The sequence below is a fragment of the Pararhizobium sp. LjRoot255 genome (assembly GCF_964252905.1).
Taxonomy (GTDB): Bacteria; Pseudomonadota; Alphaproteobacteria; order Rhizobiales; family Rhizobiaceae; genus Pararhizobium.
The window spans coordinates 724,242-1,485,000 of record NZ_CAXUPQ020000001.1; the positions used below are offsets into that span (position 1 = coordinate 724,242).

A 760,759-nucleotide genomic window follows, 5' to 3' on the forward strand; every position below is an offset into this window, starting at 1 on the left:
TCATCAGGATGATGAGATCGGGATTGGCCTTGGACAGGCATTCGACCGCCAGTTCCAGAAGCTTGCCCTCGCGGAAAGAAACTGCCCGCACCATGGAAGCGACATTGACGTAGTGGCCAAGGATCTCATCCTCGACAGGCTCCCCCTCGACGATTGCGGCAATGGCCTTGTCGATCAGCGAAGCAAATGCAGCTTCCACTTCCGGGTAACGCACGAGATGTGGATGATGCCGCGGCGCCGGCGTCTCCGACTGGACGGCAAACGGACCAGTAAAGCGACGGCGTGCCGTCAACGCCTCGATGACATGGCCGGTGGAGGATGGTGCACAGTCGGCAGGAAGAACTTCCCCCGTAGGGGAGATGGAAGTATTGATTTTCATAGCCCGATTCCTTTCACGAGAAGGCTTGAGGGTCAGGCCCTTGTCGGTGTTACAAGCACCGGCTTGGGCCGTTCGCTTCGTACTGAAGCTCCCCATACCTGGCAGGACCCCGAGCGGATCTCAAGGATCCCCCGCCAAAAAAGAGAACAGATCCCGAACGAGGTTAACGGCGGGCTCACGATCAAAGCCGGTGCCGAAGACCCTCGACCGCCGGCTAGACTACCTGGCGCCTCTCGTAATTTGGATCGGCGACAAAAGCGGTATCAAGAAAGGGGGCCGAGGCCCCCTTCCCTTGTTCATTCGGCCGACGGCTGCATGGTCGTCGACTTCATCCAGTTCGGCTTTCTCAAGCCTGACCGGGTTGCGGCCGTGTTCAGTGGGACCACGTTGGGATGGTCGGTCTCCGCAACAGACCTTTTCCGCGCCAGGAATGCCGGCGGTTCGAAGTCGTCCATAGCTGTGTCACTGACGTCGATCGGATCGATGCTTGACGCTGCGATCCTGACGACACCGCCCATCACCTCAAGGCCGCTGGGCATGAGGCTGTCCGGCGTCGGTGTTGCCACCAGTGGCCACTCCGGCTGCTTCGTTCGCGTGACAGCCCAATCGAGCAATGGCATGACTTTCTGGGTCAGCCATGGTTCGACTTCCCTGGAACCCGGCCATCGCTCGCGATTGCCGAGATGATCCAACGTCTCGAGGACGGTGAACCAGCGGCTACCGGCAGCGAGATCACGCTGGTCGATTTTGCGAACGTCGATGTCGCCCGGCGCGTCGAGGAGCAGCACATTCCCAAGACTGCGCTTTGCGGCGCGAGCCAGCGGCTCGAGGACCGGGATGAGCGCTGTCTTTTGAAGGCGCTTACCATCCGGCTTGCTCGTCAAGACATCGACCAAGGCTGCCCGGAGAACAGAGGTGGTCTCCAGGAATGCTGCAGTGCCGGCCTTGGTCTTGAGCTCGATCATCGCGCGCAGCCCGGCCAATCCGCCGACGTCGGCAAGCTCTTCGCTTGTACGCTGAGACGTCGTCGCCTCGACTCCGTCTGAGAGAAGGGCCTTCACCTCGCTCACGCGAATGCCGTCATTTTCCTCGGCGAAGGCAAAGGCGGCTTCGATCTTCTCCGCCGGCGCCGAGGCGAGATGGAAAAGAACCGTCGGAATGACGCCAAGCTCAATCGCTCGCTCGCGGTACTCCGCCAGATTTCGGGCGACGGACCTGTAGTTGCGAGCCGTCTTCGGTGTGATGTCGCAACGATGCTGGACCCACTTTCCGTAGGTTCTCGCCTCGACAAGCTCGGAAGCTTTCTCCAGCAGAGCGCCGACTAGAAAAGCCTGCTCCGTGGACTTGCGGCCCAACGCCTGGATGTCGGCGGCTGTCCCCTCCAGGGCTTTCACGCTCCGCTCGACGATGTCGTGCGCAGTGTAGTCAAAGCGGGGCATCGCCCGCTTTTTCGTTTCATTCGTCATGTCAAAGAACCCTTGCTGATTGCAAAAACATCAACCCGCTATTGCGTGATTGATACATGTATTATCGCGCCAACGGTTCCAATTTAAAAGGTATATCAAAAGTTGCATTCGATTTTAACACTTAAAATTTACGCACGTTTCTTTCAAAAATACTTTTTTTTACTTATTTTCGCCCTCATAAAACATTTTTGCGGCTAGAATTTCTAAAGTATCGATAATTCATCTCCAGATTGCACTGATAGGCGTAACCCTCCATAATGCGCCTGATCGAAAGCAGTTGCCTGAGATCGATAAGGTGCTACCGTTCTGTCAATTCGCGTTGAGATTTGCACGTTGTCAAAGGCCGTCCTCACTACCAAGATCAACCCGACCTATGACGACCTGCCAGAGCAGCGTTATCACTTTCCACGAACATATCTGCGTCAGATCGAGGCCGCTCTCGGAGACTGGATCATCTACTATGAACCCAGGCGCCCAAGTGGCGACCTGATGAAGTCTGGTGGTAAGCAAGCCTATTTCGCCACAGCCCGGATCGTCAGCATTGTTCCAGATCCGGCGGCGCCTGATCATTTCTATGCGCTGGTCGAAGATTTTCTACCCTTCGACCATGCGGTCCCATTTAGGGAAGCGGACCATTACTACGAGAGTGGCCTGCGCAAGGAGGACGGCTCGACCAACAAGGGCGCGTTTGGTCGAGCGGCACGAAATATTGCTGATGCCGAGTACGACCTCATCCTGACTGCGGGCTTTGCTCATGTGCTTGGTCACCGAAAAAGGGAGCGGCCGACGCCCGATCCGGCAGAAGAGGCACGGATCGGCTTTGCGGACAATCCTCAGGCGCCTTTTGAAGTCGACAGTGTCGATCGTCCGATTATCTCCCAGGTCGTCAACCGCCCGTTCCGAGACCGCGCCTTCTCCGCGGCCATCAAGACCGCCTACCACGACACCTGCGCTGTCACAGGTATCAAGCTGATTAATGGTGGCGGCCGCTCAGAAGCCCAGGCTGCCCACATTCGACCTGTCGCCGACGGCGGTCCAGACAGCGTTCGCAACGGCCTCGCGCTCTCCGGGACCGTACACTGGATGTTCGATCGCGGGCTGATTTCGGTCGATGACGATTACAGCCTTCTTATCACCAGCGGCGGCGGCGTTCCCGACACCGTCACTCGGCTGATAAATCCGGAGCGACGCCTGCTCGTGCCAAATCGTCCTGACGAACGACCGCATTCCCAGTTTCTGCGGTATCATCGCGAGTGGGTGTTCAAAGGCTGACCCGGCGGAAATTATTTCCGCTACTATCTGATATTCTTAAGTTTCCGTCAGTGACGGCTAGGAGCGATCTCCTTCAGCAACAGCTCGGCTTGTGCGAGAACGGTCTGCACGGCCTCCTGCTCCAAGTCTGGCGGATAGCCGAACCGCTTCAGAATACGCTTTACCAGAATACGCATCTTCGCTCTGGCACTTGCCTTGTGCTGCCAGTCGACTGTGACCGAGCCGCGCATCTGCTCCACTAGCTCATGGGCAATCACGCGGAGTTGCTCGCTGCCCATCGCTTCAACCGCGCTCTCGTTACCCGCTAAGGCATCATAGAAGGCGATTTCCTCCGGTGTCAGTCCAAGCTCTTCGCCTCGGGCAGAGGCGGCCTGCAGCTCCTTTGCCAAGGCAATCAGTTCCTGGATCATCTCGACAGTAGAAATGGCATTGGCATGGTACCGAGCAACGGCTTCCTCGAGTCTCCGGGAGAAGGTTTTCGCTTCGACCACGTTGGATTTCGAGCGGCTTTTGATCTCGCCATTCAGCAGTTTTTTCAGCGCTTCCAGGGCGAGGTTCTTTTTCTCCATCTTCTGGACGTCGGCGAGAAATTGATCGGAAAGGACGGAGATATCGGGGCTGTCGAGGCCCGCAGCTTTCAGGATGTCGATGATCTCGGCGTTGGCCACAGCCTGATTGAGAAGCTGCTCGACAGCCAGTGACTTCGCCCTATCAGAGATTTTGCCGGTGGCCGTGGTCTTGACGAGGGCTGCCCTGACGGCTTGGAAGAACCCCACTTCATCCCGGATCTCGGCGGCGTCATCGCTGGCTGAGGCAAGGGCATAGGCCTTGCTCAGTTCCAGAACGGCATCCTGATATCGCCGGTGTGCCTGTTTCTTGGCTTCCTGACTTTCGACTTTCGCGGCTTCCGCCTGCTGCCACTTCAGGATCCAGTCGATGCCATCGGCGAGTGCTCTGAGGCGCTCGAAGGGCTTACCCGATATACCGAGACTGTAGTCGTGACCAGCAAACATGCCCCGCACGATCTCGTATTTCTCCAGGAGGAGTGCGACAGCCTCTTCTTCATCGATCCCTGTCTTGTCACGGTCGGACTGCGAATACTGGGCGAGCGCCTTTTTCAGGTTCGTGGCGATGCCGATGTAATCCACCACCAGGCCGCCCGGCTTTTCCTTGAACACGCGATTGACACGGGCAATCGCCTGCATGAGCCCGTGGCCCCGCATCGGCTTGTCGACATACATCGTGTGCATACAGGGCGCGTCGAACCCCGTCAGCCACATGTCGCGCACGATGACGAGCTTCAGCGGATCCTCGACCTTCCTGGCCCGCTTGGCGAGATCGTCGCGCCGCCGCTTGTTTCCGATATGCGGTTGCCAATCGAGCGGATCGGAGGCCGAGCCGGTCATGACAATCTTGATTGCGCCCTTGTCATCATCATCGGAATGCCATTCCGGACGAAGGGTGACGATCTCCTTGTAGAGATCAACGCAGATGCGGCGGCTCATGCAGACGGCCATGGCTTTGCCCGGCAGGCCTTCGATCCGCTTTTGCAGATGTGCAACAAGATCGGCGGCAATCTGCTTGAGGCGTTTTTCCGCGCCCACCAGCCGTTCAACCGTGGTCCACTGGGCTTTCTGCTTTTCCTGCTCGGTCAGCGTCTCGTCTTCGAGCATCGCCTCGATCGCCGCATCAATCTTCGGCTTTTCATCCTCATCGAGCTCTATCCGGGCAAGGCGGCTTTCATAATAAATCGGGACCGTTGCGCCATCCTCGACTGCGCGGCTGATGTCGTAGACATCGATGTACTCGCCGAAGATGCGTTGGGTGTCCACGTCACCATGTTCAATCGGCGTTCCCGTGAAGCCCATGAAGGAAGCGTTCGGCAAGGCCTGGCGAATGTAGTGGGCGTAGCCATAGCGACGCTTGCCGGTCTCCCGATTGAGCTTGGACTCAAAACCGTACTGGCTGCGGTGTGCCTCGTCAGCCATGACGATCACATTGCGTCTATCCGTCAGCAGGGGGAAAACCTCCTCCCCCACTTCCGGCGTGAACTTTTGGACTGTGGTAAAGATCACCCCACCGGATGCCCGGTCTAAAAGTTTCCGCAGATCGTCGCGACTGTTTGCCTGTTCCGGCGTCTGCCGGATCAGATCCTTGCACAGGCTGAAGGTGCCGAAGAGCTGGTCGTCCAGATCGTTTCGGTCGGTCAGCACAATCAGGGTGGGGTTTTCCAATTGGCGGGATCGAACGATCAGGCCGCCGAGGAAGGCCATCAGCAAGCTCTTGCCGGAGCCCTGCGTGTGCCAGATGACCCCGATCTTCCGGTCACCATCCGGCTTCACGGCTTCAATGGCGCTGGTGATTGCCTTCCGGGCACCATGAAACTGGTGATAACCGGCGATGATCTTGAAGGGGCCGTCGCCTTGATCTCCGAAAACAGTGAAATCGCGGATCAGCGCCAGGAAGCGCTCCTTATCGAACACGCCGCGCAGCAGCGTATCCATCTCATAGGGGCCGTGGGGCGTGAAATCGCCATCCGCCCCGGTGACTGAACGCCAGGGCATGAATCGCTCTTCATCCGCTGTCAGTGATCCAATCCGCGCCAGCATCCCGTCAGAGGCGACCATGACGGCATTGGCACGGAAGAGCGAGGGGACCTGCTCCTTGTAGGTCTGAAGTTGCTGGTAAGCCTGATCGATGGTGGCGTTCTTGCTCGCGGCATTCTTCAGCTCGATGATGCCGAGCGGCAGACCGTTGACGAAAACCATCACGTCAGGCCGCCGTGTGTGCTTGCCCTCGGCGACAGTGAACTGGTTGGTGACGAAAAATTCGTTGTTTTTTGCATGCTCGAAATCGATCAGCCAGACTTTGTCGCCTTTCACCTCGCCATCGCCGATGCCGAATTCCACATCGACGCCTTCGGTGATAAGCCGATGGATGCGGCGGTTCTCCTCGACCAGAGACGGGGTTTCGGTGATGGAAAGCTGGCGGATCGCCTGTTCACGAGCATCCGCTGGGATCAAGGGGTTCAGACGGTCAACGGCTGCCGCGAGAATACCAGACAGAAGGACGTCGCCATAAGCTAGACGGGCTGGGGTGCTGCCGTCCGGCGAGATGACTGCGCTCGATTGATAGATGTAGCCAAGATCTTGGAACGTGGAGAGCACGACTTCCTCGACTAGCCCCTCAGAGAAGCCGGAATACCGCACATCATGCTGCTGGTAGTCAAAGTCCGCCATATCAGCTCGCCTCACCATTTTCCGCCGCAGGTCGCGCGGCTGCGAAAAAATCGTGTTCCGGCTTTCCCCTGCCCTCAAAATTGAGATTGTTAGTCTTCCGGTATTCGGCCTCAAAAATCCCAACAAGCTCATCTGCTATCATGTTGGCTAAGCTGCCGGCTCCGAGAAGACCTAGCTGACGTGACAGGCCCTTCTTCACGTTAGCTTTGGTTGTCTCCTTCAAAACCCAGTCTATACTTTCCAGCTTCGCATAATTTTGAATGATCTTCTTTGCCCACTCTTCGGCGTCGATATCTGCGTCTATCGATGCGGCCTGCTCAGAAATCGCACGTGTAACCTGCTCTCCCAAACTGGTGCCGGCAGCGGCTTGTGACGTTCGTTCCGCCTCTTGCGCGGAGCTCTCGGTCCGTTCCGCGCTTCGTGTTGCTTTCGCTTCAGCTTCCGCAATTCGTCTTTCCTCAATGGCTACTCTTTGCTCGTCCTTGTCTTCCTGAATTTTTCGAAGGAGCCAGTCATTGCAATATTGAGCGGCACCGAAGGGGTCTGGGAAAAGGCTGCCATGGTGAATATTCATTTTCCGCAGCATTGCCAGGCACTCTGTGCGCCGGGCATTGGGAATATGAATCTTGCAGATATAGGGAGCCAGTTTCCGAGCAATTTCATTGGCTGGAAACTCGAACCCATCTTCCGGCGTCGGAAGGTCCTCGAAGCCATCGAAGTCAATCGCCGTGTTTTCCTGCAGCGAATTGATGATGTAAGATTCAAAATTCTCGCTCCCCGAGGGGGTCAGCGTGAAGAGTCCTGCCTGATTGACCAGTCTTGAGTTGTCGTTCGATCTGGGTTCAATGAATAGCTCTGGAAGGGCTCCTTTCAGGCGTGTCATGTCTAGGCAGAAAATCGCCCTGCTGTGGTTCTGCGTGTTGTCGCCATCGGCTTCTGCGAATGCGAAATAGAGAGAAACAAAGGGCGATTTCGACCAGTCGAGCAGCGGTGTTGCGAGGCCGACATGTTGGCCGTAGGCCCAGACATCCTCGTCGTTCATCGATGTCAGATCCGGACCCCGGCCACGCATCGCAAGACGGAAATATGTCAGCAGCTCATCTCTTTCTTCGTCGGGGATCCGCCCGTCCGAAAACTGTCGCGTGAGAGTTGACGCCAATGGCCAATCATAGCCGCGCTGACCACGGTATATGACTTCATGCCTAGCCCTGTTCTGGCCTGGATCTCGCATGACCTCGACAAAATGGTCCCAGCCCAGCACGCGACAAGTGGGCAGCAGACCGTCGATGTTATTGTTGGGAGCCGCAAAATTAGGCCAGACGGGAAGCGAGAGATAATACGGGCGGTTCTTCACGGAGACTGTTCGCCAGTCCTCGAGCAATGACAGAACCCGCGATTTGGTTGACGCAGATTTTCCTTTCTTTCGCTTCAAGTCTTTCATCACGAGTCCGGAAAGATCAATAAGTTTTGCGTCCCCATCCAACAGATGCTTGGCGTGCCCTCCCATCGCCGCCACAATCGCGTTCAGCTTTTCGCCAGCGATCTGCACGAGAGCCTCAGGAGCGCTCTGGATAAGATACTCGGCTATGCCTTGGCGCAGCTCACTCATGCAGCCGCCGCCTCAACTGCCTCGCCCAGACGGATTTCTCCGGACATCAATTTTGGAAGGACGAGGTCGCGGGTTGTTGCGAGGGTTAATGACTGCTCCGAGTTTGACGTCACCAAGTCGCGTAAGGGCATCACGAGGTTATCGAATGCCAACTGCGCTTGTTGCGGCGCAACGGGAAATGCCATCGCAGAAAGCGAAGCTGGGCTGAGTTCCGTCTGGCCAGTAGAACCGTGCCCCATAGTCTCAATGAGAGCTTCCTGTCCCTCCATGAATAGCGACAGGATCAGCTTTGAAACCTTTGAGGTGTCGGCCCGGCAGATTGTGACATGGCTGTCTGCGGTCGCCTCCTCTTTGAACCCCCGCACGGTAGCCACACGCCCCAGGGTCCCGACTCCGGTGGAGTTTACAACCACGTCATATTCTTCGAGAAGTCGATCTCTAGGCGGCCTCTTCGCTACATCGTGCCTTCGAGCAGTTCCAAGATTGACAGCCCCGTTGCGGATGCACTTTTGATTGATAACAAGGATGCCATCCTTCACATAGGATGGCGCAAGGCCTCGTTTGAGTAAGACTGTGACTTCTCCAACATGCTTTTCTTCCCATCCGTCAGGCAGCCCGTCATCACCGAGCTTGGCGGGGAAGAGATCGGCAAGGGCTTGCGCCCGCTCGGCATCCTGCACGATGCCGGCCATGATCTCGACCGGATCGGTCGCGCCCTCCAACTTGCGTCGGGTGGGGCCGAAATCCACGAACCAGTCGCGGAAAATCGCTTGCGCTATCGCCTCCAGCGTCTCGTTCATCCGCCGGTTCAGTTCGATCTTTTCGTCTAGTGAATTGAGTGTGCTACAAATTGTCAGACGCACGGCTTTTGGTGGAAGCAAAAAACGGAAGGCAGTGATCCTGCCGGGAGATGTGTGCTTGACAGTAGAACCAGTGCAACTGGCCAACACCTCGGCCCGATAATCCTGGGTTCTCAAAAGCCAATAGATGAAATCACGCTCAATATTGGTTGACTTCAGAAGCACCTTCCCAAGACGTTGGTTGTGCAGATAAACCGCACCGTCGGCAGGAACTAGCGCAGGGTAACCCAAGGTATCCCCCGCTTTACTCAAGTCAGTCATAGTCACCAAGAGGTCACCCGCAGACAGGGTGAAGTTCGGAACCGCGGGACCATCGTAGTATTTGATCTTGCCAAGCTGGAAGCCACCACCGACAGCAAAGTTGCCTGGTGTCAAAAGCACTTGGCCCGGACCAGCATCTTTGAAGTGCTCCCCCTTAAAGGCGTATCCGTGCTTGACTTCGATCAGGTCACTAAGACGAGCGGGCGTCCAATCAGACATCTCCAGCCACTCCAGCGAGTGCATTTCGAATACGTTCCTCAAGCAAACGCCCGTTCGAGAACTGAGCCTCCAGCGTATCCTTTAAAGCCTCAAATTTCTCTGCAAACAACACCCCATCATCCTCGGCATCCGCCGCGCCCACGTAGCGCCCCGGCGTCAGTACATGGCCATGCTCGCGCACCTCCTCAACACTGGCCGAGTTGCAAAAACCCGGCTCGTCAGCATAATCCGCCCAGCCGTTCTTCTCCCGCGTTTCCGGCTTCGAGCGCCAGCGGTGATAGGTCCCAGTGATCTTGTCGATGTCCTCGGCCGTGAACTCGCGTCGCACCCGGTCCACCATGAAGCCGAGCTTGCGGGCATCGATGAAGAGCATTTCGCCGCGTCGGTCGCGGTGGCCATTGGCGCTCTTGTCACGGGCCAGAATCCAGAGGCAGGCGGGGATCTGGGTGGAATAGAAGAGCTGGCCCGGCAGCGCCACCATGCAATCCACCTGATCCGCTTCGATCATGGCCTTGCGGATCTCGCCTTCGCCGGACTGCTGTGAAGACATGGAGCCATTGGCCAGCACCACGCCCGCCGTGCCTCGCGGGGCAAGGTGGTGGATGATGTGCTGCAGCCAGCCGAAGTTGGCATTGCCATTAGGCGGCTTGCCGAACTTCCAGCGGGCGTCTTCCGCCAGCCGCTCGCCGCCCCAGTCGGAAATGTTGAAGGGTGGGTTGGCGAGGATGAAATCGGCCTTCAAGTCCGGCAGTTCATCGCGGTGGAAACTGCCCTCATTGTTCCAGCGGATATCGGCATCGATGCCCTGGACGGCGAGGTTCATCTTGGCCAGACGCCAAGTAGTATGGTTGATCTCCTGGCCATAAACGGCGATGTCATTGCGCCGCCCGCCATGCTCCTCGATGAATTTTTCCGACTGCACAAACATGCCGCCCGAGCCGCAGCAGGGGTCATAGACGCGGCCCTTGTAGGGCTCGAGCATCTCGACCAGGGTGCGCACCACGGAACGCGGCGTGAAGAACTCGCCACCCCGCTTGCCCTCAGAGCCGGCGAAACCGGAGAGGAAATATTCGTAGACCCGACCCAGCAGGTCCTTGGCCGTGTCCTTGCTGTCATGCAACCCGATGTTGGAGAACAGGTCGATCAGCTCGCCGAGCATGGTCTTGTTCAGCGTCGGGCGGGCATAGTTCTTCGGCAGAACGCCCTTCAGCCCCTCGTTTGACGGGAAACGCTCGATGGCCTCCATCGCTTCATCAATCAGCTTGCCGATCTCCGGCCGCTTGGCATTGGCCTGCAGATAGGGCCACCGGGCTTCTGTCGGCACCCAGAAGACGTTTTCCGCGAGATATTCCTCCGGGTCTTCCGCATCGGCATATTCGTCTGCCGTCAGCTTGGCGTGAAGTCCCTCGAAGGCGTCGGAAATGTATTTCAGGAAGATGAGGCCGAGCGCCACATGCTTGTATTCCGAGGGCTCCAGATTGCCCCTGAGTTTGTCCGCAGCCTTGAAAAGCTCGGCCGTGAAGCCAAGGTCACCATTATTGTCTTTCGCCACGAGGGCATTCTCCCCAAATCACTTTGGGGCGACAGTAGGATGAGCTGCTTCAGCATGTAAAGGCTGAAGCAGCTCATCCTGGATTGCAATAGGGCAAAGTTGGCTCGCTATCTTCAAGTGGGGCCGGAAATTATTTCCGATACGTCATTGGGAGCCATAGAATGCCGCAAGATCGTTCGGAGGGGAGCAACCGAGATGTAGCGACGATCCATGCGTGCCACTACAACGGGCGAAGGTCCGCCGGGACGTCCACAGACCCACAGGAGTCGCTGAAATCATCAAATAGCAATTGCCGCTCCTCCAGCTTGGCGAACAGCTACTTGCGCTCCAGCGTCACCCGGACTTCTGCGGCGCGTGCATACCCTTCAAGTCCGGGATAGATACGTACGTGAGACAGTCCCATTGCATCAAGTTCGGACATAGCCGCTCGGAAATCCCCGGCTGGAATTGTATACTTTTTTAGAGCCACTTCACCATCCCCGAACTGGCCAACATACTCTTCCAAAGAGCTTGCTGGGTTTTTCAGGTAAGTGAATTTGCCGAACTGATTCTTGATCCTCGGATTCCAGATAGCGGGTACCTTCACGATGGGGCATCCAGAAGATTCTGTCCACGCCGGATTGTTTGGATCGAGAATCCACACTGCAACGTACTTCTCCAAATTGATGCCTTGGCGAACATGGCCGCTGAAGGCAAAGAACGCCGCGACAAAGGGGCTCTCACTCCAGTCTAAGAGCCTTGTGGGTAGGCCATGATGCTGGCCAAGCCCAAGCATTGCCATTTTGTCATCGCGCAGTTTGTCCGGCATGTCCTATCCTCCGGTGCCATTCGCACCACATGCGCCTTTGTAAGTGTGCAATTTAGTGCCTCATTCACCTTCGTAGCCAATGATCGCGCCTTAGCCGTATTCCTGAACGTTAGTCCGCGGGCTAGGCGCCGAGCTCATTGGCATCCCCAACACTCGACCGGCCAAAGATCGCCTGCAGATCAAAAACGGACTTTTGGGAGTAAGGACTCGTCGCCGTCGTGAGCCTTAGAAGTTGGCCGGAGGATATTTCCAGGCGTCCTCCGGACTACCACCCGCGGAAGGGTTTAGACCGAGGTGGCGTCGATAAATCATGTCTCTTATTTCTTTGACTTCAAAGAAGGAAATGCTGCTTGTGGCTGCTCATGAGTGTGGAACACCTGTTTGACGTAATGTTCCTTCTTTGGGATGTGAGCATTGCGCCACATGCTTGTATTCCGAGGGCTCCAGATTGCCCCTGAGCTTGTCCGCAGCCTTGAAAAGCTCGGCCGTGAAGCCGAGGTCGCCATTATTATCTTTTGCCACGAGGGCTCATTTTGGGGGACAGTAGGATGACCAGCTTCAGCATGTAAAGGCTGAAGCTCCATCCTGGATTGCAATAGGGCAAAGTTAGCCCGCTATCTTCAAGTGGGGCCGGAAATTATTTTCGGTACGCGATAGGCGGGCGAGTGGCGGCCGCTATGGATAGGTCCACGGATTCGCCGTAGCAGCGTCATAGAATGCAACTTCGAGCGGAAACCTATCGAGACGCATAGCTGCCAGTCTGTTTGCTTTGGCGATGATCTGTTGATTTCCGGGCGCGGCCGGATTTCCAAAAAGACTGACATACAGTTTGCTAAAACGCCCGGTTCCGAACCGCCGCAAAATATGATCGTCGTTGTCTGCCAGCGAGTGGCCCAACACGAAGAAACAATGCTTTCCCTGTTGGGCGTTCGCAGTAAGTTGCTTGAAGCCTTGGTAGAGATAGGCGTTGTGCCGGATTTTCGCTTTCTTCTGCGCGCTGGATCCCTCGGTCACGAACAGCGGATACTTGTTGTCGTTGATCGCTCGGCGCGCCTGGTCAATCAGTCGATCGTTGGTCCTAACCCATGTGTATTTTTGGAGCTCGGTGCCCGCATCAAAGAGATGTAGCGCGCCGTGCAAAAAATGAACCTTTGCGCTATGTGCGCTGACTTCGCCTTGCCACACGACATAGTCGGCCGATGGATCATCTTCATCGTTTCCAAAACCGTCGTTGGTGGCGAGATCAACGACTTCTGAAAATGGGTTGTCCTCATGCATCAAAGTCCAATACAAGAGTAGATCATAGTTCAGCGTAAAAACCTGCCCGTCATTCTGTCGTCCCAGAAACAGACTTAGAAAACGACGGCATGCCCAAAACTTGTCGTTCGGAATCTCAGAGGGAACATCTGGGTGGTTTCCCGCGATGGCGGCAAGCAGGATTTCCTTCAAAGCATTGGCGTCGGCCTGCATGCTAGCGGCAGCGTCAACATGACCAGGCGTATATATGCTTGTTAAAAGTGCGCCGGCTTCGAGGTTTTTAATCGCAACTTCGAAGTCCTGAGTCTTGAGAACTTCGAAAACCTTGACGAGCTCTGGATTTTTGGAAAAATCTGCAGCGCTGAAAAGTGAACCATAGTGGAAAATGTCAGGGCAGCACGCGATGCTGAACCCGTTGCCAAGCAACAGATGTCGTTTAGAAAATTGGCGGGAGTCAGTAATCGCCTCTGTAAAGCTTAGAAGATCGACCACTCCAATACCCCAGCATTTTGAGACTTTTGATCAGCGATAGGTAGTAGAACAATACAATGCGTCACCCGGCCAGCGCTTGAGCATTCAAGCCTTTTTCAGCGCGCTGATTGCATCGTTAGTAGCTCGGACATAATCTTCAACCGTTCCTTGCGGCAAATCGAACTCGTACACACGCCGTGCGTATTTGCAACTCTTATAGAGTTCTTCTAGGGCAGCGCCCAACTCATCCGATATAAGTCCTGCGCCATTCAGGACTAGCGCCGTTCGATGCATGCTGCGTAAGTCGATATCTACGCCGTGACGAGCCGCTAGATTGGTCAAGGCTCGTTGGACCCGGTCCCACTGCGTCAAGATGGCTGTGCGGGGGTCATCCTCGATTAGTTCCTTCATAATGTCGTCGATAGGAACGGCCGTCTCGGTTGCTACATCTAGTTCATGCGACTCGGCGAGTTGTTCGACGGCTTCAGAGACGCCGGAGATGGCTGCCTGTCGAAACTTGATCGACTTGTCCCCCATATTTAGGTTCTCGACTCTGCTGATGAGTTCGACGATCTGCTTCCTCAACAAAGCGACGATGCTGAAAACTGCCACCGGCCATGCAACGGCACCTAGGAGCGTTGCAACTGCATTGATCAGAGCGGCTGTCTCGGTCATATCCTGCATCCATACAGCGAAAATCAACGACAACTTCCATCCGCCATTGCACTAAGCATGTAGTTGTATCTATTACTCTACGCAACTTAATTTTCTTGGTTACCTTTGCCGCTTTTGGAGGAAACATGGACGTCCACAAGTCATCCCTTCTCGCCGTGTTCGACGCTAAGCAACGACTTGAGGTGCCCCTCTTTCAGAGGCAGTACGTTTGGAGTGAAGAGCATCAGTGGCTTCCTCTGTGGGAGGACATCCAACGAAAGTTCACCGAGGCGTTGGATAGACGAAAAGATGCGCCGGTTCATTTTCTTGGCGCGATGGTCCTCGACCAGAAGCAGACGCCAACGGGCCATGTGGTTGTCCGGCAGGTAATCGATGGACAGCAGCGTCTAACCACGCTGCAGATTTTCCTAGCAGCATATCGCGATTTCTGCCGAGGCGAAGGTTGTGAAGAGCTCGCCAAGGAATGCGACAAGTTTCTCTTCAATACGGGCATGATGGCAGACGCCGATGTCGACCGGTTCAAGGTCTGGCCCACGCAGCTTGATCGCAAGCAGTTCACCGACGTCATCGGCTCGGGGTCTCGAGAGGAGGTTCTCAAGCGCAATCCGCTTCACAAAAGACCTTACGCGCGTCAACCAGATCCGAGACCTCGGATGGTTGAGGCTTATTTATTTTTCTATGAGCAGTTGAAAAGCTTCTTCCTTGGCGAAGACAGCGATCTACCACTTGCGGAAACGTATCCTCTCTCGGCCCGTGTCGATGAATGTTTCCAGACACTTAGAAGTGGTTTGATGGTGGTCGTGATCGACCTACAGAAAGATGATGATCCGCAGGTGATCTTCGAAACTCTCAACGCCCGCGGCGAACCTCTCCTTCCTGCGGATCTGCTGCGGAACTACATCTTCTTCCGAGCGGGCCGGGAAGGTTTGGACGTCGAGGCCGTTTATAAGCAATATTGGGCCGGGTTTGACGAAGAGTTCTGGCGCGAGGAAGTCAAGCAAGGCCGCCTGACTCGCCCACGTAGCGATCTTTTTATGCAGCATTTTCTTGCCAGCCATCAGGGCCGTGATATCCCCATTAAGCATTTGTATGTCGAATACCGGCATTGGATTGAAGCACAAAAACCGTTCCCGACTATCAATGAGGAGCTCGCGACGCTTTCTAAGCAAGGAGCAGATTTCCGACGCATCATAGATCCGCAGCCAGGCGACAAAATTGCTGACTTATGCCGGTTCATGGACGCCTTTGATATTAGGACAGCCTATCCATTTTTGCTGGCTCTTTTGAGCGCGGATGTTGACGACGAAGAGTGGGTACGGATCTCTGCCATCCTTGAGTCGTATCTACTGCGCCGCGCCGTCTGCGATTTGGGCACTAAAAACTACAACAGGATATTTCTCTCCCTGACACGAAACCTACGCAGAGATGGGTTCACCTCGACAGCCCTTCGGAGTGCATTGCTTGACCAAACTGGCGACTCTGGTCTTTGGCCGGACGATGTGGCGTTCAAGGAATCGTGGCTTACCAAACCTCTCTACGGATCGCTGAACAGTCCGAAGCTCGTTCATATTTTTGGTCGGATCAACCAAACCTTCATGTCGTCCAAATCTGAGGCACTGTCGTTCGCACAACAGCCAACTGTCGAGCATATAATGCCGCAGGATTGGATAGGCCACTGGCCTCTGTCAGACGGCACGAAGGGACTTTCGTTTTTCGATCTATATTCTGCTCAAGCAAACGATCCACGCGCCGAAGCGACGCGCAAACGCGGGACGGCTCTCCAGACGCTCGGGAACCTGACTATCCTAAGCTCGTCGCTGAATTCCGCCCAGAAGAACTATGGCTGGCTTGAAAAGAAGCCAGAGATGATGAAGCACTCACTCTTGCCCTTGAACCAGCAGTTGTTTGAAGTGGAGCACTGGGACGAAGCAGCGATTGCGGTTAGAGCTGAGAGCTTGTTCGGACGCGCTATCGAAATCTGGCGACGGTGATCGGTAAACACTTTGCTATCTGCCGCAATTCGGCGACCAAGGTATCAACGTTACCCGCCGGCCATCTTTATAGATCTTCGTCTAGTAGGTCTCTGCTTTGATGGCCCGACTGGCGATATCAAGTTGTGGTAACGGCCAGCAAATCCGAAGCAAGGGGAGCTAAATGAGGGCAATTGCATCGCTTGATCATCAGTCGCGCTGGAGCGTCTTGCGAAGATTGGGGAATTTAACCATCGCCAAGGCTACCATCGCGGTGCCGCTGGTCGGCTATCTCCTGCTTTTCAACGGGGAGATCGTGAAGTTTCTCAGCCTACATACCGATTTTTGCCGACCGGCCAGTTGCGGCCCTTCGTTGCGACTCCTTTTGCTGTATTTAGGCTGCTGTTTGATTGCGATAGGTGCGGCGCTGTACGGCCTGAAGTGTCCGGCGTTGATCAAGAAGTACGATTCGGCGGCCGCCTTCTTCGAGGCTGAGAAGGTTTACTTCTGCCAGCCTCGAAATCTTGACTATCTGTTGAAATTGATCAAGTTAGGGACCGAGGCCGAGCCGCTCGCTCGCCACCCGTCCAACTTCAACTACAATGGGGAAGGACGCAATGTCGATCCAAATAGCTTGGCGGATCCGATGGGCGAGCTCTATCGGCTCCTCAATGTCTCGTATCCGAAGATCAGGTTGGTCGCACTGTTATCATACTGCGCCGGCATATTGATACTTCTCGTCCCTACCGCGATGACGTTCTTTCAGGTGATTGTCGCCTTCGACTGGGGGCGAGCTGCATTGTAGCTTCCGATCGTAATTAACCCGGCGGTACGCTTGTGGATACGCTTGTGGTCCAAGTCAAAGTGGGGCTGGTTGCGCCTCCTGAACTTACCAATGAAGCGAAGTTCCCAGTCTTCTTAATCGTTACGAAAATTTGGCGCACCTGACAGAATTTGAACTTTTCTCCCGATGACCTTGCCCGTTTGCGTTCTTCCGTGACCTTGCCCCCAAGTTTATCCAGTTTTGAGTTTGCTCCAGCGGTTTTGGGCTTCTGTATTCGGGGCGGTAGCGACGTGTTGGGGTGCGGAGCCATTTCGGCTGCGCAGCACCTCATCACGTCGCGGGTTGATGGTATGAGCGAACGCCGCAGGTGTCATCCGGCCGGTCCGCTTCTATGTGGGGGGTCAAACTGATGAAGGCGTCGGTTCTCTCTGCGTCATCGCACGCAAGCCGCGTGAAGCAAGCGAAAGTGAACTTGCAAAGCTCACCAAGCTCGCAACTCTCGTCGACATACAGTTGATGGCTCACGGTTCATTATTTGCTCTCACCTGAGTGTCGCTTGGCGTTCGTGTGTCGTCTATCGGAGTTCTGCTAGAGTATGCCCTAAGACCGCAACGGGGCGCAAAACTGCCGGGTTCTTTATGGCCGCATGGCTGCAGACTTGAGGTCCGAAAGCGGAAATTATTGCCGGTAAACACGCCTGGGTTGACTGATGCCCAAAGCCAGGGCAACCACGCAAAGGATCGCCACCCGCATGAGCGGAGACCCTGCGAACTTCCAGCGAGGCAGATGCTACGGGCAACGCCCAAAGCCAGGTTCAATTTGTCAAGTACGGTCACTGCAGCCCTGGTCCATCAACGTCTGAACCAACCGGCAACCTTCGCCGCAACAGCATCGATGAACCGAACGAAAAGCCCGCGCGGCTGCAGCACCATCGCCTCGACATCACGCCGGTCGCGCGCCTTCACGGCCGCAATCTTCTCTGCCGACATGGCTGCGGCCCATCGCACTTGGTTGCCGGTGATCCAGTAGTGCGAACGGCAGGGAAAACTCCAGTTCCCGACCGAAGGGCTCAAGGACGCGGACCCGACGCTTTCGACAAGCCGCCACTTGGCAGGGTTCAGAGGCGTCACCACCTCCAGCCCGCAGCCACAGCAGCACCGATGCGAGGCCGTCGAATATCGCCTCGAAATGTATAAGACACCCAGCGAAAGATCCTCCGGGATGAATTCAACGAATTCAGGTCTTATCTGGTAGATCCGGGTCATTTGCTACCTTCATAAACAATGCCTCCAGCGGCGATGCCGAAGCCGGTGTAATATTGCTCGCGCGTGTCCTGATAAAAGTCGAACAGCTTTTTCCACTGAACCACGGCAATCGCCGCGTTGAGCGCGTTCAGTTCGGCGATCTGGATGTTGCTGACATACTCGTTTGCCCCGCCATCACCATCCGCATAGGAGATATGCGGCGCTGCCTGAGTCCGCGTCTCGGCCGTGCTCGTCGTCGTACGAACAATGCCGCAGAGCTTACCGTCGACCAACATGACGCCCATGCCAACCTCGACGAACGACATGCCGTTGACGACCAGGCGCTCGACGATCTTTTCTTTCACTGTTCCGCGATCGACACAGACGAAGACGAAATCGAGCCCATTCAGAAGATGGAGATTCGTCTCGTCCAGGTAGACATCATGGGCAATGATGCCGTGCCGCATTTTATCGTAGATGGCCTTGAAGTAATGGACCTTCTTCGGCTTGGCCGTGAGTTCTTCATGACCGGGCGCGCCGGGTGAGCGAAAGGCGTTATGCTGCGAGTAGACGTCGCCATCGAAGGTATGAATCTCGGCGACGGGCGTCTTAACGACGAGGTCCAGCACATAGCTGCCGGTCCCGCCAAGGCCGACGATCCCGATCTTCAGGCCGGCAACCTTCTCGTTGACCGCCCCGATACCGGCGCGGCTCGTCGCCGTGTCGACATACTTGAAGACCTCACCGTCACCCTCGGCGACAATCGCGGGAAAAGTCAGTGCGGTCGCCTGCGGGTCGACCGTCGTCGCCTCACCGGTGATGCGCCCGAGATAGGTCGTGATCTTGTGGTGATAGTCGCGATATTGTGCTTTGGCCGAAAAGGTGAAGTCGGCCTGCACCCCGTTGCCAAAGCTCTGGGCGGCGGACGGGTTCTCGATGGATGTGATCTTCCGGCCGTCGCTGTGGCACGGGTGCTCACCGGTCCAGAACGCCCGGTGATCGCCGGGCGCGGTGGTCACGTCATCGGACATTTCCAGCGTAGAAATCAGGATGCCGTCATAGCGGACGGCAGCCTGGGACGTGACGTAGGGCACGTTACGAACGAGAAGGTATCCACCCCGGATTTCGAGGTCATACCCTTCGTTCTGGAGGCGGAGCAGGTCCGCGCTACGAGCGATTGGTCGGCGTGACATCGAATTCCATCCCTTCCTTCGGCTTGACGGACTGCCCCTCGACGAGGGACCCGGCGGGCTTGTTGCCGTGCCCGCGGGTGTACTGGATCGTGAACTGCACGCCGTCGCCGGTTGGCGGGTTTTCGAAGGCGAGCGCGACGACTTCCGCGAAGGTCAGGTCATCGTTCTTGGGAACCGACTTGCGACGACCGTTGACGATAATCGTAACGGATTTCGGTTCGGGGGCAGGACGTTCTTCAGGCTGGGCCATGGTTATTCCTTTCTGGCAACATTGCCGGTCGACAGGACAATTGCGAAATCGCAACTGGTTTGATATTATCAAAGGAGGAACAAAATTGCAATATCACAATTAATTGCTATATCGCAACGGAGAGCACATGACCGACAGGTTCGACAACGAGGCGTTCTTTGCGGCCCTCAATGCGGCACGTCTAAGCCGACAAAAAACGTGGAAAGAGGTGGCGGCGGAAGCCGGTATCAATGCCTCTACCCTGACCCGCATGGGCCAGGGCGCGAAGCCGGACGTAAATGGGCTGGCTGCGCTGCTCGCCTGGTCCCGCCTAAAGGCAGAGATGTTCATAAAGGGCGCGGAAGCAACCGAACCAGAGCCGATCGCACGAATCACGGCCCTCTTGCGCGCCGACCCGAAACTGACGTCGGACAAAGCCAAGCTAATGGAAGATATCGTCGTCAGCACTTACAACAGATTGAAGGATAGCTGAGTTGGGATTCAGGCGGGGGTTCAAGGCGGAAGCAAACCGCATCGCACTTCGGGTCCGGCAACAGATGGACTTGTCGCCACACGCGCCGATCGACCCGATCGCCGTGTGCGCCCATTTCGAGATCGAGTTGCTCCAATTGAGTGACGTCGAACCCGAAAGTCCGTTTCTCGGGGAGCATCAGGATGCCTTCTCGGCAGTCACCGTGCCGCGTGGCCTTGCCACCGCGATCGTGCACAACGATCGCCATCACCCGTACCGGCAGCGCAGCAACATTTGCCACGAGCTCGCCCACTGCTTCATCGGCCACGAGTGCGCACCGCCTCTCCTTGAGAACGGTGACCGCTCGCGCGACGGGGGAATGGAGGCGGAAGCAAACTTTCTCGCTGGCGTCCTGCTGATCACGAACGAAGCCGCCAACAGGATCATGCTCGATGGATTGTACCATCAGGCTCAGGGCATCTATGGGGTCAGCAAACCCATGCTGGATTTCCGCTTGCGCGTGAGCGGCGCGCAAACGATCCACCAGCGCCGCATGGGGGCAGCGGGGCGTTCATCGTTGGTAAGCTCCTGATCGTCACCCGAACGATCCGGGCCCGGACTGCGTCTCAAGCGACCGCTGATCCGGCCATTCAAACGTGACCGCCCGCCGCTCGGCCAAAGCCTTCACCCGCTCACCCCCGATTTTCCCCGTCGCCTGGCCTCGGGTCGGTTAACCCGCGCAGGCCCGCCTCACTTTTTGCGGTTGGCGTCCGTGATGCGAAGACCGTAGTCACGCTCCAGCATTTCGACAACTTTGACCAGCGCCCGAAAGATGCCCAGCTCGTTGCTGCCGAACTGATAGCGTCCCGTCATCAGCACCTCCGGATCGATGTCCGCAGGGACGTATCGGCGCTTTAAGCTCTCGTCGCCCTTGTCGAATTTCACGGGATATCGGAACGACCGCCCTTCACCTTCCCAGATGCCCCCTGGGCCGTAGTTCTGGATATTGGCGTTGTAGCATTCGTCTCCGATGATGCCTTCCATATCGATCAGCAGATTCTTGATCGGCTCGATCCTCGCCCGAAGATCCCTGACGTAAATAAATCGCCGGGCGCCTGCCACGACATGATCGCGCTGCCCCGTGAAGTCATCGGGGAATGACTGCTCGGCTTCATTTTTCAGTCGGGAGATTTCTTTGGCGGGCACACCGTCGAACCTGGCGGCATGCAGTTCTTGAAAAGCTTCGATTTCAAGTTTGGCCATGGACAGCCGCTCGTCCCAGCCCTCGGAAATCTCAGAGACAGCGGCAATGATGCTTTCACGAAAGCTGGCAGCAGTCCCGAAGTCCAGCGCTTCAAGCTCAAGATAGGCGGCTGTTTCGGTTTCGATAGTGTGGGCAACCATAGCGGCATCATCGTCCCAGCCATCGATTGCCGACTGCCTGATGGCGGCGGCAATATCACTGGGTATTTTCTTGCTCTTCATCGGCAACCTCCTCGGGACACTGACATTTCTGCATGCCTGCCGCAGAACGAGCCACCGATTTCTTAACGCATATTTCCCGTATCGGCATTTGATAACATTGCGGTCCTGACGGTCCCTACCTTTCCCTCTCGAAATCATCCTCACGCCCACGACGGGCCCGACGCTCCCTGCTCTTTTCGGTGACCGCTACGATAACTGAATGGCATGGCTTGAACGACAGAAATGTGGGCGCAAAGCGGACGTCTTTGTGGTTTGTCACCTGCTCGCGAATTCGCCACTAGAGCGGAAATTATTGCCGCTCGCCCGTCCTGTTGACTGAGGCCCAAAGCCAGGGCACAAAGGTGGCATCCACGGTCGCTCGCGGCAGGAAAACATAGGGGATTTCAAGGCGATCTTGTTAAGCCATTGAAATCATGTGAGAATCCAGGTTCCCCAGCCACTTTCCTTGTTAAATTTCAATAAGTTACGACATAACCCCAATGCTTGTAACGTTGGTGGCGATGGGCTGAGACGCTCAATGCGGCCATCTCGGCCAACGCACGTCGTCTCGCAGGCTCGAGTTCGGATTGGCGTGCAACGCGGGCAAAGCCTATAGTCCGTTGATGCCCCGATAACGCTATTCCATGGAGAGGTTGAATGAGACACGACCCTTACTACATTTTGGGCGTGAAGCGGGACGCCACACAAAAGGATATCCAAAGCGCATTCCGCAAGCTTGCGAAGAAACATCACCCAGACCTCAATCCGGGCGACAGACCTGCGGAGGAGCGTTTCAAGGAAATCTCCACAGCCTATGAACTGCTGAGCGACGAGCAGAAACGTGCTCGATTTGATCGCGGCGAGATCGATATGTCGGGTGCCGAGCAGGCCCCGCGCCATTATTACCGTGACTATGCGTCGGCGAGTGGTCCCAGCGATCCTTATCATAACAGCGCCAGCTTTGCCGATTTTGGCGAAACGGAAGATCCCTTTTCCGCTTTCTTTTCGCGTCGCACGAGCGGTGGGCAATTCCGTTCGAAAGGACAAGATCGCTATTTCTCCATGGCGGTTGATTTTCTCGATGCCGTAAACGGCGCCAAAACCCACGTGATGCTGCCGGACGGCATCACCCTTGACGTTCAAATCCCGGCAGGTACACGTGATGGACAGACGTTGCGTCTTGGCGGCAAGGGAGAGCCAGGAGTTGGCGGCGGGCCTCCGGGCGATGCGCTCATCGAGGTTCATGTGCCGCCGCACCGCTTCTTCCAGCGCGACGGCGACGACATTCGCCTGGAACTGCCAATTTCGCTGGACGAAGCGGTCCTGGGCGCCAAAATCCGCGCGCCGACCCCAACCGGTCCGGTGACACTGACGGTGCCCCCGTATTCCAACAGCGGGAAGATCTTGCGTCTGAAGGATAAAGGCGTGCCGAAGCGGGGCGGCGGCCGTGGCGATCTCTTTGTAATCCTGAAGATCGTGTTGCCCGACACGCCCGATCCGCGCCTCATCGCTCTCATGAGAGAGTGGTCCGAGGCAAGCAGACAGGATCCGAGAAAGAGCATGGGGGCGGCACCATGAACGAGCTTGAATTTTGCCTGAAGCTGAAGATCGACGCGCCAGTGCTTGCCGTGTGGATCAAGCAGGGGTGGCTTGTTCCCGACACGACAGGCCCCGAACCGCAATTTCGCGATGCCGATTTCGCACGCGGCCGGCTGATCATCGAGATGACCCGCGACATGGGTGTCAACGAGGCGGGCGTGGATCTTGTCATGGAACTCGTGGATCAGCTTCACAGCCTGCGGCGCATCCTGCGAGACCTGCTGGCTGCACTCGGCCAGCAGGACGAAGAAACACAGCTCAAGATTGTCCGCTCTGTTGATCGCAACAACTGACCAAGCGAGGCCATGACAGACGGAAGAGTGCGTTGCCATTAAAAAACGAGATGCGCGTTTTTGATCCAGGTCAATAGGCAATTCCCGGCGATACATATGCTAGAATAGCAATCGGACGGTCGCAGCCATCGCATGCAGAAGGTATCGCAGGCTTCAGTCGACCGAAATCGAGTGAGAAGAAAAATGAATATTACAGAGATCAAAAGAGGTCTCGAAGATCGGCGTGGCGGCATTGAGCGGCGGCTGGCGGCGATTGAAAGCGACCTGGGAAAAAAACTGGATGCCGACAGTGCCGACCGGGCGATCGAAACAGAGAACGACGAAGTTCTCATGACGATGAAACGGACCGGCCACGACGAATTGAAGGCGATTTTATCCGCGCTTGATCGTATAAACAGTGGTGCCTATGGCCGGTGCGTCCTTTGCGGAGCGGAAATTGGCGAGCAGCGGCTCGAAGCCCTGCCTTTCACGCCTTATTGCGTGGAATGCTCACGTAATGCCGCCTGATCGAAATCAAGACCGAGGCACTATCGGATAGAAGGCCATCGCCCCTTCCGGGCAGGGTTCTACCGAAATCCACGAAAGGCCCATGCCAATGCGAGCAATGGTCCTTGAAGCAATTGGCGGGCCGCTGCTGGCGGTCGAGCGGCCGCTTCCGTTGCCGCGTGCCGGTGAGATCCGAATAAGGATCGAAGCCTGCGCCGTTTGCCGCACGGACCTTCACGTGATTGATGGCGACCTGCCTCAGCCGAAGCTGCCGCTGATACCGGGCCACGAGATCGTCGGCATCGTCGAGGCGGTCGGTGGCGATGTTGACGCGATAAGAATCGGCCACCGCGTCGGCGTGCCCTGGCTCGGCCATACCTGCCGGACATGTTCCTATTGCCGATCGAATGCGGAAAATCTCTGTGATGATCCTTTGTTCACCGGCTACACCCGCGATGGCGGCTTCGCCACGCATGCCATTGCGGACGCGGACTATGCGTTCGATCTCGACCTCGAAGCCGATGCCGTATCGGTAGCGCCCCTGCTCTGCGCCGGCCTGATCGGCTGGCGCTCGCTGAAGCGGGCCGGTGACGGTCGAAAGGTCGGGATTTACGGTTTCGGCGCGGCGGCACACATCATCGCTCAGGTCTGCATCTGGCAGGGGCGGAAGGTCTATGCATTTACCCGTCCCGATGACGCAGCGGCCAAGCGCTTCGCCCTCGAGCTTGGTGTCACCTGGGCCGGTGGTTCGGATGAGCCGGCACCGGACCCACTCGATGCCGCAATCATCTTTGCGCCCGTCGGCAGCCTCGTGCCGTTAGCGCTCAAGGCGGTGCGCAAAGCCGGGCGCGTGGTCTGCGCCGGCATCCACATGAGCGACATCCCCGCCATGCCTTACGCCGTGCTTTGGGGCGAGCGGGAACTCGTTTCCGTAGCAAACCTGACACGTCAGGATGCACGGGAATTTTTCGCGGTCGCCAAGCAAGCCGGAGTACGCACGCACACAACTGTCTATCCACTCGAAAACGCGAACACCGCTCTTGCCGACCTTCGGGCCGGCAGGGTCAGCGGCGCGGCCGTTCTCGTCCCCTGACGAGGAACCGCCTGCTGTTTCGATTTCCGAACGGCCGCTTGCCTGCACGCGTGATGGGGAACTTGTGGCCCCGCGCTTGCGAATTTCCTCGACAAAGCGAAAATTCCATTCACGGCACCGCCGGCGAAGGCTATAGCCGTTTGTCACGAGCAAGAAAAATGGACCTGAGCCCATGACGGACACCGTTGTCGATCGTTTCCTTCGCTATGTCGTCATCGATACGCAATCGGATCCCAAGTCGCCCGCGCAACCCTCGACCGAGAAGCAGCAGAACCTCGGCCGCGTGCTGGTTGCGGAATTGCAGGCAATCGGCTTGTCCGACGCGCATGGCGATGAGCATGGCTACGTCTATGCGACCATTCCGTCCAATGTCGACAAGCCTGTACCGGTGATCTGCTTTTGCTCGCACATGGATACCGCTCCCGATTTTACGGGAACAAACGTCAAGCCGCAAATTATCCAGGACTACAAAGGTGGCGACATCCAGCTTTCAGGCGATCCGCAGCAGATCATTCGCGTCAGCGATAATCCGGCGCTGCGCGACCAGGTCGGCAACGATATCATCACGACCGATGGCACGACCCTGCTCGGCGCCGACGACAAGGCCGGCCTTGCCGAGATCATGACGGCCGCGCAGGTCCTGGTCGACAATCCGGACATCCGGCATGGCACCATCAAAATCCTCTTCACCCCGGACGAGGAAATAGGCCGAGGGGTCGACAAGGTCGATCTCGGAAAGCTGGGCGCCGCGTTCGCCTATACGGTCGACGGCGAAACAGCCGGGCATATCGAAGACGAGACCTTCTCGGCCGATGGCGTCGAGATCACCATTCAGGGCGTCGCCATCCACCCCGGCTTCGCCAAGGGCAAGATGGAGAATGCAGCCAAGATCGCCGGTACAATTCTCAGCCGGCTGCCGAAGGACGCAGCACCTGAGACGACCGCCGGCCGGGAGGGCTTCGTTCACCCGACGGGCGTGACCGGCTCGATGGAAAGGGCAGTCCTGAATTTCATCGTCCGCGATTTTGACGATGAGGGCCTTGCCGCCAAGGAAACCATGCTGGAGACGCTCGTCAAGGGCGTGATGGCGGAGTATCCGGGTTCGTCCTGCACCTTCGAGATCAAGCAGCAATATCGTAACATGAAGGCCATCCTGGACCGTCATCCGCAGCTCGTCGAAAACGCCATCGAGGCAATCCGCCGCGCCGGCATGGAGCCTGTGCGTGGCAGTATCCGCGGCGGCACCGATGGTTCGCGGCTGTCGTTCATGGGCCTTCCCTGCCCCAATATCTTCGCTGGCGGCCACGCCTTCCACTCGCCGCTCGAATGGATCAGCCGGCAGGACATGGAAAAGGCCGTCAAGACGCTCGTCGAACTGGCGAAAATCTGGGAAGAGCGTGCTTAGCCAGACCTTGCCTGGTTGAATCGGGTCGTGGACCGCGACCGTTGTCGATCGGAACAAGGCGTGAAATCGAGGCGACGTTCTTCAGCGATCGCGGGCGAGGTGACGCACAAGACCACGCCGGCCGCGTTCCATGACGACGTTATGGTTCCAGCGGAAGATCGGCTTCAGGATGAATGAAAATCTGACCATCCAAGGCTTCGTCACCTTGACGATCCAATCGTAGCGCACATGGCATTTCGAGCCCTCGGGTCGCAGCGTCCACCGGCCGATGCCTTCAAGTTCGCCGGTGGCTCGGCCCTCGATGGTCACAAGCGGCTCGACCCTCACCGTCTGCATCTCGAAGGTGAGGTCGTAGGGCAGCGCGGTGGACCATCGCATCCGGAGGACGGAACCGATTCCCACTTCGTCGCCCTCGCGCAAAACATCGACCTGTTTCACGGACGGCCACCAATCAGGCCAGGTCTCAGGCGTGTTGAGCATCCGCCAGACATCTTCAACCGGCGAATCGACGATCCATTCCGTAACAAGATGAAACTCGGTCGAAGACATCGCACATCCGGCTTCAAGCTTTTAAACCCGCGGAAAGCGCCGAGAGGCGCTTGCGACATTATACATCAGCAGACATCAGCGACCTGAAAAATACCGGCCGGGATTCAGCCGCTCAACTGCGCAGCCCCGGCGCCTCCTGGCCGGTACGGGCCACATATTCCGTGTAGCCTCCGCCATATTGGTGGATGCCATCGGGCGTCAGTTCCAGCACCCGGTTGGAGAGAGCTGCCAGGAAATGCCGGTCGTGGGAAACGAACAGCATGGTGCCCTCGTATTCGGACAGCGCCTTGATCAGCATTTCCTTGGTATCGAGATCGAGGTGGTTGGTCGGCTCGTCCAGCACCAAGAGGTTCGGCGGGTCGAACAGCATGATCGCCATCACCAGCCGCGCCTTCTCGCCGCCCGACAGCACCCGGCATTTCTTCTCCACATCGTCGCCGGAAAAGCCGAAACAGCCCGCCAGCGCCCGCAATGGACCTTGCCCCGCCTTCGGGAACGCGTCCTCCAACGACTGGAACACAGTGCGCTCGCCGTCCAGAATATCCATCGCGTGCTGCGCGAAATAGCCCATCTTGACGCTGGCGCCCAGGGCGACTCTGCCCTGATCCGGCTCGGCCGAGCCTGCAACGAGTTTCAGAAGCGTGGATTTGCCGGCGCCGTTGATGCCCATGATGCACCAGCGCTCGCGGCGGCGCACCATGAAGTCCAGCCCTTCATAGATGCTGCGGCTGCCATAGCTCTTGTGCACGTTCTTGAGGTTGATCACGTCCTCGCCCGAGCGCGGCGCCGGCTGAAACTCGAATGCCACCGCCTGGCGCCGCTTGGGCGGCTCCACCCGTTCGATCTTGTCCAGCTTCTTCACGCGGCTCTGTACCTGGGCTGCGTGCGAGGCACGCGCCTTGAAGCGCTCGATGAACTTGATTTCCTTGGCGAGCATCGCCTGCTGCCGCTCGAACTGGGCCTGCTGGTGCTTCTCGTTCTGCGCCCGCTGCTGCTCGTAGAATGCATAGTCGCCCGAATAGCTCGTCAGCGATCCGCCGTCGATCTCGATGATCTTGGTGACGATGCGGTTCATGAACTCGCGGTCGTGCGAGGTCATCAGCAAAGCGCCCTCATAACCTTTCAGGAATTCCTCGAGCCAGATCAGGCTTTCGAGATCCAGGTGGTTGCTCGGCTCGTCGAGAAGCATGGCATCCGGCCGCATGAGGAGAATACGGGCTAGCGCCACGCGCATCTTCCAGCCGCCAGACAGCTTGCCGACGTCGCCATCCATCATCTCCTGGCTGAAACTCAGACCCGCCAGAACCTCGCGCGCGCGGCCTTCCAGGGCATAGCCGTCCAGTTCCTCGTAGCGCGCCTGCACCTCGCCATAGCGCTCGATGATCGCGTCCATCTCGTCGGCGCGATCGGGGTCAGACATGGCCGCCTCGAGCTCATGCAGCTCAGCGGCAACATCGCTCACCGGGCCGGCACCGTTCATCACTTCGGCGACGGCGCCGTGACCAGCCATCTCGCCCACATCCTGGTTGAAATAGCCGATGGTCATGCCCTTATCGACGGACACCTGGCCCTCGTCAGGCTGCTCCTCGCCAGTGATCATCCGGAAGAGCGTTGTCTTGCCGGCCCCATTCGGGCCAACGAGGCCGATCTTCTCACCCCTGTTGAGCGCCGCGGAGGCCTCGATGAAGAGCAGCCGGTGGCTGTTCTGCTTGCTGATATTGTCGATACGGATCATGTGTGCGTGAGGTCCAAAACGTTGCGGCGGCAAAAGGGATGTGCCGCGGGGCGTATCGCAAATTTTCCGCAACGTAAATGGCCGTGTCGCTGCGGACCTGAAACTGGCAAGCCTCGCCCATTTCAGAAACGCAGTGTATTCCTAGCGCCCACGAGGATCACGGCGACCGGCGCCATCCCGCAGCCAGGAGGCGTTAACGCGGCCGAAAACGGGAGGGCGTTGTCAAAATCGACTCCCTTACCGCACCTCTTTTTCATAGAGGTGGGCATGGATCGAGGCGAAGATCATAAGGATAATGAGCATCACCAGGCCGAAGATCTGGGCGATTGCCATGGCAAAAGCCCTCACTGGGATCAGGGCGGATCTCCGGCCAAAGCCTGCGGGCTGTTGCGCAGTTGTCACCATATCCACATCTGGCGTGACCTTGATTGCATTCGCTCTCAAATGCTCCGCCAGTTTCCGATTTATCTCCGTATCGGTTGCGTCGCCATCGACGTTCAGACTTGGCCCGTGGTTTCGCGCTGGTGTCTTGGTCATGGGAAGCCCTTCTGCCAGTATTCTCCGGCTTCACGGTTGCACGATCGGCACCAGTCGGGCCTCGTCACTGGGTTACAGCGACGGGCTCGACCTTGACGACATCGCCCGGCAGGATAGGGGTCCCTTCATCCGCCGGTATCTTCGTCGATTTTCCATCCTTTTGCCGGACGATGGAATAGGTGATGCTCGCAGCCGCCCCGGCTTGCGGCGTCTGAGCCGCATCGGCAGATTGCAGGAGTGCTTCGGTCATGAGGTCGCGGCTGGTGGTGAGCTTCAGGTCCAGCGTATCCAGTTCCGCTTCGGTATTCTGCAGTTCCTGGGCGAGCTGGGCATCCCAATCATTTCGAAGATTGGTCTCGTCCTGACTTGCCTTGCTGACGTCCTGCTTGGCTTTCAACGACGCCGTGTCGATGTCAAGCAGGGCCGCCTGCAGTTCCGCGGCTCTTTGTTCGACGGTGAGCTTGCGCGCACTGAGCGCAAGTCCCTTTTCCGCCAGCGTATCGACCTTGTCTTTGTCGTCCATGACCAGTTCCAGTTGCCGGTTCTGGGTGACGGACTTCTTGCCGAGGGACTCGATCTCGTTCTGCAGCAGGGATTTCAACTCCGCCAACTGCGTGAGTTGAAGCTTCAGGCGTTTGTCGCGCGAGACCATCAGGGCCTTTTCGCTTTCGACGAGACTTGCAGCATCGGCGGCATTTTTCAGTTCCGGGGGAACGGCAATGTCGGTCTTTTCGGCGATCTCCGCCTGAAGCCGCGCGCGCCGGACGAGGAGCCGGTTTCTCTCGGCAATCCGCACGGAGGATTCGCCCTGGGCCGTGATGAAATCGCGCGCAAAACGCTGACCGCTTTCGGCCCGGCGCAGTCCGCCGCCAAGGCTCACCGCCTTCAGCACGGTCATCTCCGGCGCGAACGGATATTCTCCAGGCGTCTGAACGTCGCCGGCCAAATAGATTGGGCGGTACTGAGCAAGTTCGACCGAGGCAGACGGACGATCCGGCAAGCCGAACAGTTTTTGAAGCTGCAGCCCGACTTCATCGGCGATCTCGGTCGTCGTTTTCCCCGAGGCAGGCAGGGTCCCTAGAAACGGCAGGGAAATGCCGCCCGAAGCGCCGACCGTATAGTCGCCGCTGATGGCGGACCAATCCCTGACGGTTCCTTCGGCGGTCTGCCACTCCGCAACGCGGATTCTCAACTTATCCATGGCGCCCAGCGTATAATCGTCGGCAAAAGCCGCCTGAATACCCGAAACGCCGATTGCGAACGCGAGTGCGGAAAGGCGCGCCGCACCTGCGGCTCGCTTGCCAAGGGCAGGAAGTCCTAGACAAAGACTTCTTTTCATAAAAATCCCTCACTTAATTAACAAAGCCGATCCCGGCGTGTCGACGGAAGCGGCATATGCACAGACTGAAGACTGAGATCAGTAGCTGCCTCGGGACAGGCAGACGGCCGGAATTGTCTTTGCAACGATGACGACATCGTTGATCAGCGACCAATTGGTGACGTAGTGCGTATCGAAGGCGATCCGTGCAGCATAGGAAACATCGTTGCGGCCGCTGACCTGCCACAGGCCGGTCAGGCCGGGGCGTGACTTCAGATAGTAGACGGCCGAGTTTTCATAAAGTTCAAGCTCGTCTTCCACGACGGGACGCGGGCCGACAACGCTCATGTCACCGCGGATGATGTTGAGGAGTTGTGGAAGCTCATCAAGGCTCAGTTTGCGCAGAACACTACCAACCACCGTGACGCGCGGGTCGTCCTGCAGTTTGCGGGTCGCCTGCCATTCCTCATAGGCTTTGGGGTTTTTGCGCAGATGGTCCTGCAGAATCCTGTCTGCGTTCGGCGCCATGGTGCGGAACTTGAGGCATTTGAAGAAGCGGCCATTGTGACCGACGCGGCGGTGTCCATAAAAGACACTCCCCCCGTCCGAAAACTTCACCAGGGCCATGAGAAGCAGAAAAATCGGACTAAAGACGACGAGCGCCAGAGACGCTGCAGCGATGTCGAACCCCCTCTTTGATATTCCCCCTATCGGCCGGTGTGCCCCGGCTTCGATGGTCGTAAAATACGGCGAACTTGCCGATCGAGTCGCAGACTTCATGGGAGGTAACTCCATTTGCGTTGGCGATTGGTCGGGTCCCCTTGGGGCGCATGGCATCAATTACACGAGGGAGTGTAGAGGCAGATTTTGTTTTTTAAAGGCAGATTTCATGCCGCATTTCGCGTCACAGCAGGTCCGCTCTTAAGTTAAAAAGAAATATACGATTATTAGTCGATAATTCCCCATCATTTCGTCATAAAATCAAAGCTATTTATAGACTAAAATCACGATAGACTGAAAATATCAAGAGAATAGATTGTAATTTATTCTTTTTTAAAGCGATTTAGTGGTCTGATTTATATTTTATTACGCTTAGATATTTTTACATTATACTCAATTTATTCATTTTTTGATGCGCATTTTTTGCAACGCAACATTATTTTGCACTGCACATGTTTTTATTAAAAACAGCTAATTTTGTAACAAAAGTTGACCAATTAAGCTGTTTTTCCGCAATCTCTAGGTATTTAAATCGCGCAAATCATCCTCTGATTGTATCGCCGGAAGGAAGGTCGGCGGAAATGTGGCTAAATCCTGTTTCGTGCACTGATTTGCAGGCCGTCGCACGCAGCAAGCGATGCAAGGTGGCCGACGGGCGTGTCGTCGTGTCCGATGACACCAAAAATGTTCCAGCTATCGCGCAATCTACAGATGAATTTAAATGCGAGCTAAGATTTGATGCGATAAATGGTTCTGACAAAGATGAAACATAGTGTCCCGGCAGCGGTTGAATCTGCAGCCCACGTTCGATATGTTAATAATCGCCTAAGAGGAGAAGGTGTTTTTTCCATGATGCGCGCAAATCAAGACGTAGCCTTGAGGGTGTCCTGATGTTTGCACCACGTGTTTTTGTCAGCATGTTGGGTTGCTTGGCCGTTTTTGCCATCGCGACCTACTTTTTGACTGGCTCGGCCTGGACCACGGCTTGGCAGACATTGGTCTGCGCCGTTCTGTTGCAGGCCGGATACTTCGTCGCCGTCGTGGCGCTCGTGACAAGAGAAGGCAGGGGTCGCCGGAAAGTGACTCGGGGCCATTCGGCGGCCTCCACATCGGCCGGAGACGACAAAGAGCCGAAAACCCTTCGCGTTCCTAACAATCCGCGCCACTTCAACTCCTGAACGCGCTGATAAACTGCGCCTGAGTTCCTATTTCCGGTATCCTTTTGCAGAGCGCGAAGACGGCAAACCCTTCGCAAGTGCAACATCGTGCCTTGTCGCCTGTTCAAAGCCGGCCTAGTTTCGGCATGACAGCGATAGAGGAAGATAATCATGAAACCGAATGCCGATGTCTGCGTCATCATAGCCGCGAAAAATGCGGCCGAGACGATCGGGCGCGCGATCCAGTCAGCGCTGGCGGAACCTGAAACCGCGGAGGTGATCGTCGTTGACGACGGCTCGAGCGACGGCACTGCGGATGTTTCCCGGCAAGTGGACGACGGTACCGGCAGGCTGACCGTCGCAAGCTTCGACATCAACAAGGGACCGGCTGCTGCCCGCAATCACGCCATCTCGCTCTCGAACGCGCCGGTGCTTGCGATCCTCGATGCCGATGATTTTTTCTTTGCCGGCCGACTGAAAAACCTTCTGTCGCAGACGGACTGGGATTTCATTGCCGACAACATAGCCTTTGTCGACGAGGAACGGGCATCGAGCGCGCATCTGGTGCTTGAAGCCTTCCCGGCCGCGCCGCGTACGCTTGATCTCAGCGAATTCATCGAGGGCAATATCTCAAAACGTGGTGTGCGACGCGGCGAGATCGGATTTCTTAAACCGCTGATGCGGCGTGATTTTCTGGACGCGCACAAGCTTCGCTATCAGGAAAGCCTGCGGCTCGGCGAGGACTACGACCTCTACGCCCGCGCGCTGACGAAGGGCGCGCGCTACAGGATCATTCACAGCTGCGGCTATGGCGCGGTCGTCCGCGGCAATTCGCTGAGCGGCAGCCACCGCACAATCGATTTGAAGCGGCTCTACGAGGCCGACAGGGCAATCCTGTCGCAGACCGGCCTTTCCGACCAGGCAAGAGCGCTGATCAGCCGGCACGAGCGCCATATTCGCGGACGATACGAGCTTCGGGAATTCCTCGATATCAAGCGGCAATCCGGCCCGAAGGCCGCCCTGCTCTACGCGCTCGGCAAGCCAGCCGCGATCCCGGCGATCGCCGGTGGCATCCTTGCCGACAAGACCGAACGTTTTCGCCGGCAGCCTGAAGCGGCGCCGGTGGCGCTTGGCGGATCGGGCGCGCTGCGCTACCTCCTGCAGCCGCCATCAACTGCAGCCTGAAGCTGGCATCGACGGCGGCTCGATCGTCAAGGCCGCGGCTTATAAATAGGCGCGGCGCACGCTGTCGATAACGTCCAGAAAGCGCTCCTTGCGCTCCGCTAGAACATGATCGGCGCTCAGCTGCGGCGTGGCGCGTGCCGCCTGCCACAGCGACAGGGCCGATGGCGCGGCGAGCAGCTGCTTTGCGGCAACACGCAGCGAGGTCTGCGTGGGGTCGCGCACCGCGACCATCGCACTGTCGTCGATCTGCCGCTTGTTCGGGTCTTCCAACGCGGGTTGCCGGGCGTCGAAGCCGATGCCCCAGAAGCGCGCGCCCTTGGCGATCGCTTCGGCACGGGTCGATACGGGGACGTGACGCGGACGATAGGTAACGCCGACGGTCTCAGCCCAGTCGTTCCATTTGAAGCTGTTGATGCTGTTGGATGTCGTAACCGCTACCCATGGCACGCGAAACGCGTCGGAGAGAATGGCGCCATGCATCGATTCAGCGATGATCAGTTCCGATTGGGCGATCTCGCGAATGACCTCCTTGGCGTCACCGCGCGGGTCGATGTAGTGCAGGCCGACGGTTCCGCAAATGACTGGCCATATGCCGGCAGCCGCCGATTCCCAGTGGGGAACGAAGCTCTTCTTGTGCTTCTTCGGCAGATTTTTGAATTCGGGCATTTCGGCAACCATGACGGCCGGGTCGATGATGCCGAGTTTTGGATCGATGCCCACCTTCTGCGCCGTCAGAGGACCGCGCACGCAGCGGATGTCCCATTCGCGTCTATCGCTCATATCCGGCAGGGTGCCGTAGCCGAAGCCGCTTCCCAGCACCAGCTTGTGCCGGCCCTCCGGCAGGAGCGCGCGATTGAGGACCGTACCGACGCCGACGAGAAGGGTTTCCGTGTGGACTTCGCGAAAGCCCGGGATCAAAAAGTCCCATAGCCACAGATTGAGGTCGTCGCCGAAGTTTCCGTGCTGCGATTCCCAGTAATAAGGGTCCATGACATCTCCTGTGTGCATCGCCAAGGGACTTGAAAGGACACGACATGCCTCAGGCAGTCGCGCACGTCAGTGTGCGCAGCAAAAAAATGCTGCATCTGCGAAGGCTAACGTGATAATTTGCCGACGGCAAGCTGAAGCGCACTTTGCAACAGTCTCGGATCGCGCCAGACCCAGCGTGCGAGCAGATTGAACTGCGGCATCTTCCGCCGCTTGACCCGACGCGCCTGACTCCAGAGAGCCTGTTTCCTTGCGGTATGCTTGTAGGAGTGGATGGAAGCGGCTTCCGCTGTCTTGCGCGGAAATCGCCCCTCCAACGTATCGAGTGCAACCCAGGTGTTGAATTGCTGCGAGAGAAACTGCGGAGAATCACTATCGATACTGTGGAAGATATTGACACCCTCGCCCCGTACCGCGCCAGGGTCGCTGCAAAGGACGACCCGCTCGGCGGTGATCGCGCAGTCGCAAAAGAACAGGACATCTTCCGCTGCCAGACGAAGCTCCGCTTCAAAGCGAAGGGCCTCGAACAGTTTTCGCCCGATAACCATGCAGGACAGGTGCAGGAAGCTCCAATCCCGGAGCATGACCTTGGGGAATTCGGGAACTTCAAGAACCAGCGGGCTCTCGGAAAGCCGGATGACAGTCTCGGATTTCTGCAGTTCGGCCACGCCGAAATGATAGTAAAAGGCGTCTCCGCCGGTGATCGAAGCCCAGTAGCAATCCGATCCGAAACGTGTCATCGCGTCGTGGGCGTTCCTGAGATGATCCTTGATCCAAAGGTCGTCGGAATCGAGAAAGGCGACAAAATCCGTTTGCGCCGTAACGTTGTTAAGGCCCGTGTTGCGCGCTCCGCCCGGCCCGGCGTTCGGCTGTTTGATCACCTTGATGCGCGCGCGCTGCTCCTGCGGCAGGCTGTCGAGATCGATTTCCACCGGGAAGGGAGACTGATCATCGACGATGATGATATCGAAATTCTGGTAACTCTGCGCGAAAACGGACTCCAGCGCCCGTCGCAGAATTCCAGCCTGTTTCTGGTAGTAAGGAATGATAACCGTAAATTTCGCCATCTTTTCGTCCTTGCGGTTTGTCTAGAAGATGTTGCTGGTTTCCTCCCTCAGGCTGCGCCCTGCCCCAGCGCCACTCCTCTGCCTTGATCCTCCCATCGACACATAGGATTTACGCCATGCCCCCTAGAGTGAACGTCAAATCCGTCACGAGCAATGTCGGTTGGAGCATTTTATCCAAGACAAGCACATTCGGGCTTAAGTTTGTCACCGTGCCGATTCTCGCCCGTATTCTCACGCCGCAGGAGTTCGGTGCCGTTGCCGTGGCGCTCACCGTCGTCCAGTTTCTCGCCATGATCGGCGGCGCCGGACTGACTTCGGCCCTGGTCATTCAGCGGGAAGAGGAAATGGAAACCGTCCATTCCGTCTTCTGGGCAAACTTGGCGATTTCCTGCCTTATGGCGCTTGGGCTCTATGTCTATGCGGATTTCTTTGCGGCCCTGCTTGGCGCTCCCGAAGCCGCTTACCTTTTGAGAATCATGAGTTTTCTCATCCCGCTGCAACTCGGCGGGGATGTTGCCTATTCGCTGCTCGCCCGGCGCATGAACTTCAGCAAGGACGCCGTCTGGAGCATGGTCTCCGAATCGCTTGGTGCCGTCGTTGCCGTTATGATGGCGCTTCTCGGCTGGGGCGTATGGGCATTGATCGCGCAGCTCTTCGTCTCCGCCGTCGTGCGCCTTTGCGGCCTCTATACAGTCTCGCACTATATGCCGCGCTTCGTTTTCCACCCTCGCCGGGTCGTCGGATTGAGCCGTTTCAGCCTTGGCATGATGGGCTCGGAAATCGCCAACTTCATCACCTTCCAGTCACCGATGGTGATCATTTCGCGCTATCTGGGCCTTGCCGATGCCGGCGCCTATTCGGCCGCCAACCGCTTTGCCAGCATTCCGAACCAGGTCGTGCTTTCCGCCGTCATGGGCGTTCTTTTCCCGGCTTTCAGCGGCATGATGGATGACAGGCAGCGCCGGTCGCAGGCGTTGATGTTCAGCACCCAGGTGACGACCGTATTGCTCGCTCCGATGATGTTCGGCCTCTGGGCCCTCGCTGAACCTTCGATGCGTGTTCTCTTCGGCCAGCAGTGGGCTTATGCCTGGCCGGTGCTGGGGCTGCTTGCGCTTTCGAAAGGCATTCTGACGCCTTGCAGCACCTTCATTCCCTACTTGAAGGGCGTGGGGCACGGCCGCGCGCTCTTCTGGTCCGCCGTCATTCGCGCGATTGCTACCTGCGCGGCGGTCGCCTATGGCGCAAGCACCGGTACGCTCGTCGATGCGATGATCTGGCTTTGCATCGTCAATGCCGTAACGCTGGTCGCCTATTCCTGGGCGGTCTTTCGCGCGGACGGGACACCCTTCATCAAAGGCCTCTATGTCAGCAGCCGCCCCATGCTGATGGCGCTGGTGATGGCGCTCCTCGTTCGTTATCTGCTCGAGACTTTCGATCCTCTCTTGCCAAATCCGGTGCTGCAGCTCGTTGTTGGCGCGGTGATCGGCGGGCTTGTCTACACCGTGTTTGTGGCCCTTACGGAACGGTCGCTGCTTAAAAAGATCTACGAACTCGTCAAGAGCAGGCGTCGCAGAACCGAAGCGGAAAACACCGGAGCGTGAACTCTGCGAATGCATCGCCGCAGGGTTGTGGGAGCGCCTTATTTCGGGACACATCCGGACCGAGCAGAGCGATCTCATAAACCTTGACGTGCAAAATCGTGTATTTTTGAATAAAATTTTTCCGGCAGAAATATATGCCGAGCGGCTCTTATCGGAATATTCGCATATTCTTCAAACCGCTGTGACTCGACCATTTTTCGGAAACATCGGGGCAAAGATTGCTCCCCGGATGGGTATTTTTTTCGTCTCCAAACCGCGTGCATTGCAGCATGACAGGTCATTTTTCTGCTGCGGTGCCATATTTTTTGACCCGCACTGCCCTATCTTCCACGACGCAGGTTCAAGTCTGCTCTGGTTGAAACGGCCGCTTTGGGGGGAGTGGCCCAAACAGGGGATGTCGTCTTGGTTATCGACGCGAACATATCATCGCGGATCAATCTGATGCGCATCTTGCTCATCTCGGGGATCGTCTTTGTCCACGTTCCCTATGATCCGCAGACCAGCCCATTTCTCGGTACCAATGGCTTCATCGACTGGATCCGTGTTTTCCTGGGAGATAGTATTTTCCGCGTCGGCGTTCCGTGCCTGAGCGCGATTTCCGGTTATCTCCTGTTCCGCCGCGGGCTTGATGCCTTCGACTACGGCAAGACGATCCGCTCCAAGGCGCGGACGGTTCTCCTGCCGTTCCTGATCTGGAATCTCGCTTTCCTGGCATTCGTCTATATTGCAGAGGGAGAGGGCATAGGCTTCGGCTATCTTCCGGATGCGATCAATGCGGCGCCGCGCGAGTTGGCGACCCTTGCCTTTGCAAGCGAAGCGCCGCCGATCAACATTCCTCTCTATTTCCTGCGCGACCTGCTTCTCTGCATCCTGCTTGCGCCGGTTCTCGGGCAGCTGATCAAGCGATACCCGCTTGCGACGCTGGCGATTTTCTTCATCTATGCCGTCTTCCCGATCCCCAACGGCATTTTCCTGAAAAAATCGATTCTGTTCGGCTTCAGCTGCGGCATCTATGCGAGCCTCCACAAGATCGATGTCCGGATGCTGGACCCGCATGCGGAGAAAATTTCTGCGCTGTTTCTGACGGCTGCCGTATTGCTGGCGACCGCACTCTATTGGACCGGCCCGGATTTCCCCGCAGTGATCGACATCCTGCGCAACCTGACGGCGATCTGCGGCATTGTCGGTTCCTGGGCAATTTCGGCGATCCTGGTGCGCTCACGCCTTGGCATGCGGCTTTCCCAGACGGAAGGTCTCAGTTTCTGGATCTTCTGCGGCCACTACCCGCTGCTGGTCGGCTTCTGGATGTTCTGGAACAAGGCGGCGGAGCCGGAGCTCTACCCGCTCTTCTATTTCTCAACGCCGCTTCTTGCCCTTCTCATTCTCATCGCCTCGCACAATGCGGCCAAGCGCATGACGCCACGGCTGCACGCTGTCCTGACCGGCAGCCGGGCGGGCCGGCCCGGTTCCGCGCCGAAGCGCGCGACGCAAAGCGGAGCGAACCAGAAGGGATGGCCCGAAACCTATTCCGCAGAGGAAAAAGCGACACGATGACAAAACCGACCTCGAAAACACTGGCGATTCTTGCCGTTCTTTCCGCCAGCCTTCCTGCGGTCGCCCTTGCACAAGGGGCGAACACAGGGACATCCTTTGTCGAGAATTTCGACAAGATCGATCGAAAGATCTGGTACGTTTCGGACGGGTGGGACAATGGTGCCCACCAGAACTGCACCTGGTCGAAGAAACAGGTCACGGTTCAGAATGGCGTGCTCGAACTGGCCTTCGAACAGCGCAAGGCCGGCAAGCGGGACTATGTCTGCGGCGAGATCCAGACCCTGAAGCGCTTCGGCTACGGCACCTATGAGGCGCGCATCAGGACCGCTGAAGGCTCAGGCCTGAACTCCGCCTTCTTCACCTATATCGGACCGACCGACAAGAAGCCGCACGACGAGATCGACTTCGAGGTCCTCGGCAAGGATTCCGGCAAGGTTCAGGTCAACCAGTATATTTCGGCCAAGGGCGGCAACGAGAAACTGGTCGATGTCGAGGGCGGCGCGAATGCGGCGTTCAACGATTACGCCTTTGTCTGGGAAAAGGACCGCCTGCGGTATTACGTCAACGGGACTTTGGTCCAGGACGTTACCGACCCTGCGAAAATCCCCGTCAACGACCAGAAAATCTTCTTCAGTCTCTGGGGTACCGACACCTTGAGCGACTGGATGGGCAAATTGGACTACCAGGGGCCCGCGAAGATGCAGATCGACCGCTTCGCCTTCACAGGGCCGGATGACAAGTGCCAGTTTCCAGAATCCATCACCTGCAAGCTTGATTAAGTCTTATTCGCACTCGCAATATCAATGTTGCGACGCACAAAAAACTGAACTAGGCTCGGGCTAAGCTGAGCGGAAAACAGGAAGTTTTCATGCTGGACGTATTGTACCTGGCACATGATGTGGCGGACCCGGCCATCAGGCGCAGGACCCTGACGCTTGAAGCAGGTGGCGCCAAGGTGACAGTGGCGGGGTTCCGGCGCGGTGGGGACACTCCGTCCGCAGATGGCGTCATCGAGCTTGGCATCACCAGGGACGGAAAGTTTGCGCAGCGGATCGCCGCGGTGGGCAAGGCTGCGATGGTCCTTGGCGGCAAGCTTCGCGGGGTCGCCAGGCCCGGCATCATCATTGCCCGCAATCTCGAGATGCTCGCCCTTGCCAACAGGGCGAATGCGATTTTCGGCGGCGACATCCCGATTGTCTACGAATGCCTGGACATTCACCGTCTCCTGCTGCGCAAGGACTTCGCGGGCAGCACCCTGCGCGCTGCCGAGCAGTACCTCGGACGCAATGTCAGCCTGCTGGTCACCAGCTCGCCTGCCTTTATCGAGAGTTATTTCCGGCCGATCTCGCAACTGAGGGCCCCGACGCTGCTTCTGGAAAACAAGGTCATAGACCTTGGCGACGGCACGGCAGCAAAACCTTCCTTGCCCCGGCCGCCCGAGCCCGGCGCACCTTGGAAGATCGGCTGGTTCGGTGCCCTGCGCTGCCGGAAATCCCTGAAACTTCTCGCGGAATTTTCGCGCGCCGTGGACGGAAAGTTCGAGATCGTGTTGCGCGGCCGGCCGGCCTATTCCGAATTCGACGATTTCGATGGTTTCGTGAAGAACGAACCCTTCATGACGTTTCACGGGCCTTATAAAAACCCCGAGGATCTCGCTGCCATCTACCATGAGGTCCATTTCTCCTGGGGCATCGACTTCTTCGAGGAAGGGCTGAACTCCAGCTGGCTGTTGCCGAACCGCCTCTATGAGGGATGCCGGTATGGGGCGATTCCGATTGCCATGAGAGGCACGGAGACAGCCCGCTTCCTCTCGGCAAAACACATCGGCCTGTTGCTGGACTGTGCCGAAAGCGCCGAGCTTGCCCGCCTTCTGGCCGACATGGCGCCGGCGCGGTACCTCACAGAATTCGACCGTGTTGCCGCCACCGGCTCTGAGAGTTGGGTCTTCGACAGGGCCGACTGCCAGCGGCTCGTCAACCGGCTCTGCGCCCTGCACGCCAACGACGCACATCCCGCATTGATGCAAGAGCCTTCCCAAACGCAAAGCAATAAGGGTGGACTGCTATGAAAGCCGATGATCTGAAACATGGCCGCAGCCTTATCGTTATTCCCTGCCTCAACGAGGCCAAGTATATCGAACCCCTGATCGCCAGGCTCGCAGGCGCCATGCAGGACCTCGACGCCGATCTCGTCGTGGTCGACGGCGGAAGCACCGACGGCACGCGCGATATTATCCAGCGGATCGCCGGCGTCAATCCGAAGGTCAAGCTGCTCGACAACCCGAAGAAAATCCAAAGCGCAGCCGTGAACCTCGCGGTCGCGACTCTGGGTGCGAACTACGACTACATGATCCGCATCGATGCGCATGGCGAATATCCGGTGGATTATTGCCAGCGCCTGATGGAAGACGCGATCGCGACCGGCGCCGACTCTGTGGTGGTCGCTATGAAGACCATCGGCATCAGTACGTTCCAGAAAGCCACGGCCTTCGCGCAGAACTCCAAGCTTGGCAATGGCGGTTCGAAGCACCGCACGGGTGCGGCCGGCCATTGGGCGGATCACGGCCACCACGCGCTGATGCGGATTTCCGCCTTTCAGGCCGTCGGCGGCTATGACGAAATGTTCAGCCATAATGAGGACGCGGAATTCGACTATCGCCTGCACAAGGCAGGCTACAGGATTTGGATGACCGACAAGACGAGCATGATCTACTATCCACGCAGCACGGCCGGAACGCTGTTTCGCCAGTATTTCGGCTACGGCCGCGGGCGCGCCAAGAATTTTCTGAAGCATCGCGCAATGCCGAGCATCCGTCAGATGCTGCCGCTTGCTGTGGTGCCGGTCGCAGTCGGCGCCCTGCTTGCCGTGATCAATTGGGCCGCGGCCATTCCCTTCATTCTTTGGGCCGCCGCATGCCTTGGGTACGGCGCCTGGATGGCGCTGGGGCAGAGGAACCCTTATGGGCCGCTCGCTGCAGTTTCCGCCATGGTGATGCATTTCGCCTGGTCGGCCGGGTTCTGGCGCGAGCTTCTCGACGTCCGCAATCGACGGGTCGCCTCATGACAATGCAGATGGACCGGAAAGAGCCCCTTCTTCGCATCGACGTCGGTGTGTGCACCTATCGGCGAACGGAGCTTGAGCAAACCCTGCGATCGCTGGGCTCGATCGCCGTTCCCGAGAACGCGGAGATCCGCATCATCGTGGCGGATAATGACGAGGTACCGAGCGCCGAAGGTCGCGTGAACGCCTTGCGCGCCTTGGTGCCGCACCAGATCGTCTATGTGCATTGTCCATCCTCGAACATCTCGATTGCCCGCAATGCCTGCCTCGATAATGCCACTGGGGATTTCCTTGCCTTCATCGACGACGATGAGACCGCCAGCGAAGACTGGCTCGTCAGGTTGATTGAAACGGCAGAGGCGACCGAGGCGGATGTGGTGCTCGGCCCGGTCAAGGCCGTCTACGACCAGGACGCGCCGCGCTGGATGCGCCGGGGCGATTTTCATTCGACGTTCCCGGTCTGGGTCGGCGACCGGATCATCACCGGTTACACCTGTAACGCCCTTCTGCGTCTCGCAGCGCCCTCCCTCGCCGGACGGCGCTTCAGCCTGGCGCTCGGCCGCAGCGGTGGAGAGGATACCGAGTTCTTCACGCATATGCACCGGATGGGCGGCACGATCGCCTATGCGCCGGCGGCCTGGGTTCAGGAACCTGTGCCTGCGAAGCGCGCAGCCTTTTCATGGCTCGCCAAGCGCAAATTCCGCTTCGGCCAGACGCATGGCCGCCTGATCGAGGCGGGATCCAGCCTGGCGGGCAAGATGCGCCAATTGGCGCTTGCCGCGGCCAAGAGCGGTTATTGCGCGCTTGCCAGCGCCGCCTTCCTCTTCTCCCCGGTTCGCCGGAACCAATATATCCTGCGTTCCTCAATGCATGCCGGCGTCTTTACCGGGCTCCTCGGCATGCGGGAAATCGAGCAGTACGGCGCCGCGGAGGTCAGTTCGTCCTGATGGAACATCACCCGCAAGCGACATTCGTCCTGGCTGCGTTCAAAGCGCGCGACACGATCGAGCGCGCCATCGACAGTGCACTGGCCCAGACCGGGGTCAGCGTCGAAGTCATCGTCATAGATGATTGTTCGCCGGACGACACGGCCGATATCGCCGGCGCCTACACCGATCCGCGGGTACGGCTGATCCGGCTCGAGAAAAACCGCGGTCCCGGCGGCGCGCGCAATGCGGGCCTTGCGGCCGCACGCGGAGACTGGATCGTCATCCTCGATTCCGACGATGCGATTTCCCCCGGCCGCACGGCACGGATGATTGCGCGGGCGAAGCGTGCGGATGCACAGATCGTCGTCGACAATATCGATGTCATCACTCTGGATGGGGAAACGAAGAGGATGTTTCAGGAAGCAGAGCTCTCCAAACTGGAGACGCTGACGCTTCCGGCCTTCATCGGGTCAAACGTGCTGTTCCAGTCCGAACACAATTACGGCTACATGAAACCGATCTTCGAGCGCCGCTTCCTGGAAGAACACGCCCTTCGCTTCGACGAGACCTTGCCAATCGGCGAGGACTACATGCTTCTCGCGTCGGCCCTTGCCAAGGGCGGCCGCTGCGCCGTCGAGCCGACGGCCGGCTACACTTATTACATCAGAACCGGGTCCATCTCCCGGGTGCTGAAGCTGCATCAGGTGGACGCGATGCTCGCAGCCGATGCCGAGTTTCTCAAAAACCACCGGCTGGACGAGGCATCGACGGCCGCCCAGCACCGCCGCCACCGCAGCATCGAGGATGCACGGTCGTTCATCATCCTCGTCGATCAGATCAAGGCCCGGGCCTTTTCCGAGGCGGTGAGAACCGCGTGGAGAAATCCGGCGGCCATTCGGCATCTGCGCATGCCGATCGCTGTCAGGCTGCGGCGCCTCATGGCACCGTTCAACGCACTTCGCGCTTTCGGCACTCCGCCGAAAACGATGAGTAGAACCACCCCGGGCAACAGCCCGCACAAAAGCAAAGGATAGTTCTATGGCTCCTGTCAAATCCGTTCGCAAAGCCGTTATCCCCGTCGCGGGAAACGGCACGCGGTTTCTGCCCGCAACCAAGGCTATGCCGAAGGAAATGCTGACCATCGTTGACAGGCCCGTCGTGCAATATGCCGTCGAGGAAGCAATGCAGGCAGGCATCGAGCACATCGTTTTCGTGACGGGTCGCAACAAGCAGGCGATCGAAGATCACTTTGACGACGTGCCCGAGCTGATTTCGTCGCTGAAGCGATCGGGCAAGGATGCCCAGATTTCCGAGCTCGCGCGCATGCTGCCGGCTGCCGGCTCCGTCAGCTTCACACGCCAGCAGGCGCCGCTTGGTCTTGGCCACGCGGTCTGGTGCGCCCGCGATCTGATCGGCGACGAGCCGTTCGCGCTGCTTTTGCCCGACATGATCTCCTATGGCGCCCGTGGCTGCATGGCCGGCCTGATGGACCTCTACAACGACGTCGGCGGCAACGTCGTCGCCGTCGAGGAATGCGCGCCGGAGGAAACCTCGAAATACGGTATCGTCGGCATGGGAGCCAAAACACGGCATGGCTTCGAAGTCACGCAGATGGTCGAGAAGCCGCCTGTGTCGGAAGCGCCGTCGACCTATTACCTGAATGGCCGTTACATCCTTCAGCCCGAGATCTTCTCGATCCTCGCGCACCAGCAGCGCGGCGCCGGCAATGAGATCCAGCTGACCGACGGCATGCTGCGCCTTTCGGTGACCCAGCCGTTCCACGCCCATCCTTACGAAGGCCGGACCTTCGATTGCGGCTCCAAGCAGGGCTTCATCGAGGCCAACGTTGCCTTTGCACTTGCACGTGCAGACATCGGCAATCTCGTGTTCGAATCCGTTCGCGAGATGGTGCTGTCGCACGAACGGACAATTCAGGCAGCATAAAAATGACGATTTTCCGGTGGCTTAGCACCGGGGAAAAATCTGGTCTCACCCCTGACGTGATTTGGGGGTGAGATACGAATTCAAAAAGGCATCCGGAGACAAAACGGCCCATGAACCAAAGACCCCTTCCGTTGAACACTGTTCCATCGCTCCGGAGCGATGATTCCGACTCGTTCATCGATTTGAACCGGCTGACCGCGATTGCGGCGCGGCGTTCAAGGGTCGTGGCCGTCTGTGTTGTCGTGTGTTTCCTGCTCGGGGCGATTTACCTTTTGTTTGCGACGCCGGTCTACACCTCGCAGACGCAGATCCTGCTCGATGACAATCTGTCCAAATATGCAGAAGAAGCTCCGTCGCCGCAGAGCACGCAGCAGGCCGACACACAGATTTCCAGCGCCGTCGAAATTCTGAAGTCCGGCGAATTGGCACTGCGCGTCACCGATGCGGAGAAACTCTTCGAGAACGGGACCATCCTCAATCCGCCGCAATCCATGATGTCGATGTTGAAATCGACGATCAGATCGATCACCGGCGTTTTCTCCGGCCAGCCCGAAATTTCCGAGGCCGCAACCCGCGAGGGCAAGCGGCAGATGGCGGCCGCCTATATCCAGCAGGCCTTGACGGTGGAGCGGGTAGCGAGAAGCTCGGTCGTCGCGGTGTCGTTCAAATCCACCGACCCGCAGCTCGCAGCCAGCATCACCAGGGCCTATGCGAATGCCTATCTGACCGATCAGCTGAACGCCAACTTCGATGCCACCGAACGCGCCTCCGTCTGGCTGCAGGAACGCCTGACCGATCTTCGCCAGCGCGCGCAGGCAGCCTCGCTGGAAGCGGAAAAATTCAAGACAGAACACGGCCTGACCTCGGCGCGTGGTGAATTGATGTCGGAACAGCAGCTTTCCGACCTCAATAGCCAGCTGATCGTCGCGCAGGCAGATACGGCAAGCGCGTCCGCCCGCTACAATCAGTTCAAGTCGATTGTCGATCAGGGCCCCGACAATGCCGTCAACAATGCGACCATTTCTTCGAAGGAGACCGACAATACGGTCATTCAGGATTTGCGGACCCGCTACCTGGCCGTCACCAAGCGCGAGCAGGCTGTTGCCCAGAACTTCGGAGCCGACCATCCCCAGGCGGTGAGTCTCAGGACCGAAAAAACGGAGCTTGCCGGCCAGATGTTCCGGGAACTGGAGCAGATTACGGCAAGCTACCGCAACGAATTCGAAGTGGCGAAGTCCCGCGAGGCGTCGCTGCGCCAAAGCATCGAAGGTGTCGTCGGCAACAATTCGGAAGCCAACAGGTCGCTGGTTGATCTGCGCGAAATGGAGCAGCGGGCAACAGCGCTCAAGACGCTTTATGAATCCTATCTTGGCCGCTACGAGGAAGCCGCACAGCAGCGTTCCTTCCCGATCGCCAAAGCCCGCATCATCTCGGATGCCGGTGTTCCCACATCGCCGTCAAGCCCGAAGAAGACGATGGTTCTTGCTCTTTCCATCGTGCTTGGCTTCATGGTGGGTGCCACAATTGCAGGCGTTCAGGAGTTCCGCGAGCGCTTTTTCCGCCTGGAGGAGGAAGTCCGCTCCATCCTCGGACACAAGTCGCTCGGCTATCTGCCGCTGATCGGGAAAAAGACCAGCACCCTTTGGGACAAGACGCGCAGCCGCCTTGCCAAGGAGGACATGAACAAACCCGAGCCCGAAACCGACATTCCCCTGACGCGCATGACCCGGATTGCCGTGGAATCCCCGCGTTCGGCCTTTGCAGAGACGTTACGCAACGCCAAACTTGCCAGCGACGTCATGTTGCAAGGCCGGCCAAACCGGGTGATCGGCATTGTCTCAGCTTTGCCGGGAGAAGGAAAATCGACGATTGCCGCGAACTTTGCCGGGTTGCTTGCAGCCAGCGGCAAGCGAACGCTGCTGATCGATGCGGACCTCAGGAACCCGGCAATCAGCCGCATGATTTCCCCGCCGCCGAAAACCGGGCTGTTGGAAGCCGTTCTTGGTGAGAGCGAGTGGACGGCGGGTCTCAGGGTCGATCCGCAGACGCGGCTGGCGATCCTGCCGATTGCACCGCGCGAACAGCTTTATCACACCAACGAACTGCTGGCCTCGCCGGGCATGGAGGCGCTCATCGCCAATGCGCGCAAGGCTTTCGACTACATCGTCGTCGATCTTGCACCGCTTGCGCCGGTCATCGATGCCAAGGCTTTTTCGCCCTACGCCGATGGCTTTCTGATGGTGGTGGAATGGGGCAAGACGCCGTCTCGCCTGGTGCGGGATGTGTTGCAATCCGATCCGCAGTTCAACGCCAAGATCCTCGGCGTGATGCTGAACAAGACCGATATGGATGAGCTTGGCAAATACAGCGACTTCGGCGCAGCCGAAAAATATCGCAAGAGTTATGAGAAATACTACATCGAACAGCCGTTGAGGCGGGCCGGTAACCCTCTGCCTTCAGGATCGGGATCCTAACGCGTGTGTCGCCCATCAGGCTCGCGATCGAGCCTGAAAATGGCCACCAGTGCCATGAGAATGACGAAGGCAACGAACCCGGCCAGGTACAGAAGACTGAAAACGAGATATTCGACGAGGCAGGGCATGAAAAGCAACACCCGGATATAGGCGGGTTGAGCGCGCGCCCAGCCATGCATGCCGTTTTGCCGGAAGTTCTCGAAACGTCGCGCGATATACGTCATCCGTATCGCTCCGCGAGTTGCCTCAACATTAAGACAATATTTACCCAAAACGGGGGACCGGCGCAATCAACCGGGCTTCGAAGCACGCGAATGCGGAAAATGGCCGACGCCAGCCACCGCGCGTAACGCGAAGCACGCGGTGAACCCGCCAGAAAATTTCACGATCCGAACGGCTGCATACGCCCTCTGCAGACACGCTGCTCGATAGCGCCGGGTTCAGGGATCACCGCACAGCAGGCCCGCCAAGCCGTGCGGTCTTCGCCGTGCCTGGCCTAAGCCAGATCGTCCAGCGTGTAGGCGCGAATGTAATCGATCTTCATCTGCGATCCATCGGCGAAATCAGCGCCGGGAGTGCCGGCCGTGCCGCCGACCGCCAGGTTGACCAGCATATACATCGGCTTATGCATGTCCGACGGCGTATCGGCGTGCGCGACGGCGACGTCATCGAAATACCAGACAATCTCGTCTTCCTGCCACAACACACCGTAGGTGTGAAACCCGTCGGTGCTGGCGACGCTGACGGCGCTCGTGACAGAGGTCTGTTGCCCGGTTTCGTTCGAGTGCACAGTGACATGCACCGTATTTTGATCCTGGCCGCGCATTTCCACGACGTCCAGTTCCGGCGGCCAAGAGCCATCTTCGGGAAGCAGCCAGAAGGCCGGCCAAGCGCCCTGGTCGTTGGGCATGTCGGCACGAATTTCGAAATAACCGTAGGTCTGGGCAAAGGACGCGTGTGTCGTCAGCATGCCGGAGGTATAGTCATAGCCGTTGACCTCGGCGCTGATCGAGTCCGGCGTCTCTTTCGCGGTGATCGTCAGCACGCCGTTGTTGATGGAAAAGGGATTGGCGACCGCGGTCGGCGCATAGGACGGATTGATGTACCACTGCAGTTCTCCAGACAACGTAGCGCCCTTTTCCGGCGCCCACCAGTATTTCGCTTCCCATACCCCGGTCGTGCCATTGTACAGTTGGAGCGTATTGAAGTCGTCGCCAAACGTCTGCGTGAGAGCCGAGCGATCAAGGCTCAGCTCGAATTGACCGGCATGAAGATCGCCGATTGCCTCATTGGCAAAGACCAGGCTTTCTCCGTCCCCGAGGTCAAGCCGCAGATTTGCGCCTTCCTGCGTTATGTTGTCGAGCAGCTGATCGAAGGATGTGAGCGAGTAGCCATTCAGCCGGACGATGTCGTCCGTGCCGAGATCGGTAATCAGGTCGCTGCCGTTGCCCTTGGTAAAAATGAAGGTATCTGCACCGGTCCCGCCGGTCAGGACATCATTGCCGCCACGACCGTCCAGCGTCTGCCGGCCGGATGCGCCCTTGACGATATTGTCGACGGAATTGCCGAACGCATAGCGCAGATTGCCGGTTACCGTCAGGTTTTCGAAGTTCTCCGGTAACGTGTAGCTCATCCAGGTACTGATGGTGTCTATGCCCCCGTTGGCAGCCTCCTGCGCGCGGTTGATTGACGAATAGAGGTAGTAGATGTCGTCGCCCGTGCCGCCGATCATGGTCACGTTGACAGAGCTGTCACCCCACATGGAATCATTTCCGGCAGTGCCATAAAGGGTCGGGCCGGAGCCCGTCGCCGAAAAAAACGCTGTCGAGCTGTCGCTGTAGAACAAGGGTTGCCCGAGGGCATTCAGAACGCTTTTGCGCATCGACTGTCTCCGTAAAAGTTGCAGGCCTGATCCGGCCAAGAGTAACACGCAAGCAAGAGTAGCACTCTGCTTGCACCGGAACTATTGCAACGCAGCAATTTCAGGCCGAAATGGTGCTTATCGGCGTTAAACTGCGGATGGGCGTTAACACGACGGTAACCGATCCCGTCTTGAGGCAGGCGATCTTTCTCGGGACAGTGCGCTGTGCCTCTTTGGTATGAATGTCGATGACTGGCCGCCATCAGATTTCTTCCGCTGGAACAGCCTTCGACCAGGCCGTGGGCTTCGCAGACTTGAAGAGTTTTGTGAGCAGGCGCTCGAGCAAGATGTAAGCGCACGAGCCGAGGACGGCGCCGCCCGCAACGGCAACCGCAAATGTGATGCCGGGAGGCAGGCCCATGGACCCGCCCAGCTTTGCGATCACCGAGATCGCGAACGCATGCCAGATATAGATCGAATAGGAGGCGTCCCCCAGGAAGGTAAGCACGCGCCACCGGCCTATTCTACCGGCCGCCTCGAGAGAGAGAGTTCCCGCGACAAGACTGATTGCGAGGGGACCGCAGTTGAACTCGTTGAATGGAAACTTGAAGACCTGGATCGCCAGAAAGCCGCCGATGGCAAGGATGACAAGCAACAGCCCGAACTGCGGCCCAAGAACCTTCCCCTTCAGCCAAGCCTGCCCGATGAACATGCCGGCAATGAATTCCAGCATGATCGGCCGTGTATAGGTGAGAAAGATCGGGTTCCGCGCGCTCATCACCAAGCCCGAAAGCACAAGGGCTGTGAAAACAGCCGCGACCGCCACGAGGCGCCGCCGGCGTTCGAGAAAGAGTGAAAGCGCAAAGATCAGGTAGAAGAACATTTCGAAGTTCAGTGTCCAGCCTTGCACCAGCACCGGCCAGATTTCGCCGCTGCTGGGTGAGCGGACGGGAATGAAGACCAGGGATGAGACGATGTGCTGCGTGGTCAGCATCAGATTTGGAAAGAGGCCGAGAATGCCGCCGGCAACCATCACCATCGTCGCCAGCCAGTAAATGGGGGCGATCCGACGGACGCGCTCATATAGAAAGCCGGCAGGCGTCAGCGCGCGCCGGTCGCTGATCACCCACATGATGAAGCCGCTGATGACGAAGAAGACATCGACCCCAGCCGCACCGATCGCGAAAGGATGACCGGTTTTCTCGGCGGCGTGAAACACGACGACGGCAAGTGCAGCAAAGGCCCTAAGATACTGAATCCCGTAAATCGTCTTCATCGCACCTCACCTGCCTTGTCTATATCCATGAACGCCGGAGCGTGAACGTGCGCGTGCGGATAAGGTTGTGCGAAAGAAGGCCGGGACGCCCTGACAGTGAGCCGCCCGGCTGAAAAATAAAGCAGGAAGGATCCGACGTGGTAGGGGTTCAGAACATCCACCTCGACGAAAGCACGCATGAGAAGGAGGATGGCCACGCCGAAAAGCGCCGACGATTCCGTTGCCAGCGCTTGCGAAAGCAACCGCTTCAGGTGACCGCACACGGTGATCAGAAGGATGGAGCACAACAGAAACAGGCCGATAGCGCCTGTCTCCACCATCGTTTCGATGAAGGTGTTGTGGAAGTGGAAGCCGCTGCGCGACCCGATATAGAATTCCTCCCAAAGCCGCTCGGCTTCCGAGAACCCCTGGACCCAATAGGCCTGATAGCCCACGCCAATCAAAGGCGATGCACCCGCAGCCTCGATACCCTGCTGCCAGAGATAGGTCCGGCCCGTCAGCGTCGAATCCTTGCCGAATATGCCAAGGACACTGTCCACCGCGCCGCCATAGACAGCGCCGACCACGGCGATCACGCCAATCACGATGACCGCGAAGAAAACCGTCTTGCGCGTTTGCGGCGAAAGCGCCGAGAGCACCTGCAGGCCGAGGCAAATGCCAAGCACGGCCACCGTCGTCAGCGCGGACGTTGCCGATTGAGCGGCGTAGAGCGAATAGCAGGCGATGAGGCCAACGCCGGCAGCGGGCGCCAGCCAAATTCGCCTTTCGCGAAGCGTAAAAAAGGATGCAAAGGCGAAATAGACCCCGAGGGAGGCATAAAAGCCAAGCTGGTTTTTGGAGGCGAAGGCGCCGACGAAGCTATAGGTGCCGTCCAGCGGATCGAAATGATAAACCCCGAACAACAGCGAATACGTCAGGACGACGCCAATACCGGTGACCATACCGAGCGTCAGCGTCCTGATATCGACGACCCGCATTGCGATCAGGGCGCAAATGATATGGGAGAGGTATTGCAGCCCGGCTCTAGCCGTCACCGCCGGCGCATCCGACCAGGAAAACGAGAGACAGGCAAACACCGCGAACGCCAAGATCCATCCATATCGGCCACTGCCGGCAAGGACGCGCCGGTAATCGACCAGCACCAATGGCAGCCACAAGGCATAATAGAGGAGGATCGACACTTGGCCGAAAATCGAGGAATAGGCGAACACGAACAGCGACAACGCGACCGCAGCGATGGCATAGCCGCTGTTCTCACCCGGGCTGACGAGCCTGGCTTTGGCAACTCTCATGATCGGCCCTCGAAAGCGTGCTCGCCTTTGCATCGGCACTGCGAAGGAAACGGCAGGGCGCTCTTGTTCCCGTTACCGCTGAGCCGAGAATACCCGATCCCGGCGGCGAGGTATTCGTTCCATCTGGTCGCGCAGACGTGAAAGACTGCTGTCTGGTCAAAGTTCAGAGTGCTCTCCGTATTCACCGTTGGCACCGCAGCCAGCATAGGACATCATCTTGTGCATCGCAACAAATTCCATCCGAACGTGTCCAGTTCGCGTGCCGACAACGCGGCAACCTGGGAGGCACCCTGCCACCGATATCTGTCATGAATGTGTTTCCTCGGCCATTAAATGGGGCAAAAACAGGCCTTTGACCGCCGCCTTCCGCAGAGCGTGCCGTTGAGGCAACAGGGGCCATGGCACACACTCGCTCCAAAGATTGCCAGTACGCCTTGCATCGTCATCGTTTCGACTTATATTGCACCGCACTCGTCTCTCGCTTCGCTAGGCCGAGTATCTCAATGGCTGCAAGCCACCTTCACGCGCTGAGCTCAGCTCGGTGTGAACAACCGAAGGAGTCATTTCATGACCATCTCAATCAACAACGCTGACGTTTCCGGCAACGCTGGCATGACGCCCGTTGACATCGGGGACGCTGTCAGGCGTTTTCGTGAAGCTTCAGGCTACAGCGTCGAGGACCTCGCCGTGACCTGCGGGCTGACCGACGTTGAAATTTCCAGGATCGAGACCGGCGAAGATCTCGATCCCGGCCGGGTAAAGCGCATTGCCGCTGCACTTCAAATGCCGGCCTCGACCTTCGATTCCCTTTAAAAACCAGGGTGTCGCGCCGAAATGGGCGCGACGCCTGCTTTGATGCATTACCTTGCCAGCCGTTTCGCTGACCAAATGAACAACTGGTCGAAATCGCGCTTCGGCAGTTTGTATGGTGACTGCATATACCGGGCATAGCATCAGTGCTACAGGTTGCCGGACACAGGCGCAGATGCGCCTCATCGCTATTGGTATAGTGTCGAAAACTGGCCCGAGACGGGCCGGTATCGGCTTTGCGGGGACCAGCATCCCGAAAGGCGCCGTTCATGGCCGAGAAATTCATCGTAGTTCCTTATCGCAAGGTTCGTGGCGGGATGGCGCCGGGAGAGATGCGTCAGGCGTCCAATGCCGCAAGCGCTGAAAAAATCGCGGCAGCGATGGCAGGTCGCTTTGCCGGCGTTGCTGCCTATGCCGTCGAGGTCGATGAGGAAACCGGCGACATGACGAGCCCGCGCCTTCTGGCGCAATTCGGAGAAATCGCCGAACTTTCGTCGTCCTGACGTCTCTGCGGCCCCGCCAAACCGATGCCCCGTCCAGGCTTGCCAGGCGAGATCTTCCCAGTATTTGGAAAGAAAAACTGCAATTTCAGCCTCTTTCGAGCGCACAAATCGTCTTTCGCGGAACTTTCGTCCCCATCCGACGTTTTAGGGAGCAGTTGCCTTCAACGTTTGCGGGCACAGGCTCCATTTCTCGAAAGGATATGAACGCCATGAATCAACGTTTTGACCCCAGTGAAAATCGCAACGTCAATCCGGCGGCATGGCCTGCTGAGAAGGCAAACCAGCCCGGATCGGATCCGTTGGCAAACCAGCGCCGGCCGGAAGATATTGAACCCCGTTCCAAGCGTTCAAGCTGGCCGATTTTGATCATCCTTTTGGCAGGTCTGGTTCTGGCCTTGCTCGTCTGGCTGCCAGCCGAGCTTTCCAATGACCAGACGGATGATGCGGCTACCCAGCCGTCGACAACGGAACAAACGACGACGCCACCGGTCGACAACAGCGCGACGCCGGGGACCGCGACCCCTGATACCAGCGCCACGCCAGACACTTCGGCGACGCCAAATGTCACGCCGGCAACTCCGGATACACAGACTCCGGCCACAGGCACCGACACACAGACGCCTGCCACGGGCACTGCTCCGCAGAACTGATCTGCGCGTGAAAAATGACGGGAGGGCGGAGCCTCTTCAGCGGTTCCGCCATTTTTGCGTCCGCAGCATGCCGGATACGCGGGGGAGGCACAGAACCTCCCTCAAATGAACCAAAAAACGCGCCGTCCGTTTCTCTTTGTGATAATATTAAGATGAGGAATGAGCGATGAAACCCAAAACAACAAAAACGACAGGGCGTGAGGAAGACTACCGCGACTACGAGGAGCGCGACCTCGATGAAGGCTGGCCGTATGCCGACGCCACACCCGGATCGGACATCAAGATCGGAAACACTTCCTATGGTCAGGCCGACCAGAGCTTCGACGAAGCGGGCAACCCGGGCTTCCAGCGCAGCAGCGACACTATAATCGAGAGCGCCGACGGCCCGGATCTTTTGAATGACGATGTCGAGGCGGACGTGGAGGACGATGCGCTGGAGGACATGATCGTCAACGCGCTGATTGACAGCGACATAGACACTTCGGGGATGGACCTGAATGTCCGGCGCGGCATTGCGCTTCTGACCGGCGAGGTGGAAACCGCGCAAGACCGCCGCCGTATCGAGCGGTTCATCTACGATACACCCGGCATCTCGGATGTGCGCAACGAACTGACGCTGCGCGGCGCCGACGGCAACATTCCCAGCGATTGGGACGACTGAACAATCGGCACTCTTCCTCAGACCGCGATGTTCACGCCAGAAACCGGTGAGGCCTGTAGGGCTTGATATCGATCACCGTCTTCTCCCCCGTCATCGCTTCCGCAAGTGCGCGGCCGGTGACAGGCCCAAGCGTCATGCCGTGATGGGCATGGCCAAAGGCGAACCACAGGCCTTCATGGCGGGGCGCCCTGCCGATGATCGGCATCATGTCCGGCGTGCAGGGGCGCGAGCCCATCCACGGTTCCTCATCGCGACGTTCGGCAAGCGGGAAGAATTCCCGAGCGACCCGCTCGGCACGGGTCAACTGCACCGGCGTCTTCGGCGCATCCCGGTGGGCGAATTCGGCGCCGGTCGTCAGGCGGATGCCGCGCAGCATCGGCGCGAGGAAATAGCCCCTCTCTGCATCAAGCACCCAATTGTTGAGTTGCGCCCCATCTTCCGTGCCGTAATGCATGTGATAGCCGCGCTTGACGGCGAGCGGGAAGCGATAGCCGAGTTTCTTCGTCACCGTATCGGCCCAGGGACCGAGCGCGACCACCACCTCTTTTGCCTCCAGCGGGCCCTCCGGTGTCGCGACGCGCCAGCCGGCGCCTTCCAGAATATGCTCCAACGTTGCCGCGTCGCCCGAGACGAGGCGTCCGCCGAGCGACTGGAAATAGGTGAGATAGGCCTTGTTGAGGCTGTGCGGATCGCGGATCGACCAGGGATCCGTCCAGCGCAGGCCGCCGGTCAATTCGGCCGTGATCGACGGTTCCATCGTTTTCAATTCGCTGCTCGACAGCTTATGATGATTGACGCCGAAGGCCGAGGACAGTTTTTCCGCGTCCTTGTAGGCGGCATCACGGGCAGCTTCGGTGCGGAACACCTTCATCCAGCCATCCTTGCGGATAAGGTCGCCGGCGCCGGAGGCTTTGATGAGGTCGTCGTGCTCGGCGATAGAATTCTCAATCAGCGGCGCATACATCGATGCGATGTTTTCGTGCTGGGTGAAGCCGGAGTTCCACCAGTAGCGCAGCAGGAAGGGCACGAGGCCCGGCAGCGCGCGGAAGTGGTAGCTCGCATCGATGGTGTTGTTCAGTGCGTAGCGAAACAGCGCGCCGAAGTCGTGCGGGAAACCATAGGGGAACACGCCTTCTCGCTGGATCAGGCCGGCATTGCCGAAGGAGGTTTCCTCGCCGGCGCCACGGCGGTCGAGAAGAATGACGGATTTCCCCCGCCGAGCCAGGTGAATGGCCGTCGACAGGCCGACGATGCCTGCGCCCAAAACAACGACGTCTGTCTTCATATGCCGGTTCCCCATTTTCTTTGCCTGTTCTCCAGTCTGCTATGATCTACCCAGGAACCGAGCATCGGTGCTGACCACGAAGGCACCAACATCGATTGCTCGCCGCCATGAGACCGTCAACAAAAAGCGCGCGGACCGAACCGATATGGAAGACCACCGGAGCCAGCGGCTCGACAGGCTGATCCTTTCAACACTGAGTTCCAGCAACTCCATGCTGCATGCGGCTCCGGAATGTGCACTTGCGAAATATCCTGGTCATGCATAGCCAAGCCAAATGCCTTCGGCAAGGCACAAGCAGGCTACGCCTCGCGCCACGGCCGAACGCAGACAAGAAAAAGGGAGCAGCGCTCCTGCACCGCTCCCTTTCATCCGCATCACCTGATGGATCACGTCCTGCGCATCAGGCCAGCCACCAGCGAAATGATCAGGAAAGCCAGGAACAGGAAGAACAGAATCTGTGCTATGCCAGCAGACGCTCCGGCAATACCGCCAAATCCCAGCACTCCCGCGATAATAGCGACGACGAGGAAGACAAGAGCATAGTAAAGCATGACACTCTCCTTGATTTAAGCTGTCGGAATTTAAACGCGGAAAGGATAATTTTGTTCCAGCAAAAGGCATGAGGCAGCTTCTCGTTAAGATTGAAACTATCTATTAACCATGCCCCGGAAATCTGCCCCGAATTGACACGGATTAGCCATTCGCATTGCGGAACCTTCCCGGCGTAGGGAACGTTGTGAAGGCACACAGCCCATGCGAGATCTTAAAATGACCGTACCCACGTCGAGCATCTGGAAGTCCGCGGCAGCGGCGGTCCGCCAGCCGGGCCGAACGCTTGAAAAAAACCTGCATATCGGCAGGACTTTGCGCGATCTCTATGCCAGCGAACGGATGCCCAAGACGGATGAGGCATTTACCGACCTTCTCAAGGAACTCGACGCGGCGGAGGAAGCCGCGAAGACGCGTGGCCCACTATGAATTGAACCCGCGCGATCGAACGAAAAAACGGCGGCCTGTGCCCACCCGTTCGTCTTGCAAGCGAATCATTGTGGACGGCCACCGGCACGACGCCGCAGATAACCGGCCCGGACAATCCGCAGATCGATCCGGGCACCAAAGCCTCCAATCCGCTTCAAGAAATGAATGACATCGCTGCGGCAACACGGAACCTTTTTTGCCGGGTCGCGTTTGGAAAATGCGTCAAGGAATGCCTGGCGTGACTTGGTGAACCCCGGATACGCGATCCAAACCCGGATTGCGCCTGCCTCAGACAACCAAACTCCTCAAGGCATCATTGCTGACGCGGCTCAAGGATGTCGGCAATGTTGCGTCCCCCTTCGCCCCATTGGCTCTCCCAGGATCCGGGCGTGAAAACCGTGCTCATCCATGGAATGGTCATGGCGCCGGCCTTCTGGAGTTGTTTCGCCCCCAGTATCGTGCGGGAAGGCAAGGCGGCAGCCTATCCTCTGCCCGGGCACAGTCCCTGGACGCTGGACGGCCTTTGCGGAGCGCTGAAGACCGCCGATATCGTCAATGCCTATGCGGCGGCGATCGAACGCGATTTCGATGGAGAACCCGTGACCCTGATCGGCCACTCGACCGGCGGTTTCGTGTCGCTGCTGCTGGCGCGCCACCGTCCTGACCTCGTCAGCAATGTCATTCTCATGGGTGCCTTCGCCTGCGGCCGGTTTGTCGGCCAGGAACGGCTGGCGGCCCGTATTCTCAGGCTGCCGCTGCTTGGCCGCCTTCTTTTCATCCGGCTCTTCACCGGCTGGATTACCACGCGCGAAACCTTCCGCTGGGGATCGCTCGAATGCGTATTCGACAAGAGCGTCGGCTGGGAGACGGAAGAAACCATTGCAACCATGGAACAGGTCCGCGAGCACCTCATGAAGTCGCGGGCGGACGACATCGTCGCTTTCGTTACCTGGATGTCGCAGGCGTCGGTCGTCGATGAACTCGCGCTCATCGACGTGCCGGTGCTCAATATCATCGGCGCCCGTGACGCGATCGTTCCACCGTCGCACCAGATCCACCTGTCCGGCCGCCTGCCGCGCGTACATACCGTCATCCTCGACAAGGTCGGCCACCTGCCGATGGCGGAGGCCCGCGAAAATGTCGACCAGTTGGTCGCCGCCTTCCTCCTCTTCGGCCCGCTGACGGCAAACCGTAAGAACGATCTTGTGAAACCGGCAAAGCCGGCGCCTCTCCATCTCGCCCTTCCGCTCGGACCTTAGTTCACAATCGCTCGTTGGAACAAAATTGCATCACATACGTTTCCGCAAGCATACCACGTGGCCCCAAAGTCCGAACCTGGAGAGGAAACATCATGCTCGGTACAATACTGCTGATCGTCCTTATTCTTTTGCTGATCGGTGCGCTTCCGAACTGGGGCTACAGCCGCGGTTGGGGCTATGGGCCCTCGGGGGGCCTCGGGCTGGTCGTCATCATCCTCCTTATTCTCGTGCTGATGGGCCGTGTCTGATCGGCCGCCTTGTTAGACGCCTTGTTAGATTATCAACGATCCTTGAAAAGGAAGCCATCATGAAAAAGATACTCCTCGCAGTTGCCCTTATCCTTCCCCTTGCAGCCTGCACCCAGACGGAAAGAGGTGCCGGTATCGGCGCAGCATCCGGCGCCATCATCGGCGGCGCTGCAACCGGCAATGTTCGTGGCGCAGCAGTGGGAGCAGCGGTCGGCGGTGTCGCCGGCGCGCTGATCGGCAATGCCAGTGAGCCTGGCCAATGCTACTACCGCGATCGCTACGGCCGTCGCTACATTGCAGCTTGCTGACCATCGTCACCGGCCACAGCATGAAGACAGAAAAACGGGCCTCGGCCCGTTTTTTTGTGCGATCACGTCGAAGCGCCACTTGCTAGTACGGCGCGCGTCATTGCGGTTCAGCCCCGGTGTGATCGCTCTTCAGGATGCGGCTCACGAGGATGTGATTGCGGATCGGGGAATATCGGCGGTGGCTGGTGTGTCGTACGTGTGGGGGCAGAAAAGAGAAGGAGTTTTTGTGATGAAGATCCATACCTTGATGACCGCGGCGGCGGTCACGCTGATCTCCACCTGCGCCGTGGCCCAGGCGGACGATCACCTTTTCCAGGCGCAACAGCATGGATTGAAGTCCGGCAGCACGGCATCTTCCACGACGCACGCCTTTACGACCAACAGTGCCGGTCACAGCGGTACCTTGGCGCCCGGCCAGGGAAGTCCGTTCACCGGTCACGACACCCAGACGCCGGCCACCGACACGGATTCCGCCAACGATCATGCCAACGTGAAGCCTCGCTGAATAGATCAGTCGCTCTGCGCCGATTGCAATAAGGCCGAGTCTGTTCGATAGATCGATTTTGAAGGCGTAGGGAATGTGTTCCTTGCGCCTTCATCGTGTATGGCGAGCACTCGCAGTAACTCGCTGTGCCGTCGTCGTGTCGTGCGAGTACTTTACACTAAATCGCGTATCAGAGCCGCTATTTGCCGGTTTGCTCGGCCCTGTCCAGCCTTTCGAGAAGATCAAGAAACAGGTCGGGAATCGGCTCATGCTCGATCGCGCTGTAAAGTGCTCTCAGCTTGGAGGCAATCTGGTTGTTGGGGTCCATCATGCCACCACCCGCCCTGCCTCCGGGCCGCCGCCGATTTTCCGGGATGTCACTCATAAACGTCTCACTCCTGACACCACAGCGGCATCGCCGGGCGGTGACGCGTATTTTTGATACGCTTAAATCCTTGATATATTCCAAATTTTTAGGGGTTTTGCTTCGGCCTGTGCGTGTTTCGTCCCACTTCAAAACTTCCCATAAACCATAAAACATGTTCAAACCAATGCCGCGTTTCGACTCGTATTAGCGTTGGGCACCGGGAAATGTCGGCGCCATCATACTGAAGGAAGTCCTAAATGTCACTTTCCACACGGATCGCAGACCATCTTCCCTATCTGCGCCGCTTCTCCCGCGCGGTGACCGGATCGCAGGCTTCGGGCGACGCCTATGTGGCGGCGGTCCTGGAGGCGCTAATCGCCGACATCACGCTTTTTCCGCAAGGGACCAATGACCGGGTCAACCTGTTCAAGCTGTTTTGCTCGCTGTTCGAGACAATCACCATAGATCTCCCGGATGCTGCTTCGCCCTACACCTGGGAAAAGCGCGCGGCAGCAAATCTTTCGGTGATGCCACCCGCCGCTCGCAAGGCGTTCCTGCTCGTCTCCGTCGAAGGGTTCACGCCGGACGAAGCCGCTGATATCCTTGGCGTTACCGATACGGAAGCCGCCGCGCTGTTGCGCGAAGCGTCCGAAGACATTTCCAGCCAGGTCGCCACCGAAATCCTCATCATCGAGGACGAACCGCTGATCGCCATGGATATCGAGGACATGGTGATGAGTCTTGGTCACAAGGTCGCCGGCGTGGCAAGAACCTATAGCGAAGCCATTGCGCTTTTCGAGAAGACCACGCCGAAGATGATTCTTGCCGATATCCAGCTCGCCGATGGCAGTTCCGGCATCGACGCGGTCAATGATATCCTGAAAAGCATTGCGATCCCGGTGATCTTCATCACCGCTTTCCCGGAACGTCTGCTGACTGGTACGAAACCGGAGCCGACCTTTCTTGTCACCAAGCCGTTCAATCCGGAGATGGTCAAGGCGCTGATCAGCCAGGCGCTGTTCTTCGACGAAAACGCCCGCTCAGGCAAACGCTGACGTGTCGGTCGCGCCCGCGGCCTCTGTCGCGCGATCCACGACGCAATTGTCGCCCTTATCCTGGAAGCTGCCGTTCAGGGTGGCTGGTCCGCACCTCGTTGAAGATCGTCATTGCGATCAGCGACAGCGGCAGCGCCAGCATGGCGCCGACCGCACCCCACATCCACGTCCAGAACATGATGGCCAGGAAGACCAGAAACGGGTTGATCTCCAGTCTGTGCCCAAGGATCGCCGGCGTCACCAGGTTTTCCATCACCAGATGCAGCATGAAGAAGGCGGCGGCCGGCGCCAGCGCCAGTAGCAGCGCGTCATGCGTCATCAGGCCAGCGCACAGAAGCGCGATTGTCATTGCCGTGACGCCAAGATACGGAATGAAGCTGGAGACGAAGGCGAACAGCCCCCAAAGCGGCGCCACTGCCAGACCGCCGGCAAATGCGATCACCGCGGTGATCGTGCCAAGGACGAGATAGATCACGCTTGCTGTCGAAAAATAGAACCCAACGGCATTTTCGGTGGCGTTCATGATGCGGATCGCAGCAAGGCGGCGATCGCGTGTTGCAAAGGCAAGAATGATCGTCTTGCGCAGATGCGCGCGCCCCACGAGAAAAAGCCCGAGCGCGGCCAGAAAGATCAACGTCTGGACGAAGGCTGGCGTAACCCCCGACGCGACAAGCCCGAGCATGGTGCCGGCGTTCTGGATGGCAGCATCGGTTACGGCTTTTTCATCCGTGCCGGCGATCGCCATCTTTGCCCATTCGAACCGCTCGATAAAGGGAAGGATCCGTTCAATCGCCCGTTCGAGGATGCCGGGCGCCTGCTGGGCAAGCGATGTCAGCGGCTCGATCAGGGCGTTGATGAGAAAGAACAGCCCGACGACGAAGATGATGGCGAGCAAAAGTCCGCCAAGCACGGGAGGCAGTCCGAATTGTGCCAACCGGTCTGCGGCAAGCCCCAGAACCATGCCGATGACGATGGCAAGCGTGACCGGCATGAGAATCGCTTCCATCATGTAGATCACCGCCGAGGCGAAGATGATGAACGTGCCGACGATGCTCCAGGCCACCACCAGATCGAGCCCGGTTTTCAGCGACGTTTCCGGAATATCGGCCTCCGCCGCCTGCGCCTCGATTTCAGCCTGCCTCAAGTGCTGTCGTTGCTTGAATATCCCACTCCCCGGCAAGGCAGCACTCATCTTTCATCTCTCCCAAGGGTCCGGCGTGCCCCGGACTGACAGTTGCCATCCATTGTGCGGAAAACGCCGAAGCGGTGTGCATGCGTCAATGTCCACGGGCAACATCAATATCGACCCGGGGGAAAAACATGAAGCGTCAGCGAGAACAGACCGAGGCCGAGGGCCACCACGATCAGCGTATTGGCAATGTCCTCCGATGTTGCGGGCAGGGCACCAAAGCCCACAACCGCAGCAATGAACAGGAACAGGCATAGCCTTGGCAGCCAGTACAGCATGGCACATTCCCTTGCGGTCGAGCGCATTCCGGAGGAACGCACCGGCTAACGCGGGAGCCGTGGATTTGTTCCGGCCACTGACACGAAAGATCCTCGCGAAGACGGTCAAACGCCATGGCCGGGCGACGACTGTTCTCTTCCGAAGATAAAAAAGCCGGCGTCCTGGAGGCGCCGGCTCGAATTCCGCGTGCGGGACCGGCAAAGCCGGCCGCCGTCATTTCCTGCGCCTTAGAGAGCCGCGATGACGATAACTTCGACGAGGTATTCCGGGCTCGCGAGCTTGGCTTCGCCGGTGGCGCGCGCCGGGGTGTTGCCCTGCGATGCCCAGGCGTCCCAGACAGCGTTCATCTTCGGGAAATCGACCATGTCGGCAAGCCAGATCGTCGCCGACAGGATACGGCTCTTGTCGGTGCCTGCGAGCGCCAGCAGGCGGTCAACTTCGGCAAGCGCCTGCTTGGTCTGGGTCGCAACGTCGTCACCGGCATTGCCAACCTGGCCGGCGAGATAGACCGTGCCGTTGTGCACGACAGCCTGACTCATGCGCGGGCCGGTTTCGAAGCGTTTGATGTCCATCTTCATAGTCCTCGTGATGTGCGGCGGGCCGCATCTGTGATTGTTGTGACGCAGGCGATTTATCGCAGATTTCCTGCAAGCGAAACCGTCATTGCGAAAAAGGTCGGCACCATTCCGCCCAGTTGGAAATCAGGCAGCCTTTCGGGCAAGGCGCGCCTTGATGCTGTCGACATCGGCGCGGGGCGTCGCAGCGAAAAGCGTCTTGGTATAGCTGTGCTTCGGGTCACTGAAGACGTCTTCGCGGCTGCCGTATTCCACGGCTTCGCCGTAATACATGACCATCACGTCGTCGGCGATATAGCGCACCACCGACAGGTCGTGGCTGATGAAGACATAGGTCAGCTGGAACTCGTCCTGCAGATCGGCGAGCAGATTGAGCACCTGCGCCTGCACCGAAAGGTCGAGCGCCGAAACCGGCTCGTCCAGCACCAGAAGCCTCGGGTTGAGCATCAAGGCGCGGGCAATGGCGATGCGCTGGCGCTGGCCGCCGGAGAACATATGCGGATAGCGGCCGTAATGTTTTTCCTCAAGCCCGACCTTCTTCAGCATGGCCATGGCCTTGTCGCGCCGGTCGCCCGCGTTCATCCTGGTGTTGATGATCAGCGGCTCACTGAGAATGTCGCCGATCTTCTTGCGTGGGTTGAGCGTGCCGTAGGGGTTCTGAAAAACAATCTGTACCTTGCGGCGCATTTCCGCGGTCAGGCCGTCCCTGGCAATATCGACCTTTTCCCCGTCGATCAGCATCTCACCCGACGTGGCCGGGTCGATCATCGTGACGATCCGGGCCAAGGTCGACTTGCCGCAACCACTCTCGCCGACGATGGCGAGCGTCTTGCCCTGATCGACCGCGAAACTCACGCCCTTGACGGCATGGACGATCCTGCCCCTTTTGAGCAGGCTACCCGGGATATGATAATCGCGGACGAGGTTTCTCGCTTCAAGAACAGGGGTCATCATACAGCTCCTGCAAAAATCTGGTCGTCGCTGAGAAACTCGGCAATCGTCGGCAGCCGGTCGCCGGTGGCATTGTCCGGCAAGGCCGAAAGGAGCGCGCGCGTATAGATGCTTTTCGGGGATTCGAACAGCGACAGCACGTCCGCCTCCTCGATCTTGCGGCCCTTGTACTGGACGATGACGCGGTCGGCGGTTTCAGCCACCACGCCCATATTATGGGTGATGATGATCATCCCCATGCCCTGCTCCGCCTGTAGCCGCATCAGGAGGTCCAGAATCTGCTTCTGGATCGTCACGTCGAGCGCGGTCGTCGGCTCGTCGGCGATCAGCAGTTTCGGATTGCAGGACAGCGCAATCGCGATCATGACGCGTTGGCACTGGCCACCGGACATCTGGTGCGGGAAATGGGAGAGCCGTTCCTCGGGATTGGGGATGCCAACCAGTTCGAAAAGCTCAATGGCGCGCGCCCGGCGGGCCGCCTTGTCGAGGCCGAGATGGATGCGCAGCACCTCTTCGATCTGGTAGCCAACCGTGAAGCAGGGGTTGAGGCTGGCGATCGGCTCCTGGAAGATCATGGCAATGTCCTTGCCGACGATCCTGCGGCGTTCCGACGGCGACATGCCGAGAAGATCGATGCCGTTGAACTGCAGCTTGTCGGCCGTCACCTTCGCGGTCCAGGGCAAAAGGCCCATCGCCGCGAGCATGGACACGGACTTGCCCGAACCGGACTCCCCGACGATTGCCAGCACCTCGCCCTCATCCACCTTGAGCGACACACCATTCACGGCCCGGAAAGGACCGGAGGCCGTCTGGAATTCGACAACCAGATTTTCGACTAGGAGAAGGGACATCACGACCTCTTCAGCTTGGGGTCAAGCGCATCGCGCAGGCCGTCCCCCATCAGGTTGATGGCGAGAACGGTAATGAGAATGGCAAGGCCGGGGAAAGTCACGACCCACCAGGCGCGCTGGATGAATTCGCGGGCTTCGGCCAGCATCGTCCCCCATTCGGGCGTCGGCGGCTGGGCGCCCATGCCGAGAAAGCCCAGGGCCGCCGCATCGAGGATCGCAGACGAGAAAGCAAGCGTCGCCTGGACGATCAGCGGCGCAAGGCAATTGGGCAGGATGGTCAGAAACATCAGCCGCAGCGTCCCGGCGCCCGCCACTTTCGAGGCGATGACATAATCCTTGGTGCGCTCGGTCATGACCGCCGCACGCGTCAGGCGCACGAAATGCGGCAGGTTGACGAGCGAGATCGCGATCATCGCATTGACCAGCCCGGGACCAAGAACCGCGACAAGCACGAGGGCCAGAAGCAGCGACGGGAAAGCCAGGATGATATCCATCACACGCATGATGATCGTATCGGTGCGGCCGCGGAAATAGCCGGCGATCAGTCCGACGAGCACGCCGGAGACGACCGAAATACTGACCACCACAACGCCGATGAACAGCGAGAAACGCGCGCCATAGATCAGGCGGGACAGGATATCGCGGCCGACGGCGTCGGTTCCAAGAAAATAGGCCAGTCTACCGCCTTCAACCCAGGCCGGCGGCAGCAACAGGACCTCACGGTTTTGAATGCTCGGGCTATGCGGCGCAACGAACGTTGCGAAAATGGCAAGCAACAGGATGATCAGGAAGATCGCAAACCCGATCACGGCGCCCTTGTTGCGTGAAAAATAGAACCAGAACTCGGCGAGACCGGTCGGCGGCGCGACGGTTTTGATTTCGACAACAGCCATCGGAACCTCCTAATACCGGATACGCGGATTGATGAACCCGTAGAGCACATCGACGATGAGGTTCACGACCATGATCACGGCGGCAATCAGCATCAGCCCGCCCTGCACGACCTGGTAGTCACGCTTGAAGACCGAATCGACCATCCACTTGCCGATGCCGGGCCAGGAGAAAATGGTTTCGGTCAGGATCGCTCCCGCGAGCAGAACCCCCACCTGAAGTCCGATGGTGGTGACGACCGGGATCAGGGCATTGCGCAGCGCGTGGATGCCGATGACCCGGAACGGCGACAGACCCTTTGAACGGGCCGTGCGGACATAATCCTCGCCAAGCACTTCCAGCATCGCAGAGCGCGTCTGGCGGGCGATGACGGCGAGCGGAATGGTCGCAAGCACGATGGTCGGCAGGATCAGATAGGTTACCGCCGATTTGAAAGCGCCTGCCTGCCCCGAGATCAGACTGTCGATCAGCATGAAGCCGGTGACCTGCGGGAAGAAGTACATCAGCGAGATGCGGCCCGAAACGGGCGTCCAGCCGAGAAAGCCCGAGAAGAAGATGACGAGCAGCAGGCCCCACCAGAAGATCGGCATGGAATAGCCGACCAGCGCGGTTCCCATCAGGGCCTGATCAAGCCAGGTGCCGCGCTTGACCGCCGCCAGGACGCCTGCCGGAACGCCGAGACAGACCGCCAGTATGATGGCGCAGAGCGACAGTTCGACGGTTGCCGGGAACAGTTGCAGGAAATCGGCAAGCACGGCGCGTTTGGTGACGATCGAACTTCCGAAATCGCCCTGCAACAGGTTCACGAGATAGTCGAAATACTGAATGTAGATCGGCCGGTCGAGACCAAGGTCGGCCATCAGCTGGGCGTGACGTTCGGGAGACATCACCCGCTCGCCCGACATCAGCATCACCGGGTCACCGGGCAACAGGCGGATGAACGAGAAAGCGATAACGGAAACCCCGATAAACGTCGGGATGAGGACGGCGAGCCGTCCGAAAATGAAGCGCAACATGGGCGTTAGTCCGGTTGTGAAACCGGCGGCCCGAAGAAATCGAGCCGCCGGAACTGCCACCGCACATGCGGTGGCAAAGATAGGATGGAAGGATTATTCTGCGATATCAACGCCGTTGAAGCGGTGAATACCGAGTGGATCCATGACGAAGCCGGAGACCTTCTTGCTCAGCGGAACGAAGACCAGCGAGTGGTCGAGCGTGTTCCAGGGTGCCTCTCTCTTGAAGATCACCTGGGCTTCTTCATAGTACTTCGTGCGCTCTGCGACGTCGGCGGTTGCCTTCGCCTTGGTCATCAGGTCGTCGAACTCCTTGTTGCACCACTGGGCGCGGTTGTTGCCGCCGACGGCGTCGCAACCGAGCAGGGTATCAAGGAAGTTGTCCGGATCGCCGTTGTCACCGGTCCAGCCGAGGATGGCCGCACCGTCGCGGTCCTTGGCGGAGGAGAGCTTCAGGTATTCAGCCCATTCATAGGAGACGATTTCGACGGTCACACCGATCGCGGCAAGGTCGGCCTGCATCAATTCCGCTGCACGGCGGGCGTTCAGCATGTACGGACGGGCGACCGGCATGGCCCAGATCTTCATCTTGAGATCCTTGACGCCAGCGTCTTCAAGCATCTTCTTTGCCGCTTCCGGATCGTATTTGTCGTCCTCGATGGCGTCGTTATAGGACCACATTGTCGGCGGGATCGGGTTCTTGGCGACCTTTGCGGCCCCCTGGAACACGGCATCGACGATCGCCTGCTTGTTGACGGCCATGTTGAGCGCTTTGCGCACTTCAACCTTGTCGAACGGCGGAACGAGCGTGTTGTAGGCGAGGTAGGAAACGTTCAGGCCTTCCTGCTCCAGAACCGTCAGGTTCTCGTCCTTCTTCAACTCGGCAACGTCGGCGGCGTTCGGATAAGGCATGACGTGGCATTCGCCAGCCTTCAGCTTCTGCGCGCGGATTGCGGCATCGGTCGTGATGGCGAAGACGAGGTCGTCGATCTTTTCCTTGCCGGCCCAGTAATCCGGGTTGGCCTTGTAGCGGATCGCCGCGTCCGTCTGGTAGGCGACGAAGGTGAACGGACCGGTGCCGAGCGGCTGTTGGTTCATCAGTTCCATCTTGCCGTCGGCGGCGAGCTTGTCGGCATATTCCTTCGACAGGATCGAGGCGAAGTCCATGCCGAGGTTGGCAAGGAACGGCGCTTCGGCTCGCTTCAGCTTGAACTTGACTGTCAGGTCATCAACCTTGGTGATCGACTCGATCAGGTCCGGGAAACCCATGCCCGAGAAATATTCCCAGGAAGCGCCGGCAACATACTTGTTCCAGGCGTTGTCGGCCTTGTACTGGCGCTCGAACGAGAAGATGACGTCGTCAGCATTGAGTTCACGCGTCGGCGTAAAGAATTCGGTGGTCTGGAACTTGACGCCCGGGCGCAGCTTGAAGGTGTATTCGGTGCCGTCGGCGGAGACTTCATAGCTTTCAGCAAGGCCCGGCTCGAGTTCCGTCGAACCATGCTTGAACTCTACCAGGCGGTTATAGACTGTGCGCGAAGACGCGTCGAATGTCTGGCCGGCTGTGTAGAGGCCTGGATCGAAGCCTTCCGGCGATGCTTCGGAGCAATAAACCAAGGTCTTTGACCATGCAGAGCCGGCCATCAATGTGGCGATTGCGGTCGCTGCAAGGAGAGTAGAGAGCTTTTTCATCAGCTTGTTTCCCAGTTTTGTTCTTGTTCTCATATTTTTCTGACGCAGAACACCATTGCTTCCGGTCAAGGCCGGATGGAACGACATTTGATCGGGCAATGCAATAAGCGACCAAAAAAATTTGTCCAATTGGAAAATTCTTCCGGATGCGACAAAGGGGACGCTGTGCACGGCTTTCTTTTCGCCGCCGCCCGTCGAACGAATCGATTTCGTTTCACCGTCAATGTCAATCCCAAATTACACGGATAGCGATCAGGCTTCCGTCATGGCATGAGCCTCTTGCGGGGTGGGAGGACTGCCAGGCCGACGTCTGCGGGCGGGGATAGACGAAGCGACCAAACGCAGCCCTCCCTCTTCCCGCCGGTCTCCCGATCGTCATGCGTCAAAACCGCCGACAACTGCCTTTTTCGCTGAACTACTAGTTGCTTAAAGTGATCCGCGCGGTACACTTCTATTGCGGGACACTGGGGACGACGGCGTCGTGGCAACCCTTTTGAAAAACCACCGGCGATACCACTTCGACAGCGATTTGGAGAAAGCTCTCAATCGGGTCGATTTCTTTCGAATTTTCCATGCGATGTCGCTGCGTTTCGGCTTCGACCATTTCGGCATCCTGCAGCTCGGAAACGAAGGCGATGCCTGCACGCTGTCGAACCGGCTTGTACTGCATGATCTGCCGTCGGGCCTCGCGGAGGCATATGACAAGCGTCATCGCTTCGCCGATTCCGCGGCCTACAAGAGCCTCCATGCCTCAACCATTCCGTCCATATGGAAAGCCGACGACCCCCTCGGCCAAGGCAGCAACCTGGTGGACCAGCTCGGTTTCGAAATGCTGATCTGCGTGCCGGTGACCGGCCTGAACGGCGCGCGTTACGCGGTGCTGTTTCTCGGCGATTGTGAGGACATTGACCAGCAGGCGCATTTCGAGCTCTGTTACGATGCGATCTGCGCGTTCGACTATCTTTACCGGCTGGTTCTCTCCAACAAGGCGGGCTTGGGCCTGACGCCAAGGGAAACGGAAATACTGCGCTGGATCTCGCATGGCAAAACGGCAAGCGAGATTGCCCTGATCGTCTCCGTGTCCGAACACACGGTCAACTCGCACACGGCGACGATCCTGAAGAAACTCGACGTGGTCAACCGAACCCAGATGGTAGCCAAGGCGATACGGGAGCAGATCATACAGTGATATCCGACCGAAAAGGGCCCCCACCGCCACTCTTCTTCACCAGCCATTCATTAAGCCGAACAGCAGATCATCATGACAGAACCGATCCACATCTTGCTCGTTGACGATGATCCGGCAGAGAACCTGATCATGCGAGGCTTGATTAAAAGGGTTTCGAGCGCAGAAATCCGTCTGCATTATTGCGAGACGATCGACGCGGCCCTCGACTTCATCAAATCCGGGAAGCCCGTATCCATGGTACTGATTGACAACCGGCTGCAGCCACAGGCGGATTTTCGCGAAACCGTACCAGTCATACGCCAACAGGGTTTCATCGGGCCGATCGGGGTGATTTCCTCATCCCTCGCCGACCCCTATTTCCAGAAATTCGAGGAGTATGGGGCCGATTTCCGTATCGACAAGGCGGAACTCGATCCGACCGCGATCGAGTTCATCCTCAGGGAATATGTGACACGGAAATAGGGCCAGCAAAAAGCCCGGATAAACCGGGCTTTGATAATTCCGACAGAGTTAGCCTCAAGCGGCCGTTTTCGGATGTGTGATCTGGTCGAGGCCGAGCAGGAAGTTGATCTGTGGCCGGGCCTTCACCAGGTCGTCGATCGAATATTGCTGCAGGACCTCGAAGAAGGCATTCAGCGCCTTGCGCAAAGCCGCGTTCAGGCCGCAGCTGTCGACGAGCGGACAATCGATCTCACCCGCCTCGAAACATTCCGCCATGGCAAAGCTGTCTTCGGTCACCGTGACGATGTCGAAGAGGCTGATCTCGGCGGCAGGCTTGGGCAGGCGTACACCGCCGTTACGGCCCCTGACCGTCTCGACAAGACCAGCCTTGTTGAGTGGCTGCAGAATCTTGAACAGAAAGAGTTCGGATACGCCATAGGCCCTGGCGATTTCCGGAATGCGGCTCAAATGGCCATCATTGGCAGCGCAATACATCAGCATGCGGACTGCGTAGTTCGTTTGCTTCGTCAGGCGCATTCTTTGCTCCAAGTTTTACTTTTCTGCGCCCCTCGGTTCAAACGAACCGCTGAGCCGCCGTCGAAATCACAAGGTATTGCGGCGCCCTGCCGGTGATTTCATGACTGTCATCCTCATATAGAACGGATGACAGTTTGGAACAATTCCAAAAAGCAGAAAATCATCTCAATGTGATCATCATCAGTTTCTTATGCACCCTTCGCCCCCATAAATACGAGAGGCTTGTTAAGTGAACGCGAACATTCCGGTGCCACCCTAATTCGTCGCCTGTTCCTGACGCAACTTCGCCTGGTAATCGAGGATCGCCTTCTTGCGCTCCGGGGTGCCCGGATGTGTCGACAGCATATTTGTGCCCGACGTATCGCCGAGCTTCTGTTCGAGGATTTCGAAGAAACGGGCGATGGCAGCGGGGTCGTATCCGGCCTTTTCCATCAGTTCGACCGAATGACGGTCAGCCTCGCTTTCCGCCGCTCGGGAATAGGACAGCGCCAGCAGACCGCCGCCCTGGACAAGCAGGTCCTCGACACTGTCACCCACGTCGCCGGCGATCAGCATGATCAGGCCGGCCACGCCGGCGGCCCGGTAGATCTGCCTAAGACTGTGCTCAAGCTCGACATGGCCGATCTCGTGCGCCAGCACCCCGATAAGCATTTCGGTGTCATTGCCGGCAAGTTCAATCAGTTCATCGGTGATGATCAGTGTTCCGTCCGGTAGCGCGAAGGCATTCGGACCGATCACGCCACCTTCCCGGAAGTTCAACGTATAGGCGGAAGCGCCACGCACGGACTGTGCCGCGATACGGACGAAACCTGCGGAAATCGCGTCCCTTTTTGCCTCGTCCAGCTTTGTTTCGTCGAGCACGGTGCGGTCCAGCGTCTCCAGCGTGCTGAGGGACATCAGGCGCGGCACGACCGGTGGCGTAACTGCGACGGCGACCTCGACCAGAACCGGCAGCGCGTAACGGTAGACCAGGCCGGACAGCAGGAAAACTGCGGCAACGAAGAGCAGCAGGCGTGGATGAAACCGCTCGAGCGCGTGTACCAGGCCGGCTCGCCTGCGCCCCTTCGCACGCAGCAAGCGGTCGATCGCATCGTTATCGGTGGTTTCGAACAGCGAACCATCGGGAAACTCGATGCGGCGGGGGATCGAGCCAACCCGAGCGGAAATATCGAGGGCTGGAAAGACGCCGAAAGCGAGCGCTGCTTCCCCCTCCTCCGCAACCGCTGCAATCTCCCCATCCTTTGCAAGCAGCCCGGCCCGCACGGACCGGCTGGAACTGCGCGGATGCCAGTCGCCGCGGCAAATAAACTGGTCATCAGAAGCCAAAATCGAGGCCCTCGAACTCCATGAACTCGGCGCCGACGGCGGTGCCCTCGCGCTCGACCACAGCCAGGATTTCGCCGACGTCGCCATCGAAACGGATTGCCGTATGCTCATTGACATAACGCGCCATGCGCACCGCAGCCCAGGGCCGCATCAAGCCCAGGGTCAGAATGGTAATGACAACATTGGAGATGGCGATCCACACATAGCGGAACCGCGACAGATCGCTTTTGAGCCTATGCCCGCGATCGAGAACAGTCGAGGACCAGGCGATGTTGCGCACGCCGGCACGATAAAACAGAGTTGCAATGCCGAAGGAGAGAAGCACGGCCAGATAGCTGACGACGCCCAAGAGAAAGAGCGAGGCGTTCATCTCTGGCGAGATTACATCCGGATTGTCGATCAGCGCGACGATGACGGAAATATTGGCAATTACGGCGACGCCGACGATCAGCATACCGAGTACGATAATCAGCGCCGAAAAGGACCACGTCTGGTAGATCGGCCCTAGCCGTGGGTCGGTAGCGAATGCGCGGCTGCCATAACGCAGGTTGTTGCCCATGTAGCGATACATCCAGCGGCTGGCGAGCGGCGCCAGGATGCCGAGCGACAGGAAGGCCATGACCGGACCGGCCATGAAGGCCACGAACGCGCCGCCCATCTTCCCGGTAAAATCGAAATGGACGTTGCGATAGCTTGTGACACGGGCACTGAAGCGCAGGCCGCGCATGATCAGCCAGGGAAAGAAGAGGAGAATGACGGCGCCGAGCGCAAGGCCGGCGATCGGGAACGCCGTCAGCAGAATATTGTAGACTATCAGGTAAGCAAAGACGATCAGCCGGCCGATGAAGATCTGTTTGCCCTTGGCATGATATTCGAAGGCCCGGCCGAGCAGAACCGTGTTGCCGTAGAAATAGCGGTTGCGCCGCACCTTCGCCCAGGCCGAATAGATGCCGAGCGTGAGGATCGTCAGAAGGATATTGACGATCCAGATGCCGAAATATTCCGTGGCGGTTCCGGTAAAAGACAGCCTTTGAAAATTCTGTGATGCCGACGGCAAGGGTGCCGTTTCGATCGTGCTCATAGTCGCCCCTCTCCATAATCATTGCGTGCAGATCAAGGAACGGCCGACTACCCCCCGATATTCGGCCTTCCGCGCAAGTCTTAAACGGCTGCCACCGCAGGTCAACCAGCCGGAGCGATCACAACGAAAAAGGGCCTCCGACGAGGAGGCCCAATTTGCGGAGGATGAGGGAGGAAGCTTACTTCATCGTCGGGATGGAGAATTCGGCACCGTCCTTGATGCCCGACGGCCAGCGGCTCGTGACCGTCTTGGTGCGGGTCCAGAACTTGATCGAGTCCGTGCCGTGCTGGTTGAGGTCGCCGAAGGACGAGGACTTCCAGCCGCCGAACGAGTGATAGGCAAGCGGAACCGGGATCGGAACGTTGACGCCGACCATGCCGATGTTGATGCGGCTTGCGAAATCGCGGGCGGCATTGCCGTCGCGAGTGTAGATCGCGACGCCGTTGCCGTATTCATGCTTCATCGGCAGGTCGAGAGCTTCCTCATAGTTCTTGGCGCGAACGACGGAGAGAACCGGTCCGAAGATTTCGGTCTTGTAGATGTCCATGTCCGGCGTGACGTTGTCGAACAGGCAGCCGCCGATGAAATGGCCATTTTCATAGCCCTGCAGCTTGAAATCGCGGCCGTCGACGACGAGCTTGGCGCCTTGTTCGACACCCTTGTTGATGAGGCCGAGGATACGCTCCTTCGCTTCGTTGGTAACGACCGGGCCAAGGTCGGCCTTCTCGTCGGTATAGGGGCCGATGCGCAGGCTATCGACCATCGGCGTCAACTTTTCGATCAGGCGGTTGGCGGTGTCCTCGCCAACCGGGACGGCAACCGAGATCGCCATGCAGCGCTCGCCGGCCGAACCGTAGCCCGCCCCCATCAGGGCGTTGGCGGCCTGGTCCATGTCGGCATCCGGCATGATGACCATGTGGTTCTTCGCGCCGCCGAAGCACTGGGCGCGCTTGCCGTTCATCGCAGCCGTGCCATAGACGTAGCGGGCGATCGGCGTCGAGCCGACGAAAGAAACGGCGGAGATGTCCGGATGGGTCAGGATCGCATCGACCGCGCCCTTGTCGCCATTGACGACATTGAGGATACCGGCAGGCAGACCCGCTTCGATCATCAGTTCGGCAAGGCGGATCGGCACGGACGGATCACGCTCGGACGGCTTCAGGATGAAGGCGTTGCCACAGGCGATCGCCGGCGCGAACATCCACATCGGGATCATGGCGGGGAAGTTGAATGGCGTAATGCCCGCGCCGATGCCAACGGCCTGGCGGATCGAATACATGTCGATGTTCGGGCCGGCGCCTTCGGTGAACTCGCTCTTGGCGAGATGCGGAATGCCGATGACGAACTCGCAGACCTCGAGACCGCGGACGACGTCACCCTTGGCGTCTTCGATCGTCTTGCCATGCTCCCTGGAGAGCATTTCCGCCAGTTCGTTCATGTTCTCGTTCAGGAGCTGAACGAATTTCATGAAGACGCGGGCGCGGCGCTGCGGGTTCGTCGCAGCCCACTTCGGCTGTGCCGCCTTGGCGTTCTGCACGGCTGCATCCATCTCCGCTTCGCTTGCAAGCGCCACGGTGGCCTGAACTTCGCCGGTTGCCGGATTGTAGACGTTGCTCGTGCGGCCGCTGGTACCGGCAACGCGCCTGCCGCCAATGAAATGACCAATCTCATACATGGGTGATCCTCCTGATCTTGATTATGCCGAGAGTGTCGCACTACAATATACACAAATCAACGCGCGATATTCAGGAACCGTTGTGCAGAAATTAAAGCTCGGTGCAGGCGGATCGTGCTGTAAGCGCGCAATAACCTCAACAACATAGGGTGTCGATCAAATGGCGACAGCAGGCAGTGAGAGAATGGCGAGAATGGCGGAACTCGACATAGATCCCGGCAAGCTCGAAGCCTATTGTCGGCTGCTCAGCGAAGAAATCGAGGCGTCCGTCGCGCTGGAACCGGGTGTCCTGATGCTGCACGCCGTCGCGCTGAAGGATGAGCCAGGAAAGATCCGTATTCTGGAAGTCTACGCCAACCAGCGGGACTACGAGGCGCATCTGCAGACGCCCCATTTTCTCAGATACAAGACGCTGACCGCCGGCATGGTCAGGTCGCTCACGCTTGTTGACGTCGCTCCCATCGCCATGCGCGCGAAGCCCGCCACCTTTTCCGCATCGTGAAAACCGAGGGAACAGATGAACTGGGATGACGTGCGCATGTTCCTGGCCGTGGCGCGAACCGGCCAGATCCTCGCAGCTTCGAAGCGGCTCGGCGTCAATCACGCGACATTAAGCAGGCGGGTGACGGCGCTGGAAGAATCGTTGAAGTCGCGGCTTCTGATCCGCCGCACGAATGGCTGCGAGCTGACGGCCGAAGGCGAGATCTTCGTGCACGCCGCCGAGCGGATGGAAACCGAAATGCTGGCCGCGCAGGCGCAAATCGGCCGTATCGACACGGCGATCGCCGGAACCGTGCGCGTCGGCGCGCCGGACGGTTTCGGCGTCTCCTTCCTCGCGCCGCGCCTTGGCCGGCTGACGGCGCGTTTTCCGGAACTGCGCATCCAACTCGTGCCTATCCCGCGCTCTTTTTCGCTGTCGCAACGCGAGGCCGATATCGCCATCACGCTGGAGCGGCCGGAACAGGGCCGGCTGATTTCCTCGAAACTGACCGACTACACGCTCGGGCTCTACGCCTCGCAGGAGTATCTGGCGGCCAATGGAATAATTGAAACCATCGAGGACCTGAAGAGCCACCGCCGCATCGGTTATGTCGAGGACCTGATCTTCACGGCCTCGCTCAATTTCACCGGCGAAGTGATGCGCAGCTGGGATGCAGCCTTCGAGATTTCCAGCGCCACGGGCCAGACTGAGGCGGTACGCTCCAGCGCCGGGGTCGGCATCCTGCACAATTACATTGCTCGCCAATATCCCGAGTTGATCCGCATCCTGCCCGACACGACGATCCGACGGGCCTACTGGACAACCTACCACGAAAGTGCCCGCGATCTCGTCCGCGTCCGCACCGTAGCCGATTTCCTTCAGGAGCTGGTGACCGCGGAACATCACATTTTTGTTTGAACATGCAAGTGCCCGCGCGGACGCGACAGACGGTTTCTGAGATACAAGTGGAAAAATGGTACGGTTGGGGGGTCTCGAACCTCCGACCTCAGGTGCCACAAACCTGCGCTCTAACCAACTGAGCTACAACCGCACATAAGACAGACACACGAAACAAAAGTCCGGTGCCGCTTTCCGGGTCAAATACGGGCAGTCCGTATTTTTTGCAAGACATAACTTGCCGTTTGATGTGAAAAAACCGGGTGAAGGGATCACCCGGTTTCCGTGATGGGGCTGCACCGGCTAACCGGCGCCGGCCAAATCAGTTCTTCTTGAAGCCGGAGATGACCTTCTCGGCGGCGTCCTTGCCGGGCTTCACGACGTTCTCGGCAACCTTGCGGGTGGCTTCCTGCATCGACTTCGCCTGCTCGACGGCAAGCTCGGCCTGCTTACGGAGGAAGGCGGTCTGCAGTTCGAAGAATTCGGAAACGGACTTGACGCCGAGCAGCGCTTCCAGATGCGACAGCGAATTCTCGGCATTGGTGCGCAGGGCTTCAATCGCCTTGAGGCCGAGTTCGACGGTGCCGGACTGGGCGCTTTCGAGCGTTGCTTCAACGGTCTTCGTCGCGTCCTCGGCCGCGGTCTTCACCTTCGAATAGGCTTCCTTTGACTGGGCGGCACCCTTTTCCGCGAAATCGCGGAAGGTTTCGGTCACCTTGGTCGGGTCGAATGCAGCCAGCGAAAAGGCATCGTCTGTTTTCTTGGTAGCCATGATCTGCGCTCCTTGGTTTGGGCCCTCTCCTGAGGCACCCGCGTTGAGATGATGTCTATATAGGCGATTTCGTTGTGCATTGCAATATATTTGTGCATCGCACAACAAACAAACCGGCAGCCATTAACCTTCCGCGGCGAAAGACCGGTGGCGCATGGCCCGCAAGCTGGACCCCCGCCGCCGCGACGGCTATTAATACACTGTTAACAATCCCGTCCGTGTGACGGTTTTAAACCAGGTCAGCCGATGCCCGCAAAATCGTATCCCTTCATCGACATCGCCGTTCACGAGCGGGTGCGGGAGCATTTTGCCAGGGGCGACGCGGCCGTCCTGTTTTCGCCGGACATGAGCCGGGTGCTGTGGTCGAATGGCGAGGGCGCCTTCCTGTTCGGCCAGCCGTCGATCTATGACTTCATCGACAACGGCGCCAACCGCAACGACGCCGCCTATCGCCAAATGGAGACGGCAGCCCGGCAGCTCGAACGCAGCGGCGACAAACGGTCCTTCCTGATGCGCATCGCCTCGGGCTTCCAGCGCCTTTCCGTCAACGCTGCGGTGGAGATGATCACCGTGCGGCCGGGCGAAACCGCAATCCTTTTCGCAGCCCCGCGCACCGGCAAGCCGCTGTCCGCGGAAGAACGCGCCGCCCGAATGATCTCGGGCTTCGACGATCCCGATACGCATATGGCGGTCCTCGATGGCGAAGGTTCGCTTCTTGCCGCGTCCCCCGGCTTCGACGCTCTTTCCATGACGCCGCAGACCTGCCGGACGCTGGTCGCCGCAGTTGGCCGCGACAGCGACTGGCTGGTCAAGCGCCCGGTCCCGACCGGCAAAGGCCATCTGCCGGCGGCGATCGGCAAACTGTCCGAAAATCCTCCCCTGCACCTGCTTTTCGCCGTCGAGACTATTCTCGGCAATCTCGATGCGGGCGCGGATTTCCGCGAAATCGAGGAAACCGAGGAAGCGCCCGCACCATCCGCGGCAGCCGCACCGCTTCTTTCGGCAGCAAGCCTGCCGGACGATGTTATCGACGAGATTGAAACGATCGAGGAAATCCCGGCGGAAATAGAAGCGTCGGCCGATGATCTGCTGGAAACGGGAGACGAGGCCGCCCTCGTGGATACGCTGGATTCTGCCGACGAGACCGAACAGCCTTCCATCGACGGTGACGTAGCACCTCGCGACATTGCACAAGCAGACGACACCGATGCCGAACCGCAGCCGAACCTGCCCCCCGCCGAGGCGATGGAACAAGACGACCTCGCCGAGGTCGGCGAAGCCATCGCCGCAGGGGTCGAGCACCTTACCGAACAAAAGGGCGTGACAGTCGCGGATGAAACGTTGAATGAGACGGAGCAGGACACACCGGACGAGGAGGCTGCTTCGCCTGCCGTTGCGCCGAATATGGTTGCGGCCGCTCTGGAAGAAGCATTTCTGGACGAGGAAGCGGCCAAAGCGCCGGTCGAAAATGCATCGGAAAAGGCATTTCACGACGAGGCCAGTGCAGACGGCGCGGCGCAGGGTTTCGTCTTCGAGCCGAACAGCCGGGCCGTGCGTTTCGTCTGGAAGATCGATTCCGACGGGCGTTTCAGTGAAATTTCCGAGGAGTTCGCGACCGCAGTCGGGCCGAAATCCGCCGATGTCGGCGGCCAGCGCTTCACCGAGCTGGCGGCGCGGTACCATCTCGATCCCGGCAACACGATCGGCGAATTGCTGAAGCGGCGCGATACCTGGTCTGGCAAGACCATTTTGTGGCCGGTCGAAGGGACCAGCCTGCAGGTCCCGGTCGATTTGGCGGCCCTTCCGACCTATTCGCGCAATCGCGAATTCGACGGCTTTCGGGGTTTCGGCATCGTGCGCGTGGCCGATGCGGTCGAGGACGGGCAGGCGATCGGCCTGACATTCGGCGAGCCGGTGGCTTCCTCGATCGACGAGAACGCGTCTGCAGAAATTGACGGTGGAACCGTTGATGCGGCAGACGTGGACGATGGTCGCGGCGGTCAGGAAGGCGCGGTCAACGGCTTGGTCCTGGACGAAACCATCGTGGATGACGGGATCGCGGGCGACGGCACCGACGACGATGTTGAAACTGCTGGCCCCGCGCAATCGACCGCTGATCTTGCTGCCGAAGCCGAACCGAATGAACCCGACGAGGAAGACCTGTTTGCCGGGCTGGAACACGAGCAGCCCGCAGCAGAGCTTCCGCCAGAAGATCCATTCCGTGGTGAGCGTCCGGCATTGAAACTGGTCGAGACGACGAGGCGCCGCGCGTCCGACAAAGTGATTGAGCTCAACAGCCACCGGCCGCCGGGTACCGAGGCTTTAAGCCGCAGCGAGCAAGCCGCGTTCCTGGAGATCGCGCGTCAGTTGGGCGGAGCCTTCGAAAAGCGCGCGAACGAAGATGGGCCGGCGACTGACAAACCCGTCGCCGACGAGCCGATGATCGCCGATGCGGTCGACGAGACAGCACAACTGAAGGCTGATAGCACCGGCACGGATGCTTTTGTTGATATCGATGGCGCGGCGACCCCGGCCACCGAGACCGCCCTGCCCGACGCGCTTGCCGCAATCGTGCCGCCGCGCACCAGCAGCAACAGCAGCCTGACGCCGGAACTCCTCGATAATCTGCCGATTGCCCTTCTCGTTCACAGCGGCGACGATCTGTTCCATGCCAATTCCGAGTTCCTCAAGCTCACCGGCTATTCCGGCCTGGACGAATTGCGGGAGGAAGGTGGGATCGATGCTCTGTTCGCCGGCGATGACGACGGTCTCCTCGACATGCCTGACGGCGCCTTGATGGTCATCCGCAATGACGGCAATCTGGTTCCTGTGACGGCGCGATTGCAATCGATCCGCTGGGAAGGCAAGAGCGCCCTGATGATGGCGCTTTCGGCGGTGCATGCGCCGGCAACACCAGTCGCAACCGAATCCTCGCCGGAAGACACGGCACCAGAGGCAGAAAAGAACCCGGAAATCCAGGCGCTGCGCATGGAGACCGAGGAATTGCACTCGATCCTCGAAACGGCGACGGACGGCGTCGTCGTTGTCGGCGCCGACGGAGAAATCCGCTCGCTGAACCGCTCGGCGAGCGCGCTGTTCAACTATGATGAGGGCGAAATCCGCGGCAAGCCCTTTGCCATGCTGTTTGCCCATGAGAGCCAGAAGGCCGTGCTGGACTATCTCTCTGGCCTTTCCGGCCACGGTGTCGCCAGCGTACTGAATGACGGCCGCGAAGTGATCGGCCGCGAGGCCTCCGGCGGTTTCATCCCGCTGTTCATGACCATGGGCCGCCTCTCCTCCTCCAACGGCTTCTGCGCCGTCATCCGCGACATCACCCAATGGAAGCGGACGGAAGACGAACTGCGCAATGCCAAGCGCGCCGCCGAAACGGCGAATGCCCATAAGAGCGATTTTCTCGCCCGCGTCAGCCACGAGATCCGCACGCCGTTGAACGCGATCATCGGCTTTTCCGACATGATGGCGAGCGAGCATTTCGGCCCGATCGGCAACCCCCGCTATGTCGAGTATGCGAGCGACATCGGTCGCTCCGGTCGCCATGTGCTCGACATCGTCAACGACCTGCTCGATATTTCGAAGATCGAAGCCGGCGAGATGGATCTGGAGTTCACCGCTGTCGAGATCAATGATGCGGTCTCGGAAGCCGTGTCGCTGGTGCAGCCGCAGGCCAACAGCCAGCGCGTGATCATTCGCACATCACTGTCGGGTTCAGTACCGAACGTGGTTGCCGACAACCGCTCGATCAAGCAGATCGCCCTCAATATCCTGTCGAACGCCATCCGTTTCACGCCGTCGGGCGGCCAGATCGTCGTCTCGACGGCCTATGAGGCCAATGGAAGCGTCATCCTGCGCATCCGCGATACCGGCGTCGGCATGACCCGCACGGAGCTCGAGCAGGCGATGAAACCGTTCCGGCAGGTGACAACCGGCGTGCGCAAGCGCGGCGACGGCACCGGCCTCGGCCTGCCGCTGACCAAGGCCATGGCGGAAGCCAACAGGGCCCAGTTCTCGATCAGTTCGGCACCGAACGAAGGCACGCTGGTCGAGATTTCCTTCCCGTCGCAGCGGGTGCTGGCAAATTAGCTGGCGGTTATCAACTGCTGTCAGTCGCCGCATTCAATCTGCTGTTCTGATCGATCCGGGCCTCGCGCAAGCCTATGAGACAAAGAGCCTGAAGAAGATCGCGATCCCGATGAGTTTCATCAATCTCGGCAGCAGCGGGACGATCCCTGCGGCGGTGATCGCCGATCGGCTGGCGGAGCTGTCGTCACACGGATCATATGCCTCCGTCACCGGTGCCGTTCATTTCAGTTTCTTGCCCGAATGCAAGGAAGGCGGAGCCGAATTGCTGAAATCGTTAGAGGAAGTCGATCCGATCTGTGAGGACGACGGCAGATCACGTGCTGATATCCACTCCGAGTTGGCGAGCCTCGTACTGAAAGCTCTGCAGCAAACCCTCAAAGATCGTCAGTGAGTCAGAAAGTCCGGCCTCCGCTTTCACCCTTCCATTTTGCTCGCCACTGTTGCTCCACCGGCTGCCGGTGGTCACGGTTTCCTAGCAGCACAAATTGGCGACCCCCTACAATCGGGGTAAAAAAAAGAGGCAGCTAAGAAGCTGCCTCGAGAATTTGAATGCTAAACAGGTGCACGAGAAGTAGTGACGTCACGTCCGGGGTCGGCATCTCCGCCGAAAGCAAACCTAGTGTCTGGTAACCTCAAGTTGAGGGCAACATTCGCTGCAATTTGTAAACAAAACCTTTCCGCCACATCCGCAAATTTTAGGCATTCGCGGCAAAGACGTAAGCTTTGGTTAATTCCGCAGGTCCGAAATCCTTAACGGAGCCGGTCAGCTCCGCAGTTCCGAAAGGTTCGCGTAGAGGTCAAGCGCGTCCGGATTGGCAAGCGCCTCCTTGTTCTTGACCGGCCGTCCATGCACCACTTCGCGCACCGCAAGCTCGACGATCTTGCCCGACTTCGTGCGCGGGATGTCGGCAACGGCGATGATTTTCGCCGGCACGTGGCGAGGCGAGGCGCCTGTGCGGATCTTGGTCTTGATCGCCTTGACTAGGTCGTCGGTCAGTTCCCTGCCCTTTGCCAGGCGCACGAACAGGATGACGCGAACATCGTCTTCCCATTCCTGGCCGATGCAGATCGCCTCGGCGATATCCTCCATCTGCTCGACCTGATTGTATATCTCTGCCGTGCCGATACGCACGCCGCCCGGATTGAGCGTCGCGTCCGAACGACCATGAATGATGATGCCGCCGTGCTCGGTCCATTCGGCGAAATCACCATGGCACCAGACATTGTCGAAGCGCTCGAAATAGGCCGCCTTGTATTTGACGCCCTGCGGATCGTTCCAGAACATCACCGGCATGGAGGGGAATGCCTTGGTGCAGACGAGTTCGCCCTTCTCCTGGCGGACTGGCTGACCGTCGTCGTTCCAGACATCCATGGCAAGGCCGAGACCCGGTCCCTGGATTTCGCCGCGCCAGACGGATTTAAGCGGATTGCCGAGCACGAAGCAGGAGACGATATCGGTACCGCCGGAAATGGAGGCCAGTTGGATATCAGGCTTGATGCCTTCATAGACGAAGGAAAAGCCTTCCGGTGACAACGGCGAACCGGTGGACGTCATCAGCCTCAGCGATGAAAGATCGTGAGTCGAGACCGGCGTAAAGCCGCCCTTGCGCACGGCGTCGATATATTTCGCCGAGGTGCCGAACATTGCGAACTTCTCGTCGCGGGCATAGTCAAACAGTACGTTGCCATCCGGATGGAACGGCGAGCCGTCGAAGAGGCAGAGCGTGGCGCCGAGCGCCAGACCGGACACCAGCCAGTTCCACATCATCCAGCCGCAGGTGGTGAAGTAGAAGAGCTTCTCGCCCTCTCTCAAGCCACAATGGAAGCGGTGCTCCTTCAGATGCTGCAACAGCGTGCCGCCGGCCGAATGGACGATGCATTTCGGAACGCCGGTAGTGCCTGAGGAAAAGAGGATGTAGAGCGGATGCGAGAAGGGCAACGCCATGAATTCTAGCTGCTTTTCGGCAAAGGGCGCGATGAACGCAGAGAGAGTTTTGCCGTTCTCGATCGATGCTGCGAGCGCATCCGCATCGCCGGCATAGGGAATGATCAGGGCCGGCACGCCGAGTTTCCTCGTGACGGCCTGAACCTTGGTGGAAACGTCCTGCAGCTTGCCGGCATACCAGTAGCCGTCGCAGGCGATGAACAGCTTGGGCTCGATCTGACCGAAACGATCGAGCACGCCCTGTTCGCCGAAATCGGGGGAACAGGACGACCAGATCGCTCCAATGGAGGCGGTGGCGAGCATCAGCGCGATGGTCTCGGGCATATTGGGCATCATTGCCGCAACGCGATCACCCTTGCCGATGCCCGCGGCCGTCAAGGCCTGCTGCAGCCGGGACACCAACGCCCGCAGTTCATCAAAGGACATGCGCGATTGCGCCTTGTCCTCGCCCCGGAATACCAGTGCATCTCCGCTTCCCGTATTCCGCAACAGGTTTTCAGCGAAATTGAGCGTCGCGTCGGGAAAAAAACGGGCTTCCAACATGCGATCGCCATGGATCAGCGCCCGCTCACCCTTTTCGCCGATGACGCCACAATGGTCCCAGACCGCCGTCCAGAAATCGGCGGGCTCGCTGATCGACCAGTCATGGAATGCATCATAATCGGCAAAGCTCCTGGAAAAGCGCTGTTCACACCAATCGATGAACGCCTTCATCGGCGTCTGGTCGATGAATTCACGGGACGGTGTCCAAAGAGGGCGATCTGATTGCATGCTTTCCTCCGCTACCCAAGCCAGCCTCTATATCATGCTGCGACGCCAGATAAACAGACCGCTTAAATCATGACTGTGGCCGTTGCGACATTTCCCCGTTTCAATCGTTTGATTTCTCCCCGGCGAAAGCCTATCCATCGGCCTTTCAGAACATGTGAGCGCCGAACGGCAATGAAGCAATTCTTCGATATCGCCAGCAACGCAGGGCTCCGCAGGCTGCTTCTATCGCGCATGCTTGCCTTCCTGCTTGTCGGCGCGCTCGTGCTCGTGATGCTGTTCAAGGTCGCCTTGCCGTTGTTCGTTTCAACGGCAAGCGTCAAGCTCAATATGGAGCGGGCCCTTTCCTCCTGGACAGGGGCACGCGCCAGCATTGCCGGCGATCCGGATATCAGCTTCTGGCCGCACCCGGTGTTGACGCTACACGCCGTGACCTTCGAAGGCGGCGATACCGCGTCCCCGGAATTGCTGGCGAAAGCAGACGCCATTGCCGCCGGGTTCGATCTCCTTGCCGCCTTGCGCGGCACGCCGGTCTTCTACGACTTCCGCCTGCTCAACCCGGTGTTCAAAATTGAGCGCAGGATCGACGGGAGCCTCAACTGGCGGCGGGCCGGCTGGATGGCCGACGCTATCGCCAGCGCGTCGTTGAAGACGAAATCATCACCGCGCAATACGCCGATTGGCGACATCGAAATTGAAAACGGCACGCTCGAACTGACCGACCGCATCACCGCCGGCGCCTATCGGGTCACCGATGTTTCCGGTTCGATCCAATGGCCATCGCCAGTTGCGGGGATCAGTGCACGTCTTTCGGCTCTCATGAATGGCGAAAGGGTCGAGTGGTCGTTCGTCTGCGATGAGCCGATGATGCTGCTCTCGGGGCAAAACAGCGCAATCCAGACATCGTTCGCCGCCGCGCCTCTGAGCTTCAGCTTTGATGGCACCGGCAACGCCTCCACTCATCCCGTCGCTTCCGGGCAACTGCAGCTGACGGCGAATTCCCTTCCAACATTGATAGGTTGGTATCGAGCGGCCACGCCGCTGCCGCCATCGACGGGAACCATCTCCATGGACACCGGCGTGACGATGTCCGCCGGTACGTTGAAGATGGACAACCTCTCTCTCGCAGTGAACGGATCCAGTGCAACGGGTGTTCTCGACGTTGCCTGGCGCCAGCACCACAGCCCGCGCATTGACGGCACACTTGCCTTCGAACGGCTCGATCTGACGTCTGTTCTCGCTTCCTTCTTGCCGGCGCATCCGGCATCCGCCGCCACCGGCACGCCGGACATGTCGTTTCTCAAGCAGATCGATCTCGATGTCCGGCTTTCGGCCCAGGAAGCCAGCTACGGCGCGATTACGCTTACCGATATCGCCGCGGGCGTCATAACAAACAAAGACCGGGCCTCCCTGGATATCGGTGACAGTACCTATTTCGGCGGCTCGCTCAGTGGCCGCATCGCGCTTGCAAAAGACGGTGCCAAGGGCGGCCAGCTGCAATTTTCGCTGAAGAATGCCAATCTGACCCCGGTCGCTGCCGGGCTCGGCCTGCGAGGGCCGCTGCCGCTGGGCCGCGGCGTCGTGAGCGTCGATCTTGCGACAACTGAACCTCTGCAGGCGATGACGATGACCAGTGTTTCCGGCGAAATCCACTATTCCGCAAGCGACGGTGCGCTGACAGGTTTCAACGGACCGGAATTCGAACGGCTTGCGGGAGAAGGCGGTTTCTTCAACGTCAGCCAGGCCGGCGACGGTTCATTTGCGTTTGCGACGGTGGAAATCATTGCAAAGCTGCGCGGAGGCGTTGCCGAACTGACGAAGGCGGATATTCGCGGCGAAGGACGAACCCTTTCTCTTGCTGGGCTCATTCCCTACCGCAACGGCAGCCTCGCACTCGCCGGCGCCTTCCGGTCCGACGATGCCACGGTGCCGCCGGTTCGCTTCTTTGTCGGCGGCTCCTGGCCGAATGCAATCATCTCGCCACTCGCGACAATCCCCGCCCTGCAATAATCCATCACATCGACATTGCCGTAGGGCCTTCTAAAATAAGCTGCCGAATCAGCCCACAGGAGATGTGTCCGTGCTGCGTTTTCTTGCCGCCCTGTTCAAGATCGTCTTGGCATCGCTCTTGACGGGTGCTGCGCTCTCGCTCTTCAACATCTCTTCCGGACAAATCCTGCAGCAAGCGGGTCTGACGCCGGAGATCCTGTGGATCTACCTTCTGCGCCTGACCAACTGGGCGCTGCCGAACATCCTGCTCGGTTCGATGATCGTTCTGGCCGTCTGGCTCTTGACCTATGTCTTCCTGCCGCCGCGCGAACGCGAGCGCGACTGAAGCAGAGGCACCGGGATCACAAGGCAAACGCCGCCTGCTCGTCCTTGACCCGCTGGATTTCACGTCGCCGCGAGACGACGGAAGCGACGAGCACACCCATGGCGACGATGCCGATCAGGAGCGTGCAGACTGCGTTGATTTCCGGTGTCACGCCCAACCGCACCTGGCTGTAGATCTTCATCGGCAGCGTCGTGGCCCCCGGGCCGGAGGTGAAGTTCGAGATCACCAAATCGTCCAGCGATAGCGTGAAGGCGAGAACCCAGCCGGAAAAGACTGCCGGCGCGATGACCGGCAAGGTCACCTGCAGGAAGGTGGCGACCGGGGTGGCGCCCAGGTCCATCGCAGCTTCCTCGATAGACCGGTCGAAACTCAGCAAACGGGACTGCACGACAACGGCGACGAAGCACATGGTGAAGGTGATATGCGCCAATGTCAGAGTCCAGAAACCGCGATCGAGGCCAACGGCGACGAACAAGAGCAGCATCGACAGGCCGGTGATGACCTCCGGCATGACGAGCGGCGCGTAGATCATTCCGGAAAACAGCATACGCCCGCGAAACCGGGTGTAGCGCGTCATGGCAAGGGCGGCCAGCGTGCCGAGCACCGTTGCCACAGTCGCCGAAATCAGGCCGACCCGCACCGTCACCCAGGCGGCATCGAGCAGCGCCTGGTTACGAAGGAGCTGGACATACCACTTGGTCGAGAACCCGGCCCAGACGGTCACCAGTTTCGATTCGTTGAATGAGAAGATGACGAGGAGAACGATCGGCAAATAGAGGAAGGCGAAGCCAAAGACGATCGAGGCGATGTTGAAGCGCGACCATGTGACCATGACTACTTCCCCTCGCCGTCGGCCTTGGCCTGCGCGTGCTGGAAGAACATGATCGGCACCACCAGAATGAGCAGCAGGATCGTGGCCACCGCCGCAGAGATCGGCCAGTCACGATTGGAGTTGAACTCGTTCCACAATGTCTTGCCGATCATCAGCGTCTCGGAACCGCCAAGCAGATCCGGGATGACGAACTCACCGACGGCCGGGATGAAGACGAGCATGCAGCCGGCAATCACGCCCGGCAAGGATAGCGGAAACGTCACCCGCCAAAAGGCGCTGATAGGCGTGCAGCCGAGATCCTGAGCCGCCTCCGTCAGGCTGTGATCCATCTTTTCCAACGACGAGTAGATCGGCAGCACCATGAAGGGCAGGTAGGAATAGACGATACCGATGTAGATCGCCCAATTGGTGTTGAGAATGACCAGCGGTTCGTCGATGACACCGAGCGTCAGCAGAAACTGGTTCAGGAGGCCCTCCGGTTTCAGAATCGCGATCCAGGCGTATACACGGATCAGGAAGCTCGTCCAGAACGGCAGGATGACCAGCATCAGCAGCGTCGGACGGATCGAAGTCGGCGCCTTTGCCATGCCGTAGGCGATGGGATAGGCGATCATCAGTGTCACGATGGTCGAGACGACGGCAATTCGCAAACTGGAAAGATAGGCATTGATGTAGAGCGCATCGCTCGCCAGAAACTCGTAGTTCGCGGTCGACAGCTGGCCGATCTTCTCGACGATGCCCGAGATGCCATCCGCCAAGTTGAAGACGGGCAGATAAGGCGGCATCGCGATGGCGGTTTCCGACAGCGATATTCTCAGCACGATGAAGAAGGGTGCCAGGAAAAAGACCGCCAGCCAGACATAGGGGATGATGATCACCAGCCGGTTGAAGATTGCCGATCCGAATTTTGACATGGCCTCAATCCTTCAGCACGACGCCGGCATTCTCATCGAAGGAAATCCAGACCTGCTGGTCATAACCAAGCGGATCCTCGACCGCGCGCACCGCATTCAGCGATGACGCCTTGATCACCTTGCCGTCCTTCAGGCGAACATGGAAAATCGTCATGTCGCCGAGATAGCCAATATCCCAAATTTCCCCCTCAACCGCATTGAGGGGCGCGCAGGCCGGCTTATCACGGCTGACGCGGATTTTCTCCGGGCGAATGGCAAGCCCGGCTTTCGTACCGACGGCAGGCGCCTCGACGGAGGCGACGCGCACCTTGAAGCCCGTTTCTGTCGCAATCTCGACCGAACCTGGGCCGGCAAAGGAGACCGTGCCGTCAAAGATGTTCACGTCGCCGATGAAGTCGGCAACGAACCGTGAATTCGGCGCCTCGTAGATTTCCGGTGGCGTCGCCACCTGAACGACCTTGCCATGCGCCATGACGGCGATGCGGTCGGCCATGGTCATTGCCTCCTCCTGGTCGTGGGTGACCACCACGAAGGTCAGGCCGAGTTGCTGCTGCAGGTCCATCAGTTCGAACTGGGTTTCCTCGCGCAGCTTCTTGTCGAGCGCGCCCAGCGGTTCGTCGAGCAGCAACACCTTCGGCCGTTTGGCAAGCGACCGGGCAAGCGCCACGCGCTGGCGCTGGCCGCCCGACAGTTGATGCGGTTTGCGCTTGGCGAACTTGTCGAGCTTGACGAGCTTCAGCATCTGGTCGACGCGCTCGGCGATCTGCGGCTTCGGCATGCCGTCCTGCTTCAAGCCGAAGGCGATGTTGTTCTCGACCGTCATATGCGGAAACAGGGCATAGGACTGGAACATCATATTCACCGGCCGCCGATAGGGCGGAATACCGGCAAGGCTCTGGCCATCCAGCACGATTTCACCTGATGTCGGCTGTTCGAAGCCCGCCAGCATGCGCAAGAGCGTGGACTTGCCGCAACCGGACGCGCCAAGCAGCGCGAAGAACTCGCGGGGATAGATATTGAGCGACAGATTGTCGACGGCGACAAAATCACCGAATTTCTTGGTGACGTTCTTGACGGCAATGAACGGTACGGAGGCAGGATCGGCCCAAGGGGCAAAGGAACGCCGGATACTGCCAAGTGACTTCATCATCTATCCCCGAACGATGTGCAAACAGCACGGGTGTGTGTTGGTCCGTGCCCCATACGAAAATTGCCCGGATTTTTCATATCCGGGCAATTCTTTTTGGCTTTACTGGCCGGTAACGACCTTGGTCCAAAGGCGTGTCGCCACGCGCTGCGTTTTCGGATCCCACGGCGAGATCGTGTAGAGCTTCTGCATCGTCGCTTCATCCGGGTAGATCGCCGGGTCTTGGAGCACGTCCTTGGAGATGAACTGCTGCGCAGCCTTGTTGGCATTGGCATAGAAGACATAGTCGGTCGCCTTGGCGATGACTTCGGGTTTCATCATGTAGTTCATGAATTCATGCGCTTCTGCGACATGCGGCGCGTCTGCCGGGATGGCCATCATGTCGAACCACATCTGGGCGCCCTGATGCGGAATCGTATAGTTGACTTCAACCCCCGCTTTGGCTTCCGACGCGCGGTCGCGGGCCTGCAGAACATCTCCCGAATACCCAAAGGCGATGCAGATATCTCCATTGGCAAGCGCATTGATATATTCGGAGGAGTGGAACTTGCGGATGAACTGCCGGGCCGATGTAAGCAGTTCGCCTGCCTTTGCGAGATCGGCTGGATCATGACTGTCCGGCGGCAGGCCGAGGAACGTCAGCGCAGCCGGGAACACATCCTTCGGGGCATCCAGCACATAGATGCCGCAATCCTTGAACTTCGCAGCGATCGCCGGATCGAAAATTACTTCAAGGCCGGGCCGAGCGTCTGGACCGAGAATTTCCTTCACTTTGGCGACGTTGTAGCCGATGCCGTTGGTGCCCCACATATAGTCGATGGCGTATTCGTTGCCGGGATCGTATTTCGCTGTGCGCTCCATCACCATGTCCCACATATTGGACAGATTGGGCAGCTTCGACTTGTCGAGCTTCTGGAACACACCCGCCTGGATCTGGCGCTGGAGGAAGTCGGCTGTCGGGACCACAACGTCGTAGCCTGTGCCACCCGCCAGAAGCTTAGTTTCCACGATCTCGTTGGAATCGAAGACATCATAGACGACCTTGATACCAGTCTCCTTGGTGAAATCCTCCAGAATGCTGGCGTCGATATAATCGGACCAGTTGTAGACGTTGACGACGCGCTCCTGCGCGGTGGCAATCGTTGCGGACCCGCCAAGGAGCAGCGCGGCAAAGGCGGTGATAATCTTTCGCGACATGGAATTCCCCTTTTCTTATCGAGCCTGCCGGGGCGCGCCAACGCCGCGCGTCCACCGGCTGAGCCCGTATGCGTTTGGAAGTTAGGCATGTTTTCGGGCAACCACAAGCGCTTTTACGCGGTTGTGAAGCCATGAATGCATCAGGCTGAATTTTGGGAAGCGCTGCAAAAATCTAGCTCTTTTCAGCACCGGGCATCGCCGCATCCGCCCATCATCCGGGAAGCTATTGCTACTGGAAATCGAAGGCGCTCAAGCCGGTCACCATCTCGTCGAGCCCGAGCGGCCGGGTGACCGGTGGCTCGGCGCGCGCAAGACACCCCTGCCGCTCACACAGGCGGCAGGCGGTACCGCCGGCAACGGTGGCGAGCGGCGCCTCGCCGTAGACGGTTTCCGGGGCATGGGCAGCATCACAGCCGATCAGGATCGCCGTGCGCCGAACACGCTCCTGAAAGCTTGCGCGGGGGCCATCGACCGTCCGGGCAATCACCAGGAACTCTCCGCCCCCAAAAATCTCCACGCGATCGGCCAGGATCTGGCCGGCCTGCGCAAATGCCGCGTGAATGTTGAGCTTCGGACAGTTGCCGCCGAACCGCGCCTGCGGAAAACCCTGCGCACCGGCCTTGCGCAGGCGGTGTCCGGCATGATCGATCTCCATCAGGAAGAACGGTACGGCCGAAGCGCCCGGACGCTGTAGCGTCACCAGCCGGCTTGCCGCCTGTTCGAAGGACACCTGGAAACGGGCGCTCAGGACATCTAGATCATATTTCGCGCGCTGCGCCGCCGCAAGAAATGCAGCATAGGGCATCATGATCGCGTGCGCGGCGTAGCGCGCCAGTTCGAAACGGCCGATGCGCCGGGCTTCGCCCGTTGAGAATGCCAGTTGATCGAGATCGGCGGCGATCGCTTCCGGAAAGGCAATCTGGGCTGCTTCCATCGCGATCTCGCGCAACTGGTCCTGTGCGGACAGTCTCTCCGACAGGAACAGCCGCATGGAGTGACGGTCGAAACGGCGGCGCAGGTCGGGCATGACATGCAGCGGCAGAGCGCGGACTGTGAGGCCGTGCTCCTTCCGCAGCCAGTCCTTCAGCGCTCCGGTAAGATCATCGCCGGGCGACAGCCGCGCATGGAATGCTTCGGCGGCCTCGTCGATCCGCGCAAAATAATGCGGACGACTTTCAAAGACCTCACGCACCTCGTCCATCGGCAGGCGGGCATCAGACAAGGCGGCCATATAGCCCTGACCCGACAGGAGGCCACTCAGATCCTTGAGCCGGGAGGATTGCTCGCGATAGGCACGATAGAGCTTGAGGATGCCGGTCGCCACGTTGGGCGCAGCTTCGGCCACCTCGATCAGTTCCTGATCGCCTGGCAACTCGCCGGCGAGCAGCGGATCAGCAAACATCTCGCGTAACTGCGCCACGCCGCCGGACGCCTCTCCCTGCAACTCGTCGAGATCGACCCTGTAGACCGAGGCCAGTTTCAACAGCAGCTGCACCGTCAAGGGCCGCTGATTGCGCTCGATGAGGTTGAGATAGGACGGCGAGATGCCGAGTGCCTCGGCCATCGCCGTCTGCGTCAGCGACAGGCCATTGCGGATGCGCCGCACGCGAGCACCGGCGAAAATCTTGTTCTCAGCCATTTGTCATGCCTTTTACAATTTTTAGGCCAAAGTAGTTATTTACATATTTTACAAAATTACAGAAGCCTCTTGTAAAACACAAGACATGATAACCTCTTTCGCGGCCGCAAAAATCCTTTTGTTCTGGCGGCTTTGTGCAGCGCACTGTAAAACTAGTCACATCAAATTCGAAGTTTGAGCGGGCATTAAACCAAAGTCGAATACCGTTCAAAAATTGGCAGGAGGATGTTTATGACTGATTTTTACAATCTCGTTCCTGGTGCGCCGCAGGGCCGTTTCGATAGCATCGAACGCCCGTACACCGCAGAAGATGTCAAGCGACTGCGCGGTTCCGTCCAGATCAAGCATACGCTGGCTGAAATGGGCGCGAACCGGCTGTGGCAGCTCATCCATGAGGAGGATTTCGTCAATGCGCTGGGTGCGCTCTCCGGCAACCAGGCTATGCAGATGGTTCGCGCCGGCCTGAAGGCGATCTACCTCTCCGGCTGGCAGGTCGCTGCCGACGCCAATACGGCATCCGCCATGTATCCCGACCAGTCGCTCTATCCGGCCAATGCCGCGCCCGAGCTTGCCAAGCGCATCAACCGCACACTGCAGCGCGCCGACCAGATCGAAACCTCGGAAGGCAAGGGCCTTTCCGTCGACACATGGTTCGCGCCGATCGTTGCCGATGCGGAAGCCGGTTTCGGCGGGCCGCTCAACGCCTTTGAGATCATGAAGGCCTTCATCGAGGCGGGTGCTGCCGGCGTTCACTACGAGGACCAACTGGCATCGGAAAAGAAGTGCGGCCATCTCGGCGGCAAGGTCCTGATCCCGACGGCCGCCCATATCCGCAACTTGAACGCCGCGCGGCTTGCCGCCGACGTCATGGGTACGCCGACGCTGGTCATCGCCCGCACGGATGCGGAAGCAGCCAAGCTCCTCACCTCCGACATCGATGAGCGCGATCGGCCCTTCGTCGATTATGACGCCGGCCGCACGGTCGAAGGCTTCTATCAAGTGAGGAACGGCATCGAGCCCTGCATCGCCCGCGCCATCGCCTACGCGCCGAACTGCGACCTGATCTGGTGCGAGACTTCGAAGCCGGATCTCGAACAGGCCCGCAAGTTTGCCGAGGGCGTGCATAAGGCGCATCCGGGCAAGCTGCTCGCCTATAACTGCTCGCCGTCGTTCAACTGGAAGAAGAACCTCGACGACGCGACGATCGCCAAGTTCCAGCGCGAGCTGGGTGCGATGGGCTACAAGTTCCAGTTCATCACACTCGCCGGCTTCCACCAGCTGAACTTCGGCATGTTCGAACTCGCCCGCGGCTACAAGGAGCGCCAGATGGCCGCCTATTCGGAGCTGCAGGAGGCGGAATTCGCCGCCGAGGTCAACGGCTACACCGCCACCAAGCACCAGCGCGAAGTCGGCACCGGCTATTTCGATGCCGTATCGATGGCGATTACCGGCGGCAAGTCTTCCACCACCGCCATGCACGAATCGACCGAACACGACCAGTTCCGCCCGGCGGCGGAGTGAGGAGCCCCTCTCCCACCCGGATAAGGGTTGGGAGAGGCTTTGAAATAGACATCAAGAACCCCATCAGAGGAGAAATGCCATGACAGTCCAGACACGCGTCAAGGAACGGGCCGAAGAGCAGTCGTCGTCCATGACACCCGAACAACAGGCGATGATCCGCATGGTCGCCAACGACCTGCACCGCCTCAACCAGGCCGTCATGAAGGCGGTGGACGCCGGCGTTTCCGTCGAGCTCGTCCGCTCGGCCCGGCACCACGGCGGCGAAGGCAACTGGGGTGATCTTTTGATCCCCGTTATTGTCACACAGGGTCGTGGCTGAGACACGATCCACTGTCCATGAAAATCCCGGCGGGGCTTTTTCCCGCCGGGATTTTTGCGTTGCTGGCCGAGCATCCAGGCGAACCTAACGAATGAAGCCCGCCGTGAGGCTAAACGCTGCGGCTGGGCCGCTTACCGGCGAAAAGGTCGGCGTGACTTTTTACCAGTCGAAACAGGCGCTCCGAGACGGTACGGATCTCACGACGGTGGCGATCCTCGGTATTTGTCACGATCCACTGCCCATGGCGGAGCTGCTTCACCTCGTCGCCTGCCCGTTCGAGGCCGGGATCGAGATCGCCGACGAAACAGGGCAGGACCGCCTGCCCGGCGCCAGCCCGCGCTAAGTCGAGCAGCGAACGCGGCCGGCTGACGATGACGGCGATCGAGGCCGCCGCCTGTTCATGCGGCCAGCGCAGATAAGGCGAGATCGCATCTTCCTCGGATACTGCGAGCCAGGCCGCCGCCAGTCCGTCGGGCGCATTGCGCTGGCGGTAGGCGGCATAGGCGACCTCGCCCATGTGACGGCTCGTGAGGTTCGGCTCTTCCGGTGCGACGGCCCGGACGCCAACGTCGCTTTCCCGGTGCGCCAGCGTCGCCCGCCGCTCGGAAACGGACATGTCGAGCCGGAAACCGTCGCGTTCGCTCCAGATGGCCTGGATATTCTCGCAGACCAGCCAGGTCACCCAGGTCCCGGCCATCAGCCGCACCACCGCCGAGCCGTGCGCTTCCTGGCGCCATGTCTCCACCTTGCGCACGACGGCGTCCATCGGCTGCAGTTGCTCGAACAGGGCCTGCCCGTCGGCGGTCAACCGGTAGCCGGTCTGGCTGCGCAGAAAGAGTTGTCGGCCGATTGCCTGCTCAAGGTCGAGCACGCGGCGGCCAACCGTCGCCGGGCTGAGGCCGCTCACCAGGGCGGCAGCGGTCAGTCCGCCGTGACGGGCGACAGCTAAAAAGGTTTGATAGGCATCCCAGTTGATGTCTTTCATGGATGAAAGACATACGTCAGTTTCTCTCGTTTATAAACCAATTTTTGAAGCATATATTTAAGCTGTAAACCAAGCGCGGCCAAGGGCCGCATGATCCCAATCAGAGGAACGCTGCAGCGGGACGAGATCCGGCAGCGGCTTCCTGTTGTCTCAAGGAAACACACGATGTCCGAAATGGTCGGAATAGTCCTGCTGGCGGAACTGCTGTCGAAAGACGGCCGCAGGCGACATGAGTTCGAGGAATTGCGCAACCGGAGCCGCCTGCCCGGCAGGCTTGCGGCAGCCGTACAGAGGTTTCGCCTGCGCTGGCTGCAGTGATGCTGCCAAACGCAAAAACCTGGCCGACGTCATTTCGGCGTCGGCCGGGTCTTTCTGTTTTCTAGGATAGAGCCGCTCAGGCGGCGCGACTGACCTGGCGCTGGACATTCGCGCGTTCCAGGCTGAACTGTTCCACCAGCGTCATGAGCATATCCGCCTCGTCTGCCAGTTCGCGGCTGGCATTGGTGGTGTCGGCGACCATCGAGGCATTTTGCTGGGTCATCTGGTCCATCTGGTTGACCGATCCGTTGACCTCCTGCAGGGCGGATGACTGGTCACTGCTGGCGGTGGCGATCATTTCGACGTGCTGGCTGATGGCGACAATCTGCTTGCTGATCGAGGCGAGCACGGCGCCCGTCTCCTGCACCAGCGCAGAGCCGGTGCTGACTTCGCTGGTCGACTTGTCGATCAGCATCTTGATCTCCTTGGCAGCATTGGCCGAGCGCTGCGCAAGTTCCCGCACTTCCTGCGCAACTACGGCAAAGCCCTTGCCAGCATCGCCTGCCCGTGCCGCCTCGATGCCGGCGTTCAGCGCCAGGAGGTTGGTTTGGAAGGCGATGTCATCGATGACCTCAATAATCTGTTCGATCTGGTGCGAGGCATCCTCGATCCGGCCCATCGCGGCGATGGCGTTAGCAACGACGCTTGCCGAACTGTCGGCACTCTTCTTGGTTTCGGCGACGGCGCGGTTGGTTTCCTGTGCCCGTCCGGACGAGGACTTGACGGTGACCGTGATTTCCTCGACGGCGGCTGCCGTTTCCTCCAGAGACGCCGCCTGCGCTTCGGTGCGCTTTGAAAGCGCATCAGCCGACGACAGCATGCGGCCGCCATTGCGCTGGATCGCCTGGGCATTGTCGCGGATATGGGAAAGTGTTTCCTGCAGTCGGGTGACCGAACCGTTGAAGTCGGTGCGCAGCTGTTCGAGACGGCCGGTGAACGGTGTATCGATCTGCTGCGTGAGGTCTCCCTGCGATAAACGGCCGAGGCCGGCTGCGATAGCGTTCACCGCAAAGTCGATCTCGCGGTCCATCTCCCGCTTTTCAAGGTCACGGCGCGAACGCTCCTCGTCCGTTTCAAGGCGGCGATTTTCGCTTTCGATTTCCATCTGCAGCTTCGACAGCGCATTTTCGCGGAAGACGGCGAGTGCGCGGGCAATGCCGCCAAACTCGTTCTTCCTGTCGAGATAAGGAACGGAAACATCCAGATTGCCCGAAGAAATGGTCTCGACCGAACCTGTCAATATGCCAAGCGGCCGGATGGATGCGCGGATCGCCGCGTAGGCGAGCATGCCGACGACGATCATCACCCCGGTGCCAATCGCTAAGATCAGATACTGAAGATAGTTGATCTTGCTGAAATAGACTTCCGTCGGAATACCGATGAACAACATGCCGACATTGGCACCAGCAGCGTTTTTCACCGGGAAATAGCCGGTGATATAGTCGCGCCCGAACAGCACCGCCGGCCCGTAATAGGCCTCACCCTTGGCGAGGAACGCCTGTGCCGGATGGTCGGCGGCAAGCTTCGTTCCGACGGCGCGATCGCCGTTTTCCTTCTTCACGTTCGTCGAAATGCGGACGTAGTCGCTGCCCTGCTTCTCGAAGATCGTCGCCACCCCGCCGATCGTCTGGGCGGTGCGGTCAACAAGATCGTGATCGGGAAGCGCGGCCATCTTGTCTTCGGTCACGCTCGCCAGGGTTCCATCCTTCACCTCGATCGCCGCGTCCGGCACCTTCATGCCGTAGAGCACGGCCATCGCGCGACTTGCGTCGCGGGCGTCCATGGTTGCGTCCCCCATCACGTAGCTACGCAAATTGTAGTGCATGACGCCGGCGATCGTCGCGGTGCTAAGGAAGATCAGCCCCAGCGTAATGGCGACGAGCTGGGATACGACTGAGGACTTGAAAAACCGGAGCATCGAATGGCCTTCAAAAAGGAGTAATTTATAATACTCTTAAGTTGAAAGCTTTAAAAAACGGTGAGAGAACCCAGCAATTCCGGGCTTTACGGGGGGATCTGACGAACATTTTCCAAACTAAAATGCCCGACCGCGAGGGCCGGGCATCAGAACCTCGTTCAGCTCCGCTTAAGCGGCACGGACGAGCTTGCGGCCGCCACTCGCCGGCTCGAGGCGGAACTGCTCGACGAGCATCATCAACGTGTCGGCCTGGTTGGCGAGTTCGCGGCTGGCACTGGTCGCCTGGTCGACCATGGTGGCGTTCTGCTGGGTCATCTGGTCCATCTGGTTGACCGAGCCGTTCACCTCGTGCAGCGCCGCCGCCTGGTCGCGGCTTGCGGTCGCGATCATCTCGACATGGCCGCTGACCGAGAGGATCTGCTGGCTGATTGAGGCGAGCACGGCACCGGTTTCCTGGACCAGTTGCGAGCCGGAATTCACTTCGGTGGTCGACTTGTTGATCAAACCCTTGATCTCACGCGCCGCTCCCGCCGAGCGTTGGGCGAGTTCGCGCACTTCCTGGGCAACCACCGCGAACCCCTTGCCCGCATCGCCGGCGCGCGCGGCCTCGATGCCGGCATTCAGCGCCAGCAAGTTGGTCTGGAAGGCAATCTCGTCGATGACCTCGATGATCTGCTCGATCTGGCGCGAGGCGTCCTCGATGCGGCCCATCGCGGCAATCGCGTTGCTGACGACGACCGCCGAGCTGTCGGCACTCTTCTTGGTATGCGTGACCGCGACATTTGCTTCATGCGCGCGTTCGGCCGACGAGCGCACCGTGACGGTGATCTGGTCCACGGCGGCCGCGGTTTCCTCGAGCGACGCAGCCTGCGCTTCGGTCCGCTTCGACAGGGAATCTGCGGAGGCATGCATGTCGTTGCCGCTGCGCTGGATCAGGAGCGCGTTGTTGCGGATCTGCACGAGCGTGTCCTGCAGGCGGATCAGCGAGCCGTTGAAGTCCATGCGCAGCTGCTCGAGCCGGCCGGTGAACGGCGTGTCGATCGGCTGGGAGAGATCGCCCTGCGCCAGGCGACCGAGACCGGCTGCGAGCTGGCTGACGGCAAAATCGATCTGGCTGTCGAGTGCGCGTTTTTCGGCATCGTTGCGCAGGCGCTCGGCTTCCGCCTGGGCGCGTTGCTCTTCGCTCTCGGCTTCGATGCGAACCTTGGACAGGGCGTTTTCCTTGAAGATGCCGAGTGCCCGGGCCATGTCGCCGATCTCGTCGCGGCGGGCGCCGCCATCGATCGAGGTGTCGAGCGCACCGTCGGCGAGGCGGCGCATCGCGGCGGTAATCTGACCGATCGGCCCCTTCAGCGTCAGCACCAGCGCGCCGCCGGCCAGAAGCGCGATCAGGATGCCGGTGACGGTTGCGAACACGGAGACCTGGTTGGCCTTGTCGCGCTCGACCGATGCCGTCGTCTTCTGCCCCTCGGCAAAAGCGGTCAATTGACCCCAGATGTCATCGATCTCGGCGGCGGCCACGGTAAATTCGGCTTGGCGCTTCTGGCTGATGTCGACCAGCGCGGTGCTGTCGCTGGTCATCTTCTCGATGATGGGCTTCAGCGCGTTGACAAGCTTTGAGAAGAACTCCAGATCGCCGGCCGTGCCTGCGAGGCTCTGGATATCCACCTCCATGACCTTGAATTCGCGAGCCAGACGCTGGCGGCCTTCCTCGTCGGATTTTTCAAGAAAACTCGCAGCCGCGATGCGGATCGAATAGACCGAGTTCACCAGCTTGCGGGTGTCCGTCAGCACGGCACCGGCCTTGACGAGCGGAGCGTCGAGCTTGCCGAATGTTGCCGTCGCCTCGCGCATTTTCAGGCCCGCGGCAGTGTGAAGCTGGATGCTCGTCTGGCGGAAGCGGGCCATGAGCTTGCCAATGGCAGCAGCCGTCTCGTCGCTCTTGTCGCCACTGTCGATCAAGGCCTTGATCTCGCCGATGGTCTTCTTGAAGGTTTCCGCGACCGCCTTCTGGTTTGCCGGCATGCCGGAGCTGATCTTGCGCAGCACCTTGGTCATGGCGCCATAGGAATCGGCTGCGACCTTGATCTTTGCTTCGGCGTCGGCCGCCTTTCCGAAACTAGAATTGAAAGCAACAAGGGTATCGCTGGAGGAGGTCAGGCGCTCGGCTTCGCGCAGAAGCGTCTTGGCAGACTCTTCGTCCTTGCGGACAACGCGCTCCATCTTGGTGGCTTCCTCCAGCACCTTCATCTGCTCGCCGAGCAGGTTGCCGAGGCTCGCGCTGATGGACTTGCGCAGGCTTACTTCGTTTTCATAGAGGGTCCAGAGCTGGCCGACCCGCTCACCGATCTTGGTGCTGCCGTCAACGGCTTGCTGCAATTGCTGGCGGCCTTCGTCGTCAACGACCTGTGACAGAGTGTCCGCGAGCACGCCTTGCTGTGCCTCCAGCTTCGTGACGACCGCCTGCCGGGTTTCCTCCGAAGTGTTCTGAAGGAAAGCATTCATGCCGGCATAGACATCCTTGAAACCGCTCAGCGACTGCAGAACGCTGTTGGAGATTTCCATCCGCCCCTGCAGCAATCCGGACGCGTAGAGCCCGGTGATACCGACGGCGCAGATGCTGACGACGAAGGGCAGGATGAACAAGAGCACCTTCGTCTGGATTTTGAAGCGGGCAAGAATCTTGTCGATGAACATGAATGCACCTTGGCTCGCAGCCTGCATCCGCCCTCCGTGAAGCCCTTAGACTTTCCCGGTGGGCCGACAAGCTGATGATTTGACTGAAATCCATGCGGCGTCGCGCCGCCAGCCTGCCAGGCATTCATTGCATGACCCGCCACTCCCCATGGGCGAGATCACGGCAGACTCCGTTGTGGTGCATTCTTCGACGGGAAGAATTAATATTTGAATAAATGCGACTTAATTCGTTTCAAACACGCCTGACGCAAGGATGCCGGCGTGGAAATTGCGCAGCAGAAATGCGTTCCCAATCGCTACGCATTGACCTTTGGGTTTCAGAAGGGCCAGAACGAGGGAAGCGCGGCCAGTGCGGTGAGAGCACCGAGCGCGATGACAGAGGCGCGGACCAGCATGGTCTTGCGAGTTTTGCTTTCATCAGCCTTCGCGATGGCGATAGCACGGGCTGTGGAGCGGCTGCGATACTGGTTCATGGCGTCAAGTCCTTTTCGACCAAAGCAACGATAGACCCGGATGATCCGGACCGCCAGCCCGCTTCACGTTGCAACTGCACACGAAAGGGAAAAAATGTCGCTTTTCTGATACATTTTCCGAAAAGCTCATCTTTTTCTGTCCGCGGGCCGTAGTGCCAGCTTATGAAACAGGTTCCGCCAGATATCTTAACAATGGCTGAAGGTTCGCGAGACCTTTTGGGGTTGGCTATGCTGTCTGCCCCGCAGAAAAGCCCGATGCCCAGGCCCACTGGAAGTTATAGCCGCCGAGCCAGCCGGTGACGTCCACACATTCGCCTATGAAATAAAGGCCGGGCACCTCGCGCGCCTGCATCGTGCGGGAATCGAGCGCCTTGGTATCGACGCCGCCGAGCGTGACCTCTGCGGTGCGGTAGCCTTCCGAGCCCGCAGGGGTTATGGCCCAATCCTTTATACCGGCGCAAAATCCGTCGATCACCTTGTCGGAGAGATCGGCAAGCGACCGGTTGATCAGGCCGGCGGTCTCGGCGAAGAACTGTGCCAGGCGCTTCGGCAGCTGCTCGGAGAGCGCCGTCTGCAAGGCCTGGCGGCCATTTTCGCGGCGCGCGCCTTTAAGCATTGCTGCGATATCGACACGTGGCAACAGGCAAAGCCGGATGTCGCCACCCTCGCGCCAATAGGAGGAAATCTGCAGGACTGCCGGACCACTCAAGCCCCGATGAGTGATCAGCACAGCCTCCTCGAACACCGTCTTGCCGGAACGCGCCTCGGCGTCGACGGCAACGCCGGAGAGAGCGCTCAGGCTTTCCAGTTGCGCCGGATCGAGGGTCAGCGGCACCAGCGCCGGGCGGGTCTCGATCAGCGGCAGGCCGAACTGCTCGGCAATTCTGTAGGCAAAACCCGTCGCCCCCATTTTCGGGATCGACTTGCCGCCGCTGGCAATGATCAGGGCAGTGCCGTCGATCACGCCTTCCGTCGTTGCCAGGCGAAAACCGGAAAGAGCCTTGTCGACGGATTGGATCTGCACCCCCAACCGCAACACGGCGCCGGCTTCTTTCATTTCCGACAACATCATACGGATGATGTCCTTGGCGCTGTCGTCGCAGAACAGCTGGCCAAGTGTTTTTTCATGCCAGGCGATGCCGTGACGTTCAACGAGCGCGACGAAGTCCTGCGGCGTGTAGCGCGCCAGCGCCGACTTGCAGAAGTGCGGATTCGCCGAGAGAAAATTCTTCGGGCTCGCATGAATATTGGTGAAGTTGCAGCGTCCGCCGCCCGAAATGCGGATCTTTTCCCCCGGCGCCTTGGCGTGGTCGAGCACCAGCACCCGGCGGCGACGCTTGCCCGCCTCGATCGCCGCCATCATGCCGGCGGCACCCGCGCCGATTATCACCACGTCATATTGTTCAGCCAAGGCATCCGGTCCTGTTTCGACTTCCTTTTCCGGGCGGTGGCTTGAAAGTCAATCACTCACTTCTCCGGGGTTTGCAAATACAGCCTGTACGGGCTGGAAAGTCCCGGTTTTCACCCTGTTCAATTGCCAAACTCCGGCTATGATGACGCCTCCGAACCCAAAAGCGGTGATTTATGCCTGCCAGAAGAAGCATTACCCAACAAACAGCAAAGATCAGCAAGACTGCAAAAATACCCCCCGCCCTGCAATCTGCCCGAGGCGTAAGCACCTGGAAGGAAGCCGCCGATTGGTTGAGAATCCGCGGCATCGAGGACATAGAGTGCATCACCCCCGATATTGCCGGGGTACCGCGCGGCAAGATGATGCCTTCCTCGAAATTCACCTCGAACACCTCGCTCGCCCTGCCATCGGCGATTTACCGCCATACAATTTCGGGTGAATATCCGGAGGAAACGGGCGACTTCCGCTACGATTCCCGCGACAGCGACATCAAGCTGGTGCCCGACCTCTCGACCCTTTCGATCGTTCCCTGGGAAAGCGACCCGACGGCGCAGGTTATCTGCGACATCGCCGGCTCCCAGGGCGAAAAGGTTCCCTATACGCCGCGCAACGTTCTGAAGCATGTGCTCGACCTCTACCAGCAGAAAGGCTGGAAGCCGGTGGTGGCGCCGGAAATCGAATTCTATCTGGTCGCCAAGAACGAAGACCCCGATTATCCGCTGCATCCGCCGAAAGGCCGCTCCGGACGCGCCATCCAGGGCGGTCAAGGCTATTCCATTGCCGGTGTCAACGAATTCGACGAACTGATCGACGATATCTATCATTTCTCGGAAAAGCAGGGGCTGGAGATCGACACGCTGATCCATGAGGAAGGCCCGGCGCAGCTCGAAATCAACCTGCGCCATGGCGATCCGATCGAACTTGCCGACCAGGTCTTCATGTTCAAGCGGACGATCCGCGAGGCTGCCCTGAAACACGGCATCTACGCCACCTTCATGGCCAAGCCGATGCAGGCGCAGGCCGGTTCCGCCATGCACATCCATCAGTCGGTCATCGAGGTCAATACGGGGCGCAACCTGTTTTCCAATGCCGACGGCTCGGCGTCGAAGGAATTCTTCTCCTTCATCGGCGGCATGCAAAAATATGTTCCGAAGGCACTGTCGATGATGGCGCCTTATGTGAACTCGTATCGCCGTTTGACGCCCGACATGTCGGCGCCGGTCAACAACGCCTGGGGCTATGACAACCGCACCACGGCTTTCCGCGTGCCGGTTTCGGAGCCGGTTGCGCGGCGCGTCGAAAACCGGTTGCCGAGTTCGGACGCCAATCCTTATCTCGCCCTCGCCGCCTCCCTTGGCTGCGGCTATCTTGGCATCCTTGAAGGGTTGGAACCATCGGCGCCGTCGGATGACACGGTAAACGGCGGCACAATCGACCTGCCGCGCGGTCTGCTCGAGGCTATTTCCCTGCTTGAGTCGGAGCCGGCTTTCGCCGAAGTCTTCAGCCCTGAATTCATTGCCATCTATGCCGGGGTGAAGCGTGGCGAGTTCGAAACCTTCATGCAGGTGATCAGCCCTTGGGAACGTGAATTCCTGCTTCTCAATGTCTGACCGGAAAGGTTAAGGCCATGCCTTGGCAAAGCCCGATCTCGCCGGGAATCTCCTGGTATGAAGACAACGTGCCGGAGCGGCCGGAATATCCGGCGCTGTCCGGCTCGGTCGAGACCGACGTCGCGATTGTCGGCGGCGGTTTCACCGGTCTGCAAGCCGCCTACAATCTCGCGCTGAAAGGGGTTCGCGTCACGCTGATCGACGCCTGCCGCTTCGGCGACGGCGCTTCCGGCCGCAACGGCGGGCAACTCGGCACCGGCCAGCGCTGGTCGCCGGAGGACCTGGAGGATTCACTTGGTTTCGAGCGTTCGAAGGCTTTGTTCGACCTCGCCGAGGATGCGAAGAAGTACCTGCTCGACTTTGCGTCCACACATGGCATCGACATCGAATATGTTCCGGGCCAGCTCAACGTCTCTCACAGGAAGAGCCTTGAGAAGGATTACCGCAACTGCGTCGAGATTGCGGCGTCTCGCTACGGCTATCCGCACCAGAGCTTCATGGATCGTGACGAAACCGTCGCCCGGCTCGGTTCGGAGCGCTATTTATTCGGCATCCGCGACACCGGCACCGGCCATATCCAGCCGATGAAGCTGCTCGTCGGCCTGGCGAAGCAGGCGGCGCTTGCTGGCGCCTCGCTGCATGAGAAGACCAGGGCGCTGAAAGTCAATCGGAACAGCGGCCGGATCATCATCGAAACCGACAGGGGCAATATCCGCGCGGACAGAGCGTTGATCGCCTGCAACGGCTATATCGGCAATCTCGAACCGGTGACGGCGCGACATGTGATGCCGATCCGTTCCTTCATCGGTGCAACAAAAATCCTCACCGATTTCCCGGATGTGCTGCCCGGCGGTGAGGCCGTTGCCGATTCGCGCTTCGTCGTGCGCTATTTCCGCAAATCAAAGGACGGCCGGCTGCTGTTTGGCGGCCGCGAGGCCTATACGGCCGATAATCCGCGCGATATCACGGATCATATCCGCCGGCAGATCACGGAAATCTACCCGTCGCTGGCCAACGTCGACATGACCCATGCCTGGGGCGGCTCCGTCGGCATCACCATGCCGCGCCAGCCCTTCGTGCGCGAAGTCATGCCCGGCGTCACCTCGATCGGCGGCTATTCCGGCCATGGCGTCATGCTGTCAAACTACTGTGGCAAGCTCTATGCCGACCTCTTGACCGGAAACCGGTCGGATCTCGACCTTTTTCGGGACTTGAACGTTCCGGCTTTCCCGGGCGGCACGCGCTTCCGGTCCGTGCTTTTGTTCCTCGCGCTCAGCTGGTATGCCTTGCGCGACAAATTCTAAAAGCCGTGCCGTGTCATTTTATTGCATCGCACCCTAGCGCTTTTAAATCGATTAGATTATAAACTCCTCAGACCAGAACGAGATCGAGATTTCTCATGAGCAGCCAGATCATCCCTGTGGAACCCTTTGACTATGTGGTTTTCGGAGGCACCGGCGACCTTGCCGAGCGCAAGTTGCTTCCCGCCCTCTATCATCGTCAGCTGGACGGCCAATTGAGCGATCCGACCCGCATCATCGGCGCATCGCGCAGCGCGCTCAGCCACGAAGAATACCGAAAATTTGCCCAGGACGCCCTCAAGGAGCATCTCAAGCCGGGCGAATATGACGAGGGTCAGGTCAAGATTTTCGCCGACCGCCTCTTTTACGTCCCCATCGACGCCAAGTCTGACAATGGCTGGGACGAGTTGAAGCATCTGCTCGACGAAAGCAAGGATCGGGTCCGCGCCTTCTATCTTGCCGTTGCTCCGGCCATCTTCGGCGACATCTCGGAACGGATTCGTGACCACAAGCTGATCACGAAGACGACGCGGATCGTCGTCGAAAAGCCGATCGGCCGAGACCTTGCCTCGGCGCTCGAACTCAACGACACAATCGGCAAGGTGTTCAAGGAAGAGCAGATCTTCCGTATCGACCACTATCTCGGCAAGGAGACCGTGCAGAACCTCATGGCGTTGCGCTTTGCCAATACGCTTTACGAGCCGCTGTGGAACTCCTCCTATATCGACCATATCCAGATCACGGTTGCCGAATCCGTCGGTCTTGAGAGCCGCGCGGGCTATTACGACAAGGCGGGCGCCCTGCGCGACATGGTGCAGAACCATATCCTGCAGCTTCTCTGCCTTGTCGCCATGGAAGTGCCGCCGTCGATGAATGCGGAAGCCGTGCGCGACGAGAAGCTGAAGGTGCTGCGCGCGCTGAAGCCGATCACCCCCGCCAACGTCGAGAAACTCACCGTGCGCGGCCAGTACAAGGCGGGTGCTTCCGCAGGTGGTGCGGTCAAGGGTTACCTCGAGGAGCTTGACGGCGGCGTCTCCAACACGGAGACCTTCGTCGCCATCAAGGCGGAGGTCGACAATTGGCGCTGGGCCGGCGTTCCCTTCTACATTCGCACGGGCAAGCGCATGGCGGGCCGCATGTCGGAAATCGTCATCACCTTCAAGCCCATCCCGCACTCGATCTTCGACGAGGCAGCGGGCCGCATCGCTGCCAACCAGTTGATCATCCGGCTGCAGCCGGACGAAGGCGTCAAGCAGTCGCTGATGATCAAAGACCCGGGTCCGGGCGGCATGCGACTGCGCAACGTCTCGCTCGACATGACTTTCGCGGAGGCCTTCAAGGCCCGCAGCGCCGACGCTTACGAGCGCCTGCTCCTCGATGTGGTGCGCAACAACCAGACCCTGTTCATGCGCCGCGACGAGGTCGAGGCCGCGTGGCGCTGGATCGATCCGATCCTGAAAGCATGGGAAGCCGTCGGCCAGCAGGTTCAAGCCTATACGGCCGGCACCTGGGGTCCGAGCCAGGCGATCGCGCTGATCGAGCGTGACGGCCGCACCTGGCATGAAGTGATCTGAGGGGCGATGGAATGACGGCTGCGATGCATGTTTTCGATAGCGGTGCTGCCCTTGCCGAAGGGCTGGCCGGCGCCGTGGCCTCAGCGCTCTCGGCGGCCATCGCCACGCGCGGGCAAGCCTGCATCGCCGTCTCGGGCGGCTCAACCCCGAAGGCCTTCTTCAAGGCCCTGTCCGGCAAAGCGATCGACTGGTCCAAGGTAACGGTGACGCTGGTGGACGAACGTTTCGTCGACCCCGACAGCGACCGCTCGAATGAGAGGCTCGTTCGCGAAAACCTCTTGGTCGATGCAGCCGCGGCTGCAAAGCTTGAGCCGCTCTATTATCCTGCGTCGAACGCCGAGGAAGCGGCTGCGGCTGCCGCGAAGCAGACCGCCGGCATCGGCTGTCCCTTCGATGTCGTCATCCTCGGCATGGGTGGCGATGGCCACACCGCTTCCTTCTTTCCCGGCGGTTCGCGCCTTGCCGAGGCGCTTGACCCCGCCACGCCGCGCGGCGTGATGACGATGGAAGCAGAAGGGGCCGGCGAGCCGCGCCTGACATTCACATTCTCCAGCCTTCAGGACGCCCGGTTTCTCGTGCTCCATATCGAAGGCAACGGCAAGAAGGACGTTCTTGCCAAGGCAGAAGCGCCCGGCGACGAGGCGGAGATGCCGATCCGGGCGATGTTGCGCCGGGCCTCGTCTCCGCTTCAGATTTACTGGGCACCCTAGAGCCAGGATCCGGGGTCCCAAGGCCCGGATTGACCGCAACCATGCTGACTAAAGGAGTCACAAGGACTCCGGAACAGGATATGCCATGTCCGCCGATTCCCGCATCGCCGCTATCACTGCCCGCATTGTCGAACGTTCGAAACCCTTCCGCGAACCCTATCTCGAGCGCGTGCGCAACGCGGCCGCGAAGGGTGTGCATCGCTCGGTTCTCGGCTGCGGCAACCTTGCCCACGGCTTCGCAGTCTGTTCCCCCTCGGAGAAGGTCGCCCTTTCGGGTGACACGGTGCCCAATCTGGGCATCATCACCTCCTACAACGACATGCTGTCGGCGCATCAGCCATTCGAGACCTACCCTGCCCTTATCCGCGAGGCGGCGCATGAAGCGGGCGGCATCGCACAGGTGGCAGGCGGCGTGCCGGCCATGTGCGACGGCGTCACGCAAGGCCAGCCCGGCATGGAGCTTTCGCTGTTTTCGCGCGACCTGATCGCCATGGCAGCAGGGATCGGCCTGTCGCACAACATGTTCGACAGCACCGTCTATCTCGGCGTATGCGACAAGATCGTGCCCGGCCTGATGATTGCCGCCATGACCTTCGGCCATTTGCCCGCCGTTTTCATTCCGGCCGGCCCGATGACCTCCGGCCTGCCGAACGACGAGAAGTCCCGTGTGCGGCAATTGTTCGCCGAAGGCAAGATCGGCCGCGACGAGCTGCTCGAAGCGGAATCGAAGTCCTATCATGGCCCCGGCACATGCACCTTCTACGGCACGGCAAACTCCAACCAGATGCTGATGGAGATCATGGGCTTCCACCTGCCCGGCGCCTCCTTCATCAATCCGGGCACGCCGCTGCGTGATGCCCTGACCAGGGAAGCGACGAAACGGGCTCTTGCGATCACCGCGCTCGGCAACGAATTCACTCCGGCCGGCGAGATGATCGATGAACGCTCGATCGTCAACGGCGTCGTCGGCCTGCACGCCACCGGCGGCTCGACCAACCACACCATGCATCTCGTCGCCATGGCCCGTGCGGCGGGGATCGCGCTGACATGGCAGGATATTTCGGAGCTGTCCGATATCATCCCGCTGCTTGCCCGCGTCTATCCGAACGGACTTGCCGACGTGAACCATTTCCATGCCGCCGGCGGCATGGGTTACCTGATCGGCCAGCTGCTGAAGAAGGGCCTGCTGCATGGCGACGTCCGCACCGTCTTCGGCCAGGGGCTCGATGCTTATGCGATCGACGTGAAGCTCGGCGCCAACGGCGCCGTTCACCGCGAACCGGCACCGGAGCAGAGCCATGACCCGAAGGTGCTCGCGACCATCGATCATCCGTTCCAGCCGTCGGGCGGCCTGAAGATGCTGACCGGCAATCTCGGCAAGGCCGTCATCAAGATTTCCGCCGTCAAGCCGGAACGCCACGTCATCGAGGCGCCAGCCAGGATCTTTCACGACCAGTCGGAACTGCAGGCGGCTTTCAAGGAAGGCAAGCTTGAGGGCGATTTCATTGCCGTCGTCCGCTTCCAGGGGCCGAGGGCCAACGGCATGCCGGAACTGCACAAGCTGACCACCGTGCTCGGCATCCTGCAGGACCGCGGCCAGACGGTGGCGCTTGTTACCGACGGCCGCATGTCCGGCGCCTCCGGCAAGGTTCCTTCGGCGATCCACATGACGCCGGAAGCCAAGGACGGCGGGCCGATTGCCCGTATCCGCGAGGGTGACGTCATTCGCCTCGACGCCATCCAGGGCACGATCGAGGTGCTTGTCGATGCCTCGGAGTTTGCCAGCCGCGCGCCGGCCGAAGCCGATCTGTCCCTCAACGAATTCGGGATGGGTCGTGAAATGTTCGCACCGTTCCGGGCCGCTGTCGGTGCGGCGGAACACGGCGCCAGTGTCTTCTTCCACTGAAAGCAAAAGCGGTAGCCCCCGGTATCGAACCGGGGGGTTTCTTCTGCAGAAATTTGATCAGGGCAGCGGACCGGGGTGCATGTCGCTGCGGCCGTCATAACGCTCGATCTTCAAGTCGAAGATATCGATACCCTCTATGCACCGGGCATTGATCGACACGCGCTCGCCGGGATAGCCGGTTCGCATCAGGGCAACGCCGCATGTTGGACAGAAATGATGGCCTTCGGTGACGCAGCGCCAGACATAGGTGGACATGCGCCGCCGCTCGCTGAGCAGCGTTATCTTGTTGGCGGGCACCTTCCAGTGGAGGAAGCCAGAGCGCCGGCACGTCGAACAATTGCATTCGATCAGCTCGGAAATCTCTTCATCGACTTCAAGGCAGATATCGCCGCAATGACAGGATAGGCGATAGGGTCGTTCCATCGGTGATCATCTCGCTTTGCCGTGTCCGATGCCTATCAATCCGTCTCTTGCGAGCAGAGTCAAGCGCGGGCAACAACCGGCCGCGCCGATCGCGCAGAAGTGAAACGATCAGCGGTAGATGTCGAGCACACGGTTCCGGTGGTTGGGATGGGTGCTGTAGACAAAGATGCGGTTGAGGTCTCGCTCCGACATCAGGCGCAGGAAACGCGCTTCGAGGATGTTGTTGGCATGGACGCGCTTGACGATGCAGCCGATCATGCCGATGCGGGCGCTCGGGATATCGAGATAGAAATTCTGCGGCAGCTTGAACTGCGTGGCGATGCCGATAACCGCGCTGCTTCTGGAGATTTGCAGCAGTTCGCAGCGGCGCGAGGAGAGGTTGAGCATACCGTTTTCGGTATATTCGATGCGTGCCTCGTTGCGGGTTTCCTCCATCGGAAAGTTGGCTTCCCGGTCGTACATGAAGGATTCTTCGCGGCTGAGATATGTCGGTTTATCGGATGCCTGTTCCCGCATCGATCTACTCCCCTAACGTGTTTCCAACAGATTAGCGGCGGAGATTTAACAGAGTGTGATTGGTGCGCTGGAAATAGTACCGGTTGCAAGAAAATCCGGCCGGAAAAGAATTCCGGACGGATCCGCCGAACGCCTCGCGGGGCCTATACGCGATAGCTTTTGCCGTTCGCGTCGAACAGGTGCAGCTTGGCTCTGTCGGCCGTGAACCGGACCTTCTCGCCGCGCTTGATATCGAGAATGCCGGGTATCTTGGCGATGATCGGTTCGTTGGCGACCAGTCCCTCGATATAGAGAAGGGTGACTTCGCCCAGCGCTTCGATGATCGCAACGGTACCCTCGAACAGAAAGTTGTCGCCGGTCGAAACCCGCAGGTCTTCCGGGCGGACGCCGAAACTTGCGGTCTTGCCGTTTTCGGAGGCCGCGGTCGCGATGCCGAGAACATCCCGCTTGCCGCCGGTCAGTTCGACCGTCGTTTCCGCGCCTGTGCCGACGATCTTCGCCGGAATGATGTTCATCGCCGGAGAGCCGATGAAGCGGGCGACGAAAAGGTTGGCGGGGCGCTCGTAGAGTTCGAGAGGCGGACCGACCTGCTCGATATGACCGGCAGAGAGAACCACGATACGGTCAGCCAGCGTCATCGCCTCAACCTGATCGTGGGTAACGTAGATCATCGTCGTATCGGCCATGGCCTCGTTCAGCTTGGCGATCTCGATGCGAGTGGCGACGCGAAGGGCAGCGTCCAGGTTCGACAGGGGCTCGTCGAACAGGAACACCTTCGGATCGCGGCAGATGGCGCGGCCGATGGCGACGCGCTGGCGCTGGCCGCCGGAGAGCGCCTTTGGCAGACGGTCGAGATATGTGGTGAGCTGCAGGATATCGGCGGCGGAGCGGACGCGCCGGTCGATCTCCTCCTTCGGTTCCTTGGCGATGCGCATGCCGAACGCCATGTTGTCGTAGACAGTCATATGCGGATAGAGCGCGTAGGACTGGAAGACCATGGCGATGCCACGCTGCGACGGCGGCACGTCGTTGACCAGGCGATCGGCGATATACATTTCGCCGCCGGAGATTTCCTCAAGCCCGGCGATCATGCGCAAGAGCGTGGACTTGCCGCAGCCCGAGGGACCAACGAAAACCACGAACTCGCCCTGCTTGATCTCGAGATCGATGCCGTGAATGACATCAACCGCGCCATAGGACTTGCGGATATCCTTCAGTTGCAAACCCGACATGTCATCCTCCCCTTCTTCTCTCATTTTTATCGGCACCCGTGGATGCCGGCTTGATCCGATTATTCGACACGGGCAAAAAAGCCGCTCCACGCCGGTAGCGTGATCTTCTCGTCACCCAGATATGATTCGAAACCGTGGCCGTCGAGCACGTCGAGCTTTACGATCGGCCGGTCCACGGTTGTCGCCTCGCCGCTCATGTTGAACAGGCACAGGATCGTCTCGTTGCCGAATCTGCGCTCGAAACCGAGCACCGGCGCCTCATAGGCCCGGAACTCGATCTCGCCCTTGGCGAAAGCTGGATGCTGCTTGCGGAAGGCAAGGAAGCGTCGGTAGTGATTGAGCACCGAGCGCTGATCCGCCTGCTGGACCGAGACGGCGCGGGCGATATGCTCCTGCGGCACCGGCAACCACGGCTTAGCCTCGCTGAAACCACCATTGACGGCGCTGCCATCCCAGACCATCGGCGTGCGGCAACCGTCGCGGCCTTTGAAGTCCGGCCAGAACTGGATGCCGTAGGGATCCTGCAGATCCTTGAAAGCAAGGTCTGCCTCGGTCAGGCCGAGTTCCTCGCCCTGATAAATGCAGACGGATCCGCGCAGTGTCATCAACAGGCTGGCGAGGAATTTCGAATGCGCCTCGTGATCGGCGATATCGAGCCCCCAGCGACTGACATGGCGCACCACGTCGTGATTGGAAAACGCCCAGCAGGCCCAGCCTTCCGGCGCCGCCTTCGCGAAATCATGCAGCACCTGCGCGACACCTGCCGGCGTCAGCGGATCGGGCGCCAGGAATTCGAAGGCGTAGCACATATGCATCTTGTCGCCGCCGGATGTGTATTGCCCGGCGATTTCGAGCCCGATCTGGCTGTCACCGACCTCGCCGACGGCGGCGATTGCCGGATACTCGTCCATGACGGCGCGAAAACGCTTCAGGAACTCCAGGTTCTCCGGCTGGTTCTTGTCGTAGAGATGTTCCTGATAATTATACGGATTGACCGCCGGCGCCGTGTTGGCATTGCGGCGTTCCGGAGCCAGCGCCGGATTGTCGCGCAGCTGCTTGTCGTGGAAATAGAAGTTGATCGTATCCAGCCGAAAGCCATCGACGCCGCGCTCCAGCCAGAAGCGTTCGACCGCGAGCAGCGCGTCCTGAACTTCCGGATTGTGCAGGTTGAGGTCCGGCTGCGATGTCAGGAAATTGTGCATGTAGTATTGCAGTCGCGTCGGGTCCCATGCCCAGGCCGAGCCACCGAAGATCGACATCCAGTTGTTGGGCGGCGTACCGTCCGGCTTGGAATCCGACCAGACATACCAATCCGCCTTCGGATTGAAGCGGCTGGAGCGGCTTTCAACGAACCATGGGTGCTGGTCGGAGGTATGCGAGAGCACGAGATCGATCATCACCCGGATGCCGAGGTGGTGCGCTTCGGCAATCAAGTCGTCAAAATCGGCAAGCAGACCAAAGATCGGATCGACGCCGTTGTAGTTCGAGACGTCGTAACCGAAATCCTTCATCGGCGACGTGAAGAACGGTGAGATCCAGATCGCGTCGACGCCGAGCGAGGCGACATGCGGCAGGCGCGCGGTGATGCCCTTCAGGTCGCCGATGCCGTCGCCATTGGAATCCTGGTATGAGCGCGGATAGATCTGGTAGATCACCGCGCCGCGCCACCAGTCACGATCGGCCGTTAGAATGGAACCACCCGCCTGGGTCATGCTCATGTTCATTTCAGTCCAATTCCCGTTTTTGAAAGATCAGCCGCCCTTGACCGAGCCCGCCAGCAGGCCGCGCACGAGATAGCGCTGCAGGCTGAAGAAGACGATCAGCGGAACGATGATGGTGATGAAGGCGGATGCCGTCAGGATTTCCCAGTTACCGCCGCGCGAGCCAAGCAGATTGACCAGGCGCCCGGTCAGGACGAGCGAGTCGTTGCCCGTGCCGAGGAAGACCATGGCAACCAGCAGGTCGTTCCAGGTCCAAAGGAACTGGAAGATCGCGAAGGAAGCGAGGGCCGGGAAGGACAAGGGCAGGATGATCTTGACGAAGATATCGAAATCGCTGGCGCCATCCACACGAGCGGACTCCATGATTTCGCGCGGCAGGCCGGCCATATAGTTGCGCAGCAGATAGATGGCGAGCGGCAAGCCGAAGCCCATATGCGCCAGCCAGATGCCGACATAGGTCTTGGCGGGGACACCGAAGAAGGCACCGACGCCGTTGTACAATTTCAGCAGCGGGATCAGCGACATCTGCAGCGGCACGACGAGAAGGCCGACCACGACGGCGATCAGGATCGCCCGGCCGGGAAACTTCATCCAGGCCAGTGCATAGGCCGCAAAGGCGGCGACCAGGATCGGAATAATCGTCGAGGGTATCGCGACCGTCAGCGAGTTGATGAAGGAAGCGCCGATGCCTTCGGCCCGCATGACCTCAAGATAGTTGTCTATCGTGAAGCGCGGCGGAACGGCTGCGGTATAGAAGATGCGCTGGCCGCGCGTGCCTTCCATCGCCTTGTCGGCGACGATTTCAAATGCGCCGCCAGCCTGCACCGTGAGTTTTTCACCGTCGCCGAGATCGGCCGTCTGCCCCGGCTGGAATGCCGCCGGTTCGCGGCTGTTGAAACCGAAGGCCGAGACCTGACCGGTCGACTGGCCTTCGAGCAGATTGCCGGCAATGACGAACTTGCCGTCCTTCTCCACCTGCTTGTCGGCGCCCGGGGCGCGATAGACGAGGCTCTGTGTCGAGGTGGAAAGGGCGGTCCACCAGCCCGAGACGGCGAGCTGGTCCTTGTCGCGCAACGACGAGATCAGCAGGCCGGCGGTCGGCAGCGTCCAGAGCAGGACGAGCAAAAGGACAGAGAGATGGACAACCCAGATGAGCGGCGAGCGGGAAGAAGCAATCATCTCAGCGACCCTCCATTTCCTTGGCAGCGTTGCGGATGTTCCAGATCATGATCGGGATCACCAACACCATGATGACGACGGCGATCGCAGCACCGCGTCCGAAATCACCGCCCCCGCGGAACATCCAGTCAAACATCAGGTTGGCGAGAACCTGGCTTTGCCACTGGCCGTTGGTCATGGCGAGAACGATATCGAACACCTTGAGCACCAGAATGGTGATCGTCGTCCAGACGACTGCGATCGTGCCCCAGATCTGCGGGATCATGATCTTGAAGAAGATCTGCAGACCATTGGCACCGTCGATGACGGCAGCCTCGATCGTTTCCTCCGGAATGCCGCGCAGCGCGGCCGACAGAATGACCATGGCAAAGCCGGTCTGGATCCAGATCAGGATCACCATCAGGAAGAAGTTGTTCCAGAAGGGCAGCGTCATCCAGGCTTCCGGCGATCCGCCGAAAGCAACCACGAGCGCGTTCAGAAGACCGATCTGCTCGGAACCCTCCGGGCGGAAATCGTAGATGAACTTCCAGATGACCGAGGCGCCGACAAAGGAGATCGCCATCGGCATGAAGATCAGCGTCTTGGCGATGTTGCCCCACCAGATGCGATCGGTCAGCGCCGCGATGATCAGGCCGAAGAAGGTGGCCGCTGCCGGAACGACGAGCAACCAGAGGAAATTATTATAGATCGACTGATGGAATTCGCCATCATTCATCATCCAGTGAAAGTTACTCAAGCCGACAAAGTTCTGCCCGGACTTGCCGTGGAAGCTCAGCCAGACGGATTCGATCACCGGGTAGATCAGGTAAATCGTCAGCGACACCATCGCCGGCCCGAGGAAGAGCCAGGGGCGGATGGTGTTGGTGATACGCAGGTTGCGCGACGCAACCTTGCCGGCCAGACCTTTCGACGGAAAAATCCGGTCAAGAACCCAGTTCGTCCCGTAAAAATAGGCGGCGCAGGCGAGAACTCCCGCGGCCATCGTCACGACGGCAAAAAGCAACTGCTGCATGGCAACTTCCCTCCCCAGGAATACATGGCCGTCGGCGCGGCCTGTCCGCCCGTGTCGCTCGATACCAGCACCGCCGGGATCCCGCGACAGGCTGAACGGTCAGCTGCCCGGCGATGATTGTGGCATCACACGCCCGGCAGGGCCGCGTCCGTTCAGAGACGCCCTTTCGACATCCGCTCTTCCCGATACCGGATCGAAGCAGAGTCTCGGGTCTTCCAGTTTTTTGATTGTGGTGGCGGGACAGATCCCGGCACCGTTTTTTAGCGGGTTGGCAGGCTGGCGAGCCGCCCTGCCAATATGCTTCGACCTTACTTGATCGCGTCCCAGGCCTTCTGGACACCAGCTGCGACATCAGCCGACGACTTGCCGCCGACATAGTCGACCATGCCGGTCCAGAACGCACCCGCGCCGATCTTGCCCGGCATCAGGTCGGAACCGTCGAAGCGGAACGTCGTGGCATTGAGAAGGATTTCGCCCTGCTTTTTCATCGGGCCGTTGGCATAGGTGTCCTTGTTCGCAGACTTCAGCGGCGTCAGGAAGCTGGACTGCGCCATCCAGAGTTCATGCGCGATCGGGGTCTTCAAGAACTCGATGAAAGCGCGCGAGGCCGGCGTGTCCTTGGTGATCATGGCGAGCGTGCCGGCACCCAGAACAGGGTTGCCGAGGTCGGCCTTGCTTGCGTAAGGCGGCATGTAGAAGAAATCCGCATCCTCGCCGACAACCGTGCCTTCCGGGAAGAAGGACGGGATGAAGGACGCCTGATGGTGCAGGTAGCACTTCGGCGGGGACGAGAAGAGGCCCTTCGGGCTGTCGCGGAAGTCGGTGGAGGCAACGGCTGCGGCACCGCCATCGACGTTCTTGTCGTTCTTGGCAAACCAGCCGAATTCATCGATCGCGCCGGTCACGGCCGGATCGGTGAACGGAATGGCGTTGGTGGTCCACTTGTCATAGACATCGGCCGGCTGCGTGCGCAACATCATGTCCTCGACCCAGTCGGTTGCCGGCCAGCCGGTAGCACCACCGGAGCCGAGACCGATGCACCAGGGCGTGCCGCCGTCAGCAACGATCTTCTCGGTGAGCGCCTTCAGCTCTTCCATGGTCTTCGGAACTTCGTAACCCGAATCCTCGAAGTTTTCCGGCACGTACCAGACGAGCGACTTCACGTCGATCTTGTAGGGAAACCCGTAGAGTTCCTTCTTGCCGTCCTTGCCCGCATAGGTCGCCAGATCGACCCAGGACTGGCCGGCAGCGTAGTTGTCGAGAAGCCACTTCTGGGTCTCTTCGCCGAGCGGCGTCAGATAGCCCTTCGAAGCGAGATCGGCGATCAGGCCCGGCTGCGGCAGCACGGCGACGTCCGGCGGGCTGCCTGCCTGCGTATCGATGACGATCTGCTGCTCGTAGTTTTCCGAGGACGAATATTTCACGTCCACGCCGGTCGCCTCGCGGAAATAATCAAGCACCGACTCGACCAGCGTCTGGTCTTCGCCGCGCCAGGGGCCGAAGATCGTCAGCGTCTGACCCTTGAGGTCATGACCCTTCTTGAATTCCTCGTAGCTTCCCCAGTTGAATTTGGAATCTTCGCCCGGCTTGAATTTCAACTCGGCGGCATTTGCGGCACCCGCCGCAAGCGCAATCGCTGCCACTCCCATCAAGAATGTTCTCTTCACGTCATTTCCTCCCACGAAAGACCCAGCCCATTTGACGCCGGGCGAACATCATTGCGCCCCCAAATTCAAAGCGCTTTGAGTTTGCTAACAAACCATTTAGGCGGGCAGGAAGTCAAGGGGTTTCCCGTAAGCGCCAAAAAAACCACCGAAGCGTGCAATGCAGCGAATGTTTGCAGCGCAATGAAGCGGAATTTTCTGGTTGACTGCCGTCGCGGGTGATACAAAATCCGCCGCGCGCTGTGGATTGACGTAAAAACCAAATAAGAATCAAAGCGCTTTGGGAGGACGCGCTGATCATGAATGTCAATTTGAAACAGCTCGCGGAAATGTTGGGCCTGTCGCAAACGACGGTCAGCCGGGCGCTCAACGGATATCCGGAAGTCAACGCCGAAACACGCCAGCGGGTGCTGAGCGCCGTGCGCGAGACCGGATACAGGCCGAACCGCGCTGCCCAGAGGCTGGCCACCGGCCGCGCCGGCTCCATCGGCCTCGTCATGCCGATTGCCCCGGGTATCGATTCCGACGTCCATTTCGGTGAATTCCTGGCCGGGCTCGGCGAGGAATCCGTCCGGCATGATTTTCATTTCGTCATCAATCCAAGCGCCCCCGACGACGAGGAAGCAACGTTCAAGCGCTTGGCAGCCAGCGGCAACGTGGACGCGCTGTTTCTCGCCTATGTACGCGCCAACGATCCGCGCATTGCCATGCTGAAATCGCTGTCGATCCCCTTCGTCGTCCATGGGCGGGCAATCGGGCAACCGGCCGACTACCCCTTCCTCGACATCGACAACACCGCGGCCTTCCATGACGCGACGCGGCTTTTGATCCAGCTCGGGCACCAGCGGATCGCACTGATCAACGGCCCGGCCAATCTAACGTTTTCGATCCGGCGCAAGAAGGGCATGCAGCGCGCAATGGAGGAAAACGGCCTGTCATTTGACGAGAGCCTGTCGCAGCATTCGCTGATGACAGATGAATATGGTCACCGGGCGATGCAGCAGTTTCTCGAACGAGAAGAGCCGCCGACCGCCGTTCTGTGTTCCAGTACCGTGATCGCGCTCGGCGCCGTCAGGGCCATCAACAAGGCGGGACTTCAGATCGGCACCGATATCTCGCTGATCGCCCATGACGACGTGTTGCCGATGCTGAAACCGGAAAATTTCAGCGTTCCGTTGACGACCACGCGCTCGTCGCTCAGGGCCGCCGGCTCGCGCATCGCAACCCGGCTGATTTCCCGCATTCTGAAGACCGGGGACTATCCGGATCAGGAGCTCTGGCGGGCGGAACTGATCGTCAGAGCCTCCACCGGCCCTGCCCCGAAACGGTGAAATGCCGACACGTCAGAATTTCGGCGCCTTCTTGCCGGCCCGGCGGTAGGCCGCAATGACCGTATTGGCCATCAGCATGGCGATGGTCATCGGGCCAACGCCGCCCGGAACCGGAGTGATGACCTCGGCAACTTTTGCGCATTCCTCGAAAGCGACATCGCCGACCAGGCGAAACTTACCCTCGCCCCTTTCGGGCGCGGCGATGCGGTTGATGCCGACATCGATGACTGTCGCCCCGGGCTTAACCCAGTCGGCCTTGACCATTTGCGGGCGTCCGACAGCGGCTACGAGGATATCGGCGCCGCGGCAAACGGCGGCAAGATCCTTGGTGCGTGAATGGGCAACCGTCACCGTCGCATTGGCCGCAAGCAGCAGCTGCGCCATCGGCTTGCCGAACAGGTTGGAGCGGCCGATGACAACGGCATTCAGCCCGGAAAGATCCTCGCCGTGCGTGCGCCTGACGAACACCATGGCACCGGCCGGCGTGCAGGACACGAGACCGCCATCGAGATCACCGGTCGCCACCTTTCCTGCATTGACCACATGCAGGCCATCGACGTCCTTTTCCGGCAGGATGGACTGGATGATCGCTTCGGACTGCAGATGCCTGGGCAGCGGAAGCTGCACGAGGATGCCGTGCAGGCTTTCATCCTTGTTCAAGGTCTGAACCAGGGCCGCAAGCTCTTCCTGCGTCGTTTCCTCAGGCAGCGTATGCTGCACCGAGGTGAACCCACATTCCTTCGCCATCCTGCTTTTGGCGGAAACATAGGCATGGCTTGCCGGATCGTTGCCGACGATGACGACGGCCAGACCGGTCTTGACGCCGATCTCGTCCTGCAGCGCCTCCGACGCAGTTTTCACGGCGTCGATTACCGAAGCTGCAACTTGCTTGCCATCAATCACGGTCGTCACGGCATTCTCCCAGATTTTCGCTTGTTCCGTTTCACTCTAGTTTCGGTGAAAAATATGAGTGGCCTCAATGCGTCCTATGCTGTCCAGATTAGATAAATTCAAGCCCGATCGGGCGGTCGCGGTGCCGAAACACGACCAGCTTGCGATTTTCTATCATTGTTGCAGAACGAAGCTGAAGGGCCGCTCGCCGTGAGCCGATCCGTTTTTACAAATCAGAACAGTCGACTAACGCTGTTCGCCGGCGCGCGATCTCGCATAGCGCTCGACACGGGCGCGCAGCGCGCGCAAATCTTCCTGAACCTGCGCCATGTTGCCGCTACCCCGATCCTGCTGATGCAGATAATCGCTGAGAATAGACGGCGCTGTGTCCCGGCGCGCAGGAAAGGCGGAGAGCGCAGCCGCCGAGGCAGCCGCGTGATGTACCGACGGCGCCCGTTGTTCCGCCAGCAGGGGCAACGGGTCTTCAAAGTCTTCCGAGGATCCCGGGCCGTCCGGATGACGATCATCCTTCCCGGGCGGATCGCGCTGCAGAACAGAGCTCGCCGGTTGGTTCGACCGATGGAACAGATCCCTCAGGCTCCGGTAGGCGCCGAGCGCGATGCCCAGTCCGACGCCTGCCATGAACCCTGCAATCAAGCCGCCAATCGCGATCAGCTTGCGTGACGGGCCCGTGGCCTGCAGCGGCGGTTCCGCAGGGGAGATCACGCGGATATTCTTCGAGGTCAGCTTTTCCTCCTGGCCGGTTTCGCTTGCCCGCTTCAGGAAGGATTCGTAGATGGTTCTGGTCGCATTCGACTTGCGCTGCAGTTCGCGCAATTCGATGAAGCCGGTAGACGAATTGACCTGTTGCGCCTTGCGAACCGCCAATTGCTGGACGAGATCCTTCTCCGTGCGGATCGCGCGCTGCAGTTCGGTCTGCGCGGTTGCCTCGATGCGGCGGAGCTCGTTGCCGATTTCCGAACGCGCAACCTCGAGCGACTGGACGGCTGCCAGCCTCTGGGGATGGCGAGGTCCGAGGCTTGCGTCGAGCGCGCTGAGTTGCGCACGCGCCGTCGAATACTGCTTGCGCAGTTCCTGCAGGGTAACCGAACTCAACTCCTCCGGAAACGCGCCGGTGAGCACGTCGTTGAGCCGGGTCTTGGTGGCAACATCCGCCTTTGCTCTTGCCTCGGCGATCCGGTTGCGCACGGCGGCAACCTGGTCATTAAGGGTAAGAAGCTGCTTGTCCGAAATCAGCTCGCCGGCGGCGCCAACGATATCATGGTCGGCCTTGTATCTTTCGACGGCGTTTTCAGCAGTGTCCAATTCCTTGCGCAGATCAGCCAGCCGGCTGTCGAGCGCCGCCGTGGTCTGCTGGAAGAAACCGGACTGGGCGGCCTGCTCTTCTGCGAGGAATGTGGAGACAAGACGGTTGACGATCAGGGCCGATTTTGCCGGATCGCGGGTCTGCACCTCGACGGTGACGATGAAGGTTTTTGGATCGCGCGACACGCTAACGGCCTCGCTCAATTTTCCGAGCGTGCGCGGATTGACGCCCGATGCCGGCGCCGGCTTTCCCTTGCCCGGAGAAACGATCTCGCGGACGACGTCGATCCCTGCCGCCAGGCCGCCCGTGCTCGCGGTTTTTTCACCGAATTCCGGATCGCGGTCTAGACCCAGGTCAATGGCGACTTTTTCGAGAACCGTGCGCGATCGCAACACTTCGAGCTGGCTATCGACCAGGGCGAGAATGGCCTCGGTCGCCAGGCTTTCCTTGGACAGATCCGAATCCGTCAGCCGCACCTCGCGCGGATCGATGTAGAGCTTGCTCTCCGAGACATAGACGCTTGGGGTCGCCATGGCGAGCAGCACGCCACCTACGGCACCGGCGACCGTCAACGCCACGACAACCTTGCGAAGCTGCCAGACGGACTGCAGGATCGTGGCAAGATCGATCAGCGGCCGATCCGGTCCCTCCGGTGTCACTCCGAAGGAGGAAGACACCGCCGGCGAGGCGGCAGCAATGGTCTGCGCCTCCGGTTCTCGTGCCGGCTCCAATCTTCCGCTGCCACGCCTGAACCAGCCGGCAAGAAAACTGCGGGGCTGCTTAGGCTCGTATACGGTCTCGTGGTGCGCGGGCCGCTTGCTTTTGCTGGCCTGTGCCGTTTGCGGTTCGCCCCCCGGGCCAAGCCGGCTCAACAGGGCAGCTGCGCCATGTACAGGTGCGGGACGTTTCGCGGCGGAGGATGATCGCGAACGGCGCGACCCCTCCGCCCCGCTTGACGAAACGTCAAGCAGCGAGCGGCGAACCACAGGGCGTTTGTTGTCATCCGGATCGAACATCAAGGCCTGCAAGCGCCCACGATCGGGCAAAAGGATAAATTGTGAGCAGAGCTTAAGTTTTTATGGAAAACAAAACGTTAACAACCGGCCGCCGGCGCACCGTGAATGCTTCGAACCTACCGCTTCAAACTGCTCATTAAGCTTTAGCGGCTAGAAACGGGACAGCACATCTGGACCCCGCCCTTGATCGATTTCGCCAAGACCCTCTATGCGCGCCACAGCGGCGTGATCCACGCCTATCTCTCCATGACGGGCGGGTCGGCCGGCCGCCTCGTGCTGTCGCTGGTCTATTTCATCTGCGTCGCCAACGGGCTTTCGATTGCCGAGTTCGGCCTGTTCGCGACGGCGTCCGCCGCCGGCATCATGATCTCTCGCGTGCTCGCTTTCGGCTTCATGTCGCCGCTCTACCGGGTCGCCACCGTCAAGCCCCGGCTGGTCGGCACTTACACCGCCGGGTTCGTGGTTGGCGCAGTACTTTCGCTGCCCCTGATCGCAATTCTATCCCTTGCCATCTACTACGCCGTGTTCGCGCGTGACATGGCACTTGGCGTCTTCCTCGCCCTCATGGCCGCCGAAATCATCTGCTGGCGCGGGCTGGAGGTGGTTGCCATCGTACTCAACGGCCTCGGTCGCTTCGGTCGCGCCGCGCTTCTGGTGGTGATCGGCACCGGCATCCGCACTGCCGCAGCGCTCGGCTTTTCATTCTCGCATTGGGCATCGCTCGAAACATGGTCGCTGTTTTACCTTGCGGCCAACGGGCTTGCGTTGCTGATCGCCATCATCTGGTTCTTTCCCAAGGTGCGGCTGCGCTGGCGACCGGAACTCTATATTCGCCGCTGGGTGGATTCCGTCTCGGTCGCAGGCGCCGAGGTGCTGTTCTACATCCAATCGGAATTCGACAAGATTGCGGTACTTGCCATCGGCGGCCCTCAGGTTTCGGGGATCTATGCGATCATCATGCGGCTTGCCGACCTGACGGCGTTGCCCGTCCGTTCGTTCAACATGCTGCTGGTGCAAAAGATCATGCGCACACCCGGCACGATCTCATCCTGGCGGACGCGACTGACGATCGAAGCTCTGGTCGCCGCGGTGTCCTTCCTGGCGATAGCGGCGATGGCCCTCTATCTCTGGATTTTTCCAAGCGGACTTGGAAACAACGTCGCGGAGGCGGCACCCTATCTGATGGCGGTGCTTCTGGTGCCCTCGTTCCGCAATCTGGTCGAGTACCACTCGGAACTGCTCTATGCGACGGGCCGCACGGTGCGCCGGATGTTCAACCTTGTGATTGCAGGCGTGGTGAAGGTCGCCCTGCTCGCCGCAGTCTTTACTGCCAGCACCGATGTCTCCTCTTGGGCGCCTCTGCTCAACGGCGTATATCTGGCGCTCTATGGTGCGTCTTTCGTGCTCGCTTATGGCGCGCTCAGCCGCGAAGCGGCCCGGGTGATCTGAGGAAGATCAGGCAGCGCGTTCGAGAACGATGTTGCGGATGTCGGCGAGATCGTGCCCGACGAAGGATTGCACGCCGATACCGATGTGATGCGGCGACATATCGGCCAGGAAATGCCTAAGGCCACTGATGTCGCGTGCATAGCTGTCGCCGAACCAGAGGACGTGGCAGAGCCCGTCGGATGACGCCATATGCCCCTCGCCCTTCAACACTTCATCAACGAAACGGCCGTAGATCATGCATTCCGAAAACTGCCGTGAGCGGATGACCGCACGGATCCAGTCGCGCCCATGCAGCGCCTCTATGTGATCGAGCAGTGACCGGCAGCTATCGGTGCGCCAGGCGATCAGCGTGTTGATGTGGTCGTTCGCGGGCAAGCTGAAGGGGCCGATGCCGAGCAGCCTGTCGGAATGGGCAAGCCATTCGAGATGGTTGGAGCGCATCCGGTCGCCGATAGCCCCGTCCTTGCGGTAAAGCGTCAACCGGTCTCCCTGCCAGAGGTTTGCAGGATCGAAGTCACGCAGGAAAACCACATCGGAATCGACCGCGAACATCGTCTCTTCCTTGATGTGACGGCACAGTGCAAGCCTGCGCAACTGCTGCACATGCCAGCCGCGCAAGGGAAGACTGTAAGGACTGACCCAGAGCTTGCGGCGGCCAGCCGACATCGGATCCGGCACGGCACGCAGCCACCAGGGCAAAAGATCACCCTCGCTGATGACCTGACGGCGAGAGCCTTCCAACCGGCGAAACAGGGCAACGTCAAACGGGGCAACAAGCAGGTAATGAACCCAATCGCCCTTCAGCCGCATATCCATGCTTTCGCACAGCAGGCGGCAACGCTCGAAATCATTGGCATAGGAGGCCGTCAGGACAGCGGTGCGCATCATGGTATCCGTCAGAACGATCGAGATCCGGCACGGTGCCCGCTGACCGGCAAAGCCTTCGCGCCCCCTCCCAGCTTGTGGCGGACAATGTAATACATGAACAGCGGATTTCCCAGGAGATAGCGGCGCCACAGGCGCTTCGGCTCGTGAATCAGCCGGTGCAGCCATTCCAGCCGCAAACGCCGGACGGTCGCTGATGCGCGCGGCACTTGCTCGGCCATGAAATCAAAGAGTGCGCCGACACTGATCACCAGCCGCGCGTGGCCGGGACCAACGTGGCGGTCGATCCATTTCTCCTGCTTCGGGCTCCCCATCGCGATCAAAAGGATGTCCGGCTTGAGTTCGCGAACCCTCGCCATCGCCTCGTCCGATTGTGCCACGTCCAAAAACCCGTCGGAGACGGCGATGAACTCGTGCCACGGCGAATGCTTTTGGAAATTCTCCGCCGCGCGCTTGAGGATTTCCGGGCGGGCACCGATCATCGCAATGCGTCTCGGTGTCGTCATATAAGTCATCAGCGCCGGCACGAAATCGGTACCGTTCAGATTGGCCGGAAAGATCTTCCCGTGAAACAGCCAGGAGGCAATATCGATACCGTGGCCGTCGGGCAGGACGATGTGGCGCTCGAGAGCGGTCCGATATTCCGGATCGCGCATCATCAGATTGGCATTGTTGGCGTTGAGGAACGAAATCACCGTCTGCCCGATCGGCAGCGACGCGATCTCGTCAGCGAAGGCGAAGGCATCCGCCCAGCCGAAGTCGCAGACCGGCATGTCGAGAATCACTCGTTGCGATGCAATGATCGATGTGCCCGGGGAGACATTCATTGTAATTTTCCTCCCTCGTGCACGGCAAACCCATGAGATGGAGTGCCGGATTTCTTTTTCATTGGTGGCGCCGCTTGCTCGTTGGAGAGACTCCGAGCGGGCGCTGTAGCGGGCTTTGCCAAACCGGCAAGGCCCCGTTCGAGCGTTGCGAGCAACCTGGCTTTCTGCGCCCGGTGGAAGGTTGCGCCCGACAGGCGCTGGCGATCGCCGACCCGTACCTGCGCGACCTTCCCGGTCAGCAACTGCGCGAATTCGACCGGATCATCGGCGATTGAGCAATTGGCAGGGATCTCGCCAATGCCGCGCAGGGAGGCGCGCGTGGCGACGCTCGGCATCCCCAGTTCGAAGGTCTCGATGGTTTTCAGCTGGACGCCCGTGCCGCCGCGGCTGATCAACGGAACAACGGCGCCCGTTTCGACAAAGGCACGGGCGTCCGGCACCCGGCCAAGGAAACGCAGACCGGAATGGGCAACCGCTGGCACATCCGGCATCTGGCCGGCGATGCCGATGGACATATCGGCTGGCAGAAGCGGCACGACCGTGGAGATAAACCAGTCAAGTCCGATGCGGTTCGGTTTCCAGCTCCATGTGCCGATCAGGGCCAGGTCGTATTCCGGCAGCCTTTCCACACCGCTTTCCGGCAATTCCCAACGCGTCACCAATGGCAGGACGGCGGCGCGGTCCGAGACCGCGTAGCCGAAACCGAAACGGTCTGCTTCGGCAAACGTCCAGATCGCCGAAGCGGCCTGCGTGAGCTGCCGCTCGACCTGTTCGAGGAGACCTGCTTCACGCCTGAACAGAAGCCGTTCCAGCACTCCGGATGCCGACGCTGCGTTTTCAAGTGCGGAGTCGGCTTCGACATTATGGGCGACATAGATTGTCGGGTGTTTCTGGAACACGGCGGAGAATGCGCCTGGCAGCTGCACGGAATTGAGGATGATTGCGTCGAACGGCTGCAGGCCCTGCAACAGCGTTTCGACATGCCGGCGACCGGCCTTCAGCATCTTGGCCGAAGACAGGGTCGTGCGATTGAGGACAGCCGTTGCCAGCCAGCGAAGCTTCGTTGCGGCGCCAACCTTCGCGTTGGCAACTTCAAGCTCGCCCAGAAGATACGTCTCGCCATCCGCCGCGACGCTTTGGCCCGGCTGCAGATAGCCGATCACGCTCACCCGGTGACCCAGTGCGCAAAGGCCGTCGAGTACGGCGCGATTGGCAATATCGAACCCCGATGAAGGGTTCTCCACCGGCACCAGAGAGGAAACCAAAACCAGATGCATGCTGCCACACGAGACTTGAGAACAACTGCCCAAACTGTAGCAACGCGGCGTGAAACGACCTTTAAATCATTCATTCAAAAGCGAATTTGGAAATTCAGTATCTGTTTAGGAAGATTTGCTTTAGTGTTTGTCAAAGCTTTGCCTTCAACAGGTTCCGATCATGACCCCGCCTGCCCCGGATTTGACTGTGTTCTGCCAAACGACGGTCGATGCGGCGGAGAGCGTCGAGTTCGTCGTCACCCTGCCGACATTTCGACGGCCCGAACATCTGCTGAAAACCCTGAAAACCGTGATTTCACAGGAGCCCGGCAGCCCCTTTGCGATCGTGGTGATGGAGAATGACGCGGACGGCCTTGAAGGGGCCGAGGCTGCAAAAGCGTTTTTTGGCGCCCATCGGATCAACGCCCTGGTGGTGATCGCGCATCAGCGCGGAAATTGTCACGCCTACAATGCCGGCTGGTCGATGGCGCTCGCCACCTACACCAATCTCCACGCGATCGCCGTCATCGATGACGACGAGATTGCGGCACCCGATTGGCTCGATAGTCTCATATCGGTACACAGACAGACCCAAGCAGACCTCGTGGGCGGACCACAACTGCCCGATTTCGAAGACCAGGGGCGCAACGATCAGAAGCGCCACCCTGTCTTCCTGCCCCACTACGAGACAACCGGCCCAGTCCCGATCCTCTACTCCTCCGGAAACGTACTGATCACGCGGCCCGTGCTCGACGCCATGCCGCGGCCGTTCCTCGATCCGGTGTTCAATTTCATTGGCGGAGGAGACAGCGACTTTTACCGCCGCTGCAAGGAGAAGGGCTTCACATTCGCCTGGGCGGCGGAGGCCTGGGTGGCCGAGACGATCCCGGCGCGGCGGACGGAAATGTCCTGGATCAAGGCACGAAGCCTGAGGAACGGTGCGATTTCGGCGCTGCTCGAACATCGCGCGGCGCCGGGGTTTGGCGGCCGCATGAAGACCATTGCCAAATCGCTGATGCTGCTTGCCGCCTCGCCCTTTCGCGGTTTTTCCCTATGGCGATCAACCAAGCTGACGTCGGCCGGGCTTTATCATTTTTACGTGGCGTGGGGCCGGCTGATGATGGAATTCGGCCTGGTCAACGAACAGTACCGCAATCCGGAGAAGAACTGAAACCGGCGCCGTTCCGCCTCAAGGGGCGGCGGCAGCGGCGCGCCTTACGGCTTCCGGAATCTCATCGTGAGCCGTTTCTCCATTCTTGTCGACAATCGCCACAGGCTGTTGCTGCGGCTGGCTTGCACCCTTGGCAATTCGGGCGACATCCGCCTTCGACAGATATTCCAGCTGCTCGACAAGCACCTCGAATATCACTTCGCCGCGCATGTCTTCATTCAACCCTTCCTTCACGGCGGTCTTGAACTGGGCAAGGTCGAAACTGTTGCTGTCGGCGACGTTGACCAGCTTCTGACCGACGAGAATGTCGAAAAGCGCGTTCGTCACCGTCTCTTTGAGAGGCACCTCCAGGTGCTTGATCTTGTTCTTGTCGACGGCGAAGGACAGTTTCGTCAGGAAATAGCCCTGCACCGCGCCATCGGTGATCACCGGTACCGTAATAAGCTCACCGGGGACATATTGCTGCAATGCGCGGCGGTCTGCCTCCGCATCCGATTCCACCGGTGCCGAAGCATGCTGGATCGAGAAATACACCGATCCGAGCGTCACCGCGCAGACCCAGACGCCGGTGAGAACAAGCTTCAGCATCAAAAATCGCCATACCGGAATTGATGCTCGGAATAGATGCCGTCCGCATCCGCATCCTGCACGGCGGTCTTGAGGATTTCCACCACCGACCGGCAGGCTTCCATGTGCGCGTTCACCTTCTGCGAGTTTGCCATCAGCTTGGACCTGATATGCCGGGTCTGGGAAACGAAGGATGGCGAAATCTCGCTCGGCGAAGCGTCGCGATGCAGCATCGTCAATTCATACAGGCAGCGGCTCTTGCGCGCGTTCGATGCCTTCAGGTCGAAGCTCGGATCGAGCCCGATCCGGCTGTTCTCGTTATCGAGGATCATTTCCAGGCGTCCCAGGACGTTCTGGATACGCACGTCACTCGGTGCTGCAACTTCCATCATTTCGCTCCCGTTGGCGCTGCATCACGCGGGTCCTGTGGCCGTCGTGATTGCTCTGCGCGAAATTCATGTGTCGGGCCGGCCCGGGCAATCCGCCGGAACAGCCTCAGACCTGTTCGTTCTTACCGCCGGTTTCCATGAAGTCGGCGACGGCTTTGCGCTCATATTCCTGCACCATGCTGAGCGCGACATTGTTGTCGTTACCATCGAGCGATGCGTTCACGCGATCCGGACCTTGCGAACCGACGATCCGGTCGGTGACCATGCTCTGCGCGATACCGACGCCGTCGCCCTGCGCCATGACGTTGCCGATCTGCTCGGCCATCATGCTCTTCCACATGTCGCCGGATGTGCCCTTGCCGTAAACTTCTTCGCTTTCGGCGGGCAACATCGATTTCACGAAATTCTGCAGGACCATGGCTTCGAACTTGCGGTAGCTTTCCGGAATCTTCTTGGCCTCGGCGCGATTGTTGATGTCGCCAAGGCTGTTGGACGGACTGTCCTGGTTCAGGACCGCAACCGTATTGGCAAAGCCGGTTCCGTTTTCAGCTAGGCTTGTCGCTTGGAAAGCGGCGCGATTGGCCTTTAGCCGCGCCTGCGCCTCCTGCACTTCGGCCGGATCTGCGGCGCGCACGACATCCAACACCAGGTCGCTTGGAGGAGAAATGGCCATGCGGTGTCCTCTCGGTCACGGAGCACACCCTGCGCGATCTTCGCGCCAGCGATAACTCCATAATTTCAGCAGTTTAAACAAGCGGTGCGGACGCAGAGACGGCCGATCCTGAAGCCGCACTATGACCGGTCAACCTTACCGGAAGCTGGTGGCTTGGCCATCACGTGCTGATCGACGAGATCGTAGATGGCATTGTCGGCCTCGGTGCGATCTTCGAGAACGCGCGCTTCCTTCATGTTTTCCTCCAGCCGGTCGCCCTTTGCCCGCTCCTTGAGGACGCGGGTTTCATGGACCTGCTGGATACCAAGGAGCATCTGGTCCTTCTGGGCAAGGCGGCCGAGTTGCGAAGCATAGTGCCCGGAGAACATCGCATGCAGCGGGCTTGCCGACCCCATGGCGTCGGCGACGACATCGATGGTTTCGGCAAGGTCGCGGCGCTGCCTGGCGGTTTCGGCCAGTTCGCTTTCCGCCATCTGCTCGAGATGCCGCTGCACGGCAACGAGGCGCTTCAGTTTTTCTGAGCGGCTTTTCACTGGCTAGCTCCCTTGCATCACCGGCGCAAAGCCGTCGGCGAACAGGCGCAGCATCGCGGCGATGCCGAGATAAAGAAGGAACATGCCGCCCATGATCAGATAGGGAAGCGAGATGAAATACAGCGGCATCTGCGGCGCCAGTTTGTTGACCATGCCGATGGCGACGTTGAACAACAACCCATAAATGAGGAAAGGGCTCGCCAGGCGAAGCATGATGTAAAACGTCGTTTCGAGCGCATTGGTGAGCGTTATCAGTACGCCCTGCGGGTCAAAGCCGGCCCCGAGCGGCATCACCTTGTAGGAATCGACGATGCTCGACAGGATGACGTGGTGGAAATCCAGCATGAAGAGGACCATCAGGCCAGCAAAGCTGATCAGGTTGGTCAGCTGGTTCTCCGCCGTATCTTCGAGAACGTCGGCGGTCGGCGGCGCGTTGAAACCGATCATCATCGTGATGACCGTTCCGGTGAACTGCAGCCCGAGCACATAGTAACGCGCGATCAGGCCGATGACGCTGCCGACCACCGTTTCGGTGGCTATGATGTAGATATAGGTATGCCCCTTGCCGGAAATCTGCGGATAGATGTCGTTCCACATGATCGGCAGCACCGCCATCGAGATCGCCACAGCCACGAAAAGGCGGATCTGCACGGGGACGCGCGCCGTCGAGAAGCCTGGCATGATCATGATGCACGCGCCGATCCGGCAGAATGCGGCAAAAAGCGCCAGCACCGTGCCTTCAGGATCGGAGATCATGAGATGGAGCCAATGATCTTTATCTCGAGACCCTTGGCAAGTTCGACGTGGCTGAGGACGGGCAATGTGGCAAACAGGCGCTCGATGATCATGCGCACATAAGACCGGGATTCGGGCGAACTTACCAGTACGAATGGCATGCCGCGGTCGAGATGTTCGCGGATAACCTTGGTTGCCTGCTCGCTGAATTCTTCCAGATGGCGCGGATCGATGTCGAATTCCACGACTTCGCCCTTGGCGTCACGCTTCAGCGCCTGGTGGAAGACCATGTCCCATTTGTTGCCGAGACGCAGAACGCGCAGCGTGCCGTTGTCGGCGAGATCGCCGCAAAGCTGCTGCGACATGCGCACGCGCACATGTTCGACGATCTGCTCGGTCTTCCTCACATGCGGGGCGAGTTCAGCAACCGCTTCCAGAATCAGATGCAGGTTGCGGATCGAGACGCGCTCGGCAAGCAAGAGCTTCAGCACCGCCTGCAGACCCGAATAGGACATGTGCGAGGTGCAGATTTCGTCCGCCAGCTTGCGATATTCCGGATCGAGGCGCTCGATCAGGATCTTGACGTCCTTGTAGGACAGGAGCTGCGGCAGGTTGTTACGGATGACTTCGGAGAGATGAGTCAGCACCACCGAGACGTTGTCGATCGGGTGGAAGCCCTCGCGCTTCAGGTCCTCGGTGAAGGTTTCCAGGATCGACACGGCCGGCATGCCGAATGCGGGTTCGCGGATGTCGTCCCCCGGGACACTGGGCTTACGGCCGCCGCCGGTCACCACGATAACTTCGCCGACGCGGACCGTGTTCGAGGCGATAGTCGTTCCATGGATACGGATATGATAGGCCTTGTCGGGAATGCCGATATCGTCAGACACCTTGATTTCCGGAACGATGAGGCCGTACTGACCGGCGAACTTGCGGCGCATCTTGCCGACGCGGAAGGCCAGTTCCTGATGGGCGCCGAGGAGCCGGGTGGAGACCTGCTTGCCGAGCAGAAGCTCGATTTCCGCGGTCTTTAGGACGGATTTGACCGAGTCCTTCTCGCTGTCCGTCTTCTGCTGGGCGGTTTGCTGCTCCTGCGCGCGCTTGAGCTTGTTGGCCGTTTCGAGTTGACGCGGGATCATCCAGCCGAGGAAAGCCATGCCGCCGCCAAGGAAGGCGAACGGAATGAAGGGAAGACCCGGCATCATGGCCAAGAGCAGGAGCAAGCCGGCTGCCACCATGAGGGCACGCGGATAGCCGCCGAGCTGGTTGACGACCGCCTGGTCCGTCGATCCGGCAGTGCCGCCGCGCGATACGAGCAGACCTGCGGCCAGCGATACGATCAGAGCCGGAATCTGCGACACCAGACCGTCGCCGACCGAGAGCTTGACGAAGACATCGGCGGCCTCGCCGATGGACATGTCGTGGCGGGCATAGCCGATGATGATGCCGCCGAAGACGTTGATGGCGGTGATCAGCAATCCGGCAATCGCATCGCCGCGCACGAACTTCGAGGCACCGTCCATCGAACCGAAGAAGGAGCTTTCCTCTTCCAGTTCACGCCGGCGCCGTTGTGCTTCCTTCTCGTCGATCAGGCCGGCGGAGAGGTCCGCGTCGATCGACATCTGCTTGCCGGGAATGGCATCGAGGGTGAAACGGGCGCCGACTTCGGCAATGCGCGTCGCGCCCTTGGTGATGACGATGAAGTTCACCGTGATCAGGATCAGGAAGACGATCAGACCGATGACGAAATCGCCGCCCATGACGAGCTGCGCAAAACCGGCGATGACGCCACCGGCTGCGTCGTGTCCTTCATGCCCATGCGAAAGGATGACGCGTGTCGTCGCGATGTTGAGCGACAGACGCGTCATGGTAGAGATCAGCAGAATGACCGGGAACGACGAGAAATCCAGCGGCTTCTGAATCCACAGGGAAACCATCAGGATGAGAATGGAGAATGCGATGGAAAAGGCCAGCCCGATGTCGATCAGGAACGGCGGTATCGGCAGAAAGAGGATCGACAGGATCGCCACGATGCCGAGCGCAAAGCCGATATCACGGCCTTTCGGTGCGACCTTCGGGATGACTAGAGCAGGAGGTGTTGCCATCGGAAGTTCCGTCTCTTCATGAGAGGCAGGCAGCGTTCATACCTGCTGCCCATACTGACAACAGGACCTAACGCGCCAAACTTGCGCGAAGGTGGCATCGATGACGGAAAGAAAGACAAAGACGCTTTTCGTGACGCCGTTTTGCCGCAGCTTTGCCAGCGGCGCGTCAGAAACCGGTCTGGATGCGGGAGAAGACGATATCGGTGAAGATGGAAATCTGCGAGCCGACAAAGGAAGCTGAAAGCGCAACCGTCACCAGAACGGCGAGAATTTTCGGCACGAAGGTCAGGGTCATTTCCTGAACCTGCGTAAGGGCCTGAACGAAGGCGATGACGACGCCGACGACCATGGCGGCGAGAACGGCAGGTCCCGAAGCGACGACGACCGTCCAGATCGCCGCCTGCACTATATCGAGGGCATCCGCCTCATTCATCAGCTATCACTTCACGGTAACACCCGGGCCGACGGCAAGCTCCTTGCCGGTATCAAGCACCGCGATGATTCCATCCGAGTATAGCTTCACTTCCTTGACGACGCCAGTTGTCTTGCCGTCTGAACTCGTCACCGTCTTGCCGATGACGGCATTGGCTTCGCTGAGCGAGGTGCGCTGCAGCAGGCTTTCGAGGTTGGTGTTGGTCTTGATCGTCTGCTCGACCTGCGAGAAGGTCGCAAGTTGCGCGATCTGCTCGGTCGAATCCATCGGCTCGGTCGGATCCTGGTTTTTCATCTGCGCTACGAGCAGCTTCAGGAAGCTGTCGTAGTTCAGGCTCGCCGAAGCCGCATCCGTGGTCGAACTCGAGGTCGTCGTCGACGCAGTGGTGGTGGTTGACGTTACGCCGCTTACCGCCATGGTGCGATCTCCTTGCGAATCTGTTCGACCGTTGCCGGGGTGATTTCGTGGTTGTTGAGAATGCGATCCTCGATGGCGTAGAGCCCGCGGATCGCCTTCAGGGCGTCGAAGGCCCGGCCCTGCGTGACCATGCCGTCAATGCGCTTGAGTTCCGCCACGACGTCTTCGTTCTTGAAGCAGTTCAGCAGCATGACCACCGACTTGCGGAACATGTTGGTCGATTGTTCGGCACCTTCCGGATTGATCAGGATCATCTGGGCGATGAAATAGAGTTGCCTCAGCGGCGTGTTGGCATCTTCCGGCTGCAATACATGGTTTTCGAGCAGGAACGTCACGTCGTTCAGGAATTCGACAGCGACCTTACGGTCGACCCGCAACACCGCCCCGTTGACAAAAATCCGTTCGCCCGACTTCAGCGAGATACGCAGTGTGCTTTTCATTTGAGTCCATCCCTGATGATGGTTGTGATGTCTATGATGCCCTGGAAATTGGAGGATTCGCGTTTGCGAATCTTTTCCGTTTCGCCCAGAATCCAGATGGCGATGGAAATAAGGTTGGCGCGCAGTTCGTCGTTCAGCTGATTGTCCGACGCGCGAAGATCCTCGATGAACCGGATCCAGACCCGCCGGGTGTAGTAAATCGCCTCGATGGCCTCCCTCGAGTACCCTTTCTGCTGTTTTGCCGCTGCCAGCAGCGCAATCGAGCGGTCGAGCACTTGCCGTTCGCGATCCTTGGAGTCGGCGACGCCGTCCTCCATGATCTCGGCGTATGAAAACTGATACATTCAGACATCCTTCATGTTTGTCCTGGTCCCCACCGCATCAGAGGAAATTGATCAAGCTCAACTGCTGAAGCCGCGAGGTAAGCGTGTAAGAAGTCTCGATCTGCGTCAGCAGCGTGTTCATGCGCGTCGACGCTTCGTAGGTATCGATCCCCTCAAGATCGGAAATATGCGTCGTGACGAGTTCGATCTGTGCTTCGAGCGCGGTATTGGCCTTCTTCACGCGTGCCTCGGAAATACCGAGATCGCTGCGTTGCGCGTCGATCCCGGAAATTGCCTCGCCGATATAGCCCATCGCCGCGGTGCTGACGGTGGCGCGGACCTCGGCGCTGACATCCGCGCCAAGCAGTTCCGTGGCAATCACACTCGCCAGCGCGAACTTGCGCATTCCGTCGGAATTGGCGGTTGTCGAACTCGATACAACCTCAGTTGTCGAGATACGGCTCGTCATGGTCTGGTCGGATGCCTGAGACCAATCGGTTGTCCACTGCGTCCCCATATACAGGGGTTCGAGCGTGTTCGTGATGAAGTCGTCCATCTGCGACCGCGTAAAGTCGCTCATCGATGCGATGCCGTTTACCAACATGTAGGTCGCAAGTTCGGTATCGAAGGTTGTCTTCGCAGCTGAGACGGCGGGATCGTTGTAATCGGCAACTGGTTTCACGTCGGTATTGACGCCCGAGAAGAGATATTCTCCGTTGAAAGATGTGTTCAGTGCCGAGCTGAAGATCGAAAGAGCATTGGTGACCTCCGTCTTGGCGATCGCCAACTGATCGGCCGCTTCGCTTCCGCTCAGTCCGATCAGCACTTTGTTGATGGACTGGGCTGCATCGGCGACCGTCTCAAGTGCCTCCTGTGACGCGGCAAGACGCTGCGTGACAACGGCGTTGGTGGTGTTCAGCGTCTTCATCCGCGCCATTTCGCGCTGGAGGTCGAGGGAGCGCGACGTTGAGCCGCCGAGAGCCACGCCGACATCGGCGTGGCGACCAGTGGTGACTTCCTCCTGCAACTTGACCACTTCCGCCTGCGACTGCTGGATCGTCAGCCGCATCGCATTTTGGACAGCCAGGTTCGAAACGAAGGACGTCTTCATGATTACCTCACAACTTCCAGAAGGGCCGCCATCATGGCGTCCACGGTACTGACCAATTTGGCCGATGCCTTATAGGATTGTTCCAGGTCGAGCAGCAGCGAGAGTTCCTCGTCCATGCTGACGCCGGTCTCGTTGTTCAGCGCTTCCTGGGTGCGGGACAGCAGCGCCGTCTTGTTGTCGTTTGCGGTGGAAGCGCTGCTGCGCAGGTCTTCGAGCCAACCGACCGACGACGTTGCGAAATCCAGAATGGTGCTGCTGCCGTCAAGACCTGTCGCCGTATCGAAGGCCAGGTTACCGCCCATGGCAGCGACATAGCTGTCGATCAGGTCCGAATAGCCCGCGCTGCCGCCCGTGTTCTGGATATAAGCAGCGCCGTTGAAGCCACCGTCGCGAACGAGCAGCGGATCAGAAAGCGCCAGCGCGTTGACCTGGAGCGTGGCGGCGATACCTGGCTCCACGGTTCCCGCGGCGGGTACGGTCGCGGGCGGCGGAGTCGGCGTCCAGGTGAAAAGACCGGGCAAGACGGTAATGCCGTCGTCTTCCTTGAACAGTTCCACCAGTCCGCGCGCAACTTCATCCAGCTGCGACTGGAATTTCGGCGCGATCTCATCACGCAATTGCAGCAGTGCTGAAAGCTTTCCTTCGCCGGAGGTGTTTCCGCCTGTACCGGCCGCCACCGGAACGCCATCGATGAAAATCTTCTGGCCCGCCGTCGTGGCGCCGAAACCGGCGGTTGAAGCGAATGTCACGCTGCGGGCCGTATTTTCGAACAAAACCGTGCCGTCGGACGTGTAGATGACAGTGTCGTTGTTTGCCCGCGACACTGTCGAAATGCCGACGATCTCAGAAATCTGCCGCAGCAGCTTGTCGCGCTGATCGAGCGCTTCGCTGGCATCCGCACCCGAAGCGGTTGCTGTCAGGACGCCGTTGTTGGCCTGTTCGAAATCGGCCAGCAAACCGTTCAGCGTATTGACCGAACTGGCGATTTCCTTGTCGGCCTCCAGCCGCAGGTCCTGAACCGCGGCCGAAGTCTTGTTGAGCGAGTTCGCCAGGTCGTTTGCATCCGACACCAGCGTTGCCGCTATCGTCGTGTTGCCCGGCGTTGAAGCGAATGTCTGCAGGCTGTCGCGAAACGTCGACAGATAGGTGGAAGGCGACGTTTCGTAGTCGTTTCCGCCGAGCGAGGATTTCAGCGTCTCCAGGCCCGCAAAGAGCGTGCCCTGCGCGGATGCCTGGGAGATGCTGACAATGCTCTGCTTGAGCAATGCATCATTCTGCGCCCGCTGAATGGAAACGACCTGCGCTCCATTCAGGCTGGTGCCGAGCATCGCCAAACGCCGCGAATAGTCCGAATTGCTGGCATTCGCGATGTTCTTCGACACGATCGCGGTCTGCTGCGCTGTGTTGCTGAAGATCGAATTTGCGGTGCTTATCGCAGATGACAGAGACATGGCAGAGCCTGTACTTTCAATTACCGCTTCAGGTTCACAAGAACGTCAAGCAGGTCGGCACCGGTCTGGAAGACCTTCGAGTTCGCCGTGTAGCTGCGCTGGGATTCGATCATCGCCGTCAGTTCGTTGGCGATATCGACGTTCGAGCCTTCGAGCGCGCCCGATTGGATGCTGCCGAAATCGCCGGAACCGGCGAAACCGGTGACGATGACGCCCGAATCCACACCCTGCGAATAGACGTTGCCCGACTGGGGGACGAGGTTGTCGGGGCTTTCGACGTTTGCAAGCGCCACGCGGTAGCGCGGATCGAGGTCGCCGTTCTCGTACTGGACGTAGACAATGCCTTCGCCGTCGATCTGGAAGCCGGTCACTTTGCTCGGCGCGTTGCCGTCAATGGAGCCGCCATCCGGATTGAACTTGTAGCCGAGCTGCGTGGTCTTGGTGAGGTCGATGATCAGCGACGCCAGGTCGGCGCCAGTGCCTGGTATGCCGGTTATTGCAGTCGTCGTTACGGAGGTGTCGGATGCGGCCGCCAAGCTCCCGTCAGCGTTAAATATGAGATTTGCCGTGCCGAGCGATGCTGCCGTTTCGCGGTCCACCACATCCAGCGTCCACGTGTTAGCAGCGGTTTTCGTGTAGGTAAAATCAAGCAGACGCGCATTGCCCTGGCTGTCGAAGACGCTGAGCGATGTGGTCGACGGAGCCGTTACGCCGGCTACATCCGCCGAGTTGAGGTTGGCACCCATGGAACCCGCGGTGGAGCCGGAGGCGATCAGACCGTCGGACGAAAGATTGACCTTCGTCAAACCGTCGAAGCCGTTGACGACGACCGTCGGGTCGACGCCTGCTTCGTATTCGTAACCCATCAGGGTGTAGCCGGCGGAATTCACCAGATTGCCGTCGCCATCCGAAACAAAGGCGCCGGCGCGGGTCAGGAAGTTCGAGCCGTTTTCGCCCGAAACGATGAAGAAGCCGCCGCCGTTGATGGCCATGTCCGTGCCGGACGTCGTGAAGGTCGTCGGGCCCTGCTCGGAAATGCTGTAGCGGACTTTCGTTTCAACGCCGCCGGAGTTGTAGGCGCCATTGCTCGACGGCAGGATCAGGGAGGAGAATTCCGTCGATGCCCGTTTATAACCGGTCGTATTGGCGTTGGCGATGTTTTCAGAGACGGTGCTCAGACGGTTTGCCTGAGCATTCATCCCGGAACTACCGGTTCGCATCATTCCGAAAAGACTCATGTCCGATCCTCGTTTTCGTCGTTATGGCAACTCTAGGAAGCGGGCCTTGCGTGAACCTGTCTTGGGCGGCCGGATCGAATGCCGCCACATCCGAAACGCCGACATGACAATCCTCAGCTCCAGTCGATGCAGTAGCCGAGGAACCGCTTGGAATCGATCGGATCGAAGCCGAGCCGCTTGCGCAGCTTCTTGCGGAGCTTGCTGATGTGGCTTTCGACGACGTTCTCTTCGACGTCCTCATCGAAGATGCCGTAGATGGCGTTGAAGATCTGGGTCTTGGACACACGCCGTCCGCGGTTGGAGACCAGATATTCGAGAATGCGGCGCTCGCGGCGCGGAAGGGCGAAAACTTCGCCATGCACTTCCGGATCCCGGCCGTCGGAGAAAACCCGGATCGGGCCTATGTCGGTGTAGTTCGCCAAGGCCTTGAGGCGGCGGCGGATGGCCGCTGCGCGGGCAAGGATTTCCCGGGGATGAACCGGCTTGCGCACCACATCATCGACGCCGCAGTCGAAGAACGCCAGTGTCGTTTCAAGCGAGGGAGAATCGCTGATGGCGATGACCGGCGCCGTAGACCGGTCCCGGATGGCACGGGGCAGGCTCATCGACTTCTCGCCCTGGCCGATCAGAAACGCCTCGACGGCATCGATATCGGTGTCCGCCGCTGTTGAAACCCAGTCGCCAAATTCGCTCGGATGGAACCCGGTGGAGGGCACGCCCTCCCGTCCAAACAGTGAAGTATATCCGTCTTTCACGAGCTCTCGCTCATCAACCACTACGATCATTCGTCCGCCTCCGAATCAGTATGGTGCCTCGATGGGACAAGAGATACGAATCGGCGGATTCCTGAACAACTATGGGAAGTTAATGGCTGAAATTAATACTAGATTAAGATTTCTGTACCGATTTGATCTACATGTAGTACGTACGTCAGAATGGGACACTAAAATTTATGAGGAAACGTTAACGCTTCATTACGAAAGCGTTTGCGGTCATTTTTCGAACGCAATGTTGACGCAATTAGATGGCGCATAAAAAGATCGGAGGAAATCTCCTTCAGGTTGTGTCAACGGCAGAAATTCGAGGCGTTTGGCGTCCACTTTCCATAGCCTGTAGCCACCAGATTTGCGATCACGCGGCAGACATACTTCTTCTGCGCGGGGTCATTGTTGGGGCCGGCATGATACCGGGCAACGGCCATCGTCCAGGTCTCGTGCCTGGCATGGAGATTGGCCAGGAAGCGGGCGGCGTATTCGACGTTTTTCCTCGGGTTCAGCATCTCGTCCGGCGAGGCAAAATTCTCGCCGTGGAAATGGTAGTTGATCTGCATGCAGCCGAGGTCGATCAGCTTGGCTCCTTGCGCACGGGCGGCGGCAAATCGCTGCAACACCTCTTCGGCGCTGTTGGCGAAATAGGCCCTGCCCTCGATGTTCATGGCAAAAGGTTGGAGCGACCCCTTGCGGCCGGTTTCCGTCAGACCGACGGAATAAAGAATACCGGCCGGAATCCGGTATTTCGCGGCGGCGGCCGCGATCTCGCTCTCGCAAGCGCCTGTATTGGCTTCAGCGTTACATATAGACGTCGCCAGTCCGGCCAGGCTCAGCACCAGAAGACGCGTCGCTCGTACCTTCATTGCCCGTCCACCTTCCGCCGCCCTGTTCCTGGCTGCCACTATCGTTGCGCTGCTCCCTGCCCGGGGCAAGACCGTCGCCGGCTGCCTCGCGGCCTTGCTGGCCCGTCTGAGACTGTGCCTGTTGTTGCGGATTGTTGCCGCTGGAACTATCCGAGCTGTTGAAGACAACGCTGACCTGATCCACGGCGAAACCCTGCGCGCGAAGCGCCTTCACAATCGCATCCTGATCGTCGCTGAGCTGGCGGAAGGCGTCGCCGGTCTCCACCTTCAACTCAACCTGCAATTCGTCATCCTTGAGCCGCAGCGTGGCCGTCACCGTGCCCAGATCGATCGGATGCATCTGGATCTTCAGCGTGTTGAGAACCTTGCCGGTAGAAGCCTCCGTCAGCGGAGCCGAAGCCGCCGTGCTCTGCTGGAGTGCGTTCACCCATTCCGGATTGCTGGCGATCTGGCTCGTTATCGCCGACGCATTGCTGGTGGATGCCAGGCCGAGATAGCGGCGCGCTTCAACGACAGTCACGGTTTCTGTCTTGGCAGTTGTCATGGACGCGGCGCCTGCCTTGTCCTCATCCGACGCCACATTCATGGACAGAACCTGACCCTTGCCACCTGCACGGGTGAAGCGGAACAGCTGATCTGACCCTGCCTGCGTAGCGTCCTGGACTGCGTTGGCGTTAGCCTCCGAGTGGACCGGCGCTTTCGCCGCCGCGGCATCCTTCGAAGCGGCCTTGGCCTTGCCGGCACTCTCGGCCAGCGCCTGGAACTCGGACAGGACCGGCGTTGTGTCCGCCTGCGCCATTGTGCCGGCGTCCGTCGGCTTCTGCGCGGCGCCAAGGAGCGCAAGCAGACGGCTGACATCGGCGGGCGCGGTATCCATCGCCGCATCGGCGTCGTCGAATGAATTCGCCTGCAATGCTTCGTCCGACGTCGCTGCCTTGGCATCGCTGCGTTTCGAGAGCTGCGCCTTCGGATCCTTCAAGAGGCCCTTCAACTTTTCGCCAGCCTGCTCGTCCAGTGTCTCACCGGCACCGGCTGTCGCATCCACGCCAAGATTGGCAAGACCGATGGAGGCCAGGAGACGGGCTTTCCCCTCGGAGGGCGTCAAAGTGAACTGTCGGCCAGGAGCTTCCTGTTCAACGGTGGGCTTCCCGCTCTGCGGCATCAGCGTCTGCTTCGCAGCAGCGCGGAAAGCGGCATTGGTGCTTGCGAGCGCGGACTTCATCTCACCGCGATCCGTTGAACCCAAGGATAACGATCCGTCCTGATCGATCGCGGCGGCGGCATCGTTGGACACGGCGTCGATGTTGGCAGCGGCGTTCAGAGTCTGCGAAGCCGCAATGGTCGCCTGCGTGCCGGTGTCCGCCGCTGTCTTTCCGCTGATCGAAATCACCGGTTGCTTTTTCTTGCCGGCGGCATCGGCAAAGGCATTCTCGAAGGCCGAACGCTGATTGGCCGCGTCCGCTTCGTTTTGCTTGCCGCCAGACTTGGCTGAGCGTATCGGGGCCGTGCCCAAAAGGCTGTCGTCCACAAATGTCATTTCTCGTCTTCCCCCTTCAGGAGAGAATCGATCTCGTCGAGTTTCGAGCGACCTGTGCTCAGAAACGCATCGAGAACCGGATCGGGTGGGCTCGCTTCTGACGCTGCCATCGGCTGAGTCTCCTCCGCTTGCGCGGCATTCAAGACCGCGCCGGATGCCGGTGCAGCAAACGGGCTTTCGCCGCTGCCCGTCTCCGGTCCGCTTTCCCCCACACTGATTTCGGAAGCGACATTAGAAACGGACGCTTGTGTCAGGCTTTCTGGATCGGGCGCACGCAACACTTCCTGTGCGACGACTGTTGCGGCCTCACGCAACGCGCGGTCACGCGGAGAGAGCTCCGCGTCAGGGATGGAGCTGATCCCCTTCACCGCTTCGAGGATATCCTGGGACGGAACGCCGGCGAGCCCGGAATAGAGGTTGGCCAGCGCCTTTTGGCCTCCATCGGCGACATCCGAAAGTGCTTGGGCACGCCGGGAGGCAAGGGTCGCCAGTTCCTGCATACCGCCGATAGCCGCGCGCCGGGCAATGCGCAGATAGACTTCGCGCTGCCGGGGCCTGTCCATGAAACCGAGAATTTCCTGTATCTTGCCCTGTTCGGCGTAGTTTGCGACCGCCAATTCGACGAAGACATCGGCGAACTGACTGGCATAAGGAGATGTCAGGAAGCGCCGCGCATAGGACAGGGAATAGGCAAACCCCTTGTCCGGCATGTGGCCACGGGTCGCCAGCGCGATCGACCGCCGCAAGGCGGCTTCTTCAATATTCGTGCCCGGCGCCGTCAGCCGCGCCCAATCATAGTATCTCATCGATGCGGCGGGGTCCTGCTGCGCCGTACCGTTGCCGAGAACCAGATAAAGATAGGGGCCAATCCGCGCGTTCCGGTATTCCGGGATGGCCTTCTCGAGGTTCTCGACCATCAGCTCGCCCTTGCCGGCGAGGTAGTGGCTCAGCGCATCGACGACGCGGCTGTCGAAATTACCTTCAATATCGCGGTCCGCGAGATAGGACAGCGTATCCGGATTGCCGCCGCTCATCGCGTAGATGAAAGCTGCGTCTACGTTTCTCGGATCATCGAAAACGGAAGGATCCGCAGATCGCAGGCGCTTGTCGATCGCGCCCAGCATGAAACGTTGCATCTCGCCGGCTGAATGATCACCAAGAACGATCGAATCCTGGATATACTGCAGGGACCGCAGCATCTTGTACGGCGCCAGATCCTCCAGATCGCCGGCGTGCGCCGCGAAGCCCGGAAGGGCCCCGATGGCGCAGGCGCCGAGAAAGAGGTTGCGGATCGCCTTCAGCATCGGTCAGCCCTGATTTGTCTGCAGCAGGATTTCGATACGCCGGTTGGCCGGAGCCAGCGGATCCTTCGGAAGCTGGAGACGCTTGTCCGCGAAGCCGCTGATCTGACTGACACGGCTTTCGGCGAGACCACCGCGAACGAGCATGTAATAGGCGCTCTGGGCACGGTCGGACGAAAGCCGCCAATTATCGTAGACGCCCTTCTTGAAGGGACGGCCGTCGGTATGGCCGCGGATGGCGATCGCGCCCGCCCGCGCGGACAAAAGCTTGCCTATCTTCTCCATGGCGATGACCATGTCTTTTTCAGGCACGGCCGAGCCGACACCGAACATCGGCGTGTCTGCCTGCTCGCTGATCGTGACAAGAAGCCCGCCCTCGGTCGGCGTCACCAGCAGCCCTTCTGCAAGCTTGCCAGCAGACCCGCCGATTTCCTTCTCGATCTCGGCCTTCAAGGCCTTGGCGGCATTGTCATCGGGCTTGGCCGACATAACCTGTTCAGGCTGGGCAGCCTGGTCTTTCATTGCCGCGCCGGACTGGCCTTGTGGAGCGGTAGCCGAGGCGGACTCTTTCGAAGCATCCGCCGGCCCATCTCCGGCTTTGGCCTCGAGGCTGTCGCCACCTTTTTCAGCATTCTGCAGTTCGACCTGCTTCGTCCAGAAATCCGGATCGAACGGGTCGCGATAGGCCTCGCCGCCCTCTGCGCCCGTCGCAGGGCCGGAGGTCGACGCACCGCCGTCGCCCTTGGCACTGATATTGGCATTGCGGCCCGTTTCCTTGACGATTTCGGACATGACCGAATAGGGGTTCTCAAAGAAATCGGCGTCGGAATATTGCGTCTCTTCACCCGACGTCGCCGTCAGGTCGTCGCCGTTTTTGGCCGATCCGCCCGTCCTCGTCTCGGTACCGTTCACCTTGGACTTCATCTGGTCTTCTTCACCCTTGGCGTCCTTGGCCGGTTGCTTGACGCCCTTTTCGGACGGCTTGGCATCGGTCAGCTGCACAGGGTTGAAATAGGAGGCAAGTGCTGCCTTGGTCTGAGGGTTGGCCGCATTGATCAGCCACATGACGAGAAAGAACGCCATCATCGCCGTCATGAAGTCGGCATAGGCGATTTTCCAGGCGCCACCATGATGACCGTCGTGGTTGCCGCCATGACGCTTGACGATGATGATTTCGTTCTTGCCATGGTGATGGCTTTCGGTCTCGCTCATGCCAGCACCTTCCTGACCGTATCGGCCCAGGCAGCCATTCGTGTCACCAGGATCGAATCGCCGAACTCAACCGAGAGGTCGATGTCGGCAGTTTCCTGATGGCGGAAGACCAGTGTTTCATCGTCGAGACGACGCTTCAGCGCATCGAACAGAGCTAAGGGCCCCTTCACCGTAATTTTGGCGCCCTCGCCGGCACCGACCGAGTGGGCGATCATGCGCGCCAGATCATCGACGGATTTGCGCAGCAGCACCTCGTCCATCACAGGTGCCAAGACACGCGCCGTCTGGCCGGAAAGCATGGTGGCGAGTTGGGACCCCATGTCGGAGAAGCGATCATAAATCATCGCTGCGATTTCATTATCGCAGCGTACGCGCGTGGCCTCCAGTTCTGCAGCGTGGCGCGCGGTGAGCGCGGCGATTTCCGTTGCGTGCAACGAAAGCTGCTCGGCTTCCGCTTCCCGGCGCCCTTGTGCGAATGCGTCTCGGCGCTCTGCCTCGATATCGATCTGCGGTTCGGCCTGCTGCTTCATGGCGAAAGCACCGTCGGCTGGAAAGTCGTCATCGAGGTCCGGGAAATATCGCGGCGGGACCATCGAGAGATCGACCTTGGGCGCGCTGAAATCCTTGAGATAGCGGGAAATGGAAGCGCTCATCGGATGCCTCCCGCGGTACAGGCCATCGTTTCGGTCACGGCTTGGCCCGCCCCCTTTTCGGTTGCTGGCAGCATTTGGCTAACGGGCCTGAAAACAATCGACTGTGACACTTCCGGAATGTCTCCTTCAGGACCCTGCGTAACGGCAACGCCGCACGGCCCGAACATTTTCAATCCGTACCGGCTCGCCGCCCGGAGAGCCCGGTGGCGCAGGCCGCATACAACGGCAGCACAATATTCATATTGCCTGGCAACCCGGACGAGAATGGTTGCGGATGGAGACTACCCGGCCAAACTTGTGCGAAAATGTAGGTCGGAAATGTAATGAGAGGTCTCGATGACAGGCTGCCATCATCGAGACCTGCTATGAGGTGTTGGACCGCGCTCGGGCAATTAGCGCGGTCCAACCGTTTCCAACCACACCGATGACCGGCGGCACGGCGGAAAGACTTGATTGCAGCCCCGCAAGAAGGGGGCGGCGATGAGCCGGGTCGCGGAGCCCGGAACTTTGCCCACCGTTCAGTCCGCGAAGAGGAAACTTACTGCTGGAACAGGCGCAGGATGTTTTCCGAGTTGGTATTGGCGATCGAGAGAGCCTGGATGCCCAGTTGCTGCTGCGTCTGCAGGGCCTTGAGGCGCGTTGACTCTTCGTTCATGTCGGCATCCACGAGACGGCCGACACCCTTGTCGATCACGTCCATAAGGTTGGCGACGAAGTTTTCCTGCATGTCGATGCGGCTGGTGATGGCGCCGAGGGTCGAAGCGGCATCGGTCAGGTTGCTGAGCATGGCATCGACGGCGCTGATCATGCCTTCGAGATCAACATCGAGGGTCGCGGATGTTAGGTCGATCAGCACCGAGCCGGTCGGCGCGGTGCCGCCGGAAGCCAGGACAAGGTGATAGGTCGCGTTGGCCGTACCGGTGCCGACAGCAGTGCCCTGCTCGACGGCAACGCCCTTAGTGAGCTGGCCGAGCGAGGAGTTCTGGGTGTCGATCAAGATCGACTCAGCCGTGTCGTAATCCAGAGTCGTGACGGAAACCGAACCGTTGGTCGAACGGTTGAAGGACGCCACGATCGACTTCGTCCCCGCCGGTGTCGTCGTGTCATTGTAGAGCCAGTTTTCGCCAGAGAAAGATGCCGATTCGGCAGCGGATGCGAGTTGGTTCTTGAGTTCGCTGAGTTCCTTGTTGATCTTGGTCTTGTCGACGCCCGGTTCGCGCGCCGCGACGAGCTTTGCCTTGATCTCGGAGACGACGTCGATGGCCGAACTCATGCCGGCGTAGGATGTGTCGACCTTGGCAGCACCCAGCCCGAGCGCATCCTGAACGGTCGACAAGGCGGCGTTGTCCGAGCGCATCGTGGTCGCGATCGACCAGTAGGCGGCATTGTCCGCGGCGGTCTCGACGCGATAGCCGGAGGAGATGCGGCTCTGCACGTCTTCCATGTTCGTGTTGATCGAACGTAATGTCTGGAGAGCGGCCATCGCCGCAGAATTGGTGAGGATGCTGGTCATTGGTCATTGCCCCAGTTCGAAAATTAAACGGAACATTCCGGGTTGATGACCGGTAGCGACGGGACCAGCGTCATGCAAACTGTCCCATGTTTAGCCCAAGGACAGCCTGTCGCTCTTAACGAACACTTAACGGTCACATGGTTAACAAACACTTAACGTCGTTAGCAAGTAGGTAATCAAAATGAACGAAAATAAATCTGAATTGCCGAATCGTTAAGATACGCCTGTCGCAGCGACGGAAAACGGAAAGACCGCGCCCCTTGCGAGACGCGGTCTGTGGGACTGGCGGCGGACATTTTGATGACGTCCGCCGGCTTTGTCGTTCCCCTGTTCCGATTAACGGAAGAGCGAGAGGATGTTTTCCGAGTTGGAGTTGGCGATCGAGAGAGACTGGATGCCAAGCTGCTGCTGCGTCTGGAGCGCCTTGAGGCGTGTCGACTCTTCGTTCATGTCGGCGTCGACGAGGCGGCCGACACCCTTGTCGATCACGTCCATCAGGTCAGCCATGAAGTCATCCTGCATGGAGATGCGGGTATTGGTGGCGCCCAGCGTCGCGGCGGCATCGGTCAGGCTCGTCAGCATCGCATCAACGGCGCTGATCATGCCTTCGACATTATCGTCCAGGGTCGTTGCAGTCAGCGCGACCAGCACCGAGCCGGTCGGAGCTGTACCGCCGGAAGCGAGGATGAGGTGGTAGGTGGCGTTGGCGGTACCGGTACCGACGGCAGCGCCCTGCTCGATGGTAATTGCCTTGGTCAGCTGACCGAGCGAGGAGTCCACGGTGTCGATCAGAACCGAGGTGGCAGCGTCGAATTCCAGAATACCGACCGCAACCGCGCCGTTGGCGCCGCGCGTGAAGGAGCCGACCATTTCCTTGGTGCCGAGGGCGGCGGCAGATCCGGCGTCGCGGTAGAGCCAGTTTTCGCCCGAGAAGGAAGCCGACTGGGCGGTCGAAACCAGCTGGTTCTTGAGCTCGGTGATTTCCTTGTTGATCTTCAGCTTGTCAACGCCCGGTTCGCGGGCAGCGACCAGCTTGGCCTTGATTTCGGAGATAACGTTAATCGCGTTGTCGAGGCCGGTATAGGCCGTGTCCGTCTTGGCAGCGCCGAGACCGAGAGCGTCCTGAACGGTGGAGAGAGCCTTGTTGTCCGACTTCATGGTCGTTGCGATCGACCAGTAAGCGGCGTTGTCCGCTGCCGTCTCGACGCGCAGGCCCGAAGAAACGCGACCCTGGGTCGTTTCCATGCCATCGTTGATCGAACGCAGGGTGGAGAGTGCTGCCATCGCAGCCGAATTGGTGAGAATGCTCGTCATGGTAAAACTGCCCCTTTTGAACAGGTGAAATGGAAGGGACATTCCGGTCGGTACCGGGAAACAGCAGCCAGCTTCATGCCTGCTAACGCGTTAAATTTCTTGGTTAACCCGCTGTTTCGATGGCCATAGAAAACACCAACATGGTTAAAGAAAACCTAAAGGCAGAAATTAATTTGGGCGGACACGAAAAAACCGCACCTCTTGCGAGATGCGGTTTTCTGTAGGTTGCGAAGCGGCCGTTGGGGGGGATGGCCGCCCCGCGCCGTTTTCGATTAACGGAACAGCGACAGGATGTTCTGCGAGTCCGAGTTGGCGATCGAGAGTGCCTGGATGCCGAGCTGCTGCTGCGTCTGCAGGGCCTTGAGGCGGGTCGACTCTTCGTTCATGTCGGCGTCGACGAGGCGGCCGACACCCTTGTCGATCACGTCCATCAGGTCGGCCATGAATTCGTCCTGCATGGAGATGCGGGTATTGGTGGCGCCCAGCGTCGCAGCCGTGTCGGTCAGGTTGGTCAGCATCGCGTCAACGGCGCTGATCATGCCTTCGATGTTATCGTCCGACGTCGCTGCCGTCAGTGCGATCAGCGTCGAACCGGTCGGAGCCGTACCGCCCGAAGCGAGAACGAGGTGGTAGGTGGCGTTGGCAGTACCGGTACCGACGGAAGCGCCCTGCTCCACCGAAAGTGCCTTGGTCAGCTGACCGTTGGCGGAGTCAACCGTATCGATCAGAACCGAGGTGGCAGCGTCGAATTCCAGAACGCCGACGGCAACCGAGCCATTGGCGCCGCGGGTGAACGAGCCGACCATTTCCTTGGTGCCGAGGGCGGCGGCAGATCCGGCGTCGCGGTAGAGCCAGTTTTCACCCGAGAAGGAAGCCGAAGTTGCCGTCGAAACCAGCTGGTTCTTGAGTTCGGTGATTTCCTTGTTGATCTTCAGCTTGTCAACGCCCGGTTCGCGAGCAGCGACCAACTTGGCCTTGATTTCGGAAACAACGTCGATGGCGGCGTTCAGACCGGTATAGGCCGTGTCCGTCTTGGCAGCGCCGAGACCGAGAGCGTCCTGAACCGTGGAAAGAGCCTTGTTGTCCGAACGCATGGTCGTTGCGATCGACCAGTAAGCAGCGTTGTCGGAAGCGTCGCCAACCCGCAGACCGGAAGAAATACGACCCTGGGTCGATTCCATGTCGGAGCTGATGGAGCGCAGCGTCGAGAGAGCTGCCATTGCAGAAGAGTTCGTCAGGATGCTTGTCATTGGGGTTGTCCCTCTAGATACAAAATACAAGATTGGGGACATACCGGACTGAAATACTTACCGGTGATGACGGCTCGGCATCATGCCACTCGGCCCCTGTTGGTCAGGCGGTCCAAATCCGTCATGTGAGGGTAATGTCGCAGGCAAACATTGCAATTTGTTTAAACGCAGCGAGTATATTAGCTGTTACTTGTTGAGCAAGCGAACACGGCCGAGGCAATCCGGCTTTTGATTTATACATATAATTCAAGTAGTTGATTTATTCCGCCCAAGCGCACGCATGGTGGAAAATTGACCGTCCGTTAACCACGTCAATGAGATCAGGTGAAAGACCGCACGAGGCTGCCGACGAGCAGGTTCCAGCCGTCGATCAGCACGAAGAAAAGGATCTTGAACGGCAGCGAGATCGAGGTGGGCGGCAGCATCATCATGCCCATCGCCATGGTGATGGTCGCCACGATCAGGTCGATCACCAGAAACGGCAGCATGATCAGAAAGCCGATCTCGAAACCGCGTCTGATTTCCGAAATCATGAAGGCCGGCACGACGGCGCGAAGATCGACCTTGCTGTCGACGACGACGTTCTGGCCCTTCTCCCTGGCAATATCGATGAAGAGCTGCAGATCCTTGTCGCGGGTATTGGCGAGCATGAACTCCCGGAACGGCTCCGAGATGCGCGTCATCGCCTCGGTTTCGTTGATCTGGTTCTGCAGCAGCGGATTGACGCCGTTCTGCCAGGCGCGATCGAAGGTCGGCGCCATGACATAGAAGGTCATGAACAGGGCGAGGCTGACCATGATCATGTTCGAGGGGGTGGTGGCGAGACCCATGCCGGACCGCAGGATGGCAAAGGCAATGACGAAGCGCGGAAAGCTCGTCACCATGATCAGGATACCCGGCGCGACCGACAGGACGGTCAGAAGGCCGAACGTGCGGATGATCCAGGACGCAACAGAGCCGTCGATGGGTGTTTTCAGGATGTCAGCAGGAAAGCCCTGCGCTCCCGCGATACCCGACATCGCCATCATGGCGGCTATGAATGCGATAGTCCGAATCATTGAATAACGAATGTCCTGAAGATAACATTGGTTACGCGCCCTTCGGAGCGCAGGTCAACCCGTTCTTCTATGTCATCCTTCAGATACTGAAATCCGCGCGGCCCCTGGATCTGCTGCAGCGACACCGTCTTCATGTAGGCTGCGATATCCTGATGGATCTGCTCGGCCATGGGGACATCCGGCGCCCCCTTGAAAAGCAGCGCGACTTCGAGCCGTATCCAGTTTTCGGTGGGGTAGGCAAGATTGGTCGTGATCGCATCGAGCTGGACGACGCCATTGGCTTCGGTCGCTATTCGCGGCAAGCCCTCGTCTTTCTTGTTGCTCTCTCCGCCTCCCTCACCAGCCTCCTTGGCCCTCTTGTGGGCAACGGCAGCTTTCGCCTCCTCGACGATCTTCGCTTCCTCCACGCTGAGCGGCTTTGGCGCAAGGGCGCCGCCGACCAGCCATCCGCCACCACCGGCCAGCAGCGTCAGAACGACAAGAGCAGCGATCGTCATCACCTTCGATGCCCCCTTGGCCGCAGGTGAAGCCGTGTCGAGATCTTCCATGTTCAAATCCATCTCGTGTTGTGCCGCGGGACGCGGCGAGCGCCGTCAGATCGGCGAGACGATGTCCATGACCTGCTGGCCCCACGGCGGTTGCTGCACTTCGCTCAGACGGCCGCGGCCGCCATAGGAAATGCGTGCCTCGGCGATCTTGTCGTAGGAGATCATGTTCTTCGCATCGACGTCATAAGGCCGGACGATACCAGCCACGTTGAGGATGCGTATCTCGTGGTTGACGCGCACTTCCTGCGAACCACTGATCAACAGATTGCCGTTTTCAAGCACACCGGTCACGACGGCAGCAACGAGCAGAACCAGCTTTTCAGCCCGCTCCGTCGTCCCTTCGCCCTTCGTGCTGGTGTTTGAACCGTAGTCGAGGCCACCCTTCCAGCCGAAGTCGCTCGTTTCAGACTGGCCGTTTGCGCCGATGTTGAAGCCGCTGTCATTGGTCCGGCTGCGATCGGTCTTGTTGTCGAACGAGGCCTTGTCGTCGATACGGATATCGACGGTCAGAATATCGCCCACCTTGAGAGCGCGCGCATCCTTGAACAGCGCCGCCTGATTGTCGCTCCAGATCGAGAAACCATTGGCGACGTGGCGCGGCTCCTTCGGATACATCGCCATCTGCGGTGTCTGCGCATATTGCAGGCCGCTGCCGATCGGGCTCATCGAAGGTGCCCTGCCAATTTCGTTGAAAGTCTGGTTCTGGCATCCCGACAACAGGCTGGCAGCGAGAAGGACCGAAAGCGGATATCTCATGACGGTTCCTTCGATGTTGTTGAATCGCTGGCGCTGGAAATGATATTGGTCAGGACGGCCGCCTTGTCGCTGCTCATCTCGCTAAGGATGAGGCTCGATTGACGCGGGGGCAGCTTCATGACGATCGCCGCGGCGATGGCGGGATTGACCAGCTCGAGCTGCCCTGCAGCCGCATCCGCCTTCATTGTCTTGTAGATATCAACGAGGCCGAGCTCGGCCTGCTTCAGGAAATCGTTGCGGCGCTTCAGCCAGTCCTCGTATTCGGCACGGCGCTCTTCGAGCTTGGCGATGCGGGCATCGACCTCGGCCTGCAGCTTTTCCAGATCCTTCTTCTGCAGGAGGTAACGCTGGTCGCGGGCGGCATCGGCAATATTGGTGCAGAATTGCTGGATTTCGTCGCCATTCGCCGGAATGACTGTCGCGGGTGCGGCGACTTCCTGCGCGAAGGCGCCGGGCATGGCAAGCATGGTGCAACCGGCCGCCAGCATCATCAGGCGGCGGCGCAGGCTGTTCGCTTGAGCAGAGGGACGAGGTGCGGTCATTGCAATACGAGCTCCGCCTGGAGGGCACCAGCTGTCTTGATGCCCTGGAGAATGGAAATGATGCCGTCCGGCTTCACACCGATGCTGTTGAGCCCGGCGACGAGAGAGCGCAGGTTCGACCCGTCGAGGATGGCGACGGTGCCGCCGTCCTGCGCCGCGTCGATGGTCGTGTTCGGCTCGATTGCCGTTTCGCCGCGCGAAAAGGGCTCCGGCTGCACGACAGTCGGCGTCTCGCTCACCTGGACCGTCAGCGTGCCGTAGCTGACGGCAACCTTGTTGATCCGCACGTCCTGTCCGATCACGATCGTACCAGTGCGCTCGTTGATGACGACACGCGCGGGCACGTCGGTCTCGATGACGAGGTTTTCGATATCGGCCATCAGGCGGGAGAGATCGGCCATCTTCGGCTTGTCGATGACGACCGTCTGGGAATCCTGCGCCTGAGCGATGTTGCCGCCAAACTGGGCCTTGCTGTAGCGGTTGATCGCTGCGGCCATGCCGACGGCGGTCGAGAAATCGGGATTTCTCAGCTGAAGAACGAGATTGAACGCATCCTTGAACTTTGCCGGCAATTCGCGCTCGATGATGGCGCCGTTCGGGACGCGACCGGACGTGGTGACCCCCTGCGTCACCGAAGCCGCATCCCCCTGGGCATTGAACCCCGTCACGACGACCGATCCCTGGGCAACCGCATAGATCTGGCCATCGGCCCCTGAAAGCGAGGTCATCACCAGCGTACCGCCGCGAAGCGAGGTGGAGTCGCCGAGCGACCCGACGGTCACGTCGATGCGGCTGCCGGCGCTCGCGAAGGGCGGCAGATTGGCCGTCACCAGAACCGCGGCGATATTCTTCGCGCGCGATTCGTCATCCTGCGTCGAAATACCGAGATTCTGCAGCATGGCGCGCAGCGATTGTGCGGTAAACGGTGAGGACCGCAAGCTGTCGCCCGTTCCCTGAAGGCCGACGACGAGGCCGTAGCCGATCAGCTGGTTCTCGCGGCCTGACTGCACCGAGGCGACATCCTTGATGCGCGAGGCAGCCTCGGCCGGCGTGATCGCCATAGCGAAGACCGCGAAGTAGGCAAGGCACCATTTGCCGAAACGAAATGTCATTTTGCCACCACATGAATTGTTCCGTCTTCCATCACCGTTCCGGAAACGATGATGCCGGAATCCGTGTTGCGCACACGGATCAGGTCGCCGACCGCGGCGTTCTGCAGCGGAGCGCCGCCTGCCGTGATCGTCAGGGGCCCGTTGGTGAAGACGATCCGCACTGCCTTGCCGCGTTCAACCGCATAGGGGTCGCGCAGGCCCGATACCAGAATGACGCGCCCTGCGAGCAGCGTGCGACCGGTCACCTTGCCGAGGACCTGCTCCCTGGATGTCGCATAGTCGCCGGTGAGCGCCGGGTTGGTCACCTCGACCTCTTCGAGGCGGCCGGCATCGATGATTTCGCCGGGATAGATCGTCTGGGTAGGAATGACCGCCATGCGCTTTTCGGCGAGCGCCAGGCCCGGAGACATCAGGCAGACGCAAAGGGAACCGGTCACCGCCAGCGCCCGCAGAAGAAATCCTCCGCGGATCGCAGCAGCCGTCACTATCGTTGCGATCCGGCGAAACGTCATGTTTGCCATTCCCTCTGTTACCTCAGGTTTTTGCTGACCGTCGCGGCCATTTCGTCGGCCGCCTGGATGATCTTCGAGTTCATTTCATAGGCGCGCTGGGCGGAGATCAGGTCGGTGATTTCCTTGACCGGATCGACGTTCGACGCTTCGAGATACTTCTGCTTGATCTGCGCGTAGCCCGGATCGGCCGGCGTACCGATCACCGGCTCGCCCGACGCGGGTGTCTGCTTGAAAAGGTTGTCGCCCTGCGGTTCGAGGCCCGCCTCGTTGACGAAGTTGGCGATCGTCAGCTGGCCGATTTCTTGCGGGATGGTGTCGTTGCCGATGCGGACGGTTACCTGACCGGACGAACTGACGGTGATCTCGCTCGCATTCTGCGGCACGGTGATTTCCGGGATGACGGTATAGCCATCGATGGTGACGAGCTGACCATCGGCATTGGTGTTGAAGGCGCCGGCGCGGGTATACGCCGTCTCGCCGTCCGGGGTCTCGATCTGGAACCAGCCGCGGCCGATCAGCGCCATGTCGAGGTCGTTGCCGGTGCTGACGAGGCTGCCCTGCAGATGCAGATTGCGCACGGCGGACGTCTGGACGCCGAGACCGATATTGGCGCCTTCCGGGACGATCGCCTGGTTGGCGCGGTTCGGGACGCCCTGGGCGCGCTCGGTCTGGTAGAGAAGGTCGGAGAACTCCGCCCGCGCGCGCTTGTAACCGGTGGTGTTGATGTTCGCGATGTTGTTCGCGATCACTTCCAGGTTTAGCTGCTGGGCGTTCATGCCGGTCGCGGCGATGGAAAGAGCCTTCATTATATTGTTCCTTAAATCGACATGCGTGCGATTTCGAGATAGGCGCTCACCACCTTGTCGCGGATGGCGATGGCGGTTTGCAGCGACTGCTCGGCATTCATGACGGAATCGATGACTTCGCGGGTGTTTGCTTCGCCGCGAATGCCCTGGATGGAGGAGACTTCCGACTGCTTGAGGCTGTTGGTCATCTCGGCCGCCATGTTGCCCATGACTTCGGCAAAGCTCTGCGATTTGCCGGCAATTGCTGCGCCACCGAGAATGCTTTGTGCTGACGAGGTGCTGGAGGAGGTCGCGACGTCCTTGACGCTCGAAATCGCCGCGCCGATGGTCTCAATTGCATTGATCATTATTGCGAAGCCCTCAGGAGGTCGATTGTTGCGGAGATCAGGTCGCGTGCCTGCTTCGTGGTCTGAAGATTGGCTTCATAGGAGCGATTGGCTTCCCGCATATCGGCCATTTCGATCAGCACGTTGACATTCGGCAGCTTGACCATGCCCTTGTCGTCGGCAGCCGGATTGCCCGGATCGAATTCGATGGTGAAATCGGAATCGTCGGTTCCAAGGCGCTGGACCTCGACCGTGGCGGCGCCGCTGGCGCGATCGACCTCCGACGCAAAACTGACGGTCTTGCGGCGATAGGGATCGGTTCCCGGCGCATCGCCGGTCGAGCGGGCGTTGGCGATGTTTTCCGACACGATGCGCAGCCGCGTCGATTCCGCTTCGAGGCCGGAGGCCGAAACTTTGAGAGCTGAAACCAGAGGATCCATCGCGCTTATTTCCGTACCGTCATGAGCATCATCCGATGAAACGCCTTCACGAGCCCGGTATTGAGCTCGTAGTCGCGCTTGACTTCACCGGTCTTCATCAACTCCTGCTCCAGCTGGACGCTGTTGCCCGACTGCTGCACTTCGGCATCGCTGATCAGGCTGGTTTCCGTCACCTGAGCGGCGGTGCTTCCATCCGTGAAATGGGCGGGATTGGTGGCGGCCATCTGAAAACCGGTTTCCTGCAGGACGCTTTCGAACGGCTTGACGTCCTTAGCCGCGTAGTGCGGCGTATTGGCATTGGCGATGTTGCCGGCGACGACGTTCTGGCGGACTGCCAGCCATTGCGCCTGCCGGGACGCGAGATCAAAAAGCTGTATAGGTTGCATCATGCGACTCCATGCTTGTTGCTGGAGAACCTAGGCAAGCAATCTTGCGTGGGACTGAATTGAAAAAAGGCCGTATGCTGCGGGTGCTAACAACCGCTTTCCAAGCGACGGCTTCGCATTGCACACGCTCGGTCAGCCAAAAAAACGATGCAACGGCAAAGGTTTGGCGCGTTTTAGCGCCCTTCTGTGGTCACAACCCGTTACATTCGCCTGGCAATGCGCAGGTTGACGACGGTAGTCGTCGAGGCGCCGAATCACTCAGCCTGCTGGATTTCGCCCTTGGAGGTGATCATCACCCAGCGCCCGTCGCGCTGCTCCAGTGTGGCAAGACGACTGTTGTCCGGCAGGATCGAGCCGATCCGGACAATGTACATGCCGCTGCTGTCTTCGATCAGCGCGCGGCCATTTGCGACATGAACCAGCTTGAAGCCTGTCGCCGCCGGGAACGGCTGCTCCAGGCCATCTTCCGGACCGCCGTCCAGCTTCCTGCTTTCGCCTTCCGGAACCGTCGCCGTGGTCAGTTGATCAATCGCCGCCTGGGTGGCTGCATCGCGGTCCGTCATGGCGAGCGGCGAGGAGGCGCCGCCTGAGCCGGCGCGGCCCGGCACATCGCGGGTGCTGCCCTGCCAAAGCGACGGCATCGAGAACTGGTCCTGGTGCAGGAATGCATACCAGGGAAAGAAGGTAGCGAGGGTCGCAAGGGCGATCCCGGTGGCGCCCAGCGCCTTGTCGATCAGTGGCGTGCGCTCGCTACGCTTGCGCTGCGGCACGATTTCGTCGGCGTCGTAATCTATCACCCCTTACCCCCTTCGCGCGTTCTGCGCCTGGCCGCCGTTGTTCGCCGCCGCCTTCAGCGCATTGGCGAGGTCGGTGAACGCATCCAAGGCCGGCCGCTCGCCCGGCGTCTGTTTCAAGATGTCGTAGATGACCGGCACCTGCTTGATCGCCATGTCCAGGTCCGGATCACTGCCGGGGCGATAGCCGCCGATCAGCCTGAGGTCGCGCGTTTCCTCGAAGCGGTGGATCAGCGACTTCAACCGTGCCACGAGCTTTTCCTGATCCGGCGTCCAGGCCTTTCGGGCAAGACGCGAGATCGAAGCAAGCGGATTGACCGGTGGATAGCGGCCCTCTTCGGCAAGGCTGCGTTCCATGACGATGTGGCCGTCGAGAATACCGCGGGTCGAGTCGGCGATCGGATCGTTGTGGTTGTCGCCGTCGACGAGAATGGAGATGATCGCGGTGATCGTGCCCGCCCCTTCCGCACCCGGCCCGGCACGCTCGAGCAACCGCGGCAGTTCGGTGAAAACGGATGCCGGATAGCCGCGCGCGATCGGCGGCTCGCCGGAGGCTGTTGCGACCTCACGGATGGCGTGAGCAAAACGGGTGACGCTGTCGATAATCAAAAGGACGTTGTCGCCCTGGTCACGGTAATGTTCGGCGATCGTCACCGCCGTCAGCGGTGCCATCTTCCGCAACATCGGGCTTTCATCGCTGGTCGCCACCACAGCGACCGACTTGGAGAGGTTTTCACCAAGCGTGTCCTCGATGAATTCGCGCACTTCACGGCCGCGTTCGCCGACCAGTGCGATGACAACCTTGTCGAAGGCATCGGCCCGGGCAAGCATCGACAGGAGCGTCGATTTGCCGACGCCGGAGCCCGCGAAGACGCCGAGACGCTGGCCGAGGCAGAGCGGAGAAAAGATGTCGATCGCCCGGACACCGGTGCGGAATCCATGCTCGACGCGCTTGCGGGTCATGGACGGCGGCGCCGTATTGGAAATCGACCGGCGAATGTCGCCCTGCAGCAGCGCGCCGCGACCGTCGATCGGATCGCCCAGCGAGTTGATCGTGCGGCCGCACCAGGATTCCGTCGGCGCAATACGAAAGGCGCCCTTGCGGATCACGGTGTCATGAATGCCGATCGGATCGCCCGGCTCGATCGGGCAGACGACAACCGTCTCCTGCTCGACCTTGACGACTTCGCCGAGATGAATGCCCGTCGAACTCTTGTGGGCGACAAACTCGCCGAGGCGAACATGCCTCGAAAGCCCGGTTACCGTATAGTAGCCGGCCGAAATCGTCTGGACGTGGCCACCGGGCGCAATCGAAAACTCCGGATTGGAATAACGCCCGACAAGCCCTGCGAGCGCCGCGAGCGATGTCGAGGAATTGCGGATCTGGAGTTTCTCGTTCTGCATCCCGGTTCCTGCCGTGTAAGCTTCCCTGCTCTCCCGAGCATCTCAGGGCGGGCTTCAATCGTTTGAAAAAGCAAGGTTATTTGCTGCCGCCGAGCGTCTTGATCGCCTCATCGAGCGAGCCTTCACTGTCGCGCATCAGCGAAGTGATGTTTTCGAAGGCGCGCGACACCATGATCAACTGAGACATTTCCTGAACCGGATTGACGTTCGATTCCTCGACATAACCCTGCATCACGCCGACATCGAACCGATCAACGACCGGCTCGGCTGCAGTGTTCGGGATCACAGCGCTGTTGTCATGGCGGGAAAAGCCGTTGGCGAAGTTCGCTTCATAGAGCCCCAACGCGGCGACCTGCGTTCCATCCTGCTGAATGGCGCCGTCTGCGCTCACCTTGATTTCGCTCGCTTGAGAGTTGAGCCGGATCGGCGCACCGCCTGCATCGAGAACCGCATATCCGCGGAGCGTCACCAGATCGCCTGTTTCCGTTAGCGTAAAGCGGCCGTCTCGGGTCAATGCGGGACCCGCGGGCGTGTCGATCTGGAACCAGGCATCGCCCTTGATGGCAAAATCCAGCTCGTTACCGGTCCTGTTCAGGCCGCCATTGTTGGTATTGAGGAATTCCTGCCCTTCGGACACGAAAGAAACCTTGGTCGGCCGCGTATCGCCAAGCAACTGGTTGAACTTCACCTCCGTCGAACGGAACCCGACCGTGCTCGAGTTGGCGACGTTGTCGGCCAGCGTGTTCATGCGCTTTTCAAGCGCTATCTGGGAGGAGACAGCAACATAGAGACCGGTTTGCATGTCAGCGTCCCCCGAGTTTCAGCGTATTGATGGAAAGGAGAAGATCGGAGGAGATTCCGTAGCCGCTGTGTGAGCTGAACACGGCGAGCGGATCGTAGGGGTCCGATGAATTGTTAATTTCCCAAAGGGCCGTGAACCGCTCGAGCATCTTCGACAGCTTGGCCGGATCCAGGAAATCCTTGATGTCGATCGCGTTCTCGATTGCAGCCGCCTGCTTGTCGATGTCGGAAGCAGCAAACTCGTCGGGCATCTGCAGGAGCGTGCGTGTGACCTGCGCCAATGCCTCGTCGGCGAGCAGCCCATAGGCATTGGTGATCGACGGCGCCATGCGTTCAAAGTAGAGCGCCAGGCGAACGCCGGAATTTTCCTCGCCCGCATTCTGTTCCAGAGTTTGGCGCGCATATTTATCGACGACGCCCTTCTGGGCCTTCTCGAACGACGTCGCAGCCGTGCCGTTGCGGGCGAAGTTGAGCGATTCGACCAGATCGGTGTAGCGGCTGTCGGTCAACTGCTTGGCGAAGGCATCGTCGGTGTCGATGCCTTCGGTCAGCACCTTGCGCATGAAGGCCTTTGCATAGCCCATGTCTTCAAGGCCGTGCGCCTTGATCGCATAGTTATAAAGCCGCGCGTCGGCGAAGAAGTCGTCAATCGTTTTGACGTTGCCGATATTGGCCAGATAGTATTCGGTCTCCCGCGCAACATCCGGCTGCTCGGATACCCGTTCCAGCGATTTGGTGAGGTTGCCTGCGATCGTCTGGTAGCTGGTGTAAGTCGTCGTCACGACATTTCCCCGTTCATCCATGAGACTTGGCGCATTACGCGCCGCTTGGGCGGAAACCTGCCGGAGCTTGCTTGCGCGAACCTGTTTGCCGGAGAGGCCTCAAAAGGGGGCCGACAGCCAGCCTCACGCAAGGCTGACGGCCTAACGATACGGTCGAAAATCCACCTTTGCGGCAGGTATCGAAATGAACATCATCATCGGGCTCGTCTTGACGATCGGCTGTATCCTTGGCGGCTTCATTGCCATGGGCGGCCACATGGAGGTCCTGAACCAGCCTTTCGAGCTTGTCATCATCGGCGGCGCCGGCATCGGCGGCTACATCATGGCCAATTCGATGAAGGTGCTGAAGGATACCGCCAAGGCGCTCGGTGAAGCCTTCACTCACAAGGTGCCGAAGGAGCGCAACTATCTCGACACGCTCGGCGTGCTCTACAGCCTGATGCGCGACCTGCGTACGAAATCCCGCAATGAGATCGAAAGCCACATCGACAATCCCGATGAATCCCCGATCTTCCAATCGGCGCCGACTGTCCTGAAAAACAAGGAACTGACGGCTTTCATCTGCGACTACGTCCGCCTCATCATCATCGGCAACGCCCGCTCACACGAGATCGAGGCGCTGATGGACGAGGAAATCAACACGATCACCCATGACAAGATGAAGGTCTATCACTCACTTAACACGATGAGTGACGCCTTCCCTGCGATCGGCATCGTCGCCGCCGTACTCGGGGTCATCAAGGCGATGGGCGCGATCAGCGAGGCGCCCGAGATCCTCGGCGGAAAGATCGCGGCCGCCCTTGTCGGCACCATGCTCGGTATCTTCCTGTCCTACTGCATCACCAGCCCGGTGATCGCGAATATCAAGGCTGTCCGCGACAAGCAGAACCGCCTTTACATCATCGTCAAGCAGACCCTGCTTGCCTACATGAACGGTTCGGTCCCGCAGGTGGCGCTCGAATACGGCCGCAAGACCATCTCCGCTTACGAGCGTCCGTCGATCGACGCTGTCGAGCAGGAAATGATGAACCCTGGCGGCGGCGGCGAAAGCAAGGCGGCTTGATCCTATGACGGCAGCATCGAAAAACAGCGTCTATCCCTTCGATCGCAAGCTGCTCGCCCGCATGACCGGCGCGCTCGGGGACACGAAGACAATCGGCAAATTGTGCAGTGAAATCGGCCAAGTCTTTGCCGAGTTCCTGCCGGACATCTTCCAGAACGAGACCGGCCTCGATATCGAGATCGGCTATGCCGGCTTCGACATGGGCGTCAAGTCGGAGTTGATCGCCAGACTCGGCAATGGCGTGGCCCTGTGTGACACGTCGCTGCGCAACTGGTGCCCGGAACTCGTCCTCAGTTGCGACAGCCCGGTGATCATCACCCTGATGGAAATCCTGCTCGGCGCGCCGCCGACCACGATCGATGAACCGAAGCCGCGCACGCTCTCCAACATCGAGCTCGATGTTGCCTCCATGGTGTTCGAAAAAATCGCCGATGTGCTGAAATCGGCCGTCAGCGCCGCCGGTGGCTTCGAGCCCTCCGTCGGGCGGCCTTACAATGCCACCGAGCGGCCGGCCCCCGACCCGGAAATCGCGGATGTCTTTGCCGCCTGCATCAACGTGACGATGGGGCTGGGTCCGGTTCTTTCGACGTTCTCGATCATCGTTCCGCAGCAGGTCTTGCTGAAGACCACCGTTGTCTTCCCGAAGGGCGTGGGACAGGCCCGCAAGGCCAAGGGCGCATGGGGCGAACAGTTGGAGCAGCAGATCCGCCGCTCCGCGGTCAATCTCGAAGCCCGCATCCAGCTGCAGAGCCTGACGCTCGATACGATCAGCCGTCTGCAGCCGGGCGATGTCATTCCCTTCCAGGACGCCAAGGACGTGCGTGTCGAAATCAATGCCAACGGCCGCGACCTCTATGTCTGCGAACTCGGCCGGTCCGGCGCAAGATATACGGTCCGGATCAAGGATACGCACGGTTCGGAGAGCGACATTCTCCACCATCTCATGAGTTAAAAACCCCCTGCCTTACCCGGCAACATGGTTGGGGCAAGTTTCAACTGGAATAGTTCGCACATGGCACCGAAGAAAGCACGAATTGAAGACAAGACGATCCTGGGCGCCGGCGATGCCGAGCTCGATCAGGCCATCGACGATCTGCGTGGCGTCCTGCAAAGCGATGCCACCGGCACGGCTCCGGCAACGGATTTCGGCATGGATTTCGCGACCACCTCGACGCTTGGCGAAACAGCGGATTTCGGCAGCCCGTTCGATGCGTCCGAGACCGACCTCAGCAGCTTCGGCGGTGATTTCGGCGGCAGCAGCAGCTTCGGCGATCTCGACCAGGGCACAGCAGCCTCGTCGTTTGACGCCGGATCTTTCGGCGGTGATTCCTTCGGTGGTTCGAGCAGCTTCGAGGAGATGCCCGCCACCGAGCCTGGCAGCGGCATGACGGCCAATCTCGACCTGATCATGGACATCCCGATCGATGTGCAGATCGTTCTCGGGACCAGCCGCATGCAGGTCTCGGGTCTGATGAACCTGACGGAAGGCGCAACCATCGCGCTCGACCGCAAGATCGGCGAACCGGTCGAAATCGTCGTCAACGGCCGTGTGATCGGCCGCGGCGAAATCACCGTGCTTGACGAAGACGAAACACGTTTCGGTGTAAAACTCATCGAAATCAAGGGTACCAGTAAAGTTTGAACCCGGTTATGGGTTATGGGGATTAATCCATGATGGATTTCGACAATTTTGAAGCATCGGCGCCGACGAGGCCTCTCAGTCAGATGGACAAGGCCGCAGCCGTTCTGCTCGCAATGGGCAAGCCAATTGCTGGCAAGCTGTTGAAATTCTTTACGCAAAGCGAGCTGCAGGGCATCATCGCCTCGGCCCAGTCGCTTCGGTCGATCCCGCCCCACGAACTGGAAATCCTGGTCAACGAATTCGAGGACCTGTTTACCGAGGGCGCTGGCCTGATGGACAATGCCAAGGCCATCGAAGGCATTCTCGAAGAAGGCCTGACACCCGACGAAGTGGATGGCCTTCTCGGCCGCCGGACAGCTTTCGCAGCCTATGAAGCCAATATCTGGGACCGCCTGCAGGATTCCGACCCGGTCTACGTCGCCGAGCATCTCGGCAAGGAGCATCCGCAGACGATCGCCTATGTATTGTCGATGATGCCATCGACCTTCGGCGCCAAGGTACTGCTGCAGCTCCCGGAAAGCAGCCGCGCCGATATCATCAACCGCGCCGTCAACATGAAGAATGTCAGCCCAAAGGCCGCCCAGATCATCGAGACACGCGTCATGGAGCTAATGCGCGAGCTGGATGCAGACCGCAACTCGGCCGGATCCATCAAGATCGCAGAAGTGATGAACGAACTGGAAAAGACCCAGGTCGACACACTTCTCGCATCGCTCGCATCGATCAACACCGAAGCCGTCAAGAAGGTCCGTCCGAAGATCTTCCTCTTCGACGATGTGCTCTATATGCCGCAGCGCAGCCGCGTGCAACTTTTCAACGATGTGTCCAGCGACATCATCACCATGGCGCTGCGCGGATCGGGCATGGCACTGCGCGAATCGGTGCTCGCCGCCATCGGCGCCCGCCAGCGCCGCATGATCGAATCGGACCTGGCAGCCGGCGATACCGGCATCAATCCGCGCGATATCGCGATTGCCCGGCGCTCGATCACCCAGGAAGCCATCCGTCTCGCCGCCAGCGGCCAGATCGAACTCAAGGAAAAGGAAGCCGCGGCCGCCTGACCCCGCAAAGGTTACCCCTCATTTTCCAACAGGCCCTTGAGCCCCGGTTCAGGGGCTTTTTGCTGGTAGCCTCGTGGTTTCTGTGAAGCGCCGCGATTCCGCCCATATCTTTCTTGCATCCCCTGCGGCCTCGGCTCACAACCGTTTAACGGCAGCGGCCGTCCCCAGATGCAAGAGGTCTTCATCCGATGTCGGACGATCAGGACAAAGACAGCAAAACAGAATCGCCGTCTGAGAAGAAGATGACCGACGCCATCGAGAAGGGCAACACGCCCTTCTCGCGTGAAGTGACGATGTTCGCCTCGGTCGTCGCCACTTACATTTTCATCGTCTTCTTCCTCCCCCAGGGCTTCGTAACCGTCGCAGAATCGCTCAAGGACATTTTCGAGCAGCCGGAGGCCTGGCGCATCGACACTGCAACGGACGTGGTGGCGCTCATCTCGCATCTTCTGTGGAAGGCGAGCGCGCTGATGATCCCGTTCTTCACGCTGCTGATCGTGTTTGGGATCGGCTCGTCCATCCTGCAGAATCTGCCGACACCGGTGTTTGACCGAATCGCGCCGAAGCTCAACCGCATTTCCCCGATGGCCGGCTTGAAAAGGATTTACGGCATCCAGGGCCTCGTCGAATTCGCCAAGGCCCTGTTCAAGATCCTGGTCGTCTCGATCATCATCGTCCTGACGCTCTGGAACGACTACTACGCGTCGCTCGATTCGATGTTTTCCGATCCGCTTACGATCCTCGCGACGATGTCCGGCGACCTCAACCAGATCATGATCGTCATCCTGATCTCGACCTGCGTCATCGCTGTCGTGGATTTTTTCTGGACGCGGTATCACTGGAATACCGAACTCAGGATGACCAAGCAGGAAGTCAAAGAGGAACTGAAGCAGTCGCAGGGTGACCCGATCATCCGCGCCCGGCTTCGCTCGATTGCCCGCGACCGCGCCCGGAGGCGCATGATCACCTCGGTTCCGCGCGCCACGCTCGTCATCGCAAACCCGACGCATTATGCCGTTGCACTGCGCTATGTGCGGGAAGAAGGCGATGCTCCGGTGGTAGTTGCCAAGGGGCAAGACCTTGTCGCGCTGAAGATCCGCGAGATTGCGGAGGAAAACGGCATACCCGTTTTTGAAGATCCGCCTCTCGCCCGCTCAATGTTTGCGCAAGTCTCGGTGGATAGTGTGATTCCGCCGGTGTTTTATAAGGCAGTCGCCGAACTCATTCACCGGATCTATGCCACGCAGCCGAAACGGGTGACGTAAAGACATGAAAAAATGCGAATATTCCGAACAACGCGAAAAAATTGTAGCCGATGCGATTCGTCCTGTTGCGACCGAATTGCGTCTGGTCGATGCGGCCGATTATATCGCGCTGCTTCGCTTTGACTCCCATGGCAGCCTCGCCGACCTTGTGTCATCCGCGGCGGAGCTCTATTTTCTTCCCGGCACGGTGAATTTCGGGATTGGCGGCAACTACTCGCTTGACTGGGATACCGAGCCGGAAATTTCGCTCGATCTCGAATTGAAGCCGGACGGCGTCACGGTCTATGCCCGGCTGGCGCTTGGCAAGGACACGGCCGGTCTTGAGATCAACCATATCGCATTCAAGAGCCCGTCCAGCGATCCGGACGAAAATACCGCGTTCCTGGCAAAGAGCCTCCACGCTGCGAAATTCGTAAAATCCTATCCGACCGCCCTCGCGAGTTGAGTCGCGATACAGGCCATGACGGCCAAAAAAAAATCAGCTGATATAACCGAGACGAATGGCCTTGGCGATCGCCTGGATTCTGTTGACCGAATCCAGCTTGGTCGTTGCTGCGCCGAGGTAAGCATTGACCGTATGGACCGACAACCCCATCTTCTCGGCGATCTCTTCGCTGATATAGCCATCGCCGGCCATCTGCAGGCAGTCGATCTCGCGGTCGCTCAGCGACTCGGCCGGCAACATGCGCCGCTCGTCGGCGGCAAGCAGACCGGTCATGATCTGGCAGCTGCGGCCGTGCAGGTCGATGATCACCTCGCTCGTGAGGTCGATATAACTACCCGTGAATACGACATAGCCATTGCCCTGCGCGCCGAGCCTGACCGGCAGTGCAAGGCCGGAATAAGGCAAAAGGCGCGCCTCGAGGCGACGGGTGAAGCGACCGAAATCCGGCGCCTCCGCAGTCTGGTGCTCGCCCATGCCGTTCCACAGCACCGGCAGCAGCGAGGCGTCCAGATGCTGAAGCATCGCCTCGCCATAGGCCGCCACCAGCTCGTGCGCCGTCGCTTCGGCGGCGACGCCCCAGTTGTCGAGCACGCAGGTCAGCTTGCGCGACGCCGGCAGGCCGTTACCGTTCAGCCGCAGAACCGCAAAGTTCTTGGCGTTGATCTGTTTCTGCATGCCCTGCAGCCGCGCGACGAGCGTTGCTGCCCGCGACGCCCTGGCCTGCAGTCGTCCGGTCTTATGATCGTCTGCAGCACGCGTATGCGGAAGGAAAAAGGTCATGGCCACATTCCTAGACGAGGTTGTTGCGAACAGCGTAGGCGATCGCCTCGGAGCGGGTCTTCGTCGCGGTCTTGCGCATCACGCTGGTGATGTAGTTGTTGATAGTGTTACGGGAGATGCCGAGGATGACGGCAATCTCGTCGCTGGTCTTGCCCTCGGCAATCCAGAAGAGGCATTCCAGCTCGCGTTCCGTCAGTTCGAACTCGCGATCGGTGCGCACGCCATGTTCATTGGTGAAGCTCGCGAAATAACCGGTCAGCAGGCCGATATCCCTCAGGCTTTCCTGCGAGAGAATAACGTCCTGCGGGAAGAGCAGCATCAGCGACAGCCGGGTGCGGCCGACGTTGAAGGTGATGGCGCAATATTCACGACTGATGCCGCGGCTGACGTCGATGTCATCCGGCAGGCTCATGAACACCGGCTGCATCACCGAGAGGCACTTCTCCATCTCGTTGGTCTTGGAGTGGAGCTGCGACATCACCTTGCCGAGCCGCTTGACGACGTCGAACGGCCAATCCGAACACACGACAAAATCCAGACCGTCATCCTGCGACAGATCATAGCGGGCGAGAAGATAGTGGCTCGCCCCCACATAATCCGTCAGGGCGGCAAGGCCACGGCTCAGGTTGCCGCGTTCCGCAAACTCGCCGAGCCTGCGGATCAATTGTTCTTTTGAAAGTGCCCGTCCGGCACTGCGCAGCGACGCGACCGGCGCCGGCCAGATCGCAATCTCTGTCTGTAGAGCATCCATGACATTACCCCCGTGATGGATTCGTCCGTGCTCATTCAAGCGCTTGTTTGCCGCCGCCGGCCCTGGGTCGAGGGTTTCCGCCTTCCTCAACCCGACGCAAATCAGTACGCGAATCACTACACAAAATGTACATCGCTCCCCGCGAAAAACTACTACCCCCCTTTTCGCGGTTTACTTTTGGCAGCTTCCGTGTACCCGATTGGAAATCATCTGATCGACAGGTGGATCGAAGGGAAAGCATAAACCGCCGCGAGGAATAAATAACTGAAATTTAATGGTTTTAATTTTGTCATACTTTTTAATATGCAAAATCCGGCCGCTAGGCTTGCGCGATGTTCGTTCACATACCCAAAAACACGCGACGCAAATCGGCCTCTTAAAGCCCAATCTAATTTGTCAAGTTTTCATTTTTCTATTTGTTTTTTCAGATTGTTGCAGAATTGCACCAGCGAGCTTAACGTCTAGATCGGCCGCGCTACAAAGCCTCTAAAGTATAATTGCAAATATTATTTCTGTAATATTTCCGTTTTTGCGGACTTCTCCGGATTTCCCGATTCAATACATGGAACACGGCTAGCAATCGTTCAGACCAGAGCGTCTCTTTCCCGGGGATAAATTAACGATCTATTAAATATAATGAATCCCGGCGCACTGCGTCGGCTGACTTGTCGACGCGCGATTCTTGCCGGCCGACCAAAGATCCGCGGCAATACACTGAATGGCTGGGGGTCTATTTCGATTGCGCGGGACAGCACTAAGGCGCGGCCCTGAAACGCGAAACCCGCCGAGAAGGCGGGTTGGCAGTCGAGGGGACTGTGTCCGGATGAGCGATCACGCTGCTTTTTCGGCAACCCACTTGCGAAGGATCTTGGCAGCACGCTCTTCGCTGATTTCCACCATGCGGGCGAGCCGGCGCTCCGGGCCTTCCTTGACTCGGCGGTTGAAGCCGCCTTCGCTGTCGTCGCCGAGGCTGAGCAGGTCGTCGGTGCTGTCGAAGCCGAAGTCGGAGCCGAAGCCTTCCATGAGTGCCCCGCCCGCTGCGCCTGTCGTCGCCGGCGAGAAGTCCGGCAGTTCGAGGCCAACGGCTTCGTTCTCGGCGAGCGCCGTAGCGCCTGTGCCGATCCCCATCGAGCGGGCGAGCGGTCGCATGCCCATCCAGACCACCAGGAAGGCGACAGCGACGAACGCAAGGGCATTGATGATGCCACCGAGATTGCGGGTCAGCGTCTCCATGATGCCCGGACCGGAGACCGGCTCGTCGAGCAGCTGGGTGTTGACGAAATCCATGGCGGTCAGCGTGATCACATCGCCGCGGGCAGGATCAAGGCCGACAGCCGACGCGACGATTTTCTGCATGTCCTGGATATAGGCATCGATCTTCGCCTGGTCTGCGCCTTCGCCGACCATGGCGGCGACGCGGCCGCGATTGACCACCACGGCGACGGAGAGCTTCTCGACCGTATAGCTGCTCTTGACGGTCGCGACGGTCTTCGAGTTGATTTCGTAGTTGGTCTGCTCTTCCTTCTTCGCGGTCTGGTCGTTCGACTGAGGCCCGGCCGTGCCGCCCTGCGGAGCCGCCTGAGGCACGTTCTGCTGAACGGTCGCCGCGTTGTCTGGCTGCTGCTGGCTGGATTTCTGTTCTTCCTTGGTAACGCGGGTCGAACGCTCGACGCGGGATTCCGGATCGAAGACCGTTTCCTGGATCTGCTGGGTATCAGTGTTCAATTGCGCTGTGACGCTGGCGCGGAAATTGTCCATGCCGAGGAAGGGTGCGAGCGCCTTGTCGATATTGCTTTCGATTTCGTTCTGAACGTTCTGGACGATGCCCAGCGACTGGTTCATGGCGCTGTTGGCCGGATCGTCGCCGGACGCCAGAAGCTGGCCGGCGGAATCGAGAATGGTGACGTCATCGATGCTCAGCCCGGGAACGGACGAAGCCACCAGATGGCGGATCGATGCTGCAGCGTTGCGGCCGATATTGGCGCTCGCCCGGATCATCACCGAGGCCGTCGGTTTCTGCTCCGTCTTCCGGAAGCTGCCGCGATCGGCCATGACGATGTGGACACGGGCGGCTGCAATTCCGGAAATCTGCTGGATGGTGCGGGCGATTTCGCCTTCAAGCGCGCGGACGCGGGTAACTTCCTGCATGAAGGAGGTGAGGCCCAGCGAACCGACATTGTCGAAGAGTTCGTAACCGGCGTTGGCGCTGTTGGGGAGGCCGCGCTCGGCGAGATAGAGCCGGGCCTTGCCCGTCATGCCAACCGGCACCTGCAGGCTCGAACCATCGGCTCCCACTTCGAAATCCATATTCGCTTCGGCGAGCGCGACACTGACCTGATTGAGGTCGCTGCTTTCCAGCCCGACATAAAGCGTTTCATAGGATGGCTTGTTGACGTAAAGGCCGGCAGCAAGAACGATCCCGACTGCAACCACTCCGGCTGCTATCAGCGCGATGAGCTTGCCCTGCCCGAGACCCGCCAGGTTTTTCGTGACAGTCGAAAGTTGATCCAACAGATTCATTCTGTTTCCGCACCCAGTGGCGCATGTTCCGTACAGGCAACATCGCCCGGGACATGCGCAGATCCAAACATTCGGGATTACTGTTCGATCGGCCTGAGGCCTTCGTCAAATCAGGCCAAATCTACCAGTCCCGATTGGCACACTAGGAAACGAAACTTGCGCGAACTTGTCTTGAAAGCCCCGCTTTTGACGGCGGTGCAAAAAACAAATTTCGGAAAAGGACCGCCCCAAAACGCAATCGCCGCCTCGATGCGGCGACCAAGGCGGCGTTAACGGACCAAAAGAGAATGCAACCTGCGCCTAGAAGGCCTCGAAATCCCCGGCAGCTTCCGTCAGCGGCTGTGAATGACCATGCCGGAGCATGCCGTTGCCGAGCGATTTCTGCATGTCCGCAAGCTTGACGAGATTGAGGGCCGTCGTCACGTCCACCAGCCAGTGCTGCGGAATGGCTGCCGTCACCGTGTCGATGAATTCGGCAAGGCCGCGCGTCTTCTGAACGGCGAGATCGATCCCTTGCAGAACCTTGATACGGTCGGCTGAATCCAGAACGGCTTCACCGTCGATATCGCTCAGCATCGGCTCGATCCGCTCGATCAGATAGGCCACGTCATAGAGCTCGGAGACGATGCGCATCATCACATCCGGGAGCGCCTCGTCGATGTGAGGCATATGGCTCTTCAATTCAGTCCGCATTACTCGCCCTCACGCTGGCAACAATTGCCGTCCAGGATACCTTAACGGCCCACGCTAAACATTTTGCCAAAGCCGCGCCCCGGGTGAAGACCCCGAGGTCGCTGCCCCGGCGCTAGAAAAACTCGATCGTGTTGTCGACCGGCTTCGGCGCAGGCCGGGGGCGCTGCTCCTGGGCCACGGCCTTCTGCGCTTCGATGCCCGTCAAGGCATATTGCCGGGCGCGGCCACTGAGCGGCCAGTATTCGAGCTTGCGACCATGATCGCCGCCGGTGCTCTCACCGACGACCTGGATACCTTCGTCCATCAGGAATTGCCGGGCAAACAATGCATTCTGCTCGCCGACGTTGGAGAAGCGCGCGATCGTCTTCGCACCACCGAAAATCTTCGCTTCCAGCCGTTCTCGACGGGCGCCCTTCTTCAGCAGCCCATTGATCAGCAGTTCCATCAGATGCACGCCATACCGCGTCGCATCGCCGCCTGAGGAGAGGGCATCTGCCGAGCCCGGCAGCAGAAAGTGGTTCATGCCACCGACACCCGCGACCGGATCACGCATGCACGCCGCCACGCAGGAGCCGAGGATGGTCGAGAGCACGACGTCCGGATCGCTGACCACCTTCCATTCGCCCTGAATGACATGCACACGTTTGGTCGCAGTATCGATGATCATTTCAACGCCCCGAATACAGCCTCGATCGCAGCCTTCATCTTTTCGATGGTAAAGGGCTTTGCCAGCACGTTGTTGGCGCCGAGCGCCGCTGCCTTGGTCACCAGCGCGCGGTCGCCCTGCGCCGTCAGGATGATGAAAGCCGCCTTCTTCGTCGCCGGATTGGCACGCACGGCCTGCAGCAGACCGAGACCGTCCATCTTCGGCATGTTGAAATCCGAGATCACCAGGTGATGGGGCTGCTGGGCCATGATCTTCATGCCCTGTTCGCCATCACCGGCGGCCGTGATCTGCTTGAAGCCGAGTTGCTGCAGCGCGTCACCGAGCAGCAGGCGACTGGTGACCTGGTCGTCGACGATCAGAACTTTGATTTTTTCCGCAAGGGACATGTTATTCGCTTCCTTCTCTTCGGGCGGCGGTGCTTTTCAATACTTCTTCCCCGATTGAGCTAAGGGGTAGTTGGGTTTCGACGGCGCCCAGTTCATAGGCAACCCTCGGCATTCCATACACGACACAGGTTTTTTCATTCTGACCGAATGTGCGGGCCCCTGCGTGGCGCATTTTCAAGAGACCGGATGCGCCGTCGCGGCCCATCCCGGTCAGGATCACACCGACTGCGTTGCGGCCTGCGAGCTCCGCGACGGAATCGAACAGCACGTCCACCGATGGGCGATGACCATTCACCGGTTCGCGGTCCAACAGACGGCAGCATGGCGAAGAAGGATTGACGACCTGCAGATGGCGTTCGCCACCCGGTGCCAGATAGATCTTTCCGATCTCGAGCCTTGCGCCATCCGTCGCTTCCTGCACCGTCGGGGCGCAGAGGCGGTTCAAGCGCTCTGAAAAGCTCTTGGTGAAGGTGTGCGGCATGTGCTGTGTAATCACCGTTGGCGGGCAATTGGCCGGAAACTTCTGCAGAACCGCGATCAGCGCCTCGACACCACCGGTGGACGAACCGATCGCGACGATCTTCCTGCCTGCCCTGTATTCCGAGGCCGCATTGACGTTGGCGGCGCTTGGCGCGGCGGTCTTGTTGCCGGTGATGATGAACTTGCGCTGCGAGCGTGCCGCGGCCTTCACCTTGTCGGCCAGATCGCAGAAGGGACGGGGGTCGCCCGGAAGCGGCTTTCCGACGCAATCGAAGGCACCGATTTCCAATGCGGCGATCGTCGCTTCCGCACCCTTGTGTGTCAGTGTCGAAACCATGATCACCGGCATCGGACGCAGCCGCATGATTTTCTCAAGGAATTCCAGCCCGTTCATATTGGGCATCTCGATGTCGAGCGTGATGACGTCCGGATCGAGATCCTTGATCGCCTGCCGCGCCTGCATGGCGTCGGCGGCCTGACCGATAACCTCCACCTCGGGGTCACTGCTCAGTATGGCAGTGATCAATCCGCGCATGGTGGCGGAATCGTCGACAACAAGAACGCGTGCTGCACTCATGAGCGGCCTCCGTGATCCTTGCCGGTATAGCGATAGGTTGTGATGCCGATATTGTCGAAGACAGACTTCGCGTCACCGGAAACACGCTCGGAATGACCGATATAAAGGTGCCCCTTGGGCATGAGCATGCCGGCAAAGCGCGACCAGATCTTCATCTGGGTCGGCTCGTCGAAATAGATGACGACGTTGCGGCAGAAGATGACGTCGAATTGCCCCTTGAACGGCCACTGCGCCATCAGGTTCAGTTCGTTGAAGGTGATGAGCCGCTTGACGCGATCATCAACCTGCCACTTCTGGCGGCCGTTGACAGCGGTTTCCGAGAACCACTGCTTGCGCATCGCCGGGCTGACGGTCTCAAGCGCGGTCACGTCATAGGCACCTGCCCGGGCGAGTGCCAGGATCTTGGGGTCGATGTCGGTCGCGAGAATACGGAAGTCGTAGTCTGCCGCGTTCGGCATCATCGACAAGACCGTCAACGCGATCGAATAGGGTTCCTGCCCATCCGAGCAGGCCGCCGACCAGATACGCACCCGGCCGCCATTCTTGGCGCGGTTCAGAAGCTCCGGCAGAACGTCCGACTTCAAGTGTTCGAAATGATGGTTTTCACGGAAGAAGCGCGTGAAGTTGGTGGTCAGGTGCGAAAGCATGTCCCGCCGCTCGGCGGCACCGGCCGGCGAAGAGACGAGCTGGCAATATTCCCGGAACCCCTTCAGGCCAAGATTTCGGATGTGCTTCGACAGGCGCGAATAGACCAGCGAGGCCTTGGATTCGTTCAGGTAGATGCCGGCGTCGGCATAGATCATCGCAGCGATCTCGGCGAGATCGCGGCGCGTCAGCGGATATTCGCCGCTCGCCAGGCACTCGTCCGGGGATAATCTGCTGTCAAAGGCGGCCGGCATGCTCATGCAGCTTCACTTTCGGTCTGAGGGAAGACGGCTTCCAGTTCGATCAGGCAGATCATCCGTCCTTCGATCGCCAGAACGCCACGGGCGAAGGTCCGTTCGAACTCCGACGACATGTCCGGAGTCGGCTGGATATCTTCGTCCTTGATCGTCAGGATGTCGGAGACAGCCTCGACGAGGAGACCCACGACCTTGTTCTTGACCTGCGTTACGATGATGACATGACGCACGGTCGGTTCGGCCGGCTTCATTCCAAGCCGCGCCGACAGGTCGATGATCGGCAGCACCGCGCCGCGCAGATTGATCACGCCGAGCACGTATTGCGGCGCATGCGGCATGGGTGTCGCCGGTGTCCAACCGCGGATTTCCCGCACGGACATGACATTGACGCAGAATTCCTGATTCCCAATGCGGAACGCGATGAGCTCGCGCCCTCCATTCGTCAGATTTTTTGCGAGATACGTCATTGGTCTTACCCAGCGGCAGCAAGCGATGTTTCGAGGTTAAGGGACTGGCCGCGCGACGCCGCGACAACGGCATCGACGTCCAGGATGAGAGCGACGCGGCCGTCACCGAGAATGGTGGCGGCAGCGATGCCCGGCACATGCGTGTAGTTGGCTTCCAGGCTCTTGATGACGACTTGTCGCTGGCCCTGGATGGCATCAACCATCAGAGCGCGCTGGCCGCCGCCTTCGGATTCCACCAGAAGAGCAACACCTTCCACCGGATTGGCCTGCGTCGCGCGGAAGTTCAGGATACGGCCGACATCGACCAGCGGGCAGAACGAGTTGCGGATCGAAATCAGCCGCTGCGTCGCACCGAAGGAATGGATCGCCGCTGCCTCCGGCTGCAGGGTTTCGACAATTGCCGTCAGTGGCACGACCAGCGTCTGGCCGGCAACCGTGACGACCATGCCGTCGAGGACGGCGAGCGTCAGCGGCAGGCTCATGGTGAAGACCGAACCCTGACCCGGCTTCGACGAGATGTTGATGCGGCCGCCAAGCGCCTGGATGGAGCGCTTGACCACGTCCATGCCGACGCCACGGCCGGACAGGTCGGAAACCTTGTCGGCGGTCGAGAAGCCGGCATGGAAGATCAGGTTGTCGATTTCCTCGTCGGACAGGTTGGCGTCCGCCGCGATCAGGTCATTGTCGATGGCTTTCTGGCGCACTTTCTCGCGGTTGATGCCGGCACCGTCGTCGGACAGTTCGATGACGATTCGGCCGGAGCGATGCTTGGCGGTGAGCTTGACCGTGCCTTCCGCGCTCTTGCCGGCGGCAATGCGCTTTTCCGGCATTTCGAGGCCGTGGTCGACGGCGTTTCGGATCATGTGCGTCAGCGGCTCGGCCAGTTTGTCGATGACCGTCTTGTCGACTTCGGTGTTTTCACCCTCGGTCACGAGGCGGACAGACTTGCCGGTGATATCGGCAATTTCACGGACCGTGCGGGCCATGCGCTGGAAGACCGGCTTTACCGGTTGCGCGCGGATCGCCATGACCGAGTCCTGGATTTCCCGCGTCAACTGCTGGAGTTCTTCAAGGCCCATATTGATCGAGGAGACGCCGTTCGAGTCGTTCTCGATGACGCTCTGCGACAGCATCGCCTGGTTGATGACGAGCTCGCCGACGAGGTTGATCAGGCGATCGACGCGATCGAGATCGACGCGGATCGTCTGACCAGCGGCGGAGGAGGCCTGCTGGGCATTGTTCTGGGCAGCGGCAGCGGCGGCAGCCCCCTTGTCTGCGGCAGCGGCTCGCGACGCATTGCCGGCCATCTGGACGACATTGGATGCGGTTTGGGCAGCCGCGACGGCTTCCTGGGCGGCTGCGATCTGCTCCTCCTCCTCGACAACGCCCAGCGGCGCATGAGGCTCCTCGTCGAGCGCCGAAAGATCGAACGGAACCGGCTGCATCGGCAGGTCGTCGTCGGTAGCTTCCGCGCCGTCGCCCGTTTCGACAGCCAGGACGTCGAGTTCGCAATCCCACTCGGCGAATTCAAAGACGGAGCGAACCGCATCTTCGCCCTTGTCGGTCTTGATCGACACTTTCCAGGAGAAATAGGCGGCTTCCGGATCCATCTGATCAAGCGGTGGAAGGCTGTCCATGTTGCAGTGGATGCTCATCTCGCCGAGGCGGGAGAGATCGCGCAGCAACAGGGCCGCTTCGTTGCCCTTGGTGTAGAGTTCCGACTTCGGCTTGAAGACCACCTCATAGGCCGGATGTTCCACCACGGCTTCGTCTTCGTCACCGAAATCGTCAAAGGAGAAAGCAACCGGGACAAATCCCTCGTCATGGGACGCAGCTGCCGCCGCGACAGGCGCGGGCTTTGGTGCCGGTGCAGCCTTGGGGGCAGCAGCGGCCTTTGGTGCCGGAGCCTCGGCAGCCGGCGGTGCCTCGCCCTTGGCAAGTGCCTCGAGCTCCCGGATCAGCTGTGCCGAGCGGGCCTGATCGACGCTGCCGCCGTCACGGGCGACATTGGTCAGATCGGCCAGAACGTCGGCCGATTTCAGCATGACCTTCAGGACGTCCTGGGTCGGTTCCAGCTTGTTGGAACGAACGCAATCAAGCGTGGTCTCAAACACGTGCGCGAAAGAGACCAGATCATCCAGTGCGAAAGCTCCGGCGCCGCCCTTGATCGAGTGCACCGCACGGAAGACCGCGTTCACCGTTTCCGGATCACGGTCGCCATCATTGAGCCGCAGGAGACCGGATTCCAGTTCAGCGAGCTGCTCCTCGCACTCCTGGAAGAAAATCTCTTTGATTTCGTTCATATCCATGGGTGGGATCCTGGCGTTAGGCTGTTACGCGCTCGATGGCATCGATCAGTTTGGTCGGATCGAACGGCTTGACGATCCAGCCGGTCGCGCCTGCCTGGCGGGCGCGGTTCTTCTTTTCCGCGTCGCTCTCGGTGGTCAGGACCAGAATCGGGATGGCCCGGAACTTCTCGTTCTTGCGTACGCCTTCGATAAAGCCGAAACCGTCGAGACGCGGCATGTTGATGTCGGTGACGATAACGTCCGGATTGGCATCCTCGAGGACTTCGAGACCCTCGATGCCGTCTTCCGCCTGGATCGTTTCGAAGCCGGCATTGTTCAGCGTGACGAGAAGCATGTTCCGGATGGTTCTGGAATCATCGACCGTGAGAACTTTCTTTTTCATGTCTCAAATCTCCTTTGCCATCAGGTGATCAATGTTCACCCCGATGAGCTGCGTCGTTTTCGTGAATGCGTCCGACACCTTGGAGAAGGCGAAGGAGTGATTATCCTCGTCCCAGCTTTTCGCTCCTGCCATCAGAACCTGAACGCAGAGCGCCCCAACGCGCTCCACCGCAGAAGCATTGACGACGAGATTGCTGCCGCGCAAACCCATCAGCTTGCTGTGCAGCGCATTGGCCTCGTTCAGATCGAGGACCGGCGCGAGACTTAAACTTTTCGGAGCGGCCTTCTTGGGTGCCATCGCTACTTTCCTTGTCTGACTGGGAGTAATTTGCACGGATGGTTCAACGGATTTTCCGCACGGCCGTTCGCGCGGACGCGCCGGAATTCGAAGATCGCTAAGGCCGGCTGGTTGTGTTTGCGGCGATACGGCATCAGCGCCCCCATCCGGCAAGGCGGCCCTGAAGGCCGTAACCAATGTCGAAACTATCGTTTGCCGCGTCGGCCTCTTCCTGGCCCGCGATCGCGAGCGGAGCTGCAGACCGTGCCGGAGCCATCTTCGGTGCCTGCCGCTGGACATGGAACTGGCGGATCGTCTGGCCGAGTTCGAGGATCACCGTATGAAGGTCGTCGCACGTTTCCTTTGCGCCGGCGGCCTGTCCCGCGCTGATGCCGATCTCCGTGCCAATGCGGCCGAGCTCGGACGTCGCCGACTGCAGGCCGGAAACCTGTTCTGCGGTTTCGTCCGCGATGCCCGCGATGGCGTCGTTGATGCTGCGAACCTGCTCGACGATGCTGCTGATCGCGTCCTGTGTGCGACCGACCCGCTCGACGCCGGCCTCGACCTGGGATTTTGTGTTTGAGACGAGCTGCTTGATTTCACGAGCCGCGTCGCCGGAGCGCTGCGCCAAAGCGCGAACTTCCTGCGCCACCACCGCAAAGCCACGGCCGCTTTCACCGGCGCGTGCCGCCTCGATGCCGGCGTTTAGCGCCAGGAGATTGGTCTGGAAGGCGATCTCGTCGATGACGCCGATGATCTGGCCGATCTTTTCGGCGGAAGCCTCGATGTCGGCCATCGCGGAGATGGCCTGGCCGGCGATCTCGCCGCTGTGCTCGACCGATTGCCGTGTAGCGGCAACGCTCTTTTCAGCCGCGCGTGTTTGAGCGGCATTCAGCTTGACACGCTCGACGATGGCGGCAAGCGAAGCCACGGTGTCTCCGAGCGCTGCGGATTGCTCCTGCGCTTTCGCGGCGAACCGGCCGGTCTGGCCGGCAAGCGCTTGCGACGAGGTTTCCATCGTGGCCGCCTGATCCGACAGCCCGATGACCTGTCGCTGCAGCACATCGAGCGCGCCGTTCAGTTCCTGTGCCAGCGGCTGGTAGGCGGCGGAAACGTCAGTCGGGGTGCGAACCGAAAGATCGCCCCGGCCAAGCGCCTGGGTGACATCGCCGAAGAGGGCGAGCGCTTCGGCTTCACCCGCCTTGCGCTGCTCGGCGAGCTGTCGCTGGTGACTGTGGCGCTGTTCGTTGAAGCGAAGGGAAACGGCGATTTCGGTATCGACGAAGACGGTGCGCACCAGGGCGGCGACAAGGTCGTTCAGTTCCTGCCTGCGCGACTTGCCGAGCGGCAGAACGGATTTCGGCCACAACTCCTCGATCATCGAGCAGATCAGGCGTTCAAGAACGATCGCATGGCCCGCGATCTGCCAGCGCGGATCAAGCCCCATTTTGCTCTCGGCATCCGAAAGCACCTTGACGCGCTCCGCATAGAGGCTGTCGAAACGGGCGTCGGTCAGTACGCTCCAATGCGAGGACTGGAGATCATGCAGCCGGTCGATCTGGCGATCGCTGGTGAAATGGCGGGCAGCCTCGGGGAAGGTCTGCAGACGCTGAAAGAGATCGCGCAACGCCAGCTCGACCTGGGCTCCGAGGGATTGACGGTTCCTGCGCAGGACATCGGTCTGGCCATCGTCGAGCCCGGCAAACCGCAAGCGCTCGAGCAGACTGCCCGCCTGCGCCTTCCTGGTCTGATCTGGCGACGTATCCTGCCTCACGCTGTTCCCCGGTCCGGTGCGCACCTCTGGAAAACCGGCGCGGCCTTCAGAGGGTATTTCCTAGAATTCGAACTATTGCAGCGCCTCGCACATGCCTTGACGGCGCGCGGTGCTTTTCATGCCAACGGATAGACTGAAGGGGCGATGCCCAAGCACGCCGACTTGCAAGATGCGCGTGGAGACGGCGGCGACGCCATCCGGCCACGGCATTCGACCGCTTCGTTCCCAAAAGATATCCGGTGAGGTGCATACCGGATCAGGACCGGTTCGTCGGTACGGCATCATGCCTTGTCGGGAAGTAGAGTTTCCCACTCCGACGTGTCCGATCATGTTTATGGTTAATTCCTTGCTTGAAGGTTAACGGTTGATACTCCCCTTCGGCTTTCGCTAAAATTCGCGCCATATTGGCGCAACCGGCCGCAACCGCATGCGGCCCCGGGGTTTGCATGTGATCAAGAAACAACAGGTTCTGAATGGTAAAACTTAAGAGTTGATCTTACGAGCGTCGCTCGTTACCTACAGCCTATTCTGACCGGCGCAAGCCATGCACAAGCATAGCCGGCCACGTTGAAGCGACATCATGAGGATGACGTAGAAGGAACGAGCAATGATTGTTCTTGGACTGAGTGCTACGCTGATTGCCACGCTGACGCTGACAGCGATCTCCATGCTCCTCAATATCGAAGAAGACCGCAAGTCAATGAATTCGCGGGTCTTTTAAGAATTTCTTCGAAATCTTCTCACGCGCAGTAGTTTTCACGCCTGACGTTGCTGCACGTCCGGCTGATTGTTCTCACGCTGTTTCAGGCCGCCCGGCCTCAGCCCACCATTTTTTGGCATAGGCCCTGTAATTCTCGGCTACATAACCGCCGAACTCCTTCGTATGAACCTGCGCCCGAGTGCCATCGGCGAGGCACGCAGCGCCGAGGCTCGTTCCCGTCGCGCTCTGGCTGCCTATCAGCACCGGTCTTCCTGTCGCCGCCCTCAGCATACCCAAAAAGGTTCGGTTGGCGGCAAACGGTCCCTCAACGACGATCTCCCCTTCAGCGCCGATCAGATCGAGGCACGTCGCACTCATCATCGCCAGATAGAAGGAGACGACAGCGAAACGCTCGGCACCCGTCAATGCGTCCTCTTCGCACGTCCAGCGCGCCTTCGCCCGCGGGAAAGGTCCCGAACCTTCCGGCACGGCGGGCAGCAGCATGCATTGGCGGGCCGCCATTGCCGCTTCTACGTCCTCGGAAACGGTGATCCCCGGGTCAGGGACCAAGGTGGCAAAAGCGCGGCCGCCCATGAAGCGTGCCGAGGGCACGGGATCACCAAGTGCATTGACGTTGATCAGCGTATCGCGCGCCTCGTCCAGCGCCATCTTCCTTGCACCCATCGCCATGATCACCACCCAGGTTCCGGTGGAGACTACGGAAAAAGGCGCGGGGCGCGTCAGGACATGGGGAAGTAGCGAGGCGTTGGAATCGTGGATGCCGCAGAAGACCGGCAAGCCTGCCGGCAGGCCGCTTTCCTTTGCGGCCTGCGCGGTCAGACCACCCAGACAGTCGTTTGCCCGGCGAACCGGTGCAAACAGCGGCCGCCAGCCGCGTGCATCGACCATCGTCGAAAAATCGCCGGCATAAGGGTTCCACAGGTCGGTGTGGCAGCCAAGCGAGGTCAGTTCCGTGGAGAGTACGCCGCTCAGCCTATAGGACCAGTATTGCGCATAGGTGAGAATCGTTGCGACATTGGCGAACAGCTCCGGGAATGTCTGTCCCTGCCAGTAGATCTGTGCGCCGATATTCAGCCCCATTGGCAGCCGCGCCGTGCCGGTCTCGGCAAAGGGCGGTCGGACCTTGTCGTAATCTGCCGCCAGGGTGTCCGGTCCGGTATATTCGTAGTCAAGCAACGGCAGAGCGAGGTCACCGTTCCCGTCGAGCAGCACGGCCGTCGCCCCGTGGGTGGTCACCGAAATCGCGTCGATCGGTGTTTCGGCATTGAGCGCGGCAAGGCTTTCAACGATGAAGCGCCACAGCCGCTCCACGTCGAAATGCGGGTAGAGGCCCTCGACCGTCACGCCATTGGCCGTCTTGCGCACGGCGATTTCCTCGAACCGATCGAGATCGACCAGCGCGACCTTGGCATTCGTCTTGCCGATGTCGATGACGGCTATGGTTTTCATGGCATTACTTCATGTGAAAGACAGTGACGAGCGGAACGGCGACCGGCTCGTTGTCGGCCTTCGTTTCCATGATGTCCGCCATGTAAACCCACCATTTCTGCATCACTGGATGCTTGGGCAGATCGGCCATCGTGTGGTCATCACGCCGCCAGAGGACGCCGAACAGAAGGTTGGTCTCCTCATCGAGATGGATGGAGTAATCCGACACGCCGGCCGACGTCAGAAGCTCCGACAGTTCCGGCCATATGGCGTCGTGGCGAGCCTTGTACTCTTCGGCCATACCTGGATTGAGCCGCATGCGAAAAGCGTATTTCTCCATGGCTCTTCCTCAATGCGCGGGGCGGCGGCGGGCGCGGGCCCACAGGATCGGCAGGGCGATGACTGAAATCAACAGCACGCCGATGAAGATCGACATGACGATCCCCGGCACATTCAAGAGCCCGAAGCCGAAGGTGACCATGCCCATGATGAAAGCGGCGAGCACGACGCCCGGAATGGTGCCGGAACCGCCGAGGATGCTGACGCCGCCAAGCACGACCATCGTTACCACTTCGAGTTCGACGCCAAGCGCGATCGAGGGCCGGGTCGAACCGAGCCGCGAAGTCAGGCAGATCGAAGCGATGCCGGCCATCAGACCCGTCAGCAGGAACAGGATGAACTTGACCCGGCCGACCCGCACGCCGGAGAACAGCGCCGCCGTCTGGTTGTTGCCGATCGCATAGACCGCGCGACCGAAATTCGTCTTGTGCAGCAATACACTGTAGATCACCGCAAAGACCGCGAAGAGAACCAGTTCGAAGGAGAAGACCCACCAGACGTAACCCTGCCCGAAATAGGCGAAGCTCGCCGGATAGCCGGTAAAGGCCTTGTCGCCGAGAATGATGAAAGACAGGCCGCGAAAGAGGCTCATCGTCCCGATGGTGACGACGATCGACGGCAGGCCGAGGCCGGTGATCAGCAGACCGTTGATCATGCCGCAGAGAAGGCCGGTGCCGAGGCCGATAACGACCAGCGTGGGCGTATCGAAGCCGAAGCTGACCCCAAGCCCCATGGCCGTCGAGGAGAGCGCGATGATCGAGGCAACCGACAGGTCGATCTCGCCGGCGATGATGACCAGAGCCATGGCAAAGGCGATCATCGCCTTTTCCGTGAAATTGAACGTCGCGTCGGACAGGTTCCACGGGTCGAGGAAATAGGGCGAGGCGAAGGAATTGATCGTGAAGATCAGCACGGCCACGACCAGAAGCAGGCTTTCCCAGCTCTTCAGCAGCCGATTGCCGCGGCTTTGCAACCGGTCGGGAATGACCCGGGGTGAGAGATGTGCTTCCGCCATCAGACCGCCTCCGCTTTCTTGAGGATGACACGACCCTTGCGCTTTTCTGCCCGGGCGTTGACCGCGACCGCGATGATGATAACGGTGCCGGAAATTGCGAGCTGCGCGAAGGGCGAAATGTTGACGACCGGCAGCGCGTTCTTGATGACGCCGAGGAACAGGCTGCCGAGGACTGCGCCCGGCACCGAACCAATGCCACCGGCGATCGAGATGCCACCGATGACGCAGGCCGCGATGATGTCGAGCTCGAAACCGGCGGCGATATCGACATAGGCAACGGCATAGCGCGAAACCCAGAGATAGCCCGAGAGACCTGCCAGCGCGCCGGACAGGCAATAGGCAAGGAAGCGCGTGCGGCCGACCTCGATGCCGGTGTAGACGGCCGCATGCGGATTGCCGCCGACGGCATAGAAGGCGCGGCCGACCGGTGTGCGCGTCATCAACAGGTAGACCGCGGCAATTGCCAGAACCGAAAGCCACGACAGGACCGGCAAGCCGGCAAGCGGCGCACGCGGCAGCGCCTTGAAGGCGTCGCTCATCTGATGGGCATTGATCCAGGCACCATTGCTCAAAAGGAAGATGGTGCCACGATAGATGGTAAGCGTGCCGAGCGTCACGACGATCGGCGGAATGTCCAGCTTCCAGACAAGCAGGCCGTTGATCGAGCCGAGCAGCGCCCCCAGGATAACGACAGCGAGAATGACCAACGGAATTGGCACGCCGGGAAAGGCGGCATTGATCATCGCTGCGACCATGCCGCAGAGCGCCAGGTTGGCAGCCATGGAAAGGTCGATGCAGCGTGTCAGGATGACGGCCATCTGGCCGAGCGCCAGGATGATCAGGATCGACGTGTCATTATAGACCCGGGCCAGATTGGCGGGCGCGACAAAGCCGGGGAAGCGCAGGGTTATCGCCACCAGCAAGGCGGCAATGGCGACGACGAGGAGGATTTCGCGGTTCTTCAGAATTTTGGCCATCACGCCGCCTCCGCTATGCCGGCGGCGGCCCGCACCAGTTTTTCCGCCGTCAGCTCGGAACGTTCGAAACGCCCGGCGATGCGGCCCTCGCGCATGATGATGACGCGGTCGGCCATGCCCATGATTTCGGGGATTTCCGACGAGACCATGATGACGCTGAGCCCCTGCCCCGCCAATTCACTCATGAAGGCATGAACTGCGGCCTTGGAGCCGATGTCGATGCCCTTGGTCGGTTCGTCGAGGATGATCACCTTCGGCTGCGTCGCCAGCCACTTGGCGATGACCACCTTCTGCTGGTTGCCGCCCGACAAAGTGCCGACGTCCTGATCCAGCGATGCCGCGCGCAGATCGAGCCGCTGGGTATATTCGCGCGCCAGCGCGAATTCCCTGGCGAGCTTGAGGAAGCCTGAGCGCGAGGTCCGGTGCAGCGAGGGCAACGTGACATTCTGGAAGATCGGCAGACCGATGATTGCGCCCTGGCGGCCGCGTTCCTCAGGCACATAAACGATGCCGGCTTCGATCGCCTCGGCCGGTGAGCGGATGACAAGGACTTCACCGTCCAATTTCACGGCACCGGCCGAGGGCCGAGTGATGCCGATCAGCGACTGCATGAACTCGGAACGGCCAGCACCGATCAGCCCGTAGAAACCGAGTATCTCGCCGCGGCGAAGCTCGAAATTGATATCCTCGAATTCGGTCGGATGGCGATAGCCGGAGACGGTCAGCACAGGTTCGCCGATCGCCACGTCCACCTTCGGAAAGACCTGGCCGACATCGCGGCCGACCATCATCTTGACCAGCTGATCCTGCGTCACATCGGCGATCAGTCCCTCGCCGATCATGCCGCCGTCGCGGAAGACGGTGTAGCGATCGGCGATCCGGAAAATCTCGTCGAACTTGTGGCTGATGAACAGGATCGCCTTGCCGTCCGCCTTCAGCCGGTCGATCAGTTCATAGAGCTCATGTATTTCCTTGTAGGACAGGGCCGCCGTCGGCTCGTCCATGATGACGACGCTGGCGTCGATCGACAATGCCCGGGCGATCGCCACCATATGCTTGTTGGCAATGCCGAGATCGCGAAGCCGGATGGTCGGATCGATATCGGCTCCAACCCTCAAAAGCAGCTTGCGGGCATCGCCGTTCAGCTTCTTCCAGTCGATAAGACCGAAACGGTTGCGCGGCGCATGGCCGAGAAAGATATTCTCCGCGACCGACAGCTCGTCGAACAGCACCGTTTCCTGATGGATGGCCGTGACGCCGGCGTAAGCGGCGGACTGGGCGGTCGGGAAATGCGTTTCCTCGCCATCGACGCGGATCACGCCGGTGTCGGGCTGATAGATGCCGGTCAAAATCTTGACAAGGGTCGATTTTCCGGCGCCGTTCTCGCCGATCAGCGCCGTGACGGAGCCCGGGTAGAGCGTCAGCGAGACGCCGGAGAGCGCACGCACGCCCGGAAAGGACTTGGAGATGCCCTCAAGCGCGATAGCGGGTTTCATCCGCGATGTGGTCGTTTCCTGCAGCAAGGGGCAATCCACCGGTATGATTGAGTTTGAAACGAACGAGCGAGCAAGCGCAAGAGCCCCTCACCCTAGCCCTCTCCCCGCAGGCGGGGAGAGGGGATGACTGCGATCAGCCACTGCCTCCACGCTGCCAGAAAGACGGCAGAGTTTGCCGCTTGTTCCTTCTCCCCGCTCACGGGGAGAAGGTGCCCGACAGGGCGGATGAGGGGCAGCGCATCATGCAACCCGCCAGATCAGAAGATCTTGGCGAATTCCTCGACGTTCGAGGCATCATACACGAACGGGTCGGCCATCGCCCCTTCGTTGTGGTCGTCGAGCTTCACGGTGCCCATGCGGCCCATCTTCAGCTCGGCGCCCGGCTTTGCTTCCGCGCCGCCGATCAGGTCATAGGCGATCATCGTTGCAGAATAGCCGAGGTCGATCGGGTTCCAGATCGCGAAGGACTTGGACGAACCGGCCTTCACATGGCCTGCCATCTCCGAGGGAAGGCCGAGACCGGTGACGTTGATCTGGCCAACCTTGCCGGCGTCTTCGACGGCCTGGGCTGCGGCAACGATGCCGACGGAGGTCGGCGCGATGATCGCCTTCAGGTTCGGATAGGACTGGATGAGGCCCTGCGTTTCGCGATAGGACTTGTCGGCAAGGTCGTCGCCATAGACCGTTGCTACGACGTTGATGCCCTTATAGTTGCCCTGCACCTTCTTCATTTCCTCGATCCAGGTATTCTGGTTCGTGGCAGTGGCGGAGGCCGACAGCACGGCGACATCGCCGCCCTCAGGCAGATGGTCTGCCGCGAGCTTGATGATCATGTTGCCGATCAGCGGGTTGGACGACGGGTTGAGATGCATCAGGCGACCTTCCGGCGCGACGCCGCTGTCCCAGGAGATGACCTTGATGCCGCGATCCATCGCCTTTTTCAGCGCCGGAACCAGCGCGTCCTTGTCATTGGCCGAGATGGCAATGGCATCGACCTTCTGCGCCACCAGCGAATTGATCACTTCGATCTGGCCTTCGGCCGTCGTCGACGTCGGGCCGGTGTAGATCACCTCGACATCGCCGAGTTCCTTGGCAGCTTCCTGCGCACCCTTGTTGGCGGCCTCGAAGAAGCCGATGCCGAGCGCCTTGACGACGAGGGCAATCTTCTTGTTTTCAGCATGCGCGGTGCCGGCCATCAGCGCCAGCGAAACCGCCGTCGTGACCATCAGTGCTTTCAAAATCTTCATTGACGTTCTCCTCCCTGAAGCCGTGCGGTCACGATGACCGCGTTCATCCGGCTTTATGCTTTTCAAATACGGCCGGCTGGCCCTGAAGCCTTGGACACCGGCGGTTTTCGACTCCCCTCCTCCCGCCAGCGTCATGCTGATGAAGAAGCATTCTCCTCAAGATTGCCGGACCTCGTATTGGCAACGACCAAATTGACGCCGGCATCTTCGAGCATCCGGACATGCCTGTCCTCGATGCCCGAATCCGTGATCACCGTGGTGATGCGCTTCAGCCCGCAGAGAATGAGGCTCGAGCGCTTGTGAAATTTCGACGAGTCGATCAGCACGACGAGTTCGTCGGCCTGGTCGATCAGCTTCTGCTCGGCCTGGATGAGCAGCGGATCGCCCTCCATCAGCCCAAGGGGCCCAAGCCCCTGCGCGCCCATGAACATGCGGCGCGCATAGAAATTGCGCGTCACGTCATTGTCGAAAGGGCTGAGGATGATGTTCTGCTCACGGTAGATCGTGCCGCCCGACAGCATTACCGTATTCTTCGAATGCTTGAGCAGGTGTTCCGCGATCGGGAAGGAATTGGTGAACACCTGCATCCGGCGGTTCGCCAGGAAATGTACCATCTGGAAGGTTGTCGTGCCGCCATTGATGATGATCGGTTCGCCGTCCTGGCAGAGCGCCACCGCCTCCTTGGCGATCGCCTGCTTCTGGCGGGCATGCAGGCCTTCATTGACGCTGAAGGGGCGGCCGGCGAGGCCGACGAACTGCGGCGGGTTGATCGCTTCCGCGCCACCGCGCACCCGGCGAAGACGTTTCTGCACGTGCAGAGCGGCAATATCCCGGCGGATCGTCGCCTCGGAACTATCCGTCAGCTCGACCAATTCAGGCACGGTGACGACCGGCTTGTCCTGAACCGCCGACAGAATGATCCTGTGTCGCTCTTTTTCGTGCATTTCGTCCTCCAACGATGCCTATGCTTCCATCACGATCGTGCATTGTCAATCACTTTCAATCATATTTTTTCATTGTGCGCTGCAATATGACTGAATTTGATCGTTTATGATTGACACGACGCCGATCTTTGTGTGATCTGATCACAATGAATGCGCCCTTGCCCACTGGCCGGCGCGGAATTTGACCGGGAGGAATGATCGATGCTTGACAAGCAACAAGGTGCGCGCCTTGCCAATCTCTGGGATGACAGCAAGGCAGCCGGGATGAGCGAGCCGGAACGGCTGCTCTATCGCTCCAACCTGCTCGGCTCCGACAAGCGCATCACCAATTACGGCGGCGGCAACACCTCCGCCAAGGTCATCGAAAAGGATCCGCTCGGCGGTGGCGAGGTCGAGGTTCTGTGGGTCAAGGGTTCCGGCGGCGATGTCGGCACCATCAAGATGGATGGCTTTTCCACCCTCTACATGGACAAGCTGAATGCGCTGAAGGGTCTTTATCGCGGCGTCGACTTCGAAGATGAGATGGTCGGCTACCTGCCGCATTGCACCTTCAACCTCAACCCGCGCGCCGCATCCATCGATACGCCGCTGCATGCCTATGTGCCGAAAAAACATGTCGACCACATGCATCCGGACGCAATCATCGCGATCGCCGCGTCGAAGAACAGCCGCGAACTGACGCAGCAGATTTTCGGCGATGATATCGGCTGGCTGCCGTGGAAACGCCCCGGCTTCGAGCTCGGCCTGTGGCTTTCGAAATTCTGCGCGGAACATCCGGATGCGCGCGGGCTGATCCTTGAAAGTCACGGGCTTTTCACCTGGGGCGACACGGCTAAGGAAGCGTACGGAACCACCGTCGAGATTATCAACAAGGCGATTGCCTGGTTCGAGACGGAAAACACCGCTCCGGCTTTCGGCGGTGCGGCAAAGCCGGTGCTGCCTGCCGCTGAGCGCCGCGCCGTCGCACAAAAACTGATGCCGGTCATTCGCGGCATGATCAGCGCCGACGAACGCAAGCTCGGGCATTTCGACGACAGCCAGGCAGTGCTCGATTTCGTCACCTCGAAGGACCTCGAACCGCTGGCTGCGCTCGGCACATCCTGCCCCGACCATTTCCTGCGCACCAAGATTTGCCCGCTGGTCGTCGATTTCGATCCGGCCAATCCCGATATCGACAAGACGCTGGCCGGCCTTGAAGCGGCAGTCGCCGAATATCGCGCAGGCTATGCTGCCTATTACGAGCGCTGCAAGCACGCCAACAGCCCGGCAATGCGCGATCCGAACGCGGTCGTCTATCTCGTTCCCGGCGTCGGCATGATCACCTTTGCCAAGGACAAGGCGACGGCCCGCATTTCCGGCGAGTTCTACGTCAACGCCATCAATGTCATGCGCGGCGCCTCCGGCGTCTCGACCTATGTCGGCCTGCCGGAACAGGAGGCCTTCGACATCGAATACTGGCTGCTCGAGGAAGCGAAGCTGCAGCGCATGCCGAAACCGAAGATGCTGGCCGGCAAGATCGCACTCGTCACCGGCGGCGCCGGCGGCATCGGCAAGGCGACGGCGAACCGGCTGATGGCAGAAGGCGCCTGTGTTGTGCTCGCCGATATCGACGAAACCGCTCTCGCTGCCGCACATACGGAACTCGGCAACCGCTACGGCAAGGATTTCGTGCGCGCCATCAACATGAACGTCACCGACGAAGCGGCGGTCGAGAAGAGCTTCGCCGACTCACTCCTGGAATTCGGCGGCCTCGACATTCTCGTCTCCAATGCCGGCCTTGCCTCTTCCGCCCCCATCGAAGACACGACACTGGCGCTCTGGAACAAGAACATCGACATTCTCGCGACCGGCTATTTCCTGGTGTCGCGCGAAGCGTTCCGGATTTTCCGGAGCCAAAAGGCCGGCGGCAACGTCGTCTTCGTCGCCTCCAAGAACGGCCTTGCCGCCTCCCCCGGCGCATCCGCCTATTGCACGGCGAAGGCCGCCGAAATTCACCTCGCCCGCTGCCTCGCACTCGAAGGCGCATCGGCGCAGATCCGCGTCAATGTCGTCAATCCGGATGCCGTGCTGCGCGGCTCGAAGATCTGGTCTGGCGAATGGAAGGAACAGCGCGCCGCCATCTACAAGACCGATTCCGAGGGATTGGAGGCCTTGTACCGCGAGCGCTCCATGCTGAAGCTCAGCGTCTTCCCGGAAGACATCGCGGAAGCGATCTATTTCCTCGCCTCCGATATGTCGGCCAAGTCCACCGGCAACATTATCAATGTCGATGCGGGCAATGCCCAGTCGTTCACACGCTGATCCGGAGAGCGACATGACACTGATGATCAACAAGGACGTCCTCGACGCCGATAATGCCGCTCGTATCGCCGACCTGAAAGCCGACTATGAATATCTCGGCGCGCAACTGTCGCGCCGGGGCATCGACATCGGCGCCGTGAAAGAGAAAGTCACTGCTTACGGAGTTGCCGTCCCCTCCTGGGGCGTCGGCACCGGCGGCACGCGTTTTGCCCGCTTTCCCGGCACCGGCGAACCGCGCCACATCTTCGACAAGATCGAGGATTGCTCGGTCATCCAGCAACTGACGAGAGCGACGCCGGCCGTCTCCCTGCATATCCCGTGGGACAAGGTTGATGACCTCAAGGAACTGAGGGAGAAGGGCAACGCGCTCGGCCTCGGTTTCGACGCGATGAACTCCAACACTTTCTCCGACGCACCGGGCCAGGCCCATTCCTACAAGTTCGGCTCGCTGTCCCATGCCGACGCCGCCACCCGCAGCCAAGCCGTCGATCACAATCTCGAATGCATCGAGATCGGCAAGGCGCTCGGCTCCAGGGCGCTGACCGTCTGGGTTGGCGACGGCTCCAACTTCCCCGGCCAGAGCAATTTCACCCGGAGTTTCGAGCGCTACCTCGAGGCGATGAAGGTCATCTACAAGGGCCTGCCGGATGATTGGCGCATCTTCACCGAGCACAAGATGTTCGAACCGGCCTTCTATTCGACCGTGGTGCAGGACTGGGGCACCAACTATCTGATCGCCCAGGAACTCGGTCCCAAGGCCTGTTGCCTGGTCGATCTCGGCCATCATGCGCCGAACGTCAATATCGAGATGATCGTCGCCCGGCTGATCCAGTTCAAGAAACTCGGCGGCTTCCACTTCAACGACTCGAAGTACGGCGACGACGATCTCGATACGGGATCGATCGATCCCTACCGCCTGTTCCTCATCTTCAACGAACTGGTGGATGCGGAGACGCGCAACGCCGAAGGGTTCGCGCCGGCGCATATGCTCGACCAGAGCCATAACGTCACCGATCCGATCGAAAGCCTGATGAATTCGGCGATGGAAGTCAGCCGCGCCTATGCTCAGGCGCTGCTTGTCGATCGCCAGGCGCTCGAAGGCTTTCAGGACGGCAATGACGCGCTGATGGCGACCGAGACGCTGAAAGCCGCGTTCCGCACCCATGTAGAGCCAATCCTCGCCATGGTCCGGTTCGAGGCCGGTGGCGCGATCGCACCGGTTGCGGCCTATCGGGCAAGCGGCTACCGCGCCAAGGTATCGAGCCAGCGCCCGGCTTCGAAGAGCGGCGGCGGCGGCATCGTCTGAGCAGCGCCTGATTCGCGAAACGGCCCGGTGGCTGCCGGGCCGTTTTGTGTAGGCAACAAGCATGGATTTTGGCCCGTCCAGATCGGAAATCCTGACTCCATGTCCTCTTTCAACCTATTGAAAGCAAAAAAACTTCGAAGATCCAATTTCCCCTCTGACGCGGCTCTCTTTTCGCTCTATCCTGCTTCTCGCGGATACAACGGAAAGGAACCATCCATGGGTATCGAAAGTATCGTCGTTTTTCTGATCGTCGGCGCCATTGCCGGCTGGCTTGCAGGTTTGATCGTGTCGGGTTTCGGCTTCGGCCTGCTCGGCAACATCGTTGTCGGCATCATCGGGGCCTTCATCGCCGGGGCACTGTTTCCGCGGCTTGGCTTCGGTGTCGGTGGTGGCGTTCTCTGGGCGATCATTCATGCCACTCTCGGCGCTGTCATCCTGCTCGCGCTGATCAGGATCGTCAAAAGCGCCTGACGCAGACCCATGCGAATAACCCGCGCAACCACGCGGGCTATTCCTGCATTTCTCAGGAGTTATCATGTCCGACCTTTACGATCCCCAGATCGAACAAGCACTTCAATCCTTCATTTCCGATCATCCGGGAATGGATACACGCAACCAGGCCATCGCTGCCATCCTGACCAACTGGTTCACCAACCACGGCTACCTGCCGCACGATCAGGAAGGCATCCGTCCGGAAAATCTTGACGCATCGAACGACGACTGAAACTATCGCCGGACAGCTCACGTGACGGTTGAGCGCCCGGAGCATTTACCGTCACTCCTCCTCATATCCGGATAGGCTGCATATGTGGCTTCGATCCGAGCGGACCGGTTGCAGCACCATGAGCCTTTCCTCCGTGAAGTCGTTCTTCGCCGAAAACGCCCCCGACATAGACGTCATCGAACTTCCGCAGAGCACCGCCACCGTTGCTCTGGCTGCCGAGGGACATGGCGTCGAGCCGGCGCAGATCGCCAAGACGCTGGCGCTCAGGGTTGCCGACGAAGTTATCCTGATCGTGACGCGCGGCGACGCCCGTCTCGACAATAAGAAGTACAAGGCCCTCTTCGCCACAAAGGCCCGCATGCTGGGCTTTGACGAGGTCGAGGAGGAGACGGGCCATCCCGTCGGTGGCGTCTGCCCCTTCGGGCTTGTAAAGCCGCACAAGGTTTATTGCGACATTTCTCTGAAGGCCTTCGACGAAGTCGTGCCTGCGGCCGGTGCGCCGCATGCGGCCGTCAGAATCAATCCTGACCGGATGGCGGCCCTCTCGTCGGCCGAGTGGATCGATGTTTCGGATATCTAGCGCGCATTCCCGCCTTTGAATGAACACAAAGATTTCCTTGAAGTTACTGCATAATTCCTTAAATCGGAATCGATTTCAGGAACAAAGTTATGCAGCAGTTCAAAGTGTTACTGCGTCTTTAGCGCGTCTTGAAAGACGCGCTAAAGACGCAGTAATGTCAGTATCCGCCAGCACGTCCCATGAAACACGCTTTGCCTTTCCCTTTTCTGGCTTGACGAAGGAGTAGACGGCGCGATGAACAGGCTTGTTTGCTTGGGCTTGCTTACCGCTGCCATCGCGGCACCGGCGGCAGCCATGGACCGGTCGCTGATCAAGCAGTTCAAGGAACTCGATCCGCAGACCCGCCTGGAACAGCGATGCGACACCGAAGCGATGTGGGAGATCAACGCTGGCAAGACGTCGTTCCAGCCGGACAAGGTGATTGCCTATACGTTCGCGGAACCCGTTGTCGAGAACGACAAGATACAAGCGCCGGGCGCGGTTTTTCGCAGCAAGGGGGAGTGGTACAAGCTGAAATACCAATGCAGCACCGGGCCTGACCATATCGAGGTGCTGTCGTTCAAATATACGATCGGCGACCTTGTTCCCCATGATGAATGGGAGCGCACTATCTCTATCCGTGAGCCGAAGGGGCTCCGGCTTGCCGTTATAGGACGATGAACAGGATCATGAAGGCGCCGAGCGACAGCGCAACCATGATGTTCAAGAGCGTCTTCATGATATGGTCAGTCATGTCGAGCATCCCTTTCCCTCCGCAGGATCGATGCGGAGACCGTAAGGCTCCCGCCCTGCGGGGATCTTCGCCGGCCCGGCAAGTTTGCCGAGACGCCAAATCTCCTCTCGCACAACGGATCAGCAGTCGTTTTGATCCCGTCGAAAGGCGACTCTGCCTTAATTTGCGCCTAAACTGTTAAAATAGCGTCACATTCGGTCGAGCGATTGGCATTTGTTAACCATATGCTTCCGACTGAACGGCGGAAAGTTCTCCGAAGGTCGAGGGATCAGAACTTTCAGGTGCTTTGGCGATGACGCCCATCATCCGATCGTATCACGCGGAATATCGTCAACGCGCAAACGCGGCGCTCTACCGGGCGGCATATTTGGCAACCGCCGCTGGCACGCGTCCTGATCAGGACTTTGGCGCCTGCTCCTCGCGGAGCGCTTCTTCATGGTACCAGTTGCTATAATCGACCACCGGAAACTGCCCGGGCCGAAAATCGGTAACCGTGCCCGCCTGCTCGAAACGGCGCCCCCCCAGCTTCCTGCCACCAGCGGGGAATTCGTAGATCTTGGCGGTCTCGCCCGTGGAAATCATTGCCATCTATCGACGTTCCTTCGTTTTCGAGCCTGCGCGGATCGAATTTGGCGAAGATAGCAGATTTGCGCGGGTTTTGCGCGGATTGATTAAAAAAAATACAGACAGCCCAAAAAATAGGCTATTTTTTAGGCATTTAAATTTTCGCAAGACTTTCGTGACAAATTTTAAGCGTTTGCACGCCAGCCAAATTGTCGCAATTTTTGCGTAAATTTTGCGCAGAGCCTGCGGTTTCTGCCGAAAACAGGCGGCAGATCCTGCGAAAACTTTCCACAACCGGCCGAAAAAGGCTAATTTTGCCAGAGATTTCGCACGTCCGGACGACACCGGACTGCTGGAACCCGATCGGCGCCGGATTTCGCCGGTCACGCCGCGAGATCGGCCACCCCCCGCAAACTGGCACGCCCCGTGCATATACGTCGTCAGCCGTTGGCGGCGAAGCACGGTTCAGGTTTTTTCTGGTGCTGCGCATCATCAACCCATGAGAGGTTCGAAATGACGAAATACAAGCTCGAGTACATCTGGCTCGATGGGTACACACCGGTACCGAATCTTCGCGGTAAGACACAGATCAAGGAATTCGAAACCTTCCCGACGCTCGAACAGCTGCCGCTGTGGGGCTTCGACGGTTCGTCGACCATGCAGGCCGAAGGCCGCAGCTCGGACTGCGTGCTGAAGCCGGTTGCGATCTATCCGGATCCGGCCCGCACCAACGGCGCGCTCGTGATGTGCGAAGTCATGATGCCGGATGGCGTCACGCCGCACTCATCCAACAGCCGTGCCACGATCCTCGACGACGAAGATGCCTGGTTCGGCTTCGAGCAGGAATACTTCTTCTACGAAAACGGCCGTCCGCTGGGCTTCCCGGAAAGCGGCTACCCGGCTCCGCAGGGCCCGTATTACACCGGCGTCGGCTACTCCAACGTCGGTAGCGTCGCGCGCGAGATCGTCGAAGAGCATCTCGACCTCTGCCTCGCAGCCGGCATCAACCACGAAGGCATCAACGCCGAGGTGGCAAAGGGTCAGTGGGAATTCCAAATCTTCGGCAAGGGCTCCAAGAAGGCCGCCGACCAGATCTGGATGGCACGCTACCTGCTTCTCCGCCTCTGCGAGAAGTACGGCATCGACATCGAGTTCCACTGCAAGCCGCTCGGCGACACCGACTGGAACGGCTCGGGCATGCACGCCAACTTCTCGACCAAGCACATGCGCGAAGTCGGCGGCAAGGAATATTTCGAAGCCCTCATGGCGCAGTTCGACAAGAACCTGCAGGCCCACATCGACGTCTACGGCCCGGACAACCACCTGCGCCTGACCGGCAAGCACGAGACTGCGCCTTGGAACAAGTTCAGCTACGGCGTTGCTGACCGCGGCGCTTCGATCCGCGTGCCGCACTCCTTCGTCAACAACGGCTACAAGGGTTACCTGGAAGACCGCCGCCCGAACAGCCAAGGCTGCCCCTACCAGATCGCCTCCCAGATCCTGAAGACGATCTCGGAAGTTCCACTCGAAGGCAGCGTTTCGGCTGCTGCCTAAGCGATTTCTCGTGGCGCCGGTTCACCAATCGGCGCCACGATTCTGTTTCGGGGGCGACGCGTCGACTGCCCGATCCTGACTGTACCACTTGTCCTTTGCGGTCCGCGCCGCCTCCCCTAACTTAAGATACATCCACACTGGTATTCCGGTTTCGTCGTGACTAAGTTTACAGTCCAGAACGCCGACGATCATGACGGGGTGCAGTTATGCAAATTCCATCCAGCGCCACTTCCGGCCTGCGTCCCGGGAGCGCAGACCCGCTGCCAGGCGACAGCAGCGGCATCTTCGAATGGCTGATGACCGAGACGCGCGACGAGCGCTTCATCGACAATATCTTCGTGGAGATGTGCGACAAGCTCATCGAAGCCGGCGTGCCGGTCTCGCGCGGCACCTTGCATTTCCGCATACTTCACCCGCAATGGCTCGGCGCCCGTATCCTGTGGCTGAAAGGCATGAAGGAAGCCGAGATCCGCACCTTCGGCTATGGCGTCGAGGACACCGCCCAATATCAAAACAGCCCAATCAACGAGCTCAACAGCGGCGCGACCGTCGTGCGCCAGCACCTTGAGCCAGGATTCGGCGACGCTACGCCCTACCCGCTTTACGACGAACTGCGCGCCGAGGGGCACACCGACTATGTTGCCTGGCATCTGAAGCACACGCTGGGCAAACGCCATATCATCACCTTCGCCAGCGACAGGTCCGGCGGCTTCAGCGATGCCGAGATTGCATTCCTGGCCGATCTTCTGCCCGCTTTTGCCCTCGTCAGCGAAATCCGCCTGAAAAACCGCCTTGCCCGCACGCTTCTCGAAACCTATGTCGGCCCGCATGCCAGCGAACAGATTCTCGCCGGCGCGACAACCCGCGGCAGCGGCGTGACTGTCGGGGCGGCAATCCTTATCTGCGATCTGCGCGACTTTACCGCCATATCCGACATGTGGCCGCGCGATGACGTCATCGAACTTCTGAACGGTTATTTCGACGCGATGGCCGAACCGATCGAACGGCACGGCGGTGAAATCCTGAAATTCATGGGGGACGGTCTGCTGGCGATCTTCCCGCTCAGCAATCCCAGTGCGTGCCATGATCTCCTGAGCGCCATCCGCGAAGGCCAGGCCGCCATGACGGCGCTGAACGAGGAGAACCTGAAGAAGGGCCACGAGCCTCTGGGATATGGCATCGGCGTTCATGTGGGCGACGTCATGTACGGCAATATCGGCTCGCGCAGCCGCCTCGACTTTACCGTCATCGGTCCGGCGGTCAACATTGCCTCGCGCCTGGAAACCCTGACCAAGGAACTCAAGCGCCCCGTCCTTCTGTCGCGCGCCTTCGTCGAGACGGCGGGATGCCAGGCTCAATTGGAGGATCTGGGCTTACATGCGTTGCGAGGGCTTGGCGAACCGATCAAAGTGTTTGCATTTTAAGCGGACCGGAAACCGCACACCATCCGGTGAAGAGAACAGCGTCCGCACGAAGAGCCCCGGGGTGGTGGGCGGACGCTCCTCCAGCGCGAGTGGTTGGCAGGGATGCCCCCAATTTTGGCTATTCTCGGAAAATCCAGTTCAATGCTAATATTAGCGTGGTAACAAATAGGGGGAATCCGGAATGCCGCGCGTCGCTCAGCTTTATTTCAGAACAGCCATCATCTTCCTGATCATCGGGATTTCCATGGGCCTGCACATGTCCATCGCAGGCGATCACAGTGCGATCGGTGCCCACGCTCATGCGAACCTGCTCGGATGGGTCACCATGGCGCTTTTCGGCGGATACCACGCCCTCAATCCGGCCAAGGCAGAACGCCGGATCGCGATGCTCCAATATGCCGTCTACACGGCCGGCGTGGCTCTGCTGGTGCCGGCGCTCTACCTCATGCTCACTGGCAACCCCTCGCTGGAGCCCGTTGTCGCAGTTGCATCGCTCATTGCATTTGCGGGCGTATTGATGTTCGCGGTGATCATTTTTAGTACCGGGACTGCCGCTGCGCGCCCGGCTGCCACGGCGCATTAGCGTCATCTATCTTCGCCAAGACGCCGGCAGCGACCTATTCTTCAATCGTGTCGCTCCCTCGCCGCGTGCGCTGATGTCGGCACGGACTGCCGGTTACTTACGGATGCCCCTGCGTTCCAGCTCCCTGCGCACCCGCCGCCACTTGCCTTGTTCGAAGTTCTCAGAGTAGCGCCAAGCGCGGTCTTCTTCGATGGCTGCAAGTTCTTCAGCGCGGTCGGCGTCCGCAGTGACCAGTTCATCGGCCAAGCGCGCGATCTCGGCGTGCGGGATGAACAACGGTTGGATGCGGCCTTGCCATTCCACCCACAGAAAGACCGCGAGTGCGAAGGCGGCGACAACGAAAAGAGGCAGGTAATTGGCGCTGACTGGCATCAAGGATAACCACAAAATGAGGGGTGTCGTGACGCCACAATGTACATAGACCCGTGGTGTCTGTCAGGAACAATCTGTTCCTATGGAATCATTTGCGGCGAATCTGAAAAAGCGTGCGTATGAGCTTGGGCTATCCAATGCTGAGGTCGCGCGTCGTGCGGGACTTACTGAGCGTCGATACGGCAATTACATCACGGGCCGCAGGGAGCCTGATCTAGCGACGCTAGTGCGAATAGCTAATGTATTGGAAAGCACTCCGAACGCGCTACTGGATTTCGAGAAGGACGCAACTCCACGGACAACTGATGATCTGCTCAAAGCAAAAATCGCATCTGCTGTAAATGCGTTGAAGGATAGTGATCTTGAGGTAGTGGCAATAGCAATCGAGGCTGTGGCGAACTATCGGATGAGATAATCTGAGATTTTCCCTGACAACTCCTTTGTGGTCATCTTAATAAATAGATGGGTCCTAAAGATGACGGTCCCTTCAACACGGAGGGTAGCGTTTGGAACTCAGGAAGATTTTCGGCAGCAATGTGCGCCATCACCGAAAGGCATTAAGCCTGACGCAAGAAGCACTTGCCGAAAAGGCCGACATTTCGATTGAGATGATGGGACGCCTTGAACGTGGCGAAGCCTCACCATCGTTCGAGACCGTTGAAAGCATCGCGAAAGCCTTGGGCCTTCCTGCCATTGCCTTCTTCGGTTCCGGCGCTTTTATTGCACCTGAAGGCGAACGAGGTCGCCTGCTTCACCGCGTCAATGCGGCGCTGGCAAACATGAACGAAGACGACCTCGCGCGAGTTACACGCATGCTGGAAGCCTTCGCCGGCAAGTGACCTTGGACTTTCCCCGGGCGGGAATTTTTTTGCAGCTTATCGTGTAAATACAAGGCATTCCGGGCGCGGAAAGCCGCTCAGAGCGCGCGCGCTCCCGAGCCCCAGTTACCGATCAGATTGACGGCCGAGATTTTCGACGGCCTGGTTTCAGGAAGCTGCGTGAGAAGTAGGAAAATGGTGCCCGGAGGCGGATTTGAACCACCGACACGCGGATTTTCAATCCGCTGCTCTACCAACTGAGCTATCCGGGCATCCCTGCTTTTTAAGCAGTGGTTCCGCTTGAAGAACCGTGGGGCGGTTGGTTGCGCCCCGGAAGCGAGCGGGGTTATAACATCTTGTTCGGCGGTGTCCAGCACCAAATGACGTTTTTTCGACAGGAAAATATCATTCTCCGCAAATAACTGAAAAACAACAGATATCCGCGAAAATTCAGGGGCGGGCGCGCGCCTACTCCTCTTCGCCGGCTTTCGATTCGTCGTCGGCTACCGGAATGGCGTAGGAACCTTTGAGCCATCTGTTGAGATCGACGTTGCGGCAGCGGTCGGAACAGAACGGGTAGTGTTCCCGGTGCGATGGGCGCCTGCATTCGGGGCATGGCACGGTCTTGCGAAGCGGCGCAATATTCGATGCGCCCTTGTTTCCTTCAGAACTCATGGCCTCAGCCCTTCATCCAGCTTTCATGCACGTCATAACCTTCGCCCATAAGCAGGCTCACGGTCTCATACAGCGGCAGTCCGACGACATTGGTATAGGAGCCCACCAGCTTGACGACGAAGCTGCCCGCGATGCCCTGGATGCCATAGGCGCCCGCCTTGCCGCGCCACTGGCCGGAGGCGAGGTAGCTGTCGATATCGTGGCTGGAGAGCCGCTTGAAACGCACCTTGGTGTCGATGACCTTCTGGCGCACGGTCTTGTCCGGCGTGATCAGGCAGACGCCGGTATAGACCCGATGGCTGCGACCGGAAAGAAGATGCAGCGTGCTTGACGCTTCGCTGACCAGTTCCGGCTTGCCGAGGACCCGGCGTCCAACGGAGACGACGGTATCGGCGGCAAGGATGTAGCTCCCTTCCCAGCCGGGCTCACCCTTGATGGCGGCGAGCGCTGCCCGTGCCTTCTCGGACGACAGCCGCCAGGCGAGTGAGCGCGGATGCTCGGTGCGCTTCGGTGTCTCGTCGAGATCCATCGGCATCAGGCGCGCCGGTTCGATGCCCGCCTGCGCGAGCAGTTCGACACGCCGCGGCGAACCGGAGGCCAGGATCAGCTTGTGTGTCAACGCCATCGCAACAGGGCCATCGATCTCGAGTTTTGCGGCAAACAAGCCGCGCCGCGCTTATTTGAAGCGATAGGTGATACGGCCCTTGCTCAGGTCATAGGGCGTCATTTCGACAAGCACCTTGTCGCCGGCGAGAACACGGATACGGTTTTTGCGCATGCGACCGGCGGTATGGGCGATGATCTCATGCTCGTTTTCAAGCTTGACGCGGAACGTCGCGTTGGGAAGCAATTCGGTGACTACGCCCGGGAATTCAAGGACTTCTTCTTTCGCCATGTAGGGTATTTCTTTCTGTGCTTCTCTGTGGACGCTGCCCGCGCCCTTCAAAATTTGGCGGAAACTACACAATCGCCGCGGTTTTGTGAACAGCAGCGGCCCGTCTTTTCCGGTTTTGGCATCTTTTCCGGTTTTACCAGGGGCGCTATGCCATCTTGTCCGGCATTTGTCCAAGCAAACGATGCTTGAGCAGCGTGGCGATGTGATTTCGGACGTCACGATAGGCCGCAACGATCTGCTCGCGGGTACCAGTCGCAACCGTCGGATCCGGCGTCGGCCAATAGACCACATCGATCGCCATCGACCGCGTCAATTCCAGCGCCGCATGATGCGCCTCCGGTGCAAGCGTGACGATCAGGTCGAAATAATCGTCCTCGAGTTCGTCCAGCGTGTGCGGTTGATGCCGGCCGGCCGTCAGCCCGATCTCCTCCAGCACCACATCCACGAAGGGATCGCGCTCTCCCGGCCTGACACCGGCCGAGGCGATATAGGTCCCCGGCGGCAGCATCGTTTTCGCCAGCACTTCGGCCATCGGCGAGCGGATCGCGTTCATTCCGCACATGAACAGCACCGACTTCGGCGCTTTCCCGGTCTGCTGCGGCAGGTTGGGGGACGCTGCGACCGCCACGGCTATCCCCGCCAATAGAGCACGCAGACGAGCGTGAACAGGCGCCGTGCGGTGTCGAAATCCAGCTTGATCTTGCCCGACAACCTGTCCATCAGCGTCTGCGAGCCTTCATTGTGAATGCCGCGACGCCCCATGTCGATTGCCTCTATCTGGCTTGGCGTCGAGGAGCGGATCGCCTCGTAATAGCTTTCGCAGATCATGAAATAGTCCTTCACGATCCGGCGGAACGGCGTCAGAGACAAAATATGAGTCGCCACACCAGCGCCTGTCTCGGTGGTGATCACAAAGACCAGTTTGGAATCGATCAGCGACAGATTGAGCCGGTAGGGGCCGCCGGCATGGCCGGCCGGCTCGAAGAAATTCTCCTCGATCAGATCGAAGATCGCAACCGCCCGCTCGTGCTCGACGTCCGGCGTTGAGCGGCCGATGGTCTCATCCAGCACGACATCGCAGAGGCGGTGGCTGCCCGTCATCCCTCGTCCCCGAGATTGAGGCGGATGGCGACCGAGCGCGCATGCGCTTCCAAACCTTCGGCGCGGGCAAGCGCAATCGCTGCAGGCCCAAGATCGCGCAACTGATCGGAGCCGAGGCGCAGGATAGATGTGCGCTTCATATAGTCGAGTACGCCGAGGCCTGAGGAGAACCGGGCGGAACGGGCGGTCGGCAGCACATGGTTGGAGCCGCCGACGTAATCGCCGATCACTTCCGGCGTATGGCGGCCGACGAAGATGGCGCCGGCATTGCGGATTTTCGGGATCATCGCATCGGCATCCGCGAGCGCCAGTTCCAGATGCTCGGCGGCGATGCGATTGGCGAGCGGCACCGCCACGTCGAGATCGGGCACGAGAATGACCGCGCCGAAATCACGCCAACTGGCGCTTGCGGTTTCGCCGCGCGGCAACGTGCGAAGCTGGCGCTCGACGGCCGCCTCGACAGCCGCGGCAAGGGGCGCGTCGTCGGTGATCAGGATCGACTGGGCGCCGACGTCATGCTCTGCCTGCGCCAGAATGTCAGCGGCGATCCAGTCCGGATCATTGTCGCGGTCGGCGATGACGAGAACCTCGGAAGGCCCGGCGATCATGTCGATGCCGACGGTTCCGAAGACCTGGCGCTTGGCGGCCGCCACATAGGCGTTACCTGGCCCCATGATCTTGGCGACCGGCGCAATGGTCTTGGTGCCATAGGCAAGGGCGGCGATCGCCTGGGCGCCGCCGATCCGGTAGATTTCCTCGACGCCGGCCATGCGGGCGGCGGCCAGCACCGCCGGATTGATGACGCCGCCATTGGCGGGCACGACCATGACGATGCGCTCGACACCGGCAACCTTGGCCGGCAGCGCATTCATCAGCACCGAGCTTGGATAGCTCGCCGTACCGCCCGGCACGTAGAGGCCGACGGCATCGATCGCCGTCCAGCGCGAGCCGAGGCCGACGCCCATCTTATCCTCGTAGATATCGTCCTTCGGCCGTTGCCGGATGTGGTGCGCCTCGATGCGAACCGCAGCGACCTTCAGCGCGCCCAGAACCTCGGAGGGAACCATCTCGATCGCCGCGTCGATCTCTTCCGGGGTGACGGCCATGCCGGTCACCGTGAAATCGAGGCCGTCGAATTTCCGCGTATAATCGGCCAGCGCCGCATCGCCGCGCAGGCGCACGTCATCGATGATCGCCCGCACAGTCGCATTCACGTCGTCCGAGACTTCCCGCTTGGTCGTCAGGAAGGCGGCGAACTGCTCTTCGAAGCCGGGCGTGAGATAATCAAGGCGGATGGCCAATGGAAAAAGTCCTCAATGGTGGTCTAAAGAAGCGTGCGAGTATAAGTGGCCGGCGGGCAAGAGATCAGGCTCCGGCCGGATGGCGCGGCATGAAACCGGTTTCCCATGCGCCGCCGGTATCTGCAAGCTGAACCTCGATACATTCCACATCGAGCGTGATCGAGGCATTGCCGGCAAGGACGAATTCGACGGTTCCATCCGGCCCCTCGCCGTTCTGCCTGAACTGGATAGCCAGCAGCAACAGTACCTGTTCGCCATCCCGGCGATCAAACCCGATCGAGCGGACAGCGTTGACACGCTTGAAAAGAAGTACGCTGCGGCGCCGCTCGAAGGATTTGCCGCGCCCTTCCGCCGTTTCCCAGACAAACCGGTTGATCACCAGCGACAGCTGGCGTGAGCGTGGTGCATAGGCGAGACCCGATACCTTGAAGACCGCGTCCTGCACATGGGCCGAAACGATCGCGAGGTCTTCCTGATCCAGCCCCATCAGCTTCAATGCGTCCATGCCATCCCATCCCTTCATCTGCCGCCAAAGGCGGGTCAGTCATGACAAAGGACATAAGGTGCCGCTATCGAATCCGCAACAGCAGTGGCGTCGCAAGCGGTCGATCAGTCGCTCACGCGCTCGACCTTTGCGCCGCAGCGATTGAGCTTTTCTTCCAGCCGTTCGAAACCGCGATCGAGGTGATAGACGCGCGACACCATGGTCTCGCCTTCGGCCACCAGGCCGGCGATGACCAGGGACACGGAGGCACGCAGATCGGTCGCCATGACCGGTGCGCCCTTCAGGCGCTCGACACCCTCGATCTTGGCGGTCTGGCCCGACAGCGAGATTTTCGCGCCGAGACGCGCCAGTTCCTGCACGTGCATGAAGCGGTTTTCGAAGATGGTCTCGGTGATATGCGAAATGCCGCTCGACTTGGTCATCAGGCCCATGAACTGCGCCTGCAGATCGGTCGGGAAGCCCGGGAAGGGATCGGTCACGACGTCCACGGGCTTGATGCCGCCGCCATTGCGCACGATGCGAAGGCCCGTCTCGGTTTCGGAGATTTCGGCACCGGCGCGGCGGATGGCTTCAAGTGCCGTATCGAGCAGCGTGGCGTTCGTCCCTTCAAGCACGACATCGCCGCCGGTCATGGCAACGGCCATGGCATAGGTGCCCGTCTCGATGCGATCCGGCAGGACGCGGTGGCGCGCACCCGACAGCGAGGTGACGCCGTCGATGGTGATCGTCGATGTGCCGGCGCCGGTGATCTTCGCGCCCATGGCGTTGAGGCAGCGGGCAAGATCGGCCACTTCCGGCTCGCGCGCGGCATTGCCGATCGTGGTCGTGCCGTTGGCAAGCGTCGCTGCCATCATCATCACGTGGGTGGCGCCGACCGAGACCTTCGGGAACACGTAGCGCGCGCCGATCAGGCCGCCCTTCGGCGCCGTCGCGTTGATGTAGCCGCTGTCGATCTCGATCGTGGCGCCCAGCGCCGCCAGGCCTTCGATGAACAGATCGACCGGCCGCGTGCCGATGGCGCAGCCACCCGGCAGCGAAACCCGAGCCTTGCCCTCACGCGCCAGAAGCGGGCCGATCACCCAGAAGCTCGCCCGCATTTTCGACACCAGCTCATAAGGCGCGGTGGTGTCGACAATGTTGCGGGAGGTGAAATGGATCGTCCGCGAATAGCCCTCGCTCTGGCGCTCGCGGCGGCCATTAACGGAGATATCAGCGCCATGATTACCGAGGATGCGGATCAGCTGCTCGACATCGGCAAGATGCGGAACATTCTCCAGCGTCAACGTGTCGTCCGTCAACAGCGAGGCGATCATCAGCGGCAAAGCGGCGTTCTTGGCGCCGGAAATCGGGATGATCCCGCGAAGTTCATTGCCGCCGGTAATTCTGATGCGATCCATAGGGTACCTTACGGGCGCCGCCCGCCTTTCTGACATTCCGTTCTGTAGAGATTGGCGCCTCCATAAAGGAAGTGCCGTGAAATGAGAAGCAAATTGAAACAATGATGGCGAAGCGCATCCGGATGGAGGAACAACGACATCCACACATTGACTTATATGTCCCCTCGCCGCGCCAGTTCACCTTGTTGCAGGACGCGAAAAATTGAAACGATAGCCTTCAGCTGTCCGCGATCCGCTCCCCGGATGCGACCGATGGTGGTGGCTGGCGATTATTCCGCAGATTCGTCCGATTTTGCGGCAGGGAGCCCGGATGTTTCATCGGCATCGCCGGCACGCCGCGCCCGCCCCTGCTGCTTGCGCCGCAACAGGTTTTCCCGCAGCGTCTTTGCTGCCCGCTCGCGGCGCGCTTGCGCCTGCCGTTGCGCTTCCTGCCCGCGTTCACGCTTGCCGTCCTCCTGGGGCGGGGTATCGTCATTGCGTCGCTGATCGTCTTCGTCTTGCATGACCGCTGGAATACCGCAAATCCGCGCAGTCCGGAAGTATCGCTGCGGTTTCCCCCAGCCTGTCCCACGAAATATGAGATTTGCGGCTTGCGCTTCGCAACAAGCTATGGCAATAGGCCCTCGCTCGCGCCGGACAACACTGATCCGTCGCACGATGCTGCTATAGCTCAGGGGTAGAGCACTCCCTTGGTAAGGGAGAGGCCGAGAGTTCAAATCTCTCTAGCAGCACCATTTTTCCAAACTGTAAATAACAATAATCGGTACCATTTGTTTGTGTCGGCGATTCTGAGGATTGTCTCTACAGACCCTTGGTGTGTCTCCGCCAATCTCACAGGTTTGTCTCTAAGGACGAGATGGCGTCAAAATCGGCAATTTTGGCCAAAATGACGCAAGGTCCGACTTTTCCCGAGCAGAGTCGAAAACCATCACCAAGGCCAACGAGGACAGCTGAGCGAAAAACGCAATTGTTAATGCCGTCGCGCCGATTGGGATTGCGGCAACAGAGCCTGCCAAGTGAAATCTGTCAGATGGGCGCGCTACCAGTACATCGCAACGATCTCGACATCCAAGAGCCTCTCATCAGGAACAGGTGCCGCAGACGATGCCATGGTTTGATCCGATGAACCATCTGCCTTGGTCTGAGATGGAAACAGAGATAGACCGCTCGCATTCCTCGCACTTTCCCTCAGCCTTGAGTCCAGGTCAGCATCGGCCTCTTGGCCAATCATCGCAAAAATCTCAGCCCCGATAGCAGTAAAGGCGCTGCGTTGCCCTGAGACAGTTTCAGCCCTCTCTTTCAGCGCTTCAATCCGGGCACTGATGACATCGAATTGCTCATCTCCCAACGATCTTTCGTAGCTCGTAAACAGACCAGATGCGTAGCGATGCAAGGCAAGGCCGAGTCGGATTTCGTTGGCATTTTCTTTACGCGCCGTCGGCGTGCGGCTGAACTAGCCCGTATAGGTTAAATTGCTGTCAAAACCCGACAAGCTGTGATGGAGCTTGTTTTCATATCCGTCTGCGGCCATGAATTGTCCAGTAAAACTGGGAGTGATTCATGAGCAATCCATTTGAGCAACAGCCTTTCGACGGCGCGGAATTCATCGACAATCCTGAACCTCGCTGCCCCTGCCTTCTGCTGTTGGACACGTCCGGGTCGATGCGGGGCAAGCCCATCAGGGAACTGAACCAAGGCCTTGTCCAGTTCCGCGATGAACTTTTCGCCGATTCACTTGCGGCAAAACGCGTGGAAGTCGGCCTCGTTACCTTCGGTCCCGTCACCATCGTGAACGATTTTACGGGCGTGCAGAGCTGGATCGCTCCCGAACTGCGAGATCAGGCAGACACGCCGATGGGCCGCGCGATCGAAGAAGGTCTGAACATGCTCCGCGAGCGCAAGAACTCTTATCGGCAGAACGGCATCTCGTACTATCGCCCCTGGGTTTTCTTGATCACGGACGGCGGCCCGACTGACAGCTGGCAAGCCGCCGCGCAAGCGGTGAAGGCCGGAGAAGCCGAGAAGGCTTTCAGCTTTTTCGCTGTCGGCGTCGAGGGCGCAAACTTTGACGTCCTGTCCCAGATCAGCGTTCGCGAGCCGCTCGTTCTCAAAGACATGCGCTTCCGGGACCTGTTCAGTTGGCTGTCCAGTTCGTTGAGCTCGGTCTCACAGTCGAACCCCGGAGACGCCGTACCCTTGTCCAATCCGGCAACACCTGACGGGTGGGCATCGATTGCATGACAGGTGCATGGCGTTGGGCGGGCGCTAGATCGAAAGGCACCTCGCACGAGAAGACAGGGTTGCCCTGCCAAGATTATGGATGCGCGAACGAGGTCGACTCCCCTGTCGGGCCCGCGTTCATTGGCGTGGTTTCGGACGGAGCTGGCAGCGCGCTCCACGCTGACGTCGGATCGAAGATCGTCTCGACGACCCTGTTGCGGTTGGCGCGAGACTTCCTTCGTAGCTCGCCACGCTCGGAACTTCACGAGGAAACGGCGTGGGAGTGGCTCGACGCCATAAGGGACAAGATCAACGTCGAGGCGGAGCGCGTCAGGCTCAGACCGAGGGACTTCGCCGCCACCATCGTAGCCGTCATTGCCGATGACACAGGCACAACAATTATTCATGTCGGCGACGGAGCGGTCGCGGTCAAGGCGATCAACACCGAAATTTGGTCCGTGCCGTCTTGGCCGTACCAAGGCGAATACGCCTCGACAACAAGCTTCACTACGGATGACCCTCAACCCAGACTCGATTTCGTGGTGATGGATGGTCCTGTGTCGGCATTGGCGGTCTTCTCTGACGGAATTGAAAGGATGGTCCTCGATTTCGCCAACCGGACGCCGCATGCGCCCTTCTTCGACAGGATGATAAAACCTATCCTTGCCTTGTCCAACACAGGTCGCGATATCGGGCTATCGAAGGCTCTTCAGCGCTACCTGTCCAGTGCGGCGGTCTGCGAGCGCACCGATGACGACAAGACGCTGATCATCGGAGCTCGCCTGTGAGCGAAACATTCTTCGCCAGCGGAAAGAAGATGCCCCTCGGCCCTTTGCTTGGAAAAGGCGCAGAAGGTGCAGTTTACAATATCTCAGGTAGCTCGGACATCGCCGTCAAAATCTACAACGACGGGAAAGCACCTGAACGTCATGAGAAGATCGTGGCAATGGTTGCGGCAGGGCTGTCCAGCACAAGCGCCTATGTCGCATATCCGCTCGAGGTCGTGACCAGGCAGAATGGAAAATTCGCTGGCTTCACGATGAGGAAAGCCGCCGGTTTCAAAACGGTTCATGATCTCTATGGACCAGGGAGTCGCCGCGCAGAGTTCCCTGCTGCGGATGTTCGCTTCCTCGTCCGCGCCGCGTACAATCTCTCCAGTGCGATTGCCAGCATCCATAGGTCAGGGTGTGTGATCGGCGATATCAATCACTCGGGTATTCTAGTTTCGGCGCAGGCTTTGGTCACCCTCATCGACAGTGACTCCTTCCAGTTCAGAAACGGTGGTCGCACATTCCGTTCTTTGATGGGAGTGGCCGAGTATACGCCTGCGGAGCTGCAGGGCGCATCGTTTGAGAAGACGGACCGCACGACTAATCACGACGCATTCGGGTTAGCCATTTTGCTCTTCCAGCTCCTGTTCCTCGGCAGACACCCGTATGCAGGACGGTACCTCGGTGGCGGGGACATGGACATCAAAACCGCCATCTCGCAGAGACGCTTCGCATATAGCGCCCGGCGTTCGGAAACGAAGATGGAACCGCCGCCGCATGTTCCCGCCCTTGATGACTTCGGCGACGAGGTCCGAGATGCGTTTGAACTCGCGTTCTCTCGTAAAGCCGAAGCGGGTAACGGGAGACCTTCGCCAGTGGATTGGGTCGGGGTGATCGACCGCCTGCAGTCGAACTTGGTGACATGCGGAATCGACCGCTCCCATCACTATCATAGGAGCAATGCCAGCTGTCCCTGGTGCAAATTGGAACACGGGATGGGCCGATCCTTGTTTGCCGCCCAGTTCGTCACACCGAACTCAATGGCCAACATCGGTGAGATCATCGCCCAGATCAACCGTTTGCATTCGCCTCCCCGACCGTCCAGCGCCGAAAACATCATGCCGTCGATGCGGGACCTCAAGGTATCCGACGCCGCCAGATCGAAAAAAAGCGGCCGAGCTATGAGTATGGCGGGCGCGCTCGTCGCGTGCGGTGTCGGTCTTTATGTGGCCGCCGCAGTCCAAGGGATGGTCGGCATCATCATCGCCGGGGCTTCTCTCATGTATTTCTTTTCCGCAAAGAACGATGCGGGTCCGTTCGAGGCGGAATTCAAGGCAAGTACGACCGAGTGGAACAATCAGCGACAGATGTGGGAAAGGCGTGCCGGACCCGAACAATTCGACGAAAAGAAAGCCCATTACCTAAGGTTGGCGTTAGCTCACGCCGGACTTCCTCAGCGAGAGAAAGAGAAGCTGGCTGAACTCGAACGTAAGAAACGTGATCTACAGATGCGCAAGCATTTGGAATCGCATTTGCTCGACAGGGCAAGAGTCGCCAGTATCGGCCCAGGGCGCAAGGCGACGCTCGCGTCCTACGGGGTAGAGACGGCATGGGATGTCAAGTCCAGGCGTATCACGAATATCCCGGGGTTCGGTCCCGCCATGCAGGTAAAGCTTAGGCAGTGGTCGAAGTCAATTGAGCAGAAGTTCGTATTCAATGCCATTATTCCGACCGATCCCCAAGCGATCCGCGAGGTCAAGAACGATATCGCGAAACAGCGCGCGGAACTTGAACGCGACTTGATGAAGGCCCCCGCCGACCTGCAACGTCTTCTCGACGAGGCAACCCGACTGCGACAAAACCCACCGCCAGAGCTCGTGGCGGCGTATCGGCGCATGAAACAGGCTGAGTTGGACAGCGGTCGACGAGGATAAGGCTTAATGAGAATATTCGACCTCCCTCCAGTCATTACAGAACTCGTGCTGGCCCGCAACCGCCTCAGAGACCACTATCACTCCGCCGCGCTGGATTTCACGTTAGATGGAAACCTTATCGGTGACATCGGCGAGGCTGTGGCGGCTGAGCTGTTCGGCCTGCAACTTTCCCCGCGGAACGGAACAGGGATCGATGGGCATGCTCCAGATGGACGAACCGTGCAGGTCAAGGCTACGGGAACCAATCGAGGCCCGGCCTTCAGAATGGTCGACACCCGTGCCCAACATCTCCTGTTTCTTGAATTCGACCTCGACAACCTGAAAGGCGAGATCGTCTTCAACGGGCCAGAAGAGGTTGCGTTGCGGTTCCTGGCTCGGAGTTGGGTGGGCCAGCGAAGCTTGACGAAAAGACAGATTAGGCAGGCGGACACACTGGTTCCGGAAAACCAGCGACTGTTACGGATTCGCTGACATGTTGATGCCGACCAGGTTGGGGATGGCGGCAGACTGGCAGACAAAAACGAAATATCCCGGATAGGTTGCTTGAAGAAAATTCACAGGGGCCGGTTGACTCTGAAATTTTGTTCGCTAAATGTTCACGTTATGCAAAACGGCCCTCGCCACCTCATACGAATAGGTTGACCCTCGCTGCCGCGATGACCGCGGCGACGACCAACCGTTTTGTCAGAGGATGCCATGGGAATTGCCAAGCAGGCCGCCACGCTGCGCGCCGCCAGAAACTCCGCGTCAATCAGAGCCTTTCATCCAGCCGGCACAGTAAAGTGTGACGGTGTCCGCCTGTTCCGCTCCCAATCGGCGCGCGATGTCGGCTGCCTGCTGGACGTCAACCCGTCGGTGGCATCCTGGCGCTGTATGCCGATGCCGTTCGGCGTTGCCGGGATCGCACATGTTCCCGACTTCCAGGTCTTCGACGAAGACGGTGCCATCCTGTATCTCGACGCGCCCGACCGAGCCATGTCCGTGGACACCACCCTCCTTGCGGCCGAGGCAGAGCGCCTGAACGCCCGATACAGGTTGCTTGAGCGGGGCGAAATCTACGATGGTTTCAGGTTACGGAACGCCAAGGACCTGCTGCGCTATGCCGGGACCGTCACGCCGCTCAGTGATCGGCTCAGGTTGTTGACCGCGCTCGACGAACACGGTTCATTGCCGCTGGCGGAATGTCTCAAGGCTTTCCAGGAGACCAGACCGGTCCCCGGGATCGCATCCCTCATTCTCCATGGTTACGTCGAGGTCGATCTCGACGATGTGCCGCTCGGTCCCGAGACGGCGGTGCGAAGGATATCGCGGTGATCTGATCCCGCGTGTCCGATCGTGAACCATGAGAGAACCTCCCGATGTCCTACAGATCAGCCAGTCGGCCGAAATCGCCGCCACATCTCGTCATCGCCGTCGCGCGATGCAGTGTCCGCAACGCCCTTCGGCCTTTCCTTCGCCGCGAAAACCTCGCCTTCGTCGCCGTGCTCATCGTTCCCGAGGACTCGGCCGACTATTATCGGCGTGCCGTATCGAGCCTCATCCAGGACCCCATGCCTGTCGATGAGTATTGCAACGATACCGCCGTGGTATTCACCGTTGCCGAGTCCACCATCGACCCGCGGTCGGTCTATGACCGCATCAAGCACGCTCGTCAGGTTGTTGTCGTCACGGAGAGGCGCGAATACCTGCCTGGGGACTTCCTGGCGGGTGCCGATCTGGTCATGGACGTGGTCAGGCCAACGCCCGAACATTTCATCGCTGCGGCCCGAGAGGCCAAGGTGCCGGGCATGACCCGGGAGCACGCTGAATTCCTGTCTACCAAATCATTCGACGCGATCCTGGTGGCGGTCAGACAAACGCGACCGCTCATGAGTTCGGTGCGTCAGATGAAGCGGGTGGCGGCGCGAACCGTCGAACCGGAGCCGACCCCGGACAAGACACTCTCGTTAGGTCTCGAGAACATGCACGGCTACGGAAAGGCCAAGGACTGGGGCCTCCAGTTGGCAGAGGACCTTAGAGCCTGGCGAGCGGGCGAAATCACCTGGGACGATGTCGATCGCGGAGCGCTGCTCTTCGGTCCACCAGGTTGTGGCAAAACGTCGTATGCAAAGGCTTTGGCCGCGACCTGTGGCGTTGATCTGGTCGCCGCCTCGGCCGCGAAGTGGCAGGCAAAAGGCCACCTTGGTGATTACCTGAAGGCCATGAGAGCGGCCTTCGAGGAAGCCAGGAAGAAAGCGCCCAGCCTGCTCTTCATCGATGAATTCGACAGCTTTGGAGACCGCGAGTCCGCAGGCGATGACGACCATCGCGACTATCGCCGTCAGGTGATCAACGGCCTCCTGGAGTGCCTTGACCCGTCCGAGGGGCGCGAGGGCGTGGTGGTGATCGGAGCGACCAACAATCCCGACGTGATCGACCGCGCGCTTCTGAGATCGGGACGGCTCGAAACGCTGGTCGAAATCCCGCTCCCCAACCGCGATGCCAGGATCGCAATCCTGCACCATCACCTGCGTGATCATCAGATCGAGGGCGACCTTCGGCGGTTTGTTGCGGCAACGCGAGGATGGTCCGGTGCCGACATCGAAAAACTCGCCCGCGACACTCGGCGCATCGCGAGACGGCGGAAGGTCCCTGTTACCGAAAGCCTGCTTCTGGAGGCGCTACCGGAACGGTATGTCATGACCGCGGAGGAGTTGCGCCATACCGCTGTCCACGAAGCTGGACATGCAATCATTGGCGTTCTGCTGTCATGCGACGTGCTGACCAGCGTCCACATCGAAAGGGAGGTGCCAACGCAAGGCATGCAGCAGGTCGCCGGGCGTGCCACGTTCAAACCCGCCACTGGCATCATCAGAACGGCGTCGTACTACGACGACAGGATCACGATGTTGCTTGGCGGCATTGCGGCGGAGACCGTGGTGTTCGGCTATCACGCCGACGGTGCCGGCGGCGCACCCTCTTCCGACCTGGCTGTCGCCAGTGACCTTGCGACACGCACCGAGCGCCACTACGGCCTCGGGGCTACGCTTTCGGTGGAACTCGGCAAGGGCAGCAACCCTCTCGAGTACCTTCGTGATCGTGACCCCGAGCTTCGGCGTCTTGTCGAGGCTCGCCTCAAGGCGCAGTTCGATCGTGCTGTCGGCATCCTCAGAGACAGGCGCGCGGAACTCGATCGCCTTGCGAACCTCCTCGTCCAGAGGGGAAAAGCCAATGGCGACGAGGTTCGGGCGATCCTGTTCGACGCATCCGAAACACCGCATCCGTCGAGACGTGACGGCTAGCGGCTCAGGCTCTGTCCTTCGCTCGAGAGAGGGGCAGAGCCGCCATTTCAGGCCACGTTCGGTCGAGATTCGACGCTAGGGGACCCGCGCAGATAAAAAATTGAGGTGGCGTAAAATAAAGTTAACGCCACCTCAATTTCAGGGATACCGGCATAAGTTGTACGCGGCAACGTTTGCTCGACTTCCGTCCAAGCTCAACGCTCGGGCGTGTTGCAAGGAATTGGCGGCACGACGATGGCATCGAGTCCTTGAATTTTAGGTGCAGCAGATTTCGGCACAATTCCTTGTGGCGGCAGAAAATACAAGAAGACAGCAGGGTCAAGGGAAAGGATTCACGATGTCACGAGCGGCAATGTTTTCATCGATGCGGTGCGTCTCATTCAAGTCACCGAAATCTTCAAATTCGTGCCTCACGAAGACGGGCCATATGCGTTCGGAAATCCACGCGAGGCAGACGCAGACTAGTTTGCCCTATCCCCGTTGCCATCAAACCGACCTGCTTCGGGCGAGCCGATCTTCTGCGTGTGACCGAACGCTTGGCGGCGCTTTTGTAACCGCGAATCCTTGGTGGTTGTTTGCCCGAATAATGTCGGCTTGAGTGCAAAGGAATTATTTGCGAGTTCTTGAATTTCCAAATGAATTCAAATCACTCTGCGAATTCTTGAATTTCCTTTGAGGTCGCCCGCTCTGTGGAGTGGACGGCAAAACAGGCCGAAAACGGACGGACGCGGTAAGGTTGCAATCAGGTGACGGGGCGCGAATTACGCAGCCCTGAGGGGTACTTGAACATGCAGAAAAATGAACTCTATATGGCTCTCAACGGCAACGGGCTGTGGACATTTCAAGGCCGCAACCGAATGCCGGAAATGAAAATGGGTCGCCCTGCAAGGCGACCCATTTCGAAGTGGCTGGACCTGTTACAGCAGGTGTCAGCCGCATGGCTCCAACTAGAAGGAAAAAAGCCATGGCGCAGATGTATTCCGGATAGACCGGAAATTCAACAGGAAAACCGGTCGCTCGGCTCGTTGGCTTCCAAAGCGTTAACGGCGCTGGCGGGACAGTGCTTTCCTGTGGCATCGCTGCCAGTTTCCGGAGTAACCGGAAGCAGGCCGGAGGTTCGGGGAATGGAGCGAATAGGTGGGCGGGGACACTCGCCAATTTTCGCTTCGTCCTGACCCTGCTCCCCTTCACGGCAGCGATCGAAGCTTCACCGACATAGACGGCGAAAGCCGAAATTCCACTCCCCCGTCGCGACACGCGAACGGGCAACAGGAGAACTATGACATGAAACCAGACAATCTCATGAACGGCGGAGACCAGTTTCTCACCGTCTGCCGTGCCGACATGTTCGTTCCTCAGTCGATGACCTTCAGCGAACTGGAAGATGAGTTTCCACCTTTCCCGCCATCGTATTGCGTGATCACCGACAGGGATGACCTGTGAACGAAACGATGGCCCCGAACCACGGCGATATCTCTCGCCGGGGTTCGGGGGAGCCACGGGTTCGCCTCCAGAAGAAGCCAGCTGTGTAACGTTCAAAGGCTTTTGTATGAACTTCAAAAACCGTATCGCGCGGAAGCTCTACTTGAAGCGGGAGCTTGCCGCCTCGGCGTCTCTTTCGGCCCGTCTCTCAACAGAGAAGGGTCCCGAAGTCACGAAAGCAGGTCCAGCAGTATTTCCAACGATCTGTGAAAATTCTGACACCTTTCGCTACACCGCACCGCATCCTGGCCTCGCGACCCGCCGCCCAGCACTCAAGCAGGCCAAAACTTCACGTGGTCACTCGATCTTCCGCGGCATCATCCTCTGGCATGAAAGCCTTCTCGAGCTTCGCGTCTCCTATCTTCTCCAGACATGGAAGAGCGTTCGGGAAATCCATTCGCAATACCCTCGCGTAACTTACATCGATGCCGACGGTCGCACGCGCACCCACACTTTCGACTACTATGTCGTGTTCGAGGACGGCCGGCGGCTGGCGATCGCCGTCAAGATGAACCGCAAGCGCGCCTCGATGCTCGACATGCTGACCCGCATCGAGAACGCTGGCATCTCGCACAAGGGCGGACGCCGTCTGGCCGACGAGACACGCCTGATGACCGAGAAGGACGGCACGGTCGCCTCCTTCCACAACTGCTCCGAAATCCTCGCCTCGCGCGAGACGTGCGATCCCGCAGCGGCAGATGAACTTCGCAAAATCGTCCGTCGCATGACTGGACGCTTCAGATTCATGACCCTCCTCTCCGGATGCCAGAACGTGGCCGCCCGTCGGGCCGCCATCTGGCACCTCATCGACCTCGGCGAACTCCTTCCCGAAGGCATCGGTCGGATCGACGAACTGACCTGGCTCATAACCGGCATGGCCAATCCCATGCCGTCTGAGCCTACCCAGTCCGTCACGACACGAAAAGGAGAGCGTACGTGTCCTACAGTCATCCCCTTCCGACCCGCACCCACACCCATTCCCTCGTTTCGATGGGGCGTACCGACCGCTATCAGGAAGGCACGAGGAACTACATCCCGGTCTTCTCGGACAGCCTGACCTATACCTTCGCGCACGAGGAGGACCTTACTCGTACGATGATGCGAACCCGTCAGGACGTATGGAATCGTCTCCACGCCGGAGATGCCGACGTCTATTACTATCTCCACAGCGCGCCTATCCAGCGCACGCTGGCCATCCACGGCGACAAGACGCTCAACGCCTTCGATCCTGAGGTTCAGTTCGCGGCTCGCCTGCGCGAAAAGCTGATCGGCCGGTACGAAACCGCATGCAGGGACGCGAAAAAGAAACTGCCGTTCTCAGTCAAGCTCCAGCCCTTCCTTGACGAATGGTGGGAAAAGGAACTCTTCGGTCCCGATGCCAAGCAAAAGAACGGCCGTCGTCGCCGCACGGGTCAGGCTGTCGCCGAAATTTCCAACGGTCCGAGCTGGAAGACGTTCAAACGCGACTACGACAAGTATATCGCGGCAGGGCGCAATCCCGTCGTGTTTGTGCCGCTGCATCACGGCCCAGGGAGCCGCACCGTAATCCCCTGCCGCGCGAGCGAACTTTTCCATCAGAAGATGGCTCGCGAGTACCTGAGCCGCCTCCAGCCCACGCCCGCACAGGTTCACCTTGCCTATCTCGCTGAGCGGGACGGCGAGAATGACAAGCGTCGTGCTGCCGGCCTTTCCGAGCTCCTAGAATTCTCGCTTACCAAGACGAAGAGCGCGATCAGCCGGTTCGATGCCTTCGAAGTCATGGCCAGCCGGGAAGGAGAAGAGGCAGCCCTAAAGCATTTCCGCGACGTCAAGGCGAGCTTCGATGTCGAGCGCCCCGGCGCTCTGGTCGAAATCGATGAATGGAAGGGCGACCTCATCACCCTGTTGGTGAAGACCGGGGCGTGGGCGCATCTGCCGGACGTGTTCGTCGAAGCCTTGCCCAAGACGCTTAGGGTCTGCGTGACCGTAGCCATCGACGTCGCCACCAGATACGTCCTCGGCGTGAAAATCACGCCGACCCCGTCGGCCGAGGCAATCGCTGGCGTGCTGCGCATGGCGATGACCGACAAGACCGATCTGTCGCGAATGGTTGGAGCCGAAACCGCTTGGTCGGCCCGCGTGAAGCCCGACCTCGCGTCGATGGACAACGGCGGGCCAATGCTTTCCGACCACTTCATCACGGGCGCTCAGTCCATCGGCGTGACGGTCGTTCGCCAGCCTGCGGGCGATCCCGCGCGCCGGCCGTTCATCGAGCGGCTGTTCGGCACCATTGGGCCCGCGATTACGCACTTCCTCGACGGCCGTACCTTTGCCTCGATCGAAGAAAAGGGCGACTACAACGCGGAGGCCCATGCCAGCGTGTTCATGGATGAGTTCGCCAGGATCATCATCTTCGCGATCTGCGATATCTATCACCGTACGCGCCACAGTGGCCTCGGTGGCAACACCCCGCACAACGAGTGGGTAGAGGCTACCGGCTCTATCGAAATCAAGTATCCGCCGAACCAGCTTCGTATGATTGCCGCGTTTGGTTATCGCACGACCGTGACGATCCAGAAGGACGGCATTGTCGTCCTCGGCGTGACCTTCCGTGACGAGCGGCTCAATGCCCTCCGCCGCCGCATCGGCCAGAAGCCGATCGACGTGATGTACGACCCCATGTACGCGCGCCACGTCCTGGTGAAGGCGAAGGACGAAACGGAATACTTCGCCGTCGAAAACGCCCTCGGCCTCGATCAAACCGTGTCATTCCACGAATGGCTGGCCGTCCTCAAGGAAGAGCGCGACGAGATCGCAGAGAAGACGAAAGAGGACCTCAAGGTCATGTATGCAGGTATCCGCCGCATGCGCCGCACCGGAGAGGCCGCCACCGTCCGCGCCAACCTTGGCGCTCGCATTCCCACGGCCGAGGACATGGAGCGGCTTAATCGCGAAGTTGTTCGCGGTTGGGAAGCAAACTGCGAGGCCGACGAGGTGATGGAGGCGGCCCCCAATGCTGAGCCCACGGGCGCTCTGCTGCTTGAAAATCACCGTAGCGACCAGGAACTGGCGGAACAGGCCCGCGCCGAAGCGGTCGAAAAAGTGCGCTCACGCTCGAAGTTCGACGAACAGGAGGATGACTGATCATGGCTACCAAGAAGATCAATCCAGATGCAATCCGGGAGCGTAGTGCCGAGCGGTACTTCCAATCTGGCCGCGACAAGGTCCTCATGGGATTCATCGAGAAGCTGCGCAAAAACGCCAAAGCCCTTAAAAAAGGCCGCGGGTCGCAGCGCAGGTCGCTGTTCGTAATCGGTGAGACCGGAAGCGGGAAAACCAGGTCGGTCACGCGCATCCTGCCGCTGATCGAGGAATGGCAGCCGTCCAAAGACGAATACGGCGACGATGTCATGCCGCTGATCTGCATCAAACCGCCGAAGCCAAGCAATATGCGGGCGCTTGCCGTTGAACTCCTGACCGCAATGCGTGTTCCGGTTAAAGGTCGAAAGACGGACCCGGAGCTTTGGGTATTCCTCAAAGAACAGCTGAGGGAACGTGGGGTGAAGGCGATCTGGATCGACGAGATGCAGGACGTCCTTCGCAACAACACACCCAAAGCAATCCAGGCGGTCCAGGACGTTCTCAAGGCGCTGGTGCAGATCGACGGATGGCCGATCCACACGATCTATTCTGGCGTCCCGGCGCTCGCGACCTTCCTTCAGGGCGATCGTCAGCTCGCGCGGCGGTCGTACGTGATGCGCTACGAGCCGATGGAATTCCCTGACGATGCCGAGTGGATTGAGAAGATCATCGCCGGGGTCGTTCTCGAGGATTGTGGCATGTCCCGCGCGGACGACACGCAGACCGACGTCTTTCGCGAGAAGCTCTGCCGTGCAGCGAGTGGGGCATTCGGGCAGGTGGTCGAGCTCGTTCAGGAGGCGTGCTTCAGGGCGGCCGACAGTGGGCGAACTCAAGTGAAGCTCGCCGACTTCACGAAGGTCTACGAAGAGATGACGGGATGCACGCGCCGCGACAATGTCTTCGTCGCCGCTAACTGGCGTGAGATCGTTCCTGCCCACGCGCTCGACGATATCGCACCCCCGGTGAAGAGCAGGAGGGCAGCATGAAGCTTCCTGTAAACGTCACGTTCCACCCCGACTCCGAGACGCCGCTCAGCCTCGCGTCACGGTTGGCGCGTGCCATGGGCTGTTCGTCCGTGGCTGGCCTCATCGGCCACAGCACGGTTCAGGCCGTTGCTCGGGGCGACAAAGACGCAATCAGGATGCTGTCCTCATGGTCAGGGGTCTCGGTAGACCAGCTCCGGCGTTTCGCGGTGCCTACCAGCGAGGAAGCCGGGGAATGGCGGCTCGGCGACGCCGTTTTTCGCAAGGAGATGAGGGTGGCGGGGCGGTTCCGTTTCTGCCCTCGTTGTCTGGTCGAAGACATGGACAAGGGCAGCGGCCGACCGCAATCACGGCCATTCGAGCGTGCTTCGTGGATGACCCGTGCCGTCACGGTCTGCACCCACCACCGCGAGCTTCTCGTTGAAGGAGGGGACAACGCCCCTGCGAACGATGTCGCCCTGTTCGTGGCCGAAGGCTGGCATTTGGAATGTCAGCCTGGCGGTCCAGCGGATGAGACAGAGTTGGAAGTCGATGCGTACATCGAAGGCCGCATCGCGGGAAACCGTACCCAGTCATTCATCGACCGCCAGGAGGTCCACGTGCTGCTTATGCTCTTCCAGTTTCTCGGATGGCTCGTTCACAACCGTCTTCCTTCCTTCATCGTCGGCGGAAAGGCGGCCTCGACAATCGGCGGCCGGGCCGCCGGCTTTCTGGTCGCGAGGGAAGGACGGGAAATGGTCGAGAGGGTGGTGACGGAGGCGATCGATCTGCATCGGCCTGCCGCCAACACCATCACGGAGTTCTTCGGCTCGATGGTCCGCCACCTTCGGCGCAACGCCGCCGTACCGGCTTACGCCGAAATCGTCGGGCTGTTCCAGGACCTCGTAGAGCGCCATGTGCCGGTGGGGCCGGGAGATCGCTTTGTCCTCCCCGTCCAGCGTCGACACCTCCATTCGGTGCGGTCGGCCGCCGTCGATTATGCTTTGGATCGGAAACGGGTCAGGAAGCTTCTCGAGGAGGAGGGCGTCATCGCCCACTCTAAGCTCTCGGACAGGCGCGTCTACTTCTCGGTCGCGGACGCAGACGAAATCCTCGGGGACACGGCTGACAATTTGACCACGGTAGAGGTTTCAGCCCTGCTGGGAACCCATGAAAACCGTGTTCGCGACTTCATCGAGCGGGGGTTGCTTGTTCCGTCTGAACGAGGTGCCAAGGGTGAGCGCCCTTTCTATCGTGTGTCGAAGGCCGCTCTCGACGGATTTCGTAGTCGCCTATTTGAGCGGACCTCTCTGGTGGGGGAAGGCCATGGTCTTGTCTCGCTCACCACCGCCTGCCAACGGAAGAGCCTTACCCAGGCCGACCTTCTCGAAATGATCCTTGAAGGGAAACTGACCCGTGTGGCCCGCGCCGACGACTCGATGACGGCGCGGAGCCTGCTCGTCGATCTCCGAGAACTTCCTGTATCGGCGGAGGGCAATCACGGTGAAGACGATTACGGCAACGGGGGCGTCTACCTCAACATGACCGAGGTCAAGAATGCGCTGGCGACCACCGACGCGACCGTCGCCGCACTGGTCAAGCATCGTGTTTTGCCTGTCGAGGTGAGGACTAATCCGAGAACTCGCAGGCCGCAGTCATTCGTTCACCGGGACACTGTAGATGCCTTCCTTGAGGACCACCGGTCCCTGCACCGGGTCGCGAGTGGGTGGCGGCGCAACATTGCCTGGATGAGGGACGAACTCGACGAGAACGGGTTGAGGCCGATTTTCGAGACAACGGGGAAGATCGCCCGCTACTACAGAAAGGAAGACCTCGCGAGGGCGTGCCTCCTACCGCCGAACGCTTAGGTTTGTCTCTAAATAACGATCGATGAGGCCCGCATTCGCGGGCCTTTTTTTATGCCGTCAATATCCGAGACTCCACATAGAGACAGACCTATGAAGTTAGGAAAGACATAACAAGTTCAGGGACTTATAGCCAACTCAATAGAATCAATAGGTTACACGCACGTCAGAGACAATCCTTATGAGTTCTGACAGTTTGCCGTTATTCGCGTCTGTTCTCATCGCGATGGCAAAGCTGTTGATCCGCGGCTAGCTCCAACCCGCAAATCGAACAAACCGGGTGAACCGCGGAGCCCGCATTGACGCGCGCACGCACGACGGAACAAATTAGCTTCTCCTTATGTTCTAGAACAAAAAGGAGGATACGATGAAAATCGACCGCGACGTCGCCAGGGCGCATTACGCCTGGACGATAAAAACGCACGGCCGGCGGGCCGTTCGGAGGGTCACCACCCTCCCGGAGCTGCACGACGTTTTGCAAATACTGAAGCTGCCGGGAATTGCCCCGCCGGAATGGGTCATCAAGGCAGCGTGGCGCGATCAACGCGGCGGACGCGGTCGCTATGTCCACAACGAAGGCGGCAGGGATGAATGGTCGATCACCTGGACGAGGGTCGATGACACACCGGAACCGGGGGTTGAGCCACATTAAAAAAGCACGGGAAGGGAGATGCTAACCGAAAAAGTTAGATGCGTGCTTTTGAGGGTGTAGCAAATCGGGTTGTCCGAAGACGTCAATCCATACTCGCCCGGAGAGCGCCGCAGATGTCGCGTGATTGTGGGGCTGGCATTCTGACATACATCTGCCCATAGTACTGCATGAGGCAGATAAGCCGAAGGCAGCGCCGTGCGCATTCTCTACGTCTACATTGCGATGTGCACAATTTTGAGTGGGCTCGCCGTATGGGCCGCATACCACGCCGCTTCCACGTCGGAAGAAACTGCCCGGCCGGCAACGGGATTGCCTCACATAGATTCCGCGGGCAAGCCCTTCAAAGGGGCACGAAGAGTATGTGCCCCCGGCGCCATATGCCCCTGAGTTCCGGCTGAGGGGAGACGCCTATTTTCATTCGCAAGTATCTCAGCGCCCACCGCCCGCCTATCGGTATCCTATGTTGACCAATGCTCAAAATTGCGTGTTTTGGTAGCAGATGTTAAAACCATGCGCGGGAAACGCGGGCCCGAGTCGGCATCACCCGAGGACCGCCTCTCTGACGACAGCGGGATCTACGGATCTCTCGGTGGTTGGGCGGCATTGACGAGAACACTAACCGCGATAGTTTTGAATGAACTGGCAGGTTGGAACGACAGTAAGGCGCCTGAATGCGATGCAATCGCAGATAGATTAGTGCAAGCACCACTCGATGGCACGCAACAGAAGGGAGAGGCAATGCAGGACGCTGATACGACGTTGTCTGCTTCATCGTCGATCGAACGTTATTCCTTCACGCAATCGGACGAGCTTGTCTCGCTTTACGATGAAAGCTTTCACCTCATCGACTGCTCGCCAAGGCACAGCAAGACATACGTTGTCGATTTTCTGGTCGATGCAACCTTGTGGCACGTCTATCCCGAGCTACTGGCCCCAAAACCCAAATCCGCTGTAGAATTCGTGATTGCAAGCGGCGTGCCACGGAGCGTTGAAATTGCCGATGCAACAACGAAAGAACGTCGCATCCTCCTCATCTTTCGCACGACTCGCGGCATCGGGGTCATCGAAACGGAAAGCAGCGCCACCCATCGTGAGACTTCCCATCAAAGCGACAACGACCGCGCGCTTCTTCTTCACCAGGCAACCCATGATGTTCTGACAGGATTGCCAAACCGGCGTCAATTCAGCGACCACTTGCGGGGAGCCCTGCCGGTACCAATCGGGGCGAAGCTGGCCCTCATGCAAATAGATCTTGATGATTTCAAGCCGATCAATGACACGCTGGGCCACGGCGCTGGGGATGCCGTTCTGAAAATGGCGGCGGAACGAATAAGGAGCGTGCTTGGGGAGGACGCGTTTGCCTATCGCCTGGCAGGCGACGAATTTGCAGTCATCCAGTGGAAAGTCGACCAGCCCCGCGAGGCAGAGCGCCTGGCTGATGCGCTTGTCAATGCTTTCAAGGAACCGTTCACGGTCGAGGGTATCAATGTCTTCGTCGGAGCGAGCGTTGGGGTAGCCGTTGCCCCCGGCGACGGCAACGAGATCGAGCAGTTGATGAAGGCTGCCGACATTGCGCTCTACGCAGCGAAGAAAGATGGCCGCGGTCGCGCAAGGACGTTCAGCCGCTCGATGCTCATCGTCCTGGAGCAGCGCGAAATGTTGCGCCGCAGCTTGCGGACCGCCCTTCAAGAGGGGCAGTTCTTCGTTGAATATCAGCCTCTTGTGAGACCACCATTTTCGATTGTCGGCTTTGAAACGCTCCTGCGATGGCGCCATCCAATCGTGGGCCTGATCCCGCCGAGCGTCTTCATTCCCATGGCCGAATCCGACGGCCTGATGAGCGAAATCGGGCAATGGGTGTTGGAGCAGGCGTGTCGAACGGCGACGACTTGGCCCGCCCATTGCACCGTAGCCGTCAATCTTTCTCCGGCGGAATTTTTGCGTGAAGGGTTGACGGATCGGATCGCCCAGACACTCGATGCGGTCGGTCTGCGCGCCGATCGGCTCGAGCTTGAAATCACCGAATCCGTGCTGCTGGAGCGAACGATAAACAATCTAGATACGCTCAATACGTTGAATGTCCTCGGCGTTCAGATTTCGCTCGACGATTTTGGAACTTATTATTCCTCTTTGAGCTATCTCAAGAACTTCCCCTTCGATACGATCAAGATCGACAAGTATTTCATCAAGGATCTCGAGAACGATGAGAAAAGCCAGACGATCGTCCGATTTATAATCGCTCTCGCCCATGGCTTGGGAATGCGCGTCACCGCCGAAGGGGTGGAGACACGAGGTCAGATGACGTGGCTCCAGAAGGAGGGATGCGATCAGTTGCAGGGATATTTCTTGGGAATTCCGATGCCCGCAGGAGCGATAGACGCGTTCCTCCGCCAGGCGTCGCTGGTTTTCTTGTAGCAGTGCTTTTCGCGCCCTATCGTACCCCTCGGTGGCGCGAGGTACGACACTTAAAACAGGCCCATCGCAGCGTTCAGATCCTGACCGCGAGTTCGAGCGGGTCCCAAATCGTACGGAGAGTCTTACGCCGTGACAGAATTCTGCTCGTGGAGAAGGTGATGGCATGGACGTAGCCAGAAAAGAACCCGCGGAGGCAGCCTTCGAGCCCTTGCTTCAGCTTGAGATGGAGATGAGAACGTTCCTTTCGGATTGGCTGCACTGCGACCAGTTGTCGACCTTCGTGGCCCGGATGATCAGTCACAACCGGACGGATCCCGTTCGCCACTCGAACTTCTTCTCATCGGCCCTCAACGAGCTATTGGAGGTCTTGTTTCGCGGCGGCTCGCCCGACGGCCAGATCGGCTGTGCCATCTATCGGCACGGTCCAACGGAACGGGTGAAAGTCACGTTCCCATGCCCTCCCCGCCACAGGCATTTTTTTAGCGAAGCTGTGTCGAGCACACGCCGGGAGGACGCGCTCGCGCGCTATCTCGATTCCATTCTGACCGACCTGGTACCAAGCCGGGATGCCGCTCTACTGGATCTCGCGATCAACTTCGATGCCCGGATTCACTTGGAAGACAGTGGTGCCTCGTCGATAACCCTCGTTGTGGACTTGCCTCTTGAAGGAATTGTGAGTTGAGCTCGGCACGCGTTTCCGCCCCCTTCAAGGCAGAGTTTGACGCCAACAGCCAAGAGTTTTCTCTGACCGGTGTCGTCCGTCCGCGTTCGATCGACGAGGTCGCAGTGAGCATATCGATACTCAAGGAGGCGATCGACGAGGTTCGAGGTGTTCTCTACATCAATGTGAAGCGCCTTGTTCAGATGAACAACACGGCTTTTCACGCTTTTGTGCGGGTGGTTCTCGACGCCTGCCAGGCGAGGCCGGATCTTCGCTTCGTGATCCTCACCTCGAGCGTCGTCGGCTGGACCACCCGGATGTTCGCGCATTTGCACAAGATCGAGCCGCAGATAACTGTCGAGGTCTACGATTCCACATTCTACCCTGGGCAGAACTTCGTGGAGAATACGAGCTTCATTCCGATACTGCGCACGCAAACCAAGATGACATGGCGCCACGAGCGTGCAATCCTTCCTCGTCACGGCATGCGCCCGGGAATCGCAATGGCGGACATCTGCTGCGGCATCGGTGATTTCGCCGTGCTTGTACAAAAGGAGTTTCAGCCGGCGCGGATTGTCGCGCTTGACCATTCAAAGGCAAGTCTTGCGTATGCGCGCGAGGTGGCAGCCGGTTTCGGCATCACCGATATCGAATATACCTATGGCGACGCATCCGAAATGTTGATCGAGGACAACCAGTTCGACTTCGTAAGCTGCCGCCATTCGCTACAGATATTCAACCGGCCAGACGTGCTTCTGGCGGAACTTTACAGGATTTGCAAGCCTGGAGGGCGGGTGTACATAACCAACGAGAAAAACTCGCATTGCCTCGGCGAACCCCGGTCACAGGCCATTCAATGGACATATAAAGAGGTCGCGAAGCTGTTCAGCCATTTCGAGATGGACGTGGAATTGGGGCCCAAAAGCCGCCGGTATCTCGCCGACGCCGGCTTCGACGACATTGTCGTAGAGTCGTTCATGGTCACCAATCTGGACGGGGACCCGCAGGACTTCGCCGACGTTATCGCTGCCTGGGAAAATGTCTACGCCGGCGAAATGGCCGTCAAGCGTGGCGATTCTCCCGAATTCATCCAGCGCTTCCGCCAAGGCTTCCAGGACCATATCTTCGCTGCCCTCCATCCCAAAGGCTATGCCGGCTGGCCGATCTGGGTGGGATCTGGACGTAAACCTCTATGAACGCACCTCTGCACCACACGCCGCGTCTTGGTCTGCGCTCATTCCGCGCCAAGTTCGTCCTTGTCGTTGGAGGCGCCGTGCTGTTCGATCTGCTCGTCAGTGGCGGCCTTGCGCTCTGGAACGTCCAGAGGCTCTCCCGTGATGCCACGGCAGAGGTGGGACAGGGTTTGGAGCGGGCCAATCAGGACTACATCCGCTCCTACGCGGAAACGACGGCCGCCCGCGTCAATCTGCTTCTGGATCAGGTCCATTCCGATGTCGGCACTTTGGCCGGCGTCCTGCAGGCGCAAATCGACCGGCCGGTGAGAGAGACCCAGATTGGCGAGGCGATGGCCCGCAGCGCCCCCGAAGCGGTTACTGTCACCTATGATGCGAAGGGGAGATGGGCCCAGAACCGACCTGGACCCTTATCCGTTGTCAGCGTCTGGGGATATCTTCTCGATTCAAATCACAGTCCGCTTCCTGAAGTCCAGGCGGAGATCGAAAACAGCGCGGTCCTGGACCTCGTTGCTCCCAGCTTGCTGGCAAACGGTCAGTCAAAGCTGCAGATGTATTATATCGGCCCGAGGGAGCGGCCAATCTTCAGGACGGCGCCCTATACGGATCAAGCTCAGACTTTCGACAAGCTCTATCCGGGTCATAACGAGGCAGACTTCTGGACATTCTTCTTCCCGGGTCTCTACGAGTCGTGGCAAGAGTGGGTTCAAGATCCGGGCCGGCGCCCGGTAAACGACGACATTACCCAAACTGCGCCATACACAGACGCGATTACCGGCAAGCTCATCGTCAGTTTCTTTCAGCCGCTGTTGTCTCGTGATCGCAAGAACGTGGCAGGTGCCGCCGGAGCGGATATCACGCTCGATCAGTTGGCCGAAATCGTCGAGAACGTCAAAGTGGCCGATAACGGCTTCGGCTTCCTGACGATGTCAGATGGCAATGTTGTCGCCATCAACCCGGTCGGAGAGAAGGTGATCGGCCTTCGGGCATCGAGCGCTGCCAACAGCGAAGGCGTCACAGGTCTCGACCGCTCTTTGCGCAGGAGCGCACAGCCGCAAATCGCGCAATTGCCACTGGATCAGAACGGGTTGCTGCAACATGTAATGCTTGACGAAAACGGCGAGAAGGTACCCTATCTCGTTGTCTTGAAGCAGTTGCAGCCGACAAACCTGTGGGGATCCGGTCCCGTTCGGCGCGAAACCATGTCGCTTGGCATCGTCGTCCCCGAGCGCGAGATCTATGCCGCTCTGTTTGCCGCGCAGGCGAAAATTTCAGAGGCTACGAACAGGATCCTGATCTATCAGATCCTGGCGCTCCTCGTATCTCTGCTTTTCGTGATTGGGGCTGTGTTCGCCATATCCAAGCGTATAACCGGCGGCATCAGTGCCCTTGCCGGCGCAGCCAAGCGCATCCAGGCCATGGATTATTCCGTCAGGGTCGATATCCCGACCCGCGATGAGGTTGGCGAGGCCGGCGCCGCATTCAATCGCATGGCGGAGCAGATCAGTTTTCATACCGAGAATCTGGAACAGCTGGTAGAGGATCGCACGCAGGAGATAGAAGAGGCGAACCTGCAGATCTCGGAATTGAACACGCAGTTGCGCAGCGAGAATCTGCGCCTCGGCGCAGAACTGGCGGTCGCCCGCCGTATCCAGATGATGGTTCTGCCCAAGACTGGCGAACTCGAGGAAATCACGGATATGGAGATTGCCGCCTACATGCGGCCCGCCGACGAAGTCGGCGGCGACTATTATGATGTGTTGAGAGACGGACGCCGGCTGAAAATCGGCATCGGCGATGTCACCGGGCATGGCCTGGAGAGCGGCGTGTTGATGCTGATGGTTCAATCGGTTGCACGCGCTCTGCAGGAAGCGGGCGACATGGACCCGTCGCAATTCCTCAATTCCGTCAACCGCGCCATCTACAAGAACCTCGTCAGAACCAACACCAACAAGCACCTTTCCCTGGCATTCCTTGATTACGAGGGAGACCGCCTGACGCTTTCGGGCCAGCACGAAGAACTGATCGTGGTTCGCAATTTTGGCGAGGTGGAGCGGATCGACACCCTTGATCTCGGTTTGCCCATTGGCTTGGAACCAGATATCTCGGCGTTCGTGGGGACACGGGAAATCTCGTTCAGCCACGGTGACATGATCATTCTCCACACCGACGGGGTCACGGAGGCGGAGAACCGGGACGGGGAGCTTTTTGGCATAGAGAGGCTTTGCGAGAGCGCGCGTCTGCTATACGGGCGAAGCGCTGAAGACGTTAAATTGGGGATCATCAAGGATCTTATGGCGCATATCGGAACGCAGAAGATCCATGACGATATCACTCTCGTAGTCATGAGACACAGGTGAACGATGATGACGACCTTGTATGGACTGGCAGACCTGACGATCGGGGCAGGCGAAAACGTCGCCCGACTTCGCCTGTTCGAAGGGCCGCTGGATCTCAGCTTCAAGCACTGCGCCATCACTTCGGATTTTGTCGCCGAGTTCGTCGCCTTGCGCTACCGCGCGTCCCGCAGCCTTCACCGAGAGGTGCGCCACAACGTTGGCTACCTGACCAACGAGCTCATAGAAAATGCCGTAAAATTCCGCAGGGGTGGTGAAATTCTCGTGGAAGCCTCGATCGAGGCCAACACCTTTCGGGCAAAGGTTTCCAATTTCATCGACAAAGCAACGGCGCAGCGATTCCAGCATTTGCTTTCAGAAATCACAACCGGGGATCCCGGCGAGCTCCTCATAGAGCGGATCGAAGCGAATGCGACGAGCGCGCGCATGAGCGACTCAGGGCTTGGACTTCTCACACTGATGAGCGACTATGGTGCTCACTTTGCCTGGGTTTTTGGTTCCAGGGAACACGACAGCAAAATCCCGCTGGAAACCTATGCTTCTATCGCGGTCCCCGACATCTCGAACTGATAGGCAGACAGAATATGGAAATCAAGGAAGAAGAGTATCGCGTTTGGTCAGAAGGCAAGGAAGTCTACTTCGATGGGACCATGCGCCTGCAGGGTGCGGAGGCTTATGCCCCGATTTTCGCCCTTGTCATGAGCGTTCTTGAGGCCGAGCCCGAGCGCGTCATCATAGACCTGACGGGACTGCAGTTTCTCAATTCGTCCGGGATCAACCTGCTCGCCAAGCTCACTATCGAAGCGCGCAACAGGCCCAATGTCCATCTGACGGTGCGCGGAACCTCAGAGTTTCCATGGCAATCAAAGTCACTTCCAAACCTGAAGAAGCTGCACCCCGCGATCGAGCTCTTGATGTGTTCGCCGTCTTAGGATTGCGCGGGCGTTCCGGTTTGCAATCCTGAGACAAGCCGCACCCAGATTGACCAGGGGTTCCGGCGTTCTTGACATCTTCCTCAAACAAGAACATAACGTGAACATACAATGCGACACGTGCCGTGGTGACTGACCTGCCAGCCAGGGCTTCTCCGTTCCGGTTCAACGTGATCGCAGATCGTGCGGCAAACTTTTGAGGTCAGCGATGCGCCATATCGATGAAATTACTGAACGAACTCAGGCGGTGCTCGCGCAATCACGGGCCTTCAGGGAGCGTTCACGGGCGATGCGGGAAGAGCATAAGGCTCTGATCGAGCGCGCTGCCATCAAGTCCGGCCAGCTTCATTTCGTATTTTCATCCCCAGATTCAGATAGCGCCAAACACTGATCCGTTGCCTTCCACTTCGCCCCACGTCCGCTTTCCGGCTGCAGCCGATGCGTCCGCCACGCCTTGAGCGTGAAAGGGAGGTGCGCATCGCTTTTCCTGTTTTACGCCGGCGGCAATTCCAGCTTCCCCACAACGGTTACGGTGTGTTTCCATAAGTGTTGTGAAGCGCCTGTATGTTCGCATAACAGGGTTGAAAGCTGGAGAACATGGGTTAAAAGGACACTAATATAGCTGACTTCGAAGTGAAGAGGGGTCAATCCGCCGGGTCGGGAGAAGATGTTCCGATTGCTTTTTCGCGTTTTAGATGCAATCAGCAGGATAACTCAGCAGTTTAGAGCGTTCGATAGAATATGACAGTTGAAATCATAGGGCGTGCATGTCTCGCCCCCGGGGCCAATTCGCCACAGGCGTTGTTTGGAATTTTGCGCCAGGGGAAATGCACCGTCACACGCATACCGTCGGACCGTTGGGATCTTGCTCGCTTTTGGCATCCGGTCATTGGCAACCCGGGCAAGACCTATTCCTTTGCGGCCGGTGTGCTCGACAGCATCTATGATTTCGATCCGGCTGCCTTCGGCATGTCGCAGCGCGAGGCCATGTATATGGATCCGCAGCAGCGCGTCCTGTTGCAACTCGCCTGGCGCGCGCTCGAGGACGCCAATATCGCGATTACGTCGCTGCATGGCGAGAATGTCGGCGTCTATATCGGTGCCTCCAGCCTCGACCATGCGAACCTGACCGTCGAGGATCCGGCCGCAGCCGGGCCTTATTTCATGACCGGAAACACGCTTTCGATCGTTTCCAATCGCATTTCCCATATCTTTGGTCTCAGCGGCCCCAGCATGACGGTCGATACCGCCTGCTCCTCGTCGCTGGTCGCGCTCGACCAGGCGATGCGGGCGCTGAATGCCGGTGAAATCGACACCGCGATTGTTGGCGGCGTCAATATACTGGCGCACCCGCTTCCGTTCGTCGGCTTTGCCCAGGCGCGCATGCTGTCGCCGGAGGGCCTTTGCCGCGCCTATGACAACGACGGCGCCGGTTATGTGCGTGCCGAAGGCGGCGTCGTTTTCATTCTGCGCCGCTCGGACAGGACTCGCCACGAAAAGGACCGCAGCTACGCCAAGATCGTCGCCACCGGTGTGAATTCTGCCGGCCGCACCAACGGCATTTCGCTGCCATCCCGCGAAGCCCAGGCCAACCTGCTGCGCTCGATCTACGAGGGCAACAATATCGATGTCAATCAGGTTGCCTTCGTCGAAGGCCACGGCACCGGCACCAAGGTTGGCGATCCCTCCGAAGTCTGGTCGATCGGCACTGTGATCGGCGCCAATCGCCGTGCGCCGGTTCCGATCGGCTCGATCAAGTCAAATATCGGCCATACCGAACCCGCCTCCGGCCTGTTCGGCATGCTCAAGGCCATCATGGCGCTTGAAAACAACTATCTGCCCGCGTCGCTGCATTTTGAGACGCCGAACGACAATATCGACTTCGATGGGCTGAACGTTCGCGTCACGGCGAACCCGATCGAACTGCTCCGCGGCAAGCGCGCCCGCCTCGCCGGCATCAATTCCTTCGGCTTCGGCGGCGCCAATGCCCATGTCGTCATCAGCGATCCGGATCCGGTTCAGGACGAGCGCAACCGCAACAACGCCACCGGCCACGTGTTCATGGCGAGCGCCCATACCGTCAACAGCCTCGAAGAACTGCTGAAGTCGTACAAGGCGACCTTCGCCAAAGCTTCGCAGGAGGAAGTTCGCTCCATTGTCGCTGCGTCCGGTGCCAACCGCACGCAGATGCGCTACCGTTTTGCCGCCCGCAGTGATCAACCGGAAGATATTGTCCGCGCCATCGCCAGCCATCTCGAAAAGCCGGCTTCCGACATCGGCGAAACCGGCGAAGCAGTGACCAAGGATGCGAAGGTCGCCTTCGTTTTCTCCGGCAACGGTTCGCAATGGGCAGGCATGGGTGTCGAGGCATTCCGCGAGAACCTGCACTTCCGCCAGTGTTTCACCTCCGTCAGCGCATTGTTCAAGTTCCACTCGGATATCGTGCTGATCGACCTGCTCACCGATCCGGATCTGGATAGGAAGCTCGTCGACACCAAGGTTGCCCAGCCGCTGCTGTTTGCCGTCCAGGCGGCGCTGTCGGACTCGCTGGTTGCCATGGGCATCAAGCCGACGGCTGTTTTCGGCCATTCGGTCGGCGAAATCGCCGCGGCCTATGCGGCCGGCGCCCTTTCGCTCGTCGATGCGGTTGCGATCGTTGCCAAGCGTTCGCTGCACCAGGACCTGCTTGCCGGTCAGGGAACGATGGCCGCGGCAATGCTCAGCGAAGAGGCTGCAAACGCCTTTGCCAAGGCGCGCGGCCTCGAGCAGGTTTGTGTTGCTGCAGTCAATGCCCATAACTCGGTGACGATCTCCGGTCCGGCGCACGAAGTCTCTGCCTTCCGTGACGCGGCGCGCAAAGCCAAGATTCCGGTCCAGATTCTCGACATCAACTATCCGTTCCACCACCCGATCATCGATCAGGCAAAGAAGGCGTTCCTCTCCGATATTCCGGATATCGCGCCGCGCAAATCGGAACTCGCCTATCTCTCCACCGTCACCGGCGACCGGCTGGATGGCACGCAGCTTGACCCCGATTACTGGTGGAAAAACGTTCGCGAGCCGGTCCGTTTCCAGGCGGCCACGGAAGCTGCGATAGAACTCGGTTGCAGCCTGTTCGTCGAAATATCGCCCCGCCCGATCCTGTCGTCCTATCTGAAGGAAACGGTGAAGCAGGCCGCCATTCCCGGCATGGTCGTGCCGACCCTGCTGCGCGATGCCGGCGAAAAGGGCCAGGATCCGATTTCGCGGGCCATGGCGCGTGCCATCGCCCACGGGGCCGCATTCGATGAGGCACGCCTGTTCGGCAAGCGCAACGCCTTCGTCCGCCTGCCGAACCTGCCGTTCGAGCAGACCGAACTGCGTCCGGCAACAACCAGCGATGCAACCGACCTGTTCGGCCGCGGCTCCAGGACCCCTTATACGCTGGCGGGCTGGCGCGCCGATCTGAACAGCGGCAGCTGGAAGAACCATGTCGATGCGCATCTGTTTCCGGATCTCGCGGAACACGTCGTCGATGGCAAGGCCATCCTGCCGGGCAGCGGCTTCATCGAGATCGCCGTTTCCGCCGCGCAACAGTATTACGGCACGCCGGACGTCGACATCACCAATCTGGAAATCGTGCGGCCGCTCGAGCTTGCCGACAACCGGATGATGGAACTATCGACCATCCTGTCGCCGGAGACCGGGGACATCGAAATCCGCTCGCGCGAGCGGCTGTCGGAGGACGATTGGGCCGTGCACGCCGTGGCGCGCAGCCGCAAGCCCATTCCGGCTGATGAGCCCACCTCCGGAAACCGGTTCGCCGGCCTTGAGAAAACGGCGACCGTAACGCCTGCGAAGGCCTATGAAACCGCACGCCAGTTCGGCCTCGACTACGGTTCGCGGTTCCAATTAATGGCGCGTGCCGTCTGCTATGGCGATCGGCTCATCGATGTCGAATTGAAGGATCCGGAGGAAGCAGGGCACCCCTTCGTTTCCTACAGCCTCAACCCGATCTCCGTCGATGCGACCTTCCATGGGCTGGTCGCGCTCTTCGACCGCTTCACCGGCGACGCCGGCGGTGCGCCCTATATCCCGGTGCGTTTCGGGTCGGTGCGTGTCATCAATTCGGGCATGACAGTCAAGCGGGCGCTGGTCGAGATCGAACGCATCAGTGCCAATTCGATCAAGGCGAAGTTCCGTTTCTTCGGCAAGGGCGGCGAAATCATCGCCGCTTTCGACGATTGCCGTTTCCGCCGGACTTATCTGCGCCAGCACAAGACACTGGACATGTTGTCCTTCCATTACGAGGCAGTCCCCGCAGATCGCGCCGCGCCGCTGGCGGCATCTCCGCGCAGCGCCCTGTCTCTTCCGTTAATCGCTGCCTCCGAAAGTGCCGGCATCGACAATACGACCTTGCTTTTCAACGCGGCGATCTATCGTGCCTGCCACGAAATCGCGCTCAAGCTCGGCAAGGGAAGCGGCCAGATCGACACACGGTCTCTCCCCGGCGATTTCGCCTTCCGGTGTTTCCTGGCCAACTGTCTCTATGTTCTGGAAGACGCCGGCCTGTGCGAACACAAGGGCGGCAACTGGAAGATCGCGCCTGAATTCTCGCTGCCTCCGGTCGGCGACATCCTGAAGGAACTTTACAGCGAACGCTCGGAACGCGCCGTCGAAGCCGTATTGATCAACAATGCGTATGCCGAGGCATTGGACCGCATCGACAGCCTGTTTGCCTCCGAAATATCGGGCAACGAGGCCGATGTCGCAGCCAAGCCGCAAGGTTTCATCAGCGACGCGACGCTCGACCATCAGACGGTTCATTCCGAGTCGACGCGTCAAAGAATGGATCTGGTTCTGTCCGCGGTCGAAAAGGCGCTCGCAAACGGCAAGGGTGACCTGCGGATCGTCGAGGCCGGTACCGTATCTGCCGGCTTCACGCGCGCTCTTGCCACGCTGGCTGGCAAATACAACGCCTCGCTGTTTGTCGTCGAACCGCGCGAAAACGCGCAGCGAAACCTCGAGATCGCATTCGAGGAAGACGCGCATGTGCGTGTTCTGAAGAAGGAAGCCTTCGCGACACTTCCGGCTTTCGACCTCGTCGTCAGCGCCTCCGATACGATTTTTACTTTGATCGATGAAGACGTCGCGATCCGCAACGCGATGCGTGCCTGCCTCCAGGAAAACGGCGCCCTCGTCGCGGCAACCAACGCGCCGACAGTATTCAGCGACTTTGCTTTCGGATTGATCGAAGGCTGGTTCGCCCGCACCCAGGCGGTGGAATTCCCGATCGGCAAGCTTCCCACCGTGACGCAATGGCAGAAATGCCTGAGCGATCTCGGGCTGCGCAGCATCTCTGTCGAAGACCATGAATTGTCGCATGGCAATATCACTGTGGTCGAAGCACAGGGCGGCCAGTTTACAGATGCCGCGCCGGCGGCGGAGGAGGGATCGGTTGCCAACCCCGTACTTGTCCTCCACGAAGGCAGTGTTGCAGCCCTTCACAGCATCCTGCCCTCAGGGAAGGATGCGATTCAGGCGCCTCTCGTCCCGGTTCAGTTGACCGGCGACCTCGATGCCGACAAGGATAAAATCGCAGAAGCGATCGAAGGGCTCAATGAAAAGCCGGTGCGCGCTGTCTACCTGTCGTCGGCGACCGCCGGTGACCGGACCCAGGATTCCGCCGTGCTGCAAAACCGGGTGCTGTCGCTGAGCGCCTTTGCCGAGGCGCTGCGTCAGTATTATTCCAATGCCGAGCCTGCCGCCGGACATCGTCCGCGTCTGATCATCGCGGCTCCCGGTGGTTCGCCGATAGTGGCGGCTTCGCGTGGCAAGGATGAACCGGGTTCGAGCATCAACAGCGGCCTGTGGGCATTCACCCGCGTGCTGCAGAACGAATATGATTTCCTCGATATCCATTCACTCGACTTCACCGGCGCCAAGGCAGGCACCGGCAATCAGCTTGTCGCAGCAATCGCGATGCTGGCAGACGAGGGCACCAACCGCGAATGGCTGCTCGACGGAACGACCGGAATTCTTTCGGAAATCCGCGCTGTTCCCGGCCCGGTCGATCGGAGCTTGCGCAGGACAAGTACCTTCAAGGCGGCGACCATCCGCCAGCGCGTCAGCTCGCAGGTCGGCAGCATCGCCTGGGAAGAATGCGACATCCCGCAAGCAGGCCCCGACGATGTCGTCGTTGAAGTTGCCGCCACCGGCTTGAATTTCCGTGACGTCATGTGGGCCATGGGACTTCTGCCGGAAGAGGCGCTCGAAGACGGTTTTGCCGGCGCAACCATCGGCATGGAACTGTCGGGCCACGTCGTGGCTATCGGCAGCGGCGTCATGGACCTCTCGGTCGGCGATGCGGTGATGGCGATCGCGCCTGCGGCCTTCTCTACCCATGCCGTCGTTTCGCGGTCCGGGGTTGCAAGGCTGCCGGAAACCGTCAGCCCGGTGGCCGCCGCAACCGTGCCGGTCGCGTTCCTCACTGCCTATTATGCGATGATGGAACTTGGCCGCATCCGCGCCGGTGAGACCATCCTCATCCACGGCGCTGCAGGCGGCGTGGGTCTGGCCGCATTGCAGGTGGCAAAGCTTGCCGGCGCCAAGGTTATCGCAACGGCCGGAACGCGCGAGAAGCGCCGCTTCCTGAAAATGCTCGGCGCCGATCACGTCTTCGATTCCCGCTCGCTCGCCTTTGTCAACGACATCCGCGGCGTGACCGGCGGTGCGGGTGTGGACCTTGTCCTGAACTCGCTGTTCTCCGAAGCCATGGAACAGAGCCTGTCGCTGGTAAAACCATTCGGCCGGTTCCTTGAACTCGGAAAGCGCGACTACTACGCCGACAGCAAGATCGGGCTCAGACCCTTCCGCCGCAACATCAGCTATTTCGGCATCGACGCCGACCAGTTGCTGGTCAACGCGCCGGATCTGACCAAGCGCATCTTCACCGAGATCGGCGCACTGTTCGAAGAGGGCAAGCTCGTGCCCCTGCCCTACCGCGCCTTCGGTTTCGACGAGATCGGCAACGCCTTCCGGCTGATGCAGAATGCCGGCCATATCGGCAAGATCGTGGTCCTGCCACCTGTTGCCGGACGCGATGAAGTTGCCAACCGGCCGGCCCGCCGACTTTCGGTCGACAGCCACGGTGTCCATCTGGTCGTCGGAGGTATAGGCGGTTTCGGTCTTGCTGCGGCAAACTGGTTGGTGGAAAAGGGCGCACGCAACATTGCGCTTGCCACACGCCGTGGCGTCGCGGATATCGAAACCCTGGAGGCGATCAAGCGCTGGGAAGACAAGGGCGTTTCGGCGACTGTTCATGCCTGCGACGTCACCGACGAGGCAGCCGCAGACGAGTTGCTCAAGACGCTACGGCAGGTCGGCCCGCTGAAAACGGTCGTCCATGCGGCCATGGTGCTGGATGACGCGCTGATCAACAATCTCAGCCGAGAACGCAACCGCCCGGTCATCGACGTGAAGGCCAAGGGCGCCGCGGTTCTCGACAAGCTGACGCGCTCGGACACGCTTGAACATTTCATCCTGTTCTCGTCGGCAACGACGCTGGTCGGTAATCCCGGTCAGGCCAACTACGTGGCCGCCAACGGCTATCTCGAAGGCCTTGCTCGCGCACGCCGTCTTGAAGGTCTGCCGGGCCTGGCGATCGGCTTCGGTGCGATCGCCGACAAGGGCTATCTGGCCCAGAACACCGACGTCAACGATCTCTTGTCCAAGCGTATCGGCAAGACGGCATTGAAGGCACAGGCCGCACTCGACCAGGTCGAGAACTACATCCGCTCCGATCCGGGCACGGTCGACGCGGCTGTGGCGATGATCTCGGAGCTCGATTGGGCGGCGGCGCGCAACCTGCCGGTTGTTCGCAATACCCTTTTCGAGGTCATCCTGCGGACCGCCGACCAACATTCCGCTGGCAGCGACGGCCAGACGATGGATCTTGTCGCTATGATCGAAGGTAAATCGCCGCAGGAAGCCGAAGACATCCTTTATGATCTGGTGGCGGGCGAAATCGCTGCTATCCTTCGCGTCTCGAAGGATACGATCTCGCGCGCCAAGGTTCTCAAGGAAATCGGACTCGACAGTCTGATGGCCGTGGAACTCGGAATCAGCTTCCAGCAGAATACCGGCTTCGACATGCCGCTGAGCGGTGTTGCCGATAATACGACCGTCGGCGACGTCGCACGCAAGCTCTATGACAAGGTCAGCAAGCGCGATCACGGCAGCGAAGACGACAACGAGCCGGCAGACAACAAGATCGTCAACGATCTCGCCCAACGTCACACCGGCACCGGCAACGGCACGGAGAAGGCAGCGAGCCAATGAGCAAGGACGAGGAACGCCACAGCGTGTCGAAGATGAACAGCAGCCTGAAGGAAAATCTGCTGGACCGGATGCGCAACACGCATCAGTCTTCGGAAAAAAGCCGCATGGCTCGCTCCGAGCGCGACGTTCCTCCGGCGGTCAGGCGCAAGCAAACCAAATTCGAGGATCTGCCGGAATACAAGCAGGTCCTCACCCAGAAGGTGGCGAGCGAACAGCTCGGTATCGACAATCCCTTCTACCGGGCGCATCAGACGGCAGCTGGCGCGACGACGGTGATCGACGGTCGCAAGCTGATCAACTTCGCCTCATATGATTATCTCGGGCTCAACCGGCATCCGCACGTGCTTTCACAGGCGCGCGACACGATCAATTCCTTCGGCATCTCCGCCTCGGCGAGCCGGCTGGTGGCGGGCGAGCGTCCGGCCCATGCCGAACTGGAGGAGCGCATCGCTGCCTTCTACGGTGTTGAGGCCTCCGTCTGCTTCGTCAGCGGCTACCTCACCAATGTCGCGGCGATCAGTTGCCTGATGGGGCCGAAGGACCTCGTGGTCCATGACGAATTCATCCACAACAGCGCGCTTGCCGGCATCAAGTTGTCGGGCGCCACGCGGCGCCTGTTCAAACACAATGATGCCAGTGACCTGAAGCATGTTCTGCGCACCGTTGCCGGTGACTATCGCCACATCCTGGTGATTGTCGAAGGCGTCTATTCGATGGACGGCGACGTCGCCAACCTGCCGGCGATCATGAAGCTGAAGGCGGAATACGGTTTCTGGCTGATGGTCGACGAAGCCCATTCGCTCGGCATTCTCGGGCGCCGCGGGCGCGGCACGTTCGAACATTTCGGCATCGACCCGCGCGAAGTCGATATCTGGATGGGCACGCTCTCCAAGACGACCTCGAGCTGCGGCGGCTATATCGCTGGCAGCGGCGCCCTTGCCGCCGTCCTCAAGGCAACAGCCGGCGGCTTCGTCTATAGCGTCGGCCTTGCGCCGGTGCTGACCGCGTCTGCGATCGCCAGCCTCGACATTCTGGAAACGGAACCGGAGCGCGCTGCCGCATTGAAGCGCAACGGCGCACTCTTCCTCAAGCTCGCCCAGGAAGCCGGTCTCGACACGGGGTTGAGCGGCGGCTTTTCGGTGGTTCCGGTGCTGGTCGGCGATTCGCTGCGCGCGGTGCAGCTCTCAAACGACCTCCTCGCTGCCGGCGTCAACGCACTGCCGATCATTCACCCGGCCGTGCCGGAAGGCATGGCGCGCCTGCGGTTCTTCATCACCAGCGAGCACACTGAGGAACAGATCCGCCAGACGGTGGCGCTGACGGCAGAGAAGCTGAAGGACCTTACCGAGCGGAATTTTGGTCTCGCGTCAATCGATATCCAGCAGATGATGAAGATGCTCGCCTCCCGCTAAACCTGGCGGCTCTGAACAAGCACGCGAATGCCGATGAACCGGGCCGGTCTTGCAGCATGACTCATGTGATCATTACAGGCGGCTCAAGCGGCATCGGTCTGGCACTCGCCCGGATCTACGCTTCCAGGGGTGCGCGAATATCCCTTCTCGCAAGAACGCTGCCTCTCCTTGAGGCGGCTCACACCGAACTTGCAAAGAGCGGCAACGCTGACGCAATCCGCGTCGAAAGCGCCGATGTCGCCGATGAAGGCCAGATGGCGGCCGCAATCGTCCGGTGCGAGAAAGCCTTCGGGGCCTGCGATATCCTCATCACCTGCGCCGGGATCGTCCAACCGGGCCTGTTCGAGGCGGTCTCGCCGGATGCATTCGAACGCCAGCTCCAGACCAATCTGTTCGGCAGCATCCATGCGGTGCGCTCGGTCTATGCCGGCATGAAGCAGCGCCGTGCCGGCAGTATCATGCTGGTTTCCTCCGGCGCCGGCCTGATCGGCATCTACGGCTATACCGCCTATTCCGCATCGAAATTCGCCCTGCATGGCTTTGCCGAGGCTCTTCGCTCGGAGGCCAGACCGCATGGCGTGAAAATCTCCGTCTGTTTCCCGCCGGATACGGAAACTCCGCAGTTCGTCCGCGAATTGGAGCACCGTCCACTTGAAGCGGCGGTGATCATGGGGCGCGTCGCTCCATGGACGTCCGATGCCGTGGCAGGCCGCATCGCTCGCGCGATCGACAGAGGCCGTTTCGAGGTGTTCTTCGGCTGGACGCTCTGGGCTCTCGGCCGCTTCGGCTCGACGGCGAAGCCGTTCCTCAACTGGTGGTTCGACCGTGCCATCCTGCGTATCGGCCGCAGCCGGTGAACAAGGACAAGTCTGCTTGTGTCCACCGGAAATAGCATTTAAGTGTCGCTCTGTCGCGGCGGTGCAGGACAGGCCGGCGGCGGATTATAGATCGTGAAGGTAGCCGTTTGGCGTTGACGTCGTTCCACATGCATGACTATCCGCTAACGCTGACCGTCTTCTGCTACGCCCTGACCTGCGCGGTCATCGTGTTCACCGACAGATTTGCGCTGCCCAAACGCCAGCGCAAGAAGAACCGGCCGCCCTTCAGCCGCAGGCGCGCGGCAATCGATTTTCTCGCGCGGCTTCCGATCATTGCCCTGGTCTTCGCAGGGTTCTTCGCGATTTCCTGGCGCCCGCTTTATGCCGGCGCGGGCACCATGAGCTTCTTCGTCATCTTCACCGGCATATCGCGCGCGAAATTCAAATTCATTCGCGAGCCTTTGGTGTTTTCCGACATAGCGCTGGTTGCAGACGTCTTCAAATACAAGTCGATCTTCTACGCGAACTCGCTGAACATCGTCTTCTGGACGGTTGCCTTCCTCTATGTGTTCGGCGTCTCTGCTCTCTATATGTATTTCGAACCGAGCATTCTGCCGTCTCACAGCAAGCTCTTCTGGGTCATCGTCATGATCCTCGTGGCCGATCTGCCCTGGATCCTCTTGTTCTACGGCCCCGTCAACAGGCCGGTCGCGGACTTCGTCCAGCATCTCGTCGGTAAGCCGAACGTCAAGGTCAGCACCGTCCGCTTCGGCACCTTCGCTTCGGTGGTGTTTCATTTCATCATCTGGCTCGGCCGCCGGCGCGAAAAGATCATTGCCGACCTTTCCGAACGCTTCTTTGCGGCCGTCCAGGACCTGATCGGCCATGACGCCGACAACAAGGCGCCGCTCATCGTCGTCTGGCAGTCGGAATCCTTCATCGACATGCGGCATTGCGGCGTCGACCACGTCAAGCTGCCGACGATCGACCGCCTGCAGAAGCTCGCGGTGCAATGGGGCCGCCTCGCGACCGTCTTCGAAGGGGGGTATACGCTGCGAACGGAGTTCGCCGTACTCAGCGGGCTCATTCCGGACGATCTCCACATTGATGCCAGCTACCCGTATTTGCGGGCGAGTCACTATACGAATATCGTCTGGCCGACGAAACTGAAGAACGCCGGCTGGGGCACCCATTTCATGCATCCCTACGACAGGACATTCTTTCTGCGTCACAAGGCCATGCCGCAGCTTGGCTTCGAGAAGATGACCATGCTCGATGAATTCGATCATGATCCGACGCGGGACGGCCCCTATGTCTCGGACGGGGCGCTTGCGCGCAAGGTCATCAAGGATGTCGAAAAACAGGGAGACGCCAAGGGCAGTTTCCTCTTCGTTGCATCGATGGCCAACCACGGGCCGTGGGAGCCCAACCGCGTCGAGGGGAAGACCGATCCCGTCGAGATATATCTTGAAATCCTGCAGCAGTCGGACAAGGCGCTCGGCGAGCTGGTGGATCATCTGAACAAACTCGACCGGCCCGTGTGGCTCGTGTTTTACGGCGATCATGCGCCGCTGCTCAAATCCTTTGCCGATCCTTTCCCCGATCCTCGCACGGACTATTTCATCGTGCCCCTGGCTGCGGCCCGGAAGCCGCATCACAGCCCGACCTACCCCCGCAACGAGGCGCCCTGGAAACTCCTGGAAGCGATGCTCCGACATGCCAAGCTGCACAATGACGAGTTGCACTAGTGCCGGCGCCTTGTGTTGAAAGTCGCTGACGATGGTTTCGCAACAGTCGTCGACGCGTGTCTTCCTTTTCCTGCAAGGGCCATCATCGCCGATCTTCGCGAAGATCGCGGCGCGGCTGGAAGCGAGCGGACATCGCTGCTTCCGGATCAACCTCAATCCCGGCGACCAGATCTTCTGGCGGCGGAAGGGCGGCGATAACTACCGGGGCCGCGGCGGCGAGGCCTGGCGTGCCTATGCGGGTTCGTTCATGGACCGCCACGCAGTCACCGACCTCGTCCTGCTGGGCGAGGAGCGGGCCTATCACCAGCTTGCAATCGCAGCGGCAAGGGAACGTAACATAGCGGTTTGCGTCATCGAAATGGGCTATCTGAGGCCTGACTGGCTGACCCTTGAACGCGGTGGCATGTCGTCCAACTCACATTTCCCCGTCGATCCGCAGCAGATCGTCGATGCGGCCCGCACCCTGCCCGAGCCGGATTGGAAACGGCGCTACTCCCAGAGCTTCCTTGCTGAGGCGGGCTATGACCTTCTCTACAATCTGCCGAACGTTTTCCTGTGGTTCCTTTTTCCGCATTATCGCCGCCACGCACTCTTCCATCCGCTTGCCGAATATGCCGGCTGGGTGATGCGTCTGGCTGGCAGCAGACGAAGGGAAAAGGCGGCATGCCAGCTTATCGACCGTCTCCTTGAAGACGGGGCGCCTTTTTTTGCCTACCCGCTGCAATTGCAAACTGATTTTCAGTTGCGCGCGCACTCGCCTTATAACGACCAGCAGGAGGCCGTCGGCCAGATCCTGACATCCTTCGCCTGCTATGCAGGACGCGATACCCAACTCATCGTCAAGATACATCCGCTCGACAACGGTCTCATCAACTGGCGAAAGCATGTGGCCGATTTGGCAGCCAAACTCGGCGTCGGTGAGCGCGTTCACGTCGTCGACGGCGGCGATCTGAATGCGCTGCTGGAGAGAGCTCTGGGCACCGTTACGGTCAATTCCACCGTCGGCCTGCATGCCTTGCAGCTTGGAAAGCCCGTGAAAGTGTTGGGCGCCGCCGTATTCGATATTGCCGGGCTTAGCGACCAGGCGCCGCTCGAGCAGTTCTGGAGCGCCCCCAGGCCGCCGGAGGCTTCCCTGCGGACGGCGTTTTTTCGCCTGCTTGCAGCGGCAATCCAGGTGCGTGGCAATTTCTATTCAGAAGCGGGCACCGACGCCGGCGCCGCGGCGATTGCCGAACGGCTGCAAAACCGGTCAGTCAACCAGCCCGGTGCCTTTATCGATCCGCCACCGAGAAAAAAGCCGGGGAAGATTACCTTTCGCCGCCCCTGACTGGCACGACAAGCCGAACGCCGCGCCTTCACAGGTTGCCCCCACGACGGCCGGTCATTTGTCGAAGGGGTATAAAATTCGCCTGATCAATCTGAATTTCGGATTTGACAGCTCCCTACCCGTGCGGGGGTCGAAGTAGCGCGGATAAAGAACCCCGAAAAAACTTGAGGCCAGCGCTACTGTCCCGCTTGCGCCTTCGCGCGCTGCTTACGCAACGCCGGCGCGGAGCAGGTCGTGGACGTTCAAGATGCCACTCGGGACCCCAAGGTCGTCGATCAAAAACAGGACAGTGACTTTCTGCGCCTGCATGAATTCCATTGCCGCACTGGCCAGAACACTGCCCTGGATGACGCGCGGATTGTGCGACATGACCGCATCCACCGTTTCGAGCAGCAGGTCGCGCGACATGTGGCGGCGCAAATCGCCGTCGGTGATTACGCCGACCAGCTTTCCCGCCTCATCGGTGATGCCGACGACCCCAAAACCCTTGGACGACATCTGGATGACCGCGTCGCCCATGGGGCTGCCGAGCGGCAACAGGGGGATCGCCTCGCCTGTATGCGCAAGCTCGCGGACGAGAAGCAACTGCGAGCCGAGTTTGCCGCCCGGATGAAACGTCTTGAAGTCCTGCGCCGAGAAGCCACGGCGCTCGAGAAGCGCGATTGCCAGCGCATCGCCGACGGCAAGCTGCAGCATCGCCGATGTCGTCGGCGCCAGTCCGTGCGGGCAGGCTTCCTGCACCTTCGGCAGGGTGATGGCAACGCTGGAATTGCGCGCCAGCAGGCTTTCGGAATTGGATGTCACCGAAACAATCGGCACGTTGAAGCGCTTGGCATAAGTCAGCATGTTGCCAAGCTCGACGGTCTCGCCAGACCAGGAAAGCAGAATGAGCAGGTCGTCCGACGTGATCATGCCGAGATCGCCGTGGCTCGCCTCGGTCGGATGCACGAAATAGGCCGAGGTTCCGGTGGAAGCCATGGTCGCGGCGATCTTGCGGCCGATATGGCCGCTTTTCCCGACCCCGGAAACCACGACGCGGCCGTTGCGGCGCGCGATCAGTTCGACGGCATCGATAAGACTGCGCGAAAGGCTCTGGTCGGCGGCGAACCGGGCGGCAAGCGCATTGATGCCGTCGACGGCGGTGGCGATGGAACGTCCGATCGATTCGGCGACAGCGCGTTCCTTCGGGGTATTCATGTCAACTTGCCTGAGACCAATCATTGCCGCTCCAAGACGTAAAAGGAAAGCATCCGGTTATCGCGAGGGCGCTCTCAGATCAAATCAAATTGGCAAAATGATGCCATTTTCCCGCAATTTTGGCGAAGTATCGCGGGAAATCGAAGAATACCGGGCTCAGCCTCAGCTTGCGCGTTTCGCAATGAGTTCATCTTCCGGGAGAATCGGCTGACCCGGATTGCTGACAAAATCTTCCAGTGTCATCGTGTCGAGAATATCGGCGACGGCGTCGCGGACCGTCGTCATCGATCGGCGGACCTCGCAGGTATCCGGATCGTTACAGTCGTCGCAGACTTCATAAGCCGTGCGGCTTGCGCAACGGATCGGCGCCAGCGGGCCGTCGAGCGTGCGCACGACCTGACCGATGCGGATTTCAGACGCCGGACGCGACAACGAATAGCCACCGCCAGGACCCTTCTTTGAGCGCAGGATACCTGCGTTCCTGAGTTCCAGAAGAATGGTATCGAGAAATTTCTTCGGAATATTGTTGCGGCTTGCAATTTCGGTAATGAAGGCGGTCTCGCCCGGATCGAGGCGGGCCAAATCGACCAAAGCCTTCAATCCGTATTTTCCCTTTTTCGTCAGCATCGCAATTCGCTCTGTTCACAAACAGGCACACTGAAAAACGGCGCCTGTCTGCTGATTGCCATCACATAAATTGGCATATCACATGAGAAGCCGTGCCAATATACCGATTTAGTGAAAAGATGGCCCAACTGCGGTTTTCGCGCAGATTTGTCGCTTAGGCAACGGCGTAAGCGACCGCTGAGCCGGGAGACTGCGACACAGGCCGCCGCTCCCTCTGCGAAGCCATCAGATTACGGACCGCCGCCCTGGCCTCGTCAGCCGAGTGGAAATGCCGCGAATCCAGATCCCAGACATAGTACTTCACCGCGACGAACTTCAACCGGCCTGCATCCGGAACCACGACACCAACGGCTTCTCCGCCGAACTCTATAACCTGCTTATTCATGGAATAACGCTCCTTCCGCGGCGAGCGCGGATCATTCAAAATCGTGCACAAATTCAAAGAAGGACTGCTTGGATTCACATTCGCCAGAGAGGACAAATGCAGAGGTCTTTCATTGCGCGACAATAGGAACGCGTGCCTCGGAAGGCGGCGATGTGGTCATTGGCAAACATGGCTCTCTCCTTCGGCTAGGACCCGGTTGGTGTGTTTTCCGGGCAAGTTACAGACGCCCGCGTCGGTTCAGCCGACAGCGGATGATCACAAAGTAGAATAGACCACCGATTTAGTCAATTAAAATTGGCAACATTTGGAAGATAATACTCTTTCGTTCACCATTCCCGTCAAACGCAGCAGATCATGTTCGAAAACTGCGACATCGAAGAATGAAAATCTAACTTCGGAGCATTTCTCCCATCCATTCGTGGAAACTATGTAGGCCATTGATGGGACAAAAAAAGGGCAGCCGAGGCCGCCCTTTCGATTTTTCCATATTAAGAGCGATCAGTTCTTCGCGGTCTCGACCGCCGGCGCACGGGTCGATTCGCGATCCTTCCACCAGCGGCTAAGGAAGAGAAGGATCGGTCCGCCGATATAGATCGACGAGGTCGTGGCCACGATCACGCCAAAAATCATCGGCCAGGCGAAGCTCTTGACGGCGTCGCCGCCCCATATCGCCATCGGCACCAGGGACAACGCCGTCGCCATCGACGTGAAGATGCATCGCGCGATCACCTGATTGATTGACATATCGATCAGGTCGGCGAACGGCATCGACTTGTATTTGCGCAGGTTTTCACGCATGCGGTCATAGACCACCACCTTGTCGTTCACCGAATAGCCGATCATCGTCAGAAGGGCGGCGATGGCCGTCAGGTTGAAGTCGATGCCGGTCAGCGCGAAGAAGCCGATCGTCTTGGTGATGTCGAGAAGCAGCACCGCGATGGCTCCGACAGCAAAGTGCCATTCGAACCGCCACCAGATGTAGAGCAGGATCGCCAGCATCGCGAGCGCGACGGCGAGGAAGCCGGAGCGGGCCAGTTCCGCTGAGATCGTCGGGCCGACGACTTCGGTGCGCTCGAAGCTTGCATCCGGCACGACCTTGGCGACCGTGTCCTTGATCTTGTTGAGAGCAACCGTCTGCTCCTGCTCGCCGCCTGGCTGACGCTGGACGCGGATCAGGACCGACTGTCCCTGGCCGAATTCCTGCAGCGCCACTTCGCCGATATTGAGCCCTTCGAGCTCGTGGCGCAGGGTTGCCAGCTCCAGCTTGTTCTTCGACGTGGTTTCCACCTGGATACCACCGGAGAAGTCGATGCCGTAGTTGAGGCCCGGCGTGAAGAACAGGACGACGGAGCTAACCGACAGGAAGGCGGACATGCCGATAGCGACGTAGCGGCCCTTCATGAAGGAAATCTTCGGCAGATGCGGTACACCGCCGAACAGCGACGGGATCTCGAGCTTCTTCATCTTCCGGCGCACAACGACTTCGCGCATCAGAAGGCGGACGATGGTCACCGACGTGAACATCGAGATGACGATGCCGAGCATCATGGTGACGGCAAAGCCGCGAACCGGGCCGGTACCGAACATGAAGAGCAGGATGGTGCCCGAAAGCGTCGTGACGTTACTGTCGATGATGGTGGCATAGGCCTTGTTGAAGCCGATATCGAGGGCTTTCATCGCCCCTGCCCCGCCTTCCGTTTCCTCTCGGATACGGGCGTTGATCAGGATGTTGGCGTCGACTGCCATACCGATACCAAGGATGATACCGGCGATACCCGGCAGCGTCAGCGTCGAGCCGAGCATGCCGAGCACGCCGATCGTCAGGATGGTGTGGAGCAGGAGACCGACATTGGCGATCATACCCCAGGCACCGTAGAGAATGACCATGAGGGCGACAACGAGCGCGAAGCCGGCCAGACCGGTGTAGATGCCCATGCGGATCGAATCCGAACCGAGGTTCGGGCCGACGGAGCGTTCTTCAATAATGGTGAGCGGTGCCGGCAGGGCGCCGGAGCGCAGCAGGGCCGAGAGAACGGTTGCTTCCTGGGCGGTGAAATTGCCGCTGATCTGGCCCTGGCCGCCCGGGATCGGTTCGTTGATGCGCGGCGCCGTCAGAACCTTGCCGTCAAGAACGATCGCGAAAGGCAGGCCGACATTGTCGCGGGTGATTTCGGCGAACTGCCGCGCCCCCTGGCTGTCGAAGGTGAAGGAAACGATCGGTTCGTTGGTCTGCTGGTTGAAACCGGCCTTGGCGTCGGCGAGACGTTCACCCGAAATCGCCACGCGGCTTTCAACCGCGTATTTCGCTCCGTCATTGGCGCCGGGCAGAATATCGACGCCGCGCGGCGGTGTCGTCGTGTTCGGATCGACCGAGGTATCGACCATATGGAAGCTCATCTGCGCGGTCGAGCCCAGAAGCTGGCGCAGTCGGGTCGGATCCTGCAGGCCCGGCAGCTGGACGAGAATACGGTCCGAGCCGACGCGCTGGATCAGGGGTTCGGCGACGCCGACCTGGTCGACACGGCGCCTAATGATCTCGAGGCTCTGATCGACGGCGGCGGTCATGCGTTCGCTGAGGCCGGCTTCCGTCAGTTTCACCGTGATCGTATCGTCGGCCGTTACGACTTCGATATCGGAGCTTGCCGCGCCGAAACCAAGCGCGCCGACCGGCGCTGCCAATTCCTGAATCTTCGGCAGAACCTTTTCGCGGTCGGCCTGATCGGCAATCTTGACGGCGATCGAGTCACCGGCAATGCGTGCCGAGGAGGTCGGCACCCGCTCGGCGCGAAGCGCGCCGCGGATATCGTCGAGAAGCGTGTTCAGCCGCGCCTTGCGAAGGCCGGCCGCATCGACTTCGAGAACCAGATGCGAGCCGCCCTTGAGGTCAAGGCCGAGCGTGACCGGCTTGACCGGCAGGAGGGCGGCGTATTGCTGTTGCACAGCCACCGGCAAAACGTTTGGAAGCGCCGCGAGTATCCCGAAGAGGGTAATCGCGACATAGGCCAGGATGGCCCATTTGGAAGTGCGCATATTGATGTTCCATTATAACCCGCGTCCCTCAGGCAAAGGCCCGGGACAACTGGTGGTGATGCGTAAAGAGAAAGTCGTGCTGGCGCGCAACACTGCCCGCAAGGACAGCATTCAGGCGCTAAACACCGGGGGGCCGCGAACGCGAGTAGCGTTACCCTGCGTCCCTGTTATCGCCGCTTGGGCAAACGTGATGACCGGCCTTCGGCCGTAAGCCACGGCTGAAACGACGATCGGCGCCGGCAGCATGAACGGCCCCGTCCCGCCGGGCGGGACCTTGCCATCGCTGCGATCCGCCATGAAGCGGAGATCGGTAACGGGAAAGGCCCGAACCACATGACGAGAGAGCGCCGTGTCGGAGGTGCCGCTTTCCGGAGTTGAAAAATTGCCGGTGCTCTGCTGAGCGGAAAAGCGCGACGAGAATATCTGTGCCGATGCCACAAACTGCATGGCAAGTGCTGCCGCCAGAATCCAGAGCACGGCAAGAAGCCTGCCCGCCTGGCTGCGATCGATCCTGTTGCCGTTCATGCCCATCAAGGACATCGTCCTTCCCCTTGGCGGCAGTTTTCACTGCAAATCGCCGGACTGCGCACCGATTCAGCGCACAAGCGGGCCTAAAAACCACCAGACGTGGCCAAAGTCAAATCTTACCACCCGGTGCCGCGATTGAACATTCTCGTTGCCAACATCCTCAAGCCGTTACCCCCGCCGTTCGCGTCTGATGGATTTCGATCAGCGACGGACCGCCGCGTTTACGAGCCTCGACCAGCGCCGCGGCAAGATCGCCAGCCTTCGAAAGCCGCACCGCGGGCACCCCATAGGCTCCGGCAGCGAGGAGGAAATCGGGCGCCGATGGTTTGACGCCCTCAGGGATGATCCCGGCCTCGACCATGTAGCTTTCGATCTCCTGATAGCCGTCATTGTTCCAGACAAGGAAGATCACATTGGCACCGGCATCTGCCGCCGAACCGAGTTCCGCCAGCGAAAACTGGATTCCGCCATCACCGACGAGGCAGACGACGGGCTTCTCCGGATCGGCCACGGCAGCGCCGACGGACGCAGGCGGTGCATAACCGAGCGCGCCGAAACCCGTCGCCGAATTGAACCAGGATTTGGCGCGCGGCGCATCGCAGTAGAGGTTGCCGGCATAGACGGCCTGTGTCGAATCCCCGACGATCGTGCAATCCGGCAAGACTTGATAGATGGCATCGATGACGGCGATCTCCGCACGCATCTTGGCCGTAAGCTCGGCCAGCACCGCCTTGCGTGTTGCCGCCGCCCGTTCCTTGCCCCTGACGGCGGGCTTCGCCGTCAGGAACACCAGCATTCCAGCCGTCGCGGCCTTGGCGCCAGACAGGATCGACAGCGCCGCATGGGGACCGCGTGCGAGCTGGGCGGTATCGATATCCGTGCGGATCAGATTGCCGAGGATCGGAAAGCCGCCATCGGCATACATGTCGTAGTCGGTCTGGCCCATTTCGGTCCCGAGCGCGATCACCAGGTCCGCGTCGGAAATCAGCGACCGCACGGCCTTCAGGCTCGGGCTTGCGGGCACCCGCAGCGGATGGCCCGCCAGCATGCCGCGCGCATTGACGGTCATGATCACCGGCGCGCCGATGCGCTCGGCCAGTTCCGTTATTTCCGCCTCCGCAGTGATCGCACCACCACCGCAGATGATGACCGGGCGCTGCGCATCGCCGCACAGGATCGCAGCCTTCTGCAGGGTCTCGGCATCGGCGCGCGGCCGCGTCGCGGTGGCCTTGCGCAGGACGGGTGGCGCTATCTTTGCGCTCATCACGTCGGTCGGAATTTCAATATGTACCGGCCCCGGCCGTCCCGAGATCAGAATAGCGAAAGCGCGCTCGACGACCGGCGCAAGATCGGCCGGATTGAGCAGCGTCTGCGAATAGAGCGCCAGCGTCTTGATCATGCCGTGCTGGTCCGGCAACTCATGCAACAGGCCGCGGCCATGACCGAGCGAATCCCGCCGGTTGACACCGGAGATGACCAGCATCGGGATCGAATCCTGCCGCGCCTGCGCCATCGCCGTGATCGTGTTGGTGAGCCCCGGCCCGGTAATGACGAGGGCAACGCCCGGCTTGCCGCTCACGCGCGCATAGCCGTCTGCCATGAAACCCGCACCCTGCTCATGGCGCGGCGTCACATGGCGGATCTTCGAGGCGGCAAGGCCGCGATAGAGCTCGACGGTGTGCACGCCCGGGATGCCGAAGACGACTTCGACCCCATTGGCTTCGAGCAGATCGACCAGCACCTCGCCGACGGTCTTGATCGTTTCAGTCACGCGCGGCGCTCCCTGGGCGAAAGAAGGCGGATCGCCAGCCTTGTGATCCGTCCGCAGGCTTCATCGATCGCCGTATCCGGCACCGTCAGGCTGACCCGGATGAAGTAGGTTGCCTCCTTGCCGAAGGAAGCGCCCGGCATGACCGCGACATGCTCTTCCTCCAGCAACATCCAGGCGAAGGCGTCGCCCGTCAGGCCGGTGCCGGCCACGTCGATGAGGATGAACATGCCGGCTTCTGGCGGCAGCGGCACGATCCCGGGCACGTTCTGAAGTCCCTGCACAATCCGGTCGGCCCGCGCCTTATAGGCGGTGCGCATGGCGGATGCCGTGCCGATCTCGTGGCTCAGCGCATAGGCCGTCATGTCGGCAATGAAGGGCTGGACGCCGAACAGCATGGTTTCGGATACCGGCAGCAGCCGGCTGGCGAAGTCCACCGGGCCGATGGCCCAGCCGCTGCGGAAGCCCGGTGCGGCGTGCGATTTGGAAATCGACGAAACGACGATGGTCCGCTCGGCAAGGCCCGGATTGTCGAAGGGCGAAGCGAACGCCCCGCCGAAAATCAGCTCCTCATAGACCTCGTCGCAGACGATCCAGAGATCGTGCCTGCGGCAGACGTCGCCAATGGCGGTGATCTCCTCAGCCGTCAGCACCGCACCCGTCGGGTTGTGTGGCGTGTTCAGGAGCAGCACCCGGCAGGCCGGCGTCACCGCCCGTTCGAGATCGGCAGCCTGCATGTGGAACCCGTGCTCGGGCTTCAGCGGCACGGTGACGCGGTGCGCCCCGGTCGACTGGATGACGCCGTCATAGGTGGCATAGAGCGGATCGCCGACCAGCACGCCGTCACCCGCTTCGACGAGGCCGAGCATCACGGCAAACAGCGCCGTCTGCGTGCCGGGAAAGCACAGCACGTTTTCCGGCGTCACGTCCGGGCGCCGCTTGGCATAGCGCGCCGTCAGCGCATTGACGACTGAGGGTTCGCCGCGGCCGTTGGAATAGCGGTAGCGCCCGGCGTTCATCGCCCGCTGCGCCTCGGCCAGCAGCGAGGCGTCCGGCGGCATGTCGGGCTCGCCGATCGTCAGCTGGATGACGTCGGTTCCGCTCGCCTGCATCTGCCGGGCGCGGATATGCAGCGCCCACTTCTCGGATCCGAGATCGGCCAGGCGGTCGGTGATCGATGAATAGCGCATGGGTATCTCCTGCCCTCAGTCAAATTGTTGCGGCGCGTCCCGGTGGATGCGCGGTACCCTATTGTTCGCCCCGGCCGAGCGGCAGCCCGAGCAGCGCCTCGATCGACGACAGCGCGATCGTCACCAGTTCTGCCTCCTCGAACAGTTCGCCCGCAAGGCATCCCTCCAGCCAGAGCCCGTCTATCATGCCATTGATGGCAATCGCATGGCGGCGGCAGTCCGCTTCACCCGCCGGCCGGCCTTCCGCTTCGAGAAAATCGCGGATCAGCCCCTGCAGGTCGTTGCGAAAGCCGAGATAGCCTTCGCGGTGAATCGCAGCCAGTTCCGGGTCCACGCGCACCTGGCTGATGAAGGAAGCCCAGAGCGACAGGCTGTGGCTGTCGGCGACCGGAGCCGTTAGGTTGAGGGTGATGAACGCCCTCAGCCGCGTCCTCGGGTCGCCGGCGATGTCCGCCGCCTTTGCCGCGAAAGTCGCCAGCATGAAACGATAGGCCTCGGCCACCATCTGGTCTTTCGAAGTGAAATAGTGGCGGACCAACCCCGCCGTCACGCCGGCCCGGACGGCGATGGCGCGCACCGTCGCGCCTCTCAGGCCAAGCGCGGCGATCGTATCGAGCGTCGCCCGGATCAGTTCCTGCCGCCGCTCTCCCTCCGGCGCGCGATGGAACGTTCGGCGGTTCATGCAGCCCGCCTGAGAACCGGCCGCGTCAGGCAGGTCGGGCCGCCTTCGCAAGCGATGCAGAGCGCATCGGCCTCGAAGGTCTCGACCTTGCAGCCGGCCGCTTCCATCGCCGCCTTCGTCTTGGGGAAGCCCGCGACCATGATCACCTCGTTCGGCCTGACCGGCAGCACGTTGAGGCTCAGCCCGTTGCTGGCATGGAATTCATCGGCCGGTGCCTCGATCAGGGTGATGCCCCATTCTTTCAGCAGCTGGTAGAAGGATGCCGGCAAAAGCGGCGCAAACACCAGCGCCAGATCACGCGACAGCGGGCTCATCACCGACATCAGATGCAGGCAGGCTTCCTCGCCGTGCCAGAGCGGCAGGTCGTAGCCGAGCACGGTGATACCATGCGGCTCGAGTATTTCGGAGAGCTGGGCGATGCCCTCCTCATTGGTGCGCACGCCGCGGCCGACGACCAGCGTCTCGGCATCAAGCCAGATGCAATCGCCGCCTTCGATAGTGCCGGGCGATTCGATGCGGCCGAGGATCGGGATGCCGGCGTTCTTGTAGGCTGCCTCGTGCAGCGCCGTTTCCTTTTCGCGCAGCGGCTTGCCCATGCGCAGGAGGATGGCGCCATGGTCCGACATCAGCGACGGATCATGCGTGAACATCGCGTCCGCAAGCCCGTCGCCCTTGTCTTCCAGCCAGAGGATTTCGGCACCGGACTTTTCGACCAGGCCTGCAAATTCATGGTACTGGCGCACCGCCTTCTCGCCATCGAAAGTCGGGCCATAGTGCCACTTCGCGGGATCGGCGGAAGCTAGGCTCGCACCCGGCCGACGCATCAGCACACGCATCAGATTGGCCGACATCTCCTGCGAACCATAAGTCGTCATCGTCTGCTCCTGTTGGAAATTTGATCATGTGGCGGGGCTGCCAAAAAATGCAGCGCTGGCGTTATTATACGGTTGAATAATTTCCACACAAGTGCCACGATGGCCTTCATGGAACAGCGTGACAGGCAAAAATGCCGCACGAAAAGAAAATCAGGGGAACTGTTTTCATGCGTTCAAGACCGGCTCTCTGCCTCATCGGGGCAGATTTTTCATGACGAAACCAGCCCAGGCGATTGCGGTTACAAACCTCCACAAACGTTTCGGGCCGCTCGAGGTGCTCAAGGGCGTTTCACTGACGGCAAATGAGGGCGATGTCATCGCCATCATCGGCGGCAGCGGTTCCGGCAAGTCGACTTTCCTGCGCTGTATCAACATGCTTGAATTGCCGACGTCCGGCTCGGTGACGATCCATGGCGAAACCATTGCCATGAAGAAGGACGGCCATGGCGGCCTCATGCCGTCGGACCGCAAACAGGTCCAGCGGCTGCGCACCCAGCTCGGCATGGTCTTCCAGAGCTTCAATCTCTGGCAGCACATGACCATCCTCCAGAACATCATCGAAGTTCCGGTCCATGTGCTCGGCAAACCCAAGGACGAGGCGATCGCGACGGCCGAGGCGCTCTTGCGCCGCGTCGGGCTGTTCGACAAACGCGACGGCTATCCCGCCTTCCTGTCCGGCGGCCAGCAGCAGCGCGCGGCGATCGCCCGTGCCCTGGCGATCCAGCCGCTGGTCATGCTGTTCGACGAGCCGACCTCGGCACTTGATCCGCAACTCGTCGGCGAGGTGCTGACCGTCATCGGCGACCTTGCCCGGGAAAAGCGCACGATGATCCTCGTCACCCACGAGATGAAATTCGCGCGCAACGTCGCCAATCACATCGTCTTTCTGGCCGACGGCGTCATCGACGAGCAGGGATCGCCGGACGAGATCTTCGGCGCTCCGAAATCCGAACGCCTGAAAAAATTCATCAGCTCCATCCACTAAAACAAATAAGGGAAACAGCATGAAGAAGACGTTCAAGACCATCGCCAAGACCATCGCCAGGACCACCGCATTGTCGCTCGCTGTCGGCATCGCTGCCACCGGTGCCGCATCGGCCGAACCGGTCAAGGTCGGCTTTGCCGCAGAGCCTTATCCGCCTTTCACCTCGCCGGACGCCTCCGGCAATTGGGAAGGTTGGGAAGTTGAATTCCAGAAGGCCGTCTGCGCCGAGGCCAAGCTCGACTGCGTGATCACGCCCGTCGCCTGGGACGGCATCATTCCGGCGCTGACTTCGAAGAAAATCGACATGATCGTCGGCTCGATGTCGATCACCGAGGAGCGTCTGAAGACGATCGATTTCTCCGACAAGTATTACAACACCCCGACCGGCATCATCGGGCCGAAAGGCGAAGCCTTCGACGCCACCCCGGAGGGCCTGAAGGGCAAGACGATCGGCGTCCAGGTCTCGACCATCCACCAGGACTACGCCAACACGTATTTCGGCGAGAACGGCGCGACGGTGAAGGAATACCAGACACAGGACGAGGCCAACAACGATCTCGCCGCCGGACGCATCGATGCCGTGCAGGCCGATGCGATCGCGCTCGATGCCTTCCTGAAGAGCGACCAGGGCGAGGACTGCTGCGAGATGAAAGGCAACGTCAAGGACGATCCGGCCATCCTCGGCGCCGGCGTCGGCATCGGCCTGCGAAAGGGTGAGGACGAGCTGAAGGCCAAGCTCAACGCCGCGATCAAGGCGATCCGTGAAAACGGCACGTACGACACCTTCTCCAAGAAGTATTTCGACTTCAACATCTACGGCGGCTGACGGGTTCGGTGAGGGCTGTTAACGCAAGCCCCTCATCCGCCCTGTCGGGCACCTTCTCCCCGCGAACGGGGAGAAGGGACAAGCGGCAAGCTCCATCGTCCCCTCTCCCCGTTCGCGGGGAGAGGGCTAGGGTGAGGCGCAAACACCTGCGCAAAGGTCGAGGTCAATGGCAGTCGACTCGTTCATAAACTGGGGTCTTCTCGCACTCGAACCACCCGGCTGGGGTGGTGTGCTGCTGAACGGCTTGCTGAATTCGATCCAGATCGCCATCGGCGGCTATGCCTTCGGCCTGCTGCTCGGCGTCGGCGGCGCGTTCGGGAAGCTCTACGGTGGCCCGATCCTGCGCGATCTGATGGAATGCTACACGACGATCGTGCGCGCGGTTCCCGAACTCGTTCTCATTCTGCTACTCTATTATGCCGGCACCGACGCCCTCAATCACGTACTCGGCCTGATCGGTATCGGGACCATCGATATCAGCGGCCTCGCCGCCGGCATCTTCGTCATCGGCGTGGTCCAGGGTGCCTATTCCACCGAAGTCCTGCGCGGTGCCATCAAGGCCGTGCCTGCCGGGCAGATCGAGGCCGCCCGCGCCTATGGCATGTCGCCGTTCAAGGTCATGACCCGCGTTACCCTGCCCGCCATGCTGCCCTATGCGATCCCCGGTCTTTCCAATCTCTGGCTGATCGCTACCAAGGACACCGCCCTTCTCGCGGTTGTCGGCTTCTCCGAACTGACGCTGGTCACCCGGCAGGCGGCCGGCGCGACCAAGGCCTACATCTTGTTCTTCTGCGCTGCCGGCGCTCTCTATCTGGCGCTGACGCTTGTCTCGAACGTCTTCATCAAAATCATCGAGCGTCATGCCCGGCGCGGGTTCGTGGAGCAGTCATGACAGACGCCATGCCGCCCGATGTCACCACCCATGCCATGGCGATCCTGCCGGAAGACCTGCCGACCGCCGGCAGCTTCTTCAAGCCGCACCGCATCGTGCTTCTCCTCATTGTCGCTGCGCTGGTCTTCTGCATCGTCTGGTTCATGCGCTGGGACTGGCTGCCGCAATATCTGCCGCGGCTCGGTTACGGTATTATCGTCACCCTCGCCATGCTGTTCAGCACATCGATCCTCGGTTTCCTGCTGGCGGTGCCGCTCGGGCTCGTGCAGGTGACCGGCCCCTGGCCGTTGAAGGCGCTGGCCAGCGGCTTCTGCACGATCATCCGCGGCACGCCGCTGCTCCTGCAACTCTGGCTTCTCTATTATGGCCTCGGCTCGGTGTTCCCGCAGTTTCCGGCAATCCGCCATTCCTTCCTGTGGCCCTACCTGCGCGAATCCTGGCCCTATGGCGTCGCGGCGCTGACGATTTCCTTTGCGGCTTACGAGGGCGAAGTCATGCGTGGCGCCTTTGCCGGCGTTCCCGCCGGAGAGATCGAGGCTGCCCGCGCCTATGGCATGGGCCGCTGGACCCTGTTTCGCCGCATCTGGCTGCCCCGCGCCATCCACCGCGCGCTGCCGACACTGAACGGCGAGACCGTATTGCAGTTGAAAGCCACGCCGCTCGTCGCTACCATTACGGTCATCGATGTCTATGCCGTCATCTCCAAGGTGCGGCAGGACACCTACATCACCTATGAACCGCTTCTGCTCCTGGCGTTGATCTACATGTGCCTCACCGGCATTCTCGTCGTCGCCTTCCGAACCCTTGAAAACCGCATACCAACCCGTGGTGCCTGACATGACCTTGAATGTGAACCTCGCCAACTCCATGCCGGAACTGGTCGCCATTCGCCACGATCTCCATGCCCATCCGGAACTGGGGCTGGAGGAAGTTCGCACCTCGAATTTCGTCACCACCTGTCTCGAGGGTCTCGGTTATACGGTCACGCGCGGCCTCGCCAAGACCGGCCTCGTCGCCACGTTGAAGAATGGCACCAGCAGCCGCTCCATCGGCATCCGCGCCGATATGGACGCCCTGCCGATCTTCGAGGAAACCGGGCTCGACTATGCTTCGAAAACCCCTGGCCTGATGCATGCGTGCGGCCATGACGGGCACACGACCATGCTGCTCGGCGCGGCCCGCGCCATCGCCGAACGCAAGACTTTCGACGGCACCGTGCACCTCATCTTCCAGCCGGCCGAGGAGAATTTCGGCGGCGCCAAGCTCATGATGGACGACGGCCTGTTCGACAAATTCCCTTGCGACGCCGTATTTGCGCTTCACAACGAACCCGGCCTGCCCTTCGGCCAGTTCGCTTTCCGCGAGGGGCCGGTCATGGCGGCCGTCGATGAATGCAAGATCACCGTCCATGGCCGCGGCGGCCACGGCGCCGAACCGCAGGAAACCGCCGACCCGATCGTCTGCGGCGCCTCGATCGTCATGGCGCTGCAGTCGATCGTCTCGCGCAATATCCACCCGATGGATCCCTCCGTCGTCACCGTTGGCTCGTTCCATAGCGGCTCGGCCAGCAACATCATTCCCGCACGCGCTGAGATCGTCATCGGCATCCGCTCCTTCGACCCGAAGGTTCGCGATGAACTGGAGCGTCGCATTCGCCTCATTGCCGAGAATCAGGCGACAAGCTTCGGCATGTCCGCGACGGTCGATTACCAGCGCAGCTACGATGCTACGATCAACCACGAGACAGAGACCGCTTTCGTCCGTGACCTCGCCGTGCGATTCGCCGGCGCCGACAAAGTCGTCGATCTCGCCCGCCCCTACATGGGCAGCGAGGATTTCGCCTACATGCTGCAGGAAAGACCAGGCACCTACTTCTTCCTCGGTTCGGCGAGATCGGACAGCGAAAAGCCGCTGCATCACCCCGCCTACAATTTCAACGACGACCTGCTGCCGATCGGCGCCGCCTTCTGGACAGAGCTGGCGGAAGCCTATCTGGCGCGCCCGTAAAACGAAAAAGGCCGCAGGAAGGGACATTCCTGCGGCAAGTCGGGACAGTCTTGGGCAAAAGTCAGGATCGAAGCTACTACTCGCGCGGCACCGATCAATCGAAGAAGCGAACCGAACGCAACGCGGCGAAACTGTAGCCGGTGTCGCGGCGTTTCATGAGCGACGCCTGACGATGGTCGAGAACGAACTCGCCGCTCGACGTCGCAACGACCAGCACGGAATGGCTGCGGCCTTCCGGCGTCGTGACGCTGGCGAGGCGCAGGGCGCCTGCCGGCAGGCCGGCACGGATCAACTGGCTGCGCTTCATCATCGCGTGATCGTCGCCGGCACCCGGCAGCGGATTGAAAGAGAGGAATTCGCGGCGCGCCCGGATGTCCGGCATGACGCGGTTGACGCTGCGGTTGACCGAAGCCAGCACCGTGCGCAGCTTGCTCGTATAAGCGACGACGTTGCGGCTCGAGGTGCGGCATTCATTGCCGTATTGCAGGCAGAAAAGCCGGTTGGAAAGTGTCGCCCGCTCGCTGAACTCGACCGTGCGCACCGGCATGGAAGCGCTGATGGAACGGGCGGCGGAGGAAATGCTCATGGCCTGCGACGGTGCTGTGGCCGTGGCGGCAATGGCGATCGACATGGCGATCGCAATGGAGATATGTTTCAACATAACCCTGTCCCTGGTTTGTCCCGCTCGTCTGCCCCTGTCCGGACACCGTCGGTTTTGCCTGCCGGATTCATTCCGGGCGGTGGGGAGGCGCATCATGCTGCGAAACCATTTGGCCGGTTTCGTTCTCCGATGGGAAGACCATAGCTTTGACTGTTTGCAGGCCGCTTAAACCGATATCTACAATTTTACGCAATTCGCATTTTTACGAAAATCCGATTCAAAACCCGTGACAAGTTGACGAAAATGCGCGCTGTCGCGATCGCCATGCTGCCGGGGCGCAACTATGTCGCAGGCGGAAGATTGTCGCAGTGTGACACTATGGTTGCAGCGATGTCATTGACGTTTCGCACCTCTGCCGCAGATTATGTGTCAAGGGTTCAGGCGCCGAGCATATCCGCTACCGCCGGGACAGGCCATGGCGGAGAGGCCAAGGGACGGTGACCACCCTCGAAAGGATTGTGCCGTGTTCGAGAGCTTTGACGCGACGTTGCTCGCCCGTATCCAGTTTGCCTTCACCGTATCGTTTCACATTATCTTCCCTGCCTTCTCCATCGGCCTTGCGAGCTATCTCGCGGTGCTGGAAGCGTTGTGGCTGTGGAAGAAGGATCAGGTCTACATGGACCTGTTCAATTTCTGGAAAACGATCTTCGCCGTCGCCTTCGGCATGGGGGTCGTCTCGGGCATCGTCATGTCCTACCAGTTCGGCACCAACTGGAGCGTCTTTTCCGACAAGGCGGGGCCGGTCATCGGGCCGCTGATGGGCTACGAGGTGCTGACCGCCTTCTTCCTCGAAGCCGGGTTCTTGGGGGTCATGCTCTTCGGCCTCCACCGGGTCGGCCCGAAACTGCATTTCCTCGCCACGTTCATGGTCGCCTTCGGGACGCTCATCTCGGCCACCTGGATCCTTGCGGTGAACTCGTGGATGCAGACGCCCGCCGGCTTCGGCATGAACGAGGCGGGGCAGTTCATTCCGCTCGACTGGTGGAAGGTCATCTTCAACCCGTCCTTCCCCTATCGTCTCGTCCATATGGTGCTTGCCGCCTACCTCACCACCGCCTTCGTCGTCGGCGCGGTCGGGGCCTGGCATCTCCTGGAAAACACGGCACCCCGCCGCTCGCGCACCATGTTCTCGATGGCCATGTGGATGGCGACGATCGTCGCGCCGATCCAGATTCTGGCCGGCGACTTCCATGGCCTCAACACGCTGGAACATCAGCCCGCCAAGGTCATGGCGATGGAGGGCCATTACGAGAGCCATCCGGACGGCGCCCCTCTGATCCTGTTCGGCCTGCCCAATTCGGCGGAAAAGCGGGTCGACTACGCGATCGAAATCCCGAAGCTCTCCAGCCTGATCCTGAAACACGAGCTGAATGCGCCGCTCGCCGGCCTCGACACCATCCCGGATAACCTCCATCCGCCAGTCGCCGTGATCTTCTGGTCCTTCCGCGTCATGGTCGGCCTGGGTTTCGCCATGCTCGGCATCGGCCTTTGGAGCTTGTGGTGTCGGGCGAGGGGCACGCTCGACAGCAGCGACTGGCTGCACCGCGCCGCGGTATTGATGGGCCCGGCCGGCTTCGTCGCCGTGCTAGCCGGCTGGATCACCACCGAGGTCGGCCGCCAGCCCTATACGATCTATGGCCAGCTTCTGACGGCCCAATCGATCTCGCCCATCGCAGCACCGGCCGTCGCCGCCTCGCTGATCGCCTTCATCATCGTCTATTTCCTCGTCTTCGGCGCCGGCACCTTCTACATTCTCAGGCTGATGAAGCGCCTGCCGCGCGATCCGATGCCCGATCTCGACGAAGGACCGATCCGAACCTCGGGCATCATGCCCGGCCCCGCTGCCGCACATGCCGGAAGCACACATGGGAGCACGCATCATGGCCATTGATCTCCCCTTCATCTGGGCGGCCATCATCGCCTTTGCAGTGCTCGCCTATGTCATCCTCGATGGCTTCGATCTCGGTGTCGGCATCCTTTTCCCGTTCTTTCCGGAAAAGCGCGACCGTGACGTGATGATGAATTCCGTCGCACCCGTCTGGGACGGCAACGAGACCTGGCTGGTGCTCGGCGGCGGCGGCCTGCTTGCCGTCTTCCCGCTGGCCTATTCGATCATTCTGCCAGCCCTCTACGCCCCAATCATCGCCATGCTGCTCGGCCTGATCTTCCGCGGCGTCGCGTTCGAATATCGCTGGCGCACCAGACGCGGCGAGTTCCTGTGGAACTGGGCCTTTGCCGGCGGCTCTGCGCTCGCGGCTTTCTCGCAAGGGATCGCGCTCGGTGCGCTGGTTCAGGGCATCCCGGTCGTCAACCGCGCCTATGCCGGCAGTTGGTGGGACTGGCTGACGCCGTTCTCCATCGCCACCGGCCTTGCGATCCTGATCGGCTATGCCTTGCTCGGCTCGACCTGGCTGATCATGAAGACCACCGGCGAGCTTGCCGAAAAGGCCCGCAGGATTGCGCTGCGCACCTGTTTTGCCACCATTGCGGCCATGGGCATCGTCAGTCTCTGGACGCCGTTCCTCAAACCCCAATATCTGGAGCGCTGGTTCGGCTGGCCGACGGCCATCTTCAGCGTCATCGTGCCGGCTCTGGTGCTGGGATGCTTCGCTCTGCTCGTGACGGGCATCCGCAGCAAGCGTGACGCCCAGCCCTTCCTTGCGGCGCTCGGCCTTTTCGTGCTCGGCTATGCCGGCATCGGCATCAGCTTCTATCCTTTCATGGTGCCGCCATCGGTCACCATCTGGGATGCGGCAGCGCCGGATTCGAGCTTATCCTTCCTGCTCGTTGGCGCACTCGTGCTGGTGCCGATTATCCTGATCTATACCGTCTATGCCTATTGGGTCTTCCGCGGAAAGGTCGATCCCGAGGAGGGTTACCACTGATGACCGAGAACAGTCTGCCGAAAAAGCTCCTGTGGTTCGCCGCTCTGTGGCTCCTCGGCGTGGCCACCGTCAGCATCGTCGGCTTCGCCATCAAGCTCACGCTCGGCGCCTGATGCAAAGCCTCGCTCAAGTTTCCTGCGCTATCTCTAAGGCACATATCAGCAGGCAATGGCTTCCAGCGGGAGACAGGACCGCACCCTCCTCCGCGCAGATGCTACTTGCCTGCTGATGTGACCATTTTCCGGATTGGCCGCGCGTCGGCCGTTCGGCAAGGACCGCGACAGGCACGAGGCAAGTCATGACCAAACTCTCGATCTGCATTCCCGTGGAAACGACCGCGCAGGAGGCCCTGCCGCTCGTGACCGCAATTCTGGAAAACCGCAACGCGGATCTTGAGATCGTCCTGGCGAAACCATCGGATATCTCGCTCTCCGATGCGCTTCTCGGCGCCGCCTCCAGCGATGGACGCGTAAGGATCACCGATACGGGCCAAGGCACGACCCGCCAGTTCCTGTGGCGCCGCGCGGTTTCCGCCGCCACCGGCGACTGGGTGACACTGGTCAATCCCGACGATATGCTCGAAAGCGACCTGTCGATCATGGTCGCCTTTCTCGAAACCAGCTCGCCCGGCGCCGATGCCCTTGCCTGGAACGCCTTCCAGATCGACCGCCATGCCGAGCCAGGTAAAACAGGCTCGGTCGCGATCCCGGCGAGTTCTCATATCCAGACACTCGACAAGACCGCTATGCTGAAGGCCTTCTTCTACTGGGAGGATAGCCTCAACTGCCCGAAGATGCCGTTCGGCCTCTATCACGCCGCCATTCGCCGCTCGCTGGTCGACACGCTGCTGCAATTGCCCGAGCCGCAGGACTGGTCGACACCGGTGCCGCAATATGAATGGGCCGCAAAGGTGCTCCTGTTTGCAAACGAGCTTGCCTTCTCGCAGCGCCCCATGTCGGTGATCGGCGTAACGCCCTTCGTGGCTCAGCCATCCCTGCACCCCTGGAACTTCCCCTTCCATTCTGGCCTCGGCCTTGCCGGCGCCGTGGCCGAAGTGCAGTTCCATGTGCTTCGCGAACTCGGCAACGCCTGGGCCGGTGGCAACGAGGCCTTCGTGCGCGCGTTGATGATCGATTGCATGATGGAAACCGACCGGGAAGCCTATGTCAGCAAGGGCAATTCCTACTTCGCTGCGCTGAATGCGTTCGAAGGCGGCCATCTGACGCCACTCTTTCGTCCGGAATTCCACGAAATCCGGGCAAGGGATACACGGCGCGGCCTGCATGCCCGCGCGCTGCTGGTCGACCGCTTCGTCGGCGGAGCCCAGACACCGGCCGATTTCTACGCGATCGCCAAGAAGATGATGGCTCCGGTCGGTCTGATCTGCGGTGGCGTCCTGCGCGACGAAAGCGGCAAAGCTGCATGAACGCGAAGATGCCGAGAATTTGCTACACCAAGCCGTCGATCACCGAGCTTGAGGTTGCCTACGCTGCAGACGCGGCCGCCAACGGCTGGGGCGAACGTTGCTACGACTATATCGTCCGGTTCGAGGACGGTTTTCGCAAGCATCTCGACGTCAGCCATGCGATCGCCACGTCGAGCTGCACCGGTGCCATGCATATGGGCCTAGCAGCTCTCGGCATCGGCGCGGACGACGAGGTTATCCTCGCCGATACCAACTGGATCGCCACGGCTGCCCCCATCGTTCATCTCGGCGCAACGCCGGTTTTCGTCGATATCCTGCCCCACAGCTGGTGCATCGATCCGGCAGATGCAGAACGCCATATCACGGCCAAGACCAAGGCGATCGTTGCCACTCATATTTACGGCAATCTCTGCGACATGGACCGCCTGCTCGATATCGGCCGCCGTCACGGCGTCCCGGTTATCGAGGATGCCGCGGAAGCGATCGGCTCGGTCTGGTACGATCGCCGAGGCGGATCGATGGGCCTGTTCGGCACCTTCTCGTTTCACGGCACCAAGACGCTAACAACCGGCGAAGGCGGCATGTTCGTTACCAGCGATGCCGATCTCTTCGAAAAGGTCCTGACGCTCAGCAATCACGGCCGGGCGCGTGGCCAGGTGAAGCAGTTCTGGCCCGACGATGTCGGCTTCAAGTACAAGATGTCCAACATCCAGGCTGCTCTCGGCTGCGGCCAGCTAGAGCGCATTGAAGACCTCATCGCCCGTAAGCGAGAAATCCTGGCAAGCTATGCCGAGAAGCTCTCAGCCTGTCAGGGCATCAGCCTGAACCCCGAGGAAGCGGGCACGGTGAACGGCGCCTGGATGCCGACCGCCGTCTTCGACCGCAACATCGGCATTACCCGCGAAATGCTGCAGCAGGCTTTTAACAAAGCCGGTATCGACGCCCGCGTCTTCTTCCATCCGCTATCCAGCCTGCCGATGTTCGTAGAAAAACGCGGCAACCGCCACGCCTGGGACATCCCCGAACGCGCCGTCAACCTGCCCAGCTACCACGATATGACCGAGGACGAGATCACACGCGTGACCGACGTCATCCTCGGCCTAATCGAAAGTCGTGCCGCCGGTGAACCACTCCTGGCGAAATCCGCTTGAAACAACGGCGTATCGTTCGTCCCCTACCGCAGGGCGTTAGACAGCTATTTTGAAAGACAAAGGCGCTAAATCACATGACAGCCAAAGACGATCGCCAGGAATTCGAAGCGCATAAGGAAGAAATGTGCCTCGCGCTTGGCAGGGACAACGACGCCTTTCGCCAGTCCGTCGAGACCGTCGTTGCGCTCGACAAATACGACTATTCCTATCTCTGGTCCTTTCTCGGCGTGCCGATCATCCAGATGCCGGCCGACGTCATGGCGACGCAGGAAGTCATCTGGGCAACGAAACCGGACGTCATCATCGAAACCGGCGTTGCGCGCGGCGGCTCGATGATCATGATGGCGGCCATGTTGAAGCTGATCGGCAAGGGCAAGGTGATCGGCGTCGATATCGATATCCGCGCCCATAATCGCGAGGCGATCGAAACACACCCGATGTCGCCGTTGATCGAACTGATCGAAGGTCCGTCAACCGCGGCAGAAACGCTTGCCAAAGTGAAGGCTTCCATTCCCGCAGGCGCCTCCGTCATGGTCGTTCTCGACAGCGATCACAGCCGCGATCACGTGCTCGACGAACTGCGCCATTACGGCCCGCTGGTGACCGAGGGGCAGTTCCTCGTCGTTGCCGACACACTGCTCGGGCGTGTGGAAGCGGCGCAAACACCGACGAAGCGCTCCAAGATCTGGCATCCTGGTGACGAGCCACTCACCGCATTGAATACGTATCTTGGCGAAACCGATCGCTTCCAGCCCGATGATGTCATCAATGGCAAGCTTGTCTTCTCCAGCTCCCCCGGGGGATATGTCCGGTGCATCCGCAAATGATCGGCTTTCCCGCAGCTGGCCAGGCATCTATCGTCCTTCGCCAGCCGCTGGACACCGATTTCGATGTCCTCGCCGACATTCGCCGCGATCCGTCGATCCAGGACATGCTGATGGCTATACCGGACGCGACCGACGACGAGGCGGTGAAAAGCTGGATCGAACGGCGGCGCAACGATGGGGCATTCCGGATTGTCGCTGATGCCAGGACCCGGGAAGCGCTTGGTTTTGTTCAAATCAGCCAGATACACCGCCGCAATCGTCACGGCTATGGTGGGCTTGCCCTGCTGAATAGCGCCCGTGGACACGGGCGCGGCCATGCTACCGTAGCACTACTGACGAGACTAGCCTGCGAAGAGCTGGCGCTGGCAAAGCTTCTTCTGGAAGTCCGGGAAGACAATCTCGTTGCACTCAAGGTCTATCACGCAGCCGGATTTCGGGTCATCGGTACGCTGGAAAATCATTTTCGGGATCGCGACGGCAACGCGCATCATGTCCTGCTACTGGAGAGGCTCTTGGCAGAAGTGCGCCCGTAGCGGGCTGCTTGTTGTGCCCCGAGGTTCTCGGACAATCACCGCGATCCCGGATTTATCCGGTGAATTCTTTCCAATCGATCGTTCCCGATCCGATCATTTTGGTGCCTTCCACACCGCAATTGGCGACCAGGTCCAAGGCCGTCACGTAAGGCGTAAAGTCGCCATGCAATTGCGGATAGGATGTCCGCTCATACTGCATGTATTCGACGGCGATACCCTTTTCCTCGAAGAGCGCGTGGTTCAGATAATTCCGCGCGCCATGCCCGGTAATATAGACAGTCCCCTCAAGGTGCTCGACTATATCGCAGACACGCTCGCTGCTTGCACCGGGTATCGGCAACGTATGCGACGAGAGAAAATGCGCCCTGTCCAGGCCGAAATAAGCGGCAAGCTCCAGCATGGACCGGCGTGAGATATCCGCGACCGTCGCAGCCTCCTGCGAAAAGACGCGATCCACAATCGCCAGCATCTCCTCGCGAAACGGTGCTTTGAGGTAGGCCTGACGCAGGATCTCCCGATGTTTGCTCCGCCAGTCCGTCCTCTCGTCAAGCATCACCTCGTCGATCCGCTGCCCGAGGTGATAGTCGCGCAACGGCAGGGTCATCCAGCTGACGCCGTTCACGCCCTTCACCTGAACTCGATTGCTGAAGCTGCCCTTGGAGTATTGCACGTCGTCGTAATGCACAAAGACGTCCGCGAGCCGGATCTGTTCCAGGAGACCCACCCAGGGAAAATACATCGACTGTGAAATAACGATATTCCGGCTCATGACCCGTTCAAGCATTGGCCGATATTCTGCCCGCAGAGGCCGCCACCATAGCCGCCGTCACCAGACAATTTCGACAGGGAGAAACTATCGCCAAAGCCTTTCGCGAGGCTGGCTGTTGTTTCACCGGTCAGCCGTCGATCCAGACGAGATCCAGTCCCGGCCGGTTCAGCACTGCCTGTCCGGCGATGGCGGTACGCGCCTTCAGCGGATTGAGGCCGACGAAGACCACATCGACGTTGTCGTCGAGGTTTGCTGGCGCGAGTACTGGGCGATTTAAATGCGTCGACCCCTGCAGCTTCGGGTTCTGGTCGAGGAAGACACGGAAATCGACATCCGCCTCGATCCGGCTGCAGATCCAGCTGCCGTAGAAGCCCGAGCCGTACACTGCCGCGCGTTTGCCGGAAAACTGCTTGGCCGCACCGTCGAGCCTTTTGGTCGCCTGCTTCCAGAAGGTGCAGATCTCCTTGGCTTTTGCGGCAGCTACCGAGATTTCCTGCCCGTTTCTGTCGATCGCCACCGGCTCTTCGGAACGGATGGCAATGGCAAAGAAGGCGCCGGGAAAAGCGTCGCCATCGATCGTTTCCAGCGCAAAGCCGGAAAGCTGGAACGCCCGTTTCAGCGACGCTCTGCTGAAATGATTGAGATGATCGGCCACCGTCATGTCACCCGGATTGGCGGCCACGTCCGGCATCGAGAGAAGCGCTCGTCCGCCCGGCGTCAGAAGTGCCCGCAGCGTCTTGAGGAAACTGACAGGATCGACGACGTGCTCGATGACGAAATGGCTGATAATGGCGTCGAACCGGCCGGCCCAAGCCTCCGGCACGGTATAGGTCGCCTGATCTTCGCCCGTGACCCAGCCATCCCACGCCGGCATGTAGTCCCGGCTGACATCGAAGACATGAGGATGCAGGTCTGGCCGTGCCGTGCACATCTTGCGCAAGGTCGTGGCCTTGCCCGCGCCATAGTCGAGAATGGACGCGCCTTGCGGCAGGTCCAGCAGGCGCAGGCCGATGGCGGCCTGATGGTCGGTGCGGTAGATCGGCGTTCCATCCGCAGCCATCGCGAAGATCTGGTCGTGGTCATCCGATTCCAGCGAAATCCGATAGGTCGTGTCGTAGAAGGTCTCGAGATCCGGCAGGTCGGCGCCTTGCGCATGGCCGCAGTCGTCACAGACATAGGCGAGCGTGGGAATGTCGATGAAGGCCATCATCGACGTCAATGCAGGCGCTGACGCCTCATAGGAAGCCTTGGCGATATGCGATCCACAAACGCGGCAGGCCGTCATGCCGCGGTCTCGCCATCCGTCACCAGTTCCGGCAGGATCTTAGAAAAATCGACGCCGGCTGCGAACGAGCCGCACCAGCCGATGCGGATGCCCAAGGGATCGGCATAATTGAAATAGCGGAACTGCAGGCTCCAGCGCGGCATGGCGGAGACATTGTGGCCACTTTGATGCATGGTGAGGAAGTCCATCAGGATCAGATCGCCCGGCTGGGTCAGCGGTGCCACAGTCTCGTATTTCGCCAGACGCTCCTCGACGCCGTCCAGGAACAGCGCATAGGCGCCGCTCTTGCCGTGTCCGGCGTCACTACGGTGGACGGGAATAAGGCCCTCAGCATGCGAGCCCTCGGCGATCTGCACCGGCCCCATTTCCTGCGTCACGGGCAGGAGCGGCGTCCAGAAGACGATGCCGTCAAGGCTTCTGAGCTGGCCTGGAAACTCCTGATGCCATTGCGCGCGGAACTTCTCCTCGCCCGGATTGTCGATGCGGATGCCGTAGCCGCCGGCCGCGATGCCCGGAACGGAACCCGGACGCAGATTTTCAAAGACCGTCAGGTTCTTTGCCTTGGTGACCAGCGCCATGAAGGCGGGAATCTGCTTGATGGCGTCATAGACCTCGCCGCCCCAGGCGCGGTTCTTGGCGATCAGCGCCGGATAGGCCTTGGTCATTGCATTCCAGGACGTATCCGTCGGGGCATCGACATTATATTTCCGGCACATCAGTTCCAGGATGACGCGGATGCCTTCCTGGATCGGTGCGACGTCGCGCTGCGCATCGTAGAACTGCGGCAGCATCGTATAGCCCTTGGTGATGAAATCTTCCTTCGCCGAAGCGGGAATGAGTACTTCATTCTGAATCATGCTTTGGATCCTTTTCGCTGTCGGTACCAGGTCTGGCGTGGAGCGGGACAATGCCGCTTAAAGCTTTCCGCAAATCTTTCCCAACCGGTCATGTCTGGCCTCAGGCGGACTTGAAGTGCTCGTTGAAGTTCAGGTTCAGCGCTTCCTGACGCGCCAGCATCTGATTGACCAGATGGTAGAGTTCTGCCGGCGTCTGTACGCCGCCGATCTCTTCGTCGATATAGAGATGGTTGTTGGAAACGCCGGTGAAGAACAGCGTTCCGGTTGGCTCGATATAGTCCACTGGCTTGAAATGTTTCAGATATTTTCCGCCCTTCCATTTCCCGAAAGCGGCACGGTAGCCTTCGACAGTCCTGTCGTAGTCCTGCCGGCTTCCCATGATGCCACAGCTCAGGCCGCAGGCTTCGGCAAAATTGGCCTCCCAGCCCGCCATCGGGCTGTAGCCGTATTGTGACAGGAACCAGTGCTGCGTCTGCGCGATGCAGGCGGTCAGTCCCAAGGCCGAAGGAAAGGGGAAATCCTTCATGTGCGGGTCTTCATCAATGTTGCGCCCCGTCTCGATCATGAAGGCCGCGTGCTGTTCCTTGACCTTGTCGATTACTTTGATTTTTGCCGAATTGCTTTCCGCGCAGGAGCCGAGAACCGAGAAGGCGCGCTCCGAATAAAACATATGCTCGGCGGTCACGAGAATCTTGCAGACGTTCTCGAAATCGACGACCGGGTATTCGCAGTATTTTCCACCGAACTTCGCCTTGATCTTGTCCATCACGCGCTTGGAGACCGCGCCGTGATAGAAGCCGAAGGCCATGTTGGGGGTCGCCGTGTTTCCTTTCCAGGAGAAGAACTCCTGATACAGCCACGCCCGAGGCAACCTGTGCACGCTGGTGCCGAGCGGTGCGGAGACGTTGCAGTGATGCGGACGATTGTCGGGCCAGTTGTAGGTGAGGCGGCTCCAGACGAATACGTCGATGACGTTGTGCTCCACCTGCGAGCGGCTGATAAGGTCCACGACATTGGCATCGACATAGTCGTCATCGCCGATCATGCAGATGAATTCGCCGGTGGCCGCCTCCACGCAGCGATCCCAGTTCTCCACCATGGGAAACACGCGATCGCCCGATGGAAGGTATTTGACGCGCGGATCGCCGATCACATCTTCCATGAAATTGTTCATGATGGAGGCATCGTCGGAATTGTCGGCAAACACATATTCGACATCTGCCCGCAGGTTCATCAGCTGGCTTCTGATGGTTTCCTGGAAATAGCGCTGGCGGTTCCGCGAGGGCACACAAATCGTCAGTTTCGGCTGGGCGAACATGAAATTTCTCCGTTTGTCGCACCCTAGCGGTGAGGGCTTTCGCGAACCTTGCCCGCGACCCTTTGAACCGGCCTGGGGTTTTCGGCTTTTCAGGAGCAGGATCGCTTGATAAGCAGCGTTGGATTGGGCGTTGCCTTGCAGCAAGCCGCCCGTGAGACATGACACCCGGAGACCCGCATGCAGAAAAATCCGGCAGACTGCACCTCGATGGCGGATATCCGCGCCGAGATCGACCGGCTGGACAGGGCGCTGATGACGTTGTTCGCGGAACGCTGGGCCTATATCGATCGCGCGGCCGAGATCAAGAAGCCTGCCGGTCTTAAGGCAGACATCCCGGCGCGCGTGCATGAGGTTCGGCGCAACGCGCGAAAAAACGCCGAGAAGGCCGGGCTCGATCCCGACTTTTACGAGGAGATCTGGACGCGGCTCATCCAGCATTCGATCGAGCACGAGCAGGTTGTGCTCGGCGAAATCGAAAAGTGAAGCTTCGCGATCAGCCGATCTTGGCGACGGGCGTATCCGCCTGCTTTACCGGCATATCGACGGCAAGCTGAGGCAGATCGGTGAGCGCGCCATCGGCTACGGATGCACCGTCAGCTTCGGCACCGCCGTCACGAACTTGCCACCCCAATCGCTGATATACGAAAGCTGCTGTTTGATTTCGGCCTGTAGGTTCCATGGCAGGATAACCACCCTTTCCGGTTTTTCGGCTTTCAGGACGTCCTCCGTGACAACCGGGATGCGGCTGCCCGGGAGCAGGGTTCCCTGCTTGGCCGGATTCTTGTCGACGACGAATGCCAGGAGATCGGGCTTGACGCCGGCGAAATTGATGAGCGTGTTGCCCTTCGCGGCGGCACCGTAGGCCGCAACCTTCAATCCCGCCCGCCGGCTCTCGATGAGGAATTCAAGGAAGCCGTCGCGCACGGTCTGCGCCGCCTCCTGAAAATTCGCATAGAAGGTATCCTCGAACATGCCAGCCGCGCGCTCGGCATCCAGCGTTTTGGCGACGGCTGCCGTTTTCGCATGCGTCCCCGTATCGCTGCGCTGCGCAAATACGCGCAGGCTGCCGCCATGCCACGGTGTCGTCTCGATATCGAAGACGGAGAGACCGTTTGCCTCAAAGACGCGCGTCACGGCGGTCAGTGACAGATAGGAATAATGCTCGTGATAGGCCGTGTCGACCTGCGCCTCGCGCACCATGTTGAGGAGGTGCGGAAATTCGAAGGTGGCAACGCCGTTGGCCTTCAGGAGATGCGTGAAGCCGGAAACGAAATCGTTGATGTCGGGCACATGGGCCAGCACGTTGTTGGCCGCCATCAGATCGGCCGAACGCCCCTCCGCCACCAGTGTCTTGGCGAGTTCGACGCCAAAGAATTCCTCGACGATGTCGATACCCTTTTGCCGGGCAGCCGATGCCGTACTTGCCGTCGGCTCGATGCCGAGGCAGCCGATGCCGCGCTCCTTGGCATATTGCAGCAGATAGCCGTCATTGGCGGCGACCTCGACGATGTGCGACGCTTCGGTCAGGCCGAAACGGGCCTGCATCTCGGAGACATACTGCCTGGCATGAGCAAGCCAGGAGGTCGAGAAGGAGCTGAAATAGGCATAGCTCGACGAGAAGAACGTCTCGCGATCGGCGAAATCTTCCGTTTGCACCAGCCGGCATTCCTGGCAGCAGCAGATCACCAGCGGATACCAAAGCTCCGGCATATGACGGCTGGCGGGTTCGACGTAGGAGTTCGACGGCGGAGCAGTGCCGAGATCGAGAAACGGCACCATATGCGTCGATCCGCAGTGACGGCATCTCATGCGGCAACTCCGCGATAGTCCGGCGACAACAGGGGATGCGCTGCATCGCGCGGCGAGAGATTGATCACCGGCAGCGGCCAGTTAAGAGCGAGCGCCGGATCTTCAGGGTTGAGCCCGCCTTCCGCCTCGGCGGCATAGGGCTCAGAATGGGCATAGATCATCCGGACATCATCGGTCAGCGCCTGGAAGCCATGGGCGAACCCCTTGGGGATCAGCAGCGAACAGGCGTTGTCTTCGGAAAGCTCAATGGCGAAATGCCGGAGAAAGGTCGGTGAATCCTCGCGGATATCGACGGCGACATCGAGAATGCGGCCGCGCGTGCAGCTCACCAGCTTGATCTCGGCGTGCGGCGAGCGCTGGAAATGCATACCGCGCACCGTGCCCTTGAACGTCGTGCCGGTCTCGTTGAGCTGCACAAGGCGCCCCTGCCAGCCGAAGGCGGCAAGATCATCCTCGCAGAACAGGCGCGAGAGGAACCCGCGCTCGTCCGCCATTTTCCTGCGGGTCAGAACCAGCAACCCGTCAAGAGGCGTTACACTCGCCTCGAACCGCCCGCTCATCCGGCCGCCCTCAAAGGCTCGTCTTGAACGGCCAAGCCGGCGAAATCCCGGATATCGGCAAGGCAGAGATCGAGCGCCGCCTGGCCATCGCCCTGCGCCCGGTACCATTCCATCGTCCGCCTGACCGTTTCCGCCAGCCGCCAGCGCGGCTGATAGCCGAGTTCGGCCCGCGCCTTGGCACTGTCGAGGACGAGATACCCCGCCTCGTGCGGACCGTCCGTTCCGTCGCCAAGCATCATCGCGCCGCCGCCGAAATGCTGCTCCGCCATCTTCAGAACCGCGCCGACCGATGCGGCTTCGCCATGATCCGGCCCGAAATTGTAGCTCTCGGCCCCTTCCGGCGCCTGCCACAGCCGTTCTGCAAGGCCGAGATAGCCGCCAAGCGGTTCGAGCACATGCTGCCAGGGCCGCACCGCCCGCGGACGGCGCACCTGCAATGTCTCGCCGCTCTGCCAGGCCCTGACTGCATCGGGAACGAGCCGGTCTTCCGCCCAGTCACCGCCACCAATAACGTTGCCGGCGCGCGCCGTGGCAAGGCCGATCCTGCGGGCTGAAAAGAAGGAGGCGCGATAGCTCGCCGCGATGATCTCCGCCGCCGCCTTGCTGGCACTGTAGGGATCGTGGCCGCCGAGCGGATCGCTCTCCATGAAGGCAAGCCCCGTCTCGGCATTGTGGTAGACCTTGTCGGTCGTCACGACCACGATCGAGCGCACGTCCTCCGACAGCCGCAGGGCGTCCAGCAGATTGGCCGTACCGAGCACGTTGACGTCATAGGTTTCCGCCGGATTGCGATAACCGGCCCTGACCAGCGCCTGGGCGGCCAGATGAAAGACGATCTGCGGCTTGGTCTTCAGAACATAATGGGTGACGGCGTCGCGGTCGCGGATGTCAATGATGCCAGGGCCATCCATCGCGCCGCCGAGCAGCAGGTGCAGCGAGGGCTCGGTCCGTGGCGCCAGCGACAGGCCCGCAACATCCGCCCCACGTTCACGCAGCCACAGCGTCAGCCAGCTGCCCTTGAAGCCGGTGTGCCCGGTGACCAAGACGCGTTTTCCGCGCCAGAATTCATTCGTCATCGGCATCACCATGTTTTCCACGGCGGGGCGCCGCTCTGCCAGAGGCTTTCGAGATGATTCTTGTCGCGCAGCGTATCCATCGGCTGCCAGAAGCCTTCGTGGAAATAGGCCTGCAGTTCGCCGTCTCTGGCCAGTCCCATCAAGGGCTCTCCCTCCCAGCTTGAATGATCCGCTTCGATCCGGTCGATGCAACGCGGCGAAAGAACGAAAAAGCCGCCATTGATGAAGCCACCCTCGCCTTCCGGTTTTTCGACGAAACCCTGAACCTCGGTGCCGTCCAGTTGCAGTGCGCCGTAGCGCGCCGGCGGCCGCACCGCCGTCACCGTCGCCTGCTTGCCGTGGTTTTTGTGGAAGGCGATGGTCGCGCCGATATCGACATTGCTGACGCCATCGCCATAGGTGAAGCAGAAGGCTTCCTCGTCCTTGAGATAGGAGGCAACACGTTTGAGGCGGCCGCCGGTCATCGAGTTCTCGCCCGTATCGATCAGCGTCACGCGCCAGTTCTCGGCGCTCTGGCGATGAAATTCGATGCTGTTCTGCGCAAGATCGAACGTGATGTCCGACATGTGCAAGCCGTAATTGGCGAAATATTCCTTGATCATATAGCCTTTGAAGCCGCAGCAGATGATGAAGTCCCTCACGCCGTGGGCATAGTAGAGTTTCATGATGTGCCAGAGGATCGGCCGGCCGCCAATCTCGATCATCGGCTTCGGCCGCAGATGCGTTTCCTCGGCAATGCGCGAGCCCAGACCGCCAGCGAGAATGACCGCTTTCATCGGGTCCTCCAGCTACGCGCAAAAGCGGTCGCCAGCGGCACCGGCAATGACGTGGCGCAGGGAAAACGGGCCGAGGGAAACCTGCTTTGAGGCGGCCGCACAGCTTCCAGCCCACGCGCCGCCTTCGACCGCACAGCCAATGGCCTTGCCGTCGTACGGGTTCTAAGGCGGGAAAACTCCATGATGCTCCAGGTCCAGTCAGTCAATCCTGACAAGCACCCTAGAACCCGAAACTGTCGTCAAACTGGAGAGGCTGCAGGCAGACGCCGGCCTTCCTGTCTCCCTTCCCACGGTACACGACAGGATCGGGAATACCCCCTCAAGGGGGAGATCGGGGGAGATCGGGAGCAGGAGGCCAGCCGCGCGCCAATCTCCCCCTTGAGGAGGAGATGCCCGGCAGGGCAGAGGGGTGAGGCGGCCGCTGGTCGTATACAGTGCTTCCCGGCCGAATGTCCGGCCAGGAAGATATCAGCATATTCAATAAGCATTCTTCCGCATCAGATGCTGTTCCCAATCAAGCGCACTGCGGATGATGCCGTTCAGATCATCATATTCCGGCACCCATCCGAGTTCCTGTCTGGCAAGCGCCGGATTTGCGACGATCATCGCCGGATCGCCCGCCCGGCGTTCCGCAAAAGTGACCGGAAAATCGGCCCCATGCACCTTGCGCACCGCATCGAGCACCTCAAGCACCGAGAAGCCATGGCCGTAGCCGCAATTGGCGGCCAGCGAGCCGCCACCGGCACGCATGCGCAGCAGCGCCTTCAGATGCGCCTGCACCAGATCCCAGACATGGATGTAGTCGCGCACGCAGGTTCCGTCCGGCGTCGGATAGTCGGTGCCGAAGACGCTCATGGATTGGCGCTTGCCAAGTGCCGTGGCGCAGGCGACCTTGATCAGATGCGTCGCCACAGCCGAGGACTGGCCGCTGCGTCCCTTCGGATCGGCCCCGGCAACGTTGAAATAACGCAGCGCCGTATAGGTGAAATGGTGTGCATTGGCCGTATCGCGCAGCATGATCTCGGTCATCAGCTTGGACGAGCCATAGGGGGATTCCGGTTTCAGGGGGACGCTTTCGGTCACCGGCTCCAGAACCTGCGGCGTTCCGTAGACCGCCGCCGTCGAGGAGAACACGAAATAGGGAATTCCGGCCTCGACGGCGCTGGCAATCAGGCTGCGCGACTTGACCGTGTTGTTCTCGTAATAGCCGAGCGGATCGGCAACCGATTCCGGCACGACGATCGAACCGGCGAAATGGATGATGGAATCGATCTCGTTTTCCGAGAAGATCCGCCGCATCAGGACCGTGTCGGCGATGTCACCTTCGTAGAAGCGCGCCTCAGGCGCGATCGCCCAGCGAAATCCGGTGGAAAGACGGTCGATGACGACGACCTGTTCACCGGCATCGAGCAGCGCCCAGACCATGTGGCTGCCGATATAGCCGCCGCCGCCTGTTACCAAAACCGCCATCCGTGTACTCCCGCACTGTTGAAGTCAGCGGGATATGACCCGTTGACGGCACGATATACAAGGATTTTGTGCAGCGCCGAACAGTCAAATGTCTGTCAAAGAGAGGCGACATAGCCGGCCAGCCGCTCAGCGGCCATTGCGATCTGGCCGGGATCACGCAGGAAACAGGCGCGCATGAACAGCGCCCCACCCTCGTCGAATGCCGTGCCCGGTGCGAGCCCGACGCCGGTCTTGTCGACGATGTCGAGGGCGGCGCGGCGCGCATCCGTGACACCGTCAATCTTCAGGAAGGCATAGATCGCGCCGTCCGGTTTCAGGGTCTGGACGCGGTTCGTCGCGATCAGCGCATCACACAGCAGGTCGCGCGAGCGGGCAGCCTTGGCGATGTTTTCGGCGATGAAGCCATCGCCATGATCGAGCGCAACCACCGCACCCGCCTGAATGAACTGCGCCACGCCGGAGGTCGAATACTGGATGAGGTTTTCGAGCACCTGGCCGATTTCCGGCGGCGCTACGATCCAGCCGGCGCGCCAGCCGGTCATCGACCAGTTCTTGGAGAAGGAATTGACGAAGAGGATGCGGTCATCCTCCTGCATGATGTCGAGGAACGACGGCGCCCGGCCATCATGGAAATAATAGAGCGCATAGATTTCGTCGGCGATGATCCAGAGGCCATGCCGGCGTGCCAGATCAAGGATCGCCCTCAGATCGTCATGCGATGCGGTCCAGCCGGTCGGGTTGGAGGGCGTGTTGACGAACAGCGCCCGCGTCTTCGGCGTGATCGCACCTTCGAGCTTGCCTATGTCCAGCTGCCACTTTCCGTCCTCGAAGCTGAGCGGCAAGGCAATCGCGCGGACGCCGGAAAGCTCCGCACTTGCCGCAAAATTCGGCCAGGCCGGCGACAGGAAGACCACGTCGTCGCCCGGCGAGGTCACGGCCTCGATGGCCAGCTTGATCGCCTGCATGCCCGACCCCGTCACATAGAAATTGTCCGGCGAAAGCGTCTTCTGGAAATGGCGCTGGTAGTAGCGGGCCAGCGCCTCGCGCAGCGGCGGGATGCCGCGCTGCCAGGTGTAGAAAGTCTCGCCGGCCTTCAGCGAGTCCTGCGCCGCCTGTGAGATGAAATCCGGCGTCGGCAGGTCGCCTTCGCCGACCCAGAGCGGTATGAGGCCGTCGCGCCCGCGCGCATAATTCACCAGTTCGACGATACCGCTCTCCGGTGCGGCAAGCGATCGGGGACTGAGGCTGGCAAGTATGGTCATCGGCGGGCTCCCGACGCATAACCCGAAATCGCATTCGATTTTCGGGTTATGCGTAATATCAAAGGGGAGAGCGCCCTTTGCGCGCGCGGCGCTCTCGTTGCCCGCCGCTTCTAGCGGTTTTTCAGATCGCGATCACGCGATATTCGCTGACGAATTTATCGATTTTGGTGATGTATCGCCTTACGCTCTCTGCTTCAGCAGGTCGCGGATTTCGGTCAGCAGTTGCACATCGACCGGCGGCGGTGCTGCGGGCTCCTCGTTCTTCTGCTTCTCCAGCGAGGCGCGCATCTTGTTGACCGCCTTGACCAGCAGGAAAACGATCCAGGCGAGGATCAGGAAGTTCAGCACCACGGTGAGGAAATGGCCATAGGCAAAGACCGCGCCCTGCTCACGCGCCGCGGCGAGCGACGTCGCGGTCACGGTGTTGGAGAGCGGAAGGAAGAAGTTGGAAAAATCAAGGCCGCGGGTGAAGGCACCGATGACCGGCATGATGATGTCGCTGACCAGAGAATTGACGATCAGCGTGAAAGCACCGCCGATGATGATGCCGACGGCAAGGTCCATGACATTGCCTCTTGCAATAAACTCCTTGAATTCGTTCAGCATTAGAGTCTCTCCTCATCTTCCATGGAAGCCGGCTGGCCGCCTGTCCTCGCCCCGCCGGATAGCGGGGAGATGCTACTTGAAATCACACTCAAGTAAATCGTGCATCGGAAAATGGGCGTGAAACCCACCGGTTTCGTGCCGTTCCAAAAACAGATGTCCGTTCTTTGACTTAAGGCTAAGGCACACCTGATTTTCTTCCCCTTCGTCTTGTCCTATGCTGATGTGAAGATAAGGAGGAGGCATGCTTTCGGGCTCGATCATCTTCGCGGCCGCCTTTGCCTACCTGCTGCTGCTGTTTGCGGTGGCAAGCTATGGCGATCGCAAGGCGCGCAACGCGCCTGCCGGCAAGGGCAGGCCGCTGGTCTATGCGCTCAGCCTGGCGATCTATTGCACCTCATGGACGTATTTCGGTGGGGTCGGTCTCGCTGCCGAGCGCGGGCTCGAATTCACCGGCATTTATATCGGCCCCATCTTGATGTTCACGCTCGGCCTGCCGGTGATCCGCCGCATCATCGCGCTGGCCAAATCGGAAAGGCTCACCTCCGTCGCCGATTTCGTCGCCGCACGCTATGGCAAGAACCCGGCGGTTGCCGCCATCGTCGCGCTGATCTCGCTGATCGGAGCCATCCCCTATATCGCCCTGCAGTTGAAGGCGGTTTCCAGCTCAGTGTCGGCCATGGTCGATACCAGTGGCTTTGGCATCGGCGCCGGCGAGAATTTCGTCGACCTGCCGCTGCTTGTCACGCTCTTCCTCGCCTGTTTCGCCATCGTCTTCGGCACGCGCCACACCGACGCCACCGAACATCAGGACGGTCTCATCCTGGCGATCGCGATGGAATCGGTGGTCAAGCTCTTGGCGCTGGTGACGGCCGGCCTATACGTGGTCTTCTTCCTGTTCGACGGCCCGCGCGACCTTTGGACCAAGGCGCTCTCCAACAGCCAGGTGATGTCGGCGCTCGAATACCAGACGCCACTGCCGCGCTGGATCCTGCTGGTCGTGCTTTCGGCCTTCGCCATCATCATGCTGCCCCGGCAGTTCCACGTCACCGTCGTCGAGAATCGCACCGAAAAGGACCTGCGCACTGCCGGCATCCTCTTCCCGGTCTATCTGATTGCCATCAATCTCTTCGTACTGCCGATCGCCATCGCCGGCATCCTGACCTTTGCCGGGAGCGGCGAGGCAGATCTCTATCTCCTGACGCTGCCGCTCGCCGCCGACATGCCTATCCTGACGCTGATCACCTTCATCGGCGGCTTTTCGGCCGCGACCGCCATGGTCATCGTCGCCTCGGTCGCACTGTCGATCATGATTTCCAACGACATCGTCATGCCGGTCTTCCTCAGGCGCAACCTGATGGGCCGCGGCGGTTCGCAGGATGTCGCCGGCACGCTGCTCAACGTCCGGCGCACGGCGATCTTCGTGGTCCTGTTGCTGGGCTACGGCTACTACCGCTCCGCCGACATGAGTGCAGGCCTCGCCTCCCTCGGCCTCCTCTCCTTCGCCGCCATATCGCAGATGGCACCGGCGCTGTTCGGCGGCCTCGTCTGGCGCCAGGCCAATGCCCGCGGCGCGATTGCCGGGATGACGCTCGGCTTCCTCGTCTGGGCCTATCTGCTCTTCCTGCCGAGCCTCGGCGGACCGGACAACTCGCATGTCGCGACAACCGTTCTCGGCTTCCTCTTCCCCTTCACCGCGATCTTTTCCGGCCCCGCCGCCGACCCGCTGGTCAACGCCTGCGCACTCAGCCTGCTCGTCAACGGCATCGCCTATGTCATCGGTTCGCTGACCCGTGCGCCAAAACCGCTGGAACGGCTGCAGGCCGGCGTCTTCATTCGCCGCAAGTCGCGCTCGGAAAAGGCGTTTCGCGGCCGCAAGACCAAGATAACCGTGCTGGATCTCAAAACCACGATCGCCCGCTATCTCGGCGAGGAGCGCATGCTGCGCTCGTTCCACACCTATGAGCGCCAGTCCGGCCGGTGGCTGGAAGACAACCAGCACGCCGACATGGCGCTCGTCCATTTCTCCGAGCAACTGCTCGGCAGCGCCATCGGCTCTTCCTCCGCGCGGCTCGTGCTGTCTCTGGTGCTGCAGCGCATGGACGACACGTCTTCCGACACCGCCTGGCTGCTCGATCAGGCATCGGAAGCGCTGCAATACAATCAAGACATGCTGCAAACTGCGCTTTCGCAGATGGACCAGGGCATCGCCGTCTTCGACAGCTCCAACAACCTGATCATCTGGAACCGCCGCTTCCGCCAACTGCTCGACCTGCCGGAGAGCGCCGGCCAGGTCGGCTTTCCGCTGGCCGAGATCGTCTCGATGCTGAGCAAACGCGGCGATACCCGCAAGGAGCACGAAAAGGCGCTGATCGCCAACTTCCTGACGCTCGACAAACCCTTCCTGCTCGAACTTTCCGGCGGCGAACGCATCATCGAAGTGCGCACCAATGCCATGCCTGACAAGGGCATTGTCACTACCTATACCGACATCACCCAGCGCGTCGCCGCCGACATGGCTCTGAAGCAGGCGAACGAAACGCTGGAGCTGCGCGTGGCCGAGCGGACCGGTGAACTGACCCGGGTCAACAGGCAAGTGGCCGAAGCCCGTGCCGCGGCCGAGGAAGCCAATATCGGCAAGACCCGCTTCTTCGCCGCCGCCGGCCATGACATCCTGCAGCCTCTCAACGCCGCCCGCCTCTATTCCTCGTCGCTGGTCGAGCGTCTCGGCGATTCTGAAAACAGCGTGCTCGTTCAGAACATCGATTCCTCGCTGGAATCGGTCGAATCCATCCTCGGCGCCGTCCTCGATATTTCCCGGCTCGATACCGGCGCGATGAAGCCACGCCTTCAATCCGTGCCGCTCAACGACCTCCTGCGCCGCATCGAAACGGACTTCGCCCCCGTCGCCCGCGCCGCCAATCTCAGGCTCACCGTCATGCCGACGTCGCTGACGGTGCGTACGGACCCGAACCTCCTGCGCCGCCTGATCCAGAACCTCGTCTCCAATGCGATCAAATACACGCCAAGGGGCAAGGTCCTGGTCGGCGTGCGCCGCGAGGGCGGCACCGCCGTCATCCAGGTCATCGATTCCGGCATCGGCATTCCGGCGTCGAAATTCCGCACCGTCTTCAAGGAATTCGCCCGCCTCGACGAGGGCGCCAGGACCGCCTCCGGCCTTGGTCTCGGCCTGTCGATCGTGGACCGCATTTCCCGTGTCCTCAACCACGCCGTCGACCTGCAATCCAAGCCCGGCAAGGGCACACGGTTTCGCGTGACGATGCCGATCGACCGCGCCGCCGGCACGATCAAGATCGCTGCCGCGGCACCGGTTGGAACCGCCGAACCGCTCCACGGCCTGCGGGTCCTGTGCATCGACAACGAGGCCCAGATCACCGAAGGCATGAAACTTTTGCTCGATGGCTGGGGCTGCACGGTTTCGACCGCGCTGTCGCTCTCAGCCTGGCAGACCGACCCGGCCAACCTCACCCAGCATCCGGACGCGATCATCGCCGACTACCACCTCGACAAGGCAACCGGTATCGCCGCGATCCAGGCGATCCGCGACCATTTCGCGATTGCCATCCCCGCCCTCCTCGTCACCGCCGATCGCTCGCCGGAAGTCCGCGCCGCCGCCGAACGCGACGGCATTGCGTTGCAAAACAAGCCGGTTCGCCCCGCCTCGATGCGAGCCTGGCTGACGCAGCTCTCGGTTTCGATGAAGGCGGCGGCGGAATAAAGAAAATTGATTTTGAGAAAACGGCAGATGAGTTTTATGCGGAAAATCGTGCTTGCTGCGCAAACGTCACGACAAAAGCGAATGCCGACCCGCGGAGATGCGGATCAAGCTTCTGCTTTCGAATGAAATTGCTCTGGCCATCGAGGACAAGGCGCTCAACCAGAAAGCTGCTGCGGAACTGACCTGCTTGAAACAGCCTGACATTTCCAGAATTGCAAATGGCAATGTTGGTGACTACTCGGTGTGGAGGCTTATGCGAACCCTGTCCTTGCTCGGCAAGGACATCGTCATCGACATTCACCAATCGACCAAGAGCAAGGCGATATCAACGCGAACTTCGCCCCCGCGAAACAGGCGGCAGGACGTTAATCCAAATCAAGCCGCGACGGCCGAAATCTTCCCCAGCTGGATGACCGCCTGTGTGCGGCTGTCGACATTCAGCTTCAGCAAGATCGCCGAGACATGCGCCTTGATGGTCGCTTCGGAGACGCCGAGTTCGTAGGCGATCTGCTTGTTGAGCAAGCCTTCGGCGAGCATGCCGAGCACGCGCGATTGCTGCGGCGTCAGTGTCTGCAGCCGATGCAGAAGATCCGCCACTTCCGGCTCATGCTCCATGCCGCGCTGGAAGCCCGGCGGGGTGAAGATGTCGCCGGCCATGACCGTTTCGATGCCCTGGCGGATTTCCTCGACGCCGGCGGATTTGGAGAGGAAGCCGGAGGCGCCGAGCTCCAGCGCCCGCTGGATCGTCGCCGGATCGTCCTGAGCCGAGACGATCATCACCGGCAGGCTCTGGAATTCGGCGCGAAGAGCGATCAGGCCCGACAGTCCGCTGACCCCCGGCATGGTAAGATCGAGCAGCATCAGGTCGGCGGAGACATTGTCGATTGCCGCCTGGCGTGCAGCGGTGAAATCGCCGGCTTCGACGATGGTCGGACTACCGGGCATGCCGGTCAGCGCCTGGCGCATGGCGCCGCGAAAAAGCGGGTGGTCATCCGCAATGATGATGGTCAAATCTGACGTCATGACGCTCCCTCCCAAGAGCCTAGCAAAACCGGCAAATCCCCCCATTCACCGCTGCGCCGCATAGATCGTCCGGAATCCGGTCAGGTCTTTTGAGGCACGCTATCCGTCCCATCGGACTCGCGTTCCAGATCCTTCACAATTCCCATGAAACTGCGCATCATTCTTTCCATGATGCTCATCGTCTGGTCAATCTCTTCCTCCGTCGGAAGCCGTGGTTTCAGCGCAGTTTGCCCCTCGCCGACCGTTTTTTCCAGCGTTTCGATGCGCTTTGTCAGCAGATCGAGCTCAAGTTCGAAGGCGGTGCGCTCGTCGGCGGCCATCCGGCAGACCATTTCGCCTTTGCCCTCCTGGCAGAGCGACACCTCGCCCGTCTGGGTATCCAGCCGCGCAATACCGCTTTCGGTCTTCTGCATGGCGTAGCGCCCCGGCGCCGGCTCCTCGGCAAAGGCCGCGACGGCTGCAAGAACCCCGCCCAGAACCAAGACCGGTATCAGTAACCTGTTCATCGCAATCTCCCTATCAGCCGAAAATCCGGGATCGCACCCGCTTGCCGATGGACTTTCGCAGAAGTTTGCGGCAATCCCGCAAAAGAAATTGTCCAAAGTCCAGGAAACGGCAGCATGACCGACATTATCTACAAAATCGTCCCGGCATCTCTGTGGCAGGATGCGCTCAACACTGGAGAATTCAAGGGCGCCTCGATCGATCTGACGGATGGCTACATCCATTTGTCGACGGCCGAGCAGGCACCGGGAACGGCTGCCCGCTATTTTGCCGGACAGGAAGGGCTTCTGCTTGTTGCCATCGATGCCGAAAAGCTCGGCGACAAGCTTGTCTACGAGGCCTCTCCCAGCGGTACGCGGTTTCCGCATCTCTACGCGCCGCTGTCCCTCGATGTGGTCCTTTGGGCAAAACCGCTGCCGCTCGGTGCCGATGGCGACCATGTCTTTCCGGAGCTTGACCGATGATCAATGCCATTCAGTCGCTCGCCCGCCGCGGCCTCTTCCTGCTCGATCCGGAAGCCGCCCACGGCCTTTCCGTCAAGGCGCTGAAAACCGGCCTCGTGCCCGCCTGCACCGCCCCCGCCGATCCGCGGCTCGCGCAGACCGTCGCCGGCCTCACCTTCACCAATCCGCTCGGCATGGCGGCCGGCTACGACAAGAATGCCGAAGTGCCGGAGGCGCTGCTCAGGCTCGGTTTCGGCTTCACCGAGATCGGCACCGTCACGCCGAAGCCGCAGGCCGGCAACGACAAGCCGCGCATCTTCCGTCTGGTCGAGGACGATGCCGTCATCAATCGTCTCGGCTTCAACAATGAAGGCCATCAGGCCGCGCTGACCCGGCTTCGTGGGTGCGCGCGCGACGCGATGATCGGCGTCAATATCGGCGCCAATAAAGACAGCGCCGACCGCATCGCCGATTACGTCACCGGCATTCGCACCTTCTACGGCGTCGCCCGCTATTTCACCGCTAATATCTCCTCTCCCAACACGCCAGGCCTACGCGACCTGCAGGCGCGCGAAAGCCTGGCGGCGCTCCTGTCGGCCGTGCTCGCCGCTCGCGATGAGGAGGCCGCAAAGATCGGAAAGCGTGTGCCGGTCTTCCTCAAGATCGCGCCCGACCTCACGGAAGAAGGCATGGACGATATTGCGACCGAGGCCCTGTCGCACGATCTCGACGGGCTGATCGTCTCAAACACGACGCTGTCGCGCGACGGCCTCAAGGACCAGCGCCAGGCCAAGGAAAGCGGTGGCCTTTCCGGCAAACCGCTGTTTGAAAAATCGACCGTCGTGCTAGCCAAGATGCGCCAGCGGGTCGGACCCGACCTGCCGATCATCGGCGTCGGCGGCGTCTCCTCGGCGGAAACGGCAGCGGAAAAAATCCGCGCCGGCGCTAATCTCGTCCAGCTCTATTCCTGCATGGTCTATGAAGGCCCATCGCTGCCAGGCAGGATCGTCCGCGGCCTGTCGCAACTCTGCGATCGCGAAAAACTCTCGTCGATCGCCGACATCCGCGGCAGCCGCGTTGACTATTGGGCCACCAGGGCATGATGCCGAAAAGTGTGAAGCGGTTCTCGGGTCACATCATGCCCTATAGAATGTCTGAGCCGAACGGCGTGGCACCAGCACCATCAGGAAAAGGCCGCGAAACAGCAGGAACAGGTTGAGCGACGCCCAGAGCCCGTGATTGCCGAAGGTCGGCACCAGGAAACAGAGGGCGGCAATATAGCCGGCGAAGGCGGCAAGCATCATGTTGCGCATGTCGCGTGACCAGGTGGCACCGATGAAGACGCCATCCATCAGGAACGCCAGCGCCCCCGTCAATGCGGTGATCGCCGCCCAGGGCATATAGACATAGGCTTCCGCCCGCACATCTTCTGCCGTTGTCAACAGATCGACCAGCCGGTCGCCGAAAATCAAAAAGACGATGGTGGTGAACCCGGCGAGAACGAGGGACCAGATCGCCGTCATCCTCAAGGCCCGATCGAAGGCCGGCCGGAAGCGGGCGCCGATGGCGCGGCCCGTCAGCTGCTCGGCGGCATTGGCGAGCCCGTCGAGATAATAACCAGCGACAAGGAAGATCGTCATCAGCACGGCGTTGGCAGCCAGCGTCACCGGGCCAAGGGAGGTACCGATGCGCGTCATCAGGGCAAAGGCGCCGAGGAGGACGAAGGATCGGATCATGATATCGCGGTTAAGCCCGAACAGCGGCTTCAGGCGTTCGCGGGCGATGATCGATGCCCAGCTCGGCGAAACCGTGCGGTCGAAGCGGGCATAGACGACTGCGAATCCGACGATCGCGCCGACCACCTCGCCCGTCACCGTCGCCAGCGCGACCCCCGTCACGCCCCAGCCGAGGTAAAGCCCGAGGACGATGCACAAGACGATGTTGATGCCGTTGATCAGCGTCTGCAGCACAAGTCCCGTTGTCCCCTGCCCGCGCCCGAGCACGTAGCCGAGGATGGTGTAGTTGGCGAGTGCGGCGGGACCGGAAAGAATGCGACAGAGGAAATAGGTGCGCGTCACCGCCGCCACCTCCGGCCCCGGCGCCATCAGCCCTAGTCCGAGGGCCAGCAGCAACGGCGATAAAAGGACGATAGCGGTTCCGCAGACCACAGCGATGATCAGGGAACGCCAGAAAACGGCCTGCTCTTCCGTCTTGTCGCCGCGCCCGAAAGCCTGGGCGACCAGGCCGGTTGTGGCCGAGCGTAGGAAATTGAAGGTGCTGAACAAAAGGTCGAAGAGGATGGCGCCGACCGCCAGCCCGGCAAGCAGCGTTGCCTGCCCCATATGCCCGACGACGGCCGTATCGACCAGCCCGAGCAGCGGCGTCGTCAGGAAGCCCAGCGTCATCGGCACGGCGATCGCCAGGATCAGCCGGTTGGTGACGTGGAAGGGGCCCGCCCCTTGGGCATTTTCGCCGATATCGGCCGTCTGCGCTGCTGTCATTCTTTGTCCTCAAGACCAGCCGCATAAACCAGGAATCAGATCAGGCGGTCGAAAGCACCATGGCCCAATAGGGCCGGTTTCCGGAAGCCGGATTCCGCATCACCGCGACGCCGAGGCCGCCATAGTTCGGGCCCAGCATATTCTCCAGATGGTTGGGCGAATGGTACCAGGCGGTATAGACTTTTTCGGCGCTGTCCTGGCCCATGGCGATATTCTCCGCCGCCGGCAGCGCCACACCCTGATCCTTCATGCGATCGAGAAAACTGTCGCCCATGCCAATCAGGTGCGACATCTTCCCGGCCTTGGCCATCCGGTCGGCCTGCGCGAGCGCTGCCTGCGCGGCGGCCGGGTCGCGCGCGAGCTGCTTGAGCCCCTTCTGCTTTCTCAAGTCGTTGACATAACCGAGCGTCGCATCCGTCTGGTCGCTGCCGTCGCCGCTCGGGGTCATCTTGGGCGTGCCGCAACTGGCAAGAAAGCCGAGCGAAAGAAACGCTCCAGACCGCAGAAACGTGCGCCGGGAGGCGAGAAAGATCTGATCGTTCATATTACCGCCGGAAGTTCAAAATGCGCAGGATGACGAAGACCGGAATGACCACGGCCGCACCGAGCAGCAGATAGTCTCCGATGCGGCCGAGCGCCGCGAAGCCGGAATGCCAGAGGTCCAGAATAAAATCTCGGACCGTGTAGAGAATGCCATAGGGCGTCCAGCCGAATACCGCCATGACGAAGCCGACGATGATCGACACCACCAACAGCTTGACGATCACCCGGCCGGGCGTATCGCCCAGAAATCTGTTCACTCCATCGGCCATGGCCCATGATTCTCCTGTTTTGCCTGACATAAGCCGCCACGGCGCCGCTCGCAAGCCGCGAAGATTGGCGAAACCCCTTGCCGAGCCAATCGCCGCTTGCCATTTCTACCCTCACACGCGACAAGCGGTCAAAGCCCAAGGGCACAATCGAGGCGCAGAAACGATGAACCTCAACCAGCTTTCCTCCGGCGACCTGATTGCCGACCGCCGTGCCGAATATGCGCACATGCTTGCCGACAGTGGCGACCACGCCGGCGCCGCCGACCTGATGTCCCAGGCGCTGGAGCTTGTTCCCGACTGGGCGGCCGGCTGGTTCCGCCTCGCCGACTATCAGGAGAAATCCGGCCGCAAAGAGGCGGCAATCGCAGCCCTGAGGAAAGTTCTCGAGCTCAACCCCGAGGATATTTTCGGCGCCGGCCTGAAACTCGCCCTCCTCGGCGGCGCCGAGACGCCGGAGCAGCCTTCGAGCCTTTATGTTGCGCAACTGTTCGACGACTATGCCGACCGCTTCGACAAGGCGTTGGTCGAGAAGCTCCACTATACCGTTCCGGAAAAACTCGCCGCCCTGATTGCGGCCCACGCGGGCAACGAGCGCTTCGCCCATGTCATCGATCTCGGCTGCGGCACCGGTCTGTTCGGCGAGCGCATCCGCGACAAGGCCGACCATCTCGAAGGCTTCGACCTTTCGGCCAATATGCTGGCCAAGGCCGGAGACAAAGGCATTTACGACCGGCTCGCACAGGCCGACCTTTCCCTGCCGCTCGAGCGTTCCGGCCTTTTTGCCAAGGGCAAGACCGCCGAAAACCGCGCCGACCTCGTCAGCGCTGCCGATGTGCTGATGTATCTCGGCAATCTCGACAGCGTCTTCGTCATCGCGTCGAAGCTGCTTGCCGGTGGCGGCCTGTTTGCCTTTTCCGTCGAGGATAGCGGAGAGGACCGAGATTTCGTTTTACGCGAATCCCTGCGCTACGCACATTCGGAAAGCTACATCCGGCAGCTCTGCAACCGCTTCGGGCTCGCTATACTCGACATCCGCAAAACCACCATTCGCAATGATGGCGGAAAACCCGTCTCCGGCATTCTTTTCCTTACGAAAAAACCGGCCTGAGCGAACTTTTCTTGCGAAATGTAAATAGGTCAGCAGTGCTTACATATTTCGCTTGATCGGAACGGCGCGAATCCCGATAATTGCTGCATTGCACACAGGGCACCGCCGCGCACCTGCACCTTCATTCATCAATTTCACCGCCGTTCGGGCCTGCCCGGATGGGTATCTCTTGCGGCCTTCGGAGATCGCGCCATGAGCCTTATCAATGCCCTTGGTTTCTGGAACACCAGTGCAACGCGCCACACGCCGCTTGAGGATGTGCAGGGCATTTTCTCCGGCAGTCTCGTGGCAGCACTCGGCCTCTATGTGCTCGCCAGCGCCGGCCTTCTGACCGGCAGCACCGCCGGCGTCGCCTTCCTCCTGCATTATGCGATCGGCGTCAATTTCGGCCTCGCCTTTTTCGTGCTCAACCTGCCTTTCTTCTACCTGTCGTGGAAGCGGCTCGGCATGGCCTTCACGCTGAAGACGTTCATTGCCATCGCCATCACCTCGCTGCTCACCAACGTCCAGGGCCAGGTGCTGCTGATCGCCAGCATCCATCCTGCCTGGGCAGCCCTTCTTGGCGGACTATTGCTCGGTTTCGGCGTGCTCGCGCTCTACCGCCATCGCGCCAGCCTCGGCGGCGTCGGCATTCTCGGCATCTACATGCAGGAGCGTTTCGGCATCCGTGCCGGTCTCGTCCAGCTTGCCATCGATCTCTGCGTGCTGGCGGCCGCCTTCTTCGTCACCACGCCGCCGGTCGTCTTCTATTCGGTGCTCGGCGCCGTCGTGCTCAATCTGTTTTTGACCATCAACCACCGCGCCGACCGCTATATCGCGCTTTAAAGACTGCCCCTCATCCGCCCTGTCGGGCACCTTCTCCCCGTGAACGGGGAGAAGGGACAAGCGGCAGCCTCCGTCATCCCCTCTCCCCGCTTGCGGGGAGAGGGCTAGGGTGAGGGGCCTTTCCCTCAAGCAGCCTTTGCCGGCTTGTCGATCGGATGCTGCGAGCGGAAGCCGACGGCGATCCGGTTCCAGACGTTGATGGTGCCGATAGCAACCGTGATCTTGGCAATCTCTTCACTCGAGAAATGCGCCTTCAGCGTCTCGTAGGCGTCATCGGGAGCGCCTGTCTGGGCAATGTTGGTCACCGCATCGACCCAGCCGAGCAGCGCCCGCTCGCGGGCATCGTAAACCGGTGATTCCCGCCAGACGCACATCAGGTTGATCCACTGTTCGCTGAGGCCGTCTTGACGCGATTCCTTGACGTGCATGTCGACGCAGTACGCGCAGCCGTTGATCTGCGAAGCGCGCAGCTTGATCAGGTGGATGAAGCGGCGCTCCAGCCCGGAGTTCTGCACGAAATTTTCAAGCGCGAGCACGGCCTTGAAGGCTTCCGGCGAGGCTTTGGTCATATCGAGACGAGTCTGCATCGGTCTTCTCCTTTGTGATGGCTCAGCGAGCCGTTTTGCGTTCATGGATTTCAAGGAAGGCGCAGCCCCGGGCTGCGATCCCGCCGTCATCGACCTCGGCCAAGGCGCGTCCGAGATCGGCGATCGTGGTCTTTGCCAGCTCGGCCCTGTAGACCTGCTCGGCCTTCAGCATGGCGGCGGAGATGCCGCAGGGCTTGGCGAAATACCGGCTCGGCAGCGGGTTCGGTCCACGCTGGCGGATTTCGCTGCAGCGGAAAGCTGGTGCCGGACCTTCGACGGCAAGGACGATATCGAGAAGCGTAATGTCGGCCGGCTTTCGTGCCAGCCGGTATCCGCCCTTCGGGCCGGGCACCGTGTCGAGAATGCCGGCACCCGACAGCGCCTGCAGATGCTTCAAGAGATAGCTGGTCGAGACACCATGAAACTCGGCGATCGCCGCAGCCGAGAGCACCCCGCCCTGCGAAAGGCTCGACAGCATCGCAACGCTGTGAATGGCCTGCTCGACACCCTCGCCCAGTTTCACCGCTCTCTCCCTCCGATAATCATGGATCTTTTTTATCCATGATTATCGTGTTTGTCAACCGCCAAAATCCGCCCCCCGCGCTTGCCTTTGGCAAAGCGGAGGATAGAACGGAATTTCCAAGAGCAAGGGGCACGACAAAAATGATGGCAACACCGGCAAAATCAGTCTTTGCGACGCTGATGGCTTCGAGCGCCAAACGGCACTCGATTGCCGACGATGTGCAGGGCGTTGTCTCCGGCAGCATGCTTGCGGTGCTCGGCATCACGCTCCTGTCCAGCGCCGGGCTGTTGACGGGCGGCGTGCCGGGCATTGCCTTTCTCATCCATTACGCGACGGGCTTCAGCTTCGGCGCCTGCTTCTTTGTGGCAAACCTGCCCTTCTACTATCTCGCCTTCCGCCGCATGGGCCTTGCCTTCATGCTGAAGACCTTCGCCGCCGTCGCCATCACCGCAACCCTGTCGGAAGTCCTGCCGCGGGCGCTCGGCCTTACCCATGTCGATCCGCTTGTCGGCGCGCTGTTCGGCGGCCTCGTCATCGGCGCAGGCCTGCTGGCGCTCTTTCGCCATCGCGCCAGCCTCGGCGGCATCGGCATTCTGGCGCTCTATCTCCAGGACCGCTTCGGCTGGCGCGCCGGCTTCGTCCAGCTCGGCTTCGACTGCGCCATCGTCGCCTGTTCCGTCTTCCTCGCCAGCCCCTACATCATCGCCTGCTCGATCGCAGGCGCGCTGGTGATGAACATCACGCTGGCGGTGAACCACCGCAAGGATCGCTATATCGCGATGTGAGGGAGACGCCCGAGTTTCAGTCGTTCGACGGCGTCATTGCAAACCATCATGCTTTTTCAGCTGGTCGATGGCATTCAGCGCATCATAAGGAGACCACCCCGCATCGACGGCGGCTTCCACCAACTTGGTTTCCACTTCCTGCTCGAGCTTCTGATAGAGCGGCTCGAGTGCCTCCTGCACGGTCAGGATATGCTCGTCGGGCGGAATGACGGTTTCACCAGGTGCTGACAACGGCATGCCCCACTCCTTTCTGGTTTTTTGCAAGAATAGTACCAATGCGGAGCGAGCGGAAGTGTTCTCTCATTGCGGCATGGTCATTCGCCCCGCAAACCGCACTCTTCAAATCCACGCTATTTGATCTACATTCACCCGCGTGAACCAGATCGATTCCGCCGCGCGCACAGTAACCTCGCTGCTCCTCCCTCCGCCCTTCCTGCGCTGGTTCGCGGACAAGGGCTGGCAGCCGCGCGCGCATCAGCTGGAGCTGCTTTCCCGTGTGCAGGGCGGCGAAAGCATGCTCCTGATCGCGCCGACCGGGGCCGGCAAGACGCTCGCCGGATTTCTTCCGTCGTTGGTCTCACTCACCGGGCGCGGGAAAATCCCGCCGGGTTCCGCCTTCACCGGCATCCACACGCTCTATATCTCGCCCTTGAAGGCGCTCGCCGTCGATATCGAGCGCAATCTGATGAAGCCGGTCGGCGACATGGGGCTGCCGGTGCGCGTCGAAAACCGTACCGGCGACACGCCTCAAGCCAAGCGCCAGCGCCAGAAGCTCAATCCGCCGGATATTCTCCTGACGACACCGGAGCAGGTGGCCCTGCTTCTCGCCAATGGCGAGGCTGAGCGCTTCTTCAAGGATCTGAAATATGTGGTGCTCGATGAATTGCATTCGCTCGTCACCTCCAAGCGCGGCCACCTCCTGTCGCTCGGCCTTGCCCGCCTCAGAATACTGGCGCCCGGCCTGCAGGTGATCGGCCTTTCCGCTACCGTCGCCGATCCCATGGACCTGCAGCGGTGGCTTAGCCCTCAGAAAGCGGGCGAAAACAATCATGCCGGGCTGATCACCGTGACCGGCGGCGCGCGACCACAGATTTCGATCCTGCGCACCGAGGAGCACGTCCCCTGGGCCGGCCATTCCGCAGCCTATGCCATCGGCGACATCTACCGCGCGATCGGTGAAACGAAGACCACTCTGCTCTTCGTCAACACCCGCAGCCAGGCGGAGCGGGTGTTCCAGCAACTCTGGACGATCAACGACGACAACCTGCCAATCGCCCTTCATCACGGTTCGCTCGACGTCGCGCAGCGGCGCAGGGTCGAGGCGGCGATGTCGGAAAACAGGCTGCGCGCCGTCGTCGCGACCTCGACGCTCGATCTCGGCATCGACTGGGGCGATGTCGACATGGTCATCCATGTCGGCGCGCCGAAGGGCGCCTCGCGCCTTGCCCAGCGCATCGGCCGCGCAAACCACCGCATGGACGAGCCGAGCCGCGCCATCCTGGTGCCGGCCAACCGCTTCGAGGTGATGGAGTGCCAGGCTGCGCTCGACGCCAACTATATCGGCGCGCAGGACACCCCGCCTGTCGGCAAGGGGGCGCTCGACGTGCTCGCCCAGCATGTGCTCGGCATGGCCTGCGCCGCCCCCTTCGATCCATTGGCGCTTTTTGCCGAAATCACCAGCGCTTCGCCCTATGCCGATCTTTCCTGGGAGACCTTTGAGCGCATCGTCGATTTCGTCGCCACCGGCGGCTATGCGCTGCGCTCCTACGAGCGCTACGCCAAGATCCGCAAGACGCCCGAAGGCCTCTGGCGTGTCTCCAACCCGCTGATCGCCCAGCAATATCGTCTCAACGTCGGCACGATCATCGAATCCCCGATGCTGAATGTCCGCATGGTCAAGCGCAACGCCCGCGGCTCGCTCGGTCGAGGAGGAATGCCGCTCGGCAAGGTCGAGGAATATTTTCTCGAAATGCTGTCGCCGGGCGATACCTTCCTGTTTTCCGGCAAGGTGTTGCGCTTCGAGGGCATTCGCGAAAACGAATGCCTGGTGTCTCAGGGCTATACGCTCGATCCCAAGGTCCCCTCCTATGCCGGCGGCAAATTTCCGCTCTCCACCTACCTCGCCCAGCAGGTGCGCAAGATGCTGGCCGACCCTGCCCGCCATTCGAGCCTGCCGGACCAGGTGCGCGACTGGCTGTCGCTGCAGAGGGACATCTCGATGCTGCCGAAGGAGGACGAGCTGCTGATCGAGACCTTCCCGCGCGGCAGCCGCCATTACATGGTCATCTACGCCTTCGAGGGGCGGCTTGCCCACCAGACGCTCGGCATGCTCCTGACGCGGCGGCTCGACCGCGCCGGGCTGAAGCCGCTCGGCTTCGTCGCCACCGACTATTCGCTGGCCGTCTGGGGGCTGGAGGACCTGGGCGTTGCGTTCAAGACCGGCCGCCCGAGGCTTGCGGACCTGTTCGACGAGGACATGCTCGGCGACGACCTGGAGGCCTGGCTCAATGAGAGCTTCCTTCTGAAACGCACCTTCCGCAACTGCGCGGTCATCGCCGGACTGATCGACCAGCGCCATCCGGGCAAGGAAAAGAGCGGCCGGCAGGTGACAGTGTCCGCCGACCTCATTTATGACGTCTTGCGCAGCCATGAGCCCGACCACATCCTGCTCGAAGCCACCCGCAACGACGCCTCGACCGGGCTTTTGGAGATCGAGCGGCTTGGCGGTATGCTGTCACGAATCAAGGGCCACATCACCCATCGCCCGCTGACGCAGATTTCGCCGCTGGCCGTGCCGGTCATGCTCGAAATCGGCAAGGAGGCGGTCGGCGGCGAAGCACAGGATTTCCTGCTTGCCGAAGCTGCCGACGAATTGTTTGGCGAGGTGCTGGCCACAGTGCCGCGCGTCAGTTGACGCGCAAAGGTCACTGCAGACCCTAGAAAGTCATTGAACAGAACCGACAAGCCGGAACCACATGCACCGCATAGCCCACGCCATCGCCGCCCTACCGGACAATCCGGCGCTTTCCGCCCGCACCGTGATAAACGGCGTGGCGGCCGTCTGCGACCCGCTCGGCGGCCTCTACCTGCCCGATCTCGACATCCTCGTCGTTTCCGACTTGCATCTGGAAAAGGGCTCGGCCTTTGCCCGGCGCGGCATGCTTTTACCGCCCTATGACACGCTGGCGACGCTGCGCATCCTCGACGCCGTCATCGCGCGCCACAATCCGAAGATGGTGATCAGCCTCGGCGATAATTTCCACGACCGCGTCGGCTCGGCCCTGATGCCGGAGCTTTTCCGCCAGATGATCGAGACCATGGCGCGCGGCCGCGAATGGATCTGGATCAACGGCAATCACGATCCAGACGGCACCGTCAGCCTGCCGGGCTCGTCCGCCGACGAACTCCACTACGCCGGTCTCATCTTCCGTCACGAACCGGCCAAGGACGCCGCCGCCGGCGAGATTGCCGGCCATCTCCATCCGGCAGCGACCGTCACGCGCCGGGAAAAACGGGTTCGCCGCGCCTGCTTCGCCACCGATGGCAGGCGCCTGATCATGCCTGCCTTCGGCGTCACCACCGGCGGCCTTGACCTTCGCCACAAGGCGATGCACGGCCTCTTCGACCGCCAGAGCCTCGTCGCCCATATGCTAGGTCGGGACCGGATCTATTCGGTAAGATACAGCAACCTCCTCGGTTAGGCCGCAGGCTTCTCCATTTCATACCGCAGAATAACGCCACCGGACTTCAGCGGCCGGGATTCAAGCAGCTTGAGCGGCTTGCGTTCGCCGGCGGGCTTGAAGAGCGGCGTTCCCTGCCCGAGCAGAACCGGCACAATGCAGACCATGATCTCGTCGATCACCTCCTCCGGCAAAAGCGAGGCGACCAGTTCGGCACTGCCGAAGATGTAGATGTTCTTTTCCGAAGCCTGCGTCAGCCGCTTGAGTTCGGCGGCAACGTCGGTAACGACACGGCTGTTGTTCCAGTCCGCCGTTTCCAGGGTGCGCGAGCCGACGATCTTCGGCAGCGCGTTCATAAAGGTCTTGATCTCGCTCTCGTCCTCCGTCGTCGTCCAGTAAGCCTTCATGCCCTCATAGGTCACGCGGCCGAAAACCAGCGCCTCGGCCTTGCCGCCGAGCTCCTTGCTCAGCGCTTCCAGCTCCGGCCCCCAGACAAGCATGTGGAAATCCAGGTCCCACTTTTTTGCGCCTTCGAAATAACCGTCGAGCGACATCAGATTCCAGACGACAACCTTACCCATCTCGCTTCCTCCTCCTATAACCGATTTCGTTTCGCAACTAGTTTACGGTAAGAAATCCGATTTCAAAATGCAAGCGGTTTTTCTGGCGGCAAATCGCGCGAGCGCATATGCCGTTTTGAGCGCTTCAAAGCGGGTGCCATAACGTTTGGAAACGCGGAAATTTTGCGCCGAGCTCACATGTCCGGCGAACTCTCGCGCGACCGCAACGGTTCAGATCACTCCGAAGAGGGCATGCCGAGAAAACATCCGGCGGCGGCCGGATCGTGCGGCCTGCTAGAACGCGTTGAACGTCAGCGTCGTCAGCGAGCGGTTGATGCCGGGGACGGTGGCGATGTTGTCGTTGATGAACTTGCCGATGTCCTCGCCTTCCTCGACGTAGACCTTGATCAGCAGATCGTAATCGCCGCTGGTCGAATACATTTCCGAGACGATTTCCTTCTTGTAGATCACGTCGGCGACTTCGTAGGTCTTACCGGGCGCGCATTGCAGCTGGACGAAAATCGGCTTCATCGGACAATCCCTTCATCGGCCTGCTGACGGCCTTTCGATGCTTCTCGACCGCAATAACCTGTTTTTTCGCTGCGGCAAACCCGTATCAGTCCCGGCGGAAGACGATGCTTGCCAGCCAGCCGGTGACGACGGCGAGAAGCACGGCGGTAATGCCGTAGAAAAGCGGCGATTCATGCGCGGCACGGGTGATTGCCTGTTCGAGGCCCGTCTTGACGACCCGCAGCGGCAGCGCCTTGGCGGCAACGAAAACACCATCGCGAAAGAGGTAGGCGCGCACGATGTGAACACCATTCGGCACGTCGGCCGGCAGCCGCACCGAGGCCTTGAACAGGCTGGAGCTGATGAACTGCACGCCACCCGGATCGCGCTGGTAGACGCCCGACGTTTCCTTCAAGCGCCGGAAGGCGTCGCGGAATTCGGTGAGATTGCTGCCGTCGCCGATATAGCCGATCGGCGTCAGCGGCATGTGCGCGACACCAATGCCCATATTGTTCATGTCGCCGGGCGGCGCGATCGTCTCGATGTCGCGCGTACTCGACAGCGAATAGGATTCCGGCACCAGCTCGAAGGTCATCGAATTGGTGTTGATCCAGATGCCGAAGACACGCTCCTTCTTGCGCACCGTGGTGTTTTCCTTCGGTCCTTCGAGGGCAACGACGATGTTGTATTTGCCCTGAGCCAGAAGGTTGGTATTGAAGCCGTCAATGGCGCCGAAAATCGTCAGATCGGCGCCGCGGAAGTCCGAGGTGATGGAAATCTCGTCGGTCGAGATGCCGATGTCGAGCTTCTCGGTAAAGTCCATCGGCTCCGCCTGCACAGCGAGCGGCGCAACGAAACCGAGACAGAGCAGCAGAAGGCGCGCGACGATCCGCATCAGAAGCCGAGCCCCGCGGAAACGACCGAATAGATTTCCTGCGGCGGGATGACGAGTTCGATGGCAAGGCGGATGCCGACGGCCAGAACCAGGAGCGCCAACAGCGCCCTGAGTTGCTCGCCGCGCAGCCTCTGGCCGACGCGCACGCCATATTGCGCCCCGATCACCCCAGCGATCATCAGCACGAAGGCGAGCACGATATCGACCGTGTAGTTGGCCGTCGCCTGGACGATCACCGTGTAGGCGGAAACGAAGACGATCTGGAACAGCGAGGTGCCGACGACGACACTGGTCGGGATGCGCAGCAGATAGATCATCGCCGGCACCATGATGAACCCGCCGCCGACCCCCATGACCGAGGTCAGGACGCCGATGCAGAAGCCGAGCGTGGCGACCGGGATGACGCTGAGATAGATCTTCGATTTCTTGAACCGCATCTTCAGCGGCAGTCCGTGGATCCAGTTGTGTTGCCCTGGCTTGCGCAGCGTCACCGTCTCGTTTTTCGCGGCACGGCGCAAGGCGATGATGCTTTCCCACAGCATCAGCGTGCCAACCGTGCCAAGCAAGATCACGTAGGCGAGCGAAATGACCAGATCGAGTTGGCCCATGCGCCGCAGAAGCGCGAAAAGCCAGATGCCGAGCGTAGCGCCGGCCAGGCCACCGCCGAGCAGCACCGTGCCGAGCTTGATGTCGATGGTGCCGCGACGGAAATGGGTGATGGCGCCGGAAATCGAGGAGGCAACGACCTGGTTTGCACCCGTGGCGACCGCGACGACGGGCGGGATATTGTAGAAGATCAGGAGCGGCGTGATCAGGAAGCCGCCGCCGACGCCGAACATGCCGGACAAGAAGCCGACGGCCGCGCCCATGCCGAGAATGATGAGAATGTTCACCGACAACTCTGCAATGGGCAGATACACCGTCACGGCCAGACCTCTAAATACGCCAATAGCCCGCAAGGCGGGCGGAAAACATCAAAGTGGCAAGTGATTCACCACAGGAGATTTGGAATGGAACAGGTCTGAAAACCAATTCGAAATTGCGAATTCAACGTCGTTCCGTCATGCGCCCCGGGACTTGTCCTGTCAACCTTTTGCAAGGCTTGAGGCCTAGCCCGTTGCAGGCCTCCTTGTCCGGCTGGTCTGCGGCATTATTGCGGCCGCAGACACCGTTTTGGAAACTCTGCCGGTCAAAGCGATCGCTTGCGTCCGAATGGACCTGCAACGCTTCAGCCGTTTCGCTTCAGCAGTTCCTTGACCAGCGCGTCGGTAATCTCGCCGGTCGGTTCCTGGCCGAGTGATTTCTGGAAGGCCTTGATGGCGGCCTTTGTCTTCTTGCCCATCTCGCCGTCCGGCTTGCCGGCATCGAAGCCGTTGTTGTTGAGGATTGCCTGGATGTTGCGCAGCGCCTTCTTCATGTCGATCGAAGCGGTCTTCACGCCCTTGCCGACCCACGTGTCGGGCACATCGACCGAATTGGCCGTGGCGTCGAGCGGCGTCAGCTTCCACGCCGCGAACTTCGCCTTGGCGCTCGTCAACTGTTCCGCACTCATGGCCTTGGCCACCTCATCACGCTTCTGGCGGGCATCGGCATCTCCATCGCGTGCGGCAACGGCGAACCACTTGTAGGACTCTTCCAGATCCTGCTTCACGCCGTTGCCGCGCGCATAGAGGATGGCGAGGTTGAACTGGCTGTCGCGGATGCCACGATCAGCCGCCATCGCAAACCATTTTCCGGCGCCGGCAAAATCCGGAGCCCCTTCGCCGCCGCTCGCAAGCATGACGGCGAGATTGTGCATGGCGCTCGCGTTACCCTTCTCGGCGGCCTGGAGATAGAGCGCGCGCGCCTTGTTCGGGTCGCGGGCAACGCCGGTGCCTTTTTCATAGAGGCTCGCCAGCCGGTATTCGGCCGGAACGACGCCCGCGTCGGCAGCGCGCTGATACCACTTCGCCGCCTCGGCAAGATCGATCTTGACGCCGCGCCCCTCGGTGTAGACAGCGCCAACCTCGAACAGCGCCAGCGGATCGCCTTTCCTGGCGGCTTCGGCGAGCGCCTGCGACTCGATCTCGGCGGGAACGATGATTGCGGTCTGGGTGCCGGCGGGGAGCGTCAGGGGTGCGGTCTTGCCCGCCTCATCCTTTGCGCCATCCAGCCCGTCCGCCGCATCAGTGGGTGTCAGCGAGGCTGCGGGCGAAAGCATCTGCGCCGCGCCAGTCACCGTTTCCGGTTTTGTCTCCATGGCCTTGGGCAGCTTCGTCTCTGTTGCAGCGGTTCCCAGCTGCACCGTCTGCGGCGCGGCGGCCGGCTGTCCGGCCTTGGCTTCTTCCTGCTGCAGCGTGCTCAGCGGCTCGACGTCATTGTCGCTGGCCGCCGTCGCCGCGGCAATATTCGCGGTTTCCGGCATGTCGCTCGCGACCGGCTGCTCGATGACAGCAACGGGTCCCTCGACCGGCGCCCGATCGCCGCGGATCAGCGTGTTGACCAGCGGATAGGACATGATCGCCAGCAGCACGGCACCGACCGCCATCAGGATGGGGCGACGATGGCGGGCAAAGGCGCCGCCGATCGGAGATGCGGCAGCACCGCTCTTGCCGCGGTTCAGCGCATCGGCCTCTTCGGCGGCGAGCTGGGCCGCGCGCCTGGCGGCCGCGATGAAATCCGCCTTGTCCACCTCGCTCGGCGGCGCATTGCGGTTGGCCTGGCCGGCCCGCACGCGCTCCAGGATCTTCTTGACGTCCGGCACGCCTGAGCCGGGCTCCAGCAATTGGTTGGCCGCCTCCGGCTCGATGACTTCCGATGCATCGATCGGCGGCGTCGGATCGACGACCTGGCGTTCCACCGCGCGCGCCGGTTCGCTGCGCTTGCCGGAGAACCGCTTGGTCAGGCCGGCGAGAAGACCGGTCCTGACGGACGGAGCCGCCTTCGTCTTCACATCGTCCTGATACACGCTAGCCTGTTCGGAAACGATCTGAACCGCCTCCGCGACCTCTTCGCGCGATGGAGCCGATGCATCGGCTTCTGCCGCGAGCTCATGCAAGTCGCGCTTCAGTTCCTCGTGATGGTGGCTGAAATCAGCCTCGGTGAAGGGCTCGTCCTCCATCTCGAAAACCGGTTGCTCCGCCTTCGGCATGTGCGGCTGGCTGTCCTGCCCGCGTGTGCCAAAGGCGCGCGGGGCCTCCTCGCGCTCGAAGCCGAGTTCTTCCAAGCGCTCGAGCTTTTCGGCGATATGAACCAGCGTCTCATGCAGAGCTTCGAAGGTACGCGCCGTGCGCTCCTCGCTCGAACGGCTCAGGTCTTCGAGAACCTTCAAGTCGTCGGCAAGCGCCGAGATAGCTGCCATGTCCGTTCCGCCGGAAGCCGTGTGTGCGACACCATTCCTGGCATAGGCCTCCATCACCGCCTCGGCCGCCTGCCGGGCGGCCTCGATGATATATTCGTCGCTGGTCGCCAGATAGTCCTCGAGCGCGCTCATCCGGCCTTCGAATTCGGCCGGGACGGCACTCTGGATCGCCTCACGCGGCTGGCTGACGAGGCTTGACAGGTTGGCGATCTGGTCCTGCAGGCTGCGCAGGATCTCGCTGTCGTCGTAAGGGGCGGCATGGGTTTCTTCGAGACGGATGGCAATGTCCGAAAGCTGGCCTTCGAGCCGGGTGAAACGGTCCTCACCGCCATAGCCGGCGGAAGGCATATCCAGCCGGTCGATCCGGCGAGCGAGATCGTCGAGACGCTCGGCCAGCACATCGTTGACGGAGCCCTGGTCGAGCGCATCGATCTTGCGGGAGATATCGGAGAGATACCCTGTCAGATCCGGCTGGGCGGAGGCCTTCTGCGCACGCTCCAGCATCAGCGACAGCTGGTCGAGGCGCTCTTCGAGACGCACCGCTGCTTCCTCGTTCGCCAATTCCTCGACGCGCGCGGCCAGAGCTTCTATGCGTGCGCCGAGGCCGGTGTCGGATGGACCCTGCAGACTGTCGATCTGCCGCGAAAGGTCGGCAAGGCGACCCTCGACGCGGTTCACACCGGTATTGTCGGGGCCGGCAGTGCGGCCGCTCGCAACGATGGCGCGGCTGATTTCATCGAGACGCGCATCGAGATCGGCGAATTGCGAGGCGAGGCGGCGGTCGTCCGGCTGCATATGACGGCCGATCATCTCAATTGCCTGGGCAACCGAGACCAGCTTGTCTTCCAGGGCATGCAGGGCCGGGCTGCTGTTCATCGAGCCGATCTGCGACTTGATTTCGTCGAGCCGGTAGGCGAGCGCCACCAGTTCGTCGTCGCGGTTCGAATCGAAGGCATTCATCCGGTCTTCGACGCCGGTCCAGCGGCTTTCCATGCGGCGCACGCTGTCTTCGCGGGCAAGGCCGTCGATCATGGCGCGCAGTTCGTCGAACTCGACCTTGAGCGCATCGGCCTGCGACGGGGACGCCTGCCGGCCGAGTTGGTTGATGCTGTCGGAAAGCTTCTGCAGGTCGCCGCGTATATCCCCGGCCACCGACTGGTCCTGCGCCGCATCGACCGTGATGCCACGGATTTCAGTGCGCAGAGCATTCATTTCGCGGGAAAGTCCGTCGGCTATGTCCTTCTTCAAGTCCTGGCGCAGGCCGACCAGAGCTTGGGCAATCTCGGTCATCGCCGGATCCGGACGCTGCGGCTCGCTTCGGAATTGCTCCGAACGCAGGGCCTCGTTGCGAACGGGCTCGCGGTGCAGGAATTCCTGGCGCTGGGGTTCCTGGCGCTGGGGTTCCTGGCGCTGGGCTTCCAGACGGTGCGATTCTTGACGCGCGGTTTCGTGGCGCAGCGGCTCCCGGCGGAACTGCTCGCTGCGATGGGGCTCGCGGCGCAGCCCTTCGCTGAATTGCGGCGAAACCGGCACGTCGCGTCCCGGCGGGACCTGTGACTGGGCTGGTGCCGCGCGGCGCTCGTCATAGCTGAGTGGCTCCGGCCCGCGCTGCGGCACGCGTTCGCGAACGACATCGCGCTCGCGGGTTGCCGTCAGCGTGCGCTGGCGCTGCATGATCTCGGCGATCGGATCGGGCCGGGCCGCGGGAATATCGCGTTCTATCGCGGCGCGTCCGCGCGGATCACGCGCGGCGGTTCCCATCAATCCTTCGATCCGCGCTTCCAGCCCTTCGATCGTGCGGTTCAGCGCATCAAAGGACGACCTGTCGCCATAGGACTGGGCGCCAGGGCGTGGGGAATTTGATCGCGATGCGTTCATCGTTCTTCGCCTCTTTCATGGGCCTTGATCGGAATCCCGGCGTCAGCAAGGCATGTCCCCGCCTTCGGATACTCCGGCAACAACCCGGACAAGGCTGCAACGAAGACAGAACGGTTGCAGCTTTGACCATCTCAGCACGCACTTTCGGCAAACGTGGTAAATAAGCCGTTAACCAGGCTGAAAATTTTTTAACGATTTCCGCGCATGCTGGCCCCCGGGAGGCATTCAGGCGGCGATTTTCGGCACATCAGTATGCCGGCCACAGATAGGGCCGAGCGGTAAAGTTATCGCCTCCGTCAATTTTGACGTTTACGCAAACGTCAAAGTTTTGTAGCATGTTGAAAATGACATGGTACACCCGTGATGGTTTGCCCCGTGACAGGGTTACAGGTGAGGAACACGACACATGCCCAACTACAAGGCCCCGGTAGAAGACACGCTTTTCATTCTCAACGACGTTCTCGGCATCGAGCGCTACAACAACCTTCCCGGCTTTGCCGATGCGACGCCGGACATGATCGAAGCGATCGTCGGCGAGGCTGCCAAACTCGCCGAGGAAGTGCTGTTCCCCGTCAACCTCTCGGGCGACCAGGAAGGCTGCAAACGCCACGATGATGCGACGGTGACGACGCCCAAAGGCTTCAAGCAGGCGTTCGATCTGTACCGCCAGGGCGGCTGGCTCGGCCTAGCCGTACCGGAGGAATTCGGCGGCCAGGGCCTGCCCTATACGCTGCACACGGCCGTCGGCGAATATATGTCCTCTGCCAACATGGCGCTGACCATGTATCCGGGCCTCACCCAGGGCGCGATCGCGGCGATCCTCGTTCACGGCACCGACGCCCAGAAAGAGACCTATCTGCCGAAGTTGGTGACGGGCGAGTGGACCGGCACCATGAACCTCACCGAGCCCCACTGCGGCACTGATCTCGGCCTCCTGCGCACGAAGGCCGTGCCGCAGGCTGACGGCTCCTACAGGATTTCCGGCCAGAAAATCTTCATTTCCGCCGGCGAACACGACATGGCGGACAACATCATCCATCTTGTGCTTGCCCGCATCGAAGGCGCGCCGGAAGGAGTGAAGGGCATTTCGCTGTTCATCGTGCCGAAGTTCCACGTCGAGGCTGGCGGCTCCGTTGGTGGCCGCAACACGGTCTCCTGTGGCGCGATCGAGCACAAGATGGGCATCCACGGCAATTCGACCTGCGTCATGAACTATGACGAGGCCACCGGCTATCTCATCGGCGCGGAGAACAAGGGCCTGAATGCCATGTTCGTGATGATGAACGAAGCACGCCTCGGCGTCGGCATGCAGGGCCTGTCGATCGCCGAAGTCGCCTACCAGAACGCCGCCGACTATGCTCGCGACCGTATCCAGGGCCGCTCGCTCTCCGGCGCCAAGGCACCGGAGAGACAAGCCGATCCGATCATCGTCCATCCCGACATCCGCCGCGTCCTGATGACCATCAAGGCCTTCAACGAGGCAGGCCGCGCCTTCACGCTCTGGACGGCGCTGAAATCCGACATCGCCCATCGCGGCGACAATGAAAAGGATCGCCAGACCGCCGACGACATCCTCGGCCTGATGACGCCGATCCTGAAGGGCGTCTTGACCGACAAGGGCTTCGACCATGCCGTCATGGCCCAGCAGGTCTTCGGCGGCCACGGCTATATCGAAGAACACGGCATGAGCCAGTATGTCCGCGACGCCCGCATCGCGATGATCTACGAAGGTGCCAACGGCATCCAGGCGCTCGACCTCGTCGGCCGCAAGCTGGCGCTGAACGGCGGCCGGGCGATCACCGCGGTGTTCAAGGAAATCGGCGATTTCTGCGAGGAGAACCGCTCCGACGAGAAGCTCGTTACCTACACCAAGGGCCTGAAGAAGGGCCTGAACGACCTGCAGGCAGCGACGATGTGGTTCATGGGCAATGCCATGGCCAAGCCCGACAATGCCGGCGCCGGCTCGACCGACTACATGCACCTCTTCGGCCTCGTCGTCCTCGGCTATATGTGGGCGAAGATCGCCAAGACCGCGGAAGAGAAACTCGCCGCCGGCGACACAGCCCGCGACGCCTACCTGAAGAACAAGCTTGTCACTGCCAAGTTCTTCATGGAACGCATCATGCCGGAAACCGCCCTGCGCAAGGCCCGCATCGAAACCGGCGCCGATACGCTGATGGCGCTCGACGCGGACGCGTTCTAATTGCGCTTGCCTCTTCTCCCCAGCGGGGAGAAGGTGGCCCAAAGGGCCGGATGAGGGGGCGCCGAAGGCGCGCCGTTTCTGGCTCCGGCTTTGCCGGAGACCCCCTCATCGCCTCGCGTTGCTCGGCACTTCTCCCGCTGGGGAGAAGAGGAAAACAATGAATTCACGGCCAATGGCCGATAGGGAGAAAACACAATGACCGAAGTCTTCGTTTACGACCACGTGCGCACGCCGCGCGGGCGGGGCAAGAAGGATGGGGCGCTGCACGAGGTGCCGACACCGCGGCTCGCGGCACGCGTGCTGCAGGCGATCCGCGACCGTAACGGGCTCGACACGTCCACCGTCGACGACATCATCATGGGCTGCGTCGATCCCGTGTTCGAAGCCGGTGCCGTCATTCCGAAGGCCGCCGCCTTCGAGGCCGGCTACTCCACCAAAACGCCGGGCATTCAGATCTCCCGTTTCTGCGCGTCTGGCCTCGACGCCATCAACTTCGCGGCCGGCAAGATCGCCTGCGGAGCCGACGACATCGTCATTGCCGGCGGCGTTGAATCCATGTCGCGCATCGGCATGGGCATGTCCGGCGGCGCCTGGTATATGGATCCCTCCGTCAACTTTCCCGGCTATTTCATGCCGCAGGGCGTCTCGGCCGACCTGATCGCCACCAAATACGGCTTCTCCCGCGATGACGTCGATGCCTATGCCGTCGAGAGCCAGAAGCGCGCCGGCAACTCCTGGGACAACGGCTATTTCGACAAGTCGGTCATCCCGGTGAAGGACCAGAACGGCCTGACGATCCTCGCCAAGGACGAGCACATGCGTCCGACGACGACGATGCAGAACCTTGCGAGCCTCAATCCGTCCTTCCAGATGCCCGGCGAGATGGGCGGCTTCGAGGCCGTCGCCATCCAGGCGCATCCGGAAATCGAGCGCATCAACTACGTCCACCACGCCGGCAATTCGTCCGGCATCGTCGATGGCTCGGCGGCTGTCCTGCTCGGTTCGAAGGCCGGCGGCGAGGCGATGGGGCTGAAGCCCCGCGCCCGCATCAAACATTTTGCCAATATCGGCTCCGATCCGGCGCTGATGCTGACCGGTCCGGTCGATGTCACCGAAAAGCTCCTGAAGCGCGCCGGCATGTCGATCGCCGATATCGATCTGTTCGAGCTCAACGAGGCCTTCGCCGCCGTCGTGCTGCGTTATATGCAGGCATTCGACGTCTCGCACGACAAGATCAACGTCAACGGCGGCGCCATCGCCATGGGCCATCCGCTCGGCGCCACCGGCGCGATGATCCTCGGCACCGTGCTCGACGAGCTCGAGCGCCGCGGCCTTGAGACTGCGCTCGTCACACTCTGCATCGGCGCCGGCATGGGCACCGCGACCATCATCGAGCGGGTGTGACCCCATGAACACCGGAACAATCGAAACCGAATTCGCCGAGATCAGCGATCACTGGTCGCCGCGCGTCATTGCCGATCTCAATGGCCAGAGCGTTAAGCTCGCCAAGGTACAGGATCGCCTGACCTGGCATTCGCACCGCGACGAGGACGAGCTGTTCCTGATCTGGAAGGGCGAACTGACGATCGAGTATCGCGACCGGCCGCATGTCCACCTCAAGGCCGGCGATTTCCATGTCGTGCCGAAGGGCGTCGAGCATAATCCGGTCGCCGCAGAAGAATGCTGGATCGTCCTGTTCGAGCCATCGGAAACCAAACACACAGGCGACGTCGTCATGGAGAAAACCAAGACCGTCGAAGCGCAACGCAGCCACCTGTCGGCCTGACATCTCCGGGAGAGAGACCATGACCACCTACACAAACTTCACCATCGAAACCGACGCCGACGGCATTGCGCTCGTCACCTGGAACATGCCCGACAAGTCGATGAACGTCTTCACCGCCGAGGTCATGAAGGAACTCGACGCCATCGTCGACGAGACCACGGCCAATGAGGCCGTCAAGGGTGTCGTCTTCACCTCCGGCAAGTCCACCTTTTCCGGCGGCGCCGACCTGTCGATGATCAAGGCCATGTTCACCTTCCAGGCCGAGCAGAAGAAGCTTGATCCGGAAAACGCCGCGCAAAAACTGTTCGATCTCACCGGCCAGATGACCGGCCTGTTCCGCAAGCTGGAAACCTCAGGCAAGCCCTGGGTCTCGGCCATCAACGGCACCTGCATGGGCGGCGCGTTTGAGTTGTCACTGGCTTGCCACGGCCGCGTCGCTGCCAATTCGAAATCGGTGAAGCTGGCGCTTCCCGAGGTCAAGGTCGGCATCTTCCCCGGCGCCGGCGGCACGCAGCGCGTTCCGCGCCTGACCAACGCGCAGGACGCGTTGCAGATGATGACCACCGGTTCCTCGCTTACCCCGCAGCGCGCCAAGGCCATGGGCCTGATCCACGAGATCGCCGAGCCCGCCGAACTGATCAATGCCGCGAAAACCATGATCAGGAACGGCCTCAAAGCAGTCCAGCCCTGGGACGAGAAGGGCTACAAGGTGCCCGGCGGCGGCATCTGGACGCCGGCGGCGGCCCAGCTCTGGCCGGCCGCCTCCGCGATCCTGCGCCGCGAAACCGCCGGCAACTATCCAGGCGGCCTTGCCATCCTCAAATGCGTCTATGAAGGCCTGCAGGTGCCCTTCGATACGGGCCTCAAGATCGAGCAGCGCTATTTCACCGAAATCCTGCAGACCACCGAAGCCTTCTCGATGATCCGCTCGCTGTTCATATCGATGCAGGAACTCGGCAAGGGCGCCCGCCGCCCCGCCGGCATCGCGAAATCGGACTTGAAACAGATCGGCGTCGTCGGCGCCGGCTTCATGGGCGCCTCGATCGCCTATGTCACTGCTGCCGCCGGCATCGATGTCACCCTGATCGACCGCGACATGGAAGCGGCAAACAAGGGCAAGGCCCATTCGGAAGGCCTGGTCAAGGACTCGATCGGTAAGGGACGACTGACACAGGATGAGGCAACCGCCCTCCTCTCCCGCATCACCCCCTCGGCCGACTACAACGACCTGAAGGACGTCAAGCTCGTTGTCGAGGCGGTGTTCGAGGATCGCCAGGTAAAGAAGGACGTGATCGAGAAGGTCGAGGCCGTGCTGGCGCAAGACGCCATCTTCGCCTCCAACACCTCGACCCTGCCGATCACCGGCCTTGCGAAAAACTCGAAGCGCCCCGCCCAGTTCATCGGCATCCACTTCTTCTCGCCGGTCGAGAAGATGATGCTGACGGAAGTCATCCTCGGCAAGGAAACCGGCGACAAGGCACTGGCCACAGCACTCGATTTCGTCGCCGCGATCAAGAAGACGCCGATCGTCGTCAACGACACGCGCGGCTTCTACGTCAACCGCTGCGTCTTCCGCTATATCCACGAAGCCTATGACATGCTGATCGAAGGTGTGCCCGCGGCGATGATCGAAAACGTCGCCAAGATGGCCGGCATGCCTGTGGGACCGCTGTCGCTCAACGACGAGGTGGCGATCGACCTCTCCCAGAAGATCCTGAAAGCCTCGATTACCGACCTTGGCGAGGCCTCGGTCGATCCCCGCCACATGGCGCTGATCAACACGCTGGTCGACGAACTCGACCGCCGCGGCCGCAAGAACGGCAAGGGTTTTTACGACTATCCCGCCAAACCTGCCAAAAAGTCGCTGTGGCCAGGCCTCAAGGACCTCTATCCGCAGAAACCGGCAGACAGCTTCAACGTCGAGACGATCAAGCAGCGCTTCCTCGTCACCATCGCGCTCGAAGCCGCCCGCACCATGGAGGAAGGCATCGTCACCGACCCCCGCGAAGCCGACGTCGGCTCCATCCTCGGCTTCGGCTTCGCCCCCTACACCGGCGGCACGCTGAGCTACATCGATGGCATGGGCGTGAAGACGTTCGTGGAACTCTGCGAAAGGCTGGCGGCCTCCTACGGCGACCACTTCCAGCCGACGCCGCTGCTCAAGGACATGGCGGCGAAGGGCGAGACGTTTTACGGGCGGTTTGATCCGTATGGGGCGGCGGTCAAGGCAGCGTGAGGATTGGCGACATGTCCGAAGATCAACCCGGGCGATGATCCACCCCTCCCTTTGAGGGGGAGGGGCGGAGCAAAGCACCGGGTGGGGTGATTTATGGGCCGCTACTTCCCCTCGGAGAAGAAAGGCACATCAGGCCGCCATGCCCTGGATAGCCGAGACCTGCCAGTCACCACCGCGCTTGCGCAGGAAGGTCCACAGTTCGACGGTTTCGGTCGGATGGTCCGGATCGCCCTCGACGACGCGGCCGGTGGCGCGGTCGCGCGTCACGTCGATGCTCTCGTAGCGCATGGCAACCGTCGCATAGTCGGCGCCGTCCTCGTGCCAGGCTTCCGCCACGTCGCCTTGCACCAGATGCACGTCGCTGACCTCGTTCTTCAGGCCCTTGGTGGCGTTCTCGCTCAGTTCTTCCGCCAGCCAGGACATCGCCTCCGGTGTCGTCAGCTTGCGCAGTGCCGCATAATCCTCGGCCGCGTAGGCTGCCTGCACCTGTTTCAGCATGGTATCGAACTGGTCGAGATCCTGCTCGCCGACGCCGATCTCGTCCGTCGATTGGGACGCGGTCCGCACGGCCTCCTGCCGTGCGCCGCCGCCGATCTGCGGAATCTTGAAGGAGGGCGTGCCGGAGCCCTGCGCGCCAAAGCCCTGCATCGGCGAGGCGCCGGAATATCCGGCCGATTGATGCCGCGCGTAGCCTGCCGGCGATGCGGTCTGGCGGCGGCCGAAAAAGCGCATGGCAAGCATCACGGCACCGGCAATCAGCGCCATCTGCAGGATGAGGCCGAGGAAACCGGCAGCGCCCCCGAGGCCGTTGCCCATCATCATGCCGATCAATCCACCGAGCGCCAGGCCGCCGAGCATGGAGCCTGCGAAGCCGCCAAACAGGCCCCCCGGACGCTGCGCGCCGGGACGGGTCGCCTGGCCCATAGTCTGCTGGCCGGGAGTGGCTTGGCTCTGCGGCGTCATCGTCCGGTTGATCGGCGTTGCATCGCCCGGCGCCGTGCGGGTGGTCGGCGGCGCGGAGAATGTCCGTGTGCCCCTGCTGCCGAAGCCGCTGCCGGCACGGCGCGCCTCGGCCAGATCGACCACCGTGAGCATCACCATAGAGGCGACCGCAAAGGTCGCCAGAACGCGTCCAAACCTAAACATAAAACCCAATCCTGTTGTTCTCTCCCAGCGCGGCAGGCGCGCTCGCGTACGACATATGGGGAATATGCGGCGGAATTGAAGGGGCTTTACGGGCGAGTTCACGGTAAAGCGGGGGGCCCTGCGTTTCCGCGCGGCTCCAAAAAGTTCAGCCATCGAACCTCCCCCGCCCGGTTTTCCCCGCGATAATGGGGCGTTACCATCGTTTAGAGGTGAGGACGCTCGAGGTTTGTCGCGCGCGACCGGCAGGCCGGATTATGAATACGGGCGCGCCCTTCAATCAGGTGCCGCACGGCATTCGATTGACCGGTTCGAAAGTGACGTTCAGATTGCAGGATTATTTTCCTTGCGCGCTTTACTAAAGGGCGCATTTTCGCTAATGTTCCTGCCGAACGGCAAGAAGCCAACAGCAGAAGAAAGCGTCACGCTTCACGCCTGCAGGATGCGCAACGATGTTTTCACATGACCGGATCTGGGGCGCAATCGATGCGCTCGCCGAGCGTCACCAGCTATCGCCTTCGGGTCTTGCCCGGCGGGCTGGGCTCGATCCGACGTCGTTCAACAAATCCAAGCGGCACTCCGCTGACGGGCGCGAGCGCTGGCCTTCGACGGAATCGATCGCCAAGATTCTCGATGCCACCGGCTCGACGATCACACAGTTTATGGAATTCCTGCGCCCCGGACCGGCGTCCGGCTCCTTGCCTGAAGGCGCGTTTCCGCCGCAAACAGGCTCTATCCCCCTGCTCGGCTTCGCCCAGGCCGGTGCCGGCGGCTTTTTCGACGATGGCGGCTTTCCGGCCGGCCAGGGCTGGGACGTGGTCGAATTTCCGGCCGCACCCGGCGCCAAGGCCGGCGTCTATGCGCTGGAAATCCAGGGCGACAGCATGCTGCCGCTCTACCGCGACGGCGACGTGCTGATCGTCGAACCCGGCGCCCAGATCCGCCGCGGCGACCGCGTCGTGGTGAAGACGACCGAGGGCGAGGTCATGGCCAAGGTGCTGGTGCGCCAGACCGCGCGCAGCATCGAGTTGCTTTCGCTCAACCCGGAGCATGCCAACCGCACATTCGAGCTCAGCGAAGTCGAGTGGATAGCCCGTATCATCTGGGCGAGCCAATAGGACAGTTTTCCTCATGAAGCGGCACCTCACCACCGCCGCCGGCGGATTGCTCGGCATTTTTGTGACGGCCGCGCTTCTGCAAAACGGCGCATCGGTCATTCAGGGACGGCAAAACGCTGCAGCCCCCGAATTCACGCTCGAGACGCCGGACCTGAGCGATGTGCCCGATTTGGGTGAGGCGGAAACGGACAGTGACGAGGCCGTGCCGATCGATCCCGCGGAAAGCAGCACGGCCGACCCCGAGGGCAAATCCGTGCGTGACATCGCGCCGGAACAATTCGGCTTGCCGGAGGTGACGGCAAAGCCGCCCGAGCGGATCGAGGCCCGCAAGGCCCTGTCCGATCCCGTGGCGAAACCGGAACCCATTCCGTCCGTCCTTCGCCACCCGGTCGCCCTGTCGGCGGGTCTTATCCAGTTCGACGGCGACCGCCTGCTGCAGCTTGACGGGCTCATCGCGCAGACGGCCGGGCGGACCTGCGAGGCTAACGGGAAGAGCTGGCCCTGCGGCGTCGTGGCGCGTACCGCATTCCGCAATTTCCTCAGGGCGCGCGCGCTTTTATGCGACGTGCCGAAAAACGGCTGGGAGGGCACCCTGACCACCACCTGCACCGTCAACAGCACCGATCCTGCAGCCTGGCTCGCCGAAAACGGCTGGGCGGAAGCCAAGGCTGGATCGCCGCTCGAGGACAAGGTGGAAGCGGCAAAGAGATCCCGTCTCGGCTTTTTCGGTGACGATCCCCGGGATTTGAGCGCGACCCCGGTGCCGCTTGATGAAACCGCGGTGCCTGGGGGACTGCAAACCGACGCCGATACGCTCGAGCCGGACTTGTAAGAAGCAGCGCCAGTCCATACCTCTTTGCCAGTCCCAGCAGCACGGATATGTCATGCCCGAACACCTCAGCCCTCAGGAAGCTCTCATCTATGTCATGGTGATGATGTCGGCGGTCGACAAGGCCATGACCGATGGCGAACTGGAACGCATTGGCCGGCTTGCCCGCTTCCTGCCGGTCTTCGACGGCTTCGACGATGACCGGCTGGTGCATGTGGCGCGGGAATGCGGCGCTCTCCTCGACGGGCCCGAAGGGCTGGATATCGCGCTTGAGGTGGTACGGGAGGCGCTCCCTCCCCGCCTCTACGATACGGCTTACGCCGTCGCCGTAGAGCTTGCCGCCGCCGACCATTCCATCCGAAACGAGGAAATCCGGCTGCTGCAGCTTCTGCGCGACCGGCTGGATCTCGACAAGCTCACCTGTGCCGCCATCGAGCGCAGCGCCATTGCCCGCTTCCGCAGATAAGGGGTCGGCGAAGAAACCGCCTGGGATTGCCGGTTCAATCTCTCCATATAACTGATGCTTTCAACCTATCCCTGCCGGCGCGGCTTTTCTGGTCGCTGCTCCTGCCGTTTCGAAAGGCGTGGAGGGGTCGCGATCAATAGATGCCGGCGGGGAAATACCGCAGATAGATTTCGTTGAGCCGGCCCTTGCGGGAGAGTTCAAGCAGAGCGTGATCAATCGCCTGCGTGAGCGCCGTATCACCCTTGCGGTTCATGATCGCAAGGCCCTCCCCCAGAAAACGCTGCGAGAAATAGGCGCCGTCGAGGAGCGTGCAGCAATTGGCAGCATCGCTGCCTGCCGTCCAGAAGGACAGTTGCATGCCATCGGCGAAGACCACGGCAACCGTCCCCTCCTTCAGCGCCGCAAGCATGGCGTCGCGGGTCGGAAATGACTTGACCTCGAACGTCGGGAAAAACGCCTTCAGCATCGCTTCGTGCGTGGTTCCCGACACCGCACCGACCGGCCTGCTGCCAAGCGCGCCCACCGAAAGATCGCCGCCAATGGCCCGCCGATTGGCCGCGAACCGGGCCGGCGGCTTCATGAAGGCGCGGGAAAAGGCGAAGCGCTGGCGAAGCTCGGGACTGACGCCGATCCCTGCGACAATTGCCTCTCCCTGCCCGTCTTCGAGCGCGGGCTGCAGTTCGGCAAACGTCACGGCCTGGATCTGGCATTTGGCCTCGATCTCCAGTTCCCGGCAGATTTCCCGCACCAGATCGACATGGAAGCCTGAAAGCTTGCCTGACTGATCGATGAAATTGAACGGCGGAAAATCCACCGTCGTCAAAAAGCGCAGTCGCGCCAGACCGCTCAAGTCCGGTTTCGCGATCCGCTCGCGCGCGTCAAACAACAAAGGCAGGTCGTGGACGCCGGCGGCGCGCGAAAGGGCCGAAAAAGATGCAATCGTCAGCACGCAAAGCGTGAAAAACCCACAGAATTTTAGGAATGCACGGAACGCGTGTACCACTATGATCATTCCCAGGGTTGATACAGGGGATATTGCCGCGCGTGCGGCAGCGGGGTTTTGATGCGTCTCGGAGAATATCCGGACAATTCCGGAATGGCTACTGCAAATGAGGCGCCGGCCAGGCGAACGCCGCCTGCCGCAACGGCGCAGCTATTCTCGCTGGCTTTGAAACGGCAAGGCCGTCTGTTGCTGCAGATGGGCATCGGCAAACCCTTGATTGCGCAGGCTATGCTGCTGGCCGAAGAGCACGGAACCACTGTCGAGGAGGAACTTCTCGCCTCCGGCGAGATCAATGAAGCCATTTATTTTGAAGCGCTTGCCGAACGACTCGGGCTCGACTTCGTGCCCGGCATCGACCCGAACCGGGTGCAAGATATTGCGGGGCTGGATACGCAGATCATACGGCCGGAGATGCTGCGCGTTCATCATGCAAGCCGGCCGCCGATCACCGTGATCGTTCCTTCGCTCTCCCGGCTGGAGGAGACGGCGGCGCTTCTTGAACGCACACCGACGCTGCGCCAGTCGCTCGCCGTGTCGACCCCTTCCGTCGTGCGCAACGCCGCCTGGCAGGCTGGGCGCCTGCGCCGGGTGAATGCGACAACGCGAGCGCTGTTCGAAACGACCCCGCTTCACAGCGCCCGCATCACCTTCTGGGGGAAACAGGGATTTTATGCCGGTATCATGCTCTGCACGCTGATCGGGGCCGTCATCACGCTGCCAATTATCAGCCTGTTGATCCTGCATATCGTGCTGACGCTGTTCTATCTGGCCAATTTTTCCGTGCGGCTCTACGCGCTCGGCTGTGCCTTTCTGCAGGAGCGCTCCACACCAAAAGCGCGCGCGGAGGCCGGGCCGGCCGGGCCTGTGCCCGTCTATTCGGTACTGGTTGCGCTCTACAAGGAAAAAAGCGTCGCCGCCCAGTTGATCGAGGCGTTAGACCGCCTCGACTGGCCACGCTCGCGACTCGATATCAAGCTGATCTGCGAAGAGGATGACGCGGAAACGATCGCGGCATTGCGCGCCCTGCCGCTCGCGCCCGAATATGAGATCGTGATCGTGCCCGTGCATCTGCCGCGCACCAAGCCGAAGGCTCTGAGCTATGCCCTGCCCGGCGCCCGCGGCACCTTCGTCACAGTCTATGATGCCGAAGACCGGCCCCATCCGGGCCAACTGCGCGAGGCCCATGCCGCGTTCATGGCAGCGCCCGAGCGCGTCATCTGCCTGCAGGCGCCGCTGATCGTCACCAATGCGCGGCAATCCTGGCTGAGCGCGCTATTTGCGGTGGAATATGCCGGGTTGTTTCGCGGGCTGCTGCCGATGCTATCGCTGACCGGGCTGCCGCTGCCGCTCGGCGGGACATCCAATCACTTCCGGACTGCGCAGCTGCGGCTGATCGGCGGCTGGGACCCGTACAATATGACCGAGGATGCAGACCTCGGCCTGCGCCTGCATCGTCTCGGCTATCGCTCGCGCGTGATCTTCAAACCCACCTTCGAGGAGGCGCCGGTGACGCTGCCGGTCTGGCTCGGCCAGCGGACGCGCTGGTTCAAGGGCTGGCTGCAGACCTGGCTGGTGCTGATGCGCAAACCTGCGCAGTTCTGTAGGGAAACGGGCTGGCCGTCCTTTGCGGTCTTTCAGATCCTGATCGCGGGCATGCTCGTGTCGTCGCTCTGCCACCCCATCATCATCGGGTTTCTCCTCTATCTGACATGGCTGATGTTTCAGCACAGCACGCACGTGGACGGTTCGCTGGCATTCTGGCTGTTCCTCTGCGATATCGTCAATCTCTTCGGCAGCTACGCCGTCTTCATTGCGCTCGGGCGCAACCGTATGGGGATCGGGGAAAGGCGTGCCGTCGGAATGCGCTGGGCGTGCGTGCCGTTCTACTGGCTGATCATGTCGCTCGCAGCCTGGAGCGCACTGCTTGAGCTCCAGACCAATCCGTTCTCCTGGAACAAGACACCGCATGTTCCGGTCAACGAACCATAGCGAACCCGCACCGGGCAGCTTTGACGCCGTTTAATACCGTCTAATGGCCTTTGCTGCAACGCAGCAAAACTAGCCCATCCAACCGAAATCCGCATTTTCACAACCTGCGCGGCACGCACTTCATCGCGAGCCTCGGAGCGAGTCACCGCTAACGCCACATAAGATCGATGAGATCAGACAGTTCCAAACCGGCTGTGGAGCCGGCCATCCCATTGTTCACAGAGCCCTGAGAAACAAGGTGGAGCGGGTAGCGGGAATCGAACCCGCACGATCAGCTTGGGAAGCTGACAAGCTACCACTACATCATACCCGCAACCACTTACGAGGTTTTCACCAAGCGCCGCCGGCTGTCAAGGTGGCATCCGATTTTACCGCGCCTATTTATTCCGCGCGAAAATGCTTGGAGAGCTTCAGGCCCTGCGCCTGGTAGTTGGAGCCGAGACCGAGACCATAGAGGCCTTCCGGCCGCTCCATCATGTACTCATAGACCAGACGACCGACGATCTGACCATGCTCCAGGATGAACGGAACCTCGTGGCTGCGGACTTCGAGAACGGCGCGGCTGCCCGTTCCGCCGGCAAAGGCGTGGCCGAAGCCGGGGTCGAAGAAGCCGGCGTAGTGGACACGGAATTCTCCGACCAGAGGATCGAACGGCGTCATTTCGGCGGCATAGAGCGGCGGCACGTGCACCGCTTCGCGCGAGACGAGGATGTAGAACTCATCGGGATCGAGGATCAGCTCGTCGCGGCCGCGGCTGTAGAGCGGCTCCCAGAAATCGAAGATGCCGTGCTCGGCCTTCTTGTCGACATCGACGACGGCGGTGTGGTGTTTGCCGCGATAGCCGATCAGGCCGTCGGCGCCGGTGCCCTTGAGGTCGATGGAAAGCGCAATACCACCGCCGGAGACGTTCGGCTTTTCGCTTGCGACCAGCACATCGCTTTCGTGCAGAGCCAAAACCTCAGCCTCGCTAAGCAATGCGTGGCCGACGCGGAAGCGGATCTGCGACAGGCGCGAGCCGCGGCGCACGATCACCGGGAAGGTGCGTGGGCTGATTTCGAGATAGAGCGGGCCGGAATAGCCGGCGGGGATCTTGTCGAACTCCTGGGCGCGATCGGTGATGACGCGGGTGAAGATGTCGAGGCGGCCGGTCGAGCTCTTCGGATTGGCCGAGGCCGACATGTCGGCGGGCAGGTCGAGGCTTTCCATCAGCGGCACGATATAGACGCAGCCGGTCTCGAGCACGGCCCCTTCGGAGAGATCGATGACATGCAGCTTCAGCCGGTCGAGCTTGTCGGCCACCAGATGGCTTGGACCGGGCATGAAGCTGGCGCGGACGCGAAAGGCTTTCGAGCCCAGACGCAGATCGAGGCTTGCCGGCTGGATCTGATCGACATCCAGCTTGGCCTCACTTTTCAGCCGCCCCGCATCAAACAGCGCTGCAATGGCGCGATCGGCTAGAATGCCCGTGGCCCTCGTCATTCCCATTTTCCCTTTTTGCCGCAAACGGCACGTCATAAACCAAATTGTCCTCGTGACATATCTTCTTGTTCCCGGGAATTGACGCAAGCGCGGCTAGTCAGTAAATACGGACTTATCCCGTGGTGATTTGGCCGGTCGGCTTGCAGCCACGTTAAACAAATAGCTAAAAAGGCCGGGTTCGAAACCGGCTTGCTTTTTGCGGCCGGTTTTTTTGTTTGTGAAAGCGACGATCCGATGAGCAAAAACTGGCGCCCGGCAACAAAGCTCGTTCATGGCGGCACGACTCGTTCCAACCACGGCGAAACCTCCGAAGCCATTTTCCTGACCCAGGGCTTTGTCTACGAAAGCTCGGAAGCCGCCGAGGCGCGCTTCAAGGGCGAGACCGACGGCTTCATCTACGCCCGTTACGGCAGCCCGACCAACGACATGTTCGAGCAACGCATGTGCATGCTGGAAGGGGCCGAGGATGCCCGCGCCACGGCATCCGGAATGGCCGCGGTTTCGGCCGCCATTCTCTGCCAGCTCAAGGCCGGTGACCATATCGTCGCGGCCCGCGCCCTCTTCGGTTCCTGCCGCTGGGTGGTGGAGACGCTGGCGCCGAAATATGGCATCGAATGCACGCTGATCGACGGGCGTTTCCTCGAAAACTGGGAGAAGGCGGTCAAGCCGAACACCAAGGTGTTCTTTCTCGAGAGCCCGACCAATCCGACGCTGGAAGTGGTCGACATCGCTGGCGTCGCCAAGATCGCCAATGCGATTGGCGCCAAAGTCGTGGTCGACAACGTCTTTGCGACACCGCTCCTGCAGAAGCCGCTGGAACTCGGCGCCCATATCGTCGTCTATTCCGCCACCAAACATATCGACGGCCAGGGCCGCTGCCTCGGCGGCATGATCCTCTCCGACAAGGAATGGATCAACGAGCACCTGCACGACTATTTCCGCCATACCGGCCCGGCGCTGTCGCCGTTTAACGCCTGGACGCTGCTGAAGGGCATCGAGACCCTGCCCTTGCGCGTGCGCCAGCAGAGCGAGAATGCCGCGCGCGTTGCCGACTTCCTTGCCGAGCAGCCTGAGGTCGCCCGCGTGATCTATCCGGGCCGCAAGGATCATCCGCAGGCCGATATCATCGCCCGGCAGATGAAGGGCGGTTCGACGCTGGTCTGCTTCGAACTGAAGGGCGGAAAGGAAGCCGCTTTCGCACTGCAGAACGCGCTCGACGTCGTGCTGATCTCCAACAATCTCGGTGATTCCAAGAGCCTGATCACCCATCCGGCGACGACGACGCACAAGAACCTGTCGGACGAAGCCCGCACGGAGCTCGGCATTTCGCCCGGTACCGTGCGCTTCTCCGCCGGCATCGAGGACAGCGAAGACCTGATCGAGGATTTCGCTCGCGCGCTGAAATCCGTAAAGGCCTGATTTTCAGCTTATTGCTTCGAACGCCCGTGTCCGGCCGGACGCGGGCGTTTTTCTACGCCTGCGTTTCAGTCTGAAACTCGCTCGCCCTGCCTGCGCGATCGAGCCGCTTCCCGAAGCGACCGTCGAGCATGCTGTGCCCTATCCTAACAGTTTACGCTGTCCATTATTCTTGACGAAACCATCTTGCTGTAGAATATCGCCCATAGACTTGAAAAGGGTTTGCATATGTACCGCGCGCTAACTCGCGATATCGAGGTGACCGTAGAGCCTTACTATCTGGAGGAGCAGTCCGATCCGGAGGACAGCCGTTATGTCTGGGGCTACCGCATCCTGATTTCCAACTTTTCCGGCAAGACTGTGCGGCTGATGACCCGTTACTGGCACATCACCGACGAAAACGGCCAGGTCGACGAAGTCAATGGCCCGGGCGTCATCGGCGAGCAGCCGGTTCTCAATCCCGGCGATACCTATGAATATTCGTCGGGCTGCCCGCTCGATACACCGTCAGGCGTGATGTTCGGCCACTATTCGATGGAAACGACGGAGGGCGATACCTTCACGGTCGACATTCCCGCCTTTTCGCTGGACTCCCCCGGACAGGCTAGGACCTTGAACTAGGGCCGCAGCTTTTTACTGCGGCTTCACTTCCGTTGCCTCGAAACGATAGGTCGTCGAGCAGAACTCGCATGTGACCGAAACCATTCCGTCCTGCGCCGCGTGATCAAGATCCTCCTGGCTCAGACTTGCCAGCACGTCGCGGAGTTTCTCCCGCGAGCAGCCGCACTTGTCGTAAACCGCCTGGGGCGGATAGACCTTGACGCCGCGCTCATGGAACAGCCGGTAGAGCAACCGCTCGGTTCCGACCGTCGGATCGGTCAGTTCGTCTGCGTCGATGGTCTGCACCATGACGCTCGCCTCGCCCCAGAGATCGTCGACCGCAAAGGCATGCTCGCCGTTGTCGCCATCCCCCCCGTGAAGATCCGCCTGACGCATGCGCTCCGGCGCTTCCGGCAGGAACTGGGCGACCATGCCGCCAGCCCTCCAGCGATGCCGCGGCTGGCCGTTTTCATCGCGGTCGAGCAACTCAGCGACACCAAGACGCACCTTGGTTGGGATCTGTTCCGACTGGCGGAAATAGACGCCGGCGATCTCCTCCAGCGAGGCGCCATCGAGCGGTACGATGCCCTGATAGCGCTGTGTATGGGCGCCCTGGTCGATGGTGAAGGCGAGAATGCCTTCGCCCAGCAGATGCTCCGGTTTGGTCAGGCCGTTTTCTTCGGCGCGCGACAGGGCTTCCTCGTCGTAGCGGGCATAGGCGCGCACCCGGTCCGGCGTCGAGAAATCGGCGACGACCAGGTCGACCGGGCCATTGCTTTTCGTCTGGACGATCAGCTTGCCTTCGAATTTCAGCGAGGTGCCGAGCAGCACCGTCAGCACCACCGTTTCGGCAACGAGACGGGCGACCGGCAGCGGATAATTGTGACGTTCGAGAATGGCATCGAGCATCGGGCCGAGCTGGACGGCACGGCCGCGCACGTCGAGGCCCTCCACCTGAAACGGCACGACATGATCGTCGCCGGCAAAATCAAACTGGCCGAGGCCCGGGTCTGCTTCCGTCATCACTCTGCTCCTTGGCCTCAGTCATCGACAAGCCGCAAAGGCGGAACCTTTGGCGAGCCGATGACCGATGCTCCTATTGATCCTGCGCAGGTCCGTTTTGTCCAGATCGTCACTGAAAAAACGGCTGTTTGCGCTTCTCGTTCCCGCTTAAGACAGGAGAACGGAGGATGTTCTGAACGCGAATGACCGGCACGGAGGCTGAGCTACCCGCCGGTCATCCAATTGCAGCATAGATCGTGTGCCACGGTCCCGTTTTCAATATGCGCGATAAAGCGCTCGTCAAAGCGCGCCAAGGCACCAGGCGAGAACCGATTTCTGCGCATGCAGGCGATTTTCCGCCTCATCGAAGACCACTGACTGCTTGCCGTCAATCACGTCGTCCGTCACCTCCTCGCCGCGATGGGCAGGCAGGCAATGCATGAACAGCGCGTCCTTTTCGGCCTTCGCCATCAGCTCCGCATTGACCTGGAAGGGCTGGAAGACGTTGTGACCGCGCGCCCGGTGTTCCTGGTTCATCGACACCCAGGTGTCGGTCACCACGCAATGGGCGCCGACAACCGCCTGATCGGCGTCGTGATAGAGCTTGATGTCGCCGCCATTGTCGCGGGCCCAGTTGAGGATCTTGTCGTCCGGCTCGGAACCAAGAGGAACGGCCATGTTCATCCGATAGCCGAAACGGGCGGACCCTTCGACGAAGGAATGCAACACGTTGTTGCCGTCGCCGGTCCAGGCAATGGTCTTGCCCTTCACCGGGCCCGCATGCTCCTCGAAGGTCATGATGTCGGCCATGATCTGGCAGGGGTGTGTCGTGTCCGTCAGGCCGTTGATCACCGGCACGGTTGCGTGCTCGGCAAGTTCGAGCAGGCGGGTGTGATCGGTCGTGCGGATCATGATGGCATCGACATAACGCGACAGCACCTTGGCCGTGTCGCCGATGGTTTCGGCGCGGCCGAGCTGCATTTCGGTGCCGGAGAGGAACAGCGTCTCGCCGCCGAGCTGGCGCATGCCGACATCGAAGGATACGCGCGTGCGGGTCGATGGCTTCTCGAAGATCATCGCCAACATCTTGCCGGCAAGCGGCTTTTCGGCCGTGCCGGCCTTGGTGGCAGCCTTGCGGACGCGGGCGTCTTCGATGATCGCCCGCAGATCGCCTGCCGTCATGGCAGAAAGATCGAGAAAGTGTCTGGCCATTTCTATTCAAAGTCCTGTGTTTTCAGCATGGGAAGGGGGAACGTCGTTCAGGCCGAGGCCTTTCGTCGTTCCGCCGTCAGCTGTTCGGCCGCCCGCTCGAGCCGCGCCAAGCCTTCGCGAGCTTCCTCGGCCGTCGTTACCAGCGGCGGCAGCAGGCGGATGACGTTTTCACCCGCAGGCACGGCCAGAAGCCGCTCGGCGCGGATCGCCTTGAGCAGGTCTGCGGACGGTACCTTGGCCTTTATGCCGAGCATCAGGCCCTCGCCGCGAATTTCCTCGATGACATCGGGGAAACGATCGGCAAGCGAAGCGAGGCCCTGGCGGAAAACCAGCGCCACATCGCGGACATGCTGCAGGAAACCATCAGCCAATACAACATCGAGAACCGCGTTGCCGACAGCCATTGCCAGCGGGTTGCCGCCATAGGTCGATCCATGCGTTCCGGCGACCATGCCGGAAGCCGCATCCGCTGTCGCAAGGCAGGCGCCGAGCGGGAAACCGCCGCCGATCCCCTTGGCGACCGCCATGATATCGGGCGTGAGACCTGCCCATTCATAGGCAAACAGCTTGCCGGTCCGGCCGATGCCGCACTGGACCTCATCGAGGATCAGAAGCAGGCCGTATTCGTCGCACAGCGAGCGCACTTCCTGCAGGAATTCCTTCGGTACCGTGCGGATGCCACCCTCGCCCTGGATCGGCTCGATCAGGATCGCGGCGGTTTCCTCCGTGATGGCCGCTTTCAGCGCCGTCATGTCGTTGAACGGAACCTGATAGAAACCCGGGGCCTTCGGACCGAAACCCTCGAGATACTTTGCCTGACCGCCGGCCGCGATGGTCGCCAGCGTCCGGCCGTGAAAGGCGCCTTCGAAGGTAATGATGTGGAACTTTTCCGGATGCCCCTTGGAGAAGTGATAGCGCCGCGCGGTCTTGATCGCGCATTCCAGTGCTTCCGCACCCGAATTGGTGAAGAATACCTTGTCGGCAAAGGTGGCTTCAGTCAGCCGGCGGCTCAGGCTTTCCTGTCCGGGGACCTCATAGAGATTGGAGAGGTGCCAGACCTTGTCCGCCTGCTCCTTCAGCGCCGAAACGAGGTGCGGATGGGCATGGCCGAGCGAATTGACCGCGACACCGGCGGCAAAATCGAGATAGCGCGTGCCATCCTCCGCAACCAGCCAGACGCCTTCGCCGCGCTCGAACCGCAAGGGGGCGCGGGCATATGTGTCATAAAGCGGCGTGGCATCGGCCATGGCGCATGTCTCCTCAATCATCACGGTGATTGTTTCGGCTCAGCTCGGACTGAGGTCAGCCCTTAAAAAATCAAAATGCCGCCTCGCGGCGGCAAAATCACTATCTTCATTTCGCACCGCAATGTCAACAAAAGCCGGTAATTTGCGGCAATTCACGCCGCCAGCGCGACATCGATTTTTTTGACCGTACGCTCTTGCAAAAATGCCACGCATGCCAAGCAAGTTGGGGAAAACTCGAAAATCGATTCGCTCGGATTCCGGGGACTCTTGTCAGCGAGTCCCCCTACCTCTACCTTAACAATTAATTACTAGAACGCATGCGGCGGACCTAGTCACCAAAAGAGTTATCGCGTTTCAGCCTCGGAGTTCGTCCGGGGTACGGTGGAGGATTCGACCATCACCAACGCTGTGAATGGAGAAAAGACCATGAACTGGACTGACGAGCGGGTCGAGAAACTCAAGAAGTTGTGGTCAGAAGGATTGAGCGCGAGCCAGATCGCCGCGCAGCTCGGCGGCGTCAGCCGAAACGCGGTCATCGGCAAGGTGCACCGGCTTTGCCTGCCCGGCCGTGCCAAGGCCGGCGGCAGCACGGCAACCACCGCCCGCGCCAAGCGTCCGGCGACATCCGCACCGCGCGCGCCGAACTACGCTGCGCGCGTCACCACCCGCACCGTGACACGCACCACGGGCGCCACCGTCATGAAGGAACAGGTGGAAATCGACGCCATCGAGGACCAGGACGTCGCACCGGTCGGCAACGTGGTCGTGCCGATGTCCCGCCGCCTGGTGCTGACGCAGCTCACGGACCGCACCTGCAAGTGGCCGATCGGCGATCCTATGAAGGAAGAGTTCCATTTCTGCGGCAATGACTCGCCGGATACATCGCCCTACTGCACCTTCCACGCAAAGCTGGCTTACCAGCCCTCTGGCGAGCGCCGCCGGGCTCGCTGAGACGCCGCGAACAACTGAACATGAAAAAGGGGCCGGCCCCATTTTCATGTTTCACTCATATGCGGTCAGCTTTCCAGGGAATAGCCGGCGCCGCGCACGGTGCGGATCACATCCTGCATGTTGGAGAAGTTCAGCGCCTTGCGCAGGCGGCCGACATGAACGTCGACCGTGCGCTCGTCGACATAGATGTCGTGGCCCCAGACGCCATCCAGCAGCTGCGAGCGCGAAAAGACGCGGCCGGGCGAGGCCATGAAGAATTCCAGGAGCCGGAACTCCGTCGGCCCGAGGCGGACCTCGCGGGTCTTGCGGTGAACGCGGTGGGTTTCACGGTCAAGCTCGATATCGCCGCATTTCAGCAGCGTCGACAGCACTTCCGGCTTCGCGCGCCGCAGCATCGCCTTCACCCGCGCCATCAGCTCCGGCGTCGAGAACGGCTTGACCACATAGTCGTCAGCGCCCGTGGCAAGCCCGCGGACCCGCTCGCTCTCTTCACCGCGCGCCGTCAGCATGATGATCGGCAGGCGCTCGGTTTCGGAGCGTTGACGAAGCCTGCGGCACAACTCGATGCCGGAGACGCCCGGCAGCATCCAATCGAGGATCAGGAGATCCGGCAGGCGCTCCTGCAGCCGGATTTCCGCTTCGTCGCCGCGGTTGATCGTATCGACTTCAAAGCCTTCGGCCTCAAGATTGTAACGCAGGAGAACGCTGAGCGCCTCCTCGTCTTCGACAACGGCAATTCTTGGCAGCATGCGGTCTCAACTCCTTGACGCCTTGCCCTCATTGCAAGGGCTCGTCCGGCGGCCCGAAAGCCGTCGGGCAGTCAAATGCCTAGATTTCACTTACCTATTTCCGATCCGGCGCGGCGATCAGTTGCCGATCGCGCCGACGGTGTTGGCGGTATCGTCCTTCGGACGTTCCCCGACAGGCTGGGAGCCGGTCGCCATGTAATAGATCGTTTCGGCGACATTTGTCGCATGGTCGCCGATGCGTTCGATATTCTTGGCGCAGAACAGAAGATGCGTGCACGGCGTGATGTTGCGCGGATCTTCCATCATGTAGGTCAGGAGCTCGCGAAACAGCGACGTGTAGATCGCATCGATTTCGTTGTCCCGCTCACGGATGCTGTTGGCCTTTTCCGGCGACCGCGACGCATAGACGTCGAGCACTTCCTTCAGCTGCATCAGCGCGAGTTCGGCCAGGTGCTCCAGCCCGCGAGCCAGCTGCCGCGGCAAGCTGGCGCTCGAAACGGCGATCACCCGCTTGGCCGTGTTCTTCCCGAGATCGCCGACACGCTCAAGATCGGCAGCAATACGGATGGAGCCCATCAGTTCGCGCAGGTCGGATGCGACCGGCTGGCGTCTTGCGATGGTGACGATCACCTTCTCGCCGATCTGGCGTTCGGCCTCATCCATGATGGCGTCGTCGGAGATGACCTTCTGGGCGAGCGCCAGGTCGGCATTGACCAGTGCCCGCACGGATTCGGCGACCATCTGCTCGGCAAGGCCGCCCATCTCGGAGATGCGCCGGTTCAGGTATTTGAGATCTTCGTCATAGACGGAAGCAATGTGCGTGGACATGATCGTTTTTCCTTGTGTTCATGGTCCCGGTTCCAAGCGCGCCGCGCTCGCCACATGGGAAAGCGGCAAGGCATGGCGTCAGCCGAAGCGGCCCATGATGTAATCCTGGGTGCGCTGGTCATCCGGATTGGTGAACATCTTGTCGGTGTCGTTTTCCTCGACGAGATTGCCGAGATGGAACATGGCGGTGCGCTGCGAAACGCGCGCTGCCTGCTGCATCGAGTGGGTAACGATGACGATGGTGAAGTTGGTGCGCAGTTCGTGAATCAGTTCCTCGACCTTGGCGGTCGCAATCGGGTCCAGAGCCGAGCAGGGTTCGTCCATCAGGATCACTTCCGGGCTGACGGCGACGGCGCGCGCAATGCACAGACGCTGCTGCTGACCGCCGGAGAGACCGGTGCCCGGCTCATGCAGACGATCCTTCACCTCGTTCCACAGACCTGCCTTATGCAGGCTGGTTTCGACGATCTGGTCGAATTCGGCCTTGGAGCGCGCCAGGCCATGGATTTTCGGGCCATAGGAAACATTCTCGTAGATCGACTTCGGGAACGGGTTCGGCTTCTGGAACACCATGCCGACGCGTGCCCGCAGTTCGACCACGTCGATGGTCGGATCGTAGATATCCTCCTCGTCGAGCGTGATCTTGCCGGTGACCCGGCAGTTGTCGATCGTATCGTTCATGCGGTTCAGCGTGCGCAGGAAGGTCGACTTGCCGCAGCCGGACGGGCCGATCAGAGCCGTGACTGTGTTTTCACGAACGTTGAGGTTCACGTCGAAAAGAGCGCGCTTCTCGCCGTAATAGACCGACACGTCCTTGCCGATCATCTTGAAGGGAACAGTGTTCATTTTCTGGTCAAGCGCCTTTTCAACTGCTGCTTCTGACATCATGTTCATGTTCTTACCTCACTACCAGCGACGCTCAAAGCGACGCCGCAACAGGATTGCGCCAAGGTTCATAACCACAAGGAAAATCAACAGAATGATGATCGCGCCCGAGGTCCGTTCGACAAATGCACGTTCGGCTTCATTGGCCCACATGTAGATCTGCACGGGCAATGCGGTAGACGGGTCCATCGGCGAGCCGGGAAAATCGACGACGAAGGCCACCATGCCGATCAGCAGCAGCGGCGCCGTTTCGCCGAGCGCGTGCGCCAGACCGATGATCGTGCCCGTCAGCACGCCTGGCATGGCGAGCGGCAGCACGTGGTGGAAGACGGTCTGCATCTTCGAGGCGCCGAGGCCGAGGGCAGCCGCGCGGATCGAGGGCGGCACGGCCTTCAGCGCCGCGCGCGTGGCGATGATGATCGTCGGAAGGGTCATCAGCGTCAGCACCAGGCCGCCGACCAGCGCTGCCGAGCGCGGCATGCCGGCGAAGTTGATGAAGATCGACAGGCCAAGCAGACCGTAGACGATCGAGGGGACGGCGGCGAGATTGTTGATGTTGACCTCAATGAGGTCCGTCAGCCGGTTTTTTGGCGCGAACTCTTCGAGGTAGATGGACGCGGCGACGCCGATCGGCAGCGCCAACACAAGCACGATCAGCATCATGTAGAGCGAGCCGAGGGCTGCCACACCGATGCCTGCCGCTTCCGGGCGGCTGGAGGCGCCGAAGGTGAAGATGCCGGTGTTGAAGTCCTTCGTCAGGGCACCGCTATCGGTGAGCGTCTTCATCCAGGCGATCTGCTGGTCGTTGACCTTGCGCTTGGTTTCATCGACCTTGAGGTCGATCTGGCCCTTGTTGGCACTGTCGATATTGCCTTCGGCCAGCAGCGGCACGTTCACCGTGGTGCCGATTACCGACGGATTGGCAATGACGATGTCGCGCAGTTGGGTGCGGGCACTGGCCGAAACCATGTCCGTTGCCTTTTTGACCAGGGCGCGGTTGGCCGGGTCAATGCTCAGTGCCTTGACGAGGGCGTCGCGCACCAGCAGCGGATAGTTGGCCGTCATCAGCTTGGCCGGCTTTGTCGCTCGCTCGTTCTTCGGATCGATGACCTTTTCGGCGAACTCGATCGGCAACGTGATCGTCGTCTGCTGGAAGGCCGTGTAGCCGTTCGAAACGACCGTCCAGAGAAGGACGAACAGGAAGAATAGGCCGGTGAGGATCGCCGCCACGCCATAGGCACGGAAGCGGCGTTCGGCGGCGTAGCGGCGCTTGATGCCGATATCGCGTCTGGCTACAGCGGGGCGCACGAAGGCGGGGGACGAAGAGGAAACGATCTCGGTCATTCGTACTGTTCCCGATATTTGCGCACAATGTAGAGTGCATAGATGTTGAGGCCGAGCGTGATGCAAAACAGCGTGATGCCAAGCGCGAAAGCCACCAGCGTCTGCGGCGAGTTGAACTCGAGGTCGCCGGTCAGCTGATTGACGATCTTGACGGTCACCGTCGTCATCGCCTCGAAGGGATTGAGCTGCATGCGCGCGGCAACACCGGCGGCAAGCACCACGATCATGGTTTCACCGACGGCACGCGATGCGGTCAGGAGCAACGCGCCGACGATGCCCGGGAGCGCTGCCGGCAGAACGACCTTCTTGATCGTTTCCGACCGGGTGGCGCCCAGCCCGAGCGAACCGTCGCGCAGGGCACGCGGCACCTGGGTGATGATGTCATCGGAAAGTGAGGACACGAACGGGATCAGCATGATGCCCATGACGATGCCGGCCGTCAGCACGCTCTGCGCCTGAATGAAGGAGACGTAGTTGCCGGTGACGAGCCCGTTCAGCTGGGCGGAAATATCGCGCAGGAACGGGCCGACCGTGACCAGGGCGAAGAAGCCGTAGACGATCGTCGGGATACCGGCGAGGATCTCGAGCAGCGGCTTGGCCGTCGAGCGGATCGCCGGGCGGGCATATTCGGACATATAGATCGCCGCGAAGAGGCCGATCGGCACTGCAAACAGCATGGCGACGAAAGCGATATAGAGCGTGCCTGCGAGGAGCGGCAAGAGGCCGAACTGGCCCTGCGTCGCCTCGCTGCCGGCGGCGGCGAAACGCGGGTCCCAGACCGTGCCGAAGAAGAAACTGGCCGGCGAGACCGAATTGAAGAAGCGGATCGCTTCCGACAGCATCGAGCCGACGATGCCGATCGTCGTCAGGATCGCGATCGACGAGGCAAGCATCAGAGTCCAGAGCATGACGCGCTCGACCTGGTTGCGAGCACGGAAGGGGGCGGAAATGCCGCGCAGCGCGAAGATGGCGCCGGCAACCGAGATCAGGAGAACCACGACCGCCATGACGATGCGGCTTGTCGAGATCATTGCATTGAACTGGGTGGCGGATTTGATCATGTAGGATTCGCCGTCGCCGGCGAGCGGAACACCCTTTGCCGCCAGCACGTCGCGCAAATCGGCGGAGCCGTTGTTGAGCGCGGCCAATTCCGCGTCATCCAGCAGCTTCAAACCGTTGGCGACAGACTTTACCTGGCCGAGTGCGAGTTCGGTGGTCGCCGCGCCCTGGCTGAGCACCGCTTCCGGAAGCGCGCTGCGGACGCTGCTGTCGATATAGGCGGGTGCTGCAATGGCCCAGACGCCAAGAACAATCGCCGCCGGGATGATCGCACAGATAGCCGCGTAGGTGCCGTGATATCCGGGAAGAGAATGAAGGACAGAAAGCTTGCCGTTCGTGGTGGCAATTGCCCGGGCACGCCCGGCGAGAAAGGCCGCAAAGCCGATAATCAAAACAAGCAAAAAGAGAAGTGATGTGTTCATTGACATGTCCCCCCGGCCTCCAATCATTGAAAACCGGCAAATCCGAACTCGGGAGGTCCGGCACGGCAAAATTTGCCGTGCCGGATATTGCTCAGTCGATTAGAGCATGTTGCCGGCTGCGAAAGCCTTGCGGCCTTCTTCGCGCTCAGCGTCCGGGGCCGAAACCAGGCCGTAGGCGGCGAGCGGGCTGTCCGGGCCGATCATCTGGTCGTCAAGGAAGAACTCGACATATTCCTTGAGGCCCGGGATCACGCCGAGATGCGCCTTCTTGACGTAGAAGAACAGCGGGCGGGAAACCGGATATTCGCCGGAAGCGATCGTCTCGACCGACGGAGCGATGCCGTTGACGGTTGCGACCTTCAGCTTGTCAGCGTTGTTTTCAAAGAAGGCCAGACCGAAGACGCCGATGCCGTTCTTGTTGGACGCGATGCGGGCAAGCGTTTCCGTATAGTCGCCGTCGATGTCGACAGCCAGACCATCCTTGCGAACTGCGACGCAAGCCTTGGCAGCGGCCTTCTCATCGGCGATGAGGCCCTTGATGACGTCCTTGGCGCCGGCATCCTTGCAGCCGGCAGCCAGGATCTTCTCTTCGAAGACTTCGCGGGTGCCGTGCTTTTCGCCCGGGATGTAAGCAGCGATTTCAACGTCCGGAAGGTCCTTGTTGACTTCGGACCACTTCTTGTAAGGGTTGGCAGCGAGCTTGCCGTCGACGACGATTTCGGCAGCCAGAGCGAGGTAGAGGTCCTTCGGAACCAGCTTCAGCTCGGCATTGCCGGCGTCGGTCGCAAAGACGATGCCGTCATAACCGATCTTGACTTCCTGGATCTCGGTAACGCCGGCTGCCTTGCAGGTCTCGAGTTCGCTGTCCTTGATCTTGCGCGAAGCGTTGGCGATGTCGATCGTGTCCGGGCCAACACCCTTGCAGAATTCCTTCAGGCCGCCGCCGGTGCCGCCCGATTCAACGATCGGGGTCTTGAAGTCGGGGAAAGTTTCACCGAAGGTTTCAGCGACGATCTTTGCGTAAGGCAGAACGGTCGAGGAACCGGCTACCTGGATCTGGTCGCGCGCAATCGCAACGCCGGCAAAAGCGGCAGATGCAACCATGGCTGCAACAGTGAGTTTCAAGGCTTTCATCAGAATTCTCCCAGTATGGGCTTGTGTGGGTGCGCTTTTCATCAGCGCTCGCTTTCGCCGTATCGATCGGCCGCCCTAGTTAGCGCCCGATGGCCTCACCTTTTATGTCAATTTCACGAAACATTTGTGACAGCTTATGGCTCTGAAATAATTAATGTTTTTTTGAATTGTGCCTTTTCAGACGAAACGTTTGTGTCAAAATCTCACGGTAAACACTGTGCCCTTGCCGACTTCCGATTGCACAAGCAATCTGGCGCGGTGCCGGGTAAGAATATGCTTGACGATGGCAAGTCCGAGACCCGTGCCTTTCTTTGACCGGCTGGCCTCTACGTTAACCCGGTAGAATCGTTCGGTAATACGAGGTACGTGCTCGGCCGGGATACCCGGCCCATAGTCGCGGACGGAAACTTCGGCCGGCGCGTCGCCACCACCGGAGAGGGTCACTTCGACCTTTTTCCCCTCCTGACCATATTTGCAGGCGTTTTCGATCAGATTCTCGAAAACTTCGGTCAGTTCGTCGCGATCGCCCTGAACGACGACGGGATCATCCGGCACCACCAGCGAAATCTCCACACCGACATCCTCTGCCAGCGGCGACAGCGCATCGCGCACATGACCGAGCAGCGGGGCGAGATCGACCGCCTCGTCCGGCGCGATGTGGGATTTGAGTTCCAGCCGCGACAGCGACAGCAGATCATCGACAAGGCGGCTCATCCGCGTCGCCTGCTCGTGCATGATACCGAGGAATTTCTCATGCGCCTTGGGGTCGTTGCGCGCAGGCCCCTGCAGGGTTTCGATGAAGCCGCGCAGCGAGGCGAGTGGCGTCCTCAGTTCATGGCTGGCATTGGCAACGAAATCGGAGCGCATCCGGTCGATGCGGCGCGCCTGCGATATGTCGCGATAGGACAGGATATAGAGCCTTTCCTTCAGAGATCCGAGTTCGGCCGGAGCGACGCGCACGATATAGACCGATTCCGACGGAAAACGCTCGGAATGTTCGATCTGGTTCGCCTTGCCGGTGACGATCGTCTCGCGAACCATGTCGAGAATGCCAGGCGAGCGAACCCGTGCAGAAAGGTCGGTCTTTGCCGGAATGGTACCGAAAGCCTTTTCGGCCGCATGGTTCTGCAGTACCACGGTCTCATCGGGCGCGACCACCAGGATCGGCGTGTCGAGCGCGTTGAAGGAGGCTGCAAGCATGCCGAGATCGGTCTCTTCGACCGCAGCCTGAACCACGGGCATGGCCGGCGTGGGGTTTGCCGAGCGGTTGAACAACGCCGTCATCCACACAAGCCAGAACAACAACGCGGCGATCATGTGAATGCCGGATAGAATAAGCGCGGCCGTGACGACGGTCGACAGGCCGATAATCCATTTTTCGGCGCGGGCCCTGTCCTTGAGGCGCTCCCAAACTGTTTTTGTTTCTTCCAAGATGCTCTCTCTTACCGGTATGCAATCAACCGGTGATATCGGAGGTTCATGACAATGATTTTCACGGCATGCTTGAATTCGCAATTCAATTGTGGCCTCTTCCCATGAAATCGGCGAGCGGCCGCACAATGAAGCAGGGCGGACTCAATCATGGCAGGAATCGAAAAAAATCAGCCGGTCGAACTCACGGTCAACGGCAAGGCACATGTCTTCGATATCGACAATGCTGCGCTTCCGGACTGGATCGACAAGGAAGCACTCGCTTCAGGCGACTTCCCGTATGACAAAAAGCTCGATGCCGACACTTTCGATCGGACGCTGGAGAAACTGCAGATCGAACTCGTCAAGGTGCAATTCTGGCTGCAGGCGACCGGCCGACGTGTCGTGGCGATCTTCGAAGGGCGCGATGCGGCCGGAAAAGGCGGCGCAATCCATGCCACGCACGCCTTCATGAACCCGCGCTCCGCCCGCATCGTCGCCCTGACAAAGCCGACAGAAACGGAAAGGGGCCAATGGTACTATCAGCGCTATGTCACGCATCTGCCAGCGGCTGGCGAATTCGTGATGTTCGACCGCTCCTGGTACAACCGCGGCGGCGTCGAGCCGGTCATGGGCTTCTGCACGCCGGAGCAGCATGCGCACTTTCTCAAACAGACGCCGCCGTTCGAGAAGCTGATCACCGGCGACGGCATTCATTTCTTCAAATTCTGGCTGGATATCGGCCGCGAGATGCAGCTGAAGCGGTTTCACGACCGCCGCCACGACCCGCTGAAGGTCTGGAAGCTCTCGCCGATGGATATCGCCGCGCTGACGAAATGGGATCGCTACACCGATGCGCGCGACACAATGCTCAAGGAAACCCATACAGAGCATGCGCCCTGGACGGTCGTGCGCGCCAACGACAAGCGCCGCGCCCGCCTCAACGTTATTCGCCATATGCTGACGACGCTCGATTATGACGGCAAGGACAAAAGCGCGATCGGCGAGATTGACAATAAAATCCTTGGCTTCGGGTCGGGCTTCGTGAAGTAGCCGCTTCGTTCGCAAATACCCTGGTCATTGCCCTGGAAGGATGCGGACAGCGAACAGGCTGAGGCTGTTGCCGGCGCCGGTCACGTCACTGTTGATCAGGATATGGCCGGGCGCGCTTGGCGCCAGGCTGCGATCGAACGTGACCTTGAACAACATGTCGCTCTTTTCCTCGTTGACCGTGAACCGATGGCGGCCACAATCGCCGAGCGAGGAGAAATCGCACTCGACGGAGAACTGGGTCTGCTTGCCTGCATCCGCCTGGACGCTGAGCGCTACAGTCGACGTCTTGCCGGAAATCTGTCCAAGCACAGAAACCGGAATCTCGATGAGGACATTGCCGTCCGCTTCCGCCGTCGCGGAGGTGATGCGCAGGCGCTGCCCATTCTCGTCGCTGACCGGATCGGCCGAGGCGCGGCTTCCAGCCGTGACGTTGGCGGCGTCGGCGGGCTTGAAAACCTCGGCCCAGTCACCGGAAAAGCCCTGCTCGCTTCCAAGCGTCTTCAGCCCTTCTGCGCCGTCGAAATCCTCGGACCGCACGGTCGAGGGCGGATTGGCGACGCTGGTGTCGCGCTCGGTGGCCGATTTCAAAAGACCGCTGGTTTGCACCCACCAGGCCGCCGTGCCGAAAGCGGCGACGAGGGTCGTCACGACCATGACGAAGGACAGGAAACTGCCGCGTTTGCGCCGGCGGGGCTTTGGCGGGACAACCTTGGCGCCTTTGCCGCGTTTGCCGGAGATCGGTTCGGCGGCCGGTGCGCGGCCTGCCTCGCGGCGGTCAGGACGCAGACCGGCAAGGCCGCCGTCAACGACGGGGCTAACGGCTTCGCCGGCGCCCCTTTCCGGCGGCCTTTGGATGCCGTCATCCAGTTCCGGCGAGGGGGCATGTCTCTCCCGGCTGCCCGTATCCATACGGACTGCCGGCGCCACGGATGCAGCCTTCAGCGCCGCGCGCTCCTCCACTTCGATGGCATGAATGATCGCTTCAAGGCGGTGGCGCTGCTTGGCGATCACGTCCGGATCGTGCACATCCTGCTTCCTGAGGCCGGCCTCTAGCGCGTTTCGCGCCGACTGGTAGATGCGTGCGCGCGTTTCGGAATTCGTCCGCTCGGAGCGCTCCAGCGCATGTCTGATGGCAGTTTCCAGTCCGCTCACTATCCGTCCTTCTTGATGCAGACGACCGGCATCGGTCGCTCCGCAAGGGCATGTCGCGCTGGGGCCGAAGCCCGGAGCTGGGCAGACATGCAATCAACATCGCCCCGAAAACGTTACGACACGGCAGCGCTCCGGTTCCAACAGCATCCGTTGTCGCGGCCATCGCTCCCGTAAAACCCGGCGCGCTTTTGGATGTGTTAACAATTGGGTAACGGTTGACGCCGCGATCTGCAAGCCTCGCGCGCCAAACTGACGGCCGGCGCCGGGGAAAACCCGGAGGATTTTACCCGGCTTGCCGCACCAACGCGGTTCAAGCACCCTTTGCAAAATCCATCCGCGCTGATAACATTCTTACGTTTACGGAAACGTCAAAATTGATACGGGAGCGAATTCTTGTCCTTGCCAGCCATTCTTAACGGCACCACGCGGCTGCCGGTCGTCGCCGCTCCGTTGTTCATCATCTCGCATCCCGCACTGACGATCGCGCAGTGCAAGGCGGGCGTCGTCGGCTCGTTTCCGGCGCTGAACGCGCGGCCGGAGGCGCAGCTGGATGAATGGCTGGCCGAGATCACGGAAGAACTCGCTGCCCACAACGCCCGCAACCCCGGCAGGCCGGCCGCGCCGTTCGCCGTCAATCAGATCGTCCACAAGTCCAACACGCGGCTCGAGCACGACCTGATGCTCTGCGTCAAATACAAGGTCCCGATCGTCATTTCTTCGCTCGGCGCCGTTCCCGAGGTCAATGCGGCGATCCATTCCTATGGCGGCATCGTGCTGCATGACGTCATCAACAATCGCCACGCCAACTCCGCCATCCGCAAGGGGGCCGACGGTCTGATCGCGGTTGCCGCCGGCGCCGGCGGCCATGCCGGAACGCTCTCTCCGTTTGCCCTCGTCCAGGAAATCCGCACCTGGTTCGACGGGCCGCTTCTGCTCTCGGGCGCCATTTCGACCGGGGGTGCCGTGCTTGCCGCACAGGCAATGGGCGCCGACATGGCCTATATCGGCTCGGCCTTCATCGCCACCACCGAAGCGCGCGCCAGCGACGCTTACAAACAGATGATCATCGACAGCAGTGCCGGCGATATCGTCTATTCCAACTATTTCACCGGCATCCACGGCAACTACCTGAAAGCCTCGATCGTCGCGGCCGGCATGGATCCGGAGCAGCTGCCGCAGGCCGATCCGTCGAAGATGGACTTCGCGACCGCAACGACAGGCGCCAAGGCCTGGAAGGATATCTGGGGCTGCGGCCAGGGCATTGGCGCCGTCACCGAGATCGTGCCCGTCTCTTCCTTGGTTAATCGGCTTGCGCGCGAATATGACGAAGCGCGCCAGAGACTGGCGCTCTAACAGCGCCTTTCCGTCGTCCCGAGGTTTTTTCCGGTTCTGCAAACTGATGGCTTGAAATCCCATCGGTTTGCAGGTATCAGCCCCCTCACACATCGCTCCGCTGCATCGCGGAACGTTTGCGGGCCGCTTTAGCTCAGGTGGTAGAGCACATCATTCGTAATGATGGGGTCGCAGGTTCGAGTCCTGCAAGCGGCACCAGTTCACATCGACAAGCCTTATTTCTTAACTATTGCAAGGCATTGATGTTCTCCGGGTTACCCTGTGAGGTCCACCGATCGGCATTTATGCGGGAAGCCACACTTGCTGCTTGAGCCGCGCCTAGCGGTCGCGATCTAGCCAGCGGTCACCTCGTCTTTGTGGGCGGCGAAGGCTGCCAGGACTTCATCTTTCTCGCGTTTCGGGACCTTTAAGAAGTCCAGGGTCCGTCCGAGTTCCGCTGCAACCTCATCGAATTCTTCGGAGGAGATCCGGAGATCTCGGTGGGCCTCCTCAAGACCGAGCGGCGTCGTGCCGGGCTTTGTGGCCTGGAACTGGAAGGGCCCACCCGAAACGTCGCAGACCCACAGCGTCCGCATGAACTTCAGTCCGGGCAACCTTTCCAGGTTCTTGGTGTGCCATTCCCGCAACTGCGGGTTCTTGGACTGCTGGCCGACGACGGGGTTTTTCACGACGGCGTCGCTGAAGTGATCCACCACCGCAGCAATGGCGAAGACGCCGCCCAGACGCTCGTATAGACTTTTCTCAGGCATGGATTGGTTGGCCCGCAAGTTATCCGTCCCTGCCAAAACAGCCACGGAAGCGGCGGTCAGCGTTAGACCTGCGACCACGCTTCGTCTTGTGATGGAAGTCGAAACAGCCTGTGTCATGGTCACCTCCTCGGTTGCGTCCACGGCTTGGTCCTATGCCCGGGCCGGGTGATAGCGTGGTTAATTAGCTTTATCTAATTTAGCCATGCATCATAACATGACAGACGGTTGGCGATCGAGATCGATCTTCTTCATTACCGCATCGTCACTGCACCGAACTCGGGCCCCCTCGAACGAGGGATGACGCAGGTTCCGGTCAGTGTCCATGTACCGTAACTTCTGCGGTGTTCATGGCATGAGCAGCACTGCCTTTGACACCAGATGAAAACCCGTAGTTCAAGCCCGGCGCAAGCAACGCGTCCTACCTTGTCCCACCACCGGCATGACGCCGGGCAGCGAAGGACGATGACATGTCGAACACGATCGAACATCCGCCCCACCCGCAAGATGCAGCAATCGCGCTGTTCCTGCAGGAAGACAATGCCGACAGGCTGACCGACATCCTTGTCGATGCGCTCGATGAAGCCTTCAGAATTCTGAACGACGAACTGGTTTCCCGGCCGCTGCACTGATCTGCCACAATCAACCGGCGGTATGACACACCTCCGACGCAAGGATGTCATATCTACCCCGTATGATCGTCTCCCGTCATGCGGGTAACTGCGCTACTGATTTTCTCCCGCAAACATGGTTAATTTTTTAACTATTTTCCGGTTAGCAGCGTAGGACTTCAGCGGATCGTCCGTTGATGCGAAAACCGGGAGGACCTTAGATGATCTTCAATCTGCTCCAGCGCAAGTGCGACGATACGGCAGACACCGGCACCTATGCCGACGGCGTTTTCGAGCTGCCGGTCGTCGAGATCAACGCCGCCCCGCGCCGCCTTCGCGGCCATGTCGCACATCAGCGGGATTATGGCAGCGACCGCGCCATCTCGCCGATCCCTGCCGGCCTTGCCTGAGGCACTCCGGCAGGTGAATGCTGCGCGGCGGCGAGCGCTCAGGCGCGCGGCTTCAGCTTCATGTGGCGGTTGACGTCCTTGTAGAGCAGGTAACGGAACTTGCCTGGGCCGCCCGCGTAGCAGGCCTGCGGACAGAAGGCGCGCAGCCACATGTAGTCGCCAGCCTCGACCTCGACCCAATCCTGATTGAGCCGGTAAACCGCCTTGCCTTCCAGCACATAGAGGCCATGCTCCATGACATGGGTTTCGGCAAAGGGGATGATCGCCCCCGGTTCGAAGGTGACGATCGTCACATGCATGTCGTGGCGCAGGTCGGCGGTATCGACGAAGCGCGTTGTCGCCCATTTCCCATCGGTGCCCGGCATCGGGGCCGGCGCGATGTCGGCTTCGTTGAGGAAAAGCGCCGGCGGCACATCGAGACCGTCGACCAACTCATAGATCTTGCGTATCCAGTGGAACCGCACCGGTTTGTTGCTGGTGTTGCGTACGGACCAGTTGCTTGCCGGCGGAATGAAAGCGTACCCGCCGGGTGACATCTGATGGACCTTGGCGTCCAGCGTCACGGTCAGTTCACCCTCGACGATGAACAGAACGCCCTCGGCGTCCGCATCCGGCTCCGGCCGGTCGCTGCCGCCTCCCGGCGCCACTTCCATGATGTATTGCGAGAAGGTCTCGGCGAAACCGGACAGCGGCCGCGACAGGACCCACAGGCGTGTGTCCTCCCAGAACGGCAGATAGCTAGTGACGATATCCATCATCACGCCCTTGGGGATGATGGCATAAGCCTCGGTGAAGACGGCGCGATCGGTGAGCAGTTGCGTCTGCGCCGGAGCGCCGCCGGTAGGGGCGTAGTAAGTACGGTTCATTGGATTTCCTGAACTCTCGAATGGATTGGCCTGGGCGGGCGGCAAGCCGCGGCAAGGCGCACGCATCATTAGCGCAACGGCGCGCCGAGATCACGCGGCAATTCCCCCTCGTCTGCGGATTCAGTTTCGCCAAAAGGAAGAAGTCAGCACCAACTTGATGTGTCTGCAGTGTTAGCGGTCAGTAGCGCAGCTTATTTGACGATCGCGCCTGGTGGTGGCGGCTGGTTCGTCACTTCGCGCAACCATTCCCGCCAGATCGCCACCAAAAGCGCCATCAGCACCGGCCCGACGAAGAGGCCGAGGAAACCCATGGTCTTGACGCCACCGACGAGGCCGAAGAAGGTCGGCAGGAAGGGGAGGCTGATCGGTCCGCCAACAAGCCGCGGGCGCAGGGTCTTGTCGACAATGAACAACTCGATGGTTCCCCAGGCGAACAGGGCGCCGGCGGCAAATGGCGAGCCACTGGCGAAAAGATAAACCGACACTAGGGTGAAACAGAGCGGCGCGCCGCCGGGGATGAGCGCCATGATGCCGGTGATGATGCCAAGGGTCACCGGAGAGGGAACCCCTGCCAGCCAATAGGCGACGCCAAGCACGATGCCTTCGCCGATGGCGATAACGCCCATGCCGGTCACGGTCGAACTGATGGTCAGCGGCACGATGCGCGACACGCGCTCCCAGCGCATCGGCAGAATACGTTCTCCGAGACGGTCAAGCTGGGCAACCAGTTTCTCGCCGTCGCGATAGACGAAAAACAGCGTGATGAGCATGAAAAGCAGCGTCAGGAACGACTGGAACGCGGAAGCGCCAACGACGAGAACGCCACGGTAGATGTTGCCGATGTTGGAGCCGCTGACGAGCTGAACCAATTCACCGACCGCGCCGGGATGGCCGACATATTTCGCCCATTGGGTTCCAAGCCAAACGCCGAGCCCGGGGATCTGCGTCAGCCAGACCGGCACAGGGGCGCCGAATTTATTGGTCTCGATGGTCCAGGCCACCCACTCACGGACTTCGTCGACCGCAAAGACAGCTGCCAGCGAAATCGGTGCGACGATAAAGGAAATCACCGCAAGGATCGCAATGGTCGCTCCGAGCGTCCGGTTGCCGCCGATGGCAGCAAGCAGGCGGCGATAGATCGGCCAGGTGGCAAAACCAATGACAAGCGCTGCGAGCACCGGCACCAGGAAGCCATGGAAGAAATAGACGCCGGCGAGCAGCACGAAGACCAGCAGCCAGCGCGCGGCCGAAATCGGCCCGACAAGCGCCGAGCGTTCATAGGCCGGACGACCGAAAAGACGCGGCTCCGACGGTGCCTCGTCCCGTTCACGATTGCTCAGCTGCAAAAGGCATTCCTCCACATCCTGTCAAGATGACAGCAAAACTCACGGCTTGCCACATGTTTCCGTTTGTCTGCGGCAGCCCGGAAACATGTGGCATAGGTAAGTATGACTGCATGGTCAACACAAGCGGATGACAATCGAATTTCCGCCGAAGAACGAGAGCGAAATTGGTCAAGTAAGACCGGCGACAGGAGGACACCGATGCCGGTTGTTAAAATGGAAGCCTCGGCGTGAAATCTGGCCAGGCACCACCAAACGACCGGGCGATATATTGACGTTTACGTGAAGGTCATATAATCCGGAATGTGCTTGATGGGGCGACACAAAAGCCTCATCCTGATCAGGGAGGACGATCTGGAGGGATTGTTCGCTCATGCGCAACGGATGCCGGGGACATTTCGGCAGGCCATGCGTGGAAAAGGGAGAGACGCTGCGCAGCCGTCTTGCGGCGCGGCGGTTGCATCAGGGAGAGAGACCATGCCGGACACATTGATTCAGACGCCCGGACCCCAGGACGCCAAGCCCTGGTTGCAGTCCTATCCGCCGGGTATGCCCGCGGAAATCTCTCCTTCGCCCTACAACTCCATTGGCGAGCTGTTTGCGGACGCTTGCGTGAAATACGCCACGCGTCCTGCCTTCACCTGCATGGGCAAGACGCTGACCTTCGCCGAACTCGACGCCGAGAGCAGGAAAATCGGCGCCTGGCTGCAATCCACCGGTCTTGCCAAGGGCGACCGTGTCGCGGTGATGATGCCGAACATCCTGCAGAACCCGGCGACCGTTTACGGCATTCTACGTGCGGGCTATGCCGTCGTGAACGTCAACCCGCTTTATACGCCGCGCGAACTCGAGCATCAGTTGCAGGATTCCGGCGCCAAGGCGATCTTCGTATTGGAAAACTTTGCCCATACCGTCGAGCAGGTGGCGGCACGCACCGACCTCAAGCACATCGTCGTCGCCACCATGGGCGACCTTCTGGGGCTCAAGGGCCTGATCGTCAACATCGTCGTGCGCAAGGTAAAGAATCTCGTGCCTGCCTGGTCGCTGCCCGGGCACCTGTCCTTCAAGGCTGCGTTGTCCAAGGGAGCGGGCTCGACGCTGCAGAAGATCGACGTAAAGCCGGGCGATGTCGCCTTCCTGCAATATACCGGCGGCACCACTGGCGTCTCCAAGGGCGCGACGCTCACCCATTGGAATCTTCTTTCGAACATGGCCCAGATGGGCCTCTGGCTGGAAACGGCCTTCCTGAACAAGAAGCGGCCGGATCATCTCGTGTTTCTCTGCGCGCTGCCGCTTTACCATATCTTCGCGCTGACGGTGAATTCACTGATGGGCTTGAGCACCGGCGGGCAGAATATCCTGATCCCCAATCCGCGCGACATTCCGGCCTTCGTCAAGGAACTGGCGAAGTACAAGGTGAATATCTTTCCGGGGCTGAATACGATGTTTAACGCGCTGATGAACAATGCCGAATTCCAGAAGCTGGATTTTTCCGATCTGGCGCTGACCTTCGGCGGCGGCATGGCGGTGCAGCGGCCGGTGGCCGAGCGCTGGGAGACGATGACCGGCTGCCCGATCAAGGAAGGCTACGGCCTCTCGGAAACATCGCCCGTCGCCACGGCCAACCGGCTGGACCAGGCCGAGTTCACCAGCACGATCGGCCTGCCTCTACCCTCGACCGAGGTCGAAATCCGCGACGAGGCCGGCGATACGCTGCCGCTCGGCGATATCGGCGAAATCTGCATCCGCGGGCCTCAGGTCATGGCCGGCTACTGGCAGCGGCCGGAGGAAACCGCCAAGGCCATCTCGCCGGACGGCTTCTTCCGTTCCGGCGATATCGGCTTCATGAATGCGCAAGGCCTGGTCAAGATCGTCGACCGCAAGAAGGACATGATCCTCGTCTCCGGCTTCAACGTCTTCCCCAACGAGATCGAGGAAGTGGCAATGACCCTTGCCGGGATTCTCGAATGCGCAGCCATCGGCGTGCCCGATCAACATTCCGGCGAAGCCGTGAAGCTTTTCGTCGTCAAGAAGGATCCCGATCTCACTGAATCAGCCGTCAAGGCGCATTGCGCGGCCAACCTCACCAACTACAAGCGGCCGAAATTCGTGGAGTTCCGAACCGAACTACCGAAGTCGAATGTGGGCAAGATCCTTCGCAAGGACCTGCGCGGCTGAGGGCATTTAAATCCATTTAAAAAGCGCGGGCTTTTTTACCGTTTGCGACAGGACAGGCTTGATTTGCGGGGGCCAAAGCGACTAGCTATCGCGACCTACCCGCGACGCAAGGAGCCCTCGCCATGAACGCGCCCGCCACCACCGCGCTTGTCAGCCAGCTGAAATCCACCGTCACCGACACCAAGGCAACCGATATCCGGGCTGCTTTCGCCAGCGATCCCAAGCGTTTCGGCAAATACAGCGTCACACTCGACGACATGCTGTTCGACTATTCGAAATGCGCCGTCAACGAGAAGGTGCTCGATGGCCTCGAAACGCTAGCCAAGGCAGCCGAGGTCGCGGAAAAGCGCGATGCGATGTTTGCCGGCGAGACGATCAACATCACCGAGGGCCGCGCCGTCCTGCATACGGCACTGCGCAACCGCTCGAACACGCCGGTCATGGTCGACGGCCGCGACGTGATGCCCGATGTCAACGCCGTGCTCGATGCCATGGGCGCCTTTTCGGACGGTATCCGATCCGGCGCGCTGAAAGGGGCGACGGATAAGAAGATCACCGATGTCGTCAATATCGGCATCGGCGGTTCCGATCTCGGGCCGGTGATGGCGACGCTGGCGCTGGCGCCCGATCACGACGGCCCGCGGCTGCATTTCGTCTCCAACGTTGACGGCGCCCACATCGCCGATACGCTGAAGCTGCTCGACGCGGAGACCTCGCTCTTCATCGTCGCCTCGAAGACCTTCACCACCATCGAGACGATGACCAATGCGGCGACGGCCCGTGCCTTCATCGCTGAAAAGCTCGGCGAGAAGGCGGTCGGCAAACATTTCTGCGCGGTCTCTACCGCGCTCGACAAGGTCGCCGCCTTTGGTATCGACAGCGATCGGATCTTCGGCTTCTGGGACTGGGTCGGCGGACGCTATTCGGTCTGGTCGGCAATCGGTCTGCCGCTGATGATCGCGATCGGCAAGGAGAATTTTGGCGAATTCCTCGCCGGCGCCCATTCGATCGACAACCATTTCCGCTCGGCGCCCCTGCGCGAAAACATCCCGATGCTGCTCGGTCTTCTCGGCTTCTACCATCGCAATGTGCTCGGCTATCCGACCCGCGCCATCCTGCCCTACGACCAGCGCCTGTCGCGCTTCCCGGCCTATCTGCAGCAGCTCGACATGGAATCGAACGGCAAGGGCGTGACGCTCGACGGCACGCCGGTCGAAGGCAATTCCGGCCCGGTCGTCTGGGGTGAACCCGGCACCAACGGCCAGCACGCCTTCTACCAGCTGATCCACCAGGGCACGAGCGTCATCCCGGCGGAATTCATGATTGCCGCCAACGGCCACGAACCGCACCTGCGGCACCAGCACCAGCTCCTGATCGCCAACTGCCTGGCGCAGTCGGAAGCGCTGATGAAAGGCCGGACGCTCGCGGAAGCCACGGCGCAAATGGCCGCCAAGGGGCAGGATGCCGCGTTCATCGAGCGCATTGCCCCGCACCGGGTCTTCACCGGCAACCGCCCGTCACTGACCTTCGTCTACGATCAGATGACCCCCTTCACCTTCGGCCGCCTGATCGCAATCTACGAACATCGTGTCTTTGTCGAGGGCGCGCTGTTCAACATCAACTCCTTCGACCAGTGGGGCGTGGAATTGGGCAAGGAACTGGCGACGGGGCTGCTGCCCGTGGTCGAGGGCAAGGAGAGCGCCGAGGCACATGACAGTTCCACGGCTGGCCTCGTTGCGGCGCTGCTGAAGGCGGCGAAGTAAATCCTCACCCTCCCCTTGAGGGGGGATGGTCGGCACGCAGTGCCGGGGTGGGGTGATTTCGTGCGATACTGACTGTCACCCCCACCCGCCGCTTTGCGTCGGCCTCCCCCCAAGGGGGAGGTGGAGGGTGCCCAGCTCCGGCATCTCATCGCAGCCCCTCTTCGCATCAACCGCACGCCGTAAGCTGAATACATGGTGAACGCCCAATTCAGCCTATATTCCAACACAATGCCCTATCCTCCCTATCGCAGAACAAACCGGAGAAATCTCCGGTGGCGCAGGGCTTTGGGGGAGCATCGTGCAGCACTACTTTTTCGACTTGCACTTCGGCGACGAACAGGTCGTCGATGAAGACGGCGTGGACCATTTCGACGAAGGGTCCGCCGTCTATTACGGACAGAGGATCGCCGACAAGATCGGCCGCGACGCCGATTACAAGTCATTGAAAGTGCATGTACGGTCTCCCGACGGCTGCATGCTGGCGATCATTGCCGCCTCTGCCGGCCGCGGTTGCGAGCAGGTGGCGTTGATCGGCCGTTGAGGTTCGTTAAATTTCACCGTCGCTGTTCAGTGGGTGCCTCACCAGCACCCGAGGAGCGAAAGGCGTTCGTCCCGACGAGAGCCAATCATCTGCTTGTCATCGAATCATGATCAAAAAGCCTTGATGGCAGCCGCCAGACGATTCGACATCAGCAGGTGCTCCGCCAGCGCGGAGCCGCGTCCAGAGGCGCATTATGGAAAAGACCGTCCTTGTGGTCACCGATGCCTGGCATCCGCAGGTCAACGGTGTTGTCCGCACCCTCGATGAACTTGCCCGGTCGGTGAAGGAACGGGGGATCGCCATTGATTTCCTGACGCCGGAGCGGTTCACGACCTTTCCACTGCCATTTTACTCCGATATCCGGCTTGCGCTTCCGACCCGGCGGCAGGTGGCCGAGGAGATCGATGCACTGGCGCCAGACTATATCCATATCGCGACGGAAGGGCCGCTCGGTCTCGTGGCGCGCGGCATCTGCCTGCGCAGGGGGCTGCCATTCACGACGAGCTACCACACGCGCTTTCCGGAGTTCGTCAGCGCGCGACTGCCCATTCCGGAGAGTTGGAGCTACCGGTGGCTGCGCCAGTTCCACAATTCCGGCAACGGCATGATGGTGGCGACCGCATCGCTCGGCACCGAAATGGCGGCGCGCGGCTTTCACAACATCAAGCGGTGGACGCGCGGCGTCGACACAGTTCTCTTTGATCCGGCGCGCCGCCGGAACCTGCCGTTCCCCCGCCCGATATTTCTCAACGTCGGGCGCGTGGCCGTGGAAAAGAACCTTCCGGCCTTCCTCGAACTGGACCTGCCCGGCAGCAAGATCGTCATCGGCGACGGCCCCGATCTCGCCCTGCTGCAGCAGAAGTATCCGCAGGTGCATTTCCTGGGGCGACGCATGGGAACGGAGCTCGCGACGATCTACGCATCGGCAGATGTCTTGGTCTTCCCGAGCCGCGTCGATACCTTCGGCAACGTCATTCTGGAGGCGCTGGCGAGCGGCTGTCCCGTGGCCGCCTTTCCGGTCACCGCGCCGAACGACATTCTGGGGGAGGGCGGCGGCGTTCTGTCCAGCGATCTGCGGCAAGCAGCCCTTGATGCACTCGTGTTGTCGCGGGAGGATGCCCGGCAAAAGGCGCTAACATTCAGCTGGAGCGAATGTGCGCGGCAGTTTCTCTCGAATCTGGCCGGCGTTCCCCGGAGTGCGTTTGCCGGCCGTGGCCGGCGGTTGCGATCGCTATCGTAGGTCTGCCGGTGTCGTCAGTTTCTTGCGCTGCGCCGCAATGCCGCCACTCGGCCCGCTGTCGCGTTATCGTAACCGATAGCCGGGGAGCGCTCGTTCACCCTCCTCGTGGGGAGGGTCGGCACGCAGCCGGGGTGGTGTGACCTGCACGTGTCTCGGTGACAATTGCGTTGAGGCTCACCCGCCGCTTCGCGGCGACCTCCTCCCTCAGGAGGGAGGTAAATTACAGGCCGATTTCGTAGCTCCAGGGCGGGTTTGCACCGGCGCGCGACACGGTTACGGCGGCGGCCTTGGCACCCAAGGCCAGCGCATCGCGCACGGCGCTCTCGCTCAAGGTTGCGACCTGTTCCTTGGTCAGGAGGTTGTTCATCTTCAGCGAGGCGAGAATCCCGGCGTCGAAGGTGTCACCGGCGCCGACCGTATCGACGACGGTGACTTTTTCACCGGGCACCGAAACCTTGCCCCGAGCCGTGTAGCCGTCCGCGCCCTCGGCGCCCTTGGTGATGACGACGAGCTTTGGGCCACGCTGCAGCCACTTGGCCACAAGTTCCTCGTGGGTGCCCTCCTCACCGAACCAGTCGAGATCCTCGTCGGAGAACTTGACGACGTCGGACATCGCCGCCATGCGGAACATGCGGGCCTTGTGGGCTTCCGCGTCCTTGATGAAGCCGGGGCGGATATTGGGATCAAAGGAAATCACCCGCTTCTCGTGCTCGCGGGCCATCAGCGCTTCGTAAGTCGAGCCGCACGGTTCGGGGATCAGGCTGATCGCGCCAAAATGCAGCGCTTCGCAGAAATCGCCGAGTGCCGGCAGGTGATCCTTGGTGATCATCCGGCCTGCGGTGTTCTCGTCGAAGAAGGCGTAGGTCGCCGAGCCGTTGACCAATTTCACGAAGGCGAGAGTGGTGTGCAGCGGCAGCGTCGCGCAGGGGCCGAAATCGACGTTGCTGGATGCCAGCGTCTCGCGCAGCATGTCGCCGAACATGTCGTCGGAAAGGCCGGTGAAGAAGCCGGTCTGGATGCCGAGGCGGCCGAGCGCGATTGCCGTATTGAAGATCGCGCCGCCCGAATAGGGCGCAAAAGCCATCTCGCCTGCCGTCGTCTGACGCGGCAGCATGTCGATCAAGGCTTCTCCACAGCAAACGATCATGGCGATCTCCCTCCCGTCCAAAATTACATTTCAATCGATTAGACCAAGATGGCTGAAAAGGCCAGTCCCGTTTTCAGGCGGTTGCAAGCGCGCTGACGCCGCCATTGCGCCCGGACCATTCGAGTGGCGCGTTGAGGAAGGATTCGACTTCCGACAGGGTCTTTTCATCGAACAGTTTCCGCGCCTTGGCGACCGCAAGAACGTCGCGCCAGGTGGCGATATTGTGCAGCGTCACGCCCTTTTCCTGCATCTCGGCGCGGGCCTTCGGGAAGATATCATAGTAGAACAGAGCGATACCGTGATCGACCACGCCGCCGGCGGCGCGTATGGCGTCGATGAACGTGAACATCGAACCGCCGGCCGTCGTCAGATCCTCGATGACGAGCACGCGCGCGCCGTCGGGCATATGCCCTTCGATCTGGGCGTTGCGGCCATGACCCTTCGGCGCCTTGCGAACATAGATCATCGGCAGCGCCAGCCGTTCTGCGAGCATCGCTGCAAAGGGAATGCCCGCCGTCTCGCCGCCAGCGATAACGTCGAACTGCTCGAAACCGGCTTCGCGCAACACGGTCGCAGCGGCAAAATCCATCACCGTCGAGCGGATGCGCGGATAAGAGATCAGCTTGCGGCAATCGATATAGACCGGGCTCGCCATCCCAGAGGCAAGCTTGTAAGGCTCGTCGGCACGAAAATGCACCGCCTTGATTTCCCAGAGCATCTTGGCGACCAGCTCGGCCATCACGACCTTGTCGGGAAAGGATGTCTGGATCATCGGCGGTCTCCTGCACCTTGGATTTTTGTATCCCGCGCATAGCAGTTCAGGCCCGCGAAAGCCAGAGGCGGAACGCCTGGAACCGCTGGCCGCAGTGTTCGCCACGATCTTGCGCCAATCGAACGGTTCGCCGTTTTCAATCAGGCGGCCGGTGCTGGACCATACTCGTTGTCGCCGGGTGTGCCGGGCGTCGCGTAGAAAATGATCAGCACGACAAGGCCAACGATCGTGAGACCGATCAGCACCCACCAGCCGGTCCTGTCGGTATCGTGCAGGCGGCGAACGGCGACGCCAAGGCCGGGCAGCAGCAGAGCCAGTCCCGCCACAATGCTGAAAAGCTCGATGCCGATGCTGTTATCGACAGTCGTCGCAGCTATCGCAACCATGGTATTGAAAAGGGCGAACCACCAGAATTCCGGGCGGCTCGCCCGGCCCGTAAAGACGGCGTATTTGGAAAATGCGGTTATAACGGCCTGGTTGAAATTCATGACTCCCCCCCTGACGGTTAGCCGGAACCGGACGCGCTATTTCGTGCGCGCATTCCCGGAGGCCCGGACGTCAGAAAGAGAATATTCACAAACTCCGATTGAAAGAAGCGCTTTTTTCTCGCGAGAATTCAGCGTTCCGCGACGGTCCAGTGCAGCGGGAACATCGGATCGAAGACGGTGACGGTGCCCGCCTCCGTCTCGATCTTCTCCGGAAACGCTACCGGGTCCGCCTGCTTGCGCAGCGTGATGGATTCCTCGTTGACGGGCAGGCCGTACCAGGCCGGGCCGCTCAGCGAAGCGAAGGCTTCCAACTTGTCCAGAGCATTTTCCTGCTCGAACACATGGGCAAGGCAGCTCATCGTGTTGATCGAGGTATAGATGCCGGCGCAGCCGCAGGCGCATTCCTTCAAGGGGTCGACATGCGGGGCGGAATCGGTGCCGAGGAAGAAGCGGGCGTCGCCGGACGTCGCTGCGGCGCGCAGGGCGAGGCGATGCACTTCGCGCTTGGCAACCGGCAGGCAGTAATAATGCGGGCGGATACCGCCGACGAGAATGGCGTTGCGGTTGATGATCAGGTGATGGGTGGTGATCGAACCGGCGAGATTGGTTTTCGACGACCTGATATAGTCGATGCCATCCTTGGTGGTGACGTGTTCCATCGTCACCTTCAGCTCCGGAAGGCGGGCGCGCAGCGGATCGAGCACGGTGTCGATGAACACGGCTTCGCGGTCGAAGATATCGACCTCCGACGCCGTTACCTCGCCATGGACGCAGAGCGGCAGGCCGATCTTCGCCATGCGCTCCAGCACCGGCATGGCATTTTGAAAATTGCGCACACCGCTTTGGGAATTTGTCGTCGCGCCGGCAGGATAAAGCTTGACCGCCTTGATCAGCCCGCTCCGGTGACCGGCTTCGACATCGTCCGGGTTGGTGCCTTCGGTGAGATACAGCGTCATCAGCGGCTCGAAGCGGTCGCCTTTCGGCAGCGCAGCCATGATGCGCTCGCGGTAGGCCGTTGCGTCAGCGGTGGTGACGACCGGCGGCACGAGATTGGGCATGATGATGGCGCGGGCGAAATTGCGGCTGGTATCGCCGATCACGCCCTTCAGCATGCCGCCGTCGCGCAGATGCAGGTGCCAGTCGTCGGGGCGGCGGATCGTGAGTTCGGTTACGGCGTGCGTGCTCATGACGGGATCTCCAGGCGCAATCAACTGGCGCATGGTTCCAGGGCATGCGCTGACCGAAGGTTCGGATAGCATCATTATACGCGGGAAAACAATGATCGATCGACTGCAGGCCTCAGGCCGTTTCGAAAATCTCGATGGCGATGTCGGCTGGCCGGGAATTGTCGATGATCCGCTTTCCGTTCGGCAGATCGTTGCCGTAGAGCTTCCATTCGATGCCGGCGGTATCGAGGCCGTAGTGGATCCAGCGCTGCCGCAGGCGTTCTTCCAGGACCTGATAGGACGGACCGACGAAGATCGTCAGATCGAACATGCCGGCAAGCCGCGACCAGGGAGCCTCGTCGAGCAGTAGATAGTTGCCTTCCGCCAGGATGATGCGCGTCTCCGGCGCGATCACCCGGGCCGAGGCAATGGCGATCTCGCGGGCGCGGTCGAACACCGGCACGAGAACCTCCTCGTCCGCCTTCCGCACCGCGGCGACAATATCGATAAAGGCGCGGACGTCGAAGGTTTCCGGCGCGCCCTTGCGTTTCAGCAGGCCGCGTTCCTCCAGAATTCCATTGTCCATGTGAAACCCGTCCATCGGCAGGACGGCGGTTTTTTCGCCGCGCCGCGTCAGCTCTTCCTGGAGGGCATCGGCAAGCGTGGACTTGCCGGCCCCGGGGGGGCCGGCAATGGCGACGATGAAGCGTGGCAGCTTCCCGGCTTTCTCAATGACGGCGTCGGCGATGGCCGCAAGCGTCATGGTCATGCGGCGAGCGCCTCCGGCGGCACCTTGGCGCCGGTCATGAAGGCAACGGCATCCGACATGGTGTATTCCTTCGGATTGATGACGCAGAGGCGTTTGCCAAGCCGGTGAATGTGGATGCGGTCGGCCACCTCGAACACATGCGGCATGTTGTGCGAGATAAGCACGATCGGCAGGCCGCGTGCACGCACGTCGAGGATCAGTTCCAGAACTCGGCGGCTTTCCTTCACCCCGAGCGCTGCCGTCGGCTCATCTAGGATGATCAGCTTGGAACCGAAGGCGGCGGCACGGGCCACGGCCACACCCTGGCGCTGGCCGCCGGACAGCGTTTCCACCGCCTGGTTGATGTTCTGGATCGTCATCAGGCCAAGTTCCGACAACTTGTCGCGAGCGATCTTTTCCATCGCCGCATGATCGAGCATACGGAACACCTTGCCGAGCGGCCCGGATTTGCGAATTTCACGGCCGAGGAACATGTTGTCGGCGATCGAGAGCGCCGGCGACAGAGCAAGGTTCTGGTAGACAGTCTCGATGCCCGCCTTGCGTGCCTCGATCGGCGAACGGAAGTTCACGACCTCACCGTCCAGGCGGATTTCACCTTCGTCCGGATGGATCGCGCCGGAAATCGCCTTGATCATCGAGGACTTTCCGGCGCCGTTGTCGCCGATCACGGCCAGGATTTCGCCCTTGTAGAGATCGAAATCGGCATGGTCGAGCGCAGTGACGCGGCCGTAGCGCTTGACGATGCCACGCGCGGTGAGAATGGGTTCCTGAGCCATCAGCCTGCCACCTTTCTGATCCATTGGTCGATTGCAACGGCGGCGATGATGAGCACACCGATCAAGAGATAAGTCCATTGCGGGTCCGTGCCGATCAGGCGCAGGCCGAGCTGGAAGACGCCGACGATCAGCGCCCCGAACAGCATGCCCATGATCGAGCCGCGGCCGCCGAAGAGCGAGATGCCGCCGATCACCACCGCGGTGATCGATTCGATGTTGGCGAACTGGCCCGCCGTCGGCGAAACCGAGCCGATGCGGCCAATCAAGGTCCACCCGGCAAGCGCGCAGATCAGGCCCGACAGGATATAGACCGACATCAGCATCTTCTTGACGTTGACGCCTGAAAGTTCTGCGGCTTCCGGATCGTCACCGACCGCATAGACGTGCCTGCCCCAGGCGGTTTTGTTCAGCACATACCAGAGGATGCCGACGAGAAGCACCATGGCGACCACGCCATAGGTAAAGACGGCATTGCCGATCCGAATATTGGTGCCGAAGAACTGGAGGATCGGCGCGCTGGTGCTGATGTCCTGGGAGCGGATTGTTTCGTTGGCGGAATAAAGGAAGTTCGACGCCAGCACGATCTGCCACATGCCGAGCGTAACGATGAAGGGCGGCAGCTTGATGCGCGATACCAGCCAGCCGTTGACGGCGCCACAGAGCCCACCGACGACAATGCCGCAGATCACCGCTATTTCCGGCGGAAAGCCGTAGCGGAAGGTAAATTGGCCCATTACCACGGACGAAAGCACCATGATCGCACCGACGGACAGGTCGATGCCGGCCGTCAGGATGACCAGGGTTTGCGCGGCGCCGACAATGCCGGTGATTGCCACCTGCTGCAGGATCAGCGTCAGGGAAAAGGCCGAGAAGAACTTCGAGCCAAGTACCGATCCAAAAACGATCAGCGAAAGGACCAGCACGATCAGCGGCACCGCCGCCGGCCTCTTATGCAAAAAGTGCTGGGCTTTCTGCAAGGGTGTCTTGTCATGCGTATCAAAGGAAGCAACCTGCTTCGAACTGCCACTCAGGACCTTTTCGAATTCCTGCGATGGCTGTGAGGCTACTGTCGGTTCGCTCATGAAAAATTCCTCCCGCCTCTTAAACCGTTCCCGTCGGTATGGGCTCCTCACCCCACCCTCCTGCGCGGCACACCGGACAGGCGGGCAAGGCAAGGGGAGAAGTGTGCCCACGGTTATGGCGTTTTGTCAAAATGACAGTCGTAGCTAAAGGAAGGGCGGCCGAAGCCGCCCACCAACCCGTTCAGCGGCGGAGCATCAGCCCCAGCACTTGTCCGTGCCGGCCTTGGTGTCGATGGATTCAACACCCGGGGCAGGCTTATCGGTTACGAGCGCCACGCCCGTGTCGAAAAAGTCCTTGCCTTCGGTCGGCTTCGGCTTTTCGCCGGTGTCGGCGAACTTCTTGATCGCTTCGATGCCGAGCGACGCCATCAGCAGCGGATACTGCTGCGAGGTGGCGCCGATGACACCATCAATGACGTTCTTAACGCCCGGGCAACCGCCGTCGACCGACACGATCAGCACGTCCTTTTCCTTGCCGACAGCCTTCAGTGCCTCATAGGCACCGGCAGCGGCTGGCTCGTTGATCGTGTGAACGACATTGATCGACGGATCCTTCTGCAGAAGGTTTTCCATGGCGGTGCGGCCGCCTTCCTCATTGCCGTTGGTGACGTCATGACCGACGATGCGCGCATCGTCTTCGTCGCCGATCTTGCTGGCATCTTTCGGATCGATGCCGAAGCCGATCATGAAGCCCTGGTCACGCAGGACATCCACGGACGGCTGGGATGGCGTCAGGTCGAGAAAAGCCACCTTGGCGTCCTTGGCCTTGTCGCCGAGGGTTGCTGCGGCCCACTGACCGATCAGCTTACCTGCGAGAAGGTTGTCGGTCGCGAACGTGGCATCGGCGGAATCGGCCGGTTCAAGCGGCGTGTCCAGCGCGATAACCAGAACACCGGCGTCGCGCGCCTTCTGCACGGCCGGCACAATACCCTTGGTGTCGGAAGCCGTCAGCAGAATACCCTTGGCACCATCGGCAATGCAGGTTTCGATCGCCGCGACCTGGCTTTCGCTGTCGCCATCAACCTTGCCGGCATAGGCCTTCAGCTCAACGCCGAGTTCCTTTGCCTTGGCTGCGGCGCCTTCCTTCATCTTGACGAAGAAGGGATTGGTGTCGGTCTTGGTGATCAGGCAGGCCGAAACATCAGCGGCCTGCACAGGTGCAGCAAAAACAACGCCGAGCGCAAGCGCGCCGAGAGCGGCGGAAACAATAGTCGTCTTCATGAAATCCTCCCAAGGATTGAAAATTGGAACCGGTCTCCCGGCGTCAGGCCTCGCCCGCCACAACATCTCCACTGCCGCGGTTGGCGCTTCCGGTCACAAAACAAACACCAAAATCAAATCCTGTCAATAAATAAATCAAATTGAATTATTAAAAAATTGTGGCATTCTCTGGCCAGAAAATGTGCATGCGCCTTTCACCAGTGCAGCGCGCGCGCAAAGATGGAATGAAGGCGCAATCAGGAGGCCTGCCCGAAAAACACCCAGTTCGGACAGGAGATGGCGCTGACGGGAGGAACAGGGGCATGACAAGACAAGCCGATTCCGGCACTGCCCTGCCGATGCCGGACGTTCTGGATCCTGGCGGCGGGGCAAACCTCACCCGTGTCCGCGCCTATAACGAGCGACTGGTCATGTCGCTGGTGCGCCGTCACGGCAGCCTCTCGAAGGCCGATATAGCGCGGCGCTCCGGCCTCTCTGCGCAGACGGTCTCCGTCATCATGCGGGCGCTCGAAAAAGACGATCTGCTGATGCGCGGCGATCCGGTGCGCGGTCGTGTCGGCCAGCCCTCCATTCCCATGCGGCTCAATCCGGATGCGGTCTACTCCTATGGCGTCAAGATCGGCCGGCGCAGCTGCGACCTCGTGCTCATGGATTTCGTCGGCAATATCCGCCTGCAACTGCACCAAATCCACGCCTATCCGATGCCGGACGAGATCCTGTCCTTCATCGTCGAGGGAATACCGAAGCTCGAAAAGATGCTGACGGACGAGCAGCGCGGACGCATTGCCGGTGTCGGCATCGCAACCCCCTTCCAGCTGTGGAGCTGGGCCGAGGAGACCGGTGCGCCAAGGGAGGCGATGGAGAGCTGGCGTGGTTTCGACCTGCGCGGCGAAGTGGCCGCGCGCACGCGTCATCCCGTGCTGATGCAGAACGATGCCACAAGCGCCTGCGGTGCGGAGCTCATCTTCGGCGTCGGCACATCCTATCCCGACTTTATCTATTTCTACATCGGCTCCTTCATCGGCGGCGGCATCGTCTTGAATTCCTCGCTGTTTTGCGGCCGCACCGGCACGGCCGGCGCCGTCGGGCCGCTGCAGGTTTCCGACAAAAACGGCAAGCCGCAGCAGCTTCTGAAGATCGCATCTATCTTCGTCCTGGAAAATCTCCTGCGCGAAAGGGGCATCGATCCGAAACCGCTCTGGTACTCCGCCGATGAGTGGATCGACTTCGGTGAGCCGCTCGAGACCTGGATCCAGTTGACTGCCACAGCCCTCGCCCAGGCGATCGTCTCGGCCGCCTCGATCATCGACTTCGGCGCTGCGGTGATCGACGGCGGCTTCCCCGACTGGGTGCGCACGCGCATTGTCGCCGCCATCCGCAAGGCCGCAGGCGAGCTTGATCTCGAAGGCGTCATCATGCCAGAAATCATCGAGGGCGCCGTCGGCGCCCAGGCCCGCGCCATCGGCGGAGCAAGCCTGCCGCTTTTTTCCCGCTATCTCATCGATACGAACGTTCTTTTCAAGGAAACAGTCTGATGCTGAAAGGTCTGAACCCGATCCTGAGCCCCGAGCTTCTGGCGACGCTACGGGCAATGGGTCATGGCGACGAAATCGCGCTGGTCGACGGCAACTATCCGGGCCTCGAACATGGCCGCCGGTTGATCCGGCTCGACGGTCATCATCTGATCCCGGTTCTCGACGCGATCCTGAGCGTGATGCCGATCGATGATTTCGTTCCGGAGGCGATTTTTCGCGCCACGGTCAAGCAGGACGTCAATGCGCTCGATCCCGTGCATCGCGACATCATCGCCTGCTGCGCCAAGCATGAGCCCGACCGCGTGGTTACTCCCCTGCTCGGACCGGAATTCTATCCAAGGGTCAGGGCCGCGCATACGGTTGTCCAGACCAGCGAACCCCGGCTCTATGGCAATGTCATCCTGCGCAAGGGCGTGATCTACCCCTGACGCTTGCTCCAAAACAAAAAAGCCCGCCGGATGGTCCGGCGGGCTTTTTTTCTGTCAGTCTGCCAGTAGTCAGGCGCGGCCGGCGTTGGTCGACAGCCCGGTGCGGGCATCGACCGAGATCGAGCCCGGACCGAAGGCAGCAAGAACCAGGAAGCCGCCGGCGATCGTGATGTTTTTCATCATCATGATCTGGTTGAACATGCTCAGCATGCCGTTTGCCTCAGGCGAGAAGGTCGGAACGTTGATCGGCCCGCCATGAAAGACAAAACCGGTAAACAGGCAGAAGGCAGCAAGCAGATAGGCGGCGATGCGGGTCTGGAAACCGACCAGAACGGCAAGTCCGCCGATCAGTTCGAACAGGCCGGCGAGGTAGGTAAGAGCTGTTGCTGCCGGAAGGCCGGCGTTGGCGATCATGCCGGCGGTCGAGCCGGCGTCCGTCAGCTTCGAGAAGCCGGACATGATGAAGATGATGGAAAGCAGAATGCGTCCGACGAGGACAACGGCGTTTTGCGGCATGGAAAGGCTCCGATTTGGGGTTCGTTATTGCGGTAGATTTATCAGCAATTCCAAATTCATCCAGCCCATCAAGACGAAACAGATCGTTCACAATAACAAAACAGCGAACCCACGTCGTCAATATTGCGTGATTAGGTGCCTGCTCAGGAAGCCGGCCGTCGCAATTCCATTGGAACCGCATAGAGATATGGTACCCAGTCTATTTTCATGGTCTTTTTTGTTGCAACCCCTTGAAGACTGGGAGAAGAATTTCGCAGCGACGGAAATGAGCTTGGGGGACGGGGAAGCAGCATGAGTGAAATCAATAAAAGTCCCGCCTTCTGGCGTTCCTTTCCGATCTTTGAAGAGTTTGACAAGGAGACGGTGGCGGCTGTCGCAGCCCTTGCGACCTATCGCAAATGGAATGCAGGGACGGTGATCTTCCAACGCGGCGACGAAGGCAATTACATGATTGCCGTCCTGTCCGGCCGCATCAAGCTCTCGCTGATCACCCCGCAGGGGCGGGAATTGCTTCTTCGCCACATCGAGGCTGGCGCGCTCTTCGGCGAAATGGCCATTCTCGATGATCAGCCGCGCTCGGCCGATGCGACCGCGATCACCGTCACAGAAGGTTATGTCATTGGCAAGAGGGCCTTTCTCGACTTCATCACCCATACGCCGAACGCCGCCGAATCGATCATCCGCTATCTCTGTTCACAACTGCGCGATACGACGGACCGGCTGGAAACGATCGCGCTCTACGACCTGAATTCGCGTGTTGCCCGCTTTTTCCTGGCGACGCTCAAGCAGATTCATGGCAACGAACTGCCGGAAAGCGCCAACCTGCGCTTGACACTCAGTCAGTCCGACATTGCCGGCATTCTCGGCGCCAGCCGCCCGAAGGTAAACCGCGCCATCCTGGCGCTCGAGGAATGCTCGGCCATCAAACGGGCCGACGGCGTCATTACCTGCCATATCGGACGGTTGAAGAAGATCGCGGAACCCGAAGAGGAATAACGCCTTGAAAAGCTTCCGCCTGCCCCGGATCAGGCCGCTCTTCGCCGGAGCGGCGGCAAGCGTTTTGAGTGCATTGTTCCTGTTCTTCTCCGCCGGGCCGGTGCTCGAAACACAGCGGGAGCTTTTCTTCGATTCGCTCACCCAATGGGTGCCGGCGCCGCAATCCGATCAGATCGCGGTCATCGACGTGGACCGGAAATCGCTGCAGCAGACCACGGAGAAGAGTTGGGGCCGGGCCGAAACGGCCGATCTTCTCTCCCGGTTGTCAGCAGCCGGTGCCAAGGCTGTCGCCGTCGATTTCATTTTCAGCACGGCCTGCGATCCCGTTGAAAAATCCGATGCCGCGCTGACGCAGGCGATTTCGCGCGTGCCGGTCATCCTCGGCTTTCTGATCGCGGACGGCGGCCCCGAGCATCCCGCGCCCGTTCCGCCCGTCGCGGTCCGGCGGCCAGTGGCGATCCCCGACCTGTGGTTCATCGATGGCGCCGAAGCCTCCTGCCCGTTTCTGCAGAAAGCCTCACGTTCTGCGGCCGCCGCTTTTCTCGTTGGCGACGAAGATGCCCGCATCCGTCGGGTCCAGGCCTTTTCGATCCTTGGCAACGATGCCTATCCGACGCTCGGGATCGAGGCTGCGCGGCTGGCTGAAGGCGGCCGCACGCCGATCCTCGGCGGGCAGCCGGCCTGGTTGAAGCTCGAAGCCCGGCTGATCGAACTGGACGAGGATGGCAGCCTGCGGTTTGCCGCCAGCCCCGCGGCCACGATTGCCGCAAGGACGGTATCGGCGGGCGACGTGCTGAGTGGCGCCGTTGCGGATCAGCGGTTCAAGGGCAAGACGGTCTTCATCGGCAGCAGTCTTCCCAATCTCGGCGGCTTGCGGTCCACCGCCTCGATGCCGCTCGAACCCTCCGTGCAAATCCATGCCGACATCGCCAATGCCGTGCTGACCGGCTTCATCCCCAAACGCGATGCGCAACTGCCGCTCTATGAAGCGGCTCTGGCCTTGATCGGCGGGCTGCTGGTCGCCTTTGTTGCCACCCGCCTGCGGCCGGTGACATCAGCGCTGCTGGGTCTCTCGGCGATTTCCGCGACGATTGCGGCGGCCGCGGCGATCTATGCCGCCTCGGCGCTTCTGGTCGATGCCGTTGGCATCAGCCTCGCCCTCGTCTTCGTACTCTCCGTCACCAGCGTGCTGCAGTTCGCCCGGGTGCGGAGGGCGGAATCGGCGGCGCGCAGCAAGTTTTCGCAATACCTGCCGCAATCCGTTGTCGCCCGCTACATCGACAACCCGGATGACGGCCGCGTCGCCGGCGAGGAGCGCCCGGTGACGGCACTTTTTACCGACATCGAGGGCTTTTCCACCCTGTCGCAGAAGCTTGCGCCGCGCGACCTCGTGACCCTGCTCGATATCTATTATGCGGAGGTGAACGGTCTGGTCGCCCGCTATGGCGGCATGGTCGACAAGGTGGTGGGGGACGCGGTGCACGCCTTCTTCAACGCGCCGGAGGATCTTGCGGATCACGTCAACAAGGCGATCGACTGCGCCGAGGCGATCCGGGCGCTGACGGAGGAAATGCGTCGTCGGCCGGGCTTCGTCGAACACCAGTTCGGCCGGACGCGCATCGGTATCGAAACGGGGATCGCCGTGCTCGGCGAAGTAGGAGCCGGCGGCAAGCTGGACTACACCGCCCATGGTGACGCCATCAACCTTGCTGCCCGGCTTCAGGAAGCCAACAAGTTCCTCGGGACCGCCATCTGTGTCGGCCCGGAGGCTGCGGTTCAGAGCGGCCGCGGGTTGCGCTCGCTCGGCATGCACGAAATCCGCGGCTTCGGCGAAATGGAACTGTTCACAACCGAAGCCTGACGCAAGGCCTCAACGCCTCAAGCCGACACTCGCATAGGCTTCGACGATTCTGGCTTCCTTCCAGACGACGGGCTCCGTCGGCGCATCGCCTGGCCGGGCGATCTCGACGCCTTCGCCGGCGCCCACCAGCCGCTCAACGCCGCCGCCATCGACCGATACCTGGCCGTGTTCGACGAAGACAGCAAAAACGCCACGGTTCGGGCCGGCGAAGAATTTCGTGCCGCGCACGCCGATCATGCCGAAGGTGGTGCGCAAGGCGAGATCGATCTTCGCAAGACCTTCCGGCCGGTCAAAGACCATCTGCCCCATGCCGAGTTCCATGGTACCGCCCTGGCCAGCGATGAAGCTGTCGATCAGCAGTTCCGTCTCGCTGCCGAGCAGGATACGGGTATCCTCGAGTTGCAGGTCAGCGAAGCTTTCCGCGGCGGTCCGGACAAAGTCGTTGTCCATAATCTGCGCGCCCGTCGCCAATCCCTCTTCCTTCTCCGCCCGCTTGAGGCTGACCTTGCCACGCACGTCGGCCGCCTTGCCGATCACGGTGCTTGCCTGCGTTGGAATGGCGGCCAAACCGCCTACTGCCAAAGCGCAACCGGCAACGAACGTTCGCCGTCCGATAAGGACCTGCCGCACCGGAATACCATCACCCGTCATTGCCCTGCTCCTTGTTCAAACAATCCGGCTTTCGAAGCAGATCCGAGCGACAGGCCGGGAAAGCCTGCATGGCGAACACGCCCCTTGGCCGGGTTGTTTCCATTCTTCCTCCCTGGCGACACGAAACGCTGTTTCCCAAGGAACAGCCGTGAACCGGGCTGTCTCATAGGGTCGCACAAACACCAGGGAGAACGCCATGAAAAACGAAACCGACACGCGCATTTCAGTGATCAACGCGATCCTGCTCGCCGCCGTGAGCCTGCTTTCGGTTGCAGCGATCGCCATCCCCTCCGCCCGTGCTGCCTCGCCGATGCCTGCCGCCGACCAGTGCGATGCCGAAGCCGGCAGCGAACACGACCTGCAGCGCAACCTGTCCTTTCGTCCGGTGGCGACCGAGAACCTGCGCATCGGCATTGCCCTTTCGGCTTGCCGCGAGGCGTTCAACCAGGGCAGCGGCCCGCGCCAGACCTTTCAGCTCGCCCGCGTGCTCCATGCCGCCGGCCAGCATGCGCAAGCCTTTCGGATGCTCGAAAAAGCGTCGGAGGACGGGCATGCGGTTGCGATGGTGAACTATGCGGTCATGCTCGGAGAAAGGGGCGGTCACGAAACCGAATTTTCGCTCTACCAGAAGGCGGCCGCCACCGGGAACATCCTCGCTGCCTACAATCTCGGCGTCGCCTATCGCGATGGCGTCGGCACTGCTGCCAACGGATCGCTCGCCGCACGCTGGTTCGAAAGGGCATCAGTCGCCAAGGACAATCTCGGCGCCTTCAACCTCGCCGTCATGCTGGATGAAGGCACGCAGATTCCGGAAGACAATCAAAAGGCCGCACAATTCTACAGGCTGGCCGCCGATCGCGGTAATGTCGACGCGATGGTCAATCTCGGCTTGATGCTGGAAAACGGCGAGGGCATGCAGGCCGACCCGGTTGCCGCCACGGCCATGTTCGCGAAGGCTGCCGAGAAGGGCGACGCATTCGCCATGGCGAAGATCGCCAAGCTTGAGATCGATACGGCAACGACCGGCAGCATCGAGCCGAACGAACAGGCAAACCTCGTTCTGACAAAATCGGGCCGCATCAAGTGAGGCAGCCGCATCCGAGAAACCGCCCGCGGCCCGCCGATGCCGTTCAGCCGCACGCGTCCGCTGGCCGGGCAAGAAGCGCCCACCGGGCGACATGGTCGCCCAGTTTAAAACGTAGGTATCTACTGACATATCCGTCAGCGTATTTCACCTGCCTGCGGCCCCCAGGTATCGGTCAACGCGAAACCATCGGCCAGTGGATCGAACGGATCGAGCGCCACCTGATGCAGGCCGAAGGTCCAGCCGCGGCCGGAAATCGTCGGGATGATCGCCGGGCGACCTGCAACTTCGGTGACGCTTTCGAGGCCCACCTCGAATTCCGAGCCGATGATGGAACGCGACTTGAACACATCGCCCACCTTTGCCAGGCCGCGTGCGTGCAAGGTTGCTAGATTGGCAGAGCTGCCGGTGCCGCAGGGTGAGCGGTCGACGCGGCCGGGCCACATCGTCGTGCAGGTGCGGACGGTCCCGTCGGCTTCGGTATCGCGGAACATCACATACGCGACGCCCTTGATCTCCGGAATTTCGGGATGGACGACCGGGATGGTTCGGTTGACGAGGTCCTTCAGCATCATGCCGGCGTCGACGATCCGGCGCGCGTTGGCCTTTTCGATCGTCGTGCCGATCTGCGCGACATCGACCAGCGCATAAAAGACGCCGCCGAAGCAGAGATCCATTTGGATTCGGCCCCAGGCGGGCGTCTCCACCTCGACATCCAGTTGCTGCACGAAGGACGGCACCATGGTGAGCTTGACACGCTCACAACGGCCGTCGCGGCAGGTAGCCGTGGCCTTGACGAGGCCGGCAGCGGTATCGAGCATCACCACCGTTTCCGGTTCCTTCATCTCGACAATGCCGGATTCCAAAAGCGCCGTCGTCACGCAGATCGAGTTCGAGCCGGACATGGCATGCGCCTGGTCGGCCTGCAGGATGATGAAACCGGCATCCGCCTCCGGCCGCTTTGGCGGCACCAGCAGATTGACCGAGCCGATCGAGCCCGAGCGCGGTTCAAGGCAGAGGAAACGCCGCAAGCTGTCATCGACGGTATTGATGTGGTTCAACTGTTCGGCGATCGAGTTGCCCGGGATTTTCGGCACGCCGCCGATCGCCACCTTGCCGATCTCGCCTTCGCAATGAACATCCAGTAACTGGATCGTGCGTTTCCATCTCATCACTTTACCTCCGGATTCGAAAAATCAGTTCCAGCCGCGCATCAGCGCCGCGTCTGCGGCAAGCTCGGCCATGAAGGCACGCTGTTGCCGCAACACTTCTATCGCTGTGTCGCGCGTGGTGGCCTCAAATCGTAACCGCGCCCCCACCGGTGCCTGTGCCAGTTTCCAGAGGTCCGCCTCGATGACGTTGGCGATCTTCGGATAGCCGCCGCAGGTATTGGCCTCGGTAAGCTGAATGATCGGCTGGCCGTTCGGCGGGACCTGCACCGTACCGGGCATGATGCCGTGCGAGAAAAGCTCCAGCTTGCGGGTAAGCGCAAGATCCGGCCCGCTGAGGCGGTAGCCCATCCGGTTGGCGTCGTTGGTGATCAGCCAGTCGGTTTCATGAAATTTCGACAGCGCTTCGCCCGTGAAGGCCGCATATTCCGCGCTCGGCAGGACGCGCAGGAGTATCGCCTCGTCGTTTTCCGTCGCAAACCCGCGCAGCGCCGACACATCCGCGCCGTAGCCGCCTTCCATCCTCAACACTCTGCGAGACGTCCCGGCAAGCGCCAGCCGGTCGCCTCGGTGCAACCCGCGGCCCTCAAATCCGCCGAAAACGCTCTTGAGATCGGTGGAACGCGAGCCGAGCACAAGCGGCACGTCGATACCGCCCTGGAAGGCGATGACGGCGCGGGCGCCGGAGCGCGGCAGGCCGAGCTTCAGCACCTCGCCCGCCTTGGCATTCATCGCCCACCAGCCGGGAACCTGCCGATCATCGAGCTTTGCCGGGCAATCGGCGCCGGCCACGGCGAAAACCGTGTCGGCCTCGAACCGCAACCGGAAGGGAAACAGCGCCACCTCGATGCCGGCCGCGCCTTTGTCGTTCCCAACCAGCAGGTTGGCGATTTCGAGCGCCGGGGCATCCATCATGCCGGAGCGTCCGACGCCGGCATTGAGATAGCCGGTACGCCCGAGGTCCTGAACGGAATTGACCGCGCCGGTCGACAGGATTTCGATCATGCCCTGACCTCGATCACACGGAAGCGGATGCGGTCGCCCGGCTTGCAGGCCGACGGCGGATCGCGCAGCGGGTCGAACAACGGCACCTCTGTCTTGCCGATGATGTGCCAGCCGGAGGGCGCCGTGCAGGGCATGATGCCGGCCTGGGCGCCGCCGATGATGACCGAGCCGACCTTCACTTTCATACGCGGGACAGCACGGCGCGGCATGGCGAGCTTCGGATCAAGCCCGGAGAGATAGACGAAACCCGGCATCGCCCCGACGGCCGCCACCGAGTAGACCGCCTCCGAATGCCTGCGCACCACCTCATCGACCGTCAGCCCGGCATGTTCCGCGAGAGGGACCAGGTCCTCGCCATCTGGCCCACCATAAACAACGGGGATATCGACATCCCGGCTAACAACCGCATCCGGCACCACCGTTCGCCAGGCATCGAGAAGTTGATGCTCGATGGTGGCTGGCGGGATCAGGAGCGGATCGAACACGATCATCAGGTTGTTCATTCCCGGTACGGTCTCGGCCACGCCTTTGATGGCCAGCATCTTCGCCGCAACTGCCCAGATTCGCGATTGAACATCGTCCGAAAAAACGGCATCGGCAGCGTCGAGCAGGATCGCCCCCGCGCCTTGCGTACTCAATCTGGGAGAGACAACTTCGGTCACCTGAGAAAATCCACTGAACGAAATCCAATCTGACTACTGATATATCAGCTTTATGGTCTTGCCTAGCCACTATCGGGTTGAGCGGTTCAAGCGTGATGTTCACTCTGCCCGCTGTGCCCCACGCATGTCGCGGTAATTTGACGGGAGGCTTGCGCAACCCGTCAACCGTCCTTCGCGACCACCGAGCGGCGCATCCTGACATTTCCCTCGTGCGCGACATAGGCTAGGATCGACTTGGCCCCGATCACCCAACAGCTGGAAAAAGCCTTGAACACCAAACCCTTGAGCGTCGATCTGAATTCCGACATGGCCGAAGGCTTCGGAGCCTACCGGATGGGTGACGATGATGCGATCCTGAACGTCGTCACCTCGGCCAATATCGCCTGCGGCTTTCATGGTGGCGATCCGGAGATCATGGCGACGACCTTTGCGCTGGCGAAGGAGCGCGGCGTCGCTGTCGGTGCCCATCCCGGCTTTCCCGATCTCTGGGGTTTCGGCCGCCGCAACATTCCCTTCACCGCCGGCGAGATCGAGCGGCTGGTCGCCTACCAGATCGGCGCGGCGCAGGCAATGTCGGCCTATGCCGGCCATCCGATCACGCATGTGAAGACGCATGGTGCGCTCGGCAACCTGACCCAGCAGAACGCCGAGGTGGCGATGGCCGTCAACCGCGCCATCAAGGCGGTCGATCCGTCCCTCGTCTGCCTCGTCATCGCGCTCGGCCACCAGCAGCGGCAGGCCAACGAGATGGGGCTGAAGACGGCATCCGAAATCTTCGCCGACCGGGCCTATACGGAAGAAGGTTATCTGGTCGATCGCAAGATCGCCGGCTCGGTGATCCACGACCCCGCCGAGGCCGCAGCCCGCGTCATCCGCATGGTCCGCACTGGTGCCATCGAGACCATCACCGGCAAGAGCATCGCGACCCCGATCGATTCGATCTGCGTTCACAGCGATACGCCGGCCGCCGTCACCATCGCGGCGACCGTCCGGCGCGGCCTTGAGGCAAACGGTATCGCGGTAAAGAACTTCCTTTCCTGATCCCTCCCGAAACGAGACACTCATGGACCTCGACCTCATCGAACGGCTGATGCGCCTTCTGGAAAAATCCAGCGTCAACGAATTGGAACTGACGGAAAACGGCACCCGCATCCGCCTGTCCAAGACGGTTGCAGCGCCCCGGCCAAGCGCTTCCAGCGCTGCGTCTTCGTCGGCCGGAACTCACGCGGACGCGACCGCCTCCGCCTCCGCGGCCGGACCGAAAGAACATGTCATCGCCGCCGGTTTGCCCGGCACCTTCTACCGCTCGCCGCTGCCTGGTGAAGCGCCCTTCGTCGAGGTCGGCGCCCTTGTCGAGGACGGCCACAAGCTTGCCATCATCGAGGCCATGAAGATGATGAACCCGGTGGAGGCCGACTGCGCCGGCCGGGTCACCGCAATCCATGTAGCAGACGGCGCGTCGGTCACCGCGGGAATGCCGCTGATGACGATCGAAAAGACCGTGTGAGCGATGCAAAGCGAAGACATCCAAAGGGTGATCGCACTGATGAAGCGGCACGGAATTGCCGCCTTCGACTACGAGCACGGATCCGTCCGGCTTCATTTGACGCTGGGTGCCGGTGCAACAGACGCCGCGACAGTGGCGCCTGACCCGGCCGGCCCGTCAACTCCCGACACGATCCGCTCGCCCGGCGTCGGCATTGTTCTCCACGCTCATCCGGCAAATGCGGGTCCGGCGCCGGCGCTGCCGCGAAAGGCTACGAAAGGCGAGGTCGTTGCCTACATCAAGACGGGCCTGACACTGCGTTGCGTTCTTGCCACGAGGGATTGCCGCATTCACCGCGCTCTCGCCGCTGAAGGGACCGGCGTCGGCTATGGCGACGCGCTGTTTGAAGTCGCGCCCGTGATTGAATAGTCCCAATTATGTTGCTTGACGCGCGCTCCTACCGCAGCCAGCTTGATGGCGCGCATTAGTAATAATGGACTTACCAATATGACGAAACTGATCGTCTTCACCGACCTGCATATGGTGCCCGAGGGCACGTCGATCATCGGGCTTGATCCGTTCCAGCGGCTGTCCGCCGGCATCGCGCACGTCAATCGCTATCACCCCGATGCGGACCGGGTAATCGTCATGGGCGATCTGGCGCACCAGGCTGACCGGCCGTCCTATGAGCGGCTCAAGGGTCTACTGGACCAGTTGACCGCGCCGCTCGCCATCACCGTCGGCAATCATGACCGGCGCGACATCTTCCTCGACGTTTTCCCCGATGTCGCGCAGGACACGGACGGTTTCGTGCAGCAGACCATCGATTTTGCCGATTGCCGCGTCGTACTGCTCGATACGCTGTTTGCGCCGCCTTACGACTATCCGCGCAGTCATGCCGGCTTTCTCTGCACCAAGCGCCTCGCCTGGCTCGACCGGCAGCTGGAAACGGCCGGCGACCGGCCGGTGCTGCTCTTCATGCATCACCCGCCGCACGCGACCGGCTTTACCGGCATGGACCTGATGCGCCTGATCAACGAGGTGGACTTCTACGACGTGGTCAAGCGCCACGGCAATGTGCTGCATATCTTTGCCGGCCATGTGCACCGGACGATTTCCGGCTCCAGCCGCGGCATCCCCTTCTCCGTTTTCAAGAGCCCGGTGCACCAGCAACCCATGCCCTTCGACGCGCCGGACGTCTCCCTCTCCGTCGACGAACCCGCCGCCTACGGCATCGCCGTCATGACCGATACGGGCGTTCTGGTGCATACGGAAGACTACGAGATCGCGGTTCGGGAAGCAGTGGTTGCTTGATTTTTCATCTTCTCCCCAGCGGGGAGAAGTGCCGAGTGAAACGAGGCGATGAGAGGTAGTTCGGCACATTCGGAGTTTGTGATTCCCCCTCATCCGGCGCGCAGCCTGTCCTCGGGCTTGCCGAAGGCAAGACACGGGGGCGCCACCTTCTCCCCGAGAAGAGGAAGGCCGCAGCCTTCCGCCTTTCCCCGATTCCATGCTACCCTACGCGTCATGACCCTTACCGTTCCCAACGAAGATTTCGACTGCCAGAGTTGCGGCGCCTGTTGCAGCTATTCCGAAGATTGGCCACGGTTTTCGCTGGAGACGGACGAGGAACTGGACCGCATTCCGGCTGAATATGTTTCCGCCGATCTCGGCGGCATGCGCTGCGAGGACAATCGCTGTTCGGCGCTTGACGGTAAGCTCGGCGTTCACGTCGGCTGCAGGATTTATGCCCTGCGGCCTATCGTTTGCCGCACCTGCATGCCGGGCGACGATGAGTGTCTGATGGCACGCCATAAGCTGTCGCAGAAAGTCATGCTCTGAGTTCTGATCGTCCGGCATGTCTCGAGTTACGCCGTATAGTCCACCGCTTCAACGGCTATATTTGGTGAAACATTCACAGAAGCCGCTAGTTTACCGGATGGATATCCGGAAGCCTCTGTCCTATTTTGTGCCCAGGATTTAAGGGCGCTCCGCGCCATTTTCGAGGGACGAGATCGATGAACCAGCCGCAGCCGCAGAAGACGCCGCAGACCGCCCCCCTGCCCTTCGAAAACTTCGCGCCGCCGATCGCCACGCAGACGACGCTTCGGCAAGCGATCACTGCCGCCTACCGCCGCCCAGAAACCGAATGCCTGCCTCCGCTGGTCGAGGCCGCGACGTTGCCGGACGATATCCGTGCCCGCGCCAAGGCCACCGCCCGCAAGCTGATCGCAGCACTGCGCGCCAAGCACAAGGGCTCCGGCGTCGAGGGGTTGGTGCATGAATATTCGCTGTCGAGCCAGGAAGGCGTGGCGCTGATGTGCCTGGCCGAGGCGCTGTTGCGTATTCCCGACACCGCGACCCGTGACGCGCTGATCCGCGACAAGATCGCCGACGGCGACTGGCGCTCGCATATAGGCGGCGGCCGCTCCCTCTTCGTCAATGCCGCCACCTGGGGCCTCGTCGTCACCGGCAAGCTGACCGCCACCGTCAACGACCGCAGCCTCTCCGCCGCACTCAGCCGTCTGATCGCGCGGGCCGGCGAACCGGTGATCCGCCGTGGTGTCGACATGGCGATGCGGATGATGGGCGAGCAGTTCGTCACCGGCGAAACCATCGAGGAGGCGCTGAAGCGCTCGCGGCCGCTCGAAGCCCGCGGCTTCCGCTATTCCTACGACATGCTCGGCGAGGCCGCGACCACGGCAGCCGACGCCAAGCGCTACTATACCGACTATGAAAACGCCATCCACGCCATCGGCAAGGCATCGAACGGCCGCGGCATCCATGAAGGCCCTGGAATCTCGATCAAGCTGTCGGCCCTGCATCCTCGCTATAGCCGCGCGCAAGCCGCCCGTGTCATGAGCGAACTCCTGCCGAAGGTGAAGGCGCTGGCGGCGATCGCCAAGCGCTACGACATCGGCCTCAATATCGATGCAGAGGAAGCCGACCGGCTGGAGCTTTCGCTTGACCTGCTCGAAGCGCTGCGCCTCGATCCGGATCTTTCCGGCTGGAACGGCATGGGCTTCGTCGTCCAGGCCTATGGAAAGCGATGCCCCTTCGTGCTCGATTTCATCATCGATCTCGCGCGCCGTTCAGGCCACCGGATGATGGTGCGCCTCGTCAAGGGCGCCTATTGGGACGCCGAGATCAAGCGTGCCCAGGTCGACGGCCTCGACGATTTTCCGGTCTATACCCGCAAGATCTATACCGACATCTCCTATATCGCCTGCGCGAAGAAGCTGCTGGCCGCAATCGACGTGATCTTCCCGCAGTTCGCCACCCACAATGCGCAGTCGCTCGCGACGATCTATGAAATGGCCGGGCATGACTTCAGGGTCGGCGACTACGAGTTCCAGTGCCTGCACGGCATGGGTGAACCGCTTTATGACGAGGTGGTCGGCAAGGCCAATCTTAACCGCCCGGCCCGCATCTATGCGCCGGTCGGAACGCATGAGACGCTGCTTGCCTATCTGGTGCGCCGCCTCCTGGAAAACGGCGCCAACTCCTCCTTCGTCAACCGCATCGCCGATCCGGCCGTGTCCATCGACGAGCTGATCGCCGACCCGGTCGATGTTATCAGCGCCATGCCGGTGATCGGCGCGCCGCATGACCAGATCAAGCGACCGGCCGATCTCTATGGCGGGCGTCAAAACTCCGCCGGTCTCGACCTTTCCAACGAGGCGTCGCTATCAATGTTGTCCGATACATTGAAGGCGAGCGCCGCGATCGAGTGGACGGCCGCCCCGCAACTCGGATCACAGACCCTGCGCGGCGAAAGCCGGACCGTGCTCAATCCCGGCGACCATCGCGACACGGTCGGCTCGGTCATCGAAACCGCCGAGGACGATGCCCGCCGTGCCGTCCACATTGCCCTTGCCGAAGGCGCGAAGTGGAGAAGCGTGTTGCCGGCCGAGCGCGCTCGACACCTGGTGCGCGCCGCCGATCTGATGCAGGCGCGCATGCCGACACTGCTCGGCCTGATCGTCCGCGAGGCCGGAAAATCGCTGCCGAACGCCATTGCCGAGGTGCGCGAGGCGATCGATTTCCTGCGCTATTACGCCGAACAGGCGACCCGCACGCTCGGCCCGGCACATCAGGCCCTTGGGCCCATCGTCTGCATCAGCCCATGGAACTTTCCCCTGGCGATCTTCACCGGGCAGATCGCCGCGGCACTCGTCGCCGGCAATCCGGTGCTGGCCAAGCCAGCGGAAGAAACGCCGCTGATTGCGGCCGAAGGCGTGCGTCTCCTGCATGAGGCGGGCATTCCGCCGGAAGCCTTGCAACTGCTTCCGGGCGACGGCCGCGTGGGAGCTGCCCTCGTTGGTGCAGAGAATATCGCGGGGGTCATGTTCACCGGCTCGACGGAAGTCGCCCGGCTCATCCAGGCCCAGCTTGCCGATCGCCTGTCGCCTTCCGGCCGGCCGATCCCGCTGATTGCCGAAACCGGCGGCCAAAACGCGATGATCGTTGACTCGTCGGCGCTGGCCGAGCAGGTCGTCGGCGACGTCATCGCGTCGGCCTTTGACAGCGCCGGCCAGCGCTGCTCGGCGCTGCGCGTGCTGTGCCTGCAGGATGATGTCGCCGACCGCGTTCTCACCATGCTGAAGGGTGCCCTGCATGAACTCGATATCGGCCGCACCGACCGGCTTTCAGTCGATGTCGGCCCGGTGATCAACGCCGAAGCCAAGGGTATCATCGAGAAGCATGTCGAGGCCATGTCCAGCCTCGGCGCCAAGGTCGAGCAGATCGCGCTTTCGCCGGCCACTGCCGAGGGTACCTTCGTGCCGCCGACGATCATCGAACTGAAGCAACTTTCCGACCTGAAGCGCGAGGTCTTCGGCCCGGTCCTGCATGTCCTGCGCTACGAACGCGATGATCTCGACCGGCTGATCGACGATATCAACGCGACCGGCTACGGCCTCACCTTCGGTCTGCACACCCGCCTCGACGAAACCATTGCCCATGTCACGTCCCGCGTGAAGGCCGGTAATCTCTACGTCAACCGCAACATCATCGGCGCTGTGGTCGGCGTGCAACCCTTCGGCGGGCGGGGCCTGTCAGGCACAGGTCCGAAGGCCGGCGGCCCGCTCTATCTCGGCCGCCTGGTCACGGTGCCGCCGGTTCCGCCGCAGCACAGCTCCGTGCACACTGACCCGGTATTGCTCGATTTCGCCAAATGGCTGGATGGCAAGGGCCTCAAGACCCAGGCGCAGGCCGCGCGCGAGACGGGCAGCCAGTCGGCACTGGGCCTGACAACCGAGCTTGCCGGCCCGGTGGGCGAGCGAAATCTCTACGCGCTGCATCCGCGCGGGCGCATTCTGCTCGTGCCGGAGACTGCGGATGGCCTCTACCGCCAGTTGGCCGCTGTGCTTGCCACCGGCAACAATGCCGTCATCGACATGGCATCCGGCCTCAAGAACGCCTTGACCGTGCTACCGGCCACGGTCTCGGCCCGGATTTCCTTCACCTCTAACTGGAAGGCGGATGCTCCATTTGCCGGGGCACTGACCGAAGGCGATGCGGACCGTATTCGCGCCGTCAACAAACAGATCGCCGCCCTGCCCGGTCCGCTGGTCCTCGTCCAGGCGGCGTCAACGGAGGAGCTTGCCCGCAATCCCGATGCCTATTGCCTGAACTGGCTGCTGGAAGAAATCTCGACCAGCATCAACACCGCGGCGGCAGGCGGCAATGCGAGCCTGATGTCGATCGGGTAGGAGGACGGCGCAGACGCGCCGCCAGACTGCCGGTAGCCCGTGAAAAACGGCTGTTTGACGAAGCGGACATCCCATTCTCCGTCGTCCTCGCCCTTGTGGCGGGGATCCAGCGGCGCCGCGTCTGCGGCGCGGAAGACTCTGCTGATCAGATACTGAAAAGGTTCTCTCACCGCGCAGACGCGCGGTGGCTGGATCCCCGCCACAAGGGCGAGGACGAGGACGAGGGAGGATGGGGAGCGTCCGCTGGAAATGACATTCTCTTGGCATCAAGCCTTCCGATGCGGTATCACCGCGCAAACGGATCCGGCGAATGTTTACGCTTCAGCGCATCACAACCCACACGCAGGAAATCAAGAAGAGCCGCTTCCTGGCCATCTGCGGCCCCGTCGCGAACGAGGACGAGGCGAGGGATTTCATCACGCGACATTCCGACCCCACGGCCACCCACAACTGCTGGGCCTTTCGCATCGGCCAGACCTATCGCTTCAACGATGCCGGCGAACCGAGCGGCACGGCCGGAAAGCCGATCCTGCAGGCGATCGACGGCCAGTCGCTCGATCATATCGTAGCCCTCGTTGTCCGCTGGTTCGGCGGCACGCTGCTCGGCAGCGGCGGCCTCATTCGCGCCTATGGCGGCACGGCGGCGATGTGCCTGCGCGCGGCGGAAAAGACAGAGGTGATCGAAACCATCGGTGGCACCGTCGCTTGCGAATTTGCCGACCTTTCTCTCATCAAAGCCCGGCTTGTCGGCATGGGCGTGACGATCGCTTCCGAGACCTTTACCGGCACAGGGGCAGAGCTTGCGTTGCAGGTCCCCAAAGGCAGCTGCCAAACCGCCTCGGCCGTCATCCTCGACCTCAGCCGCGGCAGGGCAGCTCTCATCTTGGAAGACTGACTTATGCTTACGCGGGAAAGCCATTTAACACATTGAAAATAATTCAGATTTCTCCACATTTGCACCGGTCCGGAAAGATTGAACGCTGGCCCCTCCGTCATATTCGGGATAGAAACAGCAGGTAAACAACGAAACCGGTCCTGTTTGGACGGATTTGAGAGCGGCGCGCGGCCGTCTGGCAAGGAATCACCCATGAAAAACAGAATCCTGGGGCGCACCGGCGCCACTATTTCCGAAATCGGCTTCGGCGCGTGGCAGATCGGCGGCGCCTGGGGCGATGTTTCCGAGGAAGACGGCAAGCGCGCCCTGAACGCCGCGCTCGATGCCGGCGTCACCTTCGTCGACACCGCCGACGTCTATGGCGACGGCCGCTCGGAAAAGATCATTGCCTCGGTCCTCAAGGAACGCGGCGGCCAAAAACCCTTCGTCGCCACCAAGGCCGGACGCCGGCTCAATCCGCATGTGGCCGACGGTTACACCGCCGCCAATGTCGAGGCCTTCATCGACCGCAGCCTCACCAATCTCGGTGTCGAGACGCTCGATCTCGTCCAGTTGCATTGCCCGCCGACGGAGGTCTTCTACCGGCCGGAACTGTTCAGCGCGCTGGACGGTCTCGTCGTCAAGGGCAAAATCCGCAACTACGGCGTCTCCGTCTCCACCGTCGAGGAGGGGTTGAAGGCGATCGAATATCCGGGCGTCGCGACGATCCAGATCATCTACAACATCTTCCGCCAGCGCCCGCACGATCTTTTCTTCGAACAGGCGCAGAGGAGGAATGTCGGCATTATCGTCCGCGTGCCGCTGGCTTCCGGGCTGCTCTCCGGCAAGATCACCGCCGACACCAGGTTCGCCGATGACGACCATCGCAAATTCAACCGCCACGGCGAGTTCTTCGATGTCGGCGAGACTTTTGCCGGCGTACCGCTCGAGGTCGCACTCGAGGCTGTCGAACAGGTGCGGCCGCTGGTGCCACAGGGTATTTCCATGGCGCAGTTCGCGCTCGCCTGGATCCTCAAGAGCGCCGCCGTCTCCGTCGTCATCCCCGGCGCCCGCAATGAGGCGCAGGCGCGGGCAAATGCCGCGGCAAGCGATGTTCCCGCGATCCCCGAGGAAAAGATGGCGGAACTTGCCGATATCTATGAGCGTTTGATCAAGGTTCACGTTCACCAGAAATGGTGATGAACAACGCCGTGCCGGGATTTTGGCGCGGCTTTCCCGTGTGGTCGAGGTGCAGCCTATGAACGATGCCTATCGTCTCTCCCGCTTCATCGAGGCGCAGGAACCGGTCTATGAAACGGTTCTTCGCGAACTGGAACACGGCCGCAAGGAAAGCCATTGGATGTGGTTCATCTTTCCGCAGATCGCCGGCCTCGGCCATTCGCCGACCGCGCTGCGGTTTGCCATTTCCTCGCTGGACGAAGCCCGCGCCTATCTGGCGCATCCGCTGCTCGGCAGCCGCCTGATCCAGTGCACGCGCACCATCAACGCGGTGCGCAACCGCACCGCGCACCAGATCTTCGGCTCGCCCGACGACATGAAGCTGCGCTCGTCGATGACCCTGTTTCGGCAAGCGGCAAACGATCCCGAGCCGTTCAAGACTGCGATCGAGCGCTACTTCGACGGTAAAGCGGATCCTTTGACATTGGACATCCTTGGCGGAGGTTAGCGCGCCGCGCGTCAAATCCTTCCCGCCCGGTTCCTGCGAAAGTATTTTGTCAGCGGCTTGCCGAGGTTTTGCCGAAAGGCAAGCACCAGATGGAGGAGGAAAGCCATGTCGCTCAAGGGAAAGGTGGCGCTGGTCGCGGGTGCGACGCGCGGTGGCGGACGCGGCATTGCCGTGGAGCTCGGAGCGGCAGGCGCCACCGTCTACGTCACCGGGCGAACGACACACGCCGAACAGTCGGAGTATCGCCGGCCCGAAACGATCGAGGAAACCGCCGAACTGGTGACCGCAGCTGGCGGCAAAGGCATCCCTGTCCAGGCCGATCATCTCGATGCCGGCGCGGTCAAACGGCTCGTCGAGCGCATCGGCCAAGAACAGGCGCGGCTCGACATTCTCGTCAACGACATCTGGGGCGGGGAAAATCTGTTCGAATGGAACAAGCCGGTCTGGGACCACAATCTCGAAAACGGCCTCAAAATGCTGCGCCTCGGCATCGACACGCATCTGATCACCGCCCATCACGCGCTGCCGTTGATGATCGAGCGCCCCGGCGGGCTGCTGGTCGAGGTGACGGACGGCACCGCCGAATACAATGCCGGCCACTACAGGCTTTCGCCCTTCTACGATCTCGCCAAGGTGGCTGCCAATCGCATGGCCTTCGCCCACGCCAGGGACCTTGCCCCCTACGGCGCAACGGCCATCTCCATCACGCCCGGCTGGATGCGCTCGGAAATGATGCTGGGACACTACAATGTCAGTGAAGACAACTGGCGCGACGCGACGCAAATGCAGCCGCATTTCGTCATCTCCGAAACACCCCGCTTCCTCGGTCGCGCCGTAGCCGCGCTCGCCGCCGACCCGGACAAGGCACGCTGGAACGGCCAGTCGGTCTCAAGCGGCGGGCTCGCCCAGATCTACGGCTTCACCGATCTCGACGGCTCGCGCCCGGACTGCTGGCGCTATATGGATGAGGTGATGGATCCGGGCAAACCCGCGGATGCGACGGGGTACCGGTGAGACGGGAGATCAAGGCCGCAACCGGCAATACGCGGCTCGGCGGGTCACATGCGAAAGACATCATCAAACAAACGCGGCATTGATATGGTTTTTGCGTCGTATTGAATACGCTGCGCCAAATGTTCGATCGTGGAAAAGAAATGGCGCACCCGAAGAGATTCGAACTCCTGACCCCCAGATTCGTAGTCTGGTGCTCTATCCAGCTGAGCTACGGGTGCGTGGCACTGCGGTGATCACCGCTTGCGTGGCGATCCTCTAAAACGTCCAACCGGGGAATGCAAGCGAATTTCCGCAAAAAGAATCTTTTTTGCGCCGCAATATCGATATCACCTTGAAAAAACGGTGAAATTCTCTTTGACGGCTGTCATTGCCTTGTCATTTTCGGCCGATCAGCGCCGGACGGCGCTCTTTCCGATCAGGGCCGGGCCTTGGAGCGGAAGGCGTCGAGCGGCACTGGACGATCGGGCAGTTCGATGCGGAAGAGCGTTCCAGGCGCCGGCTTTTCGACGAGCGCGATGGTGCCGCCATGGGCAAGCACCAGTTCACGGGCGATCGCCAATCCGAGCCCCGTGCCGCCCGAGCGGGCCGAGCCGCGGAAGGCGGCGAACAGGTTTTCGCGCGCCTTCGGCGGCATGCCGGGGCCGGTATCATCGACGGAGATGCTGACGACGCCGCCGGTGCGCATCGCCGAGACGGTGATGGTGCGGGGAGAGCCGGCCTCGCCCGGATCGTTCGTCAGCGCCTGCACGGCATTGCGGCAGATATTGTGGACGACGCGGAACAACTGCTCGCTGTCGGCATCGACCAGCACGTCGTCCGGTACCTGGATGCGGAAATCGATGCCGGCATTCGGGTCGATCGCCAGCATTTCGGCAACGTCGCTGACCAGCGGCCGGAGCCTGACGAAACGCCGATGCGGCGCCGGCTCGGTCGTGCGGCCGTAGGAGAGCACCTCGGTCGTATAGCCGACGGCGCGGTCGATGGTGCGCAGCAGCGTCGGGGCGAAGCGCTTGACGATCGGATCGTCGACATCGGCCAGCCGGTCCGAGATCAATTGCGCCGACGACAGGATGTTGCGCATGTCGTGGTTGATCTTCGACACGGCAAGGCCGAGATCGGCGAGGTTCTTCTGCTGCTTCAGGGTCTTCTGCAACTGCCGCTGCATGGCCGCCAGATGCTGGCCGGCAACCGAAAGCTCGTCTTCTCCGGGCGACGGCGCCAGCACACGGGCGGAATCGGCGGGGTCGGCCGAAAAGTCCTGCATGTTGGCGGTCATCCGGCGGATCGGCGCTATCATCAGGCGGCGGATCGCGAGGAAAATCAGCGTGGCGGTGAACAGCGAAATCGCCAGCGAGAGGAAGAACACGTTGCGCGAATAGACCAGCATCGCCTTGCGCAAGCTCGCGTCCTCCATCACCACCTCGATGATCGCATCGCTTTCTCCGATGGGACCGTAGATCCGCACCACCTTGTCGCCGCCGAACAGCAGCGTGTCGAAGGCGTCGCGGATGGCGGCAAGCGGCGTCATCGCCGCAACGTCGTATTGCGCGTCGACTTCCGGCGGCATGTCTTCGGCTGCGATCAGCCGCGATTCGCCCTTGCGGCGAAGCACGATCGCCTTCGTGCCGGTCGCCATCAGGGTTTCTTCCTGCAGCGGACGGGAGAGCTGCACATCCTGGAGGCCGTCGACCACCACGCCGGCCGCAGCCGCCGTGTTGAGCCTGTCTTCGAGCCAGCGGATGCGCATATTGGCGACGGAGGGCACGAAGATCAGCACTTCGGCAAGCATGACGAAAGATACCGTAAGGAGCAGCAGCCTGCCGGAAAGCCCGCGAAAGAAGCCGGTGCGCCGTGGTGGCTTCTGCAAGGCTGTGGCCCCTGTCTTTTCTGCCGTCATGTTCATGCGATCCCGCCGCTCACCCCCCAAACGCCGCAGCAGCCGCATGACGGCCCGGACGAACGGCTTATGTTTCAGAAGTGTATAATAGGCGATGACCGCCCGTTTTCCAATCTCCGTCATGGTCGGATAGGATGGCCCGGCTCGAATGCCGCAAGCGGCTGGCCAGGACCGGCGGCCAGATATGGATCATCTTGCGGCCGCTGCACCTTGGACAGGCAAGAGTCCCGCGGCGATGGCAGCTCGCCGCGGGATTTTTGTTTAGAACCCTAGTGTGAACCGGATCAGAATTCTTCCCAGTTGTCCTTCGAAACGGCGGCGTTCGCCGAGCCGCCGCCGAAGGCGCGGGCGACGGTGCCGAGCATCTTGCGGGCCGGTGAGGCAACCGGACGGGCATTTTCCCGGACCGGTGCGACGGCCCTGAGCGCCGGCGCGTCGTTGAGCCTGAAGTGCGCGATCAGCCGGGCAAGGTTGTCGGTTTCCGCCGAGAGCTTGTGGGTCGCGGCGTTGGCTTCCTCCACCATGGCGGCGTTCTGCTGCGTTACCTGGTCCATCTGGTTGATGGCGATGCTGACTTCGCTGAGACCCGTCGACTGTTCGCGGGCAGCCGTCGCGATCGAGTGTATATGGTCGTTGATCTTCAACACCCGCGTTTCGATCTGGCCGAGAACCTGGCCGGTCTCCTGCACGAGCTTGACGCCGGTTGCGACTTCCGAGCCGGATTTGGCGATCAGCCCCTTGATGTCCTTGGCAGCGCTGGCGGCGCGCTGGGCAAGCTCGCGGACCTCCTGTGCGACTACGGCAAAACCCTTGCCCGCATCGCCGGCACGGGCCGCCTCGACACCGGCATTGAGCGCCAGAAGATTGGTCTGGAAGGCAATCTCGTCGATGACATTGGTGATCTGGCCGATTTCGCTGGAGGCCTGCTCGATACGACCCATGGCTTCGACCGCATTGCGCACCACTTCGCCGGATTGGGCAGCACTCTGCTTAGCCTCGGTGACCATGACGGTCGCCTCCTGGGCACGGTCGGTGGAATTGCGGACGGCGACGGTGATTTCGTCCAGTGCCGCCGAGGTCTCCTCGAGCGAGGCAGCCTGCTGTTCGGTACGCTTTGCCAGGTCGTCGGCGGCGGAGCGCAGTTCGGTCGAGTTGCCGTTGATCGTATCGGCCGTGGTGCGGATTTCGCGCAGCGTGTTCTGCAGGCTGGACAGCGTATCGTTGACGTTCTGCTGCAACTCGGCGAAGGCGCCGTGAAAGGTGCCGTCCATGTGTTGCGTCAGGTCTCCGGCAGCGAGGCTGGCGATCACGCGGCGGGTCTCGTTGATGCCGCTATCGACGCTGCCGACCAGTTCGTTGACGCTGGAGGTGAAACGATTGAGATCGGTATTGCCATAGTCCTTGTTGATGCGCTGGGTGAAATCGCCGGCGGCGGCGGCGGCAACGACCACGGCGATGCTCGACTGCAGGTCGGCGCTCTTTTCGCGCAACGCGGTTTCCTGGGCGTTGAGTTCGCGCACGGCAAGACCATTGCGCTTGAAGACTTCGACGGCGCTGGCCATTTCGCCGATTTCGTCCTTGCGGCCGGCAAAGGGCACGTCGGCATCGAGATCGCCCTCGGCGAGCCGCTTCATCGTATCCGTCAGCTTGATGATCGGCTGGCTCAGTTCCCTCGTGCCGATGTGGAAGGCCGTACCGAGACCGGCGGCAAGACCGATGCCGGCTGTCAAAAGAACGATCAGGGTCATCTGCCTTTCGATGGCGCTCAAGTCCGCCTGGATTTCCTCCAGCGCGGCGCGGTCCGTTTCGACGACGGCGTCGATCTCGGCCTGGAACGCCTTGCGGTTGGCGCGGTTGAGTTCGTTATTGCCCTGTTCGTTGGCAGCCTGCGGCGAGACTTCCTGGCTGAGGCGCGCCGTCTCGGCGCGGAACGTGCGGAATTCGGCGGCGCGCGTGACCACGGCCTCGAACGCCGGCAGATCTTCCTGCGGGACGAGAGGCCGCCAATCGGCGAGAAGTGTATCGATCTTGCCGAGGTTCTTCATCAGGCCTTCGGCGAAGGACTTGGATTTTTCCACGGTCGGAGCTGCATAGATGCCGCGCGATTCCATGACCACCGCAGTCACCAGGCGGTTCAGGCGTTCGCCGTTAAAGGCGCGATCCGAGGCGTTGTCGAACTGGACGAGCCTTGCGTTATATTGCGTGACTACAGTCAGCGCCATGCCCGTCACGGCGAGCGTGATCAGGCTCATCACGCCGACAATGAGATAGATCTTGCCTCGAATTTTCATGCGACATATCTCCTTGGAGCCGGCACAGGCCTGAAAGCGTAAGGGCTCGTTTATATGCGGGAACACTAAGACAGATATGATTAACGAAACGCCTCCCTAACCAGTAGAATTCTAGGGGTTTCGGTTTAGGAACTTCTTCATGGTCTTTACATTACGATCGCCCAAACTTCAATCATTGGTTGATATTACGGCCACGCTTCGCGCAGCAAACCATTCGTCCCGGTGCGCCCGAAGACAGGCAAATCCCAGCTTTTCCACGGCGGCAATTGACTTTCGCGCGTCTTTGCTCTTATAAGCCGCCCACGTCCGGACAGGTCCCCTTGCCCTGTGCAACGCCATGCCCGGAACGTAACGCTCCTTGCTCAAAAGCAAACCCAAGAAGGGCCGCACACCGCGGTATTAAAATAAATGACGAAGCGTACCTATCAACCGTCCAAGCTTGTTCGCAAGCGCCGTCACGGCTTCCGTGCACGTATCGCCACCAAGGGTGGCCGCAAGGTTATCGTTGCCCGCCGGGCCCGTGGCCGCAAGCGTCTGTCGGCTTAAGCCGATCGGGCCCGAGGAAAGAATGCGGGCACATGGCGTCAAATAATCAAAAATCGACTGTCGGGCGGCTGAAAAGCCGGCCGCAGTTTCTTGCTGTCCGCGAAGGAGAAAAGCGGAAAGGCCCGTTGTTCCTTCTCGAGGTTCTTGATCGTGGCGAACCGGAAAGCCCGCCGCGTTGCGGCTTCACCGTCACCAAGAAGCACGGCAACGCCGTGGAACGCAACCGGATGCGCCGGCGCCTGAAAGAGGCCGTGCGGCTGTCTGCCGGGTTTGCAATGGAGCCCGGACACGACTATGTGATTGTCGCCAGACGCGACCTCCTCAATGCTCATTTCGAGCGGCTGGTGGGAGGGCTTCGCGAGCGCATCGAAAACAAGCAGAAAATTCACGGCCGCAACCGGCCGGCTTCAGGAAAGAATGATGGAAAATAACCGCAATTACTTCGTGGCGATTGCCCTGTCGGTGCTGATCCTGATCGCCTGGCAGTTTCTCTACGTCAATCCGAAGATGGAGAAAGAGCGTGTTGCGGCCGAGCAGAGCCAAACGCAGGCCGATCCGGCCGCAAACGGCCAGACAACGACGAGCCAGACAACGACGGACCAGGCAACGACGGGCCAGGCAACGACAGCCGGCGCGGTGCCGGGTGCGGTTGAAACACGCGACCAGGCGATCGCCAAATCGGCCCGCGTCACCATCGACACCTCGGCGCTCAGCGGCTCGATCAATCTGACCGGCGCACGGTTAGACGACCTGAAGCTCAAGGAATACCACGAGACCGTCGACGACAAGAGCCCGATCATCACGCTCTTCAGCCCGGCCGATACGAAGGACGGCTATTTCACCGAACTCGGCTATATCGGCAACGAGGCGACCGGGACCGTTCCCGGCCCGACAACGGTCTGGGCCGTCAAGAGCGGCGACAAGCTGACCGAATCGACGCCGGTGACGCTGACCTACACCAATGAGAAGGGCGTCGTCTTCGACCGTACCATCTCGGTTGACGAACACTTCATGTTCCAGGTGAACGACAAGATCACCAACGGCGGCGGTGCCCCTGCCTCGCTTTCCTCCTATGGCCGCGTCACCCGCTTCAACAAGCCGACGACGCCGAGCATCTACGTACTTCATGAAGGCTTCATCGGCGTCATCGGCGAGCATGGCCTGAACGAAGTGGCCTATGGCAAGGTCGAGGACGAGGCTCCGATCCAGCCCGGCAAGACGACGACCGGCTGGCTCGGCATCACTGACAAATATTGGGCCGCGACGATCGTGCCCCCTCAGGCGACGCCTTATGAAGCGAAGTTCGCGCATTTCCCCGACGGCCGCCCGCGCTACCAGGCAGACTACAAGCAGGACGCGATCACGATTGCGCCCGGCCAGTCGACCGACCTCAAGACTTTGTTGTTTGCCGGTGCCAAGCAGGTTCCGCTGGTCGATGGCTACGAAAAATCCTATTCCATTCCGCAGTTCGACCTCTTGATCGACTGGGGCTGGTTCTACTTTATCACCAAGCCGATGTTCAAACTGATGGATTTCTTCTTCCGTTACTTCGGCAATTTCGGTGTTGCGATCCTTCTGACCACCATCGTCGTCAAGGCGCTGTTCTTCCCGCTTGCCTCGAAGCAGTACGCTTCCATGGCGAACATGAAGAAGGTTCAGCCGAAGATGGAGGAGCTGAAGAAGAAGCACGGCGATGACCGCATGGCGCTGCAGCAGGCGATGATGCAGCTCTACAAGGACGAGAAGATCAACCCGATCGCTGGCTGCTGGCCGATCGTGTTGCAGATCCCGGTGTTCTTCGCGCTCTACAAGGTGATCTATGTCACCATCGAAATGCGCCATGCGCCGTTCTTCGGCTGGATCCAGGACCTTTCGGCGCCCGATCCGACCTCGATCTTCAATCTCTTTGGCGTCCTGCCCTTTGACGTGCCGGCCGCGCTGATGATCGGTGTATGGCCGCTAATCATGGGCGTCACCATGTTCCTGCAGATGCGCATGAACCCGACGCCGCCGGATCCGACCCAGGCGATGCTGTTTACCTGGATGCCGGTCGTCTTCACCTTCATGCTGTCGAGCTTCCCGGCTGGTCTCGTCATCTACTGGGCCTGGAACAACACGCTTTCGATCGCCCAGCAGGCGGTCATCATGAAACGCCACGGCGTCAGGGTCGAGCTGTTCGACAATCTCAAGGGATTGTTCTCGAGGAAGCCGAAACCGGCCGAATAGGCCGTAACAGGTTAAACGCCAAAGGCCCCGGATCTTCTTATCCGGGGCCTTTTGTTTTCCACCACCACCTCACGCGTCAGGCCGCCTTGGAAGCATCCGCGGCCGCCCCTTGCGAACGCAGGAAACGCCGCTCTTCCTGCGTGATGCCGTCATACCCCCAGGTATCGGCTTCGATCTCGTCGACCACCACATAGGTTGCGACCGGCAGGTCCGGCCCAAGAACCTGCTTAAACATCGATGCCACCGCGGCAACGAAGCGAGCCTTCTCCTCATGGGTATTGGTACCGCGCGTCACCTTGACGTCGAGATGTGCCGCCACCGGCACCGGCTCGCCGCCAATGGACCAGCTTCCCGGCTTGGCGACATCGACGAGGACGGCGGTGACTTCCGGCCGCTTGCGCATGATCGTGACCATGAAATCGGTGGCCTGTCTCTGCAATTCCTGCTTTTCGCGGCCGCCGATCGCGGCACCGGCAACGTGGATATGAACGAAGGGCATGGCGTTTTCCTTTTCTTCGACTGTTGACGAAAGGACGATAACGCCGCACATTAATTTTGAAAAATTGAATCTTCTAAACAGATAGTTTGGAAAAACAGAATGGTTTTGCCGGTCAATATCGACATGGACGTGCTGCGTACCTTCGTCACCGGCGTGGACCTCGGCAGTTTTGCGAGGGCCGCAGACCGCTTGGGCCGCTCCCCTTCCGCTATCAGCCTGCAATTGCGCAAACTCGAGGAACAGGCGGGGCAGACGCTGTTCCAGAAGCAGGGGCGTGGACTGGCACTAACGGAAGCCGGCGAGATCATGATCGGCTATGCGCGGCGAATCCTCGACCTCAACGACGAGGCGCGCAACGTCCTCTCCGGGCTTTCCGCCATGGAGGGCTGGGTGCGCATCGGCCTGCCGCAGGATTTCGCCGAGACCTGGTTTCCCGGTCTGCTCGGACGTTTCGTCCGAGCCCATCCGAAAGTCCGCGTCGAGGCGCGGGTTGATCGCGGATCGGCGCTGGCGGAGGCGGTGGAAAATGGCAGCCTCGATCTCGCCGTGACCTGGGGCGACATCGGACGTGCCGCGGCTCAGATTATCGAACGGCGTGCCGTTGCCTGGATCGGCCCCGAAGGCTTCGTCCGGGACCCGCAGCAGCCGCTGCCGCTTATTGCCTTCGATGCGCCCTGCGCTTTCCGCTCCGCCGCCGTTACGGCTCTGGAGGCAAGGACGATCGTCTGGCGGCATGTCTTCGCCAGCCCGAGCCTCGCCGGCCTCTGGGCTGCGGTATCAGCCGGCCTTGGCGTCACGCCCCGCACAAACGAAGCTGTGCCGCCGCATCTGCGCGTGCTCGACCCCGAGGCTGCCGGCCTTCCCGCGCTTGGCGCCATCGACATTGCGCTTCATGTGTCGGGCGCATCCCGGAGCGCGGCCGTCGATCGGCTTCGCATCTTGCTCCTGGAAGCGATCGAAGCTCGCTCATCAGCCGCGTGAACACGAAGCCCTCTGGCACTGTGCCCACATCCCGCTTTCCGCCATGGCCACGGCAGTTTACGACAGCCCTGTGTCGCGCCTATCAGCGTCCGCGCCGCAAATCGCCTCTACACTCCAGCCGTCTCCAACCGGGTTCTTGCCATGTCGCAGCCTTCCGCCTTGCCGCAATCCGTAACTGCCGGATCACAAAACCCGGTTCAGGGCGCAATGCTGGTGCTCGGCTCGGCCATCGTGTGGAGCTTTGGCGGCACGCTTGCCCGGTTTCTGGACGAAGACGGCTGGACTATCGTCTTCTGGCGCTCGCTGTTTGCCGCATTGTTTCTCATCTGCTTCATGCTTTTGCGCGACGGCCCGCGCGGCACGGCCACACTTTTCCGCAACATGGGCCTGCCCGGCATCGCCGTCGGGCTCTGCTTCGCCATCGCTTCGACCTCATTCATCCTTGCCCTCGCCTACACCACCGTCGCCAATGTCGTGCTGATCCAGGCCGGCGTGCCGCTGATCGCGGCACTCGTCAGCTGGATCGTCTTTCGCGAACGCATCTCGCTCCTGACCTGGCTTGCCATCGCAGCCGTGATCGGCGGCGTCGCCATCATGGTGTCGGATTCCGTGAGCGGCGCCGTCTCGCCGATCGGCGATGCGCTTGCCGTTCTGATCGCCTTCGTCTTTGCGCTCGCCACCGTGATCACCCGCCGCTACGCGCATGTGCGCATGACACCCGCCGCCTGCTTCGGCACAATCGTTGCCGGCACTGTCGCGGCCATCATGTCCTCCAGCCTCGCGGTCACCCTGCCCGAGCTCGGCATCCTCGTGACCTTCGGCGCGCTCAATTTCGGCTTGGGCCTGGCACTGTTCGTCACCGGAGCGCGGCTCATCCCGTCCGCGCTCGCCGCCCTTCTCGGAACGGCTGAAACTGTCCTTGCGCCACTCTGGGTCGCCTTGATCCATGGCGAGATCCCGAGTTTGAATACCATACTCGGCGGAATGGTCGTGCTCACCGCCCTCCTCTCCTATCTCAGCGTCGAGATGTGGCGGCAAAGAAGAGCCCTCGGCTGAGCAAAGTCACCAAGCTCGCAACTTTCCTTGACTTGAGGGCGCAAAACCGCGAAGTCGTGGGCGAGACCAAGGACAGGACCGCCATGACAGACATCAAACCGCAGGACGACAAGCCCCTCTTCGGGCGGCCGTGGATATTCATTCGCGGCGTGCCGTCGATGAAGTTCCTGCCGCCGGAGGGTCCGTTCGAGATCGCCTTTGCCGGTCGCTCCAATGTCGGCAAGTCGTCGCTGATCAATGCGCTGGTCGGCCACAAGGGGCTTGCCCGCACCTCCAATACGCCGGGCCGCACCCAGGAACTCAACTACTTCGTGCCCGACGGCTTTTCCGGCGAGGCCGGAGACCTGCCGCCGATGGCGCTCGTCGACATGCCCGGCTACGGCTATGCGCAGGCGCCGAAGGAACATGTCGATGCCTGGACCAAGCTGGTCTTCGACTATCTGCGCGGCCGCTCGACGCTGAAGCGCGTCTATGTGCTGATCGACAGCCGCCACGGCATCAAGAAGAACGACGAGGAAGTGCTTTCCCTGCTCGACAAGGCGGCCGTGTCCTACCAGATCGTCCTGACCAAGACCGACAAGATCAAGGAGCCCGCGGTTCCAAGGCTGATTGCCGAAACGCTGGAAAAGATCCGGAAAAGGCCGGCTGCCTTCCCGGAAGTCCTCTCCACCTCCTCGGAAAAGGGCAACGGCCTGGAAGAGCTGCGCAGCGCCATCCGGACGGCAATCGCCAGCTAACCGGGCCATCGTCACACTACCCCGAGACCAAATGCGCCCTATCTCCCGACGGGGGTCGCCTTCCGGCAATCTCAGAGACGTCACGCGTTGAGGGAGAAACAACATGTCTGATCTGATTGTCATCGGCTTCGACAACATGGAAGAAGCCGACAAGGTGCTTCTGAAGCTGAACACGCTGAAGAAGGAATATCTTATCGACCTCGAGGATGCCGTCGTCGTGGTGCGGGACGAAACCGGCAAGGTTCACCTGAAGCAGAGCGTGAATCTGGCCACGATCGGCGCGACCTCCGGCCTCCTGAGCGGTTCTCTGTGGGGCGGCCTCGTCGGCCTGCTGTTCCTCAACCCGCTTGCCGGTTTTGCCATCGGCGGGGCGATTGGTGCCGGTACCGGCGCTCTTTCGGGTTCGCTTGCCGACTACGGCATCGATGACGATTTCATCAAGTCCCTGAGCGAGACCATTCCCAACACTTCCTCGGCGCTATTCGTACTCGTGCGCAAGGTGCAACCGGAAAAAGTGCTGGCAGAATTTGCCGGCCTGCGCGGTAAGGTGCTCAAGACCTCGCTTTCGCCGGAACAGGAGACGAGGCTACAGGAAGCTCTCTCGGGGACGCAGCCGGAATCGCCGGTACCAGGTACCTTCTAGGGGCCGATGGCCGCGAGCGGGGGTGCCAAAAGTGGTCATTGATCGGCGTCTTGTCGGCGGGTAAGGGAGTTGCGTTCATCCCACCGACAGGCCACCCATGCTGCTCTTGAAACTCACCCTCGTTCCCGCCTTTTTGCTTGCCGTTTCACTGGCAGGCAAAAAATGGGGGCCTGCGATCGCCGGGTGGCTTTCCGCGCTTCCAGTGGTTGCCGGTCCGATCCTCTATCTGCTTGTGTTGGAACACGGACCCCGCTTCGGCAGCGAGGCGGCGACCCTTTCCGTCTACGCTATCGCAGCGTCCGAAGCCTACAATTTCGCCTATGCGTGGACCTGCCGCTCCAAGGGTTGGGTCGTCTCGGTGATAGTCGCGCTCACAGTGTGGTGCTCCGCCGCCTTCGGCCTTACGATGCTGCCGGTCTCGGCACCCCTCGCCCTCGTCTGCGCACTGGCGGCGGTGCTCTTTTCGCAGGCCTTCCTGCCGCGCAGCCGCTGCGTAGCGACGGCCAAAGCGTTGGGACGGGGCGATATCCTAAGCCGGATGCTAGCGGGCGCGGCCCTGACCGTGGCGGTCACGTCGCTCGCGTCGGCTGCTGGCTCCAGCTGGAGCGGCCTTCTTGCCGTGTTTCCGCTGCTCGGCATCGTTCTATCCGCTTCGTCCCATCGCGCGGCGGGGCCGGAATTTGTGATTTCGCTTTTGCGCGGCATGGCGCTCGGGCGCTTCGCCTTCGCCGCCTTTTGCCTGGTGCTGGTCGTGTGGCTGCCGCGCGGCGATGCCAACCTCGTCTTCGCCGGCGCCGCGGTCGTGTCGCTCACCGTGCATGGGCTCAGCAAAAAGCTCCTGAACCGCGGTCGCATCACCGCGCAGCTGGCTGCCGAAAGCGAATGATCGTGATCCGTCGGGTACTCAAGCCGTTGCCGGCGTAAACCTCATCGCCATGCCGTTGATGCAGTGACGCATGCCGGTCGGCGGCGGGCCGTCGTCGAAGATATGGCCGAGGTGGCCGCCGCAGCGGCGGCAATGGCATTCGGTGCGCGTCATGAACAGTGACGTATCCTCACGCGTACCGATGGCATTGGGCAGCGATTCCCAGAAACTTGGCCAGCCCGTGCCGCTGTCATATTTCGCTTCCGAGGAATAGACCGGCAGGTCACAGCCGGCGCAATGGAAGATGCCCTTGCGCTTCTCGGTGTTGAGCGCGCTGGTGAACGGTCGTTCCGTGTCCTCATGACGCAGGATGCGATATTGTTCGTCGGTCAGTATCGCCTTCCATTCGGCATCCGTCTTCGTCACTTCGAATTTCTCGGCCGTCGCCGCCGCAACGCTATTCTGCGTGAAGCCGCGAAAGGCGGTGGCTGCCATAATGGCGGCGCCGGAAAGAAGAAAGAAGCGGCGGCGTGTCATGCTCGTTCTCCCGTCTGCCGGACGCGCCCGGCAGTGCTTTGCAGTGCTTTGCAGTGAACCTAATGTTCCCGGTTGCGGACGGCAAAACAAATGCCTATCAATCCCGCGTGAGCAAAGCTTGAATACGGATGAAAAGGCCACCCGGAAACGGCACCGGTAAATGCAGAAATTTCCAACCAGCTGAAATTGAAACGCTTTTCTGCAAATCATCGGCAGCGATAACGAAAAATGCTGCGCAGCATGGGCGCAGCATCAGACCAGTCATGCCGAGCACAAAATCAAAACGTCACGGAAGCCGCGTCTTGCCGGCAGCGACGACAGGTCCCGTTGCGCTGCCTGTCGGCGAGCCGCCGAACGGTTCGACGCTGACGGCGAGCGTGACGCCCTCGCCGACCTTTGCGCGCAGTTCCGGCGCGATGACGATCTCGCCCTCGCCCGTCTGCGGCAGGACGCCGAGCGATTTGGCGGGATTGTTGCCTTCGATCAGCCAGACTTCCAGCGACTTGGCCTCCGCCTGCCTGGCAGCAACCGGCGTCACCCTCAGCGCCCCGGTTCCGGTGTCGTACTGCGCCAGAAGATTGATCGCAGCACTGCCCTCGCCGGCAAGCTCGGCGACCAGCGGCCGCCTCTGGCGCGCGGGTTCAAGGATGCCGGATGCAAAGGTGGCAATGGTGACAAACCCGGCGACGGAGACCAGCGTCAATATCCGCCAGAAGGCCAGCGAGTTCCACAATCCGCGGCTCGCAACAGCCGGCTGTTCGGCGAAGATACGCCGCTCGATGGCGGTGAAGACCTGCGGCGGCGGCGGCAGCGGCTCATAGGCGTCGTCGAAGGAGGAAAGATTATTCTGCCAGTGTTTGACCATGGCGGCGAAGGCGCGGTCGAGAACCATGCGTGCCTCGACCTTTCGGCGGTCGTCGGCAGAGAGAACACCAAGCACGTACTCGCCCGCGATCACCTGGTCGCGGCGGGAATCTCCGCTTTCGGGGTCCTGTGTGCTCATCGCTCCATGCACTCTCTCAGTTTGAGAAGGCTGCGGCGCAGCCATGTTCGCATCGTGTTCAACGGAACGCCGAAAAGCCCGGCAAGTTCCTGGTAGCTCAGCTCTTCGACATAGGCCTTGCGCACCGCATCCGCGCGGTCTGCCTCAAGTTCAGCCATACATTTGTCGATCTTGCGGCCTTCCGCCTTGTTGTTGGCCGATTTTTCCGGATCGGGAGCAGAATCGGCCAGATCATAAGCCTCGTCAATCGTGTTTGCCACAGGCTTTCGCGCCCTCAACTGATCCGATCGCATGATTGCGCGCGATCACCGAAAGCCAAGGCATCGCATTGGCCTCGCCAGCGGGCAGCGGCCGGCGCGCTGCCAGATCTTGATGTAGATTTCCTGCAGCGCTTCTTCCGCTTCAGCCCTCGAAACCCGGCCGATCAGCAAGGAAATATCATCAATGCCATGAATGCTTGCCGTCCTCCCCCCGCCAGCGGCGAAGATAGGACAGAAATCAGCGGATAAAAAGGGAGGTCCGGCAGATAAAGCCGGCTGCGAAAGCCCATGTCACACCGGCTTTATCTTTGACGCGGATCATTCCCTCCACCGGAAACTTGCGCTAAACAGCATCCGGCTATTTCCAGAGGTATTTCCATGTCCGCATCAGAGAGCGAAATCCAAGCAGATCTTCTCACCAAGGCACTGCCCTACATGCAGCGCTACGAGAACAAGACGATCGTCGTCAAATATGGCGGCCACGCGATGGGCAATCCCGAACTCGGCAAGGCCTTTGCCGCTGATATCGCACTCCTGAAGCAGTCCGGCGTCAACCCGATCGTCGTCCACGGCGGCGGCCCGCAGATCGGCGCGATGCTGACCAAGATGGGCATCGAATCGAAATTCGAGGGCGGCCTGCGCGTCACTGACGCCAAGACCGTCGAGATCGTCGAAATGGTGCTCGCCGGCTCGATCAACAAGGAAATCGTCGCACTGATCAACCAGACCGGCGAATGGGCGATCGGCCTCTGCGGCAAGGACGGCAACATGGTCTTCGCCGAAAAGGCGAAGAAGACCGTCAAGGACCCGGATTCCAACATCGAGCGCGTGCTCGACCTCGGCTTTGTCGGCGAGATCGTCGAAGTCGACCGCACCCTGCTCGACCTGCTCGCCCGCTCCGAGATGATCCCGGTCATTGCCCCGGTGGCCCCCGGCCGCGACGGCCATACGTACAACATCAACGCCGACACCTTTGCCGGCGCCATTGCCGGTTCGCTCAACGCCACCCGCCTGCTCTTCCTCACCGACGTTCCCGGCGTGCTCGACAGACAAGGTGAGCTGATCAAGGAACTCTCCGTCGCCCAGGCACATGCGCTGATCAAGGACGGCACGATCTCCGGCGGCATGATCCCCAAGGTCGAAACCTGCATCGAAGCGCTCGCCCGCGGCGTCGAAGGCGTCGTCATCCTCAATGGCAAGACGGCGCACTCGGTGCTGCTGGAGATCTTCACGGAGCACGGTGCGGGGACGCTGATCGTTCCTTGATTTGCGGTTGGGCAAAAACGGCGTCAGTCTGCATTGGAGGACACCGCCCAACAGCGCAGTTACCCCTCACCTTGGCCATCTCCGCTTGCGGGAGGGCAATTGCAGATGGAGCGAAGGCGAATGCGACGAACTCCCTCTTCTCCCCGCGGGGAGAAGTGCCGAGCGTATGCGAGGCGATGAGGGGGGTCTCTCGGCATTCTCGGCGCCAGCCGTCCCCCTCATCCGGCGCTTCGCTCCCTCTTCTCCCCCGCGGGGGAGAAGAGGGAGCGAGCCGCAACTCTACATGTCATTGCGTTGCCGCGGGGAGAGGCTGAGGTTAGAGGCTGTCGCAAGAATCAACCGCGCTGATAGATCTTTCCCGCCTCACCCTTCAGCCAATCGATCATCGCCCGATACGGCCCCGGCCCATAACTCACGCGCGCCACCCCCAGACCGGCGAACGTCTTCACGTCAGCCATGCCCGACCACATCATGATGTTAACCGGCAGTGCGACGGCCTCGCAGAGGCGGCCGATCAGGTCCGGGTTCGACAGGCCCGGCACGAAGAAGCCGCTGGCGCCGGCCTCGGCATAAGCCGCCGCCCGCTCGATCGCCTCGTCCACCAGCGGCGCGTGGCGTACGGGGTCGGAGAGCTTCAGGAACAGATCGGTGCGGGCATTGATGAAGAAGGGCACGCCCTTCTGATCAGCCGTCGCCCGGATCGCCTTGATCCTTGCCGCCTGCGCCTCGAGCGTGTGCAGCCCGCTGCCGCCGACCATCTGGTCCTCGAAATTGATGCCGGCGGCGCCGACGTCGATCACCCGCCCGACGTTCAGTGCGACCTCGGCGGCATCCTCGGCATAGCCGCCTTCAAAATCGACTGACACCGGCAGGTCGGTCGCCGCGACGATGGCACGGGCGATATCGACAAGCTGCAGCAGCGGGATTTCCTGGCCGTCGCCATAGCCGTTGGCCGCCGCCACCGACCAGCTTCCGGTCGCCAGCGCCCTGGCGCCGGATTCGGCCACGGCCTTGGCGGTGCCGGCGTCCCAGATATTGTAGAGCACCACCGGATCACCCCTGCGGTGCAGTTCCGTGAACGCCTTTGCCTTCTCCACCTGGTTCATCGTTTTTCCTCCGAAAACAATCCCAGTGGACTTCATGCCGCAAAAGCCGTTGCTTGCGCCAGAGGTGACCGTCAGATTTCGCGGGTCTGCTCGGTCAAACCACCAGAAGCATGACGACACCGAGAACGATCAGCAAGCAGCCGATCACCTCCAGCCGGTTGATCCATTCGCGGAAGATGAAGACCGCCGAGGCAAAGGTGAACAGCATCTCCACCTGCGCCACCACCTTGACGATCGCCGCCTGCTGCAGCGTCATCGCCATGAACCAGCCGAAGGAGGCCGAGGCACCGGCGAAACCGACCAGCAGGCCCGGCCGCCAGGCGGTGATCACGCGCTTCAATTCCTCCGGTTCGCGGACGAGAATCCACGCGAGCATCAACACGGTCTGCAACAGGATGACGAAGCCGAGCGTGAAACTCGCCTGCATGACGAAATCCGGCGCGGGCAGGCTCGGCGCCAATGCGAGAGACGCGGAGCGGTAAGACACGGCTGATAGGCCGAAGAAGGTGCCGGACAGAAGCCCGACCCCGGCCGTGCGCGTGAAGACCGAGGTCACCAGCGATTTGACGCTGAGCGACGTGCGCGCCACCGAAATGATCATCACGCCGACGACCGAGACCGCGATCGCGATCAGTGTTCCGCGGCTTGCCGTCTCGCCGAGGAAGATCAGCCCGAACAGCGCCGCCTGTGCCGGCTCGGTGCGCGAATAGGCGGTTCCCACCGCGAAATTGCGGAACGAAAACAGATGCACCAGAAGGAAGGTTGCTGCGATCTGCGCCACCCCGCCGACCACGGCCCAGAGAAAAAAATGCCCGTCCGGCACCGGCAGCGGCCGGTCGAAGCCGCGCCAGAGAATTGCCAGATAGACGAACGCAAAGGGCAGGCCATAACCGAAGCGCACAAAGGTCGCCCCGGTGGTGCCCATGACGCCCTTCAGGTGTTTCTGCATGGCGGAACGTATGTTCTGCAGGAAGGCCGCCGCGACGGTGATGATGATCCAGGTTTGCATGGCTGCGGGCTAGCATGCGGGTCCGGACATTGCCAAGTATGGCGGGCGGCTAAAGGCGGTTCAGCCCGAATTTTCCTGAACCGCCGGCGAGGGCTCGGACTGCCTGAATGTCAGCGACGGGACGTCCTCCTCGAATTTCTTCACTCGTTGGTCGTAGTCCGGCGAAACCGTGCCCAGAACGCGGTCCCAGAAGGAGAAATAGTTGCCGTAGTTGTAGCGGAATCCCGAATGGTGCTGGTCATGGAAGGTCGTGCACAACAACGGCGACGGGTAACGCGCCGTCGATGAGGCGAAATACTCAAACCCGCAGTGGCCGAACATGCCGTTGAAATGCTCGAACAGTCTTTGTCCCACCAGGATCGCCGGCGGGAACGGGACGACGAAGACGATGGCGGCCGAAAAACTCTGCAGCAGAAAATTGTCCAGAACATCCTCCGAATAGGTGCTCCAGATCGTCGGCGCGACACTTTTATGATGAAGGGCGTGCAGCGGGTAGAGCCACTTCGTGTGCAGCAGCCGATGCATGAAATAGAACCAGGTGTCGTAGAGGAACATGCAAAGGATAAACAGCGGCACCGCCGCCCACCAGTTGAAGGCCCAGGGCGCCGGCGCCCAGCCCTTCTCCTGGAAGTAGAGGCCGAGCGTCACCGGCAGGCAGGCGCTGAACATCGAAGCCAGGCTCTGGCGGATTTCCGCACTGCGGCGTTTGCCGGGACCACGCCCCTTCTGGATCTTCCGCTCCGGATTGCGGTCGTTGACCCAGGTCAGGCCATAGCCGAGAGCGAAATAGGTCACGACCGTCGTGGCGTAGAATCCGAACAGAAATGCAAGGTAGAAGACTTCATCCGACATCGGTATCAGCAACTCCCGAACCAAAATCGCCCCTGCCGGAAACGTGCCACATCCCTTCCGCAATTCAAAGTAGAAATGCGAAAAGGGGCACATAAAGCCCATTTCCTGGCCACTTTTGCCATGCCATAAGGCCCCATGGACTCCATCGACGGGCTTTGATCCGGGAAATCTCGATGCCCGACCTGCACTATGAAGACCCCTTGCTGGCGAACCTCTACGATCTCGACAGCGGCTGGTCGATCGACCGGGATTTCTATCTGGCGCTGGCCGGCCGGGACAAGAAACGCATTCTCGATCTCGGATGCGGCACCGGGCTGCTCGGCGACGCCTATGCCGCTTTGGGCCACGCCGTCACCGGCGTCGATCCGGCGAAAGCCATGCTCGACGTCGCACGGCAGAAACCCAATGGCGCGCGAATCGAATGGGTACAATCGTCAGCGCAGGCCTTCCATTCCAAGCAGCAATTCGACCTGATCATCATGACCGGAAACGCCTTTCAGGTGTTCCTTGAGGACGAGGACATCCTTGCGACCTTCGCAGCGATGCGAAAGCACCTTGCGCCAGATGGGATGATTGCGTTTGAAACCCGCAACCCCGCAATCGACTGGCCCTCACTGTGGAACAGGGATGCCGATCTCGACATTAACGGGCACACCGTCCACCAGTCTCGCCAGATCCTGAAGACAGGCAACAGCCGCATCTCGTTTGAAACGCGCTATGCGCTCGCTGATCGAACGCTTGTCTCCAAGAGCGAACTGCGTTTCCTGTCGCGTCCGGACATCGAAGAGCGCCTGAACGCATCGGGTCTGCGCGCCGAAACCGTCTACGGAGGTTGGCAGCACGAGCCATTCGACGAGGCCGTGTCGCATGAAATGGTCTTCATCGTCAGGGCCGCCTGACCACGCGCGGCACATTTCCCGTTTGCGTCCGCTGCCGCTCGTGGCATAACGCGCCCATGACACAGCTCGATCGCCTGCCGACCAAAGCCGACTTCGCCCATGTCACCGACTGGGTGTTCGATCTCGACAACACGCTCTATCCGCACAGCGTCAATCTGTTCTCGCAGATCGACAGCAACATGACGGCCTATGTGGCGGCCTTGCTGACGATGGAGCCGGCGGAAGCCAGGGTCCTGCAGAAGCAATATTACCGGGATCACGGTACGACGCTACAGGGCCTGATGATCCATCATGGCATCGATCCGAACGACTTCCTCGAAAAGGCACATGCGATCGATTACACGGTCGTGCCCGCCGATCCGGCGTTGGGCGACGCGATCCGCGCGCTTCCGGGGCGTAAGTTCATCTTTACCAATGGCAGCGTCAAACATGCCGAGATGACGGCGCGGGCGCTCGGCATCCTCGATCATTTCGACGATATCTTTGACATCGTTGCCGCCGACTATGTGCCAAAACCAGCCGGCGACACCTATCACAAGTTCATGAGCCTGCATCGGGTCGATACCAAGCATGCCGCCATGTTCGAGGACCTGCCGCGCAATCTCGTCGTACCGAAGGCGCTCGGCATGACAACCGTATTGCTGGTGCCGCGCAATTTCGAATACGAGTTCGCCGAAGCTTGGGAAAAGACATCCGACGGCGACGCTCAGGTCGACTACGTCACCGAGGATCTGACGGGTTTCCTCGCGCGGCTTGTCTCCGAAGGTTGACGGCGTGTAACGAAGCACGATCTCAAGGCCAAAAGCCCGCCGTGTTGCAGCGGCAGAATGTGAAATACGCTAATACCAGCGAGCAATCGCGCGCTACCGAACGCCGTTTGCCATCGGCACCTTCTTGGGATCGATCGTCTCGTAGAATTTCGCGATGATCTCCCATGCCTCGTCCGCCGTTTCGACGAACCGGACGAGTTCGATATCATTGGGCGAGATCGTGCCAAATTCGGCCAGCGCCTCGAAATCGATGATCTTGCGCCAGAACGTCTCGCCGAACAGGATCAGCGGCACAAGCGCCAGACGGCCGGTCTGCATCAGCGTGATCGTCTCGAACAGTTCATCGAGCGTGCCGAAGCCGCCGGGAAACACCACGACGGCCTTGGCGCGCAAGAGGAAATGCATCTTGCGGATGGCGAAATAGTGGAAGTTGAAGGAAAGCTCCGGCGTCACGAAGCGGTTCGGCGCCTGCTCGTGCGGCAGCACGATGTTGAGGCCGATCGAAGGCGCGCCGATTTCGGCAGCTCCGCGATTTCCCGCCTCCATCACGCCCGGCCCGCCGCCGGTGACCACAACATATTCCGTGTAGCCCGACTCCGCCGAATGCTGCGAACACAGCGTCGAAAATTTCCGAGCCTCGTCATAGTAGATCGAGGCGGCCGTCAGGTTCTTGCGCTGCGTCTCGTTCCTCGCCGCCCAGGCGTCGCCGCCGGGTTCGGGAATGCGCGCACCGCCGAACATCACGATCGTCGAATTGATGCCACGCTCAGAAAGGATCATCTCCGTCTTCAGAAGCTCGAGTTGCAGCCGCACGGGGCGCAGTTCCTCACGGGCGAGAAAATCGTCGTCCGTATAGGCGAGCCTGTAGGAGGGCGACATCGATTGCGGCGTCAGCGGAACGCCCGCTGCCTGTGTCCGTGCCTGCCGGCTGTCGACAAGGGGATCCCAGACCCCGCCCTTGCGCCGCAAATTCCGCTTCTTCATTCTTGCCATATCACACTTTCCTGCCGCAAACCGGCAGCCTTACATCGCTGCCGGATGCTCCTTCGAACATCCCGAACGCTACGGTTCAAATCACCGCAGCATATCCCCGTGACATACACCTTCATCCATCGCCGACCGCAACCGAAAAGGCTTCAATTTTTCGGGATCATGCTCTAGAGCATGTTCACGATAGACGCCGAAGTTTAAGGAATTCCGATGACGAACCATGATCTCGCTTCCCTGTCCCAGACCATCGACACGGCTTTCGACAATCGCGACAGCATCACCACCTCGACCCGGGGCGAAGTTCGCGACGCTGTCGAAGCCGCGCTCAACCTGCTCGATAGCGGCAAGGTGCGGGTGGCAGAACGCAGCGCGGACGGCAACTGGTCCGTCAATCAGTGGCTGAAGAAGGCCGTCCTGCTCTCCTTCCGGCTGAGCCCGATGGAGATCGTCAAGGGCGGTCCCGGCGAAGCTGCCTGGTGGGACAAGGTACCCTCCAAGTTCGACGGCTGGAGCGTCAACGAGTTCGAAAAGGCCGGCTTCCGCGCCGTGCCGAACGCCATCGTCCGCCGCTCGGCCTATATCGCTCCCAACGCCATCCTGATGCCGTCCTTCGTCAATCTCGGCGCCTATGTCGGCGAAGGCACGATGGTCGATACCTGGGCAACGGTCGGTTCCTGCGCCCAGATCGGCAAACATGTGCACCTCTCCGGCGGCGTCGGCATCGGCGGCGTGCTGGAGCCGATGCAGGCCGGCCCGACCATCATCGAGGACAATTGCTTCATCGGCGCCCGCTCGGAAGTCGTCGAAGGCTGCATCGTGCGCGAGGGCTCGGTGCTCGGCATGGGCGTCTTCATCGGCAAGTCGACCAAGATCGTCGACCGCGCCACCGGCGAAGTCACCTATGGCGAAGTGCCGCCCTATTCGGTCGTCGTCGCCGGCTCCATGCCGTCGGGCAATGCCACCATGGCGAACGGCCAGCCCGCACCGAACCTCTACTGTGCGGTCATCGTCAAGCGTGTCGATGAAAAGACCCGTTCCAAGACCGGCATCAACGAACTGTTGCGGGACTGAGCAATGTTTACGGAGGGGCAGCAGACCATGTTATGGTTGTTCTTCAGCCCCTCCGGTCGTCTCAGCCGGTTGCCCTATTTCCTCGGCTGGCTGTTCTGGGTGGCAATCAGCGGCTTCGTTTTGGCGCGCATGTACGCCAATGAGGAAAACGACATCGCGCTGGCGCTCTGGACACTGATTCTTGTGGTGAGCGGCCTCGTCTCCGCCGCGTCGATCGTCATGCTGACCGTCAAACGCCTGCACGATATCGGCTATCCCGGCCCGCTCGCCATCTGCCTGTTCATTCCGGTCCTGAGCCCCGTCGTCTTCATCACGCTCTGTCTGTGGCCGGGAAAGCCGGGAGCCAATGAATACGGACCGTGAGAGCGCGCGGCGTGACGGGCAAGCGGGCTCACACTGCTGCTTCGTCGGCAAACCGCATAATCACTTCGAAACCGTCCTTGCGCCCCGTCGCCGGTGACAGTACCTCGAAGCGGACATTCATCTGCTGCAGCAACCGTTCGGCAATCGACAGGCCGAGGCCGGAACCGGGAGACATCGTGGCGCCACGGCCGAACCGCTTGCGGATGGTTTGAAGTTCATCCGGCGCAAGCGGCGCAGCACCATTGACGATCCGCAGCACGCCGCCCTTCTCCAGCCGGATGTCCACCGGCTCCCCGGTCCGGCCGTGCAGCAGGGCGTTCTCGATCAGGTTGCGCAGCACGATGGCAAAGGCGTCCTCGCTGTAGGGGCCTTCCAGCCCGGCACCCTTCTGCCGTTCGAAACGTAGCCTTGACGACGCTTGATCACCACGCTCAGAATCGGTCAGCACCAGTTCGAGAACACGGGCGAGATCGACATTCGTGCTGCTCGCGCCGATCCCCGCCTCGGCGCGAGCCAGTTGCAGCAGCTTCTCCGCCGTATGGCCGAGGTTGACGAGCGAGGTCTCGATCTGCTCGGCCCGGCGCTTTTTCGGTCCGTCGAGCTCGGCGATCAGCATCTGCGTCTGCGCCAGCGCGCCGGCGATCGGCGTGCGCAGTTCATGCGCGCTGTTTGCCGCAAACTCCCGCTCGGCATCGAATGCCGCCTGCAGGCGTGTCAGGAGATGGTTGACGGAGCGGGCGATCGGCCGGAGCTCGCGCGGTAGCATGCGCGACGGCACAGGCGCCATGTTGCCGCCGTCCTTCTCCTCGATCGCCCTTCGCAGGTCGTCGACCGGTGCCAGCGTCCGGCGCACGATCAGCCAGATCAGGCCGATGCTGACGGGAATGAGCACCAGCACCGGCAGGAAAAGCGCCATGCCGCCTTCGGTGATCGCCTCGTTGCGGTTGGCGATCGCATCCGCGACCTGGACGAAGACCGTACCGTCGCCGGTGCTCGCGGTATAAAACCGGTAGTCGGCATTTTCCCAGAAGGCGCGCTTCAGCGGCGCGTCGAACGGTTCCGCCGGCGCATCATGCGAGCGGATCAGGATACGCCCTTGCGTATCGCGGACCTGATAAACGAGATATTCGTCGCCCACATCCTCGGTTTGTCCTTGAAGATGCTGCGGCGAGAAAGGTCCCTGCCATCGATGCAGATCGTCGATGACGAGCGGCAACAGCCTCTCGGCCGTTTCCTTCAGCGAGGCATCGAAGACTTCGCCGAATTCATCCCGCATCACGGAAACACCAAGGCCGGCGGTGATCAGCCAAAAGGCCGTGGTTGCGCCCGTCAGCCAGAGGATCAGCCGCCGCGTCATGTTGTGCTGCCGGCTTGCTCGTTGCTGCGTCACGCCGATGCTCCGATCTTGTAGCCGACGCCGCGCACCGTCACCACATGATCCCTGCCAAGCTTCTTGCGCAGGCGGCTGACATAGACCTCGACCGTGTTGCTTTCGATCTCGGAGCCGAAGGCATAGAGCGCCTCCTCGATCTGCGCTTTCGAGATGATGGCGCCCGGCCGGGAAAGCAGTATGTCGAGCACCGCCCATTCACGGCCGGAAAGCCCCACCTCCTCGCCGCCGGCAAAGATGCGCCGGTCGACCGGGCTGATCTTCACATCGCCGAAACGGATCTCCGGCGAGATGTTGCCGCCGTAGCGGCGGATGACCGCAAGCATGCGGGCACCGAGCTCGCCGAGATCGAAGGGCTTGACGAGGTAATCGTCGGCGCCGCTGTTCAAGCCTTCGATCCGGTCGGAAATCTGGTCGTGCGCCGTGAGGATGATAACAGGTGTGGCAGTGCCTGACGCGCGCAGTTCCCTCAGCAGCGCAATTCCGCTACCGTCCGGCAGCCGCAGATCAAGGAGAATGAGCCCATAGGTAACGGTGCGCAGCGCCATGCGCGCATCCTCGAGCGTCGTCATCCAATCGACGGCGTGGTCTGCAGCCGCGACATGGTCGCGCACCGCCTCGCCCAGAATGATGTTGTCCTCGACGAGCAGAACGCGCAAGCCGCTGGTCCTTCTTTCGGTCAGCTTCCCCCCGCATTCTTATTTCCTCTTGGGCTTTCCCGTCAAACGGCTTTGACCGGCGCGACAAAACGTCCGCTTTCCGGGCAGGGAAAGCGGACGCCGAATTTGCATCGTGGCCCTGCCGGTTACGAAGCCGCACCAGCCCGGCAGGACGACAGAACGTCGAGCGCCGGATCGTAGACCCTGGTAGCGACATTCATCATGCCGAGCACCGTGTGGAAGAGATTGTCGTGGGACTGGGGTTCAATGGTCTTTGCAGCGACGCATGACGGCTCGATGCGGGCCTTGGCCTCGCGGCCGAGCCAGAGCACGAAGGGGATATCCGTCTGCTGGGAGGGTGCGATGAAATAGGGCGCGCCATGCAGATAAAGCCCATGCTCGCCCAGCGATTCGCCGTGGTCGGACATGTAGATCATCGAACCGGCCATCCGGTCCTCGCGGCTTTTCAGCTTGTCTATGATCGTCGAGAGAACGTGGTCGGTATAGAGCACGGTATTGTCATAGGCGTTGACGATCTCGTCGCGGCTGCAATTGCCGAGTTCGGAGGTGCGGCAATCCGGCGTAAAGCGGCGGAAGGCATCGGGATAGCGCTGGAAATAGGACGGCCCGTGGCTGCCGATCTGATGAAGCACGAGCACACTGTCACCCTTGACGCCATCCAGCCAGGCATCGAGACCGTCAAGAAGCACGTCGTCGCGGCATTCGTGATCGATGCAGAAGCGGGGATCGTTCCGGTCCGAAAACGAGGTATAGGCGATGCGATTGGCGATCGCCTTGCTGCCGGTATTGTTGTCCCACCACTCCGCCTTGATGCCGGCATGCGTCAGGACATCAATGAGGTTTTCGGTCTCCAGGCCCTTTTCATGCGTGTATTCGCCACGGGTATAGACCGAGAACATGCAGGGCAGCGAGACGGCGGTGGCCGTGCCGCAGCTCGTCGTGTCGCTGAAATAGCTGATGTCCTGGTGCGACAGTTCCGGGTTGGTCAGCCGCGAATAGCCGCCGAGCGAGAAATCGTCCGCCCGCGCGGTTTCGCCGGCAACGATGATGGCAACCCGTGGTTTGCCGGAAACGGCCGGCGCGATCACATGCGCATCCGTCCCGAGCGGCTGGACGACGATGTTCTTTTCCGCTCCGCTGGCGTTCAGATAGCGCACGGTGCTGGCGATCGGCATCACTGGATTCAACGTCGCGACGAGATCGCGGTGTTGCCGGGTCGCGGCGGCGAAGGTTCGGACATTGGCAAGGGCGGCGGCGGCAAAAATCGCAAGGCAGGGCAGGATCACAGCGAGATTCCACAAGACCTTCTGGGCGATCGGCCGATGGCGAATGCGCACCACCGCAATCAATAGGGAGGGCACAAGGGCAAACACGGTGATGTGGGTGAGGAACCCCGCCGTCATCAGATGGCCGGCTTCCGAGCCCGTCGTCTCGGCGGCGTTGCGGATCATGTCGAGGTCGATGATGGTCCCGTAGCGGTCCATGAACCACGAGGCGGTCGCTGCGCTGGTGATGAGAAGGATGAACAGCGGCTTGGTCAGATATTTCACCGACACGGCAATGCACAGCGCCGAGAACAGCGCGACGAGCCCTATGCAAAGCAGGACGAGGCCGAAACTCGGCAGGCCGAGGTAAGTCACCGCCTTTGCCCAAAAGGTGCCGTTGGTGACGAAGAGCAGATAGAGCGCCACGACCACGCTCAGGGTCGCGCTGCCGATTGCCGGGCGCGCCAGCCGCGGCGCCGTTGCCGGAAGGGTTTCGAGGGCCATTCATCGTCTCCTGCTTGGGTCACACGGGCGGGAATACCCGGAGCGCTGATGCAGCGCCGCCGATCTTGCACCGCGACATCTGGGCCGGTTTTCTGACAGGAACCTGAACGGGGACCGGGCGCGCATGCGGTGAGAGGGGCAGATCGGAAGCGCGCGGCGGGTGAGGTTGGGAAGAGCCGTCCACGTTCAGCCAGCTGTCAGGATTGACCGGTAGACTGGCAGCGAACACTGGAGATTATTGTTTGAAAGAGCGTGGAATTTCTGTGGGGCTGCTCTACGTCGCCGTTCTCATCCTCATCGTCATAACGATCCCGTTTGCCCAATTTGCCCGGCAACCGATCAACCACCGGCAATCGACAGCATTCTCGGTTCGGCTCAATCAGACGAAGATGTAGGAAGGCCCTTTGCGCGTCTGATAGGAGGCGCTGCGCTGTACCGGCGAGGAGCGGACAGGCAGGGCTGCCGTAATGACCGAGACGCCACTGGTCACTTGCCACCTGGCTGCAAGACCTCTCATCAGCCCCTTTGCGCTTAGCCTGAAGGCATCCTATTATTCCAAGATGGTGGCAGGCCGCTTGGGAGGTATTGAATGTCGGCAGTGCCTTTCTCGAAGATATCGGCGCCACTCAACGGACTGCTCGCTGCGATCGGGCTCATGGCCGTAGCGGCGCTTACGGCACCGGATATAGCCGGACGAACCAGGCTCGCTTCGGAGCTCCTGCTCGCCGGCATCTGGGTCATCTATTGCCTGCAACTGACCGGGACGCTGTTTATCCAGCGGACGACAGACCTCCGGGACAGGATACCCGTAATCGCCGTCGATGTGCTCGCTGTTTTGGTCCCTCTCGCCGCGTTCCTGCTCGACGGTACGCGCGACCAGAGCCTCTACTGTGCCGTCTGGCTGCTCAAGCCGCTGCGCGATTCGACCTTTTTCCGGCTGGTGGGCCGGGTCCTTACCAACGAGGCGCGCAACCTGATCGGCGTCACCTCGGTCTTCGGCATCATCCTCTTCTGTGCGGCGCTCGTGGCCTATATCATCGAGCGCGACGTCCAGCCGGACAAGTTCGGCAGCATCCCCCAGGCGATGTGGTGGGCGGTGGTGACGCTATCGACCACAGGCTATGGCGACGTAACGCCGCAAAGTTTCGCCGGCCGCGTCCTTGCCGGGCTGGTCATGATGTGCGGCATCGGCATCTTTGCGCTCTGGGCCGGCCTCCTCGCCACCGGCTTCTATGAGGAAGTCCGCCGCCAGGACTTCGTGCGCAACTGGCAACTGGTTGCGGCCGTGCCGCTGTTCCAGAAGCTTGGCTCGGCCGCGCTCGTCGAGGTCGTGCGCGCGCTGAGACCGCGCGTCGTGCCGGCCGGCACCATCATCTGCCGCAAGGGCGAGACCGGCGACCGGATGTTCTTCATCGTCGAGGGCCGCGTCATCGTTGCAACACCGAACCCGGTCGAGCTTGGCGCCGGCAGCTTCTTCGGGGAGATGGCGCTGATCAGCGGCGAGCCCCGCTCGGCGACCGTCAGCGCCGCGACCGAAGTCTCGCTCCTGTCGCTATATTCGGTGGACTTCCAGATGCTGTCCAAAAACAGCCCGGAGATCGCCGACATCATCCGCAAGACCGCGCTCGAACGGCGCGGCGCCGTACCGGATCCTCCTCTTGGGGGAAAGGACACAAAATCCAACACCTGAGCCGAAGGCCAAGTGTTGGATTTGTTACGAAGGGGATTCTTTTCCGGACCTCGAATTTCCCCGTCCATCCCCGCCCTGAAAACCCGTGCCATGATCGTTGCGTTCCGTCATCGGCTACCCCGCGAGGCGTCGCGGCGAGGCGGGACCGGCGCCGGGGAGAAGAGGGAGATCAACTCCGCTCAAGCAGAGGCTGCCCCCGTGACAGCCCGGTGGGGATCGGCTACACCAAGCCCTCGAAGACAACAGGCCTTTCTGATGACCGCTACCGATCCCGTCGCCAATCTCGCCACCCTGATCCGCTGCCCGTCCGTGACCCCTGTCGAAGGCGGCGCCTTGAGTGCGCTCGAAACAATGCTGAAACCGCTCGGTTTTGCCGTCGATCGGGTAATGGCCACCGAGGACGGTACGCCGGATATCGAAAACCTCTATGCCCGCCTTGGCACGGATGGTCCGCACCTGATGTTTGCCGGCCATACCGACGTCGTGCCGGTCGGCGACGAAACTGCCTGGAAGCATGGCCCGTTCTCGGCCGATATTGCGGATGGCGAGATGTATGGCCGCGGCGCCGTCGACATGAAGGGCGGCATCGCCTGTTTTGCCGCTGCTGTCGCCCGTCATGTCGAAAAAAATGGCAAGCCGCCGGGCTCGATCTCCTTCCTGATCACCGGCGACGAGGAAGGCCCGGCGATCAACGGCACCGTCAAGCTGCTCGAATGGGCGGCGGCGAGGGGCGAGCGCTGGGATGCCTGCCTCGTCGGCGAGCCGACCAATCCCGACCGTCTCGGTGACATGATCAAGATCGGCCGGCGCGGCTCGCTGTCGGGCACCGTCACCGTGCACGGCGTGCAGGGCCACGCCGCCTATCCGCATCTCGCCGACAGCCCGGTGCGCGGCATCCTTGCCCTGACGCAGGCGCTGATGGATCCGCCCTTCGACGGCGGCACCGACAATTTCCAGCCATCCAATCTCGAGGTGACGACGATCGATGTTGCCAACAAGGCGGTCAACGTCATTCCGGCCAAGGCGTCGGCGCGCTTCAACATCCGCTTCAACGACACCTGGGACGCCGATAGCCTGAAGGCCGAGATCATTGCCCGCCTCGACCGCGCCAGCGCCGACAGCGTGCTTCGTCCCGGCCGGCCGCCCGTTAAATACGATATCGTCTGGAGCGAGCGCCCGAGCCATGTCTTCCTCACCCGCAACAATGCGCTGATCGCCTCCCTGTCGGGCGCCGTCGAAGCCGTCACCGGCCGCGAGCCGAAGCTGTCAACCACCGGCGGCACGTCGGATGCGCGCTTCATCAAGGATTACTGCCCGGTCGTCGAATTCGGCCTGGTTGGCCAGACCATGCACATGGTCGACGAGCGCGTCGCCGTGGCCGACCTCGAGACGCTGACGCGGATCTACGAAACCTTCATCAGCCGCTGGTTTGGCCATGCCGCAGATTGAAGAGGTCGGCAATTACATCAAGGGGATCTGGCTGTTGATCCTCGGTGACAAGAGCGGATTCGACTGGCTCGACATCACCGCGCTCGGCGTCTGGCGCTCTTTCGCCGCCTTCCTCTGGTGCCTGCCGGCGATGGCCGTCGGCTGGGCCGCCTGGCGCCTCTACTATCTGGCGAACATGCCGCAGGGCGCCGAGACGGGGCTGATCTTCATTCTCAAGCTGCTCTTCGTCGACATGGCGATGTGGGTCGTGCCGCTGGTGCTCGTCGCCGCCCTCGCAAAGCCACTCGGCTACGGCGAACTGCTGGCACCGATCATCATCACCAGCAACTGGCTGGCCGTGCCCACCGTCTATGCGATGGCTGTTCCGCTTGCGATCAGGCTGGTCATTCCCAATAGCGAGGGCCTGACGAGCGTGCTGTCGCTGATCCTTCTGCTGGCGAATTTCACCGCAATTTTCCGTTTGGTGAAAACCATCGCCAACAACCAGACACTGCTCGCCTCCGCATTGTCTGCCCTGCTGATCCTGCCGTGGCTGATGCTCGGTGAAAGTCTTCCGCGGGTGTTTGGCCTGATGCCGGCCTGAATTGCTGGTTGTCAGTAATCGACCTGCATGAAATAGAGCCCGTCAGGCGGCGCCACCGGGCCGCAGGCCCTGCGATCCCTCGCCGCCAGTGCCGCGCGCACGTCTTGCGGCGTCCACTTGCCCTCGCCCACCAGCTTCAGCGTGCCGGCGAAGGAGCGTATCTGGTTGTGCAGGAAGCTCTGCGCCGTGGCGCGGATTTCGACGAGGTCGCCGTCCCGCGTCACATCGAGCCGGTCGATCGTGCGCATCGGGCTGTTGGCCTGGCAATGGGTCGAGCGGAAGGTGGTGAAGTCATGATGTCCGACCAGCATCTGGGCTGCAACGTGCATCGCCTCGTGATCGAGCGCCTTCGGCACCCACCAGGCCCGCTTCGCCTCGAGCGCGAGCGGCGCCGGTCGGGAGATGATGCGGTAAAGATAATGCCTTCTCAGCGCCGAAAAACGCGCGTCGAACTCGGGCATCACTTCCGCGGCGTCAATGATCGCAACCTGTTCTCTGGCCAGCCCGAGATGGGCATTGAGCGCATTGCGCAAGGTCGCGGGCTTCCAGTGCCGTGTGAGGTCGACATGCGCCACCTGCCCCTTGGCATGCACGCCGGAATCGGTGCGCCCCGCGCCTCGGATCGAAACGGTCTCGCCGGTGAGGCTGAGGATCGCCTTCTCGACAGCGCTCTGCACCGAGGGGCCGTTCTCCTGCCGCTGCCAGCCGACATAGGCCGAGCCGTCATATTCGATCGTCATGCGGAAACGTGGCATCAGTGAAGCCTTGTGCCGGCCGGAATGGGCGTGCCGCGGCGGAAATCGTCGGCGTCGAGGACCTTGCCGCCCGCCTTCTGCAGACGGGTCAGACGCACCGAACCATTGTCGCAGGCAATCGTCAGGTCGTCGAACAGGGCGGTGCCGGTTTCGCCGCCCACGTTTTCGACAACGGACGAGAGAACCTTGATCCGCTCCATCTTGCCGCCGATTTCGACCTCGAACCAGGCGCCGGGGAAAGGCGAAAGACCGCGAATATGATTGTGAACCTCGGCCGCTGTCCTGGAAAAATCGATCCGCGTTTCCGCCTTGCTGATCTTCGCTGCATAAATGACGCCATGCTCCGCCTGCGGCGTCAGCGGCAGGTCGCCACCATCGAGCTTTTCCATGGCGTCCTTCATCAGGTCCGCTCCAACCAGCATCAGCTTGTCGTGCAGTTCGCCGGCCGTCATCTCGTTGTCGATGGCCACGACCTCGGTCAGCGCCACCGGGCCGGTGTCGAGCCCCTTGTCCATCTTCATCACCATCATGCCGGTCTCATGGTCGCCCGCCATGATCGCCCGCTGGATCGGCGCGGCACCCCGCCAACGCGGCAAAAGCGAGGCATGGCCGTTGTAGCAGCCAAGCCGCGTGCCGTTGAGGATGTCTTCCGGCAAAAGCAGGCCATAGGCGACAACGACAGCGACATCCGCATCAAAATCGCGAAATGCCTGGCGGTCGGCCGCATCCTTGAAGTTAACCGGCGTCAGCACCTCGATGCCGAGCAGTTCCGCCGCCTGATGCACAGGCGATTTGTGCAGGTCGAGGCCACGGCGACCACCGGGGCGCGGCGGCTGGGTATAGACCGCGACGATCTCGTGGCCCGCCTCGGCGAGCGCCGCCAATGTCGGAACCGAAAATTCGGGTGTTCCCATGAAGATGATGCGAAGCGGCACGGCGCGCGGACTCCCGTTCTGATCAGGCCCCTTCAAACGGGTTTATGAGCTTCAAATCAAGCCCCTCGAAGTCTTTTGTATTGCGGGTCGCCAGCGTCGCATCGTGGGACAGACAGATCGCGGCAATCATGGCGTCCTTGGTTTCCATGGGCCTGCCCTCCTTCTGCCGTTGAGCGGATAACATGCCGTAGCTCGCGGCAACATTCTGCGTGAAGCTCAGAATCCGCCCGGAAAACTCTTCTTCGATCCGATCGAAAGTTTGACGCAAACTCTCACGCCGAGCTCCCGGCTCCAGCAGGGCCACTCCGAAATGGATTTCCGCCATCGCGATCGCCGTTAGGAACACGACTTCGCTGTCGTACCGGTCCAGCCATCGAAGGATCAACTCGCTATATCGTCGTCCTTGAAGTTCGGAAATGACGTTGGTATCTAGAACGATCATTTGAAGTCCGGCGGCGAGCGGTCGGGCTGTTTGCGAAACGCATCGATGGCGCGCAGCTCGTCATCATCGAATTTCGCATCGCCCAAGATGGCACGCAGCCGCTGCCCAGCCGTTTGACCTCGGCGCTGTTCCCGTTCTAAGGCGGACCGAATTTGCACGATGGCCTCGTCGGAAAGGCTGCGGCCGTTCCGACGCGCACTTTCCTGCAATTCGACCTTCAGAGCGTCGTCAATTCCACGAAGAAGCAGATCGCCCATGCGCAACCTCCACGATGATATCAGTGATATCATAGGCGCGAAGGTCATCATTTTCAATGGAACCGTCAGATCGCCTTGGCGCCGCGGACCTTGGCGGCTTTGGTGAACTTGCGGATCACCATTTCGCGCTTGAGCTTGGAGAGATGGTCTATGAACAGCACGCCGTTCAGGTGGTCGATCTCGTGTTGCAGGCAGGTCGCCAGCAGTCCATCCGCCTCCACTGTCTGCTGCTTGCCGTCGCGATCGACATATTCGACGGTGATTGCAGCCGGGCGCTCGACTTCCGCATAGTAGTCCGGGATAGACAGGCAGCCTTCCTCATAGACCGAGCGCTCGTCGGAAGACTTCACGATCTGCGGGTTGATGAAGACCAGAGGCTGTTTTTCCTCGCCTTCCTTCGAAAGGTCGATCACGAGCATGCGGCGGGGAACGCCGATCTGGATCGCTGCCAGGCCGATGCCAGGCGCGTCATACATCGTGTCCAGCATGTTTTCAGCGAGGCGCCGGACGTCGGCATCAACCGTTTCCACCGGCTTGGAAAGCTGGCGCAGCACGGGATCCGGAAGAATGATGAGCGGCTTGATGGTCATCCGGCTCCCATAACCGATCTTTCGCGTGGATGGAATTCTCGTTTTCAAGATTTTTGCCGGGAAAGTGGGAGCTTATACCATTTGATTCACCAATGTTCTTGTTTTGATCTGGTCACACCCGTCGAATCCGCTTAGGTTGCGCCTATGGAACCTGTGACACTCACCCTCGACCAGCCTCTTTTCATCCTTGATGCCTATCCGGTCACGCTCGGCATGTGCCTGTTGGCTGCCGTCGCGATCCTGCTGCTTGCCGGCATTCCGGCCGTGCTTCGGCGGCAGCGCACACGGCAATCGGCGCTGGAGGCGGAACAGCGGATGACCGCGCTGCTTGCCGCGCAGACCGAAATGCAAGGCCGCATCGCGGCGATGGCCGAGGTGTTCGGCGCGCGGCAATCCGAGCTCAACCAGTCGATCAGCCAGAGGATCGACGGCATGACGCACCGGCTCGGCAGTTCGATTGCAGAGCAGACCAAGGCGACACACGAGAACCTGCGCCGGCTGCAGGAGCGGCTGGCGGTGATCGACACGGCGCAGACCAATATCCAGTCGCTTGCGAAGGACATGGCCGGACTGCAGAGCATTCTTTCCAACAAGCAGACACGCGGCGCCTTTGGCCAGTCGCGCATGGAAACGATCATCGCCGACGGCCTGCCAATGGGCTCCTACGCCTTCCAGACGACGCTGTCGAACGGATCGCGGCCCGACTGCACGATCCGGATGCCGAACGGCCAGCCAGTGCTGGTGATCGACGCGAAATTTCCGCTTGAAGGCTGGAATGCCATCCGCAGCGCTGGCGAGCCGGAGGCAGCGCGGCAGGCGACGCAACAGTTCCGTCGCGACATGGAGGTGCATATCCGGGATATTTCGGGGAAGTATCTGATCCCCGGCGAAACACAGGACACCGCTTTCCTGTTCGTGCCCTCCGAATCGATCTTTGCCGAAATCCACGAGAATTTCGAAGGCATCGTCCAGAAGGCGCACCGGGCGCGGATCGTCATCGTCTCGCCATCGCTGCTGATGCTGTCGATCCAGGTCATCCAGGCGATCCTGCGCGATGCGCGGATGCGCGAACAGGCGCATCTGATCCAGGGCGAGGTGATCCGGCTGATGGAGGATCTGACCCGGCTCGACGACCGGGTGCGCAAGCTGCACGGCCACTTCCTCACCACGCAGAAGGATGTCGACGATATCCTGACCTCGTCGGAGAAGCTCAAGCGGCGTGGAACAAGGATCGAGGCGCTGGACCTCCAAGCGGCCGGCTCCCCGCCCGATGCCAAACCGGAACAGAAAACCTTCGACAATCGCATGGGGCAATTGAAGCTGCGGGTGGTTGACGAGGACTGACCGTCTCGGGCACTGTCCGGCAAAAATCGCCTGCCGGGGGAGACGCATCAGATGATCACAGTTTTCGGTTCCATCAACATGGACCTGATCGCCACCACGGCGCGGCTGCCCAAGCCCGGCGAAACCGTCGCCGGATCGGGCTTCTCGACGGCCGCCGGCGGCAAGGGCGCCAATCAGGCCTTGGCAGCGCGACGCGCCGGAGCGGCCGTGCGCATGGCCGGTGCCGTCGGATCGGACAGTTTTGCCGACGGCGCGCTGGCACTTCTGAAACAGGCAGGAACCGACCTTTCTCTGACCAAAACCGTCAGCGAACCGACCGGCACCGCCCACATCCTCGTCGGCGGTGATGGCGAGAACGTCATCGTCGTGGTGGCAAGCGCCAACGGCACCGTCAGCGCAGATGATGCAACCGCAGCCGTGGATACGATGAGCGCCGGCGACACGCTGATGCTGCAACTGGAGATTCCGGCGGAATCGGTAGAACGGGCGCTGGTAACGACGAAAGAAAAGGGCATCACCTCGATCATCAACATCGCCCCGCTGACGAAAGATGCCGCGCGGCTCGGACGCATGGCTGATATCGTCGTTGCCAACGAGACGGAATTCGAGCTTTTGGCGGGCCGTCAAGGATTGTCGGCCGAGGAGCGCATCGAGGCGATGCAAGGCCTTTCGCGCGAAACGGGGCAAACGGTGATCGTGACGCTCGGCGCCGAAGGCGTGGTTGCCGTGCGCAACGGCAATGTGCATCGCGCCAAGGGGCTGAAGATCGAGCCGGTCGATACGGTTGGGGCAGGCGATACATTCTGCGGTTATCTCGCAGCCAGCCTCGACGCTGGCATCGATTTCAACAAGGCGCTACGCCGTGCCGCTGTCGCCGGCTCGCTCGCCTGCCTGAAACCGGGCGCTCAGCCGGCCATCCCGGAAGCCGCCGAGGTCGACGCAAAGGTCTGATCGCAACGGACGCAATCGAGTTCCTGCGCAATCAGGACACTGGACGTCGTCGCTGCGGCATAAGCGTTTGATTTATCCGCGAAACGCGCGATCTAGTCACATCGCGTTGTGCCAATTTTAATAAATATCGCGCTATCCAAGCAATTACAAAGGCCCGCCTTCCAGGATCAAGGGCGGCCTTACGATGTCGGTCGGCATCTGGCGCTCCATGACGGGGCATCTCCCAAACTAGATCGCGTCACGCCGCGGCTGTGAAACCCGCGGTCTTCACCATGCGGGGACATTCATGTTCAAGTTCCAAGCCAAATCGCTGGCCACCAAACTGATTGCGGTGACGGGCGGCATCATTGCGCTCGTCCTTCTTGCCTCCAACTACGTGCTGATTTCCCAGACCCAGGATCGTGTCGAAACGCTGGTGCTCGATCAGGCGCGGACCGAAGCGAAGGCGATCGCATCCGACATCGCCAGCAACATCGCCGAGCTTGCAGGCGCCGCCCGCTCGACGGCAGGCGTGATCGGTCGCGGCCACGAAGGCGGCTATCTCGACCGCAAGGGCGTCGTCGACATGCTGAAGGCTAATGTCGAGAAGAATGCCTTCGCGTTCGGCAGCTGGTTTGCCGAGGAGCCGAATGCCTTTGACGGCAAGGCCAAGGACTATGCTGGCAAGAAGGATTTTGGCGCCGCCAAGGATGGAACGCTCAATCCCTATTGGACGAAGGGCAAGACGGGTATCGACTTCTCGACCTTCGATTCCGACTACCCGGCTGAATGGTATGCTCTGGCGGCCAAGAGCCTCAAGGGCGCGATGACGGCGCCCTACACGGAGACGACGACGGGTGACAACAACTCGATGTCCTCGATCGCCTACCCGGTCATGTCGAACGGCAAACTGCTCGGCGTCTCCGGCGTCGACGTTTCCCTGACGTCACTTGCCAACAAGGTGAAGGACATCCGTCCCTTCGGTTCCGGCCGCGTGACGCTGCTGTCACAGACCGGCAAATGGCTCGTGGCCCCGAACCCGGACCTTCTGATGAAGGATTATGACGGCGTCGGTGCCGATGTGGTCAAGAATGCGCTTGCCGCCTCTCAGCCCGGCATGATCCACGACCTGAGCGATGACGGCCATGAAACCTTCGACCGCGTCGTCTATCCTTTCGCACTGCCGGATGTGAACACGACCTGGGTCGTCCTTGTCGATGTGCCGCAGACCGCAATCAATGCCCCGGTCGTCGACCAGACCTACATGATGATCGTCGGTGGCCTGATCGTGCTCGGCGCCGTGTTGCTCGGCCTCTATCTTGCCGTTCGCCGCTTCGTCCAGAAGCCGCTTGCCGGCCTGGTGAGCGATGTCGAGAACCTGAGCAAGGGCGTCTACACCGCCCCGGTTTCCGGCCAGGATCGCACCGACGAAACCGGTTCCGTTGCCAAGGCGCTGGAAGGTTTCCGTCATCAGCTCGCCGATACCAAGCGGCTGGAAGCGGAAGCCCAGCGCGAGCGCCTGCAATCGGAACAGCAGCGTAGCCAGTCCGAAACCGAACGCGCCCAGTCGAACGCCACCCAGCGCGAGATCGTCGCCAAACTGGCGAAGGGCCTGTCGCAGCTCTCCTCCGGCGATCTCGCCTATCGCATCACCGAGGACTTTCCGGGTGAATACGCCCAGCTGAAGAGCGATTTCAACTCCGCCATGGAAAGCCTCGAAGAGACGATCCAGACGGTCAACACCTCCGTCGTCAATATCAGCACCGGCACCAGCGAAATCAGCAACGCCGCCAACGACCTCTCGCACCGCACCGAGCAGCAGGCCGCAAGCCTGGAAGAAACGGCAGCCGCGCTCGACGAACTGACCTCGCAGGTCAATGCCAGCGCCGACAATGCCAAGGTCGCGGCGAAATCGGTCGAGACCGCCAGCAACGACGCCGAGCAATCAGGGGACGTCGTGCAGAAGGCGATCGCCGCAATGAAGGGCATCGAGCAGTCGTCTGGCGAAGTCAGCCGCATCATCGGCGTCATTGACGAAATCGCCTTCCAGACCAACCTGCTGGCACTCAATGCCGGCGTCGAAGCCGCCCGCGCCGGTGATGCCGGCAAGGGATTTGCCGTCGTCGCCCAGGAAGTGCGCGAACTCGCCCAGCGCTCGGCAAACGCCGCCAAGGAGATCAAGGCGCTGATCAACACCTCGGCCGGACAAGTGCGCGAAGGCGTCGATCTCGTCGGCCGCGCCGGTGGTGCGCTGCAGAAGATCTCCGACCAGGTGGTCCAGATCAATGGCCTGATCCGCCAGATCTCCGGCTCGGCCTCCGAACAGGCCGTTGGCCTCAAGGAGATCAACACGGCGGTCAACCAGATGGACCAGGTGACGCAGCAGAATGCTGCCATGGTGGAAGAAACGACAGCAGCCAGCATGGCGCTGAACGAAGAGGCGCGCGCGCTGAGCACACTCGTCTCCCGCTTCCACGTCGCGCGCCAGGCCCCGGCCGACATGCTGCGCAATACCGCCGAAAAGATGCGGGCACCCGCAAGGGCACCGGCACTGAGCTACAGCGCGCCTGCCAAACCGGCACCGGCTCGCTACGTCGCCCCACCGCAAAAGGCAGCGCCGCAGGTTTCCGGCAATACGGCTCTCGCCCAGGACAACTGGGAAGAATTCTGAGCCGAAAGCCTGCGGGCAAGAACGACCGATACAAACGGCGCCCCTGTGGCGCCGTTTCTGCTTGATCCGCCGGAGCTGTTGCGACGGCACCGAATTCTCGACAGCGGGTCGCTTGGCATCAGGGGCGGTCGCCAACCTATGGGGGAACTTTCGCGGCACTTCTGCGTTCAAGCTGCACTACTGCATAATTCCTTAAATCGGAATCGATTTAAGGATAAAATTATGCAGCAGTTTCAAAGTGCTACAGTGTCCTTAGCGCGTCATATTTGACGCGCGGCGCTGTATCGAGCCGGAGGAGCCCGAAATGCCCGATCGTGAACCAACAGTTATCAAAACAGGCGGCGGAAATACCGGATGGGTCGTGGCGATCATTCTGGCGCTTATCGTCATCGGCGCGCTCCTCCTGTTTACCGGCGTTATCGACGTCGGAGGCGGCGGTAGCGGAACGGATGTCAATGTGAACGTCCCGGCCGTCGAAACTCCTTCGACGGAGAAGCCTGCGACCGAGACACCTGCAACCGGCACACCTGCAACTGGCACGCCTGATACGGGCACGCCGGCAACGGGCGCGACACCCCAGCAATAAGGAAGTCTGCGCCTCGCAGTTTGAGACGGCGCCCTGCGGCGCCGTCGATCCAAGCCAAAGGCTGGCCGTTCGGGCGTTTAAAGACGCGCCAGGCGCTCGGTCAAAAGGTCGAAGAAGCCCTGATCGTCGATCTCGCGCATGACCTTGGCATTGTGCTTGCGGCTGGTCACCTGCCACCAGTCGACCACGGTCATACCAACCGTCAGTTCCGATTTCGTCTCGATTTCGACATTGCAGTCGCGCCCCTTGAAAAGGTCCGGACGCAGGAGGTAGGCGATTACCGTCGGGTCGTGCAGCGGGCCGCCATCGGAACCGTATTTCTCGACGTCGAAACGCTCGAAGAATTCCAGCATTTCAGCCATGGCGATAGCGGCCGGCGAGCCGATCGCCTTGATCTTGTCGACGCGGGCCTTGTAGGTCAGCACCCGGTGGGTGACGTCCAGCGGCATCATGACGATCGGGATGCCCGACTTGAAGACGATCTCGGCGGCATCCGGATCGACGTAAATATTGAATTCGGCGGCGGGCGTAATGTTGCCACCCTCGAAGAAGCCGCCGCCCATCATGACCAGTTCGCGCACATGCGGCGCGATTTCGGGCGCCTTGTTCAGCGCCATGGCGATGTTGGTGAGTGCTCCCAAGGTGCAGAGCGTGACCGTGCCGGGTTCTTCGGCCAGCAGGGTCTCGATGATGAAATCGACGGCGTGCTGCGGCTGCAGCGGCATGGTGGGCTCATCGACCACGGGTCCGTCCAGGCCGGTCTTGCCATGCACATGTTCGGCGGTCACGAGCTGGCGGACAAGCGGCCTGTCGGCGCCGGCGAACACCTTCACGTCGCGACGGCCGCAGAGTTCGCAGATAACCCGGACGTTGCGCGAGGTAAGTGCAACGGGAACATTGCCTGCGACCGCCGTGATGCCGAGCACTTCGAGTTCATCCGGGCTGCCGAGCGCCAGCATGATCGCAGCAGCATCGTCCTGCCCCGGATCGGTATCGATAATGATCTTTCTCGGCATGCGGGTCTCCTTCGCAAATCAGCGAGCGGACTATGATTTGCCTCCCAGCCCGGCGCAAGCGCCTTGCGCTCGCTACGCACAGCTACCATATTGGGGGCAGCGGATGCCGCCTCGCGGGTCCGCAAAACGGTCGCTTGAGAGCCAAGGACTACTGTATGAGCCGGATGACCCCTTTTACGAGCCCGCTTCTGCTCGGTTTCGATGCCATGGAAAAGACCCTTGAGCGGATTGCCAAGGGCAATGATGGCTACCCTCCCTATAATATCGAGCGCATCCGCAGGGACGAATCGTCCGGCGAGCAGGAGCGCCTGCGTATCACGCTGGCCGTCGCCGGGTTTTCCGAAGACGATCTCGACGTGACAACCGAGGAAAGCCAGCTGATCATCCGTGGCCGCCAGACCGAAACGGGCGAACGCGACTATCTGCACCGCGGCATTGCGGCGCGGCAGTTCCAGCGGATGTTCGTGCTTGCAGAGGGCATGCAGGTTTCCAAGGCAGAGTTGCGCAACGGTTTGCTGTCCGTCGATCTCATCCGGCCGGAACCTGTCCGCATGGTAAAGAAAATTAATATTTTAGTCCCAGAGTAGGATAACCGGCATGCTTTGCCGGCCGCACAAAGGCACCCGGCAACCCAAGACAGCCGAGAAACTTCGTGCAGAAAATCAATGAGTTGCGGCTCCCGCATGGCCTTTCAGGGCAGAAGGCGCCGCAAAGCCACGGAGTACGACTCATGGGATTGAAACACGTCAGCACAGCCCTGTCGAAAAACGACCTGGCGCATCTCGGCGCCGGCGAGGTCGGCTATATCCGCAAGATGCGCTCGGAGGAAGTGTCGCGCGTCTTCCCGGAAGCCCCCGACATGGATCCGGGCCTAGACCTGTGGGCGCTGTTCGGCGCCGATGGCACGCCGATCCTCCTGACCGACAATCGATCCAGCACCTTCTTCAAGGCCGCAGAAGACGATCTGAAGACGGTCAGCCTTCACTAAAACGCACGCGTTTTGGCTTCTTGTTTCTGCATGCCGCTATTCCAAGATCGCAGCACACGTCTGGGCGACATGCACCAAGCTGCCGGCATTTTCCGGCTCAGACCCGCCGGAACGTCAGATAGGCGGACTTGCGCCCTTCCCGACGCGCCTTGGCCTCGTAGCGCGTGCTCGGCCAGCCGGGATAGGGTGTCAGCCAGTCGGCAGCATTCTCCGCCGTCCAGGCGAACGCCGCGTGATCGCGGCAATGCAACAGCGTCCAGTTGACATAGGTGTCAATATCCGAGGCGAAGCAGAACACGCCGCCAGGTTTCAGCACGCGGGCAAACCGACCGAGATTAACCTTTGAAACGAAACGGCGCTTCCAGTGCTTCCGCTTCGGCCAGGGGTCCGGATAGAGCAGATCGATGTGGTCGATCGAAGCCTCCGGCAGCCAGTCGAGCACCTGCGTGGCGTCGTCGTCGTGAAGCCGGATATTCTCCGCGCCGCGCTCCTCGATATGGCCGACCAGCTTCGCCATGGAATTGACGAAAGGCTCGACGCCGATGAAGCCGGTGGACGGGCTTTCGACGGCCCTATGGATCAGATGCTCGCCGCCGCCGAAACCGATCTCCAGCCTGACCTCGCCGACGGGATGTCTGAACAGCGATTTGATATCCGGCGGCGCCGGCGCCGACAGATCCAGCCGCAGGAGCGGCAGCACCGTTTCGAGATGGGTTGTCTGCAGCGCGCGCAAGGGTTTGCCCTTGCGGCGTCCGAAGAAGGCTTCGGTCGAGCGGCTGCGGTGCTGTTCGGTCATGCGCGCGGTCTTTCACCTATAGAAAAGCGGGCGTCTCCCCGAAGGAAACACCCGCTCTTTACTGTCTTCTGCAGTGACCCGTCCAGAGGCGGATCAGGCAGCCTTCAAAGTGTCCTCTTTCAAGGCGTCCCTGAGCGGCTTCACCAGATCGAGCTTCTCCCAGGAGAAGGAACCGTCGCGGCCTGCCTTGCGGCCGAAATGGCCGTAGGCCGAGGTCTTGGCGTAGATCGGCTTGTTGAGGTCGAGGTGGCGGCGGATGCCGGAGGGCGACAGATCCATCGTCTTGCGGATCGCCTGTTCGACCTGGTCCTCGGTCACCTTGCCGGTGCCGTGCAGATCGACATAGATCGACAGCGGCTGGGCAACGCCGATCGCGTAGGAAATCTGGATCGTGCAGCGGTCGGACAGGCCGGCGGCAACGACGTTCTTTGCCAGATAGCGGGCGGCGTAGGCAGCCGAACGATCGACCTTCGTCGTGTCCTTGCCGGAGAACGCGCCACCGCCATGCGGCGCGGCACCGCCGTAGGTGTCAACGATGATCTTGCGGCCAGTCAGGCCCGCATCGCCATCAGGGCCGCCGATGACGAATTTGCCGGTCGGGTTGATGTACCAGTTGCAATCGTCGGCGATCTCGATGTCGTGCAGCGCCTCGCGGATGTAGGGCTCCACGACGGCGCGAACCTTGGCCGAGTCCCAGCTGCCGTCGAGATGCTGCGTCGACAGCACGATGGAGGTCACCGCTTGCGGCTTGCCGTTGACATAGCGGACCGTTACCTGGCTCTTGGCGTCGGGGCCAAGCTTGCCGGCATCGCCCTGCCCTGCCTTGCGGGCGGTTGCGAGCAGGGCCAGGATGCGGTGTGAATAATAGATCGGCGCAGGCATAAGGTCGGCGGTTTCGCGGCAAGCATAGCCGAACATGATGCCCTGGTCGCCGGCACCTTCGTCGCCCTGCTTGTCGGCAGCGTTATCAACACCTTGGGCGATGTCGGCCGACTGCGGATGCAGCAGCACATCGATCTTTGCGGTCTTCCAGTGGAAGCCGGCCTGTTCATAGCCGATTTCACGGATCGCCTTGCGGGCGGCAGCCTTGAATTTCGCGGGATTGATCAGCGGATGGCCCGCCGCGTCCTTTACGATATTTCCGTCTTTGTCTTTCTTCAACAGGGTATCAGGCACGCGGACCTCGCCGGCAATCACGACGCGGTTGGTGGTTGCCAGCGTTTCGCAGGCAATGCGGACTCCCCAAGGGTCAACGCCCGTCTTGGCGGCTTCACGATATACAAGATCGACAATTTCATCCGAGATCCGGTCACAGACCTTGTCGGGATGGCCTTCTGCCACGGATTCACTCGTAAACAGGTAGTTTGCGCGCATGCGGGAAGTCCCCTCAAAGAAAAAACGGCTACGAACGTATTAGTGATAATGCCATCAAAAAACAAGGACACAAGGACATAAATATATCTTTATATGTGGTGGACGGGAACGTTTTCCTCTTTTTAGGGTTTTGACGAGGCTTATCATGGGAGATGGCGACCGCCCCATCGGCGCCCTGCATCAGGCACAAAAAAAGCGGCACTATCCGGCCGCTTTTTTTAGTTCCGCCTCGCGGCAGCGTTATTCGGCTTCCGCTTCTGCCGCCAGGGCCTTGACCAGGTCCACCAGCTTGCGACGCACCTTGGGATCGCCGATCTTGACGAAGGCGCGGTTGAGTTGAAGCCCTTCCGAGGACGACAGGAAATCGACCACGTAGTTCGAGCTGGAGGCTTCGGCCATGCCTGACGGACCGGAAGACCCCGAGTCACCCGGTGCATCTTCGAAGAAGAAGGATACCGGAACATTCAGAATGCTCGAAATGTTCTGAAGACGGCTCGCGCCGACCCGGTTGGTTCCTTTTTCATACTTCTGGATCTGCTGGAAGGTGATCCCGAGGCTCTCACCGAGCTTTTCCTGGCTCATGCCCAGCATGGTGCGGCGAAGCCGAATCCGGCTACCGACATGAATGTCGATCGGGTTCGGCTTCTTCTTGTTCTCTATCATAACGGTTTCCTAATAAGCGAGTTTCAGTTGCCCCATAACCTGGCCACTTACAGAGAGCTGACTACACACGTTACGTTGTGATGCCGGGCGGAAACCCTCTGAACATAGGTAAGGATCATTGGTAGAAGCCACTATGCAATTTTAGGGGTTTTTGGTCAATTCTCCCGGAAAATAAAACTAACGCGGGAAATAATCGCGAGAGCGAAGAGTAGGCATGCGAGTAGCACTCCATTTCTCCCTTGTTCCAGGGGGCTCATTGGTGGAGCGGCCTTTCCCGGCAAGATTGTGTCCACAAATCCTCGGCTGCCGAACGGAAAACCGGTGAGGATTTCGCCGCGCGCATTGACGATTGCCGATACGCCGGTATTGGCATCGCGGACCATCGGCAGGCCCGTCTCGACGCTGCGCAACTGCGCCTGTTGGAAATGCTGGTAGGGGCCAGGCGTATTGCCGAACCAGGCATCATTGGTGATATTGAGCAATGCACTTGCGGTAAGCGCATCATTGCCGATTTCCCGCGGGAAGATCGCCTCATAGCAAATCAGCGGGTAGAGCGTCTTGCCGCCGGGCAAAGTCAGGAGCGCGCGTGTCGCCGCAGACGAGAAACCACCGGGCATGGTGGCTGCGATCGCATTCAAACCCGCGGACATCAATAGGCTTTCGAGCGGCAGGTACTCTCCGAAGGGCACAAGGTGCATCTTGTCGGAAGCGCCGACGATCTGGCCGCGATCATCGATCACATAGATCGAATTATAATAGCGCGGCGGCTGGCCGGTTCCTGCATCCTCAGCCCGGACCACGCCGGCGATGAGGATCTGGCCCTCCTGCAGGACATCGGAAATCCGCATGAGCACATCCGGATTTTCGGTCAGGATGAACGGCACCGCAGTTTCCGGCCAGACGACGACATCGGGGCGCCTGCCGCCGGCTTCGGCTGGCGCCGCGGTCAGCTTGAGATGCTCTTCGAAGATCGATAGCCGCTCGGCGTCATCGAACTTCTGTGACTGGTCGATCAGCGGCTGCACGAGGCGGATGGTGACGGCCGGGTCTGCCGGAGGCGGCAGTGGCTGATTCAAACGGTAAACGCCGTAGCCGAAATGGGCCGCCACCAGAAGCGCCGCGATGCCCAAGCCGGTCCGCAGTCCCTTGCGGGTACCGATCAATGCTGGAGATGCAAAGACAAAGACGGCCAGCATGTTCATGCCGGCAAGACCGATCACCGCTGCCGACTGCATCATCAGCGGCACAGGCATGGCTGCATAGCCGATCGCGTTCCAAGGAAAGCCCGTGAGGATAAAGCTGCGCAGCCATTCGAACAGCCCGAAGGCGAAGGCAAGCGCGGCGATACGCCCCATGCCATCCGACCAGAGAAGGCGGGCAAGCGCCGCCGAGAAGGCATAGAAGAAGGCAAGAAAGGCAGGCAGGCCGACAACCGCTAGCGGCACGGCCCAGGCGAATTCGTCGGCCTCGACGAGCAGCGCGTTGCCCAACCACCATAGGCCGCCGAGGAAATAGCCGAAGCCGAAACACCAGCCGACGAAGAAAGCGGGAAAACTGCGCCTCAGCACTCCATGGTCAGGATTGCCCGATGCGCCGTCAATCAGCCAGACGAGAACAGGGAAAGACAGAAACGGCGCGGCGAAGATGCCAAAGGGCGGCAGGGCAAAGACGGCAACCAGTCCGGCGCTAAAGGCGACAAGCGCCCGGCGCGCGCCCGATAACAGCATGATCTTGCCCGCAAGCCACTCCATTCATTCCCCCAAACCGGCGTGAACCGCACATTGCCATGCGAGGCGTGCGGTGGGCGCAAGCCGCCCATTCGAATCAACGCGCCCGCAGTTTTCCAAAAAAGTAGCTGCTTGTCGTGCCTCGAGACGGCGCGCGGTTACGGAAAACGAAGCTTTTATCCGGTTTCGCGCAGGGATTTTTCGTCACCGGCGAACGATGTTGCCTCGGGGGACGTATCCTCGTCGCCCTTGAGCGGGCGGCGCCGGGCCGGAGGACGCTTGCGGACGATCCGCACACGCTTCACCCGGCGGGGGTCGGCATCGAGAACCTGGAATTCGAAACCCGGGATCGCCTGGACGACCTCACCGCGGGCCGGTATGCGGCCGAGCGAGGCAAAGACCAGGCCTCCCAGCGTATCGACGTCCTCAAGCTGCTCGCGCACGTCAAAATCCGCACCGATCGCCGCGGCAATCTCCTCCAATTCCACGCGGGCGTCGGCAACGAACACGTCGTCGGAGGTCTTGGCGAACATGACTTCTTCATCGTCATGCTCATCCTCGATATCGCCGACGACCATTTCAACGATATCCTCGAGCGAGGCGAGACCATCGGTGCCGCCATATTCGTCGATGACCAGCGCCATCTGGATGCGGGCTGCCTGCATGCGCTGCATCAGGTCGGATGCATGCATCGACGGCGGCACGAACAGCACCTGGCGGATGATGCCGGCCTCTTCGACCGTCTTCGACAGATCGATGCGCCCCAGATCGAAGCCCGGCTTCGGCTGGCGCGCCGGCTTTTCTGTTTTTTCAGCCATGTTCGCAGCAGCGCTCGGACGGCTGCCGCTACGGCGCTTGTTGCGCGCCTGCTTGGTGACATAGGAAAGCAGATCGCGGATGTGCACCATGCCGCGCGGATCATCGAGGCTTTCGCTATAGACCGGCATGCGCGAGCGGCCGGATTCGTCGAAGATGACCATCAGTTCGCCGATGGTGATCGAGAGATCGACAGCTTCGATATCGGCGCGCGGAACCATCACGTCCTCGACACGCACTTCACGGAAGCGAAGGATGTTGTTGAGCATGGCCCGTTCGGCCGGCGAAAAGGCCGCGTCGCCTTCGGCACCGCCGGTCATCAGCGCATCGGCAAGATCTTCACGAATACTGGAGCTGCTGCCGGCACGCCAAATTCGGGCTGCGCGGCTCCAGAAGGAGGAGCCGGATTTGCCGCTCTCAGGTTTTTGAGCGGCGCTACTACTGCCCGCTTCGTCCTGACTGGAGGCTTCCGCCTCATCTCTTACAGCCGCGGCCGGCTGTGTTCTAAAATCGCTCATCGTTCCAAACTATCATACGGGATCACTGTCCCCATAGGGATCAGATAGCCCAAGACCGGCCAAAATGCGAGTCTCAAGACCCTCCATTCTTTCAGCATCGTTCTCTTCCATGTGATCATAACCGAAAAGATGCAGAAATCCATGCACCAGGAGATGGCTCAGATGCTCGTCGAAAGGCTTGCCGAGCGCCTGTGCCTCACGCACCAACGTTTCCTGGGCGACGACGATATCGCCGAGCATCGGCCCCGGCATCTTGCCGGGCGTCAGCGGAAACGCCGGGAATGAAAGCACATTGGTCGGCTTGTCCTGGCTGCGCCATTCCGCATTGATCTCGCGGATGGAGGCGTCGTCCGTGAACACCAGCGAGACTTCCGACGGCATCTGCGGAAACGGCTGCGTTTCCTCGTGACGAAGGAAATTGGCAGCCGCACCGAGAACGCGCTCGCTCAGAGATTGGAGTTCGGCCTCGGAGGGCCAGGGGCCTTCCTCGACGCTGATCTGGATATCAAGGGTGGTCATGATTGGCTGCGGCCACCTTTAGCGGTCGCTCTGCTCGCTTTCGTCATGCACGGCGGTCGATGCCTCGTAGGCGCGGACAATGCGGGCGACCATCGGATGGCGCACGACATCGGCATCCTTGAAGCGGACCACGGACACGCCTTCGACGCCGCGCAGAATCTGCAGCGCCTCGACGAGGCCGGACTTGACGCCGCGCGGCAGGTCGACCTGGCTCGGGTCACCGGTGACGATCATGCGGCCGTTTTCACCGAGACGCGTCAGGAACATCTTCATCTGCATTGCCGTGGTGTTCTGCGCTTCGTCGAGGATGACGGCGGCATTGGCGAGCGTTCGGCCGCGCATGAAGGCGAGCGGAGCGATTTCGATGACGCCCGCTGTGATCGCACGTTCGACCTTGTCGCCCGGCATCATGTCGTAAAGCGCGTCGTAGAGCGGCCGCAAATACGGATCGACCTTGTCCTTCATGTCGCCCGGCAGGAAGCCGAGCCGTTCGCCCGCCTCCACTGCGGGACGCGACAGGACGATGCGATCGACAGCGCCGCGCTCCAGGAGCTGGGCCGCATGAGCCACCGCAAGATAAGTCTTGCCGGTGCCGGCCGGACCGACGCCGAAGACCAGCTCGGAGCGTTCCAGCGCGCGGATATAGGCATCCTGCATGGGCGTGCGGGCGGCAATGGTCTTCTTGCGGGTGGAAATCTGGGCGAGGTTCAGCTTGGCTTTCTTTTCCAGCGTCGGAAGCTGCAGCTGATCATCCGCAGCAACGGCCATGCGGATGGCGCCTTCGACATCGGAGACTTCGACGGTGCTACCGTTTTGCAGGCGGCCATAGAGATAGTCGAGCGCCCGGCGCGCCTGATTGGTGGCGACCATGTCACCCGAGATCGCAACCGAATTGCCGCGCGGGCGCGCATCGATCCGCAGGCGCTGCTCGATCAGCTTCAGATTTTGGTCGAATTGGCCGAAAAGCTCACTGGCAAAACGGTTATTCTCGAATGTGAGCACGAAGTGATTGACGTCTGTCGCGGATGTTTTCGACTGGCGCGGCGATGATGAGACCAATTCGTGTCCGTTCAAGCGGTCAGGCTCCTTCAGTTGGCGATCCCTCAGCTTACCACCTCGGCAAACAGACTGTTAGGGCCCGCACCAGTGATTCGTACAGTGATAATGTCACCGATTTGCGATGACTTTGCATCAACATTCACCGACTGCAGCCAGGGCGAGCGGCCGATCAACTGGCCAGGCATGCGCCCCGGCTTCTCCAGAAGCAGGTCGATGGTCTTTCCGATGCACTGCTCGGCAAAGGAATGCTGCTGCTTCAGCAGCAAAGCCTGCAATCTTTCCAATCGCTTGGCTTTGACATCTTCCGGCACCTGATCTTCCAGGTCGGCGCCCGGCGTGCCCGGACGGGTCGAATACTTGAAAGAAAATGCCTGTGCATAACCGACAGTCTCGACAAGCCGCAGCGTATCCTCGAAATCCTCGTCGGTCTCGCCCGGAAAGCCGACAATGAAATCGCCGGACAGCGCGAGATCGGGCCGCGCCGCCTTGATGCGGGCAATCAGCGCAATGTATTCGGCGGTCGTATGCCGCCGGTTCATCGCTTTCAGGATACGGTTGGAGCCGGACTGGATCGGCAGGTGCAGATAGGGCATCAGCTGCGGCAGGTCGCGATGCGCGGCAATCAGGCTGTCGTCCATGTCACGCGGGTGGCTGGTCGTGTAGCGCAGGCGGGTAAGGCCATCGATTTTGCTCAGGCGATAGAGAAGCTCGCCGAGACCCCATTTTTCGCCGTTCGGGCCAGTGCCATGCCAGGCGTTGACGTTCTGGCCGAGCAGCGTAATTTCGCGCACGCCGCCATCGACCAGTTTCTGCGCTTCGGCAACGATCTGGGGGACCGGGCGGGAGACCTCCGAGCCGCGCGTATAGGGCACGACACAGAAGGTGCAGAACTTATCGCAGCCCTCCTGGACGGTGAGGAAGGCGGTGACGCCCCTTGCTTTCGTCTTTGCCTTGTCGGGCGCCGGCAGGTGCTCGAACTTGTCCTCGATCGCGTAGTCGGTGTCGAGTACACGCTCGCCGCGCTTGACGCGTTTCAGGGCTTCCGGAAGCCGGTGATAGGTCTGCGGGCCGATGACGAGATCGACGGCAGGCGCACGGCGCAGGATTTCGTCGCCCTCGGCCTGGGCGACACAGCCGGCGACGCCGATCATCATTTCGCGGCCTTCGCCGGCCTTTTTCTTCTTCAGCTCGCGCAGGCGGCCAAGCGCCGAATAGACCTTTTCGGCCGCCTTCTCGCGGATGTGACAGGTATTGAGCAGCACCAGATCGGCATCTTCCATGACGTCGGTCGAGACATAGCCGTCCTTGGCCAGCGCGTCGGTCATCCGGTCGGAATCATAGACGTTCATCTGGCAGCCGTAGGTCTTCACAAAAACCTTGCGGACTGCTGAGCTTTCGAGCCCCGTTTCGGGCTTTGTCGACAAAACTGCTGTTTCCTGTGTCATGGGCGGTTCCATAGAGCAAAGAGGTGCAAAATTGAAGCCCTTTCGGCGCTCAGCGGCCGCGCAGCTTGAGCGCCAGCATGGAACGGATGCTCTTTTCGACCTGCCGGCTGACAGCCTTGCGGTTGCTCTCCGGCGTATAGGTGATCTGTTCGCCATAGATGACATCCACATCGACCGCACCCTCATAGAGGATGCCGAGCAGATGCGGTGCCAGCGCGATATCGCCGGGCCAGGCAGCGATCGGCCGATGGTAGCGCCCCATCGGCATGCCGTGAATACCGGTATAGGCGATGGCGACCGGCTGGACATGCACGACACCCGTCGGCGACAGCGGCACGGCGGACGCAGCGGCACCGAACAGCGCTGTCTTGATTTCGAGCAGCCGGTTGCCGTCCGAAGTCGTGCCTTCGGGAAAGAGAACGACGATCTCGCCATTGGCCAGCCGCTTGCCGATCTCGTTGACCTGATTGCCGGTGGTGCGCTTCTGGTCGCGCTCGATGAAGATCGTCTTCTGCAGCCGGGCAAGGATGCCGAAGACCGGCCAGGCCTTCACGTCGGACTTGGCAACGAAGACCACATCGGCGATCGAGCCGAGTACGAGGATATCCTTCCAGCTCGCATGGTTTGACACCAGCATCAGCGGCCGCTGACGGTCCGGCATACCGTGAACGCGGACCCTTAGGCCGACCAGGCGGCAGGCCATACGGTGCCACAGACGCGGAAGCCGGCGCCGCTGCGGCGTATCCAGCCAAAGAAAGACCAGTTGCGTCGGGATGAGGACGAGCGTCGCGACAACCAACAGTGTCATGCAAAGCGTGACGCGCAGCCAATTAATCACGCGCGCAAACTCCGCGCCTGCAGCCGGAAAGCGGCGCGGCGGATATCTCGATCCCGGATCGTCTCGTCGGCGTGGCGGCGCAAGCGCGTCCCTCTTTCAAAGCGAGTACGGCTAGCCAAGATCGAGGCGCATGACAAGGGCTGCGGTTCTGGTCCCGCCAACACCTTGATAATAGGCCCGTCTTTCGCCGACATTGGCAAAACCGAGCTTGCGATAAAGGTCAATGGCAGCAACATTGGTTTCATCGACTTCGAGGAAGACTGTTTCAGCCGCCCGATCGCGCGCCTCGCGCAGCGCTGCCCGCATCAGCCGCCAGCCGAGGCCCAGCCGCGAAAAACGCGGATCGACGCCGATCGTCAGGATTTCCGCCTCGCCGGCGGCGACGCGCGACAGCACGAAGCCGCCGGTCAAAGGCCGCGCAGAGGCGTTGCTCTGGCGCGCGATAAATCCGAAGACAGTATCCTGAACCAAAAGGGAATGCAGTTCGCCATCGCTCCACGGGGATGTGAAGCGCAACTTGTGAACGGCAGCGGCCTGCGGCAGGTCGTCTGCTTCCAGCGGGACGATTTCAAATTCGGGCTTGCGGATAAAATAGTCGGTCAGCGACATTTTAAGCCCGCGCCACGGCAAAGCCGGCCTGCGGCCTCACGTCCGGCCCGCGCAAATAGAGCGGGCTCGGCTTGCCCAGCGACGGATCGGCAACCACGCCGAGCCGTGCCACGGTGCCGATATCGGCAACGTCGATCTGTGCCACGTCCGGCAAAGGAGCATCGGTAAGATGCCGGGTGGCGGAGCCGCAGATAACGCCGTCGAAACCCGCGAACAAACGCCGCGCATCGCCAAGCTCGACGATCTGCGCCTCGGTCCGAGGCGTGCCAGCCGCCTCGAATATCTGGCAATAGAGTTCGTCGCGTTTCGCATCCATTGCGGCTAGCACCGGCCGTCCCGGATATTTCTCAGCAGCGGATCTGGCGAGCGCTGCGAGGATGGAAACACCGACGGACGGCACGCCCAAGGCCAGAGCGAAACCACGCGCCGCGGCAACGCCGACCCGGATACCGGTGAAGGAGCCCGGACCGATGGTAACGGCAATGCGATCGATGTCGGATAGGGCCTTGCCGCTTTCGGCAAGCGCCTGGTCGATGAAAGCCAGCAGTTGCTCAGCATGGCCACGGCCGATATCGGCGCCTGCGGACGCCAGGACGTTATCGGTGGTGCTGTCAAAAACGGCGGCAAAACAACCCGTCCCAGCCGTATCGATGGCCAGGACGATCATGGGTTGCAGACTCCAATGCGTGGTAGCGACACTGTTGGAACGCTCGCTCAGACAGCTTCGACTGCCTGCACTTCGGGAATGAAATGGTGCAAAAGGTTCTGCACCCCATGCTTCAGCGTCGCCGTCGAGGACGGGCATCCGGAGCACGCACCCTTCATGTTGAGAAAGACGACCCCGTCGCGGAAACCCTTGAAGGTGATGTCGCCGCCATCCTGGGCAACGGCCGGGCGGACGCGGCTTTCCAGCAGCTCCTTGATCGTCGCGACGATCGTCTCGTCACCTTCGTCAAAGAACTCGCCGTCCAGGTCGCTCTCTTCAGCGCGAGTCTGGACCGCCATGACCGGCTGGCCGGACATGAAATGTTCCATGATCGAGCCTAGAATGGCCGGCTTCAGGTGCTGCCACTCCTGGTCTTCCTTGGTTACGGTGATGAAATCGTAGCCGAAATAGACGCCGGTGACGCCGGGAATCATAAACAGCCGGGAGGCAAGCGCCGAACCGGCTGCGGCTTCCTCCGCATCACGGAACTCCGCAGTGCCGTTTTCCATCACCACCTTGCCGGGCAGGAATTTCAACGTCGCGGGATTCGGTGTGGCTTCAGTCTGGATGAACATGTCTTTCTCCGCGTCGGCCGGGATGACGTTCAACCAGCCTGTTTAGAATTATTCAAAAGAATATAGGCCGTTTGAACAACCGCTTCAAGATGCACCGCGGACCGTTTCCGGCCGGCAAGGATGAAAACGGCTGATGCTGCCTTCAGCTCAGCGCGTCAATTTCCGCGTCCGTCAGGCTGTCCGGAATGACCGTGACCGGGATCGGAAATGCCGCCGTCTTGCCGGCGATCGAGGACACCAGCGGCCCAGGACCATCCTTGGCAGAACCGGCAGCAAGCACGAGGATCGCGATGTCCCGGTCCTCCTCGATCAGGCTGTAGATCTGTTCGGTTGCGCTGCCTTCGCGGATCACCATCTCCGGCTCGATGCCGATCGTCTCGCGCACCGTCTGGGCGATCTTGGCGAGTGTCGCCTCGGCCTCCTCGCGCGCCTCTGCCCGCATGATGCCTTCGACGCCAAGCCATTGCTGGAAGTCGCCATCGGCAATGACGTACAGAAGAACCATGCCGCCGTTGGAATTCTTGGCCCTCATGCCCGCATAGTGAACGGCCCGGCTGCATTCCGGCGTATCGTCGATCACCGCCATGAACTTGCGGCGGTGACCTTCCAGTCTTGAGAGTCGTGTTGAAACCATAGCGGGACTCTTACACCCGATATTTTTGGCTGCAAGGTTTCTTTTGCGGCGAATTATTGCAGGAAGCCGACGATTTCCCGGACCTGTTTCATCGTCACGTCCGCTCGCGCCCGAGCCCGCTCGCCGCCATCGCGCAGGATACCGTCGATGTGGGTCGTGTCGTCCATCAGGCGGCGCATCTCGCCCGAAATCGGTGCGAGAACGTCGACTGCCAGATCCACCAGTGCCGGCTTGAAGACGGAGAACTGCTGGCCGCCGAACTCCTCCAGAACCTGGCTCTTGGTCTTGTCGGCGAGGGCCGCATAGATGCCCACGAGGTTGTCCGCTTCCGCACGCCCCTTGAGGCCATCGACTTCGCCCGGCAAGGCATCCGGATCGGTCTTCGCCTTGCGGATCTTCTTGGAGATCGCATCGGCGTCGTCCATCAGATTGATGCGCGACAGATCGGATGCGTCCGACTTCGACATCTTCTTCGTGCCGTCGCGCAGGCTCATGACGCGCGGTGCCGGACCGCCGATCAACGGTTCAACCATCGGGAAATAGGCATGAACCGGCTCTTCGCCGACCTTGATGTCGATGCCGTAGCCGGTCTTGCGGATATGCTCCATGAAGTCGATGTTGAACTTCATCGCAATGTCGCGGGCAAGCTCCAGATGTTGCTTCTGGTCATCCCCGACCGGCACATGCGTGCCGCGGTAGACGAGGATGTCGGCGGCCATCAGGCTCGGATAGGCGAGCAGGCCAAGCGACATCTGCTCGGCGTTCTTGCCGCCGGACTTGTCCTTGAACTGCGTCATGCGTTCCATCCAGCCGATGCGGGCGACGCAATTGAAGACCCAGGCGAGCTCGGCATGCTGCGGCACCGCCGACTGGTTGAAGACGATGTGCTTCTTCGGGTCGATGCCGGAGGCGATGAAGGCGGCGGCGATCGAGCGAATTTGATTGGGCATGTCCTCGTGGACAAGTTGAGCGGTGATCGCATGCAGGTCGACGACGCAATAGATGCAGTCGTTGTTTTCCTGCAGCGCCACGAACTTGCGGATCGCGCCGAGATAATTGCCGAGATGGAGATTGCCCGTGGGCTGGACGCCGGAAAAAACGAGCGGCTTGAAGTCTGACATCGTGTCCTCATTCGGGCTTGTGGAGGGCCCGGCCTCTGTTGCTGTTGGCAGGCTTATGCACACAGGTGTGGTGGTGATCAAGAGGCGTCCACGCAGTTTGCCTATCTCGGCGCATGGGCGGGTCTGCGGTGCCGATCGCCATCATTAGCCGTTCAGGCTGGCGCGAAGGCGACCCCCAATGCCAAACTAGAATTTTTTTCTCTAATTTAAAATTGTCTTAAATACCGAATCTAACCTATCCATAGGCTCTAAATCTGATGTGCGACATTGCATTTCACAATTTTGCTTTATTTTGGATGAATTTACTGTTCTGTTCGTAAGCCCCGCCTTTTCAAGGGCCCTTTCCGACCGCCACGCCCCGAGATGCGTGGCGGGCCGTTGCCGTTTGCATGCCGCATCCGAAATCAACGTGCCGTGAGGCATTTGCCAAGGGAGATTGCTATGCGTAACGTTTTCTCGATTGCGCTTGCCTGCCTGCTCGTCCTGTCCTTCTTCACCAGCGGCGAAGCCAGAGATGGCAAGCGGCGCAAGGTCAAGCTTCCCGGCCACAGCATGACGGCAGCCTATGCCGTCCAGACCGCTTCCGTCATGACCAACTGCTTCTCGCCTAGACTGCGAAGCATATTGGCGCATATTGCAGCCAGCACCGGACGACGCCCGCTGGTGACGTCGGGTCACCGTCCACGCGCTCATCGTGTCGGCTCGCTGCACAGACTTTGTCAGGCGGCGGATATCCGCGTGCCTGGGGTGCCGGAAAGCAGGATACTCGCCGCGGCAAGGACGGCACCAGGCATCGGCGGCATCGGCCGCTACTGCAACGGTATTGTTCACGTCGATACCGGCCCCCGGCGCCAATGGGTCCATTGCGGAAGGAGGGGGAAAGGCGGCCTCCTGGCCCTCAAGCGTCGGTCGGCGCGTCGGGCTTGATTGCTGCTTTCCGCTTCAAGTTCCGCCGGATCATGCCGAGATCGGCACCGCCGATCAGGAAGGCGACGGCGAAATAGACAATCATCGAGATGGCGATCAGCAGGCTGAGCGTACCGATCTTCGTCAGGAGTGACGCGCCGGAGGCAAGCGATGCCTCGAAGGCGTTGCGGAGATAATGGAGCACGCCGCCCATGACAGCCGCAGAAACGATGAGAAGAGCTGTCCGGCGCATAAGCGCCCATTCCCAGACGAGGTGGCCACGGCGCAGCAGCGTCGTAAAGAGGAGAATGGTGCTGATCCACCCCGCCGTGGCTTCGGCAACCGCGATACCCGGCGCGCCGAGACGGGGAAACAACGTCAGCGCGAGGCCGCAGTTGACCGCAACGGCGACGGCCGAGAAGCGCATCGGCGTCTTCGTGTCCTCGCGGGCGTAAAAGCCAGGCTGCAGCGCCTTGATCAGGACGAAAGCGGGCAGGCCGATGCCGTAGACGGCGAGGATCGAGCCGACGATAACCGTATTCTGCTCATGGAACGCGCCGCGCTCGTAAAGCACGCGAATGATCTCGTCGGAGAGAATCCACAGTGCGAAGGCAGCCGGGATCGTCAGGAACAGCACGAATTCGATCGAGCGATTCTGCAGGTTTCCGGCTTCGGTGAGCTTACCGCCCTTCAGCGCGCGCGACAGTTCCGGCAGAAGCACCACGCCGACGGCAATGCCCACGACACCGAGCGGCAGCTGATAGATGCGATCGGCATATTGCAAGGCCGCGATGGCGCCGTCCTGGGCAGACGCGATCGCCTGGCCGACCAACTGGTTGATCTGGGTGATGCCGCCGGTGATCGCCGCAGGCACGGCAAGAATCAGCAGGCGCTTGACGTTGGGCGTGAAGCGGGGAAAGCGCAGGCCGATGCTCATGCCGGCCTGCAGGACGCCGAAATAGACGACGCCAAGCTGCAGGACGCCGGCCGCCAGCACGCCCCAGGACAGATACCAGGCGGTCGCCAACGGATCGGCGCCGGTATAGAGCGCATAGAACAGCGCACCGATCATCACGACATTGAGGAAGATCGGCGCAACGGCGGCGGCGAAGAAATGGTGCAGCGAATTCAGCATGCCGCTCATCATTGCGGTCAGCGACATGCACATCAGATAGGGGAACATCACCGCCGCCATGCTGATCGTGATGTCGAATTTCTCCGGATCGTCGGCAAAGCCCGGCGCGATGATGAAGCGCACCAGGAGCGGCATGGAAAGCTCCATCACGATGGTAAGGATGAGGAGCACCGAGAAGAGCACGCCGAAGACTTCTTCCGAAAAGCGTTTGGCGCCGTCCGTGCCGTTCGCCTCGATCTCCTTGGAAAACAGCGGCACGAAGGCGGCGTTGAAGGCACCCTCGGCAAAGAGGCGGCGAAAGAGGTTGGGGAAGCGGAAGGCGGCGTAGAAAACGTCGGCCATCGGGCCCGTGCCAAGGGCGGCCGCCATCAGTGTTTCGCGGGCGAAGCCGAAGATGCGGCTGCCGAGCGTGGCGCCACCCACTGTCATGAATTTCCGGACGAGGCTCATGAATCCGCCTTGGTTTTCTTAGGAGTTGCGGCCGGACGCTGACTGTTCTGCGGCGCAATCATGCCCGACGGCATGCGGTCGCGCATTTCGTCGGCTTCGTCCGACATGACGGCCTTCAGGCGCGCGACGATATTGCCGTGCCGGGCCTCATTGGTGATCTTCTGACCAACGAGGTCGGTCACGTAGAAGGTATCGATGACCTTCTCGCCGAAGGTGGTGATGTGCGCGGAGGCGATATCGAGCGAAAGGTCGGACAGCACGGCCGTGATCTCCGACAGGAGGCCGGTGCGGTCGAGGCATTCCACCTCAATGACGGTGAACTTGTTGGAGAGGCTGTTGCTGATGGTGACGGCCGGCGGCACGGTGAAGGCCTTGTTGCGCTTGCGGTGCTTGGTGCGGCTGGCGATCACCTCCGGCAGACGCCTCTTGCCCGACAGCACGTCCTCGATCATCTTGCCGATGCTGGCGGCACGGCGCGTCTCGTCGTCATCGACCGGGAACTCGCGGTTGACGAGGATGGTGTCGAGCGCCCGCCCGTCCGAGGTCGTGAAAATCTGCGCATCGACGATGTTGGCGCCGGCGGCCGCACAGGCGCCGGCGATGACGGCCAGCAGACGCGGATGGTCGGGCGAGAGCACGGTGATTTCGGTGATGGCGTGGAATTGGTGGGTCCTGACCATCGTCGCCAGCGCACGGCCTGCCTTGTCGGCCTCGCGGATGAAGCGGGCGTGGCGCAGCTGATCTTCCAGCGACACTGAGAGCAGGTAGGGCTGGTAATGCAGCTTGGTGTAGGTCTTGCGGTCCTTCTGGCTCCAGTCGGACAGCGCGTTGTAGAGCACATCGGCGGCGTGTGCTGCGCGCTCCTTGCGCGGCAGGTCGGAGAAGCCGCCGGATAGGAGCAATTCGGTTTCATAGTAGAGCGTGCGCAGAAGCTGGCCCTTCCAGCCGTTCCACACACCCGGACCAACGGCGCGGATATCGGCGATCGTCAGCACAAGCAGCATTTTCAGCCGGTCGAGCGACTGCACCCTTTCGCTGAAATCGATGATCGTCTTGCGGTCGTTGAGATCGCGCGTCTGCGCGACCATCGACATGGTCAGATGTTCCTCGATCAGCCAGGCGACGGTCTCGGTCTGCTTCGGCGTCAGGCCGAAGCGCGGACAGAGCTTGCGGGCAACCTTGGCACCCGCGACCGAATGATCTTCGGGACGACCCTTGGCGACGTCATGCAGGAGCACGGCGACGAACAGCGCGGTGCGGTCCTCGACGTTCGGCATCAGCTTGACGGCGAGCGGATGCAGTTCCTCGTCGCGGCCCTGGTCGATCCGGGACAACACGTGGACAGCGCGCAGCAGGTGTTCGTCCACCGTATAGTGGTGGTACATGTTGAACTGCATCAGCGAAACGATCTTGCCGAATTCCGGGATGAAGCGGCCGAGTACGCCGGCCTCGTTCATCCGCCGCAGGATAAGTTCTGGATCGCGGCGCGAGGTCAGCATCGAGATGAAGAGCCGGTTGGCCTCCTCATTGTCGCGCACGGCCTGGGTGATCAGGCCGAGCGACCGGGTCACCTGCTTCAAGGCGGCCGGATGGAACTCCAGGCCATTGATATCGGCGACATGGAAGATGCGGATCAGGTTGACCGGATCGCGCTTGAAGATATCGGGGCTCGCGAGCGCAATGCGCCCGCCGTCATCGACGAATTCCAGCGTGCCGGCGATCTTGCGGACACGGTGGGTGAAACGGCTGAGCGCCGCGGTGAAGCCCGGAAGCTGCTTGGCCTGCTGGTCTTCGAGCGCGGCACAGAAGATGCGGGTGAGATCGCCGACGTTTTTTGCCACGAGGAAATAATGCTTCATGAAGCGTTCGACCGCGGTCAGGCCGGGGTGATCATGATAGCCGAGGGCTTCCGCGATCTCGCGCTGGATATCGAAGGACAGTCGCTCCTCCGCCTTGCCGGTCAGGAAATGCATATGGCAGCGCACCGCCCAGAGGAAATCATCGGATTTCTGGAAAAGCTCGTATTCCTGGCGTGAGAGGACACCCAGCTTGATCAGGTCGGCCGAATCCTTGACCCTGTAGAAATACTTGGCGATCCAGAACAGCGTGTGGATGTCGCGCAGGCCACCCTTGCCTTCCTTGACGTTCGGCTCGACCAGGTAGCGCGTATCGCCGGCCTTGCGGTGGCGCTCGTCGCGCTCGGCGAGCTTGGCGGCGATGAAGTCGGGACCGGTGTTCTTGACGATTTCGCTGTCGAAACGGGTCTCCAGCTCGTCCGCCAGCTCGCGCGAGCCGCAGATGTAGCGCGATTCGAGGATTGCGGTGCGGATTGTCATGTCGCCGCGCGCCAGCCGGATGCATTCGTCGATGGTGCGCGTGGCGTGGCCGACCTTGAAGCCGAGATCCCACAGGATATAGAGCATGAACTCGATCGCCGGCTCGGCCCAGACGGCCTTCTTTACCGGCAGCAGGAAGAGAAGATCGATGTCCGAGCCCGGCGCCAGCGTACCGCGGCCGTAGCCGCCGACGGCAGTAACGGCGATGCGGGCCAAGGGCTGCGCATTGGCCGCGTCGAAGACCTCGTTCAGGACGAAATCATGCAGGACAGTGATCAACTGGTCCTGCAGCCAGGAAATCCGCTCGGCGCATTTCAGACCGCTGCCGTCCTGCTTGAGCAGTTCATGGGCGTTTTGGCGACCGTCGAGATTGGCCTGCTTGAAGGCGGCGAGCAACGCCCGGCGCATCAGGTCGCGCTGCTCCGCATGCGCTGAAGCGATGAAACTGCACTTGGCCCTCAGCGCTGCGACATTCAGGATATCGGGAAATGAAGTGTCATGTATGGTCATCAAATGCCGACCGCGTTCCTGTCCGGCGGGCTCAATGAGCCGCTGCTAGAGCGTGATGTCGAAAAGTATAAGCGGTTTTCGGACAACATCATGCTCTACTTTTTTGTTTCTAGAGCGGATTCAGATTTTAGGTCGATTCGACCATAAATCACCGGCTCTAACGCATGCGCTATAGACCTTTTGTCCGAGAATGGACAGGACTGTAGCTTTCAAGAATTGCCAAGTTGTTTCTTCAGCGCATAAAGCGCATCCATCGCTTCGCGCGGCGTCATATCATCCGGATTGAGGTTTTTCAAAGCCTCTTCGACCTTGGATGGACCGGCCTTGGCGTGCTCCTCGCGACGGATGGCGACCTGGAAGAGAGGCAGGTCGTCGATCAGCTGGCTTGCCGGGTTCTTGCGGTCGGCATCCTCGAGCTTTGCCAGCACGTCCTTGGCGCGCGCGACGACAGACGCCGGCAGGCCCGCAAGCCGGGCAACCTGGATACCGTAGGAGCGGTCGGCGGCACCCGGGCCGACTTCATGCAGGAAAATCACGTCGCCGTGCCATTCCTTGACCCGCATGGTGGCGTTGGACAGCCGCGCCAGCTTCTCCGAAAGCACCGTCAGCTCATGGAAATGGGTGGCGAACAGGCCGCGGCAGCGGTTGGCCTCGTGCAGATGCTCGACGGCGGCCCAGGCGATCGACAGGCCGTCGAAGGTGGCGGTGCCACGGCCGATCTCGTCGAGGATGACCAGCGAACGATCGGTCGCCTGGTTGAGGATTGCCGCCGTCTCGACCATCTCCACCATGAAAGTGGAGCGGCCGCGGGCCAAATCGTCGGACGCGCCGACACGGGAAAACAACCGGTCGACAACGCCGATATGGGCGGAGGCGGCCGGCACGAAACTGCCCATCTGCGCCATGATGGCGATCAGCGCGTTCTGGCGCAGGAAGGTCGATTTACCGCCCATGTTGGGACCGGTGAGCAACCAGATAGCCCCATCGCCTTCGCCGTCATGCGGTGACAGATCGCAGGCATTGGCGACGAAAGCTGTTCCCGCCTGACGACGCAACGCCTGCTCGACGACTGGGTGGCGGCCGCCGTCGATGGCAAACATTCTCGACTGGTCGACGTGCGGACGGCAATAGGCCTGCTCCTCGGCGAGCGTCGCCAGACCGGCCGACACGTCCACCACTGCCAGCGCCAGCGCCGCTGCCTTGATCGCCTCCGCCTCGGTGACCACCGCCGTGGTCATCCTGTCGAAGGCTTCGAGCTCGATCGACAGCGCCCGGTCGGCGGCATTGGCGATTTTCGTTTCGAGATCGGACAGTTCCGTCGTGGTGAAGCGCATGGCATTGGCCATGGTCTGGCGGTGGATGAAGCGCGCCCTGGCTTCGAGACCATCGGTCATCGGCCCGGCATTGCCCTGCGTCACCTCGATGAAATAGCCGAGCACATTGTTGTACTTGATCTTCAGCGACTTGATGCCGGTTTCCTCGGCATAGTTCAGCTGCAGACCGGCGATGACCCGGCGGGACTGATCGCGCAGCGCCCGCATCTCGTCAAGTTCGGGGCTCGCGCCATTGCGCAGGAAGCCGCCGTCGCGCTTCAACAGCGGAAGCTCGTCGCCGAGAAGCGTTGCAAGTTTCCGCACAAGCTCGCCCGGCAGTGCTTTCAGCGCCTGAAGCGAGGCGGTCAGTTCCTCGGAAAGATTTCCGCTGCCAAGCAGACCCGCGATTTCAACTGCCGCATGGCAGCCCGCCAGGATCGCACCGAGATCGCGCGGACCGCCGCGGCCGAGCGAGAGGCGCGACAGCGCGCGCGGCATGTCCGGCACGTGTTTCAGCGCGGAACGCAGGTCGCCGCAGAAGGCGGGCTGATCGGAGAGAGCGGTGATCGAATCGAGCCGGGCGTTGATGCGTTCCGGGTCGGTCAGCGGCGACATCAGCCGCTCGGCAAGCAGACGGGCACCGCCGCCGGTCACCGTCCGGTCGAGCGCTTTCAGAAGCGTGCCGTTGCGATCGCCGGACTGTGTCTTGACGAGTTCGAGATTGGCGCGGGTGGCCGGATCGATGAAGAGGGTCGAGGCGGCGCTTTCCCGCTCCGGCGTGCCGAGCGGCGGGCGCTCGGCGAACTGGGTCTTCTCCACGTAGGAAATCGCGGCCGAGGCGGCGGCGAGTTCGGCGCGGGAAAAACTGCCGAAGCCATCGAGCGTCTTCACGCCATAATAGCGGGTGACACGGCTTTCCGCCGTCGCGCTGTCGAACAGGACGCCGGGCTGCGGAACGGCGACGCGGCCGAGAATGTCGATGACCGGGCGCATCTCCGGATCATGGAACACGGTATCGGCGAGGATGAGTTCACGCGGCTCAATGCGCAGGATATCGGCGAGCAACCGGGTCTCGGTCGTTTCGGCGAGCCGGAAAACGCCTGTGGAAATATCGATCCAGGCGAGCGCGATTGCCGGCTCCGAACTGCCGCGAATGCGGGCGAGCGCCATCAGGTAGTTGGATTCTGAGGGCGAGAGCAGCTTGTCCTCGGTGATGGTGCCGGGCGTCACAAGCCGGACGACATCGCGCTTGACGACCGACTTGGAGCCGCGCTTCCTGGCTTCCGCCGGGTCTTCGACCTGTTCGCAGACGGCGACGCGGAAACCGAGCCCGATCAGCTTCTGCAGGTAGTCGTCCGCCGCATGCACCGGCACCCCGCACATCGGGATTTCCTGGCCGAGATGCTGGCCGCGCTTGGTAAGCGTGATGCCGAGCGAGCGCGAGGCTTCGACGGCGTCCTGGAAGAACAACTCGTAGAAATCGCCCATGCGATAGAACAGGAGCGAATCGGGATTGTTCGCCTTGATCTCGATATACTGTTCCATCATCGGCGTGGCCGTGGCGCGGCTTTCCTCCGTCGCCAGTTGAACGGCGGTGAGAACCTCGGCGTTGCGGGTGATTGGCTCGGCTATAAAAGTCATGCTTGTCCCAAAAAAGTGGTGCCACACTATCCATGCGCGTTTATAGAAGACAACAACAAAGCGGCGCTTGAGCGCCGTCGCCCACAAAAGGTTGGAGGACCCATGCCGGCAAACGACAAGAGCAGTCGCAGCACGACCAGCGTAACGGACCAGGAAGCGCTCGACTTCCACTCCCAGGGCAGGCCCGGCAAGCTCGAAATTTCTCCAACCAAGCCGATGGCGACACAGCGCGACCTGTCGCTTGCCTATTCGCCCGGCGTCGCCGTGCCGGTCAAGGCAATCGCGGCCAACCCCGCAACCGCCTATGACTACACGACCCGAGGCAACATGGTGGCCGTCATTTCCAACGGCACCGCCATTCTCGGTCTTGGAAATCTCGGCGCACTGGCTTCAAAGCCGGTGATGGAAGGAAAGTCGGTCCTGTTCAAGCGCTTCGCCGACGTTGATTCGATCGACCTCGAAGTCGACACGGAAGACGCCGACGAATTCATCAATTGCGTGCGATTCCTCGGCCCCTCCTTCGGGGGTATCAATCTGGAGGACATCAAGGCGCCGGAATGCTTCATCATCGAGCAGAAGCTGCGCGAGATCATGGATATCCCCGTCTTCCATGACGACCAGCACGGCACGGCGATCATCGCAACCGCAGGCCTCATCAACGCGCTACAGCTGACAGGCCGCGATCTCAAGACCACGCGGCTGGTTTGCAATGGCGCCGGTGCGGCGGCCATTGCCTGCGTCGAGCTCATCAAGTCGATGGGTTTTGCGCCCGAAAACATCATCATGTGCGACACGAAGGGCGTCATCTATCAGGGCCGCACCGAAGGCATGAACCAATGGAAGTCCGCGCATGCGGTCAAGACCGACCGGCGTACGCTCGAAGACGCAATGGACGGCGCCGATGTGGTTCTCGGCCTGTCGCAAAAGGGCGCCTTCTCGGAGGCGATGATCCGCTCCATGGCGGCGAAGCCGATCATCTTCGCCATGGCCAATCCCGATCCGGAAATCACGCCGGAGGAGGTGTCTGCCATTCGCGACGACGCGATCATGGCCACCGGCCGATCCGACTATCCGAACCAAGTCAACAATGTGCTGTGCTTTCCCTACATGTTCCGCGGTGCGCTCGACGTCCATGCCTCGACCATCAACGAAGCCATGAAGATTGCGGCGGCCGAGGCCTTGGCAAACCTTGCCAAGGAAGATGTTCCGGATGACGTGGCGGCCGCCTATCAGGGCAACCGGCCGCGTTTCGGCCCGCAGTACATCATTCCGGTGCCCTTCGATCCGCGCCTGATCTCGTCCATTCCGGTCGCGGTGGCAAAGGCCGCCATGGAGAGCGGCGTTGCCCGAAAGGCTATTCCGGACCTGGCCGCCTATGGCCGTCAGCTTTCGGCCCGCCGCGATCCGATCGCCTCGACGCTGCAGCGCATCTATGAGCGCGTCCGCCGCCAGCCGAAGCGGATCGTCTTTGCCGAAGGCGAAGAGGTGCAGATGATGCGCTCGGCACTCGCCTATGTGAACCAGGAACTCGGCACCGCGCTGCTTCTCGGCCGCGAGGAGCAGATGCGGGAGATGGCCGACCGCGCTGGCATCGACCTCGACCGGCCGGGCATCCAGATCGTCAACGCGCGCATTTCCAAACGCACCGGCGCCTACACCGATTATCTCTATGCCCGGTTGCAGCGGAAGGGTTATCTCTTCCGCGATGCGCAACGCCTGATCAACAACGACCGCAATCACTTCGCCGCCTGCATGGTGGCTTTGGGCGACGCCGATGGCATGGTGACGGGCATTACACGAAATTACTCCACCGCACTTGAGGACGTGCGCCGCTGCATCGATCCGAAGCCGGGACACCGCGTCATCGGCGTGTCGCTGGCCCTTTGCCGCGGCCGCACGGTGCTGGTGGCGGATACCGCCGTTCACGACATGCCTTCGGCAGAAGAATTGGCCGATATTGCCGAGGAAGCTGCGGGGCTCGCCCGCCGGCTCGGCTATTTCCCGCGCGTGGCGATGCTTGCCTACTCGACCTTCGGCCATCCTTCCGGCGAACGTTCGGAGCGAGTCCGCGAGGCTGTCAACATCCTCGACCGCCGCCGCGTCGATTTCGAATATGATGGCGAAATGGGAGCGGACGTGGCGCTCAACGCCCGAGTGATGGAACAATATCCGTTCTGCCGCCTCTCCGGCACCGCCAACGTGCTCGTCATGCCGGCATTCCACTCGGCATCGATCTCGACCAAGATGCTGCAGGAACTGGGTGGATCGACCGTGATCGGCCCGCTGCTCGTCGGCCTCGACAAGTCGGTCCAGATCGTTTCCATGGCCGCCAAGGATTCCGACATTGTCAACATGGCGGCACTTGCCGCACACAACGCCGGCAGCTGATCGGAGCAACCCGACACAAACGAAAAAAGCCCGCTCGGGAAACCGGAGCGGGCTTTTTCATGCGATATATCGATCTTGATAAAAAAATACCCAGGACGAACCTGCTGAATACTTGTTGTGCAATACTGCGATGCCGATCAAAAAACTGCCATTCACGAGCAGACTGTATACAAAAATGCTGCACTGCGTCAAGGCGACTTGTGATTGCGATTGCAAGAGATTTTTTTTCTATCAGCTGGCGAAACGTCCGGCGTCAGCACCATAATAGTTGAGGTAGCGGCCGGAGATGTTGGTGATCGGCAGGACGATCAGAACATCCGTCGTGCGGAAGGCGTGATCGACGACAGCGCCCTTGCCAACCATGGCGCCGAGGCGCATGTAACCCTTGATCAGCGGTGGCAGGGCGGCAAGCGCCTTGCGCATGTTGATCGCTTCTGCCGGCATCAGATCCATGGTGCGAAACAGTTCCGGACGGGCCGAGACGTCCCATTCCTCCGGCACCACCATGTTGTGATGCAGGAAGGAGAGAGCCAGTGCATGTTCTTCCGGAATGATGCCAGGGAAGGAACCGCAACCGAACATCGCATCGACACCATATTTCAGCGCATAGGCCCAGTTGCCCTGCCACAGAAGCTCGACAGTGCGCTTGGTGCGATAGTCCGGCAAGACGCAGGAGCGTCCGAGTTCCATGAACGTCTTATCGGGGTGGCGTTCCAGCAGTGAACCGATGGAAAATTCGGAGGCGGAATAGAAGCCGCCTGTCCTGGCTGCGACGTCCTGGCGAAGCAGCCGATAGGTACCGACGATCTGGTCTTCCGGATCGCCCTCGATCGACGTGTCCAGCACCAGCAGATGATCGCAGACGGGATCCCATGCATCCGCATCACGCTTGCGGTGTTCGGCATCCTGCGGGATCTGCGCCTTCATTTCTTCGACGAAGACCCTGTAACGCACCGCCTGCGCGGCGTCGATCTCCGACGCATTGCGGGCAAGGCGGGTTTCGAGATTTCCGATACGACCGAGCACATCCGGTGCCGGGGCACTGACGCCTCGGACACGGGTCTGCGGCTGGTCAGCCACGATCGCCAGATCCAAAGGTTCGACTGTCATTGCGCGTCATCCTGGTCACTACAATCCTGTCCGGCTTAAACCACGTTTCTGCGACAGGATAGTGACATCGGCGCTACAAGCAAAGACCGGTCGTCATTGAGCGAGCAAGCGGCCGATTTCCGCGGTCAGCGCCTTCGGGTCGGCAGGCTTCGAAAGGACAGCGCTCGCCCCGGCGGCCAGCAATTGTTCACGGGTATCAGCTTGGCCGTCAGACGTTAGCACAATGACCGGAACAGCCTTTCTTCCCGACTGGCGCGCTTCCTCGCGAAGCCGTTTCAGCATCGAAAATCCATCGCCGCCCGGCATGTTGAGATCGGAGACGATCAGGTCCGGGGCGATGCGGATTGCCGCCGGCGCATCAAACAGAGCAGCAGCGAGCGCTTCGAAATCCTCGACGACGCGCACCGGATGACCGGCGCGCTCCAGGACGGCGCGGACCATGAAGGCATTGACCGGATCGTCTTCCGCCAGGAGCACGCCGCCTTCGACCGGCTTTTCGAGCAAGGCCGGGACGTCCCGCAGCACCGGCCGGTTGTCGTTGATGGCGTCGCGCACTTCCATTCCCTTCATGCGGCCCCGCAGGACCTCGACCAGTGACTTTTCCCGCAACGGCCGAATGAGCCATGCATGATAGCCGTCCATGTGGTTGATCGGCCGACCGTTGCGTTCTTCCGGATTGACGAGATAGGTCTTGCGCAGCTTCTGCTGCTCAAGGCCTGGCACCTGCGCCAAGAGGCTCTGGAACTGCGCCGCGTGGCGGTGATCGACGATGATGTCCGTCAGCAATGTTGCCGCCGAAAGCGCGCGAGCAGCGATGGCCTGCGCATCTTCCAACGTTTCGGCGCATTCGCAGAAGCCGCCCAGTGTTCTGATTGTCGAAGACAATGCCTTGGAGGCAGGACCTGGAGGCGCCATCACCAGCACACGCGAACCGGCGAGAACGCCCGTCCTGGCGAGGGCGGCAGCAGCGAGATCGCAGCCGAGGGCCAGAAAGCGGATTTCGAAGGTGCTCCCCTTGCCCGGAACGCTGGAGACCGTCAGCGAACCGCCGAATTCTTCCATGATGCGCCGCGAGATCGCCAGACCAAGGCCGGAGCCGAGGGACCGCTGGGCGTTGCCGCCCGCCTGCTCGAACTCGTCGAAGACACGGGCCTGCTCCTGTGCGGTCATGCCTGGGCCGCTATCATCGATTCGGATGACGATGGTCCCGTGCTCGACGGAGGCACTGACGAGAACGCCGCCGGTGTGCGTGAATTTGACGGCGTTGCCGACAACGTTGAACAGAACCTGGCGCAGGCGGGCGGCGTCGAAATCCATCTGGCCCGGCACGTCCGCGGTGACCGTGGCGCCGATTTCGATGCCCTTGTCATGTGCGCGGTGCGACAGCATCTCGACGACGCTTTCGATCGTCTCGCGCAGCGGCTCCGGCGCCGGGCGTAGCTGGAAGCGACCAGCCTCGATCGAGGAGAAATCGAGCAAGTCATCGACCAGTTGCACCAGCGCATGGCCAGACTGACGCATGCCGGCGAGATAGTTTTCCTGCTCGCTGGTCAGCCGCGTATGGCTGATCAGATCGCTCATGCCGAGAATGCCGGACAACGGCGTGCGGATTTCATGGCTGACCGTTGCCAGCAGCCGCGATTTCGCCTGGCTGGCGATTTCGGCCTTGCGGCGCGCGTCCTCGCGTTCACGGGCAACCCGGCTTTCCTCGGTGACATCGCGGCCGATGCTGTGCAGCATGAAGACACCGCTCGCCGGCTCGCGGGCGATGACGTCGTGCCAATCGAACAGCTTCACGCCCGCGGCGGTGACGATCCGCACGCTGTAGTGATTGGGGCCGGTCGCAGGTTCGAAGGCGATGCCGAGCGCCTCGCACGTCTTGCCCTCCGGCTTCAGCCTGCCAGTCAGACGGCGGAAGACTGTATTGGCCTGGACGATCCTGCCGCCCGGCTCGCGGATGATGGCGATGTCGCCGAGCGCGTCATGGATGGTGGAGAGAAGTTGCGATGTCTCGCTGCGCTCCCAGTGTTTGTCGCTCGCCTTTTCCTTGCGGGCACGGCCATGGGCGGCAGCGGGTTTGGCGGAACGATACCAATCCCTCAGAAGCAGAGTGGCTCCGGTGACACCGGCGCCGGCAAGGCCTGCAGACAGCAGATAAAAGCCTGCATCAATACCAGCGCCAAGAATGGCAGCGGAGCAGAGGAGACCCGTGCCTGCCAATGTCGGTTTCAGCGCCGGAAACGTTTCCTTCGGCACATCAAAGCCGTCCGGCTCCAGCGAAAGGGGATGGTCGCTGGGTGCGACGCCGGACGCGCCCTTCTGCCCCAGCGTCCGGCCCGGTGCGCTGAACTCGGCTGCAATCCGTTTCTTGAGGTTTGGCAGATCGCTCATGACACCTGCCTACACGACAAGCGTTTTGATTGGCTTCAACCGGTCTTTAAAATTTTAAGCGTCCTGCTTTTTCATATGCAGGATCTCGTCCAGGATGATCGCGCCAGCGCCGATGGTGATGAAACTATCAGCGAGATTGAAGACGGCGAATGACCAGGTTGCCGTGTGGAACAGCACGTAATCGATCACATAGCCGAAAATCAATCGATCAACGAGGTTGCCCAAGGCGCCCGCAATGATCATTGCATAACCAAGATGCGCGAAGAACCGGTCTTTTGGAGTGCGCCGCCACAGCCAGAGGACGAAAGCGACGACGAAAAGGCGCATGGTGACGATGAACCAGCCTTCCATGCCGGACAACATGGAAAACGCGACCCCGTAATTGTAGGTCCGATATAGCGCCAGCATCGGGAGCACCGGCACAGCCTGCTGAAACGGCAACCAGATCTCGACCGCAGCCTTGATTGCCTGATCTAGCAGCATCGCCACGACGACAAGAATGAGGATCGGCAGGGGGCGCGAAAAAATAGCCGTCTTTTCCATTATGCCTTGGCATCCAAAGTCAACAAATGGCGGCGCGCCTCAAACAGCATGATGCCGGTGGCGATCGCCAGGTTGAGAGAATCGGCGCGGCCCTGCTGCGGAATACGGGCGAGTGCCGTTGCCTCCTTTGCCAATTCGTCAGGCAGACCCGCCTGTTCGTTGCCCATCAGGAGAACGACCGGCTTCTTGCGGTAATCGATGGTGCGGTAATCGACGGCACCCGCGAGATGCGTGGCAACGACCTGAACGCCGGCGGCCTTCTGCCATTTGACGAAATCGACGACGTTGGCGCGGATGACCGGCATGGCAAAGACCGAGCCCATGGTCGCCCGCACCGTTTCCAGGGAGAAGGGATCCGTCGTTTCGCCGATCAGGATGACACCGGATGCCCCTGCCGCATCGGCAGTGCGGATGATGGTGCCGAGATTGCCGGGATCGCGGACACGATCGAGCGCCACGTAGGTCTCACCCAGTTCCGGCCTGATATCCTTCAGGCTCGCATAGCGCTGCTCGAAGACACCGACGACCATCTGCGGATTGTCGCGACGGGTGATGGCCGACAGCACCTTTTCGCTGACTTCCAGCACCAGACCGCCGGTCGATACCGTCTTCAGCGCCACCTGCTCGACCTGCGCCTTGCCCTTGGCCGCCTTGGCGTAGACAAGCGTCTTGATGGTCCAGCCGAGATCGAGCGCGTCGATGACAAGCTTCAGCCCCTCGGCGATGAAGGAATGGGTCTCGTCGCGCTCCTTCTTGTTGGCGAGCGCCTTGATGTCCTTGATGATCGGATTGGCAAGGCTGGTGACTTCCTTTACCTGGCCGACCCGGCGGGGGCCATGATCCCTGTGGTCATAGTTCATTTCGGCACCCATCGGCTGAAAAGGGAGGTGGAAAGCGCCCGGCCCGGTTCATTGCCGTCAAGCCCGCTTTCTCTCAGGATAAGTTCGCCCGACTCCACCGCGCCGCCACGCCCGCGCATCGTCTCGCGCATCAGTTCGTGGATGGAATAGAAGCTCGCGCGGATCGAATAGGCCGTGAGCACGAGGCCCCTCGCCTCCGGCGACAGTATCTCGCGGCAGATGTCGAGCATCAGGGCGAGATGGTCGAAAAGCTGCCAGACCTCGCCATTCGGGCCGCGGCCGAATTTCGGCGGATCCGTCAGGATGATGTCGTAGCGGCTGCCCCGGCGCTCCTCGCGCTGGATGAATTTCATCGCATCCTCGCAGATCCAGCGGATCGGGAGATGCTCGGCACGGCCCAGCGCCTGGTTTTCCCGCGCCCAGCCGATCGCCTTCCTGGAGGCGTCGACGTGCGTCACTTCGGCGCCGGCTTTCGCAGCAATCAGCGAGGCGACGCCGGTATAGCCGAAGAGATTGAGCACTTTCAGCGGCCGCCCGGCGGTCTCGATCTGACCCTTCATCCAGCTCCAGTGCGCGAGCTGCTCGGGAAAGACGCCGACATGGCGGAATGCGGTGAAGCGGCCGTAGAACTCGGCATCGAGGATCTGCATGGGCCAGGTCTCGCCAAGCACATTCTTCGGAAACCGCCAGCGGCCCATCCCGTCCTCGTCGGTGTCGCCGGTGAAGATCGAATCCACATTGTCCCAGACATGCGGCGGCAGCGCTTTCGGCCACAGCGCCTGCGCCTCGGGCCGCACGATGCGGTAGGGGCCGTATTGCTCCAGCTTCAGACCGTCGCCGCTGTCGATCAGGTGATAATCACGCGCGCCCTTCGTCTCGAGGATGACCGGGATGCGCTCCTGCGGCTTTGCGCCGCTGCGGATACGAACTTCGGTACGGGGCGGCTGGCTCTCGGGGGAAGCCGTCTTTGCGGCAGCCCTTTGGGCGACCGGCTTTTCTACGCTTTTGCGAACGAAAGGAACGCTATCGCCACGCGCCGGATGAGCCTGCGATGTTTTCTTGGCCAACGGTTTTGCGGCACCAGCCGGCTTGGCGCGCGCAGCCACCGTCTGCCCGGCTTTTCCCTTGGGCCGTCGATCTTTGTCTTTCACTGAGGGTCGTCCGTCATCTCTACGCTTCAAGCGCTGCAAATAGCACCGCTCATCCTGTTGGCAAAGCTGTTTCACGTCTTACATAGACCAGCACAACCGCGACGAGGGAGAATCAGCATGGAAATGAAGGGGGAGGAGCGCATCGCCGCTCGCCGCGACGCTGTCTGGGCGGCGCTCAACGACCCCGACATCCTCAAGCAATGCATCCCGGGCTGCCATTCGATCGAGCGAAAATCACCAACCGAGTTTTCGGCGTCGCTGAAGGTGAAGATCGGTCCGATCCCGGTGGTCTTCTCCGGCAATATCACTCTTTCGAACGTCAATGCGCCGATCAGCTATACGATTTCCGGTGAAAGCGCAGGCGGCATTGCCGGCCTTGCGAAAGGCCGCGCCGATGTGAGGCTGATCGAATATGGCGACGAGACCATATTGGCCTATGACGCGAGCGCGGAAATCGGCGGCAAGCTGGCGCAGCTCGGATCGCGGCTGGTCGGCTCAAGCGCCAGCAGGCTGGCGACAAAATTCTTCTCCGATTTCAGCGCCGCCGCCAACGCCGTGTCGGAGGCCTGAAGCCTATTTCGATGAAACGGGGAGCATCGTCTGCGACGCCATGGTTTCCGCGCGCGTGCGATGTTTCTCTGCTTCGGCGTGCCATTTGACTGCTTGGCTGGCCTCGTTGCGCGCCCGCTTGCGATACTTGCCCTGGCTGAACCAGGTGGCGAGCGACCCGAGGATCATTCCGAAGATCACCGCAAGAAACAGAAAAACGAAGAACGGCGCCGAGGCGGAAAGAACGCTGTCTGCCGGATCGAACGGATTGAGCGCGAGCGTGACCATCTGCCTGTTGGCGACAGACAACACGATCAGCACGATGGCGATCGGGACCAGCACCACGATATTCACCAGCTTCTTCATCATCATTCCGTCTCCGTCATTCCGGCAGCCCAATGCCGCGGCACTTCGACCTGCCGCAAAAATTTGTCCTTAAATCGTCAGATACCAAGAATTACGCAGGGGCATCGAGCCGAACTGTCCGGCTCATTCATCATCTTCATCGTCGGAGCCGGGATTGAGCCGCTCGCGCAGTTCCTTGCCGGTCTTGAAGAAGGGAACCCATTTTTCCTCAACGAACACACTGTCGCCCGTGCGCGGGTTGCGCCCGGAGCGCGAAGGCCGGTTCTTGACCGAAAACGCGCCAAAACCGCGCAATTCGACCCGGTTTCCGCCAGCCAGGGCATCTGTGATTTCATCGAGAACTGCGTTGACGATATTTTCGACATCACGGTGATAGAGGTGCGGATTGCGAGCCGCAACAATCTGCACCAGTTCTGACTTGATCACTGTCGCCCCCTCTTTTTTGAATTTACGTTTGTTCTTAGAGTGTTATGCCCATCGGATGGCCGTGTCCACCGGTTGTGCGGGATACCAAGCCGTTTTCAAGCCTCCCAAAACGGCAGACAAGCAATCGTCGGGTGTTTTCAATCGCTGCCAACCTGCCAAACGGAAACCAGACCGTCAAGAAACAACTTCTCGCGTCCCATTTTTTCGAGGCTCCCCAGGAGCGGAAAAGCTTCATATCCCAAGGATTTGAGCCATGCGGAGGCGGCCAACCCCAGCCCGAACGGCAAGGATGTGCCGGGCGCCTTCCACTCGACGATCTCAAGCTCCTTGGCGACGTTGCGACCGCTCAAAAAGGCGCGTATCTCTTCATCGCCGCCAAGTTCGTCGACCAGCTTCAGCTTGAGCGCCTGGCGACCGGTAAAGATGCGGCCGTCGGCAAGCTGCCGGGCTTCGTCGCGCGATATTTTCCGGCGGTCGGCGACGAGATCGACGAACCAGTTGAAGCTGTCATCGATCATTGCCTGGATCACCGCCTTGGCTTCGTCGCTCGGTGGATGGAAAGGCGAAGGCTCGGCCTTGAGCGGCGTGGATTTGATCTCCTCGAGCGAAACGCCGACCTTGTCCATCAGTGTCTTGATCTGCGGGTATTGGAAGAGAACGCCGATCGAACCCGTGATCGAGGTTTCACCCGCAATGATGCGGTCACCGGCAAGCGCGATCATGTAGCCTGCCGAAGCGGCCAGAGTGCGAATATCGGCGACAACCGGCTTCTTGGCCGCTACCTTGCGGATGGCCTTGAACAGCACTTCGCCGCCATAGGTAGTTCCGCCCGGTGAGGTAATGGTGACGACCAGCGCCTTGGCGGCGTTGGTTTCGGCGATGCGATCAAGACGCTCCAGCAAGTCGCGGTCATCCTGAATGATCCCGGAGATATTGACACGCGCGATATGCGGGCGGCTGAAAGCGCCCGTCTCGTCCGCGGTCGCATAGACATAGGCCGCAATGCCCGCACAGAATATCAGAGCGATGGACGCGAGCCGCCAGAAGCTGAGTTTTCGCCGAAGCTGGCGCCGGTCGGCGATAGCAAGCTGATCCATGATCTTTCCTCCTCTTCAAAGGCCGCGGGGGGCAGGCCGCCCCTTGCACGAAATGAACAATCCATAGCGGCGGCTCGACCGCGTTGTAACCCGGTTTGAACAAAATTCGAGCCTCCATTGTCGCGGAACAAAAAAATCTCCATATTCGCCGTCACTTACATCGCCCGGCCAGCAGGTCCTCTGAGCATCTGCGCCGCGACGATTTCGAACGACGGGCTATTTCATGTTGAATGACGTGCATCTTTCCGGCGCCTTGCCGCATTCGGGGCCGATCCTCGCCGACGCTTATACCGTGGCGGCGCGCCATTCCCGGTTGGTCAGACGGCTGAAGATCATCCTGCCATTGGTGGCAGTCGTGATCGGCGCGATCTTCGTTGCCGTTTCAGTGGTGCGTGCCTTCCTGCCGGAAAACCTGCAGATCGAGAATGCGACGATCGAAAACGGCAAGATCGTCATGCAGAACCCGGCAATTTCAGGCCGCAACAAGCAAGACATCAGCTACTCTATGAAAGCGGTGCGCGCGCTGCAGGACATCGCCAATCCCGATATCATCACGCTCGAGACGATCCATGCGGAGATGCCCGTCAACGAGACGCTTATCGCCACCGTCGAGGCGACCAGCGGCATCTATGACCGCGGCGGCAACACCTTGAATATGAACGCGCCTTTCAGCATCAGGATGAACAACGGCGTCGTTGCCGATTTCCAGACGGCCTACCTCGACATCAATGCCGGCGAGATGGAAACCAAGAAGCCGATCGCAATCAGCATGAACGGCGGTTCCATTGTTGCACAGTCGTTGAGAATGACGGATAAGGGACGCATTGTTACATTTGAAGGCATGGTGAAGGTCGTCGTCGATCCCAAAACCATCCGTAAAACCGCCAACTAGAAAAACCGGTGCACATATGTCGGCCAATTCCGCCTTTTCCTTTCGGCTTGCCGGAACATTCATTCTCTTAAGTCTTTTTGTCAGCACCTCCGTGTCTCCCCTTGCCGCCCAGGAGAAGTCGAGCAAGATGAAAGGGCTTCAACTCTCCAACGACGAGCCGATCCAGATCGAGAGCGATAAGCTCGAAATCAAGGACCCCGAAAGCAAGGCCATATTCACCGGCAATGTGAAGGTCGTTCAGGGGACGACGACGCTGCAGGCCGGAAACATGGTCGTCTATTATAAGAAGGGCGGCGGCGCGATTTCCAGCGGCAATGCCGATATCGACCGCATCGAGGTCGACAAGAAAGTGTTGCTGCAATCGGGCACGCAACAGGCGTCGGCCGATAGCGGCGAATTCAACATGACGGCGCAAACGCTGGTGCTGAAGGGCAAGCAGGTCGTTCTATCGGAGGGCAAGAACGTCTTCACCGGCTGCCAGTTGAACGTCCAGATGGATACCGGCGAAGCGCAGCTCGAAGCCTGCGGCGGTCGCGTCCAGATTCAGCTCGACCCGAAGTCCCAGAAAACGAACTGATGCAGACGCCGACGTGAACATCCCCTTTCTTCACAAACACAAGCGGGCCGGCAAGCACGACGCCGCCACTCCGGCCCGCGTCGTCGACAAGGCACGTTACGAGGGCACGCTGATCGCGCGCGGCCTGACGAAAGCCTATCGCGGGCGCACGGTCGTCAACGGCGTGTCGCTGGTCGTGCGCCGCGGTGAAGCCGTCGGCCTGCTTGGACCCAACGGCGCTGGCAAGACGACCTGTTTCTACATGATCACCGGTCTGGTGCCGGTCGATGAAGGCTCGATCGAGATCAACGGCAACGAAGTCACGACGATGCCGATGTATCGTCGCGCCCGCCTCGGTGTTGGTTATCTGCCGCAGGAAGCCTCGATCTTTCGCGGCCTGACTGTCGAGGAAAATATTCGCGCTGTTCTCGAGGTTCACGACAAGAACCGCGACCGGCGCGAGAGCAAGCTCAATGAGCTGCTCGGCGAGTTCAACATCTCCCACTTGCGCAAGTCGCCTGCCGTGGCGCTTTCGGGTGGCGAACGCCGCCGCCTGGAAATTGCCCGGGCGCTGGCGACCGACCCGACCTTCATGCTGCTCGACGAACCCTTCGCGGGCGTCGATCCGATTTCGGTTGCCGATATCCAGGCGCTTGTGCGTCACCTCACCTCGCGCGGCATCGGCGTTTTGATCACCGACCACAATGTCCGCGAGACGCTGGGCTTGATCGATCGCGCCTATATCATCCATGCGGGCGAAGTCCTGACGCATGGGCGGGCCAACGACATCGTCACCAATGCGGATGTCCGCCGCCTCTATCTCGGTGACAATTTCAGCCTTTGAGGCTGATCCTCTCCGTTCGATGGTAAACGAAACTAACGGCGGCGGGCAAAATCTGCCGCTTCCGGGACATTTCCCTTGACCGTTGGCCGGAATTGCGCAAATTTTGCTCACCCGCGGATGCTGCAGCGCAATATGCCGACGGCAACCACCGCGTTTTTGCAGGTTCCGACAACATCGGCCCGCAGCATCGCAGCCGAAAGCGGCTCCCGGCCAGTTGTTGTGCACTTTTTACATGCCTATTGCATAGAAAAATGCCCGGCCGCCGCGAAATTCATCTTATTTCCTATCAGTGCTTGACCAAACCCCGTTAATAAGCAATTTTTGGGCCAGTTGAAGAATTGGCGAATTCACTCCGCAAAAGATGAACGCCGGCTCGGAGAATTGAGGGGAGTTTCGCGTCCGCATGGCCCTGTCAGCCAGCCTCTTCCTGCGTCAAAGCCAGACCCTGGCCATGACCCCGCAACTGATGCAGTCCATCCAGCTGCTGCAGATGACGCATTTCGAGCTGAACCAATTCATCGAACTGGAAGTCGAGAAGAACCCGCTGCTCGAATTCGCCACGAATGATGATGGCTCGGGTGGCGCGGACCGCCTCGGCAAGGACGAGCTCCATATCACGCCTGATGAACGCAGCGAGCGCGACGGCGGCGACACTGCATCCTTCGACCCGCTGGGCGACGTCTACGACAGCACGACATCTGCGACCGGCGAACGGATGAGCGAGCAGCTCGACGCCAATTTCGAGAACGTCTTCCCCGACGACACGACGCCGCAGCGGGCCGACGCGCCGGAATTGCTTAGTCAATGGAAATCCATGCCGGGTGGTGGCGAGGGCGAAAGCAGCGACGGCTATAATCTCGACGATTTCGTCGCCAATCGCGTCACGTTGCGCGATTTCCTCAATGAACAGGTGCCCTTCAGCGTGCACGGCGCGGCCGACCGGCTCATTGCCCAGCACCTGATCGACCAGTTGGACGAGGCCGGCTATCTGCACGCCGATGTCGGCGAGATTGCCGAACGGCTGGGCTGCGCGACGGCCGATGTGGCGCGGGTGCTCGACAGCCTGCAGCAGCTCGATCCACCCGGTGTTTTCGCTCGAACCCTGAGCGAATGCCTCGCCATCCAGTTGCGCCTGCGCGACCGGCTCGATCCTGCCATGGCGGCGCTGCTCCAGAACCTGGAACTGCTTGCCCGGCGCGACTTCGCCAGCCTGAAGCGGATTTGCGGCGTCGATGAAGAAGACCTCGTCGATATGCTGGCTGAGATCCGCAAGCTCGATCCAAAGCCCGGCACCAGTTTCGAGGCAAGCCCGTCCGAGGCGATCGTTCCGGATATCGTCGTGCGCCCGGCGCAGGATGGCAGCTGGGCGGTGGAGCTCAATCCGGACACGTTGCCACGCGTGCTGGTCAACCAGACCTATTACGCGACCGTTTCCCGCCACGCTCCGAAGAACAGCGCCGACCATGCCTTCCTGACCGAATGCCTGCAGACGGCCAACTGGCTGACTCGCAGCCTCGACCAGCGTGCCAAGACAATCATGAAGGTGGCGACCGAGATCGTTCGGCAGCAGGACGCCTTCCTCGTCAACGGTGTCGATCATCTGCGGCCGCTTAACCTGAAGACTGTCGCCGATGCCATCAAGATGCATGAATCGACCGTCAGCCGCGTCACATCGAACAAATACATGCTGACGCCGCGCGGGCTGTTCGAACTGAAATACTTCTTCACGGTCTCGATCGGATCAGCCGAGGGCGGAGACGGGCATTCGGCGGAATCGGTGCGCCACCGCATCCGCAACATGATCGTGCTGGAAAGCCCCGACGCCGTGCTTTCAGACGATGACATCGTCGATATCCTGAAGAAGGGGGGTGTTGATATCGCTCGCCGGACGGTGGCAAAATACCGCGAGGCGATGAACATCCCCTCCTCCGTCCAGCGCCGCCGTGAAAAGCGGGCTATGGCCAAGGTCTCCGCCTGAGATCATGCAATCGGCACAACGAGATCGGATTGGCGCCGGATGTATCCCTGCGATCAACAGACCTGAATCCCGCAATCTCGACCTTGGTAACTCTTCATTGACTTTTAGAACAACCGGGAGTATCAGGCGCCGCAATGAGCATGGGTATAAAGCCTGCCTGAAGCATATCCCTCCAAATCCTGCCCTTATGACGCAAAATTCTATTGCGTGCGTGAAACGCTTGGATGACGGATGCGGTTGGAATAGACTGGCTGCGCAAATCACGAAAAGAGAGGAAACTCCATGAGTGTGCGTGTATCCGGTAAACATATGGAAATCGGCGAAGCGTTCCGTCTGCGGATTGAGGACCAGATCGCACAGGCCGTAACCAAATATTTTGACGGAGGATATTCAAGCCAGGTCACCGTGGAAAAGTCTGGATCCCGTTTCAGCGCCGATTGCAAGATTCACCTGGATTCAGGTGCTGCCTTGCAGGCCAACGGCCAGGCGAATGACCCGCAAGCCGCGTTTGATGCGGCATCCGAGCGGATTGCCAAGCGCATCCGCCGGTACAAGCGCAAGCTCAAGGATCACCACAATGGCAATGGTAATGCAGGATTTGCCGAAGTAGCCTACACCGTGATGGATTCCGTGCCCGATGAAGACGATGAGCTTCCGGACAATTACGCACCGACGATCGTCGCGGAGAGTTCAAAACAACTGAAGACGATGTCTGTCGCAAACGCCGTGATGGCGCTCGATATGACAGACGAACCCGTCCTGATGTTCCGTAGCCCCGGCAATGAGCAGTTGAATATCGTCTATCGGCGCAACGATGGAAACATTGGCTGGATCGATGCAGCCAATATCAAGGGCTGAGTGGATCAGGTTGAGTGCCGGCCCGCCGGCGCTCAATCGACCGCTTTTTCCTGGTGGTGGATGCAGGCGAGACCGTTGACGGGTCCGTTGGGGACCACCGAGAAAGATGGATGGAGCCGCCGTCCGGCATTGCCTGCCGAACGCGGTTTCCACCGGCGAACGAGGACAAACGAATGGCATTGGCAGGTTTGCTGCAGCAGAATGCGATACTTCCGGCCATGAAGGCCAATTCAAAGAAGCAGTTGCTTCAGGAATTGGCGGCAAAAGCATCCAAGATCACAGGACTTCCCGAACGGGAAATATTCGACGTCATTCTCCAGCGCGAGCGATTGGGTTCCACCGGTGTCGGTAACGGCATCGCCATCCCACATGGCAAGCTCGCCCACTTGTCGTCGATCGTCGGCATTTTCGCGCGGCTGGAATCCCCGGTCGATTTCGAAGCCCTGGACGATCAGCCGGTCGACCTCGTCTTCCTGCTTCTGGCACCCGAAGGCGCCGGCGCCGATCATCTGAAGGCGCTGTCGCGCATCGCCCGTGTTCTGCGCGATCCCGAAATGGTCGCCAAGCTGCGGGCAACGGATTCCGCCTCCGGCATCTACGCATTCCTCAGCGACGACCAGTCCTCCAACGCGGCCTGATCCCTGCCTCAATACAGCTTCCGCCGGTTGAAGTGCTCTATGCATCTGCAAAGAGTTCCGTCTGGCTGGAAATGGCCAGGCACCGGTATCGACAGCCGCCCTGCCGTCAACAATAATCCTCGCAACGACAAACGAGGAGAACGGCGATGGCTGGCAGACTTTCCGGAAAGACGGCATTGATCAGCGGCGGTGCTGGGGGCTGCGGCCTTGCGGCATCACAGCTTTTTGCCCGCGAGGGCGCTCGCGTCGGCATTGTCGACCTGCCTCGCAGCGAGGGCGAGGAGGTGGCCGCGGCCATCCGCGCCGAGGGCGGAGAGGCGATCTTCGCGCCGGCGGACGTGTCCATATCCTCCGAGGTGAAATCTGCGGTGAAGGCTGTCGAGGACGCCTTCGGCGATATTACCGTTCTCTTCAATCATGCGGGCATCCTGGCAGTCGGACCGTTCCTTGAGACCGAGGAAGACGAGTGGGACCGGCTGATGGCGGTCAATGTGCGCTCGATGTTCCTGATGACCAAGGCCGTGCTGCCCGGCATGCTCGCTGCCGGTGGCGGCAGCATCGTCTCCACCTCTTCGATTTCGGCCGTTGCCGCCACCCCGATGGAGGTGCTCTATGACACGACAAAGGGCGCTTGCCACATGTTCGCCCGCGCTATCGCCGTCGAGTTTCGTGACCGCGGCATCCGCTCCAACGCCGTCTGCCCCGGCTTTATCGCCACCGATCACGGCAAGCGTGAGCTGGTGGGTCTGACAAAGTATGGCATCGATGTCTCCGACGCGGCGATTGCCGCGCAACAGGGCCGGATGTGCGACCCGATGGAAGTGGCGCAGGCGGCGCTGTTCCTGGCAAGCGACGAGTCCAGCTTCGTCAACGGCACGCATCTGTTCGTCGACAATTGTTTTACGGCTGTCTGAACACCAAAAGGGGAGAACGGGACCATGATGGAAGCGGGCGGGCACTGGCGAAACTGGGTGGGAAATCAGTCGTGCATCGTCCGGCACAGGGGCGCGCCCGAGAGCGAGGCGGTCTTGTCGGAGATGGTGAGGGAAGCGACGTCGAACGGGCTGAACGTGCGCTGCGCCGGATCCGGCCATTCGTTCACGCCGGTGGCGCTGACCAGCGGGCTGCATCTGACGCTGTCGAAGCTGCAGGGGATCACCAATATCGATACGGCCCGCAAGCGGGTCTCGGTGCATGCCGGCACGACGATCAACACGCTCGGCAAGGCGCTTAAAGCAAACGGCCTGTCGATGATCAACCAGGGTGACATCGACAGCCAGGCGCTAGCCGGCGCGCTGACCACCGGCACGCATGGTACCGGCCTGAAGCTCGGCAACATGGCCTCGCAGATCGTCGGCATGCGGCTGGTGCAACCGGACGGAGGCATTCTCGTCATCGACGACAGCCAGCCGGACATGCTCAATGCCGCCCGCGTCTCCCTCGGCATGCTCGGCGTCATCTCGGAAATCACGCTGCAGGTGATGGAGAGCTACAATCTGCATGAGAAGCTCTGGCGCTGCACCTTCGACGAATGCATGGAGCAACACGACGATCTCGCTGCCAATCACCGGCATTTCGGCTTCTTCTGGTGCCCGGTGCCCGAAAGCCGCCATTGCTATTGCCTGCCGGATACGTCCTCCGTTTCGACCACGACCAGCCTGTCCGACGTCTGCGAGATGAAGACGATCGACATCACCGACCGGCCGCCAACGGAAAGCGCCTTCGAGAAGATCGCCTATTCCTCGGAAATCTATCCGATCGAATATGTGCCGAACTTCCACGAGCTGGAATATGCCGTGCCGGTGAAATACGGCAAGCAGGCCTGCATGGAAGTGCGCAAGCTGATGCTGGAGAAGCACCCGACCTGCATCTACCCGATCGAATACCGCTTCACCGCCGGCGACGGCGGCTGGATCAGCCCGTTCTTCGAACAGGATTCTATTACGCTGTCGGTCTCCGGCGAGCCGGGCACGGACTACTGGAACTATCTCAAGGATGTCGACGATATCCTGCGCCAGTTCGGCTCCCGCCCGCATTGGGGCAAGCTGCATTTCCTCCGTGCTGAGGATGTGACGGCGCTCTATCCGCGCGCGCGTGACTTCAAGGCGTTGCGCAACAAGCTCGATCCGGAAGGCCGTTTCCTGAATGATCATCTGCGGCAGTTGTTCGGATGAGTTTTACCTCCCCCTTGAGGGGGAGGTCGCAGCGAAGCTGCGGGTGGGGGGTGACGGTCAGGGGCGCACAAAGATCACCCCACCCCGGCACTACGTGCCGACCCTCCCCCTCAAGGGGAGGGTGGAAAATCAAGCCGCCGGCGTCTCTTCCGTGGCAACCGCCTTCGGGCCGCCCTTGGCGACGCCGACCATGGCGGGGCGGAGCACGCGCTCGCCGATGGTATAACCGGCCTGGACCACCTGGACGACGGTGTTGTTCGGCACTTCGGGGTTCGGGACCTCGAACATCGCCTGATGGAAATTCGGGTCGAACTTCTGGCCGACCGGTTCCAGCTTCTGGACGCCATGACGCTCAAGCGCCGAAAGCATGGCCCGCTCGGTCATCTCGACGCCTTCGACCAGCGCGTTGAAGCCGGTATCGCCGGCCGTCCGCGCTTCAGCCGGGATGGCGTCGAGCGCGCGGCGCAGATTGTCGGAGACGGCCAGCATATCGCGGGCAAAACCGGCCACGGAATAAGACTTTGCGTCCTTGACATCACGTGCGGTGCGGCGGCGCAGGTTGTCCATCTCGGCAGCAAGCCGGAGGTAACGGTCGCGGTAGTCCGCGGCCTCGGCCTTGGCAACTTCCAGGGGATCGGGTTCGACTGCGGCGGCTTCGACCTTTTCAGAGGCAGCTTCAACATTCATCGCGGCTTCTTCGGCTGCGTTGGCATCTGCTGCATGTTTGTTCGTGTCGTCGGTCATGACGGTCTCCGGTATGTCACTATGTTAGGATTTGTAGCCGATATCGAGCTTTGAAGCCGAAAAATCAAGGGTTCAATCGAAAGAGCGCGGCAAAAACCAGACCTGCCCCGATGATCATCGCGACAGCCGCGACATCAATTGCGCAGTGTAGTCCACCATCGGCACGATACGCGAATAGTTGAGCCGGGTCGGGCCGATGACACCGACAGCGCCGACGATCTTGTCGTCTCCATCCTTGTAGGGTGCAACGATCAGCGACGAGCCGGACAGCGAAAACAGCTTGTTTTCCGAGCCGATGAAGATGCGGACCCCAGGCCCGCTTTCGGCGAGATTGAGAATTTCGATGAGGCTGTCCTTCTTTTCAAGATCGTCGAACAGCATGCGCAGCCGGTCGATATCCTCGGCACCGGCAAGCCCCTCAAGCAGGTTGGCGCGACCGCGCACGATCAGCTTGGTCGGATTTCCTTCGGTTTCACTGCCCGACCATATGGCGAGGCCCCGCTCGACCAAATCCTGCGACAGTGTATCGAGCTCGCGCCGAACGGTTTCCTTGACCTGTTCGAGCTGGCTGCGCACTTCGGGCAGCGTCTGGCCGGCGAGATGCGCATTGAGGAAGTTGGCGGCTTCGGTCAGTTGTGAGCTCGTGACGCCGGCGGGCAGCTCGATGATGCGGTTTTCGACCTGATCGTGTTCGCCGACCAGGACGGCCAGCGCCTTCGTCGGCGCCAGGCGCATGAATTCGACATGTTTCAGCACCGGATCGCTCTTTGCCGTGATGACGAGCCCCGCGCCGCGCGACATGCCGGAGAGCATCTGGCTCGCTTCGGTCAGCAGGGTTTCCACAGACTGGTCGCGATCATTGCGGCGCACGTGCCGGTCGATCGACGCACGATCTTCCGCCGAGAGGTCGCCCACCTGCATGAAAGCATCGACAAAGAAGCGCAGGCCGATCTGGGTCGGCAGGCGACCGGCGCTGATATGCGGGGCATAGATCAGGCCCAGATCTTCCAGATCGCTCATGACGTTGCGCACGGAGGCCGGCGACAGCGACATCGGCAACAGCCGCGACAGGCTGCGCGAACCAAGTGGCTCGCCACTTTCCAGATAGCTCTCCACGATACGACGGAAGATTTCTCCCGAACGCTCGTCGAGCGCCGAAAGCCTTTCCCGCATCGCAGATTTGTCCACCATCATTCGAACGCAAAACCCATTCTGTTCAGATCAACTGAAATATAGTGATCTCGGCCCGGATAGCAAAAAGGAAATTGGCGAGGAAGCGTTCGCCCACAGCCGCTGCCCGGCCGTTTGTTCTTTTCCTCGCAAGTGATTTCCCTTCCTCCCAACATAGGTTAGAAGGCTCCCAAACATCACAGGAGTTCATGATGCGGCCTTCCGGCAGAAAAACCGACCAGATGCGCAAAGTCTCGTTCGAGCGCGGCATTTCCAAACATGCCGAGGGGTCCTGTCTCGTCAAGTTCGGGGATACGCATGTGCTGTGCACCGCAAGCCTCGAGGAAAAGACGCCGCCGTGGCTGCGCAATAGCGGCAAGGGCTGGGTGACCGCCGAATACGGCATGCTGCCGCGCGCCACCGGCGAACGCATGAAGCGCGAGGCCGCCAGCGGCAAGCAGAGCGGCCGCACACAGGAAATCCAGCGACTGATCGGCCGTTCGCTGAGAGCCGTGGTCGATCTGCAGGCGCTCGGCGAGCGCCAGATCTCGATCGACTGCGACGTTATCCAGGCCGATGGCGGCACCCGCACGGCCTCCATCACCGGCGCCTGGATCGCTCTGCGCGACTGCCTTGCCTGGATGGAAGCGCGCAACATGATCAAGGTCGAGAAGGTCCTGAAAGACCATATCGCCGCGATCTCCTGCGGCATCTTCGCCAACCAGCCGGTGATCGATCTCGATTACCTGGAGGACTCGGCTGCCGAGACGGACGCCAACTTCGTCATTACCGGCTCCGGCGGCATTGTCGAAATCCAGGGAACAGCCGAGGGCAAGCCGTTCTCGGAAGAGGAATTCGCCACACTGATGGGCCTTGCCAAGAACGGCATCGCCGAACTGGTCAGCCTGCAAAAGCAGGTGATCGAGGGTTAAGAACGGAGATTGCACGCTATGCAACTGGCATCGTCGCCCCTCATTTGCCCGTCGGGCACCTTCTGCCCGCTTGCGGGGAGAGGTTAGGGTGAAGGGCAGGTCCAATGGCCGATGACCAGAGCATGGCGTTCGAAGGCGTCCTGGAGACGGCGCTCTATGTGGACGATCTCGACCGGGCGGAGGCGTTTTACGGCTCCGTGCTCGGGCTCGAGAAGATCAGCCGCGCCGGCGCCCGGCATGTCTTCTTCCGCTGCGGTCCGGGCGTTCTTCTGATCTTCAATCCGGCGGAAACGGTGAAACCGCCGCCGCCAGGAGGCCTGCAGGTTCCGCCGCACGGCACGCACGGGCCAGGGCATATGTGCTTCCGGGTATCTACCGGGCATCTCGATGCCTGGGAAGAAAAGTTGAAGGCGGCCGGCGTCGCGATCGAATCCAATGTGCATTGGCCGTCGGGCGCGCGATCCTTCTATTTCCGCGATCCGGCTGGAAACAGCCTGGAATGCGCCGAAGCCAGACTCTGGAATTTAGATTGAGGGCAGATCGCCCGGATGAGAAAGACGCAGATGCGCAAACTTGAAGACAAGACCGTGATCGTCGCCAGCCACAATGCCGGCAAGATCCGCGAAATCCGCGACCTGATTGGCCCGCTCGGTTTCGAGGCGAAATCCGCCGCCGACCTCAATTTTGTCGAGCCGGACGAGACCGGAACGACTTTTGAGGAAAACGCGACGATCAAGGCGCTAGCGTCGGCGAAGGCCTCCGGCCTGCCGGCGCTTTCGGATGATTCCGGGCTTGTAGTCGATGCGCTGAACGGTGATCCGGGCGTTTACACTGCCAATTGGGCGGAAACCGCCGACGGCACGCGCGATTTCGCCATGGCAATGGAAAAGGTCGAGAGAGCGCTCCAGGAAGCGGGTGCTACGGCATTCGACCGGCGCACCGGCCGCTTCGTCTCGGTGCTCTGCCTCGCCTGGCCGGATGGGCATGTAGAGCTGTTCCGTGGCGAGGTGGAAGGCCACATCGTCTGGCCGCCGCGCGGGACACAAGGGTTCGGTTACGACCCGGTCTTTCAACCGCTCGGTTACGACACCACATTCGGCGAAATGAGCGCCGACGCGAAGCACGGCTGGAAGCATGGCGATACGGAAGCGCTGTCGCACCGAGCCCGCGCCTTCAAGCTTTTTGCCGAGACCTGCCTCGGGGCCTGAAAGAACGAAACATTATGGCCACTTTCTCCTCCATTGGCGACAGCACCGACCCCGGTTTCGGGGTCTATGTGCATTGGCCCTTCTGTGCCGCCAAATGCCCCTATTGCGATTTCAACAGCCATGTGCGGCATCAGCCGGTCGACCAGCCGCGTTTCGTCTCGGCGTTCCTGACCGAGATGGCGGAAGCCCGCCGCCTTTCCGGCCCGCGCACCGTCACCAGCATCTTCATGGGCGGCGGCACGCCCTCGCTGATGGATCCGGCAACGGTCGAGGCCGTGCTCACCGGTATCGCGAAATTCTGGCATGTGCCTGACGGTATCGAGATCACCATGGAGGCCAACCCCTCCAGCGTCGAGGCAACGCGTTTTCATGGTTACAGGGCTGCCGGCGTCAACCGTGTCTCGCTCGGCGTCCAGGCGTTGAATGACCGCGACCTCAAATTCCTTGGCCGGCTGCACAATACGGAAGACGCGCTGAAGGCGATCGGGCTGGCACGCGACATCTTCCCGCGCATGTCCTTCGATTTGATCTATGCCCGCCCGAACCAGACGGTCGCGGATTGGGAACAGGAGCTGAAGCAGGCCGTCTCCTACGCCGTCGATCACCTGTCGCTCTACCAGCTGACAATCGAGGAAGGCACACCCTTCTACGGCCTGCACAAGGCGGGCAAGCTGGTGGTTCCGGATGGCGAGCAGTCGGCCGTGCTCTACGAGGCGACGCAGGAGATTACCGAGGGCTTCGGCATGCCGGCCTACGAGGTGTCCAATCATGCCGCCCCCGGCGCCGAAAGCCGCCACAACCTGACTTACTGGCGATACGGCGACTATGCCGGCATCGGCCCCGGCGCGCACGGGCGGCTCAGCATGGGCCGCGACAAGATCGCCACCGCTACCGAGCGCAAACCGGAAGAATGGTTGAAACTGGTCGAGGAAAACGGCCACGGCATGATCGACCAGGAGGTTCTGGGTCTCGACGAACAGGCCGACGAACTGCTGCTGATGGGCTTGCGGCTGAGGGAGGGTATCGACCTCGTGCGCTGGCAAAGCCTCTCCGGCCGCGAGCCCGACCCGGATCGCGAGCAGTTCCTCATCGAGCACGGCTTCATCGAACGGCTTGGCAATTCCCGCCTGCGCTGCACACCCTCCGGCATGCTGATCCTCGATGCGGTGGTCGCGGACCTTGCCTGCTGATCCTATTCAAACTTCGAAAGATATTTTCTAAGGACCATGCCGAGCGTTGCCCGCTCGTCCGGTTCGAGGTGCGCGGTCAGCCGATGCTGGTTGGCGACATGGGCCGTGACGGCACGCTCGACGAGATCGAGCCCCTCCGGCTTCAGGGCGATCAGGACGCTGCGCCGATCCTCGCGATTGGTCAGCCGCTCGACGAGACCGGCCTTCTCCAGCTGGTCGATGCGGTTGGTCATCGTACCCGAGGTGATCATCATCGTTGCCAGGAGATCACCGGGCGAGAGCTGATAGGGCGTGCCGGACCGCCGCAGCGCTGCAAGCACATCGAAATTGGCGGACGTCAGGCCAAACTCGAGGAATGTCTTCTCGACCTCACGCCCGAGATAGGTCGCGAGCCGCGCCAGCCGCCCGAGCAGCCCCATCGGCTCGACATCTAGGTCCGGGCGTTCCCTGCGCCACTGCTCCAGGATTCTATCGACATGATCCTTTTCCATGACCATCGTCGTAGGAAAATTTTATCTTGACGTCAAGATAAATGATGGTACGCTTATTTATCTTGAAATCGAGATACTTTAAATGAAGATAAAATCCGCCTCCCTCACCGATATCGCCCTGACAGCCGTCGCGCCGGCCATCTGGGGCAGCACATATCTGGTCACCACTGAACTCCTGCCGCATGGATATCCGCTGACGGTTGCCATGCTGCGCGCCCTGCCGGCCGGCATCATCCTTCTGTTGATCGTCCGGCAGTTGCCGCGGGGCATCTGGTGGCTGCGGAGCTTCGCTCTCGGCGCGCTCAATTTCTCGTTCTTCTGGGCGATGCTGTTCATCTCCGCCTACCGCCTGCCGGGTGGGGTTGCAGCAACGGTCGGCGCCATCCAGCCGCTGATCGTCGTGGCGCTGGCACGCCTGCTGATCGGCACGGCAATCAGGCCGCTGGCTATCGCGGCTGGTCTGGTGGGCATGGCCGGGGTCGGCCTTCTGGTGCTGACGCCATCGGCAGCGCTCGATCCCATCGGCATCATCGCCGGGCTGGCCGGCGCGGTGTCGATGGCCTTCGGAACGGTGCTGGCTCGGCACTGGGCGCCGCCGGTTTCAAGCCTGACCTTTACCGCATGGCAACTGACGGCCGGCGGCCTGCTGCTGTTGCCAATAGCACTTCTGCTTGAACCCGCCCTGCCGACGCCGACACTGGCAAATGTCCTCGGCATTACCTGGCTCGGCCTGATCGGCGCGGCCTTCACCTATCTGTTGTGGTTTCGCGGCCTTTCGAAGCTCGAACCGGCCGCCGTTGCCTCCCTCGGCTTCCTAAGCCCGCTGGTGGCGACGCTGCTCGGCTGGAGCGTGCTTGGGCAAAATCTCTCGCCGGCTCAAATCATCGGCATGGCGGCCGTGCTGGTCAGCGTCTGGATGGCACAACGGACGCAGATGGCGCGACGAGCGACCGCTCCCATGGCAGCCCTGCCCGTCAGGTCCTAACCACTGTTTTCCTCGCCGCGTAAGCTTGGAGATCGAGGCAGAGCCGCCCGGTCAGCCGGCTCTGCCGATGATCCCGACGGTGGTCAGGCCCACTCGCCCTTGCGCATCACGGGAACCTTTGCGCCGTCCGGCCGGATGCCCTCGATATCGACCTTACCGGAACCGATCATCCAGTCGATGTGGATCAGACTGGAATTGCCGCCCTGCGCCTTGATCTGCTCCTGGCTCAGCGACGCGCCGTCGAGGAAGCACTTCGAATAGCACTGGCCGAGCGCGATATGGCAGGAGGCATTTTCGTCGAATAGCGTGTTGTAGAACAGGACGCCGCTCGCCGAGATCGGCGAGGAATGCGGCACCAGCGCCACTTCGCCGAGACGCCGCGCACCCTCGTCGGTATCCAGAACCTTCTTCAGCACTTCCTCGCCCTTGGTGGCCTTCGCCTCGACGATGCGTCCGCCTTCGAAACGAACCTGGATATTGTCGATCAGCGTGCCCTGATGCGACAGTGGCTTGGTGCTCAACACATGGCCTTCGACGCGGAGCGCATGCGGCGTGGTGAAGACTTCCTCGGTCGGGATATTCGGATTGCAGGTGATGCCGTTCTTGGCCGTCGAGGCGCCGCCGTGCCATTCATGGCCGTCAGCCAGGCCGACGGTCAGATCAGTGCCCGGACCGGTGAAATGCAGCGCGGCAAAGCGCTCGGCGTTCAGCCAGGACGAACGCCGAGCGAGATTGGCGTTGTGCTCGGCCCAGGCCGCGATCGGATCCTCGACATCGACGCGCGAGGCGGCGAAGATCGCATCGGCGAGCTTTTCGACGGCAACGTGTTCAGGATCGCCCGGAAACATCTGCTTCGCCCAGGCCGGGTTCGGATAGGAAACGATGTTCCAGTTGATGTCGAAATTGGAGATCTTCTCCAGCGCCGGCTTGTAGGCGATCGAATTGGCCTTGTTGGCGCGCGCCACCTTGGCCGGGTCCTGGGCTGCCAGCATCATCGGGTTGTCGCCCGAGATCGCCAGGCGGGCGGCATTCTTGCCGTACGCCTTGGCCATGCCGTCGTAGAGCCAGTCCGCCGCCCGGTCGAAGCTTTCCTCCGGCGCATATTGATAGCGCGCGAGCGTCGTCTCTTCATCCGAATAGAAGGTAGAGACCAATGCGGCGCCGGCGATATAGGCGTGCCTGGTGATCAAACGCACAAGCGGCAAGGCGGCGATCGGAGACGTGATCACCAGTTCCTGTCCACGCTCGAGCCGCAAGCCAACCTTGACGGCGACTTCGGCGAGCTTTTCCAGTTTGACGGGATCGACGGCTTGATGGGCGGGGGAATGGAAGGTCATCGCATATCCTGCTGACTTGTTAGTCCGAACCACCTGTTTAATGCGCTTCGGACCAAAACAGAAGGCTTTTGCGATCACCGCCGATCACATCATCAATCAGGCCGCCGCCAGCTTGCCGCGCGCTAAAAGATGGGCGTCATGCCGGTGCAGGAAGGCGAGCAGGCGTTGCTGATAGTCCGCGGTGACCGCCTCGACGACGCTTGGCCGGACGGCAAGCGTCTGGCGCCAAGCGTTGACGCGCGGCAGCCCAGCGAAGATGCCGCTTTCGAAGAGGCTTTCGAACAGTTCGAAATAGCGCAACACCGGCGCGAAGACGGCGTCGACCACGCGGAAGTGCTCACCCGCGAAATAGGGTCCTTCGCCCAATTCCTGTTCGAGCGTAGCGAATTTTGCCGCGAGCACCTGGCGCTTTGCCTCGAACTGTTCGGCGTCCTTCGTCGTCTCATAGACCCAGAGATCAGCAAGGATGGATGAGCCGAATTCCATCCAGCCGCGATGGCGCGCACGGGTCAGCGGATCGGCCGGATGCAGCGGCGCACCCGCTTGGGTTTCCTCCAGATACTCGCAGATCACGGTGCTTTCGAACAGGATCGCGTCATCCCGGCCGGCCCTCGGGACTGCCAGCAGCGGCACCTTGCCGAGCGGCGAGACGCGCAGAAACCAATCCGGCTTGGCTGCGAGATCGATATATCGCCGATCGAAGGCCACGCCCTTTTCCGCCAACACGATCGAGGCGCGCTGCACGTAGGGGCAGAGATAGTGGCTGATGAGGGTGAGCTTTTCGGAATGCATCGGCTTACTCCATTTTAGATGCAACTACATGTATTATCATTTGCCAACGTCGTCAATATAGATGTATATGCATGTATGTCTAAGATAGAAGCGACCGCTCCCAGCACCAATGCCACGCAGGCCTGGATCAATCTGATGCGGGCGCAGCAAAGGGTGCTCGCCCTGATCGAGCGTGACTTCAAGGCCGCGGGCCTGCCGGGGCTTGGCTGGTACGATGTGCTCTGGGAGCTTTCTCGCGCCGACGCCGGACGCCTACGGCCATTCGAGATCGAGGAGCGCACGCTTCTCGCGCAATACAATCTCTCACGCTTGATCGACCGGCTGCAGCGGGAGGGTTTGGTCGAACGCCAGACCTTCGACGACGATGGCCGCGGCCGGTGGGTGCTGATCACCGACAAAGGCCGTGCCTTGCGTTCGGCGATGTGGGACGTCTACGCCAAGGCGATCGCAAAGCATGTCGGCGCAAGGCTGCCGGATGCCGACGCCGCGCAACTTGCGGGCTTGCTGTCGCGATTGCTCTAAAGCTTCAGGCAATCAGTGGCGCCGCGACCGCATTCAAGGCCCTGCGCGCATCCTCGGGGGCAAGCCGCACTTGCAGGCCGCGCTGGCCGCCGTTGATATAGACGAGCGTCTCGCCGAGCGCTTCTGCCTCGATCGCCGTCGGGACCTGCTTCTTCTGCCCGAACGGGCTGATGCCGCCGACATGATAGCCGGTCAGCCGCTCCGCCTCGGCCGGTTTCATCATGTTCGCCGACTTTCCACCAAAGGCGGCCGCCAGCTTCTTCATGCTGACTTCGCGATCGGAGGGCACGACAATGCAGACCGGCTTGCCGTCCACCTCTGCCATCAGCGTCTTCAAGACACGGCGCGGTTCCTCGGCCAGCGCTTCTGCTGCCGCCATGCCGATCCGGTCGGCGGAAGGATCATAGTCATAGGTATGAACCGTAAAGGCGGTTCCGGCCTTTGTCAGCGCAAGCGTCGCACGGGTGCTTTTCGACATGGTTTCCGTCAATTTCACGAAAAGGATGTTGCGGTTCAGCCCTTATGGGCGCGATCGAGATGATCGAAAACTCCGAGGCGGCGCCTCTCGCTCTCTCGATCCGGCGGAAAACGAGCTTCGGCATCGAACTCTGCAAGCGCCCTGGCGGAAAGCTCTTCAAAAAGCTTGTTGAGGCTGACCCCACGGGCCGAAGCAAGCGCCTTCAATCGCTGATACTGATCGTCTGGAAGACGGATCGTCAGTGTGCTCATCTCAAGACCTCCTTTCCGCCGTCAACCTCATCCAGCAGAAAAGATACCCTCATAAACGTCCGGCTTGAAGCCGGCCGTGAACGTTCCATCACGATCCAGCAGCGGCCGCTTGATCATCGAAGGCTGGGCGAGCATCAGGGCAATCGCCCTGTCTTCGTTCAATCCAGCCTTGTCGGCATCGGGCAGGGCGCGAAAAGTGGTGCCGGCGCGGTTGAGCACGGTTTCCCAGCCGAGCGCCGCGCACCAGCGCTGGAGCGCTTCACGCGAAATACCGGATGCCTTGTAATCGTGGAAATCATGGGCGACGCCTTGGCCCTCCAGCCAGGTGCGCGCCTTCTTCATCGTGTCACAGTTCTTGATGCCGTACACCGTCACGCTCATGCGTCATGTCATCCCTTTGCTTGCCGGCAAGCGGGATAGCATGACGCAGGATATCGGGAAAGCCGCAGTTAACGACGGCCTCAATCCAGAAGCGGCCAGCGACCGATATATTCGTATTCGCATCTGCCGATAAAACTGCGGATGAGAACGAACTCGCGCGCAATCCAGCTGACCGGCTCGGCGAGCCTGTGCTCGGGAACAGACGCCTCATCGTAGAAAAGCGTCATGTGCGGCGTGAAGCGAGGATTGTAGGTGAAGGTCAGTCCGACAGCCCACATCTCCTTGGCCAGTTGGACATGCAGGTCCATGATCTCCTCACTGCGCACGGCATTGCCGAGCACGACCGCGTTGGTGCTGGCGAAATGCATGACCCGGTCGAACGTCACCTCGAACGGCGCGGCCTTGACCGTGGCCATTGCAGCCGACACGGCAAAGACAGGATCCTCTGGAAAATCGGCATATTTCCCAACCGCATTCAGCGAGACATGCATAAGCTCCTGCGGACGGGGACATTTCGAGAGCCCATGTCGTTGCGATACGTCGCGGCCGATTTCGACGGCCTGCAACGCCACGTCGCGCTCGGGCACGATTGCCAGAAACAGATTGCTCCTTCCGGCATCATCGAACTTTCGCGCATTCCCTCCATTTGCAAATGCAAACGATTTCCGATCACGACGCACGGCTTCATTCCCGGCTTTTCCAAGCATGCCAGACCTCATCTCTTTTTGAATGACGCGATTATAGCCGAGTCCCGCGGGAGATCAAGAACAAAACAAGAACATCGTGAATCCATTCCCATCGATCATAATCCTGGAATGTTCGCTTCTGGGCAAATCGTTGAATTCTCGAGAGTAGCCAAAAGAGGCGCTTCCTGGTCCGATCCCACGTATGTTGCGCAAGAAACGGGTGGCATCGAGGACGAGACTGGAAGAGGATCGGGCATGGCTTATATTTACAAAAACCTCGCCTCGCCGGCGGGTGCGCTGAAGCTTTTTCCGAACGACGCAGGCGAGAGCGCGCCGCAGCGTGATGCTCACAGGCCGCTCGAATACCACGATCCGCTCGGCGGGAACGACCTGAAAGGAGTTGGGCATGGCCCGGATAGCACCAAAATATCACGTCTTCGAAACCGCTGGCGGTTACTGCGGTATCGCCTGGAACGGCGTCGGCGTCGTGCGTTTCCAATTGCCGACCCGCAGCGCCGAGGCAACGGAGCGAAATCTCCTGCGCCGCATGCCTGACGCCGAGCGCACCGCTCCAACGCCGGCGGTAAGCGAAGCCATCACCGCCGCGAAACGCTATTTCAACGGCGAAAAGATCGATTTTTCAGACGTCCGGCTCGATCTTGACGGGCAGGACGAATTCTTCAAGCAGATCTATGCCGCCCTGCGCCGCGTCGGCTGGGGCCATACGACCACCTACGGCACCTTGGCGAAGGAACTGGGCGCCGGCCCTGAAGCCGCGCGCGATGTCGGGCAAGCCATGGCACAGAATCCAGTGCCGTTGATCATCCCGTGCCATCGGGTGCTCGCTGCCGGCGGCAAGGTGGGCGGTTTTTCGGCGCCCGGCGGCGCGACTGCCAAGGTCCAGATGTTGGAACTGGAAGGTGTCCATCTCAGGCCGCCGGAGCCGGCACAGCAATCGCTCGGCCTATGATTTCGCGGCTCTGCGCATGCGCGGAAAGCTACGCGCCGACATCACGAAAAAATCGGTTTTACGGCGAGTGAAGGGAACGTAGCGGCCAAAAGCTCGTTTATTATATTACCCATCACTGTCAAAAACAGAAAGGAAAGGACAATGAGTGTACGTGATTTGATTCCATGGAACCGTGGCAAACCGATTCCCAGCATCTATCGCGGCGACGACATGGATCCGTTCCTGTCGCTGCACCGCAACCTTAACCGTATGGTCGACGAAGTCTTCCGTGGCTTCGACATGCCTGCATTTGGCCAGATGATGACGCGTAGCGGCACCTGGCCGACTGTTGAAGTCTCGGAGAACGAAAAAGAAATACGCGTCATTGCGGAAGTGCCCGGCCTCGAAGAGAAGGATATCGAGGTGACGTTGGACGACGGCGTCCTGGCAATTCGCGGCGAAAGGAAATCGGAAACCGAGGACAAGGATCGTCAGTTCAGTGAGCGCTACTACGGACGCTTTGAACGACGGCTCGCTCTCGGCCACGAGGTCGACGAAGACAAAGTCGACGCAAAGTTCGACAACGGTGTTCTTTTGGTTACGCTGCCGAAGACCGCAAAGGCGCAGGCAAGTGCCAAGCGGATTGCGATCCACCATTGAACACCGATTGTGACGAGCCGACCGGGCGCGTGACGCGCCCGGTACTGAACCAGGATCACTCCGGTTCGCCGACCTTCGACTTCCACCGAGCAAGAAGTTCGAAATCAGCATGGCGGTGTCCGACGGCCCGGTGAGGAAACCTGACTGCGGTTTCTCCCGCGCCTCATGGCGCTGGCGATGGGCAAAGCCGGCCCCACCACCCTTCACAGTCTACAGGCGGAGCGTTCTCGAAAATGACCTCAAATCATTCCCACTCGATCGTGCCGGGTGGCTTGCTCGTGACGTCGTAGACGACACGATTGATGCCGCGGACTTCGTTGATGATGCGGGTGGCGGCGCGGCCGAGGAATTCCATGTCGTAGTGGTAGAAATCCGCGGTCATGCCGTCGACGGAGGTGACGGCGCGCAGGGCGCAGACGAATTCATAGGTGCGGCCATCGCCCATGACACCAACTGTTTGCACAGGAAGCAACACAGCGAAAGCCTGCCAGATGGCGTCGTAGAGGCCGGCCTTGCGGATCTCGTCGAGATAGATGGCATCGGCCTCGCGCAGGATTTCGAGCTTTTCGCGGGTAATGCCGCCCGGGCAGCGGATCGCGAGACCGGGGCCAGGGAAGGGATGGCGGCCGATGAAGCTATCTGGCAGGCCGAGCTCCTTGCCGAGCACGCGGACTTCGTCCTTGAACAGCTCGCGCAGCGGCTCAACCAACTGCATGTTCATGCGCGCCGGCAGGCCGCCGACATTGTGGTGCGACTTGATGGTGACGGACGGACCGCCGGTGAAGGAGACGCTCTCGATCACATCCGGATAGAGCGTGCCCTGCGCCAGGAACTCGGCGCCACCGAGCTTCTTGGCTTCCGCTTCGAAGACATCGATGAACAGGCGGCCGATGGTCTTGCGCTTGGTCTCCGGATCGCTCTCGCCTTCCAGCGCATTGATGAACAGGTCCGATGCATCGACGTGCACCAGATGCAGGTTGTAGTGCTCCTTGAACATGGCGACGACGTCGGCCGCCTCGTTCTTGCGCATCAGGCCGTGGTCTACGAGAATGCAGGTCAGCTGATCGCCGACTGCCTCGTGGATGAGGAGAGCGGCGACCGAGCTATCGACGCCGCCGGAGAGACCGCAGATGACGCGCTTGTCGCCGACCTGTTTGCGGATTTCGGCAATGGCCTTGTCGCGATAGGCGGCCATCGACCAGTCGCCCTTGAGACCGGCGATCTTGTGGACGAAATTGGCAAGCAGCTTGGCGCCATCCGGCGTGTGCACGACTTCCGGGTGAAATTGCACCGCGTAGAATTTTTTCGCCTCATTGGCGATGAAGGCGAAGGGAGCGTTCGGCGAGGCGGCGACGACTTCGAAGCCAGCCGGGATCGCCGTCACGCGGTCGCCATGGCTCATCCAGACCTGATGGCGGGAGCCTAAGGTCCAGATGCCGTCGTAAAGCGCGCATTCCTTGTCGATCTCGATGAAGGCACGGCCGAATTCGCGGTGATGGCCGGCCTCGACCTTGCCGCCGAGCTGCTCGCACATGGTCTGCTGGCCATAGCAGATGCCGAGAACCGGCAGGCCGCTGTCGAACACCACCTGCGGCGCGCGCGGCGAGCCGATATCGAGCGTCGAGGCCGGGCTGCCGGACAGGATGATCGCTTTCGGGTTCAGCCGCTTGAAACCCTCGTCAGCGGACTGGAAGGGCACGATCTCGCAGTAGACGCCGGTTTCGCGAACGCGCCGCGCGATCAGCTGCGTGACCTGGCTGCCGAAATCGATGATGAGAACGGTATCGGGATGGACTGTCGCTGTCATGACGCGCTTCCGCTGGCTTGGGATCATCTGATGGGGAACTATGGCGAGCCTTTAAATAAAGGCAGCGCCGAGCGCAACGATTACATTGCACCCCGACAATTTTGCGTCGTCAGACGGCGATTTCGCCCGTTTCGACGGCATTTTCCACCGCGTCAACGACGGCAGCAAGCTTCTCGTCGATGACGTGCAGATATTCGGTCCAGTCGCCGACATGTTTCAGCTCGGCCTTGCCGTCGGAAATGCCGCGTAAGCCGATCAGAGGAACACCAAAGGATTGGCAGGCGCGCAGGATGGCGAAAGTCTCCATCTCGACCATGTCGGCCGCGATCGTCTCATAGGCCGCGCCAGAAACGATATCGGCGCCGGTCGAGAGGCTGGCCTCCTTCACGCCGGGAATGCGCAGCGGTAGATCGACGGTGACGGGCAGGTCGAGGAAGGGTGTGGCGCCTCTCTCAAAGCCAAGCGGCGAGGCATCCATGTCGCGATAGGCAACCGAGGTCGCTTGATAGACCTCGGCCTGCTCCAATCGCGCGGAACCGGCGGAGCCGAGCGAGATGACGAGAGCGGGAAGGCTGTTGTGGGCGCGCAACTCCGACAGGGTTCGGGTCAGCGTCACGGCAGCTTCTACCGGACCGACGCCGGTCATCAGCGGCGAAATGCGTTCGCGCAGGTGCACGCCATATTCCGCATCGACGGCCATGACATAGAGCAGCGCCCTGCCTGCCACATGCTTCAGTTCGAATGTCATCCCTCAATTCCCTCACGTCCGCGGATCACCATCATCGTGCCGGTCATCGAGGCGATCAGCTTGGCTGGTCCATCTGCGGAAAGCGCATAGCCGCGGCCGTCGGAGACGATGATCGTCGTGCCCGGTTTCGTCACTTCGCCGCGAAACAGGAACCGCTCGCCGCGGCCGGGCGACATCAGGTTGACCTTGAATTCGATGGTGAGGATGGAGGCATCGGGATCGATGACCGAATAGGCGGCATAGGTGCCGGCGGCGTCGAGCGCCGCGGAAATGATGCCGGCGTGCAGGAAACCATGCTGCTGCGTCAGCTTCTCGTTGAACGGAAGTTCGATCTCGACGGAGCCCTGCTCCACCCGCGTCAACTCGGCGCCGATCGTCGCCATGGCGGCCTGCCTGCCGAAACTGTTGCGGATGCGGTCGCGAAATTCCACCGTGTTCTCTCAATCGTCTGCGTTGATCATGGACCTTGCCGGCCCCGATATCCGGGCGAGCAGACAGTTGCATGGCGGGAAAACAAGGACAAGCTCAATTGATGAGGAAAATCGAGAGCAACGGGGCGAAGGCGATGCCGGCGAGAGGGGCACGCCAAGAGGGTAAACCGGCGCAGGCATGACAATGCGGTCAGCAATCCCCATATCGATTGCATGGATGAACACAGGCCCTTCGACATACGGCCGGGCACCGGCGACGACATCTTCGCGATCGCCGGGGTGCTCGTAGATACATGGCGCTCGACCTTTCGCGGCCTGCTGGCGGATGCCTTTCTCGACGGCATGTCGCGCGAGGATGAGGCCCTTCGCCTCGCACGAAGGATGGGCGTGCCGGGTGTCTATTATCTCGTCGCCGTCGAGCCTGCCACGAGCAACATCGTCGGCTTCGCCAATTTCGGCCCGCCGCGCGGCCGCGTTCCAGCGCATATTCATGAACTTTACGCGCTCTATATCCGCAGCGAGCATCAGAGGGCCGGCATCGGCGCCGCCTTGGTGGGGTCGGTGGCAGCGCAATGCGCCGGGCAAGGGGCTAAGTCCCTGTTTGCCTGGGTTCTCGCCGGCAATCCCAACCGGCGGTTTTATGAACGGCTTGGCGCGAAAGCGATCGGAACGAGCGGGATCGGGGTTGGAGACCGGAGTTATGAGCAGGTCGCCTATCTCTGGGAGGATATCGCAGCCTTGGTCCCTCGAGCCAATGGTCAATCCTGAACACTTTCAGAGTTTCCCGACCTTGACGAAGTGCTGGTCCCAGGCGACCTTGCTCTGCGCATCACCGAACTGGCCGCGGTAGGATGACGCAATGAAGCCATGCGCGGCGGCGGCGATGCCGGCCGCATCGGCGAGACTGTCCTGCCTGACGACTTGGCCGGTTTTTGCATCCACCGTCAACACCGTCCCGCCCTTGGGCGACGTCAGGGCCACCAGCCCGTCTTGCCGATTGACCGCAATGGCGCCGACGTAATTGGCGAGCGCAAGCGTCGTCTTCGCCGGCAACGCGAGAAAGCGGATGTCCTCGCCGCGCGCGAACGAGCCGGCAAGCGGCGGCAGATCGTTGCGGGCGCCCTCGTACTGGCAGGCGAACCAGATCCGACCGTCGGCATCAATATCGACATGCCGCGTGGAAAGCTGGCGCAGGTGGTCCGGCATGACGTGGCGCTCGATCAGCGCGCCCGTTTGCGTGTCGATCAGCGCCAAAGACGGCTCCATGTGGTCGAGGTTGAGTTTGGTGCGGCCGAAATCCGGATGTGTCTCGATGCCGCCATTGGCGACGACGAGCATCCGGCCATCCGCCGACAGCGTCATGTCGTGCGGGCCGATGCCATAGGACGGAAATTCACCGATCCGGACAAAATCGTTCGTTCCGTCATAGACGCCGATCATGCCTCGATTGCTGGCGAAATCGTTCTCCGTCGCATAAAGCAGCCGACCATCGGCCGAAAAGCAGCCATGGCCATAGAAATGCCGCCCCTCGACCGAGGTGATGACGATCGGCTCGACGCTGTTATCCGGCGTAAAGATCATCGCATAGGTGCCGGGCCGGCGGGCAAAGGCGACCGCGCGGTGGGTGATCGGCGAGTAGGTCAAGCCATGGGCACGGGCCGGCAGCGGTTCGCGCGCAATGATCTCCCCCTCCTCCGTCAGCGTCGCCACGCCATAGGAGCCATCCGGCGCCATGAAAGCGGAAGCATAGACGGCATCGGTGCGCGACAGCGCGAAGGTGGCCCGCGGCGCAAGCGCCGCCGCCCAGACCGCCCCGGCCATCGTCAAGAAGGCGCGGCGGTCGATCAAACCCATGGATCTGCGGGGATTGAGGTTCATGAAAATGCTGCCAGTTCAAAATGGTGCCGCGTACCAGCGCGACACTCTTTACCGCCCATCGGACTATTGCTCTACAGCCATCCCCGCCGCTTGAAATAGACGAAGGGCAGAACGGCCGAGAGCACCATCATCAACAGCGCCATCGGATAGCCGAACTCAAATTTCAGCTCCGGCATGACATCGAAATTCATGCCGTAGATCGAGGCGACCAGCGTCGGCGGCAGGAAGACGACGGCGGCGACGGAGAAGATCTTGATGATCTGGTTCTGCTCCAGATTGATCAGCCCCAGCGTCGCATCGAGCAGGAAGTTGATCTTGTTCGACAGGAACAGTGCGTGGTCACCAAGCGAGGTCGCATCGCGCTGGATCAGCTTGACCCGCTGGCGGCTTTCCTTGATCGCCTTGCGGGTGCCGATCCCGTCGAGTGCCGTATGATAGGCAACGAGCCGGCCGACGCTGACGAGGCTTTCGCGGATGACGCTCAGGAAATCGCCTTTCTGACCGATCTGCTCGATCAGCGACTGGAGGTCACGGGTCTTCTTCGTGACGCTGGCATTGTTCTTGCGGAACACCTCGCGCGAGATGCCGTCAACCTCATTACCAATGCGCTCCAGCGCATCGGCCGTGCGGTCGATCATGGCTTCCAGAAGCCCCAGCATGGCCAATTCGCCGCTCTCGCAGGAGACGCCGTTGGGGCGCTGCATGCGCGCGGCATAGAGATGGAATGGCTTCGGATCAGCATGGCGAACCGTGACCAGCGTCGCCCCTTTCAGGATGAAGGTGACCGGCACTTTGACCGGGTTATCGCCATCGAGCTCGGTCGCCGCGGTCATGGTCATGAACTCGGCGCCGTCCTCCTGATAAAGGCGGTCGGAAAGTTCGATCTCCTGCATTTCGTCCCGCGTCGGAATTTCGATGCCGAGATGCTGTTCGACGACGCGAGTCTCGTCCTGGGCGGGATTGAACAGATCGAACCAGACGACCGGTGTGGTTTCAGCCAGGTCCGTGGCGTCGAGCAGGGCGAAGTGATTGTTCTGGCTTTTGTAGATGCGCAGCATATCGGGTTCCATTCTGGCAAGTCTGTCGACCGCCAGCGGACCCCTTGTTACCAGGGCCTGACGGTCGGCAAAATCGAAGCGATACTTCGACTGTCGGGGTTCATGATCCGTTGATCCTTATTTGGCCGTGTTCGCGGGTGGAACACAGGTGACCGCTTTGCGCCTGTGTTCGGTTTTTGTCAACCGGTTTCAAGGGCTTGCAGGCCCGCGTCGGCCGCGGTGCGACGCTCAGTCGCCATCCGCGAAGGAGAAGCCGGCGCCAAGCCCGATGGCGCCGCCGAAATCGAGATTGAGGCGCTGCAGAACGTCATTGGTATTCTGCAGGATGCGGTTCAGCCTGCCGCGCTGCTCCTCGTCTTCGATCGCCTCGTCGATCGGTAGATCGATCTGATCGGCATCGTCGACGATGGCTTGCAGAACATAGTTGATGGCGCGCGCCATGGAACGTCTGTCGTCAGGCAGCAGGGCTTGCATGTCGGCCGTGTTGAACAGTGTCTGGAGTGCCATGAAATTCGCCGAGAGCGCCGGCATGGTGTTGCCCGAGCGCCAATAGATCGCCAGCTTCGGATGTCCCTTGTCCGGCTCGCCCTTGATGATGCCGGCATAGAACGGCCGCAGGCGCTGATCGCGGATGCTTTCGACGCCGTGGACGAGGACGCCGAGCAGTTCGGTCGCGGCTTCCTTGCCGTCGCGATAAAGTGGGTTGTCCGGACCGGGCGCCTTCCAGGCCGACTGGATGCCATCCGGTTTTTCCCATTCGGCATGAAGCTCGGCGGCAACGGACTTCAGATTGTCGGCGATCGCCGCGCCATAGCGGCAGCGGAACCCGTTCTTTTCCGAGGCCAGAACCTCCGCGCCCGTGCCGTAGAGCACATATTCCAGTGCGCCGAGACCCTGCGCAGCAACGCTCTTGCCCTTGAGGGTCTCGGCCGAGGTCGCCGTTTCGTCATTCGTCGCCAGAATGCGCTGGACCTGTTTCAGGCCGGTGCTCTTGCGATCCGGAAAAAACAGGAACCGCTCGAACCGGTTGCCTTCGATGACCGGCCCGACACGGACGATCTCGATCGTCGACCATTGCTGGACCACCTCGTCGAAGGTCATCTGCACGTCACCGAGCGTCTCCTCGGAGGGCTTGTCGCACAGCACACGGGCCGCTTCGGCAAGCGATTCTGCGCCCTCCGTCAGGTCCCGGTAGCCGGGGCGGATGAAATCGTCGACAGCCTTCTGCATGACACCCGGCACCGCCTCCAGCTTGAGCCCGGCGCGTGGCGGCGCCGCCTCATCCACGTCCTCGGCCATGACGGGCAGCGACAGGAGGGCAAGGCTGAGAAACAGGGGAAGCCGGTGGCGCATCAAAGAGACTCCAGAAATGTCATCAGGGCTTGTCTATCGGCTTTTTCCAGTGCGGCAAACCGGTCACGGGCCTTTGCCGCCTCGCCGCCGTGCCAAAGGATGGCTTCGGTCAGATTGCGGGCACGCCCGTCATGAAGGAAGAACGTGTGGCCGCTCACCGTCTTGGTCAACCCGATGCCCCAGAGCGGCGGCGTGCGCCATTCGCTGCCCGAAGCTTCGCCCACCTTTTGGCCGTCAGCAAGACCCTCGCCCATGTCGTGCAGCAGAAAATCGGAATAGGGCCAGATCAGTTGGAAGGCATGCGCCTTGTTGGCGGCATCGCGGCGGGTGACGAATTTCGGCACGTGGCAGGCAATGCAGCCGGTTTCATAGAAAACCTTCTTGCCCGCCAGCGTTTCTGCAAAACCCGCCTTGCGCCGCGCCGGGACAGCAAGATTCTCCGAGTAGAAGGTTATGAGATTAAGGACCGGGTCTGGCGCTTCAGTATCGCCCAGCCTCGGCTGTACGCCGTCGGCCAGGGCGAGACAGGCGGTTTGTGCGGCCGTGCAATCGCCATGGCTGCGCTTCGCATCCGGAGACGAGATGCCGATGTCCCCCGCCAGCGCGTTGGCGCTCTGCTGGCGCACCGTGGCGCTCTGTGCTTTCCAGCCGAAGCGGCCGAGGGTGAGTTTGCCGGAGGCCGGATCGCGCACCGCGGCCGGTTTGCCACTTATGCCGTCGCCGTTCTTGTCGTCCGGATCGGCATTCGTCAGGATATCGGCGGAGTGAATGGCTTCCGCGAGCCCCAGCCCACCCATCGCCTGCGTCACGCGGGGCGACAGCGTGGTCGCTTCATCAAGGGCACCATAACCCGGCTTATCGATCGAATAATGCGGCTTGCGCAGGAAAACCGTTTCGCCGCCCGCCAGCACCACCGGGGTCTCCGTATAGCTGACCTTCATTTGGCCTTCAGCGGGAAGACCGGGCACGGCGCTGTCCTGCAACTGCGTGCCGTAAACGGGATCCGGAAAATTCAGCACCTCGTGGGCCGCGATCGCCGCCTGTTCCTCCGCGGTCTTCGGCGCTCGGGCAAGACGCAGGAACATCGAGGTCGCGTCCGCCGACCCGTCCGGCGGGTGCCCCCGCCCGTCCTTCAGATGGCAGGTCTGGCAAGCACGGGCATTATAGAGCGGCCCCAGACCATCCGACGCCTGCGTCGATGAGGGCGAAGAGACCCAGAGCTTGCGGAACAGCGCATTGCCGAGCTTGAACGTCTCTTCCTCGGCAAAGGTGATATTGGCCGAGAACTGCGAGAAGCTGTCCTGATTGACCGAGGCGATGGACGTGCCCGCACCACCCGACATCGCTTCGAATTTTTCGGCTTTGGAAAAATTGGCGGCGGGGCGGGTTACGGCCTGTACACGGATTTGGTCGGCCTCGGAAAGGTCATCTCGGCCTTCGGCGGCAAGAGCGTCTATCACCCCGCTTTCCATTGCTGGGGCACTACCCCCCTCTGCCCTGTCGGGCATCTCCCCCTCAAGGGGGGAGATCGATGTGGCAAGCTCGAGCGCTTTTTCAGCCTGCGGAGTTTCCGACATATCGGCTGGCAAAGAGCCAATCTCCCCCCTTGAGGGGGAGATGTCACGCAGTGACAGAGGGGGGTATGCCGCACCAAATACCGCACGCTCCTCGCCAAAAACGGAAAAGCCGCCCGCCGCTAGCAAAAGTGCAGCGGCAGACGGCAAAATCACACGTCGGGCGAGCCAAACAGGCATTCAGAAAAAACCGGGCCGCACACCGGAAGCGGCGGCCCGCCTTTGCTTTCTTATTGGAAGACTGCGTTAGGATTATCCAGGCTGTCGGAACCTTCAAGCTCGATCGCGCCGAGGTCCAGCGACGCAATGACGCGCTCGACCGTCTTTGCCTGGGCGACGAGGCCATCGATGGCAGCCTGGACGATGGCGTTGCCTTCGGCATTGCCCTCGGCGATCATCTGGTCATAGGCTTCGACCGTCTGGCCGCGCTTGGCCATCGCTTCCATCGCAGTAATCGTCGCTGCCAGCTTTCCCTTCATTTCCTTGTCAAGCGCCGGATCCTTGGCGGCGACGAGTTCGGAGAGCGAAGGGCCGGTCAACTTGGTGCCGTCAACTTTCGTATATTCGCCGGTATAGGCGGCCTGGATGCCGATCGCATCGTGCAGATGCGAGTTGTAGGTGTTGTCGGAGAAGCAATCATGCTCTTCTTCCGGATCGTGCAGCAGGAGGCCGAGCTTCATGCGCTCACCCGCCAGCTCGCCGTAGGAGAGCGAGCCCATGCCGGTCAGGATCGCCGCAACGCCGGCCTTGGCGTCGCCTTCGACATTCTTCGTGGCGGCGCCATCCGGCGCCCAGTTGGCGACCATGTCCTTGAGGTCGGAAACAAGCAAGTCGCTGGCGGCCTTCAGATAGGCGGCGCGGCGGTCGCAATTGCCGTTGGTGCAATTCTTCGTGTCATAGTCCGTATAGGACCGGTTGCCCGCGCCCTTGCCGGTGCCGTTCAGGTCCTGGCCCCAGAGCAGAAATTCGATGGCGTGGTAGCCGGTGGCGACATTCGCCTCGATGCCGCCTGCTTCCTGCAGCGTGCTCGACAGGAATTCCGGCGTAATGCTGGTTGCGTCCACGTCCTTGCCGTCGATCTTGATCGTCTTGTTGGCGACGACGTTGGCGGTGAACAGCGCGTTCTCGTCGCTTTCGGCGCCGTAGCTCGGATCGACATAGTCGATAAGGCCCTCGTCCAGCGGCCAGGCGTTGACCTTGCCTTCCCAGTCATCGACGATCGGGTTGCCGAAACGGTAGACTTCGGTTTCCTGATAGGGGTTGCGGGCCGCAAGCCAAGCCTCGCGAGCCGCCTTCAGCGTCGCTTCGCTCGGTGTCGCGATCAGCGCATCAACGGCCTTGTCGAGCGCTTCTGCGGTCGTAAGAGCGTCGGAATATTTGGCGTGTGCCACCTCGGCATAGTGCTTGACGACGGCGGCTGCGTCGGTCGCAGCCTGGGCCGGCTGCAGCGCAAGCATCGACGTTGCGGTTGCAAACGCCAGTGCGGCGCTCCGAAGGAATGATGTGGTCATGACCTCTCCTGGTATTTTCCGAATGAATTCGGTGTTCCCCGCGCCCCGGCGTCCGGTCGCACAATCGCGCGGACCAAAATAGAACGTGGCTGTTCAGCCCGGTTTTCATGAACCAAAACGAAACTTGTGTCAAAGTGTATAGTTTATACGTTTTCAGGATGGGAGGGGACGGAGAGCTCGTCGCAGCGGGTGGGAGGAGCCAATATTCCACGGCAGCCACGAATGCCGTTCAGGTCTTGCGGCCCATCAAGCAGAAGAAGAAGCCGTCTGTGCCGGTGGAGGCCGGCGTCAGCGTCACCGTCTTCATGTCGGCAGACCAGGGTTGCGGCTTGTCGGTACCGAACAGACCTGCCCAGGCATCGGCGCCGGACAGGATCTCGAATTCCGGATTGTCCTCGCAGAAATTGTAGACCTGAGCCTCGTTTTCTTCCGGTAGCACCGAGCAGGTGATGTAGATGAGGTGGCCGCCCGGGCGCACGAAGGAGGCAGCGCCCGCAAGCGCTTCCTGCTGCTGCGCCAGGCGCTCCTCGAGATTCTTCCGCGTCAGCCGCCATTTTGTGTCCGGCCGGCGGCGCCAGGTGCCGGTGCCGGTGCAGGGCGCATCGACGAGAACCCGATCGCATTTGCCAATGAGCGGCGTCAGGCCTTCCAGGCGGTCGTGGACCTGGACGTTGCGCGTGCCGGCCCGCTTCAACCGCTCGATGATCGGCGCCAGCCGCTTGCGGTCGGTGTCGTAGGCGTGCACCTGACCCTTGTTGTTCATGGAAGCCGCCATGGCCAGTGTCTTGCCACCACCTCCGGCGCAATAATCGAGAATCTGGTCGCCTTCTTTCGGCATCACCAGGTCGGCCACGATCTGCGAGCCTTCGTCCTGAACCTCGAACCAGCCCTTCTGGAAGGACAACTCCGCCGTGACGTTGGGCAGGCGCGACGGCCCCTCGCCCGCCTGCACGCGAATGCCGTTGCGCGCAATCACCGTTGGCTCGACACCGCTGCGCTCCAGCGCCTTCAAAACCTTCTCACGGGAAGCCTTCAAGGTATTGGCGCGCAGATCGAGAGCAGGACGCCCAGCCAACGCCTTTGCCTCGGCGAGCCAGTCTTCGGCAAAATTCTCCTCGAAGGACGGCTGCACCCATTCCGGAATATCGCCCTGCACATGCAGCGGCGCGTCTTCCAGCTTGCGGCTGGCGAAAGCCGCTTTCTTCTCTTGCGTGAGCGGTTCAGGCGCAAACTTGTCGCCCTCCAATTCTGCGGCAAGTTTCTCCGGCGACACGCCCCACTGGCGAAACATCACCGCGTGACCGAGCGCCGTGGCGGTGTCGCTGTCCATCAGCCAGGTGTGCGAAAGTTTCATGCGCAGAGCGTCGTAGACGATGTTGCCGATCGCGGCGCGGTCGCCCGACCCGGCAAAACGATGTGCCAGTCCCCAGTCCTTGAGGGCATCGGCAACGGGACGCTTGCGCGCCTCAATATCGGCAAGAACCTCAATAGCTCCGGCGAGCCTGCCACCCAGTCGCATCTTTCAAACTCCATTTTCCGCCGTGGTAGCGGTGATGGCCGCCAAGAGCAAGCCGGGAAGCGGCGGCGCGTGACGATTGCTGATTGGATGCGAGGTCGTGGCCGATACGGGAGGCAGAAGCGCCCTTTCCGAACGTACCGGATCAAACCCGACCGGAAGAAAACCGGGCAGGCACTTTTTGGACGTCAGCTGACGACGCGATAGCAGATGCTTGCAGTTCCCGAACGGATCATGCCGATGTGGGAGGCGGCGGCCTTGGAAAGATCGATGACGCGGCCGCGAATGAAAGGACCACGATCGTTGATGCGGACGACAACCGTCTTGCCGTTGCGCTTGTTGGTGACGGCGACCTTGGTGCCGAACTTGAGGTTCCGATGAGCGGCCGTCAGATATTTGGCGTTCATTCGTTCGCCGGACGCGGTGCGCGAGGAAAGCGCGTACCAGGATGCACCGCCGCAGCCAGATCCTGCAGCGTGGCTTGGTGTTACCGATGTGAGAATTGCCCCCAAGGCAAAAGTTGCCGCCAATGCAGCAGACGCGAATTTGGTCTTGATCAAAGACGACCCCTTCGTTTGAAAATTTAGTTAAGTCTCACTAAAGATGCGCTTGTCGGGGGAAAAAATGGCAAAAAAGTGCTTCAACCTTTAACGTTGCATTAGGAAGTATTGAAGATCTACAAAAAATTAAAATTACGAAATTTTGAAATTCTGTCACATTCGCGCAGAAATGCTTTGGAATCAGACGTTAATCTGAAAATGCCCTGGCGGCCGCCTGCCAACCCTGGGTCGGATATAAAAAATGATTCAAATTTTTGAAAAGTGCCTTATTTGGCCTGTTTCAAAGCTATAAAACCGCAATATCCCGTTAAGGTTGCATATCACCGAAAGAGCAAATGCAAATTTTCTTACCAATTTGGATAGATTAAAATCGCCCAAAAACGCGAATATTTCAGCGTTTGATTCTTAGATCTACCGGAAGAAACCCATAGTCTTTCGAAATCATTTATACTTGAAAGATCATCCGCGCCATTGCCCGCCACTCCATAATTCCGCTAGCGAAATCCGATAGTCGGGAAAACGGAAGACGAAGCCGAGATCGCGCAGGCGCGCATTCGAAACGCGTTTGTTCTCGCCATAGAACGACCGCGCCATGGGAGACAATTCGGCCTCCTCGAAGGGGATTTCAGGCGGCGGGCTGACGCCCATCAGCCGTGCAGCCTCGGCAACGACGTCCTGCGGCGGCGCAGGCTCATTGTCAGTGACATTGAAGATGCCACCGATCGATTTCTCCGCCAGAAAGCGTGCCGCGCCCGCGATATCCTCGACCCGGATGCGGTTGAAAACCTGGTTGGGCTTGATGAGGCGGCGCGCCGTGCCGGCTTCGAGATTGCAGAACGCATTGCGACCGGGGCCGTAGATACCGGCAAGCCGTAGCACCGCGACCGGGATATTGTTGTCGCGGCCAAAGGCAAGCCAGGCCTTCTCCGCCGCCACACGCTCCACGGAGCGAGCGGAAACCGGCTCCAATGAAGTCTCCTCCGTGACCCAGGCGCCACCATGATCACCATAGACGCCGACCGTCGAAAGATAGCCTGCCCATTCAAGGTTCGGCATCAGTTCGGCAAGCGGTGGTGTTTCGGGACGCATGATCGGATCGCCCTCACGGCCCGGCGCGATGGACTGGATCAGGTGCGTCGTCCGCTTCATCACCGAGGCGAGTTCCGGCGAGATGCTAACGCCGTCATAGACAAGCGCATCGATCCCGCGCTCGCGAAGGTCGCCGAGCTTGTCTTCCGACCGCGTCGTTCCGGTGACCGATTGCGCCAAGGGCAGAAAGGCCTTGGCAATGGCCGAGCCGGAAAAACCGGCTCCCAGGATGAGAACATGCATCACACAACTCCTGCCAGTTTCCATTCGGCGAGAACCTCGGCGTCCGACTCGCTCTGCCGTCTTGCCGCAAAATTCGCAAAATCGCCAGCCGTCATCAATCGTGAAAGCGCCCAGACCGCCATGCCGCGCACCGTTGGCGACATATCCTTCGACAAGGTCGCGCAGACATCAATCAGCCCCGCATCGCCGGAATTGCCGGCGGCGATCAGACAGTTGCGCACGAAGCGGTCGCGGCCGATGCGCTTGACCGGCGAGCCGGAGAAAAATGCGCGGAACGAAGCATCATCGAGCGTCAGAAGGAAGGACAAAGACGGCGCTCTCAAATCCTCGCGCGCCTTCAGCTTCATTTCCGAGGCTGTCGTGGCGAACTTGTTCCACGGACAGACGGCAAGACAGTCATCGCAGCCATAGATGCGATTGCCGATCAAAGGCCGCAAGGCCGGATCGATCGGCCCCTTGTGCTCGATCGTCAGATAGGAAATGCAGCGACGCGCGTCGATTTTGTAGGGGGCCGGAAAGGCATTGGTCGGGCATACATCAAGGCAGGCGCGGCACGAGCCGCAATGATCCCGTTCGGGTTCGTCGATCATAAGGTCCGCCGTGGTGAACAGGCTGCCGAGAAACAGCCAGGAGCCGAATTCGCGGCTGACGAGATTGGTGTGCTTGCCCTGCCAGCCGAGGCCCGCCTGCTCAGCCAGCGGCTTCTCCATCACCGGGGCGGTATCGACGAAGACTTTGACGTCCTCACCTGCCCTTGCCGCAAAACGCGTCGCCACTTCCTTGAGCTTGCCTTTGATGACGTCGTGATAGTCGCGGTTGCGCGCATAAACCGAAATGGTCCCACGATCGGGCTGTTCGAGGAGGGAGCGCGGGTCCTCCTCCGGCCCATAATTCATGCCGAAGAGCACGACGGAGCGAACATCGCTCCACAGTACCCGGGGATCGGCGCGGCGGTCGGCCGTCTCCGCCATCCAGTCCATCGTGCCGTGATATCCCTCGCCAAGAAAATCGGCGAGACGTCCCGGCGCCTGCGGAATGGAGTCTGGACGCGCTACGCGGCAGACGTCGAAACCTTTGTCGCGGGCTTCGTCCTTGAGGAAGCTGGTGAGCGTCCGGCGCCTCTTGTCGTGCTTCTCCCTATGGAGCGCATCGCCCGGCACGGGGTTCTCCTGTTGCTGGAGCATGATATCGACCGAAAAACTGGTTCACAGTTCCCGGTATCATGCCCTAAAAATCGAGATCCGCGTAGTGCGATACGGGGGTAACGCCGCGCACGCGCTCCGCAAGCAGCGGCCTGAAGGATGGCCGGGATTTCAGCCGCTGGTACCAATCCTTCACCGCCGGAACCTCCGCCCAATCGATCTCGCCGAGATAATCGAGCACGGAGATTGCAGCGGCGGCGGCAAGATCCGCATAGGACAGGCGATCGCCGGCCAGATAGGTGCGCGAACCGGCAAGCCAGCCCAGATATTTCAGATGCTGGCGAATGTTGGACCGCGACGTGCGAAGAGCCTTCGAATCGGGTGCGCCGCCGCCCTGGTCCGGCGTCATCTGCAGCTTGAAAATGCGTTCACGGACCAGCGGCCGCGTGACATCGGCCTCCATCTTCTGTAGGAACCATTCTGCCAGCCGGCGGATTTCCGCGCGCTGGAACGGGTCTTCCGCCAGAAGCCTCCGGTCGCGCTTCAGAACGCCGTTGGTCTCATCGAGATATTCGGAAATCACAGTCGCGCCACAGAGCGCCCGCATGCTGTCGTCGACGTAGACCGGCAGAGTGCCCGCGGGATTGAGCGTCAGGAAGTCACGCCGCTTCTCCCAGGGCTGCTCCTCTGCCAGTTCCGTTTGATAGCCGTATTCCGACAGGATCAGGCGGACGAACCGGGAAGAGGTGGACATGGGGTGGTGGTAGAGAGTTGGCATGAGATATCGGGTTTCGTCAGTTCGATTGGGGGGATGGTTTGTCGCGGCGGTTTGGTCTGGCCACGGCGCGTTTGGAAAAGCTATAGGAACTTGCTGGCGCAAACACAAGCGAATCAGCCAATGCCCGTCGATGGTCCCAGACCTTAAACCCCAATGCTTCAGGGATACTTAATTCATGGCCGATCAATCGATCATCAGCGCTCTGGTTCTTGGCTTCATCGAAGGCCTGACCGAATTCATTCCAGTATCGTCGACCGCGCATGTACTGCTTGCCGGGCATTTCCTCGGCTTCAAGTCGCCCGGTAATACCTTTGCCGTACTCATCCAGCTCGGTGCGATCCTTGCGATCCTGCTCGTTTATTTCCAGCGTCTCCTGTCGATCGCTGCCGACCTGCCCTCGAGCGCCAAGGCACGCCAATTCGTCCTGTCGATCCTTCTCGCCTTCCTGCCGGCTGCCGCGATCGGCGCCGTGGCTCATGGTTTCATCAAGAGCGTGCTGTTCGAAACACCGGTACTGATCTGCATCGTGCTGATCTTCGGTGGTGTCGTCCTCTATGCGATCGACCGTTTGCCGCTGAAGCCGAGATATAACGACGTCATGGACTATCCGCCGTCGCTCGCTCTGAAGATCGGGCTCTGCCAATGCCTGGCGATGGTTCCCGGCACATCCCGCTCGGGTGCGACCATCGCCGGCGCGTTGCTGATGGGGACCGACAAGCGTTCCGCCGCCGAGTTCTCGTTCTTCCTCGCGATGCCCACCATGCTCGGCGCTTTCACGCTCGATCTCTACAAGAACCGTGGCGCGCTCAACTTCGATGACGTGTCGCTGATCGTCGTCGGCTTCTCTGCCGCGTTCTTGGCGGCGCTGATCGTCGTGCGCTCGCTCTTGAAATTCGTCTCCAGTCGCGGTTTTGCACCGTTCGCCATCTGGCGCATCGTCATCGGCGCGGCTGGCCTCGTCGGTCTCTGGCTGGTCGGCTGAACGGCAATAAAAAACCGCATGCATCTCTTGCGAGACTGCATGCGGTCCCCTGGCCCCCGCCATGAAACTGCGCCGCCTCAAAATGAGGCGGAAATTCTTATTCGGCGAGTTCGCCGATCGAAGCCGTGGTGCAGGGATCGACGCCATAGGCCGGCGCGCAGCTGTGATTGCCGGCGACCGTCTTCGGCGCAGCGAAGGATCCAGCCAGAACGATAAGTGCCGCGCACGCAAAGAAAATTGCGATCGACTTGCCCATGAAAAATATGCCTTTCAAGATGATATGACGGCGCCGGTCTTTCCTGAAACGAAGGACGCGGCGCGGCTGTTGTCTATGCGCTGGACCAGCCGTTATCAATATCAACAGATGCTGAATCGACGGTAAAGACCAATCGCTTTTTCAAGTGCGGCAGAACTGCAACGCTTTGATTTGAGGCGGGCAAAAAGAAACCGCCGGGGGCGCCGGCGGCATTTATTCAAGCGGCGCCGCCAGACCGGGTATACTGCCCCTGTGGTCGATAACGCACCATGTAGGATGGCAGGATCGCTTCGATCGAAGTCGGCTCGATGCCGAACGCCTGCAACGCGCGGCCTTCGGCCTGCGCACCATCGGAAACGACATTGTCGCGCTTCAGCAGGATGACCTGGTCGGGCGTGATCGGCGGCGCCACGAAGGGTACCAGCGAGGCAATGGACCCCATCAGCGAGGCAATGCCGAAGGGAACCGGCAGCAGCGTGCGCTTGCGTCCGATGGTCTTCAGCATGATCTCGAGACAATTCTTGAAGGTCAAAACTTCCGGCCCGCCGAGTTCATAGATCTTGCCCTTGGTAACCTTGCCCTCGATGGTCCTGGCAACTGCTTCGGCAACATCGGCGACGTAGACCGGCTGAAATGCCGTGTTGCCGCCGCCGACCAGCGGCAGGACCGGCGAGAGACGCGCCATCTTGGCGAACTTGTTGAAGAAACTGTCTTCCGGACCGAAAATGATCGACGGCCGCAGGATGACCGCTTCGGGAACGGTCTCCAGGATCGCCTTTTCCGCCCGGCCTTTCGATTTCGCATAAAGCGATTCGCTATTGGCATCGGCGCCGATGGCGGAGATATGGGTCAACGTCGCACCGACACCACGCACGGCTTCGGCCACGGCGCGGGCACCAAAATCCTGAACCGAATCGAAGGTGTTGCGGCCGCTTTCAAACAGGATGCCGACGCAATTGACGACATGATCGGCGCCGTGCACCGCCGCGTCGACCGAATTACGGTAGCGCAGGTTTGCCTGAACCAGGGAAATCTGGCCGACATTGCCGAGCGGTTGCAGGAAGCCGGCGAGATCCGGACGGCGGACGGCAACGCGGATGCGGAAGCCGCGTTTCGCAAGCGCACGCACGACATGACGACCGACAAATCCCGACCCGCCGAAAACGGTAACGAGCGGGGGGAGGTTGGACAAGGTCATGGCGTGGCACTCCTGATCTTCAGCATGGGGTATGTGAGCTACATAGCCCAATCATCGGGCGACGGGAAGGCTCATCGCCAAGGCTTTTCTGCCGCTTTCCGCCACAGCATGGGACGCCACTCAGACGCCTTCGACGACCACCATTTCAGCACTCGCGACCTCATGGCGGATCGCAGCTGCGATCTGGTATTCGGGCGAATTGTAGCAATCGATCGCCGCCTGCAGCGACGGGAACTCGATCACCACGTTACGGGACCGGACATCCCCCTCCAGACGCTGGAAAGCACCGCCGCGGGCCAGAAATTTAGCGCCGTATTTCTCAAAAGCCGGTTTCGCGGCCGCGACATAATCCTTGTAGCGCTCGGCATCGCGGACATCGACGCGCGCAATCCAGTAGCCCTTTACCATGACCGCTCCCTATTTTCATCTCAACCCGTCACTATTGCTTCCGCTTCTTCCGCCAATTCACTTGACCGGTCAAGGCCGGTGCGCGACCGCGTCGAGGCGGCGCCGGCGGACGCGCTGCCAGCCCCGGAAACACTCCCCATTTTCCGACGGGCAGATAGCACAATCAGACTTGGATCTGCCGCGCGGAGACATCGCGCTCCCGCCATTACCATGACGCTGATACTGGATTGACTGGTTATGCGGCCGGCGCGCCACGCATTTCATCAAGAATGGCGAGCGCCGCAGCCCTTGGATCGGCGGCCTTGACGATGGGGCGGGCGACGACGAGATGGCTTGATCCGGCGGCAAGCGCATCGGCCGGTGTCATCACCCGCTTCTGGTCGCCCTTGTCGCTGCCGGCGGGCCGGATACCGGGGGTGACGATTGCCATGTCGGGGCCGACGATCTTGCGGACCGCAGATGCTTCCTCGGCCGAGCAGACGATGCCGCCCATTCCGGCCGCCCGTGCCTGTTCGGCGCGGCGAAGTACCAGGGCTCGCGGGTCAAATTGGTAGCCGGCGTCAATGACATCCTGCGCATCCATCGAGGTCAGCACCGTGACGCCAAGCAAGCAAAGGTCGGAGCCGCGCGCAGCTTCGACGGCCGCATTCATCGCTTTCGGATAAGCGTGCAGCGTCAGCATCGACATCCCCATCTTGACGATGTTCTCGACACCCTTGGCGACCGTGTTGTCGATATCGAGCAGCTTCATATCGAGAAAGACCTTCTTGCCGTCGCTGGCAAGATCGCGGGCAAATTCGAGCCCGCCGGAAAAGGCCAGCTGATAGCCGATCTTGTAGAACAGCACGTCGTCGCCAAGCTTTTTGACGATCGCCTCGGCCTCGCCGATGGTGGGGATATCAAGGCCGACGATCAGCCGGTCGCGTGCGCTTGCAGTCATTGTTGCCATCCTTGCCAGAGCTCAAACGGCCTCCAATCGCATGCAAGGCACCGGTCGGCAAGGGCAAACGCAAAGAGATTGCCGCCGCCGCCCGGCTGATCATGGCTGCGCGCGATCGGCAGGCCGGCGAGATGGCATTTCAATAGCGTGCCCACGCCGCCATGACCCACGAAGGCGATCGGCCTCGATGGATCGTTCCCATCGAGCACGGACGAAATCGCGGAAACAATACGGGCTTGAGCGTCGACGGCACGCTCCCAGCCGTAAAAGCTCTGCTCCGGATTGGCGAAAAACCAGTCTGCCGCCTTTTCGAATTCGTCGGGCAGCAGAAAGCCGGTGGCAGACCGGTCGTTTTCGCCGGCATGGTCCAGCACCTCGATGTCGATGCCGGCCGGCCTTGCAAGGATCGCCGCCGTTTCCAGCGCCTTGGTCTCGTCGCTCGACAGAATGCGCGTGAGCTGCCTTGCCCAACCGCATTGCGCGGCCATCTCCGATCGAGCCGCGCCAAGCTCGGACAATCCCCAGCGCGGAACCGGCACATCCGAATTAATGCGTACCTGCGGATGCGTGACGTAGATGCCGAACATTAATCGGCTTCAATGCGTCTTGCGATAGACCCACAATTGTGCAGGCGGGATGTTGCGCACGACAAAGTCATAGTGGGAAATCTGATAACGATCCGGCATGGCGACGACCGGCGACAGCGGACCGTAGGAAATCTGGACGACGGGCCGGCCGACAGGAATCCGCGATAACAGGTCCTCGATCAGCGACACCCTCATATGCATTGGGAAATTCAGAAGCGGCACGGCCGAAATGACGCTGTCGAACGTCTGGTCCTTATGCGCGCCCAAAGTCTTTTCGAGATCGAAGGCATCGCCATTGATGAAATCAACGCCGGGATAGGCCTTGACGAGATGTTGAAAGAAATCGGTGGAGAATTCGACCGAGACCAAATTTTGAGGCTGCACGCCCTTCTGCAAGATCGCCTTGGTGATGACACCGGTGCCGGGGCCAAGCTCGAGAACGGGGAGGCCCGAATGGGGATTGACGACGCTTGCCATTCGCCGGGCGGTTATTCCAGATGTCGGCACAATCGAGCCGACTGCCTTCATATTGCTGCGCCATCCCTTGAAGAAACGAATCTCCTCGTCGAATTTCTTGCCAAGACGCTCTTTCAGACGAAAATTCATGCGCATCTCCCACCACTATATTGCCCGCGCCCTGAACAGTACTTCATGTCGTCGCAGCGCAGCGTCTTCAAGTACGACATGATTATGTGTCGCTGACTGCGACAAAAACAAGTCGTTTCGCGTCATTAAATCGACATGCCAACAGCTCAGTTGCCCGCTGTCGCTTCGCTTCGGCTCGCAGTTGCCTGGCGAGCCACCGTGCCTGCAGACCGAAAGGAAAAGCGGCCGGAACGATCTCCGGCCGTCGCTTCAGCCTTGAAATGGCTCTTGAAGACTAAACCCGCATCGGCATCAGAACGTAGAGCGCGTCGTCGCCTGCCATGTCGCGGACCAGCGTCGGCGAGCCGGGATCGGCGAGCATGAACACGGCGTCAGTGCCGGAAAGCTGCGCGGTGATATCGAGCAGGTATTTGGCGTTGAAGCCGATTTCCAGCGGATCGCTATCATAGCCGACCGCGAGTTCTTCTGTTGCACTTCCCGAATCCGGGTTGTTGACGGTCAGCGTCAATTGCCCGTCGGAAAGGGCGAGTTTGACAGCGCGGCCGCGCTCCGAGGAGATCGTGGACACACGGTCGACGGCCTGGGCGAAGGTCTGGCAATCGATCTTCAGCTCCTTGTCGTTGTTGGCCGGAATGACGCGCTGGTAGTCCGGGAAGGTGCCGTCGATCAGCTTCGAGGTCATGATGATCGAGCCGATGGTGAGCCGGATCTTGGCATCCGAAACTTCGACCGTGACAACCACATCCGGATTATCGACCAGCTTCTGCAGTTCGCTGACCGTTTTGCGCGGGATGATGATGCCCGGCATGCCTTCGGAACCGGCCGGCGCTTCAAGATCGGCGCGGGCGAGACGGTGGCCGTCGGTGGCCACGGCGCGCAGCTTGAGCTGGCCCTTGCTTTCGATCGTATGGATATAGATGCCGTTGAGATAGTAGCGGGTTTCTTCCGTCGAGATCGCAAATTGGGTGCGATCGATCAGCATCTTCAGGTCGGTGGCCTTGATGCGGAAGCTATGTGTGAACGTTCCGGCGGTGAGATCCGGGAAATCGGACTGCGGCAGGCACTGCAGCGAGAATTTCGAGCGGCCGGAGGTGACCGTCATCGCCGTGCCTTCGGCATTGGTCGCCAGCAGAACTTCGGAACCGTCCGGCAGCTTGCGCACGATGTCATAGAGCAGATGTGCCGGAACCGTCGTCGCCCCCGCCTGCTCGACCTGTGCCGGTGTCGCTTCGGTGATTTCCAGATCGAGGTCGGTCGCCTTCATTTCGAGGCTCGCACCATCAGAGCGCAAGAGCACGTTCGAGAGGATCGGAATGGTGTTGCGCCGCTCGACCACGCGGTGAACGTGGTTCAGCGACTTCAGAAGATTGGACCGCTCGAGAGTAATGCGCATGGGATGCTACCGCTTTCAACCATCGCCGGGCGGGCCGCGCCTCCCGGCTTGAACTTTTGAAATGCCCGCTTTCGGACGGGAAAGATGTGGACAGGCAAAATGGCAGAAAGAAGCCGTCAAAAGCAAGGGGTAACGGCGGCAGAGCCCCAGTAATGTTTGCTTCGGCCTGAATCCGCCACTCTTGCCGAAGGGCGACCGCTCACCCATAAAGGTCAGGCGCCGGGGTAATGGCGAATAGTGGTATAAGGGTACACCGTTTTGGAAAAGCAGGCATCGGGCGAAACACAGGCAGGCGAGAAGCACAAAAGCTACCGGCTGCACACGATCACCGTTCCGGCCCGCCCGCTGGAACCGGCGCTCTATCTGGTCGCAACTCCGATCGGCAATCTCTCCGACATTACCCTTCGTGCGCTCGAAACGCTGGCGGGCGCCGATGTGCTTGCCTGCGAGGACACGCGCGTCACCCGCGTGCTGCTCGATCGCTATGGCATCGTCAACCGGCCCTATGCCTATCACGAGCACAATGCCAACGAGGTCGGGCCGAAACTGCTCGCCGCGCTTGACGAGGGTAGATCCGTCGCTCTCGTCTCCGATGCCGGCACGCCGCTGGTCTCCGATCCCGGTTATCGGCTCGGCCAGATCGCCATTGCGGCCGGCCACCGCGTCGTTCCGATCCCGGGCGCCTCCGCCCCGCTTGCCGCATTGGTCGGCTCCGGCCTTCCCAATGATGCCTTCCTTTTCGCGGGTTTCCTGCCCTCCAAGGACAAGGCGCGCCGCGACAGGCTTGCAGAGCTTGCAACTGTTCCCGCCACGCTGATCTTCTTCGAATCCCCGCACCGGATCGCCGCCACAATCGTTGCCGCCCATGACGTTCTCGGGGCCGGGCGCCGGGCTTCCGTCTGCCGCGAACTGACCAAGACCTTCGAGGAGTTCCGCCGCGGCACTCTGGCCGAATTGAAGGCCTTTTACGACGAGGGTGCCACTGTCAAAGGCGAGATCGTGCTTGTCATCGGTCCGCCGGATGCACCTGCGGCACCGGAAGCCGACGATGTCGATGCCATTCTCTTGGAACTGGTCAAGGATATGTCGACCGGCAAGGCGGCGACGGAGGCAGCCAGGCAGACCGGCCTCAACCGCAAGGATCTCTACGACAGGCTGCTGGAGCTCAAAGACCGGAATGACGCGTGAGGCACCCGACAGGAAGCGCCTGAAAGCGCTCCGGCGCGGCTCGCTCGCCGAGTACCGCGCGGCCCTGTCGCTGCTCTTGAAAGGCTACCGCATCGTCGCCTTCCGCTATCGCACCAAACTGGGCGAGATCGACATCATCGCACGCAAGGGCAATCTGATCGCCTGCATCGAAGTCAAGGCCCGCCGGTCGCTCGACGATTCCGTTTTTGCGGTTTCCAATTTTGCACAACAGCGCATCCGTGCCGCAAGCGATCTATGGCTGGCAAAACAGCCTGATTTTGCGCATCTTTCAATCCGTTACGACATCATTTCCGTCATGCCCTGGCGTTGGCCGGTCCATCTTCCCGATGCCTTTTGAAGGACTGCGCATCGCGATGATCGAATCGAAACAAAAACGCTATCCGCGCGTCATGAAAGGCCGGTAGCCGGTTCCTCAACAGCGTGGAAATGCTCCCCCAATATGAGCACAGGAGAAAAATGTGGGACAATGTCGAATGTTCATTATCTCGGAGCGAGGCCATCAAGCAGGAAGGCGAGGCCTTTCCTGAAAGCGCCGTCCCAATCGTTATCCAACAGCAGACGAGAGCGTTCGATTGTCGGGTAGTGTTCGCTGAGGCGTGTAAGGCGCTGCTGCGCGGCGGCCCTGTCGTCGTCCGAGAGGTCGAAGCTCGCCCGGGTGACGGTAGCTCCTATCACGTAGTTCCAGAGCGACCATATCGCGACGTTCAAACCTGCGTCCGCGACACCGGCTCTCGACAAGGTCTTGCTCAGCAGTTCCAGGCGGCCAAGGATGTTCGGACCGAGCGCCCGGCGCGGTAACAGCGATGCCGACCAAGGATGGCGCAGCATGCTGGCGCGCCAGTCTTCGAGCATATGAATGACTTCCCCGCGCCAGTCTTGAGGCTCAACTCTTTGCGGCGGTCCGCGATATTCGAGCACCGAATCGAGGGCCAGATCAAAGACCTCCTCTTTGTTGTCGACATGCCAATAGAGGCTCATCGCGCCCGAGCCGAGGCGATCGGCCAGCCGACGCATCTTCAATCCGTCGACCCCTTGGGCGTCCAGCAGTTCGACCGCGGTTGCCACGATACGTTCCAGAGAGAGAGGCGGTTCACTGCGCGGCTCCTGCGCGGACTGGCGTGACACATCTATCCGTTGAGACCGTTTGCTCTGAACACCGCTACGTTTGGCTGCCATCCGATTTCCTTGCTGATCAGAACGTCGATTTAAGCCGACAACGCGACGAATGTCGATCCTGAACGGTTGACTCGTACGGCGTACGATGCAATTAGATCGTACGCCGTACGAGTACACGTATGGGCGATGAGTTAAAGTTCAATCCTGCAGGCCGCGAGGGTACTTTGCTCGCAGTCCTCAGAGCCAAGAGAAAATCATGTCACGCGGCATCAAGCATCTGCTTATCGGAGGGCTATTCATCATGACCATGGGAGTTCCCACTGCGACGACAGCGAATGAGAAGGATCTCAAGCTGACCATCGTCAATCCAAAAAACCTCTACGACCCGACGCCGAATGGCTACAGCACGGCGGTGATTGTGCCCCGCGAAGCCCGGGTGGCCTACATCTCCGGACAGGGCGGCCAAGACAGCACGGGAGCCTTGTCGCCCGACTTCGCTGCCCAGGTTAAGCAGGCCTATGCAAATTTGCGCACCGCCCTCGATGCGCTCGGTGCAAGGCCGGATCAGGTCGCCAAGCTCACGGTCTTCGTGGTCGATCACGATATGTCCAAGCTTGAGGTGTTGACCAGGAACGTCAAGGAAATGTTCGGCGAGACGCTGCCGGCGCAGACTCTCATTCCCGTCCCCAAGCTTGCAATTGACCCCATGCTCTTCGAGGTCGAGGCCGTCGTCATTTTGGAATAGTGGCGGCGACGGATCAGGCGCGATTGCCAACTGTGATAACGCGTACCGATGGGTACATATGAGGAACTCATCGGACCAGCATGCAAGCAATGTCCGCTCGTGCGCAAGCTGCCGCTTTACCGCCTTGGAAACGGCTGACGGCATTTTCTGCAAAATGCCGGAAATTTCATCCCCGCAAATCCCCGCCCTTTGCGCCCGTGCCCTACTCCATCTCGTCCCGCCATCGGATACACCGGATAGCGTTGCCGGCGGGGCCGGTGCCTTCGGTCTGTGTTTGAAACGCAGGCGTGGCCGCGGGGGCCTGCAGAAAATGGTTTCCCTCTCGCTTGAAATAGAGCGGGGCGTGCCTGTGAGGCACACATGAATGGACCGGCGACTGGTCGGCCGAAAGGCCGGTCTTTCGTGAGGGCGGCGGGCAAGCAAGACCAATAAGGCCCGCCAGCCCCACCCTGGAAAAGGGTGCCGTCATCCGCGCAGAGAAACCGCAGTTGCAGGCAAAAACCACCGAGACGGGGCACGTCGCGTGTCACTTTTATCTACTCAACCAGGCACACGATGTGTCCCGGCCGAGTTCATGCCTCCCCAAACGAGCGGGAGGCACCACGCCACGGGCGCAACGCGCCGCGTGAAGGCTTCATCGTATCTAAATGCAAGCCCTCACAGAAATCTGTAGGTTTCCGCAGAGCCGATTTGATATAGACAGGCCTCTCAACGACGCCCACGATCAACAGGAAATGACTCATGGCAAGAATCGTCAATGTCGCGATCCAGATGGATCACGTTTCGGGCATCAATATCGCGGGCGACAGCACCTTCGCCATGAGCCTCGAAGCGCAGGCGCGCGGCTACAAGCTGTTCCACTATACGCCGAACCAGTTGTCGCTGCGCGACGGGAAGGTCTTCGCCACCGTGCAGCCGATGATGCTGCGCGATGTCAAGGGCGATCACTACACGCTGGGCGAAGCCGAACGCATCGACCTCTCGAGCATGGATGTGGTGCTCTTGCGCCAGGACCCGCCCTTCGACATGGCCTATATCACATCGACGCATCTGCTCGAGCGCGTCCATCCGAAGACACTCGTCGTCAATGACCCGGCCTGGGTGCGCAACTCGCCGGAGAAGATCTTCGTCACCGAATTTCCCGACCTGATGCCGAAGACGCTGATCACCCGCGATCCGGCCGAGATCGCCAGCTTCCGCGCCGAGATGGGCGACATCATCCTGAAGCCACTCTACGGCAATGGCGGCGCCGGCGTGTTTCATTCGACCCGCGACGACCGCAACCTGTCGTCCCTGTTGGAAATGTTCGGCCAGATGTTCCGCGAACCGTTCATCGCCCAGGAATACCTTCCGGCCGTGCGCAAGGGCGACAAGCGCATCATCCTCGTCGACGGCGAACCGGCAGGCGCGATCAACCGTGTTCCGGCCGAAAACGACGCGCGTTCCAACATGCATGCCGGCGGCAAGCCCGAGCCGAGCGAACTGACCAAGCGGGAAAAGGAAATCTGCGCCCGCATCGGGCCCGCGCTGCGCGAGCGTGGTTTCCTGCTCGTCGGCATAGATGTCATCGGCGACGTCATGACCGAGATCAACGTCACCTCGCCCACCGGCATCCGCGAAGTGAAGAAGTTCGGCGGCGCCGATATCGCCGCGCTTCTTTGGGACGCGATCGAACGCAAGCGCGCCTGAGAGAATAGAACCAACCGAGGCGTTCGCATGTCTCGGTTGCGCGCCCGCCTCATCCCACGGATGTTCACGGTTGTTCCGCTTCGTTCGCGAAATGCAACCTGCCTCAACCTGGCCGATTATCGCCATTGAACATGTTCGATAATTGTTCTTGTTTTATTCCGCTATTCGTGCAAGATTTCACGACACAACCGGTAGAGGTTGTGGTGGCAGGGGTTGCGCCTGCCTCGCGGCAGAAGGGGCAATCATGGTCGCGCGTGTCAGTACGGTTGCATTCCAGGGCATAGAAGGCCTGCCTGTCGACGTCCAGGTGATGGTGGCGCCAGGCAAGGTCGGTATGCAGATTGTCGGACTTCCCGACAAGGCAGTGGCCGAAAGCCGGGAGCGCGTCCAAGCGGCACTGCATGCCTCTGGACTGTCGCTGCCCGCCAAGAAAGTCACCGTCAACCTCGCGCCGGCCGACCTGCCAAAGGAAGGCAGCCATTTCGATCTTCCCATCGCGCTTGGCCTGATGGCCGCGCTTGGCGCCATTCCCGCGGATGCGCTTGGCGGTTACGTCGTTATCGGTGAACTCAATCTCGACGGGACGATCGCTGCCGTCGCCGGCGCGCTGCCCGCCGCGATTGGCGCCAATGGCCTCGGCAAGGGGCTGATCTGCCCGTCCGACAGCGGCGCAGAGGCGGCCTGGGCGGGTGCCGAGATCGATATTCTCGCTCCGCGCAGCCTGATCGCGCTCGCCAACCATTTTCGTGGAACCCAGGTTCTCTCCCGCCCGGAGCCGGCGGTGCGCGCAAGTGCTGCCAACATGCCGGATCTCGCCGATATCAAGGGCCAGGAAAGCGCCAAGCGGGCGCTGGAGGTGGCAGCGGCTGGAAACCACAATCTCCTGATGGTCGGGCCGCCGGGTTCCGGCAAATCGATGCTTGCCGCCCGCCTGCCCTCCATCTTGCCGCCACTCTCGCCCGCCGAACTGCTGGAAGTTTCGATGATCCATTCGATCGCCGGGCAACTTCCGGGCGGCAAGCTGTCGGACCGGCGACCCTTCCGGACGCCGCATCATTCGGCGACGATGGCCGCGATGATCGGTGGTGGCATGCGCGCCAAGCCGGGCGAGGCCTCGCTGGCGCACAACGGCGTGCTGTTCCTCGACGAGTTTCCGGAGTTTACCCCGCAGGTTCTCGATGCGCTGCGCCAGCCACTCGAAACGGCCGAATGCATCATCGCTCGCGCCAATCACCGCGTCACCTATCCGGCCGCGATCCAGCTGGTCGCCGCGATGAACCCCTGCCGCTGCGGCATGGCGGGCGAACCGGGGCATACATGCGCCCGCGGGCCCCGTTGCGTCGCCGACTATCAGGGGCGCATTTCCGGTCCGCTGATGGACCGGATCGATATCCGCATCGATGTCCCCTCCGTCTCCGCCGCCGACCTCATCCGCCCGGCACCGGCGGAGCCGAGCGCCGTCGTCGCAAGACGCGTCGCCCGCGCCCGCGAGATCCAGGCGGATCGCTTCATCGCCTTCGGCATGCCGAAAATCCTCTCGAACGCGCGCTGCTCGACATCCATGATCGAGAAGATGGCCGAGCCGGATGCCGGCGGCCTGCAACTGCTGCGCGACGCTGCCGACAAGATGAAATTTTCGGCGCGCGGCTACCACCGCGTCCTGAAAGTCGCCCGCACGCTCGCCGACCTCGACGAAAAGCTGACGGTCGGGCGCATCCACCTGGCCGAGGCGATCTCCTACCGAATTGCCGGGGAACGGTTGACGGCCGCGGCATGAGCAACGTCTGGAAAACCACCCTCAGGCGGGCATGAGGGTGGCTTGGCTTTCAACGCGGAAGATTGTGGACGATCAGCCGACGAGGTGTTCGAACAGGACCGTCGACAGGTAGCGCTCGGCGAAGGACGGGATGATGACGACGATGTTCTTGCCTTCATTTTCCGGGCGCTGGCCGATCTTGATCGCAGCTGCCAGTGCAGCACCGGAGGAGATGCCGACCGGCACGCCTTCGAGCTTTGCGACCTGCCGTGCCGTTTCCACGGCCTTGGCGCTGTTGACGGTGACGACCTCGTCGTAGATTTTCGTATCGAGGATGGCAGGTGCGAAGCCGGCGCCGATCCCCTGGATCTTGTGCGGGCCGGGAGCGCCACCGGAAAGGACGGGCGATTCCTCCGGCTCGACGGCGATAACCTGGATCGACGGTTTGCGGGCCTTGAGCACCTGGCCAGCGCCGGTGATCGTACCGCCGGTGCCGATGCCGGAAACGAGGATGTCGACGCTGCCGTCGGTGTCGTTCCAGATTTCCTCGGCCGTCGTCTTGCGGTGGATTTCCGGGTTCGCCGGATTTTCGAACTGCTGCGGGATGATCGCATCCGGCAAGGTCGCTGCCAGTTCCTCCGCCTTGGCGATCGCGCCCTTCATGCCCTTCGGGCCTTCCGTCAGCACCAGTTCGGCACCGAGCAGCGCCAGCATCTTGCGGCGTTCGACCGACATGGTTTCCGGCATGGTGAGGATCAGTTTGTATCCCTTGGCCGCGGCGGCAAAGGCGAGCGCGATACCGGTATTGCCCGACGTCGGCTCGACCAGCGTTGTCTTGCCGGGCGTGATCTTGCCCTGTGCTTCCAGCGATTCAATCATCGCGACGCCGATACGATCCTTGACCGAGGCGATCGGGTTGAAGAACTCCAGCTTCGCCAGAAGATTGGCCTTCACCCCGTTTTCCTTCGCCAGCTTGTCGAGGCGAACGATCGGCGTATCGCCGATGGTCTCGGTGATCGAGGAATAGATGCGGCCGCGGCCGGGCTTGCGCTGATCTGACATGGTGTTCTCCCTTTTTCCAAGTTGTGAGGGACAATAGGATCAAACCAGCCCGCTTGCCAGAGTGCTATTGTCCAACCACTTGATCCTGATTGGAAAAATCTGTTGTGGAACCACCGGTTGCCGAATGATTATTTCAGGCGGCACGTGTGGCGATATAGGCGGCGGTGGAGCCGAGAATACCGGCGGCGATCCGGTTCAGCGACTTCAGCGCACGGGGTTGTTTTAGAAGCAGCCGGGCGCGAGAGGCCAGCAGGATATAGGGGATCAGAACCGCCATCAGGACGATGAAGGTCGAGCCGACGAGAATGGCATATTCATCGAGGCCGATCGCGCGCAAATCGATCAGCGTCGGCACCAGTGCAACGTAAAACAGCATGGTCTTCGGGTTGCCTAGCGTCACCAGCAATCCGGACAGGAAGGACAGGCCCATGTTCGCGCTTCTCTTCGCCTGGATCTCCTGCGGCAGCAGCCCGGCGGTCCAGAGTTTATAGGCGATATAGACAAGATAGAGCGCCCCGAGGACCTTGATGACCATGAAGGCAGTCGTGAAGGTCTGCGCGACGAAGGCGAGACCGAGAATGACCGCCGTCAGGTAGATCAGGTCGCCGAGAACAAGCCCGAGCCCCATGAAGAAGGTCTCGCGGAAACCGGAGCCGAGCGCGCGCGCGACGATCGCCGTCATGCCTGGACCAGGGATCGCGGCGGCAATAAAAAGCGCGCCGCAATAGGCGAGAAGAGTGGCAAGGCTCATCATCAACTCCGAAGATTTGCGAGCGCGCTGTTTAGCTGTTTTTCTCGCTTCAGGCAAATAGGCTGCATTGATCGAAGCCGCCGTTCCGGCTAAGGCATTGCCGAAGCACGACGAAAATTTCGCCTTGCGCCGCCCGGAAACTGGAGGCCGTTCATGCCTGGAACCGCAAGCCTTGCCGCCTTTGCCCTCATCGCGCTGGGCATGGTCCTGACGCCCGGGCCGAACATGATCTATCTGATATCCCGCGCCCTCTGTCAGGGACCGGCCGCAGGATTGGTCTCGCTCGCCGGTGTCGGTCTTGGTTTCCTGGTCTATATGCTCTCGGCCGCGTTCGGCATCACCGCGCTGCTTTTGGCCGTGCCCTATGCCTATGATGCCCTGCGGTTTGCCGGCGCGCTCTATCTCTTCTATCTCGCCTGGCAGGCCCTGCGTCCCGGCGGGCGCTCGGCCTTCGAGGTGCGCGACCTGCCGGCCGACAGTCCGCGGCGTCTTTTCCTGATGGGCTTTGCGACCAGCCTCCTGAACCCCAAGATAGCCGTTCTCTACCTGTCTCTGTTGCCGCAGTTCATCGATCCCGCCCTGGGCGGGGTGTTTTCACAATCCGTCGTGCTTGGCACGATCCAGATCCTCACCAGCCTTTCCGTCAATGCACTGATCGTGTTGACGGCTGGCTCCATCGCCACGTTCTTCGCCGGCCGTCCGGCATGGCTTTCCATGCAGCGCTGGCTGATGGGCGGCGTACTCGGCGCGCTTGCATTTCGCATGGCGATGGAAAGCCGCCGCTGAGACGGTTTTCCTTTTCCCAACCAAGGCTTGAGCATACCATGACAACAGCGCTTCTTATCATCGACGTCCAGAACGCCATTCTCGAAGGCGAAGGCACTCCCGAACGTCAGCCGGTTATTGACGCAGCACTGAACGAGACCGTCGGCCGCCTGCAGTCGATCCAGGCGCGCGCCCGCGCCGCCCATATCCCCGTCATTCTCGTGCAGCATGACGGCGGCCCGGGAGACCCGCTTGCGCGCTCGTCCAAGGGCTGGGCCTTGCGTCATGAGATTGCGCCGGTTCTCGGCGAGACGGTCGTTCACAAGACGAGTTGCGACAGTTTCTTCCAGACCGACCTGCAGGAACACCTGGCAAAACGATCCATTACCCATCTGGTCATCGGCGGCTGTCAGACGCAGTTCTGCGTCGATACGACCGCGCGACGCGCGGTATCGCTCGGCTACGATGTGACGCTGCTGTCCGATGGACATTCGACCGGCGACATGGGCGAACTGACCTTCTCGCAGATCATCGCCCACCACAACGCCCTGCTCCGCGGCTTCAATGCCGGCGGTCATGCGATCGAATTGCGCCGGTCGGACGAGATCACCTTCTGACGATCAGCCAAGCAGCCGCTATTCGAAGACCGGCCGCATGAAGCTGCGCTCGTAGCTCAGGATGCAGCGGGTCTTCTCGGCAAGGGCAAAGGCCGCCTGGCATTCGGCGTCCTTTGCCATGCGTTCGCGATAATCCTCGTAGGCTGCAAGGCTCGGAAAGCTGAAGAGGGCGAGTGCAATGTTGTTCGCCCCTTCATGCGGCATGAAATAGCCGTGATGCGTGCCGCCCAGCCGGTTGACCAGCGGGATCCAGAGTTTTGCGTACTCCTCGAACTCGGCGAGCTTGTACGGGTCGATCGTGTAACGCAGGGTGCAGGTGATCACGCATTTCTCCTTTGGACGGCTTCACCTGCTTGATGCCTCGCAAGCCGAGGTAATGTCCAGCCGAATGTCATGCCGGCGGCCGCGATCAGAATTGCCGCGGAGCCGAGGAGCTGCGCGGGCTGCAGCTGATGGCCGAAGGCGAGGCGGTCCACCACAAGAGCTGCGACCGGATAGATGAACGACAGCGCGCCGGTGAGATGCGTCGGCAGCTTCTGGATGGCGCCGTAGAGCAACACATACATCAGCCCGGTGTGAATGGCGCCCATGGCGACCAGCAGCGCCCACTGATAGGCCTCTGTGGGCAAGCCGGAGGCGCCGGCGAAAGGCGCGAGCATCAAGAGGCCGGTGATAACCTGGATCAGCGCGATCAGATGCGGCGGCGTTCCCTTCAGCCGCTTGGCGACGAGCGCAGCCAGCGCGTAGAAGAACGCAGCGCCCAGAGCCATTGCGATCCCCATCAGATAATCACCGCCGGTGAAGTCGCCCGCGGGTTTTGCCTCGACGATCGCGATCATGCCGGCAAAGGCGATGCCGAGCCAGAAGAGCTTCGTCATCGTGATCTTTTCCTTGAAAAACAACCCGCCAATGGCCAGCAGCATGAAGGGCTGGGTATTGTAGACCATCGTCGCAATCGAGATCGAGGCGCGGGAATAGGCGGCGAACAGAAGAAGCCAGTTGACGACGATCGCCACCCCGCCGAGGACAGCGAGCGCAAACACCCGCCAGGTGAGAATGCCGGCGCGGAAATGGCCGAGGGAGGCGCAGATGGCGATGAGCGTCAACGCACCGAACAGGCAGCGCCACAGCACCACGTCGATCACCGGCTGACCGGACGCCAGAACGAACCATCCGATCGTGCCCGAGATCAGCATGGCAGCGGTCATTTCGATGCTGCCGGTCTTGATATCCTTTTCCATCACACCGCTCCTTTGAACATGTCGCAAGCATAATCAGAGGAAAGGCGTCGATATATGGATTATGGAAGGAATATGTGCGAGAATACCTAATCATGAAAGGCAAACATCGAATTTCGCCTACGGAGGACTCCATGCTTGATGATCTCGACCGCCGCCTTCTCGACATTCTGTCGGCCAATGGGCGCATCTCTTTGAAGGAGCTGGCGCAGGAAGCAGGCCTCTCCTCGCCCAGCACGGCGGACCGGCTGCGGCGGCTGGAGGATCGCGGTGTGATCACGGGCTTCACCGTCGGCGTCAATCCGGCGGCACTCGGTTATGCCCTGCAGGCTGTCGTGCGCGTGCGCCCGATGCCAGGCATGCTGCATATCGTCGAGAAGCTGATCCAGGAAACGCCGCAATTCGTCGAATGCGACAAGGTGACGGGCGACGACTGCTTCATCGCCAAGCTCTTGGTGCGGGACATGGAGCAACTCGACGCCATCCTCGACCGCGTTGCCGAACGCGCCCAGACAAATACCTCGATCGTCAAGTCGACGCCAGTGAAACGCCGGCTGCCGCCGCTCCATAGCGAGAAATGAGCGTCAGAATTCGGCCATCGGCGAAAGCATGACGGGCTGCCGCAGACGATCCGCAGCATCGCCTCTGACCATCAGGCTGGTAGAGGAAGGAAATGGTTCCGGCGTCCCTTGCCAATCAAGCCGGTCGGGAAAATAGGCGAACGGCATGCTGGTCGGATCAGGTCCCCCGAACCGATCCTGAATGCTGACATCGATGCCGAAGGTATCGTGCAGCAGCGCCACGAGCGCCGCCCAGGCGGCGGGATCTCCAAAATAGTCCTGCCGGAACGCCAGTCCATGGACAGCGGATGCGACAGGCACCTAGACGCCCGTCGAACCGAACCCGCCGGCCCCCCGCGCGGTTTCGCCGGCATCCGACGCCTCGCGGACGAAAACCTGCGTCACCGGGGCGATCACCATCTGGGCGATGCGCATGCCGCGCTCGATGAGGAAATCCTCGTCGCCGAGATTGACCAGAAGCACCTTCACCTCGCCGCGATAATCGCTGTCGATCGTGCCGGGGGTATTGAGGCAGGTGATACCGTGCTTGAAGGCAAGGCCGGAGCGCGGGCGGACTTGCGCCTCGTATCCGGCCGGGACTTCGAAGATGAAGCCCGTCGGCACCAGCACCCGCTTGCCCGGCGATAACACCAGCGGCTGATCAGCGGCGACAGCGGCACGCAGGTCCATACCGGCGGCGCCTGATGTCTCATAGGCGGGCAGATCGAGACCTGCCGCATGCGGCAGACGAACAAGGTTCAAGGTCGGACGGGTGTGCGCGTGTAAGGTCATGGCTGCATTAGTTTGCCGCCAGCGGCGGCGGGTCAATTGCAAAGTCGGGCCGAAGTCGGTAGATAGCCCGCAACTCACAGGAATCTAGACATATGGCCGAAAGTCTCGCCGAGGCGGTTTCTCGCCGCCGCACCTTTGCTATTATCGCGCACCCGGATGCGGGCAAGACTACGCTCACCGAAAAGCTGCTGCTGTTCGGCGGCGCGATCCAGCTTGCCGGCGAGGTCAAAGCCAAGAAGGACCGCATCCAGACGCGGTCCGACTGGATGAAGATCGAACGCGAGCGCGGCATCTCGGTCGTCACCTCGGTGATGACCTTCGAATATGGCGGCAATGTCTTCAACATCCTCGATACGCCCGGCCACGAGGACTTCGCTGACGACACCTATCGCACGCTGACGGCCGTCGACGCCGCCGTGATGGTCATCGATGCCGCAAAGGGTATCGAGCCGCGGACGCTCAAGCTTTTCGAAGTCTGCCGCATGCGCGATATCCCGATCATCACCTTCATCAACAAGATGGACCGCGAAAGCCGCGACCCGTTCGAGATTCTGGACGAGGTCGAGGAAAAGCTGGCGCTCGACTGCGCCCCGGTGACCTGGCCGATCGGCCGTTCGAAGACCTTCTGCGGCTCCTATCATCTCGCCGACAACACCGTGCGCGGCTCCGATACGCAGGAAATCCTCACCAAGATCAACGGGCCGGAAATGGCCGCCCATCGGCTGCCGGAAAACGAGCGCGATGCCTTTATCGACGAAACGTCACTGGCGATCGAGGCCTGCAAGCCTTTCAATAAAAAGGCTTTCCTTGAAGGCCACCTGACTCCGGTCTTCTTCGGCTCGGCACTGAGGAACTTTGGCGTGCGCGACCTCATCAATGCGCTCGGCGACTTCGCCCCACCGCCACGCGATCAGGTGGCCGACATCCGGACGGTCCAGGCAACCGATGACAAGATGACCGCCTTCGTCTTCAAGATCCAGGCGAACATGGACCCGAACCACCGCGACCGCATCGCCTTTGCCCGCATCTGCTCCGGCAAGCTGGAGCGCGGCATGAAGGCGCGCCTGTCGCGCACCGGCAAGCAGCTGGGCCTGACAGCTCCCCAGTTCTTCTTCGCCTCGCAGCGTCAGCTTGCCGACACGGCCTATGCAGGCGATGTGGTCGGCATTCCGAACCACGGCACCTTGCGCATCGGCGACACGCTGACCGAAGGCGAACAGCTCGTCTTCCAGGGCGTGCCTAACTTTTCGCCGGAAATCCTGCGCCGCGTCCGGCTTGAAGATGCGATGAAGGCCAAGAAGCTGAAGGAAGCCCTGCAGCAGATGGCAGAGGAAGGCGTGGTGCAGCTATTTTCGCCGGAGGATGGTTCTCCAGCGATCGTCGGCGTCGTCGGCGCGCTGCAACTCGACGTGCTGAAGGAGCGCCTGCAGTCGGAATACGGCCTGCCGGTCTCCTTCGACGTAGCCCGTTTCTCGGTCTGCCGCTGGATTTCGGCCGATCAACCAGCGGACCTCGAAAAGTTCGTAACGGCTCGGCGCGGCGACATCGCCCGCGATCTCGACGGCGACCCGGTCTTCCTGGCGCAGGATTCCTTCTCGCTGCGTTATGAGTCGGAACGCTATCCGGCGATCAAGATGGTCGCCATCAAGGAATATCACGTCGCCAAGGCGGCATGATCACCGGACCAGCACGCCGCCATCCTTAGAAGAGGCCGCGGCCAATGAGCCATAAACCCGCTGCGACGAGGACGGCGCCGGCGGCTTGGCCGAGCCGTTGCCCGCCGGGCATGACTTTTTCGGCCAGAACGAGGATCGCAAGCCCGGCGATCCAAAGGATGTTCATCACCCCGCCGACGAACAAAAGCGCCATCAGCGGCCAGCAGCAGCCGACGCAATAAAGCCCGTGGCGCAGCCCCATCTTGAAGGCACCCCAAGGCTCGCGGCGAAAACCACCCTCGCTCTGGATGAAGGCGACGGGGGCACGGCATTTGCTGAGGCAGGCATGCTTCAGCGGCGTCCACTGATAGAAGCCGGCGAAAAGCAGCAGCATGCCGCTGAACAGGCCGCTCGCGCTCTCCATCATCGGCGTCAGCAACAAAGCGTGTTCCAGCAGCCACTGCCCCAAGGTTGCCACGAGCGAAAACAGGAACCAGGCTGCGACATAGCCGCTGCCGAAGACGCCGGTGGCCGCGAGGGGCGTTCCCTGGCTTGCGGCATGCCGGCCGACACGCGCATAGAGCAGTATCATCGGCGCGGCCGACGGAAGCATCATGCCGACCATCATCACGGACCACATGGCAAAAACGAGGAACACCTCGCCCAGGCGCCACGCGCGCGGCGTGAGCATTGCCTCGGCCATGCCGGGCATTCCTGACATGTCCCTCCCGGGCATGCCATCCATGGCTTCCATCGGCTTTTCACCCGCCGCCATCATGTCGCCAAGCGAAAGCAGATAGGCCCAGGCAAGAAGGGTCATGGCGGCCAGGCTGGCGAGTATGATAATCCGGTCCCGCCTGAGCAGGGCATCGAACGTGGCTCCAGGCATCGCAGTGGGCCCTAGTGGACGACGCCGCTCTCGGTCATGTGCAGGCGGCTGAAATGGGCGTGCGAATCCTTGGTGGACAGCGCAATCGGCCCTTTCGTTTCCGCCCACCCGCGTCCGGCTTCGCACGTGTCGTATTCGAAGCCGTTCGGCAGATTGATGCGGGCCCGGTGTTCCTCGCCGCTGACGGGATTGCGGATCGGCTCGCCGCGCGCTTCGATCCAGCCGGGAATGTTGACTTTGGCGGTACGCCCGTCGATGTCCAAGTCAAAATCGATCCGCGTGAAAACGGGGTCATGGACGGTATCATATGTCGTGGCGAAAACCGCGAAGACGGTGGCCCCAGGCTCCGTGTCGAGCCCGCTCATGATCCGCAGCAGGGCATCGCGCTGCTGCGGAGAAGCGCGTTCGTCGACGATCGGAACGCATTGGCCGTGGCCTTCGTGAATGGCTCCCGGCCATGACCAGATTAGGGCGATGCGTAACCCGTCGAGCCGCGTCTCATCGTGAAAACCGTCCTCGATCTCGATGACGTTGATCGCGTGGCATTTGCCTTGGGTGGGAAGTGCATTGAATTGGCAGGGGCAACCATAGGCGCAGTTGCAGTGCAAGAATTCACGTCCCTGAAGCTTCCATTTGACGCTGGTCATTTCATCCTCCATTGGGCGGGGAATGCGTCTGTTATGGGAATTTCGCAGATCGCTAATTAAATACCTGCGTCTCCGGGTTGTCCAGTGAACTTGGAGTCTTCCCAGGGCACTGCGAGCCGTACGGTTATTGCGGCTGAGAAGGCGGAGCGTCCGCCTCCGCGCTCGGAAAAATCTGGTACTACGCCCGCCCTACCGGCGGTCCGTGAGCATGAGATCGCCGCTTTCATCGACCGAAACCTCGATGCCGATATAACCGGGGATTTTCGGATGCGAGGTCTCGAACGGATGCGTATGCGTGGCGGTGATGACCATCACATCTGCCCCGGCCGATTCGCCCGCAATGACGCCGGCTGCGACATCCTCGAAGACCAGGCAGTCCCTGGCATCGAAGCCGACGCGTTTTGCACCGAGCAGGTAGCATTCCGGGCTCGGCTTGCCACGCGAGACATCTTCGGCGATGACGATGAAGCGCGGCTCCGGCAGGCCGGCGGCGGCGATGCGCACCTTGGCAAGTTCGCGCGGCGAGGAGGTGACGATCGCCCAGCGCTCTGGCGGCAGGCTCTTCAGGAATTCGATCGCGCCGGGAAGCGGCTTGACGCCCTCGACATCCTCGATCTCGCCCTGGCAGATGATGGCTGCTTCCGCCTCCGGATCGACACCGGGCAACCCAAGCTGCCGGATCGTGTCGACGCCGCGTTTGCCATGCATGGTCGGCAGGAAGGTCGCGACATCGAGGCCGTGGCTTTCCGCCCATCTGCCCCATACGCGCTCCGCCGCTTCGATGGAACTCAGCAGCGTTCCGTCCATGTCGAAGAGGAAGGCGGAATATTTCTTGCCGAACACCGGCGATGACGCGGAAGACAACGGGCGGACTCCTTATGTGATCTGGCTGCCCGCCTCATGCGAGCGATGACATCCCTGTTCGATACGGGGATTCCCGCCGCAGATCAAACCGATATCGGTCTCGTCATTTTCCTTCGCGTCACTACGCAGCAGCCGAACGCGTGCTCGTGGAGCACGATTGCGGCCGGAAGGCGCGGAGGAACCGCGACGGCGACACCTTCGATCGCACATCGGCGCATCCGGAACTGGCTGGTCTTCATCGCCTGGCACGCCTCAATCCCGCTCGCGGCCCGGCAGGGCATCACGCTCGCCGAACCAGTTTGCCGCCGAAGAACACCAGATCTGGCGCCTGGGTGCAAGTTCGCGCCGCTGGCGGATATTGCCCCAGCGGATGCCGATCTCCTCTGCATCCTCGTCCGTGCCCGTCGTATAGACCGGCGAACCGCAACTGCCGCAGAACATCTGAAAGCGCGTCCGGCCGTTTTCGGCAATTTTGACGTAGGTCTTCGGCTCGCCGGCCGTGATCCGAAAATTCTCTTTCGGCACGGAGACCGTGACGCGATAAACCGAGCCCGTCAGGTGCTGGCAATCCGTGCAATGGCAGATGCTGACCTCGTTGGGGTCGATCTCGGCCTCAAAGCTGAGCGCACCGCAATGGCAATTCCCGTCGATATGCATGTCCGTTCCTCCCGGTTGGGGAGGAACCTAGAGCATTGCCGCTTCCTCTTCGAGTGACGGAAATGCTCTTTCTCCTTGTTTCATCGCAAATCCGGACGGGGCGCATCAGACGCCGGTGAACAGCCATGCATGCTCCTTGGCGTTGTTGAATTTCCAGACGCGCGACGGACCGGCCATGACGTTGAGATAATAGAGGTCGTAGCCGTGGATGGCGGCGACCGGATGATAGCCCTTCGGCACCAGCGTTACGTCGCCATCCTCGACGGCCATCGTTTCATCCAGCGAGCGATCGTCGGTATAGACGCGCTGCATGGCAAAGCCTTGGCTCGGGTTCAGGCGATGATAGTAGGTCTCCTCCAGCAAACTTTCGGACGGCAGATTGTCCTCGTCATGCTTGTGCGGCGGATAGGACGAGGTGTGACCGCCGGGCGTGATGACCTCGACAACCAGCAGCGAATGGGCCGAATTGTCGTCCTCCGGCATGATGTTGGTGACATAACGCGTGTTCGTCGCCTTGCCGCGCGTCATCTGAGGGTGTGTGCCTGGACGGATCACCTGCGTCTTATAGCTTTCGCCGCCAGGCGCCGAGCACACCGCCAGATCAAGAGCTGTCGTCGCCGTCGCCTCCCAGCGGCTGCCCTTCGGCACATAGACCGCATAAGGCTGTCCTTCGAACGGCGTCATCCGCTCGCCAAGTTCACCGACATCCTCGCCGTCGACGGATATCCTCGCCTTGCCGGAGACGAACACGAGGCAGGTTTCCCGATCAGCGCTTTCGCCAGCCGCGTTTTCACCAGCCTTCAGCCGGTTCAGCCTGAAACCGACATAGGTCCACCCGGCAGATTCGGGCGTAATGTCGTGAACGAGGCCGGAGGTGCCTTTTGGTTTGACGAGAAGGTTTGGCATGGTGTGGCTCCTGTTGATTTCCACCCTCCCCTTGAGGGGGAGGGTCGGACCGCAGTCCGGGGTGGGGTGATCTACTGAGACACCCAAAGGATCACCCCACCCGCAGCTTCGCTGCGACCTCCCCCTCAAGGGGAGGTAAAGTGCATCAGCCCCGATCCAGTCCAGCCTCCTTCGCATACGCCTTCAGCGACTTCAGACCCAGCGACTGGTATTCCAACGGGTTGCGCACGGCAGAATCCTGCTCCGCCTCGATCACCAGCCAGCCATCATAGCCATGTTCCGCGGCAACTTTCAGCACCGGTACGAAATCGACGCCGCCCTCGCTGTCGCCGGGAACGGTGAAGACGCCGCGGCGCACACCTTCGAGGAAGGACAGGCTTTCACGCTCCACTTGCTTGCGGATTTCGGTCCGCACATTCTTGGCATGGATATGGCGGACGCGGTGCATGTACTTCTTCGCAACCTCGACGGGATCGGAACCGCCGAACCAGGCGTGGCCGGTGTCGAGCAGCAGTTTGGTCGCCGGGCCGGTGTTCTGCATCAGAAGATCAATTTCTTCTCCGGTCTGGACGATCGTGCCCATATGGTGGTGGTAGACGAGATCGACGCCCTGATCGGCGCAATACTGCGCGATCGCCTCGATGTCGGCGCCGAATTTCTTCCACTGGTCAGCCGGCAGAACCGGCTTGTCCTTGACGACCGATTTCGTGTCGTCGCCATGGATGGCATTGGAGGTTTCGCAGACGATGCAGACCTTGCAGCCATTGTATTTCAACAAGTCAAGATGCGGCTGAATGGCTTTCTTTTCCGCCTCGACATCATGCGTCAAGAGGTTGGTCGAATGCCAGCCGGAGACGAAAACCAAATCGTAGGAGGCGAGCTTGGCCTTCAGCTCGGCGGGATCGGTCGGCATCTTGTGGCCCTTCTCGATGCCGTCGAAGCCGATCGTCTGGCAATCGGAGAGGCAGTCCTCAAGGGTGAGATGCGCCCCGAGCGTCTGGTCGTCGTCGTTGCTCCAGGCGATGGGGTTTGTTCCGTAGCGGATCATGATGTTCTTCTCTGATCAAGTGTTTTTAAGCCGTGCGAAAGCCCGCGACGATTGCGCGGGCTCCATGTGGTTGATTTAACCGATGCGCTGTGCGGTAAGCGCCTTTTCATAGCCCTTGCGAGCCTCGTTGACCTTGGAGCGTTCGGAGACTTCCGGCACCGCCACATCCCACCAATGGCCGCCCTCGTCCGTGGTGATCAGCGGATCTGTATCGATGACGATGACCGTGGTGCGGTCTTCGCCGGCGGTTTCCTTCAGCGCGATTTCCAGCTCGGCGATCGAGGCCACCTTGCGGGTTACAGCCCCCATCGCGGCGGCGTGAGCTGCGAAATCGATGGCTGGCAGCGTGACGTGATGCGTGTCGCGAAGCAAGTTGTTGAAGTTTGCGCCGCCGGTTGCCATTTGCAACCGGTTGATGCAGCCGTAGCCGGCATTGTCGAGCAGGACGATGGTGATCTTGGCGCCGAGCATGATCGACGAGGCGATTTCCGAATTCAGCATCATGTAGCTGCCGTCGCCGACCATGACGATCACGTCGCTGCCGGGCTTGGCGAGCTTGACGCCAAGACCGCCGGCCACTTCATAACCCATGGTCGAGAAGCCATATTCCATATGATAGCTGCCCGGCTGATCCGCCTGCCAGAGCTTGTGCAGCTCGCCCGGAAGACCGCCGGCGGCGCAAACGAGCGTTGTATTCTCCGTGCGGGCGCGCTGGACGGCACCGATGACTTGCGCGTCGGAGGGCAGCGCAGAATTGGTGGTTGCCATTGCCTTCTCGGCCGCCTTCAGCCACTCGGCCTTGCCGTCGGTCGCCTTCTTCGTCCAGGCATCATCCGCCTTGTGCGAGCCAAGCCCGGCGCTCAACGCCTCCAGCCCGACGCGGGCGTCGGAGACCAGCGGCAGGCCTTCATGCTTGGCGGCGTCGAATGCCTGCACGTTCAGGCCGATGATCTTCAGATCGTCGTTTTTGAACAGAGCCCAGGAGCCCGTGGTGAAATCCTGGAGGCGCGAACCGACCGCGAGAACAACATCGGCCGCTTCGGCAAGCTGGTTGGAGGCCGAGGTGCCCGTTACGCCGACCGAGCCCATGTTGAGCGGATGGTTGTGTGGCAACGAGGACTTGCCCGACTGGGTTTCGACGACAGGAATACCGTGCGTCTCGGCGAACGTTGCGAGCGCGATGGCAGCTTCCGAATAGAGCACGCCGCCACCGGCGATGATCACCGGCTTTTTGGCAGCTTTCAGCGCCGTGATGGCATGGGCAAGTTCATCGGCATCGGGATGGAGGCGCCGGCTCGTCCAGACTTTCTCCTCGAAGAAATTCTCGGGATAATCATAGGCTTCCGCCTGGACATCCTGGCAGAGCGACAGCGTCACCGGTCCGCAGTCGGCGGGATCGGTCAGCACCTGCATGGCGCGGCGCAGCGCCGGGATGATCTGTTCCGGACGGGTGATGCGATCAAAATAGCGCGAAACCGGACGGAAGCAGTCGTTCACCGTCATGGTGCCGTCGCCGAAATCCTCGATCTGCTGCAGCACCGGATCCGGGCGGCGATTGGCAAAGACATCGCCGGGCAGGAAGAGAACCGGCAGGCGGTTGACGTGAGCAAGAGCAGCCGACGTCACCATGTTGAGCGCGCCGGGGCCGATCGACGTCGTGCAGGCCATGAAACGACGCCGGAAACTTGCCTTGGCAAAGGCGATTGCGGCATTTGCCATGCCTTGCTCGTTCTGGGCGCGATAGGTCGGCAGCGTGTCCTTGACGCCGTACAATGCCTCACCGACGCCGGCGACGTTACCGTGACCGAAAATGGCAAAGACGCCGCCGAAGATCGGCAGTTTCTCGCCATCGATCACAGTCATCTGCCGCGTCAGGAACCGCGCCACGGCTTGCGCCATGGTCAGACGGACGGTCTTCTGGCTCATCGTTTCCTCCTCGAACGAGGACATTGCCCCGCTTGTTGATGTCTTTCGGACTTCCGTCCGTTCCGCGGCCTCAAGCCGCCTTTGTATCAGCAAGACCAAGCCACAGATTGACCAGGGCCTCGAACTTGCCCGCCATGTCGGCGATCGCCTGCTCGTCACTGATCTCGCCTGCGAGCCAGGCCTTGCTGGCATCGGCGAAGATGGTACGGCCGACAGCGAAGCCCTTGACGGTCTTGGAGGTGCGTGCGGCAGCAAAACCTTCCTTGAGCACATCATACGGCGCCTCCAGTCCGAGCAGGACGACCCCGCGGCAAAGCGGATCGCGCTGTTCGATGACGGCATCAATGGCCGCCCAGGCCGTGCGGCTTGCCTGCGGCTCCAGCTTCCACCAGTCGGGCTTCAGGCCGGCATCGTAAAGCTCATTGAGGGCGCGGGGAATGGTCTGATCGTCAAGCTTGCCGTGCTTGCCGGCGATGATCTCGATGAGGATTTCGCGACCGACCTTCCGCGCCGCCTCGAAGGCGGAGCGCAGCTTGGCAATCTGCGCGGCCTTCATCTCGTCCGGATCGTCCGGATGGTAGAAGCTCAAGACCTTGATACAGTGATCGACCGGCCAATCGATGAGCCGGCTACCGAGATCCTGGCTGAACTCGAACTGCAGCGGCCGGGAACCCGGAAGCTCAATCGGCTTGCCGATCCAGAAATCCTTGTTCTTGGCAGCGGCGAACAGGGCCTCGCGGCCGTATTTGTCGTCGATCAGCATGCCGAAACCGGGGCGGCCATTGGCGATGCGTTCGGCCGCCTTGACGGCCAGCACTTTGAAGGCTGGGATCCGGGCCAAGAGTTCCGGATTGCCACCGGCCAGATCTTCCAGCTGACTGCGATGATCGATGGCGAGCGCCATCAGTTGCGGGATGTCGCGGCGGCGCGTCGTTGCCCAATGGACGTGGTTGATCGCCTCGTCCTTGCGCAACGCCTTTTCCTTGCTGCCGTTTTCGAGGAAGAACCGCAGCTCGATCCAGGTCGGGATTTCCGGGGCGCAAAGCAGACGCGAGACGGCAAAGGCGCCGCAGGCATTGGCCCAGGTGGCCGATGTGGCATGCGGCTCGCCGGTCAGCCAGCCGCGCAGGAAGCCGGACATGAAGGCGTCGCCGGCACCGAGAACGTTGTAGACCTCGATCGGGAAGCCCTTGCCGACGACGCCGTCTTCGAGATTGTCGGAAATCGGACCGTCATAGACGATACAGCCCATCGGCCCGCGCTTGAGCACGATCGTCGCCTTGGAATTGGCGCGGATCGTCTTCAGCGCTGCAAGCAGGTCGCTATCACCCGAAGCAATGAGCACCTCTTCCTCGGTGCCGACGATCAGATCGCAATCGGCCAGGACCGTCTTCAGGTGCGTCGAGACCTTCTCGGACGCAATATAGCGGTTGTCGCCCGCATCATGGCCGGCAAGGCCCCAGAGGTTCGGCCGGTAGTCGATATCGAAGACGACCTTGGCACCGCTCTCCTTGGCGATGCGGATCGCCTTGCGCTGCGCGGCGTCGGTGTGCGGCTTGGAGAAATGCGTGCCGGTGACCAGGATGGCACGGGCGGAGCGGATGAAGTCTTCCGCGACATCGTCTTCGCACAGCGCGCTGTCGGCGCAGTTGTCGCGATAGAACAAAAGCGGGAAGGAATGATCGCTTTCGACGGAAAGAATGGCGAGCGCGGTCAGCCGCTCGGGATCGGTCACAATGCCCTTCGTTTCGACGCCCTCGCGTTGCAACTGCTCGCGAATGAAGCGGCCCATCTGCTCCTTGCCGACGCGTGTCAGCAGCGCCGATTTCAGGCCGAGACGCGCCGTTCCGACGGAGATGTTGGTAGGGCAGCCGCCGACGGACTTGGCGAAACTGGCGACGTCCTCGAGCCGCGTTCCGATCTGCTGGCCGTAAAGATCGACCGACGCCCGGCCGATGGTGATGAGGTCGAGCGGCTTGTCTGCCTGCATCCTGTTGGTCTGGCTCACTGCTTCCTCCCGGCGGGCGCTTGCGTCGCGCCGATATCTTCATCGCTGTTGGGTGATCGTCTCATGAAACATAAGTTCCGGCTGTTAGTCAACATAGAATTTTCATTCCATTAGTGTTCCGCGACATTCCGTCTCCGCTTTTCGGCGACAGCGACGGTCAGCGCCATGGCAAAGGCCATGCTGGCCGAAAGGGAGCGGAATCCGGCATGGTCGGCCTCGACCAGTTCGAACCAGATCCTGGACGATTCCGCCAGCGGCGAGAAGGCAGAGTCCGTCAGCGACACGACGGGCACGTTGCGGCTGGCAAGGAATTTTGCCTGATTGATGCTCTCGGACGCATAGGGGGAGAAACTGACGGCAAAGGCGGCATCTTTCGGGCCGGCCATCGCCAGAATATCATCATCGATGCCAGCCGCCGTGCCAACCATCTGGTATTTCACCTTCAGCTTGCCGAAGGCATAGGCCATGTAGCCGGAGATCGGATAGGAGCGGCGCTTGGCGACCAGATAGATCGTCTCGGCACCGGCAAGGATATTGACGGCGCGCTCGAAAGCCTCCGGCTCGACGGAGCTGGCGACATTGTCGAGCGAGCGATGCGCGGCGGCGACGAAGCCGTTGAAGATCGAGCCGCTTTCAAGCTTGCTGTGTTCGTTCGCGCTCAGGGCCTTGAGACGCTCGTCATAACCCGGTGTGCGTTCGCGCAGGCGAGCCCGGAAAATCTGCTGCAGACTGGAGAAGCCCTCAAAACCGAAATGCTGGGCGAAGCGGACCAGCGTCGAGGGTTGAACATCGGCCGATGTGGCGATACTCGCCGCCGTGCCGAAGGCGATCTCGTCCGGATGGTCCAGCGCGTAAACCGCGACCTGACGCAGACGCTTCGGCAGTTGCGCCTTCCGCTCCAGGATCGTCGCCTTCAGGCCGTCGAAATCCTGCGGAATATCGATGCTGCTTTCCGTTTCGGCCATATAATTCGGTCTCTTTTCTGCGTCTGCGCCACCTTCAAGACCTTATGCAAAGAATGGAATGAAGAATAGAATATTTATTCCACAATCCCGATTTTTCCACCTTTTGACTAGTCCTTGCCGATAGGCACCCACTCGTTGGTTCTGGCTGACCGGTACGTCGCCGAGACGACCTTCTGAACCTCGTAGCCCTCGCGGAAATCGGTTCCCGGTTTCCGGCCAGTCGCGATCGCCTGCAGGAATTCATTCGCCTCGATGGCTTTCAGGTCGTTGAAGCCGATCTGGTGGCCGGGGGCGACGCAGAAGGCGCCGTAGGGGGGATGTTCGGGGCCGGCCCAGATGGTGCGGTAGCCACGGCTGCGGATATCGTCGCCGGCGAACCAGACCTTGAGCTCGTTCATCCGCTCCTGCGTGAAGACGATGCTGCCCTTTGATCCGTAGATTTCGAAATCATGCTGCATCTTGCGGCCCGTGGCGCTCCAGTTAGCCTCGAAACTGCCGGTGGCGCCGCCTTCGAAGCGCACGAAGGCGCGGGTAATGTCGTCTACCTCGACGGCACGCATTTCACTTGAGCCGCGCGCGAGGGGACGTTCGGGCACCTGAATGATCGTTTCGGCTAGTACCGAGGTGATAGGGCCAACCAGGTGGCGCAACGAGGCGATGATGTGACTGCCGATATCGGCAAGCGCGCCGCCGCCGCTCTTCGGGTCAAGCCGCCAGCTCCAGGGCGCGGACGCGTCCATCATGAAGTCTTCGGCATGGATGCCGCGCACCGAGCGGATCTCGCCGATCTCACCGCTTTCGATCAGGTCCTTGGCAAGGAAGATCATCGGGTTCTTCAGGTAATTGAAGCCGACCTGCGTGACGACGCCGGCCTTTTCCGCCGCTGCAACCATTTCGGCGCATTCGGCAACGGTCGGCGCCAGCGGCTTTTCGCAGTAGACATGCTTGCCGTGGGCGATGGCGGCGAGTGCCATCTCCTTGTGCAGCAGATTGGGCGTGGTGATGTCGATGATGTCGATATCCGGGTCAGTCAGCAACTCACGCCAGTCCACGGTCGCCTTGCGGAAGCCGAGATTGCGGCGGGCCTTCTCCGCACCATCGAGCGAGACGTCGGCAACCGAAACGAGATCGAGTTCGAACGGCAGGTCGAAGACCCTTGCCGCGATCGTGAAACCCAGCGCATGCGCCTTGCCCATGAAACCGGTGCCAATCAAGCCGACGCCGATCCTGCGTTTGCCACCCATACGTCAGTTCCTCCCAATACCGCCTTGCGACCTCGGCGTAAGGTGAAATGATTTTTGCATTGTTTGTCAATATGGAATGTTTGTTCGAAATTGCAAAGCCCCGTTCCAAGGGGAACAGAAACAGCGAGGAAAAGGCGGTAGATTTCGCGGGAAGATGCGGAAATGAACCTGTTCGTTAACGCATTTTTACCATGTTCGACCGGATGATCGGCCCATATCATGGTTAACGACCATCAAGGCGGGCAATCCCTGCGACCCTGGAGTATCATGCATGTGCCGTTGGGCAGCCTATCGCGGAGAGCCGCTTTATCTCGAAGAACTGGTATCGTCTCCGGCGCATTCACTCATCGAGCAATCGCACTGCGCCACCCGTGCCAAGACGGCAACCAACGGCGACGGCTTCGGCATCGCCTGGTACGGTGATCATCCGGAGCCCGGCCGCTACCGCGACATCCTGCCCGCCTGGTCCGACTGCAACCTCAAAAGCATCGCCCGGCAGATTCGCTCGCCGCTGTTTCTCGCCCATGTACGGGCCGCAACCGGCGGCGGTACGCGGCGCGACAACTGCCATCCCTTCATCCACGGCCGCTGGTCCTTCATGCACAACGGCCAAATCGGCGATTTTGATCATTTGCGCCGTCCGATGGAGGCAATGCTCGACAACGACCTCTACACCGCCCGCACCGGATCCACTGACAGCGAGCTTTTGTTTCTGCTGGCGTTGCAATTCGGCCTTGAGGCCGATCCGCTCGGTGCAATCGCCGAGACGCTGGCCTTCGTCGAGCGGTTGGCGGAGCATCTGGAGCGCAAGGTTCTCGTCCGCTTCACCGCAGCCCTTTCCGATGGCCGCGATCTCTACGCGGTGCGTTACGCCTCCGACTGGAAGGCGCCGACGCTTTACGCCGCGCCGATGGGTCCGAGCGGCGGCTATTGCCTCGTTTCCGAGCCACTCAACGACGATGACAACGCCTGGGTGGAAATTCCTGACGGCACGGCGGTCATCGTTGGTGAAAACGGTGTCGACGTCCGCCTGTTCGGGACGCAGGGTGCCGCACCGAGTGCGGAACGGATAGGCCGGGTCGCGTCAGGAAAAATGTGAGGCGATCAGACGGCCGAGCCTTTCGGCAACCGCCTGCTTGTCCATGTCCGGCCAGTCCTGGTCGCCGGTTTTGCCGATGACCTTCACGGTGTTGCGGTCACCACCCATGATGCCGGTGTGGGGCGAGACGTCGTTGGCGAGGATATAGTCGGCACCCTTCCTCTCCAGCTTGGAGCGGCCATTCTCCGCAACATTCTGCGTTTCCGCGGCAAAGCCGACGACCAGCTTTGGTCGCTTGGCATGGTGACCGACGGTCTTCAGGATATCAGGGTTTTCGGTCAGCTGCAGCGGCGGCGGCGCTTCGCCGGGCTTTTTCTTGATCTTGTTGCCTGCCGCACTCGCCACCCGCCAGTCGGCGACGGCGGCGACCATCACCGCGATGTCGGCGGGCAGCGCGGCAATGACGGCGTCGCGCATTTCCTCAGCGCGCTCGACATGGATGACCGACACGCCCCTCGGATCGGCGATCGTCACCGGGCCGGAGACCAGCGTCACATCGGCACCAAGCCGGGCAAGTTCAGTTGCAATCGCATGCCCCTGTTTTCCCGAAGAGCGGTTGGCGATGTAGCGCACCGGGTCGATCGGCTCATGCGTCGGACCGGAGGTGACGATGGCCTTCCTGCCCGCCAGCGGCTTCGGGCCGGTGTCGAGCAAGCTCTCGGCAGCGGCCGCGATCTCCAGTGGTTCGGCCATGCGGCCCTCGCCCTTTTCGCCGCTTTCGGCCATTTCGCCCGAGCACGGGCCGATGAAACGGATACCATCGGCAACCAGTGTTGCGTGGTTGCGGCGGGTGGCCGGATGCGACCACATCTTCGGGTTCATGGCGGGGGCAACAAGCACCGGGCGGTCCGTTGCCAGAAGAATGGTGGAGGCGAGATCGTCGGCAAGGCCGTGCGCCATCTTCGCCATCAGATCGGCGGTGGCGGGTGCAACGAGGATCAGATCGCAATCACGGGCAAGCCGGATATGGCCGACATCCTGCTCGTCCTCCCGCGAAAACAGATCGGTAAACACCTTGTCTGCGGCGAGCGCGCCCACCGCGAGCGGCGTCACGAAGGCCTGCGCACCGGCAGTCATCACCGGGCGGACCGAGGCGCCGCGCTCGCGCAGGCGACGGATGAGATCGAGGCTCTTATAGGCCGCGATACCGCCGGAGATGATGAGCAGGATGCGTTTTCCCTGAAGCGTCATGACGATCCGTCTTTTTCTGCTTGTTGATCCGGGACCGTAACCGAGAGGCATGTCCTGTGCAATCGGCCGTGATCCGCTGCGCCCATCAGTGGCCGTGGTGCGTGCACTGGCCGTGATCGGCAAGAACCTCGATCACCCGGCACTGGTCGACACGGCCATGGCCGCAGCCCTCCACCATCATTTCCAGTTCCGCCTTCAACGCGGTCAGGCTGCGGATGCGCTGTTCGACCTCGACAAGGCGCGCCTTGGCGATGGCATCGGCGGACGCGCATGGCTGCAACGGGTTGTCCTGCAGGCTCAGAAGTGTGCGGATCGCCTCGACCTCAAAGCCGAGTTCTCGCGCATGGCGGATGAAGATGAGGCGGTTGAGATCGGATGGTTCATAGGAACGCTGGTTGCCCTCACTGCGGCTGGGGGAGCGAAGCAGACCGATGCCTTCGTAGTAGCGGATCGTCGGCACCTTGACGCCGCTCTGACGGGCCGCCTCGCCGATGGTGATCTTTTTCATGATTTTCCCTCTTGCACCTCTAGTCGCTAGAGGATGTAGGAAAGATGCCACGGTTTGACAAGCAAGCGAGCGGATCATGGCAGGGAAGACACAGACACGGTACCGGGTCGAGGGCATGGACTGCGCCGGTTGCGCGGCCAAGATCGATACCGCAGTGCGGCGCATGCCGGGCGTCGAGGATGTGTCCGTGTCGGTGTCGGCCGGTACGATGACCGTGCAGCACAATGGGGAGAGCGATCTGTCGGCCATTGCGAAGAAGGTGACGGGTCTCGGCTATTCGGCCTCACAACTCGGGGGAAAGGCGGCGGCACCGGTTTTAGAGCCGGAGGCGGCGTGCGGCGGACATGATCATCACGTGGGTCACGGCCATGCCAACCGGGCCGGCGACGCGGATCACAGGCACACGGTGCCGGCCGAAAGCGGCCCGCCTCGGGAAGGCCTCCACGCGCACGATTATGGTCCAGCAACCAGTGTCTGGTGGTCGAGCCGGAAGGGCAAGCTGACTATCGTCTCCGGTGCGGCACTCGTTGCCGCCTATGCGACCGGTCATCTCGTTCCGTCGATCGCGCCCTATGCATTTATCGTTGCCATGCTGGTCGGGCTCGTGCCGATCGCCCGCCGCGCGATCACGGCTGCAATGGCCGGCACGCCTTTCTCCATCGAGATGCTGATGACCATCGCCGCCCTCGGCGCCGTCATCATCGATGCCGGCGAGGAGGCGGCGGCCGTCGTCTTCCTGTTCCTGGTCGGCGAACTGCTGGAGGGCGTGGCGGCCGGCAAGGCGCGCCAGAGCATCCAGTCCTTGGCGGCCCTCGTGCCGAAGGAAGCATTGCTCGAAGAGAACGGGCAGACGCTCGCGGTTCCGGCCGAAAGCCTCGCCGTCGGTGCGACCATTCTCGTTCGCCCGGGCGACCGTATCCCCGCCGACGGGGTCATCCTTTCGGGCGAAAGCGCCATCGACGAGGCGCCGGTGACCGGCGAAAGCGCGCCGGTGTGCAAGGCAGTCGACGACAACGTTTTCGCGGGCACGATCAACGGCGACGCCGCCTTGCGCATCCGGGTCATGGCGGCCGCCGCCGACAACACCATTGCCCGCGTCGTCAAGCTGGTCGAGGAGGCGCAGGAATCCAAGGCGCCGACGGAGCGTTTCATCGACCGGTTCTCTCGCTACTATACGCCGTGCGTCGTGGTGGTCGGTGCCCTCGTCGCGATCATCCCGCCGCTGTTTCTGGGCGGCGCCTGGGGCGAATGGATCTACAAGGCGCTTGCAATCCTGCTCATCGGCTGCCCCTGCGCGCTGGTCATCTCGACGCCGGCAGCCATCGCCGCCTCGCTTTCTGCCGGCGCACGGCGCGGCCTGCTGATGAAGGGCGGTGCGGTGCTGGAGACGCTGGGCACGATCGATGCGGTGGCGTTCGACAAGACCGGCACGCTGACAGAAGGTAAGCCGAAGGTGACTGATGTCATCGGTTTCAGCCATTCCGAAACTGAAGTCCTGACCTTCGCGGCGGCGCTGGAGACCGGCTCGAGCCATCCGCTCGCCAAGGCGATCCTCCAGCGGGTAGCCGCGGACGAGTTGCAGATCCCCGCCGCTTCCGAAGCCAAGGCGCTGGGCGGCAAAGGCTTGACGGCGACTGTCGACGGCACATCGATCTTCCTCGGCTCGCCGCAGGCGGCCGGCGAGCACATAATGCTTTCGGCCGAGCAAACCACGCGCATCACGGCTCTCAACGACGAGGGCAAAACGGTCTCCGTGCTGATTATTGGCGAGACGCTGGCCGGCGCGATTGCGATGCGCGACGAGCCGCGCGCGGATGCAAAGTCGGGGCTCAGGATGCTGTTGCAGGCAGGCATCCGGATTGTCATGCTGACCGGTGACAACGCGCGCACGGCAACGGCTATCGGACGCGAACTCGGCATCGAGGTGCGGGCTGAGTTGATGCCGAAGGACAAGCAACGGATCGTCGGCGAGTTGAAACAGCAGGGGCTCATCGTGGCCAAGGTCGGCGACGGAATCAATGATGCACCGGCGCTGGCGGCAGCCGACATCGGCATTGCCATGGGCGGCGGGACCGACGTGGCGCTGGAAACCGCTGATGCCGCCGTGCTTCATGGCAGGGTCGGTGATGTCGCAGAGATGATCAAGTTGTCGAAACGCACCATGGATAATATCCGCCAGAACATCACCATCGCGCTGGGCTTGAAAGCCCTGTTCCTGGTAACGACGATTGCAGGCATCACTGGGCTCTGGCCGGCGATTCTTGCCGATACGGGCGCGACGGTGCTGGTGACGATCAACGCGCTCAGGCTGCTGGCACCGGCTTGGGACTGAGGGACGCTGCCGGCTGCCTCAGCCCTGCGGAAACCCCTCCCCAGAGTTCATCGATAATCCTCTTCACCCCCTGGCGGCGTCCATGACGAGCACGGCACCGAAAGGGCGCCCGCCCGTCAGACCGACGCCAGCGCCACCGCCGGCTGCAGACGGGAGGCGTTGTAGGCGGGCAGGTAGCCGAAGACGAGGCCTGTCAGGAAGGCGCTTGCGAAGGCGAGGATGACCGGGCCTGGCGCGAAACTGACGGCGATGCCGAAAGCCTGCGCGATGGCACCGATGGCGAGGCCGAGAGCGACGCCGATCAGCCCGCCGAGCGCGGAGACCACCAGCGCCTCGACGATGAACTGGGTGAGGATATCGCGGGCCCGCGCGCCGGTTGCCATGCGAATGCCGATCTCGCGGGTGCGCTCGGTGACGGAAACGAGCATGATGTTCATCACGCCGATGCCGCCGACCAGCAACGAGATCGCGGCGATCGAGCCGAGGAAAACCTTGAGGATGTTGGAGGTCTCGGTAAAGGTCTCGCGGATCGCCGCCATATTGACGATCTGCGTGTCCTGCCGCTTGTGGCGCTCGTCGAGCAGGGCCTGGATCTGGTCCTGGGTGACGTTGATGCCGCTGTCGTCCTTCACCTGCACGGTGATGGAGCGGACGCTTCGCGCGCCGAACAGGCGCAGATTGCCGGTCGAGAGCGGCACCAGCACGGTGTCGTCCTGATCGTTGCCGCCGGCGCTCGCGCCCTTCTTCGACATGACGCCGATGACCTGGAACGGGATGTTCTTGATGAGGATATACTGGCCGAGCGGATCAGCTCCGTCCGGGAATAGGGTATCCGCAACGGTGCGACCGAGAACGGCGACGGTCGCATAGGCTTCCATGTCGGATTTTCCCAGGAAGGCGCCATCCTCGACGGTCCAGGACTTCGCTTGCGGAAACTGCGGAACCGTGCCGTTGACGGTCGTCTGGGTATCGAGATTGGCGGCGCGCACGGTCAGTGTGCTCGACATTTCCGGCACGGCGAAACTGATGTTCGGCAGCTGCAGAATGGCATCGGCATCGGATGGAACGAGCGAGACGATGCTGCCCCCTTCCCCACCGCGGAAATTGGCCATGTTCGGCCGCACCACAAGAAGATCCGAGCCCATGGCCGCAATACGGCTGAGCACGGAATCCTGCGCGCCGGTGCCGATGGCGAGCATGGCAACGACGGAGCTGACGCCGATGACGATGCCGAGCAGCGTCAGAATGGTGCGGAAAAGATTGGCGCGCAGTGCGCGCAACGACATCCGCACGGCCTCCGCCACGTCAGTGACGATCGCGGCCTTGCCTGCGGTTCTTGCCGCCAATACGGGTTTGGTGCGGCCGATCCAGCGGACATTGCCAGGGATGCGATCGGCGACGATCAGGCCGTCGCTGATCTCGATGACGCGGTCGGCGGATTCGGCGAGTTCCGGCGCATGGGTGATGATGATGACGGTGTGGCCATCATCATTCATCTGCCGCAAGGTGGCCATCACCTCCTTGCCGCTCTGGCTGTCGAGCGCGCCGGTCGGCTCATCGGCCAGAATGATCTGGCCGCCATTCATCAGCGCGCGGGCAATCGAGACGCGCTGCTGCTGACCGCCGGAGAGCTGGTTGGGAAGATGGTCGAGCCGGTCGCCAAGCCTGAGTGACGTAAGCAGCATCTCGGCCCGGTCGCGTCGGTGACGCGCCGGCATTCCGGCATAGATGGCGGGGATCTCGACGTTTTCCTGCGCGGTTGCCGTCGGCACCAGATTGTAGCTCTGGAAGACGAAGCCGAACATCTGGCGGCGGCGCGCGGCCAACTGGTCGGCATTGAAATCCGACACGTCCTCGCCTTCCAGCAGATATCGGCCACCCGTCGGCTTATCGAGGCAGCCGAGGATGTTCATCAGCGTCGACTTGCCGGAGCCGGAGGCGCCGACGATGGCGACGAACTCGCCCGGCTGGATATCGAGCGAGACGCCGCGCAGCACTTCGACGGCAACATCGCCATTGACGAAGGTCTTGCGGATATCCTTGAGCGATATGAGCGCGGTCACAACAGTACCCTCAGAACATCGGCGGCATGCCGCCCATGCCGCGACGGGAATTGGACCGGCTGGATGAGGACACCGCCTTGTCCGCCGACCCCCTACCGACCACGACGGCGTCGTCTTCGGAAAGACCCTGCTTGATCTCGACACGCACGCGGTTGCGGATGCCGGTCTCGATCTTGCGGGTCTCGCGGGCGCCGGAGGCGGTGACGACGGAGACTTCGCCGGACTTGTCATCAACACCGGAGCGGACCGCTGCGACGGGGATCGTCAGCACGTTCCTGGCCGACGACTGAACGAAGAAAACCTGCGCCGTCATGTTCATCATCAGCGTACCCTCCGGGTTGGGCACGTCGAACAGGGCGTAATAAAGCACGACGTTGTTTTCGGTCGACGGCGTCGGCTTGATCTGGCGCAGCTTGCCGGGGTAGCGCTTGCCGGGCTGGCCGAGCAGCGTGAAATAGGCGCCCATGCCGGTCTTCAGCTTGCCGACGTCGGCTTCCGACACCTCCGCTTCGACCGTCATCGTCGAAAGATCGCCGATCGTGACGATCGTCGGCGCCGTCTGGTTGGCGTTCAGCGTCTGGCCCTCCGTGGCCGAAGTATTGACGACGGTGCCGGTCATCGGCGCATAAATCTTGGTATAGCCGAGGCTGATGCGAGCGTCCTTCAGTGTCGCTTCCTGCTTACGGATCTGGGCCTTCAGCGCGTCGACATTGGCCTCGGCCGTTGCGAGTGCCGCGACCGCCTCGTCGAGCGCCGACTGGGCAGCACTATTGCCGGCGACAAGCGCGCGCTGACGCGTCAGATTGGCCGCGGCGAGGACGACCTGCGCCTCCTTGTCGATCATCTGGGCCTTGAGGTTGGCAAGCTCGGCCTCGGCGATCTCGATCTGCGTTTCGATCGAGGCGCTGTCGATCTCGGCGATCAGCTGCCCTTGGCTGACGCTGTCGCCGATTTCGACCTTGAGGCTTTTCAGCTGACCGGAGACCTGCGCGCCGACTTCGACATCCTTGATCGGGCTCAACAGCCCCGTTGCCGTGACGCTGTTTTCGATATCGCCGCGCAACGGCGTCTCGGTGACGACGGTATCGGTGGCAGCCTGCTTGCCATAGCTCGACCAGCCGTACCAGCCGGCGCCGGCAACAGCCATCAGAGCCGGCAGGATCAGCCACTGCCGCCTCGATCGGGCGCGTTTCTTCTGCACGGGCGCAGGCTGAGCGATGGGTTCCTCATCCTCGACGATCGCGGGAGCAATTTTCCGGGTGACATCCGCCATTCAAGCAACTCTCAGACTTTTTTGATATCGGGCCGAACAATTCCCGAACTGGTAGGTTGCAACTACGCCTTAATGACGTCAAACGGCATGAAATCTTTGTAATGTTTCCTGTTTTTCGTTTCGCAGTGTTTCCGTGGCCAACCTCTTGTCTTCAAAGACAGCCAATTGACGCAAAAACCGGCGGGGGAACCGCCGGTTTTCGTCACTGGCTGCCCTGCCGGGGAGGCCGGATCAGTTGCAGACCCTGATGCGCTTGACGACCAGATTGCCGTAATAGTCGTACTCGCGGACTTTCTTGATCCAGCAATGGGGCTCGTAATAGCTCTTGTAGTAATGGCGCTTGTGACCGTAGTGGTGGCCACCGTGATAGCCGTCGTGATAGCCGCCGCCGTAGTAACCGCCGGCTTGGGATGGGGCTGCGAAAGAAAGAGCCGCGCCAGCGGCAACGATGGAAGCGATGATCAGTTTACGCATGGTGGTCTCTCCTTGAGTGATGGGCTGGATGAGCCCGCCTCATCCTTGAGAAGGACAATCTCATGTCCGGGAAAACCGCGCAGTTCCCAATGGAACAGGGTGCCGGCGCTTATGATTTTCTGATCCGGGCCATGGCCACCACATCCGCGAAGTTTCCGTCACGGAAGGCATAGGCCCTGTGAACGCCCTCGGCTTCAAAGCCGAACGTTTCATACAGCGTGATCGCCGCGGCGTTGTCGGTAAAGACGGTCAGCTCGATGCGCGTAATGTTCAGCCATTTGTCCGCGGCATCGAGAATTTCCAGCATCAGCGCCTTGCCGATACCCCGCCTTCGATGATCATCGTGGATGCTGATGCCGAGCACGGCGGCGTGGTACCGGCGGTCCCTTTGCCGATGGAGCCCGGCAACGCCCAGAATGATCCCGCTTCGCTCGGCAACGATGCGCAATCCGCCATCCGCCGGCGCCTCCAGCCACGTGCGGGTCTGCTCGGGCTTGACATGGGGGAGGCGCAAAGTGCCGTACCGCACACCCGGCAGGTTCATGATGGCAGCAATCTGCTCATAATCATCGGGACGCGAGGCACGGATATGCAGAGCCTCGGTCGACGGCGGTGCGGGTGCTGTTTCAGTTTGTTTCATGACGATCCTCGTCTTTGATGCGAGGAAGGAAGAAGTGCCACGACCCTACCTGCCTCGGCAGGGTCCACAGGATGAAAGCGCTCTTAGCCCAGCACTGATCCCGCGCACCCTTGAGGGTACGTGCAGGTCATAAGAAGGGGCATGGTCGCGCGTTTCATGATCCAGACTTTAGCGGCTCGCGCCACAAAGGCAAGAACCGCCTCTCAGAAGGCCCGCCAGGCGATATAAAGCAGCGTCAGAGCAATGACCCAGAGCGCCAGACGGCCGGAGCGGCTGTGCCGCGCTTCCGAACGGCCGATCGCCTCGGCGGTCTCCTCGTCGAAGCGCAGGCCGTTTTCGGCCATGGCGGTTAGATCGCGGGAGAATTTTTCCGTTTTCGCCGCTATCTCGGGTGCAGCTTCGGCAAGCCGGAGGGCGGCGTGAAGGCCATCCCTGACGTCGGAGACGATGCGTTTGGGACCGAGATTGTCGCGGATCCAGGCGCCAACCACCGGCTCGGAGGCCTTCCACATATTGAAGCGCGGATTGAGCGTGCGAGCCACGCCTTCGACGACAACCATGGTCTTCTGCAGCATGACCAGTTCCGGCCGCGTCTGCATGTCGAAGAGTTCGGTGACCTCGAACAGCAGCGTCAAGAGCTTGGCCATGGAGATGGTCTCGGCCGGCTGGCCGTGGATCGGCTCGCCGATGGCGCGGATCGCCTGGGCGAAGCTCGCGACGTTGTGATGGCCCGGCACATAGCCTGCCTCGAAATGCACGTCGGCGACACGGCGATAGTCGCGGGTGATGAACCCATAGAGAATTTCAGCAAGGAACCGGCGCTCCTTCTTGCCGAGACGGCCAACGATACCGAAATCGACGGCGACGACCATGCCATTCTGATCGACGAAGAGATTGCCCTGGTGCATGTCGGCATGGAAGAAGCCGTCGCGCAGCGTGTGACGCAGGAAAGACTGGATCAGCGTATCGGCAAGCGCGTTGAGGTCATGCCCCGCGCGGCTGAGACCCTCGACATCCGACAACTTGATGCCGTCGACCCATTCCATCGTCACGACGTCGCGGCCGGTGCGCTCCCAATCGACTTTCGGCACGCGGAAACCGGGATCGTCTGCCGCGTTCTCGCCAAGCTCCGACAGCGCGGCCGCCTCAAGCCGCAGGTCCATCTCGACCTTGGTGGTCTGCTCCAGCGTCTTCGTCACCTCGACCGGACGAAGCCGGCGCATGTTTGGCACGAAACGCTCCTGCAGGTGCGAGACAAGGAACATCGCCTCCAGATCATGGGCGAAACGCTGGCGTACGCCGGGGCGGATTACCTTGACGGCGACCTTTTGCTCGACGCCATCGCGCAACACCACCGCAGGATGGACCTGGGCAATCGAGGCGGCGGCGATCGGATCGCCGAAGTGCGCGTAAAGCTGCGAGACCGGCCTGCCGAGCGACCCCTCGACGGCGGCGCGCGCCTCCTCCACCGGGAAAGTCGCCATGCGGTCCTGCAGGAAGGAAAGGTCTTCGGCGAAATCGGCGCCGACGACGTCCGGGCGGGTGGCCAGGAACTGGCCGATCTTTACATAGGACGGTCCCAATCGCTCGATGGCGCGCGCGAGCCTGTCGCTACGGACCTCATGTCTGGCACGACGGCGGGCAAACAGACCGGCAAAGGATTGCGCGGCGCTAATCAGCGGCGGCAGGTTTTCCGACGGCAGGGCGGAAATAACGCCCTCGCGCACCAGCACCCAGCCAATCCGGACCAGGCGTGCATAGGCTCCGGGTGTACTCATGATGCCTTGCCGCCGCGCAGGACAAGGCGCTCAGCGCGCTTCACGAAAGTGGACATCATGCGTCAGATCTTCCAGGCGGAGTGCAGCGCGGCGATACCGCCGGTGTAGTTGGTGAAATTGACGCGGGAGAAGCCGGCAGTGGTGATCATCGCGGCAAAATCGCGCTGGTTTGGAAACTTGCGGATCGATTCCACCAGATACTGGTAGGGCTCGGCGTCGCCGGTGACCATCCTGCCGAACTTCGGGATCGCGTTGAACGACCAGGTGTCATAGACCTTGTCGAGCAGCGGCATATCGACCTCGGAGAACTCCAGAACCAGAAGCCGGCCGCCGCGCTTCAGCACGCGATAGGCTTCCGACAGGGCGAGATCGATGCGCGGTACGTTGCGGATGCCAAAGGCGATCGTATAGGCATCGAAGGAGTTCGCCTCGAAGGGCAGTTCCTCGGCATTGGCCTCGACGAAGGTGAGATTGGGCGTCAGCCCTTTCTTTTCGGCACGCTCGGCGCCGACGCCAAGCATCGAGCCGTTGATGTCGAGCACCGTTGCATGCGCCTTGCAGTCGGAGGCCTCGACGATGCGGAAGGCGATATCGCCGGTGCCACCGGCGACGTCGAGAACCTTGTAATCCTCGGAGCGGCGCGGGTTGAGCGCCGATATCATCGCATCCTTCCAGGCTCGGTGCAGGCCCATGGACATGACATCGTTCATGATGTCGTAGCGTTTGGCCACCTTGTGGAAGACATCATTGACGAGCGCCTGCTTCTCGCCTTGGCCAACCTGGCGAAAACCGTAGGAGGTTTCCATGCCGCCATCGGCAGACGTGCGCTCACCTGTCATTCCGAGATACTCCGTTTCCATCGCCATTAGCCGACCATAGCGAATTCGCTTGATCCACGCTATCTCTCGAAGAGACACCCGCCTGCGGCATTCCAGCCCTTATCGGGCCTGCTATAGGGTATGTGCGCGGCGATTGGAATTGCCAAATAAGTTCATTCATTTGGCGTGAAGGAGATATTGATGCCGGAACTTCCCGAAGTGGAAACCGTGAGGCGGGGTCTGACGCCAGCCATGGAAGGCGCGCTCCTGGTACGGGCGGAACTACGGCGGCCGGATCTGCGCTTTCCCTTCCCGGCCGATTTTTCCACGCTTGTTTCCGGCCGGCGTATCCTGTCGCTCGGCCGCAGGGCGAAATACCTCTTGATCGACCTTGAAGGTGGCGACGTCATCATCGCCCATCTCGGGATGTCCGGCTCGTTTCGCGTCGAGGAGGATGCAGGTTCCGAGATGCCGGGCGATTTCCATCATCCGCGCGGCAAGGACGAGAAGCACGACCATGTCGTCTTTCACCTTGAGAGCGCCAAGGGGCCAACACGCGTCATTTACAACGATCCGCGCCGCTTCGGCTTCATGGATATCACCAAGCGCGACATGCTCGCGAGCCACGTCTTCTTCCGTGATCTTGGCGAGGAGCCGACCGGCAACGTGCTTGACGCGAGCTATCTCGCCGCGCGCTTCGCCGGCAAGGCGCAGCCGCTCAAATCCGCGCTGCTTGACCAGAAGAATATTGCCGGTCTCGGCAACATCTATGTCTGCGAGGCGTTGTGGCGCTCCGGTCTCTCACCGATGAGGGCCGCCGGCACGCTGGTTGACACCAGGGGAAAACCGAAGAAGACGCTGACGCTCCTGACCGAGGCGGTCCGCGCCGTGATTGCCGATGCAATCGCGGCTGGCGGCTCGTCATTGCGCGATCATATTCAGACGGACGGTACGCTCGGTTATTTCCAACACTCCTTCTCGGTCTATGCCCGCGAGGGCGAGCTTTGCCGGACACCGGGTTGCGGTGGTACAATCGCGCGTGTCGTCCAGGCGGGACGCTCGACATTCCATTGCCCGAAATGCCAGAAGTAACGGCCCTGGCAATCTCGGCCCTGCGGCCCTCGTTTTCAAAATAGCGCGTTGACTGAGGCGATGTTTAGGGTTATATGCCGCCCTCAGTTTGGAAAGCCGCTCCAAGGTTTTCCGATATTGCTCCCGAATTGCTTGGATGACAGGTCGCAGTGACCCGGCACGGCGAAATGGGAGTTTTTGTCAGATTTTCGAAGAGAGACACCAAATGGCCAATACAACTTCGGCGAAAAAAGCGACCCGCAAGATCGCCCGCCGCACGGAAGTCAACAAGTCCCGCCGTTCGCGCGTTCGTGGTTTCATTCGCAAGGTTGAAGAAGCCATCGCTTCCGGCGACCAGGCTCTCGCCCAGGCAGCCCTGAAGGCAGCCCAGCCGGAACTGATGCGCGCCGCCACCAAGGGTGTGCTGCACGCCAACACGGCATCGCGCAAGGTGTCCCGTCTCGCCAACCGCGTAAAGTCGCTTTCGGCCTAAGCCGGCTTAATAAAATCTCATCAGTGATTTAGCCCGGTCCTACGACCGGGCTTTTCCGATTCGCCCTGCACGCCCATGGTTGCTCAATCGTTGTGCAGGACAAGATGTCAGCACGGTGACATATTTTTTTCAGTAAAATCAATCTCTTGCGCGAGGACGCTCCCGCATATCCCTGTCCAGCCAAGGCCCGTTAAGGCGGGCGGCGAGTCAAGATATTTTTTATTTTTTTTGTTTTTCGCCAGCTAACTTCCGGGTCAAAAATCAAAGCCCTTGATTCAAAAGCGATTCTCTTGCGCGGGCCGTCAACCCATGCAGGACACGCTATGAGAGTCAACGCCCAGCTCTTACCGAACTGTAAAATTCACGATTGATCTTGTGTCACGATCCTGCCTAAATGCCTCCCACAGAAGGCGCGGGGGATCCCTGTGGACAAGATGAAAAGGCAGCCCTTCAACGGACTGCGCAGTTTCACTTGAACCTTCTGTAACGGGGTGGTTCCACAACGTTCCATCAATCAGTACAGAGTGTTTTCAGCTGCGCAACATGTTTGCCCGGCATGACACTTTGCTATTTATGGTTGTAGACGTAGTGGTCACCTCAGGACACCGCTCATGTGTCAGCGCGCTTTTCCGTGCTGCACAGAGATGGCGGCGGCGATGCAGACGAGGATGCATTCGCAGCAAACGGCCTGCCCTTCTTGTAACGAGGGTCGGGAAAGGCCGGTCAAGGGACGAAACGGAACCGGCATTTACACGAGGGCTGGAACCGGACAGGAGAGTGAAAGCGTGCAAGCGGGACATGCGTTGGGCCTTTAAGCCGAGCGGATTTGCACGGAAACCGGACCAAAAGAGGAAAATGAGGATTCCTCTTTTGGCACGGAGAGCGTTTGGATTGGGCGGCATGCCTTTAAACAAGGGCCGCGCACGACAAACATTAAGGCTGATGCCGTCAGCAATGGCGGCGTCGCGGAATAATATTGGAAGGCGGCAATATGCTAAGTAATTCGATCACGGCGGCGGTGGTATTCGAAAACGGGGAGAACGGACGCCAGATTGCGGCAAATCCGTCTGGCGGCGCGGCGGGGGAAAAGGGCGAGACGGGCCATAGCGCGCTTTTCGAGCGGGTCAGTGCGCGTTTGAAAGCCCAGGTGGGCGCCGATGTTTTTGCCAGCTGGTTCGGCCGGTTGAAACTGCATTCCGTTTCAAAGAGCGTGGTGCGGCTCTCCGTGCCGACGACCTTTTTGAAATCCTGGATCAACAACCGCTATCTCGACCTGATCACCGGCCTCTTCCAGCAGGAGGACGCCGAGATCCTGAAGGTGGAAATCCTGGTGCGCAGTGCCACGCGCGGCGCGCGGTCCGGCCTTCACGAGGATGCCCCGCAGGCAAATCACACGGACACGGCATCATCCGCCACTGCACGCCGGGCATCGCCGCAGCCGCTTGCCCATCATGCGGCCGCTACGGTCAGCACCCTTCAGAAGGCGCAGCCGGTCGCAGGACCGCTGTTCGGTTCGCCGCTCGATCCGCGCTATACCTTCGAAAGCTTCGTCGAGGGCTCCTCGAACCGCGTCGCCCTTGCCGCTGCAAAGACGATCGCCGAGGCTGGCGCCGGTGCCGTGCGTTTCAACCCGCTGTTCATCCATTCGACGGTCGGTCTCGGCAAGACGCATCTCTTGCAGGCGATCGCGACCGCTGCGATCCAGAGCCCGCGTGTGCCGCGCGTCGTCTATCTGACCGCCGAATATTTCATGTGGCGCTTTGCAACTGCGATCCGCGACAATGACGCGCTTTCGCTCAAGGAGACGCTGCGCAACATCGATCTTCTGGTGATCGACGACATGCAATTCCTGCAGGGCAAGTCGATCCAGCATGAATTCTGCCATCTTCTCAACATGCTGCTCGACAGCGCCAAGCAGGTCGTCGTTGCGGCCGACCGGGCGCCGTGGGAACTGGAATCGCTCGACCCGCGCGTTCGCTCGCGCCTGCAAGGCGGCGTTGCCATCGAGATGGACGGTCCTGACTACGAGATGCGTCTCGAAATCCTCAAGCGCCGCCTCGACGTCGCCCGCCAGGACGATGCCTCGCTGGATATCCCCGCCGATATCCTGAGCCACGTCGCCCGCAACATCACGGCGAGCGGCCGCGAGCTGGAAGGCGCCTTCAACCAGCTCCTCTTCCGCCGCAGTTTCGAGCCGCAGCTGTCGATCGAGCGCGTCGATGAACTGCTCGGCCATCTGGTCAATGCCGGCGAGCCGCGCCGGGTTCGCATCGAGGACATCCAGCGCGTCGTCGCCAAGCACTACAACGTGTCGCGGCAGGAACTGGTCTCCAACCGCCGCACACGGGTCATCGTCAAGCCACGCCAGATCGCCATGTATCTGGCCAAGTCGCTCACCCCCCGCTCCTTCCCGGAAATCGGCCGCCGTTTTGGCGGGCGCGATCATACGACGGTGCTGCACGCCGTGCGCAAGATCGAGGACCTGATCTCGGGCGACACCAAGCTCAGCCATGAGATCGAGTTGTTGAAGCGGCTGATCAACGAGTAGTGGATCACCGGGTCCTCATCTGAAGGGAGTTTACGCCTTTGTCCCTCCGGGACATCTCCCCCTCAAGGGGGGAGATTGACCGCGACTATCGTGCGCGCCTTACTTGCGCTTATGAGTGGCGCGAACGATCTCCCCTTGAGGGGGAGATGTCACGAAGTGACAGAGGGGGTGAAATCCTCGCAAGCGAACAACCTACTTCTTCCCCTTCGAAATCAAATGATAGAGCGCGCGGATTGCCTGCGCTTCCCCGCCAAGTGGCGAGTGCGGGCGCTCGGTCGGTGCCCAGCCGAAGATGTCGAAATGGGCCCAGCTCTTGGTGTTGGTGACAAAGCGCTTGAGGAAGAGCGCCGCGGTGATTGATCCGGCCATGCCACCGGAGGGCGCGTTGGTCAGATCGGCGATACGGGCTGAGATGTCCTTCTCGTAACCCTTGTAGAGCGGCATGCGCCAGAGCGGATCGTCGACAGTAAGGCTCGCCTCGGTCAGATCATGAGCCAGATCCTCGTCGTCAGTGTAGAAGGGCGGCAGGTCCGGGCCGAGGGCGACGCGCGCGGCACCGGTCAGCGTCGCCATGTCGATGAGGAGATCGGCTTCTTCCTCGTCCGCATAGGCGAGCGCATCGGCCAGAATCAGGCGGCCTTCGGCATCGGTGTTGTCGATCTGCACCGTCAAGCCCTTGCGGCTGCGATAGATATCGCCCGGACGGAAGGCATTGGCGGAGATCGAGTTTTCGACGACGGGCACCAGCACCCGGAGATCGACCTTGAGCTTCGCATCCATGATCATCAGCGCGAGACCCATGACATTGGCAGCACCCCCCATATCCTTCTTCATCAGAAGCATCGACGCGGCCGGCTTGATGTCGAGGCCGCCGGTGTCAAAGCAGACGCCCTTGCCGACCAGTGTCACCTTGCGGTGGCCCTTCTTGCCCCAGCGCATTTCCAGCAGGCGCGGCGCCTCGGCGCTAGCGCGGCCGACGGTATGGATCAGCGGAAAGTTCTGCTTCAACAGATCGTCGCCGGACACGACGGAAACCTTGGCCTTGTAGTGTTCGCCGAGCGCCCGGAAGGCCTCTTCCAACGCATTCGGCCCCATGTCGTTGGTCGGCATGTTGATGAGATCGCGGGCGAGAAAGACGCCGGCAAGCTGCCGCTTGATATCGGCGGCGTCGGCATCGGCCGGGATCATCAGGGTCGGCGCTTCGCTCGCGGCAGCCTTGTAGCGATCGAAGCGATAGGAGCCCAGCCCGTAGCCGAGCGCCAGGCGATTGGCCGTCAGCGGTGCCGTCTCGATATGCCATTTTCCCGCCGGTAGCGCGCGCGCCAGCTTGCCGGTCAGGAACGGCGCTTCCGACGGATTGGCGCCCAGCCCGAACAGCGCACCGCCGAGCTGGCCATCTTGCGAGGGGATTAACAGAACCGCGCCCGACTGGGCTTTGAAGCCAGCCTTTCGTGCCCAGTCGAGCGCGATCGGATCGATCGCGCCGAGATCGATATGGGCCGGTGTCACCGCAAAGATCGGCAGGGTTTTGCCGGCGCTGGTGTTGAATGGCGACGGACGGTCGGTGAATTGATAGGGGGCCATGAAAATCCTTGAGAAGGCGCGAGCAGAATCACCCGATTAACGCTCTATTAGGGTTAACAGATTATTGCTGGAGTGAAGATTGCGCCGAAATGTGGGGAATTGCGTCCGGTGCTCTAACGAATTGCTTTAGGGGCATTGGTAATGACGTCACGCGGACACTCGTCTCTTTCCCATCACCGGTTTCTGAAAGCCGCCTCCGTGGCTGCCTTCGTCGCCCTGGCACTGTCCGGCTGCGCGACGCAGAAGAAGGAACTGACGACCGGCTCCATTCCAACGGCGAGTTTCTCCAAGCCGGTTCCGTCGATGAACGCGACGGAACTTGCAGCAGCGGCGGAGAGCATCGGCCAGGCCTATGAGCGCAATCCCAAGGACCGCAATGCAGGCCTGAACTATGCGAATATGCTCAGAATGACCGGTCGCAACGAGCAGGCACTCGCGGTGATGCAGCAGGTGGCGATCAACTACCCGACAGACCGCGAAGTGCTCGCCGCCTATGGCAAATCGCAAGCAGCTGCGGGTCAGCTGGAACAGGCGTTGAACACGATTTCCCGCGCCCAGACGCCGGACCGCCCGGACTGGAAGCTGAAATCGGCCGAAGGCGCAATCCTCGATCAGCTCGGCCGCGCGCCCGAGGCGCGTCAGCGCTATCGCGAGGCACTCGACATCCAGCCGAACGAGCCGACAGTCCTTTCCAATCTCGGCATGTCCTATCTTTTGAACAAGGACCTGAAAACGGCGGAAACCTATCTGAAATCGGCTGTCAGCCAGCCCGGTGCCGACAGCAGCGTTAGGCAGAATCTGGCGCTTGCCGTCGGACTGCAGGGTCGTTTTACAGAGGCCGAGCAGATTGCCCGGCAGGAACTTTCGCCCGATCAGGCGGAAGCCAATGTCAAATATCTGCGCTCGATCATGTCGCAGCAGAACGCCTGGCAGAAGCTCTCCAATGACGACAGCACCAACACGAATTAAGCCGGCCGTCCACTTTACACTGGCACTGGCAAGCCTCGCGCTCGCCGGTTTTTTTTCGTTCGCCTGGTACGAGCGCTACTGGAAGTGGCGGGAGTGCTTCAATTCCGAGGGCCGCTGCTATGACCCAGTCGACGGCATCATGGTGGCGCAGGCCGGCCCTGTCTGGGGCAGCTTGGCTCTGGGTTTCCTTGTCCTGGCGGTAGTGTTCGTCGTGCGCTACCAGCGAAGCCGGCGTACGGTTCACCGTCGCCACTAGAACTTGTCTGAAACCTGAATGCCTGCCGGGCCAAGAATGACGGCGATCAGGACGGGCAGGAAGAACAGGATCATCGGCACGGTCAGCTTCGGCGGCAGGGCAGCCGCCTTCTTCTCCGCCTCGTTCATGCGCTGGTCACGGCTTTCCTGGGCAAGCACCCGTAGCGCCTGTGCGATCGGGGTACCGTAGCGGTCCGCCTGGATCAGGGCCTGCATGACCGCCTTGACTTCGTCCAGCCCGGTCCGGATCCCGAGATTTTCCAGTGCCATGCGCCGATCGGGCAGGAAAGAGAGTTCCGCAACGGTCAGGACCAGTTCTTCGGCCAGCGGCGCCGATTGGACGGCTATTTCGTCGGCAACGCGCCGCATGGCAAGTTCCATCGAGATGCCCGATTCCACGCAAATCAACAAAAGGTCAAGCGCGTCCGGCCAAGCCCGGCGGATGGACTGCTGGCGTTTCGAAACGGCATTCGAAATGAAGATGTTGGGCGCGTAGAAGCCAAGATAGCCGATGCCGATGACGGCCAGGATCCGCATCGACAGCGGCTTTTCGCCGAGATAGCCAAGGCCGAAGATATAGAAGGCGCCAACAGCCAGAAACAGGAATGGGAGACTAACGCGGGCGACGAGAAACACGTTCAGCGCATTCTGCGAGCGGTAGCCGGCCGATTTCAGCCGGTTGACGGTCTTGTCGTCGACCAGTGCCTTACGCAGGTTGAGCCGCTCGACGATCTGGCGCACCGAGGTGTTGTTCTGGGCGCGTAGCGACGTCTTGCCGCCGGACACCTCCGAATTCAGGCGCGCGCGTTCGCGCGCCCGGATCAGTTCGCGCTCGGTGGCAACGGATTTCATCCGCTTCTCGAGATTTCCCTTTTCGAAAAGCGGAACGGCCAGGGAATAGAACGTCGCCAGCACCGCCACCGCCACCAGCAAGGCGACGATGATGTTCGGATCCGTCAGGGTATTGATCATGCCCTCGCTCATGCCGGGCCTTCCTAGATGTCGAAGTTGATCATGTTACGCATCACAAAGATGCCGATGCTCATCCACACCGCCGAGCAGCCCATGATGATGTGGCCACGCGGATCGGTGAAAAGGATCATCATGTATTGCGGAGACGTCATGTAGACCAGGAGGGCGACGATGAACGGCAGGGCCCCGATGATGCAGGCCGATGCCTTGGCTTCCATCGATAACGCCTGGACCTTGGCTTTCATTTTCTTGCGTTCGCGCAGCACCTTGCCGAGGTTTCCGAGCGCTTCCGAGAGGTTGCCGCCGGCCTGCGCCTGGATGGCAATGACGATGGCGAAGAAATTGACCTCCGGCAGCGGGATGCTGTTGATCATGCGGGCGCAAGCTTCCGGGATGTTGAGGCCGACCTGCTGCGCCTCAATGATGCGCCTGAACTCGGTCTTCACCGGCTCCTGCCCGTCGCTGGCGATCAGCCGGACGGCATCGTTGAGCGGCAGGCCGGACTTGATCGATCGCACCATGACGTCAAGGGCGTTGGGAAATTCGTTGAGGAATGCCTTGCAGCGGCGCTTGACCAGGAAGTTGACGAACCAGCGCGGAACGCCGGCGGCGCCGATGAGGAGAATGCCGGCAACGATCGGCAACATGGCCCCGGCGATCAACGCCATCAAGGCAGCAACCACGCCGAAGACGACGCTCGCGATGTAGAATTGCGCGATCGAGATCTTGAGACCGGCCTGCACCAGCCTGATCTTCATCGAAGGCTTCGCCTTCTCGGATTTCTCTTGCTGCTTTTTCTCGAGATCCTTCAGCGAATCCTGCACCGACTTTCGCCGCTTCGACATCTCGGCCATGCGGTCGCGCGCCGCCTTGACCTTGACCCGGTCCGTCTCGGCCGCCTTGACCTTGCGGACGCGATTTTCCGCCTTCTTCTCCGTTTCGATGCGCGTGAACAGAATGCCATAGGCAAGGCCGGCCGTTGCGAGCGCGACGAGACCGACGATTGCCAGAATGGTGATGTCTATTCCGAACATGAAAACGATCAGTCCTTTTCCATCGCGTCGAGCGTCGCGGCCAGCCGCTTGTCCTCGTTGAAATAGCGGGCACGGTCCCAGAAATGCGGGCGGCCGATGCCGGTCGACTTGTGGCGGCCGATGATCTTGCCGTTGGCGTCTTCACCCTCGATCTCGTAGCGCATCAGATCCTGGGTGATGATGACGTCACCTTCCATGCCGATGACTTCGGAGATGTGGGTGATGCGGCGCGAACCGTCGCGCAAACGCGCTGCCTGGATGATGACATCAATCGAACCGGCAATGATTTCACGCACGGTCTTTGCCGGCAGCGTATAACCGCCCATGGCGATCATCGATTCCATACGGGCGAGGCACTCGCGCGGCGTGTTGGCGTGGATGGTGCCCATCGAGCCGTCGTGGCCGGTGTTCATCGCCTGAAGCAAGTCGAAGACTTCCGGGCCGCGCACTTCGCCGACGATGATCCGCTCGGGCCGCATACGCAGGCAATTCTTGATGAGATCGCGCATGGTGATCTCGCCTTCGCCTTCGATGTTCGGCGGGCGGGTTTCAAGACGCACCACATGCGGCTGCTGCAATTGCAGTTCGGCCGTATCCTCGCAGGTGATAACCCGCTCGTCCAGATCGATATAGCCGGTCAGGCAGTTGAGAAGCGTCGTCTTGCCGGAGCCGGTACCGCCGGAGATGACCACGTTGCAACGGACGCGGCCGATGATCTGCAGGAGCACCGCACCTTCCGGCGTGATGGCGCCAAACTTGACGAGCTGGTCGAGCTTCAGTTTGTCTTTCTTGAACTTACGAATGGTCAGCGCGGTGCCATCGATGGCGAGCGGCGGGGCGATAACATTGACGCGCGAGCCATCGGGAAGACGGGCGTCGCAGATCGGGGAGGATTCATCGACGCGGCGGCCGACCTGGGAGACGATGCGCTGGCAGATCGACAGCAGCTGCGCATTGTCACGGAAACGAACCTCGGATTCGATGGTCTTGCCGCCGACTTCGATAAAAGTCTGACCGGCGCCGTTGACCATGATGTCGGCGATATCGTCGCGCGCGAGCAGCGGCTCCAGCGGACCATAGCCGAGAACGTCGTTGCAGATGTCCTCGAGTAGTTCCTCCTGCTCGGAGATCGACATCGCGAAATTCTTGATCGTGATGATGTCGTTGACGATATCGCGGATTTCTTCACGCGCGCTCTCGTTGTCCAGCTTGGCAAGCTGCGAGAGGTCGATCGTGTCGATCAGCGCCGAGAAAACCTGGGACTTGGTGTCGTAATAGTCCTCGGTGCGAGCCGGCTTTTTTCGGATGGGCGGCGGAGATGGCTGCGCGCGGGTTACCGGCATTGCTTCGCGGGCAGGCTCCGCAAGAACGGGCGCGGCCTGCCGCTCGGTTACAGCCACGGGAGCAGCGGCGGGCATGGGCGTTTGCATGGGGGCACTGACGGCACCACCCTTTCCGAAGCCTTCGTTTCCTCGTCTACCAAACATGCTCTAAAATCCGATTTTCGTTCAAATATCAGTTATTTGCGCCCAAGCATCCCGAGCATCTTGCCAAGGCCGCCCTTCTTGGCCTTCTTGGCCGTCGCCCTGCCCGTCACCAGATGCGCGAGTTGCGAGAACGTCTCGGCCGTCGGCGCCTTCTTGTCGATCTCGGCGATCATCCGGCCGCTGTTGGCCGCGTTGCCGAACAGAACGGCGTCGAACGGAATAATCGCCACCGGCTCGATTTCCAGCGAATCGCAGAAGTCGCCCGGCGATATTTCCGGCCGCTTCGGCATGCCGACCTGGTTCAGCACCAGATGCGGCGTCTTGTCGTTCGGCCGGATTTTCTTCAGCGAATCGAACAGGTTCTTGGCATTGCGCAGGTTTGCGAGATCGGGCACCGCAACGACCACCACCTCGTCGGCCTCTGCCAGCACGGTGCGCGTCCAGTCCGCCCACAGGTGCGGCACGTCGAGCACGGAGACCGGCGCGTTGCGCAGCAGGATTTCCATCAGCGGCTGGAATGCCGTTGCGTCGAAATCATAGGGACGATCGAGCATGGACGGCGCCGCAAGCAGCGACAGGTGCTGCGAGCACTTGGTCAGGAGGCGATCGAGGAACACCTCGTCCAGGCGCTCAGGCGAGAAAACCGCCTCGGAAATGCCCTGCGGCGGATCCTGGTCGAAATTGATGTTGGCGGTACCGTAAGGCAGGTCTAGGTCGGCCAGAACCACCTCGGTCGAGAACAGGTTCGAAATGCCCCAGGCGCAATTATGGGCGAGCGTCGAGGAACCGACACCGCCCTTGGCGCCGATGAAGGCAATGCTGCGGCCGAGCGGCTCGGCTTCCGGATCGACGAAGATGGTCGCGATGGCGCTCAAGATATCCGGCATGGCGACGGGTGCCACGATATATTCGGAGATACCGTTGCGGATCAGTTCACGATAGAGCGGAATGTCGTTGTAGCGGCCGATGATGATGACCTTGGTCGAGGGATCGCAGACGGCTGCGAGCGGCGCCAGTTCCGCCATCAGCAGGCGCGGTTCCGTCGATGTTTCGAGAATGATCAGGTTTGGCGTCGGCGCGGCCGAAAACATGTTGGCGGCAGCGGTGATCGAGCCGCTGTTGATCCTGAGGCTGACCTTGCTCATCCGCCGGTCCTGGCCGCAGCGCTCCATCATCCGCTGCAACGCTTCTGTTTCGCAGAAGGCATGCACCGAGATGCGGGGAAGTGGTCGCAGGTGATCGACATCGCTCGGGCGGACCGCATCGGCGAAGCCGTCCGGCTCACCGGAGGCGGTCTCTATCTTGTAGTCAATCGTGCTCATGGTGCTGTCCCGTCAAACTGCGCGGAGTATCAATTGTTGTTGATGTTGATCGTCGTTTCTGTCCCGGTTGAGACACCGCGGTAGTCACTGATCACCTGGCCGCGCTGGACCGCATCGATCGGCGACATGGCGCGCGGACCGAGCAGGTCCATCGGGTTGGAAACCTGCGCGGCCAGATTGGCCTGGCTGGCGCATCCGAAATTCTCATAGTTCTTGTTCTCGATCGTATTGGCGACCAGATCCTTCGGCCAGTTGCCGCAGGGTGCTGTCTTTGCCGTAATCGCCGAGTAGCTGAGCCGGATCGGTGCGGCGTCACCGTCGCCACCTGCCTGATAGCTCGCCTCGGCCAGCCGCCCCGCCGGAATGCCGGCGCCAACCAGCACGCCACGGATTTCCTTGCGCAGCGCCGATGCGGCGTGGGCATTGGCCGAGCCGGTGGGCACCAGGATCTGCACCGTGCCGGTTGCAGAATTTCTATAGCTGGAAGCAAAACCGCGGATGACGTCGCGCGCGCCCAGGGTCAAGTGCCTGTCGCTGGAGGCTACCGGCACATCGATTGCATGTTCCGCTTCGGCAATCACGATCGGATGGCGGGTGCGGTAATCGTCGGGCAACGCGCCGGTCGACATGCCGTCGCGGCTGGCGCAGCCGGCAAGCGTCGTGCCGGCCAGCAGCAGGGCGCCGATCGCCAGCATGCGTGCGAGACGAGCCGGACCGGTAAAGGTGTTTGGCCGCATGGTCGAGTGCCCCTTGATATTGCGGTTCAGAATGATCTTGGTCGTCATGTCCGCTCCCGCCTATTTGTAGATGAAGCCGACATTGCCGTGATACTGCCCGACCGGGGCTGCCTGACGGTTGCCGTAGATGCGATTGACTTCGCCGAGAAATGCGCTGGACAGGTCATCGGTCGGATTGAAATTGTCGTCCGGCCGCGACAGGTCCCCGCGCGCAACCGGCTTGACCAAGTACGGGGTCGCGATGATGACAAGCTCCGTCTCGTTGCGAATGAAGTCCTTCGACCGGAACAGCGTTCCGAGAATCGGGATCTTGGAAGCTCCGGGAAGACCCGACATGGCCTGGCGGACATTGTCCTGCACCAGACCACCGATCACGATGGAACCGCCTGAAGGAAGTTCGACACTAGTGGACGCCTTGCGGCGGCGGATCGACATATAAGTCTGACCGGGGACGCCAGCCGCATTAGCATTGACAACGGACCCTTCCCAGGTCGGCTCGGAAACCTCGGTGGCAATTTCAAGACTGATGCGGCCTGGCCCGAGCACCACCGGCGTGAAGTCCAGCCCGATGCCGTATTCCACCGTCTCGTTGGTTCGCGTCAGGGCGCCGTCTTCATCAATTTCCTGCTCGGAGGGTATGCGATACTCGCCGCCGACTGAGAAGGTCGCCTTCTTGCCGGAAATTGCAGTCAAGCTTGGCTCCGCAAGAGTGCGCATGACGCCCGCCTGCTCCATGGCGTTGAAGTAGCTGGCGAACATCCCCGAACCACCTCCAATAGAAGCAGTGATCTTCGAAGAAAACGCGTTGACAGCGTTACCCAGATTGGTTGGGTTCCTGAAGGTGATGCCCTCCCCGCTACTGCTACCAAGGAATCCGCTGAAGCCGAGCTGCTTCAGCACCTGGCGCGAGACTTCGGCCACGGTCACCTTCAGCATGACCTGGTCTTCGCCATCGATTCTCAGAAGATTGACGATCTGCGAAGCCTGACGGTCTTCGGCGAAGATGTCCGCGTCGCCGTTGGTGCCCTGGGCCGTGATATTACGCGTTGTCGCTTCACCACCCTTGATGAAGGCCCTGGCGAGCTCTTCGACGCGGGTCGAGTCCAGCGGCGTGCGGACGGTGCCGGTCAGCACGATATTGTCCGAGATGATTTCCACATTGATATCGGAATCGGGCAGGAAACGCCGCAGATTGGCCTCAAGGTTGGAAATGTCGCGCTCGATCTCCAGATCGAGGCTGACGATTTCCTCGCCATGTGGACCAAACACGAAGATGTTGGTCTGGCCGACCATTTTTCCGAACAGATAGATGCGTCGCGAGGTTCGCGTGACGGCGTCGGCCAGCGTCGGATCGGCTACCAGGATATCATGTGCATCGGTCGGCAGATCTATGACGACGGCCTTGTTCAGCCCCAGCCTGATGGTTTTCTTGACGCCAGGCCCGCTATTGGTGATGCGCACCAGAGACTCCGAGGCAGCCTGCACGGTGAACGTCTGAGCAGGCATGCCGGAAAAGGCCAGGCAAAAGGCCAGTCCGCCGGCAACAGAGCTGCGAAGTTTTCTTCCGATCCGGTTCACGTTCCGCTCCCGCTCACACATTATTTCACTTCGTTCATGGATGAGCTGTCATCGCTCTTGACGATGGAACCCGATTTGATGACCTGGATGGAGGGCCGCCCGTCGCCGCTCAGAAGGTAGTCCGCCGCGATGGTATCCGGTTCCTGCGCGTCGGCGACGCTGCGCAGCGCCAGCGACAGACGCTCGGCCATCTGCTGGGCGACCGTCATCACCTTGGACTGGTCCGGCGTCAGTTCCAGCGTCGCGGTCGTGCCGACGACCGACTTCGACCCGTCCTCCTTTTCCTCGATCTGCTGGTCGATGGCGAGCACGCGAACGTTGCTGAGAACCGTTTCGGTGAGGAAGGAACCGCCTTCCGATTTGCGCACCATGATCACATCGACGCGGTCGTTCGGCAGAATGAAGCCGCCGGCGCCGGTCGCAACGGTGATCTCGGTGGCAACGGCACGTTTGCCGGCCGGCAGCAGCGCCGACATGATCCGGCTTGACGAGTCGGCGATCTTTTCCTGCCGCACCGGCTCGCCGTTGAAGATCGGCAGGCGCACGACGACCCCCTCAAGATCCGTGACCGCGTTCGGCCGAAGCTCTTCGGTAATCAAACCATCGACAACGCCGTCTTTCGGCCAGGAGATCCAATGAATGGCATTCGGATCGAGCCTTGAACCGACGGGCAGGCTCTTGTTGGCAACGAGAACGTTAACCGTCGGTTCGCGCTCGATAACCGGCTCGGCCGAGCTTACGACAGTCTTGCCGCTGGTCAGCTTGAGGGCCAGGAATCCAGCCAAGCCCGCCGATACGACGGCCACCGCCAGAATTAGAACGCGCACCGGTTTCATGATCTGTCCCTGCAGCCCGAGAATATGCCTGCTGCAGAATGATCAGGAATTGGTGTAATTATGGTTAACGCACTGCTTATATTCGTGGTTAATAAAGGGTTTGCGCTACAAAGGAGCGGCAACGCGGCAGGTCAGGATGATGCGAAAAGCCGAGGCGCGGGAACGCCTTGGACGCTCAGTGCAGCGGGGCAAGCGCTGCCTGCATCAGCGGCGATGCGGGATAGGCAAGAAAGCCGCCGGCGCCGATGGCAATGCCGTAGGGGATCTTCTTTGCCGTGAACAAAAGGTGAGGCACCGGCAGGCCAGTGGCGAGGATGGCGTTTTCCTGCTTGCGCATCAACAGGATCAGAAGCGTCAGCAGACCACCGAAGATCGAGACATAGAGGAGGAATTCGTACAGGGAATTGTTGAAACCGAACCAGACGGCGCTGGCCGTAAGGAGCTTGGCGTCTCCTCCACCCATGATATTGAGCGCAAATAGCGTGAAACACACTGAAAAGACGATCACGCCGGCAAGCAGGTGCATGCCGATCGTCGCGATGCCGAGGCCGGCCAGCGGTGCAACCAGAATGAAGGTGCCGAGCAGGATTACCGAGACGCGATTAGGGATCGTCATGGTGAAGAGGTCGGAGAAAGCCGCAACCGCCAGGCACAACGGCAGACTCACGAAAATGGCAGCTTCGATCATGTATGCCCTCGGTTATTCGCGTTCTGCGGGCACCGGTCCTCGAGTGAACGGGCCACGGCCGCATGCTCAAGGGTATGCCCTTTGATTTAAGAAATTGGTAACCCGGCGATCGAATAAAGCGTCTCCAAACGAGAAAGCCGCCCCGGTGGAGCGGCTTTCCCAAGAGAGCGTTCGGCAGATCTCTTAGTGTGCGGTGTTTGCGGCATCCATCCTGTTACCGAGATCAACGAAATTGTCGTTAATCTTACCGCCGAGCGTCGTGGCACCGGTGATCAGGGCGACGGAGATGAGGGCAGCGATCAGGCCGTATTCGATCGCGGTCGCGCCGGACTCATCCTTCAGGAAACGTGCGAAAATCTTGGTCATGTTGTTTCTCCTACTTCACTTGTGTTGTTCAGCACTACCGCCAACTGTTTCCGTTGATCGGATGAAGCGAACCTACACAGCGTGAATTTCAATCAGCTTAAGGAAAAGCGTTACCAATGGCTTAACAGCCGATGACCGGTTTCTTGGTAAAGACATCGTCAATCCGCAGCGTCGTTTTTTACTGTCGCCGGTCCCGGTTAACCTCTGCGGAACTGCTGCGGATTTAACGCTTCATTCACCAAAACCGAGCATGCTGGAGCATCCGCATCATCAGGAAACAGCCATGAATTTGCCCACCACAGCCATCGGGGCCCGGTTGCTGACAAAAAGCTTCGCAAGTCTGGCCCTGATCGCCTCCTTTCTGGCGAGCTCCGCCAGCGCCGCCGAGGGAATGCTGAACGTCTATATGAACCACGCGCGCGTGCTGAAGCTCGACCGGCCGGTGAGCAAGGTCATCATCGGCAATTCGGATGTAGCCGATGCGACGGTGGCAGACGCGAAGACGATCGTTCTGACCGGACGCTCTTTCGGCACGACGAACCTCGTCATCCTGGACGTAGACGGCAACGCCATCGTCGACGAGCGTATCCTGGTCTCGATCGACGAGGGAAATACCGTGCGCGTCTTCAAGCAGACGATCCGCTCCGTGCTATCCTGTACGCCCAATTGCGAAGAGCATGCCACGCATAAGTTGACCATCGCGAATTGACGAAACCGTGCCTCCGCGGGAATTCGCCAAACGTGGACATAAAAAAAGCTGTGCTCAGTTTGAGTGAAGCTGCGGTGCCGCCAAATCCTTACCACTCGGTTAGTCTTTTCATTCAAATTTCAACATTGTCTGAATACGAAATATCAATAGTCGTTTCCTAATGTACGCCATCGCATAGCGCTTGACGGAACGACGAGATGTTGAACAACCTAGATGATCCCACAGCGGCTGGCGGTTCGGCCCCGCGACGCCGCCGCGGTTTGCTGCGCCGCTTCTTCAAGGAAAAATCGGGTACGTCGTCGATCGAGTTCGCCATCCTGGCGCTACCCTTTATGGTCGTCATCTTCGCATCGCTCGAGACGTTCGTCGCGTTCACAGGAGAACAGCTCCTTGCCAACGCAACCGAGACGATGGCCCGCAAGGTGCGCACCGGCGAAATCACCTTCGGCATCAACGCGGCAACGGACATGTCGCAGGAACAGTTCCGGCAGGCCTTCTGTGAAGAGATCTCCATCATGATGACCTGCTCGGAGACCGAAGCCAAAAATCCCTCGAAGCTGTTCCTCGATGTTCGCAGCTTCGCCGATTTCTCGCAGATTCCGGCTGCAGTCCCCCGCGTTGGTGGCGGCGAAAATTCGGATCTCGATACCAGCGGCTTCAAATACGCCCCCGGCGGGCCGACGACCATCAACATCGTGCGCGCCTACTATCGCTGGGAAGTGATTACCGATCTCGTGCGCCCCTATGTCACCAATTTGCGACCTGCGGGCAGCAGCATGCCCAATGACTACCTGATGGTGTCGACGGCAGCCTTCCGCAACGAGGCCTACTGAGGAGCACGCCATGAAAGCCGCGATCCGTTATCACATGGCCGTCCTCTCGTTGAAGGCAGAGGCCTTCGGAGAATTCTGGCGCGACCGCAAAGGCACAGGCGCGATCGAATTTGCGATCCTCGCGCCCCTCTTGATCATGGCCTATATCGGCTCGTTCGAAATTTCGCTCGGCTTCAGCATCGCCCGCAAGGTTTCCCGCGCCTCCAGCACAGTCGCCGACGTGCTGACCCAGCAGGCCAGCGTCGACGTAAAAACGCTCGACGGCATGAAGAATGTCGCCAAAGGTGTCATGTCGCCCTTTGAGATGACCGACTACACGCTGAAAATGACCGGTATCAAGGTGACGGGCGCCGGCACCGGCACAGTGGCCTGGTCACGGGACGAGGACGGCGGCACGCCGTATCAGGCTGGTTCTCCCGTAACGCTGCCGAGCGACATTTCGTCGGTGAATGCGTTCATCGTCCGCTCGGAGCTCGTGGTTCCGCACGAATTGCTGCTGTTTGCGCCGGGCCTTGCCGACAGCGAGCTGAAGACGATCAATCTTTCCAAGACCTACTATTTCCGTCAGCGCGTCGGCGACGAAATCACCTGCGCCGATTGCACCTGAAACGACGGTGGCATCACAATCCTGGCCGTCATTTGCAATCTGACCGGTCGCGGAGTATTTCTCGCGCTTTCGCCGCCGATGCATTGACCGCATCGGATGACGGCAACAACTGTCCTGCCGCAAGCTGCCCACGCGATGGGATCAGGGCCTGCGGCAGCTTCGCGGGTGATCCATGGCGCGTGCCTTTCTGTTCGTTCTTGATTCCTTCGGCATCGGCGGTGCGCCCGACGCTGCCGATTTCGGCGATGACGGGGCCGATACGCTCGGCCATATCGCAGAATTCTGCGCGGCTGGCGCCGGTGATCGACCTGGCCTGCGCGAAGGTCCGCTTTCGCTTCCCAACATGTCAGCGCTTGGCCTGCTGCATGCGGCAAAACTTGCCAATGGCCGCATGCCCGCAGGCATGGGGCTGCCGCACAGGGTCATCGGGGTCTATGGCGCCGCAAGCGAGGTCTCGCGCGGCAAGGACACGCCCTCCGGTCACTGGGAAATTGCCGGAACGCCGGTGATCTTCGATTGGGGCTATTTTCCCGCAGAAGGCGATGCTTTTCCGCCCGAGCTTGTAGAGGCCATCTGCCGCGAAGGCGGCGTGCCGGGCATTCTCGGCAATTGCCACGCCTCCGGCACTGATATCATCGCCCGCCATGGCGAAGCGCATATGCTGACCGGCAAGCCGATCTGTTACACCTCGTCCGATTCGGTTTTCCAGATCGCTGCCCACGAACGATCCTTCGGCCTCGAAAGGCTGCTTGCCTTCTGCGAGACGGTGCGCCAGCTGCTCGACGACTATAATATCGGCCGCGTCATCGCCCGGCCTTTCGTCGGCACCACGCGCAAGGACTTTGTCCGCACCGGCAATCGCCGCGACTATTCGGTCCTGCCGCCGGAACCGACGCTGCTCGATCGGCTGAAGGGCGCCGGACGCACCGTTCACGCCGTCGGCAAGATCGCCGATATCTTCGCGCATCAAGGCATCAGCCGGCTGATCAAGGCCAACGGCAATATGGCGCTGTTCGACGCGACGCTGCAGGCCATGGACGAGGCCGAGGACGGCGATCTGGTCTTCACCAATTTCGTTGATTTCGACATGCTCTACGGCCACCGCCGCGACGTGCCGGGTTATGCCGCAGCGCTCGAGGCCTTCGATAAGCGGCTGCCCGATCTCGACCGCAGGCTGAAACCCGGCGACATCGTCATCCTGACAGCCGATCACGGCTGCGATCCGACCTGGCGCGGCACCGATCACACGCGCGAACGCGTGCCCGTTCTCGCCTTCGGTCCGGGTATTCGCACCCGCTCCATCGGCGTCCTGCCGGGCTTTGCCGGCATCGGCGAGACCGTCGCCAAACATCTGGGCGTTGAACCTGGCCTCCATGGGAGAAGTTTTCTGTGACTGCACATCTCAAGAAGGCGGAGCTGCACTGCCATATCGAGGGTGCGGCGCCGCCGGCGCTCGCACTCGTCCAGGCACAAAAATACAATGTCGATGTCAGCGGCATCATCGAGGATAGCGCGTATGTCTGGGCGGATTTCAGCCACTTCCTGAAATGCTACGACGCCGTTGCGGGGCTCTTCCGCACCGAGGAGGACTACGCGCTGCTGGCGGAGGCCTACCTGACGGAGCTTGCTGAGGCAGGCACCATTTACAGCGAGATCATCGTCTCGCCCGATCACGGCAACACGATCGGCATCGGCAGCGATGCCTATATCCGCGGGCTGGCGGCCGGCATCGAAGCGGCCAAGGCGAAGACCGGCATCGAAGGCCGGATGATCATCACCCTCATCCGCCACATGGGACCGGAAGCGGCGGAACGCACGGCGCTCTATGCGGCAAAACGCGAACATGGGCTGGTAACGGGCCTCAACCTGGCCGGCGAGGAGCGCATGCACAAGGTCATGGATTTCGCCCGGGCCTTCGACATCGCCCGCGATGCGGGCCTCGGCCTCACCATCCATGCCGGCGAAATGGCCGGTGCCTTCAGCGTCCGCGATGCGCTCGACCACGTCCGGCCTTCACGCATCAGCCATGGCGTGCGCGCCATCGAGGATGCCGATCTCGTCAAGCGGCTCGCCGGCGAAGGCGTGGTGCTCGAAACCTGCCCCGGCTCCAATGTCTCGCTGCAGGTCTTTCCGGACTTCGCCTCGCATCCCCTACGTGCCCTTCATCAAGCCGGATGCCGGGTAACGCTCAATTCCGACGATCCGCCGTTCTTCCACACGTCACTGAAACAGGAATACGAGATCGCCTCGCAGGTCATGGGTTTTTCCGACGAGGAGATCAACGGCATGACCCGCACGGCGATCGAGGCGGCCTTCGTCGACGAGGCGACCAAACAGCGCCTGCTGGCGGCATTGTAAGTCTTTCCGGCTGGGGATGATGCGGCAAAGCGCCGGTCGCCCCTTGCGGGGGCTCGCCCTTCTGTGAAAAAAGGATTCTAAATCCGGTTTCCGCAGGAGGACTTGGCCATGGACGGCGTTACAGTCATCAATCATCCGCTCGTTCAGCACAAGCTGACCATCATGCGCAAGAAGGAGACCTCGACCGCCGGTTTCCGCCGCCTCTTGCGCGAAATCTCCACCCTGCTCTGCTACGAGGTCACCCGTGACCTCGAGCTGACGATGGAAACCATCGAGACGCCGATGCAGGTCATCCAGGCGCCGGTCCTCGAAGGCAAGAAGCTGGTCTTCGCCTCGATCCTGCGCGCCGGCAACGGTCTGCTCGAAGGCATGCTGGAACTCGTGCCCTCCGCCCGCGTCTCGCATGTCGGCGTCTATCGCGACCATGAAACGCTGGAAGCCGTGGAATATTACTTCAAGGCGCCGGAAAGTCTGTCGGAGCGCCTCGTCATCGTCGTCGACCCTATGCTTGCGACCGGCAACTCCTCGATCGCCGCCATCGACAAGCTGAAGCAACGCGGCGCCACCAAGCTGCGCTTCCTCTGCTTGCTTGCCGCCCCTGAAGGCATTCGAAATTTCCAGCAGGCCCATCCCGACGTGCCGATCTACACCGCCGCCATCGACAGCCACCTCAACGAGCACGGCTATATCGTGCCGGGCCTCGGCGACGCCGGTGACCGCATGTACGGGACGAAGTGATTTCAGGTTTCTTAACCAGATTTTCACAATCACCAGCCAGCCGCCGGAATTTCCGGCGGCTTTTTGCATCCCGTTAGCGCGCTTCGTGCTTAGCTGAAAGCTCTGTTTCGACGACGGGGGTGGGGCACGAATGCTGGTGCGTTTGTCAATTTTTGCCGGAGGCATGGTCGCCGCTGCCATGCTGCTGCCGGGTCTTGCCACCTCCTATCTCGACCGCCCGCACGCTGAAGACGCCAAGCCGCAGCAGGTGAGCACAGCAAGGTATGCCGGCGGCAAGGGCGTACTGCTTGAGCCGAGCGCCGGCGGACACTTCCTTGGAACCTTCATGATCAATGGCCGCAAGCAGGATGGCCTGGTCGATACCGGCGCCAGCGTGATCGCCATCAATATATCGACGGCGCGGCGACTTGGCGTTTCGACGGGATCGCTATCTTTCAATACGCCGGTCAGCACGGCGAACGGCAACGTCAAGGCAGCACGTGTCATCCTGGACCGGGTCGAGATCGGTTCCATCTCGGTCAGGGATATCGAGGCGATGGTGCTTCCCGACAAATCCCTGTCAGGCATGCTCGTCGGCATGAGCTTCCTCAACAAGCTCTCGTCCTATCGCGTCGAAAACGGCGCGCTGCACCTTATTCGCTGACTTTCGAGACGATGACAGGTCGCTCTGCAGGCGCCTCCTTGCTGATCGCATAGATCTCCAGAAGCCGGGAACGCGATTTCTGCGCAGCGTCTTCACTCGCGGCATGGACGAAGGCGAAGGGCTCACCCTTGTCGATCTTCGTACCAAGCGGTTTCAGGCCGCTGAAACCGACGCGGTGATCGATCGGCTCATCCGGGCGCGTGCGCCCGCCACCGAGCGTGATGACCTCCATGCCAACATCACGGGCGTTGCAGTTGTGAAGAAAGCCGTCAAACGGCGCCTCGACGGGCAGGATGACGGGTGCCGCCGCCAGATAGGCGTGCGCTCGCTCGACAAAGTCGGCGGGGCCGCCCAGCAGATGCGCCATGCGGGCGAACCGTTCCAGCGCCGCGCCGCTTTCAAGGGCGCGGCGGGCAAGCGCGGTGCCATCACTGAGGCTTGTCGCAACCCCGGAGCTCACGAGCATTTCGGCGGCAAAGCGTATCACCACCGCTTCGAGCCGTGACCCGGCCTTCTCGCCCCGTAGAAAGGCAAGGCAATTTTCAATTTCGATGGCGTTGCCGGCAGCATCCGCCAGGGGTTCGTTCATGTCGGTGATCAGGGCCGTTGTCTTTACGCCCGCGCCATTGGCGACGCCGACCAGCGAGCGGGCCAGCCGCTCGGCCTCCTCCAGCCCGACCATGAAGGCGCCGTTACCGATCTTGACATCGAGCACGAGCGACTGCAGGCCTGCCGCCAGTTTCTTGGACAGGATCGAGGCGGTGATCAACGGCACGGAATCGACCGTCGCCGTCACGTCGCGGATCGCATAAAACCGCCGGTCGGCGGGGGCGAGGTCGGCGGTCTGGCCGATGATGGCGCAACCTGCCTCCCTAACAGTCTGCCGGAGCAGCGCCTCGGACGGCCTGATGTCGTAACCGGGGATCGATTCCAGCTTGTCGAGCGTGCCGCCGGTGTGACCAAGACCGCGGCCGGAGATCATCGGCACGGCCAAACCGCAAGCCGCCGCGATCGGCGCCAGCATCAGCGAGACATTGTCACCGACACCGCCAGTCGAATGCTTGTCGGCAATCGGCTTGTCGATATCGGCCCAGGACAGAACAGCGCCGCTGTCGCGCATGGCGAGCGTCAGAGCCACGGTCTCGTCCAGGCTCATGCCGGAGAACCAGACGGCCATGGCGAAGGCCGCCACCTGCCCTTCGGAAATCGAGCCATCGGCAAGGCCACGGACGAAGGCGGCGATCTCCGCCTTGTCCAGCGCTTCTCCATCTCGTTTGCGCCGGATGACCTCCTGCGGGACCATGGTCAATACGCCGTGGCCCCGGCAACAGGCGCCCGGTCCTCGAGCACGGAGAGGATGTCCCCGAGCAGACCCGATGCGCCGAAGCGGAACGTCGAGGGCATCGGCCAGTCCGGGCTGTGGATCGTCGCGGCAAGATTGAGATACATGCGCGCATCACCCACTGTACGCACCCCGCCCGCCGGCTTGAAGCCGACCTTCCGGCCGCTTTCGCGGATGCAGGTCAGCATGATGTCGGCTGCCTCCAACGTGGCGTTGACGGCAACCTTGCCGGTCGAGGTCTTGATGAAATCGGCACCCTCCTGGATGGCGACGTGCGAGGCGCTGCGGATCAGGCCGCGGTCCCGCAGTTCGCCGGTCTCAAGGATCGTCTTCAGCAGCAGCGGCGCCGGGCAGGCTTGGCGAACGGCCGAAATCATCGTGCGCACAGCCTGTTCGTCGCCGGCCTTGAAGGCGCGATACGGAATGACCAGGTCGATCTCGTCGGCACCATCGGCGATCGCATGCCGCGTCTCAGCAACGACCGTCTCGACTGGAAGATCGCCGGAGGGAAAATTGACGACGGTCGCAATTTTTACCGCACTGTTGGGGCCGAGAATAGCGCGGGCCTGCGCGACGAAACGCGGCCAGATGCAGATGGCGGCGGTATGGCCATGCGACGTACGCGCCGACGCGCAGAGCTTTTCAATCGCTTCCGGCGTGCAATCGTCCGTCAGGTCCGTGAGATCCAGCAACGACAGCGCAAGCGCGGCTATCTGGCGATTGGTGGCTTCGAGCATCATGGGGTCCGTCCATTTTTACGTCGCGATGGTTCGTGGCCCAGCCGGCAGCTGATCACGAAAGCTTGTTCTATACGCTTAACGTTGGCACGCAAAGCCATCCTGCCCGTGCTGCATGTTCAGGATCAGGCTTTGGCCGAAATCATTTCTGTCAGGATGGCGGCAAGACGGCGGCCGCCGATCGGGGCCATGTCCTTGGTTTCATGATGGCTGAGTTCGCCGCCCGTCATGCCCGCCCCGAGATTGGTGATGACCGAGGCAGCCGCGACCCTCAACCCGAAGAACCGTGCCAGAATGACCTCCGGCACGGTCGACATGCCGACCGCATCGGCACCGAGAATGCGCGCCATGCGAATTTCGGCCGGCGTTTCGAAGTTCGGGCCGGAGAACCACATATAGACGCCCGAGCCGAGCGGGATATCGAGCTTGATCGCCGCAGCGCGCATGCGCTCGGCCAGCTCGGGATCATAGGCAGAAGTGAGACCGACGAAACGATCGTCGCTGTCGACGCCGATCAACGGGCTGACACCGGAAAAATTGATGTGGTCGGTGATCTGCATCACCGAGCCCGGCGGCAGATCTTCCCGCAAAGAGCCCGCGGAGTTGGTGAGAATGAGCGCCTCGACGCCGAGCGCCTTCAGCGCTTCGATCGGCCCGCGCATCGCATTGGCATCGCCGCGCTCGTAGAAATGCACGCGTCCCGAAAGCACGATGACGGCAACGCCGCCGATCGTGCCGCCGACCAGTTCGCCTGCGTGACCGGAGACGGCGCTGACCGGAAAACCCGGAATATCGGTATAGGAAATCCTCACCGGATCGACCACCGCCTCGACCAGCGAGCCGAGACCAGAACCGAGCACGATGCCGTAGCGTGGCGAAAGCCCGGAAAGTCGCGTCCTGAGCATGTCGGCCGCGGCGGTCATCCGAGAATCTCGGTCTCGAAGGAATGCGGCAAGAGGTCGGACATGGACAGTGTCTTCTTCACGCCGGTCTCGTCGCAAAGAAAGATACGAGTCGAAGCGCCGGAAAATTCGGCCAGCCGCTGGCGGCAGCCGCCGCAGGGCGGGCAGAGCGCCAGCTTCTCGGCAATGACGGCAACCTCGAGGATCTTGCGCTGGCCGGCCATGACCATGTGGCTGATCGCGGTCGTCTCGGCGCACCAGCCCTCCGGGAAGGACAGGTTCTCGATATTGGCGCCGGTATAGATCTTGCCATCCTCGGCGCGAATGGCGGCACCGACCGGAAATTTCGAATAGGGCGCATGGGCCTTCGCCATCGCCTCGCGTGCGGCTTCGAAAAGCTCGTTTTCCATGATCAGCGTTCCTTCACATAGGGTATGCCGCCGGCCTTCGGCGGGATCGCCTTGCCGATGAAGCCGGCGAGCAGGATCACCGTCAGGATATAAGGCAGCGCCTGCATCAATTGTACCGGTACCTGACCGATGAATGGCAGCGGATTGCCCTGCAAGCGGATCGCCAGCGCGTCGAGGAAGCCGAACAGCAGGCAGGCCATCATGATGTTGAATGGCCGCCATTTGGCGAAGATCAGGGCCGCCAGCGCGATGTAGCCCTTGCCGGCCGTCATGCCCTTAACGAAGCCGGCGCTCATGGCGAGCGACAGATAGGCCCCTGCAAAGCCGCACAGGATGCCGCAGCAGATCACCGCCCGGTAGCGCAGCCAGATGACCGAGATGCCGGCCGTATCAACCGCGCCCGGATTTTCGCCGACCGCGCGCAGGCGTAGGCCGAAGCGGGTGCGGTAAAGCACCCACCAACTGAACGGCACCAGAAGGAAGGCGATATAGGTCAGGATGAAATGGCCGGAGAGCAGGTTGGAATAGATTGGCCCGAAGATCGGCACGTCCTTGACCGCATCGGCAAAGGGGAAGGTAACCGTCTGGAAGCGTGCGTCGCCTCCGAGCGCTGGCGTGCGTCCGCCCTGGCGGAACCAGGCTTCACCCAGAATGACGGTCGAACCCGCAACGACGAAGTTGATGGCGACGCCGGAGACGATCTGGCTGCCGCGCTGGGTGATCGAGGCATAGCCATGCAGCAGAGACAGCAGCACGGAGATGAGGATAGCGGCCAGCAGCCCCATCAGCACGGAGCCGGTGACGGCGGCCACCGCGCCGGCGGCAAAGGCGGCGCCGAGCATCTTGCCCTCAAGCCCGATGTCGAACACCCCCGCCCGCTCCGTGAACAGGCCGGCGAGGGCTGCGAAGATCAACGGGACCGAAACGCGGATGGTTGATTCAAGGATCGCGACGATCGTGTGAAAAAGTTCCATCGCTCAGGCCCCCCTTTGCGCGGCGACCGGGAAACGCCTGCCGAAAGTGGCAAATCCGCGGCCGATCGCCGGGCGGAACATGTTTTCAAGCGCGCCGGCGAACAGGATGACGAGGCCCTGGATGATAACGATCATGTCGCGCGAGATGGACGGCATTTCGAAGGCGATCTCGGCACCGCCCTGATAGAGCATGCCGAACAGGATCGCCGCCGGGATGATGCCGGCCGGATGCGACCGGCCCATCAGCGCCACGGCGATCCCGACGAAACCCGCACCCTGGACGAAATCCAGCTGCATGCGGAACTGCTCGCCCATGATCGGGTTCAGCGCCATGAGACCGGCAAGACCACCGGAAATCATCATGACGATGACGGTGATGCGGGGTTCCTTCATGCCGGCATACCGGGCAGCCGAAGGGCTGAAGCCCATGGTGCGCATCTCGTAGCCGAACTTCGTCCGCCAGATCAGCACCCAGACGCCAAACGCCGCAAGCAGCGCCAAAAGGAACGAGACGTTGAAGGGTGCATTGCCGACATTGAGGCCGAAGATGGACAAGAGCCAGTCAAGTTTCGGCAATTGCCCGCCCGCCTCGAAGGTACGGGTTTGGGTCGCCATCGATCCGAGCGGCTTCATCACCCGGGTCAGAAGATAGACCATGATGCTCGATGCTATGAAGTTGAACATGATCGTGGTGATGACGATGTGGCTGCCGCGCTTGGCCTGCAGCCAGCCGGGCAGGAAGGCCCAGAGAGCGCCGAAGGCGGCCGAACCGATGATCGCGACCGGAAAGACGACAAACCACGGCATGGTCTTGTCGAGCCAGAGACAGGCGAGCGCCACGCCGATGCCGCCTATATAGGCCTGGCCTTCACTGCCGATATTGAACAGTCCGGCATGGAAGGCGACGGCGACGGACAGGCCGGTGAAGATGAAGGTTGTGGCGTAGTACAGCGTAAAGCCGATATATTCACCGCGGCCGAAAGCGCCATTGATCATGTGAAAGGCTGCCTTCAGCGGATTCTCGCCGACCAGAAGCACGACGAGGCCCGCCACCAGGAAGGCGACGACGAGGTTGACCAGCGGGATCAGGCCGTATTCGGCCCAGGCCGGCAGTTTTGCGTATGGATTGCTCATTCGGCGGCCTCCTTGCGGCCTTCGACACCGGCCATCAAGAGGCCGAGTTCCCCTTCCGTCGCATCCGGGCCCCGCTCACCGACGACGCGGCCGGCGAACATGACGATGATGCGATCGGACAGGGCGCGAATTTCATCGAGTTCGACGGAAACGAGCAGGACGGCCTTGCCCTGGTCCCGCATCTCGATGATCCGCTTGTGGATGAATTCGATCGCGCCGACATCGACGCCGCGCGTCGGCTGGCCGATGATCAGCACGTCAGGACCGCGCTCCATCTCGCGCGCCAGCACGATCTTCTGCTGGTTTCCGCCGGAGAAATTGGCGGTCTTCAACCGCGGATTGGGCGGCCTGATGTCGTATTTCTTGATCTTCTCCTCGGCATCGACCTGGATCGCCTTGGTGTCGAGGAAGACGCCGTTCAGGTAGCGCTTGTCGTGCTGGTAGCCGAGAATACTGTTTTCGGCCTGCTCGAACTTCAGGACCAGGCCGACATGATGCCGGTCTTCCGGCACATGGGCGAGGCCCCTGTTGCGCAAGTCGCCCGGATCGGCGTGGCCGGTGACATCGACCGGCTCGCCGTTGAGCAGAACCTTGCCGTTCACCGCCTTGCGGATGCCCGAAATCGCCTCGAGCAATTCCGACTGGCCGTTGCCGGCAACACCGGCAATACCGACGATTTCGCCAGCGCGCAGAGTGAAGGAGACATTGTCGACCATGGTGACGCCGCGGCTGTCACGCACCGTCAGGTTTTCGACCGCAAGCTTGACCGCGCCCGGCTTGGCCTCGCCCTTGTCCACGCGCAGCAGCACCCGACGGCCGACCATCAGTTCGGCCAGTTCCTCGACCGAGGTTTCCTTTGTGTGGCGCGTCGCCACCATTTCGCCGCGGCGCATGACAGAGACCTCGTCGGTGATCGCCATGATCTCGCGCAGCTTGTGCGTGATGAAGATGATCGTCTTTCCCTGCTCCTTCAACTGGCCGAGGATGCGGAAGAGATGATCCGCCTCCGGCGGCGTCAGAACACCCGTCGGCTCGTCGAGAATGAGGATATCAGCCTTGCGATAGAGGGCTTTGAGAATTTCGACGCGCTGCTGCAGGCCGACGGGGAGCTCCTCGATCAGCGCGTCCGGATCGACCTCCAGCGCGTATTCCCGCTCAAGCCGCTTCAATTCGACGCGCGCCTTGGAAATGCTGGTATTGAGGATCTGGCTGTCTTCGGCACCGAGCATGACATTTTCGAGCACGGTGAAATTCTCGACCAGCATGAAATGCTGGTGGACCATGCCGATGCCGCTGGCGATCGCCGCGTTCGGGTCCTTGATCGTGACCTTGTTGCCATCGACGACGATATCGCCACTATCGGCCTGATAGAAGCCGTAGAGGATCGACATCAGGGTCGACTTGCCGGCGCCGTTTTCACCGATGATGCCGTGAATGGTGCCCTTGCGGACAGTCAGGTTGATGTTCTTGTTGGCGTGGACAAGGCCGAAGCTCTTGTCGATGCCGCGCAATTCGATGGCAATATCGTTCATACTGACCCATGTTCCCCAAGTCGGTCCGGTTTTCTCCACTTTGCCAGCGGTAGCCCGGGCATCGATTTTTTTACCAATTGGTATAAGTTTATCATCGAATTCCGGACGCGGAAGCCCAAATATCGCCGGTTTTCCCACTCTTCCCAGTTCAATGGGGAGAGTCCAGCGCGATTTACGCGCTTCCGAGCGAAACGCAATATAGCAGCGGCCGAGCCTGTATCCTTCATGTGGTTATGATAGGGAATGCATTCACATCTACGCGACGTCCCGAGGGATCCCAATGAGCAGAGACAGCGAACGTATTACCCGGCTCGAGGAAACGGTCGCATATCAGACGAAGACGATCGAGGAACTGTCGGATCAGCTGGCAGAACAGTGGAAGATCGTAGAGCAGACCCGTGCCAAGCTCGACCGCCTGACCGAGCGGTTCCTCAGCCTGGAGGAGCAGGGCCTCGACGCGCCAGCAATTACCCGCCCGCCGCATTACTGAGCCGGTCAATGGTCTCGCGCAGAAAAAAGCCGCCGGCCCGACAGGACCAGCGGCTTTTTCATGCAATCCCGAGAAATCAGTAGATGCAGGATTCGTTCGACATGTAGTCGTGAACCTGGATCGTGCCGGCAATGATGTCGGCCTTTGCCTTATCGACGGCAGCCTGCATTTCCGGGGTAATCAAAGCCTTGTTGTTGTCGTCGAGTGCATACCCGACGCCGTCTTCCTTGAGGCCGAGATTAGAAATGCCGAAGGTGAACTTGTCGTCCTTTGCGGACGAGAACGCGTCATAGACAGCCACGTCGACACGCTTGAGCATCGAGGTCAGAACCTTGCCCGGCTGAAGGCCGTTCTGGTTCGAATCGACGCCGATGCCGAGCTTGCCGGCATCTGCTGCTGCCTGCAACACGCCGACGCCGGTGCCACCGGCCGCATGATAGACGACGTCCGACCCCTGGTCGAATTGCGACTTGGCAATTTCGCCGCCCTTGACCGGGTCGTTCCAGGCATCCGGCGTCGTGCCGGTGTAGGCCTCCAGCACCTTGACGTCAGGACCAGTGGACTTGGCGCCGCCGATGTAACCACAGGCGAACTTGTGGATCAGCGGAATATCCATGCCACCGATGAAGCTGACGGTCTTTGTCTTCGAGGCCATGCCGGCCAGCACACCGACGAGGTAGGAACCTTCCTGTTCCTTGAACACGACCGACTTCACGTTCGGCTTTTCGACCACCATGTCGATGATGGCGAACTTGATGTCCGGATATTCCACAGAAACCTTTTCCAGGGCTGCAGCCCAGGAGAAGCCGGCCATCACGATCGGGTTGTTGCCGTCGCCGGCGAAGCGGCGCAGCGCCTGCTCGCGCTGCGCATCGTTGGCGATTTCGAATTCGCGGTATTCGATGCCGGTTTCGCTCTTGAACTTCTCCGCGCCGTTGAAGGCTGCTTCGTTGAAGGATTTGTCGAACTTGCCGCCGAGATCGTAGATGATCGCCGGCTTGATGTCGGCGGCGAGCGCCGTAGCGGACATCATCGAGAAGGCGAAGAGACCGAGGAGGGTTTTTTTCATTGTGCAGCCCTGTTGTTGCTATTGATCTTGTTGGGTCCTCCCGCAAGCTCCTCTTTCGGGAGCGTGTCTGCGGAACCACCACTCCCTTTTTAAGGGTATGTCTGGCTGGCGCGCATCCTTGCACGCCTCAAATCAAAATTCACCCGAAATTTTTCAATTGGTAAAAAAAGGTAGACCGTCCAAAAACCGGGCAAAATCATCGGGTTTGCCGGCACGTGCAGCCCAATTGTGAAGCAGCAGGAAAGACCAAAGGCCGCGGTCGGGGCAGCGTCGAGGGTCCGTAAAGCTTGTAGTCAAGTTTGACCAATCGACTGCCCGCATCGTTTCAATCGCCGAAAGGCCGCAACGCCAGGCTTTCCCGTTGTGACCTTTTCTCCATGCCCGGGGCACCATCAAGAGCCAGCCTCTACCGCTTTGAAAAAATGCCGCGCCTGTTCGGACGCGGCATTTCGCAGACGCGCGGGCCGGCCTCCCGCAGCGCAACAGTCAGATGGCGCAGCTGACGCCGGTGCCGCGCAGGCCGCAATAGCCGTTCGGGTTTTTCGCCAGATATTGCTGATGGTCGGCATCGGCGAAATAGAAGGCGCCGGCCTTGGCGATTTCCGTGGTAATCCTGCCCTTGTGCCCGGCCTTTTCCAGCGCCGCCTGGAAGGTGTCGCGAGCGGCGATCGCTTCGGCCAATTGCGCGTCGTCCTCAACATAGATGGCCGAGCGATAGGTGGTGCCTATGTCGTTGCCCTGGCGCATGCCCTGCGTCGGGTCATGCTCCTCGAAGAAAACCTTGAGCAGATCGGCAAACGACACCTTGGCGGGGTCATAGACCACCAGCACGACTTCCGTATGGCCAGTCAGGCCCGTCGTGGTTTCCTGATAGGTCGGGTTCCTGGTGAAACCGCCGGAATAGCCGGCTGCGGTGACATAAACGCCCGGGACCTGCCACAGCATCCGCTCGGCGCCCCAGAAGCAGCCCATGCCGAACAGGACCTGCCTGTAGCCGGCCGGATAGGGGCCCGTCAGCGCATGCCCGTTGACGAAGTGGCGGGCGGCGGTCGGAATTTCCGTTTCCCGGCCCGGCAGCGCGTTTTGCGGGTCCGGCATCGTGGTCTTCTTGTTGAACATTTCGGTCAGGAACATGCCTGTCTCCTTTCGGCTGTTAGATGGCGGAAACCTCATCGCCGATCGTCCGCCGGTCTCGGGCCGGCACCGCAGTCTTCAATCTGTTGGAACCATCCGGCACTCAGGCGGAAAAGCGGCCGGCGACCGGGGGCCGTTTGTAGCCCATCATCCAGAGCAACAGCGCAATCAGCAGGAAAAAGGCAAAGGCCGGCTGCTGCAGCGACCAGCGGATCACCGGATCCCAGAACGCGCCCCAGAACGCGCCGTTGGCATGCGGCCTTTCCAAGACCTCGACCAGCGCCTGGGTCGACGCGCCGCCGGCCGCCAGCGCCGTTGAAAGCGGCGTCAAAACGGGCTGCGACGCCGAGACCGACTGGATGGCGTCCACCGAGGCCACCAGAACACCGGCAACGAGCGCCAGAAAACCTGCAAACCGCAGCAAAAACCGCATTCCGCCCCTCCGCCAACCGGCCGGAAACCCATGTCGATCCGACCGGATTTCTCCTGCTCAGCAAGAAATAGGCACAGGTCTGACGAAGTGCAATGCCGCACTTTTGCCGCCGCCCATCACAAGAAGTCAAAAAACTGTCAGAAACCAGTTGATCCCTCAGGCTTCCTCGGTATATATCGCGCCGGTCTGCAGGTTTTCCCTTGCCGGACACCCCGATTTGGCCTTGCCGAACGGGCTTCAGGAGAAAGCAAGCGCTTGTCTCTGATCCGCTGGACCCAACCGCCGGCGCGATTGACAAAACGGACAGGTGGCCGAGTGGTTGAAGGCGCACGCCTGGAAAGTGTGTATACGTGAGAGCGTATCGCGGGTTCGAATCCCGCTCTGTCCGCCATTTTTTCCGTTGTTCCGCCCATAGGCAACAGTTCTCTGATACAACGGGAAGCTGTGCGACAGATCACGCAGCCCCTCAAGTCTCCTGCTGTGCACTTGACGGGGCCTGTCGATTGTGGGCGGAGTCGAGCCCGCAAGCTGGGGCGGTTTGCAGCGTGTTGCTCGGGGAAAAGCGTGGTCATGGGAAAAATGTCGAACGGCGTCCCGGCGACGGGGCCGAAACGCATTCGGCGGGTTGTTGTCTCATTGTCGCTCTCCATCGCGCTTTCGGGCTGCGGCGGTCACGTGAAGGGTGTCATGGAGCCGCTCAATCTGGCCGAAGAGCCAAAGGGCAACGCTGTCGTCGACATGCTGGTGGCGACCAGCCGGCGACCGTCCGACAATCCGGCCACCCTGTTTTCCGGCGAACGCAGCACAAGTCCCTCGGTCACCGACGTTGCCGTCTCCATACCGTCGAGCAAGGAGCGCGTCGCCGGCACCGTGCAATGGCCGAAGAAGCTGCCGCCCAATCCCGAAACGGACTTCGCGGTGGTGCGCGTCCAGCCGATCGAGACCGTCCAGCAAGCCCATGATTGGGTGCGTCTGCATTCGAAGGGCGGACATGCCATGGTGTTCATCCATGGCTTCAACAACACTTATGAGGATTCGGTCTTCCGTTTCGCCCAGATCGTCCATGATTCCGGCGCCGACGTGACGCCGATCCTGTTCACCTGGCCATCGCGGGCAAAAGTGTTCGACTATAATTACGACAAGGAAAGCACCAACTATTCGCGTACCTCGCTGGAAAGGATGCTGAAGGCGCTGGTCGACGACAAGAACGTCAAGGACATCACCATCCTCGCCCATTCGATGGGCACCTGGCTGGCGATGGAATCGATCCGCCAGATGGCGATCCGTGACGGATCGCTGCCGAAAAAGATCGAAAACGTCATTCTCGCCTCACCGGATATCGATGTCGACGTCTTTGCCCGGCAATGGAGCGAGCTGGGCGACAAGCGGCCGAACTTCACCATCTTCGTCTCCCAGGACGACCGGGCGCTGGCCCTCTCCCGCTATATATCCGGCGACGTCCAGCGGCTGGGCCAGATCAATCCGGCGGAAGAACCCTACAAGACCAAGCTCGAAGCGGCCGGCATCACCGTCGTCGATCTGACCAAGGTGAAATCCACCGATCGGCTGAACCACGGCAAGTTTGCCGAAAGCCCTGAGATCGTGCAGCTGATAGGCCAGCGGCTGGTAACCGGTCAAACGCTGACGGATTCAGACGTCGGCCTTGGCGATGGCATCACGGCAGTGGTCGCGGGAACCGCCAGCAACATCGGCAAGATCACCGCCTCAACGGTTGCGACGCCGGTCGATCTTCTTTCGGGGAACCTCAAGCCGGCGCCGAAAAAGACGCCCGGCAATCTCGACATGACGCTGCAAGGCGAAAACGCCCCATTGAACTAGACCGAAACGCTTCTCTTCGGAACCATCCGGCCACCGGCATCGTTTTCCTGCAAAAGAAGGAGATTTATCATGCCGAGCACAATTCCTGTTTCGCCAGCGGACGAGACGCGGCGCGGCCCGCAACCGGCGCCCGGCGGTCCCGACCCCTCCAAGGACAAGCCTGCGACACCGCCTGTCACAGACAAGGATGATCCGAAAAAGCCCCGAGTGCTCGATCCGGCCCTGCTGCCGATCGGCGATCCGGCCGGCATGGCCTAAGGAGCAGGCGATGTCGACCGCTGACAGCAACGTGACGCCCGAGCAGCAAAAGCCGCGGGATGTGCACAGGCCACCCGGCCAGCCCTCGCATGCCGACGAGAAATCCAAGGCACCGCCCGCGGTTCAGCCCGCCGGAGCCAAGGATAACAGCGAAAAGCCGGTCGTAAACCCTGTTACCGGCGGCGCACTCTGAAAGGATCCTTGCGATGCCGGTAACCGAAACACAACGAAAGTCTGTCCGCCGCGAATACCGGCAGTTGATGTTTCGCCAGTTTCTGATGTGGCTGTTTGGCGTCTCGCTACCGGTCCTGCTGGTGGTTGCGTTATGGGTCTATTGAACCGGCGTTCAATTTAGTGCTTGCGCACTTCCAACCGGTTCTCCACCAGATGCACGCCGATCACCGCGGCGGCTGCCTGTTCGGCGCAACCGACCTCCGCCTCGCTGGAGACATAACCGCTGAGCACAACGGTCCGGCCGATGGCCATGACCGAAAGCCCGGACGTATCGATCAGCGCGGTATACTGGATGTAGCGCAACACCTTCTCGGCAAGATCGTCGCCCGTTAAATCCGGGTGGTCGCCCTCATGGACGTAAATCTGCTTGTGCATGGCCTCCTACCCTTCCAAGGGACAACGCAAGCTTTTCCCGAAGGTTCCCTCTTTCGGCGTGTGCCAGCCGTTCCGCTGGAGGTGAAGTGGAGGAAGCATTGCGGCCGCATCGCGTGTGTCGCTAACGACGCGGCACTTCCCGATTCGCAGCGTTCGAGGACAGCCGGTTCCTCGCGCCGGGTTGCGGCGTCGCGCCGAATGGGTCTATGGCGGAAGCTCAACTCGCCAAGAGGCAGCACCCGATGTCCGATGTCTTCCTGAATGTCGTGCCGATCTTCGTCCTCATCCTGCTCGGCTGGCTGATCGTGCGAATGAACTATCTGAAGGCGGCGGTCGGGGAAGCGCTTGGCGATTTCGTCTTCCGGGTGGCGGTGCCGGTCCTGCTGTTCCGCACCATTGCCGAGGCCGACTTCAAGGAAGGGTCGCCCTGGCCGCTATGGGTCGCCTATTTTTCCGGCGTTGCTGTCGCATGGACGCTCGGGCATCTCGCAGCCACGTTGTTTTTCAAGAAGGATGCGCGCGTCGGCGTGCTGTCGGGCGTTTCCTCCGCCTTTGCCAATACAGTCTTCATCGGCCTGCCGCTGGTCTCCCGCAACGTCGGCGAGGACGGGGTGGTGGCGCTGTCCATCCTGCTTTCGGTGCACCTGCCGGTCATGATGATCGCCGGCACGATCCTGATGGAGCGGGCCGAGCGCAAGACCAGCGGCAAGCCCGGCCAAAGCCCGTTGCGGCTGCTGAAGGGCATTTTACGCAATCTGGTGCGCAATCCGCTGGTCATCGGCCTTTTCTGCGGAGCGCTCGTGCATCTCGTCGGCATGCCGCTTGGCGGCCCATTCAAGGTCGTCGTCGACCAGCTCGCTTCGGTCGCCGCCCCCGCGGCGCTCATCTCGATCGGCATGGCGCTCGACAAGTATGGCCTCGTCGGCAATACCGGGCTTGCCTCGATCACCAGTCTCCTGAAGCTCGTTGTTCTGCCGGCAACCGTCTATGGTGCCTGCCAGCTGCTCGGCCTCAACAGCAACTGGACGGCTGCCCTGGTGCTGACCTCATCCGTGCCGACCGGCGTCAATGCCTGGCTGATCGCCAATCATTTCAATGTCGGCCACGGGCTCGCCTCCTCGACGATCACCATAACCACGGCGCTGGGCGTCATCTCGGTTTCGGCCTGGGCGTATGTCCTGCTCTGAGGTTCTGTCCGAAGCAGGCACGAAAAAGCCCGGCACACGGCCAGGCTTTGTTTAATCTATCGATGGACGCAAGGTTTATTGAGCCGGTGCGGTTTCCGTCGCAGGCTTCGTTGCCTCGCCTTCAGCAGCAGGCTTTGCAGCTTCACCTTCAGCGGCTGGCGTCGTGGCAGCCGATGCGTCAGGCAGTGCCACAGGCGCATCGGCCTGTTCGCGCAGCCAGGCAATCAGGTTGGCGCGTTCTTCCGGCTTCTTGACACCGGCGAAGCCCATAGCCGTGCCCGGAACATGCTTCTTCGGCGCTTCGATGAAGAAGCTCAGATGGTCGTAGCTCCAGGTCTTGTTGGCTTCGGCGAAAGTCTTCATCCCGGCCGAGTAGCTGAAGCCCTCGTGCGAGGCGATCGGGCGCCCGACAACGCCCCAGAGATTCGGGCCGACCTTGTTCGCCCCACCCTTTTCCGCGGTGTGACAGCTCGCGCATTTCTTGAAGACGGTGGCGCCGGCAGCCGGATCCGCCGATGCGAGCAGCGGCTTGATATCGACTTCGGCTTCTGCCGCGCCGCCGGCGCCGGCTTCCGACGCGCCTTCCTCGGCGATGATGGCGAAACCTTCCTTCTCGGGAGCTTCCGAATGGAAAATGCCTTCCGACGCGATCGATACGGACATCAAAACAAAGACCGTACCAAGAAAGGCACCCACGCCCATGTTCACATATGAGTTCATCTGCAAACGCTCCCCTTGCAACCGGCGCAAACAAAACGCCGGCCTATCTTGAAATCGCGCGGAACCTATGTCTTTTGGCTTTGCGTTGCAACAGACATTATAAGCTCCGGACTGAGACCTTTTGACACTTTTCCGGCGCGTTTTGAAGGCCCAGGCATGAACAGCGACAATTTGGACAAAACCCTCATTCTCATTCCTGCCCGCATGGCCTCGACGCGCCTTCCAGGCAAGCCGCTCGCCGACATTTGCGGCCTCCCTATGATCGTCCAGGTCGCCTTGCGGGCGAAAGACGCTCAAGCCGGACGGATCGTCGTCGCCGTCGATCATCAGGACACGTTCGATGCGGTGACCGCTGCCGGCTTCGAGGCGGTGATGACCCGGGTGGATCACCAGTCCGGTTCCGACCGCATTTATGAAGCGCTTCTGAAGAGCGATCCCGAAGGCAAGGTGGAGATCGTCATCAATGTCCAGGGCGATCTGCCGACGATCGAGCCGGAGACGATCCGCGCAGCACTCAGGCCGCTGGAAAACCCGGAAGTCGATATCGCCACGCTGACCGTGGAGATCGAGGACGAGGAAGAGAAGCTCAATCCGAATGTCGTCAAGGTCGTCGGCTCGCCGCTCTCGGAGACGCGGCTGAGGGCGCTTTATTTTACCCGCGCCACCGCGCCGCATGGCCAGGGGCCGCTCTATCACCATATCGGCCTTTATGCCTATCGGCGTACTGCGCTGGAAAAGTTCGTGTCGCTGCCGCCCTCGACGCTGGAAAAGCGCGAATCGCTGGAGCAGTTGCGCGCGCTCGAAGCCGGCATCCGCATCGACGCCGAAATCGTCAAATCCATTCCGCTCGGCGTCGATACGCCGGCCGACCTTGAAAAAGCCCGGCGCCTTCTTTCCGCAAAAGCCTGATCGGAACCCGCGATGATCACCAAGACCAACCGCATCTCCTTCCAGGGCGACTATGGCGCCAACTCCGACATGGCTTGCCGCGACATGTTCCCGGACATGGAGCCGCTGCCCTGCCAGACCTTCGAGGACGCGTTTCTCGCCGTGGAGAACGGCGAGGCCGATCTGGCGATGATCCCGATCGAAAACACCATCGCCGGCCGCGTCGCCGACATCCATCACCTGCTGCCCGAATCACGGCTGCACATCGTCGGCGAATATTTCATGCCGATCCGTTTCCAGCTGATGGTGCTGCCGGGCGTGTCTCGCGACGAGATCCGCACGGTGCACAGCCATATCCATGCGCTCGGCCAGTGCCGCATGATCGTCCGGGCCAACGGCTGGAAGCCGGTGGTGGCCGGCGATACCGCCGGCGCTGCCAAGCTGGTGGCGGAAAAAGGCGACCGGTCGATGGCAGCCCTTGCGCCGAGGCTCGCGGCCGATCTCTACAAGCTCGAGATCATCGCGGAGAACGTCGAGGACACGGAAAACAACGTCACGCGATTCGTCGTCCTCTCGCGCGACGCAAAGGAGATCAAGCGGCAGGCGGAGAAGGACGTCATCGTCACGACCTTCGTCTTCAACGTTCGCAACATTCCCGCCGCTCTCTACAAGGCACTCGGTGGCTTTGCGACGAATGGCATCAACATGACGAAGCTCGAGAGCTACCAGCTCGGCGGCAAGTTCATCGCAACCCAGTTCTACGCCGATATCGAAGGCCATCCGGACGATCCGCACGTGCGCCAGGCCTTGGACGAGTTGCGGTACTTTTCCGAGAAGGTCCGCATTCTCGGCTCCTATGCGGCGCATCCGATGCGGCTCGTCCTATAGGAACGCTTCGGCCAAATTTAAAGGGCCAAAACTGACGGCTATCCTTTGTGGCCGGAAGATGGTTATTTTGCGGAGGACCCTCAGCGGTTTGTTTGACGCAGAATGCTCGTATTGCTTCGACGATGCGCCATCATCATGTCCAACAACACTTCATGCGCATGCCGCCTTCCAAAGGCACGCGCCACAAAGGTTAGCCTATGACAATCAAGACCCTCCTCCTCGGCTCGGCGGCTGCATTGGCGGTCGTAACGGGCGCCCGTGCAGCGGACGCGATCGTCGCTGCGGAACCCGAACCCATGGAATATGTTCGCGTCTGCGACGCATACAAAGTGGGGGACTCTTTCTTTTTCTACATCCCCGGCACGGAAACCTGCCTGAATATCAGCGGCTACGTGCGATCCGAACAGAGCTTCGGCGACGACCCCTACAGCGGCGACGATATAGGCTGGGCAGGGTTTGCGCGCGGAACCATCAGGCTCGACGCGCGTAACGATACGGAATACGGCACGCTGCGCTCCTTTATCGAGTTGCGCAGCCAGGCATCCGCCGATAGCGGCTCGACCTATATCAATGCTGCCTATATCGAGCTTGGTGGCTTTCGCGCCGGTTATGCCGACTCGCAGTTCGATACCTGGCTGGATTCGGCCGGCAATGTCATCAACGACGATGTCATCGACTACACCGGCGATCGCACGAACCAGGTCAGCTACACTTACGAAGGCGGCAACGGCTTTTCGGCCCTGATCGGCCTGGAAGAGGGTTCAGGCGACTACGATACCGGATTTGCGCCGGTGCCATCTGCTTCCTACAGCGGCGGCGATGCTCCGTTTATTCTCGGCGGCGTGAAATACGAACAGGACTGGGGCGGCATCGCGGCCGTCGGTGGCTATGACACCTACGCCGATGCCTTTGGCGGCAAGGTGCGCGTCGACGTCAAGTTCAACGAAACGTTTTCGGTCTTCCTGATGGGCGGCTATCAGTCGGATTGGGACAACGACAAAGGTCCGGGCGGTAGCCGTCAGCGGAACTACTATGGCCCCTGGTATGGCGACTGGGCGGCCTGGGGCGGCTTCTCCGCTACGCTGAACGACAAGACATCCCTGAATGGCCAGCTTGCCTACGAAGAAGATGGAACCCTGGCGGCGGCGTTGAATATCGAATACGCGGTGGTCCCTGGCCTTATGGTGCAGCCGGAACTCAACTATACCGATTTCGGCGGCGAGCGCGGCAACGGCGAGGCCTTCGGCGGCATCCTGCGCGTCCAACGCAATTTCTAAGCGGAAACCACCTGGGCAAGAAAACACATCGGCGTCCGCCTCCCAGCGGTCGCCGATTTTCGTTTATCGCGGCCAGTCCAGCCAGTCGCGCATCAGCTGGTGGGCGATGGCGCCCTTCGGCGGCGGCCCGAGCTCGCCGTCAGCCAGCGTCACGCCGGTATTGCGGGCAAGCATCGCGGCCGTCTCCTCGCGGGTAAACCAGCGGCAATCCTCCAGCTCCTGCTCGTCGCGATGGATATCGCGGGACTGGGCTTCGGCATAGCAGCCGATCATCAGCGTGTGCGGCATCGGCCAGGGCTGCGAGGCATGGTAGCGGACGCGGCCGACGCGGATGCCGGATTCCTCGTGGGTTTCGCGCCGCACGGCATTCTCGATCGTCTCCCCGGGCTCGACGAAACCTGCCAGGCAGGAATACATGCCTTCCGGAAAATGCGGGCTGCGGCCGAGCAGGCAGAGGTCGCGCTCGACATCGATGGTCAGCATGATGACGACCGGATCGGTGCGCGGAAACACCATGTGACCGCAGGCAGTGCAGACACGGCGGTAGCCGCCGGCCTTGCCTTCCATCGCCGAGCCGCATTTGCCGCAGAAGCGGTTCGCAGCATTCCAGCTGATCAGGCTCGAGGCCTGCGCAAACTGGCCGAGCAGTTCGTCGGGCAGCATCTGCTGGCGATAAAGCGTGCGGCCATCGGCAAGCTTGAACGGTTCGGGCAGCGTTTCCTCCGTCAGGCCGACCGGCACGGCGAGCCGCGGCTCGCCATTGGCGAGGAAACCGAGCAGGATCGCGTCGTCGAGTTCGGGCTCCAGTCCCGCCAGCTCATAGGGCGCAAACAGTGGATCGATGATCTTCTCATCGTGCTTGACGACCAGCTTGCCGCCCGAAAAGGCGTATACATGCGCGCCCTCCTTGCGGAAGGCGACTTCGACGCAATCGTCGGGCCGATGTTCGGATTGCCGGTCCAGGTGGTTTTCGGCGAAGGCAACGAGCGTGCTCGGCTCGGGATGCGGGCTGTGCAGTTCGAAGATCGATTTCGTCATGATCAAAGATTTTCCAGTATCCGTGCTGCGAATGCCTTGCGCTCGTCATCGCCCCACGGTTCGGCTGTCCCGAAACCCCAGACCGGCCCCGGCCAATTGGCATCGCCCTCGCTGCGGGCGATGACATGGACGTGAAGCTGGCGAACGATATTGCCAAGCGCGCCGACATTGATCTTCGTCGCCCCCGTCGCCTTTTTCAATGCCGAAGCGGCCATGTTCGTCTCGAAAGTCAACATCGCCTGGTCGAGCGGCGTCAGGTCGAAGATTTCCGACACGCCGTCGCGCTGCGGAATGAGCACCAGCCAGGGCCAGCGGCGGTCGTTGTTGATGCGAAGCTGGCAAAGTCCAAGCGTGACGATCAGCAATCCATCGCGTTCAAGGCGTTCATCGATATCGAAGGCAGGCAAGCGTATCTCCCGGATCGGTGATTTTTCTTTTGTTTGCACAAAGATAGCAGTTTTTTGAAGGCTTGGCTTGCATTTGGTTTCGATATTGCCGATATGAGAGCCGGGAGGTTGGTGGTGGACGAGCCACTCGCCAACCGGGTCAGGTCCGGAAGGAAGCAGCCCCAACGAGCCACGGCACGGGTCATCGTGCCAGCCTCCCACCCTTTTTCTTCCGTCCTGTCTGGACAGACTTGTAGCCAAGCGGCAGGGGCGATGAGCGAAGATACATTGATCCCGACATCTGAAAAACCCGCCGCCTACCGGGTTCTCGCGCGCAAATACCGCCCCAAGGATTTCTCCGACCTGATGGTCGGCCAGGAACCGATGGTGCGCACGCTGACCAACGCGTTCGAGACCGGCCGCATCGCCCAGGCCTATATGCTGACCGGCGTGCGCGGCGTCGGCAAGACGACGACGGCCCGCATCCTTGCCCGCGCTCTGAACTACAAGACACCGGAAATCGACAGCCCGACCATCGACCTGCGTATCCCCGGCGAACATTGCCAGGCGATCATGGAAGGCCGCCATGTGGACGTCATCGAGATGGACGCGGCCTCCCATACCGGTATCGACGATATCCGCGAGATCATCGAGCAGGTGCGCTACCGCCCGGTTTCGGCGCGCTACAAGGTCTACATCATCGACGAAGTGCACATGCTCTCGACCCAGGCCTTCAACGGCCTGTTGAAGACGCTCGAAGAGCCGCCGGAGCATGTCAAGTTCATTTTCGCGACGACCGAAATCCGCAAGGTTCCGATCACCGTGCTGTCGCGCTGCCAGCGCTTCGACCTGCGCCGCATCGGCGCGTCGGATCTCGTCGGCCTGTTCACGACCATTCTCGGCAAGGAAGGCATTTCGGCCGATCCCGACGCGCTCGCCATGGTCGCCCGCGCGGCGGAAGGTTCGGCGCGCGACGGCCTGTCGCTGCTCGACCAGGCGATCGCCCATGGCGGCGGCGTGGTCGAGGCCGAAGCCGTGCGCTCGATGCTCGGACTTGCCGATCGCGCCCGCATTGTCGATCTGTTCCAGCATATCGTCAAAGGCGATGTCGCGGCCGCGCTCGAGGAGTTCAACGGCCAGTACGAGGCGGGCGCCACCCCGTCCGTGGTGCTGACCGATCTTGCCGACTTCACCCATCTCGTCACCCGGCTGAAATATGTGCCGGATGCCGCCAACGACCAGTCGCTGAGTGAGATCGAGCGTACCCGCGGCGCCGAATTCTCCTCCAGCATCGCCGTGACGACGCTGTCGCGCATCTGGCAGATGCTGCTGAAGGGCATTCCGGAAACGGAAAGCTCGTCGCGTCCGGCTGGTGCCGCCGAAATGGTATTGATCCGCCTTGCCCATGCCGCCCACCTGCCCTCGCCGGAAGATGCGGCCCGCCGGCTGCTCGAACTGTCCGGTGGCGACCTCGCGCGGCAGCCTTCCGCGCCGAACGGCAGCAACGGCAGCGGGGCGCAGGCCTCCCTTGCGAGCAGCGCCATGCAGGTCCGCGGCAGCGATGTGCCGCCGGCGCAGCGCGCGTCTGGAAACGGTGCGACCATGCTGCGCGCCGTGCCGAACGCAGCACCCCAACCGGAAATGGCAGTCGGCAAGACGGAAGAAAAGCCGGCCGAAGTCCCCTCAGCAAAAGCGGAACCGAAGGTCTCCGTCAAATCAGCGGGCGACATTGCAGAGCTCTGCGCCGCAAACCGCGATATCAGGCTGAAGACGCTGGTGCGTAATTTCGTCCGTCTCGTCAATCTGGAGCCCGGGCGGCTGGAACTCAACCTGCCGGAGGATGCGCCGAAAACGCTGGTTGCCGAGCTTCAGAAAAAGCTGGAGGATTGGACGGGCATCCGCTGGATGGTGATCCTCAGCCGCGAGCCCGGCCAACCGACGCTCGTGGAGGCCGAAGCGGCCACAAAGGAGCGACAATTCAACGACGCCCGGCAGGACCCGGACGTCGTCGCCATCATCGCACGGTTTCCCGGCGCAAAGATCGCCGACGTCAGGATAAAGGGGCCGGAACCGGAGGAAGAGCCGGGGGCTGTGGCCGCCGCCGAATCCGAAGAAGGCGATATCCTTCCCGGCGACGATATCGAGCACTAAGTCTACAAGATCACCGCGAGACAGGAAGAGGACATGGCGATGCGCGACATCATGGGCATGATGGGCAAGGTCAAGGAAATGCAGGCCAAGATGGAGAAGATGCAGGAAGAGATTTCTGCGCTCGAAGTCGACGGCTCCTCCGGCGGCGGCCTGGTCACCGTTCGCATGGACGGCAAGGGCAACCTGAAAGGCGTCAAGATCGACCCGTCGCTCTTCAAGGAAGACGATGTCGAGATTCTCGAAGACCTGATCGTCGCCGCCCACAAGGACGGCAAGGACAAGGCCGAGGCGATCACCGCTGAAAAGACCCGCGCGCTCACCGCCGGTCTGCCCATTCCGCCCGGCATGAAACTGCCGTTCTAGGCCGCAAGGCGACATAGGCGTGTGACGGCCAGGCAAAAGCCGGTCGCAGGGTTGTGGACGTTTATGCGCCGTTGAGCTCAGCACGAAGCTTGTAATGGATCGGCGCTGCGAGATAGCGGTCGCGATCCTTGTCGGAGAGATTCCGGCCGAAAGTTTCAAGCATTTCCGGCATCAGGACCGGCGCCCCGGAATAGGCGTGGTAGGTGATGGTGTCACCGGCCTTCACCACCCCATCCTTGAGCACGCGGCAATAGAAGCCCGGTCGTCCGGCAGCGATAAAGCGCTTTGGGAAAGCCTGATCTTCCATCCGTGCCGCGAACGTGGCGCAGGGAATGCGCGCCGAAGTGACTTCGAGTTCGATGGTATCTGTCACAAAGCGGTCACCGACGGAGATTGTGCGGCTATCGGCACCTTCGATCGCGAGATTTTCGCCGAAGGTGCCGGGCTCCAGCTCGCGCCCCAGTTCCTTCGACCACCAGTCGAGGTCGATGGAGCCGAGGGCATAGACCGCCTGATCGACACCGCCATGATGCTTGCGATTGCAGATGGCATCACCGATCAACCCTTCGCGATCGACCATCACTCCTGCCTCCACCGGGTGTTTGAAGATGCCCGTGCGGTAGGACCTTCCGGGCAGAATTTGCGCGCTGCCGCTGCAGACGGCCAGGATTTTCATGGACAACACCCTCTTTTCAGCGATTCCGTTCCCCACGGATATGGAGTAGAACCGCCGCATGGCAAAGCGAGTCACGGGCCCCGAAATCGAAAAACTCATCCAGCTACTGGCGAAGGTGCCCGGGCTTGGGCCGCGCTCGGCCCGGCGCGCAGCCCTTCATCTGGTCAAGAAGAAGGAACAGCTGCTCGGCCCGCTCGCCGACGCGATGGGTGATGCCTATGCCAAGGTTCGGATCTGCTCGTGCTGCGGCAATGTCGATACCAGTGATCCCTGCAGCGTCTGCACCGACGACCGGCGCGACAATTCCGTGATCATCGTCGTCGAGGACGTCTCCGACCTCTGGGCGCTGGAGCGGGCAGGCGCCATGAACACCGCCTATCACGTGCTCGGCGGGACGCTCTCGCCGCTCGACGGCATCGGGCCCGACGACCTCAACATCAAGGGTCTGATCGAGCGCGTCGGCAAGGGCGGCGTGCGCGAACTGATTATCGCCGTCAATGCCACCGTCGAGGGCCAGACGACCGCCCATTACATCACCGACCAGCTCGGCGGCCTTGACGTCAAGATCACGCGGTTGGCCCATGGCGTCCCCGTCGGCGGCGAGCTCGACTATCTGGACGAGGGCACGCTGACGGCGGCATTGCGGGCGAGGACGGTGATTTGAGAATGCAACAGGCTTTCTTCGTGCCGAGAGTGCCCACCCCCCTCTGTCACTCCGTGACATCTCCCCCTCAAGGGGGGAGATTGGCCGCGGCACTCTTTCGCTTCAGCAACATGCTGAGCAGCCTCGCACGAAGCCAGCAAGGGAAAAGAACAATCTCCCCCCTTGAGGGGGAGATGTCGGCAAAGCCGACAGAGGGGGGTAAGACGCGGCAAACTTTGGCCGCGGCGATCCTCGCTCTGCTGACGCTCTTTTCTTCCCCCGCCCTGGCCGCCTCGAAAGCCGAGACCGAGGCGCAGTTCCGCCAGTGGCTGCAGACCGACCTCTGGCCGGAAGCTGCGAAGGCCGGCATTTCGGAAAAATCCTTCAACGCCGCCTTTGCCGGCGTGACGCTGAGCTGGAACCTGCCGGACCTCGTGCCGCCAGGCACCAAGCCGCCGAGCGAGCAGAAACAGAGCCAGGCGGAATTTTCCTCGCCCGGCGCCTATTTCTCGGAGGAGCGGCTGCAAGGACTCGCGGCATCCGGCCGCAGCCTTGCCAAGACCCATGCCGCAACCATCAGGCGGATCGAGAAGACCTATGGCGTGCCGGGACCGGTCGTGCTCGCCATATGGGGCCGCGAATCCGGTTTCGGCGGTGCGAAGATCCCGCATCCGATCATGGACGTGCTGGCGACCAAGGCCTTCATGTCAACGCGCGGCGATCTCTTCCGCCGTGAACTGATCGCGGCCCTTCATATCCTCGACAGCGGCGATGTGCGTGAGGCCGAAATGAAGGGTTCCTGGGCCGGCGCAATGGGCCAGCCACAATTCCTGCCGACCAGTTTTCTGAAATACGCCGTCGATTTCGACGGCGACGGGCGGCGAGACATCTGGAACTCGGTGCCGGACGTGCTCGGCTCGATCGCCCATTATCTGTCGGAAAAGGGCTGGCAGCGTGGCCGCGACTGGGGCTTCGAGGTGAGCATCCCCGCCAAGGTCTCCTGTGCCCAGGAAGGGCCGGACCTCGCAAAACCGATCGCGCAATGGGCCTCGAACGGCATCGAACGGGTTTCCGGAAAGGCCTTTCCGGCCGACGAAACCAAGGCCAGCGGCATGATGCTGGTGCCGGCCGGCCGCCATGGGCCGGAATTCATCGTCACGCCGAATTTTTACGTGATCAAGGAATACAACAACTCCGACCTCTATGCGCTGTTCATCGGCAATCTCGCCGACCGGATTTCATCCGGTGCCGGCGCCTTCAGGGGCCAGTTCGGCGACGTCGGCAAGATGCTGCGCTCGGACGTCTTGAAGATGCAGAAGAACCTGCAGGCGCAGGGCTATGATATCGGCAAGGCCGACGGCCTTGCCGGCTACAAGACCCGCCGCTCGCTGGGCGACTGGCAGGCGAAGAACGGCCTGGCACCGACGTGTTTTCCGGATGCGGGGTTGAAGGCAAAGCTGCGCTGAGCAGACGCAGCGCCGTGCGTCAATGCATGTCCATCTGCTGCTTGTAGCGCTCGTAGTCGTAGGGAAGGATGGTCTGGCGTTCGATCATCCGATGAACGCGCGGCGGCGTCTCGCCGCGATGCAGTTCCAAGAGCCGGTCGCCGATTTCCGCGTCGGCCTGCGTTCGTCGCTGGTTGTGGCGGACATATTCCACCCACGTCGGCACGTGATAGGTCTCGGTCCACACCGTCGGGTTCTCCAGATCCCGCATCAACCCCCATTGCCCGGCACCATCGCGGATGCGGATGCGGCGGCGTTCGGCCATGGCGGTCAGGAAGTCCGGCACGTCACCGTCGGCGATATCGTAGTCGATCATCACGACGATCGGCCCGCTGCGCGGCTTGAGATCGAGCTTCAGGAGCGGCTCCGAGAAACGGTTGAGCGGATCGAGATTGAGCGATTGGAATTCCGGCAGCGGCAATCTCACGCCGATAGCGGCGCCGACGACCATCAGCGCAGCCGAAGCGATCAGCGCATTGGCCGGGCCATAGGTCTCCGCCGCCTGCCCCCACATCCAGCTGCCCGCGGCAATGCCGCCAAAGGTGGTCGTCTGATAAAGCGATAGCGCCCGGCCGACGACCCAGCGCGGGGTCGAGAGCTGCACCGTCGTATTGAACAGCGATAGCGCCAGAACCCAGCCGGCGCCCGAGAGAAGAAGCGCAAGGCTGGTCAGCCAGCCATAGGGGCTGGACGCGGTGACGAGAGTGCTGACGGCAAAACCGGCAAAGGCGATGCGCACGATCCACTCGCTCGACAGACGCTCCCGCAGACGGGCGCTGAGCAGCGCCCCGCCGATGGCACCGAGGCCGAAGGCGCCGAGCATGATGCCATAGGTGAGCGGGCCGCCGGCAACGAGATCGCGGGCGACCAGCGGCAGGAGCGCAAGGATGGCGCTGGCCGACAGGCCGAAGACGAAGCCGCGGAACAGCACCTTGCCGATATTGGGCGACATCGCGACATAGCGCAGGCCGGCGGAAATCGCCCGCCCCATCGATTCGCGCGGCAGCGTCGAGAGCGTCACTTCGCGGCGCCAGCGGATGAGCGCGAAGAGAAGCGCGAAATAGCTCAGCGTATTGGCGGCGAAGGCCGCGGCAGCGCCGGCGGCCGCGACGATGGCGCCGCCGATCGCCGGGCCGACGGAGCGGGTAATGTTGAAGCCCATGCTGTTCAGCGCCACGGCGGCGGGCAGCACGTCGCGCGGCACCATGTCGCCGACGGAAGCCTGCCAGGAGGGATTGTTGAGCGCCGTGCCGCAGCCGATCAGGAAGGTGAAGAGCAGGAGCAGCCAGGGTGTGACAAGGCCGAAATAGGTGCAGACCGTCAGAAGCGCCGAGACGGCCAGCATGAAACACTGGGCGATCAGCATGATCCGGCGCCGGTCGAAATTGTCGGCGAGCGCGCCGGAGACGAGCGAAAACAGCATGATCGGCAGCGACGTCGAGGCCTGCACCAGCGCCACCATGTTCACCGAATCCGTGATCGACGTCATCATCCAGGCGGCGCCGACGGCCTGGACGAGGCCACCGAAGTTGGAGGCGAGGCTCGCTACCCAGATGATGCGGAAGGTGTCGTGCCTGAACGGCGCCAATGGCGATAGTCGATGCGGCACGCGCTGTCCCCCCACCCTGTCTTGTTCTGGAGTCTTTGTGACGCCCAATCTAGGCCAGAACATTTGCCGGGCAAGCAAAAGCACAACCACCGGCAGGATTTTGCCACTCGAGCTGCGATACAGCGGTTTTACCGGGCGAGCTCGGCATATCTTGCATTTGCGGATGATCAAGCGTATATGACGCTCAAATTCTTGATCGGTTGATGAAGAGTGGGCCCGTCAGGACCCGCTCTTTTTTATTAGCCGATAGTTTGGGAGAGCATCGTTTGTCCGACACGACAACGACAGAAAACACGCAGGAACCGCGGCTGATCACCGAAACCGGAATCGACCGCCGCATCGCCGACATCATCGAGCCGGTGCTCGTTCCGATGGGATACCAACTGGTGCGGGTTCGCCTGACCTCGCAGAACGGCGCGACGCTGCAGATCATGGCCGAGCGGACCGACGGCACGATGACGGTGCAGGATTGCGAAGCCATCTCGACGGCGATTTCTCCGGTTCTCGATGTGGAAGATCCGGTCGACAAGGCGTATCATCTGGAAGTGTCGTCGCCCGGCATCGACCGGCCGATGGTGCGCAAGTCGGATTTCAGCCGCTGGGCCGGCCATCTGATCAAGTGCGAGACCTCGATCCTGGTCGACAATCGCAAGCGTTTTCGGGGCAAGATCGTTGCGGCCGACGATGAGGGTTTCACCATCGAGCGCGACCAGCCGGCCTATGGCGAAGAGCCGCGGGTTACCATCCCGTTCACGGCGCTGGCCGAAGGCCGGCTGATCCTGACGGACGACCTGATCCGCGATGCGCTGGCGGCGGACAAGAAGGCCAAGGCGGCCCAAGCTGCACATGGCCAAGACGCACATGGGATAGCGGCGAACGAAAACTTCGAAGACGAAGATTCGCCGATCGAATGAGTTTATGGCGCGGGACGCTTCAGGATGAAGCCCCGGCAATCAGACGGAGACTTGAAAATGGCAGTGAGTGCTAACCGGCTCGAACTTCTGCAGATCGCGGATGCCGTCGCGCGCGAAAAGGTGATCGACCGCGAAATCGTCCTGGCCGCCATGGCCGACGCGATCCAGAAGGCGGCGCGCTCGCGCTATGGTTCGGAGAGCAACATCCGCGCCGACATCAATTCCAAGACCGGTGAGATCCGCCTTCAGCGCCTACTCGAAGTGGTCGAGGCTGCCGAGGACTATTCCACGCAGATCCCGCTCGAACTGGCGCGTGACCGCAACCCGGACGCCAAGATCGGCGATTTCATCGCCGATCCGCTGCCGCCGATGGATTTCGGCCGCATCGCCGCCCAGTCCGCCAAGCAGGTCATCGTCCAGAAGGTGCGCGAAGCCGAGCGTGACCGCCAGTTCGACGAATTCAAGGATCGCATCGGCGAGATCGTCAACGGCACGGTCAAGCGCGTCGAATACGGCAACGTCATCGTCGACCTCGGCCGTGGCGAGGGCATCATCCGCCGTGACGAAATGATCCCGCGCGAGAACATGCGCTATGGCGATCGCGTCCGCTCATACGTCTATGATGTGCGTCGCGAACAGCGCGGCCCGCAGATCTTCCTGTCGCGTACCCATCCGCAGTTCATGGTGAAGCTGTTCACCATGGAAGTTCCGGAAATCTACGACGGCATCATCCAGATTCGCTCGGTTGCCCGCGACCCCGGCTCGCGCGCCAAGATCGCCGTGATCTCGAACGATAGTTCGATCGATCCGGTCGGCGCCTGCGTCGGTATGCGCGGTTCGCGCGTTCAGGCCGTCGTCGCCGAACTGCAGGGTGAAAAGATCGACATCATTCCGTGGAGCCAGGATCCGGCGTCGTTCATCGTCAACGCGCTGCAACCGGCCGAAGTGGCCAAGGTCGTTCTTGACGAGGACGCGGAGCGCATCGAAGTCGTGGTTCCGGACGAGCAGCTGTCGCTCGCCATCGGCCGCCGTGGCCAGAACGTTCGCCTCGCCTCGCAGCTGACCGGCTGGGACATCGACATCATGACGGAAGCGGAAGAATCCGAGCGCCGTCAGAAGGAATTCAACGAGCGGACCAACCTGTTCATGGAAGCGCTCGACGTAGACGAAATGGTCGGCCAGGTTCTGGCTTCGGAAGGCTTCGCCGCCGTCGAGGAACTGGCCTATGTGGAACTCGACGAAATCGCCTCGATCGACGGTTTCGACGAAGACACCGCAAGCGAGCTGCAGACGCGCGCCCGCGAATATCTCGAGCGCCTGGAAGCGGAAATGGATGCCAAGCGCAAGGAACTCGGCGTTTCCGACGAACTGCGAACGATCGACGGCATGACCGGCCAGATGCTGGTGGCGCTCGGCGAAGACGGCATCAAGACGATGGAAGACTTTGCCGGCTGCGCCGCCGACGACCTCGTCGGCTGGTCCGAACGCAAGGACGGCGAGACGAAGAAGTTCGAAGGCCTGTTCTCCAAGCTTGAAGTCTCGCGGATCGAAGCCGAGCGTATGGTCCTGCAGGCGCGTCTCGCTGCCGGCTGGATCACCGAAGAAGATCTCGCACGCGAAGAAGAAGCGCTCGAAACCGTGGAAGGCGCGGAACAGGACGCCTGACCGGGCGTCGCTGATCGTGATCCGGGCCGCTGATGCTGCTTGAAGACAAAGACCCCGCCGGGGACATCGAAGGTGAAGCAGTGAACGGCCGCATGTGCATCGTGACACGGCAGAGCGGAACGCCGGAAACGCTGATCCGCTTTGTCGCTGGCCCCGATGGCCGGGTGGTGCCCGACCTGAAGAAACAGCTGCCGGGCCGCGGCTGCTGGGTTAGCGCCGAACGGACCGTACTGGAAAAGGCAATCGCCAAGAAGCTGTTTGCCCGCGGCCTGAAGAAGGCCGATGTGACGGCCGGGCCGGAGCTCGCCGACGAGGTGGACCGGCTTTTGTCGCTGCAGCTCGCCGGCATGATGAACATGGCGCGCAAGGCCGGACAGTTCATCAGCGGCGCCTCGAAGGTGGAGCAGGCGGTGCGCGGCATGGCGGCGCTCGCCACGTTCCACGCGGTCGACGCGGCCGCCGACGGCGTCCGCAAGATCGACCAGGCGCGCAAGGCGATGAGCTTTGTCGCCGATGACGGACAGGAAATACCCTCCTTCCGCTTCTTCACCGAAGCGGAAATGGACGGGCTTTTGGGCCAGAATGCTTTTATCCATGCTTGCGCGCTTGCAGGGCAGGCGGGTGAGGGTGTAGTGAAGCGCGCAAACATGCTCGAAAGGTACCGGGGAACCGTCCCGGTCCGAGCCGTCGGCGCCGAAACTGGCTTGCCGACACAATGACGCGGGTCACCGGCGAAGGCCGGCCAAACTGCGATTGTAGATATGAAATCGAACGACGGGGTCTGGTGATACGCATCCGGCCCTGATCTTAGGAAACGGAACGGAATGACCGACAACAACGACGACAAGACATTCGGCGGAGCCAAGAAGACGCTGACCCTGAAGCCCTCCGGGGTCAGTCAGGGAACTGTTCGGCAGGACATGGGTCGCGGCCGGACGAAGGCGGTCGTGGTCGAAACGCGCAAGCGGCGGCCGCATCGGCCCGAAGACGAAAAGCCGGTTGTTGCGATCACAGCACCTGCCCCTGTGCCGCGGGTCGCCGAGCAGCGCCCGGCTCCGGTGCAGCAGCCGTCGCGCTCTGGTCCTCAGGGCCAGCAGCCGCGCCAGGACAATCGCCAGCCGGACAATAACCGTCCGCGCGTCGGCGTGGTCCTCAACCAGCTCTCCGCCGGCGAGATCGATGCGCGACGCCGCGCTTTGGCAGAAGCGCAACTTCGCGACGCGGAAGACGCCAAGCGCCGCGCTGCCGAAGAGGCTGCCCGCCAGGCCGAGGAAGCCGCTCGTCTGAAGCTGGAGCAGGAAGAAGCAGCCCGCCGCGCCGCCGAAGAGGCTGCCCGCTCGCCCGCCGAACGCGAGGCAGACAGGGCCGCAGCCGAAGCGGCGAAGGCCGCTGAAGCAGAAGCGGCCGCCGTCGAAGCCCGCAAGGCCGAAGACCGGGCACGCGCGCAGGCCGTCAAGCCTGCGACGACGCCAGCGGTTACACCGCCGGTCGGCCTGCGCGCCCGCAAGCCGGAAGCCGAAGAAGAAGAGAACCGTCCGAACCGTGGCGCCACCGCACCGGTGCGCGGCAAGGTCGTTCGTCCGGAGCCTGCCAAGGCGCCTGCCCGTCCAAAGACGGAAGAAGAGCGCCGCAAGGGCAAGCTGACGCTGACGGCTGCTCTCGACGACGAGGGTAATCCGCGCGGCCGCTCGATGGCTGCCATGCGCCGCCGTCAGGAGAAGTTCCGTCGCAGCCAGATGCAGGAAACCCGCGAAAAGGTGATGCGCGAAGTGATTTTGCCGGAAACCATCACCATTCAGGAACTGTCGCAGCGTATGTCCGAACGGGCCGTCGACGTGATCAAGTACCTGATGAAGGAAGGCCAGATGATGAAGCCGGGCGACGTCATCGACGCCGACCTTGCCGAACTCATCGCCAGCGAATTCGGCCATACCGTCAAGCGCGTTTCGGAATCCGACGTTGAAGAAGGTCTCTTCGATGCGGCCGATACCGGCGAAATGCTGCCGCGCCCGCCGATCGTAACCATCATGGGTCACGTCGACCACGGCAAGACCTCGCTGCTCGACGCCATCCGCAAGACCCACGTCGTATCGGGCGAAGCCGGTGGCATCACCCAGCATATCGGCGCCTATCAGGTCGAGCAGAATGGCAACAAGATCACCTTCATCGACACTCCCGGCCACGCCGCGTTCACTGCGATGCGTGCCCGTGGCGCCCAGGCGACGGATATCGCGATCCTCGTGGTTGCCGCCGACGACAGCGTCATGCCGCAGACGATCGAATCGATCAGCCACGCAAAGGCTGCCGGCGTTCCGATCATCGTGGCGATCAACAAGATCGACAAGCACGAAGCCGATCCGCAGAAGGTTCGCAACCAACTGCTGCAGCATGAAGTGTTCGTGGAAACCATGGGCGGTGAAGTTCTCGACGTCGAGGTGTCGGCAAAGACAGGCCTCGGCCTCGACAAGCTGCTCGAAGCCATCCTGCTCCAGGCTGAAATCCTCGATCTGCGCGCCGATGCGGACCGCACGGCAGAAGGCACCGTCGTCGAAGCCCAGCTCGATCGCGGCCGCGGTGCGGTTGCCACCGTTCTCGTTCACAAGGGTACGCTGAAGCCGGGCCAGATCATCGTTGCCGGCGACCAATGGGGCCGCGTGCGCGCACTCGTCAACGACAAGGGCGAACACGTCAAGGAAGCGCCGCCGTCGATGCCTGTGGAGATCCTCGGTCTTTCCGGCACGCCGCAGGCGGGCGACAAGTTCGCTGTCGTTGAGAACGAAAGCCGTGCCCGCGAAATCTCCGAGTACCGTCAGCGGCTGACCCGCGACAAGGCCGTTGCCCGTGCATCCGGCCAGCGCGGTTCGCTCGAGCAGATGATGATGACGCTGCAGAATACCGGCCTGAAGGAATTCCCTCTGGTCATCAAGGGCGACGTGCAGGGCTCTATCGAAGCCATTGCCGGTGCTCTCGACAAGCTCGGGACCGATGAAGTCCGCGCGCGCATCGTGCATTCTGGTGCCGGCGGCATCACCGAGTCCGACATCTCGCTGGCAGAAGCCTCGAATGCCGCGATCATCGGCTTCAACGTCCGTGCCAACGCACAGGCGCGCACCGCGGCTGAGCGTGCCGGTATCGAAATCCGCTACTACAACATCATCTACGATCTGGTGGATGACGTGAAGGCAGCGATGTCGGGCCTGCTCTCGCCGGAACGCCGCGAAACCTTCCTCGGCAATGCCGAAATCCTGGAGGTGTTCAACATCACCAAGACCGGCAAGGTCGCGGGTTGCCGCGTCATCGAAGGCAAGGTCGAGCGTGGCGCCGGTGTTCGCCTGGTTCGCGACAACGTCGTCATCCACGAAGGCAAGCTCAAGACGCTCAAGCGCTTCAAGGACGAAGTCTCCGAAGTGCCGATGGGCCAGGAATGCGGCATGGCCTTCGAGAACTACGAGGACATCCGCGCCGGAGACACGATCGAGTGCTTCCGCGTCGAGCACATCACCCGCACGCTGTAATTGCTTCCGGGCTGAAACGACACCATCCAGAATGGCGGCCTCGGCCGCCATTTTGCTGTGCGGCGGTAGTATCGGCACCCTCTGACTTGCTTGCAAAACAAAAGCCCGGAAAGAGGCAAAACCACCTTCCGGGCCTGTAAGCCGGTCTTTTCGGTTGTATCAGCCGATCAGACCTGTTTGCCGATCTTGGCATCGACAGACTGGGCGTTCGATCCGCGGATCGCGAAGAAGAAAAAGATCGCAGCCCAGAGGATCGATTTTTCCGCGCCGGCGAGCCCCTCACCGGTCACGACGCCGTGGAAATAGACTGTCACCAAAAGCACGATCATCGCCGCAAAGGAAGCGGGCCGGGTGAACAGGCCAATCGTGACCAGGATGCCGCCGAAGAATTCGGTTGCCGACAGGAGCGGCGACCACAAGACGCCGGGATAGAAGCCAAGCCCCTCGACCATGCCGACGGCGCCGAAGGGATTGATGATCTTGCCGTAACCATGGGTGACGAGAAGGACGCCTGCGACAACACGCAGCAGCGTTTCGGCCGTCGTATCGAACGGCAGGTACAACCGCTGCAGGGCGGGCAGCATGGCTGGCGGCCGGGTGGATGAAATGTCGGTCATGTTGACTCCTGATGAATTTTCGCAACGCAACAGTCTCTTGCCGCGGAAATTGCGACGATCAAGGCATGCCGCATAAAAACATGATAAATTCAGTTGACAATTTCGTGAGCCATTCTTGATCTCGCGATTGCGGCCAATGCCCCCGGCGGCTAAGTTGCGGCCACGGAAATCGATACGGACACCGACATGAGCGAAAAGCCGCGCATCACCATTCTCTACTGCACCCAATGCAACTGGCTGCTGCGCGCCGCCTGGATGGCGCAGGAACTGCTCTCCACCTTCGGCGACAGCCTCGGCGAAGTGGCGCTCGTTCCCGGCACCGGGGGCAATTTCGAAATCCGTGTTGGTGAGACGCTGATCTGGGAGCGCAAGCGCGACGGCGGTTTTCCCGGACCGAAGGAGTTGAAGCAGCGTGTGCGCGACGTGATCGAACCGGAGCGTGACCTCGGTCACACGGACCGGACCTGACGTTTTGACGGCAGGCCTGCTTTTCTCTGTTTTCAGCGCCGCCTTCCTGTCCGCGACGCTGCTGGTGGGCGTGTCCGAGGCAGCTCTCGTTGTCGCGGCCACGCAGCCGGACGCCCAGCCCTTTCAGCTCTTTCTTGCCGCGACCGCCGGCAACGTGCTTGGCGCGGCTGTCAATTTCGCGCTCGGACGTTCTCTGCTGCGCTTCGAAGGTCGCCGCTGGTTTCCCGTCAGCCCGGCGAACCGGCGCAAGGCCGAGGCACTGTTTTGCCGCTATGGCCGGCCTGTTCTGCTGTTTTCCTGGCTGCCGGTGATCGGCGATCCGCTGACGCTTGCGGCTGGGCTGCTGCGAACGCCTTTTGCCATTTTTCTCGCCTATGTGACGATCGGCAAGGCGGCACGCTATGCCGTGCTGCTTTGGCTCTGGGACGTCATCGCCAGATGAGCTTTCCAAACAAAACGGCGGGGATTTTTACCCCGCCGTCGATCAAACGAGCGCACGCTCAACGATAGGGCGAATAGCAGATCCTGTAGACGCCGCCATAGCTCACGAACCGGTTGGTCGCCGGATTGTAGGAGCGATACCGCTGCAGGCACCAGTTTACGTGCGCGCTATATCCACGGCGGACATAGCGATCGCGGTAATACGGCCGGGGCGCGATGTAGACCTCGACATTGGGCCGCCGGTAGTAAGGCCGGTACGGCCGGTAGCCGTAGTAGGGCCGATAGCGACGGTCGCCATAATAAGGCCGGTAGTCACGGTACGAGCCGCCATAGTCACGGCGGTACTGCACATCCATCTGCTGACGATCGATCGTCACATCCGGAACGGCAAGCGGAATCGCCTGCGCGGAAGCCACAGGTGTCATGATGGACGCGGCGCTCAACGCGCAGCCAATAACGAAATTTCGAAATCCCGCCATTTGTTTCCTCATTTCTCCCAAAAGGGTTTGCTTCGGTTGGTGTCCCTGTTTCAATATAACGGTCAGTATTTTTGTTTATTCGTGCTTCGCCCGTTGGCCCGACTGCAATTCAGCGTCTTTCGACGTCTCGCCCCTTCCAACTGGGTAGAATGCGCCAATATTTCCTGTAAGTCACTCGCCCCGTTATCAAAATCCTGTCACCAGACGGAGGATAGATTGAGCTTGAAATTCGGAACCAGCGGCCTGCGCGGCCTCTCCATCGACCTGAACGGCCCTCCCGCAGCCATCTACGCAACCGCGTTTGCACGCTATCTGCTGTCGTCCGGCCAGGCCAAACCCGGCGATCCGATCCTTCTCGGCCGGGATTTTCGCGATTCGAGCCCGGCGATCTCGGCCATCTGCGCCGGCGCGCTCTCGCGTGCTGGCCTCGCAGTCCTCGATTGCGGCACGGTGCCGACGCCGGCGCTGGCGCTGTACGGTCTTGAAAAGGGCGCGGCCGGGCTGATGATCACCGGCTCGCACATCCCCGCCGACCGCAACGGCATCAAGTTCTACCGGCCCGACGGCGAGATCGCCAAGAGCGACGAAGAGGCAATCAGCGCCGAGGCAGTCAAGGTGCAGGCCGCTCCCGTCGATGCCACGCCGGGCAATGCGGAAGACCATTCAGAGGAGGCGAAGGCCCTCTTCCTTGCCCGCAACACAAATATCCTGCCCACCGGGGCGCTATCCAGCCTGAAGGTCGGTGTTTATCAGCACAGCACCGTCGCCCGCGACCTTTTTGTCGATGTCCTCTCGCACTATGGCGCCGAGGTCGTGCCGCTCGGCCGCTCCGGGACCTTCATCCCCGTCGACACCGAAGCCGTTTCTCCCGCGACGATCGATCTGCTCAAGGCCTGGACCGCCGAACATGGCCTCGATGCCATCGTCTCCGCCGATGGCGATGGTGACCGGCCGCTGGTCAGCGACGAAACCGGCCTGCCGCTACGCGGCGACCTCATCGGACTGATCGCCGCCCAGTTTGCCGGCGCGGCTGTTGCCGTCACGCCCGTCACCTCCAATTCGGGCCTCGAGCGTCAACCGGGCATTTCCATCCGGCGTACCCGCGTCGGCTCGCCCTTCGTCATCGAAGGCATGCTGGAGGCCGTGCACCAGGGTCAGACGGGCGTCGCGGGCTTCGAGGCCAATGGCGGCACGCTGACCGCCACGGATTTCACGCTCAACGGCACCGTGCTCAAGGCCCTGCCGACGCGCGACAGCTTCCTGCCGGCGCTGGCCGTGCTCGCCCGTGCCGTGCGCGCAGGCAAGGCTCTCTCGGCGCTCGCCGCCGATTACGCGCTGCCGGTGGCGCTGAGCGACCGGATCGAGAATTTTCCGCTTGAGACCAGTGCTGCGCTCATGGCCTATCTGCGCGGTGGCCGGGACAATCTGGCGCAATTCCTCGAGCCGATCGGCACACCGGAAAGCATCAGCGACATCGACGGATTGCGGGTCACGCTCACTGACGGCCGCGTCATCCACTTCCGTCCGTCCGGCAATGCTCCGGAGATGCGCTGCTATGTCGAGGCGGAAACTGCCGAGCAGGCGCAGGCGCTGCTCGAACAAGGCCTCGACCGTATCCGCGCTTTCGCCCGGCCGCAGGGATGAGGCAGGTTATCATGCAAATTCATTTCGGCCGAAAACCCTTGTAATCCAAGCCTTTGTTCGACTTTTCAGCAGGGTTTTCAAGAAAACTTCAAAAACCCTGTTGACACCAAAGCGTGAGCCCCTTACATGCCGGTCCGTCGCCCAGATGGCGGAATTGGTAGACGCGCCAGCTTCAGGTGCTGGTACTCGCAAGGGTGTGGAGGTTCGAGTCCTCTTCTGGGCACCATTCCATTTTAAGTACTTGATTATCTTCAGGTACTGATATTTCTTCCCGACTTTGTCTCAGCTGTAACAGTGTTTGTTATGGTCGAGGCCTGCGGACTGCAGGCCGACCCTGGTCATCTGTCATTTGGTTGGTGTGTCCGTCCTGGCGGCCAGGAGATGAACGAGCTCCATCGGGAAGGGGAATATTATCGTTGAGTTCTTTTCTCCGGCAATGACGTTCAACGCGCTTAGGTAGCGCAACTGCATGGCCAGCGGCTGCTTTGCCAAGATTTCGGCCGCTTCCACCAGCTTCGCCGCAGCCTGCTGCTCGCCCTCTGCATTGATGACTTTTGCGCGGCGCTCGCGTTCGGCCTCCGCCTGGCGAGCGATCGCACGGATCATGGATTCGTTGATGTCGACATGTTTGATCTCGACGTTGGCGACTTTGATACCCCACGCGTCAGTTTGGGTGTCGAGCATTCTCTGGATATCCTCGTTGAGCCGGTCACGTTCCGCGAGCATCTCATCGAGATCGTGCTTGCCGAGTACCGAGCGCAGCGTCGTCTGGGCAAGCTGGCTCGTGGCTGCCATGAAATCCTCGACCTGAATCGTCGACTTTTCGGGATCGATGACCCTGAAATAAATCACCGCACTGACGCGAACCGAAACGTTGTCATGAGATATGACGTCCTGGCTGGGTACATCGAGAACACGCGTCCGCAAATCGACCCGCACCATCTGCTGCACGTAAGGAACGAGCAGGATCAATCCGGGGCCCTTCACACCGGTGAATCGGCCAAGTGTGAAAACAACCGCGCGGTCATACTCGCGCAGGATCTTGATCGCGCTCGCGAGGATGACCAGCAATAGGATGATCGCGGCGAAATAGAAGATAAAATCTCCAAACATGGTCATGCGCTTTTCTCCCTGCCTTCCAGAGCCCGCTGATCCCTTGGCGGTTTGCGGGCAACCTCAAGCGTTAGCCCCTCTCGAGCGATGACCGTCACATCGTCTCCGGCTGTGAGCCGTTCGGCGGAGATGGCCCTCCAGCGCTCTCCGTGGGCGACGATGTAGCCGGTGGTGTCCGCCCAATCGGAAACTTTGCCGGAAATGCCGATCATCTGCTCCGCACCCGTCACGACAACGTGCCGGCGCGCGGTGAATGCAAGTCGAGCAACAATGAGGCTGAAGGCGAGGCCGGAAATGCCGACGCCTACCAGGACTCGCCAGCTCACTTCAAAATCCGGCACATCCGTATCGAAGAGAAACGTGGCACCTAGAACGAGCGCGACGGCACCACCGAGGCCGAGGACGCCGAACGTCGGCGTATGCGCTTCCGCAACGAACAGAGCGCCAGCAAGGGCGATGAGGCCGACACCCGCGTAGCTTACCGGCAGCATGGCCAAAGCGTAAAGGCCGAGCAAAAGACTGATGCCGCCGACCGTTCCAGGTATCACCGCCCCGGGTGTAAGAAACTCGAAAATCAAGCCATAAATACCGATGATCATCAGGATGAGTGCCACGTTCGGATCGGCAATGACCGAAAGCAGGCGCGTCCGCCAGTCAGGCTCGATGTTCTGGACGATGAGACCGGTTGTATCGAGGCGTATGTCTCTCTCTCCTACTCGTACCGTACGGCCGTTGGCTTGCGCCATGAGATCATCAACAGTGGTTGCGATGAAATCGATGACTTTTTCACGTTCGGCAGCGATCGACGAAAGGCTTGCGGCGTCACGCACCGCCCGTTCTGCCCAGTTGGCATTGCGATTGCGAAGCTCAGCCAGCCCCCGAAGATAGGCAGCCGCATCGTTCACGGCTTTGGCCTCTGCGGCGTTGCGCGGCTGTTTTTCCTTGCCGTCGCGGTCATCGTCACTGTCGAATCCGCTCCCACCGAGGGCAATAGGCGTTGCCGCACCCAAATTGGTGCCTGGCGCCATGGCCGCGATATGGCTGGCATATAAAATGTAAGTGCCGGCGCTTGCCGCACGTGCACCACTCGGGGCCACGAAACTCGCGACGGGTACGGACGAGGCAAGGATTGCGCGAATGACTTCCCGCATCGACGTATCGAGGCCGCCGGGTGTGTCCATTTGCAGAACGACCAGCGTCACCTCGCGTTCGTTGGCAAGCTCAAGACCACGTTTCACATAGTCGGCCGACGCCGGGCTCACGGCGCCATTCAATCGCAGCAGCAGGGCGACGCGCTCCGAACCCGCTGTCGGTGCGACGGAAAACAGGGATGCCAAGCCCAAGATGAGTGCGAGAGCGAAGATTCGGCTTGCCTGTTGGCAAAACCTCCGGGGTCGCACCATCAGCCGATAAATGTTCATAATTTTAAATATACGCCAGAATCGCCAAAAGATAAGGCAGGAGCTTCTTGGCTACCCGCTCATGAAAATGGCCGCATCGTTCCCGACGCGGCCATCCTGTCTGATTTGTCGGACGTTTCACACAGCAAACCCCGGGGTCTCCGTTTCGCAAGCGACAAATTCATTCGATTGACTGAACTGATGCAACAGCGTATATTTTACGCCATGACTAAAATTGAAACCGATCAGAACGCCGTCACCGCACGCCGCGATGCAACCCGCGAAAAGCTGCTTGTCGCCTCGCTCGACGTCTTCGGCCGCTATGGCTTCGACGGCGCTTCGACACGGCGGCTGGCCGATGCAGCAGGTGTCAACCTACAGGCCATTCCCTATTATTTCTCGGGTAAGGAAGGCCTCTATGTTGCCACCGCCGACTATCTGACGGAGCTGATCAGCAATCATGTCGGCGACATTCGGCAGCGCGTCGGCGCCCGCATCGTCGCGCTCGACACAGCAGGCGAACCGATGTCGCCGGAAGAGGCCCGCGCTTTCCTGACCGAAATCGCCCAGTCGATGATCGCGCTCTTCGTCAGCAAGAAATCCGAATCCTGGGCGCGCTTCATCATCCGCGAGCAAATGGAGCCCACCGAAGCCTTTACACGGGTCTATCAGGGCATCATGCGGCCGATGATCGAGATCGCCCGCCGGCTGATCGGCACGATCCTTAATGAGGATCCGGCATCCGAACATGTGCGGCTGCGCGCCTTTTCCTTCATCGGCAGCATCCTCGTTTTCCGCATGGCGCACGCCGCCGTGCTCGCGCAGATGGAGTGGGAGACGGCCGGTCCAAACGAAGTCGCGACCTTGCGCAATCTCGCCGCCGAACTCGTCGCTGCCCTTGGGCCGGTCAAAGGAGGCGCGGCATGAAAAAGATCGTCGTCGTTCTGCTGCTTGCCATAGCCGGCGCTTCCGCATGGTGGTTCGAGCTACCGGCGAAACTCGGCTGGCAGGACACAGGGCGGAAGGACTTCGTGCTCTACGGCAATGTCGATATCCGCCAGGTCTCCCTCGGCTTTCGCGTCAACGGCCGATTGTCGGAGGTCGCGGCCGATGAAGGCGATGCCATCAGGAGCGGTGCGGTTCTCGCCAGGCTCGACGCAAGGCCCTACGACTATGCCGTCCGCTCGGCAGAGGCCAATGTCGCTGCCCTTCGCGCCACGCTCGACAAGCTGAAGGCCGGCCCGCGTCCGACCGAGATCGCGCAGACGCGGGCCACCTACAATGCCAGCGTCGCCGAGCTCGAGAATGCCGTACTCGAACTCACCCGCGCTGAGCAGCTTCGTCCGCGGGGCACGATCTCGCAGTCGGCTTTCGACCAGGCGAAGGCTGCAAAGGCGATGGCGGCGGCGCGCGCGGAAGCCGCCAGGCAGGCGCTGAACCTGATCGAGGAAGGCACCCGCACCGAGGACATCGCCGCCGCCGAGGCGCAGCTGCAGGCCGCGGAAGCGACGCTGGCCTCGGCTCGCACGTCGCTGGAGGATACCGAGCTGCGGGCGCCGAACGACGGCATCATCCTGTCGCGCGTGCGTGAAACAGGCGCGATCGTCGCGCCGGCGGACACCGTCTTCGTCCTGTCGCTGACGGAGCCGGTCTGGGTGCGCACCTATGTTGCCGAGCCCGACCTCGGCCGTATCCATCCCGGCATGAAAGTGAAGGTGACCTCCGATACCCGACCGAACGACGCCTATGACGGCATAATCGGCTTCATTTCGCCGGTCGCCGAGTTCACCCCGAAATCGGTGGAAACGGCAGAACTTCGAACCGATCTCGTCTACCGCCTGCGCATCGTCATCGACAAGCCCGGCACCGACCTGCGTCAGGGCATGCCGGTCACCGTGCGGCTTCCCTTGGGCGAGGTTGCCCGGCAATGACCGCCGCTCCGGACAGGACCGAACTGGTCCGGCTGTCGGACGTGACGAAGCGGTTCGGTGATGCTCCGCCGGCACTCGATGCCGTATCCGGCTTGATCCCCGGCGGCGAGATCACCGGGCTTGTCGGCCCCGATGGCGCCGGCAAGACGACGCTCATCCGCCTGATGACCGGCCTGATGCTGCCCGACAGCGGAACGGTCGAAGTTCTTGGTTTCGACACAGCCAGGAACCCGGCCGCAATCCAGGCCGCGATCGGCTACATGCCGCAGCGCTTCGGGCTCTACGAAGACCTGTCGGTACAGGAAAACCTCGACCTCTATGCCGATCTGCGCGGCCTGCCGAAACAAGAGCGGGCGGCGACCTTCGATGAACTCCTGACCTTCACCGATCTCAAGCGCTTCACCGGTCGGCTGGCCGGAAAGCTCTCCGGCGGCATGAAGCAGAAGCTGGGGCTTGCCTGCGCGCTGCTCAAGAAACCGCGCCTGCTGCTGCTCGACGAACCCGGCGTCGGCGTCGATCCGATCTCGCGCCGCGATCTGTGGACAATGGTCGAGGACCTGACGAAGGAAGGCATCGGCGTCGTCTGGTCGACCGCCTATCTCGACGAGGCGGAAGCCTGCGACGGCGTGCTGCTGCTCAACCAGGGAAAACTCATGTTTTCCGGCAAGCCGGCGGATATGACCGCGCGTGTTAAGGACCGGGTGTTCCGGGTCTCCGGCGTTTCCGGGCGCAAGCGGCAGGTGCTGGCAAAGCTTTTGGACGAAGAGGGCGTCATCGACGGCGTCATCCAGGGCGAGGCCCTGCGGATCGTCGCCGGAGAGGGGGCCGAGCCTCGATTGCTGTCCGCCGGAGACGGTGCAAAGGCTTCCCCTGCCCCGCCCCGCTTCGAGGATGCCTTTGTCGACATGCTCGGCGGCGGGCCGGGCGGCCGCTCCAAACTCGCTGAAGCCCAGCAGCCGCTGGCCGCAAAGGATGATCGCCCCGTCATCGAGGCCAGGGGGCTAACCAAACGTTTCGGCGATTTCACCGCAGCCGAGGACATCACGTTCGACATCCGCCGCGGCGAGATTTTCGGCCTGCTCGGGCCGAATGGCGCCGGCAAATCCACAACGTTCAAGATGCTCTGCGGCCTGTTGAAGCCGACGGCCGGCGAAGGTCGTGTCGCTGGCTTCGACCTGCGCCGCGATGCCGCCTCCGCGCGCAACCAGCTCGGCTACATGGCGCAGAAATTCTCGCTCTACGGCGACCTCAGCATTGCCCAGAACCTCGATTTCTTCGCCGGTGTTTACGGCCTGTCCGGCCAGCGCAAGCGCGACCGCATCGCCCTGATGAACGAGATTTTCGATTTCGGCCGCCATGCCGGACAATCGTCGAAAGACCTGCCGCTCGGCCTGAAACAGCGGCTGGCGCTCGCCTGTGCCGTCATGCACGAGCCACGGGCGCTTTTCCTCGACGAACCCACCTCCGGCGTCGACCCGATCACCCGGCGCGAATTCTGGACGCATATCAATGGGCTGGTCGAAAAAGGCGTGACGGTGCTCGTCACCACCCATTTCATGGAGGAGGCCGAATATTGCGACCGGATTTCGCTGATCTATCGCGGCCGTTCGATCGCGCTCGGCTCGCCAGATGAACTGAAAGCAAGCGTCGTTACCGCCGACCAGCCCGATCCGACCATGGAGGACGCCTTCGTCGCGCTGATCCGGCAATCCGAATCCGAAACGAGGCAAGCGGCATGAGCACCTCCTCGACACCGGACAGGATCAGGCGCTTCACGGCTCTCGTGCGCAAGGAGAGCTATCAGGCCGTGCGGGACCCGAGCACGACGCTGATCGCCTTCGTGCTGCCTTTGATCCTGCTTTTTCTGTTCGGCTACGCCGTGTCGCTCGATACCACTCGCACCCGCATCGGCCTCGTCATGGAGGAGACCACGCCGCTTACCCAGAGTCTCGCCGCGAGCTTCGAAGCCTCGCGATATTTCACCGTTGCCACCAGCCGCGACCGGCGCGTTTTCGCGGACGATCTGGTCAATGGCCGCATCCGCGGCATTCTCGTCATCCCGGCTAACTTCACGACGGACTATGCCGCCGGCAACCGGCCGCAGGTCCAGGTGATCGTCGATGGCTCCGAGCCGAACACGGCGAATTTCGTCCAGAACTACGCGCAGGGCACCGTCGCCAACTGGGAGCGCCAGCGGCAAGCATTGCTGGCCGAGGGCGGGCCGGCGATCTCCATCGAACAGCGCTTCTGGTTCAATCCGGAACTGACCAGCCGGTACTTCCTCGTCCCCGGCTCGATCGCCATCGTCATGACGCTGGTCGGCACGCTACTCACCTCGCTGGTCGTTGCCCGCGAATGGGAGCGCGGCACGATGGAAGCGATGATGGCGACGCCGGTGACGGCGGTCGAGCTCCTGATCGGCAAGATCTTTCCCTATTTCCTGCTTGGCCTTGCGGCGATGACGCTCTGCGTGCTGCTCGCCGTCTTCCTGTTCGGCGTACCCTTCCGCGGCTCGGTCGTCGCGCTTTACGCGCTGTCGGCGACCTTCCTCATCCCGGCGCTCGGCCAGGGGCTTCTGATCTCGGCGGCGACGAAGAACCAGTTCCTCGCGTCGCAGCTGGCGCTGATCACCGCGTTCCTGCCGGCTTTCCTGCTCTCGGGCTTTCTGTTCGAGATCAATTCGATGCCAACCGTCATCCAGTGGATCACCTTCATCGTGCCGGCGCGCTACCTGATCCCGAGCCTGCAGACCGTGTTCCTTGCGGGCGATATCTGGCCGATGTTCCTGCATTCGATCGCGGTCATGCTGACGATCGGCGCGATATTCTTTGCGCTCGCCGCCCGCAGCACCAGAAAGAGGATCGGCTGATGTGGTGGACGCGGCTTCGAGCCCTGATCGTCAAGGAACTGCTGGCGGTGCTGCGCGACCCGAAGGGCCGCGCCATCCTGATCGGCCCGCCCCTCATCCAGCTCCTCGTCTTCTCCTATGCGGCGACGCTCGAGGTGCGCAATGTCGACGTGATGATCCTCAATCGCGACTCAGGCCATTGGGGACAGGAACTGGTCGAGCGCATCGACGGTTCGCCAACCTTCCGGAAGATCGAGATCGCAGTCAATCCGCAACAGGTCCGCGAGGCGATCGACGGCCAGGACGTCATTGCAGCCGTCGAGATCGGCCCGGATTTCTCCCGCGGCATCGAGGCGGGAACCCCGGTCGATCTGCAGATCATCCTCGACGGACGCCGCTCGAACGCCTCGCAGATCGTCTCCGGCTACCTGACCCAGATCGCCGGCGGACTTGCGGCCGACACGCCTGCCGGCAAACGGTCGGCCGCGCGCTCCATCTCGGCCATTGCGCGCAACTGGTTCAATCCGAACCTCACCTATCAATGGTTCATGGTGCCGAACCTGATCGCCAGCATTGCGCTGTTGATCGGGCTGGTCGTCACCGCCCTGTCGATCGCCCGCGAGCGCGAACTCGGCACCTTCGACCAGCTGATGGTGTCGCCGCTACGCGTGCATGAGATCCTGATCGGCAAGCTCCTGCCGCCGATGATGATCGGCCTCTTTCACATCACCCTCTATATCCTGGCTGCCATCTTCATCTTCGGCCTGCCGCTCAGGGGCTCGCTGCTTTTGCTCTATGGCAGCGGCATCTTCTATCTCGCGTCGGTGGTCGGCATCGGCCTGTTCATCTCGGCCTTGTCGATGACGCAGCAGCAGGCCATCCTCGGCGCGTTCCTGTTCATGGTGCCGGCCATGCTGCTCTCCGGCTTCGCGACGCCGATCGAGAATATGCCGGACTGGCTGCAGCCGGTAACGCTGGTCAACCCGCTGCGCTATTTCCTGATCATAGTGAAGGGCGTCTTCCTCAAGGATATCGGCCTTGCCGAGGTCGTCCGCCAGACGATCCCGCTCTGCCTGATCGCCGCGGTCACCTTGAGCGCTGCCGCCTGGCTGTTCCGCCGGCGCCTGGAATAATGCCGGCCAAAGTCCTTAAAGGTTGTGGTATGCGCCCGCATGTCGTTTTGCAGGCGGTTGTTTTCACTGTCTTCGACGGCGATCTGTTCGGGGAAGCGAGGCTGAGAACGCTCTATCTGAGCGCGCCCCTTGCGCGGCTGGTCGCAGCCTTGCGGTCGGGACAAGAGCGGCCGGTGGCTCATACTAAAGTTTTCCAAACGATATCGGCGATTTCCTTCGAACCCGTTTCCGGCTAAGCAAGACGCAAAGACTGTCGGGAGGGGGCATGCGCACTATCATCGAATCCGTTGAAGCACGCCGCGCCGAAGCACGGCTCGGCGGCGGGCAAAAGCGTATCGACGCCCAGCATGCCAAGGGCAAGCTGACGGCGCGCGAGCGCATCGAGGTGCTGCTCGACGAAGGTTCGTTCGAAGAATACGACATGTACGTCACCCACCGGGCCGTCGATTTCGGCATGGCCGAACAGAAGGTCGCAGGCGATGGCGTCGTCACCGGTTGGGGCACGATCAACGGCCGCCAGGTCTACGTCTTCTCCCAGGATTTCACCGTGCTCGGCGGCTCGCTGTCGGAGACCCACGCGCAGAAGATCTGCAAGATCATGGACATGGCGGTCAGGAACGGCGCGCCGGTAATCGGGCTCAACGATTCGGGCGGCGCCCGCATCCAGGAAGGCGTCGCCTCGCTTGCCGGCTATGCCGAGGTCTTCCGCCGCAATGCCGAAGCATCCGGCGTCATCCCGCAGATCTCCGTCATCATGGGGCCCTGCGCCGGCGGCGCGGTCTATTCACCGGCGATGACCGATTTCATCTTCATGGTGCGCGACACCTCCTACATGTTCGTCACCGGTCCCGACGTGGTGAAGACCGTGACGAACGAAATCGTCACTGCCGAAGAACTGGGCGGCGCCGGCACCCATACCAGGAAGTCTTCCGTCGCCGATGCGGCCTATGAGAACGACATCGAGACGCTGGAGCAGGTGCGCCTGCTGTTCGATTTCCTGCCGCTCAACAACCGCGAAAAACCGCCGGTGCGTCCGTTCCATGATGACCCGGCCCGCATCGAAATGCGGCTCGACACGCTGATCCCCGACTCGTCAGCCAAGCCCTACGACATGAAGGAACTGATTCATGCGATCGCCGACGAAGGTGATTTCTTCGAACTGCAGGAAGCCTTCGCGAAGAACATCATCACCGGCTTCATCCGCCTGGAAGGCGAAACAGTCGGCGTCGTCGCCAACCAGCCGATGGTGCTGGCCGGCTGCCTCGATATCGACAGTTCGCGCAAGGCCGCCCGTTTTGTCCGCTTCTGCGACGCCTTCTCGATCCCGCTTTTGACCCTGGTCGACGTGCCCGGCTTTCTGCCCGGCGTGGCGCAGGAATATGGCGGCGTCATCAAGCACGGCGCCAAGCTGCTCTTCGCCTATAGCCAGGCAACCGTGCCGATGGTGACGCTGATCACCCGCAAGGCCTATGGCGGCGCCTATGACGTCATGGCTTCCAAGCACATCGGCGCCGACGTCAACTATGCCTGGCCGACCGCCGAGATCGCCGTGATGGGTGCGAAGGGTGCCACGGAGATCCTCTACCGCTCCGAACTCGACGACCCGGAAAAGATCGCCGCCCGCACCGCGCAATACGAGACCCGCTTCGCCAACCCCTTCGTCGCCGCCGAACGCGGCTTCATCGACGAGGTGATCATGCCGCACTCGTCGCGCCGTCGGATTGCGCGGGCGTTCGCCTCGCTCAGGGGCAAGCGCAAGGAGCAGCTGTGGCGCAAGCACGATACAATCCCGTTGTGATGGGCTTCAATACGGCCGCCGGTGCCCCATATGCTTGACGCGCGCTGACCCTCTGAGCGCATGTGTCAATTACCAAGGACAGTTCATGACCGAAAAATCCCCCGCCGATAATTTTCCTGCCGGTTACGAAGTTCCCAGGGTCTGGACCTGGGACAAGGCCAATGGCGGAGAGTTCGCCAATATCAACCGCCCCATCGCCGGCCCCACCCATGACAAGGAACTGCCGGTCGGCAAGCATCCGCTGCAGCTCTATTCGCTGGCGACGCCGAATGGCGTCAAGGTGACAATCATGCTTGAAGAGCTTTTGGCTCTCGGCCACAAGGGCGCGGAATACGACGCCTGGCTGATCAGGATCGGCGATGGCGAACAGTTCGGCTCCGGCTTCATCGACGTCAATCCGAATTCGAAGATCCCGGCCCTGATGGACCGTTCCACGCCGGAACCGACCCGCGTCTTTGAAAGCGGCTCGATCCTGCTTTACCTCGCCAACAAGTTCGATGCCTTCCTGCCGAAGGACTACAAGGCGCGCACGGAAACGATGAACTGGCTGTTCTGGCAGATGGGGGCAGCACCCTATCTCGGCGGCGGTTTCGGCCATTTCTATGCCTATGCGCCGATGCATATCCAATACGCGATCGACCGCTTTGCGATGGAAGTAAAGCGCCAGCTCGACGTGCTCGACCGGCATCTCGCCGACAACCGCTACATGGCAGGCTTAGAATATTCGATCGCCGACATCGCCATCTGGCCCTGGTACGGCAATCTGGCGCTTGGCAAGCAGTATGGCCAATCCGGCATCTTCCTCGACGTTCAGAGCTACAGACACGTTCAGCGCTGGACCGCTGAAATCGCGGAGCGCCCCGCGGTCAAGCGCGGCCGCATGGTCAACCGCCTCTCTGGCGATCCCTCCGAGCAGCTGCACGAACGCCACGATGCCTCCGACTTCAAGACGAAGACGCAGGACAAGATTAGCCAAGACCAGACAGTCAAGGCCTGAGGAGACAAGGATGCCCAAACGGCCCGACATGACCAAGCATCGAGGCTTTCCCTCCGGCATGCCGGGCCACGGCCATCATTTCACCATCCGGCGAGCGAACGAGAAGGGGGTAACGCCGCTCAAGGCCCTGCAGCGCCTCGCTCGCCCGCACACGATCGAACACAAGGTGGATGCAGCCTTCCTGCATGCGCTCTGGCACCATTTCGGACCGGAACCGTTCGAACGGGGCAATCTCGATGCCGGAAGGCTGAACCTTTTGTTTGGCCGCGAGGTCGTGCCGGCTGAGGAGCCGTTCGATCCAACGTCCTATGAAGCGCTTTTGAGGATTGACGAAAGAGTCGCGCGCAGGAGCTTCCCGGAAGCGTTCGAAGACGTGATGGAAGTCTGAGCCCATGTTCAAGAAAATCCTCATTGCCAATCGCGGCGAAATCGCCTGCCGGGTCATCAGAACCGCAAAGAAGCTCGGCATCGCCACCGTCGCTGTCTATTCCGATGCGGATGCCGATGCCCTGCATGTGAGACAAGCCGACGAGGCAGTGCATATCGGGCCGGCACCCTCCAGCCAGTCCTATATCGTCATCGACAATATCCTCGACGCAATCAAGAAGACCGGCGCCGATGCGGTGCACCCGGGCTACGGCTTCCTCTCGGAAAACGCCACCTTCGCCGAAGCGCTGGAGAAGGCGGGTATCGCCTTCATCGGCCCGCCGGTTAGCGCCATCCAGGCGATGGGCGACAAGATCACCTCGAAGAAGCTGGCGGCCGAAGCCGGCGTCTCTACCGTGCCCGGCCATATGGGTCTGATCGCGGATGCCGAAGAGGCGGTGAAAATCGCCGGCGAAATCGGCTATCCGGTGATGATCAAGGCGTCGGCCGGCGGCGGCGGCAAGGGCATGCGCATCGCCTGGAACGATGCCGAGGCGCGCGACGGCTTCCAAGCCTCGAAGAACGAGGCGAAGTCGTCGTTCGGCGACGAGCGCATCTTCATCGAGAAATTCGTGACGCAGCCGCGCCACATCGAGATCCAGGTGCTGGGCGACAAACACGGCACCGTCCTTTACCTCGGCGAGCGCGAATGCTCGATCCAGCGGCGTAACCAGAAGGTCATCGAGGAAGCGCCGTCGCCTTTTCTCGATGAGAAGACCCGCCGCGCCATGGGCGAGCAGGCCGTCGCCCTTGCGAAAGCGGTCGGTTACCATTCGGCGGGCACGGTCGAGTTTATCGTCGATGGCGAGCGCAATTTCTACTTCCTCGAAATGAACACCCGCCTGCAGGTCGAGCATCCGGTGACGGAGCTGGTTACCGGCATCGACCTGGTCGAGCAGATGATCCGCGTCGCCAGCGGCGAAAAGCTGGCCTTTTCCCAGAAGAACGTGCACCTCAACGGCTGGGCGATCGAAAGCCGGCTCTATGCCGAGGACCCCTATCGCAATTTCCTGCCCTCGATCGGCCGGCTCACCCGCTACCGCCCGCCGGCGGAAGGAACGACGGTCGACGGCACCATCTTGCGCAACGACACCGGCGTCTTCGAAGGCGGCGAGATCTCGATGTATTACGACCCGATGGTGGCAAAGCTCTGCACCTGGGCGCCGGACCGGCTCTCCGCCATCGATGCGATGAGCGCCGCCCTCGACGATTTCGAGGTCGAAGGCATCAGCCACAACCTGCCCTTCCTCTCCGCCGTCATGCAGCACGACCGGTTTCGCGCCGGCCGGCTGACCACCGCCTTCATCGCCGAGGAATTTCCGGACGGCTTTTCCGGCGTCGAACCCGATCCGGCATCGGCCCGCAAACTGGCGGCCGTCGCCACGCTGATCCATCAGGCCCTGCAGAGCCGCGCCGCGCAGATCTCCGGCACGATCGGCAATCACCGCCGGGTGATCGGCAAGGACTGGGTCGTCAGCTTCGGCGGACAGGAATACGCGCTGACGCTCGACGCCACGGCCGACGGCGCCTATGTGCAGATGGCCGATGGAGCGGCTTTCGCGGTCGCGGGCGACTGGATGCCCGGCCGTAGCCATGCCACCTTCAACGTCGAGGGTACGGCCATGGGCGTGAAGATCGACCTTTCCGGCACCGCTATCCGCCTGCGCTGGCGCGGCATGGACGTTACCGCCCATGTGATGAGCCCGCGCGTTGCCGAGCTTGCCCGGCTGATGCCGAAAAAGCTGCCGCCCGACACCTCGAAACAGCTGCTCTGCCCGATGCCGGGCGTCGTCACCGCACTTGCCGTTGCCCCGGGCGACACGGTCGAAGCCGGCCAGGCGCTGGCAACCGTGGAAGCAATGAAGATGGAAAACACCCTGCGCGCCGAACGCCACGGCGTGGTCAAGCGCGTCGCCGTGTCCGCCGGCACGAGCCTCGCGGTGGATGAACTGATCATGGAGTTCGAGTAGTGCCGGTTAATTTCCCTCACCTGCAGTTTCTAACACTTGAGCGAAGCTAAGATGTTGAAATTGCTTCCTCTCCCACAGAGGGGAGAGGTATTATGCGGAAAACTCTGCGCGCTACCAAAATCAAGATCTTAGCTTCGGCTAGGTCTTGGATTTTGTTGGTGAGGGGATGCGCTACACCCGCTCTCCATAAGAGAAAACAAGGATATCAGAGAAACCGAATGACTTTTTATCCCCGCCCCGCGCATCCATGCCATGATAGCCACCGTTCCGCCATCGGATACGTTGCCAGGCGTGGCAGTGAGGCGGAGCCGGCGCTGGATGGGAGAGAACGACGCAGGCTCTTTCATCCGGGGTTCGCAGAAAGGTTCCCCTCCGCAGGCTGTTGCTGCTGCGGGCGTGCCGACGGTGCACTGAGGGCCGACAAGGCCGTAGCGGAACGAAGTTGCGGGCAAAAACCGCCGAACGGGGCGCTGAAAGGTGTCACTTCTTTATTATCCAACGCGGCAGCTTTGAGCGCCCCGTCCTTTGCATACACTAGACCCACGGCGGTTTTCCGCGCGTGGATGCAGGCGATTGAGGCGGTGCCTTACCTCCCCCTTGAGGGGGGAGGTCGCCGCAAAGCGGCGGGTGGGGGTGACCCGTTGTTTGGCGCAAAAAATCACCCCACCCCGGCACTCCGTGCCGACCCTCCCCCTCAAGGGGAGGGTGGACGTCCGACCGACGCAAGGAGCCTTTCCCATGCCCGATAAGAAAACCCTCAACGACTGGGCCACCCTCGCCGAACGCGAAGTGAAATCCTCGCTCGAGGCGCTCACCTGGCAGACGCCCGAGGGCATCGCCGTCAAGCCGCTCTACACCGAGGCCGATCTCGAAGGCGCCGATCATCTCGGCTCGCTGCCGGGCTTTGCGCCGTTTACCCGCGGCCCGCGCGCCACCATGTATGCAGGTCGCCCCTGGACGATCCGCCAATATGCCGGCTTCTCCACCGCCGAGGCCTCGAATGCCTTCTACCGCAAGGCGCTCGCGAGCGGCCAGCAGGGCGTCTCCGTCGCCTTCGATCTCGCCACCCATCGCGGCTATGATTCGGACCATCCGCGCGTCGTCGGCGATGTCGGCAAGGCGGGCGTGGCGATCGATTCGGTCGAGGACATGAAGATCCTGTTCGACGGCATTCCGCTCGAAAAGATCTCCGTCTCGATGACCATGAACGGCGCCGTCATCCCGATCCTCGCCTCCTTCATCGTCGCCGGCGAGGAGCAGGGCGTGCCGCGCGATCAGCTTTCGGGCACCATCCAGAACGACATCCTCAAGGAGTTCATGGTCCGCAACACCTATATCTATCCGCCGGAGCCTTCCATGCGGATCGTCGCCGACATCATCGATTATACGGCGCGTGAAATGCCGAAGTTCAACTCCATCTCGATCTCCGGCTATCACATGCAGGAAGCCGGCGCGACACTGGTGCAGGAGCTTGCCTTCACGCTCGCCGACGGCCGCGAATATGTCCGCGCCGCCCTCGCCAAAGGCCTGAATGTCGATGATTTCGCCGGCCGCCTCTCCTTCTTCTTCGCCATCGGCATGAACTTCTTCATGGAGGCAGCCAAGCTCCGCGCCGCCCGCCTGCTCTGGACGCGTATCATGGAGGGCTTCGCGCCGAAGAAGCAATCCTCGCTGATGCTGAGAACCCATTGCCAGACGTCGGGCGTCTCGCTGCAGGAACAGGATCCCTACAACAACATCATCCGCACCGCCTTCGAGGCAATGTCGGCCGTGCTTGGCGGCACGCAGTCGCTGCACACCAATTCTTTCGACGAGGCAATCGCCCTGCCGACGGATTTTTCCTCCCGCATCGCCCGCAACACCCAGCTCATCCTCCAGCACGAAACCGGCGTCACAAAGGTCGTCGATCCGCTCGCCGGCTCCTACTATGTCGAAAGCCTGACGGCGGATCTGGCGGAAAAGGCCTGGGCGCTGATGGAAGAAGTCGAGGCGCTCGGCGGCATGACCAGGGCCGTGGCCGAAGGCCTGCCGAAACGGCTGATCGAGGAGGCGGCGACCCGCCGCCAGGCTGCCGTCGACAAGGGCGAGGAGGTCATCGTCGGCGTCAACAAGTATCGGCTGGAAACCGAGGATAACCATGACATCCTCGACATCGACAATGCCGCCGTGCGCACCGCCCAGATCAAGCGCATCGAGGAAACGAAGCGCCGCCGCGATACGGCTGAGGTCACCGCAGCACTCACGGCCCTGTCGGAGGTCGCCCGCAGCGGCGAAGGCAACATCCTCGAAGCCGCGGTCGAAGCCGTCCGCGCCCGCGCCACCGTCGGCGAAATCTCGGACGCCATGCGCGCTGTCTTCGGCGATCATTCCGCCGTACCCGAGGTCGTCACCGACATCTATGGTGATGCCTACAAGGACGAGCCGGAACTGGTGACGCTCTCAGCTCGGCTTTCGACGGTCGCCAAGTCGATCGGCCGCAAGCCGAAGATCATGGTCGCCAAGCTCGGCCAGGACGGTCATGACCGCGGTGCCAAGATCATCGCATCAGCCTTCGGCGATATCGGCTTCGATGTGCTCGCCGGTCCGCTGTTCCAGACGCCGGAGGAGGCCGCGGACATGGCGCTTGCGGCAAACGTCCACGTCGTCGGGGTTTCGTCGCTTGCCGCCGGCCACAAGACGCTTTTGCCGCAACTGATCGAGACGCTGAAAGCCAAGGGCGGCGGCGACATCATCGTCATCTGCGGCGGCGTCGTGCCACGCCAGGATTACCAGTTCCTGATGGACCACGGCGTCGCCGCCGTCTTCGGGCCGGGAACCAATGTCATGGAGGCAGGCCGCGCCGTGCTCGATCTCCTGGAAGGCAGGCTGCGCAACGCCTGAGGCGACCGGATACCCCAAATAATCATCGCCGAAAAGTTGTGCTTCCGATTTACGGGAAATGTCGCATTCTGTTCACGTGCTCAGGTGATTCGCCGCATGTGCCTGCGTTCAGGCCGGATTGGGAGCTGGACGGCAACGCTAAATGATTTAGCTTGGGGGCAAGCGCAATGCGGAAGCGCGACGAGGTCGAAAACTGGGCAGTTGACAGGGCGCAACAAATTCTGATGCGCGAGGGCATGGACCTCGCTCTCTCGGCGCGCGACTTTGACAGCAATACGATCCGGGCCAAGGGCAAGCTCCTGGCTATGGCGATCGCCGCTTCGCTGCTCGAGGCATCCGCTGTGGCGGCGGAATGACCTGAACGACCGTTCGGCTCTAGTTTGACACGGTAATCCTGGTTCGACCGCCGGGCCGCAACCCCTTAAATTTGAGAATTGTCACCACGTCTCACGGCAGTACACTGCCGGTTCGAACCGGGTGTGTTTTCGAACGCCGGGTGTGTTTCGTACGATGGGGTGAAGCAATGTCGTTTCTGTCGGACATGGCCTTGAACCAGAGTGAAATCGAAGTGGTCTGCGGCGCGCTCGAAGAATGGTGCAAGGAAACACGCACGCGGCTCGACAGCGCCGATGGCCGCGACGCCGCCACCGTGATGCTCGGCCTCTACAAGACCGGCCACGCCACCAAGGGCTCCATTCTCGAAGCGATGCGCCGGATCGCCGGCGAGTGCGTCTGACGGCTCTGCAATGCTCCTTCGCTTTGCCCCTCACCCTAGCCCTCTCCCCGCAAGCGGGGCGAGGGGACAACGGAGGTCGCCGCTTGTCCCTTCTCCCCGTTGACGGGGAGAAGGTGGCCGGCAGGCCGGATGAGGGGCCACACGCGCCGTTTACTGTGTCGCCATATGACGCGCGGCGCTGCAAGAGCCGTCAGACATGCACCAGTTCGCAGCGCAGTCAGCAGCGCCGTGTTCCTGGCGACTTGCCACCGCAAATTTCCCCGCCTTATCCAACCGCTGTAGACTCTTCCCTCGCAGGACAGCGGCGCTGTCTGTTTTTTGAAGAGTCCGGTTGAATTCTATGACTGGCAGCTTTCGCTGGCGGCGGACGTCAGTTGACGGTGACGGGTTTGGAGCGCATGCGCGACACCGTCTCGCGCTCCGCCCGCTTGCAGCGCATCGGCGGCAGATTGCGGTCCATCAGGTCCATGTCCTCCAGCACCATATCGCCCATTTTCTTGAAGGCGCTGTCGAGCGCGCCGGCCCGGTGGGCGGAACGCAGGAAACCCTTGAGGTTTCGAACGGGATGGTCGAGCGGCAGCGGCTCCTGCGGAAAGACGTCGCTTGCCGCAACGATATGGCTGCTTGCGACCGCCACCATCAGCGCATCGAAATCCACCACATCGGCACGGCTGAGCAGGATGAAGGCGGCGCCCGGCCGCATGCTGGCAAAGGCATCGGCACCGAGGAAATGCCGGTTCTCGCTGGTGACGGCCGCAACGACGAAAATGAAGTCGCTTTCGGTCAGCACCTCCTGGAGGCTCGACGGCTTGACGCCATGATCGATCAGGATCGAGGCCGGCATCCACGGATCGTAAACACGGTTCTTCGTGCGGAAGCCGGAAAGGACCCGGTTCAGCACCTTGCCGAGATCGCCGAAGCCGATGATGCCGACGTCGGCGCCGGAGAGAAGCCGCGCTCGGGTATTGCCCTCGCCGCCCCAGAGTTCCCGGCCCTCGCGGAAATCGACATCCGCATCGACAATGCCGCGGGCGATGTTCAGCGCCATGGCAAGCCCGAGTTCCGCAACCGGCTCGGCAAAGACCTGGCCGGTCGTGACCACATGAATGCCGCGGGCGAACAGCACCTCGTAGGGCATGTTGTTGATCAGGTTGCTTTCGACATTGAGGATGCAGTGCAGCCCAGGCATGCGGGCAAGGGTTTCGGCACTGAGCGGCGGCTGGCCAATAATATAACGGGCTTCGCCGAGAATCGCGTCACCCAACCCGGCGATATCCGCCGGATCGGCCTCGACGATCCGGTATTTCGCCTCGAGCTGTTCCCGTGCTTGCGGCGTGAAGATCAAGTTGAGCGTGCGCGGCTCCGGCGCGCAAATGACCAGCGGCCGCTGTGGTTCAGGCATGATGTCGTCTCCCAGGCCGGCAGCGGAAAAACCGGCACGCCTCGATGCGGCAAGTTGTATTGATGCCCCGACGATTTGCAAGCGGCCGCGTTGTCAGTAATTGAAGCCGCGCAACTGCCGTATGATCGAGGGCGGCAGCCGACCGGACTGGAAGACCGGTCCGTTGCCGCGGCGGCAGAAATTGGTGGTCGCATAGCCTGAATTGAGACCAGGATCGCGCCGCACCAGAACCTGCTTGCATATCACGGCGTTTTCCCGCTCCACGGCATCCGGCGACTTGACGCCCGGAAGATCGGTATAGGCCTGCACAGGCTGCCACAAAGGATCGGCCGAGGCCATCGACCCAAACGACCACGATGACAGGAAGAAGGTCAGGCTGACGGTCCGGAGCACCTTCATAAGCTTCTCACATTTTGATCCGGCAGCCGGAAATCCGAAGTGTTTCCGCGTAAGGAGACGTTTCGTTAGCAGCGAAGTTGCGCTATAGCCCAACGACTTGAACGAAGCGCGACACCCTGTCCGGCTGATGTGGGGATTTCCATGGCAAATACAATACGGTTTCACGAAGGCGACATCTCCGCGGAAGACGCCGCCCGCTACAAAGGCGCGATCGCCATCGACACCGAAACGCTCGGCCTCATTCCGCGCCGGGACCGGCTCTGCCTCGTCCAGCTCTCGCCGGGCGATGGCACCGCCGACGTGATCCAGATCGCCAAGGGTCAGAAAGAGGCGCCCAACCTCGTCGCCATGCTGGAAGACCCAGCCCGCCAGAAGATCTTCCATTTCGGCCGCTTCGACATCGCCGTGCTGTTCCACACCTTCGGGGTGACGACGACGCCGGTGTTCTGCACCAAGATCGCCTCGCGTCTGACGCGGACCTATACGGACCGTCACGGCCTGAAGGACAACCTGAAGGAACTGCTCGACGTCGATATTTCCAAGCAGCAGCAGTCTTCCGACTGGGCGGCCGAGACGCTGACGCCGGCGCAACTGGAATATGCCGCCTCCGACGTGCTGCACCTGCATGCGCTGCGCGACAAGCTGACGGCACGGCTGATCCGCGACGGCCGGATCGATCATGCCGACGCCTGTTTCGCCTTCCTGCCGACGCGCGCCAAGCTCGACCTGCTCGGCTGGGAAGAAACCGACATTTTCGCGCATAGCTGATGTCGCCAATCGAAGGCCACGCCACCGGGCCGGTTCTCGAACCCCTGCGGCTTGCAATCCGGCGGCAGCTTCAACGCTTGTCGCCGGGCCATGCCGAGTTCATTCTCTTCGGCTTGAAACAGGCATGGTCATGCCTTTTCGGCGCGCTCGTCCTGTTTTTGATCATCGCTACCAAGCTCGTCTGGGGCTCTGAGTGGGTCTTGAACCGCTATGATGCGCTCTTTCTCATGGCGCTGGCGATACAGATCCTCTTTCTCCGGCTGAGGATGGAGAGCTGGGACGAGGCGAAGGTCATCTTGATCTACCATGTCACCGGCACCTGCATGGAGATCTTCAAGGTGAAGATGGGATCGTGGACCTACCCGGGGGACGCGATCTTCCAGATATCCGGTGTGCCGCTTTTCTCGGGCTTCATGTATGCTTCCGTCGGCAGCTACATGGCGCGCGCCATTCGCATTTTCGACATGCGCTTCACGCACTACCCGCCGTTCGCGCTCACGGCCCTTCTGGCGGCGGCGATCTACATCAATTTCTACAGCCATCATTATATCGCCGACCTGCGCATCGGGCTTTTTGTCGCCATCCTTCTCCTTTTCGGCCGGGTACGCGTCTATTTTACCATAGAGCGCAAGGCCCGCTGGATGCCGCTGGTGCTGGCCGCATTTCTCACCAGCATCTTTCTCTGGATTGCCGAGAACATCGGAACGGCAACGGGTATCTGGCTTTATCCAGGGCAAAGCGAATGGCACATGGTATCGCTGCAAAAGATGGGGTCGTGGTATCTGCTGCTTTATGTCAGCTTCGTGCTGGTCACGATCGTGTGCAAACCGAAGCTGCCGGATGGCTGGAAAATCACCGCAAAACGGCCGATGAGGACGGCGTCCCCCGCGTTGCTGGCGAAGGAGGACTCTCTGGCGCCGCGCGTCCTCTAAGCCGCGCTAAGGTCACTATGACGCTTTGATCTGCTGCAGAATTTGCAGTCGCCTGATCAGGCCTTGCGGATGATGCCGAGCCGCGCCATCACTTCCTTCGGGATGCCGTAGCGCAGGACCGCATCCCGGTTCGAGCGCAAGCCGCAGATCTCCCGCTGGATGAAGAAGGCCCAGACGGCATCGGCGGCATCGTTCAACAATTGCTCGCGCCGCTCCGGCTTCGTTGCCGCATCGGCAAGCACGCTTAGCGCCGCGATCGCCTTTTCCACCTTCAAACCGTGCCGCCCGAGCGCATCCGCCCGTTCGGACATCAGCTCGTATTCCAGGAGATTGAGGCCGGAATCTCTCGTGAAGGACGGCGACAGGGACTGGGGCGGGCGGACCGTCATCTCAAGGCTCCCATATGAACCAGGGCAAAGATGGGACGAGAACGCCGACGGTGCAAGCGTCTATTTGGCGCGCTCGCGAATTTCCGCAAAGCTCCGGTCGCGCAGAAGCTCGCCATCCTTCCACACCGGCTCCAGATGGTTGCGGCGGTCCTTGAGCTCATCGAGGCGTACCGCTTCCAGCCCGCCGAGACCGCTGACGACGGCCTGGCGGCCGGCCTTGGAGGCTTTGACATTCATGGTCGCCGGGCGCTTGAAGACATCATGCCATTTGCCGGTATCGTCCCGCCGCGCATTGGTCTTCATGGCGAAGGAATAGGTGTCGCGATTGACCTTCTGCAGCAGACCGCCGCCCATGCCGAAGGCGATGTTTTCAGCCGAGAAACCAAAGGCTTCCAGCCGTCGGAGGATCTGACCGATATCGGCGTTGGAGACACCGTCGCCCTGGATCACGCGCACGGACTTGTCGAGCACCTTGTAGCCCTTGGCATTCAGCGTCGATCCGAAATGATAATCCAGCTGCTTGACGGCATGGACCGGCGTTTCAATGGGATCGCCGCTGTCGGGCCGGATGACCAGCGTGCCGCCGCTGGCCTTGACCTTCTCGCGCAGCTGCCTGCCCCAGATTTCAGAGACCGCATGATTGATATCATAGCTGTCGGAGACAACCGCGAACATGCCGCCACCGGCGAAGCGGTCGATCATGTTGGCATAGGCGTCCGCTTCGCGCTCAACGCCCCAGGCGGTCATCGTCGAATGTTCGGAGGCCGGGATGGAGAAACCGGCCATCTCGGCGCCGTAATACCGCCGGGCATAGAGCACGCCGGTCACGGTATCGGTCCCCATGAAGTTGACGAGATGGGCGGCGCCGCCGATGCCCGCCTGCTCAAAGGCGCCGACGCCGCGGGCGCCAAAATCGTGCAGGCGAAAGGGCAGAACAGCTTGCGGATCGTCACAGGTCTTTTCGAGCATCGGGCGGATGATCTGCTTGACCTTGCGGGCATTGCTGGCGACGGAGGACGGGTACCAGACGGCGCGCAACAGCGCGGTCTCGATATAGGAGGGCAGCCAGAAGGATTGCGGATCGGTATTGACCACCTGCACCATCGGTACGCCGCGGCGAATGACCGTACCTTCCGGCAGGGCCTGGATCTCCAGCGGCAGATAACCGCCGAACTGTTCGACGATGCGCCTCCAGCCGGCGCGATGGAACGGCAGGCCGTGTGCCGTCACGATCGCCTCGGCTTCGTCGATGTCGGCCCCGGTCACCGGCTTGCCGAGATATTCCTTCAAGAACATCTGCAGGCCGAAGAACAGGACATCGGCCTGATCCTGATGGCCGCGCGTTTCGATGTAGGCGCAGATTGCGCTTGTGCCGGGTGGATATTGCAGGAAGTGGCTGAACTTGTAGCTATCGGTGTTGAGGATCAGATTGGCCGGATTCATCGCATTCCCCCCTCAAGCAATTCCAAGTCCGCCGCGCGATCACGGCGGGCGGCGGCAAAGATGTACGCGACCGGGCAAACGGCAGCAAGGGCAAAGGCGGCCGCGTGCTCCGGCTGAATTCTCCTCGCCCCGACTAGGATGGTTAATATTCTGTCAATCATTCTGCCCTACCATCAATCCTGAAATACTCGGCCATTCGTGGTTCCGCAGCAGCCGCCGCAGTCTAGTATGGCCGTGAACGAGCCGTCGGGCATGCGCATGAAGCGCCCTTTTCCTTCGATATCCGCTTGGTCTCATCCGGCTCGATGGCCGATGGGCGACCAACAGACACGATCCCTTTGGCCACAATCGAACCTGACGGAGATTGCGATGCTGACGCCCATTCTCACAGTCAAGACATCTGCCGCGCCCGCCCAAACGGCAGCCGCGGTGGAGGCCGTGATGCCGAGGGAACAGCGCACGCAGGCAGAGCCAGTGAGGATTTCGGGAAGCCAGTCGGAAGCCGTCCTCAAGGTTCTCGAGACGCTGAACCGCCACCTCGTCGGCAGCGAACCGCTGCCGAAGGAAGCATTGATCCGGTTGCTGGACACGCTGGCAAAAGTCCTGAAATTTCCGCCGCTGCCGCAGGAAACCGTGCGTGACTTTACCAAGCGGCTTGCAGTTTTTCTGGAGACACTGCCGCCAGCCGCGCGGCTGGCGCTGGAAAAGCAACTGGGGCAGCGCAATCTGGCCATATCGATCCGGATTCTCGCGGAAGCGCTGAAGGGGCCCTCGATCATCGACGCGCCGCGTCTGCTGGAAACGTTTTTCACCCCGGCAACGGTCGCGCGGCCGGCGACCGGCCAGCCGGAGGGACGGCCGGCTGCGACAGGGACCGTGCCACCGGGAACCGGGACAGGTCGCCCGACAGCGCTGCCGGCGGCGCAGCCGCAGTCTGCGGCACCGGCGACGGTGATCGATCCCGGCCTGCTGCAGGCGGCCCTGAAGAAGGCCTTTGGTGACGAAGGAGAGACCGCGGCGCCGGCCGTTGTTGCGGAGGAGGGCGAAAGCGAGGACCAAACGGCAAAATCGCAAACACCGCGCGGCAGCGACACAGCTGTTGCAGGCGCGCAGCGCCTAGCCAAGGCGAATTCCGAGACGATCCCCTTGCTGCGGGCCGCCGCAGCCTTTCTCGCCGCAGATTCGGAGGCTCTGTCGCTGGTGGCCGCCATTGCCACGGGCGACATCGATAGCCAGACAAAAGCCGATCTGGAGCAGGAATTCGGATTCGATCTCTCAGAGCAAACGGGGCAGATCGAAACACCGGAACGGCCGATCCAAGCCGAATCCCTTGCTGCGGAAGGCGCGCAGGAGCCCACATCAGGCACGGCAACAGGCGAGAACACCGCGTCCTCCGAGACCGGCTCCGCTTCGCGGCAGGCCGCGTCGGCGGCAGCCGATCTCCTGCCAGCGACCGCCGCCGAACCGGACGTCGGGACGGAAACCATCCAGTCCGCCGACATGCAGCCGCATCGCGGCGAGGTCGAAGGTTTCAAGGGCGACGATCTCGGAGAACGGGACCTGCACACAGAACAGGAGGAGCGCGCCTTTGCGCCGGCGGCCGAGGCGCAATCCGCTGCATTCGAAGCCGAGACATCGCATCCCGAAAAGATGCTTGTTGACACACTGAAGACGCTGGTCGAGGCCAGCCTGCCAATGCCGGAAGGATCAACAGACACGGCGCCGCAAACGCTTTTTGCCGCGCTGGCAGGCGAGACGGTCGATATGGGCGCCGAAGCTCTGTTTGCAGAACTTCAGACGGCGGACGATATCGAGCCGCCGCCGGATACGGCGCTGACCACCGGTGGCTTCGCCGAGCAACCCGAACCTGCAGCCGACACCTGGAGCGCGCTCCTCGATACTCCGGAGGAGAAGGCGCCGAGCCGGCTGACCCATCCTTCTGCTCTGGATGAAGGCGGACGCGAGGCCCAGATACCCCGGCCGCCGGAGACGGGCATTGCACGAGATGCCATCCCCTTCGCGATGATCCCCTATTTGCCGGCAAAAGCGGTGGAGACGCGGAGCGTCAAGGAAGAAGAGGAACAACCGTCCTTTGCCGAGGACGAGCAGCGGGATGAGCGCGGAGAAAGCGATGATCAGGGGCAAGAAAACGAGTATCACGCCGCGGGACACGAGGTTGCTGGAGAAGAGGACGAAACGGCAACCGCCGATGCCTACGATGTCTACAAACGCATGGGCGGGCTCGGCTAACTGAACAGCCGGCGCCGCAGACCAGGACACGAAAAAGCCCGCGGAAATCGCGTCCCGCGGGCTTCTTTATTCGTAAGGCCGAAGGCTTATTCGCCGCCGCGGTTCTTCAGAGCCGCACCGAGGATGTCGCCGAGCGAAGCGCCCGAGTCGGACGAACCGAACTGTGCGACGGCTTCCTTCTCTTCAGCGATTTCAAGCGCCTTGATCGACAGCATGACCTTGCGGTCCTTCTTGGAGAAGTTGGTGACGCGGGCGTCGACAACCTGACCAACGGAGAAACGCTCCGGACGCTGCTCGTCGCGGTCACGCGACAGGTCGGCACGGCGGATGAACGAGGTGAGGTCTTCGTGGTTGACGAGCTTCACTTCGATGCCACCGTCGTTGATGGCAATGACTTCGCACGAGACGACGGCGTTCTTGCGCAGATCGCCGGAAGCAGCGGCGTCGCCGACCGCATCCTTGCCGAGCTGCTTGATGCCGAGCGAGATGCGCTCCTTTTCGACGTCCACATCGAGAACCACAGCCTTGACGACGTCGCCCTTGTTGAACTCTTCGATGACCTGTTCGCCCGGACGGTTCCAGTCGAGGTCGGAGAGATGCACCATGCCGTCGACGTCGCCGTCGAGACCGATGAACAGGCCGAATTCGGTCTTGTTCTTGACTTCGCCTTCAACTTCCGTGCCAGCCGGATGGCTGTGCGCGAAGGCCTGCCACGGGTTCTCAAGTGTCTGCTTGAGGCCGAGCGAGATGCGGCGCTTGGTCGGGTCCACTTCGAGAACGACAACGTCGACTTCCTGAGTCGTAGACAGGATCTTGCCGGGATGTACGTTCTTCTTGGTCCAGGACATTTCGGAGATGTGGATCAGGCCTTCGATGCCCGGCTCCAGCTCCACGAATGCACCGTAGTCGGTGATGTTGGTGACGGTACCGGAGATCTTCTTGCCGACCGGGTACTTGGCACCGATGCCATCCCACGGATCCGACTCGAGCTGCTTCATGCCGAGCGAGATGCGGTGGGTTTCCTGATTGATGCGGATGATCTGAACCTTGACCTGCTGGCCGATGTTCAGGATTTCCGACGGATGGTTGACGCGGCGCCATGCCATGTCGGTAACGTGCAGCAGGCCGTCGATGCCGCCGAGGTCAACGAACGCACCGTAATCGGTGATGTTCTTGACGACGCCGTCAACAACCTGGCCTTCTTCGAGGTTCTGGACGATTTCCGAACGCTGTTCAGCACGCGATTCTTCGAGAACCGTGCGGCGCGACACGACGATGTTGCCACGGCGCTTGTCCATCTTGAGGATTTCGAAGGGCTGCGGGTTGTGCATCAGCGGGGTAACGTCGCGGATCGGACGGATGTCGACCTGAGAGCGCGGAAGGAAGGCAACGGCACCATCCAGATCGACGGTGAAACCACCCTTGACCTGGTTGAAGATGACGCCTTCGACGCGTTCGCCGGCTTCGAACTTGACTTCGAGGCGGACCCAGCTCTCTTCGCGGCGAGCCTTCTCGCGCGACAGAACAGCTTCGCCCAGCGCGTTTTCGATGCGCTCGACATAGACTTCGACTTCATCGCCGACCTTCAGCGTGCCGTCCTTGGCCTTGGCGCCGAATTCCTTCAGAGCGATGCGGCCTTCGACCTTCAGACCGACGTCAACGATCGCGACGTCCTTCTCGATGGCCGTAACAATACCCTTGGTGACGTAGCCTTCGGCAAGATCCTGCGTGGCAAAGGATTCCTGCAGCAGCGCGGCAAAATCGTCGCGGGTGGGGTTAGCTTGAGACATGAATACTCCTGGTGTGCCTTCATGGGGCACAGGCGCCGGGGGTTAGCGTTGACCTGTCCGAAAACCATCCGCTCCCATTCAGATGAGGAGCAAATCCGGCGCGGGGATGGTGTCTCGAACTATTTCTTCAATGCGGCATCGATGATGCTCTTCGCCGCCAAGAATGCGGCCTCTATACTCATTTCAGACGTATCTAGCAAGTGCGCGTCATCGGCCGGGCGAAGCGGGCTGTCGGCGCGGCCCATGTCGCGCTCGTCGCGCTTGACGATGTCGGCGAGGATCTCCAGATAGTCGGCCGGAATACCGTTTGCCACGATCTCGTCGAAGCGGCGGCGCGCCCTGACTTCAGGGGACGCCGTCACATAGAGCTTCACCGGCGCATCCGGGCAGACGACCGTGCCGATGTCGCGCCCGTCGAGCACCGTGCCCGGCTCACGCTTCGAAAAGGCACGCTGCGCCTCGACCAGTGCCTGGCGGACGAGGGGCATCACGGCGATCTTAGAGGCGGCCTCGCCGACCGAATGGACCGACAGCACGGAACGATCGAGCCCGGCAAGCTCGACCTCGCGGGCCATCTCCTCAGCCAGCAACTCGTCGTCGAGCGGCAAGCCCGCATCGATGAGGGCCTTGGCGGTGGCGCGATAGGTCAGGCCGGTATCGAGGTGGTGAAAGCCGTAGGTCTCGGCGATCCGGCGCGACAAGGTTCCCTTGCCGGCAGCCGCAGGTCCGTCGATGGCGATGATGAATGTCATTTCTTCTCCAGCACTATGAAATGGTTCTAAACCAGTCCCGTACTGTAAGTTCAAGCCTGAGCTTTTCATCTTCAGACATTTCGCAGCAATGTGCGATCGGTCCTCGCAAAACATTTAGGCGATTCAGGATAGTGGATACCGCCGACTTTGAACTAAAAATGGGCTCAAACAAGTCCCAGTTCTGAGTAATCAGACTCGACAACTCACCAAATGTTGTAAAATCAATCTCGTTGTCAGATCGAGAATCGAACCCCGCATCCAGTTCCTTTTTTCTGCGAGATGCTACCTCAGTAACAACCCCCAGCGGAACTCGCGCACTGCTCCACCAACTAGCCCCTTCCGCTTCTATTAAAGTTTGAGAAACAAGTTTTCGTATGGATATTTCCAGGCAATAAAATATCTCGTAGTACTCTGACATCAAGGATGCTTCGTATCGTACTTCCTTTTCGAATTGGTCATAGTCTTCTAACTGCCTCTTTCGCCTAGCGGCGCCATTTAATCCTAAATCATAGCCAGTTGATTTTGAAACCGAATTGAGCTCCTCAGCTATTTGCATAGCAGACATTCCAAACGCCTTAACGATCAAGTCTGATCGCTTAGACATCGGATTCACTCAACAGATTTTCTTTTAAACTTTTGAAAATAGCATTGAAAACCGCCACGTCCGTGGTAGCCGGAAGATTAAGATTTATAGTGTAACCTAAATTCAACCCGAGTCCGCTCTTAACAACACTTTCCACTGGCTTATAGCCATCAAATTCTTCAGTGAATTTAGTTGCTTCTACGATGGACTTCTCTTCCTTGAAGTCCGCAAACTGTTTTAACTGTTTAATGCACGAAAAAATACAAGCTACTGCGTTAGAGTCATGAGCCTGACCCGTTTCTTCGACGATGAGGCCGCGCAACTCTTTATCGTCTAGCTCATGCATATATTCATTACGTTTGTAGAGCGGCGCATAGGCAATCTTTATCGCCGTTGCGATCGCCTGTCCTGATGTGGCAGGATTCCTAAACTGATTGTATAAGGGGGTCGGGGTACCGTCGTTGCTAGCGAGACCGATCTTCTTCAGAAAAGAGGTCATCTGATCTCCCGATCCGCCAAGCACTTTAAGGACCGTTTTTACAAAATCTTGCGAGACTTTTGTGGGTGTCGCGGCTTTTGATATTCCGTCTAATGCTTTCTTAATATTCCCAGCCGCTGTCACATAAGGAAGAGCAGACATATTCCAACCTTTGGTTTCGTCCCCTACCACAGCAACCTAACACTGCTTTTAGAAAAATATAGCCGAATTGCTTTGTTCGCCAAATTGTCCTCAAGATAGCCTTCCAAGGGCAACACCGAATTCGTTCTTCAGTTAGGCTTTGACAGATCAGGCCAAGACGATTATGGGGACCGGCTAATTCATTTCACGTTCAACGCCGGTATCCCGGCAAATGCCGGTAACCCCGGCCATTCAAGAGGCTTTGACTGTGGCAAAAGCGGAACTTGGAACAAAACGCATCGATCCGGAAACTGGCCGTAAGTTCTACGACCTGAACAAGGATCCGATCGTTTCTCCCTACACCGGCAAATCCTACCCGTTGTCCTTCTTCGAAGAGACCTCCGTCGCCAAGGTGCTGGAAAAGGCTGCCGAGGAGGACGAGATCCAGGAAGTCGATACCGAGAACACGGAAGTCGAACTCGTCTCGCTTGAGGATGCCGACAGCGAAGCCGGCGCCGGCGACGATCTGCCGGATCTGGGCGATGACGATGTCGAGATCGAAGGTGACGACGACGACACCTTCCTTGAGCAAGACGACGAAGACGAAGACGGCCTTTCCGATCTGATCGGCGTTTCGGACGACGACGACGAGGTCTAAACCTCTCATAATTCACGCAAATGGCGTCCGCGCGGGGTTTCGACCGGCCACGCGGACGCAAGTTCCGGGCTCATCCGATAAAATCTCGCCCGCTTGTGTTTTTCGGCTTGCCATCTGCAAAAAGCAGAAGTATGAAGCCGCCACCCGACCGAACGAACAGTTCGGACGGACTTCCCGGAACCGGCATCGCCGGACCCAAATTGGGGCTATAGCTCAGCTGGGAGAGCGCTTGCATGGCATGCAAGAGGTCAGCGGTTCGATCCCGCTTAGCTCCACCATTTCTTTTCCTTATCCATTGAAGACTCTTGCGTCGCAGATCTCGGCGGAATTAGATATATGCTGCTGCATTAGGCGGGACCGCGCTGTAATAGCTCGCCGCCATCGTAGCCCACTATCTTGCTGCCGTTGCAGCGGCGTGTCGCAAACGTTGTTTCTTTCGACAGATAGTCCCATCTGAAGCGGACTATCTCTGGCGCGCAGGAAAGGACAGGACATGACCGACTTGAAGACACGATCCCGTCCGACAGGGGCAACCGCCGTTCTGGGCCGCACTGGATTTCCCCATATTACGTCAGCAACCGGGGGCGAACTGGGCATCGTCACCGGCCCGTCGCAGCCGGGCTTCAATCCGCTCGACCTGCTTTACGCGTCGCTGTCCGCCTGCCTCACCATGAGTGCCCGCATCGCGGCAAGCCAGATGGGCGTTCTCGACAGGGTAACGGAAATCAGCGCGGAAGTGACCGGTGAAAAGGCGACGGAAGGCCTTTCGCGGGTGCAGACATTCAACATCCTCTTCACGATCAAGGGCGACGTCGACGATGAGACGCGCAACGCCATTGCGCGGGCGGCGGAAGAGGAAATCTGCACTGTCAGCAACACGATCCGCGGCAATCCCGATTTCTCCACGACCGTATCCGTTTAGCTCTTCAAACTCCGCCCATTGGCAACCCGCGCGTGTTTGACTATGAGTGCATCCGAGCAATTCTGGAGTATGTCATGAAAATCACGATGATCGGTGCCGGTTATGTCGGGCTCGTCTCCGGTGTCTGTTTTGCGGATTTCGGCCATGAGGTGGTCTGCATCGACAAGGACGCGAGCAAGATCGAGGCGCTCACCGCCGGCCGCATTCCGATCTTCGAGCCGGGCCTGGAACAGCTGGTTGCCGACAACGTCAAGGATGGGCGTCTGAGCTTCAGCACCGCTCTGGCGACCAGCGTCGCGCAAAGCGACGTGATCTTCATTGCGGTCGGCACGCCCTCGCGGCGCGGCGATGGCCATGCCGACCTTTCCTATGTCTATGATGCCGCCCGCGAGATCGCCGCCCATGTGACCGGCTTCACCGTCATCGTCACCAAGTCGACGGTTCCGGTCGGCACCGGCGACGAGGTCGAGCGGATCATGCGCGAAACCAATCCGGACGCCGACATTGCCGTCGTCTCCAATCCGGAATTTTTGCGCGAGGGTGCGGCGATCGACGACTTCAAGCGGCCGGACCGCATTGTCATCGGCCTCAACGACGAGCGCGCCCGCGGCGTCATGACCGAGGTCTACAGGCCGCTCTATCTCAACCAGGCACCGCTGCTCTTCACCACGCGGCGCACGTCCGAACTGATCAAATATGCCGGCAACGCCTTCCTCGCCATGAAGATCACCTTCATCAACGAGATGGCCGACCTTTGCGAGAAGGTCGGTGCCAATGTCCAGGAGGTCGCCCGCGGCATCGGGCTGGACGGTCGCATCGGCTCGAAATTCCTGCATGCGGGTCCTGGCTATGGCGGCTCCTGCTTCCCGAAGGATACGCTGGCGCTGGTCAAGACGGCGCAGGATCACGACAGCCCGGTGCGGCTGATCGAGACCACCGTCGCCGTCAACGACAACCGCAAGCGGGCGATGGGCCGAAAGGTGATCGCAGCTGCCGGCGGCGACGTACGCGGCAAGAGGATCGCCGTGCTCGGCCTCACCTTCAAGCCCAACACCGACGACATGCGCGACAGCCCGGCGATTGCCATCATCCAGGCGCTGACCGATGGCGGCGCCATCGTCACCGGCTATGATCCGGAAGGCATGGAGAATGCGAGAAACGTCATCGACGGCATCGCCTATGCCGACAGCCCCTACACGGCGGCGGAAGGCGCCGACGCACTCGTTATCGTCACGGAATGGAACGAGTTCCGCGCGCTCAACCTCGGCCGGCTGAAATCGTCGATGAAGAACCCCGTGCTTGTCGATCTCAGAAACATCTACCACCGGGACGAAGTCACCAAGCACGGTTTCAGCTATACGAGCATCGGCCGGCCGGTATAACCGCGGCATCTCGATCGACGGCAGAAAAAGCAAGGAGCCGGTATGCGCTATCTGATCACAGGAACGGCTGGTTTCATCGGGTTCCACCTGGCCAGGCGGCTGCTCGATGACGGCCATTTCGTCACCGGCTTCGACGGCATGACCCCCTATTACGATGTCCGGCTGAAGGAGCGGCGCCACGCCATCCTTTCCCGCTCGAACGGCTTCCGGCCGGTGATCGGCATGCTGGAGGACGCGGGCGCGCTGCAAACGGCCGCAGAGATTGGCGAGCCGGACGTCATCGTCCACCTTGCAGCCCAAGCCGGCGTCCGATACAGCCTGGAAAACCCCAAGGCCTATGTCGATTCCAACCTGATCGGTTCATGGAACATCCTTGAACTGGCCAAAGCCGTGCAGCCCAAGCACCTGCTGCTTGCTTCCACCTCGTCGATCTACGGGGCCAACGAAAAAGTCCCGTTTGCCGAGACCGACCGGGCCGACGAGCCTATGACGCTCTATGCCGCCACCAAGAAATCGGCCGAGCTGATGGCGCATAGCTATGCCCATCTCTACGGCGTGCCGACCACCGCTTTCCGCTTCTTCACGGTCTACGGACCCTGGGGACGCCCGGACATGGCGCTGTTCAAATTCGTCGATTGCATCCTCAACGGCCGGCCGATCGAGATCTACGGCGAAGGCCGCATGAGCCGCGACTTCACCTATATCGACGACCTCGTCGAAGGCATCGTCCGGTTGATGGGCGTCGTGCCAGCGGCGGAAAATCGCATCGGCGACATCGATACGCTGTCGCGGCACGCGCCGTTTCGCGTCGTCAATATCGGCGGCGGGCAGCCGGTTGAACTGATGCGTTTCGTCGAGACGGTCGAGGCCGCTGTCGGCAGACCGGCGATCCGTACGATGCTGCCGATGCAGCAGGGGGATGTTCCGAGAACCTTTGCCGCGCCGGACCTTCTGAAGGCGCTGACGGGCTTCACGCCATCCATATCGGTAGAGGAAGGTGTGAAACGCTTCGTCGACTGGTATCGGGCGGAGATGGTCAGCGCCTGAGAATGGCCAGGCTCGATCCGCCGTTCCGCCGAATCATCAAACGGTCTGGCACGGCCGGAAACGTGCGGATCTGCTAGAGTAAAGCCTCGGAGAATATCGCGCCGCACATATTCTGTTGCTGCGGTGCATCCTTTGCCCGCTTTTCGAAATCGCGTTTGCCGGCGGCTCGCGTCCATTACTGGATAATGACTTGACACAAGCGGTAAGAAACTCCTAATCTACTACAAAATCTAATTAATTTTCCGGGCGGATTTCCCAAGTCCAATCCATTTAAGGGGTTCATCATGTTTAAACGATCTTTGCTAATTTCGACACTGGCGCTTTGCGCTTCCGTTTCTTTTTCGCCCGCTCAGGCGGAGCCACCTCTCGGCGAGGTTATGAGTCTTCGCATGTGCGAAAGCAACTGCGTTGTACAGGCTCAGACCCTCGCGGAGGGGATCAATGCGCTGCCTGCCGGCCTGTACAAGGACAAGCTCCTTTTTGCGCTGATCACGGCAATTGGCACGCTCGCGATCGAAAAACCTGAACTTTCGTTGGATCTTGCTGGTACCGCCGCATCGGCTGCGGAAGGGCTAAGCGACGCACAAGCGGCAGCGATGCCATTCGTAAACAGCGTCGTGGCCAGCCTTCAGGCCGGCAATCCCGGCGACGCAACGGCAAGCGTTGTAAGCGTGCGCGACTTCGGCGACAATTTGGGCAGCTGATCCGACAGACTGATCCGGCTATCGATTTTCAAAAAGCGCCTCGCGAGGCGCTTTTTTTTGCGTTGAGTGCATGCCAACGGGATCGGTTCGACGGTACGGCGCAGTTTCTTGTGGTTCGATTGTGATTGCTTTAACTGACGCTTGATACGATAGGGTTCCGGCAGCCACACGAATTCCCATTGAACCCTTGGTGCATTTCGAGGTTGTTTCTCGCCCGAGCCAGCGACGGTCTTCGACGGCAAATTTCAAGTCTGAGCGGCAAGAATGGATTTTTTGGTAGTGTCCGGAATAGAACATTCGATAGAAAATATAAGCTGGACAAGCCCCCCCCGAGACGAGAAGCCATGATAAAGCAGAGAAAATGGATCGCGATGGTATGTTGCTTGCTGATTTCAGCAGCGAGCGGCTACGGCCTGTGGCGCGAACTGGCGCCGTTTCTCGCCGAACCCGTCGAGAAAGCGCTGACAGCGGAGGAATTTTCCGGCGAAGATTTTGACTTCGGACTTTCGTCCTATTCGAAGACGCTTGTCATGAAGGATTGCTACAGCATCGTGCTTGCCTACAGTAATATCGACATGATCGACGAAGCCGTCCGCAATGTCGTGTCGACATGCGGGGGTCGCGCATTGCAGATCGTTTCCGTGACGCCAACGGACTCCTTTGCCTGGCTGGTGCGGGCCGCCGCATCGGTTCGCCTGCTTGCCAGCGACGAGTTCAATGCCGCGTTGAGGCAATCGCAATTAACCGGTCCCAACGAGCAGTGGATCGCCCGTTTTCGCGTCGAACTGGCAGAAACCTATTTTCCGCGGCTCAGCGCCGAGACCGTCAAAACGGAAGCCGCCGACCTGAAACTGCTCGCGAGCAGCGAAAGGGGTGTCAAACTCATTGCGAAACGCTATGTCTCCAACCCGGATTTCCGGGCGCGGATCACTGCCATCGTCGAAACGATGCCGCCGGACCGGCAGATCGCGTTTCTGGGAAACGTCAAGAAATCGATGGGCAAGCGATGATCCGGGTTCCAGTTTTGCGACATCCATGCCAAGACCTGTTTGGAACACCGGCACGAGATCAGCGCGCATCCGCGCCGGAACAAGAATGGCAGGCCTTTAGACCATGAAGAAGACGGCGCGCTACCACTCGGACCGCTTCCGGCTGAACAACCAGTTGATGTGGCCCATTCTTCTGGTTCTGTTCCTGTCGCCCTTCGCGTTCGGAAGTACCAAGCCCTCCTTCTGGCTGCTATGGTCCATGCTGATCTTTCTGTGCGGCGCCGTTCTTTTTGGCCGCATGGCGCTGTCCAACGCCCGGTTCAGGATCGCGCCGCGCAATCTGTCGGTGCTGTTCGGACTTTTTTCCCTTTTCGGCGCCTATATGATCGTCCAGGCGCTCCCGCTCGGTGCTTTGTCTCCGGCGGTTACCAGCATTGCCGATCCGAGCATCATCATCACCGTCGATACGATCAGCCTGACGCCGCACGATACGATCCTTGCGCTCGCGCGCTGGGCAACCTACGGCCTGCTGTTCTTCCTGGTGCTGCAAATCACCAGCAACCCGCAGCGCGCCCACGCCTTCATCAATCTCATCTATTGGGTCATCGTCATCCACGCCGTCGTCGGGCTGCTGTTCCTCGTGCAGTTCGGCGATACGATCCTTGGCATTCCGAAGTGGAAATATTTCGGCTCGGCACTGGGCGGCTTCATCAATCGCAATTCGTTTGCCACCTTCCTTGCCTTCGGCGGCGTGCTTGGCATCAACCTGATGATCGAGCGGATGACCGAGAAGCCCTCGGGAAAAGGCGACAATTCGATTTTTGGGACCTATCTCGGCAAGGGCGGCGTCGTCACCATCGGTCTCGGTTGGCTGGTCGTGGTCATCGCGCTTGTCGCGACAAACTCCCGCATGGGCCTCTTTGCCGCCTGTTGCGGCATGATTGCCTCGGTCGTTCTGGCGCTTGCCAAGAAGACAGCCGCTATCAACAAGGCCGGCATCTGGGTCCTGTTGCTCGTCATCCCCCTCATGGTTGGTCTCGGCATGTTTGGCTACGGCGCGATCTTTTTGGAGCGCCTCGGCCAAATCGAAGATTCTTCCGAGGTTCGAATGCAACTGTACCAACAGGTCCTGCAGATGATCGAAACCCGTCCCCTGCTCGGGTTCGGCGGCAATAGTTTCGAATATGCCTTTCCGCTGTTTCATCAGCCGCCGGTCAGCGTCGATCTCGTCTGGCACTTGGCGCACTCCACCTATCTGGCGCTCTGGGCCGAATACGGCCTGGTCTTTGGCAGCCTGCCGCTGCTGATCGTGGGGATCATTGTGTTTCAGTTGGGGGCGGCCTATGTGAAGGCGCCGGGTCAGGAGATGCTGATACGCTGCGGTCTTTGCGTCATCCTGGTCGGCGCCGTGCATTCGCTGGTCGATTTCAGCCTCGAGATCGAGGCCGTGACACTCGCGTTCGTCGCCATTGTCGCCACGGCATGGGCGCGGCAGTTCGAGCTCACAAGCGCCGGAGAGAGGGTCGGGTCATGATCCGCGGCATCGTCGACTTTCTGCGCGGTAGCATAGACACAACAGCACCCTCGCAACGCCAAAAGCTCTTTTTCGAAGGTGGCCCGGATCACATCTATGCCGTCGGCGACGTGCACGGATGCGACGACCTCCTCGGCCGGCTGGAGGATTTGATCTTCGAGGACTGCCGCAAGCGTGACGGTTCAAAATGGCTGATCATGCTCGGCGACTACGTGGACCGCGGACCAAAATCGGCCTCCGTGCTTGATCGGCTCATAGCCAAGCCACGTGCGGACATCAAGCGCTTCTGCCTCGCCGGCAATCATGAGGACGTGATGCTCGATTTCCTGCGCAACCCGTCTTCCGACCATCAATGGCTGGACTTCGGCGGATTGGAGACACTCTATTCCTACGGCCTGCACAAGCTGCCGGCCAATCGCCAGGCACTGAAGAACCTGCTGCAATCGCGCATTCCGGACGAACACGTCGCCTTTCTCGAATCCCTGCCATCGATGCTGAGCATTCCAGGATTCTGTTTTGTCCATGCCGGTCTTCGCGATGGGGTGCTGCTCGCCGATCAGGTCGATGCGGACCTGTTGTGGCTACGACCTGGAGCGGTTGGAAAAGCCGCAGCTGCAAATGGCATCATCGCGATCCACGGCCACACGCCGGTCGCTAAAGTCGAAGTGGGTCCGGCACGGGTCAATGTCGATACCGGCGCCTATATGAGCGGAACATTGTCCGCAGTGCGACTTTCTCGCCGCAGTGCGCCAGAGATCATTCAGTGCAGTTAATGATGATTGAACTTGGCAATTGTCGGCCGTCCGTAATCTGCTAGAAATACGGCAGTGCATGCTGCGATGCAGCAAATCAAATAACTTTAAATTTTTTACAATAACGGCGACAGCTGTGCAGATAATGGTTGCGTGCAAATGGAAGCAGAAATTGACCTCAAAGGCATTCTAGGGTTGATACGCCGACAACTTTGGCTGATCTTATCCACAATTGCCGCTATACTCGTCCTGACAATTGTATTTACCTATTCGCTAACGCCAAAGTACACGGCGACATCCCTGGTTCTTGTCGACACAAGTACAAAAAATCTTCTTAATTCCGATAATATTCTTTCCAATCCCAACGCCGACAACTCGCGCGTCGAAAGCGAAGTCGGTATTCTCAAATCTGATCGTATCCTGCTCGACGTCGTCAGCGAAAACAACCTCGTCTCCGACAGCGAGTTCGGCATCGCGGTTTCGCTGAAAGACCGGGTCCTCAGCTGGTTGCGTATTCCGCTCCCGCCGGCCCCCACCGGCGAGGAGGCCCTGTCGCGCGTCCTGACCTCGTTCAAGTCGGCCATCACCGTCAGCCGCAGCGGCCTGACCTATCTGATCACGGTCGGCGTGATTTCCAAGGACCCGGCAAAGGCGGCGAAGCTCGCCAATTCGATGAGCGAAACCTATATCCGGGACCAGATCAACGCGAAGGTGTCTGCGACCCTTACCAAACGCGATACGATCCAGAAGCAGGCGGAGGCAGCCAACGCGGCAATCGTCGAAAACGAAAAGAACTTCGATTCCTATATTACCGGCAATATCGACCGCCTGGAGAAACAGCCCAATTCACTGGGGCTGACCACGCTTCGCACCGAACTTGAGAAAGTCAACCAGGATCGGGCGGGCGAGCTCAGCCGGATCGAATCGCTGCAGAAATCGCTGCAAGCACGGGATTTCTCGACGCTGGTGGCGCAGGTTGGATCGGACGCTCTCAACGAATTACAGCGCCAGCGCGAAGGCCTCGCAACGCGGATCGCCGCGGCCGGCGACAGCAGCACTGAGGCCATCAGCCTGCGCGAAGAACTCGCCAAGGTCGACAAATCGCTGGCCAATGCTGCATCTCAGGAAGTCAACAACCTGCAGCAGACGGTCAATGCCTACCAGCAGCAGGCAAACGAGGTACGCCAGAAGATGCGCAGCACGGTTCTGCAGAGCAACCTGCCGCCGGAAGTGCTGACCGAAATCTACAGCCTGCAGCAATCCTCCGAGATCGCCCGCAATCAGTACCAGACCCTTCTGTCCCGCCTGCAGGAGCTAGATGCGCAGGCTTCGCTGCAGCTGCCGGACAGCCGCGTGGTTTCAGCCGCGCTGACCCCGACCTTGCCGTCGTTCCCGAACGGCAAGGTGATCCTTGGCCTGTCGCTCATCGTGTCGATCGGCATCGGCATCGGTCTTGCCATCCTGCGCGAATATTTCATCGGCGGTTTCGTCAGCGAAAATCAGATCGAAGCCGTGCTGAAGGTGCCGCTCTCGGCCATCGCGCCGCGCCAGGCGAGCGGCGACGAGCATCACAAGCTGGCCAACCCGACCTCCAGCCTGGCAGACCTCATGGTGACGGCACCGCTCTCGCTCTTCAGCGAAAGTGTGCGGCGGCTTCGGCTGACGCTCGACCAGCAGGAAAGGAAGAATTCGGCGCCCAAGCGGCAGGAAAGCGACGGGGGTAAGATCATCATGGTCTCCTCCGCGCTTCCGGCGGAAGGAAAGTCGACGATGGCGCTGTCTCTTGCCCGCGCCTACGCCCTGACGGGCAAGCGGACACTGCTGATCGATTGCGACCTGCGCAAGCCGAGCGTCAACAGACATCTCAATCTAGAGCCGAACCACGATTTCATCGACTATCTGCGGCAGGATCGCAGCACGGCGACGCTGACCTCGCTGATCATGCGCGATCCGCTCTCCAACCTGACCGTGCTACTCGGCGGACGGCGCAGCGACATCGCCACGGACGAACTGGTGATGAGCGAGAAAATGGGCCGGATCCTCGCCAGTGCCCGCAAGCACTTTGATTACGTCATTCTCGACACGCCACCGGTCGAACCGGTCGTGGACGGGCTTTATCTCTCCCGTCATGCCGACATGGTCGTCTTCGTCATCAAATGGGCCAGCACGCCGCAATCGAGCGCCAAGCGGGCCGTCGCTGCGCTCAAGGAGAACAAGAACCCGGATGCCGGCATCGTCACCCTGCTCAACCAGCAGGACCGCACCAAGATGTCGGGCAACTACAGCTATTCCGGCTACTACACCGAATAGAAACCGGATATGTGCTGATCAATGGGGCGCGACGCGCCCCTTTTTATGCCTGGAAGCGGCAAAGCCATGCCGCACAGGGCTTGCCGCGCAAAAAATCGAAACCGGTAAAATTGTATCTTTCCACTTAAGCGAGCCGAAAAACGTCCTCGTGTATCGTCATGATACAGATGGACGAAACGGATGTGTTCCGCTTCGCAGCATGATGCGCCCTCCGCCTGAACCGAAATGATTTCGGTCCAACAAGAAGCCTTGGACAGAAGGCTACGGAAAAAAGGGACACGGATCATGTTCAAGAAAGCAGTCATCGCATTGGCGACCATCGCAGCTCTTGGCGCCACCAGCATGTCTTCGGCCTATGCCATCAATCTCGGCTCGGCGCGCGGCGCCGTGAAGGTGCACCGCCAGACATCGGTCGCGCCGATCGCATTTTCGCTTTACTGCCTCGATCATATCGAGGAATGCACCAAGAGCTCCAAGTCGCAGGTCGCTTATACCTCGAAGATCCGCGGGCTGCTGGCCTCGGTCAACCGTTCTGTCAACCGCAGCATCCGTCCACTGAACGAGCGCCGCGACGTCTGGTCGCTCAATCCGCGCTTCGGCGATTGCGATGACTACGTCATGACCAAACGCAGCCGTCTCATCGGTGCCGGCGTTCCCACCAGCGCGCTGCGCGTCGCCGTGGTACGCACACCGCGTGGCGAGGGTCACGCGATCCTGCTGGTCAAAACCTCCCACGGCGAATTTGCCCTCGACAACCTGCGCAACACGATCGTCAAGCGCAACCAGACCGGCTACCGCTTCCTCAGCGTCGCATCGGCCGATCCGACCCGCTGGTCGGCGAACTGAGCGCGTCAAAAGATGCAACGCGAATGGGAAGAGCGCTTGCTCTCCCCGTTCGCGTTTGCGGCTAAAGCAATCCGCGTGCGGCGAAATTGCGCATCAGCGCTGACGGACCGAATGTCCAGGGCGGGCATTCCGTCGACAGGCGCACGGTGTTGGTCAGCGAGCCGAGATGCGGGTTGGTGATCGTGACAACGTCGCCGAGCTTGTGGGTGAACCCCTGCCCCGGCGCATCGCGATCCTCGACGGGCGCAAACAGGGTGCCCATGAACAGCATGAAACCATCGGGATATTGATGGTGACGGCCGATCGTCTGGGAGACCAGATCGAGGGGATCGCGGCTGATTTCCCGCATCGTGCTTGATCCCCTCAGCACAAATCCGTCCAGGCCGCTGATCGTCAGCGACAGATCGGCATTGCGCACGTCGTCGATCGAATAGGTGGCATCGAACAGGCGGATGAACGGGCCGATGGCGGACGACGCATTGTTGTCCTTGGCCTTGCCCAGCAGCAGCGCCGAGCGGCCCTCGACATCACGCAGATTGACGTCATTGCCGAGGGTGGCGCCCTTGACGCGGCCCTGGCTGTCGACGGCCAGCACGATTTCCGGCTCCGGGTTGTTCCAACGGGAAATCGGGTGCAGGCCGACGGAGGCGCCCCAGCCGACCGACGCCAGAACCTGCGCCTTGGAAAAGACCTCGGCATCCGGACCAATGCCGACTTCGAGATATTGCGACCAGACGCCCTCCTCGATCAGCGCCGCCTTCACCTTCGCCGCCTCCGGCGAACCCGCCTTCAGGTCGCGCAGGCTATCGCCGATGATGGCAGTCACGCGCTCACGCATCTTTTGCGCCAGCGCCGGGTTTCCGGCCGCCTTTTCCTCGATGACGCGTTCGAGCATCGACCGGGCAAAGGTGACGCCGCAAGCCTTGACCGCCTGCAGGTCGCAGGGTGCCAGTAGATGCATGGCCGATAGATCACCGGCAGCCTCCACCGAGTTGCCCATGACGGCCTCCAACGACGCGAGATGCTCGCCCTCCTGCTGCAGGAGAAAGGCGACCGGATCATCCCGTTCGAGCAGGTCGCGCATCGTCGGCACTTCCTTCGAGGTGATGTCGTAGAGATCGCCGCCGCGCAACACCACCAAAGCCGGGCCGGCGACATTCGGCCTCCAGACGCGCCCAACGAATGTTCCCGTCTCAAAAATATCGTTTGTCGCCGCCATGCTGCCCTCCTCACTCAATGTCTGCTGCCGCAGGATAACTTGCGTCTAACCTGGGGCAAGGTGCGAAATGGAAAACAATATAAGCGCGTCGGAACGAATGTCGGGAATCCTGCGGAATGCCCCGATAATGTTCGGTGCGACAGGCGAACGCTGTATCTAACTTTACTGATTTTCTGATAGCACCTGAGATAGCGAATAAACGTGCCAGGCCAACCGTTGCATGGGCGGACACGAGAGGGGATGAGGGACATGAGCTATACGGAAACGACGACGACCTCCTGGTTTTCACGGCTGAAGAGCGGGCTGATCGGCCTTGTTCTCGGCCCGCTCCTGGTGCTCGGGATGATCTGGCTGCTGTCCTGGAACGAAGGTCGCTCCGTGCAGACCTATCGCGCGTTGGCTGAGGGTGCCGGCATTGTCGTTTCGGTCGATAGCGGCGCCATCGATCCGGCCAATGAAGGCAAGCTGGTGCATATAACCGGATCGGTGAAGCCCGATGGCACGCCCGAGGACCCGGCGCTTGGCGTTTCCGCCGAGGGGGCTGCCGGCCTCAACCGCAAGGTCGAGATGTATCAATGGGTCGAGGACAGCAAGAGCGAGACCCAGAAGACGCTTGGCGGTGGCGAGGAAACCGTCACCACCTACACCTATAAGAAAGAATGGCGCTCGCGCCGGGTGGATTCCTCCGATTTCAAACAGGCCGACCAGCACCAGAACCCCGACATGCCGATAGAGGGTGAGCGCTTCACCGTTGCGACCGCGACGCTCGGCGCGTTCACGGTCGACGGCAAGGCCGTTGCCAATCTCGGCACGGACAGCCCGGTCAAGCTCTCGCCAGATGTCATCGATCAGGTGACATCTGCCCTCGGGTCCGACAAGCCGGTCAAGGCCGACGGAACGACGATCTATGTCTCGCAGAACCGCCAGAGCCCGGCGATCGGCGATCTGCGCATCAGCTTCAGCCGCGAGGACATTTCAGAGGCGAGCTTCGTTGGCGCGCAGAAGGGCACGACGATTGCCGGATACAAAGCCTCCAATGGCCGTCACCTGTTCCTGAGCGCTGCCGGGAGCGTCGGCGCACCGGACATGTTCGAGGCGGCCCAGAGCGAGAACACGCTGATCACCTGGCTCATTCGCTTCATCGGCCTGCTCGGCATGTTCACCGGCTTCGTCATCATGCTGTCGATCCTCGGCATCATCGCCGACGTCATTCCCTTTGTCGGCTCGATCGTCGGCTTCGGCACATCGATCATCGCCGCTATCCTGACGCTGATCCTCGGGCCGCTGGTCATCGCCATCGCCTGGATCGCCTATCGGCCGGTGCTGGCGATCATCGTTATCGCTCTTGGCATCCTTTTGGCCACGGCGCTGATTTATCTCCGGCGCAAGAAGGCGGTCACTGCTCCAACGGCATCAACCGCCACTTTCGGGCGGACCTGACACGGACTGCGCGCCCCGGACCGGGCGCGCCTCCCCTTGCGTCGTTTTGGCAAAACAGCAATTGTTGCGATGCGCGCCGTTCGGCAAATCGACCGCCGGACGTTTGCGTTTGAACGTCGTTCTCTCTAGCCTGCAGTCCCCTCAACGCAGCGGATGACAGGCACCGGATGTTTCTCGTTTCGAAAGTCTTCTGGCTGTTGGCGCAGCCGCTCTCGCTGATCTTCCTGCTTTTGATCCTGAGTTATGTTTTCGGTGGCGTGGGTCTCCAACGACTACGCAGGCTCTTTTCCGGGCTTGCCGCGACGCTGTTGTTTTTGACGCTGTTCACCACTTGTGGTGCGGTGATGCTGCAGGTGCTGGAGAACCGCATTGTCCGGTCCGCAAGCCTGCCCGCCGATCTCTCCTGCATCATCATCCTGGGTGGCGCTTTCGAGAACGAGGTGATCGCCGGGCGTGGCGGCATGGAATTCAATCAGGCGGCCGACCGTTTCGTCGCGGGGCTGAAGCTGGCGCAGGCCTATCCTGCGGCGAAAATCCTGGTCTCGGGCGGCGACGGTTCGTTCAGCGGCAAATATCAGGGCGACGCCGAGACCTCCATGGCCTTCTTTTCCACTTTCGGCATTGCACCGGACCGGATCATTCAAGAGAGCCAGTCGCGAACCACTTTCGAGAATGCCGACAACACCAGGGCGCTGCTCGAGAAAAACGGACTTTCGAATTGCGTCCTGATCACCTCGGCGTTCCACATGCCGCGGTCGGTGGGCCTGTTTCGCAAGCTCGGCATTCCAGTCACGCCCTGGCCGGTGGATTATCGCACGAGCGGGCAGCTTTCCCTTGGCCCGGATTTCAGCCAGCCGTCGCTGAATGCGCAATTGACGACGACTGCGATGCGCGAATGGACCGGACTGATCGCCTATTACCTCAGCGGCAGAACGCATGTGCTTTTGCCGCGATAATGGATGCCGTTGACGCGACATCCCCGTTGTGGTCCTTCTCGGTCTTCTGGCGGGGGGAAACATGCCGATCCTGGAAATTCTCGACTATGCCGGGGTCGCGGTTTTTGCGGCGACCGGGGCGCTTTCCGCTTCGCGCAAGCAGCTCGACATCATCGGCTATATCTTTCTCGCCTCCGTGACCGGCATCGGCGGCGGCACGCTGCGCGATGTTATTCTCGGTGCTACGCCCGTCTTCTGGGTCACAAATCCCATCTATCTGGTCGTCTGCGGCTGCGCCGGTCTCCTGGTCTTCTTTTCCGCCCACATGATGGAATCGCGCTATAAATTCCTGGTCTGGCTCGATGCCATTGGGCTTTCGGCCTATTGCGTGATGGGGGCGGCCAAGGGGCTATCGGCGACCGGATCGCCAATCGTGGCACTGGTCACCGGCATGCTGACGGCGACCTTCGGCGGCATCCTGCGCGATCTGCTCGCGGGCGAACCATCGGTGCTGCTGCGCCCGGAGATCTACGTGACGGCCGCGCTTGCCGGCTCCGGCGTCTTTACCACCGCAACCTATTTCGGCGCATCGCTGCTCCTCGCGTCGAGCCTAGGCGTCCTGACGGCCTTTGCGGTGCGGGGCGGGGCCTTGAAATACGGATGGACCTTGCCGATCGGCGATCCCCGCCCCGGTCGCCATCCGGACGATGTCATGTAGGATAGAACTCAGTCGCGCTTGCGGCGAAGGCGGATCACGACGTCGACATGGGCGATTTCCATGCCTTCCGGCGGCGTGGGCAGGTTGTCGATCGTGATGCTGTTGACCGGGATGTCGAGCACTTCGTTGTGGCCCTCGACGAAGAAATGGTGATGATCGGATACGTTGGTGTCGAAATAGGTCTTGGCGCTCTCGACGGCGAGAACGCGGATCATGCCCGCCTCGGTGAACTGGTGCAGGGTGTTGTAAACCGTCGCCAGCGATACCGGAACACCCGCGGCTACGGCTTCCTCATGCAGTTCTTCCACCGTCAGATGACGGTCGCCCTTGGCAAAGATCAGGTCTGCAAGCGCCACGCGCTGACGCGTCGGCCTGAGGCCGGAGCCGCGCAGGCGTTCTTCCGAACGGATCTCGATGGCAGTCGTCATACGGACGGGTCCAGATTTTCGAAGCTATTGCATAACACATTCCCTGTGCCGATATAACTTTTGCTGCGAATGCTTTCAATAGTAAGCAAGGGGTCCAAGCCGGCCAAGCCATGAAAAACAGCCTGAATCTTGGGGCAAAGGCCAATTATCTCTGGCTGTTGCAGTCCCCATCATGTATGCGACGGCGGAAATAGACCTTATGCTTGACCGGGCAGGGAGGCGCGACACAACTGGGAACCGTCATGCCGACGCTTCAAATTGTGCCTGTCTTGCTCTAAACCAAGTCAACGAAAAACTGATGCAGCGGGGAAACGACAGTTCATGACGACCAGACAATCCAGCTTCAACTATGAAGAGATCCTGACCTGCGGTCGTGGCGAACTGTTTGGCCCGGGCAATGCCCAGCTTCCCCTGCCGCCGATGCTGATGGTTCACCGCATCACGGACATCTCCGAAACCGGAGGTCTGTTCGACAAGGGTTATATCCGCGCCGAGTACGACGTCCGTCCCGATGATTGGTATTTTCCCTGCCATTTCCAAGGCAATCCGATCATGCCGGGCTGCCTTGGCCTTGATGGCATGTGGCAGCTGACGGGCTTCTTCCTCGGCTGGCTTGGCGAGCAAGGTCGCGGCATGGCGCTTTCCACCGGTGAAGTGAAGTTCAAGGGCATGGTCCGTCCGGATACCAAGCTCATCGAGTATGGCATCGACTTCAAGCGAGTCATGCGTGGCCGCCTTGTCCTTGGCACGGCCGATGGCTGGCTAAAGGCCGACGGAGAGACCATATACCAGGCAAGCGACCTTCGCGTCGGTCTTTCGAAGGAAAAGGCTGCCTGAACCGCGGCCACGCCGCACTCAGAGACAAATAAGAAGAGGTCATCGACATGAGACGGGTTGTTGTCACGGGTCTGGGCATTGTTTCCTCGATCGGGAACGATGCGCAGGAGGTCACCGCGTCGCTGCGCGAGGCAAAATCGGGCATTTCGTTTTCGAACGATTTCGCCGAACACGGCTTCAAATGCCAGGTCTGGGGGGCGCCCAATATCGACACGACCGATCTGGTCGACCGCCGCGCCGCCCGTTTCCTTTCACAGGGCGGCACGTGGAACCACGTTGCCATGAAACAGGCGATCGCCGACTCTGGCCTCGAAGACAAGGATGTCGGCGGCAACGAGCGCACCGGTATCATCATGGGTTCGGGCGGTCCCTCGACCCGCACGCTGATCGATGCAGCGGAAATTACCCTGAAGAACAATTCGCCCAAGCGCATCGGCCCGTTTGCAGTGCCGAAGGCGATGTCGTCGACGGCATCCGCGACGCTTGCCACCTGGTTCAAGATCTACGGCGTCAACTATTCGATCTCGTCGGCCTGCTCGACCTCGGCGCACTGCATCGGCAATGCGGCCGAAATGATCCAGTGGGGCAAGCAGGACGTGATGTTCGCCGGCGGCCATGAAGACCTCGACTGGACCATGTCGAACCTGTTCGACGCCATGGGCGCGATGTCCTCCAAGTACAACGACACGCCCTCCTCCGCCTCGCGCGCCTATGACGTTTCCCGCGACGGCTTCGTCATCGCCGGTGGCGCCGGCGTTCTGGTTCTGGAAGAATTGGAGCACGCCAAGGCCCGCGGCGCCAAGATCTACGCCGAGATCACCGGCTACGGCGCAACCTCCGACGGTTACGACATGGTGGCCCCGTCCGGCGAAGGCGCTGTCCGCTGCATGCGCCAGGCGCTCGCCACGGTGAAGGGCGAGGTCGACTACGTCAACACCCACGGCACCTCGACGCCGGTGGGCGACTCGAAGGAGATCGGTGCTATCCGCGAAGTCTTCGGAAACAAGATCCCGCATATCCAGTCGACCAAGTCGCTGACCGGCCACTCGCTGGGTGCTGCCGGCGTGCAGGAATCGATCTATTCGTTGCTGATGATGCAGGCCGGTTTCATCGGCGAAAGCGCTCACATCACCGAGCTCGATCCGGAATTCGACGGCGTGCCGATCGTGCGTAAGCGCATCGACAACGCCAAAATCGATATTGCGCTTTCCAACTCCTTCGGCTTTGGCGGCACCAACGCAACGCTCGTTTTCCAGCGCTACAACGGATAAAACCATGACCGGTCTCATGAACGGAAAACGCGGCCTCATCATGGGTGTTGCGAACAGCCACTCGATCGCCTGGGGCATCGCGCAGGCCTTGGCGGCGCAGGGTGCAGAACTCGCCTTCACCTATCAGGGCGAAGCGCTTGGCAAGCGGGTCAAGCCGCTGGCAGCTGAACTGAACTCCGAGTTCCTGCTTCCCTGTGACGTCGAGGATATCGCTTCCGTCGACGCCGTCAGCGACGCGCTGAAGGAAAAATGGGGCACGCTCGACTTCATCGTCCATGCCATCGGCTTTTCCGACAAGAATGAGCTCAAGGGTCTCTACGCCGATACGACGCGCGACAATTTCAGCCGCACGATGGTCATCTCCTGCTTCTCCTTCACCGAGATCGCCAGGCGCGCTGCCGAACTGATGACCGATGGCGGCGCGATGCTGACGCTGACCTATGGCGGCTCCGTGCGCGTCATGCCGAACTACAACGTCATGGGCGTCGCCAAGGCGGCGCTTGAAGCATCGGTGCGCTATCTCGCAGCCGACTATGGCGCGCGCGGTATCCGGGTCAACGCCATCTCGGCCGGCCCCATCCGCACACTCGCCGGCGCCGGGATTTCCGATGCCCGCGCCATGCTCTCCTGGCAGCAGAAGAACTCGCCGATGCGCCGCACCGTGACGATCGAGGATGTCGGCAACTCGGCGCTCTACCTGCTGTCCGACCTGTCGCGCGGCGTGACTGGCGAAATCCACTATGTCGATTCCGGTTACAACATCACCTCGATGCCGGCGCTGGACACCTTGCGCAGGGCAGACACGGAGTAATCTCCGGGCTGCCCGCCTGGGCGCACGCGGTTCGCAGACGGCGCGCGCCTCTGCCCTCTTGAATTTTGCCCGATTCCTTGCCAGTTCAGAGCGCGCAAGAATTCCGCAATATAAGATGAGGCATGACAAGCATGAGCAACGCTCAAGAAAAACCCGTCGAAAACCATGTTTTTGAGGCCGATGTCGCGCGCCTGCTGCATCTCATGGTGCATTCCGTCTATTCCGACAAGGATGTATTCCTGCGGGAGCTGATATCCAACGCCGCCGATGCCTGCGAAAAGCTGCGCTACGAGGCGATCGCCGCGCCCGAACTTCTGTCCGACGATCCGGCGTCGCGCATTACGCTGACGCTGGACGTGGACAAAAACACAGTGACCTTGGAAGACAATGGCATCGGCATGAACCGCGACGACATGGTCGAGGCGCTAGGCACGATTGCCCGATCCGGCACCCGCGCCTTCATGGAGCGCGTCGAGGCGGCAAAGGCCGGCGACGGCGCCCAGCTGATCGGCCAGTTCGGCGTCGGCTTCTATTCCGCCTTCATGGTCGCGGACAAGGTCGATGTCGTCTCGCGCCGTGCGGGCAGCGCCCATGCCTGGCTCTGGTCGTCCGACGGCAAGGGCAGCTACACGGTGGCCGAGGCTGATCTGGCCGAGGCGCCGGCGCGCGGCACCCGCATCACGCTGCATCTGATGGACGACGCCAAGAGCTATACCTCGAAATGGAGCGTCTCGCGGATCGTCAAGGACCAGTCCGGCCACGTCCCGGTGCCGATCGACCTCATCGAGAAGCCGGGCGCGGAAGCCGAACGCATCGGCGATGGCTCCGCTTTGTGGACCAAATCCAGGAACGAGATCACCAAGGAGGAATATGCCGATTTCTACCGAGGTGTTTCCGGACACTATGACGAGCCGGCGCTGACCGTGCATTTCCGCGCCGAAGGGCGGCATGAATATACCGGCCTTGCCTTCGTGCCGGAATCGAAGCCCCTCGACCTGTTCGATCCCGAGGGCAAGGGCCGGATGAAGCTCTACGTCAAGCGCGTGTTCATCACCGACGACGCCGCGCTTCTGCCGCGCTACCTGCGTTTCGTGCGCGGCCTCGTCGACACCGCCGACCTGCCGCTCAACGTCTCGCGCGAAATGATCCAGGAAAGCCCGATCCTCGCGGCGATCCGCAAGGGGCTGACCAATCGCGTGCTGACCGCGATCGAGAAGCTTCAGGAGAGGGACGAGACTGCTTTTGCCAAGCTCTGGGAGGCCTTCGGCAGCGTGCTGAAGGAAGGTATCTATGACGATTTCGAGCGCCGCTCGCAGCTTCTTGTGCTATCGCGCTTTCGCAGCACAGCCTCGGACGAAGCGACGCGGTCGCTCGCCGACTACGTCAGGGGCATGAAGGATGCGCAGGCGGCGATCTACTATCTGGCAGGCGACAATCTCGACCGCCTGAAGGCTTCGCCGCAGCTCGAAGGTTTTCGTGCCCGCGGTATCGAGGTGCTGCTTCTGACGGATTCCGTCGACAGCTTCTGGGTGACGGCCGCTCCGGACTTCGACGGAAAACCGTTCAAGTCGATCACCCAAGGCGCCGCTGATCTCGCCCAGGTGCCGAAGACGGAGGGCGGGGCTTCGACGACACCGGAGGCGACGCAGGCCGTCAGCGACTTCATCGCCTTCGCCAAATCGGCGCTGGGCGAGGCGGTATCGGATGTGCGGGCTTCCGACCGGCTGACGGAAAGCGCCGTCTGCCTGGTCGCGCCGGAACAGGCTTATGACCGTCAGCTGGAAAAGATGCTGCAAGGCGCCGGCAGGCTGGAGGCGATTGCCAAGCCGATCCTCGAGATCAATCCCGGCCACGGGCTGATCGCAGCACTGGCTTCAGGCACCAGCGACGAATTCCGCACCGACGCCGTCCAGCTTCTGCTCGACCAGGCCCGCGTTCTCGACGGCGACAAGCCGCAGGACCCCCGCGCCTTCGCCGAGCGGCTTTCGCGGCTGTTTGAGCGGGCTTTAAGGGGCTGAGATTCACCGTGTGTCTTGGCGCCAGATTGTGATGTCGAGTTCGATTGAAGCCAAGGATCACCGCTTGAGCCTGGCCGCCCCCTCTGTCACTTCGTGACATCTCCCCCTCGAGGGGGGAGATTATTCTTTTTCACGCTATCGCTTCTTTCAGATTAAGTTCTGAAGAGGAGCATCGATGTGCGTTGCCGATTTCCCCCCTTGAGGGGGAGATGTCACGAATGCGCGCCCCCTACATCGAAGACAGCACCCGGATCGTGCGCGCACGTTACCTTCGAAAAAGGTATGCTGGACGCCATCGACACGGCCGCGCGCGAACGCGGCCTGACGCGATCCGCTTTCCTTGCCAGTTGCGCGCGTAAGGAAATCGAAGCCGCCTGAGACCTCAGGCCACCCACCAGACGACAAGCAGTATCGCCAGAACCGCGACTGCGAAGATGCCGAACATCGTCATCTGCTTGCGCGCCTGATCTAGGCTTTCCGGGTCGACCGGCCGGCGGGCGGTCTGGAACGCCAGGGGCACTTCGGAGGTGGGTTCCCTGCCTTCACCGCTCTTGATATCCTTTGCAATCACTTCCGCGACATCTTCCGTGATGGGCGGGCGGGCAGGTCCAAATCCCATTGTTTGCTCCATCGCGCGCGGCGCGTCCGGTCGGACGCGCAAGGGGGCGCGGCGGAAAAAATCGTGAACCTTTTTCAGGGTCAACGCAACTGCAAAGTGCAGCCGCGAAGCGGCATGGGCATGCCTTCTCTTGAGGTTCAGCGCTTGCCCCAGAGCACCTTGAAGCGGGCGTTGCGGCAGGTTTCACCCCATTCCTTGAAGGTCTCAGCCATCACCGGCTCGTAAGGCAGGCCACGATTGGCAACCAGCATCAGCCTTCCGCCGATCTTCAGCGCCTTGGCCGCAGCCTTGATCATCGCGATGCCAAGCGCCGGATCGGCGGCCTGGGTCTCGTGGAACGGCGGGTTCATGACGATCAGGTCGTATTTGTCGCGCGTTTCCTCGGAGGTGAGGTCGTGCCAATAGAAGCGGGTCGGCACGTTCGGGGCATTGGCCTTGAGGTTTGCGCGTGCGGCTTCCAGCGCGTGATAATCGGCTTCGAAGAGATCGATGCCCTTCAGGCTCGGCGATTTTTCCGCCAACATCACCGACAGATAGCCCCAGCCGGCGCCGAAATCGGCGGCGTGACCCTTGAAGTCGTCGGGCAGGCGCGAGGCCAGCAATTCCGAACCGGCATCGATCCGCTCATGCGAGAACATGCCCGGCGCCGCATCGAAGCGGCCTTCGATACGCGCCGGCTTCCTGGCAAATTTCTCAATCACGTCGCCCGCATCTTCGGGGCGGCCGAACCAGAAGGCGATGCCGTGATATTTCGGCAGGCTGTCGCCGCCCCAGCCGAGCTGGGCGACGCGCTTGCGCAACGACTGGATGCCGTCTTCCTTGCCACCGGCAACGACGATCAGGCCGCCGACCTTGGTGCGCTTCAGCGCTTCGGCGATCCGGTCCTCATTCTCGCCCTTGTGCTTGCCGCAGAGGATGAGCGCGGCATCATAGTCCTCGCCCTCGACGAACGGCGTCACCGGCGTCTTGGCGGCTTCCAGAGCCTTGTAGAGCGGCCTTGAGCCCTGCACGGCCGCAATCGAGCCTGCAAACTCCGCCGGCAGCCGGTAGCCAGCCTCGGCGCCGAGGAACAGCACGCGCTCGCCTTCGCCGGGCGCGGGAACAACGCCGGTCTCGAAGGGATGGAAAAGGGTTTTCAGCGCGTCGCGGCTCATGGTGGAACATCCTAGCGGGATCATAAGAAAGGGCGCGGAACGATCCGCTCCGCGCCCGTGGCAGTCTTTTCAAGCGCAGCGTTTATTCAGCAGCTTCGCCTTCGCCCTTGGCGAGTTCCTTGCCGGTTGCCTGATCGACAACCTTCATGGAGAGGCGAACCTTGCCGCGCTCATCGAAGCCCATCAGCTTGACCCAGACCTTGTCGCCTTCCTTGACGACGTCGGAGGTCTTGGCAACACGCTCGGAAGCGAGCTGCGAGATGTGCACGAGACCGTCACGCGGGCCGAAGAAGTTGACGAAGGCGCCGAAGTCGGCGGTCTTGACGACCGTGCCTTCGTAGATCTGGCCGACTTCCGGTTCCGCGACGATCGAATGGATCCACTTGCGGGCGGCTTCGATTTCCTTGGCCGACGAAGAAGCGATCTTGATCGTGCCGTCGTCTTCGATGTTGACCTTGGCGCCGGTCTTTTCGACGATTTCGCGGATGACCTTGCCGCCCGAACCGATGACTTCACGGATCTTGTCGACCGGGATGTTCATCACTTCGATGCGCGGTGCGAATTCGCCGAGCTGGCTGCGACCCTCGGTGATGGCATTGGCCATCTCGCCGAGGATGTGCTTGCGGCCGCCCTGCGCCTGGCTGAGCGCGACCTTCATGATCTCTTCGGTAATACCGGCGATCTTGATGTCCATCTGCAGCGAGGTGATGCCGTCGGCGGTGCCGGCGACCTTGAAGTCCATGTCGCCGAGGTGATCTTCGTCGCCAAGGATGTCGGAGAGAACGGCGAAGCGCTCGCCTTCGAGGATCAGGCCCATGGCAATACCGGCAACCGGCTTGGCCAGGGGAACGCCGGCATCCATCAGTGCGAGCGAGGTGCCGCAGACGGTCGCCATCGAGGACGAGCCGTTGGATTCGGTGATCTCGGAGACAACACGCAGCGTGTAGGGGAACTGGTCCACGGACGGCAGCATCGGACGGATCGCGCGCCATGCGAGCTTGCCGTGACCGATTTCGCGGCGGCCCGGGGAGCCCATGCGACCGGTTTCACCGACCGAATAGGGCGGGAAGTTGTAGTGCAGCATGAACTTTTCCTTGTACATGCCGGTCAGGCTATCGACGTACTGTTCGTCTTCGCCGGTGCCGAGCGTGGCAACAACGATCGCCTGCGTTTCACCGCGGGTGAAGAGCGCCGAACCGTGGGTGCGCGGCAGGATGCCGACTTCCGAGACGATCGGGCGAACGGTTTCGAGATCGCGGCCGTCGATGCGGCTCTTGGTGTCGAGGATGTTCCAGCGAACGATCTTGGCCTGCAGGTGCTTGAACACGGCGCCGACGACTTCGGCGGTGTACTTCGGCTCAACGCCCTCGGGCAAGAAGTGTGCCTTCACCTTTGCCTTGACGGCGTCGACGGCGGCGTAGCGCTCAGCCTTCAGGGTGTTCTTGTAGGCAACGCGCAGTTCGGCTTCGGCGATCGAAAGCATTTCGGCCTCGAGTTCCGAATAGTCTTCCGGCTGGAAGTCGCGCGGCTCCTTGGCGGCCACTTCGGCGAGCTTGATGATCGCGTCGATGACCGGCTGGAAGCCCTTGTGGCCGAACATCACGGCGCCGAGCATGACGTCTTCATTGAGTTCCTTGGCTTCCGATTCGACCATCAGGACGGCGTCCTGGGTGCCCGCGACGACGAGGTCGAGGGTCGATTCATCCATCTCGTCGAGATGCGGATTGAGAACGTATTCGCCGTTGATATAGCCGACGCGGGCGCCGCCGACGGGGCCCATGAAGGGAATGCCGGAAAGCGTCAGGGCTGCGGACGCGGCAACCATCGACAGGACGTCCGGATCATTTTCCAGATCGTGCTGGACGACCGTTACGACAACCTGGGTGTCGTTCTTGTAGCCTTCCGGGAAAAGCGGGCGGATCGGACGGTCGATCAGGCGGGAAACCAGCGTTTCCTTTTCCGACGGACGGCCTTCGCGCTTGAAGTAGCCACCCGGAATCTTGCCGGCGGCGTAGGTCTTTTCCTGGTAATTGACGGTGAGCGGGAAGAAATCCTGTCCCGGCTTCGGCGCCTTGGCCGAAACGACAGTGGCGAGAACGACGGTCTCGCCATAGGTGGCAAGCACGGCGCCGTCAGCCTGACGGGCGATCTTGCCGGTTTCGAGCTTGAGCGGGCGGCCCGCCCATTCAATTTCTACCGTGTGGGTATCGAACATGTTTTGTCCTTCGTGTGCGGCAGGTCCGCGCCGCAGCCGAAACTGGCGCGGGCGGTCCGCAAAAATGACGCATCACGGGCAAGACAACGGGAGGCTTCCAAAATCTGGCTGGCGGTCGTTCCGCTCCTGAAAGCCAATTGGCTTCGGGCGCCGGGAAAACGAGCAAGCGCCGAAGCATCCTGCAATCCTGCCCCATGACAGGTCATCGGTTGGTTCCGCAGAGCCGGCCCATCCGGTCTGCTGGAGCGTCCGCTTCGCCGGGAGCCAGAGTGGCTCGCCCGGAAGCGCAAAAGACGGGATCAATCCCGTAAAAAAGAACCGGCGGGCATCCTTCCTTCGAAGGGTCCCGCCGGATAAGGCTTAGCGGCGAATGCCGAGAGCGGTGATCAGCTTGGTATAGCGCGCTTCGTCCTTGCCCTTGACGTAGTCGAGAAGCGAACGGCGGCTGGAAACCATTGCCAGAAGGCCACGACGCGAGTGGTTGTCCTTCTTGTGGCCCTTGAAGTGTTCGGTCAGGTTGTTGATCCGCTCGGTGAGGATGGCAACTTGGACTTCCGGAGAACCGGTATCGCCTTCAACAGTTGCGTATTCCTTGATGAGCGCAGCCTTGCGCTCTGCAGTGATCGACATCGTGTCATCCTTTCAATGTTTAGGATTTCGGGTCGCCAGCAGCCGGGATGTCGTCTAGCTGCGGCCATGAAGGCAAAAGTCCGCTTGATCGGGTCTGATGCTGGCGCTGCCTATAAACCATCCGGCATCAAAAAGAAAGAGGGCGGATAAAGCCCTTGCTGGCGGCTTATTGTGGTGCGGTGCGCGGATGCATCGGCGCCGATTTCAGGTCTTCGTCGCGTCTTGCGCAATCGAGGAAATTGGCAAAGATCCAGCCCAGCATCTCGCCATCTGCAGCCACCTGGACCCAGCGCTTGCCGCTCACCCGCGTTTCGGCGATCACATCCACGGAAGACCCGTTGTCGAGCGTCGACAGGATCGGTCCATTTGGCTCAGCCCGGACATTGAGCGGCGTGCCCGTCGGGTCGGCAACCACGCATTCGGCGGCAAAGGCGGGCACCATACCGGAGGCAAAAACCGTAAGAACAGTGGTGGCAATGATGCTCTTCCAGTGCATGTGCTTCTCTTTCAACAGGACCCAGACGTCCCGCAGGATAACCCAATCAGGATTGTACCGACAGGTTTGCTTTCAACCGTTCCTGGGGAATAGTCACCCGCCATTCGATGCCGTCCGCATGCATGATCCGCTCCAGTTTGGCATCCAGCGCCATGCCCAGCATGCGCTCGAGAACGATGGTCCCGAAACCCTTGCGTGTGGTGGCGACAGCATCCGCGTCGATCACCGCGCCCGCTTCTCGCCAGACGAGCTGAAATGCCGCATCAGTGACTGACCACGTCAGGTCGACAGTCCCCTTGCTGTTGCCCAGCGCGCCATATTTCGTGGCGTTGGTGGCAAGCTCATGCAGCGCCATGCCCAGCGTCTGCGAAACCTGCGCGTCAAGGCGCACGGACGGTCCCGAAAGGCGAACACGCTGCGGATCATCGGGAATGAACGGCTGCAGCTGGTTTTGCGCAAGCTCCTGGAAATCGACGCCCTGCGTGGCGTTGGCAATCATCAGATCGGTCGAGCGGGCCAGGCCGGCAATCCGCTTGCGGAACGCCTCGGCAAAATCCGCCCGGCCCTCCCCCGCGTTGAGGGATTGGTTGAGCATCGATTGAATAACACTCAACTGGTTCTTGGAACGGTGCGCCACTTCGCGCATCAGGAAGCGGATTTCGTTTTCGGCCTTTCTGCGGGCCTGAGCCGCCTCGGCCAGCGCCGTCGATACCGTCTCGATCTCGGAAATCATATGCTTGCGCGGCGCGATCGGCCGCCCGGCACCAAGAAGATGTGCGTCGCGCGCCAGTACCGTGACGCCCTGCGTCAGCAGTCCGGCAATGGTGACCGACCCGGCGACCGCGATGCCGGCAAAGAGAATTCCACCCAGCGACAGCCAGAGATAGGACCATAGCGCCGGCGCATCGACATCGGCACTTTTTGCCCATGCGACGACCTTCCAGCCGGCGAGGACGGAAAACTCCGTGACCGTCCTGTATGACACGCCGTCGTTCGTCGCTTCACCGACGCCGACGCGCAATGCCGGTACGATGTCCATGAAGAACGGCTTGCCCACCGCCACGGCCGGGTCGGACGAGGCAATCACGTTGCCTGCGCCATCGACCAGCGCCGCATTCCAGCCGGGCGACAGGACATCCTTGCTGACCGCTTTCGACAGGTTCTCGGCGTTTTGGGTCAGCGTCAGCAGATAGTCCTTGTTGCCGAGCGGCGTGGTGATTGGCAGGTAAACGTTGAACACCCATTTTTTCACTGTCTTGCCGAAAAAGACATTTGAAATGAGCGGGCTACCGTTGCGGAACGCCTGATCGATCGACGCAGGATCCGACGCCTTGCCGAGCGCGCTGCCAAAGGGCACCCGCGTGTTGAAAAGCTGATCGTGCGCGCGATCGATGACCAGCAGATTGGAATCGGTGTCGGCGAGGGCAGATGACGCCCGCTCATAGAACTGATCCAGTTTTCTGTCGTCTATCGCACTTGCAGTCGACAACACCTTGAGCGTGGTCAGCATGCCGTCGATCTCGCGCTCGACCACGCGGGTGACCGCGCCGGTCGTTCCCTTGAGCAGGGCCGTGACCACGCGCTCCTGCTCATCAATGCTGCGCTTCAGGATGATCATCGAAAAGACGAAGGAAGGAACGATGGCGACGAGCAGCAGGGCCGTCAGATAGAACGACAGGGGGCCCCTCAGCCGCGAGCGCAGGAGCGCCGTCCAAGGAGCGCTCAGCTCGCTCTGTTTGTCCTGTCTGTCGCTCAAGCTTTCCTCATCAGATCAGCCCCGGACCGCGAAACGCGCGCGAATCCCGATCACCGACCGGAACATGCGCCAGCGATCTCAGGAAGGCAACCCGATGTCATGCGACGAAATCTATGGGGTCGCGGCGGGAACTCAACCGGTGGCGAAAACGCGCTTGGGCCTGAATTCGCCCTCGCCGATCTCACCGATGGCGACCAGTTTGCCGCGCGACGTCGCGTAGGCCTCCGGCTCCGCCATGGGCGCATCGCGCCCGCGCAGGATGATCGGGTTGCCCATTTTGAGGCGATGCGCCTGATCCTCGGTGATGGCGATATGCGGCAGGTTGGAAAGCGCCTCGCCGGTATCGATCAGGAAGGCATCGAGCGCTTCCAGCCGCTCGTCCTCGTTCTCGATCTTTTCCAGCGCCACCAGTTCGGCAAGCGGCACCATCGCCTCTTCGGCAAAGGGGGCGACGAAGCTACGGCGCAGCGACGCGATATGGCCGAAACAGCCGAGATCACGGCCGAAATCCCGCGCCAGAGACCGGACATAGGTTCCCTTGCCGCATTCGATCTCGAAATGCGCGAGGTTCGGCGTGCAGCCCAGCAGCGACAGGCGGAACACTTCCACTTCGCGGGCCGGGATGTCGACGGTTTCGCCTTCGCGAGCCAGATCATAGGCGCGGTTGCCGTCGATCTTGATGGCGGAAAACTGCGGCGGCACCTGGCTGATGACGCCGGTATATTTCGGCAGCAGCGCGCGGATGTCTTCTTCGGAAGGGCGGGCGTCGGACGACTGGACGACCTCGCCCTCCAGATCGTCGGTCGAACGCTCCTCGCCCCAGGCAACGGCGAATTCGTAGATCTTGCGGCCATCCATGACATAGGGAACCGTCTTGGTCGCGTCGCCCAGCGCGATCGGCAGCATGCCGGAGGCGAGCGGATCGAGCGTGCCGGCATGACCCGCCTTCTGCGCCTTGAACAGCCACTTGATCTTCGACACGGCCTCGGTCGAGCCGAAATCCAGCGGCTTGTCGAGGATCAGCCAGCCGGAAACCGGGCGGCCCTTGGGTTTGCGAGGTTTTGACATTCTCTATGCTCTTTTTTTGCGAAACGTCGCGGCTGTTTTCGCCACGCTGCCGTCCGGCATTTTCTGGCTGTTGCCCTTTTCAAACCCCAAAGCGTAGAGCCGCCTTGCGATCAGGTATCCGGCCGCGATCGTGCCGCCATTGTCGACCCTGTAATCTTCCCCGAGGTCTTCGACGATCAAAGGCTCGATGGCGCCGAGCGGCGGCTTGCCCGCAGCTGCGGCATCGAGCAGCAGCTTCTCATTATAGGGCGAATAGACGATGGCCTCGAGCGCCTTCATCTCAGGGTCGCCATGGGCGATCTCCTTGCCCCTGCGGAAGGGCAAGCCCGAGGCGACCATCATTTCCACCAGCCGAACGGCCTCGGCATTGTCGAACCGGGCAAGGCCACTACGGTAGAATGTCTGGCGCTGCTCGAAGGTCCATCCGTTCAGCTCATCCAGAGTGATATGCTTGGCCATCACTCTTCGCCGTCTTCGTCCTTCAGGTCGCGGACGACTTCCGGAGACTTGAGCAATTCGTCGATCTTCTTGTAGTTGTCGAAGCTGGTATCGTCGCGGAAGCGAACCTCCGGCATGTATTTCATTTGTCTCAGATGCGGCGTCAGCCGGCCGCGGATATATTTGGCGTTGCGGTTCAACGCCTCGATGGTCGCCGCGTGATCGGCAACACCGAGCGGCGTCACGAAGGCGGTGGCGATCTTCAGGTCGGGTGACATGCGCACTTCGGAAATCGAGATCACCGTCGTCTCGATCAACGGATCGCGCACCTCGCCGCGCTGCAGCACCTGTGTCAGGGCTGCGCGAACTTGTTCGCCGACCCTCAGCATGCGCTGCGAGGGGGCAGAGGATGTAGCTTTGCTCATGGTTTTTCCGCTGTCTGGCGTTTCGTTGAACGCGACCAAGGCGGTCCAATGCTACTTTCGGGCCAAAAGGTCAAGACTTGTCGGCCGTGCCGGCAATAGCACACGCCGGCAAATCGGCTCGAAACCCTCTTGAATGGCAGGGCGCGGCGTGATCAATCTTTTCAAACACAGAATAAGCGGAGACGACATGCGGGTTCTGGTGGTGGAAAACATGATCCAGTCCGACCTTGGACAGGTGGGCGTGGCGCTTGCCGAAGCAGCGGCAGAGATCGACCTCAGGCACGCTTTCGCCGGTGAGCGGCTGCCTGGCGACATTCGTGCGTATGACGCGCTGGTGGTGCTCGGCGGCGAGCAGACCGCCGTCGATGACCTCATCCACCCCTATCTGCCGGAGCTTGCCCGCCTGATGCGCGCCTTTGCCGATGCCGACAAGGCGGTGCTCGGCATCTGCCTCGGCAGCCAGCTTTTGGCGCGCGCACACGGGGCGGAGAACCTTCTCGGCCGGACCCGCGAATTTGGATGGCACGAAGTGCAACTGACAAGCGAGGGTATTTCCGATCCGGTGCTGAGCGCAGCCGGCAAGACCTTCACGAGCTTCCAATGGCATTCCGACAGCTTCGCCCTGCCCGAGGGCGCAGTTCGTCTCGCCACTAATCCGGCCGTTGCCAACCAGGCCTTCCGTGTCGGCCGCGCCGCCTATGGCATGCAGTTTCACTTCGAGGCCGGAACACGCGTCGTCGAGGACTGGAACCGGATTTTCGAGGACCAGATCATGGGCCTCGACCCGCATTGGCTGGAGCGCTATCGGGAGCATGCGGCGCGGCACGCAGAACAGGCCGATGCGGCCGGCCTTGCGCTGGCCCGGGCCTGGGTCAGGACGATCAGGAGCGCCGGCGCGGCTGGAAACGAGACGCGGACACTGGCGGCAGCATCGGCATAGGCACGGGCACCGGCATAGGCTGGGCGCCCGGTTTGAACATTGCCGCGCGCCTCCCCATTTCCATGAGTACCGGCAACGGCAATATTCTTTTTATTGCCGTGCAAGCGGTATAGAACGGCTGGAGAGGATACATCCGGGCAACCGGGCGGAGGATCGATTGGGAACATGCGTGCTTGCTAAAGAATTCAGTGGGATGGCGAAGATGTGCCGATACGCGCGGAAGGCAATGCCACCGCGCCTTGCGCCTGCCTTGCTGGCAACCGCCCTGCTCCTTGCCGCCCCGGTTTTTACAGGTCAGCCAGCAATGGCCGCTTACTGCAACAGCGCGCCCGAGCCCGGGCTGGACTGGAGCAACTGCACCAAGAAAAGCCTGATGCTGCCGTCGAGCGAACTGGACGGCGCCAACCTTTTCGGCACTGATTTTTCCATGACCGACCTCAGCGGCTCGAACCTGACGTCCGCGAACCTGGAGAAGGCCCATCTGGTGCGCGCCTGGCTCTCCGGCGCGAGGGCGGAGAAGGCGAATTTCGCGCGGGTCGAAGCCTACAGATCGAACTTCGTCAACATTATCGCCAACGGCGCTTCATTTGCCAGTGCCGAGCTGCAGCGGGCCGATTTCAGCGGAGCCCAGCTGACCGGCGCCGACTTCGAGAAAGCTGAACTCAGCCGCGCACACTTCAAGGGCGCGGTGCTGACCGGCACGCGCTTTTCGTTCGCCAATCTCTCCCGCGCCGATCTCAGCGGCACGACATTCGAAGGTCCACTCGTCTTCGACCAGGCCTTCCTGTTCCTGACCCGGATCGAGGGGCTCGATCTTTCCGCCGCCAAGGGTCTTGAGCAGGCGCAGATCGATCTTGCCTGCGGCGACGGCAAGACGAAGCTGCCAGCCGGGCTGATCGCGCCATCCAGCTGGCCCTGCGGGTCGGACTAAAATCGGCGGCCAAACCACCCGCGCAACGGATCGCTGGCAAAGGCAACGATCCGTTTGACGGGTGCGGTCTCTCCGCTAGATTGATCCGAAAAATACGGAGGACCCCATCATGACCATGCAAAATCTCCCCTTGGAAGGCGGCTGCCGCTGCGGCCAGGTACGGCTGAAAATCAGCGCGCCGCCGCTGCTCACCATGGCCTGCCACTGCACCGGCTGCCAGAAGATGTCGTCCAGCGCCTATTCGCTGAGCGCCGCCATCCCGGCCGAGGGCTTCGAAGTGACGCAGGGCGAACCGGTGATCGGCGGCCTGCACGGCGCCACCCGCCACTATTTCTGCCCGCACTGCATGAGCTGGATGTTCACCCGCCCCGAAGGCATGGACTGGTTCGTCAACCTGCGCCCGACCATGCTGGACGATGCCACCGGGTTCTCGCCCTTCATCGAGACATTCACGAGCGAGAAACTGCCCTGGGCAAGCACAGCGGCGGTGCACAGCTATGAGACCATTCCGCCGATGGAGACATATGCAGTGCTGGTGAAGGAATTTGCCGAGCGCGCCTCTTAGGCATCGATCTTTCCTCCCGTCATCCTCAGGTGAGGATGACGGGAGCTTTGATTATCGCTGCCAGCGGAGATCCGTCTCCTCGTAATGCCTCATTTCAGCGATCTCGCCGACGAACGGCCTGATCGCTGAAAGAAACGGAGGAAAGCAGGGTCCTTTGCGAAAGCCTTGCATATGGGCTTCGAGCGAAGTCCAGTGGATGCGCAGAATGAGGCTGTTTGGCTCCTCGACGCAGCGGGCGAGATCAAAGGCCAGACATTCCGGCGCCGCGCGAAGATGCTCCGCCGCCTGCCCGTAGGCGGCGACAAGCTCTTCAGCGGAATGGGTTTTCATTTCGTATCGGATATATTCGGCGATCATGCGGGTCTCCTCCAAGGTTGCGTCGGAGTTTTGCCGAGGAAATTCAAATTCGACAAGGACTTACCTTGAGGTAGGTGGGATGCGCACCGGCGCGCGTGCCGCGTCATGCCGGGACAACGGAGTTCGATGTAGTGACGGCCATGGACAAGATGCACGACTGCCCGGTGCTGGCGACGATCAGGGCAATGGGCGGCAAATGGAAACCGCGCATCCTCTGGCGGCTGCGCGAAGGGCCGGCCAATTTCGGCGACCTGCGCCGTGTCGTCGGCGTCTCGGAAAAAGTGCTGCACGAGAACCTGCGCGCACTGGAACGCGACAACCTTGTCTCGCGCACACCCTCAAAGATCGGCGAGGTCGTTTATGTCGAATATCGCTACACCGACTACGGCCTGTCGCTGGTGCCGGTGCTCGATGCGATGGGGACTTGGGGCTCTATCCATGGCTCGAAATGCGGCTGACATTCACCAGCGTCTCCCCCTGTTCATCGCCTATTCGTGAACGAGAAGCTGCCTTCGCAGGCACCGGTGCGGAGCGCCGGCAAGCGACGTTCCGACAGATGGAAATTGCGACATCAGATTTCGCGCGTAGCGACGGCAAAGCGTCGAAAATTACGCTCTCAGGCGCTGGCGGTTTCGTCTTCCACCGGCGCATCCGGTCCGTTCTTCTTGACGGACTCGATGCAATTCTTGGCGCTTGCCTTGGACGCGTAGGTCTCCGAGCGGACCATCGTCTCGCCATTGGAAGCCTTGAAACGAACGAAATGCTCGCCGTCCTTGCTTTCGACGATCTCGAAACGATAACCCGATCCGGTTTCGTCCTTGCTGACATCGACCGTCGCCGCACCCGGCGCGTTCTTCTTGATCGATTCGATGCAGCTCTTCGCGCTCGCCTTGGAGGCATAGTTCTCCGACCAGACCATCACTTCCGCATTGTAGAGGAACTGGACGCGGAACTGGTCGTTGGCGGCCTTCAAGATCTTGAATTTGTGCATTTCGAAACCCCTTATGGATCCGGCAGGACTGCAGGCCGATGCTTCGGCATGCAAGGAAAGGTTTAATGGAGGGGGGCCTGCAGTTCAAGTTGCCTTGATGGTTGACGATCCAGTTCCCGCATCAGCCTTGCGAGGGTATCGTGTGCTTCTTTCCTCAAACAAAAAAGAGGCCCGAAGGCCTCTTTTTCAACAGCAATGCTTCAGCCTATTCGTCGCCCATCTTCAGCGCCGCGATGAACGCTTCCTGCGGGATTTCCACCTTGCCGAACTGGCGCATGCGCTTCTTGCCGGCCTTCTGCTTGTCGAGCAGCTTGCGCTTGCGGGTGGCGTCGCCGCCGTAGCATTTGGCGGTGACGTCCTTGCGCAGCGCCGAGATGGTTTCGCGGGCAATCACGTTGCCGCCGATGGCGGCCTGGATCGGGATCTTGAACATGTGCTTCGGGATCAGCTCCTTGAGCTTCTCGCACATGTCGCGGCCGCGCTTTTCAGCAGCCATGCGGTGCACCATCATCGACAGCGCATCGACCGGCTCGCCGTTGACGAGGATCGACATCTTCACCAGATGGCCTTCCTGGTGGTTGGTGATCTGGTAGTCGAACGAGGCGTAGCCCTTGGAGATCGACTTCAGCCGGTCGTAGAAATCAAAGACGACTTCATTGAGTGGCAGATCGTAGGTCAGCATCGCGCGGGTACCGACATAGGTGAGTTCCACCTGGATGCCGCGCCGGTCCTGGCAGAGCTTGAGGATGCCGCCGAGATAATCGTCCGGCGTCAGGATCGTCGCGCGGATCCAGGGCTCGTGGATTTCCTTGATCTTGACGACATCGGGCATATCGGCCGGATTGTGCAGCTCGCGCTCAGTGCCGTCGTTCATGTAAAGCTTGTAGACGACAGAAGGCGCCGTCGCGATCAGGTCGAGATCGAATTCGCGTTCGAGCCGCTCCTGGATGATTTCCAGATGCAGGAGGCCGAGGAAGCCGCAGCGGAAGCCGAAGCCGAGCGCCGCCGAGCTTTCCATTTCGAAGGAGAAGGAGGCATCGTTGAGGCGCAGCTTGCCCATGGCGGCGCGCAGGTCCTCGAAATCGGCGGCATCGACCGGGAAGAGGCCGCAGAAGACGACCGGTTGGGCCGGCTTGAAGCCCGGCAGCGCTTCTGCCGTCGGGCGCTTGTCCTCAGTGATCGTATCGCCGACGCGGGTGTCGGCCACTTCCTTGATCGAGGCGGTGATGAAGCCGATTTCGCCCGGACCGAGCGCATCGACATTGACCATCTTCGGCGTGATGACGCCGACACGCTCGACCTGATACCTGGCATCGGTACCCATCATGCGGATGGTCTGGCCTTTTTTCAGCGTGCCGTCGATGATGCGGACAAGAACGATGACGCCGAGATAGGTGTCGTACCAGCTATCGACCAAGAGCGCCTTCAGCGGCGCATCGTCGGCGCCGCCCTTGGGAGCCGGCAGCTTGTGGACGATCGCCTCCAAGACATCCGGGATGCCGAGGCCGGTCTTGGCCGAGATCAGCACGGCTTCCGACGCATCGATGCCGATGACTTCCTCGATCTGCTCCTTGATGCGCTCCGGCTCGGCGGCCGGCAGGTCGATCTTGTTGAGGACGGTGACGATCTCGTGGTTGTTGTCGATCGCCTGATAGACGTTGGCAAGCGTCTGGGCTTCGACGCCTTGAGACGCATCCACCACCAGCAGCGAACCTTCGCAGGCCGACAGCGAGCGCGACACTTCATAGGCAAAGTCGACGTGGCCGGGCGTGTCGATCAGGTTGAGCACATAGGTCTCGCCGTTGTTCGCCTTGTAATGGAGGCGCACGGTCTGGGCCTTGATGGTGATGCCGCGCTCTTTCTCGATGTCCATGCTGTCGAGAACCTGTTCCGACATCTCGCGGTCGGCGAGGCCGCCCGTCGTCTGGATCAGGCGGTCGGCCAGGGTCGATTTGCCGTGGTCGATATGGGCCACGATCGAGAAATTGCGGATGTGCGACAGGGGCGTTTTTGAAGGTGTTGTGCTCATGGGCCGCATATAGCAGCGCACTCAATCGCCGCAAAGCGGGAAATGCAGGCTTTGTTCACTATAATTGCCGGTCCTTTCGGCCGGTCTTTCACCCCTTGACTCCATCATAAGAACATTTAATTCTCCTATAATGGAATCACATCCCGAGACTTTCGAAATCGACATCGGCGAGCGCATGAAGGCGCTGCGCCTTCAACAATCCATGACGCTCGACGAGCTCGCCGGCCGCTCGGGTGTCAGCCGGGCGATGATCTCACGGATCGAGCGAGGCGAGGCGAGCCCCACCGCGCAGCTGCTTGCCCGGCTCTGCAGTGCGCTGGGCACCACGCTGTCGCGCTTCTTTGCCGGCGAACAGCCGGAAGGAAAGCCGCTTCTGCGCCGCGCCGACCAGCGTGTCTGGCGTGATCCGGACACGGGATATCTGCGCCGCTCGGTTTCGCCGGATGGTATGGGTTCACCGGTCGATATCGTCGAGGTCGAGTTTCCACCGGGCGCCCGGGTGGTGTTCGAGCAACACCAATTCGAAGCCGGGTTCACCCAGCATCTTTGGCTCTTCGAGGGAAGGCTCACCATGACCGCGGGGGAGGAAACCCACCTGCTCGAGGCGGGCGACTGTCTGTTCATGCGGCTTGCCGAAGCCCACATCTTTCACAATCCGCATGACGCGCCGGCCCGCTACGCCGTCATTCTCAACCGCAGCAAAGTCTAGTCCCGATGTCAAAGGTCACGATCCGCACCCTTACCCCTTCTGAAACCGCGGCTCACCTGCCCGCGCTGGCCGAGGTCCTCTCGGATTGCGTCGAGGGCGGCGCGTCCGTCGGCTTCATGTCGCCGCACACACCCGCGGATGCCATGCCCTATTGGGAGGGCGTCGCCCGCGCGGTGAGCGACGGACAAACGGTCCTGATCGTGGCGGAGAAGGACGCAGAGATCCTCGGCACCGTGCAATTGGGCATCGGCATGATGCCGAACCAGCCGCATCGCGCCGACCTGAAAAAGTTGCTCGTTCATCGCCGGGCGCGCGGCCTTGGGCTTTCGCGATTGCTGATGGACGCCGCTGAAAGCGAGGCGGCAAAACACGGACGGCATGTGCTCGTGCTCGACACGGCAACCGGTAGCCCGGCCGAATCGATCTATGAAAAATTCGGCTGGCAGCGGGTCGGCGTCATTCCGCAATATGCGTTGATGCCCGATGGCAGCTATTGCGGATCGACGTTTTTCTACAAGTCTTTGGCCACGGCTTGACGGGAGGATAGCCAGCGACGCTTCCACCTATCCTTGTCACCAAAAATGACCCTGAAAAAACGATCCCGGGTGCCGCCTACGCCCATTCCGCGCCCCTTCTCTTCGTGCTAGCTAAATTTCGGCCGCAAGGCCGACAATTGAGAGGGGATCCATGAAAACCATTCGCCAACGCGCGGGTCTGGCCGCGCTTTCCATATTCGTGCTTTGGGGCGGCGTTTCCGCCGCCTCCGCTGCCGATGTGACTTTCCAGATGATGAACAGCCATCCGAACGCCGTCGAAGTCGAGCTCTACAGCCAGGATCGCGACCATCTGTGGCCGGGCAACAATCAGGTCTATCTGCTGGACGACGGCGAAACCAAGCAGATTCCGCTGTCCTGCGACGAGGGCGAAAAGATCTGCTACGGCGCCTGGGTTTCCGGTGACAAGGCGACCTATTGGGGCACCGGCCCGGACGATGCCGAGACCTGCGAGGATTGCTGCTACACCTGCCAGGGCGGCAACACCGAAGAGATCAACCTGACCGAATAGCGGCCAGCGGCGCGGGAGCAGTCCATCCATAGACTTCCCGCGCCTTGCACAGGCAATTTGCCGCTTCGTGCTTAAATGGTCCCCTGCTCTTCATCTTCCTGCCGCAATCAGTAGTATGAAGCAGGACAGCACCATTGGGGACCCCTGATTCCATGATCAAGAAATTTGCCGTACTGGCGATCGCCGCCGTCTATCTTTCCGGTTGCACTACCACCGACCCGTATACGGGCCAGCAGAAGATGTCGAACACCGCCGGCGGCGCGCTGATCGGCGCGGGCCTCGGCGCCGCAACCGGCCTTCTGGTCGGCGGGAGTGCTGCCGGCCGCCGCGACGCGGCCCTGGTCGGCGCCGGCATCGGTGCGCTCGGCGGCGGCCTGATCGGCAACTACATGGACAGCCAGGAATCCGAACTGCGCGCGCAGTTGCAGGGCACCGGCGTTTCGGTTACCCGCGCCGGCGACCGCATCATCCTCAACATGCCATCGAACATCACCTTTGCGACGGACCAGGACCAGGTAAATCCCGGCTTCTATTCGACGCTGGACTCGGTCGCTATCGTCTTGCGCAAGTTCAACAAGACGCTGATCGACGTCGATGGCCATACGGATTCGACCGGCGGCGCCAGCCACAACCAGGGCCTTTCCGAGCGCCGCGCCATTTCGGTCGCCAACTATCTCGGCTCGCGCGGCGTCGACCAGCGCCGCATGTCGGCTGTGGGCTATGGCCCGGACCGGCCGGTCGCTTCGAATGCGAGCGAAGCCGGGCGGGCGCAAAACCGCCGCGTCGAAATCGCGATTGCGCCGATCAAGGAAAGCTGATCCGGCTCATGGATTGCAAAAAGCCGGTCGCCGCGAGGTGGCCGGCTTTTTTGTTTGCAGGTCGGTCAGACGATGCACCGCACCAAAATCGGTTCACGATTGCGAAGCCCATTCCCCACCATTGACGCGCGGAGCAGTCCAAACTTAAACTCGGTTATCGCGAACGTGAGCAGACTACAGATGCGCGTTAACGCCGGACCACTCGCCCAGGCTCTCGATCGCGTCCAGGCCGCGGTTTTCGGACTGTCGCAGTGGCTGCAGGCGGTGGAGGCCATCAGCAATGCGACGGGCGCCATAGGCGCCAACATCATGGAACCGACCGGCCGCGGCGCCTTTGGCGCGGCCGGCTACGAAACGGTCAGAAGCCATATCCGCTCGATCTTCCAGAAAACCGGCACCGGCAGGCAATCGGAACTCAGCGCACTGTTCGGGAAGATCCGCCTCTAAGCCTGTGCTGGTACTACCGGCGGATAGGCATGCGTCTCGCCATGGAAATCCGAGACCGTGTAACAGCCACCGCCATTGTCCTCGATCGTCGAGGCCGAAATTACCGTCTTGCCGTAGCCGCCAGGGATATCGAGGATATAGGCGGGCTGGCAGAGGCCGGAGACGCGGCCTCGCAGGGATGCGACCAGCGCCTGCCCCTCCTCGATCGTCAGGCGGAAATGGCCGGTGCCCGGTGCGAGATCGGGATGGTGCAGGTAATAGGGCTTGATCCGGTTTTCGACGAAGACCCGCATCAGCGCGGCGAGCGTATCGGGATCGTCGTTGACGCCCTTCAAGAGCACCGACTGGCTCACCATGACGATGCCGGAATCGACGAGGCGGGCGCAGGCGGCACGCGCTTCAAGCGTCAACTCGCGCGGATGGTTGGCATGCAGCGCCAGGTACGTGGTCTTGCCGCTCGCTTTCAGGGCGACAATCAAAGCCTCATCCACCCGCTGCGGCTCGACGACCGGCACGCGGGTGTGGAAACGTACGATCTTCACATGATCGATCGCTGCCAGCCGTTCCATGATCGAAGCCAGCCGGCGCGGCGACAGCACCAGCGGATCGCCGCCGGTCAGGATCACCTCCCAGATTTCCGGATGGCCGGCGATATAGGCGAAGGCTCTGTCCATTGCCTGCGATGCAAGCGTGCCAAGCCCCTGCGGCCCGACCATTTCGCGGCGGAAGCAGAAGCGGCAATAGACCGGGCAGACATGCACGGCCTTCAAGAGCACGCGGTCCGGATAGCGATGGACGATGCCCTCGACGGGGCTGTGCGCGCCGTCACCGATCGGATCCTCGCGCTCCTCCGGCAAGCGGACCAGCTCGGCAGCATCTGGAATGAACTGGCGGGCGATCGGATCGTTCGGATCGCCCGGATCGATCAGCGCCGCCATGGCGGGCGTGACGGCAATGGCATAGCGATCGGCGACATCCGACAGCTGCGCACGCCGGGTGTTGGCGATGAGCCCTGCCTCTTCCAGATCCTCGATGGTTTTCAGCGCGCCGATTGCAATCACGGCCGGTTTCCTCGCTGACGATCGCTGGTTTCGGCGACCGGCGCCCAGATGACCTGATCGATGCGCGAGGCGCCTGTCGCAAGCATCACCAGCCGGTCGAAACCGAGCGCACTGCCGCTTGCTTCCGGCATGATGTCAAGCGCCTTGAGGAAATCCTCGTCCAGCGGATAGGTTTCGCCGTAGACACGGCTCTTCTCGGCCATTTCCATTCCGAAGCGGCGACGCTGCTCGGAGGCGTCCGTCAACTCGCCGAAAGCATTGGCGAGCTCGACGCCGCAAGCATAGAGCTCGAAACGCTCGGCGACGCGCGCGTCATGCGGCGTTGGCCGCGCCAAGGCAGCTTCGGCGACGGGATATTCGTAGAGGATCGTCGCGCGGCCGAAACCGAGATTGGGCTCGACCTTCTCGACGATCACTCGGCTGAAAAGGTCCGCCCAGGTATCGTCATGCGCGACGCGCAGACCGGCGTTGCGAACACTTCCAGCCAGGCGATCCCGGTCGGTTTCGCCGTTGCGATCAATCGAGGCGGTGAGATCGATGCCGGCGAAGCGCTCGAAGGCTTCGGCAACGGTGATCCGCTCCGGCTCGAGATATGGATCGGCCTTCGCGCCTCGATACGTGAACTGCTTCGCCTGGGCGGTTTCGGCGGCAAGGCTAAGGATATCGGCACAATCACGCATCAGCGCGTCGTAGGTTTCGCCGGCCCGGTACCATTCGAGCATCGTGAATTCCGGATGGTGCAGCGGCCCGCGCTCGCGATTGCGATAGACATGGGCGAAACAGGCGATGCGTTCCTCCCCCGCAGCCAAAAGTTTCTTGCAGGCGAATTCCGGCGAGGTGTGAAGATAGAGCGGCACCCGGCTGCCGTCATGATTGATAGCCTGCGTTGCAAAGGCGTGCAGGTGTGCCTCGTTTCCCGGCGACACCTGCAGCGTGGCGGTATCGACTTCGATGAAATCCCGCGCGGCAAAGAAGGTGCGAAGCGCGGCCTGAATCCGGTTGCGGCCGATGAGGAAACCTCGGCGATCGGCATGGACATCGGGGGTCCACCAGGGAGAGGCAGCGGGCATGAGGGTCCTGGATCCAGATTTCTCGAGCAGTCGATACGTCGCGCAATTTTGCGGTTTCTTCGGGCAGACCCGGCGGTCACACTGGCAATTTGCGCAAATATAGGTTAGGTGCGGCCCGAAAACGCATTCTGGCGTCTTTGACGCGCATATTCGTGCGCTCCTCTACGACGCATCAAGCTCAGTTACAAGGAAGACTTATGGTCAAGGTAATCGCCTCTTCAGTCCGCAAGGGCAATGTTCTCGAAGTGGACGGCAAGCTCTACGCCGTTCTGACCGCCGCGAACTTTCATCCCGGCAAGGGCACGCCCGTCACCCAGGTAGACATGCGTCGCATCTCCGATGGCGTGAAGGTTTCCGAGCGCTGGCGCACGACCGAGCAAGTGGAGCGCGCCTTCGTCGAGGACCGCGAGCACACTTTTCTTTATGAAGACGGCGAAGGCTTCCATTTCATGAACCCGGAAACCTACGACCAGGTTACCGTCACGCCCGACGTCATCGGCGACGACAAGGCCTATCTCCAGGAAGGCATGGCCGTCCAGCTGAAGATGTTCGAAGGCATTGCCTTGGCGATCGAACTGCCGACCCGCATGACGCTGGAAATCGTCGAGACCGAACCGGTCGTCAAGGGCCAGACGGCGTCCTCGTCCTACAAGCCGGCGATCCTGTCAAACGGCGTTCGCACCATGGTTCCGCCGCATATCGGCGTCGGCACCCGCGTCGTCATCCTGACGGAAGACGCTTCCTACGTCGAGCGCGCCAAGGACTGAGCCTTCACGACAATTATAGAAACGGGCGCGGCCTCGTACCGCGCCCGTTTCCGTTTCCGCCGCCAACTTTCAGTGTTTCAATTCCGGATAGGCTTCGGAGACTTCGCCGAGGTCGCTCAGCGTGTCGTCATAGCCTTCGAGCGTGACGCAAACGCTGGAATGAACATCAAGGACACCTTTGCGCCACACCGCGATGCGTGATCCGTTGCTGCGCACCAGAACCGCATCGCCCTTGAAACCCTGCTTCAGCAACCAGTCGCGCGGCGCATTCAAGCGAATGTGCACCTGGCTGGTGTCATCGTCTTCACGCGCCACGATCAACTCGTAGGAAACCGGCTCGCAATGGCCGTTGATTTCCAGCTTGCCCTGGCCGCTACCTTCGGCTGCGAATGTCAGCATCGTTTTTCTCCTCCATGACCGATTGCTACCTCCGCACGGCGCGCCCGACCGCGATCAGCAGGCATGCGCCTATGAAGCCGATGACCAGATAGGCGAGCCAGCCGGCGAAACCTATTCCCGCAATCGCTAGAATGGCGTTGAGGACAATGGCGCCGATAATGCCGAGAATGATGTTCATGAACATGCCCATTTCGGACTTCATGAACTGTTCCGCCAACCACCCGGCGAAACCGCCGATGATGATGGCCGCGATCCATCCTACACCGTTGACGTCCATGTGGGTTCCCTCGCTTGAAGATTGCATTTGCCTGCGACGATAACGATCCGGAAGCGATTATGTTCCAGCCAGCAGGGCCAGCATCAAATGACGTGAAGCTAAGCTCCACAAATATGAATTTGTCCCGCACGCGCGCCTTTAGTAGAGCCAGTGCAAGCAATCGGCATCGGCCTGGAGGACAAGAACTTGGATCAGCGGACAGCGACACCGGCCTATGGAGACGAAACGTTGATCCCGGTGGCGGCACCGCTGACAACGGGGACGGCGGCCGCCCTGACCGGCGGCGTGCTGTGCCTTCTGTCAATGTCAAGCGTGCAGTTCGGCTCGGCGTTTTCGGCATCGGCGATCGCCGCCTACGGCCCTTTCGGCACCACGTGGCTGCGGTTGATCTGGGCCGCGGCCCTGCTGGCCATCGTCGTGCCGCCGCCGATCCTGCGCTATTCGCGGCTGCAGTGGCAGACCGCCGGGCTGCTCGGCGCCTCCATGGCCGGCATGACGCTGTGTTTCTTCGCGGCGATCGAGCGTGTTCCGCTCGGCTTGGCCGTGGCCATCGATTTTCTCGGGCCGCTGGCTGTTGCGACTTTTGCCTTCGGCTTCGGCTGGCGGCTTGTCTGGCCGCTGATCGCCGGCGCCGGCGTGCTTTTCCTTGCCCATGACGGGCATGGCTGGGTCGGCGATCCCACAGGCATTCTCTTTGCCTTTGGCGCTGCAGCCGGCTGGGGGCTCTACATCGTCCTGATGAAGAAGGCTGGTAGCGCGTTCGAAGGCCTGCAGGGTCTGTCCATGTCGCTGATCGTGGCCGCATTGGTCGCGACGCCGTTCGGGCTTCTGGAAGTCTCGCGCATGACGGCCGAGGGCGTCGTCACCATTGCCGGGCTTGCGCTGCTCGTGCCGCTCATCCCCTACGCCTTGGAAATGATCGCGCTCAGGCGCATGAGCACCTCGTCCTTCGGCATCCTGATGAGCCTCGAGCCCGCCATTGGCGCGATTGCTGGCTTCGCCGTGCTCAGCCAGCCGATGACGGCGCTGCAGATCGCCGGCACCGTACTCGTCGTCGCGGCAAGCGCCGGGGCGACAGCCACCGGCCGTTGAATATTTACGAATTTGGGCCGCGCATTTTGAAAACCCGGTGATAGAGTGACGCGTCGCGAGCTGCTTTATCCACCGAGGTGTGCATGTTTCCACTGTCGCATATGATGAAAACCTTCATCCGCAAGGGCCAGCTGACTGTCATCGACGCAAACGGCAAACCGCATGTCTTTTCCGGCGAGCCCGGTCCCGAAGTAACCATGCGGCTGACAGATCCGAAACTTTACCGCACCCTTGTCTTCAACGCCGAACTTGCCGCCGGCGAGGCCTATATGGATGGGACGCTGCGCTTCGAAGACGGCTCGAGCTTGCGTGATTTCCTGACGCTGTTTTCGATCAACCGGCTGGCGCTCGGCTCCTACCCGATCCAGAAGGCGCTGCGCGCCATCAAGATGCGCTTTCGCAAGCGCCAGCAATCCAACGTCAAGGGCGAGGCGCAGCGCAACGTCGCCCATCACTACGATCTCGGCAATGATTTCTACAAACTCTTCCTCGACGAGCACATGCTCTACTCCTGCGCCTATTTCCGCGAACCGCAGGAAACGCTGGAGCAGGCGCAGCGCAACAAGCTTCGGCTGCTTGCCGCTAAGCTCTGCCTTCGCCCCGGCATGAAGGTCCTCGACATCGGCTGCGGCTGGGGGGACCTTGCGCTCTATCTCGCCCAGCTGGAGGACGTCGAGGTGCTTGGTGTGACGCTGTCGAAGGAACAGCAGGCGCTGGCGACGCAACGGGCGAAGGATGCCGGGCTTGACGGCCGGGTGCGCTTCGAACTGCGCGACTACCGCGACGTCGACGAGCCGTTTGACCGCATCGTTTCCGTCGGCATGTTCGAACATGTCGGCGTTCATCACTATGACGAGTTCTTCAAGAAGCTGAATGCACTGATGCCGGATGATGGCCTCGCGGTGCTGCATTCGATCGGTCATATGAGCCCGCCCGGCATGGCAAGTGCCTGGCTGCGCAAATACATCTTCCCCGGTGCCTATTCTCCGGCCCTCTCCGAGGTATTCGAGGTCGTGGAACGCAACAGCCTGTGGGTGACAGATCTGGAATTCCTGCGCATCCACTATGCGACGACGCTCAAGCATTGGGGCGAGCGGTTCGAGGAGAACCGCGACAAGGTCATCGAGATGTATGACGAGCGGTTCGCCCGCATGTGGGAATTCTATCTGATCAGCGCCGAGATGATGTTCCGCACCGGCAGCCAGCTGGTCTTTCATATGCAACTGTCGCGCTCACGTGATGCCGCGCCGATCGTGCGCGACTACATCACCGACCGGCAGAAGGCCTATATCGTCCGCGAACAGACGCTCAATATTTCTCTATGAGAGGCACACCGTCTTTGCCCTCCCATTGCAGCCGCTTGTAATCGAAGCCGTATTCGAGCGTCGGCTTGACGATAGCGAAATAGGGCGAAAGATCGAAATCGCGCGGCGTATAGAGCGAATGATGGCGGATATGCAGGATTTCGGCGCGCGAATAATGCGACGTCGCGGCGGCCCGGCCGGGCGCGCGGGTGATCTCGGGCAGGATTGGATAGCGGATCTGCTCGAAGGCCTGCGCAATCAGCGTCGAGCAGATGGCGCGCGTCGGATCGCCTGATCCGAACGCCAGCATGCGGCGGCGCCAGCGCACCGGCACCGGCGGTGTCGGCATGAAATAACGCAGCATGTCCAGGATGTTCTTCATGTCGTATTTCAGGCCGAGCCGCGAGATCATGAAGGACAGGACAGCGTCCCGGTCTTCCGGCGTCAACCCGATGGGCCGGCAGATGCGGGTGTTGTAGGTGGAGTATTTTCGAAGCGGCACCGCCACACAGCCTTCGCCGAGATTGACCTCGATCAGTTGCGGCCGATCGATGACCGGAAGCGTCGCCTCGTCGAGCGTCAGCGGGATCTCGTCGCCGGCGAAGAAGGCGGCGTGCGACCAGGTCGACTGGGTCAGATATTTGATCGCCGCCGACACTTTCTGATTGCCCTCGATCAGCAGAATGTCGCCAAGCCGGAGCGTGCGGGCGAGCGTCGCTGGATCGGACGGCGTATAGGGCTCATAGCCCGACGTCTTCGTCGTCAGCCTATCAGCCAGCGCCATGCCGATGCGGTCGAGGATCGTATCCTTGCTGGACAGAAGCGGGTTCATGCGGGGACACAGCTTTCGGGGAAACGGTTCATCGTCCGAATATCGTGGAATGTATCCGGCTTGCTGTCGAGTCTCAGCCGCTCGTTTCGCTTGACCTTTTCATGACGCCTCCTTATTTTTAGAATTATTCTAATCTAGGTTGATTGCATCATGTTTGTCCGTCTGTTCTCCCGTTTCAAACGCCCCCTGTCCTCCCTGTCCGAACAGGAGGTTCTGGCGCTCGCCATTTCGTCGGAAGAGGACGACGGACGCATCTACCAGGCCTATGCGCAGGCATTGAAGGGAAGGTATCCGGATTCTGCCAAGGTCTTCGAGGACATGGCCGAGGTGGAAAACACGCACAAGAACATGCTGATCGACATGCATCGCCGCCGCTTCGGCGAACGGATTCCGCTGATCCGGCGCGAGCATGTCAACGGCTTTCTGGCACGCCGGCCGGACTGGCTGCGGCAGAACCTGTCGCTCGATGCCATCCGCCGCGAGGCGGAGGCGATGGAGACGCAGGCCTATAATTTCTACGTGGAGGCGGCCAAACGCACGTCCGATGCGTCGACCCGGCAATTGCTGGGCGAACTGGCGCTGGCCGAACAGGGCCATGAAGACGTGGCACGCATGTTGACCGACAAACATGTGCCGGAAGGCGTCCGCAGGAAGGAGGACGACACGGCGTATCGCCAGTTCCTGCTCACCTACGTCCAGCCGGGTCTTGCCGGGTTGATGGACGGTTCGGTCTCGACGCTGGCGCCGATCTTTGCCGCCGCCTTTGCCACGCAGGACACCTGGCAGACCTTCCTGGTCGGCCTTTCGGCCTCCGTCGGCGCCGGCATATCGATGGGCTTCACCGAGGCGGCGCATGATGACGGCAAGCTTTCGGGACGCGGCTCGCCGCTCAAGCGCGGCCTTTCCTGCGGCATCATGACGGCGCTCGGTGGGCTTGGACACGCCCTGCCCTATCTCATTCCGCATTTCTGGACAGCGACGATCATGGCCGGGATCATCGTCTTCTTCGAACTCTGGGCAATCGCCTTTATCCAGAACAAGTATATGGAAACCCCATTCCTGCGCGCCGCTTTCCAGGTGGTGATCGGCGGCAGTCTCGTGCTGGCGGCGGGCGTGCTGATCGGCAATGCGTAGCGCCAAGCCACAAAAGAAGGAAGGGGCGCTGGCACGCCTTCCTTCTTTTGAACTGGAATTTCAGGTCGTCAATTGCCGACCGAGCCCACCAAAACTTCCGCGCCGTTCTCGATCGTCACCCAGCGGCCGGTGTTGATGGAGGCCTGGCGCTTCAAAAAGCGGTAAGGCGTCTTCGTCCAGAGCTTCACCGCGTTTTCGAGATTGTCGAGGATGAAATCACCCTGTGCGGTGCGCACGGTCAGAACCGCATGGCCCTCGCCGTCCGGCTTGCGGACGACGGTGATCAACAGGTCGGATGGCGAGAAGCCTTTCTCCATCAGGCGCTTGCGCTTCAAAAGCACGAAATCCTCGCAGTCGCCGGAGCCGCCGGGATAGGTCCAGACCTCATCCTTGCCGAACAGGTCCATATCGGTCATCGGCGTGATTTCGCGGTTCACTGTGAGATTGACCTCGCGAATGACCGACCAGCCGAAGTCGGTGACGCGCGGCGCGGTCGATGACTTGGAGTTGATCTCGCATTCGGAGTGGTGGGACTGGCAGAACTCGTAATGGCCGATCGGCTGGGAGGTGATGACGCCCGTCTGCATCGAGAGGGCTGTTGCCGATGGCGCCGGAATAGCCGCGCCTGCCGATGCGAAAACAGCCGCGATTGCCACGACCATTTTCTTAACCCCCGTCAACTGCGCCATACACGTCCCCTGTGGCGCGGTTTTCTCCCGAAACAATCCTGAAGAATCCCCGCGAAAGCTGAAAATCTGACGTCAGCTTTCGCGATCGATCCCCGTCCGCGAGCTGCTCTAATCGTTAACAAAGAGTTAACAGTGCGCTCGAAACGAAGTCAATCTGCAGAATTGGGGATTTCTGGATATGGTTAAAATGCGCGGCAAATCCGCATTGCAGCTGAATTACGGCGCGTTTTCAGGTTGTTACCATACCGTCGACGGCGGCCAGCATGCGCTCGATGTCCTCCGGGCGCGACAAGCGGTGATCGCCGTCGCGGATCAATGTCATGACGACATCGTCCGACGGCAGGTGTTCCATGAGCTTCAATGCATGGCCATACGGCACATCCGGATCCCGCATGCCCTGCAGGATATGCACCGGGCAACCGGTCTCGATGATGCCCTGGAGCACGCGGTTGTCGCGCCCGTCCTCGATCAGCCTTGCGGTATAGATGTTCGGGTCCGGTCCGTAAGGCGTCGGCTCCTCGAAATAGCCGCGCTCGGCAAGGGATGCACGCTCGGCATCCGTCAGGTTCGGTTCGATGAGCTCGCTGGTGAAATCCGGCGCCGGGGCAATCAGTACCAGGCCAGTGATCCGGCCACCCTGGCCCCGCGCGCGCAGTTCAGCGATAAGCCGCAGCGCGACCCAGCCGCCCATTGACGAGCCGATGACAACCATGCGCTCGGGATTGACGTGGCCGATGACCGCGAGGCTTTCTTCCAGCCATCGGGAAATCGTTCCGTCGGTAAAAGCGCCGCCGGAGAGGCCGTGGCCGGAATAGTCGAAGCGTATGCAGGCCGCACCGGTCTCTTCAGCGTGGCGTTCGAGTTCGACCGCCTTGGTGCCGGCCATGTCGGACCGGTATCCGCCGAGCCAGACGAGTGCCGGCAGGGATTTGCCGCTTGCCGCGGGCAGAATCCGCATGGCGATCCGGCGCGTATCCACGCCGCTGCCGACATCGAGATAATCGGGCTCTGCGTCTGGGTTTGGCAATGACATCAAGTCTTTTTCCTTTTTTTGGGCGTTTCTCGCTGTTTTTCTTTCTAAAACAGATTCTCCGAGTGCCAGACAGGTGGTGATTTCCGCAAAAAGCTGTGGTATTGACTTTCCCGCAGCAATTTCCACATGACGGCCAGCGGCAGTTGAACGGCATTTTGCCGGGAAATCGCGCTACCGTCAGGCATTCCATTCGTAACAGCTCGAGGAGAGTACGACCATTCGCAGACCGTTCAAAACGGACGCCCCGACAAAAGACGGGCCCCGCTCTAACAAGGAAATCCGGGTTCCCCGGGTTCAGCTCATCGACGCCGAAGGTCTCAACCACGGCAGCATCCCCACAGATCAGGCATTGCGCATGGCAGAAGAAGCCGGGCTTGACCTCGTGGAAATTTCGCCGAACGCTGAACCACCTGTGTGCAAGATCCTTGATCTGGGCAAGCTGAAATACTCAACGCAGAAAAAGGCGGCCGAGGCGCGCAAGAAGCAGAAGATCATCGAGATCAAGGAGATCAAGATGCGCCCGAACATCGACACGCACGATTACGACGTGAAGATGCGGGCGATGAACCGCTTCTTCGAGGAAGGCGACAAGGTCAAGGTAACCCTGAAGTTCCGCGGCCGCGAAATGGCGCATCAGGAACTGGGTATGAAGCTTCTGCTTCAGGTCAAGGAAGACACCGGCGCGATCGCCAAGGTCGAAGCCGAGCCGAAGCTTGAGGGCCGTCAGATGATGATGGTGCTGGCGCCGAAGTAAGCGCCGCGTTTTCAGGTTCGATCCTGATGAAAGCCGCCGGAGAGGCGGCTTTTTCATATCTGACGCCGGCAATGTGGAATTATCGGGGCGTTTGCCTCAATGCCATTGCACTTTGCGGGCGCTTCGGTTACAAGCCCCCGTCCGAACGGTCCGGCAGGGCATGCCGTGGCCGTTCTTTACGCTGGAGACGACCTCGTCAGTCGATCTCGAAATCAAGAAAAATGGAGTAGCAAAATGCCCAAGATGAAGACGAAATCCTCTGCCAAGAAGCGGTTCAAGATCACCGCAACCGGCAAGGTCATGGCAGCTGCCGCAGGCAAGCGCCATGGCATGATCAAGCGGTCCAACAAGTTCATTCGCGATGCACGTGGCACCATGGTGCTTGCAGAGCCTGATGGCAAGAAGGTCATCAAGAACTACCTGCCCAACGGTCTCTAAGACGTCTGGCACATTGGATTTTTAAGGAGATCATGACATGGCACGTGTAAAACGCGGCGTAGCAGCTCACGCCAAGCACAAGAAGACACTCAAGGCAGCCAAGGGTTTCTACGGCCGCCGCAAGAACACCATCCGCGCCGCCAAGGCAGCCGTGGACCGTTCGAAGGCTTTTGCCTATCGCGACCGCAAGGTCAACAAGCGCAACTTCCGCGCTCTCTGGATCCAGCGCATCAACGCTGCCGTTCGCGAACATGGCCTGACCTACGGCCGTTTCATCGACGGTCTGTCGAAGGCTGGCATCGAAGTCGACCGCAAGGTTCTGTCCGACATGGCAATCCATGAGACGGAAGCATTCGGCGCGCTCGTCGCCGCCGCCAAGAAGGCGCTTGAATACCTCAAGGACGCCGGCACGACCAACGAGTTTGAAAGCGCGGTTCGTTAAAAGCCAGCGCTTCCCAGGCCTTCTTGAATATGAATTGGGAAACCCGCGCTGGTACGGCTGGCGCGGGTTTTTCTTTGACCGATCACGGGAAATGAACCATGTCCGACCTGGAAGCACTGAAAGAGAAGCTCTTGACCGAGGTGACCGGAGCAGGTGACGAAGCGGCCATCGAAGCCGTGCGCGTCAACGCACTCGGCAAGAAGGGCTCGATCTCCGAGCTCCTGAAGACGCTCGGCACCATGTCGCCGGAAGAACGCCAGACGCGGGGCGCTGCGATCAACGCGCTGAAGACAGACGTCTTCGACGCGATCACGGCGCGCAAGTCGGCCCTTAAGGATGCGGCGATCGCCCAGCGGCTTGCCCGCGAGACCGTCGATATCTCGCTGCCGGTACGCTCCTCCCCGGCTGAACGCGGCCGTATCCATCCGATCAGCCAGATCATCGACGAGATCACCGCGATCTTCGCCGACATGGGGTTCTCGATCGCCGAAGGTCCGGATATCGAGACCGACTATTATAACTTCACGGCGCTGAACTTCCCCGAAGGCCACCCGGCGCGTGAAATGCACGACACTTTCTTCTTCAATCCGGACGAAAACGGCGAACGCAAGGTGCTGCGCACCCACACCTCGCCGGTACAGGTACGCACCATGGAGGCGCAAAAGCCGCCGATCCGCATCATCATCCCCGGCAAGACCTACCGGCAGGACAGTGACGCGACGCATTCGCCGATGTTCCACCAGGTCGAGGGCCTCGTGGTCGACACCAAGTCGAACGTCGCCAACATGCGCTGGATTCTCGAGGAGTTCTGCAAGGCCTTCTTCGAGGTGGACGACGTGACGATGCGTTTCCGCCCGTCCTTCTTCCCCTTCACCGAGCCGTCCTTCGAGGTCGACATCCAGTGCGACCGTTCCTCCGGCCCGATCGTCAAGTTCGGCGAAGGCACCGACTGGATGGAAATCCTCGGCTGCGGCATGGTGCATCCGAACGTTCTGCGCGCCGGCGGTCTCGATCCCGACGTGTACCAGGGTTTTGCCTGGGGCATGGGCCTCGACCGCATCGCCATGTTGAAATACGGCATGCCCGACCTCAGAAACTTCTTCGACGCCGACGTGCGCTGGATGAGCCACTACGGTTTTCGCCCGCTGGACATGCCGACTTTGTTTGGCGGGTTGAGCGCGTAAAGCGGCCGAACAAAACCTTTCCCGGACGACCGTCGCGTGGGGCCGTCCAAACAAGACATTAGGACACGAGTGAAATCATGAAGTTCACACTCTCCTGGCTGAAAGAGCATCTGGAAACGGATGCGACCCTTGAACAGATTTGCGAGCGCCTCACGGCGATCGGGCTGGAGGTCGAGGATGTCGACAACAAGGCCGCGTTCAAACCCTTTGTCATCGCCAAGGTCATTTCGGCCGACAAGCATCCGCAGGCCGACAAGCTCAAGGTACTGATGGTCGATACCGGGTCCGGCGCGCCCGTTCAGGTCGTTTGCGGCGCGCCGAATGCGCGCGCCGGCCTTGTCGGTGCTTTTGCGGCACCCGGCACCTATGTTCCCGGCATCGACTTGACGCTGTCGGTCGGCAATATCCGTGGTGTCGAAAGCCACGGCATGATGTGCTCGGAAAAGGAGCTGCAGATATCCGATAGCCACGACGGCATCATCGATCTGGCCGAAGACGCGCCGGTCGGAACGAGCTTCGCCGCCTATGCCGGGCTCGACGATCCGATGATCGAGATCAACCTGACGCCGAACCGTCCCGATTGCACCAGCGTTCACGGCATCGCCCGCGATCTCGCCGCCTCCGGCCTCGGTACGCTGAAGGCTCCGAAGGCTCCGTCCTTCAAGGTCGAGGGCGAAACGACGACCAAGGTCAAACTCGACCTCGGCGAGGACAGCCATCTCTGCCCCGGTTTTGCGCTGCGTCTCGTGCGCGGCGTCAGGAACGGGCCGAGCCCGAAATGGATGCAGCAGCGGCTGCTTGCCATCGGCCTCCGGCCCATCAATGCGCTGGTCGACGTCACCAACTACATGACCTTCGACCAGGGCCGGCCGCTGCACGTCTTCGACGCCGCCAAGGTCACCGGCAACCTTACGGTTCGCCGCGCGAAAGAGGGCGAAAAGGTGCTGGCGCTCGACACGCGCGAATACACGCTGTCACCGGCCAATGTCGTCATTGCCGATGAAGACGGCATCGAATCGATCGGCGGCATCATGGGCGGCGAACATTCCGGCTGCGACGAGAACACGACCAACGTGCTGATCGAATCGGCGCTCTGGGACCCGATGAACATCGCCAAGACCGGCCGCACCCTCGGCATCATCAGCGATGCGCGCTACCGCTTCGAGCGTGGCGTCGATCCGGAATATATGGGTCCCGGCCTCGAGCGCGCCACGCAGCTGGTCATCGACATCTGCGGCGGCGTTGCGGCCAAGGCCGGCGTGGTCGGCTATGCCGGCTACACGCCGAAGATTGTCGATTTCCCCGTCTCCGAGGTCAAGCGCCTAACGGGTCTCGAGGTCAGCGCCGACGAGAGCATCTCGATCCTCAAGGGTCTCGGTTTCGGTGTCGATGGCTCCGGCAGCCAAGTCTCCGTTTCCGTTCCTTCCTGGCGGCCGGATGTCGATGGCAAGGCGGACCTCGTTGAAGAAGTCATGCGCATCCATGGCGTCGACAACATCAAACCGGAGCCGATCGAAAGCCTCGGCAGCGTCAACGGCAAGATCCTGACGACCCTGCAGATCCGCACGCGACAGGCCAAGCGGGCGCTTGCCGCGCGCGGCATGCTGGAGGCCGTCACCTGGTCGTTCATCTCGAAGGCGCAGGCCGAGCTTTTCGGTGGCGGCACGCCCAGCCTTTCGCTGGCTAACCCGATTGCCGCCGACATGTCCGACATGCGGCCTTCGCTGCTGCCGGGCCTTCTGACGGCAGCGCAGCGCAATGCCGACAAGGGCTTCGGCGACGTCGCGATCTTCGAGGTTTCCGGCACCTATGAGAACGACACGCCGGCTGGCCAGCGCCGCGTCGCCGGCGGCATCCGCCGCGGCACGGCATCGCTTGCCGGTTCGGGCCGTCTGTGGTCGAATGCGGCAAAGGGTGGCGGCAAGCCAGTCGATGTCTTCGACGCCAAGGCGGATGCGATTGCCGTTCTAGAGGCCTGCGGCATGCCGATGGGCAATGTCCAGTTCGAGACGGGCGGCCCGTCCTGGTATCACCCGGGCCGTTCCGGCACGATCAAGCTCGGTCCGAAGATCGTGCTCGGCACCTTCGGCGAATTCCATCCGAAGGTGCTGGAAGCTCTCGACGTTTCCGGCGCGCTCTCAGGCTTCGAAGTCTATGTCGATGCCATGCCCGAGCCGAGGAAGAAGGCCACCCGCACCAAGCCGGCGCTGGAGCTTTCGCCCTTCCAGGCCGTCAGGCGCGACTTCGCCTTCGTGGTCGACAAGACCGTTGAAGCCGGCGCGATCCTCAAGGCCGCCTCGAGCGCCGACCGCAAGCTGGTGACTGGCGTCAACGTCTTCGACATCTTCGAGGGCGCCTCGCTCGGCGAAGGCAAGAAGTCGGTGGCGATTGAGGTCGTCATCCAGCCGGCGGAGCGCACGCTGACGGACGAGGATTTCGAAGCCCTGACCGGCAAGATCATTGCCAATGTAACGAAGAGCACGGGCGGGGTTCTGCGGGCTTGATAATTTGGCCGCAAGAGGGGTTCTCCTCCCCTTTGCGGGGCCTGCAATTTGCCGCGCGAGCCGGTCCGACCTGCGGGTCATCCTCGGGCTTGACCCGAGGATCCATGCTCCGGATATCGGAGAATGCGCAGTGGCGATAGCATCTGGATCCTCGGGTCAAGCCCGAGGATGACGGAGCAAGAGGGTAGCGACTGGCCACAAGCGGAACGAGGAGACAACAACCCTACCGATGCAGATGATACAGCTTGTTGACGATCACCCAGTGGCCGCCGATCTTCAATAGAGACAGATAATCCGTGAACCGCATACCGGCGAATTCGTCGGTGACCTTGACGAAGGCGGCGTCGCCCTCGAGGTCGGTGATCTCGATATCCATCAAGGGCTGAGTTCCGGGCGGCACCGGCGGTTCGGCGAGGATGGCGGCGATGAAATCGTCGCGGGACATCCATTCGACGGCGCCCTCGTAATTACCGATGATCTTGGCATCCGGATGGAAGGCCTTGCGCAAGGCCGCCTCGTTGCAAAATGCCATACCATCGACATAGAGGTGAACGACTGTGCCAACTGCCTGTTCGTCCGACATTCACAGCACCTCCCTTCTGCATAATTCCTTAACCCGGGGATCGATTTAAGGATTAAAATCATGCAGCAACTTCAAAGCGCTACAGCGTCCCTTGCGCGGCATATCCGACGCGTGGCGCTCTAGCCTGTCGAACGATCCTATCACGACGCCGGAAGCGAACAAAGACGAAGCTGCGCGCCATATCGCCTGGCATCCATTACCGGTTGTGCTTCGCCCCGAAGAGCGAAAGCACGGTGAGACTGTACAGTGCTATCTGTTGGTCAATACCAGCGAGGCATCCGAGTAGCGCTTGCCGGCCACCTGGCTCGGCGACAGGGCATCCGCGAGCACCGCCAGTTCGTCATCCGACAGAACGATTTGCGCTGCGGTCACATTCTGCTCCAGATGGTTGAGCTTGCGGGCGCCGGGGATCGGGACGATGAAATCGCCCTGATTGAGCACCCAGGCAAGAGCCAGCTGCGCCGCCGTCACGCCCTTGCTTTCGGCGATCCCGGTCAGTGTTTCGACGAGTCCGGCATTGGCGTTGAGATTTTCCGCCTGGAACCGCGGCAGATTGCGGCGGAAGTCGTCCTGTTCGAGATCGTCGACCTTGCGGATCGCACCGGCGAGCATGCCGCGTCCGAGCGGGCTGTAGGGCACGAAGCCGATGGCGAGTTCGCGGCAGACGTCGAGCACCTCGTCTTCCGGATCGCGGCTCCACAATGAATATTCACTCTGGACGGCAGCGATCGGGTGGATGGCATGGGCGCGGCGGATGGTGGCGGCACTTGCCTCCGAAAGGCCGAGAGCGCGCACCTTGCCTTCGCGCACAAGTTCCGCCATGGCGCCCACCGTGTCCTCGATCGGCACGGAGGGATCGACACGGTGCAGGTAGTAGAGATCGATGACATCGGTACCGAGGCGTTTCAGCGAGGCTTCAGCGACCGTCTTGGCATTTTCCGGACGGCCATCGACACCGATGATGGTCTCGCTGGAGGATTTTCCGGTCACGATGCGGAAGCCGAATTTGGTGGCGATGGTGACACGGTCGCGAACATCCTTCAGGGCTTTTCCGAGCAAGATTTCGTTTTCATAGGGGCCATAGACCTCCGCCGTATCGAAAAAGGTGACGCCGAGATCGACGGCACGGTGCAATGTGCGGATCGATTCCCGCTCGTCGGCTGCGCCGTAGGCGAAGCTCATGCCCATGCAGCCGAGCCCAACGGCTGAAACGGTAAGATCCTGTCCAAGTTTGCGGGTTTTCATCGTGATTGCTCCTTTGTGAGCCGGAGAGGGGAAGGCGCGCCGACGGGCGCCGGCGTTACAGCGTGAAATTAATGCGCCTGAGATCGTTTGATAACGGCTGTAAATCCTAACGGGTTGTTCTATTGTTTCGGTCAATGAACCGGAACCAGCTCGCTCAACTCGCCGTCCTGTCCACCGTCGCCGCCCATCGCGGCTTTCGCGCGGCGGCAAAGGAACTCGGCATTGCGCCGTCGGCCGTCAGCCACGCGATCTCGGCGCTGGAGGAAAGCCTCGGCGTGCGGCTTCTGGCACGCACCACGCGCAGCGTCGCGCCGACGGAAGAAGGCTTGCTGCTCCTGGAACGCCTGCGTCCGGCGCTCAGTGATATCGGCATCGCGCTCGACGCCGTCATAGAGGCGAAGGGGCAACCTTCCGGCAATCTGCGCGTCACCGCGCCGCGCTTTGCCGCCGATCTCCTGATCGCGCCGCGGCTCGGTGAATTCCTGGGCCTTTATCCGGTTATCACGCTGGAGATCGCCGACGAGGACGGGTTTACCGATATCGTGCGCGAGGGTTTCGACGCTGGAATCCGACTGGAAGAAAGCCTGGAGGCCGATATGATCGCAGTCAAGATCGGGCCGCCGCTGCGGGGCGCCATCGTCGCCTCGCCCGCCTATTTCGACCGGTTCGCGGTCCCCGAGCATCCGCGCGATCTTCTGCGGCACCGCTGCATCCGCCGCCGATTTTCCAACGGCACACTCTACAACTGGGAATTCGAGAAGGACGGGCAGGAATTGACCATCCCGATCGAGGGGCCGCTGATTCTCGGCGAGGACCGGCCGATCATCGCGGCGGCGATCGGCGGAGCAGGGCTTGCCTACGCCTTCGAGATGCGGGTGATCGAACATATCGAGGCGGGGCGGCTGGTCCGGGTCCTGGAGGACTGGTGCCCGCCCTATCCCGGCGCCTATCTCTATTATGCCAGCCGGCGGCAGATGCGCCCGGCCTTGCGCGCCTTCATCGATTTCTTCCGGCACGTCGGCTGAATGAAAACGGGTGGCATGCAGACCGCCGCCGGCATAGTCTTCCGGAAAACGGGAGAATTTGCATGAAAAAGCCGGGGTCGATGAAGGCGCTGGAGGATCTGGGCCGCGCGCGCCTGTCGGAGACCTTCTTTCTGAGAGACTTCCTGCATTCCGAGATCGCCGATTTCTACGGCATGCCGAATATCCCCGACGATCCGGAATTGGCGATCGCTGCCGGCAGGAAACTCTGCGAAGAATTGCTGGAACCGCTGCAGCGGACCTTCGGCCGGCTGCATATCCGCTCCGGCTATCGTTCCCGGTCGGTCAACGCGTTCGGCAACCGCAACAAGCTCAATTGCTCGACCAATGCGGCAAGCGCCGCCGATCACATCTGGGACATGCGCGACGCCAATGGCTGCATGGGCGCGACAGCCTGCATCGTCATTCCCTGGGTCTGGGACAGGCGCGCAACACTCCGCGGCTGGCAGTCACTTGCATGGTGGATCCACGACAACCTGCCCTATGCTTCACTCTGCTTTTTCCCGAAACTCTGGGCAGTGAATATCCAGTGGCACGAGCGACCGGCACGGCGCATCCGCAGCTATGCGGCGCCGGCTGGTCTGCTGACGAAGGAAGGCATGGCCAATCATTCCGGCAGTCATGCGGAGTTTTACCAGGGCTTTCCGCCTCTGGAGGGCTAGAGCGTTTTTACGCATTCCAGGAAAACCGTTTCACACTTTTCCTGGAAATGCTCTAGAAACTCATCCGGTAGCGGACATGGCCATCGGCCTCGGTATATTTGTCGTAGAGCCGCCGTGCCGTCTCATTACCTTCGTCGGTATGCCAGTAAAGGCGGGCCCAGCCATTGGCCTTGGCTTTCTGGACGAGATCGTCGAGTAACGCCTTGCCGATGCCCTTTCCGCGCACAGCCTCGTCCAGGAAAAGGTCTTCCAGATAGCAGACCGGCTCCTTCACCCAGGTCGCCTCATGCAAGAGGCAGATGGCAAAGCCGACGACGTGGCCGTCCAGCACCGCGACACGCATGAACAGCGGCGTGGCAGGATCGATGATCCGGCCCCACGTCGTTGTCGTCACATCCGGGGATACCGCCACCCGGTAGAAAGCGACATAGCCCGCCCAGAGCCTGCGCCAGTCCGCTTCGTCGCCGGGCGCCGCGTCGCGTATCTCAACCGTCATGCTTTTTCCTTCCGGGTCTTCTATTCGCTGGCCTCGTTTAGCAACTGGCAGGCTTCGTTGGAAAGGCGGATCGAAGCCGCCTTTATCAGACTTTCGAGCTGGGTCAGGTTCGTCGCACTGGAAATCGGCGCCGTGACACCCTTGCGCGCCATGATCCAGGCAAGCGCAATCTCGGCCTGCGTGTTGCCGGTATCAGCAGCCACCTCATCCAGCGCGCCCAGAATGCGCATGCCGCGGCCATCGAGATATTTGCCGATGCCGCCGCCGCGTGCCGAACCTTCCAGGTCCCTGTGCGAGCGATATTTTCCCGAAAGGAAACCTCTCGCAAGGCCGAAATAGGTGATCACGCCGATCTCCTCGGCCATGCAGAGATTTCGGAGCGGGCCGTCGAAGGAAGCGCGGTCATAAAGATTGTATTCCGGCTGCAGCACTTCATAGCGCGGCAAGTTCGCGCCCTTCGAAACGCCGAGCGCGTCGCGCAACTGCTCGGCGCTCAGATTGGAGGCTCCGATATGGCGAACCTTGCCCTGCCGCAGAAGGGTATCATAGGCGCCCAGCGTTTCCTCGTAGGGCGTTTCGGCATCCGGCCGATGCGACAGGTAGACGTCGATGTGATCGGTCTGCAGCCGGCGAAGGGAATCCTCGACAGCCTGCAGGATCCATTTTACCGACAGCCCCTTCCGGCCCGGCCCCATTTCGGAGCCGACCTTGGTGACGATCACCGCCTCGTCCCGGTCGCGGCCCGACTGTTTCAGCCATTTGCCGATGATCGTCTCGGATTCGCCGCCGCTATTGCCGGGAACCCAGGTGGAATAGGCATCCGCGGTATCGATGGCGTTGAAGCCTGCGGCGAAGAAGGCGTCGAGCAAGTGGAAGGAGGTCTTTTCATCCGCGGTCCAGCCGAAGACATTGCCGCCGAAGACCAGCGGCGCGATAGACAGGCCAGTGCGGCCGAGGGTCCGCTTTTCCATGAGGTCGCTCCAGAATGCCATGGGGTAAATCGCTCGGGAGGCGCAAAGTCTGCCTCATGGAGATAGGCAAGGTACAGCGTTTTTACATGACCGGCGGCAATTTTATTCCCGCACACGTGGCTTGATGGGCAGGTACCTCGCGGTTACTGTGCCGCCAAAACAGGGAGGATATGTCATGCTGCGCTTCGGTATTCTGTCGACGGCCAAGATCGGTCGCGAGCTCGTTGTTCCCGCCATCCAGGACGCGGAAAACTGCGTCGTCACGGCCATTGCCAGCCGCGATCTTTCCAAGGCGCGCGAGATGGCCGACCGTTTCTCGGTACCGCACGCCTTCGGCTCCTACGAGGAGATGCTGGCGTCCGATCTCATCGATGCCGTTTACATCCCGTTGCCCACCTCGCAGCACATCGAATGGACGATCAAGGCCGCCGATGCCGGAAAACACGTGCTTTGCGAGAAACCGATCGCGCTCAAGGCGTCCGAAATCAGAGCCGTGATCGAAGCGCGCGACCGCAACAAGGTGCTGATTTCCGAAGCTTACATGGTCACCTACAGTCCCGTCTGGCGTAAAGTCCGCTCGCTGCTGCAGGAGGGTGCTGTCGGCAAGCTGCGCCATGTTCAGGGCGCCTTCACCTACTACAACCGAGATGCGGACAATATGCGCAACAAGCCGGAACTCGGCGGCGGCGGACTGCCTGACATCGGCGTCTATCCGACGATCACGACCCGTTTCGCCACCGGCAGGGAGCCGATCCGGGTACAGGCGAATACCGACCGCGATCCGCAGTTCGGCACCGACATGTATTCCAGCGTGCGGGCCGATTTCGGCGACTTTGAACTGAGTTTCTACATCTCCACCCAACTCGCCGCCCGCCAGGTGATGGTGTTCCATGGCGACAAGGGCTTCATCGAGGTCAAGTCGCCGTTCAATGCCGACCGGTATGGCGCCGAGGAACTCGAGCTTACCAACCAGAACCACGCGCAATCACAGCTCTTCCGCTTCCAGGATGCCCGCCAGTACAAGCTCGAAGCCGAAGCCTTTTCGCGTGCGGCAAGGGGCGAAGAGGAAGAGGTGGTGACGCTGGAAAGCTCGATGGACAATCAGAAGCTGATCGATGCGATCTACCGGGCCAGCGAGAAGGACGGCTGGGAGCCGGTTTGAATCAGGATTGAATTGAAAACCGCCGGCTGCAGAGCGGCGGGTTTTTCAAGGGCGCGCGATGACGTGGGCCTTATGCCTGCCGGCTCCGCGCAAGAATGAACGCGGCAAAGACCGGTGCCGCGATCCCGGCATTATAGGCGAGCAAGGCGAGAGCGAGCGCAAGCGGCGACACGGCACCGGCCGAAAAGAGTGCGGCAAGAGCGAAGGCTGCGACGATCAGGCCGCCGGCCAGGACATAGCTAAGCGCAGACCGCAGCCCCGCTGCCAAAAATCCGACTGTAAATGCGGTCAAGATCAGCATCCGACCCCTCTCAACGATGAGCATAGTGCAACCAGTTTGCACTATGTGCGCTAAATTTGGCTTAACCCTCCGGTTGTTCATAACGACGCAGGCGCCGGAGAGTTCCCTCGGCGACCGGTATATTTTTCATTTGCGTGAAATCTGTGGCGTACGATCGTCTCTCGCGTATAGGCGCCGGCCCTTGCCTGGATCGCCGCATTGGCCGCGTGGAAAGGAGAACGCCTGGTATTGGCTTGCCCTCAGCGCACGGTTTGAGCACCGGGGACAAACGGGCAGAATGAAAGGCCTGTTGAGGGGCGCCGCCAACGGCTGGTCATCCGCGGCCTGGCACGGCAAAATAGGTGCATGAGCTCGTTCTTCGATTCCGATTCGCCCTCCAATCTCACCGAATATTCGGTCTCGGAGCTGTCCGGCTCCATCAAGCGCACGATCGAGCAGGCCTTCGACCAGGTGCGGGTGCGCGGCGAGATTTCTGGCTATCGCGGTCCGCATTCCTCGGGCCATGCCTATTTTTCCCTGAAGGACGACAAGGCGCGGATCGACGCTGTCATCTGGAAGGGCACAATGAGCCGGCTGAAGTTCCGGCCGGAAGAGGGCATGGAGGTGATCGCCACCGGCAAGGTGACGACCTTCCCCGGTTCGTCGAAATACCAGATCGTCATCGAGACGCTGGAGCCTGCCGGCGCCGGCGCGCTGATGGCACTGATCGAGGAGCGCAAGCGCAAGCTCGGTGCCGAAGGACTGTTCGACCAGGCGCGGAAACGGCCCCTGCCCCATATGCCGCGTATCATCGGCGTCGTCACCTCACCGACCGGCGCCGTCATCCGCGATATCCTGCACCGGATTTCAGATCGGTTCCCCGTTCATGTCATCGTCTGGCCCGTGCGCGTCCAGGGCGATGGCTCAGGCAAAGAGGTAGCTGCAGCGATCGAGGGCTTCAACGCCTTCACCGCGGGCGGCCCGATCGCCCGGCCGGACCTTCTGATCGTCGCGCGCGGCGGCGGCAGTCTCGAGGACCTGTGGAGCTTCAACGACGAGGCCGTGGTGCGTGCCGCCGCCAATTCGCGGATCCCGCTAATCTCTGCCGTTGGCCACGAAACCGACTGGACGCTGATCGACTACGCGAGCGACCAGCGGGCACCGACGCCGACCGGTGCCGCGGAAATGGCCGTGCCGGTGAAGGCCGATCTGGAGGCGAGCCTTTCGGCCCTCTCTGCGCGTCTCAAGGCTGCCGTGACACGTCAGATGGACAACCGGCGGCAGAATGTTCGTGCGCTGACGCGAGCGCTGCCCTCGCTCGATCAATTGCTGGCTCTGCCGCGCCGGCGCTTCGACGAGGCGTCGGTTGGGCTTGGGCGCGGCTTGCAGTTGAACACCGCCAACAAGCGGCGTGCCTTCGAGCGCATATCAGCGCATCTGAGGCCTGGCGTATTGGCGAGCCGGATCAATGAGCGGCGGCAGAAACTGTCGGAGACAACGGTGCGTGCGGAACGTATCGTCGAACGGCTGATTCAGCGATCCACTTCGCGGGTATCGGCCGCCGACGCTTCGCTCAGAACCCTGCCTGGGCGACTGCTGAGTCAGATTGACCGCTCGCAGGATCGCTTGACGGGTCTTTCCGGCAGAGCCGACAGCGCGCTTTTGGCCGACATCCGGCGCCGCCGCAGCACGGTGACGGCACAGGACCGCATCCTGCAGTCTCTGTCCTATCGCAACGTGCTGAAGCGCGGCTATGCACTGGTGCGCGATGAGGCCGGAATACCGGTCAAGACCGCTTCAGCCCTCTCGCTGAACCAGGCGATCGCCATCGAATTCTCCGACGGGTCCATCAATGCCATGACAACGGAAGGCGGCGCGCCAGCGCCACCACACCCCGTGAAGAAGCGTGCGGAAAAACCGGCACCCGCCGAGCCTCCGAAACAGGGGAGCCTGTTCTAGGGGTCAACCCTATCACGCGTAGTTCCGGATGATCTTGTGGGAAGACATGGACCGCGTGACGGCGAAGCAGCGCGCGGCGCATCTCATGAGAATCGAAAAAGCTATCGCGCGGATTTGACAACGGCCAAGCCCTAACTCCGCGCAAAAAGAAACGCTTCCGTAACGATCCCGCCTTTACATTTGGCCACTCGAAACCAAGGGGCACCGGATGTCGGTCGAACTCTCAGCCTCCCAGGCGCTGAACCTCTGGCACGCCGTGTCGCTCGAGCAGGTGCGGATCGACAATCGCGACCTGACGCTGCGGCAGATGTCCATTCTCCTGCATATCTACCTTGTACCGCCGCCGCACACCGTGCGCGGGCTGGCCGCTATTCTCGGTGTGACGAAGCCGGTAATCACCCGCGCCCTCGACACGATGGGCGACCTCGGCCTCGTCGCCCGCACGCGCGACGAGCGCGACAAGCGCAATGTGATCATCAAACGCACGGTCGAGGGCGCGCTTTATCTTGAAAAACTTGGCGATCTGATCATTGATCAGGGACGCAAACTGTCTATCTGAGGGCACATGTCTGATCTTCCCGACCGGCGGCTGAACGCCTATCGCCCCGATCTTGCCGAGGAGCCCCTGCGCGGCATCGTCGAGGCTGCAAACTATGTCAGCGGCTCGCCGGGCGAGGTCTGCATTCCGGTGGTGCAGGTACGGGCGCGGCCTGACCCTGAATGCGGCGTGGACACCGAGCTGTTGTTGGGGGAGACGGTGCGCGTCCTCGATGCCGCCGGAGGATGGGCGTGGATCAAGGCCGATTTCGACGACTATGTCGGTTACGTGCCGGCCGATGCCGTTTCATCCGTGCTGCGCGGCCTGACGCATGTCGTCACCGCGCCGCGCACCTTCATCTATTCCGGCCCGGATCTGAAACTTACGACGGTTCAGGCGCTGTCGATGGGCAGCCGCATTGCCGTCGTCGGCGAGCAGGAAACACGCGGCACCCGCTATTTCCTGCTGGAAGGCGGCCAGGCCGTTATCGCCAATCACTGCGCGGAGGTGGGACAGCCATTATCTGGAGACTACGTCTCGTTGGCGGCACGGTTTCTTGAAACGCCCTATCTCTGGGGCGGACGCTCCGGTTTCGGCATCGATTGCTCAGGCCTTATCCAGCTGTCGATGATGATGACCGGCAAGAGCGCGCCGCGCGACACCGACATGCAGGCCAAGGGACTTGGCACCGAAATCACCCGCGACGAACTGCGCCGCGGCGATCTCGTCTTCTGGAAGGGCCACGTGGCCATCATGGAAGATGAAAAGACGCTGCTGCATGCCAACGGCCATACCATGAACGTCGCTCTCGAGGGACTGGAAGACGCGATCGCCCGTATCGGCTGGCTCTACGGTCAGCCGACTGGGTATCGCCGGCCCTGATCAATAGCCGGCTTTGCGATCCACCAGATGCTGAAGCGGCAGACCGCTTTCAAGGCGGCTGATCTGGTGCTCGACATGGGCAAACAGCGCCTTGACGTCTGACGAGGCCGCGACGTGCGGGGTGATATAGACGTTATCCATGTCCCAGAAGGGGCTATCCTTGGCCAGCGGCTCCTGCTCGAACACATCGAGCGAGGCACCGCGGAGCAGGCCCGATCTCAGCGCCGCCAGAATGTCGGTCTCGACCTGGCTGCCGCCGCGGCCGCCGTTGATGAACACCGGCGCGCCGAAGGGGCCACCGCGACTGAGCTTCGTGAAGATCGAGGTATTGAAGATGCAACGGGTTTCGTCGGTCAACGGCAGCAGACCGACGAGGAAATCGGTCCTTGCGAGAAACGCGTCCAGTTCATCGCCCGCGAAGGTCGCGACGCCATCGATCTGCTTCTTCGAACGGGACCAGCCGATGGTCCTGAAACCCATGACGCCGAGCTTGCGGATGGCATCCTGCCCCAACACGCCCAGCCCCATGACGCCGACAGTGACATCGGCGGCTTCCGGCTGGCTCAGATCCTCCCAAACATGTGCTTTGGCACGCGCCTCATAGGCGCGGTGCTGGCGTAAATGCAAAAGGCAGTTCATGACGACCCACTCGCTCATGCGTGTGGTCAGGCTGCGATCGACGAAGCGGACCAGCGGCACGTCCGGCAGGCCGGGAAGCGTCAACACATGATCGACGCCGGCGCCGCCAGAAAAGACGACCTTCAGATCTGGCGCGCGCGAAAACAGGTCCGGATCGGATTTCCAGACGACCGCATAGTCGATGCCGGAGAGATCACGGTCCTTATGGGCAGGGTCTGCGAGATTGATGACTTCGCGGCGGCCGCCAAAGGCGCCTTTCAGGCCGTTTTCCACTTCCTGCGGAATAAACTTCAGATCGACGATGACGGGACTTTTCGAAGGCATGAAACGGAACTCTACTGATTGATAGCGGGTACGTTGACCGCTTCCATGTTGAAGGCGGCGGCCATCAGCGCCTTGGTATAATCCTCCCGCGGCGCGGTGAAGATCCGCTCGGACGGTCCCTGCTCCACCACCTTGCCGAGCCGCATGACGATCATGTCGTTGGCGAGCGCGCGGACTACCTTCAGGTCGTGGCTGATGAAGAGATAGGCGAGCGAATGCTTCGCCTGCAGGTCGCGCAGGAGATCGACCACCTGCGCCTGCACGCTCATGTCGAGCGCCGACGTCGGTTCATCGAGCATGACGAACTGGGGTTTGAGCACCATGGCACGGGCAATGGCGACGCGCTGTCGCTGGCCGCCGGAGAATTCGTGCGGGTATCTCCAGCGGGTCGCCGCATCGAGACCCACCTCCTCGAGGGCCGCTGCGACGCGGGCATCGCGTTCCTTTTCGGACAGCGATGGTTCGTGCACCTTCAGCCCCTCGCCGACAATGTCGCTGATGGCCATGCGGGGGCTCAGCGATCCGTACGGGTCCTGGAAGACGATCTGCATGCGGCGGCGCAACGGCCGCATCTGCTTGAACGAATAGCCGGCTATTTCATTGCCGATGAAGCTGATGCGGCCCTTCGAGGAGATCAGGCGCGTCAGGGCAAGACCGAGCGTCGTCTTGCCGGAACCGGATTCGCCGACCACGCCGAGCGTCTGGCCGGCACGCAGCGTCAGGTCGATGCCATCGACCGCCTTCACATGATCGACAACGCGGCGCAGGAAACCGGCCTTGATCGGGAACCAGACCTTCATGTCCTGCGCCTCGATCACCACCGGCTTCGAGATATCGGAGACGGGCGGTACACCCTTTGGCTCCGAGGCCAGAAGATGGCGCGTATAGGCGTGCTGCGGGTTGGCGAAGATTTCCGCCGTCGGACCCGTTTCGACGATCTTGCCCTTGGTCATGACGCAGACCCGGTCGGCGATCTTGCGGACGATTCCGAGATCATGGGTGATGAACAGCATCGACATGCCATGCTCATCCTTGAGCTTTTTCAGAAGCTCGAGGATCTGCGCCTGGACAGTCACGTCGAGCGCGGTTGTCGGCTCGTCGGCGATCAGCAGTTCCGGCCGGTTGGCGAGCGCCATGGCGATCATCACACGCTGGCGCTGGCCGCCGGAGAGCTCATGCGGATAGGCAGCGAGGCGTTTTTCCGGCTCGCGGATGCCGACCTGGTTGAGCAGTTCCAAAACGCGGGTTCGGGCAGCAGGCCCGGTGATGCCCTGGTGCAGGTCGAGGATTTCGGCGATCTGCCGCTCGATTGAGTGCAGCGGATTGAGCGACGTCATCGGCTCCTGGAAGATCATGGTGATGTCGTTGCCGCGCACATGGCGCAGTTCGGCCTCCGAGGCCTTCATCAGATCCTTGCCGTTGAACAGGATTTCCCCGCTCGGGTGACTTGCCGCCGGATAGGGGAGCAGTTTCAGGATCGAGTTGGCTGAGACCGATTTTCCCGAGCCGGACTCGCCGACCAACGCAACGACCTCGCCACGCTTGATGTCGAACGATATGCGGTCCACAGCCACCGACGTCTTGCCGCCCTGATGGAAAGCTACGGAGAGATCGTGCACGGAAAGGAGTGTATCTGTCATGGCGATGCTCATCTGAACGTCTTCCTCGGGTCGAAGGCGTCGCGGGCCGCTTCGCCGATGAAGATCAGCAGCGACAGCATGACGGACATGACCACGAAAGCCGTGAGGCCGAGCCAGGGGGCCTGCAGGTTGGATTTGCCCTGCGAAATCAGCTCACCTAGCGAAGCCGAGCCCGGCGGCATGCCGAAGCCGAGGAAGTCGAGCGAGGTGAGCGTGGTGATCGAGCCGGAGAGGATGAACGGCAGGAAGGTCAATGTCGCCACCATGGCATTGGGAAGCAAGTGGCGTAACATGATCGTCCGGTTGTTGACGCCGAGCGCCCGGGCGGCCCGGACATATTCAAAATTGCGGGCGCGCAAGAACTCGGCCCGCACAATGCCGACGAAACCGACCCAGGAGAAGAGCAGCATGATGCCGAGCAGCACAAAGAAGCCGGGCGGCAGGATCGCGGCGATGATCAGGAGAATATAGAGCACCGGCATCGATGACCATATCTCGATGAAGCGCTGCAACAGAAGGTCCGTCCAGCCGCCGAAATAGCCCTGCACGGCACCGGCGGAAACGCCGACAATGGCGGATGCGATAGTCAAGGCGAGACCGAAGAGAACGGAAATACGGAAACCGTAGATCATCCGGGCAGCAACATCGCGGGCCTGATCGTCAGTGCCGAGCCAGTTGAGGTTGCCGAGCGTGCAGCCGGGATCGTTGTCGCCCTGCGGATAGCCAGAGCAGCGTTCCGCCTTGTCCATCAGCCAGAAGGGCGCCGTTGGAGCCGAGTGCGGGATGTTGGAATTGGCGGTCTGGTAGGAATAGCGGATCGGTGGCCAGATCATCCAGCCATTGGCGTTGATCTCGTCTCGGATATAGTCGGAGCGGTAATCCGTTTCGGCAAGAAAGCCGCCGAACTTCTCTTCCGGATAATTGACCAGCACCGGCACCAGAATTTCGCCCTTGTAGGAAGCGAGGACCGGCTTATCGTTGGCGATGAATTCGGCGCAGAGACTGAGGCCGAACAGCACCATGAATATCCAGAATGACCAGTAGCCGCGCCGGTTGGCCCTGAAATTCTCCCAGCGGCGCCGATTGATGGGCGACAGCCGCCCGGGCGCGCCGGTGACGAGGGCCGGATTGCTGGAGATGACATCTGCCATCAGACATCCCTCCGCTCGAAATCGATGCGTGGATCAACCCAGGTATAGATCAGATCCGACAAGAGGCCGACGAGCAGGCCCATCAGCGAGAAGATGTAGAGCGTCGCAAAGACGATCGGGTAGTCGCGCTTGACGACGGATTCATAGCCAAGCCGGCCGAGGCCATCGAGCGAGAAAATGTACTCCGTCAACAGCGATCCCGTAAAGAAAGCCGTGATGAAGGCGCCCGGAAAGCCGGCGATGACGATCAGCATGGCATTGCGGAAAACGTGCCCATAGAGAACCTGGCGCTCATTCAGGCCCTTGGCCCGCGCCGTGATGACATACTGCTTCTTGATCTCGTCGATGAAGGAATTCTTCGTCAACAGCGTTGTCGTAGCAAAGGCCGACATCAGCAGCGTGATCAACGGCAGGGTCATGTGCCAGAAATAATCGAGGATCTTCTGCCACCAGTTCAACTGGGCGAAATTATCCGAGACGATGCCGCGCAACGGGAACCAGTCGAAGAACGAGCCGCCGGCAAAGAGCACGATCAGCAGGATACCGAACAGGAAGCCCGGCACCGCATAGCCGATGATGATGATGCCGGACGTCCAGACATCGAAGGTCGAACCGTCCGAGATGGCTTTCTTGATGCCGAGCGGAATGGAGATCGCGTAGGAAACCAGAAGTATCCAGAGGCCGAGCGAGATCGACACCGGCATCTTGTCGACGATCAGGTCGATCACCGAAGTGTTGCGGAAGAAGCTCTCGCCGAAATCGAAGCGGATATAGTTCCACATCATCAGGCCGAAACGTTCGAGCGGCGGCTTGTCGAAACCGAACTGCTTTTCGAGCTTTGCAATGAATTCCGGATCGAGCCCCTGGGCGCCGCGGTATTTTCCTGAAAATTCGTCGCCACCAGATTGAATACCGAGGTCGCCCCCGCCGCCGGAAAGCCGATCGCCGCCCTGGTTCTGGCCCGTCAGATCGGAGATCACCTGTTCGACGGGACCGCCGGGGGCGAACTGGACCACAGCGAAGGAGATGGCCATGATACCGACGATCGTCGGGATCATCAGCAGAAGCCGCCGCAGAATATAGGCACCCATCAGCGAACCTCCTGCCTGCTGCTTGCCCCGGCAGTCAGAGCCAATCCGTCATCGGCAACCCTTCTGTCATCAATCAATCCGCTGGTCTCCTTCAAGGCGCCGCTGCCGCGACCGGCTTCGGCGCCCAACCTGATTCGCATAAGTGCATTTGGAGTACACGGCGAGCCGTGTGCAAGGCTTTCATTGCGCGCCGGCTGACTTCGACCACCAGATCGCCGGGAAACCGACGGCGTATTTCGGCAGTTCTGCTGGATGCTCGAGATTGGCCGAATAGGCGAGCCGCGAATAGCGCGCGGTATAGCTGGGGATGACATAGCGGTGGGCGAGCAGGACACGATCGAGGGCCTTGGTCGTGGCAGTCAGCTCGTCTCTGTCCTTGGCGAAAATAATTCGGCGAACAAGCGCATCGATGCCTGGATCGCTGATACCGGCATAGTTCCGCGAACCGTCGCGTTTGGCGGATTCAGACCCCCAATATTCCGCCTGTTCGTTGCCGGGGTTCATGGACTGGGCCCATCCGAGATAGATCATGTCGAAATCGCGCGAACGCCAGCGGTTGGTATGTTGAGAAGAATCAACTGTGCGCACAACCGCGTCGACGCCGATCTTCTTGAGATTCTGCGCGAAAGGCAGCGCAACGCGTTCGATCGTCGGGCCGTCGAGTAGAATTTCAAAACTGAAGGGCTGTCCGGTCTTGAGATTGGTCATCCGGTTGTTCTTCAGTTCGTAGCCTGCCTGCTTGAACAGGGCGATTGCCTGTCGCAGGTTATCGCGCAGCTTCTTGGGATCGCCGCCAACAGGATTCTTGTATTCCTTCGTGAAGACTTCTGGCGGAACCTGGTTCTTCATTTCGTTCAGGATTTCCAGCTCACGTCCCTGTGGTAATCCGCTGGAGGCAAGCTCGGAGCCGAAGAAGTAGCTGTCGATGCGATCATACTGGTTGTAGAAGATCGTCCGCTTCAGCTCTTCGAAATCGAAGGCGTAGTTGAGAGCCTCGCGCACCCGCTGATCCTGGAATTTCCCACGGCGCAGATTGGGGATGAAACCGACCAGAACGCCGCTGTTGCGATAATCATTGTCAACGACTTCGCGTTTGATGCGGCCATCCTTGACGGCAGGGAAATCATAGGCTGTCGCCCAGCGCTTGGCGGAGTTTTCCGCCCAGAAGTCGGCATTGCCGGAACGGAACGCTTCGAAGGCGACATCGAGGTCGGCATAGTAGGCGTAGGTGTAGGAAGCGAAATTGTTCTGGCCGATATTCACGTTGAGGTTCTTGCCCCAATAGTCGTCGCGCAGTTCGTAGCGGATGGTTGCGCCCGGCTTCATTGCCGCGATCTTGTAGGGGCCGGAGCCCATCGGGATTTCGAGCGTGGTTTTTGAGATGTCGCGCTGAACGCCCTTGGCGTCCTTTCCTTCCCACCAATGCTTCGGAACGATCATCAGTTCGCCGACGATTTTCGGCAGTTCTCGATTGTTCTTCTCGTCGAAGGAGAACGTGATTTCGCGGTCGCCGGTCTTTTCGGCCTTGGTCACGTGCTTGTAGTAGAACTCCATCTGGGGATCGAGTTCCTTGGTTTTCTCGAAACTGAAGAGGACATCCTCCGGTGTCACCGGCTGACCATCTGCCCATTTGGCCTCTGCCCGCAGCCGGAACTTCACAAAACCGAAGTCGTCCGGATAGGCAATGGCCTCCGCCAGGAGACCATAATCCGCGGCGATCTCATCCATGGAGGGCGTCGTCAGCCTGTCGTAAACAAGATTGCCTGCCGGCGGCGATGCCATTCCCGCAGCGATTTCGCCCTTGGCAAGCAACGAATTCAGGGTATCAAACGTGCCTGATGTCGTCAGGTTCACATTACCACCCTTCGGTGCATCCGGATTGACGTAGTCGAAGCGAGCAAAGCCGTCCTTGTATTTCAGCTCGCCCACTGTCGCTGTGCCGCCATGCCATTCCGGCTCCTCAGCGACCGCTGTCGCGGTCAGGGACAGAAAGACTGCGACCAAGGCCACCACGGCTCTGAAAGTCATGCCAATTCGCTGCATCCAGCTTTTCCCTTTTTTCTTTGTTTGAAGAACAGAATAGGCAAAATCCGGGCAATTGACAGAAGCCGCCTCAAATCGGGCATTTTTTTTGCATCAGCATCGCAACCTCCGCAAGGCTGACACAAATGCACCGTGTTACGCCAAGCGAGAACAATCGCGGCTGGAGCGGCGCTCCGACATGCGGCACTATGACGATCGGGGAATCAGCGGGGAATGACAGTGATCAAGGCAGGACTCTTTCGGCATCTGGGATCGATGGCACTGGCGGCGCTGATCGGCTCGAGCCTGGTCACCGGCGATGCGGCATGGGCCGATGACACGCCTGCCAAGCAGCTGTTCGGCAAGGTCCAATTGCCGAGCAATTCCGCGCCGAGCCCCGTCGGATTTTATGCCAAAGGCTGCATGGCCGGAGCCGTCGCGATCCCAACGGACGGGCCGACATGGCAGGCGATGCGGCTGTCGCGAAACCGCCGCTGGGGCAATCCGGCGATGATCGCGCTTCTTGAACAGTTCTCGAAAGACGCTACCCGGCTCGGGTGGGGCTCTGGTATCCTGGTCGGCGACATTTCCCAACCGCGGGGCGGGCCGATGCTCTCCGGACACTCCTCCCACCAAATCGGGCTCGATGCGGATATCTGGTTCACGCCGATGCCGGAGCAGCGCCTCTCCGCACAAGCGCGCGAGGACCTGCCGTTCACGTCGATGCTCGACGAGAGCAAATTCCTGACCGTCAATTCCAAACGCTGGACGCCGACCCATGCGAAGGTGGTCATGCAGGCCGCGAGCTATCCGCAGGTGGAGCGGGTTTTCGTCAATCCGGCGATCAAGAAAAAGCTGTGCGATACGTGGACCGGCGACCGCGCCCTGCTCGGCAAGGTCCGCCCGATCTACGGCCATGACGCACATTTTCACATTCGCATGCACTGCCCGCCCGGCGCTTCCGGATGCAAGGCGCAGGCGCCAGTGGCGAGCGGCGACGGCTGCGACAAGTCGCTGGCCTGGTGGTTCACAAACGAGCCTTGGGCGAAGCCGAAAAAGAAGCCGGGCGAAAAGCCGGTGAAGCCGAGATTCGCAACGCTTTCCGACCTGCCGAAAGCCTGCGCTGCGGTGCTCGCGGCTCCGGCAGCCTCCGAACGGTCGGCGACTTTCGGCACCGCCTATGTCGCGCCGCAGCCGATGCAGCCGTCCGGCGATGCGGCGATCCAGCAGGTGATCAATGCCGGGGCCGACGATCTGCCGAATGGCACGATTCCGGTTCCTCTTTCTCGTCCGTCGCTGCAATAGGCACGTGGCAGCACGCCCTTTAAGCGCTTTTCAATCCCGGAACTGTGCTGTACAGGAATTCAAATCGATTTAAATCGCAGACCGTCATGGTCGGTTGACGCCGGAGTTCGGGGATGACCAGTCAAAAATGCGTGGCGCTGATTGCGCATGACCAGAAGAAAGACGACATAGCCGCCTTTGCCAAGGCGAACGAAGCCGTGCTTGCAGGCTGGAGGATCGTTGCCACCGGCACGACCGGCGGCCGGGTGCAGGAGGCCTGTCCGAGCCTCAATGTCATCCGCCTGAAGAGCGGCCCGCTCGGCGGCGATCAGCAGATCGGCGCGATGATCGCCACCGGCGACGTGCACATGCTGATCTTCTTCACAGACCCGCTCACCGCCATGCCGCATGACGTCGACGTCAAGGCGCTGATGCGCCTTGCCACCGTCTACGACATTCCGATGGCGCTGAACCGGGCAACGGCCGAACGGTTGATCGACTTCCATCATCCCTGATACAGCTTTCTTTCGAGCCGCACGATCAAACGGAACGTTCCCATGCTAACGCTCACAGACACCGAAAGCAGCCTCACCTTTCCGATCCTGATCGGCGATATCGGCGGAACTAATGCGCGCTTCGCGCTACTGCTCGACGCCTTCGCCGAGCCGAAATTATTCCCGATCATCCCGACGACGAGTTATGCCAGCATCGAGGAAGCGCTGCAGACCAGCATCCTTGACAAGACCTCGGTGCAGCCGCGCTCGGCGATCATTGCGGTTGCCGGCCCGGTCAAGGGCGACGATATCCCGCTCACCAATGCCGGCTGGGTGATCAAGCCGAAAGACATGCTGACGGCGCTTTCGCTCGAGGACGTGATCATCATCAACGATTTCGAGGCCCAGGCGCTGGCGATTGCCTCGATCGGCGAGGAAGGTCGCGAGCAGATCGGCCCCGGCAGCATTCTCGAAGACGCCTCCTGTGCTGTGCTCGGCCCGGGAACCGGTCTTGGGGTGGCCGGCCTCGTTCATGCGCAGCACAGCTGGATCCCGGTTCCCGGCGAAGGCGGCCATGTCGATGTCGGACCGCGCACCGAGCGCGACTATCAGATCTGGCCCTTCCTCGAACCGATCGAGGGCCGCATTTCGGCCGAACAACTGCTCTGCGGCCGCGGCATCATGAACATCTACCGCGCAGTCTGTGAATCGAAAGCCTGGTATCCGGAGCTACCCGACCCGGCCGCCGTGACGACCAGTGCGCTGGCAGAGCGCGATGAGGCGGCGGTGGAAACCGTGTCTCTGTTTTCCACCTATCTCGGCCGCGTCGCCGGCGACATGGCGATGATCTTCATGGCACGCGGCGGTGTTTTCCTCGCCGGCGGCATTTCCCAGAAAATCCTGCCGGCCTTGAGAAAACCGGAGTTCCGCGCCGCGTTCGAAGACAAGGCGCCGCACTCGGAACTTCTCAAGACCATCCCGACTTTCGTCGTCACCCACCCGACGGCTGCCCTTTCCGGCCTTGCCGCCTATTCGCGCACCCCGTCTCGCTTTGGTGTGGCAACTGAGGGACGGCGCTGGAGAACTTGAGGGGCAAGCCAGCGTCAAGACTCGCCAAAGAGGGATCAAGGGACTATAGAGCCGCTGAAATAAGGCGCCTGCAAGCGCGTCGGGCTTTAAGGAAACCAGCTTGAAACAAGCCAAGACAAAGCTGCCACCCGTAGACCGCGAGACCATTGCCAGCGTCCTGAAGCGGGTCATCGCCGAGAACGGACGCGCGCATTTGCGCGGCTATATCTTCGCCATCGGCTGCCTTGGGCTTGTCGCCGGCACGACCGCCTTCACCGCCTGGATCATGGAATCGGTGGTCAACGAGGCCTTCGCCAACAAGCGGGCCGATATCGTTCTCTACATCTGCGGCGCGATCTTCATTGCCTTCGTCGTGCGCGGGTTTGCCACTTACGGCCAGGCCGTGGCGCTTTCCAAGATCGGCAACAGCATCGTCGCCAGCTACCAGCGCCGGCTCTATTCGCACCTGATGGCTTTGAGCGTCGGCTATTTCAGCGAGACCCGCTCCGCCCGTATCTCCGCGCAGATCAGCCAGAACGTCTCCGGCATCCGCGATGTCCTCAACATGACGGTCACCTCACTGGCGCGTGATTTCCTGACCCTCATTGCGCTGATCGGGGTGATGATCAGCAAGGACTGGCTGCTGACGCTGATCGTCTTTGTCATCGCGCCGCCATTGCTGATCGGCCTTCGCTACGTCTCGCGGCGACTGAAGCAGGCAACCCGCGAATCCGTTGAGATCAACAGCCACGTGCTCGGGGCGATGCAGGAAACCATTCAGGGCATCACCATCGTCAAGGCCTTCACGATGGAGAAGCAACTGAAGACCAAGGTCGAGACGATCATCGACCGGGCCGAAAACCGCGCCAACCGCATCGCCAGGCTCAGCGAGCGGACCGCTCCGATGACGGAAACCTTTGCCGGCTTCGCGATTTCCAGCGTGCTTGCCTATGCGGCTTTCCGCTCGATCTACAACGGCATCCAGCCAGGCGCCTTTTTCGCCTTTGTCACCGCGCTCCTGATGGCCTATGACCCGGCCCGCCGGCTTGCGAGGCTCCAGGTCTCGCTCGAACGCGCCGTCGTCAATGCACGGATGATCTACGAAATCCTCGATACCGTGCCCCATCAGCGCGATCTTCCGGGTGCCGGCAATCTTGCGCTGCAGCAGGCGACGATCGAATTCAGGGACGTCCGTTTCGGATATAACCAGGGCGACGACATCCTGAAGGGCGTCAGCTTTGTTGCGGAAGGCGGCAAGACCACCGCGCTTGTCGGCCCTTCCGGCGCGGGCAAATCGACCGTGATCAGCCTCATTCCCCGCTTTTACGACCCTTCCGGCGGCGAGATCCTGATCGACGGGCAGGACATTGCCCACGTCACCAAACAATCGCTGCGCAACGGGCTCGCCTATGTTTCGCAACAGCCTTACCTCTTCGAAGGCTCGATCCGCGACAATATCCGCTATGGGCGCCCGGAAGCGACGGACGCGGAAGTCGAGGAAGCGGCGAAGCTCGCCTATGCGCATGACTTCATTCGCGCGCAGCCGCAAGGCTACGACACGCCCGTCGGCGAAAACGGCGTGACGCTGTCCGGCGGCCAGCGCCAGCGGCTGTCGATTGCTCGCGCGCTGGTCCGCCAGGCGCCGATCCTCCTGCTCGACGAGGCGACCTCGGCGCTGGACACCGAATCGGAAGCGGCCGTGCAGAAGGCGCTCGATCATGCCATGAGCGGCCGCACTGTCGTCGTCATCGCCCACCGGCTTTCCACCGTCGTCAACGCCGACAAGATCATCGTCATGAAGGATGGATTGGTGGTCGAAGAAGGAACCCACGAGGCGCTTGCGAAGCGCACGGACGGCCTTTACGCTCGATTGCACAATCTGCAGGGCAACGCCCAGCCAGCGGCGGAAGCCGAAGTTGATGGACAGGAAATGAGGCAGGCATGAGCGGGACGGACATGAAACTCGTGGTGGTGGGGGCCGCCGGCCGAATGGGCCAGACCCTGATCCGCACCATCAAGGCGATGCCGGGAGCCCAACTCTTTGCCGCTGTCGAACGGCCGGGCTCTCCCTTCATCGGCCGCGATGCCGGCGAGATTTCCGGGCTTGGTCCGATCGGCGTGACCATCACCGACAAGCCGCTCGAAGCCTTTGTCGAAGCGGAAGGTGTACTCGACTTTACGTCCCCGGTGGCCTCCGTCGAATTTGCCGATCTCGCGGCGCAGGCCCGCATCGTTCACGTCATCGGTACCACCGGCTGCTCGACGGACGACGAAACCAAATTCAAGGCGGCGGCGCGGCATGCGCGGATCGTCAAATCCGGCAATATGAGCCTCGGCGTCAATCTTCTCGGCGTTCTCACCGAACAGGCTGCGCGTGCGCTCGGGCCGGGGGATTGGGACATCGAAATTCTAGAAATGCACCACAAGCACAAAGTTGATGCGCCGTCCGGCACCGCCCTCCTGCTCGGCGAAGCTGCCGCGAGAGGCCGCGGCATAAACCTCGCCAGCCAATCCGTGCGCGTGCGCGACGGCCATACCGGCGCTCGCGTCGCCGGCACGATCGGCTTTGCGACGCTGCGTGGGGGTTCGGTGATCGGCGAACACTCGGTCATTCTCGCCGGCGAAGGCGAACAGGTGACGCTCTCCCACAGCGCGACCGACCGGTCCATTTTTGCGCGCGGCGCGGTCACCGCGGCTCTTTGGGCACGCGACCAGAAGCCCGGCCTTTATTCCATGCTCGACGTGCTCGGGCTGTCCTGAACCTCAAAACTCCCGGAGAAATATCATCATGAGCGGCACCCTCGTCCTTGTGCGTCACGGCCAGAGTGACTGGAACCTGAAAAACCTGTTCACCGGCTGGAAGGACCCGGACCTCACGGCGCTCGGCGTCGAGGAAGCCAATGCGGGCGGCAAGGCGCTTGCCGAATACGGCATCAAGTTCGACATTGCCTTCACCTCCGTTCTTTCGCGCGCCCAGCGGACCTGCAAGATCATCCTCGACAATATCGGCCAGCCCGATCTCGAGACGATCTGCGACCAGGCGCTGAACGAACGCGACTATGGCGCTCTCTCCGGTCTCAACAAGGACGACGCCCGCGCCAAATGGGGCGAGGAACAGGTGCATATCTGGCGCCGTTCCTATGACGTCCCGCCGCCGGGCGGCGAAAGCCTGCGCGACACCGGCGCCCGCGTGTGGCCCTATTATCTCACCGACATCCTGCCGCGCGTGCTGAGGGGCGAGAAGGTCCTCGTTGCGGCGCACGGCAATTCGCTGCGCTCGCTGGTGATGGTGCTCGATCGCCTGACCAAGGAGCAGATTCTCGCGCTTAACCTCGCGACCGGCGTACCGATGGTCTACAAGCTGAATGCTGACTCTACCGTCGCGTCGAAAGAAGTTCTCGGCGATATGTCCGGCGCGCACTGAGTATTCCGCGAAATGAATGGCGAGAGGGCCGCAGTTGCAGCGGCCCTTTTTCGTTTCAAACCTTGCCCGCTTCCCAGCCGAGCATCGCCCGCTTGCGGGTGAGACCCCAGTGGTAGCCGGTCAGCGCGCCGCTCTTGCCGAGCGCCCGGTGGCAGGGCACGACGAAGGAGATCGGATTGCGCCCGACGGCGGCACCGACGGCGCGCGAGGCAGTAGGCTGGCCGATATTGCAGGCGATATCCGAATAGGTGACCGCCTTGCCCATCGGGATTTTCAGAAGGGTTTCCCAGACGCGGATCTGGAAGTCGGACCCGATCAGCACGATGCGCAACGGCTCCTCCGGGCGCCACTCCCTGGAATCAAAGATGCGGGCCGCATAGGCGGCGGTCGCTGCGCTGAGTTCAACGTATTGCGCATTCGGCCAACGATTTGCCATATCCTCGAAACTGGCTTTTTCACCACCCGCATCGCTGAAGGCAAGGCCCGCGAGGCCGCGATCGGTAACCATCACCAGCGCTACGCCGAAGGGACAGGGGTGGAAGCCGTAGCGGATCGTCAGCCCGCCGCCGCGCAATTTCCATTCACCCGGCGACATGGCCTCATGGGTAACGAAGAGATCATGCAGACGGCTGGGGCCTGAGAGGCCGACCTCGAAGCTCGTTTCAAGCAGCGGCAGCTCCTCCTGCCGCAGCAGGCGCTTGGCGTGGTCGAGCGTGACTGCCTGCAGGAATGCCTTCGGCGACAATCCGGCCCAGCGCGTGAACGTCTTCTGCAATTGCGTCGGCGGCTGGCCGATTTCACCGGCGATGACCTCCAGCGACGGCTGATCGCGATAGTTTTCAGTCAGCATCTCGACCACACGGCTGACAATCTCGTAGTCGCTGCCATGCGGCGTGATGTCGGCGGGAAGCGATGTCGTGACGTTCATGATCGTATCTCCTTGGGCCCAGAGATAATCATCGGAACCGGGTCTTCGCCACCCGATTCTTGCCCTATCGCCGGGTGATTTTAGGTCGAATCGGCTTAAAATCATCCGGCGCTAGAATGAACGCAGTAGAGCATGATGTCGTCCCAAAACCGCTTACACTTTTCGGCATCATGCCCTATCGGCGCTTCACGGTCGCCAGCGCGCAGGCAAAGGCGGTGGCGAAGGTTTCCCGATCGTCCCGGTTGAGGAAGGAGCCGACATCGGTCGCCCGGCGCCGGTCGCTGATCTGCATGGAGACGATGCCGATCTCCTCGTGGCGGGAAATGTTGAACCGCGCCCAGAAGGTATTGAAGCGATGCTCGGTCATGCGGCCCGCCGGCGTGAACTTGCGCACGGACACGTCTGTGCGCGAGACGCTGACCTCCTCGCGGGCGCGAGCGGAGCGATAGTTCAGCCAGAAGGCGCCGAAGAGCAGCAGGAAATCCAGCCCGAAGAAGAAGACGATCGGCCAGGCGCCGATGACCATGAAGACAAAGATGTGAACGAGACTCATGAGGCCGGCGATCAAAAGCAGGATCTTGAAGCCCTTAAGCCCCAGCGAACGGTGCGGGGTCAGCTCGGCGGCGAAAACCGGCTGCTCCTCGGTCGTTATCTCGGCGTTGCCATCGTTCATGACCAGTGACTATAGATGCATCATGAAAAACGTGAAATCAAAATCAGCGACTACGGCGGTGAAGGCGAGACCCGCGACAGTCAGCCGCCCCAAAACCAGGCCGAAGACCGCCTACAGCAAGGCGGAAATCCATGAGATTTTTCGGCGCTTCTCGATCCAGCGTCCCGAACCCAAGGGAGAGTTGGAGCACGTCAATCCGTTCACGCTCGTCGTTGCGGTGGCACTCTCGGCGCAGGCGACGGATGCGGGCGTCAACAAGGCGACGCGGGCGCTTTTCGCCGCAGCCGATACACCGGAAAAGATGGTGGCTCTCGGCGAGGAAAAGGTTCGCGAGTACATCAAGACGATCGGCCTCTACCGCAACAAGGCGAAGAATGTCATTGCGCTCAGCGAGAAGCTGATTTCCGATTTCGGCGGCGAGGTGCCGCGCACGCGCGAAGAGCTGATCACGCTGCCGGGCGTCGGCCGCAAGACCGCCAATGTGGTGCTTTCGATGGCTTTCGGACATTCGACCATGGCGGTCGACACGCACATCTTCCGCATCGCCAATCGGATCGGTCTAGCTCCGGGAAAAACACCGGACGAGGTCGAGGAGCAGCTGATGCGGATCGTGCCGGATCATTACCTCTACCATGCCCATCACTGGCTGATCCTGCACGGACGCTACTGCTGCAAGGCGCGCAAGCCCGAGTGCGAACGCTGCGTCATTGCCGATATCTGCAAGTCAGCGGAAAAGACCAACGAAATTCCGGCGCCACTGGTCGAACTGCCGGCGCAGGTCATTTGACCGAGATGCCGTCGATCAGCGCGGCGATTGCCCTCTCATGTCCTCTCGATTGCCTCCGGCCCCTATGGCAGCGACGTCGAATCGACGCGAGCGAAGGCGACGCTTGTGCCACATCGTCACGCATTTCGAGCGTCCTATGTCGGGAATATCGCTTTCCATCTCGATCAAAATCCGGGCTCAAGCGCTCTTCTTCTCTTTGTCCCTTCCAAACCGCGGAAAATCCGCTATTACCGGACACCGGCTGACACAAACATTCCAGGCGGTTCCGAATGACCAAATTCGACGTGCTCACGATCGGCAATGCGATCGTGGATATCATCGCCCGCTGCGACGATGCATTTCTTGTCCACAACGGCATTATCAAGAGCGCGATGAACCTGATCGATGCGGAGCGAGCAGAGCTGCTCTATTCGCGCATGGGGCCGGCCCTTGAAGCCTCCGGCGGCAGCGCCGGCAATACGGCGGCGGGTGTCGCCAGCCTCGGCGGCAAGGCCGCCTATTTCGGCAAGGTCGCCAACGACCAGATGGGAGAGATCTTTACCCACGATATCCGCGCACAGGGCGTGCATTTCGAAACGAAGCCGCTCGATACGCATCCGCCGACCGCGCGTTCGATGATCTTCGTGACCGAAGACGGCGAGCGCTCGATGAACACCTATCTCGGCGCCTGCGTCGAACTTGGACCGAGCGATGTCGAGCCCAGCGTGGTTGCCGACGCGGCCGTCACCTATTTCGAGGGTTATCTCTGGGACCCGCCACTTGCCAAGGACGCGATCCGCGACTGCGCCCGCATCGCCCATGAAAACGGCAGGGAAGTGGCCATGACCCTGTCCGACAGTTTCTGCGTCCATCGCTACCGGGCGGAATTCCTCGAACTGATGCGCTCCGGTACCGTCGACATCGTCTTTGCCAACCGGGCCGAAGCCCTCGCACTCTACGAGACGGACGATTTCGAGCACGCGTTGTCGATGATCGGCAGGGACTGCAAGCTTGCCGCGGTGACGCTCAGCGAAGAAGGCTCGATCATCATCAAGGGCGGCGAGCGGGTCAAGGTCGAGGCGACAACGATCAGCAATGTCGTGGATACAACAGGCGCCGGCGACCTCTACGCGGCCGGCTTCCTGCATGGCTATACGACCGGCAGGACACTTGCCGATTGCGGCAAGCTTGGCAGCCTGGCTGCCGGCATCGTCATCGAGCAGATCGGCCCGCGCCCGATGATTTCTCTGCTGGTGGCGGCAAAAGAGGCAGGTCTTCTCTGACCAACCCGAGTATCCGGCCGATTATTTGAAGGCTTCGCCCGGATAGGCACCCCAGATTTCACCCTGGGAGATCCAACCATCGACCCCTTGCGCCTCGGCGCGACACCAGTCGCCGTTGCATTCGCCGACATGCACGACGACACCCGGCTCCATGCGCGCGACGATCCCGCTATTGGACTGCGGATCGCGCCGCATGTTGACGAAAACGCCCTCGCCCTTGCCACGCATCCAAGGTGCGGTGATTGCGGTGCGATCTCCCGAAAGCAGCGCCTGGTTGACCCAGCCCTCGGTTCCGTCGGCATCGCGAATGCGCCGCCAGTTGTCATATTCCTGGATGATTTCTACCGGCACGCCGGCCTTCATGTAGCGCCAGGCAACTGCGTAGTCGACGCTCGGCCCGACCCGCAGGTTGACGCTCTTGGATTTCAGGCTGACGAAGCGCGGCAGCGGCAGACCGCTTGCGCCCTTGGCGGCCTGGGCGAAAGCCGGGGTTGCATCGATCGCCACGAAAGACAGGAGGGCTGTGGCAACGAAAGCGAGCCTGGAAAAGAACTGACGCATGACGAGATCCGTTTTCCAAAGAGATTCAGGAACTTGCAGCCAAATCTCTGACCGGTTCTGCCAAAGACAGGCAAATCGTCAAGGAACATCTAGAGTTTTGTTTGTCTTCCACACCGGGTCTGGTAGAAAATGAACTGCAGGGAGAACGATCACTCATCTTGGTTAAAAACCCGTCAACAAGGGCTCGGCAAACAGCGATGACAAACAAGAAAAAGCCCAAGGTCTACATCACCCGCAAACTGCCTGATGTCGTTGAAACGCGGATGCGCGAGCTGTTTGACGCCGAGCTCAACATCGACGACACACCGCGCAGCCAGCCCGAACTCGTGGCGGCCGTGAAGCGTGCCGACGTGCTCGTTCCGACCCTTACCGACCGGATCGACGCAGCACTGATCGAACAGGCCGGACCGCAGCTGAAACTGATCGCAAGCTTTTCGAACGGCGTCGATCACATCGACATCGACGCCGCGGCACGCCACGGCATCACCGTCACCAACACGCCAAACGTGCTGACGGAAGACACCGCCGACATGACGATGGCGCTGATCCTTGCCGTTCCGCGCCGCCTGATCGAAGGCGCCAACATCCTGACCGACCCCCGCGGCGATTGGGCGGGATGGTCGCCAACCTGGATGCTCGGGCGACGCATCTCCGGCAAGCGCATCGGCATCGTCGGCATGGGCCGCATCGGCACCGCCGTCGCCCGCCGCGCCAAGGCCTTCGGGCTTTCGATCCACTATCACAACCGCAAGCGCGTCAGCGCCGAGACCGAGGAAAAGCTGGAGGCGACCTATTGGGACAGCCTCGACCAGATGCTCGCCCGCGTCGATATCGTCTCGGTCAATTGCCCCTCGACACCCGCCACCTTTCATCTCCTGTCGGCGCGCCGGCTCGCGCTGATGCAGCCGACGAGCTACATCGTCAACACCGCGCGCGGCAGCATCGTCGACGAAACCGCGTTGGTCAAATGTCTGCGCGAAGGCAAGATCGCCGGTGCCGGCCTCGATGTGTTCGAGAACGAGCCAGCCGTGAACCCGAAGCTGGTGAAGCTTGCGACGGAAGGCAAGGTCGTGCTTTTGCCGCATATGAGCTCGGCGACGCTCGAGGGGCGCATCGACATGGGCGACAAGGTGGTGATCAACATCCGCACGTTCTTCGACGGGCACCGACCGCCGGATCGCGTTCTGCCGGGCAGAGTGTGATTACAGCGGCTTGCGCATCTCGATGAAGGTGGGGCGCGTAAAGCCGGGGTGCGACGCTTCGGCGGTCCTGACAAAGCCCCACCGCGCAAACAGGCGGTGATTCTCTTCAAGCTCGATTCGCGTTTCCAGGCGGAGGTATGGCAGACGACATTCTGCGGCGTAGGTTTCCGCCGCCCGCAGCATCAATCGCCCGACGCCCCTGCCCTGCGCGTCCGGAGCAACGGCGAGTTTGCCGATATACAAGCAATCCGGCGGTTCCGGTTTACAAAAGATGCAGCCTGCCAGCCGATCGTTTTCGACGACAGCATAGGCTTTCTCGGTTTCAGCTTTTTGCTTCAGCGATTGCGGCGTCAGCTGCAGGGCCGATGATGGCGGAACGATGCGCGGATGCATAGAGGCGAAGGAGGCAAGGATAAGCGCCAGCAGCGCATCCCAGTCCTCGAACGCCCTATCGATCGGCGCGAGTTTCATCAAACCTTCCGGCCATATCTGATAGTCTCGAACCGAGCCGTCAGCGCGTCATACATCAGCAAGCGGCCGATCAGCGGTTCGCCGGCGCCGGTGACGAGCTTGATGACTTCCATAGCCTGCAATGTACCGATGACGCCCGTCAACGCGCCGACGATGCCGGCCTCCGCACAGCTAGGCACGACGCCCGGCGGCGGTGGGGCGGGGAAGAGATCGCGATAAGATGGGTTCTGCCGCCCATCGCTTGTCATTTTCCAGGGCTGGAGGACGGTGAGGGAGCCATCGAACCGGCCGACGGCGCCGGTGACCAGCGTGATTTGCAGCCGCTCCGCCGTATCGGCGGCAAGATAGCGCGTTTCGAAATTGTCCGACCCATCAACGACGATATCGTAGCCGAAAAACAGCGTCTCCGCATTGGACGCATCCAACCGGGTTTCATGCTGAACCACCGCGACATGCGGGTTGAGCCCGGCGATGAATTCGGCCGCACTGTCAGCCTTTGACCTGCCTATGCCGGGCGTGGCGTGGATGACCTGTCGCTGCAGGTTGGACAGCGACACCGTATCGTCATCGACGATGCCGAGCGCGCCGATACCGGCGGCGGCAAGATATTGCAGCACGGGGGCACCGAGACCGCCAGCGCCGATGACAAGAACGCGCGCGGCCTTCAGGGCCTGCTGACCGGCCCCGCCGATCTCCGGCAGGATGATGTGGCGCGCATAGCGCTGGATTTCTTCGGAACTGAGGGGTTCTGTACGCATGATGGCTGAATGTCACCCGGAAACGGTGCCATTGGCAACCGTGAGATAGCGCGCCCGTTCGCCAAGCGCCGAAAACATCGATTGATCCGTGCCCGTCATGAAGGCCTGACCGCCCAAATCGTCGACCAGATCGAACAGGGCTGCCCGCCGCCCCTCGTCGAGATGCGCTGCTATTTCGTCGAGCAGCAGCACGGGCGCGTGGCCCGTCATATTGGCGACAAGGCGGGCATGGGCAAGGACCAGGCCGACGAGAAGCGCCTTCTGCTCGCCGGTCGAGCAGCGCTCCGCCTCCATGTTCTTGGTCCGGTGACGGATCAGAAGATCGCTGCGATGCGGCCCATCGAGCGTGCGGCCGACGCTTGCATCTCGGTAGCGGCCGTTCTTCATCATCTCCAGATATTGTTCCTCCAGATCGAAGGCCGGACGGTGCCATTCGCCGTCGAGAAAACCGGAAAGCGCCAAATCGGCGACGGGGAAAACGCCCCCTTCATGGTTCTTGTCCACCAATGCCGCAAGAAGGCCCAGCATCTCCTGGCGGGCCAGCGCCATCGAGATGCCGAGCTCGGCCATCTGACGCTCAAGGCCCGTCAGCCAGACGGGATCCGCCCGCCCCTCGGACAGGAGCTTGTTGCGGCTGCGCATGGCGCGCTCGTAGTCGCTGGCGCGACGGCCATGCTCCGGATCGAGCGACAGGACCAATCGGTCAAGGAAGCGGCGCCGATCGCTGGAGCCGCCGGTGAAAAGTCCGTCCATGGCCGGCGTCAGCCAGAGCACGCGCAGATGATCGAGGAGTTCGTCGACGGTCTTTGCCGTTGTGCCGTTGATCCGCAGGCGCCGCGCCTGTCCCTCCTCGGCTCCGGCCGTGCCGGTGCCGATCTCGACGGGACCATCCATGCCCTCCAGTTCCGCAAAGACGGAGAATCCGGCTTCGGCTCCGACCCGGGCTACATCGACATAGGCAGCTCGGCGCAGGCCACGGCCGGGAGACAGGAAAGAGACGGCCTCCATCAGATTGGTCTTGCCAGCGCCATTCTCGCCCGTCAGCACGACATGGCGCGTGTCGAGGTCGAGCGCCAAGGCCGCATAGTTGCGGAAATCGCTGAGTTTCAGGCGGCTGAGAAAGACCTTGTGCGGCATGAGGAATCCGGTTGCGTATCCGGTTGAGAGCTATGCCGAACCGCGCGGGATGGCAAGACGAAAGGACGACGTGGATCAAGACCAGAACACTGCGCCGCGTATACAAGCAGCAATCAAGGACGCCATCATACCCCTCCCAAGCCCATCCTGGGAGGTTGATGAAAACGGCCGGTCCGGCGCGCCTACGATTCAGGCGTGAATACCTTCCGCGGAAGCGGGCGCAAGGCCCACCGCCTGCGCTCCCTGGGCCGATTCCGGCGCAACGAGGCCGGCGGCTTCAGCCACCGACAGCGTATCGACGAACTCGGTCAGTTCAACGACTCGTCCGTTCCTGAACGTGAACTTATCCACGAACTCGGTATCGAAACGCGTATCCGTCGGGATGAACCGAACCGTCCCGGCGCGATGGACAAATACCGTGTCGCCCTCAATGCAAAGGCCGGTATTCCCGATACCGGTAAGGTCCCAGTTCTCCATGAGCGCCATCAGGGTTGCACGCAGGGATGCAGAATCATCCACCTTCTGCGTGATTGGTCCCAGGCGGCCGGTTCCCACGATGCGGAAACTGCAGGCGGGATCGATCCAGTTCATCAAGGCGTCGATGTCATCGGCATCGCGCGCCCGATAGATTTCGCCGATTGTGCTTTCAAGTGTGCCTCGATCAGTCATCGACTGGCCTCCCTTTTTCACCCTGGGATCTTGCGCTTGTTTCGCCTGCGCGGCAACCAGCGCGAGAGGCCGACGACGCGGCTTGCGGCAGGGAGCAACGGATGCTCTGGCGGTGAGCCGAGACGCCGTGGCGGACGTCCAATCGGGGCGGGTCAGCCAGAGGATCGGTCAAGTTCCGGATAATGGCGGAAGATACCTTCCTCGTTGAAAGCAAGCCGGCGTTTGGACGCAAGATAGACCTTGATCCGGGGCAGTTCGCGGACCTGCGCGTTGAGCGCGACGAGTAGCGGATAGTCCGGTTCGGCCGCCTGCATCGCTTTCGGGAAGGCATAACGCAACCCCTCCAGAAGATGAAACAAAGACAGGTCGACATAGGTCAGCGCATCGCCGACGGCATGGATCTGCCCCTCGCCATTCCTGCTGAGCTGCTTTTCGAAGTATCCGAGGAATTTTGGCAGCCGTTCGTCGAGGAAATTTTCGGCACGCCGGCGTGCTTCGTCCCTCTGCTCATGATAATAGAGCGACACGCCGATCGGGTGATGGACGTCGTGAGTTTCGCCGACGAAATCGGTGATGGTCAGTTGCAGCCCATTTGCCTCGAACCGGCCGGCTTCGTCCTTGGGCGCGAGCCCAAGCCTGCCGCCGAGATAGAGCAGGATATTGGCGACGTGGGAGACGACGATATCTCCGTCCCTCAGGAAGGGTGGCGCAAAGGGCGTGAATGTCCCGGTCTTGCCTTTCATCATCGACATCATGCGCGCCATGCCGCCGTCCGTGCGGGCAACGTCGATGTAATCGGCGCCGGCCTGCTCGAGCGCGAGGCGGACGAACTCACCACGGCCGGGAATGCCATTCCAATAAAAGAGCTCGTAAGCCATGGGAAAACCTTTCGCTTGTGAACGTCAGCCGGCGGTGCCGGCGAATGGACAAAAAAAGGCCGGAGACATTGCTGCCTCCGGCCGGGATATATTACCGATTGTCGGCTTGGCCAGTCACTCGATGTCGAAGAAATCCTTCATGCGGGAAAAAAATCCGGCGGATTCGGGATTGTTTTCCTTCGAAGACAGATCTTCAAACTCCCTCAGCAGTTCGCGCTGGCGCTTAGTGAGGTTCTGCGGCGTTTCGATCTGGATCTGGATGTAGAGATCGCCGACCTGGCTGGAGCGCAGCACCGGCATGCCCTTGCCCTTCAGGCGAAACTGCCTTCCGGCTTGCGTGCCTTCCGGCACCGAGACCCGCGACTTGGTGCCGTCGAGCGTCGCCACATCGAACTTGCCGCCAAGCGCCGCCGTCGTCATCGAGATCGGCACACTGCAATAAAGGTCCGCGCCGTCGCGCTGGTAGAATTCATGCGGCTTGACCGACAGGAAGATATAGAGGTCGCCAGCGGGGCCGCCACGCAGGCCTGCCTCGCCTTCACCCGAAAGGCGAATACGAGTTCCATCCTCGATGCCGGCCGGAATATTGACCGATAGCGAACGCTCCTCGGTCACGCGGCCCTGGCCATGGCATTTCCCACACGGATCGGTGATGGTCTGGCCGCGGCCATGACAGGTCGGGCAAGTCCGCTCGATGGAAAAGAAGCCTTGGGCAGCGCGCACACGGCCCGAGCCCTGGCAGGTTCCGCAGGTCTGCGGTTTTGTCCCCGGCTTGGCGCCGGAACCTGTGCAGACATCGCACGTGATCGATGTCGGTACGCGGATTTGCGCCGTCTTGCCGGAATAGGCCTCTTCCAGCGAGATTTCCATATTGTAGCGCAGATCGGCGCCGCGTTCGCGTCCGCCCGACGACCGCCGCTGGCGGCCGCCGCCCATCATCTCACCGAAAATGTCCTCGAAAATATCGGAGAAGCCGCCGGCACCCGCACCACCAAAACCGGCGCCACCGCCGCCCATGCCGCCATTTTCGAAGGCTGCGTGGCCATAGCGATCATAGGCAGCCCGCTTCTGCGGGTCCTTGAGTGTTTCATATGCGTGGCTAATATCCTTGAAAGTTTTTTCCGCTTCCGCGTCGCCGGGATTCTTGTCCGGGTGATACTTCATCGCCAGTTTGCGGAAAGCGCTTTTGAGCTCTTTCTCGTCCGCTGATTTTCCAACGCCGAGCGTTTCGTAAAGATCACGTTTCATACTTGCAGGTTGTCCTGTTGAATAGGCATGCTGAAACCGGCCGCCCGATGATCGCCTTGCGAAAGCATTTAGTAAACCTTCAAGCGCGATACCATAGGCAATACACGATCCTTGACGGTTTTTGTCGGAAAAGCACAGATTCAGGCCGATGCACCTGCATTCCGGGACCTGGCGGCGCGGCGCGCCCAGCCGAAAAGCCGATTACACATCATCCGTCAGGCTGCACGGCGCGCTTCAACGGCACTGTCTTGAGCATGCAAAAGCCCGGAGCCTGCGGCTCCGGGCTTTGCTTATTTTCAGGTCGAAAAAACTTATGCGGACTTCTTACGATCGTCCTCGTCGTTGACTTCTTCGTAGTCGGCATCGACGATATCGCCATCGCGGGCAGCGTCTGCGGCGGCATCGGCATTGGCCGCGTCAGTCTGCTGGGCTTCATACATCGCCTGGCCGAGTTTCATCGAAGCTTCGAGCAGCGTCTGGGTCTTGGCCTTGATGTCTTCAGCATCGGGCTCCGAGGCTTCGACCGAGGTCTTCAGTGCTGCGATCGCATCCGAGATCGCGGTGCGCTCGGCTTCCGTGACCTTGTCGCCATATTCCTTCAGCGACTTCTCCGAAGAATGAATCAGGCTTTCGGCCTGGTTCTTGGCTTCCACGGTTTCGCGGCGCTTCTTGTCGGTTTCGGCATTGGCCTCGGCATCCTTGACCATCTTCTCGATATCCGCGTCGGACAGACCTCCCGATGCCTGGATCCGGATCTGATGCTCCTTGCCGGTGCCCTTGTCCTTGGCCGAAACCTGCACGATGCCGTTGGCGTCGATGTCGAAGGTGACTTCGATCTGCGGAACGCCGCGCGGTGCCGGCGGGATGCCGACGAGGTCGAACTGGCCAAGCAGCTTATTGTCCGCAGCCATTTCGCGCTCGCCCTGGCTGACGCGGATGGTGACGGCGGACTGGCTGTCTTCGGCCGTCGAGAAAGTCTGCGACTTCTTCGTCGGGATCGTCGTGTTGCGTTCGATCAGGCGGGTGAAGACGCCACCCAGTGTTTCGATGCCGAGTGACAGTGGGGTCACGTCGAGAAGCAGGACATCCTTGACGTCGCCTTGCAGAACGCCGGCCTGGATGGCGGCGCCGAGGGCGACCACTTCATCCGGGTTGACGCCCTTGTGCGGTTCCTTGCCGAACAGCTGCTTGACGGTTTCCTGCACCTTCGGCATGCGGCTCATGCCGCCGACCAGAACCACTTCGTCGATCTCGGCTGCCGTAACGCCGGCATCCTTGAGGGCTGCCTTGCACGGAGCGACGGTGCGCTGAATGAGGTCATCGACCAGGCTTTCGAACTTGGCGCGCGACAGCTTCATCGTCAGGTGCTTCGGACCGGAAGCGTCCGCCGTGATGAACGGCAGGTTGATTTCGGTCTGCTGCGAGGAAGACAGCTCGATCTTCGCCTTTTCGGCGGCTTCCTTGAGGCGCTGCAGAGCCAGCTTGTCGTTCTTCAGGTCGATGCCCTGATCCTTCTTGAACTCGGCTGCAAGGTATTCGACCAGACGCATGTCGAAGTCTTCACCACCGAGGAAGGTGTCGCCGTTGGTCGACTTCACTTCGAAGACGCCGTCGCCGATTTCCAGAACCGAAATATCGAACGTGCCGCCACCCAAGTCGTAAACGGCGATGGTCTTGCCTTCCTTCTTGTCGAGGCCGTAGGCAAGGGCCGCTGCCGTCGGCTCGTTGATGATGCGCAGCACTTCAAGACCGGCGATCTTGCCGGCATCCTTGGTTGCCTGGCGCTGCGCGTCGTTGAAGTAGGCGGGAACGGTGATGACGGCCTGGGTGACCTTTTCGCCGAGATAGGATTCGGCGGTTTCCTTCATCTTCTGAAGGATCATGGCGGAGATCTGCGACGGGGAATACTTCTCGCCGTGTGCTTCGACCCAGGCGTCGCTATTATCTGCCTTGATGATCTTGTACGGCACCATGGCCTTGTCTTTTTGCGTGGTCGGATCCTGGAACGTGCGGCCGATCAGGCGCTTGATCGCAAAAAGCGTGTTTTCCGGATTGGTGACGGCCTGACGCTTGGCCGGCTGGCCGATCAGGCGCTCGCCGTCTTCGTTGAAAGCAACGATCGACGGGGTCGTGCGCGCACCTTCCGCATTTTCAATGACCTTCGCGTCCTTGCCGTCCATGACGGCGACGCAGGAGTTGGTCGTTCCCAAGTCAATACCGATTACTTTAGCCATGTCGTTCTCTCCTTGCAGCGGACTGTCAGAACCCGGTCAGGCATTCATTTGACAGCCCCTAACGGGATGGTCAGTGGAATATTCGCGGTGGAAGCCGCGGCGATGGGGCGTATATAAGGAGCAGCGTTTCGGACTGCAAGACATCTGCGCGGCTGAAAACACGCAAAAACCGAGCGGTAAAGGGCAAACAGGCCGAAAAAAGCCGCCTGCCTGAACGCCGTCGTTTCACGCTCAGCCTGCTTTTAAAAGTCGACGCGCTCAATCTCGCAGTGCGCTCTTCCTGCTCGGCGATACGCAAGGACGAAATGACGGGTGGTCAACCGCCGGTGAGGATATCGAACAGCGTGGTCCGCCGTGTCGTGCCGGTCCTTTCGCCGACATCAGCCGGCGGCACCAACCCCGAGTTCGCCGGCTGGCCCAGGCCCTGCTGGGCGCCGGCCTGTCCGTTGGCGACCGGCGCCTGCGGAAACTCGTCCGTGCCGCCATTGCCAAAGGTGCCGGAAATGACGTCGCCAATGGTTTCGGGCGCGGCCTGATCGTTCTCGAATGTCGGCTGAACGCCGGTCGTGCCGAAGACGGGCGACGGCGACAGGCCTTCGTGCGCGGCCGTCATGTAGTCATGCCAGGCCTTGGCCGGAAGGCCGCCGCCGGTCACCTTCTTCATCGACTTGCTGTCATCATTGCCGAACCAGATGCCGGTCGTCAGGTTGCTGGTGAAGCCAACGAACAGCGCATCGCGGAAGGACTGCGTCGTACCCGACTTGCCGGCCGCCTGCCAGCCTTTGAGTTTGGCGCTCTTGCCGGTGCCATGTTCGATCACACCCACCATCATCTGGTTCATCTCGCTGACGACGGCGGGATCAAGCACGCGGGGCGGATTGTCATAGGTGTTTTCGTAGAGAACCGTGCCATCGGCCGTCGAGATGCGCTTGATGACATGCGGCGTCGCCTTGAAGCCGCCATTCATGAAGGGAGCATAGGCGGAGGTCAGTTCGACCAGACTGACCTCAGAGGTGCCGAGCGCGATCGAGGCATTGGCCTGCATTTCCGATTCGATGCCGAGCCTGTGGGCGAGCTTTATGACGTTCTGCGGTCCGACTTCCATGACCAGTTGAGCGGCGATGGTGTTCAGCGAATTGGCAAGCGCCGTCGAAAGGGATACCTCGCCGCGATATTTCTCGTCGTAGTTCTCCGGCGTCCAGTTGCCGATCCGGACCGGCGCGTCGTTGCGGATCGACATCGGCGTGCGGCCGATCTCCATGGCGGCGGCATAGACAAAGGGCTTGAAGGCGGAACCGGGCTGGCGCTTTGCCTTGACCGCGCGGTCGAACTGGCTGCCGGCATAATCGCGGCCGCCGACGAGAGCACGAATGGCGCCGGTGCCATCGATCGAGACGAGTGCAGCCTGGCTGACGTTGAGCTTCTCACCCGATTCGTCGAGGCTGGCGGCGAGCGTCTCTTCGGCCTTCTTCTCAAGGTCGAGATCGAGCGTGGTATCGACGATGAGGTCCTGGCTGATCTCGCCGACCATCCCCGGCAACTGGTCCATGACCATGTCGGCGACATAATATTGCGCCCCGGACCAGAAGCTCTTGGCCTTGGTCGGCGGCTGCGACATCGCCGTCTTGATCTCGGCGTCGGTGATGAAGCCTTCCTCGCGCATGGCGCCGAGCACCACCTGCGCGCGCTCTTCAGCAGCCTTCGGATCGCGCGCCGGCGACAGCCGCGACGGCGCCTTGAGCAATCCCGCAAGAAGAGCCGCCTCGCCGAGGTTTACGTCCCGTGCCGACTTGTTGAAATAGCGCCGCGATGCCGCCTCGACGCCATAGGCGTTCGAACCGAAGAACACCCTGTTCAGGTACATCGCAAGGATCTGGTCCTTGGTATATTTCTGCTCCAGCCAAGCGGCGAGGAGCACCTCCTGCACCTTGCGCTCGAGCGTGCGCTCCGGCGAGAGGAACATATTCTTGGCAAGCTGCTGGGTGAGCGTCGAGCCGCCCTGCACCATGCGTCCTGCGGTGATATTGGTCAGCATCGCGCGCGCCAGACCGAGCGGATCGACACCGAAATGCGAATAGAAACGCCGGTCTTCGATGGCGATGACCGCCTGGGGAATATAGGGCGACATGTTTTCGAGCGACAGCGCCTCGCCGCCGGTGGCGCCGCGATTGGCGATGATATCGCCGCTGACGGCGAGGATCTTGACGTTTGGCGGACGCTCTGGAATGGCCCAGCTGGTCGCGCTCGGCATGCGCGCGCCGTAATAGAGCATCAGCCCGCCGACGCCGATGATACCCCAGATGCCGAGCACGATGCACCAGTAGACCATAGAACGGATCATGCCAGTCAGACCGCCGCTATCGCGCGCCCCCCCGCGGCCGGAGCCCTTCTTCGATCTGTTCTTATTCGCAGCAGGTTTTGAGCTTCCGGACCTGCGGCTTCCGCCGCTGACGCGGTCTTCGGCATCGATGCGCAGATCGCCGTCGTCACGACCGCGTCCACCCTCGAACGAAGGCTCTATTCTCTGCGGTGATTTGCGATTACCTGCCATGCCGGGGTAGGGTTGCTCCAGACGAGCGTTTCGGGATAGCCAGGCCGGCCGTTCCGCCGCCACGCCGATTTTACACAGTGCGATGAAGTGTAAATGCGGCGATTTAAGGGGGAGTTAAATACCGATTTGAATTAAAATCGTGCGCTTTCAATTCGTTGCGTGAAATCGTCTCCGATCCGGCCCTGGGCGGTAAAGAAGAAACAGCTCCGCTGGCGACAACGCGAAATCATCGCGGCGCGTACGTTCGCAGTGAACAGCAGATTCTCGTGGATTTCTTCAGTTCGCGTCCGCCTTCGCAATACGGTGCGTTGCGTCGTCCAGGGCATTGCTGGTTTGGACGCCGTCCTGCTTTAAACCGCGCGCCGTGTTGCCGCATGCGGCGAGCGTCAACAAGGACAGGCAGGCAACGGCAATCACGACTTTCGACATGGTATTCCTCCCTTGAATCCGACCATAGGAGGAAGATGATGCGCGTCACCGGGAAATCAATTCGGCCGGAACAAAAAACTGCCAATCTTCCCCGGCGCTTTCAGAACAGCGGGCGTCCCAACTGTCGCATCGGAGCGAAAATAAATTCTGCAGATCTTCTCTGAAGGCGTATTAAACCCAATGAAAACAATGATCATCGCAAAATAAAAATAATAAAACTTGACTGCGTAGTCCCGGTAACCTATCTGAGCTTTGGTCGATTTTGTTAGATGACTTTGGTTTTTGCGACATAGAGCGCAATCGGACGAACTTTCCTTCAGATTCGAACATCAAGCCTCGCTGTAATATTACGGCTTGGTTCACTATAATTTGCTAGAGAAAGGGATCGTTATGGCCACTGGCACAGTAAAATGGTTTAATTCCACCAAGGGCTTCGGCTTCATTCAGCCGGACGACGGCAGCCAGGACGTTTTCGTCCACATTTCTGCTGTTGAACGCGCTGGCATGCGCGGCCTCAACGACGGTCAGAAGATCAGCTTCGAGCTGGTTCGTGACCGCAAGTCCGGCAAGATGTCGGCAGACAGCCTCCAGGCTGCCTAATACCAATCTGGCGCGATTATCCGCGCCGGTGAAATGCGCTTCCGCGGTTGACCACGGATGTACTGGCAGGTGTGTCGAAGCGCGTTGTGAAAGGTCGGGTTTTCCCGGCCTTTTTGTTTTTCTGGACTTGGGCTGCGCATCTGTCCTTCAAAAAGGGCCGCGACCTTTAAATCGCCTTATCCGCATTGGAACTTCCCTGAACGACAGGAGCAATGCGATGAAAATCCTTACCTCCCTGATGACCGCGACCGCGCTGACCGCGTCCTGCCTCAGTGCGACGGCGCAGGACAGGGAGGTCTATCTCGACGACCGCTCCGATGGGCCGGCGCTGATCCGCTCGTTCTATAATGCGATCAATCGCAAGGAATATGCCCGTGCCTACAGCTATTTCGCGGACCGGAAACCCTTCGGCGACTATCAATCTTTTGTTCTAGGCTATGCAAAGACGGTGGATGTTCAGGTGATCACGGGTGCAGTAACGCCCGAAGGCGCTGCAGGAAGCATCTACAAGCCCGTGCCGGTGGCGATCAAATCGACGGAGAAGGGTGGCAAGGAGCGTATTTTTGCCGGCTGCTATATCACCCGCATCGTCAATGCCGCGAACCAGGAGCCGCCGTTTGCGCCGCTGCAGATCGAGAGCGCCGAACTCGAAGACGTTGGTGGCACGCTGGAAAAGGCCCTTCCGAAGGTTTGTTATCCACCTTCATGAGATGACACTCTATTCGTCATGCTTTCGCTCCGCCTGCCTGCCGGCGAGGAACTGCGAATGCTCGAAAAAGATCACGACGAGGAGCGCGATCAGAAAAGGCACGATCAGATAGAACAGGCGGAAAATGGCAAGTGCCGCCAGAACGCCCGCGGGATCCATTTCCGGCAGGCCGGCGATGAAGACCAGTTCCAGCACGCCGAGCCCGCCCGGCGCATGCGACAAAAGGGCTGCCGAAAAAGAGGCGAGAAAAACGCCGAGGACGACCATGTAGCCGGGATTTCCGGCCTCTGGCAGAGCGAAGTAGATGATCGCCGCTGCCGCGATCAATTCGACGGGCGCGATCAGCAATTGCCTCAGCGCCAGCGAGGGCTTCGGATATTCCAGCCAAAACCAGCGGGTTTTCAACGGCGGGAAGCCAACAAGGCTGCCGACAACGTAAAGCGTGATCAGCATGAGAATGACCAGCCCGATGGAGATCGACGCGCCAAGCGGCAGGAACGCGGCGAAGCGAGTGGTGATCGCCGGCTCGATCAACAGCACGATGGCCGACAGCATCAGCGTTCCAAGCAGGAACGTGACGGAACAGAAGGCGACGAGAACGGCGGTTTCGGCGGCCGAAAGACCCTTCGATCCATAGGCCCGATAGCGCACCACCGCACCGGAAAACACTGACGCGCCCACCGTGTGCGATAGCGCATAGGCAGTGAAGGAACAGATGGTGATGAACCAGAGTGAAATCCTGTGGCCGAGATGTTCCAGCGCCAGGTGATCATAGGCCGCCAAAGCGGCATAGGCTGCGAGTGTCGCGCAACCGGACAATACCCAGCCCTTGACGGACACCGCTTTCAGGCTTTCGACGAAATCATGGGCCGAAAGGCCATGCAGTTCGTGGTAGAGGCCGTAGAGAGAAAACAGGATCGCGGCCAGCCCGACGACAGGCCAGGCGAGTTTACGCACCAGTTTCATGAGGTCGGGATTCTTGGGGGCCGCAGCGAAATATCATCTTGGTAATGAGAACACCCCCGGCCAATCCGGTCAAGGGTGCTCACGGTTAACAGCCTCCCTTGAAACGGCCCCGCGTCGAAGCCGTGGCACGTTTCAAGGACATATGTATCAGGCGGCGAGAGCGGCGAGAATTCGGATCCACGAGCGGATGCCCTTGTGGAAGGACTGCAGCTCGTATTTCTCGTTCGGCGAGTGGATGCGGTCGTCCGAGAGGCCAAAGCCGACCAGCAGCGATTCCATCCCGAGCATCGTCTGGAAATCGCCAACGATCGGAATCGATCCGCCCATGCCGATCAACACGGCAGGTTTGGGCCATTCGTCGGACAGGGCCGATTTCGCCGTATTGAGCAGGGCTGAATCATAGGGAAGCTGGATTGCCGGCGAGCCGCCGTGCTTGTGGAATTCGACGGAGCAATCCGCCGGGATTTTCGACGCAACATAGGCGCGGAAGGTCGCGCGGATCTTGTCGGGATCCTGGGTGCCGACGAGACGGAACGAGACCTTGGCGAACGCCTGCGCCGCAATCACCGTCTTGAAGCCTTCGCCGGTATAACCGCCCCAGATGCCGTTCACTTCCGCCGTCGGCCGGGCCCAGGTCAGTTCCATGACGGAGCGACCCTTTTCTCCGGAGGGAATGGCAAGGCCGATCTCGCCGAGGAATTTCTCCGTCGACATGCCGAGCGTTTCCCAGGCCGTCTTGATCTGCGACGGCGTTTCCTCGACACCCTCGTAGAAACCATCGAGCGTGACGCGGCCAGTCTCGTCGTGAAGGCCAGCGAGAATATTGGCGAGGATATGGATCGGATTGGCCGCAGCGCCGCCGAAATAACCGGAATGCAGGTCACGGTCGGCAGCGGTGATGACGATCTCCTCGCCGACCAGGCCGCGCAGACCGGCGGCGATCGCCGGCGTGTCGCGGTCCCACATATTGGTATCGCAGACCAGCGCATAGTCCGCCTTCAGCTCGGCGGCATTGGCCTCCAGGAACGGCTTCAGCGATGGTGAGCCGGATTCCTCCTCACCCTCGAACAGGATCGTGACTTCACAGGGCAGTGCGCCGTTGATTTCCTTATAGGCGCGGCAGGCTTCGACGAAGGTCATCAACTGGCCCTTGTCATCGGCCGTTCCGCGGCCGGTGATGACCTTGCGGCCACCGTCCAGTTCCTTGATCGACGGCTCGAAAGGCGCCGTGTCCCAGAGGGTGAGCGGATCAACCGGCTGGACGTCGTAATGGCCGTAGAACAGCACGTGCGGCGCGCCCTCTTTGCCGGCCGCGTGATGGGCGACCACCATCGGATGACCGGGCGTGTCACGCACCGAGGCCACGAAGCCGAGGCCGATCAGTTCGGCAACAAGCCATTCCGCCGCCTTTCGGCATTCCGCCTTGTAGGCCGGATCGGTGGAGATAGACTGTATCCGCACCAGACCGAAAAGCCGTTCCAGGCTTTTGGGGAGATTGTCGTCAGCGCGGGTGAGAATGCTGGCCGTGTCTGTCATGTCCGAATCCTTGTTGTGCGGGCGGAACCTAGACAAAGATCGCGATGGCTTTAAGCAAAATATTTTGATCGTTCGATCGTGGCCGGCGACGGGGCGATCCTTAGCTACGCGCGCCGTTGGCAATCGCCTTGCGCATATATTCGAGCATCAGCTCCCGCTCGAAATGACGAAAGCCGGAGAAGTGCGACTGGTCCGCCGCGAGCGCCGCCGCCTTGGCGTCCGCTTCCATCGCCCGCGCCTTGTCCGTCAGGAAAACCTGCTGGGCACGTTTGTCGGCCGGGTGTTTCTTGCGAAGAATCAGGCCGTCGCGCTCCATCCGGGCCAAAGTATTGGCCATCGTCGCCTGCTCGATGTCGAGACGATCGAGGAGTTGCTTCTGGGTGAGATCCTCTTCGCCCCAAAGCTCCAGGAGCACGGGAAACTGGCCGGGCGCAAAGCCGAGCTTCTGGCCTCTCTCCTGCAAGGCGCGAGAGAAGCTCTTTGCCAGAAGGCTAGCCAGGTATGTCGCAGAATCCATCCGGTCGAAGGCCATGAATATCGGTAACTCTCACCAAGCTGGAACACAAGTTACATTGCACGCGATGGACATTGGCCGGCATAATTTTACAGGGACGTGATGCTGCCGGCAGAAAAACAAAAACCGCCATGGCGGAGGCGGAGCCACGGCGGTCTTGTCATAGTTCGGACAAAGGCCCGGAGAGGGGGGATAGGCCTTTGTCCTAAAATCTGGCTTCGGCGGGGGACAGGCCTCTAGCCAGACGACGGCGTGTTCAAAAATGCCGCTGTCTATGATTTGTGGTGTGAAATGTGGCTTTTCAAGGACTCAAGGGGGCAGTTGGCATTACAAATTGGTAACGCTGCCGTGAGGGCCCTCAATTTTTTCCCGGGCGATAAAATCCACGCCGCTCCGGAATGAAATATGGACGCCCCTCGCGGCCCGCGCTATCCCTTGTCGCCATGAAAAAAGGTGATCATCTCTTCCTCGTCGACGGCTCCGGATTCATTTTCCGGGCGTTCCACGCCATCCCACCACTCAACCGCAAATCGGACGGCCTGCCGGTTAACGCGGTTTCCGGCTTCTGCAACATGCTGTGGAAGCTCCTGACCGACGCGCGCGACACCTCCGTCGGGGTGACGCCGACCCATTTCGCGGTGATTTTCGATTATTCCTCGAAGACCTTCCGCAATGAGCTCTTCGACCAGTACAAAGCGAACCGCACCGCACCGCCGGAAGACCTGATCCCGCAATTCGGGCTGATCCGCCATGCGACGCGCGCCTTCAACCTGCCCTGCATCGAGCAGGAAGGCTTCGAGGCCGACGACCTGATCGCCACTTACACGCGGATGGCCGAGGCGGCGGGCGCGGACGTGACGATCATCTCCTCCGACAAGGACCTGATGCAGCTCGTGACGGCCAATGTGTCGATGTACGACAGCATGAAGGACAAGCAGATCTCGATACCGGACGTGATCGAGAAGTGGGGCGTACCGCCGGAAAAGATGATCGACCTGCAGGCGATGACCGGTGATTCGACCGACAACGTGCCCGGCATCCCCGGCATCGGCCCGAAGACGGCGGCGCAGCTTCTGGAGGAATACGGCGATCTCGACACGCTGCTTTCCCGCGCCGGCGAGATCAAGCAGCAGAAACGCCGCGAGAACATCCTTGCCAATGCCGAGCTTGCCCGGCTGTCGCGTCAGCTGGTCACGCTGAAAACCGACACGCCGATCGAGGTTTCGCTTGAGAACTTCGAACTTCATACGCAGGACGGACCAAAGCTCATTGCCTTCCTCAAAGCGATGGAATTCAACGCGCTGACCCGTCGGGTCGCGGCCGCGACCGAAACCGATGCGGATGCGGTGGAAGCCGCAAGCGTGCCGGTCGAATGGGGTGCGGCAGCCCATGGACCCGATCTCGACAAGGGCGAACTTTCGCCGCCGCCGCCGCCGTCCGAGCTGTCCTCGGCAACATCGCCGGCGCTCGGCAGTGCCGCCGAAGCGGCCGCCACCCCTGCTGCCGCAAAGACACTGGAGCTTCCGACAGCGACACCGCGAGACCTTGCTCAACTCCGCGCGCAAGCCTTTGGCACCGCAAAAATCGACCGCAGCGCCTATGTGACGATTCGCGACGTCGCAACGCTCGATACCTGGATTGCCATGGCGCGCGAGACCGGCATCGTTGCCTTCGACACCGAGACGACCTCGCTCGACGCGATGCAGGCGGAGCTCGTCGGCTTCTCGCTGGCGATCGCCGACAACAGCAGGAATCCGACCGGCACCGACATTCGCGCTGCCTACGTACCGATGCTTCACAAGACGGGCGGCAACGATCTTTTCAGCGACGGCGTCAAGCTGGCGCCGGATCAGATCCCGGCGGCGGTTGCCCTCGAACGGCTGAGGGGCCTGCTGGAGGATCCATCGGTCCTGAAGGTGGCGCAGAACCTCAAATACGACTACCTCGTGGCGCGTCGCCATGGCATCACCATCGCCAGCTTCGACGATACGATGCTGATGTCCTATGTGGTCGATGCAGGCGCCGGTGCCCACGGGATGGATTCGCTGTCGGAAAAATGGCTCAATCACCAGCCAATCCCATACAAGGACGTCGCAGGCAGCGGGAAGGCCGCGCTCGGTTTCGACTATATCGATATCGACAAGGCAACGGCCTATGCCGCGGAAGACGCCGATGTGACGCTCAGGCTGTGGCAGGTGCTGAAGCCGCGCCTCGCTGCGAAAAAACTCAACACCGTCTATGAGCGACTGGAGCGGCCGCTGATACCGGTTTTGGCGCAAATGGAAGAGCGCGGCATTACCATCAACCGCCAGATTCTGTCGCGCCTTTCCGGCGAACTGGCGCAAGGCGCGGCCGGCCTCGAACACGAAATCTACGCCATTGTCGGCGAGAGCTTCAACATCGGATCGCCGAAACAGCTCGGCGATATCCTGTTCGGCCGCCTCGGCCTGCCCGGCGGCGCCAAGACCAAGACCGGACAGTGGTCGACCTCCGCATCGGTGCTGGAGGATCTGGCCGCAGCCGGCCATGAACTGCCGCGCAAGATCGTCGACTGGCGGCAACTGACCAAGCTCAAATCCACCTATACCGATGCGCTTCCCGGCTTCGTCCATCCGGAAACGAAACGGGTGCACACGTCCTATGCGCTGGCCGCGACAACCACGGGCCGACTTTCCTCGTCGGATCCCAACCTGCAGAACATTCCGGTACGCACCGCCGAGGGCCGCAAGATCCGCACCGCCTTCATCTCGACGCCGGGACACAAGCTGGTTTCGGCCGATTACAGCCAGATCGAGCTCAGGGTGCTTGCCCACGTGGCCGAAATACCGCAACTGAAGCAGGCCTTTTCCGACGGCATCGACATTCATGCGATGACAGCGTCGGAAATGTTCGGCGTGCCGGTCGAGGGCATGCCGAGCGAGATCCGCCGCCGCGCCAAGGCGATCAACTTCGGCATCATTTACGGCATCTCCGCCTTCGGCCTCGCCAACCAGCTGTCGATCGAGCGCTCGGAAGCAGGCGACTACATCAAGAAATATTTCGATCGCTTCCCGGGCATTCGCGACTACATGGAAAGCACCAAGGCCTTTGCCCGCGAGAACGGCTATGTCGAGACCATCTTCGGCCGCCGGGCGCATTATCCGGACATTCGCTCGTCCAATCCCTCGCACCGCGCCTTCAACGAGCGCGCCGCGATCAACGCGCCGATCCAGGGCTCGGCCGCCGACATCATTCGCCGGGCGATGATCAAGATGGAGCCGGCGCTGGAAAAGGCGGGCCTATCCGAGCGCGTGCGCATGCTGCTGCAGGTGCATGACGAATTGATCTTCGAGGTCGAGGATGACGATGTCGAACGTTCGATCCCGCTCATCGTCTCGGTGATGGAGAATGCTGCGATGCCGGCGCTCGACATGAAAGTGCCGCTGAAGGTCGATGCCCGGGCCGCTCATAACTGGGACGAGGCGCACTGAGAGAGCAAGCCGCAGGTGCGCGGTCCAGCGCGCCTTCGCGCTGGACGCCGGCCTTGATGTTTGCGCCAAGATCAAGCACGCGAGAATCCTGTCATGGTCTGGCAGTTCTCGCGCTATGATTCTTGCATTTCCAGCCATCATTTCAGCCATCAACCCGCCCACCCCTCAGGATGATAGAAACTTGGCCGCCGGCACCGTGAAACGGTTGCCGCCGTGGCTGTCCGGCGATACCGGCGTGTATCTCCGGGCGGAACCGACCTAATCCCTCCGGACCACACGTCGATTTGGAGGAAATCATGGCGTTTCAGACTTTCATTCTCGTCCTGTCCTGTGACGACAAACCCGGCATCGTCGCCGCCGTGACGACTGAGCTTTCGGCCGCCGGCGCCAATATTGCCGAGAGCAACCAGTTCTGGGACAGGCAGACGAACCGCTTCTTCATGCGGATTGCCTTCCAGCTCCCGGTGGGCGTCTCGCGAGAGGATCTGGAGCGGGCCCTGAAGGCACCGATCGACCGCTTCGGCATGAAGGTCAGCATCACCGATGGCGGCCGCAAGCCGCGCATCCTCATCCTCGTCTCCAAGTTCGATCACGCACTGCTGCACCTGATCTACCAGATCCGTGTCGGCTGGCTGAATGCTGAAGTGGTTGCGATCGTTTCCAATCACAATGACAGCCAGCGCACGGCGGAACTGGAGGGAATTCCATTCTACTGGTGGCTGGTGAACAAGGAAAACAAGGCGGAGAAAGAAGAGAAGCTACTGCAACTCGTCCAGGAAACCGGCGCTGATCTCGTCATCCTCGCCCGCTATATGCAGGTCCTTTCCGACAACCTGTCGAAACGGCTCTATGGCAAGGCGATCAATATCCATCACTCGTTCCTGCCGAGCTTCAAGGGTGCCAAGCCCTATCATCAGGCGCATGAGCGCGGCGTCAAGCTGATCGGCGCCACGGCCCATTACGTCACGCCGGATCTCGATGAAGGCCCGATCATCGAGCAGGAAACCGAGCGTGTGACGCATGCCATGAGCGCCGACGATTTCGTTGCCGCGGGCCGCGACATCGAGAGCCGGGTGCTGGCGCGTGCCGTCAAGCTGCATCTGGAAGACCGCGTCATGCTCAACGGCCACAAGACCGTGGTGTTCCGCTAGGCCGTCTGTTGGAGATCGGCCGAAGTGGTCAGGTCGATGGCGGGCGGAACTCGCCGGAAACCGTTGAACATCCGCTTCAGCCCCTCCTTGCCTTCGGCTGCCAGATCAAAGCGGCGGCCGAAGAGAAGCCATTCGCTGCAGAGTCCGCCCATCATCCACCACAGTGCCTTGGTCGCCGATCGTGGCGTCCAATTTGCATCGAGACAACCCTCGCTGCTTGCTTTGGCAAAGGCGCTTTCGAGCAAGGCGGCGTGCCTGTCATCAACCTCCTGCTGTCTTTCAAGAACCGGCATGAGGTCCTCGCCATAGTCGCAGCGCAGGAGAATTGTAAAGATGCGTTGACGGTGCTCGTCGCCAGCCAGTTCGTCCAGCCAGTCGACCGTCAATTTCTCGATATTGCCGAGCACATCGGATCCGGGCTCTTCGATCTCGCGGGCGAGCATATCCTCTTGCGGCATCTGCACGGAATTGTAGAGCGCCAGAAACAGATCGGTCTTGTTGGAAAAATGCCAGTAGATGGCACCGCGCGTAACGCCGGCCGCCTTGGCAACGTCCTCGAGCGTCGCGTTGGAGACGCCCTTTTCGTAGAAAAGCCGCTCCGCAGCACCGAGGATGTTGTTGCGCGTTTCTTCCGCCTCTGCCTTGGTTCTCCGCATGTCTGCCCTTTCAAGGAAAAGGCCCGCAACAGCGGGCCTCCTCTCTCATTCGCCTGGTGTTGCTAGTGTTTCCGGTGCCGGCTCCGCCGGCTTCGCCTTCGCCCGCCCGAAGATCGTCATCACGAAGACGAAGAAGATCGGCACGAAGAAGATGGCGAGAACCGTTGCCGAAATCATGCCGCCCATGACGCCGGTACCGATAGCGCGCTGGCTGCCCGAGCTTGCGCCGGTGGCGATCGCCAGCGGCAGAACGCCGAGCGTGAAGGCAAGCGACGTCATCAGGATCGGCCGGAAGCGCAGATGCGATGCCTCGATCGTCGCTTCCAGCAGCGATTTGCCGGCTTGTATCTGCTCCTTGGCGAACTCGATGATCAGGATCGCGTTCTTCGCCGAAAGGCCGATGATCGCGATCAGGCCCACCTTGAAGTAGACGTCGTTCGACATGTCGCGCAGGGTGACGGCGAGGACCGCGCCGATGACGCCGAGCGGCACCACCATGATCACCGAGACCGGGATAGACCAGCTTTCATACAGCGCCGCCAGGCACAGGAACACCAGAAGGCAGGAGAGCGCGATCAGGATCGGCGCCTGCGAACCCGACTGGATCTCCTGCAGCGACTGCCCGGTCCATTCATAGCCGAAACCGGCCGGGAGCTGCGTGACGAGATTCTGCATCTCGGCGATCGCATCACCCGAGGAGTAGCCCGGCTTGGTATCGCCGCTGATGCGCACCGCCGGATAGCCATTGTAGCCCACGGTCTGCGTCGGCGCCTTCACCCATTCGACAGTCGCGAACGAGGAGATCGGCACCATGCCGCCACTGGAGTTGCGAACGTTTAGATTGAGCAGGTCGGCCGTCTGCATGCGCTTGTTCTCGTCCGCCTGCACGGTCACGCGCTGCATGCGGCCTGCATTCGGGAAGTCGTTGACATAGGTCGAGCCGAGGTTCGTCGAGATCGTCGTGTTGATGTCCGCGAAGGTCACACCGAAGGTGTTGGCCTTCTCCCGGTCGATGATCACGTTTGCCTGTGCTGCGTCCGGCATGCCCTCGAAGCGCACGCCGGCAACGACAGGACTTTGGGCGGCGAGACCGAGCAGCTGGTCTCGCGCCTGCGCGAGCGCTGCCTCGCCGAGACCACCGCGATCCTGCAGGCGGAAGGAGAAACCGCCCGTCGTGCCGAGCCCCTGGATCGGCGGCGGTGACAGCGCAAAGCTGATCGCGTCCTTGATCTGGCTCATCGCCATGCTGGCGCGGCCGGCAATCGCCTGGGCCGCATTTTCCGGCCCGCGCTCCGCCCAGTCCTTGAGCGTGACAAAGGCAAGCGCCGCGTTCTGCCCTGCGCCGAAGAAGGAGAAGCCGTTGATCGCGACGATACGATCGACACCCTGTTCCTTGCTGAAGATGTCTTCGGTCTGCTGGATCACCTCATCGGTGCGGTGTCCTGTCGCCTCCGACGGGAGCTGCATCATGACGATGACGTACCCTTGGTCCTCATCCGGCAGGAAGGAGGACGGCAACTTGAGGAACAGGTAGCCGAGACCGACCAGCACGGCCAGATAGATGATCATGAAGCGGCGGGTTCGGCGGGTGAGCCATGACACGGAGCCGCTGTAGCGATGCGAGGTGCGCTCGAACAGGCGGTTGAACCAGCCGAAGAAACCGCTTTTCGCGTGATGATGCCCCTTCGGCACCTGCTTCAGGAAGCTGGCGCAGAGCGCCGGCGTCAGCGACAGGGCAAGCAGCGCCGAGAACAGGATCGACACCACCATCGTCAGCGAAAACTGGCGATAGATGACGCCGACAGCGCCCGGGAAGAAGGCCATCGGAATGAAGACCGAAGCCAGAACCAGCGTGATGCCGATAACGGCGCCGGTGATCTGCTTCATCGCCTTGCGGGTCGCTTCGCGCGGCGTCAGCCCTTCTTCCGACATGATGCGCTCGACGTTTTCAACGACGATGATCGCATCATCGACGAGAATGCCGATCGCCAGCACCATGCCGAACATAGTGAGCACGTTGATCGAGAAGCCCATGAAATACATGACGGCACAGGTGCCGAGCAGGGCCACGGGAACGACGATGGTCGGGATGATCGTATAGCGGATGTTCTGCAGGAACAGGAACATCACCAGGAACACGAGGCCGACCGCTTCAAGCAGGGTGTGCAGCACCTTCTCGATCGAGACCTTGACGAAGGGTGAGGTGTCGTAGGGGATCGAATATTCCAGCCCCTGCGGGAAATAGGCCGAAAGCTCGTCCATGCGCGCCTTGATCGCCGCCGATGTTTCCATGGCATTGCCGGTCGGCGAGAGCTGAACGCCGATGGCAGCAGAAGGCTTGCCGTTGAGGCGGGTCGAGAAGGAATAGCTTTCGCCGCCCACCTCGAGTCGCGCTACGTCACGCAGGCGTACGGCCGAACCATCCGGATTGGCGCGAAGTACGATGGCGCCAAACTCTTCCGGCGACGACAACTGGCCCTTGATGATCACGGGCGCTGCGATCTGCTGTGTGATCGGGTTCGGCTGCGCACCGATCGAGCCGGCCGCGACCTGGGCGTTCTGCGCGCCGACCGCCGTCGTCACATCCTGTGCCGTCAGGTTGAGGCCAAGCATCTTGTCCGGATCGAGCCAGACGCGCATCGAGCGCTGGGTGGCAAAGAGTTGCGCGCGGCCGACGCCGGGAACGCGCTGGACTTCGCTCAGCACGTTGCGGTTCAGGTAGTCGCCGAGCCCGATGGCGTCCATCGATCCGTCCGTCGAGGTCAGCGCAATGATCAGGAGGAAGCCAGAGCCGGCTTCATCGACCTGCACGCCCTGTTGCTTGACACTATCGGGCAGCCGCGCTTCGACGCGGCGCACGCGGTTCTGCACATCGACGGCCGCCTGCGCCGGGTCAGTGCCCGGCTCGAAGGTGACATTGATTTCGCTCGATCCTTGAGCGCTTGACGTGGATTCGAAATAGAGAAGCCCGTCAACTCCGTTCAACTCGTCTTCGATGAGGCGCGTGACGCTCTGGTATGTGTCCTGCGACGATGCGCCGGGATAGGTGGCGGTGACGGAAATCTGCGGCGGCGCCACGTCCGGATATTGCGAGATGGGAAGCTGCGGGATGGCGATGGCGCCGGCCACCATGATGAAGATCGCAACTACCCACGCAAAAATCGGCCTGTCTATGAAGAAACTTGGCATCGTGCCGTCCTCACTTCTGCTCGACCGCGGGCTTTTCGCCCTCGGCCGGTGCGGCGGCAGCGGTATCGGCCTTGCCGGCTTCCGCTTGCGCGGACTGCGCCGCTCCAGCCTCGCCGGCAGGCTTGCCGTTCGGATCCCACTCGGCCGGAACGACCTCCGCTCCGGGGCCGATCTTCTGGAAGCCCTCGACGATCACCTTCTCGCCGGTTTTCAGGCCGTTGGTCACCATCCAGCGATTGCCGACGGTGCGGCCAAGCGTGATGTTGCGGAATTCCACCTTGTTCTCGGCATTGACCACATAGACCTGCGACTGGCCGCTATTGCTGCGCTGGACAGCCTGCTGCGGGATGGCGATCGCGTTCTTTTCGACACCCTGCTGGATCTGCACACGGACATACATGCCCGGCAGCAGGTCACCATCCGGGTTGGGGAACTCGCCCCGCAGCGTCACCTGCCCGGTCGTCTCATCGACGGCGGCTTCCGAGAAGAGCAGCTTGCCCTTCTGATCATAGGGCGTACCGTCATCGAGGATCAGCTTTACCGCCGCTTCATTTTTTGCCGTCATCAACTGACCATCCTGCAGCGCTCTGCGCAGGCGGATCAGATCGGTCGCCGGCTGCGTGAAGTCGGCATAGACGGGGTCCAGCTGCTGGATCGTTGCCAAGTTCTCCGTGCCATTGGCACTGACCAGCGCTCCCTCGGTGATGAGTGCACGGCCGATCCGGCCATTGATCGGCGCGGTGACGCTCGCATATTGCAGGTTCAGTTCGGCGGTCGCCAGACCGGCTTCGGCAACAGAGACATCGGCATTGGCCTGCGCCAGTTGTGCGATCGCATCGTCATACTGCTGAAGCGCCGCGGCACCGGATTTACGCAACTGCGTCTGACGGTCAGCGGCCTGCCTGGCCTGAACCTGCACGGCCTTGGCGCGTGCCAACGTCGCCTCGGCGCTGTCAACCTGGACCTGGAAGGGCGCCGGGTCGATCTTGTAGAGCACATCACCTTCCTTGACCATCGAGCCCTGCTGGAAGACGCGGTCGACGACGATGCCGGTAACGCGCGGACGGACCTCGGCGATACGGGTCGCTGCGATCCGGCCCGGAAGCTCGTTGGTGATCGGCAGTTCTTCGGTCTTCGTCGTCACGACGGCGACCTGGGAGGGAGGAAACGCCGGAGCAGCCTGCTCTTCCTGTTTCTGGCATCCGGCAAGCAAAGCGAGTCCTGCCACAGCCGCTGTCGAGATCAATCGATTCATCCGCATCGTCGGTTCCAAGCAAAAGTCCGGCGCGCACCCAGCTCCTTGCGTGAGGAAAGCGGTGGCGGCCGGAAGTTAAAATATCAATGAGATACGGAGCGCCGGACAAGTGGACTGCCATATCAACTTATACAAACAGACATGTATGTTAAAACCGGAGGGAGCGCAAGCCAATGCTGCGGGTACAAATAAACGTGAACGAGCGACGGCCTCCGCCATCGCTCGGCAAAAAACTGATTTTTGAAGATCAGCGCAGAACGCGATCGTCAGCGCCGAAACGATGCATCGCCGCCTTGTCCGGCGTCGCATAGACAACGTCATCGACATCGTAGCGGTGCTCGCCAAAGAGCCGCACCGTCAAAAGGCCGGTAACCTCGGTCTCCAGATAGAGGATGGTATCGGCGCCGAGGTGCTCGACATGGATGACCTTGCCCTTCCAGTCGCCGCTCCCACGCGACAGCGTGATATGCTCGGGCCGGATGCCGATGGTTTTGGCCTGGCCGTCGCCGAGCTTGCCCGCCTCGATGAAGTTCATCTGCGGCGATCCGATGAAGCCGGCAACGAAGACGTTTGCCGGCTTATTGTAAAGCTCCATCGGCGAGCCGACCTGCTCGATGCGGCCGGCATTGAGCACGACGATCTTGTCGGCGAGCGTCATGGCTTCGACCTGGTCATGCGTCACATAGATCATCGTCGCCTTGAGGCTGCGGTGAAGCCTGGCGATTTCGAGACGTGTGTTGACACGCAACGCCGCGTCAAGGTTCGACAGCGGCTCGTCGAACAGGAAGAGCTTCGGCTCGCGCACGATGGCGCGGCCGATGGCGACACGCTGGCGCTGGCCGCCGGACAGTTCAGCCGGGCGGCGCGCGAGATAGGGTTCCAGGGACAACATCGAGGACGCCTTGCCGACCTTGGCGTCAACCTCGGCCCTGGGTGCGCCCATCTGCTTCAGGCCAAGGCCCATATTGTCCTTCACGGTCAGGTGCGGATAAAGCGCGTAGGACTGGAATACCATGGCGATGCCGCGTTTGGCGGGTGGCGTGTTGATCACCTCCTGACCGTCGATCTGGACGCTGCCGGAGGTTGCATCCTCCAGACCGGCGATCACCCGCAAAAGCGTGGACTTGCCGCAGCCGGACGGGCCGACGAAAATGACGAACTCGCCGTCCTTCACCTCAAGATCGATGCCCTTGAGAACTTCCTGGGCGCCGAAGGTCTTGCGGATGGATTTCAGATTCAAAGATCCCACGTGAGGCCCTCTTTTACAGTTTAACGGGACGGCCGGTGCGCACGCTTTCATCGGCCGCAAGGCAGATGCGCAGCGACTGGACGGCATCGTCCATGTGTCGTTCCAGATCGATGTTTTCGGTGATGGCTTTCAGCACGTAGGCCTGTTCAAGATCGCAGAGTTCCTGATGCCCCGGCTCGCCGTCCATTTTCAGGTCTTCGTCCTTGTGAACGAACTTGCCGTCGGGCCCGGTTTGGGCCTTGTGGACACGAATGACCGCGGTCTTGGTGTGCGTGTCGATATCGTCGGATTTGGCCTTCGGGTCCATGACGATCGAGACCGATCCGTTCGGCGACATCACGTCCTTCACGAAGAAGGCCGTTTCCGAGATCATCGGCCCCCAGCCGGCTTCGTACCATCCCACCGAACCATCCTCGTAGATCACCTGCAGATGGCCGTAATTGTACATGTCCGGCGCGACCTCGTTGGAAAGGCGCAAGCCCATGCCCCGCACTTCGACGGCCCGGGCATCGGTGATCTGGCACATGACATCGACGTAATGCACGCCGCAATCGACGATCGGCGACGTGGTGTCCATCAGCGCCTTGTGCGTCGCCCAGGTCGGGCCGCTCGATTGCTGGTTGAGGTTCATGCGGAAGACATAGGGGCCGCCCAGCTTGCGCGCCTCGGCGATCAGCCGCACCCAGGAGGGGTGATGGCGCAGAATATAGCCAACGATGAGTTTCCTGCCGGCTGCCTTCGCCGCTGCAACCACCCGCTCCGCGTCCGCGACAGTCGTTGCCAGCGGCTTTTCGACAAAGACGTCACCGCCGACCTCGAACGCCATCACCGCATAGTCGGCGTGGCTGTCGGAGTAGGTACAGATCGAGCAGAGATCGGGCTTCAACTCCTTCAGTGCGGCTTCGAAGCTCGGATGGATCGTGTAGCCCTGAAGTTCGGGCACAAGATCGACGTTCGAGCGGTTGACCAGACCAACGATCTCGAAGCCGGGATTGTTGTGATAGGCGAGCGCATGGCTGCGGCCCATATTGCCGAGGCCTGCGACGAGTACGCGGATGGGCTTGGCGCTCACTTGACTGCTCCTGCGGTAATGCCGCGGATCAGCTGCCGCGAGAAGATGACGTAGAGGATGAGGACCGGGAAGATCGCCAGCGACAGGGCCGCAAGCACCGCGTTCCAGTTGGTGACGAACTGGCCGATGAAGACCTGTGAGCCGAGCGTGACGGTCTTGGTGGCTTCTCCGGGCGCGAGGATCAGCGGGAACCAGAGATCGTTCCAGATCGGGATCATCGTAAAGACCGCGACCGTCGCCATGGCCGGCTTGATGAGCGGCAGCACCAACCGGAAGAAGATCGCATATTCCGACAGGCCGTCGATGCGGCCGGCATTCTTCAGATCGTCCGAGACGGTACGCATGAACTCCGACAGGATGAAGATGGCAAGCGGCAGACCTTGCGCGGTATAAACGAGGATCAGCGCCGTCAGCGTGTTCACCAGACCGGCGGCGACCATGCCCTGCAGGATCGCAACCGTCCCAAGGCGGATCGGAATCATGATGCCGATGGCGAGATAAAGCCCCATCATCGTATTGCCCCTGAAGCGATATTCCGACAGCGCGAACGCCGCCATCGCGCCGAACAGGAGCACGAAGAAGATCGAGACGACGGTGACGATCAGGCTGTTCTGGAAATAGCCGACGAAATCGCCCTGCTTCAGCACCGTCTCGTAACCGACGAGACTGAAGGTATTTGCAGTCGGCGGCGAAAGCGGCGTGCGGAAGATGGCATTCCGGTCCTTGAACGAGTTCACGATCGTCAGGAGCACCGGGAACAGGGCGATGGCGGTATAGCCGGCGAGCGCCAGATGTACGAAGCTGGAACGCAGGGGTGACATGCGTGCTTTTGACATTTTGTCTCTCCCTTAGAACTGGTAGCGGCGGACACGCCGCTGGATGCCGAAGAGATAGAGCGACACGCCGGCAAGGATGATCAGGAACATCACCGTGGCGATGGTGGCGCCCATCGAACGGTCGCCCAGCTGCAGCTGGAAGCCGAAGAAGGTGCGATAGAGCAGCGTGCCGAGAATGTCGGTGGATCCGTCCGGTCCGGCCAGCGCCCCCTGCACGGTATAGATCAGGTCGAACGCATTGAAGTTGCCGACGAAGGTCAGAATCGACACCATGCCGATCGCCGGCAGTACCAACGGCAGCTTGATCTTCCAGAACTGGCTCCAGCCGGTGACGCCGTCGCATTCCGCCGCCTCGATCACCTCGTCGGGGATGTTGAGCAGCGCCGCATAGATCAGCATCATCGGGATGCCGATATTCTGCCAGACGGAGATCAGCGACACCGCGATCAGCGCCGAGCCGGGCTTGCCAAGCCAGGGCGCGAAGAAGGCCTTGAGACCGACCAGGTCCATGAAAAACGGCGTGATGCCCCAGATCGGCGACAGGATCAGCTTCCAGATGAAACCGACGATGACAAAGGACAACAGCGTCGGCAGGAAAATCGCCGTGCGATAAAAGGTTGCGAGCCTGAGCTTCGGAATCGACAGCATGGCGGCAAGGGCGATGCCGACCGGATTCTGGACCAGCATGTGAATGGTAAAGAAGATGAAGTTGTTCTTCAGCGCCCGCCAGAAATCCGCCGCCCAGCGCTCCTCGCCGAACAGCACCTGGAAATTGGCAAAGCCGACGAACGTCGCCTGGCCGTCCACGGTGTTGAACAGCGACAGGCGCAGCGTCTCCACGAGCGGCAGGATCATGACGGCGGAATAGATCATGAAGGCCGGCAGCAGGAAAACGAGGATATGCCAGCGTTTCGGCCGCGCCGTTGTTTTGATGCTGTCCTCAGACATTATGGCGCTGCTCATGGCTCTGCCGCTCCGACCCGTTTTTCGTCGATCGCCGCGAAATGCGGCAAGGCGCTGCGCCGCCGGTCCCCGCCGCGCATGCCTCAACCAGCGGGCCGAAGCCGCCGGCGGGATGTGATTTCAGATTACACGATTTTGCGCTCAATGCGCCGGCGCCTGCCTTACCTCCCCCTTGAGGGGGGAGGTCGCGCGGAACGCGCGGGTGGGGGTGACAATTGCTTCACGCAAGAGATCACCCCACCCCGGCACTTCGTGCCGAACCTCCCCCTCAAGGGGAGGGAAAGTTGCCTACTTCGCCGGCTTGTACCAGCTGTCGAGACCCTTCTGCAGTTTCTCGGCGGCGACTTCCGGCGTATCGGTGCCGTTGATCACGTTGGCCGATTCAACCCAAGTCTCGTTTTCGAGGCTCGGGGTACCGCGCGCCAGGATCTGGTAGGTCGAGCGGATGGTCGGCTTGCACTTTTCACGCCAGGAGACGAATTCCTGGGCGAGCGGATCGCTCATCTTCACCGGCGTCGAATTCAGGCTGAAGAAGCCCGGCAGCGCGTTGGCGTAGATGTCGGCGAATTCCGGCGAGGCAACCCAGCTCAGGAACTTCTTGGCTTCTTCCGGATGCGCGCTCTTGGCATTCAGGCCAACGCCGATGTCGGTGTGGTCCGAGATATAGCAGGTATCGCCAGCGGCCTTAACCGGCGGCGGGAAGGCGCCCATCTTGAACTGGGCCTGGGTGTTGAACAGGCCGATTTCCCACGAGCCGGCCGGATAGATGGCGGCGCGGCCAAGCGTGAAGAGGTTCTGGCTGTCCGGATAGGTCTGGGCTTCGAAGCCGTCGCCGAGATAGTCCTTCCACTTGGCAAGAACGCGGTAGGGCTCGACCCACGGCTCGTCGGTCAGCTTCTGCTCGCCCTTGATGAGAGCGGCGCGGCCTTCCTCACCCTTCCAATAGGTCGGGCCGATGTTCTGATAGCCCATGGTTGCGGCTTCCCAGAGATCCTTCGTGCCCATGGCCAACGGGATATAGGTGCCATCGGCCTTGATCTTGTCGAGGGCGGCAAAGAATTCGGCTTCCGTCGTGGGGACGGCGATACCGAGCTTGTCGAAGGCATCCTTGTTGTAGATGAAGCCGTGAATGACCGATGCCATCGGCACGCAGAAGGTTGCCGAACCATCGTCCGTCGTCCAGGCTGACTTGGCGACCGGCGAGAAGTTCTCCATGCCGGCAAGACCCGTTAGGTCGGCGAGGTGCTTCTTGTTGTAGAGTTCGAGCGAGACGTCGAACGGACGGCAGGTGATGAGGTCACCAGCGGAGCCGGCGTCGAGCTTGGCGTTCAGCGCGGCGTTGTATTCAGTCGGCGCGGTCGGCGCGAACTTCACCTTGATGCCTGGATTCTTCGCTTCGAATGCCGGGATCAGCTTTTCCTGCCAGATGGTCAGGTCATCGTTGCGCCAGCTTTCGATTGTCAGCGTGACGTCTTCCGCATGCGCCAGCCCGGCGGAGCCGAGGATGCTGGAGGCAAGCAGCAAGCCTTTCAAAGTCGTGCGGGTCATTACGTTCTCCCTTTTATATGCGCCGGTCCGGCGCGGTTTTGGAACCCTTAAAAATCAATGTGCCGTGACGCTGGACAAGGCGCGGCGCAAGTTTTGACCGGCCTCGGCAAGTGCGGCTTCCGCCTCCGCCACATCCTCTGCCCCAGCAGCAAGAAGAATGGCGATCTTTACCGAACCCGACGACGTGGTGAGATAGCGGCCCGCTTCCGTCGCGCCGATACCGGCGATATCTGAGACGATACGGACGGCGCGGCCGCGCAGTTTGGCATTGTCGGCCTTCAGATTGACCATGTACCCGTCGTAGACATGGCCGAGATGGATGCCGACGAGGGTCGAAAACATATTGAAGGCGATCTTCTGCGCCGTCGCCGCCCCCATGCGGGTCGATCCGGAGATCACCTCGGGAGGGGTCTGCAACAGGATGGCCACTTCGGCACCCTCGAAAAGCATGGCGCCGGGATTGTTCGCCATGACGATGACGCGTGCACCGCACCGCCGGGCTTCATCGGCTGCAGCCAGCGCATAGGGCGTCGAGCCGCTGGCGGAGACGGCAATCAGGCAATCGCCCTTGCTGATGCCGGCATCGCGCACATCCTTGCGCGCCAGATCCACGTCGTCTTCATAGCCGCCGGCGAGATCGGTCAGGCTTGCGGCACCACCAGCCAGCAGAACAACGATCTTGTCGTGGCCAATTCCATACGTACCGGGCAATTCCAGCGCATCTGTCATGGCCATAAGACCCGAGCTGCCGGCGCCGGCATAGACAAGGCGGCCACCACTGGCGAGCGCTTCGGCGGCTATCTGCGCGGCGCTTGCAAGCGGTTCGATCGCGGCATCGACAGCCTTCGCCGCAGCCTGCTGACCGGACGCAAGCAGACGAAGCGCCAGGGCCGGATGCATCACATCCAATCCCACCGACTTTTCATGACGCTCTTCGGTCTTCAACGACGGCATGCGCTCAATCTCCCTCTCTGCAAATTAATGCCAAAAAAATACCAATTGTCTAGGAAAAATTAACATTCGAACAAAGAAAATTTTCGCCATACAAAATAAGCAATATATTTCAGCTGTTTAATTGATAATTCCAATTAAAGGCCAAATCCCTCTTGGTTAATGGTATTTTTTTGGTATCATTTCCCCCGGAGGTATTCATGCCACACTACATTATGGGAATCGATGGCGGGGGCACGAGCTGCCGCGCGGCAGTAGCGGACGCCGAAGGGCGCATCCTCGGCCGCGGCAAAAGCGGTGCCGCCAACATTCTGACCGATCCCGACAATGCCCTGATCCATATTGTCGGCGCGGCCACGGCTGCGTTCGAGGAGGCGAATATCGCGCCCTCGGAGATCGGCTCAGCCTCAGCACTCCTCGGGCTGGCGGGCAGTAATGTCGGCGACGCCGTACATTATGTGAAGGAGCGCCTGCCGTTTGCGAAGGCCGATATCGAATCTGACGGGCTGATCGCCCTCCAAGGCGCTCTCGGCGACAGCGACGGTGCTGTCGCCATACTCGGCACCGGCTCGATCTACATCGCCCGGCAGGGAAGCGACATCCGCTACATCGGCGGATGGGGTTTTCAGATCGGCGATCTCGGCAGCGGCGGACGCCTCGGCCATTCTCTTCTGCAGGAAAGCGTGCTGGCTTACGACCATATCCACCCTTCCTCGCCGCTGACCGATGCCGTGATGGCGGAATTCAACTCCGATCCGCGCGGCGTCGTGGAGTTCGCACGCGTTGCGCGACCCGGCGAATTCGGCCGCTTCGCGCCGAAGGTTTTCGCGTTCGCGGAACGCAGCGACCCGGTGGCAATCGCCCTGCTGCGGGCATCCGTGCAAACGATCGACGAGGCTCTCGATGTCGTTGTGGCGCGCGGTAGCCGCAAGCTCTGCCTGCTCGGCGGACTGGCGCCACTCTATCGCCCCTGGCTGGCAGAGCGGCACCAGCCTTTGTTCGTGGAGCCGGAAGCCGACGCGCTGATCGGCTCGGTTGCGCTCGCCGCCAAGCGTTTTGCGGCTGGCACGAGAGAAAAGGCATGACCCAGCATCTCGAGGCCATACTGCCGCTGGAGGGCCTGCAGGGCGGAGGCTCCGGTCCGCTATACCTGAAACTTCGGCAGTCGCTCGAGGAGGCGATCCTGTCGGGCAAGCTGAACCACGGCGATGCGCTGCCGCCGGAACGCGATCTGGCCGACTATGCCAGCATCAGCCGGGTGACGGTGCGCAAGGCCGTGGACGATCTGGTCAAGGACGGCCTGTTGGTGCGCCGTCATGGCTCCGGGACCTTCGTGGTCAAACCGGTAAGCCGTGTCCAGCAGTCGCTGTCGCGACTGACCTCCTTTACCGAGGACATGGCGCGGCGCGGGCTGACGACGACGGCGCAGTGGATCGAGCGCGGGCTTTTCCACCCATCGCCGGACGAGATGATGGTGCTTGGTCTGGCCGCCGATTCGCTCGTTGCGCGTCTCGGCCGCCTGCGCATCGCCGATGATATGCCGCTTGCCATCGAGCGCGCGAGCATTTCCGCCGAATTCCTGCCCGACCCTCTCCGGATTGGGTCATCGCTCTATGCCGAGCTCGACAAGACGAAATCGCGGCCGGTGCGCGCCGTGCAGCGAATTTCCGCCTGCAGCCTGAAGGATCCGGACGCGGCAATGCTCGGCGTGCCGGTTGGATCGGCGAGCCTGTCGATCGAACGTATTTCGTATCTCGCCTCCGGCCGCGTCGTCGAATTCACCCGCTCGCTCTACCGGGGCGACGCCTATGACTTCGTGGCGGAACTGACCCTGCCGGAATCGTAAGAACGACCCAAGAAGAAAGACATGACCATGCAGACCAATATGCGGCGCGAAATCGATGAGATTCCCGAGGCGGCGGCCCGCCTTCTCGACCAGTCCGGAGCCGCGATCAAACAGGCCGGCGCAGCACTGCGCGAAAAGGATCCGGCCTTCCTCGTTACGATTGCCCGCGGCTCGTCCGATCATGCCGCCCTGTTCCTGAAATACGCAATCGAGCTTTCGACCGGACGGCCCGTTGCGTCGCTTGGGCCCTCGCTCGCCTCCATCTACGGCGCGAAGTTGCAGCTGTCCGGTGCCGCCTCGATTGCGATTTCGCAGTCCGGCAAGAGCCCGGACATCGTCGCCATGGCCGAAGCGGCCACCACGGCCGGCGCGGTGACGATAGCGCTGACCAACACCCTGCCCTCGCCGATTTCACAAGCCAGCACCCATCCGCTCGATATCCTCGCCGGCCCGGAAATCGCCGTTGCCGCGACCAAATCCTACGTCAACTCGATTGTCGCTGGGCTTGCCATTCTCGGCGAATGGACCGGCAACGAGGCCCTGCAGCGCGCCGTCGCCGACCTGCCGGTGCAATTCGCCAAGGCAGTGAAGCTCGACTGGCAGGCGCTCGCGAACGAACTCGGGGATGCGGAATCGCTCTTCGTGCTCGGCCGCGGGCCGGCGCTTGCCATCGCCAGCGAGGCAGCGCTGAAATTCAAGGAAACCTCCGGCATGCATGCCGAAGCCTATTCAGCAGCGGAAGTGCTGCATGGACCGGTGGCGCTGGTCGAGAAGCGCTTCCCCGTCATCGGCCTTGCCGCGCGCGACGCGGCCGAAGGGTCGGTCACCGGCATTCTCGACGGTCTCAGCGGCAAAGGCGCGCTTGCCTTCGTCACGTCCTCCAACGCCAAGGCAGCGACGGTACTGCCCTTCGTCGAGACCGGCCATCCGCTCACAGACGCGCTGACGCTGATCCTTCCATTCTACGGCTTCGTCGAATCCTGGTCGCGCTCGCGCGGCCTTAACCCTGATGCGCCCGTCGCCCTCAAGAAGGTAACGGAGACACGATGACCGCACAGACAGCTATCACCGGCGCCCGGATTTTCGACGGCCTCTTGTGGCACGATGGCCAGTCCCTGCTGCTGGACGGCGGAACCGTCACCGGCATTTTGCCGGAGAGCGAGCTGCCCGCCGGCACCGAAACGATCGGCGCCACGGGGCAACTGCTGGTGCCCGGCTTCATCGACCTGCAGGTCAACGGCGGCGGTGGCGTGATGCTGAATGATCGCCAGGACGTCGATGCCATCCGCACCATCTGCGCCGCCCACGCGCAATTCGGCACAACGGCCCTTTTACCGACGCTCATCACCGATACGTTCGCGGTTCGCGCACGCACAATCGAGGGCGGACGTCAGGCAAAGGCTGAAGGCGTGCCCGGTTTCCTCGGGCTTCACCTGGAGGGACCGCATCTTTCCATTGCCCGCAAGGGCGCGCATGATCCGGCGCTCATCCGCCCGATGGAGCAGATCGATCTCGATGCCATGCTCGCCTGCGCAGGCGTATTCGATGCGATGATGGTGACCGTCGCGCCCGAAAATACAACGGCTGCTCAGGTCAAGGCGCTGGCAGAAGCCGGCATCGTTGTCAGCCTTGGTCACACGGATACAGGCTACAGGACCGTTGTCGAATATGCGGCCGCCGGCGCCCGCACGATCACCCATCTGTTCAACGCCATGAGCCCGCTCGGCCATCGCGAGCCCGGCGTCGTCGGCGGCGCCCTCGATACCGGCGGCCTCTACGCAGGGATCATCGCCGATGGTTTCCACGTCGATCCGGTGTCGATGGGTGTGGCGCTGCGCGCCAAGACCGGACCGGGGCGGATTTTCATCGTCACCGATGCCATGTCGACGATCGGCTCCGACCAGACCAGCTTCCTGCTCAACGGCCGCGAGATCTTTCGCAAGGACGGGCGCCTGACGCTGGCCGACGGGACGCTCGCTGGCGCCGATATCGATATGCTGTCGTCGGTGCGCTTTGCGCATGAAAAGCTGAACCTGCCGCTCAACGAGGCGATCCGCATGGCCTCGGCCTATCCGGCGGACGCCGTGGGCATCGCCGCCCGCAAGGGCCGGCTGGTGCCGGGTCTCGACGCCGACTTCGTCGTGCTGACGGAAGGGCTGGACATGGTTTCGACCTGGATTGGTGGCAAATGCGTTTTCAAGGCATAAATTGGGCGGCCTGTCAGGGCGCGGCCGTCAGCCGCGCTTTCAGTTTGCCGACGACACTTGCATCCGTCCGCTTGGCGCTCGGCGCGACAAAGCCGAGCGATACCAGCCGCGGGTCATGAACCGGCTGATCGAGCGAGCATGACGAATGAACCTCACTCACGGCAAGCCGTGACAGCAGTCCGTCGATCGTATCCAAGGTTACGCCTGACCCCGGCATGATGGAGATGCGGCCACTGGCGGCCCTGATGATCGATGCCAGAGCATCAACACCATCCAATGCCTTTTTCGCCCCACCCGACGTCAGGATGCGCTCGAAGCCAAGATCGACCGCGATTTCCACCGCCTCGGCAAAATCCGGCACCAGATCAAAGGCCCGGTGCAGCGTCAGGCTCAGTCCCGCAGCATGCTCGACCAACAGCCGCAATGTGGCCACATCCAGGCCACCATCTCGACCGCTTGCCCCCAGAACAACACCGGCAAGGCCTGCGGCGCGTACTGCATCGATCTCCGCGCGCATGATGCCGATATCGTCGGCATTGAATACGAAATCGCCGGGACGCGGCCGGATCATCGCATAGACGGGAATAGCGAGTTTGGCCGCCATGGTCATCAGTCCCGGCGAGGGCGTGAGGCCGCCGACGGAGAGCGCCGAGCATAGCTCGATGCGATCGGCGCCGCCTTCGACGGCTGCCATGAGACCCGTCGCGTCATCGACGCAGACTTCCAGAAGAATATTGGTCATCGGGATTCTCCGCCAAGGCCGAGGACGGCAGCACCAATCAGGCCCGGCTCGATGCGGCATTCGCCAGGCACGACCAGGGGCCGCTCGAATTTTCGCAGAATGCGCGCGCGCACGGCCTTGTCGATCTGCGCAATCAGCGGCGTGACATTGGCAAGGCCACCGCCGACCGGAACGATCGTCGCGCCGGTGATGTTGACCGTCAGCGCCAGCGGCGAGCTGACGAGATCGACAAGCACCTCGATCGTCCGCGTTGCCTCGGCATCGCCAGCTTGCCAGAGCGTGGTGATCTCTTCGCTGATCAGCGTCTTGCCATGCAGCGTCTGGTGCAGGCGTTCCATGCCGCGGGCACCGCCGACGGTATCGACGCAGCCGCGCTGGCCGCAGCCGCAATCAAAGGTGGGGATCGCGACCGGTGGTGTGCCGGCTACGGAAGCGACCGTCGGGCCGTGGCCCCATTCGCCGGCGAAACCGCCATCCGCATTGATCAGCCTGCCATCCACCACAAGGCCGCCGCCAACACCAGTGCCGAAGATGACGCCGAGCACGATCCTATGGCCGCGGCCGGCACCGGCGCCGGCCTCCGCCAGCGCAAAACAATCCGCATCATTGGCGAGGAGCACGGGCAGGCCGAGGAAAGCGGACAGGTCGGCAGAAAGCGTGCGGCCGTCGATGCACGGGATGTTGGCGCATTTGATCGCCCGAGTTTCCGGATCAACGACACCGGTAATCGATATGGCGATGCGATCGGGCTTGCCGCCCGCTTGATCTATGACATCGCGGATTGTCGCAGCAAAAGCGTCGAAGTCATCAAGCGGCGTCGACCGGCGCGCCAGCGGCTGGACGCTATCCGCGGTTTGGGCGACGGCACCCTTGATGGCCGAGCCACCAATGTCGAAACAGACGATCATGCGTCACCACGGATGACGGCTTCCGCGGAAAGCGCCGCCGACAACAGGGGTTCATCTTCATTTCTTTGGCCGGAAAGCAGGAAACCGACCGGCATGCCGGCATCGCCCGTGCCGCAGGGAATGGAGACGCCGCAGCCATCGAGAAAATTGCCGATCGAGGTGTTGCGCAGCGTCTTGCCGTTGGCCTTGAAAAACAGGTCGTCATCGGCAAGCAGTGGCGCGATCGGCGGCGCCACATGCGGCAGGGTCGGATGCGCCATCAGTTCGCCCGGTTCGAGAGTGTCGGCCAAGGCTGCGATCAGCCGCTGGCGGGCATCGAGAATAGCGACGTAATCGGTCATGCCGATCTTTTCGCCGAGCCGCGTGCGCGCGACCACGCGCTGATCCATCCGTTCGGCATCGGCGCCCTGAAGGCGTTCCTTGTGCAGCGCATAGGCCTCGGCCGTTACCAGGGCGCCATGGCGCGCCGCCAGCCCGAAAATCTCAGCAAAGACCGGGAAGGCGCGCCGCGCGATCCGGGCGCCTGCCTTTTCCAATCGAACGATTGCGGCCTCGAAGGCGGCAACGACGGCGGTCTCGGCATCGTCGAACACGACGGTCTCCGGTATGACGAGCTTCAGATCGGTGAGGTCCGTCCGGCTGACATCCGGCGCCGTGCGGCCACGCATCGCGGCGTCGATCCAGATGGCGTCCAGCACGGTACGGCAAAGCGGCCCGAGCGAATCGAGGCTTTTTGCCAGCGGGAAAACGCCCTGCATCGAATAACGGCCGCGCGTTGCCTTGTAGCCGACGATACCATTCAATGCCGCGGGAATGCGGATCGAACCGCCCGTGTCCGTGCCGATCGCGACGGGCACCAGACCGGCGGCTACCGCCACACCGGAACCTGCGGACGAGCCGCCCGGAATGCGTGGCACGTCGCGAGAGGCGGCGTTGTGCGCCGTACCGCAATGCGGATTGATGCCGAGGCCGGAAAAGGCGAACTCGCTCAGATTGGTGCGGCCGACGCTGACCATTCCGGCGCTCGCAAGCGCCTTGACCACGACTGCATCTGCCCTTGCCGGCACGCCATCTACCAAGACGGCGGAGCCGGCTGTTGTTACCGAACCCTTCGTGTCGAACAGATCCTTCCACGCCACCGGTATACCGTCGAGAAGGCCGAGGGACCGGCCAGACCGAATGCGTTCGCTCGAGGCCTTTGCTTCTGCTAGCGCGCGCTCACCCAGCAAGGCGGTGAAAATCGCCTGATCCCGGTGCCCGGCTATTTTGTCAAGCGTGGTCGTGGCCAGTTCCACCGGATCGACAGTGCCCGCCTGCAGCAGGACGGAAAGCCCCGCAGCCGACATGTTTCCGTCCAATCTGATCATCGTCATTTCTCCGAAACTGCATTCCGTCGCGATATCATATCGGTGCGGTCGGTGATTTGGCAGCGCATTCCGCCTCCTTCGCACATGATTTTTGCCACAGCCTTGCCCGGTGACGCCCTCCCGCCTACATGCCCAAGGTGGCAAAACGGCCGCTAACGGTACGGAGATGAGTGATGATATTCGACGCGGCGCGGCTTTCCTTTGCCAATCTCTTTGCACTTGAGACGCGTTCGGTTTTCTGGAAGGTCCTGGGCCTGACGCTACTGGCGCTTGCCGGACTTTGGCTGGCGCTACGCGAACTCTTCGCCTACCTCGCCTTGCCGTGGCTCGACGGACTCATTCCCGGCACATCCGGCTGGGAAGGGTGGCTTGCCTTCGTCATCGGCCTATTTGCCAGCCTCGGCATCGCGCTGGCGCTGGCGCTGCTTCTGGCGCCGGTCACAGCGCTGATCGCCGGCTTTTTTCTCGACGATGTGGCGGAGGTGGTCGAGAAGCGCGACTATCCGGTGGAACCGGCTGGCCGCCCCCTGCCGCTGGGCGAAGCGATTGCCGGGACCATAAAGTTCCTGGGCGTGGTCATTGCCGGGAACATCGTGGCGCTGGTCCTGCTGCTCGTCCCCGGCATCAACCTGATCGCCTTCTTTCTGGTCAATGGCTATCTGCTCGGCCGGGAATTCTTCGAGTTCGCCGCGATGCGCCACCGGCCGCCCGCCGAGGCGCGGCTGTTTCGCACCAAGCATGCCGGCACCGTCTTTTTGGCAGGCCTCATTCTCGCAGCCTTCCTCGCCGTGCCAATTCTCAATCTGCTAACGCCTCTCTTTGCCGCCGGCATGATGGTGCATCTTCACAAGAAGCTGTCCCAACACGACCCGGCGTTTCATCAGCAACTGAATCAAGGCGTAATGCCGTAGCTTTTACAATTTGTCTATATTGACTATTTGTAGATTTTGTTGGATAAGACTGCATGTCTCATCCATTGATGCCCTTCATCCCCGTCTGCGACGCGATCGCCACACTGTTTGCGCCGTATGTGGAGGCCGTTCTGCATGATCTCGATAGCGGGCTGATTTTCCATATCGCCAATGTCTTCTCGAAGCGGCGGCCGGGAGACAGTTCACTCAACGAGGCTGACCTGGCGTCCTCGCTCGAAGACGACGTGATCGGTCCCTATGGCAAATCCAATTGGGACGGCCGCCGGCTGAAGGCGATCACGGCGGTGCTGCGCGACGCTGAGGGCAGGCCGATCGGGTTGCTCTGCATCAACCATGACATCGAAGCCTTTGCGGGGGTCTTCGACCAGTTGAAATCGATGGTCGATACCGCCGCGCCCATGCCGAAGACGTCGGCCTTGATCGCGGAGGATTGGCGCGAGGCGGTCAATTCCGTAATCGGCGACTTCCTTGGCACACGCAGAGCAGCGCTTGCGGGTCTGACGAGCGCTGACATGGACGATTTAATCGGCATGCTTGACGCCCGTGGGGTCTTTGCCATCCGCAAGGCCGTTCCCTATGTCGCCGAGATCCTGAAACTGTCACGGGCGACGATCTACAATCGCCTTGGCGCGATCCGTCAGAAACAGGACGCCGCCGGTCAGGGAGCACCGCGATGACGAAGCCGATGCGTGACTTTGCTCTGGAAACCTACATGTCCAAATGGGAGTTCGTCGCGAAATACAACATGACCGCCTCCGACGCGGAAAGCATGCAGCTGCCGGAATTGCTTGCCATGGCAAGCAACGAGGATCGTTCCGATTTCGAACATCTGAGCCTCGGCTATACCGAAACCTTTGGCGCGCGTGCACTCCGGCAGGAGATCGCCGGCACCTATGACACGGTCGAGCCGGAAAACCTGATCTGCTTTGCCGGTGCCGAAGAGGCGATCTATGTGGCGATGAAGGTGCTGCTGACCGCGGGCGACCACGCCATCATCATCACGCCGAACTACCAGGCCGCCGAAACCCTGCCGCTCAGCATCTGCGCCGTTACCGGCGTGGCGCTCGATATGGACAAGAAGTGGGATCTCGACATCGGCCGCATCAAGGCGGCGCTTCGGCCGAACACGAAACTGATCTCGATCAATTTCCCCAACAACCCCACCGGCAGGATCCTGCCGCGCACGACCTTCGATGCTCTCATCGAACTCTGCCGCATGCACGGCATCTGGCTGTTCAGCGACGAAGTCTACCGGCTGATCGAAAAGGACGAAGCCCTGCGCCTGCCGCAGGCCGTCGATGTCTATGAGCGCGGAATTTCGCTCAACGTCATGTCGAAAGCCTATGGCCTGCCGGGACTGCGGATCGGTTGGCTGGCAGCCAGGGATCGCGAATTTCTGGTACGCTGCGAGCGCTACAAGCATTTCCTGTCGATCTGCAATTCGGCGCCATCGGAAATCCTGGCGCGAATTGCGTTGAAAAACCGAGACCAGATCCTGGCACGGACGCGGGGCATCGTTCGCAGCAATATCACCGCGCTGAACGCATTCTTTGCCGAATTCCCGCATCTGTTCGACTGGCGCGAGCCCGATGGGGGTTGCGTTGCCTTCATCCGCTACAAGGGCGCGGATGGCGTCGAAGAGTTTACCAGGCGCGTCGTCGAGGAAGCCGGCGTGTTCTTTCTGCCGTCGAGCGTCTATCGCTCGGATCTGACGCCCGTTCCGGAAAACTGCCTGCGTATCGGCTTCGGCCGCCTGCATGTGCCGGAAGGGCTCACCGCCTTACACAATTGGCTCCGGCGCAACGGCGTTTAACCCCAAGGAAGACGCTGGCTAAATATCGGCTTCACGCAACCGGTACCCGACACCGGTCTCGGTGGTGATGTATTGCGGTTGGTCGGGGCTCACTTCGATCTTCTGGCGAAGCTGGCGCACATAGACGCGCAGGTACTGCACGTCGGCCGCATTGCCCCAGACCTGTTTCAGCAGAAACTGATGCGTCAGCACCTTGCCAGCGTGTTGCACCAGGATGCGCAGGATATCGTATTCCTTCGGCGACAGCTTCACCTCACGGCCATCGACCTTGACGATGCGCTTGACCAGATCGACGGAAAGATCACCGGTCTGGAACAGCGGCTTTTCGCCCTGCTGCTGCAGCCGGTGGCGCAGTGCCACGCGGATGCGCGCCACCAGTTCGTTCATTCCGAAGGGTTTGGTCACATAATCGTCGGCACCGAGTTCCAACGCCTTGACGATTCCGGCTTCGTCGGTCCGGCTCGATAGAATAACGATCGGCAGCACCAGGCCCTCTTCACGCCAGCCTCTCAGGAGATCGTGGCCCGACATATCCGGCAGACCCAAATCGAGCAGGATCAGATCGGGTTTCTCAATCCTGACCATTTCCTGCGCGGACTTGCCGTTGCCCGCTTCACTGACGGCGTAGTCCTGCGTCGCCAGGCCGACGCGCAACAGCCGGCGAATGGGTGGCTCGTCGTCCACAACCAGGATTTTGACGGCCGAGAGGGTCATTTCATGTCCTTCAGATCGGGCGCATCCGGCAAGACCGGCAGGCTGATAGTGAAGACGGCGCCAGAACGGTCCGTCCTGTTTTCAGCAGCGATGGTTCCGCCCATTGCCTCGATAAAGCCGCGGCAGATCGACAGGCCAAGCCCGGTTCCGGCCCGGACGTGATCCCCCTTGCGCACACGGTAGAACGTATCGAAGACCCGCTCCAGATCACCGGAGGGAATGCCTGGCCCCTCGTCGGAAATTCTAACCAGGACATGTGCATCACCGGCTTCGGCCTCAACGCCAACGGTCGAACCCTTCGGCGCATATTTGGCGGCGTTGTCGAGCAGGTTGAACAGTACCTGCTCGAAGAGGACCGGATCGACCCTCACCATCGGTAAATCGGTGGGAACATGAACATCGACCTGATGACCAGAGAGGATCTTCGCCGCCCGGCGCAACGCGCTGCCGACGATATCGCCGATATAGTGGAATGCCGAATTGGGCTCCATCGCGCCGGATTCGATCCGGGTCATGTCGAGCAGATTGGCGATGAATCGGTTCAGCCGCTCCGATTCATCGGTCACCGTCGTCAACAGCTCGAGACGGTCTTCTTCCGGCAACGCCGACTGATAATCGCGCAGGGTACCCGCCGCGCCCATGATCGCCGCGAGCGGCGTCTTCAGATCGTGCGAGATCGAGGTCAGCAGTGCCGAGCGAAGCTTGCCGGCTTCCTCGGCCAGCCGCGCATTGTCGACATCGGCGACAAGCTGGACACGTTCGATGGCAAGTGCCGCCTGATCGGCCAGCGCATCGAGCAGGCGCTGCTGTTCCGGCGTGAGCAGCGGCCCCTGCCGGTCATTGTCGAGACCGATGACGCCGACGGCGGCGCGCGCGGTGCGGAGCGGCACGTAGAGCCGTTTGGCGCCCGGAAGCGTATCGGCGCCGCGTCCGGCAGCGCGATTGTGTTCCCAGGCCCAGCGCGCCGCCGCGATATCAGCATCATCCAGCGTGTCATCCGGCGGGTAGCCAGCTTTCACCGCAATCGTCCCCTCTTCCGGGAGAAGCAGCACCACGCGCACCTTCAGCATGGAGGCGAGCTGAAATGCCGTTGCCCAGAGCACGTCGTCCAGCGTGCCGGTGCCGGCGAGCTTCCTGCTGAACAGATAGAGGTCTTCGGTGGTACGGGCGCGCAGGCGTGCCGCGGCCGCCTGGCGCTGCACGCTCGCCGTCAAATTGCTGGCGATGATGGCGACCACGAAGAAAAAAACGAAGGCGACGACGCTTTCCGGATCGCCGATCACGAACGTGTAAAGCGGCGGAAGGAAGAAGAAGTTCAAGGCGAGTGCGCCGATCACGCTGGCGTAGAGAGCCGGCTTCAGACCTTCCGTTACCGCCGTCGTCAGAACCGCCATCAGAAAGACCAGCGCGATGTTGCGCACATCAAGGGATTGGTCGAGCAGGAAGCCCACGCCCAGCGCACAGCCGACGTAAAGTGTCGCCAGCATATAGGGCCGGATCTTGAACTGTACCGGCGGCGAGACCGTCTTGACGCCAGTTGCGACCGGATCGCCCTCGCGGTCGTCCCCAGCAATGACATGGACGCTGATATCGCCTGCGCGGCTGATGAGCTTGTCGGTCACCGAGCCCTGGAGCCACTGCCGCCAGCGAGATTTTTTGGGACTGCCGACAATGATATGGGTGACATTGCTTGCCGCTGCATGGCGGACGATTTCCTCGGCCTCATCCGAGCCCGGCCGCGTGATTGCTTCACCGCCCAGATGCTCCGCGAGACGCAGGGTCGCGGCGATCCTGTCGCGCGCCGCCTCAGACAAATGTACCGATCGCGCCGTCTCCACATAGAGCGCCACCCATGGCGCACGCAAGCGGTCGGCAAGCCGGGCGGCGTAGCGCACCAGCGACGCACAGCGCGGATGATCATCGATGCAGACAAGCACGCGGTCACCGGCCGCCCAGGGACCGGATATGGCGTGCGCCTGCATGTGGGTCAGCAACTGCTCGTCAACCCGCTGCGCCGTGCGCCGCAATGCGAGTTCGCGCAGGGCCGTCAGGTTTCCAGGGGAGAAGTAGTTCTCAAGCGCCCGTTGCGCAGTCTTCGGTACATAGACTTTGCCGGCATGCAGCCGCTTGATCAGGTCATCCGGCGTCAGGTCAATGATCTCGACATCGTCGGCCCGGTCGATGATCGAATCGGGAACCGTTTCGCGCACCCTGATGCGGGTAATCTGGGCAACGACGTCGTTCAGGCTTTCGAGATGCTGGATGTTGAGCGTCGAATAGACGTCGATGCCGCGCGACAGCAGTTCCTGCACATCCATGTAGCGTTTGGGATGGCGGCTGCCGGGGGCATTGGTATGCGCCAGCTCATCGACGAGGACCAGGGCCGGGCGCCGGGCGAGAATGGCGTCGATGTCCATTTCCTCGAGATAGCGGCCTTTGTATTCGACGCTTGCGCGCGGGATGACCTCCAGGCCATCGACCAGCGCCTGGGTTTCCTTGCGGCCATGGGTCTCGACCACGCCGACGACGACATCGACGCCGTCCGCTTTCCGCGCATGGGCGGAGGTGAGCATTTCATAGGTCTTGCCGACGCCCGGTGCGGCTCCGAGAAAGATTTTCAGGCGGCCGCGAGTTTCACGCTCAGCACGCTGTAAAAGCGCATCCGGTGATGGCCTGCCATCCTTGTCGCGGCTGTCGTCTCGCATGAAGCGTTCAGTCTTTCTCCGTCACGGATGGAAAGCAGCCGAATGCCGCTTTCCATCCGGCACCATCAGGGCGAAACAGCTTTATCAAGCGCCATGTTCAACGCCAAGACGTTGACGGCCGGTTCGCCGAGAATCCCGAGTTCGCGAGCCTCGACGGCCTGATCGACCAGCGTACGGACCTGCCCTTCGTCCATGCCGCGGGCCTTGGCGACGCGCGGCACCTGGAAATAGGCCGCTTCCGGCGTGATATGCGGATCGAGACCGCTGCCAGACGCGGTGACCAGATCCATCGGTACTGCGGCACCAGGATTGGTGGCTTTCAAAGCCTCGGCTTCCGCCTTGATCCGGTTCAGCAGTTTCGGATTGGTCGGACCGAGGTTGGAGCCGCTGGACGCGGCTGCATTGTAGCCATCGCCAGCAGCGGAGGGGCGGCCATGGAAATATGTGTCGCCTGAAAAGGCTTGGCCGATGAGCGTCGAGCCGACGACGGTTCCATCCTTTTCAATCAGGCTGCCATTGGCCTCGTGCGGGAACAGCGCCTGCGCGATGCTCGTCATGCCGAGCGGGTAGGCAAGGCCGGTGATGACCGTAATGGCGACGATCATGACAAGGGCTGGTCTCAGTTGTTTCAACATTGGAGAGATCCTTTAAACGAGGCCAAGGGCGGTGATGGCCATATCGATGGCCTTGATGCCGATGAACGGCACGATCACGCCGCCAAGGCCGTAGACGAGCAGGTTGCGCGACAGCAGCGCCCCGGCGCCGACGGCGCGATATTTCACGCCCTTCAGCGACAGCGGGATCAGCGCCACGATGACCAGCGCGTTGAAGATGATCGCCGACAGGATGGCGCTTTGCGGAGAGGCCAGCCCCATGATGTTCAGCGCCGACAGCTGCGGGTAGAAGGCGAGGAACATCGCCGGGATGATGGCGAAATATTTGGCGATGTCGTTGGCGATCGAGAAGGTCGTCAGCGTCCCGCGGGTCATCAGGAGCTGCTTGCCGATCTCGACGATCTCGATGAGCTTCGTCGGGTCCGAATCCAGATCCACCATGTTGCCGGCTTCACGGGCCGCCACCGTGCCGGTATTCATGGCCACACCGACATCGGCCTGCGCGAGCGCCGGGGCATCGTTGGTGCCGTCGCCGCACATGGCGACGAGCTTGCCCTTGGCCTGCTCCTCGCGGATCAGCGACAACTTGTTTTCAGGCGTCGCCTGGGCGAGGAAGTCATCGACGCCGGCTTCCGCGGCGATAGCAGCCGCCGTCATCGGGTTGTCGCCGGTGATCATCACGGTGCGGATCCCCATGCGACGCAGTTCGGCGAAACGCTCGCGGATGCCGCCCTTGACGATGTCCTTCAGATGCACGACGCCCATCAAGCGGCCGTCACGGACAACGGCAAGCGGCGTGCCGCCGGATCTGGCAATCTCATCGGCGATGGCCTGGATTTCGCGCACGGTTTCCGGGCGCACCGAAGCGTCAAGCGCGCCGACATAACGCAGCACCGCGTCTACCGCGCCCTTGCGGATCGACGATCCCTCAAGATCGACGCCGCTCATGCGGCTCTGCGCCGTAAACGGAACGAAGTGGGCGTGCAGCTGCGCCATGTCACGCGCACGGATACCGTATTTCTCCTTGGCGAGAACGACGATGGAGCGGCCTTCCGGTGTTTCGTCGGCGAGCGATGCCAGCTGCGCGGCATCGGCAAGATCCTGTGCGGATACACCGGCGACCGGGCGCAACTCCGTTGCCTGGCGGTTGCCGAGCGTGATCGTGCCGGTCTTGTCGAGCAGCAGCGTATCGATGTCGCCTGCGGCCTCGACCGCGCGACCGGACATGGCGAGCACGTTGAAGCGCACTAGGCGGTCCATGCCGGCAATGCCGATGGCCGAGAGAAGCGCGCCGATTGTCGTCGGGATCAGCGTCACGAACAAAGCGACGAGAACGATCACGGGAATGGCGCCACCGGCATAAGTGGCGAAGCTCGGGATCGTCGCAACGGCAAGCACGAAAATCAGCGTCATGCCGGCGAGAAGGATGTTGAGGGCGATCTCGTTCGGGGTCTTCTGGCGTTCGGCGCCTTCGACCAGCGCGATCATCCGGTCGATGAAGGTCGAGCCGGCGGCGGCGCTGATGCGCACCCGGATCCAGTCCGACAGAACCTGCGTGCCGCCGGTGACGGCCGAGCGGTCGCCGCCGGACTCGCGGATGACCGGAGCGGACTCGCCGGTGATCGCCGCTTCGTTGACCGAGGCGACACCTTCGATGACTTCACCATCCGACGGAATGATATCACCGGCCTCGACGAGCACGACGTCACTGACCTTGAGGCTGGTGCCGGGAACCATCTTATAGCTCTTGAGATCGGCCCCCGTCAGCAGCTTTGCCTGCGTTTCGGTGCGAGTCCTGCGCAGCGAATCCGCCTGCGCCTTGCCGCGACCTTCAGCGACAGCTTCGGCGAAATTGGCAAACAGCACCGTGAACCACAGCCAGATGTTCAGTTGCAGCGAGAAGCCGAGGCCTTCGCCACCGGTGACGAGATCGCGCAGGAACAGGACGGTCGTCAGCGTCGAAACGACGGCAACGACGAACATCACCGGGTTTTTCGCGAGGGTGCGCGGGTTGAGCTTGGCAAAAGCCGAGCCAATCGCGGGAATGAGGATGCGAGAGTCCATGAGGCTCGCAGATTTGGACTGGCTCATGTGAGAACTCCAGTTTCTTTTGTTTGTGACAGCACGGCGATGGTCCTCAGCCGTGGAGCAATTCGATGAAGGCAAGGGCGAGACCGGTGGCCACCAAGAGGACCAGCATCATCGCCAGGACAATATCGGTAGCCGGCGTTTCCTGAGCCCCTCGGGGCAGGTCGCTGCCGCGCTTTCCGAATGTCATCAGGGGGCGATCCATGATCATCGGCCTAGAATGTCTGCCCGGCGACCATTGCCAGGTGCTCGACGATCGGGCCGAGCGCAAGCGCCGGGAAGAAGGTCAGCCCACCGACGATCAGAATGACGCCGCAGAGCAGGCCGACGAATAGCGAACTGTCGGTCGGGAAAGTACCGGCTGAGGCAGGAACCGTCTTCTTCGTCACCAGCGAGCCCGCGATGGCGAGCGCCGGAATGATCACCAGGAAGCGGCCCATCAGCATGGCGATGCCGATCGTGATGTTGTACCAGGGCGTGTTGCCGGTGAGCCCGCCGAAGGCCGAGCCGTTGTTGGCGGCAGCCGACGTGTAGGCATAGAGGATTTCCGAGAAGCCGTGCGGCCCGGGATTTCCGATCGAGGCCACACCTGTCGGCAGTATTACGGCGACCGCAGTGAAGCCCAGCATCACCGTCGGCAGGCAGAGGATGGCGAGAACGGCCATCTTGACCTCCTTGGCCTCGATCTTCTTGCCGAGATATTCCGGCGTCCGTCCGACCATCAGGCCGGCGACGAAGACCGTCAGAACGACGAACAACAGAATGCCGTAGAAGCCCGCGCCGACGCCGCCGACGATGACTTCGCCAAGCTCCATGTTGATCAGCGGAATGAGGCCGCCCAGCGCCGTGAACGAGCCGTGCATGGCGTTGACCGCGCCGCAGGAGGCGGCGGTGGTGATGACCGCAAACAGCGACGAGAGCGCGATACCGAAGCGCACTTCCTTGCCCTCCATATTGCCGCCGTCGAGCCCCATGGCATGAACCAGCGGATTGCCCGCGGCTTCCGCCCAATAAGTCACAACGACGCCGACGACGAACAGCATGCCCATCGTCGCGAAGATCGCCCAGCCCTGACGCTGGTTGCCAACCATGCGGCCGAAGACGTTGGTGAGGCCTGCGCCGATGGCGAAGATCGTCACCATCTGGATGAGATTGGAGATCGCATTGGGATTTTCGAAGGGATGCGCCGAGTTGGCATTGAAGAAGCCCCCGCCATTCGTGCCAAGCATCTTGATCGCCAACTGCGAGGCGACCGGACCGAGCGCGATCGTTTGCTGCGCACCTTCGAGCGTCGTTGCCGTGACATAGGCGCCCAAGGTCTGGGGCACGCCCAGATAGACGTAGACGAGAGTAAGAACGATGCAGGCCGGGAGCAGAATGTAGAGCGTGGTTCTGGTCATATCGATCCAGAAATTGCCGATCGACTTGGCCGAGGCGCGCGCAAAACCGCGAATGAGGGCAACCGCAATGGCAATGCCGGTCGCGGCCGAGGCAAAATTCTGCACCGTCAGGCCGGCCATCTGCACCAGATAGGACATCGTGCTTTCGCCGCCGTAGTTCTGCCAGTTGGTGTTTGTCATGAAACTGGCAGCAGTGTTGAACGAAAGCTCAGAACCGACCGCCGTCATGCCGGCAGGATTGAACGGCAGGGAGCCTTGAAAACGCTGCAGCAGATAAACAATGAAGAAGCCGGCGAGATTGAACAACAGGAGCGCGAAGGTGTAGCTCGTCCAATGCTGCTCTTCCTTTTCATGGGTTCCCGCCAGCCGGTACAGGCCGCGCTCGATCGGCACGAGGAGCGGCGACAACAGCGTGCGTTCGCCGTTGAAAACGCGCGTCATATAGGCGCCGAGCGGCTTGACGAGCAAAATGACGATCCCGCAGAAGATGAGGATCTGGATCCATCCGTTGAGTGTCATGGAAATAACTTTCAAAACCCGGGCGTTTAAAACCGCTCAGGGCGAATGAGGGCGTAGGTCAGATAGGCGAGGAGAAACACAGTCACGCCGGCTCCGAGCACATAGTCGATAAACATCTTTCGATCCTTCGAATTAAAGTCGATCGCAGGCGTTGGTGTAGGCAAACGACAGCGCGAAAAACAAAACGCCGATCCCGATCAAGACAATATCCAGCATCGATCCAGGTCCTTTTGTTGGGGTTCAACTATCCCTCTTCTTCGAAGGAGGGATGTGACGTTAAAGAGGTCCCGTCAGGCCTTGCTCTGCGCAAGATCCGGGCCCCGAATTCCACGCTCACTATGCTGCCGAACCGCATAAGGGTTCGAGACAGGCAGCCGGGGAGAGAAATAAAAATCCCATAGGAATTTTGGGGAAATTTGGTCAGGCGGCCAAACTGACTATGAAAGCCGTGGCGCGGTGGCGATCATCACCGTTTGTCAGAGCCAATCAGTTTCTTTTGAATAGTCCGCAGCTCCTGAACGTCTTCCAAAAGCTGCAACCGGCCTTTCTCCATGTATCGCCAGAAATACTCGCTAATGTTGTATTGTGTTTCTCTATTTCTACACCTCTCCAGCAAAGCAAAGCGAAAACGCCCACCCGGCTTGACTTTTGGGGTGGTCAATTCCAGTGATCATCTGTGCATTGTTGGGGAATTTGCATGAAATATGCATCCGTGGGGGTTGCGTTGGGAGCGCTCTGTCTCGCCATGACGGCGCAGGCGGACCCTTTGCCGCGTCCGCTTCCGGCCGCCGGATCGGTGATCGCCCGCAAATCCGGCGAGGAAGTCCGTTTCGTCGATATCTCCGACTGGCGTTATGTCGACCTGCAGCAGGACCTTCTGAGTGGCGACGTCCTGCGCACCAACGCGAACGGCCAGCTCGCCGTCCTGTTTTCCGACCGCACCCAGATGCGCCTCGGCCGCAATACCTCACTTCTCGTCAAGCAGATGGGTGGCACCGGCGATACCGGGCTCGAACTGCAATCCGGTACGATCTGGGCCCGCGCCGAACGTGGGGGGCAGGGCGTATCCATAGACACTCCTGCCGCGACAGCCGCCATTCGCGGCACCGATTGGACGATGACGGTCGGCGCGGACGGCAAGACCTCGCTGATCGTTCTGGAAGGGCTGGTCGAACTCAGCAATGCGTATGGCAGTGTTGAGGTCGCGCAAGGCGAAGGCGCCGTCGCGGCGATCGGCAGGGCACCCTCGAAGATCATCATCGCCAAGCCGAAAGACCGGGAACAGATGCTGTTCAGCCTGCAGCTGCGGACGGCCTTCCAGTGGATGCCGGCGACACCTTTGATCGTCCCGCAGATGCGCAGCGAGCGACGCCGCATCGAGGCCGAAGAAGCCGACGTCCGCTCGGCGGAGGATTGGCTGAGCCTGTCGGAAATCTATCTGGCGCTCGATGGAAAGCAGAAGGCAACCACTGCGCTGGCTGAGGCACGCGCCAGAGAATTGCGCGGCGCCCAGGCAGCGCGGGCGGATCTGATCGAGGCACTGATCGCCGGTTCCGAGAACCGTTATAAGGACGCGGCTACGCTGTTTGAAAGGGCCAGGCCAGGGCTTGATGCCAAGCGCCGCGCGATCGCTGCCTATGGCGGTTATTTTGCCCGGTCTCTTGCCGACCCCAACCATGTCGAGGAACCGCCCAAGACAGGCAACAGCGGCTACGCGAACATGGCAAAGGCTTGGACCATCGGTTTTCGCGAAGATATCCCGGCAGCACTTGCGGCCATCAAGGAGGGTGAGCGCAATACGCCGGGCGACCCGACGCTGCCCGCGGCGCGCGCACAACTCGCCATTCTGCTCGCCGACGAAAAGGAAGTTGTCGACGGGTTTGAACGCGCTCTGGCGATCGACCCGGACGATCCGACCGGACTGGAAGCGCGGGCGAACTATAAACTCTATATTTTGCACGATCGGCAGGGGGCGCTCGACGATCTGAACCGTGCCCTGCAAACCGCGCCGGGTTCCAGCACTATCTGGAACACGATCGGCCTTGCGCAATCCGACCGGGATGCCAACCGGGAAGCCGAAGCCGCCTACAGGAAGGCGATCGAACTCGACCCGCTTGATCCCGTCGGTCACGCCAATCTGGCTCTTCTCTATCTCGACGAGAGGCGCATGGCCGAGGCCAAGCGCGAGATCGACGAAGCGATGAAAGTCGATCCGTCCTTCGACATCGCGTTGGTAGCCCGCGGCCTTTACTATATGCAGACCGGCGAGATGGAAAAGGCGGTGGAGGACCTGCTCGCGGGCTCGACCGCCAATCCGGGCTATTCCCAGGCGCAACTGCTGCTCGCCGCTGCCCACTATGAAAAGGGCGATCGCCTGCCTGCGGCCCAGGCACTCGACAATGCCGAGCGCCTGGATCCCAACGATCCGGTCATCCCCGTCGTCCGCACGGCGATCGCCATCGACGAATATGATTCCGATGCTGCGATCCGCAACGCGCAGGAGATCATGCGCCGGACGCGCGCCCGGGGCGGCGACCACGCACCGCTCGGCGCCAACCAGCAGGCCGGGTCGACCCTCAACGACGCTTTCCGTCTGCAGGGTCTCGATGCGTGGGGGCAATATTATGGTGACGCGGTGTTCGATCCCTTTACGGGGTCGAGTTATATCGACCAGGCGGTGCGTGGCAGCGTCAACCCTTTCGGGAATACATACAGTTACGACAATATGTCTATCGTCAACAGCTCGAACGAGGCGTCGTTTTCGGCGTTCTTTCAGGGGCTGCTGCTCGAACCGCATATGCTGGCAAGCCGCGAGCGGACCGCAAATCTCGTCAAGATGCCGTTTTTCGAGGCCGCGCTCGCCGGCGGCGTCACTGTCGATAGCGAGAACACCGGATGGAACGCCGAGGCCGAGATACGGGCGCTAACGCTTTCGCCTTACCCAATCAGTTTCTACGGCAATCTTCAGTGGAGCGAGCCGAAGGATTCGCTCGATGTCGGCAGTGGGCTGACGCTTGAAAGAGAAATCGATATTATCGGGGGCAACGGATATTTTTCGCAATCTCCCACTCCTGACGATCGCATAGTCGCCCATTTTAACTACGCCTCCTCTGATGAGCTTCAAAATATCGCCGGACTACCGCCCTTGTTCGCAGGCAGCGATGGCTTCGACGTTTCAGGGTTAACCACCGGTCTTGGATGGAGCCACACGTTCGGCTATCGCAATGTCGCGAATGCCGCCCTGTTCTACACTGACCAGAAAAACACATCCCGCAGCGATGCAACGTATGTGGATATCCTTGTCACGCCCTTTGGAGGCATACCTGTCCCACGCAGGACCATTCTCGTCGATGACCGCAATCAAAAGAGCTACATAGCCACACTCAGCCATACGTATGGCGATGGCGATTTAACGTGGCGGTACGGCGTTGAGGGCGGCTTGGTGAAAGCATCCTCAAGGACAACGGTTGACGACTACTTTCCATATTTTCCTGGCGCCCGGGCGACTTCAATATCTGCAGCCGCATCGGAGACATCAACGCTGGTTCGCGCCTATATCGACGCGCTTTATGAGATAACGCCTGACCTCAAGGCCGAAGGCGCGCTTTTTGGTCGGTACGTCAACGGAGATAGCGAAGACATCGCGCGGCTGGAACCACGTGTTGGGCTCGCCTGGGCTCCCGCCGATGGCCACTGGCTGCGCGCTGCCTTCCTAAGGCAGGGTGATGATTTTGAAACCGCGACGCTCTCCCCAGTCGGCATCGTTGGTCTTCAAACGAACCAAACTGACGTGGCATCGACAGGGTATACGGATACCTTCGCCTTGCGATGGGACGCGGAATGGTCAGATCGTGTATTCACCGCACTCGACTATCAGCATCAGGAATTGAAAGATCTATCTGTCACGTTGCCTCTCTCCACCTCGGCGCTGATCGTATCGGACGGCCGCATTGACCGCGTTGCCATGACCGCAAACATCGCACTCGGCCGCGGTTTCGGGCTCGCGGCGACAGCAGCCTATACCGATTCTGAAAATCGTGATCCGACCGCAGGACCGGTCGGGGGTCCGATACCATTCATTCCGGAAAAGACGGGACAGGTCGCCCTGACCTGGGTCAACACTGCCAACGTCAAGGCGACACTGGCCGCAAACTATGTCGGCGAGCGCGTGGGACCCGGAGTTGGCCTGCCGGTGGACGACTACTGGACCTTGGATGCCGCGTTGATATGGGAGCCCTTCGACAAGCATGTGGAAGTGGAGCTTGCCGCCTTCAATCTTCTCGATGAGGACTTCAACCTAGCACCTGGCATTCCCGGCTGGGGGCCGACCTTCAAGGGGACGGTGAAAGTGCGCTTTTGATGGCTGCGTTCAATGTGCTTCGCGGGCACACAGGCGGCCCTTCGACCGAAACAGCCGCCCGGCGCACCCACCGCCGCTTGGGCCTCGCTGTGCTCGCAGCCCTTACCGTCGTCGTTCTCTCCTTCGCATCCCTGACCTCGCCCTTCTCGCTCGTCGAACTGCGCAGCTTCGACTATCTCTCCACCTTCGCGCCGCCGCCGTTGCCAAAGGATGGGCCGGTGATCGTGGCGATCGATGAGCCGTCGATGGCCGAGATCGGCAGCCAGTGGCCTTGGCCGCGCGCGCTGCATGCGCGGCTGATCGAAGCGCTACGTGAGGCCGGTGCGAAAGCGATCGGCATCGATATCATCCTTGCCGAACCCTCGGTCGCGCCTGAAAACGATGCCGCCCTGGCTGCCACGGCAGGCCCGGATGTCGTGCTCGCGGGCGACGAGACGCTGATTGAAACGCCGCAAGCCGATCAGTTCGTCAGAACCGAACCGCTGGCTCGGTTTATCGAACGCGGCGCGAAGACCGGCATCGCATCGGTGCAGTTGAGCGGCGACGGGACATTGCGGCAGGTTCCGGCCTATGCAGATGGCTTTGCCGCACAACTTGCACGAACCGCCGGACGGCAGGAACAGGCGCGGTCTGGACCGGCACTGCTCCAGATGTTCGGGCCGGCGCGAACCTATCCGACCGTATCCTATTATCAGGCACTCGATCCCGGCCAGTTCCTGCCGGAGGGCTTCTTTCGCGACCGCGTCGTCATCGTCGGGCTCAGCCTGCAGAACGCACCAACCCTCCAGGCCGGCGGCGCGGATGCGTTTGCGACACCATTTACAGTGCATACAGGCCAATTGGTCGCCGGCGCCGAAATCCAGGCGACGATCTTCGACAACATAACCCAAGGCCTGTTCATCGAACGGGCCGGGCGTCCGATCGTGATTGTCGCGATTGCCCTTGGTGCCTTGCTGGCAGCCACCATGGTCTTCCGTTCGACCGGCTGGCTGACGGCCGCCCTCAGCTTTTTGGTCCTGCTCCTTTTTGCAGCTGCGAGCTACGCGCTGCTCAGGCTCGGCCACGTCTTCGTGTCCCCGGTCGGCTCGGTGTTCTCCTATATCGGCGTCGTCGCGGGCCAGACCGGGCTTGATTACGCCGCAGAGCGGCGCAGTCGCCGGGACATCACGCGCGCCTTTTCGCGCTACCTCTCCCCGGCGCTGGTCGAGCGCCTTGCCAACGATCCGTCACAGCTGAAACTCGGCGGCGAGCGGCGGACGCTGACCGTTCTTTTCTGCGATGTGCGCGGCTTCACCACGATTTCCGAAACCTTGAAAGATGATCCCGAGCAGCTAACAGCCCTGATCAACCGGCTGTTGACGCCGCTTTCGGAAATCGTGCTCGAAAGCGGCGGCACGATCGACAAATATATCGGCGACTGTCTGATGGCCTTCTGGAACGCGCCACTCGACGATCCGGACCATGCCAGCCATGCTGTGGGCGCTGCGCTGCGCATGCTGGAGGCGATCGAGACCCTGAATGCCGAACTGCACCTGGAAGCGGAAGGTGCCGGCAGCAAGCCGCCGCATGTGCTGAAGGTCGGCATCGGCATCAACACCGGCGATTGCGTTGTCGGCAATATGGGCTCGTCGCGCCGCTTCGACTATTCTGTGCTCGGCGATTCCGTCAATCTCGCCTCGCGGCTCGAAGGCGAATCGAAGAATTACGGCGTGCCGCTGCTTGTCGGCGAGCAGACGGCACGGTTGAGCGCGGCCGCTTTCACCAGCGCCGAACTTGACAGCATCACCGTCAAGGGCCGTACCGCGCTGTCGCCGATTTTCACGATCCTGCAACCCGAGCCTTCGCCGCAAGCTCTGGCGAACCACAAGCAGCTGCTTGCCGCCAAGTACGCCGGAACACTGCACGCGCAGGATCCGGCCCTTGATCAACTCGAACGGGAGATTCCGCCGCTTGGCGGCTACTACCGTCTGCTGCGATCGCGCCTCACCTGACACACAGGTCAACGCCGGACTCAACACCGATGGCGGCGGCCGGGCGCGCAGCCCTCAGGGCTGCATGGGAACAAACATGCCCAACTTTAAGTCTTTGAGGACGACGTTCGTGTGGATTCGCTTGATCTGGGGATTCTGCGACATGATCTGTGCCGTGATTTCATCATATTGACCAACGTCCTGTGCCGTGATGATCGCAACAAGGTCCACAGAACCGGTTACGTAATAGACCTGCTGGATGTGGTCTTGCTTGGCGACCCACATGCGGAATTTCGCAAGCGCATCGTAGTTTTCGCGCTCGATCTCCATCCCGGCGATGAACGTCATCGGATTTCCGGCAACCTTTCGATCGACGAGAGCGATTTCCGCTGAAATGATCCCCTCTTCTCGCATCCGCTTCAGACGGCGTTGAACGGCGGACGCCGAAAGGCCGATCATCTCGCCGACCGCTTCCGCCTTGATCTGACAATCGCGCTGCATGATCTCAAGGATGCTTCGGTCGAATTGATCCAGTGGTTCCGTCATCTATCCCGCCCTATGCGTGCGCTGCTTCAACAGCATCCCTGGCGCCTCTGAAGGACGCAGCAGGGCTGTAGTGATTTGCCGCAGCCTATACCAGGTCAGCGCGGCGAATCTTCAAAAATCTGCCCACAGGCGCCTTATATCCGCGCCCCATGCGAAATTTCACATGCCAGCGGGCATTTCGTCATCGAGCAGGCAGAATGACCAATTCTTTGGCCATTTGGTACGCTTCAACCCGCCCCCGCCGCCGTTCATCATTCGTCATATCGCTCAAGAGAGGGAAATGGCATGACACAGTACAATATCGCGCTCATCGGTTTCGGCGGCGTCAACCGTGCACTGGCCCAACTGGTCGCTGACAGCAATGAGCGCTGGGACGCCGAACTAGGATTGCGGCTGAATATCGTGGCGGTAACCGATCTCTATTTCGGTTCCGTCATTTCTCCGAACGGCATAGACGCGCGCATGCTCGTTGACACCAACTTCGCCAAAGGCGGATTTGGGCAACTGTCCGGCGGCAGCGCCGAGGCCTGCAATGAAAGGGTGATCAGGCATGCCCCGGCGGACATAGTCGTCGAGGCGACCTTCACAAACCCCGTCGACGGCGAACCGGCCGTATCCCATTGCCGATGGGCGCTCGAGAGAGGCAAGCACGTCGTCACCACGAACAAGGGGCCTGTCGCCCTGGCATCCGATGAACTGAAGGCTCTCGCTGCACGGAACGGGGTGATGTTCGAATATGAAGGGGCCGTCATGAGCGGCACGCCGGTCATTCGTATGGCGCGAAAGACGCTTGCCGGAGCCGGTATCTATGGCTTCGAGGGCATTTTGAACGGCACCTCGAACTTCGTGCTTGGCCGCATGGAAGGCGGGCTCGGTTTCGCCGATGCAGTCAAGGAAGCGCAGAGCCTTGGCTACGCGGAAGCGGACCCGAGCGCCGATGTCGAGGGTCACGATGTTCGGCTAAAGGTCGTCATTCTCGCCAACGAGCTGCTTGGCGGCAAGCTGGCCCCCAAGGACATCGCCTGCGAGGGCATTTCCGGTGTGACTGTCGCAGACATCGAAACCGCGGCACAGGAAGGTTACCGCTGGAAGCTGATCGGTTCGGCATCCGTTGCCGAAGATGGCCGTATCGAAGCCCGCGTTGCTCCCCGGCGCCTGCCGCTCGATCATCCGCTTGCCGGCGTCGGAGGCGCGACCAACGCCGTCTCGTTCAAGACCGGCCTTCTCGGCGCCGTCACGGTGACCGGACCCGGTGCCGGCAGGATCGAGACCGCCTATGCGCTCCTTTCCGACATCATTGCCATCCACCAGGCCGGTTCCGGCGCGAGCAAGAAGGAAGCCGCTTGATGACCGCAGCAAAATTCCATATTGCCGAGATGAACGAACAGATCACAGTTCGCAATCCTTATGACGGAACAACGGTCGGCACCGTCGAAAGCACGCTTGCCGGCCAGATCGATGTGCTCATCGAGCGTGCAAAAGCCGGCGCTGCATTGTCACGCGCCCTGCCGCGCCATCAGCGCGCAACGATCCTCGAAAAGGCGGCACAGGCGATCGAAAACAGGCGGGAGCAATTCGCCCGGCTGATCGTCCGGGAAGCTGGCAAGACGATTGTCCAGGCCCGCAAGGAAGTGTCGCGCTGTGCCAATACACTGAAGCTCTCAGCCGAAGAGGCAAGACGGAACGCCGGCGAGGTCATCCCGTTCGATGCCTATGCTGGTTCCGAGGCGCGGCACGGCTGGTTCACGCGAGAGCCGCTCGGCATTATCGCGGCGATTACCCCCTATAATGATCCGCTCAATCTCGTTGCCCACAAACTCGGTCCGGCGATTGCCGGTGGTAACGCCGTGCTGTTGAAGCCCTCGGAATTGACCCCGCTTTCGGCCATCCGCCTGGTCGATACGCTTGTCGAGGCCGGATTGCCGGAGGAGGTCGTCACGATCGCCATCGGCGGCGCCGATCTCGGCAGGGCGATCATCTCTGCGCGGGATGTCCGCATGGTATCGTTCACCGGCGGCTTTGCGACCGGGGAAGCAATCGCAAAGGCGGCGGGTTTGAAAAAACTTGCCATGGATCTCGGCGGCAACGCACCGGTCATCGTCATGTCGGATTGCGATTTCGCGCCGGCTGTCGCGGCCTGCATCTCGGGCGCTTACTGGGCGGCCGGCCAGAATTGCATCGGCACACAGCGCATCCTCGTCCAGGCGCCGCTCTATGAGCGCTTCCGCGAGGCTTTCGTGACGGACACGCGAAAGCTGCGCGCCGGCAATCCGGACCATGAAGATACCGATGTCGGCCCGATGATTTCGCAACGCGCTGCGGAACGGGCGGAATTGATGGTCAACGACGCCATCGCTGCCGGCGCGACGCTTCTGTGCGGTCATCGCCGGGAAGGAAACGTTTATCATCCGACCGTACTGGAAGGCGTGCCGCAGAGTTGCAAACTGTGGACGGAGGAAGTCTTCGCGCCCGTTGTTATGCTGCAGTCCTTCGACGTGCTCAACGACGCGATCGCAATGGCCAATGATCCGGAATACAGCCTGCATGCCGGCATCTTCACCAACAATATCGGCGACGCATTGCATGCTGTCGCGGGGATAGAAGCAGGCGGCGTAATGATCAACGACTCCTCCGACTACCGTTTCGACGCCATGCCGTTCGGTGGCTTCAAATATGGCAGTATGGGCCGCGAAGGCGTCCGTTTCGCCTACGAGGACATGACTCAGCCGAAGGTCGTCTGCATCAACCGAAGCTAACTTGCCGCCTCTCCGCATGGCGAACATCCTTGCGCGCAAACTCCGCACGATATACGGCAATTGCGCAGAAATACCGCACACCAGGACGATACTATCCGCCCAAACGACCACAAAAAATGCAGTGGGGAACCAGAGCAATGACGAAAAAGGCTCCTCCCGCCTTGCTCGTGGACGATGTTCACAAGAGTTACGGGATCCATGAAGTTCTGAAAGGCATATCGTTATCGGCGCAAAAGGGCGATGTCATCTCGCTCATCGGATCTTCTGGCTCCGGAAAGAGTACCTTCCTTCGTTGCATCAACTTTCTGGAGATCCCGGATCGCGGCCGCTTCGTCATCAACGGCGAAGACATCCTGATGAAATCCAGCCGTACCGGGCGCGCGTGTCCGGCCAGTTGGCGGCAGATCGAACGAATCCGGACCGGTCTTGCCATGGTGTTCCAGAGTTTCAATCTCTGGCCCCATATGACCGTGCTCGAAAATGTGATCGAGGCTCCCGTTCACGTCCTGAAAATGAACCGCAAGGAAGCGATCGAGCGGGCCGAAGGGCTGCTTGCAAAGGTCGGACTTTACGACAAGCGGCACGCCTATCCGGCTTTCATGTCGGGCGGTCAGCAGCAACGCGCATCTATCGCGCGTGCCCTATGTGTCGACCCCGCGGTGATGCTTTTCGACGAGCCCACTTCCGCGCTCGATCCGGAACTTGTCGGGGAAGTGCTCAGGGTCATCCGCGACTTGGCGGAAGAGGGGCGGACGATGCTGCTCGTCACCCACGAAATGAAGTTTGCCCGCGACGTCTCCAATCACGTGATGTTCCTGCATCAGGGACGCGTCGAGGAGGAAGGCCTGCCGGCTCAGGTTTTCGGTGCTCCGATCAGCGCCCGCTGCCGGGAATTCACGGGCGCGCTCAACAGTTGATCATCCAACCGCGTCCATTCTGCCCAAACTCAAAAAGGGGAATTGCATGAAATTGTTGTCTATCCTGCTGACGGGAGCCGCGCTTGCGGTTTCGAGCGCCGCAGCCAATGCCGAAGTCCGCTTCGGCATCATGAACGAAGCCTATCCGCCCTTCTTTACCAAGGACGCCTCCGGCAAGTGGGTCGGCTGGGAAGTCGAGCTGATGGATGCCGTCTGCGCCGAGATGAAGGAGAGCTGCTCCATCGTCGACATGTCCTGGGACGGTCTTATTCCCGGACTCGAGGCGAAAAAATTCGATGTCATCTGGTCGTCGATGTCGATTACCGACGAACGCAAGAAGACCATCGACTTCACCAACAAGTACTATAACACCCCAAGCAAGCTGATCGGCGCCAAGGATGGCGAGACCGGTGTCTCGCCCGACGATGTCGCCGGCAAGACCATCGGCATCCAGGTTTCGACTATCCAGTCGGACTACTACAAGAAATACTTCGGCGACAAGGCATCGGAAAACACCTACACGACGCTGGATGAAGCGTTTCAGGACCTTTCCGCCGGCCGGATCGACTATGTCTTCGGCGATTCCATCCCGTTGTCGGAATTCCTGAAATCCGATTTCGGAAAGGACTGCTGCGAGGACAGGGGCAATGTGAAGGACGATCCGGCAATTCTGGGGTCGGGCATTGGCGGCGGGCTGCGCAAGGACGATCACGCCCTGCTTGACAAGCTGAATGCAGCCATCGCCGCTGTCAGGGCGAATGGCAAATATGCCGAAATTTCCAAGAAATACTTCGACTTCGATCCATATGGCGAGTGATTGACGGAAACGGCGCATGCAGTTCCTCATGCGCCGTTTTCCCGACTAGCCGGCTGAAGCGGCAGGCTACGCGTGATTTACGCTGCGTGGCCTTCTGCCAGCATCCCCTTTGCAGGCACGCCGCGGCCTCCCAAATGGCAAATCAAGGTATTTCATGTCATCCACCCAATCCATGCTGGAACTGCTTTCGCCCTACCCGCCGGGATGGGGCGGCGTGCTTCTCAGTGGAGCAGTTTCGACGGTCATGATATCGCTGGGGGCCTATCTCGTCGGCATGTTGATCGGTCTCGGCGGGGCACTCGGCAAGTTGAAGGGTAACCGACCGGTTCTCTTCGTTCTCGACATCTACACGACAGCGGTCCGCGCCATTCCCGAACTGATCCTGATCATCGGCCTTTATTATGCCGGCACTGACGGCCTGAACCGCATTCTGCTGGCTCTCGGCCTTCCCGCCATCGAGATAAACGGTTTCGTCGCAGCGGTTGCGGTGCTCGGTATCGTCCAGGGCGCCTATATGACGGAGGTCCTACGCGGCGCGATCCTCGCTATTCCGGTCGGCCAGATTGAGGCGGCCAGCGCGTTTGGAATGAGGCCGTTTCTGCGGTTTCGCCGCATCGTGCTGCCGGCGTTGATGCCGAATGCTCTTCCCGGCCTTGCCAATCTCTGGATGTCCGTCACCAAGGACAGCGCGCTGATCGCCGTCGTCGGTTATCAGGAACTGGCGCTCGCGACGAGGCTCGCAGCCGGCAATACCAAGCACTACTTTCTGTTCTTCCTCGCCGCCGCAGCGCTTTATCTTGTCATTACGCTGCTTTCCAACGTCGTTTTTGGCCTGCTGGAGAGCCGCTTCCGGCGCGGGCAGCCGAAAACCGCATGAGGATAGGCCGATGAACTTCTCGTGGATCTTCTCCTACTGGCCGCTGCTTGCAGCGGGCGCGGTCCAGACCGTGCTCCTCCTGGTCATTTCCGTCGGTTTCGGCTTCATTCTGGCGATCGGCCTCGCAATGGCGCAGATCAGCGGCCCGCGCTGGCTCAAATGGCTTGCCCGGGGCTATTGCACCTGCCTGCGCGGAACGCCGCTTTTGATCCAGTTGTGGCTGCTCTATTACGGCGTCGGCTCGCTGTTGCCGCTCGTTCCGGGCCTGCGCGGCAGCTTCCTCTGGCCGATCGTGCGCGAAGGATTCTTCTTCGCGGCGGTGAGTTTCACACTCAATTACGCTGCCTACGAAGCGGAAGTACTGCGCGGTGCGCTTCTTGCCGTTCCCAAGGGTGAGCTCGAAGCGGGCCGATCCTTCGGCATGTCCTCCTGGACCCTCGCGAGGCGAATCTGGTTGCCGCGCGCCATCCGCATTGCACTGCCGACGATTGCCGGCGAGGTCGTGCTGCAGCTAAAGGCGACGCCTCTCGCCTTCACAGTGACCGTGATGGACCTCTATGCCGTGGCGTACAAGGTCAGGCAGGACACGCTGCTGGTCTACGAGCCGCTGATGGTTGTCACGGTCTTCTATGTCTTCCTGACGCTTCTCATTACCCGCGCCTTCAAGATCGTCGAGGCGCAAGTTCCGGTGCGCCGGTAGCTTTAAGTCTCGCCGCGCAGGCGCGCAAAAGGCTCATCCGACGCTGCTTGTCGGCATATTCCGGGCAATTGAGCGGTCACAAACATGCGGGCGGGACTAGCATCCCTACTCGCCGCATCTTGCAAGAAAGGTCTTCCATGTCCTCGAGCGTATCGTCCCCCCTCGCGGTAACGGATCACCAAAGCGTCGCAGCACCTCCGCGCCCATCGTCCGAAGGCGGGCACGCTCTGCGCCGCGAAACGCTGGCGCTCGATGGCGGTCTGGTCATCGACCCGGCGACGAAGGCCATCGCCCCCAACATCTCGATGTCGGTCAACAACCTGCTGGTACCCGGTGACGGCGCCTTTTCGGCCGATGGCGTTCCGGACCTGACGGCCCTGCCCTTTCTCTATGCGCGCTGGACCAATCCGACCGTTCGACAGCTTGAACAGCGCATGGCGGCACTCGAAGACGCCGACGATGCGTTGGCAACTGCAACCGGTGTCGCAGCGATTGCCGCCACGTTTTTCACCCTTCTCAAGAAAGGCGATCACCTGATCGTCAGCGATGTCTGCTACGCCGGCGCCAACGAGCTCGCGCGGCGAATATTGCCGGACTACGGCATCGAGGTGACTGCCGTGAACATGTCGCGCATCGACGAGCTCGCCGCGGCCTTCCGGCCCAACACGCGGCTTGTCCATTGTGAAAGCCCCTGCAACCCGATCCTGCGGCTGACGGATCTTACCGCCGTGGCGACGCTGGCGCATCGGCACGGCGCCCTGGTTTCGGTGGATTCCACCCTTGCGACACCTGTCGCGACCCGACCGCTGGCGCTCGACGTCGATCTGGTCATTCATTCGCTGACCAAGTTCATCAATGGCCACGGCGATGCGCTCGGCGGCGTGGTTTGCGGCCGCAAGGCGCTGGTCGAGAAAATTCGCTCGCGTGCCGGTGTCTATCTTGGCGCAGCGCTGTCGGCACAGAACGCCTGGTTGGTCATGCGCGGTATCGACACGCTGTTTCCGCGACTGCGGACGATGTCCGATTCCGCGCTGCGGGTCGCCCGCTTCCTCACAGATCACCCCCGCGTCACCGCGGTCACCTATCCGGGATTGCAAACGCACCCGCAGCACGATCTGGCGAAATGTCAAATGGACGTCTTCGGCGGTATGCTGACGTTCCAGACCGAGGATCCGCAGGCGATGGCGATCCAACTCGCCGGCAAGCTTCGGGTCGCGCACTACGCCTTTTCGCTCGGCCACCAGCGCAGTATCGTCGTTCTTCTCGATACGGCCGAAATGATGAACTCCACCTATTGCCTTCAAGGGGCGCAACTGGCAGATTACCGGGCCTTCGCCGGAGCCGGTGTCTTCCGGCTATCCGTGGGTCTCGAATCGGTCGACGACCTTATCGAGGATCTGGATCAGGCGCTGAGCGCGTGATGTTTCCGGAAGCGTGCGCATCAGTCAAGAGAGCCGAAGCCGGTGTGCTAGGCCCGGCGCAATCGTTTCCGGCCACACCAGTTTAGGCGATTGAAACGCGAGAGCACCCCGTGGCCGTATTCACCGATCTTTCCGACAACGACAGTAGCGAGATTGCCGCCGCCTACGGCATGGGCGCGCTCACATCGGTGATCGGCATTGCCGACGGCGATACCGAGACCACCTATCTGTTTCGCTCACAGCGCGGCGAATTTATCGTCACGCTGTTTGAAAACAGCGCCGAGCCTTTCGAGCTGGAGCGGGCGTTCCGAACGATGGAAACGCTCTCGGCAGCGGGCGTTCCCTGCCCGAAAACCTTGCGCACGGAAGAGGGCCGGGCGACCATACGGGCCTGCGGAAAACTGGTTGCGGTCGTCGGTTTTGTCGAGGGCTCACCGGCCGCTTGCGCAGGCCCGGCGAAGTGCGCCGATCTCGGGCGGCGTGTCGCGCAAATCCATCGAACGCTGATGCGCGCTTGCGGCCGCCCCAAAGGAAGCCTGCCCAGGGGACCGATCCATGGGGCGCTTTCTCCCGACAACGTCTTCTTCCTCGATGACGCGGTCAGCGGCATCATCAATTTCAGGCTTCGTCACGATGATGTCCTGGCCGCAGAACTGGCCGATATGCTGGTTTCCTGGACCGTGCTGCAGGACGGAACACTCGACGTGGCACGCGCCCAGGCAATTCTCGCTGGCTACAGCGGCGTTCGCGCGCTTGACGACGGCGAACGGCAAGCCTTGCCTGGCTTCGTGCTCGCCGCCGCCGCAAGGCTTCTTGCCGAGTCGAAAGACAATACCGACATTCGGGGCGGTGCGCTGAACGCGTTTCGGTCAGCCCAACGCCTGTCATATTCCGAACCCAGCACGGCCGGTGTCGCGTGAAACGGATCCTCGACCGCGCCGACGAACGCATTCTCGCGGAACTGACCAGCAACGCGCGCATTGCACATGCGGAATTGGCCGCCAAGATCAATCTTTCCCGCAACGCGATCCGTCAACGCATCGATCGCCTTGAGCGCGATGGGCTCATTCAGGGATACACGATCATAGCCGGCGACGGCCGTCCCGCGACTTCGACGATCGCGGCCATGATGTTCGTCTACCGGCACGACCGGATGCGCGGCGGCGACGTCATCCACGCGTTGCGACGTATTCGCGAGGTCGTGTCCTGCGACGTGATGAGCGGCGAATTCGATCTCGTCTTGCGCGTTGAAGCGAGCGAAGCCGACCGCATCCGGCAGGTCTGGCAAGAGATTTCCGCCCTACCCGGCGTACGGGACATGGTGACGGCATTTGTGCTGTCGTCGATGATTCAGCGCTGATCGGACTATCCCGACTGACGATTGGAGTTGTCACCTGATGAGCAAAATACGTATCCTTGACGGCGGAATGAGCCGGGAACTGATCCGCCGTGGCGCCGAGCTTAGGCAACCGGAATGGTCCGCCCTCGCGCTGATGGAAACTCCGGATATCGTCCGCCAGGTCCATGCCGACTTCATCGATGCAGGCGCCGATGTCATCACCACCAACAGCTATGCGCTGGTGCCGTTCCACATCGGCGAAGAGCGCTTTCGCGCACAGGGAGCCGCACTGATCGCGTTGGCGGGAAAGCTCGCACGCGAGGCCGCCGACGACCAGCCCGACCGCAAGGTTCTGGTTGCCGGTTCGCTGCCGCCGATTTTCGGCTCCTACGAGCCCGAGCGCTTCGACCCCGCACGGGTGCAAGACTATCTGAGCCTCCTCGTGGAGGGATTGGCACCTCATGTCGATGTCTGGTTGGGCGAAACGCTGAGCCTGATCGCCGAAGGGGATGCGGTACGCGCCGCCGTTGCCGCAACCGGCAAGCCGTTCTGGATTTCCTTCACACTGGATGATGGCAGTGAGGCTCCCCTTGACGACCCACGATTGAGATCCGGTGAAACAGTTGCGGCAGCTGCCGCCTGGGCGGCCGGTTCGGGAGCCCGGGCGCTTCTGTTTAATTGCAGCCGGCCCGAAGTCATGGGACGCGCGGTTGAAACGGCATCCTCCGTGTTTCACCAACAGGGTACGAATATCGATATCGGCGTCTATGCCAACGCGTTCGAAGCCGAAGAGGAGGGGGCCGCAAACGAAACCCTGCATGGCACACGCGATGATCTGACCGGCGATAGCTACGCGCGATTTGCCTGCGATTGGGTCGAGGCCGGCGCCACGATGGTCGGCGGCTGCTGCGGTATTGGCGCAAAGCATATTCACAAGCTTGCGCATGTCCTGAATCGTTAGAAGCCGATGAAGCTCATTCATTGCTCAGGCACGAACAGACCCTCAGCATAGCCATCGCCAGATGGGGGTGCTTCATGGCTTGCAGCTGGGATTGGCGGTGGCCTTTGGTGCAGTGGTTTTTTTGTTTTTGGCGGGCTTGCGCCTTGGTGTTGGGTGACGCAGAAACGCAAAAACCCTTGTGCTTTGGACACAAGGGTTTTTGCGATTGGTTTGGTTGCGGGGGCCTGAGGCCACAGAGACTTGTAAATTCTCAGCCTCAAGTCGGCCCGCTTACGCCAGAAGCGGCCATTATGCACAGTAATCTCGCCGTCCGAAATGGGGCCGACAGCAGACCGTCCGCTGCTAGGGTACCCAGCACGCAAGCGGACATGTGAGACCTCGGTGCGAAGGTCCGGGATCAGGCCCATTGTTGCCGTTCGCCCGCGTCAGGTCGAACGGCAGCAATGGGTGGATATTGCTGAAAAACTCGGCATTGCCGATGCTTGAGACGCGTGATTCAATCCTCTGAGTGATTTGCAGGGGATCAGGCGAATGATGGGATGTCAGGCGGTTTCGGCGCAGCTCTTCTACGACTTCTGCCTCGATGATCATGTCCCTGCGGACCATCTGCTGCGCGGGATCGATCGTCACCTCGATCTCGATAGCGTTCGAGCACAGTTGAAGCCTTTCTATAGCAACACTGGTCGGCCCTCAGTTGATCCTGAGCTGATGATGCGAATGCTGATTATCGGCTACAGCATGGGTATCCGGTCGGAACGGCGACTTTGCGAGGAGGTCCATCTCAATCTCGCATATCGGTGGTTTTGCCGCCTTGGCCTGGACGGAAAGGTACCGGATCATTCCAGCTTTTCGAAGAACCGTCATGGCCGGTTCCGGCAAAGTGATATCCCGCGGCACATGTTTGAGACTGTGGTGGAACGGTGCCTTGCCCAAGGGCTGGTGGGAGCAGAAGGCTTTGCGGTTGATGCCAGCCTGATCGCGGCGGACGCTAACAAGCAGCGTTCGGTGCCCGGCACTGAATGGGAAGCCAAAGACGATGCTGGCCGCTCGGTTCAGAAGTATCTGGCGGTTCTGGATGATGCGGCTTTTGGCGCTGCCTCGCCGGTGACGCCGAAGTTCATCTCGCAATCCGACCCGGCAGCTCAGTGGACAGGTGCTCATAAGGGGCATGCCTTCTTCGCATACGCCACCAATTATCTGATCGATACTGATCACGGTGTCATCCTTGATGTCGAGGCGACGCGAGCGATCCGTCAGGCGGAGGTCGGAGCATCCCGCACGATGATCGACAGAACCGAGAACCGCTTCGGCTTGAAGCCAGGCTATCTGGCAGCCGACAGCGCTTACGGTTCTGCTGACAATCTTGCCTGGCTGGTGAAGGAAAAGGACATCGCGCCGCACATTCCGGTGTTTGATAAATCCAACAGGACGGACGGGACCTTCTCCCGTTCGGACTTCACCTGGGATGGCGAGAATGATCGCTACACCTGCCCAGCAGGCGAAGAGCTCAAGCAGTTCCACCGAACCTATGCACCGCCCAGATCGGGGATAACGAGTGAAGGGACGCGGCTCTATCGCGCCAGCAAAAAGAACTGCGACGCCTGCGAACTCAAACAGCGCTGCTGCCCGAATGCGCCTGCTCGCAAGGTGCCGCGTGATCTCAACGAAGATGCCCGCGATGTCGCCAGAGCTATTGCCGCCACACCCGCTTACGAGCGTTCCCGGCATCGTCGCAAGAAGGTCGAGATGCTCTTCGCTCACCTCAAACGCATTCACCGGATGGCGCGTTTGAGGCTGCGAGGTCCATGTGGTGCGCGAGACGAATTCCTGCTTGCAGCAACCGCCCAGAACCTCAGAAGACTGGCGAAACTCAGACCACAAAGGCCACCACACGGCGTCATTGCCGCATAAAAGCGGCCAGAAAGGACACCCTGCGCGAAAGTGCGGGGCAGATGACCGATCATCCCTACCGGAAAGATGCTGCAACAGCCCGATGAACAGTTAACTGGCCGAGTTTTTCAACGATATCGGTGGAGAGCGGCCACTCGCCAAGGTAGATTGCGACGACTCTCATGCGCCATCTCCAGACTTCGCGAAAACCTCCACGTAGGTCGCAACTCGACCATGGAGCGGAAGTACAGGCGAACGGCTTCGGGTTTCGGGAGACTTACCAAACGCGGGTCAATCCGGAAGCCCCGCTAGGCGATAGCCAGCCACGATATGCTGGCGCACGTCGTCGGCCGGGAAAGGCTGCGATGCCGACCAGTGCCGGATGGTGAAGTGCGGGTTGCTTATCATGAACATTTTCGCCTCCCAGCGCGCCTCCTCCAAGCGGCCAAGCTGCGCAAGACTCGCTGCCAGCAGGCGTCGTGAAGTCGTGCGATAAGTTTCGGGCCTACGCAGCGTTTGGACCGCGGATTTGTAGTCGCCGATGGCATATTGAGCCTGGCCCAACATCCAGTAATACCAACCGGGCGGGTGAGGATTGAGCCGGAGCGCCTTCCGCACCTGCTCAATGGCTTCCGCAGGCCGCCCGTTTTCCGTCGTCAGTTCAGCCTGCATCGCCCATGCGTCGGCGTGGTTGGGGTCCAGCTTGTGGGCGGCGTCGAATTCGGCATCCGAATCCGCCCAGCGGCTCTCGTGGCCCAATATTACGCCCAATACCCAGCGATTCCCTGCATCGTTCGGGTCGAGTTCAACCGCGCGCCGTGCTTCGGCAAGCGCTTTTGCGCGGTTGGGATCCATCGGTTCGTCCCAGAACTCCCAGCCCAGCCAGAGGTTGAGTGCCAGCCAACGGTGCGCCTCCGCATATTCCGGATCGAGCGCAATTGCCCGGTTCAGCAGGAAAATGGCTTCTTTCGCGGTGAGCGCCGTTTGCAGGCCCAGGGCCCGCGCGCGCACACAGAGATCATAGGCTTCCAGGTTGCTTGGTCTGTTGCGCGCCGGCGCGGCGATTAAGCGGCCCACCAAAGCTTCGACAATTTTGCCGGTCACCTCGTCCTGAACGGCGAAGATATCTTCAAGGCTCCGGTCGAATCTTTCGGCCCAAAGATGGTCACCCGCGATCGCGTCGATCAGTTGGGCGTTTATACGCACCCGTCCCGCTGCCCGCCGTGCACTCCCTTCAAGAAGATGGCGCACTCCTAGCTCGCGCGCGATGCGACGCACATCCATGTGCCTGCCCTTGTAGGCAAATGCCGAGTTGCTGGCGATGACGAACAACTCACTGGTTCTCGATAGATCCGTGATCAGGTCTTCGGTGAGGCCATCGACAAATGCCTCCTGCTCCGGATCGTTGCTCATGTTCGTAAATGGGAGGACGGCGATGGAGGGCTTGGTGGGGAGCGGCAGCGGCGCTTTGTCCGCCGGCCCGCCATCTTCCGATGCGGTCGACAACCGAATCCGGTAGACGGACACCGGTTCGGCGACGTTCTTGATCGCTTGCGGACCAAGTTCGTCGAAGCCGCAATCAAGCTTCCGCTTGACCTGGTCGTAGATGCCGCCGGAGACACAGATATCTCCTGCCCCGGCCATCGCCTGAAGTCGCACGGCGACAACGACGCCATCGCCGAACAGATCGCCGGCCTCGACAACGACGTCGCCCAGATTAATGCCGATATGAAGGTTGATTTGCCGGTCGGCAGGCATTCCCTCGTTGGCGGCCGCCATCCGCTTCTGGAGTTCGACGGCGCATGACACAGCGTTCACAGCACTTCCGAACTCCACGAGAACGCCATCACCCATCACTTTTACGACACGCCCTTGGCGGTCGCGGACCAATGGTTCTAGGATCTCCTTTCGCCGCCCCCTTAACGCGGCCAATGTTCCTTGCTCGTCCTGGTCCAGAAGTCGACTGTACCCCACCACGTCCGCAGCCAATATGGCGGCAAGACGGCGCTGGGCCCGTTCTTCGGACATTTCACATTGCCTTCGTAGAACGCAGAGATCGGATTGTATGACGACTATTTCAAAAGTCTATCGCGGACTTCGAGGTTCGACCGCCAGCAGCTACATGGGGTGATCCCGCCATTCGATTGTCCCCTTTGGGCCCATGACTTGCGCTTCTGCTTGCTGCGAAAAGGTCCGCATTGGGTCGGAACGCGACCTTGGAGACATCATTAGCGAAGGTCCGGATGTGGCGCGCAGATGCCGTTCCATAGTCAAAGGCGAGCACCGTCAATGGACCGACAACGATCCACTGAACGGCCGTGAAAGCCGTCTCGATCATGAGATAGTCAGGAACCGATGACATGGGGGTTTTGGCAGCAACGGCAAGCGTGGTGAAACTCCAGGACAGAATGCCACGATGCGGAGAGCGCACCCAGCAAGATCCGCGTGCACTTGCTTGTTGCTCTCATCTCGCTCCAAGCATACCCTGACGATTGCGGACGGCGTTTAAAGCGATCCTTCTATGAGACACGAAGGGGGTAAACGGGACGTAAGACCGCGCTTTTGGCTGTAGCGCTTTCAAGTGGCGACTGTCAGGACCAGATAGGCGGCCGTTACGTCCATTGTGAACGGAGGTCCACTATGCCCAAGACGAAGCAACTCGCTGCGGACACGGACAACGATACCTTTCTGTTCGACAACGATACCTTTCTGTTCGTTAGCAGCACCAACACGAAGAGCGTCATGGCATACGACGGCGAGACCGGCGCCTTTCTGAAAAAGTTCGCCAACGGTGGCGGCCTCATCGAACCCGAAGGCATCGCCTTCGGTCCCGACGGCAACCTGTACGTCGCCAGCCGCAGCGATGAAGTGCTTCGTTACGACGGGGAGAAAGGCAACTTCCTTGATGTCTTCGCCAGCGGCCACGGCCTCGTCGACCCGGCCGGGATCGCATTCGGCGGACCAGACAACGACCTTTTCATCGCCGCGGGCCTCACCGACGACGGCCTCGGCAACCAGATCCTCCGCTTCGACGGAGACACCGGCGTCTTCGAGGCCGTCGTCGATCCTGCCAACGCGGCCGGGCTCGACGACCCGGAAGCGCTGGTCTTCGGACCGGATGGCCTGCTCTATGTTGCCAGCACTCCGGAATCAGGACCCGGCGAGGTCCTTCGCTACGACCCTGCGACGAACTCGTTCGTCGACAAGTTCGTCCCCAGTTCGGAGAGCAACATCTTGGATCCGACCGGCATGGTCTTCGGCCCCGACGGCGACTTGTTTCTCAGCAGCGCCGCGACGAGCGAGGTCATGCGCTACGACGGCACGACCGGCGACTTCGAAGGTGTCTTCATCACCGCCGGCAGCGGCGGCCTCAATGAGGCCGAGGGCATGGCGTTCAACTCGAACGGCAACCTCTTGGTCGCAAGCGAGCTGGGCCACTCGGTGCTGGAATATGACGGCACCACCGGCGCATTCGTCGGCGAGTTCGTCGTTGCGGGCAGCGGCCGCCTTTCGGAGCCGACGTTCATCACCTTCGGACCCCCTGAATCGGACTTCCTCTTTTGAGGATTCCAGTGTCAAAAGATCGGCCGTCCCTAGAGTCGTTTGCAGGAATCGGAACCAGGCGAGCCCGCGGGCTTTGGCGACACGCCGTTGCGCACGCCTGAGGCCCTCTACGACAAGGGCCTTGGGCAGTTCATCCCTGCCTTGCGACGCGGTTCGTCGGTCGCCCAACCCGGACGAGTTCCTCCTGGGTTTTCTTCAGGAAACCTATGAAGCGGCCGCCAATCTCGGGAAGTGGGATCGGCAAACGCTTGAGCGGCATTGGGTGTAGCCGGACCGGGCAAGGCGCAGCCCCCTGCGCAACGCGAATGACGAGGTCGACGTCGCCGGTGTGAGCGTCGGCACCTGTGCGCAAGCTAATAGGTCCGCCGTGGTCAGGTCTTGAATCTGATTGGCCGACAGGGAAGGCGTCGATCACGCGCAGCGGCCGTAGGAGGGCGAAAGCGTGATTCGAAGCTTTGTTTGAGGCTTAGGAGCTGTGTGATGGCGGCTCCGCGCTGGTGATTTGATCCAGATTTGCAATCAGCCGAGTAAGTAAGGCGACGAGCTGTATTGCTTCTTCTTCTGTGAAGCCATCCATTGCGTCACGATTTCCTTTGAACAAGGTTTCAATTGCGTCAGGCATACGGGCCTGCGCAGCTTTTGTGAGGACTATTCGGCTGCTTCGCCCGTCTTCCGGGTGGGGTGTTCGCTGGATCAAACCGTCCCGCTCCATGCGTGCGAGCATTTGCGCCATCGGCGGCTGCTCGACCTTGGCGAAGCGGGCTAGGTCGCGTTGCGTGCTAACCTTCCCATTCTGCAGCGCGATCAGCACCGGACGACGTCGCGGAACGGCTTGCCAAGCTTCAGGAAAAGTTCAGTCCAGAGACCATCGAGATCGTCATGAATGCCCTGTCGTTTAAAGCCCGCAACGAGGACGACGCCGCGCGACAACGGTTCATGCCGATCGTGCGTGATCTCATCCAGACCGTCGTCATCGGCAAGACACCCGGCCACCAGCCGGCATCCTTGCAGGTCCACGGCTCGATCGCCAACATTATGGCTTCAATGGAGGTCCCGGATCTGATGGAGCAACAGTTCATCGCAGCCGCGCAGAATGATCTGATGGCGAAGATTGCTTCCGGCGAGATCGACACGGAGCAGAAACAAAAAAAGCTCCTCGACGCTTACGCGGAGGAGCTTCGGTGCAAATACCCCGAGTGGGAGAATTTGCAAGTTTCAGTGGTTGCGGGGGCAGGATTTGAACCTGCGGCCTTCAGGTTATGAGCCTGACGAGCTACCGGGCTGCTCCACCCCGCGTTATCTGTGCAAGTCCGAAGGACTTGTCGCATCCGTGCAAATCCCGGAGGGATTTGTCGCATCCGGCATTTGGCCGAACCAAATGCCGTTGGTTTTAACCGGCATATATTACCGAAGCAAAAAGGCCGCTTGAGGGCGGCCCGGTTGTTCGGCTGGGCCGGAGATTGAAGAGAAGATTTTTGTTTCACATGCGGCTCGTCGAAAGCGGCTTCTGGCGCCTGTGTTTGGTTTGTTTCTTGCCTTTAATAGACCTGGCAGCGACCTACTCTCCCGCGTCTTGAGACGGAGTACCATCGGCGCTGGGGCGTTTCACGGCCGTGTTCGGAATGGGAACGGGTGCAGCCACCCCGCAATAACCACCAGGTCAACTAAGGGCAAGAATTGCGCTGGCGACAGCGCAAAACCAAAATGAGAAGCTGGCGAGGGAAACCCTCTTTTATCTTTTGAACACGTCTTTTCAGAGCTGTTTTGAGCCCATCCGGAGCGAAAGCTCCGCAAGGCCAAGGGCCGTCGGGCAACGTTGCCCGGCCCGTCCGGAGCGCAGGCCTAAAGGGCCGACAGCGTCAGGACAAAACAAAACAGCTCGGGATCATTGAAGCGCCTTGGGCGCTTCGATGAGCACTAGCAATGAGAACAATCAAGCCAATCGAACGATTAGTACCGGTAAGCTTCACACATTACTGCGCTTCCACACCCGGCCTATCAACGTGGTAGTCTTCCACGGTTCTCAAGGGAATACTCGTTTTCAGGTTGGTTTCCCGCTTAGATGCCTTCAGCGGTTATCCATTCCATATATAGCTACCCTGCTATGCGGCTGGCGCCACAACAGGTCCACCAGAGATATGTCCATCCCGGTCCTCTCGTACTAGGGACAGATCCTGTCAATATTCCTACACCCACGGCAGATAGGGACCGAACTGTCTCACGACGTTCTGAACCCAGCTCACGTACCGCTTTAATTGGCGAACAGCCAAACCCTTGGGACCTGCTCCAGCCCCAGGATGCGATGAGCCGACATCGAGGTGCCAAACAACCCCGTCGATATGGACTCTTGGGGGTCATCAGCCTGTTATCCCCGGCGTACCTTTTATCCGTTGAGCGATGGCCCTTCCACACGGGACCACCGGATCACTATGACCGACTTTCGTCTCTGCTCGACTTGTCAGTCTCGCAGTCAGGCGGGCTTATGCCATTGCACTCGACGACCGATTTCCGACCGGTCTGAGCCCACCATCGCGCGCCTCCGTTACTCTTTCGGAGGCGACCGCCCCAGTCAAACTACCCACCATACACTGTCCCGGATCCGGATAACGGACCGCGGTTAGACATCCATGACGATAAGGGTGGTATTTCAAGGATGGCTCCACGAGAACTGGCGTCCCCGCTTCAAAGCCTACCACCTATCCTACACATGCCGACACGAATGCCAGTGTAAAGCTATAGTAAAGGTGCACGGGGTCTTTCCGTCTGACCGCAGGAACCCCGCATCTTCACGGGGAATTCAATTTCACTGAGTCTATGCTGGAGACAGCGGGGAAGTCGTTACGCCATTCGTGCAGGTCGGAACTTACCCGACAAGGAATTTCGCTACCTTAGGACCGTTATAGTTACGGCCGCCGTTTACTGGGGCTTCGATTCAAAGCTTGCACCTCTCCTCTTAACCTTCCAGCACCGGGCAGGCGTCAGACCCTATACGTCGTTTTGCAACTTCGCAGAGCCCTGTGTTTTTGATAAACAGTCGCTACCCCCTGGTCTGTGCCACCCCAACACACTTGCGTGCGATGGGGTCACGCTTCTTCCGAAGTTACGCGTGCAATTTGCCGAGTTCCTTCAGCATAGTTCTCTCAAGCGCCTTGGTATACTCTACCTGACCACCTGTGTCGGTTTCGGGTACGGTCTATACGGTGGAGCTATTTCCTGGAACCGCGTCCCCGCCCAGCCAATCCAATAAGGCTGAACAAGTTAAGCAATCCGTCACTACCACCAGGCCCACGAATATTAACGTGGTTCCCATCGACTACGCATTTCTGCCTCATCTTAGGGGCCGGCTAACCCTGCTCAGATTAACTTTAAGCAGGAACCCTTGGTCTTTCGGCGAGGGAGTCTCTCACTCCCTTTATCGTTACTCATGTCAACATTCGCACTTCCGATACCTCCAGGAGCCCTCACGGGTCTCCCTTCACAGGCTTACGGAACGCTCCGCTACCACACGTATCACTACGTATCCTCAGCTTCGGTGCATGGCTTTAGCCCCGTTACATTTTCGGCGCAAAGACCCTTATTTAGACCAGTGAGCTGTTACGCTTTCTTTAAATGATGGCTGCTTCTAAGCCAACATCCTGGTTGTTTTGGGATCCTCACATCCTT

721 protein-coding genes, 10 tRNA genes, 2 rRNA genes, 1 other RNA gene, 7 pseudogenes and 1 riboswitch (2 of these 742 only partly in view) are annotated in these 760,759 nt (G+C 60.9%); of the genes and pseudogenes, 333 read left to right on the forward strand and 408 right to left on the reverse strand.

Annotation, left to right across the window (positions count from 1 at the left end; all coding sequences use genetic code 11):
* Both ACSQ2W_RS03665 and ACSQ2W_RS03670 read right to left on the reverse strand, forming a co-directional pair.
* A protein-coding gene (locus ACSQ2W_RS03665; RefSeq protein ID WP_436085036.1) for a hypothetical protein crosses the window boundary here: on the reverse strand, nt 1-379 show its 5' end (the start). It extends 701 nt beyond the left edge of the window; 379 of the gene's 1,080 nt are visible here — the first part of the coding sequence; its start codon is at nt 377-379; the stop codon falls past the left edge of the window.
* 296 nt (nt 380-675) lie between these two features.
* A complete protein-coding gene (locus ACSQ2W_RS03670) occupies nt 676-1,845 on the reverse strand; it encodes a hypothetical protein (protein WP_436085037.1) in 1,170 nt (389 codons plus the stop codon).
* Nucleotides 1,846-2,178: 333 nt separating this feature from the next.
* On the opposite strand from ACSQ2W_RS03670, the gene ACSQ2W_RS03675 reads away from it, so the two are divergent.
* On the forward strand, nt 2,179-3,117 hold the full coding sequence (locus ACSQ2W_RS03675) for an HNH endonuclease (RefSeq protein WP_436085038.1): 939 nt from the start codon (nt 2,179-2,181) through the stop codon (nt 3,115-3,117).
* Nucleotides 3,118-3,164: 47 nt separating this feature from the next.
* Here ACSQ2W_RS03675 and ACSQ2W_RS03680 read toward each other — a convergent pair whose 3' ends face one another.
* The 7 genes from ACSQ2W_RS03680 to ACSQ2W_RS03710 form a co-directional block, all read right to left on the reverse strand.
* Nucleotides 3,165-6,356, reverse strand: a complete 3,192-nt coding sequence (locus ACSQ2W_RS03680) for a type I restriction endonuclease subunit R (RefSeq protein WP_436085039.1) — start codon at nt 6,354-6,356, stop codon at nt 3,165-3,167.
* A 1-nt stretch (nt 6,357) separates the two neighbouring features.
* Complete coding sequence (locus tag ACSQ2W_RS03685) at nt 6,358-7,965, reverse strand: FRG domain-containing protein (RefSeq protein ID WP_436085040.1); 1,608 nt, start codon at nt 7,963-7,965, stop codon at nt 6,358-6,360.
* A complete protein-coding gene (locus ACSQ2W_RS03690; protein ID WP_436085041.1) occupies nt 7,962-9,305 on the reverse strand; it encodes a restriction endonuclease subunit S in 1,344 nt (447 codons plus the stop codon). Before ACSQ2W_RS03690 ends, ACSQ2W_RS03685 begins: the two co-directional genes overlap by 4 nt.
* Nucleotides 9,298-10,857, reverse strand: a complete 1,560-nt coding sequence (locus ACSQ2W_RS03695) for an N-6 DNA methylase (protein ID WP_436085042.1) — start codon at nt 10,855-10,857, stop codon at nt 9,298-9,300. Before ACSQ2W_RS03695 ends, ACSQ2W_RS03690 begins: the two co-directional genes overlap by 8 nt.
* Nucleotides 10,858-11,173: 316 nt before the next feature.
* The gene (locus tag ACSQ2W_RS03700; protein WP_436085043.1) at nt 11,174-11,665 is read right to left on the reverse strand and encodes an FRG domain-containing protein; all 492 of its coding nucleotides are present in this window, start codon (nt 11,663-11,665) and stop codon (nt 11,174-11,176) included.
* 675 nt (nt 11,666-12,340) lie between these two features.
* Nucleotides 12,341-13,414, reverse strand: coding sequence for a DUF4917 family protein (locus ACSQ2W_RS03705; protein WP_436085044.1), 1,074 nt, complete (start codon nt 13,412-13,414; stop codon nt 12,341-12,343).
* A gap of 84 nt (nt 13,415-13,498) precedes the next feature.
* Entirely contained in the window at nt 13,499-14,068 is a 570-nt protein-coding gene (locus ACSQ2W_RS03710) for a hypothetical protein (protein ID WP_436085045.1), read from the reverse strand.
* Nucleotides 14,069-14,193: 125 nt separating this feature from the next.
* On the opposite strand from ACSQ2W_RS03710, the gene ACSQ2W_RS03715 reads away from it, so the two are divergent.
* Entirely contained in the window at nt 14,194-16,059 is a 1,866-nt protein-coding gene (locus tag ACSQ2W_RS03715; protein ID WP_436085046.1) for a DUF262 domain-containing protein, read from the forward strand.
* A gap of 163 nt (nt 16,060-16,222) precedes the next feature.
* Nucleotides 16,223-16,843, forward strand: a complete 621-nt coding sequence (locus ACSQ2W_RS03720) for a hypothetical protein (protein WP_436085047.1) — start codon at nt 16,223-16,225, stop codon at nt 16,841-16,843.
* 209 nt (nt 16,844-17,052) lie between these two features.
* Here the strand turns inward: ACSQ2W_RS03720 and ACSQ2W_RS03725 are convergent.
* From ACSQ2W_RS03725 to ACSQ2W_RS03740, 4 genes and pseudogenes are all read right to left on the reverse strand, one after another.
* Nucleotides 17,053-17,202, reverse strand: a pseudogene (locus ACSQ2W_RS03725) (IS3 family transposase); the annotation flags it as partial.
* A 471-nt stretch (nt 17,203-17,673) separates the two neighbouring features.
* Nucleotides 17,674-17,952: a DUF6527 family protein gene (locus ACSQ2W_RS03730; protein ID WP_436085048.1), complete on the reverse strand. Its 279-nt coding sequence runs from the start codon at nt 17,950-17,952 to the stop codon at nt 17,674-17,676.
* Between the two features lie 131 nt (nt 17,953-18,083).
* Entirely contained in the window at nt 18,084-19,259 is a 1,176-nt protein-coding gene (locus ACSQ2W_RS03735) for a ThiF family adenylyltransferase (protein ID WP_436085049.1), read from the reverse strand.
* Nucleotides 19,234-19,509, reverse strand: coding sequence for a multiubiquitin domain-containing protein (locus tag ACSQ2W_RS03740; protein WP_064829868.1), 276 nt, complete (start codon nt 19,507-19,509; stop codon nt 19,234-19,236). Before ACSQ2W_RS03740 ends, ACSQ2W_RS03735 begins: the two co-directional genes overlap by 26 nt.
* A 127-nt stretch (nt 19,510-19,636) precedes the next feature.
* On the opposite strand from ACSQ2W_RS03740, the gene ACSQ2W_RS03745 reads away from it, so the two are divergent.
* Together ACSQ2W_RS03745 and ACSQ2W_RS03750 are read left to right on the forward strand one after the other, a co-directional pair.
* Nucleotides 19,637-19,981 (forward strand): hypothetical protein, encoded by a 345-nt coding sequence (locus ACSQ2W_RS03745; RefSeq protein ID WP_064829867.1) that lies wholly within the window; start codon nt 19,637-19,639, stop codon nt 19,979-19,981.
* A 1-nt stretch (nt 19,982) separates the two neighbouring features.
* Nucleotides 19,983-20,552 carry an ImmA/IrrE family metallo-endopeptidase gene (locus ACSQ2W_RS03750; RefSeq protein WP_436085050.1) on the forward strand — a complete coding sequence of 190 codons (570 nt, stop codon included), beginning with the start codon at nt 19,983-19,985 and terminating at the stop codon, nt 20,550-20,552.
* A gap of 158 nt (nt 20,553-20,710) precedes the next feature.
* Here the strand turns inward: ACSQ2W_RS03750 and ACSQ2W_RS03755 are convergent, their stop codons facing one another.
* Nucleotides 20,711-21,445, reverse strand: a complete 735-nt coding sequence (locus tag ACSQ2W_RS03755; protein ID WP_436085051.1) for a hypothetical protein — start codon at nt 21,443-21,445, stop codon at nt 20,711-20,713.
* A 636-nt stretch (nt 21,446-22,081) separates the two neighbouring features.
* Here ACSQ2W_RS03755 and ACSQ2W_RS03760 point away from each other — a divergent pair.
* The 5 genes from ACSQ2W_RS03760 to pepT all read left to right on the forward strand — a co-directional run bounded on the left by ACSQ2W_RS03760 (nt 22,082) and on the right by pepT (nt 26,300).
* Entirely contained in the window at nt 22,082-23,002 is a 921-nt protein-coding gene (locus ACSQ2W_RS03760; protein ID WP_436085052.1) for a DnaJ C-terminal domain-containing protein, read from the forward strand.
* Nucleotides 22,999-23,316 (forward strand): chaperone modulator CbpM, encoded by a 318-nt coding sequence (locus tag ACSQ2W_RS03765; protein WP_436085053.1) that lies wholly within the window; start codon nt 22,999-23,001, stop codon nt 23,314-23,316. Before ACSQ2W_RS03760 ends, ACSQ2W_RS03765 begins: the two co-directional genes overlap by 4 nt.
* A gap of 183 nt (nt 23,317-23,499) precedes the next feature.
* Nucleotides 23,500-23,823: a TraR/DksA family transcriptional regulator gene (locus tag ACSQ2W_RS03770; protein WP_436085054.1), complete on the forward strand. Its 324-nt coding sequence runs from the start codon at nt 23,500-23,502 to the stop codon at nt 23,821-23,823.
* An 88-nt stretch (nt 23,824-23,911) separates the two neighbouring features.
* Nucleotides 23,912-24,895 (forward strand): zinc-dependent alcohol dehydrogenase family protein, encoded by a 984-nt coding sequence (locus ACSQ2W_RS03775; RefSeq protein ID WP_436087667.1) that lies wholly within the window; start codon nt 23,912-23,914, stop codon nt 24,893-24,895.
* 172 nt (nt 24,896-25,067) lie between these two features.
* Nucleotides 25,068-26,300, forward strand: coding sequence for a peptidase T (pepT, locus tag ACSQ2W_RS03780; protein WP_436085055.1), 1,233 nt, complete (start codon nt 25,068-25,070; stop codon nt 26,298-26,300).
* Nucleotides 26,301-26,381: 81 nt separating this feature from the next.
* Here the strand turns inward: pepT and ACSQ2W_RS03785 are convergent, their stop codons facing one another.
* The 5 genes from ACSQ2W_RS03785 to ACSQ2W_RS03805 all read right to left on the reverse strand — a co-directional run bounded on the left by ACSQ2W_RS03785 (nt 26,382) and on the right by ACSQ2W_RS03805 (nt 31,219).
* Nucleotides 26,382-26,849 (reverse strand): SRPBCC family protein, encoded by a 468-nt coding sequence (locus ACSQ2W_RS03785; protein WP_436085056.1) that lies wholly within the window; start codon nt 26,847-26,849, stop codon nt 26,382-26,384.
* Nucleotides 26,850-26,961: 112 nt separating this feature from the next.
* Entirely contained in the window at nt 26,962-28,584 is a 1,623-nt protein-coding gene (locus tag ACSQ2W_RS03790) for an ABC-F family ATP-binding cassette domain-containing protein (protein ID WP_436085057.1), read from the reverse strand.
* Nucleotides 28,585-28,821: 237 nt separating this feature from the next.
* Nucleotides 28,822-29,121, reverse strand: coding sequence for a hypothetical protein (locus ACSQ2W_RS03795; protein WP_436085058.1), 300 nt, complete (start codon nt 29,119-29,121; stop codon nt 28,822-28,824).
* Nucleotides 29,122-29,185: 64 nt separating this feature from the next.
* On the reverse strand, nt 29,186-30,460 hold the full coding sequence (locus tag ACSQ2W_RS03800) for a polysaccharide biosynthesis/export family protein (protein ID WP_436085059.1): 1,275 nt from the start codon (nt 30,458-30,460) through the stop codon (nt 29,186-29,188).
* Between the two features lie 78 nt (nt 30,461-30,538).
* Entirely contained in the window at nt 30,539-31,219 is a 681-nt protein-coding gene (locus tag ACSQ2W_RS03805; RefSeq protein ID WP_436085060.1) for a sugar transferase, read from the reverse strand.
* Between the two features lie 830 nt (nt 31,220-32,049).
* On the opposite strand from ACSQ2W_RS03805, the gene ACSQ2W_RS03810 reads away from it, so the two are divergent.
* Both ACSQ2W_RS03810 and ACSQ2W_RS03815 read left to right on the forward strand, forming a co-directional pair.
* Nucleotides 32,050-32,337 carry an exopolysaccharide production repressor protein gene (locus ACSQ2W_RS03810; protein WP_436085061.1) on the forward strand — a complete coding sequence of 96 codons (288 nt, stop codon included), beginning with the start codon at nt 32,050-32,052 and terminating at the stop codon, nt 32,335-32,337.
* A gap of 150 nt (nt 32,338-32,487) precedes the next feature.
* Nucleotides 32,488-33,501 (forward strand): glycosyltransferase family 2 protein, encoded by a 1,014-nt coding sequence (locus ACSQ2W_RS03815; protein ID WP_436085062.1) that lies wholly within the window; start codon nt 32,488-32,490, stop codon nt 33,499-33,501.
* 39 nt (nt 33,502-33,540) lie between these two features.
* Here ACSQ2W_RS03815 and ACSQ2W_RS03820 read toward each other — a convergent pair whose 3' ends face one another.
* Nucleotides 33,541-34,491, reverse strand: coding sequence for a polysaccharide pyruvyl transferase family protein (locus tag ACSQ2W_RS03820; protein ID WP_436085063.1), 951 nt, complete (start codon nt 34,489-34,491; stop codon nt 33,541-33,543).
* A gap of 104 nt (nt 34,492-34,595) precedes the next feature.
* On the reverse strand, nt 34,596-35,555 hold the full coding sequence (locus ACSQ2W_RS03825; RefSeq protein ID WP_436085064.1) for a glycosyltransferase family 2 protein: 960 nt from the start codon (nt 35,553-35,555) through the stop codon (nt 34,596-34,598).
* Between the two features lie 116 nt (nt 35,556-35,671).
* Here ACSQ2W_RS03825 and ACSQ2W_RS03830 point away from each other — a divergent pair, with 116 nt between their 5' ends.
* The 9 genes from ACSQ2W_RS03830 to ACSQ2W_RS03870 all read left to right on the forward strand — a co-directional run bounded on the left by ACSQ2W_RS03830 (nt 35,672) and on the right by ACSQ2W_RS03870 (nt 47,117).
* Nucleotides 35,672-37,156 (forward strand): lipopolysaccharide biosynthesis protein, encoded by a 1,485-nt coding sequence (locus tag ACSQ2W_RS03830; protein ID WP_436085065.1) that lies wholly within the window; start codon nt 35,672-35,674, stop codon nt 37,154-37,156.
* Nucleotides 37,157-37,597: 441 nt separating this feature from the next.
* Nucleotides 37,598-38,710, forward strand: coding sequence for an acyltransferase family protein (locus tag ACSQ2W_RS03835; protein ID WP_436085066.1), 1,113 nt, complete (start codon nt 37,598-37,600; stop codon nt 38,708-38,710).
* Nucleotides 38,707-39,489, forward strand: coding sequence for a family 16 glycosylhydrolase (locus ACSQ2W_RS03840; RefSeq protein ID WP_436085067.1), 783 nt, complete (start codon nt 38,707-38,709; stop codon nt 39,487-39,489). The genes ACSQ2W_RS03835 and ACSQ2W_RS03840 overlap by 4 nt, the downstream gene beginning before the upstream one ends.
* Nucleotides 39,490-39,578: 89 nt before the next feature.
* Nucleotides 39,579-40,778, forward strand: coding sequence for a glycosyl transferase family 1 (locus ACSQ2W_RS03845; RefSeq protein ID WP_436085068.1), 1,200 nt, complete (start codon nt 39,579-39,581; stop codon nt 40,776-40,778).
* Nucleotides 40,775-41,773 carry a glycosyltransferase family 2 protein gene (locus tag ACSQ2W_RS03850; RefSeq protein WP_436085069.1) on the forward strand — a complete coding sequence of 333 codons (999 nt, stop codon included), beginning with the start codon at nt 40,775-40,777 and terminating at the stop codon, nt 41,771-41,773. The genes ACSQ2W_RS03845 and ACSQ2W_RS03850 overlap by 4 nt, the downstream gene beginning before the upstream one ends.
* The gene (locus ACSQ2W_RS03855; RefSeq protein WP_436085070.1) at nt 41,770-42,717 is read left to right on the forward strand and encodes a glycosyltransferase; all 948 of its coding nucleotides are present in this window, start codon (nt 41,770-41,772) and stop codon (nt 42,715-42,717) included. The genes ACSQ2W_RS03850 and ACSQ2W_RS03855 overlap by 4 nt, the downstream gene beginning before the upstream one ends.
* On the forward strand, nt 42,717-43,733 hold the full coding sequence (locus tag ACSQ2W_RS03860; protein ID WP_436085071.1) for a glycosyltransferase family 2 protein: 1,017 nt from the start codon (nt 42,717-42,719) through the stop codon (nt 43,731-43,733). The genes ACSQ2W_RS03855 and ACSQ2W_RS03860 overlap by 1 nt, the downstream gene beginning before the upstream one ends.
* A gap of 4 nt (nt 43,734-43,737) precedes the next feature.
* The gene (locus ACSQ2W_RS03865) at nt 43,738-44,643 is read left to right on the forward strand and encodes a UTP--glucose-1-phosphate uridylyltransferase (protein ID WP_436085072.1); all 906 of its coding nucleotides are present in this window, start codon (nt 43,738-43,740) and stop codon (nt 44,641-44,643) included.
* Between the two features lie 110 nt (nt 44,644-44,753).
* Nucleotides 44,754-47,117 carry a polysaccharide biosynthesis tyrosine autokinase gene (locus ACSQ2W_RS03870; protein ID WP_436085073.1) on the forward strand — a complete coding sequence of 788 codons (2,364 nt, stop codon included), beginning with the start codon at nt 44,754-44,756 and terminating at the stop codon, nt 47,115-47,117.
* Here ACSQ2W_RS03870 and ACSQ2W_RS03875 read toward each other — a convergent pair.
* The 4 genes from ACSQ2W_RS03875 to ACSQ2W_RS03890 all read right to left on the reverse strand — a co-directional run bounded on the left by ACSQ2W_RS03875 (nt 47,114) and on the right by ACSQ2W_RS03890 (nt 51,546).
* Nucleotides 47,114-47,341, reverse strand: coding sequence for a hypothetical protein (locus tag ACSQ2W_RS03875; RefSeq protein WP_436085074.1), 228 nt, complete (start codon nt 47,339-47,341; stop codon nt 47,114-47,116). The two genes, ACSQ2W_RS03870 and ACSQ2W_RS03875, sit on opposite strands and share 4 nt — an antisense overlap.
* Nucleotides 47,342-47,613: 272 nt before the next feature.
* A complete protein-coding gene (locus tag ACSQ2W_RS03880; RefSeq protein ID WP_436085075.1) occupies nt 47,614-48,999 on the reverse strand; it encodes a family 16 glycosylhydrolase in 1,386 nt (461 codons plus the stop codon).
* A gap of 241 nt (nt 49,000-49,240) precedes the next feature.
* Nucleotides 49,241-50,254 carry an acyltransferase family protein gene (locus ACSQ2W_RS03885; protein WP_436085076.1) on the reverse strand — a complete coding sequence of 338 codons (1,014 nt, stop codon included), beginning with the start codon at nt 50,252-50,254 and terminating at the stop codon, nt 49,241-49,243.
* Nucleotides 50,251-51,546, reverse strand: a complete 1,296-nt coding sequence (locus ACSQ2W_RS03890; RefSeq protein WP_436085077.1) for an O-antigen ligase family protein — start codon at nt 51,544-51,546, stop codon at nt 50,251-50,253. The genes ACSQ2W_RS03885 and ACSQ2W_RS03890 overlap by 4 nt, the downstream gene beginning before the upstream one ends.
* A 567-nt stretch (nt 51,547-52,113) precedes the next feature.
* On the opposite strand from ACSQ2W_RS03890, the gene ACSQ2W_RS03895 reads away from it, so the two are divergent.
* The 4 genes from ACSQ2W_RS03895 to ACSQ2W_RS03910 all read left to right on the forward strand — a co-directional run bounded on the left by ACSQ2W_RS03895 (nt 52,114) and on the right by ACSQ2W_RS03910 (nt 54,170).
* Nucleotides 52,114-52,359 carry a helix-turn-helix domain-containing protein gene (locus ACSQ2W_RS03895; protein WP_436085078.1) on the forward strand — a complete coding sequence of 82 codons (246 nt, stop codon included), beginning with the start codon at nt 52,114-52,116 and terminating at the stop codon, nt 52,357-52,359.
* A gap of 266 nt (nt 52,360-52,625) precedes the next feature.
* A complete protein-coding gene (locus ACSQ2W_RS03900) occupies nt 52,626-52,859 on the forward strand; it encodes a hypothetical protein (RefSeq protein WP_436085079.1) in 234 nt (77 codons plus the stop codon).
* A 200-nt stretch (nt 52,860-53,059) separates the two neighbouring features.
* Nucleotides 53,060-53,509: a hypothetical protein gene (locus ACSQ2W_RS03905; protein WP_436085080.1), complete on the forward strand. Its 450-nt coding sequence runs from the start codon at nt 53,060-53,062 to the stop codon at nt 53,507-53,509.
* Between the two features lie 166 nt (nt 53,510-53,675).
* Nucleotides 53,676-54,170: a BON domain-containing protein gene (locus ACSQ2W_RS03910; protein WP_436085081.1), complete on the forward strand. Its 495-nt coding sequence runs from the start codon at nt 53,676-53,678 to the stop codon at nt 54,168-54,170.
* 31 nt (nt 54,171-54,201) lie between these two features.
* On the opposite strand, the gene ACSQ2W_RS03915 is transcribed toward ACSQ2W_RS03910, so the two are convergent.
* Both ACSQ2W_RS03915 and ACSQ2W_RS03920 read right to left on the reverse strand, forming a co-directional pair.
* Complete coding sequence (locus ACSQ2W_RS03915; RefSeq protein WP_436085082.1) at nt 54,202-55,455, reverse strand: NAD(P)/FAD-dependent oxidoreductase; 1,254 nt, start codon at nt 55,453-55,455, stop codon at nt 54,202-54,204.
* Nucleotides 55,456-55,841: 386 nt separating this feature from the next.
* Nucleotides 55,842-56,006, reverse strand: coding sequence for a DUF1328 domain-containing protein (locus ACSQ2W_RS03920; RefSeq protein ID WP_037119568.1), 165 nt, complete (start codon nt 56,004-56,006; stop codon nt 55,842-55,844).
* Nucleotides 56,007-56,223: 217 nt separating this feature from the next.
* On the opposite strand from ACSQ2W_RS03920, the gene ACSQ2W_RS03925 reads away from it, so the two are divergent.
* The 5 genes from ACSQ2W_RS03925 (at nt 56,224) to ACSQ2W_RS03945 (ending at nt 58,753) form a co-directional block, all read left to right on the forward strand.
* Complete coding sequence (locus ACSQ2W_RS03925; protein WP_436085083.1) at nt 56,224-56,433, forward strand: hypothetical protein; 210 nt, start codon at nt 56,224-56,226, stop codon at nt 56,431-56,433.
* 389 nt (nt 56,434-56,822) lie between these two features.
* Nucleotides 56,823-57,692: an alpha/beta fold hydrolase gene (locus ACSQ2W_RS03930; protein ID WP_436085084.1), complete on the forward strand. Its 870-nt coding sequence runs from the start codon at nt 56,823-56,825 to the stop codon at nt 57,690-57,692.
* A gap of 92 nt (nt 57,693-57,784) precedes the next feature.
* The gene (locus ACSQ2W_RS03935; protein ID WP_436085085.1) at nt 57,785-57,940 is read left to right on the forward strand and encodes a DUF3309 family protein; all 156 of its coding nucleotides are present in this window, start codon (nt 57,785-57,787) and stop codon (nt 57,938-57,940) included.
* Between the two features lie 59 nt (nt 57,941-57,999).
* On the forward strand, nt 58,000-58,248 hold the full coding sequence (locus tag ACSQ2W_RS03940) for a glycine zipper domain-containing protein (RefSeq protein WP_436085086.1): 249 nt from the start codon (nt 58,000-58,002) through the stop codon (nt 58,246-58,248).
* Nucleotides 58,249-58,477: 229 nt separating this feature from the next.
* On the forward strand, nt 58,478-58,753 hold the full coding sequence (locus tag ACSQ2W_RS03945; protein ID WP_436085087.1) for a hypothetical protein: 276 nt from the start codon (nt 58,478-58,480) through the stop codon (nt 58,751-58,753).
* 178 nt (nt 58,754-58,931) lie between these two features.
* Here ACSQ2W_RS03945 and ACSQ2W_RS03950 read toward each other — a convergent pair whose 3' ends face one another.
* Nucleotides 58,932-59,117, reverse strand: a complete 186-nt coding sequence (locus ACSQ2W_RS03950; protein WP_436085088.1) for a NepR family anti-sigma factor — start codon at nt 59,115-59,117, stop codon at nt 58,932-58,934.
* A gap of 239 nt (nt 59,118-59,356) precedes the next feature.
* On the opposite strand from ACSQ2W_RS03950, the gene ACSQ2W_RS03955 reads away from it, so the two are divergent.
* Nucleotides 59,357-60,154 carry a response regulator gene (locus tag ACSQ2W_RS03955; RefSeq protein WP_436085089.1) on the forward strand — a complete coding sequence of 266 codons (798 nt, stop codon included), beginning with the start codon at nt 59,357-59,359 and terminating at the stop codon, nt 60,152-60,154.
* Nucleotides 60,155-60,209: 55 nt separating this feature from the next.
* Here the strand turns inward: ACSQ2W_RS03955 and ACSQ2W_RS03960 are convergent, their stop codons facing one another.
* The 8 genes from ACSQ2W_RS03960 to ACSQ2W_RS03995 all read right to left on the reverse strand — a co-directional run bounded on the left by ACSQ2W_RS03960 (nt 60,210) and on the right by ACSQ2W_RS03995 (nt 67,595).
* Nucleotides 60,210-61,346, reverse strand: coding sequence for an AI-2E family transporter (locus ACSQ2W_RS03960; RefSeq protein ID WP_436085090.1), 1,137 nt, complete (start codon nt 61,344-61,346; stop codon nt 60,210-60,212).
* Between the two features lie 104 nt (nt 61,347-61,450).
* Nucleotides 61,451-61,621 carry a hypothetical protein gene (locus ACSQ2W_RS03965; protein WP_436082524.1) on the reverse strand — a complete coding sequence of 57 codons (171 nt, stop codon included), beginning with the start codon at nt 61,619-61,621 and terminating at the stop codon, nt 61,451-61,453.
* Nucleotides 61,622-61,849: 228 nt separating this feature from the next.
* Nucleotides 61,850-62,194, reverse strand: a complete 345-nt coding sequence (locus ACSQ2W_RS03970) for a RidA family protein (protein ID WP_436082525.1) — start codon at nt 62,192-62,194, stop codon at nt 61,850-61,852.
* Between the two features lie 129 nt (nt 62,195-62,323).
* Nucleotides 62,324-63,148, reverse strand: a complete 825-nt coding sequence (locus ACSQ2W_RS03975) for a dipeptide ABC transporter ATP-binding protein (RefSeq protein WP_436085091.1) — start codon at nt 63,146-63,148, stop codon at nt 62,324-62,326.
* Complete coding sequence (locus ACSQ2W_RS03980; RefSeq protein WP_436085092.1) at nt 63,148-63,999, reverse strand: ABC transporter ATP-binding protein; 852 nt, start codon at nt 63,997-63,999, stop codon at nt 63,148-63,150. Before ACSQ2W_RS03980 ends, ACSQ2W_RS03975 begins: the two co-directional genes overlap by 1 nt.
* On the reverse strand, nt 63,999-64,892 hold the full coding sequence (locus tag ACSQ2W_RS03985; protein WP_436085093.1) for an ABC transporter permease subunit: 894 nt from the start codon (nt 64,890-64,892) through the stop codon (nt 63,999-64,001). The genes ACSQ2W_RS03980 and ACSQ2W_RS03985 overlap by 1 nt, the downstream gene beginning before the upstream one ends.
* Before the next feature lie 9 nt (nt 64,893-64,901).
* Nucleotides 64,902-65,906 carry an ABC transporter permease subunit gene (locus ACSQ2W_RS03990; RefSeq protein ID WP_436085094.1) on the reverse strand — a complete coding sequence of 335 codons (1,005 nt, stop codon included), beginning with the start codon at nt 65,904-65,906 and terminating at the stop codon, nt 64,902-64,904.
* 93 nt (nt 65,907-65,999) lie between these two features.
* Nucleotides 66,000-67,595 (reverse strand): ABC transporter substrate-binding protein, encoded by a 1,596-nt coding sequence (locus ACSQ2W_RS03995; RefSeq protein WP_436085095.1) that lies wholly within the window; start codon nt 67,593-67,595, stop codon nt 66,000-66,002.
* Nucleotides 67,596-68,076: 481 nt separating this feature from the next.
* On the opposite strand from ACSQ2W_RS03995, the gene ACSQ2W_RS04000 reads away from it, so the two are divergent.
* Complete coding sequence (locus ACSQ2W_RS04000) at nt 68,077-68,784, forward strand: helix-turn-helix domain-containing protein (RefSeq protein ID WP_436085096.1); 708 nt, start codon at nt 68,077-68,079, stop codon at nt 68,782-68,784.
* A gap of 72 nt (nt 68,785-68,856) precedes the next feature.
* Nucleotides 68,857-69,246 carry a response regulator gene (locus tag ACSQ2W_RS04005; protein ID WP_436085097.1) on the forward strand — a complete coding sequence of 130 codons (390 nt, stop codon included), beginning with the start codon at nt 68,857-68,859 and terminating at the stop codon, nt 69,244-69,246.
* Between the two features lie 54 nt (nt 69,247-69,300).
* Here ACSQ2W_RS04005 and rirA read toward each other — a convergent pair whose 3' ends face one another.
* The 4 genes from rirA to ACSQ2W_RS04025 form a co-directional block, all read right to left on the reverse strand.
* Nucleotides 69,301-69,762, reverse strand: coding sequence for an iron-responsive transcriptional regulator RirA (gene rirA, locus ACSQ2W_RS04010; protein WP_436085098.1), 462 nt, complete (start codon nt 69,760-69,762; stop codon nt 69,301-69,303).
* 255 nt (nt 69,763-70,017) lie between these two features.
* Nucleotides 70,018-71,088 (reverse strand): M48 family metallopeptidase, encoded by a 1,071-nt coding sequence (locus ACSQ2W_RS04015; protein ID WP_436085099.1) that lies wholly within the window; start codon nt 71,086-71,088, stop codon nt 70,018-70,020.
* Entirely contained in the window at nt 71,078-72,169 is a 1,092-nt protein-coding gene (locus ACSQ2W_RS04020; protein ID WP_436085100.1) for a YjgN family protein, read from the reverse strand. Before ACSQ2W_RS04020 ends, ACSQ2W_RS04015 begins: the two co-directional genes overlap by 11 nt.
* Nucleotides 72,170-72,347: 178 nt before the next feature.
* Nucleotides 72,348-73,844, reverse strand: a complete 1,497-nt coding sequence (locus ACSQ2W_RS04025; protein ID WP_436085101.1) for a CoA-acylating methylmalonate-semialdehyde dehydrogenase — start codon at nt 73,842-73,844, stop codon at nt 72,348-72,350.
* 160 nt (nt 73,845-74,004) lie between these two features.
* On the opposite strand from ACSQ2W_RS04025, the gene ACSQ2W_RS04030 reads away from it, so the two are divergent.
* On the forward strand, nt 74,005-74,346 hold the full coding sequence (locus tag ACSQ2W_RS04030; protein WP_436085102.1) for a putative quinol monooxygenase: 342 nt from the start codon (nt 74,005-74,007) through the stop codon (nt 74,344-74,346).
* Nucleotides 74,347-74,361: 15 nt separating this feature from the next.
* A complete protein-coding gene (locus ACSQ2W_RS04035; RefSeq protein WP_436085103.1) occupies nt 74,362-75,243 on the forward strand; it encodes a LysR family transcriptional regulator in 882 nt (293 codons plus the stop codon).
* A 56-nt stretch (nt 75,244-75,299) separates the two neighbouring features.
* Here ACSQ2W_RS04035 and ACSQ2W_RS04040 read toward each other — a convergent pair.
* Nucleotides 75,300-75,376, reverse strand: a tRNA-His gene (locus ACSQ2W_RS04040).
* Nucleotides 75,377-75,544: 168 nt separating this feature from the next.
* Nucleotides 75,545-75,994: a phasin gene (locus ACSQ2W_RS04045; protein WP_436085104.1), complete on the reverse strand. Its 450-nt coding sequence runs from the start codon at nt 75,992-75,994 to the stop codon at nt 75,545-75,547.
* 246 nt (nt 75,995-76,240) lie between these two features.
* On the opposite strand from ACSQ2W_RS04045, the gene ACSQ2W_RS04050 reads away from it, so the two are divergent.
* Both ACSQ2W_RS04050 and ACSQ2W_RS04055 read left to right on the forward strand, forming a co-directional pair.
* A complete protein-coding gene (locus ACSQ2W_RS04050; protein WP_436085105.1) occupies nt 76,241-80,095 on the forward strand; it encodes a PAS domain S-box protein in 3,855 nt (1,284 codons plus the stop codon).
* A gap of 109 nt (nt 80,096-80,204) precedes the next feature.
* Nucleotides 80,205-80,486, forward strand: coding sequence for a hypothetical protein (locus tag ACSQ2W_RS04055; RefSeq protein ID WP_436085106.1), 282 nt, complete (start codon nt 80,205-80,207; stop codon nt 80,484-80,486).
* A gap of 372 nt (nt 80,487-80,858) precedes the next feature.
* On the opposite strand, the gene ACSQ2W_RS04060 is transcribed toward ACSQ2W_RS04055, so the two are convergent.
* Entirely contained in the window at nt 80,859-82,811 is a 1,953-nt protein-coding gene (locus ACSQ2W_RS04060; RefSeq protein ID WP_436085107.1) for an acetoacetate--CoA ligase, read from the reverse strand.
* Nucleotides 82,812-82,982: 171 nt separating this feature from the next.
* On the opposite strand from ACSQ2W_RS04060, the gene ACSQ2W_RS04065 reads away from it, so the two are divergent.
* Both ACSQ2W_RS04065 and ACSQ2W_RS04070 read left to right on the forward strand, forming a co-directional pair.
* Nucleotides 82,983-84,818 carry an AsmA family protein gene (locus ACSQ2W_RS04065; RefSeq protein ID WP_436085108.1) on the forward strand — a complete coding sequence of 612 codons (1,836 nt, stop codon included), beginning with the start codon at nt 82,983-82,985 and terminating at the stop codon, nt 84,816-84,818.
* A gap of 70 nt (nt 84,819-84,888) precedes the next feature.
* Nucleotides 84,889-85,143: a DUF6460 domain-containing protein gene (locus ACSQ2W_RS04070; protein WP_436085109.1), complete on the forward strand. Its 255-nt coding sequence runs from the start codon at nt 84,889-84,891 to the stop codon at nt 85,141-85,143.
* Between the two features lie 16 nt (nt 85,144-85,159).
* On the opposite strand, the gene ACSQ2W_RS04075 is transcribed toward ACSQ2W_RS04070, so the two are convergent.
* The 5 genes from ACSQ2W_RS04075 to ACSQ2W_RS04095 all read right to left on the reverse strand — a co-directional run bounded on the left by ACSQ2W_RS04075 (nt 85,160) and on the right by ACSQ2W_RS04095 (nt 90,872).
* A complete protein-coding gene (locus ACSQ2W_RS04075; RefSeq protein WP_436085110.1) occupies nt 85,160-85,975 on the reverse strand; it encodes an ABC transporter permease in 816 nt (271 codons plus the stop codon).
* 2 nt (nt 85,976-85,977) lie between these two features.
* Entirely contained in the window at nt 85,978-86,889 is a 912-nt protein-coding gene (locus ACSQ2W_RS04080) for an ABC transporter permease subunit (protein WP_436085111.1), read from the reverse strand.
* Between the two features lie 4 nt (nt 86,890-86,893).
* Nucleotides 86,894-88,036, reverse strand: a complete 1,143-nt coding sequence (locus ACSQ2W_RS04085; RefSeq protein ID WP_436085112.1) for an ABC transporter ATP-binding protein — start codon at nt 88,034-88,036, stop codon at nt 86,894-86,896.
* A 102-nt stretch (nt 88,037-88,138) separates the two neighbouring features.
* Nucleotides 88,139-89,233, reverse strand: a complete 1,095-nt coding sequence (locus ACSQ2W_RS04090) for a polyamine ABC transporter substrate-binding protein (protein WP_436085113.1) — start codon at nt 89,231-89,233, stop codon at nt 88,139-88,141.
* A 229-nt stretch (nt 89,234-89,462) separates the two neighbouring features.
* Nucleotides 89,463-90,872: a helix-turn-helix domain-containing protein gene (locus ACSQ2W_RS04095; RefSeq protein ID WP_436085114.1), complete on the reverse strand. Its 1,410-nt coding sequence runs from the start codon at nt 90,870-90,872 to the stop codon at nt 89,463-89,465.
* A gap of 231 nt (nt 90,873-91,103) precedes the next feature.
* On the opposite strand from ACSQ2W_RS04095, the gene aceA reads away from it, so the two are divergent.
* A complete protein-coding gene (gene aceA / locus ACSQ2W_RS04100) occupies nt 91,104-92,393 on the forward strand; it encodes an isocitrate lyase (RefSeq protein WP_436085115.1) in 1,290 nt (429 codons plus the stop codon).
* A 79-nt stretch (nt 92,394-92,472) separates the two neighbouring features.
* Nucleotides 92,473-92,712 carry an SMc00767 family acetate metabolism repressor gene (locus ACSQ2W_RS04105; RefSeq protein ID WP_436085116.1) on the forward strand — a complete coding sequence of 80 codons (240 nt, stop codon included), beginning with the start codon at nt 92,473-92,475 and terminating at the stop codon, nt 92,710-92,712.
* 109 nt (nt 92,713-92,821) lie between these two features.
* Here the strand turns inward: ACSQ2W_RS04105 and ACSQ2W_RS04110 are convergent, their stop codons facing one another.
* Nucleotides 92,822-93,697 (reverse strand): LysR family transcriptional regulator, encoded by an 876-nt coding sequence (locus ACSQ2W_RS04110; RefSeq protein ID WP_436085117.1) that lies wholly within the window; start codon nt 93,695-93,697, stop codon nt 92,822-92,824.
* Between the two features lie 165 nt (nt 93,698-93,862).
* Here ACSQ2W_RS04110 and ACSQ2W_RS04115 point away from each other — a divergent pair, with 165 nt between their 5' ends.
* Nucleotides 93,863-94,015 (forward strand): hypothetical protein, encoded by a 153-nt coding sequence (locus tag ACSQ2W_RS04115; protein ID WP_436085118.1) that lies wholly within the window; start codon nt 93,863-93,865, stop codon nt 94,013-94,015.
* Between the two features lie 76 nt (nt 94,016-94,091).
* On the opposite strand, the gene ACSQ2W_RS04120 is transcribed toward ACSQ2W_RS04115, so the two are convergent.
* From ACSQ2W_RS04120 to ACSQ2W_RS04135, 4 genes are all read right to left on the reverse strand, one after another.
* Nucleotides 94,092-95,933: a methyl-accepting chemotaxis protein gene (locus ACSQ2W_RS04120; RefSeq protein WP_436085119.1), complete on the reverse strand. Its 1,842-nt coding sequence runs from the start codon at nt 95,931-95,933 to the stop codon at nt 94,092-94,094.
* Between the two features lie 168 nt (nt 95,934-96,101).
* Nucleotides 96,102-98,630: a methyl-accepting chemotaxis protein gene (locus ACSQ2W_RS04125; protein ID WP_436087668.1), complete on the reverse strand. Its 2,529-nt coding sequence runs from the start codon at nt 98,628-98,630 to the stop codon at nt 96,102-96,104.
* Nucleotides 98,631-98,947: 317 nt separating this feature from the next.
* A complete protein-coding gene (locus ACSQ2W_RS04130; protein ID WP_436085120.1) occupies nt 98,948-99,103 on the reverse strand; it encodes a hypothetical protein in 156 nt (51 codons plus the stop codon).
* A gap of 226 nt (nt 99,104-99,329) precedes the next feature.
* Complete coding sequence (locus tag ACSQ2W_RS04135; RefSeq protein ID WP_436085121.1) at nt 99,330-100,514, reverse strand: NAD(P)/FAD-dependent oxidoreductase; 1,185 nt, start codon at nt 100,512-100,514, stop codon at nt 99,330-99,332.
* 173 nt (nt 100,515-100,687) lie between these two features.
* Between ACSQ2W_RS04135 and ACSQ2W_RS04140 the strand changes: the two genes are divergently transcribed.
* The 5 genes from ACSQ2W_RS04140 to edd all read left to right on the forward strand — a co-directional run bounded on the left by ACSQ2W_RS04140 (nt 100,688) and on the right by edd (nt 107,615).
* The gene (locus tag ACSQ2W_RS04140; protein WP_436085122.1) at nt 100,688-102,124 is read left to right on the forward strand and encodes a glutamine synthetase family protein; all 1,437 of its coding nucleotides are present in this window, start codon (nt 100,688-100,690) and stop codon (nt 102,122-102,124) included.
* Between the two features lie 17 nt (nt 102,125-102,141).
* Entirely contained in the window at nt 102,142-103,428 is a 1,287-nt protein-coding gene (locus tag ACSQ2W_RS04145; protein WP_436085123.1) for an NAD(P)/FAD-dependent oxidoreductase, read from the forward strand.
* Nucleotides 103,429-103,523: 95 nt separating this feature from the next.
* On the forward strand, nt 103,524-104,999 hold the full coding sequence (gene zwf, locus ACSQ2W_RS04150; protein WP_436085124.1) for a glucose-6-phosphate dehydrogenase: 1,476 nt from the start codon (nt 103,524-103,526) through the stop codon (nt 104,997-104,999).
* Nucleotides 105,000-105,010: 11 nt separating this feature from the next.
* The gene (gene pgl / locus ACSQ2W_RS04155; RefSeq protein ID WP_436085125.1) at nt 105,011-105,709 is read left to right on the forward strand and encodes a 6-phosphogluconolactonase; all 699 of its coding nucleotides are present in this window, start codon (nt 105,011-105,013) and stop codon (nt 105,707-105,709) included.
* Nucleotides 105,710-105,794: 85 nt separating this feature from the next.
* Nucleotides 105,795-107,615, forward strand: a complete 1,821-nt coding sequence (edd, locus tag ACSQ2W_RS04160; protein WP_436085126.1) for a phosphogluconate dehydratase — start codon at nt 105,795-105,797, stop codon at nt 107,613-107,615.
* Nucleotides 107,616-107,672: 57 nt separating this feature from the next.
* Here edd and ACSQ2W_RS04165 read toward each other — a convergent pair whose 3' ends face one another.
* From ACSQ2W_RS04165 to ACSQ2W_RS04195, 7 genes are all read right to left on the reverse strand, one after another.
* Nucleotides 107,673-108,038: a GFA family protein gene (locus tag ACSQ2W_RS04165; protein WP_436085127.1), complete on the reverse strand. Its 366-nt coding sequence runs from the start codon at nt 108,036-108,038 to the stop codon at nt 107,673-107,675.
* A gap of 108 nt (nt 108,039-108,146) precedes the next feature.
* Nucleotides 108,147-108,554, reverse strand: a complete 408-nt coding sequence (locus ACSQ2W_RS04170) for a hypothetical protein (RefSeq protein ID WP_436085128.1) — start codon at nt 108,552-108,554, stop codon at nt 108,147-108,149.
* 143 nt (nt 108,555-108,697) lie between these two features.
* Nucleotides 108,698-109,786, reverse strand: a complete 1,089-nt coding sequence (locus ACSQ2W_RS04175) for an ABC transporter ATP-binding protein (protein WP_436085129.1) — start codon at nt 109,784-109,786, stop codon at nt 108,698-108,700.
* Between the two features lie 59 nt (nt 109,787-109,845).
* On the reverse strand, nt 109,846-111,498 hold the full coding sequence (bglA, locus tag ACSQ2W_RS04180) for a beta-galactosidase BglA (RefSeq protein ID WP_436087669.1): 1,653 nt from the start codon (nt 111,496-111,498) through the stop codon (nt 109,846-109,848).
* Between the two features lie 39 nt (nt 111,499-111,537).
* Nucleotides 111,538-112,686, reverse strand: a complete 1,149-nt coding sequence (locus ACSQ2W_RS04185) for a carbohydrate ABC transporter permease (protein WP_436085130.1) — start codon at nt 112,684-112,686, stop codon at nt 111,538-111,540.
* A gap of 1 nt (nt 112,687) precedes the next feature.
* Nucleotides 112,688-113,698, reverse strand: a complete 1,011-nt coding sequence (locus ACSQ2W_RS04190; protein ID WP_436085131.1) for a carbohydrate ABC transporter permease — start codon at nt 113,696-113,698, stop codon at nt 112,688-112,690.
* A gap of 308 nt (nt 113,699-114,006) precedes the next feature.
* A complete protein-coding gene (locus ACSQ2W_RS04195; RefSeq protein WP_436085132.1) occupies nt 114,007-115,365 on the reverse strand; it encodes an ABC transporter substrate-binding protein in 1,359 nt (452 codons plus the stop codon).
* 296 nt (nt 115,366-115,661) lie between these two features.
* On the opposite strand from ACSQ2W_RS04195, the gene ACSQ2W_RS04200 reads away from it, so the two are divergent.
* The gene (locus ACSQ2W_RS04200; RefSeq protein WP_436085133.1) at nt 115,662-116,693 is read left to right on the forward strand and encodes a substrate-binding domain-containing protein; all 1,032 of its coding nucleotides are present in this window, start codon (nt 115,662-115,664) and stop codon (nt 116,691-116,693) included.
* A gap of 12 nt (nt 116,694-116,705) precedes the next feature.
* On the opposite strand, the gene folD is transcribed toward ACSQ2W_RS04200, so the two are convergent.
* Both folD and ACSQ2W_RS04210 read right to left on the reverse strand, forming a co-directional pair.
* Nucleotides 116,706-117,605, reverse strand: a complete 900-nt coding sequence (folD, locus tag ACSQ2W_RS04205; RefSeq protein ID WP_436085134.1) for a bifunctional methylenetetrahydrofolate dehydrogenase/methenyltetrahydrofolate cyclohydrolase FolD — start codon at nt 117,603-117,605, stop codon at nt 116,706-116,708.
* Nucleotides 117,606-117,830: 225 nt separating this feature from the next.
* Entirely contained in the window at nt 117,831-119,642 is a 1,812-nt protein-coding gene (locus ACSQ2W_RS04210) for a GumC family protein (RefSeq protein WP_436085135.1), read from the reverse strand.
* 468 nt (nt 119,643-120,110) lie between these two features.
* Here ACSQ2W_RS04210 and ACSQ2W_RS04215 point away from each other — a divergent pair, with 468 nt between their 5' ends.
* On the forward strand, nt 120,111-121,376 hold the full coding sequence (locus ACSQ2W_RS04215; RefSeq protein WP_436085136.1) for a lipopolysaccharide biosynthesis protein: 1,266 nt from the start codon (nt 120,111-120,113) through the stop codon (nt 121,374-121,376).
* 6 nt (nt 121,377-121,382) lie between these two features.
* On the opposite strand, the gene ACSQ2W_RS04220 is transcribed toward ACSQ2W_RS04215, so the two are convergent.
* From ACSQ2W_RS04220 to ACSQ2W_RS04230, 3 genes are read right to left on the reverse strand one after another with little or no spacing between them, the layout of a single operon-like run.
* The gene (locus tag ACSQ2W_RS04220) at nt 121,383-122,261 is read right to left on the reverse strand and encodes a DUF6492 family protein (protein WP_436085137.1); all 879 of its coding nucleotides are present in this window, start codon (nt 122,259-122,261) and stop codon (nt 121,383-121,385) included.
* An 11-nt stretch (nt 122,262-122,272) separates the two neighbouring features.
* Nucleotides 122,273-123,088, reverse strand: a complete 816-nt coding sequence (locus ACSQ2W_RS04225; RefSeq protein ID WP_436085138.1) for a WecB/TagA/CpsF family glycosyltransferase — start codon at nt 123,086-123,088, stop codon at nt 122,273-122,275.
* Entirely contained in the window at nt 123,085-124,365 is a 1,281-nt protein-coding gene (locus tag ACSQ2W_RS04230) for a glycosyltransferase (protein ID WP_436085139.1), read from the reverse strand. Before ACSQ2W_RS04230 ends, ACSQ2W_RS04225 begins: the two co-directional genes overlap by 4 nt.
* 160 nt (nt 124,366-124,525) lie before the next feature.
* On the opposite strand from ACSQ2W_RS04230, the gene ACSQ2W_RS04235 reads away from it, so the two are divergent.
* On the forward strand, nt 124,526-125,515 hold the full coding sequence (locus ACSQ2W_RS04235; protein ID WP_436085140.1) for a glycosyltransferase family 2 protein: 990 nt from the start codon (nt 124,526-124,528) through the stop codon (nt 125,513-125,515).
* A gap of 18 nt (nt 125,516-125,533) precedes the next feature.
* Here ACSQ2W_RS04235 and ACSQ2W_RS04240 read toward each other — a convergent pair whose 3' ends face one another.
* The 36 genes from ACSQ2W_RS04240 to ACSQ2W_RS04415 all read right to left on the reverse strand — a co-directional run bounded on the left by ACSQ2W_RS04240 (nt 125,534) and on the right by ACSQ2W_RS04415 (nt 156,610).
* Nucleotides 125,534-126,103 carry a hypothetical protein gene (locus ACSQ2W_RS04240; protein WP_436085141.1) on the reverse strand — a complete coding sequence of 190 codons (570 nt, stop codon included), beginning with the start codon at nt 126,101-126,103 and terminating at the stop codon, nt 125,534-125,536.
* Nucleotides 126,103-126,471: a hypothetical protein gene (locus tag ACSQ2W_RS04245; protein WP_436085142.1), complete on the reverse strand. Its 369-nt coding sequence runs from the start codon at nt 126,469-126,471 to the stop codon at nt 126,103-126,105. Before ACSQ2W_RS04245 ends, ACSQ2W_RS04240 begins: the two co-directional genes overlap by 1 nt.
* Nucleotides 126,472-126,577: 106 nt before the next feature.
* Complete coding sequence (locus ACSQ2W_RS04250) at nt 126,578-127,144, reverse strand: rod-binding protein (protein ID WP_436085143.1); 567 nt, start codon at nt 127,142-127,144, stop codon at nt 126,578-126,580.
* Between the two features lie 119 nt (nt 127,145-127,263).
* Nucleotides 127,264-127,677: a hypothetical protein gene (locus ACSQ2W_RS04255; protein WP_436085144.1), complete on the reverse strand. Its 414-nt coding sequence runs from the start codon at nt 127,675-127,677 to the stop codon at nt 127,264-127,266.
* A 3-nt stretch (nt 127,678-127,680) separates the two neighbouring features.
* Complete coding sequence (gene fliR / locus ACSQ2W_RS04260) at nt 127,681-128,433, reverse strand: flagellar biosynthetic protein FliR (RefSeq protein ID WP_436085145.1); 753 nt, start codon at nt 128,431-128,433, stop codon at nt 127,681-127,683.
* Nucleotides 128,430-130,517, reverse strand: a complete 2,088-nt coding sequence (flhA, locus tag ACSQ2W_RS04265; RefSeq protein ID WP_436085146.1) for a flagellar biosynthesis protein FlhA — start codon at nt 130,515-130,517, stop codon at nt 128,430-128,432. Before flhA ends, fliR begins: the two co-directional genes overlap by 4 nt.
* A gap of 166 nt (nt 130,518-130,683) precedes the next feature.
* Nucleotides 130,684-130,950 (reverse strand): flagellar biosynthesis protein FliQ, encoded by a 267-nt coding sequence (fliQ, locus tag ACSQ2W_RS04270; protein ID WP_436085147.1) that lies wholly within the window; start codon nt 130,948-130,950, stop codon nt 130,684-130,686.
* A 6-nt stretch (nt 130,951-130,956) separates the two neighbouring features.
* On the reverse strand, nt 130,957-131,367 hold the full coding sequence (gene flgD / locus ACSQ2W_RS04275) for a flagellar hook assembly protein FlgD (protein WP_436085148.1): 411 nt from the start codon (nt 131,365-131,367) through the stop codon (nt 130,957-130,959).
* A complete protein-coding gene (gene flbT / locus ACSQ2W_RS04280) occupies nt 131,358-131,807 on the reverse strand; it encodes a flagellar biosynthesis repressor FlbT (protein ID WP_436085149.1) in 450 nt (149 codons plus the stop codon). The genes flgD and flbT overlap by 10 nt, the downstream gene beginning before the upstream one ends.
* Entirely contained in the window at nt 131,804-132,151 is a 348-nt protein-coding gene (gene flaF, locus ACSQ2W_RS04285) for a flagellar biosynthesis regulator FlaF (RefSeq protein ID WP_018324193.1), read from the reverse strand. The genes flbT and flaF overlap by 4 nt, the downstream gene beginning before the upstream one ends.
* Before the next feature lie 37 nt (nt 132,152-132,188).
* On the reverse strand, nt 132,189-133,241 hold the full coding sequence (locus ACSQ2W_RS04290; protein WP_436085150.1) for a flagellar hook-associated family protein: 1,053 nt from the start codon (nt 133,239-133,241) through the stop codon (nt 132,189-132,191).
* A gap of 2 nt (nt 133,242-133,243) precedes the next feature.
* Nucleotides 133,244-134,692 carry a flagellar hook-associated protein FlgK gene (gene flgK / locus ACSQ2W_RS04295; protein WP_436085151.1) on the reverse strand — a complete coding sequence of 483 codons (1,449 nt, stop codon included), beginning with the start codon at nt 134,690-134,692 and terminating at the stop codon, nt 133,244-133,246.
* 20 nt (nt 134,693-134,712) lie between these two features.
* A complete protein-coding gene (locus ACSQ2W_RS04300) occupies nt 134,713-135,930 on the reverse strand; it encodes a flagellar hook protein FlgE (protein ID WP_436085152.1) in 1,218 nt (405 codons plus the stop codon).
* Nucleotides 135,931-136,043: 113 nt separating this feature from the next.
* A complete protein-coding gene (gene rem / locus ACSQ2W_RS04305) occupies nt 136,044-136,715 on the reverse strand; it encodes a transcriptional activator Rem (protein ID WP_436085153.1) in 672 nt (223 codons plus the stop codon).
* Nucleotides 136,716-136,996: 281 nt separating this feature from the next.
* A complete protein-coding gene (locus ACSQ2W_RS04310; protein ID WP_436085154.1) occupies nt 136,997-137,563 on the reverse strand; it encodes a transglycosylase SLT domain-containing protein in 567 nt (188 codons plus the stop codon).
* Nucleotides 137,499-139,100: a flagellar hook-length control protein FliK gene (fliK, locus tag ACSQ2W_RS04315; RefSeq protein WP_436085155.1), complete on the reverse strand. Its 1,602-nt coding sequence runs from the start codon at nt 139,098-139,100 to the stop codon at nt 137,499-137,501. Before fliK ends, ACSQ2W_RS04310 begins: the two co-directional genes overlap by 65 nt.
* The gene (motC, locus tag ACSQ2W_RS04320) at nt 139,097-140,404 is read right to left on the reverse strand and encodes a chemotaxis protein MotC (protein WP_436085156.1); all 1,308 of its coding nucleotides are present in this window, start codon (nt 140,402-140,404) and stop codon (nt 139,097-139,099) included. The genes fliK and motC overlap by 4 nt, the downstream gene beginning before the upstream one ends.
* A gap of 3 nt (nt 140,405-140,407) precedes the next feature.
* Nucleotides 140,408-141,613, reverse strand: a complete 1,206-nt coding sequence (locus ACSQ2W_RS04325) for a MotB family protein (protein WP_436085157.1) — start codon at nt 141,611-141,613, stop codon at nt 140,408-140,410.
* Entirely contained in the window at nt 141,610-142,266 is a 657-nt protein-coding gene (locus ACSQ2W_RS04330; RefSeq protein ID WP_436085158.1) for a hypothetical protein, read from the reverse strand. Before ACSQ2W_RS04330 ends, ACSQ2W_RS04325 begins: the two co-directional genes overlap by 4 nt.
* Before the next feature lie 538 nt (nt 142,267-142,804).
* Complete coding sequence (locus ACSQ2W_RS04335; RefSeq protein WP_436085159.1) at nt 142,805-143,779, reverse strand: flagellin; 975 nt, start codon at nt 143,777-143,779, stop codon at nt 142,805-142,807.
* 336 nt (nt 143,780-144,115) lie between these two features.
* Nucleotides 144,116-145,093: a flagellin gene (locus ACSQ2W_RS04340; RefSeq protein WP_436085160.1), complete on the reverse strand. Its 978-nt coding sequence runs from the start codon at nt 145,091-145,093 to the stop codon at nt 144,116-144,118.
* 272 nt (nt 145,094-145,365) lie between these two features.
* Nucleotides 145,366-146,343 (reverse strand): flagellin, encoded by a 978-nt coding sequence (locus ACSQ2W_RS04345; protein ID WP_436085161.1) that lies wholly within the window; start codon nt 146,341-146,343, stop codon nt 145,366-145,368.
* Between the two features lie 320 nt (nt 146,344-146,663).
* The gene (fliP, locus tag ACSQ2W_RS04350) at nt 146,664-147,401 is read right to left on the reverse strand and encodes a flagellar type III secretion system pore protein FliP (protein WP_436085162.1); all 738 of its coding nucleotides are present in this window, start codon (nt 147,399-147,401) and stop codon (nt 146,664-146,666) included.
* Nucleotides 147,398-147,949, reverse strand: a complete 552-nt coding sequence (locus tag ACSQ2W_RS04355) for a flagellar basal body-associated FliL family protein (RefSeq protein WP_436085163.1) — start codon at nt 147,947-147,949, stop codon at nt 147,398-147,400. Before ACSQ2W_RS04355 ends, fliP begins: the two co-directional genes overlap by 4 nt.
* 45 nt (nt 147,950-147,994) lie before the next feature.
* Complete coding sequence (gene flgH, locus ACSQ2W_RS04360; protein ID WP_436085164.1) at nt 147,995-148,705, reverse strand: flagellar basal body L-ring protein FlgH; 711 nt, start codon at nt 148,703-148,705, stop codon at nt 147,995-147,997.
* Nucleotides 148,702-149,196, reverse strand: a complete 495-nt coding sequence (locus ACSQ2W_RS04365; RefSeq protein WP_436087670.1) for a MotE family protein — start codon at nt 149,194-149,196, stop codon at nt 148,702-148,704. Before ACSQ2W_RS04365 ends, flgH begins: the two co-directional genes overlap by 4 nt.
* A gap of 47 nt (nt 149,197-149,243) precedes the next feature.
* The gene (locus tag ACSQ2W_RS04370) at nt 149,244-150,359 is read right to left on the reverse strand and encodes a flagellar basal body P-ring protein FlgI (RefSeq protein WP_436085165.1); all 1,116 of its coding nucleotides are present in this window, start codon (nt 150,357-150,359) and stop codon (nt 149,244-149,246) included.
* Nucleotides 150,356-150,769, reverse strand: coding sequence for a flagellar basal body P-ring formation chaperone FlgA (gene flgA, locus ACSQ2W_RS04375; protein ID WP_436087671.1), 414 nt, complete (start codon nt 150,767-150,769; stop codon nt 150,356-150,358). The genes ACSQ2W_RS04370 and flgA overlap by 4 nt, the downstream gene beginning before the upstream one ends.
* Nucleotides 150,770-150,888: 119 nt before the next feature.
* Nucleotides 150,889-151,677, reverse strand: a complete 789-nt coding sequence (gene flgG, locus ACSQ2W_RS04380; protein WP_349437264.1) for a flagellar basal-body rod protein FlgG — start codon at nt 151,675-151,677, stop codon at nt 150,889-150,891.
* 11 nt (nt 151,678-151,688) lie between these two features.
* Nucleotides 151,689-152,024: a flagellar hook-basal body complex protein FliE gene (locus ACSQ2W_RS04385; protein WP_436085166.1), complete on the reverse strand. Its 336-nt coding sequence runs from the start codon at nt 152,022-152,024 to the stop codon at nt 151,689-151,691.
* A complete protein-coding gene (gene flgC / locus ACSQ2W_RS04390) occupies nt 152,024-152,443 on the reverse strand; it encodes a flagellar basal body rod protein FlgC (RefSeq protein ID WP_113006731.1) in 420 nt (139 codons plus the stop codon). The genes ACSQ2W_RS04385 and flgC overlap by 1 nt, the downstream gene beginning before the upstream one ends.
* Before the next feature lie 5 nt (nt 152,444-152,448).
* Entirely contained in the window at nt 152,449-152,829 is a 381-nt protein-coding gene (gene flgB, locus ACSQ2W_RS04395) for a flagellar basal body rod protein FlgB (RefSeq protein ID WP_037120351.1), read from the reverse strand.
* A gap of 254 nt (nt 152,830-153,083) precedes the next feature.
* A complete protein-coding gene (locus ACSQ2W_RS04400; protein ID WP_436085167.1) occupies nt 153,084-153,626 on the reverse strand; it encodes a flagellar protein in 543 nt (180 codons plus the stop codon).
* Between the two features lie 3 nt (nt 153,627-153,629).
* Entirely contained in the window at nt 153,630-155,027 is a 1,398-nt protein-coding gene (fliI, locus tag ACSQ2W_RS04405) for a flagellar protein export ATPase FliI (RefSeq protein WP_436085168.1), read from the reverse strand.
* 76 nt (nt 155,028-155,103) lie between these two features.
* The gene (gene flgF, locus ACSQ2W_RS04410; protein WP_436085169.1) at nt 155,104-155,829 is read right to left on the reverse strand and encodes a flagellar basal-body rod protein FlgF; all 726 of its coding nucleotides are present in this window, start codon (nt 155,827-155,829) and stop codon (nt 155,104-155,106) included.
* A 1-nt stretch (nt 155,830) separates the two neighbouring features.
* The gene (locus tag ACSQ2W_RS04415; protein WP_436085170.1) at nt 155,831-156,610 is read right to left on the reverse strand and encodes a DUF1217 domain-containing protein; all 780 of its coding nucleotides are present in this window, start codon (nt 156,608-156,610) and stop codon (nt 155,831-155,833) included.
* Nucleotides 156,611-156,794: 184 nt separating this feature from the next.
* On the opposite strand from ACSQ2W_RS04415, the gene motA reads away from it, so the two are divergent.
* From motA to ACSQ2W_RS04445, 6 genes are all read left to right on the forward strand, one after another.
* Nucleotides 156,795-157,673, forward strand: a complete 879-nt coding sequence (gene motA, locus ACSQ2W_RS04420; RefSeq protein ID WP_436085171.1) for a flagellar motor stator protein MotA — start codon at nt 156,795-156,797, stop codon at nt 157,671-157,673.
* A 4-nt stretch (nt 157,674-157,677) separates the two neighbouring features.
* Nucleotides 157,678-158,625 carry a FliM/FliN family flagellar motor switch protein gene (locus ACSQ2W_RS04425; protein ID WP_436085172.1) on the forward strand — a complete coding sequence of 316 codons (948 nt, stop codon included), beginning with the start codon at nt 157,678-157,680 and terminating at the stop codon, nt 158,623-158,625.
* Between the two features lie 60 nt (nt 158,626-158,685).
* Nucleotides 158,686-159,315 (forward strand): flagellar motor switch protein FliN, encoded by a 630-nt coding sequence (gene fliN / locus ACSQ2W_RS04430; protein WP_436085173.1) that lies wholly within the window; start codon nt 158,686-158,688, stop codon nt 159,313-159,315.
* Between the two features lie 29 nt (nt 159,316-159,344).
* Complete coding sequence (gene fliG / locus ACSQ2W_RS04435; protein WP_436085174.1) at nt 159,345-160,376, forward strand: flagellar motor switch protein FliG; 1,032 nt, start codon at nt 159,345-159,347, stop codon at nt 160,374-160,376.
* 188 nt (nt 160,377-160,564) lie between these two features.
* Nucleotides 160,565-161,641, forward strand: a complete 1,077-nt coding sequence (gene flhB, locus ACSQ2W_RS04440) for a flagellar biosynthesis protein FlhB (RefSeq protein ID WP_436085175.1) — start codon at nt 160,565-160,567, stop codon at nt 161,639-161,641.
* Nucleotides 161,642-161,645: 4 nt separating this feature from the next.
* Entirely contained in the window at nt 161,646-162,086 is a 441-nt protein-coding gene (locus tag ACSQ2W_RS04445) for a hypothetical protein (RefSeq protein WP_436085176.1), read from the forward strand.
* Nucleotides 162,087-162,119: 33 nt separating this feature from the next.
* Here the strand turns inward: ACSQ2W_RS04445 and visR are convergent, their stop codons facing one another.
* From visR to ACSQ2W_RS04545, 20 genes are all read right to left on the reverse strand, one after another.
* Entirely contained in the window at nt 162,120-162,866 is a 747-nt protein-coding gene (gene visR / locus ACSQ2W_RS04450) for a transcriptional regulator VisR (protein WP_436085177.1), read from the reverse strand.
* A 10-nt stretch (nt 162,867-162,876) separates the two neighbouring features.
* Nucleotides 162,877-163,617 carry a transcriptional regulator VisN gene (gene visN, locus ACSQ2W_RS04455; protein WP_436085178.1) on the reverse strand — a complete coding sequence of 247 codons (741 nt, stop codon included), beginning with the start codon at nt 163,615-163,617 and terminating at the stop codon, nt 162,877-162,879.
* Between the two features lie 831 nt (nt 163,618-164,448).
* Nucleotides 164,449-166,137 carry a flagellar basal-body MS-ring/collar protein FliF gene (fliF, locus tag ACSQ2W_RS04460; protein ID WP_436085179.1) on the reverse strand — a complete coding sequence of 563 codons (1,689 nt, stop codon included), beginning with the start codon at nt 166,135-166,137 and terminating at the stop codon, nt 164,449-164,451.
* Nucleotides 166,138-166,437: 300 nt separating this feature from the next.
* Nucleotides 166,438-166,830 carry a chemotaxis protein CheT gene (gene cheT, locus ACSQ2W_RS04465; protein ID WP_436085180.1) on the reverse strand — a complete coding sequence of 131 codons (393 nt, stop codon included), beginning with the start codon at nt 166,828-166,830 and terminating at the stop codon, nt 166,438-166,440.
* A gap of 112 nt (nt 166,831-166,942) precedes the next feature.
* Nucleotides 166,943-167,497: a chemoreceptor glutamine deamidase CheD gene (gene cheD / locus ACSQ2W_RS04470; RefSeq protein WP_436085181.1), complete on the reverse strand. Its 555-nt coding sequence runs from the start codon at nt 167,495-167,497 to the stop codon at nt 166,943-166,945.
* Nucleotides 167,494-167,883 (reverse strand): response regulator, encoded by a 390-nt coding sequence (locus tag ACSQ2W_RS04475; protein WP_018324154.1) that lies wholly within the window; start codon nt 167,881-167,883, stop codon nt 167,494-167,496. The genes cheD and ACSQ2W_RS04475 overlap by 4 nt, the downstream gene beginning before the upstream one ends.
* Nucleotide 167,884: 1 nt before the next feature.
* The gene (cheB, locus tag ACSQ2W_RS04480) at nt 167,885-168,940 is read right to left on the reverse strand and encodes a protein-glutamate O-methylesterase CheB (RefSeq protein WP_436085182.1); all 1,056 of its coding nucleotides are present in this window, start codon (nt 168,938-168,940) and stop codon (nt 167,885-167,887) included.
* Nucleotides 168,937-169,845 (reverse strand): protein-glutamate O-methyltransferase CheR, encoded by a 909-nt coding sequence (gene cheR, locus ACSQ2W_RS04485; protein WP_436085183.1) that lies wholly within the window; start codon nt 169,843-169,845, stop codon nt 168,937-168,939. The genes cheB and cheR overlap by 4 nt, the downstream gene beginning before the upstream one ends.
* Nucleotides 169,842-170,309, reverse strand: coding sequence for a chemotaxis protein CheW (locus tag ACSQ2W_RS04490; protein WP_436085184.1), 468 nt, complete (start codon nt 170,307-170,309; stop codon nt 169,842-169,844). Before ACSQ2W_RS04490 ends, cheR begins: the two co-directional genes overlap by 4 nt.
* A gap of 5 nt (nt 170,310-170,314) precedes the next feature.
* Nucleotides 170,315-172,618: a chemotaxis protein CheA gene (locus ACSQ2W_RS04495; RefSeq protein ID WP_436085185.1), complete on the reverse strand. Its 2,304-nt coding sequence runs from the start codon at nt 172,616-172,618 to the stop codon at nt 170,315-170,317.
* Nucleotides 172,619-172,634: 16 nt separating this feature from the next.
* Entirely contained in the window at nt 172,635-173,000 is a 366-nt protein-coding gene (cheY1, locus tag ACSQ2W_RS04500; RefSeq protein WP_037105517.1) for a chemotaxis response regulator CheY1, read from the reverse strand.
* Nucleotides 173,001-173,003: 3 nt separating this feature from the next.
* Entirely contained in the window at nt 173,004-173,297 is a 294-nt protein-coding gene (locus ACSQ2W_RS04505) for an STAS domain-containing protein (protein WP_436085186.1), read from the reverse strand.
* A 133-nt stretch (nt 173,298-173,430) separates the two neighbouring features.
* Nucleotides 173,431-175,050, reverse strand: a complete 1,620-nt coding sequence (locus tag ACSQ2W_RS04510; RefSeq protein ID WP_436085187.1) for a globin-coupled sensor protein — start codon at nt 175,048-175,050, stop codon at nt 173,431-173,433.
* 793 nt (nt 175,051-175,843) lie between these two features.
* Nucleotides 175,844-177,220, reverse strand: a complete 1,377-nt coding sequence (locus ACSQ2W_RS04515; protein ID WP_436085188.1) for an FGGY-family carbohydrate kinase — start codon at nt 177,218-177,220, stop codon at nt 175,844-175,846.
* Nucleotides 177,221-177,224: 4 nt separating this feature from the next.
* Entirely contained in the window at nt 177,225-177,539 is a 315-nt protein-coding gene (rhaM, locus tag ACSQ2W_RS04520; protein ID WP_436085189.1) for an L-rhamnose mutarotase, read from the reverse strand.
* Nucleotides 177,540-177,548: 9 nt separating this feature from the next.
* Nucleotides 177,549-178,553, reverse strand: a complete 1,005-nt coding sequence (locus ACSQ2W_RS04525) for an ABC transporter permease (protein ID WP_436085190.1) — start codon at nt 178,551-178,553, stop codon at nt 177,549-177,551.
* Entirely contained in the window at nt 178,553-179,533 is a 981-nt protein-coding gene (locus ACSQ2W_RS04530; RefSeq protein ID WP_436085191.1) for an ABC transporter permease, read from the reverse strand. The genes ACSQ2W_RS04525 and ACSQ2W_RS04530 overlap by 1 nt, the downstream gene beginning before the upstream one ends.
* Complete coding sequence (locus ACSQ2W_RS04535; protein WP_436087672.1) at nt 179,530-181,026, reverse strand: sugar ABC transporter ATP-binding protein; 1,497 nt, start codon at nt 181,024-181,026, stop codon at nt 179,530-179,532. Before ACSQ2W_RS04535 ends, ACSQ2W_RS04530 begins: the two co-directional genes overlap by 4 nt.
* 257 nt (nt 181,027-181,283) lie before the next feature.
* Entirely contained in the window at nt 181,284-182,273 is a 990-nt protein-coding gene (gene rhaS / locus ACSQ2W_RS04540) for a rhamnose ABC transporter substrate-binding protein (RefSeq protein WP_436085192.1), read from the reverse strand.
* Nucleotides 182,274-182,404: 131 nt separating this feature from the next.
* Entirely contained in the window at nt 182,405-183,217 is an 813-nt protein-coding gene (locus tag ACSQ2W_RS04545; RefSeq protein ID WP_037119782.1) for a DeoR/GlpR family DNA-binding transcription regulator, read from the reverse strand.
* Nucleotides 183,218-183,418: 201 nt separating this feature from the next.
* Between ACSQ2W_RS04545 and ACSQ2W_RS04550 the strand changes: the two genes are divergently transcribed.
* The 6 genes and pseudogenes from ACSQ2W_RS04550 (at nt 183,419) to ACSQ2W_RS04575 (ending at nt 188,751) form a co-directional block, all read left to right on the forward strand.
* Nucleotides 183,419-185,518: a bifunctional rhamnulose-1-phosphate aldolase/short-chain dehydrogenase gene (locus ACSQ2W_RS04550; RefSeq protein ID WP_436085193.1), complete on the forward strand. Its 2,100-nt coding sequence runs from the start codon at nt 183,419-183,421 to the stop codon at nt 185,516-185,518.
* A 13-nt stretch (nt 185,519-185,531) separates the two neighbouring features.
* Complete coding sequence (gene rhaI / locus ACSQ2W_RS04555) at nt 185,532-186,824, forward strand: L-rhamnose catabolism isomerase (RefSeq protein ID WP_436085194.1); 1,293 nt, start codon at nt 185,532-185,534, stop codon at nt 186,822-186,824.
* A gap of 216 nt (nt 186,825-187,040) precedes the next feature.
* Nucleotides 187,041-187,295: a GlsB/YeaQ/YmgE family stress response membrane protein gene (locus tag ACSQ2W_RS04560; RefSeq protein WP_436085195.1), complete on the forward strand. Its 255-nt coding sequence runs from the start codon at nt 187,041-187,043 to the stop codon at nt 187,293-187,295.
* 64 nt (nt 187,296-187,359) lie between these two features.
* Nucleotides 187,360-187,548, forward strand: a complete 189-nt coding sequence (locus tag ACSQ2W_RS04565; protein WP_436085196.1) for a hypothetical protein — start codon at nt 187,360-187,362, stop codon at nt 187,546-187,548.
* A 118-nt stretch (nt 187,549-187,666) separates the two neighbouring features.
* Nucleotides 187,667-188,128: a YbaK/EbsC family protein gene (locus tag ACSQ2W_RS04570; protein ID WP_436085197.1), complete on the forward strand. Its 462-nt coding sequence runs from the start codon at nt 187,667-187,669 to the stop codon at nt 188,126-188,128.
* Between the two features lie 234 nt (nt 188,129-188,362).
* Nucleotides 188,363-188,751: pseudogene (locus ACSQ2W_RS04575) on the forward strand (DUF930 domain-containing protein).
* A gap of 506 nt (nt 188,752-189,257) precedes the next feature.
* On the opposite strand, the gene ACSQ2W_RS04580 reads toward ACSQ2W_RS04575, so the two are convergent.
* Entirely contained in the window at nt 189,258-189,449 is a 192-nt protein-coding gene (locus tag ACSQ2W_RS04580; RefSeq protein WP_436085198.1) for a DUF2735 domain-containing protein, read from the reverse strand.
* A gap of 489 nt (nt 189,450-189,938) precedes the next feature.
* Between ACSQ2W_RS04580 and ACSQ2W_RS04585 the strand changes: the two genes are divergently transcribed.
* From ACSQ2W_RS04585 to ACSQ2W_RS04595, 3 genes are all read left to right on the forward strand, one after another.
* A complete protein-coding gene (locus ACSQ2W_RS04585) occupies nt 189,939-190,979 on the forward strand; it encodes a glutamine synthetase beta-grasp domain-containing protein (protein WP_037119801.1) in 1,041 nt (346 codons plus the stop codon).
* Nucleotides 190,980-191,185: 206 nt separating this feature from the next.
* Nucleotides 191,186-192,403 (forward strand): adenylate/guanylate cyclase domain-containing protein, encoded by a 1,218-nt coding sequence (locus ACSQ2W_RS04590; protein ID WP_436085199.1) that lies wholly within the window; start codon nt 191,186-191,188, stop codon nt 192,401-192,403.
* Nucleotides 192,404-192,584: 181 nt separating this feature from the next.
* Nucleotides 192,585-192,986, forward strand: a complete 402-nt coding sequence (locus ACSQ2W_RS04595; protein WP_436085200.1) for a hypothetical protein — start codon at nt 192,585-192,587, stop codon at nt 192,984-192,986.
* Nucleotides 192,987-193,079: 93 nt separating this feature from the next.
* Here the strand turns inward: ACSQ2W_RS04595 and ACSQ2W_RS04600 are convergent, their stop codons facing one another.
* On the reverse strand, nt 193,080-193,358 hold the full coding sequence (locus ACSQ2W_RS04600; RefSeq protein ID WP_436085201.1) for a hypothetical protein: 279 nt from the start codon (nt 193,356-193,358) through the stop codon (nt 193,080-193,082).
* A gap of 82 nt (nt 193,359-193,440) precedes the next feature.
* Here ACSQ2W_RS04600 and ACSQ2W_RS04605 point away from each other — a divergent pair, with 82 nt between their 5' ends.
* On the forward strand, nt 193,441-193,773 hold the full coding sequence (locus tag ACSQ2W_RS04605; protein ID WP_436085202.1) for a helix-turn-helix domain-containing protein: 333 nt from the start codon (nt 193,441-193,443) through the stop codon (nt 193,771-193,773).
* A gap of 91 nt (nt 193,774-193,864) precedes the next feature.
* Nucleotides 193,865-194,197: a helix-turn-helix domain-containing protein gene (locus tag ACSQ2W_RS04610; RefSeq protein WP_436085203.1), complete on the forward strand. Its 333-nt coding sequence runs from the start codon at nt 193,865-193,867 to the stop codon at nt 194,195-194,197.
* Between the two features lie 175 nt (nt 194,198-194,372).
* On the opposite strand, the gene ACSQ2W_RS04615 is transcribed toward ACSQ2W_RS04610, so the two are convergent.
* From ACSQ2W_RS04615 to ACSQ2W_RS04660, 10 genes are all read right to left on the reverse strand, one after another.
* Nucleotides 194,373-194,448: transfer RNA gene (locus tag ACSQ2W_RS04615), tRNA-Phe, on the reverse strand.
* A 196-nt stretch (nt 194,449-194,644) separates the two neighbouring features.
* On the reverse strand, nt 194,645-194,851 hold the full coding sequence (gene yacG, locus ACSQ2W_RS04620) for a DNA gyrase inhibitor YacG (RefSeq protein ID WP_436085204.1): 207 nt from the start codon (nt 194,849-194,851) through the stop codon (nt 194,645-194,647).
* Between the two features lie 4 nt (nt 194,852-194,855).
* Complete coding sequence (locus tag ACSQ2W_RS04625; RefSeq protein ID WP_436085205.1) at nt 194,856-195,476, reverse strand: Maf-like protein; 621 nt, start codon at nt 195,474-195,476, stop codon at nt 194,856-194,858.
* Nucleotides 195,477-195,527: 51 nt separating this feature from the next.
* On the reverse strand, nt 195,528-195,746 hold the full coding sequence (infA, locus tag ACSQ2W_RS04630; protein WP_037119817.1) for a translation initiation factor IF-1: 219 nt from the start codon (nt 195,744-195,746) through the stop codon (nt 195,528-195,530).
* Between the two features lie 145 nt (nt 195,747-195,891).
* Nucleotides 195,892-196,308 (reverse strand): low molecular weight phosphatase family protein, encoded by a 417-nt coding sequence (locus ACSQ2W_RS04635; RefSeq protein ID WP_436087673.1) that lies wholly within the window; start codon nt 196,306-196,308, stop codon nt 195,892-195,894.
* A gap of 68 nt (nt 196,309-196,376) precedes the next feature.
* Complete coding sequence (locus ACSQ2W_RS04640; RefSeq protein ID WP_436085206.1) at nt 196,377-196,847, reverse strand: UPF0262 family protein; 471 nt, start codon at nt 196,845-196,847, stop codon at nt 196,377-196,379.
* The gene (hisD, locus tag ACSQ2W_RS04645) at nt 196,844-198,148 is read right to left on the reverse strand and encodes a histidinol dehydrogenase (RefSeq protein WP_436085207.1); all 1,305 of its coding nucleotides are present in this window, start codon (nt 198,146-198,148) and stop codon (nt 196,844-196,846) included. Before hisD ends, ACSQ2W_RS04640 begins: the two co-directional genes overlap by 4 nt.
* A gap of 64 nt (nt 198,149-198,212) precedes the next feature.
* Complete coding sequence (locus ACSQ2W_RS04650; protein ID WP_436085208.1) at nt 198,213-198,653, reverse strand: DUF2948 family protein; 441 nt, start codon at nt 198,651-198,653, stop codon at nt 198,213-198,215.
* Between the two features lie 104 nt (nt 198,654-198,757).
* Complete coding sequence (gene murA, locus ACSQ2W_RS04655) at nt 198,758-200,050, reverse strand: UDP-N-acetylglucosamine 1-carboxyvinyltransferase (protein WP_436085209.1); 1,293 nt, start codon at nt 200,048-200,050, stop codon at nt 198,758-198,760.
* A 269-nt stretch (nt 200,051-200,319) separates the two neighbouring features.
* Nucleotides 200,320-200,553 carry a hypothetical protein gene (locus ACSQ2W_RS04660; protein ID WP_436085210.1) on the reverse strand — a complete coding sequence of 78 codons (234 nt, stop codon included), beginning with the start codon at nt 200,551-200,553 and terminating at the stop codon, nt 200,320-200,322.
* A 156-nt stretch (nt 200,554-200,709) separates the two neighbouring features.
* Between ACSQ2W_RS04660 and ACSQ2W_RS04665 the strand changes: the two genes are divergently transcribed.
* Nucleotides 200,710-200,784 (forward strand) — tRNA-Thr (locus ACSQ2W_RS04665).
* A gap of 305 nt (nt 200,785-201,089) precedes the next feature.
* Here ACSQ2W_RS04665 and ACSQ2W_RS04670 read toward each other — a convergent pair.
* Nucleotides 201,090-201,398, reverse strand: coding sequence for a hypothetical protein (locus ACSQ2W_RS04670; RefSeq protein ID WP_436085211.1), 309 nt, complete (start codon nt 201,396-201,398; stop codon nt 201,090-201,092).
* 212 nt (nt 201,399-201,610) lie between these two features.
* Here ACSQ2W_RS04670 and ACSQ2W_RS04675 point away from each other — a divergent pair, with 212 nt between their 5' ends.
* From ACSQ2W_RS04675 to ACSQ2W_RS04785, 23 genes are all read left to right on the forward strand, one after another.
* Nucleotides 201,611-202,291: a vWA domain-containing protein gene (locus ACSQ2W_RS04675; protein WP_436085212.1), complete on the forward strand. Its 681-nt coding sequence runs from the start codon at nt 201,611-201,613 to the stop codon at nt 202,289-202,291.
* Nucleotides 202,273-203,058 carry a PP2C family serine/threonine-protein phosphatase gene (locus ACSQ2W_RS04680; protein WP_436085213.1) on the forward strand — a complete coding sequence of 262 codons (786 nt, stop codon included), beginning with the start codon at nt 202,273-202,275 and terminating at the stop codon, nt 203,056-203,058. The genes ACSQ2W_RS04675 and ACSQ2W_RS04680 overlap by 19 nt, the downstream gene beginning before the upstream one ends.
* Nucleotides 203,055-204,974, forward strand: coding sequence for a protein kinase domain-containing protein (locus tag ACSQ2W_RS04685; RefSeq protein ID WP_436085214.1), 1,920 nt, complete (start codon nt 203,055-203,057; stop codon nt 204,972-204,974). The genes ACSQ2W_RS04680 and ACSQ2W_RS04685 overlap by 4 nt, the downstream gene beginning before the upstream one ends.
* Before the next feature lie 6 nt (nt 204,975-204,980).
* Nucleotides 204,981-205,445 carry a DUF6998 domain-containing protein gene (locus ACSQ2W_RS04690; protein ID WP_436085215.1) on the forward strand — a complete coding sequence of 155 codons (465 nt, stop codon included), beginning with the start codon at nt 204,981-204,983 and terminating at the stop codon, nt 205,443-205,445.
* A 225-nt stretch (nt 205,446-205,670) separates the two neighbouring features.
* Complete coding sequence (locus ACSQ2W_RS04695; protein ID WP_436085216.1) at nt 205,671-206,288, forward strand: hypothetical protein; 618 nt, start codon at nt 205,671-205,673, stop codon at nt 206,286-206,288.
* 44 nt (nt 206,289-206,332) lie between these two features.
* The gene (locus ACSQ2W_RS04700; RefSeq protein WP_436085217.1) at nt 206,333-208,255 is read left to right on the forward strand and encodes an AAA family ATPase; all 1,923 of its coding nucleotides are present in this window, start codon (nt 206,333-206,335) and stop codon (nt 208,253-208,255) included.
* A gap of 1,284 nt (nt 208,256-209,539) precedes the next feature.
* Entirely contained in the window at nt 209,540-209,698 is a 159-nt protein-coding gene (locus tag ACSQ2W_RS04705; RefSeq protein ID WP_436085218.1) for a hypothetical protein, read from the forward strand.
* Between the two features lie 975 nt (nt 209,699-210,673).
* Nucleotides 210,674-212,860 (forward strand): hypothetical protein, encoded by a 2,187-nt coding sequence (locus ACSQ2W_RS04710; RefSeq protein WP_436085219.1) that lies wholly within the window; start codon nt 210,674-210,676, stop codon nt 212,858-212,860.
* Between the two features lie 2 nt (nt 212,861-212,862).
* Nucleotides 212,863-213,843, forward strand: coding sequence for an ATP-binding protein (locus tag ACSQ2W_RS04715; protein WP_436085220.1), 981 nt, complete (start codon nt 212,863-212,865; stop codon nt 213,841-213,843).
* Complete coding sequence (locus tag ACSQ2W_RS04720) at nt 213,840-215,687, forward strand: TniQ family protein (protein ID WP_436085221.1); 1,848 nt, start codon at nt 213,840-213,842, stop codon at nt 215,685-215,687. The genes ACSQ2W_RS04715 and ACSQ2W_RS04720 overlap by 4 nt, the downstream gene beginning before the upstream one ends.
* 364 nt (nt 215,688-216,051) lie before the next feature.
* Nucleotides 216,052-216,336, forward strand: coding sequence for a hypothetical protein (locus tag ACSQ2W_RS04725; RefSeq protein WP_436085222.1), 285 nt, complete (start codon nt 216,052-216,054; stop codon nt 216,334-216,336).
* Nucleotides 216,337-217,074: 738 nt separating this feature from the next.
* Nucleotides 217,075-218,751 (forward strand): putative bifunctional diguanylate cyclase/phosphodiesterase, encoded by a 1,677-nt coding sequence (locus tag ACSQ2W_RS04730; protein WP_436085223.1) that lies wholly within the window; start codon nt 217,075-217,077, stop codon nt 218,749-218,751.
* 163 nt (nt 218,752-218,914) lie between these two features.
* Nucleotides 218,915-219,433 (forward strand): ubiquinone biosynthesis methyltransferase UbiE, encoded by a 519-nt coding sequence (locus ACSQ2W_RS04735; protein WP_436085224.1) that lies wholly within the window; start codon nt 218,915-218,917, stop codon nt 219,431-219,433.
* A complete protein-coding gene (locus ACSQ2W_RS04740; protein ID WP_436085225.1) occupies nt 219,430-220,608 on the forward strand; it encodes a methyltransferase domain-containing protein in 1,179 nt (392 codons plus the stop codon). Before ACSQ2W_RS04735 ends, ACSQ2W_RS04740 begins: the two co-directional genes overlap by 4 nt.
* Complete coding sequence (locus ACSQ2W_RS04745; protein WP_436085226.1) at nt 220,605-222,965, forward strand: SpoIIE family protein phosphatase; 2,361 nt, start codon at nt 220,605-220,607, stop codon at nt 222,963-222,965. The genes ACSQ2W_RS04740 and ACSQ2W_RS04745 overlap by 4 nt, the downstream gene beginning before the upstream one ends.
* A 6-nt stretch (nt 222,966-222,971) precedes the next feature.
* Nucleotides 222,972-223,532, forward strand: a complete 561-nt coding sequence (locus ACSQ2W_RS04750; protein WP_436087674.1) for a slr1658 superfamily regulator — start codon at nt 222,972-222,974, stop codon at nt 223,530-223,532.
* A 14-nt stretch (nt 223,533-223,546) separates the two neighbouring features.
* Nucleotides 223,547-223,894, forward strand: a complete 348-nt coding sequence (locus ACSQ2W_RS04755; RefSeq protein WP_436085227.1) for a slr1659 superfamily regulator — start codon at nt 223,547-223,549, stop codon at nt 223,892-223,894.
* Nucleotides 223,895-224,102: 208 nt separating this feature from the next.
* Entirely contained in the window at nt 224,103-224,285 is a 183-nt protein-coding gene (locus ACSQ2W_RS04760) for a hypothetical protein (RefSeq protein WP_436082657.1), read from the forward strand.
* 350 nt (nt 224,286-224,635) lie between these two features.
* Nucleotides 224,636-232,213, forward strand: coding sequence for a type I polyketide synthase (locus tag ACSQ2W_RS04765; protein ID WP_436085228.1), 7,578 nt, complete (start codon nt 224,636-224,638; stop codon nt 232,211-232,213).
* On the forward strand, nt 232,210-233,625 hold the full coding sequence (locus tag ACSQ2W_RS04770) for an aminotransferase class I/II-fold pyridoxal phosphate-dependent enzyme (RefSeq protein WP_436085229.1): 1,416 nt from the start codon (nt 232,210-232,212) through the stop codon (nt 233,623-233,625). Before ACSQ2W_RS04765 ends, ACSQ2W_RS04770 begins: the two co-directional genes overlap by 4 nt.
* Nucleotides 233,626-233,681: 56 nt before the next feature.
* The gene (locus tag ACSQ2W_RS04775) at nt 233,682-234,482 is read left to right on the forward strand and encodes an SDR family oxidoreductase (RefSeq protein WP_436085230.1); all 801 of its coding nucleotides are present in this window, start codon (nt 233,682-233,684) and stop codon (nt 234,480-234,482) included.
* Between the two features lie 128 nt (nt 234,483-234,610).
* Nucleotides 234,611-236,191 carry an LTA synthase family protein gene (locus ACSQ2W_RS04780; RefSeq protein WP_436087675.1) on the forward strand — a complete coding sequence of 527 codons (1,581 nt, stop codon included), beginning with the start codon at nt 234,611-234,613 and terminating at the stop codon, nt 236,189-236,191.
* A 31-nt stretch (nt 236,192-236,222) separates the two neighbouring features.
* Nucleotides 236,223-237,518, forward strand: a complete 1,296-nt coding sequence (locus tag ACSQ2W_RS04785) for a capsule biosynthesis protein (RefSeq protein WP_436085231.1) — start codon at nt 236,223-236,225, stop codon at nt 237,516-237,518.
* A 207-nt stretch (nt 237,519-237,725) separates the two neighbouring features.
* Here ACSQ2W_RS04785 and ACSQ2W_RS04790 read toward each other — a convergent pair whose 3' ends face one another.
* The 9 genes from ACSQ2W_RS04790 to ACSQ2W_RS04830 all read right to left on the reverse strand — a co-directional run bounded on the left by ACSQ2W_RS04790 (nt 237,726) and on the right by ACSQ2W_RS04830 (nt 247,800).
* Nucleotides 237,726-238,715 carry a KpsF/GutQ family sugar-phosphate isomerase gene (locus ACSQ2W_RS04790; RefSeq protein ID WP_436085232.1) on the reverse strand — a complete coding sequence of 330 codons (990 nt, stop codon included), beginning with the start codon at nt 238,713-238,715 and terminating at the stop codon, nt 237,726-237,728.
* A gap of 162 nt (nt 238,716-238,877) precedes the next feature.
* On the reverse strand, nt 238,878-239,342 hold the full coding sequence (locus ACSQ2W_RS04795; RefSeq protein ID WP_113005777.1) for an RrF2 family transcriptional regulator: 465 nt from the start codon (nt 239,340-239,342) through the stop codon (nt 238,878-238,880).
* 154 nt (nt 239,343-239,496) lie between these two features.
* Nucleotides 239,497-239,727 carry a hypothetical protein gene (locus ACSQ2W_RS04800; RefSeq protein WP_436085233.1) on the reverse strand — a complete coding sequence of 77 codons (231 nt, stop codon included), beginning with the start codon at nt 239,725-239,727 and terminating at the stop codon, nt 239,497-239,499.
* A 498-nt stretch (nt 239,728-240,225) separates the two neighbouring features.
* Nucleotides 240,226-242,757: a protein translocase subunit SecD gene (secD, locus tag ACSQ2W_RS04805; protein WP_436085234.1), complete on the reverse strand. Its 2,532-nt coding sequence runs from the start codon at nt 242,755-242,757 to the stop codon at nt 240,226-240,228.
* A 111-nt stretch (nt 242,758-242,868) separates the two neighbouring features.
* Nucleotides 242,869-243,297: a hypothetical protein gene (locus ACSQ2W_RS04810; RefSeq protein WP_436085235.1), complete on the reverse strand. Its 429-nt coding sequence runs from the start codon at nt 243,295-243,297 to the stop codon at nt 242,869-242,871.
* A 148-nt stretch (nt 243,298-243,445) separates the two neighbouring features.
* Complete coding sequence (locus tag ACSQ2W_RS04815) at nt 243,446-245,056, reverse strand: 5-guanidino-2-oxopentanoate decarboxylase (protein WP_436085236.1); 1,611 nt, start codon at nt 245,054-245,056, stop codon at nt 243,446-243,448.
* A complete protein-coding gene (locus tag ACSQ2W_RS04820) occupies nt 245,053-246,243 on the reverse strand; it encodes a pyridoxal phosphate-dependent aminotransferase (RefSeq protein ID WP_436085237.1) in 1,191 nt (396 codons plus the stop codon). The genes ACSQ2W_RS04815 and ACSQ2W_RS04820 overlap by 4 nt, the downstream gene beginning before the upstream one ends.
* A 58-nt stretch (nt 246,244-246,301) precedes the next feature.
* Nucleotides 246,302-246,925, reverse strand: a complete 624-nt coding sequence (locus ACSQ2W_RS04825) for a TetR family transcriptional regulator C-terminal domain-containing protein (protein WP_436085238.1) — start codon at nt 246,923-246,925, stop codon at nt 246,302-246,304.
* Nucleotides 246,922-247,800 (reverse strand): dimethylarginine dimethylaminohydrolase family protein, encoded by an 879-nt coding sequence (locus tag ACSQ2W_RS04830; protein ID WP_436085239.1) that lies wholly within the window; start codon nt 247,798-247,800, stop codon nt 246,922-246,924. Before ACSQ2W_RS04830 ends, ACSQ2W_RS04825 begins: the two co-directional genes overlap by 4 nt.
* Before the next feature lie 211 nt (nt 247,801-248,011).
* Here ACSQ2W_RS04830 and ACSQ2W_RS04835 point away from each other — a divergent pair, with 211 nt between their 5' ends.
* From ACSQ2W_RS04835 to ACSQ2W_RS04855, 5 genes are all read left to right on the forward strand, one after another.
* The gene (locus ACSQ2W_RS04835; RefSeq protein WP_436085240.1) at nt 248,012-248,785 is read left to right on the forward strand and encodes an ABC transporter ATP-binding protein; all 774 of its coding nucleotides are present in this window, start codon (nt 248,012-248,014) and stop codon (nt 248,783-248,785) included.
* Nucleotides 248,786-248,804: 19 nt separating this feature from the next.
* A complete protein-coding gene (locus ACSQ2W_RS04840; protein ID WP_436085241.1) occupies nt 248,805-249,611 on the forward strand; it encodes a transporter substrate-binding domain-containing protein in 807 nt (268 codons plus the stop codon).
* A gap of 166 nt (nt 249,612-249,777) precedes the next feature.
* A complete protein-coding gene (locus ACSQ2W_RS04845; RefSeq protein ID WP_436085242.1) occupies nt 249,778-250,503 on the forward strand; it encodes an ABC transporter permease in 726 nt (241 codons plus the stop codon).
* Nucleotides 250,500-251,339 (forward strand): ABC transporter permease, encoded by an 840-nt coding sequence (locus ACSQ2W_RS04850; RefSeq protein ID WP_436085243.1) that lies wholly within the window; start codon nt 250,500-250,502, stop codon nt 251,337-251,339. The genes ACSQ2W_RS04845 and ACSQ2W_RS04850 overlap by 4 nt, the downstream gene beginning before the upstream one ends.
* Before the next feature lies 1 nt (nt 251,340).
* The gene (locus ACSQ2W_RS04855) at nt 251,341-252,510 is read left to right on the forward strand and encodes a M20 aminoacylase family protein (RefSeq protein WP_436085244.1); all 1,170 of its coding nucleotides are present in this window, start codon (nt 251,341-251,343) and stop codon (nt 252,508-252,510) included.
* A gap of 94 nt (nt 252,511-252,604) precedes the next feature.
* Here the strand turns inward: ACSQ2W_RS04855 and ACSQ2W_RS04860 are convergent, their stop codons facing one another.
* Nucleotides 252,605-253,171, reverse strand: coding sequence for a transglutaminase-like cysteine peptidase (locus ACSQ2W_RS04860; RefSeq protein WP_436085245.1), 567 nt, complete (start codon nt 253,169-253,171; stop codon nt 252,605-252,607).
* A gap of 463 nt (nt 253,172-253,634) precedes the next feature.
* On the opposite strand from ACSQ2W_RS04860, the gene ACSQ2W_RS04865 reads away from it, so the two are divergent.
* From ACSQ2W_RS04865 to ACSQ2W_RS04890, 6 genes are all read left to right on the forward strand, one after another.
* On the forward strand, nt 253,635-255,062 hold the full coding sequence (locus tag ACSQ2W_RS04865) for a cytochrome ubiquinol oxidase subunit I (protein ID WP_436085246.1): 1,428 nt from the start codon (nt 253,635-253,637) through the stop codon (nt 255,060-255,062).
* Complete coding sequence (gene cydB, locus ACSQ2W_RS04870) at nt 255,052-256,056, forward strand: cytochrome d ubiquinol oxidase subunit II (RefSeq protein ID WP_436085247.1); 1,005 nt, start codon at nt 255,052-255,054, stop codon at nt 256,054-256,056. Before ACSQ2W_RS04865 ends, cydB begins: the two co-directional genes overlap by 11 nt.
* 298 nt (nt 256,057-256,354) lie before the next feature.
* On the forward strand, nt 256,355-257,482 hold the full coding sequence (locus ACSQ2W_RS04875; RefSeq protein WP_436085248.1) for a hypothetical protein: 1,128 nt from the start codon (nt 256,355-256,357) through the stop codon (nt 257,480-257,482).
* On the forward strand, nt 257,479-258,633 hold the full coding sequence (locus ACSQ2W_RS04880; protein ID WP_436085249.1) for a DegT/DnrJ/EryC1/StrS family aminotransferase: 1,155 nt from the start codon (nt 257,479-257,481) through the stop codon (nt 258,631-258,633). Before ACSQ2W_RS04875 ends, ACSQ2W_RS04880 begins: the two co-directional genes overlap by 4 nt.
* 74 nt (nt 258,634-258,707) lie before the next feature.
* Nucleotides 258,708-259,460 (forward strand): cephalosporin hydroxylase family protein, encoded by a 753-nt coding sequence (locus tag ACSQ2W_RS04885; RefSeq protein WP_436085250.1) that lies wholly within the window; start codon nt 258,708-258,710, stop codon nt 259,458-259,460.
* Nucleotides 259,457-259,993 (forward strand): GNAT family N-acetyltransferase, encoded by a 537-nt coding sequence (locus tag ACSQ2W_RS04890; protein ID WP_436085251.1) that lies wholly within the window; start codon nt 259,457-259,459, stop codon nt 259,991-259,993. The genes ACSQ2W_RS04885 and ACSQ2W_RS04890 overlap by 4 nt, the downstream gene beginning before the upstream one ends.
* 52 nt (nt 259,994-260,045) lie before the next feature.
* Here ACSQ2W_RS04890 and ACSQ2W_RS04895 read toward each other — a convergent pair whose 3' ends face one another.
* The 4 genes from ACSQ2W_RS04895 to ACSQ2W_RS04910 all read right to left on the reverse strand — a co-directional run bounded on the left by ACSQ2W_RS04895 (nt 260,046) and on the right by ACSQ2W_RS04910 (nt 264,222).
* Entirely contained in the window at nt 260,046-260,762 is a 717-nt protein-coding gene (locus tag ACSQ2W_RS04895) for a WbqC family protein (RefSeq protein WP_436085252.1), read from the reverse strand.
* A gap of 127 nt (nt 260,763-260,889) precedes the next feature.
* Nucleotides 260,890-262,047 carry a class I SAM-dependent methyltransferase gene (locus tag ACSQ2W_RS04900; RefSeq protein WP_436085253.1) on the reverse strand — a complete coding sequence of 386 codons (1,158 nt, stop codon included), beginning with the start codon at nt 262,045-262,047 and terminating at the stop codon, nt 260,890-260,892.
* Nucleotides 262,044-262,904: a phytanoyl-CoA dioxygenase family protein gene (locus ACSQ2W_RS04905; RefSeq protein WP_436085254.1), complete on the reverse strand. Its 861-nt coding sequence runs from the start codon at nt 262,902-262,904 to the stop codon at nt 262,044-262,046. The genes ACSQ2W_RS04900 and ACSQ2W_RS04905 overlap by 4 nt, the downstream gene beginning before the upstream one ends.
* A gap of 100 nt (nt 262,905-263,004) precedes the next feature.
* Nucleotides 263,005-264,222: a glycosyltransferase family 2 protein gene (locus ACSQ2W_RS04910; protein ID WP_436085255.1), complete on the reverse strand. Its 1,218-nt coding sequence runs from the start codon at nt 264,220-264,222 to the stop codon at nt 263,005-263,007.
* Between the two features lie 177 nt (nt 264,223-264,399).
* Here ACSQ2W_RS04910 and ACSQ2W_RS04915 point away from each other — a divergent pair, with 177 nt between their 5' ends.
* Entirely contained in the window at nt 264,400-264,705 is a 306-nt protein-coding gene (locus tag ACSQ2W_RS04915) for a chorismate mutase family protein (RefSeq protein ID WP_436085256.1), read from the forward strand.
* Between the two features lie 96 nt (nt 264,706-264,801).
* Here the strand turns inward: ACSQ2W_RS04915 and ACSQ2W_RS04920 are convergent, their stop codons facing one another.
* The 7 genes from ACSQ2W_RS04920 to mscL all read right to left on the reverse strand — a co-directional run bounded on the left by ACSQ2W_RS04920 (nt 264,802) and on the right by mscL (nt 271,781).
* Nucleotides 264,802-266,031: a methyltransferase domain-containing protein gene (locus tag ACSQ2W_RS04920; RefSeq protein ID WP_436085257.1), complete on the reverse strand. Its 1,230-nt coding sequence runs from the start codon at nt 266,029-266,031 to the stop codon at nt 264,802-264,804.
* Nucleotides 266,028-266,591 carry a dTDP-4-dehydrorhamnose 3,5-epimerase family protein gene (locus ACSQ2W_RS04925; RefSeq protein WP_436085258.1) on the reverse strand — a complete coding sequence of 188 codons (564 nt, stop codon included), beginning with the start codon at nt 266,589-266,591 and terminating at the stop codon, nt 266,028-266,030. The genes ACSQ2W_RS04920 and ACSQ2W_RS04925 overlap by 4 nt, the downstream gene beginning before the upstream one ends.
* Nucleotides 266,588-267,673 (reverse strand): CDP-glucose 4,6-dehydratase, encoded by a 1,086-nt coding sequence (gene rfbG / locus ACSQ2W_RS04930; protein ID WP_436085259.1) that lies wholly within the window; start codon nt 267,671-267,673, stop codon nt 266,588-266,590. Before rfbG ends, ACSQ2W_RS04925 begins: the two co-directional genes overlap by 4 nt.
* A complete protein-coding gene (gene rfbF / locus ACSQ2W_RS04935; RefSeq protein ID WP_436085260.1) occupies nt 267,673-268,443 on the reverse strand; it encodes a glucose-1-phosphate cytidylyltransferase in 771 nt (256 codons plus the stop codon). The genes rfbG and rfbF overlap by 1 nt, the downstream gene beginning before the upstream one ends.
* Before the next feature lie 477 nt (nt 268,444-268,920).
* The gene (gene galE, locus ACSQ2W_RS04940; RefSeq protein WP_436085261.1) at nt 268,921-269,913 is read right to left on the reverse strand and encodes a UDP-glucose 4-epimerase GalE; all 993 of its coding nucleotides are present in this window, start codon (nt 269,911-269,913) and stop codon (nt 268,921-268,923) included.
* Between the two features lie 95 nt (nt 269,914-270,008).
* Nucleotides 270,009-271,175 carry a pyridoxal phosphate-dependent aminotransferase gene (locus tag ACSQ2W_RS04945; protein WP_436085262.1) on the reverse strand — a complete coding sequence of 389 codons (1,167 nt, stop codon included), beginning with the start codon at nt 271,173-271,175 and terminating at the stop codon, nt 270,009-270,011.
* A 180-nt stretch (nt 271,176-271,355) separates the two neighbouring features.
* On the reverse strand, nt 271,356-271,781 hold the full coding sequence (mscL, locus tag ACSQ2W_RS04950) for a large conductance mechanosensitive channel protein MscL (protein WP_436085263.1): 426 nt from the start codon (nt 271,779-271,781) through the stop codon (nt 271,356-271,358).
* 241 nt (nt 271,782-272,022) lie between these two features.
* Here mscL and ACSQ2W_RS04955 point away from each other — a divergent pair, with 241 nt between their 5' ends.
* Both ACSQ2W_RS04955 and ACSQ2W_RS04960 read left to right on the forward strand, forming a co-directional pair.
* On the forward strand, nt 272,023-275,517 hold the full coding sequence (locus ACSQ2W_RS04955; protein ID WP_436085264.1) for a PAS domain-containing hybrid sensor histidine kinase/response regulator: 3,495 nt from the start codon (nt 272,023-272,025) through the stop codon (nt 275,515-275,517).
* A gap of 52 nt (nt 275,518-275,569) precedes the next feature.
* A pseudogene (locus ACSQ2W_RS04960) lies at nt 275,570-275,803 on the forward strand (XRE family transcriptional regulator); the annotation flags it as partial.
* Nucleotides 275,804-275,892: 89 nt separating this feature from the next.
* Here ACSQ2W_RS04960 and ACSQ2W_RS04965 read toward each other — a convergent pair.
* Both ACSQ2W_RS04965 and ACSQ2W_RS04970 read right to left on the reverse strand, forming a co-directional pair.
* Nucleotides 275,893-276,540: a response regulator transcription factor gene (locus tag ACSQ2W_RS04965; RefSeq protein ID WP_436085265.1), complete on the reverse strand. Its 648-nt coding sequence runs from the start codon at nt 276,538-276,540 to the stop codon at nt 275,893-275,895.
* Nucleotides 276,541-276,620: 80 nt separating this feature from the next.
* Nucleotides 276,621-277,046 carry a hypothetical protein gene (locus ACSQ2W_RS04970; RefSeq protein WP_436085266.1) on the reverse strand — a complete coding sequence of 142 codons (426 nt, stop codon included), beginning with the start codon at nt 277,044-277,046 and terminating at the stop codon, nt 276,621-276,623.
* A 114-nt stretch (nt 277,047-277,160) separates the two neighbouring features.
* On the opposite strand from ACSQ2W_RS04970, the gene ACSQ2W_RS04975 reads away from it, so the two are divergent.
* Both ACSQ2W_RS04975 and ACSQ2W_RS04980 read left to right on the forward strand, forming a co-directional pair.
* A complete protein-coding gene (locus ACSQ2W_RS04975) occupies nt 277,161-277,508 on the forward strand; it encodes a DUF952 domain-containing protein (RefSeq protein ID WP_436085267.1) in 348 nt (115 codons plus the stop codon).
* Nucleotides 277,505-278,590: a quinone-dependent dihydroorotate dehydrogenase gene (locus tag ACSQ2W_RS04980; protein WP_436085268.1), complete on the forward strand. Its 1,086-nt coding sequence runs from the start codon at nt 277,505-277,507 to the stop codon at nt 278,588-278,590. Before ACSQ2W_RS04975 ends, ACSQ2W_RS04980 begins: the two co-directional genes overlap by 4 nt.
* A 33-nt stretch (nt 278,591-278,623) precedes the next feature.
* On the opposite strand, the gene ACSQ2W_RS04985 is transcribed toward ACSQ2W_RS04980, so the two are convergent.
* The 3 genes from ACSQ2W_RS04985 to ACSQ2W_RS04995 are packed head-to-tail and all read right to left on the reverse strand — an operon-like array spanning nt 278,624 to nt 280,800.
* Nucleotides 278,624-279,988, reverse strand: a complete 1,365-nt coding sequence (locus ACSQ2W_RS04985) for an MATE family efflux transporter (RefSeq protein ID WP_436085269.1) — start codon at nt 279,986-279,988, stop codon at nt 278,624-278,626.
* Between the two features lie 40 nt (nt 279,989-280,028).
* Complete coding sequence (locus ACSQ2W_RS04990) at nt 280,029-280,532, reverse strand: CAP domain-containing protein (protein WP_436085270.1); 504 nt, start codon at nt 280,530-280,532, stop codon at nt 280,029-280,031.
* A 1-nt stretch (nt 280,533) separates the two neighbouring features.
* Nucleotides 280,534-280,800, reverse strand: a complete 267-nt coding sequence (locus ACSQ2W_RS04995; RefSeq protein WP_436085271.1) for a DUF6460 domain-containing protein — start codon at nt 280,798-280,800, stop codon at nt 280,534-280,536.
* Between the two features lie 163 nt (nt 280,801-280,963).
* Here ACSQ2W_RS04995 and ACSQ2W_RS05000 point away from each other — a divergent pair, with 163 nt between their 5' ends.
* Together ACSQ2W_RS05000 and ACSQ2W_RS05005 are read left to right on the forward strand one after the other, a co-directional pair.
* A complete protein-coding gene (locus ACSQ2W_RS05000; protein ID WP_436085272.1) occupies nt 280,964-281,908 on the forward strand; it encodes a methyltransferase domain-containing protein in 945 nt (314 codons plus the stop codon).
* Between the two features lie 192 nt (nt 281,909-282,100).
* Nucleotides 282,101-282,733 carry a YitT family protein gene (locus ACSQ2W_RS05005; RefSeq protein ID WP_436085273.1) on the forward strand — a complete coding sequence of 211 codons (633 nt, stop codon included), beginning with the start codon at nt 282,101-282,103 and terminating at the stop codon, nt 282,731-282,733.
* Between the two features lie 125 nt (nt 282,734-282,858).
* Here the strand turns inward: ACSQ2W_RS05005 and ACSQ2W_RS05010 are convergent, their stop codons facing one another.
* Together ACSQ2W_RS05010 and ACSQ2W_RS05015 are read right to left on the reverse strand one after the other, a co-directional pair.
* Nucleotides 282,859-283,320 carry a carboxymuconolactone decarboxylase family protein gene (locus tag ACSQ2W_RS05010; protein WP_436085274.1) on the reverse strand — a complete coding sequence of 154 codons (462 nt, stop codon included), beginning with the start codon at nt 283,318-283,320 and terminating at the stop codon, nt 282,859-282,861.
* Nucleotides 283,321-283,342: 22 nt separating this feature from the next.
* Nucleotides 283,343-283,843, reverse strand: coding sequence for an RrF2 family transcriptional regulator (locus tag ACSQ2W_RS05015; RefSeq protein ID WP_436085275.1), 501 nt, complete (start codon nt 283,841-283,843; stop codon nt 283,343-283,345).
* A 143-nt stretch (nt 283,844-283,986) separates the two neighbouring features.
* Between ACSQ2W_RS05015 and ACSQ2W_RS05020 the strand changes: the two genes are divergently transcribed.
* Nucleotides 283,987-284,628 carry a YitT family protein gene (locus ACSQ2W_RS05020; protein ID WP_436087676.1) on the forward strand — a complete coding sequence of 214 codons (642 nt, stop codon included), beginning with the start codon at nt 283,987-283,989 and terminating at the stop codon, nt 284,626-284,628.
* Nucleotides 284,629-284,661: 33 nt separating this feature from the next.
* Here ACSQ2W_RS05020 and ACSQ2W_RS05025 read toward each other — a convergent pair whose 3' ends face one another.
* On the reverse strand, nt 284,662-284,865 hold the full coding sequence (locus ACSQ2W_RS05025; protein ID WP_037119950.1) for a hypothetical protein: 204 nt from the start codon (nt 284,863-284,865) through the stop codon (nt 284,662-284,664).
* 136 nt (nt 284,866-285,001) lie between these two features.
* Here ACSQ2W_RS05025 and ACSQ2W_RS05030 point away from each other — a divergent pair, with 136 nt between their 5' ends.
* Nucleotides 285,002-287,542 (forward strand): ligase-associated DNA damage response DEXH box helicase, encoded by a 2,541-nt coding sequence (locus tag ACSQ2W_RS05030; RefSeq protein ID WP_436085276.1) that lies wholly within the window; start codon nt 285,002-285,004, stop codon nt 287,540-287,542.
* A 61-nt stretch (nt 287,543-287,603) separates the two neighbouring features.
* Complete coding sequence (gene pdeM / locus ACSQ2W_RS05035; RefSeq protein ID WP_436085277.1) at nt 287,604-288,329, forward strand: ligase-associated DNA damage response endonuclease PdeM; 726 nt, start codon at nt 287,604-287,606, stop codon at nt 288,327-288,329.
* On the opposite strand, the gene ACSQ2W_RS05040 is transcribed toward pdeM, so the two are convergent.
* The 5 genes from ACSQ2W_RS05040 to ACSQ2W_RS05060 all read right to left on the reverse strand — a co-directional run bounded on the left by ACSQ2W_RS05040 (nt 288,326) and on the right by ACSQ2W_RS05060 (nt 295,491).
* Nucleotides 288,326-288,889, reverse strand: a complete 564-nt coding sequence (locus tag ACSQ2W_RS05040) for a dihydrofolate reductase family protein (protein ID WP_436085278.1) — start codon at nt 288,887-288,889, stop codon at nt 288,326-288,328. The genes pdeM and ACSQ2W_RS05040 overlap by 4 nt on opposite strands.
* Nucleotides 288,890-289,162: 273 nt before the next feature.
* Nucleotides 289,163-289,399 (reverse strand): Lrp/AsnC ligand binding domain-containing protein, encoded by a 237-nt coding sequence (locus ACSQ2W_RS05045; protein WP_112847795.1) that lies wholly within the window; start codon nt 289,397-289,399, stop codon nt 289,163-289,165.
* Nucleotides 289,400-289,484: 85 nt separating this feature from the next.
* Nucleotides 289,485-290,273 carry a TIGR02186 family protein gene (locus ACSQ2W_RS05050; protein WP_436085279.1) on the reverse strand — a complete coding sequence of 263 codons (789 nt, stop codon included), beginning with the start codon at nt 290,271-290,273 and terminating at the stop codon, nt 289,485-289,487.
* Nucleotides 290,273-291,199 carry a sulfite exporter TauE/SafE family protein gene (locus ACSQ2W_RS05055; RefSeq protein WP_436085280.1) on the reverse strand — a complete coding sequence of 309 codons (927 nt, stop codon included), beginning with the start codon at nt 291,197-291,199 and terminating at the stop codon, nt 290,273-290,275. The genes ACSQ2W_RS05050 and ACSQ2W_RS05055 overlap by 1 nt, the downstream gene beginning before the upstream one ends.
* A 302-nt stretch (nt 291,200-291,501) precedes the next feature.
* A complete protein-coding gene (locus ACSQ2W_RS05060) occupies nt 291,502-295,491 on the reverse strand; it encodes a peptidoglycan-binding protein (protein WP_436085281.1) in 3,990 nt (1,329 codons plus the stop codon).
* Between the two features lie 406 nt (nt 295,492-295,897).
* Between ACSQ2W_RS05060 and ACSQ2W_RS05065 the strand changes: the two genes are divergently transcribed.
* From ACSQ2W_RS05065 to ACSQ2W_RS05080, 4 genes are all read left to right on the forward strand, one after another.
* Nucleotides 295,898-297,694, forward strand: coding sequence for an acyl-CoA dehydrogenase C-terminal domain-containing protein (locus tag ACSQ2W_RS05065; RefSeq protein ID WP_436085282.1), 1,797 nt, complete (start codon nt 295,898-295,900; stop codon nt 297,692-297,694).
* 195 nt (nt 297,695-297,889) lie between these two features.
* Complete coding sequence (locus ACSQ2W_RS05070) at nt 297,890-299,098, forward strand: acetyl-CoA C-acetyltransferase (protein WP_436085283.1); 1,209 nt, start codon at nt 297,890-297,892, stop codon at nt 299,096-299,098.
* Between the two features lie 4 nt (nt 299,099-299,102).
* Entirely contained in the window at nt 299,103-299,480 is a 378-nt protein-coding gene (locus ACSQ2W_RS05075) for a cupin domain-containing protein (RefSeq protein WP_436085284.1), read from the forward strand.
* Between the two features lie 19 nt (nt 299,481-299,499).
* A complete protein-coding gene (locus ACSQ2W_RS05080) occupies nt 299,500-301,716 on the forward strand; it encodes an FAD-dependent oxidoreductase (protein ID WP_436085285.1) in 2,217 nt (738 codons plus the stop codon).
* A 129-nt stretch (nt 301,717-301,845) separates the two neighbouring features.
* Here the strand turns inward: ACSQ2W_RS05080 and ACSQ2W_RS05085 are convergent, their stop codons facing one another.
* Nucleotides 301,846-302,862 carry a Tim44 domain-containing protein gene (locus tag ACSQ2W_RS05085; RefSeq protein WP_436085286.1) on the reverse strand — a complete coding sequence of 339 codons (1,017 nt, stop codon included), beginning with the start codon at nt 302,860-302,862 and terminating at the stop codon, nt 301,846-301,848.
* Between the two features lie 226 nt (nt 302,863-303,088).
* Between ACSQ2W_RS05085 and ACSQ2W_RS05090 the strand changes: the two genes are divergently transcribed.
* The 4 genes from ACSQ2W_RS05090 to ACSQ2W_RS05105 are packed head-to-tail and all read left to right on the forward strand — an operon-like array spanning nt 303,089 to nt 305,272.
* Entirely contained in the window at nt 303,089-303,325 is a 237-nt protein-coding gene (locus ACSQ2W_RS05090; protein WP_436085287.1) for a hypothetical protein, read from the forward strand.
* Entirely contained in the window at nt 303,312-303,977 is a 666-nt protein-coding gene (locus ACSQ2W_RS05095) for a S24 family peptidase (RefSeq protein WP_436082719.1), read from the forward strand. Before ACSQ2W_RS05090 ends, ACSQ2W_RS05095 begins: the two co-directional genes overlap by 14 nt.
* Nucleotides 303,978-303,990: 13 nt before the next feature.
* The gene (locus ACSQ2W_RS05100; RefSeq protein WP_436085288.1) at nt 303,991-304,809 is read left to right on the forward strand and encodes a thermonuclease family protein; all 819 of its coding nucleotides are present in this window, start codon (nt 303,991-303,993) and stop codon (nt 304,807-304,809) included.
* A gap of 52 nt (nt 304,810-304,861) precedes the next feature.
* The gene (locus ACSQ2W_RS05105) at nt 304,862-305,272 is read left to right on the forward strand and encodes a tellurite resistance TerB family protein (RefSeq protein ID WP_436085289.1); all 411 of its coding nucleotides are present in this window, start codon (nt 304,862-304,864) and stop codon (nt 305,270-305,272) included.
* 133 nt (nt 305,273-305,405) lie between these two features.
* Here the strand turns inward: ACSQ2W_RS05105 and ACSQ2W_RS05110 are convergent, their stop codons facing one another.
* Complete coding sequence (locus ACSQ2W_RS05110) at nt 305,406-306,275, reverse strand: transporter substrate-binding domain-containing protein (protein ID WP_436085290.1); 870 nt, start codon at nt 306,273-306,275, stop codon at nt 305,406-305,408.
* Nucleotides 306,276-306,368: 93 nt separating this feature from the next.
* Between ACSQ2W_RS05110 and ACSQ2W_RS05115 the strand changes: the two genes are divergently transcribed.
* The gene (locus tag ACSQ2W_RS05115) at nt 306,369-308,264 is read left to right on the forward strand and encodes a glycosyltransferase family 2 protein (RefSeq protein WP_436085291.1); all 1,896 of its coding nucleotides are present in this window, start codon (nt 306,369-306,371) and stop codon (nt 308,262-308,264) included.
* A 239-nt stretch (nt 308,265-308,503) separates the two neighbouring features.
* Here ACSQ2W_RS05115 and ACSQ2W_RS05120 read toward each other — a convergent pair.
* Both ACSQ2W_RS05120 and ACSQ2W_RS05125 read right to left on the reverse strand, forming a co-directional pair.
* A tRNA-Gly gene (locus tag ACSQ2W_RS05120) sits at nt 308,504-308,577 on the reverse strand.
* A gap of 68 nt (nt 308,578-308,645) precedes the next feature.
* The gene (locus tag ACSQ2W_RS05125) at nt 308,646-309,743 is read right to left on the reverse strand and encodes a 2'-deoxycytidine 5'-triphosphate deaminase (RefSeq protein ID WP_436085292.1); all 1,098 of its coding nucleotides are present in this window, start codon (nt 309,741-309,743) and stop codon (nt 308,646-308,648) included.
* Between the two features lie 109 nt (nt 309,744-309,852).
* Nucleotides 309,853-309,931: riboswitch (SAM riboswitch) on the forward strand.
* Between the two features lie 46 nt (nt 309,932-309,977).
* On the opposite strand from ACSQ2W_RS05125, the gene ACSQ2W_RS05130 reads away from it, so the two are divergent.
* On the forward strand, nt 309,978-311,162 hold the full coding sequence (locus ACSQ2W_RS05130) for an O-succinylhomoserine sulfhydrylase (protein WP_436085293.1): 1,185 nt from the start codon (nt 309,978-309,980) through the stop codon (nt 311,160-311,162).
* A gap of 225 nt (nt 311,163-311,387) precedes the next feature.
* Nucleotides 311,388-311,780 (forward strand): Co2+/Mg2+ efflux protein ApaG, encoded by a 393-nt coding sequence (apaG, locus tag ACSQ2W_RS05135; RefSeq protein WP_436085294.1) that lies wholly within the window; start codon nt 311,388-311,390, stop codon nt 311,778-311,780.
* 12 nt (nt 311,781-311,792) lie between these two features.
* On the opposite strand, the gene ACSQ2W_RS05140 is transcribed toward apaG, so the two are convergent.
* From ACSQ2W_RS05140 to ACSQ2W_RS05150, 3 genes are all read right to left on the reverse strand, one after another.
* The gene (locus ACSQ2W_RS05140) at nt 311,793-312,782 is read right to left on the reverse strand and encodes an Hsp33 family molecular chaperone (RefSeq protein ID WP_436085295.1); all 990 of its coding nucleotides are present in this window, start codon (nt 312,780-312,782) and stop codon (nt 311,793-311,795) included.
* Between the two features lie 279 nt (nt 312,783-313,061).
* Complete coding sequence (gene argF, locus ACSQ2W_RS05145; protein ID WP_436085296.1) at nt 313,062-313,973, reverse strand: ornithine carbamoyltransferase; 912 nt, start codon at nt 313,971-313,973, stop codon at nt 313,062-313,064.
* Nucleotides 313,974-314,020: 47 nt separating this feature from the next.
* Nucleotides 314,021-315,220, reverse strand: coding sequence for an aspartate aminotransferase family protein (locus ACSQ2W_RS05150; RefSeq protein ID WP_436085297.1), 1,200 nt, complete (start codon nt 315,218-315,220; stop codon nt 314,021-314,023).
* Between the two features lie 426 nt (nt 315,221-315,646).
* Here ACSQ2W_RS05150 and ACSQ2W_RS05155 point away from each other — a divergent pair, with 426 nt between their 5' ends.
* Entirely contained in the window at nt 315,647-316,171 is a 525-nt protein-coding gene (locus ACSQ2W_RS05155; protein WP_436085298.1) for a GcrA family cell cycle regulator, read from the forward strand.
* A 65-nt stretch (nt 316,172-316,236) separates the two neighbouring features.
* Here the strand turns inward: ACSQ2W_RS05155 and phoB are convergent, their stop codons facing one another.
* The 7 genes from phoB to phoR all read right to left on the reverse strand — a co-directional run bounded on the left by phoB (nt 316,237) and on the right by phoR (nt 324,026).
* Nucleotides 316,237-316,920 carry a phosphate regulon transcriptional regulator PhoB gene (phoB, locus tag ACSQ2W_RS05160; RefSeq protein WP_018324025.1) on the reverse strand — a complete coding sequence of 228 codons (684 nt, stop codon included), beginning with the start codon at nt 316,918-316,920 and terminating at the stop codon, nt 316,237-316,239.
* A gap of 117 nt (nt 316,921-317,037) precedes the next feature.
* Nucleotides 317,038-317,748, reverse strand: a complete 711-nt coding sequence (gene phoU, locus ACSQ2W_RS05165; RefSeq protein ID WP_436085299.1) for a phosphate signaling complex protein PhoU — start codon at nt 317,746-317,748, stop codon at nt 317,038-317,040.
* Nucleotides 317,749-317,826: 78 nt separating this feature from the next.
* Entirely contained in the window at nt 317,827-318,642 is an 816-nt protein-coding gene (pstB, locus tag ACSQ2W_RS05170; RefSeq protein WP_436085300.1) for a phosphate ABC transporter ATP-binding protein PstB, read from the reverse strand.
* A 12-nt stretch (nt 318,643-318,654) separates the two neighbouring features.
* On the reverse strand, nt 318,655-319,977 hold the full coding sequence (pstA, locus tag ACSQ2W_RS05175) for a phosphate ABC transporter permease PstA (protein WP_436085301.1): 1,323 nt from the start codon (nt 319,975-319,977) through the stop codon (nt 318,655-318,657).
* Nucleotides 319,974-321,458, reverse strand: a complete 1,485-nt coding sequence (gene pstC, locus ACSQ2W_RS05180; protein ID WP_436085302.1) for a phosphate ABC transporter permease subunit PstC — start codon at nt 321,456-321,458, stop codon at nt 319,974-319,976. Before pstC ends, pstA begins: the two co-directional genes overlap by 4 nt.
* Before the next feature lie 99 nt (nt 321,459-321,557).
* The gene (locus tag ACSQ2W_RS05185) at nt 321,558-322,592 is read right to left on the reverse strand and encodes a substrate-binding domain-containing protein (protein WP_436085303.1); all 1,035 of its coding nucleotides are present in this window, start codon (nt 322,590-322,592) and stop codon (nt 321,558-321,560) included.
* A 195-nt stretch (nt 322,593-322,787) separates the two neighbouring features.
* A complete protein-coding gene (gene phoR / locus ACSQ2W_RS05190; RefSeq protein ID WP_436087677.1) occupies nt 322,788-324,026 on the reverse strand; it encodes a phosphate regulon sensor histidine kinase PhoR in 1,239 nt (412 codons plus the stop codon).
* A 147-nt stretch (nt 324,027-324,173) separates the two neighbouring features.
* Between phoR and ppk2 the strand changes: the two genes are divergently transcribed.
* Nucleotides 324,174-325,055, forward strand: a complete 882-nt coding sequence (gene ppk2 / locus ACSQ2W_RS05195) for a polyphosphate kinase 2 (protein WP_436085304.1) — start codon at nt 324,174-324,176, stop codon at nt 325,053-325,055.
* 24 nt (nt 325,056-325,079) lie between these two features.
* Here the strand turns inward: ppk2 and ACSQ2W_RS05200 are convergent, their stop codons facing one another.
* A complete protein-coding gene (locus tag ACSQ2W_RS05200; RefSeq protein ID WP_436085305.1) occupies nt 325,080-326,207 on the reverse strand; it encodes a biotin transporter BioY in 1,128 nt (375 codons plus the stop codon).
* 393 nt (nt 326,208-326,600) lie between these two features.
* Here ACSQ2W_RS05200 and ACSQ2W_RS05205 point away from each other — a divergent pair, with 393 nt between their 5' ends.
* Together ACSQ2W_RS05205 and ACSQ2W_RS05210 are read left to right on the forward strand one after the other, a co-directional pair.
* Nucleotides 326,601-327,560, forward strand: a complete 960-nt coding sequence (locus tag ACSQ2W_RS05205) for an NAD(P)H-dependent flavin oxidoreductase (protein ID WP_436085306.1) — start codon at nt 326,601-326,603, stop codon at nt 327,558-327,560.
* A gap of 122 nt (nt 327,561-327,682) precedes the next feature.
* A tRNA-Thr gene (locus ACSQ2W_RS05210) sits at nt 327,683-327,758 on the forward strand.
* A gap of 134 nt (nt 327,759-327,892) precedes the next feature.
* Here the strand turns inward: ACSQ2W_RS05210 and ACSQ2W_RS05215 are convergent.
* A complete protein-coding gene (locus ACSQ2W_RS05215; RefSeq protein ID WP_436085307.1) occupies nt 327,893-328,426 on the reverse strand; it encodes a group I truncated hemoglobin in 534 nt (177 codons plus the stop codon).
* 350 nt (nt 328,427-328,776) lie between these two features.
* On the opposite strand from ACSQ2W_RS05215, the gene ACSQ2W_RS05220 reads away from it, so the two are divergent.
* Nucleotides 328,777-328,938 (forward strand): hypothetical protein, encoded by a 162-nt coding sequence (locus ACSQ2W_RS05220; protein WP_436085308.1) that lies wholly within the window; start codon nt 328,777-328,779, stop codon nt 328,936-328,938.
* A 200-nt stretch (nt 328,939-329,138) separates the two neighbouring features.
* On the forward strand, nt 329,139-329,327 hold the full coding sequence (locus ACSQ2W_RS05225) for a hypothetical protein (RefSeq protein ID WP_436085309.1): 189 nt from the start codon (nt 329,139-329,141) through the stop codon (nt 329,325-329,327).
* Between the two features lie 38 nt (nt 329,328-329,365).
* On the opposite strand, the gene ACSQ2W_RS05230 is transcribed toward ACSQ2W_RS05225, so the two are convergent.
* Both ACSQ2W_RS05230 and ACSQ2W_RS05235 read right to left on the reverse strand, forming a co-directional pair.
* Complete coding sequence (locus tag ACSQ2W_RS05230) at nt 329,366-330,193, reverse strand: bifunctional allantoicase/(S)-ureidoglycine aminohydrolase (protein WP_436085310.1); 828 nt, start codon at nt 330,191-330,193, stop codon at nt 329,366-329,368.
* A gap of 191 nt (nt 330,194-330,384) precedes the next feature.
* On the reverse strand, nt 330,385-331,539 hold the full coding sequence (locus tag ACSQ2W_RS05235; RefSeq protein WP_436085311.1) for an AI-2E family transporter: 1,155 nt from the start codon (nt 331,537-331,539) through the stop codon (nt 330,385-330,387).
* 474 nt (nt 331,540-332,013) lie between these two features.
* Here ACSQ2W_RS05235 and ACSQ2W_RS05240 point away from each other — a divergent pair, with 474 nt between their 5' ends.
* The 4 genes from ACSQ2W_RS05240 to ACSQ2W_RS05255 all read left to right on the forward strand — a co-directional run bounded on the left by ACSQ2W_RS05240 (nt 332,014) and on the right by ACSQ2W_RS05255 (nt 337,258).
* Complete coding sequence (locus ACSQ2W_RS05240; RefSeq protein ID WP_436085312.1) at nt 332,014-333,714, forward strand: long-chain fatty acid--CoA ligase; 1,701 nt, start codon at nt 332,014-332,016, stop codon at nt 333,712-333,714.
* Nucleotides 333,715-333,836: 122 nt separating this feature from the next.
* Nucleotides 333,837-335,477 (forward strand): glucose-6-phosphate isomerase, encoded by a 1,641-nt coding sequence (gene pgi / locus ACSQ2W_RS05245; RefSeq protein WP_436085313.1) that lies wholly within the window; start codon nt 333,837-333,839, stop codon nt 335,475-335,477.
* Nucleotides 335,478-335,775: 298 nt separating this feature from the next.
* Nucleotides 335,776-336,018: a DUF6894 family protein gene (locus ACSQ2W_RS05250; RefSeq protein WP_436085314.1), complete on the forward strand. Its 243-nt coding sequence runs from the start codon at nt 335,776-335,778 to the stop codon at nt 336,016-336,018.
* Between the two features lie 193 nt (nt 336,019-336,211).
* Nucleotides 336,212-337,258: a glycosyltransferase family 4 protein gene (locus ACSQ2W_RS05255; protein WP_436085315.1), complete on the forward strand. Its 1,047-nt coding sequence runs from the start codon at nt 336,212-336,214 to the stop codon at nt 337,256-337,258.
* Between the two features lie 220 nt (nt 337,259-337,478).
* Here ACSQ2W_RS05255 and ACSQ2W_RS05260 read toward each other — a convergent pair whose 3' ends face one another.
* The 8 genes from ACSQ2W_RS05260 to ACSQ2W_RS05295 form a co-directional block, all read right to left on the reverse strand.
* Nucleotides 337,479-338,405, reverse strand: coding sequence for a carbohydrate kinase family protein (locus tag ACSQ2W_RS05260; protein ID WP_436085316.1), 927 nt, complete (start codon nt 338,403-338,405; stop codon nt 337,479-337,481).
* Between the two features lie 73 nt (nt 338,406-338,478).
* Entirely contained in the window at nt 338,479-339,177 is a 699-nt protein-coding gene (locus ACSQ2W_RS05265) for an orotate phosphoribosyltransferase (protein ID WP_436085317.1), read from the reverse strand.
* A 140-nt stretch (nt 339,178-339,317) separates the two neighbouring features.
* The gene (locus tag ACSQ2W_RS05270) at nt 339,318-339,665 is read right to left on the reverse strand and encodes a DUF805 domain-containing protein (RefSeq protein WP_436085318.1); all 348 of its coding nucleotides are present in this window, start codon (nt 339,663-339,665) and stop codon (nt 339,318-339,320) included.
* A gap of 128 nt (nt 339,666-339,793) precedes the next feature.
* Complete coding sequence (gene pyrC / locus ACSQ2W_RS05275) at nt 339,794-340,852, reverse strand: dihydroorotase (protein ID WP_436085319.1); 1,059 nt, start codon at nt 340,850-340,852, stop codon at nt 339,794-339,796.
* A 112-nt stretch (nt 340,853-340,964) separates the two neighbouring features.
* On the reverse strand, nt 340,965-341,594 hold the full coding sequence (locus ACSQ2W_RS05280) for a nucleoside triphosphate hydrolase (RefSeq protein ID WP_436087678.1): 630 nt from the start codon (nt 341,592-341,594) through the stop codon (nt 340,965-340,967).
* A gap of 2 nt (nt 341,595-341,596) precedes the next feature.
* Nucleotides 341,597-342,376, reverse strand: coding sequence for a sugar ABC transporter ATP-binding protein (locus tag ACSQ2W_RS05285; RefSeq protein ID WP_113004600.1), 780 nt, complete (start codon nt 342,374-342,376; stop codon nt 341,597-341,599).
* Entirely contained in the window at nt 342,376-343,458 is a 1,083-nt protein-coding gene (locus ACSQ2W_RS05290; RefSeq protein WP_436085320.1) for an ABC transporter permease, read from the reverse strand. The genes ACSQ2W_RS05285 and ACSQ2W_RS05290 overlap by 1 nt, the downstream gene beginning before the upstream one ends.
* Before the next feature lie 195 nt (nt 343,459-343,653).
* Complete coding sequence (locus tag ACSQ2W_RS05295; RefSeq protein WP_436085321.1) at nt 343,654-344,679, reverse strand: sugar ABC transporter substrate-binding protein; 1,026 nt, start codon at nt 344,677-344,679, stop codon at nt 343,654-343,656.
* A gap of 302 nt (nt 344,680-344,981) precedes the next feature.
* Between ACSQ2W_RS05295 and ACSQ2W_RS05300 the strand changes: the two genes are divergently transcribed.
* Both ACSQ2W_RS05300 and ACSQ2W_RS05305 read left to right on the forward strand, forming a co-directional pair.
* Nucleotides 344,982-346,214 (forward strand): ROK family transcriptional regulator, encoded by a 1,233-nt coding sequence (locus ACSQ2W_RS05300; protein WP_436085322.1) that lies wholly within the window; start codon nt 344,982-344,984, stop codon nt 346,212-346,214.
* Entirely contained in the window at nt 346,214-346,642 is a 429-nt protein-coding gene (locus tag ACSQ2W_RS05305; RefSeq protein ID WP_436085323.1) for an RbsD/FucU family protein, read from the forward strand. The genes ACSQ2W_RS05300 and ACSQ2W_RS05305 overlap by 1 nt, the downstream gene beginning before the upstream one ends.
* A 69-nt stretch (nt 346,643-346,711) precedes the next feature.
* Here ACSQ2W_RS05305 and ACSQ2W_RS05310 read toward each other — a convergent pair whose 3' ends face one another.
* Nucleotides 346,712-347,158: a DoxX family protein gene (locus tag ACSQ2W_RS05310; protein ID WP_436085324.1), complete on the reverse strand. Its 447-nt coding sequence runs from the start codon at nt 347,156-347,158 to the stop codon at nt 346,712-346,714.
* A gap of 291 nt (nt 347,159-347,449) precedes the next feature.
* On the opposite strand from ACSQ2W_RS05310, the gene ACSQ2W_RS05315 reads away from it, so the two are divergent.
* Nucleotides 347,450-348,154: a Crp/Fnr family transcriptional regulator gene (locus tag ACSQ2W_RS05315; RefSeq protein WP_436085325.1), complete on the forward strand. Its 705-nt coding sequence runs from the start codon at nt 347,450-347,452 to the stop codon at nt 348,152-348,154.
* A gap of 4 nt (nt 348,155-348,158) precedes the next feature.
* Entirely contained in the window at nt 348,159-350,015 is a 1,857-nt protein-coding gene (locus ACSQ2W_RS05320; RefSeq protein WP_436085326.1) for a CHASE2 domain-containing protein, read from the forward strand.
* Nucleotides 350,016-350,024: 9 nt separating this feature from the next.
* Here the strand turns inward: ACSQ2W_RS05320 and ACSQ2W_RS05325 are convergent, their stop codons facing one another.
* Nucleotides 350,025-350,645, reverse strand: a complete 621-nt coding sequence (locus tag ACSQ2W_RS05325) for a FecR family protein (protein WP_436087679.1) — start codon at nt 350,643-350,645, stop codon at nt 350,025-350,027.
* Between the two features lie 217 nt (nt 350,646-350,862).
* On the opposite strand from ACSQ2W_RS05325, the gene ACSQ2W_RS05330 reads away from it, so the two are divergent.
* On the forward strand, nt 350,863-351,753 hold the full coding sequence (locus ACSQ2W_RS05330; RefSeq protein ID WP_436085327.1) for a tetratricopeptide repeat protein: 891 nt from the start codon (nt 350,863-350,865) through the stop codon (nt 351,751-351,753).
* A gap of 134 nt (nt 351,754-351,887) precedes the next feature.
* Here ACSQ2W_RS05330 and ACSQ2W_RS05335 read toward each other — a convergent pair whose 3' ends face one another.
* The 3 genes from ACSQ2W_RS05335 to pxpB are packed head-to-tail and all read right to left on the reverse strand — an operon-like array spanning nt 351,888 to nt 354,586.
* Nucleotides 351,888-352,922: a proline racemase family protein gene (locus tag ACSQ2W_RS05335; RefSeq protein ID WP_436085328.1), complete on the reverse strand. Its 1,035-nt coding sequence runs from the start codon at nt 352,920-352,922 to the stop codon at nt 351,888-351,890.
* Nucleotides 352,923-352,946: 24 nt separating this feature from the next.
* Entirely contained in the window at nt 352,947-353,924 is a 978-nt protein-coding gene (locus ACSQ2W_RS05340; RefSeq protein WP_436085329.1) for a biotin-dependent carboxyltransferase family protein, read from the reverse strand.
* Complete coding sequence (gene pxpB / locus ACSQ2W_RS05345) at nt 353,921-354,586, reverse strand: 5-oxoprolinase subunit PxpB (protein ID WP_436085330.1); 666 nt, start codon at nt 354,584-354,586, stop codon at nt 353,921-353,923. Before pxpB ends, ACSQ2W_RS05340 begins: the two co-directional genes overlap by 4 nt.
* Before the next feature lie 267 nt (nt 354,587-354,853).
* Here pxpB and ACSQ2W_RS05350 point away from each other — a divergent pair, with 267 nt between their 5' ends.
* The 10 genes from ACSQ2W_RS05350 (at nt 354,854) to ACSQ2W_RS05395 (ending at nt 365,361) form a co-directional block, all read left to right on the forward strand.
* Nucleotides 354,854-355,627, forward strand: coding sequence for a LamB/YcsF family protein (locus tag ACSQ2W_RS05350; RefSeq protein WP_436085331.1), 774 nt, complete (start codon nt 354,854-354,856; stop codon nt 355,625-355,627).
* Nucleotides 355,628-355,649: 22 nt separating this feature from the next.
* Complete coding sequence (locus ACSQ2W_RS05355; RefSeq protein ID WP_436085332.1) at nt 355,650-356,093, forward strand: acetyl-CoA carboxylase biotin carboxyl carrier protein; 444 nt, start codon at nt 355,650-355,652, stop codon at nt 356,091-356,093.
* A gap of 39 nt (nt 356,094-356,132) precedes the next feature.
* Entirely contained in the window at nt 356,133-356,501 is a 369-nt protein-coding gene (locus tag ACSQ2W_RS05360) for a hypothetical protein (RefSeq protein ID WP_436085333.1), read from the forward strand.
* A 78-nt stretch (nt 356,502-356,579) separates the two neighbouring features.
* Entirely contained in the window at nt 356,580-357,386 is an 807-nt protein-coding gene (gene spdA, locus ACSQ2W_RS05365) for a 2', 3'cyclic nucleotide phosphodiesterase SpdA (RefSeq protein WP_436085334.1), read from the forward strand.
* Between the two features lie 213 nt (nt 357,387-357,599).
* Nucleotides 357,600-357,914 (forward strand): YkgJ family cysteine cluster protein, encoded by a 315-nt coding sequence (locus tag ACSQ2W_RS05370; RefSeq protein WP_436085335.1) that lies wholly within the window; start codon nt 357,600-357,602, stop codon nt 357,912-357,914.
* Nucleotides 357,915-358,090: 176 nt separating this feature from the next.
* A complete protein-coding gene (putA, locus tag ACSQ2W_RS05375) occupies nt 358,091-361,786 on the forward strand; it encodes a trifunctional transcriptional regulator/proline dehydrogenase/L-glutamate gamma-semialdehyde dehydrogenase (protein WP_436085336.1) in 3,696 nt (1,231 codons plus the stop codon).
* 310 nt (nt 361,787-362,096) lie between these two features.
* Nucleotides 362,097-362,681, forward strand: coding sequence for an IMPACT family protein (locus ACSQ2W_RS05380; protein ID WP_436085337.1), 585 nt, complete (start codon nt 362,097-362,099; stop codon nt 362,679-362,681).
* A gap of 192 nt (nt 362,682-362,873) precedes the next feature.
* The gene (locus ACSQ2W_RS05385; protein ID WP_436085338.1) at nt 362,874-363,860 is read left to right on the forward strand and encodes an aldo/keto reductase; all 987 of its coding nucleotides are present in this window, start codon (nt 362,874-362,876) and stop codon (nt 363,858-363,860) included.
* A 58-nt stretch (nt 363,861-363,918) separates the two neighbouring features.
* Nucleotides 363,919-364,347, forward strand: coding sequence for a DUF1810 domain-containing protein (locus ACSQ2W_RS05390; protein ID WP_436085339.1), 429 nt, complete (start codon nt 363,919-363,921; stop codon nt 364,345-364,347).
* A gap of 105 nt (nt 364,348-364,452) precedes the next feature.
* Nucleotides 364,453-365,361, forward strand: a complete 909-nt coding sequence (locus tag ACSQ2W_RS05395) for an SDR family oxidoreductase (protein ID WP_436082778.1) — start codon at nt 364,453-364,455, stop codon at nt 365,359-365,361.
* A gap of 141 nt (nt 365,362-365,502) precedes the next feature.
* On the opposite strand, the gene ACSQ2W_RS05400 is transcribed toward ACSQ2W_RS05395, so the two are convergent.
* The 3 genes from ACSQ2W_RS05400 to ACSQ2W_RS05410 all read right to left on the reverse strand — a co-directional run bounded on the left by ACSQ2W_RS05400 (nt 365,503) and on the right by ACSQ2W_RS05410 (nt 369,549).
* Nucleotides 365,503-365,579: transfer RNA gene (locus ACSQ2W_RS05400), tRNA-Arg, on the reverse strand.
* A 197-nt stretch (nt 365,580-365,776) separates the two neighbouring features.
* Nucleotides 365,777-367,258: a sensor histidine kinase gene (locus tag ACSQ2W_RS05405; protein ID WP_436087680.1), complete on the reverse strand. Its 1,482-nt coding sequence runs from the start codon at nt 367,256-367,258 to the stop codon at nt 365,777-365,779.
* A gap of 284 nt (nt 367,259-367,542) precedes the next feature.
* Nucleotides 367,543-369,549, reverse strand: coding sequence for a methyl-accepting chemotaxis protein (locus ACSQ2W_RS05410; protein ID WP_436085340.1), 2,007 nt, complete (start codon nt 369,547-369,549; stop codon nt 367,543-367,545).
* A 408-nt stretch (nt 369,550-369,957) separates the two neighbouring features.
* Between ACSQ2W_RS05410 and rpmH the strand changes: the two genes are divergently transcribed.
* The 3 genes from rpmH to yidC are packed head-to-tail and all read left to right on the forward strand — an operon-like array spanning nt 369,958 to nt 372,321.
* Complete coding sequence (gene rpmH, locus ACSQ2W_RS05415) at nt 369,958-370,095, forward strand: 50S ribosomal protein L34 (protein WP_037104763.1); 138 nt, start codon at nt 369,958-369,960, stop codon at nt 370,093-370,095.
* Between the two features lie 32 nt (nt 370,096-370,127).
* Nucleotides 370,128-370,526 carry a ribonuclease P protein component gene (gene rnpA, locus ACSQ2W_RS05420; protein WP_436085341.1) on the forward strand — a complete coding sequence of 133 codons (399 nt, stop codon included), beginning with the start codon at nt 370,128-370,130 and terminating at the stop codon, nt 370,524-370,526.
* Nucleotides 370,516-372,321, forward strand: a complete 1,806-nt coding sequence (gene yidC / locus ACSQ2W_RS05425) for a membrane protein insertase YidC (RefSeq protein ID WP_436085342.1) — start codon at nt 370,516-370,518, stop codon at nt 372,319-372,321. Before rnpA ends, yidC begins: the two co-directional genes overlap by 11 nt.
* Before the next feature lie 76 nt (nt 372,322-372,397).
* Here the strand turns inward: yidC and ACSQ2W_RS05430 are convergent, their stop codons facing one another.
* On the reverse strand, nt 372,398-372,820 hold the full coding sequence (locus ACSQ2W_RS05430) for a tautomerase family protein (RefSeq protein ID WP_436085343.1): 423 nt from the start codon (nt 372,818-372,820) through the stop codon (nt 372,398-372,400).
* Nucleotides 372,821-372,919: 99 nt separating this feature from the next.
* Between ACSQ2W_RS05430 and ACSQ2W_RS05435 the strand changes: the two genes are divergently transcribed.
* The 5 genes from ACSQ2W_RS05435 to ACSQ2W_RS05455 all read left to right on the forward strand — a co-directional run bounded on the left by ACSQ2W_RS05435 (nt 372,920) and on the right by ACSQ2W_RS05455 (nt 377,123).
* Nucleotides 372,920-373,801, forward strand: a complete 882-nt coding sequence (locus tag ACSQ2W_RS05435; protein WP_436085344.1) for a LysR family transcriptional regulator — start codon at nt 372,920-372,922, stop codon at nt 373,799-373,801.
* A 141-nt stretch (nt 373,802-373,942) separates the two neighbouring features.
* A complete protein-coding gene (locus tag ACSQ2W_RS05440) occupies nt 373,943-374,857 on the forward strand; it encodes a DMT family transporter (RefSeq protein WP_436085345.1) in 915 nt (304 codons plus the stop codon).
* Between the two features lie 83 nt (nt 374,858-374,940).
* Complete coding sequence (gene yihA / locus ACSQ2W_RS05445; RefSeq protein ID WP_436082784.1) at nt 374,941-375,594, forward strand: ribosome biogenesis GTP-binding protein YihA/YsxC; 654 nt, start codon at nt 374,941-374,943, stop codon at nt 375,592-375,594.
* A 103-nt stretch (nt 375,595-375,697) separates the two neighbouring features.
* Nucleotides 375,698-376,237 carry a DUF1269 domain-containing protein gene (locus ACSQ2W_RS05450; protein WP_436082785.1) on the forward strand — a complete coding sequence of 180 codons (540 nt, stop codon included), beginning with the start codon at nt 375,698-375,700 and terminating at the stop codon, nt 376,235-376,237.
* A 97-nt stretch (nt 376,238-376,334) separates the two neighbouring features.
* On the forward strand, nt 376,335-377,123 hold the full coding sequence (locus ACSQ2W_RS05455) for a hypothetical protein (RefSeq protein WP_436085346.1): 789 nt from the start codon (nt 376,335-376,337) through the stop codon (nt 377,121-377,123).
* An 18-nt stretch (nt 377,124-377,141) separates the two neighbouring features.
* On the opposite strand, the gene msrB is transcribed toward ACSQ2W_RS05455, so the two are convergent.
* From msrB to ACSQ2W_RS05475, 4 genes and pseudogenes are all read right to left on the reverse strand, one after another.
* Nucleotides 377,142-377,639 (reverse strand): peptide-methionine (R)-S-oxide reductase MsrB, encoded by a 498-nt coding sequence (gene msrB / locus ACSQ2W_RS05460; RefSeq protein WP_436085347.1) that lies wholly within the window; start codon nt 377,637-377,639, stop codon nt 377,142-377,144.
* Nucleotides 377,640-377,736: 97 nt separating this feature from the next.
* Nucleotides 377,737-377,904: a hypothetical protein gene (locus tag ACSQ2W_RS05465; protein ID WP_436085348.1), complete on the reverse strand. Its 168-nt coding sequence runs from the start codon at nt 377,902-377,904 to the stop codon at nt 377,737-377,739.
* Nucleotides 377,905-377,925: 21 nt separating this feature from the next.
* Nucleotides 377,926-378,642, reverse strand: a complete 717-nt coding sequence (locus tag ACSQ2W_RS05470; protein ID WP_436085349.1) for an anti-sigma factor — start codon at nt 378,640-378,642, stop codon at nt 377,926-377,928.
* Nucleotides 378,639-379,052: pseudogene (locus ACSQ2W_RS05475) on the reverse strand (sigma-70 family RNA polymerase sigma factor); the annotation flags it as partial. The gene ACSQ2W_RS05470 and the pseudogene ACSQ2W_RS05475, both read right to left, overlap by 4 nt.
* Nucleotides 379,053-379,280: 228 nt before the next feature.
* Between ACSQ2W_RS05475 and argB the strand changes: the two are divergent.
* Nucleotides 379,281-380,168 (forward strand): acetylglutamate kinase, encoded by an 888-nt coding sequence (argB, locus tag ACSQ2W_RS05480; RefSeq protein WP_436085350.1) that lies wholly within the window; start codon nt 379,281-379,283, stop codon nt 380,166-380,168.
* Between the two features lie 335 nt (nt 380,169-380,503).
* On the opposite strand, the gene ACSQ2W_RS05485 is transcribed toward argB, so the two are convergent.
* From ACSQ2W_RS05485 to ACSQ2W_RS05495, 3 genes are all read right to left on the reverse strand, one after another.
* Nucleotides 380,504-381,274, reverse strand: coding sequence for an isocitrate lyase/PEP mutase family protein (locus tag ACSQ2W_RS05485; RefSeq protein ID WP_436085351.1), 771 nt, complete (start codon nt 381,272-381,274; stop codon nt 380,504-380,506).
* A 94-nt stretch (nt 381,275-381,368) separates the two neighbouring features.
* Nucleotides 381,369-382,283: an EamA family transporter gene (locus ACSQ2W_RS05490; RefSeq protein ID WP_436085352.1), complete on the reverse strand. Its 915-nt coding sequence runs from the start codon at nt 382,281-382,283 to the stop codon at nt 381,369-381,371.
* Nucleotides 382,284-382,343: 60 nt separating this feature from the next.
* Nucleotides 382,344-383,135 (reverse strand): sterol desaturase family protein, encoded by a 792-nt coding sequence (locus ACSQ2W_RS05495; protein WP_436085353.1) that lies wholly within the window; start codon nt 383,133-383,135, stop codon nt 382,344-382,346.
* 173 nt (nt 383,136-383,308) lie between these two features.
* Between ACSQ2W_RS05495 and ACSQ2W_RS05500 the strand changes: the two genes are divergently transcribed.
* Both ACSQ2W_RS05500 and ACSQ2W_RS05505 read left to right on the forward strand, forming a co-directional pair.
* Nucleotides 383,309-384,034, forward strand: a complete 726-nt coding sequence (locus ACSQ2W_RS05500; protein WP_436085354.1) for a class I SAM-dependent methyltransferase — start codon at nt 383,309-383,311, stop codon at nt 384,032-384,034.
* A 56-nt stretch (nt 384,035-384,090) separates the two neighbouring features.
* On the forward strand, nt 384,091-384,804 hold the full coding sequence (locus ACSQ2W_RS05505; protein WP_436085355.1) for a pyrimidine 5'-nucleotidase: 714 nt from the start codon (nt 384,091-384,093) through the stop codon (nt 384,802-384,804).
* A 93-nt stretch (nt 384,805-384,897) separates the two neighbouring features.
* On the opposite strand, the gene ACSQ2W_RS05510 is transcribed toward ACSQ2W_RS05505, so the two are convergent.
* A complete protein-coding gene (locus tag ACSQ2W_RS05510; protein ID WP_436085356.1) occupies nt 384,898-385,797 on the reverse strand; it encodes an LOG family protein in 900 nt (299 codons plus the stop codon).
* Nucleotides 385,798-386,004: 207 nt separating this feature from the next.
* Between ACSQ2W_RS05510 and dapD the strand changes: the two genes are divergently transcribed.
* Both dapD and ACSQ2W_RS05520 read left to right on the forward strand, forming a co-directional pair.
* On the forward strand, nt 386,005-386,865 hold the full coding sequence (dapD, locus tag ACSQ2W_RS05515; RefSeq protein ID WP_436085357.1) for a 2,3,4,5-tetrahydropyridine-2,6-dicarboxylate N-succinyltransferase: 861 nt from the start codon (nt 386,005-386,007) through the stop codon (nt 386,863-386,865).
* Between the two features lie 3 nt (nt 386,866-386,868).
* A complete protein-coding gene (locus tag ACSQ2W_RS05520) occupies nt 386,869-387,228 on the forward strand; it encodes a DUF805 domain-containing protein (protein WP_436085358.1) in 360 nt (119 codons plus the stop codon).
* A gap of 28 nt (nt 387,229-387,256) precedes the next feature.
* Here ACSQ2W_RS05520 and ACSQ2W_RS05525 read toward each other — a convergent pair whose 3' ends face one another.
* The 3 genes from ACSQ2W_RS05525 to ACSQ2W_RS05535 all read right to left on the reverse strand — a co-directional run bounded on the left by ACSQ2W_RS05525 (nt 387,257) and on the right by ACSQ2W_RS05535 (nt 391,067).
* Nucleotides 387,257-388,585: an ATP-binding protein gene (locus tag ACSQ2W_RS05525; RefSeq protein ID WP_436087681.1), complete on the reverse strand. Its 1,329-nt coding sequence runs from the start codon at nt 388,583-388,585 to the stop codon at nt 387,257-387,259.
* Between the two features lie 29 nt (nt 388,586-388,614).
* Nucleotides 388,615-389,277 (reverse strand): response regulator transcription factor, encoded by a 663-nt coding sequence (locus ACSQ2W_RS05530; protein ID WP_436085359.1) that lies wholly within the window; start codon nt 389,275-389,277, stop codon nt 388,615-388,617.
* 146 nt (nt 389,278-389,423) lie between these two features.
* Entirely contained in the window at nt 389,424-391,067 is a 1,644-nt protein-coding gene (locus ACSQ2W_RS05535) for a phosphoethanolamine transferase (RefSeq protein WP_436085360.1), read from the reverse strand.
* A 242-nt stretch (nt 391,068-391,309) separates the two neighbouring features.
* Between ACSQ2W_RS05535 and ACSQ2W_RS05540 the strand changes: the two genes are divergently transcribed.
* From ACSQ2W_RS05540 to ACSQ2W_RS05555, 4 genes are all read left to right on the forward strand, one after another.
* Nucleotides 391,310-391,462 (forward strand): hypothetical protein, encoded by a 153-nt coding sequence (locus tag ACSQ2W_RS05540; protein ID WP_436085361.1) that lies wholly within the window; start codon nt 391,310-391,312, stop codon nt 391,460-391,462.
* 194 nt (nt 391,463-391,656) lie between these two features.
* A complete protein-coding gene (locus ACSQ2W_RS05545) occupies nt 391,657-392,757 on the forward strand; it encodes a cyclic nucleotide-gated ion channel (protein WP_436085362.1) in 1,101 nt (366 codons plus the stop codon).
* 255 nt (nt 392,758-393,012) lie between these two features.
* A complete protein-coding gene (gene dapE / locus ACSQ2W_RS05550) occupies nt 393,013-394,206 on the forward strand; it encodes a succinyl-diaminopimelate desuccinylase (protein ID WP_436085363.1) in 1,194 nt (397 codons plus the stop codon).
* On the forward strand, nt 394,193-394,789 hold the full coding sequence (locus ACSQ2W_RS05555; RefSeq protein ID WP_436085364.1) for a hypothetical protein: 597 nt from the start codon (nt 394,193-394,195) through the stop codon (nt 394,787-394,789). The genes dapE and ACSQ2W_RS05555 overlap by 14 nt, the downstream gene beginning before the upstream one ends.
* Before the next feature lie 11 nt (nt 394,790-394,800).
* On the opposite strand, the gene truA is transcribed toward ACSQ2W_RS05555, so the two are convergent.
* From truA to def, 5 genes are all read right to left on the reverse strand, one after another.
* The gene (truA, locus tag ACSQ2W_RS05560) at nt 394,801-395,544 is read right to left on the reverse strand and encodes a tRNA pseudouridine(38-40) synthase TruA (protein WP_436085365.1); all 744 of its coding nucleotides are present in this window, start codon (nt 395,542-395,544) and stop codon (nt 394,801-394,803) included.
* Complete coding sequence (gene fmt / locus ACSQ2W_RS05565) at nt 395,544-396,479, reverse strand: methionyl-tRNA formyltransferase (protein WP_436085366.1); 936 nt, start codon at nt 396,477-396,479, stop codon at nt 395,544-395,546. The genes truA and fmt overlap by 1 nt, the downstream gene beginning before the upstream one ends.
* A 22-nt stretch (nt 396,480-396,501) precedes the next feature.
* Nucleotides 396,502-396,921, reverse strand: coding sequence for a type II toxin-antitoxin system VapC family toxin (locus ACSQ2W_RS05570; RefSeq protein WP_436085367.1), 420 nt, complete (start codon nt 396,919-396,921; stop codon nt 396,502-396,504).
* Complete coding sequence (locus tag ACSQ2W_RS05575) at nt 396,918-397,178, reverse strand: FitA-like ribbon-helix-helix domain-containing protein (protein WP_436082807.1); 261 nt, start codon at nt 397,176-397,178, stop codon at nt 396,918-396,920. Before ACSQ2W_RS05575 ends, ACSQ2W_RS05570 begins: the two co-directional genes overlap by 4 nt.
* A gap of 65 nt (nt 397,179-397,243) precedes the next feature.
* Nucleotides 397,244-397,768, reverse strand: a complete 525-nt coding sequence (gene def, locus ACSQ2W_RS05580) for a peptide deformylase (RefSeq protein WP_436085368.1) — start codon at nt 397,766-397,768, stop codon at nt 397,244-397,246.
* Between the two features lie 144 nt (nt 397,769-397,912).
* Between def and ACSQ2W_RS05585 the strand changes: the two genes are divergently transcribed.
* From ACSQ2W_RS05585 to ACSQ2W_RS05600, 4 genes are all read left to right on the forward strand, one after another.
* Nucleotides 397,913-399,112, forward strand: coding sequence for a DNA recombination protein RmuC (locus ACSQ2W_RS05585; RefSeq protein WP_436085369.1), 1,200 nt, complete (start codon nt 397,913-397,915; stop codon nt 399,110-399,112).
* A 51-nt stretch (nt 399,113-399,163) separates the two neighbouring features.
* Nucleotides 399,164-400,063 carry a ribokinase gene (locus ACSQ2W_RS05590; protein ID WP_436085370.1) on the forward strand — a complete coding sequence of 300 codons (900 nt, stop codon included), beginning with the start codon at nt 399,164-399,166 and terminating at the stop codon, nt 400,061-400,063.
* 286 nt (nt 400,064-400,349) lie between these two features.
* Nucleotides 400,350-402,713: a methyl-accepting chemotaxis protein gene (locus ACSQ2W_RS05595; protein ID WP_436085371.1), complete on the forward strand. Its 2,364-nt coding sequence runs from the start codon at nt 400,350-400,352 to the stop codon at nt 402,711-402,713.
* Between the two features lie 304 nt (nt 402,714-403,017).
* A complete protein-coding gene (locus ACSQ2W_RS05600; RefSeq protein WP_436085372.1) occupies nt 403,018-403,299 on the forward strand; it encodes a hypothetical protein in 282 nt (93 codons plus the stop codon).
* Between the two features lie 77 nt (nt 403,300-403,376).
* Here ACSQ2W_RS05600 and ACSQ2W_RS05605 read toward each other — a convergent pair whose 3' ends face one another.
* Nucleotides 403,377-404,315, reverse strand: coding sequence for a nucleoside hydrolase (locus ACSQ2W_RS05605; protein WP_436085373.1), 939 nt, complete (start codon nt 404,313-404,315; stop codon nt 403,377-403,379).
* A gap of 155 nt (nt 404,316-404,470) precedes the next feature.
* Between ACSQ2W_RS05605 and ACSQ2W_RS05610 the strand changes: the two genes are divergently transcribed.
* Together ACSQ2W_RS05610 and ACSQ2W_RS05615 are read left to right on the forward strand one after the other, a co-directional pair.
* Nucleotides 404,471-404,902 (forward strand): Hsp20 family protein, encoded by a 432-nt coding sequence (locus tag ACSQ2W_RS05610; RefSeq protein WP_436085374.1) that lies wholly within the window; start codon nt 404,471-404,473, stop codon nt 404,900-404,902.
* Between the two features lie 143 nt (nt 404,903-405,045).
* Nucleotides 405,046-405,303, forward strand: a complete 258-nt coding sequence (locus tag ACSQ2W_RS05615) for a DUF1150 family protein (protein WP_037125415.1) — start codon at nt 405,046-405,048, stop codon at nt 405,301-405,303.
* A 97-nt stretch (nt 405,304-405,400) separates the two neighbouring features.
* Here the strand turns inward: ACSQ2W_RS05615 and trmB are convergent, their stop codons facing one another.
* The 14 genes from trmB to trpS all read right to left on the reverse strand — a co-directional run bounded on the left by trmB (nt 405,401) and on the right by trpS (nt 418,703).
* Nucleotides 405,401-406,099 (reverse strand): tRNA (guanine(46)-N(7))-methyltransferase TrmB, encoded by a 699-nt coding sequence (trmB, locus tag ACSQ2W_RS05620; protein ID WP_436085375.1) that lies wholly within the window; start codon nt 406,097-406,099, stop codon nt 405,401-405,403.
* Nucleotides 406,100-406,192: 93 nt separating this feature from the next.
* Entirely contained in the window at nt 406,193-407,473 is a 1,281-nt protein-coding gene (metK, locus tag ACSQ2W_RS05625; RefSeq protein ID WP_436085376.1) for a methionine adenosyltransferase, read from the reverse strand.
* Nucleotides 407,474-407,713: 240 nt separating this feature from the next.
* A complete protein-coding gene (locus ACSQ2W_RS05630; protein ID WP_436085377.1) occupies nt 407,714-408,136 on the reverse strand; it encodes a helix-turn-helix domain-containing protein in 423 nt (140 codons plus the stop codon).
* Between the two features lie 155 nt (nt 408,137-408,291).
* Entirely contained in the window at nt 408,292-409,887 is a 1,596-nt protein-coding gene (gene lnt / locus ACSQ2W_RS05635) for an apolipoprotein N-acyltransferase (RefSeq protein WP_436085378.1), read from the reverse strand.
* Between the two features lie 152 nt (nt 409,888-410,039).
* Entirely contained in the window at nt 410,040-411,197 is a 1,158-nt protein-coding gene (locus tag ACSQ2W_RS05640) for a hemolysin family protein (RefSeq protein ID WP_436085379.1), read from the reverse strand.
* Nucleotides 411,198-411,209: 12 nt separating this feature from the next.
* Nucleotides 411,210-411,716, reverse strand: coding sequence for an rRNA maturation RNase YbeY (gene ybeY / locus ACSQ2W_RS05645; RefSeq protein WP_436085380.1), 507 nt, complete (start codon nt 411,714-411,716; stop codon nt 411,210-411,212).
* Between the two features lie 18 nt (nt 411,717-411,734).
* Nucleotides 411,735-412,790: a PhoH family protein gene (locus ACSQ2W_RS05650; protein WP_436085381.1), complete on the reverse strand. Its 1,056-nt coding sequence runs from the start codon at nt 412,788-412,790 to the stop codon at nt 411,735-411,737.
* Between the two features lie 29 nt (nt 412,791-412,819).
* Entirely contained in the window at nt 412,820-414,220 is a 1,401-nt protein-coding gene (miaB, locus tag ACSQ2W_RS05655) for a tRNA (N6-isopentenyl adenosine(37)-C2)-methylthiotransferase MiaB (RefSeq protein WP_436085382.1), read from the reverse strand.
* A gap of 49 nt (nt 414,221-414,269) precedes the next feature.
* Nucleotides 414,270-415,058, reverse strand: coding sequence for a lysophospholipid acyltransferase family protein (locus tag ACSQ2W_RS05660; RefSeq protein WP_436085383.1), 789 nt, complete (start codon nt 415,056-415,058; stop codon nt 414,270-414,272).
* A gap of 111 nt (nt 415,059-415,169) precedes the next feature.
* Nucleotides 415,170-415,667: a GNAT family N-acetyltransferase gene (locus tag ACSQ2W_RS05665; RefSeq protein WP_436085384.1), complete on the reverse strand. Its 498-nt coding sequence runs from the start codon at nt 415,665-415,667 to the stop codon at nt 415,170-415,172.
* Nucleotide 415,668: 1 nt separating this feature from the next.
* Nucleotides 415,669-416,334, reverse strand: coding sequence for a tRNA (adenosine(37)-N6)-threonylcarbamoyltransferase complex dimerization subunit type 1 TsaB (gene tsaB, locus ACSQ2W_RS05670; protein ID WP_436085385.1), 666 nt, complete (start codon nt 416,332-416,334; stop codon nt 415,669-415,671).
* Nucleotides 416,335-416,381: 47 nt separating this feature from the next.
* Nucleotides 416,382-416,948, reverse strand: a complete 567-nt coding sequence (locus ACSQ2W_RS05675; protein ID WP_018323915.1) for a NifU family protein — start codon at nt 416,946-416,948, stop codon at nt 416,382-416,384.
* A gap of 142 nt (nt 416,949-417,090) precedes the next feature.
* Nucleotides 417,091-417,582, reverse strand: coding sequence for a universal stress protein (locus tag ACSQ2W_RS05680; protein ID WP_037125440.1), 492 nt, complete (start codon nt 417,580-417,582; stop codon nt 417,091-417,093).
* Nucleotides 417,583-417,635: 53 nt separating this feature from the next.
* Nucleotides 417,636-418,703: a tryptophan--tRNA ligase gene (trpS, locus tag ACSQ2W_RS05685; protein WP_436085386.1), complete on the reverse strand. Its 1,068-nt coding sequence runs from the start codon at nt 418,701-418,703 to the stop codon at nt 417,636-417,638.
* A 441-nt stretch (nt 418,704-419,144) separates the two neighbouring features.
* Here trpS and ACSQ2W_RS05690 point away from each other — a divergent pair, with 441 nt between their 5' ends.
* Nucleotides 419,145-419,630, forward strand: coding sequence for a YcbK family protein (locus ACSQ2W_RS05690; protein WP_436085387.1), 486 nt, complete (start codon nt 419,145-419,147; stop codon nt 419,628-419,630).
* Here the strand turns inward: ACSQ2W_RS05690 and murJ are convergent.
* From murJ to mutS, 3 genes are all read right to left on the reverse strand, one after another.
* Nucleotides 419,602-421,194, reverse strand: coding sequence for a murein biosynthesis integral membrane protein MurJ (gene murJ, locus ACSQ2W_RS05695; RefSeq protein WP_436085388.1), 1,593 nt, complete (start codon nt 421,192-421,194; stop codon nt 419,602-419,604). The genes ACSQ2W_RS05690 and murJ overlap by 29 nt on opposite strands.
* On the reverse strand, nt 421,191-424,040 hold the full coding sequence (locus tag ACSQ2W_RS05700) for a [protein-PII] uridylyltransferase (RefSeq protein ID WP_436085389.1): 2,850 nt from the start codon (nt 424,038-424,040) through the stop codon (nt 421,191-421,193). The genes murJ and ACSQ2W_RS05700 overlap by 4 nt, the downstream gene beginning before the upstream one ends.
* A 209-nt stretch (nt 424,041-424,249) precedes the next feature.
* The gene (gene mutS, locus ACSQ2W_RS05705) at nt 424,250-426,994 is read right to left on the reverse strand and encodes a DNA mismatch repair protein MutS (protein ID WP_436085390.1); all 2,745 of its coding nucleotides are present in this window, start codon (nt 426,992-426,994) and stop codon (nt 424,250-424,252) included.
* 102 nt (nt 426,995-427,096) lie between these two features.
* Here mutS and ACSQ2W_RS05710 point away from each other — a divergent pair, with 102 nt between their 5' ends.
* Nucleotides 427,097-429,382, forward strand: a complete 2,286-nt coding sequence (locus ACSQ2W_RS05710) for an NADP-dependent malic enzyme (protein WP_436085391.1) — start codon at nt 427,097-427,099, stop codon at nt 429,380-429,382.
* A 231-nt stretch (nt 429,383-429,613) separates the two neighbouring features.
* Here the strand turns inward: ACSQ2W_RS05710 and ACSQ2W_RS05715 are convergent, their stop codons facing one another.
* The 5 genes from ACSQ2W_RS05715 to ACSQ2W_RS05735 form a co-directional block, all read right to left on the reverse strand.
* The gene (locus tag ACSQ2W_RS05715) at nt 429,614-430,492 is read right to left on the reverse strand and encodes a GNAT family N-acetyltransferase (protein ID WP_436085392.1); all 879 of its coding nucleotides are present in this window, start codon (nt 430,490-430,492) and stop codon (nt 429,614-429,616) included.
* Between the two features lie 93 nt (nt 430,493-430,585).
* Nucleotides 430,586-432,883: an ATP-binding protein gene (locus ACSQ2W_RS05720; RefSeq protein WP_436085393.1), complete on the reverse strand. Its 2,298-nt coding sequence runs from the start codon at nt 432,881-432,883 to the stop codon at nt 430,586-430,588.
* A gap of 54 nt (nt 432,884-432,937) precedes the next feature.
* A complete protein-coding gene (gene lspA, locus ACSQ2W_RS05725) occupies nt 432,938-433,426 on the reverse strand; it encodes a signal peptidase II (RefSeq protein WP_436085394.1) in 489 nt (162 codons plus the stop codon).
* A complete protein-coding gene (locus tag ACSQ2W_RS05730) occupies nt 433,426-434,286 on the reverse strand; it encodes a TrmH family RNA methyltransferase (protein ID WP_436085395.1) in 861 nt (286 codons plus the stop codon). Before ACSQ2W_RS05730 ends, lspA begins: the two co-directional genes overlap by 1 nt.
* Nucleotides 434,283-435,437, reverse strand: coding sequence for a class I SAM-dependent methyltransferase (locus ACSQ2W_RS05735; protein ID WP_436085396.1), 1,155 nt, complete (start codon nt 435,435-435,437; stop codon nt 434,283-434,285). The genes ACSQ2W_RS05730 and ACSQ2W_RS05735 overlap by 4 nt, the downstream gene beginning before the upstream one ends.
* Nucleotides 435,438-435,554: 117 nt before the next feature.
* Between ACSQ2W_RS05735 and ACSQ2W_RS05740 the strand changes: the two genes are divergently transcribed.
* A complete protein-coding gene (locus tag ACSQ2W_RS05740; RefSeq protein WP_436085397.1) occupies nt 435,555-436,007 on the forward strand; it encodes a CoxG family protein in 453 nt (150 codons plus the stop codon).
* A 3-nt stretch (nt 436,008-436,010) separates the two neighbouring features.
* Here ACSQ2W_RS05740 and ACSQ2W_RS05745 read toward each other — a convergent pair whose 3' ends face one another.
* The 3 genes from ACSQ2W_RS05745 to sppA form a co-directional block, all read right to left on the reverse strand.
* Complete coding sequence (locus ACSQ2W_RS05745; protein ID WP_436083138.1) at nt 436,011-436,355, reverse strand: DUF1049 domain-containing protein; 345 nt, start codon at nt 436,353-436,355, stop codon at nt 436,011-436,013.
* 120 nt (nt 436,356-436,475) lie between these two features.
* Complete coding sequence (locus tag ACSQ2W_RS05750; protein WP_018323897.1) at nt 436,476-436,778, reverse strand: integration host factor subunit beta; 303 nt, start codon at nt 436,776-436,778, stop codon at nt 436,476-436,478.
* A 137-nt stretch (nt 436,779-436,915) separates the two neighbouring features.
* On the reverse strand, nt 436,916-437,875 hold the full coding sequence (gene sppA, locus ACSQ2W_RS05755; protein WP_436085398.1) for a signal peptide peptidase SppA: 960 nt from the start codon (nt 437,873-437,875) through the stop codon (nt 436,916-436,918).
* A 223-nt stretch (nt 437,876-438,098) separates the two neighbouring features.
* Between sppA and lptC the strand changes: the two genes are divergently transcribed.
* The 8 genes from lptC to ACSQ2W_RS05795 all read left to right on the forward strand — a co-directional run bounded on the left by lptC (nt 438,099) and on the right by ACSQ2W_RS05795 (nt 445,815).
* Complete coding sequence (gene lptC / locus ACSQ2W_RS05760) at nt 438,099-438,767, forward strand: LPS export ABC transporter periplasmic protein LptC (protein WP_436085399.1); 669 nt, start codon at nt 438,099-438,101, stop codon at nt 438,765-438,767.
* A gap of 16 nt (nt 438,768-438,783) precedes the next feature.
* A complete protein-coding gene (locus ACSQ2W_RS05765; RefSeq protein ID WP_436085400.1) occupies nt 438,784-439,344 on the forward strand; it encodes an LptA/OstA family protein in 561 nt (186 codons plus the stop codon).
* A 19-nt stretch (nt 439,345-439,363) separates the two neighbouring features.
* A complete protein-coding gene (gene lptB / locus ACSQ2W_RS05770) occupies nt 439,364-440,167 on the forward strand; it encodes an LPS export ABC transporter ATP-binding protein (RefSeq protein ID WP_436087682.1) in 804 nt (267 codons plus the stop codon).
* 403 nt (nt 440,168-440,570) lie between these two features.
* Nucleotides 440,571-442,145 (forward strand): RNA polymerase factor sigma-54, encoded by a 1,575-nt coding sequence (rpoN, locus tag ACSQ2W_RS05775; protein ID WP_436085401.1) that lies wholly within the window; start codon nt 440,571-440,573, stop codon nt 442,143-442,145.
* Nucleotides 442,146-442,427: 282 nt separating this feature from the next.
* A complete protein-coding gene (gene hpf, locus ACSQ2W_RS05780) occupies nt 442,428-443,003 on the forward strand; it encodes a ribosome hibernation-promoting factor, HPF/YfiA family (protein ID WP_436085402.1) in 576 nt (191 codons plus the stop codon).
* A 173-nt stretch (nt 443,004-443,176) separates the two neighbouring features.
* Nucleotides 443,177-443,641, forward strand: a complete 465-nt coding sequence (ptsN, locus tag ACSQ2W_RS05785) for a PTS IIA-like nitrogen regulatory protein PtsN (RefSeq protein ID WP_436085403.1) — start codon at nt 443,177-443,179, stop codon at nt 443,639-443,641.
* Between the two features lie 146 nt (nt 443,642-443,787).
* Nucleotides 443,788-444,555 carry an SDR family NAD(P)-dependent oxidoreductase gene (locus ACSQ2W_RS05790; protein WP_436085404.1) on the forward strand — a complete coding sequence of 256 codons (768 nt, stop codon included), beginning with the start codon at nt 443,788-443,790 and terminating at the stop codon, nt 444,553-444,555.
* A 24-nt stretch (nt 444,556-444,579) separates the two neighbouring features.
* Nucleotides 444,580-445,815, forward strand: a complete 1,236-nt coding sequence (locus ACSQ2W_RS05795) for a D-arabinono-1,4-lactone oxidase (protein WP_436085405.1) — start codon at nt 444,580-444,582, stop codon at nt 445,813-445,815.
* Between the two features lie 129 nt (nt 445,816-445,944).
* Here the strand turns inward: ACSQ2W_RS05795 and grpE are convergent, their stop codons facing one another.
* Entirely contained in the window at nt 445,945-446,559 is a 615-nt protein-coding gene (gene grpE / locus ACSQ2W_RS05800; RefSeq protein WP_436085406.1) for a nucleotide exchange factor GrpE, read from the reverse strand.
* Between the two features lie 114 nt (nt 446,560-446,673).
* Complete coding sequence (hrcA, locus tag ACSQ2W_RS05805) at nt 446,674-447,732, reverse strand: heat-inducible transcriptional repressor HrcA (protein WP_436085407.1); 1,059 nt, start codon at nt 447,730-447,732, stop codon at nt 446,674-446,676.
* Nucleotides 447,733-447,941: 209 nt separating this feature from the next.
* On the opposite strand from hrcA, the gene rph reads away from it, so the two are divergent.
* The 4 genes from rph to hemW all read left to right on the forward strand — a co-directional run bounded on the left by rph (nt 447,942) and on the right by hemW (nt 451,059).
* A complete protein-coding gene (gene rph / locus ACSQ2W_RS05810) occupies nt 447,942-448,661 on the forward strand; it encodes a ribonuclease PH (RefSeq protein WP_436087683.1) in 720 nt (239 codons plus the stop codon).
* Between the two features lie 104 nt (nt 448,662-448,765).
* Nucleotides 448,766-449,194, forward strand: a complete 429-nt coding sequence (locus ACSQ2W_RS05815; RefSeq protein WP_436085408.1) for a VOC family protein — start codon at nt 448,766-448,768, stop codon at nt 449,192-449,194.
* Between the two features lie 30 nt (nt 449,195-449,224).
* Nucleotides 449,225-449,869, forward strand: a complete 645-nt coding sequence (gene rdgB / locus ACSQ2W_RS05820) for an RdgB/HAM1 family non-canonical purine NTP pyrophosphatase (protein WP_436085409.1) — start codon at nt 449,225-449,227, stop codon at nt 449,867-449,869.
* Between the two features lie 14 nt (nt 449,870-449,883).
* On the forward strand, nt 449,884-451,059 hold the full coding sequence (gene hemW / locus ACSQ2W_RS05825) for a radical SAM family heme chaperone HemW (protein ID WP_436085410.1): 1,176 nt from the start codon (nt 449,884-449,886) through the stop codon (nt 451,057-451,059).
* 2 nt (nt 451,060-451,061) lie between these two features.
* Here hemW and ACSQ2W_RS05830 read toward each other — a convergent pair whose 3' ends face one another.
* Complete coding sequence (locus ACSQ2W_RS05830; protein WP_436085411.1) at nt 451,062-451,556, reverse strand: MarR family winged helix-turn-helix transcriptional regulator; 495 nt, start codon at nt 451,554-451,556, stop codon at nt 451,062-451,064.
* Between the two features lie 76 nt (nt 451,557-451,632).
* Here ACSQ2W_RS05830 and ACSQ2W_RS05835 point away from each other — a divergent pair, with 76 nt between their 5' ends.
* Nucleotides 451,633-452,535 carry an EamA family transporter gene (locus ACSQ2W_RS05835; RefSeq protein WP_436085412.1) on the forward strand — a complete coding sequence of 301 codons (903 nt, stop codon included), beginning with the start codon at nt 451,633-451,635 and terminating at the stop codon, nt 452,533-452,535.
* Between the two features lie 83 nt (nt 452,536-452,618).
* Here the strand turns inward: ACSQ2W_RS05835 and ACSQ2W_RS05840 are convergent, their stop codons facing one another.
* Nucleotides 452,619-453,872, reverse strand: coding sequence for an aminopeptidase (locus ACSQ2W_RS05840; RefSeq protein ID WP_436085413.1), 1,254 nt, complete (start codon nt 453,870-453,872; stop codon nt 452,619-452,621).
* Between the two features lie 96 nt (nt 453,873-453,968).
* Nucleotides 453,969-454,664 (reverse strand): glutathione S-transferase family protein, encoded by a 696-nt coding sequence (locus tag ACSQ2W_RS05845; protein WP_436085414.1) that lies wholly within the window; start codon nt 454,662-454,664, stop codon nt 453,969-453,971.
* Between the two features lie 75 nt (nt 454,665-454,739).
* Between ACSQ2W_RS05845 and ACSQ2W_RS05850 the strand changes: the two genes are divergently transcribed.
* Complete coding sequence (locus tag ACSQ2W_RS05850; protein ID WP_436085415.1) at nt 454,740-455,186, forward strand: MarR family winged helix-turn-helix transcriptional regulator; 447 nt, start codon at nt 454,740-454,742, stop codon at nt 455,184-455,186.
* Between the two features lie 4 nt (nt 455,187-455,190).
* Here the strand turns inward: ACSQ2W_RS05850 and ybaK are convergent, their stop codons facing one another.
* The 4 genes from ybaK to ACSQ2W_RS05870 all read right to left on the reverse strand — a co-directional run bounded on the left by ybaK (nt 455,191) and on the right by ACSQ2W_RS05870 (nt 457,003).
* Nucleotides 455,191-455,664 (reverse strand): Cys-tRNA(Pro) deacylase, encoded by a 474-nt coding sequence (gene ybaK, locus ACSQ2W_RS05855; protein ID WP_436085416.1) that lies wholly within the window; start codon nt 455,662-455,664, stop codon nt 455,191-455,193.
* Nucleotides 455,665-455,699: 35 nt separating this feature from the next.
* Nucleotides 455,700-455,915 carry a ribbon-helix-helix protein, CopG family gene (locus ACSQ2W_RS05860; protein WP_436085417.1) on the reverse strand — a complete coding sequence of 72 codons (216 nt, stop codon included), beginning with the start codon at nt 455,913-455,915 and terminating at the stop codon, nt 455,700-455,702.
* A 27-nt stretch (nt 455,916-455,942) separates the two neighbouring features.
* Nucleotides 455,943-456,296, reverse strand: a complete 354-nt coding sequence (locus ACSQ2W_RS05865; protein WP_436085418.1) for an ArsC family reductase — start codon at nt 456,294-456,296, stop codon at nt 455,943-455,945.
* A gap of 80 nt (nt 456,297-456,376) precedes the next feature.
* The gene (locus ACSQ2W_RS05870) at nt 456,377-457,003 is read right to left on the reverse strand and encodes a 2'-5' RNA ligase family protein (protein ID WP_436085419.1); all 627 of its coding nucleotides are present in this window, start codon (nt 457,001-457,003) and stop codon (nt 456,377-456,379) included.
* Between the two features lie 385 nt (nt 457,004-457,388).
* On the opposite strand from ACSQ2W_RS05870, the gene ACSQ2W_RS05875 reads away from it, so the two are divergent.
* Both ACSQ2W_RS05875 and ACSQ2W_RS05880 read left to right on the forward strand, forming a co-directional pair.
* Entirely contained in the window at nt 457,389-457,952 is a 564-nt protein-coding gene (locus ACSQ2W_RS05875; protein ID WP_436085420.1) for a methylated-DNA--[protein]-cysteine S-methyltransferase, read from the forward strand.
* A gap of 141 nt (nt 457,953-458,093) precedes the next feature.
* The gene (locus ACSQ2W_RS05880; protein ID WP_436085421.1) at nt 458,094-458,591 is read left to right on the forward strand and encodes an Hsp20/alpha crystallin family protein; all 498 of its coding nucleotides are present in this window, start codon (nt 458,094-458,096) and stop codon (nt 458,589-458,591) included.
* A 244-nt stretch (nt 458,592-458,835) separates the two neighbouring features.
* On the opposite strand, the gene guaA is transcribed toward ACSQ2W_RS05880, so the two are convergent.
* The 3 genes from guaA to ACSQ2W_RS05895 all read right to left on the reverse strand — a co-directional run bounded on the left by guaA (nt 458,836) and on the right by ACSQ2W_RS05895 (nt 461,529).
* A complete protein-coding gene (gene guaA, locus ACSQ2W_RS05885) occupies nt 458,836-460,398 on the reverse strand; it encodes a glutamine-hydrolyzing GMP synthase (RefSeq protein ID WP_436085422.1) in 1,563 nt (520 codons plus the stop codon).
* A 109-nt stretch (nt 460,399-460,507) separates the two neighbouring features.
* Nucleotides 460,508-461,146, reverse strand: coding sequence for a 5'-methylthioadenosine/S-adenosylhomocysteine nucleosidase (locus tag ACSQ2W_RS05890; protein ID WP_436085423.1), 639 nt, complete (start codon nt 461,144-461,146; stop codon nt 460,508-460,510).
* Nucleotides 461,143-461,529 (reverse strand): PaaI family thioesterase, encoded by a 387-nt coding sequence (locus ACSQ2W_RS05895; RefSeq protein WP_436087684.1) that lies wholly within the window; start codon nt 461,527-461,529, stop codon nt 461,143-461,145. The genes ACSQ2W_RS05890 and ACSQ2W_RS05895 overlap by 4 nt, the downstream gene beginning before the upstream one ends.
* 261 nt (nt 461,530-461,790) lie before the next feature.
* On the opposite strand from ACSQ2W_RS05895, the gene ACSQ2W_RS05900 reads away from it, so the two are divergent.
* Nucleotides 461,791-462,345 (forward strand): N-acetyltransferase family protein, encoded by a 555-nt coding sequence (locus ACSQ2W_RS05900; RefSeq protein ID WP_436085424.1) that lies wholly within the window; start codon nt 461,791-461,793, stop codon nt 462,343-462,345.
* Between the two features lie 6 nt (nt 462,346-462,351).
* On the opposite strand, the gene ACSQ2W_RS05905 is transcribed toward ACSQ2W_RS05900, so the two are convergent.
* From ACSQ2W_RS05905 to ACSQ2W_RS05950, 10 genes are all read right to left on the reverse strand, one after another.
* Entirely contained in the window at nt 462,352-463,455 is a 1,104-nt protein-coding gene (locus tag ACSQ2W_RS05905; RefSeq protein WP_436085425.1) for a DUF1513 domain-containing protein, read from the reverse strand.
* Between the two features lie 71 nt (nt 463,456-463,526).
* The gene (locus tag ACSQ2W_RS05910) at nt 463,527-464,513 is read right to left on the reverse strand and encodes a magnesium transporter CorA family protein (protein ID WP_436085426.1); all 987 of its coding nucleotides are present in this window, start codon (nt 464,511-464,513) and stop codon (nt 463,527-463,529) included.
* Between the two features lie 228 nt (nt 464,514-464,741).
* Entirely contained in the window at nt 464,742-465,866 is a 1,125-nt protein-coding gene (locus ACSQ2W_RS05915; RefSeq protein ID WP_436085427.1) for an imelysin family protein, read from the reverse strand.
* On the reverse strand, nt 465,866-467,374 hold the full coding sequence (locus ACSQ2W_RS05920; RefSeq protein WP_436087685.1) for a di-heme oxidoredictase family protein: 1,509 nt from the start codon (nt 467,372-467,374) through the stop codon (nt 465,866-465,868). Before ACSQ2W_RS05920 ends, ACSQ2W_RS05915 begins: the two co-directional genes overlap by 1 nt.
* A gap of 296 nt (nt 467,375-467,670) precedes the next feature.
* Nucleotides 467,671-468,951: an imelysin family protein gene (locus ACSQ2W_RS05925; RefSeq protein ID WP_436085428.1), complete on the reverse strand. Its 1,281-nt coding sequence runs from the start codon at nt 468,949-468,951 to the stop codon at nt 467,671-467,673.
* A gap of 229 nt (nt 468,952-469,180) precedes the next feature.
* Complete coding sequence (locus ACSQ2W_RS05930) at nt 469,181-470,470, reverse strand: RsmB/NOP family class I SAM-dependent RNA methyltransferase (RefSeq protein ID WP_436085429.1); 1,290 nt, start codon at nt 470,468-470,470, stop codon at nt 469,181-469,183.
* 185 nt (nt 470,471-470,655) lie between these two features.
* Nucleotides 470,656-470,979, reverse strand: coding sequence for a septal ring lytic transglycosylase RlpA family protein (locus ACSQ2W_RS05935; protein WP_436087686.1), 324 nt, complete (start codon nt 470,977-470,979; stop codon nt 470,656-470,658).
* Between the two features lie 507 nt (nt 470,980-471,486).
* Nucleotides 471,487-472,359: an SDR family oxidoreductase gene (locus ACSQ2W_RS05940; RefSeq protein ID WP_436085430.1), complete on the reverse strand. Its 873-nt coding sequence runs from the start codon at nt 472,357-472,359 to the stop codon at nt 471,487-471,489.
* The gene (gene queG, locus ACSQ2W_RS05945; RefSeq protein WP_436087687.1) at nt 472,359-473,519 is read right to left on the reverse strand and encodes a tRNA epoxyqueuosine(34) reductase QueG; all 1,161 of its coding nucleotides are present in this window, start codon (nt 473,517-473,519) and stop codon (nt 472,359-472,361) included. The genes ACSQ2W_RS05940 and queG overlap by 1 nt, the downstream gene beginning before the upstream one ends.
* A gap of 67 nt (nt 473,520-473,586) precedes the next feature.
* Nucleotides 473,587-474,279, reverse strand: a complete 693-nt coding sequence (locus ACSQ2W_RS05950; protein ID WP_436085431.1) for a glutathione S-transferase family protein — start codon at nt 474,277-474,279, stop codon at nt 473,587-473,589.
* Between the two features lie 175 nt (nt 474,280-474,454).
* Here ACSQ2W_RS05950 and ACSQ2W_RS05955 point away from each other — a divergent pair, with 175 nt between their 5' ends.
* Nucleotides 474,455-475,261: an undecaprenyl-diphosphate phosphatase gene (locus ACSQ2W_RS05955; protein ID WP_436085432.1), complete on the forward strand. Its 807-nt coding sequence runs from the start codon at nt 474,455-474,457 to the stop codon at nt 475,259-475,261.
* A 61-nt stretch (nt 475,262-475,322) separates the two neighbouring features.
* Nucleotides 475,323-475,643, forward strand: a complete 321-nt coding sequence (locus ACSQ2W_RS05960; protein ID WP_436087837.1) for a hypothetical protein — start codon at nt 475,323-475,325, stop codon at nt 475,641-475,643.
* A gap of 91 nt (nt 475,644-475,734) precedes the next feature.
* Here the strand turns inward: ACSQ2W_RS05960 and ACSQ2W_RS05965 are convergent, their stop codons facing one another.
* The 6 genes from ACSQ2W_RS05965 to dnaN all read right to left on the reverse strand — a co-directional run bounded on the left by ACSQ2W_RS05965 (nt 475,735) and on the right by dnaN (nt 480,649).
* Nucleotides 475,735-476,715, reverse strand: a complete 981-nt coding sequence (locus tag ACSQ2W_RS05965; RefSeq protein WP_436085433.1) for a complex I NDUFA9 subunit family protein — start codon at nt 476,713-476,715, stop codon at nt 475,735-475,737.
* Between the two features lie 120 nt (nt 476,716-476,835).
* Nucleotides 476,836-477,123, reverse strand: a complete 288-nt coding sequence (locus ACSQ2W_RS05970) for a DUF1330 domain-containing protein (RefSeq protein ID WP_436085434.1) — start codon at nt 477,121-477,123, stop codon at nt 476,836-476,838.
* 235 nt (nt 477,124-477,358) lie between these two features.
* A complete protein-coding gene (gene pyrF / locus ACSQ2W_RS05975; protein WP_436085435.1) occupies nt 477,359-478,063 on the reverse strand; it encodes an orotidine-5'-phosphate decarboxylase in 705 nt (234 codons plus the stop codon).
* Entirely contained in the window at nt 478,060-478,650 is a 591-nt protein-coding gene (locus tag ACSQ2W_RS05980) for a histidine phosphatase family protein (protein ID WP_436085436.1), read from the reverse strand. The genes pyrF and ACSQ2W_RS05980 overlap by 4 nt, the downstream gene beginning before the upstream one ends.
* 9 nt (nt 478,651-478,659) lie before the next feature.
* Nucleotides 478,660-479,256: a phospholipid N-methyltransferase PmtA gene (gene pmtA / locus ACSQ2W_RS05985; RefSeq protein WP_436082879.1), complete on the reverse strand. Its 597-nt coding sequence runs from the start codon at nt 479,254-479,256 to the stop codon at nt 478,660-478,662.
* Between the two features lie 274 nt (nt 479,257-479,530).
* Entirely contained in the window at nt 479,531-480,649 is a 1,119-nt protein-coding gene (gene dnaN, locus ACSQ2W_RS05990) for a DNA polymerase III subunit beta (RefSeq protein WP_436085437.1), read from the reverse strand.
* A gap of 258 nt (nt 480,650-480,907) precedes the next feature.
* Here dnaN and rsmI point away from each other — a divergent pair, with 258 nt between their 5' ends.
* A complete protein-coding gene (gene rsmI / locus ACSQ2W_RS05995; RefSeq protein WP_436085438.1) occupies nt 480,908-481,837 on the forward strand; it encodes a 16S rRNA (cytidine(1402)-2'-O)-methyltransferase in 930 nt (309 codons plus the stop codon).
* Nucleotides 481,827-482,195, forward strand: a complete 369-nt coding sequence (locus ACSQ2W_RS06000) for a YraN family protein (RefSeq protein ID WP_436085439.1) — start codon at nt 481,827-481,829, stop codon at nt 482,193-482,195. Before rsmI ends, ACSQ2W_RS06000 begins: the two co-directional genes overlap by 11 nt.
* Before the next feature lie 143 nt (nt 482,196-482,338).
* Here the strand turns inward: ACSQ2W_RS06000 and ACSQ2W_RS06005 are convergent, their stop codons facing one another.
* On the reverse strand, nt 482,339-483,034 hold the full coding sequence (locus tag ACSQ2W_RS06005) for a TetR/AcrR family transcriptional regulator (protein WP_436085440.1): 696 nt from the start codon (nt 483,032-483,034) through the stop codon (nt 482,339-482,341).
* Nucleotides 483,035-483,230: 196 nt separating this feature from the next.
* On the opposite strand from ACSQ2W_RS06005, the gene ACSQ2W_RS06010 reads away from it, so the two are divergent.
* The 3 genes from ACSQ2W_RS06010 to ACSQ2W_RS06020 all read left to right on the forward strand — a co-directional run bounded on the left by ACSQ2W_RS06010 (nt 483,231) and on the right by ACSQ2W_RS06020 (nt 487,185).
* Nucleotides 483,231-483,719: a RidA family protein gene (locus ACSQ2W_RS06010; RefSeq protein WP_436085441.1), complete on the forward strand. Its 489-nt coding sequence runs from the start codon at nt 483,231-483,233 to the stop codon at nt 483,717-483,719.
* Between the two features lie 741 nt (nt 483,720-484,460).
* Nucleotides 484,461-485,408 (forward strand): glutathione synthase, encoded by a 948-nt coding sequence (gene gshB, locus ACSQ2W_RS06015; protein WP_436085442.1) that lies wholly within the window; start codon nt 484,461-484,463, stop codon nt 485,406-485,408.
* A 244-nt stretch (nt 485,409-485,652) separates the two neighbouring features.
* Nucleotides 485,653-487,185, forward strand: a complete 1,533-nt coding sequence (locus tag ACSQ2W_RS06020; protein ID WP_436085443.1) for a YifB family Mg chelatase-like AAA ATPase — start codon at nt 485,653-485,655, stop codon at nt 487,183-487,185.
* Between the two features lie 72 nt (nt 487,186-487,257).
* Here ACSQ2W_RS06020 and cysK read toward each other — a convergent pair whose 3' ends face one another.
* Both cysK and ACSQ2W_RS06030 read right to left on the reverse strand, forming a co-directional pair.
* Entirely contained in the window at nt 487,258-488,226 is a 969-nt protein-coding gene (cysK, locus tag ACSQ2W_RS06025; RefSeq protein ID WP_436085444.1) for a cysteine synthase A, read from the reverse strand.
* A 133-nt stretch (nt 488,227-488,359) separates the two neighbouring features.
* Nucleotides 488,360-488,977, reverse strand: a complete 618-nt coding sequence (locus ACSQ2W_RS06030; RefSeq protein ID WP_436085445.1) for a LysE family translocator — start codon at nt 488,975-488,977, stop codon at nt 488,360-488,362.
* A gap of 153 nt (nt 488,978-489,130) precedes the next feature.
* Between ACSQ2W_RS06030 and ACSQ2W_RS06035 the strand changes: the two genes are divergently transcribed.
* A complete protein-coding gene (locus ACSQ2W_RS06035) occupies nt 489,131-489,763 on the forward strand; it encodes a LysE family translocator (protein ID WP_436085446.1) in 633 nt (210 codons plus the stop codon).
* A 38-nt stretch (nt 489,764-489,801) separates the two neighbouring features.
* Complete coding sequence (locus tag ACSQ2W_RS06040) at nt 489,802-490,359, forward strand: cysteine hydrolase family protein (protein WP_436085447.1); 558 nt, start codon at nt 489,802-489,804, stop codon at nt 490,357-490,359.
* A gap of 18 nt (nt 490,360-490,377) precedes the next feature.
* Here the strand turns inward: ACSQ2W_RS06040 and ACSQ2W_RS06045 are convergent, their stop codons facing one another.
* Together ACSQ2W_RS06045 and ACSQ2W_RS06050 are read right to left on the reverse strand one after the other, a co-directional pair.
* On the reverse strand, nt 490,378-490,683 hold the full coding sequence (locus ACSQ2W_RS06045) for an NIPSNAP family protein (RefSeq protein ID WP_436085448.1): 306 nt from the start codon (nt 490,681-490,683) through the stop codon (nt 490,378-490,380).
* Nucleotides 490,680-491,600: a DMT family transporter gene (locus tag ACSQ2W_RS06050; protein WP_436085449.1), complete on the reverse strand. Its 921-nt coding sequence runs from the start codon at nt 491,598-491,600 to the stop codon at nt 490,680-490,682. Before ACSQ2W_RS06050 ends, ACSQ2W_RS06045 begins: the two co-directional genes overlap by 4 nt.
* A gap of 131 nt (nt 491,601-491,731) precedes the next feature.
* Between ACSQ2W_RS06050 and ACSQ2W_RS06055 the strand changes: the two genes are divergently transcribed.
* Nucleotides 491,732-492,178, forward strand: coding sequence for an Lrp/AsnC family transcriptional regulator (locus ACSQ2W_RS06055; protein ID WP_436085450.1), 447 nt, complete (start codon nt 491,732-491,734; stop codon nt 492,176-492,178).
* Nucleotides 492,179-492,307: 129 nt separating this feature from the next.
* Here ACSQ2W_RS06055 and ACSQ2W_RS06060 read toward each other — a convergent pair.
* Together ACSQ2W_RS06060 and dut are read right to left on the reverse strand one after the other, a co-directional pair.
* Nucleotides 492,308-492,478, reverse strand: a pseudogene (locus ACSQ2W_RS06060) (GNAT family N-acetyltransferase); the annotation flags it as partial.
* On the reverse strand, nt 492,479-492,949 hold the full coding sequence (gene dut, locus ACSQ2W_RS06065; protein WP_436085451.1) for a dUTP diphosphatase: 471 nt from the start codon (nt 492,947-492,949) through the stop codon (nt 492,479-492,481).
* A 92-nt stretch (nt 492,950-493,041) separates the two neighbouring features.
* Here dut and ACSQ2W_RS06070 point away from each other — a divergent pair, with 92 nt between their 5' ends.
* Nucleotides 493,042-494,625 carry a peptide chain release factor 3 gene (locus ACSQ2W_RS06070; RefSeq protein ID WP_436085452.1) on the forward strand — a complete coding sequence of 528 codons (1,584 nt, stop codon included), beginning with the start codon at nt 493,042-493,044 and terminating at the stop codon, nt 494,623-494,625.
* Nucleotides 494,626-494,650: 25 nt separating this feature from the next.
* Here ACSQ2W_RS06070 and ACSQ2W_RS06075 read toward each other — a convergent pair whose 3' ends face one another.
* The 10 genes from ACSQ2W_RS06075 to ACSQ2W_RS06120 all read right to left on the reverse strand — a co-directional run bounded on the left by ACSQ2W_RS06075 (nt 494,651) and on the right by ACSQ2W_RS06120 (nt 505,758).
* On the reverse strand, nt 494,651-495,493 hold the full coding sequence (locus ACSQ2W_RS06075) for a DUF2182 domain-containing protein (RefSeq protein WP_436085453.1): 843 nt from the start codon (nt 495,491-495,493) through the stop codon (nt 494,651-494,653).
* An 11-nt stretch (nt 495,494-495,504) separates the two neighbouring features.
* Complete coding sequence (locus ACSQ2W_RS06080; RefSeq protein ID WP_436085454.1) at nt 495,505-496,140, reverse strand: DUF1326 domain-containing protein; 636 nt, start codon at nt 496,138-496,140, stop codon at nt 495,505-495,507.
* A gap of 189 nt (nt 496,141-496,329) precedes the next feature.
* Entirely contained in the window at nt 496,330-497,004 is a 675-nt protein-coding gene (locus ACSQ2W_RS06085; protein WP_436085455.1) for an HAD family hydrolase, read from the reverse strand.
* Nucleotides 497,005-497,256: 252 nt separating this feature from the next.
* On the reverse strand, nt 497,257-497,661 hold the full coding sequence (locus tag ACSQ2W_RS06090) for a GFA family protein (protein ID WP_436085456.1): 405 nt from the start codon (nt 497,659-497,661) through the stop codon (nt 497,257-497,259).
* 105 nt (nt 497,662-497,766) lie between these two features.
* Nucleotides 497,767-498,567, reverse strand: a complete 801-nt coding sequence (gene iolB / locus ACSQ2W_RS06095; protein WP_436085457.1) for a 5-deoxy-glucuronate isomerase — start codon at nt 498,565-498,567, stop codon at nt 497,767-497,769.
* Between the two features lie 145 nt (nt 498,568-498,712).
* A complete protein-coding gene (iolE, locus tag ACSQ2W_RS06100; RefSeq protein WP_436085458.1) occupies nt 498,713-499,615 on the reverse strand; it encodes a myo-inosose-2 dehydratase in 903 nt (300 codons plus the stop codon).
* 75 nt (nt 499,616-499,690) lie between these two features.
* Entirely contained in the window at nt 499,691-501,541 is a 1,851-nt protein-coding gene (gene iolD, locus ACSQ2W_RS06105; protein WP_436085459.1) for a 3D-(3,5/4)-trihydroxycyclohexane-1,2-dione acylhydrolase (decyclizing), read from the reverse strand.
* A 70-nt stretch (nt 501,542-501,611) separates the two neighbouring features.
* Nucleotides 501,612-503,531: a bifunctional 5-dehydro-2-deoxygluconokinase/5-dehydro-2-deoxyphosphogluconate aldolase gene (locus tag ACSQ2W_RS06110; protein ID WP_436087688.1), complete on the reverse strand. Its 1,920-nt coding sequence runs from the start codon at nt 503,529-503,531 to the stop codon at nt 501,612-501,614.
* A 128-nt stretch (nt 503,532-503,659) separates the two neighbouring features.
* Nucleotides 503,660-504,514: a MurR/RpiR family transcriptional regulator gene (locus tag ACSQ2W_RS06115; RefSeq protein ID WP_436085460.1), complete on the reverse strand. Its 855-nt coding sequence runs from the start codon at nt 504,512-504,514 to the stop codon at nt 503,660-503,662.
* Nucleotides 504,515-504,621: 107 nt separating this feature from the next.
* Nucleotides 504,622-505,758 carry a Gfo/Idh/MocA family protein gene (locus tag ACSQ2W_RS06120; protein ID WP_436085461.1) on the reverse strand — a complete coding sequence of 379 codons (1,137 nt, stop codon included), beginning with the start codon at nt 505,756-505,758 and terminating at the stop codon, nt 504,622-504,624.
* Between the two features lie 271 nt (nt 505,759-506,029).
* On the opposite strand from ACSQ2W_RS06120, the gene ACSQ2W_RS06125 reads away from it, so the two are divergent.
* Entirely contained in the window at nt 506,030-506,857 is an 828-nt protein-coding gene (locus tag ACSQ2W_RS06125) for a class II glutamine amidotransferase (RefSeq protein ID WP_436082910.1), read from the forward strand.
* On the opposite strand, the gene coaBC is transcribed toward ACSQ2W_RS06125, so the two are convergent.
* Both coaBC and ACSQ2W_RS06135 read right to left on the reverse strand, forming a co-directional pair.
* Nucleotides 506,843-508,048: a bifunctional phosphopantothenoylcysteine decarboxylase/phosphopantothenate--cysteine ligase CoaBC gene (gene coaBC, locus ACSQ2W_RS06130; protein ID WP_436085462.1), complete on the reverse strand. Its 1,206-nt coding sequence runs from the start codon at nt 508,046-508,048 to the stop codon at nt 506,843-506,845. The genes ACSQ2W_RS06125 and coaBC overlap by 15 nt on opposite strands.
* A gap of 85 nt (nt 508,049-508,133) precedes the next feature.
* The gene (locus tag ACSQ2W_RS06135) at nt 508,134-508,556 is read right to left on the reverse strand and encodes a MerR family transcriptional regulator (protein WP_436085463.1); all 423 of its coding nucleotides are present in this window, start codon (nt 508,554-508,556) and stop codon (nt 508,134-508,136) included.
* Between the two features lie 76 nt (nt 508,557-508,632).
* On the opposite strand from ACSQ2W_RS06135, the gene ACSQ2W_RS06140 reads away from it, so the two are divergent.
* The gene (locus tag ACSQ2W_RS06140) at nt 508,633-510,888 is read left to right on the forward strand and encodes a heavy metal translocating P-type ATPase (protein ID WP_436085464.1); all 2,256 of its coding nucleotides are present in this window, start codon (nt 508,633-508,635) and stop codon (nt 510,886-510,888) included.
* 116 nt (nt 510,889-511,004) lie between these two features.
* Here the strand turns inward: ACSQ2W_RS06140 and ACSQ2W_RS06145 are convergent, their stop codons facing one another.
* From ACSQ2W_RS06145 to ubiE, 6 genes are all read right to left on the reverse strand, one after another.
* Nucleotides 511,005-512,951, reverse strand: coding sequence for a MacB family efflux pump subunit (locus tag ACSQ2W_RS06145; RefSeq protein ID WP_436085465.1), 1,947 nt, complete (start codon nt 512,949-512,951; stop codon nt 511,005-511,007).
* Between the two features lie 10 nt (nt 512,952-512,961).
* The gene (locus ACSQ2W_RS06150) at nt 512,962-514,224 is read right to left on the reverse strand and encodes an efflux RND transporter periplasmic adaptor subunit (protein ID WP_436085466.1); all 1,263 of its coding nucleotides are present in this window, start codon (nt 514,222-514,224) and stop codon (nt 512,962-512,964) included.
* A gap of 231 nt (nt 514,225-514,455) precedes the next feature.
* The gene (locus ACSQ2W_RS06155; RefSeq protein WP_436085467.1) at nt 514,456-514,698 is read right to left on the reverse strand and encodes a hypothetical protein; all 243 of its coding nucleotides are present in this window, start codon (nt 514,696-514,698) and stop codon (nt 514,456-514,458) included.
* A 109-nt stretch (nt 514,699-514,807) separates the two neighbouring features.
* On the reverse strand, nt 514,808-515,338 hold the full coding sequence (locus ACSQ2W_RS06160) for a GNAT family N-acetyltransferase (RefSeq protein ID WP_436085468.1): 531 nt from the start codon (nt 515,336-515,338) through the stop codon (nt 514,808-514,810).
* Nucleotides 515,339-515,541: 203 nt separating this feature from the next.
* Nucleotides 515,542-517,116: a 2-polyprenylphenol 6-hydroxylase gene (gene ubiB / locus ACSQ2W_RS06165; protein ID WP_436085469.1), complete on the reverse strand. Its 1,575-nt coding sequence runs from the start codon at nt 517,114-517,116 to the stop codon at nt 515,542-515,544.
* 62 nt (nt 517,117-517,178) lie between these two features.
* Complete coding sequence (gene ubiE / locus ACSQ2W_RS06170) at nt 517,179-517,955, reverse strand: bifunctional demethylmenaquinone methyltransferase/2-methoxy-6-polyprenyl-1,4-benzoquinol methylase UbiE (RefSeq protein WP_436085470.1); 777 nt, start codon at nt 517,953-517,955, stop codon at nt 517,179-517,181.
* Between the two features lie 180 nt (nt 517,956-518,135).
* On the opposite strand from ubiE, the gene mutM reads away from it, so the two are divergent.
* The 3 genes from mutM (at nt 518,136) to dnaA (ending at nt 522,046) form a co-directional block, all read left to right on the forward strand.
* Entirely contained in the window at nt 518,136-519,026 is an 891-nt protein-coding gene (gene mutM, locus ACSQ2W_RS06175) for a bifunctional DNA-formamidopyrimidine glycosylase/DNA-(apurinic or apyrimidinic site) lyase (protein WP_436085471.1), read from the forward strand.
* Nucleotides 519,027-519,231: 205 nt separating this feature from the next.
* Nucleotides 519,232-519,498, forward strand: a complete 267-nt coding sequence (rpsT, locus tag ACSQ2W_RS06180; RefSeq protein WP_037125743.1) for a 30S ribosomal protein S20 — start codon at nt 519,232-519,234, stop codon at nt 519,496-519,498.
* 991 nt (nt 519,499-520,489) lie between these two features.
* The gene (gene dnaA / locus ACSQ2W_RS06185; RefSeq protein ID WP_436085472.1) at nt 520,490-522,046 is read left to right on the forward strand and encodes a chromosomal replication initiator protein DnaA; all 1,557 of its coding nucleotides are present in this window, start codon (nt 520,490-520,492) and stop codon (nt 522,044-522,046) included.
* Between the two features lie 192 nt (nt 522,047-522,238).
* On the opposite strand, the gene ACSQ2W_RS06190 is transcribed toward dnaA, so the two are convergent.
* A complete protein-coding gene (locus ACSQ2W_RS06190) occupies nt 522,239-523,630 on the reverse strand; it encodes a leucyl aminopeptidase family protein (protein WP_436085473.1) in 1,392 nt (463 codons plus the stop codon).
* Between the two features lie 141 nt (nt 523,631-523,771).
* Here ACSQ2W_RS06190 and ACSQ2W_RS06195 point away from each other — a divergent pair, with 141 nt between their 5' ends.
* Together ACSQ2W_RS06195 and ACSQ2W_RS06200 are read left to right on the forward strand one after the other, a co-directional pair.
* Complete coding sequence (locus ACSQ2W_RS06195; RefSeq protein WP_436085474.1) at nt 523,772-524,599, forward strand: tetratricopeptide repeat protein; 828 nt, start codon at nt 523,772-523,774, stop codon at nt 524,597-524,599.
* Entirely contained in the window at nt 524,574-524,855 is a 282-nt protein-coding gene (locus ACSQ2W_RS06200; RefSeq protein ID WP_436085475.1) for a hypothetical protein, read from the forward strand. The genes ACSQ2W_RS06195 and ACSQ2W_RS06200 overlap by 26 nt, the downstream gene beginning before the upstream one ends.
* On the opposite strand, the gene ACSQ2W_RS06205 is transcribed toward ACSQ2W_RS06200, so the two are convergent.
* The 9 genes from ACSQ2W_RS06205 to ACSQ2W_RS06245 all read right to left on the reverse strand — a co-directional run bounded on the left by ACSQ2W_RS06205 (nt 524,852) and on the right by ACSQ2W_RS06245 (nt 533,874).
* The gene (locus ACSQ2W_RS06205; protein ID WP_436085476.1) at nt 524,852-525,838 is read right to left on the reverse strand and encodes a type II secretion system F family protein; all 987 of its coding nucleotides are present in this window, start codon (nt 525,836-525,838) and stop codon (nt 524,852-524,854) included. The genes ACSQ2W_RS06200 and ACSQ2W_RS06205 overlap by 4 nt on opposite strands.
* A gap of 11 nt (nt 525,839-525,849) precedes the next feature.
* Nucleotides 525,850-526,860, reverse strand: coding sequence for a type II secretion system F family protein (locus tag ACSQ2W_RS06210; protein ID WP_436085477.1), 1,011 nt, complete (start codon nt 526,858-526,860; stop codon nt 525,850-525,852).
* Between the two features lie 8 nt (nt 526,861-526,868).
* A complete protein-coding gene (locus ACSQ2W_RS06215; protein WP_436085478.1) occupies nt 526,869-528,347 on the reverse strand; it encodes an ATPase, T2SS/T4P/T4SS family in 1,479 nt (492 codons plus the stop codon).
* A gap of 32 nt (nt 528,348-528,379) precedes the next feature.
* Entirely contained in the window at nt 528,380-529,669 is a 1,290-nt protein-coding gene (locus tag ACSQ2W_RS06220) for a CtpF protein (RefSeq protein WP_436085479.1), read from the reverse strand.
* 29 nt (nt 529,670-529,698) lie between these two features.
* The gene (locus ACSQ2W_RS06225; RefSeq protein ID WP_436087689.1) at nt 529,699-530,406 is read right to left on the reverse strand and encodes a CpaD family pilus assembly protein; all 708 of its coding nucleotides are present in this window, start codon (nt 530,404-530,406) and stop codon (nt 529,699-529,701) included.
* Between the two features lie 60 nt (nt 530,407-530,466).
* Entirely contained in the window at nt 530,467-532,005 is a 1,539-nt protein-coding gene (locus tag ACSQ2W_RS06230; RefSeq protein ID WP_436085480.1) for a type II and III secretion system protein family protein, read from the reverse strand.
* On the reverse strand, nt 532,005-532,820 hold the full coding sequence (gene cpaB, locus ACSQ2W_RS06235) for a Flp pilus assembly protein CpaB (protein ID WP_436085481.1): 816 nt from the start codon (nt 532,818-532,820) through the stop codon (nt 532,005-532,007). The genes ACSQ2W_RS06230 and cpaB overlap by 1 nt, the downstream gene beginning before the upstream one ends.
* A 175-nt stretch (nt 532,821-532,995) precedes the next feature.
* Nucleotides 532,996-533,508: an A24 family peptidase gene (locus tag ACSQ2W_RS06240; RefSeq protein WP_436085482.1), complete on the reverse strand. Its 513-nt coding sequence runs from the start codon at nt 533,506-533,508 to the stop codon at nt 532,996-532,998.
* 183 nt (nt 533,509-533,691) lie between these two features.
* The gene (locus ACSQ2W_RS06245) at nt 533,692-533,874 is read right to left on the reverse strand and encodes a Flp family type IVb pilin (protein WP_436085483.1); all 183 of its coding nucleotides are present in this window, start codon (nt 533,872-533,874) and stop codon (nt 533,692-533,694) included.
* Between the two features lie 283 nt (nt 533,875-534,157).
* Here ACSQ2W_RS06245 and ACSQ2W_RS06250 point away from each other — a divergent pair, with 283 nt between their 5' ends.
* The 7 genes from ACSQ2W_RS06250 (at nt 534,158) to ACSQ2W_RS06280 (ending at nt 539,762) form a co-directional block, all read left to right on the forward strand.
* Entirely contained in the window at nt 534,158-534,583 is a 426-nt protein-coding gene (locus ACSQ2W_RS06250) for a pilus assembly protein N-terminal domain-containing protein (protein WP_436085484.1), read from the forward strand.
* Nucleotides 534,584-534,780: 197 nt separating this feature from the next.
* Nucleotides 534,781-535,416, forward strand: a complete 636-nt coding sequence (locus tag ACSQ2W_RS06255; protein ID WP_436085485.1) for a TadE/TadG family type IV pilus assembly protein — start codon at nt 534,781-534,783, stop codon at nt 535,414-535,416.
* 10 nt (nt 535,417-535,426) lie between these two features.
* Nucleotides 535,427-536,023 carry a TadE/TadG family type IV pilus assembly protein gene (locus tag ACSQ2W_RS06260; protein WP_436085486.1) on the forward strand — a complete coding sequence of 199 codons (597 nt, stop codon included), beginning with the start codon at nt 535,427-535,429 and terminating at the stop codon, nt 536,021-536,023.
* A 172-nt stretch (nt 536,024-536,195) separates the two neighbouring features.
* Nucleotides 536,196-537,416 (forward strand): phosphopentomutase, encoded by a 1,221-nt coding sequence (locus ACSQ2W_RS06265; protein WP_436085487.1) that lies wholly within the window; start codon nt 536,196-536,198, stop codon nt 537,414-537,416.
* Complete coding sequence (locus tag ACSQ2W_RS06270) at nt 537,413-538,381, forward strand: adenosine deaminase (RefSeq protein ID WP_436085488.1); 969 nt, start codon at nt 537,413-537,415, stop codon at nt 538,379-538,381. The genes ACSQ2W_RS06265 and ACSQ2W_RS06270 overlap by 4 nt, the downstream gene beginning before the upstream one ends.
* Nucleotides 538,382-538,489: 108 nt before the next feature.
* Entirely contained in the window at nt 538,490-539,119 is a 630-nt protein-coding gene (upp, locus tag ACSQ2W_RS06275; protein WP_436079334.1) for a uracil phosphoribosyltransferase, read from the forward strand.
* A gap of 130 nt (nt 539,120-539,249) precedes the next feature.
* Complete coding sequence (locus tag ACSQ2W_RS06280) at nt 539,250-539,762, forward strand: TIGR02281 family clan AA aspartic protease (RefSeq protein ID WP_436085489.1); 513 nt, start codon at nt 539,250-539,252, stop codon at nt 539,760-539,762.
* Here the strand turns inward: ACSQ2W_RS06280 and deoA are convergent.
* The 7 genes from deoA to ACSQ2W_RS06315 form a co-directional block, all read right to left on the reverse strand.
* Nucleotides 539,752-541,071 (reverse strand): thymidine phosphorylase, encoded by a 1,320-nt coding sequence (gene deoA, locus ACSQ2W_RS06285; protein WP_436085490.1) that lies wholly within the window; start codon nt 541,069-541,071, stop codon nt 539,752-539,754. The genes ACSQ2W_RS06280 and deoA overlap by 11 nt on opposite strands.
* Nucleotides 541,068-541,841 carry a deoxyribose-phosphate aldolase gene (deoC, locus tag ACSQ2W_RS06290; RefSeq protein WP_436087690.1) on the reverse strand — a complete coding sequence of 258 codons (774 nt, stop codon included), beginning with the start codon at nt 541,839-541,841 and terminating at the stop codon, nt 541,068-541,070. Before deoC ends, deoA begins: the two co-directional genes overlap by 4 nt.
* Nucleotides 541,842-541,966: 125 nt before the next feature.
* Complete coding sequence (locus tag ACSQ2W_RS06295) at nt 541,967-542,764, reverse strand: purine-nucleoside phosphorylase (protein ID WP_436079337.1); 798 nt, start codon at nt 542,762-542,764, stop codon at nt 541,967-541,969.
* On the reverse strand, nt 542,761-543,153 hold the full coding sequence (locus ACSQ2W_RS06300) for a cytidine deaminase (protein ID WP_436079338.1): 393 nt from the start codon (nt 543,151-543,153) through the stop codon (nt 542,761-542,763). The genes ACSQ2W_RS06295 and ACSQ2W_RS06300 overlap by 4 nt, the downstream gene beginning before the upstream one ends.
* Nucleotides 543,154-543,155: 2 nt before the next feature.
* Nucleotides 543,156-544,127, reverse strand: coding sequence for an ABC transporter permease (locus ACSQ2W_RS06305; RefSeq protein ID WP_436085491.1), 972 nt, complete (start codon nt 544,125-544,127; stop codon nt 543,156-543,158).
* 3 nt (nt 544,128-544,130) lie between these two features.
* On the reverse strand, nt 544,131-545,261 hold the full coding sequence (locus tag ACSQ2W_RS06310; RefSeq protein ID WP_436085492.1) for an ABC transporter permease: 1,131 nt from the start codon (nt 545,259-545,261) through the stop codon (nt 544,131-544,133).
* Nucleotides 545,258-546,793, reverse strand: coding sequence for an ABC transporter ATP-binding protein (locus tag ACSQ2W_RS06315; RefSeq protein ID WP_436085493.1), 1,536 nt, complete (start codon nt 546,791-546,793; stop codon nt 545,258-545,260). Before ACSQ2W_RS06315 ends, ACSQ2W_RS06310 begins: the two co-directional genes overlap by 4 nt.
* 280 nt (nt 546,794-547,073) lie before the next feature.
* Between ACSQ2W_RS06315 and ACSQ2W_RS06320 the strand changes: the two genes are divergently transcribed.
* Complete coding sequence (locus ACSQ2W_RS06320; protein WP_436085494.1) at nt 547,074-547,283, forward strand: SlyX family protein; 210 nt, start codon at nt 547,074-547,076, stop codon at nt 547,281-547,283.
* A gap of 76 nt (nt 547,284-547,359) precedes the next feature.
* Here ACSQ2W_RS06320 and ACSQ2W_RS06325 read toward each other — a convergent pair whose 3' ends face one another.
* From ACSQ2W_RS06325 to ACSQ2W_RS06335, 3 genes are all read right to left on the reverse strand, one after another.
* Entirely contained in the window at nt 547,360-548,352 is a 993-nt protein-coding gene (locus tag ACSQ2W_RS06325) for a BMP family lipoprotein (protein WP_436085495.1), read from the reverse strand.
* A gap of 486 nt (nt 548,353-548,838) precedes the next feature.
* Complete coding sequence (gene msrA, locus ACSQ2W_RS06330) at nt 548,839-549,486, reverse strand: peptide-methionine (S)-S-oxide reductase MsrA (protein WP_436085496.1); 648 nt, start codon at nt 549,484-549,486, stop codon at nt 548,839-548,841.
* Between the two features lie 103 nt (nt 549,487-549,589).
* Nucleotides 549,590-549,919 (reverse strand): hypothetical protein, encoded by a 330-nt coding sequence (locus tag ACSQ2W_RS06335; RefSeq protein WP_436085497.1) that lies wholly within the window; start codon nt 549,917-549,919, stop codon nt 549,590-549,592.
* 301 nt (nt 549,920-550,220) lie between these two features.
* On the opposite strand from ACSQ2W_RS06335, the gene ACSQ2W_RS06340 reads away from it, so the two are divergent.
* The 5 genes from ACSQ2W_RS06340 to ACSQ2W_RS06360 all read left to right on the forward strand — a co-directional run bounded on the left by ACSQ2W_RS06340 (nt 550,221) and on the right by ACSQ2W_RS06360 (nt 552,354).
* Nucleotides 550,221-550,310, forward strand: a tRNA-Ser gene (locus tag ACSQ2W_RS06340).
* A 188-nt stretch (nt 550,311-550,498) separates the two neighbouring features.
* Nucleotides 550,499-551,758: an alpha/beta hydrolase gene (locus tag ACSQ2W_RS06345; RefSeq protein ID WP_436087691.1), complete on the forward strand. Its 1,260-nt coding sequence runs from the start codon at nt 550,499-550,501 to the stop codon at nt 551,756-551,758.
* A gap of 69 nt (nt 551,759-551,827) precedes the next feature.
* Nucleotides 551,828-552,016, forward strand: a complete 189-nt coding sequence (locus tag ACSQ2W_RS06350; RefSeq protein WP_436085498.1) for a hypothetical protein — start codon at nt 551,828-551,830, stop codon at nt 552,014-552,016.
* A 10-nt stretch (nt 552,017-552,026) separates the two neighbouring features.
* Nucleotides 552,027-552,209 (forward strand): hypothetical protein, encoded by a 183-nt coding sequence (locus ACSQ2W_RS06355; RefSeq protein ID WP_436085499.1) that lies wholly within the window; start codon nt 552,027-552,029, stop codon nt 552,207-552,209.
* A 13-nt stretch (nt 552,210-552,222) separates the two neighbouring features.
* Nucleotides 552,223-552,354: a hypothetical protein gene (locus ACSQ2W_RS06360; protein ID WP_436085500.1), complete on the forward strand. Its 132-nt coding sequence runs from the start codon at nt 552,223-552,225 to the stop codon at nt 552,352-552,354.
* Nucleotides 552,355-552,367: 13 nt separating this feature from the next.
* On the opposite strand, the gene ACSQ2W_RS06365 is transcribed toward ACSQ2W_RS06360, so the two are convergent.
* Nucleotides 552,368-552,625, reverse strand: coding sequence for a BON domain-containing protein (locus tag ACSQ2W_RS06365; protein WP_436085501.1), 258 nt, complete (start codon nt 552,623-552,625; stop codon nt 552,368-552,370).
* Nucleotides 552,626-552,867: 242 nt separating this feature from the next.
* Here ACSQ2W_RS06365 and ACSQ2W_RS06370 point away from each other — a divergent pair, with 242 nt between their 5' ends.
* On the forward strand, nt 552,868-553,812 hold the full coding sequence (locus tag ACSQ2W_RS06370; protein ID WP_436085502.1) for an AEC family transporter: 945 nt from the start codon (nt 552,868-552,870) through the stop codon (nt 553,810-553,812).
* Between the two features lie 75 nt (nt 553,813-553,887).
* On the opposite strand, the gene ACSQ2W_RS06375 is transcribed toward ACSQ2W_RS06370, so the two are convergent.
* Complete coding sequence (locus tag ACSQ2W_RS06375; protein ID WP_436085503.1) at nt 553,888-554,532, reverse strand: c-type cytochrome; 645 nt, start codon at nt 554,530-554,532, stop codon at nt 553,888-553,890.
* Between the two features lie 156 nt (nt 554,533-554,688).
* Here ACSQ2W_RS06375 and ACSQ2W_RS06380 point away from each other — a divergent pair, with 156 nt between their 5' ends.
* The 3 genes from ACSQ2W_RS06380 (at nt 554,689) to ACSQ2W_RS06390 (ending at nt 557,585) form a co-directional block, all read left to right on the forward strand.
* Nucleotides 554,689-555,441, forward strand: a complete 753-nt coding sequence (locus ACSQ2W_RS06380; RefSeq protein ID WP_436085504.1) for a 3-deoxy-manno-octulosonate cytidylyltransferase — start codon at nt 554,689-554,691, stop codon at nt 555,439-555,441.
* 12 nt (nt 555,442-555,453) lie between these two features.
* Entirely contained in the window at nt 555,454-556,308 is an 855-nt protein-coding gene (locus ACSQ2W_RS06385; RefSeq protein ID WP_436085505.1) for a prephenate dehydratase, read from the forward strand.
* 197 nt (nt 556,309-556,505) lie between these two features.
* Nucleotides 556,506-557,585 (forward strand): porin, encoded by a 1,080-nt coding sequence (locus ACSQ2W_RS06390; protein WP_436085506.1) that lies wholly within the window; start codon nt 556,506-556,508, stop codon nt 557,583-557,585.
* A 63-nt stretch (nt 557,586-557,648) separates the two neighbouring features.
* On the opposite strand, the gene nudC is transcribed toward ACSQ2W_RS06390, so the two are convergent.
* Together nudC and ACSQ2W_RS06400 are read right to left on the reverse strand one after the other, a co-directional pair.
* The gene (gene nudC, locus ACSQ2W_RS06395) at nt 557,649-558,623 is read right to left on the reverse strand and encodes an NAD(+) diphosphatase (protein ID WP_436085507.1); all 975 of its coding nucleotides are present in this window, start codon (nt 558,621-558,623) and stop codon (nt 557,649-557,651) included.
* Between the two features lie 2 nt (nt 558,624-558,625).
* Entirely contained in the window at nt 558,626-559,030 is a 405-nt protein-coding gene (locus ACSQ2W_RS06400) for an HIT domain-containing protein (protein ID WP_436085508.1), read from the reverse strand.
* 103 nt (nt 559,031-559,133) lie between these two features.
* Between ACSQ2W_RS06400 and ffs the strand changes: the two genes are divergently transcribed.
* From ffs to ACSQ2W_RS06415, 3 genes are all read left to right on the forward strand, one after another.
* Nucleotides 559,134-559,231: signal recognition particle sRNA small type (ffs, locus tag ACSQ2W_RS06405), an RNA gene on the forward strand.
* Nucleotides 559,232-559,282: 51 nt separating this feature from the next.
* A complete protein-coding gene (locus ACSQ2W_RS06410) occupies nt 559,283-561,160 on the forward strand; it encodes a DNA polymerase III subunit gamma/tau (protein WP_436085509.1) in 1,878 nt (625 codons plus the stop codon).
* A gap of 39 nt (nt 561,161-561,199) precedes the next feature.
* Nucleotides 561,200-561,523, forward strand: coding sequence for a YbaB/EbfC family nucleoid-associated protein (locus tag ACSQ2W_RS06415; protein ID WP_436079356.1), 324 nt, complete (start codon nt 561,200-561,202; stop codon nt 561,521-561,523).
* A 61-nt stretch (nt 561,524-561,584) separates the two neighbouring features.
* Here the strand turns inward: ACSQ2W_RS06415 and ACSQ2W_RS06420 are convergent, their stop codons facing one another.
* A complete protein-coding gene (locus ACSQ2W_RS06420) occupies nt 561,585-562,199 on the reverse strand; it encodes an MOSC domain-containing protein (protein WP_436085510.1) in 615 nt (204 codons plus the stop codon).
* A 58-nt stretch (nt 562,200-562,257) separates the two neighbouring features.
* Here ACSQ2W_RS06420 and recR point away from each other — a divergent pair, with 58 nt between their 5' ends.
* Nucleotides 562,258-562,863 carry a recombination mediator RecR gene (gene recR, locus ACSQ2W_RS06425; protein WP_113007638.1) on the forward strand — a complete coding sequence of 202 codons (606 nt, stop codon included), beginning with the start codon at nt 562,258-562,260 and terminating at the stop codon, nt 562,861-562,863.
* A gap of 173 nt (nt 562,864-563,036) precedes the next feature.
* Entirely contained in the window at nt 563,037-564,308 is a 1,272-nt protein-coding gene (locus ACSQ2W_RS06430) for a lytic murein transglycosylase (protein WP_436085511.1), read from the forward strand.
* A 19-nt stretch (nt 564,309-564,327) separates the two neighbouring features.
* On the opposite strand, the gene ACSQ2W_RS06435 is transcribed toward ACSQ2W_RS06430, so the two are convergent.
* Nucleotides 564,328-565,956, reverse strand: a complete 1,629-nt coding sequence (locus tag ACSQ2W_RS06435) for an MFS transporter (protein ID WP_436085512.1) — start codon at nt 565,954-565,956, stop codon at nt 564,328-564,330.
* A 266-nt stretch (nt 565,957-566,222) separates the two neighbouring features.
* On the opposite strand from ACSQ2W_RS06435, the gene rimP reads away from it, so the two are divergent.
* From rimP to infB, 4 genes are all read left to right on the forward strand, one after another.
* On the forward strand, nt 566,223-566,870 hold the full coding sequence (rimP, locus tag ACSQ2W_RS06440) for a ribosome maturation factor RimP (protein WP_436085513.1): 648 nt from the start codon (nt 566,223-566,225) through the stop codon (nt 566,868-566,870).
* Between the two features lie 57 nt (nt 566,871-566,927).
* Nucleotides 566,928-568,535: a transcription termination factor NusA gene (gene nusA / locus ACSQ2W_RS06445; RefSeq protein ID WP_436085514.1), complete on the forward strand. Its 1,608-nt coding sequence runs from the start codon at nt 566,928-566,930 to the stop codon at nt 568,533-568,535.
* Nucleotides 568,536-568,567: 32 nt separating this feature from the next.
* The gene (locus ACSQ2W_RS06450; RefSeq protein WP_436085515.1) at nt 568,568-569,254 is read left to right on the forward strand and encodes an RNA-binding protein; all 687 of its coding nucleotides are present in this window, start codon (nt 568,568-568,570) and stop codon (nt 569,252-569,254) included.
* 105 nt (nt 569,255-569,359) lie between these two features.
* The gene (gene infB, locus ACSQ2W_RS06455) at nt 569,360-572,050 is read left to right on the forward strand and encodes a translation initiation factor IF-2 (RefSeq protein WP_436085516.1); all 2,691 of its coding nucleotides are present in this window, start codon (nt 569,360-569,362) and stop codon (nt 572,048-572,050) included.
* Between the two features lie 167 nt (nt 572,051-572,217).
* Here the strand turns inward: infB and ACSQ2W_RS06460 are convergent, their stop codons facing one another.
* A complete protein-coding gene (locus ACSQ2W_RS06460; protein ID WP_436085517.1) occupies nt 572,218-572,667 on the reverse strand; it encodes a DoxX family protein in 450 nt (149 codons plus the stop codon).
* A 186-nt stretch (nt 572,668-572,853) separates the two neighbouring features.
* Here ACSQ2W_RS06460 and ACSQ2W_RS06465 point away from each other — a divergent pair, with 186 nt between their 5' ends.
* Nucleotides 572,854-573,135, forward strand: coding sequence for a SelT/SelW/SelH family protein (locus tag ACSQ2W_RS06465; RefSeq protein WP_436079365.1), 282 nt, complete (start codon nt 572,854-572,856; stop codon nt 573,133-573,135).
* A gap of 70 nt (nt 573,136-573,205) precedes the next feature.
* A complete protein-coding gene (locus ACSQ2W_RS06470; protein ID WP_436087692.1) occupies nt 573,206-573,577 on the forward strand; it encodes a YqaA family protein in 372 nt (123 codons plus the stop codon).
* 58 nt (nt 573,578-573,635) lie between these two features.
* Here the strand turns inward: ACSQ2W_RS06470 and ACSQ2W_RS06475 are convergent, their stop codons facing one another.
* Nucleotides 573,636-574,055 (reverse strand): BA14K family protein, encoded by a 420-nt coding sequence (locus ACSQ2W_RS06475; RefSeq protein ID WP_436085518.1) that lies wholly within the window; start codon nt 574,053-574,055, stop codon nt 573,636-573,638.
* A 216-nt stretch (nt 574,056-574,271) separates the two neighbouring features.
* Between ACSQ2W_RS06475 and ACSQ2W_RS06480 the strand changes: the two genes are divergently transcribed.
* Nucleotides 574,272-575,699, forward strand: a complete 1,428-nt coding sequence (locus ACSQ2W_RS06480) for a phosphomannomutase (RefSeq protein ID WP_436085519.1) — start codon at nt 574,272-574,274, stop codon at nt 575,697-575,699.
* A 139-nt stretch (nt 575,700-575,838) separates the two neighbouring features.
* A tRNA-Leu gene (locus ACSQ2W_RS06485) sits at nt 575,839-575,925 on the forward strand.
* Nucleotides 575,926-576,044: 119 nt separating this feature from the next.
* Here ACSQ2W_RS06485 and ACSQ2W_RS06490 read toward each other — a convergent pair.
* Both ACSQ2W_RS06490 and ACSQ2W_RS06495 read right to left on the reverse strand, forming a co-directional pair.
* Nucleotides 576,045-576,818: a slipin family protein gene (locus ACSQ2W_RS06490; RefSeq protein WP_436085520.1), complete on the reverse strand. Its 774-nt coding sequence runs from the start codon at nt 576,816-576,818 to the stop codon at nt 576,045-576,047.
* The gene (locus ACSQ2W_RS06495; RefSeq protein ID WP_436087693.1) at nt 576,815-578,215 is read right to left on the reverse strand and encodes an NfeD family protein; all 1,401 of its coding nucleotides are present in this window, start codon (nt 578,213-578,215) and stop codon (nt 576,815-576,817) included. Before ACSQ2W_RS06495 ends, ACSQ2W_RS06490 begins: the two co-directional genes overlap by 4 nt.
* Nucleotides 578,216-578,437: 222 nt before the next feature.
* Here ACSQ2W_RS06495 and ACSQ2W_RS06500 point away from each other — a divergent pair, with 222 nt between their 5' ends.
* The 13 genes from ACSQ2W_RS06500 to ACSQ2W_RS06560 all read left to right on the forward strand — a co-directional run bounded on the left by ACSQ2W_RS06500 (nt 578,438) and on the right by ACSQ2W_RS06560 (nt 592,931).
* Nucleotides 578,438-579,139 (forward strand): CerR family C-terminal domain-containing protein, encoded by a 702-nt coding sequence (locus ACSQ2W_RS06500; protein WP_436085521.1) that lies wholly within the window; start codon nt 578,438-578,440, stop codon nt 579,137-579,139.
* Entirely contained in the window at nt 579,136-580,143 is a 1,008-nt protein-coding gene (gene hlyD, locus ACSQ2W_RS06505) for a secretion protein HlyD (protein WP_436085522.1), read from the forward strand. Before ACSQ2W_RS06500 ends, hlyD begins: the two co-directional genes overlap by 4 nt.
* Nucleotides 580,140-581,882: an ATP-binding cassette domain-containing protein gene (locus ACSQ2W_RS06510; protein ID WP_436085523.1), complete on the forward strand. Its 1,743-nt coding sequence runs from the start codon at nt 580,140-580,142 to the stop codon at nt 581,880-581,882. The genes hlyD and ACSQ2W_RS06510 overlap by 4 nt, the downstream gene beginning before the upstream one ends.
* Nucleotides 581,879-583,012, forward strand: coding sequence for an ABC transporter permease (locus ACSQ2W_RS06515; RefSeq protein ID WP_436085524.1), 1,134 nt, complete (start codon nt 581,879-581,881; stop codon nt 583,010-583,012). The genes ACSQ2W_RS06510 and ACSQ2W_RS06515 overlap by 4 nt, the downstream gene beginning before the upstream one ends.
* Complete coding sequence (locus ACSQ2W_RS06520; protein ID WP_436085525.1) at nt 583,012-584,124, forward strand: ABC transporter permease; 1,113 nt, start codon at nt 583,012-583,014, stop codon at nt 584,122-584,124. Before ACSQ2W_RS06515 ends, ACSQ2W_RS06520 begins: the two co-directional genes overlap by 1 nt.
* The gene (locus tag ACSQ2W_RS06525) at nt 584,124-584,360 is read left to right on the forward strand and encodes a hypothetical protein (protein WP_436085526.1); all 237 of its coding nucleotides are present in this window, start codon (nt 584,124-584,126) and stop codon (nt 584,358-584,360) included. Before ACSQ2W_RS06520 ends, ACSQ2W_RS06525 begins: the two co-directional genes overlap by 1 nt.
* A gap of 29 nt (nt 584,361-584,389) precedes the next feature.
* The gene (locus ACSQ2W_RS06530) at nt 584,390-585,922 is read left to right on the forward strand and encodes an acyl-CoA carboxylase subunit beta (RefSeq protein ID WP_436085527.1); all 1,533 of its coding nucleotides are present in this window, start codon (nt 584,390-584,392) and stop codon (nt 585,920-585,922) included.
* 85 nt (nt 585,923-586,007) lie between these two features.
* Entirely contained in the window at nt 586,008-586,919 is a 912-nt protein-coding gene (gene yghU, locus ACSQ2W_RS06535; RefSeq protein ID WP_436085528.1) for a glutathione-dependent disulfide-bond oxidoreductase, read from the forward strand.
* A 10-nt stretch (nt 586,920-586,929) separates the two neighbouring features.
* Nucleotides 586,930-587,307 (forward strand): hypothetical protein, encoded by a 378-nt coding sequence (locus tag ACSQ2W_RS06540; RefSeq protein ID WP_436079385.1) that lies wholly within the window; start codon nt 586,930-586,932, stop codon nt 587,305-587,307.
* Nucleotides 587,308-587,311: 4 nt separating this feature from the next.
* Entirely contained in the window at nt 587,312-589,315 is a 2,004-nt protein-coding gene (locus ACSQ2W_RS06545) for an acetyl-CoA carboxylase biotin carboxylase subunit (protein WP_436085529.1), read from the forward strand.
* 738 nt (nt 589,316-590,053) lie between these two features.
* The gene (scpA, locus tag ACSQ2W_RS06550; RefSeq protein WP_436085530.1) at nt 590,054-592,195 is read left to right on the forward strand and encodes a methylmalonyl-CoA mutase; all 2,142 of its coding nucleotides are present in this window, start codon (nt 590,054-590,056) and stop codon (nt 592,193-592,195) included.
* A 167-nt stretch (nt 592,196-592,362) separates the two neighbouring features.
* Nucleotides 592,363-592,551 (forward strand): hypothetical protein, encoded by a 189-nt coding sequence (locus ACSQ2W_RS06555; protein ID WP_436085531.1) that lies wholly within the window; start codon nt 592,363-592,365, stop codon nt 592,549-592,551.
* A gap of 167 nt (nt 592,552-592,718) precedes the next feature.
* Nucleotides 592,719-592,931 carry a hypothetical protein gene (locus tag ACSQ2W_RS06560; protein WP_436085532.1) on the forward strand — a complete coding sequence of 71 codons (213 nt, stop codon included), beginning with the start codon at nt 592,719-592,721 and terminating at the stop codon, nt 592,929-592,931.
* 370 nt (nt 592,932-593,301) lie between these two features.
* On the opposite strand, the gene ACSQ2W_RS06565 is transcribed toward ACSQ2W_RS06560, so the two are convergent.
* Both ACSQ2W_RS06565 and ACSQ2W_RS06570 read right to left on the reverse strand, forming a co-directional pair.
* Entirely contained in the window at nt 593,302-594,333 is a 1,032-nt protein-coding gene (locus tag ACSQ2W_RS06565) for a hydroxyacid dehydrogenase (RefSeq protein ID WP_436085533.1), read from the reverse strand.
* Between the two features lie 93 nt (nt 594,334-594,426).
* Nucleotides 594,427-594,732, reverse strand: a complete 306-nt coding sequence (locus ACSQ2W_RS06570) for a hypothetical protein (RefSeq protein WP_436085534.1) — start codon at nt 594,730-594,732, stop codon at nt 594,427-594,429.
* A gap of 141 nt (nt 594,733-594,873) precedes the next feature.
* Between ACSQ2W_RS06570 and ACSQ2W_RS06575 the strand changes: the two genes are divergently transcribed.
* Nucleotides 594,874-595,500: a ribonuclease D gene (locus tag ACSQ2W_RS06575; RefSeq protein WP_436079392.1), complete on the forward strand. Its 627-nt coding sequence runs from the start codon at nt 594,874-594,876 to the stop codon at nt 595,498-595,500.
* Entirely contained in the window at nt 595,500-596,432 is a 933-nt protein-coding gene (locus ACSQ2W_RS06580) for a DUF817 domain-containing protein (RefSeq protein ID WP_436085535.1), read from the forward strand. The genes ACSQ2W_RS06575 and ACSQ2W_RS06580 overlap by 1 nt, the downstream gene beginning before the upstream one ends.
* 56 nt (nt 596,433-596,488) lie before the next feature.
* On the opposite strand, the gene ACSQ2W_RS06585 is transcribed toward ACSQ2W_RS06580, so the two are convergent.
* Nucleotides 596,489-596,821 (reverse strand): DUF6665 family protein, encoded by a 333-nt coding sequence (locus ACSQ2W_RS06585; protein ID WP_436085536.1) that lies wholly within the window; start codon nt 596,819-596,821, stop codon nt 596,489-596,491.
* 60 nt (nt 596,822-596,881) lie between these two features.
* On the reverse strand, nt 596,882-598,264 hold the full coding sequence (locus ACSQ2W_RS06590) for a nicotinate phosphoribosyltransferase (RefSeq protein WP_436085537.1): 1,383 nt from the start codon (nt 598,262-598,264) through the stop codon (nt 596,882-596,884).
* Nucleotides 598,265-598,633: 369 nt separating this feature from the next.
* On the opposite strand from ACSQ2W_RS06590, the gene ACSQ2W_RS06595 reads away from it, so the two are divergent.
* Nucleotides 598,634-600,514 carry a hypothetical protein gene (locus tag ACSQ2W_RS06595; RefSeq protein ID WP_436085538.1) on the forward strand — a complete coding sequence of 627 codons (1,881 nt, stop codon included), beginning with the start codon at nt 598,634-598,636 and terminating at the stop codon, nt 600,512-600,514.
* A gap of 86 nt (nt 600,515-600,600) precedes the next feature.
* Here the strand turns inward: ACSQ2W_RS06595 and rpsA are convergent, their stop codons facing one another.
* The 4 genes from rpsA to ACSQ2W_RS06615 form a co-directional block, all read right to left on the reverse strand.
* Nucleotides 600,601-602,304, reverse strand: coding sequence for a 30S ribosomal protein S1 (rpsA, locus tag ACSQ2W_RS06600; protein WP_436085539.1), 1,704 nt, complete (start codon nt 602,302-602,304; stop codon nt 600,601-600,603).
* A 119-nt stretch (nt 602,305-602,423) separates the two neighbouring features.
* The gene (cmk, locus tag ACSQ2W_RS06605) at nt 602,424-603,056 is read right to left on the reverse strand and encodes a (d)CMP kinase (RefSeq protein ID WP_436085540.1); all 633 of its coding nucleotides are present in this window, start codon (nt 603,054-603,056) and stop codon (nt 602,424-602,426) included.
* Between the two features lie 13 nt (nt 603,057-603,069).
* Nucleotides 603,070-603,621 carry a Swt1 family HEPN domain-containing protein gene (locus ACSQ2W_RS06610; protein WP_436085541.1) on the reverse strand — a complete coding sequence of 184 codons (552 nt, stop codon included), beginning with the start codon at nt 603,619-603,621 and terminating at the stop codon, nt 603,070-603,072.
* A gap of 31 nt (nt 603,622-603,652) precedes the next feature.
* On the reverse strand, nt 603,653-604,279 hold the full coding sequence (locus ACSQ2W_RS06615) for a DUF5343 domain-containing protein (RefSeq protein WP_436085542.1): 627 nt from the start codon (nt 604,277-604,279) through the stop codon (nt 603,653-603,655).
* A 247-nt stretch (nt 604,280-604,526) separates the two neighbouring features.
* On the opposite strand from ACSQ2W_RS06615, the gene ACSQ2W_RS06620 reads away from it, so the two are divergent.
* From ACSQ2W_RS06620 to ACSQ2W_RS06670, 11 genes are all read left to right on the forward strand, one after another.
* The gene (locus ACSQ2W_RS06620; RefSeq protein ID WP_436085543.1) at nt 604,527-604,916 is read left to right on the forward strand and encodes a TIGR02300 family protein; all 390 of its coding nucleotides are present in this window, start codon (nt 604,527-604,529) and stop codon (nt 604,914-604,916) included.
* Nucleotides 604,917-605,118: 202 nt separating this feature from the next.
* Nucleotides 605,119-605,194: transfer RNA gene (locus ACSQ2W_RS06625), tRNA-Ala, on the forward strand.
* A 215-nt stretch (nt 605,195-605,409) separates the two neighbouring features.
* The gene (locus tag ACSQ2W_RS06630; RefSeq protein WP_436085544.1) at nt 605,410-605,838 is read left to right on the forward strand and encodes an OsmC family protein; all 429 of its coding nucleotides are present in this window, start codon (nt 605,410-605,412) and stop codon (nt 605,836-605,838) included.
* A 74-nt stretch (nt 605,839-605,912) separates the two neighbouring features.
* Nucleotides 605,913-607,220 carry a UDP-glucose dehydrogenase family protein gene (locus tag ACSQ2W_RS06635; RefSeq protein WP_436085545.1) on the forward strand — a complete coding sequence of 436 codons (1,308 nt, stop codon included), beginning with the start codon at nt 605,913-605,915 and terminating at the stop codon, nt 607,218-607,220.
* Between the two features lie 42 nt (nt 607,221-607,262).
* Complete coding sequence (locus ACSQ2W_RS06640) at nt 607,263-608,267, forward strand: NAD-dependent epimerase (RefSeq protein ID WP_436085546.1); 1,005 nt, start codon at nt 607,263-607,265, stop codon at nt 608,265-608,267.
* A 284-nt stretch (nt 608,268-608,551) separates the two neighbouring features.
* Nucleotides 608,552-608,971 carry a hypothetical protein gene (locus ACSQ2W_RS06645; protein WP_436085547.1) on the forward strand — a complete coding sequence of 140 codons (420 nt, stop codon included), beginning with the start codon at nt 608,552-608,554 and terminating at the stop codon, nt 608,969-608,971.
* Between the two features lie 383 nt (nt 608,972-609,354).
* Complete coding sequence (locus ACSQ2W_RS06650) at nt 609,355-609,981, forward strand: hypothetical protein (protein ID WP_436085548.1); 627 nt, start codon at nt 609,355-609,357, stop codon at nt 609,979-609,981.
* A gap of 103 nt (nt 609,982-610,084) precedes the next feature.
* The gene (locus tag ACSQ2W_RS06655; RefSeq protein WP_436085549.1) at nt 610,085-611,494 is read left to right on the forward strand and encodes an O-antigen ligase family protein; all 1,410 of its coding nucleotides are present in this window, start codon (nt 610,085-610,087) and stop codon (nt 611,492-611,494) included.
* Nucleotides 611,491-612,267, forward strand: coding sequence for a metallophosphoesterase (locus ACSQ2W_RS06660; protein WP_436085550.1), 777 nt, complete (start codon nt 611,491-611,493; stop codon nt 612,265-612,267). The genes ACSQ2W_RS06655 and ACSQ2W_RS06660 overlap by 4 nt, the downstream gene beginning before the upstream one ends.
* 138 nt (nt 612,268-612,405) lie before the next feature.
* Nucleotides 612,406-614,556, forward strand: coding sequence for a GumC family protein (locus tag ACSQ2W_RS06665; RefSeq protein WP_436085551.1), 2,151 nt, complete (start codon nt 612,406-612,408; stop codon nt 614,554-614,556).
* Nucleotides 614,557-614,841: 285 nt separating this feature from the next.
* Complete coding sequence (locus ACSQ2W_RS06670; protein WP_436085552.1) at nt 614,842-615,402, forward strand: transglutaminase-like cysteine peptidase; 561 nt, start codon at nt 614,842-614,844, stop codon at nt 615,400-615,402.
* A 61-nt stretch (nt 615,403-615,463) separates the two neighbouring features.
* Here the strand turns inward: ACSQ2W_RS06670 and ACSQ2W_RS06675 are convergent, their stop codons facing one another.
* On the reverse strand, nt 615,464-616,621 hold the full coding sequence (locus ACSQ2W_RS06675) for a fumarylacetoacetate hydrolase family protein (RefSeq protein WP_436085553.1): 1,158 nt from the start codon (nt 616,619-616,621) through the stop codon (nt 615,464-615,466).
* Nucleotides 616,622-616,870: 249 nt separating this feature from the next.
* On the opposite strand from ACSQ2W_RS06675, the gene ACSQ2W_RS06680 reads away from it, so the two are divergent.
* The 3 genes from ACSQ2W_RS06680 (at nt 616,871) to ACSQ2W_RS06690 (ending at nt 619,714) form a co-directional block, all read left to right on the forward strand.
* Entirely contained in the window at nt 616,871-618,061 is a 1,191-nt protein-coding gene (locus ACSQ2W_RS06680; protein ID WP_436085554.1) for a TMEM43 family protein, read from the forward strand.
* Nucleotides 618,062-618,228: 167 nt separating this feature from the next.
* Nucleotides 618,229-619,017, forward strand: a complete 789-nt coding sequence (locus tag ACSQ2W_RS06685) for a YdcF family protein (RefSeq protein WP_436085555.1) — start codon at nt 618,229-618,231, stop codon at nt 619,015-619,017.
* 61 nt (nt 619,018-619,078) lie between these two features.
* Nucleotides 619,079-619,714: a trimeric intracellular cation channel family protein gene (locus tag ACSQ2W_RS06690; RefSeq protein ID WP_436085556.1), complete on the forward strand. Its 636-nt coding sequence runs from the start codon at nt 619,079-619,081 to the stop codon at nt 619,712-619,714.
* Between the two features lie 8 nt (nt 619,715-619,722).
* Here the strand turns inward: ACSQ2W_RS06690 and irrA are convergent, their stop codons facing one another.
* The gene (gene irrA / locus ACSQ2W_RS06695; RefSeq protein ID WP_436085557.1) at nt 619,723-620,142 is read right to left on the reverse strand and encodes an iron response transcriptional regulator IrrA; all 420 of its coding nucleotides are present in this window, start codon (nt 620,140-620,142) and stop codon (nt 619,723-619,725) included.
* A 321-nt stretch (nt 620,143-620,463) separates the two neighbouring features.
* Between irrA and fabA the strand changes: the two genes are divergently transcribed.
* The 5 genes and pseudogenes from fabA to ACSQ2W_RS06720 all read left to right on the forward strand — a co-directional run.
* A complete protein-coding gene (gene fabA, locus ACSQ2W_RS06700; RefSeq protein ID WP_436085558.1) occupies nt 620,464-620,979 on the forward strand; it encodes a 3-hydroxyacyl-[acyl-carrier-protein] dehydratase FabA in 516 nt (171 codons plus the stop codon).
* Between the two features lie 47 nt (nt 620,980-621,026).
* Nucleotides 621,027-622,250 carry a beta-ketoacyl-ACP synthase I gene (fabB, locus tag ACSQ2W_RS06705; protein ID WP_436085559.1) on the forward strand — a complete coding sequence of 408 codons (1,224 nt, stop codon included), beginning with the start codon at nt 621,027-621,029 and terminating at the stop codon, nt 622,248-622,250.
* 4 nt (nt 622,251-622,254) lie between these two features.
* Entirely contained in the window at nt 622,255-623,061 is an 807-nt protein-coding gene (gene fabI, locus ACSQ2W_RS06710; protein ID WP_436085560.1) for an enoyl-ACP reductase FabI, read from the forward strand.
* A 131-nt stretch (nt 623,062-623,192) separates the two neighbouring features.
* Complete coding sequence (htpG, locus tag ACSQ2W_RS06715; protein WP_436085561.1) at nt 623,193-625,079, forward strand: molecular chaperone HtpG; 1,887 nt, start codon at nt 623,193-623,195, stop codon at nt 625,077-625,079.
* 221 nt (nt 625,080-625,300) lie between these two features.
* Nucleotides 625,301-625,457 (forward strand): annotated as a pseudogene (locus ACSQ2W_RS06720) (type II toxin-antitoxin system HicB family antitoxin); the annotation flags it as partial.
* A gap of 4 nt (nt 625,458-625,461) precedes the next feature.
* Here the strand turns inward: ACSQ2W_RS06720 and ACSQ2W_RS06725 are convergent.
* The 9 genes from ACSQ2W_RS06725 to rbfA form a co-directional block, all read right to left on the reverse strand.
* Complete coding sequence (locus tag ACSQ2W_RS06725; RefSeq protein ID WP_436085562.1) at nt 625,462-625,698, reverse strand: hypothetical protein; 237 nt, start codon at nt 625,696-625,698, stop codon at nt 625,462-625,464.
* 137 nt (nt 625,699-625,835) lie between these two features.
* Nucleotides 625,836-626,852 (reverse strand): class I SAM-dependent methyltransferase, encoded by a 1,017-nt coding sequence (locus tag ACSQ2W_RS06730; RefSeq protein ID WP_436085563.1) that lies wholly within the window; start codon nt 626,850-626,852, stop codon nt 625,836-625,838.
* Between the two features lie 82 nt (nt 626,853-626,934).
* The gene (gene pnp / locus ACSQ2W_RS06735; protein ID WP_436085564.1) at nt 626,935-629,067 is read right to left on the reverse strand and encodes a polyribonucleotide nucleotidyltransferase; all 2,133 of its coding nucleotides are present in this window, start codon (nt 629,065-629,067) and stop codon (nt 626,935-626,937) included.
* A 360-nt stretch (nt 629,068-629,427) separates the two neighbouring features.
* The gene (gene rpsO, locus ACSQ2W_RS06740; protein ID WP_018323646.1) at nt 629,428-629,697 is read right to left on the reverse strand and encodes a 30S ribosomal protein S15; all 270 of its coding nucleotides are present in this window, start codon (nt 629,695-629,697) and stop codon (nt 629,428-629,430) included.
* A 166-nt stretch (nt 629,698-629,863) separates the two neighbouring features.
* A complete protein-coding gene (locus ACSQ2W_RS06745) occupies nt 629,864-630,193 on the reverse strand; it encodes an SH3 domain-containing protein (RefSeq protein ID WP_436085565.1) in 330 nt (109 codons plus the stop codon).
* Between the two features lie 46 nt (nt 630,194-630,239).
* Nucleotides 630,240-631,949, reverse strand: coding sequence for a sensor histidine kinase (locus ACSQ2W_RS06750; RefSeq protein WP_436085566.1), 1,710 nt, complete (start codon nt 631,947-631,949; stop codon nt 630,240-630,242).
* A gap of 132 nt (nt 631,950-632,081) precedes the next feature.
* On the reverse strand, nt 632,082-633,017 hold the full coding sequence (gene truB, locus ACSQ2W_RS06755; protein WP_349436725.1) for a tRNA pseudouridine(55) synthase TruB: 936 nt from the start codon (nt 633,015-633,017) through the stop codon (nt 632,082-632,084).
* 3 nt (nt 633,018-633,020) lie between these two features.
* The gene (locus tag ACSQ2W_RS06760; protein ID WP_112853438.1) at nt 633,021-633,476 is read right to left on the reverse strand and encodes a hypothetical protein; all 456 of its coding nucleotides are present in this window, start codon (nt 633,474-633,476) and stop codon (nt 633,021-633,023) included.
* Nucleotides 633,476-633,880 (reverse strand): 30S ribosome-binding factor RbfA, encoded by a 405-nt coding sequence (rbfA, locus tag ACSQ2W_RS06765; RefSeq protein ID WP_037129242.1) that lies wholly within the window; start codon nt 633,878-633,880, stop codon nt 633,476-633,478. The genes ACSQ2W_RS06760 and rbfA overlap by 1 nt, the downstream gene beginning before the upstream one ends.
* A gap of 187 nt (nt 633,881-634,067) precedes the next feature.
* Here rbfA and ACSQ2W_RS06770 point away from each other — a divergent pair, with 187 nt between their 5' ends.
* The 3 genes from ACSQ2W_RS06770 (at nt 634,068) to ACSQ2W_RS06780 (ending at nt 636,316) form a co-directional block, all read left to right on the forward strand.
* Nucleotides 634,068-634,820 carry a type 1 glutamine amidotransferase gene (locus ACSQ2W_RS06770; protein WP_436085567.1) on the forward strand — a complete coding sequence of 251 codons (753 nt, stop codon included), beginning with the start codon at nt 634,068-634,070 and terminating at the stop codon, nt 634,818-634,820.
* A gap of 226 nt (nt 634,821-635,046) precedes the next feature.
* Nucleotides 635,047-635,751, forward strand: coding sequence for a pentapeptide repeat-containing protein (locus tag ACSQ2W_RS06775; RefSeq protein ID WP_436085568.1), 705 nt, complete (start codon nt 635,047-635,049; stop codon nt 635,749-635,751).
* Nucleotides 635,752-635,860: 109 nt separating this feature from the next.
* Complete coding sequence (locus ACSQ2W_RS06780) at nt 635,861-636,316, forward strand: GFA family protein (RefSeq protein WP_436085569.1); 456 nt, start codon at nt 635,861-635,863, stop codon at nt 636,314-636,316.
* A gap of 51 nt (nt 636,317-636,367) precedes the next feature.
* Here the strand turns inward: ACSQ2W_RS06780 and ACSQ2W_RS06785 are convergent, their stop codons facing one another.
* Nucleotides 636,368-636,673 (reverse strand): putative quinol monooxygenase, encoded by a 306-nt coding sequence (locus ACSQ2W_RS06785; RefSeq protein ID WP_436085570.1) that lies wholly within the window; start codon nt 636,671-636,673, stop codon nt 636,368-636,370.
* Between the two features lie 140 nt (nt 636,674-636,813).
* Between ACSQ2W_RS06785 and ACSQ2W_RS06790 the strand changes: the two genes are divergently transcribed.
* Nucleotides 636,814-637,131, forward strand: coding sequence for a winged helix-turn-helix transcriptional regulator (locus ACSQ2W_RS06790; protein ID WP_436082927.1), 318 nt, complete (start codon nt 636,814-636,816; stop codon nt 637,129-637,131).
* Between the two features lie 158 nt (nt 637,132-637,289).
* Here the strand turns inward: ACSQ2W_RS06790 and ACSQ2W_RS06795 are convergent, their stop codons facing one another.
* Both ACSQ2W_RS06795 and lepA read right to left on the reverse strand, forming a co-directional pair.
* Nucleotides 637,290-637,664 (reverse strand): YegP family protein, encoded by a 375-nt coding sequence (locus ACSQ2W_RS06795; protein ID WP_436085571.1) that lies wholly within the window; start codon nt 637,662-637,664, stop codon nt 637,290-637,292.
* A gap of 205 nt (nt 637,665-637,869) precedes the next feature.
* Complete coding sequence (lepA, locus tag ACSQ2W_RS06800) at nt 637,870-639,702, reverse strand: translation elongation factor 4 (RefSeq protein ID WP_436087694.1); 1,833 nt, start codon at nt 639,700-639,702, stop codon at nt 637,870-637,872.
* Between the two features lie 166 nt (nt 639,703-639,868).
* On the opposite strand from lepA, the gene ACSQ2W_RS06805 reads away from it, so the two are divergent.
* The 5 genes from ACSQ2W_RS06805 (at nt 639,869) to ACSQ2W_RS06825 (ending at nt 642,732) form a co-directional block, all read left to right on the forward strand.
* Nucleotides 639,869-640,402, forward strand: coding sequence for a helix-turn-helix domain-containing protein (locus tag ACSQ2W_RS06805; protein ID WP_436087695.1), 534 nt, complete (start codon nt 639,869-639,871; stop codon nt 640,400-640,402).
* A 5-nt stretch (nt 640,403-640,407) separates the two neighbouring features.
* On the forward strand, nt 640,408-640,938 hold the full coding sequence (locus tag ACSQ2W_RS06810; protein WP_436085572.1) for an N-acetyltransferase family protein: 531 nt from the start codon (nt 640,408-640,410) through the stop codon (nt 640,936-640,938).
* Nucleotides 640,939-641,089: 151 nt separating this feature from the next.
* On the forward strand, nt 641,090-641,467 hold the full coding sequence (locus tag ACSQ2W_RS06815; protein ID WP_436085573.1) for a hypothetical protein: 378 nt from the start codon (nt 641,090-641,092) through the stop codon (nt 641,465-641,467).
* 152 nt (nt 641,468-641,619) lie between these two features.
* On the forward strand, nt 641,620-642,285 hold the full coding sequence (locus tag ACSQ2W_RS06820; RefSeq protein ID WP_436085574.1) for an OmpA family protein: 666 nt from the start codon (nt 641,620-641,622) through the stop codon (nt 642,283-642,285).
* A 165-nt stretch (nt 642,286-642,450) separates the two neighbouring features.
* Nucleotides 642,451-642,732, forward strand: a complete 282-nt coding sequence (locus ACSQ2W_RS06825; RefSeq protein ID WP_436085575.1) for a hypothetical protein — start codon at nt 642,451-642,453, stop codon at nt 642,730-642,732.
* Here ACSQ2W_RS06825 and ACSQ2W_RS06830 read toward each other — a convergent pair.
* Entirely contained in the window at nt 642,729-643,766 is a 1,038-nt protein-coding gene (locus tag ACSQ2W_RS06830) for a lysine-2,3-aminomutase-like protein (RefSeq protein ID WP_436087696.1), read from the reverse strand. The genes ACSQ2W_RS06825 and ACSQ2W_RS06830 overlap by 4 nt on opposite strands.
* A gap of 23 nt (nt 643,767-643,789) precedes the next feature.
* Nucleotides 643,790-644,863 (reverse strand): EF-P lysine aminoacylase EpmA, encoded by a 1,074-nt coding sequence (gene epmA / locus ACSQ2W_RS06835; RefSeq protein WP_436085576.1) that lies wholly within the window; start codon nt 644,861-644,863, stop codon nt 643,790-643,792.
* 197 nt (nt 644,864-645,060) lie between these two features.
* Between epmA and efp the strand changes: the two genes are divergently transcribed.
* Nucleotides 645,061-645,630 (forward strand): elongation factor P, encoded by a 570-nt coding sequence (gene efp / locus ACSQ2W_RS06840; RefSeq protein WP_436085577.1) that lies wholly within the window; start codon nt 645,061-645,063, stop codon nt 645,628-645,630.
* Between the two features lie 69 nt (nt 645,631-645,699).
* Here the strand turns inward: efp and ACSQ2W_RS06845 are convergent, their stop codons facing one another.
* Both ACSQ2W_RS06845 and ACSQ2W_RS06850 read right to left on the reverse strand, forming a co-directional pair.
* Entirely contained in the window at nt 645,700-646,029 is a 330-nt protein-coding gene (locus ACSQ2W_RS06845; RefSeq protein ID WP_436085578.1) for a hypothetical protein, read from the reverse strand.
* A 25-nt stretch (nt 646,030-646,054) separates the two neighbouring features.
* The gene (locus ACSQ2W_RS06850; RefSeq protein WP_436085579.1) at nt 646,055-646,306 is read right to left on the reverse strand and encodes a GlsB/YeaQ/YmgE family stress response membrane protein; all 252 of its coding nucleotides are present in this window, start codon (nt 646,304-646,306) and stop codon (nt 646,055-646,057) included.
* 228 nt (nt 646,307-646,534) lie between these two features.
* Here ACSQ2W_RS06850 and ACSQ2W_RS06855 point away from each other — a divergent pair, with 228 nt between their 5' ends.
* Together ACSQ2W_RS06855 and ACSQ2W_RS06860 are read left to right on the forward strand one after the other, a co-directional pair.
* The gene (locus tag ACSQ2W_RS06855) at nt 646,535-647,398 is read left to right on the forward strand and encodes an EamA family transporter (RefSeq protein ID WP_436087697.1); all 864 of its coding nucleotides are present in this window, start codon (nt 646,535-646,537) and stop codon (nt 647,396-647,398) included.
* Nucleotides 647,399-647,481: 83 nt separating this feature from the next.
* The gene (locus ACSQ2W_RS06860) at nt 647,482-648,723 is read left to right on the forward strand and encodes a class I SAM-dependent methyltransferase (RefSeq protein ID WP_436085580.1); all 1,242 of its coding nucleotides are present in this window, start codon (nt 647,482-647,484) and stop codon (nt 648,721-648,723) included.
* Here ACSQ2W_RS06860 and ACSQ2W_RS06865 read toward each other — a convergent pair.
* Nucleotides 648,707-649,534, reverse strand: coding sequence for a lipo-like protein (locus ACSQ2W_RS06865; protein ID WP_436085581.1), 828 nt, complete (start codon nt 649,532-649,534; stop codon nt 648,707-648,709). The two genes, ACSQ2W_RS06860 and ACSQ2W_RS06865, sit on opposite strands and share 17 nt — an antisense overlap.
* A gap of 150 nt (nt 649,535-649,684) precedes the next feature.
* Between ACSQ2W_RS06865 and mbfA the strand changes: the two genes are divergently transcribed.
* Nucleotides 649,685-650,668 (forward strand): iron exporter MbfA, encoded by a 984-nt coding sequence (gene mbfA, locus ACSQ2W_RS06870; RefSeq protein WP_436085582.1) that lies wholly within the window; start codon nt 649,685-649,687, stop codon nt 650,666-650,668.
* A gap of 68 nt (nt 650,669-650,736) precedes the next feature.
* On the opposite strand, the gene ACSQ2W_RS06875 is transcribed toward mbfA, so the two are convergent.
* Both ACSQ2W_RS06875 and ACSQ2W_RS06880 read right to left on the reverse strand, forming a co-directional pair.
* Nucleotides 650,737-651,357 (reverse strand): transglutaminase-like cysteine peptidase, encoded by a 621-nt coding sequence (locus ACSQ2W_RS06875; protein ID WP_436085583.1) that lies wholly within the window; start codon nt 651,355-651,357, stop codon nt 650,737-650,739.
* Between the two features lie 229 nt (nt 651,358-651,586).
* A complete protein-coding gene (locus ACSQ2W_RS06880; protein ID WP_436085584.1) occupies nt 651,587-652,390 on the reverse strand; it encodes an alpha/beta hydrolase in 804 nt (267 codons plus the stop codon).
* Nucleotides 652,391-652,607: 217 nt separating this feature from the next.
* On the opposite strand from ACSQ2W_RS06880, the gene infC reads away from it, so the two are divergent.
* The 5 genes from infC (at nt 652,608) to pheT (ending at nt 657,712) form a co-directional block, all read left to right on the forward strand.
* A complete protein-coding gene (infC, locus tag ACSQ2W_RS06885; RefSeq protein ID WP_436087698.1) occupies nt 652,608-653,144 on the forward strand; it encodes a translation initiation factor IF-3 in 537 nt (178 codons plus the stop codon).
* A 234-nt stretch (nt 653,145-653,378) separates the two neighbouring features.
* Nucleotides 653,379-653,582: a 50S ribosomal protein L35 gene (gene rpmI / locus ACSQ2W_RS06890; protein WP_018323613.1), complete on the forward strand. Its 204-nt coding sequence runs from the start codon at nt 653,379-653,381 to the stop codon at nt 653,580-653,582.
* 37 nt (nt 653,583-653,619) lie between these two features.
* Entirely contained in the window at nt 653,620-654,024 is a 405-nt protein-coding gene (gene rplT / locus ACSQ2W_RS06895) for a 50S ribosomal protein L20 (RefSeq protein ID WP_037129295.1), read from the forward strand.
* A gap of 98 nt (nt 654,025-654,122) precedes the next feature.
* Complete coding sequence (gene pheS / locus ACSQ2W_RS06900; protein WP_436085585.1) at nt 654,123-655,208, forward strand: phenylalanine--tRNA ligase subunit alpha; 1,086 nt, start codon at nt 654,123-654,125, stop codon at nt 655,206-655,208.
* A gap of 77 nt (nt 655,209-655,285) precedes the next feature.
* Nucleotides 655,286-657,712 (forward strand): phenylalanine--tRNA ligase subunit beta, encoded by a 2,427-nt coding sequence (gene pheT / locus ACSQ2W_RS06905; protein ID WP_436085586.1) that lies wholly within the window; start codon nt 655,286-655,288, stop codon nt 657,710-657,712.
* A gap of 223 nt (nt 657,713-657,935) precedes the next feature.
* Here pheT and ACSQ2W_RS06910 read toward each other — a convergent pair whose 3' ends face one another.
* Together ACSQ2W_RS06910 and ACSQ2W_RS06915 are read right to left on the reverse strand one after the other, a co-directional pair.
* Nucleotides 657,936-658,295, reverse strand: coding sequence for a nuclear transport factor 2 family protein (locus ACSQ2W_RS06910; protein ID WP_436085587.1), 360 nt, complete (start codon nt 658,293-658,295; stop codon nt 657,936-657,938).
* A gap of 249 nt (nt 658,296-658,544) precedes the next feature.
* Entirely contained in the window at nt 658,545-659,540 is a 996-nt protein-coding gene (locus tag ACSQ2W_RS06915; RefSeq protein WP_436085588.1) for an aldo/keto reductase, read from the reverse strand.
* 134 nt (nt 659,541-659,674) lie between these two features.
* Between ACSQ2W_RS06915 and ACSQ2W_RS06920 the strand changes: the two genes are divergently transcribed.
* Nucleotides 659,675-660,565, forward strand: a complete 891-nt coding sequence (locus ACSQ2W_RS06920) for a LysR substrate-binding domain-containing protein (RefSeq protein WP_436085589.1) — start codon at nt 659,675-659,677, stop codon at nt 660,563-660,565.
* Between the two features lie 62 nt (nt 660,566-660,627).
* A complete protein-coding gene (locus tag ACSQ2W_RS06925) occupies nt 660,628-661,245 on the forward strand; it encodes a hypothetical protein (RefSeq protein WP_436085590.1) in 618 nt (205 codons plus the stop codon).
* A 52-nt stretch (nt 661,246-661,297) separates the two neighbouring features.
* Here ACSQ2W_RS06925 and ACSQ2W_RS06930 read toward each other — a convergent pair whose 3' ends face one another.
* Nucleotides 661,298-661,741, reverse strand: coding sequence for an N-acetyltransferase family protein (locus ACSQ2W_RS06930; protein ID WP_436085591.1), 444 nt, complete (start codon nt 661,739-661,741; stop codon nt 661,298-661,300).
* A 20-nt stretch (nt 661,742-661,761) separates the two neighbouring features.
* A complete protein-coding gene (locus ACSQ2W_RS06935) occupies nt 661,762-662,712 on the reverse strand; it encodes an aldo/keto reductase (protein ID WP_436085592.1) in 951 nt (316 codons plus the stop codon).
* 175 nt (nt 662,713-662,887) lie between these two features.
* Here ACSQ2W_RS06935 and ACSQ2W_RS06940 point away from each other — a divergent pair, with 175 nt between their 5' ends.
* On the forward strand, nt 662,888-663,874 hold the full coding sequence (locus tag ACSQ2W_RS06940; RefSeq protein WP_436085593.1) for a Gfo/Idh/MocA family protein: 987 nt from the start codon (nt 662,888-662,890) through the stop codon (nt 663,872-663,874).
* 70 nt (nt 663,875-663,944) lie between these two features.
* Here the strand turns inward: ACSQ2W_RS06940 and ACSQ2W_RS06945 are convergent, their stop codons facing one another.
* Nucleotides 663,945-664,166, reverse strand: coding sequence for a hypothetical protein (locus tag ACSQ2W_RS06945; RefSeq protein WP_436085594.1), 222 nt, complete (start codon nt 664,164-664,166; stop codon nt 663,945-663,947).
* A 354-nt stretch (nt 664,167-664,520) separates the two neighbouring features.
* Between ACSQ2W_RS06945 and xseA the strand changes: the two genes are divergently transcribed.
* From xseA to ACSQ2W_RS06960, 3 genes are all read left to right on the forward strand, one after another.
* Complete coding sequence (gene xseA / locus ACSQ2W_RS06950) at nt 664,521-666,113, forward strand: exodeoxyribonuclease VII large subunit (RefSeq protein WP_436085595.1); 1,593 nt, start codon at nt 664,521-664,523, stop codon at nt 666,111-666,113.
* Nucleotides 666,114-666,321: 208 nt separating this feature from the next.
* Nucleotides 666,322-666,672: a MarR family transcriptional regulator gene (locus ACSQ2W_RS06955; protein ID WP_436085596.1), complete on the forward strand. Its 351-nt coding sequence runs from the start codon at nt 666,322-666,324 to the stop codon at nt 666,670-666,672.
* Between the two features lie 6 nt (nt 666,673-666,678).
* Complete coding sequence (locus ACSQ2W_RS06960; protein WP_436085597.1) at nt 666,679-667,533, forward strand: NlpC/P60 family protein; 855 nt, start codon at nt 666,679-666,681, stop codon at nt 667,531-667,533.
* Here ACSQ2W_RS06960 and ACSQ2W_RS06965 read toward each other — a convergent pair whose 3' ends face one another.
* The 5 genes from ACSQ2W_RS06965 to ACSQ2W_RS06985 all read right to left on the reverse strand — a co-directional run bounded on the left by ACSQ2W_RS06965 (nt 667,534) and on the right by ACSQ2W_RS06985 (nt 674,406).
* Nucleotides 667,534-668,496: a 2-hydroxyacid dehydrogenase gene (locus ACSQ2W_RS06965; protein WP_436085598.1), complete on the reverse strand. Its 963-nt coding sequence runs from the start codon at nt 668,494-668,496 to the stop codon at nt 667,534-667,536. It lies immediately after the preceding gene.
* Between the two features lie 11 nt (nt 668,497-668,507).
* Entirely contained in the window at nt 668,508-670,136 is a 1,629-nt protein-coding gene (locus ACSQ2W_RS06970; RefSeq protein ID WP_436085599.1) for an ABC transporter ATP-binding protein, read from the reverse strand.
* An 8-nt stretch (nt 670,137-670,144) separates the two neighbouring features.
* Nucleotides 670,145-671,287 carry an ABC transporter permease gene (locus ACSQ2W_RS06975; protein WP_436085600.1) on the reverse strand — a complete coding sequence of 381 codons (1,143 nt, stop codon included), beginning with the start codon at nt 671,285-671,287 and terminating at the stop codon, nt 670,145-670,147.
* Nucleotides 671,287-672,378, reverse strand: a complete 1,092-nt coding sequence (locus ACSQ2W_RS06980; protein ID WP_436085601.1) for a microcin C ABC transporter permease YejB — start codon at nt 672,376-672,378, stop codon at nt 671,287-671,289. Before ACSQ2W_RS06980 ends, ACSQ2W_RS06975 begins: the two co-directional genes overlap by 1 nt.
* Nucleotides 672,379-672,558: 180 nt before the next feature.
* The gene (locus ACSQ2W_RS06985) at nt 672,559-674,406 is read right to left on the reverse strand and encodes an extracellular solute-binding protein (protein ID WP_436085602.1); all 1,848 of its coding nucleotides are present in this window, start codon (nt 674,404-674,406) and stop codon (nt 672,559-672,561) included.
* A gap of 228 nt (nt 674,407-674,634) precedes the next feature.
* On the opposite strand from ACSQ2W_RS06985, the gene mepA reads away from it, so the two are divergent.
* The 6 genes from mepA to ACSQ2W_RS07015 all read left to right on the forward strand — a co-directional run bounded on the left by mepA (nt 674,635) and on the right by ACSQ2W_RS07015 (nt 680,670).
* Nucleotides 674,635-675,705: a penicillin-insensitive murein endopeptidase gene (mepA, locus tag ACSQ2W_RS06990; protein WP_436085603.1), complete on the forward strand. Its 1,071-nt coding sequence runs from the start codon at nt 674,635-674,637 to the stop codon at nt 675,703-675,705.
* A 113-nt stretch (nt 675,706-675,818) separates the two neighbouring features.
* Nucleotides 675,819-676,199, forward strand: coding sequence for a methylglyoxal synthase (locus ACSQ2W_RS06995; RefSeq protein WP_436085604.1), 381 nt, complete (start codon nt 675,819-675,821; stop codon nt 676,197-676,199).
* Between the two features lie 42 nt (nt 676,200-676,241).
* The gene (locus ACSQ2W_RS07000) at nt 676,242-677,267 is read left to right on the forward strand and encodes a glucokinase (protein WP_436085605.1); all 1,026 of its coding nucleotides are present in this window, start codon (nt 676,242-676,244) and stop codon (nt 677,265-677,267) included.
* Nucleotides 677,268-677,367: 100 nt separating this feature from the next.
* Entirely contained in the window at nt 677,368-679,191 is a 1,824-nt protein-coding gene (locus tag ACSQ2W_RS07005) for an ABC transporter ATP-binding protein (protein WP_436085606.1), read from the forward strand.
* Nucleotides 679,188-680,006: a 4-hydroxy-tetrahydrodipicolinate reductase gene (gene dapB, locus ACSQ2W_RS07010; RefSeq protein WP_436085607.1), complete on the forward strand. Its 819-nt coding sequence runs from the start codon at nt 679,188-679,190 to the stop codon at nt 680,004-680,006. Before ACSQ2W_RS07005 ends, dapB begins: the two co-directional genes overlap by 4 nt.
* A gap of 28 nt (nt 680,007-680,034) precedes the next feature.
* On the forward strand, nt 680,035-680,670 hold the full coding sequence (locus ACSQ2W_RS07015) for a 2,3-bisphosphoglycerate-dependent phosphoglycerate mutase (RefSeq protein ID WP_436085608.1): 636 nt from the start codon (nt 680,035-680,037) through the stop codon (nt 680,668-680,670).
* Between the two features lie 55 nt (nt 680,671-680,725).
* On the opposite strand, the gene ACSQ2W_RS07020 is transcribed toward ACSQ2W_RS07015, so the two are convergent.
* Nucleotides 680,726-681,598: a methylated-DNA--[protein]-cysteine S-methyltransferase gene (locus tag ACSQ2W_RS07020; protein WP_436085609.1), complete on the reverse strand. Its 873-nt coding sequence runs from the start codon at nt 681,596-681,598 to the stop codon at nt 680,726-680,728.
* A gap of 175 nt (nt 681,599-681,773) precedes the next feature.
* The gene (locus ACSQ2W_RS07025) at nt 681,774-682,271 is read right to left on the reverse strand and encodes a DUF2244 domain-containing protein (protein WP_436085610.1); all 498 of its coding nucleotides are present in this window, start codon (nt 682,269-682,271) and stop codon (nt 681,774-681,776) included.
* 22 nt (nt 682,272-682,293) lie between these two features.
* On the opposite strand from ACSQ2W_RS07025, the gene nth reads away from it, so the two are divergent.
* A complete protein-coding gene (gene nth / locus ACSQ2W_RS07030; protein ID WP_436085611.1) occupies nt 682,294-683,058 on the forward strand; it encodes an endonuclease III in 765 nt (254 codons plus the stop codon).
* 269 nt (nt 683,059-683,327) lie between these two features.
* Nucleotides 683,328-684,320 (forward strand): adenosine kinase, encoded by a 993-nt coding sequence (locus ACSQ2W_RS07035; RefSeq protein WP_436085612.1) that lies wholly within the window; start codon nt 683,328-683,330, stop codon nt 684,318-684,320.
* 21 nt (nt 684,321-684,341) lie between these two features.
* Here the strand turns inward: ACSQ2W_RS07035 and ACSQ2W_RS07040 are convergent, their stop codons facing one another.
* Nucleotides 684,342-684,881, reverse strand: coding sequence for an SH3 domain-containing protein (locus tag ACSQ2W_RS07040; protein WP_436085613.1), 540 nt, complete (start codon nt 684,879-684,881; stop codon nt 684,342-684,344).
* A 197-nt stretch (nt 684,882-685,078) separates the two neighbouring features.
* On the opposite strand from ACSQ2W_RS07040, the gene ACSQ2W_RS07045 reads away from it, so the two are divergent.
* Nucleotides 685,079-686,083, forward strand: a complete 1,005-nt coding sequence (locus ACSQ2W_RS07045; protein ID WP_436085614.1) for a 2-hydroxyacid dehydrogenase — start codon at nt 685,079-685,081, stop codon at nt 686,081-686,083.
* On the opposite strand, the gene ACSQ2W_RS07050 is transcribed toward ACSQ2W_RS07045, so the two are convergent.
* The 9 genes from ACSQ2W_RS07050 to ACSQ2W_RS07090 all read right to left on the reverse strand — a co-directional run bounded on the left by ACSQ2W_RS07050 (nt 686,084) and on the right by ACSQ2W_RS07090 (nt 696,458).
* Nucleotides 686,084-686,554, reverse strand: a complete 471-nt coding sequence (locus ACSQ2W_RS07050) for a GNAT family N-acetyltransferase (protein ID WP_436085615.1) — start codon at nt 686,552-686,554, stop codon at nt 686,084-686,086.
* Nucleotides 686,554-687,312, reverse strand: coding sequence for a molybdopterin-synthase adenylyltransferase MoeB (moeB, locus tag ACSQ2W_RS07055; protein WP_436085616.1), 759 nt, complete (start codon nt 687,310-687,312; stop codon nt 686,554-686,556). The genes ACSQ2W_RS07050 and moeB overlap by 1 nt, the downstream gene beginning before the upstream one ends.
* A 12-nt stretch (nt 687,313-687,324) precedes the next feature.
* Nucleotides 687,325-688,449: a DNA replication/repair protein RecF gene (recF, locus tag ACSQ2W_RS07060; protein WP_436085617.1), complete on the reverse strand. Its 1,125-nt coding sequence runs from the start codon at nt 688,447-688,449 to the stop codon at nt 687,325-687,327.
* 189 nt (nt 688,450-688,638) lie between these two features.
* Nucleotides 688,639-689,118, reverse strand: coding sequence for a nuclear transport factor 2 family protein (locus ACSQ2W_RS07065; protein WP_436085618.1), 480 nt, complete (start codon nt 689,116-689,118; stop codon nt 688,639-688,641).
* Nucleotides 689,119-689,270: 152 nt separating this feature from the next.
* Nucleotides 689,271-689,996, reverse strand: a complete 726-nt coding sequence (locus ACSQ2W_RS07070) for a glutathione S-transferase (protein ID WP_436085619.1) — start codon at nt 689,994-689,996, stop codon at nt 689,271-689,273.
* 114 nt (nt 689,997-690,110) lie between these two features.
* Complete coding sequence (dnaJ, locus tag ACSQ2W_RS07075) at nt 690,111-691,244, reverse strand: molecular chaperone DnaJ (RefSeq protein WP_436085620.1); 1,134 nt, start codon at nt 691,242-691,244, stop codon at nt 690,111-690,113.
* A 311-nt stretch (nt 691,245-691,555) separates the two neighbouring features.
* A complete protein-coding gene (gene dnaK, locus ACSQ2W_RS07080; RefSeq protein ID WP_436085621.1) occupies nt 691,556-693,478 on the reverse strand; it encodes a molecular chaperone DnaK in 1,923 nt (640 codons plus the stop codon).
* Nucleotides 693,479-693,794: 316 nt separating this feature from the next.
* A complete protein-coding gene (locus ACSQ2W_RS07085) occupies nt 693,795-696,029 on the reverse strand; it encodes a transglycosylase domain-containing protein (RefSeq protein ID WP_436085622.1) in 2,235 nt (744 codons plus the stop codon).
* A gap of 276 nt (nt 696,030-696,305) precedes the next feature.
* Nucleotides 696,306-696,458 (reverse strand): entericidin, encoded by a 153-nt coding sequence (locus ACSQ2W_RS07090; protein ID WP_112847645.1) that lies wholly within the window; start codon nt 696,456-696,458, stop codon nt 696,306-696,308.
* 390 nt (nt 696,459-696,848) lie between these two features.
* On the opposite strand from ACSQ2W_RS07090, the gene ACSQ2W_RS07095 reads away from it, so the two are divergent.
* Nucleotides 696,849-697,058 carry a cold-shock protein gene (locus ACSQ2W_RS07095; RefSeq protein ID WP_037129397.1) on the forward strand — a complete coding sequence of 70 codons (210 nt, stop codon included), beginning with the start codon at nt 696,849-696,851 and terminating at the stop codon, nt 697,056-697,058.
* 217 nt (nt 697,059-697,275) lie between these two features.
* Nucleotides 697,276-697,767 (forward strand): hypothetical protein, encoded by a 492-nt coding sequence (locus ACSQ2W_RS07100; RefSeq protein ID WP_436085623.1) that lies wholly within the window; start codon nt 697,276-697,278, stop codon nt 697,765-697,767.
* Between the two features lie 9 nt (nt 697,768-697,776).
* Here ACSQ2W_RS07100 and ACSQ2W_RS07105 read toward each other — a convergent pair whose 3' ends face one another.
* The 3 genes from ACSQ2W_RS07105 to ACSQ2W_RS07115 all read right to left on the reverse strand — a co-directional run bounded on the left by ACSQ2W_RS07105 (nt 697,777) and on the right by ACSQ2W_RS07115 (nt 700,801).
* On the reverse strand, nt 697,777-698,733 hold the full coding sequence (locus ACSQ2W_RS07105) for a lysylphosphatidylglycerol synthase domain-containing protein (RefSeq protein WP_436085624.1): 957 nt from the start codon (nt 698,731-698,733) through the stop codon (nt 697,777-697,779).
* A gap of 147 nt (nt 698,734-698,880) precedes the next feature.
* A complete protein-coding gene (locus ACSQ2W_RS07110) occupies nt 698,881-700,269 on the reverse strand; it encodes a M20/M25/M40 family metallo-hydrolase (protein WP_436085625.1) in 1,389 nt (462 codons plus the stop codon).
* A 100-nt stretch (nt 700,270-700,369) separates the two neighbouring features.
* Entirely contained in the window at nt 700,370-700,801 is a 432-nt protein-coding gene (locus tag ACSQ2W_RS07115) for a MarR family winged helix-turn-helix transcriptional regulator (RefSeq protein WP_436085626.1), read from the reverse strand.
* 425 nt (nt 700,802-701,226) lie between these two features.
* Here ACSQ2W_RS07115 and polA point away from each other — a divergent pair, with 425 nt between their 5' ends.
* Both polA and purU read left to right on the forward strand, forming a co-directional pair.
* The gene (polA, locus tag ACSQ2W_RS07120; RefSeq protein WP_436085627.1) at nt 701,227-704,253 is read left to right on the forward strand and encodes a DNA polymerase I; all 3,027 of its coding nucleotides are present in this window, start codon (nt 701,227-701,229) and stop codon (nt 704,251-704,253) included.
* Nucleotides 704,254-704,549: 296 nt separating this feature from the next.
* The gene (gene purU / locus ACSQ2W_RS07125) at nt 704,550-705,404 is read left to right on the forward strand and encodes a formyltetrahydrofolate deformylase (RefSeq protein WP_436085628.1); all 855 of its coding nucleotides are present in this window, start codon (nt 704,550-704,552) and stop codon (nt 705,402-705,404) included.
* Here purU and ACSQ2W_RS07130 read toward each other — a convergent pair.
* The 9 genes from ACSQ2W_RS07130 to ACSQ2W_RS07170 form a co-directional block, all read right to left on the reverse strand.
* Nucleotides 705,401-706,060, reverse strand: a complete 660-nt coding sequence (locus ACSQ2W_RS07130) for a TetR family transcriptional regulator (RefSeq protein WP_436085629.1) — start codon at nt 706,058-706,060, stop codon at nt 705,401-705,403. The two genes, purU and ACSQ2W_RS07130, sit on opposite strands and share 4 nt — an antisense overlap.
* Nucleotides 706,061-706,105: 45 nt before the next feature.
* Nucleotides 706,106-709,249 (reverse strand): multidrug efflux RND transporter permease subunit, encoded by a 3,144-nt coding sequence (locus tag ACSQ2W_RS07135; RefSeq protein ID WP_436085630.1) that lies wholly within the window; start codon nt 709,247-709,249, stop codon nt 706,106-706,108.
* 10 nt (nt 709,250-709,259) lie between these two features.
* Nucleotides 709,260-710,522, reverse strand: a complete 1,263-nt coding sequence (locus ACSQ2W_RS07140; protein ID WP_436085631.1) for an efflux RND transporter periplasmic adaptor subunit — start codon at nt 710,520-710,522, stop codon at nt 709,260-709,262.
* A 229-nt stretch (nt 710,523-710,751) separates the two neighbouring features.
* The gene (locus tag ACSQ2W_RS07145) at nt 710,752-711,753 is read right to left on the reverse strand and encodes an ABC transporter ATP-binding protein (RefSeq protein WP_436085632.1); all 1,002 of its coding nucleotides are present in this window, start codon (nt 711,751-711,753) and stop codon (nt 710,752-710,754) included.
* Between the two features lie 13 nt (nt 711,754-711,766).
* Nucleotides 711,767-712,825: a Gfo/Idh/MocA family protein gene (locus ACSQ2W_RS07150; RefSeq protein ID WP_436085633.1), complete on the reverse strand. Its 1,059-nt coding sequence runs from the start codon at nt 712,823-712,825 to the stop codon at nt 711,767-711,769.
* Complete coding sequence (locus ACSQ2W_RS07155) at nt 712,822-713,661, reverse strand: carbohydrate ABC transporter permease (RefSeq protein ID WP_436085634.1); 840 nt, start codon at nt 713,659-713,661, stop codon at nt 712,822-712,824. Before ACSQ2W_RS07155 ends, ACSQ2W_RS07150 begins: the two co-directional genes overlap by 4 nt.
* Nucleotides 713,662-713,673: 12 nt before the next feature.
* Nucleotides 713,674-714,624, reverse strand: coding sequence for a carbohydrate ABC transporter permease (locus ACSQ2W_RS07160; protein WP_436085635.1), 951 nt, complete (start codon nt 714,622-714,624; stop codon nt 713,674-713,676).
* Nucleotides 714,625-714,912: 288 nt separating this feature from the next.
* Entirely contained in the window at nt 714,913-716,172 is a 1,260-nt protein-coding gene (locus ACSQ2W_RS07165; RefSeq protein ID WP_436085636.1) for an ABC transporter substrate-binding protein, read from the reverse strand.
* A gap of 54 nt (nt 716,173-716,226) precedes the next feature.
* Nucleotides 716,227-717,126 (reverse strand): N-acetylmuramic acid 6-phosphate etherase, encoded by a 900-nt coding sequence (locus tag ACSQ2W_RS07170; RefSeq protein ID WP_436085637.1) that lies wholly within the window; start codon nt 717,124-717,126, stop codon nt 716,227-716,229.
* A gap of 197 nt (nt 717,127-717,323) precedes the next feature.
* Between ACSQ2W_RS07170 and ACSQ2W_RS07175 the strand changes: the two genes are divergently transcribed.
* The 4 genes from ACSQ2W_RS07175 to nagA are packed head-to-tail and all read left to right on the forward strand — an operon-like array spanning nt 717,324 to nt 721,176.
* The gene (locus ACSQ2W_RS07175; RefSeq protein WP_436085638.1) at nt 717,324-718,208 is read left to right on the forward strand and encodes a BadF/BadG/BcrA/BcrD ATPase family protein; all 885 of its coding nucleotides are present in this window, start codon (nt 717,324-717,326) and stop codon (nt 718,206-718,208) included.
* A complete protein-coding gene (locus ACSQ2W_RS07180; protein ID WP_436085639.1) occupies nt 718,205-718,969 on the forward strand; it encodes a GntR family transcriptional regulator in 765 nt (254 codons plus the stop codon). Before ACSQ2W_RS07175 ends, ACSQ2W_RS07180 begins: the two co-directional genes overlap by 4 nt.
* Nucleotides 718,970-718,996: 27 nt before the next feature.
* Nucleotides 718,997-720,019: an SIS domain-containing protein gene (locus tag ACSQ2W_RS07185; RefSeq protein ID WP_436087699.1), complete on the forward strand. Its 1,023-nt coding sequence runs from the start codon at nt 718,997-718,999 to the stop codon at nt 720,017-720,019.
* Nucleotides 720,016-721,176, forward strand: a complete 1,161-nt coding sequence (nagA, locus tag ACSQ2W_RS07190; RefSeq protein WP_436085640.1) for an N-acetylglucosamine-6-phosphate deacetylase — start codon at nt 720,016-720,018, stop codon at nt 721,174-721,176. Before ACSQ2W_RS07185 ends, nagA begins: the two co-directional genes overlap by 4 nt.
* Before the next feature lie 13 nt (nt 721,177-721,189).
* Here nagA and ACSQ2W_RS07195 read toward each other — a convergent pair whose 3' ends face one another.
* The 3 genes from ACSQ2W_RS07195 to ACSQ2W_RS07205 are packed head-to-tail and all read right to left on the reverse strand — an operon-like array spanning nt 721,190 to nt 724,184.
* Nucleotides 721,190-721,918 carry a copper homeostasis protein CutC gene (locus ACSQ2W_RS07195; protein WP_436085641.1) on the reverse strand — a complete coding sequence of 243 codons (729 nt, stop codon included), beginning with the start codon at nt 721,916-721,918 and terminating at the stop codon, nt 721,190-721,192.
* Nucleotides 721,915-722,826 carry an ROK family protein gene (locus ACSQ2W_RS07200; RefSeq protein ID WP_436085642.1) on the reverse strand — a complete coding sequence of 304 codons (912 nt, stop codon included), beginning with the start codon at nt 722,824-722,826 and terminating at the stop codon, nt 721,915-721,917. The genes ACSQ2W_RS07195 and ACSQ2W_RS07200 overlap by 4 nt, the downstream gene beginning before the upstream one ends.
* Complete coding sequence (locus ACSQ2W_RS07205) at nt 722,823-724,184, reverse strand: amidase (RefSeq protein WP_436087700.1); 1,362 nt, start codon at nt 724,182-724,184, stop codon at nt 722,823-722,825. Before ACSQ2W_RS07205 ends, ACSQ2W_RS07200 begins: the two co-directional genes overlap by 4 nt.
* A gap of 182 nt (nt 724,185-724,366) precedes the next feature.
* Here ACSQ2W_RS07205 and ACSQ2W_RS07210 point away from each other — a divergent pair, with 182 nt between their 5' ends.
* From ACSQ2W_RS07210 to ACSQ2W_RS07220, 3 genes are read left to right on the forward strand one after another with little or no spacing between them, the layout of a single operon-like run.
* The gene (locus ACSQ2W_RS07210; RefSeq protein ID WP_436085643.1) at nt 724,367-725,104 is read left to right on the forward strand and encodes a sulfate transporter family protein; all 738 of its coding nucleotides are present in this window, start codon (nt 724,367-724,369) and stop codon (nt 725,102-725,104) included.
* A 53-nt stretch (nt 725,105-725,157) separates the two neighbouring features.
* Complete coding sequence (locus ACSQ2W_RS07215; RefSeq protein WP_436085644.1) at nt 725,158-725,802, forward strand: helix-turn-helix transcriptional regulator; 645 nt, start codon at nt 725,158-725,160, stop codon at nt 725,800-725,802.
* Nucleotides 725,799-726,938 (forward strand): aminotransferase class I/II-fold pyridoxal phosphate-dependent enzyme, encoded by a 1,140-nt coding sequence (locus ACSQ2W_RS07220; RefSeq protein WP_436085645.1) that lies wholly within the window; start codon nt 725,799-725,801, stop codon nt 726,936-726,938. The genes ACSQ2W_RS07215 and ACSQ2W_RS07220 overlap by 4 nt, the downstream gene beginning before the upstream one ends.
* Before the next feature lie 18 nt (nt 726,939-726,956).
* Here ACSQ2W_RS07220 and ACSQ2W_RS07225 read toward each other — a convergent pair whose 3' ends face one another.
* From ACSQ2W_RS07225 to kdpF, 7 genes are all read right to left on the reverse strand, one after another.
* Nucleotides 726,957-727,652, reverse strand: a complete 696-nt coding sequence (locus ACSQ2W_RS07225) for a response regulator transcription factor (protein WP_436085646.1) — start codon at nt 727,650-727,652, stop codon at nt 726,957-726,959.
* Entirely contained in the window at nt 727,649-730,357 is a 2,709-nt protein-coding gene (locus ACSQ2W_RS07230; RefSeq protein WP_436085647.1) for a DUF4118 domain-containing protein, read from the reverse strand. The genes ACSQ2W_RS07225 and ACSQ2W_RS07230 overlap by 4 nt, the downstream gene beginning before the upstream one ends.
* 65 nt (nt 730,358-730,422) lie before the next feature.
* Nucleotides 730,423-730,992: a potassium-transporting ATPase subunit KdpC gene (kdpC, locus tag ACSQ2W_RS07235; RefSeq protein WP_436085648.1), complete on the reverse strand. Its 570-nt coding sequence runs from the start codon at nt 730,990-730,992 to the stop codon at nt 730,423-730,425.
* Nucleotides 730,993-731,004: 12 nt separating this feature from the next.
* Nucleotides 731,005-733,062 carry a potassium-transporting ATPase subunit KdpB gene (kdpB, locus tag ACSQ2W_RS07240; RefSeq protein WP_436085649.1) on the reverse strand — a complete coding sequence of 686 codons (2,058 nt, stop codon included), beginning with the start codon at nt 733,060-733,062 and terminating at the stop codon, nt 731,005-731,007.
* Between the two features lie 46 nt (nt 733,063-733,108).
* Complete coding sequence (locus ACSQ2W_RS07245; protein WP_436085650.1) at nt 733,109-733,249, reverse strand: hypothetical protein; 141 nt, start codon at nt 733,247-733,249, stop codon at nt 733,109-733,111.
* Nucleotides 733,250-733,274: 25 nt separating this feature from the next.
* On the reverse strand, nt 733,275-734,978 hold the full coding sequence (kdpA, locus tag ACSQ2W_RS07250) for a potassium-transporting ATPase subunit KdpA (RefSeq protein ID WP_436085651.1): 1,704 nt from the start codon (nt 734,976-734,978) through the stop codon (nt 733,275-733,277).
* Between the two features lie 26 nt (nt 734,979-735,004).
* Nucleotides 735,005-735,094, reverse strand: a complete 90-nt coding sequence (gene kdpF / locus ACSQ2W_RS07255) for a K(+)-transporting ATPase subunit F (protein ID WP_436085652.1) — start codon at nt 735,092-735,094, stop codon at nt 735,005-735,007.
* A 581-nt stretch (nt 735,095-735,675) separates the two neighbouring features.
* Between kdpF and ACSQ2W_RS07260 the strand changes: the two genes are divergently transcribed.
* Nucleotides 735,676-739,338, forward strand: a complete 3,663-nt coding sequence (locus tag ACSQ2W_RS07260) for a FecR domain-containing protein (protein ID WP_436085653.1) — start codon at nt 735,676-735,678, stop codon at nt 739,336-739,338.
* The gene (locus ACSQ2W_RS07265; RefSeq protein ID WP_436085654.1) at nt 739,338-741,329 is read left to right on the forward strand and encodes a CHASE2 domain-containing protein; all 1,992 of its coding nucleotides are present in this window, start codon (nt 739,338-739,340) and stop codon (nt 741,327-741,329) included. Before ACSQ2W_RS07260 ends, ACSQ2W_RS07265 begins: the two co-directional genes overlap by 1 nt.
* Before the next feature lie 54 nt (nt 741,330-741,383).
* Here ACSQ2W_RS07265 and ACSQ2W_RS07270 read toward each other — a convergent pair whose 3' ends face one another.
* On the reverse strand, nt 741,384-741,854 hold the full coding sequence (locus ACSQ2W_RS07270) for an Lrp/AsnC family transcriptional regulator (protein WP_436085655.1): 471 nt from the start codon (nt 741,852-741,854) through the stop codon (nt 741,384-741,386).
* 285 nt (nt 741,855-742,139) lie between these two features.
* Between ACSQ2W_RS07270 and ACSQ2W_RS07275 the strand changes: the two genes are divergently transcribed.
* The 11 genes from ACSQ2W_RS07275 to ACSQ2W_RS07325 all read left to right on the forward strand — a co-directional run bounded on the left by ACSQ2W_RS07275 (nt 742,140) and on the right by ACSQ2W_RS07325 (nt 753,553).
* The gene (locus ACSQ2W_RS07275; RefSeq protein WP_436085656.1) at nt 742,140-743,201 is read left to right on the forward strand and encodes a homoserine dehydrogenase; all 1,062 of its coding nucleotides are present in this window, start codon (nt 742,140-742,142) and stop codon (nt 743,199-743,201) included.
* On the forward strand, nt 743,201-744,610 hold the full coding sequence (locus tag ACSQ2W_RS07280) for an aldehyde dehydrogenase family protein (RefSeq protein WP_436085657.1): 1,410 nt from the start codon (nt 743,201-743,203) through the stop codon (nt 744,608-744,610). The genes ACSQ2W_RS07275 and ACSQ2W_RS07280 overlap by 1 nt, the downstream gene beginning before the upstream one ends.
* 137 nt (nt 744,611-744,747) lie before the next feature.
* Nucleotides 744,748-745,527 carry an ABC transporter ATP-binding protein gene (locus tag ACSQ2W_RS07285; RefSeq protein WP_436085658.1) on the forward strand — a complete coding sequence of 260 codons (780 nt, stop codon included), beginning with the start codon at nt 744,748-744,750 and terminating at the stop codon, nt 745,525-745,527.
* A gap of 46 nt (nt 745,528-745,573) precedes the next feature.
* Nucleotides 745,574-746,344, forward strand: coding sequence for a transporter substrate-binding domain-containing protein (locus ACSQ2W_RS07290; protein ID WP_436085659.1), 771 nt, complete (start codon nt 745,574-745,576; stop codon nt 746,342-746,344).
* A gap of 154 nt (nt 746,345-746,498) precedes the next feature.
* On the forward strand, nt 746,499-747,221 hold the full coding sequence (locus ACSQ2W_RS07295; protein ID WP_436085660.1) for an ABC transporter permease: 723 nt from the start codon (nt 746,499-746,501) through the stop codon (nt 747,219-747,221).
* Between the two features lie 10 nt (nt 747,222-747,231).
* Nucleotides 747,232-747,921: an ABC transporter permease gene (locus tag ACSQ2W_RS07300; RefSeq protein ID WP_436085661.1), complete on the forward strand. Its 690-nt coding sequence runs from the start codon at nt 747,232-747,234 to the stop codon at nt 747,919-747,921.
* A 137-nt stretch (nt 747,922-748,058) separates the two neighbouring features.
* Nucleotides 748,059-749,342, forward strand: coding sequence for a trans-sulfuration enzyme family protein (locus tag ACSQ2W_RS07305; RefSeq protein ID WP_436085662.1), 1,284 nt, complete (start codon nt 748,059-748,061; stop codon nt 749,340-749,342).
* A gap of 110 nt (nt 749,343-749,452) precedes the next feature.
* Complete coding sequence (locus tag ACSQ2W_RS07310) at nt 749,453-750,262, forward strand: phosphotransferase (protein WP_436085663.1); 810 nt, start codon at nt 749,453-749,455, stop codon at nt 750,260-750,262.
* Nucleotides 750,259-750,702 (forward strand): Lrp/AsnC family transcriptional regulator, encoded by a 444-nt coding sequence (locus tag ACSQ2W_RS07315; RefSeq protein ID WP_436085664.1) that lies wholly within the window; start codon nt 750,259-750,261, stop codon nt 750,700-750,702. Before ACSQ2W_RS07310 ends, ACSQ2W_RS07315 begins: the two co-directional genes overlap by 4 nt.
* A gap of 37 nt (nt 750,703-750,739) precedes the next feature.
* Nucleotides 750,740-751,642 (forward strand): homocysteine S-methyltransferase family protein, encoded by a 903-nt coding sequence (locus ACSQ2W_RS07320; RefSeq protein WP_436085665.1) that lies wholly within the window; start codon nt 750,740-750,742, stop codon nt 751,640-751,642.
* A gap of 531 nt (nt 751,643-752,173) precedes the next feature.
* Nucleotides 752,174-753,553, forward strand: coding sequence for a transposase (locus tag ACSQ2W_RS07325; protein WP_436085666.1), 1,380 nt, complete (start codon nt 752,174-752,176; stop codon nt 753,551-753,553).
* Between the two features lie 270 nt (nt 753,554-753,823).
* On the opposite strand, the gene ACSQ2W_RS07330 is transcribed toward ACSQ2W_RS07325, so the two are convergent.
* Nucleotides 753,824-755,560: an adenylate/guanylate cyclase domain-containing protein gene (locus ACSQ2W_RS07330; protein WP_436085667.1), complete on the reverse strand. Its 1,737-nt coding sequence runs from the start codon at nt 755,558-755,560 to the stop codon at nt 753,824-753,826.
* Between the two features lie 612 nt (nt 755,561-756,172).
* Between ACSQ2W_RS07330 and ACSQ2W_RS07335 the strand changes: the two genes are divergently transcribed.
* A complete protein-coding gene (locus tag ACSQ2W_RS07335; RefSeq protein WP_436085668.1) occupies nt 756,173-757,096 on the forward strand; it encodes a Vgb family protein in 924 nt (307 codons plus the stop codon).
* Nucleotides 756,984-757,364, forward strand: coding sequence for a DUF5996 family protein (locus tag ACSQ2W_RS07340; protein ID WP_436085669.1), 381 nt, complete (start codon nt 756,984-756,986; stop codon nt 757,362-757,364). The genes ACSQ2W_RS07335 and ACSQ2W_RS07340 overlap by 113 nt, the downstream gene beginning before the upstream one ends.
* Nucleotides 757,365-757,562: 198 nt before the next feature.
* On the opposite strand, the pseudogene ACSQ2W_RS07345 reads toward ACSQ2W_RS07340, so the two are convergent.
* From ACSQ2W_RS07345 to ACSQ2W_RS07365, 5 genes and pseudogenes are all read right to left on the reverse strand, one after another.
* A pseudogene (locus ACSQ2W_RS07345) lies at nt 757,563-757,910 on the reverse strand (MarR family winged helix-turn-helix transcriptional regulator); the annotation flags it as partial.
* Complete coding sequence (locus tag ACSQ2W_RS07350) at nt 757,901-758,113, reverse strand: hypothetical protein (protein ID WP_436085670.1); 213 nt, start codon at nt 758,111-758,113, stop codon at nt 757,901-757,903. The gene ACSQ2W_RS07350 and the pseudogene ACSQ2W_RS07345, both read right to left, overlap by 10 nt.
* A 202-nt stretch (nt 758,114-758,315) precedes the next feature.
* Nucleotides 758,316-758,392: transfer RNA gene (locus tag ACSQ2W_RS07355), tRNA-Met, on the reverse strand.
* Between the two features lie 249 nt (nt 758,393-758,641).
* Nucleotides 758,642-758,756 (reverse strand): 5S ribosomal RNA (gene rrf, locus ACSQ2W_RS07360).
* A gap of 269 nt (nt 758,757-759,025) precedes the next feature.
* Nucleotides 759,026-760,759, reverse strand: a 23S ribosomal RNA gene (locus ACSQ2W_RS07365); it runs 1,063 nt beyond the window's last position.

What these genes read in the sequence shown, in the direction of transcription:
- ACSQ2W_RS04730 (WP_436085223.1), top strand. Translation starts at nt 217,075, where the DNA reads ATGCAGGACGCTGATACGACGTTGTCTGCTTCATCGTCGATCGAACGT.
- truB (WP_349436725.1), bottom strand. Translation starts at nt 633,017, where the DNA reads ATGTCAAAACCTCGCAAACCCAAGGGCCGCCCGGTTTCCGGCTGGCTG.
- putA (WP_436085336.1), top strand. Translation starts at nt 358,091, where the DNA reads ATGAACCAGCCGCAGCCGCAGAAGACGCCGCAGACCGCCCCCCTGCCC.
- ACSQ2W_RS04605 (WP_436085202.1), top strand. Translation starts at nt 193,441, where the DNA reads ATGGAATCATTTGCGGCGAATCTGAAAAAGCGTGCGTATGAGCTTGGG.
- lnt (WP_436085378.1), bottom strand. Translation starts at nt 409,887, where the DNA reads ATGGAGTGGCTTGCGGGCAAGATCATGCTGTTATCGGGCGCGCGCCGG.
- ACSQ2W_RS05520 (WP_436085358.1), top strand. Translation starts at nt 386,869, where the DNA reads ATGTTTACGGAGGGGCAGCAGACCATGTTATGGTTGTTCTTCAGCCCC.
- ACSQ2W_RS05830 (WP_436085411.1), bottom strand. Translation starts at nt 451,556, where the DNA reads ATGGTCATGGAAAAGGATCATGTCGATAGAATCCTGGAGCAGTGGCGC.
- ACSQ2W_RS05575 (WP_436082807.1), bottom strand. Translation starts at nt 397,178, where the DNA reads ATGGGCGATCTGCTTCTTCGTGGAATTGACGACGCTCTGAAGGTCGAA.
- rpsA (WP_436085539.1), bottom strand. Translation starts at nt 602,304, where the DNA reads ATGTCTCAAGCTAACCCCACCCGCGACGATTTTGCCGCGCTGCTGCAG.
- ACSQ2W_RS06935 (WP_436085592.1), bottom strand. Translation starts at nt 662,712, where the DNA reads ATGGAAAAGCGGACCCTCGGCCGCACTGGCCTGTCTATCGCGCCGCTG.
- ACSQ2W_RS06985 (WP_436085602.1), bottom strand. Translation starts at nt 674,406, where the DNA reads ATGACTTTCAGAGCCGTGGTGGCCTTGGTCGCAGTCTTTCTGTCCCTG.
- ACSQ2W_RS06355 (WP_436085499.1), top strand. Translation starts at nt 552,027, where the DNA reads ATGTCGACCGCTGACAGCAACGTGACGCCCGAGCAGCAAAAGCCGCGG.
- ACSQ2W_RS04755 (WP_436085227.1), top strand. Translation starts at nt 223,547, where the DNA reads ATGGAAATCAAGGAAGAAGAGTATCGCGTTTGGTCAGAAGGCAAGGAA.
- ACSQ2W_RS07050 (WP_436085615.1), bottom strand. Translation starts at nt 686,554, where the DNA reads ATGAAACTCGCGCCGATCGATAGGGCGTTCGAGGACTGGGATGCGCTG.
- ACSQ2W_RS05040 (WP_436085278.1), bottom strand. Translation starts at nt 288,889, where the DNA reads ATGGGTAAGGTTGTCGTCTGGAATCTGATGTCGCTCGACGGTTATTTC.
- rpsO (WP_018323646.1), bottom strand. Translation starts at nt 629,697, where the DNA reads ATGTCGATCACTGCAGAGCGCAAGGCTGCGCTCATCAAGGAATACGCA.
- ACSQ2W_RS06160 (WP_436085468.1), bottom strand. Translation starts at nt 515,338, where the DNA reads ATGAAACAAACTGAAACAGCACCCGCACCGCCGTCGACCGAGGCTCTG.
- ACSQ2W_RS04600 (WP_436085201.1), bottom strand. Translation starts at nt 193,358, where the DNA reads ATGCCAGTCAGCGCCAATTACCTGCCTCTTTTCGTTGTCGCCGCCTTC.
- dapB (WP_436085607.1), top strand. Translation starts at nt 679,188, where the DNA reads ATGAGCGGGACGGACATGAAACTCGTGGTGGTGGGGGCCGCCGGCCGA.
- ACSQ2W_RS04560 (WP_436085195.1), top strand. Translation starts at nt 187,041, where the DNA reads ATGGGTATCGAAAGTATCGTCGTTTTTCTGATCGTCGGCGCCATTGCC.
- hlyD (WP_436085522.1), top strand. Translation starts at nt 579,136, where the DNA reads ATGAAAAAGATCGTCGTCGTTCTGCTGCTTGCCATAGCCGGCGCTTCC.
- ACSQ2W_RS06450 (WP_436085515.1), top strand. Translation starts at nt 568,568, where the DNA reads ATGCTGCTTGAAGACAAAGACCCCGCCGGGGACATCGAAGGTGAAGCA.
- ACSQ2W_RS05495 (WP_436085353.1), bottom strand. Translation starts at nt 383,135, where the DNA reads ATGTCGGATGAAGTCTTCTACCTTGCATTTCTGTTCGGATTCTACGCC.
- ACSQ2W_RS05185 (WP_436085303.1), bottom strand. Translation starts at nt 322,592, where the DNA reads ATGAAAGCCTTGAAACTCACTGTTGCAGCCATGGTTGCATCTGCCGCT.
- flaF (WP_018324193.1), bottom strand. Translation starts at nt 132,151, where the DNA reads ATGTATCAGTTTTCATACGCCGAGATCATGGAGGACGGCGTCGCCGAC.
- ACSQ2W_RS07045 (WP_436085614.1), top strand. Translation starts at nt 685,079, where the DNA reads ATGACAAACAAGAAAAAGCCCAAGGTCTACATCACCCGCAAACTGCCT.
- fliP (WP_436085162.1), bottom strand. Translation starts at nt 147,401, where the DNA reads ATGATTCGGACTATCGCATTCATAGCCGCCATGATGGCGATGTCGGGT.
- guaA (WP_436085422.1), bottom strand. Translation starts at nt 460,398, where the DNA reads ATGACAGCGACAGTCCATCCCGATACCGTTCTCATCATCGATTTCGGC.
- ACSQ2W_RS05880 (WP_436085421.1), top strand. Translation starts at nt 458,094, where the DNA reads ATGAGTGTACGTGATTTGATTCCATGGAACCGTGGCAAACCGATTCCC.
- ACSQ2W_RS04120 (WP_436085119.1), bottom strand. Translation starts at nt 95,933, where the DNA reads ATGCTCCGGTTTTTCAAGTCCTCAGTCGTATCCCAGCTCGTCGCCATT.
- ACSQ2W_RS07065 (WP_436085618.1), bottom strand. Translation starts at nt 689,118, where the DNA reads ATGACTGATCGAGGCACACTTGAAAGCACAATCGGCGAAATCTATCGG.
- murA (WP_436085209.1), bottom strand. Translation starts at nt 200,050, where the DNA reads ATGGATCGCATCAGAATTACCGGCGGCAATGAACTTCGCGGGATCATC.
- ACSQ2W_RS04030 (WP_436085102.1), top strand. Translation starts at nt 74,005, where the DNA reads ATGGCGACAGCAGGCAGTGAGAGAATGGCGAGAATGGCGGAACTCGAC.
- ACSQ2W_RS05690 (WP_436085387.1), top strand. Translation starts at nt 419,145, where the DNA reads ATGCGTAACGTTTTCTCGATTGCGCTTGCCTGCCTGCTCGTCCTGTCC.
- ACSQ2W_RS04880 (WP_436085249.1), top strand. Translation starts at nt 257,479, where the DNA reads ATGAACGCGAAGATGCCGAGAATTTGCTACACCAAGCCGTCGATCACC.
- ACSQ2W_RS06510 (WP_436085523.1), top strand. Translation starts at nt 580,140, where the DNA reads ATGACCGCCGCTCCGGACAGGACCGAACTGGTCCGGCTGTCGGACGTG.
- ACSQ2W_RS05305 (WP_436085323.1), top strand. Translation starts at nt 346,214, where the DNA reads ATGCTGAAAGGTCTGAACCCGATCCTGAGCCCCGAGCTTCTGGCGACG.
- ACSQ2W_RS07300 (WP_436085661.1), top strand. Translation starts at nt 747,232, where the DNA reads ATGAACTTCTCGTGGATCTTCTCCTACTGGCCGCTGCTTGCAGCGGGC.
- ACSQ2W_RS05130 (WP_436085293.1), top strand. Translation starts at nt 309,978, where the DNA reads ATGAGCAAAAACTGGCGCCCGGCAACAAAGCTCGTTCATGGCGGCACG.
- nagA (WP_436085640.1), top strand. Translation starts at nt 720,016, where the DNA reads ATGACCGCACAGACAGCTATCACCGGCGCCCGGATTTTCGACGGCCTC.
- ACSQ2W_RS05075 (WP_436085284.1), top strand. Translation starts at nt 299,103, where the DNA reads ATGAACACCGGAACAATCGAAACCGAATTCGCCGAGATCAGCGATCAC.
- ACSQ2W_RS06845 (WP_436085578.1), bottom strand. Translation starts at nt 646,029, where the DNA reads ATGCTGACATTCGCAGCCGAAGGTAGCGGCCAGGGCAAGCTGGAAATC.
- ACSQ2W_RS05100 (WP_436085288.1), top strand. Translation starts at nt 303,991, where the DNA reads ATGAAGCGGCACCTCACCACCGCCGCCGGCGGATTGCTCGGCATTTTT.
- ACSQ2W_RS06210 (WP_436085477.1), bottom strand. Translation starts at nt 526,860, where the DNA reads ATGTTCGGAATAGACATCACCATTCTGGCAATCGTCGGTCTCGTCGCG.
- ACSQ2W_RS04745 (WP_436085226.1), top strand. Translation starts at nt 220,605, where the DNA reads ATGAACGCACCTCTGCACCACACGCCGCGTCTTGGTCTGCGCTCATTC.
- ACSQ2W_RS06460 (WP_436085517.1), bottom strand. Translation starts at nt 572,667, where the DNA reads ATGACCGACATTTCATCCACCCGGCCGCCAGCCATGCTGCCCGCCCTG.
- ACSQ2W_RS06040 (WP_436085447.1), top strand. Translation starts at nt 489,802, where the DNA reads ATGACAACAGCGCTTCTTATCATCGACGTCCAGAACGCCATTCTCGAA.
- yihA (WP_436082784.1), top strand. Translation starts at nt 374,941, where the DNA reads ATGACAGACATCAAACCGCAGGACGACAAGCCCCTCTTCGGGCGGCCG.
- ACSQ2W_RS05065 (WP_436085282.1), top strand. Translation starts at nt 295,898, where the DNA reads ATGCCCAACTACAAGGCCCCGGTAGAAGACACGCTTTTCATTCTCAAC.
- ACSQ2W_RS06995 (WP_436085604.1), top strand. Translation starts at nt 675,819, where the DNA reads ATGACCAGTCAAAAATGCGTGGCGCTGATTGCGCATGACCAGAAGAAA.
- truA (WP_436085365.1), bottom strand. Translation starts at nt 395,544, where the DNA reads ATGCCACGTTTCCGCATGACGATCGAATATGACGGCTCGGCCTATGTC.
- ACSQ2W_RS04705 (WP_436085218.1), top strand. Translation starts at nt 209,540, where the DNA reads ATGAAACCAGACAATCTCATGAACGGCGGAGACCAGTTTCTCACCGTC.
- ACSQ2W_RS06730 (WP_436085563.1), bottom strand. Translation starts at nt 626,852, where the DNA reads ATGAGCCGCGACGCGCTGAAAACCCTTTTCCATCCCTTCGAGACCGGC.
- ACSQ2W_RS05740 (WP_436085397.1), top strand. Translation starts at nt 435,555, where the DNA reads ATGGAAATGAAGGGGGAGGAGCGCATCGCCGCTCGCCGCGACGCTGTC.
- ACSQ2W_RS05970 (WP_436085434.1), bottom strand. Translation starts at nt 477,123, where the DNA reads ATGGTAAAGGGCTACTGGATTGCGCGCGTCGATGTCCGCGATGCCGAG.
- ACSQ2W_RS06430 (WP_436085511.1), top strand. Translation starts at nt 563,037, where the DNA reads ATGTCGGCAAAGCCGACAGAGGGGGGTAAGACGCGGCAAACTTTGGCC.
- kdpF (WP_436085652.1), bottom strand. Translation starts at nt 735,094, where the DNA reads ATGTTTATCGACTATGTGCTCGGAGCCGGCGTGACTGTGTTTCTCCTC.
- upp (WP_436079334.1), top strand. Translation starts at nt 538,490, where the DNA reads ATGGACGGCGTTACAGTCATCAATCATCCGCTCGTTCAGCACAAGCTG.
- ACSQ2W_RS06205 (WP_436085476.1), bottom strand. Translation starts at nt 525,838, where the DNA reads ATGAGCGAGGGCATGATCAATACCCTGACGGATCCGAACATCATCGTC.
- cheB (WP_436085182.1), bottom strand. Translation starts at nt 168,940, where the DNA reads ATGAGTGCAGCACGCGTTCTTGTTGTCGACGATTCCGCCACCATGCGC.
- ACSQ2W_RS05930 (WP_436085429.1), bottom strand. Translation starts at nt 470,470, where the DNA reads ATGCGACTGGGTGGCAGGCTCGCCGGAGCTATTGAGGTTCTTGCCGAT.
- epmA (WP_436085576.1), bottom strand. Translation starts at nt 644,863, where the DNA reads ATGCCCGCTGCCTCTCCCTGGTGGACCCCCGATGTCCATGCCGATCGC.
- fliK (WP_436085155.1), bottom strand. Translation starts at nt 139,100, where the DNA reads ATGACATTTGTGGACGACAGCCTTTTGGGCACGGCCCCGATACGCTCA.
- ACSQ2W_RS06420 (WP_436085510.1), bottom strand. Translation starts at nt 562,199, where the DNA reads ATGAAAATCCTGGCCGTCTGCAGCGGCAGCGCGCAAATTCTGCCCGGA.
- ACSQ2W_RS04325 (WP_436085157.1), bottom strand. Translation starts at nt 141,613, where the DNA reads ATGAGCGAGACCGAAAGCCATCACCATGGCAAGAACGAAATCATCATC.
- ACSQ2W_RS07215 (WP_436085644.1), top strand. Translation starts at nt 725,158, where the DNA reads ATGTCTCATCCATTGATGCCCTTCATCCCCGTCTGCGACGCGATCGCC.
- ACSQ2W_RS04625 (WP_436085205.1), bottom strand. Translation starts at nt 195,476, where the DNA reads ATGGCGTTGACACACAAGCTGATCCTGGCCTCCGGTTCGCCGCGGCGT.
- ACSQ2W_RS03995 (WP_436085095.1), bottom strand. Translation starts at nt 67,595, where the DNA reads ATGAAAAAGCTCTCTACTCTCCTTGCAGCGACCGCAATCGCCACATTG.
- ACSQ2W_RS04200 (WP_436085133.1), top strand. Translation starts at nt 115,662, where the DNA reads ATGAATGTCAATTTGAAACAGCTCGCGGAAATGTTGGGCCTGTCGCAA.
- ACSQ2W_RS04855 (WP_436085244.1), top strand. Translation starts at nt 251,341, where the DNA reads ATGACCTTGAATGTGAACCTCGCCAACTCCATGCCGGAACTGGTCGCC.
- ACSQ2W_RS05595 (WP_436085371.1), top strand. Translation starts at nt 400,350, where the DNA reads ATGTTCAAGTTCCAAGCCAAATCGCTGGCCACCAAACTGATTGCGGTG.
- fliQ (WP_436085147.1), bottom strand. Translation starts at nt 130,950, where the DNA reads ATGAATGAGGCGGATGCCCTCGATATAGTGCAGGCGGCGATCTGGACG.
- ACSQ2W_RS04580 (WP_436085198.1), bottom strand. Translation starts at nt 189,449, where the DNA reads ATGGCAATGATTTCCACGGGCGAGACCGCCAAGATCTACGAATTCCCC.
- ACSQ2W_RS06580 (WP_436085535.1), top strand. Translation starts at nt 595,500, where the DNA reads ATGTCGCCAATCGAAGGCCACGCCACCGGGCCGGTTCTCGAACCCCTG.
- iolE (WP_436085458.1), bottom strand. Translation starts at nt 499,615, where the DNA reads ATGATCCGCTACGGAACAAACCCCATCGCCTGGAGCAACGACGACGAC.
- ACSQ2W_RS03715 (WP_436085046.1), top strand. Translation starts at nt 14,194, where the DNA reads ATGGACGTCCACAAGTCATCCCTTCTCGCCGTGTTCGACGCTAAGCAA.
- ACSQ2W_RS04335 (WP_436085159.1), bottom strand. Translation starts at nt 143,779, where the DNA reads ATGACCAGCATCCTCACCAATTCTGCGGCGATGGCCGCTCTCCAGACA.
- xseA (WP_436085595.1), top strand. Translation starts at nt 664,521, where the DNA reads ATGAGCTCGTTCTTCGATTCCGATTCGCCCTCCAATCTCACCGAATAT.
- ACSQ2W_RS05980 (WP_436085436.1), bottom strand. Translation starts at nt 478,650, where the DNA reads ATGTTCGGCATCTACGTCACGCATCCGCAGGTACGCATTAATTCGGAT.
- ACSQ2W_RS04515 (WP_436085188.1), bottom strand. Translation starts at nt 177,220, where the DNA reads ATGAAAACCATAGCCGTCATCGACATCGGCAAGACGAATGCCAAGGTC.
- flgF (WP_436085169.1), bottom strand. Translation starts at nt 155,829, where the DNA reads ATGCAAACCGGTCTCTATGTTGCTGTCTCCTCCCAGATAGCGCTTGAA.
- ybeY (WP_436085380.1), bottom strand. Translation starts at nt 411,716, where the DNA reads ATGACCACCCTTGATATCCAGATCAGCGTCGAGGAAGGCCCCTGGCCC.
- ACSQ2W_RS05045 (WP_112847795.1), bottom strand. Translation starts at nt 289,399, where the DNA reads ATGAAGCCGATTTTCGTCCAGCTGCAATGCGCGCCCGGTAAGACCTAC.
- ACSQ2W_RS05965 (WP_436085433.1), bottom strand. Translation starts at nt 476,715, where the DNA reads ATGACCTTGTCCAACCTCCCCCCGCTCGTTACCGTTTTCGGCGGGTCG.
- ACSQ2W_RS05450 (WP_436082785.1), top strand. Translation starts at nt 375,698, where the DNA reads ATGTCTGATCTGATTGTCATCGGCTTCGACAACATGGAAGAAGCCGAC.
- ACSQ2W_RS04845 (WP_436085242.1), top strand. Translation starts at nt 249,778, where the DNA reads ATGGCAGTCGACTCGTTCATAAACTGGGGTCTTCTCGCACTCGAACCA.
- yidC (WP_436085342.1), top strand. Translation starts at nt 370,516, where the DNA reads ATGGAAAATAACCGCAATTACTTCGTGGCGATTGCCCTGTCGGTGCTG.
- ACSQ2W_RS04635 (WP_436087673.1), bottom strand. Translation starts at nt 196,308, where the DNA reads ATGTGCGGAATGAACGCGATCCGCTCGCCGATGGCCGAAGTGCTGGCG.
- rph (WP_436087683.1), top strand. Translation starts at nt 447,942, where the DNA reads ATGCGGCCTTCCGGCAGAAAAACCGACCAGATGCGCAAAGTCTCGTTC.
- ACSQ2W_RS05290 (WP_436085320.1), bottom strand. Translation starts at nt 343,458, where the DNA reads ATGAGCGAACCGACAGTAGCCTCACAGCCATCGCAGGAATTCGAAAAG.
- argB (WP_436085350.1), top strand. Translation starts at nt 379,281, where the DNA reads ATGTCCGCATCAGAGAGCGAAATCCAAGCAGATCTTCTCACCAAGGCA.
- ACSQ2W_RS04230 (WP_436085139.1), bottom strand. Translation starts at nt 124,365, where the DNA reads ATGCATCTGGTTTTGGTTTCCTCTCTGGTGCCGGTGGAGAACCCTTCA.
- ACSQ2W_RS04995 (WP_436085271.1), bottom strand. Translation starts at nt 280,800, where the DNA reads ATGGCCGATGGAGTGAACAGATTTCTGGGCGATACGCCCGGCCGGGTG.
- ACSQ2W_RS05545 (WP_436085362.1), top strand. Translation starts at nt 391,657, where the DNA reads ATGTCGGCAGTGCCTTTCTCGAAGATATCGGCGCCACTCAACGGACTG.
- cysK (WP_436085444.1), bottom strand. Translation starts at nt 488,226, where the DNA reads ATGTCAGATCAGCGCAAGCCCGGCCGCGGCCGCATCTATTCCTCGATC.
- ACSQ2W_RS03690 (WP_436085041.1), bottom strand. Translation starts at nt 9,305, where the DNA reads ATGTCTGATTGGACGCCCGCTCGTCTTAGTGACCTGATCGAAGTCAAG.
- rpsT (WP_037125743.1), top strand. Translation starts at nt 519,232, where the DNA reads ATGGCCAATACAACTTCGGCGAAAAAAGCGACCCGCAAGATCGCCCGC.
- ACSQ2W_RS04825 (WP_436085238.1), bottom strand. Translation starts at nt 246,925, where the DNA reads ATGAACCGCCGAACGTTCCATCGCGCGCCGGAGGGAGAGCGGCGGCAG.
- rhaM (WP_436085189.1), bottom strand. Translation starts at nt 177,539, where the DNA reads ATGGAGAAATACGCTTTTCGCATGCGGCTCAATCCAGGTATGGCCGAA.
- ACSQ2W_RS06775 (WP_436085568.1), top strand. Translation starts at nt 635,047, where the DNA reads ATGCCACCGCGCCTTGCGCCTGCCTTGCTGGCAACCGCCCTGCTCCTT.
- dnaA (WP_436085472.1), top strand. Translation starts at nt 520,490, where the DNA reads ATGCTAAGTAATTCGATCACGGCGGCGGTGGTATTCGAAAACGGGGAG.
- ACSQ2W_RS06115 (WP_436085460.1), bottom strand. Translation starts at nt 504,514, where the DNA reads ATGGCCGAAACGGAAAGCAGCATCGATATTCCGCAGGATTTCGACGGC.
- ACSQ2W_RS03755 (WP_436085051.1), bottom strand. Translation starts at nt 21,445, where the DNA reads ATGAAGAGCAAGAAAATACCCAGTGATATTGCCGCCGCCATCAGGCAG.
- ACSQ2W_RS05710 (WP_436085391.1), top strand. Translation starts at nt 427,097, where the DNA reads ATGCCGGCAAACGACAAGAGCAGTCGCAGCACGACCAGCGTAACGGAC.
- ACSQ2W_RS03700 (WP_436085043.1), bottom strand. Translation starts at nt 11,665, where the DNA reads ATGCCGGACAAACTGCGCGATGACAAAATGGCAATGCTTGGGCTTGGC.
- ACSQ2W_RS04835 (WP_436085240.1), top strand. Translation starts at nt 248,012, where the DNA reads ATGACGAAACCAGCCCAGGCGATTGCGGTTACAAACCTCCACAAACGT.
- ACSQ2W_RS06610 (WP_436085541.1), bottom strand. Translation starts at nt 603,621, where the DNA reads ATGTCTGCTATGCAAATAGCTGAGGAGCTCAATTCGGTTTCAAAATCA.
- ACSQ2W_RS05310 (WP_436085324.1), bottom strand. Translation starts at nt 347,158, where the DNA reads ATGCCGCAAAACGCCGTTGTCCTCGTCGGACGCATTCTGCTTTCCATC.
- ACSQ2W_RS06960 (WP_436085597.1), top strand. Translation starts at nt 666,679, where the DNA reads ATGTCTGATCTTCCCGACCGGCGGCTGAACGCCTATCGCCCCGATCTT.
- ACSQ2W_RS07100 (WP_436085623.1), top strand. Translation starts at nt 697,276, where the DNA reads ATGAAAATCCTTACCTCCCTGATGACCGCGACCGCGCTGACCGCGTCC.
- ACSQ2W_RS03785 (WP_436085056.1), bottom strand. Translation starts at nt 26,849, where the DNA reads ATGTCTTCGACCGAGTTTCATCTTGTTACGGAATGGATCGTCGATTCG.
- ACSQ2W_RS05225 (WP_436085309.1), top strand. Translation starts at nt 329,139, where the DNA reads ATGATCTTCAATCTGCTCCAGCGCAAGTGCGACGATACGGCAGACACC.
- ACSQ2W_RS05525 (WP_436087681.1), bottom strand. Translation starts at nt 388,585, where the DNA reads ATGACGCGGCGGCTGATCCTCTGGCTGACGGGCGCAACCACGGCCTTT.
- ACSQ2W_RS03940 (WP_436085086.1), top strand. Translation starts at nt 58,000, where the DNA reads ATGAAAAAGATACTCCTCGCAGTTGCCCTTATCCTTCCCCTTGCAGCC.
- ACSQ2W_RS06975 (WP_436085600.1), bottom strand. Translation starts at nt 671,287, where the DNA reads ATGGCAGATGTCATCTCCAGCAATCCGGCCCTCGTCACCGGCGCGCCC.
- ACSQ2W_RS06875 (WP_436085583.1), bottom strand. Translation starts at nt 651,357, where the DNA reads ATGGCGCAGTTGACGGGGGTTAAGAAAATGGTCGTGGCAATCGCGGCT.
- ACSQ2W_RS06925 (WP_436085590.1), top strand. Translation starts at nt 660,628, where the DNA reads ATGAAAAAGCCGGGGTCGATGAAGGCGCTGGAGGATCTGGGCCGCGCG.
- ACSQ2W_RS04750 (WP_436087674.1), top strand. Translation starts at nt 222,972, where the DNA reads ATGACGACCTTGTATGGACTGGCAGACCTGACGATCGGGGCAGGCGAA.
- irrA (WP_436085557.1), bottom strand. Translation starts at nt 620,142, where the DNA reads ATGACGACTGCCATCGAGATCCGTTCGGAAGAACGCCTGCGCGGCTCC.
- mepA (WP_436085603.1), top strand. Translation starts at nt 674,635, where the DNA reads ATGACAGTGATCAAGGCAGGACTCTTTCGGCATCTGGGATCGATGGCA.
- ACSQ2W_RS03980 (WP_436085092.1), bottom strand. Translation starts at nt 63,999, where the DNA reads ATGTCCCTTCTCCTAGTCGAAAATCTGGTTGTCGAATTCCAGACGGCC.
- visN (WP_436085178.1), bottom strand. Translation starts at nt 163,617, where the DNA reads ATGGATGCTCTACAGACAGAGATTGCGATCTGGCCGGCGCCGGTCGCG.
- ACSQ2W_RS04495 (WP_436085185.1), bottom strand. Translation starts at nt 172,618, where the DNA reads ATGGATATGAACGAAATCAAAGAGATTTTCTTCCAGGAGTGCGAGGAG.
- ACSQ2W_RS06005 (WP_436085440.1), bottom strand. Translation starts at nt 483,034, where the DNA reads ATGGCAGCCAAACGTAGCGGTGTTCAGAGCAAACGGTCTCAACGGATA.
- rirA (WP_436085098.1), bottom strand. Translation starts at nt 69,762, where the DNA reads ATGCGCCTGACGAAGCAAACGAACTACGCAGTCCGCATGCTGATGTAT.
- ACSQ2W_RS03740 (WP_064829868.1), bottom strand. Translation starts at nt 19,509, where the DNA reads ATGGCCCAGCCTGAAGAACGTCCTGCCCCCGAACCGAAATCCGTTACG.
- ACSQ2W_RS07330 (WP_436085667.1), bottom strand. Translation starts at nt 755,560, where the DNA reads ATGTCCGAAGAACGGGCCCAGCGCCGTCTTGCCGCCATATTGGCTGCG.
- lspA (WP_436085394.1), bottom strand. Translation starts at nt 433,426, where the DNA reads ATGGAAAAGACGGCTATTTTTTCGCGCCCCCTGCCGATCCTCATTCTT.
- ppk2 (WP_436085304.1), top strand. Translation starts at nt 324,174, where the DNA reads ATGGCAGGAATCGAAAAAAATCAGCCGGTCGAACTCACGGTCAACGGC.
- flgC (WP_113006731.1), bottom strand. Translation starts at nt 152,443, where the DNA reads ATGGATCCTCTGGTTTCAGCTCTCAAAGTTTCGGCCTCCGGCCTCGAA.
- ACSQ2W_RS06790 (WP_436082927.1), top strand. Translation starts at nt 636,814, where the DNA reads ATGGACAAGATGCACGACTGCCCGGTGCTGGCGACGATCAGGGCAATG.
- ACSQ2W_RS05440 (WP_436085345.1), top strand. Translation starts at nt 373,943, where the DNA reads ATGTCGCAGCCTTCCGCCTTGCCGCAATCCGTAACTGCCGGATCACAA.
- ACSQ2W_RS03825 (WP_436085064.1), bottom strand. Translation starts at nt 35,555, where the DNA reads ATGGCGAAATTTACGGTTATCATTCCTTACTACCAGAAACAGGCTGGA.
- flhB (WP_436085175.1), top strand. Translation starts at nt 160,565, where the DNA reads ATGTCGGACGATCAGGACAAAGACAGCAAAACAGAATCGCCGTCTGAG.
- ACSQ2W_RS03910 (WP_436085081.1), top strand. Translation starts at nt 53,676, where the DNA reads ATGAAACCCAAAACAACAAAAACGACAGGGCGTGAGGAAGACTACCGC.
- ACSQ2W_RS05000 (WP_436085272.1), top strand. Translation starts at nt 280,964, where the DNA reads ATGAACCTCAACCAGCTTTCCTCCGGCGACCTGATTGCCGACCGCCGT.
- ACSQ2W_RS06110 (WP_436087688.1), bottom strand. Translation starts at nt 503,531, where the DNA reads ATGCAGGCAGACAAGCCGCTCGACCTCATCACCATCGGCCGGGCGTCG.
- iolB (WP_436085457.1), bottom strand. Translation starts at nt 498,567, where the DNA reads ATGCCAAACCTTCTCGTCAAACCAAAAGGCACCTCCGGCCTCGTTCAC.
- ACSQ2W_RS05330 (WP_436085327.1), top strand. Translation starts at nt 350,863, where the DNA reads ATGAAAAACGAAACCGACACGCGCATTTCAGTGATCAACGCGATCCTG.
- fabA (WP_436085558.1), top strand. Translation starts at nt 620,464, where the DNA reads ATGACGACCAGACAATCCAGCTTCAACTATGAAGAGATCCTGACCTGC.
- ACSQ2W_RS07095 (WP_037129397.1), top strand. Translation starts at nt 696,849, where the DNA reads ATGGCCACTGGCACAGTAAAATGGTTTAATTCCACCAAGGGCTTCGGC.
- ACSQ2W_RS06260 (WP_436085486.1), top strand. Translation starts at nt 535,427, where the DNA reads ATGAAAGCCGCGATCCGTTATCACATGGCCGTCCTCTCGTTGAAGGCA.
- ACSQ2W_RS05605 (WP_436085373.1), bottom strand. Translation starts at nt 404,315, where the DNA reads ATGCCGAGAAAGATCATTATCGATACCGATCCGGGGCAGGACGATGCT.
- ACSQ2W_RS04165 (WP_436085127.1), bottom strand. Translation starts at nt 108,038, where the DNA reads ATGGAACGACCCTATCGCCTATCCTGTCATTGCGGCGATATCTGCCTT.
- ACSQ2W_RS03810 (WP_436085061.1), top strand. Translation starts at nt 32,050, where the DNA reads ATGTTTGCACCACGTGTTTTTGTCAGCATGTTGGGTTGCTTGGCCGTT.
- dapE (WP_436085363.1), top strand. Translation starts at nt 393,013, where the DNA reads ATGACCGCTACCGATCCCGTCGCCAATCTCGCCACCCTGATCCGCTGC.
- ACSQ2W_RS03935 (WP_436085085.1), top strand. Translation starts at nt 57,785, where the DNA reads ATGCTCGGTACAATACTGCTGATCGTCCTTATTCTTTTGCTGATCGGT.
- ACSQ2W_RS05610 (WP_436085374.1), top strand. Translation starts at nt 404,471, where the DNA reads ATGAGCCGGATGACCCCTTTTACGAGCCCGCTTCTGCTCGGTTTCGAT.
- ACSQ2W_RS06660 (WP_436085550.1), top strand. Translation starts at nt 611,491, where the DNA reads ATGATCCGCGGCATCGTCGACTTTCTGCGCGGTAGCATAGACACAACA.
- ACSQ2W_RS07105 (WP_436085624.1), bottom strand. Translation starts at nt 698,733, where the DNA reads ATGAAACTGGTGCGTAAACTCGCCTGGCCTGTCGTCGGGCTGGCCGCG.
- ACSQ2W_RS04585 (WP_037119801.1), top strand. Translation starts at nt 189,939, where the DNA reads ATGACGAAATACAAGCTCGAGTACATCTGGCTCGATGGGTACACACCG.
- ACSQ2W_RS06250 (WP_436085484.1), top strand. Translation starts at nt 534,158, where the DNA reads ATGAATTTGCCCACCACAGCCATCGGGGCCCGGTTGCTGACAAAAAGC.
- def (WP_436085368.1), bottom strand. Translation starts at nt 397,768, where the DNA reads ATGACCATCAAGCCGCTCATCATTCTTCCGGATCCCGTGCTGCGCCAG.
- ACSQ2W_RS04145 (WP_436085123.1), top strand. Translation starts at nt 102,142, where the DNA reads ATGCCTTGGCAAAGCCCGATCTCGCCGGGAATCTCCTGGTATGAAGAC.
- cheT (WP_436085180.1), bottom strand. Translation starts at nt 166,830, where the DNA reads ATGCGGACTGAATTGAAGAGCCATATGCCTCACATCGACGAGGCGCTC.
- ACSQ2W_RS05485 (WP_436085351.1), bottom strand. Translation starts at nt 381,274, where the DNA reads ATGAACCAGGTGGAGAAGGCAAAGGCGTTCACGGAACTGCACCGCAGG.
- ACSQ2W_RS03925 (WP_436085083.1), top strand. Translation starts at nt 56,224, where the DNA reads ATGACCGTACCCACGTCGAGCATCTGGAAGTCCGCGGCAGCGGCGGTC.
- ACSQ2W_RS04895 (WP_436085252.1), bottom strand. Translation starts at nt 260,762, where the DNA reads ATGAGCCGGAATATCGTTATTTCACAGTCGATGTATTTTCCCTGGGTG.
- ACSQ2W_RS03795 (WP_436085058.1), bottom strand. Translation starts at nt 29,121, where the DNA reads ATGACCAAGACACCAGCGCGAAACCACGGGCCAAGTCTGAACGTCGAT.
- yacG (WP_436085204.1), bottom strand. Translation starts at nt 194,851, where the DNA reads ATGAGTTCTGAAGGAAACAAGGGCGCATCGAATATTGCGCCGCTTCGC.
- ACSQ2W_RS06310 (WP_436085492.1), bottom strand. Translation starts at nt 545,261, where the DNA reads ATGAGCAATCCATACGCAAAACTGCCGGCCTGGGCCGAATACGGCCTG.
- ACSQ2W_RS06360 (WP_436085500.1), top strand. Translation starts at nt 552,223, where the DNA reads ATGCCGGTAACCGAAACACAACGAAAGTCTGTCCGCCGCGAATACCGG.
- yghU (WP_436085528.1), top strand. Translation starts at nt 586,008, where the DNA reads ATGACCGAAAAATCCCCCGCCGATAATTTTCCTGCCGGTTACGAAGTT.
- ACSQ2W_RS04975 (WP_436085267.1), top strand. Translation starts at nt 277,161, where the DNA reads ATGACCGACATTATCTACAAAATCGTCCCGGCATCTCTGTGGCAGGAT.
- ACSQ2W_RS06240 (WP_436085482.1), bottom strand. Translation starts at nt 533,508, where the DNA reads ATGATCGAAGCTGCCATTTTCGTGAGTCTGCCGTTGTGCCTGGCGGTT.
- ACSQ2W_RS07160 (WP_436085635.1), bottom strand. Translation starts at nt 714,624, where the DNA reads ATGAGCAGCGCCATAATGTCTGAGGACAGCATCAAAACAACGGCGCGG.
- ACSQ2W_RS04985 (WP_436085269.1), bottom strand. Translation starts at nt 279,988, where the DNA reads ATGACAGCAGCGCAGACGGCCGATATCGGCGAAAATGCCCAAGGGGCG.
- ACSQ2W_RS06770 (WP_436085567.1), top strand. Translation starts at nt 634,068, where the DNA reads ATGCGGGTTCTGGTGGTGGAAAACATGATCCAGTCCGACCTTGGACAG.
- pgi (WP_436085313.1), top strand. Translation starts at nt 333,837, where the DNA reads ATGAACGCGCCCGCCACCACCGCGCTTGTCAGCCAGCTGAAATCCACC.
- bglA (WP_436087669.1), bottom strand. Translation starts at nt 111,498, where the DNA reads ATGACCCAGGCGGGTGGTTCCATTCTAACGGCCGATCGTGACTGGTGG.
- ACSQ2W_RS06050 (WP_436085449.1), bottom strand. Translation starts at nt 491,600, where the DNA reads ATGGAAAAGGATATCAAGACCGGCAGCATCGAAATGACCGCTGCCATG.
- ACSQ2W_RS05355 (WP_436085332.1), top strand. Translation starts at nt 355,650, where the DNA reads ATGGACCTCGACCTCATCGAACGGCTGATGCGCCTTCTGGAAAAATCC.
- ACSQ2W_RS05680 (WP_037125440.1), bottom strand. Translation starts at nt 417,582, where the DNA reads ATGGTTTCAACACGACTCTCAAGACTGGAAGGTCACCGCCGCAAGTTC.
- ACSQ2W_RS06540 (WP_436079385.1), top strand. Translation starts at nt 586,930, where the DNA reads ATGCCCAAACGGCCCGACATGACCAAGCATCGAGGCTTTCCCTCCGGC.
- rhaS (WP_436085192.1), bottom strand. Translation starts at nt 182,273, where the DNA reads ATGAAGATTTTGAAAGCACTGATGGTCACGACGGCGGTTTCGCTGGCG.
- ACSQ2W_RS06155 (WP_436085467.1), bottom strand. Translation starts at nt 514,698, where the DNA reads ATGCGTAAACTGATCATCGCTTCCATCGTTGCCGCTGGCGCGGCTCTT.
- ACSQ2W_RS03900 (WP_436085079.1), top strand. Translation starts at nt 52,626, where the DNA reads ATGGCCGAGAAATTCATCGTAGTTCCTTATCGCAAGGTTCGTGGCGGG.
- dapD (WP_436085357.1), top strand. Translation starts at nt 386,005, where the DNA reads ATGACGAACCATGATCTCGCTTCCCTGTCCCAGACCATCGACACGGCT.
- ACSQ2W_RS06690 (WP_436085556.1), top strand. Translation starts at nt 619,079, where the DNA reads ATGCCGATCCTGGAAATTCTCGACTATGCCGGGGTCGCGGTTTTTGCG.
- ACSQ2W_RS06120 (WP_436085461.1), bottom strand. Translation starts at nt 505,758, where the DNA reads ATGGGTGGCAAACGCAGGATCGGCGTCGGCTTGATTGGCACCGGTTTC.
- mscL (WP_436085263.1), bottom strand. Translation starts at nt 271,781, where the DNA reads ATGCTGAACGAATTCAAGGAGTTTATTGCAAGAGGCAATGTCATGGAC.
- rbfA (WP_037129242.1), bottom strand. Translation starts at nt 633,880, where the DNA reads ATGAGCAAAGCTACATCCTCTGCCCCCTCGCAGCGCATGCTGAGGGTC.
- ACSQ2W_RS06475 (WP_436085518.1), bottom strand. Translation starts at nt 574,055, where the DNA reads ATGGCGGGATTTCGAAATTTCGTTATTGGCTGCGCGTTGAGCGCCGCG.
- ACSQ2W_RS06795 (WP_436085571.1), bottom strand. Translation starts at nt 637,664, where the DNA reads ATGCACAAATTCAAGATCTTGAAGGCCGCCAACGACCAGTTCCGCGTC.
- ACSQ2W_RS06860 (WP_436085580.1), top strand. Translation starts at nt 647,482, where the DNA reads ATGTTTCCACTGTCGCATATGATGAAAACCTTCATCCGCAAGGGCCAG.
- ACSQ2W_RS04545 (WP_037119782.1), bottom strand. Translation starts at nt 183,217, where the DNA reads ATGCACGAAAAAGAGCGACACAGGATCATTCTGTCGGCGGTTCAGGAC.
- ACSQ2W_RS06195 (WP_436085474.1), top strand. Translation starts at nt 523,772, where the DNA reads ATGACGTCACGCGGACACTCGTCTCTTTCCCATCACCGGTTTCTGAAA.
- ACSQ2W_RS06380 (WP_436085504.1), top strand. Translation starts at nt 554,689, where the DNA reads ATGAACAGCGACAATTTGGACAAAACCCTCATTCTCATTCCTGCCCGC.
- metK (WP_436085376.1), bottom strand. Translation starts at nt 407,473, where the DNA reads ATGCGCGCAAACTACCTGTTTACGAGTGAATCCGTGGCAGAAGGCCAT.
- ACSQ2W_RS06675 (WP_436085553.1), bottom strand. Translation starts at nt 616,621, where the DNA reads ATGGCGGCGACAAACGATATTTTTGAGACGGGAACATTCGTTGGGCGC.
- dut (WP_436085451.1), bottom strand. Translation starts at nt 492,949, where the DNA reads ATGACCTTACACGCGCACACCCGTCCGACCTTGAACCTTGTTCGTCTG.
- dnaJ (WP_436085620.1), bottom strand. Translation starts at nt 691,244, where the DNA reads ATGAAACGTGATCTTTACGAAACGCTCGGCGTTGGAAAATCAGCGGAC.
- fabI (WP_436085560.1), top strand. Translation starts at nt 622,255, where the DNA reads ATGACCGGTCTCATGAACGGAAAACGCGGCCTCATCATGGGTGTTGCG.
- ACSQ2W_RS05270 (WP_436085318.1), bottom strand. Translation starts at nt 339,665, where the DNA reads ATGAATTTCAACCAGGCCGTTATAACCGCATTTTCCAAATACGCCGTC.
- ACSQ2W_RS04490 (WP_436085184.1), bottom strand. Translation starts at nt 170,309, where the DNA reads ATGACGTATCTCGCAAAAAATCTGACGAATGGAGGGCGCGAGCTCATC.
- ACSQ2W_RS04370 (WP_436085165.1), bottom strand. Translation starts at nt 150,359, where the DNA reads ATGACATTTCGTTTCGGCAAATGGTGCCTTGCCTACTTCGCGGTCTTC.
- ACSQ2W_RS07270 (WP_436085655.1), bottom strand. Translation starts at nt 741,854, where the DNA reads ATGACGGAACCACTGGATCAATTCGACCGAAGCATCCTTGAGATCATG.
- ACSQ2W_RS07180 (WP_436085639.1), top strand. Translation starts at nt 718,205, where the DNA reads ATGACCCAGCATCTCGAGGCCATACTGCCGCTGGAGGGCCTGCAGGGC.
- ACSQ2W_RS04980 (WP_436085268.1), top strand. Translation starts at nt 277,505, where the DNA reads ATGATCAATGCCATTCAGTCGCTCGCCCGCCGCGGCCTCTTCCTGCTC.
- dnaK (WP_436085621.1), bottom strand. Translation starts at nt 693,478, where the DNA reads ATGGCTAAAGTAATCGGTATTGACTTGGGAACGACCAACTCCTGCGTC.
- ACSQ2W_RS03685 (WP_436085040.1), bottom strand. Translation starts at nt 7,965, where the DNA reads ATGAGTGAGCTGCGCCAAGGCATAGCCGAGTATCTTATCCAGAGCGCT.
- ACSQ2W_RS03955 (WP_436085089.1), top strand. Translation starts at nt 59,357, where the DNA reads ATGTCACTTTCCACACGGATCGCAGACCATCTTCCCTATCTGCGCCGC.
- ACSQ2W_RS07035 (WP_436085612.1), top strand. Translation starts at nt 683,328, where the DNA reads ATGACCAAATTCGACGTGCTCACGATCGGCAATGCGATCGTGGATATC.
- ACSQ2W_RS06590 (WP_436085537.1), bottom strand. Translation starts at nt 598,264, where the DNA reads ATGAATCCGGCCAATCTGATCCTCAACACCGATAGCTACAAGTTCAGC.
- ACSQ2W_RS05050 (WP_436085279.1), bottom strand. Translation starts at nt 290,273, where the DNA reads ATGCGGATCGTCGCGCGCCTTCTGCTGCTCTGTCTCGGTTTCGTTGCG.
- ACSQ2W_RS06370 (WP_436085502.1), top strand. Translation starts at nt 552,868, where the DNA reads ATGTCCGATGTCTTCCTGAATGTCGTGCCGATCTTCGTCCTCATCCTG.
- ACSQ2W_RS06345 (WP_436087691.1), top strand. Translation starts at nt 550,499, where the DNA reads ATGTCGAACGGCGTCCCGGCGACGGGGCCGAAACGCATTCGGCGGGTT.
- ACSQ2W_RS05390 (WP_436085339.1), top strand. Translation starts at nt 363,919, where the DNA reads ATGAACGATGCCTATCGTCTCTCCCGCTTCATCGAGGCGCAGGAACCG.
- ACSQ2W_RS04990 (WP_436085270.1), bottom strand. Translation starts at nt 280,532, where the DNA reads ATGAACGATCAGATCTTTCTCGCCTCCCGGCGCACGTTTCTGCGGTCT.
- ACSQ2W_RS06375 (WP_436085503.1), bottom strand. Translation starts at nt 554,532, where the DNA reads ATGAACTCATATGTGAACATGGGCGTGGGTGCCTTTCTTGGTACGGTC.
- ACSQ2W_RS06500 (WP_436085521.1), top strand. Translation starts at nt 578,438, where the DNA reads ATGACTAAAATTGAAACCGATCAGAACGCCGTCACCGCACGCCGCGAT.
- ACSQ2W_RS04055 (WP_436085106.1), top strand. Translation starts at nt 80,205, where the DNA reads ATGAGTTTCATCAATCTCGGCAGCAGCGGGACGATCCCTGCGGCGGTG.
- iolD (WP_436085459.1), bottom strand. Translation starts at nt 501,541, where the DNA reads ATGAGCCAGAAGACCGTCCGTCTGACCATGGCGCAAGCCGTGGCGCGG.
- ACSQ2W_RS04770 (WP_436085229.1), top strand. Translation starts at nt 232,210, where the DNA reads ATGAGCAAGGACGAGGAACGCCACAGCGTGTCGAAGATGAACAGCAGC.
- ACSQ2W_RS03745 (WP_064829867.1), top strand. Translation starts at nt 19,637, where the DNA reads ATGACCGACAGGTTCGACAACGAGGCGTTCTTTGCGGCCCTCAATGCG.
- ACSQ2W_RS03990 (WP_436085094.1), bottom strand. Translation starts at nt 65,906, where the DNA reads ATGTTGCGCTTCATTTTCGGACGGCTCGCCGTCCTCATCCCGACGTTT.
- fliR (WP_436085145.1), bottom strand. Translation starts at nt 128,433, where the DNA reads ATGATCTCCGATCCTGAAGGCACGGTGCTGGCGCTTTTTGCCGCATTC.
- ACSQ2W_RS05840 (WP_436085413.1), bottom strand. Translation starts at nt 453,872, where the DNA reads ATGACCTTCCATTCCCCCGCCCATCAAGCCGTCGATCCCGTCAAACTG.
- ACSQ2W_RS06760 (WP_112853438.1), bottom strand. Translation starts at nt 633,476, where the DNA reads ATGGCCAAGCATATCACTCTGGATGAGCTGAACGGATGGACCTTCGAG.
- ACSQ2W_RS05255 (WP_436085315.1), top strand. Translation starts at nt 336,212, where the DNA reads ATGGAAAAGACCGTCCTTGTGGTCACCGATGCCTGGCATCCGCAGGTC.
- ACSQ2W_RS06080 (WP_436085454.1), bottom strand. Translation starts at nt 496,140, where the DNA reads ATGACCAGCGTCAAATGGAAGCTTCAGGGACGTGAATTCTTGCACTGC.
- ACSQ2W_RS06780 (WP_436085569.1), top strand. Translation starts at nt 635,861, where the DNA reads ATGACCATGCAAAATCTCCCCTTGGAAGGCGGCTGCCGCTGCGGCCAG.
- ACSQ2W_RS04965 (WP_436085265.1), bottom strand. Translation starts at nt 276,540, where the DNA reads ATGACGTCAGATTTGACCATCATCATTGCGGATGACCACCCGCTTTTT.
- polA (WP_436085627.1), top strand. Translation starts at nt 701,227, where the DNA reads ATGAAAAAAGGTGATCATCTCTTCCTCGTCGACGGCTCCGGATTCATT.
- nusA (WP_436085514.1), top strand. Translation starts at nt 566,928, where the DNA reads ATGGCAGTGAGTGCTAACCGGCTCGAACTTCTGCAGATCGCGGATGCC.
- lptC (WP_436085399.1), top strand. Translation starts at nt 438,099, where the DNA reads ATGTTGAATGACGTGCATCTTTCCGGCGCCTTGCCGCATTCGGGGCCG.
- ACSQ2W_RS04690 (WP_436085215.1), top strand. Translation starts at nt 204,981, where the DNA reads ATGAGAATATTCGACCTCCCTCCAGTCATTACAGAACTCGTGCTGGCC.
- ACSQ2W_RS04220 (WP_436085137.1), bottom strand. Translation starts at nt 122,261, where the DNA reads ATGCGCACCGCTGTCCTGACGGCCTCCTATGCCAATGATTTCGAGCGT.
- ACSQ2W_RS05910 (WP_436085426.1), bottom strand. Translation starts at nt 464,513, where the DNA reads ATGCTGCGCATCTACAAAAGCCAGAACAATCACTTCGCCCTGCTCGAC.
- ACSQ2W_RS05285 (WP_113004600.1), bottom strand. Translation starts at nt 342,376, where the DNA reads ATGGCTCAGGAACCCATTCTCACCGCGCGTGGCATCGTCAAGCGCTAC.
- ACSQ2W_RS07115 (WP_436085626.1), bottom strand. Translation starts at nt 700,801, where the DNA reads ATGGCCTTCGACCGGATGGATTCTGCGACATACCTGGCTAGCCTTCTG.
- ACSQ2W_RS05890 (WP_436085423.1), bottom strand. Translation starts at nt 461,146, where the DNA reads ATGACATTCGAACTGAAGCATGTGGCAGGCAGGGCGCTGCTCTATGTC.
- ACSQ2W_RS03920 (WP_037119568.1), bottom strand. Translation starts at nt 56,006, where the DNA reads ATGCTTTACTATGCTCTTGTCTTCCTCGTCGTCGCTATTATCGCGGGA.
- ACSQ2W_RS06090 (WP_436085456.1), bottom strand. Translation starts at nt 497,661, where the DNA reads ATGCATATCGACGGGAATTGCCATTGCGGTGCGCTCAGCTTTGAGGCC.
- pepT (WP_436085055.1), top strand. Translation starts at nt 25,068, where the DNA reads ATGACGGACACCGTTGTCGATCGTTTCCTTCGCTATGTCGTCATCGAT.
- ACSQ2W_RS04775 (WP_436085230.1), top strand. Translation starts at nt 233,682, where the DNA reads ATGACTCATGTGATCATTACAGGCGGCTCAAGCGGCATCGGTCTGGCA.
- gshB (WP_436085442.1), top strand. Translation starts at nt 484,461, where the DNA reads ATGGCAAGAATCGTCAATGTCGCGATCCAGATGGATCACGTTTCGGGC.
- ACSQ2W_RS05105 (WP_436085289.1), top strand. Translation starts at nt 304,862, where the DNA reads ATGCCCGAACACCTCAGCCCTCAGGAAGCTCTCATCTATGTCATGGTG.
- ACSQ2W_RS06635 (WP_436085545.1), top strand. Translation starts at nt 605,913, where the DNA reads ATGAAAATCACGATGATCGGTGCCGGTTATGTCGGGCTCGTCTCCGGT.
- spdA (WP_436085334.1), top strand. Translation starts at nt 356,580, where the DNA reads ATGACGAAACTGATCGTCTTCACCGACCTGCATATGGTGCCCGAGGGC.
- ACSQ2W_RS06565 (WP_436085533.1), bottom strand. Translation starts at nt 594,333, where the DNA reads ATGCCTGAACCACAGCGGCCGCTGGTCATTTGCGCGCCGGAGCCGCGC.
- ACSQ2W_RS04060 (WP_436085107.1), bottom strand. Translation starts at nt 82,811, where the DNA reads ATGCAATCAGATCGCCCTCTTTGGACACCGTCCCGTGAATTCATCGAC.
- ACSQ2W_RS05280 (WP_436087678.1), bottom strand. Translation starts at nt 341,594, where the DNA reads ATGACGCTTGCGGCCATCGCCGACGCCGTCATTGAGAAAGCCGGGAAG.
- ACSQ2W_RS06265 (WP_436085487.1), top strand. Translation starts at nt 536,196, where the DNA reads ATGGCGCGTGCCTTTCTGTTCGTTCTTGATTCCTTCGGCATCGGCGGT.
- ACSQ2W_RS05765 (WP_436085400.1), top strand. Translation starts at nt 438,784, where the DNA reads ATGTCGGCCAATTCCGCCTTTTCCTTTCGGCTTGCCGGAACATTCATT.
- ACSQ2W_RS06000 (WP_436085439.1), top strand. Translation starts at nt 481,827, where the DNA reads ATGACGCGTGAGGCACCCGACAGGAAGCGCCTGAAAGCGCTCCGGCGC.
- ACSQ2W_RS03965 (WP_436082524.1), bottom strand. Translation starts at nt 61,621, where the DNA reads ATGCTGTACTGGCTGCCAAGGCTATGCCTGTTCCTGTTCATTGCTGCG.
- ACSQ2W_RS04920 (WP_436085257.1), bottom strand. Translation starts at nt 266,031, where the DNA reads ATGAGATGCCGTCACTGCGGATCGACGCATATGGTGCCGTTTCTCGAT.
- ACSQ2W_RS04445 (WP_436085176.1), top strand. Translation starts at nt 161,646, where the DNA reads ATGAAAAAATGCGAATATTCCGAACAACGCGAAAAAATTGTAGCCGAT.
- ACSQ2W_RS05795 (WP_436085405.1), top strand. Translation starts at nt 444,580, where the DNA reads ATGATGGAAGCGGGCGGGCACTGGCGAAACTGGGTGGGAAATCAGTCG.
- ACSQ2W_RS07110 (WP_436085625.1), bottom strand. Translation starts at nt 700,269, where the DNA reads ATGACAGACACGGCCAGCATTCTCACCCGCGCTGACGACAATCTCCCC.
- ACSQ2W_RS06965 (WP_436085598.1), bottom strand. Translation starts at nt 668,496, where the DNA reads ATGCCTTCGAAAAGTCCCGTCATCGTCGATCTGAAGTTTATTCCGCAG.
- ACSQ2W_RS06545 (WP_436085529.1), top strand. Translation starts at nt 587,312, where the DNA reads ATGTTCAAGAAAATCCTCATTGCCAATCGCGGCGAAATCGCCTGCCGG.
- ACSQ2W_RS07040 (WP_436085613.1), bottom strand. Translation starts at nt 684,881, where the DNA reads ATGCGTCAGTTCTTTTCCAGGCTCGCTTTCGTTGCCACAGCCCTCCTG.
- ACSQ2W_RS06225 (WP_436087689.1), bottom strand. Translation starts at nt 530,406, where the DNA reads ATGCGGCCAAACACCTTTACCGGTCCGGCTCGTCTCGCACGCATGCTG.
- ACSQ2W_RS06645 (WP_436085547.1), top strand. Translation starts at nt 608,552, where the DNA reads ATGTTTAAACGATCTTTGCTAATTTCGACACTGGCGCTTTGCGCTTCC.
- ACSQ2W_RS07175 (WP_436085638.1), top strand. Translation starts at nt 717,324, where the DNA reads ATGCCACACTACATTATGGGAATCGATGGCGGGGGCACGAGCTGCCGC.
- pstB (WP_436085300.1), bottom strand. Translation starts at nt 318,642, where the DNA reads ATGAACATGATGTCAGAAGCAGCAGTTGAAAAGGCGCTTGACCAGAAA.
- cydB (WP_436085247.1), top strand. Translation starts at nt 255,052, where the DNA reads ATGGCCATTGATCTCCCCTTCATCTGGGCGGCCATCATCGCCTTTGCA.
- ACSQ2W_RS03770 (WP_436085054.1), top strand. Translation starts at nt 23,500, where the DNA reads ATGAATATTACAGAGATCAAAAGAGGTCTCGAAGATCGGCGTGGCGGC.
- ACSQ2W_RS06245 (WP_436085483.1), bottom strand. Translation starts at nt 533,874, where the DNA reads ATGACCAAGATTTTCGCACGTTTCCTGAAGGATGAGTCCGGCGCGACC.
- ACSQ2W_RS05405 (WP_436087680.1), bottom strand. Translation starts at nt 367,258, where the DNA reads ATGACGGCAGAAAAGACAGGGGCCACAGCCTTGCAGAAGCCACCACGG.
- ACSQ2W_RS04925 (WP_436085258.1), bottom strand. Translation starts at nt 266,591, where the DNA reads ATGAGCGGGCGGTTCGAGGCGAGTGTAACGCCTCTTGACGGGTTGCTG.
- ACSQ2W_RS06465 (WP_436079365.1), top strand. Translation starts at nt 572,854, where the DNA reads ATGAGCGAAAAGCCGCGCATCACCATTCTCTACTGCACCCAATGCAAC.
- flgG (WP_349437264.1), bottom strand. Translation starts at nt 151,677, where the DNA reads ATGAAGGCTCTTTCCATCGCCGCGACCGGCATGAACGCCCAGCAGCTA.
- ACSQ2W_RS03880 (WP_436085075.1), bottom strand. Translation starts at nt 48,999, where the DNA reads ATGCGCAAAAGCGTTCTGAATGCCCTCGGGCAACCCTTGTTCTACAGC.
- ACSQ2W_RS06320 (WP_436085494.1), top strand. Translation starts at nt 547,074, where the DNA reads ATGAGCAGAGACAGCGAACGTATTACCCGGCTCGAGGAAACGGTCGCA.
- ACSQ2W_RS05410 (WP_436085340.1), bottom strand. Translation starts at nt 369,549, where the DNA reads ATGAAAATTCGAGGCAAGATCTATCTCATTGTCGGCGTGATGAGCCTG.
- deoC (WP_436087690.1), bottom strand. Translation starts at nt 541,841, where the DNA reads ATGCTCGAAGCCACCAATCGCCAGATAGCCGCGCTTGCGCTGTCGTTG.
- ACSQ2W_RS05095 (WP_436082719.1), top strand. Translation starts at nt 303,312, where the DNA reads ATGTTTTCACATGACCGGATCTGGGGCGCAATCGATGCGCTCGCCGAG.
- ACSQ2W_RS04235 (WP_436085140.1), top strand. Translation starts at nt 124,526, where the DNA reads ATGACCCCGCCTGCCCCGGATTTGACTGTGTTCTGCCAAACGACGGTC.
- ACSQ2W_RS05510 (WP_436085356.1), bottom strand. Translation starts at nt 385,797, where the DNA reads ATGGCAAGAATGAAGAAGCGGAATTTGCGGCGCAAGGGCGGGGTCTGG.
- ACSQ2W_RS04955 (WP_436085264.1), top strand. Translation starts at nt 272,023, where the DNA reads ATGCTTTCGGGCTCGATCATCTTCGCGGCCGCCTTTGCCTACCTGCTG.
- ACSQ2W_RS04300 (WP_436085152.1), bottom strand. Translation starts at nt 135,930, where the DNA reads ATGAGTCTTTTCGGAATGATGCGAACCGGTAGTTCCGGGATGAATGCT.
- ACSQ2W_RS06630 (WP_436085544.1), top strand. Translation starts at nt 605,410, where the DNA reads ATGACCGACTTGAAGACACGATCCCGTCCGACAGGGGCAACCGCCGTT.
- ACSQ2W_RS06820 (WP_436085574.1), top strand. Translation starts at nt 641,620, where the DNA reads ATGATCAAGAAATTTGCCGTACTGGCGATCGCCGCCGTCTATCTTTCC.
- ACSQ2W_RS03845 (WP_436085068.1), top strand. Translation starts at nt 39,579, where the DNA reads ATGCTGGACGTATTGTACCTGGCACATGATGTGGCGGACCCGGCCATC.
- ACSQ2W_RS07130 (WP_436085629.1), bottom strand. Translation starts at nt 706,060, where the DNA reads ATGCGGAGAACCAAGGCAGAGGCGGAAGAAACGCGCAACAACATCCTC.
- ACSQ2W_RS04725 (WP_436085222.1), top strand. Translation starts at nt 216,052, where the DNA reads ATGAAAATCGACCGCGACGTCGCCAGGGCGCATTACGCCTGGACGATA.
- ACSQ2W_RS04035 (WP_436085103.1), top strand. Translation starts at nt 74,362, where the DNA reads ATGAACTGGGATGACGTGCGCATGTTCCTGGCCGTGGCGCGAACCGGC.
- ACSQ2W_RS06335 (WP_436085497.1), bottom strand. Translation starts at nt 549,919, where the DNA reads ATGCGGTTTTTGCTGCGGTTTGCAGGTTTTCTGGCGCTCGTTGCCGGT.
- phoU (WP_436085299.1), bottom strand. Translation starts at nt 317,748, where the DNA reads ATGTCCACGCACATTGCTTCCGTCTATGACGAAGATCTCAAATACCTG.
- ACSQ2W_RS06585 (WP_436085536.1), bottom strand. Translation starts at nt 596,821, where the DNA reads ATGACGGTCCGCCCGCCCCAGTCCCTGTCGCCGTCCTTCACGAGAGAT.
- ACSQ2W_RS03875 (WP_436085074.1), bottom strand. Translation starts at nt 47,341, where the DNA reads ATGACGTATATCGCGCGACGTTTCGAGAACTTCCGGCAAAACGGCATG.
- ACSQ2W_RS06295 (WP_436079337.1), bottom strand. Translation starts at nt 542,764, where the DNA reads ATGACCGCCGCGGCCGACATGCTCAGGACGCGACTTTCCGGGCTTTCG.
- ACSQ2W_RS04830 (WP_436085239.1), bottom strand. Translation starts at nt 247,800, where the DNA reads ATGACGACTTATGGTTCGCAGGAGATGTCGGCCAATCTGATGCGTGTG.
- ACSQ2W_RS05435 (WP_436085344.1), top strand. Translation starts at nt 372,920, where the DNA reads ATGGTTTTGCCGGTCAATATCGACATGGACGTGCTGCGTACCTTCGTC.
- ACSQ2W_RS04840 (WP_436085241.1), top strand. Translation starts at nt 248,805, where the DNA reads ATGAAGAAGACGTTCAAGACCATCGCCAAGACCATCGCCAGGACCACC.
- ACSQ2W_RS05555 (WP_436085364.1), top strand. Translation starts at nt 394,193, where the DNA reads ATGCCGCAGATTGAAGAGGTCGGCAATTACATCAAGGGGATCTGGCTG.
- ACSQ2W_RS06495 (WP_436087693.1), bottom strand. Translation starts at nt 578,215, where the DNA reads ATGGTGCGACCCCGGAGGTTTTGCCAACAGGCAAGCCGAATCTTCGCT.
- fliN (WP_436085173.1), top strand. Translation starts at nt 158,686, where the DNA reads ATGGCACCGAAGAAAGCACGAATTGAAGACAAGACGATCCTGGGCGCC.
- ACSQ2W_RS03855 (WP_436085070.1), top strand. Translation starts at nt 41,770, where the DNA reads ATGACAATGCAGATGGACCGGAAAGAGCCCCTTCTTCGCATCGACGTC.
- ACSQ2W_RS05845 (WP_436085414.1), bottom strand. Translation starts at nt 454,664, where the DNA reads ATGCATTCCGAAAAGCTCACCCTCATCAGCCACTATCTCTGCCCCTAC.
- ACSQ2W_RS05570 (WP_436085367.1), bottom strand. Translation starts at nt 396,921, where the DNA reads ATGATCGTTCTAGATACCAACGTCATTTCCGAACTTCAAGGACGACGA.
- ACSQ2W_RS06745 (WP_436085565.1), bottom strand. Translation starts at nt 630,193, where the DNA reads ATGCACTGGAAGAGCATCATTGCCACCACTGTTCTTACGGTTTTTGCC.
- murJ (WP_436085388.1), bottom strand. Translation starts at nt 421,194, where the DNA reads ATGAGCCTCGTCCGGAAATTCATGACAGTGGGTGGCGCCACGCTCGGC.
- recR (WP_113007638.1), top strand. Translation starts at nt 562,258, where the DNA reads ATGGCAAAGCGAGTCACGGGCCCCGAAATCGAAAAACTCATCCAGCTA.
- ACSQ2W_RS04915 (WP_436085256.1), top strand. Translation starts at nt 264,400, where the DNA reads ATGCAGAAAAATCCGGCAGACTGCACCTCGATGGCGGATATCCGCGCC.
- ACSQ2W_RS05470 (WP_436085349.1), bottom strand. Translation starts at nt 378,642, where the DNA reads ATGAGCACACAGGACCCCGAAAGCGGAGATTCCCGCCGCGACCAGGTG.
- ACSQ2W_RS05815 (WP_436085408.1), top strand. Translation starts at nt 448,766, where the DNA reads ATGGCCGATGACCAGAGCATGGCGTTCGAAGGCGTCCTGGAGACGGCG.
- ACSQ2W_RS03815 (WP_436085062.1), top strand. Translation starts at nt 32,488, where the DNA reads ATGAAACCGAATGCCGATGTCTGCGTCATCATAGCCGCGAAAAATGCG.
- ACSQ2W_RS05060 (WP_436085281.1), bottom strand. Translation starts at nt 295,491, where the DNA reads ATGAACGCATCGCGATCAAATTCCCCACGCCCTGGCGCCCAGTCCTAT.
- ACSQ2W_RS03835 (WP_436085066.1), top strand. Translation starts at nt 37,598, where the DNA reads ATGCGCATCTTGCTCATCTCGGGGATCGTCTTTGTCCACGTTCCCTAT.
- ACSQ2W_RS03820 (WP_436085063.1), bottom strand. Translation starts at nt 34,491, where the DNA reads ATGGACCCTTATTACTGGGAATCGCAGCACGGAAACTTCGGCGACGAC.
- ACSQ2W_RS05080 (WP_436085285.1), top strand. Translation starts at nt 299,500, where the DNA reads ATGACCACCTACACAAACTTCACCATCGAAACCGACGCCGACGGCATT.
- flgH (WP_436085164.1), bottom strand. Translation starts at nt 148,705, where the DNA reads ATGAGATATCCGCTTTCGGTCCTTCTCGCTGCCAGCCTGTTGTCGGGA.
- ACSQ2W_RS05230 (WP_436085310.1), bottom strand. Translation starts at nt 330,193, where the DNA reads ATGAACCGTACTTACTACGCCCCTACCGGCGGCGCTCCGGCGCAGACG.
- ubiB (WP_436085469.1), bottom strand. Translation starts at nt 517,116, where the DNA reads ATGAGTACACCCGGAGCCTATGCACGCCTGGTCCGGATTGGCTGGGTG.
- ACSQ2W_RS03850 (WP_436085069.1), top strand. Translation starts at nt 40,775, where the DNA reads ATGAAAGCCGATGATCTGAAACATGGCCGCAGCCTTATCGTTATTCCC.
- pheT (WP_436085586.1), top strand. Translation starts at nt 655,286, where the DNA reads ATGAAGTTCACACTCTCCTGGCTGAAAGAGCATCTGGAAACGGATGCG.
- ACSQ2W_RS05730 (WP_436085395.1), bottom strand. Translation starts at nt 434,286, where the DNA reads ATGAACTATGACCACAGGGATCATGGCCCCCGCCGGGTCGGCCAGGTA.
- ACSQ2W_RS05370 (WP_436085335.1), top strand. Translation starts at nt 357,600, where the DNA reads ATGACCCTTACCGTTCCCAACGAAGATTTCGACTGCCAGAGTTGCGGC.
- ACSQ2W_RS04115 (WP_436085118.1), top strand. Translation starts at nt 93,863, where the DNA reads ATGTCCGAAATGGTCGGAATAGTCCTGCTGGCGGAACTGCTGTCGAAA.
- ACSQ2W_RS03680 (WP_436085039.1), bottom strand. Translation starts at nt 6,356, where the DNA reads ATGGCGGACTTTGACTACCAGCAGCATGATGTGCGGTATTCCGGCTTC.
- ACSQ2W_RS05915 (WP_436085427.1), bottom strand. Translation starts at nt 465,866, where the DNA reads ATGCGCCACCGGCTTCCCCTGTTTCTCAGCCTTGCCCTCCTGTCGCTG.
- pheS (WP_436085585.1), top strand. Translation starts at nt 654,123, where the DNA reads ATGTCCGACCTGGAAGCACTGAAAGAGAAGCTCTTGACCGAGGTGACC.
- ACSQ2W_RS07280 (WP_436085657.1), top strand. Translation starts at nt 743,201, where the DNA reads ATGACCGCAGCAAAATTCCATATTGCCGAGATGAACGAACAGATCACA.
- ACSQ2W_RS05950 (WP_436085431.1), bottom strand. Translation starts at nt 474,279, where the DNA reads ATGCCAACTCTCTACCACCACCCCATGTCCACCTCTTCCCGGTTCGTC.
- ACSQ2W_RS06930 (WP_436085591.1), bottom strand. Translation starts at nt 661,741, where the DNA reads ATGACGGTTGAGATACGCGACGCGGCGCCCGGCGACGAAGCGGACTGG.
- ACSQ2W_RS04025 (WP_436085101.1), bottom strand. Translation starts at nt 73,844, where the DNA reads ATGTATGAGATTGGTCATTTCATTGGCGGCAGGCGCGTTGCCGGTACC.
- ACSQ2W_RS04050 (WP_436085105.1), top strand. Translation starts at nt 76,241, where the DNA reads ATGCCCGCAAAATCGTATCCCTTCATCGACATCGCCGTTCACGAGCGG.
- cheD (WP_436085181.1), bottom strand. Translation starts at nt 167,497, where the DNA reads ATGATCATCGATACTGCGACCAAACGTGTGCATGTCATTCAGGGCGAA.
- ACSQ2W_RS04020 (WP_436085100.1), bottom strand. Translation starts at nt 72,169, where the DNA reads ATGAGCACGATCGAAACGGCACCCTTGCCGTCGGCATCACAGAATTTT.
- ACSQ2W_RS06920 (WP_436085589.1), top strand. Translation starts at nt 659,675, where the DNA reads ATGAACCGGAACCAGCTCGCTCAACTCGCCGTCCTGTCCACCGTCGCC.
- ACSQ2W_RS07185 (WP_436087699.1), top strand. Translation starts at nt 718,997, where the DNA reads ATGCAGACCAATATGCGGCGCGAAATCGATGAGATTCCCGAGGCGGCG.
- ACSQ2W_RS05920 (WP_436087685.1), bottom strand. Translation starts at nt 467,374, where the DNA reads ATGCCCGACAGGGCAGAGGGGGGTAGTGCCCCAGCAATGGAAAGCGGG.
- visR (WP_436085177.1), bottom strand. Translation starts at nt 162,866, where the DNA reads ATGACCTTTTTCCTTCCGCATACGCGTGCTGCAGACGATCATAAGACC.
- edd (WP_436085126.1), top strand. Translation starts at nt 105,795, where the DNA reads ATGTCCGCCGATTCCCGCATCGCCGCTATCACTGCCCGCATTGTCGAA.
- ACSQ2W_RS06390 (WP_436085506.1), top strand. Translation starts at nt 556,506, where the DNA reads ATGACAATCAAGACCCTCCTCCTCGGCTCGGCGGCTGCATTGGCGGTC.
- ACSQ2W_RS07285 (WP_436085658.1), top strand. Translation starts at nt 744,748, where the DNA reads ATGACGAAAAAGGCTCCTCCCGCCTTGCTCGTGGACGATGTTCACAAG.
- ACSQ2W_RS07275 (WP_436085656.1), top strand. Translation starts at nt 742,140, where the DNA reads ATGACACAGTACAATATCGCGCTCATCGGTTTCGGCGGCGTCAACCGT.
- ACSQ2W_RS06280 (WP_436085489.1), top strand. Translation starts at nt 539,250, where the DNA reads ATGCTGGTGCGTTTGTCAATTTTTGCCGGAGGCATGGTCGCCGCTGCC.
- kdpC (WP_436085648.1), bottom strand. Translation starts at nt 730,992, where the DNA reads ATGTTGAAACAACTGAGACCAGCCCTTGTCATGATCGTCGCCATTACG.
- galE (WP_436085261.1), bottom strand. Translation starts at nt 269,913, where the DNA reads ATGGCGGTTTTGGTAACAGGCGGCGGCGGCTATATCGGCAGCCACATG.
- ACSQ2W_RS06530 (WP_436085527.1), top strand. Translation starts at nt 584,390, where the DNA reads ATGCGCACTATCATCGAATCCGTTGAAGCACGCCGCGCCGAAGCACGG.
- trmB (WP_436085375.1), bottom strand. Translation starts at nt 406,099, where the DNA reads ATGACCGAACAGCACCGCAGCCGCTCGACCGAAGCCTTCTTCGGACGC.
- ACSQ2W_RS05455 (WP_436085346.1), top strand. Translation starts at nt 376,335, where the DNA reads ATGCTGCTCTTGAAACTCACCCTCGTTCCCGCCTTTTTGCTTGCCGTT.
- ACSQ2W_RS06515 (WP_436085524.1), top strand. Translation starts at nt 581,879, where the DNA reads ATGAGCACCTCCTCGACACCGGACAGGATCAGGCGCTTCACGGCTCTC.
- ACSQ2W_RS03905 (WP_436085080.1), top strand. Translation starts at nt 53,060, where the DNA reads ATGAACGCCATGAATCAACGTTTTGACCCCAGTGAAAATCGCAACGTC.
- sppA (WP_436085398.1), bottom strand. Translation starts at nt 437,875, where the DNA reads ATGGATCAGCTTGCTATCGCCGACCGGCGCCAGCTTCGGCGAAAACTC.
- fliI (WP_436085168.1), bottom strand. Translation starts at nt 155,027, where the DNA reads ATGCAGAACGAGAAACTCCAGATCCGCAATTCCTCGACATCGCTCGCG.
- rhaI (WP_436085194.1), top strand. Translation starts at nt 185,532, where the DNA reads ATGACACTGATGATCAACAAGGACGTCCTCGACGCCGATAATGCCGCT.
- ACSQ2W_RS03870 (WP_436085073.1), top strand. Translation starts at nt 44,754, where the DNA reads ATGAACCAAAGACCCCTTCCGTTGAACACTGTTCCATCGCTCCGGAGC.
- ACSQ2W_RS03775 (WP_436087667.1), top strand. Translation starts at nt 23,912, where the DNA reads ATGCGAGCAATGGTCCTTGAAGCAATTGGCGGGCCGCTGCTGGCGGTC.
- ACSQ2W_RS06030 (WP_436085445.1), bottom strand. Translation starts at nt 488,977, where the DNA reads ATGAGCCTTGCCACTCTTCTCGCCTATTGCGGCGCGCTTTTTATTGCC.
- ACSQ2W_RS06680 (WP_436085554.1), top strand. Translation starts at nt 616,871, where the DNA reads ATGAGCTATACGGAAACGACGACGACCTCCTGGTTTTCACGGCTGAAG.
- ACSQ2W_RS06955 (WP_436085596.1), top strand. Translation starts at nt 666,322, where the DNA reads ATGTCGGTCGAACTCTCAGCCTCCCAGGCGCTGAACCTCTGGCACGCC.
- ACSQ2W_RS04385 (WP_436085166.1), bottom strand. Translation starts at nt 152,024, where the DNA reads ATGATCAATGCAATTGAGACCATCGGCGCGGCGATTTCGAGCGTCAAG.
- ACSQ2W_RS06035 (WP_436085446.1), top strand. Translation starts at nt 489,131, where the DNA reads ATGCCTGGAACCGCAAGCCTTGCCGCCTTTGCCCTCATCGCGCTGGGC.
- ACSQ2W_RS05465 (WP_436085348.1), bottom strand. Translation starts at nt 377,904, where the DNA reads ATGACTGGTCTGATGCTGCGCCCATGCTGCGCAGCATTTTTCGTTATC.
- ACSQ2W_RS03860 (WP_436085071.1), top strand. Translation starts at nt 42,717, where the DNA reads ATGGAACATCACCCGCAAGCGACATTCGTCCTGGCTGCGTTCAAAGCG.
- ACSQ2W_RS07245 (WP_436085650.1), bottom strand. Translation starts at nt 733,249, where the DNA reads ATGACATTCGGAAAGCGCGGCAGCGACCTGCCCCGAGGGGCTCAGGAA.
- ACSQ2W_RS04175 (WP_436085129.1), bottom strand. Translation starts at nt 109,786, where the DNA reads ATGTCGGGTTTGCAACTGAAGGATATCCGCAAGTCCTATGGCGCGGTT.
- ACSQ2W_RS04475 (WP_018324154.1), bottom strand. Translation starts at nt 167,883, where the DNA reads ATGTCCCTTGCGGAAAAAATCAAAGTTCTGATCGTCGACGACCAGGTC.
- ACSQ2W_RS04340 (WP_436085160.1), bottom strand. Translation starts at nt 145,093, where the DNA reads ATGACGAGCATTCTCACCAATTCGGCTGCGATGGCAGCACTCTCCACC.
- ACSQ2W_RS04695 (WP_436085216.1), top strand. Translation starts at nt 205,671, where the DNA reads ATGGGAATTGCCAAGCAGGCCGCCACGCTGCGCGCCGCCAGAAACTCC.
- ACSQ2W_RS07170 (WP_436085637.1), bottom strand. Translation starts at nt 717,126, where the DNA reads ATGCCGTCGTTGAAGACCGAAGAGCGTCATGAAAAGTCGGTGGGATTG.
- ACSQ2W_RS04970 (WP_436085266.1), bottom strand. Translation starts at nt 277,046, where the DNA reads ATGAACAGGTTACTGATACCGGTCTTGGTTCTGGGCGGGGTTCTTGCA.
- ACSQ2W_RS04095 (WP_436085114.1), bottom strand. Translation starts at nt 90,872, where the DNA reads ATGGCTGAGAACAAGATTTTCGCCGGTGCTCGCGTGCGGCGCATCCGC.
- nudC (WP_436085507.1), bottom strand. Translation starts at nt 558,623, where the DNA reads ATGACGAAATCGATCTTCGAACTGCACAGCCCGCATCCCGAGCCGAGC.
- ACSQ2W_RS03760 (WP_436085052.1), top strand. Translation starts at nt 22,082, where the DNA reads ATGAGACACGACCCTTACTACATTTTGGGCGTGAAGCGGGACGCCACA.
- ACSQ2W_RS04525 (WP_436085190.1), bottom strand. Translation starts at nt 178,553, where the DNA reads ATGGCGGAAGCACATCTCTCACCCCGGGTCATTCCCGACCGGTTGCAA.
- infB (WP_436085516.1), top strand. Translation starts at nt 569,360, where the DNA reads ATGACCGACAACAACGACGACAAGACATTCGGCGGAGCCAAGAAGACG.
- ACSQ2W_RS04065 (WP_436085108.1), top strand. Translation starts at nt 82,983, where the DNA reads ATGAAGCAATTCTTCGATATCGCCAGCAACGCAGGGCTCCGCAGGCTG.
- ACSQ2W_RS06350 (WP_436085498.1), top strand. Translation starts at nt 551,828, where the DNA reads ATGCCGAGCACAATTCCTGTTTCGCCAGCGGACGAGACGCGGCGCGGC.
- ACSQ2W_RS05505 (WP_436085355.1), top strand. Translation starts at nt 384,091, where the DNA reads ATGACACAGCTCGATCGCCTGCCGACCAAAGCCGACTTCGCCCATGTC.
- ACSQ2W_RS04045 (WP_436085104.1), bottom strand. Translation starts at nt 75,994, where the DNA reads ATGGCTACCAAGAAAACAGACGATGCCTTTTCGCTGGCTGCATTCGAC.
- ACSQ2W_RS04660 (WP_436085210.1), bottom strand. Translation starts at nt 200,553, where the DNA reads ATGCAAGACGAAGACGATCAGCGACGCAATGACGATACCCCGCCCCAG.
- ACSQ2W_RS07340 (WP_436085669.1), top strand. Translation starts at nt 756,984, where the DNA reads ATGACGGCACCACCGGCGCATTCGTCGGCGAGTTCGTCGTTGCGGGCA.
- ACSQ2W_RS06640 (WP_436085546.1), top strand. Translation starts at nt 607,263, where the DNA reads ATGCGCTATCTGATCACAGGAACGGCTGGTTTCATCGGGTTCCACCTG.
- ACSQ2W_RS07220 (WP_436085645.1), top strand. Translation starts at nt 725,799, where the DNA reads ATGACGAAGCCGATGCGTGACTTTGCTCTGGAAACCTACATGTCCAAA.
- ACSQ2W_RS04355 (WP_436085163.1), bottom strand. Translation starts at nt 147,949, where the DNA reads ATGGAAGATCTCGACACGGCTTCACCTGCGGCCAAGGGGGCATCGAAG.
- ACSQ2W_RS06410 (WP_436085509.1), top strand. Translation starts at nt 559,283, where the DNA reads ATGAGCGAAGATACATTGATCCCGACATCTGAAAAACCCGCCGCCTAC.
- rfbG (WP_436085259.1), bottom strand. Translation starts at nt 267,673, where the DNA reads ATGCCGATGACGAATGAATTCTGGCGCGGAAAACGCGTCTTGGTCACC.
- ACSQ2W_RS05430 (WP_436085343.1), bottom strand. Translation starts at nt 372,820, where the DNA reads ATGCCCTTCGTTCATATCCACGTTGCCGGTGCCGCGATCGGCGGCCGC.
- ACSQ2W_RS06980 (WP_436085601.1), bottom strand. Translation starts at nt 672,378, where the DNA reads ATGGGTGCCTATATTCTGCGGCGGCTTCTGCTGATGATCCCGACGATC.
- pdeM (WP_436085277.1), top strand. Translation starts at nt 287,604, where the DNA reads ATGCACCGCATAGCCCACGCCATCGCCGCCCTACCGGACAATCCGGCG.
- pgl (WP_436085125.1), top strand. Translation starts at nt 105,011, where the DNA reads ATGACGGCTGCGATGCATGTTTTCGATAGCGGTGCTGCCCTTGCCGAA.
- ptsN (WP_436085403.1), top strand. Translation starts at nt 443,177, where the DNA reads ATGGCATTGGCAGGTTTGCTGCAGCAGAATGCGATACTTCCGGCCATG.
- msrB (WP_436085347.1), bottom strand. Translation starts at nt 377,639, where the DNA reads ATGACACGCCGCCGCTTCTTTCTTCTTTCCGGCGCCGCCATTATGGCA.
- nth (WP_436085611.1), top strand. Translation starts at nt 682,294, where the DNA reads ATGAAAAACGTGAAATCAAAATCAGCGACTACGGCGGTGAAGGCGAGA.
- ACSQ2W_RS07085 (WP_436085622.1), bottom strand. Translation starts at nt 696,029, where the DNA reads ATGGCAGGTAATCGCAAATCACCGCAGAGAATAGAGCCTTCGTTCGAG.
- ACSQ2W_RS05720 (WP_436085393.1), bottom strand. Translation starts at nt 432,883, where the DNA reads ATGAGCGATCTGCCAAACCTCAAGAAACGGATTGCAGCCGAGTTCAGC.
- ACSQ2W_RS07155 (WP_436085634.1), bottom strand. Translation starts at nt 713,661, where the DNA reads ATGTCAAAAGCACGCATGTCACCCCTGCGTTCCAGCTTCGTACATCTG.
- ACSQ2W_RS06365 (WP_436085501.1), bottom strand. Translation starts at nt 552,625, where the DNA reads ATGCACAAGCAGATTTACGTCCATGAGGGCGACCACCCGGATTTAACG.
- ACSQ2W_RS06915 (WP_436085588.1), bottom strand. Translation starts at nt 659,540, where the DNA reads ATGAAAACCCGCAAACTTGGACAGGATCTTACCGTTTCAGCCGTTGGG.
- ACSQ2W_RS06685 (WP_436085555.1), top strand. Translation starts at nt 618,229, where the DNA reads ATGTTTCTCGTTTCGAAAGTCTTCTGGCTGTTGGCGCAGCCGCTCTCG.
- ACSQ2W_RS05585 (WP_436085369.1), top strand. Translation starts at nt 397,913, where the DNA reads ATGGAACCTGTGACACTCACCCTCGACCAGCCTCTTTTCATCCTTGAT.
- ACSQ2W_RS03885 (WP_436085076.1), bottom strand. Translation starts at nt 50,254, where the DNA reads ATGAAGACGATTTACGGGATTCAGTATCTTAGGGCCTTTGCTGCACTT.
- purU (WP_436085628.1), top strand. Translation starts at nt 704,550, where the DNA reads ATGGCGTTTCAGACTTTCATTCTCGTCCTGTCCTGTGACGACAAACCC.
- ACSQ2W_RS04720 (WP_436085221.1), top strand. Translation starts at nt 213,840, where the DNA reads ATGAAGCTTCCTGTAAACGTCACGTTCCACCCCGACTCCGAGACGCCG.
- ACSQ2W_RS05675 (WP_018323915.1), bottom strand. Translation starts at nt 416,948, where the DNA reads ATGTTCATCCAGACTGAAGCCACACCGAATCCCGCGACGTTGAAATTC.
- ACSQ2W_RS06300 (WP_436079338.1), bottom strand. Translation starts at nt 543,153, where the DNA reads ATGGAAAACGAGCTTTTCGAAGCCGCACGCGAGGCGATGGCGAAGGCC.
- ACSQ2W_RS03985 (WP_436085093.1), bottom strand. Translation starts at nt 64,892, where the DNA reads ATGGCTGTTGTCGAAATCAAAACCGTCGCGCCGCCGACCGGTCTCGCC.
- ACSQ2W_RS04810 (WP_436085235.1), bottom strand. Translation starts at nt 243,297, where the DNA reads ATGTCCTTGATGGGCATGAACGGCAACAGGATCGATCGCAGCCAGGCG.
- phoB (WP_018324025.1), bottom strand. Translation starts at nt 316,920, where the DNA reads ATGCTGCCAAGAATTGCCGTTGTCGAAGACGAGGAGGCGCTCAGCGTT.
- ACSQ2W_RS04945 (WP_436085262.1), bottom strand. Translation starts at nt 271,175, where the DNA reads ATGACCATACTTGCCAGCCTCAGTCCCCGATCGCTTGCCGCACCGGAG.
- cheY1 (WP_037105517.1), bottom strand. Translation starts at nt 173,000, where the DNA reads ATGAAAAAGAAAGTTCTCACGGTCGATGATTCCAGAACCATCCGGAAC.
- rdgB (WP_436085409.1), top strand. Translation starts at nt 449,225, where the DNA reads ATGCGCAAACTTGAAGACAAGACCGTGATCGTCGCCAGCCACAATGCC.
- ACSQ2W_RS04425 (WP_436085172.1), top strand. Translation starts at nt 157,678, where the DNA reads ATGACGGCAGCATCGAAAAACAGCGTCTATCCCTTCGATCGCAAGCTG.
- ybaK (WP_436085416.1), bottom strand. Translation starts at nt 455,664, where the DNA reads ATGTCGAAAAGCACCCGTGCGACGCTTGCGCTGACAAAGGCCGGAACC.
- ACSQ2W_RS04005 (WP_436085097.1), top strand. Translation starts at nt 68,857, where the DNA reads ATGACAGAACCGATCCACATCTTGCTCGTTGACGATGATCCGGCAGAG.
- ACSQ2W_RS04550 (WP_436085193.1), top strand. Translation starts at nt 183,419, where the DNA reads ATGCTTGACAAGCAACAAGGTGCGCGCCTTGCCAATCTCTGGGATGAC.
- ACSQ2W_RS06595 (WP_436085538.1), top strand. Translation starts at nt 598,634, where the DNA reads ATGCTGACGCCCATTCTCACAGTCAAGACATCTGCCGCGCCCGCCCAA.
- ACSQ2W_RS04885 (WP_436085250.1), top strand. Translation starts at nt 258,708, where the DNA reads ATGACAGCCAAAGACGATCGCCAGGAATTCGAAGCGCATAAGGAAGAA.
- ACSQ2W_RS05835 (WP_436085412.1), top strand. Translation starts at nt 451,633, where the DNA reads ATGAAGATAAAATCCGCCTCCCTCACCGATATCGCCCTGACAGCCGTC.
- ACSQ2W_RS03950 (WP_436085088.1), bottom strand. Translation starts at nt 59,117, where the DNA reads ATGAGTGACATCCCGGAAAATCGGCGGCGGCCCGGAGGCAGGGCGGGT.
- ACSQ2W_RS05590 (WP_436085370.1), top strand. Translation starts at nt 399,164, where the DNA reads ATGATCACAGTTTTCGGTTCCATCAACATGGACCTGATCGCCACCACG.
- ACSQ2W_RS05335 (WP_436085328.1), bottom strand. Translation starts at nt 352,922, where the DNA reads ATGAGATGGAAACGCACGATCCAGTTACTGGATGTTCATTGCGAAGGC.
- flgD (WP_436085148.1), bottom strand. Translation starts at nt 131,367, where the DNA reads ATGGCGGTAAGCGGCGTAACGTCAACCACCACCACTGCGTCGACGACG.
- infA (WP_037119817.1), bottom strand. Translation starts at nt 195,746, where the DNA reads ATGGCGAAAGAAGAAGTCCTTGAATTCCCGGGCGTAGTCACCGAATTG.
- hpf (WP_436085402.1), top strand. Translation starts at nt 442,428, where the DNA reads ATGAGTGTGCGTGTATCCGGTAAACATATGGAAATCGGCGAAGCGTTC.
- kdpB (WP_436085649.1), bottom strand. Translation starts at nt 733,062, where the DNA reads ATGAGCCAGTCCAAATCTGCGAGCCTCATGGACTCTCGCATCCTCATT.
- ACSQ2W_RS04675 (WP_436085212.1), top strand. Translation starts at nt 201,611, where the DNA reads ATGAGCAATCCATTTGAGCAACAGCCTTTCGACGGCGCGGAATTCATC.
- ACSQ2W_RS06190 (WP_436085473.1), bottom strand. Translation starts at nt 523,630, where the DNA reads ATGGCCCCCTATCAATTCACCGACCGTCCGTCGCCATTCAACACCAGC.
- ACSQ2W_RS07165 (WP_436085636.1), bottom strand. Translation starts at nt 716,172, where the DNA reads ATGACCCGCACGACTTTGAAAGGCTTGCTGCTTGCCTCCAGCATCCTC.
- rpmI (WP_018323613.1), top strand. Translation starts at nt 653,379, where the DNA reads ATGCCCAAGATGAAGACGAAATCCTCTGCCAAGAAGCGGTTCAAGATC.
- ACSQ2W_RS03970 (WP_436082525.1), bottom strand. Translation starts at nt 62,194, where the DNA reads ATGGACATCAAACGCTTCGAAACCGGCCCGCGCATGAGTCAGGCTGTC.
- ACSQ2W_RS03975 (WP_436085091.1), bottom strand. Translation starts at nt 63,148, where the DNA reads ATGACCCCTGTTCTTGAAGCGAGAAACCTCGTCCGCGATTATCATATC.
- rpmH (WP_037104763.1), top strand. Translation starts at nt 369,958, where the DNA reads ATGACGAAGCGTACCTATCAACCGTCCAAGCTTGTTCGCAAGCGCCGT.
- ACSQ2W_RS05960 (WP_436087837.1), top strand. Translation starts at nt 475,323, where the DNA reads ATGAAACTGCGCCGCCTCAAAATGAGGCGGAAATTCTTATTCGGCGAG.
- fabB (WP_436085559.1), top strand. Translation starts at nt 621,027, where the DNA reads ATGAGACGGGTTGTTGTCACGGGTCTGGGCATTGTTTCCTCGATCGGG.
- ACSQ2W_RS05140 (WP_436085295.1), bottom strand. Translation starts at nt 312,782, where the DNA reads ATGACGGAAGCAGACCCGGGCCTCGGCCAGTTTGATTTTGCCGGCGAC.
- ACSQ2W_RS05700 (WP_436085389.1), bottom strand. Translation starts at nt 424,040, where the DNA reads ATGACCATACATGACACTTCATTTCCCGATATCCTGAATGTCGCAGCG.
- ACSQ2W_RS04595 (WP_436085200.1), top strand. Translation starts at nt 192,585, where the DNA reads ATGCCGCGCGTCGCTCAGCTTTATTTCAGAACAGCCATCATCTTCCTG.
- msrA (WP_436085496.1), bottom strand. Translation starts at nt 549,486, where the DNA reads ATGTTCCTGACCGAAATGTTCAACAAGAAGACCACGATGCCGGACCCG.
- motA (WP_436085171.1), top strand. Translation starts at nt 156,795, where the DNA reads ATGAACATCATCATCGGGCTCGTCTTGACGATCGGCTGTATCCTTGGC.
- ACSQ2W_RS06415 (WP_436079356.1), top strand. Translation starts at nt 561,200, where the DNA reads ATGCGCGACATCATGGGCATGATGGGCAAGGTCAAGGAAATGCAGGCC.
- ACSQ2W_RS06325 (WP_436085495.1), bottom strand. Translation starts at nt 548,352, where the DNA reads ATGAAAAAAACCCTCCTCGGTCTCTTCGCCTTCTCGATGATGTCCGCT.
- fliG (WP_436085174.1), top strand. Translation starts at nt 159,345, where the DNA reads ATGATGGATTTCGACAATTTTGAAGCATCGGCGCCGACGAGGCCTCTC.
- apaG (WP_436085294.1), top strand. Translation starts at nt 311,388, where the DNA reads ATGTACCGCGCGCTAACTCGCGATATCGAGGTGACCGTAGAGCCTTAC.
- ACSQ2W_RS05925 (WP_436085428.1), bottom strand. Translation starts at nt 468,951, where the DNA reads ATGACCACATCATTCCTTCGGAGCGCCGCACTGGCGTTTGCAACCGCA.
- ACSQ2W_RS06200 (WP_436085475.1), top strand. Translation starts at nt 524,574, where the DNA reads ATGACGACAGCACCAACACGAATTAAGCCGGCCGTCCACTTTACACTG.
- ACSQ2W_RS07325 (WP_436085666.1), top strand. Translation starts at nt 752,174, where the DNA reads ATGATGGGATGTCAGGCGGTTTCGGCGCAGCTCTTCTACGACTTCTGC.
- pyrF (WP_436085435.1), bottom strand. Translation starts at nt 478,063, where the DNA reads ATGACTGCAAGCGCACGCGACCGGCTGATCGTCGGCCTTGATATCCCC.
- ACSQ2W_RS04130 (WP_436085120.1), bottom strand. Translation starts at nt 99,103, where the DNA reads ATGAACCAGTATCGCAGCCGCTCCACAGCCCGTGCTATCGCCATCGCG.
- pstA (WP_436085301.1), bottom strand. Translation starts at nt 319,977, where the DNA reads ATGACCGAGATCGTTTCCTCTTCGTCCCCCGCCTTCGTGCGCCCCGCT.
- ACSQ2W_RS06910 (WP_436085587.1), bottom strand. Translation starts at nt 658,295, where the DNA reads ATGTCGGACGAACAGGCAGTTGGCACAGTCGTTCACCTCTATGTCGAT.
- ACSQ2W_RS03790 (WP_436085057.1), bottom strand. Translation starts at nt 28,584, where the DNA reads ATGATCCGTATCGACAATATCAGCAAGCAGAACAGCCACCGGCTGCTC.
- motC (WP_436085156.1), bottom strand. Translation starts at nt 140,404, where the DNA reads ATGCTGAAGGCGATCCGCAACCTCTTTCTCGGCGCCTGCGCCATCGGG.
- flgK (WP_436085151.1), bottom strand. Translation starts at nt 134,692, where the DNA reads ATGTCTCTGTCATCTGCGATAAGCACCGCAAATTCGATCTTCAGCAAC.
- ACSQ2W_RS05895 (WP_436087684.1), bottom strand. Translation starts at nt 461,529, where the DNA reads ATGGCGACGATCGGCGCCGAGTTGACGCGGGTGGAGCAGGGCTCCGTC.
- hemW (WP_436085410.1), top strand. Translation starts at nt 449,884, where the DNA reads ATGGCCACTTTCTCCTCCATTGGCGACAGCACCGACCCCGGTTTCGGG.
- ACSQ2W_RS07335 (WP_436085668.1), top strand. Translation starts at nt 756,173, where the DNA reads ATGCCCAAGACGAAGCAACTCGCTGCGGACACGGACAACGATACCTTT.
- ACSQ2W_RS07295 (WP_436085660.1), top strand. Translation starts at nt 746,499, where the DNA reads ATGTCATCCACCCAATCCATGCTGGAACTGCTTTCGCCCTACCCGCCG.
- ACSQ2W_RS06970 (WP_436085599.1), bottom strand. Translation starts at nt 670,136, where the DNA reads ATGACAGATACACTCCTTTCCGTGCACGATCTCTCCGTAGCTTTCCAT.
- ACSQ2W_RS06075 (WP_436085453.1), bottom strand. Translation starts at nt 495,493, where the DNA reads ATGCCTGGAGCCACGTTCGATGCCCTGCTCAGGCGGGACCGGATTATC.
- ACSQ2W_RS06560 (WP_436085532.1), top strand. Translation starts at nt 592,719, where the DNA reads ATGTCGTTTCTGTCGGACATGGCCTTGAACCAGAGTGAAATCGAAGTG.
- ACSQ2W_RS04890 (WP_436085251.1), top strand. Translation starts at nt 259,457, where the DNA reads ATGATCGGCTTTCCCGCAGCTGGCCAGGCATCTATCGTCCTTCGCCAG.
- flgA (WP_436087671.1), bottom strand. Translation starts at nt 150,769, where the DNA reads ATGTCTCCGGGCCTGGCGCTCGCCGAAAAGCGCATGGCGGTCATTCCT.
- ACSQ2W_RS07305 (WP_436085662.1), top strand. Translation starts at nt 748,059, where the DNA reads ATGTCCTCGAGCGTATCGTCCCCCCTCGCGGTAACGGATCACCAAAGC.
- ACSQ2W_RS05265 (WP_436085317.1), bottom strand. Translation starts at nt 339,177, where the DNA reads ATGATCCAGACATCCTTTCCCGACAAGGTCGTGATGGCCGAGCTGGTC.
- ACSQ2W_RS04760 (WP_436082657.1), top strand. Translation starts at nt 224,103, where the DNA reads ATGCGCCATATCGATGAAATTACTGAACGAACTCAGGCGGTGCTCGCG.
- ACSQ2W_RS05155 (WP_436085298.1), top strand. Translation starts at nt 315,647, where the DNA reads ATGAACTGGACTGACGAGCGGGTCGAGAAACTCAAGAAGTTGTGGTCA.
- ACSQ2W_RS04735 (WP_436085224.1), top strand. Translation starts at nt 218,915, where the DNA reads ATGGACGTAGCCAGAAAAGAACCCGCGGAGGCAGCCTTCGAGCCCTTG.
- cmk (WP_436085540.1), bottom strand. Translation starts at nt 603,056, where the DNA reads ATGACATTCATCATCGCCATCGACGGACCTGCGGCTGCCGGCAAGGGA.
- ACSQ2W_RS04715 (WP_436085220.1), top strand. Translation starts at nt 212,863, where the DNA reads ATGGCTACCAAGAAGATCAATCCAGATGCAATCCGGGAGCGTAGTGCC.
- ACSQ2W_RS04190 (WP_436085131.1), bottom strand. Translation starts at nt 113,698, where the DNA reads ATGCAGCAGTTGCTTTTTGCCGTCGTGACGATGGCCGCGGGAGTTCTC.
- ACSQ2W_RS06850 (WP_436085579.1), bottom strand. Translation starts at nt 646,306, where the DNA reads ATGGACGTCAACGGTGTAGGATGGATCGCGGCCATCATCATCGGCGGT.
- ACSQ2W_RS06725 (WP_436085562.1), bottom strand. Translation starts at nt 625,698, where the DNA reads ATGGGATTTGGACCTGCCCGCCCGCCCATCACGGAAGATGTCGCGGAA.
- ACSQ2W_RS06135 (WP_436085463.1), bottom strand. Translation starts at nt 508,556, where the DNA reads ATGAAAAAGATCACCATCGGCGAGGCGGCCCGTCAGAGCGGCGTCAAG.
- ACSQ2W_RS07020 (WP_436085609.1), bottom strand. Translation starts at nt 681,598, where the DNA reads ATGAACGTCACGACATCGCTTCCCGCCGACATCACGCCGCATGGCAGC.
- ACSQ2W_RS04910 (WP_436085255.1), bottom strand. Translation starts at nt 264,222, where the DNA reads ATGTTCGCCCAGCCGAAACTGACGATTTGTGTGCCCTCGCGGAACCGC.
- ACSQ2W_RS07135 (WP_436085630.1), bottom strand. Translation starts at nt 709,249, where the DNA reads ATGCCAAGTTTCTTCATAGACAGGCCGATTTTTGCGTGGGTAGTTGCG.
- ACSQ2W_RS05385 (WP_436085338.1), top strand. Translation starts at nt 362,874, where the DNA reads ATGAAAAACAGAATCCTGGGGCGCACCGGCGCCACTATTTCCGAAATC.
- ACSQ2W_RS04790 (WP_436085232.1), bottom strand. Translation starts at nt 238,715, where the DNA reads ATGAATACCCCGAAGGAACGCGCTGTCGCCGAATCGATCGGACGTTCC.
- ACSQ2W_RS05395 (WP_436082778.1), top strand. Translation starts at nt 364,453, where the DNA reads ATGTCGCTCAAGGGAAAGGTGGCGCTGGTCGCGGGTGCGACGCGCGGT.
- ACSQ2W_RS06805 (WP_436087695.1), top strand. Translation starts at nt 639,869, where the DNA reads ATGAAGGCGCTGCGCCTTCAACAATCCATGACGCTCGACGAGCTCGCC.
- scpA (WP_436085530.1), top strand. Translation starts at nt 590,054, where the DNA reads ATGCCCGATAAGAAAACCCTCAACGACTGGGCCACCCTCGCCGAACGC.
- ACSQ2W_RS04090 (WP_436085113.1), bottom strand. Translation starts at nt 89,233, where the DNA reads ATGTCGCGAAAGATTATCACCGCCTTTGCCGCGCTGCTCCTTGGCGGG.
- ACSQ2W_RS04765 (WP_436085228.1), top strand. Translation starts at nt 224,636, where the DNA reads ATGACAGTTGAAATCATAGGGCGTGCATGTCTCGCCCCCGGGGCCAAT.
- dnaN (WP_436085437.1), bottom strand. Translation starts at nt 480,649, where the DNA reads ATGCGCATTACTCTCGAGCGGTCCAATCTTCTGAAGTCGCTGAACCAC.
- ACSQ2W_RS04795 (WP_113005777.1), bottom strand. Translation starts at nt 239,342, where the DNA reads ATGCTGACGAAAAAGGGAAAATACGGATTGAAGGCTTTGGTCGATTTG.
- ACSQ2W_RS03890 (WP_436085077.1), bottom strand. Translation starts at nt 51,546, where the DNA reads ATGAGAGTTGCCAAAGCCAGGCTCGTCAGCCCGGGTGAGAACAGCGGC.
- ACSQ2W_RS06555 (WP_436085531.1), top strand. Translation starts at nt 592,363, where the DNA reads ATGCGGAAGCGCGACGAGGTCGAAAACTGGGCAGTTGACAGGGCGCAA.
- ACSQ2W_RS04905 (WP_436085254.1), bottom strand. Translation starts at nt 262,904, where the DNA reads ATGATTCAGAATGAAGTACTCATTCCCGCTTCGGCGAAGGAAGATTTC.
- ACSQ2W_RS06020 (WP_436085443.1), top strand. Translation starts at nt 485,653, where the DNA reads ATGGTCGCGCGTGTCAGTACGGTTGCATTCCAGGGCATAGAAGGCCTG.
- ACSQ2W_RS05360 (WP_436085333.1), top strand. Translation starts at nt 356,133, where the DNA reads ATGAAGCGGCACGGAATTGCCGCCTTCGACTACGAGCACGGATCCGTC.
- ACSQ2W_RS05860 (WP_436085417.1), bottom strand. Translation starts at nt 455,915, where the DNA reads ATGAGCACACTGACGATCCGTCTTCCAGACGATCAGTATCAGCGATTG.
- rplT (WP_037129295.1), top strand. Translation starts at nt 653,620, where the DNA reads ATGGCACGTGTAAAACGCGGCGTAGCAGCTCACGCCAAGCACAAGAAG.
- ACSQ2W_RS06810 (WP_436085572.1), top strand. Translation starts at nt 640,408, where the DNA reads ATGTCAAAGGTCACGATCCGCACCCTTACCCCTTCTGAAACCGCGGCT.
- ACSQ2W_RS06865 (WP_436085581.1), bottom strand. Translation starts at nt 649,534, where the DNA reads ATGAACCCGCTTCTGTCCAGCAAGGATACGATCCTCGACCGCATCGGC.
- ACSQ2W_RS06670 (WP_436085552.1), top strand. Translation starts at nt 614,842, where the DNA reads ATGTTCAAGAAAGCAGTCATCGCATTGGCGACCATCGCAGCTCTTGGC.
- ACSQ2W_RS05875 (WP_436085420.1), top strand. Translation starts at nt 457,389, where the DNA reads ATGGCCCGGATAGCACCAAAATATCACGTCTTCGAAACCGCTGGCGGT.
- ACSQ2W_RS06525 (WP_436085526.1), top strand. Translation starts at nt 584,124, where the DNA reads ATGCCGGCCAAAGTCCTTAAAGGTTGTGGTATGCGCCCGCATGTCGTT.
- ACSQ2W_RS05215 (WP_436085307.1), bottom strand. Translation starts at nt 328,426, where the DNA reads ATGACACAGGCTGTTTCGACTTCCATCACAAGACGAAGCGTGGTCGCA.
- htpG (WP_436085561.1), top strand. Translation starts at nt 623,193, where the DNA reads ATGAGCAACGCTCAAGAAAAACCCGTCGAAAACCATGTTTTTGAGGCC.
- ACSQ2W_RS03840 (WP_436085067.1), top strand. Translation starts at nt 38,707, where the DNA reads ATGACAAAACCGACCTCGAAAACACTGGCGATTCTTGCCGTTCTTTCC.
- flhA (WP_436085146.1), bottom strand. Translation starts at nt 130,517, where the DNA reads ATGGCAACACCTCCTGCTCTAGTCATCCCGAAGGTCGCACCGAAAGGC.
- ACSQ2W_RS04225 (WP_436085138.1), bottom strand. Translation starts at nt 123,088, where the DNA reads ATGAATGTCTCCCCGGGCACATCGATCATTGCATCGCAACGAGTGATT.
- ACSQ2W_RS03735 (WP_436085049.1), bottom strand. Translation starts at nt 19,259, where the DNA reads ATGTCACGCCGACCAATCGCTCGTAGCGCGGACCTGCTCCGCCTCCAG.
- ACSQ2W_RS03805 (WP_436085060.1), bottom strand. Translation starts at nt 31,219, where the DNA reads ATGAAGTCTGCGACTCGATCGGCAAGTTCGCCGTATTTTACGACCATC.
- ACSQ2W_RS06615 (WP_436085542.1), bottom strand. Translation starts at nt 604,279, where the DNA reads ATGTCTGCTCTTCCTTATGTGACAGCGGCTGGGAATATTAAGAAAGCA.
- ACSQ2W_RS07290 (WP_436085659.1), top strand. Translation starts at nt 745,574, where the DNA reads ATGAAATTGTTGTCTATCCTGCTGACGGGAGCCGCGCTTGCGGTTTCG.
- cheR (WP_436085183.1), bottom strand. Translation starts at nt 169,845, where the DNA reads ATGAGCATGCCGGCCGCCTTTGACAGCAGATTATCCCCGGACGAGTGC.
- ACSQ2W_RS05115 (WP_436085291.1), top strand. Translation starts at nt 306,369, where the DNA reads ATGGCTACTGCAAATGAGGCGCCGGCCAGGCGAACGCCGCCTGCCGCA.
- ACSQ2W_RS04535 (WP_436087672.1), bottom strand. Translation starts at nt 181,026, where the DNA reads ATGAAACCCGCTATCGCGCTTGAGGGCATCTCCAAGTCCTTTCCGGGC.
- ACSQ2W_RS03800 (WP_436085059.1), bottom strand. Translation starts at nt 30,460, where the DNA reads ATGAAAAGAAGTCTTTGTCTAGGACTTCCTGCCCTTGGCAAGCGAGCC.
- ACSQ2W_RS06520 (WP_436085525.1), top strand. Translation starts at nt 583,012, where the DNA reads ATGTGGTGGACGCGGCTTCGAGCCCTGATCGTCAAGGAACTGCTGGCG.
- ACSQ2W_RS04085 (WP_436085112.1), bottom strand. Translation starts at nt 88,036, where the DNA reads ATGAAGTCACTTGGCAGTATCCGGCGTTCCTTTGCCCCTTGGGCCGAT.
- ACSQ2W_RS06230 (WP_436085480.1), bottom strand. Translation starts at nt 532,005, where the DNA reads ATGTGTGAGCGGGAGCGGAACGTGAACCGGATCGGAAGAAAACTTCGC.
- ACSQ2W_RS05865 (WP_436085418.1), bottom strand. Translation starts at nt 456,296, where the DNA reads ATGAGCGTGACGGTGTACGGCATCAAGAACTGTGACACGATGAAGAAG.
- ACSQ2W_RS04850 (WP_436085243.1), top strand. Translation starts at nt 250,500, where the DNA reads ATGACAGACGCCATGCCGCCCGATGTCACCACCCATGCCATGGCGATC.
- ACSQ2W_RS05125 (WP_436085292.1), bottom strand. Translation starts at nt 309,743, where the DNA reads ATGACGAGGGCCACGGGCATTCTAGCCGATCGCGCCATTGCAGCGCTG.
- ACSQ2W_RS07200 (WP_436085642.1), bottom strand. Translation starts at nt 722,826, where the DNA reads ATGATCGTCTGTTTCGACATTGGTGGCTCGGCCATCAAGGGTGCCGTC.
- ACSQ2W_RS05535 (WP_436085360.1), bottom strand. Translation starts at nt 391,067, where the DNA reads ATGGCCCTCGAAACCCTTCCGGCAACGGCGCCGCGGCTGGCGCGCCCG.
- moeB (WP_436085616.1), bottom strand. Translation starts at nt 687,312, where the DNA reads ATGCGTACAGAACCCCTCAGTTCCGAAGAAATCCAGCGCTATGCGCGC.
- ACSQ2W_RS04110 (WP_436085117.1), bottom strand. Translation starts at nt 93,697, where the DNA reads ATGAAAGACATCAACTGGGATGCCTATCAAACCTTTTTAGCTGTCGCC.
- hrcA (WP_436085407.1), bottom strand. Translation starts at nt 447,732, where the DNA reads ATGCGGGAAAGGCTTTCGGCGCTCGACGAGCGTTCGGGAGAAATCTTC.
- ACSQ2W_RS04245 (WP_436085142.1), bottom strand. Translation starts at nt 126,471, where the DNA reads ATGGAAGTTGCAGCACCGAGTGACGTGCGTATCCAGAACGTCCTGGGA.
- ACSQ2W_RS05490 (WP_436085352.1), bottom strand. Translation starts at nt 382,283, where the DNA reads ATGCAAACCTGGATCATCATCACCGTCGCGGCGGCCTTCCTGCAGAAC.
- ACSQ2W_RS04565 (WP_436085196.1), top strand. Translation starts at nt 187,360, where the DNA reads ATGTCCGACCTTTACGATCCCCAGATCGAACAAGCACTTCAATCCTTC.
- ACSQ2W_RS03865 (WP_436085072.1), top strand. Translation starts at nt 43,738, where the DNA reads ATGGCTCCTGTCAAATCCGTTCGCAAAGCCGTTATCCCCGTCGCGGGA.
- ACSQ2W_RS06940 (WP_436085593.1), top strand. Translation starts at nt 662,888, where the DNA reads ATGCTGCGCTTCGGTATTCTGTCGACGGCCAAGATCGGTCGCGAGCTC.
- recF (WP_436085617.1), bottom strand. Translation starts at nt 688,449, where the DNA reads ATGCCGCACAAGGTCTTTCTCAGCCGCCTGAAACTCAGCGATTTCCGC.
- flbT (WP_436085149.1), bottom strand. Translation starts at nt 131,807, where the DNA reads ATGAAAAGCACACTGCGTATCTCGCTGAAGTCGGGCGAACGGATTTTT.
- ACSQ2W_RS07210 (WP_436085643.1), top strand. Translation starts at nt 724,367, where the DNA reads ATGATATTCGACGCGGCGCGGCTTTCCTTTGCCAATCTCTTTGCACTT.
- ACSQ2W_RS04240 (WP_436085141.1), bottom strand. Translation starts at nt 126,103, where the DNA reads ATGCTGAAGCTTGTTCTCACCGGCGTCTGGGTCTGCGCGGTGACGCTC.
- ACSQ2W_RS07225 (WP_436085646.1), bottom strand. Translation starts at nt 727,652, where the DNA reads ATGACCCTCTCGGCCGTCAAAATCCTGGTTGTGGACGACGAGCCACCC.
- ACSQ2W_RS06880 (WP_436085584.1), bottom strand. Translation starts at nt 652,390, where the DNA reads ATGTCATTGCCAAACCCAGACGCAGAGCCCGATTATCTCGATGTCGGC.
- mutM (WP_436085471.1), top strand. Translation starts at nt 518,136, where the DNA reads ATGCCGGAACTTCCCGAAGTGGAAACCGTGAGGCGGGGTCTGACGCCA.
- ACSQ2W_RS04820 (WP_436085237.1), bottom strand. Translation starts at nt 246,243, where the DNA reads ATGCGCTATTCATCGATCACCGACCGCCTGGCCGATCTCGGATCCGAG.
- pmtA (WP_436082879.1), bottom strand. Translation starts at nt 479,256, where the DNA reads ATGAATTTTCGTCTGAAAGAGCGTCTTGGCAAGAAATTCGACGAGGAG.
- ACSQ2W_RS04875 (WP_436085248.1), top strand. Translation starts at nt 256,355, where the DNA reads ATGACCAAACTCTCGATCTGCATTCCCGTGGAAACGACCGCGCAGGAG.
- mbfA (WP_436085582.1), top strand. Translation starts at nt 649,685, where the DNA reads ATGTTTGTCCGTCTGTTCTCCCGTTTCAAACGCCCCCTGTCCTCCCTG.
- mutS (WP_436085390.1), bottom strand. Translation starts at nt 426,994, where the DNA reads ATGACTTTTATAGCCGAGCCAATCACCCGCAACGCCGAGGTTCTCACC.
- pnp (WP_436085564.1), bottom strand. Translation starts at nt 629,067, where the DNA reads ATGTTCGATACCCACACGGTAGAAATTGAATGGGCGGGCCGCCCGCTC.
- ACSQ2W_RS04650 (WP_436085208.1), bottom strand. Translation starts at nt 198,653, where the DNA reads ATGGACGCATTGAAGCTGATGGGGCTGGATCAGGAAGACCTCGCGATC.
- ACSQ2W_RS06665 (WP_436085551.1), top strand. Translation starts at nt 612,406, where the DNA reads ATGGAAGCAGAAATTGACCTCAAAGGCATTCTAGGGTTGATACGCCGA.
- ACSQ2W_RS04590 (WP_436085199.1), top strand. Translation starts at nt 191,186, where the DNA reads ATGCAAATTCCATCCAGCGCCACTTCCGGCCTGCGTCCCGGGAGCGCA.
- ACSQ2W_RS05260 (WP_436085316.1), bottom strand. Translation starts at nt 338,405, where the DNA reads ATGATCGTTTGCTGTGGAGAAGCCTTGATCGACATGCTGCCGCGTCAG.
- ACSQ2W_RS05240 (WP_436085312.1), top strand. Translation starts at nt 332,014, where the DNA reads ATGCCGGACACATTGATTCAGACGCCCGGACCCCAGGACGCCAAGCCC.
- ACSQ2W_RS05940 (WP_436085430.1), bottom strand. Translation starts at nt 472,359, where the DNA reads ATGCATGTTCTCATCCTGGGAGCCGGTTTTTCCGGCTCGGCCATTGCC.
- ACSQ2W_RS04125 (WP_436087668.1), bottom strand. Translation starts at nt 98,630, where the DNA reads ATGTTCATCGACAAGATTCTTGCCCGCTTCAAAATCCAGACGAAGGTG.
- zwf (WP_436085124.1), top strand. Translation starts at nt 103,524, where the DNA reads ATGAGCAGCCAGATCATCCCTGTGGAACCCTTTGACTATGTGGTTTTC.
- ACSQ2W_RS04640 (WP_436085206.1), bottom strand. Translation starts at nt 196,847, where the DNA reads ATGACGGGCAGCCACCGCCTCTGCGATGTCGTGCTGGATGAGACCATC.
- ACSQ2W_RS05025 (WP_037119950.1), bottom strand. Translation starts at nt 284,865, where the DNA reads ATGCCGTTGTCAGCACCTGGTGAAACCGTCATTCCGCCCGACGAGCAT.
- ACSQ2W_RS06305 (WP_436085491.1), bottom strand. Translation starts at nt 544,127, where the DNA reads ATGGAACTTTTTCACACGATCGTCGCGATCCTTGAATCAACCATCCGC.
- cpaB (WP_436085481.1), bottom strand. Translation starts at nt 532,820, where the DNA reads ATGAAACCGGTGCGCGTTCTAATTCTGGCGGTGGCCGTCGTATCGGCG.
- ACSQ2W_RS03670 (WP_436085037.1), bottom strand. Translation starts at nt 1,845, where the DNA reads ATGACGAATGAAACGAAAAAGCGGGCGATGCCCCGCTTTGACTACACT.
- pyrC (WP_436085319.1), bottom strand. Translation starts at nt 340,852, where the DNA reads ATGAGCACGCACGCCGTAACCGAACTCACGATCCGCCGCCCCGACGAC.
- flgB (WP_037120351.1), bottom strand. Translation starts at nt 152,829, where the DNA reads ATGCAACCTATACAGCTTTTTGATCTCGCGTCCCGGCAGGCGCAATGG.
- ACSQ2W_RS04505 (WP_436085186.1), bottom strand. Translation starts at nt 173,297, where the DNA reads ATGGCACCCAAGAAGGCCGCTCCGAAAAGTTTAAGTCTCGCGCCGGTC.
- rfbF (WP_436085260.1), bottom strand. Translation starts at nt 268,443, where the DNA reads ATGAAAGCGGTCATTCTCGCTGGCGGTCTGGGCTCGCGCATTGCCGAG.
- ACSQ2W_RS07015 (WP_436085608.1), top strand. Translation starts at nt 680,035, where the DNA reads ATGAGCGGCACCCTCGTCCTTGTGCGTCACGGCCAGAGTGACTGGAAC.
- ACSQ2W_RS07230 (WP_436085647.1), bottom strand. Translation starts at nt 730,357, where the DNA reads ATGCGAGACGACAGCCGCGACAAGGATGGCAGGCCATCACCGGATGCG.
- ACSQ2W_RS04365 (WP_436087670.1), bottom strand. Translation starts at nt 149,196, where the DNA reads ATGATGCTGGCGGCCGGTTGCACCATGCTTGCCATGCCCGGCGCCTTC.
- ACSQ2W_RS03720 (WP_436085047.1), top strand. Translation starts at nt 16,223, where the DNA reads ATGAGGGCAATTGCATCGCTTGATCATCAGTCGCGCTGGAGCGTCTTG.
- ACSQ2W_RS06070 (WP_436085452.1), top strand. Translation starts at nt 493,042, where the DNA reads ATGGCCGAAAGTCTCGCCGAGGCGGTTTCTCGCCGCCGCACCTTTGCT.
- ACSQ2W_RS07025 (WP_436085610.1), bottom strand. Translation starts at nt 682,271, where the DNA reads ATGAACGATGGCAACGCCGAGATAACGACCGAGGAGCAGCCGGTTTTC.
- ACSQ2W_RS04800 (WP_436085233.1), bottom strand. Translation starts at nt 239,727, where the DNA reads ATGAATAAGCAGGTTATAGAGTTCGGCGGAGAAGCCGTTGGTGTCGTG.
- ACSQ2W_RS06490 (WP_436085520.1), bottom strand. Translation starts at nt 576,818, where the DNA reads ATGACCATGTTTGGAGATTTTATCTTCTATTTCGCCGCGATCATCCTA.
- ACSQ2W_RS07260 (WP_436085653.1), top strand. Translation starts at nt 735,676, where the DNA reads ATGAAATATGCATCCGTGGGGGTTGCGTTGGGAGCGCTCTGTCTCGCC.
- ACSQ2W_RS05300 (WP_436085322.1), top strand. Translation starts at nt 344,982, where the DNA reads ATGACAAGACAAGCCGATTCCGGCACTGCCCTGCCGATGCCGGACGTT.
- ACSQ2W_RS07070 (WP_436085619.1), bottom strand. Translation starts at nt 689,996, where the DNA reads ATGGCTTACGAGCTCTTTTATTGGAATGGCATTCCCGGCCGTGGTGAG.
- ACSQ2W_RS03915 (WP_436085082.1), bottom strand. Translation starts at nt 55,455, where the DNA reads ATGAAGACAGACGTCGTTGTTTTGGGCGCAGGCATCGTCGGCCTGTCG.
- efp (WP_436085577.1), top strand. Translation starts at nt 645,061, where the DNA reads ATGGTCAAGGTAATCGCCTCTTCAGTCCGCAAGGGCAATGTTCTCGAA.
- ACSQ2W_RS06655 (WP_436085549.1), top strand. Translation starts at nt 610,085, where the DNA reads ATGAAGAAGACGGCGCGCTACCACTCGGACCGCTTCCGGCTGAACAAC.
- ACSQ2W_RS03945 (WP_436085087.1), top strand. Translation starts at nt 58,478, where the DNA reads ATGAAGATCCATACCTTGATGACCGCGGCGGCGGTCACGCTGATCTCC.
- ACSQ2W_RS07195 (WP_436085641.1), bottom strand. Translation starts at nt 721,918, where the DNA reads ATGACCAATATTCTTCTGGAAGTCTGCGTCGATGACGCGACGGGTCTC.
- fliF (WP_436085179.1), bottom strand. Translation starts at nt 166,137, where the DNA reads ATGAATCTGTTGGATCAACTTTCGACTGTCACGAAAAACCTGGCGGGT.
- rpoN (WP_436085401.1), top strand. Translation starts at nt 440,571, where the DNA reads ATGGCCCTGTCAGCCAGCCTCTTCCTGCGTCAAAGCCAGACCCTGGCC.
- ACSQ2W_RS04080 (WP_436085111.1), bottom strand. Translation starts at nt 86,889, where the DNA reads ATGTCAAAATTCGGATCGGCAATCTTCAACCGGCTGGTGATCATCATC.
- argF (WP_436085296.1), bottom strand. Translation starts at nt 313,973, where the DNA reads ATGGCCAGACACTTTCTCGATCTTTCTGCCATGACGGCAGGCGATCTG.
- ACSQ2W_RS06315 (WP_436085493.1), bottom strand. Translation starts at nt 546,793, where the DNA reads ATGAACGATATTGCCATCGAATTGCGCGGCATCGACAAGAGCTTCGGC.
- trpS (WP_436085386.1), bottom strand. Translation starts at nt 418,703, where the DNA reads ATGTCAGACTTCAAGCCGCTCGTTTTTTCCGGCGTCCAGCCCACGGGC.
- ACSQ2W_RS06815 (WP_436085573.1), top strand. Translation starts at nt 641,090, where the DNA reads ATGAAAACCATTCGCCAACGCGCGGGTCTGGCCGCGCTTTCCATATTC.
- ACSQ2W_RS06255 (WP_436085485.1), top strand. Translation starts at nt 534,781, where the DNA reads ATGTTGAACAACCTAGATGATCCCACAGCGGCTGGCGGTTCGGCCCCG.
- ACSQ2W_RS03710 (WP_436085045.1), bottom strand. Translation starts at nt 14,068, where the DNA reads ATGACCGAGACAGCCGCTCTGATCAATGCAGTTGCAACGCTCCTAGGT.
- tsaB (WP_436085385.1), bottom strand. Translation starts at nt 416,334, where the DNA reads ATGATCGTCCTGGCCATCGATACGGCTGGGACGGGTTGTTTTGCCGCC.
- ACSQ2W_RS05010 (WP_436085274.1), bottom strand. Translation starts at nt 283,320, where the DNA reads ATGCAGACTCGTCTCGATATGACCAAAGCCTCGCCGGAAGCCTTCAAG.
- ACSQ2W_RS03895 (WP_436085078.1), top strand. Translation starts at nt 52,114, where the DNA reads ATGACCATCTCAATCAACAACGCTGACGTTTCCGGCAACGCTGGCATG.
- ACSQ2W_RS05870 (WP_436085419.1), bottom strand. Translation starts at nt 457,003, where the DNA reads ATGCTTGGAAAAGCCGGGAATGAAGCCGTGCGTCGTGATCGGAAATCG.
- ACSQ2W_RS04075 (WP_436085110.1), bottom strand. Translation starts at nt 85,975, where the DNA reads ATGGTCACATGGTCGCGCTTCAACATCGCCTCGATCGTCTTTGGCTTC.
- ACSQ2W_RS05295 (WP_436085321.1), bottom strand. Translation starts at nt 344,679, where the DNA reads ATGAAGACGACTATTGTTTCCGCCGCTCTCGGCGCGCTTGCGCTCGGC.
- ACSQ2W_RS05500 (WP_436085354.1), top strand. Translation starts at nt 383,309, where the DNA reads ATGCCCGACCTGCACTATGAAGACCCCTTGCTGGCGAACCTCTACGAT.
- ACSQ2W_RS04860 (WP_436085245.1), bottom strand. Translation starts at nt 253,171, where the DNA reads ATGTTGAAACATATCTCCATTGCGATCGCCATGTCGATCGCCATTGCC.
- ACSQ2W_RS06385 (WP_436085505.1), top strand. Translation starts at nt 555,454, where the DNA reads ATGATCACCAAGACCAACCGCATCTCCTTCCAGGGCGACTATGGCGCC.
- ACSQ2W_RS04170 (WP_436085128.1), bottom strand. Translation starts at nt 108,554, where the DNA reads ATGCGGGAACAGGCATCCGATAAACCGACATATCTCAGCCGCGAAGAA.
- ACSQ2W_RS05955 (WP_436085432.1), top strand. Translation starts at nt 474,455, where the DNA reads ATGGCCGATCAATCGATCATCAGCGCTCTGGTTCTTGGCTTCATCGAA.
- ACSQ2W_RS04570 (WP_436085197.1), top strand. Translation starts at nt 187,667, where the DNA reads ATGAGCCTTTCCTCCGTGAAGTCGTTCTTCGCCGAAAACGCCCCCGAC.
- ACSQ2W_RS06575 (WP_436079392.1), top strand. Translation starts at nt 594,874, where the DNA reads ATGGCAAATACAATACGGTTTCACGAAGGCGACATCTCCGCGGAAGAC.
- grpE (WP_436085406.1), bottom strand. Translation starts at nt 446,559, where the DNA reads ATGACCGACGACACGAACAAACATGCAGCAGATGCCAACGCAGCCGAA.
- ACSQ2W_RS04785 (WP_436085231.1), top strand. Translation starts at nt 236,223, where the DNA reads ATGGTTTCGCAACAGTCGTCGACGCGTGTCTTCCTTTTCCTGCAAGGG.
- ACSQ2W_RS04105 (WP_436085116.1), top strand. Translation starts at nt 92,473, where the DNA reads ATGACAGTCCAGACACGCGTCAAGGAACGGGCCGAAGAGCAGTCGTCG.
- ACSQ2W_RS04700 (WP_436085217.1), top strand. Translation starts at nt 206,333, where the DNA reads ATGTCCTACAGATCAGCCAGTCGGCCGAAATCGCCGCCACATCTCGTC.
- ACSQ2W_RS05665 (WP_436085384.1), bottom strand. Translation starts at nt 415,667, where the DNA reads ATGTCGCTGACCGACTATTTTATCCGCAAGCCCGAATTTGAAATCGTC.
- lepA (WP_436087694.1), bottom strand. Translation starts at nt 639,702, where the DNA reads ATGCGGCCCATGAGCACAACACCTTCAAAAACGCCCCTGTCGCACATC.
- ACSQ2W_RS06125 (WP_436082910.1), top strand. Translation starts at nt 506,030, where the DNA reads ATGTGCCGTTGGGCAGCCTATCGCGGAGAGCCGCTTTATCTCGAAGAA.
- ACSQ2W_RS05640 (WP_436085379.1), bottom strand. Translation starts at nt 411,197, where the DNA reads ATGAGCGATTTTAGAACACAGCCGGCCGCGGCTGTAAGAGATGAGGCG.
- ACSQ2W_RS05085 (WP_436085286.1), bottom strand. Translation starts at nt 302,862, where the DNA reads ATGTTTAGGTTTGGACGCGTTCTGGCGACCTTTGCGGTCGCCTCTATG.
- ACSQ2W_RS04185 (WP_436085130.1), bottom strand. Translation starts at nt 112,686, where the DNA reads ATGATTGCTTCTTCCCGCTCGCCGCTCATCTGGGTTGTCCATCTCTCT.
- ACSQ2W_RS06215 (WP_436085478.1), bottom strand. Translation starts at nt 528,347, where the DNA reads ATGTTTGGTAGACGAGGAAACGAAGGCTTCGGAAAGGGTGGTGCCGTC.
- ACSQ2W_RS05020 (WP_436087676.1), top strand. Translation starts at nt 283,987, where the DNA reads ATGGCAACACCGGCAAAATCAGTCTTTGCGACGCTGATGGCTTCGAGC.
- ACSQ2W_RS07320 (WP_436085665.1), top strand. Translation starts at nt 750,740, where the DNA reads ATGAGCAAAATACGTATCCTTGACGGCGGAATGAGCCGGGAACTGATC.
- ACSQ2W_RS06785 (WP_436085570.1), bottom strand. Translation starts at nt 636,673, where the DNA reads ATGATCGCCGAATATATCCGATACGAAATGAAAACCCATTCCGCTGAA.
- ACSQ2W_RS04140 (WP_436085122.1), top strand. Translation starts at nt 100,688, where the DNA reads ATGCCTGCCAGAAGAAGCATTACCCAACAAACAGCAAAGATCAGCAAG.
- rem (WP_436085153.1), bottom strand. Translation starts at nt 136,715, where the DNA reads ATGATCGTAGTGGTTGATGAGCGAGAGCTCGTGAAAGACGGATATACT.
- ACSQ2W_RS05315 (WP_436085325.1), top strand. Translation starts at nt 347,450, where the DNA reads ATGAGTGAAATCAATAAAAGTCCCGCCTTCTGGCGTTCCTTTCCGATC.
- ACSQ2W_RS06220 (WP_436085479.1), bottom strand. Translation starts at nt 529,669, where the DNA reads ATGAGCACGATTGACTACAAGATAGAGACCGCCTCCGGTGAGCCGGAC.
- rnpA (WP_436085341.1), top strand. Translation starts at nt 370,128, where the DNA reads ATGGCGTCAAATAATCAAAAATCGACTGTCGGGCGGCTGAAAAGCCGG.
- ACSQ2W_RS05715 (WP_436085392.1), bottom strand. Translation starts at nt 430,492, where the DNA reads ATGACAGTCGAACCTTTGGATCTGGCGATCGTGGCTGACCAGCCGCAG.
- ACSQ2W_RS05005 (WP_436085273.1), top strand. Translation starts at nt 282,101, where the DNA reads ATGAGCCTTATCAATGCCCTTGGTTTCTGGAACACCAGTGCAACGCGC.
- ACSQ2W_RS07000 (WP_436085605.1), top strand. Translation starts at nt 676,242, where the DNA reads ATGCTAACGCTCACAGACACCGAAAGCAGCCTCACCTTTCCGATCCTG.
- ACSQ2W_RS05380 (WP_436085337.1), top strand. Translation starts at nt 362,097, where the DNA reads ATGTTTACGCTTCAGCGCATCACAACCCACACGCAGGAAATCAAGAAG.
- secD (WP_436085234.1), bottom strand. Translation starts at nt 242,757, where the DNA reads ATGCGCACTTCCAAATGGGCCATCCTGGCCTATGTCGCGATTACCCTC.
- ACSQ2W_RS05905 (WP_436085425.1), bottom strand. Translation starts at nt 463,455, where the DNA reads ATGAACCTCAATCCCCGCAGATCCATGGGTTTGATCGACCGCCGCGCC.
- ACSQ2W_RS07265 (WP_436085654.1), top strand. Translation starts at nt 739,338, where the DNA reads ATGGCTGCGTTCAATGTGCTTCGCGGGCACACAGGCGGCCCTTCGACC.
- ACSQ2W_RS05790 (WP_436085404.1), top strand. Translation starts at nt 443,788, where the DNA reads ATGGCTGGCAGACTTTCCGGAAAGACGGCATTGATCAGCGGCGGTGCT.
- ACSQ2W_RS04310 (WP_436085154.1), bottom strand. Translation starts at nt 137,563, where the DNA reads ATGAAGGTACGAGCGACGCGTCTTCTGGTGCTGAGCCTGGCCGGACTG.
- ACSQ2W_RS05615 (WP_037125415.1), top strand. Translation starts at nt 405,046, where the DNA reads ATGGGATTGAAACACGTCAGCACAGCCCTGTCGAAAAACGACCTGGCG.
- ubiE (WP_436085470.1), bottom strand. Translation starts at nt 517,955, where the DNA reads ATGACAGGTGAGCGCACGTCTGCCGATGGCGGCATGGAAACCTCCTAC.
- ACSQ2W_RS05900 (WP_436085424.1), top strand. Translation starts at nt 461,791, where the DNA reads ATGGATGAACACAGGCCCTTCGACATACGGCCGGGCACCGGCGACGAC.
- ACSQ2W_RS06150 (WP_436085466.1), bottom strand. Translation starts at nt 514,224, where the DNA reads ATGGCGGATGTCACCCGGAAAATTGCTCCCGCGATCGTCGAGGATGAG.
- kdpA (WP_436085651.1), bottom strand. Translation starts at nt 734,978, where the DNA reads ATGACACTCAACGGATGGATCCAGATCCTCATCTTCTGCGGGATCGTC.
- aceA (WP_436085115.1), top strand. Translation starts at nt 91,104, where the DNA reads ATGACTGATTTTTACAATCTCGTTCCTGGTGCGCCGCAGGGCCGTTTC.
- ACSQ2W_RS04780 (WP_436087675.1), top strand. Translation starts at nt 234,611, where the DNA reads ATGCATGACTATCCGCTAACGCTGACCGTCTTCTGCTACGCCCTGACC.
- pstC (WP_436085302.1), bottom strand. Translation starts at nt 321,458, where the DNA reads ATGAACACATCACTTCTCTTTTTGCTTGTTTTGATTATCGGCTTTGCG.
- coaBC (WP_436085462.1), bottom strand. Translation starts at nt 508,048, where the DNA reads ATGACGCTTCAGGGAAAACGCATCCTGCTCATCATCTCCGGCGGTATC.
- ACSQ2W_RS04330 (WP_436085158.1), bottom strand. Translation starts at nt 142,266, where the DNA reads ATGAGCGCTTCCATTTCCCGCTATCTCAAGGATTTCAGCGCGCCCAAG.
- ACSQ2W_RS06055 (WP_436085450.1), top strand. Translation starts at nt 491,732, where the DNA reads ATGCTTGATGATCTCGACCGCCGCCTTCTCGACATTCTGTCGGCCAAT.
- ACSQ2W_RS06140 (WP_436085464.1), top strand. Translation starts at nt 508,633, where the DNA reads ATGGCAGGGAAGACACAGACACGGTACCGGGTCGAGGGCATGGACTGC.
- ACSQ2W_RS04290 (WP_436085150.1), bottom strand. Translation starts at nt 133,241, where the DNA reads ATGAAGACGTCCTTCGTTTCGAACCTGGCTGTCCAAAATGCGATGCGG.
- ACSQ2W_RS05630 (WP_436085377.1), bottom strand. Translation starts at nt 408,136, where the DNA reads ATGATAGAGAACAAGAAGAAGCCGAACCCGATCGACATTCATGTCGGT.
- miaB (WP_436085382.1), bottom strand. Translation starts at nt 414,220, where the DNA reads ATGACACAGGAAACAGCAGTTTTGTCGACAAAGCCCGAAACGGGGCTC.
- ACSQ2W_RS05600 (WP_436085372.1), top strand. Translation starts at nt 403,018, where the DNA reads ATGCCCGATCGTGAACCAACAGTTATCAAAACAGGCGGCGGAAATACC.
- ACSQ2W_RS05220 (WP_436085308.1), top strand. Translation starts at nt 328,777, where the DNA reads ATGTCGAACACGATCGAACATCCGCCCCACCCGCAAGATGCAGCAATC.
- ACSQ2W_RS03765 (WP_436085053.1), top strand. Translation starts at nt 22,999, where the DNA reads ATGAACGAGCTTGAATTTTGCCTGAAGCTGAAGATCGACGCGCCAGTG.
- ACSQ2W_RS04250 (WP_436085143.1), bottom strand. Translation starts at nt 127,144, where the DNA reads ATGGCCATTTCTCCTCCAAGCGACCTGGTGTTGGATGTCGTGCGCGCC.
- ACSQ2W_RS05850 (WP_436085415.1), top strand. Translation starts at nt 454,740, where the DNA reads ATGTCTAAGATAGAAGCGACCGCTCCCAGCACCAATGCCACGCAGGCC.
- ACSQ2W_RS04345 (WP_436085161.1), bottom strand. Translation starts at nt 146,343, where the DNA reads ATGACAAGCATCCTGACGAACTCTTCTGCAATGGCAGCTCTCTCGACG.
- ACSQ2W_RS05070 (WP_436085283.1), top strand. Translation starts at nt 297,890, where the DNA reads ATGACCGAAGTCTTCGTTTACGACCACGTGCGCACGCCGCGCGGGCGG.
- ACSQ2W_RS07090 (WP_112847645.1), bottom strand. Translation starts at nt 696,458, where the DNA reads ATGTCGAAAGTCGTGATTGCCGTTGCCTGCCTGTCCTTGTTGACGCTC.
- ACSQ2W_RS03960 (WP_436085090.1), bottom strand. Translation starts at nt 61,346, where the DNA reads ATGAGTGCTGCCTTGCCGGGGAGTGGGATATTCAAGCAACGACAGCAC.
- ACSQ2W_RS06010 (WP_436085441.1), top strand. Translation starts at nt 483,231, where the DNA reads ATGTCACGCGGCATCAAGCATCTGCTTATCGGAGGGCTATTCATCATG.
- ACSQ2W_RS05340 (WP_436085329.1), bottom strand. Translation starts at nt 353,924, where the DNA reads ATGATCGAAATCCTGTCGACCGGCGCGGTCAATTCCGTTCAGGACCTC.
- ACSQ2W_RS05745 (WP_436083138.1), bottom strand. Translation starts at nt 436,355, where the DNA reads ATGATGAAGAAGCTGGTGAATATCGTGGTGCTGGTCCCGATCGCCATC.
- ACSQ2W_RS06570 (WP_436085534.1), bottom strand. Translation starts at nt 594,732, where the DNA reads ATGAAGGTGCTCCGGACCGTCAGCCTGACCTTCTTCCTGTCATCGTGG.
- ACSQ2W_RS05150 (WP_436085297.1), bottom strand. Translation starts at nt 315,220, where the DNA reads ATGGCCGATGCCACGCCGCTTTATGACACATATGCCCGCGCCCCCTTG.
- ACSQ2W_RS03830 (WP_436085065.1), top strand. Translation starts at nt 35,672, where the DNA reads ATGCCCCCTAGAGTGAACGTCAAATCCGTCACGAGCAATGTCGGTTGG.
- ACSQ2W_RS04900 (WP_436085253.1), bottom strand. Translation starts at nt 262,047, where the DNA reads ATGACGGCCTGCCGCGTTTGTGGATCGCATATCGCCAAGGCTTCCTAT.